The sequence below is a fragment of the Bacillus pumilus genome, from assembly GCF_009937765.1.
GTDB lineage: Bacteria > Bacillota > Bacilli > Bacillales > Bacillaceae > Bacillus > Bacillus pumilus_O.
In genome coordinates, this window is record NZ_CP047089.1 from 1,037,243 (window position 1) to 1,959,988 (window position 922,746).

The 922,746-nt window shown below is 41.6% G+C and carries 854 protein-coding genes, 8 tRNA genes, 1 other RNA gene, 11 pseudogenes, 6 riboswitches and 8 other annotated features (2 of these 888 only partly in view); of the genes and pseudogenes, 479 read left to right on the forward strand and 395 right to left on the reverse strand.

Going from position 1 to position 922,746, the window contains the following annotated elements:
- Positions 1–2,520 carry the 3' portion of a S8 family peptidase gene (locus GPS65_RS05180; RefSeq protein ID WP_161985356.1) on the forward strand. Its footprint begins 150 nt before the window's first position, so only the last 2,520 of its 2,670 coding nucleotides appear in the window; its start codon lies beyond the left edge, outside the window; it ends in the stop codon at positions 2,518–2,520.
- Between the two features lie 107 nt (positions 2,521–2,627).
- Positions 2,628–3,110, forward strand: coding sequence for an Ig-like domain-containing protein (locus GPS65_RS05185; RefSeq protein WP_144468912.1), 483 nt, complete (start codon positions 2,628–2,630; stop codon positions 3,108–3,110).
- A gap of 343 nt (positions 3,111–3,453) precedes the next feature.
- Here GPS65_RS05185 and GPS65_RS05190 read toward each other — a convergent pair whose 3' ends face one another.
- The 3 genes from GPS65_RS05190 to mmuM all read right to left on the reverse strand — a co-directional run bounded on the left by GPS65_RS05190 (position 3,454) and on the right by mmuM (position 6,584).
- Positions 3,454–4,074, reverse strand: a complete 621-nt coding sequence (locus tag GPS65_RS05190) for a hypothetical protein (RefSeq protein WP_144468833.1) — start codon at positions 4,072–4,074, stop codon at positions 3,454–3,456.
- A 121-nt stretch (positions 4,075–4,195) separates the two neighbouring features.
- Positions 4,196–5,599 carry an S-methylmethionine permease gene (gene mmuP, locus GPS65_RS05195; protein ID WP_144482176.1) on the reverse strand — a complete coding sequence of 468 codons (1,404 nt, stop codon included), beginning with the start codon at positions 5,597–5,599 and terminating at the stop codon, positions 4,196–4,198.
- A 46-nt stretch (positions 5,600–5,645) separates the two neighbouring features.
- Entirely contained in the window at positions 5,646–6,584 is a 939-nt protein-coding gene (mmuM, locus tag GPS65_RS05200) for a homocysteine S-methyltransferase (protein ID WP_144482177.1), read from the reverse strand.
- A 334-nt stretch (positions 6,585–6,918) separates the two neighbouring features.
- On the opposite strand from mmuM, the gene GPS65_RS05205 reads away from it, so the two are divergent.
- The 4 genes from GPS65_RS05205 to GPS65_RS19275 all read left to right on the forward strand — a co-directional run bounded on the left by GPS65_RS05205 (position 6,919) and on the right by GPS65_RS19275 (position 8,911).
- Entirely contained in the window at positions 6,919–7,749 is an 831-nt protein-coding gene (locus tag GPS65_RS05205; protein ID WP_034320763.1) for a YitT family protein, read from the forward strand.
- A 97-nt stretch (positions 7,750–7,846) separates the two neighbouring features.
- Positions 7,847–8,164 (forward strand): PadR family transcriptional regulator, encoded by a 318-nt coding sequence (locus tag GPS65_RS05210; protein ID WP_012008800.1) that lies wholly within the window; start codon positions 7,847–7,849, stop codon positions 8,162–8,164.
- On the forward strand, positions 8,157–8,744 hold the full coding sequence (locus GPS65_RS05215; protein WP_012008801.1) for a DUF1700 domain-containing protein: 588 nt from the start codon (positions 8,157–8,159) through the stop codon (positions 8,742–8,744). The genes GPS65_RS05210 and GPS65_RS05215 overlap by 8 nt, the downstream gene beginning before the upstream one ends.
- Complete coding sequence (locus GPS65_RS19275) at positions 8,741–8,911, forward strand: hypothetical protein (RefSeq protein ID WP_012008802.1); 171 nt, start codon at positions 8,741–8,743, stop codon at positions 8,909–8,911. Before GPS65_RS05215 ends, GPS65_RS19275 begins: the two co-directional genes overlap by 4 nt.
- 209 nt (positions 8,912–9,120) lie before the next feature.
- On the opposite strand, the gene GPS65_RS05220 is transcribed toward GPS65_RS19275, so the two are convergent.
- Positions 9,121–10,338: a multidrug effflux MFS transporter gene (locus GPS65_RS05220; protein WP_144482178.1), complete on the reverse strand. Its 1,218-nt coding sequence runs from the start codon at positions 10,336–10,338 to the stop codon at positions 9,121–9,123.
- Between the two features lie 212 nt (positions 10,339–10,550).
- On the opposite strand from GPS65_RS05220, the gene GPS65_RS05225 reads away from it, so the two are divergent.
- The gene (locus tag GPS65_RS05225; protein ID WP_012008804.1) at positions 10,551–11,099 is read left to right on the forward strand and encodes a GNAT family N-acetyltransferase; all 549 of its coding nucleotides are present in this window, start codon (positions 10,551–10,553) and stop codon (positions 11,097–11,099) included.
- A gap of 46 nt (positions 11,100–11,145) precedes the next feature.
- Here GPS65_RS05225 and GPS65_RS05230 read toward each other — a convergent pair whose 3' ends face one another.
- The gene (locus GPS65_RS05230) at positions 11,146–11,352 is read right to left on the reverse strand and encodes a hypothetical protein (protein WP_144482179.1); all 207 of its coding nucleotides are present in this window, start codon (positions 11,350–11,352) and stop codon (positions 11,146–11,148) included.
- Positions 11,353–11,466: 114 nt separating this feature from the next.
- On the opposite strand from GPS65_RS05230, the gene GPS65_RS05235 reads away from it, so the two are divergent.
- On the forward strand, positions 11,467–12,006 hold the full coding sequence (locus tag GPS65_RS05235) for a ribonuclease FAU-1 family protein (RefSeq protein WP_186304906.1): 540 nt from the start codon (positions 11,467–11,469) through the stop codon (positions 12,004–12,006).
- A gap of 39 nt (positions 12,007–12,045) precedes the next feature.
- Here GPS65_RS05235 and GPS65_RS05240 read toward each other — a convergent pair whose 3' ends face one another.
- On the reverse strand, positions 12,046–13,659 hold the full coding sequence (locus GPS65_RS05240) for a S8 family peptidase (RefSeq protein WP_224925924.1): 1,614 nt from the start codon (positions 13,657–13,659) through the stop codon (positions 12,046–12,048).
- A gap of 186 nt (positions 13,660–13,845) precedes the next feature.
- Here GPS65_RS05240 and GPS65_RS05245 point away from each other — a divergent pair, with 186 nt between their 5' ends.
- From GPS65_RS05245 to GPS65_RS05260, 4 genes are all read left to right on the forward strand, one after another.
- The gene (locus GPS65_RS05245; RefSeq protein ID WP_186299653.1) at positions 13,846–15,327 is read left to right on the forward strand and encodes an amidase; all 1,482 of its coding nucleotides are present in this window, start codon (positions 13,846–13,848) and stop codon (positions 15,325–15,327) included.
- 37 nt (positions 15,328–15,364) lie between these two features.
- The gene (locus GPS65_RS05250) at positions 15,365–15,928 is read left to right on the forward strand and encodes a TetR/AcrR family transcriptional regulator (protein WP_119125668.1); all 564 of its coding nucleotides are present in this window, start codon (positions 15,365–15,367) and stop codon (positions 15,926–15,928) included.
- An 80-nt stretch (positions 15,929–16,008) separates the two neighbouring features.
- Positions 16,009–17,031, forward strand: a complete 1,023-nt coding sequence (locus GPS65_RS05255) for a quercetin 2,3-dioxygenase (protein ID WP_012008810.1) — start codon at positions 16,009–16,011, stop codon at positions 17,029–17,031.
- 149 nt (positions 17,032–17,180) lie between these two features.
- Positions 17,181–18,314 carry a zinc-dependent alcohol dehydrogenase gene (locus GPS65_RS05260; protein WP_012008811.1) on the forward strand — a complete coding sequence of 378 codons (1,134 nt, stop codon included), beginning with the start codon at positions 17,181–17,183 and terminating at the stop codon, positions 18,312–18,314.
- Between the two features lie 22 nt (positions 18,315–18,336).
- Here GPS65_RS05260 and GPS65_RS05265 read toward each other — a convergent pair whose 3' ends face one another.
- Positions 18,337–18,774, reverse strand: coding sequence for a MarR family winged helix-turn-helix transcriptional regulator (locus GPS65_RS05265; protein WP_012008812.1), 438 nt, complete (start codon positions 18,772–18,774; stop codon positions 18,337–18,339).
- A 261-nt stretch (positions 18,775–19,035) separates the two neighbouring features.
- Here GPS65_RS05265 and GPS65_RS05270 point away from each other — a divergent pair, with 261 nt between their 5' ends.
- From GPS65_RS05270 to GPS65_RS05285, 4 genes are all read left to right on the forward strand, one after another.
- Complete coding sequence (locus GPS65_RS05270) at positions 19,036–20,544, forward strand: class I adenylate-forming enzyme family protein (RefSeq protein ID WP_144482180.1); 1,509 nt, start codon at positions 19,036–19,038, stop codon at positions 20,542–20,544.
- A 66-nt stretch (positions 20,545–20,610) separates the two neighbouring features.
- Complete coding sequence (locus GPS65_RS05275; RefSeq protein WP_161985357.1) at positions 20,611–21,993, forward strand: amino acid permease; 1,383 nt, start codon at positions 20,611–20,613, stop codon at positions 21,991–21,993.
- Between the two features lie 100 nt (positions 21,994–22,093).
- On the forward strand, positions 22,094–22,459 hold the full coding sequence (locus GPS65_RS05280) for a VOC family protein (protein WP_144482181.1): 366 nt from the start codon (positions 22,094–22,096) through the stop codon (positions 22,457–22,459).
- 309 nt (positions 22,460–22,768) lie between these two features.
- Positions 22,769–23,629, forward strand: a complete 861-nt coding sequence (locus tag GPS65_RS05285) for an alpha/beta fold hydrolase (protein WP_012008816.1) — start codon at positions 22,769–22,771, stop codon at positions 23,627–23,629.
- 39 nt (positions 23,630–23,668) lie between these two features.
- On the opposite strand, the gene GPS65_RS05290 is transcribed toward GPS65_RS05285, so the two are convergent.
- Complete coding sequence (locus GPS65_RS05290) at positions 23,669–25,084, reverse strand: alanine/glycine:cation symporter family protein (protein WP_144482182.1); 1,416 nt, start codon at positions 25,082–25,084, stop codon at positions 23,669–23,671.
- Between the two features lie 30 nt (positions 25,085–25,114).
- The gene (locus tag GPS65_RS05295) at positions 25,115–26,095 is read right to left on the reverse strand and encodes a glutaminase (RefSeq protein ID WP_144482183.1); all 981 of its coding nucleotides are present in this window, start codon (positions 26,093–26,095) and stop codon (positions 25,115–25,117) included.
- Positions 26,096–26,612: 517 nt separating this feature from the next.
- On the opposite strand from GPS65_RS05295, the gene GPS65_RS05300 reads away from it, so the two are divergent.
- The 3 genes from GPS65_RS05300 to GPS65_RS05310 all read left to right on the forward strand — a co-directional run bounded on the left by GPS65_RS05300 (position 26,613) and on the right by GPS65_RS05310 (position 30,122).
- Entirely contained in the window at positions 26,613–27,899 is a 1,287-nt protein-coding gene (locus GPS65_RS05300; protein WP_012008819.1) for an ATP-binding protein, read from the forward strand.
- 4 nt (positions 27,900–27,903) lie between these two features.
- Positions 27,904–28,845 (forward strand): response regulator, encoded by a 942-nt coding sequence (locus GPS65_RS05305; RefSeq protein ID WP_012008820.1) that lies wholly within the window; start codon positions 27,904–27,906, stop codon positions 28,843–28,845.
- Positions 28,846–29,036: 191 nt separating this feature from the next.
- Positions 29,037–30,122: an SEC-C metal-binding domain-containing protein gene (locus GPS65_RS05310; RefSeq protein ID WP_144470072.1), complete on the forward strand. Its 1,086-nt coding sequence runs from the start codon at positions 29,037–29,039 to the stop codon at positions 30,120–30,122.
- Positions 30,123–30,176: 54 nt separating this feature from the next.
- Here the strand turns inward: GPS65_RS05310 and GPS65_RS05315 are convergent.
- Positions 30,177–31,187: pseudogene (locus GPS65_RS05315) on the reverse strand (DUF4352 domain-containing protein).
- A 425-nt stretch (positions 31,188–31,612) separates the two neighbouring features.
- On the opposite strand from GPS65_RS05315, the gene GPS65_RS05320 reads away from it, so the two are divergent.
- Positions 31,613–32,542 carry an aldo/keto reductase gene (locus tag GPS65_RS05320; RefSeq protein WP_119124364.1) on the forward strand — a complete coding sequence of 310 codons (930 nt, stop codon included), beginning with the start codon at positions 31,613–31,615 and terminating at the stop codon, positions 32,540–32,542.
- Between the two features lie 28 nt (positions 32,543–32,570).
- Here the strand turns inward: GPS65_RS05320 and GPS65_RS05325 are convergent, their stop codons facing one another.
- Together GPS65_RS05325 and GPS65_RS05330 are read right to left on the reverse strand one after the other, a co-directional pair.
- Complete coding sequence (locus tag GPS65_RS05325) at positions 32,571–33,533, reverse strand: sensor histidine kinase (protein ID WP_144482184.1); 963 nt, start codon at positions 33,531–33,533, stop codon at positions 32,571–32,573.
- A gap of 11 nt (positions 33,534–33,544) precedes the next feature.
- Positions 33,545–34,246, reverse strand: a complete 702-nt coding sequence (locus GPS65_RS05330) for a LytR/AlgR family response regulator transcription factor (protein ID WP_012008825.1) — start codon at positions 34,244–34,246, stop codon at positions 33,545–33,547.
- A gap of 161 nt (positions 34,247–34,407) precedes the next feature.
- Here GPS65_RS05330 and GPS65_RS05335 point away from each other — a divergent pair, with 161 nt between their 5' ends.
- The 3 genes from GPS65_RS05335 to GPS65_RS05345 all read left to right on the forward strand — a co-directional run bounded on the left by GPS65_RS05335 (position 34,408) and on the right by GPS65_RS05345 (position 36,800).
- The gene (locus GPS65_RS05335; protein WP_144482185.1) at positions 34,408–35,148 is read left to right on the forward strand and encodes an ATP-binding cassette domain-containing protein; all 741 of its coding nucleotides are present in this window, start codon (positions 34,408–34,410) and stop codon (positions 35,146–35,148) included.
- Positions 35,148–36,323: an ABC transporter permease gene (locus tag GPS65_RS05340; protein ID WP_144482186.1), complete on the forward strand. Its 1,176-nt coding sequence runs from the start codon at positions 35,148–35,150 to the stop codon at positions 36,321–36,323. The genes GPS65_RS05335 and GPS65_RS05340 overlap by 1 nt, the downstream gene beginning before the upstream one ends.
- Before the next feature lie 138 nt (positions 36,324–36,461).
- The gene (locus GPS65_RS05345; RefSeq protein ID WP_144470080.1) at positions 36,462–36,800 is read left to right on the forward strand and encodes a hypothetical protein; all 339 of its coding nucleotides are present in this window, start codon (positions 36,462–36,464) and stop codon (positions 36,798–36,800) included.
- 45 nt (positions 36,801–36,845) lie between these two features.
- Here the strand turns inward: GPS65_RS05345 and GPS65_RS05350 are convergent, their stop codons facing one another.
- Complete coding sequence (locus GPS65_RS05350; protein ID WP_012008829.1) at positions 36,846–37,904, reverse strand: DUF4352 domain-containing protein; 1,059 nt, start codon at positions 37,902–37,904, stop codon at positions 36,846–36,848.
- A gap of 538 nt (positions 37,905–38,442) precedes the next feature.
- Here GPS65_RS05350 and GPS65_RS05355 point away from each other — a divergent pair.
- Positions 38,443–38,871, forward strand: a complete 429-nt coding sequence (locus tag GPS65_RS05355) for a cell wall hydrolase (protein WP_003217242.1) — start codon at positions 38,443–38,445, stop codon at positions 38,869–38,871.
- Positions 38,872–38,990: 119 nt separating this feature from the next.
- Entirely contained in the window at positions 38,991–39,770 is a 780-nt protein-coding gene (locus tag GPS65_RS05360; RefSeq protein ID WP_144481903.1) for a glucose 1-dehydrogenase, read from the forward strand.
- A 20-nt stretch (positions 39,771–39,790) separates the two neighbouring features.
- Here GPS65_RS05360 and GPS65_RS05365 read toward each other — a convergent pair whose 3' ends face one another.
- Positions 39,791–40,831, reverse strand: coding sequence for an acyltransferase family protein (locus GPS65_RS05365; protein WP_012008831.1), 1,041 nt, complete (start codon positions 40,829–40,831; stop codon positions 39,791–39,793).
- 209 nt (positions 40,832–41,040) lie between these two features.
- Complete coding sequence (locus GPS65_RS05370; protein WP_161985358.1) at positions 41,041–42,033, reverse strand: LLM class flavin-dependent oxidoreductase; 993 nt, start codon at positions 42,031–42,033, stop codon at positions 41,041–41,043.
- Between the two features lie 412 nt (positions 42,034–42,445).
- Between GPS65_RS05370 and GPS65_RS05375 the strand changes: the two genes are divergently transcribed.
- The 15 genes from GPS65_RS05375 to GPS65_RS05445 all read left to right on the forward strand — a co-directional run bounded on the left by GPS65_RS05375 (position 42,446) and on the right by GPS65_RS05445 (position 57,622).
- Complete coding sequence (locus GPS65_RS05375) at positions 42,446–43,048, forward strand: TerD family protein (RefSeq protein ID WP_008342134.1); 603 nt, start codon at positions 42,446–42,448, stop codon at positions 43,046–43,048.
- A 20-nt stretch (positions 43,049–43,068) separates the two neighbouring features.
- Positions 43,069–43,650: a TerD family protein gene (locus GPS65_RS05380; RefSeq protein WP_008342133.1), complete on the forward strand. Its 582-nt coding sequence runs from the start codon at positions 43,069–43,071 to the stop codon at positions 43,648–43,650.
- A gap of 41 nt (positions 43,651–43,691) precedes the next feature.
- Positions 43,692–44,270 carry a TerD family protein gene (locus tag GPS65_RS05385; protein WP_007498343.1) on the forward strand — a complete coding sequence of 193 codons (579 nt, stop codon included), beginning with the start codon at positions 43,692–43,694 and terminating at the stop codon, positions 44,268–44,270.
- 141 nt (positions 44,271–44,411) lie between these two features.
- On the forward strand, positions 44,412–45,191 hold the full coding sequence (locus GPS65_RS05390) for a TerC family protein (RefSeq protein WP_012008834.1): 780 nt from the start codon (positions 44,412–44,414) through the stop codon (positions 45,189–45,191).
- Positions 45,192–45,284: 93 nt separating this feature from the next.
- Positions 45,285–46,475 (forward strand): HpcH/HpaI aldolase/citrate lyase family protein, encoded by a 1,191-nt coding sequence (locus GPS65_RS05395; protein WP_119124371.1) that lies wholly within the window; start codon positions 45,285–45,287, stop codon positions 46,473–46,475.
- The gene (locus GPS65_RS05400; RefSeq protein WP_119124372.1) at positions 46,465–47,796 is read left to right on the forward strand and encodes a phosphoribosyltransferase family protein; all 1,332 of its coding nucleotides are present in this window, start codon (positions 46,465–46,467) and stop codon (positions 47,794–47,796) included. The genes GPS65_RS05395 and GPS65_RS05400 overlap by 11 nt, the downstream gene beginning before the upstream one ends.
- Positions 47,789–48,898: a cysteine protease StiP family protein gene (locus tag GPS65_RS05405; RefSeq protein WP_119124373.1), complete on the forward strand. Its 1,110-nt coding sequence runs from the start codon at positions 47,789–47,791 to the stop codon at positions 48,896–48,898. The genes GPS65_RS05400 and GPS65_RS05405 overlap by 8 nt, the downstream gene beginning before the upstream one ends.
- Entirely contained in the window at positions 48,895–49,710 is an 816-nt protein-coding gene (locus GPS65_RS05410) for an HAD family hydrolase (RefSeq protein ID WP_119124374.1), read from the forward strand. Before GPS65_RS05405 ends, GPS65_RS05410 begins: the two co-directional genes overlap by 4 nt.
- A gap of 70 nt (positions 49,711–49,780) precedes the next feature.
- A complete protein-coding gene (locus tag GPS65_RS05415; protein ID WP_144481904.1) occupies positions 49,781–51,397 on the forward strand; it encodes a YceG family protein in 1,617 nt (538 codons plus the stop codon).
- 14 nt (positions 51,398–51,411) lie between these two features.
- Positions 51,412–52,506 carry a toxic anion resistance protein gene (locus tag GPS65_RS05420; RefSeq protein ID WP_003217200.1) on the forward strand — a complete coding sequence of 365 codons (1,095 nt, stop codon included), beginning with the start codon at positions 51,412–51,414 and terminating at the stop codon, positions 52,504–52,506.
- Between the two features lie 402 nt (positions 52,507–52,908).
- Positions 52,909–54,174, forward strand: coding sequence for a glycine/proline betaine ABC transporter ATP-binding protein OpuAA (gene opuAA / locus GPS65_RS05425; RefSeq protein WP_012008840.1), 1,266 nt, complete (start codon positions 52,909–52,911; stop codon positions 54,172–54,174).
- Between the two features lie 10 nt (positions 54,175–54,184).
- Entirely contained in the window at positions 54,185–55,030 is an 846-nt protein-coding gene (gene opuAB, locus GPS65_RS05430; protein ID WP_012008841.1) for a glycine/proline betaine ABC transporter permease subunit OpuAB, read from the forward strand.
- A complete protein-coding gene (locus GPS65_RS05435; RefSeq protein WP_012008842.1) occupies positions 55,030–55,911 on the forward strand; it encodes a glycine betaine ABC transporter substrate-binding protein in 882 nt (293 codons plus the stop codon). Before opuAB ends, GPS65_RS05435 begins: the two co-directional genes overlap by 1 nt.
- 39 nt (positions 55,912–55,950) lie before the next feature.
- Positions 55,951–56,775: an alpha/beta fold hydrolase gene (locus GPS65_RS05440; protein WP_144481905.1), complete on the forward strand. Its 825-nt coding sequence runs from the start codon at positions 55,951–55,953 to the stop codon at positions 56,773–56,775.
- A 124-nt stretch (positions 56,776–56,899) separates the two neighbouring features.
- Complete coding sequence (locus GPS65_RS05445) at positions 56,900–57,622, forward strand: SDR family NAD(P)-dependent oxidoreductase (RefSeq protein WP_012008844.1); 723 nt, start codon at positions 56,900–56,902, stop codon at positions 57,620–57,622.
- Positions 57,623–57,664: 42 nt separating this feature from the next.
- On the opposite strand, the gene GPS65_RS05450 is transcribed toward GPS65_RS05445, so the two are convergent.
- On the reverse strand, positions 57,665–58,792 hold the full coding sequence (locus GPS65_RS05450) for a M20 peptidase aminoacylase family protein (RefSeq protein ID WP_012008845.1): 1,128 nt from the start codon (positions 58,790–58,792) through the stop codon (positions 57,665–57,667).
- Positions 58,793–58,945: 153 nt separating this feature from the next.
- Between GPS65_RS05450 and GPS65_RS05455 the strand changes: the two genes are divergently transcribed.
- The 3 genes from GPS65_RS05455 to GPS65_RS05465 all read left to right on the forward strand — a co-directional run bounded on the left by GPS65_RS05455 (position 58,946) and on the right by GPS65_RS05465 (position 63,201).
- A complete protein-coding gene (locus GPS65_RS05455; protein WP_144473650.1) occupies positions 58,946–60,376 on the forward strand; it encodes a YfcC family protein in 1,431 nt (476 codons plus the stop codon).
- 215 nt (positions 60,377–60,591) lie between these two features.
- Positions 60,592–61,539 (forward strand): L-lactate dehydrogenase, encoded by a 948-nt coding sequence (locus GPS65_RS05460; RefSeq protein ID WP_012008847.1) that lies wholly within the window; start codon positions 60,592–60,594, stop codon positions 61,537–61,539.
- Positions 61,540–61,578: 39 nt separating this feature from the next.
- Positions 61,579–63,201 carry an L-lactate permease gene (locus tag GPS65_RS05465; protein WP_144473648.1) on the forward strand — a complete coding sequence of 541 codons (1,623 nt, stop codon included), beginning with the start codon at positions 61,579–61,581 and terminating at the stop codon, positions 63,199–63,201.
- Positions 63,202–63,447: 246 nt separating this feature from the next.
- On the opposite strand, the gene GPS65_RS05470 is transcribed toward GPS65_RS05465, so the two are convergent.
- On the reverse strand, positions 63,448–64,437 hold the full coding sequence (locus GPS65_RS05470) for a LacI family DNA-binding transcriptional regulator (RefSeq protein WP_144468823.1): 990 nt from the start codon (positions 64,435–64,437) through the stop codon (positions 63,448–63,450).
- A gap of 109 nt (positions 64,438–64,546) precedes the next feature.
- Between GPS65_RS05470 and GPS65_RS05475 the strand changes: the two genes are divergently transcribed.
- From GPS65_RS05475 to GPS65_RS05505, 7 genes and pseudogenes are all read left to right on the forward strand, one after another.
- Entirely contained in the window at positions 64,547–65,872 is a 1,326-nt protein-coding gene (locus GPS65_RS05475) for a DegT/DnrJ/EryC1/StrS family aminotransferase (protein ID WP_012008850.1), read from the forward strand.
- Positions 65,847–66,713, forward strand: a complete 867-nt coding sequence (locus GPS65_RS05480; protein WP_144468822.1) for an HAD-IIB family hydrolase — start codon at positions 65,847–65,849, stop codon at positions 66,711–66,713. Before GPS65_RS05475 ends, GPS65_RS05480 begins: the two co-directional genes overlap by 26 nt.
- A complete protein-coding gene (locus tag GPS65_RS05485) occupies positions 66,710–67,756 on the forward strand; it encodes a Gfo/Idh/MocA family protein (RefSeq protein ID WP_161985359.1) in 1,047 nt (348 codons plus the stop codon). Before GPS65_RS05480 ends, GPS65_RS05485 begins: the two co-directional genes overlap by 4 nt.
- Before the next feature lie 54 nt (positions 67,757–67,810).
- Positions 67,811–68,998: an MFS transporter gene (locus GPS65_RS05490; protein ID WP_144473646.1), complete on the forward strand. Its 1,188-nt coding sequence runs from the start codon at positions 67,811–67,813 to the stop codon at positions 68,996–68,998.
- Between the two features lie 110 nt (positions 68,999–69,108).
- Positions 69,109–69,738, forward strand: a complete 630-nt coding sequence (locus GPS65_RS05495) for a LysE family translocator (RefSeq protein WP_119124383.1) — start codon at positions 69,109–69,111, stop codon at positions 69,736–69,738.
- A gap of 34 nt (positions 69,739–69,772) precedes the next feature.
- Positions 69,773–69,895: pseudogene (locus GPS65_RS19975) on the forward strand (UPF0715 family protein); the annotation flags it as partial.
- 180 nt (positions 69,896–70,075) lie between these two features.
- Positions 70,076–70,834, forward strand: a complete 759-nt coding sequence (locus GPS65_RS05505; protein WP_119124384.1) for a YqcI/YcgG family protein — start codon at positions 70,076–70,078, stop codon at positions 70,832–70,834.
- Here the strand turns inward: GPS65_RS05505 and GPS65_RS05510 are convergent.
- A complete protein-coding gene (locus tag GPS65_RS05510; RefSeq protein WP_119124385.1) occupies positions 70,829–72,181 on the reverse strand; it encodes an amino acid permease in 1,353 nt (450 codons plus the stop codon). The two genes, GPS65_RS05505 and GPS65_RS05510, sit on opposite strands and share 6 nt — an antisense overlap.
- Positions 72,182–72,260: 79 nt before the next feature.
- On the opposite strand from GPS65_RS05510, the gene GPS65_RS05515 reads away from it, so the two are divergent.
- The 6 genes from GPS65_RS05515 (at position 72,261) to GPS65_RS05540 (ending at position 78,460) form a co-directional block, all read left to right on the forward strand.
- Entirely contained in the window at positions 72,261–72,857 is a 597-nt protein-coding gene (locus GPS65_RS05515) for a DUF1989 domain-containing protein (RefSeq protein WP_012008858.1), read from the forward strand.
- Positions 72,858–73,055: 198 nt separating this feature from the next.
- Positions 73,056–73,877: an NAD(+) synthase gene (nadE, locus tag GPS65_RS05520; protein WP_119124386.1), complete on the forward strand. Its 822-nt coding sequence runs from the start codon at positions 73,056–73,058 to the stop codon at positions 73,875–73,877.
- A gap of 134 nt (positions 73,878–74,011) precedes the next feature.
- Complete coding sequence (locus tag GPS65_RS05525; protein WP_003214270.1) at positions 74,012–74,569, forward strand: shikimate kinase; 558 nt, start codon at positions 74,012–74,014, stop codon at positions 74,567–74,569.
- A gap of 361 nt (positions 74,570–74,930) precedes the next feature.
- Positions 74,931–75,878 (forward strand): dihydrodipicolinate synthase family protein, encoded by a 948-nt coding sequence (locus tag GPS65_RS05530; protein WP_003213849.1) that lies wholly within the window; start codon positions 74,931–74,933, stop codon positions 75,876–75,878.
- 77 nt (positions 75,879–75,955) lie between these two features.
- The gene (locus tag GPS65_RS05535; protein ID WP_119124388.1) at positions 75,956–76,963 is read left to right on the forward strand and encodes a LacI family DNA-binding transcriptional regulator; all 1,008 of its coding nucleotides are present in this window, start codon (positions 75,956–75,958) and stop codon (positions 76,961–76,963) included.
- Positions 76,964–77,083: 120 nt separating this feature from the next.
- Positions 77,084–78,460: an MFS transporter gene (locus GPS65_RS05540; RefSeq protein ID WP_012008861.1), complete on the forward strand. Its 1,377-nt coding sequence runs from the start codon at positions 77,084–77,086 to the stop codon at positions 78,458–78,460.
- A gap of 215 nt (positions 78,461–78,675) precedes the next feature.
- On the opposite strand, the gene GPS65_RS05545 is transcribed toward GPS65_RS05540, so the two are convergent.
- The gene (locus GPS65_RS05545) at positions 78,676–79,449 is read right to left on the reverse strand and encodes a class I SAM-dependent methyltransferase (RefSeq protein WP_119124389.1); all 774 of its coding nucleotides are present in this window, start codon (positions 79,447–79,449) and stop codon (positions 78,676–78,678) included.
- A gap of 118 nt (positions 79,450–79,567) precedes the next feature.
- On the opposite strand from GPS65_RS05545, the gene GPS65_RS05550 reads away from it, so the two are divergent.
- Positions 79,568–80,473 carry a LysR family transcriptional regulator gene (locus tag GPS65_RS05550; protein ID WP_041815144.1) on the forward strand — a complete coding sequence of 302 codons (906 nt, stop codon included), beginning with the start codon at positions 79,568–79,570 and terminating at the stop codon, positions 80,471–80,473.
- 45 nt (positions 80,474–80,518) lie between these two features.
- On the opposite strand, the gene GPS65_RS05555 is transcribed toward GPS65_RS05550, so the two are convergent.
- Entirely contained in the window at positions 80,519–81,304 is a 786-nt protein-coding gene (locus GPS65_RS05555) for a carbon-nitrogen family hydrolase (RefSeq protein WP_012008863.1), read from the reverse strand.
- Positions 81,305–81,541: 237 nt separating this feature from the next.
- Between GPS65_RS05555 and GPS65_RS05560 the strand changes: the two genes are divergently transcribed.
- The gene (locus tag GPS65_RS05560; protein ID WP_012008864.1) at positions 81,542–82,498 is read left to right on the forward strand and encodes an acetylxylan esterase; all 957 of its coding nucleotides are present in this window, start codon (positions 81,542–81,544) and stop codon (positions 82,496–82,498) included.
- Between the two features lie 238 nt (positions 82,499–82,736).
- Here the strand turns inward: GPS65_RS05560 and GPS65_RS05565 are convergent, their stop codons facing one another.
- Positions 82,737–83,051, reverse strand: a complete 315-nt coding sequence (locus GPS65_RS05565) for a hypothetical protein (RefSeq protein ID WP_012008865.1) — start codon at positions 83,049–83,051, stop codon at positions 82,737–82,739.
- Positions 83,052–83,111: 60 nt separating this feature from the next.
- On the opposite strand from GPS65_RS05565, the gene GPS65_RS05570 reads away from it, so the two are divergent.
- From GPS65_RS05570 to GPS65_RS05590, 5 genes are all read left to right on the forward strand, one after another.
- Positions 83,112–83,915: a nucleotidyltransferase domain-containing protein gene (locus GPS65_RS05570; protein WP_119124390.1), complete on the forward strand. Its 804-nt coding sequence runs from the start codon at positions 83,112–83,114 to the stop codon at positions 83,913–83,915.
- Between the two features lie 160 nt (positions 83,916–84,075).
- Positions 84,076–84,993 (forward strand): proline dehydrogenase family protein, encoded by a 918-nt coding sequence (locus tag GPS65_RS05575; protein ID WP_012008867.1) that lies wholly within the window; start codon positions 84,076–84,078, stop codon positions 84,991–84,993.
- Positions 84,994–85,016: 23 nt separating this feature from the next.
- Positions 85,017–86,564, forward strand: coding sequence for an L-glutamate gamma-semialdehyde dehydrogenase (gene pruA / locus GPS65_RS05580; protein ID WP_119124391.1), 1,548 nt, complete (start codon positions 85,017–85,019; stop codon positions 86,562–86,564).
- A gap of 125 nt (positions 86,565–86,689) precedes the next feature.
- The gene (locus tag GPS65_RS05585; RefSeq protein WP_012008869.1) at positions 86,690–87,922 is read left to right on the forward strand and encodes a PucR family transcriptional regulator; all 1,233 of its coding nucleotides are present in this window, start codon (positions 86,690–86,692) and stop codon (positions 87,920–87,922) included.
- A 121-nt stretch (positions 87,923–88,043) separates the two neighbouring features.
- Positions 88,044–89,342: an arsenic transporter gene (locus GPS65_RS05590; protein WP_119124392.1), complete on the forward strand. Its 1,299-nt coding sequence runs from the start codon at positions 88,044–88,046 to the stop codon at positions 89,340–89,342.
- Positions 89,343–89,389: 47 nt separating this feature from the next.
- Here the strand turns inward: GPS65_RS05590 and GPS65_RS05595 are convergent, their stop codons facing one another.
- Together GPS65_RS05595 and GPS65_RS05600 are read right to left on the reverse strand one after the other, a co-directional pair.
- Positions 89,390–90,067, reverse strand: coding sequence for an amino acid ABC transporter permease (locus GPS65_RS05595; RefSeq protein WP_088000543.1), 678 nt, complete (start codon positions 90,065–90,067; stop codon positions 89,390–89,392).
- A 12-nt stretch (positions 90,068–90,079) separates the two neighbouring features.
- Positions 90,080–90,952: a transporter substrate-binding domain-containing protein gene (locus GPS65_RS05600; protein WP_012008872.1), complete on the reverse strand. Its 873-nt coding sequence runs from the start codon at positions 90,950–90,952 to the stop codon at positions 90,080–90,082.
- Between the two features lie 180 nt (positions 90,953–91,132).
- On the opposite strand from GPS65_RS05600, the gene GPS65_RS05605 reads away from it, so the two are divergent.
- Positions 91,133–91,462, forward strand: coding sequence for a YckD family protein (locus GPS65_RS05605; protein WP_119125670.1), 330 nt, complete (start codon positions 91,133–91,135; stop codon positions 91,460–91,462).
- Positions 91,463–91,508: 46 nt separating this feature from the next.
- Here the strand turns inward: GPS65_RS05605 and GPS65_RS05610 are convergent, their stop codons facing one another.
- Complete coding sequence (locus GPS65_RS05610) at positions 91,509–92,273, reverse strand: MBL fold metallo-hydrolase (protein ID WP_144457983.1); 765 nt, start codon at positions 92,271–92,273, stop codon at positions 91,509–91,511.
- Between the two features lie 115 nt (positions 92,274–92,388).
- Here GPS65_RS05610 and GPS65_RS05615 point away from each other — a divergent pair, with 115 nt between their 5' ends.
- Complete coding sequence (locus GPS65_RS05615; RefSeq protein WP_186299672.1) at positions 92,389–92,805, forward strand: Lrp/AsnC family transcriptional regulator; 417 nt, start codon at positions 92,389–92,391, stop codon at positions 92,803–92,805.
- 29 nt (positions 92,806–92,834) lie between these two features.
- A complete protein-coding gene (locus tag GPS65_RS05620; RefSeq protein WP_144481909.1) occupies positions 92,835–93,641 on the forward strand; it encodes an AAC(3) family N-acetyltransferase in 807 nt (268 codons plus the stop codon).
- Position 93,642: 1 nt separating this feature from the next.
- Here GPS65_RS05620 and GPS65_RS05625 read toward each other — a convergent pair whose 3' ends face one another.
- From GPS65_RS05625 to GPS65_RS05635, 3 genes are all read right to left on the reverse strand, one after another.
- Complete coding sequence (locus GPS65_RS05625; RefSeq protein WP_119124395.1) at positions 93,643–94,029, reverse strand: competence protein ComJ; 387 nt, start codon at positions 94,027–94,029, stop codon at positions 93,643–93,645.
- Positions 94,030–94,149: 120 nt separating this feature from the next.
- On the reverse strand, positions 94,150–95,847 hold the full coding sequence (locus GPS65_RS05630; RefSeq protein ID WP_119124396.1) for a methyl-accepting chemotaxis protein: 1,698 nt from the start codon (positions 95,845–95,847) through the stop codon (positions 94,150–94,152).
- 127 nt (positions 95,848–95,974) lie between these two features.
- The gene (locus GPS65_RS05635; protein ID WP_161985360.1) at positions 95,975–96,403 is read right to left on the reverse strand and encodes a NucA/NucB deoxyribonuclease domain-containing protein; all 429 of its coding nucleotides are present in this window, start codon (positions 96,401–96,403) and stop codon (positions 95,975–95,977) included.
- A gap of 367 nt (positions 96,404–96,770) precedes the next feature.
- On the opposite strand from GPS65_RS05635, the gene GPS65_RS05640 reads away from it, so the two are divergent.
- From GPS65_RS05640 to GPS65_RS05695, 12 genes are all read left to right on the forward strand, one after another.
- Entirely contained in the window at positions 96,771–98,840 is a 2,070-nt protein-coding gene (locus GPS65_RS05640) for a hydantoinase/oxoprolinase family protein (RefSeq protein WP_012008881.1), read from the forward strand.
- On the forward strand, positions 98,830–100,815 hold the full coding sequence (locus GPS65_RS05645) for a hydantoinase B/oxoprolinase family protein (RefSeq protein ID WP_012008882.1): 1,986 nt from the start codon (positions 98,830–98,832) through the stop codon (positions 100,813–100,815). Before GPS65_RS05640 ends, GPS65_RS05645 begins: the two co-directional genes overlap by 11 nt.
- Positions 100,812–101,897, forward strand: a complete 1,086-nt coding sequence (locus tag GPS65_RS05650; protein ID WP_012008883.1) for an ABC transporter substrate-binding protein — start codon at positions 100,812–100,814, stop codon at positions 101,895–101,897. Before GPS65_RS05645 ends, GPS65_RS05650 begins: the two co-directional genes overlap by 4 nt.
- Positions 101,898–101,905: 8 nt before the next feature.
- Positions 101,906–102,997, forward strand: a complete 1,092-nt coding sequence (locus GPS65_RS05655) for an ABC transporter ATP-binding protein (RefSeq protein WP_012008884.1) — start codon at positions 101,906–101,908, stop codon at positions 102,995–102,997.
- Positions 102,997–103,866, forward strand: coding sequence for an ABC transporter permease (locus GPS65_RS05660; protein WP_041815147.1), 870 nt, complete (start codon positions 102,997–102,999; stop codon positions 103,864–103,866). The genes GPS65_RS05655 and GPS65_RS05660 overlap by 1 nt, the downstream gene beginning before the upstream one ends.
- Entirely contained in the window at positions 103,859–104,662 is an 804-nt protein-coding gene (locus GPS65_RS05665; protein WP_144468839.1) for an ABC transporter permease, read from the forward strand. Before GPS65_RS05660 ends, GPS65_RS05665 begins: the two co-directional genes overlap by 8 nt.
- A gap of 369 nt (positions 104,663–105,031) precedes the next feature.
- Positions 105,032–105,124: riboswitch (cyclic di-GMP riboswitch) on the forward strand.
- A gap of 146 nt (positions 105,125–105,270) precedes the next feature.
- Positions 105,271–115,977 (forward strand): non-ribosomal peptide synthetase, encoded by a 10,707-nt coding sequence (locus tag GPS65_RS05670; protein WP_186314460.1) that lies wholly within the window; start codon positions 105,271–105,273, stop codon positions 115,975–115,977.
- Between the two features lie 20 nt (positions 115,978–115,997).
- Positions 115,998–126,686, forward strand: a complete 10,689-nt coding sequence (locus tag GPS65_RS05675; protein WP_161985361.1) for a non-ribosomal peptide synthetase — start codon at positions 115,998–116,000, stop codon at positions 126,684–126,686.
- Between the two features lie 44 nt (positions 126,687–126,730).
- Complete coding sequence (locus GPS65_RS05680) at positions 126,731–130,564, forward strand: non-ribosomal peptide synthetase (protein WP_161985362.1); 3,834 nt, start codon at positions 126,731–126,733, stop codon at positions 130,562–130,564.
- Positions 130,565–130,627: 63 nt separating this feature from the next.
- The gene (locus GPS65_RS05685; RefSeq protein ID WP_161985364.1) at positions 130,628–140,758 is read left to right on the forward strand and encodes a non-ribosomal peptide synthetase; all 10,131 of its coding nucleotides are present in this window, start codon (positions 130,628–130,630) and stop codon (positions 140,756–140,758) included.
- A 13-nt stretch (positions 140,759–140,771) separates the two neighbouring features.
- A complete protein-coding gene (locus tag GPS65_RS05690; protein ID WP_161985365.1) occupies positions 140,772–148,967 on the forward strand; it encodes a non-ribosomal peptide synthetase in 8,196 nt (2,731 codons plus the stop codon).
- A 6-nt stretch (positions 148,968–148,973) separates the two neighbouring features.
- Complete coding sequence (locus GPS65_RS05695; protein ID WP_012008891.1) at positions 148,974–149,714, forward strand: thioesterase II family protein; 741 nt, start codon at positions 148,974–148,976, stop codon at positions 149,712–149,714.
- 35 nt (positions 149,715–149,749) lie between these two features.
- On the opposite strand, the gene GPS65_RS05700 is transcribed toward GPS65_RS05695, so the two are convergent.
- Positions 149,750–150,664: a DMT family transporter gene (locus tag GPS65_RS05700; protein WP_012008892.1), complete on the reverse strand. Its 915-nt coding sequence runs from the start codon at positions 150,662–150,664 to the stop codon at positions 149,750–149,752.
- 130 nt (positions 150,665–150,794) lie between these two features.
- On the opposite strand from GPS65_RS05700, the gene GPS65_RS05705 reads away from it, so the two are divergent.
- Complete coding sequence (locus GPS65_RS05705) at positions 150,795–152,132, forward strand: aminotransferase-like domain-containing protein (RefSeq protein WP_119124405.1); 1,338 nt, start codon at positions 150,795–150,797, stop codon at positions 152,130–152,132.
- Here the strand turns inward: GPS65_RS05705 and GPS65_RS05710 are convergent.
- The 3 genes from GPS65_RS05710 to GPS65_RS05720 all read right to left on the reverse strand — a co-directional run bounded on the left by GPS65_RS05710 (position 152,129) and on the right by GPS65_RS05720 (position 154,230).
- Positions 152,129–152,821 carry a 4'-phosphopantetheinyl transferase family protein gene (locus tag GPS65_RS05710; RefSeq protein WP_012008894.1) on the reverse strand — a complete coding sequence of 231 codons (693 nt, stop codon included), beginning with the start codon at positions 152,819–152,821 and terminating at the stop codon, positions 152,129–152,131. The genes GPS65_RS05705 and GPS65_RS05710 overlap by 4 nt on opposite strands.
- An 89-nt stretch (positions 152,822–152,910) precedes the next feature.
- Positions 152,911–153,501, reverse strand: a complete 591-nt coding sequence (locus GPS65_RS05715; protein WP_012008895.1) for a hypothetical protein — start codon at positions 153,499–153,501, stop codon at positions 152,911–152,913.
- A gap of 84 nt (positions 153,502–153,585) precedes the next feature.
- On the reverse strand, positions 153,586–154,230 hold the full coding sequence (locus GPS65_RS05720; protein WP_012008896.1) for a YczE/YyaS/YitT family protein: 645 nt from the start codon (positions 154,228–154,230) through the stop codon (positions 153,586–153,588).
- A 123-nt stretch (positions 154,231–154,353) separates the two neighbouring features.
- Between GPS65_RS05720 and GPS65_RS05725 the strand changes: the two are divergent.
- The 3 genes and pseudogenes from GPS65_RS05725 to GPS65_RS05735 all read left to right on the forward strand — a co-directional run.
- Positions 154,354–154,875, forward strand: a pseudogene (locus GPS65_RS05725) (isopeptide-forming domain-containing fimbrial protein); the annotation flags it as partial.
- A gap of 6 nt (positions 154,876–154,881) precedes the next feature.
- The gene (locus tag GPS65_RS05730; RefSeq protein ID WP_119124406.1) at positions 154,882–155,442 is read left to right on the forward strand and encodes a class D sortase; all 561 of its coding nucleotides are present in this window, start codon (positions 154,882–154,884) and stop codon (positions 155,440–155,442) included.
- A gap of 105 nt (positions 155,443–155,547) precedes the next feature.
- Positions 155,548–155,832, forward strand: a complete 285-nt coding sequence (locus GPS65_RS05735) for an AbrB/MazE/SpoVT family DNA-binding domain-containing protein (protein WP_161985366.1) — start codon at positions 155,548–155,550, stop codon at positions 155,830–155,832.
- A gap of 40 nt (positions 155,833–155,872) precedes the next feature.
- Here GPS65_RS05735 and GPS65_RS05740 read toward each other — a convergent pair whose 3' ends face one another.
- From GPS65_RS05740 to tcyA, 3 genes are read right to left on the reverse strand one after another with little or no spacing between them, the layout of a single operon-like run.
- A complete protein-coding gene (locus tag GPS65_RS05740) occupies positions 155,873–156,616 on the reverse strand; it encodes an amino acid ABC transporter ATP-binding protein (RefSeq protein ID WP_012008904.1) in 744 nt (247 codons plus the stop codon).
- 12 nt (positions 156,617–156,628) lie between these two features.
- Positions 156,629–157,321: an amino acid ABC transporter permease gene (locus tag GPS65_RS05745; RefSeq protein ID WP_012008905.1), complete on the reverse strand. Its 693-nt coding sequence runs from the start codon at positions 157,319–157,321 to the stop codon at positions 156,629–156,631.
- Positions 157,308–158,123, reverse strand: a complete 816-nt coding sequence (tcyA, locus tag GPS65_RS05750; RefSeq protein WP_003213831.1) for a cystine ABC transporter substrate-binding lipoprotein TcyA — start codon at positions 158,121–158,123, stop codon at positions 157,308–157,310. The genes GPS65_RS05745 and tcyA overlap by 14 nt, the downstream gene beginning before the upstream one ends.
- A gap of 395 nt (positions 158,124–158,518) precedes the next feature.
- On the opposite strand from tcyA, the gene GPS65_RS05755 reads away from it, so the two are divergent.
- Complete coding sequence (locus GPS65_RS05755) at positions 158,519–159,103, forward strand: dienelactone hydrolase family protein (protein WP_012008906.1); 585 nt, start codon at positions 158,519–158,521, stop codon at positions 159,101–159,103.
- A gap of 311 nt (positions 159,104–159,414) precedes the next feature.
- Positions 159,415–160,848, forward strand: a complete 1,434-nt coding sequence (locus GPS65_RS05760) for an amino acid permease (RefSeq protein ID WP_119124407.1) — start codon at positions 159,415–159,417, stop codon at positions 160,846–160,848.
- A 44-nt stretch (positions 160,849–160,892) separates the two neighbouring features.
- On the opposite strand, the gene GPS65_RS05765 is transcribed toward GPS65_RS05760, so the two are convergent.
- On the reverse strand, positions 160,893–162,386 hold the full coding sequence (locus GPS65_RS05765) for a peptide MFS transporter (RefSeq protein ID WP_119124408.1): 1,494 nt from the start codon (positions 162,384–162,386) through the stop codon (positions 160,893–160,895).
- 263 nt (positions 162,387–162,649) lie between these two features.
- On the opposite strand from GPS65_RS05765, the gene GPS65_RS05770 reads away from it, so the two are divergent.
- The 10 genes from GPS65_RS05770 to GPS65_RS05815 all read left to right on the forward strand — a co-directional run bounded on the left by GPS65_RS05770 (position 162,650) and on the right by GPS65_RS05815 (position 173,607).
- A complete protein-coding gene (locus GPS65_RS05770; protein ID WP_041815165.1) occupies positions 162,650–164,434 on the forward strand; it encodes a right-handed parallel beta-helix repeat-containing protein in 1,785 nt (594 codons plus the stop codon).
- A 200-nt stretch (positions 164,435–164,634) separates the two neighbouring features.
- Entirely contained in the window at positions 164,635–165,960 is a 1,326-nt protein-coding gene (locus GPS65_RS05775; RefSeq protein WP_012008909.1) for an LLM class flavin-dependent oxidoreductase, read from the forward strand.
- Between the two features lie 17 nt (positions 165,961–165,977).
- Entirely contained in the window at positions 165,978–166,481 is a 504-nt protein-coding gene (locus GPS65_RS05780; protein WP_119124409.1) for a GNAT family N-acetyltransferase, read from the forward strand.
- Between the two features lie 22 nt (positions 166,482–166,503).
- A complete protein-coding gene (locus GPS65_RS05785; protein ID WP_012008911.1) occupies positions 166,504–167,298 on the forward strand; it encodes an amino acid ABC transporter substrate-binding protein in 795 nt (264 codons plus the stop codon).
- A 24-nt stretch (positions 167,299–167,322) separates the two neighbouring features.
- Positions 167,323–167,997, forward strand: coding sequence for an amino acid ABC transporter permease (locus tag GPS65_RS05790; protein WP_003214174.1), 675 nt, complete (start codon positions 167,323–167,325; stop codon positions 167,995–167,997).
- A gap of 12 nt (positions 167,998–168,009) precedes the next feature.
- Positions 168,010–168,756, forward strand: a complete 747-nt coding sequence (locus GPS65_RS05795) for an amino acid ABC transporter ATP-binding protein (protein ID WP_012008912.1) — start codon at positions 168,010–168,012, stop codon at positions 168,754–168,756.
- A gap of 33 nt (positions 168,757–168,789) precedes the next feature.
- Positions 168,790–169,947, forward strand: a complete 1,158-nt coding sequence (locus GPS65_RS05800; protein WP_012008913.1) for an amidohydrolase — start codon at positions 168,790–168,792, stop codon at positions 169,945–169,947.
- Positions 169,938–171,272, forward strand: a complete 1,335-nt coding sequence (locus tag GPS65_RS05805) for an MmgE/PrpD family protein (RefSeq protein ID WP_119124410.1) — start codon at positions 169,938–169,940, stop codon at positions 171,270–171,272. Before GPS65_RS05800 ends, GPS65_RS05805 begins: the two co-directional genes overlap by 10 nt.
- A 234-nt stretch (positions 171,273–171,506) precedes the next feature.
- Positions 171,507–172,190, forward strand: coding sequence for a response regulator transcription factor (locus GPS65_RS05810; protein ID WP_012008916.1), 684 nt, complete (start codon positions 171,507–171,509; stop codon positions 172,188–172,190).
- Positions 172,180–173,607 (forward strand): sensor histidine kinase, encoded by a 1,428-nt coding sequence (locus GPS65_RS05815; RefSeq protein ID WP_119124411.1) that lies wholly within the window; start codon positions 172,180–172,182, stop codon positions 173,605–173,607. The genes GPS65_RS05810 and GPS65_RS05815 overlap by 11 nt, the downstream gene beginning before the upstream one ends.
- Before the next feature lie 28 nt (positions 173,608–173,635).
- Here GPS65_RS05815 and GPS65_RS05820 read toward each other — a convergent pair whose 3' ends face one another.
- From GPS65_RS05820 to GPS65_RS05840, 5 genes are all read right to left on the reverse strand, one after another.
- Positions 173,636–174,481, reverse strand: coding sequence for a GAF domain-containing protein (locus GPS65_RS05820; protein WP_012008918.1), 846 nt, complete (start codon positions 174,479–174,481; stop codon positions 173,636–173,638).
- Positions 174,482–174,645: 164 nt separating this feature from the next.
- Positions 174,646–176,022 carry an aspartate kinase gene (locus GPS65_RS05825; protein WP_012008919.1) on the reverse strand — a complete coding sequence of 459 codons (1,377 nt, stop codon included), beginning with the start codon at positions 176,020–176,022 and terminating at the stop codon, positions 174,646–174,648.
- Positions 176,023–176,194: 172 nt separating this feature from the next.
- Positions 176,195–177,628, reverse strand: a complete 1,434-nt coding sequence (locus GPS65_RS05830) for an MDR family MFS transporter (protein ID WP_012008920.1) — start codon at positions 177,626–177,628, stop codon at positions 176,195–176,197.
- Between the two features lie 16 nt (positions 177,629–177,644).
- On the reverse strand, positions 177,645–178,511 hold the full coding sequence (locus GPS65_RS05835) for a TetR/AcrR family transcriptional regulator (RefSeq protein ID WP_225970050.1): 867 nt from the start codon (positions 178,509–178,511) through the stop codon (positions 177,645–177,647).
- A 138-nt stretch (positions 178,512–178,649) separates the two neighbouring features.
- On the reverse strand, positions 178,650–179,024 hold the full coding sequence (locus GPS65_RS05840) for a hypothetical protein (protein ID WP_012008922.1): 375 nt from the start codon (positions 179,022–179,024) through the stop codon (positions 178,650–178,652).
- Between the two features lie 112 nt (positions 179,025–179,136).
- Here GPS65_RS05840 and GPS65_RS05845 point away from each other — a divergent pair, with 112 nt between their 5' ends.
- The gene (locus tag GPS65_RS05845) at positions 179,137–179,448 is read left to right on the forward strand and encodes an ArsR/SmtB family transcription factor (protein WP_012008923.1); all 312 of its coding nucleotides are present in this window, start codon (positions 179,137–179,139) and stop codon (positions 179,446–179,448) included.
- 30 nt (positions 179,449–179,478) lie between these two features.
- On the opposite strand, the gene gabR is transcribed toward GPS65_RS05845, so the two are convergent.
- Positions 179,479–180,903, reverse strand: coding sequence for a MocR-like transcriptional regulator GabR (gene gabR / locus GPS65_RS05850; protein WP_119124412.1), 1,425 nt, complete (start codon positions 180,901–180,903; stop codon positions 179,479–179,481).
- A gap of 108 nt (positions 180,904–181,011) precedes the next feature.
- Here gabR and gabT point away from each other — a divergent pair, with 108 nt between their 5' ends.
- Genes gabT through GPS65_RS05865 form a run of 3 tightly spaced genes read left to right on the forward strand, consistent with a single transcriptional unit; the run spans position 181,012 to position 185,107 of the window.
- Entirely contained in the window at positions 181,012–182,328 is a 1,317-nt protein-coding gene (gabT, locus tag GPS65_RS05855; protein WP_119124413.1) for a 4-aminobutyrate--2-oxoglutarate transaminase, read from the forward strand.
- A 21-nt stretch (positions 182,329–182,349) separates the two neighbouring features.
- Positions 182,350–183,738, forward strand: coding sequence for an APC family permease (locus tag GPS65_RS05860; protein WP_088004213.1), 1,389 nt, complete (start codon positions 182,350–182,352; stop codon positions 183,736–183,738).
- Positions 183,713–185,107, forward strand: a complete 1,395-nt coding sequence (locus GPS65_RS05865; RefSeq protein ID WP_119124414.1) for an NAD-dependent succinate-semialdehyde dehydrogenase — start codon at positions 183,713–183,715, stop codon at positions 185,105–185,107. Before GPS65_RS05860 ends, GPS65_RS05865 begins: the two co-directional genes overlap by 26 nt.
- 233 nt (positions 185,108–185,340) lie before the next feature.
- On the opposite strand, the gene GPS65_RS05870 is transcribed toward GPS65_RS05865, so the two are convergent.
- The 3 genes from GPS65_RS05870 to GPS65_RS05880 all read right to left on the reverse strand — a co-directional run bounded on the left by GPS65_RS05870 (position 185,341) and on the right by GPS65_RS05880 (position 188,360).
- Positions 185,341–185,937, reverse strand: coding sequence for an NAD(P)H-dependent oxidoreductase (locus GPS65_RS05870; protein WP_012008928.1), 597 nt, complete (start codon positions 185,935–185,937; stop codon positions 185,341–185,343).
- Between the two features lie 157 nt (positions 185,938–186,094).
- A complete protein-coding gene (locus GPS65_RS05875) occupies positions 186,095–186,709 on the reverse strand; it encodes a YcnI family copper-binding membrane protein (protein WP_012008930.1) in 615 nt (204 codons plus the stop codon).
- A 16-nt stretch (positions 186,710–186,725) separates the two neighbouring features.
- Positions 186,726–188,360, reverse strand: coding sequence for a copper resistance CopC/CopD family protein (locus GPS65_RS05880; protein ID WP_012008931.1), 1,635 nt, complete (start codon positions 188,358–188,360; stop codon positions 186,726–186,728).
- 506 nt (positions 188,361–188,866) lie between these two features.
- Here GPS65_RS05880 and GPS65_RS05885 point away from each other — a divergent pair.
- The 5 genes from GPS65_RS05885 (at position 188,867) to GPS65_RS05905 (ending at position 194,430) form a co-directional block, all read left to right on the forward strand.
- Complete coding sequence (locus GPS65_RS05885) at positions 188,867–190,309, forward strand: PTS mannitol transporter subunit IIBC (RefSeq protein WP_012008932.1); 1,443 nt, start codon at positions 188,867–188,869, stop codon at positions 190,307–190,309.
- A 96-nt stretch (positions 190,310–190,405) separates the two neighbouring features.
- The gene (locus GPS65_RS05890) at positions 190,406–190,840 is read left to right on the forward strand and encodes a PTS mannitol transporter subunit IIA (protein WP_012008933.1); all 435 of its coding nucleotides are present in this window, start codon (positions 190,406–190,408) and stop codon (positions 190,838–190,840) included.
- A 1-nt stretch (position 190,841) separates the two neighbouring features.
- Positions 190,842–191,963, forward strand: coding sequence for a mannitol-1-phosphate 5-dehydrogenase (locus tag GPS65_RS05895; RefSeq protein WP_012008934.1), 1,122 nt, complete (start codon positions 190,842–190,844; stop codon positions 191,961–191,963).
- Between the two features lie 99 nt (positions 191,964–192,062).
- Complete coding sequence (locus tag GPS65_RS05900; protein ID WP_012008935.1) at positions 192,063–193,811, forward strand: methyl-accepting chemotaxis protein; 1,749 nt, start codon at positions 192,063–192,065, stop codon at positions 193,809–193,811.
- Positions 193,812–194,037: 226 nt separating this feature from the next.
- A complete protein-coding gene (locus GPS65_RS05905) occupies positions 194,038–194,430 on the forward strand; it encodes a RidA family protein (RefSeq protein WP_119124415.1) in 393 nt (130 codons plus the stop codon).
- Between the two features lie 31 nt (positions 194,431–194,461).
- On the opposite strand, the gene GPS65_RS05910 is transcribed toward GPS65_RS05905, so the two are convergent.
- Genes GPS65_RS05910 through GPS65_RS05920 form a run of 3 tightly spaced genes read right to left on the reverse strand, consistent with a single transcriptional unit; the run spans position 194,462 to position 195,422 of the window.
- Positions 194,462–194,701 (reverse strand): DUF2651 family protein, encoded by a 240-nt coding sequence (locus tag GPS65_RS05910; protein ID WP_012008937.1) that lies wholly within the window; start codon positions 194,699–194,701, stop codon positions 194,462–194,464.
- A gap of 25 nt (positions 194,702–194,726) precedes the next feature.
- Positions 194,727–195,020: a DUF5316 domain-containing protein gene (locus GPS65_RS05915; protein WP_012008938.1), complete on the reverse strand. Its 294-nt coding sequence runs from the start codon at positions 195,018–195,020 to the stop codon at positions 194,727–194,729.
- A gap of 24 nt (positions 195,021–195,044) precedes the next feature.
- Positions 195,045–195,422, reverse strand: a complete 378-nt coding sequence (locus tag GPS65_RS05920; RefSeq protein ID WP_012008939.1) for a VOC family protein — start codon at positions 195,420–195,422, stop codon at positions 195,045–195,047.
- Between the two features lie 184 nt (positions 195,423–195,606).
- On the opposite strand from GPS65_RS05920, the gene GPS65_RS05925 reads away from it, so the two are divergent.
- The 8 genes from GPS65_RS05925 to GPS65_RS05960 all read left to right on the forward strand — a co-directional run bounded on the left by GPS65_RS05925 (position 195,607) and on the right by GPS65_RS05960 (position 202,281).
- On the forward strand, positions 195,607–195,876 hold the full coding sequence (locus GPS65_RS05925; protein ID WP_012008940.1) for an excalibur calcium-binding domain-containing protein: 270 nt from the start codon (positions 195,607–195,609) through the stop codon (positions 195,874–195,876).
- Positions 195,877–195,979: 103 nt separating this feature from the next.
- Complete coding sequence (locus tag GPS65_RS05930; protein WP_372585407.1) at positions 195,980–196,759, forward strand: Cof-type HAD-IIB family hydrolase; 780 nt, start codon at positions 195,980–195,982, stop codon at positions 196,757–196,759.
- A gap of 170 nt (positions 196,760–196,929) precedes the next feature.
- Positions 196,930–197,688: a LamB/YcsF family protein gene (locus GPS65_RS05935; RefSeq protein ID WP_119124416.1), complete on the forward strand. Its 759-nt coding sequence runs from the start codon at positions 196,930–196,932 to the stop codon at positions 197,686–197,688.
- 26 nt (positions 197,689–197,714) lie between these two features.
- Positions 197,715–198,932, forward strand: coding sequence for an NRAMP family divalent metal transporter (locus GPS65_RS05940; RefSeq protein WP_088004184.1), 1,218 nt, complete (start codon positions 197,715–197,717; stop codon positions 198,930–198,932).
- A 5-nt stretch (positions 198,933–198,937) separates the two neighbouring features.
- Positions 198,938–199,729: a putative hydro-lyase gene (locus GPS65_RS05945; RefSeq protein WP_119124417.1), complete on the forward strand. Its 792-nt coding sequence runs from the start codon at positions 198,938–198,940 to the stop codon at positions 199,727–199,729.
- Between the two features lie 18 nt (positions 199,730–199,747).
- Complete coding sequence (pxpB, locus tag GPS65_RS05950) at positions 199,748–200,494, forward strand: 5-oxoprolinase subunit PxpB (RefSeq protein WP_119124418.1); 747 nt, start codon at positions 199,748–199,750, stop codon at positions 200,492–200,494.
- Positions 200,491–201,504, forward strand: coding sequence for a 5-oxoprolinase subunit C family protein (locus GPS65_RS05955; protein ID WP_144457031.1), 1,014 nt, complete (start codon positions 200,491–200,493; stop codon positions 201,502–201,504). Before pxpB ends, GPS65_RS05955 begins: the two co-directional genes overlap by 4 nt.
- A gap of 15 nt (positions 201,505–201,519) precedes the next feature.
- Complete coding sequence (locus GPS65_RS05960; protein WP_012008947.1) at positions 201,520–202,281, forward strand: IclR family transcriptional regulator; 762 nt, start codon at positions 201,520–201,522, stop codon at positions 202,279–202,281.
- A gap of 45 nt (positions 202,282–202,326) precedes the next feature.
- Here GPS65_RS05960 and GPS65_RS05965 read toward each other — a convergent pair whose 3' ends face one another.
- Positions 202,327–202,962: an FMN-dependent NADH-azoreductase gene (locus GPS65_RS05965; RefSeq protein ID WP_003214444.1), complete on the reverse strand. Its 636-nt coding sequence runs from the start codon at positions 202,960–202,962 to the stop codon at positions 202,327–202,329.
- Between the two features lie 403 nt (positions 202,963–203,365).
- On the opposite strand from GPS65_RS05965, the gene GPS65_RS05970 reads away from it, so the two are divergent.
- The 3 genes from GPS65_RS05970 to GPS65_RS05980 all read left to right on the forward strand — a co-directional run bounded on the left by GPS65_RS05970 (position 203,366) and on the right by GPS65_RS05980 (position 207,385).
- Positions 203,366–203,998 carry a GDSL-type esterase/lipase family protein gene (locus GPS65_RS05970; RefSeq protein ID WP_012008948.1) on the forward strand — a complete coding sequence of 211 codons (633 nt, stop codon included), beginning with the start codon at positions 203,366–203,368 and terminating at the stop codon, positions 203,996–203,998.
- Between the two features lie 89 nt (positions 203,999–204,087).
- The gene (locus GPS65_RS05975) at positions 204,088–205,167 is read left to right on the forward strand and encodes a C45 family autoproteolytic acyltransferase/hydrolase (protein WP_012008949.1); all 1,080 of its coding nucleotides are present in this window, start codon (positions 204,088–204,090) and stop codon (positions 205,165–205,167) included.
- A 130-nt stretch (positions 205,168–205,297) separates the two neighbouring features.
- Positions 205,298–207,385: a BglG family transcription antiterminator gene (locus tag GPS65_RS05980; protein WP_012008950.1), complete on the forward strand. Its 2,088-nt coding sequence runs from the start codon at positions 205,298–205,300 to the stop codon at positions 207,383–207,385.
- Positions 207,386–207,402: 17 nt separating this feature from the next.
- Here the strand turns inward: GPS65_RS05980 and GPS65_RS05985 are convergent, their stop codons facing one another.
- Positions 207,403–208,014, reverse strand: a complete 612-nt coding sequence (locus GPS65_RS05985; protein WP_041815174.1) for a class I SAM-dependent methyltransferase — start codon at positions 208,012–208,014, stop codon at positions 207,403–207,405.
- Between the two features lie 155 nt (positions 208,015–208,169).
- On the opposite strand from GPS65_RS05985, the gene GPS65_RS05990 reads away from it, so the two are divergent.
- From GPS65_RS05990 to GPS65_RS06005, 4 genes are all read left to right on the forward strand, one after another.
- The gene (locus GPS65_RS05990; RefSeq protein WP_012008952.1) at positions 208,170–209,039 is read left to right on the forward strand and encodes an SDR family oxidoreductase; all 870 of its coding nucleotides are present in this window, start codon (positions 208,170–208,172) and stop codon (positions 209,037–209,039) included.
- A 288-nt stretch (positions 209,040–209,327) separates the two neighbouring features.
- A complete protein-coding gene (locus GPS65_RS05995; RefSeq protein ID WP_012008953.1) occupies positions 209,328–209,750 on the forward strand; it encodes a pyridoxamine 5'-phosphate oxidase family protein in 423 nt (140 codons plus the stop codon).
- Positions 209,751–210,149: 399 nt separating this feature from the next.
- Positions 210,150–210,416, forward strand: a complete 267-nt coding sequence (locus GPS65_RS06000) for a hypothetical protein (protein ID WP_041815177.1) — start codon at positions 210,150–210,152, stop codon at positions 210,414–210,416.
- A 528-nt stretch (positions 210,417–210,944) separates the two neighbouring features.
- Entirely contained in the window at positions 210,945–213,197 is a 2,253-nt protein-coding gene (locus GPS65_RS06005) for a hypothetical protein (RefSeq protein WP_238389139.1), read from the forward strand.
- Positions 213,198–213,373: 176 nt separating this feature from the next.
- Here the strand turns inward: GPS65_RS06005 and GPS65_RS06010 are convergent, their stop codons facing one another.
- Together GPS65_RS06010 and GPS65_RS06015 are read right to left on the reverse strand one after the other, a co-directional pair.
- Positions 213,374–213,670: a DUF3817 domain-containing protein gene (locus GPS65_RS06010; RefSeq protein WP_008347156.1), complete on the reverse strand. Its 297-nt coding sequence runs from the start codon at positions 213,668–213,670 to the stop codon at positions 213,374–213,376.
- 136 nt (positions 213,671–213,806) lie between these two features.
- Positions 213,807–214,481 carry a GntR family transcriptional regulator gene (locus GPS65_RS06015; RefSeq protein ID WP_012008957.1) on the reverse strand — a complete coding sequence of 225 codons (675 nt, stop codon included), beginning with the start codon at positions 214,479–214,481 and terminating at the stop codon, positions 213,807–213,809.
- Between the two features lie 118 nt (positions 214,482–214,599).
- On the opposite strand from GPS65_RS06015, the gene GPS65_RS06020 reads away from it, so the two are divergent.
- The 13 genes from GPS65_RS06020 to GPS65_RS06080 all read left to right on the forward strand — a co-directional run bounded on the left by GPS65_RS06020 (position 214,600) and on the right by GPS65_RS06080 (position 232,093).
- Positions 214,600–214,800, forward strand: coding sequence for an EamA family transporter (locus tag GPS65_RS06020; RefSeq protein ID WP_238389140.1), 201 nt, complete (start codon positions 214,600–214,602; stop codon positions 214,798–214,800).
- 96 nt (positions 214,801–214,896) lie between these two features.
- The gene (locus GPS65_RS06025) at positions 214,897–215,952 is read left to right on the forward strand and encodes a tartrate dehydrogenase (protein WP_144473611.1); all 1,056 of its coding nucleotides are present in this window, start codon (positions 214,897–214,899) and stop codon (positions 215,950–215,952) included.
- Positions 215,953–216,024: 72 nt separating this feature from the next.
- Complete coding sequence (locus tag GPS65_RS06030) at positions 216,025–218,211, forward strand: DNA topoisomerase III (RefSeq protein ID WP_012008960.1); 2,187 nt, start codon at positions 216,025–216,027, stop codon at positions 218,209–218,211.
- Between the two features lie 197 nt (positions 218,212–218,408).
- Positions 218,409–219,491, forward strand: a complete 1,083-nt coding sequence (locus tag GPS65_RS06035) for a glycosyl hydrolase family 8 (RefSeq protein WP_012008961.1) — start codon at positions 218,409–218,411, stop codon at positions 219,489–219,491.
- On the forward strand, positions 219,472–220,323 hold the full coding sequence (locus GPS65_RS06040; RefSeq protein WP_012008962.1) for a GGDEF domain-containing protein: 852 nt from the start codon (positions 219,472–219,474) through the stop codon (positions 220,321–220,323). The genes GPS65_RS06035 and GPS65_RS06040 overlap by 20 nt, the downstream gene beginning before the upstream one ends.
- Entirely contained in the window at positions 220,313–222,028 is a 1,716-nt protein-coding gene (locus GPS65_RS06045) for a DUF2334 domain-containing protein (protein WP_012008963.1), read from the forward strand. Before GPS65_RS06040 ends, GPS65_RS06045 begins: the two co-directional genes overlap by 11 nt.
- Positions 222,029–222,050: 22 nt before the next feature.
- On the forward strand, positions 222,051–223,289 hold the full coding sequence (locus tag GPS65_RS06050; protein ID WP_213019683.1) for a glycosyltransferase family 2 protein: 1,239 nt from the start codon (positions 222,051–222,053) through the stop codon (positions 223,287–223,289).
- A gap of 4 nt (positions 223,290–223,293) precedes the next feature.
- The gene (locus tag GPS65_RS06055) at positions 223,294–225,381 is read left to right on the forward strand and encodes a cellulose biosynthesis cyclic di-GMP-binding regulatory protein BcsB (protein WP_041815183.1); all 2,088 of its coding nucleotides are present in this window, start codon (positions 223,294–223,296) and stop codon (positions 225,379–225,381) included.
- A gap of 69 nt (positions 225,382–225,450) precedes the next feature.
- Positions 225,451–225,596, forward strand: a riboswitch (cyclic di-AMP (ydaO/yuaA leader).
- A 112-nt stretch (positions 225,597–225,708) separates the two neighbouring features.
- A complete protein-coding gene (locus tag GPS65_RS06060) occupies positions 225,709–227,535 on the forward strand; it encodes an APC family permease (protein WP_012008966.1) in 1,827 nt (608 codons plus the stop codon).
- Positions 227,536–227,605: 70 nt separating this feature from the next.
- Positions 227,606–229,327 (forward strand): pyruvate oxidase, encoded by a 1,722-nt coding sequence (locus tag GPS65_RS06065; RefSeq protein ID WP_088004141.1) that lies wholly within the window; start codon positions 227,606–227,608, stop codon positions 229,325–229,327.
- 197 nt (positions 229,328–229,524) lie between these two features.
- Positions 229,525–231,117: a ribonuclease YeeF family protein gene (locus tag GPS65_RS06070; RefSeq protein ID WP_260859169.1), complete on the forward strand. Its 1,593-nt coding sequence runs from the start codon at positions 229,525–229,527 to the stop codon at positions 231,115–231,117.
- 4 nt (positions 231,118–231,121) lie between these two features.
- Positions 231,122–231,601 carry a DUF2247 family protein gene (locus GPS65_RS06075; RefSeq protein WP_119124425.1) on the forward strand — a complete coding sequence of 160 codons (480 nt, stop codon included), beginning with the start codon at positions 231,122–231,124 and terminating at the stop codon, positions 231,599–231,601.
- Positions 231,602–231,868: 267 nt separating this feature from the next.
- Positions 231,869–232,093 carry a hypothetical protein gene (locus GPS65_RS06080; protein ID WP_012008970.1) on the forward strand — a complete coding sequence of 75 codons (225 nt, stop codon included), beginning with the start codon at positions 231,869–231,871 and terminating at the stop codon, positions 232,091–232,093.
- Positions 232,094–232,133: 40 nt separating this feature from the next.
- On the opposite strand, the gene GPS65_RS06085 is transcribed toward GPS65_RS06080, so the two are convergent.
- From GPS65_RS06085 to GPS65_RS06100, 4 genes are all read right to left on the reverse strand, one after another.
- Positions 232,134–232,397 (reverse strand): hypothetical protein, encoded by a 264-nt coding sequence (locus GPS65_RS06085; RefSeq protein WP_012008971.1) that lies wholly within the window; start codon positions 232,395–232,397, stop codon positions 232,134–232,136.
- Positions 232,398–232,495: 98 nt separating this feature from the next.
- Positions 232,496–233,065: a GNAT family N-acetyltransferase gene (locus GPS65_RS06090; RefSeq protein WP_012008972.1), complete on the reverse strand. Its 570-nt coding sequence runs from the start codon at positions 233,063–233,065 to the stop codon at positions 232,496–232,498.
- A 70-nt stretch (positions 233,066–233,135) separates the two neighbouring features.
- Positions 233,136–234,413: an Nramp family divalent metal transporter gene (locus GPS65_RS06095; protein ID WP_003214137.1), complete on the reverse strand. Its 1,278-nt coding sequence runs from the start codon at positions 234,411–234,413 to the stop codon at positions 233,136–233,138.
- Positions 234,414–234,635: 222 nt separating this feature from the next.
- Positions 234,636–234,896 carry a GlsB/YeaQ/YmgE family stress response membrane protein gene (locus GPS65_RS06100; RefSeq protein WP_003214275.1) on the reverse strand — a complete coding sequence of 87 codons (261 nt, stop codon included), beginning with the start codon at positions 234,894–234,896 and terminating at the stop codon, positions 234,636–234,638.
- A gap of 156 nt (positions 234,897–235,052) precedes the next feature.
- Here GPS65_RS06100 and GPS65_RS06105 point away from each other — a divergent pair, with 156 nt between their 5' ends.
- Positions 235,053–235,883 (forward strand): EcsC family protein, encoded by an 831-nt coding sequence (locus GPS65_RS06105; protein WP_012008973.1) that lies wholly within the window; start codon positions 235,053–235,055, stop codon positions 235,881–235,883.
- 205 nt (positions 235,884–236,088) lie between these two features.
- On the opposite strand, the gene GPS65_RS06110 is transcribed toward GPS65_RS06105, so the two are convergent.
- Entirely contained in the window at positions 236,089–237,186 is a 1,098-nt protein-coding gene (locus GPS65_RS06110) for a DctP family TRAP transporter solute-binding subunit (protein WP_119124426.1), read from the reverse strand.
- Positions 237,187–237,254: 68 nt separating this feature from the next.
- Here GPS65_RS06110 and GPS65_RS06115 point away from each other — a divergent pair, with 68 nt between their 5' ends.
- The 8 genes from GPS65_RS06115 to GPS65_RS06150 all read left to right on the forward strand — a co-directional run bounded on the left by GPS65_RS06115 (position 237,255) and on the right by GPS65_RS06150 (position 245,957).
- Positions 237,255–238,874 carry an ATP-binding protein gene (locus tag GPS65_RS06115; protein WP_088004458.1) on the forward strand — a complete coding sequence of 540 codons (1,620 nt, stop codon included), beginning with the start codon at positions 237,255–237,257 and terminating at the stop codon, positions 238,872–238,874.
- The gene (locus GPS65_RS06120) at positions 238,871–239,554 is read left to right on the forward strand and encodes a response regulator (protein ID WP_088004457.1); all 684 of its coding nucleotides are present in this window, start codon (positions 238,871–238,873) and stop codon (positions 239,552–239,554) included. Before GPS65_RS06115 ends, GPS65_RS06120 begins: the two co-directional genes overlap by 4 nt.
- Positions 239,555–239,678: 124 nt before the next feature.
- Positions 239,679–240,947 carry a C4-dicarboxylate transporter DctP gene (gene dctP, locus GPS65_RS06125; RefSeq protein WP_161985369.1) on the forward strand — a complete coding sequence of 423 codons (1,269 nt, stop codon included), beginning with the start codon at positions 239,679–239,681 and terminating at the stop codon, positions 240,945–240,947.
- A 209-nt stretch (positions 240,948–241,156) separates the two neighbouring features.
- A complete protein-coding gene (locus tag GPS65_RS06130) occupies positions 241,157–242,179 on the forward strand; it encodes an AI-2E family transporter (RefSeq protein WP_012008978.1) in 1,023 nt (340 codons plus the stop codon).
- Positions 242,180–242,243: 64 nt separating this feature from the next.
- Positions 242,244–242,377: riboswitch (cyclic di-AMP (ydaO/yuaA leader) on the forward strand.
- Positions 242,378–242,454: 77 nt separating this feature from the next.
- Complete coding sequence (locus GPS65_RS06135) at positions 242,455–243,696, forward strand: dicarboxylate/amino acid:cation symporter (protein ID WP_162900841.1); 1,242 nt, start codon at positions 242,455–242,457, stop codon at positions 243,694–243,696.
- A gap of 136 nt (positions 243,697–243,832) precedes the next feature.
- Complete coding sequence (locus tag GPS65_RS06140) at positions 243,833–244,759, forward strand: ABC transporter ATP-binding protein (protein ID WP_012008980.1); 927 nt, start codon at positions 243,833–243,835, stop codon at positions 244,757–244,759.
- Positions 244,737–245,504: an ABC transporter permease gene (locus tag GPS65_RS06145; protein ID WP_012008981.1), complete on the forward strand. Its 768-nt coding sequence runs from the start codon at positions 244,737–244,739 to the stop codon at positions 245,502–245,504. Before GPS65_RS06140 ends, GPS65_RS06145 begins: the two co-directional genes overlap by 23 nt.
- Positions 245,505–245,621: 117 nt before the next feature.
- Complete coding sequence (locus GPS65_RS06150) at positions 245,622–245,957, forward strand: hypothetical protein (RefSeq protein ID WP_003214381.1); 336 nt, start codon at positions 245,622–245,624, stop codon at positions 245,955–245,957.
- 99 nt (positions 245,958–246,056) lie between these two features.
- Here GPS65_RS06150 and fbpB read toward each other — a convergent pair whose 3' ends face one another.
- Positions 246,057–246,206, reverse strand: a complete 150-nt coding sequence (gene fbpB, locus GPS65_RS06155; protein ID WP_012008982.1) for a Fur-regulated basic protein FbpB — start codon at positions 246,204–246,206, stop codon at positions 246,057–246,059.
- 346 nt (positions 246,207–246,552) lie between these two features.
- On the reverse strand, positions 246,553–246,873 hold the full coding sequence (locus tag GPS65_RS06160) for a thioredoxin family protein (protein ID WP_012008983.1): 321 nt from the start codon (positions 246,871–246,873) through the stop codon (positions 246,553–246,555).
- Between the two features lie 183 nt (positions 246,874–247,056).
- On the opposite strand from GPS65_RS06160, the gene GPS65_RS06165 reads away from it, so the two are divergent.
- The 7 genes from GPS65_RS06165 (at position 247,057) to GPS65_RS06195 (ending at position 254,506) form a co-directional block, all read left to right on the forward strand.
- Positions 247,057–248,139, forward strand: coding sequence for a D-alanine--D-alanine ligase (locus GPS65_RS06165; RefSeq protein WP_012008984.1), 1,083 nt, complete (start codon positions 247,057–247,059; stop codon positions 248,137–248,139).
- Positions 248,140–248,220: 81 nt separating this feature from the next.
- Positions 248,221–249,585, forward strand: coding sequence for a UDP-N-acetylmuramoyl-tripeptide--D-alanyl-D-alanine ligase (locus GPS65_RS06170; RefSeq protein ID WP_012008985.1), 1,365 nt, complete (start codon positions 248,221–248,223; stop codon positions 249,583–249,585).
- 27 nt (positions 249,586–249,612) lie between these two features.
- Positions 249,613–250,305 carry an alpha/beta hydrolase gene (locus GPS65_RS06175; RefSeq protein WP_012008986.1) on the forward strand — a complete coding sequence of 231 codons (693 nt, stop codon included), beginning with the start codon at positions 249,613–249,615 and terminating at the stop codon, positions 250,303–250,305.
- 127 nt (positions 250,306–250,432) lie between these two features.
- Positions 250,433–250,771, forward strand: a complete 339-nt coding sequence (locus tag GPS65_RS06180; protein ID WP_012008987.1) for an avidin-fold protein — start codon at positions 250,433–250,435, stop codon at positions 250,769–250,771.
- A gap of 165 nt (positions 250,772–250,936) precedes the next feature.
- Positions 250,937–252,427 (forward strand): degradosome RNA helicase CshA, encoded by a 1,491-nt coding sequence (cshA, locus tag GPS65_RS06185; protein WP_041815194.1) that lies wholly within the window; start codon positions 250,937–250,939, stop codon positions 252,425–252,427.
- A 110-nt stretch (positions 252,428–252,537) separates the two neighbouring features.
- Positions 252,538–253,017 carry a PH domain-containing protein gene (locus GPS65_RS06190; RefSeq protein WP_012008989.1) on the forward strand — a complete coding sequence of 160 codons (480 nt, stop codon included), beginning with the start codon at positions 252,538–252,540 and terminating at the stop codon, positions 253,015–253,017.
- Positions 253,007–254,506 carry a PH domain-containing protein gene (locus GPS65_RS06195; RefSeq protein WP_012008990.1) on the forward strand — a complete coding sequence of 500 codons (1,500 nt, stop codon included), beginning with the start codon at positions 253,007–253,009 and terminating at the stop codon, positions 254,504–254,506. The genes GPS65_RS06190 and GPS65_RS06195 overlap by 11 nt, the downstream gene beginning before the upstream one ends.
- A gap of 56 nt (positions 254,507–254,562) precedes the next feature.
- Here the strand turns inward: GPS65_RS06195 and GPS65_RS06200 are convergent, their stop codons facing one another.
- A complete protein-coding gene (locus tag GPS65_RS06200; protein WP_161985370.1) occupies positions 254,563–255,168 on the reverse strand; it encodes a rhomboid family intramembrane serine protease in 606 nt (201 codons plus the stop codon).
- 94 nt (positions 255,169–255,262) lie between these two features.
- On the opposite strand from GPS65_RS06200, the gene acpS reads away from it, so the two are divergent.
- From acpS to GPS65_RS06270, 14 genes are all read left to right on the forward strand, one after another.
- Positions 255,263–255,628 (forward strand): holo-ACP synthase, encoded by a 366-nt coding sequence (gene acpS, locus GPS65_RS06205; protein WP_012008992.1) that lies wholly within the window; start codon positions 255,263–255,265, stop codon positions 255,626–255,628.
- A 160-nt stretch (positions 255,629–255,788) separates the two neighbouring features.
- Positions 255,789–256,805, forward strand: coding sequence for a LolA family protein (locus GPS65_RS06210; protein ID WP_161985372.1), 1,017 nt, complete (start codon positions 255,789–255,791; stop codon positions 256,803–256,805).
- 342 nt (positions 256,806–257,147) lie between these two features.
- On the forward strand, positions 257,148–258,326 hold the full coding sequence (gene alr / locus GPS65_RS06215) for an alanine racemase (protein WP_144473608.1): 1,179 nt from the start codon (positions 257,148–257,150) through the stop codon (positions 258,324–258,326).
- 296 nt (positions 258,327–258,622) lie between these two features.
- Positions 258,623–258,904 carry a hypothetical protein gene (locus GPS65_RS06220; protein WP_012008995.1) on the forward strand — a complete coding sequence of 94 codons (282 nt, stop codon included), beginning with the start codon at positions 258,623–258,625 and terminating at the stop codon, positions 258,902–258,904.
- Positions 258,905–258,908: 4 nt separating this feature from the next.
- Positions 258,909–259,259 carry a type II toxin-antitoxin system endoribonuclease NdoA gene (gene ndoA / locus GPS65_RS06225; RefSeq protein ID WP_003214169.1) on the forward strand — a complete coding sequence of 117 codons (351 nt, stop codon included), beginning with the start codon at positions 258,909–258,911 and terminating at the stop codon, positions 259,257–259,259.
- A 113-nt stretch (positions 259,260–259,372) separates the two neighbouring features.
- Complete coding sequence (locus tag GPS65_RS06230; protein WP_012008996.1) at positions 259,373–260,203, forward strand: RsbT co-antagonist protein RsbRA; 831 nt, start codon at positions 259,373–259,375, stop codon at positions 260,201–260,203.
- A gap of 4 nt (positions 260,204–260,207) precedes the next feature.
- Positions 260,208–260,576, forward strand: coding sequence for an RsbT antagonist protein RsbS (gene rsbS / locus GPS65_RS06235; protein WP_003214235.1), 369 nt, complete (start codon positions 260,208–260,210; stop codon positions 260,574–260,576).
- A 2-nt stretch (positions 260,577–260,578) separates the two neighbouring features.
- On the forward strand, positions 260,579–260,980 hold the full coding sequence (locus GPS65_RS06240; RefSeq protein WP_003214085.1) for an anti-sigma regulatory factor: 402 nt from the start codon (positions 260,579–260,581) through the stop codon (positions 260,978–260,980).
- 10 nt (positions 260,981–260,990) lie between these two features.
- Positions 260,991–261,998, forward strand: a complete 1,008-nt coding sequence (locus GPS65_RS06245) for a PP2C family protein-serine/threonine phosphatase (protein WP_012008997.1) — start codon at positions 260,991–260,993, stop codon at positions 261,996–261,998.
- 59 nt (positions 261,999–262,057) lie between these two features.
- Positions 262,058–262,387: an anti-sigma factor antagonist gene (locus GPS65_RS06250; RefSeq protein ID WP_012008998.1), complete on the forward strand. Its 330-nt coding sequence runs from the start codon at positions 262,058–262,060 to the stop codon at positions 262,385–262,387.
- Positions 262,384–262,872 carry an anti-sigma B factor RsbW gene (gene rsbW / locus GPS65_RS06255; RefSeq protein ID WP_012008999.1) on the forward strand — a complete coding sequence of 163 codons (489 nt, stop codon included), beginning with the start codon at positions 262,384–262,386 and terminating at the stop codon, positions 262,870–262,872. The genes GPS65_RS06250 and rsbW overlap by 4 nt, the downstream gene beginning before the upstream one ends.
- Complete coding sequence (gene sigB, locus GPS65_RS06260; RefSeq protein WP_012009000.1) at positions 262,838–263,626, forward strand: RNA polymerase sigma factor SigB; 789 nt, start codon at positions 262,838–262,840, stop codon at positions 263,624–263,626. The genes rsbW and sigB overlap by 35 nt, the downstream gene beginning before the upstream one ends.
- Entirely contained in the window at positions 263,626–264,225 is a 600-nt protein-coding gene (locus GPS65_RS06265) for a PP2C family serine/threonine-protein phosphatase (RefSeq protein ID WP_012009001.1), read from the forward strand. The genes sigB and GPS65_RS06265 overlap by 1 nt, the downstream gene beginning before the upstream one ends.
- A gap of 76 nt (positions 264,226–264,301) precedes the next feature.
- Positions 264,302–266,461 (forward strand): Tex family protein, encoded by a 2,160-nt coding sequence (locus tag GPS65_RS06270; RefSeq protein WP_161985373.1) that lies wholly within the window; start codon positions 264,302–264,304, stop codon positions 266,459–266,461.
- 20 nt (positions 266,462–266,481) lie between these two features.
- Here GPS65_RS06270 and cmpA read toward each other — a convergent pair whose 3' ends face one another.
- On the reverse strand, positions 266,482–266,616 hold the full coding sequence (gene cmpA, locus GPS65_RS06275; protein WP_012009003.1) for a cortex morphogenetic protein CmpA: 135 nt from the start codon (positions 266,614–266,616) through the stop codon (positions 266,482–266,484).
- Positions 266,617–266,715: 99 nt separating this feature from the next.
- Between cmpA and GPS65_RS06280 the strand changes: the two genes are divergently transcribed.
- From GPS65_RS06280 to GPS65_RS06340, 13 genes are all read left to right on the forward strand, one after another.
- Positions 266,716–267,189: a SprT family protein gene (locus GPS65_RS06280; RefSeq protein ID WP_012009004.1), complete on the forward strand. Its 474-nt coding sequence runs from the start codon at positions 266,716–266,718 to the stop codon at positions 267,187–267,189.
- Between the two features lie 192 nt (positions 267,190–267,381).
- On the forward strand, positions 267,382–268,359 hold the full coding sequence (locus GPS65_RS06285) for a thiamine pyrophosphate-dependent dehydrogenase E1 component subunit alpha (protein WP_144473604.1): 978 nt from the start codon (positions 267,382–267,384) through the stop codon (positions 268,357–268,359).
- Positions 268,360–268,379: 20 nt separating this feature from the next.
- Entirely contained in the window at positions 268,380–269,417 is a 1,038-nt protein-coding gene (locus tag GPS65_RS06290; protein ID WP_144473602.1) for an alpha-ketoacid dehydrogenase subunit beta, read from the forward strand.
- 17 nt (positions 269,418–269,434) lie between these two features.
- Positions 269,435–270,574, forward strand: coding sequence for a dihydrolipoamide acetyltransferase family protein (locus GPS65_RS06295; RefSeq protein ID WP_144473600.1), 1,140 nt, complete (start codon positions 269,435–269,437; stop codon positions 270,572–270,574).
- An 18-nt stretch (positions 270,575–270,592) separates the two neighbouring features.
- On the forward strand, positions 270,593–271,972 hold the full coding sequence (lpdA, locus tag GPS65_RS06300; RefSeq protein WP_144473598.1) for a dihydrolipoyl dehydrogenase: 1,380 nt from the start codon (positions 270,593–270,595) through the stop codon (positions 271,970–271,972).
- Positions 271,973–272,080: 108 nt separating this feature from the next.
- Entirely contained in the window at positions 272,081–273,928 is a 1,848-nt protein-coding gene (locus GPS65_RS06305) for a sigma-54-dependent Fis family transcriptional regulator (RefSeq protein WP_144473596.1), read from the forward strand.
- Positions 273,929–274,137: 209 nt separating this feature from the next.
- Positions 274,138–274,212, forward strand: a tRNA-Asn gene (locus GPS65_RS06310).
- 4 nt (positions 274,213–274,216) lie between these two features.
- A tRNA-Ser gene (locus tag GPS65_RS06315) sits at positions 274,217–274,307 on the forward strand.
- A 9-nt stretch (positions 274,308–274,316) separates the two neighbouring features.
- Positions 274,317–274,388: transfer RNA gene (locus GPS65_RS06320), tRNA-Glu, on the forward strand.
- A 22-nt stretch (positions 274,389–274,410) separates the two neighbouring features.
- Positions 274,411–274,485: transfer RNA gene (locus GPS65_RS06325), tRNA-Gln, on the forward strand.
- A 29-nt stretch (positions 274,486–274,514) separates the two neighbouring features.
- Positions 274,515–274,590 (forward strand) — tRNA-Lys (locus GPS65_RS06330).
- Positions 274,591–274,597: 7 nt separating this feature from the next.
- Positions 274,598–274,680, forward strand: a tRNA-Leu gene (locus GPS65_RS06335).
- Between the two features lie 48 nt (positions 274,681–274,728).
- A tRNA-Leu gene (locus GPS65_RS06340) sits at positions 274,729–274,812 on the forward strand.
- Between the two features lie 124 nt (positions 274,813–274,936).
- Here the strand turns inward: GPS65_RS06340 and GPS65_RS06345 are convergent.
- Genes GPS65_RS06345 through GPS65_RS06355 form a run of 3 tightly spaced genes read right to left on the reverse strand, consistent with a single transcriptional unit; the run spans position 274,937 to position 276,976 of the window.
- The gene (locus GPS65_RS06345) at positions 274,937–276,058 is read right to left on the reverse strand and encodes a site-specific integrase (RefSeq protein ID WP_161985375.1); all 1,122 of its coding nucleotides are present in this window, start codon (positions 276,056–276,058) and stop codon (positions 274,937–274,939) included.
- A gap of 15 nt (positions 276,059–276,073) precedes the next feature.
- A complete protein-coding gene (locus GPS65_RS06350) occupies positions 276,074–276,568 on the reverse strand; it encodes an ImmA/IrrE family metallo-endopeptidase (RefSeq protein ID WP_274379584.1) in 495 nt (164 codons plus the stop codon).
- Positions 276,569–276,592: 24 nt separating this feature from the next.
- Complete coding sequence (locus tag GPS65_RS06355; RefSeq protein WP_161985377.1) at positions 276,593–276,976, reverse strand: helix-turn-helix domain-containing protein; 384 nt, start codon at positions 276,974–276,976, stop codon at positions 276,593–276,595.
- A gap of 267 nt (positions 276,977–277,243) precedes the next feature.
- On the opposite strand from GPS65_RS06355, the gene xis reads away from it, so the two are divergent.
- The 15 genes and pseudogenes from xis to cspC all read left to right on the forward strand — a co-directional run bounded on the left by xis (position 277,244) and on the right by cspC (position 292,346).
- Positions 277,244–277,432, forward strand: coding sequence for an ICEBs1 excisionase (gene xis / locus GPS65_RS06360; RefSeq protein WP_185108399.1), 189 nt, complete (start codon positions 277,244–277,246; stop codon positions 277,430–277,432).
- Positions 277,433–278,019: 587 nt separating this feature from the next.
- Positions 278,020–278,436 (forward strand): M78 family metallopeptidase domain-containing protein, encoded by a 417-nt coding sequence (locus GPS65_RS06365; protein ID WP_144473946.1) that lies wholly within the window; start codon positions 278,020–278,022, stop codon positions 278,434–278,436.
- 70 nt (positions 278,437–278,506) lie between these two features.
- Positions 278,507–279,559: a replication initiation factor domain-containing protein gene (locus tag GPS65_RS06370; protein WP_161985379.1), complete on the forward strand. Its 1,053-nt coding sequence runs from the start codon at positions 278,507–278,509 to the stop codon at positions 279,557–279,559.
- A gap of 344 nt (positions 279,560–279,903) precedes the next feature.
- A complete protein-coding gene (locus tag GPS65_RS06375; protein WP_161985381.1) occupies positions 279,904–280,593 on the forward strand; it encodes a hypothetical protein in 690 nt (229 codons plus the stop codon).
- A gap of 64 nt (positions 280,594–280,657) precedes the next feature.
- Complete coding sequence (locus GPS65_RS06380; RefSeq protein WP_161985382.1) at positions 280,658–283,201, forward strand: thioester domain-containing protein; 2,544 nt, start codon at positions 280,658–280,660, stop codon at positions 283,199–283,201.
- An 82-nt stretch (positions 283,202–283,283) separates the two neighbouring features.
- Positions 283,284–283,481 (forward strand): annotated as a pseudogene (locus GPS65_RS19825) (helix-turn-helix domain-containing protein); the annotation flags it as partial.
- A 276-nt stretch (positions 283,482–283,757) separates the two neighbouring features.
- Positions 283,758–283,994: a hypothetical protein gene (locus tag GPS65_RS06390; RefSeq protein WP_122631953.1), complete on the forward strand. Its 237-nt coding sequence runs from the start codon at positions 283,758–283,760 to the stop codon at positions 283,992–283,994.
- Positions 283,994–284,551, forward strand: coding sequence for a hypothetical protein (locus GPS65_RS06395; protein ID WP_161985384.1), 558 nt, complete (start codon positions 283,994–283,996; stop codon positions 284,549–284,551). The genes GPS65_RS06390 and GPS65_RS06395 overlap by 1 nt, the downstream gene beginning before the upstream one ends.
- Before the next feature lies 1 nt (position 284,552).
- Complete coding sequence (locus GPS65_RS19830) at positions 284,553–284,780, forward strand: ABC-three component system middle component 6 (RefSeq protein ID WP_412676830.1); 228 nt, start codon at positions 284,553–284,555, stop codon at positions 284,778–284,780.
- On the forward strand, positions 284,771–286,453 hold the full coding sequence (locus tag GPS65_RS06400) for a DUF2326 domain-containing protein (RefSeq protein WP_161985385.1): 1,683 nt from the start codon (positions 284,771–284,773) through the stop codon (positions 286,451–286,453). Before GPS65_RS19830 ends, GPS65_RS06400 begins: the two co-directional genes overlap by 10 nt.
- 989 nt (positions 286,454–287,442) lie before the next feature.
- Positions 287,443–288,264, forward strand: coding sequence for a pentapeptide repeat-containing protein (locus tag GPS65_RS06405; RefSeq protein ID WP_161985386.1), 822 nt, complete (start codon positions 287,443–287,445; stop codon positions 288,262–288,264).
- Positions 288,265–288,662: 398 nt separating this feature from the next.
- Positions 288,663–289,865, forward strand: coding sequence for a response regulator aspartate phosphatase (locus tag GPS65_RS06410; RefSeq protein ID WP_476574981.1), 1,203 nt, complete (start codon positions 288,663–288,665; stop codon positions 289,863–289,865).
- A 444-nt stretch (positions 289,866–290,309) separates the two neighbouring features.
- On the forward strand, positions 290,310–291,110 hold the full coding sequence (locus GPS65_RS06415) for an alpha/beta fold hydrolase (protein ID WP_144482194.1): 801 nt from the start codon (positions 290,310–290,312) through the stop codon (positions 291,108–291,110).
- Positions 291,111–291,471: 361 nt separating this feature from the next.
- Positions 291,472–291,849 (forward strand): hypothetical protein, encoded by a 378-nt coding sequence (locus tag GPS65_RS19435; protein ID WP_144456974.1) that lies wholly within the window; start codon positions 291,472–291,474, stop codon positions 291,847–291,849.
- 293 nt (positions 291,850–292,142) lie between these two features.
- Entirely contained in the window at positions 292,143–292,346 is a 204-nt protein-coding gene (cspC, locus tag GPS65_RS06420) for a cold shock protein CspC (RefSeq protein WP_008346765.1), read from the forward strand.
- Between the two features lie 288 nt (positions 292,347–292,634).
- On the opposite strand, the gene GPS65_RS06425 is transcribed toward cspC, so the two are convergent.
- Positions 292,635–293,096, reverse strand: a complete 462-nt coding sequence (locus GPS65_RS06425; protein WP_144456971.1) for a CarD family transcriptional regulator — start codon at positions 293,094–293,096, stop codon at positions 292,635–292,637.
- Between the two features lie 240 nt (positions 293,097–293,336).
- Positions 293,337–294,386 carry an NAD(P)-dependent alcohol dehydrogenase gene (locus GPS65_RS06430; RefSeq protein WP_144459907.1) on the reverse strand — a complete coding sequence of 350 codons (1,050 nt, stop codon included), beginning with the start codon at positions 294,384–294,386 and terminating at the stop codon, positions 293,337–293,339.
- Positions 294,387–294,603: 217 nt separating this feature from the next.
- Here GPS65_RS06430 and GPS65_RS06435 point away from each other — a divergent pair, with 217 nt between their 5' ends.
- The gene (locus GPS65_RS06435; protein WP_088003280.1) at positions 294,604–295,005 is read left to right on the forward strand and encodes a MerR family transcriptional regulator; all 402 of its coding nucleotides are present in this window, start codon (positions 294,604–294,606) and stop codon (positions 295,003–295,005) included.
- A 42-nt stretch (positions 295,006–295,047) separates the two neighbouring features.
- Here the strand turns inward: GPS65_RS06435 and bglS are convergent, their stop codons facing one another.
- On the reverse strand, positions 295,048–295,779 hold the full coding sequence (gene bglS, locus GPS65_RS06440) for a beta-glucanase (RefSeq protein WP_003214284.1): 732 nt from the start codon (positions 295,777–295,779) through the stop codon (positions 295,048–295,050).
- A gap of 305 nt (positions 295,780–296,084) precedes the next feature.
- Here bglS and GPS65_RS06445 point away from each other — a divergent pair, with 305 nt between their 5' ends.
- The 5 genes from GPS65_RS06445 (at position 296,085) to GPS65_RS06465 (ending at position 300,636) form a co-directional block, all read left to right on the forward strand.
- A complete protein-coding gene (locus tag GPS65_RS06445) occupies positions 296,085–296,663 on the forward strand; it encodes a TetR/AcrR family transcriptional regulator (protein ID WP_144482193.1) in 579 nt (192 codons plus the stop codon).
- A gap of 72 nt (positions 296,664–296,735) precedes the next feature.
- Entirely contained in the window at positions 296,736–298,175 is a 1,440-nt protein-coding gene (locus GPS65_RS06450; protein WP_012009017.1) for a DHA2 family efflux MFS transporter permease subunit, read from the forward strand.
- 194 nt (positions 298,176–298,369) lie between these two features.
- The gene (locus GPS65_RS06455) at positions 298,370–299,263 is read left to right on the forward strand and encodes an alpha/beta hydrolase (protein ID WP_144456963.1); all 894 of its coding nucleotides are present in this window, start codon (positions 298,370–298,372) and stop codon (positions 299,261–299,263) included.
- Between the two features lie 141 nt (positions 299,264–299,404).
- Complete coding sequence (locus GPS65_RS06460) at positions 299,405–299,770, forward strand: MmcQ/YjbR family DNA-binding protein (RefSeq protein ID WP_144482192.1); 366 nt, start codon at positions 299,405–299,407, stop codon at positions 299,768–299,770.
- Between the two features lie 104 nt (positions 299,771–299,874).
- Complete coding sequence (locus tag GPS65_RS06465; protein WP_144482191.1) at positions 299,875–300,636, forward strand: SDR family NAD(P)-dependent oxidoreductase; 762 nt, start codon at positions 299,875–299,877, stop codon at positions 300,634–300,636.
- Between the two features lie 149 nt (positions 300,637–300,785).
- Here the strand turns inward: GPS65_RS06465 and GPS65_RS06470 are convergent, their stop codons facing one another.
- Positions 300,786–301,154 (reverse strand): UPF0715 family protein, encoded by a 369-nt coding sequence (locus GPS65_RS06470; RefSeq protein ID WP_144482190.1) that lies wholly within the window; start codon positions 301,152–301,154, stop codon positions 300,786–300,788.
- 277 nt (positions 301,155–301,431) lie between these two features.
- Here GPS65_RS06470 and GPS65_RS06475 point away from each other — a divergent pair, with 277 nt between their 5' ends.
- Positions 301,432–302,580 (forward strand): type II asparaginase, encoded by a 1,149-nt coding sequence (locus tag GPS65_RS06475; RefSeq protein WP_144482189.1) that lies wholly within the window; start codon positions 301,432–301,434, stop codon positions 302,578–302,580.
- Positions 302,581–302,612: 32 nt separating this feature from the next.
- Here the strand turns inward: GPS65_RS06475 and GPS65_RS06480 are convergent, their stop codons facing one another.
- Positions 302,613–303,509: an alpha/beta fold hydrolase gene (locus tag GPS65_RS06480; RefSeq protein WP_144482188.1), complete on the reverse strand. Its 897-nt coding sequence runs from the start codon at positions 303,507–303,509 to the stop codon at positions 302,613–302,615.
- Between the two features lie 56 nt (positions 303,510–303,565).
- Entirely contained in the window at positions 303,566–304,018 is a 453-nt protein-coding gene (locus tag GPS65_RS06485; RefSeq protein WP_144456951.1) for a MarR family winged helix-turn-helix transcriptional regulator, read from the reverse strand.
- A gap of 204 nt (positions 304,019–304,222) precedes the next feature.
- On the opposite strand from GPS65_RS06485, the gene GPS65_RS06490 reads away from it, so the two are divergent.
- On the forward strand, positions 304,223–304,828 hold the full coding sequence (locus GPS65_RS06490; protein WP_144470364.1) for a TetR/AcrR family transcriptional regulator: 606 nt from the start codon (positions 304,223–304,225) through the stop codon (positions 304,826–304,828).
- Between the two features lie 31 nt (positions 304,829–304,859).
- Positions 304,860–306,056 (forward strand): MFS transporter, encoded by a 1,197-nt coding sequence (locus GPS65_RS06495; protein ID WP_012009027.1) that lies wholly within the window; start codon positions 304,860–304,862, stop codon positions 306,054–306,056.
- Between the two features lie 325 nt (positions 306,057–306,381).
- Here GPS65_RS06495 and GPS65_RS06500 read toward each other — a convergent pair.
- Positions 306,382–306,951, reverse strand: a pseudogene (locus tag GPS65_RS06500) (transposase); the annotation flags it as partial.
- On the opposite strand from GPS65_RS06500, the pseudogene GPS65_RS19835 reads away from it, so the two are divergent.
- A pseudogene (locus GPS65_RS19835) lies at positions 306,951–307,037 on the forward strand (IS3 family transposase); the annotation flags it as partial. The pseudogenes GPS65_RS06500 and GPS65_RS19835 overlap by 1 nt on opposite strands.
- A gap of 67 nt (positions 307,038–307,104) precedes the next feature.
- Here the strand turns inward: GPS65_RS19835 and opuD are convergent.
- From opuD to GPS65_RS06520, 3 genes are all read right to left on the reverse strand, one after another.
- On the reverse strand, positions 307,105–308,637 hold the full coding sequence (gene opuD / locus GPS65_RS06510; protein ID WP_119125255.1) for a glycine betaine transporter OpuD: 1,533 nt from the start codon (positions 308,635–308,637) through the stop codon (positions 307,105–307,107).
- Between the two features lie 140 nt (positions 308,638–308,777).
- Positions 308,778–308,975 carry a hypothetical protein gene (locus GPS65_RS06515; protein WP_119125254.1) on the reverse strand — a complete coding sequence of 66 codons (198 nt, stop codon included), beginning with the start codon at positions 308,973–308,975 and terminating at the stop codon, positions 308,778–308,780.
- Complete coding sequence (locus GPS65_RS06520) at positions 308,972–310,243, reverse strand: BaiN/RdsA family NAD(P)/FAD-dependent oxidoreductase (RefSeq protein WP_012010941.1); 1,272 nt, start codon at positions 310,241–310,243, stop codon at positions 308,972–308,974. Before GPS65_RS06520 ends, GPS65_RS06515 begins: the two co-directional genes overlap by 4 nt.
- 175 nt (positions 310,244–310,418) lie before the next feature.
- Here GPS65_RS06520 and GPS65_RS06525 point away from each other — a divergent pair, with 175 nt between their 5' ends.
- Together GPS65_RS06525 and GPS65_RS06530 are read left to right on the forward strand one after the other, a co-directional pair.
- Positions 310,419–312,041, forward strand: a complete 1,623-nt coding sequence (locus GPS65_RS06525; RefSeq protein WP_088004053.1) for a putative polysaccharide biosynthesis protein — start codon at positions 310,419–310,421, stop codon at positions 312,039–312,041.
- Between the two features lie 17 nt (positions 312,042–312,058).
- Positions 312,059–312,775 carry a pseudouridine synthase gene (locus GPS65_RS06530; protein ID WP_119125253.1) on the forward strand — a complete coding sequence of 239 codons (717 nt, stop codon included), beginning with the start codon at positions 312,059–312,061 and terminating at the stop codon, positions 312,773–312,775.
- 70 nt (positions 312,776–312,845) lie between these two features.
- On the opposite strand, the gene GPS65_RS06535 is transcribed toward GPS65_RS06530, so the two are convergent.
- The gene (locus GPS65_RS06535; protein WP_008356419.1) at positions 312,846–313,067 is read right to left on the reverse strand and encodes a DeoR family transcriptional regulator; all 222 of its coding nucleotides are present in this window, start codon (positions 313,065–313,067) and stop codon (positions 312,846–312,848) included.
- 370 nt (positions 313,068–313,437) lie between these two features.
- Entirely contained in the window at positions 313,438–314,736 is a 1,299-nt protein-coding gene (locus GPS65_RS06540; RefSeq protein ID WP_144459816.1) for an NCS2 family permease, read from the reverse strand.
- Positions 314,737–314,831: 95 nt separating this feature from the next.
- Between GPS65_RS06540 and pepV the strand changes: the two genes are divergently transcribed.
- Both pepV and GPS65_RS06550 read left to right on the forward strand, forming a co-directional pair.
- Positions 314,832–316,232, forward strand: a complete 1,401-nt coding sequence (gene pepV, locus GPS65_RS06545; protein WP_144473751.1) for a dipeptidase PepV — start codon at positions 314,832–314,834, stop codon at positions 316,230–316,232.
- 23 nt (positions 316,233–316,255) lie between these two features.
- Positions 316,256–316,882, forward strand: coding sequence for a Type 1 glutamine amidotransferase-like domain-containing protein (locus GPS65_RS06550; protein ID WP_144473753.1), 627 nt, complete (start codon positions 316,256–316,258; stop codon positions 316,880–316,882).
- Between the two features lie 51 nt (positions 316,883–316,933).
- Here the strand turns inward: GPS65_RS06550 and cysK are convergent, their stop codons facing one another.
- Positions 316,934–317,863, reverse strand: a complete 930-nt coding sequence (cysK, locus tag GPS65_RS06555) for a cysteine synthase A (RefSeq protein WP_391509238.1) — start codon at positions 317,861–317,863, stop codon at positions 316,934–316,936.
- 94 nt (positions 317,864–317,957) lie between these two features.
- Between cysK and thpR the strand changes: the two genes are divergently transcribed.
- From thpR to GPS65_RS06575, 4 genes are all read left to right on the forward strand, one after another.
- Entirely contained in the window at positions 317,958–318,509 is a 552-nt protein-coding gene (thpR, locus tag GPS65_RS06560) for an RNA 2',3'-cyclic phosphodiesterase (protein ID WP_012010934.1), read from the forward strand.
- 25 nt (positions 318,510–318,534) lie between these two features.
- Positions 318,535–319,470 carry a hypothetical protein gene (locus GPS65_RS06565; RefSeq protein ID WP_144473757.1) on the forward strand — a complete coding sequence of 312 codons (936 nt, stop codon included), beginning with the start codon at positions 318,535–318,537 and terminating at the stop codon, positions 319,468–319,470.
- Between the two features lie 48 nt (positions 319,471–319,518).
- A complete protein-coding gene (locus tag GPS65_RS06570; RefSeq protein WP_144473759.1) occupies positions 319,519–320,448 on the forward strand; it encodes a YegS/Rv2252/BmrU family lipid kinase in 930 nt (309 codons plus the stop codon).
- Between the two features lie 285 nt (positions 320,449–320,733).
- Complete coding sequence (locus tag GPS65_RS06575; RefSeq protein WP_176372686.1) at positions 320,734–321,534, forward strand: phosphotransferase family protein; 801 nt, start codon at positions 320,734–320,736, stop codon at positions 321,532–321,534.
- On the opposite strand, the gene GPS65_RS06580 is transcribed toward GPS65_RS06575, so the two are convergent.
- Entirely contained in the window at positions 321,531–321,806 is a 276-nt protein-coding gene (locus GPS65_RS06580) for a YtzH-like family protein (RefSeq protein ID WP_012010930.1), read from the reverse strand. The two genes, GPS65_RS06575 and GPS65_RS06580, sit on opposite strands and share 4 nt — an antisense overlap.
- Positions 321,807–321,994: 188 nt before the next feature.
- Here GPS65_RS06580 and trmB point away from each other — a divergent pair, with 188 nt between their 5' ends.
- From trmB to GPS65_RS06595, 3 genes are all read left to right on the forward strand, one after another.
- Positions 321,995–322,636, forward strand: a complete 642-nt coding sequence (trmB, locus tag GPS65_RS06585; RefSeq protein ID WP_012010929.1) for a tRNA (guanosine(46)-N7)-methyltransferase TrmB — start codon at positions 321,995–321,997, stop codon at positions 322,634–322,636.
- 114 nt (positions 322,637–322,750) lie between these two features.
- Entirely contained in the window at positions 322,751–323,599 is an 849-nt protein-coding gene (locus GPS65_RS06590; RefSeq protein ID WP_144473761.1) for a YtnP family quorum-quenching lactonase, read from the forward strand.
- 73 nt (positions 323,600–323,672) lie between these two features.
- Positions 323,673–325,370, forward strand: coding sequence for an NAD-dependent malic enzyme (locus GPS65_RS06595; protein WP_144473763.1), 1,698 nt, complete (start codon positions 323,673–323,675; stop codon positions 325,368–325,370).
- Positions 325,371–325,413: 43 nt separating this feature from the next.
- Here GPS65_RS06595 and GPS65_RS06600 read toward each other — a convergent pair whose 3' ends face one another.
- Positions 325,414–325,728 carry a PepSY domain-containing protein gene (locus GPS65_RS06600; protein WP_003217759.1) on the reverse strand — a complete coding sequence of 105 codons (315 nt, stop codon included), beginning with the start codon at positions 325,726–325,728 and terminating at the stop codon, positions 325,414–325,416.
- A gap of 199 nt (positions 325,729–325,927) precedes the next feature.
- Between GPS65_RS06600 and GPS65_RS06605 the strand changes: the two genes are divergently transcribed.
- Positions 325,928–327,001 carry a M42 family metallopeptidase gene (locus tag GPS65_RS06605; RefSeq protein ID WP_088003551.1) on the forward strand — a complete coding sequence of 358 codons (1,074 nt, stop codon included), beginning with the start codon at positions 325,928–325,930 and terminating at the stop codon, positions 326,999–327,001.
- Between the two features lie 213 nt (positions 327,002–327,214).
- Here the strand turns inward: GPS65_RS06605 and GPS65_RS06610 are convergent, their stop codons facing one another.
- Positions 327,215–327,661 carry a YtoQ family protein gene (locus GPS65_RS06610; RefSeq protein WP_012010925.1) on the reverse strand — a complete coding sequence of 149 codons (447 nt, stop codon included), beginning with the start codon at positions 327,659–327,661 and terminating at the stop codon, positions 327,215–327,217.
- Positions 327,662–327,861: 200 nt separating this feature from the next.
- Here GPS65_RS06610 and GPS65_RS06615 point away from each other — a divergent pair, with 200 nt between their 5' ends.
- The 11 genes from GPS65_RS06615 to ccpA all read left to right on the forward strand — a co-directional run bounded on the left by GPS65_RS06615 (position 327,862) and on the right by ccpA (position 339,411).
- A complete protein-coding gene (locus GPS65_RS06615) occupies positions 327,862–328,890 on the forward strand; it encodes a PTS sugar transporter subunit IIC (RefSeq protein WP_144473767.1) in 1,029 nt (342 codons plus the stop codon).
- Positions 328,877–329,197, forward strand: a complete 321-nt coding sequence (locus GPS65_RS06620; protein WP_144468957.1) for a thioredoxin family protein — start codon at positions 328,877–328,879, stop codon at positions 329,195–329,197. Before GPS65_RS06615 ends, GPS65_RS06620 begins: the two co-directional genes overlap by 14 nt.
- 19 nt (positions 329,198–329,216) lie before the next feature.
- The gene (locus GPS65_RS06625; RefSeq protein WP_012010923.1) at positions 329,217–330,029 is read left to right on the forward strand and encodes a DUF1444 domain-containing protein; all 813 of its coding nucleotides are present in this window, start codon (positions 329,217–329,219) and stop codon (positions 330,027–330,029) included.
- A gap of 16 nt (positions 330,030–330,045) precedes the next feature.
- Positions 330,046–330,651: a YtpR family tRNA-binding protein gene (gene ytpR / locus GPS65_RS06630; protein WP_119125246.1), complete on the forward strand. Its 606-nt coding sequence runs from the start codon at positions 330,046–330,048 to the stop codon at positions 330,649–330,651.
- A gap of 199 nt (positions 330,652–330,850) precedes the next feature.
- Complete coding sequence (locus GPS65_RS06635; protein WP_202914163.1) at positions 330,851–333,562, forward strand: DNA translocase FtsK; 2,712 nt, start codon at positions 330,851–330,853, stop codon at positions 333,560–333,562.
- A gap of 303 nt (positions 333,563–333,865) precedes the next feature.
- Positions 333,866–335,164, forward strand: a complete 1,299-nt coding sequence (gene murC, locus GPS65_RS06640; RefSeq protein WP_012010920.1) for a UDP-N-acetylmuramate--L-alanine ligase — start codon at positions 333,866–333,868, stop codon at positions 335,162–335,164.
- A gap of 224 nt (positions 335,165–335,388) precedes the next feature.
- The gene (locus GPS65_RS06645) at positions 335,389–335,808 is read left to right on the forward strand and encodes a DUF948 domain-containing protein (RefSeq protein ID WP_012010919.1); all 420 of its coding nucleotides are present in this window, start codon (positions 335,389–335,391) and stop codon (positions 335,806–335,808) included.
- A gap of 26 nt (positions 335,809–335,834) precedes the next feature.
- Positions 335,835–336,305: a YtxH domain-containing protein gene (locus GPS65_RS06650; RefSeq protein WP_012010918.1), complete on the forward strand. Its 471-nt coding sequence runs from the start codon at positions 335,835–335,837 to the stop codon at positions 336,303–336,305.
- Between the two features lie 33 nt (positions 336,306–336,338).
- Positions 336,339–336,662 (forward strand): bacillithiol system redox-active protein YtxJ, encoded by a 324-nt coding sequence (ytxJ, locus tag GPS65_RS06655; protein ID WP_012010917.1) that lies wholly within the window; start codon positions 336,339–336,341, stop codon positions 336,660–336,662.
- A 218-nt stretch (positions 336,663–336,880) separates the two neighbouring features.
- Positions 336,881–337,957 carry a bifunctional 3-deoxy-7-phosphoheptulonate synthase/chorismate mutase gene (locus tag GPS65_RS06660; RefSeq protein ID WP_012010915.1) on the forward strand — a complete coding sequence of 359 codons (1,077 nt, stop codon included), beginning with the start codon at positions 336,881–336,883 and terminating at the stop codon, positions 337,955–337,957.
- A gap of 452 nt (positions 337,958–338,409) precedes the next feature.
- Positions 338,410–339,411 carry a catabolite control protein A gene (gene ccpA / locus GPS65_RS06665; protein WP_034665514.1) on the forward strand — a complete coding sequence of 334 codons (1,002 nt, stop codon included), beginning with the start codon at positions 338,410–338,412 and terminating at the stop codon, positions 339,409–339,411.
- 42 nt (positions 339,412–339,453) lie between these two features.
- On the opposite strand, the gene GPS65_RS06670 is transcribed toward ccpA, so the two are convergent.
- The 3 genes from GPS65_RS06670 to GPS65_RS06680 are packed head-to-tail and all read right to left on the reverse strand — an operon-like array spanning position 339,454 to position 341,924.
- Positions 339,454–340,614 carry an acetoin utilization protein AcuC gene (locus GPS65_RS06670; RefSeq protein WP_119125242.1) on the reverse strand — a complete coding sequence of 387 codons (1,161 nt, stop codon included), beginning with the start codon at positions 340,612–340,614 and terminating at the stop codon, positions 339,454–339,456.
- The gene (locus tag GPS65_RS06675; RefSeq protein ID WP_119125241.1) at positions 340,611–341,252 is read right to left on the reverse strand and encodes a CBS and ACT domain-containing protein; all 642 of its coding nucleotides are present in this window, start codon (positions 341,250–341,252) and stop codon (positions 340,611–340,613) included. Before GPS65_RS06675 ends, GPS65_RS06670 begins: the two co-directional genes overlap by 4 nt.
- Positions 341,253–341,291: 39 nt before the next feature.
- Positions 341,292–341,924 carry a GNAT family N-acetyltransferase gene (locus GPS65_RS06680; protein WP_012010911.1) on the reverse strand — a complete coding sequence of 211 codons (633 nt, stop codon included), beginning with the start codon at positions 341,922–341,924 and terminating at the stop codon, positions 341,292–341,294.
- 155 nt (positions 341,925–342,079) lie between these two features.
- Between GPS65_RS06680 and acsA the strand changes: the two genes are divergently transcribed.
- Both acsA and tyrS read left to right on the forward strand, forming a co-directional pair.
- Positions 342,080–343,804 carry an acetate--CoA ligase gene (acsA, locus tag GPS65_RS06685; protein ID WP_119125240.1) on the forward strand — a complete coding sequence of 575 codons (1,725 nt, stop codon included), beginning with the start codon at positions 342,080–342,082 and terminating at the stop codon, positions 343,802–343,804.
- A gap of 58 nt (positions 343,805–343,862) precedes the next feature.
- Positions 343,863–344,101 (forward strand) — a binding site (T-box leader).
- 52 nt (positions 344,102–344,153) lie between these two features.
- Positions 344,154–345,422: a tyrosine--tRNA ligase gene (gene tyrS / locus GPS65_RS06690; protein ID WP_088003573.1), complete on the forward strand. Its 1,269-nt coding sequence runs from the start codon at positions 344,154–344,156 to the stop codon at positions 345,420–345,422.
- A 114-nt stretch (positions 345,423–345,536) separates the two neighbouring features.
- On the opposite strand, the gene GPS65_RS06695 is transcribed toward tyrS, so the two are convergent.
- Positions 345,537–345,893 carry an antibiotic biosynthesis monooxygenase family protein gene (locus GPS65_RS06695; RefSeq protein ID WP_119125239.1) on the reverse strand — a complete coding sequence of 119 codons (357 nt, stop codon included), beginning with the start codon at positions 345,891–345,893 and terminating at the stop codon, positions 345,537–345,539.
- Positions 345,894–346,160: 267 nt separating this feature from the next.
- Between GPS65_RS06695 and GPS65_RS06700 the strand changes: the two genes are divergently transcribed.
- The 3 genes from GPS65_RS06700 to GPS65_RS06710 all read left to right on the forward strand — a co-directional run bounded on the left by GPS65_RS06700 (position 346,161) and on the right by GPS65_RS06710 (position 347,655).
- On the forward strand, positions 346,161–346,739 hold the full coding sequence (locus tag GPS65_RS06700) for an esterase/lipase family protein (protein ID WP_238389153.1): 579 nt from the start codon (positions 346,161–346,163) through the stop codon (positions 346,737–346,739).
- An 83-nt stretch (positions 346,740–346,822) separates the two neighbouring features.
- Positions 346,823–347,020: a hypothetical protein gene (locus GPS65_RS06705; protein ID WP_119125237.1), complete on the forward strand. Its 198-nt coding sequence runs from the start codon at positions 346,823–346,825 to the stop codon at positions 347,018–347,020.
- Positions 347,021–347,091: 71 nt separating this feature from the next.
- Positions 347,092–347,655: a cysteine hydrolase family protein gene (locus tag GPS65_RS06710; RefSeq protein WP_119125236.1), complete on the forward strand. Its 564-nt coding sequence runs from the start codon at positions 347,092–347,094 to the stop codon at positions 347,653–347,655.
- Positions 347,656–347,697: 42 nt separating this feature from the next.
- On the opposite strand, the gene GPS65_RS06715 is transcribed toward GPS65_RS06710, so the two are convergent.
- The 3 genes from GPS65_RS06715 to GPS65_RS06725 all read right to left on the reverse strand — a co-directional run bounded on the left by GPS65_RS06715 (position 347,698) and on the right by GPS65_RS06725 (position 349,857).
- On the reverse strand, positions 347,698–348,255 hold the full coding sequence (locus GPS65_RS06715; protein WP_041815836.1) for a hypothetical protein: 558 nt from the start codon (positions 348,253–348,255) through the stop codon (positions 347,698–347,700).
- Between the two features lie 203 nt (positions 348,256–348,458).
- Complete coding sequence (rpsD, locus tag GPS65_RS06720; protein ID WP_012010904.1) at positions 348,459–349,061, reverse strand: 30S ribosomal protein S4; 603 nt, start codon at positions 349,059–349,061, stop codon at positions 348,459–348,461.
- 298 nt (positions 349,062–349,359) lie between these two features.
- Positions 349,360–349,857 (reverse strand): GAF domain-containing protein, encoded by a 498-nt coding sequence (locus GPS65_RS06725; RefSeq protein WP_119125235.1) that lies wholly within the window; start codon positions 349,855–349,857, stop codon positions 349,360–349,362.
- Positions 349,858–349,984: 127 nt separating this feature from the next.
- Between GPS65_RS06725 and refZ the strand changes: the two genes are divergently transcribed.
- Positions 349,985–350,650, forward strand: a complete 666-nt coding sequence (gene refZ / locus GPS65_RS06730; protein ID WP_119125234.1) for a forespore capture DNA-binding protein RefZ — start codon at positions 349,985–349,987, stop codon at positions 350,648–350,650.
- Here the strand turns inward: refZ and hisJ are convergent.
- A complete protein-coding gene (gene hisJ, locus GPS65_RS06735) occupies positions 350,620–351,435 on the reverse strand; it encodes a histidinol-phosphatase HisJ (protein WP_119125233.1) in 816 nt (271 codons plus the stop codon). The genes refZ and hisJ overlap by 31 nt on opposite strands.
- Positions 351,436–351,775: 340 nt before the next feature.
- On the opposite strand from hisJ, the gene ezrA reads away from it, so the two are divergent.
- Positions 351,776–353,479, forward strand: coding sequence for a septation ring formation regulator EzrA (ezrA, locus tag GPS65_RS06740; RefSeq protein WP_012010900.1), 1,704 nt, complete (start codon positions 351,776–351,778; stop codon positions 353,477–353,479).
- 40 nt (positions 353,480–353,519) lie between these two features.
- Here ezrA and brnQ (GPS65_RS06745) read toward each other — a convergent pair whose 3' ends face one another.
- Together brnQ (GPS65_RS06745) and brnQ (GPS65_RS06750) are read right to left on the reverse strand one after the other, a co-directional pair.
- Entirely contained in the window at positions 353,520–354,863 is a 1,344-nt protein-coding gene (gene brnQ, locus GPS65_RS06745; protein ID WP_119125232.1) for a branched-chain amino acid transport system II carrier protein, read from the reverse strand.
- Between the two features lie 213 nt (positions 354,864–355,076).
- Positions 355,077–356,420 carry a branched-chain amino acid transport system II carrier protein gene (gene brnQ / locus GPS65_RS06750; RefSeq protein ID WP_012010898.1) on the reverse strand — a complete coding sequence of 448 codons (1,344 nt, stop codon included), beginning with the start codon at positions 356,418–356,420 and terminating at the stop codon, positions 355,077–355,079.
- 201 nt (positions 356,421–356,621) lie between these two features.
- Here brnQ (GPS65_RS06750) and GPS65_RS06755 point away from each other — a divergent pair, with 201 nt between their 5' ends.
- From GPS65_RS06755 to GPS65_RS19280, 7 genes are all read left to right on the forward strand, one after another.
- Complete coding sequence (locus GPS65_RS06755; RefSeq protein WP_119125231.1) at positions 356,622–357,764, forward strand: cysteine desulfurase family protein; 1,143 nt, start codon at positions 356,622–356,624, stop codon at positions 357,762–357,764.
- A 4-nt stretch (positions 357,765–357,768) separates the two neighbouring features.
- Positions 357,769–358,974 (forward strand): tRNA uracil 4-sulfurtransferase ThiI, encoded by a 1,206-nt coding sequence (gene thiI, locus GPS65_RS06760; RefSeq protein ID WP_088003606.1) that lies wholly within the window; start codon positions 357,769–357,771, stop codon positions 358,972–358,974.
- 89 nt (positions 358,975–359,063) lie between these two features.
- Positions 359,064–359,276: an alpha/beta-type small acid-soluble spore protein gene (locus GPS65_RS06765; protein ID WP_012010896.1), complete on the forward strand. Its 213-nt coding sequence runs from the start codon at positions 359,064–359,066 to the stop codon at positions 359,274–359,276.
- Between the two features lie 225 nt (positions 359,277–359,501).
- Complete coding sequence (mbcS, locus tag GPS65_RS06770; protein ID WP_119125230.1) at positions 359,502–361,082, forward strand: acyl-CoA synthetase MbcS; 1,581 nt, start codon at positions 359,502–359,504, stop codon at positions 361,080–361,082.
- A gap of 130 nt (positions 361,083–361,212) precedes the next feature.
- On the forward strand, positions 361,213–361,827 hold the full coding sequence (locus tag GPS65_RS06775) for a LysE/ArgO family amino acid transporter (RefSeq protein ID WP_119125229.1): 615 nt from the start codon (positions 361,213–361,215) through the stop codon (positions 361,825–361,827).
- A gap of 365 nt (positions 361,828–362,192) precedes the next feature.
- Positions 362,193–362,711, forward strand: coding sequence for a hypothetical protein (locus GPS65_RS06780; protein ID WP_119125228.1), 519 nt, complete (start codon positions 362,193–362,195; stop codon positions 362,709–362,711).
- A 16-nt stretch (positions 362,712–362,727) separates the two neighbouring features.
- On the forward strand, positions 362,728–362,904 hold the full coding sequence (locus tag GPS65_RS19280) for a hypothetical protein (RefSeq protein ID WP_186312731.1): 177 nt from the start codon (positions 362,728–362,730) through the stop codon (positions 362,902–362,904).
- Positions 362,905–362,937: 33 nt separating this feature from the next.
- Here the strand turns inward: GPS65_RS19280 and GPS65_RS06785 are convergent, their stop codons facing one another.
- Complete coding sequence (locus GPS65_RS06785; RefSeq protein ID WP_088003614.1) at positions 362,938–363,384, reverse strand: MarR family winged helix-turn-helix transcriptional regulator; 447 nt, start codon at positions 363,382–363,384, stop codon at positions 362,938–362,940.
- 117 nt (positions 363,385–363,501) lie between these two features.
- On the opposite strand from GPS65_RS06785, the gene GPS65_RS06790 reads away from it, so the two are divergent.
- Both GPS65_RS06790 and GPS65_RS06795 read left to right on the forward strand, forming a co-directional pair.
- Positions 363,502–364,089 (forward strand): NAD(P)H-dependent oxidoreductase, encoded by a 588-nt coding sequence (locus tag GPS65_RS06790; protein WP_119125227.1) that lies wholly within the window; start codon positions 363,502–363,504, stop codon positions 364,087–364,089.
- A 103-nt stretch (positions 364,090–364,192) separates the two neighbouring features.
- The gene (locus tag GPS65_RS06795; protein ID WP_119125226.1) at positions 364,193–365,545 is read left to right on the forward strand and encodes an amidohydrolase family protein; all 1,353 of its coding nucleotides are present in this window, start codon (positions 364,193–364,195) and stop codon (positions 365,543–365,545) included.
- A 39-nt stretch (positions 365,546–365,584) separates the two neighbouring features.
- Here GPS65_RS06795 and GPS65_RS06800 read toward each other — a convergent pair whose 3' ends face one another.
- The 10 genes from GPS65_RS06800 to GPS65_RS06845 form a co-directional block, all read right to left on the reverse strand.
- Entirely contained in the window at positions 365,585–367,522 is a 1,938-nt protein-coding gene (locus GPS65_RS06800; RefSeq protein WP_119125225.1) for an ABC transporter permease, read from the reverse strand.
- Positions 367,512–368,273: an ABC transporter ATP-binding protein gene (locus tag GPS65_RS06805; protein WP_012010889.1), complete on the reverse strand. Its 762-nt coding sequence runs from the start codon at positions 368,271–368,273 to the stop codon at positions 367,512–367,514. The genes GPS65_RS06800 and GPS65_RS06805 overlap by 11 nt, the downstream gene beginning before the upstream one ends.
- Positions 368,274–368,378: 105 nt before the next feature.
- Positions 368,379–369,383, reverse strand: a complete 1,005-nt coding sequence (locus tag GPS65_RS06810; protein ID WP_012010888.1) for a sensor histidine kinase — start codon at positions 369,381–369,383, stop codon at positions 368,379–368,381.
- On the reverse strand, positions 369,383–370,072 hold the full coding sequence (locus tag GPS65_RS06815; protein ID WP_148660152.1) for a response regulator transcription factor: 690 nt from the start codon (positions 370,070–370,072) through the stop codon (positions 369,383–369,385). Before GPS65_RS06815 ends, GPS65_RS06810 begins: the two co-directional genes overlap by 1 nt.
- A gap of 110 nt (positions 370,073–370,182) precedes the next feature.
- Positions 370,183–371,103 carry an iron-hydroxamate ABC transporter substrate-binding protein gene (locus GPS65_RS06820; protein WP_119125223.1) on the reverse strand — a complete coding sequence of 307 codons (921 nt, stop codon included), beginning with the start codon at positions 371,101–371,103 and terminating at the stop codon, positions 370,183–370,185.
- Positions 371,104–371,303: 200 nt separating this feature from the next.
- Complete coding sequence (locus GPS65_RS06825) at positions 371,304–371,903, reverse strand: response regulator transcription factor (protein WP_012010885.1); 600 nt, start codon at positions 371,901–371,903, stop codon at positions 371,304–371,306.
- Positions 371,900–373,036, reverse strand: coding sequence for a sensor histidine kinase (locus GPS65_RS06830; RefSeq protein ID WP_012010884.1), 1,137 nt, complete (start codon positions 373,034–373,036; stop codon positions 371,900–371,902). Before GPS65_RS06830 ends, GPS65_RS06825 begins: the two co-directional genes overlap by 4 nt.
- Positions 373,037–373,152: 116 nt before the next feature.
- Complete coding sequence (gene desA, locus GPS65_RS06835) at positions 373,153–374,208, reverse strand: Delta(5) desaturase DesA (protein ID WP_012010883.1); 1,056 nt, start codon at positions 374,206–374,208, stop codon at positions 373,153–373,155.
- Positions 374,209–374,395: 187 nt separating this feature from the next.
- Positions 374,396–375,838 carry a DEAD/DEAH box helicase gene (locus GPS65_RS06840; protein WP_119125222.1) on the reverse strand — a complete coding sequence of 481 codons (1,443 nt, stop codon included), beginning with the start codon at positions 375,836–375,838 and terminating at the stop codon, positions 374,396–374,398.
- A gap of 251 nt (positions 375,839–376,089) precedes the next feature.
- Entirely contained in the window at positions 376,090–376,893 is an 804-nt protein-coding gene (locus GPS65_RS06845) for an NAD kinase (protein WP_003216672.1), read from the reverse strand.
- Positions 376,894–377,338: 445 nt separating this feature from the next.
- On the opposite strand from GPS65_RS06845, the gene sppA reads away from it, so the two are divergent.
- From sppA to GPS65_RS06915, 14 genes are all read left to right on the forward strand, one after another.
- Positions 377,339–378,340 carry a signal peptide peptidase SppA gene (gene sppA, locus GPS65_RS06850; protein WP_119125221.1) on the forward strand — a complete coding sequence of 334 codons (1,002 nt, stop codon included), beginning with the start codon at positions 377,339–377,341 and terminating at the stop codon, positions 378,338–378,340.
- A 14-nt stretch (positions 378,341–378,354) separates the two neighbouring features.
- Positions 378,355–378,876 carry an RDD family protein gene (locus GPS65_RS06855; RefSeq protein WP_012010880.1) on the forward strand — a complete coding sequence of 174 codons (522 nt, stop codon included), beginning with the start codon at positions 378,355–378,357 and terminating at the stop codon, positions 378,874–378,876.
- Between the two features lie 98 nt (positions 378,877–378,974).
- On the forward strand, positions 378,975–379,682 hold the full coding sequence (locus tag GPS65_RS06860) for a DUF2953 domain-containing protein (protein ID WP_088004247.1): 708 nt from the start codon (positions 378,975–378,977) through the stop codon (positions 379,680–379,682).
- A 14-nt stretch (positions 379,683–379,696) separates the two neighbouring features.
- Entirely contained in the window at positions 379,697–380,149 is a 453-nt protein-coding gene (gene ytfJ / locus GPS65_RS06865; RefSeq protein WP_003216488.1) for a GerW family sporulation protein, read from the forward strand.
- A gap of 112 nt (positions 380,150–380,261) precedes the next feature.
- On the forward strand, positions 380,262–380,762 hold the full coding sequence (gene tpx / locus GPS65_RS06870; RefSeq protein ID WP_012010878.1) for a thiol peroxidase: 501 nt from the start codon (positions 380,262–380,264) through the stop codon (positions 380,760–380,762).
- 89 nt (positions 380,763–380,851) lie between these two features.
- A complete protein-coding gene (locus tag GPS65_RS06875; RefSeq protein WP_012010877.1) occupies positions 380,852–381,826 on the forward strand; it encodes a class I SAM-dependent methyltransferase in 975 nt (324 codons plus the stop codon).
- A gap of 229 nt (positions 381,827–382,055) precedes the next feature.
- Positions 382,056–383,240: an acetate kinase gene (locus GPS65_RS06880; protein ID WP_003216471.1), complete on the forward strand. Its 1,185-nt coding sequence runs from the start codon at positions 382,056–382,058 to the stop codon at positions 383,238–383,240.
- Positions 383,241–383,346: 106 nt separating this feature from the next.
- Positions 383,347–383,862, forward strand: a complete 516-nt coding sequence (locus GPS65_RS06885) for a MogA/MoaB family molybdenum cofactor biosynthesis protein (protein WP_088004243.1) — start codon at positions 383,347–383,349, stop codon at positions 383,860–383,862.
- A gap of 173 nt (positions 383,863–384,035) precedes the next feature.
- Positions 384,036–385,247, forward strand: a complete 1,212-nt coding sequence (locus GPS65_RS06890; RefSeq protein WP_119125220.1) for an argininosuccinate synthase — start codon at positions 384,036–384,038, stop codon at positions 385,245–385,247.
- The gene (argH, locus tag GPS65_RS06895; protein ID WP_119125219.1) at positions 385,244–386,617 is read left to right on the forward strand and encodes an argininosuccinate lyase; all 1,374 of its coding nucleotides are present in this window, start codon (positions 385,244–385,246) and stop codon (positions 386,615–386,617) included. Before GPS65_RS06890 ends, argH begins: the two co-directional genes overlap by 4 nt.
- 120 nt (positions 386,618–386,737) lie before the next feature.
- Positions 386,738–387,640, forward strand: coding sequence for a phosphotransferase (locus GPS65_RS06900; RefSeq protein WP_119125218.1), 903 nt, complete (start codon positions 386,738–386,740; stop codon positions 387,638–387,640).
- Positions 387,641–387,746: 106 nt separating this feature from the next.
- Positions 387,747–388,502: an SDR family oxidoreductase gene (locus GPS65_RS06905; protein ID WP_012010874.1), complete on the forward strand. Its 756-nt coding sequence runs from the start codon at positions 387,747–387,749 to the stop codon at positions 388,500–388,502.
- Positions 388,503–388,568: 66 nt separating this feature from the next.
- Complete coding sequence (locus GPS65_RS06910; RefSeq protein ID WP_012010873.1) at positions 388,569–389,252, forward strand: metal-dependent hydrolase; 684 nt, start codon at positions 388,569–388,571, stop codon at positions 389,250–389,252.
- A gap of 146 nt (positions 389,253–389,398) precedes the next feature.
- Entirely contained in the window at positions 389,399–390,721 is a 1,323-nt protein-coding gene (locus tag GPS65_RS06915) for a CBS domain-containing protein (protein WP_012010872.1), read from the forward strand.
- 67 nt (positions 390,722–390,788) lie between these two features.
- Here the strand turns inward: GPS65_RS06915 and GPS65_RS06920 are convergent, their stop codons facing one another.
- Positions 390,789–391,091 (reverse strand): YtpI family protein, encoded by a 303-nt coding sequence (locus GPS65_RS06920; protein WP_003216665.1) that lies wholly within the window; start codon positions 391,089–391,091, stop codon positions 390,789–390,791.
- A gap of 147 nt (positions 391,092–391,238) precedes the next feature.
- Between GPS65_RS06920 and GPS65_RS06925 the strand changes: the two genes are divergently transcribed.
- Complete coding sequence (locus GPS65_RS06925) at positions 391,239–392,180, forward strand: DHH family phosphoesterase (RefSeq protein WP_119125217.1); 942 nt, start codon at positions 391,239–391,241, stop codon at positions 392,178–392,180.
- 50 nt (positions 392,181–392,230) lie between these two features.
- Here GPS65_RS06925 and GPS65_RS06930 read toward each other — a convergent pair whose 3' ends face one another.
- The 3 genes from GPS65_RS06930 to ytrH form a co-directional block, all read right to left on the reverse strand.
- Positions 392,231–392,416 (reverse strand): YtzJ family protein, encoded by a 186-nt coding sequence (locus GPS65_RS06930; protein WP_003216400.1) that lies wholly within the window; start codon positions 392,414–392,416, stop codon positions 392,231–392,233.
- Between the two features lie 109 nt (positions 392,417–392,525).
- The gene (gene ytrI, locus GPS65_RS06935) at positions 392,526–393,029 is read right to left on the reverse strand and encodes a sporulation membrane protein YtrI (protein ID WP_012010869.1); all 504 of its coding nucleotides are present in this window, start codon (positions 393,027–393,029) and stop codon (positions 392,526–392,528) included.
- Positions 393,026–393,367 carry a sporulation membrane protein YtrH gene (ytrH, locus tag GPS65_RS06940; protein WP_012010868.1) on the reverse strand — a complete coding sequence of 114 codons (342 nt, stop codon included), beginning with the start codon at positions 393,365–393,367 and terminating at the stop codon, positions 393,026–393,028. The genes ytrI and ytrH overlap by 4 nt, the downstream gene beginning before the upstream one ends.
- 137 nt (positions 393,368–393,504) lie before the next feature.
- On the opposite strand from ytrH, the gene dnaE reads away from it, so the two are divergent.
- The 7 genes from dnaE (at position 393,505) to GPS65_RS06975 (ending at position 403,937) form a co-directional block, all read left to right on the forward strand.
- Positions 393,505–396,840 (forward strand): DNA polymerase III subunit alpha, encoded by a 3,336-nt coding sequence (gene dnaE / locus GPS65_RS06945; RefSeq protein ID WP_119125215.1) that lies wholly within the window; start codon positions 393,505–393,507, stop codon positions 396,838–396,840.
- Positions 396,841–396,981: 141 nt separating this feature from the next.
- Complete coding sequence (ystJ, locus tag GPS65_RS06950; RefSeq protein ID WP_003216785.1) at positions 396,982–398,214, forward strand: NADP-dependent malic enzyme; 1,233 nt, start codon at positions 396,982–396,984, stop codon at positions 398,212–398,214.
- 304 nt (positions 398,215–398,518) lie between these two features.
- Positions 398,519–399,394 carry an acetyl-CoA carboxylase, carboxyltransferase subunit beta gene (accD, locus tag GPS65_RS06955; protein ID WP_012010866.1) on the forward strand — a complete coding sequence of 292 codons (876 nt, stop codon included), beginning with the start codon at positions 398,519–398,521 and terminating at the stop codon, positions 399,392–399,394.
- Positions 399,379–400,356 (forward strand): acetyl-CoA carboxylase carboxyl transferase subunit alpha, encoded by a 978-nt coding sequence (accA, locus tag GPS65_RS06960; protein WP_088004233.1) that lies wholly within the window; start codon positions 399,379–399,381, stop codon positions 400,354–400,356. The genes accD and accA overlap by 16 nt, the downstream gene beginning before the upstream one ends.
- Before the next feature lie 341 nt (positions 400,357–400,697).
- Positions 400,698–401,657, forward strand: a complete 960-nt coding sequence (gene pfkA / locus GPS65_RS06965) for a 6-phosphofructokinase (protein WP_119125715.1) — start codon at positions 400,698–400,700, stop codon at positions 401,655–401,657.
- 27 nt (positions 401,658–401,684) lie between these two features.
- The gene (gene pyk / locus GPS65_RS06970; RefSeq protein WP_119125214.1) at positions 401,685–403,445 is read left to right on the forward strand and encodes a pyruvate kinase; all 1,761 of its coding nucleotides are present in this window, start codon (positions 401,685–401,687) and stop codon (positions 403,443–403,445) included.
- 102 nt (positions 403,446–403,547) lie between these two features.
- Positions 403,548–403,937 carry an FxsA family protein gene (locus GPS65_RS06975; RefSeq protein ID WP_144481854.1) on the forward strand — a complete coding sequence of 130 codons (390 nt, stop codon included), beginning with the start codon at positions 403,548–403,550 and terminating at the stop codon, positions 403,935–403,937.
- Positions 403,938–403,962: 25 nt separating this feature from the next.
- On the opposite strand, the gene ytvI is transcribed toward GPS65_RS06975, so the two are convergent.
- Positions 403,963–405,081, reverse strand: coding sequence for a sporulation integral membrane protein YtvI (gene ytvI / locus GPS65_RS06980; protein ID WP_119125213.1), 1,119 nt, complete (start codon positions 405,079–405,081; stop codon positions 403,963–403,965).
- Positions 405,082–405,181: 100 nt separating this feature from the next.
- On the opposite strand from ytvI, the gene GPS65_RS06985 reads away from it, so the two are divergent.
- The 20 genes from GPS65_RS06985 (at position 405,182) to GPS65_RS07080 (ending at position 427,654) form a co-directional block, all read left to right on the forward strand.
- A complete protein-coding gene (locus GPS65_RS06985; RefSeq protein ID WP_119125212.1) occupies positions 405,182–405,646 on the forward strand; it encodes a DUF441 domain-containing protein in 465 nt (154 codons plus the stop codon).
- A 376-nt stretch (positions 405,647–406,022) separates the two neighbouring features.
- A complete protein-coding gene (citZ, locus tag GPS65_RS06990; RefSeq protein ID WP_008346063.1) occupies positions 406,023–407,141 on the forward strand; it encodes a citrate synthase in 1,119 nt (372 codons plus the stop codon).
- Between the two features lie 147 nt (positions 407,142–407,288).
- Entirely contained in the window at positions 407,289–408,560 is a 1,272-nt protein-coding gene (gene icd, locus GPS65_RS06995; RefSeq protein WP_012010859.1) for an NADP-dependent isocitrate dehydrogenase, read from the forward strand.
- 34 nt (positions 408,561–408,594) lie between these two features.
- Positions 408,595–409,533, forward strand: coding sequence for a malate dehydrogenase (gene mdh / locus GPS65_RS07000; RefSeq protein ID WP_007501693.1), 939 nt, complete (start codon positions 408,595–408,597; stop codon positions 409,531–409,533).
- Between the two features lie 187 nt (positions 409,534–409,720).
- Complete coding sequence (locus GPS65_RS07005; RefSeq protein ID WP_012010858.1) at positions 409,721–410,449, forward strand: response regulator transcription factor; 729 nt, start codon at positions 409,721–409,723, stop codon at positions 410,447–410,449.
- Positions 410,442–412,184, forward strand: a complete 1,743-nt coding sequence (gene pnpS, locus GPS65_RS07010) for a two-component system histidine kinase PnpS (RefSeq protein ID WP_119125211.1) — start codon at positions 410,442–410,444, stop codon at positions 412,182–412,184. Before GPS65_RS07005 ends, pnpS begins: the two co-directional genes overlap by 8 nt.
- A 254-nt stretch (positions 412,185–412,438) precedes the next feature.
- Complete coding sequence (polA, locus tag GPS65_RS07015; RefSeq protein ID WP_119125210.1) at positions 412,439–415,078, forward strand: DNA polymerase I; 2,640 nt, start codon at positions 412,439–412,441, stop codon at positions 415,076–415,078.
- Positions 415,079–415,106: 28 nt separating this feature from the next.
- Positions 415,107–415,937, forward strand: coding sequence for a DNA-formamidopyrimidine glycosylase (gene mutM / locus GPS65_RS07020; RefSeq protein WP_012010855.1), 831 nt, complete (start codon positions 415,107–415,109; stop codon positions 415,935–415,937).
- 176 nt (positions 415,938–416,113) lie between these two features.
- Positions 416,114–416,746, forward strand: a complete 633-nt coding sequence (ytaF, locus tag GPS65_RS07025) for a sporulation membrane protein YtaF (protein WP_003216274.1) — start codon at positions 416,114–416,116, stop codon at positions 416,744–416,746.
- Positions 416,747–416,760: 14 nt separating this feature from the next.
- Positions 416,761–417,366, forward strand: a complete 606-nt coding sequence (coaE, locus tag GPS65_RS07030) for a dephospho-CoA kinase (RefSeq protein ID WP_012010854.1) — start codon at positions 416,761–416,763, stop codon at positions 417,364–417,366.
- A 172-nt stretch (positions 417,367–417,538) separates the two neighbouring features.
- Complete coding sequence (locus GPS65_RS07035) at positions 417,539–418,561, forward strand: glyceraldehyde-3-phosphate dehydrogenase (protein ID WP_012010853.1); 1,023 nt, start codon at positions 417,539–417,541, stop codon at positions 418,559–418,561.
- 234 nt (positions 418,562–418,795) lie between these two features.
- The gene (gene speD / locus GPS65_RS07040) at positions 418,796–419,176 is read left to right on the forward strand and encodes an adenosylmethionine decarboxylase (RefSeq protein ID WP_003216492.1); all 381 of its coding nucleotides are present in this window, start codon (positions 418,796–418,798) and stop codon (positions 419,174–419,176) included.
- Positions 419,177–419,362: 186 nt separating this feature from the next.
- Entirely contained in the window at positions 419,363–419,749 is a 387-nt protein-coding gene (locus GPS65_RS07045) for a hypothetical protein (protein WP_012010851.1), read from the forward strand.
- A 4-nt stretch (positions 419,750–419,753) separates the two neighbouring features.
- Positions 419,754–420,212 carry a transcriptional regulator NrdR gene (gene nrdR, locus GPS65_RS07050; RefSeq protein ID WP_003216720.1) on the forward strand — a complete coding sequence of 153 codons (459 nt, stop codon included), beginning with the start codon at positions 419,754–419,756 and terminating at the stop codon, positions 420,210–420,212.
- 102 nt (positions 420,213–420,314) lie between these two features.
- Positions 420,315–421,739: a replicative helicase loading/DNA remodeling protein DnaB gene (dnaB, locus tag GPS65_RS07055; RefSeq protein ID WP_012010850.1), complete on the forward strand. Its 1,425-nt coding sequence runs from the start codon at positions 420,315–420,317 to the stop codon at positions 421,737–421,739.
- A 17-nt stretch (positions 421,740–421,756) separates the two neighbouring features.
- Positions 421,757–422,686, forward strand: a complete 930-nt coding sequence (gene dnaI / locus GPS65_RS07060) for a primosomal protein DnaI (protein WP_012010849.1) — start codon at positions 421,757–421,759, stop codon at positions 422,684–422,686.
- A gap of 33 nt (positions 422,687–422,719) precedes the next feature.
- Positions 422,720–423,358, forward strand: coding sequence for a TVP38/TMEM64 family protein (locus GPS65_RS07065; protein WP_012010848.1), 639 nt, complete (start codon positions 422,720–422,722; stop codon positions 423,356–423,358).
- A 60-nt stretch (positions 423,359–423,418) separates the two neighbouring features.
- Positions 423,419–424,288 carry a putative sporulation protein YtxC gene (gene ytxC, locus GPS65_RS07070; protein WP_012010847.1) on the forward strand — a complete coding sequence of 290 codons (870 nt, stop codon included), beginning with the start codon at positions 423,419–423,421 and terminating at the stop codon, positions 424,286–424,288.
- Between the two features lie 336 nt (positions 424,289–424,624).
- On the forward strand, positions 424,625–426,565 hold the full coding sequence (gene thrS / locus GPS65_RS07075) for a threonine--tRNA ligase (RefSeq protein ID WP_012010846.1): 1,941 nt from the start codon (positions 424,625–424,627) through the stop codon (positions 426,563–426,565).
- A 168-nt stretch (positions 426,566–426,733) separates the two neighbouring features.
- Positions 426,734–427,654, forward strand: coding sequence for a methyl-accepting chemotaxis protein (locus tag GPS65_RS07080; RefSeq protein ID WP_144481855.1), 921 nt, complete (start codon positions 426,734–426,736; stop codon positions 427,652–427,654).
- A gap of 58 nt (positions 427,655–427,712) precedes the next feature.
- Here GPS65_RS07080 and GPS65_RS07085 read toward each other — a convergent pair whose 3' ends face one another.
- Positions 427,713–428,492 carry an HAD family hydrolase gene (locus GPS65_RS07085; protein WP_012010844.1) on the reverse strand — a complete coding sequence of 260 codons (780 nt, stop codon included), beginning with the start codon at positions 428,490–428,492 and terminating at the stop codon, positions 427,713–427,715.
- A 175-nt stretch (positions 428,493–428,667) separates the two neighbouring features.
- On the opposite strand from GPS65_RS07085, the gene GPS65_RS07090 reads away from it, so the two are divergent.
- From GPS65_RS07090 to GPS65_RS07125, 8 genes are all read left to right on the forward strand, one after another.
- Positions 428,668–430,425, forward strand: a complete 1,758-nt coding sequence (locus tag GPS65_RS07090; protein ID WP_119125207.1) for a sensor histidine kinase — start codon at positions 428,668–428,670, stop codon at positions 430,423–430,425.
- Positions 430,422–431,159, forward strand: coding sequence for a LytR/AlgR family response regulator transcription factor (locus GPS65_RS07095; protein WP_044139936.1), 738 nt, complete (start codon positions 430,422–430,424; stop codon positions 431,157–431,159). The genes GPS65_RS07090 and GPS65_RS07095 overlap by 4 nt, the downstream gene beginning before the upstream one ends.
- 136 nt (positions 431,160–431,295) lie before the next feature.
- Positions 431,296–431,739 (forward strand): antiholin-like murein hydrolase modulator LrgA, encoded by a 444-nt coding sequence (gene lrgA / locus GPS65_RS07100; protein WP_012010841.1) that lies wholly within the window; start codon positions 431,296–431,298, stop codon positions 431,737–431,739.
- A 14-nt stretch (positions 431,740–431,753) separates the two neighbouring features.
- Positions 431,754–432,449: an antiholin-like protein LrgB gene (lrgB, locus tag GPS65_RS07105; RefSeq protein WP_012010840.1), complete on the forward strand. Its 696-nt coding sequence runs from the start codon at positions 431,754–431,756 to the stop codon at positions 432,447–432,449.
- 129 nt (positions 432,450–432,578) lie between these two features.
- Positions 432,579–432,710: a sequence feature (ribosomal protein L20 leader region), on the forward strand.
- Positions 432,711–432,781: 71 nt separating this feature from the next.
- Positions 432,782–433,297 (forward strand): translation initiation factor IF-3, encoded by a 516-nt coding sequence (gene infC, locus GPS65_RS07110; protein ID WP_024718649.1) that lies wholly within the window; start codon positions 432,782–432,784, stop codon positions 433,295–433,297.
- A gap of 24 nt (positions 433,298–433,321) precedes the next feature.
- Positions 433,322–433,522, forward strand: a complete 201-nt coding sequence (rpmI, locus tag GPS65_RS07115; RefSeq protein ID WP_003216324.1) for a 50S ribosomal protein L35 — start codon at positions 433,322–433,324, stop codon at positions 433,520–433,522.
- 31 nt (positions 433,523–433,553) lie between these two features.
- Positions 433,554–433,913 (forward strand): 50S ribosomal protein L20, encoded by a 360-nt coding sequence (rplT, locus tag GPS65_RS07120; protein ID WP_003216409.1) that lies wholly within the window; start codon positions 433,554–433,556, stop codon positions 433,911–433,913.
- 63 nt (positions 433,914–433,976) lie between these two features.
- Complete coding sequence (locus tag GPS65_RS07125; protein WP_012010839.1) at positions 433,977–434,240, forward strand: DUF1294 domain-containing protein; 264 nt, start codon at positions 433,977–433,979, stop codon at positions 434,238–434,240.
- Positions 434,241–434,257: 17 nt separating this feature from the next.
- Here the strand turns inward: GPS65_RS07125 and GPS65_RS07130 are convergent, their stop codons facing one another.
- Positions 434,258–434,662 (reverse strand): hypothetical protein, encoded by a 405-nt coding sequence (locus tag GPS65_RS07130; protein WP_003216690.1) that lies wholly within the window; start codon positions 434,660–434,662, stop codon positions 434,258–434,260.
- A gap of 179 nt (positions 434,663–434,841) precedes the next feature.
- On the opposite strand from GPS65_RS07130, the gene GPS65_RS07135 reads away from it, so the two are divergent.
- Entirely contained in the window at positions 434,842–435,930 is a 1,089-nt protein-coding gene (locus tag GPS65_RS07135; RefSeq protein ID WP_119125205.1) for a M42 family metallopeptidase, read from the forward strand.
- Positions 435,931–436,281: 351 nt separating this feature from the next.
- Positions 436,282–438,078: a carbon starvation protein CstA gene (gene cstA / locus GPS65_RS07140; RefSeq protein ID WP_012010836.1), complete on the forward strand. Its 1,797-nt coding sequence runs from the start codon at positions 436,282–436,284 to the stop codon at positions 438,076–438,078.
- 41 nt (positions 438,079–438,119) lie between these two features.
- On the opposite strand, the gene sspI is transcribed toward cstA, so the two are convergent.
- Positions 438,120–438,341 (reverse strand): small acid-soluble spore protein SspI, encoded by a 222-nt coding sequence (sspI, locus tag GPS65_RS07145; protein ID WP_003216243.1) that lies wholly within the window; start codon positions 438,339–438,341, stop codon positions 438,120–438,122.
- 113 nt (positions 438,342–438,454) lie between these two features.
- Between sspI and GPS65_RS07150 the strand changes: the two genes are divergently transcribed.
- The 3 genes from GPS65_RS07150 (at position 438,455) to pheT (ending at position 443,039) form a co-directional block, all read left to right on the forward strand.
- A complete protein-coding gene (locus tag GPS65_RS07150) occupies positions 438,455–439,198 on the forward strand; it encodes a TrmH family RNA methyltransferase (protein WP_012010835.1) in 744 nt (247 codons plus the stop codon).
- Between the two features lie 376 nt (positions 439,199–439,574).
- Entirely contained in the window at positions 439,575–440,609 is a 1,035-nt protein-coding gene (gene pheS, locus GPS65_RS07155; protein WP_012010834.1) for a phenylalanine--tRNA ligase subunit alpha, read from the forward strand.
- Between the two features lie 15 nt (positions 440,610–440,624).
- Positions 440,625–443,039 (forward strand): phenylalanine--tRNA ligase subunit beta, encoded by a 2,415-nt coding sequence (pheT, locus tag GPS65_RS07160; RefSeq protein ID WP_161985390.1) that lies wholly within the window; start codon positions 440,625–440,627, stop codon positions 443,037–443,039.
- 38 nt (positions 443,040–443,077) lie between these two features.
- On the opposite strand, the gene rnhC is transcribed toward pheT, so the two are convergent.
- On the reverse strand, positions 443,078–444,001 hold the full coding sequence (gene rnhC, locus GPS65_RS07165) for a ribonuclease HIII (protein WP_119125203.1): 924 nt from the start codon (positions 443,999–444,001) through the stop codon (positions 443,078–443,080).
- A gap of 134 nt (positions 444,002–444,135) precedes the next feature.
- Here rnhC and zapA point away from each other — a divergent pair, with 134 nt between their 5' ends.
- From zapA to GPS65_RS07240, 15 genes are all read left to right on the forward strand, one after another.
- The gene (gene zapA, locus GPS65_RS07170) at positions 444,136–444,393 is read left to right on the forward strand and encodes a cell division protein ZapA (protein ID WP_012010831.1); all 258 of its coding nucleotides are present in this window, start codon (positions 444,136–444,138) and stop codon (positions 444,391–444,393) included.
- A gap of 7 nt (positions 444,394–444,400) precedes the next feature.
- Positions 444,401–444,934 (forward strand): CvpA family protein, encoded by a 534-nt coding sequence (locus tag GPS65_RS07175; RefSeq protein WP_012010830.1) that lies wholly within the window; start codon positions 444,401–444,403, stop codon positions 444,932–444,934.
- 114 nt (positions 444,935–445,048) lie between these two features.
- Positions 445,049–446,761: a DNA polymerase/3'-5' exonuclease PolX gene (gene polX / locus GPS65_RS07180; protein WP_119125201.1), complete on the forward strand. Its 1,713-nt coding sequence runs from the start codon at positions 445,049–445,051 to the stop codon at positions 446,759–446,761.
- Between the two features lie 21 nt (positions 446,762–446,782).
- Positions 446,783–449,140 carry an endonuclease MutS2 gene (locus GPS65_RS07185; RefSeq protein ID WP_119125714.1) on the forward strand — a complete coding sequence of 786 codons (2,358 nt, stop codon included), beginning with the start codon at positions 446,783–446,785 and terminating at the stop codon, positions 449,138–449,140.
- 14 nt (positions 449,141–449,154) lie between these two features.
- Positions 449,155–449,559, forward strand: coding sequence for a DUF350 domain-containing protein (locus GPS65_RS07190; RefSeq protein ID WP_007501637.1), 405 nt, complete (start codon positions 449,155–449,157; stop codon positions 449,557–449,559).
- Between the two features lie 163 nt (positions 449,560–449,722).
- Positions 449,723–450,178 carry an immunity 63 family protein gene (locus GPS65_RS07195; protein WP_012010827.1) on the forward strand — a complete coding sequence of 152 codons (456 nt, stop codon included), beginning with the start codon at positions 449,723–449,725 and terminating at the stop codon, positions 450,176–450,178.
- Between the two features lie 101 nt (positions 450,179–450,279).
- The gene (locus tag GPS65_RS07200; protein WP_012010826.1) at positions 450,280–452,001 is read left to right on the forward strand and encodes an AMP-binding protein; all 1,722 of its coding nucleotides are present in this window, start codon (positions 450,280–450,282) and stop codon (positions 451,999–452,001) included.
- A 165-nt stretch (positions 452,002–452,166) separates the two neighbouring features.
- Entirely contained in the window at positions 452,167–452,751 is a 585-nt protein-coding gene (locus GPS65_RS07205; RefSeq protein ID WP_012010825.1) for a fatty acid metabolism transcriptional regulator FadR, read from the forward strand.
- A gap of 26 nt (positions 452,752–452,777) precedes the next feature.
- Positions 452,778–453,557, forward strand: coding sequence for an enoyl-CoA hydratase (locus GPS65_RS07210; RefSeq protein ID WP_012010824.1), 780 nt, complete (start codon positions 452,778–452,780; stop codon positions 453,555–453,557).
- A gap of 30 nt (positions 453,558–453,587) precedes the next feature.
- Positions 453,588–454,361 carry an electron transfer flavoprotein subunit beta/FixA family protein gene (locus tag GPS65_RS07215; RefSeq protein ID WP_012010823.1) on the forward strand — a complete coding sequence of 258 codons (774 nt, stop codon included), beginning with the start codon at positions 453,588–453,590 and terminating at the stop codon, positions 454,359–454,361.
- Between the two features lie 45 nt (positions 454,362–454,406).
- Entirely contained in the window at positions 454,407–455,384 is a 978-nt protein-coding gene (locus tag GPS65_RS07220; protein ID WP_012010822.1) for an electron transfer flavoprotein subunit alpha/FixB family protein, read from the forward strand.
- A 75-nt stretch (positions 455,385–455,459) separates the two neighbouring features.
- Positions 455,460–456,938, forward strand: coding sequence for an alpha-N-arabinofuranosidase (locus tag GPS65_RS07225; RefSeq protein WP_012010821.1), 1,479 nt, complete (start codon positions 455,460–455,462; stop codon positions 456,936–456,938).
- 245 nt (positions 456,939–457,183) lie between these two features.
- Positions 457,184–457,498 carry a thioredoxin gene (gene trxA, locus GPS65_RS07230; RefSeq protein WP_003216330.1) on the forward strand — a complete coding sequence of 105 codons (315 nt, stop codon included), beginning with the start codon at positions 457,184–457,186 and terminating at the stop codon, positions 457,496–457,498.
- A 139-nt stretch (positions 457,499–457,637) separates the two neighbouring features.
- A complete protein-coding gene (gene uvrC, locus GPS65_RS07235; RefSeq protein WP_088001958.1) occupies positions 457,638–459,410 on the forward strand; it encodes an excinuclease ABC subunit UvrC in 1,773 nt (590 codons plus the stop codon).
- A gap of 63 nt (positions 459,411–459,473) precedes the next feature.
- Positions 459,474–459,651: riboswitch (Lysine riboswitch) on the forward strand.
- A 141-nt stretch (positions 459,652–459,792) separates the two neighbouring features.
- On the forward strand, positions 459,793–461,022 hold the full coding sequence (locus tag GPS65_RS07240; protein WP_119125200.1) for an aspartate kinase: 1,230 nt from the start codon (positions 459,793–459,795) through the stop codon (positions 461,020–461,022).
- A gap of 167 nt (positions 461,023–461,189) precedes the next feature.
- On the opposite strand, the gene GPS65_RS07245 is transcribed toward GPS65_RS07240, so the two are convergent.
- Entirely contained in the window at positions 461,190–461,633 is a 444-nt protein-coding gene (locus tag GPS65_RS07245) for a YslB family protein (RefSeq protein WP_003216293.1), read from the reverse strand.
- Positions 461,634–461,913: 280 nt separating this feature from the next.
- On the opposite strand from GPS65_RS07245, the gene GPS65_RS07250 reads away from it, so the two are divergent.
- From GPS65_RS07250 to GPS65_RS07270, 5 genes are all read left to right on the forward strand, one after another.
- A complete protein-coding gene (locus tag GPS65_RS07250) occupies positions 461,914–462,522 on the forward strand; it encodes a succinate dehydrogenase cytochrome b558 subunit (protein ID WP_012010818.1) in 609 nt (202 codons plus the stop codon).
- Positions 462,523–462,559: 37 nt separating this feature from the next.
- On the forward strand, positions 462,560–464,320 hold the full coding sequence (gene sdhA / locus GPS65_RS07255) for a succinate dehydrogenase flavoprotein subunit (protein ID WP_012010817.1): 1,761 nt from the start codon (positions 462,560–462,562) through the stop codon (positions 464,318–464,320).
- A 1-nt stretch (position 464,321) separates the two neighbouring features.
- Positions 464,322–465,086 (forward strand): succinate dehydrogenase iron-sulfur subunit, encoded by a 765-nt coding sequence (gene sdhB / locus GPS65_RS07260; RefSeq protein ID WP_012010816.1) that lies wholly within the window; start codon positions 464,322–464,324, stop codon positions 465,084–465,086.
- Between the two features lie 120 nt (positions 465,087–465,206).
- Positions 465,207–465,668: an acyl-CoA thioesterase gene (locus tag GPS65_RS07265; protein WP_003216642.1), complete on the forward strand. Its 462-nt coding sequence runs from the start codon at positions 465,207–465,209 to the stop codon at positions 465,666–465,668.
- 78 nt (positions 465,669–465,746) lie between these two features.
- Positions 465,747–466,466 carry a biotin--[acetyl-CoA-carboxylase] ligase gene (locus GPS65_RS07270; RefSeq protein WP_012010815.1) on the forward strand — a complete coding sequence of 240 codons (720 nt, stop codon included), beginning with the start codon at positions 465,747–465,749 and terminating at the stop codon, positions 466,464–466,466.
- A 27-nt stretch (positions 466,467–466,493) separates the two neighbouring features.
- On the opposite strand, the gene GPS65_RS07275 is transcribed toward GPS65_RS07270, so the two are convergent.
- Entirely contained in the window at positions 466,494–467,624 is a 1,131-nt protein-coding gene (locus GPS65_RS07275) for a 2-methylaconitate cis-trans isomerase PrpF family protein (RefSeq protein ID WP_012010814.1), read from the reverse strand.
- A 135-nt stretch (positions 467,625–467,759) separates the two neighbouring features.
- On the opposite strand from GPS65_RS07275, the gene GPS65_RS07280 reads away from it, so the two are divergent.
- The 10 genes from GPS65_RS07280 to GPS65_RS07325 all read left to right on the forward strand — a co-directional run bounded on the left by GPS65_RS07280 (position 467,760) and on the right by GPS65_RS07325 (position 475,324).
- Complete coding sequence (locus tag GPS65_RS07280; RefSeq protein WP_012010813.1) at positions 467,760–468,620, forward strand: LysR family transcriptional regulator; 861 nt, start codon at positions 467,760–467,762, stop codon at positions 468,618–468,620.
- Positions 468,621–468,772: 152 nt separating this feature from the next.
- Positions 468,773–470,089, forward strand: a complete 1,317-nt coding sequence (locus tag GPS65_RS07285; RefSeq protein ID WP_012010812.1) for a CitMHS family transporter — start codon at positions 468,773–468,775, stop codon at positions 470,087–470,089.
- Positions 470,090–470,294: 205 nt separating this feature from the next.
- Positions 470,295–470,519, forward strand: coding sequence for a spore germination transcription factor GerE (gene gerE / locus GPS65_RS07290; protein WP_003184172.1), 225 nt, complete (start codon positions 470,295–470,297; stop codon positions 470,517–470,519).
- Between the two features lie 148 nt (positions 470,520–470,667).
- Complete coding sequence (locus GPS65_RS07295; protein WP_007501606.1) at positions 470,668–471,108, forward strand: MarR family winged helix-turn-helix transcriptional regulator; 441 nt, start codon at positions 470,668–470,670, stop codon at positions 471,106–471,108.
- A gap of 7 nt (positions 471,109–471,115) precedes the next feature.
- The gene (racE, locus tag GPS65_RS07300) at positions 471,116–471,934 is read left to right on the forward strand and encodes a glutamate racemase (RefSeq protein ID WP_012010811.1); all 819 of its coding nucleotides are present in this window, start codon (positions 471,116–471,118) and stop codon (positions 471,932–471,934) included.
- Positions 471,935–472,035: 101 nt separating this feature from the next.
- Positions 472,036–473,097, forward strand: a complete 1,062-nt coding sequence (locus tag GPS65_RS07305; RefSeq protein ID WP_012010810.1) for a GerMN domain-containing protein — start codon at positions 472,036–472,038, stop codon at positions 473,095–473,097.
- Positions 473,098–473,248: 151 nt separating this feature from the next.
- The gene (gene rph, locus GPS65_RS07310) at positions 473,249–473,977 is read left to right on the forward strand and encodes a ribonuclease PH (RefSeq protein ID WP_012010809.1); all 729 of its coding nucleotides are present in this window, start codon (positions 473,249–473,251) and stop codon (positions 473,975–473,977) included.
- Between the two features lie 10 nt (positions 473,978–473,987).
- A complete protein-coding gene (locus tag GPS65_RS07315; protein WP_162900858.1) occupies positions 473,988–474,590 on the forward strand; it encodes an XTP/dITP diphosphatase in 603 nt (200 codons plus the stop codon).
- A 14-nt stretch (positions 474,591–474,604) separates the two neighbouring features.
- The gene (locus GPS65_RS07320; RefSeq protein ID WP_012010807.1) at positions 474,605–475,129 is read left to right on the forward strand and encodes a YfcE family phosphodiesterase; all 525 of its coding nucleotides are present in this window, start codon (positions 474,605–474,607) and stop codon (positions 475,127–475,129) included.
- A gap of 121 nt (positions 475,130–475,250) precedes the next feature.
- Positions 475,251–475,324, forward strand: a tRNA-Arg gene (locus tag GPS65_RS07325).
- A gap of 432 nt (positions 475,325–475,756) precedes the next feature.
- Here the strand turns inward: GPS65_RS07325 and GPS65_RS07330 are convergent.
- A complete protein-coding gene (locus tag GPS65_RS07330) occupies positions 475,757–476,737 on the reverse strand; it encodes an SDR family oxidoreductase (protein WP_119125198.1) in 981 nt (326 codons plus the stop codon).
- Between the two features lie 696 nt (positions 476,738–477,433).
- Here GPS65_RS07330 and GPS65_RS19440 point away from each other — a divergent pair.
- Positions 477,434–477,579, forward strand: a pseudogene (locus tag GPS65_RS19440) (phage terminase small subunit P27 family); the annotation flags it as partial.
- A gap of 55 nt (positions 477,580–477,634) precedes the next feature.
- Here GPS65_RS19440 and GPS65_RS07340 read toward each other — a convergent pair.
- From GPS65_RS07340 to GPS65_RS07350, 3 genes are all read right to left on the reverse strand, one after another.
- Complete coding sequence (locus GPS65_RS07340) at positions 477,635–477,970, reverse strand: hypothetical protein (RefSeq protein ID WP_012010804.1); 336 nt, start codon at positions 477,968–477,970, stop codon at positions 477,635–477,637.
- Positions 477,971–477,995: 25 nt separating this feature from the next.
- The gene (locus tag GPS65_RS07345) at positions 477,996–479,537 is read right to left on the reverse strand and encodes a T7SS effector LXG polymorphic toxin (protein WP_012010803.1); all 1,542 of its coding nucleotides are present in this window, start codon (positions 479,535–479,537) and stop codon (positions 477,996–477,998) included.
- 171 nt (positions 479,538–479,708) lie between these two features.
- Positions 479,709–479,897, reverse strand: coding sequence for a hypothetical protein (locus GPS65_RS07350; protein ID WP_161985391.1), 189 nt, complete (start codon positions 479,895–479,897; stop codon positions 479,709–479,711).
- A 174-nt stretch (positions 479,898–480,071) separates the two neighbouring features.
- Between GPS65_RS07350 and GPS65_RS07355 the strand changes: the two genes are divergently transcribed.
- Positions 480,072–480,251, forward strand: coding sequence for a hypothetical protein (locus GPS65_RS07355; protein ID WP_012010801.1), 180 nt, complete (start codon positions 480,072–480,074; stop codon positions 480,249–480,251).
- Positions 480,252–480,481: 230 nt separating this feature from the next.
- Here GPS65_RS07355 and GPS65_RS07360 read toward each other — a convergent pair whose 3' ends face one another.
- Positions 480,482–480,877 carry a VOC family protein gene (locus GPS65_RS07360; RefSeq protein ID WP_119125197.1) on the reverse strand — a complete coding sequence of 132 codons (396 nt, stop codon included), beginning with the start codon at positions 480,875–480,877 and terminating at the stop codon, positions 480,482–480,484.
- Between the two features lie 333 nt (positions 480,878–481,210).
- On the opposite strand from GPS65_RS07360, the gene GPS65_RS07365 reads away from it, so the two are divergent.
- From GPS65_RS07365 to GPS65_RS07390, 6 genes are all read left to right on the forward strand, one after another.
- The gene (locus tag GPS65_RS07365; protein ID WP_225970086.1) at positions 481,211–481,360 is read left to right on the forward strand and encodes a teichoic acid D-Ala incorporation-associated protein DltX; all 150 of its coding nucleotides are present in this window, start codon (positions 481,211–481,213) and stop codon (positions 481,358–481,360) included.
- Between the two features lie 14 nt (positions 481,361–481,374).
- Positions 481,375–482,880, forward strand: coding sequence for a D-alanine--poly(phosphoribitol) ligase subunit DltA (gene dltA / locus GPS65_RS07370; RefSeq protein WP_012010798.1), 1,506 nt, complete (start codon positions 481,375–481,377; stop codon positions 482,878–482,880).
- Complete coding sequence (gene dltB / locus GPS65_RS07375) at positions 482,877–484,061, forward strand: D-alanyl-lipoteichoic acid biosynthesis protein DltB (protein WP_012010797.1); 1,185 nt, start codon at positions 482,877–482,879, stop codon at positions 484,059–484,061. The genes dltA and dltB overlap by 4 nt, the downstream gene beginning before the upstream one ends.
- Positions 484,062–484,082: 21 nt before the next feature.
- The gene (dltC, locus tag GPS65_RS07380; protein ID WP_003216498.1) at positions 484,083–484,319 is read left to right on the forward strand and encodes a D-alanine--poly(phosphoribitol) ligase subunit 2; all 237 of its coding nucleotides are present in this window, start codon (positions 484,083–484,085) and stop codon (positions 484,317–484,319) included.
- Positions 484,319–485,485, forward strand: a complete 1,167-nt coding sequence (dltD, locus tag GPS65_RS07385; protein ID WP_012010796.1) for a D-alanyl-lipoteichoic acid biosynthesis protein DltD — start codon at positions 484,319–484,321, stop codon at positions 485,483–485,485. The genes dltC and dltD overlap by 1 nt, the downstream gene beginning before the upstream one ends.
- Positions 485,486–485,580: 95 nt before the next feature.
- Entirely contained in the window at positions 485,581–486,000 is a 420-nt protein-coding gene (locus tag GPS65_RS07390; RefSeq protein WP_012010795.1) for a YkvA family protein, read from the forward strand.
- Between the two features lie 230 nt (positions 486,001–486,230).
- On the opposite strand, the gene GPS65_RS07395 is transcribed toward GPS65_RS07390, so the two are convergent.
- Positions 486,231–487,274, reverse strand: coding sequence for a lactonase family protein (locus GPS65_RS07395; RefSeq protein ID WP_012010794.1), 1,044 nt, complete (start codon positions 487,272–487,274; stop codon positions 486,231–486,233).
- A gap of 434 nt (positions 487,275–487,708) precedes the next feature.
- Here GPS65_RS07395 and ilvE point away from each other — a divergent pair, with 434 nt between their 5' ends.
- From ilvE to yihA, 14 genes are all read left to right on the forward strand, one after another.
- Positions 487,709–488,623 carry a branched-chain-amino-acid transaminase gene (gene ilvE / locus GPS65_RS07400; protein WP_088002251.1) on the forward strand — a complete coding sequence of 305 codons (915 nt, stop codon included), beginning with the start codon at positions 487,709–487,711 and terminating at the stop codon, positions 488,621–488,623.
- An 8-nt stretch (positions 488,624–488,631) separates the two neighbouring features.
- Positions 488,632–488,878 (forward strand) — a binding site (T-box leader).
- Positions 488,879–489,000: 122 nt separating this feature from the next.
- The gene (ilvB, locus tag GPS65_RS07405; protein ID WP_012010792.1) at positions 489,001–490,725 is read left to right on the forward strand and encodes an acetolactate synthase large subunit; all 1,725 of its coding nucleotides are present in this window, start codon (positions 489,001–489,003) and stop codon (positions 490,723–490,725) included.
- Entirely contained in the window at positions 490,722–491,240 is a 519-nt protein-coding gene (gene ilvN, locus GPS65_RS07410) for an acetolactate synthase small subunit (RefSeq protein ID WP_161985392.1), read from the forward strand. The genes ilvB and ilvN overlap by 4 nt, the downstream gene beginning before the upstream one ends.
- A gap of 18 nt (positions 491,241–491,258) precedes the next feature.
- Positions 491,259–492,287 carry a ketol-acid reductoisomerase gene (gene ilvC, locus GPS65_RS07415; protein WP_088002247.1) on the forward strand — a complete coding sequence of 343 codons (1,029 nt, stop codon included), beginning with the start codon at positions 491,259–491,261 and terminating at the stop codon, positions 492,285–492,287.
- Positions 492,274–493,827 carry a 2-isopropylmalate synthase gene (locus tag GPS65_RS07420; protein WP_119125196.1) on the forward strand — a complete coding sequence of 518 codons (1,554 nt, stop codon included), beginning with the start codon at positions 492,274–492,276 and terminating at the stop codon, positions 493,825–493,827. Before ilvC ends, GPS65_RS07420 begins: the two co-directional genes overlap by 14 nt.
- Positions 493,828–493,845: 18 nt before the next feature.
- Positions 493,846–494,943, forward strand: coding sequence for a 3-isopropylmalate dehydrogenase (gene leuB / locus GPS65_RS07425; protein WP_119125195.1), 1,098 nt, complete (start codon positions 493,846–493,848; stop codon positions 494,941–494,943).
- Between the two features lie 40 nt (positions 494,944–494,983).
- Positions 494,984–496,399, forward strand: a complete 1,416-nt coding sequence (gene leuC / locus GPS65_RS07430; RefSeq protein ID WP_119125194.1) for a 3-isopropylmalate dehydratase large subunit — start codon at positions 494,984–494,986, stop codon at positions 496,397–496,399.
- Positions 496,400–496,412: 13 nt separating this feature from the next.
- Positions 496,413–497,012, forward strand: a complete 600-nt coding sequence (gene leuD, locus GPS65_RS07435) for a 3-isopropylmalate dehydratase small subunit (RefSeq protein ID WP_003216415.1) — start codon at positions 496,413–496,415, stop codon at positions 497,010–497,012.
- Positions 497,013–497,137: 125 nt separating this feature from the next.
- Entirely contained in the window at positions 497,138–498,145 is a 1,008-nt protein-coding gene (ddcA, locus tag GPS65_RS07440) for a DNA damage checkpoint antagonist DdcA (protein ID WP_012010787.1), read from the forward strand.
- A 239-nt stretch (positions 498,146–498,384) separates the two neighbouring features.
- Positions 498,385–499,659 carry a trigger factor gene (gene tig, locus GPS65_RS07445; protein WP_012010786.1) on the forward strand — a complete coding sequence of 425 codons (1,275 nt, stop codon included), beginning with the start codon at positions 498,385–498,387 and terminating at the stop codon, positions 499,657–499,659.
- 251 nt (positions 499,660–499,910) lie between these two features.
- Entirely contained in the window at positions 499,911–501,176 is a 1,266-nt protein-coding gene (gene clpX / locus GPS65_RS07450; RefSeq protein ID WP_012010785.1) for an ATP-dependent protease ATP-binding subunit ClpX, read from the forward strand.
- Between the two features lie 136 nt (positions 501,177–501,312).
- Complete coding sequence (lonB, locus tag GPS65_RS07455) at positions 501,313–502,974, forward strand: ATP-dependent protease LonB (RefSeq protein WP_012010784.1); 1,662 nt, start codon at positions 501,313–501,315, stop codon at positions 502,972–502,974.
- A gap of 171 nt (positions 502,975–503,145) precedes the next feature.
- Complete coding sequence (gene lon, locus GPS65_RS07460) at positions 503,146–505,470, forward strand: endopeptidase La (RefSeq protein ID WP_012010783.1); 2,325 nt, start codon at positions 503,146–503,148, stop codon at positions 505,468–505,470.
- Positions 505,467–506,054 carry a ribosome biogenesis GTP-binding protein YihA/YsxC gene (yihA, locus tag GPS65_RS07465; protein WP_012010782.1) on the forward strand — a complete coding sequence of 196 codons (588 nt, stop codon included), beginning with the start codon at positions 505,467–505,469 and terminating at the stop codon, positions 506,052–506,054. Before lon ends, yihA begins: the two co-directional genes overlap by 4 nt.
- Before the next feature lie 43 nt (positions 506,055–506,097).
- Here the strand turns inward: yihA and GPS65_RS07470 are convergent, their stop codons facing one another.
- Positions 506,098–506,583 carry a hypothetical protein gene (locus tag GPS65_RS07470; protein WP_012010781.1) on the reverse strand — a complete coding sequence of 162 codons (486 nt, stop codon included), beginning with the start codon at positions 506,581–506,583 and terminating at the stop codon, positions 506,098–506,100.
- A 242-nt stretch (positions 506,584–506,825) separates the two neighbouring features.
- Between GPS65_RS07470 and hemA the strand changes: the two genes are divergently transcribed.
- The 8 genes from hemA (at position 506,826) to ysxE (ending at position 515,759) form a co-directional block, all read left to right on the forward strand.
- Complete coding sequence (gene hemA / locus GPS65_RS07475) at positions 506,826–508,193, forward strand: glutamyl-tRNA reductase (RefSeq protein ID WP_012010780.1); 1,368 nt, start codon at positions 506,826–506,828, stop codon at positions 508,191–508,193.
- Positions 508,194–508,200: 7 nt separating this feature from the next.
- Positions 508,201–509,031 (forward strand): cytochrome c biogenesis protein, encoded by an 831-nt coding sequence (locus GPS65_RS07480; RefSeq protein WP_119125193.1) that lies wholly within the window; start codon positions 508,201–508,203, stop codon positions 509,029–509,031.
- 41 nt (positions 509,032–509,072) lie between these two features.
- Positions 509,073–510,008 carry a hydroxymethylbilane synthase gene (hemC, locus tag GPS65_RS07485; RefSeq protein WP_119125192.1) on the forward strand — a complete coding sequence of 312 codons (936 nt, stop codon included), beginning with the start codon at positions 509,073–509,075 and terminating at the stop codon, positions 510,006–510,008.
- Positions 510,005–510,796 (forward strand): uroporphyrinogen-III synthase, encoded by a 792-nt coding sequence (locus GPS65_RS07490; RefSeq protein WP_119125191.1) that lies wholly within the window; start codon positions 510,005–510,007, stop codon positions 510,794–510,796. Before hemC ends, GPS65_RS07490 begins: the two co-directional genes overlap by 4 nt.
- A complete protein-coding gene (gene hemB, locus GPS65_RS07495; protein WP_024423171.1) occupies positions 510,793–511,764 on the forward strand; it encodes a porphobilinogen synthase in 972 nt (323 codons plus the stop codon). Before GPS65_RS07490 ends, hemB begins: the two co-directional genes overlap by 4 nt.
- Before the next feature lie 27 nt (positions 511,765–511,791).
- Positions 511,792–513,084, forward strand: coding sequence for a glutamate-1-semialdehyde 2,1-aminomutase (hemL, locus tag GPS65_RS07500; RefSeq protein WP_012010775.1), 1,293 nt, complete (start codon positions 511,792–511,794; stop codon positions 513,082–513,084).
- 322 nt (positions 513,085–513,406) lie between these two features.
- Positions 513,407–514,690, forward strand: coding sequence for a LysM peptidoglycan-binding domain-containing protein (locus GPS65_RS07505; protein WP_119125190.1), 1,284 nt, complete (start codon positions 513,407–513,409; stop codon positions 514,688–514,690).
- A 37-nt stretch (positions 514,691–514,727) separates the two neighbouring features.
- Positions 514,728–515,759, forward strand: coding sequence for a spore coat protein YsxE (gene ysxE, locus GPS65_RS07510; protein ID WP_119125189.1), 1,032 nt, complete (start codon positions 514,728–514,730; stop codon positions 515,757–515,759).
- A 46-nt stretch (positions 515,760–515,805) separates the two neighbouring features.
- Here the strand turns inward: ysxE and GPS65_RS07515 are convergent, their stop codons facing one another.
- Positions 515,806–515,994, reverse strand: coding sequence for a hypothetical protein (locus tag GPS65_RS07515; protein ID WP_003216497.1), 189 nt, complete (start codon positions 515,992–515,994; stop codon positions 515,806–515,808).
- A 168-nt stretch (positions 515,995–516,162) separates the two neighbouring features.
- Positions 516,163–516,392, forward strand: a binding site (T-box leader).
- 59 nt (positions 516,393–516,451) lie between these two features.
- Between GPS65_RS07515 and GPS65_RS07520 the strand changes: the two genes are divergently transcribed.
- The 20 genes from GPS65_RS07520 (at position 516,452) to pheA (ending at position 534,517) form a co-directional block, all read left to right on the forward strand.
- Positions 516,452–519,094, forward strand: a complete 2,643-nt coding sequence (locus tag GPS65_RS07520) for a valine--tRNA ligase (RefSeq protein ID WP_119125188.1) — start codon at positions 516,452–516,454, stop codon at positions 519,092–519,094.
- A gap of 71 nt (positions 519,095–519,165) precedes the next feature.
- Entirely contained in the window at positions 519,166–520,464 is a 1,299-nt protein-coding gene (locus GPS65_RS07525; RefSeq protein WP_202914166.1) for a glutamate ligase domain-containing protein, read from the forward strand.
- A 147-nt stretch (positions 520,465–520,611) separates the two neighbouring features.
- Positions 520,612–521,334, forward strand: coding sequence for a prepilin peptidase (locus tag GPS65_RS07530; protein WP_119125186.1), 723 nt, complete (start codon positions 520,612–520,614; stop codon positions 521,332–521,334).
- Positions 521,335–521,502: 168 nt separating this feature from the next.
- Entirely contained in the window at positions 521,503–522,522 is a 1,020-nt protein-coding gene (locus GPS65_RS07535; RefSeq protein WP_088002221.1) for an SPOR domain-containing protein, read from the forward strand.
- Between the two features lie 177 nt (positions 522,523–522,699).
- Positions 522,700–523,269 (forward strand): Maf family protein, encoded by a 570-nt coding sequence (locus GPS65_RS07540; protein ID WP_012010768.1) that lies wholly within the window; start codon positions 522,700–522,702, stop codon positions 523,267–523,269.
- A gap of 48 nt (positions 523,270–523,317) precedes the next feature.
- Positions 523,318–523,992 (forward strand): RadC family protein, encoded by a 675-nt coding sequence (gene radC / locus GPS65_RS07545; RefSeq protein ID WP_088002219.1) that lies wholly within the window; start codon positions 523,318–523,320, stop codon positions 523,990–523,992.
- A gap of 90 nt (positions 523,993–524,082) precedes the next feature.
- On the forward strand, positions 524,083–525,102 hold the full coding sequence (locus tag GPS65_RS07550) for a rod shape-determining protein (RefSeq protein ID WP_012010766.1): 1,020 nt from the start codon (positions 524,083–524,085) through the stop codon (positions 525,100–525,102).
- A gap of 27 nt (positions 525,103–525,129) precedes the next feature.
- Positions 525,130–526,029, forward strand: a complete 900-nt coding sequence (gene mreC / locus GPS65_RS07555) for a rod shape-determining protein MreC (RefSeq protein ID WP_012010765.1) — start codon at positions 525,130–525,132, stop codon at positions 526,027–526,029.
- The gene (gene mreD / locus GPS65_RS07560) at positions 526,026–526,544 is read left to right on the forward strand and encodes a rod shape-determining protein MreD (RefSeq protein ID WP_012010764.1); all 519 of its coding nucleotides are present in this window, start codon (positions 526,026–526,028) and stop codon (positions 526,542–526,544) included. Before mreC ends, mreD begins: the two co-directional genes overlap by 4 nt.
- 54 nt (positions 526,545–526,598) lie before the next feature.
- A complete protein-coding gene (minC, locus tag GPS65_RS07565; protein WP_088002215.1) occupies positions 526,599–527,282 on the forward strand; it encodes a septum site-determining protein MinC in 684 nt (227 codons plus the stop codon).
- Positions 527,283–527,284: 2 nt separating this feature from the next.
- A complete protein-coding gene (minD, locus tag GPS65_RS07570) occupies positions 527,285–528,088 on the forward strand; it encodes a septum site-determining protein MinD (protein WP_003216504.1) in 804 nt (267 codons plus the stop codon).
- A 112-nt stretch (positions 528,089–528,200) separates the two neighbouring features.
- Positions 528,201–528,992, forward strand: a complete 792-nt coding sequence (locus GPS65_RS07575; protein WP_012010762.1) for a M23 family metallopeptidase — start codon at positions 528,201–528,203, stop codon at positions 528,990–528,992.
- The gene (locus GPS65_RS07580) at positions 528,985–529,854 is read left to right on the forward strand and encodes a M50 family metallopeptidase (protein WP_012010761.1); all 870 of its coding nucleotides are present in this window, start codon (positions 528,985–528,987) and stop codon (positions 529,852–529,854) included. The genes GPS65_RS07575 and GPS65_RS07580 overlap by 8 nt, the downstream gene beginning before the upstream one ends.
- A gap of 66 nt (positions 529,855–529,920) precedes the next feature.
- Positions 529,921–529,993 (forward strand) — a sequence feature (ribosomal protein L21 leader region).
- A 12-nt stretch (positions 529,994–530,005) separates the two neighbouring features.
- A complete protein-coding gene (rplU, locus tag GPS65_RS07585; protein ID WP_012010760.1) occupies positions 530,006–530,314 on the forward strand; it encodes a 50S ribosomal protein L21 in 309 nt (102 codons plus the stop codon).
- A 14-nt stretch (positions 530,315–530,328) separates the two neighbouring features.
- Positions 530,329–530,667, forward strand: coding sequence for a ribosomal-processing cysteine protease Prp (locus tag GPS65_RS07590; protein ID WP_041815790.1), 339 nt, complete (start codon positions 530,329–530,331; stop codon positions 530,665–530,667).
- Between the two features lie 12 nt (positions 530,668–530,679).
- Positions 530,680–530,964 (forward strand): 50S ribosomal protein L27, encoded by a 285-nt coding sequence (gene rpmA / locus GPS65_RS07595; protein ID WP_003216586.1) that lies wholly within the window; start codon positions 530,680–530,682, stop codon positions 530,962–530,964.
- A gap of 255 nt (positions 530,965–531,219) precedes the next feature.
- Positions 531,220–531,804 (forward strand): sporulation initiation phosphotransferase B, encoded by a 585-nt coding sequence (locus GPS65_RS07600; RefSeq protein ID WP_012010758.1) that lies wholly within the window; start codon positions 531,220–531,222, stop codon positions 531,802–531,804.
- Positions 531,805–531,834: 30 nt separating this feature from the next.
- Positions 531,835–533,121 (forward strand): GTPase ObgE, encoded by a 1,287-nt coding sequence (gene obgE / locus GPS65_RS07605; RefSeq protein WP_119125185.1) that lies wholly within the window; start codon positions 531,835–531,837, stop codon positions 533,119–533,121.
- 55 nt (positions 533,122–533,176) lie between these two features.
- Positions 533,177–533,620, forward strand: coding sequence for an ACT domain-containing protein (locus GPS65_RS07610; protein WP_003216269.1), 444 nt, complete (start codon positions 533,177–533,179; stop codon positions 533,618–533,620).
- Positions 533,621–533,638: 18 nt separating this feature from the next.
- Positions 533,639–534,517 carry a prephenate dehydratase gene (gene pheA, locus GPS65_RS07615; RefSeq protein ID WP_012010756.1) on the forward strand — a complete coding sequence of 293 codons (879 nt, stop codon included), beginning with the start codon at positions 533,639–533,641 and terminating at the stop codon, positions 534,515–534,517.
- A 226-nt stretch (positions 534,518–534,743) separates the two neighbouring features.
- On the opposite strand, the gene GPS65_RS19285 is transcribed toward pheA, so the two are convergent.
- Positions 534,744–535,286, reverse strand: coding sequence for a transcription repressor NadR (locus GPS65_RS19285; RefSeq protein ID WP_088002209.1), 543 nt, complete (start codon positions 535,284–535,286; stop codon positions 534,744–534,746).
- A gap of 3 nt (positions 535,287–535,289) precedes the next feature.
- The gene (locus GPS65_RS07620) at positions 535,290–536,429 is read right to left on the reverse strand and encodes an IscS subfamily cysteine desulfurase (RefSeq protein ID WP_186299625.1); all 1,140 of its coding nucleotides are present in this window, start codon (positions 536,427–536,429) and stop codon (positions 535,290–535,292) included.
- 94 nt (positions 536,430–536,523) lie between these two features.
- Between GPS65_RS07620 and nadB the strand changes: the two genes are divergently transcribed.
- From nadB to GPS65_RS07645, 5 genes are all read left to right on the forward strand, one after another.
- Complete coding sequence (nadB, locus tag GPS65_RS07625) at positions 536,524–538,098, forward strand: L-aspartate oxidase (RefSeq protein WP_012010754.1); 1,575 nt, start codon at positions 536,524–536,526, stop codon at positions 538,096–538,098.
- Positions 538,080–538,943: a carboxylating nicotinate-nucleotide diphosphorylase gene (gene nadC, locus GPS65_RS07630; protein WP_144481862.1), complete on the forward strand. Its 864-nt coding sequence runs from the start codon at positions 538,080–538,082 to the stop codon at positions 538,941–538,943. Before nadB ends, nadC begins: the two co-directional genes overlap by 19 nt.
- The gene (gene nadA, locus GPS65_RS07635; protein ID WP_012010752.1) at positions 538,930–540,039 is read left to right on the forward strand and encodes a quinolinate synthase NadA; all 1,110 of its coding nucleotides are present in this window, start codon (positions 538,930–538,932) and stop codon (positions 540,037–540,039) included. Before nadC ends, nadA begins: the two co-directional genes overlap by 14 nt.
- A gap of 131 nt (positions 540,040–540,170) precedes the next feature.
- Positions 540,171–541,415 carry a SafA/ExsA family spore coat assembly protein gene (safA, locus tag GPS65_RS19620; protein WP_012010751.1) on the forward strand — a complete coding sequence of 415 codons (1,245 nt, stop codon included), beginning with the start codon at positions 540,171–540,173 and terminating at the stop codon, positions 541,413–541,415.
- Between the two features lie 133 nt (positions 541,416–541,548).
- Entirely contained in the window at positions 541,549–542,166 is a 618-nt protein-coding gene (locus tag GPS65_RS07645; protein WP_041815785.1) for a YhcN/YlaJ family sporulation lipoprotein, read from the forward strand.
- A 48-nt stretch (positions 542,167–542,214) separates the two neighbouring features.
- Here the strand turns inward: GPS65_RS07645 and GPS65_RS07650 are convergent, their stop codons facing one another.
- A complete protein-coding gene (locus GPS65_RS07650) occupies positions 542,215–542,847 on the reverse strand; it encodes a LysE family transporter (RefSeq protein WP_012010749.1) in 633 nt (210 codons plus the stop codon).
- A gap of 237 nt (positions 542,848–543,084) precedes the next feature.
- Positions 543,085–543,193: riboswitch (TPP riboswitch) on the forward strand.
- Between the two features lie 128 nt (positions 543,194–543,321).
- Here GPS65_RS07650 and thiC point away from each other — a divergent pair.
- Positions 543,322–545,079: a phosphomethylpyrimidine synthase ThiC gene (gene thiC / locus GPS65_RS07655; RefSeq protein WP_012010748.1), complete on the forward strand. Its 1,758-nt coding sequence runs from the start codon at positions 543,322–543,324 to the stop codon at positions 545,077–545,079.
- Positions 545,080–545,102: 23 nt separating this feature from the next.
- Here thiC and GPS65_RS19290 read toward each other — a convergent pair whose 3' ends face one another.
- Positions 545,103–545,249 carry a hypothetical protein gene (locus GPS65_RS19290; RefSeq protein WP_012010747.1) on the reverse strand — a complete coding sequence of 49 codons (147 nt, stop codon included), beginning with the start codon at positions 545,247–545,249 and terminating at the stop codon, positions 545,103–545,105.
- A 191-nt stretch (positions 545,250–545,440) separates the two neighbouring features.
- Here GPS65_RS19290 and GPS65_RS07660 point away from each other — a divergent pair, with 191 nt between their 5' ends.
- Positions 545,441–545,629, forward strand: a complete 189-nt coding sequence (locus GPS65_RS07660) for a hypothetical protein (protein ID WP_088002195.1) — start codon at positions 545,441–545,443, stop codon at positions 545,627–545,629.
- 230 nt (positions 545,630–545,859) lie between these two features.
- Here the strand turns inward: GPS65_RS07660 and GPS65_RS07665 are convergent, their stop codons facing one another.
- Complete coding sequence (locus GPS65_RS07665; RefSeq protein WP_012010745.1) at positions 545,860–546,504, reverse strand: serine/threonine protein kinase; 645 nt, start codon at positions 546,502–546,504, stop codon at positions 545,860–545,862.
- A 237-nt stretch (positions 546,505–546,741) separates the two neighbouring features.
- Here GPS65_RS07665 and GPS65_RS07670 point away from each other — a divergent pair, with 237 nt between their 5' ends.
- The 7 genes from GPS65_RS07670 (at position 546,742) to yajC (ending at position 551,758) form a co-directional block, all read left to right on the forward strand.
- Positions 546,742–547,242 carry an intercompartmental signaling factor BofC gene (locus GPS65_RS07670; protein ID WP_176372696.1) on the forward strand — a complete coding sequence of 167 codons (501 nt, stop codon included), beginning with the start codon at positions 546,742–546,744 and terminating at the stop codon, positions 547,240–547,242.
- Positions 547,243–547,390: 148 nt separating this feature from the next.
- A complete protein-coding gene (gene ruvA / locus GPS65_RS07675; RefSeq protein ID WP_012010743.1) occupies positions 547,391–547,996 on the forward strand; it encodes a Holliday junction branch migration protein RuvA in 606 nt (201 codons plus the stop codon).
- A gap of 11 nt (positions 547,997–548,007) precedes the next feature.
- Positions 548,008–549,012 carry a Holliday junction branch migration DNA helicase RuvB gene (gene ruvB / locus GPS65_RS07680; protein WP_012010742.1) on the forward strand — a complete coding sequence of 335 codons (1,005 nt, stop codon included), beginning with the start codon at positions 548,008–548,010 and terminating at the stop codon, positions 549,010–549,012.
- Positions 549,005–549,205 carry a DUF2905 domain-containing protein gene (locus tag GPS65_RS07685; RefSeq protein WP_012010741.1) on the forward strand — a complete coding sequence of 67 codons (201 nt, stop codon included), beginning with the start codon at positions 549,005–549,007 and terminating at the stop codon, positions 549,203–549,205. The genes ruvB and GPS65_RS07685 overlap by 8 nt, the downstream gene beginning before the upstream one ends.
- A 34-nt stretch (positions 549,206–549,239) precedes the next feature.
- Positions 549,240–550,268: a tRNA preQ1(34) S-adenosylmethionine ribosyltransferase-isomerase QueA gene (gene queA / locus GPS65_RS07690; RefSeq protein ID WP_012010740.1), complete on the forward strand. Its 1,029-nt coding sequence runs from the start codon at positions 549,240–549,242 to the stop codon at positions 550,266–550,268.
- A gap of 30 nt (positions 550,269–550,298) precedes the next feature.
- The gene (tgt, locus tag GPS65_RS07695; RefSeq protein WP_012010739.1) at positions 550,299–551,444 is read left to right on the forward strand and encodes a tRNA guanosine(34) transglycosylase Tgt; all 1,146 of its coding nucleotides are present in this window, start codon (positions 550,299–550,301) and stop codon (positions 551,442–551,444) included.
- A 47-nt stretch (positions 551,445–551,491) separates the two neighbouring features.
- Positions 551,492–551,758: a preprotein translocase subunit YajC gene (gene yajC, locus GPS65_RS07700; RefSeq protein ID WP_003216659.1), complete on the forward strand. Its 267-nt coding sequence runs from the start codon at positions 551,492–551,494 to the stop codon at positions 551,756–551,758.
- Between the two features lie 51 nt (positions 551,759–551,809).
- Here yajC and GPS65_RS07705 read toward each other — a convergent pair whose 3' ends face one another.
- On the reverse strand, positions 551,810–552,187 hold the full coding sequence (locus tag GPS65_RS07705; RefSeq protein WP_012010738.1) for a TIGR04086 family membrane protein: 378 nt from the start codon (positions 552,185–552,187) through the stop codon (positions 551,810–551,812).
- Between the two features lie 165 nt (positions 552,188–552,352).
- Here GPS65_RS07705 and GPS65_RS07710 point away from each other — a divergent pair, with 165 nt between their 5' ends.
- A complete protein-coding gene (locus tag GPS65_RS07710; RefSeq protein WP_012010737.1) occupies positions 552,353–553,015 on the forward strand; it encodes a DUF421 domain-containing protein in 663 nt (220 codons plus the stop codon).
- A gap of 1 nt (position 553,016) precedes the next feature.
- Here GPS65_RS07710 and spoVB read toward each other — a convergent pair whose 3' ends face one another.
- Positions 553,017–554,567, reverse strand: coding sequence for a stage V sporulation protein B (gene spoVB / locus GPS65_RS07715; protein ID WP_041815779.1), 1,551 nt, complete (start codon positions 554,565–554,567; stop codon positions 553,017–553,019).
- A gap of 115 nt (positions 554,568–554,682) precedes the next feature.
- Between spoVB and GPS65_RS07720 the strand changes: the two genes are divergently transcribed.
- From GPS65_RS07720 to dtd, 8 genes and pseudogenes are all read left to right on the forward strand, one after another.
- A complete protein-coding gene (locus GPS65_RS07720) occupies positions 554,683–554,979 on the forward strand; it encodes a post-transcriptional regulator (protein WP_003216788.1) in 297 nt (98 codons plus the stop codon).
- Positions 554,980–555,020: 41 nt separating this feature from the next.
- Entirely contained in the window at positions 555,021–557,249 is a 2,229-nt protein-coding gene (gene secDF / locus GPS65_RS07725) for a protein translocase subunit SecDF (RefSeq protein WP_012010735.1), read from the forward strand.
- Between the two features lie 158 nt (positions 557,250–557,407).
- Positions 557,408–557,673 (forward strand): annotated as a pseudogene (locus GPS65_RS07730) (cation:proton antiporter regulatory subunit); the annotation flags it as partial.
- 101 nt (positions 557,674–557,774) lie between these two features.
- The gene (locus tag GPS65_RS07735) at positions 557,775–558,128 is read left to right on the forward strand and encodes a LapA family protein (protein WP_012010734.1); all 354 of its coding nucleotides are present in this window, start codon (positions 557,775–557,777) and stop codon (positions 558,126–558,128) included.
- An 81-nt stretch (positions 558,129–558,209) separates the two neighbouring features.
- Complete coding sequence (gene recJ, locus GPS65_RS07740) at positions 558,210–560,534, forward strand: single-stranded-DNA-specific exonuclease RecJ (RefSeq protein WP_012010733.1); 2,325 nt, start codon at positions 558,210–558,212, stop codon at positions 560,532–560,534.
- 23 nt (positions 560,535–560,557) lie between these two features.
- On the forward strand, positions 560,558–561,070 hold the full coding sequence (locus tag GPS65_RS07745) for an adenine phosphoribosyltransferase (protein WP_003216770.1): 513 nt from the start codon (positions 560,558–560,560) through the stop codon (positions 561,068–561,070).
- Positions 561,071–561,212: 142 nt separating this feature from the next.
- Complete coding sequence (locus tag GPS65_RS07750; RefSeq protein ID WP_012010732.1) at positions 561,213–563,423, forward strand: RelA/SpoT family protein; 2,211 nt, start codon at positions 561,213–561,215, stop codon at positions 563,421–563,423.
- An 18-nt stretch (positions 563,424–563,441) separates the two neighbouring features.
- Positions 563,442–563,885: a D-aminoacyl-tRNA deacylase gene (gene dtd, locus GPS65_RS07755; protein WP_003216527.1), complete on the forward strand. Its 444-nt coding sequence runs from the start codon at positions 563,442–563,444 to the stop codon at positions 563,883–563,885.
- A gap of 96 nt (positions 563,886–563,981) precedes the next feature.
- Here the strand turns inward: dtd and GPS65_RS07760 are convergent, their stop codons facing one another.
- Complete coding sequence (locus tag GPS65_RS07760) at positions 563,982–565,538, reverse strand: N-acetylmuramoyl-L-alanine amidase family protein (RefSeq protein WP_457915873.1); 1,557 nt, start codon at positions 565,536–565,538, stop codon at positions 563,982–563,984.
- Positions 565,539–565,699: 161 nt separating this feature from the next.
- Between GPS65_RS07760 and GPS65_RS07765 the strand changes: the two genes are divergently transcribed.
- From GPS65_RS07765 to GPS65_RS07785, 5 genes are all read left to right on the forward strand, one after another.
- Positions 565,700–565,870 carry a YrzK family protein gene (locus GPS65_RS07765; RefSeq protein WP_003216250.1) on the forward strand — a complete coding sequence of 57 codons (171 nt, stop codon included), beginning with the start codon at positions 565,700–565,702 and terminating at the stop codon, positions 565,868–565,870.
- Positions 565,871–565,928: 58 nt separating this feature from the next.
- Positions 565,929–566,168: a binding site (T-box leader), on the forward strand.
- Between the two features lie 73 nt (positions 566,169–566,241).
- The gene (gene hisS / locus GPS65_RS07770) at positions 566,242–567,516 is read left to right on the forward strand and encodes a histidine--tRNA ligase (protein ID WP_060930053.1); all 1,275 of its coding nucleotides are present in this window, start codon (positions 566,242–566,244) and stop codon (positions 567,514–567,516) included.
- A gap of 18 nt (positions 567,517–567,534) precedes the next feature.
- Positions 567,535–569,313, forward strand: a complete 1,779-nt coding sequence (gene aspS, locus GPS65_RS07775; protein ID WP_041816299.1) for an aspartate--tRNA ligase — start codon at positions 567,535–567,537, stop codon at positions 569,311–569,313.
- Between the two features lie 77 nt (positions 569,314–569,390).
- A non-coding RNA gene (gene ssrS / locus GPS65_RS07780) (6S RNA) lies at positions 569,391–569,571 on the forward strand.
- A gap of 92 nt (positions 569,572–569,663) precedes the next feature.
- Entirely contained in the window at positions 569,664–570,428 is a 765-nt protein-coding gene (locus tag GPS65_RS07785) for a tRNA threonylcarbamoyladenosine dehydratase (RefSeq protein ID WP_012010728.1), read from the forward strand.
- Between the two features lie 229 nt (positions 570,429–570,657).
- Here GPS65_RS07785 and GPS65_RS07790 read toward each other — a convergent pair whose 3' ends face one another.
- Entirely contained in the window at positions 570,658–571,923 is a 1,266-nt protein-coding gene (locus GPS65_RS07790) for a replication-associated recombination protein A (protein WP_012010727.1), read from the reverse strand.
- A gap of 209 nt (positions 571,924–572,132) precedes the next feature.
- Here GPS65_RS07790 and cymR point away from each other — a divergent pair, with 209 nt between their 5' ends.
- The 8 genes from cymR to GPS65_RS07830 all read left to right on the forward strand — a co-directional run bounded on the left by cymR (position 572,133) and on the right by GPS65_RS07830 (position 578,996).
- Positions 572,133–572,552 carry a cysteine metabolism transcriptional regulator CymR gene (gene cymR / locus GPS65_RS07795; protein WP_012010726.1) on the forward strand — a complete coding sequence of 140 codons (420 nt, stop codon included), beginning with the start codon at positions 572,133–572,135 and terminating at the stop codon, positions 572,550–572,552.
- 18 nt (positions 572,553–572,570) lie between these two features.
- Positions 572,571–573,713, forward strand: a complete 1,143-nt coding sequence (locus GPS65_RS07800) for a cysteine desulfurase family protein (protein ID WP_012010725.1) — start codon at positions 572,571–572,573, stop codon at positions 573,711–573,713.
- 95 nt (positions 573,714–573,808) lie between these two features.
- Complete coding sequence (gene mnmA, locus GPS65_RS07805; RefSeq protein WP_003216305.1) at positions 573,809–574,927, forward strand: tRNA 2-thiouridine(34) synthase MnmA; 1,119 nt, start codon at positions 573,809–573,811, stop codon at positions 574,925–574,927.
- Between the two features lie 60 nt (positions 574,928–574,987).
- A complete protein-coding gene (locus GPS65_RS07810) occupies positions 574,988–575,641 on the forward strand; it encodes a tetratricopeptide repeat protein (RefSeq protein ID WP_088003250.1) in 654 nt (217 codons plus the stop codon).
- Between the two features lie 19 nt (positions 575,642–575,660).
- Positions 575,661–578,045: an SF1B family DNA helicase RecD2 gene (recD2, locus tag GPS65_RS07815; RefSeq protein ID WP_119125181.1), complete on the forward strand. Its 2,385-nt coding sequence runs from the start codon at positions 575,661–575,663 to the stop codon at positions 578,043–578,045.
- 135 nt (positions 578,046–578,180) lie between these two features.
- On the forward strand, positions 578,181–578,639 hold the full coding sequence (locus tag GPS65_RS07820) for a PRC-barrel domain-containing protein (protein WP_236832313.1): 459 nt from the start codon (positions 578,181–578,183) through the stop codon (positions 578,637–578,639).
- 13 nt (positions 578,640–578,652) lie between these two features.
- The gene (locus tag GPS65_RS07825) at positions 578,653–578,844 is read left to right on the forward strand and encodes a hypothetical protein (protein WP_003216308.1); all 192 of its coding nucleotides are present in this window, start codon (positions 578,653–578,655) and stop codon (positions 578,842–578,844) included.
- 20 nt (positions 578,845–578,864) lie between these two features.
- Entirely contained in the window at positions 578,865–578,996 is a 132-nt protein-coding gene (locus GPS65_RS07830; RefSeq protein WP_003216198.1) for a YrzQ family protein, read from the forward strand.
- A gap of 233 nt (positions 578,997–579,229) precedes the next feature.
- Here the strand turns inward: GPS65_RS07830 and GPS65_RS07835 are convergent, their stop codons facing one another.
- The 4 genes from GPS65_RS07835 to GPS65_RS07850 form a co-directional block, all read right to left on the reverse strand.
- Positions 579,230–579,880 (reverse strand): amino acid ABC transporter permease, encoded by a 651-nt coding sequence (locus GPS65_RS07835; protein ID WP_119125179.1) that lies wholly within the window; start codon positions 579,878–579,880, stop codon positions 579,230–579,232.
- A 15-nt stretch (positions 579,881–579,895) separates the two neighbouring features.
- Positions 579,896–580,549 (reverse strand): amino acid ABC transporter permease, encoded by a 654-nt coding sequence (locus GPS65_RS07840; protein WP_119125178.1) that lies wholly within the window; start codon positions 580,547–580,549, stop codon positions 579,896–579,898.
- Between the two features lie 71 nt (positions 580,550–580,620).
- Positions 580,621–581,430, reverse strand: coding sequence for a transporter substrate-binding domain-containing protein (locus tag GPS65_RS07845; RefSeq protein ID WP_012010719.1), 810 nt, complete (start codon positions 581,428–581,430; stop codon positions 580,621–580,623).
- Positions 581,431–581,443: 13 nt separating this feature from the next.
- Positions 581,444–582,172, reverse strand: coding sequence for an amino acid ABC transporter ATP-binding protein (locus GPS65_RS07850; protein WP_012010718.1), 729 nt, complete (start codon positions 582,170–582,172; stop codon positions 581,444–581,446).
- A 165-nt stretch (positions 582,173–582,337) separates the two neighbouring features.
- Between GPS65_RS07850 and GPS65_RS07855 the strand changes: the two genes are divergently transcribed.
- The 16 genes from GPS65_RS07855 to GPS65_RS07930 all read left to right on the forward strand — a co-directional run bounded on the left by GPS65_RS07855 (position 582,338) and on the right by GPS65_RS07930 (position 599,265).
- On the forward strand, positions 582,338–583,402 hold the full coding sequence (locus GPS65_RS07855; protein WP_012010717.1) for an AI-2E family transporter: 1,065 nt from the start codon (positions 582,338–582,340) through the stop codon (positions 583,400–583,402).
- Between the two features lie 46 nt (positions 583,403–583,448).
- Positions 583,449–583,657 (forward strand) — a binding site (T-box leader).
- 81 nt (positions 583,658–583,738) lie between these two features.
- On the forward strand, positions 583,739–586,375 hold the full coding sequence (alaS, locus tag GPS65_RS07860; RefSeq protein WP_012010716.1) for an alanine--tRNA ligase: 2,637 nt from the start codon (positions 583,739–583,741) through the stop codon (positions 586,373–586,375).
- 90 nt (positions 586,376–586,465) lie between these two features.
- Complete coding sequence (locus GPS65_RS07865; protein WP_024718370.1) at positions 586,466–586,732, forward strand: IreB family regulatory phosphoprotein; 267 nt, start codon at positions 586,466–586,468, stop codon at positions 586,730–586,732.
- A gap of 3 nt (positions 586,733–586,735) precedes the next feature.
- Positions 586,736–587,152, forward strand: coding sequence for a Holliday junction resolvase RuvX (gene ruvX / locus GPS65_RS07870; RefSeq protein ID WP_003216519.1), 417 nt, complete (start codon positions 586,736–586,738; stop codon positions 587,150–587,152).
- A gap of 16 nt (positions 587,153–587,168) precedes the next feature.
- Positions 587,169–587,456, forward strand: coding sequence for a DUF1292 domain-containing protein (locus GPS65_RS07875; RefSeq protein WP_012010715.1), 288 nt, complete (start codon positions 587,169–587,171; stop codon positions 587,454–587,456).
- 154 nt (positions 587,457–587,610) lie between these two features.
- Positions 587,611–588,177, forward strand: coding sequence for a biotin transporter BioY (locus GPS65_RS07880; protein ID WP_012010714.1), 567 nt, complete (start codon positions 587,611–587,613; stop codon positions 588,175–588,177).
- The gene (locus GPS65_RS07885; RefSeq protein ID WP_119125177.1) at positions 588,174–589,637 is read left to right on the forward strand and encodes an acyl-CoA synthetase; all 1,464 of its coding nucleotides are present in this window, start codon (positions 588,174–588,176) and stop codon (positions 589,635–589,637) included. Before GPS65_RS07880 ends, GPS65_RS07885 begins: the two co-directional genes overlap by 4 nt.
- Positions 589,625–590,713, forward strand: coding sequence for an acetyl-CoA C-acyltransferase (locus GPS65_RS07890; RefSeq protein ID WP_012010712.1), 1,089 nt, complete (start codon positions 589,625–589,627; stop codon positions 590,711–590,713). Before GPS65_RS07885 ends, GPS65_RS07890 begins: the two co-directional genes overlap by 13 nt.
- A gap of 73 nt (positions 590,714–590,786) precedes the next feature.
- Positions 590,787–591,869, forward strand: coding sequence for an endolytic transglycosylase MltG (gene mltG, locus GPS65_RS07895; RefSeq protein ID WP_012010711.1), 1,083 nt, complete (start codon positions 590,787–590,789; stop codon positions 591,867–591,869).
- Between the two features lie 210 nt (positions 591,870–592,079).
- A complete protein-coding gene (locus GPS65_RS07900) occupies positions 592,080–592,745 on the forward strand; it encodes an O-methyltransferase (RefSeq protein WP_012010710.1) in 666 nt (221 codons plus the stop codon).
- Entirely contained in the window at positions 592,742–593,671 is a 930-nt protein-coding gene (locus GPS65_RS07905) for a peptidase U32 family protein (RefSeq protein WP_119125175.1), read from the forward strand. Before GPS65_RS07900 ends, GPS65_RS07905 begins: the two co-directional genes overlap by 4 nt.
- Positions 593,672–593,691: 20 nt before the next feature.
- On the forward strand, positions 593,692–594,960 hold the full coding sequence (locus GPS65_RS07910) for a peptidase U32 family protein (RefSeq protein ID WP_012010708.1): 1,269 nt from the start codon (positions 593,692–593,694) through the stop codon (positions 594,958–594,960).
- 7 nt (positions 594,961–594,967) lie between these two features.
- Positions 594,968–595,600 carry a uridine kinase gene (gene udk / locus GPS65_RS07915; protein ID WP_119125174.1) on the forward strand — a complete coding sequence of 211 codons (633 nt, stop codon included), beginning with the start codon at positions 594,968–594,970 and terminating at the stop codon, positions 595,598–595,600.
- 665 nt (positions 595,601–596,265) lie between these two features.
- Positions 596,266–596,739, forward strand: a complete 474-nt coding sequence (gene greA, locus GPS65_RS07920; RefSeq protein WP_012010706.1) for a transcription elongation factor GreA — start codon at positions 596,266–596,268, stop codon at positions 596,737–596,739.
- A 50-nt stretch (positions 596,740–596,789) separates the two neighbouring features.
- Positions 596,790–598,532: a peptidoglycan D,D-transpeptidase FtsI family protein gene (locus GPS65_RS07925; protein ID WP_012010705.1), complete on the forward strand. Its 1,743-nt coding sequence runs from the start codon at positions 596,790–596,792 to the stop codon at positions 598,530–598,532.
- Positions 598,533–598,599: 67 nt separating this feature from the next.
- A complete protein-coding gene (locus GPS65_RS07930; protein WP_012010704.1) occupies positions 598,600–599,265 on the forward strand; it encodes a YrrS family protein in 666 nt (221 codons plus the stop codon).
- Positions 599,266–599,300: 35 nt separating this feature from the next.
- Here the strand turns inward: GPS65_RS07930 and GPS65_RS07935 are convergent, their stop codons facing one another.
- Complete coding sequence (locus GPS65_RS07935) at positions 599,301–599,504, reverse strand: YrzA family protein (RefSeq protein ID WP_034620637.1); 204 nt, start codon at positions 599,502–599,504, stop codon at positions 599,301–599,303.
- Positions 599,505–599,690: 186 nt separating this feature from the next.
- Between GPS65_RS07935 and GPS65_RS07940 the strand changes: the two genes are divergently transcribed.
- From GPS65_RS07940 to GPS65_RS07970, 7 genes are all read left to right on the forward strand, one after another.
- Positions 599,691–600,332 carry a class I SAM-dependent DNA methyltransferase gene (locus tag GPS65_RS07940; RefSeq protein WP_012010703.1) on the forward strand — a complete coding sequence of 214 codons (642 nt, stop codon included), beginning with the start codon at positions 599,691–599,693 and terminating at the stop codon, positions 600,330–600,332.
- 15 nt (positions 600,333–600,347) lie between these two features.
- Positions 600,348–601,043, forward strand: coding sequence for a 5'-methylthioadenosine/S-adenosylhomocysteine nucleosidase (gene mtnN / locus GPS65_RS07945; protein ID WP_012010702.1), 696 nt, complete (start codon positions 600,348–600,350; stop codon positions 601,041–601,043).
- A gap of 46 nt (positions 601,044–601,089) precedes the next feature.
- On the forward strand, positions 601,090–602,013 hold the full coding sequence (locus tag GPS65_RS07950) for a PLP-dependent cysteine synthase family protein (RefSeq protein ID WP_012010701.1): 924 nt from the start codon (positions 601,090–601,092) through the stop codon (positions 602,011–602,013).
- A gap of 1 nt (position 602,014) precedes the next feature.
- Positions 602,015–603,163, forward strand: a complete 1,149-nt coding sequence (locus tag GPS65_RS07955; protein ID WP_119125172.1) for a bifunctional cystathionine gamma-lyase/homocysteine desulfhydrase — start codon at positions 602,015–602,017, stop codon at positions 603,161–603,163.
- A gap of 72 nt (positions 603,164–603,235) precedes the next feature.
- Positions 603,236–603,466 (forward strand): YrhC family protein, encoded by a 231-nt coding sequence (locus tag GPS65_RS07960; RefSeq protein WP_041815772.1) that lies wholly within the window; start codon positions 603,236–603,238, stop codon positions 603,464–603,466.
- Positions 603,467–603,912: 446 nt separating this feature from the next.
- Positions 603,913–604,047, forward strand: a complete 135-nt coding sequence (locus tag GPS65_RS07965) for a YrzI family small protein (protein ID WP_012010698.1) — start codon at positions 603,913–603,915, stop codon at positions 604,045–604,047.
- A 160-nt stretch (positions 604,048–604,207) separates the two neighbouring features.
- A complete protein-coding gene (locus GPS65_RS07970; RefSeq protein ID WP_158511374.1) occupies positions 604,208–604,369 on the forward strand; it encodes a hypothetical protein in 162 nt (53 codons plus the stop codon).
- A 43-nt stretch (positions 604,370–604,412) separates the two neighbouring features.
- Here GPS65_RS07970 and GPS65_RS19840 read toward each other — a convergent pair whose 3' ends face one another.
- Positions 604,413–604,538: a YjcZ family sporulation protein gene (locus GPS65_RS19840; protein ID WP_003216180.1), complete on the reverse strand. Its 126-nt coding sequence runs from the start codon at positions 604,536–604,538 to the stop codon at positions 604,413–604,415.
- A 267-nt stretch (positions 604,539–604,805) separates the two neighbouring features.
- On the opposite strand from GPS65_RS19840, the gene GPS65_RS07980 reads away from it, so the two are divergent.
- From GPS65_RS07980 to GPS65_RS07995, 4 genes are all read left to right on the forward strand, one after another.
- Complete coding sequence (locus GPS65_RS07980; protein ID WP_012010697.1) at positions 604,806–605,408, forward strand: class I SAM-dependent methyltransferase; 603 nt, start codon at positions 604,806–604,808, stop codon at positions 605,406–605,408.
- A gap of 420 nt (positions 605,409–605,828) precedes the next feature.
- Entirely contained in the window at positions 605,829–607,043 is a 1,215-nt protein-coding gene (fdhA, locus tag GPS65_RS07985; protein WP_012010696.1) for a formaldehyde dehydrogenase, glutathione-independent, read from the forward strand.
- A 716-nt stretch (positions 607,044–607,759) separates the two neighbouring features.
- A complete protein-coding gene (locus GPS65_RS07990; protein ID WP_012010695.1) occupies positions 607,760–608,323 on the forward strand; it encodes a GNAT family N-acetyltransferase in 564 nt (187 codons plus the stop codon).
- Positions 608,323–610,041 carry an ABC transporter ATP-binding protein gene (locus GPS65_RS07995; protein ID WP_119125169.1) on the forward strand — a complete coding sequence of 573 codons (1,719 nt, stop codon included), beginning with the start codon at positions 608,323–608,325 and terminating at the stop codon, positions 610,039–610,041. Before GPS65_RS07990 ends, GPS65_RS07995 begins: the two co-directional genes overlap by 1 nt.
- Positions 610,042–610,497: 456 nt before the next feature.
- Here GPS65_RS07995 and GPS65_RS08000 read toward each other — a convergent pair whose 3' ends face one another.
- Positions 610,498–611,391: a LysR family transcriptional regulator gene (locus GPS65_RS08000; RefSeq protein ID WP_088000486.1), complete on the reverse strand. Its 894-nt coding sequence runs from the start codon at positions 611,389–611,391 to the stop codon at positions 610,498–610,500.
- Positions 611,392–611,530: 139 nt separating this feature from the next.
- Here GPS65_RS08000 and GPS65_RS08005 point away from each other — a divergent pair, with 139 nt between their 5' ends.
- The 6 genes from GPS65_RS08005 (at position 611,531) to GPS65_RS08030 (ending at position 618,685) form a co-directional block, all read left to right on the forward strand.
- Positions 611,531–612,982: an alanine/glycine:cation symporter family protein gene (locus GPS65_RS08005; protein WP_186304874.1), complete on the forward strand. Its 1,452-nt coding sequence runs from the start codon at positions 611,531–611,533 to the stop codon at positions 612,980–612,982.
- On the forward strand, positions 612,979–614,142 hold the full coding sequence (locus GPS65_RS08010; RefSeq protein WP_119125167.1) for an iron-containing alcohol dehydrogenase: 1,164 nt from the start codon (positions 612,979–612,981) through the stop codon (positions 614,140–614,142). The genes GPS65_RS08005 and GPS65_RS08010 overlap by 4 nt, the downstream gene beginning before the upstream one ends.
- 130 nt (positions 614,143–614,272) lie before the next feature.
- The gene (locus GPS65_RS08015) at positions 614,273–615,022 is read left to right on the forward strand and encodes an SDR family oxidoreductase (RefSeq protein WP_119125166.1); all 750 of its coding nucleotides are present in this window, start codon (positions 614,273–614,275) and stop codon (positions 615,020–615,022) included.
- 371 nt (positions 615,023–615,393) lie between these two features.
- Positions 615,394–616,614, forward strand: a complete 1,221-nt coding sequence (locus GPS65_RS08020) for an MFS transporter (RefSeq protein WP_119125165.1) — start codon at positions 615,394–615,396, stop codon at positions 616,612–616,614.
- A 71-nt stretch (positions 616,615–616,685) separates the two neighbouring features.
- Positions 616,686–617,726, forward strand: a complete 1,041-nt coding sequence (locus GPS65_RS08025) for a 2,3-butanediol dehydrogenase (RefSeq protein ID WP_012010688.1) — start codon at positions 616,686–616,688, stop codon at positions 617,724–617,726.
- A gap of 128 nt (positions 617,727–617,854) precedes the next feature.
- The gene (locus tag GPS65_RS08030; protein ID WP_012010687.1) at positions 617,855–618,685 is read left to right on the forward strand and encodes a manganese catalase; all 831 of its coding nucleotides are present in this window, start codon (positions 617,855–617,857) and stop codon (positions 618,683–618,685) included.
- 36 nt (positions 618,686–618,721) lie between these two features.
- Here the strand turns inward: GPS65_RS08030 and GPS65_RS08035 are convergent, their stop codons facing one another.
- From GPS65_RS08035 to GPS65_RS08050, 4 genes are read right to left on the reverse strand one after another with little or no spacing between them, the layout of a single operon-like run.
- Entirely contained in the window at positions 618,722–619,435 is a 714-nt protein-coding gene (locus GPS65_RS08035) for an amino acid ABC transporter permease (RefSeq protein WP_119125164.1), read from the reverse strand.
- A 12-nt stretch (positions 619,436–619,447) separates the two neighbouring features.
- Entirely contained in the window at positions 619,448–620,146 is a 699-nt protein-coding gene (locus GPS65_RS08040) for an amino acid ABC transporter permease (RefSeq protein WP_119125163.1), read from the reverse strand.
- The gene (locus GPS65_RS08045) at positions 620,143–621,003 is read right to left on the reverse strand and encodes an amino acid ABC transporter substrate-binding protein (protein ID WP_012010684.1); all 861 of its coding nucleotides are present in this window, start codon (positions 621,001–621,003) and stop codon (positions 620,143–620,145) included. The genes GPS65_RS08040 and GPS65_RS08045 overlap by 4 nt, the downstream gene beginning before the upstream one ends.
- Complete coding sequence (locus tag GPS65_RS08050) at positions 621,000–621,764, reverse strand: amino acid ABC transporter ATP-binding protein (protein ID WP_034620634.1); 765 nt, start codon at positions 621,762–621,764, stop codon at positions 621,000–621,002. The genes GPS65_RS08045 and GPS65_RS08050 overlap by 4 nt, the downstream gene beginning before the upstream one ends.
- 144 nt (positions 621,765–621,908) lie before the next feature.
- Between GPS65_RS08050 and GPS65_RS08055 the strand changes: the two genes are divergently transcribed.
- From GPS65_RS08055 to GPS65_RS19850, 18 genes and pseudogenes are all read left to right on the forward strand, one after another.
- Positions 621,909–623,072: an acyl-CoA dehydrogenase family protein gene (locus GPS65_RS08055; RefSeq protein ID WP_119125162.1), complete on the forward strand. Its 1,164-nt coding sequence runs from the start codon at positions 621,909–621,911 to the stop codon at positions 623,070–623,072.
- A 105-nt stretch (positions 623,073–623,177) separates the two neighbouring features.
- Positions 623,178–623,987 carry a BPU family class D beta-lactamase gene (gene blaBPU, locus GPS65_RS08060; RefSeq protein ID WP_373370228.1) on the forward strand — a complete coding sequence of 270 codons (810 nt, stop codon included), beginning with the start codon at positions 623,178–623,180 and terminating at the stop codon, positions 623,985–623,987.
- 168 nt (positions 623,988–624,155) lie between these two features.
- Positions 624,156–631,160, forward strand: coding sequence for a DNRLRE domain-containing protein (locus GPS65_RS08065; protein ID WP_161985394.1), 7,005 nt, complete (start codon positions 624,156–624,158; stop codon positions 631,158–631,160).
- A 12-nt stretch (positions 631,161–631,172) separates the two neighbouring features.
- The gene (locus GPS65_RS08070; protein WP_161985395.1) at positions 631,173–632,021 is read left to right on the forward strand and encodes a hypothetical protein; all 849 of its coding nucleotides are present in this window, start codon (positions 631,173–631,175) and stop codon (positions 632,019–632,021) included.
- Positions 632,022–632,440: 419 nt separating this feature from the next.
- A complete protein-coding gene (locus tag GPS65_RS08075; RefSeq protein WP_161985396.1) occupies positions 632,441–633,076 on the forward strand; it encodes a hypothetical protein in 636 nt (211 codons plus the stop codon).
- A 73-nt stretch (positions 633,077–633,149) separates the two neighbouring features.
- Positions 633,150–633,908, forward strand: coding sequence for a hypothetical protein (locus GPS65_RS08080; protein ID WP_161985397.1), 759 nt, complete (start codon positions 633,150–633,152; stop codon positions 633,906–633,908).
- A 47-nt stretch (positions 633,909–633,955) separates the two neighbouring features.
- Entirely contained in the window at positions 633,956–634,198 is a 243-nt protein-coding gene (locus tag GPS65_RS19845) for a DNA-binding protein (protein WP_406900447.1), read from the forward strand.
- Between the two features lie 65 nt (positions 634,199–634,263).
- Positions 634,264–634,944, forward strand: coding sequence for a hypothetical protein (locus tag GPS65_RS08085; RefSeq protein ID WP_161985398.1), 681 nt, complete (start codon positions 634,264–634,266; stop codon positions 634,942–634,944).
- 49 nt (positions 634,945–634,993) lie between these two features.
- Positions 634,994–635,377 (forward strand): DUF2750 domain-containing protein, encoded by a 384-nt coding sequence (locus tag GPS65_RS08090; RefSeq protein WP_144458667.1) that lies wholly within the window; start codon positions 634,994–634,996, stop codon positions 635,375–635,377.
- Positions 635,378–635,401: 24 nt separating this feature from the next.
- Positions 635,402–636,028: a hypothetical protein gene (locus tag GPS65_RS08095; RefSeq protein ID WP_144469284.1), complete on the forward strand. Its 627-nt coding sequence runs from the start codon at positions 635,402–635,404 to the stop codon at positions 636,026–636,028.
- A gap of 56 nt (positions 636,029–636,084) precedes the next feature.
- Positions 636,085–636,692 (forward strand): annotated as a pseudogene (locus tag GPS65_RS08100) (hypothetical protein).
- Between the two features lie 23 nt (positions 636,693–636,715).
- Positions 636,716–637,399: a DUF7003 family protein gene (locus GPS65_RS08105; protein WP_161985399.1), complete on the forward strand. Its 684-nt coding sequence runs from the start codon at positions 636,716–636,718 to the stop codon at positions 637,397–637,399.
- Positions 637,400–637,438: 39 nt separating this feature from the next.
- Complete coding sequence (locus GPS65_RS08110) at positions 637,439–637,915, forward strand: hypothetical protein (protein ID WP_161985400.1); 477 nt, start codon at positions 637,439–637,441, stop codon at positions 637,913–637,915.
- Positions 637,916–637,962: 47 nt separating this feature from the next.
- Positions 637,963–638,361 (forward strand): YxiG family protein, encoded by a 399-nt coding sequence (locus GPS65_RS08115; RefSeq protein ID WP_144469289.1) that lies wholly within the window; start codon positions 637,963–637,965, stop codon positions 638,359–638,361.
- A 57-nt stretch (positions 638,362–638,418) separates the two neighbouring features.
- Entirely contained in the window at positions 638,419–638,766 is a 348-nt protein-coding gene (locus GPS65_RS08120) for a YxiJ family protein (protein ID WP_161985401.1), read from the forward strand.
- An 18-nt stretch (positions 638,767–638,784) separates the two neighbouring features.
- A complete protein-coding gene (locus tag GPS65_RS08125) occupies positions 638,785–639,162 on the forward strand; it encodes a hypothetical protein (RefSeq protein ID WP_161985402.1) in 378 nt (125 codons plus the stop codon).
- Between the two features lie 53 nt (positions 639,163–639,215).
- The gene (locus GPS65_RS08130) at positions 639,216–640,091 is read left to right on the forward strand and encodes an alpha/beta hydrolase (protein WP_161985403.1); all 876 of its coding nucleotides are present in this window, start codon (positions 639,216–639,218) and stop codon (positions 640,089–640,091) included.
- 1,108 nt (positions 640,092–641,199) lie between these two features.
- A pseudogene (locus tag GPS65_RS19850) lies at positions 641,200–641,784 on the forward strand (AMP-binding protein); the annotation flags it as partial.
- A 195-nt stretch (positions 641,785–641,979) separates the two neighbouring features.
- Here the strand turns inward: GPS65_RS19850 and GPS65_RS08140 are convergent.
- The 3 genes from GPS65_RS08140 to GPS65_RS08150 form a co-directional block, all read right to left on the reverse strand.
- The gene (locus GPS65_RS08140; RefSeq protein WP_144458515.1) at positions 641,980–642,207 is read right to left on the reverse strand and encodes a hypothetical protein; all 228 of its coding nucleotides are present in this window, start codon (positions 642,205–642,207) and stop codon (positions 641,980–641,982) included.
- Between the two features lie 140 nt (positions 642,208–642,347).
- A complete protein-coding gene (locus tag GPS65_RS08145) occupies positions 642,348–642,599 on the reverse strand; it encodes a hypothetical protein (RefSeq protein ID WP_238389142.1) in 252 nt (83 codons plus the stop codon).
- 137 nt (positions 642,600–642,736) lie between these two features.
- On the reverse strand, positions 642,737–643,021 hold the full coding sequence (locus GPS65_RS08150; RefSeq protein ID WP_144458514.1) for a spore coat protein: 285 nt from the start codon (positions 643,019–643,021) through the stop codon (positions 642,737–642,739).
- Between the two features lie 853 nt (positions 643,022–643,874).
- Here GPS65_RS08150 and GPS65_RS08155 point away from each other — a divergent pair.
- A pseudogene (locus GPS65_RS08155) lies at positions 643,875–644,459 on the forward strand (site-specific integrase); the annotation flags it as partial.
- A 118-nt stretch (positions 644,460–644,577) separates the two neighbouring features.
- Here GPS65_RS08155 and glnA read toward each other — a convergent pair.
- The 5 genes from glnA to spoVK all read right to left on the reverse strand — a co-directional run bounded on the left by glnA (position 644,578) and on the right by spoVK (position 650,116).
- The gene (gene glnA, locus GPS65_RS08160) at positions 644,578–645,912 is read right to left on the reverse strand and encodes a type I glutamate--ammonia ligase (protein ID WP_012010051.1); all 1,335 of its coding nucleotides are present in this window, start codon (positions 645,910–645,912) and stop codon (positions 644,578–644,580) included.
- Between the two features lie 59 nt (positions 645,913–645,971).
- On the reverse strand, positions 645,972–646,382 hold the full coding sequence (locus GPS65_RS08165) for a MerR family transcriptional regulator (RefSeq protein ID WP_144469015.1): 411 nt from the start codon (positions 646,380–646,382) through the stop codon (positions 645,972–645,974).
- A 91-nt stretch (positions 646,383–646,473) separates the two neighbouring features.
- The gene (locus GPS65_RS08170) at positions 646,474–647,754 is read right to left on the reverse strand and encodes a methionine gamma-lyase family protein (RefSeq protein WP_144458512.1); all 1,281 of its coding nucleotides are present in this window, start codon (positions 647,752–647,754) and stop codon (positions 646,474–646,476) included.
- 18 nt (positions 647,755–647,772) lie between these two features.
- Positions 647,773–649,035 (reverse strand): GTPase HflX, encoded by a 1,263-nt coding sequence (gene hflX, locus GPS65_RS08175; protein ID WP_144474338.1) that lies wholly within the window; start codon positions 649,033–649,035, stop codon positions 647,773–647,775.
- Positions 649,036–649,156: 121 nt separating this feature from the next.
- Complete coding sequence (gene spoVK, locus GPS65_RS08180; RefSeq protein ID WP_144458509.1) at positions 649,157–650,116, reverse strand: stage V sporulation protein K; 960 nt, start codon at positions 650,114–650,116, stop codon at positions 649,157–649,159.
- Positions 650,117–650,436: 320 nt separating this feature from the next.
- On the opposite strand from spoVK, the gene GPS65_RS08185 reads away from it, so the two are divergent.
- Positions 650,437–651,195, forward strand: coding sequence for an N-acetylmuramoyl-L-alanine amidase (locus GPS65_RS08185; RefSeq protein WP_012010047.1), 759 nt, complete (start codon positions 650,437–650,439; stop codon positions 651,193–651,195).
- Positions 651,196–651,261: 66 nt separating this feature from the next.
- Here the strand turns inward: GPS65_RS08185 and GPS65_RS08190 are convergent, their stop codons facing one another.
- The 9 genes from GPS65_RS08190 to GPS65_RS08230 form a co-directional block, all read right to left on the reverse strand.
- Complete coding sequence (locus GPS65_RS08190) at positions 651,262–651,879, reverse strand: hypothetical protein (protein WP_012010046.1); 618 nt, start codon at positions 651,877–651,879, stop codon at positions 651,262–651,264.
- 84 nt (positions 651,880–651,963) lie between these two features.
- Complete coding sequence (gene nrdF, locus GPS65_RS08195) at positions 651,964–652,944, reverse strand: class 1b ribonucleoside-diphosphate reductase subunit beta (protein WP_003212452.1); 981 nt, start codon at positions 652,942–652,944, stop codon at positions 651,964–651,966.
- A gap of 17 nt (positions 652,945–652,961) precedes the next feature.
- Complete coding sequence (gene nrdE / locus GPS65_RS08200) at positions 652,962–655,064, reverse strand: class 1b ribonucleoside-diphosphate reductase subunit alpha (protein ID WP_012010045.1); 2,103 nt, start codon at positions 655,062–655,064, stop codon at positions 652,962–652,964.
- Entirely contained in the window at positions 655,024–655,416 is a 393-nt protein-coding gene (gene nrdI, locus GPS65_RS08205) for a class Ib ribonucleoside-diphosphate reductase assembly flavoprotein NrdI (protein ID WP_041816236.1), read from the reverse strand. The genes nrdE and nrdI overlap by 41 nt, the downstream gene beginning before the upstream one ends.
- A 265-nt stretch (positions 655,417–655,681) precedes the next feature.
- On the reverse strand, positions 655,682–655,894 hold the full coding sequence (locus GPS65_RS08210) for a hypothetical protein (protein WP_003212415.1): 213 nt from the start codon (positions 655,892–655,894) through the stop codon (positions 655,682–655,684).
- 79 nt (positions 655,895–655,973) lie between these two features.
- A complete protein-coding gene (locus tag GPS65_RS08215; protein ID WP_012010043.1) occupies positions 655,974–656,303 on the reverse strand; it encodes a YmzC family protein in 330 nt (109 codons plus the stop codon).
- 157 nt (positions 656,304–656,460) lie between these two features.
- A complete protein-coding gene (gene hfq / locus GPS65_RS08220; RefSeq protein WP_003211269.1) occupies positions 656,461–656,682 on the reverse strand; it encodes an RNA chaperone Hfq in 222 nt (73 codons plus the stop codon).
- 25 nt (positions 656,683–656,707) lie between these two features.
- Positions 656,708–657,664, reverse strand: a complete 957-nt coding sequence (gene miaA, locus GPS65_RS08225) for a tRNA (adenosine(37)-N6)-dimethylallyltransferase MiaA (protein ID WP_144458503.1) — start codon at positions 657,662–657,664, stop codon at positions 656,708–656,710.
- A gap of 69 nt (positions 657,665–657,733) precedes the next feature.
- Complete coding sequence (locus GPS65_RS08230; protein WP_161985405.1) at positions 657,734–658,135, reverse strand: YmaF family protein; 402 nt, start codon at positions 658,133–658,135, stop codon at positions 657,734–657,736.
- Between the two features lie 104 nt (positions 658,136–658,239).
- On the opposite strand from GPS65_RS08230, the gene GPS65_RS08235 reads away from it, so the two are divergent.
- The 4 genes from GPS65_RS08235 (at position 658,240) to erbB (ending at position 659,848) form a co-directional block, all read left to right on the forward strand.
- On the forward strand, positions 658,240–658,491 hold the full coding sequence (locus GPS65_RS08235) for a hypothetical protein (RefSeq protein ID WP_012010040.1): 252 nt from the start codon (positions 658,240–658,242) through the stop codon (positions 658,489–658,491).
- A 112-nt stretch (positions 658,492–658,603) separates the two neighbouring features.
- Complete coding sequence (locus GPS65_RS08240; RefSeq protein WP_144459935.1) at positions 658,604–659,149, forward strand: TetR/AcrR family transcriptional regulator; 546 nt, start codon at positions 658,604–658,606, stop codon at positions 659,147–659,149.
- Positions 659,149–659,466 carry an SMR family multidrug efflux transporter EbrA gene (gene erbA / locus GPS65_RS08245; RefSeq protein ID WP_012010038.1) on the forward strand — a complete coding sequence of 106 codons (318 nt, stop codon included), beginning with the start codon at positions 659,149–659,151 and terminating at the stop codon, positions 659,464–659,466. Before GPS65_RS08240 ends, erbA begins: the two co-directional genes overlap by 1 nt.
- Before the next feature lie 13 nt (positions 659,467–659,479).
- A complete protein-coding gene (erbB, locus tag GPS65_RS08250) occupies positions 659,480–659,848 on the forward strand; it encodes an SMR family multidrug efflux transporter EbrB (RefSeq protein ID WP_144458350.1) in 369 nt (122 codons plus the stop codon).
- 46 nt (positions 659,849–659,894) lie between these two features.
- On the opposite strand, the gene GPS65_RS08255 is transcribed toward erbB, so the two are convergent.
- Both GPS65_RS08255 and GPS65_RS08260 read right to left on the reverse strand, forming a co-directional pair.
- Positions 659,895–660,344, reverse strand: coding sequence for an OsmC family protein (locus GPS65_RS08255; RefSeq protein WP_012010036.1), 450 nt, complete (start codon positions 660,342–660,344; stop codon positions 659,895–659,897).
- 77 nt (positions 660,345–660,421) lie between these two features.
- Positions 660,422–661,156 carry a poly-gamma-glutamate hydrolase family protein gene (locus tag GPS65_RS08260; protein WP_012010035.1) on the reverse strand — a complete coding sequence of 245 codons (735 nt, stop codon included), beginning with the start codon at positions 661,154–661,156 and terminating at the stop codon, positions 660,422–660,424.
- A 585-nt stretch (positions 661,157–661,741) separates the two neighbouring features.
- Here GPS65_RS08260 and GPS65_RS08265 point away from each other — a divergent pair.
- Positions 661,742–663,067, forward strand: coding sequence for a S8 family peptidase (locus GPS65_RS08265; protein ID WP_144459936.1), 1,326 nt, complete (start codon positions 661,742–661,744; stop codon positions 663,065–663,067).
- A gap of 92 nt (positions 663,068–663,159) precedes the next feature.
- Here GPS65_RS08265 and GPS65_RS08270 read toward each other — a convergent pair whose 3' ends face one another.
- From GPS65_RS08270 to GPS65_RS08280, 3 genes are all read right to left on the reverse strand, one after another.
- Entirely contained in the window at positions 663,160–664,308 is a 1,149-nt protein-coding gene (locus GPS65_RS08270) for a Rap family tetratricopeptide repeat protein (RefSeq protein WP_119124866.1), read from the reverse strand.
- Positions 664,309–664,473: 165 nt separating this feature from the next.
- The gene (locus GPS65_RS08275; RefSeq protein WP_012010032.1) at positions 664,474–665,223 is read right to left on the reverse strand and encodes a poly-gamma-glutamate hydrolase family protein; all 750 of its coding nucleotides are present in this window, start codon (positions 665,221–665,223) and stop codon (positions 664,474–664,476) included.
- A gap of 311 nt (positions 665,224–665,534) precedes the next feature.
- Entirely contained in the window at positions 665,535–666,011 is a 477-nt protein-coding gene (locus GPS65_RS08280) for a CarD family transcriptional regulator (RefSeq protein ID WP_012010031.1), read from the reverse strand.
- A gap of 568 nt (positions 666,012–666,579) precedes the next feature.
- On the opposite strand from GPS65_RS08280, the gene GPS65_RS08285 reads away from it, so the two are divergent.
- Both GPS65_RS08285 and bslA read left to right on the forward strand, forming a co-directional pair.
- On the forward strand, positions 666,580–666,978 hold the full coding sequence (locus tag GPS65_RS08285) for a hypothetical protein (RefSeq protein WP_041815536.1): 399 nt from the start codon (positions 666,580–666,582) through the stop codon (positions 666,976–666,978).
- A gap of 125 nt (positions 666,979–667,103) precedes the next feature.
- Complete coding sequence (gene bslA / locus GPS65_RS08290) at positions 667,104–667,637, forward strand: biofilm surface layer hydrophobin BslA (RefSeq protein WP_144482374.1); 534 nt, start codon at positions 667,104–667,106, stop codon at positions 667,635–667,637.
- A gap of 75 nt (positions 667,638–667,712) precedes the next feature.
- Here the strand turns inward: bslA and mutL are convergent, their stop codons facing one another.
- From mutL to GPS65_RS08940, 130 genes are all read right to left on the reverse strand, one after another.
- Positions 667,713–669,614, reverse strand: coding sequence for a DNA mismatch repair endonuclease MutL (gene mutL / locus GPS65_RS08295; RefSeq protein WP_119124865.1), 1,902 nt, complete (start codon positions 669,612–669,614; stop codon positions 667,713–667,715).
- A 20-nt stretch (positions 669,615–669,634) separates the two neighbouring features.
- Positions 669,635–672,211, reverse strand: coding sequence for a DNA mismatch repair protein MutS (mutS, locus tag GPS65_RS08300; protein WP_012010027.1), 2,577 nt, complete (start codon positions 672,209–672,211; stop codon positions 669,635–669,637).
- Between the two features lie 124 nt (positions 672,212–672,335).
- Positions 672,336–672,881: an outer spore coat protein CotE gene (gene cotE / locus GPS65_RS08305; protein WP_012010026.1), complete on the reverse strand. Its 546-nt coding sequence runs from the start codon at positions 672,879–672,881 to the stop codon at positions 672,336–672,338.
- A 451-nt stretch (positions 672,882–673,332) separates the two neighbouring features.
- Positions 673,333–673,767, reverse strand: coding sequence for a regulatory iron-sulfur-containing complex subunit RicA (gene ricA, locus GPS65_RS08310; RefSeq protein WP_003211238.1), 435 nt, complete (start codon positions 673,765–673,767; stop codon positions 673,333–673,335).
- Between the two features lies 1 nt (position 673,768).
- Positions 673,769–675,295, reverse strand: a complete 1,527-nt coding sequence (miaB, locus tag GPS65_RS08315) for a tRNA (N6-isopentenyl adenosine(37)-C2)-methylthiotransferase MiaB (protein ID WP_012010025.1) — start codon at positions 675,293–675,295, stop codon at positions 673,769–673,771.
- Positions 675,296–675,453: 158 nt separating this feature from the next.
- Positions 675,454–676,632, reverse strand: a complete 1,179-nt coding sequence (locus tag GPS65_RS08320) for a glycine C-acetyltransferase (protein WP_041815531.1) — start codon at positions 676,630–676,632, stop codon at positions 675,454–675,456.
- Positions 676,632–677,696: an L-threonine 3-dehydrogenase gene (gene tdh / locus GPS65_RS08325; RefSeq protein ID WP_012010023.1), complete on the reverse strand. Its 1,065-nt coding sequence runs from the start codon at positions 677,694–677,696 to the stop codon at positions 676,632–676,634. The genes GPS65_RS08320 and tdh overlap by 1 nt, the downstream gene beginning before the upstream one ends.
- A gap of 173 nt (positions 677,697–677,869) precedes the next feature.
- Positions 677,870–680,914 carry an efflux RND transporter permease subunit gene (locus GPS65_RS08330; RefSeq protein ID WP_119124864.1) on the reverse strand — a complete coding sequence of 1,015 codons (3,045 nt, stop codon included), beginning with the start codon at positions 680,912–680,914 and terminating at the stop codon, positions 677,870–677,872.
- Between the two features lie 202 nt (positions 680,915–681,116).
- Positions 681,117–681,377 (reverse strand): stage V sporulation protein SpoVS, encoded by a 261-nt coding sequence (gene spoVS / locus GPS65_RS08335; RefSeq protein ID WP_003211281.1) that lies wholly within the window; start codon positions 681,375–681,377, stop codon positions 681,117–681,119.
- A gap of 201 nt (positions 681,378–681,578) precedes the next feature.
- Entirely contained in the window at positions 681,579–682,373 is a 795-nt protein-coding gene (locus GPS65_RS08340) for a TIGR00282 family metallophosphoesterase (protein ID WP_012010021.1), read from the reverse strand.
- A gap of 87 nt (positions 682,374–682,460) precedes the next feature.
- A complete protein-coding gene (rny, locus tag GPS65_RS08345; RefSeq protein ID WP_003211958.1) occupies positions 682,461–684,023 on the reverse strand; it encodes a ribonuclease Y in 1,563 nt (520 codons plus the stop codon).
- 233 nt (positions 684,024–684,256) lie between these two features.
- Positions 684,257–685,432: a serine hydrolase domain-containing protein gene (locus GPS65_RS08350; protein WP_144456038.1), complete on the reverse strand. Its 1,176-nt coding sequence runs from the start codon at positions 685,430–685,432 to the stop codon at positions 684,257–684,259.
- 144 nt (positions 685,433–685,576) lie between these two features.
- The gene (gene recA / locus GPS65_RS08355) at positions 685,577–686,614 is read right to left on the reverse strand and encodes a recombinase RecA (RefSeq protein ID WP_088001380.1); all 1,038 of its coding nucleotides are present in this window, start codon (positions 686,612–686,614) and stop codon (positions 685,577–685,579) included.
- Positions 686,615–686,790: 176 nt separating this feature from the next.
- The gene (locus GPS65_RS08360) at positions 686,791–688,041 is read right to left on the reverse strand and encodes a competence/damage-inducible protein A (protein WP_012010019.1); all 1,251 of its coding nucleotides are present in this window, start codon (positions 688,039–688,041) and stop codon (positions 686,791–686,793) included.
- 16 nt (positions 688,042–688,057) lie between these two features.
- Positions 688,058–688,639, reverse strand: a complete 582-nt coding sequence (gene pgsA / locus GPS65_RS08365) for a CDP-diacylglycerol--glycerol-3-phosphate 3-phosphatidyltransferase (protein WP_012010018.1) — start codon at positions 688,637–688,639, stop codon at positions 688,058–688,060.
- Between the two features lie 75 nt (positions 688,640–688,714).
- A complete protein-coding gene (locus GPS65_RS08370; protein WP_088001384.1) occupies positions 688,715–689,626 on the reverse strand; it encodes a helix-turn-helix domain-containing protein in 912 nt (303 codons plus the stop codon).
- 23 nt (positions 689,627–689,649) lie between these two features.
- Positions 689,650–690,441 carry a DUF3388 domain-containing protein gene (locus GPS65_RS08375; RefSeq protein ID WP_003211480.1) on the reverse strand — a complete coding sequence of 264 codons (792 nt, stop codon included), beginning with the start codon at positions 690,439–690,441 and terminating at the stop codon, positions 689,650–689,652.
- A gap of 131 nt (positions 690,442–690,572) precedes the next feature.
- Entirely contained in the window at positions 690,573–690,830 is a 258-nt protein-coding gene (locus GPS65_RS08380) for a DUF3243 domain-containing protein (protein ID WP_003211590.1), read from the reverse strand.
- 73 nt (positions 690,831–690,903) lie between these two features.
- A complete protein-coding gene (gene ymfI, locus GPS65_RS08385; RefSeq protein ID WP_088001386.1) occupies positions 690,904–691,632 on the reverse strand; it encodes an elongation factor P 5-aminopentanone reductase in 729 nt (242 codons plus the stop codon).
- Between the two features lie 31 nt (positions 691,633–691,663).
- Positions 691,664–694,783 carry an MMPL family transporter gene (locus GPS65_RS08390; protein WP_119124861.1) on the reverse strand — a complete coding sequence of 1,040 codons (3,120 nt, stop codon included), beginning with the start codon at positions 694,781–694,783 and terminating at the stop codon, positions 691,664–691,666.
- Positions 694,761–695,237, reverse strand: coding sequence for a MarR family winged helix-turn-helix transcriptional regulator (locus GPS65_RS08395; RefSeq protein ID WP_119124860.1), 477 nt, complete (start codon positions 695,235–695,237; stop codon positions 694,761–694,763). Before GPS65_RS08395 ends, GPS65_RS08390 begins: the two co-directional genes overlap by 23 nt.
- Before the next feature lie 150 nt (positions 695,238–695,387).
- A complete protein-coding gene (gene yfmH / locus GPS65_RS08400; RefSeq protein ID WP_119124859.1) occupies positions 695,388–696,680 on the reverse strand; it encodes an EF-P 5-aminopentanol modification-associated protein YfmH in 1,293 nt (430 codons plus the stop codon).
- Positions 696,677–697,957 carry an EF-P 5-aminopentanol modification-associated protein YfmF gene (gene yfmF / locus GPS65_RS08405; protein WP_012010012.1) on the reverse strand — a complete coding sequence of 427 codons (1,281 nt, stop codon included), beginning with the start codon at positions 697,955–697,957 and terminating at the stop codon, positions 696,677–696,679. The genes yfmH and yfmF overlap by 4 nt, the downstream gene beginning before the upstream one ends.
- Positions 697,958–698,102: 145 nt before the next feature.
- The gene (locus GPS65_RS08410; RefSeq protein WP_012010011.1) at positions 698,103–701,219 is read right to left on the reverse strand and encodes an MMPL family transporter; all 3,117 of its coding nucleotides are present in this window, start codon (positions 701,217–701,219) and stop codon (positions 698,103–698,105) included.
- Positions 701,220–701,536: 317 nt separating this feature from the next.
- Complete coding sequence (locus GPS65_RS08415; protein ID WP_003211615.1) at positions 701,537–702,766, reverse strand: bacillibactin exporter BcbE; 1,230 nt, start codon at positions 702,764–702,766, stop codon at positions 701,537–701,539.
- Between the two features lie 102 nt (positions 702,767–702,868).
- Positions 702,869–703,594 (reverse strand): GntR family transcriptional regulator, encoded by a 726-nt coding sequence (locus GPS65_RS08420; RefSeq protein WP_119124857.1) that lies wholly within the window; start codon positions 703,592–703,594, stop codon positions 702,869–702,871.
- Positions 703,595–703,759: 165 nt separating this feature from the next.
- A complete protein-coding gene (locus GPS65_RS08425) occupies positions 703,760–706,132 on the reverse strand; it encodes an FtsK/SpoIIIE family DNA translocase (RefSeq protein WP_144514687.1) in 2,373 nt (790 codons plus the stop codon).
- Positions 706,133–706,242: 110 nt separating this feature from the next.
- Positions 706,243–706,479, reverse strand: a complete 237-nt coding sequence (locus GPS65_RS08430; RefSeq protein ID WP_003211099.1) for a YlzJ-like family protein — start codon at positions 706,477–706,479, stop codon at positions 706,243–706,245.
- A complete protein-coding gene (locus GPS65_RS08435; protein ID WP_003212436.1) occupies positions 706,476–707,204 on the reverse strand; it encodes a ClpP family protease in 729 nt (242 codons plus the stop codon). Before GPS65_RS08435 ends, GPS65_RS08430 begins: the two co-directional genes overlap by 4 nt.
- 124 nt (positions 707,205–707,328) lie before the next feature.
- Positions 707,329–708,996: a ribonuclease J2 gene (gene rnjB, locus GPS65_RS08440; RefSeq protein ID WP_012010007.1), complete on the reverse strand. Its 1,668-nt coding sequence runs from the start codon at positions 708,994–708,996 to the stop codon at positions 707,329–707,331.
- 171 nt (positions 708,997–709,167) lie between these two features.
- The gene (gene dapA, locus GPS65_RS08445; protein ID WP_012010006.1) at positions 709,168–710,034 is read right to left on the reverse strand and encodes a 4-hydroxy-tetrahydrodipicolinate synthase; all 867 of its coding nucleotides are present in this window, start codon (positions 710,032–710,034) and stop codon (positions 709,168–709,170) included.
- 30 nt (positions 710,035–710,064) lie between these two features.
- Positions 710,065–711,279 (reverse strand): aspartate kinase, encoded by a 1,215-nt coding sequence (gene dapG, locus GPS65_RS08450; protein ID WP_012010005.1) that lies wholly within the window; start codon positions 711,277–711,279, stop codon positions 710,065–710,067.
- A 92-nt stretch (positions 711,280–711,371) separates the two neighbouring features.
- Positions 711,372–712,391, reverse strand: coding sequence for an aspartate-semialdehyde dehydrogenase (gene asd, locus GPS65_RS08455; RefSeq protein ID WP_012010004.1), 1,020 nt, complete (start codon positions 712,389–712,391; stop codon positions 711,372–711,374).
- 139 nt (positions 712,392–712,530) lie between these two features.
- Positions 712,531–713,124, reverse strand: coding sequence for a dipicolinate synthase subunit B (dpaB, locus tag GPS65_RS08460; protein WP_012010003.1), 594 nt, complete (start codon positions 713,122–713,124; stop codon positions 712,531–712,533).
- On the reverse strand, positions 713,121–714,023 hold the full coding sequence (gene dpaA, locus GPS65_RS08465) for a dipicolinic acid synthetase subunit A (protein ID WP_144468177.1): 903 nt from the start codon (positions 714,021–714,023) through the stop codon (positions 713,121–713,123). The genes dpaB and dpaA overlap by 4 nt, the downstream gene beginning before the upstream one ends.
- A gap of 123 nt (positions 714,024–714,146) precedes the next feature.
- Complete coding sequence (locus tag GPS65_RS08470; protein ID WP_012010001.1) at positions 714,147–714,419, reverse strand: YlmC/YmxH family sporulation protein; 273 nt, start codon at positions 714,417–714,419, stop codon at positions 714,147–714,149.
- A gap of 70 nt (positions 714,420–714,489) precedes the next feature.
- Positions 714,490–715,413 (reverse strand): aminoglycoside phosphotransferase family protein, encoded by a 924-nt coding sequence (locus GPS65_RS08475; protein WP_144468175.1) that lies wholly within the window; start codon positions 715,411–715,413, stop codon positions 714,490–714,492.
- Positions 715,414–715,486: 73 nt separating this feature from the next.
- Positions 715,487–716,716, reverse strand: a complete 1,230-nt coding sequence (locus tag GPS65_RS08480; RefSeq protein WP_003212188.1) for a M16 family metallopeptidase — start codon at positions 716,714–716,716, stop codon at positions 715,487–715,489.
- A gap of 33 nt (positions 716,717–716,749) precedes the next feature.
- Positions 716,750–717,643: a polysaccharide deacetylase family protein gene (locus GPS65_RS08485; RefSeq protein WP_224925448.1), complete on the reverse strand. Its 894-nt coding sequence runs from the start codon at positions 717,641–717,643 to the stop codon at positions 716,750–716,752.
- A gap of 174 nt (positions 717,644–717,817) precedes the next feature.
- Positions 717,818–719,935 carry a polyribonucleotide nucleotidyltransferase gene (pnp, locus tag GPS65_RS08490; RefSeq protein WP_012009998.1) on the reverse strand — a complete coding sequence of 706 codons (2,118 nt, stop codon included), beginning with the start codon at positions 719,933–719,935 and terminating at the stop codon, positions 717,818–717,820.
- Positions 719,936–720,115: 180 nt separating this feature from the next.
- Positions 720,116–720,385 (reverse strand): 30S ribosomal protein S15, encoded by a 270-nt coding sequence (rpsO, locus tag GPS65_RS08495; RefSeq protein WP_012009997.1) that lies wholly within the window; start codon positions 720,383–720,385, stop codon positions 720,116–720,118.
- 140 nt (positions 720,386–720,525) lie between these two features.
- Positions 720,526–721,491, reverse strand: a complete 966-nt coding sequence (gene ribF, locus GPS65_RS08500) for a bifunctional riboflavin kinase/FAD synthetase (RefSeq protein WP_012009996.1) — start codon at positions 721,489–721,491, stop codon at positions 720,526–720,528.
- A gap of 18 nt (positions 721,492–721,509) precedes the next feature.
- The gene (gene truB, locus GPS65_RS08505; protein WP_012009995.1) at positions 721,510–722,439 is read right to left on the reverse strand and encodes a tRNA pseudouridine(55) synthase TruB; all 930 of its coding nucleotides are present in this window, start codon (positions 722,437–722,439) and stop codon (positions 721,510–721,512) included.
- Between the two features lie 68 nt (positions 722,440–722,507).
- Positions 722,508–722,858, reverse strand: coding sequence for a 30S ribosome-binding factor RbfA (gene rbfA, locus GPS65_RS08510; protein ID WP_007499525.1), 351 nt, complete (start codon positions 722,856–722,858; stop codon positions 722,508–722,510).
- 17 nt (positions 722,859–722,875) lie between these two features.
- Positions 722,876–723,154, reverse strand: coding sequence for a DUF503 domain-containing protein (locus GPS65_RS08515; RefSeq protein WP_012009994.1), 279 nt, complete (start codon positions 723,152–723,154; stop codon positions 722,876–722,878).
- On the reverse strand, positions 723,151–725,271 hold the full coding sequence (gene infB / locus GPS65_RS08520) for a translation initiation factor IF-2 (protein ID WP_012009993.1): 2,121 nt from the start codon (positions 725,269–725,271) through the stop codon (positions 723,151–723,153). The genes GPS65_RS08515 and infB overlap by 4 nt, the downstream gene beginning before the upstream one ends.
- Before the next feature lie 19 nt (positions 725,272–725,290).
- Positions 725,291–725,593, reverse strand: coding sequence for a YlxQ family RNA-binding protein (locus GPS65_RS08525; protein WP_012009992.1), 303 nt, complete (start codon positions 725,591–725,593; stop codon positions 725,291–725,293).
- Positions 725,580–725,870, reverse strand: a complete 291-nt coding sequence (gene rnpM, locus GPS65_RS08530) for an RNase P modulator RnpM (RefSeq protein ID WP_041815520.1) — start codon at positions 725,868–725,870, stop codon at positions 725,580–725,582. The genes GPS65_RS08525 and rnpM overlap by 14 nt, the downstream gene beginning before the upstream one ends.
- A 15-nt stretch (positions 725,871–725,885) precedes the next feature.
- Positions 725,886–727,001 (reverse strand): transcription termination factor NusA, encoded by a 1,116-nt coding sequence (nusA, locus tag GPS65_RS08535; protein ID WP_007499530.1) that lies wholly within the window; start codon positions 726,999–727,001, stop codon positions 725,886–725,888.
- A gap of 32 nt (positions 727,002–727,033) precedes the next feature.
- Positions 727,034–727,507, reverse strand: a complete 474-nt coding sequence (rimP, locus tag GPS65_RS08540) for a ribosome maturation factor RimP (RefSeq protein ID WP_003211398.1) — start codon at positions 727,505–727,507, stop codon at positions 727,034–727,036.
- A 238-nt stretch (positions 727,508–727,745) separates the two neighbouring features.
- Complete coding sequence (locus GPS65_RS08545; RefSeq protein ID WP_012009990.1) at positions 727,746–728,879, reverse strand: glycoside hydrolase 5 family protein; 1,134 nt, start codon at positions 728,877–728,879, stop codon at positions 727,746–727,748.
- 18 nt (positions 728,880–728,897) lie between these two features.
- Positions 728,898–730,127 carry an endo-1,4-beta-xylanase gene (locus GPS65_RS08550; protein WP_012009989.1) on the reverse strand — a complete coding sequence of 410 codons (1,230 nt, stop codon included), beginning with the start codon at positions 730,125–730,127 and terminating at the stop codon, positions 728,898–728,900.
- An 84-nt stretch (positions 730,128–730,211) separates the two neighbouring features.
- Complete coding sequence (locus tag GPS65_RS08555) at positions 730,212–732,317, reverse strand: glycoside hydrolase family 48 protein (protein WP_012009988.1); 2,106 nt, start codon at positions 732,315–732,317, stop codon at positions 730,212–730,214.
- A 30-nt stretch (positions 732,318–732,347) separates the two neighbouring features.
- The gene (locus tag GPS65_RS08560; RefSeq protein WP_012009987.1) at positions 732,348–734,198 is read right to left on the reverse strand and encodes a glycoside hydrolase family 9 protein; all 1,851 of its coding nucleotides are present in this window, start codon (positions 734,196–734,198) and stop codon (positions 732,348–732,350) included.
- A 418-nt stretch (positions 734,199–734,616) separates the two neighbouring features.
- Entirely contained in the window at positions 734,617–738,870 is a 4,254-nt protein-coding gene (locus tag GPS65_RS08565; RefSeq protein ID WP_238389156.1) for a PolC-type DNA polymerase III, read from the reverse strand.
- 135 nt (positions 738,871–739,005) lie between these two features.
- The gene (locus tag GPS65_RS08570; RefSeq protein WP_012009985.1) at positions 739,006–740,703 is read right to left on the reverse strand and encodes a proline--tRNA ligase; all 1,698 of its coding nucleotides are present in this window, start codon (positions 740,701–740,703) and stop codon (positions 739,006–739,008) included.
- A 79-nt stretch (positions 740,704–740,782) separates the two neighbouring features.
- Positions 740,783–742,048, reverse strand: a complete 1,266-nt coding sequence (gene rseP / locus GPS65_RS08575; RefSeq protein ID WP_012009984.1) for an RIP metalloprotease RseP — start codon at positions 742,046–742,048, stop codon at positions 740,783–740,785.
- Positions 742,049–742,054: 6 nt separating this feature from the next.
- Positions 742,055–743,206, reverse strand: coding sequence for a 1-deoxy-D-xylulose-5-phosphate reductoisomerase (gene dxr, locus GPS65_RS08580; RefSeq protein ID WP_012009983.1), 1,152 nt, complete (start codon positions 743,204–743,206; stop codon positions 742,055–742,057).
- 38 nt (positions 743,207–743,244) lie between these two features.
- Positions 743,245–744,039 carry a phosphatidate cytidylyltransferase gene (locus GPS65_RS08585; RefSeq protein WP_041815514.1) on the reverse strand — a complete coding sequence of 265 codons (795 nt, stop codon included), beginning with the start codon at positions 744,037–744,039 and terminating at the stop codon, positions 743,245–743,247.
- Between the two features lie 12 nt (positions 744,040–744,051).
- Entirely contained in the window at positions 744,052–744,834 is a 783-nt protein-coding gene (locus tag GPS65_RS08590; protein ID WP_012009981.1) for an undecaprenyl pyrophosphate synthase, read from the reverse strand.
- Between the two features lie 129 nt (positions 744,835–744,963).
- Positions 744,964–745,521 (reverse strand): ribosome recycling factor, encoded by a 558-nt coding sequence (gene frr / locus GPS65_RS08595; RefSeq protein WP_012009980.1) that lies wholly within the window; start codon positions 745,519–745,521, stop codon positions 744,964–744,966.
- Between the two features lies 1 nt (position 745,522).
- Positions 745,523–746,245, reverse strand: a complete 723-nt coding sequence (pyrH, locus tag GPS65_RS08600; RefSeq protein WP_003210919.1) for a UMP kinase — start codon at positions 746,243–746,245, stop codon at positions 745,523–745,525.
- 134 nt (positions 746,246–746,379) lie between these two features.
- A complete protein-coding gene (gene tsf / locus GPS65_RS08605; RefSeq protein ID WP_012009978.1) occupies positions 746,380–747,261 on the reverse strand; it encodes a translation elongation factor Ts in 882 nt (293 codons plus the stop codon).
- Positions 747,262–747,352: 91 nt separating this feature from the next.
- Complete coding sequence (gene rpsB, locus GPS65_RS08610) at positions 747,353–748,087, reverse strand: 30S ribosomal protein S2 (RefSeq protein ID WP_003212093.1); 735 nt, start codon at positions 748,085–748,087, stop codon at positions 747,353–747,355.
- 155 nt (positions 748,088–748,242) lie between these two features.
- Positions 748,243–748,782: a hypothetical protein gene (locus tag GPS65_RS08615; RefSeq protein WP_012009977.1), complete on the reverse strand. Its 540-nt coding sequence runs from the start codon at positions 748,780–748,782 to the stop codon at positions 748,243–748,245.
- A gap of 21 nt (positions 748,783–748,803) precedes the next feature.
- Complete coding sequence (locus tag GPS65_RS08620; protein WP_012009976.1) at positions 748,804–749,571, reverse strand: FliA/WhiG family RNA polymerase sigma factor; 768 nt, start codon at positions 749,569–749,571, stop codon at positions 748,804–748,806.
- Between the two features lie 24 nt (positions 749,572–749,595).
- On the reverse strand, positions 749,596–750,096 hold the full coding sequence (locus GPS65_RS08625) for a chemotaxis protein CheD (protein ID WP_003212153.1): 501 nt from the start codon (positions 750,094–750,096) through the stop codon (positions 749,596–749,598).
- Positions 750,096–750,722, reverse strand: a complete 627-nt coding sequence (locus GPS65_RS08630) for a chemotaxis protein CheC (protein ID WP_012009975.1) — start codon at positions 750,720–750,722, stop codon at positions 750,096–750,098. Before GPS65_RS08630 ends, GPS65_RS08625 begins: the two co-directional genes overlap by 1 nt.
- Before the next feature lie 12 nt (positions 750,723–750,734).
- Positions 750,735–751,196 carry a chemotaxis protein CheW gene (locus GPS65_RS08635; RefSeq protein ID WP_012009974.1) on the reverse strand — a complete coding sequence of 154 codons (462 nt, stop codon included), beginning with the start codon at positions 751,194–751,196 and terminating at the stop codon, positions 750,735–750,737.
- Between the two features lie 24 nt (positions 751,197–751,220).
- A complete protein-coding gene (locus GPS65_RS08640; RefSeq protein WP_119124851.1) occupies positions 751,221–753,251 on the reverse strand; it encodes a chemotaxis protein CheA in 2,031 nt (676 codons plus the stop codon).
- A gap of 5 nt (positions 753,252–753,256) precedes the next feature.
- Positions 753,257–754,330, reverse strand: coding sequence for a protein-glutamate methylesterase/protein-glutamine glutaminase (locus GPS65_RS08645; RefSeq protein WP_012009972.1), 1,074 nt, complete (start codon positions 754,328–754,330; stop codon positions 753,257–753,259).
- Positions 754,327–755,232, reverse strand: coding sequence for a MinD/ParA family protein (locus tag GPS65_RS08650; protein WP_012009971.1), 906 nt, complete (start codon positions 755,230–755,232; stop codon positions 754,327–754,329). The genes GPS65_RS08645 and GPS65_RS08650 overlap by 4 nt, the downstream gene beginning before the upstream one ends.
- On the reverse strand, positions 755,229–756,344 hold the full coding sequence (gene flhF / locus GPS65_RS08655; RefSeq protein WP_012009970.1) for a flagellar biosynthesis GTPase FlhF: 1,116 nt from the start codon (positions 756,342–756,344) through the stop codon (positions 755,229–755,231). The genes GPS65_RS08650 and flhF overlap by 4 nt, the downstream gene beginning before the upstream one ends.
- Complete coding sequence (gene flhA / locus GPS65_RS08660) at positions 756,344–758,377, reverse strand: flagellar biosynthesis protein FlhA (protein ID WP_012009969.1); 2,034 nt, start codon at positions 758,375–758,377, stop codon at positions 756,344–756,346. The genes flhF and flhA overlap by 1 nt, the downstream gene beginning before the upstream one ends.
- A 29-nt stretch (positions 758,378–758,406) precedes the next feature.
- A complete protein-coding gene (gene flhB, locus GPS65_RS08665) occupies positions 758,407–759,495 on the reverse strand; it encodes a flagellar biosynthesis protein FlhB (protein ID WP_012009968.1) in 1,089 nt (362 codons plus the stop codon).
- Positions 759,492–760,271, reverse strand: a complete 780-nt coding sequence (gene fliR, locus GPS65_RS08670; RefSeq protein ID WP_012009967.1) for a flagellar biosynthetic protein FliR — start codon at positions 760,269–760,271, stop codon at positions 759,492–759,494. Before fliR ends, flhB begins: the two co-directional genes overlap by 4 nt.
- A gap of 6 nt (positions 760,272–760,277) precedes the next feature.
- Positions 760,278–760,547: a flagellar biosynthesis protein FliQ gene (gene fliQ, locus GPS65_RS08675; protein ID WP_003211206.1), complete on the reverse strand. Its 270-nt coding sequence runs from the start codon at positions 760,545–760,547 to the stop codon at positions 760,278–760,280.
- A 16-nt stretch (positions 760,548–760,563) separates the two neighbouring features.
- On the reverse strand, positions 760,564–761,229 hold the full coding sequence (gene fliP, locus GPS65_RS08680; RefSeq protein WP_007499580.1) for a flagellar type III secretion system pore protein FliP: 666 nt from the start codon (positions 761,227–761,229) through the stop codon (positions 760,564–760,566).
- Entirely contained in the window at positions 761,222–761,881 is a 660-nt protein-coding gene (gene fliZ, locus GPS65_RS08685) for a flagella biosynthesis regulatory protein FliZ (protein ID WP_012009966.1), read from the reverse strand. Before fliZ ends, fliP begins: the two co-directional genes overlap by 8 nt.
- A gap of 18 nt (positions 761,882–761,899) precedes the next feature.
- Entirely contained in the window at positions 761,900–762,262 is a 363-nt protein-coding gene (locus tag GPS65_RS08690; protein WP_007499584.1) for a chemotaxis protein CheY, read from the reverse strand.
- 27 nt (positions 762,263–762,289) lie between these two features.
- Entirely contained in the window at positions 762,290–763,414 is a 1,125-nt protein-coding gene (fliY, locus tag GPS65_RS08695) for a flagellar motor switch phosphatase FliY (RefSeq protein ID WP_012009965.1), read from the reverse strand.
- Entirely contained in the window at positions 763,404–764,402 is a 999-nt protein-coding gene (gene fliM / locus GPS65_RS08700) for a flagellar motor switch protein FliM (RefSeq protein WP_003212239.1), read from the reverse strand. Before fliM ends, fliY begins: the two co-directional genes overlap by 11 nt.
- Before the next feature lie 32 nt (positions 764,403–764,434).
- A complete protein-coding gene (gene fliL / locus GPS65_RS08705) occupies positions 764,435–764,863 on the reverse strand; it encodes a flagellar basal body-associated protein FliL (protein ID WP_012009964.1) in 429 nt (142 codons plus the stop codon).
- Positions 764,860–765,075, reverse strand: coding sequence for a swarming motility protein SwrD (swrD, locus tag GPS65_RS08710; protein ID WP_012009963.1), 216 nt, complete (start codon positions 765,073–765,075; stop codon positions 764,860–764,862). The genes fliL and swrD overlap by 4 nt, the downstream gene beginning before the upstream one ends.
- Before the next feature lie 37 nt (positions 765,076–765,112).
- Complete coding sequence (flgG, locus tag GPS65_RS08715; protein WP_119124850.1) at positions 765,113–765,907, reverse strand: flagellar basal body rod protein FlgG; 795 nt, start codon at positions 765,905–765,907, stop codon at positions 765,113–765,115.
- A gap of 17 nt (positions 765,908–765,924) precedes the next feature.
- Positions 765,925–766,371, reverse strand: coding sequence for a flagellar hook assembly protein FlgD (flgD, locus tag GPS65_RS08720; protein ID WP_119124849.1), 447 nt, complete (start codon positions 766,369–766,371; stop codon positions 765,925–765,927).
- Positions 766,371–767,702, reverse strand: coding sequence for a flagellar hook-length control protein FliK (locus GPS65_RS08725; RefSeq protein WP_088001453.1), 1,332 nt, complete (start codon positions 767,700–767,702; stop codon positions 766,371–766,373). The genes flgD and GPS65_RS08725 overlap by 1 nt, the downstream gene beginning before the upstream one ends.
- Positions 767,703–768,401 (reverse strand): MotE family protein, encoded by a 699-nt coding sequence (locus GPS65_RS08730; protein ID WP_119124848.1) that lies wholly within the window; start codon positions 768,399–768,401, stop codon positions 767,703–767,705.
- A gap of 12 nt (positions 768,402–768,413) precedes the next feature.
- Positions 768,414–768,857 carry a flagellar export protein FliJ gene (fliJ, locus tag GPS65_RS08735; RefSeq protein WP_034620036.1) on the reverse strand — a complete coding sequence of 148 codons (444 nt, stop codon included), beginning with the start codon at positions 768,855–768,857 and terminating at the stop codon, positions 768,414–768,416.
- Positions 768,858–768,865: 8 nt separating this feature from the next.
- Entirely contained in the window at positions 768,866–770,182 is a 1,317-nt protein-coding gene (gene fliI / locus GPS65_RS08740; protein ID WP_012009957.1) for a flagellar protein export ATPase FliI, read from the reverse strand.
- Complete coding sequence (gene fliH, locus GPS65_RS08745; RefSeq protein WP_012009956.1) at positions 770,179–770,943, reverse strand: flagellar assembly protein FliH; 765 nt, start codon at positions 770,941–770,943, stop codon at positions 770,179–770,181. Before fliH ends, fliI begins: the two co-directional genes overlap by 4 nt.
- Positions 770,936–771,952, reverse strand: a complete 1,017-nt coding sequence (gene fliG / locus GPS65_RS08750) for a flagellar motor switch protein FliG (protein WP_012009955.1) — start codon at positions 771,950–771,952, stop codon at positions 770,936–770,938. The genes fliH and fliG overlap by 8 nt, the downstream gene beginning before the upstream one ends.
- An 11-nt stretch (positions 771,953–771,963) precedes the next feature.
- Entirely contained in the window at positions 771,964–773,556 is a 1,593-nt protein-coding gene (gene fliF / locus GPS65_RS08755) for a flagellar basal-body MS-ring/collar protein FliF (RefSeq protein ID WP_012009954.1), read from the reverse strand.
- Positions 773,557–773,605: 49 nt separating this feature from the next.
- Entirely contained in the window at positions 773,606–773,923 is a 318-nt protein-coding gene (fliE, locus tag GPS65_RS08760) for a flagellar hook-basal body complex protein FliE (RefSeq protein WP_003212183.1), read from the reverse strand.
- 11 nt (positions 773,924–773,934) lie between these two features.
- Complete coding sequence (gene flgC / locus GPS65_RS08765) at positions 773,935–774,387, reverse strand: flagellar basal body rod protein FlgC (RefSeq protein ID WP_012009953.1); 453 nt, start codon at positions 774,385–774,387, stop codon at positions 773,935–773,937.
- Entirely contained in the window at positions 774,387–774,776 is a 390-nt protein-coding gene (gene flgB, locus GPS65_RS08770) for a flagellar basal body rod protein FlgB (RefSeq protein WP_012009952.1), read from the reverse strand. The genes flgC and flgB overlap by 1 nt, the downstream gene beginning before the upstream one ends.
- Before the next feature lie 286 nt (positions 774,777–775,062).
- On the reverse strand, positions 775,063–775,842 hold the full coding sequence (gene codY, locus GPS65_RS08775) for a GTP-sensing pleiotropic transcriptional regulator CodY (protein ID WP_012009951.1): 780 nt from the start codon (positions 775,840–775,842) through the stop codon (positions 775,063–775,065).
- A 34-nt stretch (positions 775,843–775,876) separates the two neighbouring features.
- Positions 775,877–777,277, reverse strand: a complete 1,401-nt coding sequence (hslU, locus tag GPS65_RS08780; RefSeq protein ID WP_119124847.1) for an ATP-dependent protease ATPase subunit HslU — start codon at positions 777,275–777,277, stop codon at positions 775,877–775,879.
- A 16-nt stretch (positions 777,278–777,293) separates the two neighbouring features.
- Positions 777,294–777,839: an ATP-dependent protease subunit HslV gene (gene hslV, locus GPS65_RS08785; protein ID WP_003211247.1), complete on the reverse strand. Its 546-nt coding sequence runs from the start codon at positions 777,837–777,839 to the stop codon at positions 777,294–777,296.
- Positions 777,840–777,853: 14 nt separating this feature from the next.
- The gene (gene xerC / locus GPS65_RS08790; protein ID WP_119124846.1) at positions 777,854–778,771 is read right to left on the reverse strand and encodes a tyrosine recombinase XerC; all 918 of its coding nucleotides are present in this window, start codon (positions 778,769–778,771) and stop codon (positions 777,854–777,856) included.
- 62 nt (positions 778,772–778,833) lie between these two features.
- Entirely contained in the window at positions 778,834–780,138 is a 1,305-nt protein-coding gene (gene trmFO, locus GPS65_RS08795) for an FADH(2)-oxidizing methylenetetrahydrofolate--tRNA-(uracil(54)-C(5))-methyltransferase TrmFO (protein ID WP_034662383.1), read from the reverse strand.
- Between the two features lie 70 nt (positions 780,139–780,208).
- The gene (gene topA / locus GPS65_RS08800) at positions 780,209–782,284 is read right to left on the reverse strand and encodes a type I DNA topoisomerase (RefSeq protein WP_161985406.1); all 2,076 of its coding nucleotides are present in this window, start codon (positions 782,282–782,284) and stop codon (positions 780,209–780,211) included.
- Between the two features lie 193 nt (positions 782,285–782,477).
- Positions 782,478–783,380: a DNA-processing protein DprA gene (gene dprA / locus GPS65_RS08805; protein WP_119124844.1), complete on the reverse strand. Its 903-nt coding sequence runs from the start codon at positions 783,378–783,380 to the stop codon at positions 782,478–782,480.
- Positions 783,381–783,443: 63 nt separating this feature from the next.
- Entirely contained in the window at positions 783,444–784,346 is a 903-nt protein-coding gene (gene sucD / locus GPS65_RS08810; protein ID WP_119124843.1) for a succinate--CoA ligase subunit alpha, read from the reverse strand.
- Between the two features lie 22 nt (positions 784,347–784,368).
- A complete protein-coding gene (sucC, locus tag GPS65_RS08815) occupies positions 784,369–785,529 on the reverse strand; it encodes an ADP-forming succinate--CoA ligase subunit beta (RefSeq protein ID WP_012009945.1) in 1,161 nt (386 codons plus the stop codon).
- A 176-nt stretch (positions 785,530–785,705) separates the two neighbouring features.
- Entirely contained in the window at positions 785,706–785,981 is a 276-nt protein-coding gene (locus GPS65_RS08820) for a FlhB-like flagellar biosynthesis protein (protein ID WP_012009944.1), read from the reverse strand.
- Positions 785,978–787,714 carry a glycosyltransferase gene (locus tag GPS65_RS08825; protein WP_119124842.1) on the reverse strand — a complete coding sequence of 579 codons (1,737 nt, stop codon included), beginning with the start codon at positions 787,712–787,714 and terminating at the stop codon, positions 785,978–785,980. Before GPS65_RS08825 ends, GPS65_RS08820 begins: the two co-directional genes overlap by 4 nt.
- A 27-nt stretch (positions 787,715–787,741) precedes the next feature.
- A complete protein-coding gene (locus tag GPS65_RS08830) occupies positions 787,742–788,506 on the reverse strand; it encodes a ribonuclease HII (RefSeq protein WP_119124841.1) in 765 nt (254 codons plus the stop codon).
- A gap of 75 nt (positions 788,507–788,581) precedes the next feature.
- Positions 788,582–789,430: a ribosome biogenesis GTPase YlqF gene (ylqF, locus tag GPS65_RS08835; RefSeq protein ID WP_088001465.1), complete on the reverse strand. Its 849-nt coding sequence runs from the start codon at positions 789,428–789,430 to the stop codon at positions 788,582–788,584.
- An 88-nt stretch (positions 789,431–789,518) separates the two neighbouring features.
- Positions 789,519–789,866 carry a 50S ribosomal protein L19 gene (rplS, locus tag GPS65_RS08840; RefSeq protein WP_012009940.1) on the reverse strand — a complete coding sequence of 116 codons (348 nt, stop codon included), beginning with the start codon at positions 789,864–789,866 and terminating at the stop codon, positions 789,519–789,521.
- Between the two features lie 137 nt (positions 789,867–790,003).
- Positions 790,004–790,738, reverse strand: coding sequence for a tRNA (guanosine(37)-N1)-methyltransferase TrmD (gene trmD, locus GPS65_RS08845; protein WP_012009939.1), 735 nt, complete (start codon positions 790,736–790,738; stop codon positions 790,004–790,006).
- Positions 790,735–791,259, reverse strand: coding sequence for a ribosome maturation factor RimM (rimM, locus tag GPS65_RS08850; RefSeq protein WP_050945053.1), 525 nt, complete (start codon positions 791,257–791,259; stop codon positions 790,735–790,737). Before rimM ends, trmD begins: the two co-directional genes overlap by 4 nt.
- A gap of 8 nt (positions 791,260–791,267) precedes the next feature.
- Complete coding sequence (locus tag GPS65_RS08855; protein WP_119124840.1) at positions 791,268–791,654, reverse strand: YlqD family protein; 387 nt, start codon at positions 791,652–791,654, stop codon at positions 791,268–791,270.
- A 103-nt stretch (positions 791,655–791,757) separates the two neighbouring features.
- Positions 791,758–792,003, reverse strand: coding sequence for a KH domain-containing protein (locus GPS65_RS08860; RefSeq protein WP_012009937.1), 246 nt, complete (start codon positions 792,001–792,003; stop codon positions 791,758–791,760).
- A complete protein-coding gene (gene rpsP / locus GPS65_RS08865; protein ID WP_003212139.1) occupies positions 792,003–792,275 on the reverse strand; it encodes a 30S ribosomal protein S16 in 273 nt (90 codons plus the stop codon). The genes GPS65_RS08860 and rpsP overlap by 1 nt, the downstream gene beginning before the upstream one ends.
- 105 nt (positions 792,276–792,380) lie before the next feature.
- Entirely contained in the window at positions 792,381–793,721 is a 1,341-nt protein-coding gene (gene ffh / locus GPS65_RS08870) for a signal recognition particle protein (RefSeq protein ID WP_058014005.1), read from the reverse strand.
- A 13-nt stretch (positions 793,722–793,734) separates the two neighbouring features.
- A complete protein-coding gene (locus tag GPS65_RS08875; RefSeq protein ID WP_012009935.1) occupies positions 793,735–794,067 on the reverse strand; it encodes a putative DNA-binding protein in 333 nt (110 codons plus the stop codon).
- A gap of 142 nt (positions 794,068–794,209) precedes the next feature.
- Positions 794,210–795,196 carry a signal recognition particle-docking protein FtsY gene (ftsY, locus tag GPS65_RS08880; protein WP_034662411.1) on the reverse strand — a complete coding sequence of 329 codons (987 nt, stop codon included), beginning with the start codon at positions 795,194–795,196 and terminating at the stop codon, positions 794,210–794,212.
- Positions 795,197–795,218: 22 nt separating this feature from the next.
- Positions 795,219–798,779: a chromosome segregation protein SMC gene (gene smc, locus GPS65_RS08885; protein WP_119124839.1), complete on the reverse strand. Its 3,561-nt coding sequence runs from the start codon at positions 798,777–798,779 to the stop codon at positions 795,219–795,221.
- Positions 798,780–798,884: 105 nt separating this feature from the next.
- Complete coding sequence (gene rnc / locus GPS65_RS08890; protein WP_012009932.1) at positions 798,885–799,628, reverse strand: ribonuclease III; 744 nt, start codon at positions 799,626–799,628, stop codon at positions 798,885–798,887.
- A gap of 184 nt (positions 799,629–799,812) precedes the next feature.
- Positions 799,813–800,046 carry an acyl carrier protein gene (acpP, locus tag GPS65_RS08895; RefSeq protein WP_012009931.1) on the reverse strand — a complete coding sequence of 78 codons (234 nt, stop codon included), beginning with the start codon at positions 800,044–800,046 and terminating at the stop codon, positions 799,813–799,815.
- A gap of 81 nt (positions 800,047–800,127) precedes the next feature.
- Entirely contained in the window at positions 800,128–800,871 is a 744-nt protein-coding gene (fabG, locus tag GPS65_RS08900; protein WP_058014008.1) for a 3-oxoacyl-[acyl-carrier-protein] reductase, read from the reverse strand.
- Positions 800,871–801,815: an ACP S-malonyltransferase gene (gene fabD / locus GPS65_RS08905; protein ID WP_119124838.1), complete on the reverse strand. Its 945-nt coding sequence runs from the start codon at positions 801,813–801,815 to the stop codon at positions 800,871–800,873. Before fabD ends, fabG begins: the two co-directional genes overlap by 1 nt.
- A gap of 15 nt (positions 801,816–801,830) precedes the next feature.
- Positions 801,831–802,829: a phosphate acyltransferase PlsX gene (gene plsX, locus GPS65_RS08910; RefSeq protein WP_119124837.1), complete on the reverse strand. Its 999-nt coding sequence runs from the start codon at positions 802,827–802,829 to the stop codon at positions 801,831–801,833.
- 15 nt (positions 802,830–802,844) lie between these two features.
- Positions 802,845–803,411 (reverse strand): transcription factor FapR, encoded by a 567-nt coding sequence (gene fapR / locus GPS65_RS08915; RefSeq protein WP_012009927.1) that lies wholly within the window; start codon positions 803,409–803,411, stop codon positions 802,845–802,847.
- Positions 803,412–803,523: 112 nt separating this feature from the next.
- Positions 803,524–805,572, reverse strand: coding sequence for an ATP-dependent DNA helicase RecG (gene recG, locus GPS65_RS08920; protein ID WP_119124836.1), 2,049 nt, complete (start codon positions 805,570–805,572; stop codon positions 803,524–803,526).
- Positions 805,550–806,452 (reverse strand): L-serine ammonia-lyase, iron-sulfur-dependent, subunit alpha, encoded by a 903-nt coding sequence (gene sdaAA / locus GPS65_RS08925; RefSeq protein WP_012009925.1) that lies wholly within the window; start codon positions 806,450–806,452, stop codon positions 805,550–805,552. Before sdaAA ends, recG begins: the two co-directional genes overlap by 23 nt.
- Before the next feature lie 20 nt (positions 806,453–806,472).
- Positions 806,473–807,135, reverse strand: a complete 663-nt coding sequence (gene sdaAB / locus GPS65_RS08930; protein ID WP_012009924.1) for an L-serine ammonia-lyase, iron-sulfur-dependent subunit beta — start codon at positions 807,133–807,135, stop codon at positions 806,473–806,475.
- A 149-nt stretch (positions 807,136–807,284) separates the two neighbouring features.
- Positions 807,285–808,964 carry a DAK2 domain-containing protein gene (locus GPS65_RS08935; RefSeq protein WP_012009923.1) on the reverse strand — a complete coding sequence of 560 codons (1,680 nt, stop codon included), beginning with the start codon at positions 808,962–808,964 and terminating at the stop codon, positions 807,285–807,287.
- A 15-nt stretch (positions 808,965–808,979) separates the two neighbouring features.
- A complete protein-coding gene (locus tag GPS65_RS08940; RefSeq protein ID WP_003211680.1) occupies positions 808,980–809,342 on the reverse strand; it encodes an Asp23/Gls24 family envelope stress response protein in 363 nt (120 codons plus the stop codon).
- 271 nt (positions 809,343–809,613) lie between these two features.
- Here GPS65_RS08940 and rpmB point away from each other — a divergent pair, with 271 nt between their 5' ends.
- A complete protein-coding gene (rpmB, locus tag GPS65_RS08945) occupies positions 809,614–809,802 on the forward strand; it encodes a 50S ribosomal protein L28 (protein ID WP_003212514.1) in 189 nt (62 codons plus the stop codon).
- 69 nt (positions 809,803–809,871) lie between these two features.
- On the opposite strand, the gene spoVM is transcribed toward rpmB, so the two are convergent.
- From spoVM to GPS65_RS09030, 17 genes are all read right to left on the reverse strand, one after another.
- Positions 809,872–809,952, reverse strand: coding sequence for a stage V sporulation protein SpoVM (spoVM, locus tag GPS65_RS08950; protein ID WP_008354550.1), 81 nt, complete (start codon positions 809,950–809,952; stop codon positions 809,872–809,874).
- Positions 809,953–810,023: 71 nt separating this feature from the next.
- Positions 810,024–810,668 carry a thiamine diphosphokinase gene (locus tag GPS65_RS08955; RefSeq protein ID WP_012009922.1) on the reverse strand — a complete coding sequence of 215 codons (645 nt, stop codon included), beginning with the start codon at positions 810,666–810,668 and terminating at the stop codon, positions 810,024–810,026.
- 60 nt (positions 810,669–810,728) lie between these two features.
- Entirely contained in the window at positions 810,729–811,379 is a 651-nt protein-coding gene (rpe, locus tag GPS65_RS08960) for a ribulose-phosphate 3-epimerase (protein ID WP_012009921.1), read from the reverse strand.
- A gap of 3 nt (positions 811,380–811,382) precedes the next feature.
- Positions 811,383–812,279: a ribosome small subunit-dependent GTPase A gene (rsgA, locus tag GPS65_RS08965; protein WP_012009920.1), complete on the reverse strand. Its 897-nt coding sequence runs from the start codon at positions 812,277–812,279 to the stop codon at positions 811,383–811,385.
- Positions 812,280–812,291: 12 nt separating this feature from the next.
- Entirely contained in the window at positions 812,292–814,247 is a 1,956-nt protein-coding gene (gene pknB, locus GPS65_RS08970; protein ID WP_119124835.1) for a Stk1 family PASTA domain-containing Ser/Thr kinase, read from the reverse strand.
- The gene (locus GPS65_RS08975) at positions 814,241–815,011 is read right to left on the reverse strand and encodes a Stp1/IreP family PP2C-type Ser/Thr phosphatase (RefSeq protein WP_119124834.1); all 771 of its coding nucleotides are present in this window, start codon (positions 815,009–815,011) and stop codon (positions 814,241–814,243) included. The genes pknB and GPS65_RS08975 overlap by 7 nt, the downstream gene beginning before the upstream one ends.
- 3 nt (positions 815,012–815,014) lie before the next feature.
- On the reverse strand, positions 815,015–816,097 hold the full coding sequence (gene rlmN, locus GPS65_RS08980) for a dual-specificity RNA methyltransferase RlmN (protein ID WP_012009917.1): 1,083 nt from the start codon (positions 816,095–816,097) through the stop codon (positions 815,015–815,017).
- Between the two features lie 3 nt (positions 816,098–816,100).
- Positions 816,101–817,444: a 16S rRNA (cytosine(967)-C(5))-methyltransferase RsmB gene (gene rsmB, locus GPS65_RS08985; RefSeq protein WP_012009916.1), complete on the reverse strand. Its 1,344-nt coding sequence runs from the start codon at positions 817,442–817,444 to the stop codon at positions 816,101–816,103.
- On the reverse strand, positions 817,431–818,384 hold the full coding sequence (gene fmt / locus GPS65_RS08990; RefSeq protein ID WP_012009915.1) for a methionyl-tRNA formyltransferase: 954 nt from the start codon (positions 818,382–818,384) through the stop codon (positions 817,431–817,433). The genes rsmB and fmt overlap by 14 nt, the downstream gene beginning before the upstream one ends.
- Positions 818,385–818,389: 5 nt before the next feature.
- Positions 818,390–818,872 carry a peptide deformylase gene (gene def / locus GPS65_RS08995; protein WP_119124833.1) on the reverse strand — a complete coding sequence of 161 codons (483 nt, stop codon included), beginning with the start codon at positions 818,870–818,872 and terminating at the stop codon, positions 818,390–818,392.
- A gap of 15 nt (positions 818,873–818,887) precedes the next feature.
- Positions 818,888–821,296 (reverse strand): primosomal protein N', encoded by a 2,409-nt coding sequence (priA, locus tag GPS65_RS09000; protein WP_161985407.1) that lies wholly within the window; start codon positions 821,294–821,296, stop codon positions 818,888–818,890.
- Positions 821,293–822,510, reverse strand: a complete 1,218-nt coding sequence (gene coaBC, locus GPS65_RS09005; protein WP_161985408.1) for a bifunctional phosphopantothenoylcysteine decarboxylase/phosphopantothenate--cysteine ligase CoaBC — start codon at positions 822,508–822,510, stop codon at positions 821,293–821,295. Before coaBC ends, priA begins: the two co-directional genes overlap by 4 nt.
- Positions 822,511–822,627: 117 nt before the next feature.
- Positions 822,628–822,831 carry a DNA-directed RNA polymerase subunit omega gene (gene rpoZ / locus GPS65_RS09010; RefSeq protein ID WP_003211647.1) on the reverse strand — a complete coding sequence of 68 codons (204 nt, stop codon included), beginning with the start codon at positions 822,829–822,831 and terminating at the stop codon, positions 822,628–822,630.
- Positions 822,832–822,834: 3 nt separating this feature from the next.
- On the reverse strand, positions 822,835–823,449 hold the full coding sequence (gene gmk / locus GPS65_RS09015; protein WP_003212381.1) for a guanylate kinase: 615 nt from the start codon (positions 823,447–823,449) through the stop codon (positions 822,835–822,837).
- A gap of 9 nt (positions 823,450–823,458) precedes the next feature.
- Entirely contained in the window at positions 823,459–823,728 is a 270-nt protein-coding gene (remA, locus tag GPS65_RS09020) for an extracellular matrix/biofilm regulator RemA (RefSeq protein ID WP_008344898.1), read from the reverse strand.
- Positions 823,729–823,804: 76 nt separating this feature from the next.
- Positions 823,805–824,680 carry a YicC/YloC family endoribonuclease gene (locus tag GPS65_RS09025; RefSeq protein ID WP_119124831.1) on the reverse strand — a complete coding sequence of 292 codons (876 nt, stop codon included), beginning with the start codon at positions 824,678–824,680 and terminating at the stop codon, positions 823,805–823,807.
- An 83-nt stretch (positions 824,681–824,763) separates the two neighbouring features.
- Positions 824,764–827,439, reverse strand: coding sequence for a calcium-translocating P-type ATPase, SERCA-type (locus tag GPS65_RS09030; RefSeq protein ID WP_119124830.1), 2,676 nt, complete (start codon positions 827,437–827,439; stop codon positions 824,764–824,766).
- 164 nt (positions 827,440–827,603) lie between these two features.
- On the opposite strand from GPS65_RS09030, the gene GPS65_RS09035 reads away from it, so the two are divergent.
- The gene (locus GPS65_RS09035) at positions 827,604–829,313 is read left to right on the forward strand and encodes an Rqc2 family fibronectin-binding protein (protein ID WP_144481868.1); all 1,710 of its coding nucleotides are present in this window, start codon (positions 827,604–827,606) and stop codon (positions 829,311–829,313) included.
- Between the two features lie 30 nt (positions 829,314–829,343).
- On the opposite strand, the gene GPS65_RS09040 is transcribed toward GPS65_RS09035, so the two are convergent.
- The 59 genes from GPS65_RS09040 to GPS65_RS09330 all read right to left on the reverse strand — a co-directional run bounded on the left by GPS65_RS09040 (position 829,344) and on the right by GPS65_RS09330 (position 890,832).
- Entirely contained in the window at positions 829,344–829,847 is a 504-nt protein-coding gene (locus GPS65_RS09040) for a precorrin-2 dehydrogenase/sirohydrochlorin ferrochelatase family protein (protein ID WP_119124828.1), read from the reverse strand.
- Positions 829,828–830,613, reverse strand: coding sequence for a sirohydrochlorin chelatase (locus GPS65_RS09045; RefSeq protein WP_119124827.1), 786 nt, complete (start codon positions 830,611–830,613; stop codon positions 829,828–829,830). Before GPS65_RS09045 ends, GPS65_RS09040 begins: the two co-directional genes overlap by 20 nt.
- Positions 830,614–830,688: 75 nt before the next feature.
- Positions 830,689–831,444 (reverse strand): uroporphyrinogen-III C-methyltransferase, encoded by a 756-nt coding sequence (cobA, locus tag GPS65_RS09050; RefSeq protein ID WP_119124826.1) that lies wholly within the window; start codon positions 831,442–831,444, stop codon positions 830,689–830,691.
- A gap of 29 nt (positions 831,445–831,473) precedes the next feature.
- Positions 831,474–832,067: an adenylyl-sulfate kinase gene (gene cysC / locus GPS65_RS09055; RefSeq protein ID WP_119124825.1), complete on the reverse strand. Its 594-nt coding sequence runs from the start codon at positions 832,065–832,067 to the stop codon at positions 831,474–831,476.
- A 14-nt stretch (positions 832,068–832,081) separates the two neighbouring features.
- Positions 832,082–833,218, reverse strand: a complete 1,137-nt coding sequence (gene sat / locus GPS65_RS09060) for a sulfate adenylyltransferase (RefSeq protein WP_119124824.1) — start codon at positions 833,216–833,218, stop codon at positions 832,082–832,084.
- Positions 833,219–833,273: 55 nt separating this feature from the next.
- Complete coding sequence (locus GPS65_RS09065; RefSeq protein WP_088001511.1) at positions 833,274–834,338, reverse strand: sulfate permease; 1,065 nt, start codon at positions 834,336–834,338, stop codon at positions 833,274–833,276.
- A 13-nt stretch (positions 834,339–834,351) separates the two neighbouring features.
- Positions 834,352–835,053, reverse strand: coding sequence for a phosphoadenylyl-sulfate reductase (locus GPS65_RS09070; protein ID WP_003211029.1), 702 nt, complete (start codon positions 835,051–835,053; stop codon positions 834,352–834,354).
- A 41-nt stretch (positions 835,054–835,094) separates the two neighbouring features.
- On the reverse strand, positions 835,095–835,151 hold the full coding sequence (locus GPS65_RS19855) for a DUF2292 domain-containing protein (protein ID WP_088001608.1): 57 nt from the start codon (positions 835,149–835,151) through the stop codon (positions 835,095–835,097).
- Between the two features lie 135 nt (positions 835,152–835,286).
- Positions 835,287–835,389: riboswitch (SAM riboswitch) on the reverse strand.
- 139 nt (positions 835,390–835,528) lie between these two features.
- On the reverse strand, positions 835,529–836,167 hold the full coding sequence (pyrE, locus tag GPS65_RS09080) for an orotate phosphoribosyltransferase (RefSeq protein ID WP_119124823.1): 639 nt from the start codon (positions 836,165–836,167) through the stop codon (positions 835,529–835,531).
- Positions 836,168–836,174: 7 nt separating this feature from the next.
- Positions 836,175–836,879 carry an orotidine-5'-phosphate decarboxylase gene (gene pyrF, locus GPS65_RS09085; protein WP_119124822.1) on the reverse strand — a complete coding sequence of 235 codons (705 nt, stop codon included), beginning with the start codon at positions 836,877–836,879 and terminating at the stop codon, positions 836,175–836,177.
- The gene (locus GPS65_RS09090; protein WP_088001517.1) at positions 836,851–837,783 is read right to left on the reverse strand and encodes a dihydroorotate dehydrogenase; all 933 of its coding nucleotides are present in this window, start codon (positions 837,781–837,783) and stop codon (positions 836,851–836,853) included. Before GPS65_RS09090 ends, pyrF begins: the two co-directional genes overlap by 29 nt.
- On the reverse strand, positions 837,777–838,553 hold the full coding sequence (locus tag GPS65_RS09095) for a dihydroorotate dehydrogenase electron transfer subunit (RefSeq protein ID WP_119124821.1): 777 nt from the start codon (positions 838,551–838,553) through the stop codon (positions 837,777–837,779). Before GPS65_RS09095 ends, GPS65_RS09090 begins: the two co-directional genes overlap by 7 nt.
- Positions 838,550–841,765, reverse strand: coding sequence for a carbamoyl-phosphate synthase (glutamine-hydrolyzing) large subunit (gene carB, locus GPS65_RS09100; RefSeq protein ID WP_119124820.1), 3,216 nt, complete (start codon positions 841,763–841,765; stop codon positions 838,550–838,552). Before carB ends, GPS65_RS09095 begins: the two co-directional genes overlap by 4 nt.
- Positions 841,750–842,844: a carbamoyl phosphate synthase small subunit gene (locus GPS65_RS09105; protein WP_012009896.1), complete on the reverse strand. Its 1,095-nt coding sequence runs from the start codon at positions 842,842–842,844 to the stop codon at positions 841,750–841,752. Before GPS65_RS09105 ends, carB begins: the two co-directional genes overlap by 16 nt.
- Positions 842,841–844,127: a dihydroorotase gene (locus GPS65_RS09110; RefSeq protein WP_161985409.1), complete on the reverse strand. Its 1,287-nt coding sequence runs from the start codon at positions 844,125–844,127 to the stop codon at positions 842,841–842,843. The genes GPS65_RS09105 and GPS65_RS09110 overlap by 4 nt, the downstream gene beginning before the upstream one ends.
- Positions 844,111–845,034, reverse strand: coding sequence for an aspartate carbamoyltransferase catalytic subunit (locus tag GPS65_RS09115; protein WP_119124818.1), 924 nt, complete (start codon positions 845,032–845,034; stop codon positions 844,111–844,113). The genes GPS65_RS09110 and GPS65_RS09115 overlap by 17 nt, the downstream gene beginning before the upstream one ends.
- Positions 845,035–845,163: 129 nt before the next feature.
- The gene (locus GPS65_RS09120) at positions 845,164–846,492 is read right to left on the reverse strand and encodes a solute carrier family 23 protein (RefSeq protein ID WP_119124817.1); all 1,329 of its coding nucleotides are present in this window, start codon (positions 846,490–846,492) and stop codon (positions 845,164–845,166) included.
- A 154-nt stretch (positions 846,493–846,646) separates the two neighbouring features.
- Complete coding sequence (gene pyrR / locus GPS65_RS09125; protein WP_012009892.1) at positions 846,647–847,189, reverse strand: bifunctional pyr operon transcriptional regulator/uracil phosphoribosyltransferase PyrR; 543 nt, start codon at positions 847,187–847,189, stop codon at positions 846,647–846,649.
- Between the two features lie 170 nt (positions 847,190–847,359).
- Positions 847,360–848,274 carry an RluA family pseudouridine synthase gene (locus GPS65_RS09130; protein WP_119124816.1) on the reverse strand — a complete coding sequence of 305 codons (915 nt, stop codon included), beginning with the start codon at positions 848,272–848,274 and terminating at the stop codon, positions 847,360–847,362.
- Positions 848,271–848,738, reverse strand: a complete 468-nt coding sequence (gene lspA / locus GPS65_RS09135) for a signal peptidase II (protein ID WP_012009890.1) — start codon at positions 848,736–848,738, stop codon at positions 848,271–848,273. The genes GPS65_RS09130 and lspA overlap by 4 nt, the downstream gene beginning before the upstream one ends.
- Positions 848,739–848,832: 94 nt before the next feature.
- Positions 848,833–849,207, reverse strand: coding sequence for a TraR/DksA family transcriptional regulator (locus GPS65_RS09140; protein WP_119124815.1), 375 nt, complete (start codon positions 849,205–849,207; stop codon positions 848,833–848,835).
- A 160-nt stretch (positions 849,208–849,367) separates the two neighbouring features.
- Positions 849,368–852,133 (reverse strand): isoleucine--tRNA ligase, encoded by a 2,766-nt coding sequence (gene ileS, locus GPS65_RS09145; RefSeq protein ID WP_119124814.1) that lies wholly within the window; start codon positions 852,131–852,133, stop codon positions 849,368–849,370.
- Positions 852,134–852,192: 59 nt separating this feature from the next.
- Positions 852,193–852,424, reverse strand: a binding site (T-box leader).
- A gap of 59 nt (positions 852,425–852,483) precedes the next feature.
- Complete coding sequence (locus GPS65_RS09150) at positions 852,484–852,978, reverse strand: DivIVA domain-containing protein (RefSeq protein WP_003211323.1); 495 nt, start codon at positions 852,976–852,978, stop codon at positions 852,484–852,486.
- A gap of 26 nt (positions 852,979–853,004) precedes the next feature.
- Positions 853,005–853,781 carry a YlmH family RNA-binding protein gene (locus GPS65_RS09155; RefSeq protein ID WP_119124813.1) on the reverse strand — a complete coding sequence of 259 codons (777 nt, stop codon included), beginning with the start codon at positions 853,779–853,781 and terminating at the stop codon, positions 853,005–853,007.
- A gap of 53 nt (positions 853,782–853,834) precedes the next feature.
- On the reverse strand, positions 853,835–854,116 hold the full coding sequence (locus GPS65_RS09160; RefSeq protein ID WP_119124812.1) for a YggT family protein: 282 nt from the start codon (positions 854,114–854,116) through the stop codon (positions 853,835–853,837).
- Positions 854,117–854,122: 6 nt separating this feature from the next.
- Complete coding sequence (sepF, locus tag GPS65_RS09165; RefSeq protein ID WP_003212271.1) at positions 854,123–854,581, reverse strand: cell division protein SepF; 459 nt, start codon at positions 854,579–854,581, stop codon at positions 854,123–854,125.
- A gap of 1 nt (position 854,582) precedes the next feature.
- Positions 854,583–855,272 carry a YggS family pyridoxal phosphate-dependent enzyme gene (locus tag GPS65_RS09170; RefSeq protein ID WP_088001540.1) on the reverse strand — a complete coding sequence of 230 codons (690 nt, stop codon included), beginning with the start codon at positions 855,270–855,272 and terminating at the stop codon, positions 854,583–854,585.
- Between the two features lie 6 nt (positions 855,273–855,278).
- Positions 855,279–856,142, reverse strand: a complete 864-nt coding sequence (gene pgeF, locus GPS65_RS09175; protein ID WP_119124811.1) for a peptidoglycan editing factor PgeF — start codon at positions 856,140–856,142, stop codon at positions 855,279–855,281.
- Positions 856,143–856,354: 212 nt separating this feature from the next.
- Positions 856,355–856,591 (reverse strand): YlmC/YmxH family sporulation protein, encoded by a 237-nt coding sequence (locus GPS65_RS09180; protein ID WP_008344958.1) that lies wholly within the window; start codon positions 856,589–856,591, stop codon positions 856,355–856,357.
- A 79-nt stretch (positions 856,592–856,670) separates the two neighbouring features.
- A complete protein-coding gene (locus GPS65_RS09185; protein WP_119125692.1) occupies positions 856,671–857,447 on the reverse strand; it encodes an ABC transporter ATP-binding protein in 777 nt (258 codons plus the stop codon).
- 129 nt (positions 857,448–857,576) lie between these two features.
- Entirely contained in the window at positions 857,577–857,933 is a 357-nt protein-coding gene (locus GPS65_RS09190) for a PTS glucitol/sorbitol transporter subunit IIA (protein WP_007499733.1), read from the reverse strand.
- A 26-nt stretch (positions 857,934–857,959) separates the two neighbouring features.
- A complete protein-coding gene (gene srlE, locus GPS65_RS09195) occupies positions 857,960–858,970 on the reverse strand; it encodes a PTS glucitol/sorbitol transporter subunit IIB (RefSeq protein ID WP_012009881.1) in 1,011 nt (336 codons plus the stop codon).
- A 13-nt stretch (positions 858,971–858,983) separates the two neighbouring features.
- A complete protein-coding gene (gene srlA, locus GPS65_RS09200) occupies positions 858,984–859,514 on the reverse strand; it encodes a PTS glucitol/sorbitol transporter subunit IIC (RefSeq protein WP_003210918.1) in 531 nt (176 codons plus the stop codon).
- Between the two features lie 18 nt (positions 859,515–859,532).
- On the reverse strand, positions 859,533–859,964 hold the full coding sequence (locus GPS65_RS09205) for a transcriptional regulator GutM (RefSeq protein WP_003212289.1): 432 nt from the start codon (positions 859,962–859,964) through the stop codon (positions 859,533–859,535).
- 12 nt (positions 859,965–859,976) lie between these two features.
- Positions 859,977–861,221, reverse strand: coding sequence for an NAD(P)H-dependent oxidoreductase (locus tag GPS65_RS09210; RefSeq protein ID WP_012009880.1), 1,245 nt, complete (start codon positions 861,219–861,221; stop codon positions 859,977–859,979).
- Between the two features lie 244 nt (positions 861,222–861,465).
- Positions 861,466–862,404, reverse strand: a complete 939-nt coding sequence (locus tag GPS65_RS09215) for a sugar-binding transcriptional regulator (protein ID WP_012009879.1) — start codon at positions 862,402–862,404, stop codon at positions 861,466–861,468.
- A gap of 151 nt (positions 862,405–862,555) precedes the next feature.
- The gene (sigG, locus tag GPS65_RS09220; protein ID WP_003211879.1) at positions 862,556–863,335 is read right to left on the reverse strand and encodes an RNA polymerase sporulation sigma factor SigG; all 780 of its coding nucleotides are present in this window, start codon (positions 863,333–863,335) and stop codon (positions 862,556–862,558) included.
- Positions 863,336–863,477: 142 nt separating this feature from the next.
- Entirely contained in the window at positions 863,478–864,197 is a 720-nt protein-coding gene (gene sigE, locus GPS65_RS09225; protein WP_012009878.1) for an RNA polymerase sporulation sigma factor SigE, read from the reverse strand.
- A 58-nt stretch (positions 864,198–864,255) separates the two neighbouring features.
- A complete protein-coding gene (spoIIGA, locus tag GPS65_RS09230; protein WP_012009877.1) occupies positions 864,256–865,185 on the reverse strand; it encodes a sigma-E processing peptidase SpoIIGA in 930 nt (309 codons plus the stop codon).
- Positions 865,186–865,418: 233 nt separating this feature from the next.
- Positions 865,419–868,895, reverse strand: coding sequence for a S8 family peptidase (locus GPS65_RS09235; RefSeq protein WP_119124810.1), 3,477 nt, complete (start codon positions 868,893–868,895; stop codon positions 865,419–865,421).
- Positions 868,896–869,186: 291 nt separating this feature from the next.
- On the reverse strand, positions 869,187–870,332 hold the full coding sequence (ftsZ, locus tag GPS65_RS09240) for a cell division protein FtsZ (RefSeq protein ID WP_003211613.1): 1,146 nt from the start codon (positions 870,330–870,332) through the stop codon (positions 869,187–869,189).
- A gap of 33 nt (positions 870,333–870,365) precedes the next feature.
- Positions 870,366–871,688, reverse strand: a complete 1,323-nt coding sequence (gene ftsA, locus GPS65_RS09245) for a cell division protein FtsA (protein ID WP_012009874.1) — start codon at positions 871,686–871,688, stop codon at positions 870,366–870,368.
- A gap of 159 nt (positions 871,689–871,847) precedes the next feature.
- A complete protein-coding gene (locus GPS65_RS09250) occupies positions 871,848–872,216 on the reverse strand; it encodes a small basic family protein (protein ID WP_003210988.1) in 369 nt (122 codons plus the stop codon).
- Positions 872,216–872,941, reverse strand: a complete 726-nt coding sequence (locus GPS65_RS09255) for a DUF881 domain-containing protein (RefSeq protein ID WP_012009873.1) — start codon at positions 872,939–872,941, stop codon at positions 872,216–872,218. The genes GPS65_RS09250 and GPS65_RS09255 overlap by 1 nt, the downstream gene beginning before the upstream one ends.
- 20 nt (positions 872,942–872,961) lie before the next feature.
- Positions 872,962–873,651: a DUF881 domain-containing protein gene (locus tag GPS65_RS09260; RefSeq protein WP_144481867.1), complete on the reverse strand. Its 690-nt coding sequence runs from the start codon at positions 873,649–873,651 to the stop codon at positions 872,962–872,964.
- Positions 873,648–874,427, reverse strand: a complete 780-nt coding sequence (locus GPS65_RS09265) for a cell division protein FtsQ/DivIB (protein WP_119124808.1) — start codon at positions 874,425–874,427, stop codon at positions 873,648–873,650. Before GPS65_RS09265 ends, GPS65_RS09260 begins: the two co-directional genes overlap by 4 nt.
- Before the next feature lie 124 nt (positions 874,428–874,551).
- Entirely contained in the window at positions 874,552–875,463 is a 912-nt protein-coding gene (gene murB, locus GPS65_RS09270) for a UDP-N-acetylmuramate dehydrogenase (protein ID WP_012009870.1), read from the reverse strand.
- Positions 875,464–875,494: 31 nt separating this feature from the next.
- The gene (gene murG / locus GPS65_RS09275; protein WP_119124807.1) at positions 875,495–876,589 is read right to left on the reverse strand and encodes an undecaprenyldiphospho-muramoylpentapeptide beta-N-acetylglucosaminyltransferase; all 1,095 of its coding nucleotides are present in this window, start codon (positions 876,587–876,589) and stop codon (positions 875,495–875,497) included.
- A 197-nt stretch (positions 876,590–876,786) separates the two neighbouring features.
- Positions 876,787–877,887, reverse strand: coding sequence for a stage V sporulation protein E (gene spoVE / locus GPS65_RS09280; protein ID WP_003212197.1), 1,101 nt, complete (start codon positions 877,885–877,887; stop codon positions 876,787–876,789).
- A 59-nt stretch (positions 877,888–877,946) separates the two neighbouring features.
- Entirely contained in the window at positions 877,947–879,293 is a 1,347-nt protein-coding gene (gene murD / locus GPS65_RS09285) for a UDP-N-acetylmuramoyl-L-alanine--D-glutamate ligase (RefSeq protein ID WP_391509240.1), read from the reverse strand.
- Positions 879,294–879,302: 9 nt separating this feature from the next.
- Entirely contained in the window at positions 879,303–880,277 is a 975-nt protein-coding gene (gene mraY, locus GPS65_RS09290) for a phospho-N-acetylmuramoyl-pentapeptide-transferase (RefSeq protein ID WP_003211854.1), read from the reverse strand.
- A 135-nt stretch (positions 880,278–880,412) separates the two neighbouring features.
- Positions 880,413–881,888, reverse strand: a complete 1,476-nt coding sequence (locus tag GPS65_RS09295) for a UDP-N-acetylmuramoyl-L-alanyl-D-glutamate--2,6-diaminopimelate ligase (protein WP_119125691.1) — start codon at positions 881,886–881,888, stop codon at positions 880,413–880,415.
- Between the two features lie 212 nt (positions 881,889–882,100).
- Positions 882,101–884,020, reverse strand: coding sequence for a stage V sporulation protein D (locus tag GPS65_RS09300; RefSeq protein ID WP_012009866.1), 1,920 nt, complete (start codon positions 884,018–884,020; stop codon positions 882,101–882,103).
- 126 nt (positions 884,021–884,146) lie between these two features.
- Positions 884,147–886,297, reverse strand: coding sequence for a penicillin-binding protein (locus GPS65_RS09305; protein WP_012009865.1), 2,151 nt, complete (start codon positions 886,295–886,297; stop codon positions 884,147–884,149).
- Between the two features lie 7 nt (positions 886,298–886,304).
- Complete coding sequence (gene ftsL, locus GPS65_RS09310; protein ID WP_012009864.1) at positions 886,305–886,652, reverse strand: cell division protein FtsL; 348 nt, start codon at positions 886,650–886,652, stop codon at positions 886,305–886,307.
- Positions 886,653–886,689: 37 nt separating this feature from the next.
- Entirely contained in the window at positions 886,690–887,622 is a 933-nt protein-coding gene (gene rsmH, locus GPS65_RS09315) for a 16S rRNA (cytosine(1402)-N(4))-methyltransferase RsmH (RefSeq protein WP_012009863.1), read from the reverse strand.
- Between the two features lie 66 nt (positions 887,623–887,688).
- Entirely contained in the window at positions 887,689–888,120 is a 432-nt protein-coding gene (mraZ, locus tag GPS65_RS09320) for a division/cell wall cluster transcriptional repressor MraZ (RefSeq protein WP_003211163.1), read from the reverse strand.
- A gap of 128 nt (positions 888,121–888,248) precedes the next feature.
- The gene (gene bshC / locus GPS65_RS09325) at positions 888,249–889,868 is read right to left on the reverse strand and encodes a bacillithiol biosynthesis cysteine-adding enzyme BshC (RefSeq protein WP_144455953.1); all 1,620 of its coding nucleotides are present in this window, start codon (positions 889,866–889,868) and stop codon (positions 888,249–888,251) included.
- Positions 889,869–889,932: 64 nt separating this feature from the next.
- On the reverse strand, positions 889,933–890,832 hold the full coding sequence (locus tag GPS65_RS09330) for a 2-dehydropantoate 2-reductase (RefSeq protein ID WP_144455951.1): 900 nt from the start codon (positions 890,830–890,832) through the stop codon (positions 889,933–889,935).
- 209 nt (positions 890,833–891,041) lie between these two features.
- On the opposite strand from GPS65_RS09330, the gene GPS65_RS09335 reads away from it, so the two are divergent.
- Positions 891,042–891,521 (forward strand): N-acetyltransferase, encoded by a 480-nt coding sequence (locus GPS65_RS09335; RefSeq protein WP_003211702.1) that lies wholly within the window; start codon positions 891,042–891,044, stop codon positions 891,519–891,521.
- A 46-nt stretch (positions 891,522–891,567) separates the two neighbouring features.
- Here GPS65_RS09335 and gerR read toward each other — a convergent pair whose 3' ends face one another.
- From gerR to GPS65_RS09350, 3 genes are all read right to left on the reverse strand, one after another.
- The gene (gerR, locus tag GPS65_RS09340) at positions 891,568–892,107 is read right to left on the reverse strand and encodes a sporulation-specific transcriptional regulator GerR (RefSeq protein WP_144456044.1); all 540 of its coding nucleotides are present in this window, start codon (positions 892,105–892,107) and stop codon (positions 891,568–891,570) included.
- A 138-nt stretch (positions 892,108–892,245) separates the two neighbouring features.
- Entirely contained in the window at positions 892,246–892,419 is a 174-nt protein-coding gene (gene rpmF / locus GPS65_RS09345; protein WP_008354700.1) for a 50S ribosomal protein L32, read from the reverse strand.
- Between the two features lie 21 nt (positions 892,420–892,440).
- The gene (locus tag GPS65_RS09350; RefSeq protein ID WP_003210956.1) at positions 892,441–892,959 is read right to left on the reverse strand and encodes a YceD family protein; all 519 of its coding nucleotides are present in this window, start codon (positions 892,957–892,959) and stop codon (positions 892,441–892,443) included.
- Positions 892,960–893,165: 206 nt separating this feature from the next.
- Between GPS65_RS09350 and GPS65_RS09355 the strand changes: the two genes are divergently transcribed.
- A complete protein-coding gene (locus GPS65_RS09355) occupies positions 893,166–894,410 on the forward strand; it encodes a nucleotidyltransferase (protein ID WP_186312735.1) in 1,245 nt (414 codons plus the stop codon).
- 38 nt (positions 894,411–894,448) lie between these two features.
- Here GPS65_RS09355 and GPS65_RS09360 read toward each other — a convergent pair whose 3' ends face one another.
- Positions 894,449–895,477, reverse strand: a complete 1,029-nt coding sequence (locus GPS65_RS09360) for a SepM family pheromone-processing serine protease (protein WP_088001568.1) — start codon at positions 895,475–895,477, stop codon at positions 894,449–894,451.
- Between the two features lie 4 nt (positions 895,478–895,481).
- On the reverse strand, positions 895,482–896,261 hold the full coding sequence (locus tag GPS65_RS09365; protein ID WP_012009855.1) for a patatin-like phospholipase family protein: 780 nt from the start codon (positions 896,259–896,261) through the stop codon (positions 895,482–895,484).
- A 158-nt stretch (positions 896,262–896,419) separates the two neighbouring features.
- Between GPS65_RS09365 and ylbJ the strand changes: the two genes are divergently transcribed.
- Positions 896,420–897,628, forward strand: coding sequence for a sporulation integral membrane protein YlbJ (gene ylbJ / locus GPS65_RS09370; RefSeq protein ID WP_119124805.1), 1,209 nt, complete (start codon positions 896,420–896,422; stop codon positions 897,626–897,628).
- Between the two features lie 13 nt (positions 897,629–897,641).
- On the opposite strand, the gene coaD is transcribed toward ylbJ, so the two are convergent.
- The 9 genes from coaD to GPS65_RS09415 form a co-directional block, all read right to left on the reverse strand.
- Positions 897,642–898,124, reverse strand: coding sequence for a pantetheine-phosphate adenylyltransferase (gene coaD, locus GPS65_RS09375; protein ID WP_012009853.1), 483 nt, complete (start codon positions 898,122–898,124; stop codon positions 897,642–897,644).
- Between the two features lie 3 nt (positions 898,125–898,127).
- Positions 898,128–898,685 carry a 16S rRNA (guanine(966)-N(2))-methyltransferase RsmD gene (rsmD, locus tag GPS65_RS09380; protein WP_012009852.1) on the reverse strand — a complete coding sequence of 186 codons (558 nt, stop codon included), beginning with the start codon at positions 898,683–898,685 and terminating at the stop codon, positions 898,128–898,130.
- A gap of 310 nt (positions 898,686–898,995) precedes the next feature.
- The gene (locus GPS65_RS09385) at positions 898,996–899,268 is read right to left on the reverse strand and encodes a YlbG family protein (protein WP_003212137.1); all 273 of its coding nucleotides are present in this window, start codon (positions 899,266–899,268) and stop codon (positions 898,996–898,998) included.
- Between the two features lie 66 nt (positions 899,269–899,334).
- Positions 899,335–899,784 (reverse strand): regulatory iron-sulfur-containing complex subunit RicF, encoded by a 450-nt coding sequence (gene ricF, locus GPS65_RS09390; RefSeq protein WP_007499807.1) that lies wholly within the window; start codon positions 899,782–899,784, stop codon positions 899,335–899,337.
- A 57-nt stretch (positions 899,785–899,841) separates the two neighbouring features.
- The gene (locus GPS65_RS09395) at positions 899,842–900,249 is read right to left on the reverse strand and encodes a hypothetical protein (RefSeq protein WP_119124804.1); all 408 of its coding nucleotides are present in this window, start codon (positions 900,247–900,249) and stop codon (positions 899,842–899,844) included.
- A 72-nt stretch (positions 900,250–900,321) separates the two neighbouring features.
- Entirely contained in the window at positions 900,322–900,570 is a 249-nt protein-coding gene (locus tag GPS65_RS09400; protein WP_012009850.1) for a YlbE-like family protein, read from the reverse strand.
- 19 nt (positions 900,571–900,589) lie between these two features.
- A complete protein-coding gene (locus tag GPS65_RS09405) occupies positions 900,590–901,003 on the reverse strand; it encodes a YlbD family protein (protein WP_012009849.1) in 414 nt (137 codons plus the stop codon).
- Positions 901,004–901,112: 109 nt separating this feature from the next.
- Entirely contained in the window at positions 901,113–902,156 is a 1,044-nt protein-coding gene (locus tag GPS65_RS09410) for a CAP domain-containing protein (protein ID WP_012009848.1), read from the reverse strand.
- A 124-nt stretch (positions 902,157–902,280) separates the two neighbouring features.
- Positions 902,281–902,703, reverse strand: coding sequence for a CBS domain-containing protein (locus GPS65_RS09415; RefSeq protein ID WP_012009847.1), 423 nt, complete (start codon positions 902,701–902,703; stop codon positions 902,281–902,283).
- 161 nt (positions 902,704–902,864) lie between these two features.
- Between GPS65_RS09415 and GPS65_RS09420 the strand changes: the two genes are divergently transcribed.
- Positions 902,865–903,230 carry a YugN family protein gene (locus GPS65_RS09420; RefSeq protein ID WP_161985410.1) on the forward strand — a complete coding sequence of 122 codons (366 nt, stop codon included), beginning with the start codon at positions 902,865–902,867 and terminating at the stop codon, positions 903,228–903,230.
- A 35-nt stretch (positions 903,231–903,265) separates the two neighbouring features.
- Here the strand turns inward: GPS65_RS09420 and ctaG are convergent, their stop codons facing one another.
- The 6 genes from ctaG to cyoE form a co-directional block, all read right to left on the reverse strand.
- Positions 903,266–904,141 carry a cytochrome c oxidase assembly factor CtaG gene (ctaG, locus tag GPS65_RS09425; RefSeq protein WP_144455939.1) on the reverse strand — a complete coding sequence of 292 codons (876 nt, stop codon included), beginning with the start codon at positions 904,139–904,141 and terminating at the stop codon, positions 903,266–903,268.
- 30 nt (positions 904,142–904,171) lie between these two features.
- Positions 904,172–904,501 carry a cytochrome c oxidase subunit IVB gene (gene ctaF, locus GPS65_RS09430; protein ID WP_003211520.1) on the reverse strand — a complete coding sequence of 110 codons (330 nt, stop codon included), beginning with the start codon at positions 904,499–904,501 and terminating at the stop codon, positions 904,172–904,174.
- A 2-nt stretch (positions 904,502–904,503) separates the two neighbouring features.
- The gene (gene ctaE, locus GPS65_RS09435) at positions 904,504–905,124 is read right to left on the reverse strand and encodes a cytochrome c oxidase subunit III (RefSeq protein WP_003210862.1); all 621 of its coding nucleotides are present in this window, start codon (positions 905,122–905,124) and stop codon (positions 904,504–904,506) included.
- Positions 905,124–906,995: a cytochrome c oxidase subunit I gene (gene ctaD / locus GPS65_RS09440; RefSeq protein ID WP_012009844.1), complete on the reverse strand. Its 1,872-nt coding sequence runs from the start codon at positions 906,993–906,995 to the stop codon at positions 905,124–905,126. Before ctaD ends, ctaE begins: the two co-directional genes overlap by 1 nt.
- Before the next feature lie 171 nt (positions 906,996–907,166).
- Positions 907,167–908,234 (reverse strand): cytochrome c oxidase subunit II, encoded by a 1,068-nt coding sequence (gene coxB, locus GPS65_RS09445; RefSeq protein ID WP_003212202.1) that lies wholly within the window; start codon positions 908,232–908,234, stop codon positions 907,167–907,169.
- 278 nt (positions 908,235–908,512) lie between these two features.
- Complete coding sequence (cyoE, locus tag GPS65_RS09450; RefSeq protein ID WP_047201764.1) at positions 908,513–909,430, reverse strand: heme o synthase; 918 nt, start codon at positions 909,428–909,430, stop codon at positions 908,513–908,515.
- 393 nt (positions 909,431–909,823) lie between these two features.
- Between cyoE and GPS65_RS09455 the strand changes: the two genes are divergently transcribed.
- On the forward strand, positions 909,824–910,747 hold the full coding sequence (locus tag GPS65_RS09455; RefSeq protein WP_119124803.1) for a COX15/CtaA family protein: 924 nt from the start codon (positions 909,824–909,826) through the stop codon (positions 910,745–910,747).
- Between the two features lie 40 nt (positions 910,748–910,787).
- Here the strand turns inward: GPS65_RS09455 and GPS65_RS09460 are convergent, their stop codons facing one another.
- From GPS65_RS09460 to glsA, 5 genes are all read right to left on the reverse strand, one after another.
- Positions 910,788–912,221, reverse strand: coding sequence for a cryptochrome/photolyase family protein (locus GPS65_RS09460; protein WP_119124802.1), 1,434 nt, complete (start codon positions 912,219–912,221; stop codon positions 910,788–910,790).
- Positions 912,222–912,320: 99 nt separating this feature from the next.
- A complete protein-coding gene (pyc, locus tag GPS65_RS09465; RefSeq protein WP_119124801.1) occupies positions 912,321–915,767 on the reverse strand; it encodes a pyruvate carboxylase in 3,447 nt (1,148 codons plus the stop codon).
- A gap of 80 nt (positions 915,768–915,847) precedes the next feature.
- On the reverse strand, positions 915,848–917,059 hold the full coding sequence (ftsW, locus tag GPS65_RS09470) for a putative lipid II flippase FtsW (RefSeq protein ID WP_119124800.1): 1,212 nt from the start codon (positions 917,057–917,059) through the stop codon (positions 915,848–915,850).
- Between the two features lie 207 nt (positions 917,060–917,266).
- Positions 917,267–917,548 (reverse strand): Fpa/YlaN family protein, encoded by a 282-nt coding sequence (locus tag GPS65_RS09475; RefSeq protein WP_003212509.1) that lies wholly within the window; start codon positions 917,546–917,548, stop codon positions 917,267–917,269.
- A gap of 122 nt (positions 917,549–917,670) precedes the next feature.
- Positions 917,671–918,600: a glutaminase A gene (glsA, locus tag GPS65_RS09480; protein ID WP_012009839.1), complete on the reverse strand. Its 930-nt coding sequence runs from the start codon at positions 918,598–918,600 to the stop codon at positions 917,671–917,673.
- A gap of 117 nt (positions 918,601–918,717) precedes the next feature.
- Between glsA and GPS65_RS09485 the strand changes: the two genes are divergently transcribed.
- On the forward strand, positions 918,718–919,197 hold the full coding sequence (locus tag GPS65_RS09485) for a peptidyl-prolyl cis-trans isomerase (protein ID WP_119124799.1): 480 nt from the start codon (positions 918,718–918,720) through the stop codon (positions 919,195–919,197).
- Positions 919,198–919,212: 15 nt separating this feature from the next.
- Here GPS65_RS09485 and GPS65_RS09490 read toward each other — a convergent pair whose 3' ends face one another.
- Complete coding sequence (locus GPS65_RS09490) at positions 919,213–920,535, reverse strand: PhoH family protein (protein ID WP_034619937.1); 1,323 nt, start codon at positions 920,533–920,535, stop codon at positions 919,213–919,215.
- A 140-nt stretch (positions 920,536–920,675) separates the two neighbouring features.
- Between GPS65_RS09490 and GPS65_RS09495 the strand changes: the two genes are divergently transcribed.
- Positions 920,676–921,293, forward strand: coding sequence for a YhcN/YlaJ family sporulation lipoprotein (locus tag GPS65_RS09495; protein ID WP_088001588.1), 618 nt, complete (start codon positions 920,676–920,678; stop codon positions 921,291–921,293).
- Positions 921,294–921,394: 101 nt separating this feature from the next.
- Positions 921,395–921,625 (forward strand): YlaI family protein, encoded by a 231-nt coding sequence (locus GPS65_RS09500; RefSeq protein WP_088001590.1) that lies wholly within the window; start codon positions 921,395–921,397, stop codon positions 921,623–921,625.
- A 31-nt stretch (positions 921,626–921,656) separates the two neighbouring features.
- On the opposite strand, the gene GPS65_RS09505 is transcribed toward GPS65_RS09500, so the two are convergent.
- Together GPS65_RS09505 and typA are read right to left on the reverse strand one after the other, a co-directional pair.
- Complete coding sequence (locus tag GPS65_RS09505; protein ID WP_044334035.1) at positions 921,657–921,938, reverse strand: YlaH-like family protein; 282 nt, start codon at positions 921,936–921,938, stop codon at positions 921,657–921,659.
- A 96-nt stretch (positions 921,939–922,034) separates the two neighbouring features.
- A protein-coding gene (gene typA / locus GPS65_RS09510; protein ID WP_012009833.1) for a translational GTPase TypA crosses the window boundary here: on the reverse strand, positions 922,035–922,746 show its 3' end. 1,127 nt of this gene lie beyond the right edge of the window; the window shows 712 of its 1,839 coding nt (coding positions 1,128–1,839); the start codon falls outside the window, past its right edge; its stop codon occupies positions 922,035–922,037.

The window sequence follows — 922,746 nt, forward strand, 5'->3', positions numbered from 1 at the left end:
GGGACATTACAAAATGAAATGGAAGAGTCATGGTACCAAATCACGCCATCTGCACAAGAGGTGGCAAAAGATACACATATGAAAATTTCTGTCAAAAGTAAACAAGTGTTATCCGTATCGGTCTATCCAAGTAAAGACAGAGCGATGAAGGATGACACTTATTCGAGATATCGTGTGGACACTGCAAGTGGAGAGACAGAGGTAGACTTCCCGCATGCATGGTCAGGTCCTTATTATGTCAAAGTGCTCTACTTAGGGTCAGAGGAAGACAGCCGTGACGAGGAGGAGGATGCAGCATATACAATCGGGTATAAAGGAGCTAACCTTCCGCCTTCTGAACCTGTTTTCCCAGAAGATGATGAGTTTGACATCATTATTATAGAGAAAAAATACGGGCGCGAAATTCTCCAATCGATTCGCACAATTGAAGATAAACGTTTTAATGAAACACCAAATGGTCAGAAGCTGAGCCGTGTGCTTCAAAAAACAAAACCATTTCTCAAAACAAAGCTCATCAAACAAAAAAATGAGCAGCAAAAGGTATACAATCATTTGCTGACATTAAAGTCACTGCTAAATGACGTAGAGAAAAATGGTGCATTTAGCGGTCATATCGTGACAGAGAAAGAACAACAGGCAATCCGTTCCCTTTTTGATATGCTCAAAGGAGCAAGTCCTGCCTATTTAAAGAAGGAATTAGAAGCAGTGAATCAACAGATTGGAATCGATCAGCTTGAAGGAAAATCGATCGGTTATGTATTAGAAAAGCAAAAGCTTGTAAAAGAAGAGAAAGTGAAGACGAATAAGATCATTTTTAAACTAAAGGATGGCCAAACGCTTCAATCTGCGAAAAAGAAGATGAAAAGCTATGGAATCCAAGAAAACCGCGTGACATCACAATCAGTAAGTCCTTTGTTTAAAGGAATGTATGTCTATGATGTGCCAGCAGGGCAAGAATCAGCTGGGAAGACTTTAAAAGCAGGCAAAGCTGTGATCAAAAGCACTGCGAGAAAGCTGTCCAGTATGCCGAATGTTGAATTTGCAGAGCCTGTTCAAACCTATCGTGCACTGAGTAATGATGTGCAGTATGGATACCAATGGCCTCTGAAAAACAGCGGGCAAAACAGCGGGAAAAAAGGCGCTGATGTGAAGTTTGATCAAATGAATACATTGATTGGCACAAGCAAAATGAAGCAAACATTGATTGCTGTTGTGGATACAGGTGTAGACAGTCGTTTGACTGATCTAAGCGGGACTGTTCGTACGGACTTAGGTGCGAATCTCATTGGACGAAACAAAGATGCGATTGATGACAATGGACACGGTACGCATGTGGCGGGCATCATTGCCGCAAAAGCTGATAATCATTACTCAATGGCAGGTCTCAATCAACATACGGGCATCATTCCGGTGAAGGTGCTGGATGCTTATGGTTTTGGAGATACAGAGCATATTGCACTTGGAATCAAGCATGCAGTGGATAAAGGCGCAAAGGTCATCAACATGAGTCTTGGCGGCTACTACAGCCGGGTGATCGAATATGCAATGAACTACGCGGCGCAAAGAAATGTACTAGTGGTCGTGGCGAGTGGAAATGATGGCGTTCCAGAAATGGGCTATCCTGCGACATCAAAGTACGCAATGGCCATTGGCGCAAGCAACCGTATGGATATTGCTGCTGAATTCTCAAGCTTTGGTAAAGGACTGAGCATGTCTGCACCAGGATCTGATATTCCAAGCTTAATGCCAGATGGGAATGTCTCATATCTGAGCGGGACATCAATGGCGACACCATATGTGGCAGCGGCAGCAGGATTACTGCTTTCTAAAAATCCAACCTTGAAGCCGAATCAAGTAAGGAATATTTTGCAAAGCACAGCCGATAATATCTCCTTTACATCTGTTGATGGCACAGATGACGTGTTCTATGATGAAAATGAAGAGCCTATTGTCGATCCGAAAATTCCAGGCGTCGATTGGATGACAGGACATGGCAGACTGAATGCATTTGCTGCTTTAAGTGCTGTCGAACTAAATGCATCTGTGAGCAAAGTGGAGGATCAGCATCAAAAGGTGACAGGTAAAGCAAAGGCTGGCGCTGCTATTTCTGTGTATAGAGGTAAAACCCTGCTTGGAACAGGCACAGCGGGCAAAAATGGAACCTTTAGTGTGAAGATTAAGCATCAGAACAAAAACAAAGTTCTTCACATTAAGATTTCAAAAGGAAAGGCAGCAACGACGCTCAAAACAGTCGTCAAAAAAGGCAAAGCACCAGCTAAGCCGAAAGTGGGCAAAGTAACGGTCAAAAGTAAAACGGTCAAAGGGACTGCGGGTGCAGGATTGACCATTAAAGTAAAAAATAAATCAAAGAAAGTCATCAAAACAGTAAAAACAAATAACAAGGGCGCATTTACTGCCCAAATAAAACCGCAAAAAGCCAAAACAGTCTTGTATGTGACTGCTTCAGATGTGAGAAAAAGAGAAAGCAAAGCGGTGAAAGTTGTTGTTGTGAAAAAGTAAGAGGAGAGCTTCCCTTTCAAAAAAAGGGAAGTTTTTTTGTTTGTTACTGGAAAAATGCCAATTAATGTCGATAGTAATATAGTAGGAAAAAAAAGGAGGATTTATCGATGAAAAAAATCATGTTTGCTTTCTTTCTATCTTTGCTTCTCGTATTCCCAACATTTGCACATGCAGAGGAAACAGGAGCAGTACCAGCATCCGTTCAAGTAACAAGTGTCACAGCAGCCGATAGTGGTTTAGTGAATTACGGCTATGGCAGTAAATATCGCGTGGGTTCTTATTATCCAGCTACGTTTAAAGGAACGCTAAAAGATGCAAGTGGAAATCTCATGCCCAATCAGCCGATCCAGCTTTATTTTGAAGCAGCAATCAAATCATATGCTCAAACAGCAACAGGCACAACAGACGGGAACGGACAATTTTCACTGACGTTTCAAGTTCCTGCCGGTGCAGGCTACCAATCATACAATAATGCAGGCTGGTCTACACATTACTACGATGTCGTTCCAGTGACATTCACTTCAAACGACATCAAGCTTTCTTCAAATGTCACAAGTGTGTACCATTTGGCATATACATCACGTTACTAATCTGCTGGGAGAGACGACCTGGCTGAAGCCTTGTCGTTTTTTCATAGAAAAAAGGATGTCATCAAGTGACATCCTTTTCTTTTTGTTAGCAAACCTGCTGGGCGGCAACCGAAAGAGTCGATAAACAAACACTCATGAGCCGAGACTCCCAGATTTGATCGAGCGTTTAACTTTTAATTCTGAGCTTTGATGGATAAGAACTTTCACACTTGAACGTTGATCCTTGAACTTTCAGCTTTGAGCTTTTATCAAGGATCATCCAGAGATGATCAGATGAGGAGGGAATAACCTTTCCCTCGGAGGTGTTTAGTTCTATCGATTTTCGGCTCACTAACAAAATTGATTAATCGATCTGTATTTTCGTCAGCGTATTGCTTTCTGACAAGGAAAAATCAACTTCCATTTGGAAATCCTCAATTTCGGTCGAAAGCTTTTCAATCTTCACTCGAAGATGAAGCGGATCGATGATCGTTGCCTCATTTTCAGCGAGAAACGACTTGACGATCTCTTGGTTGGCAGCCGCTTGTGTTTTTCCATCTTTTCCAAACAAGGTTTCTAAATGCTGGTCGAGCCTCTTCTTTACATCTGCATTGGTTTGTTCTGCTTTGTCTACTAGCTCTGTGTACACCTTTTTCAATTTCCGTAAATAACGAATATCGTATTCTATCGATGTCTTCCGTTCAATCGCTTCCGCCACTGTCATACTGACACCCGCTACATCAATCGTTGTGGTCGCATTCGACACAACGATGGCTGATTTGATGGCATTCCTGCGCTTGATTAATGCTTGAATCGATTGGTCATCAGCCTTCGCTTTCTTTTCGATTTCTTCTTGATGTTGAAACCCGTGCTGTATATGTTTCCCGATCATCAATCCACCAAGTACGGCTTCATCAACGGTTCGGTTGATTCTCTTATCTAACATTTTCAGTTCACTTAATGCTCTTGTAATAGTCATTTCCATATTAGTGACAACTCCCTTGATTCATCCTGAAAATCATAGATTCCTATCATATACCAAAGTGTGCTTCTTTTACTAGTGATATCCTTTTTTGTCAGACTAATTTCATAGAAAAAACCTGGCGTTATACACCAGGTTCTTCACGTTTTTTTTGAATCCAAGCTGTCACATAATAGGCAGCATAGCAGATCGCGATGAAAGGGATGCCGCAGATAAGGGCAATCCGCTGATTTGGATCAAAGGCAATGCCAATCACAGATGCAAAACACAGGAAGAAGGCTACAATCGGAACCACTGGATAGAGCGGGGTTCGGAAGGAAAGATCATGAAGCTTTCCGCCTTCCTGTAAAAAACGTTTCCGAAACATAAATTGTGAGGCAGCAATCCCCATCCACACGATCACAACGGCAAGTCCTGAGATCGAAACAAGGACAAGGTATACCGTTTCTGGCGCAATGATACTTGATAACAAAGAAAGAATCCCGCCAATCATACTTAAAATCAGTGCATTCAAAGGAATTCCTTTTGATGTCAGCTTCGCCAGTTTTTTAGGCAGTGTTCGTTCCTCAGAAAGTGACCAGAGCATACGAGATGACGCATATAGTCCAGAGTTTGCGGCAGATAAGATCGCTGTCAAAATGACAAAATTCATGAAATCTGCGGCATATGGAATCCCAATGCGATCAAACACCACAACAAATGGACTTTTGATCACCCCGGCTTCTTCTACTGGGATCAGGCCAGCTAAGACTACGATTGTTCCAACGAAAAACAAGACAAGCCGCAGTACGGTTGTACGTATCGCTCTTGGAATGGTCTCGTCAGGATTGACGCTTTCACCCGCAGCAATTCCAATTAACTCCGTACCTGAAAAAGCGAAATTGACGGCCAGCATCGTCATTAAAATTGGTAAAAAGCCGTTTGGGAAAAGACCGCCTTCCCCAGTGAAGTTAGAAAAGAACGGAGCGGCTTCACCGCCTTTTAATGGAATCAAGCCAAACATCGCAGCTCCGCCAAGAATAATAAAGAGAATAATAGCCATTACTTTAATGCTGGAAAACCAAAACTCTGATTCTGCAAAAAACTTAACTGTAAACGCATTGAGTAAAAAGATAAGAAGAGCAAAGACGCCGCTCCACATCCAAACTGATGTGTCTGGGAACCAGCGCTGCATTAAAAGCCCTGCCGCTGTAAATTCCGACCCGAGTGCGACTGTCCATGTCAGCCAGTACAGCCAAGCAACTGTGTAGCCTGTGCCGGGTCCAATGTACTTTGTTGCATACGTATGAAATGCCCCTGTAACCGGCATGGCAACAGACAACTCGCCTAAACAGAGCATCACGAGGTACACAATTAATGCCCCGACAAGATAGGCAAGGATCGTTCCTGCGGGTCCTGCTTGATTGATGGTATACCCAGAGCTTAAAAAGAGCCCTGTGCCAATGACGCCGCCTAGAGAAAGCATGAACAGGTGGCGGCTCGTCATTTTTCGTTGATATTGTTGTGACTGATCTTTTGCTTGTTCCATGTCTTCCCGCCCTTTTGCTTAGAAGTATGTGTGATGAATCATGGTGTTATGATGTGGTAAGTTTTAAGATGTCCGTGATATCTTCTGGCGTCGTCCGGCAGCAGCCGCCGATGATATGCGCGCCGTCTTGATACCATTGATGCGCACATTCACCGAATGTATGCTGAGGCGTATCCCCGCTCCATACCTTCTCGTCAGGATCATATAATTCCCCTGAGTTTGGATATACGACAATCGGCTTGCTTGTCCCCTTTTTCATCTCTTGAATGAGAGAAGAGATATATTGCGGCGGCGTACAGTTAACGCCAACAGCAGCGATCTGTTCATAAGGTTCCAGTGCTTGTACACATTCTCTGAGCAAATCTCCTTCACTAATATGAAGATCGTCCTTCGCGCTGAATGTAATCCAAGCAGATACACCGCTGAATTCATCTTGCAATAGCTTTGCGATGGCTATTGCTTCAATGAGGCAAGGAATCGTTTCACACGCAAGAATATCTGCACCGGCCTCTACTAATGCCTGAATCCTTGGTCTATGAAAATCAATGAGTGCCTGCTCTGTGAGTCCGTAATTTCCTTTATATTCTGAACCATCAGACAAATAAGCGCCGAATGGCCCTACAGATCCTGCGACAAATGGTTTTGTCCGCCCATTACGACTGGCTTCATCCTGCCAAAAAAGATCGCGTGCCTCTTTTGCTAAAGTGACGGATCGTTTCATTAGTTCAATGGCTTCTTCTTTTGAATAGCCTTTTTCAGCGAAGCCATCAATCGTCGTTTGGTAACTCGCTGTTGTGGCACAGTCAGCTCCGGCTTGGAAGTAATCCAAGTGTACTTGCTGAATCAATTCTGGCTGTTCAATCAGTATTTTGGCTGACCATAAACTGTCATTTAAATTGCAGCCCTTTCGTTCAAGCTCTGTTGCAAGTGCACCGTCTAAAATTAAAGGTGCGTGAGCCTGTAAACGGCTTTGAATAGGATTCATCGAATGAAACACCCTCCTTTTTAGTCGGAAATGATGGATATGATATGAGGCAGTAGTTTAAATGACTAAAGTGTTTTTGTCAAGGAGAGGAAAAAGCATATGACCGCTGAAAAACCCTGAAAACATGCGGGTTTTCATGCATAAACATGCAGTCAAAATAATAGAAAACCAAGTCATTGACAGCCTCTAAAAAGAGATATATATTATGGAAAGGTTCATTTCAGAAAGCTTCATCAAAAGGCGCTGTCTTTTGATTTTTATTTTGTTCAACGACTGTCTTCTTTCGTGTAGAAAGAGGGTTTTTTATATGCTTAAAAAAGGAGGAAAGAAGAAATTGAAAAAATGTGTAAAAGATATCGCAATGATTCTAATTGGTTCTTTTTTATTTGCCGCCGCAGTGAACATGTTTGTCATTCCGCTTGAATTTGGTGAAGGCGGTGTAACGGGGCTGTCCATCATTTTCTATTATTTGTTTGAAATTGCACCATGGCTGACGAACCTAGTGTTTAATGCCATTCTGCTGCTTGTAGGGTATAAATATTTGGACAAGAAGACGACGATTTATACTGTGGTTGCGGTCGCAAGTAACTCCCTATTCTTACACCTGACCACAACATGGGTCGTGAATGTTCACGAATTGATCATTGGAGCCATTTTCGCGGGAATCATTATTGGAATTGGGATTGGTCTTGTGCTAAGAGCAGGCGGTACTACGGCGGGCTCTGCCATACTTGGAAGAATTGCCAACAAGTATTTAGACTGGAACGTGAGCTACGCCATCTTGTTCTTTGATCTGATCGTCGTATTTGCTTCTTACTTTATTATTGGTGCGGAAAAATTAATGTTCACGATTGTCATGCTGTACGTGGCAACAAAGGTGATGGACTTCGTGATAGAAGGACTTAACACGAAAAAGGCAGTGACGATCATATCTTCATGCAAAGATGATATTGCCGAAGAAATCAATCACACCTTGGATCGAGGCGTGACGATTTTAAACGGCCGCGGTCATTATTCAAAGGAATCGAAGGAAATTCTCTATGCAGTCATTCAAAAGCAGGAGCTTATGCGTCTAAAGAAAATCATTAAGAAAATTGATCGAGACGCATTCGTTGTTGTCCATGACGTGCGTGATGTGTTCGGAGAAGGATTTGTGAATATATAAAAGCGAAAGGACCCCAAAAGGTTCTTTTTTTTATCTTTATACCTCTTGTCACATGATACTATGTAATGTATAGTATAAATGGTTAGGAGTTGTAATCATGAATGCACAATTAAAAAAAGGTTTACTGGAATTCTGTGTACTGGCGGTATTAAAGAAAGGCGATTCCTATGGTTATCAAATGATTAAAGATATGTCCCATTGTATTGAGATTTCAGAATCGACATTATATCCGATATTAAAGCGGTTAGAGCAAAACAATTATGTGGAGACCTATTCCCAGGAACATAATAGTCGATTAAGAAAATACTACCGGATGACACAAAGCGGCCGTGAGCATATGGCGCAGTTTTTAGCGGAATGGGATCAAGTGATGGCGATTTACGACTTTATTTCTGGAGGACAGGGCAATGAATAAAAAGGAATTTTTAGCTAGCCTAGAGAAGCACCTGCATCGTCTAGGCGAAAAAGAAAGTGATCGGTTCATCGAGTATTACGATGAAATGATCGAGGATTATCAGGAAGATGGCTACAGTGAACAGGAGGCAGTTCATCAAGTGGGTCAGCCTGCGATGATTGCTGAAGGGATTTTGAAGGAACAAGGAATTAAAACCGTTCAGGTGCCCACGTTTGGAGAAAAAGCCACAAGGCTCTCCATCCTCATCTTAGGCTTTCCATTATGGGGTAGTATTCTGGCCGCAGTTTTCCTGCTAATTCTTTCTATGTATATGGTAATTTGGTGCATCCCACTCGTGACAGGTACAATGACGCTAGTTGGTCTGCTCGGCGGTTTTTGGAGCATCATTGGTTCTCCGTTTATCTTTCAGGACGGTTTGCATGTGGTGGTGACGCAAATTGGTGTTGGTATTTTTCTATTAGGTGTTGGATTATTATGCGGCATGGCTACGGTGTATTTGACAAAGCTATTTGTTCAAATGACTTTTCAAACCACTAAGGCATTCATGGGAATGTTTAAAAAGAAGGTTGTGAGAGTATGAACGTGAATGATTTAAAAAAACAATGCATCAAATGGGGGATCATCTTCACCGTTGCCGGAGGAATTGTCATGACAATTGGTTTAGCACTATCAGGCTTTGATCTAGATGCATATGACAACAATGACCAGAACAATGTGTTCCGCACGATTAATTGGAGCAAGCCATAAATGAAAGACCCGCTTATGCGGGTCTTAGCGTGTCAACAAACCCTCGCATTCTTTGTCAGTCCTGCGTGCTGGTGCTCACGAATGACAAATTTGCTCCGCGCCAGTACTCGACCTTCCTAGGGCTGCAAAGGTTTTCTATCACGCTAAAAAGAAGACAAAGGGCTAAAATCAAGTTCATTTTAGCCCTTTGTCAACAATCTGAGACCCACTTATGCGGGTCTTTTTTTCGCTCGAACTACAAAGAAGAAATAACAGCAAAGTGCACCTAGTTCACAAAGCATAATAATCAGGCCCATTGGAAAGGCTGTTTGGCTTCCGGCTAATCCGACAAGAGGTGTCACGCAGGCGCCTAGCAGCATTTGTGCCACACCGATGAGTGCGGCTGCACTTCCTGCATGTGCGCCGTGATGCTGCATCGCAAGAGACGGGGCAGAGGTGCCAACAATTCCAACGCTTGAGACTACGAAAAAGAGCGGAATAAGAATGCCATACAACCCTGCATCAATGGAGATCATCAAAAATAAGGTGACACCGCCTAAAGCAGCTATCAGCAATCCAATGCGAAGAACCTTCTCTTCGCCAATTTTCGCAGCGACCCTGGCAAATACTTGTCCAACTGTGATGATCCCAAGACTGTTCACCGCAAAGGCAGCACTGAATCCTTGTGGAGATAGGTGAAAAAGTTCCTGAAGCACAAAAGGTGAGCCAGAAATATAAGCAAACATCGCTGCGAATACAAGACCTTGCGAGAGAGCATACCCAACAAAGAGACGATCACTCGCTAAAATTTTCATGGCACTTACAATCTGTTGAAAGCCTCCTGTCTGTCTGCGCTCCGCAGGTAAGCTTTCTTGAAGTGAAAAAATGGATCTCAGCAGCATCAAGGTTCCGAGAATTCCTAAAAGAACAAACACACCCTGCCATGTGGTAAAGCGTAACATCTGTCCGCCCACAATAGGTGCCGCTGCAGGAGCAACCCCGTTGACCAACATGAGCAGTGCAAAGAATTTCGTCATTTCTGATCCTTCATAATGATCACGCACAATGGCTCGTGCAATGACAATGCCTGCTGAACCAGCGAGTCCTTGAATCAGTCTTAAGAGGATGAACATCCAAATCGACGAAACCACTGTACATAAAAGAGATGCAGCGATAAAAATGATTAAGCCGATCATCAGCGGCTTTCTTCTGCCGACCGTATCACTAATAGGGCCTGCAATCAGTTGTCCAAGCGCCAGTCCAATAAGACAAGCCATCAGACTTAATTGGGACAAAGCAGTGCTTGCTTCAAAATCGCGCGCAATATGAGGCAATGCAGGTAAATACATATCCATTGCAAGCGGTGCAAGGGCTGTTAAAGAACCAAGCAATGCGGCAAGGAGAAATCGGTTTTTTTTCGATTCTTGGGGATAAGAGAAAGAACTCATATGACATTACACTCCTCGTATACTTCCTCAAAACAGCATAATGAATCAAGCGTTCCTTTTCAATGGAAATTTTCAAAGATGATTTCGTGCAAAATAATTGATCTTTCGAATCAGACTCTTTACATTGAATGAGTAGAGAAAAGAACAAGGTCATCGACATGCAGTATTTGCATGATACGTATATCTAGCAATAGAGAGCAGGAGGTGCTGACATGGAGCAGCAAGAGCTGATCATTCGTCAAGCAGTCAAAGAAGATCATGAGGCCATTAGACACGTACTCATCAAATCCTATTCACAGTATGAGCCTCAATTTACAGAGGAAGGCTGGCAAAATTATTCTGCTGCGCTTGCAGCAGCCGTAGATAATCCCAACATGGAGCTGATGCTTGTGGCGGAGCTTGAAGGTCAGATCGTAGGAACGCTTCAAATGTTCCGATCATCAGAGCAAGCGTATGACAAACCCGAAATGGGCATTACATCAGCCATCGTCCGGTTTTTAGGGGTAGATCCCGATGTCAGAGGAAAAGGAATCGCAGAGTCATTGTTACGTAAAAGCATTGAACTCACGCAATCATGGGGCGAAAATGTCCTGTACCTTCATACATCTGATAAAATGCAGGCTGCCATTCGCCTTTATGAAAGAATGGGCTTTGAGCGTGCACTAGATAAAGAATTTGTGAATCAAAATGGGACGCATGTCAAGAGCTATCAATATGTCATCCAGAAAGAACAGCCGGCACGTTCATCACATCACTCATAATAAAAGGAAGAGCATGTCCTCAATGGACAGCTCTTCCTTTTTCAATTTACGCCCACAGTACAAGCGCCCAATAGGATACTCCCCATGAGATTAAACCGAACATTACAAAGAACTTTAACATGCGTTCATAAGGAGAAAGCTTTCGTTCTCTCTTCGTTTTCACCAGCTGCTGCCTATATAGGGCATAGCCGCAAAAAATGAGGATGATTTGTCCAAGCTGTGTCAGGTTTTCAAGAATCGTGATTCCGTTCATTTATTTCACCTCATCATAGGTCTTCCATGTGTGAATGTAGCAACCCTTTATTTTTTCATAAAAAAACGGTGTATACTGGAAAGAGAGAAACTAGGTGCAAGAGGGAGTTGTAACATGTTGATTTCGCTACATGTGGATCGGTGGAATGAAGTAATCGAGAGAAAAATCAAATACGATCAGAAGGTTGTGGAACATACGTGTCAGCTGTTAGACGCACAGGGACAGAAAATGGTACTTTTTCACAAAATTGAAGAGACGTTTACGATGAGTGCAGATGATGATACGCTGACGATTCCAAAAGGAAGCTATACGACCGCCTACTATTGGAAGGATCGTCCTTACAATATGTATTTCTGGAGAGATGATCAAGGGGAGGAACTAGGTTCTTATTTTAATATGGTGGGGCATACATGGTTCAATGGCCAGCTGGTCATGTTTGAAGACCTCATTGTTGATCTTCTCGTTCTTCCAAATGGTGATTTTTTTGTATTGGATGAAGATGAGCTGCCAGAGAGTTTAGCGGATTTTGAACAAGGTTCGGTGCGCCGAGCATTAGAGGCTGTGATGGCTTCGTTAGAAAGCATACTGGATCAAGTGAGGGCAGATGCCGATGGGAAATATCATCACAGCTTGTTTGTGCCGCTGTTGAAATAAAAAAACGATTCCTTTAAAGCGAGGAATCGTTTTTTTCTGTTACACCTTAATCCGGTTCAATCGTTTTTGTAAACTTGTTTTCGTTTTAGAAGCTTTTAGCTGTTTCACAGCGGTTTGCGCTGCTGCTTTTGTTTTCTTTGTTCGTTTGGCTTCTGCTTTTTTCACCTTTTGTTTGGCGTCTGTTACTTTCTTTTGATAGGCCAACTGTTTTTTAACTTTGTCGAGCCGGTTTTGCAGGCTTGTTTTTTCTTTGCCTTTGTTTAGCTTTTTGATAGCCGTTTGGGCGCTTTTAATGGCACCTTGTGTTTTGCTTTTTTCGGCTGTTTGAACCTTTGCACGTGCGGAGCGGATATCAATGGTTCCTTGTACCTTTTTCACCCGTTCGGTGAGTGCTGTTTTTTGTTTACTTGCAGTGAGTCGGCCAATTCTCGTTTTGGCTTGATTGACATCTGCCTGCTTTTTAGACGTTTCGGCTGTTTTGACAGCGCTAGTCGCAGTCTTCAAAAAGCTAGACTGGGGAATATATTGCACGCGGCCATAGCCGAATTGTGGATCCTTTCCTTTTGCGCCAAGATCCACTGTATAGCTGCGCAATAAAGTGCGAAGCTGTACATTTGTTTTCTTCGGATGAAGCTGTTTCAACAGTGCCAGCATGCCTGTGACATGAGGTGCAGCTTGCGATGTACCTGTTGCATACCAATATTCATTCTTTAAATAAGTGCTAATGACTTTCTCTCCTGGGGCAGAAAATTCAATGCCTTTCCCTGTATTTGAGAGAGAAACGAGCTTATCCTTTTCATTCGTTGCAGAAACGGCAATGACACTATTGTAAGCGGCAGGGTAGCTAATAAAATTCTTCTTCCCATCATTCCCGCTTGCAGCGACCACAAGCAGTCCTTTTTTGTATGCTTCATCCACTGCTGAACGCAAAATAGGGATATTGTCTTCAAAACCTAGACTTAAATTCATAATATCCATCTTGTTGCTAATGGCCCAATCGATTCCTCGAAGCAGGCTGTACAAGTCGCCTTCTCCCTTTTTATCTAACACTTTTACAGCATACAGCTTCGCGCCAGAAGCGACGCCGACTGTGCCGTAATCGTTATTGAGCGCACCGATTGTACCTGCGACATGTGTACCATGCCCTTGATCATCTTTATAGGAAGTTGTGTACTTCACAAATGATTTACCGCCGGATACCTTTAGATCCTCATGTGGAGAAATGCCAGTATCTAAAACGGCAACTTTCACATTTTTCCCTGTCACGCCTTCTTTTATCGCTTGCTTTACATTCAGCTTTTGCAGATTGTAAGATTGTTGAACCAAAAAATTCTGACCAGTAGCGGCAGCGGTTTGCTTCATCGTAGAAGAAGCGAGTTTGACCTTTATGTTTTTTGAGACATACGCGATGTTGGGGTCTTGTTTGAGTGACGTGACCGCTTGTTCATCTGCTGTCACAGCGACAGCGGGAAGATGTATGTACTGTGCGTTCACCTTTTCACTTTCTTCAATAGCTGTTTGTTTTCCTTTTTGGTTTTTATAGACGATGATGACATCTGTTTCTTTTGGCGGTGCAGCTGCCTGCGAATGGTAAGGCAAAGCAGTTGACAACGCAAGAAGAAACGCGATGACTACGACGATTTTCTTTTTCAAGGCGATAGCCCCTTGCATACGATGACCTCCGTCTTTTTTTCTCTATTATATCGGAGAAATGGGAAGGATGGTTAGAAGAATCATAATGTTTGTCAGAAAGTTTTTTTACAAGTAACCTGAAATTGAAATTCATATAAAACTAGTAGACAATAGAGAGATCATAATAAGAGAAAGTAGGATATGCTGATGAACGTAAAAGAGTATATGACGTACGATGCGACAGGCTTGGCAGCACTTGTACGGAATAAGCAGGTAACGCCAGACGAGCTTGTACAAGCTGCATTTGCTAGATTGAATGAGGTCAATCCTGAACTAAATGCGTTGACTCAGACAAGACAAGATCAAGTAGTAAAAGAAATGAAGACATTACATACGGATCAGCCGTTTGCGGGTGTTCCTTTTGTACTGAAAAATATATCGCAAGGGCTGGAAAATGAACCGCTGACAGCTGGTGCTGCATTGTTAAAGGATGTAAAGGCAAAAACGGACTCCCATTTTGTCCAGCGATTGAAGCAGGCTGGATTTCTTATGGTGGGTCATACAAACACACCAGAATTCGGATTAAGGAATGTTACAGAACCTGCTTTACATGGTCCAACGAGAAACCCTTGGCATCCTGACTATTCCCCTGGCGGTTCAAGTGGCGGGACGGCAGCAGCTGTTGCAAGCGGCATCGTACCTGCTGGTGGAGCGAGTGATGGCGGTGGGTCCATCCGGATTCCAGCATCCTTTACAGGGTTGTTCGGTCTCAAGCCAACAAGAGGAAGAACGCCGGTAGGACCAGGTGCAGGAAGGCAGTGGCAAGGGGCATCCATTGACTTTACACTTACAAAAACAGTGAGGGACAGTGCAGCCCTTCTTGATCTGCTTCAAGTCATTCAGCCTGAAGCTGCTTTCCAAACGCCATTATACGCCGGCAGCTATCAAGAAGATCTAGTGAAACGGACATCTTCTATGCGAATTGCTTACAGTGTAGAATCTCCAGTAGGTACGAAGGTCAGCGAGGAAGCGAAGCAGGCGGTGCAGCAAACAGTGAAATGGCTGAGTGATCAAGGGCACCAAGTAGAAGAAGCCAAACCGGCAATCGATGGGATTCATCTGATGCAGCAATACTATGTCATGAACAGCGGAGAAATGTCTGCACTATTCATGTCCTTGAATCGTTCATTAGGACGTCCAGTCAATCCAGAAGAAACAGACATCGTGGCTTGGGTGTTGGCGGAGGCTGGCAAGAACGTAACCGCTGCTGCTTACACAGAAAGCCTTGATGCATGGGATATGGCGGCTGCACAAATGGCGTCATTTCATCAAACCTATGATCTCTTTGTGACACCAGCGACTGCCTATTCAGCTCCTAAGGTTGGTGAGTTGATGCATTCGAAAGAAGAAATCACTCAACTTTTACGTGTGTCATCTCTCTCAATGCAAGCGCAGCAGGATCTCATTTATGACATGTTCTTAAAGAGTTTGACCTACACACCATTTACACAGCTTGCCAACTTAACGGGTCAGCCTTCTATGAGCGTCCCTGTTCATCTTACTGAGGCGGGCATGCCCTTAGGTGTACAGGTCACAGCACCTAAGGGGAAAGAGGATTGGCTGCTTCGACTTGCAGCAGAAATGGAAACATCCTCGATTTGGAAAGGAACAAATCAACTTATACGTTGAAACGACATTTGTCTATGGAGGGAAAGGAGTGTCACACGTGAGTACGAAGGATAGAATTATTCAAACGGCCGCACTTCTTTTGCGCAAACAGGGGTATCATGCGACAGGATTGAATCAAATCATTAGAGAGAGCGGCACGCCTAAAGGATCTCTTTATTATTATTTTCCAAACGGAAAAGAAGAGCTAGCCATAGCAGCCGTTGAATATATTAGTCAAAAGGTCATCAATCGAATTGAAGAAAGCTTTGCCTATTCGGACGATCCTTATCTCGCCATCGAGTGTTTTATGACAAACATCATCCGAGGATTTACGGAGCAGGAAAATGAAAGAGGGATTCCGATTGTCTTACTGGCGGCAGAATCCAAGCCAGAACATACGCAGCTTCATACTGCATGTAAACAAGAGATGATCCGCTGGCAAAAGCTTGTGAAAGAAAAGCTCATGAACAGCGGATATGAAGAAAACAAAGCGGATGAGTTGGCTTCTCTCCTTCATTCAATGGTGATTGGGGGTCTATCGATGACCACAACACTCAAACAAACGACCCCGTTAGAACATGTGAAATGTTACCTTAGACACTTATTTATGCGAGATGAGTAAAATCTCTCGCATATTGTCTATCTATTATATCAATTGGTCTATATAATAAAGATAGTCAATTCGTCATGAGGAGTGATGGGATGTCGGAGCAACCGCAATCGATCAAGCAATCCGAAGGTACCTCTTTTTATACCGTGTCTGGTTCAGGGAAACTGTATGGGCTGGAAAATCAGCTTGTTCATGTGCTGGCAGAAGCAAATCAAACGAATCAGCTGTTTGAGCTTGTCTTAATCACAGGTGGGAAAGGAGCTTATTTTCCACTTCACTGTCATGAGCACTTATTTGAAACCATATTTGTGCTGGAAGGAAAGCTTGAGGTGATCTTGGACGGTAAAAAATATATGGTCACAGCCTTCGATTATATTCATATCCCGCCCAAAACAATCCATGGCTACAGAATGCATAGTCACAAAACACGATTTATTTCATATACGTTGGGCGGAAAAATGACAGATGTCTATCAGCAAATTGGGAAAAAGCTTAAGCGGAACGAATGGCCGATGACCGATCTTGCTTTCGATGCAGCTAGCTTTGAACAAGCTGAAAAAGAAAGCGATCTCATATTGATGCATGGTATCCGGCAGCTGTCCAATACAACAAAGCCCTCCGTTTTATTTCATAGTCTGCTCCCTCAGGCGGTGCAGCCTTACGTATTAGAGGCTGGTGAAGGGAAGCAATATATTGTGGATGGTCAGCTACATGAGTTGATCGCAACAACAGAAACAACTGGAGGCGGGTTCACTCATTTTGTAATCGAAGGCGCGAAAGGAAAATATTTTCCCCCGCATTATCATCAAGTACATACAGAAGCACTCTATTGCGTTGAGGGAAAAATGAATCTTCAGTTGAACGGAGAGGATATATGCCTGATGCCAGGTGACTTTGCCTATATACCGCCGTATACGGTTCACTCTTATGAATTTGTGTCTCATTCTAATAAATTTTTACTTTTGCTGCTCCCGGGAAAGATTGAGCAGTTGTATGAGCAGTTTGAAGAAGCGCAAAGCCCGAGTATATGTCCTTATTTTATTCAAGAAGGGAACTTGATGATCGATCGAGAGACTTCTTCTCAATATGATTTGGTCTTTATTGAAAAAGGATAAATATGTAACGCGTTACACATGATTGAATAAACGCCTGTCGAACCGATCGACGGGCTTTTTTGTTTTTCAAGGATTCCTGATCTGATGCATGAACCGTCCATTTAAGGTGAAGCTATGTACAGATGATTTCGCTAAAGGAGGAAATGCGTGTGAGAGCTGTTACGTACCAAGGGAAAAATAGCATTGCAGTGAAGAAAGTAGATGCGCCATCGATTCAAGATCGGGAAGATGTGATCATCCGAATAACATCAACAGCCATTTGTGGATCTGATTTACATTTGTATCAGGGGAATTTCCCGCTTCCAATCGGCTATGTGATTGGGCATGAGCCAATGGGGATTGTGGAGGAAGTTGGCCCGGATGTTACGGCAGTAAAAAAGGGAGACCGTGTCGTTATTCCATTTACCGTTGCATGTGGGCAATGCCAATATTGTCATCACCACTTAGAAAGTCAATGCGACAACTCAAACCCGCACTACGATTCGGGTGGACTTTTTGGATATAGTGAGAAATATGGCAATTATCCTGGAGGACAGGCAGAATATTTACGCGTGCCTTTTGGCAATTACACTCCGTTTAAGATCCCAGATGATTGTGAGCTGGAGGATGAACAATTGTTGTTCTTATCGGATGTTCTTCCAACTGCCTACTGGAGTGTTGAGCATGCTGGTGTGAAAAAAGGTGATACGGTCATTGTGTTAGGCTGTGGACCTGTTGGACTAATGGCGCAGCAATTTGCATGGCAAAAAGGGGCAGAACGTGTGATTGCGGTCGATTACATTGATTACCGTCTGCGACATGCAAAACAGATGAGCGGTGTAGAAGTATTTGATTTTACAGAAGATCCCGACATGGGAGAAACGTTAAAGGAGCTGACCAAGGGCGGAGCCGATGTTGTAATCGACTGTGTGGGAATGGACGGGAAGAAGTCACCGCTTGAAAAAATTGAGCAGAAGCTCAAACTGCAAGGTGGAACAATCGGACCCATTCAAATTGCCACAAAAGCCGTCCGCAAATGTGGAACGGTGCAGATGACGGGTGTGTACGGTGGCCTATATAACATGTTCCCATTAGGCGCCTTTTTCGCAAGAAACGTCACCCTGAAAATGGGACAGGCTCCGGCGAGAGGCTACATGTCAAAGCTCTATCAAAAAGTGACAACTGGCGAAATTGATCCTAGAGCGATCATCACACATCAATTGCCGTTAGATGATGCCGCTCATGCGTATCACATATTTAATGATAAGAAGGATGATTGTATAAAGGTCATTTTAAAGCCATAAAAAAGAAGGCTTAGGTTTCTCCCTAAGCCTTTAATGTATGCTCGTCCATCATTTTTTCAATTAATTCAAAAAATGTTTTTTTATCTTCTTCTGAAAGGTGGTTGAACAGCTGATTGACAAGCAATTGGCGGTTGTCGATCATTTGTTTTGCAATTTGTTCACCAGATTCAGAGAGTTCAATCCATACAGTACGACGGTCATTATTATTTCGAGAGCGGATAATGAGCCCTTCATCTTCTAAGTGATTGAGAGCGGTTGTTGTTGCAGAGGGAGATAATGAAACTTCCTGTAGAATATTTTTCACAGTACATGATTGATGACGATAAATGATGCGTAAAATAAACCCTTTCACATTCGTGACGTTTTTCGGGATGTTCTCTTCATCTATTTGTTTCGTCGCTTTTAAATACTTTGTCAGCGCATGGTCTAATAAACTTGCCTCTAGCTCGAAATGTTGCATTCTCCATACCTCTTTTCCTATTGCATTTGCATTTCCCGATCAATTACTAGGTCTATCTTATCATAATAGTTATCATCATTTAAACCAAAATGGAAAACGGCTATAAAATTACCTGTATTATCAATTAATATAAAGAACAATTCCAAAATGAAATGATTTTACTTTCAGCTGGTTTTATTTTAGAATGTGAATGAGATAAAATCTGCCAACCCATTCACTGGAAATTGGCTATTGTAAATCAAACGTTTGGAGATGAAGATATTGAATACATTACAGGCATTACTTAACGACAGAATGGAACGCTCTTCACAAATTGAAGCGGTAACTGGCGGGGGTGTGTCTTATACATTTGAAGAATATGCAAAGCGCATTGACCAGCTTGCTCACTACCTGAATCAAAAGGGGATTCGAAAAGGGGACCGTGTTTGCTTTATTTGCCAAAACCATCACCACTTTTCAACGATTATGCTGGCAGCCATCAAAGCAGGTGCAGTAGCAGTTCCGCTTAGCTGGCAGCTTACTTCCTTTGAGCTGGAAGGTATTTTGAAAAAAGCAGAACCAAAGGCTTTATTTTTTGACCGTGAATTCCGTGACATCATTGCGGCAGTGAATGTATCTTTAGAAGATTGCCTAATGGTGGAATCCGGTGTCAATGCGAAAACAACACAGCTGTTTGAAGACATTTTGGCATCAAATGATGGCAGTAACCTTGCTGAAGACGTATCAGAAGAGGATCTAGCGATGATTTTATTCACCTCTGGAACAACAGGCAATCCAAAAGGATGTATGGTCGGACATGGGCGAATCTATCAATTTTTAACAAGACGGGGGAATCGAGGATTCGATCTGAAAGGAAAACGATACTTGGCGAGTCATCCGTTGTATCATATGAGTTCAATTAATCACCTGATTGCAGCTGCGATTGAAGGGTATACACTTGTCTTTTTACATGATGCTACACCGAAACGCATTTTAGAAACGATTGAGAAAGAAAGAATTACTTTCATGATGGCTTTCCCATCAGCTTACACGTACATGCTAGAAGAAATGAAACGCGGTTCGTACGATCTCTCATCTTTTGAGATTGCAATTTCTGGCGGTACGAAGGTGCCGGTACGCTTAATTAAAGATTACAAAGAAGTAGGCATTCAGATGATGCATGGCTATGGAAGTACGGAAGCATGGGTTGTGAGTGCGTGGCATCCAGCGATGGGAGAGGATAAAATGGGTTCTGCGGGTAAAGTGGATCCAGATGTAGAAGTGAAAATCATGCACCCTGAGACAGACGAGACATTGCCAGCTGGAGAAATTGGTGAAGTCGTCATGAGAAGCCCATTTTATTTCTTAGGCTACTATCATCAGCCTGACGCTACAGAGAAGGTACTCAAAGATGGCTGGTTCCATATGGGAGATGCAGGATATTTAGATGAAGACGGTTTTCTTTTCATCACAGGCAGATACAAAGATGTGATTCTTTACGGCGGGGATAATATCTATCCTGACCAAGTAGAAGAAGTCATTGATCAAATTCCAGGTGTAATTGAATCAGCTGTCATTGGGGTACCGGACGAATTATTTGGTGAAGTGCCAAGTGCGTATATCGTAAAAGACGATTCCGTCGATTTTTGCGAAGAAGATGTGGTGAACTATTGCCAGGAACGTTTGGCAGATTACAAAGTGCCCTCCATTCATTTCACACAGGAGCTGCCAAAAAACAAGCTTGGTAAAATCATGAAGAAAGATTTACGTGAATTGGTTGTGAATGCGTAGTACCTATTCTGCTATAATGAAATTTGAGTGATTTTTTGTTTTTCTAACGTTTTGGAGGGAAAGGGTTTGCGACATATTCTTCGTAAGAAACACATTCACGACTTGTTAGAACAGAGCAGGCAGCAAAAGGTAAAGAAAACACTGGGCGGGCTCGATCTCACGCTCCTTGGTATAGGAGCAGTGATCGGCACGGGGGTCATGGTGTTAACTGGAATTACAGCGGCTAAGGATGCAGGACCAGCTGTCATTTTCTCCTTTGCCATCGCAGCGATTGTGTGTAGTTTGGCAGCACTTTGCTATGCAGAAATGGCTTCAGCGCTTCCTGTATTCGGCAGTGCGTACATTTATTCATATACAACGATGGGGGAGCTGATCGGGCATCTAATGGGATGGACGTTATTGTCCGTCTATATGTTGACTGCTTCGGCTGTCGCCAGTGGCTGGTCGAGCTATTTCAACAGCTTGCTTGAGGGGTTTGGAATTTCGATTCCCCATCAATTTTTAGCGGGGCCCGAACAAGGCGGATATATGAATCTGCCAGCCATTATTATTGCCTTACTGATTGCGTGGATCTTATCAAGAGGAACGAAGGAAAGTAAAAAATTCAATAATATCATGGTGTTTGTGAAACTCGGTATTATTGTTCTTTTCATTGTAGTAGGCGGATTTTATGTACAGCCAGCCAATTGGCAGCCGTTCATGCCGTTTGGTGCAGAAGGCGTTATTGCCGGTGCTGCTGCTGTATTTTTTGCCTTCTTAGGATTTGATGCGATTTCTGCTTCTGCGGAAGAGGTGAAAAATCCGCAGCGGAACCTGCCAATTGGCATTATTGGCTCGTTACTCATTTGCACGATCATTTACATTGTCGTTTGTTTGATTATGACAGGTATGGTGCACTATACAAAACTGAATGTCACAGAGGCTATGTCCTATGTCCTGCAAAGTGTACATCAAAATAGCGTAGCCGGTATTATTTCTGTCGGTGCGGTTATTGGATTGATGGCTGTGATTTTCGCCAATAATTATGCAGCAACTCGAATTGCCTATGCGATGGGACGAGACGGCCTTTTGCCTAAAGTGTTTTCGAAGACAAACAAAAGCGATACGCCGGTTGAAAGCATATGGATGATTGGCGGCATGACAGCTGTTATTTCAGGGTTTATTGATTTAAAGGACTTGTCCAATTTAGCGAATATCGGTGCTTTATTGACGTTTGCGATGGTGAGTTTATCTGTGCTTATTTTGAGAAAGACACATCAGCAGCTTGAGAGGGGATTCCGGGTTCCTTTTGTGCCAGTCCTGCCGATTATTTCAATGGGCTGCTGCTTGTTCCTTATGCTCAATTTACCAGGCCGCACGTGGCTTTATTTTGGTGTTTGGCTGTTAATCGGTGTCGTCATGTACGCAGCGTATTCAAACAAACATAGTGAATTAGCGAAATCTTCATGAGAAAAAGGTGCAAATCCGTTGACGATTTGTGCCTTTTTTCATACGATTTGGGATAAGCTATAAAAGAGAAGATGGACGGAACAAGAGGAGGATGAGGGATATGATTAGTGTTAGTCCTTATATTGTGGTAGACGATGTGAAGGAATCTCTTCAATATTATCAAGGGATTTTTGGTGGTGATATTCATATTCTAAATGAACATCAAGATCGTGTGCTACATGCGGAACTGCACCTTGGAGAATCATTGCTTCACTTTTCAGGTACGTTTGGCCGCACACCAAAGCCCGAACATCTCAGATTGATTATGCAGTTTGACAATGAAGAAGAACTAAAGGCTGTGTATGAAGCGCTAGAAGCTGATGGAGATGTACTGGTTGAATTACAGGATACGTTCTTTGGGGCACTTCACGGACAAGTACAGGACCGCAAAAATGGGTTGATCTGGGTGCTGAATTATATGAAATGAACCAAGACCTTCACCTTCGTGAAGGTTCAGCGTGTAGACAAACCCTCGCATTCGGTGTCAGTCCTGCGTGCTGGTGCTCACGAATGACAAATTCGCTCCGCGCCAGTACTCGTCCATTCTAGACTGCAAAGGTTTTCTATCACGCTGAAAAGAAAACAAAAGGCTAAAATCGAGATCATTTTAGCCCTTTGTCACCAATCTGGACCTTCACCTTCGTGAAGGTTTTTTTGGGAGTGCTTTTATTTTCTGAAAAATGGAAAATATGCTATGTTGGAAGAATAAAAGAACAAGGAGAAAGGTGGCAAAGGGATGGAGCAAATTGAATTTCAATCAATCCAAACAAACGGTGTAACACTTCACACAGCAATGGCTGGACCTGAGGATGGACCGCTGCTTATACTGCTGCACGGATTTCCTGAGTTCTGGTACGGCTGGAAGAACCAAATCATGCCCCTGGCCGAGGCAGGCTATCGTGTCGTCGTTCCTGATCAAAGGGGCTACCATCTAAGTGATAAGCCAGAAGGAATCGAGTCCTACGTATTAGATCAATTGAGAGATGATATCGTAGGGCTGATTAAGACGCTTAGTGGGAATCAAAAGGCGATTGTAGGTGGTCATGATTGGGGCGGAGCAGTTGCTTGGCATTTAGCATCCACACGTTCTCAATATGTAGAGAAACTCATCATTGTCAACATGCCGCATCCGCGGGTGATGATGAAGGTTCTTCCGTTTTATCCACCACAGTGGAAGAAAAGCTCCTACATTGCTTTCTTTCAGCTTCCGAATGTGCCAGAGGTAGCACTCCAAGAAAATCACTTTCAAAAGCTGGATGAAGCCATTGGACTGACTGCAAGACCCCATTTGTTCACGAAGGAAGATGTATCAAGTTATAAACTGGCTTGGACGCAGCCAGGTGCCATGACCTCAATGCTGAATTGGTATCGTGCGATCAAAAAGGGAGGCTTTGAAAAGCCGATATCAAAGCGCATTTTAGTACCTGTACGCATGATCTGGGGGATGGAAGACAAGTATTTAAGTAGAAAGCTAGCGAAGGAAACGATGAAGATATGCCCTAATGGTCAACTGATTTTTGTCGATGATGCTTCTCATTGGATCAATCATGAAAAGCCAGAAGTAGTAAACAAACTCATCCTCGAATTTTTGAACTAAAGAAAAAAGCTCTGGTCAGAGGACCAGAGCTTTTGTGATTTACTCAATATGATTCTTTTTCAACGAAGCAGGTTCATCGTCCCAGCATTCAATGTTCTCATTGTTTGGAACGGCATTTTTATAAAAGACTGGATCTTTCCCCTCTTTTTTCTGCCGTGAATAATCCTTTAATGCTGCAAAGGCGACTTTGGACAGCATGGTAATGGCAATAAGGTTAACGATGACCATTAAGCCCATAAACAGATCGGCAAGATTCCAAACAAAAGGAACACTTGCTACAGCACCGAATAAAACCATGGCAATGACCGCAATACGGTATCCAATCAACCAGGCTTTGCTTGATTTAAGGAACTCAATGTTCGTTTCACCATAGTAATAATTCCCGATCAGCGTACTAAACGCAAATAAGAAAACCATAATGGCAAGAACACCAGAAGCCCAAGGACCGATGTGTTCACTCAAAGATGCTTGAGTAAGCTCAATACCTGTTAATTTTGTCGTTTTATATGCACTTGAGAAAAGAACGATAAAGGCAGTACTTGTACAAATAATCAGTGTATCAATTAAGACACCAAATGCTTGGATCAATCCTTGCTTTACAGGGTGGCTCGTCACGGCAGCTGCAGCAGCGTTTGGTGCGCTACCCATCCCAGCTTCGTTTGAGAATAGACCCCGTTTGATCCCTTCCATAATGACGGCACCCATGGTACCACCTGCAAACTGCTCAATACCGAATGCGTGTGAAATAATCGTTTGGATAACACCAGGCAGTTCAGTAATGTTTGTAATCATAACAAAAAGAGCAATACCAATATAAGCGACAGCTAAGAAGACCACAATGTATTCTGCCATCTTGGCAATCGTTTTGACCCCACCGAAAATGATGATACTAAATCCAATGGCCATAATGACGCCTACGAGCAAACGATTTGTGCCAAATGAATTTTCAAAAGCAATGGTAATGGTGTTTGACTGTACAGCATTAAAGACAATACCGAAAGAAATGGTGATTAATACAGCAAACAAAATCCCCATCCAGCGTTTCTTTAAGCCTTTTTCAATATAGTAGGCCGGACCACCGCGAAAGCCTGATGCATCCTTTACTTTATATACTTGGGCAAGCGTGCTTTCAACAAAGCTTGACGCAGAACCAATAATGGCTAGGATCCACATCCAAAAAATAGCGCCAGGACCACCCATGGCAATTGCGATCGCAATCCCAGTAATGTTCCCAGTTCCAACCCGAGCCGCCATACTAATAGCAAAGGCTTGGAACGGTGATACGCCAGATTTTTGTTTATTTGTTCCTTCTTTCAGAACAATCACCATTTCCTTAAGCATACGCACTTGAAGGAAACGAGACCTGAATGTGAAATAAAGGCCGACAATAATTAATAGTGCAACAATAATATATGACCATAGAAAACCATTTGTTGTTGTTAATAAACCATTCATAACATCACCTCTTCTAATTCATCCTATTTCTTAAAAAATACTGAGATCCCACTCTTTGGCGAGCTTTTTCAGCATCATAACACCGGTAATACTATTACCACAATCGTCAATGGCGGGACCATAAATACCGATTCCACAGCCTGTCTGAAATGGGAATTCTCTTCTTGCGCTTGGCGGAACGCAAGCCATAATTCCTCCAGACACGCCACTTTTGGCTGGTACGCCTACGAAAGCAGCAAAATTACCAGATGCATTATACATGCCGCATGTCAGCATCAATGCCTTTGTTAGTCTTGCGATATCTTTTGGGATGACTTGGACTTGTTTAAAGGGATGGTAGCCATCACTTGAAATAATGAGTCCAATCAAGGCGATGTCCTCTGTTGTGACCTCGATGGAACATTGCTTTAGGTACACTTCTAATGTCTCTTCGACATCTGATTCTAAATAATTGGTTTCTTTTAAGTAATAAGCAAGAGCACGGTTACGGTGCGCAGTTGCCCATTCTGATTGATAAACCTCTTCATTAACAGATGGACGCTTTCCTATTAAGTTTTCGATTAAATCGAAAATATATGCTAGCTTTTCTGTAGAAGTCTTTCCGGGAAGGATGGAGGATACGGTAATAGCTCCAGCATTAATCATTGGATTAAAGGGCTTCCCTGGTTTATGCATCTCAAGACGATAGATGGAATTAAATGCATCACCAGTTGGCTCTACATCTACCCGATCCAAGACGTAAGGAACGCCTCTTCCTAAACAGGCAGCTATAAAGCTGATGACTTTTGAGATACTTTGCAGGGTAAAGGGAACGTCCCAATCACCATATCGTACAGATGATCCATCTGGGCCTATCACGCTGATACCAAGTTGAGAGGAATTCACTTTTCCGAGTGCTGGAATGTAGCCAGCGTTTTGTCCATTTTTGTAATACGGACGAATTTCTTCTGCCCATTGATCAACAGAAGACTGGCATGCGTGTTGTGTATTATTAGAAATTACTGTTTTCATACGATTCCTCCAATCAAAAATCAAAAAGTACCCTATTGAATTGGCGGATGACAAAAAATGCGATCAAATAGGCACGAAAACATGTTACACATCTTCAAAGAACTTGTCATGCGCTGCTTGTACCACTCCTTTACACCTAAATATATGTTCAAATGAAGGCTTTGGCGGTGAGAAAACAAAAAGGGTTTTTAGTGAAAATTAAGAAAACGCTTACATATAGTTTCACTAAAATTATTTATTCAATTTATCTTGGAAACTACACAATCTGACGAAAATCTACAGAAAAACTTACAAATAAAAATCGATTTGTCGATGATTGTCTAAACAATTCCCATTATTGTAGACAATCACCAACATGCTGAATAGCTGAAAGGTCACCATGCCATCTCGGTGAATAGTCATAAAAAAGGATTTTGGGGAAATAAGCAGCTGTGAAAATTATTTTTTTGTACATTGTGAAGAAAAGAGTCTCCTTGTATACTGTGGCTATGCAAAAAGGGGAAGGGATGTCAGTCATTTGAGTTTAAACCAGCTTGTTAAAAAAGACGCATTCATATTAATTTTCATGGTGGTGATTGTGCCGCTTGCAGGAGAACTGAAGTTTTATCCTGTGAATGAAACGTTCCGGATCAGCTTTGGCGCACCTGCGTTTTTCTTTTGTTTATTACTCTTAAGAAAATCTAGACCGTTCTTGCCCGGATTTTTAACAGGCGCAGCCATTGTGCTTTTTCGAGTAGGTTTAGATTTAATTCAGCATCATGCTGGTTTCGCCGCATCATTTTATCAGCAATTCCCAAGTTTCTTTTTCTATTTTACATATGCATTCCTGTTCTTTGCCGTCCGTACGGGACGTTTTAAACAGCGCTCTATTTTTATTGGCATCATTGGTCTAATAATTGAATTATTGGCTGATTTTGTCGAGCTGTTTGTACAATATTTAGTATTTGATACGACGATGACGTTATCAAAGCTGAGTGATATGTTTCTCATTGCATTTGCTCACAGCTTTGTGGTGATCAGCTTTTTTAATATGATGAAGCTGTATGAGGCACAATCTAGAGAGAAGCAAATCATGAAACAAAATGAGCATATGATGATGGTCATTTCTAATTTATATGAAGAAACGGTTCATTTAAAGAAAACGTTAAAACATACAGAGCATATTACGCAAGAATCATACAGGCTGTATCGTCTCCTTTATGAACACGAAGCAGGTAAGGAAGTGAGTCAAGAACTGTTGAAGCTCGCAGGAGAAATCCATGAAGTGAAAAAGGACAATCAGCGTATTTATGCTGGGCTTTCTAAGCTGATTTCTAAGGAAAATATGCAAGACTATATGAAGGCGGAAGAGCTCGTTCAAATTGTCCTCCGCATTCAAGAAAAGTATGCGCTCTCTCTAGGGAAAAACATCTCCTTTACATCTGATATAAGAGGCATTCATTTGCATGATTACCATGTGTTCATTTTCTTATCGCTCATTAATAATTTAATGGCAAATGCGGTTGAAGCCATAGAGGGTAACGGAATGATCTCACTCGTATTGAAAGGAAGTCATGATAAAATAGAGATTCGGATTGAAGATGATGGCCCGGGGATTCCAGAAAAAATGAGAGACATAGTATTTGATCCAGGCTATACTTCCAAATTTGATGCATATGGAACACCATCAACTGGGATTGGATTATCCTATGTGAAAGAGCTGGTTAAAGAGCTTGGCGGTCAAATTAAAATCGAACAAAGAGAAACTAAAGGAACAGCTTTTCAGCTAATCCTTCCTATACAAAATTTAATACAGAGAGGGTGAGTGTATGCGATTTTTCATTGCAGATGATGATCGTGCAATACGCTCGATTTTAGGCCAAATCATTGAGGATGAAGATTTGGGTGAGGTCGTGGATGAAGCCGATGACGGAGTTGGATTAGAGGCACATTCATTGAACCTAAAAAAAATAGACATCCTTCTGATTGACCTTTTGATGCCTGCTAGAGATGGCATTCAAACCATACGTCATATTCACCCTGAATTCAAAGGCAAAATCATGATGATTTCCCAAGTAGAGGCGAAAGAGATGATGGCAGAAGCCTATGAATTAGGGATTGAATATTATATCCATAAGCCTGTCAATCGCATTGAAATCGTCAGTGTGATTCGAAAAGTCATCGAGCGGATCAAGCTGGAGAAATCGATTTATGATATTCAAGCGTCCCTTCGCCATGTGCTACCGCTAGAGCCTGTTATTTCTCATCATACGACGGGTACTGGTTTGAAGAAAAGGACGATGAAAGAGGCGGGTGAATTTCTTTTATCTGAACTAGGAATTGTTGGAGAGAGTGGATCTAAGGATTTACTAGAGATCCTGATCTACCTACATGAAACACAGTCAGCCAATTCTCATGAGGTCAATTTCCCGCCATTAAAGCAGCTCTTTATCAAAACGGCGGAGAGGAAGCTGGATCATGGGGCAACCGATGTCGAAGTGATGAGAGAAGTGAAAGCGGCAGAGCAGCGGATTAGACGCGCTATTCATCATTCCTTGAATCATTTTGCTTCACTAGGATTAACAGATTTCTCGAATCCTAAGTTTGAGCACTATGCGTCAAAGTTTTTTGACTTTACCGATGTCAGTCAAAGAATGAAAGAAATGCAGAAGACCTCTCCATCCGCAGGATCAACGGGCAGAGTCAATACAAAGAAGTTTGTTCAAATTTTTTATTTTGAAGCAAAGCAGTTATTTGAGGGAATGAGCTGAAGAAAATCTATTGGAATGATTGGAGAAAATAAACAGAAAAAGACCGCTATTTCTATGATCTTTCGTGATGTTTATGTATCTTTATCATTTAACTGATGATTCTGATTTTTCTTTTTTCTTGAAAATAAAACTCTCTTGTGCAAACGTTTGTTAAAATAGTGAGGTTAGACTAGAATGTCGGAGGTTTTATTTTGGGAAAAATTAAACGAAATGCGCTCTGCCCATGCGGAAGCGGAAAAAAATATAAACATTGCTGTGGTCAAAAGTCAGGCGGAGAACAAACGTCTGAGCTTGTGTTTAAGGAAGCTGTACAAGTTCAAAAGGATTTAATGAATTATGCATTCTCTAAACATCAGAGAGCCATCAATCAATTCATTAATGAGTTTTCTTTTCTTGCAGATATGGATAAAGAAACGCAACAAATCTCGGTCTTTCATTTGAGTGTATGGGGCATCTTTTTCCGTCCATTAACGGACCAGAAAGAAACCATCTTCCAAGAATTCCTGACAAAGAAAGCGGAAGATATTACCCGTCCGAAAACAAAACAAGTGGTTCAATCATGGACAGACATGGAACCATCTTTGCTTTTATTAAATGAAAAAACGGACGAGTCTCTTTACTTTGAGAATATGGTGACAGCTGAAAAGGTTGAAGTAGATGTAAAACCGGATCAAACAGTGCTACCTGAAAAGGGAAGTCTCGTGCTTGGATTCCCTGTTCAATTTGAAGAAAAAGCAGAGTTTTTCATTCAATATACAATGTTTGCGAAAGAGTTTACAGATACGCTTCTTCTTCAAGTTCGTCAGCTTGTTGAAGCATATGAGGCAAATGGAGGAACGCGCAGCACATTTATGAGAGAATCATTCCCTGACGTGTTGGAGTGCATGTTTGCAAAGCAAGAAGTAGAAGAATCAGAAACATCTGCTCAAACAGAAGGCGATACAGGTTTAACAGCAGATCGCATGGACTGGGCAAGTGACGTTCAACTGGAAACTGCTAAGCTGATTGAAGATGGAATGAAAGAACACGGGGACCAAAGCCTGACTGATGGCGCGTTAACTGTGTGGAAAGCCTATTGTGATCAGAAATCACCTGTGATCCGTAAAGCAGCATCATTTGCTGCGGGAATCGAATATTACATTCATTCACTTGCAAGCGATGCCCCGCTTTCTCAAGCGCAAATAGCGAAAAAGTATGGCATTAGTGCGTCTACTGTATCAAGCCGTTTTAAAGATATCGAAAAAGCGGTGAAAGAAGAACAAGAGGCGACGGTATAGCATAAGAAAAGACGCGGCACCTTCATAGGGCCAGCGTCTTTTTTTAGTTCATGATCATCTTGTTTTAATAAAACCACTCATGTACTGGGATGTATTGTAATCGTTGAGGTCAATTTTCCACTGACCATCCCCATTACGTTTCATTTTCACTTCGTATTCAGTCGGGCTGGAGACTGGGGGAAGCTTCTCGAATTCAGATGCTTACAAGTTTAAGCTTTTCTTATACAATTCTTCTTTAGAGCCGATCTTGCCGTTGTAAAACTCGTCTCTTTGTTTGTCTAGTTTGTCTTTTAAGTTAGTAGCATCAATGCCTGTTACTTGAGCGACAACCTTCGCCTCGTCATTAGAGATGGTTTTTACACTTGTTTCTACTTTGGTTTTATCCTTCATGGTGTCTTGAATCCGTTTGTACATCGACAGAATATCACGGTCACTTACTTCATTGCCGTACATGCCGGCGGTTCTTTTGAAGTCTTTTACGAACATATCGTGGTATTTATTCACGACATCGGATTGATTGTCGCCCGTTAAATCTGCAAATTGATCGTTCTTTTTGTCAAACACAATGATATCCGTATAAGCGGATAGCGCTTTTGCAGGGTTATCCAGCTTTTTTGCTGTATCCAATATTTTGTTTCCATCTAGGCTGATTTCGATCGAATCACTGTTTTTCTTGATGCTGTCTTGGTACACGAACTGATATTTCTTCCCTTTGTCTACTAGGAAATAAAGAGCACCTGATTGTGATTTTCCTTTGTTCAATGAACCAAGGTCAAGACGGTCTTTACTGCCGTAAAATTTTAAATCAGATACTTTGGCATCGTCCTGATAAAGGGAGAAGTCAGAGCTATATAATGAGAGAGCTTTGTCGCCTTTGTTTGTAATCGTCAGGTTGACTTTTAGCACCAATTCATTGTCTCTTAGCGTAGTTGATGAGTCTTCTGGTAACGTATATTCGTAGCTATCGACTTTTACCTCTGCTGTTTTTGTTGATTTTTGATCAGCGTTGCTTGATTTTGCTGAGCTCTGGCAAGCTGCAGAGATGATCATCACGAATGAAATCATGAGGAGTGCGCTTATTTTTTTAAGATTCACAGTTAATGCTCCTTTGCTTTTCTTTCGTCATTTCATTCCCGCTATCTGACTATGAGAAAAGAAACAGATAGGATGGTATATTCGGGTGTTACAGGGAAAATCTCCTTATGACGATTTGCACTTTTCATTCTATCGAAATTTAATCATGCTGAGGAATAGGTTTTAGTCCCTATCTTTGAAAGAAATTGACACAAAAATCATTAATGAAAGGAAATTTGTAAGTCTAATATACCAGTCAATAAGAATTAATTTGTAGATTTATTATCTGTTTTAAATGTTTTTTAGGTAAAAATCTTGAAATGAGGGTTTTGCTGCTTCAGAGAGCAGGATACTTGAATGTTGAAAAGGAATCGTGGGAAAATAAGGATGATTAAGCAGATAAGGGAGATGAGCTTTTGAAAAAGGTAACGCTTGGACGAACTAATTTACAGGTGAATCCGATAGGGCTTGGTACGAATGCGGTGGGTGGACATAATTTGTTCCCGAACCTGAGTGAAGATGCCGGACGAGAGCTTGTGGAGACAGCTCTTGATCAAGGTGTCAATTTCTTAGATTCTGCTTTTATTTATGGGCTGGGCCGTTCAGAGGAATTGATTGGTGAGATTATTGCCAAAAGAGGCGGTAGAGAAAACCTTGTCCTTGCGACAAAAGGGGCTCATAAAGAAGTAAACGGACAAATTGAATTGGATAACAGCCGAGACTTTTTAAGAGAGCAGGTCGAAAATAGCCTGAAACGACTGAAAACAGATTATATTGATTTATACTATATGCATTTCCCGGACGGCCGGACGCCGCTGGAAGAAGTAGCAGGCACATTAAAGGAATTGAAGGATGAAGGGAAAATCAGGGCGATTGGTGCATCTAACCTTGATTTTGAACAGCTTCAAGCCTTTAATCGAGATGGCTACTTAGATGTGCTTCAGTCGGAATATTCTTTGCTGAAACGTGAGGCAGAAAAGGATCTTCTCCCTTACTGCGTCGAGCATCGTATTTCCTTTATTCCTTATTTCCCGTTGGCGTCAGGTTTGTTGACTGGTAAATTTACGAAGGATGCGACATTTGATGATATTCGAGCAAAAGATCCGCTTTTCCAAGGTGAGGCGTTCCTTCAAAATCTCGAAAAAGTAGACAAGCTAAAGGCAATTGCACAATCTAAGAACGCTGAAACGGCACACGTCGCACTCGCTTGGCTTCTAGCACAGGACGGCATCGACGCCATTATTCCAGGTGCAAAACGAGCTGAGCAAGTTCAGCAAAACCTCAAAACAAACGACGTTCAATTAACAAAAGAAGAAATCAATCAAATTGACCAGATTTTCTCTTAATAAAAAAGGTGCTTAGCTGCACCTTTTTTTATGTCGTGAGGGGGATTTTGATGACAAGTCGCAAATATGGAGAACGGTAAGTGAAATCAAGAGTACCGTCTGCCTTTTTAACAAGCTGATGAATGATATACGTCCCCATTCCTTGATGATCGCCGCCTTTTGTCGAGCGTCCAAAGTTTTTGAACAAATGGTCTAACACGTGTTTTTCCATTCCTTTTGTGCTGTTTTCACAATGGATTAAAAAGAGCCCGCTTCGAATAGAGGTCGCAATCGAGATGCTGCCCTCTTTCCCTGCTTGCTTCGCTTCAATCGCTGCGTCTAGAGCATTATCAAGCAAGTTTCCAGTAAAACTAACCTGATCCGCCTTAGAAAAAGGAAGCGATGAAAAAGGTGCTTGAAGGTCTAGAGAAAGGGCAATGTCCTCTTTTTCAGCCCGTTGAAAAAAGGAATGCAGAGTTGAGGCCAAATAGGCATTTTCTCCTTTCATCCAAGGGAAATGTTTGACGTATTGCTGAATCAAATCCTTGATTTCATGCTCTTCGTTCGACGCGGAAAAGGCATTTAAATGTCTAGCTGTTTCATGATGTTTACTGCGCAGCTCAAGCAACAATTCATTGGTTCTTGATTCTGCGTTGATCAGCTCTTGAAGCCGCCCATTTAATCGTCTCTCCGTTTGCATCATCTTCAATGAAAGGATATCTGCTGTCATGATGATCACAAAAACCAAAAGAGAGCTCCATCCATTTCCTTGCGTCAGAAAAAGGGAAAGACCTGCACAGGTAAAGAGCACAAAAGCACCCAACATTACATAACCACTTACATGAGGCAAAAACCTTTTGTATATGAAAAATGTATAAAGACCAATCACACAAAAAGTGAGGAGCCACAGCACTCCTGATGATTGAGGCAGAAAAGCTTCAGCTACTGCATGAAACGCAAGACCTAGCCATATGAGAGCAAATATGCGGAATCCAAGATAGAAAGCGTTCACGTTCGTTCTCCTTAAAAATAATATTTCTTAAAGTATTCTAATTGCTGCTTTGTCATCATGGCTTTTTTATCAGTACCTTCAAAAGACACGATAAATGAATTTTTGGCATACGCCGAGAAGTTCTTAATGTAATGTATATTGATGATAAACGATCGGTGAGAGCGGATAAAATCTTTTTCAGCTAGATCGCCCTTTAACTCGTTTAGTGTCTGATATGTCTGGATATCTCCTGTTGTTGTGACAATGGTGGTTGACCGGCCTGTTCGCTCAACAAAAATGACATCTTTCTTTTGCAGCACGTGAATATCTGACTGCTGCTTAATGAGAAGCCGTCCATGTATGCTTTTCTCCTGCTTGGTGGACATGTAGCGCTCTAAGGATTTGGCAATTCGATCAGCTTGGTAGGGCTTCATAATATAATCATGAACATTTAAATCAAACGCATGGACCGCATATCCGCTGTTTCCTGTCACAAAGACAACATCGACATTCAGTGCATGAGAGTGAATGAGATCCGCTAATTCATAACCGGACATTCCAGGCATTTCAATGTCTGCGAACAACAGATCAATATCTCCTTTTTTGACCTTCTCGTATGCATCCTCTGCTGACTGCGTGACAAAGACAATCTCCACAGCCTCCATTCTGCCTACAATGGCATGCAGCTTTTCTAAATCTACTCGGTAATCGTCAACGAGACCTACTTTTATCATAAAAATCACCTATGACTCTTCTTATTATTTGTCTATTTTACCATTTGTTTTTTTAAAATAGATCATTTCAAGACAGAAAAAGGACGTTTCGCGACATTTTTATGTCAAGCAAGCGTCATTTTTTCTATCATAGACTTAGAAAGTTGAAAGGGGCGAATCACATGATTACTCTCAGCGATTGCAGTTGCTGGTTTAAAGATAAGAAAAAGGTCGTAAAAGCGATGAAGCATATGACATTCTCCGTGAAGGAAGGGGAAGTCGTTGGCATCCTAGGAGAAAATGGAGCAGGGAAAACCACCTTATTACGCGCCGTTGCCACATTATTAGAACCTACGCACGGATCAATCACTGTCGCAGGCTTTGATACAGTGAAAGAGTCAACAGAAGTGAAAAAGCGAATTGGTGTCTTGTTTGGCGGTGAGACGGGGCTTTACGATCGGTTGACGGCACGAGAAAACCTTGAATACTTTGGCAAATTGTATGGCTTAGATCAGCATGAAATCAAAGCAAGAATAGAGGATTTGGCAAAGCGTTTTGGGATGAGACAATACATGGATCGCAAGGTGAAAGGATTCTCAAGAGGAATGAAACAAAAAGTGGCGATTGCCAGAACCTTGATTCATGATCCTGACATTATTTTATTTGATGAGCCGACAACAGGCTTGGATATCACATCAAGTAATATTTTCAGAGACTTTATTCATCAACTCAAACAGCAAAATAAAACCATCCTTTTTTCAAGCCACATCATGGAAGAAGTCAGCCAGCTTTGTGACAGTGTGATGATGATTCATCAAGGAGAGCTTGTATATAAAGGGACACTTCCAGAATTATATACACAGGAACAAAGTGATGACTTGAACTATATCTTTATGTCGAAGCTCGCTAGGGGGATTTCATAATGTGGAAAACCGTATTTAAAAAAGAAATGACAGATGCGCTGAGGGATCGAAAAACGTTGCTCTTAACCGTGCTGATTCCTCTTTTGACGATGCTTGGACTGGTGTTCTTTTATGAAAGCATGATTGCAGATCCAGGGGATAAAGCCTATACAGTTGCCATCAATGAACAGCTTCCAGCCGAAATGAACCAAATGATCAAAGAGGTCAAAAACCTAAACCTTGAAACATTTGATGATCCGCAGCAAGCCGTCAAGGATGGGGAGGCAAATGCTTACCTAGAAATGCCGAAAGAAGCAGGTGATATGCTTCAGCATCAAAAGCCATTCGCCATTAAAATTCATGGTTATACGACAGATGATAATTCGGTGATCACGGTTCAAATGCTGCAATCATTGCTGGAACAATATCAAAACCAAGTAGTCGAGAAGCGTTTAGCAGCGGATCAAATCGATACGTCCGTTATTCATCCGTTTGAAGTGCAGTCCGTTGATGTAGAAGAAGGTGATGAAGGGGAAAACGGAGTGACCGCTATGCTGTTGTCGATTCTCCTTCCAATGATTTTGGTGACCTCCGTCATCTCAGGTGCTTTGCCAGCTGCGCTTGATATTGTAGCGGGTGAAAAAGACCGAAAATCCATTGAAGCGTTGTTCCTGACGCCTGCAAGCAGACTCCAAATTCTCATCGGAAAATGGCTGGCTGTCTCCATGTTCGGGATTTTAAGTGGAATTGTAGCGATCGGCATGCTGCTTTTATCCACACTGCTCTTTACAGAAAAGCTAAAACAAGCACTGAACTTTGGTGATCAAATGTGGAGCATTATCGCCGTCATGTTTGCGGCGCTCATCATCTTCTCCTTCATGGTATCGATGATTGAACTGCTACTCAGTGTCGTTTCAAGCTCAGTAAAAGAAGCACAATCGTACATGTCCATGATCATTACATTAGGTGTGATCCCAATGTTCTTTACCATGAGAGCAGGTGCTACGCAGCTAGATACGTATTACTTTGCGGTCCCATTCCTTAATATTCACGCGCTTTGTAAGCAATTGATGTTTGGCATCATCGATCCGATGGCCGTCACTCTAACACTCGGCTCCTCAGCTCTCGCAGTCGTCATCTTGTTTGTCATCGTGAGAAGCTTGTTTATGAAAGAAAAGTGGATGCTTGCAAAATAAAGAAAGTAAAAACTTGTAGATTTTATCTGCAAGTTTTTTTATATCCAGAGATTTATTTAAAAGAGATTCACAATCGGGTGAAAGGAATGTCATAATGTTACATTATTATCCTAATTTATTTAAAGAGGTGATTCGTTTATGTTTGATCAAACAGAAGACGATGATGTGCTAGAGCTATGTAATATTTATGCTCAACAAACACACCATTTTGAAGCGTTTATTTTGGGAAACAGGAAAGGATTATTGGAATTAAGAAAAGCGATAGATGAGGCATTAGAAACGGGTAGTTCCGTTGCACATTTATATCCATCTGATTTTGAAGGATATGAAACGTATGTTGCTTTAGTAGACGATGAGCAAAAGTTTGAGAAATTAATGGATCCTTATGTAGAGGAATATGCACAAGAGGAGGATGCGGTTGATCCGGTTGAGGTGATAAAAGAGTATGGAGCTGTAAAAGGAAATCCTTCATCATAGACCCGTAAACGATAAGAAAAAACCCCCGGCATCGGGGGTTTTTCATTAGTTCTTAATGAACTTTTCAACTAATGAGCTTGTTTTGTAATCGTTCAAATCAAGTTTCCATTGGTCGATGTCATTTTTCTTCATGTTGACTTCTACTGTTTCTTCAGAAGATGAAGGTCCTAATTTTTTGAACTCTTCTGGGTAGATCGAGAGTAAGTATTTTTGAGCTTCATCGTAAGAAGCTGAACGGTTTTTGCTGTAGAACTCAGTCGCTTTCTCTTTTAGACGATCGACAAGCGGGCTTGCATCAATTGGTGTAAGAGTTACAGTCACAACAGCTTTATCACCACTGATGGCTTTTGTTTTTGTTGAGACTTTTGATTTTTCAGCTAATGTTTCTTTTACAGCTTTTAAAAGCTTATCAAGGTTTTCGTCCTTTGCTGAGCTAGAAGAAATACCTGATGATGTGATGTAGCCTTGTTTGAATGATTTATCAAATTGGTTTACAACAGTTGATTTGTTATCACCTGTTAGTTTTTCGAACTCGTCGTTATTCTTACCAAAAATCATGACATCAATATAAGAAGAAAGGGCTTTTGCAGATGCTTGAAGTGTATCTGCTTTTTTCATTAAGTCTTTACCTTTAATATCGAATTCTAGTGTTTTGTCATCTTTTTTAGAACCACTACCTGGCTCATTGTACACAAGCTGATAGTCTTTTTCTTTATCAACAACAAAGAAAAGACCGCCTTTTGATACTTTTCCTGCATTTAGAGAGCTAGAAGATAATACTTCGTTGTAATCATCTGGTGAGATCGTAGACACTTGTGAGTCATCTTGGTAAAGCGTGAAGTTGCTTTTATCAACATTTAGAGGCTCTTTGCTGATATTTTTTACAGATACGTTCACTTTTAGTACATACTGATCATCCTGTACAGATGTATCGTATTGAGGTGGTAATGTGTACTCAGCACTTTCTACCTTTACCTCTGCTGAATCAAGGGATTTTGTATCTTTTTCCTTTGCAGCTGACTTTTCTTTTCCACCACTACAAGCAGCAGCGACAACAGTGACACACAAGATTAGAAGAAACAGGGATAATTTCTTTTTAAACATGACGTGTTTTCCTCCTCGGGTTTTATGGTGAATTTCATTGGAAAGCTTTAGTTCATATCATTCTTTTTGCACAAAAAGAAAAATACTGTATGTTTTTTACTGTAGAATGAAGCGAAAGTACTGTCAATACTTCAGTGCGTTTCTAAGTTTGCACAGCTTCAAATAGTAAAAATGACACTAAGTTGAGAGGAGAAACTTGTAAATTACGATTTGATATCTCCTGTAAAAACTCAACATTTTATATTTTAAGGTTTTGAGTCGGATTGTTGAATAGGTTCAAATGACTGTTTTTGATGATGGTGTAGCAATTAGAAGGATTTTTATGACTTGTAAATGAGTCTATAGTAATGAATATTTTTTCCTGTTATGCGCATGATTACTTGGTTTGTGTGTTGTTGCCAGAGAGACACATGTCCAGCAAAATATTGAGGTATTTAGACAGGCTCCCGACACGGAAAGTGTCTTTTCCCTTCAAAATGGCAGTCATCTACACAGAAACCCTACATAAAATAAAAGAGAAACGAATGGAGGTGGATGTATGGCAGTGGTAAGAGCGACAAGCTCTGATATTGATCTCATGGCCAGACTGCTGAGAGCAGAGGCAGAAGGTGAAGGGAAGCAAGGGATGCTGCTCGTAGGAAATGTGGGCATCAACCGGTTGCGTGCCAACTGCTCTGACTTTAAAGGGCTGCGTACGATTCCACAAATGATTTATCAAGAGCATGCATTTGAAGCAGTCACGCACGGTTATTTTTATCAACGAGCACGAGAAACGGAAAAAACACTTGCGCGGAGGAATATTAACGGAGAACGATTTTGGCCAGCAAAATTCAGCCTTTGGTATTTTAAACCGCCTGGTAATTGTCCACCGACATGGTACAATCAGCCGTTTGTGGCAAGGTATAAGTCGCATTGCTTTTATCAGCCAACTGCTGAAACATGTGAAAATGTCTATAACACTTTTTAGCTTGATGAACAGCACAATCCTCGTAGTCAACGATTGCCGAGGGTTGTGTTTTTCTTTTTTTCAAAATGGGTAACCATTGTGTATCAACTAGATGAAGCACGTGATAGGAGGAAATAATGATGTATCAAGATTTAAAAGGAAAAACAGCCATTGTCACAGGTTCTTCAAAAGGAATCGGACAAGCCATCGCATTACGATTTGGACAAGAGCAGATGAATGTGGTTGTGAACTATAAAGGTGATGAAGAGGGTGCTGAAGAAACGGTACAAGCCATTCAGCAGAATGGAGGTAGGGCGGTGAAAGTACATGCGGATGTCTCCAAAGTGGATGGAATTCAAGCCATCATGGATACAGCCCTGGAGCATTTCGGTACAGTCGATGTGTTCGTCAATAATTCAGGATTTAATGGTGAAGAAGCGATGCCGCATGAGATGACGCTCGAGCAATGGCAAAAAGTTATTGATGTGAATATCACAGGCGCCTTTTTAGGGGCAAAGGCTGCAATCGCCTATATGATGGAGCATGACATCAAAGGGTCTATTTTAAATATATCCAGTGTCCATCAGGAAATACCGCGCCCGTTCAATGTTCACTATTCCACTTCCAAAGGCGGAATGAACATGATGACAAAAACGCTGGCTCTTGATTATGCGGAAGCAGGTATTCGGATCAATGCGATTGCACCAGGTACAATGGCGACCGAATCGAATGATGATTTGCAGGATGAACAGAAAAAACAAAAGCAGCTTGAAAAGATTCCGATGAGAGCATTTGGTGAACCGAAGGAGATTGGGTCCGCTGCTGCATTTCTCGTATCTAAGGAAGCTTCGTATATCACAGGCACCACTTTATTTGTGGATGGAGGAATGACGCTTTACCCTTCTCAAATCAATGATTAATCCAAAAAACATCCGCCCAATCAGCCGGCGGATGTTTTTTGTTCGTAGCGGTGTGCGGCTTTGGCTGGTTTGCCGAGCAGCATCGGGTACCTGCTTAGGAAGGAGATACATGGCACCATGAGCAGCAATGTCCCAATCGTGTAAAAGAGAGTCCAAGAGAGCTGCGCTGTATCTGCAATATCGATACCAAGTCCATAATAAACAAATGCTTTCATGATATCGATGCCGGCAAACTGCAAGACAAGAATGACAATGGAATTTCGACCGAGATACGTCAAAATAGGGGACGTTTTGAATTTGAAACTTAAATAAATCACAGCAGCTGAACCGAGCAGTGCACATACATAGAAAAGAAAAAGATCACCATAGTCATTCACACGCATATCAATCCGCGAATTAAAGCTTTGCATGTAAGCCGTCAGTACAAGCAGACCTGTACAAAGAAGAAGGGTTGGGTCTGTTTTTAATTCCACAAACCATTGCTTTGCCAAAAATCCGATTGAATAAAACACAACAGCCGTCAAGGCGACATTGGCATTCCACGGCAGACTTTGGTTTAAAAGCAAGGTAGAGGCAAATCCAGCGCCTCCGCAAAGGACGGTTAGTAAAATCAAAACGGCAGGTTTCCCTTTTGTCAGACGGTGCATAAAGAAAAAGATCAATTCCACTAAAAAGAGCGTTGTTAAAAACCAGATGGCTGGGTTATGTGTGAGTCTAGCTTCATCTGCATTGGATATAAAAATACCTGTAAACGGAACGAAGGGGTCAATATCCGTTTGTCCCTTAAAGGCAAAAAAACGAGTAACGGTGAACCAGAAAACATACGTAATGATAGAGAAATAGAGATAGGGCAAGAGTAAGCTTTTGGCTTTCTTCTGAATAAATGACAGAGCAGGGCGTGAGGATGATCGAAACATCATGCCGGATAGTAAAAAGAAAAGAGGCATATGAAAAGAGTAAATGAATTGCTTGAACGAATCTGGAATGGGCACATGCGCCATGACCACGAGCAGAATACCGATTCCTTTAGCCGCATCGACCCAGTCGAGTCTCTTATTCATGGCCTGTCATCTCCTTCCTTCTAGCGTCGTAAACGGTTCTTTTATATGTACCTCTACTATATAAAAGGTACACCCTTTATGCGTTTACAGTTCGCTAACGATTACAAGACACATTTGCGATCAGATGACAGGCGGAAGGATTTTGACATCTCTATGTTACATTTCCCATTTTTTATGACAATGTAAAAAAGAAGCCAAGGGGATTGGCTTCAAAATAGTTCTGCGATTCGTTTGAAGGAACGCTGTTTTTCTATCGGATCAAATGAATTGTTGAGAATCATGATGTCATCCGTTTGATAGCGGTCCATCAAGCGAAGTAATTGCTCTTTTACCGTTGCCTTTGAGCCGACGATCATCCGCTGGCGGTTTTGTAACACTTTTTTCTTTTCCTGCGAGGTGTAGTGATAGGTACTAGCCTCTTCTATAGAGGGGACGCGGCTGTCCAGTCCTTTTTCAACACGCAGCAGCCATAAATCTGTACTACTGGCGATCCGTTCGGCCTCTTCATCAGTTTCACCACAAATGACAAACACGGCAAACATAGCGTGCGGCTGAGTGGAAAAGACAGATGGAGAAAAGTGAGATCGATACGTCTCGAATGCTTGTTTACCGCGTGCAGGGTGGATAAAGTGACCAAAAATATAGTTGATTCCAAGCTCTGCTGCTTGCATGGCGCTATTTTCTCCTAAACCAAGCAGCCAAACCGGCGGATGAGCATCAACAAGCGGAGAAGCTTTGACTCCTGCATGCGGGTGTCCAGAAGGCAGGCTGTCTGATAAGTAAAAGAGAAGATCCTTCAGCTGGCGGTCAAACTGAGATAGGTCTTTATGCACGCCGTCTGTCAAAGCCAGTCTCGTCCTTTCAATTCCGCCCGGAGATTTACCGACACCGATTTCAATTCGTCCTGGATACAGAGCTTCAAGCTGCCGCGTGACCTCTGCTACTTTAAAGGGGCTGTACTGCGGAAGTAAAATGCCGCCAGACCCGGTACGTAAGGTCGATGTATGAGCGGCAATATGTGCCATTAATATTTCAGGTGCTGTACTAGCGAGCCCTCTTGTGCTGTGGTGTTCAGCAAACCAATAACGCTCATACCCAAGGGTTTCTGCAAGCTGAGCCAGCTGCGTTGTGTGAATCAATGGCTCTTGTGCTGTCTGACCTTTAGGAATGGCGACTTGATCTAATATATGAAGTGATGGCATCATCAACATCCTTTCGATAATACGTTGGATACAAGTATAAAGAAATCAACGGATGGAAGGAAACGAAAGGGTTTATTCTTTGAGCTTATGCTTTATCTTTTCTATTTCAACATATGAAACCACATTAATACGTTATTTATCAGTAAGAGCTATGGACAAGAATTTTCGACAATGTTTCACATGAAACACTTCATTTACGACATGAATCATTTTCAACATGGATCTTTCGTTAAAAAAATATCATCTGTTTGAAACCTATCTTGAACGTAGATCGTATATACTAGTAAATAGAAAAAAGAGTAAGAGGCTCCAAGGTCATTTCATGAATTTTGTCGAATTTTCATGTATGATGATTTTAATAGGGTCCATCGCTTAATAAATAGATTTTTATTATGCTGGAGGAGTGATTGATTTGGCGATTACATTAGAAAAGGGTCAACGTATTGATTTAACAAAAGGCAAAGCAGGGCTAACGAATATTCTTGTTGGACTTGGCTGGGATCCTGTATCACAAGGCGGCGGATTTTTAGGAAAGCTGTTTGGTGGCGGAGGCGGCGCTGATATTGATTGTGACGCTTCAGTGCTCATGCTGAAAAATGATAAGTTTGTTGAAAATAAAGATTTGATTTACTTTGGTAACTTGAAAAGCAAGTGCGGCAGTGTTGAGCATACAGGTGACAACCTGACAGGTGAAGGAGACGGAGATGATGAACAAGTCCTCGTCAACTTAAGCAAGGTGCCAGGCAATGTGAATAAATTGGTGTTTGTAGTGAACATCTATGATGCACTTAGAAGAAATCAACATTTTGGTATGATTCAAAATGCGTACATTCGCATTGTCGATCGTTCAAACAATCAAGAACTAGTGAAATATAATTTAAAAGATGAATATGCAGGGAAAACATCATTAATCGTTGGAGAGCTTTATCGCCACGAAAATGAATGGAAGTTTGTTGCTGTAGGAAATGGTACAAACGATGCGAAGCTTGCCGATATTACGAGAAACTACATTTAATCAGAAGGGAGAGATTCCTAGTGGGAATTTCTTTAGCGAAAGGTCAAAAAATTGATTTAACAAAAACGAATCCAGGTTTAACAAAAGTAGTCGTAGGTCTTGGCTGGGATGTAAACAAGTATGATGGCGGACATGACTTTGATCTAGACGCAAGCGTATTCCTTTTAGATGCAGCAGGGAAAGCAAACTCTCCATCTGACTTTGTTTTCTACAATCAAACGACTGGCGGTGGCGGAAGTATCGTACATACAGGCGATAACCGTACAGGTGAAGGAGACGGAGATGACGAGCAGGTCAATGTTGATCTTTCAACTGTACCAGCGAGTATTGAGAAAATCTCCTTCGTCATTACAATCCATGACGCAGAAGCACGCAGCCAAAACTTTGGACAGGTTTCTAACGCTTACGTCCGTATTTTAAATGCAGCATCAAATGAAGAACTGATTCGCTACGATTTGGCAGAGGACTTCTCTATTGAGACAGCGATTATTGTAGGTGAATTATACCGTCACGGCGGAGAATGGAAATTCTCAGCTGTCGGATCGGGCTATCAAGGCGGACTTGCCCGCATTGCAACGGACTTCGGATTAGATATCGGGTAACAGCTCGTTTTATATTTTCAACGGACAGGAGAGATTCGAATATGGCGATTCAGCTATCAAAAGGACAACGTGTCGATTTAACAAAAACCAACCCAGGACTGACGAAAGTGATGATCGGTCTTGGGTGGGATACGAATAAATATTCAGGTGGAGCCGAATTTGATTTGGACGCTTCAGCATTCTTAGTGGATGCAAACAATCGTTGTCAGCAAGACACAGACTTTGTTTTCTATAATAACCTTCAGCATCCAAGCGGCAGTGTCACTCATACAGGTGATAACCGGACGGGTGAAGGAGATGGAGATGACGAGCAAATTCTCGTTGATTTCTCAAAAATTCCTGCTAACATTGATCGTATCGGAATTACAGTAACGATTCATGATGCAGAGGCGCGCAGCCAGAATTTTGGACAAGTCTCAAATGCGTTTGTTCGTGTTGTAAATGAAGAGGGCGGGGAAGAATTGATTCGCTTTGATTTAGGGGAAGACTTCTCAATTGAAACAGCTGTTGTGGTATGTGAACTATACCGCCACGGAAGCGATTGGAAGTTTAACGCGATCGGAAGCGGATTCTCTGGCGGACTTGCAGCTCTTTGTCAAAATTATGGGTTAGAAGTATAAACGACGAGACATCAATCGATTCAAGAGGCGCTGCCAATGACTCATATGAGGGCCTTTTCCAAAGTGAGAAAGAAACAGCGATCAAGAATAACAGCAGGCGAAAGCCTGCTGATGCTTCTACACTTATAGGAGGAAAACCAGTTGGACATTTTGAAACATATGTTGGACACCTATGCTTCGTTTTTTGATTGGCATATGTGGGCAGAGGTATTAACAAACCCTGTCTCTTGGGGGCTCATTGGGACCCTTGTTGTGCTTGAAGGATTGTTATCAGCAGATAACGCACTTGTATTAGCCGTCATGGTGAAACACTTACCAGAAAAGCAGCGTAAAAAGGCATTAACCTACGGATTAATTGGCGCTTATTTCTTCCGTTTTCTATTCATTGGCGTAGGGATGCTGCTGATTAAATTCTGGTGGATTAAGGTTCTCGGAGCTGCATATTTAGCATGGCTTGTCATTAAGCACTTCTGGTTAGGTGACGGCGATGATGAAGCGAAGGAATTGAAAAAAGAAGGCTGGATGATTCGCGTATTTGGCGTGTTCTGGGCAACCGTTATTTCTGTGGAAATTATGGACCTTGCCTTCTCGGTGGACAGTATTCTTGCGGCATTCGCTGTATCTGAGGAAGTATGGATTCTGCTTTTAGGCGGAATGCTTGGTATTCTCATGATGCGTACAGTGGCACAGTTATTCCTTGTCCTCATTGACCGTATTCCTGAGCTTGAGAATACCGCGTTTATTCTCATTGGGATTATTGCCATCAAAATGGGCTTAAGTGCTGCCCATATTGAAATTCCGCATCTTGCATTCTTTGCGATTATTATTCTAGCGTTTATCGGGACGTTTATTGTTCATAAAATCAATAAGAAGAAACATCAAGATGTGACAAACGAAGCTGCGGCTTCAAAAGAAGAATAGGTGATCAAAAAGGAATGGAGTTGACTAGCGGCTCCATCCTTTTTTGAATCATCAGGTTATTGATTTTCTCTAAACAACAGGAGGTGGCACAGCATGCGGTATTTTCGATTTTTATCAGAGGCGATGCAGCACGATCTTTTTTTCAAGCGGCCGGGGGCGATGCATTCATTGACACCAAGGCACGTACTTGCGCATGCATTAGGTGCTACTTTGTATATGCCTGCGACAAGACAAGATATAGCAGATATGCTGCTGTCGCAGAAATATGAAGCGCTTTGCTCTGTTGTCTTTTGCTTGGAGGATGCCATCGGTGATCAAGAAGTGGATATGGCCGAACAGAATCTAGTGGCACAACTGGCCAGTCTCAAAGAGAAAGTCACGCATGCTCCTGAAACGGCTGAACATTTGCCTCTTATATTTATTCGCGTTCGTTCGCCGAAACAGCTGCTCAAAATGGCAGACTTGCTCGGTTCCTCTCTTCAATTACTTACCGGTTTTGTGTTCCCGAAGTGCTCGGTTCATAATGCGAAAGATTATTTGGACAGTCTGAAACAGGCATCGGCCAAAACGCAGACAATCCTTTATGGGATGCCCATTTTGGAAACACCCGATTTACTAGAAAAAGAAACAAGATATACGGTGTTGTCAGAGTTAAAGCAGATTTTGCTGAATGACGAGGAATATATTTTGAATATTCGCATTGGGGCAACGGATCTTTGTGGTTTGTACGGGATTCGCCGTGATCGTGACACGACCATATATGAAATTCATTTGATTGCTGACTTGATCACAGATATCATCAATTATTTTGGCCGTTCTTTTGTGATATCTGGGGCTGTGTGGGAGCATTTTGGTCCTGCGCGAAAGGAACAAAAGCCATTCATTCGGGCACTTTCTCATAAGAGTGGTGAATCGTCTTCATCTGAATTTGATGACGTACAAGGTTTACTGAAGGAGACAAAACTCGATGTGGCTAACGGCATTCATGGGAAGACGGTTATTCATCCAACACATCTCAAGCCTGTTCAAAGCATGTATGTTGTGACGAAGGAAGAGTATATGGATGCATTAAGCATTCTTGAACATGCAGACGGCACAATTGGCGTAATGAAGAGTACCTTCTCTAATAAAATGAATGAAACGAAGCCCCATTACAGATGGGCAGAGCACATTTTAATGAAGTCAGATATTTATGGGGTGTTTCATGAAAACAGAAACTATATCGACATACTCACAGAAGCAGAAGCCGCATACGCTGAGCATCTTGGAACATATGGAAGTTGAGCTTGATCTCAAAGAAGGTGCGCTTCACCTAGAAAAAAAGCATCTTTTTGACATGGCGGCAAGGGTGAACAAAAAAAGAGCCTTTTTATTTGTTAGTAAGGTGCTTGGCAAACACATTCCTGTTCATCCAGTCAAACCGCTCCTTGTCTCGGGTCTTTTAGCCATGGCGTATGCCAAAGAACAAACAGGCAAGACGTCTCCGCATCAAGACCTTTTAGTAGAAGCACTTAAGACAGATGACCACGCGGTATCATCTAAAGCCTACGAAGCGCTCAAAAAAGAGAAACTTTCAGTAGGAAAACAGCCGATCGTGATCGGCTTTGCAGAAACAGCAACCGCTCTTGGACACGGTGTGTATGACGTCTTAGAAGGAGCATCTTACATTCATACGACACGTGAGCAGCTGCTGGATCTTGATCCTTCATTGGTCTTTGAAGAAGAGCATTCACATGCAACGGATCAGCTTTGTTATGCAGACGTATCATTGCTTAGAACAGATCGTCCTATCGTGCTAGTAGATGATGAAGTCACGACAGGTCGTACGAATATCAATATCATCCGGGATCTTCATGCAAAGCACCCGCGACATTCTTACACAATTCTTTCTATTTTAGACTGGAGGACAGAGGAGCACGAAAAAGCCATGTGTGAGCTTGAAAAGGAGCTTGGTATTCACATCACCTCATTGTCTTTATTAAAAGGGAAAATGGTCTTTCGGGGCAAAACGCTGGATGAACCAGCTTATTCGTATGAGATTGCTGAGCAAAAGGATCTGCCAAATCTCTCTTTTCACTCTCTTCAATCTTTCTTTCAGCAAGTGCCGTATGCACGTTCTCATGCAACCAATTCGGCAGGTCATTCGCCATATATACATGAAACGGGTCGTTTTGGTTTAAACGCAGCAAATACGGCAGCCATCGACCAAGCAGCTGCAGAGGCTGGATTGAAACTGAAGAAAGAACGCAAAGGAAAGCAGACACTTTGTTTAGGAACAGGTGAGCTGATGTATATACCGATGAGAGTAGCTGCCCATATGGGAGAGGGCGTTCTCTTTCATTCAACGACGAGAAGCCCTATTCATCCAGTTGAAAAGGATGGATATGCTGTTCAAAATGGGTTCACTTTTGTGAGTCCAGAGGATGCTCGAATTCAGCATTACGTGTACAACATACCAAAAGGTCAATATGATGATGTATTTCTCTTCTTTGAGAAAAGGGTCTCTCAGGAGGCATTGCTTCCGCTTGTTCATTTATTTGCTGAGCGGCATGTGAAGCATGTGCATATTGTGACTTTATCAGATGAGGTGAAGGTGAATGGCTAATGTGTATACAAAGATGGGAAGCTATCCAGAGCAGGATGTAACCTTCTTACTCAAAGATTTATCATCCATTGAGATGGAAAAAAGTACAGAGGAGCGGGAGCGTTCAATTCAGAGTGGTGCGCATTATTCAGAAATGCTGCCGATTGAATATAAACCAACGGAATCTTATATGGATTTATTCTATGAATCTCTGAAAGAAAGTAAGGAGAAGGTAGCAGAAGCAGTAGCTGTTGTAGCAGAACAGATTGTGAAAAGGCGAGGCTTCCAAACGGTGCTTTGCAGTTTGGCTAGAGCGGGAACGCCGATCGGGGTGCTCATCAAACGATATATTCGAAAGACATATGGTCTTGAATTGCCTCATTACAGCATCTCAATTATTCGTGATCGAGGAATTGATGAGAATGCGCTGCATTATATGCTCAAGGAACATCCGGGCTATGAGATTGCCTTTATTGATGGATGGACCGGAAAAGGTGCGATTTCGAGAGAGCTCCAACAAGCGGTGATTGATTTTGAAAGAAAGTACGGTATTCGTCTTTCTAGTGAACTGGCTGTACTCGCTGATCCAGGCTATTGTACACAAGTCTACGGAACGAGAGAGGACTTTCTCATTCCTAGTGCTTGTCTGAATTCGACTGTATCTGGACTTGTTAGTCGGACGGTACTAAACAACCGCTGGATCAATGCCGATGATTTCCATGGGGCAAAATATTATGAAGAGTTGCTTGATGAGGATGTGTCCAATCTGTATGTGGATACAATTGAAGAAGCCTTTTCTAGCCTCGAACCAAATCTAAAAGAGAAAGCAGAGACCATCCTCACGCAAGGAATACCTGCGGATTGGCGGGGGATGGCGTCGATTGAAGCGATCGGTCAGGAGTTTCAAATTGAAAACACTCATTTGATTAAACCGGGTGTTGGTGAGACGACCCGTGTGCTGCTGAGAAGAATTCCTTGGAAAATCTTAATTCAGCCTGGGTCTCAGGAAAAGCTAAAGCATATTTTGCTTCTGGCAGAGGACAGAGGCGTTCCTGTCATTGAATATGCCAATATGTCCTATACGTGCTGTGGACTTATTCGTCCGTTGGAGCAGACATCATGAAGACAAGTGCGTTTGCCAGTGATTTAGACCGGACGCTGATTTATTCACACCGAGTGTTAGATCACTATGAGTATGATGGAGATTATGATTTAGTTGAGATGCTGGATGAGCGCCCGCTTTCCTATATGTCGGTTGAAACGAAGAAGTCTTTGAAGATGATTCATCAGTTAGGCTGGTTCATTCCAGTGACGACAAGAACGACCGCTCAGTATGAACGGATCACCTTCTTTCAGCAAGAGCTCAAACCGGAGTATGCCGTCACGACAAATGGGGGCTGTATCCTTCATCACGGCAAGCCGCTTGAGGATTGGCAGGTCATTGTTGATGAGAGGCTCAAAGCGTGTATGTCAGTCAGAGAGATGCTAAGAGCCATCTCCGAACTGCCAGTTGCAGCATGGGTGAAGCGTACCCGGACAGCAGAGGGAAGATTTCTTTATTTGATTATGAAAGATGAGTATCTTTCTCGCATTCCACTTGCCGAATTGAAGCAGTGGGGCGAGGAGAGAGGCTGGCAGGTGTCTCTACAAGGGCGGAAGCTTTATTTTATTCCGGCACCGCTTAATAAGTGGGATGCTGTTGCTTTTCTAAAGGAACGGCTGGCGCTTGAATATGTATATGGAGCGGGTGATTCCCTCTTAGATGCAGGACTTATTCGACAGGCAGATATGGGCTTTGCCCCAAGGCATGGAGAAGTGCTCGACTTTGATCCGTTACTTGAGCCGACAGCAGCATCTGGCATGGCAGCAGCAGATGAAATCACCGCTTGTGTCAAAAAGCAGATGACGACCGCAAAAAAGCCCTCGATTCGATAGCAGAAGTAGAAGGGTGAATGATATGATAGTAGTAGCTTTCGAGAAAATATAGGAGAAAGGAAGGAGCGGCGTGAGTTATAAAGAAATCATTGTTAACCAAACACGGGCAGAGCAGGAAGCCTGGAAAAACGTGCTGAAAAAGCCGCTCCCTGAAAGAGATGGTTATGTAAAGGACGAGCATACATTGTCCTTGCCGCGTCTCGCCGCCCGGGTCCTTGGAACTCCGCATGATGCAACCGATTATTTTATTTATTTACATGAATTATATGAAACAGATGGCATTCATATTTTAAGTGAAACGCTCAATCGTCATATTGAGCCGGAGCATTTTCAAGCGCTTCAACGCATTCATTTGATTAACCAAGAAGAAAAGGGACTGTCCGTGAATCGCTTTGTGGCTTTCTTAGATGGTGAACAGCTGATTGTACGCCATCCAAACCCAGTGATGAACCGGCATATCCGTCTTTCATTGATCAAGGTGTTTGAGCATTTCAAGCAGCTGCATGAAGGCGGATTTCAGCATCCCGATTTCCGCCGTGTTTTGCTGGATGTCGTAAAGTTCTCAAATAATCATCTAGGTCCATGGCTGAAGGAAGTCAATATAGAAGAAAAAATGCCGGCTGTCATTTGGTATGGAGAGGCGAATAAAAGTCAGCTTTATTTTCTTTACTATGTCATGCTGATTGGCTGTGATGTTGTACTATTTCATCCAGAGGGCGAGGATTCGTTCCGCGAACTAGATCCAGAAGAAAAGCTGACTTTTATTGATCAGTATCCGGGGACTACGAAGCTGGAACCGTTCCCTACTGAAAAGCCTGAGAGGAAATCGACGGTGGCGTACCGCTCGACAAGAGAGCTTGAAGAGGTGCTCCATACGGAAGATTCAATGCTGTATAAGCCGTGGCAATTCAGAGATCATACTCCTCATTCTATTACGCTGAAGACAACGTATGATGAGTTGTTTTTGATTGCAAAGGAACGATCCTTTATTCGCCCTAATTTTCAAGCAGACCGCGACACGATACAGATTCCAAATCTCTTTGCGAAAATGATGGGAGTCACACGAGACAAACGTGAATACTGGGATCGTATCCACACGTTAATGGAATGGAAAGAGACGAAGACCATTCGCCATTTCCCTTTTACGAAAGAAGTGACATCGAATTATCAATTTCATTATCAGCACGCCCTTTCATCTGCTGGAGAGATTGATCCTGAATTATTAATGAAAAGCAATGTGTGGCAATTTTCTCATCTATATGAGGGGACGCAGCGTGCGATAGCAGAGGCAATATCTCGAATCTGTCAGCATCCGAAGCTATTAAAGGAAGGCAATGAGACTGAATTAGATGTACGTATTTATTTATTCAAACAGGTACTGCATATTGGTCAGGAGCTCATTGAACTCATTCAAAACTTTGATTATGCGCAAACCGTACCGAAAGTGATTTTATATCATACGGAATATAATGGTGAGCTGACTCGTTCTGATGCGGCTGCCCTCATTTTCCTAAATGAAATGGGTGTGGATCTCTTCGTGTATCATCCGGCGGGATACCAGTGTATCGAGCGGTATATAGATGACCAATTATTTGATACCCATTGGCTTGATGACATGGTCATGAACCAGGAGTTTAAAGAGCCGTCCATCGTTAGAAAATTATTTCAATCCATTAAAAACCGATAAGGAGATCAAAACTTATGACAAATACAAACGGAAATGACATCATTTCAATTGATAAAGAGGAAATCTCCATTGAGAAGGCAGACGATATTCGCGTTCAGCTTCGAAATGAACCAGAAGTGCAAAATATTGCTAGACAGATCGATGCGAAAAATCAGCTGGAGCTACTTGAATACGGAAAACAGCCGGCTGTAGAAATTTCTAAGTTCTCAGATCGTATTCTTTCAATGATGCGTTCAACAAGCGTGACTGATTCAGGGACGATGCTGACGCAGCTTGGAAAAATTATGGATCGTTTTGATAAAAATGATTTTGACGAGCCAAAGGGTGGCTTACTGTCAAAAATCTTTAAGCGCGGCGGCAGCATGATTGAAAAGATTTTCAGTAAATATCAAACGCTCGGTGCAGAAATTGAAAAAATTAATGTGGAAATCAGTAAATATAAAGACGAAATGACCAAATCGACTGTGACGCTTGAAGAAATGTATGAGCATAACATTCAATACTATATGGAGCTTGAAAAGTATGTCGTTGCCGGTCAAATGAAAATCGAGGAATTAAAGCAATTGGTTCCTTCTTATGAAGAAAAAGCGGCTAGTGGAAACCAACTAGCACAAATGGAGCTTGATACACTTCGTAACGGTATTCAAGCATTGGAAGAGCGTGTATATGACCTTGATATGGCACGGATGGTAGCTCTTCAAACGGCACCGCAAATTCGTTTATTGCAGCGTGGGAATACGAAACTCATCGGTAAAATCAACTCAGCGTTCATCATCACGATACCTATCTTTAAAAATGGCATCATTCAAGCTGTGACAGCGAAAAGACAAAAGCTTGTGGCTGATTCAATGAGTGAGCTGGATAGAAGAACAAATGAGATGCTAAAACGAAATGCTGAAAACATTTCAAGCCAAAGCGTGGAGATTGCCAAATTGTCTGGACGTCCAAGTATCGACATTGAAACAATTGAATCTTCCTTTAATACGATTGTACAAGGGATGAAAGAGACAAAGCAGATCGAAGAAGAAAACAAACGATTACGCGAAGATGGAACAAAACGTATGCTTGAGCTGCAAGATAATATTAAGCGAGCTGCACTAGAGTCCTAAAAAAATAAGCTGTCTGTAACTAAGGTTGCAGGCAGTTTTTTTAATATTTTAATTAAAATTTGAATAAAAAAGGTTTCTACGTGACCATTTTCGGGTAAATCCTGTTCAGGGGAATGGTTCACCCATGTTTGCAAAAGTCCGCTATGGTAAGGATTCGAGTCATTTTTTAGCACAATTAGGAATTTCCAGTAAAATATTGTCTGGTGAGAGGAAATACCCCGTAAAATATGTAGTTTATGAAGCATTCTATAGGATTTACGAGTAATACGGCGTATAAACTCTAATCACCAGACCTCTTATATGGAATTCATACATATTGTGCAGAAATAAGCGAATTCTAAAGATTGTTCGCATCATAACGCTTATGTTACGGTTATTAAGATGCTAATTTGGAGGGAAAATATGAATTCTGAAGAGAGAAATATCAAAATCAAGATAAATAATGTATCTAAAATTTTCGGTAAAAATGCTAAAAAAGCATCTCAAATGCTTGAAAAAGGGAAAACAAAAAGAGAGATCCTAAAAGAGACCGGCGCAACAGTTGGTGTCAATCGAGCAAATTTTGATGTGTATGACGGCGAGATATTTGTCATCATGGGGCTATCAGGGAGCGGAAAGTCCACACTTGTGCGGCTGCTAAATAGGTTAATCGAACCAACCTCCGGCGAAATATATATTGATGGGGATATGATAACAAATATGTCAAAGGATCAATTGCGTGAAGTTAGACGTAAAAAGATCAGCATGGTCTTCCAAAACTTCGCATTGTTCCCGCACCGCACCATTCTTGAAAACACAGAGTATGGTCTTGAATTACAAGGTGTAGACAAAGAAGAGCGCCGCTCAAAAGCGCTTGAATCTTTAAAGCTTGTTGGACTAGAAGGCTTTGAAGAGCAATATCCAAACCAATTAAGTGGTGGGATGCAGCAGCGTGTTGGATTGGCACGTGCATTAGCAAATGACCCTGACATCTTATTAATGGATGAAGCGTTCAGCGCACTCGATCCATTAATTCGTAAAGACATGCAGGATGAATTGCTTGAGCTTCATACATCTGTAGGGAAAACGATCATTTTCATTACCCATGATTTAGATGAGGCGCTTCGTATTGGCGACCGTATTGTGCTCATGAAGGACGGGAATATCGTTCAGATCGGAACACCAGAAGAAATATTGATGAACCCATCGAATGAATATGTTGAACGTTTCGTTGAAGATGTTGACCTTTCTAAAGTATTAACCGCTGGTCATATTATGAAACGTGCAGAAACAATTCAGATCGACAAAGGGGCTCGTGTTGCGCTTACGCTCATGAAAAACCTTGGGATTTCGTCAATCTATGCAGTCGATAAGAAAAAGCATTTATTAGGTGTTATTTCTGCACAAGCAGCGAAAAAGGCGGCAGAAACGAATACGTCGCTAGAAACTGTTCTTGATAAAGAATTTACAACCGTATTGGAATCTACGTATTTGACAGAAATCTTTGATGCAGTGTCTGATGCGAACATTCCGATTGCCGTTGTTGATGAGAAAAACAGAATGAAGGGCATTGTGGTCAGAGGTGCATTAATTGGTGCGTTATCAGGTAATGATGAGTATATCAACATGTCTTCTAACAAGCTTGAGGAAATTAAAACACAAGAGCCTTCTGCACAGGAGGTAGAATAAGATGTTTAGTATGAGTGATTTACCTAGAATTCCGTTCGCGGATTATATCGATCAATTTGTTGACTGGTTAACATTAACGTTTGGTGGTTTCTTTGATGGCATCACAAATGGATTAGCAGGCACAGTAAATGGAATTGTGGCAGCACTTGGTGTGATTCCATCCATTATTTTAACCCTTATTTTTGCCGGTATTGCTTGGTGGATCAGTACAAGAGGAGTTGCTCTTTTCACACTTATCGGGTTTTTACTGATCGACTATTTAGGCTACTGGCATCCAATGCTTCAAACACTTGCGCTCGTTTTAACTGCTGTGGTCATTTCCATCGTGATCGGAGTCCCGATCGGTATTTGGGCATCACAGAAGGAAACTGTGCGTAAAATTGTAACACCTATTTTAGATTTGATGCAGACAATGCCAGCATTCGTTTATCTATTACCTGCCATCTTCTTCTTTAACATTGGGGTTGTGCCTGGCGTTGTGGCATCCGTTATTTTCTCTATGCCGCCAACGATTCGTATGACGATTCTCGGTATTAAACAAGTACCTTCTGATTTAATTGAAGCAACAGAAGCCTTTGGTTCAACGACATTCCAGCGTTTGTTCAAAGTTCAGCTTCCACTTGCAACAAAAACCATTCTAGCTGGTATTAACCAAAGTATCATGCTTGCTCTATCAATGGTTGTTATCGCAGCAATGGTAGGTGCACCAGGACTTGGTTCAGAAGTATATAGTGCGGTAACGCAGCTGAAAACAGGAATTGGTTTTGAAGCAGGTATTGCCATTGTTATTGTGGCAATTACACTTGACCGTATTACACAGAACATTAAAACGAAAAAAACCAGGGGGAATGCTTAATGTGGAAAAAGTCTCTCTACATTGGGATGACCGCCCTGCTTGTCTTTTTACTAGCAGCTTGTGGTGCAAAGTCGGACTCAAATGCGAGTGCGGCACAGCAGGTGAATAAAACCATTATCGGCATTGATCCTGGTTCAGGGATTATGGCGCTAACGGATCAAGCGAAAAAGGATTACGGCTTAGAGGATTGGACGGTCGTGTCTGCATCAAGTGCAGCCATGACTGCAACACTCAAGAAATCTTACGACCGTAAAAAGCCCATCATCATCACTGGTTGGAATCCACACTGGATGTTTTCTCGCTATGATTTAAAATATTTAGATGATCCAAAAAAATCTTACGGTGAAGCGGAAGAGATTCATACGATTTCTCGTAAGGGGTTTGCAAAGGATGAGCCCGATGCAGCCAAAATGCTTGGTCAGTTTAAATGGTCTCAAGATGACATGGGCGAAGTCATGATCGATATCCAAGATGGTATCAATCCAAAGGATGCTGCCGTTAAATATGTGAAGAAACATAAAGACCAAGTAGCAAAATGGACAAAAGGCGTGAAAAAGTCGAATGGTGCCAAAGTCAATCTTGCCTATGTTGCATGGGATAGTGAGATTGCAAGTACCAATGTTGCTGCAGAAGTGTTGCGTGAGCTCGGATTTAAAGTGACTTTGACTCAGGTGGAAGCAGGTCCAATGTGGACAGCAATTGCAACTGGAAGTGCGGATGCATCATTATCTGCTTGGCTGCCAAATACGCATAAAACGTATGCAGCAAAGTTTAAAGGGAAATATGATGATCTAGGTACAAGTATGAAAGGTCTTCGCATGGGTCTAGTTGTTCCGACATATATGAAGAACGTCAACTCGATTGAAGATTTGAAAAAATAGCCAATTATGATGGAGTTCCCTTATAATAGAAGGGAGCATATGAAAAAGCAGTCTGCTCAAAAAGCGGCTGCTTTTTTCTTATATATAAGGAAGGTGAACGAGTTGTCGATGAGGGTTAAGCCGATCATGATTTTCCTGCATGGCGGAGGAGTAAGTAGCTGGATGTGGCAGGAACAGATACAAACATTCAAGGAAGCGTATGAATGCTATACGCCTGATCTTATTGGTCACGGGACAAGAGCAGATGAACAGTCCTTTTCCATGCGAGAAAGTGCTCTTGAAGTCATCTCGTTGATCAAGGAGCATGCGCAAGGCCGTCAAGTGATACTCGTTGGCTTCTCTCTAGGAGCACAGATTGCCGTTGAGGTGTTATCAAAAGAACCTGATATCGTAGACATAGCCGTCATTAACAGCGCTCTTGTGAAGCCGCTGCCATGGCTTTACTTGATGGTGAGACCTCTTTTACCTCTTACGTATCCATTATTAAAGAAAGATTGGTTTATCGAGCTCCAAGCTGAAAAGATGGGGCTCCCAAAGGATGTACTCAATCACTATATGGCGGATTCAAAAAGTTTGCAGAAGAAAACCCTTCTGACGATGTTTCAAGAAAATCTTCATTACAAGCTCCCAGACACGTTTCAACAAGCGAAGGCACGAATTCTTGTCACAGTGGGAGAAAAGGAGAAAGGCATTATGAAACGGTCAGCAAAGAAAATAACGAATTCACATCCGCAGGCAGCAGGTGTGATGGTTCCGGCTATTGGACATACATTTACGTTTGAAAAGAAAGAACTGTTTATGGATATGGTTCAATGCTTTATAGAAGAACGTGCGTTACCAATGGAGTTAAAGGAAATCAAATAAGCGAAAAATAAAGACAGGCATAAAAGAGGCAGCCAGATCTTAGAACCTATATGATAGAGGTATAAAACGCTTACAGATGAGCTGCTGTCTGACTGATAGCTCATGAGATATAGAAGGAGGAGCTATGAGTAAAAACTATATCATATTCGGTGCAAGTCAAGGATTAGGGGATGCTTTTGTGAAGGGTCTTCCTTCAAGCGGAGATACAGTGTGGATTGTGTCACGAAGTGAACCGAGCAGTTTGAAATTAGATGACGGTGTACATAGAATTTGGCTGAAAATTGATTTATCAAGCCAATCTCATATTCCACAGATGATCGAAGCATTGGGGAACAAAACCATTGATGTCCTCATCTACAACGTCGGCTTATGGGAAAAACGAGGCTTTGAAGATGATTATTCATTTGATCATGATCAGCCAGAGGATATTGCTCATTTAATCAATGTGAATGTCACCTCAACGATTACATACATCCAAGCACTGCTTCCGAACGTCAGAAAATCGGAGAATGGAAAAATCATCGTGGTTGGCTCAACTGCGGGGCTTGATCATACAAACCTGCCACAAGTTTCTTTTGTCGCATCTAAGTTTGGTCTGCGCGGAATTGTGAATGCACTAAGAGAGCATGTGAGAAAAGATAAAATATCCGTTACCTGTATCAATCCGGGTGAATTGGCAGCGGAGGTACCATATGAAGATGGAGCCGAGAAAGCGATCGCTCTGTATGATGAAACGAGAATTCCTGTACAGGATATTGTGGAGCTTGCGAGATGTGTGATTCATTTATCAAGGGTATCTTGTGTAAAAGAAATCAACGTCCCAGCCATGTCAGATTTGAATGCATAATATCAAGTAGACCACCCGCTAAAAAACGGGTGGTTTTTTATTTTATGATGAATGCTGCTGAAGGGTTTGATAAACAGCTTCAGTCAAAATCTCAATGCCAGTAAAAATAGCAGAACGGTCGAATGTCATATATGGATGATGTAGACCAGGCTCTAGATCACAGCCTAAACCAAGCATCGTGGATTTGATATGCGGAAGCTTTGCAGCATAAAAGTGAAAATCCTCTCCACCTGTCGTTACGAGCGGCGGATCGAGCTGCTCCTTGCCTAAAACCTTTTCAATGGCTTGAGACATCATCTGGACGGCTTCCTCATTCAAAGTTGCGGCAGGTAGACGATGATCTGTTGAAAGTGAAATGGAAGCGCCAAAGGCATCTGCTACAGAATGTACGGCTCTTTCAATTTCTTTTTCTAGTTCATCCATCACTTCATTTGTTTGTGCTCTGACATCTAATGTAAAAGAAGCTTTGCCAGGGATGATGTTTGAACTGCCTCCGCCAGCATGTAGGTTGGTCATTTTCACAGAATGTGCAACTCTTGGGTCGACATGGATATGCGCGAGTCTTTGCACGAGGGTAGAAGCCACTTCAATCACGTTGATCCCTAGATGCGGGCGTGCACCGTGAGCTTCCTCACCAATAATTGTGCCGATGTAATGATTACTCGATCCATGCAAAATTGCAGGTGCGCAGCGTCCGTTTAATGTTTCTTGAATTGGGCGCACATGTACTCCGTATAAGTAATCTACGTCTGCTAGCACACCTTCTTCAATCATTTTCAACGCACCGCCGCCTTTTTCCTCAGCAGGCTGAAAAATGAACCGGATGGTGCCGTTTGGGAGCTCTTTTTCTTTTAATGCCATGAAGGTGCCGAGAGCCATTGTCATATGTGCATCGTGACCACATGAATGATTGGCTTGAAACTCACCATCTACTTCCTGCCAAAGTGCATCAATATCGGCTCTCACCGCGACCACTGGTGAACCTTCTCCAATTTCACCGATCACTCCTGTACAGTCGTCAAATGTTCGAGTTTGACAGCCTATTTTCTTCAATAAGTCCTCAAGATAAGCCGTCGTATTCGTTTCTTCCCAGCTGATTTCAGGGTGAGCGTGCAGGTGTTCAAAGATGTCTTTCACCGTTTGCTGCATGTCGTTTGTCAAAGTTGTCATGAATAGCCTCCTTGCTGACAGAAAATCTGTCAAAATATTCTTTTAGTGAAATAATATTGATCTTAAATATCATCAGTGTTTATAATATAACACATCATTTGATTATTCTGAAAATTAAGTGAAATTCCGATCGGGACAAAGGGGTTTTGACACATGAAAACAGCAGCAGTATCACCACCAGAGAAACAAAAAAGAAAACTTCAAATGCCGGATGCGTATGTTCTCTTATTTATCATTGCGCTCATTTGTACCATTGCTACGTATTTTGTGCCAGCAGGTGAATTTGACCGAAAGACATCAGGAGAGATTACAACAGCTGTTCCTGGCAGCTATCACCGCATTGATCAATCACCCGTAAGTCCAGTGGGCTTTTTTACAGCTATTCAGGAAGGGATGGTAGGGTCTTCTTCTATTATTTTTCTCATTTTATTTACTGGCGGAACCATTGCCATTTTGGAGAAAACAGGTGCCATTAACGGAATGATTCATCATGTCATCAGCAGATTTCAAACAAAGCAATTATTGTTTATTTGTATTGTAGGAGGATTATTTTCAGTGCTTGGAACGACCGGAATTGTCGTGAACTCTGTTATCGGATTTATTCCAATCGGGATCATTGTGGCAAGATCCTTGAAATGGGATGCTGTAGCAGGAGCGGCGGTCATTTACATCGGCTGTTATGCCGGGTTTAACGCAACCATTTTGTCTCCATCCCCACTCGGGTTATCTCAGACGATTGCAGAGCTACCGATTTTTTCTGGTATTGGCCTGCGTGTCATTATATATCTTTGCTTTCTTATATCTAGTATTGTGTACATCTATTTATATACAAGACGCCTCAAGATTAAAGAGAAGGGAAGTCTTCTGGGTGATCAATGGTTTCCTGCGAAGGGGCTTGGCGGATCTGATGCAGAATCTGTGGACAAGCCTGCATTTACGGGCAGACATAAATTGATTTTAGCAGTGTGTGGATTGTCTCTTGGGGGCTTCTTATATGGCGCGCTTCAGCTTGGCTGGACCGATAAGGAAATGGCAGGAGTCTTCATTTTCATGGCGATTGCGGCTGGATTGCTTGGTGGATTAGCAGCCAATGATATTGCGAAAACGTTTATCGTCGGCTGTCAAAGCCTTGTTTACGGCGCACTCATTGTCGGAATGGCACGCTGCATTTCTGTCATTTTGGAAAACGGTAAGCTGCTTGATACCGTGGTCAATGGCTTGGCGAGTATGCTGACAGGATTTAGTCCAATTGCTGGTGCGATTGGGATGTACATTGCGAGTGCACTTCTTCACTTTTTGATTTCATCAGGATCAGGAGAAGCTGTTGTCTTTATTCCAATTCTTGCGCCGCTAGCTGATTTAATGGGCATCACAAGACAGGTCGCTGTAGAAGCAGTTATGCTTGGCGAAGGGGTGGTTAACTGTATCAATCCGACGTCAGGCGTGTTGATGGCTGTGCTTGCTGCAAGTGGTATTCCTTATGTGAAGTGGCTGCGTTTTATGGTGCCGCTTGCACTCATTTGGTTTGTCATTGGCCTTGTCTTTATTTGTATCGGCGTGATGATCAACTGGGGACCTTATTAATATATATAAAGCTGCTGAACATGGTTTGGCAGCTTTTTTCTTGTGGAAATATGCATGGGGTCAGCGCTTTGAAAGTATAATAAGTATGTTCACAAATTCGCTACATATTTTTTTTGAGCAACCCCCTTGCAAAAGTTTGTGAAGTATTGCACAATAAGAATGTGAAATACTTCACATAAAAAAACAACCTAGTTTTACTCAGGAGGATGAGATAAATGACAAACGAAAAAGTAAACAAAGTAGCACTTATTGGAGCAGGTTTTGTAGGTAGCAGTTATGCCTTTACATTAATAAATCAAGTGATCACAGATGAATTGGTTGTCATCGATTTGAATCAAGATAAAGCAATGGGTGACGTCATGGATTTAAACCACGGGAAAGCATTTGCTCCGCACCCAGTGAATACATGGTATGGAGATTATGAGGATTGTAAGGATGCAGATATTGTATGTATCTGTGCTGGAGCGAACCAAAAGCCAGGTGAAACGAGACTTGACCTTGTGGAGAAAAACTTAAATATATTTAAAGGCATTGTAGACAATGTGATGAAAAGTGGATTCGATGGTATTTTCTTAGTCGCCACAAACCCTGTTGATATTTTAACATATGCGACTTGGAAATTCAGTGGACTTCCAAAAGAACGAGTGATCGGCAGTGGAACTACACTTGATACCGCAAGATTTAGATACATGCTCAGTGAGTACTTTGACGCAGCGGCACACAATGTGCATGCGTATATCATTGGAGAGCATGGCGATACAGAGCTTGCTGTTTGGAGTCATGCGAATATCGGAAGTGTACCGATTACAGAATTAATGAAGAAAAATGATCAATACAAACAAGAAGATTTAGATGAGATGATGGAAAATGTTCGTCATGCCGCTTATCAAATTATTGAGAAAAAAGGCGCTACTTACTACGGTGTAGCGATGAGTTTGGCCCGCATAACAAGAGCGATTCTGCACAATGAAAACAGTATTTTGACTGTCAGCACTTACTTAGATGGAGAGTACGGAGCAGATGATGTCTACATTGGTGTACCTGCCCTTGTGAATCGAAATGGCGCAACAGAAGTGATAGAGCTTGCACTGAATGATACAGAAAAAGAACAATTCGCACACAGTGTGAATGTGTTAAAAGAGATTTTGGCTCCTCATTTTTAATCAAAAGCAACCTATCTGAGCAGAAAAGGATGAATCACTATGTGGCAGCAAATATACAATCCGTTTGGTAATGAGTTCGTGAGTGCATTGGTAGCCATGCTTCCAATTTTGTTTTTCCTACTTGCATTAACCGTTTTTAAGTTAAAAGGTGTTTTAGCCGCTTGTTTTACCTTAATCGTCAGTTTTGTTACAGCGGTTTTCTTCTTCCATATGCCAATTGAAAAAGCATTATCTGCTGTGCTGTTCGGTATATCTAATGGGCTGTGGCCGATTGGATATATCGTCATCATGGCGGTGTGGCTCTATAAAATAGCTGTGAAATCTGGTAAATTCGATGTTATTCGTTCTAGTATTGCAGGAATCTCTCAAGATCAACGTCTTCAGCTCTTATTAATTGGTTTTAGTTTTAACGCATTTTTAGAGGGAGCCGCTGGGTTCGGTGTACCAATTGCGATTAGTGCCGCTCTCTTAACAGAGCTTGGGTTTAAACCGCTGAAAGCTGCGATGCTTTGCTTAATTGCCAATGCTGCGTCTGGCGCATTTGGTGCTGTAGGTATCCCAGTCATTACAGGGGCGCAAATGGGCAATATGACGCCACTTGCATTATCTCAAACCCTTGTGTTTACGATTCCGTTTATTTCATTCTGTATTCCGTTCCTCCTTATTCTCATTGTGGACGGATTCAAAGGGATTAAAGAAACGCTCCCTGCCTTGCTTGTTGTGAGTGGAAGCTATGCCATTTTACAAGCTGTCACAATGGTGACAATGGGTCCTGAGCTTGCCAATATTATTTCAGCTTTAGCAAGTATGGGAATTTTGGCTTTATTCCTTCGAAAATGGCAGCCGAAGCACATCTATCGTGAAGAAGGAGCACCAGCCGTTGAACAGAAACAAACGTATCGCGGGGTTGAAGTGCTGAAAGCATGGTCTCCGTTCTATATTTTAACTGCTGTGATTACGGTATGGAGTCTGCCAGCATTTAAAGCGTTGTTTGCTGTAGGAGGCCCGCTCAACTGGACAACCATTTTAGTAAAAATGCCATTTTTGCATCAGCAAATTGTGAAATTACCACCAATTGCACAAACAGCAACACCTATTGATGCGATCTTTAAAATTGATGTGATCAGTGCAACGGGTACGGCCATTCTGATTGCAGTGATGCTGACAGGTTTGTTTAGCAGACATATTACATTAAAAGAAGGCGCTGCCTGCTTAAAAGCATCAGTGAAAGAGCTTTGGGTACCAGTTCTCACCATTTGTTTTGTCATGGGCTTTGCCAACTTGGCGAACTTCGCTGGTCTAAGTTCAGCCATTGGGCTTGCACTTGCCAAAACAGGCGATTTGTTCCCGCTTGTCAGCCCAGTGCTTGGCTGGATCGGGGTGTTTATTACAGGATCTGTCGTGAGTAACAACGCATTATTCGGCAACCTTCAAGCAGTTACTGCTTCTCAAATCGGCTCACAGGCTGGTTTGTTAATCGGAGCAAATACAACGGGCGGGGTCATGGCGAAATTAATTTCTCCACAATCTATCGCCATTGCTACAGCAGCAGTTGGAGAAACAGGTAAAGAATCTGAACTCTTCCAAAAGACTGTGAAGTACAGCTTTATCCTGCTCGGCATAGTGTGTGTATGGACATTCATTCTTGCTCAATTTGTATAGGTTGATAGACTAAAAAAGACTGAGACAGCTCTCAGTCTTTTTAGCGTGTAGACAAACCCTCGCATTCGTTGTCAGTCCTGCGTGCTGGTGCTCACGAATGTCAAATTCGCTCCGCGCCAGTACTCGTCCTTCCTAGAATTCAAAGGTTTTCTATCACGCTGAAAAGAAGACAAAGAGCTAAAATGAACTCCATTTTAGCCCTTTGTCAACAATCTGAAAAGACTGAGATTTCCTCAGTCTTTTTCTTTATGTCGATTCCCTTGTCACGAGCTGGGTAGGCAGCTGGATATGTTCACGCTGTAATGGTTTTTGGTCTTGCAGGAGCTCGATCATTTGCTGCACAGACCGCTGGCCTAGCTCTACGATCGGGATGTCAATTGTGGTGATCGTTGGAGCTGTTACCTCGCAAATGTCTTGATTGTCATAGCCGATCACCGCTAGATCCTTAGGAATGTGATAACCATATGAAATGGCTTGTTTAATGAGCCCAGCAGCGACTTGATCATTACCGGTGAAAATAGCATCAGGTGCATTTTTCATGTCGTGGATGATATCCATTAATCGAAAGCCGTCTTCAATGGTGAAGGCCTCACCGAACAACCAATCGTCATGCAGCGGCAAGCCGTGGGCTGAAAGAGCGTCGAGATAGCCCTGTTTCCTTTGTTTCTGCGCTTCACTGCTTTCTGTATCAAAGCAAAACCCGATCGATTTACGCCCCGACTGAATCAAGTAGTCAACTGCTTTATAGGCAGCTTCCCGCTCATCGTATCCAATAATCGGAATGTCTGCTGTTTGATGATATTCATTCGCCATGACAATAGGGCCGTTCGTTAAAAATGGCTCAATCTTTTCCCATGGATTTTCTAATGCCCCTAAAATGACTCCATCTACTTCTCTTCTTTTTAATAATTGAAGCCCTTCAAGCTCTAAAGATTCCTGATAAAACGTCTGAAGCACGATGGCTTTATAGCCTTGGTCCAATGCTTCTTTTGAGATGCCTTTAATTAATTGTGCAAAAAAAGGATGGTCCACAGCTGGGACAGACACAGCAATGGTTTTTGTCTGATGTGAACGTAGAGTGCGAGCTGCTGAACTCGGTGTATATTCCATTTCCTTCATCACCTGTAATATGAGCTGGCGCTTTTCCTCTGACACATAAGGATGATGATTCAGCACTCTGGAAACGGTGGTCGTTGAAACCCCGCAGCGTTTGGCAATTTCATAAATTGTACACATATTAACAAATCCTTTACACAAAGTTATTGTTCTGAAATCGATAACATCATTTACAATGTGAAACAAGTTAAATATTAACTAATGGAATTGATTAATTGGAGGGAATGGAATGCAAATATTGACGAAGATATCAGGTAAAAGCAAGGATTATCTTCCTTTGCTGGATATGATCAATCAAGGTGTTCAAGTAAAGTCTGATTCAGTTGAGAAGCACCTAGCAAATGAAAAGCTGGTGACGTTCCTTGAGCAAGATATAGGACGCACAGGCTTGGAAAAAATTCTCTTCCATTATAAACAAAATAAGGAAAAAAAGATACCGTTTCTACCAGTCGATAAACTGATTTCAGAGGATGAGATCGATGACATTATGCAGGTGCTGAAAGAAGTATTGAGCTCTGGCCGTTTTACTTCAGGACCATATATTCCGGCGTTTGAAAAGCAGCTCGCTGAGTATTTAGGGAAGAAATATGTTATTGCTACGTCAAGTGGAACTGATGCCCTAATGATCAGCCTCATATCAGCAGGCGTCCATCCAGGAGAGGAAGTCATTTTGCCAGCAAATAGCTTTGCTGCAACAGAAAATGCAGTGCTTGCGATTGGGGCTGTTCCGGTCTATGCCGATATTGATCCAGATACTTACTGCATGGCACCGAGTGAAATAGAGAAGCATATCACAGATCAAACGGCATGCATTCTTCCGGTTCATTTATATGGAAAACAAGCGGATATGAAGGCGATTTCGGCGATTGCGAAAAAGCATGGGCTGAAAATCATTGAAGATGGCTGTCAGGCGATCGGCAGCACCGGCCTTGGCGCATATGGAGATGGGCTTGTTCTTAGCTTTAATCCATACAAAAATCTTGGTGTTTGCGGCAAGGCGGGAGCCATCGCGACAAATGATGAAGCTTTAGCAGAAAAATGTATGGAAATCAGCTATCACGGCTTTGAAGTAGGAAAGAAAAATGTCAAACGCAGTGACTATGGCTTTAATTCGAAAATTGATAATTTGCAGGCGGCGATTGGACTCGAACGCATGAAGTATTTAGGATTACAAAACTTTAAACGTTTCTACTTAGCAAAGCGCTACATTGACCAGCTGCAAACGCTAGAGGATGAAGGATACTTGAAGCTTCCTAAGCTGACAGATGATCATGTATGGCATTTGTTCCCGATCAGGGTGCTGAAGGGAGAACGAGATGAGCTTGCCGCGAAATTGCTGGAAATGGGCATAGAGACAGATGTGTATTACCCAATCCTATCGCATCAGCATCAAACAAATCTCGTTTCTCAAAAGTATAAACGGACGACACTGCCGCACACGGAAAAAGCAGCACAGCAATTACTTCACCTGCCGCTGTATCCAGGTATGCCGCTGCAAGATCAGGAGAAGGTCATCGAGGGGGTTCATCATGTTATCAAGTCTTCCATTCAATAAAAAACTGCTAAATCAGCCAAAAAATCCAAAGTGGATCGTCTTCTGTGACTTTGATGAAACCTATTATTCTCACGAAATGACAGAGGAGCAGCGTGAGGATGTCAAGCGGCTGGAGACTTTTGTGGCAGAAAAGAGCGAAGCAGGACAGCTCATGCTTGGCTGGGTGACGGGAAGCAGCCTTGATTCTGTGACGAGCAAAATGGAAAAAGGCGGTTTTTATCAATTTCCGCATTTCATTGCATCGAACTTAGGGACTGAGATTGTGTATACATCAGATGCTCATTTTGGACAGCCAGATGCGGAGTGGATGAAGCGTCTGGATGCGCAAGGATTCTCAGATGAAAAAATTGAAGACATCCTCGAAACCATACGTGAAAAGGGAATTCATCTCAGGCCGCAAACGCAGCTGGGCAGCTCAGGATATAAGAAGAATTTCTATTATCAGGAGCAGGATGAACGGACAGATCTTCATCATCTATCATTCATCCAAACACTTGCCAAAGAGCGCGGGGTGGCGGTCAACATCAACAAATGCAATCCGCTTGCAGGAGACCCTGCGGATTGCTATGATGTCGATTTTTTACCAGTCGGCACAGGGAAGGATGAAATTGTCCGCTTTATGCTGAACCAATATGATTTATCGAAAGATCAGGGCTTTGCCTTTGGAGATAGTGGAAATGATTTGCGGATGCTTCAATCCGTCACGCACGGTTTCCTTGTCCAAAATGCGACGGCCGAAGCCAAGCGGCATCATCATCAAATTTGTCATCATGGGTATGCAAAAGGAATCTATGAAACACTGAAAACAGTGATGTATAAACATGAGGAGGCACATTCATGAAGAAAATTGGAATTGTTGGAGCAGGGAATATTGCAAAAGCACATGCAAGAGCATTATCAACGATCAAAGGTGCAGAGTTATCAGGTGTCTATGATTTACACGAGTCAGTTGCACAGGGATTCATAAAACAGTACGGCGGACGTGTGTATTCAAGTATCGAAACTTTAGCAGATGCATCCGATGGGTTGATCATTGCATCCCCGAATTTTTGTCACAAAGACCATGCCCTTCAGGCACTAAGAGCAGGACAGCCCATTTTATGTGAAAAGCCGATGGCTGTGTCGCTGAAGGAAGCGAAGGAAATGGTGCAGACAGCCAAACAGTTCCAGGTTCAAGCCAGTATGGGCTTTAACTATCGTTACTTATCCTTTGTGAATATTTTGAAGAACTTGATTGCAAATGGTGAATTAGGCCGGATTTTGACGGTCAGGACTCATTTCAAGAAAAACAGTGCCCTCAGAAGAAAGACATTTTCATGGAGAGACAGCAGTGAGAGTCTTCGCACGAGCGGTGCATTAGGGGATCTGGGCATTCATTTAATTGATATGCTGTGGTACTTATTTGGCAGTGAGATGAAGAAAGAATCACTTAATACCAAGATGCTGACGCATGTAAAGGAAAAAGAAGAGAAAAAGGTACAGGTCGATGATCATACCGAAATTTTCGGTCAGATGGAGAATCAAGTGTTCTTTCACTTGGTCACATCCAAAAGCACGCAGCCCGAGGAATGCGGATTCAGTGTAGAAGTCGTTGGACATGACAAGGTATTCAAATACCATACGAACATGAAAAACGAATATGAGATCAGCGATGGCTTGTGTTTGGAGCGCCATCAAATGCCGCAAACCTTGCTAACAGATCCGCCAAACGAATTTTATGGATGGTCTGATACGTTCCGTGATCAACTGATGCACTGGGTGAATACAGATCCATATCCATCTCATATGAAAGTCGCTGATTTTGTAGACGGGTATCGCGCACAGGCTGCGCTTAATACATGCTTCGAGAGGGAAGAGGCGGTCGAGTCTGCCCGAGCATATTAAAGAGGTGGAGCGGAGGATATCAAAACCCCGCTCCTTTTTAGAGGAAGTGAAAAGATGAAAAAAGTATTTTATTTTGGCTGTGTCTTTTATTTTTTTATTGGGACCATTCATGTGTTTTTTGGCAGCTTAACTCCTTATTTACTGGCTAGTTACGATAAGGGTCCCGGGGAATTATCTTCTTTAATCTTTTTTCAGTTTATTGGTTTTTTGACAGGGGTTCTGTTATCCCCCATCCTTGTGAGGAAAAAAGGCTATGGCGCTGTTCTGACTATGGGTCTTTTGCTGATGATCGGGTCACTTCTGCTTGGGCTTTTGGTGCCGGGCTGGTCAACTCTTGTGCTGGCAGGGTTTTTTCTTGGCAGTGGTGCAGGCAGTCTTGAGACAACAGCAGGAGCGTATGTGATTTCGATGGCAAACAGTGCGAAGCGAATCAGCATCATGGAGGTCTTCTTTGGATTAGGAGCGCTATTATTTCCACTTGTGATTTTACTGACTGTCAACGAACAGACGTGGCACTATGTGTTTTTATTTCAAGTTGGTACACTGACTTTCTTCCTTATGCTTTGGATTGCTTTTATGAACAAATTGCCTCGTGGACAGATGATTTCTCCTTCCAATGGGGTGAAAAAACCGTCCTTACTTGTTGATCGAAACAATCGAATCATTGTGGTGATCATGATTTGCTTTGCCTTTTTCTACGCAGGGATTGAAACGAACTTTGCGAACTTTTTGCCGTCGATCATGCTGGAGAAGGGAGGAGACAATTGGGGTCTCTTTGCAGTCTCCACTTTCTGGACAGCCATTGTCATTGGTAGAACCGTGATTGCGAGAAAAGCAGATCATTTGCACCCGCTGCGTTTTTTAAAGCTAAGTTCAGCACTCATGATTCTGCTGCTCGTGATCTTTGCGCTGACAACACACATCACCGCTCAGCTGCTTCTCATCTTTTTCATCGGCCTGTGTGCAGCTGGTATGTTCCCAATCGCACTGACTGCATCTGCATTAATGATTGAAAATGCCATCGACGAGGCCACGAGTTACTTTATTGCAGCCGCAAGTTTAGGCGGAGCCTGCTTGTCCTTCTTGATCGGCTTTAGTCTTGAATGGGCAGGAGCAGCAAGTGCCATCTTTGTTTTCGCCTTCTTAGCTGTTCTTTTATTTGCAGCTGCAATTCAAATGAATCGTGTGAAGAAAAAAGAAACCGTTCTCCCCAAGCAGTCGGCACTGAAAGCGGATCGATAAGCGAATCCGCTATTTCCTTGAATCCGCCTGAAAAGATGACAAGGACTTGTACTAAACCATAGAACGTTTGAATAATATGTACAAGTCAGCATCAAAAGGAGGACGTCTATGTGGCGGTGTTTTTTGGTTATATCTTTTTAGGGTTGTCACTTTCAGCGCCTGTTGGGCCAGTCAATGCAGCCCAAATTGATAGAGGGATTAAAAGTGGCTTTTGGCATGCGTGGATTTTTGGTGTGGGGGCAATGGCTGCGGATATTGTCTATATGCTCCTCATTTATTTTGGTGTCGCCCAGCTTTTGACTGCACCTCTTGTGAAAACTTTTTTGTGGCTGTTTGGCTTTTTCGTTCTAACCTATACGGGGATTGAAAGTCTGCGTAAAATCAATTTGCAGGAGAGCCCAAAAAAGGATGGTGGAAACACGTCGATTGGTCAGTCGTTCATGACGGGGTTTTTCATTTCTCTTTCCAATCCGCTCAGTATTTTATTTTGGCTGGGCATCTACGGCAGTATTTTGGCCAATACGATCGAAAAGTATGGGGCATCTCAAATGCTGATGTACAGCATGGCTATTTTTATCGGCATGTTGGTCTGGGATTTCAGCATGGCGCTACTGGCTAGTTCGTTTAGACGATATTTAAGTGAACGTGTCTTACACGGTTTATCCGTTCTTGCAGGCTTATCTTTACTTGGTTTCGGCGTTTATTTTGGGTATCAAGGGATCATGGCATTGATTGGGTAGAAAAGCAGACTGACATGTCAGTTGTTCTGCGTAAGCACTGTGGATTGATTATGGACTGGTTGTGTTCATTAGCTACAAAGTCTATCTGTTTAGCTTTTGCTCAGCCTTCATTTATTGGGTGCTCGATTCTGTCTTTTTAATGAAGAACCGATCATAGGGAAGATACAAAAAACGTTCTATTAAAAGAAGCGGCATGGCGTGAAAGACACAGATACATGCTCCATTTGAATGAGAACTTCCACCTCTTGAATGCGCATGGAAAGTCGCTTAGGGACAGTCACCACAGCCTTTTTTTCTCATAGGCTATGGAGAAGACGCTAAAACGAGGTGGAAGGAAATGGCCCAGTTGTATGCAAAAAGTTGCCTTGATCAAAATCTACGATCACTAGAAGAATGGAAGCAGGATGCTTTTACGCTATTTGGAGAGATGGTAGGAGATGAGGCAGATACATTCCCTTGTGTCCCAGGAAGACAGGGATTTTTTCTCGATCATTTACGCTATGGGTTTGTGGGTGATCCAAGAAAAGAGGAAGCTGTTGAAGAATTAGCGCAGCTGCTGAGAGAATATCAAAGCTGTGCGAAAGAAACGGGTCAATATGCTTCATTTATATGCTTTTTTGAAACACCGCAGGATTTAAAGGAAAGTTCACTTGAAGAGCTTGAGCAGCAGTTTTGGTCATTGCTTCAACGACTGCACCAGAAAGATGAAGTGTCGTGGCCTGAGGATATTCCACTAGATACTCATCATCATGAGTGGGAGTATTGCTTTCACGGGGAAGCGTATTTTATTTTATGCTCCACACCGGCTCATAAGCTCAGAAAAAGCCGCCACTTTCCTTATGTCTTAATGGCATTTCAGCCTAGATGGGTGTTTGAGAAATTGAATGGATCGACCAAGTTTGGTCAAAAAATGAGCCAGCTCGTTCGCAAGCGGCTTAAAGCGTATGATGAGGTCGGGGTTCATCCATCATTAAAATGGTATGGTGATCCGACTAATCATGAATGGAAGCAATACTTTCTCCCAGATGAAGAGGCGGAGAAACCTGCCTCCGCCAAATGTCCTTTTACTGCATTAAAAAACATGATGAAATTATGATGCGGTCTGATCCTGCTGCTTCCACTTTTTCCTCATAAATAGCACCATGATGGCTATCACTGCAATGATCCCAAGGCTGATAAAAAAGCCGGGTCGTCCGCTTGCCTCTGTTAAAGTGCCTGAAATGGCGGCTCCAATCAAGAGAAGCGCAAGAAACATTTCGCACGTTTGGCGAGTGGATGGCTTTGATAGTTTTTTACTTGAGAACAGAATGAAGACCCACGTGTACAGAAGGGTAAGACCGGCTGCTGTTGTGAGATGCTCGTAGATGTGTTTGGACAAAAAGAGTGCAAGCAAAATCGACACAAATAATCCAGCAGCCGTTAAAATAATCGAAGGCCAACCGACATGAGATGGGTCTTTTTGTTTAAAACAAGCAGGTGCATCTTGATGCTCCGACATCGTGCCAAGTAGCGTCGTGACTGCATAGAGTGAGGCAACCAATGTCGAAAAGCCGGCAATAATGAAAATGCCATTAAAGATATGAAGAAAGATCGATAAATGAAATGGATCTAATGATGTAATAAATGGACTACTGTTCTCATTAAAGGCTGTTACTGGGACAAGGAGGAGAGCAAGACCAATTGAGACGATATAGATGACCGCTAGAATGATCAGCATGACCCGTCCGGATTTTGCTGCATCCTTCGGGTCTTTTAAATGAACCGCCATCAGCCCCATGACCTCAATTCCCCCAAATGCATAAAACGCATAAATCAATCCATTCCAAAGACCAAGTGCACCGAGCGGCATCCATTCGTGATCTTTGTTTGGCAGGTGCAAGGTCGGCTTATGATCTGTCAGAATGCCGAATAACACCAGCACTGCAAGGATCATAAACAGAAAAATCGCCGCTGTCTTCAGTACCGCAAGGACATTTTCTGTCTTTTGAAAAGAAGAGAGCCCTATGATAATCACGAGCAGGGCAAGAGCAGAATAAATGGCAGAAAACACCCAGAGCGGCACAGATGGAAACCAGTGTCGTGTAAAAAGGGAAATCGCTGTTAACTGACTTCCTGTAATGAGCATTTCTGCGAACCAATACACCCAGCCATTGCTAAACCCTGCCCAGCGTCCATATGCTTTACGAGCATAGGAGCAAAACGACCCTTTATCAGGGTTATCAGCTGTCATCGCAGCCAAATGTTTAAAGACGAGATAGGTCCCAACCGCAGCAAGTAAAAAAGAGATGCAGACGGAAAAACCGGACTTCGTAATGGCAATGCTGGAACCAAGGAAGAAACCAGTGCCAATCGTACAGCCGACTCCGATTAGAGAAAGCTGCCACCAAGATAAAGTTTGTTCTTCTTTCAATGCATGTGCAACACCTTTCTGTTTCAATGACATTAGCTTGTGACCGCCTCTTTTTTTTATACATGATCAAAAGGACGTTTTGGGCATACTGTCAAGGAAAGGAGTGCATGTGATGAACGGAGAATATGTCATTTTACCAAAGGGCAGACTCGGCTTTCGTTTAGGAAAAGGCCAATGTATGCGGGTGGTTGATGTTGAAGGACAGCAAGTAGCAGATGTAATGGCCTATCATGAAAAGGATTTTTATGAAAAATTTGACCAAGGTGCGACAATGGACAGCCTATTTTCGTCAAAGGTAAAAAAAGGCGATAAGCTTTATTCTAACTTATACAAACCGATGTTTACGGTCATTGAAGACACAGTCGAATGCCATGATTTATACATGCCCGCCTGCCGGCAAGAAATGTATCAGCTTTTATATGGACGGACGCATTTAGAGGTCATGCATACATGCTACGATAATTTGCGGAATGCCTTTGAACCATTTGGGATTCCGAAGGAGGATATGTACTATCCTTTTAATGCCTTTATGAATACAGTCATTGATGAAAAAGGAAAGCTGTCTGTGGAGCTGCCAAAATCTCTTCCCGGTGATTACATTCGTCTGCGAGCCGAAATGGACCTCATTGTGGCCGTATCCGCATGTCCTGCTGATATTGGAAAGTGTAATGGCGCAAGCTGTACATCGATACGGGTTGAAATTGATTGAAAAAGAAAAGGGCCAGTCCGTATAGACATGGTCTTTTTCATTTGTGAATGTTTGATCATGAATGAAATAGGGGAACGTTTAACAAAATGTTCTTCCTGAAAACATGATATAATGGAGATTCAAAAAACGTTGTCAAATCAATGAATTCAGAGTAAAACCTGTTCTCTTCATGTAGAGGATGCTTAGGAGGAAAAGTGTATGAGTTTGCAGAAAAAAATCAGCCAAGAGTTGCATGTGCAGCCCTCAATTGACCCGAAGCAGGAGATCGAAAAACGGGTTGGATTTTTAAAGGACTACTTGAAAAAAACCGGTGCGAAAGGATTCGTCCTCGGCATTAGCGGCGGGCAGGATTCAACGCTCGCTGGCCGTCTTGCACAGCTCGCTGCATCTGAACTGCGTCAAGAAGGAAAAGAAGATGCCGTCTTTATTGCGGTGCGTCTCCCGCATGGCGTGCAGCAGGATGAAGATGATGCACAGCTCGCTTTATCATTTATTCAGCCGGACAAGTCGTGGAAATATGATATTGCGCCTGCCGTGACGGCATTCAGTGAACAATATCAAAAAGACACAGGCGGACCGTTGTCTGACTTTAATAAAGGGAATGTCAAAGCACGCATGAGAATGATCGCGCAATATGCTGTCGGAGGAGAAGAAGGATTACTTGTCATTGGTACAGATCATGCAGCCGAAGCTGTCACTGGGTTCTTCACGAAGTATGGTGACGGCGGTGCAGACGTTCTCCCGCTCACAGGTCTGACGAAACGCCAAGGACGGACACTGCTAGAAGCGCTGCAAGCACCAGAGCGCCTATACTTAAAGAAACCGACAGCCGATCTGCTTGATGACAAACCTCAGCAAACGGATGAAACAGAACTAGGCATTACGTACAATGAAATTGATGATTACTTAGAAGGTAAGCCCGTGTCAGAACAAGCAGTAGAAGCGATTGAAAAGCGCTATGTTCAATCAGAGCATAAACGTCAAGTACCCGCTTCTATGTTTGATGACTGGTGGAAATAAGAAAGAGGCCTCTCCAGTGAAGGAGAGGTTTTTAACTGTATATTTTTAAGATTGCCTATCTTTTCGCGCTCCATTTATCATATAATAGAAACATTATGTAGCATTCCTTGTCGTAAGGAGGACGTGTCACGATCATGAAAATCAATAGAGAAATCCCTGTAAGACAACGGAATATTGTTCTCATTGGCTTTATGGGTGTTGGGAAAACAACCATTGGGCAGCTGGTTGCTAAAAAGCTATATCGAGATTTTATTGATGTCGATCAGGAGATTGAGAAAAAATACAACATGACGATTCCAGAGATGTTTCAGCAAAAAGGAGAAGCATTCTTCAGACAGGCTGAAAAGGATTATATCGTCGATTTATGTGAACATACACAGCTAAAGATCGTCTCACTTGGAGGCGGTGCATTCAAACAGGAAGAAATCAAACGCGCCTGCTTGAAACATTGTACGGTTCTTTTCCTTGACCTATCTTGGGAGAATTGGAAGCAGCGGCTTGATATTTTAATTGAAAATCGTCCTGTTCTTCACAACCGGACGCTTGATGAAATGAAAGAGCTGTTTGAAGAACGCCGGGAGATTTATTCTCTTCATAACTCCAGAGTGGAAACAGATCATTTAGAGGCTGAGGAAGTTGCCAATTATATTGTGGACACACTCAAGCTTGGCTGGGATTTATATTCGAAATAAAAAAAGTCTACCGTTGAGGGTAGACTTTTTTTATTGATACCTTTTTCTTCGTAGATATGATGATGTTTTGGCAGTAAAATTTATTTATCCTTTTTCTGGTGTGTGGTTGGTTGGAAAAAGTGATCATGCATCATCAATCAAATCATGATGATGAGGTTTATTGGTTGATGTGACAAACAAAATATATCTCTCATTTTCTTTTTTGAAAAAATTAAATAGTACCTAAAATTCTATAATAGTATTTTGAATTATTATAATTTTTAAAAAATAAAGTTGACATCTTTCACATTATCATTCTATGATAGTTTACGTAAACGCTTACCGTAAACGTTTACTATAACGAATGGGGAGGAATTTGTTTATGAAAAATAAAGAAAAATGGAGCGGTGTATTCCCGGCTGTCTTAATTCCTTTTAAAGATGACTATTCAATTGATGAACCTGCTTTTCGTAAGCTTGTCCGTTGGGTGGCAGATCACAAAGGCATTAACGGGATCGTTGTCAATGGACATACTGGCGAGATTATGACTTTACTGCCACATGAACGAGCTGAAGCAGTGCGTATTGCAGCCGACGAATTAAAAGGGGAAGTACCTGTCATTTCCGGGGTTTCTGCTGAAGGGACAATTGAAGCAATCCAACATGCAAAAGCTGTTGAAGAAGCTGGTGGAGAAGGTATACTTCTCATGCCACCACATTCATGGCTAAGATTTGGTATGCAGCCTGAGTCACCTGTCCAATTCTTTAAAGATGTTGCAGAAGCGATTGATATTTCAATCATCGTTCATCAATATCCAACATGGACAAAAACCTCATATACAACCAGTCAATTACTAGAAATGTCTGAGATTGAGAACGTTGTTTCGTTTAAAATTGGTCAAAGAGACATGGCACAATACGAGGTCGATGTACGGGCATTGAAAAAACATGCACCAGATGTATCGTTACTCACATGTCATGATGAATATTTATTACCAACATTGGTTCAAGGCATTGATGGAGCACTTGTAGGTTTCGGCTGTTTCGTGCCAGATTTGATCGCTGAACTTGTGAAATGTGTGGAAGAAAAAGACCTTGTAGCGGCCAATAAAGTTTACGATAGAATCTTTGAATTAAAGCATGCTGTGTATAAAATGGATGAACCTTCATCTACTTCTCATCTGCGCATGAAAGAAGCGATGTATCAGCGAGGTTTGATCAGTAGTTCGCTTGCTAGGAAGCCGGTATTACCTTTAACTGACGAGGAAAAAGAAGAAATTCGCCAAGGCCTTCAAAGTGTTGGTTTGCTTAAGGAAAACGTCGGTAGATAACAGACCTTTGATTTCATGATGAAGGTGAGTCAGGTTATAATAGTGTATAAAACAACAGACTCCCGGAGGTATGAAATGTGTCAGTAAGTATTAAAGATGTCGCATTGAAAGCTGGAGTGTCTATCGCCTCTGTTTCCCGAGTATTAAGTGGTAAACCAGGAGTAGGTGCTCAAACGGCTGAAAGAATCAAACAAGTGATTGATGAGTTAGACTATCGCCCTAATTTAGGAGCCAGAGGGCTCGTTAAAAGAAAGACTGGGAATATAGCGGTCGTGGTTCCGCGTGGTTCATATATTTTGAATAATCCATTTTTTTCGACGATTTTAGATGGTATAGCGAAAGAGTTAGATGAAACTGAATTCAATATGTTGATGTCATTTACATCTGTGCAGCAGCAGCGATTACTTGAAACACAAGCTGTAGATGGTGCCATTTTATTTTCTCCAAGAAATGAAGAATTGAGCATGGATTGGTTAAAAAGTTTAGCTATTCCCATTATTGTGGTTGGAAGTTACTTAGAGGATTCTCCTTTCCCATGTGTCAGACCAGATGATGAAGAAGGTGTGTGTCAATCTGTAACGGCCTTATTTGAGAAAGGTCATCGAACCATTGGGCTGGTCAATGGTCCAATGAGTTCGATGCATAGTGTGAGGTATTACAATGGATATGAGCGCACACTGAAACATTTAGGATTAACAATGAACAAAGAACTTGTATTTGAGCTAGATGAATTTGATGGGGGAAAAGTAGTAGAAGTGGTTTCTCAATTTCTTCAAGGAAACCAGCACATGACTGGAGTTGTTTGCTCTTCAGATTTTTTGGCGATGGGGGTCATGAAAGCTGCAGATCATGCAAATGTGTCTATACCTCATGACTTGTCAGTCGTTGGTGCCGATGATGTGCCCATTGCAAGTTTTCTAACCCCTTCTTTATCTTCAGTTCATGTTGATTTAGTTGGGATGGGGAGAAAAGCTGTTTCTTTACTAACACAGGTATTAGATGGAGATCAGTTAGAGGAAATGGAGCATATCTTCCCTATGTACTATATAGATCGGGGCACCACGGGAACGCCAAAAAAGAAATGATAGATGCTGAAAACTCATATGAACGCTTTAGAATGTCTTTTGATTGTAAATGTAAGCGATTTCTTTAGCGCTCTTCAGCATGTACTTTTGCATCATTTCCTCTAATAAGGAGGAGATATCATGACGTTAGAAGTCAGCGGAAATTCAAATTCTCATGATGGACAAGTTGTTGATAGAGCTTCACAACTATTGACGAGAATGGAAAGTGTACCTTTTTCTAGATGGCATTTAAAACCTCGTATCATTATGGGATCTGCCACCTTTTTTGATGCTTTTGATGCTCTGTCTTTAGCGTTTGTACTCCCAGTTCTCATCGGCATGTGGAGTTTATCACCTGCTCAAATTGGTCTTCTTATTGGGTCTGGTTATATAGGACAAGCGATTGGTGCCATTTTCTTTGGGTGGTTAGCAGAAAGGCGTGGCCGCGTTTTTAGTGCAAAGTGGACTGTACTCCTCATGTCCGTCATGAGTATTGCATGTGTGTTTTCAGGTAATTTTATGGCACTGTTTATTTTTCGTTTTATACAAGGCATTGGGGTAGGAGGAGAGGTGCCGGTAGCAGCCTCATATATCAATGAATTGTCCCGTGCTCAAGGGAGAGGCAGATTTTTTATGCTGTATGAGATGATTTTTCCTTTAGGTTTAATGATCTCAGCTCAAATCGGAGCATTTGTTGTACCTAGCTTTGGGTGGAAGTGGATGTTTTTGATTGGGGGCATCGGAGGACTCATCGTCTTTGTATTCTTTTTTATGTTACGTGAATCTCCAAGGTGGTTGATTTCGAAAGGCAGATTTGATGAAGCCGAAAGAATTATTGAAGAAATTGAAGCTAGTACTGACAAACGAATGCCTGTAGCAAAGCAAGTATCTAGCAGTACTGAAAAGGGCGACTGGAAAGAGCTTTTTTCAACTTTCTACCGTAAAAGAACATTGATCGTATGGGGACTATGGTTTTCTGCCTACTTTGTATCGAATGGTTTAAATAACTGGTTACCAAGTCTTTATAATACGGTTTACAATTTGCCAGTTGGAGATTCATTAAGGGCAGCCTCTCTGACAAATATTTTACAGACCGTCGGTGTATTCGCTTGTGCATTTTTAATTGATAAAGTAGGACGAAAGCGCTGGGCAACCATTGCATTTATCGTAACAGGAGCTTTATTAACTGCTTTATGGATCAGCGGAGCGAGTTCTCCAGAAAGTGTGATCTATTTAGGGTCTGCTGCTTACGGAATGATGGGGACGATTACAGTTCTTCTCTATTTATATACACCTGAAATTTATCCAACACGTATGAGGGTAATTGGAACGGCATTTGCTACAGCTTGGCTTAGGCTGGCCTCAGCGATCGCTCCTATTATGATAGGCTTTATTTTAGAGGTAAGCGGTGTTTCAACTATTTTTATTCTTTTCGCAAGTGTGACTGTAGTGGGAGCAATTCTTGCTTTTAAAATGATCGAAACGCGCGAGAAAGTATTAGAGGATATTGCACCGTGATTGACGCACGCAGTGAAGAACTTATTCTAAAGAGGGTAGGTTCTTTTTTATTCAGAGGATCTACGTACATTTTTTTGAAATGCCTAACCTATCTCCGTTCATGTATCATATAATAGAAACATGATCACGAACATGAAAAGCAATATCTGAGAGACAGTGAAGCTGTATATTCGAAATAAAAAGTCTACCGATGAAGGTAGACTTTTTCTATCAGTTTAATTCTTGATTCCTCGAATGAGTGCAGCTTTTAAGCAGAAAGAAATAGGGTGCTGCTGTGCATCGAATTGAAGCTGAAAGAGCTGCTTTGTATCAAGGGCTGCGGCTTGAAGATGGGTAACGATCTCCTCTTGAACATTCTCTGGTGTGCGTCCGCGTGTGATCCAGTCCTGATAATCAATTTGTAGATCCCAGTAACGAATCTCTTTTTGAGTCAGTTGGTTGGAAGCGAAAAGCTCTTCCCATTCTGATAAAGAGCTTTCTCGCACATGAGAAGGATCTCTGAGTCTATTTAGATGATTAATGAATGAATCCTGTACCGCATTCTCAGGTGCATAATGATCGACGAGCAGAAATGCACCGCCTTTTTTTAAGACTCGGCTGATTTCAGACATGGCTGCGGGAAGGTTTGGAAAGTGGTGAGCGGCAAACCGGCACGTCACGATGTCAAATGATTCATCAGCGAATGTCAATGTTTCTGCGGCTGCCCGTTCAAAAGTAATATGCTTCAGCTGACGTTCTTTTGCAAGTGCTGATGCAACCTCGATCATTTTTTGCGTGACATCAATGCCGATTCCTTTAGAAATGATGTCTGAAAAGGAAAAAACGGTATGTCCAGCTCCGCAACCGATATCAAGTAAATGCTCGTGTCCCTTCGTGTTTGCTGCCGCTTTTATCCATTCCAACTCTTCTCCGGCTGCAAATATAGGTGAATCGCGATAGTTCTCAGCATTTTGTGAGAATTGGTTTTCGGCTTTAGCATATGGATTCATTTTTTTCTCCCCCTTATGTTGTCTCTTTATCGTAAAATTCCTTTTGGTATTTGTCTAAGACCTAAAAGATATGACATGAATAGTTAAAACCTATGAGGTGATGAAAGTGGATATACGAATGATGGAATATGTTATGGAAGTGTATCGGCAGAAAAGTTTTACAAAAGCAGCAGAAGAGCTTCACATTGCACAGCCTTCTTTAAGCCAACAAATAAAGAAGCTAGAAGAGGAATTAGACACACCCCTATTTATTCGAAAGTATGGACAAGTCACACCCACACCTCAAGGGAGTCGGTTCATTAAAAGGGCTGAGAGCATTTTGAAGGAAAAAGATGATTTGTTGCGAGAGATGGGAGAAGCAGCTTATGAGGTGGGGAAAGAGCTGAACATTGGAGCGCCAGCCGTCACAGGGGGATATGTCTTGCCCAGTTTACTAAAAACTTTTTGTCAAACGTATCCTCATGTTCACGTTCGACTAATAGAAGAATCACCTCGTGAGCTAGAAAAACTTCTATTGGCTGGTCAGTTGGATTTGGCTATTTTATCTATGCCGGTCGAGCATGAATCATTGAAAACGAAACACATGCTGACAGAGCCGCTTCTTCTTGCAGTTCCGCCATCTGCTCAACCTTGGTTACAGGCGGAATTGAACGATATCATCCATCAAAGAGATCAGAAAGGGACTGTTCCGTTTCGCCTTTTGGAAGACGCCTCATTTATTATGCTGAAAGAGGGATATGGCTTCCGGCAAGTGGTCACAGAACTCTGTCATCATCATGGCTTTCAGCCGAAGATAACCTTTGAAACAAGTCATATTCAAACAGCGCAGGCATTGGTCAAAAATGGGCTAGGTGTGACAGTTGTGCCGAAAATGGTGGCACAAGAGGAAAGGAACGAAGTCACTTATTTGAAAATTGATTCAAGTCCAACCCGCACACTTGTGTTTGCATATGTGGAAGAAAGGTATTTAACGAAAGCCGCTCAAGCACTAATGGACCTTTATCAAAATCAGGAAAATACTTAAACAAACGTTTAATTAAATGCAAAAAGCAGGGGGGCACCCTGCTTTCTAATAAATATCCAGACGCTGATCTGTCATCACAGGAATCTGCTGTCTCACTTCATCCACTAGCTGGAGATCAATGTCCCCATAATAAATATCTTCCTCATGGTTTGTTTCAAGTAAAATACGGCCAAGTGGATCAATCACCATGGAATGACCAGGGAATTCAGTGTCTCTGCTTGTGCCTGTTCTGTTAACAGCAATCATAAAGGACTGATTTTCAATCGCTCTTGCGATGAGCAAGCTGCGCCAATGATCCACTCTTGCTGACGGCCATTGCGCCGTATTGATAAGCACCTTTGCCCCTTTGTTGACAAGTGTTCTAGAAAGCTGCGGAAAGCGAAGGTCGTAGCAGATCATCGCACCGATCTTCACATCCTCATCATAGTCAAATAAACAAAGTTGATCACCAGCGGTTAAATAGTTGTGCTCATCCATTAAGCGGAATAAGTGAATTTTATCATAATCAACTAAAAGCTCACCTTGGCGGTTAAAGATATACATTGTGTTGGTGATCTTCTCATCTTCTGTGCGCTTGTTCAATACACTTCCGGCGATAAGAATCACTTGGTGCTTATGGGCAAAGGAAGAGAAAAGTTGTTTTGTGCGTTCACCGTTTACATCCGCAAGCTGATCGGCTTGTTCAAGAGCGTAACCGGTATTCCACATTTCGGGTAAAATGATCAGATCAGGCTGCTGGCGGATCGCTTCTTCTAAAAATGCTTCTGCTTTTTGAAAGTTTACATCAGGTTCACCGATTTGTACGTCCATTTGGACAAGGGCGATTTTCATACAATTTCCTCCTTTATTCAATGATTGTGAATGTGAAATCCATGAATGGATCTGTCGATTTGTTTTTGTCTAAGAATCTCTAGTTTTCAAGCCAGTTTCTTTATCATAAAGGTTTCAATCTTCTTTGCCAATAGAAATGTCAGAAGGTTTTGTCTTTTGTGGTGAAAATGGCTTTCTTCGTCAAGAAAACAGTGATATGATACACACAACTAATAAAACAAAGGGGGATAGTAGGATATGCAATTGTTTGATTTACCATTAGATGATCTCAAAAAGTATAAACCGAAGAAAACAGCACGTCCTGATTTCTCAGACTTTTGGAAGGCGTCGCTTGAAGAACTGAACCAAGTGGAGGCAGAGCTAGCACTTGAACCTTATGATTATCCAGTAAAGGGAGTGAAGGTGTATCGCCTGACGTATCAAAGCTTTGGACATTCTCGAATTGAAGGTTGGTATGCAGTACCAGATCAAGCAGGTCTACACCCAGCACTCGTACATTTTCACGGCTATAATGCCAGCTATGACGGCGGCATTCATGACATTGTCAATTGGGCACTGCATGGCTATGCGACGTTTGGTATGCTCGTCCGAGGTCAGGGCGGCAGTGAAGATAAGACAGTGACACCAGGCGGGCAGGCTCTGGGGTGGATGACAAAGGGCATTTTATCGAAAGAGACCTACTATTATCGAGGTGTTTATTTAGATGCGGTTCGAGCACTTGACGTGATTCAGTCTTTCCCAGAAGTGGATGAACACCGGATTGGCGTGGTGGGCGGAAGCCAGGGTGGTGCACTAGCGGTTGCAGCTGCAGCACTTTCAGACATTCCAAAGGTCGTCGTGGCAGATTATCCGTACTTATCGAATTTCGAACGTGCAGTAGATGTGGCATTGGAGCAGCCTTATTTAGAAATCAATTCATACTTTCGCAGAAACAGCGATCCAGCAGTGGAAGAAAAGGCATTTGAAACGTTAAGTTATTTTGATTTGATCAATTTAGCCGGATGGGTGAACCAGCCCACATTAATGGCCATCGGTTTGATCGATCAAATTACCCCGCCATCTACTGTGTTTGCAGTATACAACCATTTAGAAACAGATAAAGATTTAAAAGTGTATCGCTACTTTGGACACGAGTACATCTCGGCTTTTCAAACAGAGAAGCTTGCCTTCTTACAAAAGCATTTAACGAATTAAAAGAAAAGAGGCCGCTCGCTAGGAGGGCTTCTTTCAGGTTGTTGACAAAGGGCTAAAATGATCTTTATTTTAGCCCTTTATCTTCTTTTCAGCGTGATAGAAAACCTTTGAAGTCTAGGAAGGACGAGCATCGGAGCGGAGCGAATTTGACATTCGTGAGCACCGAAGCGCAGACCTGACAACGAATGCGAGGGTTTGTCTACACGCTGAAAGAGGCAGCTCTAGGAGGGCCTCTTTTTTAATAGCTCGTATTCTGTCTCGTTTTTTCATCAGGCACTAACGCGGTGATAATGAGAGCAAGGGCAGTGATGATATGAAGAATGAATCCGAGAATCGGAATCCATGCAAGGCAGGATGTGACAATTCCGATGATGCTTCCAATCATTGGTCCCTGGTCTCGCTTCGATAAGACGAGTGTGATAATATGCAGAATAAGCATGACCATAAGCGGTGAATAGCCATTGCTAATAACGAATAGGCCTCCGATCACAGGGATGGCAAGGCAAGCTTCAAAAATCCCAGTGATCCATTTCATAATGCGAGATATAGACATCAGATCCAACTCCTTTTTCATATATGTCTTATTGGTATTTTCCCAAAACGTGAAGAAGTCATGCAGAATTCTTTAGAAAGAGTTGATGGACGCTTGAGAGAGAGAATTAAGGAAGAGCTAAAAATCATCGAAGAAACGTATGACGTAAAGATTTGTCTTGCCGTCGAATCAGGCAGTAGGGCATGGGGATTTCCCTCGACCGATAGTGATTATGATGTTCGTTTTTTATATGTTCCCCGGAAAGAATGGTATTGGGCGATGGAAGAGCAGCGGGATGTCATTGAACGACCGATTGATGACATGCTTGATATCAGCGGCTGGGAGCTGAGAAAGGCACTTCGTTTATTCAATAAATCAAATCCATCCATTATGGAATGGCTGTCTTCTGATATCATCTATGCTGAATCTTTCTCTTTGGCAAAGAAGCTAAGAGAATTAAAGGACCGAGCGTTTTACCCTGCGGCTTTGATGTATCATTACCTCAATATGGCGAGGCGGAATGAGAGCCGGCATTTACGAGGAGAGCAGGTGCGAATCAAGAAGTATTTCTATGTACTTCGTCCGCTTCTTGCCTGTCAGTGGATTGAACGTTACCGAACAGTTCCACCAATGGACTTTCATGAATTGCTCAAGGATCTAGTGGAGGAAGGCCCGCTTTTAACAGAAATTCACGAACTGCTCAAACGTAAAATGGACGGAGAAGAAATGGATGTAGAGAACCGTCTCGCTCATGTCCATCCATTTATCGACAAAGAACTAGTGCGTTTTGATGAATTGGTGAAAAGCTACAATCAGCCGAAAGACAATCTGATGCAAGAATTAAATGAGCTTTTGCAGTCTACCCTTGATGAGGTGTGGACGTAGGAGGAAAGAGCCAGCCGGATAGCGGCAGGCTCTTTTTTATCTCTTATTGTGATAAAACCACAAAAAAAGTCAGAATTTTTGTCATCTTCAAATATTGTAGCGGACAGCTAATGAGCCTTACAATAAAGACATAGCTTACAAAGAGTGGGAGGTGCCCTTTATGGAGTCGGTCACAAGAAATTTCTTCTTGTTTTTGTCAAAGAGCAGTCTCTTGAACCATATAGCTCGTAATTGGGGAAGTGCTGTTGCATCTAAGAAAATCATCGGTGGGAAAGATTTTGAGAGCGCTATCTCTGTCATTAAACGATTAAATGATCAAGGAATGGCTGTTACAGTCGATCACCTTGGTGAGTTTGTCACAAAGGCAGAGATTGCAAATGAGCGAACGGATGAGTGTATTCAAACCATTCAGCGGATTGCAGAGGCCAAGCTCAATTCCCACGTGTCACTCAAAATGACATCACTCGGCCTGGATATTGACGATGACCTTGTGTATCGCAATATGAAACGTATTTTAGATACGGCAGAAAAACACCGTATCATGGTGACAATCGATATGGAGGATGAACAGCGCTGTCAAAAAACGCTGGACATTTTTAAAGAGATGAAATCTCAATATGAGTATGTCAGTACGGTCCTGCAGGCGTATTTGTACAGAACAGAAAAGGATCTTGATGACCTCAATGAGCTGCAACCATTTTTACGACTTGTAAAGGGTGCCTATAAGGAATCCGCCGAAGTGGCGTATCCAAACAAAAAAGACGTTGATCAGAATTACAAGAAACTGATCGAAAAGCAATTACTCACAGGGAACTATACAGCCATTGCGACACATGACGATCAAATGATCGAGTTCACGAAAAATATTGTGAAAAAACACAATATACCGACAAGTCAGTTCGAATTTCAAATGCTGTATGGTATGAGATCAGAAACGCAGCAGGCACTTGTGAAGGAAGGCTATCAAATGAGGGTCTACACACCGTATGGACGAGAGTGGTATGGCTACTACATGAGACGTCTTGCAGAACGGCCGGCAAACATTGCCTTTGCTTTAAAAGGAATGACGAAAAAATAATTTGAAACGGGAGCGTGACAAAGATGACAACACCTTACAAACATGAACCATTCACGGATTTTAGCCAAGAAGAAAACCGCAAAGCGTTTGAACAAGCATTAGCAAAGGTAACAGAAACACTGGGTCAAACCTATCCGCTCGTGATTAATGGAGAAAGAATCGAAACGAAAGACCAAATTGTCTCGATCAATCCAGCGAAAAAGGATGAAGTTGTTGGAACGGTATCAAAGGCCGGAAAAGAAGAGGCAGAACAAGCGGTTCAGGCTGCGGCGAAAGCATTTGAAACTTGGCGCTACACGTCTCCAGAAGAAAGAGCCAGCGTTATTTTCCGTGCTGCGGCAAGCATTCGCCGTAAAAAGCATGAGTATTCAGCCCTTCTTGTTAAAGAAGCAGGTAAGCCTTGGAATGAAGCGGACGCAGATACAGCAGAAGCGATCGACTTCCTTGAATATTATGCTCGTCAAATGCTGGAGCTGGCGAAAGGCAAACCAGTGAACAGCCGTGAAGGAGAACACAATCAATACGTATACACCCCAACTGGCGTGACACTCGTCATTCCGCCGTGGAACTTCTTGTTTGCCATTATGGCAGGAACAACAGTAGCACCAATCGTTACAGGGAATACAGTTGTCTTAAAACCTGCAAGTGCAACTCCTGTCATTGCGGCACGTTTTGTGGAAGAGCTTGAGCAGGCAGGTCTTCCAAAGGGTGTGGTGAACTTTGTACCAGGAAGCGGAGCTGAAGTTGGAGATTACTTAGTCGATCACCCGAAAACAAGCCTCATTACATTCACTGGATCAAGAGAAGTAGGGACACGTATCTTTGAACGCGCAGCTAAAGTACAGCCAGGTCAGCAGCATTTAAAGCGTGTCATTGCTGAAATGGGCGGTAAGGATACAGTGGTTGTAGATGAGGATGCAGACGTCGAATTAGCGGCTAATGCTATTTTCACATCAGCCTTCGGTTTTTCAGGTCAGAAATGTTCAGCTGGATCTCGGGCTGTCGTCCACGAGAAGCTGTATGACCAAGTGATCGAGCGAGTGAAGGAAATCACAGAAACGAAAACAACAGCGAACCCTCTTTCCGCGGATGTCTATATGGGACCTGTCATTGATCAAGCGTCCTTTGACAAGATCACAGATTATATCGAAGTGGGTAAGCAGGAAGGCCGCTTAGTCACTGGTGGAACGAGTGATGATTCGGAAGGATACTTCATTCACCCAACCGTTTTTGCAGATCTTGAGCCAACATCTCGCTTGATGCAAGAAGAAATCTTTGGACCTGTCTTGGCCTTCTCGAAAGTGTCTAGCTTTGATGAGGCACTTGAAGTAGCCAACAACACGGAATATGGTTTGACAGGTGCTGTCATTACCAATAATCGGGACCATATCAATCGTGCGAAGCAGGAGTTCCATGTAGGGAATCTCTACTTTAACCGTAACTGCACAGGAGCCATCGTAGGATACCACCCATTCGGCGGATTCAAAATGTCAGGAACCGATTCAAAAGCAGGCGGTCCAGATTACCTAGCTCTACACATGCAGGCAAAAACGATTAGTGAAATGTTTTAAGTTGGAAAAGCATGAACCTGTACACACGGGTTCATGCTTTTTTGCTTGTCTACGACTTTGTTTCTATGCAAATCTGTCCGGAAAGAAGTATGATAAATGTATTACTTAATCAGGGAGCAATCGGGATGGAAGAGATATTAGAAAAGCTTCACACATTTTTTGATGTCGATAAGTTAATTGCATTTATTAGCGGGTATTTAAAAAAACCAGTCATTTTAGAAAGCACAGAGTGCCAGCTCCTTGCTTATAACTCTTACAGCATTCAGCAGTTTGACCCAGTCAATCAGCAAACGATTTTCTCAAAAGAATGTCCAGGGTCTGTTGTCGATTGGTTAAAGAAAACAGGGGTCATCGAGCGGCTTCACAAGGAGTCAAAGCCTTTTTATGTGAGCGGTCATGACGAGCTCGGGTTTAATCGGCGGGTGGCTGTGAGCGCCAAGCATAAACAAGAGGTTGTCGGCTTTATTTGGGTGCAGGACATTGAGGATTCCCTCTCGCAGGAGGAGCTGCAATTTTTGCACGAAGCTTCCTTTCAAGTGGGAAAAGTGATTTATAAGAATAAGAAACAGCTGGAGAAAAAGGAAGGCAAGATTGAAGAGTTTTTCAAAAAGGTCATGGATGATCATTTTTATACAGAAGAAGAACTGAAGTGGGAGGCTGAGAATTTAAGCATCCCGCTGCCAGCTGTATTTACTGTCATGGTCGTACACGCTGCCGATAACAAAAGTGAGACGGCAGAAGATGTGAAGGACGTCATCCGGACGTATTTGCAGCTAGAAGACAAGGTGAATCACGTATACTCCGTTCAAGCCGACATTGTGGTGATATTGGGCAGTTTGTCAGACCGGCACTCACCGAAAGCGACTGCGGCTGACGTCATCGCTCATCTGCAATCGAAAGCGCATGCCCATCCTTCTCCCTTGTATATTGGGATGGGAAGAGAGTATCGGGATGTCATGAAAATGAGTACAAGTCGATTTGAAGCGATAGAGGTCGTGAAGGCTGTGAAAATTGTGGGAGGACAAGAGCTGATTCCATATGATTACGAAAATCTAGGGGTTTTCCGGTTCTTAGACTCGATTTACAGCCATCAAAAAAAGAAAAATGATTTCAATCCAGATTTGTTACGTTTGAAAGAAAAAGACCGTGACAGCCAAACCTCATTTTTAAAAACGCTGGAAGTCTACTTATTAAATAACTGCAAGCTAAAGCCAGCCGCAGAGCAGTTGTTTATTCATCAAAATACATTAAACTATCGAATGAAACAAATCTTTGAGATGACCTCAATCGATTTAAGTCACTTCAGCCAGCGATGTGAGTTATTTATTGAATTAATGCTAATGAAAAAAGATCAATAGTCATCGAATCCGCAGGTGCCCGGAATCACCTGCGGGTTTTCATGTGAAAATGGCATACAACGGCCTTGTTTCGTTGTATGATAGATAAGGATTTTATGAGAGAGTGAAAGGGGGACCACCTTTGGGAGCAGTCACCTTGGCCATTTTGATTTTCATCCTGACCCTCGTCCTCGTCATTTGGCAGCCCGGACGTTTAACCATTGGATGGTCAGCATGTGGAGGCGCCATTCTTGCACTTGCTTTTGGTGTCGTTCATCTGGGCGATGTGTGGGAAGTGACGCAAATAGTATGGAACGCAACATTTGCGTTTATTGGCATTATTATGATTTCGTTAATTTTAGATGAAATCGGCTTTTTTGAATGGGCTGCACTGCATATGGCAAAAGCTGCAAAAGGGAACGGTGTCCGCATGTTTATTTATTTAACATTGCTTGGCGCTGTCGTGGCTGCTTTTTTTGCGAATGATGGAGCAGCACTGATTTTGACCCCGATCGTCTTGTCTGTAGTGAGAGCGTTAAACCTAGATGAGCGGATGATCCTGCCTTTTGTGATGGCGAGCGGCTTTATTGCAGATACAACCTCTTTGCCATTTGTCATTAGTAACTTGGTCAATATCGTATCAGCCGACTATTTTCATATTGGGTTTCTAGAATATACAGCAAACATGTTCGTACCAAACCTTGTGTCGCTTGGAGCGAGCATGCTAGTGCTTTATGTGTTTTACCGAAAGCTTATTCCAAAAACATACGATCTGTCACAAGCGAAGGAACCGGCTTCAGCGATCCGGGACATCCGCATGTTCCGCTTGTCTTGGTATGTGCTTGGCTGTCTGCTTGTCGGTTATTTTGGAGGGGAACTCATTGGGATTCCAGTATCCATCATTGTGGGCGGTATTGCCCTTGTTTTCTTGTGGCTGGCAAGAAGAAGTCCGCAAGTGGCGACAAAACGTGTCATAAAAGAAGCACCGTGGTCGATTGTCTTTTTCTCAATTGGCATGTATGTCGTCGTATATGGACTGAAGAATGTCGGTCTCACAGAAATATTGGCGGCATGGATCGAACAAGGAGCAACGCATGGCTTGCTTGCGGGAACGATGTTTATGGGCGTGCTTGCCGCAGTGCTGTCCTCTGTCATGAACAATCTGCCTACTGTGTTAATTGATGCGATTGCAATCGGACATACAGACACAGCAGGCGTCATGAGAGACGGGCTGATTTATGCCAATGTCATCGGCTCAAACCTTGGTCCGAAAATGACCCCAATCGGCTCATTGGCGACATTGCTGTGGCTTCATGTTCTTAAGAAAAAAGGCGTCCATATCTCTTGGGGGGCATACATGAAAGCCGGAATCATCCTCACCATCCCGACCTTGATCCTTACTTTATTGGGGTTATATGTGTGGTTATGGCTGATACATTAAAGCTGAATATAAAAAAGAGCAGGTCGCTTGGATCTGCTCTTTTTTTGTTACAGATATTTGGCATAGCGTTTTTCTAAAAAGTCCTGAAGCAATGAGACTACACTACAAATGCCCCAGTAAATGAGGGCGACCAAAATATACATCGTCATATAATCGAATTCGCGCCCACCTACGATTTTTGCTTGCTGGAACAGCTCGGGTACAGTAATCATTGCAGCCAGTGAGGAGGCTTTGATTAAATCGAGCATGACATTGGCTAGTGGCGGTAGTGCGATGCGAACGGATTGAGGCAAAATGACACCACGCATCGTTTGCCAATAGCTGAGACCTAGTGACTTGGCAGCTTCTACCTGTCCACTCGGCACAGAGGAGAGAGCCGCTCGATTGATTTCTGCAATATAGGCAGCGCTATTGAAGCTAAATCCAATAATGGCAGCAGTGACCGCTGTAAACTCAATCCCGATATAGGGGAATCCAAAATAAAGAATAAACAAAATTACTAGAATGGGCACGCCGCGCATGAATGAGATATACAGCCGTGCAGGCAGCCAAAGCATCCACGTATTCGCCATTCTGGCAAGCGCAATAAAAAAGCCAAGAATGGTACCAAAAAACATGCTCACAAAGGAAATGAGCAGCGTCAGCCAAATGCCTTTCATGACAAATGGAAATGACGCCTTTGCCAGTGCAGGATTAAATATATATTCTAAATGAATATCTCCCACGCTTTCGGCTCCTTATTTCGAAATGTCGACATCTTCGACATCAGCATCTATTTTCTTTGAGACGTCTGCATGATTAAAGAATTTTTCGGAAATCTTTTTCATAGTTCCGTCTTTTTTCATGTCCTTTAAGACACCATTTAATTCTTTTTGAAGCTCTGTGTTGTCTTTCTTCATCACAAAACCTTGTTCGTTTGGCATGTATTTTAAGTCAGGGTGAATCGTAATATTTAATTTCGGGAATGCAGCTAGCGCTAGTGTCTGCAAGTAATAATCATTTAGAATGACATCTGTACGACCGTTAGCAACATCCTTTAAGTATTGCTCGTTTGTCGCATTGTCATAAATGACTTCCTTCGCACCGTACTTGCGAGCGACATCCATGTAAATCGTTGTGGCAGCACCAGCTGCTTTCTTTCCTTTTAAATCTTTTAACGTTTTAATGCCAGACAAATCGTCTTTTCTTACGATCGCCGTGCCATAAGAATATTTATAAGGAGTTGAAAAGGCGAACTTATCTTTTCTGTCATCTGTGATGTCGATGTCATTTGCAGCGGCATCCACTTGACCAGAATTAATGGCGCTCAGCATGCCATCATAGCCCATTTCTTTAAATTCTACTTTTACATCAAGGCGTTTAAATGCTTCTTTGACTACTTCCACTTCATAACCAGTCAATTGATCCTTGCCATTAGCGGTATCGTGATATGACGTTGGATAAAGGGTGCCTGAAGTAGCAACAACAATTTTCCCTTTCTTTTGAATCTTATCCCACTTTGAATCTCCAGACTGAGAAGAGCCTGATTGACTGCAAGCAGACAAGACAAGTATGAAAGCAGACACAACAAGCATTACCCAAATCGATTTTCTATGATAAAAACGACTCATTTAAGAATCCTCCTCTATTTTTTATACAAAACAAAACATAGCACGCTTTTTCTGTTAGGACAACGTTTTCAGAAGAAAAGCGAAAAAGTAAGAATATTATGTGCAATTTGCGTGATGAAATAATGTATAAAAAAGGAAAGTGAGTGCAAAATAAATGCGAATAAAGGAGGGAAGAACATGATGAAAAGAATAAATGGCTTGATCATATTATCGGTGATACTGTTGTCTGGTTTTTATATGGAAACAGCTCATGGAGAAACACCCCAAATGGAAAAGCGTCCAGTAACGCATCAAGTAAAACTAACGACAGAACAACAAAAACAAATTGAAACACTTGAGCAGCAAATTCTTTCTAAACGAAAAGAAGTGATTGAGAAGTACGTCCAATATGGTGTGTTAACAAAAGAACAAGGTACACATATTACGAAACGAATGGATGAGCATTACAATCATTTGAAAAACAACGGATTTGTTCCATTGCTGAAAAAACCACAGCACCATCGACCATAAGGATGAAACCGGCAGCGAGGTGCCGGTTTTTTGTTTAAGATTCTTTTCAGAAGGTGAGACTTTCACCATCTTTAGGAACAAAAATGGCTTTTTCTGCTTGATGCTCTTGAATGTAAGTTTGTAAAGAAGCTCTTGTAAGCAAGCAATGATTCACTGCCTCAAGGTGACAAGCGACAATTTGTGCAGTTGGATGAGAATGGTGAACATCTAAAATGTCTTCCTTCGTCATCGTAATCGGATCGCCTTCTAAAAATTGAGCAGCTCCGCTATTGACCACAATGACATCTGGCTTGCAAGTATTGATAACATCCTTCGGCTCATCACACCAAATGGTATCACCTGCAATATAAAGGGTAGGTTCATCAGGGTGAGAGAAAACAAAACCGCTGACCTGTCCCATCCTCTTTGCAATTTCTCCCGTCCCATGCTGTCCACCTGTTCGCAGGATATGAACACCACCAATGTCTATTTCATCTTCAATACATGTGACATGCTCGAAACCGGCTTCTTCAACTTCTTTTTTGTCATTCTCCGATTGGGTATAAATGGGCTGATCTTGAGCTATTTTTTGTTTTGCCTCGTCATCAAAGTGATCTACGTGCAAATGAGTGAGTAAGACAGCATCTGGGTGTAGCATGTTGTCTAAGTCAATGTTTACAGGCAGATCAACAATTGGATTATTCAAATGTTGATTGGCTGTATGAGGGAACGGTGGGTATGTTCCTTTTGCTGCTAAAAAGGGATCAATGAAGAAAGTTGTCTGACCATATTCAAGGTATAAAGTAGCATTCCGAATGAGCGTGATTTTCATGAAAAGGCCTCCTTTTTTTCTGATTAAGTTTACAGTATATTAAAAGAGTTCCTTGTGACAGAGGGGAATGAAAGTCTTTCATCAGCAGGACTTGATTTTTGAAAGAGGTGAGCCAATGTTAGACCAAACCGATATGGATATATTAAAAGAGCTCTCTAAAAACAGTCGGTTGACCATGAAAGCGTTAGGTGAAAAAGTTCATTTAACCGGTCAAGCTGTTGCGAATCGTGTGTTAAAACTTGAAGAAGAGGGTGTGATTGAAGCATATACCATTTCGATTGACTGGCGGACGCAAAAGACCATCCAAACATTTATGCAGCTCTATACCCGAAGTCATCATCACGAACCACTTCTGTCATTTCTCGATCGACAGGAAGAGATCAAGAATTTATTTAAAATAAGTGGTGAGGGCTGCTATATGGCTGAAGGTCATTTCTCAAGTCATGATGAACTCGATCTGTTTTTAACGGAGCTGACAAATTACGCAAATTATAAACTGTCTATTGCGGTTAAGCGTCTCATTCATCATTAAGAGAAGAGATGCAGGAGGAAAAGGAAACGATGAAAAAATTAATCGAAAATCAAGCTGAACCGGTGACAAAGGAAACAATCAAAGCTGACTTGGTTCAACTTGGTGTGAAAAAAGGCATGATTTTATGTGTTCACTCATCTTTATCATCTATAGGCTGGATAAACGGAGGCGCTGTTGCCCTCATCCAAGCATTGATGGAAACCGTAACAGAAGAGGGGACACTGATCATGCCGGCACAAACGTTAGAGCTTTCTGATCCCGCCGATTGGATCGATCCGCCTGTTCCTTTTTCATGGTGGAAATCGATCAAAGACACAATGCCTGCATTTGATCCAGCTTACTCGATACCAACTGCAATGGGAAAGGTAGCGGAAGCGTTTTGGAAATACCCAGGCGTGGCGAGAAGCAATCATCCTCATTTTTCATTCACGGCCTGGGGAAAAAAGAAACATGAGCTTCTGAAACACCACGCACTTTCTTTTGGATTAGGGGAGCATTCTCCTCTAGCCCGCATGTATGATGTTCAGGCTCAGGTGCTACTGATTGGTACGTCTTTTGAGAGTCTGACCGCTTTCCATTTGGCTGAATATCGCATTCCTCAACAAGACCTTATGACAAGAGGAGCTCCCATCTTAGAAAATGGATGGAGGGTATGGAAAGAATACAAAGATATCATCACTAGAGAAGAACTATTTGAGCAGATCGGCTGTGACTTTCTGAAATCAGGAGGCACTCATCATCACGGTCAAATCGGGCTTGCCAGTTCATATTTATTGCCAGTGAGAGAGTCGGTAGACTTTGCAGAAAAGTGGCTTGATTTGTACGATCAGTCGTGATCTACACCGTTTGGAAATGGATATGATAAAGGTCTTCATCAGGCTGCTGTGTAGTGTAGCAGGTGAGCTGATAGTCTCCCTGTGGTATAGGGAAAGACAGCACCTGAGCCATGACGCTTGTGATATAAACTTGGTCACTTGCATGCGTAAAAGGTACTGTGACCGTTCTGTCAGCCGAGGCTGGGGAGATATCGTTATTTAAAGTTACAGTAACAGAGGCTTTTCCGTTGTTGATCCCTTCAAAGGACACACCTTGATCTCCCATGGCGAATCCTTGAAGAATGTCATCATCTGACCAGTCAATCACAGGTGGCGTTTTGCTTCCGGTGTATACGGTGATTTGGTGATAGGAGATAGATAGGGAATAGGCTTGGTTTAAGTTATTCATTTAAAAAACTCCTTTATTCATAGATTTTTGTTGGAATGTGAATGGTTGAAAGAGTGATTCTTGAAGAGAATGTTAGGCAGCAAGACGATTGTCGCCGTCTTGCGCTTCTATATGAGGAATCTAGATGTGAAATTGTGAAACCATTGTTTTTAAATCTCCTGCTAAATGGGCAAGAGCTTCTGATGAAGCAGTTACTTCTTCCATTGCAGCAAATTGTTCTTCTGTTAAACCGGCTACTTGCTGTGAATGTTCACTTGTTAATTTAACCCCTTCTGTAATAGTGGCAAAGGATTGTTTCGCATCGTTTGTATAAGCTGCGATTTTTTGAGATGCACTAGATAAATGCTTAATACCATCTGCCATTTCTCTCATTGACTGCTGAATATCAATAAATGATTCTTCTGCATGAGAAATAAGTACAGTCCCTTGAGCCGCTTCCTCTCTTACTCGTTTGATCGCACTTGTTGAATGAGTCATCTCTTTTTGGATTTCTGAAATGAGATGGGAAATCATATTTGATGATGCTTGAGATTCTTCAGCGAGCTTTCTCACTTCGTCTGCAACAACCGCAAATCCTTTCCCATGCTCACCGGCTCGTGCTGCTTCAATTGCTGCGTTAAGAGCAAGTAGGTTGGTCTGGTTAGCGATGTCTGTAATAACGTGAGAAATATGATCAATTTCAGCCGAACGTGTCTCTAAAGCTTGAATGGCTGTCCCATTTTCCTCTATTGATTTTGCAATAGATGTCATTTGTGAGTTTACTTCCCCAATATTCTGTACACCTTTTAGGGCCATTTCTTGTGCATATTGACTTCTTGAAGCCATTTGCCCTGCATTTTCCGTGATTTTTGCCAATTCGTTAGATACTTGAATCATTGTGTGCTCACTTGTTGTCATTTGAGCAGACTGTTCTTCTGATGAATGAGCGACTTCTTGAATACTATGGGTGATTTTTTCTGATGCTGCACTTGTTTCTTCTGCACTAGCTGACAGCTGTTCAGATGAGGTTGCCACTAATTCAGACGTGTTCATCACATTAAGAATGGTGTGATTTAATTTTTCCCGCATCTTATTGAAATGATCAGCCAAATCAGACAGTTCATCGCCTGTTGTATCTGTCACATTGATGGTTAAATTGCCTTCTCCTGCACTCTTAATGGCAGAAGCCATGCGCTTGAGACGGGTTTGAATCCGCTTCGTGAAAATAGAAATAATGATTACAGCAACAATTAAGCTTAATAACAGAACAATGAAAAATTGAATGTAGAATGACTGAAGCATTTGTGAAATCATGCTTTGGTTGGCGCCCGTATAAAAAATGCCGATCGTTTCACCTGCATCATTTTTGATTGGCATATAAGCCGTTTGATAATCTTTCCCGGCTACATTTGCTGTGCCATAATAGTTTTCGCCTTTATCTAATACAGTGGCCTTCACTTCTGGTGAAACTTGTGTACCGACAGCTCGTTTGCCGTTTAACATGACATTCGTTGCGACACGGGTATTTCCTTGGAAAATTGTGATCGTATCATCGGTGTATTCTGCTAAATGGTCGACCAATGTATCATGATCATTGATTTGGGTATTCCCTTTGTAAAGCTTTCCATCTTTTATCTGCCACGAGCCTGCTACTTTTTCATCTAGGTAGGCATAGCCTAGCTTTAAATCCCCTTTTGCTTTTTCAGTGGCCATGTGCTTGATGTTTTCTGTCATCTCACGATTCACCACATAACCAACAATTGCGGAAAAGATGATGATGACACTTAAAAAGATCAGCAAAATTTTGGCACCAAGCCTCAGTTTTCCTTTTTTCTTCATGCTTTTTGACTCCTTTAGGTATAAGGTAGGATAAACCTCCTTAAGGATTATCGGCATGAAAAAAATGTTTGAAATACCTGTATGCAGTTACGAGGAAATTTTTTTAAGATAGAAAAGGGAAATGGCGTTAATCGATGATAAATTGTATTCTTGTGCCATCGGGATCATCAGATAATTGATGACCGACCCATGAGCCTGCTCCTCTATTATCTGAAGGACTAATATACTTGACTGAAGCCCCTGTTCCTCCTTCCTTACACATCACCATAGGCCATTCATCCCGATCATATCCGCGCTTTGTTGGAATGCCATGAAGTGATTGTTCTCTTTGTTCATCGCTATGTATACGGTCAATCGTACATACGGATGAATGGCCTTCATCAATTGCCTCCTCTATGTGCTTCGCGGTTTCGGGATAACGATCTGATGGGAAGTGAATCGTTTTGTCATAAGATGAATTCGTCGTCTCTTGTTTACTTTGCTCCAGTTGAATATAACCTGTTGCTACACCAATGACGATCAGTAAAAGCAAGAGAATAATTTTAAGAAGTTTCATAGATGCTAGCTCTCTTTCTTGTTTGCGTATTTTGTAAACAGAAGTATAGCAGAATTACTTACCAATTTCTCCTGGTTTTGAAAAAACGCCTTTTAAAGTTCGAAAAACGTTTTTTATCCATTTTCATGCTCTTCACATGTGTAAAAATTCATAAAAATTTTAATTTTTCAGTTCATAAAAAGATTATCCTTTATCAAAATGGCTTTATCACTGCTTTTTGGGCTAATTTCAAGAATTTAACACGCAGAAATTTCAAAAAAATAAAATTGACTAGACCGATATGCTTTAATAATATGGAGTCAAATATCAAAAAATGTCGTAATTTATCAAAATATCATTCTATTTACATTGTAGGAGGGAAGTACAAATGGCGGATGTCTCTTATCGGCTCGGCATAGATATAGGCGGAACATTTACTGACTTATCGTTGATGAATGAAGCAACAGGGGCGCTGACTGAACTCAAAACACCCACAGTGACTGATGACCCGGCTCAGGGAATTATCAATGGGCTAAAACTTCTAAAAGACAGAGGTGTTGATTTATCTAAAATCCAATATCTCGTACATGGAATGACAATCGGTCTTAATACATTGTTGCAGAGGAAAGGAGCAGATTTGGCTCTTTTTGTGACGGAAGGCTTTCAAGACATATTGTCACTTCAACGTTTAAGATTACCCATTCCTTATGACTTCAATTCTCGTTTGCCAGAACCATTGATACCACGAAAGCATGTATATCCAATCTCTGAAAGGTTGATACACGATGGTACGATCAAAAAACCTCTCCATCTGCAGCAATTAGATCATGCTGTTCAGCAGGTCATATCTAAAGGGCTAGCAGGTATTGTCATTTCTTTTTTACATAGCTATCAAAATCCAGTTCATGAATTACAGGCAAAAGCCTATATCAAACACCATTATCCGCAATTAGAAGTCCTTACTTCATCTGAATTATGGCCTCAAATGAGAGAATACGAGCGTACCGTGATGTCTGTTGTTAATTTGTACATCCAACCAAAGGTGAAACAGTATTTACAAACATTGAAAAGCCGTTTGAAAGAAGAAGGTGTACCAATTTCTCCATACATTACACAATCAAATGGTGGTTTAATGGATGCAGAAAGTGCAGCAGATTCACCTGTTAAAACACTTTTTTCTGGTCCAGCAGCTGGTGTCATTGGTGCCGCAAGAATTGCGGCCTCTGCAAACGAATCCAATCTGATCACGTTTGATGTTGGGGGGACGAGTGCAGATATCTCCATTATTCAAAATGGACAGCCGACGATGGCTCAGTCAAATCAGCTTTCAGGCTTTCCTATCATTCTTCCATCTGTTGCAATGTATTCAATAGGGGCAGGCGGGGGTTCTGTTGCATGGATTGATCAGGGCGGGCTTCTCAAAGCAGGACCAGAATCAGTTGGCTCACATCCGGGACCAGCTTCGTATGGTAAGGGGACGAAAGCCGCCTTAACTGACGCGTTCCTCATATGTGGTTATCTTAATCAAGAGCGTTTTGCCGGAGGACATTTACAGCTACAGCTGTCCGCGGCGGAAAAGGCCTTTCAGCCAATTGCCAACCAGCTCAACAAAACGGTAGAAGAAGCTGCTGACCAGCTGATTCAAGTAGCTGTCGCCAATATGTACACAGAATTAAGCAATGTCATGGAACAGCAAGGGTTTGACCCAAGAGATTTTAGTTTACTAGCGTTTGGTGGAGCAGGACCGGTTGTAGCGAATTTCCTTGCGCGAGAAATTCATGCGAAAAACGTAGTCGTTCCTCCAAGTCCAGGAACATTATGTGCATTAGGTGCCCTGACCGCTGATTTTATTCATGATGCAGTACTGTCGAAGAAAATATGCTTACAAGACTACTCGATAGATCAACTAAAACAAGATTATGAGGTGCTTTCTCGAAAAGCGATTGATTGGTTCAGCCAGCAGAACATTCAGCATATTAAACAGACGTCCATTCTATTATTGGCAGATGCACGTTATCAAGGACAAGCCTTTGAGATTGAATTACCATTATCAGCTGAATGGCTGAAGCAAGAGCAAGACATCCATCAACTCGTTGAAGCCTTTCACAAACTACATCAACGTCAATACGGTCATAGAGATGATCAGGCGAACATCGAGTTCACTCATTTACGAGTTCGAGTCATAGGCGAAACGCCGCCGCTGCCTCTCACACCTGCTCATGAAAGCAGTGGACAATCTTTGAAGCCACATGAATTCAGGCGAATCTTTATAGAAGAAAAAGAATATGAAGCAGCTATTTATCACAGAAATACTTTGTCGGTGGGTTCTGTCATGAATGGTCCTGCCATCATTGAGCAGGATGATACGACAACATTGATTCTGCCAAATTGGGCAGGCAGCATTGATCCATCAGGGAATTTGGTGATTTCAAGGGAGGCGGCTTTACATGAGAACTGATCCAGCAAAGCTTGAGATGATGCGCAGTTATTTTAATGCAATTGCATCTGGTATGGGACATGTTATTGAACGGACGTCTTTTACGACTTTCGTCAAAGAATCAGCTGACTTTGCGACAGCGTTAGCTACGCCTTCTGGAGATTTCTTTGTTTATCCGAAGACAGTAGGTGTCACGATCTTTTTAGGGCTGAGTCTTAAAAAAGCGATTGAAGAGAGCGGACCGATGCAGCCAGGAGATATTATCATCACAAATGATCCTTATACGACAGATGGTTTAGCAACCCATTTGCCAGATGTCCATATCATTAAGCCGATTTTCGTAGATGGTGAAATTGTCAGCTATGCTTGGTCTTTTGTTCATGTAAGTGACGTGGGAGGACTTGTGCCCTCGAGTATTTCACCGACAGCGACAGATGTTCATCAAGAAGGGTTAAGAATACCGCCAGTGAAAATTTATGAAGACGGAAAAGAGAATCAAGTCGTTCGTACTTTTTTAAGAGCTAACAGCCGAGCTGGTCATTTAAATGATGGGGATATCAATGCGATGATTGCTGCAGTGAATACGGCAGAAATTCGGTTAAAAGAAATGATCGGCAAATTTGGAATAAATGAAGTGAAACAAGGAATGATGGACCTCCTGAAACAAGCTGAGGTTCGTGCAGGAAAGGTCATTGAAGCCATTCCGGACGGAACGAGTGAATTCGCTGACTATTTAGATGATGATATGATCTCGGATGTGCCGATCCGGTTGAAAATCAAGTTAACGGTGAAAGGAAAGCGGCTGACACTTGATTTTTCTGAGTGTGACCCTCAAGTGAAAACAGCATTTAACCTTGTTACCAATGGTCAGAAGCATTCCTTCCTATATCAAGGGTTGATTAACTACATTATTAGTCAAGATCCCTTTATACCGATTAATGGAGGAATCACATATCCGATTGAAGTGATTTCCCCTAAAGGGACGCTAGTGCATCCAGAATACCCGGCTTCTGTTGGTATTCGGCATTCGATTACGATGAGGCTGTACAATGTCGTACTAGGTGCCATTGGTAAGCTGTTACCTGAGGCGGTGCCGGCAGCAGGTGCTGGTCAATCTGCTATTGTCGTTCTCTCTGTTCCTGATAATCAAACAGGTGGTAGGAAAATGTCTGTTGTCGAACCATTAGGCGGAGGCGGTGGTGCTCAAAATGGAACGGACGGAGTAGATGGTATTGATCATTCGTCTGGCTTTTTGAAGAATACACCCATTGAGAGCTTAGAACAGCATATTGATATTCATGTTCATCGATATGAGCTTTTGCCAAACACAGGTGGAGCAGGAGAAAACAGAGGCGGACATGCGATTGGTTTGGAATTTGAAATGCTCAAGCCTGAATCCATGGTGACCGCACGAGGTATGGAACGGATGAAGTTTCAGCCTTGGGGATTAATGAGCGGCCGAGCAGGAGCGATCGGTGAGGTCAAGCTAGTCACAGCAAGAGGTGAAAAACAAGACCAGCCGAAAATAGATGTCTTGCGTCTTGAAAAAGGCGATATTGTGCAATTGACATCACCAAGTGGAGGCGGCTGGGGAAATCCATTTGCAAGAGAGAAAGAAAAAGTCCTTCATGAAGTGGAAGCAGGTTTATTAAGTGAAGAAAGAGCGCTGCAACAATATGGCGTTAAAGTGTATGTAGACCAAAATGAATGGAAAATTGATGAGGAGCAAACAAATCAGCTTCGTGAAAAGGGGAATCATCCTGCTCATATGATGTGGGATGTCGGAGAACACAGAGAAGCTTATGAGAAAGTATGGACGGATGAAGCCAGTAGCGAACTTGCTGTGCTTCTGCGTTCCTACCCAGCCAACGAACGTACACATTATAAACATGCAGTTCATCAATATTTCAGTCATAGAAATGAGCCGTTAACAAAGAAAGATATCATTCAAGCACTTCGTCATTTGGATGGACAAAAAGGGGGAAATGAATCATGAGAAGAAGATTAATCACTATTTTTGCAGGTGTTCTATCAATGATTCTACTGCTATCAGCTTGCGGTGGGAATGGACAAGATCAAGGAAAACAGCAACAGACTGTGATCGTTGGCGTATACGGAGGCGATTGGGAAAAGAATATCAAACCGATTCTTGAAAAGTTTGAAAAAGATACGGGAATTAAAGTCCAAACCGTCTCTGGTGCGGATTCTGAATGGTTTACAAAATTAAAAGCGTCAAATGGTAAAAATCCACCATATGACCTGCTTATTTTACAGCCTGATACGATTCAAAGAGGCATTGCAGCAAACGTTCTTGCACCGATTGACGAAGGGAAAGCACCGAATGTCAAAAAGCTTTACCGTTCTGTTCAAAAGAAGCTCACTGTTGATGGAAAACAATATGCAGCAGGCTTTAGTATGGGTCAGCTTGGAATTGCGTATAGAAAAGACCTCGTAAAGCAGGAACCAAACAGCTGGACTGACCTATGGAGCAGTCAGTTAAAAGGGAAGGTAGCCATTTCATCTCCGACTTATTCAGCCGGGTTACAATTTTTCTCTGCGCTTGTCCATGCTCAAGGGGGGACAGAATCAAATCCTAAGGATATTGATAAAGCCTTTAAAAGCCTTTCGCAATTAAAAGGGCATGTAGCTGCTTTTCCAGATAATCCAGGGTCTATTCAAACCTTGTTAGAACGTGGTGACGTCGCAGCAGTTCCTTATTGGGATGGACGAGTATTCGCACTTGAAGAAGAAGGTATGGATATTGGTTTCTCATATCCGAAAGAAGGCGCTGTTGCAGCAGTTGCGAGCTGGGCTTTAACGAAGGGAAGTCAGCATGAAGAAGCTGCTTACAAACTATTAAACTATTTAAGTGGAAAAGAAGCTCAGGAAGCCTTCTCGGAAAAATCTTATTATGGTATGTCGAATTCTGATGTGAAATACGGTGACAAGATTAAGGGGAAGGTCAAGGTTGGAGAGAATTATTATAGCAAGCTGACTTGGGTAGATTACGAAACAGCAACTTCGGAGCTGGGCAATTGGACAAATCGATGGAACGAAGTATTAGGCGGAGGAAAATAGGTGATCGTATGAGTGGAATTCATTTAGAACATATCAGCCAGCATTTCGGCGAGCAGATTGCTCTTAACGATGTCAGTCTTACGGTGAATGAGGGAGAGTTTTTCTCCCTTCTTGGTCCTAGTGGCTGCGGGAAATCAACTTTATTAAACATCATTGGTGGTTTTTTAGAGCCAACAAAAGGTGTCGTCTATATTGGGGATCAGGATGTGACGAATTTACCGCCTTATCAAAGAAAAACGGGTATGGTTTTTCAAAGCTATGCACTCTTTCCGCATTTGACTGTCTTTGATAATGTGGCGTATGGGTTAAAGGTTCAAAAGAAAAAGAAGGCAGAAATCAAAGAGAAGGTAATGGATAGTTTGTCTCTTGTGCAATTAGAGGCGTTTGCGAAACGTATGCCGCATCAATTAAGTGGTGGACAGCAGCAGCGGGTAGCGATTGCAAGGGCGCTTGCGATTCAGCCCTCTGTTCTTCTTCTTGATGAACCGCTCAGCAACCTAGATGCAAAACTAAGAAAAAATATGCAGACAGAGCTTCGAAATATTCAAAGGAATGTCGGGATTACCACCATTCTCGTGACCCATGATCAAGAGGAAGCGTTAAGTCTTTCTGATCGGGTTGGGATTTTAGGAGAGGGGAAAATCCAGCAGATTGGGACGCCTTTAGAGGTGTACCGCCAGCCAAACAATCGATTTGTGGCTGAATTTATCGGACAAGTGAACCTATTTGAGGCAGTCTATGATGAAGCAAGTGCTGCATTTATCGTTCCTCATTTAATCCAGTCAAACGGGCAGCAAGTGCAGTTAAAGGCAGCGGCACACTATGAGAAGAAGGAGAAGCATTTACTCATGCTCCGTCCAGAAAGAATCAACATATCTTCTGAGCGGGGAGACATTCAGTCTAACCATGTATCAGGCGTGCTGACAGATGTCAGTTATATTGGTCACTCATTACGTTTGGTGGTGGGGCTAGATAGCGGTGAAATGATTGTTCATGCTTCTGATGCAGCGTTTCCAGAGCTGCCGAAAGCTGGAGAAGCTATTCATATCAATTGGCAGCCTGAAGATATCGTTTTCCTAGATTCGAAGGTGCATACGTGATGCGTATCAACAAAAGGAATCAGCGATTTCATTGGTTCATGCTGCTGCCAGCGTGTTTGTTTCTTGTTGTATTTCTTCTAGCGCCGCTCGTGATGATGTTCGTCCTTAGTTTTCGCGATGTGGATTCAATGATGAATACATTACAAACGTATAGCTTTTCTCAATATATTCATGTGTTCACGACAGATGCGTATGTGAAGGCGATTGGAAGTACAGTATGGGTCGCTTTGCAGACAACGGTGATTTGTCTATTGATGGCATACCCTGCAGCATACGTGCTCGTCAAGGCACCTCATCCGCGTCTGCGGGCATTTTTCTATATCTTACTTGTCTCGCCGCTTTTGACAAGCGTTGTGATTCGGACCTTTGCATGGATTGTCCTTCTTTCACAAAATGGTTTGATCAATGGCATGTTATTAGATTTACATGTGATTGAGAAGCCGCTCTCTATGCTGTGGAATATGAATGCGGTAATTATTGCGTATGTTCAGGTCATGCTGCCTTTTGCAGTGCTGCCTATCGCGACGAGCTTAACTGATATGGATCGTCATTTACGACCTGCTTCTATGAGTCTAGGAGCTGGACGAATTCGAACCTTCTTTCATGTAACCTTTCCATTGACTATTCCAGGGATGGTGACTGGGGCTATTATTGTCTTTTCTCTGGCGGCTGGAAGCTATATCACTCCGCTCTTAGTCGGCGGAAGAATGCAACCGCTGCTGCCGCTGTCTATATATCAGCAAGTCATGCAGGTGTATAACTTGCCTCTTGCTGCAGCGATGTCCTTTACGTTATTGGTTTGTGTGCTTATCGTGGTCAGTTTATTAAGCTATCTATTGAAGCGTTGGGAGGCGAGGATGCATGCGTAAAAAATCATTTGGTGATCGCTTGCTTTCCATCCTGATTTGGACTGCTGGGTCACTGGTTTATCTCTTTTTAACCATACCTGTTCTTGTCATCGTCTTATCTGCTTTTAGTCCAAATGCCTTCCCTGAATTTCCGCCGACTTCATTCTCTGTTCGTTGGTTTCAAGAGGTCGTGTCGAATCCAGAATGGATGGAGTCTCTGCGTATCAGTGTGATGTTGCTATATATCGTAACGCCTCTTACGGTTCTTTTAGGCACGATGGCTTCGTATGCTTTAGCAAGGCTTTCCTTTAAGGGAAAGGAGGCAATTCAAGCCTTCATTTTGTCCCCTCTGATGATTCCTCAAGTAGTGTTAGGGATTGCCATGCTTTATTTGTTTACGGCTATGGGATTTACAGGATCTTTGTGGGCACTTGTCATAGGTCACGTCATTATTGGCTTTCCCTATGTGGTTCGAACAGTAGGCGTCAGTGTCTCGAATTTGGACCCGAGGCTTGAGCTAGCTTCAATGAATCTTGGCGCAGGACCTATTCGCACATTCTTTCGAGTGACACTGCCTTTGATAAAACCAGGAATAATTGCAGGCGGGGTATTTTCTGCCGTGACGTCATTTGGGGAAATATCGATCAGTTTGTTTGTTTCCTCTCCTCAAACGATTACGATCCCTGTTAGGACGTTTAATTACATTGAGCAAACCTTTGATCCGAGTGTCAATGCGATATCTGTCATATTTATTATCATTTCTATCATTGCGTTGCTCATTATTGAGAAAACGATTGGCCTGTCTAAGGTGATGTAAATATAATGAAGAAACAAGGGAGCTGTCATTTGAAATGGCAGCTCTTTTTGTATTGTTTTTACGGTAAATATTTTCAATTTTTTAGGGAATATAGTTCTTAAGATTTAAGAAATCGTGGAGGGTGAAAGGAGACCTCTATCCTACATTTTCGGTCATATTTGCAAATTTTAAGGAAAAACATGAAAATTTTGCGGTATTTAGTTGATTATTTTCGGTTGAACGCAACTATTATTAGTTATTTTCGGTAAATATCGTAAATTATTATGTGATTCATTCGGCATAACGCATGAATCTTTACACCCATTTTTCGGTGAAAAAAACAATAATTTCATATAAAGTGGACGTAAATAGAAAATATTTAAAAAGAAAAGAAGAAAAAGGCAAATCTATGGAAACGTAGAGACGCAAAGCCATGTCCTAAGGTAAATGTTGCTTTTTTACTATGGTCGCCAGGTTACCGAATCAAAATGGGAGTCCCTCCGTTTTATTCGGGGTGGGCTTCTTTCCGTATTCTGTCTATTTTAATGAAATAGACTTGGTTCTTTTGATATAGAGGGTGCAGGGTTGTCACATTGGTGGAGAAAACATAGAAGAGGCGGAGGATGAAAATGAATACAGTTTATTACCCCTTAACACATGCGCAAAAGCGAGTATTCTACACGGAAAGATTTTATCCAGGTACAAGCATTTCTAATTTAGGTGGATTCGCCAGATTGAGATCGGTATCGGGTTTAGATCCATCTTTGGTCGTTGACGTACTTCAAGTGTACATTCGTCAAACTGACTCTCTTCGGTTAAGACTGGTGTATCGACATGAGCAGGAGGAACCTGTTCAATATATCAAGCCTTATGAAGAGCAGCCGATTCGCTTGGAGAAGGGCTGGAGTGAAGAAGAAGTGAGGGCTTGGGCGAATGAGCAAATCCGTGAGCCGATGCCGTTGATTGACAGCCCCTTGATTGAGTTTACAGTCTTTCAAATCAGTGATGAAGAGTGCTGGCTGTTTTGCAAAGCACATCATATTGTGGCCGATGGTATCTCCATAATCTTGATGGGAAATCGCATCATCGACTTATACCAGGACATGTTGCACGGAATAGACATTTCACCGGTTGAGGAGATTTCCTTCGTTGACCACATCACGAGTGAGCAAAGCTATGAAACTTCTAAACGGTTTCAAAAAGACCAAGTTTTTTGGAATGAGCAATTTGCCAATATTCCAGATTTCGCTTCTTTAAAACCGCATAAAGGATACGAGATGAGTTTATATGCGGAGCGATTTTCAGGGGATATTCCAGATTCTTTAAAGGAGAAACTTCGTGCGTTTTGTGAAGAGCAAAAAGTCAGTATGCTCTCGATGTTTATGTCTACCGTTTATACGTATTTGCATCGTTTTAGCGGTATGGAAGATGTTGTCCTTGGAACCTTTATGGGCAACCGAACAAATGCCAAAGAAAAAAAGATGATTGGTATGTTTGTTTCCACCATTCCGATGCGTGCATCTGTTCAGGGGTCGCAATCATTTCTTGATTTCGTCAAACAGGTCATGGCGGATCAAATGAAGATCTTGCGTCACCAAAAGTACCCTTACAATCTTCTCATGAATGATTTGCGTGAAAGAGAAGGGTTTACAGGACGCCTTTTTGATATTTCTTTAGAATACCAGGTCATGCAGTGGCAGAAAAAAGAGAATCTATCTTTTATTACTGAACCGATCTTTAGCGGTAGCGGAATGAATGATATTTCCATTCATGTAAAGGACCGCTGGGACACAGATACATTGACCATTGATTTGGACTATCGTACAGATGTATTCACCGAAGAAGAAATCAGTCAGATGTTTAAGCGATTCTTGATCATACTAGAAGCGGCGGTCTCCCAGCCTGACCAGCTGATCGGGAAACTCCCTTTACTTCCACCAGATGAACAAAAGGAACTGCTGCAATTATCTGAGAGAAAACCGTTTGAAAAACCAGCTGTAAAGCCGGTTCATCACATGTTTGATGAAACAGCCAATAAGTATGCAGAGCGGACAGCCGTTGTAGCGGAAAATGGAGCATTTACTTATGGAGAGCTGTATCAAAAGGCAGAAAAGTTGGCGCGTTTTTTACAAATGAAAGGTGTCTCGCGTGATGTACCTGTTGCTGTCCTAATGGATCGGAAGGCAGAGGCGATGGTGGCGATCTTCGGCATATTAAAGGCTGGCGGTGCGTATGTACCGATTGATCCGGCATTACCTGAGGAGCGTATTCAATATATTGTGGAGGATTCTGGTGCTTCCATTGTGTTAACAGAGGAAACGTTCGTTTCAACATACCATGCCCTTTCGGAAAAAATGGTCGTGCTGCAGCAAATCGCATTAGATGATGAACGGTTGCCTCAGCTTGTAGATCAGTCGGTACCAGAGGATTTGGCTTATATGATTTATACATCTGGGACGACTGGGAAGCCAAAGGGCGTCATGATTGAGCATCTTCAGCTGCATCATTTGGTTCATGCCTTGCATCATGAGATTTATGAAGAGGCGAGTGAGCTTCAAATGGCGCTTCTTGCACCATTCCATTTTGATGCATCGGTGAAACAAATTTTTACTGCTCTTTTATTTGGGCATACGCTTCATATCATCCCGCGAGAAACAACGAGAAATGGTGTTCAATTAGCGGCTTATTATAGAAAACATCAAATTGAAGCAGCAGATGGAACACCGGCGCATGTGCAGCTTTTACTTGCAGCTGAATTAGAAGGGCTGTCACTCTTGCATATGTTAGTTGGGGGAGAAGCATTGCCTGCGAAAGCAGCACATTCTCTTATCGAAGCGATTCGTATGAGTGAGCCTGATTTTACTTTGTGGAATGTGTATGGTCCGACTGAGACGTGTGTCGATGCGGCGGTTCATCGCCTAGAACTAAGTGAACTGCGCGAATCCTCTGAACAGCAGCGTTATGTGTCGATCGGAAAGCCGCTTGGTCATCACCGTCTTTATATTTTAAATGAACATGATCAATTACAGATACAGGGTGCTGCCGGAGAACTGTGCATTGCAGGGATAGGTGTTGGACGAGGCTATGTGAAACAGTCTGAATTGACGGAGAAAGTATTTACGGCAGATCCATTTTCTCCAGGTGAGCGGATGTATCGAACAGGGGATTTAGTCAGATGGCTTCCGGATGGCACAATTGATTATCTTGGCAGAATGGATGATCAAGTGAAAATAAGGGGTTACCGCATTGAAGTAGGCGAAATTGAAGCAGTGATGGAGCAGGTAGTTGGAGTGGATCAAGCTGTCGTACTTGTTGTTGAAGAAGCGGACGGGGAAAAGGCGTTAAGTGCTTACTATCAATCTCGTCATGAAGGTGTGTCAGTTGACATGCTGCAAGCCGCTATCAAACATCAGCTACCAGCTTACATGATGCCGCTCTATTTCAAAGAACTCGATGCATTTCCACTCACAGTCAGCGGCAAAGTCGATCGTCGTGCACTTGCTGCCTTAAAAGGTGATAAAGCGGTTCAAGCTGTTTATGCTGCGCCTAGAAACGAGCTTGAAACGAAGCTTGTCCGTCTGTGGGAAGAAATTCTTGGCCAAGAGAAGATTGGTGTATATGATTCTTTCTTCGAGCGAGGGGGGCATTCGCTGAAAGCAATGACTGTACTCACACATGTGCAGCGAGATTTTCATGTGGAGGTGCCGCTGTCCATTTTATTTGAACAGCAGAACGTTGCTGCTTTGGCTGCTTACATTGAGCAAGCGGAAACATCTTCTGAAACAGTGATACCTAAAGCACCTGCTTTCGACCATTATCCATTGTCACCTCCACAGCAGCGCGTTTATATGGTGAGTCAATTAGAGCAAAGCACTGCATATCATATGCCAGCTGTTGTGAGGTTAAAAGGAACGCTGCAGCAAGAGAAGCTGACTGAAGCCTTTGAAACACTGATCACACGTCATGATATGCTGCGTACGTCTTTTCATACATTGAAAGGTGTTCCTCGTCAGCGGGTAGCTCCATCTGTTTCATTTCAAATCGAACAGCTGACAGGCAGTACGATGGAAGAAAATATGAAGCAATTTGTCAGACCCTTTGACCTTGAGTGTGCACCACTTCTTCGCATTGGCTTGAAGTCATTACATGATCAGGAGCACCTGCTCTTTTTCGATATGCATCACCTGATTTCAGATGGTCTTTCAATTGATTTAGTGCTGCGTGAGCTGTCGGATGCTTACGATGGATCGGTCAAAGATCCATTGAAGCTCCAATATCAGGACTATGCGGTTTGGCAAGAACAACAAGATTTTCAAAAAGAAGAGGCTTTCTGGCTACAGGAATTCTCGGGTGATCTTCCTGCTTTACAGCTGCTGACTGATTATCAGCGCCCAGCAGTCCAATCATTTGCAGGAGATCGAGTGAACAAAGAAATAGATGGAACGTTAAAAGGACAATTACAGGACCTGGCGGCAAAACACCATACGACACTGTATACGGTTCTGCTTTCTGCTTACTATACATTGCTTGCGAAGTATACGGGTCAAAAGGAATTCGTGGTTGGAACACCGGCGTCGGGGCGTGTGCATGCAGACCTGGATGACATGATCGGCATGTTTGTCCAGACACTTGCTTTGCGGTCAGAGGTTGACCCAAATGCAACCATGTCGCAGTTGATTGAGCAAGTGAAGGAAAAGACGATGCATGCATTTGAGCATCAGCAATATCCATTTGAACGACTGCTTGAAAAACTGAATGTGCCAAGAGATTTTAGCCGTCATCCATTATTTGATACCGTTTTTACACTCATGCCAGATCATGGAGCAGCTCAGCATATTGGAGAAATGCAAGTTGAAATTGAAGAAACCAATTTCCATATTGCAAAGTTTGATTTAACGCTGCAAGCGATGGAGTCAGATCAAGGGTTATCCTTTGTCCTCGATTACAGTACGGCGTTATTTAAACGAAGTACAGCCGAGCAGATACTGCATCATTATATGTATTTGCTGAAACAGATGGTCCAAGCGCCAGAGGGAGCGATTCGATCTTATCGATTACTCACTGAACAAGAAACAGAAGCTCAGCTGAATTTGTGGAATCCGTTACCGACACCTTATCCGGCAGAAGAAACCATTGTGACGCAGTTTGAAGCACAGGTGCAGGCACACGGTCATAAGCCTGCCCTCCAATGTGAAGGTGTCATTCTTTCTTATCAAGAACTAAATGACCGTGTGAATCAGCTAGCTCATTATTTGCGTGAACATGGGTTTGAAAGAGGGATGAAAGCAGCCTTATTCTTTGAACGATCTAATGAGATGGTACTCTCGGTTCTAGCTGTACTTAAGGCGGGCGGCGTCTATGTACCAATTGATCCTGATTTTCCTGATGAACGTGTGAAGCACTTTTTAACAGACAGCGGTACGCAATTCTTATTGACACATCAAGTGCTGCGCCAACGCTCGGTGCTCGCTTCTTTTGAGGGAACCATCATCGAAACAGAAGATCAAGCAATTGATCAGCAATCAGACAGCAATATAAAGATTCGTCTATCGCCAGAGGATTTGGCGAATTTGACCTATACATCTGGTACAACTGGAAAACCTAAAGGGAATATGGTGACACACCGGAACATTTTGAGAACAGTAAAGCAATCAAATTATCTAGCCATTCATCAGGAAGACACAGTGATGAGCCTATCAAACTATGTATTTGATGCTTTTATGTTCGATGTGTTTGGTGCTTTATTAAACGGTGCGAAACTGATTGTTCTGCCAAAGGATCATATCTTAAATATGAATGAGCTTTCTGGAGCGATTGAGAAGGAGAAAGTCAGTATTTTAATGATCACGACAGCTCTTTTTCACTTACTTATTGATATGAAAAAAGACAGCCTGAAGAACATCAGAAAAGTTCTATTTGGCGGAGAACGTGCTTCTGTACCTCATGTCATGACTGCGCTTGAAACGGTAGGGGAAGGCACACTTGTTCATATGTACGGTCCTTCTGAAAGTACGATTTTCACAACGTATTATCCAGTGAATTACATTGAGGAGCAGGCGTTATCGATTCCAATCGGAAAGCCAGTGAGTCAAACGGCTGTTTATATTGTAGATGAATTTGGACAGCTGCAGCCGCCAGGTGTAGCAGGAGAGTTATGTGTCGCTGGTGATGGACTGGTCAAAGGATATTATGGACAGCCAGAACTCACAAACGAAAAATTCGTGGAAAATCCATTCCGCCCTGGTGAGGTCATGTACAAAACGGGTGATCTTGCACGATGGCTGTCAAATGGAGAGATTGAATTCATTGGACGAATCGATCATCAAGTGAAGATTCGAGGTCAGCGTATTGAACTCGGAGAAATTGAGCATCAGCTGCTTCGCCATCCGCAATTGAAGGAAGCTGTCGTCATTGCAGCTCCAAATGACACATTATGTGCGTATTTTACAGCAGAAGGGTCCGTCTCATTAACTGATTTGCGAGAACAAGCAGGGCGTGAGTTGCCTGTGTACATGATGCCGTCATTTTTCGTGCAATTAGACGAACTTCCGCTGACGAATAACGGCAAGGTAGATAGGCGTGCGCTACCTGTGCCTGATCTAAGTGAGCAAGGGGTAAATGAGTACATCCCTCCTCAAACAGAAACGGAGCGTGTCGTGGCGCGCATTTGGGAGGAAGTTCTTGAAGTACCGAGAATCGGCAGGCACGATCATTTCTTTGAATGCGGTGGTCATTCGCTGCGCGGCATGAAAATGTTGAACAAGCTGTATGAAGAGATGCATGTAGAGCTCACTTTGAAATCTTTATTTGAATTCCCAACATTAGAGGCGTTTGCTTTTGCGGTTGATCAAGCGGATCAAACGGAGATCAAGCGGGTGGAGGTTGCAGAAGAAGCGACCTATTATCCAGTGACATCTGCTCAGAAGAGGTTGTTTGTATTGGAGAAAATGACCGATGCGGAGCAGAGCTATCATATGCCGGCTGCTTTAAAGCTAGAAGGTGCTTTTGATGAAAAGCGATTTAAAAAAGCAATTGAACAGCTTGTCCAACGTCATGAAGCATTCCGAACGAGCTTTGATTTTGTTCAGAATGAACCTGTTCAACGAATTGAACCAAACATCTCCGTAGCTATTGAGACAATCGAAGGGAACGGACGAGACATACAGGAATTGATGAATGACTTTATCCGTCCATTTGATATAGAAAAGGCGCCTCTATTCAGAGTAGGTCTAGTATCTGCTTCCGTAAATGTCCATTATTTACTGATCGATATGCATCATATCATTTCAGATGGTGCATCTGTGGGCATCTTAATTGAGGAGCTTTCAGCGTTGTATCGAGGGGACAAACTAGAGGAATTACCTGTTCAATATAAGGATTATGCGGTTTGGTCAAAAAGCGAGACGTTTGCTGCACAAATAGAAGCTGAAGAGGCGTTTTGGCTGAAGCAATTAGAAGGAGAATTGCCTGTACTGGCACTGCCAGAAGATTTGCCAAGACCAAAAGTGCAAACATTCTCAGGAGATCGCGTCTCATTTACCATCAATGGGCCGCTTAAAACGAAATTGGATGAGTTTGTCAGAGCACTCAACAGTACGACGTATACAGTGCTACTTACTTGCTACAGTACCCTTTTAAGCAAGCTATCGAGACAAGAAGATATCATCATCGGTTCACCGATTGTGGGCAGAACTCACCCTGATATTCAATCTGTCATTGGTATGTTTGTGAACACGCTGGCACTTAGAACACAGCCAGCAGGACATCTGACAGCTGCAGAATTTGCGTCAAATGTTCATCAGCTTGTGTTAGAGGCAAATGACCATCAGTTGTACCCATTTGAAGAATTGGTAGACCAAGTACAAACGGTTCGAGACACTAGCCGTCATCCAATCTTTGATGTGGTGTTCTCAATGGAAAATGCGGATATTCGTGATTTAAAGATGGATGGACTTCAGATTGTTCCAGAGCCATTCGAAGAGAATATCGCCAAATTTGATTTGACCTTAACTGGAAATGAATCGGTTGATCACATTGAGCTTGTGTTCGATTTTAATACTTCTATCTTTCAACAGTCATCGATTGAAAAGTGGAAGGAATTTTTCCTTCATTTATTGGAACAAATGGTATCAGCGCCAGATCAATCGCTAGATCAAATGCAGCTATTATCACCGAAGCAGCAGCAAAAATTGCTCAGCGAATGGTCAGGTCCTGTCCTAGACGTTCCGTCAGATCAAACCGTTCATGCATTGATTGAAGCTAAAGCATTTGAAGTACCGAACCAAAAAGCGGCAACTTTCTGCGGAACGAGCTGGACGTATGAAGAACTGAACAGCCGGGCGAATACAGTCGCTTCAAGACTCATCTCAAACGGCATAAAACGAGGAGATCGCGTCGGCATTCTCACTCGTCCGTCCCTTGACATGACGGCAGCCGTCCTTGGGGTTCTCAAGACAGGAGCGGCATTCGTTCCAATTGATGCGGATTATCCAGACCAGCGTATTGCCTATATGCTGGAAGACTGCGGGGCAGAGATTCTTCTCATGCAAAAAGGACTCACTGCACCAACTTCCTTCACAGGTCATGTCCTATTGATAGAAGATGCCATAGAAGGCGAAGCGCAAGAAATGCAGGTTCATGTCAAACCAACTGATCTCGCTTATATGATTTACACGTCTGGAACAACAGGACAGCCGAAGGGTGTCATGGTTGAGCACCAGTCCCTTGTGAATCTGGCGTTCTGGCACAATGATGCCTTCCAAGTGACCAATGCGGATCGAACCGCCAAATATGCCGGCTTTGGCTTTGATGCCTCCATTTGGGAAATGTTCCCTACATGGATCGCCGGCGCAGAGCTGCACATCATTGATGAAGCGATTCGTCTCGATATGATCAAGCTTAATGCGTATTTCAATGACGAAAATATCACCATTGCGTTCCTGCCAACACAGCTATGCGAGCAGTTTATGTCAATGGACAATCATTCACTCCGTTACTTACTCACAGGGGGAGACAAGTTGAAACAGGTAAAGCCTGTTCCTTATCAACTCGTGAATAACTACGGCCCAACCGAAAACACAGTCGTGGCGACAAGTGGGATTATTGATCCAAATCAAGGCACGCTTCCGATTGGAACAGCGATTGCCAATACTCGTTTTTATATTATGGGTTCGTTATATGACCTCTCGCCGCCAGGCGTACCGGGTGAACTCGTGATTGCGGGGAAAGGATTGGCAAGAGGGTACTGGAATCTTCCGGAGGAAACAGAGAAACGCTTTGTCCCAGATCCATTTTATCCAGGTGAGCGCATGTACCTGACAGGTGATTTGGTGAAATGGACAGAGGATGGCGAGCTGATCTATCTCGGCAGAAAAGGCCATCAAGTCAACATCAGAGGCTTCCGGATTGAGCTGTCAGAAATTGAAGCGCAGCTTCTTGCACTTTCGAAAGTCAAAGAAGCAGTCGTGAAAACGGTCAAAGATGCCAGCGCTCAAGATGCCCTTGCCGCGTATGTCATCACGGACAATGAAACAGAAGACTTAAAAGAAAGCTTAAAACGTACGTTGCCAGACTATATGATCCCTTCATGGATCATCAAGCTAGACCAACTGCCAATGACGGCAAATGGCAAAGTCGATCTAAAAGCATTGCCAGCACCAAATATGGAAGCGGGCCAAACAGCATACGAAGCGCCAAGAGACGAAGTCGAAACGCTTCTATGCGGCATTTGGGAAGACGTGCTTGGTGTGAGCCAAGTCGGCATTCACGATCACTTCTTCTTCCTCGGAGGAGATTCAATTAAAGGCATCCAAATGGCAAGCAGACTCACACAAGCAGGCTGGAAGCTTGATATGAAGCTATTGTTCCAATATCCAACCATTGCGGAACTGCGCTCATATATCGAAGAAGCGGATCAACTGACAGTCGACCAATCACCTGTCGAAGGGGAAGTCATTTTCACACCAATTCAGCGCTGGTTCTTTGAAAGAAACTTTACAAGTCAGCACCACTGGAACCAATCGATTATGCTGCAAGCACCAAATGGTTTGGATGAAACGATCGTTCAGAAAGTGTTGGAGCAGCTCATGATTCATCACGATGCCTTGCGAATGGTGTATCCACTCGAAGAAGGTCGCTTAATCCAGCGTCATCGAAAAATCGAAGAAAACTTGGTAGCTGTTGATGTGGTAGAAGTACAAGGGGAACTGTGGGAGCAAATTCAGCAGGTTGAAAAGCTGGCTAATGAAGTGCAGGCTAGTATATCGCTAGCGGAAGGACCTTTAGTAAAACCAGCCATTTTCCGAACGGATCAAGGGGATCATTTACTGCTAGCTGTGCATCATCTTGTCATCGATGGTGTGTCATGGCGTATTTTCCTTGAAGATTTTATGGCTCTTTATGAACAGTCGAAGCGAGGGGAAATCCTGACACTTCCTGAAAAAACACACTCTTTCCAAGAATACGCCCAGAAGCTGACGGAATACGCGATGTCAGATGAGTTGCTGTCAGAAAGAGCTTATTGGAAAAAGGTACTTGCGCATTCCGTTACGCCCCTTCAAAAGGATCATGTGACGGAGGATCAGCGGATGCTTCATACACAGACCATTCGTTTCACATTGTCTGAGGAGGAAACACGTAGTCTGCTGACAGATGTACATGAAGCATATCAAACAGACATCAATGATATTTTGCTGACAGCCCTCGGATTGTCCATGAAAGAGTGGACAGGTGAAGACAGACACTTTATTCATCTTGAAGGACACGGAAGAGAGGACATCCTCCCTGCAGTTAATGTCTCAAGGACGATTGGCTGGTTTACAAGTATGTATCCTGTGTTACTAGATATGTCGCATGCAGACGATCTTTCTTATCAGATCAAGTATTTAAAAGAGGAACTCAGGCACATCCCGAACAAGGGAATCGGCTATGGCATATTAAAATATTTAACCCCTGACAAGATGAAGGACGCTATCTCATTCGATCTCGCGCCAGATATCAGCTTTAACTATCTTGGACAGTTTGATGAACAGATCACCGGTGAGTTAAGCCGCTCAACATGGGATTCAGGAAAATCGCTGAGTCCAGAATCAGAGAAACCTCATGCACTTGATATTGTTGGTTTCGTCGAACAAGCCAAGCTCCATGTGACGATTTCTTATCATCACCTTGAATTTGAAGAACGTACGATGGAACAATTCAAGGACCTTCTTGAAAAGAATGTGAAGACGTTGATCTCACATTGCGTATCACAGGAGGAGACCCAGATGACACCTAGTGATGTAGGGGATGAGGATCTCACGATGGATGAACTTGAAAAGCTAATGGATATATTTTAAGCAAACGAAGAGGTGGACATATGAGTAAGCAAAAGATTCAAAAGGTATATCCTTTAACACCCATGCAGGAGGGCATGCTGTATCATGCCATGCTAGACCCTAATTCCTCCTCTTATTTCACACAGCTTGAGCTTGGAATAAGCGGAGAGTTTGATCACGCTGTTTTTGAAAAAAGTCTCAATGAGCTCATACAGACATACGACATTCTCCGTACAGCCTTTGTTTATCAACAATTACAAAAGCCTCGTCAGGTTGTACTAGCTGAACGTCATCTTGATGTGTATCGAGAGGATCTATCTCATCTGAATCATCAAGAGCAACAAAAGGCACTGGATCAATATAAAAAACAAGTGAGAAAGCTAGGGTTTCACTTAACAAATGATCTGTTATTGAAGGTCGCTGTTTTTCAACTAAATGAAACAAACTGGCACCTGATTTGGAGCAACCATCACATCGTCATGGATGGTTGGTCCATGGGTGTTTTAATGAAAAAACTGTTTCATTACTATGAATCATATCGGAACGGTCGAACACCGGATCGCTCACAGGGGAAGCCTTATGCAGATTATATCCAGTGGCTTGGAAAGCAAAACAAACAAGAAGCGGAAAGATATTGGGAGGAGCGTCTAGATGGAGCGGTTCAGCATCAAGGGCTGCTAGAGCAAAAAGATGCGAATGGACAATACGATCATCAGGAATGGAAGTTTACATGGGATACTCAAACGGTACAAGCCATTCAAAATGTAGCAAGACAATGCCAAGTGACAGCCCCGAATCTGTTTCAGGCTGTCTGGTCCGTTCTTTTAGGCACCTATCATGCAACTGATGATGTCACATTCGGCACCGTTGTATCGGGCAGACCTCCAAGTGTATCTGGAATTGAGCGCATGGCAGGGCTATTTATCAATACGATACCCGTTCGAGTGACAGTGGATCAGAAGCAGACATTTAAGCAGTTGTTTCAAAAGGTTCAGCAGCATGCACTAGAAGCGGAAAACTATGATTTTATGCCGCTTTATGACATTCAGCAGAAGACAGCTGCTGGAGGGCAGCTCTTTGATCATTTGGTTGGGTTTGAGAACTATCCTTTAGATCAGGAGCTGTCTGGTGACACGATGTCTGCACGTCTTGGTTTTTCCATTGATGTAAAGGACGGATTTGAACAAACGAATTTTGATCTAAATGTCCTTGTGTATCCAGGTGAAACGTGGACATTGAAAATCAAGTACAACGCCATAGCTTTTGAAGAAAAAGTCATTGAAAACATATCAAAACATCTGACCAATCTCATGAAGCAAATCATCCAAAACCCTGATGCACGCCTTCATGACGTGACATGTATCACGGAAGAGGAAAAGCAGCAGATAAAAGCGTGGAATCAGACGGATCGAGATTATCCGAAGCATCTGTCTATTCCTGAGCTGTTCAATGAACGTGTGAAGGCGCAGCCTGACCATCTGGCACTAGTTGAAGGCGACCGAACATTTACGTACGAGGAGCTTGGAGAAGAAATCCATCGTTTGGCTGGCAGTCTTATTGAGAAAGGCGTACAGCCTGGGGATGCTGTGGCGGTGTATATGAACCGATCAGCTGATGCGGTGATCGCCATCTTAGCAGTTCTACACGCAGGGGCGGCATATGTACCGATTGACCCTTCCCAGCCTGAGGAGAGAATCCGATGGATGCTTGAAGATAGCGGCGCAACCATTTTGCTTCATGCTGATAGTCCGCCGCCAGTTGATGAACAGATCAAGACCGTACATGTGACGAGTAAGCCTCATCACTTACACATGGATGTATCCGTCAGAACGTCTCCTTCTCACTTGGCGTATATCATGTATACATCGGGATCAACTGGACAGCCAAAAGGGGTTCAAATTGAGCATCAGCATATTGTGAGATTGGCTTGCTCTCAGGACAAATTAGGCTTGACCAAATCGGATCGTATGGCGCATACAGGCGCCGTCAGCTTTGACGCCATTACCTTAGAAATTTTTAACACACTGCTGGGTGGTGCGACGCTGTATCCTGTTGATCGTGATACTTTATTGGATATCCATCGATTCGAACAATTTATCCAAACACATCAGATCACGAAGCTCTTTTTAACGACTGGATTATTTAATCAGCTCGCTCAGCAGCGGCCGCAAATGTTCAAAGGATTAACCACATTAATTACAGGTGGTGACGTGATCAATGTGAAGAGTGCGGAGCTTGTGAAACAGCATCATCCAGCACTTGTTTTACTGAATGCCTATGGTCCAACAGAAAATACAACCATCTCAACCATTTACGAAGTAAGAGGAGATGAAACGGGTCCGATTCCAATTGGTCACCCGATCAACCATTCGTCGGCTTATATTTTAGATGACGATCAACGATTACAGCCAATTGGAGCGCCAGGAGAGCTGTATGTTGGTGGAGATGGTGTCGCAAGAGGGTATCTCAATCGTCCAGACTTGACCAATCAAGTATTCATGGCAGATCCTTTTAAGCCGTCAGGCCGTTTGTATCGAACAGGGGATTTGGCTCGGTATGGCGCAGATGGCCAGATCGAATTCCTCGGCCGGACCGATGATCAGGTGAAAATTCGAGGCTTCCGTATTGAGCTTGGTGAAATTGAAACAGTGCTTCAGCAAAAAACGGGCATAGATGACGCGGTTGTGCTTGTCCATTCGTTTTCCTCAGATGAAAAGGAAATCACGGCTTACTTCACAGGGACCATGACAGAAGAAGAGGTGCGAAATTTATTTAATCAAGAGCTGCCAGCTTATATGGTGCCGCACCATGTGATGAAGCTGGATGCTTTTACGCTCACATCGAACGGGAAGGTAGATCGAAAAGCTTTACCAAAGCCGGACGAAGCGCATCAGGAGAAAAAGGAAATCATTCCGCCTGATACGGAGACAGAAAAGGCACTCGCTCAAATTTGGGAGGAGCTTCTTGGAAAAACGGTCGGAGTAGATGAACATTTCTTCATGGCTGGCGGGCACTCTCTCAAAGCGATGATGATGTCTGCGAAGATCCAAGAGGTGCTTCAAAAGGAAGTGCCGATTCAAGTGATTTTTGAGAAGCCGACGATTCGTTCATTAGCGGTATATATCGATCAGAATGGTCAAGAAGAAATGATGCATCCGATTTTACCAGCAAAACAGTCGGATGAATATCCGGTATCACCAGCTCAGCGCCGTTTATACATTTTGCAGACTCTTGAACCAGACAGCACGAATTATCATATTCCAATCGTCTTAACGCTTGAAGGAACACTCGAATATCAGCGGCTAAAATCAGCGTTTGATCAGTTGATTCAAACGCATGAAATTCTAAGAACAAGTTTTCATATGAATGGAGAAGACATTGTTCAAAGAGTGAATGATTGGACGGCATTTGATCTTCCTGTTCATCACATCAAGGAAGAAGAGGCGGAGGCATTTCTTTCTGAAAATCAATCTCCATTTGATTTAACAGTTGCGCCTTTATTACGAGCCCAGTTGTTAAAAATCAGTGAAAACCGTCATCTTCTCGTCTTGGAAGCACATCATCTCATTACAGATGGCAGCTCCATGAAGACGTTTATTCAAGATTTGGCGAAGGCCTATGATGGCGAAGCTCTTACAGAAAGAGCCATTCATTATAAAGATTACGCTGTCTGGCAGTTAAGTGAAGAAGAGACAGAGAAACAGAAGGAGCATGAAGCCTATTGGCTAAAGCAATTCGAAGGAGACTTGCCAGTATTAGAGCTGCCAACGGATTATTCACGTCCAGCGGAACGTGATTTTTCAGGAGAACGATTCATGTTTGGTTGTGATCAAGAGACGACTCAGCGGATTCATGACCTGCTTCAGAAAACTGATACGACCATGTACATGTTCTTGTTATCTGCTTTTCAAGTTCTGCTTGCCGCATATAGCGGTCAGGAAGATATCATTGTTGGTTCCCCTGTTGCAGGGCGGACACATCCTGATATACAGGACATGCCGGGGATGTTTATCAACACTGTTGCGATGCGCGGAAAACCAGCGCAAACAAAGACATTTTTAAAGCTACTTGAAGAAATAAAAGAAACGAGTGTTGACGCTTTTGCTCATCAAAGCTATCCGCTCGAAGAGTTAATTGCCCGTCTTCCGTTAGATCGTGATACAACTCGTAGCCCGCTCTTTAGCGTGTCATTTAACATGCAGAACATGGAGGTTCCGGCACTAAAGCTCGGTGACCTGCACATTTCGCCTTATGCCATCCAGCATCACTCAGTCAAATTTGACTTGTCTCTAGAAGCATTTGAACGAGAGGGAGCATTAAAGCTGAGCTTTGACTATGCAGCGGCGTTATTTAAAGAAGAGACGGTCCGCAGATTCGGAACTCATCTTTTGGCGATTATTCGTGAAGCGGTCCAACACCCAGAGGAACAGATCGGCTTGCTCCCTATACTTGATCAGCATGAGCAAATAGAGCGGTTGGAGAAAAAAGACGAAGTGCAAACAAATCGTCATGAGCCTTTCCATGTCCAATTTTCACGTCAGGCAAAGGAAACACCTGACGCCATTGCGGTGATGGATGAACAACGGAAGCTCACTTACCGCGAGCTAGAAGACATGTCAAATGCGCTCGGCAGTGAACTAAAGGTACGAGGCGTCGAGAAAGAAAAGACTGTAGCGCTGATTCTTGATCGCTCTGTCTATGTCATCGTCTCAATGCTTGGTGTGATGAAAGCGGGAGGTGCATTTGTACCAATTGATCCAGCCTTCCCTGCGGAACGTATCAATTACACATTAGAAGATTCAGGTGCGCAAGTGATCGTAACAAATGAGTCTCTTGTAAGTTCCTATCAACATCTCAAGTCGATTCAGGTCGTGCAGGTTGAAAAGGCAGTACGACAAAGCCGTACGCTAGATTTGCCGGAAGCATCATCCGATCAACTGGCGTATGTCATTTACACATCTGGGACAACAGGAAAACCGAAGGGTGTACAGCTCACGCATCGTAATCTATCACACTACGTGAACTGGCTGACAAATGAGGTCACATTGCAAGAATGCGATCGGACGGCACTGCTTTCTTCTTATGCATACGATCTTGGCTACACAAGCATTTTCCCTGTCTTGAAGGCAGGAGGGACACTATATGTGCCTCGTGAAGATGTGTATAAAGACCCGGTTCGACTCATGCGTTTCATTGATGAACAAGAGCTGACTTATATCAAAATGACACCGTCCTTATTTCATATGATGGCAGATTCGAAGGATCATGCATTTAATGCTTTACGCCTTGTCATACTTGGAGGAGAGCCGGTTGTCTCTGAGGATGTGGAGACATTTATGGAGCAGCACCCGTGTGTGGCAGTCATGAACCACTACGGTCCGACTGAGACAACCATTGGGACTGTGACTAAGCTAATTACAAAGCAAGAGTTAGGCGCTTTGAAGGATCGCTCTGTGATTGGGCAGCCAATTGCACATACAAGAGCGCTCGTACTCAATCGTCAGCAGCGCCTCGTTCCTTATGGCGCACCTGGAGAGCTTTATATATCGGGGGAAGGCGTATCGATAGGATATTTGAATCAGCCTGAATTAACAGCAGAGCGTTTTCTAGAAAATCCGTATTTTCCTGAAGAGCTGATGTATCGTACAGGAGATTTGGTCAGACAGCATGCAAATGGAGACATTGAGTTTCTTGAAAGAATAGATGATCAAGTAAAAATTCGCGGTTATCGTATTGAGAAGCAGGAAATTGAGCATGCCGCACGTGCACGATTATCCATTCATGAGGTGTATGTCAAAGTCCTTCATATGTCCCGTTTACCAGAGCTTGCACTTTATTACACTGCGCCTGAACCAATTGGAACACTGACGTTTAGAGAAAAGCTTGCGGAGACACTGCCGGATTATATGATCCCAACGTACTTTGTCAAAGTCGATCACATCCCGCTCACGCAAAACGGAAAGGTAGATGCGAAGTCCCTACCGCTTCCGCACGAGGCGCATATGAAGCGTGCGATGCATGTAGCACCAGAAACGGCACTTGAGCAGACGCTTTGTGATATTTGGTCAGAAGTACTTGGAGTTGAACAAATAGGTGTTCATGATCACTTCTTTGAATTGGGAGGTCATTCTCTCAAAGGCATGGTGCTCATTTCGAAGATGCAAGCCAAGTTGAACAAACATGTGCCGCTCAAAGTCCTTTTTGAAAAGCCAACGATACGCGCGATGGCAGCTTATTTAGAAAAAGTGGTTTCCTCGGATATGACATCCATTCAGCCGGCGGAGAAGCAAGATTTCTATCCTGTCTCTTCTGCTCAAAAGCGGATGTATGTGTTGCAACAGCTGCATTCAGAAGCAGTGACTTATCATATGCCTGCCGTTTTGATGATGGAAGGCAGTCTTGATGTAAAACAGCTCGAAGAAGCGCTGGGGGCTTTGATCGAACGACATGAATCATTGCGTACAGCCTTTGTAGAAATTGACGGCGTACCCGTTCAAAAAGTGTATCGCCGAGTGCCGTTTACGTTAGAGGTGGTTGAAGTAGAGAACGGTCATGAGCAACCTGTCATAGACGCATTCATCACCCCATTCTCATTACATCAAGCACCATTAATGAGGGCAAAGGTGGCGAAGCTTTCTGATGAAAAATATGTGTTCATGATGGATATGCACCATATCATCGCAGATGGTGTCACACGCAGTCTGCTCATTCAGGAATTGGCAGAGCTGTATGAGAAAAAGACGTTACCGCCAGTTCAGCTGCACTACAAGGATTATGCGGTATGGCAGCAGGAAGAAAAGCAACGAGCGCTGCTCGAGAAACAGCGTCAGTATTGGCTGGAGCAATACGCAGAGCGACCTGAAGATTTGGCACTGCCACTTGATTTTCCGCGCCCTCATGTACAGTCATTTGAAGGAGATCGAGTCGACAGATGGTTATCGCCTGAAAAGGTGCAGACCATTAAAGCACTCATGGCTGAAAAAGGTGTGAGCATGAACATGGTCATGCAAACGGCATTTGCTATTTTCCTTTCCAAATTAACTGGGCAGACAGATATCGTCATAGGCGCTGTCACAGCGGGACGTATGCATACTGCAATCGAACGGGTTCCAGGCATGTTCGTCAATACATTGGCTCTTCGACAAGAAGTGCAGCTCGAGGAAACGACAGCACAATTGCTTGAAAAAATGAAAGATCGAAGTCTATCAGCCTATGAACATCAGGATTTCCCGTTTGAGGAATTGGTCGCACAGTTAGATCTGCCGAAAGACACGAGCCGTAACCCATTGTTTAGTGTCATGCTGACAACGGATGACCGTGACATGACGTTACCGAATCTAAATGGACTCAAGCTTTCGCAAAAGCAGCAAGAGACAGTTCATGCAAAATTTGATGTAACGCTCGGTATATTCGAAGAAAAGGACCAAGTGGGCGTACGCTTTGAATATGCAACGGCGCTGTTTAAAAAGAAGACCATTCAGCGTTGGAGTCGATATTTTGAACAAATCATAGACGAGATGCTGGCGAAGCTAAATGAACCCATTTCATCGCTTTCGATCTTAACGGAAAATGAAAAACAAGAGCTGATCAATGAATGGTCAGGACCTGTACTAAATGTACCGTCAGATCAAACCGTTCATGAACTGATCAAGGCTAAAGCATTTGAAGCACCGAACCAAAAAGCGGCGACTTTCTGCGGAACGAGCTGGACGTATGAAGAACTGAACAGCCGTGCGAATACAGTCGCTTCAAGGCTTATCTCAAATGGCATAAAACGAGGAGATCGCGTCGGTATTCTCACCCGTCCTTCACTTGATATGACGGCAGCCGTCCTTGGGGTCCTCAAGGCAGGTGCGGCATTCGTTCCAATTGATGCGGATTATCCGGATCAGCGCATTGCTTACATGCTGGAAGACTGCGGGGCAGAGATTCTTCTGATGCAAAAAGGATTAACTGCACCAGCTTCATTCGCAGGGCACGTTCTGTTCATAGAAGATGCGGTAGAAGGCGAATCGCAAAACATGCAGGTTCATGTCAAACCAACTGATCTCGCTTATATGATTTACACGTCTGGAACAACAGGACAGCCGAAGGGTGTCATGGTTGAGCACCAGTCCCTTGTGAATCTGGCGTTCTGGCACAATGATGCCTTCCAAGTGACCAATGCGGATCGAACCGCCAAATATGCCGGCTTTGGCTTTGATGCCTCCATTTGGGAAATGTTCCCTACATGGATCGCCGGCGCAGAGCTGCACATCATTGATGAAGCGATTCGTCTCGATATGATCAAGCTCAATACGTATTTCAATGACGAAAATATCACCATTGCGTTCCTGCCAACACAGCTATGCGAGCAGTTTATGTCAATGGACAATCACTCCTTGCGTTACTTACTAACAGGGGGAGACAAGTTGAAACAGGTAAAGCCTGTTCCTTATCAACTCGTGAATAACTACGGCCCAACCGAAAACACAGTCGTGGCGACAAGTGGGATTATTGATCCAAATCAAGGCACGCTTCCGATTGGAACAGCGATTGCCAATACTCGTTTTTATATTATGGGTTCGTTATATGACCTCTCGCCGCCAGGCGTACCGGGTGAACTTGTGATTGCGGGGAAAGGATTGGCAAGAGGGTACTGGAATCTTCCAGAGGAAACAGAGAAACGCTTTGTCCCAGATCCATTTTATCCAGGTGAGCGCATGTACCTGACAGGTGATTTGGTGAAATGGACAGAGGATGGCGAGCTGATCTATCTCGGCAGAAAAGATCATCAAGTCAACATTCGCGGCTTCCGGATTGAGCTGTCAGAAATTGAAGCGCAGCTTCTTACACTTTCGGATGTCAAAGAAGCAGTTGTGACAACGGTTAAAGATGCAAGCGATCAAGATGCTCTTGCCGCGTATGTCATCACGGATAATGAAACAGAAGACTTAAAAGAAAGCTTAAAACGCACGTTGCCAGACTATATGATCCCTTCATGGATCATCAAGCTAGACCAACTGCCAATGACGGCAAATGGAAAAGTCGATCTAAAAGCATTGCCAGCACCAAATATGGAAGCGGGCCAAACAGCATACGAAGCGCCAAGAGACGAAGTCGAAACGCTTCTATGCGGCATTTGGGAAGACGTGCTTGGCGTGAGCCAAGTCGGCATTCACGACCACTTCTTCTTCCTTGGTGGAGACTCGATTAAAGGCATCCAAATGGCAAGCAGACTCACACAAGCCGGCTGGAAGCTTGATATGAAACTGTTATTCCAATATCCAACCATTGCCGAGCTGCGCCCATATATCGAAGAAGCGGATCAACTAACAGCCGACCAATCATCCATTGAAGGGGAAGTCATGTTGACTCCAATTCAACGCTGGTTTTTTGAACGAACATTCACTAACCAGCACCATTGGAATCTTTCGATGATGCTTCATGCACCAAATGGGTTTGACCTTTCGATGACAGAACAAGTGATGCAGAAATTACTTTCACATCACGATGCACTGCGTATGGTATACAGGCAAGAAAATGGCAGCATCCTGCAATACAACCAGCGGGAGCTGACAGAGCCGATTGCGATGATTTCTCATGATGTCTCTAAAGAGCCCGACGTGAAAAAAACCATTTCCACCTATGCCAACGAGTATCAGCGTCAGTTGAATCTCGAAACAGGTCCGCTCATGAAAGTGATCTGTTTCCGTGCAAAAGATGGCGATCACTTACTCATCGTGACACACCATCTTGTGATTGATGGTGTCTCATGCCGAATTTTACTAGAGGACTTTATGTCTCTTTATCAGCAGGCAGCTCAAGGACAGACGCTCGTCCTACCGCCCAAAACCCACTCCTTTAAAGAATGGGCAGAGGCGATCGAACGATACGCACAGTCCAAGCCATTAAAAAGCCAAAGTGAGTACTGGAATGAGATTGACAGGACGCCAATGACCACTTTACCTGTTGATCATGAAGTAACGAAAAGAAAAGTTGCGCAAACAAAAGCAGTACAGATGCAGCTTTCAGAGTCTGAAACCGAGCATCTCTTAACAGATATTCACCTACCGTATACAACGGAAATGAACGATATTCTTCTATGTGCGCTCGGTCTTGCCGTTCAGGAGTGGACAGGTGAGTCTCATGTACATGTGCAGCTTGAAGGTCATGGAAGAGAGGATATTTTATCAGGACTGGATGTCTCCCGCACGATTGGTTGGTTTACGAGTATGTATCCAGTCGTACTGAAAGCAAAGCCGGATCAGAGCATAGCAGAGGCGATTAAAGGAACGAAAGAAATGCTGCGTCGTGTCCCGAATAAAGGGATCGGCTATGGGATTTTAAAATATCTCACTGAGTCGTCAGGACAGCACGTACAACCTGAAATCAGCTTGAACTATCTTGGCCAGATTGATCAGGAAGTGACGACCGAACTCTTTGGACCATCCGCCTATGATATGGGACGACAAGCAAGCCCTGATTCAGAAGCTGTCTATAAGCTGAACCTCAGTGGTCTTGTTCAACACAATCGATTCATGTTGTCTTGTTCATATTGTTCAGATGAATATGAAGAAGAGACGATACAGCAATTCATGGCATTGTTAAAGGAAAAAATCCAATGCATCATGACTCATTGTTTAGCGCAGCAAGAACGAGAATTTACGCCAAGTGATTTCTCTGCTGGTGACCTTGAAATGGATGAAATGGACGATATATTTGACATGCTTGAGGAGAAATTGACCTAACATCATGAGATCAGTCATAAAAACGGGAAGGGAGGATGAAATAGATGAGTTCATTTAAAAGGGATCAAGTTCAAGATATGTATTATCTGTCACCGATGCAAGAAGGCATGCTGTTTCATACCCTCCATCACCAAGAAAAGGGCTTTTATGTAGAGCAAATGGACATGAATGTAAAGGGCACACTGCGTCATGACTTACTTGAGAAAAGCATGAATGTCATCGTGGAGCGGTACGATATTTTTCGTACCGTATTTCTCCACGAAAAAGTGAAGCGTCCTGTCCAAGTGGTACTGAAGAAACGCCCTTTTACGCTTGATGTGGTGGACATGCAGGATCTTTCTGAAGACGAACAACTTGTACGTATTGAGACATTTAAACAACAAGATCAGCTGAGAGGATTTGACCTTTCGAAGGATGCACTCATGCGGGCAACTGTTTTCCAAACGAGCCCTACAAGCTATCGCTGGATATGGAGCTATCACCATATTCTTCTTGATGGCTGGTGCTTTGGGCTTGTGGTGCAGGAGTTATTTGCGATGTATCATGCCCTTTTGCATGACATCCCTTACAAACTGGAACCGGTTAAGCCGTACAAAGAATATATTCAATGGCTTGAAAAACAAGATAAACAAGCATCACTTCAATACTGGCAGCAATCATTAGCCGGGTTTGACGTACAATCCACCTTTAAAGAACAAAGAAAACAAACGAATGAACATGAATTAGGCGAAATGGAATGGTCGATGAGTAAGGAAGAAACGGCTGCTTTATCAGCGTTAGCATTCCAGCAAAATGCGACGTTAAGCAGTGTTCTTCAATCAGTCTGGTCAATTTTATTGAGCAGATATCAACGTTCAAATGATGTGCTGTTTGGCACGGTTGTGTCGGGGCGTCCGGCAGATTTGGCTGGCGTTGATAAAATGGTTGGCTTGTTCATCAATGTCATCCCAAGAAGAATTCAGCTGACAGATGACATGACATTCCGTACTCTTCTATCAGAAACGCAGCAGCAGTCTCTTGCGGCCGAGCCGCATCAATATATTCCGATTTATGATATTCAGGCAGAGACAGGTCATCAGCCACTCATTGATCATATCGTCGTGTTTGAAAACGTCCCGACCGCAAAGAAGGACGAGCAAGAGGCGCGATTAGGATTTACTGTGGAAAATATGAATGTGTATGAAAAATCGAACTATGATCTCAATTTGCTGGCATCACCAGGAGAACAATTGCAATTAAAGCTTGCCTTTAACAAAAAAGCATTTGATTCTCAATTTGTTCAACGGTTAAAGGAACAGCTAAGTCTACTGATGAGTGAGGCGATCAAGCATCCTGACCAATCGGTTCATACACTTACACTTGTCACGAAACAAGAAAAGCAGCTCATTCTTGAGGAGTGGAATGCGTCTGAGCTTGAGCATGACCAGCTATATTTGTCGAAATGGTTTGAGCATAATGTCCGCAAACAGCCGAATGCGGTCGCATTATCAGCAGGTGAGCACACGATGACATATGCGGAGCTGAATGAACAAGCCAACCGATTGGCAAGACATATGCAAAAAAATGGGGTCACGCATCAAACGGTCATCGCCATAATAGCTGACCGCACGTCTGAACTGATTGTCAGTCTACTTGCTGTCTTAAAAGCAGGTGCAATCTATGTGCCAATTGATCCCGATTATCCAGAAAGCCGCATTCAATACATGCTTAAAGACAGCGGGGCAACGCATCTTCTGACTCACTCATCCTTTATCAGTCAGGTGAAAGCACTTGCGTTTGATGGTACGTATCTGTTTGCAGATGATCAAGAAATTTCACTAATGAGCTCAGAGAATTTGCCGCTTGAAGCAGGCTTACACGATACGGCTTACATCATGTATACATCCGGTACAACAGGTCAGCCAAAGGGCATCATGACGACCCATTCCAATATTGCCAGGGTGGTCAAAAATACGAACTACTTAACCATTTCAGAAACAGATACACTGCTGTCCCTATCCAACAGCGTATTTGATGGCTTTACATTTGATGTGTATGGCGCACTATTAAACGGAGCGAAGCTTGTCTTGCCGAAAAAAGAGACCATTTTAAACATGGGCGAGCTGACGGGATTGATTAAAAGAGAAAACATTTCTGTCATGTTTGTTCCGACAGCATTATTTAATCTCCTCGTTGATGAAAACACCGACTGGATGCGCAGTGTGCGCAAAGTGCTGTTCGGAGGAGAGCGGGCATCGGTACAGCATGTGAGGAAAGCCTTTGCTGTCATGGGGAAAGGCAGACTCATCAATGTGTACGGTCCAACCGAATCAACAGTATTCGCTACTTATTATCCAGTCGATGAGGCTCTGCCGATGGACATGCGTTCGATTCCAATCGGAAAGCCGCTCAACCAAACGGGTGCTTATATACTGAGTCAGCACAGGCAGCTTCAGCCGATTGGAATGGTCGGAGAGCTTTGTCTGAGCGGCAAAGGACTTGCGAAGGGGTATTTGAATCGTCCTGATCTGACAAAACAAGCTTTTATTACGCATCCATTCGCTGCGAGAGAAAGGCTGTATTGTACAGGAGACTTGGCTTATTTTCGAGCGGACGGTTTGATTGAGTATGCAGGCAGAGTCGATGATCAGGTGAAAATTCGCGGTCACCGCATTGAACTGACAGAAATTGAAGCCCACCTTCTCATGCATCCAGGTGTCAAACAAGCGGCTCTTATAGCTGATCAGCTTAACACGCAGCATACAAGGCTGCTCGCTTATATGACGTGTGAGGAGGAGTGGAAGGACAAACTCGATGTGATCAAGTCAGGATTAAAGGAAAAACTTCCGGCTTACATGCAGCCTCATGAACTGATCAGGCTTGAGAAAATGCCACTTACGCCAAATGGAAAGGTTGATAAACGTCAGCTACCAAAGCCAGAGGTCCCTCAAGGAAACCATCATTTGAAGCTTCCAGTAAATGAAGTAGAACAAAAGCTGATTGTGATGTGGCAGGAAGTGCTTGAACGAGAAAATATCAGCACAGATGACCATTTCTTTGAGATTGGCGGGCATTCATTAAAAGCGATGTCGCTTTTATCTAAGGTGTCGAAGGAATTCGATGTTCAGGTGCCTATTCACTTGATGTTTGAGACGCCTACCATTGAAGCAATCAGCCGTTATATTCAACAGCAGGATCAGGAAGCCGCAGGCTATCTTGTATTCAATGAATCTCAAACGCCAACAGTCTTTGCTCTACCGCCATTACCAGGCTATGGCTTTATCTATCAGGAAGCCGCAAAAACGCTCGATGATGTTCGTTTGATCGCCTTTGACTTTATTGAAGCTGATCACCGAATCACACAATACGTTCAGCATATCCAGCACCTTCAGCCTGAAGGACCGCTGACTTTGATGGGTTACTCAGGCGGGTGCTACCTAGCCTTTGAGCTTGTTCAATCACTCGAACAAGCAGGGCGGACCGTCGAAAAGGTCATCATGATCGATTCCTATATGAAAATAGGAGAAAGCGATTTAGAAGGACGATCCATTGATGACGATATCGCAGCGATCGTCCATCAGTCGAAGCAAAGTGAACTGGCCCAAGCAGAGCTCATTCAAGAAGCACTTGCTCAAAAAACGAGGGCTTACTATGAAACTTTTGTTAAGGGGGTGAATCAAGGAGAGATACAAGCAGACATTGATTTCATCCAATCCGAAGAAAACATTGCGATACCAGAATGGATGGATCACTGGGAAGCTGCGACGACCGGCGCTTATCGACAATATCAAGGCTATGGTCAGCATGCGGACATGTTCAAAAACAAAGAATGTGCTGCCCGAAATGCACAGCTCATTAATGAAATCGTCCATCATAAAAATAGAGAAACAGTCTTGTAAACTTTAGATGAGGCAGGGGTGCACACTGGTAGCCCTGCCTGCCAAAAAAGGGAAGGAACTCATATGAAACCATCAATCATTAATCAATCGAATGTACATGAATCAATGGATACGATTTTACAAGATGTACAGAAAACCATTTTACAAACCAACGAAATCGAACGCTTCGCTGTTTTTTCTCGTGAAAAAACCATTCGACCTCGGCCATATCACCTCTCTCATTTATTTCTAGACCATCACATGGAGCAGGAGGCCGCAGTTGAATGGAAACAGACGCAAATGGCTTCACCTGCTTTAGCAGACATGCCCCCAGCCATTTCCTATGGAGGGGATATAGATGTTCGTGCAGGAGCTCAAACCTTGCAGGACGCTCTAACTGAGGCAGCCAAAACAACAAATGGACTGACTTATATCATCAATAGTGAAAATGAACTCACGCAATCCTATTCGCAGTTAAAGGAGGATGCCGAACGAGTTCTGACGGGCTTAAGGGCACTAGGCCTTAAGCCAGGAGATCCTGTGTTCTTTCAATTTTCATCGAATCATGCAATGGTCATAGCTTTTTGGGCATGTGTATTAGGCGGATTTGTCCCAACACTTGTATCTGCAGCCCCGACCTATCGGGAAATGAATGCCTCAGTGAAGAAGCTTCATCACGCTTGGAACCTGCTGGAGCATCCGCTCATTCTCACGGATGACTCGCTGATTGATGAGGTGCAAGGATTAGCTTTACTGTGGCATACAGATCAATTACGTGTTGCAGCCGTTGAACCAATGCTTACTTTAGAAAGAGATCTAGAAGCACATCCAGTCATGCCCGATGATTCTGTCTTTTTTATCTTAACGTCTGGAAGTACGGGGATGCCCAAATGCGTAGAGCATTCTCATAGAAGTGTGTTAGCGAATGTCAAAGGAACAGTGGCAGCCAATGGGTTTACACAAGATGACGTCTCATTAGACTGGATGCCATTAGATCATATTGGCGGCATTGTCATGTTCCATCTTGTCAATGTGTATACAGGCTGTGAGCAAATTCGGGCAAGAACAGATGACTTCATCGCTCAGCCGCTGCGCTGGCTTGACTGGATGGACCGTTATCGTGCAACGAAGACATGGGCACCTAACTTCGCATTTGCGATGATCAATGATTATGAGAAAGACATTTCTTCAGGATCTTGGGATCTTTCTGCTATGACTTGTATGATCAATGGGGCAGAAGCCGTCGTACCGAAGACAATCCACCGGTTTTTACACTTGCTTGCTCCGCACGGTTTAAAAGGAGACGTCATCAGACCGGCATTCGGCATGTCAGAAATCTCATCAGCCGTTGTTTTCTCTTTTGCGATTGAGCGGGGAAATGAAAACAGCGGGGTTCTGACCTTTGAGGAAACGTCACTGACAGAGCAGTTAAGACCAGCGGAGGCACGCGAAACTGGAACCGTCAGCTTTACAGAGCTGGGGAAACCGATTCCGGGTATCACAATTCGTATCGTCAACCATGAGCATGAGCTTCTTCCGGAAGATCATATTGGTAGCGTACAAATCAAAGGGCCGACGACAATGAAGGGCTATTACAAGAATGACGAAGCGAATCAAGAGGTTTTTCAAACAGAGGGCTGGTTCCACACGGGCGATTTAGGATTTCTGCATGAAGGAAGGCTGACATTAACCGGTAGAGAAAAAGACATGATCATCATCAACGGGAAAAATTATCACAACTATGAAATTGAAGCCATGGCAGAGGAAGTACCCGGCGTAGAAACAACCTTTGTGGCAGCTTGCTCCGTGCGAATGGAGGCATCTGCATCCGATGAACTGATTCTCTTTTTTACACCGAAGTTGTATGAGCCTGCTTATATCATGAGGGCTAGTCAGCACATGAAAACCCATATTGCGACAAAAATGGGTCTTTATGCATCGAAGGTTATTCCTGTCCAGAAGCATGCCTTTCCGAAAACAAGCTCTGGAAAAATAGAAAGGGCACAGCTCAAGACCAGGTGGCAGGAAGGTGAATTCGACGAAATCATCAAGGAACTGGATATCAGACTTGAAAATGAACATACCTTGCCTGATTGGAGTTATCAAAAGAAGTGGACACCCGCTCCGCTTCATAAAACTGAAAAGCAAACAGCAGGAGATACAGTGATCTTTGCAGATGCATTAGGGCTGGCAGATCAATTGAAATCCCTCTCAAACAATGAACAAACCTATATTACGGTTGAACCGGGTCAAGCATTCACACAACTCACACATACTCACTTCATCATCCACCCGAATCGGCCGTCAGATTACGAACAACTCTTTGAGACGCTCCGTTCGTATGGCGTTTCGGTGAAACAAATCATTCACCTTTGGAACTACACAAAAAAGGAAGACATACTTCAAGCGGCATTGGCGAAGGAAGCGCAGAAAATGGGCAGCATGAGTGCATTATATACAACAAAAGCGATGGCCGCTTATGAGGAACCTGTAGAGATTACCTTTGTCTCCGCTCATGCGATGAATTTACCAGAAGATCAAACACATCATGTGGAAAAAGCAACGACAGCGGGATTGATGACAGCTGTACAGCATGAATGGCCGTTTATCAAGGTGCGATGTCTTGATTTTTCTCTAACAGAACCGGCTGACCATTCCCATGCATCAGCGATTATGACAGAGCTTACTCAAGACACAAGCTATCAAGTGGCTGCTTACCGCGAAGGTGTTCGTTATATTCCTCTTTTAACGCCGCTTCATCTGGAAAGAGAGCAAAAGAGGAAGACGCCGCCATTTGAATCCTCCGGGCTTTACGTGCTGACAGGCGGGCTTGGCGGAATAGGACGAATGCTAAGTGAAGATCTTCTGACATCCTATCAAGCGCATCTCGTGTTGCTTGGAAGAAAGGCACGAGAAGCGTTAACTGCGGATCAGCAAGACATATTGACCTCACTTGAGAAACAAGCGGAAAAACGCGGCGGCACTGTTCATTATGAAGAAGTGGAATTGACGGATGCAAAAGCACTTGAAGCCCTGATCTCAAGACAAGAGGTGGCTCATGAAAAAAGGCTGCATGGCGTGATTCATTTTGCTGGCATCATTCAAGAAGAGCTGCTTGCTGACATGACGTCTGTGTCCTTACATGCGATGTACGAAGCAAAGGTATATGGCACGATTGCCCTTCATGAAGCGGCTTCTAAACGGCAGAATGTCTTATTTCTTTCTAGCTCATCAGCACGAACGTTAAAGGGCGGGATGACCGTAGGCGCTTATTGCGCTGCCAATGAGTTCGTTGAACAATTTGCTCATTATCAGAAGCTGACATCTACCGTGAAGCCGTACTGCTTTAGCTTTAGCATGTGGGATGAAACCGGCATGAGCGAGGGTTCGATGATCAAAGGCATCTTAAAAGAAAGAGGCTATCTTCCGATTCCGAAGCGAGCGGGCTTGCAGACGATGCTGGCATGTTTAATGACAGATGCACCTCTCATTTATATGGGATTAGATCGGTCGAAGCAGGATATTCAAGAGATGCTTCATGCGGAGGATCGAACAGAGAAAGCGGTGTATGTCTTTTTCAAAACCGACAAAACAAAAGCCATTGAAGAACGGCTGTATCAATCCATTTATACGTCTTTGCAGTCTCATCTATCTGGTGAATATTCCGTCCATCTATTTCCTGAGGAATACTGGAAAGAATCAGAGGATGGCATGCCTGATGAAGCATATTTCAAAGCACTCATTGAGGAAAGTGGACAGGATGCCGAGGACAGAGCGCCTCAAACGGAGACGGAGAAACGATTGGCAAGCATTTGGTCCGAGCTGCTTGATGTCTCGAATGTCAGCTGCGGTGATCATTTCTTTTTACTCGGGGGTCATTCGCTCAAGGCAACACAAATGCTGTCTGCGGTGAGACAAAGAATGGGATTTGATGTGCCGCTCGCTGTTCTTTTTGAGCATACGAGACTGGGGGAACTAGCGTCATGGATTGATTCGCATGCAAAAGTGGATAAAGCGGTACAAATGCGGAAAATAGCAAAGGGTCAGGAGATTCCGATGTCCTATGCCCAGCAAAGACAGTGGTTTCTCTATCAATTACAGCCTGATCTGCCGTTTTACAATAATACCATTTCCTTTCGGATGAATGGAATTTTAGATGTGAAGGTGCTTCAGCGCAGTCTTCAGCAAATGGTGCAAAGGCATGAGTCGCTTAGAACGTCCTTTACTATGAGCGGCGATGAACCAGTACAGGTCATCCATGAGCATATGACCCTTCCAGAGCTTGAAGTGGAGGATCTATCAGATCTGACATCTCAGGAAGAAAAAGAACAAAAAGCGGCTGAATGGGCGAAAAGAGAGGCAAGCACACCTTTCCGCTTAGAGCATGATCCGCTCTTTCGCGCGAAACTGATTCGATTGTCGGAAAGAGATCATTTGCTGCTGATGTCCATTCACCACATTGTGTCAGATGGCTGGTCGGTTGGGATTGCCGCAAGAGAGCTGTCTGAATGGTATACAGCGATGATCGACCGGCGAGAACCTGATCTTTTACCACTGCCGATTCAATATGCGGATTACGCTTTATGGCAGAAGGAATATTTGACTGGAGAGACGCTGGAGAAGCAGCTTTCCTATTGGAAAGAGCAATTTGCAGTCCCTGTCGAAGATTTGGTTTTGCCGTATGACTACCCGCGGCCAGCCGTTCAATCCTACAAGGGAAAAACGAAAAAATACGACCTATCGAAGTCGCTATCAGATCAGCTTGCTGAGCTTTCTAAAAAAACCGACAGTACCCTTTATATGACGCTACTGACCGCCTTTTCTACATTGCTGCACCGTTTGTCTTCACAGGATGAGTTTGTGATTGGATCAGTCATTGCTGGGAGAAATCGGACGGAGATGGAGCATCTCATCGGATTTTTCGTGAATACACTGGCTCTTCGGATTGATCATAGCGGGAACCCTGCTTTCACTGAATTATTAGAACGGGTGAAAGACACAACTATGGGCGCCTATGCGCATCAGGATGTGCCGTTTGAAATGGTCGTAGATGAGCTGGATATTGTACGTGAGGCTGGCAAACAGCCGCTGTTTCAGGTCATGTTTGTTTTGCAAAATCTACCGCTTGAGGCTTCTCCGATGGGGGAAGCGACATCTGTTTTAGCCATTGAAGATAACGATACCGCCAAATTCGATCTATCTCTGTTTGTTTTTGAAGGAGCAGAGGGTCTTCAATTAAAACTGGAGTATGATGTGGACTTATTTTCTGACGATACGATGGACCGGTTCCTTCGGTATTACGAGCAGTTGCTTGAGTGTATTTGCGAACATCCATCACAGCCGATTAAACAAATGAATTACCTGCCAGAAAAAGAGAAGCATCAACTGCTCTATGAATGGGGTGGTAAAACAGATCAGCCTGCAGGTTCGCTTCTCATCACGGAACGGTTTGAAGCGCAGGTGAGAAAGTCACCTGAAGCCATCGCTCTCGAATTCGGGGGAGTGCAGTGGACGTATCGCGTGTTACAAGAGAAAGTCGACCGGCTTGCGGCCTCCCTACAGCAGAGAGGTGTGACGCCGCATGAACCAGTAGGGCTGCTCATCGACAGGTCGCCTGAAATGGTCCTTGGGGTGCTGGCGATTGTGAAAGCAGGAGGCGCCTACGTGCCGATTGATCCCGAATATCCAGATGCACGCATTGATTATATGCTGAGGGATACAGGGATTCAGCTGTTACTGACAAAAAATGAATGGCTGAAAAAGGTATCCATTAGTCAAACCGAAATCATTTGTCTTGATGAAGGATATGAAGAATTTTTATCAGAAGCAGAGCTCATACCTGCTGCCCTAAAATCTGATGGACTCGCTTATATCAATTACACTTCAGGATCAACTGGACAGCCAAAAGGGGTTTTAATTCCGCATCAAGCAGTCATCCGGCTAGTGTGTGAAACAGATTATGTCACCCTTGACGAACATACACGCATTTTACAAATGGCTAGCTTCTCCTTTGATGCCTTTACGTATGAAATATGGGGAGCTCTATTAAACGGGGGAAGGCTGATTCTCACCGATCGACATACGGTTTTATCAATGGATACACTGGCTGACACGCTGACATCATACAAGATCACAACAGGATTTCTAACAGTACCGCTGTTCAACCGATTGACAGAGGAGCATCCAGAAGCTTTATCTGGATTCGATGCATTATTGGTCGGTGGTGATGCGCTCTCAGCTGCTCATATTCGTAAGGCACTGCCGTATTTACCTGAAGGGCTTTTAAACGGCTATGGACCAACTGAAAATACGACGTTCTCTTGTGTGCATCATATTTGTTCATTAGACGAAGGGCAGACGACCGTTCCTATCGGTCGGCCAATTGCTTATTCACAAGCCTATGTATTAGACGACCAGCTGCAGCCAGTTCCGCAAGGTGTCATTGGAGAGATTTATGTTGGCGGAACAGGGCTCGCACTAGGTTATCTTGGAGATGAAGAAAAAACATCGCAATCATTTATCCCGCATCCTTTTCATAAAGGAGCGCGTTTATATAAAACAGGTGATATGGGCCGCTGGCTCCCAAATGGCATCATCGACTGCCTCGGAAGAATCGATCATCAAGTGAAAATACGCGGACATCGCGTCGAATGCGGCGAAATTGAAGCCACTATGCTGAGTGTTGAAGATATCTTAGAATGTGCGGTCATTCCGCATCAGCACGAGAGTGGTCATAAGCGGCTCATCGGTTACTTTGTCCAAAAAGGTACCTGGACCCAGCAAGACCTTCGCCGAAAATTAAAAGATAGATTGCCAGATTATATGGTACCGAGCCTATTCATAGAGCTCGAGGAACTGCCGCTCACGCCAAACGGTAAGGTAGATCAAAAGCGTCTCCCGCCGCCCGTGTGGAGACAGGAAGAAGCCGAAAAACCGACAGATCAAGCGCTCAGTAAGGAAGAACGAGTGCTGAAAAAAGTGTGGACTCAGCTTCTTGGCACTCCTTCAATCGGTGTTCATGATAACTACTTTGAGCTTGGCGGAGATTCTATTATTGTCATACAAATGGTGGCACGCCTAGCACAGGAAGGCTATATCATACAGCCGAGAGATGTATTTGAAAAACAGACCATTTCACAGCTGGCACACGCTATGAAAAAAGCAGATGTGTCTGTGTCTTATGATCAATCACCTGTTACGGGAGATGCACGTCTGCTTCCAATCCAATCTTGGTTCTTTGAGCAATCGATGACAAATCAAGATTATTGGAATCTATCAGCGCATATTAAATTCAAGCAATCTATACAACCCGAACAGTTAACGCAAGTTCTTTCAAAGCTTGTCGATCATCACGATATGCTAAGAGCCATTTATACAAAAGATGTAGATGGCACATGGATTCAAACCATTCGTGCGCCTGGCATTATTCCTTGTGTCACTTTCTTTGATTTGGCGGATGTTTCTCACGAGGAAGCACTAGAGCAAATCCGCATGGAGACAAGCGCATGTCAAGGAACATTGTCATTAGAGCGGGGAGAAGTGATCAAAGCCATTCTTTTTCAGACAAGTGATTGCACGTCTGAACTCTTCATCGCAGCCCACCATCTTGTGATGGATGGAATATCGTGGCGCATCATACAGGAAGATATCTTAAACGGGTTGAAGCAGGTTGCGGCAGGGCAGGAGATCATGCTTGCAAAGAAAACCGCTTCTTATCAGCAGTGGGCAGAGGCACTTGATCAATATGCACAAACCGATCAATTACTAGAGCAGGTTCCGTTTTGGGAAAAGATCATCGATCACGAGGAAGAAGGTTCTCCTTTTCAAACGCCTGCGCTTTTCAATATAGAAGAACATGCAGAGATCCTGACTGTTCAATTGACGAAGGACCAAACAGACATATTACTAAGGCATGCATCACAAGCGTACCGAACAGAAGTGAACGATTTACTCTTATCAGGACTTGTGCAAGCGATTGGAAAGCCACTACTGATCACGCTAGAAGGGCACGGACGCGAGGATTTATTTGAACAGATGGATTTGTCACGGACAGTCGGCTGGTTTACAAGCTCTTATCCTATTTTCATTCCTTTTATTCAAACCGATGTTGAGAGACAAATTAAAGATGTCAAAGAAACCTTAAGAGCTGTGCCGCAAAAGGGGATCGGCTATGGCTTACTCCAATACATGACCGCATCACGTTTACTTAAAACGGTAGCGCCGCAGGTGAGCTTTAATTACCTTGGACAGCTAGATCAAATAGATGGTGAGGCAAATCTGTATATAGCTGATGAGCGAAATGGACATGTGCATGATCCAAAAGCAGAAAGACAGCAATTGATCGATGTGTATGGATACGTTATCGGTGGTCAGCTTCAGATGAATTTTATGATCAATCGTGAACTGCTTCAGGAGGAAGAGGTGCGTCAGTTACCTGAACGATTTAAAGAAAAAATGGAGGACATTCTGACGCATTGTGTAGAGGCAAAAGGCGGCTTTACGCCATCTGATTTTCCAATGGTCCAGCTGACGCAAAAGCAAATAGATGAGCTTCCAGACAATGTGGTAGATGTGTATCCACTATCTCCGATGCAGCAAGGGATGCTGTTTCATGCACTGTTAGATCAAGCATCACAGGCGTATTTTGGTCAGGTGCATATGACACTCGAAGGCTTAACGGACGGCAAAGCCTATGAAAAAGCATGGAATTTGCTTGTGGAACGTCATTCGATTTTACGGACAAGATTTGCTTGGGAGGGGCTAAAGGAGCCTGTCCAATTGATTCAATCAGAAGGAAGCCTTCACCTCACTCAGCACGATGTGCGCCACCTGAGTGAAAGGGATCAGAAGAAAACCATTGAGCAGTATTTACAAACCGATCGTTCAAAGGATTTCGAATTAGAAAATGCGGCTGAACCGCTCATTCGTATCGCTTTATTCAACCGTGATGAGAAAACATGTACGTTTGTTTTTAGCTTTCATCATATTTTAATTGATGGCTGGAGCCTGTTTGGCTTGATTGAGGAATCCCTTTCAATATATCGCTCGCTTGTGGATGAACGAGAGATCAATCTTCCTGCTGTGCGTCCATATAAAGATTTTATTGATTGGCTGCAAAAGCAAGATCAAGAGAAGGCACAAGAGTTCTGGAAACATTACATGTCAGGAGTAGGGGAAGCCACACCACTACCAGGAGACGGAGAGCAAGCTTCGGATGAAGGAGCAGGTATTGATCAGATTAGTATCAAACTGACGCCTGAAATGCAGCAGAAGCTGGAGAAAATGACAGGGACACAGAAGGTCACGATGAGCACGCTGATTCAGGCGGCATGGGGTCTGCTCTTGCACCTTCATTCAGGCTCAGAGGATGTCGTGTTCGGTGTCACAGTATCTGGCCGGCCTGCGGACTTAAAAGAGGTTGAAAGCATGACAGGGCTCTTTATTAACACTTTGCCGCTTCGTTTGCCGATCACACCAGACAGAACCATTGCCGAGCTTCTGACCCAAACGCAGGAAACAGTTTTTCACATGCGAGAGTTCGAGTATACCGTACTCCCAGATATTCAGCAGATGACCCAAATTCCGAATGGAGAATCATTGTTTCATAGCATTGTCGTGTTTGAAAACTACCCGATAGAATCAGTGGAGCCTTATGGTGTACGGATCTTAGATATAGCCAGTCATGAAGAAACAAACTATGACTTGACCCTTGTGGCTGTCCCTGGAGATACGCTGGAGCTTCGGGTCACATACCGCTTCAATCAATATAAAGAAAAACAAATACAATCGCTGATGCAGCAGCTGATCCACACACTTGAAGCCATGACAGAACAAGTGGAGACACCACTCTCTTCCTTCACGATCGTGACAAATGAAGAAAAAGGGCGGATGATCACCGATTGGGCGAAAAATGCACAAGTCAGCGTGCTGTATCCAGATCAAGAAGAGGTCTACTCAGCTGTGCATGATCCTTCGTGTGAGACAGAAATCTATGTCCTGAGCGAGGAGCATCAGCTCATGCCGGTAGGGTTCCCTGGAGATATTTTTATCGGTGCAGAGGATATCAAGGCACTATGCGGAGAGCTTGCCGATTGGATGGAGACGCATAAAATTCAACATCCATTCAAACATCAAACAGGCGAATACCTATATCCGACAGGGGATGTCGGCGTTTGGACTGAAAAAAACAAGATTCAGATTTTGGATTGGGTGTAGGGGGAGAAGAACGATGTTAATGAGTAGAAGAAAAGGACTTGCAGCAAATCATATCGTCAGAATCAACGGAAAACGAATTGATCTTAAAGCATTAGAACAGGTCATGATGCTTCATTTTCCGCTAAAGGAATGTGCATTCATCCCGAAGAAAAATGAAGAAGGCAGCCTCTCGCTTGTGCTATTTGCACAGGCGAAGGACCCTTCGCTGACAAGAGAGGATCTGATGACAGGCGTACTTCATCCTGATGAAGTGCCCGCCGCTCTCGTCTTATTACCTTCCTTGCCAAGGACAGAAAGTGGAGCGGTCGATACAGAAGCACTGCTTTCGATTGACATCATTGATGAAGAGAGTTTGAGAAAGATAGAAGATCGTACGAAAGCTATAGATGGAGTAGAGGAAGCGGCTGCTCTCATAGAAAGTCAGACAGAAAAACAAACGCCTTATCACCTAGATGATCTGTTTCCTAATCGGCAGCGGGCGCAAGAGAATGTATCGATCTCAAAGGACGATGCGGGCGAAACAAAGCAAGCATCCGTCCATGAAAAGCCGCCTGCACTTGTGTATGGCGGGGATGTCATCAAAAACCAAGGCACACCTGTCACACTGACAGAGGTGCTAATTCGATCAGCCTTTATGTCACCTGATCGCGGGGTAACCTATATTATAGAAGGCGGGCACACGTTGACCCAAACTTATCCTGAGTTACTCACAAACGCAGAACGCGTGCTGTCTGGTTTAAGGAAAGCAGGGCTGACAAACGGCGATCAAGTGTTACTCCAATTGAAAGATCATCAAGATTTCATCACTGCGTTTTGGGGCTGTATTCTCGGTGGCATCATTCCGACTCCAGTCTCTGTACCGCCTGTTTATGATGAAACGAATCAAGCTGTGAACAAGCTGAAAGGCGTGTTTCAGCTGCAAAATGAACCGTTCATTATGACGAATGAAGCAAGTGCTGAGGACATTGCTGGGCTGCGTGAGGCGTTTGAGGCAAAAAACATGCCCATTTTAACAATCGAAACATTGCTCTCGTGTGTGCCGGATGAACAGCATTATGAGCCAGAGCCGGATGAGCCTGTGCTTCAGCTGCTCTCTTCAGGAAGTACGGGTGTGCCAAAGTGTATCCGTCACAACCATCAAAGTATTTTATCTAGAATCATTTCCTTTGAGCAGACAAATGGCTTTACGCATGAGGATGTGTCGCTTAACTGGATGCCGCTTGATCATGTAGGAGGCATTGTCATGTTTCATGTACATGATGTCTACTTTGGCTGCCAGCAGATTAGTCCATCCATCGATCAATTTATCGAGCGGCCGATGGTGTGGCTGGATTGGATAGAAACATACGGCGTCACAAGGACATGGGCACCGAATTTTGCTTTTGCGATGATGAATGAATATGAGGACGACATTCGCAAAGGGAGCTGGGATCTCTCCACACTGACGTATATCATGAATGCAGCCGAAGCGGTTGTGCCAAAAGTGACGCAGCGCTTCATGCATATGATGGGGCAGCACGGATTAAGCCGTCATGCGATGGTGCCGGCGTACGGTATGTCTGAAACATCCTCAGCCATTGTCCAATCTAAGAAATTTATGAGGCATGGTGATCAAGATGGACAGCTGACGATTGATCAGACTTCGTTAACAAGTGAAATTCAATACGTAGCACAAGATCATCCGCACAAAATGACGTTTACAGAAGTCGGTGCACCGATTCCGTCTGTATGGATTCGGATTGTAGACGAGCATCATCATGTGCTGCCAGAAGATCAGGTTGGACGATTGCAGGTGAAGAGTCCGACGATTATGATGGGCTATGATCAAAATGAGGAAGCCAATCAAGAGGTATTTGCGGAAAATGGCTGGTTTCACACTGGGGATTTAGGATTTATTCACGAAGGGCGTCTTGTTCTGACAGGTCGAGAAAAGGACATCATCGTCATCAATGGAGCCAACTATTTGAATTATGAAATTGAAGCAGTTGTGGAAGAGGTGGACGGAGTTGAAGTCACTTTTGCCGCTGCGTACGGCATCTACAATCCCGAATCAAGCAATGACACGCTTGCTGTCTTCTTTGTCACACAAAAGGATTCGCTAGAGGAACAAGTCACGATGATTCAGCAAATTAGAGAGGCTATCATCCGTAAAATTGGCATAGAGCCCGATCACATCATCCCAGTGAAAAAAGACCAATTTCCGAAAACAGAAAGCGGAAAGATCCAGCGTGCTCAGTTAGGCGCGGCACTAAAAGAGGGTGTGTTCCGTGACATTGAAAGGGCACTGGACCTTGCTTCTGAAAATGAACAAACACTGCCAGATTGGTTTTTTAAACGCACTTGGGCAAAGGAGCATATTGGTCCGACTCATCCTGCTGCTGATCATATACTCGTTTTCGAGGATGAAAAAGGGCTATACCAATCACTTTACGCCCAATTCGAACAAAGAAATCAGCCCTATGTTTCTGTGAAAAAAGGACATGAATTCTTGCGTCTGTCTAAAGGGATGTACCAGATGAACCCGAGAATCAAGGGGGATTACGTCAGGCTTGTTGCAGCACTTGAAGCAGATGAATTAAAGACAGGGCGCATACTCCACATGTGGAATGTGACAGACAAAGAAGCCATCGTTGAGCCTGCGCAGTTTACAGAAATGCATGCCAGATCCAATCAATCGATTTTGTACTTGTATCAAGCATGGAGGCAAGAAAACAAAGAGCCTGTCCGGCTTGTTGTCGTAACAAAGGGTGGTCAATTTGTGAATGCTGAAGACGATCTTCATGTGGAGAAAACGTCGCTCGTTGGTTTGTTAAAAACCATCCCGCAAGAATGGGAAGGAGCAGAAGTGTCGCATATTGATATTGAAGCGGAGCAAGTGGAACAAGATGCAAAGCATATTGCTGATGAGCTGTCGGCGATTCATATCAAAGCAGAGGTGGCATACCGAAAAGGGGATAGGCTCGTACCAAAGCTGGAAAAAGTCGAGATGATGAACGTATCTCAAACAGAAGGATTTTTAAAATATGAAGGACTGTATTTGCTGACTGGAGGACTTGGTGGTATTGGATTTGAACTGTCTAAGCAGATGCTCCAATTTGGCTTAAAGCTTGTCTTGATTGGAAGGACTTCTCTGGAAGACAACATTGAAAAGAAAGAAGAATTCTCACAGCTAAAAGACCTCGGTGACGTCATCTATGTCCAAGCGGATGTGACGAATTTAGCTGACGTGGAGCGCACGATTTACAAAGCAGAAAAACATTTCGGTCAAACCATCAGGGGTGTGCTGCATTTAGCTGGAGCAGGCAATGTGTCAGAGCATTTTCAGCAGGCAGATAAGTATACATTGGCTCATACGTCAGAAGAGGATTTTACAAAGGAACTGTCAGGGAAAGCGGACGGAGCGTTTGTCCTGCAGGAAGCCTTCAAGCATGACCCGACAGTACCACTCGTCTTTTTTGGATCAGTAAATGGATTTTTTGGCGGTACAACATTCGGGGCTTACTCTGCCGCCAATAGCTTTTTAGATGGGCTTGCACACACGCTCACCTTTAAAGAAGGGAGACGGGCGATCTCTTTAAACTTTAGTATGTGGGATAATCTCGGTTTGTCTAAGGGACATACCGGCGCAGCCCTTACCGTCCGCAAGGGATTTCAATTGATTGGAAAGAAGCAAGGTCTCCATTCATTCTGTCTAGGTGCTCGGCTGAATGAAGCGCATCTATTTATCGGCCTAGACGGAGCCAATCCAGAAATCGCTGCGTATGTTCAGCCAGCGCAAATCCCGACTTTTGAGAAGAAGCTTCTTTACACGGCGATGCCTGGAAAAGAAGTGCATGTTGAAGAAATCGGAAACATAACAAAAGATGGCTGGGATATTCAGCAAGTACAGGAAATACCGAAAAGACAAGATGGGTCTATTGATCATGAAGCCCTCAAGCTGAATCATCACAAACATGGACAATCCTTTGAAAAGCAATTGCCAGAAACGGAAACAGAGCAGGTGCTTGCTACCATTTGGGAGGACATTTTAGACGTTGATCGTGTGTACAAAGAGGATCAATTCTTTGATCTTGGCGGACATTCATTAAAGGCGACTCAAACCATTTCAAGGATCAATCATGAGTTTTCAATCAAAGCGCCTTTAAAAATATTATTTGAAAGCAAGCATTTGGCACATTTGGCGCAAATGGTTGATGACATCAAAGGGGCACCCGTTGTTCAGGAAGCCAAGATTCCAAAGCTGGAAAAGCGAACAAGCTATGAGCTGTCACATGCTCAGAAACGTATTTGGTTCTTATCCACATTGGAAAAGAGTCATCATTACAATATATTAGGTGCTTGGAAGCTGACAGGACAACTGCACATTCAAGCGTTAACAAAAGCGATTGGTCTCTTAACGAAACGTCATGAAGCACTGCGCGCAACCTTTCAATCGCTTGGCGGCAAGCCGGTTCAAATAATACGTGAAGACCTTCCGCCATCCGTCACAGTTGCGAACTTCTCATTATTTAATGAAAAAACAAGAAAGAGAAGGCTCAAGCAGCTTATTCAGCAAGAAGCGAACCGCATGTATGATTTGGAAAGAGGACCTCTTGCGCAGTGGACGATTGTGGATATGGGCAATGAAGAATGTTATCTTCTTTGCGCGCAGCATCATATCATTTCAGATGCATGGTCGCTCAGTCTGCTCATTCAGGAATTAGAAGTGGCTTATGACGGGCTGCTTGTAGATGAAGCGCCGCAGCTCCCAGCACTGGAAATCGAGTGGACCGATTATGTTCATTGGGAAAATGAGCAAGTAACGCATCATCAAACAGACCAATCCTATTGGCTCAAGACATTACAAGGTGAACTTCCAGTGCTAGAGCTGCCGTTTGACCGTCCTCGTCCGCCAGTTCAAACATTTAACGGCGCTACAGAGCAAATCGTCTTGGAAGATACGCTTATTCGCCGTTTGCAAGCTTTGTCCAAACAGCAGGGCACAACGCTGTTTATGACGATGCTGTCGGCGTACTACGTCCTGCTTCACAAGCTGTCTGGGCAGACAGATATCATCATTGGCTCGCCGATCGCAGGGCGAGATGCCGAGCAATCAGAGAAGCTTGTTGGAATGTTTGTGAATACACTCGCGCTGAGACAGGATATCTCCACAGCAGCTACGTTTGCTGATGTCATGGAAAACGTGAAAGAGATGACATTAAAAGCATTTGAGCATCAGCGCTATCCATTTGACAAGCTTGTCGATGATCTTTCTTTAGATAGAGATTTAAGTCGATCGCCTATTTTCCAAGTGGCGATGGGGTATGTAACAGATTCGCTCAATATCAATCTCAAAGGGCTGACAAGTGAACATGTGATGGTTCATCATACAGTGTCTAAGTTTGATCTCACCTTACATGTATTTGAACAGGGAGAGAAGCTGTCGATCCATGTGGAATACAATACAGATTTATTTGATCAAGAAACCATTCATCGTTATATGAATTATTATCTTCGTTTGCTAGATGGTATGACAGCTCAGCCTGAACGTACATTTTCTGATTATTGCTTAATGGACAAAGCGGAACAGGCTGCGATGATCATTGGGAAAAACCAAACGGCTACGCCTTATCCAAAGCGCACCATTCAAGAGCTGTTTGAAGAACAGGTGCAGCGTGATCCGCACCGCATTGCCTTGTCTTATTTGGAAGAGTCCATGACGTATCAAGAGTTGGATGAGAAGGCAACAAAGCTTGCTGCTTACTTGCAGTCAAAAGGAGTTGGACCAGGTTCACTTGTACCGATGCTCTTTGATCGTTCCTTTGACATGATTGTTTCAGTGCTAGGCATCGTCAAATCTGGTGCTGCATATGTTCCGATGTCACCAGAATATCCAGATGCGCGAATCCGCCTCATTGTCCGTGATACACAAAGTGATGTGATCATCACTCAGTCTCATTTAATAGAGCGTTTAGGAGACTTTACAGGTACAAAGATTGACATGGACAAGCCACTACTAGAAACTGATGCAGGGTATCAAAGAGAACAATCAATCATTGGAGAAGACCAGTTAGCCTATGTCAACTACACATCAGGCTCAACAAGTACACCAAAAGGCGTTATGCTCCCCCATGCAGGAGTTGTCCGTCTAGTGAGAGAAACAAATTATATGAAACTAGGTCCAGATGATAAAATGCTTCAGCTCTCAAACTATGCTTTTGATGCCTTTACATTTGAGTTGTGGGGTATGCTCCTGAATGGCGGTCAGCTCATTCTGATTCCGAAATATGCCGCGCTGAATATGGATGAATTATCACGGCTGATCAAAGCGCATGAAGTGACAGCCAACTGTCTGCCAACCGCTTTATTCAATCGGCTGGTAGAGCACGATCCAACAAGTGTAGCAGGCTACCGTACATTACTCGTTGGCGGAGAAGCGATGTCCAGTGAGCATGCACGAAAGGCACTGCCGCATATGAAAGGTGTATTGATCAATGCTTACGGTCCTACAGAAAACACGACCCTAGCTACAACACACCAAGTCACGCACGTACCAGAGGGAGCAAGGTCAGTTCCAATTGGTGTCCCAGTATCGAATTCAACTGTCGTCATACTAGATGATGCGCTCAATCCAGTGCCAGCAGGCGTCAAAGGAGAAATTTATATCGGCGGCACAGGTCTGGCAAAAGGTTACCTTCATGATCCAGGGCGGACGCAGGAACGGTTTATAGACAATCCATTCCCTGAACTAGAGGGAGAAAGGCTGTATCGTTCAGGGGATCTTGGTACATGGCGTTCAGATGGCACCATTGAATATCTCGGCCGAAAAGACAACCTCGTGAAAATTAGAGGCTACCGGATTGAATGTGGAGAAATAGAGACAGCTCTCCTCAAGCATCCACAAGTAAAAGAGTGTACAGTCATCGCCAAAACGTATGGCAGCTCAAAACGGCTGGCAGCCTACCTTGTCACAGACGGAGAGAATCCTACTCCAGGCTGGAAAGCATTTTTACAGGAAAGCCTGCCAGGTTACATGATTCCAAGTTACTTTATTGTAATGGACGAAATACCAGTCACAACAAACGGAAAGGTTGATCAAAAAGCACTGCCAGACCCAGCAGAAACGATCTCTCTTTCTCAAAGGGATGACAAACCAGTCACCGAAACGCAGGAACAAATTGTCACAGCCTTCAAGGAAGTACTTGGTGTCAAACAAGTAGGCATACATGACTCATTCTTTGATTTAGGCGGCGATTCAATTATGAGTATCCAAGCCGTTGCCAAATTAAAAGAACAGGGGATTCGGGTTGATCCAAAATGGATCTTCATGCATCCAGCACCGGCTCAGCTAGCCGCACATGTAGACGCAATGCCTGAGGCTGCGGAGCACGTCGAAAGGTCTCCAAAGGACTACGTGATTGAGCTGAAAAAAGGCGATCCAGCCGAGCCAAGGATTTTCTTTGCACCGCCTGCCGGTGGAACGGTAATGGGCTATATCGATGTGGCTAAGCTGATGACCCATCAAGGCGCTGTGTACGCCGTGCAATCTCCTGGCTTATATGAGGATGAAGAACCGCAATTCTTTCATTACACAGAGCTTGTGTCCATATTTGTTGAAGCCATTGAGACCTTCTATCGACCTGGTGTCGACTATCTAGCAGGTCATTCAATGGGCGGGCATCTTGCTTACGGAATGAATCAGCGGCTCTGCCATGCAGGAAAAGCGCCGAAAGGACTCATCATTTTAGATACGGTCCCAGTGTTAAGAGATGAGGCAGATCAGGCGCTCCATGCGGATATGAACGAAGAAGAAGTGAAAATGCTTGCGCTTGTCCTTGGAATGGGAAATCTCGTCGGTGTCCAGCCAGAAGCATTACAAGGGCTGAGCTTCCAAGAAGTGAAGCAAAGAATACTAAAAGAGGCAGAAAAGGATGAAGTGGTTCATCAATTTATGAATGATCAGTATTTAGATAAATATTTGCAAATGCAAACGCATAATACGATCATGTCACAAGCCATTGAATTAGAAAAAGAACCATTCAATGTGCCGTTTTATATTGTACAAAGCAGTGATCACGCCATTGATTTCCAAAAGAAGTTCTCAGATTGGGAGGCTTATACGAAAGGATCGTGCTCGTATTATCACATCAAAGGAGACCATGTCACCATGATGAAAAGGCCGCAGGCAGATGAACTGGCACGAATTCTTCAAACGATGATAAAGGGGTAAGAACGTATGAATCATTTATTTAAAACCTTTGAAAAAAAATCAGATCTTATTCAACTTATTTGTTTTCCTTTTGCAGGCGGTTATTCCGCCTCGTACCGCCCGCTTTTTGAACAACTAAAAGGCACTGCCGAAGTCACAGCAGCAGAGCCCCCAGGTCATGGAACCAATCTCATGCCGCTCGAAACGAGCATTGACCGATTGGCTGAGCTATACAAAGAAGGGCTCATGGGCAACCTGAACCGTCCATTTATCCTGTTTGGACATTCCATGGGAGGACTTGTCGTGTATAGATTGACGCAGCTATTAGAAAGGGAAGGGGTTTATCCTGTAGCAGTCGTGATTTCGGCTATTCAGCCGCCGCAAACAAAACGACAGATCCTGACCCATTTATCGAATGAAGCATTTGTTCAGCATATTGCCGAAATGGGCGGGATACCAAAGGAATTATTAGAAAACAAACCAATGATGGATTACTTTACGCCGTCCTTACGTGCAGACTATCAGGCGCTGGAAACCTTCCAGCACAAAGATCAATCCATCATCGAAACACCCGTTTATTTATTCAATGGAACACAAGATGAAAAATGCATGCAAGATGCAAACGGTTGGCTGCCATGGGCAAAAACCATCGAACGCATCAATTTCGAAGGGGGGCACATGTATATCAACACACACCTCGAATCCTTCGCAGAACAGATGAGACTTGTGATCGATCTTGCAGGCAAACAACAATTCATAAAACATTAAAAGAAAGCGGTCCTCCTTAAAGGGACCGCTTTTTCTTATGAATTCCGCTTCTTTACCACATTCCCGCCAATCACTCCGCCAATGACCAGCACACCTCCGATGAGATGATACCAATCAATTGTTTCATGTAAAATGAGAACCCCAGCGGCGACTGTAATAAACGCAGATAAATTGTTAAAGATGCTGACCTTTGCCGCTTCAAGCTGGGAAAGGGCATAGTTTGATAAATATGCTGTGAGAAGTGAAGAAAGAATGCCTAAAAAGAGCATTGACCATACAAAGGATGGTTGTGTAAATGGGCTGAAAAATTGCAGTGTTGTTCCGTTTACTGAATGCCGAATGAGCGCAGCGGCATTGAAGAAGATAAATCCAAAGAATGTCATCACGAAAGTGAGTTCAATTACATGGAAGCGCCGTGTAATGACCCGGGCAAATACACTGTATGCACTGGAGGATAAGGCTGAAAGTAATATCAGTACATAGCCGATCATGTGTGAATGCTTTACATCAATTCCCTTCATGACGAAGAGAAGCATCACTCCGCACACCGAAAGAATGGTAAACAGCACTTGGATCCATGTCGCGCGTTCCTTTAAAAACCACGCGGCCAGCACCATTGTTAAAATAGGAATCGTTGCCTGTATAATACCAGCCTCTGACGAAGAGGTATACATCAGCCCCCATACTTGAAAAGCAAAAAACAACACAGGATAAAGCAAGGAAAACGGTACGATGTAGAGAAGATCACGCCATTGAATGGAGAGGCGGATCTTCTTTCGTAAAAATGGAAACAGCAATAGTGCGGCTGCAAAAGAAACGGTAAAGCGATGTGCCAATAAATCAATTGGGTTCGCTGATTCTAATGCAATTTTGACAAACAAAAATGAAAAACCAATGATCGTCGCGTAGCCTATCGCGGCAGCATACGCTTTCTGTTTTGAAATGTCCACAATTTGACTCCTTATACGAGCATGCATGCTTCAGATGAATTGACCGGTTCTGTACTTCTATCGTAATCGGATCATCTAAGGTGTACAATAAGAGAACATGATATCTGTACCGGTACAAGGAGGAAGCGGTGTGAGGAAATATGATCAGCTTGTTCTCAGCTTAAAAGAGAAGATGACGTCTGGTGAATACCATGCGGGCATGAAGATCCCTTCCATTCGCCATTTGGCGGCACAATATGCATTGAGCAAAAGCACAGTTATTAAAGCATTAGACACATTAGAACGAGAACATCTGCTGTATTCTGTAGAAAGAAGCGGCTACTATGTCGTGAAAACAAAGCAGTTATCGGGGAAAGAGGATAGCACATGGATTGATTTTGCTTCATCTGCACCTGATCCCGTCGTGTTTCCATATGTTGATTTCCAGCACTGCATCAACCAAGCCATCGATTTGTATCAAAATGACTTGTTTATTTACGGTACAACCAACGGATTACCATCGCTGCTGCCAGTCATTTCTAAGCGATTAATGGATTATCAAGTGTTTGCTAATCCAGAGCAGATCGTTATGACCTCTGGTATTCAGCTGGCATTATCCATTTTAAGCACCATCCCTTTTCCGAATGGCAAACAGACCATACTAGTCGAACAGCCAGGCTATCACCTATACCTTCAATATTTAGAAAAAAATCAACTTCCTGTGATGGGGATTCAGCGGACGGAAAAGGGAATTGATCTTCAAGAATTGGAGCGCATCTTTCGAGAAGAAGAGATTCGTTTTTTCTATACGATGCCAAGGTTTCAAAACCCCCTTGGAACGAGCTTGTCAAAACAAGAGAAAAGAGCGATTGCAGCTCTTGCCGAAAAATACGACGTCTATATCGTTGAAGATGATTATATAGCCGATTTAGAATTTGATGCAAAAAGAGACCCGATCTATTCATACGATCAGGCGGGAAAGGTCATTTATTTAAAAAGCTTCTCCAAAATCATTTTTCCAGGACTTCGAACAGGAGCAGTCGTCTTACCTGAGGAACTAATTAGTCCTTTTAGCGAACACAAACGGCTCATTGACATCGACAGCTCCATGCTGTCACAGGCAGCCTTAGAAATATACTTGAAAAGCGGGATGTTTGAACGGCATCGAGAAAGAATGCAGACAACCTATCGCAATCGATCCAAACAGCTAGTGACATGCCTGAAAAGCGATCAAATCGCTTATCAACTAGGAGAAGAGGAGCCGGCTACTCATACACATGTACGGATCGATCGGTCAATTCCGATGAACCAGCTCATTCAGCAGCTAAAAAAGGCATCTGTTTCCATTCAGTCAATCGATCGCCATTATCTTTCGACCTATCAAAAAGACCCCATTCTTCAGTTGAACATTTGGCATGTGAAAGAAGAGCAAATCACACGTGGAGTCGATTTGTTAAAGACAGCATTTCAGCAAATTGGGCGATATTAAAGACGAGCCAGCACATCATGGCAAGAGAGTATCTCAACACGTTCAGCCGCAGAAGGCTTTCGTGTACACACCGCCATTTGGTAGGCAGGATCGAGTGAGTATGTTTGAACAAAGCAGGGCGCCTCATGATCAGGTAATGTCAATGTCGCCTGTCCATCCTCTGACAGGCGGGCTGTAAAGGAAGAAAGACCATAGGATAATCCCTTTCCAGTCAGCTTGATAAAAGCCTCCTTCATTGACCATAAATGAAAGAAGTAGGCTTCCTGCCGTTCTGCCGATTGTGAAAGTAAATCCTTATACTCATCTGCTGAAAAAAATCTTTTAGCAATCGCTAGATCAATCGGTTTGATCTCCTCAATATCAATCCCTACAGGTGCATCATCTATTGCGCATACGACCCAATCACCAGAGTGAGAAAGATTAAAATGAAAAGAAGGAATGTGCCGGACAACAGGCTTGCCATTGCCCTCTGTTTCAAAAACGATCTGATCAAAAGGCAGATCGTACATATCATGGATCACCTGACGAACCAGTACCTCACCTAACAAGGTCCTTCTTGCATCGACCAAAAATCGAAAGCGCTCAGCCGCAGCGCGCTTTTCAGCTGAAACAAAGGGTTTCAATTGATCAATTTGTTTTCGTGCATGGATGTCATCTAAATGTTGTAATTGGATAGCGAAAATCTTCATCATGAACCTCTAATTTTTTACATTAATTGTACCATTGTAGAGCGCCGTACAAAAGGGACATCCTGTACACAAATCGACAGAAAGCACTTCTACGTCTGTTTCAGGATATGAACCCCATTCGGATCTTTCGTGTCTAATCCATTGCAATCAGTCATGATCACGTGAAGTAAAGAGAGGCGTTCTCCTTTTTGCCAGTGAATGGGCTGATTCAAAGAAGAGAGCAGTTGACCCACTTTAGATGTCTGTGACAAATCAGGAACAGCAATTGTCATGGCTTGAAGCGTATCGTTCCCAGTTTCAATGACATCTGTACGCCGCTGTAATTCAAACCTTAAACGAAGAGGTGTTGAAAGAAACGTTCTTCGTTCTCCTTCTTGAACCGGCCAGTTGAGCTCTTTTACCTGTGAAAGTAGCTCCCCATATTCTTCATCTGAGACAAGAAAGCCAATGTGATCAAAAAGGACTTTTTTACTATAACCGAATGTGATATTGATTTGTCCCTTTCTCATTTCGACGATGCGAAAGGTCGGCTGCTCTTCTCTAAAGTCATCCCATGTGAGCGGCGGATGAAAGGAGCCATCCTTTGTGAAACGCGCCTTTACTTCAAAGCCTAGCGACCGATACGCCTGCTCGGTCTCTTCAACAAATGGTGTCCAGTAATGATAATGAAAAAGCTGCATGAGGTCTCATCTCCGATAATAGAATATTCTGTTTATTTATTTTAACACAAGAAAAGCCATTCTTTTTTGTAGAATGGCTTGTTCTTATCGGATAAGCGTCTGAACAGGTTTCTCTGCTGTTTTTGTAATAAGCAGCTCTAGGAGACGTGTCGATTGTGGCAAAGAGAATCGAAGGACGAGACCTGTGAAAATAGCCGTCAGAATCGTGCCAACGCCAATCGGTCCGCCGAGCATCCATGCAAACAAAAGCACTGTTAACTCAATGCCATTTCGCACCCACTGCACGTTCAATCCAGTTTTCGCTGAGATGAGGAGCATTAATGAATCTCTTGGCCCGGCGCCAAGATTCGCGGAGACATAAATGCCAACACCATATCCTGAAACCACAACGCCCGTAATAAACACATATAAAGCGGGTAAATACCCATGTGGTGCAGGCAATACCGCATTAAAGAAATCTATAAACATACCAATCAGCACCATGTTCAGTAATGCGCCGATCTTTGGAAATGATTTCGTAAAAACAGAAGTTAGTGTCACAATGAGTGCACCAATAATGATGGACCACTGTCCAATCGTCAGTCCAAAATGCTGAAACAGTCCGTAATGGAAAGCGTCCCAAGGACCAATCCCAAGAATCTTTCCTTTCACTGTCAGTGATAGTCCAAAAGCTAGTACGATCAATCCAACAAAATAAAAAAACCAACGTAAAAGATGTTCCCGCTTCAAAAGCTTTCCCTTCTTTCTTAAACACTCGAATTCAATCGTAACATACTCCCACATCCCTTTAAATGACTTTGCTCAATTGTAATCGCTTACTTATGAAAAGAATTTTTTCGAATCGTAAAGGTCATTCTTTACACCATCAAAACAAAAAATAGTGTAGAAGACAGTGTCATCAAAGATTTAGTCATCACAGATCAACTGCCAGAAGGTCTTGAATACGTCGAAGGATCATTAAAAGTAGATGACCAAGCCGTCACAGATGCAAAAGATGATGACAACGGAGATTACACAAAAGGCAAAGTAACCGGTCAATTTGGAGATATCAAAGATAACGATTGGCATACCGTAACGTTTGAGGCGAAGGTTGCCAAAGGATCTGAAGGTAAAACCATTCAAAATATCGGAGTCGTGAAGGGTGAGAATGTAGATGAACCAGACAAACCTGAAAACTCAACGACAGTAGAACCGCCGAATGTGCCAGAAGTGCCAGCAAATCCAGATCAACCTTCTGAGCCACAACAGGATACACCTGGTCATCATCTTCCGAACACTGCAACAGCGATGTACAACTTTTTACTAGTCGGATTTGCACTCGTATTAATAGGTGCGGCCCTTATTGTATGGAAAAGAAGAAAAAGAAACGGGTAATCGTCCATGGTTCAAAAAATCATCTCAGCGACACTGATCACAGCAGGTATTTGTCTTGTGATGATAGGATATATGACAATCGTTGATGGGCAAAGGCAAGTAGATCAATCTTTTCAGTCTGCACAAGCAGCCATCCAGCAAAAGGGGGATGCGGATTCCCCTTTTGTGCCAAAGGCTGGTGAAACCATTGGGCTCTTGCACATTCCAAAGTTAAATGCTGAATTACCAATTGTAGAAGGAACGGATGCGGAGGATTTGGCAAAGGGTGTTGGTCATTACCACGAGAGCTATTTACCTAATGAACAAGGACAAATCGTTTTATCTGGGCATCGTGATACTGTGTTTAGACGAACAGGAGAACTGGTGAAAGGGGATCAACTCGACATTGAGCTTTCATACGGTCAATTTACCTATGAAATTGAGAAAACAAAGATTGTGAAAAAAGATGATCAAAGTATTATTACACTTCAACAGGAAAAGGAAGAACTTATCCTTACCACATGTTATCCTTTTTCCTTCATTGGTCCTGCACCAAATAGATATATCATATATGGGAAGCGTGTTTAGCCACTGGATCAGCCTGCAACTTATCCTTTCTCTAACCGATTGAAGCGCTTCATTCCTTGATAAAGAGGGAATTGCCTATATCTAGAGATGCAGGAGGGGGTCAATTTGTTAAATCAAGACTATGTAAGATATATAGATAACGTCGGAAGAGTTGTCTTGCCGACAGATATAAGAAAACGGTTGAAAATTCATCCGCGCGATTTTATGGAGATTTATCGAGAAGAAGACCAAATTGTCATAAAACCGTATTGGCAGGACAAACCTTGTATCGTCACAGGGGAAGTAACAGGCTCCAACAAAGTGCTATCGGGTGGAGTGGTCATCAGTCCAGAGGGAGCGAGGTTGCTCTTACAAGATTTACTGGCACTTCGCCTGCAAAAAAAGATATAAAAAAAGGCTGTCCTCACCACGTGAGAACAGCCTTTTTTCATCATACTGGATTTAAAATCCGGTTTAAGAATTGTTTTGTTCGTTCTTCCTTTGGTCGTTTGAAGATTTCTTCTGGAGGACCTTGTTCGACGATGACGCCGCCATCAATAAAAATCACTTCGTCTGCCACTTCTTGGGCAAACTTGATTTCATGTGTGACGACCGCCATGGTCCAGCCTTCTTTCGCTAAATCCTTCATGACCTTTAAGACTTCCCCGACAAGCTCAGGGTCAAGTGCAGAGGTTGGTTCATCAAAAAGCATGAGCTCTGGTTGAATAGCAAGTGCACGGGCAATGCCGACACGTTGCTTTTGACCGCCTGACAGCTGGAAGGGATACAAATCTTTTTTATCCTCAAGTCCTACCTTTTGCAGGAGCTGAATCGCTTCTTTTCGCACCTCTTCTTTTGGCCGGCGCTGAACTTGGACTGGACCTTCCATCACATTCTCAAGAACAGTACGATGCGGAAACAGGTGATAATCTTGAAACACCATGCCTGACTTCCGGCGAAGTTTGAGCAAATCAGCTTGTTTATTTTTTTTAGAAAAATCAATCGAGAAATCATCGAAGGTAAAGGAGCCGGCATTTGGAATTTCAAGTGCATTTAAACAGCGAAGCATCGTTGTTTTTCCTGAACCTGATGGACCAAGAATCGCCACAACCTGCCCTTTGTTGATCGTAAAATCAATCGACTTTAAAATCTCATTTTCACCAAAGGATTTGTTTAAGCCTTTGACTGTTAGCATGTCTTTCCCTCCTTACCTTGCGACATATCGATCAAGTCGTTTTTCAATTTGATGCTGAACGAGTGATAAAATGAAGCAGAATACCCAATAGATCAGGGCTGCTTCCATATAAATGAACAAGATCTGATCCAAGTTCGCCGCAGCAATTTCCTGAGATTTACGGAACATCTCTGCCACGAGGATTTGGGAGGCAAGGGATGTATCCTTCACCAAACTAATGAATGAATTAGATAGTGGCGGAATCGATACACGCACAGCCTGCGGTAAAATCACGCGGACGAGCGTCTTACGATGCGTCATCCCAATTGAATAACCAGCTTCCCATTGTCCTTTAGGAACAGACAGGACGGATGCACGGATAATCTCTGACGCATACGCACCTACGTTTAATGAAAAAGCAATAATGGCACTTGGATATGGATCTAGTGTGATATTAAATGTCGGAAAGAAATAGAAAATAATAAACAATTGCACAAAAAGCGGCGTTCCACGAACGGCCGACACATAGATGGAAAAAATCCATCTGAGGGCTTTGATTTTAGACATTCTAGCAAGAGCTGTCACAAGCGCAATAAAAATACCAATAATAAAGGCAATGATGGCAAGGGGGATTGTATAATAAATCCCCTGCATCACCATTGGCCAAAAAGATTGCTGAAGAAGATCCCAAGGAATGACGACTCCTAGGGTATTACTTTGTAACATCTTCACCAAACCATTTCTTAGAAATCTTAGCAAGTGTACCGTCTTTTTTCATTTCTTTTAATGCGCCATTCACTTTGTCAACGACTTCGCCGCTGCCTTTTCTGAATGCAAAGTAAGTTTCTTGAGGATCTCCTGTTTCAAATGCAACTTTTAGGTTTTTGTTCCCGCTTGTTTTCAAGTAATTCAATACAGCTAGCTTGTCATTGAATGTCAAATCAGCACGTCCTTGCTGAATCAATTGAATCGATTGTGCAAGACCCTCAACGCCTTCAATTTTAGCGCCAGCATCTGTTGCTAGTTTATTGTAGTTACTTGTTAAGGATTGTGCTGCTTTTTTGCCTTTGACATCAGATAGTTTCTTGATGTCGTTGTTATCTGATTTTGTCACAACAATGGCTTGAGACGTTGTGTATTTATCAGAGAACTCGTATTGATTTTCACGTCCAGTTTTACCAACTTGGTTCGCTACCACGTCAAAACGTTTTGAATTCAGTCCAGCAAACATGCTGTCCCATTGTGTTTCTTTGAATTCAGGTTTTAAGTCAAGACGTTTTGCTACTTCTGTGATGACTTCTACATCGTAGCCAGTTAATTTATCTGTCTTTTTGTCATGGAATGTGAAAGGAGCATAAGTACCCTCTGTTCCGATCGTCAGAACACCTTTATCCTGAATGGATTTCCAAAGGTCACCTGATTCCTTAGACCCAGATTGTTTATTCGCGTTGTCGCTTGCACCAGATCCACATGCCGTGATCAATGCAACACAAGCGCCTAACATAATGGCAAAGAACATTTTTTTCATTTTATTCCCCACTTTTCTTGTTGGTATTTACAACATATGATCTTACAGAGAAGCAACCTAAAAGTAAAGCATTTGAAACTAGCTTGAGCGAATCTCATCAACTTTATGCCCTTAAATGGTTGGACGGACAAACGATAGAACTATACCCAAAACAAAAGGTGGTTAAAACCCAACACATTTTCAAACGATAATGAAAATTGTTCGATTAATGAGAATGTTAGATAGACTATTTAATGGAAAAATATGCTATGATCATCACATCAAAAGATGGTTATGTTGTTGTATATCAGTCGATTCATATGACTTTTTAAGAAAATAAAGTAAACGATATTCAGTGAACAAACGTAATATAAGGGAAGTGTGGTCATTTGCATATATCGAAACAAAAACCCGTCATGATCTTAATACACGAAATATACGGAATAAATGATCATATGAAGAGTGTCATTTATCATTTTGACAAAGTTGGCTTTGAGGTGTATTGTCCTCATTTATTAGGAAAGGTTAAAAACTTTCCTTATGTCAGTGAGAATGAGGCATACGACTACTTTATGAATAAAGTTGATTTTGATGAATCGGTAAAGATCGTATTGAATGTGGCAAAAGAGTTAAAAACGAAAAATGCATTGAGAGATATATTTCTCATAGGTTTTAGTGTGGGGGCAACAATTGCTTGGAGATGCAGCCAATATGATAAGCTGTTTACCGGAGTTATTGGGTTTTATGGTTCAAGAATCAGAGATTACGTCCATCTTGCACCTGCTTGCAAAACTCTTTTATTTTTCCCAAAGATCGAAGCATCTTTTAACCCTCTAGAGATTGCGGAAATTTTGAAGAAAAAGGACAATCTATGCGTGAGAATAGTAGAAGGAAAGCATGGATTCGCCGATCCATATTCTACGGCTTTTCACGCTGAATCTAAAAATAGCTGCTTTCAGGAAATAGATGATTTTATCAAAATGTGTTTGCTGGAAGAATAAAGATTTGTGAATGTGTAAACAGTGAACGGTGTCTTACAATTGATCATAAGAGAAAAGAAACCAGTATGTAAATGGAGTTCCATACTGGTTTTTTGTGCGAATATTTTGGTTATACGGCATCCTATCAAATGATAAGATTCACCGCATATTTGTGCGAACATTACTAAAATAAAGACTTTAAGACAGTGACCATAGAAGGAAGCATATTTATTATAAAAGATGTATAATTAGTAGGTTGTTTTGAAAATGGAATGAATCACATGGAGACATGTTTTGATAACAGAACATCTTAGAAGAAGGAGGGCATCATTGTGGATGTTGGACAAAATCAGCCTGAGCAATTGAAAAGGGCGATGACCTCCCGTCATTTATTTATGATTTCACTTGGCGGTGTCATTGGGACAGGCTTTTTCTTAGGAACGGGCTATACGATTGGACAAGCAGGGCCAGTTGGAGCCGTTCTTTCATATATTGTGGGCGGATTGATTATGTATTTAACCATGCTGTGTCTTGGAGAGCTGTCGGTTGCACTTCCTGTGTCCGGTTCGTTTCATACGTATGCGACGAAATTTGTCAGCCCTGCAGCGGGTTTTGCGGTTGGCTGGATTTATTGGCTTGGCTGGGCAGCAACGGTCGCCCTTGAATTTTTATCAGCAGGACAGCTAATGAGGCGCTGGCTTCCGCAAGTGGATGTGTGGATTTGGTGTCTCATCTTTGGATTGTGTCTTTTCTTATTAAATGCCCGGTCGGCGAAAGCGTTCGGGGAGTCGGAGTTTTTCTTTTCAACCATTAAGATCATTGCGATTTTACTCTTTATCGGTGTAGGCGGAGCGGCGATGTTTGGTCTTATTGAAACAACGAGCGGTGAACCTGCCCCTTATTTCAGTCATTTTGTGAGTGATGGGCTGTTTCCAAATGGATTGCTTGCCGTTGTGGTCACGATGATCACCGTGAACTTTTCATTCCAAGGAACAGAGCTGATCGGGATTGCGGCAGGAGAAAGTGAAAACCCTGAGAAGACCGTTCCGCGCTCGATTCATCAGACTGTTTGGCGTACACTCGTCTTTTTCGTCCTATCTATCTTTGTCTTAGCAGGTATGGTGCCATGGAAGGAAGCGAGTGTGCTGCAAAGTCCGTTTGTTACTGTTTTTGAGAGAACGGGTATTCCTTTTGCGGCAGATATCATGAACTTTGTCATTATCATCGCTTTATTATCTGTTGCCAACTCTGGCTTGTATGCATCGACGAGAATGCTCTATTCCTTATCGAAAGAAGGAATGGCAGGAAAAGCATTTAGACGCGTGAATCAGCGCGGTATTCCGATGAATGCCTTACTGCTCACGTTCCTGTTTACAGGGATTTCGCTATTATCCGGTTTCTTTGCAGAAAAAACAGTTTTTGCCTGGATCGTGTCCATTGCCGGCATGAGTGCTCAGACTGGCTGGATCACCATTACCTTATCACAAATGCTTTTCCGCAGAAGATATTTGAAAGCAGGCGGAAAGCTGGAAAACTTAAAATTTAAAACCCCTCTTTATCCGGTTCTGCCGATTATTGCGATTACGCTCAACACCATCGTGTTGATCAGCCTTGCCTTTGATCATGAGCAGCGCATCGGGCTATATGTCGGCGTCCCTCTCATGATCATTGGGTATGTCGTCTATCACCGCTATGTAAAAAAGCATCAGGCGAAAAGTGAATCGCTCAAGCTGCAAATTCATGGAGATGATGAGATCCGGTTTTAAACTATAAAAAAGAAGCCAACCCAATGGGCAGGCTTCTTTTTTATTTAATGAATCCCTTTCATCGCTTTCTTAATCACTGGTGTTAAGAGTAGCATCACACCGCATAAAACGATGGCGAGTAATCCAATGATACCGAAATAGACGGTTTCTGGGACTTTATCAAACAGTTTGACCACTTGCGCGTTGATCGCCTGTGCCATCGCATTTGAAAGGAACCAAAGGCTCATCGTTTGCGCTGAGAAAGCAGCAGGTGCAAGCTTTGTTGTCGCTGACAGCCCAACAGGTGATAAGCAGAGTTCTCCGATCACGACAAGGAAGAAGCTCAGAACGAGCCATAATGGGCTCACAAGTGTATTCGGACCAGACATGTAGGCAGGAATGATCATGATGATGAAGGATAACCCTGCAAACAGAAGGCCAAGTGAGAACTTAATCGGGGTAGACGGCTGTTTCTTTCCAAGTCTAATCCACAACCAAGCAAACACAGGAGACAATAGCACAATAAAGATTGGGTTCAATGATTGGAACCACGAAGAGGCAAGTGTCATCCCAAGGAAATTCAAGTTTGTTCGTTGATCTGCATATGTGGCTAAAATGTTTGAGCCTTGTTCTTGAATCGCCCAGAACATCACCGCAGCAAGGAACAATGGAATATAAGCGAGAACTCTGGATTGCTCCACTGGGCTCGTCTTTTTACTGAAATACATGACGATGAAATATACAATCGGAATGAGCACACCAAGGGCACTGACAAACCAAGTGAATAAATTAATTGTGAGTGCACCTGTTCGAATGCCGATGACAGCAAAAACAGCAAGCGCAATGGCAATTAATGTTCCGAAAATTTTGAAGTTCTTGCGTTCAGTAGCTGATAGTGGATTTGTCACATAAGTACCGGCAAGACCAAGATTCGGTTTTTTCGTGATCACAAATGTAATCAGACCAACAAGCATCCCAACGGCAGCAAGTGAGAATCCGAGGTGGAAGTTCACTTTTTGACCGAGTGTTCCGACAATTAACGGGGCAATAAAACCGCCCATGTTGATCCCCATGTAAAAAATACTAAAGCCAGAATCCCTGCGTGGGTCTGTTTTAGAATACAGGTCGCCCACAATGTTTGAAACGTTTGGCTTCAGAAGACCTGTCCCAATAATAATTAGACCCATACTAATAAAGAGCGCTGTTGCTCCGCTTGGTAAAGCCAAAATGACATGTCCAAGCATAATGAAAACCCCGCCATAAAAGACCGTACTAGACGAACCGAATACGCGGTCGGCGAGCCATCCCCCAATAATGCCTGACATATAGACAAGCGCACCGTAGACAGACATGATCGAATTGGCTGTTGTCTGATCAAAACCAAGACCGCCTTTTGTCACCTCTGTGTACATATAATAAATAAGCAGTGCACGCATGCCATAATAGGAGAAACGCTCCCAAAATTCAGTGAAGAACAGTGTGTAAAGTCCTTTAGGATGTCCAAAAAACCCTTTTTGAGGAACACTTTTAACAATTTTATCGTGGTCAATTGTAGACATGGCATAGATCCTTTCTTAAAAAAAGAGATATGAGAAAAATGATATTCTTGTATAGTTCTTGTGTCAATATAAAACTATTCTAAAACAGGAAAATGTTAGTTCAATAGGCGTAAAGTCTCAAAAATATGAAAAATTCTTTCAAGTGAGAATGGTCTGAAAGTTATATTGAAAGAATTTATTTAAAATTTGAAGAATTGTACAAGCAAACCTTTTACACATGCATAGGATGACAAGAGAACATGTGTGAAAAGGAGGAGTTTAGGTTGGGGGAATTAAATGAATCTGATCTGAAAAAGCCTGTTGTCAATGTACAAGATTTTGGTGTGGTGGCGGATGGGAAAACGGACTGTACAGCGAAGCTCAATGAATGCTTAGAATGGACGAAAGCGCAGGGGTATTCTCACGTCTGGCTGCCGAGCGGCACGTATGTCATCGATGCAGTGTACAGAGGAGATCGATTTTTTCCTTTCCGGGGTGCGGGTATACGTGTGCCAAGTCATATGACGATTGAGATGGCGCCAGATGCCGTCATTAAGGTGATACCAAATGATTCGTGGGGGTATGCGGCCTTTTATATAGGAAAGGTTCAGCATGTGACCATCAGGGGCGGGCGAATCGAAGGGGATCGACATGAACATGTATACAAGTCGCTTCCCCCTGAACGAAAAACCCATGAGTGGGGCTTTGGGATATGTATTGAAGGGGCATCTGATGTAGAAGTGAATCGTGTACAAATCAAAAATTGTACGGGAGACGGCATCATTGTCAGTCCCCATGGTTTATTATCACAGGTTGAAACGTACTCTCCTGCTTCATCTATTCATATTTCTGGTTGCCACGTTACAGATTCAAGGCGAAACAATATCTCGATCACAGGCTGTGACGGGGTCATTGTGGAGGACTGTCTGCTTGAGAGAGCAGGAGTAAACGGAGTCGAGCCAAGAATGGGCATTGATATTGAAGGCTACGGGGAAAATGCAGTGAATATGGAGGAACCGCTGAATATTCAAATCCGAAACAACATTGTAAGAGGTGGCGCCGCAAGCTCTATTTATAACTTCAATGGCTATGGTGTCATCATCGAAGGCAATCATACAGATAGCAGTATCTCCTATGGATTTGCCACGGAAACCATCATTGCTAACAATTTGATCCGTGCGGTAGGAGGAGGCGTCACAAAAGCAGGAATTACGAGTTTAGGTGTCTCTCTTGGTCAAACAGAAAACAATGTGATCATTATTGGCAATATGATTGAAGGATTTGAAAAAGGGATTGATGTGAGGGGCGATAGTGTTCACATTACAGGGAATAAGATCAGTCTATTTGAAGATGCGGCTTTGTCCGTTTATATGGCGAACCGTATTCTAATAGAAGGAAATCATATTGAATCGGGGACGAATACAGGACTAAGAAGCGCAGCGCTGCGTATCTATCAGTCAGATAGCGTCGTCTTTTCAAACAATACGATTTACTCGGTGATTGATGGAGCGATGGTAAGAGGAACGAATATCCTCATCCAGCACAATCAATTCAAAGAATTCAGCAGAGGGATCTGGGTGCAGGAAGGGGAAGCTGGAATCAACGGCAATCACTTTATTCAAGAAGGGCACCAAGAGCTTGGATCTTCGTATACGATCAGTGTCACTGGAAATGCAAAGGCTTTCATTTGGCATAATCGCTTTAAGCACTACCAAAACTACGCCGTATACAGCAACACGACGGGGCCATTAGAAATCAAAGACAATTCCTTTGAAGAATCATCTTTATATGTCGTGATGTATATTAAAAACGGTTCACCACAAATCGGAGATAACCGCTTCTATTTAAATCGTTCGTTCGGACAGCCGACAGCGATCTTTATCGATCAAGCGGCTTCAGCCCGTGTACTGCGGAATAACATCATTAATTTATCTCCTCAAAAAGCAATTGCTGTCCGCACCATATCGTCTACTCATTCCGTGATCGCCCATAATATGCTCGAACGTAGCCAATTGGCGACACATACGACCGATCGGATCATTGGAAATATTGAAATCGATACACCATAATGAATGAGAGAAATCCCTCATTTTGGAGGTTCAGAAGGCGGTTGACAATCCTGTAAAAAGGGCATATAGTAATAATTATTTTTCATTTTTCGCAACATTTGCCCTTTTTTTATTGATAAAACCGATTAATTCAATCAGAAAAATGTATCTTCTGAGGACTTCAGTTTGATATATGAGGATATAGAAAGGATGAAGAACAAGTGTCACAGCCGAAAAGGAAGCTCAAGCTAGGCGTATTCATCGCAGGAACTGGACATCATGTTGCCTCTTGGAGACATCCGAATGCCGTATCAGATGCAGCCATGAACCTGGATTATTTTAAACAATTAGCCAAAAAAGCAGAGGAAGGAAAGCTAGATTTACTCTTTTTAGCCGACAGCTTATCCATTAACCAAACCTCTCATCCGAATGTACTTACAAGATTTGAACCGCTCACCCTGCTTTCATCCATTGCTGAGTCTACTTCATCCATTGGATTAGCAGCAACAGCATCCACTACATACAGTGAGCCTTTCCATATTGCAAGACAGTTTGCCTCCCTTGATCATTTATCAGGCGGAAGAGCGGCATGGAATGTGGTCACATCTTCTATTGAAGAAACAGCGAAAAACTTTAGCGGAGAAGAGCATTTAGCCCACCATAAACGATACGAGCGAGCAGAAGAGTTCGTCGAGGTCGTCAAAGGTCTGTGGGATTCTTGGGAAGAAGACGCCCTTGTCAGAAACAAGGAAACGGGAGAATTCTTCGAATCTAGTAAGCTTCATGAGCTCCAGCATAAAGGGGAGTTCTTCTCAGTACGAGGTCCACTTAACGTATCACGTACGCCTCAAGGGCAGCCAGTGATCATTCAGGCAGGGTCATCCGAAGATGGTCAAAAGCTTGCAGCGAAAACGGCTGAACTTATTTTTACAGCACAAAACGATCTCGAAAAAGCGAAGGAATTTTATCAAAGCTTGAAGGAGAAAGTAGAGGATGCGGGTCGTGCTAGAGAAGACGTCAGCATCATGCCGGGGATATTCCCGATTATTGCTGATACAGAGGAAGAAGCCAAAGCGAAATATGAAGAATTACAGGAGCTGATTGTTCCTGAGATTGGGCTGAGCATTTTGCAAAACTACTTAGGTGGGATTGATTTGTCTCAGTATCCTTTAGACGGCCCGCTGCCAGAGATTGATCCAAGCACGTCAAATGCGGTAAAAAGCCGTTTTGATCTCGTGATGAATATGGCGAGAAAGGATCACCTGACCATTCGCCAGCTCTATCAATCAGTTGCCGGCTCTCGTGGTCATAATATTTTCATTGGTACACCGCAGCAGCTCGCAGATGTGATGGAAACATGGATCAATGAAGAAGCAGCAGACGGCTTTAACGTCATGCCCCCGCTATTGCCAGAAGGGCTGGACATGTTCGTAGACCGCGTCGTCCCAATTCTTCAGGAGAGAGGCTTATTTAAAACAGAATATACAGGACAAACCTTACGAGAAAATCTCGGATTAGCACAGCCAAAAAATCGCTACACGACATAAAGGTGAGGTGACCAACGTTGGGATACACGTTTCGTCTGGCAACAGAGGCAGATATAGAGGCGCTGCTTGAACTGACAACAAGAGCTTATGAGCCAATCCGTGAGCTCGGCATCCAGTTCCAAGCAGCACATGCTGATTTCGCTCTCGTTCAGAAAAATGTACAAAAGAATCTTTGCTATGTGATGGAAGAAAACGGAGAGCTTCTATCCACCTTGTCGCTCCGTATGCCTTGGGGAGAACAGCCAGGTCCGTTCGGTGTCCCTCACATTTGGTGGTTTGCCTCAGAACCATCCGCCAAAAAAGGGACAGGCTCTATCTTGCTGGAATGGGTGGAAACCGAAGTGCTAAGAGATACCTTAAAGGTGCCATACGTATCTTTAGGTACAGCTGATAAGCATCCGTGGCTCATAGACATGTATGAGCGCAAAGGCTACGTCAGAGCAGGAGAAAAGGATTTAGGCAAGGGTCATATCACGGTTTATTTGAAAAAACAACTAAGGTCAGATATTACACAACCATAAGAGGAAAGAAGGGTATACGAACATGAAAAACAAAAAGTGGCTAGTCATTCTATTTGCAGCAATGCTGGCAGTTTTAGCAGCTTGCGGCGGCAACAATCAGAGTGAAGGAAAAGACGAAAAAGTATTAAAAGTAGGCGCCACAGGGCAAAGCTATCCGTTTGCTTATAAAGACAATGGCAAGCTTGTTGGCTTTGATGTTGAAGTCACTGAAGCTATCGCAAAAAAACTAGGCTATAAACTAGACTGGCAGTTAAGTGAATTCAGCGGACTAATGGGGCAGCTGACATCTGGTAAGCTGGATACAGTGTCAAACCAAGTCGCAGTCACAGATGAGCGTAAACAAACGTTTAACTTTACTGATACGTACGCATATGCAGGAACACAAATCATCGTGAAAAAGGACAACAACGACATCAAAGGTCTTGATGATTTAAAAGGAAAAACAGTGGCGGCAGTTCTTGGTTCTAACCATGCCAAAAACTTAGAGAGCAAAGATCCGGACAAAAAAATCAATATTAAAACATATGAAACGCAAGATGGTGTCTTAAATGAAGTGGCAAATGGCCGCGTAGATGCTTATGTCAACGGACGCAGTGTATTACTGGCTCAAATTGAAAAAACAGGTCTGCCGCTCAAAATTGTTGGCAACCCCATTGTGTATGAAGAAGTAGGCTACCCATTTGCCAAAGATAAAAAGCATGACAAGCTAAGAGAAGAATTTAACAAAGCGATCAAAGAATTAAGAGAAGACGGGACACTGAAAAAATTGTCTGAGAAGTATTTCAAAGACGATGTCACGGTGCCAATTAAAAAATAACGACAGCGGCGGTGAAGAGCAGACATGAACAAAATTGATTGGCAGTATATGGTGACGGTTTTTCCGACATTGATTCAATACTTGCCGATAACGATCTTCATGGCGATTGTCTCCATGGTATTTGCCATTATCATTGGTGTGGTATTCGCTCTTATTACGAAAAACCGGATACCTGTTTTATACCAATTTGCCAAGCTGTATATTTCTTTTTTCAGAGCGGTTCCAACCTTGGTTCAGCTCTTTCTCATTTATTTTGGTCTTCCGCAGCTATTCCCTGCGATGACTTCAATGGATGCCCTAACAGCGGTCATTATCGGATTAAGTATTAAAAACTCAGCATACTTAGCAGAAATTTTCAGAGCGGCCCTCAACTCTGTAGATGAAGGGCAGCTAGAAGCTTGTCTATCTGTCGGCATGACAAGATGGCAATCTTACGTCAGAATTATTTTCCCGCAGGCAATTAGAAATGCGATTCCAGCAACGGGGAATACTTTTATCGGTCTTTTAAAAGAAACATCTCTTGCCTTTACGATTGGTGTGGCAGAAATGTTTGCACAAGGGAAGATGATTGCGTCAGCGAACTATAAATACTTTGAAACCTATTTAGCTGTAGGGATTGTGTATTGGGTGATGACCATCATTTATAGCTTCCTTCAAGACCTATTTGAACGAAAAATCAGCAAACCTTACCGGAATTAAGGAGGTGTGGACATGATCAAGCTCACCAATTTGAAGAAATCATTTGGCGACCTTGTCGTCTTAGACGGAATCAATCTTGACGTGCAAAAAGGGCAGGTTGTGGCCATTATCGGACCTTCTGGCTCCGGTAAATCCACCTTGCTGCGCTGCTTAAATTTATTAGAAATACCAGATGAAGGCACGATTGAAATTGGCGATGCAAAGCTCGATGCGTCTAAATATACACGAAAAGAAGCCCATCACCTGCGTCAACAAACAGCTATGGTGTTTCAAAACTATAATTTGTTTAAAAACAAGACAGCACTGCAAAATATTACAGAATCACTGCTTGTGACGAAAAAAATGACGAAGCAACAGGCAAATGAGATTGGAATGAAGCTGCTAAAGCAGGTAGGATTAGAGCAAAAGGCTGACAGCTATCCAGTCACGTTATCTGGCGGACAGCAGCAGCGAATCGGGATTGCCCGCGCATTAGCGGTTGATCCACATGCGATTTTACTCGATGAACCAACATCGGCACTTGATCCAGAGCTTGTATCGGGTGTGCTTCAAGTGATTAAATCCATTGCCATCCAAGAAACAACGATGATCATCGTGACACATGAAATGGCGTTTGCAAGAGAAGTAGCAGACCATGTGATTTTCATGGCAGATGGTCATATTATTGAACAGGGCACACCAACTGAGTTATTTGATGAAACGAAGAATGAACGAACAAAACGATTTATCCAAAAAGAAGCAGCGGCTGAAGAAGCATAAGCTGCTTTTTACTCTTTAGAGGGGTGAGTATCAGTGAAATCAATAGGAAATGAAGCATTAAACAAACGTTTAATTAACATTCGCCGAGCGCTTCATGAGCATCCAGAGCTGGCATTTGAAGAATATGAAACGACTAAAAAACTGCGCAGCTGGTTAGAAGAGGAGGGGATCACCGTACTCGATTTTCCAGCTCTTCAAACAGGTGTTGTCTGTGAAATCAAAGGAGAACAAGAGGGACCAACGATTGTCCTGAGGGCTGATATTGATGCACTTCCGATTGAAGAAGCATCTGGCGAACCATTTTCCTCAAAGGTACCGGGGAAAATGCATGCTTGCGGTCATGATTTCCATACAGCTTCTATCTTTGGAGCGACTCTTTTATTAAAAGAACGGAAACACGAGATCAAAGGAACGGTCCGTATTTTGTTTCAGCCGGCTGAGGAAGTCGCGCAAGGAGCAAAACATGTCATAGAGGCAGGCGTTTTAGATGGAGTGGATGCCATTTTTGGTATGCACAACAAACCTAACCTGCCAGTTGGCACTATAGGCGTTAGAGAAAAAGCTTTAATGGCGAGTGTAGACCGGTTTGAAATCGATATTAAAGGAACGGGTGGTCATGCAGGTATTCCGAATCACACGGTAGATCCCATTGCCATCAGCGGGCAGATCACAAGTGCTCTTCAACAAATCGTCAGCCGGCGAATCAGCTCATTGCATCATGCAGTCGTCAGTATCACACGTATTCAAGGCGGTACATCATGGAATGTGATTCCTGATCGTGTTGAGATGGAAGGAACCGTTCGGACATTTGAGCCTGAAGTGAGAGCGATGATTCCAGAGCTCATGAAGCAAATCGTAAGGGGGATTGCCGAAGGATTTGGGGCAAAAGGCGAAGTGAAATGGCATCCGTATTTGCCTTCTGTGCTAAATGACGATCGTTTAACAAAGGTGGTCAAAGAAACGGCAAGCGCGCTGGATCTCACAGTCGTTCAGGCAGAGCAGTCACCGGGCGGAGAAGATTTTGCCCTTTATCAAGAACACATTCCAGGCTTTTTCGTATGGATGGGGACGAGCGGTACCGAGGAATGGCATCATCCCGCCTTTACACTGAATGAAGGCGCACTCCCTGTTGCCGCTGCCTTTTTTGCCGAGCTTGCTGTTCGGGCATTGGAGTCACGATCATGGAATTAACAAAACAATTGGCAGAGGCTGTACTGTCTGCTGATCCACTTCAAGATCATCGGGCGGTAGAAATGGCTCGACATGGTCTGTTAGACGCTGCGGCGGCGGCGCTTGCTGCGAAAGAGGACGAAGGAATTCAAAAGCTCATGGCACTTGTGGAACAAGAAGGCGGAGAAGCTCAAATTCCTGTCATCGGACAAGGGAAAAAGGTCAGCCGTCAATCCGCAGCGATGCTGAACGGCTACTTGATCCACGCCCTTGATTATGATGATGTGCATTCAGACGTGAGAGGACACCCAAGTGCGGTGATCATTCCAGCATTGCTATCACAGCTATCAGACGGAAAAGGGTTTGGCGATCGATTTTTAGCAGCCTACATCACAGGCGTTGAAGTGATGGCAAGGCTTGGCGAATCCATCGGCAAAGCGCATTATGAGCGAGGCTGGCATAATACCGGAACCCTTGGAGCCATTGCGGCAGTATGTGCCATTGGGTATTTAAAAAAGGTCTCACAGGAAGAGTTAATGAAGGCAATCGGCTTTGCTGGAGCGCAATCTGCCGGCATGCGAAAGCAGTTCGGCTCTGATATGAAACCATTACAAGCCGGCTTAGCGGCTAGAACAGCCGTATGGTCCATGGATTTAGCTTACTCAGGTTTTGGCGGGAATGAATCGATTCTTGATGGCACGCTTGGTTTCTTTTCGCTCTATGGAGATCAGGAGCGTGCGGAAAGTCGTTTTCTAGATGGGTATGGTACAACATGGCGTATTGTCTCGCCAGGGCTGTGGTTCAAAGTGTATCCGTTCTGCTCAGCGGCGCATCATGCTGCCGATGCAATCCTATCCTTAATGAAAGAGCATCCTTTCTCACCGGAGCAGGTGAAACAAGTAGATGTCCTGTTCCCGCCTGGCGGAGATGCAGCGCTTATTGAGCGGACACCTTCGACTGGAGAAGAAGGGCGATTCAGTGTCGAATATGTGATCGCACTTGCCGCGTTTGGACAGACGCTGGCGCTGGATGCCTTTACGAAAAAACCTATTTCATCACAAATACGCACATGGATGAAACGGGTGAAGAGAGGATACGACCAAACGATAGAACCTCATCCAGATGCTGTCCCAAAAGGTCGCTTTACGATTGTGAAGCTCACCTTGTCTGATGGCACCACCATCAGCAAACGAGTCGATATTCCGCGGGGAGCACCTGGCCATGCACTATCGAAAGAAGACATCATGCAAAAATTAAACAGTGTTACGGACGCATTTTATGCACAGCAGATCTTACAGGCCGTTGAAGACGGAAACGATTCTTCTTATAAGCAGATGCTGGCATGATCAAGAAAGAGAGCTCACCCTTAATAGGTGAGCTCTCTTTACGTACATAATCCTATCCTATTTAAAATAACAATACAATTCACTACAACATCTCACTCTATTAAAAAGTATGAAGAAAAGATGACCAAACTATGATAAGTTCAAGAAATCACTTGAATCCAATTGAGATTTAAGATGGAACATGTAAAATAAAGCTACATAAAAGAAATACAATGGCAACAGCGGAGGCTGATGATGAAGATATTAATGATTGAAGACAATCAGAGTGTGTGTACAATGACCGAAATGTTTTTTCAAAGAGAAGGGTTTCAGGCGGAATTCGTTCATGATGGTCAAGACGGCTTAAATCGGTTTAAGCAAGAAGATGATTGGGATCTGCTGATATTAGATATCATGCTTCCTTCAATGGATGGTCTAACCATCTGTCAAAAGGTGCGTCAGATCAGTGATGTTCCGATCATTATGCTGACAGCAAAGGAGACGGAGTCTGATCAGGTGCTTGGTTTTGATCTAGGGGCAGATGATTATGTGACCAAGCCTTTTAGCCCCCTGACCTTAATGGCAAGAATCAAAGCGGTGAAACGCCGATTCACGCAAACAACGATTCAAAAAGAAGACGAACGTCTGGCAACAGCACATTTCCTGTTAGATAAAAAAACAAGAGAGGTTTTTCTAGATGGTGAGCCAATTGAGAATCTGACGCCGAAGGAATATGATTTGCTGTGCTTTTTTATTCAGCACCCTCGGCAAGTATTTTCGCGCGAGCAATTGCTGGAGCAAATTTGGGGATATCAATTTTATGGAGATGAACGAACGGTCGATGTTCATATTAAACGGCTGCGCCAAAAAATCGGAGACGGACCTAAGCCCTTTCTGTATACGGTATGGGGCGTAGGGTATAAGTTCGATGAAGATTAAATATTTTTACCAGCTTCTGATGAGTCACCTTGGGTTATTGCTCATTGCCATCATTATTATCAGCACCCTCATGTCTCATTTTGTGAAAGATATTGCCTATCAGAACAAAGTGGATGAAATGAAATCTTATGGGAATGAAATTTTGCGGAATTTTCAACAGCTACCGAAAGCCGAGATGAACTTCCGCCTCCGTCCATTTGAAGACATTCTCTCGACAAGACAAATTCGCTTTTTCGTCTTTGATGAAAAAGGGAATGTACTAACTCAGCAGCAAGAGATGCCGCCGCATGAAGCTTTACTCACAAAGGATTTGTGGACTAAGCTCGCAAAAGGAGAAGACATCATTGTCAAGCGGAGTGATTCACGCCGACTTGATCAAGAAGCATCCCTTGTGGCACTTCCTGTCATAGAGGACGGAAAGCTGAAGGGCGGGGTTGTGCTCATTGCTCCTATTCAAGGAGCAGAGGAACTAATTGCTCAAATGAATCGGTATTTATATATCATCGTGTTTGTGGCATTGACGATTACTTTTATTCTCAGTCTGTTTCTGTCGAAGTTTCATGTGAATCGTATTAAAAAACTGAGAGAGGCAACTGAGAAAATTGCGCATGGTGACTACAACATCCATCTTGAAAACAAACACCTTGATGAAATTGGCACACTAGGTGAGGATTTTAATATGATGGCGAATCGTCTTCAACGGTCAAGGGAGGAAATTGACCGGCTCGAAAAACGGAGACGACAATTTATCGCAGATGTGTCTCACGAATTGAAAACACCGCTGACGACCATTCGAGGATTGGTCGAATGGCTGAATACTGCGGATGTGCCGGCAGAAGAGAAAGAGAAATGCTATGCGCTCATCACTGATGAGACAAAACGAATGCTGCGTCTCGTCAATGAAAATATGGATTATGAGAAAATCAGGTCGAATCAAATCACCCTTCAAAAATTTCACTATCCACTCATTGATACGTTTGAAGTGATCAAGGAGCAACTGAATCGTATGGCTGAAGAGAAAAACAATCAGCTCATTGTAGAGGTGAATCCTGACCAAAAGGTATACGCAGATTATGATCGGCTCATTCAAATCCTCGTCAACATCACAAAGAACGCTATTCAGTTTACAGAAGGCGGCCGCATTGTGTTGAGAGGGAAAGAAGAGGATGGGGAAACGATCATTGAAGTAGAAGACACAGGAGTAGGTATTGCACCAGAAGAAGTCAAACACATTTGGGAACGTTTTTATAAAGCGGATATTTCGAGAACGACTACACCGTATGGAGAATATGGACTTGGCTTGTCCATCGTCAAGCAGCTCGTGGATTTGCATGAAGGACAGATTGATTTGAAAAGTGAGAAATATAAGGGAACGACATTTACGATTCGTTTACCGCTGTCACAACAAAAGGGCTAACTGATGTTAGCCCTTTTGTGTTCATTCCTTATTCCGTCTTAGTAAACGTCAAGCCAATATGAGCAAGTGCCTGCGGCAAGTCTTTCCGAATGGTGATGTCTTTAAAGGAAATATTCGATTGAATCGCACTTAAAGCAAGGTCCTGTTTAATTCCTGTTAAAACAGCCGAAATCCCTAAAAGTCTCAGCGTTTGCGCATAGCTGACCAAATATTGAATGCTCTGTTCATTCAGGCGTTTTGTTCCCGATACATCAATGACCAAATGAGAGAGCGACAGCCTGTAGCTTTCCTGTAAAATGGTTTCTAATATATGCTGAGCACGTGTCTCCTCGATATCACCAAGTAGAGGAAGCACAGCGACACCGTCAACAACTGGGACGATCGGTACAGATAATTGCTGAATCTGCCGGTTGGCACGGTCTAGTTCAAGAACGTAGCTTAATAGAGAAGCCATCGTTTCAAACATATGCACATGCTCATCTGTGAATTGTTGCGGCCTTGAATCAAGCCCGCAAATCGTTCCGTAGTTCGTACCATCTGTAAAATCAATCGGCACTCCGATGAATGATCCGCCTTGGAGACGTTTCGTGACCTCTAAGGATTTAGAACGGTCATCCGATGATATATCAGGGATCACAAGCGTAGCCTGATGATCGACCGCCAGCTTGCAAAATGTCTTCTCGTAAGGAATTTCTTCTCCTTCGTCAAGAAGCTGCTCGTCATGATTTAGCACCTTTACAATCTGATTGGTGGTTTGATCGTTTTTAGCAATAAACAGTGTATTCACATTAGTGAATTGACTCATCATATTTAAAATACTCGTAGAAGCATCATGAAAATTGCGAAACTGTTTTAATAGTTGTTGACGAGGCATTGTTTTAGGACTCCTTGTAGCTCCGATCATATATCGGAACAATAGTTGGTTTGTCTCTATCATACAAAATCAAACGAGAAATAGATATACTTTAATGCGCGAATCCATGTGAATCGGGCGAGAACAAAAAAGGCTGCCGATCCTGAGATCTGGCAGCCTGCTCATTAAAGAGAGACAGGAACAGTAGACATAGAGAAAAATTCCTCATACAACGCTTGCACAGCTTCTTTTTCTTGAGCCGCTTTGACGCCAAACATCATGCTGACCTCTGAGGAGCCTTGATTGATCATTTCAATATTGACCTTCGCTTTTGACAGCGCCTTTGCCGCTCTTGCTGTGGTGCCAACATTGTGACGCATCGCTTCTCCTACAATCATAATGAGGGAGAGATTCGGTTCTAACACGACCTCATCTGCATCAAGCACTAGCTTTAAGCGATCGAGTAGCTCTTGTTCAATATGTTGCTCCTCCAACTGATCCTGCCTTAAAATAATGTTCATATCATCAATGCCAGAAGGGACATGCTCATACGTAAGTCCATATTCCTCTAACGTTTGCAGCACCTTACGCCCAAAACCGACTTCTCGGTTCATTAAATATTTGCTAATATAAATGCTGCAAAATCCACTGTCTGAAGCGATTCCGACAACGGGTCCATTGGTATGATCCCGCTGGTTCACGATTTTTGTGCCTTTTGCCGAAGGGTTATTGGTGTTTTTAATCTGCACAGGAATGCCTGCACGGAAGGCTGGAATGAGTGCTTCGTCATGGAAAACGGAAAAACCAGCATAGGATAGCTCGCGCATTTCCCTGTATGTTAGCTCTGTAATCTCCTTTGGCTCATGAACGATCGTTGGATTGACAGCATAAACAGCATCCACATCTGTAAAGTTTTCGTACACATCTGCCTTCAAACCGTTTGCCAAAATGGAACCGGTAATATCGGAGCCGCTGCGAGAAAAGGTAACGATGTCTCCCGATAAACTAAATCCAAAAAAGCCAGGGAATATGATGATGCCAGAGCGCTCTCTTAATTTATACAAATGATCATATGACTCTGGAAGGACTTGCGCTTGACCAGGCTCATCGCTCACAAATAAACCAGCTTCCTTTGGGTTCACATAGTGAGCTTCGACACCTTGATAGCGGAAATAGGCAGCAATCAGCTTTGCGTTATTGTCTTCACCGCTTGCTTTAATGGCATCAAGATATCGCTCAGGATGAGACGTATCTGCCTGTAAGAGGCTATCTAGATCTTGCCGGATGGTGTCAATCACGTCATGACTTAACCCAAGTTCATCCGCAATCGAGGCATACCGTTCAATGACAGCTTCCTGTAAATCGTGTGCTTCGCCTAAACGTAAATATTGCTCACCACAGCTAATTAATAGATCGGTGACCTTCGTATCCGTTGAATGCCGTTTTCCTGGTGCGGAAACAACGACTGCTTTTCGAGCTGGATCTGCTGTTACAATGTCAAATACCTTTTGCAGCTGCTTGCCAGATGCAAGTGAACTGCCACCAAATTTAACGACCTTCAATGCATACATCTCCTATAGTAAAAATTTTCTCACAAATTGAATAGTTCCTATTATCAACTCTTTTCTTTAAATTATCAAGGTTTTTCTTCATGGAAAATACAAATGTGTTTTTGGGGAGGACGATAACGTGAGTATATGAAAAAAGAGCCGGCGATATGCCGAGCTCTTTTTCTTATGAAGAAGAGGAGGAGGAAGATAACTCCTGCTTCATCACTTTAGAATTGCGTTTTTCCTTTAAGAAAAAGGAGAGGACGAGCCCAAGGACTGCGATCAGACCAGAAATGAAGAATGACGTATTCATTCCATGAACGGCTGATTTTAAGGGGCTGGCCAATTCTGCATTTGCAGCAGAGCTGCTCATGATGGAGACAAGCACAGCTGTCCCAATGGAACCACCCATTTGTCTCATCGTGTTATTCATCGCTGTCCCATGCGGGATCAAATGAGGCGGTAAAGAGTTAATACCTGCTGTTGTCAGCGGCATCATGATCATCCCAACACCGATCAAGCGAAGTGTGTAAGCGACTGTAATGAGGGCGATGGATGAATCAAGGGTGAGCAGCATAAATGGCAAGGTCGTCACGGTAAGTATCGTAAACCCGCCTAATGCCAGCCCTTTTCCGCCGACTTTATCAAAAATCCGTCCAATAATTGGTGAGAGGAGCCCCATAAAGAGTGCACCAGGCAATAAGATCAGCCCTGTATCAAGAGCAGACAATCCTCTCACATTTTGCGTATAGAGCGGCAAAATCGTCTCTGTCCCAATCAATAAAGCAAAAACAAGCATCCCAAGGAAGGTCGTTAAGCTAAAGATCGCAAACTTAAAGACGCCAAACTCAAGCATCGGTCTTGTCAAATTCGACTGACGCAGAATAAAGAAGAACAAGCTCACAGCGCCGACAATCAGCGAAATGAGGACAGTGGCGCTCGTCCAGCCATATGTGCCAACACTAGAAAATCCGTAAAGCAGTCCGCCGAAACCGAAGGACGACAAGATGACTGATAACACATCAATTCGTGTTTCTCTTTGCTGCGTTACATTTTTCATTAAGAAGAAAGCAAGAATGAGATCAATGATACCGATTGGCAGAACAATATAGAACAAGAACTTCCAGCTGAAGGAATCAACAATCCAGCCGCCAAGTGTTGGTCCAAGAGCTGGTGCGAAAGATATGACAAGTCCGACCATACCCATTGCCTGACCACGTTTTTCTTTCGGGAAAATGGTTAAAAAGATCGTTTGCATCAGCGGCATTAAAATCCCTGCGCCGGCTGCCTGCACGATACGCGCTGCAAGTAATACAGGGAAATTCGTTGCAAATGAAGCAAGAATGGTACCGGCTGTAAAGATGCTAAGCGCTGTTAAAACTAAAGAACGGCTAGAAAATTTCTCGATTAAGAAAGCCGTGATCGGGATGAGGATCCCGTTTGTCAGCATAAAGGCTGTGGTGAGCCACTGTCCTTTGCTGACATCAATATTGAATTCCTCCATGATATGTGGGATCGCTGGAATCAGCAATGTTTGGTTTAAAATGGCAACGAATGCCCCAACGAGGAAAATCCCCACAATCACAGATCGATTATACGATGTTGTAGATTGATTCATGTTATCCCTTCTTTATCTATAAGATGATGCTTTTCAGCTGTGACACGTTTTGTGATAAAACGCTGTTTTTGCCTAAATAATCAAGTAGTGAACTGATTAAAAAGGTTCTCGGTTGGTCCTTTGATAATTCTTCACTTAGCAGTTCAAACGCAGAGAGGAGATCGTCCTTTTCTTCTCCGTTTGACAGTGTGTGAAGCTCTTGTTTGATCTTCGTTAAGTACGAGATGACAAGCTTTTCTTCATCATATTCATCCTGTGTGGAAAGCAAATAAGAGTCCATCAGCTCATCTGTTAGCACAGGCTCAATAGAGCAAGGCTTTTTCGATACACGGTCCATCACACCGATAATCATTTCAGCGGCATTTTCTAATTGGATGTTCTTGCGCTCAATCGCCAGCATTAAGATGAATTCTCTCATTAATCCGTTGAGGACAATGACAAGATCCCAGACGTAAGGCGCAACAGATTCACCATATGTGCTTAAAATAATGTCTCTGTGCCGCTGCATGATAATGGTGCGTGTCTCACGTAAATGCTTAATGACAATGGGCGAATGCTGTGAAAAAGCTTCAAAGGACAGCATATTCAAAAATTTATGATTCTCTTTAAACTCTTCAAGCTCAAGCTTGATCTTCTTTGTGAATTTTTCCTTTTTGGACAGCGTCGTTTCTGAATGAATGATCTGAGAAATCTCTCTCATTTTGCACTGATTGTATTTAATCAGTTCTAATAGAAGAGCTTCTTTTGAATCAAACAGTTTATAAATAGACGCTTTTGATATTTTACAGGCATCGGCGATTGACTGCATGGAGACACTCATATAGCCTTTTTGAGAAAATAATTTCTTCGAAACCCGCAAAATCTCTTCTTGCTTTTCGTTCATCTTCATAAGTCCTTTCCGAATCGGCAAAACCATATGGTCACAATGGAAACCGAGTGGTCACTTTTGCAATGATAACAAAACCAATGACCTATGACAAGAAAAGAAACTTAAAAAAATACCTATCTTATGACAGGTATTTTATCCTTCTGCATGTGCGGCATATATGATGATCTGTCCGTTAAGTTCGGCAATCAAAAGGTCGTTTCGCTCCTTGACAGAGTAAATCGCTGTCCCTTTTTTCAAATGGGTAGCCGTGCCATGATGAAAATGTTTGGCAGCAGTTTTCTGAATCACACCTAATTGCTGATCTTTAGTGACGGTTAATTGATGGGTCCAATCTACATTTGCTTCATAGACCGTTTTTCCCCATTGAAATAAATCTGCCTGTTCATCGAGAGCTAATACCTCTTCTGCACTAGGTCGTTTTGACTCAAATTGCTGAACAGATTGGCAAGCGCATAAGCTCGTTGCCAATAAGAGCATGAATAAGCAAGTCCATATTGTACGTGTCAAAAAGGTTCTTCCCTTCAAAATAGTGTCTATGAGTCATAGTCGTTTCCGCGTTACAATGTCATAGTCGAGTAACGAGATTGTATGTTAGAACAAAATACGATACATTTATCGTATGAATAATCCAACCCATCCAACCCAAGAAGACATGAGACTGATTTCTGTTTTGCACGCATTGGCTGATCCAATTCGGTTAGAAATTGTCCGCTGCTTAGCAGAAGCGGGGGAGAGGACATGCGGCACGTATGAGATGAATATTGCCAAATCTACGCTTTCCCATCACTTCAAAGTGCTGAGGGAGGCAGGCATTGTGAAGGTGAGAATTGACGGAAAACACCGCTACTATTCTTTAAGAAAAGAAGACATCGAGACCGCTTTTCCTGGGCTCATGTCATCCATTCTAGCCGTAGATAAAGAGCGGTGGTAAGCCAGCTGTCTAGTAGAGCAGCTGGCTGTTTTATTTCCCATAAATCGCCTCATACAGACGTTTTACCGCCGGCTCAATATCCTCTGGTCTCATATGAGAGAAGCCGAGGACGAGCGGAACAAAGCCTTCCTGATGCCCCGGTAATTGCTCATCAAGGGTAAAACGGTCCATTCCATACATTTTCAGCTTTCTTTCTTTGGCTCGCTGTAAAATCTCATGTTGCGTGCGGTTTGAACGGAACTCTGCGATAAAATGAAGTCCAGCATTTTCCCCAATAATTCGCACATTTTCAGCAAACACCGTGTCGAGCTCTTCAATGAGTTGCTTCCGCTTTTCCTCATATAAACCATTCATTCTTTTAATATGCCGCTGATACGCACCATCCTTTATAAAATGAAGAAGGGTGTATTGTGTAAAAAGGTTGGCTGTTTGAATGAAGAAGTGCTGTTTTTCTTTATAACGTCTCAATAAATGCTGCGGGAGCACCATGTAGCTTATTCTTAAGCCTGGCAACAATGATTTTGAAAAGGTTCCCATATAAATGACTTTGTCATATCGATCCAAACTTTGCAGTGCCGGAATGCTGTCTGTTCCGTACTTGAATTCACTGTCATAATCATCCTCAATAATATAACGGTCTTGCTGATCGGCTGCCCAGTTTAAGAGCTGAATCCGCCGGGAAATTGGCATAATCACTCCTGTTGGGAATTGATGTGAGGGGGTAATGATCAACACATTCGGCTCTTTCTTCTGAATGTCACTCATCCGTACTCCTTTTTGATCAATGCCAATCGTTTCAATTTGATGATGATTGCTTTTCAGCATTTGATAGAGTCGGCGATAGCCAGGGTTTTCTAACCCGTATACTTGATCAGCTGGAAGAATGCTTGATAACGAATGAATAAGTGACTGCGTGCCTGCACTTAAAATGAGCTGTTCTGGATAGCATTTGACTCCCCGTGCCAGCCCAATTAACCGGGCAATTGTTTCTCGAAGCTCGTACACGCCTTGTGGATGCGGAAGCTCACCAAATGCTTCTTGGTGGAGACTGATTGCCTTTTGTTCACTTTTCAGCCAGCTTTTAAAAGGAAAATTGGCTGTATCCACAGAGATATGTGAAAAGGAATACCAATCGTCTCGTGCAATCGGCTCTTCTTTTAAATCTGCTGGAAGGGAAGAGGGTTTCAGCTGACCTGACTCGTGAAACGTTTCGAGTGATTCCACGAAGAAACCTTTGCGTTCAACTGAATATAAATATCCTTCGGCAAGTAGCTGCTGATATGCGCCATTTACTGAATTGACGCTGACATTTAATGTATCGGCTAACTCTCGTTTTGAAGGTAATTGATCGTGCGGCTGAAGGTTTCGATTTAAAATTTCACCTTTAATTTTCGTGTAAATTTGATGATAAATAAATCCGTTTGCCCCTGTTTGATCTAGTTGAATTGTCAGCATGTCGTCATTCCTTCCTCTCTGGTACCATGAAAAAAATGATATTGGTACTTTCTATCATACCAAAAAATATTCAGAATAATAAAAAAGACATAAAGGGGATGGATGACAATGAGTCAAACGACAACAAACCGTTTTTCAACTGAGGAATGGCAGGGGAAAAGAGATCAATACGTCGCAAGAGGCGTGAGTAATGGCAACCGTCATCTTGCAGCAAAGGGGAAGGGTGCCGAGCTATTCGATATCGATGGGAAACGTTTTATCGATTTTGCTGGCGCGATTGGTACGTTAAATGTAGGACATTCACATCCAAAGGTTGTGGAAGCCGTCAAAGCACAGGCAGACAGTCTGATTCACCCAGGCTTCAACGTGATGATGTACGAATCGTATATCGAATTGGCAGAGAAGCTATGTCACCTCACACCAGGTGACCATGACAAAAAAGCCATTTTCCTTAATTCAGGTGCAGAAGCTGTTGAGAATGCGGTGAAAATTGCACGTAAATATACGAAAAGGCAGGCCGTTGTGTCGTTTACAAGAGGCTTCCACGGCAGAACGAATATGACGATGAGCATGACGAGTAAGGTCAAGCCATACAAATTTGGGTTCGGACCATTTGCGTCAGAGGTGTATCAAGCGCCATACCCATATTACTATCAGAAGCCAGAAGGATTAAGCGATGCAGCCTACGATGAGTACATCATTGATCAATTCAATCAATTTTTCGTCGCTACTGTTGCACCAGAAACTGTTGCGTGTGTGGTCATGGAGCCAGTCCAAGGGGAGGGCGGATTCATTGTACCATCGAAGCGTTTTGTTCAGCATGTTGCTTCATTCTGTCAGCAGCACGGGATAGTGTTTGTAGCAGATGAAATCCAAACAGGCTTTGCAAGAACAGGGAAATACTTTGCGATTGAGCACTTTGATGTGGTGCCGGACTTAATCACTGTGTCAAAATCTCTTGCTGCTGGGTTGCCACTAAGCGGCGTTGTCGGCAGAAAGGAACTGCTTGATGCGGCAGATCCAGGGGAGCTGGGGGGAACATATGCAGGAAGTCCATTAGGCTGTGTGGCAGCACTAGCAGTTCTTGATATTATTGAAACAGAACAACTGAATCAACGATCTGAACACATTGGACAAGTCATTGAGGACAAAGCAAATGATTGGAGAACAAAATATCCATTCATTGGGGAAGTCCGCCGGTTAGGGGCAATGGCGGCAATTGAAATTGTGGAAGATCAAACAACGCGTACACCAGATAAGAAAACAGCCGCAGCGATTGCATCATATGCAAACGAGCACGGGCTGCTCTTATTAACGGCAGGGATTAATGGGAATATTATTCGCTTCTTAACACCACTTGTCATCACAGATGAGCTGCTTCAAGAAGGACTAGGGATCATCGAGGACGCCTTCAAAGCACGCTAAACAACAAAGGGGGATGGTTGTATGCAAAAACAACAAATGGCAAAAACCATGTCGCAGTCAGACGTACTGTTTTTATCCATTGGTGCAATGCTTGGATGGGGCTGGGTTGTACTTTCAGGAGATTGGATTTTAACAGCAGGATTTTTAGGTAGTGTCATCGCCTTTGTCATCGGCGGTATTCTCGTCATTTTTATTGGACTCACGTATGCTGAGCTTTCGTCTGCCATTCCAGAGACGGGAGGAGGGCTTGTCTTTGTCCAGCGGGCATTTGGGATAAAATCCGCTTTTGTCTCGGCATGGGGCGTGCTGTTTGGTTATGTCTCGGTCATTACGTTTGAGGCGGTTGCACTGCCAACTGTTATTGATTATGTCATTCCAACACAGCATGTTGGCTTCCTATGGAATATAGGGGGATGGGACGTTTATTTTACATGGGTGTTGATTGGATCTGGTGGTGCTTTATTTTTAACAGCGCTTAACTACATTGGCGCCAAGCCAGCTGCTATTTTTCAATCTGTTTTTACAGTGGCCATTATCCTGACAGGCTTCCTTCTTTTAGGCGGCGCCACATTTAACGGAAATCTAGCAAACCTTGAGCCGATGTTTCAAGGCGGGGTTGGCGGTCTCATGGCAGTTTTAGTCATGATTCCCTTTTTATTTGTTGGCTTTGATGTCATTCCTCAAGTGGCGGCGGAGATCAATGCGCCAAAGAAAATCATTGGGAGGATTCTCATTATCTCCATCGTGAGTGCGGTCGTATTTTATCTGCTTATTGTCTTTGGGGTAGCTGCGGGGCTATCAAAAGGACAGCTTGAAGCCTCTTCCTTGGCGACTGCAGATGCGATGGTGCAACTTCTCGGTCATCAAGCATTTGGGACAGTGCTTGTCATTGGTGGTGTAGCAGGGATTGTGACGAGCTGGAATGCTTTTATCATCGGTGCAAGTCGTATTCTATATGCGATGGCGGAAAGAGGCATGATTTCCAAATGGTTTGCGTATATTCATCCAAAGTATAAAACGCCGACAAATGCCATTTTATTTCTTGGTGCTTTGGCTTTTTTCGCTCCATTATTAGGGCGCCCTGCCCTTGTATGGATTGTCAATGCAGGTGGTGTCGGGATCATTGTCGGTTACTTAATTGTGTCCATTGCCTTTATGAAACTTCGTAAAGCAGAACCAGAACTTGAGCGTCCATACCGCATTAAATATTGGCGGACGACAGGCGTTTTAGCCATCGGGCTGAGTCTCCTTTTTCTTTCATTTTATTTTCCGGGGATGCCGGCCTCCTTATCATGGCCAGCTGAATGGATATTGCTTTTAGGTTGGGCACTCATTGGGTATATACTATATGTAATGAATCCTAGAACGAAGGAGACGGTAGAGCATGACAAACGAACTCAAAGTGTATAATCCTGCAACAGGAGAAGAAATTGCTTCAGTTGCTCAGCATACAAAAGAACAAATTGAAGACGCCATTTCGCGCTCACATCAAGCATTCAAAGCATGGGCAAAAACGTCAGCGCATGAACGTGCCAATATCATTCGCAAGTGGTTTGATCTCATGATTGAACATAAAGAAAGGCTCGCAAAAATCATCACGGAAGAGAACGGGAAGCCATATCAAGAAGCATTAGGGGAAATCGTTTATGCAGCTGGATATATAGAATGGTACGCAGAGGAAGCCAAACGTATCTATGGTAGAACCATTCCGTCACATACGACGAACAAACGCCTTTTTGTCACAAAGCAGCCAGTTGGACCTGTTGCGGCCATTACACCGTGGAATTTCCCAGCAGCCATGATCACGAGAAAGGCAGCACCAGCACTTGCAGCGGGCTGTACCTTTATTGTGAAGCCTGCTGAAGACACGCCGCTGACGGCTATTGAACTTGTGAAATTAGGCCACGAAGCCGGAATCCCAGAGGATGCCCTGCAATGGGTGATCGGAGATGGAAAAGAAGTCGGTGAAATATTCACAGATAGCCCACTGATTCGCAAAATCACATTCACAGGCTCAACGCCAGTCGGAAAGCATTTGATCAAAAACAGTGCAAGTACAGTTAAGCATGTATCAATGGAGCTTGGTGGTCATGCCCCGCTCATCGTAGACAAAGATGCCAATCTTGAACTAGCTGTCAAACAAGCAATGGCATCTAAGTTCCGTAATGCAGGACAAACCTGTGTCTGTGCCAACCGCTTAATTGTGCATGAAGACATTCATGAAGCATTTGCTCAAGTCTTTAGCAAAGAGGTCGAAAAGCTGAAAGTGGGAAATGGCTTTGAAGAAGGCACATCCATCGGCCCAATTATCAACAAGCGCGGCTTTGATAAAATTGTCAGCCAAATTCAAGATGCAGTCGATAAAGGGGCGAAAATCCTTGTCGGCGGAGATACGCATTTCGATGATGACAAGTCGTATTATTTTGTCCAGCCAACTGTTCTCACACATGTAGACCCTTCCATGAACATCATGCATGAAGAAACCTTTGGTCCAGTGGCACCGATTACGACGTTCAAAACACTAGATGAAGCAATTGAATTAGCGAATGACACACCTTTTGGTCTTGCAGCTTATTTCTTTACAGAAAATTATCGAAACGGCCTCTACATTTCAGAGAATCTCGATTATGGGATTATTGGCTGGAATGATGGGGGTCCATCGGCTGTCCAAGCACCATTCGGAGGAATGAAAGAAAGCGGAATTGGCCGTGAAGGCGGCATCGAAGGGATCGAACCTTATTTAGAAACCAAATATGTATCTATTGGTTTAGACGAATAGACGTGAAAAAGACTGCCTGAGGAATCTTGGCAGTCTCAGCGTGTAGACAAACCATCGCATTCGTTGTCAGGTCTGCGCTTCGGTGCTCACGAATGTCAAATTCGCTCCGCTCCGGTGCTCGTCCTTCCTAGACTGCAAAGGTTTTCTATCACGCTGAAAAGAAGACAAAGGGCAATTTCGTCCTTTGTCAACTATCTGTGACTGCCTGAGAAATCTCGGCAGTCTTTTTTATGTTAAACAGCCGGCGGAAAGAGCTGCTCCACCGTTTCTTTTGTTTCTTTCAGAATTTCATGGATGTAATCTGCGGGTGCCTGCTCCATGCTGCTGAACAAAAGTCGTTCAACAGGCTCAATACCAATATAATTGAAGACTTCTGTATCTGCTGTCATGCGATGGGAGGCAGAAAAGATCAGGTTAGAGTCAAGAAAGGCCCTTGGTGCATCGTGCGTGTTGATAATAACACCTTTTTTATGTCGAAGCAGGTTTTCAATAGCCCCATGCTCGTTGATTTGATAAGCGAAGCCCTCAGAAAAAACACGTTCTACATAGCCCTTTAACATAGCGGGTAAGCCTGTCCACCAAATAGGAAAAATAAACGTTAGGACATCAGCTTGCTGAATCAGCTTCTGCTCTGTTTGAATGGCCATCGGGACATCCCCCTGTTTGATCGCAGCCTTTTCCCAAATGCTTAGTTCTGGCGAAAAACCAAGAGCATAAACATCACGAACAGTCACTTTATGACCATTGTTCAAAAGAGTACTAACAACAAGATCTAATAAGGTTTGATTTAAGCTTTGCTGGGGATGAGCAAATATAATGAGATGGTTCATCTTAAAGCCTCCTAGGTGGTCATGTGTCTCATTATGGCATGCGCGTTAATCCTATTCAATCCTATAATGGTAATAATAGGTTGGGAAAATGGTCTTGTGTTCAAGGTGAAAAGAAACAAAGCGATCGTTTCTATGAAAACGATCGCTTACGAATCAATTATTTTTTTCTAAAAGCAAGCCCAAGCGCAATGAGTGCTAAAACTAGAGCAGCAATGGACAACCCTAGCACAAGTGGTGAAGAAGAATTGGAGGCTGTTTCTGATGCCTTTTCTTCTTTAGGTTTTTCTTGACCATGGGAATCCGTTACCGTATTAGAGGCGACAATGTTTGTGATTGAATGCGGCTTATCAGCCTCTTTATCGCCAGTCCATTCAACGACCGTTCCATCCTTATAATATTGATATGCATCCCATGCAGCTTCGCCTGCTTTTTCAGGGTTTTTCGCTACAAAAACGAATTGCTGGAACTGTCCGGCAAGCACGCCTTTACCCGTTGCTTCCCAAGTTACTCTTGTCACCTTGCCATCTTTTTCTTCAGTTGACGTTTTCCAGCCGGGTACTGGCTCGTATTGCTGGAATTCTACGCCCTTAGGCATTGTGATGACAACCTTTGTTGTTGGACTGTCACTTTCAGAAGGTACTTTCAACGTGTATGTTTCCCACGCATTTGTCGCAGATGTATCCGGTTTAACCGTGACGTGCGCACTCACAGGAATCGCCAATAAAAATGAAGCGAGAAGCATTGGTAATAAAGCTTTAACATATTTTTTCATATGGTATGAACTCCTTTTAGTTTCTTCTAATAAATGTGGTATCGATATTTTCAAAAGAACCAGTTAACGCATGGATTTCAATTTTCCAAGTGCCTTTTTCATTTAACAAGAGGTTTTCAGCAGAGTAATGACCATTTTTTAATCGTTTCAGCTGAAATTCACTCGGTTTCTCTTCACCGAATAAGGCGACTTTATGGATCTTGGCCGACACAGATTGGATATCAGTGATCGTTTGTCCATCCTTTTTCGTAAATGCGACCTCGAATGTGTTTTTCCCCGGGGCATTCGGCGTTATGCTCATGGACACAATGTCACGATGCTCCACTTGGTTTGCGCCGAAGAACGGCTCAGGTGCAGGCGGAGGAGGACTTGGAATATTGGTAAACACAGCTGTTAATAACAAAATAGCGATTCCGATCATCCACTCAGCACGTAACGAAACGTTTCGTTTCTGTTTCTTTTCCCATCTGAGCATCAAGTAATGGACAAGCCCAAGAAGGCCCATCAAGATAAATAAACCAAGCTTGATTAAAAAGGTTCGTCCGTATGCTGATTCGAAAAGAGCATCAAACGATTGCAAAATAAAGATTGCATTCACAAATCCTGAAAACACAATGAGTCCAACAGAGAGCAGTGCCCAAGGGTGAAACGCCTTTAACGTATTTCTGATGAGCGGCTGATCTCCATTTGGCAGCTTCTTCAACAATAAAAGCACAATGGCTGTTAAACCACCGACCCAGATCGATGCAGAAACGAGATGGATAAAATCAAGTGACGTTGTCAGTATTTTATTATCAGTTGCTGCTGGGTGTCCGATTTGTGCTTTCAGCCAGAGAAGTACTGCGAATAGGAGCAGTGGAAACAACCATACCTGAAAAGAAGTAAAATCCCCTTTTTTCATCGCAACGATGCTCCAGATGGTTAGTAGAACAAATGACACCATGAGCATCATCCACAAACTACCGCCAGAAGTCGACGCAATGGTTTCTTGCAGAAGCGATGGCTGAAATGCTCCCAAAAAGGAAACGTCTGCCGCTGATTTGGTTTGAATCGGCAGCTGAAACACGAGAGCTCCGCCCATCATGATCAGTGACAATGTCAAAAGCCGTCTCATTCGTTTCGCTAATATAGGTGAAATGGCTGCCCGAAACCATAACAGTCCAAACAAAATGGTCCCGAGAAATAAACTAAACGACGTATAAAGAAAGGCTTTGTCTATGGTCGAGGCAACATCAATAGATTCGTTCGGTTGACCTTGATCTAATTGGTCAAAACCGCCATCCGCTTTGCCAATACTAAACGGGATCATACCAGAGACAGAGTGACCGTCTGCTGATACTGCATTCCACTGAATGGTATAAATCCCCTTTGGTAAATCCTTTTTTAAAGCAGCTTCCATGATTTTTTGATCTTTAATGACCGTATCTCCTTGATCCACACGATCCCCTTTTGCATTTAGCACCTTAATGGCATGAAATCCACTTTCGATTCCTTCACTAAATGTGATAGAGACCGAAGGAGGCTGCTTCTCCAGCTCTTCATTTGCAGCTGGATTCGAACTGACGACGTATGCATGGGCAAATGCTTCCTTTGGAATGAAAAAAGCGAACGTGATGATCAGAAGCAGAAGCCACTTACTATGTTTCAACAAGGTAATAACCGCCTTTCTACCTTTGAAAATGTCTCATGTATCAGAAAGAAAGCGGCAGTAAACTGTGAGTCACAGAAAAAACCGCTCCTCCTATTGTGCCGCTCACTCTAAAAGGTAAACGAAACAAACAGCAAGATGGTTCACTTTTTCTGTGTCATGTCTGCGCAGACATTTCTTGATTGAATAAGTTTGATCATGTATAAGCCTATTCGATTTAAGAAGAGGAAACAAGAAGTGACGATTTAAAAGTTGTGAAATTCCGATGAATTTTGCGTCAAAACCACGGCACGTCAACCTTTTTACCCGGATTTCCCTATGCTCTGAAAGAGAATTCATATCATATTTCAATTTTGTCACACACTAAGTGACAAAGTGACATTTAGTTTCAATTGAAGGGAAAGTGAAAGCGTTTTACGATAGGGGTAAGGGCTTCACTGACACTTGTTCTTATATCTTTTGACCTATAAAGCCCTCAATAAAGGGAGAGAAGAAAGGAGTTTTCATAGATGCAGGAAAAAAGCGGATTTCGCGTAAAAGTACAGCGCTTTGGAAGCTATTTAAGCGGCATGATTATGCCGAATATTGGAGCATTTATCGCTTGGGGACTCATTACGGCACTGTTTATTCCGAGTGGCTATTTGCCAAATGAACAGTTAGCTACACTTGTGGGCCCAATGATCAACTACTTACTGCCGCTCTTAATCGGTTACACAGGCGGTAAACTCGTATACGACCATCGAGGCGGGGTACTCGGTGCAACCGCAACGATTGGGGTCATTGTCGGGTCAGATATTCCGATGTTTTTAGGTGCCATGATCATGGGACCACTTGGCGGTTACTTGATTAAGAAAATTGATCAGCTCTTCAAAGATCGAATCAAATCGGGCTTTGAGATGCTTGTGAATAATTTTACGGCAGGGATTCTAGGTGCCATTCTTGTCGCGATTGCCTTCTATGCTATCGGACCAGTTGTACTTGGTCTAAATAAAGCCCTTGCGGCAGGTGTAGATATCATTGTGAATGCACATTTGCTTCCGCTGGCAAGTATTTTCATTGAACCAGCAAAAGTCTTGTTCTTAAACAATGCGATTAACCAAGGAATCTTAGGTCCGTTAGGGGTAGAGCAAGCGGCGAAGACAGGGCAGTCTGTTCTGTTCTTGCTTGAAACAAACCCAGGACCAGGTTTAGGTGTCTTACTTGCATACATGTTCTTCGGAAGAGGGAACGCAAAGCAGTCTGCACCGGGTGCGATTGTCATTCAATTTTTAGGCGGTATTCATGAGATTTACTTCCCGTACATCTTAATGAAACCAAAGCTTATTTTAGCGGTCATTGCAGGGGGAGCGAGCGGCGTTCTGACCTTTACCCTGTTAAATGCAGGCTTAAAGGCTGTGCCGTCACCAGGAAGTATTATCGCTCTTATGCTCATGTCACCAAAAGGCGGACATCTTGCTGTTCTAGCAGGTGTCGTCGTGGCAACCGTCGTCTCTTTCCTTGTCGCTTCTGTAATTTTAAAAGCCTCTAAAGCAGTTGACGAGGATTTAACAGCAGCAACAGAAAAAATGCAGGACATGAAAGGGAAGAAAAGTGCAGCAGCAGCTGCTCTTACAGCTCAAAAAGAAGGTGCTGAAGCAAACGAACAAGCAGCATCTCCAAGTGATGTGATTCCAGATGACGTGAACAAAATCATCTTTGCCTGCGATGCAGGAATGGGCTCAAGTGCGATGGGCGCATCCATTTTAAAGAATAAAGTCAAAAAGGCAGAGCTTGATATTGATGTGACAAACACATCCATCAGCAACATTCCGAATGACGCTGATGTGGTCTTTACTCATAAAGATTTAACAGACAGAGCGAAGGCGAAATTGCCAGGCGCTGTGCATATCTCAGTAGATAATTTCTTAAACAGTCCGAAATACGATGAGCTGATTGAGAAATTGAAAAAATAACATGATGAAACGGGTTGAGTTCAATTTTTCTTCATTGAACTCCCCGTTTTGGTTGTTTTCCTGATTTTCCATTCTAAAAAAGGTGTGTGATCATTCATGAAACAAGTACTTTCAAAAGACAATATTTTTCTAAACGAACAAGCAGGATCGAAAGAAGAAGCCATCAAAAAAGCAGGCGAAGTCTTAGTGGCAAATGGCTATGTCACAAGTGATTATGTTGACAAAATGTTTGAAAGAGAAAATATCTCATCTACATTTATGGGCAATGGGATTGCGATACCTCATGGAACAGAGGATGCAAAAGCAGCTGTCCTTCATTCTGGGATTTCCATCATTCAAATTCCAGATGGTGTTGAATACGGCGAAGGAAATATCGCCAAAGTCGTTTTTGGCATCGCTGGTAAAAACAACGAACATCTCGATATTCTTTCTCAAATTGCGATTGTCTGTTCAGAAGAGGAAAATGTAGAACGCATTATCCATGCCAAGGATCAGGATGAACTGATCGCCATCTTTAACGAGGTGAACTAACATGAAGGCACTTCATTTTGGAGCAGGGAATATTGGCAGAGGGTTTATCGGATCTTTGTTAAAAACATCAGGTTTTGAGCTTGTCTTTACCGATGTAAATGAAGCGGTCATCAACGAGCTGAATGCACGAGGAGAATACACGGTTGAACTCGCAGCACCAGGTCAGAAGCAAGAAATAGTCGGCCCAGTGACAGCGATTAATTCTGCACAAGATCCAGCGGCATTAACAGAGGCTGTGGCATCAGCCGATTTGATTACAACAGCTGTTGGACCAGCTGTTTTGAAGATCATTGCTTCATCCATTGCAGAGGGACTAAAACAGAAAAACCCTGACCATATTATCAACATCGTGGCATGTGAAAATATGATTGGAGGCAGCTCTCATTTAAAAGAAGCTGTTTTCTCTCATCTCACAGAAGAGGAACAAAAGGCGCTGTCACAAACAGTTGGTTTTCCAAACGCTGCTGTGGACCGCATTGTACCGATTCAGCACCATGAGGATATTCTAAAAGTATCAGTCGAGCCTTTTTTCGAGTGGGTCATTGATGAGACTGGCTTTATCGGAGACGTTCCTCAAATTGACGGAGCAACCTTTGTACAAGATTTGACGCCGTATATTGAGCGCAAGCTCTTTACTGTCAATACAGGACATGCGCTAGCAGCTTATGTCGGGTATCAGCAAGGTGTTCAAACGATTAAAGAAGCCGTCGATACACCAGAGATTCGTCAGGTAGTTGAAGGTGCACTTCACGAAACGGGCAGTTATTTAATCGACACATACGGCTTTAAAAAAGAAGAACATGATGCGTATATACAAAAAATCATCAAACGATTCGAAAATGTTTTTATTTCCGATGAAGTCACTCGTGTCGCACGCTCTCCTCTTAGAAAGCTAGGAGCAGATGACCGTTTAATCGGTCCTGCGAAAAAGATGAAGCAGCCAGTGTACTTAATCAAAGGCATTGCTGCAGCTCTTGCTTATGACTTTGCCGAAGACGAAGAAGCGGTTCGTTTGCAGAAATTAAGAAAAGAAAAAGGCATTGAAGGTGTGCTAGAAGAAGTATGTGGCCTCACGCCAACAGATGATCTTTATCAAGCCATTCTGAAAGAAACAACTCGATAATCAGAAAAATCCCTTTCCAACGAGTGAAAGGGATTTTTTGATGACTTTTTTAATACTTTATCCCGTTTGACGATATATGAAGTAAGGGGGAATTTGTATATGAAAAGGAAAATGTTTGCATCAAGGAGTGTCTTTTTTCAATTAATGTCTGCCATTATCGTCATCACGATCTTAACCGGTGGACTTGTTGGGACAACGGGGTATTTGTTAGCGAAACATGTCTTAATTGATGCGGGGAAAGCAGATTTAAAGCACATCGTTAGCGGAGCAATGGCAACGCTTGAACAGTTGAATGATCGTGTAGAGAAAAAAGAACTGACGCTTGAACAGGCGCAGGAACAAGCCCGTATTTACTTGAGCGGTCCTAAAAATGACAACGGGAAAGGGTACCAATTTCAAAAGTCAGATTTTATCTATAAAAATAAAGGCTATCTTGTCGCATATGGAGCAGATTATTCCTCTCAAGTCCATCCCGTCAATGACATTGGCGTCATTCCAGATAACACGACCAATCGTGAAAAAATGGTCGCTGGAGCCAAATCAGAAGGTGAGGATGCACACTATGTGACCTATTTAGATAAGGACGATGCCACTGGGGAAGAAAAGCAAAAGCTTGCCTATATGAGCCAGTTCGCGCCATGGAATTGGAGTATCGGTATCGCCGTCTTTCAGGATGAATTTTATAAAGAATTAGAGCAGATGAAGCTCTATATGATGCTCATTACAGCAGGTGTCGCCCTTCTCAGTCTTGGCGTCTTTTATTTAGCTGCTCGAGGAAAGGTCAGACTGCTCAAGCAAGTCACTGCTGCTTCAAAAGAAATTGCGGCGGGAAATCTTGAACGAACAAGTTTAAAAGAAACAACAGATGAAATTGGACAGCTGGCAAAAGGCTTTAATCATATGTCAGGAGAACTCCGGACACTTGTCAGCGGTCTACAGGAGACGAGCAGTCAACTCGTCGAATCAGCGACAGATTTATCAGCGATATCTGAAGAAACCTCAGCAAGCAGTGAGGAGATTGGACGAGCGATTGGTGACATATCGACTGGAACACTTCATCAGGCATCTGACCTTGATGTAGCCAATCAACAAATGACCCAGTTCAATCAATCCATTGAGAACGTCAAAGAACAAAGTGACCAAATTAAACGAATCTCTGACCAATCGAGTCAATCGTCGCAGCAGGGTCAGCAAATTGTTCAGCAATTAAAACAATCAAATGAACAGTCCATACAAGCGTCTCAAGGGATTAGAGTAGGCATTGAGCAATTAAGTACAAAAGTACAGGATATCTCTAAAATTACAGATACAATTGAAAGCATTTCAAATGAGACGAATTTACTTGCGCTGAATGCCAGTATTGAAGCAGCACGCGCAGGAGAGCACGGCAAGGGCTTCTCGGTTGTGGCGAGTGAAGTGCGGAATTTAGCTGAGCAGACAAAACAGTCAGCAGTGCAAATTCAGCAAATGGTACAAGGCATTAAAGAAGAAACGACAGCAACAGCCGGCATGATGTCAAACACAATGGATCGTTTTGCTGAGTTAGATAAAGCGGTACATGCGACAGAACATGAATTCAATGCCATCTCTACGTCGATTTCACAAACCATCGTTGAAACAGACGCAATGGCAAAAGAACTGAATGCATTGCTTGAGCAAAACGACCTCATCACTAAAGCCATGCAAGGCGCAGCCCATATTTCTCAAGAAAGTGCTGCTGCAATTGAAGAGATCACCGCATCTACAGACGAACAAGTGACAGCGATCTCCAATGTGGCAAAAGCAGCAGAAAGACTCAATGAACTAAGCATCCGATTGAATCACGATATTGCGCGTTATCGTCTATAAACGATTTTGACTGAACGTCTCTTGTCAGGTACTATATAAAGAATCAAAACCTTGCTCACGCAATCAAAAGGAGTGGTCCGGTCATGAAAAAGAAAATATTGATGTTCTTACCTTGTGGCTATGGATACTCCACTGCTGTTTTCTTTTAGGATAGATAGAAATTGGTGAAGTCTGTCTACATGAAGAGAAATCTAGCAGAAAAATCAAAGTGAGTGAGGGAAATCAAATGGAAAAAATCACGAGGAAAAACCCAGAAAGTATGCCGAAGCCCGTTGGCAACTATAGTCATATCACACGAGTACCAAAGGGCGCGGGTTTATTTGTTACATCCGGTCAAGTCGGAACAGATATCGATGGACAAGTACCATCAAGTTTAAACGACCAGGTAACCAATACGTTTGAAAATATCAAAAAAATTCTTGAATCAGAAGGATTGAATGAAGAGCATGTCATCAAGGTCAATATATGGGCTACGGAAGAAATCGACTGGGATCATCTATATCCTCAGTGGGATACGATCTTTAAAACAGCTTACCCATCAATGACGGTTGCTTATGTATCAGCTTTAGGATGGCCTGAGCTGAAAATTGAAATTGAGCTATGGTGCGCCGATATATGATCAAAAAAAGAACAGTGCAAGCTGTTCTTTTTTACTTGAACCGAAACCGCTTTGTCATCCATGCAGCGATCAACGTAAAGACGGTGTAGATGATGACCCAAATAAGAAAGGATTCATTCCCGCCAATGGATGTGTACATGAGAATGACACTGGCTAACAGGACAATCAAAGTCGGCATCCAAACATTCTTCAAAAGCATTGTGCCAAAAATCCCAATCAGCACAGAAAGAATAGGGAAGCCAAATACAACGAATAAAATAAAAACAGCCATATGACAAACTCCTTTGAACAAGTGTTTACATGAAAAAATAAAAGATCGACACTGCCATGTGCGGAAGTGCAAAGATCATCATGAGAAAGGCCGTATCAAGACGCCACATGCGGTGCTCTTTCGTTTCAGAATGATAGGCGGCTCTTGTCTCATCTCCGCTTGTCCAAGCTCCCATTAGAAGCCCAGATATCATGATGCCGATCATAGAGATTCCACCACTGATCCATCCTATCCACTCATGGTGCTGCAAAATCATAGCGGCACTGCAAATGACAATCATTGAGCACACACCGGCGATAAAGGCATGTTTATTTCTCATGTTGTTCACACCCTTCAAAGAAAATTAGGAGACGGCATCACATATTTCAATGAAATGACCATCAGGATCAGCGACATAAGCGACGGTTTGCCCCCATGGTTTTTTTGCAGGTTCTTTAATGATCGAAACCCCTTTTTCCTTCATTGATGCAATGGTTTGTTCCACATCATCCACAACAAACCCAATTTCAAACGTTTGAGAGCCTTGATTGGCTTCTGGGACAGGTAATCCAAGCGCATCTTTGACATCCTGACGTGAGTTAATTGATAAGGTCACATCTCCAGTATCAAACTCAACATAGGATTCAACTCTGAGTTTCATAGGAAAGCCAAGTACATGTTGATAAAAATGAATACTTGCCTCAACATCGTTTACATATAGAATGGTATATTTCATTTTCATGTGGAAAACTCCTCTCTTCATATACGTGTCAAAACCGGAAAGGTTTCCCACTCAGTGTACCATATAGGAAATAAAGCGCGCTTTATTCCAAAAAAATCAATATATTTAGATCAATAGTCTTGAAAAACAAAAAGTGGTGACATATGATAAAAATGTAAAAATAGAAAAAATAGGGGGATTATTCATGTTGAAAAAAATCATGGTAGCTGTCTTGTCCTTAGGTCTTTTACTAAGCGTTACACAAGTCGACACCCACACTGCAGATGCAAAAACAGTCAAGTCCTACAAAAACTGCAAAGCGCTGAACAAAGTCTATAAAGGCGGCGTGGCAAAAAGCAAAAACACGAAAAACAAAGGCGGCAAAACAAAATACAAGCCGTATGCATCAAAAGCACTTTATCTTAAAAATAAGCACCTTGACCGTGATAAAGACGGCATTGCATGTGAACGCTAAGCCAATCTTAAGAGACCTGTAACCAGGTCTTTTTTCTATAGGATCAAACTCGTCCCTTTGTGCCATCTTCCTCTTTATATTAAAATAAAGATAGTTACAAAAAATGATACAAAGTGGGGTACTCAATTTGTCCATACAAGCTGATAAGAAAGACATCCGATTGATTGCCATTGATATGGATGGCACGCTGTTAAACAGTGAACACGTCATTCCAGAGGAAAACAAACAAGCCATTAAAGATGCTGAAGCAAAAGGAGTCCATGTGGTGATTAGCACAGGTCGTACACTGATGACATGCCGAGAGCTCGTTGAGCCGCTTAAGCTGTCTTCTTACCTTGTGACAGCAAATGGAAGTGAAATCTGGGATTCAAACTTCCAATTGATCGAACGAGATCTGCTGCATCCTGATCATGTCCAAATGATGTGGGATCTAAAAAACAGGTACGAAACCGATTACTGGGCTTCCACTGTGGATAAGGTGTGGAGAGGTGAATTCCCAGAACGAATTCATGACCATGAATGGTTGAAATTTGGCTTTGATATTCATGATGATGACGTTCGTGAGGAAGTACTCAATACATTGAAAACAAATGAGCATCTAGAAATCACAAATTCAAGTCCGACCAATATTGAAGTCAATGCAGCGGGCATTAACAAAGCGGCAGCTCTTGCAAAGGTAGCGGAACGCATTGGCTGTACGATGGACAATGTCATGTCACTTGGCGACAGCCTAAATGATATGGCCATGATCCAAGAAGCCGGATTAGGCATTGCGATGGGAAATGCGCAAGAAGTGGTAAAAGAAGCCGCTGATTGGATTACAGCTCCTAACACAGAGCATGGTGTAGCAAAGGCGATCCAGCATTGGGTGCTGTCTAAATAAATAAAAAAACGAACGAGAGGTGAAATCCTCTCGTTTTTTTATTTCTCCTAGTTCTATTGTTATATTTTCTAACAATGTCATGTGCAATCTAGTCAAAATTGATATAATCAATATAAATTCGAATATTCGGACTTTATGTTCCGTTATTCGGAACAACAAGGAGGGATCCTATGTATCAAGTAGATATCAACTGTGATTTGGGAGAAAGCTTTGGTCCATATACAATCGGTTCAGATGAACAAATTTTAGAATATGTCACCTCAGCCAACATCGCTTGCGGTTTTCATGCAGGAGATCCCACGGTGATGAGAAAAACCGTCAGAATGGCACTAGATAAAGGGGTACAAATTGGTGCGCATCCGGGTCTGCAAGATTTAGTCGGCTTTGGCAGACGTCCACTAGCGATTTCAGCAGAGGAAGCCTATGATCTCGTCGTCTATCAAATTGGCGCTCTATCAGCCTTTCTCAAGGCAGAAGGCGGATCGATGCAGCATGTCAAGCCACATGGTGCACTGTACAACATGGCGGCTAAAAATACTGAATTATCTGAATCTATTGCGAAGGCTGTGTATCATGTCGATCCAAGTCTTGTATTATACGGGCTTTCAGGCAGTGAACTTGCGTTAGCAGGTGAGAGAATGGGTCTTCAAGTGGCACATGAAGTGTTTTCTGATCGAACCTATCAAACAGACGGGACGCTGACATCACGCCGTGAACCACATGCACTCATTGAAGACGATGAACTGGCAGTTCAGCAGGTTGTTCGTATGGTGAGGGAAGGGAAGGTTCATACCGTTCAAGGGGAAGATATCTCGCTTAAAGCAGATACGGTTTGTATACACGGAGACGGCATTCATGCGCTCCAATTTGCCAAAACCATTACATCTAAACTGAAAGAAGCCGGCATTCGTCTCAAGGCCTTTCAATAAAAGTCGTCATCAAAGGGGGAAACATCATGAAAAAACAGGAAGTGAAGTACACGAAGGCATCAAAGGGGAACCGGTCTATGCTCATGGGCGCAGCCTTTTTAATGGCGACTTCCGCCATCGGACCGGGATTTTTAACACAAACGACTGTCTTCACGCAGCAGCTTGCGGCTAGCTTTGGATTTGTTATTCTCATCTCTATTTTGTTAGATATTTTTGCGCAAACCAATGTATGGCGCATCATCGCTGTGTCAGAAAAACGAGGGCAGGATATTGCAAATATGGTTCTGCCGGGTCTCGGATATGTACTGGCTGTTTTGATTGTCATGGGAGGGCTTGCCTTTAACATCGGAAATATCGCTGGTGCTGGTCTCGGTTTTCAGGTGATCACAGGAATTGATCCGCGAATTGGAGCAGCTATCAGTGCGGTTATTGCGATTCTGATCTTTGTGATCAAAGAGGCTGGAAAAGCAATGGACCGTTTCACACAGATAGCGGGCTTTGTCATGATCGGCTTGATGCTGTATGTGGCGATTTCAACAGCACCGCCTGTTGGGGAAGCGGCACTCAGAACCTTTGTCCCAAAAGAAATTGATATTTTATCGATTGTGACACTTGTCGGTGGGACAGTTGGCGGCTATATCGTTTTTGCTGGTGGACATCGTCTATTAGATGCTGGAATTAAAGGGAAGGATGCACTTCCTCAGGTGACCAAAAGCTCTGTTTTCGGCATCCTGATTACATCTGTGATGCGTGTCGCTTTATTTTTAGCCGTGCTAGGAGTGGTCTCAAAGGGCTTACAAATTGATCCGGCGAATCCGCCTGCTTCTGTATTCCAGTTAGCGTCTGGAAATGTTGGTTATAAAATGTTCGGGATCATTATGTGGGCAGCGGCCATTACATCGGTTATTGGAGCGGCTTACACGTCTGTTTCCTTCTTTAAAACCTTCTCACCAAAAATTGAGCAAAATCAACGTGGCATTATCATCGGTTTTATTGCTCTCTCGACTATTTGTTTTGTCACGATTGGACGACCTGTGAACATATTAGTTTTAGTTGGGGCGATCAATGCATTGATTTTACCTCTCGCACTTGGCACCTTGCTGGTAGCGGCTTATAAGAAAGACATTGTCGGGGATTATCGACATCCATTCTTTTTGACAGTATCAGGCGCATTTGTCGTTGTCATCATGGCATTGATGGGCGGGTATACCATTATCAATGAAATTCCAAAACTATGGAGCTGAATCGAATGAATATCTATCAAACATACGAGCCTTCACAGATCAGAGAGTTGATTCGTAAAAAAGAAATCACAGGACCAACGGCTGGTTTAGCAGAGGGATATGCTCAAGCCAATTTAATGATCGTCAAAAAAGAACTTGCCTTTGATTTTCTGTTGTTTTGTCAGCGTAATCCGGCTGCATGCCCCTTGCTTGATGTACTGGAGCCGGGTGATCCCGTGCCGAGAAAGTCAGCGCCCAAAGCGGATATTCGTACGGATTTTCCTAAATACCGTATTTACAGAAAGGGAATTCTTCAAGAAGAGGTGTCAGATATCTCTGCATATTGGGAGGATGATATGGTTGCCTTTCTCATCGGTTGCAGTTTTACGTTTGAGCATGCGCTCATGCTGAATGATATCCCTGTTCGCCATATTGAAAATGGTCATAACGTTCCGATGTATCAAACGAATATCGCTTGTGAAAGGGCGGGGGTATTTCATGGCCCGATGGTTGTCAGCATGAGGCCCATTCCGGCGCATCAGATCACAAGGAGTGTACAAGTGACATCTAGATTCCCATCAGTTCACGGCGGTCCCATCCATATAGGTGACCCAGCGATGATTGGAATTGCCAATGTGGATCAGCCGGACTTTGGAGAACCATCTATGATTAAAGAAGGAGAGGTCCCGGTGTTTTGGGCATGTGGTGTGACGCCGCAAGCCATCGTCATGCATACAAAACCAGAGATTGCGATTACCCATGCACCTGGCCATATGTTCATCACAGATCAACGAGATCAACAGCTCGGTGTGCTTTAGAAAGAGAGGGGTCCTCAAGTGGCATTTTCAACGATAAAAGATTCTTTCACCTTTCACCCGCTAGGAGATGCAGCGATCGTGATTCAAGCAGGAACAGACATATGTGAAGAAATTCATGAGCGCGTTGTGCAGTTGTTTTCATGTATTGAACAACATCCATTTGACGGATATGTGGAAGCTGTTCAAGCCTTTACAAACGTGACTGTTTTTTACGAGCCGTATACCGTTTATCAATCGGCGTCTCTTCAACAACAAGACGTATCTCCTTATGAATGGGTGAAAAGCTATATTGAAACACTCCTTGAAGAGAAATGGCAGGAAGGGACTCAGGGGAAGCGTCGCACCATCGACATACCGGTCTGTTACGGAGGAGAGCTGGGCCCTGATTTAAAAGAAGTCGCCCGGATCAATCGTTTAACACCAGAGGAAGTCGTGCGTATTCATACCGCAGGGAAGTATCTTGTCTATATGATTGGGTTTGCCCCAGGGTTTCCGTTTTTAGGCGGGCTGTCTGAAAAGATCGCAGCCCCGCGCAGAGAAACACCGAGAATGTCCATTCCAAAAGGATCTGTCGGCATTGCGGGAAAGCAGACCGGCGTTTACCCGATTTCCACACCTGGCGGCTGGCAGCTCATTGGACAAACTCCGCTGCCACTCTTTCGTCCAGACGAAAAAGTCCCAAGTTTATTGAGAGCAGGAGACGAAGTCAGATTTGTCCAAATGTCTGAAAAGGAATTTTTCAGCATGAAGGAGGCAGAACGTTGAGTATTCATGTCATCAAGCCAGGAATGTTCACAACCATTCAAGATAAAGGACGGAAAGGCTATCAAAAGTATGGCGTCTTAACGAGCGGCGGTATGGATGCGCTCTCGCTTAGAATTGCCAACATTCTCACAGGCAACGAGGAAAGCGAAGCCGTACTGGAAATCACATTAATGGGGCCGGGCCCTGTGTTGACGTGTCAAAAGGATGCGCTTATTGCAGTGACTGGCGCTGATGTGGAGATCGATATTGATGGAGAGCCAGCTCCTTTATGGAAACCATTCTTTGTTCGATCAGGAAGCACGCTCACCTTTGGGCCTTGTAAGAGGGGCTGCCGCTCTTACCTTGCTGTGGCAGGTGGATTTGATGTGGAGCCGATCATGGAGAGCAAAAGCACCTACGTGAGAGCAGGAATCGGTGGGCTGAACGGACGCCCGCTTGAAAAAGGAGACACCCTATCTATTGGAAAGCCTTCACTCGTAGCGAATCGATTGTCTAATAGACTCAAAAGCCATCTGAAACAGGCGGCGTACAGCGCACCTGATTGGACTGTCAGTCATACGCATTTTTTACCGCTGCGAAAATCGCCCGTGATTCGTGTGCTACCAGGGAGACATTTTTCTTTTTTTCAAGAATCATCTCAAAGCACCTTTTTCGAACAGCCTTTTCAGGTCACGCCTCAATCAGATCGCATGGGCTGTCGTTTGAAAGGGGAGCCAGTTCAATTAAAAGAAAAGCTTGAATTGATTTCTGAGGCAGTTGCCTTTGGTTCTATTCAAATTCCTCCTGACGGGCAGCCGATTATTCTGCTGGCAGATCGGCAAACAACAGGCGGATACCCGCGGATTGGAGAAGTTGCGACGGTTGATCTATCGCTCATTTCACAAGCGATGCCTGGTGCGAATTTGTATTTTAAGCGAATCGATCATCAGGATGCAGAGCAGGCGCTATTTAAGCAAGAAGCAGAACTGAAGGAACTGGCTGCCAGAATTAAGCTAGAAGCCTTCGTTTAGAAAAAGGGGATGGACATGCAGAACACAAATAAAACCGTTGTGAAATCAATGGAGATTTTGCGGTTGTTTATCGCCCATGATCAATTAACATTGAATGAAATGATCGAGCTCTCCGGCATGCCGAAAACGTCTGTGCACCGCATGGCGAGCTCGTTAACCGATATGGGATTATTAGAAAAACATGATTCAGGTGTTTATCGGTTAGGCCTGATGTTTCTAGAATACGGTCAGCTTGTGGCGGACCGCCTTGATATTCGGAGAATTGCAAGACCATTTATGGAAGGCTTGCGGGATGAAGTGGGAGAAGCTGTCCAGCTCATCGTTCGTGAAGGAGATGAAGCCATTTACGTGGATAAAATTGAAGGGACGCAGCCTGTTCGTCTCTATACCGCCGTCGGCAGGCGCTCTCCATTATATGCAGGTGCTTGTGCAAGAAGTATTCTCTCCTTTTTACCAGAAACAGAGAGACTTGCCTATATCGATTCGATTGAACTAGGGAAAATCGGAATCGGGACCATTACAGATAAAGCGGTTCTTCGAAACATACTGGAAGAATCAAATGAGCGGGGATATACGCTAAGCTATTCGGAGCTTGAAAATTATACAGCTGCAGTTGGAGCCCCTATTTTCAATCACCTTGGAGAAGTCACAGCAGGTATTAGCATTGCAGGGTTTGAAGCAGGCTATCAAAAAGAACGTCTTCCATACTTAATAGAACAAGTCAAAAAAGCCGCAAGCGGTATCTCCAGAGAATTAGGCTTTCATCTAAACAAATAAAAAGCCAATGACCGTAAAGATCATTGGCTTTTTGCGTGCAGTTTATTAGAAAGTTTTTCCTAAAGCTTTCGCACGTTCGATTGCATCTGCTTTAATTTGCTCTGCTTTCGCAGGCTCAGCATTGTGACCTTCAACGATAAGACCTTCGAAAGAAGGAATTCCGAAGAAGCTCGCGATTGTACCAAGGTAACGGTGACCTGCTTCAAGTTCAGCAGCAGGACCTTCAGTGTAGTATCCGCCACGTGCTTGGATGTGAAGAGCTTTTTTGTCTGTTAATAATCCAACAGGACCTTGCTCAGTGTATTTGAATGTTTTACCAGCTACAGCAACAGAGTCGATGTATGCTTTAAGAACTGGTGGGAATGAGAAGTTCCAAAGTGGTGAAACAAATACATATTTGTCAGCAGAAACGAATTGATCGCTTAATTCGTTTAGACGAGCAACTTTCGCTTGCTCTTCAGCTGAAAGTGTATCGAAGCCAGCACCTGATTGCAGTTTGCCCCAGCCAGCGAATACATCTGCATCAATGTGAGGGATGTTTTCTTTGTACAAGTCGATATGTACAACCTCGTCACTTGGGTTTGCTTCCTTATAAGATTCGATAAATGCTTTAGCAGTAGCCATACTGTAAGATACTGTTTCATCATGCGGATGTGCAGTGATGTATAAAACTTTTGCCATGTTTATTCAATCCTTTCTGTTTCAGTGTTTTTTTTAGTGTATCCCAAAGATACACTGAATATGTGGCATCTTTAATCATAGTGGAATGCTATGAAAAAGATGTAACAAGCACAGTTACATAAAAACTGATATTTTCATTGTAATCACAATGTAGTTTGAAGTCAAGGTATAAAGTCTCGAAATCAAGATAAAAAGTTTGTAAATTTTTCTGGAACGCATACAGGTGCAAATTTCATCATCTAAACCTATTCTTATTGAACAAAAAATGAGTCGATCTCGCAAGTAAAGAGTTTGAAAAGACGTCTTATGAAAAAAAGATGAATGCCTCTAAGTCATCTGCTACAAGCATCTGTTCTCCGATGTCGTATATATAAGAGAAGGCAGGAGAGAGTGAGGGATAAGAGTGGGACGATCCTATGTTGCAATTGGAGATTCCTTAACAGTTGGAGTGGGGGCGCGTTTATTTGGCGGTGGATTTGCTGAGCGGTATCAGTGGATGCTTGAAAAAAAGACACATGCGCCAGTCGAGCTGTCTGTATTTGCAAAGTCAGGGTTAACAACAGATCAGATTTTACAGTTGTTCAAACGATCTAATGTGAGACGTGCTATTGCAGCAGCTAATATCATCACCATCACAGGCTGTGGGAATGATCTTGTTCAAGCGATTCAGCAGTATGAAAAGGGTGAAGATGAAACGAAACTGCTGCAAGCGACGTTGCATTGCCAAGCAAATTTCAGCAAGATGATTCAAGAAATCGCTCAGATCAAAAGAGGACAGAAGCAGTCTTATTGCGTGTATCTCATGAATTTATATAATCCTTTTCCGCAAATACCTATAGCCGGACGATGGCTTCAGCAATACAATCATCAGCTTCGCTCGCTTGCTGCAAATCCGCATGTAGAAGTCGTGGATGTGTACCGGGCGTTTGAAGGACATGAACATGAGTACTTATCGATTGATCAATTTCATCCGAATCATAAGGGATATGAAGCAATGGCAAAAATATTGTTTCAACAATCCTGTAAACAGCTGTAATCCATTGTGATTGCAGTTTTTTTCATTCTTTTAAATAAAGGAGGGTTTCGATATGATAAAAGAAACGAAGGCGCAAGAGGTGTACAGGCATGGAGGAGATCAGTGCATATTTTCATGAAATGACAGGAACCGCTTATGAAGTGGGGAAGCAGCAGGCTGTCTGGATGAAGACGCAAGGGCTACAGACCCAATACATTCGAACAGAACCGCTTGAAAAAGAGGCTTTGAAAGAAACGAAGCAGATGATTCGCCCATATCTTCCTCAGTTAGAAGAAGAGATTGCTGGTTTTTGTGATGAAATGCAACTGGAGGAGCGTTATTTGACCTTTTTCTATTCATCTCATCTACAGCCAGGCTGTTCCCACTGTGTGAGGCAGGGAAATATGGCGGCAGGTCAACAAACGGTCATGTTACGTAACTATGATTTCTCCCCGATATTTGATGATATGCGTCTTGTGACGACACATGTGAAAGGCCTGCCATATCATACAGGCTCGTCGCTGCTCTTGTTTGGCAGATCTGATGGGATGAATGAGCATGGTCTTTCTGTCACATTCTCTGCATGTGGTCCGCCGATTGGAAATGAACCCGGTTTAAAGCCTCCATCAGTTGCCGGTTTGCAAGTGTATCATGTGATACGGTCTGTTCTGGAAAGCTGTCAAACGGTTGAGGAAGCCATTTTCTCTATTCAGGAAATGCCTGTTGCCTCTAATGTTCACCTCATGTTTGCCGATCGAAAAGGAGAAGCGGCTGTGATAGAAATCATTGATGGCCGCAAAATGGTGAGAAGACCGGAGACAGGGTTTATTGCAGCCACAAATCATCCGCTTGCTGATCAAACAGCAAAAGGAATGACGAAACAGCATTCTGTTGTCAGATACGACATGTTAATGGAAGCTTTAGTACAAAGGCAATCAAGTGATTCTCTTGCGAAGCTATTCCAGACAGAATATCCTGATGGTCTGGCTGTGCACAATTATGAAGAGCTGTTTGGAACAATGCGAACCGTCATCTTTCGCCCAGAAGAAGGAACGATGGATTATTGCTTTGGCTCTCCCGTATACAATCCGACGTATTCTTTAAAAGCAGGGGGTTTACTGCCTTTCCATGAACAGAAGGTTCAATTTCATCAAAAGGATTATGGACCGTCATTTTGGAGAAACGTATAACTAGACATTGTATTTAATTTTGTCACAGCCTATGTGCCAAAGTCAGATCAACTTAAGATTGCGTCGTTTGTTGAAAGCGTTTTATATTAAAGTGTGACAATAGACCTATTTTTGCAGAAGGAGGCATTTCATGTACATAACGGCACGAGAACAGAAAATCATCAAATACATCATTCAACAAAATCGTTATGTCACCATTCGTGAGATAGCCGAATCTGTTCAGGTGAGTACAAGAACGATTCATAGAGAACTAAAATCGATTAAACCTATATTAAAGAATTATGATCTTTCATTAGATAAACAGCCGGGGAAAGGCTTGAAGGCCGTCGGCGAACAGGAGGATAAACAGCGGCTTCTTGCTCATATGTCAAATGAGGATCAAATTGAATATAGCTCTGACGAACGGAAACTCTTAATATTATGTGCACTACTTGAAGCAAAAGAACCAGTGAAATTATATACACTCGCTGCCGATTTGCAGGTTACAAATGCGACCATCAGCTATGACTTAGATGAACTGACGGAATGGATCGCGCCTTACGGTTTGCAGTTGATCCGAAAACGCGGGTATGGCATTGAATTAAAAGGACCGGAGGAAGCGAAACGAAAGATTGTCGGCAACCTTATTGTCGACCGGCTCGATATTCAATTGTTTTTAGAAACGATTGAAATGAATATCAAACATCGAACGAAAGCGACGGAAAAGGTGTTTGGCGTTGTGAGCAGAGGACAGCTGCTAAAAGTAGAACGCCTGCTTTTTCATTTAAAAAATAGACTGTCACTCTCTTTATCTGATAGCGCCTATATTGCGCTTGTCGTTCACTTAACCTATGCTATTGAACGGATTCAGCTTGGCGAAACCATTCGAATGGAAGAGGAAGAGCTGCTTGAACTAAAGCGGACGAAAGAATTTGAATCATCATTGCGAATCGCAAGAGCACTTGAACGCATGTTTAATGTCGTGATCCCCGAAGCAGAGGTTGGTTATATGACCATCCATCTGCGCAGTGCCAACCGCAGCTTTGGGGCAGAATACCGGATTGATGAAATCGAGCTGGATATCGCGATTAGAACGAAGAAACTCATTGATTTTATTTCAAATAAAACCGGCTACCATTTAAATGAGAATGATTCATTGTATGAGGGACTCGTATCTCATCTCGAACCCGCCATGAACCGTTTAAAGGAAAAGATGAGAATCTATAATCCACTTACACAACAAATTAAAAAGGACTACTTTCTACTTTTCATGGCGATTGAAGAAGGAGTCGAGCGTTTCTTTCCAGAGATTGCATTTCCAGAGGATGAAATCGCTTTTATTGTGCTTCACTTTGGCTCAGTGCTTGAAATTAAAAAAGAAGAAACGAACATTCATGCATTGGTCGTGTGTTCAAGCGGAATCGGTTCGTCCAAAATGCTCGCTTCTCGTTTAAAAAAGGAATTGCCAGAAATCGCTGAATTCGATCTGTCTTCCTTGATTGAGCTAAAAGAAATCGATGCATCAAGCTATGACATGATTGTCTCGACCGTCCCTATCCCATATGAGCATATCGATTACATCATGGTCAGTCCGCTCCTAAACGAGGATGATGCGATGCGTGTGAAGGCTCATATAAAACGAAAGATCCCTTATATCATTGAGAAAAAAAGAATGAAAGAAGCCGACAAAGAATCGGTGCAAGAATCCGTGAATATGATGGTGGTAGCAGAGCAGGTGACGAATTACATGTCTGTGATTCGTAGCATTTTGTCCCATTTTACCATCGAAAAAAGAAAGGCGATGCCGCAGCATGAGGCAACCATCAAGCAGCTGCTTCGTCAGCTTGAAGAGGAAGGATTTATCACACATGCGGATGAGGTAGCAAGTGGTTTACTAGAACGTGAACAGCAAGGTGGTTTAGGAATTCCTGGTACCGAGTTTGCTCTTTTTCATTTAAAGCATGCATTCATCAAGGAACCAATCTTTCATATGTATGATCTTGATCAGGCATACGAGGTCAAAAGCATGGATGGCGGGCAGCAGCAGATGTCAAGAATGCTCATGATGTTGGCGCCGCAAGAGCTAGGCAAGGAAGGGTCAGAAATGTTTAGTCTGATCAGTTCATCCATCATTGAAAGTGAGGAAAGCATGACGCTTTATGGTCATGGATCAAAGGAAGATATAGAACAGAAATTGCATCAGCTGTTCTATCAATTTGTAAAAGAAGCAAAATGGTAAGAAAAAAAGCCGAGCGCTTATTCGCTTCTCGGCTTTTTGGCTGTGACACAGACAGCAAGCGTTGGACGAATCTCCTCATACTCAACAGAAAAATGGTCAAACCCCGCAAACTGTAGATCATTCAATATGTTTTCACCCATCTCTTTTGTCCGACTGGCATCAGCACCTTTTTCTCTTGGCTGCATCACAATGACGAGTTTTCCGCCGGGTTTCAACGTGTGATAAAGGTTGAGCAGGCCAGTCTTTGGATCATCCCAAATCGTAAAGTTGTTCACTGACAGTACTTTGTCATACTGTTCTCCCGGCAAACGTGTTTTCTCAATTTTTCCTACATATAGACGAACTTGTTTGTCTTTTGAGCGTTTGTTGACGCGGGACTGTGCTTGCTCCTGCATGGTGGAGGAAGCATCTAGTCCATCAATGTGAAGATCGTCATAATGCTTGAGCATATGCTTGATGCTGTAGCCAGGCCCATAGCCGATTTCCAAAATGTTTTCACCATCTGACAAATCTAAATGCTGGATCGCCCATTGATTCAGTGCCTTATTTTCATTTGCCATAATAAAACCTGCGATGCTTCCGAGCCAGCCTTTTGGTCTGCTAAAGGTTTTCGAAATGGTTGACAGCATGTGAGAACGCTCCTTTTTATTGATCATGTAACCGATTTTATCCATCTTGAAACATGCCAATTTTCAAAACGCATCTGTGCCACATAATGATGTTTGAGTGAAAAAATGAGGTGGTAATGAAAGGATACATCAACAAATCAAGGAGGAGCTTACTCATGGATTTACGTGAATATTTAACAAATGGCATTCCGCGCCAAACACAGGATCAGCAGCCAGGCAGTGAAAGGGAAATGAATCCTGCGCCGATCTTTGAAGACGAATCCTATCAAGGGTCTGGCAAGCTTAAAGGGAAAGTTGCATTGATTACAGGCGGAGATAGTGGAATTGGACGTGCTGTATCTGTTGCCTATGCAAAAGAAGGGGCACATGTCGCCATCGTGTACTTAAATGAACATAATGATGCAAAGGATACACAAAAGCGCGTAGAACAGGAAGGCGTCAAATGTTTAACGATTGCAGGAGATGTCGGTGACGAAGCCTTTTGCGAGAAAGCGGTAGAAAAAACAGTTGAAGCCTTTGGGCAATTAGATATCTTAGTGAATAATGCGGCTGAACAGCACCCGAAAGAACGGATTCAGGATATTTCTAGTGAACAGCTTCACCAAACGTTTAGAACCAACTTCTATTCCTATTTTTATTTTACGAAGAAAGCACTGGATTACTTAAAACCGGGAAGTTCAATTATTAATACAACATCCATTAACCCATATCGAGGCAACAAAGTGCTGATTGATTATACGGCGACAAAAGGGGCCATCAACGGCTTTACGCGTTCTATGGCACAATCGCTTGTGAAAGATGGAATTCGGGTGAACGGAGTAGCGCCGGGCCCGATTTGGACGCCGCTCATTCCATCTACATTTGATGAGGATAGTGTGGAAAGCTTCGGGGCAGAAACACCGATGGGAAGACCAGGACAGCCTGTAGAGCATGTTGGTTGCTATGTGCTGCTTGCTTCTGACGAATCGTCTTATATGACAGGACAAACACTTCACGTCAACGGCGGTTCCTTTATGAATACATGATCAAAAGCGCACCGCCCACTTGATTGGGCGGTGTTTAGTATTTCTTGCGATTCTTCTGCACAGATGAGACAGACCATACGATAATGCCCACAACAACTGCCGCAATGACAAGTGAACTTAAATGGAACATTGTTTCATGATGCATGTTCAACTTCTCCCTTCATTGAGCCTGTTTTCTATAGCATCAGCTAGAAGATCTCTTTTTATGAAAAACACATTTCTTTGTTTAATGAATGGCTTGTCGTGGAAACCTAAGAGTACGGATGAAATTTGAAGGAGTGAAACGATATGTCACAAGAAGAATTAAAACAAAAGGTATTAAGCCTATTAGATGAACAAAAGGTCGGAACACTCGCGACCGTTGAACAGGATAAGCCGCATACCCGCTACATGACTTTTTTCCATGAGGGACTGACATTATATACACCAACAAGTAAAGAAACACATAAAGCAGACGAAATTGAAAAAAACCCGAATGTGCATATTCTCATTGGGTATTCAGGTGAAGGATTCGGTGACACATATGCAGAAATCGCAGGTACCGCTACATTAACCGACGATCCAGAACTGATCGACCGCCTTTGGTCTGAGGAAATGGAGAAATGGTTTAAAGGAAAAGATGATCCGAACCTAGTGATTCTGAAGATTGATCCGACCTCCATTCGTTACATGAATGAAGGAAGCCGTACGCCAGCAGAATTATCACTTTAACACTTGCGAAAAATGGGGGAACGTGTTATAGTTTGATATTAAGTGTTGAAATAAGCAAATAAATAAAGAAAGTAAACTTTCTTTTTTCTATGACATAATGAGAAGCAATAGAGCTTCTACTAGATAAGAACGAGACGCTGTCAAAGCGAACAAACTTATTCTTTTCCTTCTGCACCCGCCCCCTATAAAAGCGGAAGAGTGGAAAAAAGACGTTTTGATTTACAATTCACACTGGCACGGCTTCGGAGCCGTAAGGACGAATGAGAGGTAGGGCTTTCGTTGTCTTGTTATCCAGAACTTCCATGGCGTTTACTTTCAAACGTAGGTTCATTCGGAACACATATGACACACTGATATGATCGAATCTTAATTCATACACTCCGTAACGGAGATCACACATTGATTATTTATTTGCATGATAAAAGCAAGGAAGAGGCTGCCATCTATTTGGCAGCCTTTTTCATTGGGTTAAACAATAAAACCCCGAAACCAACAAGCCCGAGAAAAGGGAAAATGAAGCTAGAAACCAAACGCATAGCGTCCGCTTCAAAAGGCTTCGACATCAAAAATAGGCCAATGATCGCACAGGTGATCACAGTGAACAAGGCGAGTTTCATGATCAATCACTTCGGCCTTTCTTCTGATACTGCCAAATCCTCCGAATAAAGAAGAACATCACCGCAAACAAAATAGAAAAGATGAACATATCTAGGAGTGTCACACCTTTATTTGGGTGCACGATGCCAAACCAAACCCATTGCAGAACAAAAGAGATAGCAAAATAACTGATGGATTCTTTCATAATTTTCCCCGTTTCACTTATTTTTTTGACCTTTTTGCCACAACAGCCAAATGAAGAAGGAACCGATGACACATGATAGTAAAGTGACAGGCGGCAAGGTATGCCAGCTAGTCAGCGCCTTTACAAAACACATATAAAAAAAGAAAATGGAAATGGATACAAGCACCCATTGCTTGAACCAACGAGGAACACGCAGCCAAGCCGCTAGAATGATCGATGATAGCTTATCTATTGAGATAACATCCTTTTTTCGAATCTGATTGGATTTTATCGCAAATAACCAAGTTTGTAAAATATGGATTTGGAAAGTTAGAATGGTATTCTTCTAGCATGAAACATTCTCGCTGCACTAACGTATAAGGTAAAGGAACCTCATGAAAGGAAGCGATCAAGTGAAAAGAATACCAGTGATTTTCCTCAGGTATATTGTCTTCTTTATTCCAGCAATCATTCTTAGTTTCTTGGTGTGGAACCATTACCAAGATGATTTGTCAGCAGGGAAAGCGACGCAATATGACATCAGACGAATATTTACATTTGATGAAGGGAAACGAGTGGTGAGTGCTGTATCAAAAGACCAGCAACTCCGTTTTGTAATGTATGATCCTCAATCAGGAAAAATAATCAGTGAATGGACCACGGAAAGCGATACGTTTAATGAAATGCTGCCATCCATTCAAGGTAACAATCTCTTACTTGCTTTAAAAAATAAAGAGGGGCAGCTTTTGATCGAGAAACTAACGCCTAGCGGAGAAAAGAAAGAGCTCATTAAACAAAACTTGCAGATACCCTCGTTTTTAAAAACGAATACATATCAATGGAATGGACGGCTTGTGTTTACAGGAGAAATGGAAGGTGCCGCTATCGTCCTAGGTGAGCTAAAGAATGGTCAGTTTTTTCATGTGCACAATCTCAACAAACTGAACCTGCCAGCAAGACCCGTTTCCATCGATGCCGTCATGAACTCCTTTAGAGGCCAGACGCCTATACCTATATTTGAATTGACTTTAAAAAATGACCAGAAAGCATATGTCAGCGGAGTCTCAAACGATAAGCATCAGCTTGGGGTCTATGTCTCCAAAAACGCTGAACCGTTTAGCCTCATTCAAGATAAAGTGGAGAAGCAGCTAGCAAAAACAATCGGAACATCCCAAAACTTTGCCGTCGCTGTCGAATCTAACTATCCAAAAAGACCAAGGAAAGTGAATGCAGAGGGAGGGCTTGGTGAAGTCGTCCCAACACCAAAACCGATTTATCAAACCTTTATCTACCAGCTTAATGAAGAAGAAGTTCTTCTTGTAGGCTCTACAGCAAAGGACGAAGCAAAAGGCAAGCTGACAGGTTATATTTATAACCACCGCACGAATAAGACAACATCTGTCAGCAAGCTTTTTCAGTCGTTTTCATATGAAAATTTAAACAGAGAAGGACTATTTTTCCATAAAAATGTGAAAAGTGATTGGATCTATTATTCATTCGAAAATCAATTAACGGGTGCATTTGAGACGAAAAGCAAACAGCTAAAGGAATTTCCTTTGCAAAAAGTCATCTCAATCGAAAACGCAAGCCCTGCTCACCAAACATCATTTGACACCTTTATGCAATATGTCATGAAAGGCGGACCGCTCATTCTTAACTGGGCACTATGGCTGTTTATTCCATTGCTGTTATTTGTACTAGCCATCTTCCTGCCGCCGATTTTGAGATTGGTGAGAAACAACAAAATCAAAGACAGTGTCACATTAGAAGCCAATATTGTATCTGTCAAAGAAACAGGCACCTACCTCAACGAACAGCCAATTATCAAAATGCAGCTGCAATTTCAATATGATGGGCAAAATATCGAGAAGACGGTTAAAACGGTTGTATCCTATACCCAGATACCACAGGCGGGTCAGCGTATCGCCATTCTCTATAATCCGCAGAAGAAAAAGGCGATGCTCTTAAAAGAGGGGGACTTCTCCCAGACAAGTGAGCCAAAGTTCATCAAAGGCGCTGTTTTAAGAAACATAGAATCATATGGAACCGTAGGACGAGGCACGGTCTTATCGCTTACATTTGAAGCAGATCAGAAAAAATATACTATTCCGATGATTCAAGCCGATGGTTTTGAATATAGAACAGGAGAAAAAGCCGATCTCGTCGACATCAGCGGTCAGTTGAAAATGGCAGCCTATGGCCATGAAGTGCGGAATCGATCGGGGAAAGACGTAACATTAACAGGAACCATCCAGCGGGTGAAGCAATATCCAGTCACGATTCATAATCAGAAACCTATTATGCTGGATGTGATGGTTTCTAGCGGAGATCAGTCCATTACAAAAACGGTCAGTCAATTCATCCCTGACCATATGGAGGTTGCGCCAGGAACTCAAATCACGATGCAGACAAAACAAGAGGAGCTGGATAAAGAAATCAGTCTTATGCAAGAGAAACAAGGAAGTGCAAAAGTGACCCATGTCGCATTTTCTGGTGTCATCGGCAATCAGCCGTTAGCGACCATTCAGATTGAGAGAGATGGCGTGATGTATGAAGTGAAACAGCCAATCGATCCAATCACTAGCGTACTGCCAGGTGATGAATTATGGGTGGCATATCACGAAATGACACGTCAAGCAGCCATTGTGAAATATGCATCAATTTAAAAAATACTTTAGCGTGTAGATAAACCCTCGCATTCGGTTTCAGTCCTGCGTGCTGTTCTTGCGAATGTCAAATTCGCTCCGCTTCAGTACTCGTCCTTTCTAGGGCTGCAAAGGTTTTCTATCACGCTGAAAAGGAGAAAAAGGGCTAAAACGAAATTCGTTTTAGCCCTTTTTGATTAAGCTTTTGTATCATACTGGCGGAGCACCTTATCGTAGGCGAAGTTGCCGAAAGGAATGAAAGCCGCAAAAAAACCAGCGATCGACCATTTCAAATGCCAGCGAACTTTAAAGGTCACATATGCCAAAATAAGCATATAGATGACAAACAATGCGCCATGAAGAGAGCCTACAATGGTGACTGCCATCGGAATATCCGCAAAATATTTCAGAGGCATGGCAATTAAAAGAAGGGTTAAAAGAGACATACCCTCAATAAAACCCGCCTGTCGAAGACGGCTAATACTTGTATGCATATACAAATCCTCCTGTATAAAAGCTAGTTTCTCATCTTCTAATATAAACGAAAGAACGTCTGGACATGCTGAAATCTACGAAAAATTCAAAATATGTTCATGTAATGCTTAAAAAATGGGAAAAAGGAAAAATCACTTAATCCTTGTTTGTTTCAGAGAGTACTTGCTTTAAGTGCATCACATCATGTAACAAATGATTCGTCATCGCTTGAACGGCTTCTGTGGAGCGGCGCTCTTTCATTTCAGAATAAATGGCAGCATGCTCAGTTTGAATCGTCTCAGCACGCGCCCCGCCGCTAAAATGAAAGATACGGCAAAAATGAATCAGTGCGTTCACATGATTCAATTGTTTATATAAGCGGTGATTGTGGCTCGCTAAAATGATTTTTTGATGAAAGGCTTCATGTAACTGGACGATGTCTTTAGATGGTAGTTGCTGTTTGATTGCTTCGTCTGCCTGCGTGAGGACCTGCTCAATTTCATCGAGCTCTTTTTGCGCGGCTTCTTTGCATGCAAGCTCAACAGCAAGCGTTTCTAAGGCAATTCGAATTTGATAAAGCTCCTCGACATCTTCTTCCGATAACGTATAAATAGAGTAGCCTGACCGATGATCAGCGATCAAGAGCTCATCTTTTTCTAAAAGCCTCATCGCCTCTCTCACCGGTGATCGGCTTACACCAAATTGTTTGGCAAGCTGTGTCTCATTGATGCGTTCCCCTGGCTGAAACTGTCCATCAAAAATCATCTGCTTTAACTGTTCATAAAATTGCATATGGTATGGTGCTGGTCTTTCCATCTCGAATGAATTCATTCTGTCATTCCCTCATTTACACATCATCTTTTGTCTCATGTTATCCAAGTTTTTCCCTCTAGGCAAGCCTGTCTTGGAAAAGTCAATATCGTACAATTCAAGAGAAAAAGGGTGTTCAGTGAAAACGAGTGTATATATTTATGGCGTTCCTATTATTACGATGGTCATTTCAATGATCGTTCTTCATGAAAGATTGACCCTCATGTCAGCACTCGGTACGGTACTGACCTTAGGCGGGCTAGTGCTTTCGGATAAAAAAAGTGCGAGGAGGAAGAAGGAGAAACCCTCGATGCCTTTCCAGAATAAACAGGCGCTTTGATCAAAAAAGTGCCTTTATCCATTGAAAGAACATGCACTCTCTAGTAAACTCAAATAAACGGTCGACCGTCGACCGATAATAAAGGGGGAGAAATGAATGAAGCATGTTTCAATTGCGGCGATACCAGGTGACGGGGTTGGAAAGGAAGTTGTACCTGAAGCGATACGAGTTTTGGAAGCGGTGTCAGAAGTGCATGGCGGTCTGTCATTTACTTTTCAGGATTTTCCTTGGAGCTGTGAATATTATTTAGAGCATGGCGAGATGATGCCAAAGGATGGATTGGATCAATTGAAAGCCTTTGACAGCATTTTCTTAGGGGCTGTCGGAGATGCCAATTTAGTGCCAGATCACGTATCGCTTTGGGGATTGCTTATTAAAATTAGGCGTGAATTTGAACAGGTGATTAACGTCAGACCTGCAAAACAGCTGAACGGAATACGCTCACCGCTTTCGCAGCCAAAGGATTTCGACCTTCTAGTTGTCAGAGAAAACGGTGAAGGTGAATATAGTGAAATTGGGGGACGTATTTATCAAGGAGAAGATCAGCTTGCTGTTCAAAATGCGGTGTTCTCAAGAAAAGGGACAGAGCGTGCCATGCGTTTTGCCTTTCAATTAGCAGAAAAAAGACGAAAGCATGTGACGAGTGCAACCAAATCGAATGGGATCGTTCATACCATGCCTTTTTGGGATGAAGTGTTTCAAGACGTAGCAAAGGATTATCCAGAAGTGACCGCAGATTCACAGCACATTGATGCACTCTCAGCCTTCTTTGTCACGAGACCTGAGAAATTTGATGTCATTGTGGCCAGTAATTTGTTTGGTGATATTTTGACGGATCTTGGGGCAGCCATTATGGGGAGTATTGGTGTAGCGCCTGCCGCCAACATCAATGTGAATGGCAAATACCCATCCATGTTTGAGCCTGTACACGGATCAGCTCCAGACATTGCGGGAAAAGGAATTGCTAACCCGATCGGCCAAATCTGGACGGCTAAACTCATGCTGGATCATTTCGGAGAGGAAGAACTGGGCACTCATCTGCTCGAAACCATCGAATCAGTTACAGCAGACGGCTTTTTAACAGCAGACATCGGCGGCGCCTATCAAACGCAAGAAGTCACAAACGAAATCATCAAACGATTGAAGAAATAATCCGTCATTAGAACCGCATCTCCACGTCTGCTATAATAAAAGGATGGATAGAAGAAAGAGATGTGAAATCTAGTGTCAAAAACAGTTGTATTAGCAGAGAAACCTTCGGTCGGACGTGATCTTGCACGTGTGCTGAAGTGTCATAAAAAAGGAAATGGCTTTTTAGAAGGAGATCAATACATTGTGACATGGGCGCTTGGCCATTTGGTCACACTGGCTGATCCAGAAGGCTACGGAAAAGAATTTCAATCCTGGCGTTTAGAGGATTTACCAATCATTCCTGAACCGCTGAAACTTGTGGTGATGAAGAAGACAGGGAAACAATTTCAAGCAGTGAAAGCACAGCTTGCGAGAAAAGATGTCAAAGACATTGTCATCGCAACAGATGCTGGACGTGAAGGAGAGCTTGTCGCACGATGGATTCTTGAAAAAGCCCATGTGAAAAAGCCTTTAAAACGACTATGGATTTCATCTGTCACGGACAAAGCCATTCAAGAAGGCTTCAAACGTTTAAAAGACGGCAAAGAATATGATAACTTGTATCGCTCAGCCGTTGCGCGCGCAGAGGCAGACTGGATTGTCGGCATCAACGCAACAAGAGCGCTGACAACCAAATTCAATGCACAGCTTTCCTGTGGACGGGTGCAAACACCAACGATCGCCATGATATTCAAACGAGAAGAAGACATTCAGCAATTTCAGCCGAAGCCGTTCTATGGATTGACTGCACAAGTAGATGGACTAACGTTGACCTGGCAGGATGCCAAAACAAAGCAAAACCGGACATTCCAAGAGAATGTGATCAAAGAGCGTTTGGCAGCCTGCAAAGGCAAACCAGCAGTGGTTGATGCGTTGAAAAAAACAGCGAAAAAAGCGTTCGCGCCGGGACTGTACGATCTGACTGAATTGCAGCGTGATGCACATAAACGCTATGGCTTCTCAGCCAAAGAAACATTATCTACGCTTCAGCGATTGTATGAGCAGCATAAGCTCGTCACATATCCGCGTACAGATTCACGATTTATTTCAGCGGATATCGTTCCTACATTAAAAGATCGTTTAAAAGGAATGAACGTCAGACCGTATGCGCAGCATGTGAACCGGATTTTACAGTCAGGTGTAAAAGCGCACAAAGGCTTCGTCAATGATGCCAAAGTGTCAGATCACCATGCGATCATTCCAACCGAGGAAGAGCTATATCCAGGAGTACTAAGCGATAAAGAGCGTAAATTATATGACCTCATTGCCAAACGATTCCTTGCTGTACTCATGAATCCTTTCGAGTATGAAGAAACAACGGTCATCACCAAAATAGGCAGTGAAACATTCACAGCAAAAGGGAAAACTGTGCAAGCAGCTGGCTGGAAAGCCGTGTACGATGACTCGTATGAAGAAGAGGAATCAGCCGAGGCAGATCAACATTTGCCGCTGCTTTCAGAAGGACAGTCACTAGACGTACGACAGCTGAAAGAAACAAGAGGAGAAACGAAACCTCCTGCACGTTTTAATGAAGCGACCTTATTATCTGCTATGGAAAACCCAGCGGCATTTATGCAGAACGAGGAAAAGGACTTAGTGAAAACCCTTGGTGAAACAGGTGGTCTAGGAACAGTAGCAACAAGAGCGGATATTATTGAAAAGCTGTTCAATAGCTTCTTAATCGAGAAAAAGGGCAAAGACATTTTCATCACCTCGAAAGGAAAGCAGTTGCTCTCGTTAGTGCCTGAGGACTTAAAGTCTCCTGCTTTAACAGCAGAATGGGAGCAAAAGCTTTCTAAAATCGCCAAAGGACAATTGAAGGCTTCTCAATTCATGAGTGAAATGAAATCGTATGCCAAACAAGCCGTATCTGAAATCAAACAGACGAACCAGACCTTTAAGCATGATAATGTCACTGGTACCCATTGTCCAGACTGCGGTAAACTCATGCTGAAAGTGAATGGAAAACATGGCACAATGCTTGTCTGTCAGGACAGGGAATGCGGCCATCGTAAAAATGTGGCAAAGAAAACAAACGCACGCTGCCCAAACTGTCATAAAAAGCTCGAGCTGCGCGGAGAAGGCGATGGCAAAATCTTTGCTTGTGTATGCGGCCATAGAGAAAAGCTGTCTGTCTTCGAAAAACGCAAATCTCAATCCAATCAAAAGAAAGCCAGTAAGCACGATGTGTCTAAATATATGAAGAAACAAAAGAAAGTGGAAGAACCCATTAATAACGCACTTGCTGAACAATTAAAGAAATTAAAATTAGATCAATAGTTCTATATAAACCCATGCGGAAACGCATGGGTTTTTCAATGTTATCAAGCATATTGACATGTTGTTTTTCTGAAAATGGGAATAAATATGCGAAAAGACTCGTAATTTGGTATAAAATATTTATTTAAATTTAAACAAAAACGCTCTATAATAAATCGTTAGATGTTTAGAGAACGGGGAGTTGAAAGGGGACACGAATGCATACACGCATATATCGTACAGCAATTTTTTTACTCATTGTTATTTTACTAGGCGGATGTACCTGGAGGCAGCAGAAAGAATCAGCTGATCCAGTATCACCTCAGCCCGTTTTACCTGGAGAATATTTCATCACTCACCACTTAATGACAGATCAAGGTTTGATTCGTACCTCCTTTGCAGAGGAGCATATTTACTTATCTGAATCACTTGGGCTTTGGATGGATTATCTTGTTCGAAAAAAAGACCAAAATTTATTTGATCAACAGTTAGGTGTTTTGCAAGATCAATTTTTATTAGATCATCATCTTCTCAGCTGGCAAATTGAATCTGAACAAAAAAGTAAAGCCAATGCTTTAGTTGATGATTTACGTGTAGTGTCGGCACTTCAAAAGGCAAATCGTTTGTGGAAGAAGCCAGCGTATCAATCGACAGCAAAAGAAATCGCTCAAGCGTTAAAAGAAAAAAACATGTACAAAGGCATATTGTCCGATTATTATGATGCATCAACAAATCGTACTTCACATACAATCACACTCTCTTATATAGACCCAAAAGCAATCAAAGAATTGGAATCCCTCCACATATTCACGAAACAAATGACCAGCAACCAATTAGCCATTCTAAAACAAGCACCGAGAAAAAAAGGATTTTTTCCTAAGTCCTATGACATAAAGAAAAAAACCTATTCATTCGATCAAGAAATCAATATGATCGATCAACTTTATACAGCTCAACATGCACATCATGCAAAGGTGAATACGTCTGAAATCATGAAATGGCTGAAAACGTCGTTTAAACAAGACGGAAAACTGTACGGGAGATATAAACTGAGCACTTTGCAACCCTCTGTCACATATGAATCGCCTTCGGTATATGCGCTCGTTATTTTGTATGCCCTTAAACAAAACGAACAGAAATTCGCAAAGACGGTCTATCACCGCATGAAAGAGTTACAAACCCAAGATCCTCTTAAGCCTTATTACGGAGGATACATGAACGAAAAAGAGACACACTCATTTGATAACTTATTGCCTCTAATTGCAGAAAGGGAGCTTTTAAATGAATCGGTTGTTCAGTAACACGTATCGCTTGTACTATTCTCTGCTCCTCACGTTTGCAGGCCTTATTTTGTTTATGGGCTACCTCAACGTACAAGATGCGGAGAGCTTTATGATCATCGCACTGACATTTGTCGTGTTAGGCTGCGGTATTTTATTTGGTATCCTACCAGCATTAATTTTCACCTTGTTGATTTTGTTCTTTATAGGAAGCGCCATGTTCTTTACAGAGCTTGGTCATGTAAGTCCTCTTTTTTCAAATCAAACATTGCAAGATGTAGTGATTTGGGGCGTAGCACTTCTTTTCTTTGCGATTTCAGCAGGAAGCTTGCATGAACGGATCCATACGCTGCGTCACACCATTGAACAACAAAAGCAAGCCATCAAACAATTTGTAGCGATTGACTCGACAACGGGATTTGACAATGCTGAGCGGATGAAGCTCGAATTATCCGAGGAAATGAAACGGGCAGAACGGTACAAACAGCCATTTGTCTTTATCCTTCTTCATATGAATTACGCAGCGGAATTCAAATCGTTATATGGAGAAAAAGAAATGCAGCACCTATTCCAGCAATTAAGTCTCAAGATCCGCGAAAGCGTAAGAGAAACCGATAAGAAATTTCGGTTATCTGAAGAGCGAATGGGCTTGCTGCTAACCCATACACCAGAAGAAAATGTGTCAGTTGTCCTTGATAAGCTAAAGGATAAATTGCAGACGCATGTCTTATTAAACGGTCGTGAAGTGACCTTGACATTTCATGTCTGCCATTTAACAAGCAGCTCGGATTATCGTACGCCAGAGCAATTTTTAGAAGAACTAGAAAAAGAGATGATGATGAATGAACTGTAATTCTTTGATGAAATGTTGTTTGATGATCACGCTTTTTACGATTGTTTCGTTTAAACACATTGCTTCAGCGGATGCTCTTGTCACGCAGCCAAATACACTGATCGTTTATTCCACACCATCTGGTGAAGTGACTCCAGCCGTTCATATGCTGGATCTACTCGTCGGTCATTTTTCAAAACAGACGATGATTGTATCCGATGAACATTTGGCTGAAAAGAGAATCAATGAATTTCAGCAAGTCATTTATCTTGGTGAAATAAAGAGAACCTTGTCAAAACAAACCATTCGTGCGATGAACGAATCACAGCAATTCATCGCCATTGGCTACAATGCGGAACAGTTTCGCCCATTCTCCAAGCTTACTTTTCACAAACAAGATCATACCAGTCAAATAAAACATACACATGATCAAACATACCGTCAGTTAGAGAGAAGTATCAATGTGTTAACGGTTAGAGGGGCAGAGTTGAAAAATGAATTTCTAGTGAAGAAACGTCAATCTGATCTGCCATTTGTGATTCAAACAAAAGAAGGTGCGGCATATATCGGTATCTTAGATGTCATGCAGCACAACGAGCTTCTTGCAGAAGCGCTAGAAAAACATATGTCACCTTCTGTGCAAATGACGACAAAATACTTAATGCTCGGGAACATCAGTCCAGCAAGTGACGAGAAAAAGCTACTTGAACTTGGACAATACGTATCCGCACAGCATATTCCTTATCAGATTGCAGTGACCCCTGCTTGGATAGATCGAGCAACAGGTGATGAAGTCACACTAAGTGACCGCCCGAAACTTGTGAGTGTTTTAAAACAATTGCAAGGGAATGGAGCGAGTATCATTCTTCATGGCTTTAGCCGTACGTATCGAACGGAGGAATCTGGTCAGGGATTTGAGTTCTGGGATGCAAAATATGATCAGCCCATCTCGTCAAATGACCCAAAAAAAGCTGAGAAGAAACGAATGAAAAGTCAATTCCCAAATGAAAAAGACTTTCATACGTATACCAAATCGTATCAGGAGCAAGAAATCGCCTATACAGAAGAAAAACTGACAAAGGGCATTGAGCTTCTTACTAGTCAAGGCTTATATCCTCTTGGGTTCGAGGTGCCGCATGATGCGACATCACAACAAGGGTATGAAGTGATTTCAAAGCATGTGTCGAGTCTATTTGGACAGGTGCAGCTGTCAGACCGCACTTGGAAATCAGTCGGCGCATCGCCGCTTGTGACGTCTCCTGCCATGTTACACGGCATGACCTTATATCCTCAGCATCAAGTAGAGCAAGCCCCTGACCAAGAAGGTTCCAATGTTTTAACAGAACAGACGATTCAATCCGTTCAGCATCTGCAATCAGCCGCAATAGGGCTGTCCTATGACGTGGAGTTGGGGATAGCAGGGTTACAGGATTTAATCACACAGATGGAGGCAATCCCTTCTAGCGAATGGCTGGATATCAAGAAAACAAAACAGACGGTCCAAACTGCACATGTCAAAATCCAAACATTTGGGAATGGACATATTCAAGTAGAGGAATCCAACATCGCCGAAACAAAAACAGTCAAACGAAGTGGCATGGAAAATATGCTGAGAATTCTCACGGTCGTGGTCATGCTGTTTATTGCGGCATTTGCTTTATACACATTGTATTTAAGACTGACAATGAAAAAACGAATTTTTAAGGAGAGAAAATTAGGTGGCTGATGTTTTATTTTATCTTTCATTAATGCTCATTTGGATCATGCTCCTATACCACATGTTTCTCATGCAGGGCGGCTTTCAGCATTACCTGACCTATGAAAAAGTGCTGCCTAAATGGACGAAACAAGGGAAGGATCTGCCAACCGTCAGTATTCTGATTCCTGCTCATAATGAAGAGGTCGTCATTCGGCAGACATTAAAAGCGATGGTTCAGCTATCTTATCCTAAACACCTCCTTGAAATCATTGTGATTAATGACAATTCCTCTGATCGCACAGGAGAGATTGTGCAATCATTCAGTGAGCAATATGATCATGTCCATATGATTGAAACGAAGCCACCATTTGCAGGGAAGGGAAAATCCACTGCGCTGAATGAAGGTTTGAAGGCTTCAACAGGAGAAGTGATTTGCGTATACGATGCAGATAACATGCCAGAACCAAAGGCTGTCTATCATCTGGTTCTTGGGTTATTAAATGACCCAAAAGCAGGCGCTGTTGTCGGGAAATTCAGGGTCATCAATGCAGCCAAAAATTTGCTGACCAAATTTATTAATATTGAGACCATCTGTTTTCAATGGATGGCGCAGGGCGGGAGATGGAAATGGTTTGGTATTGCGACAATACCAGGTACCAACTTCGCCATCCGCCGGCACATTTTAGAAGAGCTCGGCGGCTGGGATGTCCAAGCTTTGGCCGAGGACACCGAATTAACGATCCGTGTGTATAACCTTGGGTATGTGATTCGATTTTTCCCAGCGGCGATCACATGGGAGCAAGAGCCCGAGACATGGAAGGTCTGGTGGCGGCAAAGAACGCGCTGGGCTAGAGGGAATCAATATGTTGTTCTTAAGTTTTTAAGGCAGTTTATGAAGCTAAAACGAAAACGAATGATTTTCGATTTGTTTTATTTCTTCTTTACGTATTTCTTATTTTTCTTCGGTGTGCTGCTCTCAAATGGCATCTTTATTGTAAACCTATTTGTTGACCTCCACTTATCTGTAGGGGCTGTTGCACTGATCCTTTGGGGGTTAGCGTTCTTCCTCTTTCTAACAGAAGTGATGATTACATTAAGTATTGAGAAAACAGAGCTCACCAAACAAAATATTCTCATAGTGGTTCTCATGTACTTCACCTATTCTCAAGTATGGATTGCGCTTGTCGTGTACTCCTTATGTGTAGAGGTGAAGAGCCGATTATTGAAACAAGAAGTGAAATGGTATAAAACAGAGCGTTACGATCAACAACAAAAGAAAAGCGGGTGACAAATTGAAATCGGTCAAATGGATGTTTTTAATATTAGCGCTATCTCTTGCCATTCAGCCTTTTTTCATGGCAAGTCAAGCAATGGCGCAATCCAATCGAGTACAAGTGAAAGACGATTGGGTTCACTCATCAAAAGGCAATCAAACCGAAACGCAGCATCTATCAGAAGATGTGGTGACCTTGTATGGTCAAGAAGACCGCACTGAATTTTCCTATCAAATGGAGAAAGAAAAAGTAGAGTCTAGCACTCTTACATTAAATATAGAGGCTTCACCATTACTCATATCGCCATCGTCTTTCACAGTGATGATTGATGGAGAGATTGAAAAGACGATCCCTGTATCAGGGGAAAATGCAAAAAAATCGATTGAAATCAAATTGAACAAAGCGCAATTGAAAAAAGGATCTCATCAAATTCAGCTCGCATTTTATGGTGTGTTAAAAGAAGGTGTGTGTATCAACCAAGAGACGCCTGCCAATTGGCTGAAAGTATATCCTGAAAGTGAGCTGGCGTTCAAAGGAGTTCAAACGAAAGACGTGACGTTAGATAGCTTCCCTTCACCATTTATTTCATCAGGTGAACAGAATGAACAAACAGATATTGTGATTCCAAATAAACCGAATGCGGCTGAATTAGAAGCGGCGATGAAAGTATATCGCACGTTGAAAAACAAAGACCGCCAAGCAGACCTCAAACTCGTTCAAGAAAAGGATATCGAGCAAATTGCGCATCCAACCATTGCTGTGGGAGCAAAGGGAAGCTGGAATGGGCGAATGAAATCAATCGAGCAAGCGGCTGGAATTAAAACAGAAGGTGATCAACTTACGTTAGCGGTAAGAACCTTGACAGCAAAGAAAAAAGAACAGCCCGTTTTATTTGTCACTGCTAAGCAGCCAAAGATAATTGCTGAAAAAATCAATGTTTTGACTCAGCCAGAACTGACAGGTCAGCTCACTGGTACCGACTTGCTGCTGCAAAAAGTGACAGCTAATGTGTCTAAGCCATCGCATCATATTCGTTTAATAGATTTTGGCGGAGATGATATCAAAGTTGGAACCAAAAAGACAGCATCTGATCACTACTATTATCCGAAAGCATTAATGGCACAACAAAAATCAGGTGCAAAACTAACTCTATCATTTAAAAAATCAGATCCAGCGAATAAAGCGGAACGTCTAACAGTTATGATCAATAACGAACCGCACGACGTGCCGTTAACAAAACTAGGAAACAAAGATGAGAATGGCTTCTATCATGTGTCGATTCCAGTAGATTCACAAGTACTCCAAAAGAACGAATATGTGGACTTACAGTTTGTCACAACAGGTTTTAAAAACATGGAATCTTGCAGACATACGGATGAAGAAGGCTGGATTTACATTGATAAGAACAGCTCTCTTCAAATACCAGAAGGAACAACTAGTGATACACCGGACTTAACCGCATGGCCGCTTCCTTACACTTCGGAAACGCAGCAAGGAAACACATTGATCATTATGCCAGATCAAATCACTCAAGCATCAATTAATCAAATGGCAATGCTGACAGAATCATTTAGTCAACCGGAAGCTACTCACTATCATTTGGTCGAAGCATCAAATGTGACAGATGAACAATTGAAAAAGAACTCTCTCATTTTCATCGGGGGCATCCAGACATTTTCTCTTTTAAAAGAAAAAGCAGACGATCTCATTGTTCCAGCGGAAAAGGATCAATATGATGTATCCTCATTTGGCATGATCAACGAAACAACAGCTCGTATTGTATGGACGCAGCCATCCGTATGGAATAAAGAATTAACCATGACCGTTTTTTCAGGAATGACGCCAGCTGACGCTAATATATCAAATGAAGTGATTCAATTCCTTCAAACAAATACGGAGACCGCTACAGTTGCGATAGAAAGCAAGAACAAAGATATGTTCTCTAATCATCAAACAGTCAGCAATGCAAAAAATGATCTTAAAAAAGGTGAAAAACAAGGTGCCGGTGAGTCTTGGGTTTACTTTGCCTGTATCGCTGTACTGATCATTTTTGTCGCTGTGATGATTGTTTATTTCTTACGGAAAAACCGTAAAAAGACTGATTAATAAACGGTCAAAAGACCTCGAAAAAATCTCTTTACTTTGGTGTCAAACGGGAGTATGATCTCTTTTATAAAAGACCAATCGCTGAATCATTTCAATGAGCGGGGGAACCAATTGTGGTGGTAAAGCACCACGTGGGGTGAATCCTTTTTAGGTAGGGCAAAGTCTCATGCGCCCGAATCCGTCAGCTAACCTCGTAAGCGTTAAAGAGAGCAAAGACCAACCTGTGATCTAAACAATAGACACAGGGGCATTCTATTGCCTCTGTGTCTTTTTGGCGATCCATCTTTTGTAACTTAAATCGTTTGACACTAAAGGAGCGGGCATCACATGTACAGTTTGATGAAGCGTATTTTAATTGGTAAACCATTAAAATCACAGGCAGCAGGAGAACAAAAACTATCAAAAATCAAAGCGTTGGCATTATTGTCATCAGACGCATTGTCATCAGTTGCATATGGTACAGAACAAATCTTAATTGTTCTTTCTGTCGTTAGTGCAGCAGCATTTTGGTACTCACTCCCGATTGCAGGTTGTGTATTAATTCTTTTAATGGCGTTAATTCTATCTTACCGCCAGATCATTTATGCTTATCCAGAAGGCGGCGGGGCATATGTCGTCTCTAGCAGGAACCTAGGTGAAAAACCAGGTTTGATCGCTGGTGGATCATTGCTTGTAGACTATATTTTGACTGTAGCGGTGAGCATATCAGCTGGTACTGATGCCGTCACATCAGCTTTTCCAGCACTATATCCATATCATGTCTTGATCTCAATTGTATTGGTCATCGTGATTATGGTGCTCAACCTTCGTGGATTGACAGAATCGGCATCTATTCTGGCTTATCCTGTCTACTTGTTTGTATTTTCACTCCTTATCTTAATTGGAGTAGGCGGCTTTAAATTATTAACAGGAGGCGTACCACCAGCACCTGAGCATACTGCGGTAGGCACGCACGTACAAGGCATTACATTATTTCTTTTATTAAAAGCTTTTTCATCTGGCTGTTCTGCTCTGACTGGAGTAGAAGCCATTTCAAATACCATCCCATCTTTTAAAAAACCGGCTGCTCAAAATGCAGCAAGAACATTATTGATGATGGGTGGATTACTAGCTGTTTTATTTGTGGGTGTCACATTGCTTGCGTTTGGTTTCGGCATCTCGCCAAAGCCAGAAGAAACGGTTGTATCACAAATTGCATCAGACACGTTTGGGCGTACGTTTTTCTATTACGTCATTCAGGCAGTCACAGCGCTAATCCTTATATTAGCGGCAAATACCGGCTTTTCAGCCTTTCCGTTATTGGCTGTCAATTTAGCAAAGGATAAGTATATGCCGCGTATGTTTACTGTAAGAGGAGACCGGCTTGGTTACTCTAATGGCATTATCTTTTTAGGCGTAGCTTCCATGCTGCTCATCTGGTTGTTTGATGGAAAAACAGAACATCTTATCCCGCTATATGCTGTTGGTGTGTTCATTCCATTTACCCTGTCGCAGACCGGCATGTGTGTGAAGTGGATTCGTGAAAAACCGCAAGGCTGGAAAACGAAAATGCCAATCAATATCGTCGGAGCACTGATTTCCTTTACAGTTTTCATGATTCTCATTTTGACTAAGTTTCATCTCGTATGGCCAGTATTTGTTTTTCTGCCGATCGTACTATTTATCTTCCATTCCATTAAAAAGCATTACCTGTCTGTGGGAGAACAATTGCGTTTATTGAATGAAACAGAGTCTGTTGAGATGAAAGGAAATGTGGTCATCGTACCTATAGCGGGTGTGACGCGTGTTGTCGAACAATCTCTTCAATATGCAAAGTCTTTGTCAGAGCAAGTCATAGCAGTGCATGTATCCTTTGATAAAGAAAAGGATAAGAAAATTGAAGAGGATTGGGAAAAGCTTAATAGCGGCGTACGACTTGTGATGCTTCATTCGTCCTATCGAAGCCTCATACACCCGCTTGATAAATTTCTTGAAACCGTTGAGGCAAAAGCAAATGCGCATCAATATAAAGTGATGGTGCTTGTGCCTCAATTTATCCCGAAAAAAAGATGGCACACCATTTTGCATAATCAATCTGCCTTTTTATTAAGATTCCGCCTGTTATGGAAGCGGGATATTGTGGTGGCGACCCTGCCTTATCATTTTAAAAAGTAGCAGAAGCAAGTTGAAACGTTTGATCAAAAGAATGCGGTGGTATGGAGTAAGAAAAAAGGAGTTTTCTCACATGCCGCAAAGAACCGCAGGAAAAGAAGTAACAGCGCTACTGGAAGAGTGGGGCGTGAAACATATTTATGGAATGCCCGGTGACAGCATAAACGAATTGATTGAAGAACTTAGGCATGAATCAAGCCAAATACAATTTATCCAAACGAGACATGAAGAAGTGGCAGCACTATCAGCGGCAGCTGATGCCAAACTAACAGGTAAACTCGGTGTCTGTTTATCTATCGCTGGGCCAGGTGCTGTCCACTTATTAAATGGACTGTATGATGCCAAAGCAGATGGTGCACCAGTTTTAGCAATTGCAGGGCAGGTTGCTTCGGCCGAAGTAGGCAGAGACGCATTCCAAGAAATCAAATTGGAGCGGATGTTTGACGATGTCGCTGTCTTTAATCAGCAGGTACAGACGGCAGAGGCGCTGCCTGACTTATTGAATCAAGCCATCAAAGCAGCTTATACCCATAAAGGTGTAGCAGTTCTTACCGTATCAGATGACTTATTTTCTCAAAAAATAAAGCGCAAACCCGTCTATACATCTCCTCTTTATGTGGAGGGAGAAGTACGACCGAAGAAAGATCAACTGCTAAAGGCGGCTCAGCTGATTAACAATGCGAAGAAGCCAGTCATCTTAGCAGGTAAAGGATTAAGACATGCAAAAGAAGAGCTTCTTTCATTTGCAGAAAAGGCAGCTGCTCCTATCGTCATCACACTCCCTGCAAAAGGGGTTGTACCAGATAGGCATCCATACTTTTTAGGTAACTTAGGTCAAATTGGAACGAAGCCGGCATATGAAGCGATGGAAGAATGTGATCTCTTAATTATGCTTGGCACCTCCTTTCCATATAGAGACTACTTACCAGAGGACACGCAAGCCATTCAACTGGATATTAAACCAGATCAAATCGGTAAAAGGTATCCGGTAGATGTGGGAATTGTGAGCGACAGCAAGAGTGGTTTGCATGAACTGACTTCGTACATTGAATATAAAGAGCAGCGTGGCTTTCTCGAAGCTTGTACAGAGCATATGATGAAGTGGCGAGAAGAAATGGATAAAGAAAAATCTGTTGCTACTTCACCGATTAAACCACAGCAAGTCATTGCTAGACTAGAAGAAGCAGTCGAGGACGACGCCATTCTTTCAGTTGATGTTGGTAATGTGACAGTATGGATGGCGCGTCATTTTGAAATGAAACAGCAGGATTTCATTATCTCCAGCTGGCTTGCCACAATGGGTTGCGGTTTACCTGGTGCGATTTCAGCTAAATTGAATGAACCGAACCGACAAGCCATTGCTGTATGTGGTGATGGAGGCTTCACAATGGTCATGCAAGACTTTGTGACAGCTGTAAAATATAAGCTCCCGATCGTTGTCGTGATTTTAAACAACAACAATTTAGGAATGATTGAATATGAGCAACAGGTAAAAGGAAACATGAATTATGGTATAGAGCTGGAGGATATTAATTTTGCTAAATTTGCAGAAGCATGTGGCGGCAAAGGAATCTCCGTGTCATCACATGAAGAATTAGCTCCAGCCTTTGATACAGCCCTTCAATCCGATAAACCAGTCATTATTGATGTCGCTGTAGACAATGAACCTCCGTTACCTGGGAAAATCACTTACACCCAAGCAGCAGGATTCAGTAAATATTTATTGAAAAAATTCTTTGAAAAAGGTGAGCTGGATATCCCTCCACTCAAGAAAAGCCTCAAACGCTTTTTCTAAACACACAAGGTAGTCGGTCTTCTGAAAAGAAGGCTGACTTTTTTTGTGATGATTAGGAAAAATCATTTCAATTGTCACTTGCCGTCATCTCTATTAAAAAATTTGGAAATTATTTTTGTAACTTAAAGCCTATTTTTCCAATTCGATGAGAAAGGTAAAATAGACTTTATGATCAATAATGGAAGGAGTGAATTCTTCTGGGGAAGATACTTGATGCAAAAGCACTAACAAATGCCATGGACGCAAGGGCAAAACACTACCAGGAACTACGAGAACAAATGGTCGATTTAAAAAAAGCATTACAAGGTGTTGCCAACCTCGGTGATGACTTCACTGGGAAAGGTGCCGATAACATTAAAAGTTTCTATAAAGAGCTGGCTGGAAATGTAGACATGTTTATCAGCTTCATCGATAAGCAAAAAGCCTTTCATGAAGGTGTTTCTGGGACACTAGATGATACAAACTTTGGCGGCGATACCTTTGTAGAAGAACACTTTTTAGACAACGCTGTACATATGGGCATCAAAAATGCCAAAAGCATTGTAAAGGATCAAAAAAAGGCGCTTAAAACGATTTTTCAAGACATCGACGACCTCATTTCTCTAGAAGTATTTGATAGTCAAACCTTTGACGAAAAAATTGCAGATGCGGAAGACGAGCGAAAAAAGACAGTAAAAGATCTAAGAGAGCTTGATCAAAATTTAAAAGATGAATATGCTTTGTCAGAGACGGAACAGCAAGCTACAATGGCATTGTACGCTGAAATGATGAATGCGACAAATGATGGAAAAGCGATTTCCCCTATGAATTTTGACAAGAAAGCGTATCAAAATAGCGAAATCTACAAGGCAAAAAGCGATATTGAGAAGCAAACTGCTGAATATCTGAAAATCAAAAAAGAACAAGAAGAAGCCCGCGAGATCGCAAAGGAACAAGAGGCACTCGCCAACCGTCCTTGGTATGAAAAAGCACTCGATTATGGTGGAAATATCGTCAATGAACTGACAGGCGTAAACGATGCAAAACGCGCCGCAACAGGCGTTGACCCGATCACAGGCGAAGAACTTACCGCAGGACAGCGCGTCGCCGCAGGCGGCATGGCAGCAGCAGGCTATATCCCAATCGTCGGCTGGGCAGGACGCATTTTCAAAGGCGGAAAAGCCGTCTATAAAACGACCCAAGCCACCTCAGCCGCAGTCAAAGCAGTCGACATTTACAAGACATCGCAAAAATCCTTTGACGCCTTAAAAACATCGCAAAAAGGCTTATATGGACTCACTGCTACAAACGGCTTCAGCGAAGCAATTACAGGTAGAGACATGTTCGGGAATAAGATCTCGAAAGAACAACAGGAAGCGAGTATGAATGCGGCGCTGGGAATGCTTTTACCGTTTGGGGCGAAAGGGTTTCATGGGAAGATGGGTGTTAAGAATACCAGAGAACTTAAGCATCCAGTTTTAGAAAATCCACGAGCAGGTAGTGCTTTGAAAGATGATTTTTATCATAGCTTTAATGATATAATTGACAACTATGCAGTTCATTCTAAGAGATTTGATTTACCAAATAGAAAAGGCCATATGGATTCGTTGTATCAAATAGAGGGCTCAGTGGTTAAGTACGAAACGAAATATGTAAAAGTAAAGAACAATGCCCCTGAAATGGTACAGTCGAAAGAAATAAAGAATGGCGTGTTTGAATGGGTGGTAGATCCAACAACGAATACAGTAACCCATAGAACTTTTATACCTGGTGGCAAAGTGACAGGAAAAATAAATCAATGGGAGAGATAGAAAATTGTATAAAACAGAAATAATCACAAAAAATGGTTTTGATTGTAACTGGTCTACGCTGTTTATTGGTAGGCAGTTTAATTTAATATCTGCTTTAGAAGTAACAAACTATGCTGTTAAATACTTAGAAAATAATCCTAATGCTAATAATGAATTAATCCTTGAATTAGCTTGGGAACAAGAAGAAGTGAAAGTAGATAATATACTTGAAAGCATAACCTCTGACAGTTCTTCGGAAGACATGAAAAGAGAATATCATAAGTGGCTATATAGCACTGTGAAAGAGACGTATAGTCACTCAAGTGATGAAGATATCTTTGAAGAAATTGAAAATATTTTTTCAATCTTTAATACACCGGAAAATATGTATGACTTCTTTAGAAAAGTTTCAGACGCATTTTATTACCCTCATGATTCAAAAAATACAATTAAAGAACTTGTAGAAGAGTTTTTAGAGACAGAAAAGGAATTAATTTTTAAATAACTAGAGAACGTAAATGGAACGATGGACTAATTGTCCATCGTTCTCTTTCAAAGCATGTAAAGATTGATATGATAAAAGAATAAAGTGAATTTGTTTTTTTAAAAGCAATGGAGAAGAAAGCATTAAGTGACCATAAAATAAGTATCATGTTCGGGAAATTTGAAAATACGGGCGAACTTTCTAATAAAAAGCAAACAAAATCACCCCAAGCATAATTGGAAATCATATGTTAAACTAATCCAACCACCAAAAAAAGGAGAAAAACCCATGCTACTAATCCTCACACAAAATCAACAAACTATCATTCATGTACAAGAAGTCTCAGTAAGCGGCAAAAAAATTGAAGGGATGATCTTGGGGAGTACTTCTTGGGCAAAGCTACTCGGCAAGTATGACTCAAATGAACGCGCAGCCGAGATCCTTCAAGACATGATGAAGACGATTGAAGAACATCCAAATGCCACAATGACATATCGAATGCCGCCTCAATAAAAATGAAACCACCTTTCCATCGTGAAAAGGTGGTTTTTGTTTAGGATGGTGTTTTTCCAAAGGCTAAGAATAAGGGGATGCCTGTGCCAACAAGGGTGGTGGCAAATAGGAACATACCACAAATAAATAGAAAATGGCTGGCTGAAAAGACGAGTGCCAGAATGAGAAAAACGATGCTGAGCCCTATCATGCTATAGGATGGGACAAAGCGGCGTTTGTAGGTGGCTTTCTTTGTTAGGAATGAGAAGAAAATACCAAATACTAAAGGGACAATCCATAAGTAAAATAAAATAATAAGAGACATACATCATACCTCGATTTTTCCTTCTATTTTATCAGATGCGGATCACAACGGATACTACAAAGCTTCACTTTGTAAAATAATTCATGCAATCGACACAATTAAGTGTGCTGATTCATCGCATCCGTTTTTTGTTTCATATATTCAGGCTGTAAAAGGGCGTACACACAATGATCAGTAAAGCGATTACCCAGCCATTCACATTGTCTCAACACTCCCTCAAGAGAAAAGGATAACCGCTCTGGGATACGTCTGCTTTTCTGGTTATCGACAGCAGCCCTAATCTCAATACGGTGCAGTCCGCACTCTTCAAATAAATAGCGAATGACCGCTTGGCATGCTTTTGTCATGATCCCTTTTCCTTGATAGCCTTCTCCGAGCCAATAGCCGATTGAAACGGTTTTATTGATCCAATGAATTTGATGGGTGCCAATGATGCCGACAAGTTCTCCATGTGACCAGATGCCCGCTTGAAACCCGTTGTTCTGCATCGCTTGCTGCATCGCACCTTGGATAAACATCATACTGTCTTCCTCTGTCTGAGTTGAATCCACCCAAAGCATCCATTCACGTAAATGCTCTCTCGACCGCTGGATGAGCAAATACAGACTTCTTGCGTCTCTTGGCTCAAGCAACCGCATGGATATCTCTTGATCCTGATAAACAAACATGTACCCACATCCTCTCAGGGGAATTCTACCATAACCATTTGGAAAGAAAAAGACAGCTCAACACTGTCTTTTACATAAACGTATCTACAATTAAGAAAAGATTAAGTGCTACAACAAGAGCTGCTATCACCCAAGATATTCCTGTCACCCAGCGGGCATTCGTTAATTCACCCATAATTCGTTTTTTACTTGTAAATAAAATGAGCGGAATTAAAGCAAAGGCAATCCCAAACGATAAGACGACCTGACTCATCACAAGTGCGGAGGTCGGATTCACTCCAGATGCAATAATCGCAATAGGAGGAATGATGGTAATCAGCCGGCGAACATAAAGCGGAATTCGGTATTGAATAAAGCCCTGCATAATGATATCGCCTGACAATGTACCGACAGAAGAGCTGGATAGTCCGGCTACAAGCAGACCTACACCAAATAAAATGGCTGATACAGGTCCTGCGAGTGTACCAAAATGCTGAAACGCAACATCTAAATCTTCAACAAAAAGGCCATTTTTATAAAATAAAGCGGCAGCCACAATCAACATGCTGGCATTGATGGCTCCGGCGACGATCATTGCAATGAGGATATCTAAAAACTCAAAGCGGAAAATCTGCTTTTTCTCCTTTTCCGTTCTGCCGACGACTCTTCTTTGGGTTAAAGCTGAATGTAAGTAAATTGCGTGAGGCATCACGGTCGCACCTAAAATTCCAGCGGCAAGCAGCACACTGTCTGCGCCATCAAATTTTGGAATGAACAGTCCGCCAGCGACACTTGCGATATCGGGTTTAGCGACAAAGGTTTGAACAGCGAAAGCGATCACGACAACGAACAGCATGCCTGTAATACCTGCTTCTAAAGCTCGATATCCTCGTCTTTGCAGTTCCAATATCGCAAATGAGCCGATAGCTGCGATAATAGATGCTTCGAGCAGCGGGATTCGAAAGAGCAAGTATAAACCAAGTGCCGCCCCGATAAACTCAGCTAAATCCGTGGCAATAATGACGAGCTCTCCTTGAATCCATAAACCGATCGAAACGGGTTTTGGAAACTCTTCACGTGCGATTTCAGGTAAGTTTTTACCTGTCGCGATTCCGAGCTTTGCGGATAAGGACTGAATGAGCAAAGCCATGAGATTTGATATGAGAATCACCCATAAAAGGAGGTATCCATATTTGGAGCCAGCCGCAATGTTGGTGGCAAAATTTCCTGGATCAATATAAGCAATGGCTGCGATAAAAGCAGGGCCGAGAAAAGGAAGGAGTCTTCTAAATCCTTTGACTTTCCCCTCAAGTGCACGCTCAGCTGCCTCTGACATGTGTGCCTGTGCCTCGATGTATTTGTTTGTCATATGTCATCACCTAGATTCTACAAAGTTTTGCTTGGGCACAAAATGTTTCCTTGATGCAATTTTTAATCATCATATGCCCATCTTCATGAAAAGTCAACTATCTGAACTAATAGGTTTGTTTATCTTATGTAAGTGAAAAAAATAGATACCTTGTCAATCCAACACATAAAAAACACCGCCTTTTAGACGGTGTCCCTACTGCTTCCTCTGTTATTTGTTTTTTTATGAAACCCTTGATCCCACACTACGGAAGATCAGGCTTAAGATAATGACAAAGATCGCTGCGCCTAAGATGGCTGGAATGATCGCAAAGCCTGCCAAACTAGGACCCCACGTTCCAAGCAATCCGTGACCAATCCAAGCACCTGCAAGTCCTGCAATCATTGAACCGATCCATCCTCCTGGTACACTACCTCCAGCGAGTGCACTGCCGATAAGGCCGATGACAATCGCCACAACTAATGAAATTAGAAATCCTAACATGTTGATCACTCCTCTTTTTTGTTTGTATTAAGCAATAACCGTTTTGAAAAAGTTTCAAACCTTTCGAAACCGCTTCAATGTTCTATACGTATGATGGGAAAGGATTGTGTATAATAACAGACAAATACTTGAGCGGCATCTAAGGAGGCAATTACAATGGAGGAAAGAGAGTGGCTAAAAGCACAATTAAAAGAAATTGAAAAGTGGGAGAAAGACCAGCAAAAGGTATGGTTTTGGGAGAAACTCAGCCGTTTGCCATTTCAAATGCTGGACAAGCTGACGCCTGCCTTTATCCAGAAAAAAATCGGTGTGCTGCTAGATGAAATGGGTCATTACATTCAATCAGGCGGTGCCTATTTGACATCAGAAAAAGGCATCATCCATCAATTTCAAAAGAAATGTGCAGATGATTCCATTCAGCGTATAGAAGATATAGAAAAAGCGCCAATTGAAATCATGGACGCCATTAGTGAACATATGGGGAAAAATAGGACGAATCTCGCCACGGTACAAGGGGCGACAACGGGTGTCGGTGGTATGTTTACACTGGCTGCAGATATTCCTGCGGTACTTGGCCTCTCCCTTAAAACATTACAGGATATTGCCGTCACCTATGGCTATGATCCTAAAAACAAAGAAGAGCGGGTCTTCATCATAAAATGCTTACAACTGACTTCTGCTGATGTGGTTGGGAAGAAATCGATATTAAAAGAGCTCAGAAGCTTTCATGATTCAGAAGGGAAACATGAAAACATGTTCTCACAAATCCAAGGGTGGCGTGAGGTAGTCTATAATTACCGAGATTCATTTGGCTGGAAGAAACTATTTCAGCTTGTTCCCGTAGCAGGGATTTTATTTGGCGCAGTCTCCAACCGCTCACAACTAAAAAGTATTGCCGAAACAGGCATGATGCAATACCGAAAACGAAGAATTGTCTCAAGATTAGAAGAGATCACCCAGCAAGAACAGAGTGAATCTGGTGCATAACGCGGCATGTAGACAAACCCTTGCATTCGTTGTCAGTCCCGCGTGCTGGTACTCACGAATGTCAAATTCGCTCCGCGCCACAGTACTCGCCCTTCCTAGGGCTGCAAAGTTTTCATGTCACGCTGAATAGAAGACAAAGGGCTAAAATGAAGATTCATTATAGCCCTTTGTTAACAATCTGAAATCCCTTACTCAAAGGGATTTTTTATTTGGTCTTATCCTCTTCTTGAAAAGCATGGATCGGAGAATGTTCATAACGCGCACGCAGCTCACGAATCTGTTTGATTAGGGGAGAACCAATGGTTTTTTCGGCTTCTTCATACAAAGGATCGAGGGCTTTCACCCATTTTTGTCTTTCAGCTGGTGTCAATTCATGAATGGCAATCGGTGATTCCCGTTTAATCTCCTCCAGTTGATCTTTGTTCATCTGTTCTGCATGTTTTTCATTCCAAGCGGTTGTTTCTTCCATCGCTTCAAGTAAAATTTGTTTCGTTTCAGGTGTCTGGCGATCAAAGAAGGATTGATCTGTTAAGACCACATAGCCCAAATATCCGTGATTACTGATCGTCATATAGTCTTGTATATGATAGAATTTTTTTGAATAAATATTTGAAATGGTATTTTCTTCACCATCTACCTTTTTTGTTTCTAATAGCTGAAACGTCGAATTAAACGATTCCTGATAGGGCTTTGCGCCAAGAAGTTTGAATTGCTTTTCAATCATGTCGCTTTGCATAATGCGGAGAGATTGGTTTTTTAAATCACTAGGCTGTTTGATTGGCCCTTTATTAGAGGTGATTTGCTTAAAGCCATTTGTCCAATACGCCATTCCCTTTAGCCCATCTTTTTGCAGGGTGCCGAACAATCTTTGTCCAATTGCACCATGCAAGCCTTCTTGAACCGCATCGTAATTAGAAAAAGCAAAGGGAAGGTCAAGTGCCAGCCACTCAGGGGATAGCATGCCGAGCTTCGAGGTAGATGGTGCGATAAATTGAACTTGATTCTCTTTGAGTGCATTAATTTCTTCTATATCAGAATAAAGACTTCCGTTGGAGAAAATTTGAATGGTGATCTTGCCATCGGATTTTTCGTGCACAAGCTCAGCAAATTTCTTTGCGGCAAGTCCTTTTGGTGTATTATCTGCCACGACATGGCTAAATTTGAACACAAGCTGATCCTTCAGCCCTGTCTGTTCATCGTCAAAGGTCGTCGCGGCTTTTGGCATCATATGATAAAAACCAAAGTATAAAGCGGTTACAAAACCAATCAAGAGCAATAGTGTATAGGCGAGTAAATTCTTCATGCGTCCGATCCCCCTTATGTCAAGCATACTTGACCGAGGAAGAATTCGTAAAGATACAGGTGGAAAAAATGATGAGAAATCGATTGAAATTACAACAATTATCTATTAGATGGAAGCTCACCATCCTCACATATTTCGTTGTCATTTTCGCCCTTTTAATCGGAGGAATTGTCCTTGTTGGGGGAATCCAGCAAACAGAGGAACGGGAGCTTCGAAAAAGGCTCATGAACACAGCGAGAACAGTGGCTGAGATGAATGAGGTAAAGCAGGCGTTAGCTGATCAAACAAAGGAACGTGACCGATTACAGCATGCCATCGAGGAGATTCGGATTATTCAAGATGCTGACTACATTGTCGTCATGGATATGGATCATGTGAGACTAACGCATCCAGTGAAAGCAAGGATTGGTCAGCGCTCGGAGGGGACAGATGAAGAGCCTGCTTTTGCTGAGCACATTTATTTCTCAGAAGCAGAGGGAGAGCTTGGGACCGCCATCAGAGCCTTTTATCCAGTGAAGGATGATCAATTTAATCAAACAGGGGTCGTCCTTGTTGGGAGAACACTGCCAAGTATGATCGATATATTAGGAGAAATGAAGCGAGATATCCTCATGATTCTCTTGCTCACGCTCAGCTTTGGGCTTGTCGGTTCATTTTTACTTGCTCGTCATATTAAACAGCAAATGTTTAAGCTGGAGCCGCATGAGATTGTCAGAATGCTAGAGGAGCGCACCGCAACCTTTCACTCTATTAATGAAGGGGTTATCGCCATTGATAATCAGCACATGATTACCATTTTTAATGAAAAGGCGAAGCAAATATTTAGTGTGACAGGGGATGTCGTAGGCAAGAATATTTGGGATGTGCTGTCTGACACAAGGCTTCCAGAAATCATTGATCGCGCGGAGCCCGTCTATAATGAAGAAATTCATATGAGCGGAAAGCGGATTATGAGTAGCCGAATTCCGATTGTCATGAAAAAGAAAATTATTGGAGCGGTCGCCATTTTTCAGGACAGGACAGAAGCGGCAAAATTGGCAGAGGAGCTAACCGGGGTTAAGAACTTTGTAGACGGTCTGCGGGTACAAAATCATGAGCATATGAACAAGCTTCATACGATTGCTGGGCTGATTCAGCTAGGTAAACCCGATCAGGCACTTGATCTAGCCTTTCAAACGACGGAAGAGCAAGAACATGTGCTGGACTTTCTTCATCGGGTCATTCAGCATGATGCCGTTGCGGGTTTATTGATGAGCAAAATCAGAAGGGGCAAGGAGTTAGGCATAAAGGTCGAAGTAGACGAACATAGCTGTCTACGTGATTTCCCTGAGCGTCTAGATCAACATGATATGACGAAGCTGCTTGGCAACCTGATTGAGAATGCCTTTGCCTCGTATGATACTGTAGAAAGAGACACAAAATGCATTTCTATTAGTATTGATCAAACCGAGGATGTCCTCGCGATTTTAATTGAAGACAATGGCTCCGGGATTGAAGAGGAAATGATTCCTTATATTTTCGATAAAGGTTTCACACACGGCAAAGAAGGCGGAACAGGCTATGGCCTGTATATTGTAAAAACGATTATCGACAAAGGGATGGGAAATGTAGAAGTCACATCAAGCATCGGCATTGGTACCACCTTCTCAATCGAATTCCCAATGATTATAGAGGAGAGAGACAGATGACTCAGATTAAGGTGCTATTAATTGAAGATGATCCGATGGTGCAAGAAGTGAATAAGGAGTTCATTAAGAGTGTTCCTGGCTTTCAAGTGGTGGCAATCGCAGGTAATGGGGAGCAGGGAATCCAGCTCATCAAAGAAATTCGTCCAGACCTTGTTGTCCTCGACGTATATATGCCAAAAAAAGATGGCGTGAAGACGCTTCAAGACATTAGAAAGCAAAAGATACAGGTGGACGTGATCGTTATTTCTGCGGCAAAAGACAAAGAGACGATTGGCACCATGCTTCAAAATGGTGCACGAGATTATATCATCAAGCCATTTAAGTTCGAACGTATGAAAGAATCACTTGAAACCTATAAAGCGTTTAAATCTAAAATTCGCACAGCAGCAGAATTTTCTCAGGAGATGCTGGATGATATCATACGAAAGCCGGCTGTTAAGCAGGAAGATACTTGGCTTCCTAAGGGGCTGAATGTGCATACGATGAATGAAATTAAAGCCTATATGGGCTTGCAGGAAGGACCGCAGTCTGCGGAGGAAGTGGCCAATGCACTTGGCATTGCACGTGTCACGGCACGCCGGTATTTAGACTTCTTAGTGAAAGAAGGCGAGCTGAAATTAGATATGCAATACGGCGGAGTTGGGCGGCCTGTGAATAAATATATCGTACATTCTGACTAAGAGACCAAAAAGACCAAAATGTACGATATGTACATAAGCTTCACAGCCTTTGTTGAAATCGCTATCATTTAGCTACAGATAACAGTTAAGCGTTTACATCAAAGGGTGAGGGAGTTGATTTTTTATGAAGAGGCTTTTGAAGAACCTGACATTTCAGGTGGTTGCAGCTGTCATTATCGGGATCATTGTTGGGATGGTTTGGCCAAACGTCGGAAAAGAAATGAAGCCGCTCGGTGACACCTTTATCAATGCCGTTAAAATGGTCATTGCACCAATTATTTTCTTAACCATTGTTCTTGGTATTGCCAAAATGGGGGATATGAAAAAGGTTGGAAAAGTTGGGGGAAAAGCATTTATTTATTTTGAAGTCGTCACGACGCTTGCCTTGGTCATCGGACTTTTTGTCGTAAATATCATGAAGCCAGGTGCAGGTCTGGACTATAGTAAGCTTGAAAAAGGGGACGTTTCGCAGTATACCCAAAATGGGGGACAGGGTATCGACTGGATGGAATTTGTTACACACATCGTACCATCTAATATGGTAGATGCCTTTGCAAAGGGTGATATTTTACAGGTCTTATTCTTCTCAATTTTATTCGGTGTTGCACTCGCTGCCCTTGGCGATAAGGGGAAAGGCATCATCGAATGGCTTGATAAGCTGTCACTTGTTTTCTTTAAAATCATTGGATATATCATGCGTGCAGCGCCGCTCGGTGCATTTGGGGCAATGGCGTATACGATCGGACACTTTGGTTTGGCGTCGATTAAACCGCTCGCAAGTCTGATGCTCTCCGTTTATTTGACGATGTTCCTGTTCATCTTCGTTGTGCTGAACATCATTTGTAAAATGTATGGTTTCAGTCTGCTTGGTTACCTGCGATTTATCAAGGATGAAATTTTAATTGTTCTTGGCACAAGCTCATCAGAATCCGTGCTGCCAAGAATGATGGATAAAATGGAACGCTACGGGTGCTCTAAGTCTGTTGTGGGCCTTGTCATCCCAACAGGGTATTCCTTTAACTTAGACGGAACCTCGATCTATTTATCGATGTCTGTGGTCTTTTTAGCGCAAGTGTTTGGTGTAGACCTATCTATCGGTCAGCAAATCACCATTATCCTTGTTCTGATGCTAACTTCAAAGGGCGCGGCTGGGGTGACAGGAAGCGGATTTATCGTGCTCGCTTCTACCCTTGCTGCACTACAGGTCATTCCGCTAGAGGGGCTTGCACTTCTGCTTGGCGTAGACCGATTCATGAGCGAAGGAAGAGCCATCACAAACCTCATTGGAAATGGAATCGCGACAATTGTTGTGGCGAAAAGTGAAGGTGAATTTGACGAGGCGAAGAGCAAAACAGCCCTTCAAGAAATGCGCAATATGAAGCAAGCTGTATAGTATAAAAACAACCCAAAACCGAAACCTTATGTCTACATGGGGTTCGGTTTTTTCTTGTGTTGAAAAGAAAAAACATTAAAGCTTGATAAATTTAGGTCGAATCGTAAGACCTCAATGACCTTTTGTTATATAATTTACAGAAAGATCCGATATAATGTATATCAGATCCAATGAAAAATAGACTTTAGTCCTGGCAGGTGTGTAACGTAATGGCAGCATTTTTAAAATTGTTCGAAAAACCCGGTGTTAAGCGGTTTTCTGTATTTGTAGTATTAGCCACAGCCTTATATCTATTAAGAGGAATGATGAATTTAATTCTCTTGACCTTCATATTCACCTTTTTGATGAATCGGTTAGAAGAGGTCATTAGAGGCTTTTTAAGTCGCTTCCTGAAAATAGGGCAGAAATCGGTTATTACCATTTTGTATATTCTTTTGGCTGGTGGATTGACGTTTGGCGGATTCGTGTTTGTGCCAATCATCGCCAAACAGGTGGAGCAACTATTTCATTTAGGAAAGAAAATTGCAGACCATCCACAAAATTTACCCTTCTTTGATGTCATCACCAACGTATTCGGAGATTTTAAAATATCAGCTTACTTTGAGAAAGGGTTTAATTTCCTCTATACATACTTAACAGATTTCAGTACGTTCAGTATCCAAGTCATTATGTCCTTAATATTAAGCATGTTCTTCCTGTTCGAAAAAGAACGCCTCATTCAATTCATGAACAAGTTCAAAACGAGTAAAATCTCTGTGTTCTATCACGAAATCGCCTTCTTTGGACGTAAATTTTCCAGAACGTTCGGAAAGGTACTCGAAGCACAGTTTATTATTGCAACTGTTAACTGTGTTTTAACAACCATTGCGCTAGGTATTATGGGATTCCCTCAATTATTTGGATTAGCGGTCATGGTCTTTTTGCTAGGCTTAATCCCAGTCGCAGGTGTGGTTATCTCACTTATTCCCCTCAGCATCATTGCGTATACGCTTGGGGGCGGCATGTATGTCCTGTATATCGTGCTTGTGATCGTCATCATCCATGCCATTGAAGCCTATTTCTTAAACCCGAAGCTCATGTCAGCAAAAACAGAACTCCCTATTTTCTTCACATTTATTGTGCTGATCTTCTCTGAACACTACATCGGGATTTGGGGACTCATTATTGGTATACCAATCTTTGTGTTTATTCTAGATATTTTGGAGGTCACCAACAAGGAGGAAAGTAGTTAAAAAGTTCACTTGAACCTGTTTACAATTTTCTAAAAATAAGGTATAAATAGTATGAAAATATCATAATAACCACACGCTTAATCCTTCTAAAGGAATGGGGGACCCATGTTTTTGGGGTGAATTTTTCTCTGTTGAGAAAAAAGGACATCTCTTCGTCCTAACCCGTCAGCTAACCTCATCGGCGTGAAGAGAGTAAACGGTGGTATATGTAAAGACACGCAGACCCACGAGAAAACTCTCTCGTGGGTCTTTTTGACGAGGAAGGGGAGATTTTATTGAAGCTGGCGACAAAAATTATTATTGCCCTTATTGTGGGTGCAATCACGGGACTTCTGCTTAACATTTTCGCTCCAAATGTATTCAAAATGTTAGACCCTTATCTATTCACACCTCTAGGTCAAATCTTCTTAAATCTAATTAAAATGCTGGTTGTGCCAATCGTCTTCTTTTCCATTACACTTGGTGTAGCAGGCCTCGGAGATCCAAAAAAACTAGGCCGAATTGGAGCAAAAAGCATCTTATACTTTCTACTGACCACAACCTTCGCTATTATCATTGCGATGTCATTAGCATTATTAATCAAACCGGGTTCCATTGGTTCATTCGATACTAAAGGGGCAGAATACGAACCTCAAGAAGCACCATCTACGACAGACACTTTATTAAACATCATTCCATCAAATCCAGTTCAATCTTTAGTTGAAGGAAATATGCTGCAAATCATTGTCTTCTGTGTATTCTTAGGACTAGGAATTGCAGTGCTAGGCAAAAAAACAGAAGGATTACTCAACATATTAGAACAAGGCAATGAACTCATGATGTACCTTGTAGGAGTGGTCATGAAATTTGCTCCGTACGGGACATTTGGCTTAATTGTGACGGCTATCGGGAGCCAAGGCCTTGAAGCTATTAAAGCCATGGGGCTGTATTTTACAGTCGTATTAGTAGCACTATTGGTGCATTTCTTTCTCACATATGGCTCAACTTTGGCTTTATTTGCAAAACGAAATCCATTTACATTCTTTAAAGACTTTTCGCCTGCGATGGTCGTAGCCTTTAGTACGTCTAGCAGTAGTGCGGTTCTCCCTGTATCTATGGAAACCGCTCAAAAGAAATTGAAAGTACCTGAGCCGATATCCAGTTTCGTGCAGCCTTTAGGCGCTACGATCAATATGGATGGAACAGCCATTATGCAAGGGGTGGCAACCATCTTTATTGCACAAGTGTTTGGTGTGGAATTAACGCTGATGCAAATGCTCACAGTTGTATTAACCGCCGTATTAGCCAGTATTGGGACAGCCGGTGTACCAGGCGTAGGCTTGATCATGCTCGCAATGGTATTGAATTCGGTTGGGCTTCCGGTTGAAGGCATTGCGCTCATCCTTGGTATTGACCGCTTATTAGATATGGCAAGAACCGTTGTCAATATTACAGGTGACGCCGCATGCGCGGTGATTGTGACCGAAACTGAGAAAAAACATGAGAAAGACGCAGCATCACCGAATCTATCCATGTAATGTAAAAGAAGGGCTGACAGGGCTGACTCAATCAGCCCTTTTTTTCATGGAGTTCCTTGTCTTGCGTGATATACTTTTAACAGAATGAGCGGCCTTCTTTGCCGCCAAAGGTTTTACATCAGAAGGAGGAACCACTTTGGAGTCTGCTGTTTTAAAGGTAGAGAAAGTCGATAAACGAATTGGCCGGAAAATAATCTTACAAGATATATCCATAGAAATAGGGAAGGGAGAAATCGTCGGCTTACTAGGGCCAAATGGCTCTGGAAAAACAACCTTGATTCGTTTGATCGTTGGCTTGATGAAGAAAAACAACGGGCGAATCATGATCAATGGGTATTCACAGGATGAAGATTTTCGACATGCGATGTCATCTGTTGGTGCAATCATAGAAAATCCCGAATTTTATTCTTATTTAACAGGCTTTGAAAACCTTGAACTGTATGCGGCGATGCACAATGGAGTGACGGAGGAACGAATGCATGAAGTGGTCAAAAGAGTTCGTCTGGAGCACGCCATTCATCAGAAGGTGAAGACCTATTCACTGGGGATGAAACAAAGGCTTGGGATTGCGCAAGCCATATTACATCAGCCAAATCTGCTCATTTTAGATGAACCGACAAATGGACTTGATCCTGCCGGTATGAAGGAGTTCAGGGAGCACTTGCAAACACTAGTGCGAGAAGAAGGAACGTCCGTCTTATTTGCTACACATTTATTGCATGAGGTAGAAGAGCTATGTGACCGCATGATCATCATTCAAAAAGGAGAGATCAAAGCTAGTACCATGCTTCGTGACATAGAGGGGAAAGAACAGATGCTCATGAATATTCAGCCAGTGGAAAAGGCAGTGACGTGGCTCGAGACACATGACTATACATATGAACGAAATGGATCGCATGTTTTACTTCAATTGAACAAAGAGCAAGTGCCTGAGCTGAACAAACAGCTTGTACTGGCTGGGTTTGATGTACTTGAAATGACACCTCAAAAGCCATCAATTGAAGAGGCATTTATGAAATGGACGGAAGGCGGGACGGCAGATGCTTCAACTCATCAAGAATGAGCATAAAAAAATGATGAAGAAAAAGATTACGTTCATCGCACTTGGACTGATCGTTGTGTTTCAATTGGCGATGGCTCTAGCATTGAAACGAGTCATTTCTAGTTTTGGTGGACAAGACACTGTTGCCAATTATTTTGCTTATTCCACAAACGTCGTATTTATTTTACAGGTGCTTGCAGTTGTCATTGGCGCGACCTTGATCTCAACAGAATTTCAAAAAAGAACGATCAAGTTTTTATTGATACGGCCCAAAACTAGGCTGCAAATTTACCTGTCAAAATACATCACACTTGTGCTGAAGGTCATCTATTTGTTTGTTTTTTATTATGTAATTGCTTTCCTATTTGGCCTTATTTTCTTTGGTACTGCTTTTGATGAAAGTTCGGGACGCTTATTTCAGCATACGTTTGCTGTGATCGGATCTCAGTGGGTGGAAGTGTTGATGATGGCAAGCTTCGCTTTTATGTGTTCCAGCTTGTTTAGAAACAGCCTCGTTGCGCTTGTGACCTCGTTTTTTGTTTTATATGCGGCTAAATCACTTGTGCCTATTATGTCTCTTTTAGAAAATCAGTGGGGGAAAATCCTACTTTTTGCTAATACGGACTTTACTCAGTACAGCTTTCAAGGACCGCCACCCTTCCATGGCATGAGTCCTTTGTTTTCTCTATTTATGGTAGGGGCGCATTTTGTTTTCTTTGTTGGAACGGCTTGGGTTCTTTTTTGGAAGCGCGATGTAAATGTGTAAAAATTGTGTCAAATAACAAGGAAAATTCGTGACATCTTTGTGAAAACGAGTCTGCATTTCACGATAACCGGCTGATTTTGTCTTATAATAAGAGGGAATCTTGGAGGTGGCACTATCGTGAAAAATTTCATTACGGCTTTACCTATTTTGTTGCTGCTGTCGTTTTCGTTTGTGTCTTTTGCCTTCCAGTTTGATCATCTTATTTATTTCAGACTAGCGCTGGGAATCTTTTCGTTAGCCGGTCTTTTCTTTCTGTATACACTTAAAAGAAACATGAAATGGTTCATGGTTTATTTATATGCGAGCTGGATCATTCTTGCTGCTGTCACAACATTTGAGGAGCCTGTCTTTTCTCAGTTCTTCTTTGGTGGTTTAACAATGACCATGGGTTATCTCACATATATGCTCATTTATTTAGGAATGAAGCAGGACCGTGTAGCGAAATCTCATTAAAACAAAAGCCGATAAAATCAAAGCATAGATTTTATCGGCTTTTTTTGTTGGAAAAGACAAAAGAGAGGAGCAGCCAGCTTTGACTGCTACCCCTTATGTTTATGATTCACGTCCAGTAGCTGCAAGCTGCTTCTGATGCTTTTTGTCGATGGTTTCGTATATACTTTCCATCATTTTAGGATCGCGCATGATGGCTTTCTTGTTCTCTTCAATCAATTGCTGATACGTTTTGATTTTCTTCTTAGACATGTGACTCATCGCTCCTTTATAAGAATAGACGTCTATAGAATTCCACTTAGATGAAATTGATAATCATTTTCAATTAGCATCTCTATTATACAAAGTGCAAAGCTGGAAGTAAAGATTATATTCAGAAAATTCACGTAATCGACAAATTTGAAGACTAGTCGACGCACATTCTTTCCCAGGAAATAATTGCTGTCATTTCTTGTCGTAAGAGAAACATCTATATAAAACATTCTTTCGCTCATTGAAACGTTTTGACTGAACAAATCGTCTTATGAAGAGATTTGATGAAAGGAATAGAGAAAAAAAGACACCAGCAAATGTTTGCTGATGTCCTTCGTTTTACGATTTAAGAAACGTGCTCTTGAAGAAACTCTGTCACTTCTTCAGGTGATTTTGCGTTTGCACTGTGTAAATGACCTGTTTTTTCGCCATTTTTGAAAATTAACAGGCTTGGAATACCCATGACCTGATACGTTTCTGCTAGTTCAGGGAAATCATCTTTGTTTATTTCAAACCATTCATGGTGAGCATACGCCTCTAAGATGTCTGGAATGAACATGTCCATTCTTGTACAGTCAGGACACCATGTTGCAAAGAATTTAACGATGACTTCTTTGTCAGATTGAATGATTTCATTGAATTGTTCAGTACTTGTGATTTTTTTCAATTTGTCACAACTCCTTTTCAATGTCATTTTAATATAAAATAAAGGCGAATGACATACAAATGCTCGGGAGGCGCTTACAACCTTACAAATCATTTCAATTCCGTAACAAGAAAAATTAATTAGAGCATTTTTGCTTGAAAGTGATAAGATAGTAAAGATGAATTTTAGTGGGGGGAGTATCCATTGAAAATAAGTTTAGGATTGATTTACGGCGGAAAGTCAGCCGAACATAATGTATCACTGCAAACAGCCCTTGCAGTTACAAAAGCACTTAACACTGAGAAGTTCGATATACATCCAATTTATATTACAGAAGAGGGCGAATGGCTAAGAGGAGAAAAACTCACTGAACCAGTATCAAACGTCAGAATGCTTCAATTTGAACAGAATGCAAAGACGTTTTTACCGACTTCTTTAAACGAGAGCATGTTTCCACAGCCTACATCTGCTGATGAGAAGATTGATGTTGTCTTTCCATTATTGCACGGGCCAAATGGTGAAGATGGAACGATGCAAGGATTACTTGAACTGCTGAATATCCCGTATGTCGGCAACGGCGTTCTTGCTTCTGCCGCGGGTATGGATAAAGTCATGATGAAAGATGTTTTTGCTCAAGCAGGACTTGCACAAGCAAAGCACCTTTCCTTCAATAAAAAAGACTATGAGAAAGCCACACCAGACAGCTTAGAACAGGTGGAACAAGTACTTGGCTATCCATGCTTTGTGAAACCTGCCAACATGGGATCAAGTGTTGGAATAAGCAAATGTCGCAGCAAAGAAGAGCTGCAAACGGCATTCGACTTGGCTTTCCAATATGATCGACGTGTGGTCGTAGAAGAAGGCGTCGTAGGAAGAGAAATCGAGATTGGTGTATTAGGAAATGACGAGCCAAAATGCTCTGTCGTTGGTGAAATTGCACCTAAAACAGATTTTTATGACTACAAAGCAAAATATGAAGATGGCGATACAGATTTGATCATTCCTGCAAGTGTGTCAGAGGATGAGTATAAGACGATTCATGATATGGCGATTAAGGCATTTAAATCCCTAGATGGTTCTGGTCTTGTACGTGCAGACTTCTTCCTTACAGAAAAAGGCGAAGTGTTGATCAATGAAGTGAATACAATGCCTGGATTCACACCATTTAGTATGTTCCCGCTGCTTTGGAAGCACACTGGTGTAGAGTACCCAGAGCTCATTGAAAAGCTAGTGTCACTTGCAATTGAACGCCATCAAGAAAAACAAACCATTAAAACGACTTTTTAATGTGAGCAACGAGCAGACACTATCCTTAGGTAGTGTCTCTTTTCCTTCAAACGTGAAATGAGAAAGAGAGGCGAAAAAATCATGATCAAACGTACAGTGAAACAAATCGCCCAAATGGCTGGTGGGACACTATCTAATCAAGCTTTTGGCGAAGAGCAAATTCACGGAGTGACGACAGATACACGAAAAGTATCAAAAGGTGCATTGTTTATCCCCCTAATTGGAGAACATTTTAATGGTCACACATTTGCTTCTAAAGCAGTGGAGCTTGGAGCGGCAGCTGTTCTTTGGAATCAAAAAGAAACCAATCCACCAGAAGGCGTACCTGTCATTCTTGTCGACGATACACTGGCAGCCCTTCAGCAATTGGCAAAATCGTATTTAAAAGAAGAAAACCCTCGTGTTGTCGGTATTACAGGAAGTAACGGGAAAACCACGACGAAAGATATGATTCATTCCGTCTTACAAACAACGTATCAAGTTCATAAAACAGACGGTAATTTTAATAATCATATCGGTCTTCCGCTCACCATTCTTTCAATGCCAAAAGGTACAGAGATCGCTGTATTAGAGATGGGCATGAGCGCAAAAGGCGAAATCGAGTTTTTGTCAAACCTAGCTGAGCCTGATGCAGCAGTCATCACCAATATCGGAGAGTCTCATATGCAAGATTTAGGATCAAGAGAAGCCATTGCTGATGCAAAATGTGAAATTACAAAAGGGTTGAAAGAGGATGGCACCTTTTACTACTTAGGAGATGAACCTTTGATTCGCGAGAGAGCGACTCAACTTTCTCAGCAAGTGAAAACCTTTGGAGAAGCAGATGACTGTGATATTAAGGTAACGCATATTAACCAGCTTGCAGAAGGAACTGAATTTCAAGTTGAAGGGTATGCTCAAGGGTTTCTCATTCCTGTATTAGGGAAACATAATGTGAAGAATGCCCTTGCTGCCATTGCTATAGGTCAGCATTTCGGACTGAATGAAAGACAAATCGCCCAAGGACTCATGCAAACAAAGTTAACAGGAATGCGTCTTGAACTGTTTAAAACAGAAAAAGGAATTACTGTTATCAATGATGCGTATAATGCAAGCCCTACTTCTATGAAAGCTGCTATTGATCTTGTAGGAGATATGGACGGCTTCGCAAATCGCATTCTTGTCCTTGGAGACATGCTAGAGATGGGTAGCGAAGAAGAAACATATCATTATGAACTAGGCCGCTACATCAAGCCTGAATTTATTGATCATGTGATGACGTATGGCCGTTTAGGTGCATTCATCGCTGAAGGAGCAAAGAAATCATTCGGTGATACGCGAGTGTTCTCATTTATGGACAAAGAGGAACTGAAGAAAAAACTTGCTGACGTAGCAGGTCCTGATGATGTGGTCCTTGTCAAAGCTTCACGCGGCATGAGATTAGAAGAAGTCATTACTGCACTATAAAAAGTGAGCGGCAAAGAAGGTGACAGAATGATTGGCTGTCTATGTATACATGGATTCACTGGTGCCCCCTATGAAGTGGAACCGCTAGCGCAATATTTAAAGCAGAAGACAGATTGGAATGTTCAGTCTGTCACGCTTCCGGGGCATGGAGATGAGCTTCAGCTAAAAGGTATTCTCTATCAAGAATGGATTGCGACAGCTGAATTAGAACTTCTTTCTCTTTACAGAACATGTGAGACTATTTTTTTGATCGGGTTTTCTATGGGAGGAATGATTGCTTCTTATCTTGCAGCCAAGTATCCAGTCGCTCGTCTTGTCCTGTTAAGTGCAGCGGCTAAATATGTGAATCCAAAACAAATGATTCAAGACACAAGGCAGATGGTGAAGGAATCATTGTCTGGGCTAATTGATACGAATCCTTTGTATGATAGATACCGGCATAAGCTGACGAGCACACCGCTGTCAGCCGCTGTAGAATTTATGAAGCTGGTGAAGCAAACGAAGAGCTCCCTTGAGAAGCTTCACCTCCCTGTGTTAATTGTTCAAGGGGAAAGCGATGGGATTGTCCCAGCTTCAAGTGCACAATTAATTGACCATAAAATCCCGTCTCGTCAGAAAGAAATGTTTTATTTACCCGATTGTAAACACCATGTTTGTCATGAGCCATGTGCGCAGCAATTGTTTGAAAAAGTAGAGGAATTTCTGAAAAAAACAATTTAATCTATAGAAAAGCGAAAATGTGGCTAAACTAATATAAATTGAATCCCACTTGTTAAAAATTGCATCATTTTTGTCGAATGAGTGACAAGCCTATGGTACAATAGGAAAGAAAAGGTGGTTGATTCGGTTGTTTCAATATGACGGAAAAACCTTTGTCCCGCAGTCTAATTCGAGTAATGGAGAAGTATCGGTTGGCACCGTATTTCAATATCGTCAGGACGGGAATATATTAACGGGCACGTATCAAGGCGGCAGTATTATATCTGGTGTACTTGTAGGAACTGTAAATGAGGATGGAACACTTCATTTTAGGTACCACCATGTCAGCAAAGACGGCAGCATGAGAAGCGGGTCTTGCAATTCTACACCTAATCAGTTGGATAACGGAAAAATTCAACTGTTCGAAAAGTGGAAATGGATGGATGGCGATCAAAGTGATGGTGAATCTGTCATTGTGGAACAGTAGATATATCCATTTCTGTCTTGTTGAAAAACAAATAGTGTAATGGTAAGATATAAGGTAGGGTAATTCGGGCTTTGTATATAATGGACCTGTCCTTTCGAAAAAGGGCAGTTTTTAATGATCATTCACGAGATTACTGAAACAGCAATTAGAAGGAGTTTGAATAATTTGACTATAACGTTTCAAGATTTTCAATTAAGCGAAAGTCTCATGAAAGCTATTAACCGCATGGGATTTGAAGAAGCAACACCGATTCAAGCGGAAACAATTCCTCTCGGTCTTCAGAATAAAGATGTCATTGGACAAGCACAAACAGGAACAGGAAAAACTGCAGCGTTTGGTATTCCTCTTGTAGAAAAAATTGACCCAGCGTCTCCAAACATCCAAGCGATTATCATTGCGCCAACAAGAGAATTAGCGATTCAAGTATCTGAAGAGCTATACAAAATTGGCCAAGACAAGCGTGCGCGCGTACTTCCGATTTACGGTGGACAAGATATTGGTCGCCAAATCCGTTCACTCAAGAAAAATCCTCATATCATCGTAGGGACTCCAGGACGTTTACTCGATCACATTAACCGTCGTACAATGCGTCTTCAAAATGTTGAAACTGTTGTGCTTGATGAAGCAGACGAAATGCTAAACATGGGTTTCATCGAAGACATTGAATCGATCCTTTCAAATGTACCAAGTGAACACCAAACACTTTTATTCTCTGCGACAATGCCTGCACCAATTAAGCGCATTGCAGAACGTTTCATGACAAACCCAGAACACGTAAAAGTAAAAGCGAAAGAAATGACTGTCTCTAACATCCAACAGTTCTACTTGGATATCCATGAGCGTAAAAAGTTTGATACATTGACTCGCCTTCTTGACATTCAATCACCTGAGCTTTCAATTGTCTTCGGCCGTACAAAACGTCGCGTTGACGAATTGACTGAAGCACTTAACCTTAGAGGTTATACAGCTGAAGGTATTCATGGTGACTTAACTCAAGCGAAACGTATGGTTGCGCTTCGTAAATTCAAAGAAGGTTCAATCGATGTGCTTGTCGCAACAGACGTTGCAGCACGTGGACTTGATATCTCAGGCGTAACACACGTGTATAACTTTGACGTACCACAAGATCCAGAAAGCTACGTACACCGTATTGGACGTACTGGACGTGCTGGACGTACAGGTATGGCGATGACATTCATCACACCACGTGAAAAAGATATGCTTCGTGCGATCGAGCAAACAACTAAACGTAAAATGGATCGTATGAAAGAACCAACACTAGATGAGGCAATCGAAGGACAACAACAAGTAACTGTTGATCGTCTGCGCACAATCATCAGTGAAAACAACTTAAACTTCTACATGACAGCAGCAGCTGAATTACTCGAAGATCATGATTCTGTCACAGTGGTTGCGGCTGCCATCAAAATGATGACAAAAGAGCCGGATGCAACGCCTGTTCGTTTGACAGATGAAGCACCAATGGTTTCAAAACGCAATCGCAACAACCGCAGCTCTTCTAAACGTAGAGACGGTGGCGGCGGAGGCGGCTATCGCGGAAAAAGCCGTTCATCTTACGGTGACAAAAAGCGTTCTTCAAATGACCGCAATCGTTCTTCTAGCGATCGCCGTCAAAAGAAATCTTATAACAACTAATTCAAAAGCGAATCCTTTGCAGGGTTCGCTTTTTTTAACAGGTTTCCTGAAACTTTTTAGGCTTTCTTTCGTAATATATTGATAGAAAAGTAAGAGAATGGGGGAAGAATGTGAGAAAACAGCCGCAACGTCAAATTAGTTTAAATGGTTTAAAGGTATGGCGCCTTCAAAATGGAATCATCTCATTGATTTTCTTACTCATCATCATTGGGGTATTTGTTGCTAGTTATTATCTTCATTGGCCGTATTGGATTGGTGCCATCCTCACCGGTTTATGGGTCTTACAGGTTGTTTTTGGCATTTGGCTTATACCGAAAATCCGTCATCGCATCTGGCGTTACGAAGTATTCGAAAATGAAATCGAAATTCAGCATGGGCTCATTCGTGTCACACGTGTGATTGTACCGATGGTGCGTGTCCAGCATGTCGATACATCACAAGGGCCACTCTTAAGGCGCTACCGTTTGGCTTCTGTTCAAATATCGACTGCTGCCACAGTTCATGATATACCGGCGCTAGAATTAGAAGAAGCAGATGAGCTTCGTGATTACATATCTCGTTTAGCAAGGGTGACGGAAGATGATGTCTGAACCAAAACGTGTACATCCAATCTCGATGTTCATTGATTTTATATCAGATGCCGTATCCATGATCAAAAACTTCATTATTCCTTTTTTCGTGCTTATTTTTGTGAACTCGAATTCGAGCATTCGTTTTTATGCATTTATCATTCTTGGTGTGCTTCTTTTATGGAAAGCTGTTTTAACCGTTTTAGCATGGAGACGCTTTACCTACCGGATGGAAGATGATGAATTTCGCGTGGAATCGGGCGTCATCACAAAAAAGAAAAAATATATTTCGTTAGAACGAATTCAAACGGTGAATACAAGTGAAGGTATTTTCCAGAGGATTTTTGGTTTGGTGCGTGTTCAAATCGAAACAGCTGGCGGAACAGACGGTCCGGAAGTGAGTCTGACGGCGATTACAAAAGCAGAAGCGGAACAATTAAAGCAATCGATTTTCAACCGGAAGAAAAGCTTGCAGCAAGAAGAAATGGTGGATGAAAATGGAGGTACCCCACATGATCCTCTGGCAGCACACCAACCTGTAGAAAAAGAAATCAATGTTTCCTACCGGATGGGGATACCAGAACTGCTTTTGGCTGCGACCACATCAAGCGGGATCGGCGTCATTATTTCTGGGTGTCTTGCCATTTACACACAAATAGATGAAATTCTTCCTTTGGACGGATTCATCAAGCAGTTTTCTTTTTTAAGTCATGCGAGTGTTGAGATTTATGCGATTCTCATATTTATTGCCGTATTGATTGCATGGATTCTTAGTGTTGGGGTAACAGCCCTTCAATATGCGAATTTTAACGCAAAACGAAAAGGGAAAGACATCATCATCACAAGAGGGCTCATCGAAAGGCATCAAATGACCATTCCGCTTGCGAGAATTCAAGCAGTGAAAATCAAAGAAAATATTCTTCGTGAACCCTTTGGTTTTGCGACGGTGATGCTTGTGAGTGCAGGAGGTTCTATTACAGAAAAAGAAACCTCTTCCGTCTTATTTCCACTGATTCGGAAGAAAAAAATCAATGAACTGCTCTCTCAATTCACAGATGATTATCATTTGGAGCCAGAATCTGAATTGAAAAAGGTACCAAAGCGTTCACTCAAGCGCTACCTGATCTCTTTCGGTTTTGTGCCATTACTTGTCGGCGTGATCCTATCTGTTCGTTTTCCGCCATGGGGGTATTTGGCACTCATTCCGCTTCCTCTTGCTTTGGTTTTTGGTTATTTAGCTTATAAACAATCAGGCTATACGATCAAAGATCCATTGATTCAACTGACATCAAGAGGCATTGGCAAAACCACTGGAATTGTCTTGAGAAAACGAATGCAAAACTATACGATGACACAATCATTCTTCCAAAAGAAAGGCCGAGTGGCGAGTATTCACACCTTTGTGAAATCCTCTGCGTTGCTTGATTCCTTTGGTGTACATCACCTTGAGGAAGAAGATGCAGCACGTGTAATGGATTGGTATTCGTATGAAAAAAATAAATCTTCTTAAACAAAAAATGTCGATCCGCTTCCTGTTCATAGGAGTGATCGACATTTTTTATGAGGTTAGTAGCGTCTTTTTTTTGAATGGAAAACTAGCGTAAGAGGTGCTAGGAGCATGCCGCCGATCAATCCAAATAAGTGAGCCATGATATTGATGTTTGAGTTGACGAACGTCATAATGACAGAGACGGCAAGAATCGTTAAGATCACCTGAGAATTGCCGCGATCCATCATATGCGGTTTAAATAGAACAAGGTATAAATAAACGCCAAACAAACCGAAGATCGCACCAGATGCGCCGACATGTACATACTCTAAAGGCTCCACCCAATAGGTTCCGAGGTTGCCAATGAATCCTGCACCAAGATAGATAATGAGAAATCGAACCTTCCCAAGCAAATGCTCAAGTGCTGGAACGAATAAGAACAATGCCATAGAATTGAACAAAATATGGGTCAGACTTCCGTGAAGAAAAACAGGTGTGATAAGTCGCCACCATTCTCCAGCAGCTACACCATAATTGAAACCGACGAGATGGTCGTGACCAAGCTGGATAAGAGGGATAGGAAGCGCAAATAGAAGCCATAAACCAAATTGCAAAGCAAGGATCGTTGTGACGATTGGATATGATCTAATAAATTGTTGAAAGCTCTCCGTTCGAATAAACATAACAAACCCCTTTTGACTAGATAATGGTAAGTTTATAGTAACACGTTTATGAAGAGAACATCCAAATTAGTACGAGTATCATAGGAGGTACCTCATGATCAAAGGAATAGGTCTTGATATAGTAGAGATCAACCGGCTCGCACATGTGCTTAGTAGACAACCTCGTTTGCCAGAACGAATTTTAACGTTAAATGAACAAGACATCTTTCACGCACTTAGTGAAAAGAGGCAGCTGGAATTTTTGGCAGGACGTTTTGCAGCAAAGGAAGCTTTCGCCAAAGCATACGGAACGGGAATTGGAAGGCATTTAAGCTTTCATGACATAGAAATCCAGAAAGACGAACATGGAAAACCTTTCATCAAAAGCGAAAAGACGAAGGACGACCAAGTTCATGTGTCCATCACTCACACGAAAGAATATGCTGCGGCACAAGTTTTAATTGAAAGGTTGTCAAGCTAGTCTGCATATTGTTTGTCCCCCCTTCATATATTGGGTAGTGCGATAAGGAAGGGCGAGTTGCTAACAGGCTTTGATGGTTCGCGGTACGCAGTTAACTCTTGAGGCGTACTGTTAAAGTCAAACAAGCGGTTTCTTCCTTTTAACACAATTAACGAAGGGGTTGAAAAGGGTGAGAAAAAGCTTTGTTTTGCTTGTAACGGGAATCCTTTTTGTACTGATTCTCTCCGCATGCGGTCAAAAATCTCAGAAGGATATCGTTGGAGATTTAAACAAAAAGGCAGAGGAAATGACATCATACAAAGCCAAAGCAAAAATGACCATTGAGACAGGAAATGACCCGCAGGAGTATCAAGTAGAAATTTGGTACAAAAAGCCGGAACTTTACCGTGTCTATTTAGAAAATCCGAAAAAGGATCAGAGTCAAGTCATTTTAAGAAATGGCAATGGTGTGTTTGTGCTGACACCTTCATTGAACAAGAGCTTCCGTTTTCACAGTGATTGGCCGAATAATAGCAGTCAGGTCTACTTATTTGAGTCACTCGTGAAGGACATTAAAAATGACAGTGCTGCTCAGTTCAAAGCGAAGGATTCAAAGTATGTGTTCGAAACCAAAACCAATTATCAGCACAACCAAATGCTGCCTACCCAAGAGATTACCTTTCATAAAAAAACAATGGCGCCTGCCAGTGTGAAAGTGCTGGATAGCGACAAAAAGCCAATGGTGAAAGTGGAATTCTCTCACTTTGAATTCAATAAATCCTTTTACAAAGATGCATTTGATGAGAAGAAAAACATGACACTCTCTCAAATGGATGTTGCCACAAGTGCAGACCCATCTGACAGCTTCGCAGTGAAAACGCCAGTTGACATGCCAGAGGGTGTGAAAAAGATGGAAGAGAAAGAAATGATGACAGATGCCGGGAAGCGTTATGTGATGACGTATGGCGGAAAGAAATCCTTCACACTCATTCAGGAAAAAGCGAGAGTTGCTGAAGCATCTACGCCTGTGACAATGAACGGCGAGCCAGTCGACCTTGGCATGACAGTTGGGGTTCTGACAGATCAATCCCTTTCATGGACATCTGACGGAGTGGACTACTTGATTTCTTCAAGTGATCTATCGAAGGAAGAGCTCTTGATGGTTGCAAAGAGTGTAGAAGGCCAGTCAGCTAAATAAATATCTCAGGCGAGAGCCTTAGAAATTGAAAGATCAGCCTTATTGCAAGGGCTGATCTTCAGCGTGTAGACAAACCTTCGCATTCGTTGTCAGGTCTGCGCGCCGGTGCTCACGAATGTCAAATTCGCTCCGCGCCAGTGCTCGGCCTTCCTAGACTTCAAAGGTTTTCTATCACGCTGAAAAGAAGACAAAGTGCTAAAATAAAGATCATTTTAGCACTTTGTCAACAATCTGAGATCAGCCCTATTGCAAGGGCTGATCTTTTTTTGATTTGTTTCACTTTATTCTTGATTTTTAGTATCATATGAGAGGATTGAATCATTCAATAGGGAAGTGTGACGGATGGACACAAATGCCTTTTATAGAGACACATGGGCAGAAATTAATTTATCAGCAATTAAGCATAATGTTTCACATATGAAAGATCATATCGGTCAAAGTGTTCAACTAATGGCTGTGGTGAAAGCCAATGCATATGGACATGGAGATATAGAAGTGGCAAGTGCTGCTCTCAAAGGGGGCGCAGACATTTTAGCCGTCGCCTTTTTAGATGAGGCCGTTTCTTTAAGAAATAAAGGCATCAAAGCACCAATACTTGTACTCGGCGCCGTACCGACTGAATATGTCAAAGTCGCCGTTCGATACAATGTCATCATGACCGCTTACTCCATCGATTGGCTGAAAGACGTCACCAACATGATGGAAGGGCAGATGGGACAACCTATACGATTTCATTTGAAAATAGACAGCGGAATGAACCGATTAGGTGTGAAAACGATAGAGCAAGTGAACGAAGTGAAAAAGCTTGTCGGCGAGCATTCTTATTTACAGCTGGAAGGCGTATTTACTCACTTTGCAACAGCAGATGAAAAGGATGAGGCCTACTTTGATCGCCAGGTTGACGCCTTTCAAACACTGCTTGAGCCGCTTCATACGGACAAGCTTCTCGTTCATTGTGCCAACAGTGCAGCAGGTTTAAGGTTTAAGGACGTTTTGTTTAATATGGTTCGCTTCGGCATCAGTATGTACGGGCTGTCACCGTCAGAAGAAATCAAAGATGAATTGCCTTTTAAGCTCGAAGAAGCCATGTCCCTTCATACGAAGCTTGCCCATGTGAAGCACATTCAAAAGGGTGAGAGTGTCAGCTACGGGGCAACGTATACAGCCAATCAAGATACATGGATCGGCACGGTTCCAGTCGGCTATGCAGATGGATGGATTCGGAAGCTGGCAGGAACGGAAGTACTTGTTGGCGGAAAGCGCCGGAAGATCGCCGGAAGGGTTTGTATGGATCAATTCATGGTTGAACTGAAAGACAAGCTTCCAGTGGGCGAGACGGTCGTTTTAATTGGTAAGCAAGGCGAAGACATGATACCAGTCGATGAAATCGCCAAAAGGCTTGAAACCATTAATTATGAAATCACGTGCTCGATTGGTCACCGCGTCCCGAGAGTGTATATAGAGGACGGCAAAAGAGTTCAAGTGCGGAATCCACTCCTTCAAGGCGGACCAAGTTTTTGATAAACAACATTCAAAAGAACGACAGTCAAACTGACGTCGTTCTTTTTTATTCGACAAAAGTAGGGTAAACATTCTCCCTTTTTTAGAGATTTTGGAAATACCGTATGATTTTCGGAAAAAAGCGTATAATGGGAAGGAGGAACTCCATTATCATCTTGATTTACGGGTGGCGAGCCGCTTCATGTTCTAATAAGAAATCATGAAAAAACAGCTTTGCTTGTGCATTGAATAATGGTATGATTAGTCTTGGAATGGATCGATACGGTATCCGTAAGTTTTGTGGAGGTGTATGTTTTTTGTCTGAATCCAGCGCAACAAACGAAATGAAGATTCGACTGCCGGAGACTTTAATGTCTGAGATCGAACGAGTAGCAGAGCAGGATAAGGTAACAAGAAATGAATTGATCTACCGAGCGACAAAAACGTATATTCGTGAACGTAATATTCGACAAAATCGTGAATCGATGAGACGCGGCTACATGGAGATGGCGAAAATTAATCTGAATATCTCTTCAGAGGCACAATACGCAGAATTTGAGGCTGAGAATACAGTTGAGCGATTAGTCAGCGGGGGTTAAACATTTGATTGTTAAACGCGGTGATGTTTACTTTGCTGATTTATCTCCTGTTGTTGGCTCCGAGCAGGGCGGGGTTCGCCCAGTATTGGTGATTCAAAATGACATTGGAAATCGCTTCAGCCCGACTGCTATCGTTGCAGCCATAACAGCCCAAATACAAAAAGCGAAATTACCGACTCACGTCGAAATTAATGCAAAGCGGTACGGCTTTGAACGAGATTCTGTCATTCTTTTGGAACAAATTCGTACAATCGATAAACAAAGACTGACAGATAAAATCACACATCTTGATGATGAGATGATGGAGAAGGTTGATGAAGCCTTACAAGTTAGTTTGGCTCTTATTGATTTTTAATATGGTGAGATATGGTTGCTCTACTGGGAGCAACTTTTTTTGTGTTCAATTTTTATTAACGTTATAATGAAGAAAGACTAAGAAGAGCTTTAAATGTAAGTAGGGGGTAAAACATGTCGAATCATATCGTGTTAGCTTTTGCAAGAAAGCATCAAAAGGAATTAGAAAAAGAGTGGACGGACATTTTAAAACGACTCGGAGAAAAAGAAACGGACATGATGCTGAACGACAAAATGTATGAAACCATCTGTTCGGAATATGTTCAACTCATCATTACATCTCTTTCAGAGGGGGATAATGAGGATTTTGAAGAAAAAGTGCAAAATTTTGCTTTAAAAATTGTTCAAATGGGTATATCACTTAAGTTGCTGGCAAACGGTCTAACGGAAATTCGTACACATTTATATGAAAAAATGAACGATGACAAAGATACAACACAAGAAAGTCATGACCTCATTTGGCAAATCGACCGATTCATCACACCCATCCATAACGAGATTTTAAACCAGTACTCCATCTCATGGGAAAAAACCGTCAGCCTTCAAAAAATTGCGCTGCAGGAACTATCTGCCCCGCTAATCCCAGTATTTGAGCACATCACCGTCATGCCACTTGTTGGAACAATTGATACAGATCGTGCGAAAAAAATTATGGAGAACCTGCTCAATGGTGTCGTCAAACATCGCTCACAGGTCGTCTTAATTGATATCACGGGTGTACCTGTCGTGGACACAATGGTTGCCCACCATATCATACAAGCGTCAGAGGCTGTGAGATTAGTAGGAGCGAAGTGTTTACTTGTCGGGATTCGCCCAGAAATAGCCCAAACGATCGTTAACCTTGGAATTGATTTATCTCAGGTTACAACAAAGAATACCCTTCAAAAAGGAATTCAAACTGCTTTGGAAATGACAAATCGAAAAATTGTTTCATTGGAGGGATAACCAATTGAGAAATCACCCGAAGATTCCAATCTTAAAATTATATAACTGTCTTCTGATTTCAATACAGTGGGAGCTTGATGATCAAACAGCTCTTCACTTTCAAGAAGACTTACTGAATAAAATTCATGAAACAGGAGCAAACGGTGTTGTCATCGATTTAACATCCGTCGATATGATTGATTCATTTATCGCTAAGGTATTAGGCGATGTGATCACCATGTCTAAGCTCATGGGGGCAAAAGTTGTATTAACAGGAATACAACCGGCAGTCGCTGTGACGCTTATTGAACTTGGTATATCGCTGGAAGAAATACAAACAGCACTAGATCTTGAACAAGGGCTTGAGACACTGAAGCGGGAATTGGGGGAATAGATATGAAAGACCAATCCTGTGTAAAAATATTGACGGAATGGGATATAGTCGCAGCAAGACAATTGGGGCGCAATGTTGCAAAAGAACTTGGTTTTGGAACAGTTGACCAAGCAAGAATTACGACGGCCATTTCAGAATTAGCTCGAAACATCTATTTATACGCTGGTAAAGGTCAGATTTGTATAGAAGAAGTGATGGAGCGTGGAAAGCGTGGACTCAAGGTCATCGCAGCCGATGAGGGTCCTGGCATCATGGATATACGTAAAGTGATGGAAGACGGATTTTCTACATCAGGCGGACTCGGAGCAGGCTTGCCGGGCGTCAGAAGACTGATGGATGAATTTAAATTAGATTCTGCACCAGAACAAGGAACGGAGATACAAGCTGTTAAGTGGCTTCGCTAGGAGGGAAACCATGGATTTTAAGGAGGTAATGGAGCAGCGGTACCATCAGCTGCTCAGTCGTTATATCAGTGATTTAACTGAAACATCGCTTTATCAAGCTCAAAAATTTAGCCGTAAAACCATTGAGCATCAAATACCTCCTGAAGAAATAGTGAGTGTTCACCGAAAAGTGATTCAGGAGCTTTACCCTGATTTGCCGGAAGATGTTTTTCATTCACTAGACTTCTTAATTGAAGTCATGATTGGGTACGGACTTGCCTATCAGGAACATTTAACACTTAGAGGCATCCAGCAAGAAATTAAATCAGAAATTGAAATTGCTGCAAATGTTCAGCAAACCCTTCTGGAAACGAAAATTCCAGAAGGAGATACGTTCGATATTGGGGCGATCAGTGTACCGGCAAAACAGATGAGTGGAGATTATTACCACTTTGTGACGGATCACGATACGATTAATATCGCGATCGCAGATGTCATTGGAAAGGGAATCCCGGCTGCGCTTTGTATGTCGATGATTAAATATGCGATGGATTCATTGCCAGAGTCAGGGAGCGGCCCAACTAAAGTGCTGAAAACCCTAAATCGTGTTGTCGAGCAAAACGTAGACCCAAGTATGTTTATCACCATGTTTTATGGCAGCTATAATAAAGAAACACATGAATTTAAATATGCATCGGCTGGTCATGAGCCGGGCTTTTTCTATTGCAATAAAGAGAATCAATTTTACGATTTAGATGCAAAAGGACTTGTCCTTGGGATCGCACCAGATTTTGATTATAAGCAGTATGAGAAGCATCTGGACGTAGGAGATATGGTGATCTTATTCTCTGATGGTGTCACAGAATCTAAATCAGAGGACGGCTTCTTAGAGCGTGAGGATATCAAAGCGCTGATATCAGAGAACCTATCCTATTCAGCTCAGGAAATGGTGGATGCCATCTATGACAGCTTACTTAAGCTGCAAGAATTCCAGCTGCATGATGATTTTACGTTACTTGTCCTTAAAAGGAAGGTTTAGAAAGTGCATAGACGGGTATATAAAATTCAAGGAAACAAGAATTTCGAGGTGAATGCATAATGAATATGTCTGTAAAAGAGCATCAAATAGATCAAAAAACGAAAATTAGTGTCAGTGGAGAAATCGATGTGTACTCTGCTCCTCAGCTAAGAGAAACACTTATGCCTAAAGCCGAGGCGGGAGAGCATCTTGAGATCTGTTTGAAGGATGTTACGTATATGGATAGTACAGGATTAGGTGTATTTGTTGGGCTGTTTAAAGCAGCTCAAAAAGCAGGCGGAACACTAAAGCTTGAAAACTTATCAGATCGGCTTGTAAGGTTGTTTGAAATTACTGGATTAAAGGACATCATTGACATTTCTGCAAAGTCAGAGGGTGGGGTACAATGAACGAAACAGTAGATCTAATCGAGATGAAAATACCGGCGAAACCAGAATATGTAGGCATCATTCGCCTGACTCTTTCAGGCGTAGCGAGCCGAATGGGCTATGTCTACGAAGAGATTGAAGACTTAAAAATTGCCGTCAGTGAGGCTTGTACAAATGCAGTTCAGCATGCCTATAAAGGAAAAGACGGTGAAGATGGAGAGGTAGCTGTTCGCTTTCTTGTCTACGAAGATCGTCTAGAAATCATTGTCGCTGACAAAGGCGGTAGCTTTGACTTTAAGCAAAAGCAAGAAGACCTCGGACCGTATACAACTGCTCATACGGTGGATCAATTGGCAGAAGGAGGTCTTGGTTTATACTTAATGCAAACATTGATGGATGAAGTCGAGGTGCAAGCAAACTCCGGAGTTACCGTTGCGATGACAAAGTTTTTAAACAGGGAGCGAGTTGACCATGACACAACCATCCAAAACTATGAAACTAACTAAAGATGAAGTGGATCGCCTTATCCAAAGCTATCAATCCAATCAAGATGAGCAGGCGCAGCTCACGCTGGTCGAATGCTATACAAACTTGGTCGATATGCTGGCAAAAAAATATTCAAAAGGAAAAAGCTTTCATGAGGATCTCAGACAAGTTGGAATGATTGGTTTACTTGGCGCCATTAAGCGATACGATCCGCTCGTCGGTAAATCATTTGAAGCCTTTGCTATTCCAACCATTATCGGAGAAATCAAACGCTTTTTACGAGATAAAACATGGAGTGTCCATGTACCAAGGCGAATCAAAGAGCTTGGACCAAGAATCAAGATGGCCGTTGATCATCTAACAACAGAGACGCAAAAGTCACCGAAAGTCCAAGAAATTGCAGAATACCTAGATGTGACAGAGGAAGAAGTTCTAGAAACCATGGAGATGGGCAAAAGCTATCAAGCACTGTCTGTTGACCAAGGCGTAGAGGCTGATTCTGAAGGAAGTACAGTCACCATTTTAGACGTTGTCGGCTCACAAGAAGAGGGCTACGAGCGTGTAAACCAAAAAATGATGCTTGAGAGTGTGCTTCATGTTCTGACAGATCGAGAAAAAGAGATTATCAATCTGACTTATTTACAAAATAAGAGTCAGAAAGAAACAGGCGATTTACTAGGGATATCCCAAATGCATGTATCGAGACTGCAACGGAAGGCAGTTAAAAAGCTACGAGATGCATTATCAGAAGATGCGTCTATGGAGCTAGGGTAATGAAACAGATTGAACAGCATGAGCATGTGAATGCCATTATCTATCAATCGAATAAAGAAGGGAAATCATGCTGCGGGGACAGTTTTTTTATTAAAGCAGATGATGAAGAACTAATTTGTGCTGTGGCAGACGGATTAGGCAGCGGTCAGTTCGCCAATGAATCATCTTCTTTAGTCAGCGAAATTGTCGAAGAATATGGACATGAGGATATGACGACCCTCATCGACAGATGCAATCAGGCGATGAAAAATAAACGCGGAGCCACTGTTGGGATCTTAAAGGTGAATTTTTCCCAGCAGCAGTTTACCTATTGTTCGGTTGGTAATATTCGGTTCATCTTGAATGCCCCTTCTGGCGACTATATTTATCCACTTCCGACATCAGGATACTTATCAGGGAAACCTAGAAAATATAAAACATACACCTATTCCTACGAAAAAGGATCGACATTCATTATGTATTCAGACGGACTGAATGTGCCAAACATGAGAATGTGTTTAAAGCATAGTCATTCGGTTGAAGATATTGCCAAACAACTTGAAACATACACACAAGACAAAAAGGACGATCTCACCTATGTACTTGGTCAGCTTACGTAAAATAGCTGACCTTTTTTCTGTTTTACCGATTTTTTTGATACACTAAAAGAGAAGACACAGTGAGAGGATGCAAAGTATGAAGACATCTGACTTTTTATTGAAACAAATTGCAACAGAATTAAAGCTTTCAACCAAACAAATTGAAAGTGTCATCAAGCTCTTAGAGGATGGCAACACCGTCCCGTTTATTGCCCGTTACCGGAAAGAGCAGACAGGCTCGCTGGATGAGGTGCAAATTCAAACCATTTCAGAGCGCTATACATATATCCAAAATGTCATGAACCGAAAAGAAGAAGTCATCCGGTTAATCGCAGAACAAGACAAACTGACGGATGAATTAAAACAAAAAATTGAGCAGGCTCATAAACTGCAAGAGGTCGAAGATTTATACCGGCCATTCAAACAAAAACGTAAAACAAAGGCAAATGTAGCCAAAGCAAAAGGGCTTGAGCCGCTGGCGGAATATATACTCACATTGCCAAGCGATGAGATCGAGAAAAAGGCCGCTTCTTTTATCAACGAAGATAAAGAAGTAACAAGTGTAGAAGAGGCGCTTGAAGGTGCGCAGCATATCATTGCTGAACAGCTGGCAGATGATCCTGATATGCGGAAATGGATTCGTAGCGAAACGTACCAAAAGGGTAGTCTGATCACATCAGGAAAAGACATCGAAAACGATGAGAAAAATGTCTATGAAATGTATTACGATTATCAAGAGCCGATCAAAAAGATAGTGCCGCACCGTGTACTAGCGGTGAATCGCGGAGAGAAAGAAGGCATCTTAAAGGCAGCCATCGAGCCGCCTGCTGAAAATATTCGTTTCTATCTCGACAAACCAGTCATAAAAGGCAAACAGACGACGGCGAGACCGTCTATCGAAGCGGCAATTGACGATGCATATAAACGTCTTATCCAGCCATCCATCGAACGAGAAATCCGCAAAGAGCTGACAGAAAAAGCAGAAGAACAAGCGATTCATATTTTCGCTGAAAACTTAAGAAAACTGCTGCTTCAGCCGCCGATGAAAGGGAAGCGTGTACTTGGAGTCGATCCTGCATTTCGAACAGGCTGTAAGTTAGCCGTCGTGGATGATACAGGTAAAGTCCATCATATCGGCGTCATTTACCCGCATCCGCCAGTGCAGAAAAAAGCGGAAGCGAAACAAAAAGTGAAAGAGATCATTCAATCATCAAATATTGAAGTCATTGCGATTGGAAACGGAACAGCCTCAAGAGAGACTGAACAATTCATTGCAGACCTCATTCAAGAGCTGGATCAGCCGGTCTCCTATTTGATTGTGAATGAAGCAGGAGCAAGTGTATACTCTGCGTCTGCACTGGCGAGAGAAGAGTTTCCAGACCTGCAAGTCGAAGAACGAAGCGCTATATCCATTGCTCGAAGATTACAAGATCCTTTAGCAGAACTCGTGAAAATTGATCCGAAATCTGTCGGGGTAGGCCAATACCAGCATGACGTGAGCCAAAAGCAATTAAACAGCTCGTTAACCTTCGTGGTGGAGACAGTCGTCAACCAAGTCGGTGTGAACGTCAATACGGCTTCACAGGCGCTGCTGCAATATGTGTCAGGTCTTTCAAAAGCCGTTGCAGGGAATATCATCAAGCGCCGCGAAGAGATTGGAAGATTCACAAGCAGAAAAGAATTAAAGGACATTCCAAGACTTGGGGCTAAAACTTATGAGCAGTGTATTGGTTTCCTACGCATCGCAGATGGACAAGATCCACTCGATCGGACAGGCATTCACCCAGAGAGCTATAAAGAAACAAAACAGTTCTTACGCATGATCAAGATGACGCCAGATGATCTTGGCACAGAGCAGTTAAAGGAGAAAATCGCAGAGGTTAAGCTGGATGAAGCAGCAGAGCAGCTTGATATTGGCATCATCACACTACAAGATATCGTCGATCAGCTGACAAGACCTGAGCGTGATCCGCGCGATGAAGTACCAAAACCTCTTTTGAAAACAGATGTGTTGAAATTGGAGGACTTGAAGCAAGGAATGGAGCTGCAAGGAACGGTAAGAAACGTCGTAGACTTCGGCGCATTCGTTGATATTGGCGTCAAGCAGGACGGGCTTGTCCATATTTCTAAGCTCAGCAACCGTTTTGTAAAGCACCCGCTTGACGTTGTATCAGTTGGTGACATTGTGACTGTATGGGTGGACTCCGTTGACCAGGCAAAAGGCCGCGTTGCCCTCTCCATGCTGAAACCAGAATAAACAAAAAAACGAGGCGCACCTCAGGATGGGGTGTGCCTTGATGCGACTGAATGTTTTTTTCTGTAGAAGTACCAGCATTGATTTAGCAACTTGATTTGGTAATGATTTTTTTCAAAAAAAGCCTTCTGCATCTGATTTTTCAGCCAGTTGGGCATCGCCCATTCCTCCTTTGGTCGAAACAGTGGGTGTACCTTCAATGTATGCAAAGGGGAAATTGTCCCGTTCGAGGTTTTTATAGAAAGGAACGATCTTGATTGAAGGAGAGCGAGTTACAGCAGTTAACAGAACATATTTCTGAGCAGTTCTTTGGTAAGACATTCCGTCACCAGGCTGTTTTTAATGACCGTCTCAAAACGACAGGCGGGCGGTATTTACTTGGAACACACAATATCGAACTGAACCGCCGGTACCTAGAGGAACATGGACGAGAAGAATTAATCGGAATCATCAAGCATGAGCTGTGTCATTATCATCTGCATCTTGAGGGGAAAGGCTATCAGCATCGTGACCGTTCCTTTAAAGATTTATTACAACAAGTAGGAGCCCCGCGTTTTTGTACACCGCTAAAGACCGTACAGAATAAAAGACGTGTACAGAAACGACAAGAATATGTTTGCACAGGATGCGGTCAGTATTTTATTAGAAAAAGGCGAATTGATACCTCTCGTTACGTGTGCGGCGTCTGCAAAGGAAAATTAAAATGGCAGCGTACAATCGGTTCAGATTGATAAGCATTCCTTTATGGGATGCTTTTTTTGTGAGAAGAAGTAGACATATTGAGACAAATAGAGATTCAAGTCTCATTTTGTCTCTTTTTTGATCGAAGTGATCCGCTCAAAACTTAAGTTTTCAAGTGCCGTGATGTTGGCACGCTTTTTGCTTGTATAGAAGTGCAAGCAAAAAAGATAGGAGGTTTTATCATGGAAATGGCACTCACAAAAGAAAAAGCCGTTTGGATGTATCAAAAAATGCAGGAAATTCGCCAATTTGAAGATCAAGTACACACTCTTTTTACAAAAGGGATCTTGCCAGGATTTGTCCATCTTTATGCTGGTGAAGAAGCTGTTGCTGTAGGTGTCTGCGCTCATCTGAATGAACAAGACAGTATTACAAGTACACATCGCGGCCACGGTCATTGTATCGCGAAGGGCTGTGATCTAAAAGGAATGATGGCAGAAATCTATGGAAAAGCCACAGGTCTTTGTAAAGGAAAAGGTGGATCTATGCACATTGCAGATTTTGATAAAGGAATGCTAGGTGCCAACGGAATTGTTGGAGGCGGCTTTCCACTTGCGTGCGGGGCAGCCCTCACGGCTAAATATAAAAAGACAAATAATATAAGCGTTTGCTTTTTTGGGGACGGTGCTAACAATCAAGGGACTTTTCACGAAGGAATCAATCTCGCCGCCATCTGGAAACTGCCAGTCATTTTCATCGCAGAAAACAATGGGTACGGGGAAGCGACGCCATTTTCTTATGCTTCAAGCTGCAAATCAATCGTAGAGCGAGCGGCCGGTTATGACATTCCTGGGATTCAAGTAGATGGAAAAGATGTGATGGCTGTTTATCAAGCCGCAGAACAAGCGATAGAACGAGCAAAAAATGGGGAAGGTCCGACATTGATTGAATGCATGACATATCGGAATTATGGTCATTTTGAAGGAGACGCTCAGCGCTACAAAACCAATCAAGAAAAAACCGAACATCAAGAAGAGAGAGATGCGATCGCTCTTTTTAAAAATGAATTAATCAAGCAGCAGCTGCTCACGGATCAAGAAATATTAAGTATTGAAGCGGCTGTAGAAGACGCAATAGATGAAGCCGTAAGATTCAGTGAAGAAAGTGAATATCCAGATCAGACAGAATTATTGACCGACGTATATGTTTCGTATCAATAAATCAGAAGGAGGAGAGGGAAATGACAAGGGAAATCAGCATGTCTAGTGCTTTGAATGAAGCGATTAAAATGGCAATGAGAAGAGACGAAGATGTCATTTTAATGGGAGAAGATGTTGCGGGAGGCGCTCATGTAGATCACTTACAGGATGATGAAGCATGGGGCGGTGTTCTTGGTGTAACGAAAGGAATTGTCCAGGAATTCGGACGTGAGCGTGTCCTTGATACACCAATTAGTGAAGCTGGCTATGTAGGCGCAGCCATGGCAGCTGCTTCAACAGGGCTAAGACCAATTGCGGAACTTATGTTTAATGATTTTATCGGTACTTGTCTCGACCAAGTGCTGAATCAAGGGGCAAAATTTCGGTACATGTTTGGCGGAAAAGCAGAGGTGCCAATCACAATTAGAACGACACATGGGGCGGGTTTTAGAGCAGCAGCTCAGCACTCGCAAAGTTTGTATGCGCTATTTACAAGCATCCCAGGATTGAAAGTAGTTGTACCTTCTTCCCCTTATGATGCCAAAGGGCTGCTGCTGGCAGCGATTGAGGATCAGGACCCTGTCATCTTTTTTGAAGACAAGACGCTTTACAATATCACAGGAGATGTGCCGGAAAGGTATTACACACTGCCGCTTGGGAAAGCAGATGTGAAGAGAGAGGGATCTGATGTAACCATCTTTGCAGTAGGCAAACAAGTGCATACAGCACTCGAAGCGGCAGAGCAATTAGCTGCCCAAGGTATTGAAGCGGAAGTGATTGATCCAAGAAGCTTGTCGCCGCTTGATGAAGAGGCCATTCTGACTTCAGTAGAAAAAACAAATCGACTTGTCATTGTCGATGAAGCAAATCCAAGGTGCGGAATTGCCGCAGATATCTCTTCTTTGGTTGCGGATAAAGGATTTGATTTACTTGACGCGCCAATCAAAAAAGTGACGGCTCCTCATACGCCGGTACCATTTTCACCACCTCTTGAAGATATATATCTGCCAACACCTGATAAAGTTGTGAACACTGTATTAGAGATGATTGGCAAGAGTCATGACAAGATCTTGAACTAGAGAAAGGAGAGAGGGAGATGGCTGTCGAAGTTGTGATGCCTAAATTGGGCATGTCGATGAAAGAAGGAACGGTATCTGTCTGGAATAAAGAGGTCGGTGAGACCGTAAATAAAGGAGAAAGCATTGCAAGCATCAACTCAGAAAAAATTGAAATGGAGATTGAATCACCTGCTGAAGGAACCATATTGGATATAAAAGTGCCCGAGGGAGAAGGTGTACCGCCTGGCACGGTCATCTGCTATATCGGTGAAGGAAATGAACAGGTCGAGGAAAAGAAAGAAAAAGGCCTGTCGCCAAAACAAAAGAAAGAGAGAATTAAAATCTCCCCTGTTGCACGTAAGATTGCTCAAAGTGCTAATCTGGATATTCATACACTAGTGGGAACAGGTCCAGATGGGAGAATCACGAAAGCGGATGTGCTTCGGGCACTTCCTGATGAAAAAGAAAAACAAAAACAACAAAATGAACCAACAAAGCATCAGCCAGTCAGCATGATGCGGAAAACAATTGCCTCAAGAATGATGGAAAGCCTGCAAACAAGTGCACAATTAACCATTACGATGAAAGCGGACGTGACAAAACTGACAAACTTACAACAACAGCTGAATGAAACAGCCATCGCACGTTACGAGACAAAGTTGACCATCACCGATTTTATCGCCAAAGCAGCGATCCTTTCGTTGTTAGAACATCCTGCAATGAATAGTCAATATCATAACGGAGTTGTGGAAACCTTTGAGAATGTTCATCTTGGGATTGCTGCTGCGTTAGATAACGGATTGGCTGTACCAGTCATTCAGCATGCGGAGCGGTTAACGCTGATAGAGCTGGCGAAGAGCATTAAATTGTATGGCAAAAAAGCACGAGAAGGAAAGCTTCTTCATGACGAAATCAGAGGTTCTACCTTTACCATCACCAATCTTGGAGCGTATGGCGTAGAGCATTTCACGCCAATTTTGAATCCGCCGGAAGCGGGGATCCTTGGTATCGGAACAATGTATGACACCCCTGTTTATCGAGAGGATGAATTGTGTAAAGGAACCATCTTGCCACTCAGTCTTACGTTTGACCACCGCGTGCTGGACGGGGCACCTGCGTCTGCATTTTTATCAACGGTCAAAGCACACTTAGAAGAACCAATATCCATTCTTTTATAGGAAGAAGGTGAATGTACCATGACACTGGTCATTATAGGAGGCGGACCAGCAGGTTATGTGGCGGCCATAACAGCCGCCCGTTTTGGCAGGGAGGTTGTGTTAATTGATCAAGGTCAGCTGGGAGGTACCTGCCTCAATGAAGGCTGTATCCCGACCAAAGCACTTTTGCAAAGCGCCGATATGTATGAGCATGTGAAATCGGCTGTACATTTTGGTATAGAGCTTCCAGAACATGAGCCTACCATCCATTGGCATGTTGTCCAAAAACGGAAACAGTCTGTCGTCAAACAGCTCACTGATGGTGTTCGTTACTTGATGAATAAAAACAAAATCACCGTAGTAAATGGAAAGGCTTCATTTCTATCAGCACATGAGCTATTCATAGAAAGTGAAGGAAAGTCTGAAATCATTCAAGCAAAGCAAATCATTATTGCAACAGGGGCTGCGCCTGCTGCTTTACCGTTTGCACCTTTTGATGGCGAATGGATCATTCACAGTAAGGATGCCATGTCACTTTCTTCGATCCCAGATTCACTTTGTATCATTGGGGGCGGGGTGATCGGCTGTGAGTTTGCGAGCATCTATTGCAGAATGGGATCAAAGGTTGTCATGATTGAGCGGGCTCTGCACATTTTACCCGAAGAAGATCGGGAAATCGCACAATGTCTTCACGAACAGCTCGAAGAAACGGGTGTAGACATTTTAACGGCCGCCGCAGTTAAACAGCTTGATTCCACTTCAAGAAATATAATGGTGGAGAATAATCAAGGAGAGCGGTGTGACATCCAGTCGGATCTATGCTTAGTGGCGATTGGCAGAACTCCGCAACTTGAAGAGTTGAATCTTGATCAGATTGGAATTGAATTTGATAGAAACGGAATCTACGTCAATGAACATATGCAAACCAATCTCCCGCATATTTATGCGTGCGGTGATGTGACAGGTGGTGTACAGCTTGCTCATACTGCCTTTCATGAAGGAACAGTTGCGGCATCCCATGCAGCAGGTGAACATATAAAGGTCAATGAACAAGTGATTCCGAGGTGCATCTACACCTCTCCAGAAATCGCCAGTGTTGGTTTAAATGAAGAGAGTGCTAGAAAACAATATGAGGAGATTCGGATCGGGACATGTGCTTTTTCTGCAAATGGAAAGGCATTGATCTTAAATCAACCAGTCGGTCAAGTAAAGGTCATTGTAGAACCGCAATATCAAGAAATAGTAGGCATTTCAATCATCGGACCGCATGCAACAGAACTGATTGGACAAGCGGCGGTGATGATGCATACCGAGCTGACCGCTGATACATTAGAGCAGTTTATTGCGGCACATCCGACACTTTCAGAGGCAATACATGAAGCCTTGCTGCAAACCATTGGCCGAGCGGTGCACTGCTGAACAAGACTCCTTTTCTATCCGATTGACTTCTTGGGTTAGCCAATGATAATTGAAAGCGCTTTTATATTTATCTATAATGAATAAAAAGCCCCCAGAGGAGAGGATGGAATGAATCCGCCGCCTTGTTATTTAAATACGTGGAAACGTTTTGTTCGTGAAGGTTTGCTTGATCAGTCTCGTCTGAATAAGAGAGTGGCAGAATCATGGCATAGGTGTAAACAGGCAAATGTGAATCCGTATTTAGATAAAGGACAGTCGTTGTTAGAAAAGGAATTATTCAGTGCCCAAAAAAAGAAATATTCATTATTTTTAAATGCGGCTCTTCCTTACTTAAATAAAATCAGTCAGCAATTAAAAGAATCTGACATGTTGGCCTTACTCATCGATGCAGACGGTTATGTGCTAAGTCTGGCAGGAAGCGAAAGAACGATGGTGGAAGCAAGAAGAATTAATTTTATGGAGGGGTCGCGCTGGACCGAAACGGATGTAGGGACAAATGCGATCGGAACGGCACTCGTCATCGGAGAAGCGGTGACGATCAACGGAACTGAGCATTTTTCTATCGCCTCTCATCATTGGAGTTGTTCCGCTGCTCCAATTCGCGATGCAGACGGTACAATCATAGGGGTAATTGACATCTCCTGTATGACGGATAACAAGCACCCTTTTATGCTTGGAATTGCTTCAACGGTTGCTTATGCCATCGAGAGAGACATTCAAGTCCAGCAAAAAAGGAGAGAAATGGAGCTGATCACTCATTGTCTCCAGCAGGTGGAAGTAGACAAACCGTATGTGGTCTGTAATGAAAAAAAGCAAATTGTTTCTGCCAGCAGGTCGATTAGAGACCGATTTTCAGACTGGTATGGAATGGATGTCGAGCGGCTTAAGGATCATTCATTTGTTATCCGGGGAAAGCAGATCATTCGATCAGAGCAAGACGGGAAGGTGCTAGGTATATCCTTTTCCTTTGAAGAAGCAGCGAAAAATGACATCACCGTTTCATTTGCTCAATTTCCCGGGGAATCAGGAACAAGTAAGGTATTTCAACAGACACTTAGTCAGATGAAGAAAGCGGCACAAACAGATGCTCATGTATATATTTGGGGAGAAACAGGGACAGGGAAGGAACTTGCCGCTAGAGCCATTCACTCCGCCAGTGAAAGGCATAAGGGGCCGTTTATTGCTGTTAATTGCGGAGCCATTCCTGAAAGTCTGTTAGAAAGTGAGCTGTTTGGCTATGCTGAAGGGGCTTTTACAGGGGCGAAACGTCACGGAGCTAAAGGGAAATTTGAACAAGCCCATAAAGGAACGCTCTTTCTAGATGAAATAGGTGAAATCCCATATGCGATGCAAGTAGCGCTTCTTCGGGTGATAGAAGAAAGGGCAGTCGTACCGCTCGGAGGGACACACGAAATCCCTTTGGATATTCGGATCATCACAGCGACTCACCGTAATATGAACGAACTGCTGAAGGAAGGAAAAATACGAGAAGACTTGTATTACCGTCTTCATGTCTATCCGATCAACATCCCGCCGCTTAGAGAAAGAAAAGAAGACATTCATGATTTATATCGTTATTACCAAAAAAAGCACCACTGGAATGCATCGTTTCCTGAATCACTTTTTCAGAAATTGCAGGAGTATCACTGGCCAGGTAACATACGAGAGCTTTTTAACCTGTTTGAACATTTAAGGGTTCTCTTTCCGAATGGTGGATGGATTGGTGAATCGCAATATGCTTCAGTATTAGAGTTTATTGATCATAAAAAGCAGAAGCTTCATCTAGCAGAGTATACGAAGACACCAAAAGAACTCACATTCAGGGAACGGATTCAAAAGCAAACAGTGGTAGACGCACTGCATAAAACGAAAGGTCATGTGTCAGAAGCAGCGAGGCTATCAGGAGTGCCAAGAAGTACTTTTTATAAGTGGATGCGAAAGTTTCATCTGTCTTAATCTCATGGAAGGCCGCATCAAGGCCCTTGGTCTACGTGAAGAGGCCCGGGGCTTTCTGCCATGTTAAACAAATGGCATGGAAAAAGGCTTGACTGTTATATTAGTATATGTTAAATTATAAAAGCCGTCGCAAATGAAGCAGGAATGAAAAGCTTAAAAATTCTTGACACATTTTTCTGGCATATATATAATGAAACATGTCTTATTATTCCGCAGTAGCTCAGTGGTAGAGCTATCGGCTGTTAACCGATCGGTCGTAGGTTCGAGTCCTACCTGCGGAGCCATAATGGAGAAGTACTCAAGTGGCTGAAGAGGCGCCCCTGCTAAGGGTGTAGGTCGCGTAAGCGGCGCGAGGGTTCAAATCCCTCCTTCTCCGCCATTATTTTATGGCCCGTTGGTCAAGCGGTTAAGACACCGCCCTTTCACGGCGGTAACACGGGTTCGAATCCCGTACGGGTCATGTTTTGTTATTTTTGATTCGTTGGGCTATAGCCAAGCGGTAAGGCAACGGACTTTGACTCCGTCATGCGTTGGTTCGAATCCAGCTAGCCCAGCCATTTTTTATATGTTTTTCTGCATAGCAGATGAGCCATTAGCTCAGTTGGTAGAGCATCTGACTTTTAATCAGAGGGTCGAAGGTTCGAGTCCTTCATGGCTCACCATTGTCACGCGGGTGTGGCGGAATTGGCAGACGCGCTAGACTTAGGATCTAGTGTCTTTATGACGTGGGGGTTCAAGTCCCTTCACCCGCATTGTTTTTTCAAACAGTGCACTTATCAATATATGAGCACATCATACACGCGGTCGTGGCGGAATGGCAGACGCGCTAGGTTGAGGGCCTAGTGGGTGAATAACCCGTGGAGGTTCAAGTCCTCTCGGCCGCATCAATGATACCAAGGGTTTATAGACCTTTGGTATTTTTAATTTTTTATAGGATTTTACGTAAATGCCCAAAACGTGCCCACTTACTTTATCTAAGTGGGCATATTTTGTTTGAATTTGATATTTTTAAATAATGTCATCTAATTTATCAGCCATGGATTTTTGTTTGTTTGGAAATAAGTGTCCATATACATCTATTGTTGTTCTTATAGATGCATGCCCTAATCGTTCTTTGATTGTGTGATATTCCTCTCCTTGATCAATGAGAAGTGCGACATGTGAATGTCTTAAATCGTGTAATCTGATTACTTTTAAATTCTCATCTTCTTGACAGAAATATTTAATTTTTCGTGAGAAAATATCTTTTCTGGATGGTGTATCTTTATATTGAAAAATGAATGTTTCGTCTGAATGAGAAATACCTAGATCATCAAAAAGCTTTTCTTGTTCTTGTCTCCATTGATCTAATAAATTTAAAAGTTTCTTATTTATGCTTATTCGCCTTATAGAAGTTTTTGTTTTGGGTTCAATTAAAACATGTTCTCCATTGATAAATGTTGAGGCTTTGTTGACATCTATCTCTTTTTTATATCTGTCAATATCTATCCATGTAAGACCCAACAACTCTCCACACCTCATTCCAGTTAAATAAGCTGTTGTATAGAATGTTTTGAATAGCAATTGATCTCCAGGGATTAGGCTAAGAAAATCTTTGAACTCTTGTGGTGTCCAAAATTTCATTTTTTTATGTTCTTTGGGTAATCTTTTTATGTTGTCGCATGGATTAGATGTTAAAGCCTCTTCTAGAATTCCAACGTTGAAGATTTGATTTAATATGGTCATGATATTGTTAATTGTTTTATTACTTAATTTCTTTTCTTTTTCTGATTTAGATTGTAGGTGTTTTCTAAAGTTTAGTATGTCTTTTTTTCTTATTCTTTGCAGAATGCTATTTTTAAAGTAAGGAAGAATGTGCTTATTTATAGAATACGTCATATTTTCCGGATAAGTACCTTTGTGAGCCGCCTCACTATGTTCATAAAACAGATTTAATAAATCGCAGAATCCCATTTTTTCTTTCAGAAATAAATGATTTTTATTGTACTCGTTTTGGATTTTTGCCTCTAAATCTTCGGCTTCTTTTTCTGTCAATACTTTACGTCTTGTTCGAATTCTTTCACCAGTGATAGGGTCAACACCAAGACTTACATCTACAAGCCACTTACCATTATCGAGTTCTTTAATCAAGAAAACCAACCTCCGCTAAAAGGCGAGGCTAAAATAATTGTTAGAACGATTTTCAGTTCGTTTCTTTGATAGCAACTGCATTTGTGAATATTTATAATGAATTGCTGTGAGAGGTAATTGAAAAAATGATGCTGCTTGTTCCTGCGTACAGTTTTGTATTTTAGGTAAAGCATTAGTGATCATATCGTCTGTTAGAAGAAGTTCTGATGCAAAGATGTCTGCTTGTTGTTCTAATTTATCTTCTAGCGATGTTGAACAGTTAGCAATTTTAAATGTATTTAATGCTTTATGAAGAAAATAGTGACCAAGTTCATGGGCAATAGTGAATTCCTGTCTTTTTATTTCTTCATTAATGTGTATAAGAAAGATATTTTCTTCTTGATAAAATTGAAGAAAACCATTCACACTACCTAGGGGTTGCGGAAGTATACAGATGTTTAATTGTTGGCAAATCTCATAAACGTTGTTGGTCCCAAATTGACTGAGTACAGCATCTACTTTATGTTTAATTCCTTTTGTAGTATAAATAGTGAATCACTCTTTCTTTTTCATTTCTTCTACAAATCTAATGCCATTTTTTAGAGCTTTTTTGATAAGAAGAGCTGTTTCGGCATCTATGTTTCCGCTTTTCATTAAGAGTAGTGTATCTTCCTTTTTCAATTCTTCAATTGCTTCATTAAACGTAGCATTCAAAATTGGATCATTATCATCTTCTTCGATATGGTTTTTCCCTAATAAAAAATCAGTGGACACATTATAAACATCACTTATCTTTTTTAAAGTATGGGTATCTGGGTCTCTATAGTCTCTCTCATAATTTGATAAGACTGCTTTTGAAATACCTATTTTTTCTGCTGCAAACTCTTGACTCCATTTTTTTTGTGCTCTAACAAATTTTAGTCGCTCACCTAATGTCATATTTTCCACTCCACGAAAAGTTGATTTTGAATACATGATACAACAAAAAGTTTATTTTTTCATTTTTATAAACGAAAAGTTTTGTTATTTGTATTGACATAAACAAAACGTTGATTTATTCTAGTTACATATTAATCTAATCTTTTCCATGAAGTCCAAAAAAATCTACAAACTCCACGAAAAGTTGTTTTTTTTACTTCTTGGTAAACGATTAGTTTATTATTGGTTGGTAATCAAACGAAGAGTTTTCAGAAAGAAGGTGAAATGATGAAAGGTTTTTTGACGGTAAAGGATGTTCAAGAGATTTTGGAAGTCAAGCAATCAAAAGCTTATGACATCATTAGAGAATTAAATGAGGAAATGAAAAAACAAGGTTATAGAGTGGTAAGAGGCAGGGTGAACGAAGCGATTTTTCGAAAAACGTATTTTTACGAAAATGAAGCGAGAACTGGGTGAGTAAAAAATGAAACTTAATGACACAAAGTATATTATGAAAAAAGCTGTAATCCTTGCGAAGTCTTTGGAAGGGAATTGGTCAGTACGAATGAAAATGGCTTTGGATATTGTGATTATAAACCATTATCTTAAACAGCCATTGAGTAAAGTCATTATTGAAAGATTGTTGTTTAAAGGGTTATCGCTAAGGCGGATTAAGAAACATTATAAAGTCGGAATGAAAGAGATCAATTCGTTAATGGCCAGTTGATCAATGTGAGTATATACCATTGATGGACTGTCAAAGAAGCAAACTTTAGGAGAGGTTGGTCTTTGAAAAATACATACAAACAAAAAAAGCGCCTTGACAGAATCAAGAACGCCCTAGAATAAAACCTAGACAATTTTATTATAGGGCTTCTTGGATGAAATGTCTATATGCGTCATTTTTGGCGATTGACAGTAATCGTATATACCAAACTGTAAGCAGGCTAGAAAAAGCGTGCGGGATAGTTGTCACCATTAATCAACTTGATGGCTATAAATAGCCTACTAGGTCGATTGAAACGACTGATAAGCGCCATGATGGGAAACCAGAGCGGATATATATGATTGATCTCATTCAAGAAGGGAAAGTGATTATCATTTATACTGTGACGGAAGTTAAACATAAAGTCGATTCATTGTTAAAAGAATTTGAGACAAACAACGTTTATGAAATTTGCCAACAATTAAACATTTGTGTATTTACACGACCATTAGGACGTATAGATGGCTTCTTGCAATACTATAAGAATAACGAAGATAAAGAATTTTTCTTTATTCATGTGAATGAAAGGATAGAGGACAAACTGTTCACGATAGCACGTGAATTAGGTATGTACTTCTTGTGTAAAACACGTGTAGTCATTGAACAATGCACGAAATTAATTTTAGGTGAGGATGGTTTGAATCATCTTGCGGATATATTTGCATCTGAACTATTGGGGAATGGATTGAAAAAGAAGTGCGTGATAGGAGCGTGAGGGCGCGCAGGCGGCGACAGCCGCAAGCGGCAGCTGTAGCGCCCAGCGACGGGAGGAGTGAGCGGAGCGAATGACGGAATTAGTCCAACCCCCCCTAGCTAACAGGGGGGTACAAAACACAAAAAAAGAAAAAGAAACCGTTGAAAACACTGTCACATCAATAGTTGACTATATTCGTGTGAGTTTTAAAACACATGATGTAAAGGATATTATCCAAAATGTATTACACTTACATGAAGATTTTATGAAACATAAGCCGACAGGCTTTTACGGATATATAGGTACGTACGAAATGGATATGATTAAAGTGTTCTATAGTGCGCCACATGATGAAAGAGGCGTGCTGATAGAAATGTCTGGTCAAGGTTGTCGACAGTTTGAAGCATTCCTAGAATGCAGAAAGAAAACGTGGTTTGACTTCTTTCAAGAATGTAAGGACAAAAAAGGGAAATTCACAAGGCTTGATATTGCAATAGATGACAAAAAGACGTATTTTTCTATTCCTGCACTTTGTGAAAGAATTAGGCGGCAAGAGTGCATTACAAAATTTAAAAGTATCTCGTATGATGGCTCGACCTTGCTTGATGGAGGGAAGCCCTATGGAATGACTCTCTACATGGGTTCAAAGAAATCGGACGTCTACTTCTGTTTCTATCAGAAAGGATTTGAACAAGCTCAAAAATACGATATTCCTTATGATGATATTGATAAGAAGTGGAATAGATACGAAGTGCGTTTGAAGGATGATCGTGCTGAAAAAGCTGTTCAAGAATTGTTGAAAAAAGAGGATTTGACGTATATCGCCATTGCGGTGATTAACTATTATATTCGCTTTGTTGATAAGGACAACAGGCATAAACAGCACTGGGAATCCAGTAAGTTTTGGAAGAGGTTCATTGGTGACGTGGGGAAACTACGACTTCATGTGAAAACGGAAAAAGATACTTTTGAGAAATCCTATATGTGGCTTTTAAATAACTGTGCGCCTATCATGCGTGTTGTGTTGGAAATGGATAAAGCCAAGGGAACGAATTATATATCTGACATGCTCCTTAATGCGAAGTTAGAAAAGAAGCATATCGACATGCTAGAAACATTCTTAGCAGAAAGGCAAATGGGGTGATCAAGTTGGAAAAGATCATTAGAGGCAGGACTTTCATGCAAAAGCTCTTTGAGACTTGTCCGAGTTTCAGTAAATTAAAGTCTAGTGGTGCGTACATGGCTTGTGTCAACGGTAAGCGCACCGTAGGGAGCATTAAGGAGTTGAAACAATCAGCGCCCCCAATACCCTTTTAATGTCTCAAAAGGTCATCACACCTTTTGAGCTGCCTACCGGCGAGGGAGTCCCCCAAAGAATTGGGGGACTAGGGGGATTGATTGTTTTTCTTTTTGTTCTTTTATGTAAAATAATGCTAATTCGTGATATAATTTACTTAACGAATAGCGGAAAATTGGGGGATTAGACAAATGAAAGCAAAGAAAAATACAATGATCAAAGCTGTTGTTGGTCTAGGGTTGGCGGGCGTGTTAGTAGGCGGTACTATTTGGGGTTTTAATGCTAACGCAAAGCAAGAAACACAGGACAAACAGCAAGTAAAAACGGTTTCTGTTGCAAAGGTTGAAAAAGCTGAAACTAAGGGACAGAAAGAAGACGAAGTGAAGAAGAAGGAAAGCCCTAAAAAGGACAACTTAGAGAAAAGCAAAAAAGCAGATTCAAAGAAAACTGAAACAGTAGCAACCAAAAAAGAAGAAAAGAGCCAGTCGATAAATAAGATGGAGCAGAAGAATAACAATACTTCAACGTCTAAAGCTCCAGTAGTGGCTTCTAAGAAATCATACAACTCTTCTAATGGTTCAACTAGCTCTAATAAACCATACAGCCAAACGAAGCCATCTACCAGTTCTAACAGATCGGTGACAAGCTCTAAAAAACCAAAACAATCAACCAGTCCTAAAAAGTCATATAGTCATGTGAACACTCCTAAAAAAACAGCGCCTAAACGTTCAACTGGTGGTACGTCTACAAATGGTATTAAAACAGGCGAAGGAAATATCAAGAATCATGGTGGAGACCAATCTCCAGGTAAAACGTATAAGGAATATAAGTATGATGGAAATGATCTTGATGGTGTACCATGGGACGAATTGAATAAGTAAAAGTGATTGAAAGGCATTCTAAAAAGGATGCCTTTTTTATTTTGAAAAAGTGAGAGGTGTCGAAATGAAAAATAAAGCGTCGCTAGGAAAACGAAAACTTTTAGCGGTAATTGTAATCATGCTATTTAGTGTGATCATAGGATATTTACCTTCTGTTCATGCAAAAGGTGAAGGAATAGAAACATTTGGTGTTAACCATGACGGATATTTAGAAATGAATGGCGAAGTTCTCTATATGCTAGTTGACGGTGAACGTGTCAAAGCAACGCTTAACGGATTGATTGAAAAAGGAGATACAAATCAAGAACTATTAATGGAAAGCGACCTTGAAGACAAACAAGGGATGATCGCTTCCATTTTTTCTTTTCTAAAGCCATCCAAAGCGAAGGCAGCGGCTCCCAAAATTGAATATAAAGGAGCAGTCACTTATCGTGGTTCAGTTGTCGGAGATTTTAGGGTGGATGGGAAACAGGCCTTTTGTTTTCAGCATTCTAAAGCGTCACCGCCGACAGGTTCAAAGTATAAAGAAGCGACACCTTATGATAATGCGAGAGTGCAAAGAGCTTTGTATTATGGATGGGGTGGTCAAGAAAATATCTTTAAAAATAAAAATCAAGGTATTGTCATTACATCATTGATCTTAGACCGTTTATATTCTGGTGGAGATTCGGGGAAAAGTCTTCCGAAGTATGACAAGCTATGGGATTTAGTTATAAATGGCGAAGATATAGACAACTCTATTAAATTTTCTAAAAATGATCTATCGGTTCATGTGAAAGACAATAAACAAATTTCACAAACAACAACTTTGAAAACATCTAAGAAAAACAGTGTGAAAATTAAATTGCCTAAGGGTGTCACAATTGTAAATGAAGCAACAGGGAAGAAAGTAACAAATGGTACTATGCGTGTATATGGGTATCAAAAAGTACATTTAGAAGCTGGACTGGATGTAGGGGTAAATTATAATACTGGAAAACTGGAAAGTGATATGGCTCTTTATCTACCTTTGATCACCAAACCTTCAACAGGTAGTTATCAAGTATTAGGGTTTGGCGAAGTGTTTGCAGATCCAAACAATACTACTTCATTTAAGGCGAAATTTGAGAAGCGTCAAAAGAACATCAATGTACAACATATAGACAAGTATTCGGGGGATCTTCTTGAAAAAGAGAGTTACACAAGAAACATAGGTTCAACGTATTCGTTTGCGCCAAAATCGTCTATCACGAAAGGAAAAGAAAAATTCATCCCTGTTGATCAGAAAAATAAAGCTGGGACATTAGGCAACAAAGATGTGACAATCAAGTTTTACTATAATTTGGAGCGTAATGTAACGGTCAATTATTATGACAACCGTACAGGCGATAAGATCAAGGCAACCAAAAAATATAAAAAGGTGCGTGGTGAAAAGTATTCCGAAAAACATCCTACAATTAAGGATGGCGAATATACGTATCGTTATGTAAGGACTGATGGAAACAAAGAAAGCGGAACAGTGGGGTCACAAAACATCACGATTAATTATTATTATGACAAACCACTCGCAAAATTAGGCTTTGAAAAACTGCAAATCTATACAGCACAATGGGAAAAGGGTCTGCTTGTCAAAGTATTTTTGTCGAAAGAACTGAATTACAAGTCTAGCTTGAAAGAAATGTCCGGCAAAAAAATCACAGTAGGGTTATATCGTGGATCAACAAAGGTCATATCAAAAACGTATACAGCAAAAGAGTTACCTAAGAAGATTGATATGAAAATCCCTGCGAAGTATCTGAAGGTGAATGACCAGGCTCTTTACACAGTGAAGTTTACAGACTTCAGCAAAAACGATTTTAAAATTGATTTTGCGAAAAATTCACTTGCAACGGATGGGTACGCAGCGAGTGAAAAAACGATCAAGGCAGATGCGGCAAAAGACAAAAAGCTGTCTTACAAGGGTGTTGTCATGACAGAAAAAACGCCTTTGATGGGAAAGGTGTTTTATGAACAGTTAAGTATACCGATTAGTCAAATTCCAAGAAAGAAAACAGGTTATGGCTTTGAAAGGAAAGTGAATCTTCATTATGAAAATGAAATCGGCGGAAAGATTGCGCCTGCATTTGATTTTGAAGTTCCGACGAATATGGTTGATAGTTATTTGACATACAAGAAAAACGGAAACCGTTCTTTAGTTGAAATGGAAGAAACGAAGCACAGCAGTGAAATGAAGGGCGAAACATCAGTGTATGACATTACGTACGAGCTTCCGCACATAAACGTTGAGCGTCACACAGGTCACCTTTTTTATGATGAACAGGTCGAGAAAAAAGACAAAAGAATCACGTATGATCTTGTGAATGGGGGACGTAAGTTTTATAGCCCTATTTGGTCTTACATTGGGAAGTATGACATGAAACTGAAATCACCGCCTATGGGTGTGAATCTCGTTATGGTGGATGTGCAACAGCAACTAGAGCTATACGCTCATATGTATACCCATATGGATTCAGAAACGAAAGAATATGACGAGGTTCTTTTGAAACCAGTGTATGCAGATGATCCATTTCCTAATGGTCTACCAGAGGGATGGACAAAAGAGGATGTGGAATGGATAAAAACCAAATAACAGAGAGGGGATAGGCGGGTTTGAGTTTTGCAGAAATTTTAAGAAAAGCTGTGTAAGAAACAAATAAGTCACACAGACTGAATGGTCAAAGTTGACGGGGATAGCGAAATCTTCAATAAGTCAATATGTATCAGGTAGGAATGAACCTAATCAAAATAGGAAAATTAAGATATTTGAAGTTCTAGGGATGAGTCCTTTAGATCATATTGATGAAATAAGTACGAATGGCATTAGTGGGAAAATCCCTGTGCAGAAAGCGGCTAAATTATTGGGGAAGTAAGAACAATTTGTACGTGTTGGATTGCAACATTTTGTCTAGCCTTTTGGCACAGTTGTTAAATTAAGTTCTAAGTGGACTTATCTTTAACCGGTAGTCTTTTTCTTTCGCCACTGTCGTCCTCTTATCTATTAAAGGGCTTGATTTTGACGTTACAAAATCAAGCCCTTTAATAAGAGTTAGGTTTAATTAAAAATCTCGTTTTATTTGTGATGTTCTTTATGAAATAAGTTTCTCTATTGTGATAAAATAGTAAATAAATTGTAATGAGGTGTAATAATGGTAACTATAAATCTCGTGTTAGGAATTATTGCTTCAATCCTATCTATTTGTTCAATTGTCTTCTCAAAAAAGGTATCTGCTAAAAATAAAGAAATTGAACAATATTTGAACCAAGAATTAAATATTACATTGGATTCATCGAAAAAAGATGTATTGTCTAGTAAAAAGGCAATTTCGGGTGAAAATGGGAACAGCATAATAGGAAACGGGAATAATATTCGTGGAGGCAAATAATGGCGTTCAGTAGTAGTGCTAGAAGCGGAGATAATGGAACTTCAATTGTTGGTAATGAGAATAAACTTACAACTGTTAATTTGGGCAGCCAAACCCCTAAAATATTAAAGCGAAGTGTTATATTTGATGTTTGTAAAATAATAGCAGAGCTTGATATCGACTATGATGATGAATATTCTATTCAGAACAATTCTGATTGGATGGAAAAGTTTGAGCACAATAAAGTTAAAGCTTATGTGGGGATTTTTGATAATTATTCAGACGGTTATGATGAAGTTTCTAAGGTTTTACACGGCTATTTAAAAAAGTCAATAATGGTCAAAAAAATTCGGACAGTTTATTTAGAAGTTGAAAAGGTAAGAGAAGATGAAAAGCTTGATGGTGATTATGTGCTTAACCAAGTGTTTCGTCGTATTAAAGAAGAAGTTTGGTATAATGCACTAATCAATGAATCTGACTTAATAGATGAAGAAGTCGATGAAGCTATTTATCTGATTATGTTTTATGCATTTACTAAATGTAAACTTTTAAAGCCAGTGCCTAAGGATGTTGAATAATATGATAATTGACAGAGACTCAAATCCTAAAGATACCGTATACTATATTTCAGCATGTATTTTAGAAATTATTTCTCTAAACAAGCACAACGTTGAGGGCTTATACGAAACTTTAAAGAAGCGATACAATGACTCTCTTGAATACACAGTTTATTTGCTTTCATTGGATTTTCTTTTTCTTATTGATAAAATTTCAATTAGTAAGGAGGGATTTATAAATTGTTCATAAAGCGTTTGATTATTAAAGAAACAAAACCTGTTCAAAAAATCATTAGAGAAATTCGTTTTGCTAAGGGAATGAATTTTATTGTTGATGCTGGAAAAGATCAGGAAAAGGGAAATAGTGTTGGGAAAACGACTATTTTAAAGTTGATAGATATATGTTTGGGAGCAAAGCACAGGAAATATATTTATTTTGATGATGAAACAAAGCAAACAAATGAGACACTAAAAAACTATATTAATGACAACAAAATTAATGTTGAACTGAAGGTCGTTGAGTCTTTCGACGAGGAAGATTCAACTGTACATATTCTTTCTGTGGATCTTTATCCTCGAGGTAAAAGATATATCAATGGTATAGAAGTGAATCAAAATGATTACTGGCTACAACTTAATGAAATTTTCTTTTCTAATCGGTCTAATTCTCCTACATTTAGACAGTTAATTAATATGTTTGTTAGAATAGATCAAAGGGCAGACAATAATAAGTTCCTTAAATTTTTGGAAAGAACTAATGATGCAACCTATGAGAATATTTATTCGTATCTTTTTGAGATGCAAGATCAGGAAATAAGTAACCAAATTTTAGATTTAAGAAAAGAAATTGCAGAGAAAAATAAAGAAATAAAAAACTTTATGTCTATAAATAATTTTAAATCTATAGATAGTGTCAATCAAAAGGTAAATCTACTAAAGTCGACTATTGATGAATTAAATGATCAAATGAACATATTAGTGAATTCAAGGAAATTCAAAGAAAATGAAGAAAAAATATCTGAAATAAAAATTATGTATGCTGATTATAGCGATCGGATTGATGAACTTTTATTTAAAAGAAAGAGAATCATAGATATTCTTGAGGATGCTGAGCAGGAAATAAAAAATGCCATTGATAAAGAGGTTCTAAGAAATTTATATAATGAAACTCTGGAAGCAATGGGTGAATTGCATAAGGAATTTGAAGACTTAGTAAAGTTTAATGATGAACTTATGCACAATAAAATAAGGTATTTTAATTTTCAGTTAGAAAAATTAGAAGAAAAAATTATTGTTCTTGAAGAAGATAAGAATCGACTGTTTGAAAAACATAAGAATGTAATTATGTTAATAGAAGAAAATAAAATTGATGAGTATACTTCATTGCAAAGTAAGCTAGCGGAATATAACGAAGAGCTGGGGAGCAATAAGAACATTAGTTCAATTTATAATCTTTTAGAGAGTCGGGTGGCGGAGCTTGTTGAACAATTAAAAGAAACTGAAGCTGAAGCTGCTGTTAAGGAAGATTCTTTGTCTATCTTTAATAAATATTTTTCCCAATACAGTGAAAAGACTAATGGAGAACCCTTTATGCTCTATAATACAGAAAAAGGCTTCCCTTTTGGTATTGATAACGTAAAAAGGGGATTAAGTACAGGTACGAGGAAATCCATTATTGTTGCATTTGATTTAGCCTATCAACAATTAGCTAAGGATTTGGAGAAAAAAGTCCCCAATTTTATAGTTCATGATGTAATAGAAACTATCGACCAAGTAGCTCTAAATGCCATTATCACTATCGTGAACTCTATAGAATGTCAATACATTGTTGCAGTTCTAAAAGAGAAAATTCAAGATAATGATCTACAAAAAACAAATATTGCAGTTACACTTTCTGAAAATGATAGACCTTTTAGAATCTAAACTTTAAAAAGAAACTTTTAGGAAACATGCATTCAACTAACATCCATCATTTTGTCTCAAATTGGTTTAATTATTATCATTTTCAATACTTTTACATACAGCTTTATCCACCTTGTAATTGAGTAAATTGTTGATGTGAAATGATAAAAATAACATTGGGTTAAATATCTTGAAGGTAAAATTGCACATAATCAAGATTTAATTTAAATTTCGAAAAAATGACTTGTGCGAGAATAAGCTGAACAGGAAAAATTAAGATTACAGTCTGGCATTAATTACGAAAAAAGCATCAAGGAAATTGAAGCCAATATAAATCTCTTCAAAATGAAATTTTTGATTGAGAAAAAGAAATCAAAACAAATAATATTAAGGGTCATTACTAAAATTTTAATAAATATTTTCTTGTTTAAATTAGACGCAGAAATATTCTTTGCACAAATTTTGCACCAAATCATCTTAAAATATTGTTACAACAATAACCATAGATATAAATTGTACGTTCTCCGAGCGCTGCCTTTATACAAATAGCGATGTGTCAACGTTTTATAAGCCGTTTGTCTTTTCGGCACTAACTCGACAGTACATGGTTTCGGCGTTGAAAAACTTATAAACCATGTGATAATATGTAAACAAAAAAATACCTTTTTCGTGTTCTTGACTGTAATACGTTGAGAATTTGAAAGGGGTGTTTTTGTTTGTCCGAAATTAGTCGAAAAGTAAAACCGATTGGAAGGATCTTTTTTCGCAATCTTCTAGACGAAAATTTTTCCTGATGATATAGTATAGTTGGTCCGCCTCAATTAGCCTTGAGCTGGCTATCTTCTTAGTCTAAGGACGGATATGGGACCTACAAGAGAAAATAGAGAAGGTGGCGGTTATTATGGGGAATATTGGTGATATTCTAACGTGTTTGGCTTTCATGATTTTTGTAATTACTCAGTTATTACAAACAGACCTAGTAACTGCTCATCTTATTGAGGTTCTTGAAGATGAATTTTAAAGAAAACAAAGAAATGAATCGAGAATTTACAAATAAAGTTTTTAGTTATAGAAATAAAACACACATATCTAAGAATTTTAGTAGAAAAGATTTTTCTAAATCATGGAATGTAAATGTTATATTTGAAAATACAATATTTGAACAAACCAATTTTGATTATTCACGTATTGAAAATTGTACCTTTATTAACTGCATATTTAAAAATTGTTTTTTAGTAAAAACACAATTAATAGATTCCAGTTTTAAGAACTGCACTTTTGATAATCTATCTTTGGATAGATGTAATATACAAAGTAGTCGTTTTATTGATAATACCTACAATAAAACTTTCCTATATCCAAATTTTAAAAAAACAAGCAAAGGCTTTAAAGTAACCGAAATTGAGTTTAACACAGTAATTTCTGTACAATTAAAAAAAGCACTTGAAACAGCATTGAAAAACGAATTCATTAGACACTCTAACACTTTATTTTTAAAGAAAAGTCAGCACTTAAATACCTTTCAAAAAAGAAGTTTAAGGAAAATCACTCCTAAAGAAGCCAAAAAACTAGGCTTAAGTAAAAAAGAAAGACTCGAAGAAAACAGACGACGTAAAAAAGAAAAAAAACAGTGGCTACTAAACACATATAAAGATTCCCTTGAAGGAAAAAATAGAAAAATTTCAAAATCAGCATTAAATGTACTAACTACAAATTATAACGAACAACAACTAATATGTGGTCTTGAATTTGCAGCTCATTCAATTATCAAAAAATTTAATAATTTGAGTTATTTGATTAAAGTCATTGACGAAATAACAAGTAAGAAGTGAATCTATCTATCATAATAATCCTTAAAATCTTAAGTATAAATGAGCAGCATTTATACAGATCTTCCTTTGTTTCTTGGATATTCTATCGTTTACAAGGAAAAAGGGGAATTCGCATTTGCGGCAGCCGTTCAATAAGAGCGGCTATTTTTTATGTATATTTGATTTATAGGTAGTCCACCCCTGCAATCAAAAATGAAACCCCTGTTATTAATATGCTCACATGTATGCCCCTAATCACTTTCTGGATGGTTCAGAGAAATGGCTATACTGATTAAAATAGATTTTGAATTATATATCTTTAGTCGTTATCCTCTTGTCCGAAAGAGTAAGGAAATGTAACTATATACCCTTTTTAAAGATTCAATTATTTGGCATAATTACAGAAAATTCTGTTGTTATTGGAGGGGAAATGTTTGGGTTTTGATAGGATTCCATATGACTTAGTTTCAACTCGTCTTAATTTTTGGTATACAGCTATTAAAAACAATCTAATTACAGAAGCAAAAGAAATAAAAAAAGAAGTTGAACAATTGATAGATAATATGGAAGAAAATCAAGATGTGTTGATGTACTATCAATTATTAGATTTTAGACATGAATTAATGCTGTCTTATATGAGATCGGAGGATTTGAAAGAAGTTAATGAGACGTATGAACAGCTTCGACAGTTTGATGGGAATCTTACTGGAATGCTTGAATACTATTTTTTCTTTTTTATGGGAATGTATGAGTTTAGACAAAGGGAATTAACGACTGCTATAAGTGCTTATAGAATAGCAGAAACGAAACTAAATGGTATTGAAGATGAAATTGAGCATGCGGAATTTTATTTTAAAATATCAGAAGTTTATTATTATATGAAACAAACCTTTTTCTCTTTAAATTACGCTAAGAGAGCATTAAGAATTTATAGCAAGTATAATAGTTATGCGGATCATATAATTCATGTTCAATGCATAATGGCTGGTAATTTGATGGATATCCTAGATTACGAAGGTGCTCTTAATCAATTTCGAGAGAATTTAAACATAGCTAGAAAATTAAATAAGTCACACTTAGTCGGTACATCTCATTTGAATTTGGGAATCTGCTGTATTGCTCGTGAAAATTATGAAGAAGCAGAAAAACATTTGATGTGCTCAATTAAAATCTTTGAAGAAGATAATCATAGCTTTTTACCGAAAGCGTTATTTAATATGGCTCACGCACTATGTAAAAATGAGAGAAGCAGGGATGCCAAGCCTTATTTAGAAAAAGGCGTTTTTTTGGCGAAAATGAATAATGACTTGGAATATATTAATAAATTCAATATACTTAAATCACTATATGTGAAGGAAGAAAAGTACTTGTTAGATCAATGCTTTGTTTTCTTTAAGGAAAGGCAAATGTTTGCAGATATTGAAGATTTCGCATTAGAAATTGCCGAATATTATCGAGGGCAAAAGAGGTATGAATTGGCGAGCGAATATTATCATATTGTTAATGTCGCTCGAAAAGAAATAAAAAAAGGAGAGATTATATATGAAAATCAAAATGATTTTATTGGGAACGATCATGACAGCAGCGGTCTTTACATCAGTGGTGTTGTTGGGAGCAATTGATTCAGAGAAGAACTTTGGCTTATTTAAAACAGAAAATGTTAAGGTGTTGGCTGAAAGAGTAGGAAGCTAATAATAGAAAAACAAAAATCTATATTAATATAACTTTTTAGAATTGTTCTACTTGCCCTTTAAATGTCCTGAACTGACGTGAAGATAATGTAATGGACGCAATTATCAATATTAATATGGAATAAAATCAACTTTTCGTAAGTGGTATTACAAATTTTCTAGGTTGAGGGCCTAGTGGGTGAATAACCCGTGGAGGTTCAAGTCCTCTCGGCCGCATCTAAGAAACCAAAGGTTGTAGACCTTTGGTTTTTTTGTGTGTTCGAAGTAATTGAACCGTTATTTATGACAGTTTACGCTGATGCTAAATTCAGTGGAACAAAGAATATTGCTAAAATTGTGATAAAATATTGAAGGGTAGGAAAGGGGAAATAATACATGTCAATTTATCATAAAGTCATTGGAGAAGGATTTCCGATCGTTATATTGCATGGTTGGACACTTGACCATCAAGTGATGTTACATGCATTGGAACCGGTATTTGAAAAACAAAGCGGTTGGAAAAGAATATACATAGACTTACCAGGGATGGGACGTTCCGAGGCGAATCCATCTATTCAGAACTCTGATGATATGTTAGAAGCGGTATTGCGTCTTTTGGACGAGATGATTCCTGATGAACAGTTTATTGTTTGTGGTTATTCATATGGAGGGTACATAGCTAGAGGGATCGTTCATTCACGCCGGGAAACCGTTCGTGGATTACTGCTTGTAGCCCCAATGACTATACCTGTATTCGATAAAAGAGTCGTGCCAGAGAAGATCGTTCTAAAAAGTGACAACAGCTTCATATCACAGCTCTCTTCAGAGGAGACGGATGAGTTTTGCTCCATGGCAATTGTGCAAGGAAAAACGGAATGGGAAAGATTTCGAGATGAAATTTACCTTCCTTCTAAACAAACAAATCATGAATTCATCAATAACATTCTTCAAAATGGGTATGGCTATACCTTCGACATTTCATCTGAATTTCAGTATCCCACGCTCATTATCACAGGGCGTCAAGACAATGTAGTCGGATATCACGATGCGTGGCGGCTGATTGAAGACTATCCAAGGGCAACTTTTGCAGTGCTTGATATGGGTGGCCACAACCTGCAAATCGAACAACCCGATGTATTTAACTCATTAGTTTATAACTGGTTAAAGAGACTTGAGTCGGAAAAAGTGAAGAAATAGCTTAGATCTTGTGCAAAAGTTGTGTAAATCGGAGTCACGGCTGAATAATTCAAGGAGGTTTAAGTCCTCTCGATTACTTCTAAAAAATATCAAGGGTACACTACCCTTGGTATTTTTGTGCTCTTTTATTAGAAAGAGATCACAAGATACATCGATTATAATATAAGCTTCTCTTTTGTATGAACGAATCCATTTCAAATTATCTTAGCTGTGAAATCTTAAATAATAACCTCTAAAAAATAGTTTTCAGTCATGATTGGGTTGTTTTCAATCATTTTCCATATTGTTAAATAAAGGTGATGATGAGATAATTTGATAAAAAGTAATTAAGTTTCATAAGATCAACCAAAGGAGTTATCACATGATAAAAAGGTTTTCTCTAGTTTTACTTACTCTCATGATGTCTATAGTTGTTATGTTAGTGGCTGCCAGAAATTCCTCAGGGGATAATGTCATTTCATTTGATCAGCCTCACATCTTAATAATATCAATTGGAATAATGGTATGTTTATTCATACCTCCGTTAGTGATGTCCTTTTTCAGTCACTTGATTGTGAGAACTATATCGAGTGTATACCAATGTTTTATTGTTCTATCTTTTCTGGGACTCATTCCAATAGGATTTCTTATTCCAGATTTTTTAACAGTTGTTGTTTCTGTGTTAGGAACTTTAGCCAGCCTAGCTAGTCTTATAGTAACTTTAAGAAATGAAAGGAATAAAGATGCCAATCTTAACTGAAATAAAACGACATCAATTTCCTAAGAGTATGAACTTACTTTATTCTTTTCATGATTAAAAGCACATTTTGCAGTAAAAATATCTTAAAGTGTGAGAAGAAAAAAGGTAAATATGATCGTTGATTTTCTTCTTTTAAATCCTAAATTGCAATTATTTCCGCTTCATGTTACAATAAGAATAATTATTTTTGTTCGGCGTAAAGGATAGCATGAAGAAAGACTTTTCGTCTTGAGGATACTTTGGGCAAGGATAGTATAATACATTGTGTGATAACGCACTAGGAGGCAACAAACATGGAACAAGGTACAGTAAAATGGTTTAACGCAGAAAAAGGTTTTGGATTTATCGAACGTGAAGAAGGCGACGATGTATTCGTACATTTCTCAGCTATCCAAGGCGACGGATTCAAATCTTTAGACGAAGGTCAAAAAGTATCATTTGACGTAGAGCAAGGTTCTCGTGGAGCTCAAGCTGCTAACGTTCAAAAAATTGCTTAATCTTCATTCTATCAAAACAGGTTCTCTGTAGAGAGCCTGTTTTTTTGTGCTTTCATTTATTTCTGCAATAAAAAACCCTACTCAACGTACAAGTAGGGAGATGTTACAAGGTAATCGTAAAAAAATTCATGCTTCAAAGGTTTATCAACAGTATAGCATATTGGATTTACAATATGCGGAATTTGCCTAAATAAATTCTTTTTTCTTTAATAAAATTGAAGGATGGATTGGTTCGAGAGAACATGTATTCAAAAATGGTGAGGGATACCGTAAAGAACGGCATAGTTCTTAACAGAAACTTTTGATTTGTTTTTCTGTAATCCCTTCGATGACTTCTAATTCACTTAGTAAAAATTCATGGGCTTCATCTAGCATTTTCTTTTCACTTGCATTTAGTGCTTTCTCTTTCTTCATCCGCATTAGATCACGCACAACTTCTGCACCGTCTTGGATGTCACCCGTTTTTATTTTGTTTGTATTAATTGTATGGCGTTCTTTCCAAGTCAGTAATTGATCTGATTTGCCATGCTGGAAAACGTGCATCACATTGTTTAACGCCAGTAGATCTGTAACAGGTCTAATACGTGAACCCGATATTTTCCGTGTCGGAATCATCACTTTCATATGACTGATTGACATTTTGATCACATAATACTGTTGCTTTTCATCAGAGAATTCTTTTTCTTCAATGGCTTCAATTATACCTGCTCCGTGCATTGGATAAACAATGTTATCACCAATTTGAAACATATCATCCGCCTCCATATCATGTATCTACTTTAAGGGTACCACACTTGGAGATAAAATAATCAAATTTTCAATAATATCATGTTTATTTATTTTTTGTCAATAAATTTAGTTCTAAAAAAGAGAGAATTTTTATGGGAGATTTTTGATCAACTTCTCAAGAATCCTTGCTACAAGAAAAACAAAATATCCACCATTAAAAAAAGACCAGCCATTGAGCTGGTCTTTCCAAATAGAATCCGATCATAATGTTGAGATATCAATCACAAACCGATAACGCACATCACTTTTTAGCACACGTTCATACGCTTCATCAATTTGATTTGCGTTGATTACTTCAATTTGTGGTGCGATCTTGTGAGCAGCTGCGAAATCGAGCATTTCTTGTGTTTCTTGGATGCCGCCAACGAGTGAACCTGCAATGCTGCGGCGGCCGGAAATTAATGAAAAGACGTGGAATTGATCTGGATTAGGCGGTGCACCGACATTCACTAAGGTTCCATCCACGCGAAGTAAGGACAAATAGGCGTCTACATTGATATTGGCAGAGACTGTATTGAGAATGAGGTCGTATTGACCGGCTAATGTTTTAAATGTATCGGGATCACTTGTAGCAAAATAGTCTTTTGCACCAAATGACAGTGCCTCTTCTTTTTTATTCATCGAGCGGCTCAATACCGTGACTTCAGCTCCAAGTGCACGTGCGAATTGAATGGCCACATGACCGAGCCCACCCATCCCGACGATGGCGACTTTTTTACCCGGGCCTGCCTTCCAGTGCTTTAACGGAGAATAAGTGGTAATGCCAGCGCAGAGGAGAGGACTTGCGGCATCAAGGGATAGTTGATCTGGAATGCTGACGACAAAACGCTCTGTCACGACAATCTTCTGACTATAGCCGCCATAAGTTGGTTCCCCGTCATAATCAATGCTATTATAGGTTTGGACGACTCCTTTCGTACAATATTGCTCGTCTCCATTTTGGCAATATTCACAGGTGCCGCAGGAATCCACAAAGCAACCAACGCCTACACGGTCTCCAATCTGAAATTTCGTCACATCATCACCGACAGCCGCAACAACTCCAGTAATCTCATGACCCGGAACCATTGGGAAAATACCGCCGCCCCATTCATCAAAGGCGCTGTGGATATCTGAATGACAGATTCCGCTAAATTGAATATCAATTAAAATATCATGTGGACGAAGCGCTCTTCGTTCAATGGTTGTCCGTTCAAAATTCGCTTTTGCATGTGAAACACTTAAAACGTTTGATTGGTGCGTCTGACACATTCTGGATCATCCTTTCAAAAGTAAGATTCTGTTTTACTTCTATACTGTACGTCTTAAAGTGAACTCTAAGTCAATGGAGAACCCTCTTCAGGCTTTTCAACATCCTTAAATAAAGAATTGAGCCAAAAGCATCTTGCGTTCTCTATCAAATTGGAGATGATAAAAAGAAGGAATTTCATTTTTCATAAGGTGAGAGAAGAAGAGAAGGGTGAAAACAATGAAAATAGCACAAGCCGCCAAGCAGCTCGATTTATCTACTGCTACGCTCAGATACTACGAGAATATTGGGTTAATTCGACCGATCCGTCGTGATGAAAGCGGTATTCGTGATTATGCAGAAGAGGATATTCAGTGGATTGAATTTATCAAATGTATGAGAAATGCGGGTCTCTCAATTGATGCACTTCGAGAATATACGGCTTTATTTATTGAGGGCGAGGATCATACCCTGTCCTCGCGAAAAAGTATTTTGGTCAATGAGCGAGAAAGACTTGTAGAAAAGCAAAAGGAAATCGAAGAGACGATTAAGCGATTAGATTACAAGATAGAAAGTTATGAAGATATTATCCACAGTTATGAACAAAAGCTCGTTCATCAACTAAAAACCAATTCCATTTGAATGAAGAAAAACCTGTGACAAGTCACAGGTTTTCTGATGTGGTTATCTTTTTGTGTAACGCACCCAGTTATAATGTGCGTGGAGTGGTGTAACACCGTTATAGGAGCCGAGCCATTCATCGACACCTGCACCATTCCACAGGTTCATCATAATCTTTCCTGGCGTTTGAGGGATTTGAGTAGTGGCAGTATGTTTTAATTGTCCGTCCACATACCATTTAATCGAGTTAGGCTGCCAGTCAAATGCATACGTGTGATAAGAGTTTGCTGCATCAAAACCAAGGTTGACGATCTTTTCATGATTTCCTACACCATTGGTATAGTAGTTAAACTGAACCTTTGTCGTATCTTTTCCTAGAAATTCGATGTCAATTTCATCCCAAGGCGTACCATCCGTCGGTCCTGTATAAGTAAAGAACGAAGACACGATCCCCACATTTTTGGCTGGTTTCATGCTGACTTCATAAAGCCCGTAGCCATATGTTTGAGTAGAACGGTTTTCTCCGCAGTCAAACTTATTATAGGAAGGACTTGTGAGCGATAATCGCATTTCACCTAACGACGTCATCGAGACATTGTTTGCACGCCACGTACAGTTAAACATATTTCCATTCGAGTACCCATCGGCTTTTTGCCATAACCCCGTATTATAGTTGTTAAAAGGCTCATAAAACGATCCACCCGTTTGGGCAGAGGCACCCGCAGTAAATGTGGATAAACTCAAGACGATTCCAGTGACAAGTAGCATCAACATTCGTTTCACACGGTAAGACATGTAGGCATTCCCCTCTCTTGTTTTGAAAGCGTTTTCTTAATTGATCATACCTGATTCTCTCGAAATCGAAAATCGGTCTAATATATGATATTAAGGAGGATTTTTTACTAGATTCTTCTCTTATTTCATAGGAAGTTATGAAAGAAAATGATCTTTTTCAAGCGAATTACTAAAGAATGATTGACAAAGCGGACAGTTGTCCGTAAGATAATACCGGTACAATTGTCCTAATGAAAACAAAAAAGTTTTGATTGAACACATAGAGAGAAGTGTAATTTGGATGAAGGTAAAGAAGGTGAAGCATCATGGAAAAGGATATTGGGAAGGAAATTGAAGAAGTCGCTTTTTCTTTGTTTCAGGAATTTGGCGTGGAAAATGTTAGCATGCATAAAATTGCCAAAACAGCTGGTGTTGGACAGGGTACTCTTTATCGCCGTTATGCCAATAAAAGTGATTTGTGCCTTTCGATCCTTGGAGAAAAATTTGAACAGCTGATTCCTGCTTTGCATCTTTACTTGAGCAAAATCTGTGACCAGCCGGTTCGTGAACGTTTGCGTTATGTCCTCGAAGAAATTCACCTCATTGTCGGTCATCATTTAGACTGGATTCGGATGCTGACGATATCTGGGAATTTAGAGCAGACGAGTAAAGTGTATGATTGCCATTACAGTCAATCGCTTAGACAAATGATTCGTGATTTGCTAGAAGAAGCAGATGAAAAAGGGGAAGCGAGCATACAGGATATTGAGCTGACCACACTTTGTATGTCCTCTCCAATGACGCCTGAACTGATGTTTTATATTCATGAATCTGGTTATTCAATCGAAAAAATTGCTCAATTCGCTGCAGAAAAACAGATTTTATCTGTTTTCAATAGACATTGAAGTGGCTCATTTCTGACCATTCTCACTTCCTATGATTGATTTAAATTGAAAAAGAAAAGGAGCCAACCTACTATGAACAAACAGCAAGCAGCAAATTCTCATATTCGAACGCTGCCCATCATTATCTCATTTATCACAGCTGGTTTTATTGGACTGTTCAGTGAAACGGCACTCAATATGGCACTGAGAAGCTTAACGTTAGACTTTGGAATTGAAGCGACGACAGCTCAGTGGCTAACAACAGGATATTTATTAACACTCGGTATTCTCGTACCAATTTCAGGACTTATTCTTCAATGGTTTACAACAAGACAGCTTTTCATGACGTCGCTCGTCTTTTCGATCATTGGAACTTTTATCGCAGCAGTTGCGCCAGTCTTTAGTATTTTAATGGTGGCACGTGTCGTACAGGCAGTTGGAACAGCATTGCTTCTTCCATTGATGTTCAATACGATTTTGGTGATCATCCCTCCTCATAAACGAGGCAGATCTATGGGGATTATAGGTCTTGTGATCATGTTTGCACCAGCTGTTGGCCCAACAGTCTCTGGTCTTATTTTGAAATCGCTGACTTGGCATTGGATTTTCTGGATTTCACTTCCGCTATTAATTGCTGCACTCGTCTTTGGTTTTATTTTCATGCAAAATATTACAGAACCAACAAGACCGAAAATCGACATTTTATCGATTGTGCTTTCAACCATTGGTTTCGGAGGAATTGTGTACGGCTTTAGTAGTGCCGGTGAAGGCGGCGGCTGGGGCAGTATGCATGTGATCGTTGCAATTGTAGTAGGTGTCATTGGGATTCTTGTATTCTCTCTCAGACAGTTGAATATGAAGGAACCGATGCTGAACTTAAGCCCGTTTAAATATCCGATGTTTGTCATTGGGTTACTGCTAATCTTAGTGTGTATGATGGTGATGCTATCTGCTATGATGATTTTGCCATTATATTTGCAAACATCCTTGGCACTAACGACCTTTACAGCAGGTTTAATGCTATTGCCAGGTGGAATTATCAACGGTCTGCTATCTCCAATCATGGGGGGATTATTTGATAAGTTCGGACCGAAATGGCTTGTGATTCCAGGGCTTGCGATCGTTGCAGCAACGATGTTAGGTTTCACCAATCTAAGTGTGAATACATCGATTGGATACATTGTGACCCTTCACATTACGTTAATGGTTGGAATCGCGATGATTATGATGCCTGCACAAACAAATGGATTAAATCAGCTGCCGCCAGAGCTATATCCGCATGGTACAGCGATTATGAATACATTGCAGCAGGTGTCAGGAGCCATTGGTACTGCGGTCGGTATTTCAATTCTTTCATCAGGAACCCGCAGCTTTATGGAGAATGTGGCTGATCCTGCAAATCCGATGAATCAGCTGCTCGCCTTTACAAATGGCGTCCAGCATGCATTTATCTTTGCTGTGATCATGACCGTCATTGGTCTAATTATCGCTTTCTTCATTAAACGAGTGAAGGTAGAACAGCAAGTTTCATAAAATAGATGAAAAGCACTGAGGACTTAGCGCCGCAGTGCTTTTTTATTTGTTCAATGTTTGTTTCAAAGAGGGCGAAAATGGGGAGATAGATTAAAAGTGAACCAAATAGAATGTGCTGCTCATTCAGTAGAAGGAAAAGAGGAAAAAGGAACGAATGTGTTAAGAAGAAATGAATAAGATAGGAGACTGAGATCATGAACTTACAAGAGCAAATCAAAATCGCAGCGTCATTACGTCAACCAGCTGAAGGTTCATTACCGAGTCAATCGGAATTAAAACCAGTCCATCCTCCCGAAGTGAACAAAATGGAATATGACATTCCAACAAGTGCTGGTGAAACAAAGGTATGGGTATTTAAGCCGGTCAACACATCAAAGCAGCCGCTTCCCGTTTTTGTGAATTTACATGGCGGAGGATTTATCCTAGGCAGTGCTGAAATGGATAACCACTGGTGTCCGGTCATTGCAGACAGGGCGCAATGTATCGTCGTCAATGTCGAGTATCAACTTGCCCCAGAGCATCCTTTTCCAGCCGCTCTTCATGAATGCTACGATGTCCTGAAGTGGTTGTATGAACACCCTGATGAGCTTCAAATAGACCCCAAAGCAATCGCCATTGGCGGACATAGCGCAGGAGGAAACCTGGCAACAGCTGCTTGTCTCTTAAATATTCAAAAAGAGAATCCACTCCCGATTGTCTATCAAGTGCTTGATTATCCGCCACTTGATTTAGCCACTGATCCAGCACAAAAGCCAGCATTTGAAGAAGCGATCCCAGTTGAAATGGCGAGACTCTTTAACGCCTTCTATCTGCAAGGCCAAGATCCGCACAATCCGCTCGTTTCTCCAATCTTTGCCGATCGTTCATCTTTGGCACAATTGCCACCAGCTCTCGTTATCACAGCTGAAAGAGATTCGCTAGCTCAAGAAGCCGAACAATATGCGGAGAAGTTAAAAGAAGCAGGGGTAGACGTCACGTACAGACAGTTTAAAGGAGTCCCCCACGCCTTCACGCATGCTGGAGATTTAGAAATAGCTGAAGAAGCTTGGCATCTCATGAGTGATCAATTGAAGAAGGCATTTGAATAAGAAAGAAACATTGAGATAAAAGCACAGAACCCAGCGGGTCTGTGTTTTATTGTTGTGAAGTGAATGAAAAAGATCAGATATTTGCCTTTATAGTCGATATAATAGAAAAATAGAAGACGACTTAAAAAGGAGATGAAACTAATGGAAAAAGAGAAACTACAGGCATTTTGTCTTTCTTTAAAAGGGGTCACCCATGATTATCAGCCAGAATGGCAGGCAGATCGTTATCATATTGGTGGAAAGATGTTTGCTATGATGGGCGTGGATGCGAATCGAAAGCCTGTTATCACATTAAAATGTGACCCTCAACGTGCTGAAGAACTAAGAGAGATGCATGAGGGGATTATCCCAGGCTATTATATGAATAAGACTCATTGGAATTCCATCTATCTTGATGCAGACATTCCATCTTCATTTGTAGAGGAATTAATCGAACATTCCTATCAATTGGTTTTCCGCAAATTAACAAAAAAATCTCAACAAGACATCCTCCAACAAGATGAATGAAGCTAGACAAATGAATAGCCCTGAGAATCCCTTCAAAATTGACTAGAACGAAATGCTCTCGTTATAATTTAACCAGTGAGAAGACGTGAATAGGGGGATATCAAATGGGCTATAAAGTCATTACAGGAGCAAGTTCAGGTATTGGATATGAGGCGGCACTGGCCTTTGCAGCACGAGGCAAAAATCTTATTTTAGCTGCACGCCGGCTCGAGAAACTCCAAGAACTGAAGAAAGAGATTCTTGATCAATATCCCGATATTAAAGTAAACATACAGTCTGTCGATTTAACCGACATGGCGCAAGTGAATTCATTTTATGAATCATTGGCTGAATATGAGCTCGACACCTTCATTAATAATGCAGGATTCGGCCATTTCGGCTCGATTGGAGAGCAGGATCTAAGTAAAATTGGGGATATGCTTCACCTGAATATCGAAGCATTAACGATTTTATCCACTTTATTTGTTCGTGATTATGAGCAAGTAGAAGGGGCTCAGCTGATCAACATTTCTTCAAGAGCGGGCTATACAGTCGTCGGCAATGCCGTCACCTATTCAGCCACGAAGTTTTACGTGAGCGCCTTTACAGAAGGACTAGCACTAGAGTTGAAAGAAAAGGGAGCTAAGTTACAGGCGAAAATATTAGCACCTTCTGCAACAGAATCAGAATTTGCAAAGCGTTCATTAGATGTAGATCAATTCGAATATGAAGGCAATATCAAGAAATATCATACATCAAAAGAAATGGCAGCCTGTCTGCTTGAGCTGTATGATCATGAAAAAACAGTCGGTATAGTTGACGGCAAGACCTTTGATTTTGAATTAAAAGATCCGATTTTTTCACATGCTGGCTCAAGTATGAAATAGACATGACACATCACTGAGGGAAGATGCCCTCGGTGATTTTTTTATGGCATGATTAACTAGTATGTAACCATATGTAGTAGAAAATCTCGTCCGTCCTGCGAAACTTACTCAAACTAAAATGGATACCAATTGAAAAAAACACCTTCACATTAGGTGCTTTTTTCATATGTTCTTTGATAAAGCAAAGAATCAGAGACCCAGTAGATCAAACTGCTCATGATGATGATAGGTATAGATGTTGAACTCCCGATACCATCAATCACAAAAAGCATGACAACCATTGCAATCATTAAATAAGCAGCAAGATAAAGTGGATGGAAAGCCTTTGGCTGCAAAGAAAATAATAACTGCAAAGGAACCGCAAAGACGAAATAACAAACAAAAAAGATAGGAACGTAAAATACCAAGAACGCAGGCTCGCCCTGAATCGGTGGATAGAAGCATACGAACAGACTGAGTAAAATCGAACTAAGGAATAGTGTGATTAGAATTTTGTGAAATGATTGAAGCAATTGCACTAGATATACTCCTTTTTGAAGAATTTACTATATTTTATCATAAATTGATGAGCTATCATCGTTTTCTGTTATTCATTGTACGACCCGAATATTCTCTTTTATAAAAGTGAATTTAGGTATTTAGATGTAAATAAATAATTATGATAATGTCCTTTCTTCCTTTATTTGGTTGTGAATCTTTCGCCTCATGCTGATGAATGAAGGAATGGTATAAAGTAAACCCTATAGAAAGAGACCTAGCTTTGAATCCATCACATTTAAGAAAAGAGATGATCGAATGAACGTAACAAAATGGTTAGGTGCTGTCCTACTTTCTGTTTTATTACTGTTGACAGCAGCTTGTGCCAATACAAGTACCCAAGAGAAAAATCAAAACGAAAATGAAACCGCATCTAATGAATCAAAGGACAAAACGACAGCCGTAGAAACGGGGAATAAGTCCTTATCTAATATTAAAATCTTAGCAACAGGCGGGACAATTGCCGGAAGTTCAGACAGTGATACCGATACGACAGGTTATAAATCTGGTGCACTTGGTATCGATAAAGTCATTGCCTCAGTTCCACAGCTAAAGGATGTGGCAAACGTAACCGGTGAGCAGGTGGCGAACGTAGGTAGTGAAAATGTGGATGATGCTCTTCTTTTAAAATTAGCCAAACGAGTGAATAAACTCTTAAACGATGATCAAGTAGATGGAATTGTTATCACACATGGAACAGATACGCTTGAAGAGACCGCTTACTTTTTAAATCTGGTTGTCAAAAGTGATAAACCAGTTGTAGTCGTTGGCTCAATGCGTCCAGCATCTGCTATCAGTGCGGATGGCCCGCTAAACTTGTATCATGCGGTGAAAATTGCATCTACAAAAGAAGCCAAAGGTAAAGGGGTCATGGTCACGTTAAATGATCGAATTGCATCCGCTCGATTTATTACAAAGACAAATACGACCACAACCGATTCCTTCAAGTCTCTTGAACATGGCTACATTGGAGAAATTGCTGGTGAAGTGGTTTCCTTTTATAACGAACCGACCAGAAAACATACGTCTGAAAGTGAATTTGATGTATCAAACATAAAGGAATTACCACAAGTCGATATTTTATACGGCTATCAAAATGATCAAAAATATATGTATGATGCAGCAGTAAAAGCAGGAGCGAAAGGGATAGTCGTTGCCGCAGCCGGAAATGGAACAATGTCAACAGAAGCCATCAAAGGGGCAACAGATGCCGTGAAGAAAGATGTAGTCGTCGTGAGATCAAGCCGTGCAGGCAATGGGATTGTTACCCATGAAAAAATGGATGATGAACATCACTTTGTCTCATCAGATTCATTGAACCCACAAAAAGCACGTATTCTGCTTATGCTCGCTCTAACGAAGACAAAAGATCCAAGTAAAGTGCAGACATTTTATGAAAAGTATTAATGAAGAAAGGGACCCGAAGCTTCGGGTCTTTTTTATGCGTGTTGATAATGATCTTTTGCACGTGTTTTTAAAGAAAGTAAAATATCTCGCCAAATATCGTCTACATCCGTAAGGAAATGTCCCGCTTCATCGATATAATTGGTTTTGACGTTTGGGATGTGAGGCGCCATTTTTTCTATTTCGACAAACGGAGCCATCGAATCTTCCTTTCCATGCCAGACATCAACAGGAATTTGAATATCCTTCATATCGAATGCCCACGGACGTGAGAGTAAATCTGGTTCACGAATACATTCATCCACCGATTGACGAGTGGCTTCGTGTAAATGTGTCATCATCATCTCTAATTGCTCATCAGTTTGAAGGAATTGACGATCCCATGGATGTAGATGTTTGTTTCCATTTTTGGCTAGATTCTTAAATTTCTCAGGTTTGTTCTCAATCATCTTTTTTTGAGAACGATAGCTTGCTTTTAATAGCCAAGGGAATTTCTTACTGAGGAAAAAAGCCAATTTGTTTTCTTTGAGCATACTTTTAGGTGGTTTTCCGTCCTGAAATGGCGTTGTACTTGAAATCAGAGCGGCTGAAAGCACTCGATTCGGCAATTGATAAGCACAGGCAGCAGCGAATGCGCCGCCTCCAGATACACCCATCACTGAAAAATGGTGAATGCCGAGATGATCTGCTACCTCTAGCACATCTTTTGCCCAATCTAAAATCGTACGTTCAGGTTGAGGGGTAGATAAACCGAATCCCGGTCTGTCTAAACAGATGAGACGAATACCGAGCTCTTTAGAAATGGGGTCATCTTCTGAAAACATGACTCTTGACCCAGGGGTTCCGTGAAAAAAGAATATTGGAAATCCTGCTAGATCGCCGTATTCACACAAACCAATATGACGTCCATCTTGTAAAAGAATACTGTTCATACTTTCATCCCCTTAATAGTTTAATTAACTTAAATGTTGAAGAAAGAAACACCAAATCAAGGCGCTTCTTTCGCAATCTGATAGATTTTTTCGTATAGAGATAATAATGTTTTTAAATCGTCTTTAGGAAGCTTTGCATAGTATTTTTGAATGAGGTGCAATTGAATTTCTTCTGTATTCTTGTGAAAGTCATGCCCCTTTTGAGCAAAATCCACAATGATTTCCCGTCGGTTCTGCGGATTAATTTCTCGTTTAACATAGCCAAGTTGTTCAAGCTTTGATACAAGCTGGCTAGCGGCACTTGCCGAAATGGAAAAGTAATCAGCTAGCTCGTTGATGGTTCTTGTTTTTGTCCGTAATAATTCAAGAGTCAGCTCTTGTTTAGCCGATAAATCTGCATACTCATGTTTTAAAAAACGTTGATACTCTTCTACATAAATGGAGCCTAGAGCATTCGAGTATTCAATGATTTTTTTACTGTAATGAATGATTTCCTCGTCCAATGACATCACCTCTATTTCATTATAGGTGATGTTTATAGTTAAGAAAAGTTAAATATTAAGATAAATTAAATGAGGAGATGGCACAGTGATCGTTTCAATGACTTTTTCATTGTATTTTAAAAAAAATCCATTTATAATAAAAAAATAAACCAACTGGTCGGTTTTTGTTTGTCCTGATGAAGAAAAGCAAGGTAGAAGGGATTGTGAAAGATGACAAGCACACAAAGCGGGGCTGAAAAAAGCGAGAAGACGAAGCGAAAAATCGTCACCGCTTCACGTGATTTATTTGCAAAAAAGGGGTACTCAGAAACTTCTGTGCGAGATATTCTAGAAGCGGCTGAAGTGAGTAAAGGCAATCTCTATCACCATTTTAAAGGAAAAGAGTTTTTGTTCCTTCATATTATGGAAGAGGATCATCTTTTGATGATGGAGACGTGGCATCAGGAAAAACAAACGATGCACAAGGCCATTGATCAGCTCGCAGGATTTGCAGAACTACTCAGTCAAATGGGCATTAATTATCCATTAATGAGAGCAAGTGAGGAATTTTGTGCAAGTGCCTTTACATCAGACGAGGTTATGGAACGGCTGAACAAAATTGATGCCGACTTTGATGATGTGATGAGAGACATCATACTTGAAGGTAACGAAGACGGCAGCTGGTCAATTCAGCATGTAGAATCAACAGTGAAAATATTATTATCCGTTTTTTACGGATTAGATGTGCTGTATAAAAATGATCCAATTGAAGAGAAAAAAGAATTGCAAAAACAAGCGATCTCATTGATTATTCACGGAATCAACCATCATGAGTAACAATTGAATCAATAAAGGGGAAACAAACATCATGCAAAAACCGATTCGTGAGCAAAAAGCTGTTCTCGTTATTTTATTAAGTAACATATTTATTGCCTTTTTAGGCATCGGCCTTATCATTCCTGTCATGCCGTTATTCATGAATGTGATGCATCTAACGGGAAGTACGATGGGATACCTTGTGGCGGCGTTTGCTGTGGCTCAGCTCATTGCATCACCTATTGCAGGGAGATGGGTAGACCGCTACGGAAGAAAGGTTATGATTGTGTCAGGACTGTTTCTATTTGCGCTATCAGAACTCGTCTTCGGTCTTGGGACACACGTGTATGTGCTATATTTTGCAAGACTGCTAGGCGGTATTAGTGCGGCATTTATTATGCCAGCTGTCACTGCTTATGTCGCAGATATCACGACCGTTCAAGAAAGATCAAAGGCAATGGGATATGTGTCAGCGGCCATTAGTACCGGCTTTATTATTGGTCCTGGGATTGGCGGATTTATCGCAGAATACGGCGTACGTTTGCCATTCTTCTTTGCAGCAGGGATTGCGTTTATAGCCGTCATTTCGTCTATGCTTTTGCTAAAGGAGCCATTAACAAAAGAAGAGAGAGCGAAGCAGATGGATCAAGTGAAGGAATCGACCTTCTTTAAAGATTTGAAAAGATCGATTCATCCAAGCTATCTCATCGCTTTTATTATTGTGTTTGTTCTCGCGTTTGGACTGTCTGCATATGAAACGGTATTTAGTCTGTTTACAAATCATAAGTTTGGATTTGGTCCAAAAGATATTGCGGTGATTATTACGGTCAGCTCGATTGTGGCTGTTATCATCCAAGTGCTGGTGTTTGGGAAACTCGTAAATGCTCTTGGGGAAAAAAGAGTCATTCAGCTTTGCTTGATCGTTGGAGCGGTGCTCGCTTTTGTTTCAACTGTCGTCTCAGGCTTTATGGTAGTCCTGATTGTCACATGTGTCATTTTCTTAGCCTTTGATTTATTGCGTCCAGCATTAACGACCTTTTTATCAAAAATCGCTGGCAATCAGCAAGGTTTTGTCGCAGGGATGAACTCTACCTACACAAGCCTTGGTACGATTTTTGGCCCAGCCCTTGGCGGGATTTTATTCGATCAAAATATACACTTCCCATTTCTATTCGCAGGTGTTGTCTTATTTCTTGGATTAGGGTTAACCCTTATTTGGAAGGGGAAGGCAGAAGAGCCTGCGGCATAATAATAGAAAAGAGACCTTGATAGAGGTCTCTTCAGCGTGTAGACAAACCTTCGCATTCGTTGTCAGGTCTGCGCGCCGGTGCTCACGAATGTCAAATTCGCTCCGCGCCAGTGCTCGGCCTTCCTAGACTTCAAAGGTTTTCTATCACGCTGAAAAGAAGACAAAGGGCTAAAATAAAGATCATTTTAGCCCTTTGTCAACAATCTGAAGAGACCTTGATAGAGGTCTCTTCAGATTGTAGAGAAACTCATGTTTTTCTACAGGCTTTTTTATTTTCATCGTAATTATGATGGATGAGATTTAATGAAAAAGGCCTCCCACACACCTAGCCTAGCTTCGCTAGGTGTGTGGCAATCTTTTTCATATTCTGGCACGCAGCTGTGAGGAGAACTTGCTCACTCACATTTTGTTTCCCCCTTAACCGGCAGTAGCGAAGCCCATGCAGTTGTTTTGAATCTGCAAAGCTTCGCTCTATTTTTTCTTTTCTTTTTTTATATAGCTCTTTTCCAGAAACAGTTAGACGATTCTGTCTGATCTTTTCTTTATGTTCTTCCCATATGTGTCTTGAGATGACTCTTTGATGATTTTTCGAACTTGTGCATCTTTCAAGGAAAGGACACGATGCACATTTTTTAGGATCTGATTTGTAGAATCGATAACCTTTTCGATCTGTTGTCGTATATAAAAGCTTCTCACCTTTTGGGCATATGTAATGATCATTTTCAGAATCATACTGAAACTTCCACTTCTCAAATAATCCTCTTGTCGGATGAAAACGTCTATGGGCAATGACACCAAAAATATGTCGATCAGATAAACCTTTACAAATTGGTGTTGTCAAATAACCTGAATCAAGCGCAACAGCTTCTACTTGAAAACCAAATCGTGCGATTTTATATTGATTATTATAACAATATCCGAATTCAATTGAAATTAAACAACCAGTCACCAAAAGAGTTTCGGCAACTGGCTGTTTTATAAAGGTGTTTTGATCCCTGTCTCAAAAACGGGGGTCAGTTCCATGAGGAACGGCTTTTTTCATACACGTTTATGCTTTTTTTACTCTTGGACTTCTTGGTTTATTGATTTTGTTAGCTTGTTTGATGGCTCTTCGTTCAGCATTTAATGATTTATACAGTGACACAACCATCAAGATAATGACAATGGAGAACGGCAAGGCGGCGAGTTTTGCTGTATTTTGCAAGGCTTGAAGTCCGCCTGAAAATAATAGCACTGCCGCAACAGCTGATTGGATAATGCCCCAGCTGATCTTTACACTATTCGCAGGATTTAATGAGCCATAGGTTGTCTGCATTCCTAGAACAAAGGTGGCTGAATCTGCTGATGTGATAAAGAATACAGCAATTAAAATTAGTGCCAAAATGGATGTAATCATGGCAAGCGGGTATTGATTTAAAACACTAAACAGCATCGTTTCAGTCGGCATACCAGCTACATCTATAATATTTTTTTGTTGTAAATCCATAGCTGATACTCCGAAGATAGAGAACCATAGGAACACGAGGATTGAAGGAGCCACTAAGACACCAATTAAAAATTCTCGAATGGTTCTTCCGCGTGAGACTCTCGCAATAAAAATGCCGACGAATGGAGACCAAGAGATCCACCATGCCCAATAAAAGATCGTCCAACCATTAATCCATTCTCTCTTTTCTGGATCATTTGGTGATAATCTAAAGCTCATTTGTACAATATTCGATAAGTATTGTCCGATCGAATCTGTAAATGAATTTAAAATAAAAACAGTTGGTCCAGCAAAGAGTAAAAAGATCATGAGTATAGCAGCAAATATCATATTCGAATTACTTAAATATTTAATACCTTTACCAATTCCGCTCCAAGCAGAGATCAAGAACAGAACAGTTACGATCGCAATAATTATGAGCTGAGTCAAAAAGTTATTTGGAATGCCGAATAAATAGGTTAATCCACCATTAATTTGTGCGGCACCTAGCCCTAAACTTGTGGCTACGCCAACTACTGTTGCAAACACTGCGATACAATCGATCGTTTTTCCAATCCATCCATGAATTCTGTTTCCGAATACTGGGTATAAGGTGGAACTAATTAATCCAGGCGCATCTTTTCTAAATTTAAAGTATGCGATGCATAATGCGACAATCGCATAAATGGCCCATGCATGAAGTCCCCAGTGGAAAAATGTATAACGAAGGGAATCGCGGAAGGCTTGTGCAGTTTCAGTCTCTCCTGTTGGTGATTGAATTGCATAGTGACTGATTGGTTCAGCGGCCCCATAAAAGACAAGACCAATTCCCATACCGGCACTAAATAGCATCGCAAACCAAGAAAAAAGGCCAAATTCAGGCTCTTCACCTGGTTTTCCTAACGTAATTTTTCCGATTGGACTAAAAATAAAGAATAGACAAAAGCCGACAAGTAGTGAAATCACTATCAAATAATACCAGCCAAAGTCGTTTGTAATGTAAGTTTGAATCTGATCTGTGACATTTTGTAATGTTTCTGGAGAAAAAGCTCCCCACATAACGGCAACAAATGTGATCGCAATCACAATCCAAAATACACTTGATACGTTTTTCACACCATCTCACTCTCCTGTTGTTCTACACGTTTAAGCAGAGGATTTTGTTTAATATCCCCTATCTCAACTATTTTCAAACAAAAAGAGTCGAGTTTCTCACTCGACCTCTACTTTACCGTAACATGTTTTGCTTCCATTAATCAACTATCGATATGTGAAGATGATTTTTCTTCAATTCGTTTGCGAAGTCGGTAGACATATTCTTTTAAGCAAACAGCGAAAATAGTAAAGGCTAACACAACTGCGACTTTTAACGGGGTAATAGACAATTTTAAGAAGACAGCGGCTGTCAAACTAATCACCACTGCTAGGATAATCGGAAGTGCACGTCTAATCATGAAAATCTCTCCTTTGCTTCAAGTGCAGCATTCATACCGGCAAGTCTGCCAGTCACAAGTGCTGACGTGATATTGTATCCGCCTGTATAACCATGAATGTCTAAGATTTCTCCGCAGAAATATAGACCGGGCATTTTTTTAGACGCCATTTTTTTCGGTTCAATTTCTTTCACAGAAACGCCGCCCCCTGTGACAAACGCTTTGTCTAAAGAGAGCGTACCGTTCGCATGAACGATAAAATGTTTGCAATCATGGACGAATGCGCGCAGTTTATCCTTAGCAAGACCCGAAAATGTATCTTGAGGATCTATCCCGTTTCGCTCTAACAAAAACAATAAGTAGCGTTCTTGCATCCAAGACTTCAGAACATTTTTAATGGCTTTTTTCGGTTCTTCTTTTAAGTCTTGATGTAGTTTTTGGAAAAGCTCCTCGTCATTAAGCTTTGGATATAAGTCTATTTGCAGACGGACGGTCGGCTGTTTCTTTAATTCTTTCACCACAAATCCGCTGCATCTAAGAACAGCTGGGCCGGATAAACCAAAGTGTGTAAAGATCATATCCATGACATGTGTGACGACGGGTTTCCCTTTTTTATTTAAAACACTGACAGCCACACTTCTTAAAGAAAGCCCTTGGAGCACTTTTTCTTTAATAAAACGCTCATCTGATGTGACTGGTACTTCTGTTGGGAAGAGCTCTGTAATCGTATGACCAGCGGCTTCTGCCCATGCGTAGCCGTCACCAGTAGAGCCAGTATGCGGCACACTTTTTCCGCCAACAGCAATCACAACGGCATTACTTGAAATTTTTTCATCATTATTTGTAACAATTCCAGCTGCTTGTCCGTCTTGATACAGAACTGTTTTAATCTTCTCATTCGTTCGAATGGTCACATTGAGGTTGCGAAGCCTGTCTAAAAGGGCATCCACAACAGATTGTGCTTTGTTTGAGACAGGGAACATACGTCCATGATCTTCTTCTTTCAGTTCAATGCCAAGGTTTTCAAAAAAAGAAATAATATCCTCGTTATTGAACTCAGAAAATGCACTATATAAAAAGCGGCCGTTTCCGGGAATATGCTTGATGATTTCTTCTACTGGAAGGCGGTTGGTGACGTTACAGCGTCCACCGCCAGAAATGGCGAGCTTTCTGCCAAGTTTGGTTCCTTTGTCAATTAACAGAACAGTTGCACCGTGCTCTGCTGATGCAATCGCGGCCATCAGTCCAGAAGGTCCACCGCCAATGACAATGACATCATAATGTTTCATGTTACATTCCTCTTTCTACTTTCAGTCATTTATCTATTATAACGAAAATTGGGTAAGGCTGAAATATGAATTGATTGGTTTTGTGCCTTCTGTATTGGATTTGTTACCTGTGCGTCGAAATGATGTGGTAAAATAGTTGAGTTGAATATTCATTAGAAAAATGGTGGTTAAGCGCATGTCTAATAAACTGCTTCGTGGTACGTTGGTTTTAACGATAGGGACTTATCTCTCTCGTATTCTTGGTATGATTTATTTAATTCCATTTAGCGCAATGGTTGGAGCTACTGGTGGAGCGCTATTTCAATATGGATACAATCAGTTTACAATTTTCATTAGTATTGCTACTTTAGGTTTTCCAGCAGCAGTATCTAAGTTTGTATCTAAATATAATGCAATTGGTGATTTTGAGACAACGCGAAAAATGTTTAGAGCCGGTATGTCCGTTATGCTTGTTTCGGGTATAGTTGCTTTTAGTATTTTATATTTATCAGCACCGATTTTTGCTGAGATACAGCTTGGAGGATCTTCCGAAACCGGTGGACTAACAGTAGAACAGGTGACATATGTAATTAGAATGGTGAGTTTGGCTCTCTTAGTAGTACCGATTATGGGTCTTGTCCGTGGATTTTTCCAAGGGCATCAAATGATGGGGCCGACAGCAGTCTCACAAGTTGTTGAACAGATAGTCCGAATTATTTTCTTATTGACCGCAACCTATGTCATTTTAAAGGTACTTAATGGAGGACTTGTCATCGCAGTAGGATATGCTACTTTTGCTGCTCTTATTGGTTCTTTTGGAGGTTTATTTACATTATATGTATACTGGATTAAACGTAAAGATAAATTACTTGCAATGCAGCCTAATTTGGGACCCAATTTAGGTCTTTCATATAAAAAAATCTTTATTGAGCTATTTAGTTATGCTGGTCCATATGTTTTTGTTGGATTAGCTATACCTCTATACTCATACATTGATACCAATACTATTAATAAAGCAATGATTAATGCTGGTTTTAAAGATATAAGTACTGCAGTGCTTTCTATAGTTACTTTATATTTACCTAAGCTTGTCATGATTCCAGTATCCTTAGCAACGGCATTTGGTTTAACATTAATTCCAACTATTACAGAATCTTTTACATCACGAAATTTTAAATTATTAAATAGACAAATTGACCAGACGATGCAGGGTGTTCTATTTTTTGTATTGCCTGCTTCAATTGGTATCTCGGCATTGGCTGGACCGGTTTATTGGTTTTTCTATCCGTCTGTTCATCCTGAGATTGGGATGTCAATTTTGTTCTGGTATGCACCTGTTGCGTTATTGTTTTCTCTATTCACCATTAATGCAGCGATTTTGCAGGGAATTAACAAGCAAAAGTTTGCCATCGTCAGTCTGTTGTTAGGGATCATCATTAAAACGGTTCTGAACATTCCACTCATCAGCTGGCTGCAAGGAAATGGCTCTGTGCTTGCGACTGCCTTAGGATATAGTGCATCCATCTTGTATATGTTTATCATGATTAAGCGCCATGCTGGCTATTCATTCCGCAGGATTTTCAAACGATTTATTCTCATTGGTATTTTAACTGCGATTATGGCTGTCGTGGCGTATGTGACATGTCAGCTTGTGAGCCAAGTGATATCTTATGAAGGTGGAATTGTTAATGCGGGTATCGTCATTCTGATTTCAATGATCACTGGTGGCGGTGTGTATCTGTTCTTATCTTATAAGGTTGGATTACTTGAGCGTGTACTCGGCAGCCGTATGCCGAAATTTTTAAGAAAAAAGAGTTAAGAAGAGGTGGAGTTTTCATGAGGCTTGATAAATTGCTTGCTAGCAGCGGCTTTGGTTCAAGAAAAGATGTAAAGAAGCTGGTCAAGGCACGGGCAGTCACCGTGAATGGAGAACTGGCGAAGCAGGTGAAAGATCATGTTGATCCATCGAATGATGAAGTGCTCGTGCACGGAGAGCGTGTAGAGTATAAAGAATTCATTTACTTAATGATGAACAAACCAGATGGGGTCATCTCAGCAACAGAAGATGTGCGGGATGAAACGGTCGTCGATTTACTTGAGCCTGAGGATATCGCAAGGGAGCCATTTCCTGTGGGCAGACTGGATAAGGATACAGTCGGTCTTCTCCTCCTCACAAATGATGGACAGCTTGCACATCAATTACTTTCTCCAAAAAAGCATGTGCCAAAAACGTACGAAGTTCATTTGAAATATCCATTAGGAGATCAAGACATCAATCGCCTTGAAGAGGGTGTTATCATTTTAGATGATTACCGTACGAAGCCGGCGAAGGTTGAAGTAGATGCGAATGAAAGTGAAGATACACGCATCCGTTTAACAATTACTGAAGGAAAGTACCATCAAGTGAAGCTCATGGCGAAAGCAGTGGGAAATGAAGTCATCTTTTTAAAAAGACGTTCGATGGGGTCTCTCTCTTTAGATGAAGATCTAGCACCCGGGGAGTACCGTGAATTGACGGATGAAGAATTAGACAGCTTAATCAATCGACCATAAATATAGAACAAAAGAAAAGAACCGGCATATTTGCCGGTTCTTTTTGTTATATGGACAGTTCATTATGCGCTTAAGATGATATTTTTACTTTTTTTCTCGTTGTTTCCCATTTGCCTCTGCTTGGACTATGAACAAGATCGTTATAGGCAAGCACGTTTAAGTCTCTTTGAATGGTTCTAGGTGTGATCCCGAATTCATCAACCAGCTCTTGTGTCGTCACAAGACCTTTCTCTTGAATGAACATATAGACTGATTTTATTCGAGTCATCATACGGTTTGTTGAAGGTTTCAAAAAACCACTCCCTATCAATAAGATCGGATGGACTTGACTAACCACAACTTACTACACTAAAACTGCGAAATAAGGACATGCAACAATGGTAAATGTTCGTGTTTCTTAATGTTTTATTCTATTATACACGTTATTATGCATCTAGTTCCACCAAAAAGTCAACTTTACGTGTTTTTTAACTTGTCTTCATGAATGGAGTTATGGTATATACCATGTTTTGAATCCGGTTACAACCCAATAGGCGTAAGGGATATGGAGATTATTGTAACGTTTAACGTTCAAAAAATAAACACAGAAAATTTACAAAATAAAAAATTCACTGATCACAAAAAGACACATCCCTTGTTAGAATGTGCCTGTTTTGTTTCTGTTATCCTTCTAAGAAAAAGAGCTGTATGAAAAATAAAATGGCAAAGATGAGAACAAGAACATGTACTTCTCTCCATTTCCCTTTTGCCAGTTTCACAAGTGGATATGAAATAAATCCAAGTGAAATTCCGGTTGAAATACTAGATGTCAGCGGCATGGAAAGAATCACAAGAAAAGCAGGAAATGCTTCGTCTAGCTCATTCCAGCGAATGCGTGACACGGAGTTCATCATCAAGCACCCGACAATGATGAGAACAGGTGATGTGATGGACGGTAAAGAAGAAATAGCCTGAACAAGCGGGCCGAAAAACAATGCCACAATAAACAATGCAGCGACTGTTAAAGACGTTAGCCCGGTTCTTCCACCAGCAGCAACCCCAGAGGATGATTCAATATAAGCTGTCGTTGGGCTTGTTCCAAACATAGAACCAATCGTCGTTGCAGCAGAGTCAGCAAGCAGGGCTCTGCGTACCTTTGGCAGCTGCCCGTTTTTCATGAGTCCGGCTTGTTCAGCCACTCCGATCATTGTGCCCGTTGTATCAAAAATCGTCACTAGTAAGAAGGAGAAGACGACCGCATACAAATGATGAGAGAATACATCACCAAAGGCAGCGAATGGATTTGTAATCAGCATACCTTCTGGCAGGGCAGGAATGTCCATCAGCATTTTAGGGAAATGAAGCTGTCCTGTTACGAGGGCAATTAGCGTCGTGGCTAACATGCCGATAAACAGAGCACCATTGATTTGAAGTACCATTAAAATAACAGAGATCATTAAGCCGACAAGCGTTAAAATGACAACAGGCGAGCTCAAGTTGCCAAGCTTCACTAGATTTTCCGGATCAGCTGTGATAATCCCAGACTGACGGAGCCCGATAAATGCAATAAAAAGCCCGATTCCGGCTGTAATGCCGTATTTTAAATTATCTGGAATGGCTTGAATCAGTTGTTTTCTAAGGGATGTTAACGATAAAATAACAAAGAGTATACCAGCAACAAATACCGCACTGAACGCTGTTTGATAGCTGATGTCGCCACCACCGACAACTGTAAAGGTGAAATAGACATTCAGCCCCATACCTGGTGCAATCGCAATTGGATAATTTGCAAATAGTGCCATCCAGAGCGTACCGACGACAGCAGCGATAATTGTTGCAGTAAAAACTTGGTCAAAAGGAATGCCTGCTTTTGAAAGAATTCCTGGGTTAACGGCAACAATATAGACCATAGTAAAGAATGTCGTCATACCAGCGATTAATTCTCTCTTTATGTTGGTTTGGTTTTCTTTTAACTGAAACATAAAATCCTCCATTTACGAACATTATTACAAAACAATTAATATAATATTCGTTTTATGGGTGGAATGCAACCTTTTTTCAAGGAGGAATGGAAAAAATGAATTGGGAAGCTGAAGTCATACGAAAAAAAGACGATTTGATTAAGGACACACAATCTTTTTTACAAATTGAGAGTGTGCTGAATGAAGAAGGTGGAAAAGAAGGAAAGCCATTTGGTGAAAAAGTCGATCAAGCCCTTCAGTATATGCTGAAAAAAGGGGAGGACGAAGGCTTCACAGTCAAGAATGTGGATGGCTATGCAGGTCATATTGAATATGGAGAAGGCGAAGACATTGTAGGTGTGCTCTGCCATGTGGACGTTGTGCCTGCTGGTGACGGCTGGACAACCCCGCCATTTTCAGCGGACATAAGAGAAAATAAAATATTCGCCCGAGGCGCCATTGATGATAAAGGACCAACTATGGCGGCTTTCTACGCGCTAAAGATGTTAAAAGATACAGGGATGAAGCTGTCAAAAAAGATTCGAATGATCATTGGAACAGATGAAGAAAGTGATTGGCGCTGTGTGGACCATTATTTCAAGCATGAGGCGATGCCGCAAATTGGATTTGCCCCAGATGCTGATTTTCCGATTATTCATGCTGAAAAAGGGATCATTGATGCCATTGTGTCATTTACATATCAACATACAGAACAACATCAGCGCTATACACTCAAGCAATTCATATCGGGTATGCGGCTGAATATGGTGCCGGATGAGGCAACTGCCACTGTGACAGCGGCACAAGACCACGATGTTGAATCATTAAAAACAGCTTTTGAAGCATATCTTGCTGACAATCAATTATCAGGTGAGGTAAAGATTGCAGCGAATGAACTACATTTCACATTAAAAGGCGAATCAGTTCATGCCATGGAGCCTGCGCATGGCACAAATGCGGGCATTCATATGGCCAATTTCCTCAGTGGACAAGAATTAGATGGAAACGGCCTTGCTTTTACTTCTCAAATCAACGCTTTATTTGATCAAGATACAAGAGGGAAAAAGCTGGGGATTGCTTGCAAAGATGATATTAGCGGAGATTTAACTTTAAATGTTGGCACGATCCGCTATACACAAAACGAAGAAGCGAAGCTAGGATTAAATGTCCGCTATCCAGTGACAGCAGATGGCAAGGACGTTAAAAAAGGGATCGAAGGCATCAAAGGGGCCACCCTTCTGAAATTTGACGACAGCCCTCCGCATCACGTCTCAAAAGATCATCCACTTGTGAAAACATTGCAGCGGGTATATGAGGAACAAACTGGAAATCCAGCTCATCTGATTGCAATTGGTGGAGGGACGTATGCGAGATCTTTAGAAGCGGGCGTTGCCTTTGGTCCTCTCTTCCCTGGCAGACCAGATTGCGCACATCAGAAGGATGAATATATCGAAATTGACGATCTACTAAGAGCAACCGCACTATATGCACAAGCCATGTATGAATTGGCAAAATAGAAAAAGAGAAGAGGGGATTCACAGTGAAAAAAATGTTCTTATGCTCTTCATTCAAAGACAGCTATTCTCTCTTGTCTGATTTTACGGATGAATCGTTAAAAGGAAAACGCGTGACATTCTTCCCAACAGCTAGTGCTGTGGAAGAAGTCACGCATTATGTGGAGGCAGCGAAAGAAGCCTTTCATCAACTGGGTATGCAGCTAGAAACCGTTCAGATAGCTGAGCAGTCTACCGAAGAAATCACAAAGATGATCAAACAAAATGATGTGATGTATGTATCAGGAGGCAACACCTTTTATTTACTGCAGGAATTGAGAAAACACGGTCTCGATGACGTGCTGAAAGAAGAAATCAATAAAGGAAAGCTGTACATCGGCGAATCGGCAGGGAGTATCATCATGGCGCCAAGCATTGAATATATCTCCTTGATGGATGAGCGGCAGAAGGCACCAGAACTTTCATCCTATCAAGGTTTCAATGAGGTAAGCCGCTATCCAGTACCGCATGTGCATAATACCTATTTAGGAGATGCTGCGCAGCAAATCCTAAAGCAGTATGAAAAGACGCTTGATTTATGCCCGCTTACTGATGAACAGGTTTTACTCATCACAGGGGAGCAGGCTGTGATAAAGACTGCTGAATCAGCCTAACCGCAAAACGAAGAAAAAAGGAACAGGGGGTTCATTGCCCCTGTTCCTTTTTTAATCTTGAAAAACATCACTTGATAAGTATCGTTCGCCTGTATCAGCTGTCATACAGATCACAATTTGATCTACCGGTAATTGCTTGGCTGTTTCAATCGCAGCATAGCAGGCTGCACCAGATGATGGACCAACTAAAATCCCTTCAAGCCGGGCAAGCTGTCGTGTGATTGTGTACGCATCTTCATCGCTTACTTGCACAATCTCATCATAGACATGCTCGTTTAAAATTTGGGGAATAAATCCTGGGCTTGTGCCAACAAGTTTATGCTTGCCAGGTGTCCCGCCAGATAAAACTGGTGATCCCTTTGGCTCTGCTACACGTATGGTCAATTGAGGGAATGCTTTTTTTAATTCCTCACCAGTGCCTGTAATGGTTCCGCCAGTTCCTGCTGTTGCGACAAAGGCTCCTAGGGGCTTTCCAATTTGTTTGACAGCATCCATAATTTCAACAGCGGTTGTGCCTCTATGAGCATCTGGATTCGCCCTATTATCAAATTGCATCGGGATAAAGCTATGAGGAATTTGAGCTGCCAGTTCCTCTGCTTTGCGAATACAGCCTGGCATTTTTTCTTCCCCTGGGGTCAAAATGACCTGCGCCCCGTAAGCCTTTAAAATATTGATTCGTTCCTTTGTCATCGTATCAGGCATCACAAGGATAGCTTGATACCCTCTAGCTGCTGCGTTCATGGCTAAACCTATCCCTGTATTCCCGCTCGTCGGTTCAATGATGGTCGCTCCTTTTTTCAGCTTCCCTTGTTTTTCAGCCTCGACGATCATATTGTAAGCAGCGCGGTCCTTCACACTGCCGCTAGGATTAAACGATTCTAGCTTTAAATACACAGCTGCCGCATTGTCTGGCTGAAGCCGCTGTAATTGAACAAGTGGTGTATCACCAATCAGCTCAGCTATATTTTGTGCTACCTTCATCATGTGACACCCTTTCTTCTCATTCCGCATTTCTTTAGTTATACTATCATCAATGGGGATTCGTAAAGTTTGTGAAAAAAGGACAGGTGATATTGTGTCAGAGAACCGTCATTATTTTATTGGGATTCATATCCCTGAACAACTTGCGTCTCAAATTAAAAAGGACATTGATCAAAGAAGCGGACTGTCTTTTCAAAAATGGACAGCACCACATGATTATCATGTGACCTTGATCTTTTTAGGGGCCATTTCAGAAGAACGCTTAAAAAAGATCATCGAGCTGCTTGAGGTCCTCTCAAAGGAAGCCGCTGCATTTTCACTAGAGCTGAATGAGGTGGGACAGTTTGGCACGAAGGAACGCCCGAGAGTCTTTTTTGCAAAACCTGATGAAAGTGAACCACTCATGCTATTAAGAGAAAAGGTGAAAGAAGCCGTATTGTCAGCAGGACATCCTGTTGAAAAGAGACCGTTTCATCCGCATATGACAATTGCGCGTAAATGGAATGCGGATCATTCTTTTGCAGAACAAGCGCCTTTACGCAAAGAGCCATACGTGATAGAGGTTTCTAGTATCACTCTATATGAAATACGACCAAGAGAAACCCCGCGTTATTACGCAATTAAACAATTTGCACTACATAAATGATTCTAAAAGTTGGAGTGAGCAGCAGATGGCGCAAATTATCAAAATTCAAGATTATATATCACGATATGAACAAGACCCGCATCATTACATCAATCAATTTATTCGATTGAAAAAGCAAAGGTGGGACGAGTTAAAAAAAGCGTCAAAAGAGAAGACGCAGCATTCATTTGACCAAATTTCTGAACAAGCGCCTGAACAAGAGGAGGAAAAGAGAAAGAAATTCTCCTTAAAGAGAAAGCAAAAAGAAGCCGATATGAAGAAGGAACGGGACCTAAGTCTTTTTAACGAGCCAACAGATATAGAGCAAGGTGTCTTTACAAACGTTCCTACTGATGAAACGAAGCTCATTCATTTTTTTAAGGATCATCTATATGATGTTCAATTAAAATGGGCGAGCTCGACGATTTCCCACATTTCAACCGTTTCCCATCACATTCGGTATGATGAAAAGCTGCGCTTGCTTGCTAAGCAGCTTCCGGATTCATATTTTGTGATGTACAAACCGGTGCTGCTCATTCAAAAAGCAGAGATGGAATTATGTTCAGTCCTCATTACGCCGCTGGAAGTGATTTGTTTATCCTTCCTAGAGGCAGAACCTGACAGCGTATATATCGGAACGAAGGAACGTTTTTGGGAAAAGCGGGCGAATGGGAAAGCGGTTCAGTCCGTTTTGAATCCTTGCGCAAGCCTTCTACGCTCTGGCACCGTCGTGTCAAAGATTTTACAGCAAAGCGGTGTCGATCTTCCTGTGAAGAAAATCCTGATCAGCCGTACCTCTTATATTGACTTACCGGAAGTTCCATACGGGATGGAGGTTGTCGATAAGAAGAAGGCGGAAGATTGGTTTGAAAAGCAGCGGAAAAATACCGCTCCGACAAAGCATCAGCAATTTAAGGCGACAAAAGCATTGCTTGCTTATGGTGAATCAGACAGCAAAAGAAGACAGGAATGGCTCGATTAAAGGGATAATGGAAGGTCACGAAAAAAGAGACCTGAGTGGAGCTAATATATGAATGAATGGTACTTTATCGTTAATCCAGCAGCAGGACATGGAAAAGGACTTCGTACATGGAGGAGCATAGAGAAAGAATTACAAAAGGTAGAGATCTCATATCGATCGTTTCTCACCCAGCATGAAGGTCATGCAGAAGTATTGGCAAGACAAATTAGCGCCATGCAAGATGACAGGCTGAAGCGCCTGATTGTCATTGGTGGTGACGGCACCATTCATGAAGTCCTGAATGGCTTAAAGGAAATGGATCATGTGCAGCTAAGCTTTGTCCCCTCTGGTCATTGGAATGATGCGGCGAAGGGCCTTGGCATCCATCGTCAAGATGTCCTAAAAGAAGTGAGAAAGCAAAAGAGAATGATCACCAAAACATTTTCTCTCGGCTCCTTTCAAGATCACGCAGAAAGCGCACAGTCCGTTCTCTTTCTCAATCATATCGGTGCTGGGTTTGATGCACATGTGCTTAGGAAAACAGTGCATTTTAGAGGGAAAAAGTGGCTGAAACGGCTAAGGCTTGGATTTATCATCTACCCGCTGTCATTTCTCCATTCTTTATGGTCTTTTAAGCCGTTCGACCTTGCACTGTTTATTGAAAACGAGAAGAAGGTCTTTCGCCAAGTGTGGTTTGTGATTGTATGTAATCACCCCTATTACGGAGGCGGGCTGGAAGCAGCGCCAGAAGTGAGCGCAAGACAGCCGGGCTTTCAAACGCTCGTTGTCACAGATTTGAATCCATTTAAAGTGCTCTTGTTTCTAAGTGCAATGGTATTTCGTAAGCACCTTGGAATGAAGGGAGTTACCCTGTTTCAGCACGAGGAAGCGTACTTGGAGGCAGACGGAAAAATCATATTTCATGCAGATGGTGAAGTAATTGGTGCAACACCTGTTTTTGTGAAGGCGAGTGATCGCTCCTTAAAATTACGTGCTTAAATCATGTCTCGTGAATGTCCTAATCAAAGAACCATGAAAAAAGCCTTTCTTTTCATAAGGTTCTTGTCCTGATTTTCTAGTTTTGCTTGACGAGTATAAGAAGGTAACGATAAAATCTATAGGACGGCTATTGTTTAGCATCTCATTCTCAATAGCTGTCCTTTTTGTTTTTATGATCATATAAATAAAAAAAGAAACAGCCTATTGACCTTCAATCGGCTGAATTTTGTCGACTAAAAAAGCACGATTTAAAATATTTTAAGAAATGATGGGTTGAAAATTGATATGAACTGGTTGGGACAAATATTAGGTAGCGAATGGCACATCTCTCCTGCTGGAGGCGCTACGGGAGATGCGTACTTCGCAACACACAATGACCAAAAGCTATTTTTAAAACGCAATACGTCACCGTTTCTTGCGGTTTTGTCAGCTGAAGGCATTGTGCCGAAGCTTGTCTGGACAAAACGGATGGAAAATGGGGATGTCATCACTGCACAGCACTGGCTGAGCGGCAGAGAGCTGAAGCCAAAGGACATGAATGACCGTCCTGTCGCAGAGCAGCTAAGAAAAATTCATACATCGAAAGAATTGCTTGATATGCTGAAACGATTAGAGAAGCACTCTCTAGACCCAGCATCCATTCTGAAACATTTAAAACAGTCCATATTAAAAGAGCAAATTGATACGCGTGACGTCACACGTGCTATCCAATACTTAGAGAAGCATGTGGAGGCAGTTCAATTTGAAGACAAGGTCGTGTGTCATTGTGACCTCAATCATAATAATTGGCTGCTGACAGATGAAAACCAGCTTTACTTAATCGATTGGGATGGGGCGATGATTGCTGATCCAGCCATTGATCTTGGACCACTTTTATACCATTATGTTGAAGAAGAAAACTGGGAAAGCTGGCTCTCAATGTACGGTGCCCCGCTGACGGACAATTTGCGAAAACGGATGGCTTGGTATGTCCTCGCTGAAACCGTATCGTTTGTCGTGTGGCATAAAAGAAAAGGAAATGAAAAAGCACAGCAAGAAGTGAAAGCGGAGCTGAGCGCACTCTTACAGCGGTTAAACATTCATTAAGACAGAGGAATATTCTCGACCCACTCTGACAAATGCGATTGATGCGCCTCAATATGTGCATCAATTGAATGGACAGAAGTGCCCTTTTGGCTGTAATCATAAATATCTGTTAATAATTGACGAATGTCGGCATCAAGGTCTTCTTTTGCCAGCATTAATTGAATCACGCGTCCCACCTGTTCATATTCTGCAACAGTCCCGCAGCAATCCAACTGGTGATCGGTTAAAATATCTTTGATTAATTGAAGCTGATGTTGACGGTTTAATCCCATACGTATGCTCCTTTTCTGCGTGTCATTTATGAGGTTAAACTGTGCATTCAGCGCCCAATTTATACATGCGTAAGACCAGCTCAGGCGAAGGGTTGGTCTTTTTCATATGCGCATAAAGATGCCGTCTTGCGGGTCTTTAGGTTTCATGGTATCTTGATAAAATGTAAAGAAAATAGAGGTGTATCAAATTGAGAATGCGACATAAACCATGGGCTGATGATTACTTAGCTGAAAATGCTCATATTGCCTTAGCGAACCCCGAGCAATATAAAGGGAAGTGGCATGAGCTGTTTGGAAATGATCATCCAATCCATATCGAAGTTGGCACAGGGAAAGGGAGCTTTATCGCTGGCATGGGCAAGCTTCATCCTGATATCAACTATATTGGCATTGAATTATTTAAAAGTGTTATTGTGACAGCAGTAGACAAAATCAAAGAGACAGATGTTGAAAATGTAAAGCTTTTGAACATTAATGCGGAAACGCTGACAGATGTGTTTGCTGAAAATGAGATTGACCGGGTGTATCTGAATTTCTCTGATCCGTGGCCAAAAGCAAGGCATGAAAAGCGTAGATTGACGTTTAAGGCCTTTTTAGAGCGATATGAACATATTCTCCGTCCAGGCGGTGAGTTGCATTTCAAAACAGACAACCGCGGGTTATTTGAATATTCCTTAAAGAGCTTTTCTGCATATGGCCTTCTTTTAACGTATGTAAGCTTAGATTTACATAAGGACGGACTAGAAGGAAATGTGATGACGGAATACGAAGAGAAATTCTCGTCTATGGGACAACCTATCTATCGATCAGAAGTGAAATTTCCAGAATAACACATAACATTAAGCTGGCTGCAAAAAAATTGCAGTCAGCTTTTTTCGTGAAAAGATTGATGCATGCGATTTTCAGCTGTATTTGCTACGATAGAAAAAGGAGGGATGACAGCAATGGAGACAATGAAAATAGGTGACATGGAACTGTTTTGGTTAAACGGGGGAGATACACATATGGACGGCGGTGCGATGTTTGGTGTAGTGCCAAAGCCGCTATGGTCAAAAAAATACCGGGTGAACGATCGCAATCAAATTGAACTGCGGTGTGACCCGATCCTCATACGATGGAATGGTCTTCATTTTTTAGTGGATTCCGGCATCGGATCAGGTAAGCTGACGGATAAACAAAAACGCAATTACGGCGTAACAGAAGAGACGAAATTGGAAGAGTCACTTGCGGCACTTGGCCTGCAACCAGCAGATATTGATTACGTCTTAATGACGCATCTTCACTTCGATCATGCAAGCGGATTAACAAAACTCGAAGGAGAAAAGCTCGTGTCTGTTTTTCCGCAAGCAAAAATCATCACATCCAAAATCGAATGGGATGAAATGAGGGCGCCTAACATCCGCTCAAGAAATACATATTGGAAAGAAAACTGGGAGCCGATAGCAGATCAAGTGGTGCCGTTTGAAGAAAGCATCGAAGTAATAGAAGGCATTCAGCTGCATCATACAGGTGGTCATAGCAATGGTCATAGCATCTTAACGCTCACAAGTCAGGGCGAAACAGCGATTCATCTAGCTGACATCATGCCAACGCACGCTCATAAAAACCCATTATGGGTCCTTGCTTATGATGATTACCCAATGACTTCAATTCCAGCTAAGCAAAAATGGCAGGCATTTGCAGAAGAAAAAAATGCGTGGTACTTGTTTTATCATGATGCAATTTACCGCGCTGTTAAGTGGGATGAAGACGGGCAAATCACACATGAAATCAAAAGAGAAACAGGAAGATAAAAGATCATCTGCATGTTTTTTTGCCTTTCACACAAAATAACGACAAAATGAACTTGTGAAAGGAAGAGTGCAGGTGAACCAATCTTATCGTGTACATGGAGATGTCATTGAAACACCGTTAAGAGGGATGGAAGTCATGTCCGTCCCTTATTTAAACAAAGGGGTTGCATTTACGAAGGAAGAGCGGGAAGAGCTTGGTTTAAAGGGGTTTTTACCGCCTAAGGTTTTAACATTAGAGGATCAGGCGAAGCGTGCCTATGAGCAGTTCAAGGCACAGCCGGATGAACTCGGGAAAAATGTGTATTTAACATCACTTCATGACAGAAACGAAGTGCTTTTTTACAAATTACTAAATGAGCACTTAGCAGAGATGCTGCCGATTGTCTACACACCGACGGTTGGAACAGCCATTCAGCGTTATAGCCATGAGTATCGAAAGCCAAGAGGCCTTTATTTATCAATTGATGATTTTGAAGGCATGGAAGAGATATTTGCCTCATACGGTGTGGATGAATCCATTGACTTAATCGTTGCGACAGATGCAGAAGGTATTTTAGGGATTGGAGACTGGGGAGTTGGCGGTATTGCCATTTCAGTCGGGAAACTTGCAGTTTATACAGCCGCAGCAGGCATTGATCCTAGCCGCGTGCTGGCTGTTGTACTAGATGCCGGGACGAATCAGGAAAGTCTCTTGAATGATCCACTTTATGTTGGAAATCAGCATTCCCGCGTTCGCGGTGAGCGGTATGATCAGTTCATCGATCAATATGTTGAGCTTGCCCGCGCAACCTTTCCAAATGCACTTCTTCACTGGGAAGACTTTGGAACAAAAAATGCACGAGCCATATTGGAAAAATATAAGGAACAAATTTGTACATTCAATGATGACATTCAAGGGACTGGAGCTGTGTCACTTGCTGCGGTTCTGGCATGTGCAAAAGCTTCGAAGGTTCCGCTGAAAGATCACCGAATCGTCATTTTTGGAGCGGGTACGGCAGGAATTGGCATAGCGGAGCAGATCCGTGATGCGATCGTCAGGGATGGAGTCAAAGAAGAGGAATCATATGGTCGTTTCTGGTGTATTGATAAAACAGGATTGCTTACAGATGATTCACCTGACATTCAGCCATTTCAAAAGCCATATGCAAGACGTTCTGACGAAGTAAAGGATTATGCCCGCAATGGCCCTAAGCATTCCATTGATTTATTAGAGGTCGTCAAACAGGCAAAACCAACCATCTTAATTGGCACTTCGACAGTAGGAGGAGCATTTACAGAGGAAATTGTGAAAGAAATGGCGTCACACGTAGAGCGCCCAGCCATTTTACCGATGTCTAATCCGACACCTCTTTCAGAAGCAAAGCCTAAAGATCTCATTGAGTGGACAGAAGGACGCGCCCTTGTGACAACAGGAAGCCCATTTGATCCTGTCGAATATGGCGGCGTCACATATGAAATTGGGCAAGCGAATAATGCTCTTGTGTTCCCAGGGCTTGGCCTTGGAACGATTGTGTCTAAAGCACGCCTCATGACAGACAGCATGTTTGTTGCGAGTGCTGAAGCGATTGCCAGCATGGTCAATGTCGGAAAACCGGGTGCAGCAATGCTGCCAAGTGTCGATCAGCTTCGAACCGTTTCAGCGACAGTGGCTGTCCGTGTAGCGCAAGCAGCAATTGATGAAGGAATTGCAGAGGAAACACCAGAGGATCTCATTCAGGCTGTACAGGACGCTATGTGGCATCCTGTATACAAAAAAATCAAAGCCATATAAAAAAGAAGCTTCGCAAGGATACACCTTTGCGAAGCTTTCTTTATCAAGCCACAGAATCAATGACATCCACAATCATGCCTGTTTTGGCATCAATCATGACTTCGTACTGTTCAAGCTCGCCAAATGCTGAGCGAGTAATACCAGATTTGTACACATCAATCGTTTCACCATTTACGGTATACGGTTCTGGTACAGTATAAATCCAAGAGCCATCAATCGGGCCGCGCTGTTTAAAAGCGGATTTCACAATTTTTAATGCTTTTTCAGACGAGATATACGTAGGGAAAAATACTTTCTTTGCAACAATTGCAGCGGCTACGCCAATACTCGCACCAATCAGAACATGTTTTAACTTCAACGTGCTGCACCTCCGTATTGCTGTTTTTTCCATTATACAAAACTTGTCCATTGATGTTAAGGAATCCGAATACTTGAAAGCATATTCAAAATTTCTGGAGAGATACTTGGAAAACCGAAAGAATTCTTATAGTATAAAGTGAGTGTTATTTTTATAGGAATATATATGGTCATTACATAGAAACGAGGTAAATCGTAGAATGAATGAAGAAACATTGTCGCTTTTCCGAAATTTAACAGAATTACAAGGCACCCCAGGTAATGAGCACCATGTGCGTGCTTTTATGAAAAAGGAACTTGAAAAATATTCTGACGAACTCATTCAAGATCGTCTTGGCGGTGTGTTTGGGGTACGCAAGGGACCAGAAAATGCACCTAAAATCATGGTGGCTGGTCATATGGATGAAGTGGGCTTCATGGTTTCATCCATTACGAAGAACGGAATGATACGCTTCCAAACACTAGGCGCCTGGTGGAGTCAAGTCATGCTGGCTCAGCGTGTCGACGTTCATACCGATCATGGTCCAATTCCTGGTGTCGTCTCTAGTACACCTCCTCATCTTCTAACACCAGAACAAAAAAGCAAACCTGTGAAACCATCAGACATGCTCATTGATATTGGTGCGGACAGTGAAGAAGAGGCAAAAGAACTTGGCATTCGTCCCGGACAGCAAATCGTGCCTGCAACAGTCTTTACCCCGATGGCGAATCCTAAGAAGATTTTAGCGAAGGCTTGGGATAACCGCTATGGCTGCGGACTTGCGATTGAATTATTAAAAGAAATAAAAGACGAACCACTTTCATGTCATCTGTATTCAGGTGCAACGGTTCAGGAAGAAGTAGGGCTTAGAGGGGCAGAAGTAGCTGCGAATATGATTCAGCCGGATCTGTTTTTTGCTTTAGATGCAAGTCCTGCTAACGATGTGACAGGTGACAAAACCCAATTTGGCCAGCTTGGAAAAGGTGCACTTCTACGAATTTTTGATCGAACCATGATTACGCACCGCGGGATGAGAGACTTTGTGCTCGATACGGCTGAGTCAAACAGTATTCCATACCAATATTTCGTATCACCAGGTGGTACGGATGCTGGACGTGTTCATATTTCAAACCAAGGCGTGCCTTCTGCTGTCATTGGAGTGTGCGCTCGCTACATTCACACAAGTCATTCAGTATTGCATGTGGATGACTACGCAGCGGCAAAAGAATTAATTGTCCGTCTTGTGAAAAACTGTGATCAAAGTACAGTGGATTCTATTTATCAACAGGTGTAATTGTAATCAGCATGTAGACAAACCCTCGCATTCTTTGTCAGGACTGCGTTCCGGTGCTCACGAATGTTCAATTTGCTCCACTTCGGTACTCGTCCTTCCTAGAATTCAAAGGTTTTCTATCACGCTGAAAAGAAGACAAAGGGCTAAAATAAAGATCATTTTAGCCCTTTGTCAACAATCTAAGGCTGCCTCTTTTAAGAGAGCAGCCTTTTGTTATTGCTGTTCAAACACGTAAGATAACGCCTTGATCGCTTGGTTCACGGTTTCTACAGTGATATTCGCTTTATTTGATAGCTCCTTTAGTGGATGGTGCAGTTCTTTTGGGCGGATCAAAATGAGAGGTTTCCCTTTCGCGATGGCAGCAGATGCATCCATTGCCGTGTTCCATTGTTTATATTTCTCACCAAAGCGGGCAATGACGATGTCTGACTTGTTTAATAGGATCTCAGTACGAAAATTGTTCAAATCAGAAGCAGCATCATCTTTGAAAATGGCATTCGGCTGTTCACCTAAAATGTCCTCACCAATGTGATCGGAGCGGTCATGATTCTCCATTGGACCTACAAATGTCACTGGCAGTTTCAACGATTGGCTTTTCTCCTTGATTTCATCACGCCACTGGCTATGAATTTCTCCTGCTAAATAGACAGTTAATTGCATAACGTTCTCCTCCTTTTGTACAAACTTAGTAAAGGTTTGCCCTGTTTCTTTTCATGTTACACAAGAAGTGCTTGATAAAGCAAAAAAAATATGATTATGATATTCATGGTAGAGACTATTTTTCATCGTAAGAATACTACATATAATGGGAAGGACAGACCTCTTCGTCTTTCCTATGAGAAAGCAGGAAGACGACGTTGATGACTTATTTGAAAAGAAAGGGAATTTCCCTTTCGCCAAAAGTGTACTTCATTGAAGCATTATCTTATATGGCTTTAGGTCTATTTGCTACATTAGTAGTAGGTCTGATTTTAAAAACAGCAGGCGGTCTGTTATCACTTCCGCTCATTATCAAAATGGGTACACTCGCAATGGGACTTATGGGACCAGCGATTGGGGTAGCCGTTGCGTACCGGTTACAGGCATCACCTTTGATCATTTTTGCAAGTGTTGTCTCAGGTGCTGCAGGAGCAGAGCTTGGTGGACCTGCTGGTAGTTTTGTCGCAGCATTAATTGGTGTGGAAATCGGTAAGCTTGTCAGTGGTGAGACAAAAATTGATATCATTTTGACACCACTTGTCACCATCATCACTGGTTTTTCCACCGCTACTTTGATCGGCCCTGGGATTGAAGCTATGATGACAGGGCTTGGCAGGCTCATCATGTGGGGGACTGACCAAAGTCCGCTGATCATGGGCATGCTAGTAGCGACCATTGTTGGACTTGCCCTCAGCTCACCAATTTCAAGTGCTGCGCTTGCGCTTATGCTTGACTTAAGTGGTCTTGCTGCTGGTGCTGCAACGATCGGCTGCTGCGCTCAAATGGTCGGCTTTGCCGCTGCAGGTTTTAGAGAAAATCGTTTTGGCGGACTTGCCGCTGTCGGTATTGGCACGTCAAAATTGCAGCTACCGAACATTGTGAAAAATCCCCTTATCCTTATTCCGCCGACGGTAGCGGGCCTCATTCTCGCACCAATTGGTATTATTGGCTTTGGGATGGTCAATAATGCGGCAGGGGCAGGAATGGGAACGAGTGGTCTTGTTGGACAGCTCATGACACTAACCGTTATGGGGTTTCATCCATCCGTTTTTCTAGCGATTACTCTTTTGCATATCGTTGGCCCGGCAGTGATTAGTTTGGTAGTATCAGAATGGATGAGAAAGAAAGGCTATATACAATTCGGAGATTTAACCATACAAACTGGAGGAATGAAACATGAAAAAAATTGAATCAAACGAAGAATTACAAAAAGTGATTCAAGAAGACTTAACCGTACTGCTATTTTCAGCGGACTGGTGCCCAGACTGCACCTTTATCGAACCAATCTTGCCAGAGCTTGAAGCAAACTACCCAGAATTTGAGTACTTTTATGTGGATAGAGATCAATTTATTGATACTTGCGCAGAGTGGGAAATTTACGGCATTCCAAGCTTTTTAGTATTTAAAAATGGACAAGAGATTAACCGCTTTGTCAGCAAGGATCGTAAAACGAAGGAAGAGATTGAAGCATTTTTAACAGATTCTCTTTCTAAATAATGAAAGGAGAGTCTCAACCATGGCAAAAATGACATCAAGACAGCTTGCGAATGAACTCAAAAGCCGTCTGACAAATGACAACTGGTCACACCAGTTTGACCGAGAAAAAGATACACTTCGTATTGAAGATAAACAAACAGGTAAAGGGATCACACTAGAGCTCCCGCCGATCATTGCAAAGTGGGAAGTAAAGCCTGATGAAACATTGGACGAGATCGTCTATTATGTGAAAGAGGCGCTAAGTGCCATGAAAGGCGAAGCGCAGCACATCTCAGGAAAAGAAAAGCAAATTTATCCGGTCATTCGATCTACTTCCTTTCCCGAGGCATCAAGTGATGGCATCCCGCTCGTTTTTGATGAGCATACAGCTGAAACGAGAATCTACTATGCACTTGACCTTGGAAGCACCTACAGATTAATTGATGAAAAGATGCTTCAAAAGGAAAACTGGACAAAAGAACGAATCAGGGAAACTGCTAGCTTCAATGTCCGCTCACTTGAAACTGTAGTGAAAATGGATGAAGTGGCAGGCAACCGGTTTTATTTCTTCCGTGCGAATGACGGATATGATGCGAGCAGACTTTTAAATGAATCGATCTTACAAGAATACGCGCAAAAAATAGAAGGGCAGATGGCTATCTCTGTTCCCCATCAAGATGTATTCATTATTGCAGATGTTTGCAATGAATCAGGCTATGATATTTTAGGACAGATGTCGATGAGCTTCTTCGCCAGCGGCACGGTTCCGATTACCGCATTGTCATTTTTATATGATGAGGGTAAGCTTGAACCGATCTTTATTCTTGCTAAAAGCAGACCAAAACAGCAGTAGAAGGGAATTTTGAAGAATGAACGTTTTTTATAATGCAGAAGGTGTAGGCGACACACTCCTTATTTCATTGAAAGATGTACCGAGAGAAGAAGTAGATCATGAGACGTTTGGAGATGTCGTAAGAATCTTCAATCAAGAAACAAAAGAAACAACAGGCTTTAATATCTTCAATGCGTCCACTTACATGAAAATTGAAGAAAACGGATCTGTACCGCTTTCTGAAACAATTGTTCAAGATATCAACGAAATTTTAAACCGCAACGGTGTTAGTGAAACGTTGACTGTCGATCTATCACCAAAATTTGTTGTCGGTTATGTAAAGGAAAAAGAAAAGCATCCGAATGCAGATAAACTAAACATTTGCCAAGTGGATGTTGGCGATGAAACATTACAAATCGTGTGCGGTGCACCAAACGTTGATCAAGGACAATACGTCGTGGTTGCGAAGGTTGGCGCAGTAATGCCAAGCGGTTTAATCATCAAAGATGCTGAGCTAAGAGGTGTTCCATCAAGCGGAATGATTTGTTCAGCAAAAGAACTAGATCTTCCAGACGCGCCTGCTGAAAAAGGGATTCTTGTTCTAGAGGGAAGCCATCAAGCTGGCGAACCCTTTCAAGCTTAACCTCCCATAAACGGGCACATCAGAGCGAAGAATGTGTTATACCAAAAGTCACTAAGTACGTACTTAGTGACTTTTTTTCATCTACAAACAGTACAAATAGCAAGGAGCGGCACTTTTCTCGCTTTTCTGCATGAAAAAGCAATGGTATACTAAAAATCGCCCAAGAAAACGTAAGGGGAGTTAAAGTGAGTGATAAATGATGAGTTGGTTAGATAAATTTTTTAGTGTATTTTTAGGTGAAGAACAGAAAGAAGAAAAAGCTTTGAGACCTGAAGAAGGTCCAGTTGCACCAAAGCAACCAGTTTTTGAACAGCATAAAGAATATAAAAAAATTGAAGATACAAAAGTCTATTATGAATATCCGACAGGCAACTTCCGCTTTCCGCTTGTTCCAGATGAACCTCAGCGTGACGGAGTAAAGCAGGAAAGAAGACGCCCGAAGCAAGGCCAGTCAATGGCTAAGCAAAAGACCTATGAGTCAAAACAAACGGTGCAGCCTGACACCAATAAAAAGCCATTCAAACCAGAGCAGATTCCATCACCAATTTATGGCTATCATCAGGATATGCGCCCAAAACGAACAGAAGCAAAAGAAGAATTATCTTCTGTTCAAATGAAAGCAGCGGAAACAGCGCAACGTGTCACCCTGTTATCTGAAGAGGCAGAGCGTGAACGAAATGTCAGACAGCAAATGAACATTCCATCAATACGGAAAGAAAATCGTATGGAAGAAACAGTTCCAGCCCCAGCAGAAGAAAGAGTGGACGTCAAAACAGACGTGACCCCGCTTACTTTGCAAGAGGAACTCGCTTATCACGATCACGTTCAATCGACGATGGAGCGTTTAAATGAAGAGCCTCTTAATCAAACAGAGGAAAAAGAGCCAGCCTTTTCTGAGCCTCAAGACTATATTGAAGCTGACTTACATAATCAGCAAGCCGAAGTATATCACGAACCGCCGGTAGAAACTGAGCCTGTACAGGATGTTTCGGGTGAAAACGAAGAAATACAAGACGAGCCGGTAGAACAGTTTGTCGACCATACTCAGGAAATAGAACCATTGACATTCGAAACAGCGGAAAACACACATTCCGCTATTGAAATGGAAGTAGACATGCCGGCAGAAGAAGTAGAGGTACTAGACGACATCTCAGCAGAACCTGTCGAGGAAATAGAAGCTGATTCCACTTTAGACCATCAAGAAGAAGTGTCAGCGGCAGCATTGGAAGAAACTGAACCAGTTGCCGAGTATGATCTGCAAGAAGATCAAGTGAAGCCAATAGAACAAGAAGCAGACGAACAGACAGCTACTGAACGAGTAGAACCGGTCATAGAGCAGCGAGAAAAGCAAGAACAAGTGCATGAAGTGATGGAAGAAAAACCGAAACAGGCATCTCCTCAGCCACAACGTGCAAGCGGACAAACCTCAACGGTTCCTTTTAACGTCATGATGTTAAAAAGTGATCAGCGCGTGCAAGGACAAAAGAAAGCAGCAGATGCAAAGGGATATGTGTTTCCAAGCCTCGCCCTTTTAGACGTACCTCCAGCTCAAAAAGAAGAGGACGGGACATGGGTGAAAGAGCGGGCAGAGCTGCTCAATGCCACGCTGAAAAATTTCAATGTCAGAGCAAGTGTTGTTCATGTCACGCAAGGCCCTTCTGTGACAAGGTTTGAAGTACATCCAGAACCAGGTGTCAAAGTGAATAAAATTACGAACCTGTCAGATGATATTAAACTCAGTTTGTCCGCAAAGGATATACGAATTGAAGCACCGATTCCAGGAAAGAACACGATCGGGATTGAAGTGCCGAACCTTCACAGTAAAATGGTTTTCTTAAGAGAGATGATCAGAAGCAGTGCGTTTAGAGACAATCCATCTCCTTTAACAGCAGCACTCGGATTAGATATCTCAGGACAGCCTGTTGTCGTTGATCTGCAAAAAATGCCGCATGGCTTAATTGCTGGAGCAACAGGTTCAGGAAAAAGTGTTTGCATCAATACCATTTTAGTGAGCTTAATGTTTAAAGCATCACCAGATGAAGTGAAAATGCTGTTAATCGACCCTAAAATGGTTGAATTAGCGCCGTATAATCATATTCCGCATCTCGTGAGTCCTGTTATCACCGATGCCAAGACAGCGACAGCTGCTCTGAAATGGGTAGTAGATGAAATGGAAAGACGCTACGAGTTGTTTGCGCACTCTGGTGTGAGAGAAATTAAACGATTCAATGAGCTTTTTAAAGAAAAACAAATGGGTGAAAAATTGCCTTATCTTGTTGTAGTGATCGATGAGCTCGCTGATTTAATGATGGTCGCACCAAATGAAGTCGAAGAAAGCATTTGCCGAATTGCGCAGAAAGCAAGAGCGTGCGGCATTCACTTATTGATTGCGACACAAAGACCTTCTGTTGATGTCATCACAGGTCTAATTAAAGCCAATATTCCAACAAGAATTGCTTTCTCTGTCTCAAGTCAGGTCGATTCTAGAACGATCATCGACATGGCAGGTGCAGAAAAGCTTCTCGGAAAAGGAGACATGCTCTTCTTAGAAAATGGCTCCGGCAAGCCGACGAGACTGCAAGGGAACTTTGTATCAGACCGTGAGATCGATGAAGTAGTGGCACATGTTAGAAAACAGCGGAAGCCGGTGTTCCTTTTCGAACAGGAGGAATTAATGCTCCAAGGCTCTGCGATTACAGATGAAGATGAATTGTTTATGGATGCGTGCCGTTTTGCCATTGAGCAAAATAGCGCTAGTACATCGAGTTTGCAGAGAAGATTTAGAATTGGCTACAATCGTGCTGCGAGATTGATCGACATGATGGAACGCGAGGGCATGATCTCTGGTGCAAAAGGCAGTAAGCCAAGGGAAGTCCTCATGACACTGAGTGACTTAGAACAGTTGATCTAAACAAACCACTTCATTTTTTTCATAAACATGGTATGATAGCACATAGGTGCAATTTTGGAATTGGACGCTTTTCGCATGCCTGTCAGAACGCTTTTGTATGTAAAATGAGCGAAATCAGGTGTTAGAAATAGGAAAGTTGTCGGATACTAATCATAGTTAATATTGATTAGAATAGGAAGATCGGAAAAAAATCTTTATTTGGAGCTGCGATCTGTGAACCGCTAGAGGCGAAAATCACAAGTTGCAAATTGAAATGAGCGTCATATACTGTAAGTCAGATAGACGTTTGTTGGAGGTACAATTATGACTGTTTATCATTTTGTTGGAATAAAAGGGACAGGTATGAGTCCACTGGCCCAAATTCTTCATGATACTGGGTATACTGTCCAAGGATCGGATATCGAAAAACATATCTTTACACAAAAAGCATTAGAAGAACGAAATATTAAAATTCTTCCATTTGACCCAGATAATATTCAGCCAGGGATGACCGTCATTGCAGGTAATGCATTTCCTGATACACACCCTGAGATTGAACGTGCCCTTTCTGAAGGGATTCCTGTCATTCGTTACCATAAATTCCTTGGAGAATACATGGATTCATTCACAAACGTTGCGATTACTGGTGCTCATGGTAAAACGTCAACAACAGGACTGCTTGCCCATGTGATGCAATCAGCGAAACCAACTTCATACTTAATCGGCGATGGATCTGGTATGGGGAAAGAAAACAGCGAGTATTTTGTATTTGAAGCATGCGAATACCGCAGACACTTCCTCAGCTATCATCCAGACTATGCGATCATGACCAATATTGATTTTGATCATCCTGATTATTTCTCAGACATTGACGACGTGTTTGATGCGTTTCAAAACATGGCACTTCAAGTAAAAAAAGCCATTATCGCTTGCGGTGATGATGAGCATCTGCCTAAGATTCAAGCGAAGGTACCTGTTGTGTACTACGGTTTCAATGAAGAAAATGATTTCCAAGCACGTAATGTTGTGAAGAACACGGAAGGCACTACATTTGATGTATTTGTAAGAAATACGTTTTATGATACCTTCTATATTCCTGCCTATGGAAATCATAATGTCCTTAATTCATTAGCTGTCATTGCATTATGTCATTATGAATCCATTGATGTAGAGCTCATCAAAGGGGCGCTAACGACATTTGGTGGTGTGAAACGCCGCTTCAATGAAAAAGTAGTCGGTGCGCAGGTTTTAATTGACGACTATGCCCATCACCCAACGGAGATTGAAGTCACAATTGAAGCAGCACGCCAAAAGTATCCAGACCGTGAGATTGTCGCTGTTTTCCAGCCGCATACCTTCACACGTACACAGCAATTCTTAAGTGAATTTGCTGACAGTCTGAAAAAAGCGGACTATGTATACCTATGCGATATTTTCGGTTCAGCCCGTGAAAACATTGGGAAACTGAGCATCGAAGATTTACGTGAGAAAATCCCGCAGGCCCAATTGATTGCAGAAGAAGATACATCTGTGCTGAAAGCGCACAAAGATGGAATTCTGATCTTTATGGGAGCAGGAGACATTCAAAAATATTTGCGAGCTTATGAAAAAGTCGCTGTATAAATACTTAAACAAAAAGTGCCTTTTTGATCGGCACTTTTTTATTTTGAATAAAATGTGACAAAGGAGCTAATTATGTCACCATCTGCCGCATTTTTTCGTTCGCTGTGGACAGGAATCAGCGAATAAGTGTAGAATTATTATTCAAACGGTCATTCTAGGCGATGTTTGAATGATACAACGAGAGGGTAATGAATTGAATATGCCCGCAGCAAAGGAGGTATCAGATGATTATTATTCTATATCTAAGCGTTGCACTGATCGCAATAGCTTTCCTCATTCTTGTCATCTACTTGTCCAAAACATTAAAATCCTTACAGCTGACATTAAAGAATGTCGCATCAACTTTAGAAGGTCTTGAAGGTCAGATGCAAGGGATCACCACAGAGACAGCACAGTTGCTACATAAGACGAATCAGCTTGCTGAAGATATCCAAGACAAATCAGCAAAACTAGGCACAGTTGTGGATGCGGTGCAGGGAATTGGCGGCTCGATCAACCAATTTAATACAAGCATAAAGCAGGCAGCTGGTGCGGTTTCTTCATCCGTTGAACGAAATCAAGAAAAAGTCACGGATGTCGTAAGCTGGAGTAACGCAGCACTTGAAATTTATAAAAAATGGAAACAACGAAAACACCAAAAATAAACCATTTTCGCATAGGAGGAATAATCATGAGCAAAGACGGAATCAATAGTAAAGACTTTTTGATCGGAACACTTATTGGTGGAATTGTGGGTGCAACAACAGCTTTATTTTTAGCACCGAAGTCAGGGAAAGAGCTTCGCGATGATTTGAACACCCAAGCGAATGTTTTAAAAGAAAAAACAGATCGACTCACAACAGATGCAAAAGAAAGAGGCACTGAATATGTGACGATTGCGAAAGATAAAACGTCTGAATTGTCTCAACTAGTGGCAGAACAATCAAACCAAATTTTAGACAAAGTGAAAGACATAAAAGAACGTGCAGCTGGAAAAGCTAATCATGTGAAAAATGAAGCAGAGAATGCGGCAGCTGACCTAGCAAGTGAAGCATCAGATGTAGCAGATGAAGCAAAAGTACGAGCACAAGAAGCGAAATCTGAGATTGAAGATGGCATTAAAGATGTTAAAGAAAAAGTAGAACAATCGACTAAAGGCTAACTCTGACTGCACAGAGTGAAGAAGGAGAACATCATGTCAAAACAACTCATTGAAACAGAAGAACAGTTTGATCAACTAACGAATCAAGATGGGACCTTTGTCTTTTTTAAGCACAGTTTGACATGTCCGATCAGTCAAGCGGCTTTTCAAGAGTTTGAAGCATTTGCGTCTGCACATGAAGACGTGCCAACTTATTTCTTGCAGATTCAAAACACAAGAGAGCTTTCATCCTATGTGACAGAAAAGTCGGGGGTAAAGCACGAAAGTCCTCAGGCACTTGTCTTTAGCGGTGGAAAAGTAAAATGGCATGCATCTCACTCAAGCATTACAAGAGAAGCGCTTGAACATAATGTGTAAAAGAAACGTCAGCAATTGCTGACGTTTTTTTTATAAAAAAAGGTTTACTTCAATCAAAACTATGCTATAATCTTACACATAATACTTTATCGCTTAAAAGCGTTTGGGTAATAAAGAAAATTTTCGTGACAATTCCGAAATCTTTGTTTATAATAAACCCTATCATGAGAGAATGAAATAATAAAAAGCGAGAGCGGGCAGAGGAAAGGATGACAAAAATGAGCAACAATGAACTAGAACAATTGAGACAGCAAGCAGATGAACTAAATCTTCAAATTTTAAAACTGATCAATGAAAGAGGAAACATTGTAAAAGAAATTGGTAAAGCGAAAGAAGCGCAAGGTGTCAACCGTTATGATCCTGTCAGAGAGCGCACAATGCTAAACCAAATTCTTGAAGAAAATGATGGGCCATTCGAAAACTCAACGATTCAGCATATTTTCAAAGAGATTTTCAAAGCAGGTCTAGAGCTTCAAGAAGATGATCACAGCAAAGCACTTCTTGTTTCTCGTAAGAAAAAACCTGAAAATACAATTGTCAATATCAATGGAGAAGCGATCGGAGATGGGAAACAGCGCTTCATCGTTGGACCATGTGCTGTTGAAAGCTACGAGCAAGTCGCAGAAGTGGCGGCAGCAGCGAAACAGCAAGGACTAAAATTACTTCGCGGAGGAGCATTTAAACCTCGCACAAGTCCATACGACTTCCAAGGACTTGGTGTAGACGGTCTAAAAATTCTCAAGCGTGTAGCAGATGAATACGGTCTTGCTGTCATTAGTGAAATCGTCAATCCTGCTCACATTCAAGAAGCGATTGAGCATATCGATGTCATCCAAATCGGTGCACGAAACATGCAAAACTTCGAACTTTTAAAAGAAGCTGGATCTGTGAACAAACCTGTTCTTTTAAAACGTGGTCTTGCAGCGACGATTTCAGAATTCATCAATGCAGCTGAATACATCATCGCCCAAGGAAATGATCAAATCATCCTTTGCGAGCGTGGTATCCGCACATACGAAACAGCAACAAGAAATACGCTAGATATTTCTGCTGTGCCAATTTTGAAACAAGAGACACATTTACCAGTCTTCGTTGATGTGACACACTCAACTGGACGTAGAGATCTTCTCCTTCCAACAGCGAAAGCAGCTCTTGCGATTGGAGCAGACGGTGTTATGGCAGAAGTGCATCCAGATCCATCTGTTGCTTTATCTGACTCAGCACAGCAAATGGACATTCCTCAATTCGAAAAATGGTTAGATGCGTTAAGACCACTTGTTAACATTCACGCATAATCATAGATCAAAATGCCGCCGGATGACTGCCCGGCGGTTTTTCTATGGAGTAAATAGGATAAAGATTTGGGAATGAAAGGAAAAGAGCACATTACAAGCCTCAAACGGGCTTGTTCACAATGTTTTCATTTTTAAAATTCAATAGAATCTGCTAAGATCATTGTCATAGCTGACGTTCTCGACGGTTTTTTGTGAAATATGATTCGATTTACAGGTAACAAGCTCATTAAAGTTTGTTTAATTTAGTTATAAAAAGAAAGGGAACGTTTTCATATGATGAAAAAACGTGTATAATTTCATAAAAGAATGTCATTTTGATGTAGATTGAAAAATTATGTGTCTCTTTTCATCGTTTTAATGACAAATAGGATATTATTTTCCTCGTATCTGACATGTCTCTATCCAATTGGTGAATGCTATAGATATGAAGTGTATTTGAAGGAGTGATTTATGTGAATAATGTTACAATATATGATGTAGCAAGAGAAGCAAATGTAAGTATGGCAACGGTATCACGCGTAGTGAATGGGAATCCGAATGTAAAACCAACAACAAGAAAAAAGGTACTTGAAGCGATTGATCGTCTTGGCTACCGCCCGAATGCTGTGGCACGAGGCCTTGCAAGTAAAAAAACAACAACGGTTGGGGTCATCATCCCTGATATTTCTAGTATCTTCTATTCAGAGCTTGCTCGCGGAATTGAAGATATCGCCACAATGTATAAGTACAACATCATTTTGAGCAACTCAGATCAAAATACCGATAAAGAGCTTCATCTATTAAATACAATGCTAGGTAAACAAGTAGATGGGATTGTCTTTATGGGCGGAAACATCACAGATGTACTTGTTGAAGAATTTAAGCGCTCTCCTGTGCCAATTGTTCTTGCAGCATCTGTTGAAGAGCAGGCTCAAACACCATCTGTCAACATCAACTACGAGCAAGCGATTTATGATTCCGTTCAGCTTTTAGTTGAAAAAGGACATAAGCGAATTGCCTTCGTATCTGGCCCAATGTCAGAACCGATTAACTCTATGAGAAAGCTAGCAGGTTATAAGCGTGCGCTTGAAGAAGCGGGTATCGCATTTGATGATGCGCTCGTCGCTGAAGGCGATTACTCGTATGATTCTGGAATTGAATCACTTGCTCATCTACTTGAGCAGTCTGACAAGCCGACAGCTGTTATTGCGGCTACAGATGAAATGGCGTTAGGTGTCATTCATGGAGCACAAGATAGAGGCGTATCGATTCCTGAGGATTTAGAAGTGATTGGCTTTGATAACACGAGGCTTTCTCTCATGGTGCGTCCTCAACTGACAACAGTTGTTCAGCCGACATATGATATTGGTGCTGTCGCAATGAGACTGCTGACAAAGCTGATGAACAAAGAACAAGTGGATGACCAAATTGTGGAGCTTCCACACCGAATTGAAGAAAGACAATCAACAAAATAAAACGAAAAAGCAGGCTTACACATGAGTGAATGCCTGCTTTTCTTATGCCTTTTTCTTTTCTCGTCTAACGGGCATCAGTGCTTTTTCTACAGTTTGAGCATTTTTTTCTGTGATTTCTGCTTTTCTTGGGATCGGTGGATATAAATCGTCAGGATCTCCCCATGTGGATGGCAGGGTGACAGGCGATTGTTTATGCCAAGCTTGAACCCAGTCCTGAGGCAGTTCATCAGGCGGTGTCATGCCTTTCATTTCAAGCCAAATCCTGCTCCACGCCCTTGGTACAACCCGCCAAATATCGTATCCTCCTCCGCCGACAGCGATCCATTTGCCATCACAATATTGATGCGCTAACTCATGGGCAAGTCTAGGAATTTCCTCATATATTTTCATGGTGGCAGATAAATGAGTTAACGGATCATAGTAGTGTGCATCTGCACCATTTTGCGTCAAAATCACATCTGGTTTAAAAAAAGCAGCAATTTCAGTCACTGCTGTTCGGTATGCTTCAAGGAATGATTCATCTTCTGTAAATGCATCAAGTGGAATGTTGTAGGCGTAGCCATAGCCTTTATCGTGACCTCTTTCCTGTACTTGTCCAGTTCCAGGGAACAAATAGCGTCCCGTTTCATGAAGTGAGACCGTACAAACCTCAGGGTCGTCATAAAAGCTGAATTGTACACCATCTCCGTGATGGGCATCCGTATCAATATATAAAATTCTTGCGCCGTATGTTTTTTGAATATATTGAATCGCCACTGAGCTGTCATTATAAATACAGAAGCCGGATGCACGCCCTTTAAACCCGTGATGAAGTCCACCGCCAAGATTCAGTGCATGCTGCGAGTGTCCCATCATGACTTGGTCAACGGCTGTGAGTGTCCCACCAACAAGGAGAGAAGCTGCCTCATGCATACCTGCAAACATCGGTGTATCCTCGGTGCCAAGACCGTAGCGCTCCCCCTCTGCTGTAGAGAGCTTTCCTTCACTAGCCCGCTGCACAGCTTGAATATAATCGGCTGTATGAACGAGCTTTAATTCCTCAAGGGTCGCCATACGCGGTGCGACGATCTCATCATCTGTTAACGCCTTCATTTTTTGAAGTAAGTCATATGTTAAGTAAACACGAAGCTGATTGAAGGGATGGTCTTGGTGAAACTGGTACGTTTGAAAAGAGGGTGAAAAAACAAAGGTCGCTTCCTTCATTTGATCGTCTGCTCCATAGGCCACAGCACCTTATAGCCTTTTGCGCGAATCAGCTTCGTCACATGATCTGCATGCATGGTTTGAAGGCGGAAGACGAGTACTTTAGAAGATTCATTTGCATGCGGATACACAAGCACACTCAGCATTTGAATATGCTGCTCCTTTAAAATAGCCGTGATGTCTGCAAGACCTTCTGTCATTAGGTCCACTTCAACCTCTAAGTGCGACCCAGGCTGATCTGCACCTGTCAGTCTGACAAACGTACGAAGCAAATCAGTCTTTGTGATAATGCCTACAAGTTTGCCGCGTCTCACCACTGGAAGGCAGCCAATTCCATGTTCAAAAAAGACACTTGAAATCTCTTCAACGAAATCAAGCGGATGAGCAGTAATTGTCTCTAATACCATGATCTCTTCAACAGGCCGCTGAATAAAGAGCTGTCTTTTTTCTGTTTCAAATATACTTGGACTGGCATTTTTAATATCTCGATCTGTCACCATCCCAATGACAGAACCTTGATCAGATACGATCGGAATATGCCGAATGTGATGTGTACTCATTTTTTTGATGGCTTCTTCAATCGTATCGGTTTTTCGCAGCGTGATCACATCACGCTCCATTATTTGTTCAATCATCATTGTTTACCAATCCCCTTTGCCAAAAAAACGAATTGAACGTTAATACATAAAGCGCTGATGGAAGCGAAGACGATCGAAACGCTCAATCGAATCAGGACTCACATTTTTCCCGATTCTGGCCATTAAACAATTGGCTGGATGTGAGCTGATCTCTGGCTCGTCTGTTGCAAACCAAACAAGACCGCCTGCGTTCATCATTTTCTCCATCATCTTGCGGTACTCCCACACGTTTTTCTTTGTCCCCTTTAAATCCCAATGCCAGTAATATTCAGTTGTAATGACGATATAATTCTCCATTTGCTCATCCATCATGCTCACATCAAGTAAATGCTTGCCAAGTGAGCAACCTCTAAATGGAGGAGCGACCTCAATCGCGCCAAGCTCGATTAAATTGTCCATGTTGCCCTCTGACCAGCGCTCAAGCGGATCAGGATATAAATACGTGACATAGCCGACAACAAGCTCATCCACTCGTGCAATGATAATACGTCCTTCTGGAAGGTCTGCTATTTCAACAAGTGCTTGTTTCTGTTCCTCTGGCGTGCGAAATGCCGTTAGTCCTTCATGAAACGTATAGTTCGCAAGCTCTGATGCAGGTACCGGACCTTCAATAAGGATGGAACCTGTTTCTCGCTCAATGATTTTTGAATAATAAGTTTTAGGATGCTCCACGTATCCACCGCCTCAAATTCTAGTGAGTCGTCTCTATTTTATCTTAAAACCTGCAAGAATTAAAACGGTTTCACAATAAGTTTTTTAAAAATTGAGAAAAAAAGTCATCTATACTATAATGGTCATTGTAAACGTATGCAAAGGGGGACTGTTTGATGAAAGTGGAAACGCTACCATCAGTAAAAGGGGACTATCATTTAAATGATTATGAGCAGGCATACAAAGAATTTTCATGGGAAGAAGCAAGAAAAAACTTCTCTTGGTATGAAACAGGAAACATAAATGCAGCCTATGAAGCGATTGACAGACATGCGGACTCGTTTCGCAAGAACAAGGTGGCGCTTCACTACAAAGATTCACAGCGGGATGAAAAGTATACGTTCAGAGACATGAAAATCAACACAAATAAAGCGGGCAATCTGTTCAGAGAAAAGGCGCATGTGCAAAAAGGGGATCGCATATTTATTTTTATGCCTAGATCACCTGAGCTCTATTTTCTTCTGCTTGGCGCCGTTAAAATTGGTGCGATCGTTGGTCCGTTATTTGAGGCATTTATGGAAGGTGCGGTCAAAGACCGTTTAGAAAATAGCGAGGCGAAGGTCATTGTGACAACGCCGGATCTGCTTGAACGAATTCCGTTTGCAGAGCTTCCGAAACTTGAATCTGTCATTATTGTTGGCGGTGATAAGGAAGATATCGATGGTGTTCGGACAATCCATTATGAAGAAGCTTTTGAGCAGGCGGCGAAGGACCTTGAAATCGAATGGATGGATGAAAAAGACGGCTTTCTGCTTCATTACACGTCAGGGTCGACAGGTACGCCAAAAGGTGTGCTACATGTCCATGGTGCAATGGTGCAGCAGGATCAGACCGGTAAATGGGTGCTTGATCTGAAGGAAGATGACGTCTACTGGTGTACAGCTGACCCGGGCTGGGTAACAGGCACAGTGTACGGCATTTTTTCACCGTGGTTAAATGGGGCGACGAATGTCATTTTGGGAGGCAGATTTAATCCTGATACGTGGTATGAAACGATTGAATCACTAGGTGTGACCGTTTGGTATAGTGCACCGACCGCCTTTAGAATGCTAATGGGGGCAGGAGATGACCTCATTCAAAAATATGATCTCAGCTCGCTTCGTCATGTGTTAAGTGTAGGTGAGCCTCTGAATCCAGAAGTTATACGCTGGGGAGACGCTGTATTTGGCAAACGAATTCATGACACTTGGTGGATGACGGAAACCGGTGCACAGCTGATTTGTAATTATCCATGTATGGACATTAAACCAGGTTCAATGGGGAAACCGATTCCAGGCGTAGAAGCTGCGATTGTGGATAATGCCGGAAATGAACTTCCGCCATATCGGATGGGCAACCTCGCCATCAAAAAAGGCTGGCCGTCTATGATGCATACGATCTGGAACAATCCTGAAAAATATGAATCTTACTTTATGCCGGGAGATTGGTATGTTTCAGGAGATTCAGCTTATATGGACGAAGACGGATACTTTTGGTTCCAGGGACGTGTCGATGATGTGATCATGACATCAGGAGAGCGGGTTGGTCCTTTTGAGGTGGAAAGCAAATTGGTTGAACATCCGGCGATTGCAGAGGCTGGCGTCATTGGGAAACCAGATCCGGTCCGCGGGGAAATTATTAAAGCATTCATTGCGCTTAGAAGCGGATATGAGCCGACAGATGAACTCAAGGAAGAGATTCGTACGTTTGTGAAAAAAGGACTCGCTGCACATGCGGCACCGAGAGAAATCGAGTTTAAAGACAAACTGCCTAAAACGCGAAGCGGAAAAATTATGAGACGTGTGCTAAAGGCGTGGGAACTGAATTTACCAGCTGGCGACCTATCGACAATGGAAGATTAATTTTTTCATCAGTTGACTTGATATCAAAAATATGTTTAAAATGACATTAGTTGAATATATAAAGGTTTTGACTGAGATTCAGTAGAATCATCTTTCCCTGTCCAAGAGAGCTGACGGTTGGTGCGAGTCAGTACAAAGAGATATTCGAATTACCCTCACGAACCGCTTTTACGAAAAGGAGCATTCATGCTGTTCTGATTAGTGAAAGAACGGATCTGTCCGTTATCAGTGTAAGTGAAAAGACGTGATGTATTGTCTTTTAAGCAGGGTGGTACCGCGATATATATCGTCCCTTCGTTCATTCGAAGGGGCGTTTTTTATGTTGAATTGTAAAAAAGGAGAATGAGATATGAGTCAATTGATGGAAGAGTTATCATTTAGAGGATTAATTCAGCAACAAACAGATGAAGAAGGTTTAACTAAATTATTAGCAGAAGAAAAAATCAAGCTTTACTCCGGCTTTGACCCGACAGCGGACAGCTTACACATTGGTCACCTATTGCCAATTTTAACATTACGCAGATTCCAGGAAGCAGGCCATCATCCGATTGCTCTTGTTGGCGGCGCAACTGGACTAATTGGCGACCCTAGCTTCAAAAAAGCAGAACGTTCACTAAACCCAGCAGAAATTGTTGAACAGTGGTCAGATAAAATCAAAGGACAGCTTTCTCAATTTCTTGATTTTGAAGCAGGTGAGAACCCAGCCGTTATCGTGAATAACTACGACTGGATCAGCCAAATGAATGTGATCACGTTCCTTCGTGATATTGGAAAAAACTTTGGTGTGAACTTCATGCTGGCAAAAGATATCGTCAGCTCACGGATTGAAACAGGCATTTCGTACACAGAGTTCAGCTACGTCATCCTGCAATCTTTAGACTTCTTAAATCTTTACAGAAATGAAAACTGTAAGCTGCAAATTGGTGGAAGCGACCAGTGGGGAAATATCACATCTGGACTTGAGCTGATCCGTAAGTCTGAAGCAGAAGGGGCAAAAGCATTCGGTTTAACGATGCCGCTTGTCACGAAAGCAGACGGTACGAAGTTTGGAAAAACAGAAGGCGGCGCCATCTGGTTAGATAAAGAAAAAACATCTCCATACGAGTTCTACCAATTCTGGATCAACACAGATGACCGTGACGTCGTGAAATACTTAAAATACTTTACGTTCTTATCGAAAGAAGAGATCGCATCGTACGAAGAAAAAGTGCAAACAGCGCCTGAAAAACGTGAAGCACAGCGCCGTCTAGCAGAGGAAGTCACGACACTCGTACATGGCCGTGAATCACTAGAACAGGCAGTCAACATCTCAAATGCACTATTCAAAGGTGAGATTAAATCTCTTTCAGCCGAAGAAGTCAAAGTAGGCTTTAAAGATGTACCATCAATGGAGAAAAGCAGCACAGAAGAATTAACACTTGTTGATCTTCTTGTGGAATCAAAGCTGTCACCATCAAAACGTCAAGCACGTGAAGACATCACAAATGGCGCAGTTTCCATCAACGGAGAGAGACAAACCGATAAAGATTACGTCCTTTCAGCTGAAGATAGAATTGAAAACCAATTTACCGTCTTAAGAAGAGGGAAAAAGAAATATTTCCTTGTGACGTATAAATAAATTCTTATGAAACAGTAAGCATCAAGAAAAGCACCTCAAATGTTCGTATACATTGAGGTGCTTTTCTTTTTATATTTAGAAGTAGGAATCAAGCTTTTACAGAGCGGTTTTCTCTCATTTGTCTGCTTCTTGTTCAAGAAGTGAATCTTCGTTTGTATAAGCATGTTCTACCTTACAAATTCGGGTTGTATAGGCTTCATACCAATCCTTTTTCCCTTTTTTTTGAACACGCTGATGTGCTGTATGTGCTTTCCATTCTTTGATGGCTGCTAATGAATTCCAGTAAGAAACAGTGATTCCAACGCCATGTTCATCTCTTACACTTTCTATTCCAAGAAAGCCGTCTAGTTCTTTCGCTAATTCTTCCATTTTTTGAGCAGCCGCAGCGTATTCCTTCTGCTCGACATTTGTTCGTTTTGATGTGAAAATCACGGCATAATAAGGTGTTGCAGGTGCTTGAGTAAATAACATCTAGTAGCTCCTTTTGTCTAACATATTATATATGAAAGAAAGAGAGTCTCGTAGTCTTTTTGTTTTAATTTAAAAAAGTCCAAGGTGCTTTATGATTATTTATATTTCTGTAAAATCATCTCATAAACATTACCTTGTTCACTTTTCTGACATATTTTTCTTGTATAAAATAGAGTCGAATAAGATGAATAAGGGGGAATGAAAGTGTCGTTATTGATGAAAAGGAGTTTACAGATTCTCGTTGCATTTGCATTGGTGATTGGTTCAATGGCTTTTATCCAGCCTAAAGAGGTGAAGGCGGCTGAGCATAATCCAGTGGTGATGGTACATGGTATTGGAGGAGCGTCTTATAACTTTGCTTCGATTAAAAGTTATTTGGTTGGACAAGGCTGGGATCGAAACCAATTATTTGCTATCGATTTCATAGACAAAACAGGGAATAACCGCAACAATGGTCCTCGTTTATCTAGATTCGTCAAAGATGTGCTAGACAAAACGGGTGCCAAAAAAGTAGATATTGTGGCGCATAGTATGGGCGGGGCGAACACGCTATACTATATTAAGAATCTAGATGGCGGCGATAAAATTGAAAACGTCGTCACCATTGGTGGAGCAAACGGACTCGTTTCACTCAGAGCATTACCAGGAACAGATCCAAATCAAAAAATTCTTTACACATCTGTCTATAGCTCAGCCGATTTGATTGTCGTTAACAGCCTTTCGCGTTTAATTGGCGCAAGAAATGTCCTGATCCACGGCGTTGGCCATATCGGTCTATTAACCTCAAGCCAAGTGAAAGGGTATATTAAAGAAGGACTAAACGGTGGAGGACAGAATACGAATTAAAAATGAAAAAGACAGCGACTTGTGCTGTCTTTTTTGATGTCATCGCTATATGGCAGCTACTAATTGGTTAAGGAGGCAACACGTTGACACACAGACTCAAGCAATATTTCTTCGGAGACTATCTCTATTTTCCATGCTCATTTCTCATCATCTATTTCATTTGGATGAAGTTCGTCAAATCAGTTCAAATAGGTGAGGTGCTGTCTAATTGTACATCGATTCTCGGTATCTATTACATCATCGCTAGTGTGTGGTTCGTCTTTTTGATGAAAAAGCAGTAAAAGCATGTACAAAAGAATCACCATTCCTTACACTACATGTAGTGAATAAGAATCTTTGGAGGTGAGCGTTTGTGCAAACGAGTCAAAAGGCTTTGATCATTGTTGATGTACAGAAGGCGTTCGAGCATGAAAAGTGGGGCGAACGAAATAATTTAGAGGCAGAGAATAATATCAGCCAGTTATTGAGGTTTTGGAGAGAGAAAGGCTGGAAAGTCATTCATATTCAGCATACAGCCGACAATCCAGACTCTTTGTTTCATCCGGCAAATGAAGGACATCTGTTCAAAGATATTGCCAGACCGTTAGAGGAAGAAACGGTGATCCAAAAGAAAGTGAATAGCAGCTTCATTGGTACGAACTTGGAAGAACAACTAAGATCAAACCATATGGACACGGTCGTGATCGCAGGGCTCACAACACCGCATTGTGTATCCACAACCACAAGAATGAGCGGAAATCTTGGCTTTGATACGTATCTGATTTCGGACGCAACAGCAGCCTTTGGGCTAACAGATCAAACCGGTACATATTTTGACCCAGAAACAATCCATCGGCTCTCGCTTGCCACACTCCATGAGGAATTTGCGACTGTGCTGACAACAGAGCAACTCCTCACAAATTGGGCAAAATCATAATTGAACGTTAAAAAGCTCCTAGAAAAATATCTAGGAGCTTTTTTATGCCAAATCAGATGTGTCCAGTGATTGTTCTCGTTTTTTTCTTGAGTAAATGAGATCAATCTCAATAAATATAAAGCTGACAAAGAAAGATAAAATCAATATACCGTAATCACCTATCGATACATTCACTAGGTTAATGTGAAGCACATACTTGATAGAGAAATGTAAAACAATCCAAGAACTGATCCATTCCAAAGCATAAGTGAGCCATGTAGGGAACTTAAGTAAATAAGCTAGCCCTTTGCCTACGAATAGAAGAATAGGAGACCAAAAAACGACGATGACACTCACGAATAATGAGAACGAAATCAAAGAAAAAAATGAATCATACGTAATTTGTTCTCCAAAAAGAAAATTTACGCCTAAAGAGACGATGTATAGCACACCAGTTGAAACTGCGATCACAAAGCAGAGAGAAAAAAAGAGCAGGAAGATAAACAGACTTGCAGCAAATCTATTTGGCGGTTCATCGATGATTTGTTTTTTTCTTAAAATTGAATAGGCGATAACAGCTAGCGCTAAGAGTAAGAATATAATGATTGTGATACTATACATGGAACTCCTCCATTTAAGTACTATAGAAGACCATCCGCTTGGATATGTCATCCATCACCATTCTATCAATATTTCCCTATATTTGTATACGGTGATTTGGAGAGGTTGTATTAGAAAAAAGAATGCAAACAAAAAACCCTAGACCATCTTGAACAATCAAGGGATCTAGGGTTTGTTTGCTCTCTCTTAGAGAAGTAATGAAATTAACGAGAGTAGAACTCAACGATTAGTTGTTCGCTGATTTCAGGCGCTAATTCAGAACGCTCTGGAAGACGAGTGAAAGTTCCTTCAAGCTTTTCAGCATCGAAAGTAAGGTATTCAGGAACGAAGCTGTTCACTTCAACTGATTCTTTCACAACTGCAAGGTTTTGAGATTTCTCACGAAGAGCAATCGTTTGACCTGGTTTCACAGAGAATGATGGGATGTCTACACGGCTTCCATCAACAAGGATGTGGCCATGGTTAACTAGCTGACGAGCTTGGCGACGAGTACGCGCAAGGCCAAGACGGTATACTAGGTTGTCAAGGCGAGTTTCAAGAAGAATCATGAAGTTTTCACCTTGTTTACCAGGAAGTTTAGCAGCTTTGTCAAATAGTGTACGGAATTGACGTTCGTTGACACCGTACATGTGACGAAGCTTTTGCTTCTCTTGTAATTGTAAACCGTATTCAGATAGTTTTTTGCGTTGTCCTGGACCATGTGGGCCTGGAGCGTAAGGGCGTTTTTCAAGTTCCTTACCTGTTCCGCTTAATGAAATGCCTAAACGGCGGGAAATCTTCCAACTTGGACCTGTATAGCGAGCCATAATGTGACTCCTCCTTATTTGTTTTTATTTGTGAAAAATAAAAACCGTCTGTTCTTTGTCTTTTCCGTCATTATGTTTTCATGCATCCTCGCTCCAGCAGCAGGGAGTTACAAGATGCACCTTCATATAGAAGGAACAAAATGATACAAAAAAGCCGAACAAAAAGGCTGCCATATTTCACACAAACTCTATTATATGACGCTGGATAGGAGAAGTCAACCTATTTAGGGGCAATGGCGATGCTTCGCGTCTGCGAAGAAAAATAAAAAGCAGACAATGCGCCTGCTTTTTTGTGAGATTATGCATTTGTAGAGGAGGATAACGCCTTTTGGAGTACCTCGGTCAATTGAATTAAGTAGGTTTCATCTACTTCACTGAAACGGTCTTTCACAGGGCTGTCAATGTCGAGAACCCCAATGATCTCTCCATTTACTTTGAGCGGAACGACAATTTCAGATTGTGATGCTGCATCACATGCGATATGTCCAGGGAATGCGTGCACATCAGCGATACGCTGGACTTCACCTGTTGCAAAGGCAGTACCGCAAACGCCTTTCCCAGATGGAATACGCACACATGCAGGCAGTCCGTTAAACGGTCCGAGAACAAGCTCATCGCCTTTAGCCAAATAAAATCCTGCCCAATTGACCTCTGGGAGTGAATGGTACAATAGCGCCGCCGCATTTGCTAGGTTAGCAATTAGATCAGGCTCACCATCTGTAATGGCTTCGACCTGTTTAACGAGCAATTGATAGTCTTTTGATGGATCGCCAGACTGTTTTTCGACATGAAACATGAAAATCTCCTACTTTCTATCTCAAAAATACATAACTTGCGTCTCACATGTGGGATTTGTCGAGCAATAGTAAAAGGAACTTCCGCCTTCATCTTGAAGTATGTACTCATGAAGAGGGGGTGAGCGGATGAAAACATCAACAACCGTGCAAACAAAAGATCGTATTATTGAAGCTGCCATCAGACTTTTTAACCAAAAAGGATTTTCTGGAACCTCTGTCCGTGAGATTGCGAAGGAAGCAAACGTCAACGTTGCCCACATTTCTTATTACTTTCAAGGAAAAGGAGGGCTGCTTGAGCAACTCGTATCCGAATTTTATGAAGGCTATATTCACATGATTGAATCACATATCCATCACATGGAAACTCGTCATGCAAAAGAATGCTTATTACATGTGGTTTTTGATATTTTATCTTATCAGCACAAGCACCGTCAATTAACCCGTTTCGTTTATCGAGAGGTGACGATTGATTCGACGCTTATTAGAGAAATTATGTCGACCTATTTAACGAAAGAAAAATATTTGTTTCAGCTCATCATTGAAAAAGGAAAAAGCACCCATGTGATTTGTGAGCAGCTCTCCATCTCATCTTTTATGATTCAGCTGAAATCACTACTCATGATGCCCTATTTACAGCCGCAATATTTAATGGAGGTGCTTTACTTAAATCCAAATGAGCCTTATTTCTATCAAACATATTTTAAGGAACTGAGCCGCTCTCTTCATCATTTACTAGAACCAAAAAAGCCGGCGTTAGATTCTCATTTAAAACTCATGATGTCTTCGAATTGATCATAAGCATATCCGAGATCTTCCGCTTGATGGGCATCAGACCCAAATATAAGCGGAATTTTTTTCTGTTTTGCAAGATCAATCATCCATTGATCTAAATAGATACTTCTGGCATATGTTTTACGAAGACCTGATGTATTAAAATCTAAGGACATGCCTTTTTTTGCCGTTTCTTCAAGACAAAGGGTAACCTTTTGACAAAGTGCAGGTGTCATCTCAAATGGGAAAAGCTGTTTGAATTTCTGCACAAGGGTGATATGACCGATTCTATTTGGCTTATAGCGACCTAAAGATGATAGAATAGAAGAATGAATTTGGTCATAGTAGCTTTGATAGACCTGTTCGATGCTGCCATAGAGGCTTATTAGCTGCTGGAAGGCATGCTCGTCAAAATCAAGGCAAATATAATCATCGCCAGCAGGAAGAAAGTGAACAGACAAAATGCTATCGTCTAGTTCTGGACCATAGCAGTCTAAAAAGGCACTTGTTTCCTCTTCATACTCTTTGATATAGTCAACCTCAAGCCCAGTTTTTACTATTAATTGTCCTTTGTATTCCTGTTTCAGCTGATCCAATTTCGTTATATACGATTCAAGTTCTTGGAGCTTCATGGCACTATCCTGCGCTGGTGTTGGATCATGGAACGATGGAGGCAGAGGGGCATGCTCAGTAAAGGTTATGGAATCAAATCCCTTTTTGATGGCTTTTTCAATATAAGAATGAAAAGAATCAGGCGTGCCGTGCGGACAAAACGATGTATGTAGATGTGCATCTTGCTTCAGCATGTCGTCACCTCTTGTCGATATTTTGAAAAACGTCATGTTTATCAGTGAAAATAATGAAAAATCATGACCAAAAATGCTGGTTACATGGTATCATAATAACAATGAAAACGACAGCTTCCGCATACATAAAAGCAGGTCACATGAATACGTGTGATCAAATGATAGAAAGCGCTCAAATACTTTCTTGAAAAACATACATAAAACCGTGAATGGATGGTATTGGAAAACATACGATCCTGTTTATAAAAAGACAAATGCAAAGCGGACACGAAAGGGTTCTCAGGTCTACTCGGGACACTTTTACCCTGACATCACTTAGATCACAACAAGGGGGCTCATTATGGAGTTTATCATCGGTTTAATTGTCATTTTGCTTGCTTTGTTTTCAGTCGGTTATTTCCTCAGAAAAAATATATATAAAGAGATTGACCGATTGGAAGCATGGAAAATTGAAATTTTAAACAGATCAATTGTAGAAGAAATTTCAAAAATCAAACACTTAAAAATGACCGGAGAAACAGAGCAATTTTTTGAAAGGTGGCGTGCAGAGTGGGACGATATCGTCACAGCCCATCTTCCAAAGGTAGAGGAGCTATTATATGACGCAGAAGAGTATTCTGATAAATATCGATTCTCCAAAGCCAAGCAGGTTCTAACTCATATTGAGGACTTGCTGAGTGCTGCTGATTCGAACATCGAAGACATTTTAAAAGAAATTGCAGACCTTGTCACAAGCGAGGAGCAAAATCGCAAGGACATTGAAAAGGTCAAAGAGCAATACCAAACGGTTCGAAAAAATCTGCTTGCGTACAGCCATTTATATGGCACCCTTTATGACAAAATGGAGCAGGACTTAGACGAGGCCTGGGAAGGGATTAAGCAGTACGAGGAAGAAACAGAAAACGGAAACTACATGAAAGCAAGAAAGATATTGCTTGAGCAAGACCGCAGACTCGACCAGCTTCAACTATATATCAATGATGTACCAAAGCTTATTGCAGACTGCAAACAAACCGTACCAGGTCAGCTGACGAAGCTGAAAGACGGATATCAAGAAATGTCGGAAAAAGGCTACAAGCTGGAGCACATCCAGATCACGAAAGAGCTGGAGACTTTAAACAAACAGCTTGCGAGAGCGGAAAAATTGCTCATTGATGAACTCAATTTAGAAGAGGCATCAAGCATTCTGCAAATGATCGATGATGCGATTGAGACGCTGTATGATCAGCTGGAGGCGGAAGTAGAGGCAGGTCAGGAAATCAAAAGCAGAATGCCTGAGCTCACAGAAGCATTCGAAAAGCTTGAGCAAGATCACACACAAACAAAGGCAGAAACGGCTCTTGTAAAAGAAAGTTACAAGCTGACAGCAGGAGAGCTTGATCAACAGAAAGCATTTGAAAAACGTTTAGAAGAAATTGAAAAGCTGATGAAACAAATCCGTGAGAAGCTTGATCGTGATCACGTGGCATATTCATTACTAATGGATGAAATCAATCAGCTGGAGACCTTTATCGAAGATGCAAAAGCATTGCATGACACATTTAAAGGTCATCTCCAATCATTAAGAAAAGAAGAATTACAAGCGAGGGAAACACTGGCTGAGCTTAAAACGATGCTGACAGATACAGTACGTCAGCTACATAAAAGCAATATTCCAGGTGTACCTGCTGAGATGAAAGAGCGGGCTGAAAAAGCGCAGGAGATGATTCATCAAGTGCACGAGCAGCTAGAAAACCTGCCACTCAACATGCCAGCAGTAAATCAACAATTAAAAGAAGCCTCTGACACAGTCAGGAATGTTGTGGATGAGACAGAAGAAATGCTTAGTAAAGTGGATCAAATTGAACGAATCATTCAATATGGCAATCGCTTTAGAAGTCAAAACCATATTCTTTCAGAACAATTAAAAGAGGCGGAACGAAGATTTTACGCTTATGATTACAACGGATCATTTGACATAGCGGCAGCAGCTGTTGAAAAAGCATCACCAGGTGCTGTACAAAAGCTATTAGCTCAGCAAGAAAAAGAGTATCAGCATCAATAAAAAAGCTGAAGTCCATTTACAGGACTTCAGCTTTTTTCTGTTAAGATGCTTGTTTCTCCCGCTTTTGGGAAGCAGGAGAAGTGAAGAGAGAAAGAATGAACCCAATGACCACTCCGAAAATAGCAGGAACAACCCAACCAATACCAAGGTCATATAAAGGTAATATCGTTTGGAAGAGATCCTCCACTGGTCCAATCGGGAGTTTCGCTGCTACTAAGCCGTCAAACAAACTGACGCAGCCTGTTAAAATCAAAGTAAGGACGTAAACAGGTCTTCTTTGACCAATCCATCTATCTGCTAGCGACAAAACAATGATGACAATCGCTAGTGGGTAAATGGCAGTTAAAACTGGGACAGAGAAAGCAATAATATGAGCAAGTCCAAAATTTGAAATGATAAAACTGAATAATGTCACGAGTGTAACGACCATTTTATAAGAAAGTTTAGGTAATAAATTCGAGAAATACTCTCCGCATGATGTAACGAGACCGATACTTGTCGTTAAACAAGCCACCGTAATCGCAGCACCCAACACAATATTTCCTAAGCTGCCAAATAAGAATTGAGAAGACTGAGCCAAGATTTTACTACCATCTCCAACAAAACCAATGGCATGTGTACTTGAAGCGCCTAAATAAGCAAGAGATAGATAAACAAATGTTAATCCGCAAGCTGCAATCAGACCCGCTTTGATACAAGCAGATGTCAGTGCCTTTTTACTTGTCACACCGCGTCCTTTAATGGCGTTGATGACAACAACCCCAAACACTATAGAAGCAAGAGCATCCATGGTTTTATAGCCCTCTAAAAATCCTTTAAAAAATGATCCGTTGCTATAGGATACATCAGGTGTGCCAATAACGCCCATCGGCGTTAAAATGGCTTTGACAATAATGATAAAAATAATCGTAAATTTAATCGGTGTTAACACTTTTCCTACACGGTCTACAATCTTCGTTGGATTTAGAGCAAGATAATACGTAATACCAAAAAAGACAAGTGTGAATAAAAGAAGTGAGAGCCAAGCTGGTACACCTGCTAAAAAGGGTAATGCACCAATTTCATATGAAACCGTTCCTGTACGAGGAATAGCGAAAAGTGGCCCAATAGATAAATATAAAATGACGGTAAATGCTGTACCAAAAGCTGGGTGAGCTTTATCAGCTAATCCTTTCGCATCTCGACCTGTCAGAGCGATTGCAATAATCCCTAGAAGAGGTAAACCGACACCTGTTAATAAAAATCCGCCCATTGCTTTCCACACATTTTGCCCAGCATATTGCCCAAGCTCTGGTGGATAAATCATATTACCGGCGCCGAAGAATAGAGCAAACAGCATAAAACCTATGATAACCGTATCTTTCGTCGACAAAGTTGCCTTCATTGCATTTAAAGCCTCCATTATTATGTTGAAATATTCTGTTAATTAGTTGCTAGGTAACCGTTCATCATTAACAATCACTAATTATAAAGGATGTACGCCTGATGTCAACATGTGTTTTCGTACAAAAGTCATGAATTTTTCTATTTTAGTATATGGAGAACAATAAAAAACATCCCCCTCCAATGGAGAAGGGGATGTTTTGGCTTGCAATGATTATGAGGCAAGCTGCTTGGGCGGGCTGGTAAACATGGAAATAAGTAAACCAACTATAGCACCGATAATAGCTGGTATGATCCAGCCAATGCCTAAATCGTAAAACGGAACAATTGATTTCAAGATGCCAGGCAATCCGCCTAGATTCACTTCGGCAGCTAATAATCCATCAATGATGGCAAAGAAACCAGTAAATATGAGAGAAACGATATAAATGATTCTTCTGCCATTAATCCAGCGATCAAGGAATGACAATAAAATAATGACAATAGCTAGTGGATAGATCGTCACAAGAACTGGAACAGATAGAGAGATAATTTGTGCCAGTCCAAGGTTTGCAACCAGTGTACTAAATAAAGAAACGATCAGAACGACTGTGCGATAAGACAGGCTAGGGAAGAGCTTTGAAAAATATTCTCCACAAGATGAAATAAGTCCAACACTAGTCGTTAAACAAGCGAATAAAATGGCTGCGCCAAGAACAATGTTACCAGCGGAACCGAATAAAAAGTTGGCAGAAAGTGAAAGCAGTTTGCCTCCTTCATTTGCTCCAACCATTCCCGTCGCATCGGGGCTTGAAGCACCCACATAAGCAAGTGAAATGTAGACTAATGCTAGCCCAACAGCTGCCACGAGTCCTGCTTTAATACAAGCTGCTGCAAGAGATTTTCGTTCCGTGATGCCTCTGTCCTTAACAGCTGTCACGACGACGATTCCAAATACGATAGAAGCGAGAGCATCCATTGTTTTATAACCTTCTAAAAATCCAGTAAAGAGCGGATTTGCCTTATAGGTTGCATCAGGAGCACCGATCATTCCCATTGGCGTAGCAATGGCTTTAATGACAATAATAGCGATAACAGTTAATAAGATCGGTGTCAAAATTTTCCCAATTCGATCAACCAGCTTTGAAGGATTTAAAGCAAGCAAGTATGAAATAGTGAAAAACACTACGGTAAAGATGAATAGTGGTATCCATGAAGTGGCTTGGGTACCTGAGAGAAATGGAGCTAATCCTATCTCATATGAAACCGTACCAGTTCGCGGGATAGCGAAAAATGGCCCGATAGATAAATACAAAATCACGGTGAAGATGGTCCCGAATTTTGGATGTGCTTTATCCGCAAGGCCCTTTGCACCGGTACCTGTAAGGGCAACTGCAATCACCCCAAGAAGCGGAAGTCCTACTCCTGTGAGCAAAAATCCACCTATGGCAAGCCATACATTTTCACCCGCATATTGTCCAAGAACAGGTGGGAAAATCATATTTCCTGCGCCAAAGAATAATGCAAAAAGCATCAAACCAATGGCTAGCGTCTCTTTTATACTTAAACTATTTTTCAAAATAGTCCCTCCTTAATCAGTGTTGTGTGCCAAATTAAAATATTCTGACAATTAAAATGTTTATGTGCCATTGGCACTATGGATGATATAGTGAAAATGGAAAGTTGTCAACTGCCATTTTCAGAAAATTCTCTGTCTGACTTCATTATGGTAACATATAAATGCATTTATTTTTTAAGTTTTTTTGTAAGGAGTTACAATATGATCTATCTTGATAATAGTGCAACAACCAAGCCTTATCCAGAGGTTTTACAAGTATATCAGCAAGTGAGTGAACGTTTTTTTGGAAATCCATCATCGCTTCATCAGCTCGGAATTGATGCAAGCCGGCTGCTAAATGAAACGAGAAAACAAATGCTTCACTATACAGGCTTGAAACAATATGAGATTATTTTTACTTCTGGTGCAACAGAAGCAAATAACATTGCCATTAAAGGAGCAGCTCTCGCCAAAATGAACCGGGGGAAACATATTGTGACAACAGCAATTGAACACCCCTCTGTCACCGAATCGTTTGAACAACTAAAGGCTTTATTTGGTTTCGATATCTCCTATATCCGAGTAAATGAGCATGGCCATGCAGATATGAAACATTTAAAAGAAGTGCTTCGTCCTGATACAGTACTTGTCAGCATGATGCATGTCAATAACGAAACGGGTGCCATCCAGCCGATTGAAGAAGCTGCTGGCATGATTCGTGAGCATGCTGAAAATGCCCTATTTCATGTCGACGGGGTGCAGGGAATGTGCAGAGTAGCACTTGATAAACAGCTGGATGTGGATCTTTTGACGATATCAGGCCACAAAATTCATGGCTTAAAGGGCACAGGAGCGCTCTTTTTAAAGAAAGGTGTAGTGCTTGCCCCTTTTATCACAGGAGGAGAGCAGGAACTAGGCCTGCGTTCAGGTACAGAAAACCCTGCTGGTGCTGTCAGCCTAGCAAAAGCCATGAAACAATCATTCGAACTGCAAAAAAAACATCATAATGAAATGCTCAACTTAAAAACGCAGCTACAAAAGCAGCTTGGAGAAATAGAAGGTATTGTGATCAACACACCGCTAACGCAAAGTGCGCCGCATATTGTCAATTTTTCAGTTCCAGGTATTCAAATCGAGGTCCTTCTCCATATGCTTGAAAAAGAAGGCATATATGTCTCGACAACCTCTGCCTGCTCAGCTAAGAAAAAGGAGCCGAGCCAAGTTCTCCTAGCGATGGGGAAATCGGAAGAAGCGGCAAAAAGCAGTATGAGAATCAGTTTGACGTATGGACAAGGACCAGAGCTAGCACCGCAAATCATCACATCGATCGCACAAAGTGTGAAAAAATTAAAAGGAATGAGATAACAACATGAAATATGATCATATTTTAGTCCGTTTTGGTGAAATTTCAACGAAAGGGAAAAATAGAAAGAAATTTATTGAAAAACTAAGGCAGCATATCCGGTTTGTATTGAAAGACTTTGAAGCATTAAAATATGCATCTGATAGAGACCGCATTACGATTATGCTGAACGGAGAAGACCCTGAACCGATTTCAGAACAGCTTAAAGGTGTATTTGGCATTCAAAGCTTTAGTCTGGCGGTGAAATGTGAGACAAATCTTGATGCCATTAAAGAAGCGGCACTCACAGCGGTACAGGAAGTGTATGAACAAGGAAATACATTTAAGGTCTCAACGAAACGGTCTTATAAACAATTTGAACTTGATTCAAATGAAATGAACCGTGAAATTGGTGGACATGTGCTGAGGAATACAGAAAACTTAACGGTCAATGTCAAACAGCCGGATGTGCATTTGCGTATTGAAATAAGAGAACAGGCGACATATATTACATTTAAAGATGTCAAAGGTGCAGGCGGATTGCCGGTTGGTTCAAGCGGAAGAGCGATGCTCATGCTTTCAGGAGGCTTTGACAGCCCAGTTGCCGGCTATCAAGCGATGAAACGCGGTATTCAAATTGAGGCTGTCCATTTCTTTAGTCCCCCATATACAAGTGAACGTGCTAAGCAAAAGGTCATTGATCTGACAGAGTGCTTAGCTGCATATGGTGGCGAAATAAAACTTCACATCGTCCCTTTTACAAAAATTCAAGAGCTGATTCATAAACAAGTACCTGAAAACTATACGATGACATCAACAAGAAGAATGATGCTGAAAATTGCAGATAAAATAAGAGAGAAGCGTGATGCTCTTGCAATTATTACTGGTGAAAGCCTTGGACAAGTCGCAAGTCAAACACTTGAAAGCATGTATGCCATTAACCATGTGACCAATACACCAATCATTCGCCCGCTTATTGCGGTTGATAAGAATGATATTATTGATGAAGCGAGACGAATTGGTACTTACGAGACAAGCATTCAGCCTTTCGAGGATTGCTGCACGATCTTTACGCCGCCGTCTCCTAAAACAAAACCAAAGCTTGAGAAAGTAGAACGCTACGAAAGCTTTGCTGATTTTGAGCCAATGCTTGATGAGGCAGTGGAGCAAATCGAAACGATCATCGTCAAAAATGAGAAGAAAGCGGCAGACGAATTCGCTGATTTATTCTAAAATAAAAATTTCATAATAATTACCATAAAATCAATCGCATGAAGTCATGTGTTTCTACACATTCTATATTCACAAGGAGGTGAGAACACATGGCTCAACAAAACAGACAAAGCAGTTCTAACCAATTACTAGTACCAGGCGCTGCACAAGCAATCGACCAAATGAAGTACGAAATCGCTTCTGAATTCGGTGTAAACCTTGGTGCAGAAACAACAGCTCGCGCTAACGGATCAGTTGGTGGAGAAATCACTAAGCGTCTTGTATCTTACGCTCAACAACATATGGGTGGCGGATCTTTCTAAGACACACAATTAAAAAGCTATGGCTTAGGAGCGGGATCATTCCCGCTCTTTTCTTTTTGTACATAAAAATAGTTTGAATATTTACAAAAAAGAAGACGAATTGAAAAAATTATGGCATAATACTAGGAGTAGGTCCTAATTCAAGCATTTTTCAGTTATGAGTGTTAGAATGGGTAAATTGAAACATGTTTCGTTTCATAGAAAGAGGCTAAAAGGAGCTGTACCATGAAAAGAGAAGACTTAATTGCACCAGAACAATATAACTTAGTCAGTGAGATTGAAGCGTTCAGTCATGACAAGAAGAAAATGGCCCTGCACTGGCAGGATGGAAATGGCCACGAAGCACATGTGACATATGCAGCTTTAGTGGAAGAAGCAAATAAAATTGGTCATGTATTATTAAATGCAGGCTTTAAAAAAGGCGATAAAATCATTGTGATGGTGCCGCGCATGCTAGAGGCATACAGCATTTATTTAGCGATCTTGAAAACAGGAATGGTCGTCATTCCTTGTTCAGAAATGCTGCGTGCAAAAGATTTAGATTACCGAATTGAACATGCAGAAGCAAAGGGAGCGATCGTTTACTCTTCATTCATTCAATCGTTCGACGGAACCCAAAAACCAAACGATTTTAAAACATTCTCAATCGGTGAGAACGATCATGGTTGGACAAACATTCTCGCGCAAAAAGAAGAGCAATCAAGCGAGCTGCAAATGGCTCCAACAACACGTACTGATATGGCGTTCTTATCCTATACATCTGGTACAACAGGCAATCCGAAAGGGGTTGTTCATACACATGGCTGGGCATATGCACATTTACGCACGGCTGCCAAAGCATGGCTTTCCATTAATGAAGGGGATAAAGTATGGGCGACAGCAGGACCAGGGTGGCAAAAATGGGTGTGGAGCCCTCTCTTATCAGTGTTAGGAAGCGGGGCAGAAGGTTTTGTATACGGAGGGAAGTTCAATCCAAATACATACTTAGAACTGCTTCAAAAAAATGAAATCAATGTCCTATGCTGTACGCCGACAGAATACAGATTTATGGCGAAAGTAGATGACTTAAGTCAGTACGAGCTTCCAAAGCTACATAGTGCCGTGTCTGCGGGAGAGCCGCTCAACCGTGAAGTCATTGATACATTCAAAAAGCATTTTGATATAGAAGTACGAGACGGCTATGGCCAAACAGAAAGCACACTGCTCGTTGGGGTGCTAAAAGGAATGGATATCAAGCCTGGGAGTATGGGAAAACCAACACCTGGCAACGAAGTCGAGATCATTGATGAGGACGGCAGCGTATGCGCTCATGGAGAAGTTGGTGACATTGCGGTTCATCTCGAAACGCCGGCTTTATTTAAGGAATACTACAAAGATGAAGAGCGTACGAAGGCGCAGCGCCGCGGGAATTACTTTATTACCGGTGACCGTGCGAAAAAAGATGAAGATGGCTACTTCTGGTTTGAAAGCCGCAGAGATGATATCATCGTCAGCTCAGGCTATACCATTGGGCCGTTTGAAGTAGAAGATGCGCTGATTAAACACCCAGCAGTGAAAGAATGTGCGGTTGTGGCGAGTCCAGATGAAATCAGAGGATCCATCGTGAAGGCATATGTTGTCCTACGTGATGAATCAGCACAAAGTGATGAGCTGATCAAAGAGCTGCAAACACATGTGAAAAACACAACAGCACCTTACAAATACCCAAGAGAAATTGAATTCATTGACGAACTGCCAAAAACACCGTCAGCGAAAATCCGTCGCGTCGAGCTGAGAGAAAGAGAGCTTGCACGAAAAGGATCTTGATGAATAAACGAAAAGCGTTTGGATGAAAGCATCCAGCGCTTTTTTTATGGATCATCAATTCTGCTGGAAAAGATCATGATGTTTTATGTTAAAATGTGTTGGAATTGCTTGAAAAGGAGAATATTAGAAGATGTTCATTGCCATCGTTCATGGAATTGTGCTTGCCTTTGGCCTCATTTTACCATTGGGCGCACAAAATGTATTTGTATTTCAGCAAGGAGCACTTCAGCCGCGATTATATCAGGCTTTACCTGTCGTTATCACTGCTGCTCTTTGTGACACACTTTTAATTGCGTTAGCTGTCATTGGGGTTTCTGTTGTGGTGTTCACCATTCCGATGCTGCAAATGTGTCTTTACCTCATTGGATTTTGTTTTTTAGTATATATGGGATGGTCCGTGTGGAACACAAACTCATCAACAGGTGCTAAAGAGAAGCAGGAATTCATGCCTGAGAGAAAACAAATTCTTTTTGCCTGTTCAGTTTCACTTTTAAATCCCCACGCCATTCTCGATACCATTGGCGTGATTGGCACAAATTCGCTTCAATATAACGGGGCAGAAAAATGGGCGTTTACCCTCGCTTGTATCATCGTGTCCTGGTTATGGTTTATTGGGCTCGCTCTTTTAGGGAAGATGCTAGGGAAGTTAGATACAAACGGGAAGTGGATGAACCGTATCAATAAAGCTTCAGCAGTCATGATTTGGCTTGTCGCGTTATACATTGGGTATCAATTGATTGTATAAAAGTACATAAGAGAAAAAAGAGAGAAGCGTTTGGGCTTAAAAGTCCTGCGCTTTTTTGTGTATTGAAAAGGCTATTTAGCTAGTGTCAGTATGATCTCAATAGGAAGATCACACATTCAATTGCCTAGAGGAAATGATAAGTCATAGGATATATGCTACATTATCTCTAGTCGGGGCTATTGGTAAAAAAATCTATTACAGTATTTTCCTTGAAAAGTGGGAACGAGTCCTTTAAAAAGATACAAAATGATAAAGTAGCAGAAAAACGCATAAAAAAGGCAAAAAGAAGCTCTCAATTTTTACAGGCAAAAGAATTAGTCGAAAAGCAAGGTTATCTATGAAATGGAGAAAGTGCAGTAGTTCATTTGAACGCTGCTAAAACGGATGTTGTTTATTTTTATCTGAAAAAGAAGGAGACAGATCATCAGCTATTAAATAATGTTTCATTCATTGCCGTTTCACTAGGTCAAATAAAAGCCCACTATATTCAACTTGCAGAATACGATGAGAAAGGGAATTTGAACTCATATTTCTTTCAAAATGGAAAAATGAAAAATAAGTTCCATATCAACCAAAAAGGGGAGTTTTTAAAAGGATCTTTTACCTATGGTGAAAATGATGCAAAGCAAGATATGATGGAATTAAATAAGAAAATTTTCCAGATGGATGAATCGGAAATTCAAACGAGTTTTAATTGGAACAAGTTTTGGAATTGCTTAAAAAAGAAAAGCGGCCCGAATGAATCTCTTCCGCTGCGTTCAATGGTTCTAGGAGCTTGTTATTATATTTGTTTTACGGGACCCGCTAGCTGTATAGCATGTGCAGTGATTAATGGAGGGATATCTGCAGGATTAGCCGGTTATTGTGTAAAAAAAGTTTGGTGAATGGGGGGTTTTTAGAATGGTTCATAAAGAACAGCGCAAGGGAGTAGTTCTTGCAATTTTTGATACGTTGACATTTGGTATACCAGTGTTGCTATGGAATTTATATAAGAATACAAGCACCACATTGAAATTCATGATCCCGATCATTCCCATTGTTGGTCTCATTACGTATCTTTTAGCATCTCTTGATTAATAAAATAAAATATCCTTTGCATGAGCGATACGCTCATGCTTTTTTAGGTTCTTTTTTGAAAATCGTTTGATTTAAAAGGCGGAGAGCTTGAATGATATCATCCATTTGTTCTATATCGGAGGAAGATAGGCTGTCTAATAGCACCCCTTCGATATGCTGGAAGGCTTCATTCATACAAGCACGGCCTTTGTCAGACAGCTTAATGACATGTTTTCGTTTGTCATCACGGTCTTCTTCTCTATCAATGAATTGTTTCTCGTGCAGTTTTTTCAGTTCTCTACTGACATTCGGAAGAGACATGTGCTGACAGTCGGCAATTTCACTTGGCGTAAGCGGCTCGCTGACAGCTAGTTGCTCTAGTATTAAGTATTGTAAGGTTGTTAGGTTAGCTGGTTTGACTTTGTTCATCAGGGCGTGCTTCAGCTCTGAAAAAGTAGAAGCGAATGCGACGAATTCCTTGAAGAAATGGGGATGTTTCATGTTTATCACCTCCTACGTAACATACCAAAATTATTATCAAAAAACAATTATCATTTGACAACTATTTAATGGGGGTATATCATTTGGTTATCAATTGATAACAAAAGGAGATCATACATGAATGTACTCATTATTTATACTCACCCCCATCACAATAGTTTAAATGGTGCTTTTTTAAAAGAAATCATGAAAGGCACTGAAGAGAATCCACTAGTTCATGAAGTGAAAATCATTGATTTATACAAAGAAGAATTTGATCCTGTGCTGGTTTTTAATCAAGAGAAAAAAAGACGTGACATGCATAAGGACCCTGACATTCGGGTGTATCAGGAGAAGATCAAATGGGCGGACAAAATCGTGTTCGTATATCCTATTTGGTGGGGAAGACCTCCAGCCATGCTGCTTGGTTTTATTGATCGCATGTTTGCTGCGAATTTTGCTTATCGTCAAACAGGCGGGCTGCTTCCCGAAGGACTGTTAAAAGGAAAAAGTGCTGTTTGTGTATCGACGATGCAAGGGCCAACCAACTATCCTTTGTTCTTTTTGCAAAATGCACACAAGATGTTAATGAAACGAGCCCTCTTACAATATGTCGGAATCAAACCTGTGAAGTTCTTTGAGTTCGGCATGATGGAAAGCCCAAAAGGAAAACATGACGTCAAATTAAAACGAATCTACAGCTATTTTAGAAATATCAGCAAATAAACCAATTAGTGAGTCACTTTTCTTCTAATTTGATCCTTTTATGTTCTAAAATGACAGTGAGGGTGGGAGAACTCTTCCTCGTCATTTGAAAAGGGGGATATGGATGAAGAAAACATTGTTTAAAGATGCGGCGATTTTAACACTTGATCCAACTGTAGGTTTTTTAGAAAAAGGAGATTTATTAATTGAAGGGACACACATTTTAGAGGTCGGATCTTTCATTGAAGCAAATGAGGCTGACATTGTCGATGCGTCCGATATGGTGATCATGCCGGGGCTTGTGGATACACATCGCCATGTGTGGCAGTCAGTCATCAGAGGCATAGGCACAGATTGGTCTTTGCAGACATATTTGAGCAAAATCTATTATGGGAACTATGGTGCGATGAGACGCCCCTCTGATGATCGGATCGCGAATTATTTAGGGGCATTAGAGGCTTTAGATGCAGGAGTGACCACGTTTTTAGACTGGACGATGATCAATTCACTGGATCATACAGAAGAGCTCATCGGAGGATTAAAGGATGCTGGCATTCGAGCTGTTTTTGCTTTCGGTACCTCTGGAGATGCTGAGTATTGGGATAGGGAGAGCACGCTCACCAATATGGAGGATGCAGCACGCGTGAAAAAAGCACATTTTCAATCATCAGATCAGCTTTTGACAATGGGGCTTGCGATTCGTGGGCCAGAATTTTCTTCATGGGAAACTTCAGTATTTGAAATCGAAACAGCCCGGTCTCTAGATGCTCTATGCAGTATGCATATTGGTTTTGGGAACTGGGGTGCGGAGGATCGTTCGATTGAGCGGCTTCACAAAGCAGGGTTACTTGGGCCTGACCTTAACATGGTGCATATCAATGCAATCGATGCAGATCAAATGAAGATGCTGGCAGACAGCGGAAGCTCCATATCCATTACACCTGAAATTGAAATGATGATGGGTCACGGTTATCCAGTGACAGGACTTGCGATTGAACAAGGTGTTCTTCCAACGCTTGGTGTAGACGTGGTCACGGCGACAGGCGGAGATTTATTTGCTCAAATGAAGTTCGGGCTTCAGGCAGAGCGCGCGCTCCAAAATCAATCATTGCTCATGGAGGGAATCATGCCGGGGCCTGACCTTGGAATTTCTGCTCAACAAATGCTTGAAGCTGCGACGATCAATGGGGCTCGTGCATTACAGCTTGATCATAAAATTGGCTCGCTCACACCTGGAAAAGAAGCTGATTTCATCCTAATCGACCGGACAAGCATGAATCTTCTGCCGATGACAGATCCGGCTGGAGCGGTTGTCCAAACGGCACACCCTTCAAATGTTGACTCTGTTTATGTGGCTGGAAAAGCAGTAAAACGAAACGGAAAGCTTGTCGATGTGAATCTAGAAGAGGTCAAACGGAAAGCTTATGCGGCAAGAGATCATATTCTATCGCACAAGTTTGAATCAACGCCATCATAAACAAACAATCCCCATAGGTAGCTGCCTATGGGGATGAGATTACAAGGATTCTTTAATGACCTTTTTATAATATTGGACAGAAAGGAAGCCGAAGATAGAATATAACACTGTATAAATCGACATGACGATGAGCATTGGTGTCCACAGTTCACCGCCGAATAAAAACCAGCCTGACTGTACTGCAAAGTAGCTGTGAAGCAACCCGACAATGAGTGGAATCCCAAAGTTAAATAGCTGTTTGAGCCGAATACCTTTTAATAGATCCTTCTCAGTAAAACCAAGCTTACGCAAGATCGTGTAAGAGCTTTGTTCTTCTTCACTTTCATTCATCTGCTTGAAGTATAAAATACAGCCTGATGTGACAAGGAAGCTGAGACCTAAAAATCCGACGACAAACATCATCAGTCCTATTGTTTGCTTTTGCTGCTGAGCTGAAGCCAATTGAGACATGCTTTTGTCACCTAGTTTTAAAGAGGTAAACACATCATTCGCTTGTTCAAGGTTTTGATCATCTTTTATATTGACTGCGTGATATTGATTATGCTCAACCTGAAGTTTAGGATCTTTCTGCTGGTCAAGCTGTTCAAAGACACTTTCACTGACGACAGCAACAGGTAGACCACCAAACGTGAAGTTGTAAGAGATGAGATAATCTTTCTTCATATCAATGACCTTTAAGTCAAGGGGTTTCTTGATAAGTAGTTTCACATCACCTGAGTTTTGAATCGGCATGAATTTCTTCAATAAATCACTGTAGCCGCTTAAGATGACTTCGTTGCTTTTTACATGAATATTTGGTGCGTTTTTCTCACTGATCACAGGTAGAGTTAAGACACCTGGGTCATTATTCATATTTTTTATCTCTGAATCCATGATCTTCTTTGCGTCAAACTTCGCTTGAATGACTTTGAATTGTTTTGTTTCATACGCAATATGTTTGTCAGAAAGTGCACGAGTGAAGGTATTGACTTCTTTCTCTGATCCCATAACGAAATGTGATGGGATCTGTTGTTCAGCGGTTTTTTCTGCTGAGTAATAAGAAATGTAGCTTAAAGATAACAACCCGATAGCCAGTGCAGATACCGTTGTAATAATCGTTAAAAGCAGTGCGTTTGATTTTAACCGGAACATAATAGATGACAGAGACAGGACTTCATGAATGGCGAGATAGCCATTTTTTCTTTTACGTACGATATTGGCAATGAAGGAAACAGAGCCTTTATAGAAAAGAAAGGTACCGATAATGACAGAGCCAAGAATATAAATCATCGCTAAAAGTAATGCAAGCATGGACGTATATGAGCCGGTAAAAAGCTTAGAGGAAATATAATAGCCTGAACTAATCAAGACAATACCGAAAACCCCAATGATGATCTCAAACACAGAGATTTTTTTCACACGCTGCTCTGTGGATGACGTGGATCTAAACAAAGATAAAATCGTCTGTCTATTAATAAACCATCGATTTCTTAACATGATTAATCCATAGATGATGAAAAAGACGATCAGTGTCTGCAAAAGGGCCATGCCTGAAAAATGCAGGTTGGCGATGGCGTTCACGCCGGTTACTTTAAATAGCACCATCAGCATGAGTTTTGAACCGATAAAACCAGCTATGATACCAACAGCCATTGAGAACACGTATAGGATAAAGTTTTCTGCATTGAGCAGTTTGGCAATTTTTTGTTTCGTCATGCCAATGAGCTGGAGGAGACCTATTTCTCTCCCTCTTCGTTTAATAAAAATGCTGTTCGCATATAACAAGAAGATCCCAACAATGGCAATGAGTAGTACTGAAGCGGCTTTGATCGACGCACCGCCCTTAATGGACCCCTTTACATCATCAAGTGCTGGTGAGTACTGCAAGGTGACAAAAGAAAAGTAGAGCGCCACACTAAACACGAGAGCAAACACATACAAATAGTAATTCTTCAAATTTTTCTTCAAGTTACGAAGAATGAGCTGATTAATGTTCATGCTTCACACCACCTAAAACACCTTGCGTTTTCATAATATCCTCGAAAAACATCTTTCTTTCTAAAGCACCTTTATTCAGCTGAGTATAGATTTGGCCGTCCTTGATAAAAATGACACGTCTTGAATAGCTGGCTGCGACAGGGTCATGTGTCACCATGACAATGGTCGCTTTTCGTTTGCGATTGAAATCTTGTAGCTTATTGAGTAAATCAGAGGCAGATTTGGAATCAAGCGCTCCGGTAGGTTCATCCGCGAAAATAAGACTCGGTTCATGAATGAAGGCACGAACCGCTGATGTCCGTTGTTTTTGTCCACCAGAGAGCTCATTCGGATATTTGTCTCTTAGTTCATAAATGCCCATGTCCTCCGCAAGCTGTTGAAAACGTTCGAAAGCTTCTTTCTTTGGCGTTTTGGAGATGGACAATGGCAAGAGGATGTTCTCTTTGACCGTGAGTGTATCAAGTAAGTTATAATCCTGAAAAACAAAGCCAAGCTGCTTTTTTCTGAATTCTGCAAGCTGCTGATCCTTCATTTGTGTCATCTCAGCATCTGCGATACGAATGGATCCGCTAGACACATGATCAATAGAGGACAATACGTTCAGAAGGGTTGTTTTCCCTGAGCCTGATGGACCCATGATGCTGACGAATTCTCCAGCTTCAATCGTCAAGTCAATGCCACTCAGCACCTCTTGTTTGTTGAATTTATTGCCGTAGCTTTTATATATTTTGCGAGCTTCTAAAATGTTCATTTGTTGATCCCCTTTTCTATTTAATTGATATCTCTAGTATAAAAAGAAGCCCGCCGCACTTCCTTCGATTTGGCGAACAAAACAGACGAGCATGTGACATTGTTGTCACATGCTCGCAATATGCACAAAATCATTCTTTTTCGGAAAGATGAAGGTGAAGGTTGTGCCTTGATCTATCGTGGAGTTGACCTCGATCTTGATATGAAGAGCGTCTGCTCCTTTTTTCGTTAAATAAAGCCCCATTCCTGTTGAGGCGGTGTCATTGTGGTGTCTCGTTGAGGTAAAGCCTTTTTCAAAAATACGAGACAGATCTCTTGGGTCTATTCCTCTGCCTTGATCTGTGATCGTCAGCATCACTTGGTCATTGATGTGCTTGCTTTCAATGGCAATATCAGACGAATGACTATACTTGACTGCATTTGTGAGCACCTGTCTGATTATAAAGGATAACCATTTTGCATCACTTAATACGTGACGTTCTTCTAGCGTGAGTTCAAACCCGATTCCTTTTTGCATGCACCATGATTGGAGCGCTTTGATTTCCTTTGCTAGGATACTTTGCAGGTCCAGCTGTTCAATAAATAAATCATTTTCGATATGACGTATTCTGCTTCGGTGCAACTGGGCGTCGAGTAATAAATGGATTCTGAGCCATTCGTATGTCATATTCGATTTCAGTGGCTGCTCTGTTAAGCGGTCAATCATCAAGTGCATCGCTGTGAGAGGTGTTTTCACTTCATGTATCCATGAGAGCAATTCATCCTTCTCTTCTTCAAGGGCGATTTGTTGTTCTGCCGCCATCTTCCGGTAGCGGTCAATTTGCTCAGACGTCGCATCATGTACAAGCTGTTCAAATGGGGAAGATGGCGTGAGCCGCATTTGATGATCAATATGATCATCCCATTCTTTCAGACGCTCATAATACGCCGTTTCTTTACGGTATCGGAAAAAGAGAAAGACGATCATGAAAAACGTAGATAATAACACAATATAAAAAAGAGACGCCATTGGAATGGTCGTATCCAAAAAAGCAACAAACAGAATGAGGAGCTGCAAACTAAGAAAGAACAGAATCCAGCTTCTTCGTTCCTTTAAAAATGCTTGCAGCATCATTGATCATCCTTTTCTTTTGCAAGGTAGCCTTGGCCCACTTTTGTCTCAATGTAGGTGCCAAGAGAGATCTCATCTAGTTTTTTTCTAAGGCGATTGACGTTCACAGTAAGTGTATTGTCACTGACAAATCGTTCATCCTCCCACAGTGCTTGAATGAGCGATTCCCGGCTGACAATATGATTTTTATGTTGAATCAATTCCTTAAGAATAAACAGTTCATTTTTCGTTAATTCCACTTCACCGTGATCATTTGTAACGGTGTTTTTTTCTAGATCAATTGTAGCGCCGCACCATACCTTTAAGCTGGCAGGTTCTGCATTATAATCATGTACTCTGCGAAGAACGGCACTGACTTTGGCAATGAGCACGTCAAAGTGAAACGGCTTTTGTACAAAATCATCGGCGCCGAGCTGCATTGACATGACCATATCAGCAGGATGGTCACGAGAGGAGAGGAAGATGATCGGTACATTTGAATGATGCCGAATCATTCGGCACCAGTGAAAACCATCGTATTTTGGAAGCTGTATATCAATAATGACGAGATCAGGCTGAACAGAAGTGAATTCCTGCATCACCTGTTGAAAATCGTGAATCCCATAAACATCATAGGACCAGTTCACGAGACGTTCTTTGATTTCTTGGAAGAGGGTTGTATCGTCCTCAATCAGTAGAATTTTAAACAAAACCAGCACCACACTTTTTGTATTCGCTTGTATGTAATTGTAGCGGAAAAAAGGCGCTGCCGCTAGAAGCAGACAAGAAAAAAGCAAGGGAAGGGCTCCCTTGCTTTAGTTTATTTACCTAAAAAGTGCTTTTTAAAGAATGATAGTTGATATTCGAGTGTGAGTGGATCATTAAAATAGAATTCTTCTGCATTTGCCACATACACACGATGTTTTTTCACAGCTGGGATGGACTTGTAAATTTCACTGTTTTGATAGGAATTGTCCATTTCGCTGTTTTTACTAATGATCATATAGTCTCCAGCAAATTCAGGAATGACCTCCTGTGAAACGGCATAGTAGCCAGCTTTTAATGCCTTTTCTTTTACTTTTTCAGGCATTTTTAGTTTCATTGCTTGGTAAAGAATTTCTGTGCCACGGCCCCATGCATCACCAAACACGTAAAGATCTTTTGTGCCGCTTTCAAAGACTGAAACCGTTGCATCTTTACCGATTTTGGCTTTAATTTCTTTTCCAGCTTCAGCAGCGCGTTCTTTAAAATCTTTTACCCATGCTTTGGCTTCTTTTTCTTTGTTTAATACTTTTCCAATTTCAATATGTTGCTGAAGGTAATCGACTTTGTTATACGTAAACAAGACAGTTGGTGCGATTTTTTTCAGTTTTTCTACATTTTTTGTATTGCTTAAGCCAATGATGACATCAGGCTTTAACTTCATGATTTTTTCGACATTGGCATCCGATACTTCTTCCACATTTTTTAGTTCCTTCTGGAAGCGAGGGTTCTTTTTTGACCAAGAGTCGACGCCGACCAGCTTCACACCAAGTGACATGACATTACCAGTGTAAGAGCCAAGTACAACGACACGTTTTGGATGGGCTGGCAGCTTCACAGGGCCATTTTCAGATTCATATGTAATCTTGTCTGATGATGTGGATTGATTTCCTTTATTTGAGGAAGAGCTGCTGCTATTGCCACATGCGCTCAATGCAAGTACAAAGATGAGCATCAGAGGGAACAATATTTTCTTCATGAATGTAGACTCCTTTGAAATCGGCACATTCGCCGGTATTTGATTGTATGAGTGATAATGATAATTATTATCACTTGAATATCATATCATAGAAGTGTAGTCTATTGTCAATTACATTTTGATCGTTGGTGATAAAAAATAGGAGGGGAAATTTTTAATAGAAAAAAAGATCAAGGCAGCATGTGTCCTGATCTTTTTTCTTATTTAAACCAGCCTTTTTCTTTTGAACGTGTAATGGCTTCAATGCGGTTTTTCACTTCTAGCTTATCTAAAATAATCGAAATGTAGTTTCGAACAGTGCCGCTTTTAATGCTGAGTTCTTTCGCAATTTCTTTTGTGTTTTTGCCGTCTGCGACGAGCTCAAGGACTGATTTCTCTCGTTCTGTTAAAGGATTTTCGTCACTATATAAGTCTTCCATTAATTCAGGGGCGTACACCTTTTTCCCTTTCATCACACTGCGAATGGCACTTGCCAGATCTTCACTTGGACTATCTTTCAGCATATAGCCGCTGACGCCAGCTTTAAGCGCCCTTTGGAAATAGCCAGAGCGGGCAAAGGTCGTTAAAATGATGATTTTTACATCAGTTCCTTTGAGCTCTTCCGCTGCATCAAGTCCCGTTTTTCCTGGCATTTCAATATCCATTAAGCAAATATCAACAGGGTGTTTTTCGGCAAAATCAATGGCGTCCTGACCGTTCGTACCTTTTCCAACAACCGTCATATCGTCTTCTAAATCAAGAAGTGAACCGAGTGCACCGAGCAGCATTTGCTGATCTTCTGCGATAAAGATGTTGATCATTTCATCCCCTCCTTGTCTTTTGCTGCTGAATCATTTGGAATGCTCATGATTAGCTTTGTCCCGTCCTTTGTCTCAATACGCAGGCGTCCATTTGCAAATTCCAATCTTTCTCTAATGCCTAAAAGACCGTGACCCTTCGTTTGAGAGGGGGGATAATCGCCTTTAAATGTTCCATCATCCTCGACAGTGATAATAGCTTCCTTTGATTTTTGATGAATCGTGATTTTGCAGATGGTCGCATCACTATGTTTGACGACATTTGTCACAGCCTCTTTGATGCACATGCTGACAATGTTTTCGTTAAGAAGAGAGATGTGTTTTGGCGCTTCCTTTTCATCATAGATCAATTCAATTCCGGCCGCTTCGAGAATTTGCTCAATGTTCGACATTTCATCCTTGATGCGTATGCCCTTCATAGAGGAAACAATCTTCCGCACTTCATTGAGAGATGTTCTGGCGGTCTGCTGGACGCTTTTCAGCTCAGCACGAGCCTGCTCAGGATCTTTATAGACGAGTTTGCGGGCAAGATCACTTTTTAAACCGATAAGAGAAAGCTTTTGTCCAAGGGTGTCATGCAGATCACGTGCGATGCGCTGCCTTTCTTCAAGCTTTACAAGATCGGCGATCCGTTCATTGGCATTTTCTAATTTCTCTTCAAGGCGTTCACGTTCTTTTCGGCTTCGAATGCTGAGAGGAAGGAGAATGGCACTAATAAGTGTGATCACAACAAAAGGAATTTGTGTGAGAAACCAGCCCTTTTTTAAAATCAAGCTAAAGTTCACGGCTACGGCGGCGCTCCCTAGATGAATATAGTATAAAATATAAAAAGGGACTTTTCTTTTAATGTGCCCATTGAAATAGGCGATGCAAAAAGCGAAATAAATGTAGCTGTAGAGCATCACATAGCCAGTCGAAATCGCAATCAATAAAAGACCGAAGACATATAAAGACCAGCCTTTTGCGACAAAGGCAAAACGATACACTCCGAAAAAAACCACGTTTAAAATAATGCCAATGACAATACCTAAAGTCGTAGGCGTCTTTAAGATAAAATAGAAGGGCAGGATGAAAAAAATGGCCCATATATAGGGAGAAATCCCATGCAATTTTTGAATTTTAAACTGTTTTTTCATCCGTGTGCCACCTTTTCCGTTTTCGTTCTTTTTCCTTACTTTATCAAATTCAACTTATGGTTGCATCCTGTAAATGACAACAAGCTCCTTCTAGTGAAAGAAAGAGCTTGCACCAATTATGCATTTTTCTTTAGAATGTCTCCTTTAATGACAGGTGCGGGCATCTTCTTAGATTGCCGTGCTTCTTTAAAGGTAACGAATGCTTTCGTGTCTTCATCCCAAAGTCTAAATTTCATTGATTCAATACTTGTTTTTAAAGTGATGGTTGGTACATTTTGAAGTGGCTCACTATGATCATGTGCATGCTCTAAGTGATAATTCGGCACCCTCGGACTTAAATGATGGACATGGTGATAACCGATATTGCCTGTTAACCATTGAAGAAGCTTCGGTAATTTGTAAAAAGAACTGCCTTCTACAGCTGCCTGCACATAATTCCAATGCTCATCTGCTTCAAAGTAAGAATCCTCAAACGTATGCTGTACATAAAATAGCCATACACCGATTGATCCTGAGATCAAGAAGATGGGACCTTGGACAAGCAGGAACTCCTGCCAGCCAAAAATAAGACACGTTGCAGCTGCTAGTGCAATGATGCTCACGTTTGTGAAATACGTGTTCCAGCGCTCTTTTTTACGAGCATTTTTGACGTTGAAACGGTTTTTTAAGAGAAAGACAAAGATCGGTCCTAAAATAAACATCACAAAAGGATTACGATAAAATCTGTAGCGGAATTTCGTCCAAGCTGATGCTTCTTGATATTCTTTGACTGTCAAAAGCCAAATGTCGCCAGTACCTCGTTTGTCTAAATTACTGCTTGTGGCATGGTGAATTGAATGATCTCTTTGCCATTGAAGATAAGGGAAAAGGGTGAGTACGCCCGTTACAAATCCGAACAGGTGATTCAGCGGCTTCTGTTTAAAAAAGGATTGATGGCAGCAGTCGTGAAAAATAATAAAGACACGTACTAAAAAACCAGCTGCAATAACCGCAAAGAAGAGGGTTAAAAGATAGGAGATGTTCAGGCTATAATAGGCAAGAAACCAAAGCCCTAAAAATGGAATGAATGTATTAAAGAGTTGAATGATACTTTTTTTTGAATTAGCACCAGAGAATTGGCCAACTTGTTTTCTTAAAGTGGCTTGCTGCTGTGTGTTTGTTGAAGTCGTCATGAACGTTCAAGTCCTTTCCGTTTCTTTCTACTTCAAAGTATAGAAGGAAAGGTGTCATGCTCATAGTAGCACCCATCATGTATTCAATATGACATTTGTCATGTTGGACGCAGAAAAGGCTGATGCTTCAAGCGGTGTAAGCTTATTTAATTTAAATAAAAAAGTAAAGGCGCTTAGCCTTCACTTTTTATGAACGTGCTTCATGAACTTTTAACTGCTTGCCTTTAATGGTTGTGTGGCGCATGGCGTTCAGCACAAGAGGGCCTTTGCCGTTAAGAATATCGACGTATGTTTTCGTATCTTGGATGGTAATAATTCCAATGTCATCAAAGGCAACGCCGTCTATTTTGGCAATGGTCCCAACGAAATCAACAGCCCGCAGCTTCTTTTTCTTCCCGCCGTTAAAATAAAGCTTCATTATATCTTTTTCAACGCCTGCCTGTTTATTTTCCTTTTGAATCGGCGTTTCAATCTTTGCTTCAAAGCGTTCGACATGCTGCTCTGCGTCTTCCTTTGTTGGGTATGGCTGCGTCTTGAAATCAATACCTGCTTCCTCTTTTAATTCATCAATCAGAGGCTTTGCATTTCTTGTCATAAATGCAATGGTTTTTCCGCTTTTTCCCGCTCTGCCTGTTCTTCCTGTTCTGTGAATATAGCGCTCTTTTTCATAGGGGAGATCATAATGAATCACATGTGTCATATCACTGACATCAATACCCCGGGCTGCTATATCGGTTGCAATCAAATAACGGAACTCACCGTTTTTGAATTCATCCATGACAGCGAAGCGGTCTTCCTGTCTCATGCCTCCATGAATTTTGTCACAGGGCACATCCCACTCATCAAGCTTCATTGTGAGTTCGTTCACTCGGTCCTGTGTATTACAGAAAATAATGCAGCTATCTGGATTTTCAATCACGATCGTACGCTGAAGAAGAGAGAATTTCGCTTCTTCCTCCGTTTCAATCACGGTGTGGGTGATTTGTGGCACAGACGTTTCTTCCCGTGCAATTTCAATCACTTTTGGTGATTGTAGAAACTGTTCACTTAATTTCTTCATCTCATCAGACATGGTCGCTGAAAACAGCATTGACATGCGCTTTGGCGGCAGATACTGAATAATAGAAGAGACTTGATCAATAAATCCCATGTTCAGCATTTCATCCGCTTCATCTAACACGAAAAATTTAAGGTTTTCTAAGGAAAGAGTACCTTTCTCAAGGTGATCCAAGACTCGTCCAGGTGTTCCGCATACAATGTGGTTTTTTTGTGCAAGCTCTATTTTTTGGGCTTGAAAAGGGGCTTTTCCAAAAATGGCTGCGGCTTTGATTCGTTTCAATCGTCCAAGGCTTGTAAGGTCCTGTTTGACCTGCATGGCGAGTTCTCGCGTTGGAACGAGGATGAGGGCTTGAGGTTTATTTTCAGCCCAATCAACCATTTCACAAATCGGCAGGCCATAGGCTGCCGTCTTGCCACTACCAGTCTGAGATTTGACGATTAGATCCTGCTTTGAAAAAGCAACGGATAATGTCTCATGCTGAACAGGTGTAGGTGTATGGAAGTGAAGTGCTTTTAGCGCTTGTTTTAAATCATCACTTAATGGATATTGATCAAATTGTTGTAATGTCATCGAGTTCTCCTTTTCGTACATTCATACTTGTGACATCATACCATAATCATGACCGTGAATGAAAAGACATGAAAAAAAGCCCCATAAAGGAGCTTTCAGCGTGTAGACAAACCCTCGCATTCGGTGTCAGTTTTGCGCTCCGGTACTCACGAATGGCAAATTCGCTCCGTTCCGGTGCTCACTCTTCCTAGACTTCAAAGGTTTTCTATCACGCTGAAAAGAAAACAAAAGCCCCATAAAGGAGCTTTTGATTAAAGGAATCTGCGTTTTACTTTTTCCCAGTAGGAGTTGTCTTTTAATTTCACTGTTTTAATGACTTTTCCTGAAAGGCCAATGTCGATTTGTTTGACGTGTTTTGTGCCAAGCGCTTCGTTATCAAGCCCGATAATCGGATGGTCGTTTCCGTCTTGCACAACCTTCAGCGTTAGCTTGCGATCACTGCTTAAGATGAAAGGCGCCCCGAGTGTACGGTACGAGTTGTTGTTTAGCGATGCAAGCTCTGTAACTTGCATACATGGAAGCATCGGATCAACCACGGCACCGTTTACCGATTTATTGTAGGCTGTTGAGCCAGTCGGAGTAGAAATAATCATTCCGTCTCCTCTAAATGTTTCAAAGTGGAAATCATCTATATACACATCGATCACAAATGTTTTAATGATGCTTGAGCGGATCGACAGTTCATTTAAGCAATGGAACTGGTTGGTACTGTCAACGCTTACATCGATGATCGGGTATTTTCTCACTTCAATCTGTTCAGTGTTCATGGCATCAATCATTTTATCAAAATGTTCTAATGAAAAATCGCAGTATAGATGCGAATTCTCTGTTTTTGATACCCCTACATATAAGCAGTCATCCCGGAAGTTCGTTTTACGGACTGCTTGAAGAAATGTGCCATCTCCGCCAATTGAAGCAATAATATGGGCATCCTCTGCACGCTTGACGACTTGAAAGCCTTGATCGGTAGCGAGCTTCTCCAGAGAAGAAATGTGTCCATCCAATTCATGATCTTTTTTGTAAAAGAAAAATACATTGCGACGATTGTCTGTCATTGACGTTCTCCCCTTCGTTGTCAAAAGTAGATTTAGAGTAATAAAGGGCTTACATATGAAGCCTTGCTCACATTTTACACTTTTTTCATATGAAAGTAAAAACATTAGAAAAACCTTCATGATGGTGGCATTCATTTTTAGAAATGAGTCAATGTAAGGGATTTGAAAAGGGCAGAATTTGAGCATAATTGAATAGCTGTTTTCTCATGAAAGAGTGGTTTAGGTGTTTCGTTGTGGTGAAGCTCTAGCCTATTAGGTGCAGAGAGAGGAGAAAAAAGCCAATTTTTCGTCATGCGTATCACTTGGCAGACGATGTAAAGTTGATCGTGAATTAAGGGAGGTGCTATCATATGATGAAATGAAATGTAAAAAAACCACAATTCCTGTGAAACATTTCATGCAAATATTCGTATCAATGAAGAGAGACAAAAAGGAGGAGAAAAAGATGAATGCGAAAAGATGGGTAGCGTTAATCATTGCACTTGGAGTTTTCGGATTTTCAATTGTGATTAGTGTCACGACGGCTTTGTATGAAAGCTTCAATGACAATAAAATGAGCTATCAATTTGGGGATGAAATAGAAGAGAAGGTACTAGAGGATGGAAGCGGTGCTGGAAAAATTGCGGTTCTTGAGATTAATGGAACCATTCAAGATAATGGCGGTGCATCAAGTCTATTAGGCGGAGAAGGTTATGATCATCGTGCATTTCTGAAGGAACTAGAAAAAGTGAAAGATGATGCTTCAGTAAAAGGCGTACTGCTGCGTGTCAACTCTCCAGGTGGCGGTGTCTATGAAAGTGCAGAAATACATAAAAAATTAGAAGAAGTGAAAAAAGCGAAGAAGCCGATTTACGTTTCTATGGGCTCTATGGCAGCGTCTGGTGGCTACTATGTATCAACTCCAGCCAAGAAAATCTTTGCTTCACCTGAAACATTAACAGGATCTTTAGGTGTGATCATGCAAAGCTTGAACTATTCAAAGCTGGCAGATAATTTAGGGATTAAATACGAAACAATTAAAAGCGGAAAATTCAAAGACATCATGTCGCCAAATCGTGATATGACGAAAGATGAGCGCGACATTATGCAAAGCATGGTCGATAACTCGTATGAAGGATTTGTCAAAGTGATCTCTGAAGGGCGCGGCATGTCAAAACAAGATGTGAAGAAAATTGCGGACGGCCGGGTTTATGACGGAACACAGGCGAAATCGAACGGATTAGTCGATGAGCTTGGTTATTATGAAGATGCAATCAAAGCGATGAAGAAAAATGAAAAAGGGTTAAAAGGAGCGACAGTGATCAGCTATTCTCAAAGCTTTGGCTGGAACTCTCTCTTCAATATGAGCGCAAGCAAACTCTTTAAAAGTGAAATTGATTTTCTCAATCTAAAAGAAACACTGGCTGGCTCAAATGGGTCTAAACCGATGTATCTCTATTCAAAATAAAGGAGGGATCATAGATGGATTCTACATTCGATGAAGTAACCGAAAGCCGCAGCCAAGAAGAATCGAATCCGGCTCTTGCGAAACGTGCAGTGATTGAAGCACAGGCGTTTGCAGGCTTTTGGATTAGGTTTTGGGCGTTTATTCTTGATTGGCTCGTCGTCTGGGGTGTCAACCATTTGACGGTTTCTCCGATCTTTAGTCTGTTCGGCTGGTCCAAAGGAGGAGGATGGTTTTCTCCATTTTCCGTCACAACGACGATTGTGTTCCTGCTTTATTTCGCCATCATGACGAAAATTTTTCGACAAACACTTGGGAAAATGGTGTTTGGGATCAAAGTGGTCTCACTTCAACCTGAGAAGAAACTGGCATGGGATGTCATTTTCTTTAGAGAAATTGTGGGACGCTACATTAATACACTTTTTGTTCTCTATGCTATTGTTGGGTTCACACCGAAAAAGCAAGGGGTTCATGATTACTTTGCTGATACGGTGGTCGTCCATGAACACCTATATGAAAAAACAGAAGCAAACGTATAATCAGAAGAGTTTGGCCGGGTACCGGTCAAACTCTTTTTTTATGATTGGGTATAAAATCCAGAATGAGAGCCATAATCGTAGAGGAAGCATCATTTGTTATGGAGGAAGTGAGCATAGTGCTTTACGTTTGGATCGCAGCTTTTTTGTTCCTTGGGATCTTATTGATCTTCATGAAAGTGACCATTTCACTGGATTATTCACATGCAAATGACAATGACCACCTTGCGCTGAAGATCATCACCTTATATGGAATCATCAGACTCAAAAAAGACATTCCGATGGTGAGGGTCAATCCAGAAGATCAAACGATTGATATACGTGAAAAGAAGATGGCGAGCGCCCAGACCCCTAGTCACGAAAAAGAATCTATACATAAAAAAGTGGGAAAACGTGATATGAAGCAAATCCTTCATCAAATGGAGCGTATCACAAAAGAGATCGTCGATTTAAACCGGATCATGCGTAATTTCTTCATTCACATGAGAATTGTATCGTTTCATTGGTCAACATGGATCGGCTTTCATGACGCTGCTTTAACAGGTGTAGCAGCTGGCGGGGTATGGTCAGTCAAAGGAGCACTCCTTGCCTTTATGCAGGAGCATCTCACCTTTAAGCATAAACCGGTATATGAAGTCATTCCTGCCTTTCAGCACAATGTGTCACAGACCCAGTTTACATGTATAGCTTATTTTCGTATTGGACATGCTATGCTTGCAGCCATTCGTTTACTTGTCCATTGGTTAAAAGGAAGAAAGGCGAGAAAAAGTGCCTCTCTTCAAGCAACGAAGAATGAATCATCTGTTTAAGGAGGAACCCGAAAATGGCAGATCATCCAATCCAAGGTCTGATGAAGACAGCGATGGAAAACTTAAAAGAAATGATAGATGTGAATACAATCATCGGCGATCCAGTCGAAACCCCTGACGGCAGTGTCATCCTCACTGTATCGAAGGTTGGTTTTGGATTTGCAGCCGGCGGCAGTGAATTTAACGGGAACCAAAAGAAAGAAAAACGTTCTGATGATCAAGAACGAAAAGAACCGAGACTCCCATTTGGCGGGGGAAGCGGCGGAGGTGTGTCTATTACACCAATCGCTTTCTTAATTGTCGGAACAAACGGCGTTCGAATGCTTCATTTGGATGAACATACACATCTGCTTGATAAAATATTGGATTCTGCTCCTCAAGCAATTGAACGTCTTCAGCACATGTTTAAGAAAGATGAACGGGAGAACCGTCATAAAGAACGAAAACTAGATGACATAGACCTTTAAAAAGTTAGCTGCGCTGCAGTTAACTTTTTTTTCAAAAGCGACGATTAGGCTTTGCAGTTTTTTGCTTTCTCTACTATGATAGAACCATACATTTGATAAGGGAGGAATTGTTTTGGCATCGATCACATTTAAAGGGAGTTCTGTCACGCTTGTAGGAAATGAAGTAAAAGTAGGCGAGCAGGCTCCAGATTTCACGGTATTAACGAACTCACTAGGGGAAGTTTCACTTTCTGATTTAACAGGAAAAGTGACGATCATCTCAGTGATTCCTTCTATTGATACAGGTGTGTGTGACGCACAAACAAGACGTTTCAATGAAGAGGCAGCCGGTTTAGGTCCGGTCAATATCTATACAATTAGTGCAGACCTTCCATTTGCACAAGCACGCTGGTGTGGAGCAAACGGAATTGAAAATGTCGAAACATTATCTGATCACAGAGATATGTCATTTGGTGAAGCATTCGGTGTTTATATGGAAGAATTGCGTTTATTGGCGCGTGGAGTTTTCGTATTAGACCCTAATGGGAAAGTGGTTTACACTGAATACGTAAGCGAAGCAACGAATCACCCAAATTATGAAAAAGCCATTGAAGCTGCAAAATCACTGTTATAAAAGCAGCATCGACAAGAGCTCCGGCTTCATACTGGGGCTCTTTTCAATGAGAACATATAGCTTTTAACAAAGCGAGGAGAGAAAAGAAATTGCAGAAAGATCAAGTAAGTACGATTTTCGAGTTGCTCGATACAGCTTCTATTCGATTAAAAAAGGAACAAAGCATTTCCTATATTGAAGCATTGGCTGAAGCGGGAGAAGCCTTTTTCCAAGCAAATGATCGAGACGGTTTACTAAAGGATGTAATAGAGAAAGCAGATTTTGCCTCTTATGATCATGAGCAGATTCGTAAAGCGTTTCAGCTCGCCGTATTAAAAGGACAAAAGGATATTTCCCATCCAAATCGTCAGATGACCCCAGATACGATCGGGCTGTTTGTCAGTTATTTGGTAAATAAATTTTTAGAAGGTCAAAAAGAGCTAGTTGTCTTTGATCCAGCAGCAGGAACAGGGAACTTACTGCTTGCTGTCTTAAATAATCTGACTGCAGAAACAAAGCGCGGCTTTGCATCTGAAATTGATGATGTCCTCATCAAAATTGCATGGGCACAGGCGAACTTGGAAGAGAAGGAAGTCGAGCTTTTCCATCAAGACAGCCTTGAGCCGCTTTTAATCTCTCCAGTAGATGTCACTGTATGCAGTCTGCCAGTTGGATATTATCCAAATGATGAACGTGCAGCAGACTATGAATTAAAGGCAAAAGAAGGACATGCCTTTGCGCATTATTTATTTATTGAACAAAGCCTTCGTTATACAAAAGAAGGCGGCTTCTTATTCTTCATCATTCCAAACGATTTGTTTGAAGGAAAAGAAAGCGTGCAATTAAAGGATTTTATCAAAGATCAGGCATATATGAATGCATTGATTCAACTGCCAGTCTCCATGTTCAAGGACAAAAAGCACGCCAAAAGCTTGTTTGTGATGCAAAAGAAAAAGGAAGGGCTTGAGGCACCAAAACGGATGCTGTTTGCCAATCTGCCATCTTTCTCACAAAAAGAATCAATGGTGAGTGTAATGAGAAAATTAGATCAATGGTTTATAGAAGAAAAAGAAACGAAAGAATAGCCAGAGTGATGTCTGGCTTTTTTATTATTCAGAAAATAACGACTTATCGATGTAAGCGGTAACAGTTCAAAGGTGCACTTGAAATGCAAAGTTTTCAATGTTTAAATGAAAAAGTCAGATATTTTTCGGACTTATCGTTAAACTATAAAAGACCCGTCATACAGGTTGAATATAGCACCGGAAAAAACGTGAAACCTTATATAACAACTGAGTAAAAGGAGCGACAAGAATGTCTAAAATTATCGCAATCAACGCAGGAAGCTCATCTCTTAAATTCCAATTGTTCGACATGCCAGAAGAAACCGTTTTAACAAAAGGTCTTGTTGAAAGAATCGGAATGGACAACAGTATCTTCACGATTTCTGTAGATGGAGAAAAGAAAACAGAAGTCACAGATATTCCAGATCATGCAGTAGCGGTTAAAATGCTACTTGAAAAACTAATTGAATTTAACATCATCAAAGACTTTAATGAAATTGACGGTGTAGGACACCGTGTTGTTCACGGCGGAGAGAAGTTCAGCGACTCTGTTCTTTTAACTGATGAAGTCATCAATGACATTGATCAGCTTTCTGAGCTAGCACCACTGCACAACCCTGCAAACGTTGTAGGAATCAAAGCATTCAAACAAATTCTGCCTGACGTACCAGCGATTGCTGTGTTCGATACAGCCTTCCACCAAACAATGCCAGAGCAGTCTTACCTATACAGCCTTCCGTACGATTACTACAAAAACTTTGGTATTCGTAAATACGGATTCCACGGGACAAGCCATAAGTTCGTAACAGAGCGTGCTTCAGAGCTATTAGGCCGTCCTCTTGAAGAGCTTCGTCTGATTTCTTGTCACCTTGGAAATGGTGCGAGTATCGCAGCAGTTGAAGGCGGAAGATCAATCGATACGTCAATGGGCTTCACACCACTTGCGGGTGTTGCGATGGGTACACGTTCAGGTAACATTGACCCTGCTCTTATTCCATTTATTATGGAGAAAACAGGACATACAGCTGAAGAAGTACTTTCTACTTTGAATAAGAAGAGTGGTCTTTTAGGTGTGTCTGGTCTATCAAGTGATCTTCGTGATATCGAAGAAGCAACAGAAGAAGGAAACGACCGTGCAGAAGTAGCTCTTGATATTTTTGCAAGCCGTATTCATAAATACATCGGTTCTTATGCAGCGAGAATGAATGGCGTAGATGCGATCATCTTCACAGCTGGAATCGGTGAAAACAGTTCAGAAGTTAGAGCACGTGTACTTCGTGGTCTAGAATTCATGGGCGTTTACTGGGATCCTTCTCTTAACAACATGAGAGGCGAAGAAGCATTCATTAGCTATCCTCACTCTCCTGTAAAAGTGATCGTTATTCCAACGAACGAAGAAGTCATGATTGCAAGAGATGTTATGCGCTTAGCATAAATGAAAAGGAAGAAGCTCTTTTCCAATAAGGAAAAGAGCTTTTTTCTATTAAAAGCAGCATGCTATAATGTTGTCCAATACGAAGCAAAAGGGAGCGGTGCGAAAAATGGGTGTGACAGAACATAAACGTGAGGCGAAAGCGAGGCTTTATGTGAAAGTCATTACGGTCAGCGATACAAGAACGAAAGAAACAGATAAAAGCGGCCGTCTGATGATTGATTTGCTCAAAGAACAGGGACATCTCATTCTTGCATACGATATTGTAAAAGATGACATTGGAGCGATCCAAGACGCTGTACTAGAGGGAACAGGCGAACCAAAAATAGATGCCGTGTTGTTAAACGGGGGCACAGGGATTGCCGCAAGGGATGTCACCATTGAAGCGATTACCCCGCTTTTCTCGAAGGAACTGTCTGGCTTTGGCGAAATTTTCCGCATGCTGAGCTATACAGAAGACATTGGTTCAGCCGCTATCTTATCCCGCGCCGCGGCTGGGGTCGTCAATCAAAAAGCCGTCTTTGCCACACCAGGATCGACTGGGGCTGTTCGCTTAGCCATGACAAAACTCATCATTCCAGAGCTTCCTCACGTTTTACGAGAGCTTGAAAAAGATCAAAAATAGCCCAAAATGACTCTGCCAAGAAAATTTGGCAGAGTTTTTTTCATAAAGGGGTTGAAAAAACAATTTTTCCTTGTTACAGTGTATACATACTAAATGCATGTTTATAAATTAAAACTTATTTTTATGCAAAAAACATTCACAGATTCAAAACAAGTGAGAGGAGCTTTTCAATCATGTCACAAAATAAAAAAGTCGTATTAGCATATTCCGGAGGTCTTGATACCTCTGTTGCAGTTAAATGGTTACAAGAGCAAGGATACGAAGTTGTAGCTTGCTGCCTAGACGTAGGTGAAGGAAAAGACTTAGCATTCGTTCAACAAAAAGCACTTCAAGTAGGAGCGGTTCAGTCTTACATGATTGACACAAAAGAAGAATTCGCAGAGGAATTTGCACTAACTGCCTTACAAGCACACACGATGTATGAAGGAAAATATCCGCTTGTATCTGCATTATCTCGTCCGCTTATTGCTAAAAAATTAGTGGAAGTCGCAGAAAAAGAAAATGCAGTAGCGGTTGCGCACGGATGTACTGGTAAAGGAAACGACCAAGTCCGTTTCGAAGTATCCATTAAAGCATTGAATCCAGACCTAGAAGTTCTCGCACCAGTGCGTGAGTGGAAATGGTCTCGTGATGAAGAAATCGATTATGCTCAGAAGCACGGTATTCCAATTCCGATTAACTTAGACAGCCCATATTCAATCGACCAAAACCTTTGGGGCAGAAGTAATGAGTGCGGCATTTTAGAAGATCCTTGGGCTGCACCGCCAGAAGGAGCGTATGATTTAACGACACCACTTGAAAAAACACCTGACACACCTGAAATCATTGAAATCACGTTTGAAAAAGGAAAACCAACAGCTATTGATGGTATTCAGTATTCCTTATCTGATCTCATCCTTCATTTAAATGAAGTCGCTGGTCAGCATGGGGTTGGTAGAATCGATCACGTTGAAAACCGTCTTGTTGGTATTAAATCTCGTGAAGTATACGAATGCCCAGGTGCTGTCACACTTCTAAAAGCGCATAAAGAGCTTGAAGACTTAACGCTAGTGAAGGAAGTCGCACACTTTAAGCCAATCGTTGAACAAAAAATGGCTGAATTAATATACAACGGATTATGGTTCTCACCACTTAAAGGAGCACTAGATGCTTTCTTACAAGAAACACAACAGAACGTAACAGGTGTTGTACGTGTGAAACTATTTAAAGGCCATGCCATTGTTGAAGGACGTAAATCACCATATTCACTTTACGATGAAAATCTTGCAACATACACTAAAGCAGATGAATTTGATCATGATGCAGCGGTAGGATTTATTAACCTTTGGGGCTTACCAACAAAAGTAAACAGCATCGTGAATAAAAAGGAGCAGGTTAAAGCATGAAAAAGCTTTGGGGAGGCCGATTTCAAAAAACACCAGAAAAATGGGTCGATGAGTTTGGCGCGTCCATTCACTTCGACAAACAATTAGTCAAAGAAGATCTGACCGGCTCCCTTGCTCATGCAAGTATGCTGAATACATGCGGTATCCTAGACGATGAGGAGGCCGCTACCATTAAAGATGGACTGAATAAGCTCATGAAAAAGGCGGAGGCAGATGAACTCGAATTCTCAGTGGATTATGAGGACATTCATTTAAACCTTGAAAAAATGCTCATTGATGAGATTGGTCCGCTTGGCGGCAAGTTGCACACAGCGAGAAGCCGGAATGATCAGGTTGCAACCGATATGCATTTATATTTGAATAACCAAGTAGAGCATATCATTGAACTGATCTCTTCCTTTCAAACAGTGCTTGTGGAAAAAGCAGAACAGCACGTTGAAACGATTTTTCCAGGATATACGCACTTGCAACGTGCACAGCCTATTTCCTTTGCGCATCATATGCTCGCCTATTTCTGGATGCTAGAGCGTGACAAAGCGCGTTTCCAAGATTCTTTGAAGCGAATTAACGTGTCTCCACTTGGATGCGGAGCGTTAGCAGGAACGACATTCCCAATTGATCGTGAATACACAGCAGAGCTACTTGGCTTTGATCATATTTACGAAAATAGCCTTGATGGCGTAAGTGATCGGGATTTCATTTTAGAGTTCTTGTCTAATAGCAGTCTTGTGATGATGCACTTATCACGTCTTTGTGAGGAAATCATTTTATGGTGCTCACAAGAATTCAAATTCATTGAGCTTGATGACACATATGCAACAGGCAGCAGCATGATGCCGCAAAAGAAAAACCCGGATATGGCAGAATTGATCCGCGGAAAAACAGGCCGTGTGTATGGCAACCTGATGGGGCTTCTCACCATCATGAAAGGCTTGCCGCTTACGTATAACAAAGACTTGCAAGAAGATAAAGAAGGCATGTTTGATACAGTCAAAACCATTGCTGGCAGCCTGCAAATCTTCACAGGCATGATTCAAACAATGACAGTGAACGAAGATGTCATGAAAAAAGCAACAAAAGAAGATTTCTCAAATGCGACCGAAGTGGCAGACTACCTTGCGAAAAAAGGCATGCCATTCCGTGAAGCACACGAAATCGTTGGCAAGCTCGTGTATACTTGCATTCAAAAAGGCATCTACTTAAGTGATCTTCCGTTTGAGACATTCACAGAAGCGAGCGATCTTTTTGAAGAAGACATTTACACCGTTCTTGATCCGTATGTTGCTGTTGAAAAAAGAACAAGCGCAGGCGGAACTGGATTTAAACAAATTCAGCTCGCTTTAGAAAAAGCAAAAGCCTGCCTGGCGTAACTGACCAGAACCATTCGTTGATACGGATGGTTTTTTGTCTTGGGGAAAAGGACATTGATCATCATTGGAGAAGTTTGAAAACATACCAATGTTAAGCTGAAGAGGGAGTGACAGTAGTCTATGAAGAAAACACTTCAGGCTTTGTTTGATCAGCCCATCGTATCAGTTGAAACGTTAGGAGAACAGTACGAGGGACGGGCGAATGATGTGTGGCTGATCTCCTTACAAGACAAAACGGAATATGTGGTGAAATCTCCTAAAATGACAAGAGCAGAAAGTGAATTTGTATATGGGATCAACAAGATCTATGGAGTAAATGCCCATACAGGACAAGAACATCTCGATCAAATCAATGAAAAGCTGGCTCTAACGAATTCCTTTCATATCCCGAAAGTCGTTCGTAAAGTGAAGAAGGCAGGGAAACATGATGATGTCATGGAAAAAGTAGAAGGAACCCCTTTAACATCTTTTGAGCGGCGTTCATCACACTTCTATCAAGATTACGGGAGGAAACTAGCGCTTCTTCATTCATATCGAACAAACTCTTTCGGTGCAGTATACGGGGCAGAAACGAGACATTTGAGAGAATACCATCCACTTTTAAAAACGGCTGTCTCTAAACTTTTAAGCCGCTATTATGCAGACCAGCCTGAATTTCAGCGTTATGGAGAAATGGTCCAGCAAAAGCTAAATCACCTCAGTCCTCCTGATTCAGCCAGTCTCATTTTAATTGATTTAGATCCATCGCAATATATTGAAAAAGATGATCAAGTGACGAGTCTAGTTGATACGGAATATGTTGTGTTTGGACCAGCTGCGTTTGATTTTATTGCATTGGAATACCTTTTGACGAAAGAAACTGCACACGATGTTCAGTTAGGCTATGAAGAGATTTGCCCGCTTCCTCGCCAGCTTCATGAGGTGAGAGAATGCTATCGATTTGTTTCGCTGCTTCTAGATATTCATGGCTCGTGGGATATCCAAAAGTGGATGAATCATCCTACATTTTTTCATTCTAAATAGAAATAGCAGAAAGGGTTCATAAGTGCGCCAGATGCTGGTTTATAGTAAAGTAAAGATAACAAACGAAACACATGAACTTGCAACCTTTGCTTTAGGAGGAGATTGTGTGCGACACGCATTAATAACAGCGGGTTCTAAAGGACTTGGCAGGAAAGTCACCGAGTCTTTACTGAATATGGGGTATTCTGTGACAGTCAATTATCGAAGTGATGATGAAGCTGTGCGGCAGATGAAAGAAGAATTGCAGGAATATGAAGAAAAGCTTCAATTTGTCCAAGGTGACGTGACAAACAAAGAAGATTTAAAGAACATGGTCGCGCTGGCAACCGAGCGATTTGGACGGATCGATGCTTTGATTAACAATGCCGGACCTTATATTTTTGAACGAAAAAAGCTAGCGGATTATTCCGAGGAAGAATGGTATCAAATGATGGAAGGCAACCTATCTGCTGTGTTCCATTTGTTCAGAATGGTCATCCCGATGATGAGAAAGCAAGGCTTCGGCCGAATTGTCACATATGGCTTCCAAGGTGCAGACCATGCGCCGGGATGGATGCACAGATCAGCCTTCGGAGCAGCAAAAGTGGGGCTCGCGTCACTGACGAAAACCATTGCGATTGAAGAAGCAGAAAACGGCATCACGGCCAATATGGTTTGTCCAGGCAAAATCGTTGGTGACATGAAAGAATCGACAATAGAAGAAGCACGCCAGATGAAAGATGATGAAACGCCGATTGGCAGGTCTGGTACTGGAGAAGATATCGGTCGCATCATTTCCTTTTTATGCGATGACCGCTCTGACCTGATTACAGGAACTGTTATTGAAGCAACAGGTGGTCTTAACGTCATTCACAGACATTAAGTTTTTCAGTTTTTTATACAGGGAATAGATGAAATGAGATCAAATTCGAAAGGTGGATATACTCACATGAAAGCTACATATCACGGACATTCAGTCGTACACATTGAAACAAACGGATACCATATTTGGATTGATCCATTTTTAAATGGAAATAAGCACACAGATATCAAACCGCAAGATGTCAAAGCGGATGTCATTTTGCTCACGCATGGGCATGGAGATCACATCGGTGACACCATTGAAATCGCCAAAAATAATGACGCACTCGTTATTGCGCCATTCGAGCTTGCCACTTATTTAGGGTGGCAAGGGGTGAAAACGCACCCGCTTTCGATTGGTGGCGGACGGGAATTTGAATTTGGTAAAGTGAAGCTCACTCAAGCGTTCCATGGTTCTGCTATCATTGATGAAGATGCCAAAACGATTACGTATACAGGCATGCCATCAGGTATTTTATTTACTGCAGAGGGCAAAACGATTTATCATGCCGGAGACACTGCACTCTTTTCAGATATGAAGCTGATCGGGGAGCTGAATCATATTGAGCTTGCATTCCTTCCGATCGGTGATAACTTCACGATGGGACCGGACGATGCAAGAATCGCAGCCGAATGGCTTCGGGCGAAGCAAGTCGTGCCAGTTCACTACAGCACATTCCCGCCGATTGAGCAGGACCCACATGCATTTGCAGACAGCCTGCATGGCGGCGTCGGACATGTGTTAAACAGCGGACAATCGATCGAGATTTAATCAACATCGCAAAAAGCCGGCACTCAATTGCCGGTTTTTTTTATTTACATGTATCGTGCTGAAAAAAGACAAATTGCTATTAAAAGCCTCCTGCCCTTATAATGAAAGTTAGATGAAAACGCTGAAAACAAAAAGGGTGAACGGGATTGGCGACAAAGCATGAACAAATTTTATCGTATATTGATTCATTAGATGTCGGAGAGAAAATTTCTGTCCGGCGTATTGCGAAAGAAATGAAAGTGAGTGAAGGGACCGCTTACCGGGCCATCAAGGATGCCGAAAATAAAGGATTTGTCAGTACCATTGAACGAGTTGGTACCATTCGAATTGAACAGAAGAAAAAAGAAAATATTGAAAAACTGACATATGCAGAAGTGGTCAATGTCATTGACGGACAGGTGCTTGGAGGACGAGCGGGCTTACATAAAACATTAAACAAATTTGTCATCGGAGCGATGGAGCTTGATGCGATGATGCGCTATACGGCAGCTGGCAACCTGCTAATTGTCGGAAACCGAATCAATGCCCACAGACAAGCATTAGAGGCAGGGGCAGCTGTACTGGTTACAGGCGGTTTCTCAACAGATGATGAAATCATTCAGCTCGCAGATAAGCTTGAGCTGCCGATCTTATCGACAAGCTACGATACATTTACCGTAGCAGCACTCATTAACCGGGCCATTTATGATCAACTCATAAAAAAAGAGATCGTGCTTGTGGAAGATATTTTAACGCCGATAGAACGAACGGTGTATTTATCACCAGATGATAAGCTTGAAAAATGGTATGAAAAGAACTATGAAACTGGCCACGGCCGCTTTCCGGTCGCAGACGACCAAATGAAGATTCACGGCATTCTCACCTCAAAGGATATCGCAGGGCATGACCGCTCCGCGCCGATTGAAAAGGTCATGACGAAAAACCCGCTGACAGTCATTGGCAAAACCTCTGTTGCTTCTGCTGCTCAAATGATGGTATGGGAAGGTATTGAGGTGCTGCCAGTTGTAGACGATTATGCGAAACTGATTGGCATGATCAGCCGTCAGGACGTACTGAAGGCGCTCCAAATGATTCAAAAGCAGCCACAGGTCGGAGAAAAACTGGATGATGTTGTCTCAAGAGGGTTTAAAGAGACTGATACAGAAAAGCCAAAGGCAGATGCCGTGTATCAATATGAGGTCACACCACAAATGACAAACCAGCTCGGAAACATTTCATATGGCGTGTTCACGCAAATTTTAATTGAATCCGCCAACCGCTTCTTAAAGTCTCATAAAAAAGGGGAGCTGATTGTCGAAAGTCTCTCTGTCTACTTCTTAAAACCGGTTCAAATGGAATCCACGATACAGATCAAGCCAAATATTTTAGAAGTAGGCCGCAAGTTTGGAAAGCTAGAAGTGGAAGTTTATCATCAATCGAATATCGTCGGTAAAGCCATGCTGATGGTGCAGCTCATGGAGAGAGGATAATCGTATCAGGATGATGATGAAAAAGACAAAGGGCTAAAATAAACATCATTTTAGCCCTTCTCTCTTATTATGCGTGATCTTTTTCGCCTTCCTTTAAAAAGAGCGGAAGGTAATGCTTGTAGGCTTTATATCCAGCCCACGTACTGCCGATACCAACAGCAACAAAAATAAATCCAATGACAAATGCGAGTGACGAGCGGTTTAGAAATAATTGATTCACACCGAAGAGCAGGACAAAGCAGCCAAGTGCCATACTGGATTTCGCCGACCAAAATTTCTTCTCGACTGGGCGGTTCGTACGGACATTTTTTGCTTTGTAGTATAAATAAAACATGGCAGAACAAATAATAAACACAATCAAAACAAGCATGTGCCAAGCCTCCATTGTAAGTGGTTACAACCCTATTTTAAACGTAAATAGGCTTGCTTACTAGAATAAATTGTCTATTCCTCACTTTTCCGTCAGGATAGATTATGATTTAATAATAAAAAGAGTATCGGATAAGAAGGAGTTTTTATGAAAAAAGAACTGATTAGAACCATATCATTATATGACACCATCATCATTCATAGACATGTAAGACCAGATCCTGATGCGTATGGATCACAGTGCGGCCTTACGGAAATCTTGCGTGCCACCTATCCAGAAAAAAATATTTATGCGACGGGAACACCGGAGCCAACCCTTTCATTTTTGTATGAACTTGATGAAGTGCCGGATGACCTGTACAAAGGGGCGCTTGTCATTGTCTGCGATACAGCCAATCAAGCAAGAATTGATGATCAGCGCTATTCAATGGGCGATAAGCTGATGAAAATTGACCATCATCCAAATGAAGATCCGTATGGTGATTTGCTTTGGGTGGATACAGAGGCAAGCTCTGTGAGCGAAATGATTTATGAATTATATTTAGAGGGGAAAGAAGAAGGATATCAGCTGAATACAAAGGCGGCTGAACTCATTTATGCCGGCATTGTAGGAGACACAGGCCGCTTCCTTTTCCCAAACACGACGAAAAAGACGCTCAAATATGCTGGAGAACTGATTGAATATCCATTCTCATCTTCAGACCTTTTCAATCAATTGTATGAGACGGATCTGAATGTCGTGAAATTAAATGGCTATATTTTTCAACATATTTCTTTGTCAGAGAATGGGGTCGCTTCTGTTTTCATTAAACAGGATATATTGGAATCGTTCCAAACGACAGCGCAGCAAGCCTCACAGCTTGTTGGGACACTTGGAAATATTGCAGGGATTAAGGCATGGGTCTTTTTTGTGGAAGAAAATGATCAGATTCGTGTGAGATTCCGCTCGAAAGGCGTTGTCATTAATACCATTGCGAAAAAATATCATGGCGGCGGCCACCCGCTTGCAGCTGGTGCGTCTATTTATGATTGGGCCGTGGCAGATGAGATTTTGCGTGATTTAGAAGAAGTATGTAAATCATCATCATGAGAGAGGGGGATTCAAGTCCCCTCTCTCTTTTTTGGTCATAGAGAAAAGGGTTACTTGCATACAGGGATAAACCAGCAGCCGATGTCAGTTGAATCTTCATAGGCTTGGAGATTTTGATGCTTTAATTCTTTTTTAATTAAATGAGCCATCATTTCTGTCTCAGCATAAGCACACATGCCGTCTTTGATCCGGCTTGCTTTGTCTCTTGCCATTTGACGATAGCTATAAACCTCCATTGTCCTCACCTCTTTCTGTTTGAGATCTCGTTCTACTTTTAGTGTATAAAAATTAAGGGGGAAAAGCGATCATTGAGGGCAGAAATTCATAAAAATTCCACATGATCATTTATTCAGCAAATGAAATGCGCACTTCAAGTGAAAGCTTCGTATAAATCGTCAGTTCTGTCACTTTGGCGCGGTATGCCTTTTCCCGAATGGTATATTCTTTGTTTTCGACCGTGCGTTTTAATAATTCCTTTGTTTTATAGACACTTTCAATGTCCTTTGTAATAACCTCTGAGATATCCTCCTTGACCTGATCTTCAAATTTTAGCGTATCTGGCTCAGGGATTTTATATTGCTCACGATTGACGAGATGGACATCTACGCTTTGGATCAGCAGGCGCTTTTTATTATCCTCATTTAACTTATGCAAATCTTCCCGATAGAGTGTGATTTGTTCTTTCAGACTGTTCATATGGTGCTGCTGACTTCTCAGCAATGTCACCTGCTTTTCCTGAAAGGTTCCGTATGTAAAAAGGAAAATGAGCCAGCTCACAATCGCGCCAAACATCATCCCCGCAAAAAAACGCTGCCAGCCTGGACGTTTGTAAAGCTCCGGCACCCTCATGATGACACATGCTCCTGGGTGAGCCACGTGATAATGAGATAACCCGTTTGCGCACCGCCCATGGCAGAGACAATTAATAAAATCTGCTTGAAAATATCACGCGTGTTCCCTTCAAAAATGCCTCTTTCAAAGCTATAAACAGCATCAAACGTTCCGCCGATAGCTGCGACAAGCGCCCAAATCTTTAAACGATTGGCAAGACTCGTAATAATGGATAAAGGCGGCTGACCAGCCAAATAAGCACCAACACCGCCTATAATGGCACCCCCCAAAATGACCCCAAGTGCAATAAAATAACAGCTAATAAAATTTGGAATAAAAGCTTCCTTCACATCCATTTTGTCCACCTCACTCAATTCAATATATGGCGTGTGCAGGACAAGTATGAACGGACAGAAAAGAAAGAACATTTGTTTCTCATCGCATCGCGTTTTATAATGAAAGAATGACTTTAGACGAAAGGAGTGGATTAAGCATGTCTTATGTTCATCTTCAGGTCCACAGTGGATACAGCTTATTAAGCAGTGCAGCAAAAGTAAAGGAGCTCGTGCTGAAAGCAAAAGAGCTTGGCTACAAGGCGCTCGCTCTTACCGATGACCATGTGATGTATGGAACGGTTGAATTTTATAAGGAATGTAAAAAACATGACATCAAGCCGGTCATCGGTTTAACAGCTTCTGTCTTCATAGATGAACAAGAGACAGAGGCTTATCCCTTGGTACTCCTTGCCAAAAACAATGAAGGCTATCAAAACTTGATCAAAATCAGCAGTGTGCTGAAATCAAAATCAAAAGCCGGACTGAAAGAGAAATGGTTGAAAAGCTATCACCGCGGGCTCATTGCCATCACGCCAGGTGTTTCTGGGTACATTGAAACGCTGCTTCAGCATGATCAGATAGAAGAAGCGCATCATGCGGCGAAACAATTGAAACATATTTTCGGTGAGGGGCATGTGTACATCGCACTTCAACCATTTCAGCAAGACGAATCGCTTGTCGCTAAACTGAGGGATATTTCAAAAAGTGCAGACATTCCTCTTGTTGCGACAGGAGATGTTCACTACATCAAGCGAGAAGACAAAACCGCCTATACGTGTTTAAAGGCGATTAAAGCAGGGCAGCAGCTGCCAGAGGTTGAGGAAGACCGAGCAGAAAAGCATTTCAGAACCTATGAAGAAATGAAGGAATGGTATACGCAGGATACGGAGCTACTGACAAGAACAGTGGAGATCGCAGACCGCTGTGAAGTCGATCTGAATCTTGGGCAGACAAAACTCCCATCCTACCCGGCCCCTGATCAATCCACAGCAGATCAGTTTTTACGAAAAGTATGTGCGGAAGGGATGAAGCAAAGAAAGATTGCTTCAAATGACGCGTATGTGAAAAGACTTGAGTACGAACTAAGCATTATCCAAAAAATGAATTTCAGTGATTATTTTCTCATCGTGTGGGATTTTATGAAGTATGCCCATGACCAAGGCATTGTCACAGGGCCGGGCCGGGGATCGGCTGCAGGCTCACTTGTTGCCTATGTACTGTTTATTACGGATGTTGATCCGCTCCGTCACGGCTTGTTATTTGAGCGTTTCTTAAATCCTGAGCGAATCAGTATGCCTGATATTGATATTGATTTCCCCGATACGAGAAGAGATGAAATCATTTCTTATGTAAAAGACAAATACGGAGACATGCATGTGGCGCAAATTGTCACGTTTGGAACCCTTGCAGCAAAAGCAGCTTTAAGGGATGTCGGACGTGTGATGGGGATTGATTCAAAAGCAGCGGACCGGCTTGCAAAGCTGATTCCATCAAAGCCAGGAACGACGCTGAAAGAAGCGTTGACTGCATCTCCTGAATTAAAAACAATGCTCCAGCAGTCCGAAGAACTCAGGCAAGTCTTTCAAACTGCTTTAAAGGTAGAAGGCTTGCCAAGACATACATCGACACATGCAGCCGGCGTTGTGCTGAGCGAAGAGCCGCTGACAGAGGTCGTTCCCATACAAGACGGCCATGATGGTGTGTATTTAACGCAGTATGCGATGAATTATTTAGAAGATCTCGGGCTTTTAAAGATGGATTTCTTAGGACTTAGAAACTTAACCTTAATTGAATCCATTAAAAACCAGATTGAAAGACAGGAAAACGTCCACATTAACTTTAGTGACATTTCATATGAAGACCAGAAAACATTTGAATTGTTATCAGCAGGAGATACAACAGGAATTTTCCAGCTTGAATCACAAGGAATGCGTCAGGTGCTGAGACGCTTAAAGCCCTCTAGTTTAGAAGACATCGTGGCAGTCAATGCCCTCTATCGTCCAGGTCCAATGGAGAATATCCCGCTTTTTATCGACCGAAAGCACGGCAGAGTCAAGGTCTCTTACCCGCATCCTGATTTGTATGACATTTTAAAAGACACATATGGGGTCATTGTCTATCAGGAGCAAATCATGCTCATTGCAGCGAAGATGGCAGGCTTTCAGCTTGGCGAGGCAGATCTATTAAGAAGAGCAGTTTCAAAGAAGGATAAAAAGGTTCTTGATGAAGAGCGGAGCCATTTTGTTGAAGGATGCCTAAAAAAGGAGTATCCTGTTAACATTGCAAATGACGTTTATGACTTAATCGTCAAATTTGCAAACTATGGTTTTAATAGAAGCCATGCTGTTGCATATAGCATGATTGGCTTTCAGCTTGCTTACTTAAAAGCGCATTATCCGTTATATTTTATGTGCGGACTTTTAACGAGTGTGATTGGAAATGAAGACAAAGTCGCTCAATATTTCTATGAGGCAAAGGAAAAAGGGATATCTGTGTTGAAGCCTTCTATTAATAAGAGTGAATTTCCATTTACGGTTGAAAAAGGGGAGATCCGCTACAGCTTAAGAGCGATCAAAAATGTCGGAGTGTCAGCTGTAAAGGATATATACAGAGCAAGACAAGAAAAGCCGTTTGAAGATTTATTTGATTTTTGCGCAAGAGTATCAGCTAAGAGTGTCAACCGAAAAACGATTGAAGCGCTCATTTTTTCAGGGGCGATGGATGAGCTTTATCCAAATCGAGCTTCGTTATTGGCATCAATAGATATTGCATTAGATCATGTGTCATTTTTAAATCCAGATGATCAGCTCGACTTTCTGGGGGATACAACCTTCTCCATTAAGCCAAAATATGCGGAGATAGAAGAATTGCCGCTTGTCGATCTCTTGCAATTTGAAAAAGAAGCACTTGGACTATATTTATCAAATCATCCTGTACAAGCGTACCGAGATCGCTTAAGAAAGAATGGTGCAGTGGAGATCATCAGGCTTTCTTCCTATATAAAGCGAAAGGTCTCAATGGGTGGTCTTTTGACAAAAGTGAAATCGATTCGAACAAAAAATGGACAGTCGATGGCATTTGTGACATTTGGGGATGAAACGGGAGAAATGGAAGGCGTTGTCTTTCCAGAGCAATTTAGAAAGCTGTCCCCCTTACTTGAGGAGGGCGCCATGCTTTATGTTGAAGGCAGAATAGATGTCAGAAATGAGAGCAGCCAGATCATCGTGCAAGAAGCCGTTCTGCTTGAAGAGATGGGTACACAAAGAAAAGAGTCTGTCTACATTCGGGTGAAAGAAGAAAATCATACGCAGGAGCTGCTAGAGCAAGTAAAGCGGGTGATCTCGATGCACAGCGGGGGAGCAGATGTCTATTTGTACTATGAGAAGCAAAAAAAGACAGTGAGACTTCCAGATGCATACAAAGTTCATGCAGATCATGCTGTCATTTTCCAATTAAAAGAGCTGCTCGGTGAACAAAACGTTGTGATTAAATGATGACAAATCGCCTGAATATGTTTTACAAATTCACCTATTGTGTTATCATTTTAAAGATTCTGTGTATTTAAAACTGCCAGTATGTGCTTATCAACTTAGCAATTCATTAAATCATTTTCCACTTGAAGGAGTGTTCATCACATGTCATTAAGAGAAGAAGCATTACATATGCACAAAGAGAATCAAGGCAAACTTGAATCAAAATCAAAAGTACAAGTGAAAAATGCGAAAGACTTGAGCTTGGCTTACTCACCTGGTGTTGCAGAACCATGTAAAGATATTTATGACGACACAAGCAAAGTGTATGATTATACAATGAAAGGCAATATGGTCGCTGTTGTCACAGACGGAAGCGCTGTTTTAGGGCTTGGAAATATTGGTGCAGAAGCATCTCTTCCAGTAATGGAAGGAAAAGCTGTATTATTCAAAAGCTTCGCTGGCGTTGATGCCTTCCCAATCGCGCTTGCGACAAACGATGTTGACAAAATCGTTGAAACAGTCAAGCTTCTTGAGCCAACGTTTGGCGGTGTCAACCTTGAAGATATTGCAGCTCCAAACTGCTTCATTATCGAAGAGCGCTTGAAAAAAGAGACAAACATTCCAGTGTTCCACGATGATCAGCACGGAACAGCGATTGTGACAGTAGCAGGACTTGTAAATGCGCTGAAACTGTCTGGAAAATCAATGTCCTCTATCAAAGTGGTAGCAAACGGCGCTGGAGCCGCGGGAATTGCAATTATCAAGCTTCTATATCATTTCGGTGTACGTGATATCATCATGTGTGATACAAAAGGCGCAATTTACGAAGGCCGCCCGAACGGTATGAATGCAGTGAAAAATGAAGTAGCTAAATTCACGAATCAAGACCGTAAAGAAGGTTCATTAGAAGAAGTGATTGAAGGCGCTGACGTTTTCATCGGAGTTTCAGTAGCGGGCGCTCTAACAAAAGAAATGGTTGGCAAAATGGCAAAAGATCCTGTCATCTTCGCAATGGCGAATCCTAATCCAGAGATTATGCCAGAAGATGCACATGCAGCAGGCGCAAGTGTTGTAGGAACTGGCCGTTCTGACTTCCCGAACCAAGTAAACAACGTACTTGCATTCCCAGGCATTTTCCGCGGAGCATTAGATGTACGTGCAACTCACATTAACGAAGAAATGAAAATTGCAGCCGTAGAAGCAATTGCTTCGCTTGTTTCAGATGATAAATTGTCAGCTGAATACGTCATCCCCGAACCATTTGATGCACGTGTAGCACCAGCGGTAGCAAAAGCAGTAGCAAAAGCAGCAATGGAAACTGGCGTTGCAAGAATCAAAGTCGACCCAGAAGAAGTCGCTGAAAAAACAAGAAAATTAACGATTATCGGCGAATAATCAATTGGAAAAGTGTGCACGTTCTTTCTGAAATTGGAGGAAAGACGTGCACCATTTCCTCTCATACGCGAAAATTTTTTCATCCGACATGATATTTTTTTGTAGACGTTCACAATTCACATATATCAACTGCTCAGCGCCCCAAACACATACTCATTTCTCATCAATTCCCCACTGAAAAAATTGAATGAAGGATGACAGCGTTTGACAAAAAAAGTACAATAGTTTCGGTACAGTTATGACATGTCCTATAATAGTGGATGTGCGTGTAAAGAAAAAACCCTTCAAAAAGGGAGGTAGTCATTTGTCAATTAAAAATATTTTCAGTAAAAAGAAAAAATATGCATCTGTACCCTCTGAACAGGCAAGTCAAGATGTGCCTGAAGGCATCATGACCAAATGTCCGCAATGTAAAAAAATAATGCTCACCAAAGAACTAGATAAAAATTTACGTGTTTGCATGAATTGCGGCCGGCATTTGCAAATGAATGCAAAACAGCGTATTGACAGCCTTGTTGACGAAGGCACATTTGAAGAATTTAACGGGCACCTGATCTCAGAAAACCCGCTCGGATTCCCAGGCTACGAAGAAAAGCTTGAGAAAGACAGAGAAAAAACGTCTTTGAATGAAGCCATTGTCACAGGTCAAGGTGAAATTGAAGGCAAGCGTGCTGTGATTGCTGTCATGGATGCCACATTCCGTATGGGTAGCATGGGCTCAGTTGTTGGTGAAAAGATCACACTTGCGATTGAGAAAGCAAAAGCGGACAAGGTGCCATTTATCATCTTTACTGCATCAGGCGGAGCGAGAATGCAAGAGGGAATTCTCAGTCTTATGCAGATGGCAAAAACAAGTTCAGCATTAAAACTGTTCAGTGAGGACCAAGGTTTGATTATCTCTGTGATGACGAACCCAACAACTGGCGGAGTATCAGCTAGTTTCGCGTCTCTTGGTGATTACAACTTTGCAGAACCTGGTGCTTTAATTGGGTTTGCAGGTCGTAGAATCATTGAACAAACAATTCGTGAAGACCTGCCAGAGGACTTCCAAACGGCTGAATTTTTGCTGAAGCATGGACAGCTGGATGCTGTCATTCATCGTGCAGAGATGAAAGAAACATTAGGCCGAATCTTAGCATTACACAGCACAGGAGGTGAACGAGAGTGGCTGGAGAACTAGAATTTGAAAAACCTGTCATTGAACTTCGAGCGAAAATTGATGAACTAAAAAAGTTCACACAAAACTCAGAAATGGATTTAAGTGCAGAAATTGAGCGTCTTGAAACACGTCTGAGCAAACTTGAAGCAGACATTTATACAAATTTAAAGCCGTGGGACAGAGTACAGATTGCTCGTCATGCGATGCGCCCAACAACTCTCGATTACATTCAAGAGCTGTTTGACAACTTTTTCGAGTGTCACGGTGACCGTTTTTATGGCGATGATGAAGCGATCGTTGGAGGAATTGCCACGTTTAAAGGGCTTCCTGTTACAGTGATTGGCCATCAGCGCGGTAAAGATACAAAAGAAAACTTGCGCCGTAATTTCGGAATGCCTCATCCAGAAGGCTACCGTAAAGCGCTGCGCTTGATGAAACAAGCAGATAAATTTAATCGTCCGATCATTTGCTTTATTGATACAAAAGGAGCTTATCCTGGTAAAGCAGCTGAAGAACGTGGGCAAAGTGAAGCAATTGCGAAAAACCTATTCGAAATGGCAGGACTTCGTGTACCGGTTGTCTGTATTGTCATTGGAGAAGGCGGAAGTGGCGGCGCACTAGGCTTAGGCGTAGGAAACCACCTATACATGCTAGAGAATTCAACGTATTCAGTGATTTCACCTGAAGGTGCAGCAGCACTGCTCTGGAAGGACTCATCACTTGCGAAAAAAGCTGCAGAATCAATGAAGATTACGGCTCCAGACCTAAAAGAATTAGATATTATAGATGATGTTATTAAAGAAGTGCAAGGTGGAGCACATCGAGACGTGAAACAACAAGCAGCCTACATTGAAACAACATTAAAACAGTCACTTACATCTTTGCTCAAACTAACACCTGAAGAACTAGTCGAACAAAGATATCAAAAATACAAAGCAATCGGGAAAGTATCGGTTGAAAATCAATATATTGGGGTAAACTAAATAAACGTACAGCCTTTTTGGCTGGCGTTTATTTTTTTCATCTTTTTTCATGAAAACCGTCCTCATGTAAGCGCTATTTGAAAATAATTTTCTTTTGTTTTCATAAAGTTTAAAACGTCTGAAAACCTTGATGCGGTGGGCTTTTGAGGAATGGACCCTCCTCGTTTTTGAAAGAATTGCTTTCATGACTTTCTTAACTTTTGTTTAAAAACGGTTTATTTAATTGTATAATAAGGACGGTTTTAGAAATACAAATTGAAAACATCCTGTTTTGCTCATGATTGTTTTCAAGCAGTGGAAATGGTATGTTTAATTCATATATGGTCTCTGAGGTGAAAAAGATGAAGCGTATAGGAGTTTTAACGAGCGGTGGGGATTCCCCAGGAATGAATGCAGCTGTGCGCGCAGTTGTAAGGAAAGCAATTTACCATAATGTTGAAGTTTACGGTATTTATAATGGATATTCAGGTCTAATTAACGGTAAAATTGAGAAACTTGAAATAGGTTCAGTTGGCGATATCATTCATCGTGGAGGAACAAAACTTTACACGGCAAGATGCCCTGAATTCAAGACAGTTGAAGGTCGTGAAAAAGGCATTGAGAACTTAAAAAAATTCGGTATTGAAGGACTTGTTGTGATCGGCGGAGACGGTTCATTCATGGGAGCGAAGAAATTAACGGAGCTCGGTTTTCCATGTGTAGGTGTCCCAGGTACAATCGACAACGATATCCCAGGTACTGATTTCACTATTGGCTTTGATACAGCACTGAATACAGTCATTGACGCCATTGATAAAATTCGTGATACAGCCACATCTCATGAACGTACATACGTAGTGGAAGTAATGGGAAGACATGCTGGTGATATTGCTCTTTGGTCAGGTCTTGCAGGCGGAGCCGAATCGATTTTGATTCCTGAAGCAGACTATGACATGGATGAAATTATTGCGAGATTAAGAAGAGGGCACGAGCGCGGCAAGAAGCACAGTATCATCATCGTCGCAGAAGGCGTAGGCAGCGGTGTTGAATTTGGTAAGCGGATTGAAGAGGAGACAAGCCTTGAAACCCGTGTATCTGTTTTAGGACATATTCAGCGCGGAGGTTCTCCAAGTGCGTTTGACCGAGTACTCGCAAGCCGTTTAGGAGCATACGCAGTAGAACTTCTTCTTGAAGGAAAAGGCGGACGCTGTGTAGGTATTTTAAGCAACGAACTCGTTCACCACGATATTTTAGATATCTTAGATAAAAAACATACAGTCGATCAAAATATGTACCGACTTTCACAAGAGCTCTCTATATAAATCGAGAAGACCTTAGGAGGAACAGTAATGAGAAAGACAAAAATCGTTTGTACAATCGGTCCAGCAAGTGAAACCATTGAAAAGCTGACTGAATTGATTGAAGCAGGAATGAATGTAGCCAGACTAAACTTCTCTCATGGAGATTTTGAAGAGCATGGTGCACGCATCGAAAACATTCGTAAAGCAGGGAAAACATTAGGCAAGGACATTGCGATCCTTCTTGATACAAAAGGTCCAGAGATCCGTACACGTACAGTTGAAAACGGCTCAATTGAGCTAGTCGCTGGTGCAGATCTCATCGTAAGTATGGAAGACATTGTTGGAAATACGGAAAAAATTAGTGTGACATATGAAGATTTGATCCATGATGTAGAAGTGGGTTCAACAATCCTTTTAGATGATGGTCTCATTGGTTTAGAAGTGAAAGAACTGAACATGGATCAGAAAGAAATCGTCACAAAGGTCATGAATACTGGCACGCTCAAAAACAAAAAAGGTGTAAACGTACCAGGTGTAAGTGTGAACTTGCCAGGTATTACAGAAAAAGATGCCAATGATATTCTGTTCGGAATTGAACAAGGCGTTGATTTCATCGCAGCTTCTTTTGTGAGACGAGCTTCTGATGTTCTTGAAATTCGTGAGCTTCTTGAAAAGAATAATGCGGCTGACATTCAAATCATCCCTAAGATTGAAAACCAAGAGGGTGTTGATAACATTGATGAAATCCTTGAGGTATCAGACGGTTTGATGGTTGCGCGTGGAGATCTTGGTGTAGAGATCCCAGCAGAAGAAGTACCGCTTGTTCAAAAAATGCTCATCAAAAAATGCAATCGCTTGGGCAAACCTGTCATCACAGCAACCCAAATGCTTGATAGCATGCAGCGTAATCCTCGTCCAACTCGTGCGGAAGCAAGTGACGTGGCAAATGCTATTTTTGATGGCACAGATGCGATTATGCTTTCTGGTGAAACAGCAGCAGGAACGTATCCAGTGGAAGCTGTACAAACAATGCATAACATTGCATCACGTTCAGAAGATGCACTCAACTATAAAGCCATTCTTTCTCGCAGAAGCGAAGAAGTAGATGTCAGCATTACTGATGCCATTGGTCAATCTGTTGCACATACAGCGATGAAGCTTGACGTTGCAGCGATTGTGACACCTACGGAAAGCGGTCATACAGCGAGAATGATTTCAAAATATAGACCAAAAGCACCAATCGTAGCAGTCACAGCAAACGAATCAGTTGCAAGGAAGCTATCTCTTGTATTCGGTGTATTTGCGAAGAGTGGATCAAAAACGACGTCTACGGATGAAATGCTTGAGAATGCAGTCGAGAAATCGATTGAAACAGGCTACGTGAGACATGGCGATTTAATCGTTATTACAGCTGGTGTGCCAGTTGGTGAAACAGGTACAACAAACTTAATGAAAGTGTATGTTGTCGGTGACATCATTGCGAAAGGTCAAGGAATTGGCCGTAAATCTGCATTTGGACCGGTTGTCATTGCACAAAGCGGAAAAGAAGCAGAAGAAAAAATGTACGATGGGGCGATTCTTGTCGCAAACTGTACAGATCGTGATATGATGAGTGCTTTAGAGAAAGCATCTGCCTTGATCACAGAAGAAGGCGGCTTAACAAGCCATGCAGCAGTCGTTGGACTCAGCCTTGGCATTCCAGTGATTGTAGGTCTTGATGGAGCTACAACACTCCTAAAAGAAGGCGAAGAAATTACAGTAGATCCGGCACGCGGAGCGATCTACAAAGGCCGTGCAAGCGTCCTATAAATGATACACACGAGGGGAGTTGTCTGACTCCTCTCTTTTTTTATGTTACACTAAAAAAGTAAAACAGTTTTCGATGAAAGATACCCCATGAGGTGATATGGCTTGAAAAAATATTTGCTACTATTATTGATTCTGTTCCCTGCAGTGGAAATCAGTTTATTTTTAATATCAAGTAAAATCATTGGCATTTTGCCAACGATGCTGTTGATCGTACTCACGAGTGCATTAGGCGCTTACTTTGCAAGAAAGCAAGGAATTGAAGCTTTTCAAAAAGTGCAAAGAGATTTACAATATGGCAAAATGCCAGGGGGAACGATAGTTGATGGTTTTTGCATTCTAATCGGTGGTCTGCTACTGCTCATCCCCGGCTTCTTATCGGATATCATCGGTGCGCTGCTGCTCATTCCGATGACGAGAAAGCAAATCAAGCCGCTTTTTGAACGCTGGCTTAGAAACATGTCTAATCGCAATCGCTATACAATTATTCGCTAAAGAGACCTTGAACTAAAGGTCTCTTTTACTTTTGCATGCCGTACCGAATGTACTGATAGATATCGCTGAAAACACCTGCATTACGAAATGCTTGCCACACGACAAGGGAGGCAGGGCCAATGACGAGTCCAAGGAAACCGAACCATTTTAACCCGACAAATAGCGCCACGAGCGTAGCTAAAGGATTAAGTCCAATGGATTTGCTTAAGACTTTTGGCTCTGAAATTTGTCTTTGAAGGAGCACGACAATGTATAAAATGCCGAGCCCAATGGCGAGTGAAAGGTTGCCTGTCATGACGGAGTAAATGATCCATGGCAGAAAAACAGTGCCGCTCCCGATATAAGGAAGTAAATCGACAAACCCAATACATAAAGCAATGACAAGGGCGTGCTCGACTTTTAAGATCATCAGTCCGATGATGACAAGGCCAATGGTCATGGCAACAAGCAAAAGCTGCGCCTTCATAAAACCGGTAATGGCTTTTTTGATTTCAGATAAAATGGCTCGTGTATGCTGCATCCATTTTGCGGGAAAGATACGAGAACCATATTTTTTTAATGTAAACCAATCTTTTGTGATAAAAAAAGTCGCCAGTGCAGAAAACAAAAGGGTTGCGGCTGCATCAGGCAAAAGACCTAAAAAAGCCGGGATAAGCTCGAGAGTTTTTGAAAGAAAAGTCCCTATTTTTGCAGCAGCTTCATCGCCCAGCGCTTGGATTTGTCCCAAAATTGATTCCTTTTGCCCTGCTTGCAGCGTATTAAATTGGGCGGTTACATCATGGTACAAAGGCAGGATCTTATCTGTAAAAAAACGTTCGACAATCCCAATGATTTGATCAAGGTGACCAGGTAGAACTTTTGCTAAATAAGCACTTCCTGAGATGATTTCTGCTACTAAGAGTGTGATGAAACCGGCGGCTACTACTAAAAAGAGCAGTAGTACAATGACTACAACGAATCCTCTCGGCATTCCGGTGATCTCTTCTATTTTGCATACGACAGGGTGAATGAGGCAGGAGACAATAAGTGCAATCCAAAAAGGATATAAAAAAGGAAAAGACTGATATAAAAAGACAACCGCAAATACAGCAATGCTGATCATCATCAAACTTCGTAGAAAAATGGCCATATAGGTGTGATTCACACAATCCCCTCCAAAAAACAAGCATGTCCGATACTTCATTTTATTCAAAAAGATTAGTAATATGAAAAGGTCGCAATAAAAAGAAAGGAAGGGGCGGCGTATGTTTACTCAAGCAAATTTATTTTTGGTTCTTTTACTCGTTATTGCACTTATTGCAAAAAACAATTCATTAATCTTAGCGGTTTCTGTGCTTATTGGGATTAAGCTGATTGGTTTGGATCAAAAGGTTTTCCCGGTTCTTCAATCGAAAGGCATCAATTGGGGGGTCACCGTTATTACTATTGCTGTACTTGTCCCTATTGCAACAGGAGACATTGGATTTAAACAGCTTGGAGAAGCAGTGAAATCTTCTTATGCTTGGATTGCACTTGGAGCGGGTATATTAGTAGCATTAATTGCAAAAAACGGTATTGTGCTACTCGAGAATGATCCGCATATCACGACAGCGCTTGTGTTCGGGACGATTTTAGCAGTCAGCTTATTCAAAGGTGTAGCTGTCGGTCCGCTGATCGGAGCAGGAATTGCTTATTTGGCGATGCAGGCTGTGAAATTTTTCAGCGGTTGAAAAGAGAGTGGTTCATACCACTTTCTTTTTTTATTTTTTTCTTGCGTGAGCTTTTGCAAAAAAACATAATTAAATATAATAAAAGAAGCAAAATCCCTTTATTCCATGCCTGATATGGAAGACTGGAAAAAAAAATATCAAAAAAAATTATAGTTAAACATTTAACAAATGTCTGATTATTGTTTATAATGGGAATAGGCTTAATTTTGAACTCATTGATCACACAAGAGATATGAGGCTAAAAGCGCTCTAACCGTATAGGTAAATGTAAGCATTTTCTTTTCTGAACCTGCCGTCTTATTCGGATTGGATAGCGCTTTCAAAAAGCGAGAATTCTGCAACGAAGGGGAATCTTTTTAAAAAGGGGAGATTGAACATGACAGCAACAAGAGGTCTTGAAGGTATTGTGGCAACAACTTCATCCGTAAGCTCAATTATTGATGATACTCTTACTTACGTAGGGTACAATATCGATGATTTAACTGAAAAAGCTACTTTCGAAGAAATTGTCTACCTGTTATGGCACTTAAAGCTGCCGAATGAGCAAGAGCTGAGCGAGTTAAAACAGCAGCTCAACGAAAATGCTCACATTCCGCAAGAAATCATTGAGCACTTTAAATCGTATTCGCTGGATGGGGTTCATCCAATGTCTGCGATTCGTACAGCGGTATCCTTACTAGGATTACTTGATGACGAATCAGAGATTATGGACAAAGAAGCGAATTACAGAAAAGCCATTCGCTTACAGGCGAAAATTTCTGGACTAGTCGCTGCATTTTCACGTATTCGTAAGGGACTTGAGCCTGTACAGCCAAAAGAAGAATACAGCTATGCTGCAAACTTCTTATATATGCTAAATGGCGAAGAGCCTTCACCAGTAGAAATTGAGGCAATTGATAAGGCACTCATTCTACATGCGGATCATGAATTAAACGCATCGACATTTACAGCACGTGTATGTGTTGCTACACTATCAGATATCTACTCTGGTGTAACAGCGGCTATCGGTGCGCTAAAAGGACCACTTCATGGCGGAGCCAACGAAGGCGTGATGAAGATGCTTTCAGAAATTGGCGAAGTTGAAAACGTAGATTCCTATATTCATGGTAAGCTAGAGAAGAAAGAAAAAATTATGGGCTTTGGCCACCGCGTATATCGCCAAGGTGATCCGCGTGCAAAGCATCTAAAAGAAATGAGTCAGCGTTTAACAAACCTGACTGGCGAGCCGAAATGGTATGAAATGTCTGTTCGCGCAGAGGAAATCGTGACATCAGAGAAAAATCTTCCACCAAATGTTGATTTTTATTCTGCATCTGTATATCACAGTCTTGGGATTGATCATGACTTGTTCACACCAATTTTCGTGATCAGCCGATTCTCTGGATGGATTGCTCACATTTTAGAGCAGTATGACAACAACCGTCTTATCCGTCCAAGAGCTGACTACATTGGACCTGATCTTCAAACGTTTGTTCCGATCAGTGAAAGAGACTAATGTTTATAGAATAAGCAGGGGCTGATCTCGGGAAGGCCAATCAGCCTCTATATCAACAAAAACGAAACACGTGAAAAACTTCTTCGCTTGCAGACATCAAGCCAAGAAGTTTCAAATATTCACTACATAACCTGGGAGGTAATATCATTGTCACAAGGCGAAAAAATTACAGTTACTGGCGGCGTATTGAATGTACCAAATAATCCAATTATCCCGTTTATCGAAGGGGACGGAATCGGTCCTGACATTTGGAAAGCAGCATCAAGAGTACTTGAAGCAGCTGTAGAAAAAGCATATAAAGGTGAAAAGCAAATCACTTGGAAAGAAGTATATGCCGGTGAGAAAGCTTACAATAAAACTGGTGAATGGCTTCCTGAGCAAACACTAGAAGACATTCGTGAATACTTAATCGCAATCAAAGGACCACTAACAACACCAATCGGCGGAGGAATCCGTTCATTAAACGTGGCACTTAGACAAGAGCTTGATCTATTCACATGCTTACGTCCAGTTCGCTGGTTCAAAGGCGTACCGTCTCCTGTGAAACGTCCAGAAGACACAGATATGGTCATCTTCCGTGAGAATACAGAAGATATCTATGCTGGTATCGAGTATGCAAAAGGATCAGACGAAGTGAAGAAGTTAATTGACTTCTTGAAAAACGAATTAGGTGTAAACAAAATCCGTTTTCCAGAAACATCAGGTATCGGAATCAAGCCAGTTTCTGAAGAAGGAACTTCTCGCCTTGTTAGAGCGGCTATCCAATATGCAATCGACCAAGGCCGTAAGTCTGTGACGCTTGTTCACAAAGGGAACATCATGAAATTTACAGAAGGAGCCTTCAAAAACTGGGGCTACGAAGTGGCTGAAAAAGAGTTTGGCGACAAGGTCTTTACATGGGCACAATATGATCGTATTGTAGAACAAGATGGAAAAGATGCGGCAAACAAAGCGCAAAGTGAAGCAGAAGCTGCTGGCAAAATTATTGTCAAAGACAGCATTGCAGATATTTTCCTTCAACAAATCCTAACTCGTCCAGCTGAGTTCGATGTTGTGGCAACAATGAACTTAAACGGAGATTACATCTCTGATGCTCTTGCAGCACAAGTTGGTGGAATTGGTATCGCACCAGGTGCGAACATCAACTACGAAACAGGACACGCTATTTTTGAAGCGACTCACGGAACAGCACCTAAATATGCTGGTCTTGATAAAGTGAACCCATCTTCTGTTCTTCTATCAGGCGTGCTTTTACTTGAGCACCTTGGATGGCAGGAAGCAGCTGATCTAGTGATTCAATCTGTTGAAAATACAATTGCATCAAAAGTCGTTACTTACGATTTTGCTAGATTAATGGATGGCGCAACAGAAGTGAAATGTTCTGAGTTTGCTGACGAGCTCATCAAAAACTTGTCTTGATTCTTAAACTTTAAAGTTAAAGGGGAAAAAGGAAATGGCAAACAAGCGTAAAAAAGTATCTGTTATCGGAGCGGGCTTTACTGGAGCAACTACAGCATTTCTAACGGCTCAAAAAGAATTAGCGGACGTCGTATTAGTCGATATCCCGCAGCTTGAGAACCCAACAAAAGGGAAAGCACTTGATATGCTGGAAGCAAGTCCAGTTCAAGGCTTCGATGCAAACATTACAGGAACTTCTAACTACGAAGATACAGCCGGTTCTGATGTTGTGGTCATTACGGCGGGAATTGCAAGAAAGCCGGGAATGAGCCGTGACGATCTTGTGTCAACAAATGAAAAAATCATGCGTAGTGTGACACGCGAAATCGTTAAATATTCTCCAGAAGCGATCATTGTTGTATTAACAAACCCTGTTGATGCAATGACGTATGCAGTTTATAAAGAATCAGGATTACCAAAGGAAAAAGTCATTGGACAATCGGGTATTCTTGATACAGCACGTTTCCGCACGTTCGTTGCTCAAGAATTAAACCTATCTGTTAAAGACGTGACGGGCTTTGTACTTGGTGGACATGGTGATGACATGGTTCCTCTTGTTCGTTACTCTTATGCAGGCGGTATCCCGCTTGAAACATTGATTCCTAAAGAGCGAATTGATGCAATTGTTGAAAGAACAAGAAAAGGTGGCGGCGAAATCGTAAACCTATTAGGTAACGGTAGTGCCTATTATGCTCCTGCTGCTTCACTAGTCGAAATGGTTGAGGCGATCCTTAAAGATCAGCGCCGCGTCATGCCAACGATTGCTTACCTTGAAGGTGAATATGGCTACGAAGGCATTTACCTAGGTGTACCAACAATCGTAGGTGGAAACGGCCTTGAGCAGATCATCGAGCTTGAGCTGACAGAAGAAGAAAGAAGTCAGCTTGACCGTTCTGTTGAATCTGTTAAGAATGTCATGAAAGTATTGTCTTAATATGAATAAAAAAGAAGGCTTCTCGTATGAGGAGTCTTCTTTTTGTTTACAAAACAAATCTTGTCGAAATTTTAAATTGTTCTCTTGTTAAGCTTTCGTTAAAATGAAAGAGAAAGCATGACTTCTCGCTTTTCACATAAGATACAAAAAAACGGATGCAGGGGAAATCACTAATTGGAGGCACAACATGAATAAAAAAATATTAGTTGTGGATGATGAAGAATCGATTGTAACACTTCTAAGCTATAACCTTGAAAGAGCGGGCTATGATGTCGTCACAGCAAGAGACGGAGAAGAAGCGCTTGAAAAAGCAGCAAGTGAACAGCCTGATCTCATTGTATTAGATTTAATGCTTCCGAAAATGGACGGCATCGAAGTGTGCAAACAACTGAGAATTCAAAAAATGATGTTCCCTATTTTAATGCTGACAGCAAAGGACGATGAATTTGATAAGGTGCTAGGTCTTGAGCTTGGAGCCGATGATTACATGACAAAGCCATTCAGTCCAAGAGAAGTGGGTGCTCGGGTAAAAGCCATCTTGAGAAGAGCACAGCAATCTCAGCCTGCCCCCACACAAGAGGAGAAGGAAGAGATCATTGCAGATCAAATCAAAATTGGTGAACTGCGCATTTTACCAGAACACTACGAAGTCTATTTTCAGGAAGAACGTCTAGAACTGACGCCAAAAGAATTTGAACTACTGCTTTATTTGGCGAAGCATAAAGGACGTGTCCTCACGCGTGATTTATTGCTAAGTGCCGTTTGGAATTATGACTTTGCAGGTGATACTCGTATTGTGGATGTGCATATTAGCCACTTGCGGGACAAAATTGAAAAGAACACGAAAAAACCAACATATATTAAAACGATTCGCGGCTTAGGCTACAAATTGGAGGAGCCAAAGCCAAATGAGTAAAATTAGAACCCGTCTGTTTTCGGGACTCATTTTTCTCCTTTTTATTGTGTTTGTGGCACTTGGTCTTTTCCTAGATCACATGTTCCATGTTTTCTATGAAACAAAATTAACGGAACGAATGGAAAAGGAATCGAGCTTTCTCCTATCTTCCATGAATGGTAATGATCTAAAGGTGAAGCAAAACAAAGAGGTTCTCAATCAGGCACAGCAGCATTTTGATATGAATGCGTCGATTGTGGATGTAAAGGGGAATATCATACATACAACGGGTCAAGCAGAACAAAAGGCCGTCATTCAAAACACACTGAACAATGAACGTCTCCAAACGAAAGGGGTCGTCATTGATGATGAGAAAGACGCGCTGTTCCATTATGCTGTCCCGATCTTAAAACAAAACGAACCAGCGGGTTATTTATTTCTTCATGTGTCATATGAGCCTTTAAATGAAATTGACGGCCAACTTTGGCTTGCCTTAGCCTTTTGTCTTGGCTCGGCGATTATCATCATCGTTTTCTTCGGGTACCGCATGTCGATGAAATATGTAAAACCAATTGATTATGCGACAAAGGTAGCCAAACAGCTAGAACGCGGGAACTATGATACGAATCATTATGAAGAGCTGATGATCGAAACAAGTGAACTGAATACCTCCATGAAGCGTTTGGCAGGAAGTCTTCAAGAAATGACTAGTGCCGGTGAAATGCAGAGAGACCGTTTGCAAACAGTCATAGAAAATATTGGAGCAGGGATTATATTGATTGATAAGATGGGGTACATCCACCTCGTCAATCGAACCTTCCGCAAGCAGTTTAAGGTGCAAAAGCACATTTACATGCACAAGCTGTATCACGAAGCGTTTACCCATGAAGAGATTATCGAATTAATTGACGAAATTTTCATGACAGAAACGAAGGTGCGGAAGTTTTTACGTCTAGCCGTTGACATTGAACGTCGCTACTTCCAAGTCGATGGGGTACCCATTTTAAGTACAGACGACGAATGGAAAGGCATTGTCCTCGTGTTTCATGACGTCACAGAAACGAAGCAGCTGGAGCAGATGCGAAAAGACTTTGTCGCCAATGTGTCTCATGAGTTAAAAACACCGATTACGTCGATTAAAGGATTTTCTGAAACCCTTCTTGATGGTGCGATTGATGACAAAGAAGCACTGACAGAATTCCTTTCTATCATTTTAAAAGAGAGTGTCCGTCTAGAAACATTGATTCAAGACTTACTTGATCTTTCTAAAATTGAGCAGCAGCAATTCAAACTGAATATTCAAGAAGCCAATGCGACAGAAATCATCCAAGAGATTCAAGTGCTGTTAAATCAAAAGGCTACAGAAAAAGGCATTCAATTACACGTGCGTGTCCCAAAAGAACCGGTCTATGTCATGGCAGACCCGCTAAGGTTAAAGCAAATCTTCCTCAATCTCGTTAATAATGCTCTTACCTATACACCAGAGGGAGGAAGTGTCACCATTTCAGCAAGAAAGCGAAAAGGTGCCTATGAATTTGATGTAGCAGATACAGGGATCGGGATGAAGAAAAGTGAGATTCCAAGAATATTTGAGAGATTTTATCGAATTGATAAAGATAGAAGCAGAAATTCAGGCGGTACAGGTCTTGGTCTTGCCATTGTCAAACACCTTGTAGAGGCGCATGAAGGAACCATTTCTGTCCGCAGCAAACAAGGGAAAGGAACGACTTTTACAGTGAGCTTGAAATCGACATAGAGAAAAAAGGAAAGTCACGTTAAAATTTACATGATCTTTACAATGAATTCATGTTTTGTTAACCATTCATTGATAGGATGAATAGGAACCCCTTCATCCAAGGAGCCAATTTTGGAAGGACGAAAACACATGTTGTTTTCGTCCCTTTTTTATGCAGGCTCGACTATTTTCTTTTCAAAATAAACTTTGATAAAATGGAGATACAATGTGTGAAAGAGACGGCTGAGATGGCTCAGCCGATGGAGGATTAAAACATGACAGACAAAAAGAAATTAGTGTTAGTGGATGGAAACAGCCTTGCATATCGAGCCTTTTTTGCTTTGCCGCTATTATCAAATGATAAAGGCGTACATACAAATGCTATTTATGGCTTTGCGATGATCTTAATGAAAATGCTGGAGGACGAGAAGCCAACCCATATGCTCGTCGCATTTGATGCGGGAAAAACAACCTTCCGCCACGAGACATTTAAAGAATATAAAGGCGGAAGACAAAAAACCCCGCCAGAGCTATCAGAACAAATGCCATTCATCCGTGAACTATTAGATGCCTATCAGGTGAAAAGGTACGAGCTTCCTCAATATGAGGCAGATGATATTATCGGAACATTGGCTGTCGAGGCAGAAAAAGACGGCTTTGAAGTCAAAATCTTCTCAGGAGATAAAGACTTAACACAGCTCTCAACTGATCATACGACAGTGGCTATTACGAAAAAAGGCATCACAGAAGTCGAATACTACACACCTGCTCATATTGAAGAGAAATATGGTCTGCGACCAGATCAAATCATTGACATGAAAGGGCTAATGGGAGATTCATCAGATAATATCCCAGGCGTCCCAGGTGTAGGCGAAAAAACAGCCATTAAATTGTTAAAGCAGTTTGAAACAGTTGAGAACCTGCTTGAACATATTGATGAAGTGAGCGGGAAAAAACTGAAAGAAAAGCTTGAAGAATTTAAAGAGCAAGCAGTCATGAGTAAAGAGCTGGCGACCATTCTCGTAGAAGCACCTATTGATGTGTCCAGCAAAGATCTCGCCTACGAAGGTCCACATATGGATCAAGTGATCTCTCTTTATAAAGAACTAGGCTTTCAAACGCTGCTAGAGCGTCTAGGAGAAGCCCCAGAAACAGATGAACAGGTTGAAGTAGACGCATTAGAAGTGAAAAAAATGACAGCTGTAACCAGCGAGATGCTGACAGATCATGCAGCCCTTGTGGTAGAACAGCTTGGAGATAATTATCACGAAGCGGATTTGATCGGTTTTGCGATCCATAATGAAAATGGTGCGTTTTTTATGACAAAAGAAGATGCGCTTCAATCAGAGGCATTTAAAGAATGGGTACAGGATGAAACGAAGAAAAAATGGGTCTTTGATTCAAAAAGAGCCGTTGTCGCCCTCAGATGGCATGATGTTGACCTAAAAGGTGTCGACAATGATGTTCTGCTCGCTTCCTACGTCGTCAACCCGCAGAAAACTTACGAAGACGTCGCAAGTGTAGCGAAGGAATATGGTCTGAATATCGCTCTTTCTGATGAAAAAGTATACGGAAAAGGAGCAAAGCAGGCGATCCCACCTGAAGATGAACTGAAAGAACATCTCGGACGCAAAGCAGCGGCGATCTCAGCCTTGCATGATTTAACACTGGAAGCATTAGAGAAAAATGATCAACATGAACTCTATGAAGATTTAGAGCTTCCGCTTGCACTCATCTTAGGTGAAATGGAATCTCTTGGAGTCAAGGTAGATATAAAGCGCCTAGAGAACATGGGTGAAGAATTAACGAAAAAGCTCAAAGAATATGAAGAAACCATTCACCGTTTAGCAGGAGAAACGTTTAATATCAATTCTCCTAAACAGCTTGGCGTCATTCTTTTTGAAAAATTAGGTCTCCCGATTATTAAGAAGACAAAAACAGGCTATTCAACGTCTGCAGATGTGCTTGAAAAGCTTGAAGATAAGCATGAAATCATTCGGTCCATTCTGCACTACAGACAAATTGGAAAGCTGCAATCGACCTATGTAGAAGGGTTAATGAAAGTAACGCGTAAGGATACTCATAAAGTGCATACAAGATTTAACCAGGCACTCACGCAAACAGGAAGATTAAGCTCCACAGATCCAAACCTTCAAAACATCCCGATTCGTTTAGAAGAAGGACGGAAGATTCGTCAAGCGTTCGTTCCTTCAAAAGAAGGCTGGCTCATGTTTGCAGCAGACTATTCACAAATCGAACTGCGTGTACTTGCTCATATTTCACAAGATGAGAATTTGATTGAAGCATTTACGAGGGACATGGACATTCACACGAAAACAGCGATGGACGTGTTTCATGTCTCAGAAGAAGAAGTAACTTCCGCGATGAGAAGACAAGCCAAGGCAGTAAACTTTGGTATTGTATACGGAATCAGTGATTACGGACTTTCTCAAAACCTTGGAATCACAAGAAAAGAAGCAGCCGCATTTATCGAGCGCTATTTAACAAGTTTTAAAGGCGTGAAAACCTATATGGAAGAAATCGTTCAGGAAGCGAAACAAAAAGGCTACGTCACGACGCTTCTTAAACGCAGACGGTATATCCCGGACATCACAAGCCGTAATTTTAATATCAAAAGCTTTGCAGAACGAACAGCTATGAACACACCGATCCAAGGCAGCGCAGCCGATATTATTAAAAAAGCGATGATTGATATGGCACGAAGGCTCAAAGAAGAAAACCTGCAAACAAATCTTTTATTACAGGTGCACGATGAATTGATCTTCGAAGCGCCAAAAGAAGAAATTGCCATTCTTGAAAAGATTGTTCCTGAAGTCATGGAAAATGCACTTCAGCTTGATGTGCCACTAAAAGTTGATTTTGCTTCAGGTCCATCTTGGTACGATGCAAAATAAATCATAGAGATAAAAAGGAGCGAGGAGCATGCCGGAATTACCAGAAGTTGAAACCGTCCGGCGCACTCTCAAGCGGTTAGTCGAAGGAAAGACGATTGAAACGGTCGATATCAAATGGCCAAACATCATCAAACGTCCTGGGGAGCCGGAAGAGTTCGCAAGAAGAATGGTTGGAGAAACCATACAAACCATTGAAAGAAGAGGGAAGTTCCTCCTCTTTCATTTAGACCATTATGTGATGGTCTCCCATTTAAGGATGGAAGGGAAATATCGTGTACATGAAGCGCATGAGCCTTATGATAAACACGTACACGTCGTCTTTACGTTTACCGATGGAACGGAGCTTCGGTATCATGATGTACGTAAATTTGGCACGATGCATTTATTTCAGCCGGGTGAAGAGGAAAAGGAACTCCCGCTATCACAGCTGGGCTATGAACCATTTGATGAACAGTTCACTCCTGAGTATTTATGGGAGCAATTGAAAAAAACAACACGCGTCGTCAAAACAGCACTGCTTGATCAAAAGATTGTCGTAGGGCTTGGTAACATTTATGTAGATGAGGTCCTGTTTAAATCAGGGATTCATCCAGAAACGAAAGCGAATCAGCTTAGCCTGGAATCCTGCAAAGTGCTTCACAAACAGATCATCGATACGCTTCAAGTGGCGGTAGATGCGGGTGGAAGTACGATTCGTTCTTATATCAACTCACAAGGAGATATTGGTACGTTTCAATTGCAGCTTCTTGTATATGACCGGCGGGGAGAGCCTTGCCAAACATGCGGAAGCATCATTGAGAAAACAGTAGTCGGAGGGCGCGGTACACACTTTTGTGTGACCTGCCAAAAACGTCCTTAATCAGCTTAGCCATGAGCATGCTTCCTTTTTGTAATGCATACGATAAAAAACATTCATTTTTCAGCAAGGTGTAGACTGACACACAGCCCACCTGCTCTTCATATAGTGAAGAAGAGTCTAAGAACGCCCAGAGACTCTTGATCATCGTTGCAAGAACAGAAAGGAAGAGTTCAGGTATGATTTCGATTTCGCTCCTGTTTTTAGCTATTGCAGTTAGCATCGACAGCTTTTCTGTAGGCTTTACGTATGGTCTCCGCAAAATGAGGATCCCATTTAAAGCCATCGTCATTATTGCATGCTGCTCAGGGATTGTGCTGCTCATTTCTATGCTGATTGGCAGCCTGCTGACGACATTTCTCCCTGTTTCAGTGACCGATAAACTGGGGGGAGGCATTTTAATTGCCATCGGCCTTTGGGTCCTGTATCAATTTTACAAACCAGCGAAAGAGCGTGATTTGCTTCTTCATGAAAAGACATTGCTTAATGTGGAAGTCCAATCGCTTGGGCTTGTCATTCACATTTTAAGAAAGCCGACAAGTGCAGATATTGACCGATCTGGGACGATTAATGGAATAGAAGCTGTCCTTCTTGGAATTGCTTTATCCATTGATGCATTTGGCGCAGGGATTGGCGCAGCGATTCTAGGCTTTTCTCCAATTGTCATGAGTATCACGGTCGCAGTGATGAGTTCACTTTTTGTATGTATCGGGCTACGAGCCGGTCATTACTTGGCAAATTGGCGCTGGATCGATAAACTCGCATGTTTACCAGGGCTTCTGCTCATATTAATCGGGGTTTGGAAGCTGTAAAAGGAGGAAATCAATTGACGCTTGTCATTGGATTAACAGGCGGGATTGCTAGCGGAAAAAGCACAGTCTCGCAGATGATAAAAGAGCAGGGCATCCGGGTTGTGGACGCAGATGTGATTGCAAAAGAAGCGGTCGGCAAAGGAACACCCGCCCTTCATCATATCGTTCAAACCTTTGGTGAGGGTGTCCTCCTGCCAAATGGAGAGCTGGACCGGCAGCAACTCGGAGCCATTATTTTTTCTAATGAAGAGAAAAGAAAGCAGTTAAATGCGATCGTTCATCCAGAAGTGCGAAAGGAAATGCTCAGGCAGCGTGATGAAGGCATTAATAGCCGAGAAACATTCGTTGTCCTGGATATCCCGCTTTTATTTGAGAGTCAGCTGGAGAGTCTCGTCGACCGTATTATTGTGGTGTATACAACACCAGAATTACAGCTATCACGACTCATGAATCGAAACGACCTTAGTGAGGAGGAAGCGCTGAATCGGATTCACTCTCAGCAGCCTCTTGAGGAAAAATGTAAGAAAGCAGACCACGTGATAGAAAATACACAAGACCTTGCTTTTATTCGAAAGCAATTGCAGAACATATTAAATGAATGGGAACATACAGATAAGTAAGAGTACATACAAGTACTCTTCTTTTTTTATGCTTTATTCTCATTTCCTTTGAAAAGAACAGCCCTTTTTAGAAAATATACGTTTATATACTGGCAATTACATTCTAATGTGATATACTAATTTCATAAATAAATTTATTGAGTATAACACATAATAGAGGAGTGACCTGTTCATGAAGGTAAAAGCAGCGATCAATGGGTTTGGCAGAATTGGACGCATGGTCTTCAGAAAAGCAATGCTTGATGATCAAATTCAAATTGTAGCGGTGAACGCAAGCTATCCTGCCGAAACGCTAGCACATTTAATTAAATATGACACAAATCATGGACGTTACGAATGCGATGTGATAGCAGAAGATGACGCCCTGATTGTAAATGGGAAAAGAGTGCTTTTGCTCAATAACAGAGACCCAAAGCAGCTTCCATGGGGAGAGCTTGGGATTGATATCGTCATAGAAGCAACAGGGAAATTTAATTCAAAAGATCAAGCGATGGGCCATATAGATGCCGGAGCGAAAAAAGTCGTACTTACAGCTCCAGGTAAAAATGAAGACGTTACAATTGTAATGGGCGTTAATGAGGATGATCTTGATCCTGAAAAGCACGTCGTTATTTCAAACGCATCTTGTACAACAAACTGTTTAGCACCAGTTGTCAAATTGTTAGATGATGAATTCGGCATCGACAACGGTTTAATGACAACGGTTCATGCATATACAAATGATCAAAAAAATATCGACAACCCGCATAAGGATTTACGCCGGGCAAGAGCATGTGCCCAGTCCATTATTCCAACTACGACGGGTGCTGCTAAAGCGCTTTCTTTAGTGCTGCCACACATGAAAGGGAAATTACATGGACTCGCACTTCGTGTGCCTGTTTCCAATGTATCGATGGTTGATCTTGTTGTCGACTTGAAAAAAGATGTCACAGCAGAAGAAGTCAATGCAGCCTTCTCTAATGCATCAAAAACTTCTTTATCCGGTATCTTAGATTACACGGATGAGCCGCTTGTTTCTACAGACTTTAATACGAATCCTTATTCAGCTGTCGTAGATGGACTCACAACGATGGTGATGGGGGATAGAAAAGTAAAAGTTCTTGCATGGTATGACAATGAATGGGGTTATTCATGCAGAGTAGTGGATCTTGTGAAGTTTGTCGGATCGCAGATGAAAGAGCTTTCTGCTGTTTGAAATGAAGAAGACGAACGTCCCTTTTCAAGAAATGAGAGAAAATCCCATTGAAAACACAGCTTGCAAAATGGGTCTAAACAAAGTATACTATTTTTCGTGAACTTCTTGTTCGCAGACTCATTCGGGTATACTTAAAGGGTTAGGACCTCTTTGGACTAACTTTCCCCCGTGGTATATGTCCGGTCCGGCTGCTTAGAACTTCACTCTTTCATTCTTGTTTAAGGGGGGTCCATGATGGAAACAATCGGACGTCACGTTATCTCCGAGTTATGGGGATGCGACTGTGATAAACTGAACGACATGGATTTTATTGAAAAAACGTTTGTAAATGCAGCTTTGAAATCAGGAGCTGAGGTAAGAGAGGTTGCTTTTCACAAATTTGCACCTCAAGGAGTAAGTGGAGTTGTCATTATTTCTGAATCTCATCTGACAATTCACAGCTTTCCTGAACATGGTTATGCGAGCATAGATGTTTATACTTGCGGCGACCTAGATCCGAATATTGCAGCAGATCATATCGGAGATGAATTAGGTGCTGAAACAAGAGAAAACATCGAAATTCCTCGAGGCATGGGACCTGTACAAGTGAAACAGGCACAAGCCAAAGCACTGTAAACATAAAAAAAGATCGCAATGGGAGCTGGCCAAAAGCATTGACATGCCTTTGTGTTATGCTCCTTTTTATATTTGTTTAATAGAGAAAATCCAACATTCCCCAACTTGCCTATACTTTTGTTCTAGGAAAACAAAGGTTTTTTTTATAAAATAAAGAAGAGGCATTATGGCAAAGGGGATACGTATATGACTTTAGGACAAAAGTTCAAACGGTTCATGTCAAATCATACAGAAACATCTGACGAGCATCCAGTGTCAGAACTGAAAAGCCATTACTACAAATCGACGAATGCGCAAGTTTTTCAAGCATTGGAAGCCATGCTTTCTAGGCACGCTTCCTATCAAGTGACATCTGTTTCAGCAGAACGAGGTGAAATGAGCGCAAATATCACAATGCCGAAAAAAGCCTTTCTCGTAGCGACTGTCATTTCAATTCGTCCTTTTGAAACAGCTGTCGATTTTAATGTGACAACAGAAACAGCCCTGCCAACAGATTTTGGCTATAGTGCGAAAACGATTTTTTCCCTTTATGATGAACTAGACAAACAACTTCCAAGAATAGATCGGAGCTGATGATATGAAATGTCCCACATGTCAGCACCTTGGCACAAGGGTGCTTGATTCAAGACCAGTAGATGAAGGGAAATCCATCCGTCGTAGAAGAGAGTGTGAAAGCTGCCAATATCGCTTTACGACGTTTGAGAAATTAGAAGAATTACCACTGATTGTGGTGAAAAAAGAAGGAATTCGAGAAGAATTCAGTCGCGAAAAGATGCTGAGAGGACTCATTAAAGCGTGTGAAAAGCGTCCTGTTGCTTTAAAGCAGTTGGAGGATGTCTGCTTTAATATCGAAAAAGAATTGCGTAATCAAGGCATGTCAGAAGTGAAAAGTGAGCTTGTAGGTGAAATGGTGATGGACGAGCTGGCAAAAATTGATGAAGTGTCTTACGTCAGATTCGCCTCGGTTTACCGGCAGTTTAAAGATATCAACGTCTTTATTGATGAATTAAAAGATTTATTAAAGAAAGAACGCTAAAAAAGAGCTGAAGATTCTTCACGCTCTTTTTCCTGCGTAAAGCGTAAAACGCAAAAAGGGTGTACAATAGAAACAATTGCAATTCATGGGGAGGATCAGCATATGACAGAGCATTGGAAGGAAGTGCTAGCCGTCGATCCATATGTCGTCAAAAGCGCTTCATTGCTCGGTGACATCGATAGACAGCTCATCACTCTTTTATATCAGCCGCTTATAGGTATGTCCGCTTTCAGCTTATATATGACGCTGTGGGGAGAGCTGGAACAAAATCGTATGTGGGGGAAACCCGCACCTCATCGGCAGCTCATGGTCATGCTGCAAACGAATTTGAATGATATATTTGAGGAACGTTTAAAGCTTGAAGCGATTGGTTTACTCCGCACATATGAACAGGAAACGGAAGAAGGCAGACTGTTTACATATGAGCTTGTGCCGCCGCTAAGACCAGATGAGTTTTTCCAAGATGGAATGTTGAATGTCCTGCTGTACCATCGTGTAGAGAAAGCGAAATATATGCAGCTTCGCGATTATTTCTCGTATCCCGGTGTTCCGGCAGAGGCAAAGAACATCTCGCGGTCGTTTGAAGAAGTCTTTCACGTATTGCAGCCAGGTGAACGCAGGATGACAGAAGAAATCAATCAGGCGTCATCACTTGATCAAGGCTATGAATATGTGACCGTTGGATCGAGTCAGCCGGCTCCGCTCTCAGACGATTCCTTTGATTTCGATCTATTGTTAGCGGGTATGTCTGATATGATGATTCCAAGAAAGGCTTTGACAAAGCAGGTGAAAGAAACCATTAAGAAGTTAGCCGTTGTATACGGCATCACCCCGCTTCAAATGCAAAATATTGTAGCAGGCGCCTGCGGTTCTGATCAAATGATCTCAACAGAAGAATTGAGAAAAGCGGCAAGAGACTGGTACCAAATTGAATATAGAGGCGAGCAGCCAAAACTCATTGATCAAAAACAGCCGAGACACTTGCGTCAAGATGCTTCAAAGTCGCCGTTAGCAGATACGCCTGATGCAAAACTGATTGAAAAGCTTGACCACATTTCGCCTAGGGAACTGCTAAAAGATATGGCTGATGGCATTGAGCCAACGTATGCTGACTTAAGAATTGTCGAGGATATTATGCTTGAGCAGCAGCTAGAGCCAGGGGTCATGAATGTTTTGATCTACTATACATTGCTGAAAACAGATATGAAGCTGTCGAAAACATATATGCAAAAAATTGCCGCTCATTGGGTGAGAAAGAAAATTAAAACTGTGGCAGCAGCCATGAAAATTGCCAAAGAAGAGAATAGGCAAATGACAGAATGGGCGCAGCAGAAAAAGCAGCGCAGCACATACGGATCAGGGAAAGTTGTTCGTGAAGAGAAGCTTCCTGACTGGATGAAAGAAACCGAAACGAAAGAACAGCCAGCAAAAGAACAAACAGACAGTCTATCGACAGAAGATCTCGAACGAGAAAAAGAAAAACTGTTAGATCAGTTTAAAAATATGAAAAAGTACAATGCACATTAAGAAGAGGTGAGATGAGGATGAAACCGATCGGTCGTTCATTTGATCAGCTAAAAGGGCGCGTAGATTTTCGTGTGAGATACAATCAGATTAAAGAGAGTGTGTTATCTGATGAAGATGTAAAAGCTTTTTTACAGGAGCACCAAGAAGACATACACGAAGACATGATCAATCGCAGCTTGAACCGGCTTTTTGAATATGTGCAGCAGGCGAAGGGCTGTTCATATTGCTTAGATGAAGAGAACGTCAATGCGATATTAGACGGTTATCACCCAAAGCTTGTGATTAAAGGTCAGAGTATTGATATTGAATATTCCCCTTGTCCAGTCAAGCTACGGTTCGATAGACAGAAAAAACAGCAAGAGCTCATGAAAAGCATGTACATTCCGCAAAATGTTCTTCAAGCAACGTTTGCTGATTTGAACGTTGTAGGAAGACAGGAAGTCATTCAAAAAGTAGGGCAATTCCTGCAAAGCTATGACGAGACGGGCAAAGGAAAAGGCTTATATTTACACGGAAAGTTTGGAGTAGGAAAAACGTATATTCTGGCAGCCATTGCGCAGCAGTTAGCGGAGAAGGAATATCCATCTCTCCTTGTGTACGTGCCTGAGTTTGTAAGAGAGCTAAAAAATTCGTTAGCCGATCATACATTAGAATCAAAACTGAACATGGTCAAATCCACTCCTATATTAATGCTTGATGATATTGGGGCCGAGTCGATGACAAGCTGGGTTCGAGATGAACTACTTGGAACGATTTTACAATATCGTATGGCAGAGCAGCTGCCGACTTTCTTCTCCTCTAATTTCTCACCAAGTGAACTGAAGCATCACTTTACGTATTCACAGCGCGGGGAAAAAGAAGAGGTCAAAGCTGCTCGTTTAATGGAACGGATTCTCTATTTAGCAGAGGCAGTCTTGCTCGAAGGAGAAAACCGCCGTCATTTATAAAAGTGTCTATCACGTGAAGGAGGAGCAAATGAAATGAACAAAAGAAAATGGCTACTTTTTCTCGTGATTGCAGGTCTCGCTGTTTTACTTTGGTGGCTGAACAAACAGCATCTTCAGCTGGCGCCGAAAGATGTGAAGAATTGGGTGCTACAATTTGGACTGCTGGCTCCCTTTGTTTTTCTGTTCTTATCTCTTTTTCGCCCGTTTGTTCTTGTCCCGCTTACGGTCTTTTCGCTGGCAGCAGGTTTGGCCTTCGGAAGTGTTCTTGGGACGATTTATGCCCTCGTCGGTGCAACCGCCGGCGCATTAGGCTCCTTCCTGCTTGCTACAACCTTTCGTTCCAAAAAGAAGGAAACAGAATCAAGCAGCCGGAAGCTGAGAGCGGTGACATCCCGCATTCAGGAGCATGGGTTTCTTTACATTTTGTTATTGCGTATTGCCCCCATCCATTTTGACTTTGTCAGCTATGCGGCAGCAGCTTCACGTGCGAATTATCGTGCATTTACGGCAGCTACCTTTTTAGGTTTAATACCGGGTACAGTGGCCTTAAATGTCCTTGGTTCTAGCTTTGTCAGCGGCAATTATGCCGCCTTAGCAATCGTTTGTTTGATTTATCTCATCTTTATCTCAGTTCCGCTCGTTCTAAAAAGAAAGAGGCCTGATTTATTTTAGGCGTCTATTTTTTATGTTCTCCCCATATATATGTAACAGATGTCGTTAGGGGGGACAAACATGCTTGAAATAATCTTTGAAGATGAATATGATACCGCCGCTTTTTTACATCTTGCTGAACACTTGGACAGTCGGCATCACATGTCAATTCAACAAGGGAAAGACCGACTTCTCATAGAGGCGAAGGAATCAAAAGAAGGACTTGAGCCCATTGTGCGGCCATTACTGGTTCACTTTTTTTTGGAATGCAAAGAAAATGAGCGCATGCGCAGCATTCTTGAAAACACGTATTTATTTAAAGATCCTGAAGAACAGCACCAAATTCTTTCCATCGCCCACAGCATCATGAATGGGGATTTAGATGATATTCCCGGCATTCATCAAGAACCATCAAGAGAAGCCCTGTTAACAAAGGAGCTTGAGACGATTTCTTTACATCAAGGTATTTTTTCAATTGGCTCATTTATGACATTCAGGCTGTCAGAGTATGACAGGAGGCTGAAGAACTATGTTGAAGTCTCCATTGAAGAATACAAAATGGAACAAGAATATCAAAACTTTATTCAATCGCTTCGAGACTATGTGATGGCAAAAGAACCGAAGCTCGAAAAAGTACATGTTGTGCATCAAGATCGCCTGATGATTTGGGAATTTCGGTACGCTTCTGAGCGTGATCAAAAACAATACATAGACAGACAGTTTGTAAGAGAGCATCCAATGTATATTGATTCGCAGCTGATTGCACCACTCGTATCCATAGCGCCTCAAAAAATTGACCTGTTTACAAATGATACAGGTCACTCGATGGTACAAACCATTCAAAATATTTTTCAAGAAAGGGTCGAGGTATTCCCGGCTCATTCATTTCAAGAACACCATGTTCGATTTGTCCATGACCATTTGGAACAGAAAAGTGAAAAGCTTTCTTGATTTTCACGAAAAAACGTTTTATAATACGGTGTAACTTCATACAGAGACCGTATTGATAAGGACATGAACAAATGAACACCCGCTTAAAGAGAGGGAAGCCGAGGCTGAAAGCTTCCTAGCAGAGGACCATTTGCTTTACCACCTTTGAACATCAGCTGTGAACGTTTTAGTAATGGCTGACGGGGATTCCCGTTATCGAACCACAAGCCGTGTTTGCTTATGAAAAAGTAAGCTGCAAATACGGGAAAAAGGGTGGAACCACGATTCCGTTTTATTCAACCTCGTCCCTTTCCAGGGGGCGGGGTTTTTATATTGCCAAAAAAGGAGTGACCAGAGATGTCAGAACAAATTCAACTTACATTTCCAGATGGAGCGGTCAAGGAGTTTGACAAAACAGCTACAACAGAAGACATCGCGGCATCAATTAGCCCAGGCCTAAAGAAAAAAGCGCTTGCCGGTAAATTGAACGGCAAAGAAATAGATCTGCGTACGCCGCTACTAGAAAGTGGAACAATTGAGATCATCACAGATAAAAGTGATGAAGCACTCGACATTATGCGCCACAGCACAGCTCATTTGCTAGCACAGGCAATCAAACGCCTGTATGGAAAAGAACATCACGTTCAGTTTGGCGTAGGTCCTGTGATTGAAAATGGCTTCTACTACGATGTGGACATCGATGTTGCCATCACACCAGAAGATTTACCAAAGATTGAAAAAGAAATGAAAAAAATCATTAACAGCAATTTACCAATCGAGCGAATTGAAGTTTCAAGAGAAGACGCGAAAAAACGCTTTGAAGCGATTGGTGATCAATTAAAGCTTGAGCTGTTAGAAGCGATTCCAGAAGGTGAAGCTGTTACGATTTATGAGCAGGGTGAGTTCTTTGACCTCTGCCGCGGGATTCACTTGCCATCAACAGGGAAAATCAAAGAGTTTAAGCTGCTAAGCCTTGCTGGTGCATACTGGAGAGGTGACAGCAACAATCAAATGCTTCAGCGTATTTACGGTACAGCTTTCTTCAGCAAAGATGATCTAAATGAGCACTTACGCCTGCTTGAAGAAGCGAAAGAACGCGATCACCGTAAACTAGGAAAAGAGCTAAAACTGTTTGCGAACTCTCAAAAGGTAGGTCAAGGTCTACCACTTTGGCTGCCAAAAGGCGCAACGATCCGCCGCGTGATTGAGCGTTACATTGTCGATAAAGAAGTACGCCTTGGTTATGAGCATGTGTATACACCAGTTCTTGCAAATGTTGAATTGTATAAAACATCAGGGCACTGGGCGCATTATCAAGAAGACATGTTCCCTGTGATGGAAATGGACAACGAAGATCTTGTTCTCCGTCCAATGAACTGTCCGCACCATATGATGATTTACAAAAACGAGCCGCATAGCTATCGCGAATTGCCAATTCGTATTGCAGAGCTTGGTACAATGCACCGCTATGAAATGTCAGGTGCTTTATCCGGCCTTCAGCGTGTTCGCGGTATGACATTAAACGATGCCCATATCTTTGTTCGTCCAGATCAAATCAAAGACGAATTCATTCGTACAGTTCGCCTAATTGAAGAAGTGTATCAAGACTTTGGCTTGAATGACTACACATTCCGCTTATCTTACCGTGATCCAGAAGATACTGAGAAGTATTTCGACGATGATGCGATGTGGAATAAAGCACAATCGATGCTAAAGGATGCAATGGACGAGCTTGGTCATGACTATTATGAAGCAGAAGGCGAAGCAGCATTTTATGGTCCGAAGCTTGACGTGCAAGTGAAGACAGCTCTTGGAAAAGAAGAGACACTGTCTACTGTACAGCTTGATTTCTTACTTCCAGAGCGCTTCGATCTCACATATATTGGAGAAGATGGCAAGCACCATCGTCCAGTCGTGATTCATAGAGGTGTTGTTTCTACAATGGAGCGTTTTGTCGCCTTCTTAATTGAAGAATACAAAGGAGCCCTACCAACTTGGCTGGCACCTGTACAATTCCAAGTCATCCCAGTTTCACCGTCTGTCCATTTAGACTATGCGAAAAAAGTACAAGAACGTTTGCAGCTTGAAGGTCTTCGTGTTGAACTTGACAGCCGTGATGAAAAAATCGGATACAAAATTAGAGAAGCGCAAATGCAAAAGATCCCGTACATGCTAGTGGTCGGAGATCAAGAAGCAGAAAATGGCGCAGTCAATGTAAGAAAATACGGAGAGCAAGATTCAGAAACTATGGATCTTGAAGCCTTTGTGAAACATGCAGTCGCAGAAGCGAAAAAATAAATTTTTTCAAGTGAAGCAGCCAGTGATCTTTCTTTTTAGATCACTGGCTTTTTCTTTTGGGAAAATCCTCTACTGGTGATCCAGTCCTTTGAATGATACGTTTAGATAGTGCGAAAGTATGGGTAAGTATGTACTATCGGTTCGAGTTAAATTGGGGGAATGAAAGCGATGATGCAAACAACAAACACTTTATCATTACAAGTACTGGAGCGATCAGCAGTACTTCGGGCGTTGGAACACTCACTGGCGATGATTGAATTTGATGTGACAGGTGAAGTCCTATGGGTCAATGATATTTTTGCAAAAGCCATGGGCTATTCAGCGCAAGAGATGATTGGTTTAAAACATAAACAGTTTTGTCCTCCTCATATTGCAGAACATTCAAGCTATCAGATGTTTTGGAAGCGTTTGAAAGAGGGGCAAGTCTTTCAGGAAAAGGTGCAGCGGACGACGAAGAATGGTAACAGCTTATGGCTTGAAGCGACATATACACCTGTCCGAAATGAAGAGGGACACGTAGTGGGGGTAGTGAAAGTCGCAACAGACATAACAGAGAGAGAAAACACGATGAAACAGGTCGTAGATGACCTAAAGGAGATGTCTGCGAAATTAACGGAGCGAGCGGAAGTAGGCATCCAGCATAGCCAAAGAGTCAATGTCTCCTTTGATCATATAGCAAACGAAACAGATCAGAATATGAGCTTATTAAAAGGATTAAAAGAGCAGGTAGAGTCCATCAGCTCTATCGCTACAACGATTAACAGCATTTCCTCACAAACCCAGCTCCTTGCATTAAATGCGGCGATCGAAGCGGCCCATGCAGGTTCCTATGGAAATGGCTTTAGTGTAGTGGCGGCAGAAATTCGAAAGCTTGCAACGGATTCAAAAGAAGCGATCGTCAAAGTAGATCAATATGTAAAGGCGATTCATGCGGAAGTAGAGAAGGTCAGCAGCGGAACGAACCGTGCCAAAACAACGGTGTTTACAAATCGTGATCTTGTGAAGCAGACAAACGAGGAATTTATCAATATAGGAGAAGCAGCCCGCAATTTAGACAAGCAAGCGCAAAATCTAGCGGAAATTGTGTAGTTTAAGTAAACAAAAAAACACCCAATCTCGTTAGGAGAAGGGTGTTTTCTCGTTTGTTCTATTTTAAAATATCAAACAATTCATGTAAGTCTTTGATTTCATAATCTGGCGTGACATCTGTTTCATTCTTTTTGCCATGTCGATTGATCCAAACGGTTTGAATACCAACGCGAGATGCCCCAAGAATATCTGTTTTTGGATTGTCTCCCACCATGATCACATCATCTTTTGTTAGATTTAACAGCTGAAGGCAGTGCTCAAAGATACCTGGATCGGGTTTGCCTTTCCCGTAATCTCCTGAAATCACAATTTCGTTAAAATAAGGTGCGAGCTCAGGGACACCGGCCAGTTTTTCTTTTTGAAGACTAGGATCTCCGTTTGTTAAAAGGAGCAGTTCATAGTTACCTTTCAGGCGGTTTAAAACAGGGTACGTTTCTTCATAGACAAATGGACGTTTTCTCCGCTCGGCGGCAAAGAAATCAGCCAAATATTGTCCAAATGCTTCATCGTCAATTCCTGCTTCTTTTAAGCCATTGGTCCAAGCGTTCTTGCGATACTCTGGTGCAATGGCGTTCAATTTTTGAAAGCCTTCGCTAATCGGTTCACTAAAATTGGACCACAGGCCTTCGAAAGGATTAATTCCGATCATGACAGTATAATCATATGTTTCATAGGAAGAATACAGCTTTCTTGCTTCTTCACGAACAATCTGTTCAAATGTTTCTGGATTCAGTCCATATTTCTTTTCCGCTTCGCGGCATGTTTCCTGAAAAGTGGTATGAATGCTTTTTTCATCCCAAAGCAAAGTATCATCTAAATCGAAAAATACGGCTTTCATGATCTTCTCCCTTGTTATGTATGTGTTACCTTCAATTGCAAGTGACGGCTCAAGTTCATTTTACAATAGAAGATGAGGGCAATAAAGAAAAGATTTGAGAGATATTTGAACATTGACCGCACATGATAGAATAGAAAGACAGTAAATAATACATACATCAATTGAGGTGGCAGGTTTGCTTCATTTAATTATTATGATGATCGAGCGTGTCGGGATCATCGTTATTTTAGGGTTTGTGCTTGCCCATGTGAAGGGCTTTCGCAATCTATTGCTTCATAATGAAGGGTTTCGAAAAAAGGCAGTCCTTGTCTTTATTTTTGCTTCTTTTAGTATTATCAGCAATTACACAGGAATTGAAATCCAGCAGCAGATGGTCATGAACCATGAGTTTTCCTATCATCTCGGCTCGTCAAGCTCGATTGCCAATACGAGAATCATGGGGATCGAAATGGGCGGATTAATAGGAGGGCCGTTTGTTGGTATTGGCGCAGGGCTTTTAGCTGGTATTCACCGTTATTCATTAGGAGGAAGCACGGCACTCAGCTGTGCGATTTCTTCGATTTTAGCCGGTGTGATTGCAGGCTATGTCGGGAGTAGGTTTAAGCGGAAGAATCGAATGGTGACACCTCGCCAAGCCGCACTTTTTGGTGTGGCAATGGAATCGTTGCAGATGGTCATTATCCTTCTATTTGCAAAGCCATTTGCTGATGCTTGGGGGCTTGTGAGTATTATTGCCTTGCCGATGATTTTTGTGAATGGAATTGGTAGCTTTATCTTTTTATCAATCTTACAGTCAGTCATTCGGCAAGAAGAGCAAGCAAAGGCGATGCAGACACACCGCGTGTTTTCAATCGCCGATCAAACGCTGCCTTTCTTCCGCCAAGGGTTAAATGAACAGTCATGTAAAAGTGTGGCGGAGATCATTCATCGATTAACAGAAACAGATGCGGTCTCCTTAACCGATACAGAAAAGATTTTAGCGCATGTCGGTGATGGGACAGATCATCATATTCCATCGAAAAGCCTCATTACAGGGCTGTCGAAACAAGTATTGATGAGCGGCAAAATTATGAAGGCACATTCGAAAGACGAAATTAATTGTTCAGTCACCCATTGCCCGCTTCAAGCGGCGATTGTGCTGCCCCTCACCTCCAATGGTCAAACGATTGGAACATTAAAAATGTATTTCAATTCTCCGGTCGGATTAAGCTTGGTGGAAGAGGAGCTTGCAGAGGGTTTGGCGATGCTATTTTCTACACAGCTTGAGCTTGGGGAGGCGGAGACCCAAAGCCGTCTGCTAAAGGATGCAGAGATCAAAGCACTTCAAGCGCAAGTGAATCCGCACTTTTTATTTAACGCCATTAATACCATCTCTGTTTTGTGTAGAACGAATGTAGAGATGGCTAGGAAGTTGCTGCTTCAGCTGAGTATTTATTTTCGATCCAATTTGCAAGGCGCCCGCCAGCTGCTCATCCCACTTCATAAAGAAATACAGCATGTAGAAGCATATTTGTCACTTGAACAAGCAAGGTTTCCAAATAAATATCACGTGACCTTTCAAATTGAAAAGGAGCTGGAGCAGGTGATGATTCCGCCATTTGTGCTTCAGGTACTTGTTGAAAATGCAGTGAGACATGCTTTTCCTAAACATCAAACGAGCTGTGAAGTCATCGTATCCGCTGTGATGAAAGATGGACATGTCAATATGAAAGTGACGGATAATGGACAAGGAATCGAGAATGACAAGATGGCTCAGTTATTAAAAGCGCCTGTTGAATCAAAAGAAGGAACAGGTACGGCTCTTTTTAATTTAGATCAGCGGTTAAGAGGGATTTTTGGCAGACAAGCAGCTCTATCCATTCATAGCAGCCAAGGCACTGACATCTCATTTCGCATTCCAATGGACTATGTAAAAAAGGATGATTTTCGTTGATAAACGTATTAATCGTAGATGATGAAGTGTTAGCAAGAGACGAATTAAAATACTTATTACGCAGAACGAAAGAGGATGTTCAAATAGAGGAAGCAGAAAATATAGAATCAGCTTTTGACCGGATGGTGGATCATAAGCCGGACCTGCTCTTTTTAGACATTGATTTATCAGGTGAAAATGGATTTGATATTGCCAAAAGGCTCAACCGGATGTCTGATCCGCCAGCGATTGTATTTGCGACAGCCTTTGATCAATATGCGCTAAAGGCGTTTGAGGTCAGTGCGCTTGATTACTTAACAAAACCATTTGATGAAGAGCGGCTTTTGCAAACGATCCAAAAGTTTAAAAAGTGGAAGTCTGTTGAGACGCAAGACCACCAGCTATCAGATGAGAAAATTCCCCATCAGCAAAAATTAGCCATCTCAGTCGATGATTCAATTGTCATTCTGCAAGTAGAAGAGATCATGTATGTAGGGCTTAGTGAGGGAAAAAAGGTTGTAAAAACAAAGGATCACATGTACGAGGTCACAGAACCGCTTGTGGTCATTGAAAAGAAACTCCCTGAGGCTTACTTTATGAGGGTTCATCGAAGCTATATCGTGAACACCTCTCATATGAAAGAAGTACAGCCGTGGTTTAATTCGACGTATAATCTGCATATGACAGACGGATCGATTATTCCTGTCAGCCGTACGTACGCCAAAGAACTAAAGAAGTCGCTCCTACTAGAATAGGACGGCTTTTTTATTTGTATTTCAATACTCGTTTTCTGCATTTCATTCATTGAATCCGGCGAGTTTGATTGTAAACGCTTCATTCATTTATTTCATGCCGTATACTGAGGTCAGTCGAAGAAAGAGGTGAAGGGGCATGAGTGCCACTAAAGTATATGGATTTCTATCTCAAGCATTTATCTTTGCAACCGTAATGTTCGTTTCTAATCTCATTTCAATGTATTTACCCATTCCGATGCCTGCATCTGTGATTGGTCTAGTTCTATTATTTGTTTTGCTGACAACGAAAATCGTCAAACTGGAGCAGGTGGAGCAATTAGGTACATCATTGACAGGGCTCATTAGCTTTCTATTTGTTCCCTCTGGTATTTCGGTTATTCAATCACTAGGTGTCATGCAAGAAGTAGGTGTGCAAGTCGTCGGTGTTATCATCATTGCAACGATTATGTTGCTTGCAGCGACAGGGCTATTTTCACAGCTTCTCATGCAATTATCAGAAAAACCACAGAAACGTAAAGAGACAAAGGAGAGCAAATCGACTCCTTCTCATTCTAATAAACCAGCTTCAAGTACGCATTAAAGGAGAGATGCAGGATGGGTACAAGTACAATGAGTCCTTATTTTGGTATAGTCGTCTCATTAGTCGCCTTTGGAATCGGTACATTCTTATTTAAAAAATCAAAAGGCTTCTTCTTATTCACACCACTGTTTGTAGCCATGTTGTTAGGTATTTTATTTTTAAAAATTGGCGGTTTTTCCTATGCAGATTATAATGAGGGCGGCAAGATTATCAAGTTTTTCTTAGAGCCCGCGACCATTGCTTTCGCTATTCCGCTTTATAAGCAGCGTGCATTGCTTAAAAAATATTGGTGGCAGATTTTATCCGCTATTTTTGTAGGATCACTTTGTTCCATTACAATTGTGTATGTCGTAGCAAAAGGAATTCATCTTGATGCAGCTGTCATGAAAAGTATGCTCCCACAGGCAGCGACGACAGCGATTGCTCTTCCGATTGCAAAGGATATTGGCGGAATTGCAGATATCACAGCCTTTGCGGTCATATTTAATGCAGTCATCGTGTATGCGCTAGGTGCTTTCTTCTTAAAATGGTTTCGAATTAAAAATCCAGTGGCAAAAGGGCTTGCACTTGGTACATCAGGACATGCACTTGGCGTCTCTGTTGGAATTGAGATGGGTGAAGTAGAAGCGGCCATGGCAAGTATCGCCGTTGTGGTCGTAGGAGTTGTGACCGTCATTGTCATCCCAATCTTTATGCAATTCATCCTTTGATGGCGTCATTGTTTTGAAAAAGCCTTGCTCTATTCGTTTAATCATGCTAGAATGAAAAAGTTGTTTCAAGAGTTCGGTTACTTGACGGACAAATGAAAATTGTGTAGAATAATTAACGAATTGAATAGATATCACAAGCAGAAGCACCCGCTTCTCACCTGATTGACACGTGTTTGTAGTTGACAGGTTGACCGTACATTTATTTTTTCATGCAAATGTTCGCAGTGTGGGTGTTTTATATGCCCACACTTTTTGTTTGCCTGTAAAACATACAACGAAATGGTCAAAATGAATTGTGAACTCAATTCAAAATCTCATGGAGGTGGCTCACTATTAGCAAAGATCAATTAGTTAATGAAGGTATTCGTGCGCGTGAAGTTCGTTTGATCGGACAAAATGGCGATCAGCTGGGAATTAAAACCCGCCAGGAAGCTCTGGAAATTGCTACGAAAGCCAATCTTGACCTTGTGTTAGTTGCTGCAAATGCAAAACCACCTGTTTGCCGAATCATGGACTACGGTAAGTTCCGATTCGAACAGCAGAAGAAGGAAAAAGAGGCACGTAAGAATCAAAAAATCATTAGCTTAAAAGAAGTTCGGTTGAGCCCGACAATCGATGAACATGATTTTAACACGAAGCTCCGTAATGCAATCAAATTCCTTGAAAAGGGCGATAAAGTGAAAGCTTCTATCCGCTTTAAAGGCCGTGCGATTACGCATAAAGAAATCGGACAGCGCGTGTTAGACCGTTTCTCTGAAGCTTGCGCTGAAGTAGCAACAGTAGAAACAAAACCTAAGATGGACGGACGCAGCATGTTCCTCATGCTTGCACCAAAAGTCGAAAAGTAAAGTAACAGAGGGAGGAAACATCCAATGCCAAAAATGAAAACTCACCGCGGATCTGCTAAACGTTTCAAAAAAACAGGTTCTGGTAAACTTAAACGTTCTCATGCGTACACAAGTCACTTGTTCGCTAACAAATCTACAAAGCAAAAACGTAAATTGCGTAAGAGCGCAATCGTAAGTGCTGGAGATTTCAAACGCATCAAACAACAACTTGCAAACATCAAGTAATCTGGAATAGGAATCATAGGAGGGAATTACAATGCCAAGAGTAAAAGGCGGAACTGTGTCGCGTCAGCGTCGTAAAAAGGTTCTTAAATTAGCAAAAGGTTATTTCGGTTCAAAACATAGATTATATAAAGTAGCAAACCAACAGGTGATGAAATCTGGAAACTACGCTTTCCGTGACCGTCGTCAGAAAAAACGTGACTTCCGTAAACTATGGATCACTCGTATCAATGCTGCAGCTCGCATGAACGGTCTTTCTTACAGCCGTTTAATGCATGGCCTAAAGCTTTCTGGTATCGAAGTAAACCGCAAAATGCTTGCTGACCTTGCTGTGAATGACCTAAGTGCATTCAATCAGCTTGCTGATGCTGCAAAAGCACAACTAGACAAGTAAGTCATATAAAAGATCATTCCGTCGAGGGATGATCTTTTTTGCTCATCATGTGAGGTGAAATAAATGAATATCGCGTTAATTGTGCTGCTCATCTTGGTAAATGGCTATGGTTTCTTTCTTATGGGAGAGGACAAGCGCCGGGCAAAAGCGCATAAATGGAGGATTTCAGAGGCTCACTTATGGAGTGCTGCCGTGCTTTTTGGGGCTGCTGGATCGTATCTAGGGATGCAATATTTTCGTCATAAAACAAAGCATCCTGCCTTTCAAATTGGCATGCCCGTGTTAATCATGGTGCAGTTGATCATATTAGGATATCAGTTCATCTGAAAAAGGAGCAGACGCCGTCAAGACGGCGTATCTGCTCCTTTCTTTTGTTTGATTTTTTTAATGGGTTGATCCCAATCAATTTTTGTTTGAGGATAACGTTCGATAATGTTTTCCTCCAATTTTTCAAAGTCTTCTAATGTAAATTCACTTAGCTTCTCAGGTGACTCCGTCCAAACGTAAATGGAGTGGACAAACAGAGGATGATCCTTAGAAGGAACATGCTTCTCCCCTTCAAACAAGACACCTTTATAGACGAAATTAAAATTTTTACGTGCATTTTGTTGTTCGTCCATAAAATAAAAGCCTTCTTTTAATTGTGCTTGTTTCAGCTTTCTTCTCGGATTTGAGAAGAATTTTACCGCCATGTAGAAGATGTAGACAAGCAGTGCAACAAGAGCTAGTCTAATGAGGATTACAAACATGACAGGATGCACCTCCAATACCGTTATCTGATGTACTACGAATGAAAAGGCCAAAAGGTTTCAACTTTTTTTAAAAAAATATTTCGGAAAACGAAAAAATATTCATAAAAAGATCGTATTGAACGAAAGAGGTTTTGTATAATAAGAATGCACCATGAAGATAAAGGAGGATATATGGAATGACAAAGCTAGATCAAACATTAACTATGCTGAAAGACCTAACGGATGCAAAAGGGATTCCAGGAAATGAACGTGATGTCAAAAAAGTCATGCAGACATACATAGAATCATATGCAGATGAAGTCTCTAGTGACCGCCTTGGCAGCTTAATCGCTAAGAAGGAAGGAAACGCAAACGGACCTAAAATTATGCTTGCTGGTCACTTGGATGAAGTCGGATTCATGGTGACAAAAATTGATGACAAAGGCTACATTCGTTTCCAAACTGTCGGTGGATGGTGGTCACAGGTCATGCTCGCGCAGCGTGTCACCATTGTAACGAAAAAGGGAGACATTACAGGGGTGATTGGCTCAAAGCCGCCACACGTCTTGTCACCTGAAGCACGAAAAAAGTCGATTGAGATTAAAGATATGTTTATTGATATCGGTGCATCAAGCAAAGAACAGGCAATGGAGTGGGGCGTTCTGCCTGGAGATCAAATCGTTCCTTATTTTGAGTTTACAGTGATGAATGATGAAAAAATGCTCCTTGCAAAAGCATGGGACAACCGTATCGGCTGTGCAGTAGCAATTGATGTCATGAAGAACTTACACAATACTCAGCATGAGAATATTGCTTATAGTGTTTCAACTGTACAAGAGGAAGTTGGCCTGCGTGGTGCCAAAACAGCAGCGTCTACAATTCAGCCTGATATTGGATTTGCCATTGATGTTGGTGTAGCAGGAGACACGCCGGGCATCACTGAAAAAGAAGCAACGAGCAAACTTGGCAAAGGGCCGACGATTGTTGTATTTGATGCTTCGATGGTATCTCATAAAGGGCTTCGCGATTTTGTTGTCCAAACAGCGGATGAATTGAACATCCCTTACCAATATGATTCCATGCCTGGCGGCGGGACAGATGCTGGCGGTATCCATTTAACAGGTCATGGTGTGCCATCACTATCGATCGGGATACCAAGCAGATATATCCATACCCATGCTGCGATGATTCACCGAGATGATTATGAAAATGCAGTGAAGCTTTTAACAGAAGTGATCAAAAGACTTGATCAAAAAACGGTTGAGCAGATCACGTACGGTTCTTAAGTAAGAAAGCCTTTCCTCAAATAGGGGAAGGGCTTTTTTATTTCAGTGAATTTCCCAGGAAATGAATGCTGTTTTTTCATTACGTCAAAAAGAACTGTTTTTGACAGAAGAAGAAAACATATTCTAGTGAATAAGGCACATGTGATCTGGCTTTTATTTTTGTAAGATGAAAGCAATAAAAAGGACAGAGCCTAAAGAATGCCCTGTCAAAAGAGAGTTTATGGAAGTAGGTGAAGATACCTCAAGAATAAACATATTATTCTTATTTGTCAACTTGGTTTTAAAAGAAAGAAAAATCAATCAATTTATGTTATATTTGTAACAAATTGTTTGTGCAAAGGGGATGGTTAAATGAATGCGGTTACAATTGTCATAGCTTCTATGTGTATTTTAGCGATTGCCTATCGTCTTTATGGCACTTTTATGATGGTCAAGGTCTTAAAGGTGACAGACGATCATCCTACACCAGCTCACACATTAGAGGACGGAAAAGATTATGTGCCAACCAATAAGTGGGTCACATTTGGGCATCACTTTGCTGCGATTGCAGCTGCCGGTCCGTTAGTGGGGCCGATTTTAGCCGCACAATTCGGGTATTTACCGGGTCTTCTTTGGCTGTTAATTGGCGCAGTGATTGGCGGAGCTGTACATGATCTTGTCGTCTTATTTGCGTCGATGAGAAAAAAGGGGAAATCGTTATCTGAGGTAGCAAAGGAAGAGCTAGGACCTGTCGCAGGATTTTGTACAGGGCTTGCGATGCTGTTTATCATTACGATCACAATGGCAGGTTTGTCCATGGTTGTGCTTCATGCGTTAGAACGTAACCCTTGGGGGACATTTGCAGTCGGAATCACGATTCCAATTGCGATGGGGGTTGGTCTTTATTATAAAAAGACAGGCAATTTAAAACTGGCGACAACTGCGGGATTTATTTTGCTGATGGTCGGTGTATTCCTTGGGCCGAATATTCAAGGAACGGCACTTGGCGATCTTTTAACACTTGATACAAAAACGCTTGCTCTTGCTTTACCGATCTATGCTTTTTTTGCTGCGGCATTGCCGGTTTGGCTGCTGCTCGCACCGAGGGACTATTTAAGTAGCTTTATGAAAATAGGTGTTTTTATCGCATTGATTGCTGGAATCTTTGTTGTCAATCCAACGATTCAATTCCCAGCGTTTACGGAGTTTGTCAATGGAGGAGGTCCTGTTTTAGCTGGTCCTGTCTGGCCGTTTATTTCGATTACTATTGCTTGCGGGGCCATTTCTGGTTTCCACGCATTTGTTGGATCTGGAACAACGCCTAAGATGCTTGATCGATGGAGCGATATGAAGCCTGTCGCTTTTGGCGCAATGCTAGTCGAATGTCTAGTTGGAATTATGGCGTTAATTGCCGCTACGGCTCTTCATCCAGGTGATTATTTTGCGATAAATAGTACGCCAGAAGTGTTCCGGACTCTCGGGATGAGTGTCGAGAACCTTCCGCAGCTGAGTAAGGAAATTGGTCTTGATTTAGAAGGAAGAACGGGTGGAGCTGTGACATTAGCTGTAGGAATGGCGTATATCTTTACGGGAATTCCGTTCTTTGGTCATTTGGCGTCTTATTTTTTCCAATTTGTCATTATGTTTGAAGCTGTCTTTATTTTAACCGCTATTGATGCAGGAACACGTGTGGCACGTTATTTAATTCAAGACTTTTTTGGCGAAGCTTATAAACCGCTTAAACGAAATGACTGGGTCCCTGGGTCGGTGTTCGCAAGTGCGCTTGCTTGTTTTATGTGGGGGTATTTGCTTTACTCTGGAGACATCGGGTCCATTTGGGCACTGTTTGGGGTGTCAAACCAGTTAATGGCATCGGTCGGACTTATCATCGGAGCAACCGTTGTATTAAAAATTGCAGATAAAAGGCGCTATATGCTGACTTGTTTAATTCCACTTGCTTACTTATATGTGACAGTGAATTATGCGGGCTATTGGATGGTAGCAAATGTATACCTTAATCCCGAGGCATCGGGTTACAGTGTGCTAAATGCGGTGCTGTCAATCATTATGCTGATCTTAGGATTTGTGATTATTGTGTTTGCGATTAAAAAATGGGTTGACATTTGGCGTGATCCAACGCTTCGAATGGAAACACCGATCACTGGCTAAATGAAAAAGCCGGTTTGCTATGATAAGCAAACCGGCTTTTTTTATTGCTGCTGATGAGGCTTTAAGCCTTGCTCTAATGTTTCAAGAATCTCGTTCTTCTCGTTTTCTGATGCTTCTTGCCATAGCACTTCAAACAACACGCCAAGGCCTGGCAACATTTTTTCCTCACCGCTTTGAATGGCATCTAAAATCGTATGCTCAAGCTGTTCTTGATTATGGCCAGTAATGTTTTGAATGACTGCGCCTCTTAAATTAAAATCCATTACCCACACTCCTTTTTTGATGGTGATAGCCCTATTCTGTCTCAAAGACAGGTTTATTATGTAGTGTGCATGAGATATAATAAATTCATGATATTTAAAGGAGTTAAAGTCACTTGAAATATATAGAATCAGCAAAAAACACACACATTAAACAGTGGAAAAAGCTCCATACGAAAAAAGAACGAACGAAAACGGGGCTGTTTCTCGTGGAGGGAATCCACTTAGTCGAAGAAGCATTGAAGAGCCGAGCTGTGAAAGAATTAATGGTCACATCGCCTGATAAGCTTCCTTCTCATATCGATCCTGACATTGAGCTTTATGAACTGAGCGAAGAAGCCTTTTTTGCCATGACCGAAACGGAAACGCCTCAGCACATCGCGGCAGTTTGTACAGTTCCTGTATTTGAAGAAAAGAAGTATGAACGACTTCTTCTGTTAGATGCAGTGCAGGACCCAGGTAATTTAGGCACACTCATTCGGACAGCAGATGCAGCAGGTCTTGATGCTGTGATCTTAGGCGATGGAACAGTTGATGCGTATAACGGAAAAACGCTCCGTTCCGCACAAGGGTCACATTTCCACCTACCCATTTTAAAGCAAAGCCTTCAGCAGACCATAGCAGCATGTAAGGAGCAAGGCATTCCTGTATACGGAAGCGCGCTAAACAATGCGAAAGCGTATAAAAGCGTAACGGCAGAAGGTCCGTTTGCGTTGATTGTGGGTAATGAAGGAGGGGGTATAAACCCAGAGATTCTTCAAATGACTGACCACAATTTATATGTGCCAATGTATGGACAGGCTGAATCATTAAATGTGGCTGTTGCAGCGGCAGTTCTTGTTTATCATTTGCGTGGATAGTGTTGCAACATGCGCTCATTTTCACTATAATGAAACTAATATTTTAAAAACCATGATAGAGGAAGATTGTTTCAAGGAGCGGCCTTATAGGGAGAATGCATCGTAGACTGAAAGTGCATTTAAGGAATGCGGAAACAGGAATTCACCTCTGGAGTTGTCACCGGGACCGCAAGCTTTGCGTAAAGGTGAACCGGATTCGTTTGATTCCGTTATGTCAATGAAGCTTATTCGCACATGTATTTGTGCTTAACAAGGGTGGTACCGCGACCACAACTCGTCCCTTCTTTTCTAGAGGGGACGGGTTTTTTATTGTCTTCAAACGATCAAACAGCCGTTTATCCAGGCGGTTTTGTATATCAAAAGGAGGATTACACTCATGCAAGAAACGTTAAAACAGCTTGAAACAGAAGCGATAGCGAAGGTTGAAGCAGCTAGCTCGCTCAAAGAAGTCAATGACATACGTGTTCAATATTTAGGGAAAAAAGGACCGATCACAGAGGTACTCCGCGGAATGGGCAAGCTCTCCGCAGAAGAAAGACCGAAAATGGGCGCACTCGCAAACGAAGTGAGAGAGCAGATTGCTGGTGCTATTGCTGAAAAAAATGAACAGCTGGAAAAAGAAGAAGTGAAAAAGAAACTTGCGTCTCAAACGATCGATGTGACATTGCCAGCAAACCCAATCAAAATAGGGGCAAGACATCCATTAACGATTGTTGTTGAAGATATTGAAGATTTATTTATTGGCATGGGCTATACCGTTGAAGAAGGTCCTGAGGTAGAAACGGATTACTATAACTTTGAAGCGCTGAATCTTCCAAAGGAGCATCCGGCACGTGATATGCAGGACAGCTTCTACATTACCGAGGATACACTGCTCAGAACACAAACGTCACCAGTTCAAGCGCGTACACTTGAAAAATATAAAGGACAAGGTCCTGTGAAAATCATTTGCCCTGGGAAAGTATATAGACGAGACAGTGATGACGCGACTCATTCACATCAATTTATGCAGATTGAAGGGCTTGTTGTTGATCACAATATTAGCATGAGTGATCTAAAAGGTACGCTTGAAACAGTCGCAAGAAAAATGTTTGGTGAAGATCGTGAAATTAGACTGCGTCCAAGCTTTTTCCCATTCACAGAACCATCTGTAGAAGTGGATGTGTCTTGCTTTAAATGTGGAGGAAAAGGCTGTTCTGTATGTAAAGGAACAGGCTGGATTGAGATTTTAGGAGCTGGAATGGTTCATCCGAATGTCCTGAAAATGAGCGGATTTGATCCGGAAACTTACCAAGGCTTTGCTTTTGGAATGGGTGTTGAACGGATTGCGATGCTCAAATACGGCATTGATGATATTCGTCATTTCTACACAAATGATATTAGATTCACAAAGCAATTCAAGCAGGACTAAGAGGAGGAAATCAACATGTTTGTTTCATATAAATGGTTAGAAGACTATGTCGATTTAGAAGGCATTCAGCCGGATGAATTAGCAGAAAAAATCACAAGAAGTGGAATTGAAGTGGAGGCCGTTGAATATAAAGGCGAGGGCATTAAAGGAGTTGTTGTTGGACACGTCGTGGAGCGAGAACAGCACCCGAATGCAGACAAATTAAACAAATGTCTTGTGGATATCGGAGAAGACGAACCGGTTCAAATTATTTGCGGGGCGCCGAATGTGGATAAAGGTCAATATGTGGCTGTCGCAACGGTTGGCGCAGTCCTTCCTGGGAACTTTAAAATTAAAAAAGCAAAGCTGCGCGGCGAAGAGTCTCATGGCATGATTTGTTCTCTGCAAGAATTAGGTGTCGAAAGCAAACTCGTACCAAAAGAATATGCAGAAGGTATTTTTGTTTTCCCAAATGACGTCAAACCCGGGGAAGATGCCCTTCAGGCACTTCAGTTAGACGATGCAGTACTTGAGCTTGGCTTAACGCCAAACCGCGCGGATGCCCTGAATATGCTAGGTGTTGCCTATGAGGTTGCAGCCATCTTAGGGAAAGAGATCAAACTTCCTGATACAGCACATGACACGTCTTCAGAAAAAGCAGCAGACTATATTTCTGTGAAAATTGAAGATCAAGAAGCGAATCCACTTTATGCTGCGAAGATCATTAAAAATGTAAAGATTGGACCAGCACCGCTTTGGATTCAAACAAGATTGATGAATGCAGGCATTCGCCCAATTAACAATGTCGTCGATATTACAAACTTTGTACTGCTTGAATACGGTCAGCCACTTCATGCATTTGATTATGATCGCTTTGGTTCAAAGCAAGTGGTCGTACGTAAAGCAACTGATAGTGAAAGCATTCAAACACTTGATGAGCAAGAGCGTACACTTTCATCAAAGCATCTTGTCATCACGAATGGCACGAAAGCGCACGCTGTCGCAGGCGTCATGGGCGGCCTTGAATCAGAGGTGCGTGATGAAACGACAACGATTCTCTTAGAAGCGGCATATTTCAACGGTCAAACAGTCCGTCAAGCATCTAGAGATTTAGGGCTTCGCAGTGAATCAAGCACACGATTTGAAAAAGGACTTGATCCGCAACGTACGAAATCAGCAGCCGAAAGAGCAGCGCAATTGATCAGCATCTATGCAGGTGGTGAAGTGTTAAGTGGGACTGTGGAGGAAAACCACCTTGAAACAAATATGAATGTCATCCACGTATCCACTGAGCGTGTGAACAAGGTGCTTGGCATGAGCATTTCAAAAGAAGATATGATTCAAATTTTCAACAAACTGGGCTTTACAGTGGGTGAATCAAATGACGTACTTGTTGTAACGGTTCCTTCTCGCAGAATGGATATCACAATTGAAGAAGATCTCATTGAAGAAGTTGCGAGATTATACGGCTACGATAATATCCCATCTACACTACCTGCGACAGCTGGTACAGTTGGAGGTCTCACGCCATACCAAGTGAAGCGCAGAAAGGTGAGACGTTTCTTAGAAGGCGCAGGTCTTTCTCAAGCGATCACGTATTCATTGACAAATCAGCATAAATCTACTGCCTTTGCATTGAATTCAGCTTATAAAACAAGACTTTCCTTGCCAATGAGTGAGGAACGAAGTGTGCTTAGACAAAGTCTACTGCCAAACTTACTTGATTCAGTTGCCTATAACTTGGCTAGACAAGCTGATTCATTTGGCTTTTATGAAACGGGTTCTGTGTTCTTAGCAGAAGCTGAAGGGGCAAAACCGGTGGAAAAAGAACATGTCGCTGGGGCGCTGACAGGCTTATGGCATAAAAATCTTTGGCAGGGCGAGAAAAAAGCTGTCGATTTTTATGTAGCGAAAGGAATTGCAGAAGGTCTATTTGAAAAGCTTGGTGTATCAGGCCAAATCACATATGTTCAAGCAGAGCGTGAAGGTCTTCACCCAGGACGTACAGCAGATGTTCATTTAAATGGAAAAGTCATTGGGTTTGTTGCTGCGCTTCATCCAGTCGTTGAAAAGGAATTAGATTTAAAAGAAACATATGTCTTCGAGTTTGATTTAACAGATGTGATGACGTCTGAATCCAAGGATATGAAATATACAGCAATTCCGAGATTCCCTGCTGTGACAAGAGATATTGCACTTGTCGTAGATCAGCATATCTCAAGCGGACAGCTGGAGCAGGTCATCTTTGAAGCAGGCGGGAATTTACTGACTGATCTATCCGTCTTTGATGTGTATGAAGGTGAACACATGGAAGAAGGCAAAAAGTCTGTTGCATTCTCTCTCCAATATTTAAATCCGGAACAAACATTGACAGAGGAAGAAGTCACCGCTGTTCATACAAAAGTATTGAAAGCATTAGAAGATACGTATCAAGCCGTCTTGCGCGGTTAAAGAAAAAAGAGCTAAGGCCGTATTGGCCTAGCTCTTTTTTATAACCATTTTTTCGCTTTTTGTGTGTTGGCAAAATGCAGTTTTGTAAATTGACGTAGAGCCTCTTCGCCGTGCATCTTGATGAGCTTTGCAGCGGCCTTGTCCACATGAGGACCTGCTCCCTTTGGAATCTCAAACCCTGCTGCTTCAGATAACTTATCCATTTCAATTAAAAAAGCGTACCTTGCAATAATGGAAGCGGCAGCAACTGACAAATGAATGCCTTCTGCTTTTGTGCTAAAGTACGTCCGCTCCCGAATGATTTTTTTTCCAGCAAGATGCTTAAAATAAATACCCGGTTCTGCAAATTGGTCAATCAAAATAGCTTCAGGCTGTTTCCCATCTAATTTCTCCAGCACAGAGGTGATGACTTGGTTGTGAAGGAGCGCCTTCATTTTCCCTTGGCTCATGCCCTTTCCCTGCATGGCATTGTACTTTTCATTTCGTAGTACGAGAAGGCTGAACGGAATGGTTTTGATGAGATCTTTAGCAATGTTGATAATTTGCGGGTCTTTTAGGCCTTTTGAGTCTTTTACGCCAAGCTCTTTCATGAGAGCAAGGTGGCTGGCATCAACATAGGCGGCACAGACCGTTATTGGTCCAAAATAATCACCTGTTCCTACTTCATCTGAACCGATGACGGACATAGAGGCAATCCCTGACGGCGGACTATATTTTGTGACAGCAGGTGTTTTTGAACTTTTCGGATCAGTTGCTTTTAAATGGCTGAATTGACTGGCTTCAGCTTCTGCCTTTTGTCCTTGAAATAGCACTTTTCCAGATCGATAAGCTGTAATCGTACAGCCAGGAACCTTTGCTTGAAAAAGGGCGCCTGGTGGTAACGTATCAGTTAGGTGGTGCGCATACGCGCTCTTCATCTTTTTAAGGTCTTCTGATGTTGCTTTTAAGACGGATTGGGGCACAGTGGATAACTCCTTTTTACCTTGATATCATTGATTTCTAAAGTGTACCATAACAGGGAAGGGCTCGTCTTTCCATTCAATGTCTAAACATGTTATGATAGAGACTAGGATTCTCGTGGAATGGAGGAGAAACGTTGTCTGACGGCGGTAAAACGAAAACAACAGTTGAGATTTACGGACAGTCCTATACGATCATCGGTCAAGAAACGAAGATGCATATGCGACACGTTGCTTCAATTGTTGATGATAAAATGAGAGAAATAAATGAAAAAAACCCATACCTTGATATAAACAAATTAGCTGTACTGACAGCAGTCAATGTCGTCCACGACTACTTGAAATTAAAAGAGCAATACGAAAAACTAGAGATTCAGCTTAAAGAAAAGGAATGAAATTACCGTGATCGATATCATCATTTTGTTTTTGCTTCTTATGGGAACGCTTGTCGGTCTAAAACGCGGGTTTATTCTTCAATTTATTAAATTGATCAGCTTTGTTGTTTCTATCTTAGTGGCTTCCATGTTTTATCAGTCACTTGCACCACAGCTTACGTGGATTCCAGCACCTAATTTTAGCGGCGGTCAAGCGCAGCTCGCTTTCTTTAGTGGGAATCTAGAAACAGCTTATTATAATACCATTGCGTTTATCATTCTGTTTATCTTGACCAAAATCCTGCTCGCCATCATTGGCGGATTGCTCACAACCATTGCAAGTATACCTGTAATTAAGCAGGTCAACAAACTGCTTGGCGGTGTTTTAGGATTTCTTGAAACCTATCTATTTGTATTTATTCTCTTGTTTGTCGCTGCATTACTTCCAGTCGATGCACTGCAAACAATGTTGAGCAAATCGATATTAGCAGATGCGATCGTCAGCCACACCCCTTATCTGTCCGGTCTTGTCAAAGACTTATGGACGACGTATGGAGTTTAAAAACTTCTCCTATCTTGGAGAAGTTTTTTCTCATTCCATGACAGAAAGTTGTAGGATGAAGGAAAAGTTTGTATATTTATAAATGAAGATGCCAAAGCGGCTGGAGGATGAGAGATGAATAAAAAAGATATTATCAAACTTCTTGAAACAATTGCAGTCTATATGGAGCTAAAAGGAGATAATCCTTTTAAAATTTCTGCCTTTCGTAAAGCAGCAGCGGCACTGGAACAAGATGACCGCAGCCTTTCTCAAATAGATGATCTATTAGCATTACCCGGCATTGGAAAAGGAACCTTTGCTGTGATCACTGAGTATATCGAAAAAGGACAATCAGAAACACTCGAACAATTAAAAAAGGAAGTGCCTGAAGGACTTGTCCCGCTTTTGAAATTGCCAGGACTCGGCGGGAAGAAGATCGCTAAGCTTTACCAAGAGCTTGGCGTCCATGATGCACAGTCTCTAAAAGAAGCATGCGAAGCGGAAAAGGTACAAGCGCTTGCTGGCTTCGGGAAAAAAACAGAAGAAAAGATTCTTGCAGCTCTTGAAGAAGCAGGAAAGCAGCCAGAACGACTGCCAATTGGCTTTGCATTAGATGTGGCAGAGCGGATAGATCATGCACTTGAAGAGATGAAAGGTATCATCCGTTTTTCAAGAGCCGGCAGCTTAAGACGTGCACGCGAAACCGTCAAAGATTTAGATTATATCATTGCAACAGACAATCCTGAGCAAGTCAGAGAGCAACTTGTTGCACTTGATGATGTGAAAGATGTAATCGCAAGCGGTCATACGAAGGTATCTGTTGTGCTTGCCCTTGATTTTGAAATCAGTGTTGATTTCAGGCTTGTGACATCAGATCAATTCGCAACGACGCTGCACCATTTCACTGGCTCAAAAGATCATAATATTCGAATGCGTCAGCTTGCGAAGGAACGCGGAGAGCGCATTAGCGAATATGGTGTGGAAACGATTGAAACTGGAGAAGTAAAAACGTTTAAAGACGAAAGCGCTTTTTATGCGCATTTTCAACTTCCGCTCATTCCACCAGAAATTCGTGAAACCGGAGCAGAGATTGATACGTATAAAGAAAGTATGCAGTTTGTAGAATTGAGAGATATCAAAGGCGACCTACATATGCACTCGACATGGAGTGACGGAGCTTTCTCTATTCGTGAAATGGCGGAAGCATGTATCGCAAAAGGCTATGAATACATGGCGATTACAGACCACTCGCAATATTTAAAAGTAGCCAACGGTTTAACAAAAGAACGTTTGCGTTTGCAAGCAAAAGAAATTGATAAGTTGAATCAGGAATTCGAGCATTTTCACATATTCAAAGGGGTCGAAATGGATATCCTGCCTGATGGATCGTTAGATTATGATGATGACTTTTTAAAAGACATGGATTTTGTCATTGCGTCTATTCATTCTAGCTTCTCTCAGCCGGAAGAAGTCATTATGGAACGCCTTGAAAATGCCTTGCGTAATCAACATGTTGATTTAATTGCACATCCAACAGGCCGTTTAATCGGTAGACGGGATGGCTATGCCTTAAATATAGATCAGCTCATAGAGCTTGCGAAGAAAACAGGCACTGCACTTGAACTCAACAGCAATCCATCAAGACTTGATTTGAAAACAGAGCACTTAATCAAAGCAAATGAAGCGGGTGTGAACATCATGATCAATACAGATGCGCACAACATCGCCATGCTGGAACATATGGAAGTTGGTGTAACAGCTGCAAGAAAGGGCTGGACACAAAAAGGAAATGTCGTGAATACTTTTACTCTAAACGAGATCAAAAAGTTTTTAACGCGTGACAGGTAGTCGTTAGGAGGCTGGACCATGCTGCAACAAAAAGTGTTATCATCATTAGAATTTCATAAAGTAAAAGAAAAAGTGATGTCCTATACCGCATCCACATTAGGAAAAGAAAGAGCGCAGGATTTAACACCTTTGACGGATATAGAAACCATTCAGCATTTGCTGGAAGAGGTAGCAGAAGCGCAAGATGTGATCCGCTTAAAGGGATCTGCGCCATTTGGCGGATTAACAGATATTAGACGTGCAGTGAAACGGGCAGAAATCGGCAGTACATTAAGCCCTTCTGAGCTGATGGAAATCGCAGGACTATTATATGCGGTGAAAAATATGAAACACTTTCTCACGTCCATGTATGAAGATGGAGTAGATATACCGCGCCTTCATACATATGCTGAGACGTTGATATTACTGCCAGAAATCAGAAAAGAAATCGAAAGCTGTATTGGTGATAATGGAGAAGTGCTTGATCATGCAACCCCTGCCCTTCGTTCATTGCGCATTCAATTACGCTCACTAGAATCAAAAGTCCGTGATAAATTAGAAGCGATGATTCGTTCACAATCGGCTTCAAAAATGCTGTCAGACACCATTGTCACCATTCGTAATGACCGGTTTGTTATTCCAGTGAAACAAGAGTACCGCTCGAATTACGGCGGAATTGTTCACGATCAGTCTTCATCAGGGGCAACTCTTTTTATTGAGCCGCAAGTCGTCGTGGATGTAAATAACACCTTGCAGCAAACCCGTTTAAAAGAGAAGCAAGAGGTTGAAAAGATCCTGCAAATGCTGACAGAGAGTGTGTCAGAGCACATTGGGGAACTGCTTCACAATGTAAAGGAACTACAGACGCTAGATTTTATTTTTGCTAAAGCTAAATATGCAAAGACAGAAAAAGCCACTAAACCTGCTGTGAATGATCAAGGAGAAATCTATTTAAAACGAGCAAGACATCCTCTATTGCCTCGGGATCAAGTTGTCGCAAATGATATTGAACTCGGTAAAGATTTTTCAACAATTGTGATCACTGGACCAAATACAGGGGGAAAGACCGTTACTTTAAAAACGCTTGGTCTTCTGACGCTGATGACACAGGCGGGCCTCCATATTCCAGTTGAAGAAGGCTCTGAAGTGGCTGTGTTCGACCAAGTCTTTGCTGATATTGGAGACGAACAATCCATTGAACAAAGCTTGAGTACGTTCTCATCTCATATGGTCAATATTGTCGATATCTTAAAGAATTTGACTTCTAACTCTCTCGTTTTATTTGATGAATTGGGGGCAGGAACAGACCCAGCTGAAGGTGCGGCACTTGCGATGAGCATATTAGATGAAGTGCATCAAACAAATGCACGTGTCATTGCAACGACTCATTACCCCGAGCTGAAGGCATATGGGTATAACCGGGAAGGCGTCACGAATGCAAGCGTGGAGTTTGATATCGAAACCTTATCACCAACGTACCGCCTGCTCATCGGTGTGCCTGGACGAAGTAACGCATTTGAAATTTCAAAGCGTCTTGGTTTGCCAGATCACCTGATAGACCGGGCAAAAGCGGATATGCATGCAGAGCATAATGAAGTAGACCAAATGATTGCTTCATTAGAAGATAGCAAGAAACAGGCAGAAGAAGAACTGCATGAGACAGAAGTCTATAGAAAAGAAGCAGAAAAGCTTCATAAAGAATTGCAAAGACAAATTCTTGAATGGAATGAGCAAAAAGACAAACTGCTTGAAGAAGCTGAACTGAAAGCGAAAGAGAAAATTGAACAAGCATCAAAAGAAGCAGAAGAGATCATTCAAGAGCTCCGTTCGATAAAAAGTGAACACCGCTCATTCAAAGAGCATGAACTCATCGATGCGCGAAAGCGTCTTGAAGAAGCCGTTCCTGAGTTTGACAGGAAAAAGAAGCCAGAGCCAGCGAAAAAAGCAGTAAGACAGCTGAAGTCAGGCGACGAAGTCAAAGTGCTCACCTTCGGGCAAAAAGGAACGTTGCTTGAACAAACAGGCGACAAAGAATGGAGTGTCCAAATGGGCATTCTGAAAATGAAGGTAAAAGAAAAAGACATGGAATTTATCAAATCAGCACCTGAATTTAAGCAAGAAAAAGCCATCACGGCAGTTAAAGGGAAAGATTATCATGTCTCGCTCGAACTCGATTTAAGAGGCGAGCGTTATGAAAATGCCTTAAGCAGAGTCGAAAAATATTTAGATGATGCTGTATTAGCTGGTTATCCGCGTGTGTCTATTATTCACGGAAAAGGAACTGGCGCCCTTAGAAAAGGGGTTCAGGAATTACTGAAACAGCATCGAAGTGTGAAAAATGCTCGTTTTGGCGAACAAGGTGAGGGAGGATCAGGCGTCACCATCGTCGAATTAAAGTAAAAAGGAGAAAACGCATGAAAGCCTTTTGGGAAAATGAACTTGTGGAAATTGCCGCCTATTATAGCGTGGCCGTCCTCTGTCTCGTCTTATTTCTAACCATTTTTGAACTCGTCACCTCTTATAAAAACTGGGAAGAGATCCAGCGTGGCAACTTAGCTGTTGCCATGGCAACAGGCGGGAAGATCTTTGGGATTGCGAATGTGTTTCAGCATTCAATCGCACAGCACAATTCCCTTCTTCAAATGGTTGGATGGGGCGTATACGGCTTTGTGATGCTGCTCGTCAGCTATTTCATTTTTGAATTTTTAACACCGCGTTTTAAAGTAGACAAAGAGATTGAAAATGATAATAGAGCGGTCGGGTTTATTTCACTTATCATTTCAGTTGGGCTGTCTTATGTAGTAGCAGCCGGCATTTAAGGAGACGACATGGAAAAGCTAGCAAAAGTATTAATCGTAGTTGCCTGCACTTTTGCGGTCATTGGTGCCGTTTATCTGTTCCTGTGAAATGAAAAAACAACGTTAGAAAGCTGTCAGGGAACCCTTGACAGCTTTTATCTCATCAAAGGCGGCGAATGATGATATGAAGCACATTCTGCAAAAAGACGAACTGATCAAGCGCATTGACACTTGTCTTCAAATGACATCCCTCCCAAGAAACATATATGAACCGTATATTGCACGTCCATTTCAAACGTCAGGATTTTTTGATGAGTTGAGTCCCTATATTCAAATTGATTCGAATGGCTATATCCTCATTCAATATGAACGAGGAATTCAAATGCTGCATAAAAGAACAAAAGTGGCGGATGAAGTCATTTACTGGATTTTAGAAGATACCATTTTTCTCACGACTTACATCGACATGATGAGGAAGTATCAAGTCGACAACATCCAGACGCATTTACCGAATGACCCCAGTATCCATCAGCAGATTGTGGATAGAGTCAACGAGTCATTTCGTGCTATTGGTGGTTTATATGAACAGTGGCATCATGAAGGAAAAAGAGCTTCTATCGAAACACCGGCGAAAAAGTAAATATGTGCAATTGAACCAAGCCCTATTAGAAAAAAGCAAACTGCCCTAAGGAAAAGTTTGCTATAATATAATAGTACGAAAGTTCAGGAAGGAGGGTTTTTATGCAGTCAGATAAACGTTGGCTTCTGCATTACCCGAATCAAATTCCCCACGAACTCACCATCCCAAATGAAACATTGCAATCTTACTTATTCAGCTCCGCAGAGGCTGCACCTGAGCATACAGCCATTCATTTTCTAGGAAAGAACATCACCTATGAACAGCTGCAAGAAGACGTATTGAAACTAGCCAATCATCTGATCAAAATTGGCGTGAAAAAAGGCGACAGAGTAGCGATTATGCTACCGAACTGCCCTCAATCAGTCATCTCTTATTACGCTGTTTTAATAGCAGGTGGCATCGTTGTTCAAACAAACCCGCTCTATACAGAGAAAGAACTGGAATACCAAATGGAAGACAGCGGCGCCAAAGTGCTGATCACGCTCGATCTGTTGTATCCAAAGGCTTATAAAATGAAAGCGCTGACAAGTATGGAGCACTTCATCATTACCAAACTACAAGATTATTTGCCATTTCCGAAAAACATACTGTTTCCTATTGTGCAAAGAAGAAAAAATAAAATGGTTATCCAAGTCGAGAGAAATGAAACCATTCATCACTTCGCGCAGATTATGAAAGAATTAGAAGGTGAACAGCAGATACCCGCACTTTCCTTTGATCCGAAAGAGGATATCGCTGTTTTGCAATATACAGGCGGAACGACCGGTTTACCAAAAGGGGTCATGCTCACACATGAGAATATTTTAGCGAATACTGAAATGTGCGCTTCTTGGATGTATAAAACGAACAGGGGGAAAGAACGCATCCTCGGCATCATTCCGTTTTTTCATGTCTACGGAATGACGACCGTCTTAAATCTTGCTGTCAAAGAAGGGCACCAAATGATTTTGCTCCCACGCTTTGATGTCGCAGATACCCTCAAAACCATTGAAAAACAGAAGCCGACGCTATTTCCAGGCGCACCAACTATGTATATTGCCTTGCTGAATCATCCGAACATTGAAAAGTATGACCTGTCGTCCATCACTGCATGTCTAAGCGGCTCAGCGGCACTACCTGTTGAAGTCAAACAAAGCTTTGAAAAATTAACAGGAGGACGCTTAGTGGAGGGGTATGGACTTTCAGAAACCTCTCCCGTCACTCATTCTAACTTTTTATGGGGAGCGAACAAAACAGGCAGCATTGGCTGCCCGTGGCCTAATACAGATGCCGGTATTTACTGCGAAGAAACCGGAGGCCTCAAAGAGCCATATGAGCATGGGGAAATTATTGTGAAAGGCCCTCAGATCATGAAAGGATACTGGAATCAGCCAGAGGAGACAGAGGCTGTCTTACGAGATGGCTGGTTTTTCACTGGAGATATAGGGTATATGGATGAGGACGGTTTTTTCTATATCGTTGACCGAAAAAAAGATGTGATCATTGCGAGCGGCTATAATATTTACCCAAGAGAGGTCGAAGAAGCCCTTTATGAGCATGAGCTTGTACAAGAAGTTGTCGTTGCAGGTATTCCAGATCCGTACAGAGGAGAAACAGTGAAAGCATTTATTGTACCGAAAAAGAATGCCTACTTAACAGAGGACGAACTTGATCGCTTTGTCAGAACGAGAATTGCCTCATTTAAAGTACCACGCGTGTATGAATTTAAAGAGTCACTGCCTAAAACAGCCGTCGGGAAGATATTGCGCAGAGTATTAATTGAAGAAGAAAAAAGAAAGCACGCTTCTTCAGCTGAAACGCCTGCCGATCAACCGAAAACATAGTCGTTCATCATCCGGTCCACAGGCCGGATGATTTGAATGTTGACCGGCTGCTCTGTTATGCTAAAAGAGGAAAAAAAGAAGAAGATCACTTGACAAATCGTCCGTTTCTTTTTAACATAAAGTTATGAATGAATACTCATTCAATTTAGAAAGGGACGAAGCACATTGAAGCAGAAAAGACCGAAGTACATGCAAATTATTGATGCAGCAGTTGTGGTGATTGCAGAGAATGGCTATCACCAATCACAAGTTTCAAAAATTGCGAAACAAGCAGGGGTAGCAGACGGAACCATTTATCTTTATTTTAAAAATAAAGAGGATATTTTGATCTCCTTATTCAAAGAAAAAATGGGACAATTCATCGAACGGATGGAAACAGATATTCAAAAGAAACCGTCTGCGAAAGAAAAGCTTCTACTGCTCATTGAAGAGCATTTTCGTATGCTTGCGCAAAATCATCATTTGGCTCTTGTGACACAGCTTGAACTCAGGCAGTCAAACCTTGAGCTGCGGCAAAAAATCAATGAGGTGCTGAAAGGGTATTTAAATATGCTCGAATCCATTTTAGCAGATGGAAAGAAAACAGGAGAATTTAGACAAAATCTAGATGTCCGTTTAGCGAGACAAATGGTATTTGGGACGATTGATGAAACCGCTACAACATGGGTCATGAATGATCAAAAATATGATCTTCCTGCACTTGCAGAAAACGTACGTGATCTACTCTTAAACGGAATACATCAATCTTAAAGACATTTTGAAAAAGGATGATTGACATGGAAAAGATACTCACCTTACATCATGAAGGACAGACAGCACTTATCACGATTCAGCATCCACCAGCAAACGCCTTATCTTCTCAGCTGCTTAGCGAGCTGAATGACATGTTTGACCAGCTCGAACAAAATGAAGAAGTAAGAGCCATTGTGATTCACGGGGAAGGAAGATTTTTCTCAGCAGGTGCTGATATTAAGGAATTTACGACCTTGCAGGAAGAGTCTGACTATTCAAGCCTTGCAGACAGAGGACAGCAGGTCTTTGAACGGATTGAACAATGTCCGAAACCGGTCATTGCTTCAATTCACGGAGCTGCATTAGGCGGGGGCCTTGAGCTTGCCATGTCTTGTGATATACGAATCGCAACAAAAGATGCGAAGCTTGGACTGCCAGAACTAAACCTCGGTATCATTCCAGGATTCGGCGGTACGCAGCGCCTACCGCGCTATGTTGGTTCTGCAAAAGCGCTAGAAATGATGGGTACAGCTGAACCGATTACAGGAGAAGAAGCATTTGCTTGCGGACTTGTGTCAAAGCTGGCAGAAACAGAGGAAGAGGCGCTCGAAGCAGCCAAAACACTTGCGTCAAAATTTGCAACGAAAAGTCCAAAATCACTCGAATATGTGCTGGATTTATTGAATGCGACAAAATTGTATTCATATGACGGCGGTATGAAGCTAGAAGCCAAAAAGTTCGGTGAGATTTTCCAATCGAATGATGCCAAAGAAGGTATTCAAGCCTTTATCGAAAAGCGCAAACCAAATTTTAAAGGGGAATAAGGGATTAAACGACACAAGGGGGAGAAATAAATGAATATATTTGTTTTGATGAAGCGTACGTTTGACACGGAAGAGAAGATTTCGATTCAGTCTGGTGCAATTCAAGAAGATGGAGCAGAGTTCATTATTAATCCTTATGACGAGTACGCCATAGAAGAAGCGATCCAGCTTCGCGACGAGCACGGGGGAGAAGTGACCGTTGTGACAGTTGGCAGTGAGGATGCGGAAAAGCAGCTGAGAACAGCGCTTGCTATGGGCTGCGATCAAGCCGTTTTATTAAATGTGGAAGACGACTTAGAAGAGTGGGATCAATATTCAGCTTCTACGATTCTTTACCATTATTTAAAAGACAAAGAGGCTTCCTTGATCTTAGCAGGGAATGTGGCAATTGACGGTGGCTCTGGACAGGTTGCCCCGCGTCTTGCTGAATTACTTGGGTTTTCATATGTCACAACGATTACAAGTATTCAAATTGATGGCGGCTCTGCTTCGATTGAACGAGATGCAGAAGGTGATGTGGAAGTCATTTCTGCTGAGCTCCCGCTTGTTGTCACTGCGCAGCAAGGTCTCAATGAGCCACGCTATCCATCATTACCTGGCATTATGAAGGCAAAGAAAAAGCCTTTAGAAGAATTGGAACTTGATGATTTAGATCTCGATGAAGATGATGTGCCATATAAAATCAAAACAATTGAACGTTTCTTACCGGAGAAAAAAGAGGGTGGCAAGGTGCTGAGCGGTGAGCTTCAGGATCAAGTCAAAGAACTGACAGATTTACTAAGAAATGAAGCGAAGGTCATCTAAACATCCACTTTACGATAATCACGAGAACAAGGGGGAACTTGAAAGATGAGTAAAAAAGTTGTTGTACTTGGAGAAAGTCGTGACGGTAAATTAAGAAATGTGACATTTGAAGCCATTGCTGCCGCTCATCAAGTGGCAGATGGCGGTGAAGTCATTGGCGTGTTAATAGGGGATGACGTCAAAGACCAAGCGAATGAACTGCTTTACTATGGAGCGGATCATGTCATGATTGTGGAGCATCCGCACCTTTCATATTATACGTCAGATGGATTTGCGCAAGCACTTCAAGCCATATTAGATCAGATTGACCCAGATGCCGTCCTTTTTGGCCATACGTCTATCGGAAAAGACTTGTCGCCGAAAATAGCTGCACGCTTGCAAACTGGCCTCATTTCAGATGCAATTGATGTAAGCGTTACCGGAGAACATCTTGTTTTTACAAGACCGATATACTCTGGAAAAGCCTTTGAAAAAGTGATTTCAACAGATCGTCTGCTTTTGGCAACCATCCGCCCAAATAACGTGGCACCTCTTGAGCGGGATGCCTCACGAAGCGGAGACATTACACCGGTTTCTGTCGATATTCAAAACTTGCGAACGATTGTGAAGGAAGTCATTAAAAAAACGTCAGAAGGTGTAGATTTATCTGAAGCAAAGGTCATTGTTGCCGGGGGACGTGGGGTCAAGAGTAAGGAAGGGTTTGAACCGCTGAATGAACTCGCTGAGACGCTGGGTGCAGCAGTCGGTGCCTCGCGTGGCGCCTGTGACGCAGACTACTGTGATTACGCCCTGCAAATTGGGCAAACAGGCAAGGTCGTCACACCTGATCTCTATATTGCGTGCGGGATATCAGGGGCGATTCAACATTTAGCCGGAATGTCTAACAGTAAAGTCATTGTGGCGATTAACAAAGACCCAGAAGCTGAGATCTTCAAAATCGCCGATTACGGAATCGTCGGTGACTTGTTTGAAGTGGTACCGCTTTTGAATGAAGAGTTAAAAAAGATGAATATCCACTCGTAACGCTCATACACTCAGAATGCCTAGGTATTCTGGGTTTTTTTGTATGTAATCAATACACAAAGGAGCGGTTGACAAGTGAAGGGGACAGTAAAAGTCAATGACGTGATCGGACGTATTTCTAAACACATCTATGGACATTTTCAAGAGCATTTAGGAAGAGGGATTTATGACGGGATTTGGGTCGGAAAAGATTCAGAGATCGATCATATTGAGGGGATTCGTACGGATGTGCTTAAAGCCCTTCAAGCATTACATATTCCGGTGCTTAGGTGGCCGGGCGGCTGCTTTGCAGACGAGTATCATTGGGCAAATGGTGTAGGAGATCTGAGCGAACGAAAGCCAATGGTGAACACTCATTGGGGTGGCACGGTTGAATCCAATGAATTTGGTACACATGAGTTTATGAAATTGTGTGAGCTACTTGAATGCGAGCCTTATATTTGCGGAAATGTGGGAAGTGGGACTGTTCAAGAATTAGCAGACTGGGTTGAGTACATCACCTTTCCAAAGGGAACGCCTATGTCTGATTGGCGCATTCAAAATGGAAAACATGAGCCTTGGGATTTGACCTATGTTGGTGTAGGAAACGAAAGCTGGGGCTGCGGCGGGAATATGACGCCTGAATACTATGCCGATTTATATAAACGATATCAAACGTATGTGAGAGAATTTGTAGGTCAATCCATATACAAAATTGCGTGCGGAGCCAATTCAAATGATGTGAATTGGACAAAAGTATTAATGGAGCGCGCCGCACCTTGGATGGATGGACTCAGTTTGCATTACTACACTGTACCTGGTACGTGGGAGAAGAAAGGGTCAGCGACTGAATTTGATGAAGATGAATGGTTTATCACGTTGAAAAAAGCCTATGAGATGGAACGGCTTGTCTTGGATCATGGAGAGATCATGGATCGGTATGACCCAGACAAGAGAATCGGGATGATCATTGATGAATGGGGGACATGGTATGATCCAGAACCAGGAACAAATCCAGGGTTTTTGTATCAGCAAAACACGCTAAGAGACGCACTTGTTTGTGCCCTTCATTTTCATATCTTTCATCGTCATTGCCAGCGAATTCATATGGCGAATATTGCTCAGACGGTCAATGTTCTTCAAGCAATGGTGTTAACGGAAGACGAAAAAATGCTTCTGACCCCGACGTATCATGTGTTTCACATGTTTCAAGTGCATCAAGTGGAGGAAGCACTTGAAGTGGATTTCGTGTCAACGCCTTATGAACGAAGCGGTGAAAAAATACCTCAAGTTAGTGTGTCAGCTTCGCGCTCGTCAGATAAGATGCATATTAGCTTCTGTCACCTGAATCCGCATGAACAAAACGAAGTATCCCTTGCCATTGAAGGTTTGGATGCACAAACGAAAGTCACGGGCCGCGTGCTGACAGCGGATCGCATGAATGCGCACAATACATTTGATGATCCCCATGCTGTCCAGCCAGTAGAGTTTCAGCAATTTGCTGTAAAATCCGGTGAGTTGACCATAGATCTGCCGCCAATGTCTGTGGTGATGATCACGATCGATCTGGCTTGATCGCATATTTAAATGTTTGATGAGCGGGATGTTGGGGCATCATACATTGTAAACAAAGCGGAAAGGGAGTTATTGATATGCTTAGAACGATTCTCATGATTATCGGTGCAATTGTTGTCATTGGTGCGATTGTGCGGTTTGTTTTTTAATTCATTTCATCAAAAATGATTCGTAAGCATTTCATTCGCAAGTCACATTGGTAGATGCTATACTAAAAAGCATAATTTACATTGGAGGAATGAATAATGGCAATCGTAAAAGCTACTGACGCAACATTTTCACAAGAAACTGCAGAAGGTGTTGTTATTGCGGACTTTTGGGCACCATGGTGCGGACCTTGTAAAATGATTGCTCCAGTTCTTGAAGAACTTGATCAAGAAATGGGCGATAAAATGAAAATTGTAAAAATTGATGTAGATGATAACCAAGAAACTGCTGGTAAATACGGCGTAATGAGTATCCCAACACTTCTTGTTTTAAAAGACGGTGAAGTGGTAGAAACTTCTGTTGGTTTCAAACCAAAAGAAGCACTTGCTGAGCTTGTTAACAAACATCTATAAACCTGTCTATGCCCAAGCGGCATACTCACTGAAGCGGTTCTCGTAAAGACGAGAGCCGCTTTTCTTTCAATATGGTATAAAACAAATGTTCGTGATACACTAGAAGGAGTGAAAGAGGAAAACAAGGACGGATGAAAATATGAACAAACTGATCAAAGAAAAGCTATCGGTCTTGCCAGATCAACCTGGCTGCTATTTAATGAAAGATCGACAAAATACAGTCATTTATGTGGGAAAGGCAAAGATCTTAAAAAATAGAGTACGCTCTTATTTCACTGGATCTCATGACGCCAAAACGCAGCGACTTGTCAGTGAAATTGAAGACTTTGAATACATTGTCACCTCTTCTAATATCGAGGCACTCATTTTAGAGCTGAATTTAATCAAAAAATACGACCCAAAATACAATGTCATGCTCAAGGATGACAAAACGTATCCTTTTATTAAAATTACGAATGAACGGCATCCTAAATTGATCGTCACCCGTCATGTAAAAAAGGACAAAGGGAAATATTTCGGACCATACCCGAACGTACAGGCAGCACGTGAAACAAAAAAACTGCTCGACCGTTTATATCCTCTCAGAAAATGTGCCACCCTCCCTGACCGCGTCTGTCTCTATTATCATCTTGGACAATGTCTTGCGCCATGTGTGTATGACATTTCTGAAGAAACGAATAAGCAGCTCGTGGATGAAATCATAAGGTTTCTAAACGGAGGACACCAGCAAATAAAAAAAGAACTCACCGAAAAAATGCAGGAAGCTGCCGAACAACTAGAGTTTGAACGGGCAAAAGAACTGAGAGATCAAATCGCTTACATTGACTCTACGATGGAAAAACAGAAAATGACGATGAGCGATTTATCAGATCGAGATGTTTTTGCATATGCCTATGACAAGGGCTGGATGTGTGTCCAAGTCTTCTTCATCAGGCAGGGAAAATTGATTGAACGCGACGTTAGCCTGTTTCCTATGTATCAAGATCCTGAGGAAGAGTTTCTCACGTTTATGGGGCAATTTTATGCAAAGAACAACCACTTTCTACCGAAGGAAATTTTGGTGCCAGATAGCGTAGATCAAGAGATGATTGAACAATTGCTTGAGACGAACGTTCATCAGCCGAAAAAAGGAAAGAAAAAGGACTTGCTTTTACTAGCCCATCAAAATGCCAAAATCGCTTTAAAAGAAAAATTTTCGCTCATTGAGCGTGATGAAGAGCGCTCAATTGGTGCGGTGAAGCAGCTTGGAGATGCACTAAATATTTATATGCCTTATCGGATTGAGGCTTTTGATAACTCGAATATTCAAGGTGCTGACCCAGTTTCTGCCATGGTCGTTTTTCAGGACGGGAAGCCGTATAAAAAGGAATACCGAAAATACAAAATTAAAACCGTCACAGGTCCAGATGATTATGCATCGATGCGTGAAGTCATTAGAAGGCGATATACTCGCGTGTTAAAGGATGAGCTTCCGCTACCAGATTTGATTTTAATTGACGGTGGAAAGGGACAGATCAATGCAGCGATAGATGTCCTTGAAAATGAGTTGAATCTGTCTGTTCCAGTAGCAGGTCTAGTCAAAGATGAAAAGCACCGGACTTCCAATCTGATGATGGGCGATACACTTGAAATTGTTGCACTTGAGCGGAATAGCCAAGCCTTCTATTTATTGCAGCGCATTCAAGATGAAGTGCACCGGTTCGCAATTAGCTTTCACAGGCAGCTACGCGGAAAAAATGCATTTCAATCTATTCTAGACGATGTGCCAGGTATCGGAGAAAAGCGTAAAAAACAGTTGCTTAAACATTTTGGCTCTGTGAAAAAGATGAAAGAAGCCACGATCGAAGACTTTCAAGAGGCTGGCATCCCGAAACAAACGGCCGAGCTTTTAATAGAAGCTTTAAAAAAATAGATTGTACTTTTTCAAAAAGTCTGTTAAGATTGTGACTAAATTTAATAAATGAACGTGTTGTTTGTTGAAGATAGAGGTGCGAACTTCAAGAGTAAGCCTTCAGAGATCGATGGGATCTAGGAAGAGGGCTGAAAGGGGAGCGTCGCCGAAGCGAATAAAATCCACTCATTTTATTCGCTGGCTGTACATTGAAGAAATGTAGGGCTGTCAAGAATTTATTTCTTGGAGGGCTATCTCATTGTTTGCATCGTTTGATGATGATTATAAAGCAATGGGAGATCTGTTCTCTCATTGCTTTTTTTATTTGCAGTGAGCGGGCAATCTCCAAAGCCGCTTCTTGCCTCTTCTCTCACACGTGATCTTTTGAAAAAGGGTGGTAGACATGGGACTAATTGTACAAAAATTTGGCGGAACGTCTGTTGGATCGACAGAAAAAATTCGCAATGCTGCAGAAAGGGTCATCGCTGAACGCGAGGCCGGACATGATGTGGTTGTGGTTGTGTCGGCAATGGGTAAATCAACGGATGTTCTAGTAGACCTAGCGAAAGAACTCACAGATCATCCGAGCAAAAGAGAAATGGATATGCTGCTCGCAACTGGAGAGCAAGTGACCATTTCCTTATTAACGATGGCGCTACAAGCAAAAGGCTATGATGCCATTTCCTTTACAGGCTGGCAGGCTGGTATGAAAACAGAGCAAGTACATGGTAACGCAAGAATCGTTGATATTGATGAATCAAGAGTAAAAGAGGAATTAAATGCTGGAAAAGTGGTTGTCGTGGCAGGTTTCCAAGGCATTGCAGATGATTTGCATATCACAACGCTTGGACGTGGTGGATCAGATACAACAGCTGTGGCACTTGCTGCTGCACTAAAAGCAGATAAATGTGATATTTACACAGACGTTCCAGGTGTGTTTACAACAGATCCGCGTTATGTACCGGCGGCACGAAAACTTGCAGGTATTTCATACGATGAGATGCTCGAACTGGCTAATTTAGGAGCTGGCGTCTTGCATCCGAGAGCTGTTGAATTTGCGAAAAATTATCAAGTCCCACTAGAAGTCCGTTCTAGTATTGAAAATGAATCGGGTACGTTAATTGAGGAGGAATCATCCATGGAACAAAATTTAGTCGTCAGAGGCATTGCATTTGAGGATCAGATTACACGCGTGACGGTGTGCGGTCTTTCAAGCGGTCTCACCACATTGTCGACCATCTTTACGACACTTGCGAAACAAAATATCAATGTGGATATCATCATTCAGTCCGTCACAAGCACCAATCAGACGTCGATCTCTTTCTCTGTGAAAACGGATGATTTGTCTAAAACAGTTGAAGTGTTAGAAGAATACAAAGGAGCACTTGGCTATGAACAGATCGAGACAGAAAGCAAATTAGCCAAAGTATCTATCGTTGGATCGGGTATGGTCTCAAATCCAGGCGTAGCCGCAGAAATGTTCGCTGTGTTAGCGGAAAAAGACATACAAGTGAAAATGGTCAGTACGTCTGAAATCAAAGTCTCAACAGTGGTTGGCCGTGACGATATGGTCAAAGCAGTAGAAGCACTGCATGATGCGTTTGATTTATCAAAGGTAGCTGCCCATTCTTAAAACAAAAAGGAGGTGTATCTCATGAAAGAGTGCACCTCTTTTTTATATTCGTAACCGCCGCATACAAGAAAGGAAAACGTGCGTAAACCCACTCACTAAGTATGCTATGATAGAAGAAGACAAACAAAAAAGGCGTGACCTAAAGTCCGCGCCTTTCATAAAGGGTGTTAGCTAGGGTCTCTTAAATCCCATTTAACGGTTAAAATGACTTTATCAGCACGCTTTTTCACTTGTTCATAAGATTCAGCCACGTGCTCGTTAAGAAGCTGGATTTGTTCAGCAATAAAACCTGCTTCCATCTGAAAGCATGGCTCCTTTTGATAGGTGAGTCGATTTGATACAAGTGGACCTTCGAGCTCAAACTCAATTTCCTGTTTTTTTGAATGGACCATCGTGAGAGTTCCCCAACCGGCATCATGGAAAAATTCGGGGATCTTCTCCCATGACTCTTGAGGAAATTTACGAGCAAGTAGCTTACCCGCAAAATACATCATAGATGAATGATCCTGACCAAGAATATCAGGCAGCAGAACTTCGCGTATCAGCTCGTAGGCAAATCCATTGACTTCAATTTCTTTTAGCTGTTCTAAGTTAGATTCGAATTTATTCATTGTACGGCTCCCCTCTTTCAACAATTTATTATAGCTTATGTGAGCATATGATGACAGAGTTTTCCCTGAAGTCTAAGAAATTCTTATTGTAGTAAAACGAATTTTGATTTAAAACTTTTAAATTTCGGAAAATTTTAATTTATGTACGCGGTTTCTTGACGCTTTTTTGACATAGGAGTAAAATGAAATTGTCAATAAATTTGAATAAAGTGCTTACAATTGAAAGAAGCGGGGGTAAGACAATTTTCAGCAATTGCACTTTTTACTAGGGGGTAAAGTAATGTCGGGGAACAAAGAATTTTTTTATCGGAGATTGCATTCTTTGCTTGGCGTCATTCCGGTCGGTCTATTTTTAATTCAGCACTTAGTTGTGAACCATTTTGCGACGAGTGGACCAGAGGCGTTTAACAAAGCTGCACACTTTATGGAACAGCTTCCATTCAGATATGCACTTGAGCTGTTCGTGATTTTCTTACCACTGATCTATCATGCTGTTTATGGGGTGTACATAGCCTTTACGGCACAAAACAACACGTCTCGCTTCAGTTATTTAAGAAACTGGTTGTTCAGACTGCAAAGGATTTCAGGTATCATCACATTGATTTTTGTCAGTTGGCACGTATGGGAAACACGAATTCAAGCGCAGCTTGGAGCTGAAGTGAACTATGACATGATGGCGAATATTTTAAGCTCTCCATTTATGCTAGGCTTCTATATTGTCGGCGTTTTATCTACTATTTTCCACTTTGCTAATGGCTTGTGGTCATTTGCTGTCAGCTGGGGAATTACTGTTTCACCACGCTCACAAAGAATCTCCACATATGTGACATTAGGTATATTTATAGCGCTTTCATATGTAGGGCTAAGAGCAATTTTCGCTTTTGTTTAAGAGGAAATAGATTAGTAGAAGAGGGAGAGGGGCTACAATGAGTAATTCTAGCATCATCGTTGTCGGAGGCGGCTTAGCTGGTCTCATGGCAACTATTAAAGCAGCAGAAGCGGGAACAGCTGTTAAACTATTTTCAATCGTACCTGTAAAACGTTCGCATTCCGTATGTGCACAGGGCGGAATCAACGGAGCGGTAAATACAAAAGGTGAAGGGGATTCACCTTATGAGCATTTTGATGACACGGTATATGGTGGAGACTTCTTAGCCAACCAGCCGCCAGTAAAGGCAATGTGTGAAGCAGCGCCGTCCATTATCCACTTACTTGATCGGATGGGTGTGATGTTTAACAGAACACCAGAGGGATTATTGGACTTCCGCCGCTTCGGGGGAACACAGCACCACCGTACAGCATTTGCTGGAGCTACAACAGGTCAGCAGTTATTATATGCACTTGATGAGCAGGTTCGCCGCTATGAAGTAGCAGGGCTTGTCACGAAATATGAAGGCTGGGAATTCCTTGGCGCTGTGTTAGATGACGAGGAAGTATGCCGAGGCATTGTCGCTCAGAACTTGACGACAATGGAAATTGAATCCTTCCGTTCAGATGCAGTGATCATGGCAACAGGCGGTCCTGGAATCGTGTTCGGAAAATCAACGAACTCCATGATCAATACTGGATCTGCTGCATCCATCGTCTATCAGCAAGGGGCTCATTACGCAAATGGAGAATTCATTCAAATTCACCCAACAGCGATCCCTGGAGATGACAAGCTTCGTCTCATGAGTGAATCGGCTCGTGGTGAAGGCGGACGTGTTTGGACATATAAAGACGGGAAGCCTTGGTACTTCCTAGAGGAAAAATATCCAGCATACGGAAACCTTGTACCACGTGATATCGCAACGCGTGAAATTTTCGACGTATGTGTCGAGCAAAAGCTTGGCATCAACGGAGAGAACATGGTATATCTCGATCTTTCTCATAAAGATCCGAAAGAACTTGATATTAAACTTGGCGGCATCATTGAAATCTATGAAAAATTCATGGGTGATGACCCACGTAAGCTTCCAATGAAAATTTTCCCTGCTGTTCATTACTCAATGGGCGGATTATGGGTTGATTATGATCAAATGACAAATATCAAAGGTCTATTCGCTGCCGGAGAATGTGATTACTCTATGCACGGCGGAAACAGACTTGGTGCAAACTCACTGCTTTCAGCCATTTACGGCGGAATGGTCGCTGGACCAAATGCTGTGAAGTACATTAGCGGTCTTGAAAAGTCTGCGGAAGACCTATCTTCTGCAACATTCGACAGTGCTGTGAAGAAAGAGCAGGAGAAATGGGACAACATTCTGAGCATGGACGGAACAGAAAATGCGTACGTGCTTCATAAAGAGCTTGGAGAATGGATGACGGATAACGTCACAGTCGTTCGTTACAATGACAAACTCTTAAAAACAGATCAGAAGATCGAAGAACTAATGGAGCGCTACAAACAGATCAACATCAATGATACAGCTTCATGGAGCAACCAAGGCGCTGCCTTCACACGTCAACTTGACAATATGCTTCAACTGGCAAGAGTCATTACGATCGGGGCTTACAACAGGAATGAAAGCCGAGGCGCACACTACAAACCGGACTTCCCAGAGAGAAACGATGAAGAATTCCTAAAAACAACGATGGCTACGTTCAAAGGAAAAAATCAAAAGCCTGCATTCCACTATGAGGACGTCGATGTATCGTTAATTGCACCTCGTAAACGAGATTACTCGAAGAAAAAGGTGGAGAAATAAGATGAGTGAAAAAAACACGATTCAATTCATAATCACACGTCAAGATACAGCAGATGGAAAGCCTTATGATGAAGAATTCGAAATCCCTTACCGCCCAAATATGAACGTCATTTCCGCACTCATGGAAATTAGACGGAACCCAGTCAATAAACAAGGGGAAAAAACAACGGCGATCAACTGGGATATGAACTGTCTTGAAGAGGTGTGCGGAGCTTGTTCTATGGTCATTAATGGAAAGCCACGCCAGTCATGTACAGCCTTGATTGACAAGCTAGAGCAACCGATTCGTCTTCAGCCGATGAAGACATTCCCGGTTGTGAGAGATTTGCAGGTTGATAGAAGCCGGATGTTCAATTCCTTGAAAAAGGTGAAAGCATGGGTACCGATCGATGGCACGTATGATCTTGGTCCAGGACCAAGAATGCCTGAGAAAAAACGTCAATGGGCATACGAGCTTTCGAAATGTATGACATGTGGCGTTTGCCTTGAAGCTTGTCCAAACGTGAATGATAAATCTTCCTTTATGGGACCTGCACCGCTTTCGCAAGTTCGTCTATTTAACGCACATCCGACAGGTGCGATGAATAAGTCTGACCGTCTAGAAGAAATTATGGGGGACGGTGGCCTTGCGAACTGCGGGAACTCCCAAAACTGTGTGCAGTCTTGTCCGAAAGGAATCCCGCTGACAACATCAATTGCTGCACTTAATCGAGATACAACTTTACAAGCATTCCGTAATTTCTTCGGAAGCGATCACGCAGAATAACATCACATTCAGTCCTCTTTGCCAATCATGATGAGTGTTTTAGAGGCTGGATGCAATATTTAAACAAACGCCTCTTCCGATATGGGAGAGGCGTTTTGTTCCAATTAAGGAGATGATCAAGTGAGATTGCCGTCATATATTGAAGAACCGTTTGAAGAGTGGAGGGCGTCCTTTCGATTTTATGTCGAAACGACTGTTCGTTTTTCAGAAACGGATATGTTTGGCCATATGAACAATGTTACCCCTTTTGTGTATTTTGAAGAGGCGCGCATTGCCTTTTTTCAAAAAACAGGCATTGTTGATAAACGGATGAAACGTGTGAGAGAAACCATGACAGTCGTCGCTAACCTGCAATGTGATTACATCAAGCAGGTAGAGATTGGAGAGAGGCTTCGTGTGTATGTCAAACCTGAGAAGGTCGGCTCAAGCTCACTCATTCTTCATTATTTAGGAGAAAATGAACAGCAGGAGCCATGCTTTACAGGCTCAGTCACCATGGTGCAAATTAGTAAAGACACAGGCACATCTGTCCCATTTACGGAAGACGAGAAAGAGACATTTCAGGCGCAGCGAAATGAGTAGCATGCTGTCTGATCAACGTACACGCTTCATTTTGTTATAATAAAAGCACCATATCAAGAAGAAACAAGAGGAGAACACATGAAGATTTTTCAATATGACACCATTGATAGTACAAATAATGAAGCGAAAAGGCTTATGCAGCAAGGAGAAAAGCCCTCATTTGCTGTCTATGCACGCCAGCAGACAGCAGGTAGAGGCAGACTTGGCAGGCCGTGGGAAACACCTTTAGGAAACGTGGCGGTAACCATGACAGTCATGCCACCAGAAGAACTCTCCACTCAATCAACGATCGCCCCGCTGACAGCACTAGCAATCTATGATGTGCTGAAACCACTCATAAGAGCGGAGGATGAGCTGGCGATCAAATGGCCGAATGATATTCTCATTAATGAAGCAAAGGTATCCGGCACATTAATTGAAGCAGACCGCAGCGCTATTTATATCGGTGTTGGCATCAATGTAGAGACGAAGCCAGAGCATGTCCCGTACAAAACCATTTGCTTATCAGAGCTGACAGAGGTGAAAGCTGATCAGCTAGTGAAAGACCTAGCAGCGGCTTTTGAAAAATACCATTCACGCTGGCAAAATGAAGGGTTTGAAGCACTCACTGCCCTTTATAACAAACGGTTATATCGTCTCAACAAGCCGCTTCGCATTTCGTTAGATCGTGAAAAACAAACATGGGAAGAAGGCATTTGCTGCGGTGTTAACCGCTTTGGTCATCTTCAGCTAAAAGATGATAAAGGACAGATCAAAGCTCATTCTGCGGGAGATATTGATGCCCCGTTTCAACATTAAAAAAAGCAGACGATGTTCTCGTCTGCTTTAGGCTTCTCTTTTAATATGAGGTTGTACAATATAGTCTTGTTTCGTAAAGACAACCCCGTCTAGAATTTCTCTTGCGGTTCGAATGACTTTGACTCTGTTTTGAGACATGTCAATGTCCGTTTGCATAATCCCGGCAGGGTGCCCAATTCGAAGCGTATCATGCTGTCCATCATAAAGCTGTGCAGGAAGCGTATGTTCCATAAAACAGCTGGCTGATACGCAGACAGAGCCGGTAATGGCAAGCGCTTGGTGTGGTCTTTGCATCGATAACATGCGTACGACGATATCCATATCGCCTGCTCGTCTCAGCACCCCGTTTGTATCGATATAATCAGCAGGTTCACTAATGATCGCAAGCTTCGGAACAGCTGGTGACTGTAATGTCGCCATGTCTCTTGGCGCAAAGTGACACATTTCAGCAGCGATGGAACGAATCTCTTCTAAATCATTCAGTAATGCGTCTGTAAATTCTTCTGGCAATTCGGTTCCTTTTAAATGAAGATCCTTCGCTCGGACAAAGGCAATGGGATTTGCGATGTCAACGATCGAGATCGGAATTTCTCCGAATTTTGTCTGAATCGTATTCATGCGGTTTCCTGTCGGAAAGGTTTTACCTGTCACAGCACCTTCAGGTTTTTCAAAGGATAGATAGATGGGAGATCCTGTCCCTTTTACTCCTGGAATTTCTACATCTCCCTCAAATTTTACTTCACCGTTTTCAACCTCAACCTCCGCTACAATGACTTTATTCGTGTTGGTATTGAGGATACGTACAGTCGTAATGGGCTCAACCGCTTGAACAAGTCCTTTAATGATGGCGTAAGGTCCAACCGCTGATGAGATATTCCCGCAGTTTCCTTTAAAATCGACATATCTCTCATTGATGCTGACTTGTGCAAACGTATAGTTCACATCCACATCTGGACGTGTGGCTTTATCAATAATGGCTACTTTGCTTGTTAAAGAATTACCGCCGCCGATCCCATCGACCTGCAGCCGGTCAGGACTGCCCATAATGTCTAAAAGAAATGCCTCGAGCTCATCGTGTTCATAGGGAGCATCGTTTGCTTGAATGAATACCCCTTTGCTTGTACCGCCTCGCATTATTGTGATTGGAACTTTTCTCATTGCTCTCACCCTCAATTTTTAATGAACTGTTTATCTAATCAAAATGGTAAAGTATAATAAGAAATAAGTTAAATACATTATTTTGAGAGAAACTGATAAAAAATTTTTATAACAAGGACAAAAGGAGGGTACACAATGGATGAAAAAGACTGGCGGTTTTTAAAGGTGCTATATGAAGAGAAGAACATTACAAAAGCAGCGGAAAAATTATTTGTCTCTCAGCCTGCCTTAAGTTATCGATTGAAGCAGCTTGAAGAGGAGTTTGATATGAAGCTTTTCTTTAAAAGAAAACGAGGGATTGAATTTACGTCAGAGGGCGAGTACTTGGCTAAATACGCAAATGACATGCTCAAGCAGCTCCAGCAAACGAAAGATGGCATGCTCAACATGCAAAAAAAGGTCAAAGGAACAATCCGGTTAGGGGTATCAAGTAACTTTGCTCAATATAAGCTCCCAGAAATTTTACGAGAATTTTCTAAGCAGTATCCACACGTCCAATTTATGGTCAATACAGGCTGGAGCACTAAAGTCATGGATTTATTAGGCACATCAAGTGTCCATTTAGGGATTTTAAGAGGGGATTATGACTGGAATGGAGAGCGGTTTTTACTTGATAAAGAGCGGCTTTGTATCATTTCAAAATCAGAAATTCAGCTAAAGGACCTTCCGAAGCTGCCGCTCATTGATTATCATACAGATAGTTCATTAAAACGATTGATTAACAGATGGTGGCAGGAAACGTTTGCCATGCCTCCGCTTGTGACGATGGAGACAGACCGTCAGGATACATCAAAAGAGATGGTCAAGCACGGTTTAGGCTATGCCATTGTCCCGGAAATTTGCCTCAGACCAAGTGATGAGCTATTTGTAAAAGGTCTTTCGTATAAAGATGGACAGCCTGTTTTAAGAGATACATGGCTTATGTACCAGCCTGACTCCCTTCATTTATCTGTTGTAAAAGCATTCATCGAATTTTTAAGAAGCCAGCAAGGCTGATTATAAAAATAATTTATAGAATATACGAAAAAATCAATATTTTCATTATGAAAAAAGCTATTATATCCTTGAAATAGAAAGCGCTAACATTCAGATCACAAGTGAAAAGGGGCGCTTGTTGATCGTGTAAAAAGAGGATGGAGGGATATATAGTGCTAGCTATTTTAGGGCTCTTAATGGTCGTGACTTTTACATTTCTTATTATGACAAAACGAATGCATCCGGTGGTGGCGTTAACCGTCGTACCGATCATCTTTGCATTGATTGGTGGGTTTTATAGTGGGCTAGGGGATATGATGCTCGATGGACTCAAAACGGTTGCACCATCTGCCGCTTTATTGCTATTTGCGATTTTATTCTTCGGTGTCATGCTGGATGCAGGGCTATTTGATCCACTGATTAAACTCATTTTACGTCTTGTGAAAGGGGATCCTGTCAAAATTGCGTTTGGGGTAGCGGTTTTGTCTATGCTTGTTGCATTAGATGGTGATGGGACGACAACATACATGATTACCGTGTCCGCTTTACTGCCGCTTTTCTTAAGAATTGGGATGAATCCGCTGATTTTAGGAACGATTTCATTATTATCATTAGGGATTATGAGCGGTATGACCCCGTGGGGTGGTCCAGCTACTCGAGCAATTGCTGCGCTCGGCTTGGATGCAGCTGAATTTTTTATTCCATTAATTCCAACGATGGTAGCTGGCGGTCTATTCATCCTTTTTACTGCCTATCTGCTTGGGAAAAAAGAGCGGAAGCGAATTGGAGTTGCAGAGATTCAGTATAAAGAAGAGTTTCAGATCTCTCCTGAGCTGGCAGCGTCAATTGAAGATGGCGTAGAAGACATAAAGAGACCGAAACTCATTTGGGTGAACTTCTTCCTGACGATGGCGGTTATGGTGACACTTGTTTTAGACATCGTACCGATTCCAGTTCTCTTTCTCATTGGGTTTGTCATCGCGCTCATGATCAACTATCCAAAGGTTGAAGATCAGCGCGAGAGAATTTTATCACATGCCGGAAATGCCTTAACGGTCATTACCCTTGTGTTTGCAGCTGGAATTTTCACAGGCATTTTTTCAGGGACAAAAATGGTGGAGTCTATTGCTAACTTGGTCATCTACATGATTCCGGATTCCTACAGCTCATTCTTTCCACTCATTGTCGCTTTAACGAGTATGCCATTTACCTTTGTTCTTTCAAATGATGCTTATTATTTCGGGGTGTTGCCAATTTTGGCGGAAGCCGGCGCTGCATACGGGATTGATCCGGTGGAGATTGCGCGCGCTTCTATTATAGGACAGCCTGTCCACTTGCTAAGCCCTCTTGTGGCTTCAACGCTTCTTCTTGTCAGTATGCTGAACAAAGATATTGGCGATTTGCAAAGGTACGCCCTGCTATGGACCGTGTTAACTGCCCTTTTTACAACATTAATCGCTTTGTTAACAGGTGCCATTTCTATCTTTTAAATACGTGTATAAAAAGGACGATGTCTCAGGTAGGAGACTCGTCCTTTTTTGTGCGGATAAAAGCGCACAAAATGGACGCTCATATGCGGGAATTCTCGATTTTAACGTCACCTACCTCGGGCAACCGGCATATGATATCTCGACTATACAGAATCCCATTCTATAGAGACTAGAGCTCTCACCTTAGCAAGGAGGGTTACAATACTTGAAGGAGAAAGAGTTTCAATCCAAGCCGCTATTAACCAAAAGAGAAAGAGAAGTATTCGAATTGCTCGTCCAAGATAAAACAACAAAAGAAATTGCAAGCGAGCTTTTTATTAGCGAAAAGACTGTTCGGAACCACATTTCGAATGCCATGCAAAAGCTAGGAGTCAAAGGTCGTTCACAGGCCGTAGTCGAGCTTCTGCGTATGGGTGAGCTAGAGCTCTAAAGTCAGCCGGTTTTCCTTCCACCCTAGGAAGGAACCGGTTATTTCTATATGGTTCCATGAGTCTCTTCTTGCATTTTCTCTGAAAAACGAGGAAAATAGGAATGTACGTTTTAATTAAAGTGAGATGCTATAGTGAGGTATCAATGAAATGGAAACGAATGAGTCTGGCCATGTAGCAGAGATTGAAAAATCATTGCGCCATATTGCGGCAATTATTAAGCAAAAAGGCAGAGAAATCCTGAATCAATATACGATTACACCTCCTCAATTTGTAGGGCTTCAGTGGCTTTATGAATTCGGAGATATGACAATAGGTGAGCTATCACAAAAGATGTATTTGGCTTGCAGTACAACCACCGACTTAATTGATCGAATGGAAAAAAGTGAACTTGTCGAACGAGTAAAAGATCCTTCTGACCGCCGCGTGGTTCGCATTCATTTATTGCCTGAAGGCGAGCGGATCATTCAAGAAGTGATTGTCAAACGCCAAGAATACGTCAGTGAACTTCTAGGGGCTTTCTCAGAAGAAGAAGCCATCGTTTTCAATCAATCCTTAACGAAACTACAGCAGCAAATGAAAAGAAAATGAGGCGATTTTGTTGGATCAACCAATCGGCGTCATTGATTCCGGCGTCGGCGGTTTAACCGTTGCAAAGGAAATCATGAGACAACTACCAAAAGAAAAAATCATTTACGTAGGCGATACAAAACGGTGCCCGTATGGTCCTCGGAAAGAAGAAGAGGTTCTTCAATATACTTGGGAAATGGCACACTACTTATTAAGACATCACCATATTAAAATGCTCGTCATCGCATGCAACACAGCGACGGCGATCGCACTAGATGAAATCAAAGCAACACTCGATATTCCGGTCATTGGCGTGATTCAGCCTGGTGCTCGCACAGCCATCAAGGTGACAAACAATCAGCAGATTGGTGTCATTGGTACGGCCAATACGATCAAAAGCGAGGCATACAAAGAAGCTTTGCTATCCCTAAAAGCAGGACTAGCGGTTCAAAGTCTGGCATGTCCGCTGCTTGTCCCATTTGTGGAAAGTGGTACATTTTTAGATCAGACAGCAGATGAAGTGGTGAAAGATTCCCTTGAACCGATGAAAGAAACAGGAATTGATACACTCATTCTTGGCTGCACGCACTATCCGATTTTAAAAGAGTCAATTCAGCGCTTTATGGGCAGTGATGTGAGCATCATTTCATCAGGAGATGAGACAGCTAGAGAAGCGAGTACAATTCTTTCCTATAAAGGACTGTTAAACACTTCTCAAGAAGCGCCTGTTCATACATTTTATACAACAGGGCAACAGCAAAATTTTGAAAACATCGCTCGTGACTGGTTTGGCTATCTGCCAGGAAAAGTCGAAACCGTATCACTCGAACATGTCTATCAGCAATAACCCCCTTCTTCTTGAGGTGGGTTATTTTTTTATGAAAAGGGTCTAATCCGTAGAGGGAGCTCGTATACATAGTAGTACAAACTACTAGAGGAGGGTGAAGTATGCTGAAAAAAGGATCTACAGCAGCTGTGACGTGTATCGCGTCAGCCATGCTTTTGTCAGGATGCGGATTGTTTCAAACAGACCAAGCGAAAACAGAGATTGACCCGCCACAAAACGTCACATATGTGAAAGATAATAAAGAAGATAAACAAACAGCCAAAGAAGGAAAAGAAGAGAAGAAGGCAGATACAGTCATGAGAGAATTATATTTAATTGATAAAAACGGGTATGTCGTCTCTCAATCCATTCCACTACCGAAAAATGAAGGAAGTGCCAAACAAACCCTTGAATATCTCGTAGACGGAGGACCGATTTCGAATCTCATGCCAAATGGATTCCGGGCTGTTTTGCCGGCCGACACGAACGTATCTGTCGACATTAAAGACGGAACAGCCGTAGTGGATTTTTCAAATGAATTCAAAAACTATAAAAAAGAAGATGAACAGCGTATCCTTCAATCGGTCACTTGGACGTTAACACAGTTTGATTCTGTCGCCAAAGTCAAATTGAAAATGAATGGTCATGAATTAAAAGAAATGCCTGTGAATGGTACACCGATTTCAGATGATTTAAGCAGAGAAGACGGTATTAATATTCAGCACGAGGTTGCCGCTGATATGACATCAACAAAGCCTGTGACGGTTTATTACTTAGCTGAATCTGATGAACAGACGTATTATGTTCCTGTGACCAAAAGGGCGCCAAAAGACGAGGATGATCAAATTACAGCAGCCATTGATGAGCTCGTCTCTGGACCAAGCAAAAAAAGCCATTTGCTCACAGACTTTGATCAAGATGTTAAGCTGAATGATATCCCGAAAGTAAAAGACGGACATGTGACACTTGATTTCAACGAATCCATTTTTGGCAGCGCGGATGAAAAGAAAAAGGTGATTTCACAAAAAGTTCTTGATAGCATTGTGCTCACATTAACAGAGCTACCGGACGTCAAAAGCGTATCCGTTAAGGTAAACGGCAAGGCTGAACTTGTGAACGAAAAAGGAACAGAGCTGACAAAGCCAGTTTCAAGACCAGAACAAGTGAATACAGGTAGTTTTTAACGGCACACATTGATATAATGGAGAAAAAGAGGCATGCATATTCGCTGCCTCTTTTTTATTCCAAGCGATTAGAACGAGCCGAGGTTGTCAAAGTTAGTAGGAGAACCCCGCTGGCATACGCGCGGAATGTATATTGTAACGGAGGTAAATCATGAGATTAGATGAAAGACACTATGACGAATTAAGAAAAATTGAAATAGAGGCAGGCTACATTACGCATCCAGAAGGCTCTGTCTTAATCTCAGCGGGCAATACGAAGGTGATTTGTAACGCATCCATCGAAGACCGCGTACCTCCTTTTTTAAGAGGAGAAGGAAAAGGCTGGATTACAGCAGAATATAGCATGCTTCCAAGAGCAACCGCTCAAAGAACCATTAGAGAATCATCTAAAGGCAAAGTGACAGGACGTACAATGGAAATTCAGCGATTAATTGGACGAGCACTCCGTGCAGTCGTTGACTTAGAAAAGCTTGGCGAACGCACGATTTGGATTGACTGTGATGTCATTCAAGCAGACGGAGGCACACGCACAGCATCCATTACAGGTGCTTTTGTTGCCATGACGCTTGCGATTCAAAAGCTCCGAGCAGAAGGTGCCATCAAACAAAACCCAATCACTGATTATTTAGCGGCGATATCCGTCGGAATTGATTCTCAGCAAGGTCTTCTGTTAGATTTAAATTATGAAGAAGATTCTTCAGCTGAAGTGGATATGAACGTCATCATGACAGGCGCTGGACGCTTTGTTGAACTTCAAGGCACAGGCGAAGAAGCGACATTCTCAAGAGAACAGCTAAACGGACTGCTTGATTTAGCCGAAAAGGGCATCAAAGAGCTAATTGAAAAGCAAAAAGCAGTGACAGGAGAAGTCATCGAATAAAAAGAAGGGTTTGATCAGGATGAAAACAGCCATCATTGCAACGCACAATGCGGGCAAAGCGAAAGAATTCAAAGCCATTCTTGAGCCAAAAGGATTCACGGTCAAAACACTAGCAGACATCGGCTTTATTGAAGAAATTGAAGAAACAGGACATACCTTCGAAGAAAATGCCGTCATCAAAGCCGAGGCGATTCAAGCCAAAGCGGGTGAAATGGTCATTGCAGACGATTCCGGTTTGTCGATTGATTATCTTGGCGGAAAACCTGGCGTCTATTCAGCGAGATACGCTGGTGAGCATAAAAATGATGCTGAGAATGTAGAAAAAGTGCTGAGCGAACTTCAAGGCATTGAAAAAGAAGACCGCACAGCTAGATTCAGATGTGCCCTAGCTGTCAGCATACCAGGCAAAGAAACAAAAACGGTAGAAGGATCAGTAGAAGGCTTTATCGCAGAGGAACCAATCGGCGAAAATGGCTTCGGATATGACCCGATTTTCATCGTCAAAGACAAAGACCAGACAATGGCCGAATTATCACCAGAGGAGAAAAATAAGATCAGCCATCGAGCGGTCGCGCTTCAAAAGCTTTCATCACTGCTAGACGCAAATGAATAAGGGGGAATGAAGCCATGAAGATACTCATCATTAGTGACAGTCATGGACTCACAGACGAACTTCAAATGATCGCCAAAAGGCACGCGGCTGAAGTCGACATGATGATTCACTGCGGAGATTCAGAACTCGAAACGAACCACCCAGCACTCGAAGGATACAAGGTCGTCAAAGGAAATTGTGACTTTATGGGCGATTTTGAAGAAGAGCTCCTGCTCCCACTGGATGGAGGCGGAAAACTATTTCTCACTCACGGACATCTGCATGGCATCAAACAATCCTTGCTTCAAGTCTACTACCGTGCAGAAGAGCTAGGCGCAGACATCATCTGCTTTGGTCACTCGCATATCCCAGGCAGTGAACTGCTGAGAGGAAAACTGCTTATTAACCCAGGCAGCGTGCACCTGCCAAGAGTGCGCAAAGAGCGCAGCTATGCTATACTGACACTAGATGGAAGTGAAGCGAACGTACAATTTTTCACAGACGAAGGTCAAGCCATACAAGACCTCGAAAACACTGTCACATTGGAAGGTATTTCATAAGGGTGCAGCATTTGCCCCTTATGAAAAAAACTTTCGAAAAACCGTTGACTTTAAAGAACAATAGTAATATAATAAATATTGTCGCTGAGGTAATACACCATAGCACACTACATAACAACATGTCCCAGTAGCTCAGCTGGATAGAGCAACGCCCTTCTAAGGCGTCGGTCGGGAGTTCGAATCTCTCCTGGGACGTATTAAATTAAAAGCCTGAAATCCTTTATTATCAAGGATTTCAGGCTTTTTTGTTTCTTGGAACTTAAGTTTGCAACTCGCTTCAAAACAGGGTTTTGGGAGCGAGTTCCGTTCCCTGTTTTTTTATCAATGAAGCTATCAAAATGGGTAGCTCATTTTTGATCAGCTTCTTCGATGACATGGGCGTAAATTGACATAGTTGTATCCATTTTTGTATGCCCTAACCGTTCCTAAATAACTGCGATTTATTTAAATGATTGGATAATTCAGTTCGTAATTTGGGTAGCAATAATAAGGCGGTCTACGTCCAATTTCAGACATTAGCCATGAATGCTCCATATAAACCATAGTAACTTTTTTCGTTGAATGGTTAACAAGTAATAACTTTACTTCAGGATTAAATTCATATCTCAATTCAATGACCTCCTTATATTAGGACTGTGTGGATTCCCCGCCGTCAACATGCAGCACTTGACCTGTAACAAAACGAGAATCATCAGAAGCAAGATAAACAAATGTTGGTGCGAGTTCAAATGGATGGGCAACTCGTTCCATTGGATTAAATGCTCCATATACACCCACTTGGTCTGACGAGAAGCTTGCTGCAATGAGTGGTGTCCAGATTCGACCAGGAGCAACGGCATTTACACGAATTCCTTGTTTTACAACATTTTTAGCCAAAGCACGTGTCCAACCAACAATTGCACCTTTTGTGGCGGTATAATCAATCATTTGTTGCTCACCTACATACGTTACGACTGAAGAAGTGCCGATAATAGAACTGCCTGGTTTTAAGTAAGGAAGCGCTGCTCTGGTTGTGTAAAAATGTGAGTAAATGTTGACTTTAAAGGTGTCATCGAATTGTTCGTCGATAATGTTAAGAAGGCTTGGTTGTTGAAATTGGATACCAACGTGGTTACATAGAACGTCTAGACGCCCGAAGGTTTTTATTGTTTTCTCTACAATGGTGATACATTGCCTTTTATCTCGCAAGTCTCCTGGCATCAATAAACAACGTTGCCCAAGTTCTTCGATTCTTGCTTTTGTTCTATTAGCATCTTCGTGTTCATCTAAGTATGCAATCGCAACGTCAGCACTTTCCTTTGCGAAGGCGATAGCTACGGCTGCACCAATACCACTATCCCCTCCTGTAATAAGAGCAACTTTTCCCGCTAACTTACCACTCCCTTTGTAATTTGTATTTTCAATAATTGGAAGTGGTACCATTAAACCTTCTACACCAGGATGACGAAGTTGACGTTGTTCAGGTAAATTAATTGGAATTTCTTCATAGCGTGTGATTTTTCCGTAATTAGGGTACATGGGATAAGGTTGAGTTTTCATTTTCTCTAGAAACATCTGTTGCATTTGTTTGATTTGTTGCAACTTACGCTCATCAGATTCTTGTGTCATTTAATTCCCTCCAAATGTACTTATTCCCTTTAAATGTTTATGTTGTTGACTGCTAATCCAAGTATTAATAATGAATAAACTTGTGAAGGAGTTATTTGAAGAGTTTCAGTAAGCTTTTATGAGTAGGTTGGAATTTCCAGGTGTTTGAACACGCATCAGCAATCTGGACGTAATAAGAAAAAAGCCTGAAACCCTTTACTATAAAGGATTTCAGGCTTTTTTGTTTGTTGGAACTTAGGTGGCTGAACTGCCGTAGTAGAAATTCTGTCTCATTCCAATCTATATATGCTTGTACGTTGTAAGTTTAATCTATTACGTAACAGCGATCTTGATAAATAACTTTACATTTATATGGTTGAACATCTACTTTTCCATCACCCATTTAAGGCCGGGAAAAGTTTCAGCTTTTGCTGGTGCAGCAGATAAAATTAAAACACTAGCAAGTGCAACAGCCCCAATAGCTTTTTTGAAATTGATTCTGAACGTTGGTATTCCGCCTGAGATAAATGTTAGGGATTTAAATAATACAATTAAAGAAATGGGTTGAATGAAAAAGTCCACTAGTTAGACATACTTCAAGCATAAGTCCAAGACGCAGAGCTTGCGGACACTTAAATCCCTAGAAACGATTTGCCGTGGACCGTGTCTCCCTCAACATTTTGAAAAATCCCCTAAATGAAAATTCGGACGGAGGGGATGGTAAGACCCAGACAACCAGTTGACTTGTTGCTAGTGAAAGGAAAGAAAAACCTTACCAAGAAAGAGATTGAAGAAAGAAGAGAGCAGGAAATAAAGGCGCCAGATGACAAGTGAAAGTTCCTTCTTACTTACCAAAAGACTTATGTTGAAGTAAAGCAGTAATGAAAAGCCCTTCCGACATGGAGGGGCTTTTCTTAGTTATTCATCACTGGCCAATTCCCATATTTTTTGACCGTCCGGTAAATATACTGCTTTTGGTGGATCATTATAAAGGGAAATTTCAGTAAAAGCATTACCTTCTCTCAACCATTCATAAACAATACCACTATTATTGGTAGGATTAGCTAATATTTTATTTGCTTTAAATCCAGCTGCATGGTATTCCGTGTAATTTACATCGTCATCTTCTAATCCATTGTCTGTTTCATAAACCGTATCTAGTTGACCGATAATTCTAAAACCACTTTTCCATTCTAGTATCATATCACTTTTTTCAAAATCTATTAATGTTCTAATTAATGAATCGTAACCCATGTATATCCCCTTCTGATAATGATTTTTATGGTCTCGCTGGTACTATGTGAGCTCCGTCTTTTCCGTAATGTATCAATCCGTTAGTAGTTTCAACATACGTTTTGGATTTGTGATCATAGTATTTTCCTATTACTTGACCAAAATTTATTCTTTCTCTATTTTTAGTGAACATATCCCCTTTTCCTGCAAACTTATCTAGTAATTCTTGTGCCTTTTTATTGTCTCCATAAAAGATACTCTTGGTTTTACCATTCGCAACTTCTTGCTTATAGTTAGGTGCATCAGAAATATGTTTTTCTTGAGCGCCTGGTTTTACTTTTACAGGGAAACCATTTACTTCACGATACGGACCTTTTGGTACGGAGTGTTTGCCGAAGGAAGGTGTTTTGACAATCTTCTTAGATCCTTTCTCTCCTTTCATTATTTTAAATACGTATTTTCCTACTTTAGCGATTTTAGCTCCGGGTATCATGTACAAGCTTGATACTAGACGGTCCATGTCAGCGACTTTGTCACCTGTTACAGGGTCTCTTCCTGTGATGACTCGAATGGCATCATTTATTCCTGTAAATTCAACTGCTGTATATAAGATGTTTGAGGTTTGTTTCAAGTCGGAAATCTTTGTGATGCTTTCAATATTCACTTTGTTTTGATCCGTTATTCGTAACCGATAGAGCATTCCATCTCGAATAACTTCAACTGTTTTGGCATTTGCGAAGTCAATCTTTTCATTTGTATTATATACTTTTCCATTTACGAACACGGCGTTTTGATTGATTTTATTAGAGGGTTTCTTCTTCACAAGAGTATCCACATTCGATTGCTCTTTATCATTCAGCTTGTTCAGCATGATCGTCATTGGATTTTCTTTAGGGTCGTCTATTTTTTTATTCAATCCGCTGATGTTACTGCTGATTTTTTCTTCTTTTCCATCTTTGAAGATAGAGCCTTTTTGATAACTGGTAATTTCAATTTTCGGACCAGTGAACATCTTGCTTAAAGTATCTATGTATTGCTTCATTGTGTGAAGGGCACTTTTTGTTTCATTTAGTGCACTTGTTTGTTCTCTGTCAAATGCATGAAGTAGACCAATGGTTTTGGACGTCTCAAGCCATGCTTTCTGATAGCTTTGTTGGAAAGTAGATTCGTCTACATGAGGCAAATGCACAATATGGTTTACTCTGCCAATGGCTTGATTCACATCTGATACGATATCAGAAATGGTCCGTTCGGCTTTTTTTAACCCTTGGTCAAGCTCTTGTTCAATGAATGATTGAGAGATAAAACCATTCGGGTTTGATTCAAAAGCATGAAGTGCCTGTTTTGTCTTTTTTAGCGCACCGCTGTATTCTTCAATGACGATCTGAAAGAATTGCAAAAAGGGAATATGACACTCCATATAAAAATCTTTTATCGCTTGTCCAGCTTCTCCCTTTAATGCGCTATCTAAGGAGATGATTTGATTGATTTGTTTTTCTAGGGATTTCACATTCTGTGATTGCTGCTTCAACTTGTTCAGCGTTTGGTCAATTCCATTCTTCAACTCAAAGACGTCAATGGTTTTCATTCCATTCTCCTTTACTTTCTGTTAGTACTCTTAGCAATTGCTTTGTCTATTTTCACCATGGTGTTAACGGCTTGTTCTGTCCGTGCAAGTTGTTTTTGCTTTCATTTAGAACTTTGAGAGAGTTCACATAAAAAAAGGAGCTGCATAAACGACAGCTCCCAAGAAGAGGAGTTAATTTTTCTTTTTTTTGTAGTCTTTTACTAAGCTTGAAACAACTAAATCTATCACACTGAAAGCCACAATATAAAATAAAACATTTGTTACAGGTGTATCAATTTTCCCTAGGATCATTACAAGGGCAATAATAGCGCCGGGTAAAGTAATTAATAACATTTTGGATGGCGTGCTTGGCTGTGACACTTAATGACCTCCTGGTTGATCCATTAAATAGATATTTTAGTTGATTTTAACATATGGAGATTGTGCGAACAACATAAGGGAAAAGCGGACAAACGAAACTTGCTGATTTTATGGAATTATTTCTATTTAACCTTTTATGTAATAAAATGTATATGATTTATACAAAGGGGTGAGATGGCGGTGAAGCATTTTTTAACGGCAATCGTAGTGGCTATCATAGTGGGGATCATTGTATATGTTGCAGATAATCGTTTAAGCATGTTTCCGTTGATGCTGATTTTAGCGGCTGCGATCTATATCGTAAGCAGAATTAGCGAAGCATTGATTAAGAAATACTCAAAAGAAAATAGTTAATAGCACAGCCCTCCATTGGAAGGGCGTTTTTTAATTAACCTTCCTAATGAAAAAGGCATTGTAAAGCGGTAAATATGCGAAAGAGAGAATATTCTTTCTCCAACTAAAAAAAGTAAGGTGTATAAGATCAAAACGGAGAACCCGCTTGCCTTGTGACGGATTTTCTTATCATGGAATGACGAGAAACCCATGAAATCATGGGTTCTTTTTATTTCTCTAGTCAAACTAAATTAAGGTGCCACCAATTCAACTTTCATTCTATCAGGATCTTCGAAATAAACTGCGTAATGTTTATCGCCGCCTGCGAAGGGGTGTGTATCGGTATAAAGAATTTTAACCCCTATGCTTTTTAACTTTTCAGTCATATCATCTACTTGCTGCCGGGAACTGGCATGAAAAGCCAGGTGGTTTAGACCTGCCCTGCGTCTATGATAGGGTATGTCCATAAATTGTTCCTCCGTTTGTACGAAAACGATATAAGTTTCTCCTAATTTCCAACTTCGACCGCTTTCCCAGGTTTGATACGGCTCGTAGCCTAACTCCTCTAAAAACCACCCCCAAAAAATAATCGAATTCTTTAAATTCGAAACATTTAGTTCAATATGATGAATAAGTCCTTTTGACAATATATGAACCCCCCATTTAGAAGATTAATTATTATATGATTTAATGTAACTTAATTCAGATGAATATGGAACTTTATTTCATTGTTTAGCTGTTAATGAATAAATCTAAAGAAGAATATGCTGCTTATCGACAGCTTTCAGCAATTTTAAGGCAAATTTAAGCTCGGATTTTATTTCAAATGTATTAAATCTTTGTTACAATAAGACAGCTTTGCTCAGAAGAGACGTTCCAAGGTTCGACATTTTTTTAGCATCTCTTAAAAAATTTATGGTTTGACATGAAACTCTTTTAATGATTCATGCGTCTCTATAAGTGTCAAAAGAAAAGAGGTTATCAATATGCTATTCAAAAAGCTATTAGAAAATAAGTCTGTAAAATGGATAGGATATACAAGCTTTTACTTACTTATTTTGCTATTATTGTTCTTTATTTACGGATTCCATACAGCAAATACGGGATCATTCATTTACAACGATTTTTAATTGGAGATTAGACTATGAAACTATTACACACGATTCATGAATACCAACAAACGAAACCAACACAGCCAGCATTTGTTTCTCAACATGCTTCGATCACATATGATGAGCTTTGGCATCTATCAGACCAAATGGCTGGTGCGATCGATGCGGTCACTAATGATAGTGCACCTGTCATTGTATACGGTCATATGGAGCCAGAGATGCTGATTTCTTTCTTAGGCAGTGTGAAATCAGGTAGGCCATACATTCCGGTCGACATTTCAATCCCTGCCGAGCGTATCGTCTCAATTATTGAAAGCTCAAAAGCCAGTCTGTTGATTTGTGCTAATGAGCAGAATGTACTAGATGTAGAAGAGCACATTGAAGTGAAGAGTGCGGCATCGCTTTTAGCTCTTGAAAAAGAAGCACCGCCATCCTCACAGTGGGTTCAACAAGATGATGTGTTTTACATCATTTATACGTCTGGCAGTACCGGAAAACCGAAAGGCGTTCAGGTAACAGCCAAAAATTTAGAAAGCTTTACAGAGTGGATGTGCCGAGACTTCCCAATTGGTGAGGGGCGCACGTTCTTAAATCAAGCACCATTTTCTTTTGACTTATCAGTGATGGATTTGTATCCAGCGCTTCAATCAGGTGGCACGCTGTACTGTTTAGTAAAAGATCTAGTGAATAAGCCGAAGGATATGTTTGCAGCACTTGGTCAATCTGACGTTGAAGTGTGGACATCAACACCTTCCTTTGTGCAAATGTGTTTGATGGATCCTTCCTTTACAGGGGAGCTTTTACCAGATTTGAAAGTTTTCTTGTTCTGCGGAGAGGCACTTCCTGTATCTGTAGCAAGTGCACTCCTTGAGCGTTTTCCAAAAGCGCAGGTCTTTAATACGTATGGTCCGACTGAAGCAACTGTTGCGATCACATCGATTGAAGTCACGCAGGCCATTCTTGATCAGCACGATTCTTTACCAGTCGGCTATGCGAAACCGGATACAGATATCGTCATTTTAGATGAAGAAGGTAAGAACCTTCCGGATGGTGAAAAAGGAGAAATTGTCATTGTGGGGCCAAGCGTCACGAGAGGCTACTTAGGTGAACAAGCCTTAACGGATAAAGTGTTCTTTGAATACGAAGGGCGCCCTGCTTATCGCACAGGAGATGCAGGTGTGGCGCAGGATGGTTTGATTACGTGCCACGGTCGTCTGGACTATCAAATTAAGCTGCACGGATACCGGATGGAGCTTGAAGAAATTGAATATCATGTGAGCGAGACAACGCATGTCAATGCTTGTGTGATTGTGCCGTTCCAGCCAAACGGTCATGTGGAGTACTTGATTGCAGCCATTGTTCCAGCAGCGCATTCTTTTGAAAAAGAATATCAGCTGACAAGTGCAATTAAGAAAGAAATGGCAGATTCACTGCCTGCGTACATGATTCCAAGAAAGTTTGTCTATCTTGAGCAGCTATACATGACGCCAAACGGGAAGGTTGACCGTAAAAGAATCGCGAAAGAGGTTCTTCTATGATTCCGTTTAGTTCATTCTTTTTCTTCATTCTAATTGGTGTTCTTCTTTTGCCGACGATCATTCTTGGTCTACGCGGCAAACGAATGCAGGGCTACAACATGTTTGCAACGGTTGTGGCACTCGCGCTTATTTTCTCAAAGGATGCACATGGCGCGCTGCTGCTCTTCTTGTTTACAGTTTGGCAAGTCTTGATCATCCGCCTGTACCTTTCGTACCGGTTGAAAGCGAATAAAGCGTCTGTCTTCTATATGGCAGTGGTGGCATCGATTTTGCCACTTGTACTCTCAAAGGTTTTACCGTTCTTTTTAACTCATCAGCCGCATCAACCGCCGCCAATGAACTGGCTGAGCTTTTTAGGGATCTCGTACTTAACATTTAAAGGTGTTCAGTTAGTTATCGAGACAAGAGATGGCTTGATTAAGAAGAAAATTCCGATTCACCGTTTGGTCTATTTCATTGTCTTTTTCCCGACGATTTCATCAGGTCCAATTGATCGTTACCGCCGGTTTGAAAAGGATATGGATACGCCGCCTGAAAAGGAAGCATACAGTGATCTTTTATACGCCGGTGTTCATAAAATTTTTATCGGCTTCTTATATAAGTTCATTATAGGTTATCTAATTAACACGTATATTCTAACGAATATTCATCACTTTAGCAGCAGTCAATTTGTTCAACAGTTAACGTATATGTATGCGTACAGTATGTATTTGTTCTTTGACTTTGCTGGCTATACAGCATTTGCTGTTGGTGTGAGTTATATCATGGGCATTAAATCACCAGAAAACTTTAACAAACCGTTTATCAGTCGGAATATTAAAGACTTCTGGAATCGCTGGCACATGTCCCTGTCCTTCTGGTTCAGAGACTACGTGTTTATGAGATTTGTGTTCTTTATGACAAAAAAGAAGTGGATCAAGAACCGTATGGCTGTATCAAATATTGGGTACTTTGTCCTCTTTCTATTGATGGGTGCTTGGCATGGTCTCGCCCTTCAATATATTATTTACGGACTATATCACGCAGTTGTGATGTCCGGTTACAATCTATTTGAGAAATGGAATAAAAAACACAAGTGGTGGCCGGATAACAAGGTCACAATGGTTGTGTCAATCATTATTACATTCCATGTGATTTGTTTCGGATTTTATATTTTTTCAGGAAAACCATTTCATCATTAATTATTAAGGGAGTAGAAAATTATGGAATTTAAAAATCAAGTATACGGTATTATTGCAGAGGTTTGTCAGGACGACGTTGTGAAAGAAAATCCAGAGATTGCAATTTTTGACGAAGGTCTTCTAGATTCATTTGGTACAGTAGAACTGCTTATGGCAATCGAAAGTCAACTTGGAATTACTGTTCCGATTACAGAATTTGATCGTGATGTGTGGGATACACCGAATCACATTGCTGAGCAGCTGGCAGAGATGAAGTAATGAAAAAGCGTTTTTTTGGGCCGCTTATTTTAGCGGCTGTTCTATTCATTGGTGTTCTTCTTGTACCAAATGCATGGCTCTCACATCTGATCCCAAAAGACAAATTACAAAAGTCAGCCACAGAATTAGATCCGGGGATGTTCCAAGGGCTATATTTACAAGATGAAATGCTAAAAGATCCAACTTATTTGCCGATCTATGGATCTTCTGAACTATCACGTTTTGATCCATATCACCCTTCGAATTTCTTTCATGAGAATCCTCAAGGGTTTACACCTTATCTTATTGGAAAAGGTGGATCTCAATCATTAATTCATGCGATGAACTTTGCTGCTCATATGGATGAATTAAAAGGGAAGAAGCTTGTATTTATCGTGTCCCCGCAGTGGTTTGTAAAAGGGGGATCAGACGAGAATCACTTTGCACCGAACTATTCAGCGCTTCAAGCACTGAATCTCGCTTATAATAAAGAAATTGATCCAACTGTGAAAAAAGAACTGATTAAGAGAATCATGACGTTTAAAGCAGTAAAGAACGACATGGTCATCACAGAGCTTTTTAAAGCAGAGCTTTCTGGGAACAAATTCGCTTATGGCGCGATTTCTCCTATTGCCAAAATGTATTATGGCATGCTTCAAAAGAAAGACATGTACTATACAATTGGATCGGGGCATGAACGTAACCTTAAACCGTCTCCTTCAGTCAAAGGAAAAACATGGTCTGAGCTTGAAAAAGAAGCAAGTGTCTTAGGTGCGAAAAAAGCAGGGAATAACCCATTTTATATTAATCAAAAACTGTTTGAGCGCAAGCTGAAACCGATTATGAAAAAGATGAAGGATTCTCGTGAAGACCACTCTTATGCGGAATCACCAGAATACAAAGATTTTCAAATCATGCTGGATATTTTAAAACAGGCAGGGGCAAAGCCTTTGTTTGTGACGATTCCTGTCAACGGAAAATGGTATGATTATACCGGTTTTCCAAAAGAGGGACGTACAGAGTATTATGAGAAAATCAATCGTCAAATACGCGATAACGGGTATGAAGTCGCAGATTTGACTAAGCATGAGTACGATCCTTACTTCTTTAAAGATACGATTCACGTGTCTTATAAAGGATGGGTGTACATCGATAAGGCAATCGAAAAGTTTTACACAGAGCAGTAGAATGCAGCAGCTTTCTGCTGCTTTTTGTTTGTCGAATCGGCGGATATCTTGTATAAAGAAGGGAAAAGGGCTATGCTGTAAATGGAGGCGATATGATGAATCGTTCTGAGAAAAAAGAACTATTAAAGGGTTCGAAAAAGCATTTTAATGATCATGCCTTTTGGGAAAAGTTAAAAAAGACGGCACAAAAAGCTGGTGTCTCTCTTGTCTATGCTGTGCTATTACTTTACTATACATTGCAAAAACCTGAAGTACCTGTCAAAGCGAAGACCCTTATTATTGGGGCGCTCGGATACTTTATCCTTCCAATTGACCTTATTCCTGATACATTAATTGGTGTCGGCTATACAGATGATTTAGGAGCGATCACATTTGCTCTGCTCCAAGTAGCGATGTACATTGATGATGATGTGAAAGGAAAAGCGAAGGACAGGCTATCAAAATGGTTCGGTGAAAAAACCGATACGTCTCTGATTGATCAAAAGCTTGAAGATGGTGGGATGCCGTCTGCATAAAAGAAAAGCCTCCACAGTTGGAGGCTTCAGCGTGTAGACAAACCCTCGCACTCGGTGTCAGATCTGTGCTTCGGTACTCACGAATGTTCAATTCGCTCCGCTCCGATGCTCGTCCTTCCTAGACTGCAAAGGTTTTCTATCACGCTGAAAAGAAGACAAAGGGCTAAAATCAAGATCATTTTAGCCCTTTGTCAACAATCTGAAGCCTCCACAGTTGGAGGCTTTTTTCATTATCCTAAAAATTTCACGCAAACTGGATGAGGCACTGAGATGTCTGATTGTAAGACAGTGAGTCTTCCTGTTTCTTTGTCGCGTTTGTATAACACTAGGTTGCTAGATTCTTGGTTTGAACCGACGAGGAATTCTTCAGTTGGGTCAAGCACAAAGTCTCTAGGCCAGTTTCCTTCAGAAGAAGCAATCTCGACAAGACTTAATTGACCGTCAGCATCTGCTTTAAAAATCGCAATGCTGTCATGTCCACGATTTCCTGCATAAACAAATTGGCCGTCTGAAGAGACATGGATGGCACTACCTTGGTTGTTCTCTGTAAAGTCATTTGGAATGGTTGCGATCGTTTGAATCTCTTCGAAATGACCATCTTCAAAGTAACGAAGCACAATCACCTCTGAGCTTAGCTCTGTCATCACATATGCCACAGGTTTCGTTGGATGGAATGTGATATGGCGAGGCCCGGTGCCTGGTTTTGTTTCAAATGTATGAGCTAGATCAAGTTTGCCGTTTTCTTTCTTATACGTATAAATGCCATCTGTCCCAAGGTCAACAGCTACTGCAAATTGTTCATCTGGTGTCAGACCCATAAAGTGAGTGTGCGGTTTTTCCTGACGATCTTCGTTAGGGCCAGTTCCTTCATGCTGCGCCTGTGACAGTGTGCGGATCACTGAGCCATTTTCAGCATCGATTTCATACATCTCTGCTGTTCCTTTATGATAGTTTGCTGTAAAAGCTGTTTTTGTTTGACTGTCCACGCTGACGTGACAAGGAGAAGCGCCTTCGGCAAGTTCTTGGTTGATGAAACGAAGTGTGCCGGTTTCTGCATCGATTTGATAAGCAGCCACGCCGCCCTGTGATCCTTCTTTCACCACAGCATACACAAATTTTTGAGAATCTGAGACGGTTAAATATGTAGGATTTTCAAGTTCAGCAGCTACTTCTACTTGCTCAATCTGCTGCTTGTCCGTATTTAATGTAAAAGTATAAATGCCTTTACTGTCTCCCTTTGTATACGTTCCGATATAACCTCTGATGTTAGCCATGTATTGCCCTCCTTCTATAAGATGCTCTCATTCTATCATAAATTCATAGGAAAACGCTTTAGAAAGGCATACCGAAAGAAAAATCAAAAGCGTTGAAATCTACCAGTATTCATTCAAAACAATGTGAAAAAATATGACAAACGGTTTCTCAAATGAAAAGTGTTCAGGTAAAGTAAATAAATTGAAGAAAAAATACAAAAAATTTTAAGTTTTTTCATTCCTTGTCTAGCAAAGGTGTAAGCGTATACATTTAATTTTGATTAGTCTAAATTGTCTAATAATTTTAAAAATGCTGTTGACACTGTATGGAAAGCGGCGTAAGATGGGTTCAACAAAAGCTAAACAAACACGAAAGAGCAAGCGTGAGACACTTCAATATAAAGTGTCTGAAAATTCAACTACTTTTTGTTTGAAAGAGAGGGTGCTCACTGAAAATGGAAGACCAAAAGGAACAGTGGATCTTTTTAAACGATGAACTCGTGAAAAAAGAGGATGCGAAAATCTCAGTTTATGATCATGGCTTCTTATACGGTGACGGTGTGTTCGAAGGGATACGCGTGTATAACGGAAATATCTTTCGAATGAAGGAACATTTAGACCGCCTGTATGACTCCGCCAGATCGATTATGCTGAACATTCCATATTCACTTGAGGAACTCACGGAAAAAATGATTCATACAGTTGAAAGGAACGGACTGAAGGATGCCTATATTCGTCTTGTTGTTTCAAGAGGAGCTGGTGATCTTGGTTTAGATCCAAACAACTGCGGGAGAGCCAACACAGTGATCATTGTGGAGCCGCTGGCCATCTTTCCAAAGCACCTATATGAAACAGGTATTGATATTGTGACGGTACCGACGAGACGAAATCGTCCCGACGTACTGAGTCCAAAAGTGAAATCATTAAATTATTTGAATAACATCCTTGTCCGAATCGAAGCCCATATGGCCGGTGTGAGTGAAGCGCTGATGCTGAACGATCAAGGGTACGTGGCAGAAGGTTCTGCAGACAATGTGTTTATTTATAAAAAAGGGAAGCTCTATACACCGCCAGGTTATATCGGCGCTCTTGAAGGCATCACAAGAAATGCCATCATGGAGATTGCAGAGGACTTAGGTTACGAAGTGAAAGAAGAACCATTCACAAGGCACGATGTGTATACAGCAGAAGAAGTTTTTCTAACAGGGACTGCAGCCGAAGTCATCGCCGTTGTAAAGGTTGATGGCCGTACAATCGGTGAAGGGCAGCCTGGGGTTCACACAAACAAACTTCTTGAACAATTCCGTAAGCGAGTCGTTGAAGAAGGAGAAAAAGTCGTTTTTACAGATGAAAACATTCACGCAAGCTAAATAGATATCGATAAACGTTGAAGAGGACTAGTAGCTTTAGAGTCAGTATCTACAGAGAGCCGGTGGTAGCTGGAAACCGGTGTTACTTTCTAAAGTGAACTCACCTCTGAGTGTCTGCTTGAAATGATAGTAGGGCAGACCGAGTGACATTGCTCACTCGTTACCAAAATGGATGAAAGATGTCCATGAGACGGCAGCTGAATTTGCCGTGAACAAGGGTGGTACCGCGAAAAACAAAGCTTTTTCGCCCCTTTGACCTAGTGAAAAGTAGTGTCATTGTGGGGTGAGAAGGCTTTTTTATATGGTCTAAAATCTCGATCTTGAATAGAAAAGGGTGAAAAAACTTGACTGAAGCAAGACAAAGAGGAGGAAATCAAATGGGGACAAATGTACAAGTGGAGACGGAAACATCTAAAGCACCACAAACGATGAACGGTGCACTCATGTTAATTGAAGCACTTAAAAGAGAAAAAGTAGAAGTCATTTTCGGATATCCAGGCGGAGCGGTTTTACCGATCTACGATAAAATTTATGATTCTGGGTTATTCCATGTCCTGCCAAGACATGAACAGGGAGCGATTCATGCGGCAGAAGGATACGCAAGAGTATCTGGCAAACCAGGTGTTGTCATTGCAACATCAGGACCTGGAGCAACAAACCTAGTCACAGGAATTGCAGATGCAATGATTGATTCACTTCCTCTTGTTGTCTTCACAGGACAGGTGGCAACCTCAGTCATTGGATCAGACGCTTTCCAGGAAGCAGACGTGCTCGGCATCACAATGCCTATCACAAAGCACAGCTATCAGGTGAGAAATCCAGAGGAATTACCTGGCGTCATTAAAGAAGCGTTCCACATCGCAACGACAGGAAGACCTGGTCCAGTCTTGATTGATATTCCAAAAGATGTGGCAGGCATTGAAGGAACGTTTGAATACGATCAGCCAATTGATTTACCTGGTTATCAGCCAAAAGTAGAGCCGAACTATTTGCAAATTCGCAAATTAGTAGAAGCTGTCAGCAGAGCGAAGAAACCAGTCATTCTAGCAGGAGCTGGCGTTCTTCATGGCAAAGCATCTGAAGAATTAAGGCAGTATGTAGAGCAGCAACAAATCCCAGTCGCTCATACACTGCTAGGACTTGGCGGCTTCCCGGCAAAGCACCCTCTTTTCCTAGGGATGGCTGGTATGCATGGCACATATGCCGCGAACATGGCACTTCATCAATGTGATTTGCTCATTTCAATCGGTGCGAGATTCGATGATAGGGTAACTGGCAATCTCAATCACTTTGCGAAACATGCGAAGGTGGCACACATTGATATCGACCCAGCAGAAATTGGCAAGAACATTCATACGCATATCCCGGTTGTTGGAGACAGTAAGCTAGTCCTTCAAGAGCTGATTAAGCAAGACGGGAAGCAAGGAGAGTCAGACGAATGGAAAAACCAACTAGATCAGTGGAAGGAAGAATATCCACTCTGGTATGTTGAAAATGAAGCAGAGGGCTTTAAACCGCAAAAGCTGATTGAATACATTCATCAATTCACAAAAGGTGAAGCCATTGTGGCAACGGATGTTGGACAGCATCAAATGTGGGCAGCTCAATTCTATCCATTTGAAAATGCAGATAAATGGGTCACATCTGGCGGCCTTGGTACGATGGGCTTCGGTTTACCAGCAGCCATTGGCGCTCAGTTAGCTGATCAAGAGGCAACGGTTGTGGCGATTTTAGGAGACGGAGGTTTCCAAATGACCCTGCAAGAACTTGCCGTTATCCGTGAGCTGAACCTTCCAGTGAAAGTGATTGTTCTCAATAATCATAGCCTTGGAATGGTAAGACAATGGCAAGAAATTTTCTACGAAGAACGCTACTCATATTCTAAATTTTCAGAGCAGCCGGACTTCGTTAAATTATCTGAAGCTTATGGCATTAAAGGAATCAGAATCTCATCAGACGAAGAGGCGAAAGAAAAGCTTGAAGAAGCGCTAACCTCTAGAGAGCCTGTTTTCATCGATGTCAATGTAGCGAGAGATGAAAAAGTATTCCCGATGGTAGCACCGGGGAAAGGACTTCATGAGATGGTGGGGGTGAAACCTTGAAAAGAATTATTGTGTTGACTGTATTAAATCGATCAGGCGTACTGAACCGAATCACTGGCCTTTTTACTAAACGACATTACAACATTGAAAGCATTACGGTCGGCCATTCTGAGATTCAAGATGTATCACGCATCACGTTCGTCGTCCATGTAGACCAAGAGAAAGACATCGAACAGCTGACAAAACAGCTGAACAAACAAATTGATGTTCTCAAAGTAACAGACATTACAAACCAATCAATCGTTCAGCGAGAGCTGGCTTTGATAAAAGTCGTTTCTGCACCAGCATCTAGAATGGAGATCACAGGGGTCATTGAACCGTTTAGAGCTTCTATTGTAGATGTGAGCAGAGAAAGTGTCGTCATTCAGGTGACAGGTGAGTCTTCAAAAATTGAAGCACTCATTGAATTACTTAAGCCATACGGCATTAAAGAAGTCGCCAGAACTGGCACCACGGCCTTTGCGAGAGATAATCAGCAAAAGTCGCAACAAAATAAAACAATTTCAATTGTCTAAACAAAAGGAGAGAGTCAAATGGTAAAAGTATATTATAACGGTGATATTCAAGAAAACGTATTAAACGGTCAAAAGGTTGCTATCATTGGATATGGATCACAAGGTCATGCACATGCATTGAACTTAAAAGAGAGCGGCGTAGATGTTATCGTCGGCGTGAGAAAAGGTGGATCTTACACAAAAGCACAAGAAGACGGCCATCAAGTATTCACAGTAAAAGAAGCGGCAGCACAAGCAGATGTCGTGATGGTATTACTACCAGATGAGCAGCAAAAGAAAGTATATGACGAAGAAATCAAAGATCAATTAGAAGCTGGCAACTCACTTGTTTTCGCACACGGATTCAACGTTCACTTCCATCAAATTGTTCCTCCAAGTGACGTAGATGTGTATCTTGTAGCGCCAAAAGGTCCAGGACACCTTGTGAGAAGAACATATGAGCAAGGCGCTGGTGTACCTGCACTATTTGCAATCTACCAAGATGTATCTGGTCAAGCGAAGGACAAAGCACTTGCTTATGCTAAAGCAATCGGCGGAGCAAGAGCGGGCGTTCTTGAAACAACATTTAAAGAAGAAACGGAAACGGATCTATTCGGTGAGCAAGCAGTCCTTTGCGGCGGTCTTACTTCACTAGTAAAAGCAGGATTTGAAACATTAACAGAAGCAGGTTATCAGCCAGAGCTTGCATACTTTGAGTGTCTACATGAACTGAAACTGATCGTTGACCTTATGTACGAAGAAGGATTAGAAGGCATGAGATATTCAATCTCTGATACAGCACAATGGGGAGACTTCGTATCAGGACCACGCGTTGTGGATGCAAACGTAAAAGAATCAATGAAAGCTGTCTTGACTGATATCCAAAACGGCACATTTGCAAAAGAGTGGATTGTTGAAAACCAAGTGAATCGTCCACGTTTCAATGCGATCAATGCTAATGAAAATGAGCACCAAATTGAAGTTGTTGGAAGAAAGCTTCGTGAAATGATGCCTTTCGTCAAACAAGGAAAGAAAAAGGAAGCGGTGAGCGTCGGTGCGGAAAATTAATTTTTTTGACACAACACTTCGAGATGGAGAGCAATCACCCGGAGTGAACTTAAATGCACAAGAAAAGCTAATCATTGCAAAGCAGCTTGAGCGCCTTGGGGTTAATATCATTGAAGCGGGTTTTCCCGCTTCATCCCGAGGGGATTTCTTAGGCGTACAAGAAATAGCAAGAACGATTAAGAACTGTTCTGTTGCTGGTCTTGCACGATGTGTGAAAGGTGACATTGATGCTGCATGGGAAGCATTAAAAGATGGAGTAGAGCCAAGGCTTCATGTCTTTATTGCCACTTCTGACATTCACCTGAAGCATAAACTAAAGAAAACACGTGAAGAAGTCGTAGAACAGGCTGTCGCAATGGTGAAATATGCGAAAGAACGTTTTCCGGTTGTTCAATGGTCAGCAGAAGATGCGTGCCGTACAGATCTTGCTTTCTTGGCAGAAATTGTAGAAAAGGTCATTGACGCTGGGGCGAGTGTCATTAACTTGCCAGATACAGTTGGATACCTTGCGCCAAAAGAGTACGGTAATATTTTTAAATATATGAAGGAACACGTTCCGAATATCGACCGTGTCAACTTGTCCGCTCACTGTCACGATGATCTAGGAATGGCCGTGGCAAACTCACTTGCAGCTATTGAAAATGGAGCAGATCAAATTGAAACGGCTGTCAACGGAATTGGCGAGCGCGCTGGAAATGCCGCGTTAGAAGAAATTGCAGTCGCTCTTCATATTCGAAAAGACTTTTACCAGGTCGAATCAACGATACAATTGAATGAAATTAAGCGTACAAGTGATGTAGTGAGCAAATACTCAGGCATGATTGTACCGCGCAATAAAGCTGTCGTTGGTAACAATGCTTTTGCACATGAATCAGGTATTCACCAAGACGGTTTCCTCAAAGAAAAAACAACCTATGAAATTATATCTCCAGAGCTTGTCGGTGTGACAACAGATGTACTTGTCCTCGGGAAACACTCCGGAAGACACGCGTTTAAAGACCGCATGAAAACACTAGGCTTTAAACTAACAGAAGAAGAAATCAATAAATTCTTTGAGACTTTCAAGAACTTGACGGAGAAGAAAAAAGAAATCACAGATGATGATTTGATTTCTATTATATTGGAAGAGAAAGTAGCAGACCGAAAAATTGGCTACGAATTTGAAAGTCTCCAAGTACATTATGGAACAGAACAAATGCCGACAGCCACGGTCTCTCTGAAAAATCAAGAAACACAAGAAGTCATTCAAGAAGCAGCTACAGGCGCAGGCAGTGTAGAAGCTGTGTACAACACGCTGGAGCGCTGTATGGAGGAAAGAATTCATTTGCTAGACTACCGTATTCAATCAAATGGAAAAGGCAGAGATGCACTAGCCGAAGTATATGTCACTGTTTCAATAGAAGGAAAAGAAACAGCAGGACGCGGTGTAGCGCAAGATGTGCTGGAAGCATCGGCGAAAGCCTACGTCAATGCAGTAAACAGGCATTTAATCTTTAAATCAAATCTCATTGAAATTGAGAAACATCACGCGATCTCATAGGAAAGGAGGTAGGTCCTCATGAAAAAGAAAATTGCACTTTTGCCCGGCGATGGAATCGGACCGGAAGTTGTGACATCAGCTGTCGCTGTCCTCAAAGAGACAGCGGCTCAATTTAGGCACGAATTCGAATTCGAAACGGCGCTTATTGGCGGTATCGCAATAGATGAAAAAAACAATCCGCTCCCAAACGAAACGGTTGATGTATGCAAGAGCGCTGATGCGATCTTATTAGGAGCAGTTGGCGGACCAAAATGGGATCAAAACCCACCAGAGCTTCGTCCAGAAAAAGGCTTGCTCTCCATTCGTAAACAATTGGACTTGTTTGCCAACATTCGTCCTGTCAAAGTGTTCGATAGCTTAAGTGAGGCGTCACCGTTAAAACAGGATCACATTAACGGAGTCGATTTTGTCATCGTTCGTGAGTTAACAGGCGGTCTCTATTTTGGTGAACCAAGCGAGCGCTACACAGATGAAGAAGGAAAAGAAGCTGCGGTTGATACACTCCTTTATACAAAGGAAGAGATTGTCCGTGTATTAAAAGAAGCATTCGACATGGCGTTAACGAGACGGAAAAAAGTAACGTCTGTGGATAAAGCGAACGTTCTGGCTTCTAGTAAACTATGGCGGGATGCGGTAGAAGAAGTGGCTTCTCAAAATCCAGACGTTGAATATGAGCACATGCTCGTTGATAATGCCGCCATGCAACTGATTTATAAGCCTGCACAATTTGATGTCATTGTAACAGAGAATATGTTTGGTGACATTTTAAGTGACGAGGCTTCAATGATTACTGGATCACTCGGTATGCTACCATCTGCTAGTCTATCAAGCACCGGCCTTCATTTATATGAGCCGATTCATGGATCAGCACCCGATATTGCGGGGCAAAACGTCGCAAACCCTCTGGCAACTATTTTATCGGCAGCAAGCTTGCTTAGAACTTCCTTTGCGTTAGAAGAAGAAGCGGCTGCCATAGAAGAAGCTGTAGAAACGGTTCTTGCCTCAGGTAAAAGAACAAAGGATTTATCGGCAAAAGAGGGAACGTATCAAACAACTGAAGACATCACTCACGCAGTTGTAGACGCACTTAAGCAGAACGTGAAAACAATTGTATAAATAGAATCTTGTGGAATTAGGTAGAGGGAGGAAAAAGGTTATGCCTCGAACAATCATCGAAAAAATATGGGATCAGCACGTTGTCAAAAGCGGCGAGGGGAAACCAGACCTTTTATATATTGATCTGCACTTGGTGCATGAAGTGACATCGCCTCAAGCGTTTGAAGGATTAAGACAAAAAGGGCGCAAGGTGAGAAGACCTCAAAATACGTTTGCAACAATGGATCACAACATCCCGACTGTGAATCGATTTGTGATCAAAGATGAGATTGCTAAAAAACAAGTGAGTGCTCTAGAGCGCAACTGTGCTGAATTTGGTGTCCGTCTAGCTGACCTTCACAGTGTAGACCAAGGAATCGTCCATGTCGTTGGGCCAGAGCTTGGTTTGACACTTCCGGGGAAAACAATCGTTTGCGGAGATAGTCATACATCCACTCATGGCGCGTTTGGCGCACTTGCTTTTGGAATCGGTACAAGTGAGGTTGAACATGTACTTTCCACACAAACACTTTGGCAGCAGCGTCCGAAAACATTAGAAATTAGAGTAGACGGAAAGCTGCAAAAAGGGGTAACGGCCAAAGATGTCATTTTAGCAGTCATTGGTGCGCATGGCGTGAAGTTCGGATCGGGTTATGTGATTGAATACACTGGGGAAGTATTCAGAAACATGACAATGGATGAACGGATGACTGTTTGTAATATGTCGATTGAAGCAGGCGCAAGAGCAGGATTGATTGCACCTGATGAAGTCACATTTGAATATTGTCGCGGCCGCAAATATGCACCGCAGGGAGAAGACTTCGAAGCAGCGATTAAAGAATGGGAAGAACTTAAAACAGATCCAGGTGCAACCTATGATAAAACGATTGTTTTAGATGGGAATGAGATTTCACCAATGGTCACATGGGGAATTAACCCAGGAATGGTGCTGCCTGTAGATGCATCCATCCCAGGACCTGAAGATTTTGCGCAAGAAGATGATCAAAAAGAAGCGATTCGTGCGTACGAATACATGGGTGTTCATCCGCATCAACGTATTGAAGATATTACGATTGAGCATGTGTTTATTGGCTCATGTACGAACTCAAGAATGACTGATTTACGCCAAGCAGCTTCTATGATAGAAGGACAAAAGGTAGCTGATCATGTCAGAGCGATTGTCGTGCCTGGCTCTCAAAGTGTCAAATTGCAGGCAGAAGAAGAAGGTCTTCATAAAATCTTCCTTGAAGCAGGATTTGAATGGAGAGAATCTGGCTGCAGTATGTGTCTCAGCATGAATAACGATGTGGTACCAGAAGGCGAACGCTGCGCATCCACATCAAACCGTAACTTTGAGGGGCGGCAAGGAAAAGGTGCGAGAACGCATCTTGTCAGCCCGGCAATGGCGGCAATGGCGGCAATACATGGCCGATTTGTCGATGTCAGGAAGTTTAATCAAGAGAAAACAGTCGTGTAAGGAGTTGTCATAGATGGAGCCTTTAGTTACACACAAAGGAAAAGCCGCTGTGCTTAACCGTATCAACGTAGATACAGATCAAATTATTCCGAAGCAATTTTTGAAAAGAATTGAACGAACAGGCTATGGTCGGTTTGCCTTTTTCGACTGGCGGTATTTAGCCGATGGCAGCCCAAATCCTGATTTCGAACTGAATCAGCCGATTTATGAAGGTTCATCCATTTTGATCGCAGGAGAAAACTTTGGCTGCGGATCATCAAGGGAACATGCCCCTTGGGCACTTGATGATTATGGATTCAAAATTGTCATCGCACCATCATTCGCAGATATTTTTCACCAAAACTGCTTTAAAAATGGGATGCTTCCAATTCGTCTTGATTATGATGTGTGGAAAACATTCGCTGCGTCATATGAGAACAAAGGGTATGAGATGACAGTTGATCTTGAAAAACAGCAAATAGAAGATCACGAAGGGAATATCACTCCTTTTGATGTGGATCCTCACTGGAGAGAAATGCTCCTGAATGGCTATGATGAGATCTCATTAACTTTACTACTAGAAGATGACATTCAAGCATTTGAAGATAAGCGCAGCAGCTGGCTGCGTGCGTAAACAACAAGAAGCCGTCCGCCCGAGGTGTGACGGCTTCTTTTTTGCATGAAAACCTCTCGCTACTTGTGTTTACCAACCTTCGTTGGTAAACTGATAAAAAATATGCGCCCGAAAGGAACGTAAGCATGAAACATGACAAGAAGAAAGATAATGTCATTTTGTTTCCTGGTCTGAAAGAAAGACTGATTGAAAAAGGAATGGCAGCATTAAAAGATAAACAGTATCAAGAGGCGCTTCACTTGTTTTCAGAAGCAAAATCTTATGATGATGATGAAGAATCCGATATTCATCTCGGCATGGCAATTTGTTTTCTAGAGCTGGGCGAGCTGCAGGATGCAAAGCGTGTGTGTGAAAAGATGCTGCATGAAGGATATGGTCATTACTTCACCGTGCTTCAAGTGTATATGACAATCTTAATTCAGCTGAAAGAATATGAAGAAGTGAAGCAGACAATTGAAGCAGTACTTGAGGAAAACCACCTTCCAGCAGAAAGCGCAGAGCATTTTTACAAGCTGCTCGAATTTAGTAGAAAAATGATCGAATCGCCTGAACAAATTTTAGATGAAGACGATGATGACGGCGGCGAAATCAATATAGATGATATGCTCGAACGGCCAGAAGAGCAGGTGCAGTTCATTCATTCGCTGAAAGATCGAAACATCACGCCGCATATGGGTCTATTAAATACGATCCTACAAAAGCCTGATGGAAACCCATTGGTCAAATCATTGATCCTGCAGCTACTGTCAGATCATGATGTGGCAAAGCCGGTTCATGTGACGAAGTTCGGTGATTCGTTAACGCTTGTTCCTTCTGAGGCTGTCAAGCCAGAGCAAATGCCGCTGCTTCAGCAAGTTCTTCGTAAGCTCGATGACACACTCGGCAATGAGAACCCAACCCTTTACCAAGGCGTGGAAGAGTTATGGCGCCGTCACTTATTTGTCCTATATCCATTTCTACCTAAATATACAGATCCGAATCTTTGGGCAGCAGCACTTCATAAAGTCGGCTATGAAATGCATGGGATCGAGATTGACCTCGAAGAATTACATCTATTGTATGAATTTGATGAACGAGAGCTGAGAGAAGCTTGCACAATGCTGAAAGATATTGAAGAAATTTCTTATTTGTAATTTGTCGATTTAGTTGAAAGACGGTCTTGTTATGTTATAATATAATGGTTGTATTTGTGCATATATCGTGCAGTTGTCGATTCCAATGGTTGAAAGACGATATGTATAATCAAGTCAAAAGTTGTATACATAATACCGCTTCTTTAGCGGCGTGCGTGGTTTTTAATTGGACGAAGTCTTTATGATGCTTTAGAATGTAACAACGCACAATCTGAATAGATTTTTGGAGGGAAACACACATGTCAGTAAAATGGGAAAAACAAGAAGGTAACGAAGGCGTCTTAACTGTAGAAGTTGATGCTGAAACATTTAACAAAGCACTTGATGATGCGTTTAAGAAAGTTGTCAAGCAAGTATCGATCCCTGGATTCCGTAAAGGGAAAGTACCACGTGGTCTTTTCGAACAGCGTTTTGGTGTAGAATCTCTTTATCAAGATGCATTAGATATTCTTCTTCCAGTTGAGTATCCAAAAGCAATCGACGAAGCTGGTATCGATCCAGTTGATCGTCCTGAAATCGATGTTGAGAAAATCGAAAAAGGCGAAAGCTTGATCTTCACTGCAAAAGTAACGGTGAAGCCTGAAGTGAAACTTGGTGACTACAAAGGTCTTAACGTAGAAAAAGACGACGCTACTGTCACTGATGAAGATGTACAAGAAGAGTTAAAAGGCATGCAAAACCGTCAAGCTGAGCTTGTTGTCAAAGAAGAAGGCGCAATCGAAAACGGCGATACAGTTGTTCTTGATTTCGAAGGATTCGTTGATGGAGAAGCATTCGAAGGCGGAAAAGCTGAGAACTACTCTCTTGAAGTAGGTTCTGGTTCATTCATCCCTGGTTTCGAAGAGCAATTAGTTGGTCTTGAAGCAGGCGCTGAAAAAGACGTAGAAGTCACTTTCCCAGAAGAATACCACGCTGAAGACCTTGCAGGTAAACCAGCTGTATTCAAAGTGAAAATTCACGAAATCAAAGCAAAAGAACTTCCAGCACTTGACGATGAGTTCGCGAAAGATGTTGATGAAGAAGTAGAAACGCTTGCTGAACTAACTGAAAAAACAAAGAAACGTCTTGAAGAAGCGAAAGAAAACGAAGCAGAAGGTAAACTTCGTGAAGAGCTAGTTGAGAAAGCTTCTGAAAATGCGGAAGTTGACATCCCACAAGCGATGGTTGACACAGAGCTAGACCGTATGATGAAAGAATTCGAACAACGCCTTCAAATGCAAGGAATGAACCTTGAGCTTTACTTCCAATTCTCAGGACAAGATGAAGATGCGCTTAAAGAGCAAATGAAAGAAGATGCTGCTAAACGCGTAAAATCTAACCTAACACTTGAAGCAATTGCTGCTGCAGAAAACTTACAAGTGTCTGATGAAGAAGTAGAAGAAGAGCTTTCAAAAATGGCTGAAGCATACAACATGCCAATTGAAAACATCAAACAAGCGATCGGATCTACTGAAGCAATGAAAGAAGATCTAAAAGTTCGCAAAGCAATTGATTTTCTTGTAGAAAACCGTTAATATGGTGCATAATAATAAAACAGGGCGCGAGTGACTCGTGCCTTGTTTTGTACAATTTTTGACTTATCATCGCTTCTTTTGGAAACGATAGTGTAAGTCGCATCTTTCTGTTATACATATCTCGATGTGCAGTGTTAGAAACACATCATTACCGTCTTTTAGGAAAGTATGGTAAAATGCATACATACTGGACCCAGAAAGGTAGCTGACTGTTAGCTACAGGCAAGTGAAGAAGAATAAGGGGTGAAAGAATGTTTAAATTCAACGAGGAAAAAGGTCAATTAAAATGCTCGTTTTGCGGAAAAACGCAAGATCAAGTGCGTAAACTGGTCGCAGGACCTGGCGTATATATATGTGATGAATGTATCGAGCTTTGCACGGAAATAGTTGAAGAAGAGCTCGGCACTGAGGAAGAAGTTGAATTCAAGGATGTTCCGAAGCCTCATGAAATTCGGGAGATTCTTGATGAATATGTCATCGGTCAAGAAAATGCGAAGAAATCCTTAGCTGTAGCGGTTTATAATCACTATAAACGGATCAATTCAAACAGTAAGATTGATGATGTTGAGCTTTCGAAAAGTAATATCTCTATGATTGGACCAACAGGAAGCGGTAAAACATTACTTGCTCAAACGCTTGCTCGTATTTTAAATGTGCCATTTGCGATTGCAGATGCAACATCACTAACTGAAGCAGGTTATGTTGGTGAAGACGTAGAGAATATTTTACTAAAGCTGATCCAAGCAGCCGATTATGATGTAGAAAAAGCGGAAAAAGGCATTATCTACATCGATGAAATCGATAAAGTAGCAAGAAAATCAGAAAACCCTTCTATCACTCGTGATGTATCTGGGGAAGGTGTTCAGCAAGCACTATTGAAAATTCTTGAAGGAACTGTTGCTAGTGTACCGCCTCAAGGTGGGCGTAAGCATCCTCATCAAGAATTCATTCAAATCGATACGACAAATATCCTCTTTATTTGTGGTGGAGCCTTTGACGGCATTGAGCAAATCATCAAACGCCGCCTAGGTCAAAAAGTCATTGGATTCGGCGCGGAAAATAAAATCGAAGATCTCGAAAAAGAAGTCCTTCTATCAAAAGTACTCCCAGAAGACTTGCTTCGTTTCGGTTTAATCCCAGAATTCATCGGCCGCTTGCCGGTTATTGCAAGCCTAGAGCCGTTAGATGAAAAAGCACTTGTAGAGATCTTGACGAAGCCTAAAAATGCACTCGTTAAGCAGTATACAAAAATGCTTGAGCTTGATGATGTAGAGCTAGAATTTGAAGAAGATGCTCTTAGCGAAATTGCGAAAAAAGCAATTGAGCGTAAAACAGGAGCTCGTGGTCTTCGTTCAATCATTGAAGGCATTATGCTTGATGTGATGTTTGACCTTCCATCACGTGACGATATTGAAAAATGTGTCATCACTGGTGCAACGGTTGCCGATGGCGAGTCGCCGCGTCTTGTGTTAAAGGACGGCACAGTCGTCAATAAAGATACGAAAACATCTGCATAAGAGTTGTCTCACTCCTGAATCTTTTTGATTCAGGAGTTTTTTATTTATCGTGGAAGTTGTGTTTATTCCGTCCAGCTCTAGGAAATACTAGCAGACAGAAACCAATACATACGATAGATGAAGGAGGGAGCACCGATTGAGCTGGACAGGAATCGTATTATTCATACAACTGTTCTTTGGTATCGTCATCGGGCTGTACTTTTGGAACTTACTGAGAAATCAGCGCACACAAAAGGTGACGATAGACAAAGAGTCAAAGAAAGAAATGGAAGCACTCAGAAAGATGCGGTCAATCAAGCTGAGTGAACCCTTGTCAGAGAGAGTCCGGCCAAAGGGGTTTCAAGATATCGTGGGGCAGGAAGACGGCATTCGTGCACTAAAAGCGGCACTATGCGGACCGAACCCACAGCATGTCATCGTTTACGGACCACCGGGAGTCGGTAAAACAGCCGCTGCCCGTCTTGTGATGGAAGAAGCGAAGCGTCACGCTGATTCACCATTTAAAAAAGATGCGGTCTTTGTAGAGCTCGATGCCACAACCGCAAGATTCGATGAACGAGGCATTGCAGACCCGCTTATTGGTTCCGTGCATGACCCCATTTACCAAGGGGCTGGAGCAATGGGGCAGGCAGGCATTCCGCAGCCAAAACAAGGAGCCGTCACACATGCTCATGGCGGTGTTCTGTTTATCGATGAAATTGGCGAGCTGCATCCGATTCAAATGAACAAAATGCTCAAAGTGCTGGAAGATCGGAAAGTCTTTTTAGACAGTGCTTACTATAGTGAAGAAAATACCCAGATCCCGAATCACATTCATGATATTTTCCAAAATGGGCTTCCGGCTGATTTTCGATTAATTGGTGCGACGACAAGAACACCTGACGAAATTCCACCAGCGATTCGGTCAAGATGTCTGGAAATTTTCTTTAAAGACCTTGACCAGCATGAACTGAAAATCGTCGCTGCTAAGGCTGTCCAAAAAATTCAAAAGGAATTAAGTGATGAAGGGCTGAACTTGTTAACCTCCTATGTGAAAAATGGACGTGAAGCGGTCAACATGGTGCAGATTGCCGCTGGTATGGCGGTGACGGAAAACCGAAAAGACATCACGATTGAAGATGTAGAATGGGTCATTCATTCAAGCCAGCTGACACCAAGATATGAACAAAAAGTACCGGAAAAGCCAAAAGTGGGGGTCGTCAATGGACTGGCTGTGTATGGACCAAACAGCGGTGCCCTGCTTGAGATTGAAGTGAACATCTGTAAGGCGCTTGAGAAAGGCAGTATTAACATTACAGGCATTGCAGAAGAAGAAAGCATTGGCAATCAGTCGAAATCCATTCGACGAAAAAGTATGGCGAAAGGATCGGTTGAAAATGTATTAACGGTGCTACGAAATTTAGGCATTCGGACAAATGAATATGACATCCATATTAATTTTCCAGGCGGCGCCCCAATTGATGGACCGTCTGCTGGGATTGCCATGGCGACTGCAATCTTCTCAGCCATACATCAAATTCCAATTGATCATCTGACAGCCATGACGGGTGAAATCGGATTGCAGGGTCAGGTGAAGCCAATCGGTGGTGTGATACCGAAGATTAAGGCAGCGAAGCAGGCGGGTGCCACAACCGTCATTATTCCTTATGACAATCAGCAGTCGATCTTAAAGGAGATTGAAGGGGTCACCATTGTGCCTGTGAAGCACTTCCAAGAGGTGCTGGATCAGTGTCTGGTCAACCCGCCAGACGAGAAGAAAGATGGACTAGAAGACGAAATGAAAAGAAAATCTGTTTAATCCCCATCACATATGGGGATTTTTTAGTGAAATAGATCTTTTTTTCTTTTTCAAGATAAAAAGAAAGGGTATACTACGGTAAGATCAACATTTCTCAAGTCTTTTACATTGTACAAGACTGAAACAGGTATATTATAATGATTCATACTAGTGACGGAGGTGTCAATCAACATGGCAGATGAAATCAAAAAGAATGTTCCGCTCCTTCCATTGCGAGGTTTGCTTGTTTATCCAACAATGGTCTTGCATTTGGACGTTGGACGCGAAAAGTCTGTTCAAGCATTAGAACAGGCAATGATGAACGATCATATGATTTTTCTAGCAACACAGCGGGAAATTTCAATAGATGAACCAGGTGAAGAGGAAATTTTCAAAGTCGGCACCTACACAAAAATTAAACAAATGCTGAAGCTGCCAAATGGAACGATTCGTGTACTCGTTGAAGGCCTAAATCGAGCACAGATCGAATCATATGTCGAGCTGGAGGACTATACGTCCGTCGACATTAAAGAATTGGCAGAAGAAGAATTAAAGGACGCAGAAGCAGAAGCCCTCATGCGTACATTGTTAGATCACTTTGATCAATACATAAAAATTTCAAAAAAAATCTCAGCTGAAACATATGCAACAGTAACAGATATTGAGGAACCGGGGAGAATGGCAGATATCGTTGCTTCTCACCTACCGCTTAAATTAAAGGACAAACAAGAAGTGCTCGAAACAGTGGATGTTAAAAAACGGCTGAACCGGGTCATCAGCTTAATTCACAATGAAAAAGAAGTACTCGAGATTGAAAAGAAAATCGGGCAGCGCGTGAAACGTTCAATGGAACGGACGCAAAAAGAATATTATTTACGTGAACAAATGAAAGCCATTCAAAAGGAGCTTGGAGACAAAGAAGGGAAAACTGGCGAAGTCAGTTCTTTAATGTCTAAAATCGAAGAATCGAGCATGCCAGATTCTGTTCGTGAAACGGCGCTCAAAGAATTGAACCGTTATGAAAAAATTCCTTCAAGCTCTGCTGAGAGCTCTGTGATTCGAAATTATATTGATTGGCTGATTGGCCTCCCGTGGGGTATCTATACAGAAGATCGTCTCGATTTAAAAATTGCAAGTGAAATTTTAGATGATGAGCATCACGGGCTGGAAAAGGTCAAAGAACGAGTACTTGAATATCTTGCTGTACAAAAGCTGACCAATTCTTTAAAAGGACCGATTCTTTGTTTAGCAGGACCTCCAGGAGTCGGGAAAACGTCACTTGCCAAATCGATTGCCAAATCACTTGACCGAAAGTTTATCCGTGTTTCCCTTGGCGGTGTTCGCGATGAGTCTGAGATTCGTGGACATAGAAGAACGTATGTAGGGGCAATGCCAGGACGTATCATTCGCGGAATGAGCAAGGCAGGAACGATGAATCCGGTTTTCCTTTTAGATGAAATTGATAAGATGTCCTCTGATTTTAGAGGTGATCCATCTTCTGCAATGCTTGAAGTCTTAGATCCAGAGCAAAATCATAACTTCAGTGATCACTATATTGAAGAAACATTTGATTTGTCTCAAGTGTTGTTTATTGCCACTGCCAACAATTTAGCAACCATTCCAGGTCCACTTCGTGATAGAATGGAGATTATCACGATTGCAGGGTATACAGAGGTTGAAAAAGCAGAAATTGTGAAAGACCATCTTCTGCCGAAGCAGCTAAAGGAGCACGGATTAAAGAAAGGGAACTTGCAGCTTCGTGAAGCCGCGATTTATGATACGATTCGCTATTACACAAGAGAAGCGGGTGTTCGTGGATTAGAGCGTCAGCTTGCGGCGATATGCCGTAAAGCAGCAAGAGCAATTGTGGCTGAAGACCGCAAACGCATCACAGTGACGGAAAAGAACTTATCTGAATTTCTCGGAAAAAGACTTTACCGTTATGGTCAGGCTGAAACGACAGACCAAGTGGGAGTTGTTACAGGACTTGCGTATACGACTGTTGGGGGGGACACCTTGTCGATTGAGGTATCGCTTTCTCCGGGTAAAGGCAAGCTGTTGTTAACAGGTAAGCTAGGTGATGTCATGAGAGAATCTGCACAGGCGGCATTCAGTTATATTCGTTCGAAGGCAGATGAACTGAACATTGATCCTAATTTTAATGAAAAGCATGATATTCATATCCATGTTCCAGAGGGTGCGGTTCCAAAGGACGGGCCATCAGCTGGTATCACCATTGCGACGGCTCTTGTATCAGCCCTCACAGGACGACCTGTGTCAAAAGAGGTTGGTATGACAGGAGAGATTACGCTAAGAGGAAGAGTGCTTCCAATTGGCGGACTAAAAGAAAAAGCATTAGGTGCACATCGCGCAGGACTGAAAACCATTATTCTTCCAAAGGACAATGAGAAGGATATTGATGATATTCCTGAAAGTGTGAGAGAAGGACTAACCTTTATTCCGGTCTCGCATTTAGATGAGGTGCTTGAGAAAGCGTTGGTAGGAGAGGGAAGATGAAAGTAACAAAATCAGATATCGTCATTAGTGCGGTTAAACCAGAGCAGTACCCAAGCGGGGGACTGCCTGAAATCGCTCTTGCTGGACGATCAAATGTTGGGAAATCCTCGTTCATCAACTCATTGATTAATCGTAAAAATTTAGCGCGTACGTCTTCTAAACCAGGTAAGACCCAAACGCTTAATTTCTACATCATCAATGATATGCTCCATTTTGTGGACGTTCCAGGTTACGGCTTTGCTAAAGTGTCAAAGACAGAGCGCGAGGCCTGGGGTAGAATGATCGAAACGTATATTACAATGCGTGAAGAATTAAAAGCAGTCGTCCAAATTGTGGACCTGCGTCATAAGCCATCAGTAGATGATGTGAACATGTATGAATTCCTGAAATATTACGGAGTTCCTGTGATCGTCATCGCAACAAAGGCGGACAAAATTCCAAAAGGCAAATGGGAAAAACATGCGAAAGTCGTCAAACAGACGCTTGACATTGCCCCATCAGATGAACTAGTCCTATTCTCTTCTGAAACAAAAAAGGGAAAAGACGAAGCCTGGAATGCCATCCTTGCAAAGATTAATAAATAAAAAAAGGCATCTGTCATGAGCAGATGCCTTTTTATTGTATAAGTTATTTCCTTTTTAAAAATAATAAGAGGAGACTGACAGCTATCAGTACATAAGGCCAGTACAATTCAAAACCGGAAGTAGGGATCGAAAGGGAACTTAGCTGTTTTGTAATTTGCTGAAAGAAATAAAGGAACAGACCGAGTGCAATGAGAACAACACTTTCAATACGATATTCTTTTTTCTGAGAGGATTTCACAAAAAGGGCAAGTCCAACGATGAATACAATCATCGTAAATGTGTCTGGCCAGTAGTCCAATTTTGGCTGAAGAATAAAGTGTAGCGAAAGGCCCGTCATCAGCATACCGATAAACACATGAGCGCTTTCTTGCTCCTTCTTTCCTTGATATAAGAAAGCAAGGCCAAAAAGCAGTATGAGTGTATACCATTTCTCTTGCTCCTTCCAAATGTCAAATTGACCTCCGGAGAGAATGGCATATAGCGCTACAGCCAGCAAAGTGAGCGGCAGCAAAATGGATTTCTTCTTCAAAGATGTCACCTTCTTTTAAGCAGATCATTTGTCCGCACGCGCCAAATCTGGTAAATTGCTTGAAGTGATGATATGGCATAATGGATGTCGAACATTTTTCTACTATATCACAACATTTTTGAAATCTGTTCACAATTTTCATCCAGTTAAAAATGAATATATGTTATAATCATTATAAATAATAAATTCTATATTGTAATTATTATAAATTAGACAGGGCGTTGGGGGTGCAAGCTGAAGTTATGCATATTCTTGTTGTGGGTTTAGATTATAAAACAGCCCCTGTTGAGATACGGGAACAGCTGAGCTTTGAACCGAGCGAGCTCGGAACAGCGATGTCCAAGCTTAAAGAAGAAAAAAGCATTCTAGAGAATATCGTCATCTCAACATGTAATCGAACAGAGATCTACGCAGTGGTAGATCAGCTTCATACTGGACGGTTTTATATAAAAAGATTTTTAGCTGATTGGTTCGGTTTGGAAAAGGAAGATGTCTCGCCATATTTGAAGTTCTATGAAAATGATGGAGCGGTCGAGCATTTATTCCGTGTGGCCTGTGGACTTGATTCCATGGTGATTGGCGAAACACAAATACTTGGTCAAGTGCGCTCTAGCTTTAAAGTAGCTCAAGAGGAGAAGACCATTGGTACCGTTTTCAATTATTTGTTTAAACAGGCGGTCACCGTTGCAAAACGCTCTCATGCGGAAACAGACATTGCGTCTAATGCTGTGTCTGTCAGCTATGCAGCTGTCGAGCTTGCCAAAAAAATCTTTGGACGTCTTTCTGATAAACATGTCCTGATTCTTGGTGCGGGTAAAATGGGCGAACTAGCGGCTCAAAACCTTCAAGGTCAAGGAATTGGTCAAGTAACGGTTATCAATCGAACGTATGAGAAAGCAAAAGAATTGGCGGGACGTTTTTCAGGAGAGCCTAAAAGCTTAAACCAATTGGAAAAAACATTATCCGAAGCGGACATTTTAATTAGCTCCACTGGTGCGAAACAATTTGTCATTACAAAAGAAATGGTTGAAAGTGCGAATAAAAAGCGGAAGGGCAGACCACTATTTATGGTGGATATTGCTGTGCCACGTGATCTAGATCCAGCCATTTCTGAAGTAGAAGGTGCTTTTTTGTATGACATTGATGACCTTGAGGGCATCGTGGCAGCGAACTTAAAAGAACGCCGTGCGGTGGCTGAGCAGGTTGAGCTACTCATTGAAGCCGAAATTGTCGAATTTAAGCAATGGCTGAATACGCTTGGTGTGGTTCCTGTCATTTCTGCACTTAGAGAAAAAGCGCTGACGATTCAAGCGGATACGATGCAGAGTATTGAGCGAAAGCTTCCGAATCTCACACACCGTGAAATGAAGCTATTAAATAAACATACGAAAAGCATTATCAATCAAATGCTGAAAGATCCTATCTTAAAGGCAAAAGAAATTGCCGCGGAGCCGAATGCAGAGGAAAAACTTTTACTCTTTAAAGAAATCTTTGATTTACAGGTTGAAGATGAAGAGCAAAAGGTCGAGCCGGTGCAGGTGGAGCAAGGATCATTTCAGCTGTTCAAACCAAATATGGCACAAGGCTTTGCTACAGTTGCCAGTGAGTGATTAAGCGATGTTGGAATCCATTGTAGCGAGACTCAATGAAACGACGACCTTGATTTATGCACTAAGTGTCTTGTTCTATTTCATAGATTTTCTTCAACACAACCGGAAGGCTGGAAAAATAGCTTTCTGGTTGCTTTCTATTGTCTGGCTGCTGCAAACAGTCTACATGTTCTATATTATGATGGAAACAGACCGATTCCCTGTGTTGAATGTAGCAGAGGGGTTATATTTTTATACGTGGGTGCTTGTGACACTTTCGCTTGTTCTCACAAAAGTATTGCGTGTTGAATTTATCGTCTTTTTTACAAATGTCATCGGTTTTTCCTTGATGGCGATTCACACCTTTACACCATCTGATCTTCACTCAGCAGAACTAACGGGGAAGTTGACGAGTGAATTGCTTGTGATTCATATTACGATGGCGATTTTATCATACGGTGCCTTTTCACTTTCATTTGCTTTCTCTCTTCTCTATCTCTTTCAATATCGTTTGCTGAAAAAGAAAATATGGGGGAAATGGCTTCTAAGAATTGAAGATTTATCGAAGCTTGATCATATGGCATACGTATTAAACATTATTGGCGTGCCGATGCTCTTACTTAGTTTGATTCTTGGCATTATTTGGGCATATGTTTCGTATGATACGTTGTACTGGACAGATGCAAAGGTGCTTGGTTCGTTTATTATGCTGTTTTTATATGGGGTTTACTTATATATCAGATTGGTGAGAAATATGCAGGGCAAAGTCGTGGCACTATGGAATGTCGGTTCATTCCTTGTGCTCATGATCAATTATTTTCTGCTTGGTAGCTTATCAACCTTTCATTGGTTTCAATAAATAATGATGAGTCTTAAGGGCATTGTCGGGAGGAAGACGAATTGCGTACAATTAAAGTAGGTTCTAGAAGAAGTAAGCTTGCAATTACACAAACAAAATGGGTCATTCAAAAGCTGTCTGAACTAAACCCTTCTTATTCTTTTGAAATAAAAGAGATTGTGACAAAGGGTGATCAAATTTTAGATGTAACTTTATCTAAGGTTGGCGGAAAAGGACTGTTTGTCAAAGAAATTGAACAGGCGATGCTGAATCACGACATCGATATGGCAGTTCACAGTATGAAGGATATGCCGGCAGCTCTTCCTGAAGGATTAGTCATTGGCTGTATTCCTGAGCGTGAAGATGTAAGGGACGCCCTTATTTCGAAGGATCATCTGCATCTTCATGAGCTGCCGAAGGGTGCTGTTGTAGGAACAAGTAGCTTACGGCGCAGTGCCCAGCTTCTTCAGGAAAGACCAGATCTGAACATTAAATGGATTCGAGGTAACATTGATACACGATTGGAAAAGCTGAAAAATGAAGAATATGATGCCATTATTTTAGCGGCTGCTGGTCTGTCCAGAATGGGCTGGAGTAAAGAGGTTGTGTCTGAATTTTTATCTCCTGAGACTTGCCTGCCCGCAGTTGGCCAAGGCGCTTTGTCAATTGAGTGCCGCGGAGATGATGAAGAGCTATTGCAGCTCCTCGCTCAATTTACGAATGAATACACAAAGAAAACGGTTCTCGCTGAACGAGCCTTCCTCAAACAAATGGATGGCAGCTGTCAGGTGCCGATTGCTGGATATGCAACGATGAATGAGCGCGATGAAATTGAACTGACGGGTCTTGTGGCATCTGCTGATGGACATACGATTATTCGAGAAACTGTATCAGGCACTGACCCTGAGGCAATTGGAACAGCATGTGCAAAGCAGATGGCTGATAAGGGAGCAAAGGATTTAATCGACAAGGTGAAAAAGGATCTGTCGTCCCAATGACCATAGGCCAATCGCTTCACGGACAGACGGTGCTTGTCACTCGAAATGAACGTCAAGCGGGTGTGTTTCAGCAAAAGATTGAAGAGCTGAACGGCCATGCTGTTTTAACCTCTCTTATTCGGTTTGAGCCTACGCTCACAAATGAAAATGCGCAGGCCTTTTTAAAGGACTTAGAAAATAGCCAATGGCTTGTTTTCACGAGTGTAAATGGTGCGTCTTTTTTTCTCAGCTACATAGAGGACCATCATTTACATAAAAGTTTATCCCATTTAAAAGTAGCTGCGGTAGGTGAGAAAACCTCTGCCTATCTTGAGCAACACGGCTTGAAGGTGGATGTTGTACCAGAACGATTCATAGCGGAAGAGCTCGCAGACGCGTTGCTTAACCATGTGCGTCCGGGAGAGCGTGTGTTTATAGCAAAAGGACACCTTTCTCGAGATGTCGTGAAGAAAACGCTTGTTCCACTTGGCATAGAAGTAAAGGAATGGATTTTATATGAAACGGTCAAGGATGAGGAAGGAATTGCCGCTCTTAAAACGGCAATGACGAAGCAATCATTTGATTTTATTACATTTACGAGCTCATCGACTGTCCATTCATTTATGCATGCCATGGAGGCAGATGCAGCGAAGCTGGCTGCTTCTGACACTTGTTTTGTGACGATCGGTCCTCTAACAAAAGAGGCACTGCTTCAATACGGGATTTCTTCTGAAACCCCAGATACTTATACGATAGACGGAATGCTTGAATTGATGTGCCGTTTATCTGAAAGGAAGTTGAACAAATGATGAAATTTAACAGACACCGCAGACTGCGGACAAGCGCAGGAATGAGAGAATTAGTCAGAGAAACCTTTTTAAGACCATCTGATTTCATTTATCCGATCTTTTTTGTAGAGGGAGAAAATGTCCGAAAAGAAGTTTCTTCAATGCCGGGTGTTTATCACATTTCAGTGGACCTTGTAAAAGAAGAAGTCCAAGAGCTTGTCGATCTAGGTATCAAATCAATTATTGTATTTGGTGTTCCAGATCATAAAGACCATGTGGGCAGTGAGGCGTATCACGACCATGGCATTGTGCAAAGAGCGACGCTTGAAATTAAAAAGCATTTCCCAGAGCTTGTGGTCATTGCAGACACTTGCTTATGCCAATATACAGATCATGGACATTGCGGGATTGTTGAAGATGGTGAAATTTTAAATGATGAATCTCTTCAGCTTTTAGCAAAAACAGCTGTTAGCCAAGCGCGCGCAGGTGCAGATATTATTGCTCCTTCTAATATGATGGATGGATTTGTTGTGGCCATTCGTGAAGCGCTTGATGAAGCTGGCTTTATTCATGTACCCGTCATGTCATATGCTGTGAAATATGCAAGTGCGTTTTATGGTCCGTTTCGTGACGCAGCGCATAGCACACCGCAGTTTGGAGATCGTAAAACATACCAAATGGACCCTGCAAACCGTTTAGAAGCATTAAGAGAAGCGCAATCTGACGTAGAAGAGGGAGCGGATTTCCTCATTGTGAAACCATCCCTTTCTTATTTAGATATTATGCGTGATGTCAAAAATGAATTTACACTCCCTGTTGTTGCTTACAATGTGAGCGGAGAATATGCAATGGTTAAAGCCGCTGCTCAAAATGGGTGGATTTCTGAAAAAGAGCTTGTTCTTGAAATGCTGACAAGCATGAAACGTGCAGGAGCAGAACTCATCATTACGTATCATGCAAAAGATGCAGCAAAATGGCTCTCAGAATAAAGAACGGATAGACAGGAGGATGTTGAAATGGGACGTAGCTATGAAAAATCAAAGCAAGCATTTGAAGAAGCACAGCATTTAATGCCTGGTGGTGTCAACAGCCCTGTGCGTGCATTTAAATCAGTGAACACAGATCCGATTTTTATGGAGCGGGGGAAAGGCGCCAAGATCTATGATATTGATGGGAATGAATACATCGATTATGTCTTATCATGGGGGCCGCTTATTTTAGGGCATACGAATGACCGTGTGGTTGAAAGCATTCAGCGAGTTGCAGAAAAGGGGACAAGCTTTGGTGCTTCCACATTAGTTGAAAATGAATTAGCTAAGCTTGTATCAGAGCGGGTTCCTTCTATCGAAGTCATTCGTATGGTCAGCTCTGGTACAGAGGCAACGATGAGTGCACTTCGTCTAGCTCGAGGCTTTACAGGCAGAAATAAAATTGTGAAATTTGAAGGCTGCTATCATGGCCACGGGGATTCTTTGCTCATTAAAGCAGGTTCAGGCGTCGCAACGCTTGGGCTTCCAGATAGTCCAGGTGTACCTGAAGGGACTGCAAGCAATACGATCACAGTGCCTTATAATGATTTAGAAAGCATTCAAGTTGCATTTCAGGAGTTTGGGGACGATATTGCAGGAGTGATTGTCGAGCCGGTTGCAGGAAATATGGGCGTTGTCCCTCCGCAAGACGGTTTCTTACAAGGGCTGAGAGATATCACAGAGCAATACGGAGCCTTACTCATTTTTGATGAGGTCATGACCGGCTTCCGTGTGGATTATCACTGCGCACAAGGCTACTTTGGCGTCACACCTGATCTGACGTGTCTTGGTAAAGTGATTGGTGGCGGTCTCCCGGTCGGTGCTTATGGCGGAAGAGCGGATATTATGAGACAAATTGCGCCAAGCGGTCCAATTTATCAAGCAGGAACGTTATCTGGTAACCCACTTGCGATGACAGCAGGCTTAGAAACCTTAAAACAGCTGACACCTGAGTCTTACGAAGAGTTTAGACGAAAAGGAGACCGGCTGGAAGAAGGCATTTCAAATGCGGCGAAAACACACGGAATTCCATTAACGTTTAACCGTGCGGGTTCGATGATTGGATTCTTCTTTACAGATGAAGAAGTGATCAATTATGACATAGCCAAAAATGCTGATCTCGCTTTATTTGCTGAATTTTACAAGGAAATGGCCGATCACGGTATCTTCCTTCCACCTTCTCAATTCGAAGGACTGTTCCTGTCAACAGCCCATACAGATGAAGACATCGAATATACGATTGAGACAGTGGAAAAAGTATTTCAAAAACTACGTCGATAAACGAAAGCCGATATGGAGACATATCGGCTTTTGATCATGACACAAGGCTTGTTTTCAGCCTTGTGTCTTCTTTTCAGCGTGAATTGAAAACCTTTGAAGTCTAGGAAGGTCGAGCGCAGGAGCGGAGCGAATTGATATTCGTGAGCACCTGCGCGCAGGACTGACAACGAATGCGAGGGTTTGTCTACACGCTGCGCCGATATGGAGACATATCGGCTTTTTTGTGTTGCTGAAAACCAATCATATTTTCACTGCCTCTCACATACATCTGTATTGACATCTAATTTTATTTTGAAGGATTAGATGAAAGGAGGACACCGACTTGTCTCAAAACAATCGATTACAGTTTTCAGTAGAAGAATCCATCTATTTCAAAAGCGGACAGGAAGTCAGTGAGCTGCTGTCTATTTCTCTCGATCCTGACATTCTCGTTCAAGAAGTGAATGATTATGTTTCGATTAGAGGTTCACTCGAGCTAACAGGAGAATACAACATAAATCAAGAGGAGCTATTGGGTGAATTGAGTTCCTATGCATCATACAGAGAAGCTGATGAGGTGAAGGTCAGAGAAGACGGGACAGCGGAGCTTCTGCATCAATTCCCAGTCGATATCACGATTCCTAAAAACAAAATCAGTCATTTAAATGATGTGTTTGTGTTTATTGATGCGTTTGATTACCAGCTGACAGAAAATCGTTTGCTCACCATTCAAGCTGATCTAGCGATTGAGGGTCTTTTAGACGAGGAAACGCCTCAAGCGCCTGTAGAGGAGCCGTATGAATTTGTTCATCGTTCTGAAGAAGAATATGGCGACGTGACCTATGATTATCAGCTGCAGCCAGAAGAAGAGCAAGAAGAAAAGCTACAAGACGATGAACGTGAGATTGATGAGGAGCAGACTGTATTTCAGCATGACACGCGCGCCGAAGAAGAAAAGCAGGAAGAAGAAATTGAGATAGAGCTGGTGAGTAGGGAAGAAGAAACCGCAGAACTGGAGGAATCGGAAGAACGTGAGGAAACGGAGAGCCAAGAAGAAGCGGTGCTTGGTTATCGCTCCTTACCTGAAGCTCAGGTGCAAGAACCACCATTTTTTGAACCGCCTAAGCTCTTAGAAGAAGAGAAACAGGAGGATACATTCTTTGAGGTGGAAGTGAGGAAAGATCCCGAAGCAGCTGAAGAGCAGGAAGAAACGGCCCAGCCGTATCCAGTGTTTGAAGCACCTGTTTATCACGTAGAAGAGGAAGAGGCGCAAGAGACGCAAGAGGCGCAGGATGATACGTACCAGCTCGGCCGGTTATATGAACGAGAAGCGCCAAAAGTATATGAGTCAGCTCAAGAAGAAGAGGCATTTGAAGAAGACGTGAGGGAAACGTCTGGTAGTGAGAATTCTCTTTATTTAACAAAGCTGTTTGCTAAGCAGGAGGAGGAAGATTTTTCTCGCATGAAAATATGTATAGTTCAGCAAAAAGATACGGTCGATCGTATTTGTGAGCGATATCAGTTGAATGTGCAGCAGCTTCTTCGCACAAATTCATTATCGGTGGATGCGGAGCTTGAAGAAGGGCAGATTCTTTATATTCCTGAATATCAAAAAAGCAATGCATAACAAGAGATGACCGATCGAGAAAATGTGGTGAGTGAACGTGGATGAGATCCAATCTGTCCTATACGAATACGGGCTTGAAGCGGAATACATTGAACCTGTCAGTCCTGCTGTCGTCAAAGTATATACAAAGCAGGGTGCATTTGCCTTAAAGCGAGTAAAAGCCAGTCGACATATGCAGTTTACAGAGCAAATGCTTGAACTAGAATCAAAGGGCTATCGCTCTTTTGTGCCGATTTATCGGACGAAGAGCGGTTCTTTTTTCTCAAGTCATCGTGAAAGCCAGTACGCATACTATCTGATGCCTTGGCTGACGAATGAAAAGAGAGAAGAGCAGGACGATAAACACGAATATTTATTTCAAGAGATTGCAAGACTTCATCAGCGGACTGAAGTGATGATGGATATCACAGAGCAAGAGATCGAAGCGCACTACACACAAATCAAGACCAAATGGGAAACAGAGAAAGACATGTATGAACGATTCATAGAGCGGGCAGAGCAAACGTGGTATATGTCGCCATTTGAACTGGCTGCTGCGATGTATTTTTCAGAGGCGATGTCTGCTAGCGAATTTGCCCGTGAACGACTAGAAGATTGGCATGAAGAAATGAAAGGTAAAGAAACAACTCGTGTCGTGTTAAATCATGGGCAGCTGTCGATTCATCACTTTTTGTACAATGATGTGGGCACAGGACATTTCACCAATTTTGAGCGGTCTAAAAAAGCTGCCCCCATTTATGATCTTCTGACCTTTTACTTTCGGACGTTCAAAACCTATCCCACGTCGTGTCCTGAATGCACATCCTTGTTTTATACGTATCAAAAAGGAAATCCTCTTCGGGAGGAAGAGCTTCATTTGTTTCTTAGTTACCTTGCTTATCCGCAAGGTCTGTTTGATACAGTGAAAACCTATGAAGCAGGCGGGCAGGATGAGATGGAAAGCTGTCAACAGCTGTTAAGAGCGTATTGGCAGATGAAAAATTCAGAGCCGACCGTCATGAAGATTCACGAAATTGAGCAGGCTAGACGGCTTGAAGAAGAACAAAGTGCCTCGTCATCAGCGGAATGACGAGGTTATTTTGTGTTCATATTGGCTGGTACATAAGCGCAAGCGTTTAAAACCAATCAAGGTGAAAGGCACAGGCAAGAAAAATGAGAATACCTAGGATGAGGACGTCAAATGTCGTGGGGAAAATAATCGTACGAAACCCTTGAAATATCGCAATCGGGAGAACGACTTGGGAGGCCACTGCCCGAATTTGTCTCAGCCAGGGGGGGAGTGTATATGGATTGATCTTCTTCAAAGTAAACGCCCTCCTTCTTCATTTTGCTATTATCATATGGGCAAAGAGGCAAAGGGTGCTTGTCCAATTTGTATAAAGAAGAAGAAAAGCGGAAAAGATGATTGACGAAAACAAAAGGCATTTAGTAATATAAATAAAAGATGAGTATGTGCTGATGAACGTGATATATCGTAAGCGTGGATCAGGAAGAGTACGAGCAAGACCCTAAAGAGAGGGAGACCATGAGCTGAAAGGTTTCCTAGGATATACTTGTTTGGAAGGTCGCCTGTGAGCTTAATTTCTTGAATGAACAAGTAGAGAAATTCGGGAGAACCCCGTTATCCTTTAGAGTGTATGGGACACGTCTATGTGTTCCATGAAAAAAGGTGGTACCGCGAAAAAGCTTTTTCGTCCTTTTATAAGGATGAAAAGGCTTTTTTTATGTTTCATCAGCCGAAAAAATGTGGAGGTTACATAAATGGAAACAAATAATCAAGAAATGCCAACAAAGTACGACCCAAATGCGATTGAAAAAGACCGCTATACGTACTGGCTTGAAGGAAAATTCTTCGAAGCACAAAATGACAAAACGAAAGATCCATATACAGTCGTCATTCCTCCACCAAACGTGACAGGAAAACTGCACCTTGGGCATGCATGGGATTCGACTCTTCAAGACATCGTGACACGTATGAAACGGATGCAGGGCTATGACGTTCTATGGCTTCCAGGAATGGATCATGCCGGTATTGCGACCCAAGCAAAGGTCGAGGCAAAGCTTCGCGAAGAAGGCGTCAGCCGTTATGACCTTGGCCGCGAGAAATTTGTGGAAGAAACGTGGAAATGGAAAGAAGAATATGCGGACTTTATTCGCAGCCAGTGGGCGAAAATGGGACTTGGTCTTGATTACTCGCGTGAACGTTTTACATTGGATGAGGGTCTGAATAAAGCGGTACGCCAAGTGTTTGTTCAATTGTATGAAAAAGGGCTGATCTATCGCGGAGAGTACATCATTAACTGGGATCCAGCGACGAAAACGGCACTTTCTGATATTGAAGTCATTTATAAAGATGTTCAAGGCGCGTTTTATCACTTAAGATACCCACTTTCAGATGGCACGGGTTCAATTGAAATTGCGACGACAAGACCTGAAACAATGCTCGGAGATACAGCTGTTGCTGTGCACCCTGATGACGAACGTTACCAGCATTTGATTGGAAAAACAGTGGTCTTGCCAATTACAGGACGCGAGATTCCGATCGTTGCTGATGACTACGTCGATATGGAGTTTGGTTCAGGAGCTGTGAAAATTACACCTGCTCATGACCCGAATGACTTTGAGCTTGGAAACCGCCATGACCTAGAGCGTATTCTAGTCATGAATGAAGATGGCACAATGAATGCAAATGCACTGCAATACAAAGGGATGGACCGCTTTGAATGCCGTAAACAGCTTGTAAAAGACTTACAAGAAGAGGGTGTTTTGTTCAAAATTGAGGACCATATGCATTCAGTTGGTCATAGTGAGCGAAGCGGAGCTGTCGTTGAACCTTATTTATCAACACAATGGTTTGTAAAAATGCAGCCGCTAGCAGACGAAGCCATCAACCTTCAAAATGGGGACGACCAAGTTCAATTTGTTCCAGACCGCTTTGAAAAGACGTATTTACACTGGATGGAAAATATCCGTGACTGGTGTATTTCTCGTCAGCTATGGTGGGGACACCGCATTCCAGCTTGGTACCATAAAGAAACGAAAGAAGTATACGTAGGACTGGAAGCACCAGAAGATATAGAGAACTGGGAACAGGATAACGATGTGCTTGATACTTGGTTTAGTTCAGCGCTTTGGCCTTTCTCTACAATGGGCTGGCCGGATGCAGAGAGTGAAGACTTCAAGCGCTACTATCCAACAAACCTGCTTGTAACAGGCTATGACATCATTTTCTTCTGGGTCTCTCGCATGATCTTCCAAGGTCTTGAATTCACAGGAGAAAAACCGTTTAAAGACGTTCTTATTCATGGGCTGATCCGTGACGAGCAAGGACGTAAAATGAGTAAGTCGCTAGGAAACGGAATTGATCCAATGGAGGTCATCGACAAGTATGGTGCAGATTCATTAAGATATTTCTTAGCAACTGGAAGCTCACCAGGTCAGGATCTTCGCTTTAGCTTTGAAAAGGTTGAATCCACTTGGAACTTTGCGAACAAAATTTGGAACGCATCACGTTTTGCTTTAATGAACATGGATGGCTTAACGTATGATGAGCTTAATTTGACAGGAGAAAAATCAGTTGCTGATCAATGGATTTTAACCCGCTTAAATGAAACGATTGAAAGTGTCACACAGCTAGCTGACAAGTATGAATTCGGTGAAGTAGGCAGACATTTATACAACTTCATTTGGGATGACTTCTGTGATTGGTACATTGAGATGGCGAAGCTTCCGCTTTATGGAGAAGATGAAGCAGCAAAGAAAACGACTCGTTCGATCCTTGCGTACGTATTAGATCAGACGATGAGACTTCTTCATCCGTTCATGCCATTCTTAACAGAAGAAATCTGGCAGCATCTTCCGCACGAAGGTGAATCGATTACTGTCGCGGCTTGGCCGGAGGTGAAGCCGGAGCTTTCAAACGAACAAGCGTCTGCTGATATGAAACTGCTCGTGGAGCTCATCCGCTCTGTTCGTAACATCCGCAGTGAAGTGAATACGCCAATGAGCAAACAGGTGGAGCTGTACATTAAAGCCTCTACATCTGATGTGCAGGAACGCTTAGAGAAAAACCGTTCATATATTGAGCGCTTTACGAACCCAAGTGTACTTGAAATCGGCACAGATGTTCCAGCTAGTGATAAAGCGATGACGGCTGTTATTTCTGGAGCGGAGCTCATTCTGCCGCTTGAAGGTTTAATCAACTTAGATGAGGAAATCGCTCGTCTACAAAAAGAACTGGATAAGCTGACAAAAGAAGTAGAGCGCGTCCAGAAAAAGCTTGGCAACGAAGGCTTTATGAAAAAAGCGCCTGAAAGTGTCGTAGAAGAAGAGCGTGCGAAAGAACGTGACTATGTCGCAAAACGCGAAGCTGTTCAAAAGCGCATTGAAGAGCTGAAAGCATAAGGTTGAAAAGACGGCTCCTGACAAAATGGAGTCGTCTTTTTTGAAAATTTCGGATGAAATGAGAGATGACATTGTTTACAACCTATTATGAAGCCATTGAGTGGATTCACAGTAGATTGGCCTTTGGTGTAAAACCGGGTCTTCAAAGAATGAAGTGGCTGATGAACAAACTAAGCCATCCGGAACAACGCATAAAAGCAGTCCATGTTGCAGGTACAAATGGAAAAGGTTCAACGATTGCGTTTACTCGTTCCGTTTTACAGGCAGCAGGCTATTCAGTCGGCACCTTCACCTCCCCGTTTATCTTAACGTTCAATGAACGAATCAGCGTGAACGGAGCACCTATACAGGATGAAGAATGGTTAAGTTTGGTGAATAAAATCAAGCCTTTTGTTGATGAGTTAGACCAAACAGAGCTTGGTGCAGTAACAGAGTTTGAAATCATTACCGCATGTGCATTTGCTTATTTTGCCGATGTGCATCAAGTAGACTTTGTCCTATTAGAGACAGGGCTTGGCGGAAGACTTGATTCAACAAATGTTGCCGTCCCTATCTTAACAGCGATTACGTCGATTGGTCATGATCATATGGCGATTTTAGGTGACACACTTGAACAAATTGCATCTGAAAAAGCAGGCATTATCAAAGTGGGTATTCCGATGATCACTGCTGTTCATCAACCGGAAGCTCTTGCGGTCATTCAAAACATCGCAAAAGAAAAAAAGGCGGAATGCATTTCATTACAAGAGACTTGTACCTTCAGTCATCAGCAGCCAACAGAAACAGGAGAACAATTTACATTAAACACATCAAAAAGGCAGTATCCACACCTTGAAACAGGGTTAATCGGAACGCATCAACGGCAAAATGCTTCCCTTGCTGTTCTGCTCATTGAATGGCTCGAGCAAGAAGGCTATATTAGCGTGACTGAAGAGCAAGTATATGAAGGTATTCGGCATGCAGTTTGGGCTGGAAGGTTTGAAAAAGTCAAAGACCATCCACCAGTTTATTTGGACGGTGCTCATAATGAAGAAGGAATCGACCGCTTAATTGAAACGGTACAAGCCCATTTTTCTAGTAAACAAGTGCATATCTGTTTTAGTGCTTTAAAAGATAAGCCGTACAAGCAAATGATTCAAAAACTTGAAGCCGTTAGTGCCTCTATCCACTTTGTTTCATTTGATTTTCCAAGAGCTGAATCAGCGGAAAAGCTTTATGCATGCAGTCAGTTAGAGGCAAAATCGTATGATGATGACCCTCATACAGTACTTGAATGGATTCAGAAAAAGAGTGATGATCCTTCAGCGGTGATCCTTGTGACAGGCTCTCTTTATTTTATTTCAGATATACGAAATCGTATGATTGGGTAACGAAAAGACGCAAATGGCTTTGATGCCTCCTGCGTCTTTTTCTTTTTATATGTAGAAGAGGGGGAAAATCATATTTTCACTAGATGATTTAGCGGGTAGGGTCATGGTAAAATCCGGTCTATCTTATTCCCGGAAGGAGTTCCACATATGATTGAGATTTTTCTGTTTCTTGCAGGCATCACGATGGGATCGTTCTTCCATCTCGTTGGCGAAAGGCTACCGGTGAAGCGTTCTATTCTCTTCCCTCGCTCTCACTGCACAGCCTGTAAACAGCCGCTATCCCTGCACGAAATGATCCCGCTCGTTTCTTATGCTGTATGGAAGGGGTCTTGTAAACATTGCGGCATTCGGCTATCTTGGCTCTATCCAACGATTGAGCTGCTGTCAGGCAGTCTTTTTTTGTTCATTTATAGGATCGCTGGTGGTTTTTCGTTTGAAGGTCTTTTTCTTATGATTCTTTGTAGTTTATTCGTGATTGCTGTCGTGAGTGATCTTCTCTATATGAAGGTGCCGAACGAGCTGTTTCTCTTCTTTTTCCCTCTTTTCGTCATATACCGCACGCTGGAACCGCTTCTAATCTGGTGGGAAGGTGCGGCTTCTCTCATTTTTTGCATTCTTTTGTTTTCTAGTCTAGATTATTTTAAGCCAAATAGTATGGGCGGAGCTGATATGAAGCTGTTCAGTGTGCTTGCGTTTTGCTTTGGTTTCAAACCGTTCCTTCTCATGCTTTTTCTCTCATGTATCGTTGGAATGGTTTATGCAAAGGTCTTTTCCTTTCGATTAAGCGAGCCATTTCCTTTTGTTCCTTCGATCGCTATTTCTTTTTTACTGTATCTCTGTGGTACTCCTGTCTTGTTTCTATTTGGCTAGTCGAAGGAGTGAAAAAATTGGCGAACACTTTTTTGCCCTGCCGACAAAAGTCTTGTTCTTTTTTTTGATTGCTATGTTAAAGTGTGAAACAGAAAGAAGGACGGGTTAAATTCGCGCTGATTCATTGGACAGAAAGGTCTTTCTTACAAACATGTCAGAAAGCGGGGAATGACAGTGAAAAAGAGGCAGGCAAAAAAACAAGGGCTAAAGGTCAATATTAATGGCAAGGAAGAAATGGTACATGAAGATGATCATCAGCCACCGAAACAGCAAGAAGATCAAGTGACGTTTTCGAATTGGGAAGAAAAGAGACATTCGGAACAGGAGACAGCCGCTTCTCAGGAAGATCCGTCTAAACCGAAAGAAGAAGATTTCCAGTGGGATGATGCGGCTGATCATATTTATCATTCTGATCCAAAAGTCGTCACCCCTTATCAAAAGAAAAAAAGCTCCTTTGATCAAAAGTTCGGTAAAAATCGTGGTCCCTTCAAGAGAGTGATGACAACGATTGTGTTTGCGGTCGTTCTTGGGACAGGTCTCGGGGTGTTTGCGCTTAGTTTAAGTAAAGATAGTACACCAAATCCTTCAGGTGGAGATATCAGTGTCTCGGCATCTGGATCTGGAAATCAATCATCGATGAAAGCCGGCGGGGATGCGCCGAAAGCAGGTACTACAGATGAATCAAAAGAGAACAAAGAAGAAAAAAGTGCCTCTGGCAGTTTATCAACCTTTGTTGTACAAGCTGGGAAATTCTCTTCTGAAAAAGGAGCAGATGACTTAGTTGGCAGTTTAAAAGATGCAGGATATGCAGGGAAAAAGATTTCCATGGATGATGGGTATTATGTTATTGCTGGACTTGCGACAGAGCAGGGGATGACAAGCGCTGTAGGGAAGAAATTGATTGATCAGCACTTTGAGGCATGGGGAGGAAAAGAGCTCTCATTTCAAGTGCCGGACGAGCTGACTAATTTAATAGAAAAGGCATCTGTATTATCATCCAAAGTGATTGCAGGCGATGAAGTGGATCAAAAGGAAGTGACGCAGCTAATTTCTGAGCTTGAAAGTGCCAAAACAGAGGACGCACCGGCTAAAAGCAGTTTGCTGAAAGCTGTTCAACTGTTAAATGACCCAACTGCTGAAAATGGCTGGAAATCTCAGCAGGCATTACTTGATCAATTAAATACGTAAAATCATTTTTTAAGAAACGAAACTAGTCAAAAAATGACTAGTTTTTTTCTTTTGTATCCAACATAATGATGAAGATACATGAAAAATGAATTTTCGTAAATTGTCGGTAAGATGTACATTTGCTAGGATGAATGGGTATCTTACTTCTTAGGCTAAACCCTGAAAGGATGAACAAACATGAACCAATTGATTCTCGCATCGCAGTCACCTAGAAGAAAAGAATTGCTTGATCTAGCAGGGTTTTCTTATGACATTCAAGCAAGTCATTTAAAAGAAGAAATAAATCGAAACCTTTCTCCTGCTGAGAACGTCCAATGGTTGGCAGAACAAAAAGCAAATGATATTCAAAGATTAAATCCCAAAGCTGTGGTCATTGGTGCAGATACAATTGTTGCAATTGACGGCAAATGTCTTGGGAAACCAAAAGATAAGAAAGAAGCAGCTTTCATGCTTCAATTATTATCAGGAAAGACACATCAAGTCTTGACGGGTGTCACGGTTCAGTCAGAGAATAGAAAAGAAACATTTTATGAACAGACAGAAGTGACATTTTGGACGCTGACTCAAAATGAAATAGACCGCTATATCGAAACGGGCGAACCCCTTGATAAAGCGGGAAGCTATGGCATTCAAGGGAAAGGCGCACTGTTTGTTCAAAAAATAGATGGTGATTATTTTTCCGTTGTCGGTCTACCTATTGCAAAAACAGTCAGAGTGCTTGAAACCTTTGGAATCACCCCTTTTTGAAGACAGGAAGGAATTCTAAAAGGAGTGGTCATCCTGAACGATTTCCCTATGCTGCTAAAGCATTTCCCTCATGATGAAAAACCGAGAGAACGTTTTATTAAATACGGGCCCAGCAGTTTGTCAAATCATGAACTTGTTGCGATCCTTCTAAGAACAGGCACAAAAAAAGAATCCGTTCTCCAAATTTCTGCAAGACTTCTGCAAACATTCGGTGGTCTTCGCTCTGTAAGAGAAGCCTCAATTGAAGAAATGTCGAAGATTCGAGGAGTTGGAAAGGCGAAGGCGATTTCTCTTTTAGCTGCTTTAGAACTCGGCACTAGATTACACCATCAAACGACGGATAACCGCTATGTGATCCGCACACCAGAAGACGGAGCGAACTTTGTGATGGAAGATATGAGGTTTTTGACACAGGAAAATTTCGTTTGTCTGTATCTCAATACAAAAAATCAAGTTCTTCATAAACACACCGTGTTTATTGGAAGCCTGAATTCATCGATCGTTCACCCGCGTGAAATTTTCAAAGAGGCCTTTAAACGTTCGGCCGCTTCATTTATATGTGTGCACAACCATCCATCTGGAGATCCGACGCCCAGCAGGGAAGATATTGAAGTGACACAGCGACTTTTTGAATGTGGAAAGCTGATTGGAATACAGCTGCTTGATCATCTAGTCATAGGTGATCAAAAATTTGTGAGTTTGAAGGAAAAAGGGTATTTGTAACACTTTTTTTTTCAATGTTTTACGATATAATAGAGTTTATGAGTTTTTCCCTAAAGGGAATTTTGGTTTAAGAAAGGAAGATACATACATATGTTTGGAATTGGTACAAAAGACCTTGGAATAGATCTTGGAACAGCGAATACGCTTGTTTTTATTAAAGGAAAAGGCATTGTTGTAAGAGAACCTTCGGTCGTAGCCTTGGAAACTGATACGAAGTCTATAGTGGCAGTCGGAAATGATGCTAGGAATATGATTGGCCGTACACCTGGTAATGTTGTGGCACTACGCCCGATGAAAGACGGAGTCATTGCAGATTACGAGACGACAGCAACAATGATGAAATATTACATTAATCAAGCATTAAAAGGCAAAGGGCTTTTTGCTCGTAAACCTTACGTGATGGTATGTGTACCATCTGGTATTACAGCTGTAGAAGAACGTGCAGTCATTGATGCAACAAGACAAGCCGGTGCACGTGACGCATACCCGATTGAAGAGCCATTTGCGGCAGCGATTGGTGCGAACCTTCCTGTATGGGAGCCAACAGGAAGTATGGTTGTAGACATTGGCGGCGGTACAACAGAGGTAGCCATTATTTCTCTTGGCGGTATTGTGACATCACAATCAATCCGCGTGGCAGGAGATGAAATGGATGATGCAATCAGCAGCTACATCCGTAAAACGTATAACCTGATGATCGGTGATCGTACGTCAGAAGCGATTAAAATGGAAATCGGTTCTGCGCAGCCTGATGTACATGATGAAATGGACATTCGGGGTCGTGACCTTTTAACAGGTCTGCCAAAAACAATCTCGATTACAGCAGATGAGATTGCAAAAGCGCTTCGCGATACAGTGGAAACCATTGTTGATGCGGTGAAAATGACACTTGAAAAAACACCGCCTGAGCTGGCAGCAGATATTATGGACCGCGGAATCGTTTTAACTGGCGGTGGTGCATTGCTTCGTAATCTTGACAAAGTGATTAGTGATGAGACGAAGATGCCAGTCATTATTGCGGAAGATCCGCTTGACTGTGTGGCGATCGGAACAGGAAAAGCACTAGAGCATATTCATTTGTTCAAAGGAAAATCAAAAGATAATCGATAATCGGGCGTAAATAAAGAGGTGTAAGACATGCCGCAGTTTTTTATGAATAAAAGATTAATGTTGCTCCTTGTCTGTGTCATCGTACTGGTGGCCATGATTGGTTTTTCAGTGAAAAGCGGCAGAGGTGCTTCATGGCCGGAAAAATTAGTGGGGGATACGACAGGCTTTTTTCAAGGTGTCTTTCATAAACCATCACAATTTATTGCCGGTATGTATGGGAACGTACAAGATTTAAAGAACACATACGATGAAAACGAACGTCTTCGAAAAAAACTTGATGGACAAACTCAATATGAGGCGAAACTTCAAGAACTAGAAGATGAGAACAAAAAGCTTCGCAAGCAGCTCGGTTATGTGAACTCTATTCGTGATTATACGCCAATTCTATCAACGGTTATCGCGAGAAACCCGTCCCTTTGGGATAGCTTTGTCATGATTGATAAAGGGAAAAAACAAGGCGTTGACAAAGATATGGCGGTCACAAATGAGAGTGGTGCGTTAATTGGGAAAATTGAAAGTGATAAGCTCAACAATTTTACTTCGACAGTAAGGTTGCTAAGCTCCACTGACCAAAATAATAGAATTTCAACGAAAATTTTTGCGAAAAAGGGCAAAGAAGAACTCAACGGAATTATTAACGGCTATGACAGTAAGAAAAAAATGCTGACAATGAATATTCTGAAATCTGATGCAGATGGAGATGTCAAAAAAGGAGATCTTGTTGAAACATCTGGAGCAGGGGGCGTATTCCCTCAAGGCTTGACGATTGGTAAGGTAAGTGAAATCGAGCCAGATCATTACGGCCTGACAAAGATCATTTATGTAGAACCAGCGGCTGAACTCAACAATTTAGACCGCGTGATTGTGGTGAATCGCAGCTCAAGTACGGCAGATGCATCTGTATTGACGAAGGAGGAAGGCTCGTGAGACGTGTCCTTCTTGCTTTCGTCATGTTGTTTATCTTCGTATTTGACAGTATTTTTGTCGATCTAGTGAAGCTCCCATTTGTTTCAGACAATCAAATTTTAGCTCCTCATTTCATCTTACTCGCACTCGTATTTATGACGGCTTTTGTGAATCAAAAATATGGTGTGATTTTCGGTTTTATCTTTGGACTTTTATATGATATTTCGTATACAGGCATACTTGGTGTTCATATGTTTGGCTTTGGAGCGCTCTGCTATTTGCTAGCGAAAGCCTTTAAAGTTTTGCAAACGAATATGTTAGTGGTCGTCTTTCTGTCGATTATTGCTGTTTCCGTAATGGAGTTTTATGTGTACGGCGTTCAAGCGACAATTCAACCCGGGATTATGCCGTTTAATACGTATGTCATCGAACGCTTTATTCCAACGATTCTTTTAAATACTGCTGCGTCTCTCATACTTGTTGTGCCGCTTAGGCTCTTTTTCATCAACATGAAACAAGAACTGATCGACGAATAAAAGCAGGAGTTTGTCCAAATACGGCGAAATGAGTATGTTGTTGAGGTGAGCATCTTGAAAACTCAAAAACAGCAATATGTGACGATAAAAGGTACTAAAAACGGATTAACATTACAGTTAAATGATGACTGTTCGTTTGATGACCTTCTTTCTGGCTTGCGAGAGGTTCTTTTACTTGAGCAATATACAGATGGAAGGGAAGGTCATAAGGTTAATGTGCATATTAAGCTTGGTTTTCGGTATTTAACAGAGGATCAGGAAATGCGTTTGACTGAAGCAGTCTCTGAAAATGAACATCTCGTCATTCACTCTATTGAAAGTGACGTCATGTCAACTGAAGAGGCGAAACGATTAAAAGCAGAGGCCGAAATTACCTCTGTAGCCAAAATTGTACGCTCAGGACAGGTACTGTATGTTGAAGGAGATCTCTTATTAATAGGAGATGTCAATCCTGGTGGAACGATTCGTGCAGGGGGAAATATTTTTGTGCTCGGCGCTTTAAAAGGCGTGGCACATGCTGGATGTAATGGAAATAAACAAGCTGTCATTGCGGCATCTCGTATGATTCCAACTCAGCTTCGCATCGCACAAGTGTTTAACCGTGCACCGGATCAAAAAGAAGATGGAAATGAAATGGAATGTGCTTATTTAGATATAGATGGCAACATGATCATTGAACGCCTGCAGCAATTGGCTCATATAAGACCTAATCTGACAAGGCTTGAGGGAGGAATGTGAAATTGGGCGAGGCTATTGTGATTACCTCAGGAAAAGGCGGCGTTGGCAAAACAACAACATCTGCAAACTTAGGCACAGCACTAGCAATTCAAGGGAAAAAAGTGTGTCTAGTTGATACCGATATTGGCCTTCGGAATTTAGATGTCGTGATGGGGCTTGAGAACCGCATTATTTACGATCTAGTCGATGTAGTAGAAGGAAGATGTAAAATCCATCAGGCGCTTGTAAAAGATAAGCGTTTCGAGGATCTTTTGTATCTTTTACCTGCTGCTCAAACAAGCGATAAAACAGCTGTAGAGCCAGAGCAGATCAAAGAATTAATTCAATCATTGAAACAAGACTTTGATTATGTCGTCATTGATTGCCCTGCTGGAATTGAGCAAGGCTTTAAAAATGCTGTATCTGGTGCAGATAAGGCAATTGTCGTGACGACGCCTGAGATCTCAGCTGTGAGAGATGCCGACCGTATCATTGGCTTGTTAGAACAAGAAGATATCGAACCACCTCGTTTGATTGTCAACCGTATTCGTACACACATGGCGAAAAGTGGCGATTCAATGGATGTGGATGAAGTTGTCCATCACTTATCGATTGATCTTCTTGGCATTGTTGCTGATGATGATGACGTGATTAAGGCTTCAAATAATGGCGAACCGATTGTCATGGATGCTAAAAACAAAGTATCGATTGCGTATCGAAATATCGCTCGCCGTGTACTAGGCGAATCTGTTCCACTTCAATCATTTGAAGATGAAAACAAAGGAATGTTTGCTAAGCTGAAAGCATTTTTTGGTGTGAGAGCTTAATCAGCATTTAGGTAAGACGAGACCGATTCGGTGAGAATCGGTCTTTTTGTTGCATATCAGATGAGGTTGCCACATAAAATGTACAAACTGTTTGTATGTAAAGGGTGATCTCATGAAAAGAGTGGACGAGTACCGAAAGAAAATCGCGCAGCGCCGCAAAACGAAGCATTCAGTTGCTCCATCTAAGAAGACGACCTTCAAGAAAAAAGAGGATATTCCTCCATGGGTCATGTTAACAGAGGAAGAAAAGCATTCAGGGTCGTCTTCCTTTGAAGCGTCGTCTCATCAACCGAAGAAATATCAGCATCCACTATTTAACCCCAATGCCTTTGTACTGAAATGTTTATTATCTGCATCCCTTGTGTTGATTGCAGCTATATCGTTTAAAGGTCAGGCAGGGCCGTTCCAGCAGCTGAAGCCGATCATTACGCAGACCTTTGAGCAGGATTTTCAATTTGCTGCTGCTAATCGCTGGTTTGAGAAAACAGTTGGAAACCCCCTTGCCTTTTTAACGGACAAAAAGGAAGACCAAAAAGATGTACAAGCGAACCATGAACTGGCCGTACCTGCTTCTGGAAAAGTTCAGGAATCCTTTACGCAAAATGGAGCAGGTGTCAAAGTCGAAACATCGGCTGAAGCGATAGACAGTATGAAGGAAGGCTATGTAGTGGAAGTGAAAAAGAAAAGTGACACAGGGCTGACAGTGGTCGTGCAGCATGCGGATAACAGCTATAGCTGGTACGGTCAATTAAAGGAAGCTGATGTGGCCTTATACGATTTTGTTGATAAGGGTGAGAAAATTGGTCAGATCTCACTTGATGATCAAGGAAAGGGCACATATTACTTTGCTATTAAGCAAAATGAACAGTTTATCGATCCTATTCAGGTGATGACCTTTGAATAGATGGCTGGTCATGCTGACGAAAATTCACATTCATCCGCTGCTGTGGATTGTGATGGCGTTTGCGATTCTCTCTGGTCAAATCAAGCCGCTACTTTGTCTGCTCATCATCGTCTTTGTCCATGAGCTTGGACATGCAGCGGTTGCTTGCTATTATCATTGGCGCATTCGGCGGATTTTTCTACTCCCGTTTGGCGGAGCGGTAGAAGTAGAAGAGCATGGGAACCGCCCGCTAAAGGAAGAGCTGGCGGTCATTTTATGCGGGCCGCTTCAGCATGTACCGCTCCAGCTTATGGCGTGGTTTTTTATGGAGGCTTCTCTTATTTCACACGACATTTTTACGATGTTCACTTTTTATAATATGGCGATTTTCCTTGTGAATCTTTTGCCGATTTGGCCGCTAGATGGCGGAAAATTATTCTTTTTGCTCTTATCAGCATATTACCCTTTCCAACGTGCACATACCCTTGCCATAAAAGGCTCTCTTGTCTTTTTCAGTCTATTGACAGGCGGATTACTTTTGTTTGCGCCGCTTCAATTCAACGGCTGGGTACTGCTCACTTTTTTAGCCTATTCACTCGTGATGGAGCACCGGCAGCGGCATTATGTCAGGGTTCGCTTTTTACTAGAACGCTATTACGGTAAAAAAGAGCAAAAGGTAGAAAAGCTGATTCCTCTGAGAGCGAGCGCTGAGGAAAAAATATATGAAGTCATGGCGCGATTCCAAAGAGGCTGTAAGCATCCGATTATTATTGAAAGAGATGGCTTGAAAATGAGCCAGCTTGATGAAAATGAACTGCTTCATGCGTATTTTTCAGATCGAAGAACCACCTCCTCCATGGAAGAGCTTCTTTTGCCGTACTAGTGATGAAAATACGTTGACATTCTGCGTCTAATTTGATATATTTTTTAATGTTATGGATATGTAGCACCCGTGCTACAACCGCGCGAAGCAGGTGTAAAGAGCCTAAGGCCCCCTGTATTCGGCGAGTCTGAGTTTATTAGGAGGTGCAGAGATGTACGCAATTATCGAAACTGGTGGTAAACAAGTAAAAGTTGAAGAAGGTCAAACTGTTTATATTGAAAAACTAGCTGCTGAAGCAGGTGAAACAGTAACTTTTGAAAACGTATTGTTTGTCGGCGGAGACACTGTGAAAGTGGGTAACCCTTCAGTTGCTGGAGCAACAGTAACGGCTAAAGTTGAAAAACAAGGTCGCGGTAAGAAAATTACTGTGTTCAAGTACAAACCGAAGAAAAACAACCACAAGAAACAAGGTCATCGTCAACCTTACACTAAAGTTGTTATCGAAAAAATCAACGCTTAAGGCGTGTGAGTGATATGATCAAAGCAACCATTACTCGGTCGAAAGCAGATGAAAGCATTACGTCTTTTCAGATGACTGGACATGCCGAGTTTGCTGAAAAAGGTCAGGATCTCGTTTGTGCAGGAGTATCTGCTGTTGTTTTCGGCTCAGTCAATTCAATTATTGCACTGACAGGATTGGACCCTCTGCTTGATATTGGCGAGGAAGGCGGCTATTTCTCTTTTGAAATGCCGGTTGATACAGATCCAGTATCCTTTGAAAAAGCCCAGCTGCTTTTAGAAGGTATGGTCGTTTCCTTAGAAACAATTGAACGAGATTATCACGATTATGTGAGAATATCTACAAAAAAATAGGAGGTGAACTTCATGCTTAGATTAGATCTTCAATTTTTCGCATCTAAAAAAGGGGTAGGTTCTACAAAGAACGGACGTGACTCTGAGTCTAAACGTTTAGGCGCTAAACGTGCTGATGGTCAATTCGTAACTGGTGGTTCTATCCTTTATCGTCAACGTGGAACGAAAATCTATCCAGGTGAAAACGTTGGGCGCGGAGGCGACGACACTCTTTTCGCTAAAATCGACGGAACAGTTAAATTCGAACGTTTCGGTCGTGACCGTAAAAAAGTGAGCGTATATCCTGCGGCACAATAATTGCTAAAAACTCCGGTCATTGACTGGAGTTTTTTTCACTTTTTACAAGTAGTATCGAAGATGAAAAAGAAGATGCACTCCATCAATATCAAAGAACGTTTGCTGACTTTGCCTCATTTTCTCCTATAGATCAGAAAAAACAACCTTTCCTCACATAACTAGTGTTTTTCTATGCTGTCTTCTCTGTTATAATTCAGGGAGACATATTGATGATAAGACTCCTAAAAGAGAGACCAAACGATTGGGAGTGCGATAATGGAAGAGATATCAAGTAAACAAAACGAAAAATTAACTCACGTTGCATTAACAAATGAATTGATCTATCTGCTCAGTCGTTCAAGACATGACTGGATGAATAAATTGCAGCTGATCAAGGGCAACTTGACATTAGAAAAATATGACCGTGTGTTTGAAATTATAGAAGAAATGGTCATTGAAGCACAGCATGAATCCAAACTCTCAAATTTAAAAATTCCCCAATTGGCCTATTACTTTCTAACATTTAATTGGGAGTCGCATTTTATCACCCTAGAATATGAAGTGCTTGGTGAAACCCGAGACTTATCAGCATATGAATCGCAGCTGCTAACGGTATCACAGGAGTTGTTTTCGATATTCGATCAATCAGTTTGCCAAAAAACTGAAAATCATTTAACGGTCACGTTCCAAACAGATCATGAAGAGAATGATGTGGTCTTATATTTTGATTTCAAAGGAAAATTAACAAGTTTGGATGCGTTAAATGCGTTTCATGACGCAAACTATCCATGTATGAGTGTAGTTCAATTTCATGTGACAAGTCATGAGTCCATGATTGAGCTTTGTTTGAGGCAAGAATGAGATATGTGATGCAGAGAAACGGAGGAAGTTATGTTTGTAGATCAGGTTAAAGTGTATGTTAAAGGCGGTGACGGCGGAAACGGTATGGTGGCGTTTCGTCGTGAAAAATATGTGCCAAAAGGCGGACCGGCTGGCGGCGACGGTGGAAATGGTGCAGATGTGGTATTTGAAGTAGACGAAGGACTCAGAACATTGATGGACTTTCGTTACAAACGCCATTTTAAGGCGGATCGCGGCGAGCACGGAATGAGTAAAAACCAGCATGGCCGAAATGCGGAAGAAATGATTGTCAAAGTTCCGCCCGGTACGGTTGTGACGGATGCAGAGACAGAACAAGTACTTGCAGACTTAACCGAGCATGGGCAGCGGGCAGTCATTGCAAAAGGCGGCCGAGGCGGCCGAGGAAATTCACGTTTCGCAACACCGGCAAACCCTGCACCACAGCTTTCTGAAAATGGCGAGCCAGGTAAAGAACGTGACGTCATCTTAGAATTAAAAGTACTTGCAGATGTTGGACTTGTAGGTTTCCCAAGTGTCGGGAAGTCGACGCTGCTATCCATTGTCTCTGCTGCGAAACCGAAAATTGCGGATTATCATTTTACAACGCTTGTGCCGAACCTAGGGGTTGTCGAAACAGATGATAACCGAAGCTTCGTCATGGCGGATCTGCCAGGACTGATCGAAGGCGCGCATGAAGGCGTTGGCTTAGGTCATCAATTTTTACGTCACATTGAGCGGACACGTGTCATTGTTCATGTCATTGATATGTCAGCACTTGAAGGACGTGACCCGTACGAAGATTATGTGACCATTAACGAAGAGCTTGAGCAATACAATATGAGATTGACTGAGCGTCCACAAATCATTGTAGCGAACAAAATGGACATGCCAGATGCAGCTGACAATCTAGCGGCATTTAAAGAAAAATTAACGGATGATTATAAAGTGTTCCCTATTAGTGCGATCACAAGAGAAGGGCTTCGTGAGCTTTTATTTGAAATCGCCAATCAGCTTGAAACAACTCCCGAATTCCCGCTTTATAATGAAGAGGAACTGTCTGATAACCGCGTGATGTACAGGTTTGATGAGGGAGATGCACCATTTGAGATCACAAGAGATCCTGACGGTACATTTGTCATTACGGGTAAAGCACTTGAGCGACTGTTTAAGATGACAGATTTCTCAAGAGATGAGTCCGTGAAACGATTCTCTAGACAATTGCGCGGAATGGGTGTCGATGATGCCTTGCGTGAGCGTGGTGCACAAGATGGCGACATCATTCGTCTGCTTGAATTTGAATTTGAATTTATTGATTGATCAACAGGAGGGTCCAGTCCATGGGCTCTCCCGTTTTTAAAAGGGGAGAAAACAGGTGAAAGAAGAAACGTTCTATTTAGTAAGAGAGGATGTCCTTCCAGATGCGATGCGAAAAACGCTTGAAGTCAAAAAGCTTCTCGATCGCAAAAAAGCGGATTCAGTTGCCGATGCTGTTCAACAAGCGGATTTAAGCCGCAGTGCTTTTTATAAATACAGAGATGCTGTTTTTCCATTTTATACGATGGTGAAAGAGCAGATCATCACATTGTTTTTCCACCTTGAGGATCGGTCTGGGGCTCTGTCAAGACTACTTCAAATTGTGGCTGACTCTGGCTGTAATGTGTTATCCATTCACCAAACGATTCCGCTGCAGGGAAGAGCGAATGTCACCCTATCCATTAGCACGGCTGGAATGGCAGATGATATCAATACAGTCATGAATCAATTAAGAAAACTTGAATTTGTCGAAAAAGTTGAAATTCTAGGTTCTGGGGCGTAAAAGGAGAGATCATAGCAGATGAAGCAATTAACTGTAGGTTATTTTGGACCAGAGGCAACATTTACTCATTTGGCCGTATGCTCTTGCTTTCCAGCAGATGCAGTGCAGCGTGCCTATGCAACGATTCCGCAATGTATGGATGCTGTGTCAAAAGGCGAAGTCGATTTGGCGGTCGTTCCACTTGAAAATGCACTCGAAGGATCTGTGAACTTAACGATTGATTATTTAATTCATGAAGAAGCGCTATCTATTGTTGGAGAAATGACAGCACCGATTCGTCAGCATTTGCTTGTTCACCCTTCAAAAGCGGAAAGCTGGGAGACATTAGATGTGATCCAATCACATCCGCACGCGATTGCCCAGTGTCATCAATTTCTGAAAAAGCAGTACCCGGATATTCCGCACCGTCCAGTTGAATCAACTGGTTATGCAGCGAAATATATTAGTGAGCATCCAGAGGAGGCTGCTGGGGCGATTGCCAATGAAATTGCCGCACAAACGTATGGTTTAACGATTGCAAAAAAAGACATCCATGATTATCCACACAATCATACACGCTTTGTTATTTTACATAAAGACCCTAAAGCATCATTCCCAATGAATGCTGGGTTCTCATCGAAGCCAAAAACGACTATTGTCGTCAGTCTGCCAAAGGATGACCAATCAGGTGCATTACACCGTGTGTTATCTGCTTTTTCTTGGCGAAATCTCAACTTGTCAAAAATTGAATCTCGCCCAACAAAAACGGGTCTTGGACACTATTTATTTATTATAGATATAGAAAAAGAAATGGATGATGTCCTTGTCCCTGGCGCCATTCAGGAATTAGAAGCAATTGGCTGTGAAGTCAAATTGCTCGGCAGCTACCAAACATATGAACTAACGAATGAGAAATAGTGTCCGATAAAGGACACTATTTCAGCGTGTAGACAAACCCTCGCATTCGGTGTCAGATCTGCGCTTCGGTGCTCACGAATGTTCAATTCGCTCCGCTCCGATGCTCGTCCTTCCTAGACTGCAAAGGTTTTCTATCACGCTGAAAAGAAGACAAAGGGCTAAAATCAAGATCAATTTAGCCCTTTGTCAACAATCTGATAGTGTCCGATAATGGACACTATTTTTTTTAGTCTTTAATTAAAAAGCCAGCATCATCGAGCGCTTGGATGGCTTGGTCAAGCTGCTTTTGACTGTAAGAAGTAAGTGTATGTAAATGCACGCCATCTGTTAGTTCTGACAAGTAGGAGGCGCCCGTGTTAGAAATGTGATGAACGAAATCAGCTACTTGCTTGCGGGTGCTAACACGAATTGAGGCCGTTAGTTCACCGTAAACAGGGTGCTCTATCATGACATCTTTTACCGTCACCCCAAAATCTACAATTAAAGTCAGTTCCTCTTCTGTTCGAACAGGATCATGCTTGCAGGCGATGATTTGTTCAATCTCTCTTTCTGGCGCATGCTGAGATGCCATATACACATAGCCTTGACTTGTGGCAATAATGGGTTCGTTTTTTGCTTTCAATAGTGAGATATCTTGTACAATGACTTGTCGAGAGACAGCCGCCTTTTTAGCCAAAAAGCTTCCGGTGAGCGGTGTATCTGTTTCCTTCAGCCACTCTAAAATGGCGTTTCTTCTCTCTTCGCCAATGAGTTTCCTCTCTTGTTCCACGTCTTATGCTCCTTTCTGCTCCTTTTGCAATTGTTCAAATGTATGCAAAAGCTGATCGATGTCTTCTTTTGATGACTTCGATCCAAATGATAGTCGAATGAATTGAAGAGCATCACGATCTGATACGTGCAATGCCTTCACAGCAGGGGAAGGATGATGATAACCAGAAGCACATGCGCTTCCAGTCGATATACAAATCCCGTGCCGGTTACATGCTAACATTACATATTGTCCTTCAAACCCTTCAAAAAAACAACCAATAATATGAGGCAGCATACGGCGATTGCCATTGTGAAGAGTACGAACAGGAAGCTTTCTCATTTTCAATTGCTGAAGAAAATAATCACGAAGCTGTTCATTTTGCCGCTTTTGCTCATCTAGCTTAAGCATCAATTGTTCGCTCGCAGCAGCAAAAGCACCGATGCATGGAACGTTCACTGTTCCAGGGCGGAAGCCATTTTCCTGAACTGTTCCTGAATATAAAGACTTCCAAGGAACATGAGCACCCATATAGACAGCGCCCGCGCCCTTAGGAGCATACACTTTATGACTAGAGATGGATATCGCATCAACCCCCAGCTCCTTGATGGACACACGAATCTTTCCAAATGTTTGCACGGCATCTGTATGAAAAAGAATGTGCCTTTCTTTTAAAATGGGGGCTAATTCAGCGAGCGGCTGGATAATCCCTGTTTCTGAATTAGCATGCTGAATAGAGACTAATCCTGTTTCAGGCAATAATGCATCTTTGAGAATGTCCTCGGTGATGATTCCATCTTGATTCGGTTCAATGATCGAAACCTTCGTGCCAAGACGCTCTAGGCTCTTAACTGCATGCTGAACAGAAGGATGCTCTACAGAAGTTGTGATGACATGCTGCCTGTCTGCTGGCAGACCATTTGCCATTGATTGAATCGCAAGAAGATTGGATTCCGTTCCGCCGCTTGTAAAGTAGATGCCGCCTGGTTCGCCCTCAAGAATGGCAGCGATTGATTGTCTGCTGTAAGTCAGTATGTCATTTGCTCTTCCACCTGCATCATGAAGACTGCTTGCATTCCCGTAGCAATCTTTACTTAGCTGCTGAAAAACATGCAGTGCCTCCTCTGAAACAGGTGTAGAAGCTGCGTAATCTAAATAAACCAATCCATCCATCTCCTATGAGAAAATTTTTTCTTGTATTTATTGTAGTGTTGTGTAATGATATGTGTCAATACAGGTGTAAATGACAGGAGGGGCAATGGTGTCATCAATTAAAAAAATCATTGTGGTGGGATCAGGCATTGCAGCACTTTCCTTTGCAAAGACCATTTCAGCAAGCTGTGAAGTCATCATGATGACAAAAAAACAATTTTCCTCTAGTAATTCCATGCTTGCACAAGGAGGAATCGCTGCGGCCTTTTCTGCACAGGATTCTGTTGATCAGCATGTACAAGACACATTAGCTGCCGGCTGTGATCACAACGATGAGAGGGTGGTACAAGAGATCGTCAGTCTTGGAAAACATATGGTGAAGCAGCTCGTAGAAGAAGGCTGCCCATTTGATCAAACAGAGAATGGCATGCCGCAATTAGGTAAAGAAGGGGCACATACGACTCATCGCATTTTGCATGCAGGAGGAGACCAAACTGGCAAAACCCTCGTGCAGTATTTAAAAAATCAGCTTGGCTCACATATTCATTTATGTGAATATCACCATGTCATTGATCTACTCGTTCATGAAGGAATCTGCATAGGAGTGGTCTGGAAAGACGAGAAAGGACACGTACATACCATGACCGCAGATGCTGTGGTTTTATCCACGGGCGGCTGCGGCTCGCTATTTGAAACGAACACAAATGACCCTTCTGTAACAGGAGATGGGCTGATAATGGCTTATCGAGCCGGGGCACAATTAGTTGACCTCGAATTTGTTCAATTCCATCCCACTCTCTTGACGATCGCTGGAAAAGCAGTCGGTCTCGTGTCAGAGGCTGTCCGAGGAGAAGGAGCCTATTTAGAAGATGAAACAGGCAGGAGGATCATGAAAGGCATTCACCCACAAGGTGATTTAGCGCCTAGAGATATCGTCTCTAGAGCTATCTTTCATGAGCAGCAATTTGGTCATGATCTGTATCTCAATATCAGCGAAATTCCACATTTCTCAGTTCGTTTTCCAGCCATTGCTGCAATGTGTGAGCGGGCTGGTGTCGATATGGCAAGCGGCAGGCTCCCAGTTTCCCCAGGTATGCATTTTTTAATGGGGGGAATCTGCGTGAATGAATATGGAGAAACGACAGTTCCATCTCTTTTCGCTATCGGAGAAGCTGCTTGTACAGGCTTACATGGAGCGAACCGATTGGCGAGTAATTCTCTCTTGGAAGGTCTCGTTTTAGGAAACAAAGCGGCACGGAGAATTGAACAATTCCCTAAAAGGAAAAAAACAATCCCCTCTTCCACAATCCAAGAAAGTTGGTCCGTGCCAGAGATTTCAGAGAAACAGTTGAGCCAATGGATGATGACATATGCCGCAATTGTAAGAGACGAAGATGGGCTAAAGACCTTGCTTCAATCATTACTGCAAGTCCCTTATCAGCAAATAAATGTGAAAGATATCACAAATGGACAAATCGAATTAAGCAATCAATGCACATTAGCGATTTGTCTTGTGAGATCTGCCTTACTTCGAACAGAAAGCAGAGGAGGTCATTATCGAGTGGATTATCCAAATCGGAATGATGCATTATGGCGTGGCATGCAAATTGTCCATGAAAAAGGCCACATTCATATAATGAAAAATGAAAGGATCGGTGCCAAATGGAACGTTTACAGTTAAAACAAATGCTGACGCATTTTTTCGCAGAGGATATTGGTTTTGGAGATGTATCAGCTGATGGCATTTTTGGAGAAAAGAAAGGAACAGCCTATATCATCGCAAAACAATCGGGTGTATTGGCAGGTTCTCAAGTCATTGACATAGGATACCGCCTGCTGAATGAACAGATTCAGACTGAGTTGTTTTTTAAAGAAGGTGAATGGGTTCATTCAGGGGCAGTTTTAGCGAAAATAAAAGGACCAGTCAGCGACTTATTAAAAGGAGAACGGGTCATTTTAAATGTCTTGCAGCGCATGACAGGTATCGCCACTTTAACACATGAAGCAGTACAGCGATTAGCGGACCCGTCGATTACGATTTGTGATACGAGAAAAACGACGCCTGGCTTGCGTATGTTAGAGAAATACGCTGTGAAGACAGGAGGGGGAAAAAATCATCGCTTCGGCTTATCAGATGGGGTGATGATTAAAGACAATCATATTGCCGCATGTGGCTCCATGCGTGAAGCTGTAGAGAAAGCAAGGGCATATGCCGGTCATATGGTGAAAATTGAAGTGGAAATTGAATCAGAAACGCAGCTAAAGGAAGCCATTGATGCAAAGGCCGATGTCATCATGTTTGACAACTGCTCTCCAGACGATGTAAAACGTTTTAAACAAATGACGCCGGAGACAATTCTGACCGAGGCTTCAGGAGGCATCACGCTAGAGACATTGCCAAGTTACAGAGGGACAGGTGTTGACCTTATTTCGCTTGGTTTTCTGACACACTCTGCTCCAGCATTTGATTTTAGTATGAATATGGAATTTAGTCATAAAGGGGGAGCCACTCATGTCACTGCTTGATGTACTGGCAAACCAACATGCAGCCATGATGCCAGAAGAATATAAACACCGCTCTGTTGATGAGATGGAGCAGCGTGTGGTAGACATTAAACGTGCCTTTGGATCAAAACTTTTTATACCAGGGCATCATTATCAAAAGGACGAAGTCATCCAATTCGCAGATGCAACAGGAGATTCATTGCAGCTCGCACAAATAGCTGCAGACAACAAGGAAGCGGAGTACATTGTGTTCTGCGGTGTTCACTTCATGGCTGAAACGGCAGATATGCTGTCAAAAAAGAATCAAAAAGTTCTTTTGCCAGATATGAGAGCAGGCTGTTCAATGGCAGATATGGCGAACATGAAACAAACGGATCGAGCATGGGAGCAGCTCACTGATCTGTTTGGGGAGACAATTCTTCCACTTACGTATGTCAACTCAACAGCTGATATTAAAGCATTTGTCGGAAAGCATGGTGGGGCCACTGTGACATCATCAAACGCAAAAAAAATGCTGGAGTGGGCGCTCACACAAAAAGAACGGATTCTGTTTCTCCCTGATCAGCATTTGGGGCGTAATACAGCCTTTGATTTAGGCATTTCACTTGAAGAAATGGCTGTGTGGGATCAAATAGAAGAAAGGCTTATCACCGACCAGCCACTTTCCCGCATTAAGATGATTTTATGGAAAGGCCACTGCTCTGTCCATGAGAAATTTACGGTGCGGAATATTGAAGAAACGAGAAAAAGAGACCGTGACATTCAAATTCTTGTCCATCCAGAGTGCACGCATGAAGTCGTCACGGCTTCTGATCTTGCCGGTTCCACGAAATTTATTATTGATACAATCAAAGAAGCACCAGCAGGAAGCAAGTGGGCGATTGGAACAGAGATGAATTTGGTCAAGCGGATCATCAATCAGCATCCAGATAAACAAATCGAATCCCTCAATCCGGATATGTGTCCATGTTTGACGATGAATCGGATCGATCTCCCTCATTTGTTATGGTCACTTGAGAGCATTGAAAAAGGTGATCCGGTCGGTTTCATTCAAGTCAATGAAGACACGACAAAAGATGCTTTACTCGCACTGAATAAAATGCTCATCATTAAATAATGAATCCACCCCTCCTATCAGAAAACAAGTTTTTATCATATCGGCTTGTAAATAGGCATAAATTTATGGTGAAACATATTGTACTTCTGACATAACCGTTACGTTCACGTTTTGCATAGGAGGGGAAAACGTTGAAAATTCATATTGTGCAAAAAGGAGACTCCCTTTGGAAAATTTCAAAGAAATACGGAGTCGACTTTCAAGAATTGAAAAAACTAAATTCACAGCTCAGTAATCCAGATTTGATCATGCCGGGTATGAAGATCAAGATTCCATCTAGTGGTGTTCCTGTAAAAACAGATCATCAGAAAGCAAAAGAAATGCCAAAGCCGAAAGAACATCCGTATGTGAAAGAAAAGCCAAAAGATGTCGTGCAAGTGCAAGATACGAAACCGAAAGAAAAGCCAAATGAACCTGTCCCTTATGTACCGCCAGTGCCAAAAATCGAGCAGCCAGTTTTTCCGCAAGTTGATGTGAACTATTATCAGACCAATCTCTACCAGCCATTCACGCCTCCTCCCAAAAAAGAACATCATGAGAAAAAAGATCACGTTCATGAAAAGAAAGATCATGTTCATGACAAAAAGGATCATAAAGATCATGTTCACTATGAGAACAAGGAGCATAAAGATCACAAGGACCACAAGGACCATTTCCATCATGAAAATAAAGGTCATTTAAAAGATGAAGTGGCAAAGGGATATGATCCATTTATTCATATTCCGCATCAAAAGGAGGAGGGCAAAGATATGGAGCACAGCAATTACCCAAACCTTCCTAATTTCCCGCAAATGCCGAATGTAGGAGGCGCAGCGGTAGGGGGAATGGCTGAGAATAAGGAGCATCATCACCATCACCAGCATCATGACGCATATGATCCTTATTATGGTTATGGTCATTACATGCCAGCGATGTATCCATATCCGCAGCAAATGGTACCAGCGTCGCCAATTTTACCAGGATCAGGTCTTTGCTACCCTGTCCAGCCGTATTATCACCATCACATGATGCCATATCCATACCCAGCGCAGCCATATTATCCTGCGTATCAAGCGCCAGCTTATTACGGAGAACATTATGAACATCATGCAAATGATGGGCATCACTGGCACCACCATATGCATCCGAATGCCAATGCAAACGCCAATGTCAATGCGAACGTGAATCAAGGCTTTTATCCAAATGTTTCAAATGAAGCTTATGGCAAGGAAGACTGCGGATGTGATGATGGCATGAAGCAGCATCAACCGTGGCCAGGACATTACCCGAATCCTGTACCTTATGGCCAAATGGGAGCTTATCCAGCGCAGCCTTATATGCAGCCATATCCAGGTCAATCTGTTTTTGCAAGACCAGAGGAAGACGAAGAAGAGTAATAAAAGAAGGAGCGATCTCAATCGTTCCTTTTTTTGTTTATAACTGACAGCTTGATTTTTCCCAAAACTGTACATGCTAAAACAGAGCCTGTTTCGCGCTCATGAGATTGAATTTGTACAGGGGGTTTTTCGTTTGAGACAAAAATGGCAAAAAACGATCGCATTAGTGCTTCTTCCTATTGGGTTAACGGCATGTGGTACAAATGACAATGCAGGTGTCGATACACGTCACAATCAATCAGGTCAGCCAGTTGGATATCATTCGAATAATCGTGCGGATGACAATAACCAAGATCACCAAGGACCAGTTTCCGAACTCATGGAGGGAATGAACGGTGGGAATACAACGAATGTTGATTATCGCACCCGTCCTCAAGCTGACGATCGAACGCCTCTCGCAGGTGGAGATGGACGATATAGCCATGGAGATATGAACTACCATAACCAAATGTCGTTCTCTGGCTACGATAAACAAGAAAACGTGCAACGTTCAAGAAAAATTGCCAATCGCGTCAATAAAATGAATCATGTTGCAGACTCGCAAGTAATGGTAACAGATGAAAATGTGTATATTGCCATTAAATCAGATGGGCGTCTGACATCAGAGGGAATATCACAAGTGGAAGAAGCAGCGACTCGTTATGCGGATGGAAGAGCTGTCCAAGTCATTAAAGACGAGGGTGCTTTCACACGCTTTAGAGATATGAGAAGAACACAATTTGAAACAGGTCAAACAGGCATGACTCGATAGGTTCGAGAATAAAAAAGGCTAAAGTTCCTCAAGAACTTTAGCCTTTTCTTAAAAATAAACCTTGATGCCCATATAAAATTCGTAAAAGAAATAACAGCCAAACCCTAGTAATAAAATACCAGCAATAATGGATGTCCATTTGATCATCGTTCGGTTCATCACTTTTCTTGTTAAGGATACAAGAGTGAGGAGACCGATGTCATGAAGGAGAATTCCTGCCAATATACCACCTGATGCTAGCATAAATTCAGATGAATCTGTTTTTGTATAGGCATCTGCCAGTACAGCACCGAATACAGAAACCCAAAACACAAGGTTTCCAGGAGATACCGCGACAAGCAAGCCGTTTCTGTACGTTTTTGCGAATGATTTATTGACTTTTTCGCCAGCTAAATGGATGTCTTGATCCGCATGTTTAATGGAATCGTATGCGAGAATCATTAAGAATATAGCTCCGATTAGCCAAAGCGGGATTTGGACAAATGGCAGTGATAAAAACTGAGCAAATCCAGCATATAAAGCCAAGATAAGTAAGAGATCGATGGTCATGCCGCCTGCTCCTACGGTTAAACCATGAAAGAAGCCGTTTTTTAATCCCTGTTTTGTCATTTCAACCGTGATCGCTCCGACTGGCAGAGCAATTGAGAATCCTACGACGATAAATGTGAGAAATGTTTGCAATCGACTAGAACTTCCTTTGAAAAAGTTTGTATAAAAATTCTCCGTTTAGATTAATTATACATAATAGGAGGAAAGGATCAATGATTATTTCAGTTTTTATCTAAATGGTTGGGATGGAGGGTGTATATCAATGTGTATATTAAGCTGGCTTTATTTCTTTTGTAGTGAAAAGGAACTATTAACCTGAAACTTCTTTTTTTCATGGCATCGCTATGCTACACTGTTGTGGAAAATAATAAATGTGACTAGGGGTGCCCGAGGCTGGGCTGAGAGAGAAGTGTATACTTCTTAACCCTTTGGACCTGATCTGGCTCGTACCAGCGTGGGGAAGTTGAAGATGATACATGGGTCATTTACGGATGACATTCATGTTTATTTCTAACGACGAAACCAGGTTCTTTTCATAGAGCCTGGTTTTTTGCTGGTGCTGATTCCATCCTGTCCGGTGACAAGAAGAGAAGGAGAGAACAGCAAATGAAAGAAAAGAAAAATATCCCAACAACTCAATCGTTATTATCAAGCTTTGACGGCAGCCGAAAGGTGTATGAGAAAGGGTCAAGACCTGACATTTTAGTGCCAAAAAGAGAAATTGCCCTCACGCAAACGGTGACGCAGGCAGGAATGATTCAAAATGAACCAATTCGTGTGTACGATACGAGTGGTCCTTACACGGATGAGCATGCCCATATCGATGTGACAAAAGGGCTTAACCGTCTGAGAGCAGCATGGGTCGAAGAAAGGGGAGATACAGAAAGCTATGAAGGGCGCCATGTAAAACCTGAAGATAACGGCTATCGCTCTAGAAACGGGTCTCATCAGCATATTCATACTGATTTTCATCATAAGCCGCTTCGTGCAAAACAAGGTGCCTGTGTGACGCAAATGCACTATGCAAAAAAAGGTATTGTCACGCCTGAAATGGAGTTCATCGCCTTAAGAGAAGGGCTAAGCCCTGAGTTCGTGAGAGAGGAAGTTGCCAGCGGAAGAGCTGTCATTCCAGCGAATATTAACCATCCTGAAAGTGAACCGATGATTATCGGAAGAAATTTTCATGTCAAAATCAATGCGAACATTGGCAATTCAGCTGTGACATCATCCATTGATGAAGAAGTTGAAAAAATGACATGGGCGATCAGATGGGGGACAGACACCATGATGGATCTGTCTACAGGAAAGGATATTCATACAACGAGGGAATGGATCATACGGAATTGTCCAGTCCCAGTAGGCACCGTTCCCATTTATCAGGCGCTTGAGAAAGTGAATGGCGTGGCAGAAGATTTGACGTGGGACGTGTACAGAGACACATTAATTGAACAAGCAGAGCAAGGAGTAGACTACTTCACGATTCATGCGGGCGTGCGGTTAAGGTATATTCCTCTGACAGTCGACCGGGTGACTGGTATTGTTTCAAGAGGCGGTGCCATTATGGCAAGGTGGTGTCTTGCTCATCATCAAGAGAATTTCCTTTATACCCACTTTGAAGACATTTGTGAGATTATGAAAACGTATGATATTGCTTTTTCACTTGGAGATGGGCTTAGACCAGGATCAATAGCTGATGCCAATGATGAAGCGCAGTTTGCAGAGCTAGAAACGTTAGGTGAATTGACAGAGATCGCTTGGAAACATGATGTACAGGTGATGATTGAAGGACCTGGACATGTTCCAATGGATAAAATCAAAGAAAATGTGGACAAGCAAATGGAGATTTGCAAAGAGGCACCATTTTATACATTAGGGCCTCTTACAACAGATATTGCTCCGGGATATGATCATATTACATCTGCCATCGGCGCAGCTATGATCGGCTGGTATGGAACAGCGATGCTATGTTATGTAACGCCAAAGGAGCATTTAGGGCTGCCGAACAAAGAAGATGTAAGAGAAGGTGTGATCGCTTATAAAATTGCCGCTCATGCTGCTGATCTAGCGAAAGGACATCCTGCTGCTCAAAAGCGTGATGATGCTTTATCGAAAGCAAGGTTTGAATTTAGATGGCGTGACCAATTCAACCTGTCACTTGATCCAGAAAGAGCGATGGCGTTCCATGATGAAACATTGCCTGCTGAAGGCGCTAAGACTGCCCATTTTTGCTCGATGTGCGGACCGAAGTTTTGCAGCATGAAAATTTCCCATGATATTCGCAATCAATCAGAAGAAGTGAAAAAAGAGATGGAGAAGAAGGCGAAGGAGTTTATCAGCGGAGGAAGCCAAATATATTCATCCTAAAAAAGAACCTGCGGGGCTTTATATCAGATCACGGAAAAGGTTTTTCTTAAGAGGTGGAAAAATGCCTTTAATGCAACCCCTATCATGTCCAGACTTGGAATGAGGGCATCTGTTAAATGAAACAAGACTGTTTGTCTTTCTGGAGATGTTCGTTTCTTTTTCCGTTTCATAAAGAAAACCTCCTTTTTAAATCATATACTTCTTTGCAAAGAAGAGAGATAGAGATGTTGTTTGAATTTAAACAAAATTTAAACTTCTTGTGTTTGAAAGGAAAGAAGGAGGGGAAACGAGTTGAGTAGAGAATGAATGAAAAGAGCCGATCTATTTGGCCAGCTAACAAGAGAGAGTGGAAGGTGATCTTATGATGAAAGTATTTAAAGTAACATTTCATATGAACAATGGGGAAGTGCTTGATTTTGAGCTAAAACGTCCAGCTACCTATGATGTGTATAAGAAAATTGAAGAAGCCAATCATTGGTTTAAGCTGAATAATGAAATCATTAACTTATTAAATGTGAATAGCATCCATGTTGAAACAGAAACAGATTGACACAGAAAAGCCGCTCGGTAAGAGCGGCTCAGCGTGTAGACAAACCCTCGCATTCGTTGTTAGTCCTGCGTGCTGGTGCTCACGAATGACAAATTCGCTCCGCGCCAGTACTCGTCCTTCCTAGACTTCAAAGGTTTTCTATCACGCTGAAAAGAAGACAAAGGGCTAAAATCAAAATCATTTTAGCCCTTTGTCAACAATCTGAAGCCGCTCGGTAAGAGCGGCTTTCATTATGCAGAGAAATCATTCCGATTATTAAGCTGACCACGGGACAGCCAGTTCTTTTTATAGAAATAAGCAATCACTTCAAGCCATAGACGTGGTGCTTTTTTCGGAAAAAAAGGCTTTTGATAATAAGCGTAAGCGGCTTTTAAGTCATCCCATTGATGGCATGCTTTTGTTTGTGTGAAACGGGCAACGTCGATGACCCTGACCTGTCCTTCCTTTGTTAAGATCAGATTCCGCAGGTGGATGTCAGAAGGGTTCAACCCTTTCTCGCGTGCTTCTTCTAGCGCATCATCGACTTGTTCAATCATTTGTTTTTTAATAGGAATCCCCTTTGTGAGGCATTCATAAAAAGTATTTCCTTTAATATATTCCATTAAAATATACTGATCCCCAGATTCATAAATCTCAGGGTAGTAAGACGAACCAGAGAGTTTTTCATAAATGGCGGCTTCTTTACGGGCAATATGTTGATAAGAAGGGAAAAAGACTTTTAGCGCCATTTTCTTGCCGTCTTTTTTGTATGAAAAGACATAGGCACTTCTTCCTTTGCCGCACAGCTCAAGCTCTGCCGGTTTAAAGGCAAGCTTATGAAGACGTTTATCCTCATGATACTGAATCGATTCGGCTAATCTTTTGACTTCTGACATTGACTTCACCTTCTTTGGTTTCAGTTTATGCGGCTGAAAAACGAATGATGAAAAACCGAGCATTCGATAAAGCAATGGATTGTATAAAACATACCATTTACGAATGAAGGATACAACGAAAGACTCTTCCCATATATTCATATCATCGATTTGGTTAATGTTTAGAAAAATGGGTCAAACTACATATGTCATGCATCGATCTCATGTTTTAAAGAGGTGTAAATAGTGAAAGTGAAGATGAAATGTTTCGTTACAGGACTTATCATGACAAGTGTGCTTTTTTTCGCTGCGGATATGGAGGGAAAAGAACACTTGCAAAAGCAGTCAAACTCGATCACCGTACAGCTTGAAAAAGTCTATCTAGACGGAGATGTGAGTATTGAAAGACACCGGGCATCATTAGAAGACAAAGACACATTCTGGTCGCAGTATAAAGGCTGGACGCTAGTAGAACAGAAAGAGGATTTTGCGCTTTTTAGAAAGCAAATTGATGATATCTCTCCATTAAGTAAAGCAAATGGATATATCGGATTATCAGAGGACGGTGTGATTTCTACGTTTCATGGAAGGCCTGACGGCTGGGCGGAGCCCATTCATCTCTTTTTTCAAATTGATACGTCCCGTTTAGAAAGTCATGTGGAGGAGCAGCTTGAGCAAGGCATTCCTTTTCGAACAAAGGATGAATTTGAGCATGTGCTTGAAGTCATGAAACCTTACCGAAATGAAATATCGTTTTAACGCGTATAACAGCTTGCTGGTGTGAAGGCCGCAAGCTGTTTTTCGTGGTGTCATCGTAAAAATGGATTGAGCGAACGTATGTTAACTTTTATTGCGGTTTTCTTCTCGATTTATGTTACAATGAAGAACAGTCAAAGAGGTGAAAACGGTGATAGAGTTTGTAAAAGGGACCATTGATTATGTGTGCCCGCAATATGTTGTCATAGAAAACGGCGGAGTGGGATATCAAGTCTATAGCCCAAACCCGTTTATCTATCAAATCAATAAACAAGAAACGATTTATACGTATCATTACATAAAGGAAGACGCTTTCTCGTTATATGGATTTCAAACACGAGAAGAAAAAGCGCTGTTCACAAAACTGTTAAATGTCACAGGGATTGGGCCGAAGGGGGCTCTAGCGATTCTTGCTTCCGGTGATCCTGGCGCTGTGATCTCAGCGATAGAACGTGAAGATGAAGCGTTCCTGATTAAGTTCCCTGGCGTTGGCAAAAAGACAGCTCGCCAAATCATTCTCGATCTAAAAGGAAAGCTAGCGGATGTTGTTCCTGAAATGATTGGCAATCTATTTAATCACGAGGACCATATTCAGGTCGAAACGCAGCAAACGGCATTAGACGAAGCGCTTGAAGCCTTAAGTGTTCTTGGATACGGTGATCGCGAAATTAAAAAGGTATATCCATTGTTAAAAGAAGAAAAGAATCTCACAACCGATCAATATGTGAAAAAAGCTTTACAAAAAATGTTGAAATAGGGTGATGTCTCATGGATGAACGGCTCGTCTCAACTGAAGCAGACAACCATGAATCAGCCATTGAGCAAAGTCTGCGGCCTCAGACACTTAGCCAATATATCGGTCAGCAAAAAGTTAAGGATAACCTCAGTGTGTTTATTGAAGCTGCCCGTATGAGGCAGGAAACGCTCGATCACGTCCTCTTATACGGACCGCCCGGACTCGGGAAAACGACGCTTGCGTCAATTATTGCCAATGAAATGAATGTTCAGCTGCGTACAACATCTGGACCAGCGATTGAACGTCCTGGTGATTTGGCGGCGATTTTAACGTCTCTTGAGCCAGGTGATGTGTTGTTTATAGATGAAATTCATCGCTTGCAGCGTTCAATTGAGGAAGTACTTTATCCAGCAATGGAGGATTTTTGTTTAGATATCGTCATTGGCAAAGGAGATACAGCGCGCTCTGTACGGCTTGATTTACCGCCATTTACACTTGTAGGTGCTACAACCCGTGTTGGACTTTTAACAGCGCCGCTTCGTGACAGGTTTGGGGTACATGCAAGATTGGAATACTATGAGCAAAGAGATTTGGCTCACATTGTTTCAAGAACAGCAGAGCTGTTCGAGATTGGAATTGATCTTCGCTCAGCCGAAGAGATCGCAAGACGTTCCCGCGGTACGCCGAGGGTTGCCAATCGTCTACTCAGAAGAGTAAGAGATTTTGCCCAGGTGCTTGGAAATCATTCGATTACCGAGGACATTGCGGAAGATGCCCTTGAGCGCCTTCAAGTCGACAAGCTTGGTCTTGATCATATCGATCATAAGCTGCTTTTAAGTATGATTGAAAAATTTAGAGGCGGTCCTGTTGGGCTTGACACAATCTCAGCGACAATTGGAGAAGAATCACATACGATTGAAGATGTGTACGAACCGTATTTACTGCAAATTGGTTTCCTACAAAGAACACCAAGAGGACGAGTCGTCACAAGAGAAGCGTATGAACACTTTCAAATGGAGGTTCCGATTCGTGACTGAATTCCCTAAAATATTGATGATTTTAGGTGGTGTCCTTTTTGCCGCAGGGTTAGTATTTCAATTGGTTGGTAAGCTTCCAGGTGATATTTTTGTGAAAAAAGGAAATGTGACCTTCTTTTTTCCTGTGATCACCTGCATTGTCATTAGCATCGTGCTCACGATATTACTGAATATCTTTGGACGGATGAAATAACGTTAACTAGTTAACTACAGAATAGGTGAAGGAAATGAAGTTAGAACTATTTGATTTTGATTTACCAGAAAGATTAATTGCACAAGTACCGCTTGAAAAACGTGACGCATCAAGACTGATGGTCTTAAACAAACAAACGGGTGAAGTGACACACGATACATTCTCACAAATTACCGATTATTTTCAAACGGGTGATTGCCTCGTTTTAAATAATACACGCGTTCTGCCGGCACGGTTGTTTGGAATGAAAGAGGATACAGGTGCAAAAGTTGAACTTCTTCTCTTAAAACAAGAGGAAGGAGACAAATGGGAAACACTTGTGAAACCAGCCAAACGAGTGAAAAAAGGAACAGTGATCACATTTGGTGATGGACGGCTTCAAGCGGTATGTACAGAAGAATTAGAACATGGCGGCAGAAAAGTTGAGTTTCAGTATACTGGCATTTTTTATGAAGTCCTTGAATCTCTTGGGGAAATGCCGCTACCTCCTTATATTAAAGAACAGCTTGACGATCGTGAACGCTATCAAACGGTGTATTCAAAAGAGGTCGGCTCCGCTGCTGCTCCAACTGCTGGTCTTCACTTTACAAACGAGCTGCTGGATGCGCTGAAAGAAAAGGGTGTGCACATCGCATTCATTACTCTGCATGTGGGACTTGGTACTTTCCGTCCGGTCAGTGCAGATCGTATTGAAGAACACGAAATGCACGCAGAGTTTTACGAAATGAATGAAGAAACAGCGGCTGAGCTTAATCGCGTTCGCAAGGAAGGCGGGCGGATTATTTCAGTGGGGACAACGTCAACAAGAACGCTCGAAACCATTGCAAGTGCGCATGATGGCGAATTCAAAGCGTCAAGCGGCTGGACGTCAATCTTTATTTACCCAGGCTATACATTCAAGGCAATTGATGGCATGATCACGAATTTTCATCTGCCAAAATCCTCGTTAATCATGCTTGTCAGTGCATTAGCTGGGCGAGAGCATGTCCTAAAGGCATACAATGAAGCTGTAAAAGAGGAATATCGCTTCTTCAGCTTTGGCGATGCCATGCTGATTCAATAACATCATACAACAAAGACAGGAGGGCTCATTTTGTCGCAATTACCGATACGTTATGAGTTCATTAAATCATGCAAACAAACAGGTGCACGACTCGGGCGCGTTCATACACCGCACGGCTCATTTGACACGCCTGTATTTATGCCGGTAGGTACACTGGCTACAGTCAAAACGATGGCACCTGAAGAACTAAAGGCAATGGAAGCAGGTATCATCTTAAGCAATACGTACCACCTATGGCTCCGTCCGGGTCATGACATTGTGAAAGAAGCAGGCGGCCTGCACAAATTTATGAACTGGGATCGAGCGATTTTAACCGATTCAGGCGGTTTCCAAGTCTTCTCTTTGAGTGAATTTAGAAAAATTGAAGAAGAAGGCGTTCACTTCCGTAATCATTTAAATGGAGATAAGCTGTTTCTTTCTCCTGAGAAGGCGATGGACATCCAAAATGCGCTTGGCTCTGATATTATGATGGCATTTGATGAATGCCCGCCATATCCAGCAGAATACGATTACATGAAACGTTCTGTAGAGCGGACAAGCAGATGGGCAGAACGCTGCCTAACAGCGCATCAACGTCCAGAGGATCAAGGACTGTTTGGAATCATCCAAGGCGGAGAATACGAAGAGCTTCGTAAACAAAGTGCAAAAGATCTCGTGTCACTTGATTTCCCAGGCTACGCTATCGGAGGTTTATCTGTTGGGGAACCAAAAGATGTGATGAACCGTGTACTTGAGTTCACAACGCCATTGTTACCAGCAGACAAGCCAAGGTACTTAATGGGCGTCGGCTCGCCAGATTCCTTAATTGACGGTGCCATTCGCGGTGTAGATATGTTTGACTGCGTATTGCCAACACGAATTGCGAGAAACGGTACGCTCATGACGAGCGAAGGACGTCTTGTTGTGAAAAATGCAAAATATGAGCGTGATTTTAGACCAATCGATGAAAATTGTGACTGCTACACATGTAAAAACTACACACGTGCTTATATTAGACATTTGATCAAAACAAATGAAACGTTCGGAATTCGATTAACAACTTATCATAATCTTCATTTTCTGTTAAAATTAATGGAGCAAGTGAGAGAAGCTATCCGTGAGGATCGTTTAGGTGATTTTAAAGAAGAGTTTTTTGAGCGTTACGGCTTTAACGAACCGAATGCGAAAAACTTTTAATGCATAAACGAAAAGCTTTACAATGCATTAGAAAGGGGTGAAATAGAATGGATGGTGGTATGGGTTCAATCATTATGATTGTTGTCATGTTTGCTGTGCTTTACTTCTTATTAATCCGTCCACAGCAAAAGCAACAAAAAGCTGTGCGTCAGATGCAGCAATCTTTATCAAAAGGCGATAAAATCGTCACAATCGGTGGTTTACACGGTGAAATCGACTACATTGATGAATCAAAAGTGGTCATCAAAACAAGCGAAAACAACCGTTTAACTTTCGATCGTCGTGCTATTAGAGAATTAGCTGACAAAGGCTAATCCTCCAATACATAGCCATAAAAAAAAGAGCGATATAGATCCGCTCTTTTTTTATTTGCCTCGAAGATTGACGCCAATCATTCCGCCGAACATACAAATGCCTAAAAATGCCCCATGATAGATGAACTGCTCTGGTGAAAAAGTTTCTCCAAACCCTAAATATTGAAACAAGAATACAGTGACAGAAAAGGTCAGCGAAGTGATCGCACCAATGAGCCAGCCGCGCTCCTTTGCTTTTCCTCCAGAAATGATCCCGCCTAATAAAAGTGCCACAAAGGACAAAATCATAATCATCCATTTAAACGATGCTTCCTGCATACTTGTGAAGGTAAGCATAAGCGATACAAGTAAGCTTGTGACAATCATGACGATAAAAATCGCCATTAAGCCGGATAAAATCCCTTTTCCGATTTGTTTCGTTTCCTGCATGTGATTCGTCTCCTCTCCAATTGACCGAAGCTTGTCTTTTACTAAAATGTATTCACATGGAAGAAAAAATAGACATGTTTCTCACGATAAAAACAGAGGCTTTCTTTTCTACATAAATAAAGGGTTTTGACACAAGCTATGTGAGAGAAGGAGGGTTTACATCATATGCAGGAAATCTTGATTATCTCTATGAGAACAATCATTTTATATTTTCTTATTTGGTTTATTTTTCGGCTAATGGGCAAAAGAGAGATTGGAGAATTAAGCATTTTAGATCTTGTCATTTTTATGATGATCGCAGAAATTGCAGTTCTCGCTATAGAAGAAGTCGAGGATCATATGTTACATACGGTATGGCCGATTCTGCTGTTAACCTTCATTCAGATTACACTTGCCTACCTCTCATTGAAATTCCAAGGTGTCCGGCGTTTTCTTGATGGCAAACCGGTCCTACTCATCATCAATGGGAAAATTGACGAAGGTGCGATGAGAAAACAGCGATACAATTTTGATGATCTGCTCATTCAGTTAAGAGAAAACAACATCGATAGCATTCAGGATGTCTCTTACGCCATTTTAGAACCATCTGGAAAGCTCGCCGTTGTTGAAAAAGAAAACAAGCACACACATGGAGCGCTTGAGTTGCCACTTATTGCAGATGGGGTTGTGCAGCATGATCACCTGAAGCAAATTAATCAAAATGAACAATGGTTGAAAGATGAGCTAACCAAAAGGGGCTATCATGATATAGAGCAGATTTCATACTGCAGCTTTAATCAAAAGACATTTTATATTGATTTGAAAGATGAAGTGGTCAAAAAAAGATGAGCTAGAGCAGCTTCCCAATCAACGGGATGCGGCGCAGCTCTTCTTTCTTCACTAGACCGAGACAGATTAATAGAATGACATACAGCGCGCACGTTACAAAAATCAGCATAACGAGCTCAATAGGGGCAGAGAAGAATCCGTTCATTTGAGACTTCAGCCAAAGGCTCACAGCCCCAGTACCGATAATCACAAGAACGCATACCCCATATTCTTTTATTGGTAAATGAATAGGCAGTACTTTACCGACAGTTGCCGCATGAAGCAGCGTGACAAGGACGATGCCGATTAAAATGGCAAGTGCTGCCCCCATAATGCCAAAGCCTGGCTGCGAGGCAAGAACAAAGATCATTCCTGTTTTCACGACAGCACCTATCAGACTATTCGTCATCGCCGCACCAGCTAAATTGAGTGCTTGTAAGACGGCTTGAAGCGGCCCTTGAAAATAATATAATAGAAAAAATGGAGCCATGAATTTCACATAAATCGCCGCATGCGATGAACCATACATAAAGAGTGTTAAATCTTCTGCGTAAACAAAAAGAATAATACAGGAAATACCCCCACTGAGTAAACAAAGACGCATCGCCTGCTTCAGCCTGTATTCGACCGTTTTGCGTTTGTTCTGCTCCATTCCTTCACTGATCGCCGGGACCAGTGCAGTGGAGAGAGAATACGTAATAAAGCTAGGCAGTGTCAAAAGAGTCAGCGCAAGCCCGGTCAACTCCCCGTACTGCCTTGTCGCCTCAACAGCCGCGTATCCAGCAATCGCAAGACTTTGCGCGACAACTATCGGCTCTAAAAACCACGAAATATTCCCGATAAAACGGCTGCCTGTTGTTGGCAGGGCAATACTCATCAGCTGCTTAAATGTGTCCTTACCGTCATGAATTGCCTTGAAAAATCGTTTTCGAATGCGAATGGTCTTTTTGTAACGAAAGGCAATTAGTAAATAAGCAAGTGAAATCATCTCTCCAATGACAGATGAAATCATCGCACCTGCTGCCGCAAATTCAATCCCATAAGGAAGAAAAGCTGTTGTACATACGGCTACTAGAGAAATTCTTGCAACCTGTTCCAGCACTTGAGATATGGCAAGCGGGCTCATTTGCTGTCTGCCTTGAAAATATCCTCTCAGTACACTGGAAATAGCGATGACTGGGACAACAGGCGTAATAGCAAGAAGTGGATAAACCGTTCTAGGATCTGTCAGCATATTTTCTGCCATGATGGGTGCAAACCATAAAAAGAGCGGCGTGAATATCAGGCTGAGTGTCCCTGTTACTGCAAGAGACATGACAAGAATTCGTTTTGTTTTCTGTTTGTCTCCGCGGGCTTCTGCTTCTGCGACAAGCTTACTTATAGCGACAGGCAGTCCGAATTGTGTCAGCGTCACAGCGAGAAAAAAGGTAGGAGCAGCCATCATATAAAGCCCGACTCCTTCTTCGCCAATGAACCTTGCAATCACAATTCGATTGACAAAACCCAATATTCTCGTGATAAAACCTGCTAAAATTAAAATAATCGTTCCCTTTAAAAACGTTTGCTTTGTCAAATCAAAGATCACCTGCCTTCTCAAACGACATAGAATCATATACAATAAGATATGCGTGTATATCGTCCAAGCATGACAAGTCTCTCGATAAAAACTGAAAAGGGGGAGCATCCCATTGACACAACATCCGGCTGCAATTTACAAAGACCATTTAAAGCCTTTTCTGTTCAGTAAGCTTGAAGAATTCATCGTTTTGGGCTATAAAGATGTAGATTTAGAGGAATTATGGTCATACTTAGAGAATAAGAAATGGAAGAAAAAACAAGAGTATCCGATTCATGAAATGGTTGCAGATATTTTATCTGTGAAAATTGGCGAATTTATGAACTATGCAACCGTTCAGTCGTTTAAAACGTCTGCTTTTTTGGACAGTGAAGATGGCAAGAATATGCTAGATGAACTGTTGAAATAAGCCATCTTAATGGATTCAGGTGTTTAAGGAGGAAATACATAATGAAAAAAGGGCGCATTCTTGCGTTTTTCTTAGTGGTTCTGTTAATCGGAACTGGCGTAGGCTTACTAACAAAGCCTGTTGCGAAAGATATGACGCTAGGGCTGGATTTACAGGGTGGATTTGAAGTCCTGTATGATGTACATCCAGTGAAAAAAGAGGACAAGATTACAAATAGTGTCCTCGTCAGTACAGTGGAGGCTTTGAACCGAAGAGCCAATGTGCTAGGTGTAAGTGAGCCGAACATCTCGATTGAAGGCAACAATCGTATCCGTGTGCAGCTTGCAGGAGTAAAAGATCAAAATAGAGCTAGGGAGATTCTTTCCACTGAAGCACAGCTATCCTTCAGAGATACGAATGATAAAGAACTCCTAAACGGGGCTGACCTAGTCGAAAACAGTGCAAAACAAACATTCAGTCAAACGAATGAGCCAATTGTGACGGTTAAACTAAAGGATGCGAAAAAATTTGGTGACGTCACAAGAAAAGTAGCGGCGATGGCGCCGAATAACCAGCTTGTCATTTGGCTTGATTACAACAAAGGAGATTCCTTCAAAAAAGAAGTCTCAAAATCAGACCACAAGTATGTCTCTGCACCGAATGTGAATCAAGAAATTAACAGCAGTGACGTGCAAATTGAAGGGAAATTTACTGTCCAAGAGGCAAAAGACCTTGCTAGTATTTTAAATGCTGGGGCATTGCCAGTGAAATTAACTGAAAAGTACTCCACATCAGTGAGTGCGCAATTCGGTGAACAGGCATTAAATGAAACTGTTTTTGCAGGGATTGTGGGAATTGCCCTCATTTTCTTATTCATGCTTTTTTATTACCGAATACCTGGTCTTATTGCTGTTATTACGTTATCAACGTATATCTATATTACTTTACAGGTATTTGACTGGATGGGTGCTGTTCTGACACTTCCTGGAATTGCGGCGTTGATTCTTGGAGTAGGGATGGCGGTTGATGCCAACATCATCACATATGAACGAATCAAAGAGGAGCTTAAGCTCGGTAAATCTGTCCGTTCTGCTTTCAGGTCAGGAAACCGCCGATCATTTGCAACCATCTTTGATGCAAACTTAACGAGTATTATTGCAGGGGGCGTCCTTTTCTTCTTTGGGACAAGTTCTGTAAAAGGGTTTGCGACTATGCTGATCCTTTCCATTTTAACAAGCTTTATTACGGCTGTATTCCTATCAAGATTCCTTCTTGGTCTGCTTGTGGAAAGCCGCGCGCTCGATCGCAAGAAAGGCTGGTTTGGTGTCCGTCAAAAAGACATTATCGATATTCATGAAACAACAGAAAATACTGAACCAAAAACACCATTTGATAAATGGGATTTTGTCAGCAAGCGAAAAGGTTTCATGATTTTCTCAATAGCCATTACCATTGCGGGAATTATCGTCCTTTCGATTTTCAAACTCAATGCGGGTATTGACTTTGCAAGTGGTACAAGAGTAGACATTCAAAGTGACCATAAGCTGTCAACTGCTCAAATCGAGCAAGACTTTCACAAATTAGATCTTGATACAGATAGTGTTGTATTATCTGGTCAAAAAGAAAATCAAGCAGCGGCACGATTTGTTGGTGTGCCAAATAAAGAAAAAATTGCAGAAGTGAAAGATTACTTTAAAGATAAGTATGGAACAGAACCGAACGTCAGCACGGTGTCTCCTACGGTCGGAAAAGAACTTGCACGTAATGCTTTATATGCCATCATCATTGCTTCGATTGGGATCATTATTTATGTTTCCATTCGGTTTGAATATAAGATGGCCATTGCAGCGATTGCTTCCCTTTTATATGATGCATTCTTCATTGTGGCATTCTTTAGTATTACACGATTAGAGGTCGATGTGACCTTCATTGCGGCGATCCTCACGGTGATCGGATATTCGATCAATGACACGATCGTGACGTTCGATAGGGTTCGTGAGCAAATGAAGAAACGTAAACCAAAAACGGTAGAAGATCTATCTTACATCGTCAACTTGAGTTTACAGCAAACCTTTACAAGATCTATCAATACGGTACTCACTGTCGTAATTGTTGTGATCGCACTGCTTATCTTCGGATCGGCGTCGATTACAAACTTCTCCCTCGCCTTACTTGTCGGTCTGTTAACAGGGGTGTACTCATCTCTATATATCGCAGCACAAATTTGGCTTATGTGGAAAGGCCGTGATCTGAAAAAGCCGGCGAAGATTGATACTGAGCAAGATATTTAATGGAGAAAGGCTGCCTGTTTGGCAGTCTTTTTTCTATAGATTTCCCGAGATTAAGGCGATTCGTAAACATTTCGGTATCATTGATCTTGAAATGGTCTTTTGCTATAATGACATACGTTTAGATCAGTCTAGTAAGCAAGTGTCCGTTCGGGTATCTTGTAAACGATGAGGAAGCAAGACAAATTGCAGCAATCTTAGCTGGCATGGTATATAAGCCGAAAGCGCTTGAAACTGTAGAAGTAGATTGATGAACTGAAATGTCCGCCAAAACTATCAAGTAACAGTCATCGCTATCGTGAGGAAATCACATGAGAAGATGTTAAACCCAGGACCTAAGACGGTCATTGAAGAAGGGGATACCCTTGTTATTTCTGGAGAAAGACAAGAAATAAAGAACCTCATTAAAGAAAAACTCAGTAGCTAATTCATGCCCACGCTGATAGATTTTCTTCCTCTTTTTCTTTCTGTGTTTAAAAAGGACAATGAAAAGGGAAGAATAAAAGAAAAAGCTTGGGGGATATGTAGATGAACAAACAACAATGGACCATCATACTCGCATTTATTTTCGTATTAATTGTCTCAGTATTTGCCGTCATCAATGTGCGGCCAGTGCAAGTTGACTATTTATTTGGATCGGCTGAATGGCCGCTAATCCTTGTCATTATTGGTTCTGTGCTCATGGGCGGACTCATTGTGGCTTTTGCAGGGATTTTCCAAATTGTGAAACTAAAACGTGAATTAAAGGCTTTAAAAGCTGAGCGTGCAGCCGCACCTGCACCTGTTGTTTCGAATAAAAAGATCGACAAAGACGTTCAAAAGAAACCGAATGTGACGCCTTTAAAAGAACAGCCAGCATCATTTGATCGGAAGGAAAAATAATCTTCCAGCACAATTTCATAAAATAAAAATTGAAACCCCTCAGGCCACTCTAGTATAATAGTGTGGTTGAGGGGTGAATTTATGTTATTATCCAAAATGCGCTGGGAATATGAACATCCAAGCGAAGAAAAAGTGAAATCACTCTCTGAAAATCTGAATATTTCAGCGCTGACTGCATCGCTTCTTGTAAAAAGAGGACTCGAAGAAGTAGAAGAAGCGAGGTCTTTTTTATTTGATCAAAAAGCCGAATTCCATGATCCATTTCTATTAAAAGGAATGAAAGAAGCAGTAGAGCGCATCAACAAAGCGATCGAAGAGCAGGAATCGATTGTGATCTTCGGAGACTATGATGCGGATGGTGTGACAAGTACGTCTGTGCTTTTACATACATTAAAAGAGTTGTCTGCGAAAGTAGACTTTTATATTCCAGATCGATTTAAAGAAGGCTACGGGCCTAATGAACAGGCTTTTCGATATATCAAAGAGCAAGGCGCATCGCTTGTCATCACGGTCGATACAGGCATTGCAGCTGTAAATGAAGCACGTATTGCAAAAGAAATAGGATTAGACCTGATCATTACAGATCACCATGAACCAAGTGAGGAGCTGCCTGAGGCACTTGCGATTGTCCATCCTAAGCAGCCAGGTTGTGAGTATCCTTTTAAAGAACTTGCCGGTGTAGGTGTGGCGTTTAAAGTGGCGCATGCACTTCTTGGAAAGCTGCCAACTCAGCTGTTAGATCTTGCAGCAATTGGGACAATTGCGGATCTTGTGCCCCTTCATGATGAAAATAGATGGCTCGCTAAAAAAGGGCTTATGCAGCTTCGGCAGTCGAATAGGCTAGGGCTGAAGGCGTTATTGAAAGAAGCGGGCGCTACTCTTGAAGAAGCAAATGAGGAAACGGTCGGCTTTCAAATTGCGCCAAGGCTAAATGCTGTTGGACGAATTGAACAGGCAGATCCAGCTGTCCATCTTCTCATGACAGAAGATAAGGATGAGGCAGAAGAACTCGCTCGTTTTGTACAAGAACTGAATAAAGAACGTCAAAAAATTGTGAGTACGATTACAGAAGAAGCCATTCAAATGGTGGAAGAGACAGGTGATGACCAGTCTGCGATTGTTGTAGCGAAAGCGGGCTGGAATCCGGGTGTTGTCGGAATTGTTGCTTCTAAATTGACGGATACATTTTCTCGTCCGGCGATTGTGCTTGGAATAGATGAGGAGACGCAAATGGCAAAAGGATCAGCGCGGAGTATTCCTGGCTTCGATCTATTTTTCCATTTAAGCAAATGCCGCGACATTCTGCCGCATTTCGGCGGGCACCCGATGGCTGCGGGTATGACACTTCGAGCGGATGATGTACCTTTACTAAGGGAAAGATTAAATCAATATGCGAATGAAACGTTGACAGAGGAAGATTTTATTCCGATTCAGCGGGTCGATGCCGTATGTAAAGTAGACGAATTGACGGTTGAAGCGATTGAAGAAATGGGGATGCTGTCACCATTTGGCATGCAAAACCCAAAGCCGTTCATTATGATTGAAGATGCGAGACTTGAAGAAATCCGAACAATTGGAGCAAATCAGAATCATATTAAAATGTCTCTGAAAGATGAAGATAAGCTGCTTGACTGTGTCGGTTTTCATCAAGGTCAATTAAAAGAAGAAGTTGTCACAGGTAGCCGCATTTCCGTCATTGGTGAAATGTCCATTAATGAATGGAATAACCGGAAGAAACCTCAGCTCATGCTGAAAGATGCCCGAGTAGATGAATGGCAACTGTTTGATTTGCGCGGCAAAAATGATTGGGAAAAAACCATCTTCACGCTTGACCCAGAAAAATATGTGGTGGTCTGTTTTGACGAAGATACAAAACAGGAAGTCAATATCCCGATTCATCATGTTCATGCAGAAAATGTTTCAACATTCGATGTAGAAGGCAAGTATGTCGTTTTTGCAGATGTACCTGCAGATGAACACTTGCTAAGGCAGCTGTTAGAAAATCAAAAGCCAGCGAGAGTGTATACGGTTTTCCAAAGAAAAGAAGATCATTTCATGTCCTCTTTCCCTAGCCGCGATCAATTCAAATGGTTGTATGGATTCTTGTTGAAACGAGGAAGTTTCCCTCTCAAGGAACAAGGGATGGAGCTTGCGAAACATAGAGGCTGGACAAAAGATACAATGATTTTTATGACAAAGGTGTTTTTTGAACTCGGTTTTGTTAAAATAGAGAATGGTGTGCTGTCAATAGTACGTGATGCCCCTAAAAAAGATTTAACGGCATCAGCATCCTATACAGCAAAACAACGATTGATGGAACTCGATCAAACACTAACATATTCCTCAGCCAAAGAGCTGAAGGAATGGCTGAATAGCATGATGAGCGAAGTCTCACCTGTGCTTTGACGTACGAGGAGGAAAAGGAAAAGATGGATTTAAAACAATATGTGACAGTTGTACCTGACTACCCAAAGGAAGGTGTACAATTTAAAGATATTACAACGTTAATGGATAAAGGCGAAGTGTACCGTTATGCAACGGATCAAATCGTTGAATACGCGAAAGAAAGAGACATTGATCTCATCGTTGGACCTGAAGCGCGTGGATTCATTATTGGCTGCCCTGTAGCATACGCACTTGGTGTAGGTTTTGCACCGGTTCGTAAAGAAGGAAAGCTTCCTCGTGAAGTCGTTAAAGTCGAATACGGCTTAGAATATGGGAAAGATGTATTAACGATTCATAAAGATGCGATTCGTCCTGGTCAGCGTGTATTGATCACAGATGACTTACTTGCGACTGGTGGAACAATTGAAGCGTCCATCAAGCTTGTAGAGGAATTGGGCGGCGTTGTGGCAGGAATTGCATTCTTGATTGAGCTGACGTATCTGGACGGCAGAAAGAAGCTTGACGGTTACGACATCTTGACGTTAATGCAATACTAATGGAGTTTTACGCAAAAAGCACTCGGTAAGAAGGGTGCTTTTTTCCTATCAAAAATCTTTTAGCGGACTTCTTCTCTTTACATCTATCGAATTTTTCTTGATAATAAACTACAATACAGTTTTCATTTAAAAAGGTGATTCCATGGCGAACGAACAAGTTTTAACGGCGCAGCAGGTCATTGACAAGGCAAGAGAATACCTGTCCGCTGAACATATTCAATTTATAGAGCGAGCATATGAATATGCTGAAAATGCACATAAGGAGCAATACCGGAAGTCTGGTGAGCCTTATATTATCCATCCAATTCAAGTGGCGGGGATTCTTGTTGACCTTGAAATGGACCCATCGACCATTGCAGGCGGTTTCCTGCACGATGTTGTTGAGGATACAGATGTGACATTACAGGATTTAAAAGAGCATTTTAACGAAGAAGTTGCGATGCTTGTTGATGGTGTAACAAAGCTCGGGAAGATTAAATATAAATCACAAGAAGAACAGCAGGCCGAAAACCATCGAAAAATGTTTGTAGCAATGGCGCAGGATATACGCGTGATCTTGATTAAACTGGCAGATCGTTTGCACAATATGAGAACGCTCAAACACCTTCCTCAGGAAAAGCAGCGTAGAATTTCAAATGAAACCCTTGAAATTTTTGCACCGCTTGCGCACAGATTAGGGATTTCAAAGATTAAGTGGGAGCTTGAAGATACAGCACTCCGTTACTTAAATCCGCAGCAATATTACCGGATCGTGAATCTCATGAAGCGCAAACGAGCGGAACGAGAGGAATACTTGGACGAGGTTGTCAATGAAGTAAAAGATCGTGTGTCAGAGGTAAACATCAAGGCTGAATTTTCCGGAAGACCAAAGCATATTTATAGTATTTATCGCAAAATGGTCTTGCAAAATAAGCAGTTTAATGAAATTTATGATCTGCTGGCGGTTCGTATTTTGGTTGACAGCATTAAAGACTGCTATGCCGTGCTTGGGATTATCCATACATGCTGGAAGCCGATGCCAGGTAGGTTTAAGGATTATATTGCCATGCCAAAGCCCAACATGTACCAATCGCTCCATACAACAGTGATTGGGCCAAAAGGAGACCCGCTTGAAGTTCAGATCCGTACAGTGGAAATGCACGAAATCGCAGAGTACGGAATTGCTGCGCACTGGGCATACAAAGAAGGAAAAGAGTCAGCAGAATCAACGGAGGAAGCGGTCTTCCAGAAGAAGCTCTCTTGGTTTAGAGAAATCCTTGAATTCCAAAATGAATCTACAGATGCAGAAGAATTTATGGAATCGTTAAAAATCGATCTGTTCTCTGATATGGTGTTTGTCTTTACACCAAAAGGAGACGTCATTGAACTGCCATCAGGTTCCGTTCCGATTGACTTTTCTTACCGCATTCACTCGGAAATTGGGAATAAAACGATCGGTGCGAAGGTCAACGGAAAGATGGTCACGCTCGATCATAAATTGAAGACAGGTGACATTATTGAAATTCTGACATCAAAGCACAGCTATGGGCCAAGTCAGGATTGGGTCAAACTTGCCCAAACCTCCCAAGCGAAGCACAAGATCAGACAGTTTTTCAAAAAACAGCGCCGTGAAGAAAATGTCGAAAAAGGCCGAGAACTCGTGGAGAAAGAAATCAAAAACCTTGAGTTTGATGTCAAAGACATTCTGACAGCTGAAAACCTGCAAAAAGTGGCTGACAAATTTAATTTTTCAAACGAAGAGGACATGTATGCAGCGGTTGGTTATAACGGAATTACTGCACTCCAAGTCGCCAATCGTTTAACTGAAAAAGAAAGAAAACAAAGAGATCAAGAAGAACAAGAAAAAACGGTTCAAGAAGTGACTGTAGAGCCAAAGACATATCACGGGAAGAAACGAGAAGCAGGCGTAAGAGTCAAAGGGATAGATAACCTGCTTGTCCGCTTATCTAAGTGCTGTAACCCTGTTCCTGGTGATAGCATTGTTGGTTTTATTACGAAAGGCCGAGGCGTATCTGTTCACCGTGATGACTGTCCGAACGTGAAAACAGGAGAAGCGCAGGAACGGTTAATCCCGGTAGAGTGGGAGCATGAACAGCCTGCTCGAAACCGTAAAGAATACAATGTGGAAATTGAAATACTAGGATATGACAGACGCGGCTTACTCAATGAGGTGCTTCAAGCAGTCAACGAAACGAAAACGAACATCTCGTCAGTTTCTGGTAAGTCTGATCGTAACAAAGTGGCGACGATTCATATGGCGATCTTTATCCAAAACATTAACCATTTGCACAAAGTGGTAGAACGCATTAAACAAATCAAAGACATTTACTCTGTTCGCCGATTCATGAATTAGAAAGGAAGTATATCGTCTATGAGACTTGTTGTGCAGCGTGTGACAAGTGCATCTGTGAAGGTAGAAGAAGAGATCACAGGTGCCATCAATGAAGGATATATGGTACTCGTTGGTGTCACACACGAAGATACAGAAGAAGATGTGCATTATTTAGCTGATAAGCTTGCACATTTACGTATTTTTGAGGATGAAAACGGGAAAATGAATCATTCGTTATTGGATGTAAAAGGAAGCGTTTTGTCTGTATCCCAGTTTACCCTTTATGGTGATACGAGAAAGGGCAGAAGGCCGAATTTTATGAAAGCAGCCAAGCCAGATGCTGCGAACGCCCTTTACGAATGTTTCAATAAAGCCCTTAGAGAAAAAGGCATACATGTAGAAACTGGCCGCTTTGGCGCAATGATGGATGTGTCATTGACCAATTCAGGACCCGTCACCATCTGGATGGATAGCAAAGAATAGATTCACTTTAGACTGTAGATAAACTCTTGTAGGAGTTTGTTTAGAGTCTTTTTCTTTTGCGACAAAATAAAAAAGAGGCGCAGTGGCCTCTTTTTTCTAGCGGAAATATTGTTTTAATCCTTCTGTCATTCCTTCTGTCACTCGTTCTTGGTAAGAGGCACTATAGATGATGGCTTCCTCCTGAGGATTGCTTAAATAACCGAGTTCATATAAAAGAGAAGGACGTTTGTTTTCTCTTAACACAAAATAATCTCCAAATTTCACACCCTTATCAGGGATTTGAGAGCGTTTAGCGACTTCTGTATGAACATTTGTCGCTAATTGCTGGTCTTTAGCTGCTTGATAATAATACGCCGTACTTCCTCTGACACTTGGGTCCATAAAACTATCGTAATGAAGACTAATAAATGCATCTGCATTTCTGTAATGAGATGTCGCAACCCTCGATTGAAGGCTGATAAAAGTATCTTCACTTCTAGTTAAATAAACATTTGCTCCAGAAGCCCTTAATTTGCCTGCCAGTAAATTGGCGGTTTTGATGGTAATGTTTTTCTCAAAGGCACCATCTGCGCCAATCGTGCCGCTGTCTTTTCCGCCATGACCTGGATCAAGAACAATCGTTTTTCCTTTTAAAGAACCAGTTCCTGACGATGAATCCTGCTGTGGTCTTGGTGCCTCGCTGCTATTTTTATTCGTTTGAATGACCCAGCTTGCTACATAACCAGTTCCGCCGTTTGATAACGTCACCTCGTACCAGTCACCTTGCGTGCGAACAATTTGGTAGGCAGCGCCTTTTGTGGCTCTTTCTGCAATTTGAGCAGAAGTAGAAGCGCTTTTTCGAATGTTGGTGCCATCGTAGACAATGTATGCTTTCTTTTGGGAAGTCGAAGAAGATGAGTTCTTTTCACCCGCTGAACTCGCTCCATTGCTTGTGACGATGTAATAGCTTGCTGCCCAGCCTTTCACGCCTTTTGCCTCAATTTCATACCAGCCGTTCTGCTCGCGCAAAATAGTAACCTGTGTGTTGCGGGCAAGTGAAGCGACAATTTGTGCATTTGGTGCTGCCGATTGCCTTACATTCAAGCTCGATACGCCAACTGTGCCTGTCTGTTTAGAGCGAGAGGACTCGCCAGAGCTTGATTGAGAGGCCTTTTGGCCGCCTGACACATAATCAGAGTGAACCCAGCCTACTGCTTGTTTATACGAAATTTTTGTCCATTCGCCGCTTGTCTGCAGCTTTTTAGCGGAAGCGCCTTGCGGGAAAGTTCCGACGACTTGATAGGAAGTCCCAGGGCCTGTCCGTATGCGAAGATCAGTGGCTGTCGATGTAATAGAACTGCTGCCAGATGAGCTTTGATTTTGCGTCTTTGACTTAGCAGCCTTTTGGCTGCCAGATGATGTTGTAATCAGCCATGAGACGACCCAGCCTTTTTGACCGTTCGATAGACCGATCTGTACCCATTCGCCTTGTTTCGTGAGAATGGGATAGCTTTCTCCGCGCTTCACAACAGCTGCGATTCCATAGCTTAAGCCAGGACCTGATCTCACATTGATTTCATCTGTAGCGACCACAGCTTGATCTGTTTGTGCTGTAGCATGTGCCATCGGCAAAGTACTTGCGATGAGAACAAAACAGGTAAGAAGCATCATCATTTGATTGTGTTTTTTTAGATTCAAAACGGTGTTTTCCCCTCCCTTGTAAAACCGATGAATGTAATTTCGTTATGTAATGGATGAATTCCTTGCAGTTTCCCTAATAAAAATGAATCAATCTGTTTATACTAAATAAAAACGTGATAAAAGGATGTACAAACATGAGATTAAGCAGAAAATTAGGACGAGTGCAATATAATGGACATCGTGATATCGATCGCTGGCAGCACGACGAAATGGATCAACCAGGCTTCCTTGAAGAAACCGCATCTGAATACGGATGTACGTCAAAAGAAGAGCTGGAAAAGAAAAAGAGGCACGGCAAGGGTTGACAGAGTGGCAGCACCGACCTTATTATAATATAAATCAACACACTTGAAAATTTAAAATGTGGAACTGATGATAGAGAATAGTAGGGTAAATTGCGTGAGCAGAGAGGAATCGCCTTAGGCTGAAAGCGAATCCGCATGGCATTTATCACGAAAGAACACTCTGTAGGTTTCCTGCTGAACGCTCTAAAAATGAGTCAATAGGCGGAGAACGTGAATCTGCGTTAAGGATTTGAGCGGGAACATGGCTAGATCATGTTCCAACTAGGGTGGCACCACGGGTATAACTCTCGTCCCTACTATACACATAGTAGAGGCGGGGGTTTTTTATATGTCCACATAAAAAATGAATGATGGTCGTAGGAGGACGAAAAATGAGTTTTAATATTCCAAGAGGCACACAGGATATTTTACCTGGAGAGTCAGAACGCTGGCAGTATGTTGAACAAATTGCAAGAGATACATGTGCAGCTTTTCAATACAAAGAAATCCGCACACCGATTTTTGAGCATACAGAGCTATTTGCACGGGGAGTAGGCGAATCAACCGATATCGTTCAAAAAGAGATGTATACATTTGAAGATAAAAAGGGACGCAGCATCACCCTTCGTCCAGAGGGGACAGCATCAACGGTACGTTCCTATGTTGAAAATAAATTATTTGCACAGCCAGCGCAGCCAACAAAGCTGTATTACATCGGGCCAATGTTCCGCTATGAACGTCCGCAAACGGGAAGATATCGTCAATTTTATCAGTTTGGGATTGAAGCGATCGGTTCAAAGGATCCAGCCATTGATGCAGAAGTGATTTCCCTTGCGATGAGTGTTTATGAGAAAGCAGGTCTTTCTAACTTAAAGCTCGTCATTAACAGCCTTGGTGACAAAGAGAGCCGTGCAGACTACCGCGAGGCACTTGTTAAGCACTTTGAGCCAAGAATCGATGAATTCTGTCATGACTGTCAAACTCGTTTACATCAAAATCCGTTGCGAATTCTTGATTGTAAAAAGGATCGTGACCACGAATTGATGGCAACGGCTCCATCCATTCAAGATTACTTAAATGATGAATCACGGACTTATTTTGAAAAGGTCAAACAATACTTAACAGATATAGGCGTTGAATATGTCGTCGATCCGAACTTAGTGCGTGGTCTTGATTACTACAATCACACAGCATTTGAGATCATGAGCAATGCTGAAGGCTTTGGTGCGATTACCACATTAGCCGGCGGTGGCCGATATGATGGACTTGTTGAAGGAATTGGCGGTCCTGAATCACCAGGAATCGGTTTTGCTATGAGTATTGAGCGTTTCCTATCAGCAATCGATGCTGAAGGAATTGATCTTCCACTGCAAGATGGCATTGATCTATACATTGCTGCACTAGGTGATGATGCGAAAGATTACGCTGTTTCATTATTAAATCGTCTGAGAAAAGAAGGCATTTCAAGTGAAATGGACTATACAGGGAAGAAATTAAAAGGACAATTTAAAGCGGCTGATCGATTGAAAGCCAAGTTTATAGCTGTCCTTGGTGAAGATGAGCTCGCGCAGCACATTGTGAATGTAAAAGATACGACAACGGGTGAACAAATTGAAGTGAAGCTTGATGAGCTGATTCAAATGATGAAGGCACACAAGAAGGCGTAAAGAAGGAGTGGAATGTTTGTGTTTGGTAGAACTTTTTATTGTGGAGAAGTAACAGAAGACCAAATCGGTCAAACTGTTGTATTAAAAGGATGGGTTCAAAAAAGACGTGACCTTGGCGGATTAATCTTTATCGATCTGCGTGACCGTACAGGAATTGTACAAGCGGTTTTCAATCCAGACCTTTCAAAAGAGGCGCTTGAGACAGCAGAATCGATTCGTAATGAATATGTCCTTGATATTAAAGGTACGGTTGTGGCAAGAGAAGAAGCAACAATCAATCCAAATCTAAAAACAGGGAAAATTGAAATACAAGTCGAAACGGTCAGCGTGTTAAATGAAGCGAAAACTCCTCCTTTTGTGATTTCAGATCAAGCGGATGAGGTATCAGAAGATGTGCGCCTTAAATACCGTTACTTAGACCTTCGCCGTCCTGCTATGTTTGAAACGATGAAAATGCGACATGAAGTCACTAGAGCATTCCGACATTTCCTAGATGATAACGGCTTCCTAGATATTGAAACACCGATTTTAACAAAAAGTACGCCAGAGGGTGCACGTGACTATCTTGTTCCAAGCCGTGTACATGAAGGAGAGTTCTATGCCTTGCCTCAGTCCCCGCAATTATTTAAACAATTGCTAATGGTCTCAGGTATGGATCGTTATTATCAAATTGCCCGCTGCTTTAGAGATGAAGACTTACGTGCTGACCGTCAGCCGGAATTCACACAAGTCGATATCGAAATGTCCTTTATGAGTCAAGAGGACATTATGACGCTTGCTGAAGAGATGATGGCAAAGGTGATGAAAGACGTCAAAGGCGTAGATCTGACATTGCCATTACCTCGTATGACATATGATGAAGCGATGAACTCTTATGGATCTGATAAACCAGATACACGTTTTGAGATGAAGCTTGTCAACATTTCAGACACGGTAAAAGACTCTGACTTCAAAGTTTTTAGCGGAGCTGTGAAAAATGGTGGAGCTGTGAAAGCCATCAATGTCAAAGGAGCAGCAGCGAACTACTCAAGAAAAGACATTGATGCCCTTGGTGCATTTGCAGCGAACTACGGTGCAAAAGGTCTAGCTTGGCTTAAAGCAGAAGGGTCAGAATTAAAAGGACCAATTGCTAAATTCTTTGACGAAGCAAAGCAAGGAGAATTAAAAGAGAAGCTGCAAGTCGAAGAAGGCGACCTTTTACTTTTTGTTGCAGATAAGACGTCTGTTGTCCATGATGCACTTGGCGCCCTTCGTCTAAAACTCGGCAAAGAGCTTGAACTCATCGATGAGTCTCGATTCAACTTCTTATGGGTTGTTGATTGGCCGCTGCTTGAAAAAGATGAAGAAGAAGGCCGTTTCTATGCTGCCCATCATCCATTCACAATGCCAGTACGCGACGATCTTGAATTAATTGAGACAAGCCCAGAAGACATGAAGGCACAGGCTTACGATCTTGTCCTGAATGGCTATGAGCTTGGCGGAGGTTCGATTCGTATTTTCGAAAAGGACATTCAAGAAAAAATGTTTAGCTTACTTGGGTTTTCAAAAGAAGAGGCTTATGAACAATTTGGCTTCCTTCTAGATGCTTTTGAGCACGGTGTTCCCCCGCACGGCGGAATCGCACTTGGTCTTGACCGATTAGTGATGCTGCTTGCTGGGCGCTCTAACCTAAGAGACACGATTGCTTTCCCGAAAACGGCAAGTGCGAGCTGCGTGCTAACAGATGCTCCTGGCCATGTGAGCGAGGCGCAGCTTGATGAGTTAAGCTTAGCCATTAAAACAAAAGTAAAACAGTAAAATAGACGCATAGATATAGGCATGTAAACGCTTGAAAAAGCGGCATGCCTATGATATGCTTTCTTCAATCAATAAATAAAGTCCTGATACGTACGGTGGTTACCTAGTTTTGACCGAACATTTTTTTATACGGGAGCTTGCCTTTCCTTTCTGCATAAATGCCTCTTTAGAGGACTTATAAAGTCAGGAAGAAAGCACCCACCTGCATGGTGCGGGGTTCAAAACGAAGGAAAAGCTGGCGGCGTTGTCGGGACTTTTTTGTGTTTTTTTCGTTTACAGAAGGATGACGGAGAAGTCTGAATATGATATGATTCTTTCGATTCATTTTAAATAAAGGTGGAGTGAGGCACTTGTTACATCAGTTTTCAAGAAACGAGCTTGCCATTGGCAAGGAAGGCTTAAATATATTAAAAAACAGTACAGTTGCAGTGCTTGGTGTGGGCGGCGTTGGCTCATTTGCAGTCGAGGCACTCGCTCGTTCAGGCGTTGGCCGTATTGTTCTTGTTGATAAAGATGATATTGATATTACAAATGTAAATCGTCAGCTGCCAGCATTGCTTTCAACAGTGGGTCAGCCAAAGGTTGACTTAATGCAGGCGAGAATCGCTGATATTAATCCAGAATGTGAAGTGGTTGCGCTCAAGATGTTTTATACAGAGGAAACATATGAGCAATTTTTTGAATATCCGCTTGATTATGTCATCGATGCATCAGATACGATTCACTATAAAATTCATTTAATGAAAGAGTGTCTGAAACGAGGTGTGAACATCATTTCGAGTATGGGAGCTGCAAACAAAACAGATCCGACTCGCTTCAAAATTGATGACATTTCAAAAACCCATACCGACCCAATTGCAAAAGTCGTGAGAACGCGTCTACGCAAAGAAGGGATTCGTAAAGGAATTGAAGTCATTTTCTCTGATGAAAGTCCGATTGTGATTCGCGAAGATGTTAGAAAAGAAGTTGGAAATGATGAAGCGAAGATTCGCAAGGCACAAATGCCGCCATCTTCCAATGCATTCGTCCCATCTGTTGCAGGACTGATCATGGGTGGTCATGTGATTATGCAGCTTTTGAAAGATATTCCAATTACACGTGTGAAGGATAAATAAACACCTGCTAATTAGGCAGGGGCCAGCGTGTAGACAAACCCCGCATTCGGTGTCAGATCTGTGCTTCGGTGCTCACGAATGTTCAATTCGCTCCGCTCCGATGCTCGTCCATCCTAGACTTCAAAGGTTTTCTATCACGCTGAAAAGAAGACAAAGGGCTAAAATCAAGATCATTTTAGCCCTTTGTCAACAATCTGACAGCCCCCTGCTAATTAGGCAGGGGGCTTTTTTATTTTTGGCGTTTTAAATTCTCATATACTTGTTTCAGTGCGCCTTCAAATTTGCCTGTTTGCTTCGGTTCATAGTATTGTTTGTTTTTCAGCGGATCAGGTAGGTACTGCTGCTTCACCCAGCCGTTTTCATAATCGTGTGGATATAAGTAGTCGACACCTCTACCGAGTGCTGTAGCTCCTTTGTAGTGAGCATCTTTTAAATGAACAGGGATTTCACCTATTTTCCCTGAACGAATGTCACCAAGTGCCGCATCGATTGCCTTATATGCTGAGTTGGACTTAGGAGAAAGACACAGTTCAATGACTGCATTAGCCAGCGGAATTCGTGCTTCCGGGAAACCGACTCTTTCTGCTGTCTGAACAGCGCTTAACACACGAGGTCCAGCTTGAGGACTAGCTAAGCCAATATCTTCGTAAGCCATCACGAGTAGCCTTCTTGAAATGCTTTCAAGGTCTCCTGCTTCAATCAATCTGGCAAGGTAATGTAGTGCCGCATCTGCATCAGATCCTCTAATGGATTTTTGAAAAGCCGAGAGGACATCATAATGAGCATCACCATTCTTATCATGTGAGAAGCTCTTTTTTTGTAAACATTCTTCTGCTGCGGCAAGAGTGATCACAATATGCCCAGCTTCATCTGCTTTTGTCGATAAGACAGCTAGTTCTAATGCATTTAAAGCAGAGCGTACGTCTCCGCCGCATCCGTTGGCAAAATGATGCATCGCTTCATCGTCCACTGTCACTTCATAACCGCCAAGGCCGCGATGTTCATCCTGTAATGCTCTTGTTAACGCAGCCTTGATTTGCTCTGTTTCAAGCGGTTTTAGCTCAAATATTTGTGTCCGGCTCCGGATGGCAGGATTAATTGCATGATAAGGGTTAGCCGTCGTTGCACCAATTAAAATGATCATGCCATTTTCTAAATAAGGAAGAAGAAAATCTTGCTTTCCTTTATCAAGCCTGTGAACCTCGTCTAAAATGAGGATGACCTGGCCGCTCATTTTCGCTTCAGCGGCGACAGCTTCCATATCCTTTTTGTTATGAATGACCGCATTCAACGTCCGAAACGCAATGCTTGTACTGCCAGCGATCGCCGTCGCAATTGATGTTTTGCCGATGCCCGGCGGTCCATATAAAATCATCGAGGATAAATGTTTTGCCTCGACCATTCGTCTAATAATTTGACCTTCTCCAACGAGATGCTCCTGCCCAATGATGTCTTCAATATGACTTGGGCGCATCCGGTACGCTAAAGGTTTCATGATTATCTCTCCTAAAGCAATGTCTTGTTTGTATAGAGTACCGAAATTTCTTCAAATAGAAAAGGGATCCGTCCTGTTATAGCGCCTAGAAGCGGCAAATGAAAGTTGGCTAAAAGTATGATATAATTGCTTTTGGTCTATATATCAGCGTATATGAAATCAGAAAAAATAATTGATGACATAGAATAGAAAACGCAGAGGTGTTTAACTTGAAAATTTCAACTAAAGGCAGATATGGTCTAACGATCATGATCGAATTAGCCAAAAAACATGGCGAAGGCCCTACATCATTAAAATCAATCGCTCAAAACAATAATTTGTCTGAGCATTATTTAGAGCAGCTTGTATCACCACTTCGGAATGCCCGTCTTGTGAAAAGTATTCGCGGTGCATATGGCGGCTATGTTCTTGCACATGAACCGAACGAGATCACAGCCGGTGATATTATTCGTGTATTAGAAGGACCGATTAGTCCTGTCGAAGTTATTGAAAACGAAGAACCAGCAAAGCGTGAACTTTGGATTCGAATTCGTGATGCAGTAAAAGACGTACTAGACAATACAACTCTTGAAGACTTGGCAAGCTATACAGATGACGGAAATCAAGACGCGTATATGTTCTACATTTAGATCAGAGGTGTACCTGAAATGGAACGAATCTATTTAGATCATGCGGCAACAACGCCGATGGATCAGCGTATCGTGGACAAGATGATCCCTTACTTTACAGAGATATTTGGCAATCCTTCTAGCATTCATTCATATGGGCGCGAGGCAAGAAAGTGGCTTGATGAAGCAAGAGAAGTGATTGCAGGAGAATTACACTGTAAACCACAGGAAGTCATCCTCACAAGTGGAGGAACAGAGGCGGACAACCTGGCGATTACAGGTGTGGCTATGGCAAGGCAGCATGAAGGAAAACATATTATCACAGCAAAAACAGAGCATCATGCGGTGCTCCACACATGTGAACGCCTAGAGAAGCTAGGATTTGATGTGACATATTTAGATGTGGATGAAACGGGATTGATTCATCTAGAACAACTAAAACAGGCACTAAGAGATGATACAATTCTTGTGACCATCATGTACGGCAACAATGAAACAGGTGTAATTCAACCAATCAAAGACATTGGCGAACTCATGCACCATCACACTGCGCATTTTCATACAGACGCCGTGCAGGCGTTTGGAACAATGCCAATCGATGTAGCAGACCTTCATATTGATCTTTTATCTGCTTCTGGTCATAAGCTAAATGGTCCAATGGGAACTGGCTTTTTATATGTAAACGAAGGCGTAAAACTTTCTCCGCAATTGTTCGGTGGAGAACAAGAAAGAAAACGCCGTGCTGGTACAGAAAATGTGGCAGGGATCGTGGGACTTGCAGAAGCTGTTCAATTAACGAAGCAAAATAGAAGAGAAAAAGCCATGCATTATGGTAAGCTCAAAGAAATCATGCTGCAAGTATTCGATGAGGAATCACTTATTTTCTCTATCAATGGGCATCCGAAAGAGACATTGCCTCATATTTTAAATGTTCATTTCCCGGGTGTTTCCATCGAATCGTTACTTGTGAATTTAGATATGGAAGGAATTGCTGTTTCAAGTGGATCTGCATGTACGGCTGGATCCGTCCTTCCTTCGCACGTGTTAAGCGCCATGTATGGCGAAGAAGCAGACAAGCTGACATCCTCAGTCAGAATAAGCTTCGGTCTTGGGAATGAAGAGGATCACGTGAAGCAGGCAGCACGTAAGATAGCAGCTGTTGTCAAACGCTTAGCCAAATAAACGTTCCTCTTTTGTTCGTGTGTGAAAAATGAAACAGCCAAGCACCTGAAGAACGAAACGCACATGCTGTTTCATTGAAAATGGAGTTGATGAAGATGACAAAAAGACCAGAAGACACAAGAGTTGTGGTCGGTATGTCCGGTGGAGTCGACTCATCAGTTGCCGCTCTTATGCTAAAAGAGCAAGGCTATGATGTGATCGGCATATTTATGAAAAACTGGGATGACACAGATGAAAATGGTGTGTGTACAGCAACGGAGGATTATGAGGATGTCATCCGCGTCTGTAACCAAATTGGAATCCCTTATTATGCAGTGAATTTCGAAAAGCAATATTGGGACAAAGTGTTTCAATATTTCCTTGATGAATATAAAGCAGGCAGAACGCCAAACCCAGATGTCATGTGTAACAAAGAAATTAAGTTTAAAGCGTTTCTTGAGCATGCATTGTCGCTCGGTGCGGATTATTTAGCAACAGGTCACTATGCGCGCGTCGACAGAACTGGCGATGAAGTTAAAATGCTTAGAGGTCTTGATGCGAACAAAGACCAAACGTATTTCTTAAATCAGCTGACTCAGGAACAGCTTGATAAAGTCATGTTCCCAATCGGTGATTTAGAGAAGAAAAGGGTTCGTGAATTGGCAAAAGAAGCAGAGCTCGCAACCGCAACGAAAAAAGATTCAACGGGTATTTGCTTTATTGGGGAAAGAAACTTTAAAACGTTCCTCAGTCAATATTTACCTGCACAGCCTGGCGTGATGCAGACGATGGACGGAGAAGTCAAAGGGGAGCACGATGGACTGATGTATTACACGATCGGTCAGCGCCAAGGTCTTGGCATTGGCGGCAGCGGTGATCCTTGGTTTGTCGTTGGAAAAGACTTGGAACAAAATATTTTGTTTGTCGAACAAGGTTTTCACAATCCACTTTTATATTCTGAAAGCATTTCAGCCGTCAATATCAGCTGGACTCGTCCTCATATTGTCGGTGAAAACGGTGAATTAACATGCACAGCTAAATTCAGATACCGTCAAGAAGATCACCATGTGAAGGTCAAAATGACAGGTGAGCAAGAAGCGATGGTCATCTTTGATGAACCTGTTCGTGCTGTGACACCAGGACAGGCGGTTGTCTTTTATGATGGCGACGAATGTCTAGGTGGCGGAACTATTGACGATGTCTTTAAAGACGGCCAAAAGCTGTCGTACGTGTAACTTGTTTTCAAAACCTCAACGTCGCTGTTGAGGTTTTTTAATGAAAGGATGAGAGAGCGAATGAATCATAACGAAATTGGCATAGAAGCCTTAAATCAGGGGAACATCGAAAAAGCGGCGGAAGCTTTTACGAAAGCCATTGAAGAAAGCCCGAAAGACCCGGTTCCATATATTAACTTTGCGAACTTACTTTCAAGCATCAATGAATTTGAACGCGCGTTAAACTTCTTTCAAAAAGCCATTGAACTTGATCACGCCGCAGCTGCAGCCTATTACGGAGCAGGAAATGTATACACATTAAAAGAAGACTTTATGAAAGCAAAAGACTATTTTGAACAAGCACTAAAAGCGGGCATGGAAAATAGTGATTTGTTTTATATGCTGGGGCAGACGCTCATTAAATTAGAGCAGCCGAAGCTTGCGATGCCTTATCTTCAGCGTGCCATCGAACTGAATGAAGATGATAACGAAGCAAGATTCCAATTTGGCATGTGCTTAGCCAATGAACAATTGCTGGAAGAAGCGGTGACAACCTTTACTGAGGTAGTCACGCGTGATCCGCAGCATGCAGATGCCTTTTATAATTTAGGAGTTGCGTATGCATATTTAGAGAAAAAAGACGAAGCGCTTGAGATGCTTGGAAAAGCCATTGACGTGCAGCCTGATCATATGCTGGCACTACATGCGCAAAAGCTGATTCAAGAGGCAGAATAGACGGAAGGAGGGAAGACCTGTGCAGGAACATCCAGATCAAATGAAGCTTGAGGACGAACCATTTTTAAAGGGGACAGTTCAAGCCGTTATTTTCCATAATGAAAGTAATTTATATTCGGTGTTAAAGGTGAAAGTCATTGAAACATCGGAAAACTTAGAGGAAAAAACAGCATCTGTCACAGGCTACTTCCCAGCACTTCATGAGGAGGAAACTTACACCTTCTATGGCAAAGTTACAAGCCATCCGAAGTTTGGTGAACAGTTTCAGGCGACTCATTTTCAAAAGGAAGTACCGACAACAAAACAAGGAATAATCCATTATCTTTCAAGTGATTTATTTGAGGGGATAGGCAAAAAGACAGCGGAAGAAATTGTAGGAAAGCTTGGCAGTGAGACGCTTCATAAAATTATGCGTGACCCAGCGGTTTTGTATGACGTTCCGCGCTTATCAAAAAAGAAGGCTGATAAGCTGGCTGCAGCGCTCCAAGAGCATCAAGGATTGGAACAAATTATGATCAGCTTGAATCAATACGGCTTTGGTCCGCAGCTCAGCATGAAGATTTATCAAGTGTACGAAAGTGAGACGCTGCAGAAGATTGAAGAAAACCCGTATCAGCTCGTCAAGGATGTTGAAGGGATCGGATTTATTAAGGCAGATGAACTTGGCGCTAGAACCGGCATCTCAGGAAGTGACCCAGAGCGAATTCGTGCAGCCTTGCTTTATACAGTGGAGACAGCCAGTCTTCAGGACGGTCATACGTACATACAAACAAAGGATTTGATCGTCGAAACCCGAAAACTGCTCAATCAAACAGGCAATGAGTACAAAGTGACGGAAATGGACGTCGCCGATCAGATCATTGCACTTGGCGAAGGGAAAGAGATGATCATTGAGGATGAGCGCTGCTATCATCCGTCCTTATTTTATGCCGAGCAAAGTGTCGCGAAACGTATACAAAAAATCGTCTCCCAAACGGAATATGCAGATCAATTTCCTGAATCAGAATTCCTTCTAGCCCTTGGTGAGCTAGAGGAACGGCTGGGCGTCCAATATGCGCCGACACAAAAGGAAGCGATTCAAAAGGCACTCATGTCCCCAATGCTGCTTTTAACAGGCGGACCTGGGACTGGGAAGACAACAGTCATTAAAGGGATTGTTGAGCTTTACAGCGATCTTCATGGTGTATCACTTGACCCAAGTGATTATAAAAAGGATGAATCCTTCCCATTTGTGCTTGCGGCACCAACTGGGCGAGCAGCTAAACGGATGACAGAATCAACAGGGCTTCCAGCTGTGACGATTCACCGGCTGCTTGGTTGGAACGGATCAGAAGGATTTTCTCATGATGATGAACAGCCGATTGAAGGAAAGCTTGTCATCATTGATGAATCAAGTATGCTAGATATTTGGCTTGCGAATCATTTGTTTAAAGCCATTCCTGACCATATACAAGTGATCATGGTGGGGGATGAACATCAGCTTCCGTCTGTCGGACCAGGCCAGGTGTTAAGAGACTTGCTTGCATCACAAGCCGTGCCAGCGGTTACCCTAACAGATATTTACCGGCAGGCAGACGGCTCCAGCATTGTTGAACTTGCACATGATATGAAAAATGGTGTCCTGCCAAAGGATATTACCGCACGTTCAAAGGATCGATCTTTCATCAAATGCTCAGCTGATCAAATGAAAGAAGTGATTGAGAAAGTCGTCAGCAATGCTGCTCAAAAAGGCTATTCAGCTAAAGATATTCAAGTGCTTGCGCCCATGTATAAAGGAAAAGCAGGCATTAATGAGCTCAATAAAATGCTGCAGCACATTTTGAATCCTAAAAAACCAAAAGGTCGAGAAATTCCTTTTGGTGATGTGGTGTACCGGACTGGTGATAAAGTGCTTCAGCTTGTGAATCAGCCAGAGAACAATATTTTTAACGGTGATATTGGCGAAATTGTCTCCATTTTTTATGCGAAAGAAAACACAGAAAAAGAAGATATGGCTGTGATCTCCTTTGATGGGAATGAAATCACTTTTACTAAAAAGGATTTTCATCAATTTACACATGCCTATTGTTGCTCTATCCACAAATCACAAGGCAGTGAATTCCCTATCGTTGTACTACCAGTCGTGAGAAGTTATTACAGAATGCTTCGGCGAAATTTGCTGTACACAGCCATTACACGAAGTAAAAAGTTTTTAATTCTGTGCGGCGAGGAATCAGCACTGGAGTGGGGCGTGAAAAACAATGAGGATTCCCTCAGACAAACGTCCTTAACGATGCGGCTCGTGCAAACCGAAGAGGTTATGGATGCGGAGCTTGCAGCACTTCAAAAAGAACTGCCGTTTAGCGTGCATGATGCAAATATCGGTATGGAGGGAATCACTCCATTTGATTTTATGCATGAATAAAAGGCTTCCAGATGGAAGTCTTTTTTAGCATGAAAAGAATTTCGCATAGTTCGTTCATGGAAGCCATTTCTTCGTATGAGTCTTGAAGCAAACGCACACGATAAGACTGTTCCGCAAAAGGTGGTTGAGCACATTTTGAGAACATGTCGAGAGCTTGAAGGAATGTCAATCTATACTGGTGAAACGTCTCATTCACTTGGTTCCATAAAAGATATTTGCTTATTAGCCGGAGGCAGCTGCGGAGGTTATGTATTAGATGGGAAAAAGAAAGACTGTGCCTTCATTCCATTCTCGGCTGGGGATCAGCTGACAGACAAAGGCTTATATGTGAGCTGCCAGGAGGGTGTAGGCATGGATTCCTCCGCCCCATCCCTCTTATTTTCGAAATTAAAAAAGAAAATGATGCAGTCGCCTGACGGTGAAAATTTAGGCATTTTGGAAGATGTATACTTTTGCACAAATTCGGGCACAATCGTAGCATATGAACTCTCGGACGGCTTCTTTACAGAGCTATCAGGGATTCGAAAACAGCTTCAGGCTGCCGGAACCTTGATCAACGTTCAAAAGGAAGCGCTTGTTCTAAACCGAACGTAAAGAGGTGCTGATTATGCTCATTTGCCCAAATTGCAAATGTAAAGACATCGGAAAAATTGGGGTCAATCAATATTATTGCTGGGGCTGTTTTATTGAATTGACACTGTCAAAAGGTAAAATATCTACACACCAAGTGGAAGAAGACGGAACACTAAGCAGCTTAGATGATCTGTTTAGTGATGATGAACGTTCAATTCAACTATAAGTGTTAAGGGGGAATTTCGAATGGGCAAAATGACTTCTTCACTATTAACGCTTGGTGCAGGTGCACTCGCATATCACTTTGCAAGCCGATATGATATGCCATCAAAGCGGGATATGAAAAAGCTAAGAAAACGTGTGATGAGAATGATGTAAAAAAAGGCATCCGCTAAGAGCGGATGTCCCAGATTGTTGACAAAGGGCTGAAATGATCTTTATTTTAGCCCTTTGTCTTCTTTTCAGCGTGATAGAAAACCTTTGAAGTTTAGGAAGGGCGAGCAATGGCGCGGAGCGAATCTGACATTCGTGAGCACCGGTGCGCAGACCTGACACCGAATGCGAGGGTTTGTCTACACACTGAGGCATCCGCTAAGAGCGGATGTCCTTTTTTATGCCTGCCTATATTCTAATCGGCGTGCGAGTAATGATAAGCTGAAATTGACGACAAAATACATCATCGCCGCTAATAGGAAAATGGGCAGTAAGTAAGATTGGCTCTGACCGTTTAATATTTGAGCGTGATGCAATAGTTCTGGAAGTGCAATGACAACAGCTAGTGACGTATCTTTTAAAAGAGAGATGAATTGACTAACAATTGGCGGCACCATTCGGCGTAAAGCCTGCGGCATAATAATCATTTTTAACGTTTGGATATAGGTTAAACCAGAGGACCTGGCGGCTTCGATTTGCCCCTTATCAATTGATTTTAAACCACTTCGAATAATTTCTGACAGCATTGCTGATTCAAATACGGTTAAAGCTGCTATAGCCGAGGCTGTAATGCTCAGCTTAATGCCGATTTCGGGCAATGCAAAATATGTGAAAAAAATGATCAATAAGAGCGGCAAGTTTCGAATGGTTTCGACGACGACTGCAAGTATCTTTGATAAAATCGGAATTTGAGCGAACCGCAATGTTCCAATGACTAATCCAATGAGAAAGCTCAAAATGATGGAGATAAAAGCCACTTTTAAGGTGACAGCAAATCCTTCAAGTAAAAAGGCGAGATGATCAGGCTGGTAGGCACCTAGAAAATCCATGATATGTCCTCCTTTCTAGTGGCTTCTTGCTAATCTTTTTTCTAAATAACCAACGCCTAAACTGAGCGGAATCGTTAATATCAGATAGAACATGGCAACAAAAATGTAGACATCAAATGTCACAAATGTTCTAGAAGCGATGAGGTCTCCTTGATACATAAGATCAAACCCTGCGATGACACCTAAAATAGATGAGTTTTTAACAAGGTTAATAAATTGATTCCCAAGAGGGGGAATGACAATTTTAATCGCTTGCGGCAGAATGATATACCGCATCGTCCCGCCATAGGATAGACCTGAAGCACGGGCGGCTTCCATTTGTCCAAGCGGTACAGCTTGTATCCCTGCACGAATGGCTTCAGCAATAAAGGCTGAGGTATAAATGGCAAGGGCAATTGTGCCGGCGGTGAAGCCATCTGCTACAATACCAAGCACGGGTAATCCAAAGAAGAAGACAAATGTAATCAATAATAACGGAATATTCCGAATAAATTCCACGTAAGCCGTCCCTAACCAGTTGAGTGGTCTGAGTGGTGCAATTCTCATAATGGCAATGAGTGTACCGATCAAAAAGCTTCCAATCAAAGCAATGACACTTGCACCAATTGTATATTTAAACCCTTCTACATAAAGATTGAAGTTTTCAGTGAGAATGGAAAACCGCAGCAATCAGTTCACTTCCTTCCTTCCTGATCAATAGGGGAGCCAATGAGCGGCTCACCCCTAAACAAGTCAAACGATTATTTTTTGATCCATTTTTGATGAATCTTGTCATACTCCCCATTGTCTTTTAATGTCTTTAGGGCTTTATTAATGGCCGTTGTTAATTCCTTATCGCCTTTCTTGACAGCAATGCCATAAGGCTCATCTGTAAAGGTGCCGCCGACGACTTCGTAATTTGAATCCTCATCTGCCATACCAAATAAGATCGCATTATCAGTTGTCAGCACTTGCCCTTGATTCGATTTTAAAGCTGTAAAAGCTTCCTGATAGTTCTCAAATTCTAATACAGACGCTTCAGGTGCTTTTTCGCGGATATTTTGAGAAGAAGTAGATCCTTTTACTGCAAGCACTTTCGTTCCTTTCTTCAAATCATCAATTGATTGAATGTCGCTTCCTTTTTTCACAAGCAGTGATTGTCCTGCTTCAAAGTAAACATCTGAGAAATTGACTTCTTTTTTACGCTCTTCAGTAATTGTCATGGTTGCGACGATTGCATGAATATCTCCTTTTTGCAGTAAAGGAATTCTCGTTTTGGATGTCACTTCTTTGAATTCTGCTTTTCCTTCATCACCGAGTATTTCCTTTGCGATGGCTTTTGCAATATCGATATCAAACCCTTCAATATCTCCGCTGCTTGGATTTTTTAGACCGAAGAGACGTGTATCATTCTTGACCCCGAAAATCATTTTTTTGTCTTTCTGGATGGTTTCTAAAGAACTTCCTTGTTTTGCATCAGTCGAGCCTTTTTCAGCAAATCCGCAAGCTGTTAATGCGGCAATACAGCAAGTCATAAAGAGTAGTAGGCCAAAGCGTTTCATTTTTTTCATCAAATCATTCCCCCTAGTGATTTAAAATACGGCTTAAAAAGAGCTGTGCGCGTTTCTCACGCGGTTTCTCATAAAATGCAGCCGGTGTTGATTCTTCAAGAACTCTGCCTTCATCAATAAAGACAATACGATCGGCCACTTCTCTGGCAAATCCCATCTCATGTGTGACGACAACCATGGTCATTCCTTCTCGGGCGAGCTGTTTCATCACATCTAGTACCTCTCCAATCATCTCTGGGTCAAGAGCTGATGTCGGTTCGTCGAACAGCATGACCTCTGGTTTCATCGCAAGCCCTCTAGCAATGGCAACACGCTGCTGCTGTCCGCCTGATAGTCTTGAAGGGTAGGCGTTAGCTTTATCAGGAATACCGACTTTATGTAAATAAAATTCGGCTGTTTCCCTCGCTTCTTCTTTGCTCACCTTTTTCACCTTCATTGGCGCAAGCATAATGTTTTCAAGCACCGTCTTATGCGGATAGAGGTGAAAGTGCTGAAATACCATCCCGATATTTTGCCTGACAAGATTGATATTGGTTTTCGGATGCTGAACAGGCACTTCGTTGACAAGAACCTTACCCTCATCAATGCTTTCAAGACGATTGATGCATCTGAGCATTGTGCTTTTACCTGATCCTGAAGGACCGATGATCACGACGACCTCACCTTTTTGAATATGTAGGTTAATGTCTTTCAGTACATGGAACTGGCCATAATGTTTATTGACTTTTTCGAATGTGATCATGAAGAACCTCCTCTTGTACATGGTGGTAGTCAGTGGAGACATTTTAGTAACTTTGGATGGTGCTGTATGTTTCATATGTATTCATTTTTAACAAAGTTAGGACAAATTTTATTTACATGGATAATTGCAGAAGATGGTTAAACAATAAGAAAAGAGGTGAAAAAGGTGAAGAAACGTCCGATCCAATTTCTGATATATGCCGCAGGGGTCCTGCTTGTCCTTGCATCTTTGCTCATTTTATTGCAGCTCGACGAGTTATGGATGCCTATTTTTTTGTTGTTAAAGGCGGTTCTCATTCCGCTACTCATTGCTATTTTTATTTCTTATCTGCTTTATCCGATAGTGGAAAGATTGCATGCAGGGGGCTTACCAAGGACTGTGAGTCTCTTATTGATTTATGTCCTGTTTTTTGGCGGGATTGGGCTTGCGGTTTATAAAGGGGCGCCTGTCATGATCAAGCAGCTAAATGAGCTGTCAGAACAAATTCCTGTGCTTGCGGAAACGTATAATGGCGCCTTATCACATATTCATCATCATACAAGCCATTGGCCTGACGGACTTCACGACCGCTTGGATCGCTTAATTGTTCAATCGGAGACATATGCAGCTAACGGCGCGGAGCGGATGATTCTTAGCTGTAAAGTCTTACTTGATTATGCACTAGTTGCAGCGCTCATCCCTTTTCTTGTTTTTTATATGGTGAAGGATATGAATACAATGAAGCGGGCCGCATGGTATTTGACGCCGCCCTCATTTCGGAAGAGGGGGCATGCGTTTGTAAAGGCAGTTGATGAATCACTTGGTAATTATATTAGAGGGCAGCTGCTTGTCTGTTCATTCATTGGGGGGGCAGCCACCATTGTGCTCTGGCTGTTTCATATTCCGTACCCGCTTGTCCTTGGTATGCTGATTGGCGCAACGAATGTCATTCCGTATTTTGGACCGATTATTGGCGCGATTCCCGCTGTCTTTATTGCGTTTACCATCTCGGTGAAATCAGTTATTATTGTGCTGATTACAGTCGCCGTACTGCAATTTTTAGAAAGCAACGTCCTTAGCCCGATTATCGTAGGGAGAAGTCTTCATATGCATCCTGTCGTCATTATGCTTGTCTTGCTTGCTGGTGGAGAGTTATTTGGTTTAATAGGCATGATTTTAGCCGTACCAACTGCCGCTATCATCAGGGTGATCATTGTGCAATATATCCTGATGAGGCGAAGCGTTCATTGACAAGAGGAGCCGAGTTGTCTATAATAATTTCGATTCATACTACATACTGAATTCAATGACGGACCCGAGTACGTTAAAAAGCTGTTTCAGAGAGAGGCTTTATTTTGCTGAGAAAAGCCTCATCAGACCTTTAACGGAAGCTAGTCCCGAGTGCAGATAAACACTGCCGCTCTCTTCCGGCGTTATCGGATGTGAAGGTGATAGACGAATTTGTCTATAATCAGGGTGGTACCGCGAGAACATCTCGTCCCTGTGTAAGTCGTTTTGTGCTTGCATAGGGCGGGGTGTTTTTTCGTTTGTGTGGAGATTGATGAATGAAAAGGGAGGAATTTTTGAATGAAAACTTTAACTTCAGCTCAAGTACGCCAAATGTTTTTAGACTTTTTTAAAGAAAAAGGACATGCTGTAGAACCGAGTGCCTCACTCGTACCGCATGATGATCCGACACTTTTGTGGATCAACAGCGGGGTGGCAACATTAAAGAAATACTTTGATGGCCGCGTCGTACCTGACAATCCGCGTATTTGCAACGCGCAAAAATCAATTCGTACAAATGATATTGAAAACGTAGGGAAAACAGCACGTCATCATACGTTCTTTGAAATGCTTGGAAACTTCTCTATTGGTGATTATTTTAAAGAAGAAGCGATTGAATGGGCGTGGGAATTCCTCACAAGTGACGAATGGATTGGCTTTGACCCGAATTTGTTATCTGTCACTGTTCATCCAGAGGACGAAGAAGCGTATGTTCTATGGAGAGATAAAATCGGTGTACCTGAGGAACGTATTATTCGCCTTGAAGGGAACTTCTGGGATATTGGAGAGGGCCCAAGTGGACCGAATACAGAAATTTTCTATGACCGCGGTGAATCATACGGTCACGATATGAACGATCCAGAATTATATCCTGGCGGAGAAAATGAGCGTTATCTAGAAGTGTGGAACCTAGTGTTCTCTGAATTTAACCATAATCCAGATGGGTCATACACGCCGCTGCCGAAGAAAAATATTGATACAGGGATGGGTCTTGAACGAATGGTATCTGTCATTCAAAACGTGCCTACGAACTTTGATACTGATCTATTCATGCCAATTATTCGTGCAGTTGAAACCATTTCTGGAGAAAGCTATGGCGAAACAAAGGAAAAGGATACAGCATTCAAAGTCATTGCTGACCACATCCGGACGGTTGCCTTTGCTGTAAGTGATGGAGCGCTTCCTTCCAATGAAGGCCGCGGGTATGTGTTAAGACGTTTGCTTCGCCGTGCTGTGCGTTATGCAAAAACCATTCACATCCATCGCCCGTTTATGTTTGATCTAGTTCCAGTTGTGGCGGAAATCATGAAGGATTTCTACCCAGATGTACAAGCGAAAGAAGAATTTATTGCAAAAGTCATCAAGAATGAAGAAGAACGCTTCCATGAAACATTGAACGAAGGTTTAGCGATTTTGTCAGAAGTCATCAAAAAAGAAAGAGACAAAGGCAGCTCACAGATTTCAGGTGAAGATGTATTTAAGCTGTATGACACGTATGGATTCCCTGTCGAGCTCACAGAAGAATATGCAGAAGATGAGCACATGACAGTGGATCGAGAAGGCTTCCAGGCTGAGATGGAAAAGCAGCGTGAACGTGCAAGAAATGCGCGACAAGATGTCGGCAGTATGCAGGTTCAAGGCGGTGCTTTAGGAGATATTAAAGTAGAAAGCACATTTGTCGGCTACGAAAATCTAACGGCAGTTGCTCATATGATTGAATTGCTTCAAAATGGTGAAATTGTCTCAGAAGCACATGAAGGCGATACAGTACAAATTTTATTAGATGAAACACCTTTTTATGCAGAAAGCGGCGGACAAGTGGCTGATAAAGGGACATTGAAAAGCGCTGAAGTGATCATTGACATCAAAGATGTGAAAAAGGCACCAAACGGTCAGCATGTTCATGAAGGAGTAGTCGTAAGCGGTACAGCCAAAAAAGGACTTGTAGTTACTGCGGAAGTGGAATCAGCTCTTCGAAAAGGCATTGTGAAAAACCACACAGCGACACATCTATTGCATCAGGCGTTAAAAGACGTTTTGGGCAGCCATGTGAACCAAGCAGGATCACTGGTGAATGAAAATAGACTTCGCTTTGACTTCTCTCATTTTGGACAAGTTACAAAAGAAGAGTTGTCTCAGATTGAAAAAATCGTGAACGAAAAGATCTGGGAAGGCATCTCTGTTGCTATTGACCTGAAGCCGATTGCTGAAGCAAAAGAAATGGGTGCGATGGCGCTCTTTGGCGAGAAGTATGGCGATATTGTCCGAGTTGTCCAAGTAGGCGATTACAGCATCGAACTATGCGGCGGTTGTCACGTGCAAAATACTGCAGAAATCGGGTTGTTTAAAATTGCATCTGAATCGGGTATTGGTGCTGGAACACGCCGGATTGAAGCAGTGACTGGAAAAGGGGCATACGAAGAATTAAATGACCAGCTGGGGATTTTAGAGCAGGCAGCGAGTGAGCTGAAGTCAAATACGAAGGATGTACCAAAACGTATCGCTTCATTGCAGGCAGATTTAAAAGAAGTTCAAAGAGAAAACGAATCTCTTCTTGCAAAATTAAGCCAGGCTGAAGCAGGCTCTATTTTAGAGAAAGTGACAGAAATCGGCGGAGTGAAAGTGTTAACTGAAAAAGTAAACGCGAAAGACATGAACCATTTAAGAACAATGGTTGATGATTTAAAAGCTAAATTAGGCTCAGCTGTCATTGTGCTCGGAGCCGTTCAAAACGGAAAAGTAAACATTTCAGCAGGAGTGACAAAAGATGTCATCGAAAAAGGTCTGCATGCAGGGAAACTTGTGAAACAAGCAGCTGAAATCTGCGGCGGAGGCGGGGGCGGACGCCCAGACATGGCACAAGCAGGCGGAAAACAACCAGAAAAGCTAGAAGAAGCACTGACATCTGTCGAAGAATCTGTCAAATCCGTTTTATAATCAGGCGATGTAGTGTAGAATAATGGTATTAGATGAGCGTTTAGAAAAAAAGCTTGCTAGTAGAATGTTGGAAGAGAGGTGCAAGAAGCAGTGAGTTCATTTGATAAGACAATGAAGTTTAACTTCTCTGATGATTCAGCTGAAACCAATGTGAATGAAGTGCTCATTACAGTATATGACGCACTCCAAGAAAAAGGATACAACCCGATCAATCAAATTGTCGGATACTTGCTGTCAGGCGACCCTGCTTATATTCCAAGACATCAGGATGCTCGCAACCTAATTCGTAAACTAGAACGAGACGAATTAATTGAGGAATTGGTTAAATCGTACTTAGAGACACATAAAGAGGCGTAAAACATGAGAATTTTAGGCTTAGATTTAGGCACGAAAACCCTTGGTGTTGCAATCAGTGATGAAATGGGCTGGACGGCGCAGGGGATTGAAACAATTAAAATTGATGAAGCAGGCGGAGACTTCGGTCTCAGCCGCCTGTCTGAGATCGTCTCGCAATATGGAACGGATAAAATTGTACTTGGTTTTCCAAAAAATATGAACGGTACGGTCGGTCCTAGAGGCGAAGCCAGCCAATCATTTGCGAAAGTGTTAGAAAACACGTACAATGTTCCTGTTGTGCTTTGGGACGAGCGTCTGTCGACAATGGCAGCGGAAAAAATGCTCATCTCTGCAGATGTGAGCAGACAAAAGCGTAAAAAAGTCATTGATAAAATGGCGGCTGTTATGATCCTGCAAGGGTACTTAGACAGCTTAAATTAAAATGAGGTGAATCAAAATGGAACACGGAGAAAAGCAAATTACAATCGTTGATGATAATGGAAATGAACAGCTTTGCGAAGTACTATTTACTTTTGAAAGCGACCATTTTAACAAATCATATGTTCTTTACTACCCAATTTCTGAGCAAGACAATGAAGAAATTGAAATTCATGCATCAAGCTTCACGCCAAACGAAAACGGTGAAGATGGCGAACTAGAGCCTATTGAAACGGATGAAGAGTGGGACATGATTGAAGAAACGTTAAATACGTTCTTAGATCAAGAAGAAGAAGACGAAGAATAGAACGAATAAAAGGCCTGTGAGCGGATCTTAGTGATCTTTCTTCACAGGTCTTTTTTTATGGTTATTATGTTAACTTTATTTTATTTTATGTTGACATATAAAACTGAACCTTTTACTCTATTTTTAATAATGAATGGAGTGAGGGGGATGGAAATTGAGAATTCAAGATATGATGCAAATGGCGTTAATGACTGCGGTTATTGGGATGTTAGGGTTGATCCCACCGATTTTACTTACGTTTACACCTGTTCCCATCACGTTGCAAACGGCAGGTCTTTTGCTTGCTGGTGGGCTATTAAAGCCAAAACAGGCACTGATCAGTTTACTTCTGTTTCTCTTGGTTGTGGCAGCAGGTGCACCTCTTTTGTCAGGTGCCAGAGGCGGGATAGGGGTCTTTTTTGGACCAAGCGGTGGATTTTTACTTGCTTATCCAGCGGCTGCCCTCATGATTAGTTTGTGGATCAACCGACTACAAAAAGTGACCACCTTGCGTCTTTTTGTGATCTTTGCGATATGCAGTATCGGAATTTTGTATCTATGCGGCATTCCTTTTCAAGCGATGATCATGAATATCAAGGTCACTCAGGCAGCTCTTCTTAGTCTGATTTATATTCCAGGTGATCTCATCAAGGCAGGCATATGTGCCGTTCTCACGGTGAAAATCATTGCGGCTATGTCATATCGAAAAAGGGATGTGAATAAAGGGAGGCGTGCAGTTTGAGAAGAATAACGGAAAGTTATACATTACATGCAGAAATGAACCCAGATCATACCGCCATCATTGATGGAGAAGAACGAATCACTTACGAAGATTGGTATGAGCGTGTCCAGCTATCAGCACAATGGTTACAACAAACGGCTCATGAGCAAAAAAGAGTCGCTTTTTTATTATCGAATGGTGCTTCTTTTCTTCAAATATTTGCTGGCGCTGCTTCTGCAGGGTGGACAGCAGTCCCGCTTGATCCGAGATGGAGCCGTGAGGAATGTGTTGAAAAACTTTTGTTAAGTGAAGCAGCTCTCGTCATTATCGAGGACCGATATTTAAATAGATTCGACAAGTACAGCGTAGACATGCAGGTTCTTTCTTTATCTGAATGGAAGGGGAAAATGAGCCGTAACACACAAGTTCTATCTAACAAATGTGACATCGAAAATGACCCTATCTTTTATATGGGATTTACGTCAGGATCAACGGGTTCACCCAAAGCCTTTATCAGACGTCAGCAGTCATGGATTGAAAGCTTTCGAACGACAGCTGATACATTTGGAATCACTCATCAAGATCATGTTCTGATAGCAGGTACACTCTTATCCTCTCACTTTTTATATGGTGCCATCAGTACATTGTACTTTGGCGGCACAGTGACGTTATTAGAAAAATTCACACCAGTGAAAGCAAAGAAAGCCTTACAGACAGGAGATTTGACTGTGATGTATACTGTTCCGACAATGACGGAATCGTTGCTGGAAATAGACGCTTTTGAGAGAGAGCATTCCCTGCTTGTCATATCATCTGGAGCAGATTGGGGCATTCCTTCAAAGAAACAACTTGTGACGAACAATCCTCATGTGACATTTTTTGATTTTTACGGTACATCAGAATTAAGCTTTGTATCCTATTTATCTTCAAATGACTTTCTGCAAAAGCCTTCTTCTGTCGGACGGCCATTCTCTCCCATTCAAATTGAAGTGAGGCGAGCCGATCAAACTGTCTGCCAGCCAAATGAGACAGGAAGAATTTATGTGAAGAGTCCAATGGCTTTTGCAGGCTACTTACATGAGGTGAGACCGCCGGAGGAGTGGCTGACAGTTTATGATATGGGGTGGCTGGATGAAGACGGCTATTTATATATGAGTGGCCGTGAAAATGGCATGATCGTCTATGGAGGACTGAATATTTTTCCAGAGGAAATTGAGCGTGTGCTAAATGAACAGCCAGAGGTGAAGCGATCGGTTGTAGTTGGCGTTCCTGACCCGTACTGGGGTGAAATCCCTGTTGCCATTATTGAACAAAGGCAGCACTCAAAGACAGTTCGGCAAGCTGTCAAAAAAAAACTGGCAGCTTACAAGGTACCTAAAAAATGGCTAGTCATTGATCAAATCATTGAAACATCCAGCGGGAAAATAGCACGTGCCAGTATGAAACAGTGGGCAGAGGAACAATTGTCATGCAAGCAGTAATTGTACAAGCAAAACGGACACCCTTCGGTGATAAAAATGGGATGCTGAAAAATTATCGTCCAGAGCAATTAGCCGCGCCTCTTATTCGGTATTTGTCTAAAGGGATGACGCCGGACGATATTATATTAGGAAATGTTGTAGGAGGCGGCGGGAATATGGCCCGTCTGTCCTCATTAGAAGCAGGGCTTTCTTTAGGGGTACCTGGTATGACAGTTGATAGGCAGTGTGCTTCAGGTCTAGAAGCCATCCGAACAGCTTGCGTCATGGTTAAATCAGGGGAAGGCTCAATGTATATCGCTGGCGGGACTGAAAGCATTTCGAGATCACCAATGAAAGAAAAAGCCCGCTTTTCACCGGAATGGATAGGAGATCCGGCTATGGGAGAAGCAGCAGAGCTGACGGCTTCTAGATTTTCTGTGACAAGGAAAGAACAAGATGACTATGCGCAATTAAGCTGGGAAAGAAGTATAGACGCAATCAAACGTGGTACATATTCTGAAGAAATCGTTACGATTGACGGACTGAGCATAGATGAAGCGGCCGTGAAAATAAGACCTATGGCAAAGCTGATTCAGCGGGCAAAGCCTGTATTTTCACCCGGAAAAGGATCTGTCACTGCCGCCAATAGCTGTAAAGAAGCAGATGGTGCAGCCGCAGTTGTTGTGATGGAAAGATCGCAGGCAGAGGCAAATGGGTTTCAGCCAATGCTGCGATATGCCGGAAGTGCTGTGACGGCGATGCATCCCAATTTTCCAGCTGCTGCGCCGATTGATGCGATGAAGAAACTTCTAGATCAAGAGAAAATCAAGGCAGAGGATGTTGCACTGTTTGAAATCAATGAAGCCTTTGCTCTGAAAATAGCGCTGATTGCTCGGACGCTAGATATTCCTTATGACAGGATCAATAAGAGAGGTGGTGCACTTTGTCTTGGTCATCCATATAGCGCATCAGGAGCTGCGATGATGGTGAGACTGTTTTACGAAGCGCGCACCTTACCGAATGGAAGCTATGTCATGGCCGCAATTGGGAGTGGTGGCGGCGTCGGTTTAGCCGTATTATGTCAAGTTCTGTCATGACAAGCATGAGCAAGTAATTGCCGAACTCCGTCGAATCATGTACTATAAAAGCTAGATGTGAGGAGGGCCATGCATGTTTTCAGAACAAAAGAAACGACCATTTTTCAAAAGGAAAATGGGGATCGTCCTGTTATCTGTTCTTGCTGTCATCATCATTGCAGCATTATCAGGCTTTTTATATGTTAAATCAGCACTTGGACCGGTCGATCAAAAAAGTAAACAAACGATTAATATTCATATTCCTAATGGGACATCTGTCCGTGAGATTGCGGGCATTTTAAAAGAAAATGGGCTCATTTCGAATGACACGATTTTCACTTATTATGCAAAATACAAAAACGCGTCCGGCTTTAAAGCGGGATACTTTCATTTGAAACAAACGATGGACGCAGACACGCTGATTCAAAAGCTGACATCTGGAGGGACAGACTATGCCTTTCAGCTTGTGATTCCAGAAGGAAAACAGCTGTCTGATATTGCGGCAGTGATTGCAAACCAGACGAATTTTTCAGCGAAAGAAGTGGAAGCGAAGCTGGATGATCCTGCGTTTATCAAAACATTAATGAAAAAATATCCGAAAACGGTGACATCACAGGTAAATGGCAAACAGGTGAAACATCCGTTAGAAGGTTATTTATTCCCTGCGACGTATCCATTTTATCGTGAGGATGAATCACTCGAAACGATCATTGAAACGATGATTAAACAAACAGATCAATACGTGAAAACGTATGAAAAAGACATGAAAAAGAGAAACATGTCCATACATGATGTGTTAACGATGGCATCACTGATTGAAATGGAAGCAACGGAAAAGACGGATCGCGCAAAAATCTCCAGTGTTTTTTATAACCGGTTGAAAAAGGACATGCCGCTTCAAACCGATCCAACGGTTCTTTATGCACTAGGTGAGCATAAATCCCGAGTTTATTACAAAGACCTTAAGGTGAAATCTCCTTATAATACGTATAACAACAAGGGACTGCCGCCTGGACCTATTGCAAATGCTGGCGAATCTTCATGGAAAGCCGCACTGCATCCAGAGAAAACGGATTATGTATACTTCCTTGCGAAGAAAAACGGAGAAGTCGTCTTTACAAAAACGTTAAATGAGCACAACAAAGCGAAAGCCAAATACATCACAGGCAGCAAGTAATGTACATGCGAATCGAAAAAGACTGTAGACAATACAAGATTGCCTGCAGTTTTTTTCGTTGGAATATCCATTTTATAGGTTCGCAATTACCACTTCTTTATGGTAAAATATATCGGGTTGTTTTACTTAGATGAACGAAAGATTGACGAGAAAGAGAGCTGCAACAGGCAGGACTCTTCTTTTTCAGGTCATGAAGGAGCTAGACAAATAATGACTATCGAAGATGATCAAATGAATGATTATATTGAACATTTAATTCACCCAAGTCCTGATGCAATCGCTCAATTAGAGGCATATGCAAAAGAGCATCATGTGCCCATTATGGAAAAGGTGAGCATTGAACTTTTACTGCAGCTACTGTCGATGAAAAAGCCGAAGAAAATTCTTGAGGTTGGGACAGCGATAGGCTACTCCGCCATTCGAATGGCGACAGCTCTACCAGATGCTGAAATTTTTACGATTGAGCGAAACGCAAAACGCTATGAAGAAGCGACACGGAATATTGAGGAATTAAAGTTAAAAGAAAGAATACACGTGTTCTTTGGTGATGCCATGGAATCGGCTAAAACAGTCCAAACGATGGCGCCCTATGATGTGATCTTTATTGATGCCGCAAAAGGGCAGTACAAACGTTTTTTTGAGCTGTTTGAACCGATGCTTGCTCATGACGGAATGATTATTACAGACAACGTATTATTTAAAGGTTTAGTAGCAACGAACTATGAAGAAGAAATCGAAGATAAAAGAAAAAAACAATTAATTGGTAAAATTGATCGATACAATCAATGGCTTATGTCAAACCCCGATTTCCAAACGTGCATTATTCCAGTTGGAGACGGGATCGCCATTAGTACAAAAAGAGGTGACCAATCATGAAAAAACCAGAATTGCTTGTGACGCCAAGCACGGTGTCAGATGTACTGCCATTAATCGAGGCGGGAGCTGATGCATTCTTAATAGGCGAACAAACATACGGTATTCGTCTTGCAGGCGAGTTTTCAAGAGAAGATGTGAAACAGACGGTTGAGCTTGCACATAAGCATGACAAAAAAGTGTATGTGGCGATGAATGCAATTTTTCATAATGATCGTGTCCAACTGCTTGGAGATTACTTAACCTTTCTCGATGCATTAAACGTAGATGGCGTCGTCTTTGGAGACCCAGCTGTGATCATGGCCGCTAAAGAAACAAGGGTAAGCCTGAATCTCCACTGGAGTACAGAAACGACTGGGACAAACTATTACACTTGTAACTACTGGGGCAGAAAAGGCGCAACGCGTGCTGTTCTTGCGAAAGAACTGAACATGGACAGTGTCATCGACATCAAAGAAAATGCCGAGGTGGAAATCGAAATTCAAGTCCATGGCATGACATGTATGTTCCAATCAAAGCGTACGCTTATTGGCAACTACTTTGAATATCAGGGCAAACAAATGGACGTCGAAGGCAAAAATATGGAGGAAGGGCTATTCCTTCATGACCAGGAGCGTCAAAACAAATATCCTATTTTCGAGGATGCAAACGGTACTCATATTATGAGTCCAAATGATGTGTGTATGATTGACGAATTAGAAGAATTTGTTGATGCAGGCATCGACTCATTTAAAATTGACGGAATTTTAAAGTCACTTTCTTATATGACAGAAGTGACGTCTCTATATAGAAAAGCAATTGATTTATTAGCAACTGACAAAGACGCGTATGAAGATCAGAAAGAGGACTGGGTGAAGCGGATTGAAGAGATTCAGCCAGTGAATCGTTCGATTGATACAGGGTTCTTCTTTAAAGAAACGGTTTATTAATATAAGAGGAGGCAGAGGAAATGGCACTATTGAAAGATGGTATTTCTGAAATGATTGACGGGAAACGTGTCATTACAAAAAAACCAGAACTGCTTGCACCAGCAGGAAACTTGGAAAAGCTGAAAATTGCTGTACATTACGGAGCAGACGCCGTCTTTATTGGTGGAAAAGAATTTGGACTTCGTTCAAATGCCGATAACTTTTCAATTGAAGAAATGGCTGAAGGTGTCGCATTTGCAAATAGATACGGTGCACGCATCTACGTGACAACGAATATCTTTGCCCACAACGAAAACATGGACGGGCTGGAGGAATACCTTCAAGGGATTGAAGGTGCTGGAGTAGCAGGCATTATCGTGGCTGACCCACTGATCATTGAAACGTGTAAACGTGTCGCACCGAAGCTTGAAGTCCATTTAAGCACACAGCAATCTCTTTCGAACTGGAAAGCTGTTCAGTTTTGGAAAGAAGAAGGGCTTGAGCGAGTGGTGCTGGCTCGCGAGACTAGTGCGCTAGAAATTAGAGAAATGAAAGAAAAGGTCGATATTGAAATTGAAACGTTCATTCACGGTGCGATGTGTATTGCTTACTCTGGCCGCTGCGTGCTCAGTAACCATATGACGGCAAGAGATTCTAACCGCGGTGGCTGCTGCCAGTCTTGCCGCTGGGATTATGATCTTTATAAACTAGAAGGTTCTGAGGAAGCGCCATTATTTGGAGAGGAAGACGCACCATTTGCGATGAGTCCAAAAGATTTAAAACTGATCGAATCCATTCCTCAAATGATTGAAATGGGAATTGACAGCTTGAAAATCGAAGGGCGTATGAAATCCATTCATTATGTGGCAACGGTCGTGAGTGTGTATCGCAAAGTCATCGACGCCTATTGTGCGGACCCAGACAATTTTGTCATTGAGCAGGAATGGTTAGATGAATTAGATAAATGTGCAAACCGTGACACAGCACCAGCCTTTTTCGAAGGTGTACCAGGAACGGATGAGCAAATGTTTGGCATTCATGGGAAGAAAACGACTTTTGATTTTGCAGGTCTCGTTCTTCATTATGATGAAAAAGAACAAATTGTCACATTGCAGCAGCGTAACTTCTTTAAAGCTGGTGACGAAGTTGAATTTTTCGGCCCAGAAATTGAGAATTTCACATGCAACATTGAGACGATTTGGGATGAAAAAGGAAATGAACTTGATGCCGCTCGTCATCCGCTTCAAATCGTCAAATTCAAGCTCGATCAAAAAGTATACCCTAGCAACATGATGAGAAAGGGGAAATAACAGGCACATGAGGATTAAACCAGTTGTCATTGGAATTGCTGGCGGCTCGGGTTCAGGTAAAACGAGCGTCACCAATTCAATCTATGAAAAATTTAAAGGACATTCCATCCTCATGCTACAGCAAGATTTATATTACAAAAATCAAAGTCATATGCCATTTGAAGAGCGTCTGCTTACGAACTATGATCATCCGCTCGCATTCGACAATGACCTGATGTTTGAGCATTTGGAACAGCTCTTAAGGTACGAATCCATTGAAAAACCAATATATGATTTCAAGCTCAACACACGTTCAGAAGAAACTGTCCATGTTGAACCAAAGGATGTAATCATCGTTGAAGGCATCTTTGCATTAGAAGACGAACGCCTAAGAGACTTAATGGATATTAAACTATATGTCGATACAGATGCAGATCTGCGCATCATTCGCCGCATTTTACGCGATACGAAAGAAAGAGGCCGTTCAATCGATTCTGTGATTGAACAGTATGTATCTGTTGTCCGACCGATGCATAATCAATTCATTGAACCGACTAAGCGATACGCCGATATCATCATCCCAGAAGGCGGCCAAAATCATGTGGCGATCGACTTAATGGTGACAAAAATTCAAACCATTCTTCAAAGCCGAGCAGAGTAATCGGTGGAGAAGAAAAAGACCTTTACAGTGTAAAGGTCTTTTCAACATCACAATAAAGAGAATAAATACTAATATTTCTCTTGTTTCTAAAAGAAGAAGCTGCTTAAATATGTTAAGTAGTAACACTTTGAATGAAAGATTTGGTATGATAGGAAAACAATGATGTGAAAAATGATGTGAAATAGATATAGAAAATTGCCGTTTTCAAGCTGAATATTGAGGTGGTTTCGTTTTTGTAAAAGTATATTAAAAAAACGACAAACAAATCATCACAAATTTTCAAACAATTCTTGATCAAAAAGCAATTTTGTAATAATATAGCATAGACATATCGTACACTGACCATATTATGTATTGGAAGATGGAGAATGGATAAGCTATTCTTCTACATATGATCGAAATGGCGAACGAGGTACAGGAGCTTCCTGTGCCTTTCCACAGTTTGTGCGATGGAGATAGATCATCTTTGGACCACTGATAATGGTTCTGTCTGAAAAAAAGGCATAATAGTTGCATCTAAAAGGGACGCCATGTAAGATGGACTTTTACAAATATGGGACAGAAGGAATGAGGGCCTGAAAAAGTCCTCATTCTTGTATATTTCAGTCGTCACTCACGTGCAGAAATTATGTATGATGAGGATTAATAGAAGGAGTGAATGATTCATGGCACAAGAGAAAGTATTTCCAATGACAGAAGAAGGAAAACTTAAGTTAGAAGAAGAGCTTGAATATTTGAAAACGGTTAAACGTAAAGAGGTTGTAGAGCGTATTAAAATTGCGAGAAGCTTTGGAGACCTCTCTGAGAACTCGGAATATGATTCTGCTAAAGAAGAGCAAGCGTTTGTAGAAGGGCGTATCACTACGCTTGATAATATGATTCGCAATGCCAAAATTATCGAAGATGAAGGAAACTCAAATATTGTCTCACTTGGTAAAACAGTCACTTTCGTTGAATTACCAGACGGAGAAGAAGAGTCTTACACCATCGTTGGAAGTGCAGAAGCTGATCCGTTTGAAGGAAAGATTTCAAACGATTCACCAATTGCAAAAAGCTTATTAGGCAAACAAGTAGACGACAAAGTAACCGTTCAAACACCTGGCGGGGAAATGTTCGTCCAAATTGTAAAAATTTCATAATCACGTTTATACGATAAACACCTCGTCCACAATAGGGACGAGGTGTTTTTATGCTAAAAAAACGTAGAATAGGGTGGACAGGTGCTATTATTTTTATGCTGCTGCTTGGTCTTCTCACCAGACTGGCAGAAATTCAACTATTTTTCACAGAATCTTTTTCAAAGCTTGATATCAACTTAATACAAGAAAGTGTCAAACAGCGTACAGAAGAGGTGGTCATTTCAGATGGCCGCGGTGAATTTTTAGATCGAAACGGCGAGGCGCTTCTCACAAAAGAACAGCCTGCGGTGATCTTATTTCCTTTCCTGCAATATGATCTTCCTCATTTAAAACAAACTGCCTCTATTCTTGAGATGGAAGAAGATGAACTCAAAAAACAACTGACAGAAAACAAAAAACCTCTCATTCTCAAAGATGACATCACGAAAAAAAAGCTGAAAGACATCAATGATATGAAATATTCAGGTGTGTACGGCGTATATATGAAAGAGAAGGACAAAAAAAGACTTGCCCTCCACACATTAGGTTTCACGAGTGAGAATCCAGAATTGCTCAGAGAGCGTTATCCTGACAAAAAAGAGCTTTCCATCCGTACAGAAATCGGTACTTTTGGGCTGGAAAGTACCTTTGACGAATTTCTATTACCCGAGCAAGACACAAAATTGTTATATCATGTGGACGGAAGGGGAAACCCTTTGTTTGGGATGGACGTCAAATATACAGCAGAGGCTCATTCATTTTATCCTCTTCAAGTTCAAACAACAATTGATGAAAGCATGCAAGCTGAAATGGAGAAGGTACTAAAAGACCAAGGCGTCGCAAAGGGCGGGGCCGTTCTGCTCGACATTGAAAGCAGTAGTGTGCTGGCGATGGCTAGTACACCAAACATCACAAGCAAAAACCGGCATGAAGCAAGAAATTATATGCTGACTGCTATGGCACCAGGCTCGGTCTTTAAAACCGCTGTACTTGCCGCAGCAATCGAAAAAAACCTTGACCAGCCACAAACGATGTATGACTGTCGAAAGAATTTATATGGAGAGCCAGAAGGAACGCAGGAAGTCCTGAATCTGTCTGAGAGCTTTTCACAGAGCTGTAATTATACCTTTGCAACACTTGCTGACAAGCTGATCCAAACAGATGATCAAATCATCGAAAAGACGGCTGCAAAGCTTGGACTCATTGATCGAGCTGGCTGGGAAGGGGATGTCTATCATAAGAAGCATTTCAAACAGTTTGATCGTGAAGAAACCGGCAATGTGTGGGGAGATAAAAGAGACAAGCATGTCAAAAAAGCCGTTGCCCAAACCGCAATAGGACAAAAAAATGTCAAAACGACTCCTTTACAAATGGCCAATATGATGGCGTCGATTGCAAGAGGCGGGGAACGAAAAGAAGTGAAAATCGCTGAAAAAGTGCTGTATCAAAACGGAACAACGATGCTAACCTTTCAAAACAAACGACCAGAAGGAGGCAGTATTGACCGCTATACAGCTCAAAAGCTGCAAAAGTACTTAAGGCAGGTGGTGACGTCTGACAAAGGAACAGGAAGAAGGTTTCAAGACCTTCCGTTCGATGTGGCGGGGAAATCAGGCACTGCCCAAACCGGCAGTAAAGATCACAAGGGGAATCCGCTTTATCATAAGTGGTTTGCTGGATATTTTCCGGTGGAAAAACCAAAATACGCTTTAGTCGTTGTTCACCTTGATGAGGCAAGTGGACGGGCTAAGACAAATGATGCGTTTTATGATATTGTAAAAAAGGTCAACGAAATTGAAAAGAAACAGACATAGAACATCCCTTCATGTCATGTTAGAATAGTAACGACTTAGGGAACAGAGGCAAAGGAGTGCAGAGATTTTGAGTAGAAATTCTCGATTTGAACATCGTGATAAGCGCAGAAAGGCGAATATGGTCCTTAACATATTAATTGGTATCGTTGTGGTGCTTATTTTGGTGGTCGCAACGAGTTTATTAATTTTTAATAAACCGAAAGACACAGATGTAGCGGATCCACCTTCTAAAACGGCGCCTGCAACAAGTGAAAATAAACAAAAATCAGATGAAGATGTGAAAGATCAAAAGAAAGACACATCCGATGATTCAGATGCTAAAAAAGATGACTCATCTGATCAAGACGACGATACGAAGAAGTCAGATGATGAAAAAGAGCCTAATAAAGATGCGTTAAAAGACGCCAAAGAAACAGATGGCGGCAAAACGAGTGACGTAGACAAAACATACGAAAGCGATGACTGGGAGCCTGTAGGAACAGAGCAATCCGGTTCACATACAGCAACCTATGATTCTAATTCAAAAGACTGGAAAGAAATGATGAAAGCCATGTCCTATGCGACGGGAATTTCAGAAGATCAAATGACCGTTATTTGGTTAGGAAATAACGGAGGCCCTCAAGATGCAAAGGGAACCATCCGTGACAAATCAACAGGCGAACGCTACCGCGTGGAAATCACATGGGTAGATGAAAAAGGCTGGAAACCTGTAAAGGTTGAGAAATTAAAATAAACAAGAAAAAAAGATAGCAGTCATGCTATCTTTTTTTAGATATTCGCCTTAAAATGAACAACCGCTGTATACAAAATTCGGTCATCGATCACAGTCGTTTGATGACTGACAGAATGAACGGTCAGCAGAATGGCCTGATTATGTTCAATTTGTTTTTGGATCTTTTGTTCAAGTTCTTTTAAAGACGATGCTTCAAAGAATTCAATTTTATCCTTTAGAAAATCCAACTGAAAATCCATTTGATTCACCTCTCCATACTCTTCATTCATCTTAATCTCTCTCCTCTAAAAGAGCAAATATTTTTCTACCCCTCCCAGTATTTTTTAGTAGGAAAGAAACTGAAGATGTGGTAGGATAGGAACTGTTCGACGGATTAAAACATACTATACGCATAGGAATAAATAGATAAAGTGGAGGGAAAGAAAATGGGACGTGAGTTTCTTTCTTTATTTGATCATTGGGCTGACTCTTATGACGACACGGTAAGTGGTCATGATGAGCAGTATGAAGAAGTATTTCGCCGGTATTCGGTGATTTTAAAAGAAATTGTTCACCGCGCAGGTCAACATGTTCTTGAATTTGGAAGCGGCACGGGGAATCTAACAGCGGCACTGCTCGCAGCTGATAAGAACGTATTTGGTGTTGAACCATCAGACGCCATGAAGAAAGCAGCTCTTCAAAAGGGAATACCCGATGTGTTTCATGATGGCGATTTTTTATCATTTCCAGCACCGCCATTTGAGCCGGATACGATCGTCAGTTCATATGCATTCCACCATTTAACGGACGAAGAAAAAAAACAAGCCATTCACACCTATAGCAACATCCTTCACTCAGATGGTAAAATAGTCTTTGCTGATACAATGTTTCAAAATCAATCAGCACATCAAGCTGAAATTGACAAAGCGAAAGCGGCAGGGTTTGATCAGCTTGCTGAAGATTTAGAAACGGAATATTATCCATCCATCGATGTGCTAAAGCAAATCTTTGAAGAAGAAGGTTTTAGTACGTCCTTTCATCAAATGAATGATTTTGTTTGGATCGTAGAAGCGAAGAAAAGGGAATGAAAGGATGTTTTTGATTTGAAAATCGCTGTCATAGGTGCAATGGAAGAAGAAGTGACGATATTAAGAGATCAACTAAAGAATGCTACACAAGAAAACATCGCTGGGTGTGAATTCACAACAGGTGTATATGAAGATAAAGAAGTGATTTTATTAAAATCAGGGATTGGAAAAGTGAATGCAGCGGTCAGCACAACACTTCTGCTTGATCGCTTTCAGCCAGATTATGTGATCAATACAGGATCAGCTGGCGGTTTCCATCACACATTAAATGTAGGGGATATTGTGATCTCTACTGACGTTAGACATCATGATGTGGATGTCACGATCTTTAATTACGAATACGGACAAGTACCAGGATTGCCCGCTGCTTTTGTTGCAGACGAAAAGCTTGTGAAGCTGGCAGAGGAATCGGCTTTAGAGATCGATCATATTCAAGTGGCAAAAGGAACGATTGCAACCGGAGATTCATTTATGAATGATCCGAATCGTGTAGCGTTTGTGAGAGAGAAGTTTCCAGAGCTATATGCGGTAGAAATGGAAGCTGCAGCTGTTGCACAAGTTTGCCAGCTCTTTGGAACGCCATTTGTTGTCGTTCGAGCGCTATCTGATATTGCAGGGAAAGAATCCAATGTCTCATTTGATCAATTTCTTGAGCAAGCAGCGATTCACTCAACCGACCTTGTCTTGCGTATGATAAAGCAAACTCAATAAAAGAAGGGGATTCCCCCTTCTTTTCCATACAAAGGAAGGGAATCATATGGCTGTCATAAAGGATATTACAGAATTAATTGGCCGCACACCGCTTTTAAAACTGTCAGGAATCGGCATCCCGGAAGGTGTAGAGGTATATGCGAAGCTTGAAATGATGAATCCGGGTGGAAGTATTAAAGATCGTTTAGGTGATATGCTCATAAGAGAAGCATTGGCATCTGGCAAATTGCGCCCTGGCGGAACCATCATAGAAGCAACTGCTGGAAACACAGGCATTGGGCTTGCTCTCAGTGCAAGAAAACATCAATTGCGTACCATTTTTTGCGTACCAGAACATTTCAGTCAAGAAAAACAACAGCTCATGAAGGCGCTCGGTGCAAAGATCATTCATACACCAAGAAAAGAGGGCATGAAGGGTGCGATTAATCGAGCCCTTGAACTAGAGGCAAGCCTTGACAATGCCTATTGCGTTTTGCAATTTAAAAACCAAGTAAATCCATTGACTTACTATAAAACGCTTGGTCCAGAGTTATGGTCCGACCTGCAAGGAAACATCGATGTATTCGTGGCAGGAGCGGGATCTGGGGGAACTTTTCAAGGGTGTGCCGCCTATTTAAAAGAGCAGCATCCGGCGCTAAAAACAGTTGTTGTCGAACCTGAAGGATCGATTTTAAATGGAGGAGATCCAGGTCCGCATAAAACGGAAGGAATCGGCCTTGAATTTATCCCAGATTATATGGAATCTGCTTTATTCGATGAGATATATACCGTCAGTGATCATGATGCTTTCCGCATGGTGAAAGAAGCTGCTGAAAAAGAAGGCGTTCTCATCGGGAGTTCTTCGGGTGCAGCGTTATTTGCCGCTTTAGAAGAAGCGAGGAAGGCAGCACCTGGGACCGTCATCGTCACCATTTTTCCTGACAGCAGTGAACGGTATTTAAGTAAAGGCATTTATGAGGGAGGAAAATAAAATGAAACGAAAAACAATGATGATACACAGCGGAACAACGGGTGATGAAAAAACGGGCGCTGTGTCTGTACCTATATACCAAGTGAGCACCTATAAGCAGCCGAAAGCAGGCGAACATACAGGGTATGAATATTCAAGAACAGCGAACCCAACAAGAACGGCACTAGAAACCGCCATTCGTGACCTTGAAGGAGGAGCAAACGGCTACGCATTTGGTTCAGGAATGGCTGCCATTACGGCAGTGATGATGCTGTTTAACAGTGGAGATCATATTGTCCTGACAGATGACGTTTACGGCGGAACGTACCGCGTCATCACAAAGGTACTCAATCGTATTGGCATTCAAGCGACCTTTGTTGACACAAGTGATCCTGAAGCAGTGAAAAAGGCGATTTTACCTGAAACAAAAGCGGTTTACATTGAATCACCAACCAATCCTTTACTCAAAATGACTGACCTCAAAGCAGTCGGCCAATTGACAAAAGAAGCTAACATCTTAATGATTGTTGATAATACATTTTTCACACCTTATTTCCAAAGACCGATTGAATATGGGGCAGACATTGTCCTGCATAGTGCCACTAAATATTTAGGTGGTCACAGTGACGTCGTAGGTGGGCTTGTTGTAACAGCGACGGAAGAGCTTGGGGAAGAACTGCATTTTGTTCAAAATTCTACAGGTGGAATCCTTGGACCGCAGGATTCATGGCTTCTCATGAGAGGAATCAAAACACTTGGACTAAGAATGGAAGCACATCAGCAAAATGCACAGAAAATCGCTGAGTTTTTAGAACAACATCCAGCAGTCACACGTGTTTATTACCCAGGTCTTGATGCTCATCCCGGACATGAACTTGCAAAAACGCAAGCATCAGGCTACGGCGGTATGATCTCTTTTGATATTGGAAAAGAAGAACATGTCGATGTGTTTTTAAGTCAGCTTAAGCTGTTTACGATCGCAGAAAGCCTTGGAGCGGTTGAAAGCTTAATTTCTGTTCCTGCTCGAATGACTCATGCGTCCATTCCAAAAGACCGTCGCGAGGAGCTTGGCATCACTGATGGGTTAATTCGTATATCCGTCGGGATTGAAGATGTGGATGATTTACTGAATGATATGAAGCAGGGACTAAACGCACTAGTGAATGGATAGATTTACATGCCACTACCTTTCTTTTACTATGTTAAGCTATTAATAGACATGTGAAACAGGAAGGTGATTCAAGTGAAGAAAAAGTGGAGTGGTTTAGTGACAGATTACAAGCAGTACGCTTTTATTTTGCTTGCTGTCAGCACCTTTTTATATATTGGTACGATCATACCAAACCAACACATCGAAGCATCTCCGAAAATGCTGATGATGGGAATTGATTGTGTTTTCTTATTAGCAGCTTTTCTTTGTGTGAGACGCGCGATCTTTTTTCAAAAGAAACTGCAAGAACTAGATGAAGATTAATTCGAAAAGTCTCCTCATAATCGTGAGGGGGCTTTTTTGATTGTATTGGACAATTGGACAAGAATTGCTGTAGAAATTTAGTCAAACACACAAAAATCATCTATTTTACTAAAAACAGGTTTACAAAATGGTGCTTGCTGGATATACTAACAAAGTAATTAAAAACGTAAAGGAGGCTGAAGAATATGTTATTCGTATCTACTTGTGAACAATTCAACTACAATTTCATCATGTCATCAGCCTGTGGAAGAGCTCGTGTCCTTCCTTTACCTTATACGGTGCACACGCTTCAAAACTGTTAAAGTAAACGAGGATTTTACGTATCATCCATTGCAGGTTGGAAGACACTGTCTTTTGATCTGCATTTTTGTGTGCCCACAGGTCAACTGACAAAGAAGATCTGCGGGCTATTTCGCGTGCTGCGAACTGAAGGGAGGTGAGCGTATATGACAATCCATTTATTTTTTATCACATTAACGATCCGACGAAAATACAAAGACATTGAAACGGTTCTTTATGAACAACAAGTCGAAACATTTTATGAAGAAATGAAGCAGAAACAACTAAAGTATATGAACTAAAACACGAAAAGAAAAATTGAAAAAGGAGGAGATTGACATGTTTATGATGCTTGCAATGCTTGATTGTTATACGATGGAGAAGGACCAGGTTTAGACACGCTCCACATTGATCATCTGCACATATGATATCCATAAAAGGAGATTGTGAGGTGATCAACGAATGTCGATGTCACCATATATGAGGTTTCCGTCAGTGGGGCACGGATATACATCCATTCCGCATTCTTTAAAGCATGGATACGGTAATCCGTACCGAATGCAACGAGAGCAAGAGGAAATGCTCAGACAATATATGTATCAGTACCGACCTTATTGGTATTAAAGAAAAGGAGCAGGAAACGTTATCGTTTCCTGCTCCTTTTACATTAGCAAATCCAGCTTGCACCGATGATGATCAACAAAATGAACAGCACAACAAGCAATGCGAATCCGCCCGCAAAACCGCCACCGTAACCACCGCAGCCTCCAGCATAACCTCCACCAAAGCCCATAATCTAGCACCACCTTTATCTAATCAAGATACATTCATAAAATATGCAGCTCATGCAGAAAACGAAATCAATCTGAGCACAATTAATGAAAACGCCTATTCAGATTAAAATTTTTTAAAGTTCTGCGAAACATTTTCTGAAAAGGTGCCGTCTAATCAATAACAAATAATTAGGACTAGGTCTTAAAATTTGTTAGGTGAGAGCCGATATGAAAAGTAAGAAAATTCGTAAATAGTTTTATTTACTGGTGCAAAGCAGGTGTTAACATTGATTCAAAGCTGGATTGGAAAACAAATGAGGGAACCAAAAGGCTTGTTCTCAAAATGGGTTGCCCGCTATATGGAAAAAAATCATCATAATATCAATGAATGGACGATTCAACTCTTAAATATACAAGAAAATGACCGGATTTTAGAAATCGGTACTGGAAGAGGCATGACATTATCAAAAGTAGCAGAGAAACTTGATCGTGGTAAAGTATATGGAGTCGATGCCTCTCGTCATATGATCAAATATGCAAAAAGAAAACATAAAAAGCTTGTAGAACAGGATAAAGCCGTCGTGACTCTTGGTAAAGCTGAGCATTTACCTTTTGAAGACAGATCATTCAATAAATTATTTACGGTGCAGACCATTTATTACTTGAAGGATATTGAGCAAGTCATGAAGGAAGTGTACCGCGTTCTTCAAGTGGATGGAGAAGTATACTTATCTTTCCAACAGCAGGAACTGATGAAGGAACAAAAGCGGTCACAATCTTTTTCATCGTATAGTGAACAAGAGATTAGCCGCCTATTTTCAGCGTATCACTTTAGAGAAGTTTCGGTTTATCACTATGATACATACATCTGTATCAAAGCGTTAAAATGATGAAAATATTTCCCAGGTAATGAACAAGCATTCAAAAGAGGCTCTTCGTGAGAGGAGCTTCTTTGCGTGTCATTGAATCATGTTTGAACGAATTAAAAAAAGTCTCTTCATCAGAAGAGACTTTTGCATGTCATATAGGCGCCAGCCAGGTGTGTAAGGAATGATAGTATATATAAGGAATTTGTTTGTCGATTAAGGATACCTGTCTGGCTTATTTCTTATATCGACACCGTTCTTCAAAAGTTTAGCTTTTTTTTCAATATTTTCTTTTTTATTTAACTGAAAGAGACATTTTTCTCTCTGTGGTAGACATTTTTCGCTTTTTTTTAATCAATTGTGCCATTTGAAGCAGGGAATTGCCTCATAAATAGAGAAAATTGTAGAGACTTCATTTTTAAACAAAAAGGGAGGAATGAAAACATGTCGGGAAACAAAGGTGTCGTTTATAAAGGAGCAGGAAATGTAGCAGTTGAGGATATTGGATACCCTGATTTGATTTTAAGAGATGGCCCGGGTGTACCGAAAGCCAATGTGGGGCGCAAATGTGAGCATGGCGTCATTTTAAAAGTAGTGACGACGAATATTTGCGGAAGTGACCAGCACATGGTGAGAGGTCGTACGACTGCGCCGGCAGGACTCGTCCTTGGTCATGAAATTACAGGTGAAGTCGTTGAGGTAGGACGAGATGTGGAGTTTATTCAAAAAGGAGACCTTGTGTCTGTTCCATTTAATATTGCTTGCGGACGATGCGTCATGTGTAAGGAACAAAAAACCCATGTGTGCTTAAATGTAAACCCGGACCGTCCAGGCTCTGCCTATGGATATGTCGATATGGGCGGATGGGTTGGCGGCCAATCCGAGTACGTCATGGTACCATATGCAGATTTCCAGTTGCTGAAATTCCCAGACAAAGATCAAGCGATGGAAAAAATACTTGATCTGACAATGCTTTCCGATATTTTCCCGACAGGTTTTCACGGTGCGTATACGGCTGGAGTAAAACCTGGTTCAACCGTATATATTGCCGGTGCAGGGCCAGTAGGTCTTGCCGCAGCGCATTCCGCTCAGCTCCTTGGCGCTTCTACAGTCATTGTAGGAGATTTGAATGAACAAAGGCTGGAGCAGGCCAGAAGCTTTGGCTGTGAGACGATCAATTTACGAAAACATGATCGAATCGGCGAACAAATCACCAACATCTTAGGAGAGCCAGAAGTAGACTGTGCCGTCGATTGTGTTGGCTTTGAAGCTTCAGGTCATGGAGATCAAGGAGAAGCACCTGCAACCGTTTTAAATACAATTATGGATATTACCAAAGTTGGCGGTAAACTCGGAATCCCAGGACTTTACGTCACAGAAGACCCTGGTGCAGTGGATGCTGATGCAAAAGTTGGATCACTGAAAGTGCGAATTGGACTCGGCTGGGCAAAAGCCCATACCTTTGTGACAGGTCAAACCCCTGTCATGCAATATCACCGCAGTCTAATGAAATCTATTTTAAGCGGACGAGCACAAATCGCCAAAGCAGTGAATGCAACCGTCATTAATCTTGATCAAGCCCCTCAAGGATACAGTGACTTTGATTCAGGTGTAGCGAAGAAATTTGTCATTGACCCGCATGGGATGATTTCTCGATAAATTTTTAACATGAAAGGAGCCGCTCCATAAATGGGTCGGCTCTTTATTGTGGAATCAACAATACATGTAAACGAAAGAGATGCTTTCTAAGAAGGTCCTTGATGATCAATAATCGCATAATGTCCAGCGGATTTCATCCTTGCTGACGGTCATCTAGGCGACAAAATAGGTAGCTCACATCTCCAGACTCCTCATTTAAGAAATTTCCTTTTGAATACACAATACCGTATGCGTCTGTACTTTTAACCCCAAGTTTTTTTAACATGGCGTAGATTGCTCGTAAAGTTCTTAGATCTTCCAGTGATATCGACCAATCTATTGTTCTCGTCGCTATACACAACAGGTTCAGCTGGTAATTGCTTCATCAAAATTTCATCAAATAAATTAACTTCCATTTTTTTTCAGACAATCGTTCGTTCTAGGAAAGATTGTTGGTATTTTTATTGATTTTAAGTAATTTGAAAAATTACCCTCTGGTAAATGTTTTTTCGAATATATTTTTCATTTCTTTCTTTACTCTAGAGTTACTCCATACTTTACACTATTTCTTGTGAACTTAACACGACATAAATGAGAAGCATTCGTTATTGTGTTGAACGCACTAAGGTTGATGAAGAGAAGGTGTCAGGAGGTATATTGATCAATTTACGGGTACGCAGCTATTTTTAACAGTCGGTCGAATATTTTAATCAGTTTAAAAGAAAGGGTTTTTAGAAATGGCAAAACTAAATGGACAAATTACGTTAGCACCTGTACCGCAGGACGAGCTAGCAACATTTAAGGCAGAATTACAAGAGGCATTTATGAAAGGGTTACAAGATCGTTTTACAGATGCGGAAGATCCGACACAAATGGGACCAATCCCGTCTGAGGAAGATTTCGATCATTCACTTACTGCCAAAGAATCGATCGTACGTCAACTTGTACTAAACGCCGAAAGAATTGGTGGGGTCGTATTGAAAATGAATAACGAAACCCAGCGAAACGAAGTGGACTTCCTGTATACAAAGGCAAATGCACATGGCAAAGGTCTTGGCACTAAATTGTGGGAAGCGATAGAAGCAGCGTTCCCAGAGACGAAGGTTTGGGTGCTGCACACACCATATTTTGAAAAGCGTAATATTCATTTTTACGTTAATAAATGTGGCTTTAAAATTGTCGAGTTTTATCACCAAGGCAACCCAGGGCCGAATGTTGAAGGCGAAGAGCCGAAATCGGATGAAGAGTACGAGTTTTTCCGTTTTGAAAAGGTCATGGCGAAAGTGAGCAGTGAATCATAATGAAAGGGAAAATCTCACAGCTTTGGATTTTGATGAATCGCAGTCAAATGGCGAATGGTCAACTAGTTCTTTTATTTTTTATCAGTATCGTAGAGGTGGCAGCTGGACTTGCTGTGCCACTACTCACAATGAAGCTTATTAATCAAATTTCAGATACTGGTTTTGCATTAACGTCACTCTTACCAGTCATTGGCGTTTTAATTGTACAGGCGATGCTTAGTGCCGTTACATTTTATATGATGCGTCGTTTAGGTGAAGGAGTTGTTGCGAATTTACGAACAGAAATATGGGAGCATATGCTACATTTACGATTAACTTATTACGATGCACATGAATCTGGCGAAACGATGAGTCGAATTACGCAGGATACAAACGTCGTAAAGGAGTTTGTAACAGAAAAGCTCGTGTCGTTTGTATCGGGACTTTTCGCGATACTCGGTGCAATCGTTGTTTTACTATGGATTGACTGGAAAATGACGCTACTGCTACTGATCGCCGTACCACTAACCATTTTTGTGACGTATCCGTTAGGAGAAAAAATGTACGCGATTTCGAAAGCCAATCAAGATGAGTTGGCAGGATTTGGCGGACGATTAGGGAGAATTTTAACAAACATTCGCCTTGTGAAAGCTTCGCAAACAGAGCAGCAAGAGCTAGCAGGCGGAAAAAAGCAAATTCAGCAGCTGTACAAGTACGGATTAAAAGAAGCAAAAATTGTTGCGATTCTTTCACCACTTATGACGTTGCTCATGATGATTGTAATCATTGCGATTTTTGGGTACGGCGGTTCACAGGTTGCTTCAGGTGCCATTAGTTCTGGCGAGCTTGTGGCAATCATGATTTATTTAGTACAAATTATTATGCCATTTACACAAATGGCGACATTCTTTACTGATTTACAAAAAACACTGGGCGCAACAGAGCGTATTGTCGAGGCCTTAGATGAGAAGCGTGAAGTACAAGACGGTGAACCGGTAACTGCTACGTCACAGCCGATTCGTTTTGAACATGTGTCGTTTAAGTACAACGAAAAATACGTGTTAAAAGATATGACGTTTACGTTAAAGCCAAATGAAACAACGGCCTTTGTCAGCCGGAGTGGTGGCGGGAAAACGACGATGTTTTCCCTTATTGAACGATTCTATGTCGTGACATCAGGTGCGATACTGTATGGCAAAGAAAACATTGAGCAATTTAACTTAATAGAGTGGCGTGAGCTGTTTGGCTATGTAAGTCAAAATGCACCGTTATTAAATGGAACGATTCGTGACAACGTCATGTACGGGACGAATGGAGCAAGTGAACAAGAGGTACTTGCCGCATTAAAAGCAGCCTATGCCTATGATTTTGTCATGCAGCTGGAAAAACACCTCGATACAGAGGTTGGTGAAGGAGGTATTAAGCTTTCGGGTGGTCAAAAACAGCGTATTGCGATTGCTCGTGCGATTTTACGAAATCCGAGAATCTTATTACTTGATGAGGCGACATCGAACTTAGATAACGAATCAGAGCGTGAAGTGCAGCTTGCTCTTCAAGCGTTAACGAAAAACCGGATGACAATCATCATCGCCCATCGATTATCCACGATTACAAGTGCAGACCAAATTCTTGTCTTTGAAGAAGGACGCTTGTCAGGTCAAGGCACACATGAAGCATTACAAAAAACACATCCGTATTATCAACAGCTCTGGCATAATGGTCGTTTAACTGAAGATTAGAGGAAGAAATAAAAATGTTTCTAGTCAGTTACTTTCGTATATTCTTTGAAAGTAAAGACGTTAAAAAACTAATGAAATGGAAGTGGGACAGAAACAAAATCCTACTTCCTAAATCTTAATAATTTTACATATGCAATTAGCCTCTAAATAACAACAAACCGAACTATTTATTTTATTAGCTAAATTCCTCTTGTTTCAACCTCTACTTGCAGAAAAAGCGCTCAAACAAGACAATAGTCAAATTTTAATTCACTTGCTTTTACCATTATGTTATGTGTTTGCGATCTCTCAAGCTCGGCGTCCTCTATGCATCTGAAATATAAAAATTATACATGGCAAAGATTGCTCTCTTGTCCCATCCGTAAAATATCTGTATGAATGATTGGATGACTCGTCAGTATTTTCTCAAGGCATGATGATGAAAGAAATTGAAACGGTTCAAATCAATATTTCATATTAACCATTTAAAAGGATATAATCCTCTGTTAAATCCACAAATGCCTTTAAAGCAGGGGACATCCATTTGTTTTTATGCCAAAATAGTTGAATCTTCGTAGAGAAACAGGGGTCCATCCAATTGATTTTGATGATATTGCCTTCTGCTATTTCTTTTTTTACAGAAATTTCAGGAAGTACAGCGATTCCTAAGCCTGCCATTACACATTTTTTTATGGCTTCTACATCTGCTAATTCTAGTTTACTTCTTGGTTTTGCACCTGCCTGTGTTAATGAGTGTTCGAAGGCGTAGCGATAATCACAGTCTTCAGTTAACAACAATCGTTGCTCGTTTAAATCAATGGGATATACTTTTTGTTTTTTGCTCAAAGGATTTGTTGGACAGCATACAATGGCCATCGGTTCATCTTTTAATTCTTTTACAAGTAAATGTGAGGATACTACAGGATTCATGGATAATAAGGCGACATCAATTTGTCCTTCAAGTAATAGAGTTAAAACATCCTTTTCCGCTATTCCTGGGCGGAAGATCAGTTCCACTTTTGGATACTTCGTTTGAAAGTCCGTTAAAATATGAGGAAGCCGGTAGGTACATTGTGTTTCAGATGCACATATTCTCAAAATGCCGCTTGGCTCATTCATCCCACCAACAGCCTCTAATGCTTCCCCTGTTAAGCCTAAAATTTTATCTGTATAATGTTGAAATTGTCTGCCAGCTTCTGTTAAGATCACCCTTTTTCCAAGCCTTTCAAATAGAGGCGTTCCTAGCTCTTCTTCCAATGCCACAATATTTGCTGTGATGCTAGATTGAGCATAACCAAGCATTTGTGCAGTTTTTGTAAAGTTTAATACTTTTGATGCTGTTTGGAACATCATCAGTTGTTTGATCTCCAACTTCAAACCTCCCTAAATCGGATGAGCCGATTGATACAATCAGAAAACTTCTATAGATAGATCATAACATTTTCACTATCATAAAAGTAAGCGCTTGCAATCTTTTGTTATTTCAAATATTCAGATGTACAAAGGGGAGATGGCTTTGTTTGAAGTGATGGTCAATTCAGTGAATGATTTTTTATGGACATATATTTTAGTATTCATGTTAATAGGCATAGGAATCTACTTTACAGTGAGAATGAAATTGATGCAAATTGTCTTACTAAAAGAGATTTTCCGTTCTATTTTTGAAAAAGCACCCAAAACCAAAAAGGGAAGTCATGAAATTTCATCTATGCAAGCTTTTTTTATTGGGGCTGCTACAAGAATTGGTACTGGAAATATGGCAGGTGTTGCAATTGCTATTACTGTTGGTGGTCCTGGAGCTATTTTCTGGATGTGGTTTGCAGCCGTTTTAGGAGGAGCCTCTGCATTTGTCGAAAGTACACTGGCACAAATTTATAAGGTGAGAACAAATGACGGATTTAAAGGAGGCCCTGGTTACTATATTCAAAAGCAATTCGGATTGAAATGGCCAAGTCGGATTTTTGCCTTTTCTGTTATTCTTAGTTTCGGCTTAATTTTTAACGCTGTACAAACGAATACAATTACAAATGCCTTTCAGTATTCATTTGGGATCAGTCCGATTGCCATGGGGTTATTTGTCACAATTTTTACAGCTTGCATTATTTTTGGTGGTGTGAAGCGAATTGCTAATTTTACACAAATCATTGTACCAATTATGTCGGCATTTTATATCATTTTAGCACTTTATGTGATTGTCACAAATATCGGTGCTGTACCCGCAGCATTAGCAAGTATTATGAAAAGTGCATTTGGATTAGAACAAATCGTTGGCGGCGGCATTGGTGCTGCGATAATGAACGGTGTAAAACGGGGGCTCTTTTCAAATGAAGCAGGAATGGGTAGTGCACCAAACGCTGCTGCTGCCGCCAATGTTTCGCATCCAGTAAAACAAGGATTTGTTCAATTGTTAGGTGTATTTTTTGACACATTAGTGGTTTGTAGCTGTACAGCCTTTATTATTATGTTATCGACAGTAGAAACAGCAGGTGAATTATCTGGTATCGAAATTACACAAGCCGCAATGGCACAGCATTTTGGATCTTGGGCTAGTATTTTCTTAGCATTTGCTATATTTACTTTTGCTTTTAGTTCTATTGTAGGAGGCTACTATTATGGTGAAGCCAATATCGGTTTTATCCATAACAGTGTAACAGCGTTATTGACGTATCGAATCTCGGTATTATTGATGATCATGTTTGGAGCTGTGGCCAACTTACAAATCGTTTGGACGTTGGCTGACTTGTCGATGGCCATTATGGCAATCGTCAATTTGATTGCAATTGCTATCCTAGGAAAATATGCTTTTGCCGCTTTAGATGATTATATTCAACAAAGGCTGTTAGGTAAAAATCCAGTCTTTTATGCATCTAGCATACCAGGTTTAAAAGAAATAGAGTGGTGGGGAGCAGAAAAACAAACGGCTCACTCAATAAACTTAAATGAAGGAGTAGAAAAATCATGAGGAATTTTGAATATCATTGCCAAACAAACATAATGATGGGGACTGGTCAGTCAAAAGAAATTGGATCTATAGTAGAGGATTTTGTATTGCCAGATGCCAAAGTGATGATTGTGACAGATTCTGGTGTGAGAAACGCAGGGCTCGTTCAGCCTATTGAAGCGTATTTGCAGGAAGCAGGTTATTCAGTATTTGTATTTGATCAAGTATCTCCAAACCCTAGAGATAATGAATGTCTAGCTGGTGCAGAGCTTTTTAGAAAAGAACAAGCATCAGCGGTTATTGCGATTGGTGGCGGAAGTCCAATGGATACGGCGAAAGCAATTGCTTTATTAGGTCCAAATGGTGGCATTCCTGAAGATTATATATCAGGGAAGAAGGCATATGCTAATCTATCTCCACTAATTTGTATTCCAACAACGGCTGGTACTGGCTCTGAGGTAACACGTTCATCTGTCATCACGTTAGCTGCTTCACATAAAAAAATCACATTAAAACATGCCTTGCTTCGGCCAACCATTGCGATTTTAGACCCAGCTCTTACATTAACGGTGCCAAAAAGCATAACAGCCGCAACAGGCGTTGATGCATTGGTACATGCTATTGAAGGCTATTCTTGTAAAGTAACAAATCCTATTTCAAAAGCAATGGGTGCAAGTGCAATGGAGACCATTGTAAAATACTTACCGGCAGCATTTGAAGATGGCTCTGATCTAGAAGCAAGATATAAAATGCAAGAAGGTAGTTTACTAGCCGGCTTATGCTTCGGTTCAGCTGATGTCGCGGCCGTTCATTGCTTAGCAGAAGCCCTTGGCAGTCTTTATGATACACCTCATGGTATCGCAAACGCGGTATTTTTGCCTTATGTCATGCAATTCAATGCAGCTGAAAACAAGGTGTTACACGCAGAGCTTGCCAAAATCATGAGCTTTGCAGATAAAACGGATTCAGATGATGTAGCGATTCAAAAATTAATTGATGGCATGTATACTTTCACAAAAAATTTAGGTATTCCAGCACTAAAAGATTTATCTCATGTAAAAGAAGAAGATTTTGAAAAAATGGCTGAATTAGCAGAACAAAACGGTTCTACATCAAGCAATGTTCGTACCGTTACGAAAGCCGACTACTTAGACATTTTAAAAGCTGCTTTTGATCAATGAATTCCAAAGAAACACTCTCCTCATGACACGATCACTTGGAGGGTGTTCTTTTATGTTTCATGTGGCTAGGTCTCGTCTATATAAGAGTGGTATGATGACAACATCTGATGGAGAAAGGATGGGATAAACGATGAACTTTCACAATAAAACAGTCGTCATCACAGGTGCAGCCAATGGAATTGGTGAAATGATCGCTTGGGGCTATGCAAAAGAAGGAGCGCGAGTGGTGCTTGCAGATATAGATGAAGAGAAGGGGAAGCGATTGGAGGAAGAGCTAAAAAAAGAATCGTTAGAAGCTTATTTTAAGAAAACAGATGTGACGCAAGAAACGGATATTCAGCACTTAATGTCGTTTGCGGTGGAGCGCTGTAAAACGATTGATATTCTCATTAATAATGCTGGTGTCATGTGTACTGTATCCCCTTATGAATTAACGGTCGATGAGTGGGATCGTGTGTTACAAACGAACCTAAGAGGGACTTTTTTATGTGCAAGAGAAGCAGCACGTTATATAAAAGAAAATCTAAAAGGCGGTTCTATTGTGAACATTTCATCTACCCGCGCGACCATGTCAGAGCCAAATACAGAAGCATATGCTGCATCAAAAGGTGGAATATCTGCGCTGACTCATGCCTTAGCGACTTCTTTTAGTCCGGATCATATCACGGTGAATAGCATTTCCCCTGGATGGATTGAAACGAAGGATGAGAAGAATCTTCGAGAGATCGACCATCAGCAGCATCTTTCCAATCGAGTCGGCACGCCAAAGGATATTGTGAAGGCCTGCTTTTATTTAACCGATGAGGACAATCAATTTGTGACTGGCACAGATTTAGTTGTTGATGGTGGCATGACCAGAAAAATGATCTATGCTGATTAGCTTGAAAAAAACGTTGACGCTTTGATCAAGGCGCAGTACAATATGTAACAATTCAGCTGAAGATCGTGATGAAATAAAGACATAGCGCTAATAGAGAAGAGTACATCATGAACCGTCCCGCACAGAGAACTCCGTAAAGCTGAGAAGGAGCCGGGCAGCATGTTGGAACCAAGCCTCTTAGCTCTGCACCGGATTCCTTCGGATGGTGGTGCGGCGACATTCTCCCGTTACAGAGATGGGTTCATGATGACCTGCTAAGGTTCATTTGGCAACAGATGAATAAACTGAGGTGGCAACGCGGAGTAAATCCCGTCCTCAAGACAGAAATGTCTTGGGGGCGGGATTTTTTATGGCAAATAGGGGGAAAAGTGATGAAAAAACATTGGCGGGATATGAGTTTGCTACTTGGAGCCATCGGAATTGCGAACATAGGAGAATGGATTTATATGATTGCGCTCCATCTGCTCATTTTTCAAGAAACAGGCTCTGTGCTTGCTGTAACGGCTGTCTATATGATGAGACCAGTTGCTTCTCTTTTGACAAACAGCTGGTCTGGCAGTTTGATTGACAGGCTGAATCAGCGGAAAGTGATGATCAGCTTAGATATCAGCCGGGCAATCTTGATCGCATGTATACCCTTTGCGTTATTTTCAGGGTATCTGCTTACCTTGTATGTAATCGTATTTCTTATTCAAATGGCACAAGCGATGTTTCATCCGGCTTCGATGGTCTATATGACGGGATTGATCCCGGCGGATAATCGAAAAAGATTTAATGCCATTCGTTCATTATTACAATCGGGTGGGTTTTTACTTGGTCCCGCTGTAGCAGGTCTGCTTTTTTTAATCGGAACTCCTGTTTTTTCAATTTATATCAATGCAATTTGTCTATTGGTATCTGCTCTGTTCACGACGTGTTTACCGAATTTGCTCAAACAAGATGCTAACCAAAAGGGCTTTACCCTTTCAATGTTAAAAGAGGATGCGAAGCTTGTTCTCCGGTTTAGTTTGACATCACGCCAGATTATGACGGTGTATTTGTTATTTAGTGCCGCTATCACGGTACTTCCTACTGCGATTGATTCTCTTGAAACAGCCTTTGCAAAAGAAGTGCTACTGCTGACTGATACACAATATGGTCTTCTTGTTAGTATAGCTGGGGCAGGTATTATCGCAGGCGCAGGTCTTAATTCGGTGATTGTGGAAAAGCTGCCTGTTTCGATCATGCTCGGGGTTGGTAGTTTGTTTGTGGCATGTGGCTATCTCATTTATGCTTTTTCCAGCACATTGTTTGCGGCCGCTGTTGGATTTTTTATATTAGCATTCTTTTTAGCTTTTGCGAACACAGGTTTTATGACTTTCTATCAAACGAATATCCCGGTAGAGGTGATGGGGCGGGTAGCGAGTTTTTACGCTTTGGTGGAAGCCATTCTGACGATCATGATGACAGGGTTCTCTGGTGGACTTGCACATGTTTTATCAATCAGAACCTCCGTTGTCATCGGTAGTCTATGTATGCTTCTTGTCTGTTTATTGCTATGTTTTGTCATCTTTCGTCCATTGACTGGCAAAAAGATAGTGCATCCTACTTAGAAAATTAAAAAAATTATGTTATAATTATTTAAGTAAGTTAAATGAAATTGATGAGAAAAGGAGTCTTACACATGAAAGCACTACGCTGGCACGATCAAAAGGACATTCGACTAGAGGAAATTGATGAACCAAAAGTTGCTCCAGGAAAAGTGAAACTTAAAGTGAAATGGTGCGGCATTTGTGGTAGTGATTTACATGAATATCTAGGAGGACCTATCTTCATTCCAGTGAATGAACCTCATCCACTGACAAAAGAAAAAGCACCTATTACACTGGGGCATGAATTTTCTGGTGAGGTTGTTGAAGTAGGAGAAGACGTGAGCAATTACAAAGTAGGCGACCGAGTGGTTGTTGAGCCTATTTTTGCAACTCACGGACATCAAGGTGCTTACAACTTAGATGAAAACATGGGCTTTTTAGGACTTGCCGGAGGCGGCGGTGGATTCTCTGAATATGTATCTGTCGATGAAGAATTACTTCATTTATTACCAGACGAAATTTCATATGAGCAAGGGGCACTTGTAGAGCCTTCAGCAGTTGCTCTATATGCAGTTCGTTCTAGTAAAGTACAAGCTGGCGATACAGCGGCTGTGTTTGGATGCGGACCAATTGGCTTACTTGTTATTGAAGCATTAAAAGCAGCTGGTGCTACTGATATTTACGCGGTAGAATTATCTAAAGAACGCCAAGAAAAAGCGAAAGAGCTTGGAGCGATCATTGTTGATCCTTCTCAATATGAAGATGTTGTTCAAGAAATTGCACGCCGTACAAATGGTGGCGTCGATGTTTCTTTTGAAGTGACAGGTGTACCTGTTGTATTGAAGCAAGCAATCCAATCAACTAGAATTTCAGGTGAAACAGTCATTGTGAGTATTTGGGAAAAAGGCGCAGAAATTTTGCCAAATGACATTGTCATTAAAGAACGTACAGTCAAAGGAATTATCGGCTACAGAGACGTATTCCCATCTGTATTAAACCTAATGAGAAAAGGCTATTTCTCTGCAGATACGCTCGTCACGAAGAAAATCAAGTTGGACGATGTAATCGAAGATGGTTTCCATGCTTTAATCAATGAAAAAGATCAAGTGAAAATTTTAGTTAGTGCTGAATAAGTAAGATGACAAAGGGAATGGCAGAAGCCATTCTCTTTTTTTATGCACATGACAGCTCCTTTTCATAAAAAAGCCTGCGATTGAATAGTGATAATTGAAAAGATGTTTTTGATAAGGGAGATGACATCATGTTTTATCACATTAAAGAATTGCAATATGAAGCAAAGCCCTCAAAACCTGATCCACTTTACGCGAAGAAGCTGCAAGAAGTATTAGGCGGACAGTATGGAGAAATTAGTGTCATGATGCAATATTTATTTCAAGGCTTTAATTGTCGAGCAGATCAAAAATACAGAGATTTATTGTTTGACATAGGGACAGAGGAAATTGGTCATGTGGAAATGCTGGCGACGATGATTGCACGTTTATTAGATAAAGCACCAGTTAAAGAACAAGAACAGGCGTACGAAAGTGACCCAGCACTTGCAGCTGTTATGGGTGGTATGAATCCTCAGCATGCAATTGTTGCCGGTTTAGGAGCCATGGCAGCGGATAGTCAAGGATATCCGTGGAATGCCAAGTATATCATTGCAAGCGGAAATTTAATGGCTGATTTTAGAGCCAATTTAAATGCAGAATCACAAGGGAGACTTCAGGTCACAAGGCTCTACGAAATGACCGATGATCGCGGCGTTAAGGATATGCTCTCTTTCCTTATTGCTCGTGATACATATCATCAAAATATGTGGATTGCGGCGATTAAAGAATTAGAAGAACGAGAGGGGGATGTCGTCGTACCAACCACCTTCCCACGCTCACTAGAAAAACAGCAAGTGTCCTATGATCTGTTTAATTTCTCAAGAGGGGAAGCAAGTAAGGAAGGCAGATGGGCACATGGCCGAAGCATGGATGGAAAAGGGGAGTTTAGATATATTTCTGCACCCGTCGTGTTTGGTTCTGCACCAAAACTAAAACCCGCACCAAAGGAACTGTTTAACACACCGAAAAAAGGTGAATAAAAAAAGTCGATCAGGATTTGAGCCTGATCGGCTTTTTTAACGTCCGAGAGATCTTCCATATACGCTGACACGTTTCTCTAACAAGGCAAAAGTGAGTTCAAAGAAAATGCTCAGCAGCCAATAGATCAAAGCAGAGACGAGATACGTTTCTAAAAATTGATAGCCGTCGTTCGCAATGATTCGGGAAATCCCCATGATTTCAAGTACTCCAATCGTAAACGAAAGAGAGGTGGCTTTTAATAGCTGAATGAGCTGATTGCCTAAGTTCGGCAAGGCGACCACAAATGCTTGCGGCAAAATAATGCGCATCATCGCTTGTCGTGTTGTCATTCCCACAATTTTTGCTGCTTCAAGCTGTCCTTTGTCTACCGCAAGAAGTGCACTCCGAACAACCTCTGTTAAATGGGCAGCTGAATGGAGGCTGAATGTCATAAGGGCAACAGCTAATGGGGAGACCATATCTGGATGAAAGGTCAGCCCGAATGTATCGCTCACTTTGGTTAGAATAAAAGGAAGTCCATAAAAGAAAGCGAACAACTGAACAATCAGAGGCGTTCCTCTAAAAAAGGAGACATAGAGCGTCACAAGCTGCCTGAGTACAGGAATGCGAAAGAGACGAATGAAAGCAAAAACAGATCCAATTATCAGGCTCACAGCCATGGAAACGAGTGCAATCAATAAGGTGAAAGGAACGCCTTTTAAAATATGAGGTACTTGGTCAATCGCAAATTGAATATCAATCGTTTGCATCAAATCGCCTCCTTAACGTGACAGGCTGGTGCGGCCTTTGACAAATTTCCTTTCAAGCAGCATGGTGATCAGTTCAATACTCATGCAAATAAGCCAATACACAATCGCAATGATTACATACACCTCAAACATACCGATTCCGTAGTTATTTCCTAAAATGATCTTTACCTGTCCCATCATATCAATGAGTCCGATTGTAAAGGCAATCGCTGTGTCTTTCACGAGATCAATGGTGTAATTACCGAGGTTCGGCAGTGCAATGAGAAAAGCCTGCGGGATAATGATCCTGATCAATGCCTGAGTATCTGTCATCCCAACAATGTAGGCGGCCTCCAGCTGATCCTTCCCGACAGATGAATACGCACTGCGAAAGACTTCAGATAAATAAGCGCCCGTATGTAAAGAAAATGTCATCATCACAAATAACATACGATCCCAATGATTGATTTGAATCCCTGCTACAAGTAAAAGCTGAGGCAGGCCAAAATAAATCAAGAAAAGCTGAACAATTAAAGGCGTACTCCGTGTAAAAGATAAATAAACACTCGCCAGTTGCTTTAACACTGGGATTTGTTTAATACGGATACATGCAAATAGCAAGCCGATGATGATAGCAAAAAACAATGACACGATCATAATGAGAAAAGTGAGTGGCAGGCGTTCAAGCACCTGTAAAAAGATTCCTAGCCAATCTCTAGCTGTAAACGTCATGACGCTTCCTTCCTTTCTTCATTTTGATCGTCTTGCTCTGTAATGTCATCAATATCTTGAAAGAAATCAACCCCAAACCACTTTTTCGCTAGCTTCGGCAGTGTTCCATCATCAATCATCTCTTGTGTGATCCGGTCCAAATCTTCTGCAAGTTGCTTCTCGCTTGGCTGTAAGACAAGATAGATAGGCTCCTTTGACACAATGCCGCCAACTTTGACCTTTAAGTTCAAATGCTTTTGAATGGTATCAAAGGTGGAAATGTTCATAAATGCTGCATCGGACCGTCCGCTTTCAACACGCTTTAAGTTGAGTTCATTTGAAGGGCTCTCAATAGTCGTCAGCGAAATATCTGGGTCATGTTCTTGATTATATTGATTTAAAATTGAACGCAAGCCCCCGCTAGGGCTGACAGGAGCCAGCTTTTTAGATGTCATATCATCAAGCGATCGAATCTCCTTGTCTGATTCATTCACAATTAAACCTGTCATCGAATAACCGTACGGGACCTTAGGGTAAAGGAAACGCTTTTCACGTTCAGGGTTACTAAAAAACCAATTAGCCGCCATGTCAAACTTCCCTGCGCCTACACCAATTAAATTCGATTCTTCCTCGCCAAAAATATAATCAAAATGTACATGAGGGAGCCTCTTTTCCACTTCATTTAAATAATCAATGTTATAGCCAATCGGTTCATTTCGGTCATTTGTGGCTAAAAAGGGTGGATTGACCTCTGCACTCAGTGCGACTTTTACAATTTTTCTACCATCTTCTGTCGTGGTTTTCACACTGCTACAGCCCATCAGAGAAAGAAATAACAGAAGGACACCGAACATCATGAATACTGTCTTTTGCTTCATTTGTCTTTCTCCGATTCTTGCCACATGCCGCGATGAATTCTTGATAAAAATTGTTTCGTTCGTTCATGCTGTGGCTTCAATAGGACGTCTTCTGGTGAACCTTTTTCAACGATTTCGCCATCTGCCATAAAGATCACCGTATCCGCCACGTCCTTTGCAAAAGAAATTTCATGCGTCACAATGACCATTGTCATCCCTTGGCTCGCAATATCTTTGATCATTTCAAGAATTTCTCCTACCATCTCTGGGTCCAGAGCCGACGTAGGTTCATCAAACAAGAGAACTGAAGGGTTCATCGCAAGTGCGCGGGCTATGCCAATTCGCTGCTGCTGACCGCCAGATAATTCACTCGGAAACGCATCTTTTTTATGAAGCAGGCCAATCCGCGTTAAAAATTGCTCTCCGACCTTTTCTGCTTCTTTTTTAGACATGTTTTGAGACACGATCAATCCTTCTGTAATATTTTCAAGTGCTCGTTTATTCTGAAACAAGTGATAATGCTGAAACACCATGGAAGATTGCTGCCTGAGTTTCAGCAGATCTTTTTTATGATATCGTTCAAATTGAATCGTGGCTTCACCAACTGTCAGCTCTCCTTTGTCTGGAATATCGAGGCTGTTTAAGCTGCGAAGAAGTGTGGTTTTTCCTGATCCGCTCGGTCCAATAATGGCAACCACTTCACCTTCTTGTACGGTGAAATCAATGCCTTTTAACACATGGGTCTGCCCATAAGATTTATGTAGATTAGTAGCTGAAATCATAAAAGCATCACGTTCCTTTGACATATGTACTTAATATTGATAAAATTTAACACATTAAATCCTATAAGTAAAGTGTGTTTTATTTATTCCGATTGGAAAAATCAGATATGATAGATTGTGAGAAACAGAGGAGTTGGATACGTTTTGTCTAAAGCATTATTTGTCGATACCGATTTTCAAAAAACATGGCTTTATCAACTAGAATCTCTTCGTGAAACGATCGAACAAACGGCAAAAGAACATGATGAAGGCGCTTATTTTCCTGAAAAAAATATTGAATCATTAATAGAGATGGGCTATACAACGTTGTCTCTTCCTGCTGAACACGGAGGCGGCGGTCAATCTGTGAAGGATATGGTTCTGTTTCAAGAGACACTCGGCAGTATGGACGGAGCAACTGCCTTATCAATCGGCTGGCACCAAGGGGTTGTAGGCGAGATCTACGAAAAGAAACAATGGAATGAGCAGCAGCTGCAATTCTTTGCGGAAGAAGTGAAGAAGGGCGCCCTCGTCAACCGTGCCGTAAGCGAGGCGCAGACAGGCAGTCCAACAAGAGGCGGGAAGCCTGGGACAACAGCTACTAGATCAGGTAATGAGTGGATTATCAATGGACGTAAAATTTTCACAACGATGTCACCAGCGCTTACATACTTTTTAGTCGGTGTATGGATTGAAGAAAAAGAGGCTATGGGCTTCTTCTTAATTCATCGTGAGACAGCAGGTGTTTCAATAGAAGAAACGTGGAACGTTGTGGGCATGAGAGGAACTGAAAGTCATGATTTAATTTTAGATCAGGTGAAGGTTTCAGATGATATGCTTGTTGAGGTGCAAAAAGGGCCACGCGGTGGTACGCTAAATCCTTGGATTGCACATATTCCGTCCTGCTATTTAGGGATTGCACAAGCAGCAAGGGATTATGCTGTTCAATATGCCATCACCCATTCACCGAACAGCATCAACGGCACAATTAGTGACCTGCCAAATGTCCAAACACTGATTGGCGAAATCGACTTACTATTAAAGCAAGCACGCCACGTCATCTACTCAACGACCACATTGTATGAAAAGCCAGAAAAAAGAGAGCTGTTAATCAATGAATTTGGTGCTGTGAAGCATACTGTCGTTAATCATAGTTTGCAAGTTGTCGATAAAGCTATGCGTTTAGTCGGTGCGAAAAGCTTAAGCCTAGACTGTCCACTGCAGCGCTACTATCGAGATATTCGTGCCGGGCTCCATAACCCGCCAATGGACGATATGACGATATCAAAAATGGCGAAACAGGCCATTCAAGAGAAAAAAGAGAGCTAATATACAGCAAAAAGCCGGATATAAACCGGCTTTTTTTATTTGAAAGAAAAGAGGACATGTGTACCTTATGTCCCATCGCTTCAGCATGCTACAATCATGGAAATCATGAGAAAAGGAGCGATTGTTTTGAAGAAAAAGTATATAAAAAGGCTGTTTTCTTGCATCATGCTGATGGCATTTTGTATCAGCCAGCCATCATCAACTGAAGCAAGATCAATAGCGTGGTCTGTAGATGAATTCTTTAAAAATCGGGAAGGCACGTTTGTGATTCAAGAAGTAAAAGAAAAGTCCCCATGGGTGTATAACAAAAAAAGAGCGAAAGAGCGCTTTGCACCTCAATCGACATTTAAGGTAGCAAATGCCTTAATCGGACTCCAAACAGGCGCAGTGAGAGATGAATACGACATCAAATATTGGGATGGCGTAAAAAGAGAGATTGACAATTGGAATAGAGATCATACATTAGGATCTGGCATGAGAGATTCAGTCGTCTGGTACTATCAAGCCATGGCACGTGACATTGGAGAAGAACGCATGAATCATTGGGTGAAAGCTATTCATTATGGGAACAAAGACATATCTGGCGGAATCGATCAATTTTGGTTAAGCAGTACCCTACGAATTTCTCCCATCGAACAAGTTCGTTTTCTCAAACAGCTATATGAAGAGACTCTTCCATTTGACCTAAAGAACATGAGAACAGTCAAACGAATGATGGTACAAGAAGAAGAGAAACACGCCACCCTATACGGAAAAACAGGCTCCGGATCAGACATCGGCTGGTACGTAGGTTTTATCAAACATGAACACAAAACCTACATCCTCGCCACAAATATCAAAGGCACCGGCATAGAAGCAAAAGACATCACCTATCGCATTTTGAAAAAATATCATTTGATGGAAGCATCCGTTTAGGGTGCTTTTTTATGTGTGAAAAAGGGGATATATAGATAAGTTGATGTTATATGGATTAGTTTGAAAGAATGATATATTTATAGAAATATATTGAAGTATCATTTCAAATGTATTATTATATATGGCGTAATGTTACAAATGTTACAAATATATGATAAGGAGATTAATATGAACCTAAAAAGAAAAGTAAAATGGAAAAGGAATATCGCGGCACTACTAGCCTTTGTGATGCTTTTATCAATGTTACCTTCTGATATTTTTGCAGAGGAACATGACAAAAATACAAAATCAAGTCATAACAGCTTAGAAGAGTTTGATGATTCAAAAGCCCTGGAATTGGCAGGCGTTGACGAAGATGAAATTGGAAAAGACGGAGAAGTTCTTTCAGAAAGAACAGAAAACAGCAAACTTTTTTATGAAGGAGAGGGTGTATTTACACAAGAGGTTTATCCTGATCCTATTCATATTAAAGAGGCTCCAGATGCTGAATGGGAGGACATCTCTCCAGAATTAAAGACGATCTCGAAAAAAGAAATAGAAACAGAAAATGCGAAATTAGAAACTACTTTTCAAAAGCAAATGAAACAAGGACTTTATGCGACATTTGAACACAAGAAGCATCAAATTGAATTTTCAATTTTAAAAGCTTCAGGGAAAAATAAATCAGAAATCAATTCCAAAGATACCTCTGCACAATTTAAAGAGAACACCAACGAGCTTACATATGAAGAGGTATTTCCAAATATAGATTTACGATCATTCACCTTTAATGAAAACATCAAGGAAGATATTGTACTCAATCAATATGATGGCTACAATTCATTTACATTTAAAATAAAGACAGATCTAACTGGGGAAATTGAGGAAGACGGTTCTATTACATTTTACGATCAGAAAAAACGGACCATTTTTCAAGTCCCAAAACCGTTTATGACGGATTCTAATTTAGATGAAAAGTCAGGTGAAGTGGCTCGCTCAGAAGATGTGAGCTTTAAATTAGAAAAAGAACACGATGGCTATTTACTTCGTGTGACAGCAGATGAAAAATGGCTTAAAGATCCTGAACGAGTTTATCCTGTGTCTATCGATCCTTCGACTTCTTTATCTGTATCAGCAGACACATTTATCATGAGTAAGTACCCAACAACAAATTATTCATCCTCTACGCAAAAATGGGACGCTAAACTTAAAAGTTATGTACTCAAAACAGGTTATTACGATAAAACAACTGGTACAAACTATGCGTTCATGAAGTTTAACTCATTCAAACCGATTCAAAATATGAATGTAACGAAAGCGACGCTCAAAACATATGTTGCTCATTCATATTACGGGTCGAAGGCTACTGGCCTTTGGCTGGATACAGTGAATGCCAACTATGATCATACAAAACTAACGTGGAACAATAAACCAAGCTCTAAAAACATCGGCAAAGCCAATGTATATAAAGGACAATGGGCGAGCTATGATGTGACTTCAACCATCAAAGCTTGGAATAGCGGAACAGCTAACTATGGTTTTAAATTACATGCAAATGGAAATGGGCAAGACCATTGGAAAAAAATAATCTCATCAACAAACTCTACCAATAAACCAGTCATTGAAGTAACGTATACCATTCCACAAGCAAATGCACCAACTGTAAAAGGTTTTAGTAATGGAAATGGTACAGGCTACTTCAATTTAAGTTGGAAAAAGGTAGCTGGTGCAAAAGGCTACAAAGTGTGGTTATACAACGGAAAAGAGTATGAAGCCATTTCAGTTGGAAATGTGGCATCATGGAGTACAAAAGGAAAGAATATATGGCCAACAGCAAGCGAGATTGCTGCTAAAAAATATAAACTTCATTTAGACGGAAAAGGTGGAACTGAATTAGCAGTTGATCCTTCCCCAGTTTACAAAAACTCAGGTGGCAATTATGCGACAAGTAAAAATTATTGGGTAGCTGTAAGTGCGATTTTTGACCAAGGTGAAGGCGCAATGTCAGCAAAAGTAAAACCTGTCGTGCCGAATGTGGCTAGAGCGAAGGCACCTAGTACAAAAGGATTCAATAATAATAATGCAACAGGTTACTTTGATCTTTCTTGGAATTCAGTTTCCGGTGCGACCGGTTATAAAATACAAATGTTTAATGGGAAAAGCTATGAGACATTGGATCTCGGGAATCAAACATCATGGTCAACAAAAGGGAAAAAAGTATGGCCGACAGCTGCTGAGATCAAAGCAGGTAAATATGCATTACACCTCCAAGATGGAAAAGGGGCAGAGCTTCCAATTCATCCTGGTGCGACTTACAAAAATGCTGGAGGAAATGCGGCTCAAAAACATTATTCCTTCAGAGTGATTGCCTATAATAAAGATGGAGAAGCCATTGCTTCACCGCCAGCTGGACCAACTTTACCTGATTTATCTAGACCGAAAGCTTTATCTGGATATGCTTATACCAATACAAAAGAGAGCCAAACAGGTTATTTCAATTTACATTGGGACAAAGTGAAAAATGCAAAAGGATATAAAATTAACATCTATAATGGTAAGGCATATCAATCATTTGATGTTGGTGATGTCGATCATTGGACAACACAAAACAAGAATATTTGGCCAACTCCTGCTGAAATTAAAAGTGGGAAATATGTGCTTCATACAGATGGAAAGGGCGGAGAATTAGCGCTAGACCCATCACCAGTATATGAAAATGCAAATGGAAATTATAAAGGACGCAAGAACTACTCCTTTACCCTTTCCGCCTACGATGCAAATGGAGAAACCATTCCGACACCAGCCTTTAACCCGACATTCCATGAAGGGGCCGAATTCCTTGGAACAGAGGATTACTGGTCGATTATTGATATACCAGACGGCCAGCTTAATGGTGCAACTGGGAATGTGATTGTCAGTGAAGAAGAAATGTCGATTGATGGAAGAGGACCAGGACTTGGAATGGGTCGAACGTACAATAGTTTAGATGCAGCGGACCACCTGTTTGGTCAAGGGTGGTACGCAGATGTAGAAACGAGTATCACGCCAACAAAAGAAGGTGTCATCTATCTTGATGAAGATGCCACAACTCATGTTTTTACAAAAAAAGCAGATGGTACGTATCAACCACCAACAGGTATTTTCCTTGAATTAACGGAATCAAAAGATGAATACATGTTAAAAACGAAGGATCAAACCTTTGCGCACTTTAGTAAAAACGGTGGGAAGATTACCAAGGTTGTAGATGGACATAAAAATACAACGACATACAAATATAACGAAAACAATCAGCTCACTTCAATGGAAGATGCATCTGGCCGAAAAATAATAATGGATTATGATGAAGATGGTCATATCATTTCGGTTCAAGGACCAAAAGGGAAAAAGCTTTCATATGAGTATGATGCAGGTTTACTAACGAAAGTCATAGATTCAGATGGAACAAGTATCTCATATGAATACGATAAAGAAGGCAGATTGATTAAACAATTCTCTCAAAACAGTACAAAAGATCAGCCTGTTTTTACAGAATATCAATATGAAAATCATCGTTTAGTCAAGGCAATCAATGCAAAAAAAGAAACCTTTGAGTATGCATATGATTTATCTAAAAAGACACTCATGCTGACGCAGCCAAACGGGCGAAAAATACAGTATACGTATAACGAAGCAGCCAATCCAATTCAAGTTGTAGATGATGCGGAAGGGCTTAAGATCACCACTAAAACCAAATATGAAGGCAACCAAATCGTAGAAGAAACTGACCCAAATGATGTAGAGAAAGGAAAAGCTACAGAAAGCTATTCGTATGACAAAAATGGCAACGTCATTCAGGCGAAAGATGCTTACGGGACAGAAACCTACGAGTATAACAAAAATAATGATGTCACTAAAGTGAAAGATACAGAAGGAGATATTACAGATATCGCCTACGATGGATTAGATGCTGTATCTGAAACGGATCAAAGTGGAAATATGTCTTCAGCAAGTATTTATGATTCGTACGGGAATTTGGTACAAACGAGTAAAGAACTTGCTGCAGGTGCGAGTATATTAAAAAATGGCAGTTTTGAAGATACGCTAACAGGCTGGAAGCTTACAGCATCTAAGGATGACGGGAAATTAGCGCAGACAGCTGGAAAAAGTGGTCCGTTATCTGGCGGCAGAGTATTAGAGGTCAGTTCACAGTCGACAACTGAAGGAACAGAACTTGGCTATTCTTCTGCTACTCAAGAAGTAATACTAGAGCCAAATACGACGTATACACTGAGTGGAAAAATCAAGACAGAGCTAACGAAAGCAAGAGCATTTTTTAACATTGATTTAAGAGATACAAACAACAAACGAATTCAATGGATCAGTAACGGCTACAGTACATTATCAGGCAAAAACGATTGGACAAAACGCCAAGTCACGTTTACGACGCCATCTCATGCAGGCAAAGCTGTGATCTATATGGAAGTGGATCATCGTGATAAGGCTGGAAAAGGAAAAGCCTGGTTCGATGAGATTCAGCTAGAAAAAGGCGAAGTTTCATCAAGTTATAATCCAGTCAAAAATAATTCCTTTACGGATAAAACAACAAGCTGGAGCGGAACAGGTGGTTCATTAGATAATGAAGAAGGCTTTAACGATGACGTTTCGTTAAAAATGACAAGAACCTCTTCAACTCAAGCGAATGTCATCTATAAACAATCTGTACCAATTGAACAAAGTGCAAATGATCAATCTGTGTATGTCACATTGACTGGGATGTCTAAGGCTGAAAATGTCAAAGCCTCAAGTGAAAATGACTACTCACTTCAAGCGTCCGTTACGTATACAGATGGCACAACAGGAACGTTTAATGCGAAATTCCCAACCGGTACACAGGAGTGGAACCGAGCGGCGGTTGTCATACCAAAAACAAAACCATTGAAAAAAGTCGACGTTCAGATTGTTTTCCAAAAAAGCGCGACTGGAACAGTTTGGTTTGACGATATTCGTCTAGTAGAAGGAAGTCTTTTAACGAAAACCACTTACGACGAAAAAGGGAACTATGCAGTTAAAGAAGAGGATGAGCTTGGTTACTCATCTCAATCTACCTACGATGAAACAGGCAAAAAACTTTCTGACACAGATGCGAAAGGCGAAAAAACAACATTCGAATATGACCAGGCTGATCAGCTGAAGAAAATCACTTTATCTAACGGGACATCCATTGTGAGAACGTATGATAAAGAGGGCAATGAACAGTCGAAAACCATTCGTGCAGAGTCAGATCAGACGTATCAGTTTGAATACGACCTGATGGGCAAATTGACAAAAACCATTGATCCATTAGGAAATGTGTTAAAAAGTGAATATGATGCGAATAGCAACTTAATCAAAACCATTTCTGCAAATGGACATGAAGTGTCTCTCACGTATGATGGAACAGACCGAGTGAAATCCAAGTCATACAATGGGACAGAAAAATATAACTTTAACTATGATAAAAACGGAAACGAAACAACAGTTGTTAACAAAGAACAAAACACAACCAAAAACAGAACGTTCGACCAACAAAACCGCATCACAAAGTTAACAGAGCGTGGCAGCAGCCAAACTTGGACGTATCCAGCCGATTCAGATAAACTAAAATCCTTTGAGTGGACACACGGAAATCAAAAAGGAACGAACCAATTCAGTTACAATAAGCTTGATCAAATGACGCAGATGAAGGATTCGAGTTCTACGTATTCGTTTGATTATGATGAAAATGGAAATGTTCAGTCCTTTATTACAGGTAACGGCAGTGGTGCTAGCTTTGCTTATGATGAGCGCAATTTAATCAACGATTTGCACATTGGAACAAGCCAAGGGGCAACGATCTTAAACGAAGCTTACGAATATGATCAAAGTGGAAACAGAATAACGATTGAAAAAGGCACCAACGGGAAGATTCGTTATGAATATGGAAAATTAGATCAATTGATCAAAGAAACTCATCCAGATGGCACGGTCATTGAGTACACATATGATGGGTTTGGAAACAGAAAAACAGTTGCGACTGAAAAAAATGGCACTAAAAAAACAATCAACGCATCATTCAACATCATGAACCAACTGACAAAGGTAAATGATGAGACTTTAACTTATGACAAAAATGGCAACCGAACGTCTGACGGACAATTCCTTTATGAATGGGATGCAGAAGATAACATAACGGCCATCAAGAAAAAAGGCGAAGACAAGCCATTTGTCACTTACAAATATGATGAGCGTGGATACAGAATTCAAAAAACAGTGAATGGAAAAGTCACCAATTACTTTTATGACGGCGACAGCCTGAATGTTTTATACGAAACAGATGGAGACAACGAAGTCACAAAAGCATACACATACGGTGAGAGTGGACAACTCCTTGCATTCACACAAAATGGAAACAAATATTTCTATCACTACAATGCACACGGTGATGTCATAGCCATCACAAATAATGCAGGAAAAATCGTTGCTGAGTACGAATACGATACATGGGGCGTTCCAACTAAAGTAAAAGAAGATGAAGAAGTAAAAGGAAACCCATATCGCTATGCTGGTTACCGCTTCGACGAAGAAACAGGAATGTACTATTTAATCGCACGCTACTATGAACCGAGAACCGGCGTATTCCTATCACTAGATCCAGACCCAGGAAGCGATGGAGATGCGCTAGATCAAAACGGATATACCTATGGCAACAACAACCCAGTCATGAATGTAGACCCAGACGGCCATTGGGTATGGTTTGTTGTCAATGCAGGATTTGCGGTATATGATGGATACAAAGCACATAAATCAGGGAAAGATTGGAAAGGTGTAGCAGCTGCAACCGTATCAGGATTTTTGGGTGGTGGAAAATTAAAGGGAGCGAAAAGGGCTTTAAATTTTGCGAAAAGCAGTGGGAAACGAAAAGTAAAGAGTGTTGATTGGGACCATATCAAATCAGGTCACTCTGCAAAATCTAAAAAGAAAAATAAGGGAAAATTTAGAAGTAATAAAACATTAAAAAGAACTACACGGGATACCTTGAAGACGGGAAAGGCTAGAGCTGGGAATAAACCTGGCTCAACAGTTTATGAGAAAACTTATAAAAAATATGTTGGTGTCAATGGGAAAGGAAAAAAAACAAAGAGAGTTAGAGTGGTAGTCCAAAAAGATGGTACTTTAAGAACAAGCTTTCCATATTAGGAGTTGAGATTATTGATAAGTAAAATAACTACAGAGAAAGTAATCGATTTTCCAAAAGAAGATCTAATTTATTTTAATGTTGGAAGAGATGAGAAAATATATAAGGTATTTCTTATTGATGATCAACTAATACTTCAAGTAGTCAAGGATCATATTATTATAATGAATAAATCATTAAATGAACTTGATTCTGATAGCTATATTTATTTAATACAAGAAATAAACGATACCATTGTCATTGTGTTTGAACAAGATTATATATGTAAAATAAATTTTTTAGATTTAAAACAAAATAATATGGTAGAAATATGTTCATTTTTACTAGGTGTTAATACATTTCATCTGGATGAAAACGGATTATTATGGATTGGTATGTCAGAAGAGGGGATATTTGATGAATTAAATCCTAAGGGTAAAGGAATTTACTGTATTAACTTAATTATAGGAGAAATGTTATTTGAGGAAGAATTTAAAGGGATAATGTATGAATGCTCTTCAATACAAACTCTAGGTTCAGAACTATACACTAGCTATGAAGAAGAGCAAAAAATTGTTATTTCAACTTTTTCTTACGATTTAAACCCTGAAAATCAGTCATGTCAAAAAAAGAAAATGTACCACCTAGATAGAAAAGAATACAGGTACTGTGACCAACTATATGTTTCTGATAGTCAAATCTTGTTATTTAATAATATGGAAAATAAACAGTATGCTTTTAAAATAGTTGACGATGAAACGTTTATTATGAAATTATTTTTAGATGGAATTGATCCCTCACAGTGTGATCCTACTTACAAAGTAGTTGGAGAATATCTTTATATTTTGGTAGAAAATAAGCTATATAGAAGTAAATTAATGTAGTAATAAGAATGTCACGAATTACTTTTAGTATTAAATTTAAAACCCTCTCTAGGAATTAGGGAGGGTTTTATACTGGAGGAAAAGTTGAAGAAAGTTAAATTAACACGATTACCAAAACAATCACAGATATCGAAAAAGAAATAACAAAAATCGCACTGAGTATAGTGAAAGAAAAGCAAAAAGATTTTCGAGAATTAGGATTATCAATCAATGTTGAATTAGCGATTCGTATATGGACAAAAATATAGAGGGAGAGATATTCATGTTTCAGATTGTTTTACAGCAGGTTATCATTCATCCATATATTTTTCAGTAGGTATCTTAATGGCGAAGAGTTTCATGAGAAAGCCATTCAAAGCCATGATGAATAAAATCTTATTAGGAGGCTTATAAGGAGTGCACTTGAAAATATACAATTAATGTCAGATGATGATCGTGGAATTTTAGCCAGACAATCCCTTTGTGTGACTGAAATGTTTTTATACGAATTAGAAAAGAAATTTCAAACAAAAGATTGTGAGGCTATTGTTTTAATATGTGGCTCTTTTAAAGACTACAAATTAATTAGTACTTCAAAAGATGAACCAGACATCTTATTTTTAAAAAATACGTACGAGCTGGAAGTACCCTTCCGTTACAGTGAATTTGAACATGCAATAAATAAGAAAAAGATCTTAGCTGACACTTGGGAAAAATCGATGCTCTATCTGTGTGAACTGAAAAATTGGGACAGTCAGCAAGTCAAAGCGGCATTTCAAAAAATGAAAGAAAAGGAATATAAAGCAGAGATAAAAGGAAAACAAAGAAAATTAAGTCCTGATAAAACAAAGAAAGCATATCCTCTGATTGAATTAGATTTAAAGCAGTTTACTCTTTATCTTGTAGTTGAAGACAATAAAAGAAATATCTTAGATAAAAAATTAATTGCAGAAACCGATACCTACTTAGAAGATATTTCGTATCATATGAGAGAGCTTAAATGGTTAACGGATCATGAAGTGGCACTTTTCAAACGTGCACATAAAACAGTTTATACAAGTATACGTTTATCGTGATAAAGCCAAATGAGAATAGCATACATAACACTTGATGAAATAAAGAACGCATTATATAAGGAGTGTATTCCAAATGGGTTTTTGGGAAGAAGAACATAAGAAAAAGAGCATCATGATCGGTGATGACGGATTAGATATTTTTGAAGAAGCGATCGAACAATTTTATGAAATGACTGAGGAACATTTGGAGAGAAAGCCAACGATGGATGAAATGCTTTTAACAATTATGATGGCCTTAAACAATGGAGGTAGTCACTATTTTGATGATTTAAACGACAAAGAAGTAACGGACATTAAAATAACAACTAAAAAAGCAAAAAATTTAAGTGACATTGAACCAGGAGCTATTATTGAACTCCCATTAGAAGAATATGGAGAATTGAACTATGCTTTGATCATTTCGGGTGAGGGAAAAAATCAATATGATGATATTTTAATCCAATACTATGATTTGTTTGTTGATGAAAGAATAGAAAAAAGTGAGTTAAAACAATTGATAAAAAAAGAGAATGGACTATTTGTTGCAAATACAGGCCTGACAGGCTTTTTAAGTGGTTCATGGAAAGTCATCACAAAAATAAATAAAGATTTTATAAAAGAAGAGGATCTTCAAAATCTGAAATTCGTGGTATACCGAGATGAAAATTATTACGTAAGCGAGGGAAAAGAAGGTTCTATTGCACCTGTTATGGACTTAGAAATTGCTGATCCAAAAACCGCTAAAATGATATTTAACCCGATTGGTATGTATGGCGAATACACTATTATAAACATTCTTTCTTTATATTTTAAAGGGATGTCGATGGAGGATATTATCAAATATGAAATATAGGCAGTTTACAACGTGAAGTGAGTTTTGAGAAAGGAATGGTGTAATGAATAGACGAGCCCAAAATGCTAGACTGTTTAAATAAAATAAGACAAGTCTTGAAGGGGATGATCACAAGAGAACAAGTATCTGATTGGGCTGAAATTTACGTTTCTTCAGACGAACCAGAAATAGACGATGATCAAGTTTGGGGTATGTTGATTCTTTTGAGTGGAATTGATTTGAAAGATTCACCTAATTCTTACTTACATTGTGTAGATGATTTGAATGATTGGATAGAAAAGTACCAATAGTTCCTATATATCAGCTTACTATATTCATATGGTTAAGCCCCCATCTAATAAAAGGAGTGAATGTTATGCCTGAAACAGTTATCGCAATTCCGGGATTTTGGTCACATCATTTAAAAGAACTTGAAGAATTGAATGATTATATATTCGTGAATGATCGAATCATACATAAACGAACTGGAACTGATTACGACCTTGAAGTAGTGGATCATATTGATCAATTAAGCGAGACTTTCCTTCCAAATGAACAATTCAATTCAGAAGAACTTAAACAAATAGATACGCATCAAACATGCTTATATATCATTGGGGTGACTGAATCCTTAGAAGAAATAAACGCGCTTGTGCAAGTTACTACGGATTTACTAAAGATTGATGGCATGGCAATAAAAGTTGAATCATCAGGTCGTTCTTTTATGAAGAAGACATGGCAAAGTTTAATAGAAGAGTTCAATCCTTATCAATATATGACTACTATTGTTCAAGAAAGTGATGTTATATATGTGACAAGTGGTTTTCAACAATTTGGAGAGCCGGAAATGATGTTTGAAGGGTTTCATGCTGATGAAATAGAGCGGTACTTTTTAAACTGGATAAACAAATCTATTCAAGAAAAAAGAGAAGCTTTAAAAGAAAAGGTGATCTATGATGAAGGTCAGCAGATAAAGTTAGATCTTATTGAATACGATTTTTATCCCGAAGATGATTTGTTTTACAATCCATATGGAATCGTCGTCTTCAATAAGTAATGTCTAAAAACAAGCCGTTACAGTAGATCAATAGAAAAGGAGTGACGCGATGTCCATGCATCCGAAAGAATTAGAAACCACCGTCCAATTACCTGCGAAAAAGCGTTATGACTACTTCATTAAAAAGATTGTTGATTTTGAAGAAGTATGGTCATTAAGAAACGAGAAGGGATGGGTGATGTCAGAGGATGAATATGGTGTACCGCAGCTTCATTTTTGGCCGACAGAGGATCATGCCGCTTATTGTGCGATCGACCAATGGGAAAAATCAGTGCCAGAAATGATTGATTTAGATGATTTGATAGAAGAGTGGCTACCCGGAATGATAGCAGATGGAATCAATCCGTCGATTTTCTATAATCGAAATGATTCGGTTTCAACTGAAATTCAAACATTAAAAGAAGATATAGAGGAAGAATTAAAAAACTACTAGTTCGACAAGAGTGGAGGTAGTTGTTTGAAACGGCTTGAAGACTTATTTATTCGTTCAGAAAAAGAATTCAAATTCTATCAGAATTTAGTAGACCATGTGTTTGACACAAATAAAGAGCTACCACAACAAGTCTTCCGTAAGACATTTGACTGTTTTTTGTTTCAAGAGTTTGATTGGGCATTGAGTGATGATATTTTACCAACCATTAAAGAGTTATCATTTGTTACACAAGATAGAGAATTTTTAACTGCAGTCCTTCAACCAGATCCAACCGAATATTATTTGAAGGAATTTGGTTATTATAATTGGCTGAAAGCGAATGTAAACATTTCAAGTGAGGATTATGTTAATGCACTATGGACGCATCCAAAAGAGTCTATAGCAGATGATATCATAACGAATTCGTACATAGTGGTCTGGTTATCACATTCTTTACAGTGGGCGATTTGGACAGATAGAGATATGGAAATTTGTATCATAGGAATGGCATCAACAAAAGATTCTGTGAAAAATATATTAAAAGAAGGGTGGAAACCAATGGATCACCCTGTTTTAGCAAATTGGTTTGAAGGATTATTGAAGGATCAAAAAACATTCAATGACTATTACACCCAAATGCTTTCTCATTATGCGTCATGTTACAAGCGTTGAAATGGAGTATCAATGACTGATGATAGATTTACCCGTAGATATGAAAGGAGCATAAAGTGAAACATTTGTTTATATCCGATCCAAAAGAATTTGAACATGTTCTATCGTTTGTTCATTCGCTCATTCACAGTACGAAGACATTTCCTGATCAAGTGTTGAAAACGAACACCCCTCATTATTTATTCGAAGAATTCCATTGGTTGTTATCAGATGATAGCTGGGAAATGTTAAAAGGTTTAGCTTTGAATCATCATGATGACTATATACTCATGGCTGTATTAGATGAGCAGAAGAGTATGGATGATTATTATCATGATTTTGGTTATTATCCTTGGGTGAAAATCCCGTTAAACCTCACACCAAGTGATTACCTCGATCTCTTAACGGATTATCCGATAGAGAGTGTAAATGATAGCATAATGGATATTGCTTCACGTGTGATATGGTTTTCCCCTTCTGCGAAATGGATCATTTATGGCGAAAGAAGTTATGAGATAGGAGTACTAGCAGTTCATCAATTAGAACAAATGAATAAACAATTGTTAAAAACGTGGAGAACTTTAGATGAGATTGTATTAGATTGGATTTCAGTTGTATTTCCGAATCAAAACTTCCTGATGATTTTAAAAAGGAACTGATTCGAAATTATACAAACGTAGTATGAAATAACTTCATAAGGAGGAAGACATGAATCAAATAGACAATGTGTTATCTATACTAGATGAGTCTTTCCTAAATAAAGAGTTTCCTTTATTAGATAATGGGAACTTTGATTTTGCCAAAGGGAAGCTTTCTCTATTTACGAGAGAGGAAAATTGGTTGATCACGATTCAATTATTCGGTTTATCGAAGGTAGGACCTGCTATTGATTTTTTTGCGATTGGTCCTGAGTTGAATAATGAATCAATCCATTTTCTATTGGATGAGCTTTTTGATTTCGTGGATCATCATCATGAAATAATAGATGATGATGAGATAGAACCTGGTTTCACTAAGCATCCTTTACGTATTAGATTAAATGGTGACTATTTTCATGTTCAAATACCAGAGTCATGCCAAGCTGATGTAACAGAGGAAAATGAATGGATTACTTTGTTAAGAGAAATGGCCAAACATCAAGATTTGCTGGATAGTTTATGGATGACAGATCAAGAACAATTTGACATCGTTCAGCATGTATATGATAAATCGCTCTATACAACTGAATCATGGTTTCATCCAGAAACGCATAGCCAACTACCTAGTCGATCTCCTTTTTTTCAATCGGTTGCGAAGAGTTTGATCTATCAAGATCCAACATGCATTGTAAATATAAACACGAACACTGACTGGAGATTATGGTCAGATTTTGATACTGTAGAATATTTTTAGTTTCGTCTGATGTTTTAAATTGATGAGGTGGAACAAGTAATGAGAATCGTATTAGCAAAAGAGAAAAATTTATTCGAAACAAATGAATTATTAAAGAAAATCAATTTAAACGTAGAAGAGTATAACTGGATCATAAGCGATGTGACACTCACAATGCTTCATGATCGGAAAAATCAATTCCATTCAGAAGTGATGCCGGATTACACGGATTTTTTATTTCTGAAGGGTGAACATTTTAAAAAATTCTTACATGACTATTCTTATTCTTTTATTTTCGCTGTTTTGACCGCATTGCCTCGTCATGTAGATCATTTGAATATCAGTTCAATACCTCAAATTGAAGATAATGAACGATATTGGAATGTGAATTATACACCCGTTATCCCTCAAGCCGTGTTTGAAATCGGTTTTTTTGATTCGACAGATGTTATTTTTACGGGAGATCAAAATATCTTAAGCGAATTTCGAAAAAAAGCGGACTTTATTTCATTTGAAGAATATTTACAAACTCCGTGACATGATAAGAATAGAGTTCACCCTGAAAAAATAGGAGAGTGAATGAGATGTTTAATAGTGTACAAAAATGGATCGATTATCTAGATGGTGGTTGTAATGTACTTGGAGTCACATTTGATTTGTTTCATAAAGAATTAATACTGAGCGTAAAAGTATCAGAATTAAATAAAGTTACTCAACATGAATTGCGATTTATGAATGTGGCGAGTTTTTATTATAATGGGGGTGAAGGTAATGATAGATTTGAAGAATTGATACAAGAAGAGATGAATTGGCAAATTTTCGAATGCAGCTACCATCCTCAAGGGATAGGGAACCTTAAAAATGTACTTCTTGAAGAATTTGATGCAAATGCAAATTTTCTATTTAACATAAATTGTATGTTAATCGCGATAGAATCGAAAAAAGTATGTTTCGACTCACAGGAATTTATTTGCAGTGTTTAGGAAGATCTCATTAGCGTCTAAATAAGAAAGAAAAACATTTAGGGATGGGGAAAATCCATGAAAATCAGCCGTGATAAACAAGATTTATTCGATGATGTAAAACAACGTTATCAATACTTATTAGATTCAGTTTATCCAGATGATATCGTCTCTTTTGAAGAAGAAACTGGTATATTTTCAGATGATTTTTATATGTTTTTTTCACTTGTTGCAGGCAGTTTAAGTTATGTGGTCGATCATAAACGAATACCGAAAAAACAGTTAACCGTGCTGCGTCAGTCATTTGAAGAGCAATATCCCCAAATCAAATCGTATCAACAGATCCTTGAATCATATCCTTTATTGCATTCCTATGTTCAATACCATGAAAAAACAAGAAAACGCATCATTGCACTTTTACAATAACCTTTTGGAGGACAAAAGATGACATGGTTTTTAGATGAAAAAATCCAGAAACAAATCCCTGATTTCGATATCAACCATCTAAAGCAAATCAATGAATTTCACTACTTTAAAGAGTATAATGAACATTACGACTTGATCAATTGTATTGTTCTGCACATTCCATATGAATCCCCGAATCTACAAGTAGACATTCATCTGAAATTCACCAATGTCTCTTCTGTTAAAATCGAAGATTTGGAGTTAACAAACGATTCCTATCTTTTTTTGAACATTCAACTTTTGGATAGAGGCTGGGAATATTTGAATTACTTTGTTGAAGACTATGAAGAACAGTATTTTTCTTTTTATTGTCAAACGGTTCAAGTCATACAAGTCGTATCAAATGAATCGGGCTAGTCTATCATCATATGTGCTAATCATGCTTCTTCATTCCAACACAGAAAGGTGCAATGACATTGAATCGAATCATGAAATGGCTCTTATTTGCGGCGGTCATCGCTGGATTATTGGTATGCGCATTCTTTGTGTTCCGTTTCAACCAGCCTAAGCCGACGACAAACATCCATTATGCAGACACACAAAACAAACAGCAAACACTCGATATGTACATGCCAAAGGGCAAAGATGAAGACAAAAAGAAGAAGCATCCAGTCATGATCTATCTCCATGGCGGCGGCTGGACGGGCGGCGATAAGAATAGAGTCGCTTCAAAGGCTGATTATTTTACTAGTCAAGGGTATGTGTTTGTTTCAATGAATTACAGGCTTCACCCTGATGCCAACTACGAACAGATGGCAGATGATACGGCAAACGCCATTAAATGGGTGAAGGATCATGCGGATGAATATCAAATCGATTCATCAAAAATCAATGTTATGGGTCACTCAGCGGGCGGTCATTTGACGGCGCTGGTTGCCACAGATTCGACCTACTTAAAACGTGTGGGGCTGTCGCCAAAAACAATCAATTCCATTGTTGTTCTAGACGGACCGTTAAACCTCAATCAATTTATACAAGCTATCCCATCGTACAAAAAAGTCTTTGGCAAACAGGAGGAGAACTGGACAAAGGCATCACCTGTCACTTATATGAATCAAAAGAATGTACCTCCTGTCTATTTGGTTACAGGCTGGGAAAATCCTGAGGTGTACCGATTTGCAGAAAAACTGAACCATGATAAAGGGTCTAAGTTTGTCTTTCGGGTCCATTCGCTGAGCCATAGTGACTTGAATAAATGGTTTGGATCAGACAGAGCACCGAATGAAGCACAGGATATGACAAAGGCAGTAATGACATTTTTAGATTTATACAATCACTCACGATAGAAATGTTAAGCAATTTAGCAATATTATATTTAAAATGTTAGAGAGTAAAGTAACTAGTAAATCAAAGTGTTATTTATTCAATAAATGTGATTTTATAATAGTTAAAACAGCTTACTTTAATAGTAGGCTGTTTTTTATTAATAGAAAGTAAGTATAAAACAGCTTTGTTTGATAAATTAAATACCCATTTATTTAAAAGGGTATTTTGGATACTTATAAATTGTGTGTGTTAGAAAATAAATAGTAGTAAATAATCATTTTAAGGTAAAAACATCTTTTTTTTCCAAATTAGATATAATAAGTGTTAGAATATTTTGTGAGCCATTAGTTTAATTTTGAATATGTATAAGAGTATTATTCCCTATAGTCTTTGGGAGAAAAAAGTTTATATTAACTAGGCATAAAACTATATCATAATTTTTATATAACTGTGAGGAGAATATAAATGAAAATGAATTATAAAAATAAACAAAAAAAATTTAACCACTATATTAATGCATCAAATCAAAAAATTAAAGAGTATGAAGAATTTATATTTCACTTTGATAAAGATATGATCAATAAATTTAACTCTTTATCAAAAAAATTAGAGGTTGAATATAAGGTTTTATTTCACACTGTTTGGTTTATACTTTTAAATAAACTGATAGAGTTAGATGAGATATATGTTAGCTCTATTGATGTTTCTTCACCTGTTGAAAATAATTATAGTAGCGCAGCTATAAATTTAAAATTCGATAAAGTACTAACTTTTTCAGACTTATTATTAAAAGTTGATTGCAATAAACAATCAGAGGTTGGATTAAGTAGTAGTAATAATAGTAATAGATATTTGATCTTTTTTTGTGAAAAAGAGGGTTATTTACCACAAGAAATAGATGGCTTTTTTAACAATGATTTAGTTTGCTCTGTTATTGATCTATTTACAGTAAGGCTTACTTATAATGTTGGAGTATATAATAATTTCTATGTTTCTAATCTATTAAATTATTTGATTAATATTATTGATCAACTTAATATTGATCCCGATATACTTCTTGGAGAAGTTGAAATTGTATTAGAGTTGGAGAAAAATAATATATTGACGAAGTTTAATGGGACTAAAGTGATGTTTCCACAAGATGAAACGCTTCATTTTCAGTTTGAAGAACAAGTTAAGAAATCTCCTGAAACAAAAGCTGTTGTATTTGAAGAAAATGAATTAACTTATCAAGAGTTAAACGAGAGAGCGAATCAACTAGCCTATAAGTTGAGAGAAAAAGGAGTAACGCGAGAAGATTTTATTGGCATTATGACAGAACGATCAGTTGAGATGATTGTGGGGATATTAGGTGTACTAAAAGCAGGTGGAGCTTATTTACCTCTCGACCCTACTTATCCAAGTGAACGAATTGAGTATATGCTTCAGGACAGTGGTGCGAAATATGTATTGACCCATGAAAATATAAGCGTTCCAGAAACATTTTCTGGCGAAATTGTGAAAATTGATGATTTGGCTTTAACAGAGAATCCTAGAACGAATCTCGAAGAGATTAATGAGTCCACAGATTTAGCCTATCTTATCTATACTTCTGGAACTACTGGAAAACCTAAAGGTGTTATGGTGGAACATAAAAGTGTAAGCAATTTTTGTTTAATGGGTGAGACTTTTGGTATTTCATCAGGCAGCCGTGTGTTACAATTTGCCTCTTTTAGTTTTGATGCCGCAGTAGGTGAAATCTTCCTGATCTCTTTCATAGGTACGCCTGCCAACCTCATTTCCACAGCCTTCTGTTTGACTTCAACCGGATAACTCACTCTTGTCCCCATAGAAAAAACACCTCCATGTTTTATTTCGGATCACAACGATCCGTTTTCAAACTTGAAGGTGTTTTTTATTTGTCTCATCTTATGGGGTCAGTTCCGTATAGCTTAAAGCTTTTGTATTATGTATCATATCCTCAATCCTACCCCAAAGCATTTTAATTTGTTTTCTATCATGATCATCCTTAATTTCCTTTTTAAATTTTTCTTGTTCAGAAAAATTAGCAATATGCATATTTTTCCCAAACTGTTGCAAATATAGTTGTGCGTTTGTAGCATCATCAAATGACGTTTTACTGTTAGTTTTATTCAAAAAACTCACCTCCTAAACTTATATCGGAGATGAGTTGGGAATTTTTAGGCATTCAGTGAAATGGTTTTATTTAACGTAAAATTCAGATGTATAGAACGTACCAACAGTTTCAACGTGGTTACCATGTTTATCGTAACGTTCTACTTCAACCTTGAATCAATATGTACCTTTCTTGATATCGAATTCATCGTACTGTTTCTCTGCTGGGTTAAGCGGTTTGGTGAATTGGTTTTAATCGTCTCCCACTTTCCATAAACCTTGCGCTGCGGAATAAGGTTCGGTTCTGCGATATAGTCATTGTCATTTTTGACAGCAATACGAACAACCTTATCCTTTCCTAAAATGTGATTCGCTTTTTTTGGATTAGCAGATACACCAAATTTTGATGCCATGCTTATCAGCTCCCTTTTTATATTTTCGCGCTCCTATCCCTCACCAAAAGCACGTGCAGCCATACACCCAAAAAGATGACTATTCCCATAAAAAAAACGCCCCAGAGGGACGCTCAATATAAAAGTAAGATTAAATTTTATCTATTCACACGACGACAACAAGGATTTTTCAAGTCACTTCCACAATCGTACTCTTCAACACAGCACTCACTCTCATACGATTCTGTCACTGGATAAAAATTCTCAATCCTTTTGATGTGTTTATTTACATTTGTAATATGAGTTGGATGAATTCGTCTGATTGTATTCTCACTAGTTGTTTTTTTGACGATATTACGTGTTGGTGAAACAATTGTTTCGTCCTTACAATGATTTCCTTTACGAGAACCAAAGAAAAAATCGTCCATTCTGTTGCGGCTCATATCAACACCCTTTCAACAGTTTTTACTTTCATCACAGCATATGAAAAAATAGTCAGATTGTCCTCCACAAGTATCATTAAAAATGGAAAAATCCACTTATTAACCATGTTATTTTCTCCGGATACGGCCGCCTTGTCGAAAGTACGTTTCGCGTCTCGTGCCCATTATTTCTTCCTAATCGCGCGTCGTTATCGGATCAGCACCTCTCTTCTTACTATTAGAACAAGGAGCAATGCTTTTAAATTGCTTTAATGTCTCTTTAGAAACAGAATCCCTGATCTCATTTCACTCGCTCCTTGCCGAATAAGCACCACCATACGCTATTCGCCTAAATAGATTTAGCAATGATGACTACACTCCGAGAGGATGCCAAGTACAGTCAATCATCAATTAAAATGAAAAACTGTCCTCGATACGGCTGCCGCAGACCAGCTGCTATCCAGGCTCAGAATGCCCCTCTCGTATGGCCACATTCCTCAACACCTTTGTTCCGTATCCAGATACGCCATTGATAAGGGAAAGACGCGTCTCCCAATAAAAAAAGCGGACACCAATCAAGGCACTTAAAGTGCTCAATGATCAGCGTCCGCAGGTTCTTCCTTCTGGACAAAATATTCACGTTCGTTTTGCTTGTCTCTATCATACGATGATCCACTTAGGAAAAAAGGTACCCTTTTTATCCCCCTTTTTGTCGGTTTTTTATCGGCATTACAAATAAAAAAAGTGCCCATAAAGATGGACACTCTAGTTTTAAAAATCATGTTCAAAATCGATGTCATATAAATCAACCCATTCAACAAAATCAGGCATAGCTTTTGTACTTAAAAAGTGTTGAACAATTCTATATGCTTCTTATGGGTACATATATTATATATACTTTAAAACCTTGTTGAGCACAGGGATGCGAAAAGGTGAAGCAGCAGCTTTACAATGGACCGATATTGATTTAAAAAATAAAAAAATAAGTATAACTAAAACTCTTGATTTTAGAGCAAAAAATCAAAAGGAGCTATTCGGTGACCCAAAAACCTTTACATCAAAACGGATCATAACTATTGATCAACAATTGGCTAATGAACTACACGATTTAAAAAGACGTCAAAATGACGCCAAACTTGTTCTTAATGACGTTTACATGCATGCAATGAATTTAGTATTCTCACGGAAAGATGGTTCTCCCCTTCCGAAATCATCTTTATTCAATGCATTTGAACGTATACTTAAACAAGCTGGCCTACCAAAAATGCCTATCCATGCCCTTCGACACACCCACACCGTTTTACTTTTAGAATCTGGGGCATCTATGATATATGTTCAAGAGCGACTGGGCCACAAAAGCATTAGAGTAACATCTGATATTTATTCTCATATCAGCAAAAAAATTGACCTGGATTCAATGAATAAATATGAAGAGTATATCTCCAAGATAATGGAGTGATTTTTTTATCATTTTTTGTGGGTGAATTGTGGGTGGCGGCTTCTTCATTTTGAAATATTAGAAACACCCACAAAAATAAAATCCCCCTGAAGCCAATGGCTCCGAGGGGTTTTCTTTATTAATACTGAGACATATACTGATCGCGTTCCCATGGGTGTACTTGGGTTCTAAACATATCCCATTCGATTTCTTTTGATTCGATGAAATGTTCGAATAAGTGATCGCCTAGTGCGTTGACCATAACTTCGTTTGACTTGAGAAGCTCAAGTGCTTCTGCAAGTGTTGCAGGCAGATCAGAGATGCCGTTTTCAAGGCGCTCTTCTTTGTCCATGACATAGATGTTTCTGTCGATTGGTGCTGGTGCGTCTAGTTTGTTTTTGATGCCGTCAAGACCTGCTGCAAGTAATACGCTTAGTGCAAGGTATGGGTTTGCAGATGGGTCTACGCTACGCACTTCTACACGTGTGCTGATACCGCGTGATGCTGGGATACGGATCAACGGGCTACGGTTTTGTGCACTCCATGCCACATAGCAAGGTGCTTCATAACCAGGTACAAGACGCTTGTAAGAGTTCACCGTTGGGTTTGTGACAGCTGTGAAGCTTGTTGCGTGCTTCACGATACCTGCGATAAAGTGTCTAGCTGTCTCACTTAATTGTAAATCTGCTTTTTCATCAAAGAATGCGTTTTTGCCATTTTTGAATAATGATAGGTTACAGTGCATACCAGATCCGTTTACACCGAACAATGGTTTTGGCATGAATGTCGCATGAAGCCCGTGCTTTCTCGCAATTGTTTTAACAACGAGTTTGAACGTTTGAATGTCATCACAAGAGCGGATAGCGCCTGCATATTTAAAGTCAATTTCATGCTGTCCAGGTGCTACTTCATGGTGAGACGCTTCAATTTCAAAGCCCATTTCTTCAAGCTCAAGCACGATATCACGGCGGCAGTTTTCGCCTAGATCTGTTGGTGCAAGGTCAAAGTATCCACCTTTATCGTTTAGTTCAAGCGTTGGTTCGCCTTTTTCATCTAATTTAAATAAGAAGAATTCTGGCTCAGGTCCAAGGTTGAAATCACTAAATCCTAGGTCTTCCATTTCCTTTAAAATACGCTTTAAGTTGTTACGTGGGTCTCCATCAAATGGCGTCCCGTCTGGTTTGTAAATGTCACAAATAAAGCGTGCAACTTTACCTTTTTCTGCTGTCCAAGGGAAAATAACAAATGTGTTGAGGTCTGGGTATAGATACATATCTGATTCCTCAATACGTACGAAACCTTCAATAGATGAACCGTCAAACATACATTTGTTATCGAGAGCTTTTTCTAACTGGCTCACAGGAATCTCAACATTTTTAATCGTTCCGAGAATGTCTGTAAATTGCAGACGGATGTACTTTACGTTTTCCTCATTTACTAATTTTACGATATCTTCTCTTGTGTATTTTGCCATTTCGTAAAACTCCTCCCCTACAAAAGGTAAAATTGTATAGCAATGCTTTTGCTAATTGGTTAACGGAAGAACCTTGACATATCCCCCTGCCTAAAGGTCGTTCCTTGTTGGAAACGTCCAGCCTGAATAAGTTCCTTCTTCAGTAGCTTCCTGAGTTCATCATCTGTCAAGTTGTTCTTCGCTGTGGTTTTCTCCTCGGTCTTTGCATCAGACACTGGATGCTCTGCCTCAGCTTTGGCAAAAAGTTTTTTGATTCCTGCCATGTTTACACCTTGTTCGATGAGGTTTTTAATTTCTAGTAATTTATCAACATCATGGAAAGAAAATAATCGGCGATTCCCATCACTTCTTGCTGGAAATACTAATCCATTTTCCTCATAATAGCGAATTTGCCTTGCAGATAATTCTGTTAGCTGCATGACAATCCCAATTGGGAATAAAGGCATTGAGCGGCGAATGTTATCACTCATCTCAACTGTCTCCTCCTCTTTGCTTAAATTTATTATATGTCATGTTATATTATGTGTCAACAATATGTTAGGAATATTAACATGTATTTTTTTATTGAGCAGGTATGTCGATAAAACCTTGTTCCAATAAGGCATCTACAGCACTGCAAATTGCATTTTTTACATGTGCATACGTGAGTCCACCTTGAACATAGGCTGTATAAGGTGGTCTGATCGGTCCATCGGCTGACAATTCGATACTAGCCCCTTGGACGAAAGTGCCCGCTGCCATAATGACATCATCCTCGTATCCCGGCATATAGCTTGCATGCGGTGTGACGTGACTGTTGATCGGAGATGCATATTGAATCGCCTGGCAGAATGCAATCATCTTTTTAGGATCTCCAAATTCGACGGATTGAATTAAATCTGTTCTTTTCGCATTCCATGCTGGGTTCGTTTGGAATCCGAGCTTCTCAAGAAAACGAGCCGTGAACACTGCACCTTTTAAGCTTTGCGCCACAACATGCGGTGCTAAGAAAAATCCTTGATACATCTCCTGAAGCGCATACAGCGAGGCACCCGCTTCACTGCCGATGCCCGGAGATGTCATTCGATAAGAGCAAGCTTCTACCCATTTTTCTTTTCCAACGATGTAGCCGCCAGTTTTGGCAAGCCCGCCGCCTGGGTTTTTAATAAGCGAACCGGCCATAAGATCCGCTCCCACATGACATGGCTCTTGTAATTCAGTAAATTCACCATAACAGTTGTCCACAAACACAATGATTTCTTCATTCATCTCTTTCACAAATGAAATCATTTGCTCGATTTCTTCAATTGTAAAGGAAGGTCTTGACGCATAACCTTTTGAACGCTGAATGCCGATCACTTTTGTTTTAGAGGAGATCGACTTTTTTACTTTGTCATAATCAACCGATCCATCTTGGCGCAAATCAATGGCCTTGTAATCAATCTGGAAGTCTTTTAATGAGCCTGTCCCTTCTTTGCCGCGAATTCCTACAATTTCTTCTAACGTATCGTATGGTTTTCCAGTCATATAAATCAATTCATCGCCAGGTCTTAGCACACCGAATAACGCAATGGAAATCGCATGTGTACCAGAAATGATCTGCGGACGGACAAGTCCGCTTTCTCCTCCGAAGACATCCGCATAAATTTTTTCTAACGTGTCTCTTCCCATATCGTCGTAGCCATATCCGGTAGTTGGATTAAAATGAGAGTCACTGACTCTATGCTTTCGGTAGCTTTCAAGCACCCGCCATTCATTTTGTTCACTCTTTTGATCAATTTGCTGATGCACGTGTAAAATGTCTTGCTCTGTTTCTGCTGCTACTTTTTCTAAAATACTGCCGTGTTTTAATGTATGAAACATCTTGATTTAATTCCTTTCTTACAACATATACTTCTTGATTTGACCTAATATGGTCTGCTCCTCACCACTAAATCCGGTGATGTCATAAAGTTCTGCTTCTTTTTGAAATTCTAGTGATTCCACAAGCGTTTCTGATTTTAATGCGGAGATGAGCTTTCCTTCATACGCTGGGATTTTCACATGATATGGCTTTAAAAAGGCTTGTTTCAGTTCTGCCATTATATCTGCTTTTAATCGCTTCACATCTTCTTCTCGTCTCGCACTGATTAACAGATGACGGTGCTTTGAAGATGGGATGAAATCCAGTCTGATTTGATCTTCTTTGTTATAAACCGTCAGCATTTGAATACGATCTGCTTCTAATTCCTCTAACAACTCATGAACCGTTCGTTCGTGCCCTTCATAATCCTCATTAGAAGAATCGATGACATGAAGCAAATAATCGGCTTCTTTCACTTCTTCAAGAGTGGAACGAAATGCCGCAATGAGTGTTGTTGGGAGGTCTTGGATAAAACCAACGGTGTCTGAAATTAGCACACTGTAGCCAGATGCTAATGTCATCTTACGTGTCATTGGATCAAGTGTCGCAAACAGTAAATCCTCTTCATGACTATCTGCATCTGTTAACTGATTAAACAAAGTGGATTTCCCAGCATTCGTATACCCAACAATGGCGATTTGGAACACACCATTTTTCTTCCGGCGTTCCCGGTATCTTGTCCGGTGTTCTTTGACGGTAGATAATTGCCCGTTAATTTCGTGAATACGGTTTCGAATATGGCGTCTATCTGTTTCAAGTTTTGTTTCACCTGGACCTCTTGCGCCAATTCCGCCTCCTTGTCTTGAGAGGCTGATCCCTTGTCCGCTTAGTCTCGGCAAGGCATACTGAAGCTGAGCAAGCTCTATTTGTAGCTTCCCCTCTCTTGTCCGCGCTCTTTTTGCAAAGATGTCCAAAATCAATTGTGTTCGATCGATAATTTTCACTTCTAAGGCAGTTGCCAAAGCTTTTAGCTGACTCGGAGACAGTTCGTCGTTAAAAATAATGACATCACATTCGAATTCCTCGCAAAGCACTTCAAGCTCTTCTACTTTCCCTTTACCGATATATGTTGCGCTGTCTTGTCTATTTCTCTTCTGCGTCATTACGCTGACAGCTTCACCACCAGCCGTTTTGGTTAAGGAAGCTAATTCTTCCATTGAGTATTGAAAGCGTTCATCCGTGACATGCGGCAATTGACAGCCGACAAGGATCGCTTTTTCTGTCATTTCATGTTCATTCAACGTCAGTTGTTTCCTTTCTGTACTTAAGTTTTCAGTAGTACCATCATACCAAACACATCACACGTATACCACTATTCGGATGGTTTATTTTAGTATCTCTTTACAAAAAGGATACGCCATTTTAAGTAGGCGTATCCTCTTTCATTTGGAGATCGTGACTTTTAATCGTAAGCAAATCTTTTTTATCATAATGATCCACTAGTAGGAGTCTCATCGCTTGGGTTCGAATAGCCTTTTCAATCGTGTTTCTCACAAAGCGGCCGTTGCTGAATTTTGCTGGACTTGTGGTACTTTTAATATGCATTATATAATCACGCAGCTTCCATTCAGCTTCTTGGGTAAATATATATTCTCTGTCAGCCATCATCCGTTTGGCAATGTCCATGAGCTGATCGACGGTATAATCAGGAAAGCTGATATTGATCGGAAATCTGGATTGCAGTCCGGGGTTTAAAGATAGAAAATGATCCATTTCCTTGGAGTAGCCAGCAAGAATGAGAATAAATTCGTGCTGTTTGTCCTCCATATGTTTGACTAAGGTATCAATCGCTTCTTTCCCGAAATCCTTTTCGCCTCCGCGGGCAAGAGAATAGGCTTCGTCGATGAACAAAATGCCGCCTAGTGATTTTTTAATTAAGTCTCTTGTTTTTTGAGCAGTATGACCGATGTACTCCCCGACAAGATCTCCGCGTTCCGCTTCAATTAAGTGACCCTTTGAAAGGACATTCATTTCAAAGAAAAGCTTCCCGACTAGCCTTGCAACCGTTGTTTTCCCTGTGCCTGGATTTCCTTTGAACATCATATGAAGCGCTTGTTTACCTACCTTTAACCCTTGTTCCTGCCTTTTTTGATTGACAAAGATCCAAGCATAAATTTCTTTTATGTTTCGTTTCATTTCATCCATACCGACAAGGCTATTCATTTCACGTTCTATTTCCCGTAAGATGCTGTGTTTTGCCTCATTTTTCTGCAATGCTTCTAGGTATTCTGCCTCTGAATCTGCATCAACCAATACTTGCTTTTGTCCATTAAGTATAATATTGATTTGACCGTTGTTTTTATATGTGACAGCTCGCTCCAACGTATTCACCTCTCGCTCTTCTCTCTTTATTCTATTCGGGTGGAGCTGTAATCGTGACAATCGCCCGCTTAAGCCCAAGTTTGCTGTCAAAATGACCCGAGATACCGAATATTGTAGGGATTTCTGCGGTTTCCCAGGAAATGATGTGCTATTTCCATTGTATTCATCCCATTTAGGCGGACAAACCAACAATTTGTTTTTTCTTAGAAAAATGTAGCTTTCTCATCACAAAATGTGCAGAAAAGAGTCTCGATGATTTCCGCATTTTGTACAGGCAATTTTTCTATTTACTCATAAAATAAAGACGAGGTGATGAATAGATGGTGAAAATTTTTATTGATCCTGGCCATGGAGGAACAGATTCTGGAGCTGCTGCTAATGGACTTTTGGAGAAAAATATCACACTGCAAATTGCGATTTTATTGAGAGATATGTTGATTAGTGATTATGATGACGTTTCCGTCCGCTTAAGTCGTTCGATTGACCAATCCGTCACTTTGGCCCAGCGTACAAATGCAGCAAACAGCTGGGGAGCTGACTATTTCGTGTCTATTCATATTAATGCAGGCGGAGGCACAGGTTTTGAAAGCTATGTGTATCCTGGCGTTTCAGCACCGACTACCACGTATCGCAATTCCCTTCATGATGAAATTGTTCGCTCGGTGGATTTTGCCAACCGCGGCAAGAAAACAGCGAACTTCCACGTTCTTCGAGAAACTTCTATGCCCGCTATTTTAACAGAGAATGGTTTCATCGATACTACAGCTGATGCAAATAAGCTTCGCAACGCGACCTTCCTTCAAGGCATCGCTCGCGCTCATGCCACTGGATTAGAGAAAGCTTTTCAGCTGAAAAAAAAAGCAAGTAATCTTTATAAAGTACAGGCTGGAGCTTTCAAGGTGAAAGCCAATGCAGATGAATTAGTAGCCACGCTGAAATCCAAAGGCTTTGACGCCTTCGTTGTATTAGAGGGCGGCATGTTCCGAGTGCAAGCCGGGGCTTTTCGTACAAAGCAAAATGCGGATGACCTCGTCGCAAGATTGAAACAGGCCGGTCATGACGCATTCGTTTTCCAATAACTGAAGCTGTAATAACGAAATAAACCGGCTCAAGTTTGATGATGAGCCGGTTTATAATTGATTCGTTTATGCTAAAATATTCACGACAAATTGAGACCACGTTTCAAGTCGATCGAAGTATTCAGGCTTTTTCAAATCGGATGCTTTCATCCATTTTCCTGAGATTTGATCTGTTTCTTTCACTTCTACATGAGCACCTGGAGATAATTCAAGCGCTGATAACAGTCCAATGTGCACACGGCCGACACTGTTGTCATCATCATTAATTAATCCAAGGGTTTTCATCTCAAGCTTGTCTGCTTCTTGAATAGAAAGTTCCTCGTCTAGCTCACGATCCGTATTTTCTTTTAGAATTTCAGCAAAGTTTTTGCCTTCGATGAAATTCATGTGACCACCAAAGCCAAGAGATAACTTATGATGCAATCGAGTCTCTCCCCCACCATGAAGCCTTTCATATACATACACTTCGTCCTCACGCTTAATCACGACATAAGGAATCGGCTGCTTGAAGTCAGGATTTTCTTCCGCATCGCCTCTACGCATCTGCTCGAAGTGCTCTTCGATTTCTTTCATAATTGTGTTGATTGTTTCCTCTTCACTATTCACACCATTAAACGCAAGCGTTTCATTTTGGAACACGCGAGTGCGCGGTGCAACTAGTATGATTTCATCCATTTTTCCCATGTTCGGTAACCTCCAGTATGTAACGCATTGTATGAAATGGCAAAAAGCCAAAACGAGTGATGCGTTTTGACTTTTACGCCTTACTTATGATTCATCTCCAAAGAAGAAGTCGTCATCTTTTAATGGCTCAACCGTCGCCTTTTTGTAGCCGTTCCCTTTCATTGAGAAGAAGTCATGCGATTTTGTTTTTGTATTGAGTCCGTTCAATACAATTGGATTGATCTCTTCTTCTTCAAAGTAAGGGGCAAATCCAAGGTTCATTAACGCTTTATTGGCATTGTAACGAATGAACTTTTTCACATCATGCGATAAATTGACTTGGTCATATATATCTTCCGTGTAATGAAGTTCATTTTCATAAAGCTCGTTCAAGAGGTCAATCGAGAAATCGTACAGCTCTTTTTGCACGTCAGGCGTTTGTTTGTTGTAAATTTCTTGTGCTAATAATCCAACGTATACACCATGAATCGCTTCATCACGCAAAATCAAGTTGATGATTTCACCACTTTGCATGAGCTTTCCTTGACCATAGAAATAAAGTGGGTAGTAAAAACCACTGTAAAACAGGAAGCTTTCTAAATAAACAGAAGCAACCATTGCTTTAAAGAGGGAAATCGGATCGTCCTTCTGAATCGAACGGTATAAGCTAACAATCATATCTGCTTTCTTTTGCAAGAATTTATTCTTTTTGACCCATTCAAACACTTCACTGATCGTTTCAGTTGGTGCAAGTGTCATGAAGATATTTGAGTATGATTTCGCATGTACCGCATTTTCCATCATCGCCATAAAGTTTAATACCGCTTTACGCTGATGACCTTCTACATGTTCAGCCACAATCGGCATCCCTGTATTTCCTTGTTCTGTATCAAGTAAAGTCAGTCCAGCAAGTACCTTCATGTACGTATCTCGCTCTTTTTCACCTAAATATTTCCACGTTAAGAGATCCCCGTTTAAGGAAATCTCTTCAGGAAGCCAGAACTGCTTCACATTTTGGTTGTAAAACATTTGTGTAAAATCGTCTTCGTGTTTTGACCAGTTGGCTGCATCATAAATTTTTGTCACGTTAAACTCTCCTTTAATCAAACAACACAAGAAAGACAGCCTTCCTGCCCTGTATCCTTCGTTCTCGCATAATAAAGTGTTTTAATGCCTTTATGGTGTGCATACAGATCGATGCGGTTTAGGTCACGCGTCGTCATCGTATCTTTCAGGAATAGTGTAAAGCTGATTCCTTGATCGACGTGCTGCTGAATCGTTGCGATCATATCGACTACTTTAAACATATCCATATCGTACGCTTCTTTATAGAAGAACCAGTTTTGCGCTGAAAGACCTGGCATTGGGTAATACGTTTTGCTGTTGCCGTATGTTCTTTCTTCGATACGTTCCATAATTGGCATAACAGAGGCTGTTGCCGATTGCACATAAGAAATGGAACCAGTTGGTGCAATACATAAGCGGTAGCTATGGTACATGCCATTTTCCGCTACAAAGTCTTTGAGTGCTGCCCAGTCTTCTTTTGTTGGAATATGCATGCCTTCAAATAATGCGGCTGCTTTTTCCGTTTTTGGTGTGAAATCATTCTCCACGTATTTATTGAAGTACTCGCCCGTTGCGTAGCCAGATCCTTCATAACGATGGAATGTTTCTCCTTTTTCTTTTGCAAGTTCACTTGAGCGTTTAATTGAATAGTAGTTCACCATCATAAAGAACGTATTCGCAAAGTCTCTTGCTTCTTCACTTTCATAGGCCATTTGGTTTTGAGCCAAATACCCGTGAAGGTTCATCGCGCCAAGCCCGATTGATTTCATCGCCTTGTTCGCTTTTCGAACAGCCGGTGCATTGCGAATATCTGTTGTTTCAGATACAAGCGTTAGTGAGTCTGTTGCAAGTTTGACCGTTTTTTCGATCGATTTGTTTTTCATGACATTCATAATATTTAATGAACCAAGGTTACAAGAAATATCAAGACCAATTTCATCTTCTTGGTCATAGTCCGCGTAAGAAGAGACCTCTGAAGCTTGAAGCACTTCTGAGCAAAGGTTTGAGAATTTCACTCGTGAGATATGGTTTAATGCATGCTCTCTATTCACATTATCTTGGAACATGATATATGGATAGCCTGATTCTGAGCGAAGAACAGCCAATTTTTCAAGAAGCTTTCTCGGATTGACTTTTTCTTTTTTGACTTTCGGATTTTCTACAAGCTCATCATACATTTCTTCCATGTCCATCTCATCAAGATGCTGTCCATATTCTTTATAGACTGTGTGCGGATAGAAAGTGTAAGCTGTTTTATCTTCTCTTGCAAGCTCAATAAATTTATCCGGGATGACGACACCGATGGACAATGTTTTCACACGCACATCTTCATCTGCAGAGATTTTTTTTGTATCTAAGAAATCATTAATATCTCTGTGGAAAATATTAAGGTAGGCACTGCCTGATCCTTGTCTTTGTCCCATTTGATCTGCATATCTGAATGCATTATCAAGAAGCTTCATCACGCCGACGACACCTTTTGTCGCGTTTTCAACATCTTTGATTGCCTCGCCTTTGGCACGAAGTTTTGACAAGTTCAAGCTGACGCCGCCGCCTAATTTTGAAAGCTGCATTGAAATATCAATCGCTCTTGAAATATCGTTTAATGAGTCATTCACTTCAAGCAAGAAGCAGCTCACAAGCTCACCGCGTCTTTTACGTCCCGCATTTAAGAATGTTGGTGTACTTGGCTGATATTCCTGATTGATCATCAGTTCTACAAACTCAAGGGCTTTTGCTTTATCTCCACCCGCAAAGAAAAGCGCTACAACTGAAATGCGGTCTTCATAGCGTTCAAGGATTTTCTTTTTATCATTTGTTTTCAGTGCATAGTCGTTGTAAAACTTAAACGCACTCATGAATGATGGGAATCTAAATTTCTTCGCATATGCAGCTTCGAATACCTCTTTAATATCCGCCATGCTGTACTGTCTTAAAAATTCTTCCTCATAGTAGTCGTTTTCTATTAAGTAATCAATCTTCTCTTCTAAGTTGTGAAAGAAGACTGTGTTTTGATTAATATAATCTACGAAATAACTATGTACAGCTTCTTTGTCCTTATCGAACTGAAACTTTCCTTCTTTTTGAATCATAATCTCGTTATTTAATTGTATCCACTTTGGAACCTGATTTTGTGACAATTCTTTCTACCTCCTGTGTAAACAATTCAACATCCCTTTTTGTTCCGCTTAGTTCAAAGGTGTGCAAAATAGGAACTTGATATTGTTTAGAAATCGTATCGGCGCTTTTGGCAAAATTATCTCCCCACACTTTGTTTCCACTCACTGCTACACCAAGTAAAAGGTGAGCATTTTTCTCTAAAAAGGATTGAGTGGTACTAGGGACTTGTCCAAATCCTGTCGTAAAGGTGACGAGAATAAACGGCGTATCCAAAAACTCTTCTCCAGTCAATTTTTGTTTGTCTGTAAAAGGGGTCTTGTCCAAAAAGCGTTGAACATTTCCTGTTTTTGAATCAAATACGATTTGAATCAATTCCATCACGACCTAGTTTTTAGTATTGTTGATCATTTCGTTATTCACTATATATAGTATACTATGTTTTTTCAAAACACAACATATAGATGTTCGAAACGAAAAAAATCAACCAACCCGGCCGAACATTCATAGCCGAACTCGTACGTTCAAATAAATAGAGCAGAACAGGATCTAAAAATAGACTGCTCTACTCTCTATTCAACTGAAACCGAAATCTATCATAACACGAAAAAAAATCGCTTAGTAGACTAGACTTTTTGTTTTATTTTTTGTAGGCATCGCACTGTAAATCTTCTGACACTTCTGTAATTTCCACTTCAACACCTAATTCTTTTAGCACCGCTTCAAGCGCAGAGACGATTGAAGCTTCTCTGACTAATTCTTTCCCATTTACAGAAACGCTTGTTCCATATTCGAAACAGGAGTCGTCTTCACAAGTTTGTTCCCAATGATTAATTTTAATTTTGTGTGTCATGAACTCATCCTTTTCTGTCTAGATGTCTGATGCATGATTATAGTGTAGCGACTTCACATTCATTTGTAAATTTACGTGCTTACTCTTCCACAGAATCGTCATCATCATAATCTTCGTCCCACTCATCTATGTATTTTGTTTTAATCAGGGTCAGTTCTCCCTCTTTTTCATCAAACCGGTACACCTGTACTTCATCATCTTTCACAACAGCGAAGTGATTATTTTTTAGTGCAACAGCTGATTGTAACAGACCTTCTATATCTCCATGATCATCTTGATTAGAATAGTTATGCCAGCTTTCCTGCCTGGATTCAATGTTTGAAATGGCGCACGATCCAAATAAGACAACAATCCCAATTAGTAGAAGGATCACTCTAATTCTTCTTAATTCAAGCTCTGCGTTTTCCATATCGTTTCACCTTCCTTCATATCCAATAAGGGATTATACGCAGAATAGGCAGAAAAGTTTCATGGCATGCAAAATAGCCCCTCTGCACTGACAAAAAACGTAGCGGGTTCCGGCCGGTTTAATCGCAGATGCATGGGGCTATTAGGTCGAACATATCCTATTCTAATTCTAGATTTACATTCTTTTGAGGAGCAAATGTAGAAATGGCGTGTTTATAAATAAGCTGCTGCTTCCCTTCTGTTTCAAGCAGCACCGTGAAATTGTCAAATCCTTTCACTTGACCGCGAAGCTGAAAGCCATTCAGTAAGAATACTGTGACAAATGTATTGTCTTTGCGGATTTGATTCAAAAATTGGTCCTGAATATTAATCGGTTTCATGTTTCGTCCTCCTTGATTCTGATACCTACAGTTTCGCTTTAAGTCCAAGCTTTCCTGCTATATATGCGAAAATTTCCTCTTTTTTGTCTGAAAAGTGGCAAGGCGGTGTCATGTCGAACCAAGTGACATCCATTTTATTACGGAACCACGTGAACTGACGCTTCGCATATCTACGGGAATTTTGCTTTAATTGCTGAATGGCTTCATCCAGTGAGCAGTCACCTTGGAAATACGTATACAACTCTTTATAACCAATCGCTTGAACCGATTGACAATCCTTCAAGCCAGATTGATAAAGTGCGCTCACTTCCTCAATTAAGCCTTCATCTATCATCATATCAATTCTTTGGTGAATGCGCTCGTACAAAAGCTCTCGGTCCATTTTCAGCCCAATGAAGGCTGTATCATAAAGAGGAACTTCTTGATGACCATTTTGCATTTCAGACATTTTCTGACCTGTTGTATGGATCACTTCCAGCGCCCGGATCACGCGGCGGACATTATTCGGATGAATGGCTTTTGCAGCATCAGGGTCTACCGCCTTTAGCTTTTCGTGTAGCTGAAGGGGGCCATGCTGCTGTTCAAAAAGCGCCATTTCTTCTCTAAAAGCAGGGTCACTTTTTTCATCGGTAAATGTGTAATCATATAAAACAGATTGAATATACAAACCTGTTCCGCCGACAATCATGGGTGTTTTCCCTCTAGCGGCAATCTCTTTAATTTTCATACGGACTAGCTGCTGAAATTCAGCTGTAGAAAAAGATTCGTCCGGCTCTTTAATATCAATTAAGTGGTGCGGGACACCATCCATTTCTTCAGAGGTGATTTTAGCTGTTCCAATGTCCATTCCTTTGTAAATCTGCATAGAATCACCGCTGATAATTTCTCCATTAAATGCTTTTGCTATATGAATGCTCAGTTTTGTTTTGCCGACAGCGGTCGGTCCTACTAATACAATCACTGGTTGTTTCGTTTTTTTCATAACATCACTCTCTTTTACAAACTGCCTACAGTATAGCATAACTTCTCGTTCTCTCCTATAGAACGACTATCACCAGCCGAGTGGTTCATTTCCGACCACTTCATATGTTTTTCCTTTCAAACGGTGCGTATGCGTCGGCCGCTCCTCGTCGGGGCTAAAGACGACTCCTCCATATGGAATAGGGACAGAATCGTTATAGGCAGAATACGTGACTTCCTCAATCTCGTGATAATGCGTACCGTCCACTCTCGGTATCGCAGGCCCTGTGATACCATAATATCTGTGGAAATGCCCCCTCTCAAAAGAAGTGATTCCGCCATAGTAATGAGTATGCTGATCGGTACTGCTTCCATTGACAGGTTGGGAAATACCTTCTATTAAATGATAATGCTCTTCTGTTACATCCGTTCTTGCTTTATAAGCATGAGCATGAGGCGGACATTTTGCCCAATCAGATGGATACAGGCCCATTTTTAACATTCCTCCTTATTATAGGCGTTCACCCAAACACATATAGGCCAATCGAATACACTGTTGTCAGTTACAGTGATTTTATGTGAGAGGAGCCTTTTTTTATGAATTATTTTGATGCACCGCCATTTATGCAAGAAGACATGCGAAGACCTTTTGGTTTTGGCTTTGGACGCCCGGGTTTTGGGTTTGGGAGACCTGGATTTGGTTATGGCAGACCTGGATTCTTTGGACCTCCATTTTTAGGTGGTTTTGCTGGAGGGCTGCTTGCAGGATCTTTACTCGCGCCAGGATATGGCTATGGGTACCCTTATCCGCCGCCATACCCGCCATACGGACCATACCCTTATTATTAAATATGACGTTTTAGTGAAAACATCCGCTCATAAAATGAATCGATTGACACACTAGTTTTTCATAGGTTAACATTTACTTTACCGACCGTTCAGTAAAGTAGGTGTTTTTTTTATGTCTAAAACCAAAAAAGAGCAAATCTTTGATGCAGCTGCCCGCACGATTTTAGAAGAAGGATTAAGTCAGCTTACCCTTCAGCAAGTGGCAGAGCATGCACATATGACCAAAGCCGGACTACTTTATCATTTTGCAAGCAAGGAAGAGCTCATCCAAAAAATGAATGAGCACGCGATTCTTTGCTTTCGTCAGCAGCTCAAAACGTATCAAGAAACTTACAAATATGAAAAAACGCCTTACGTCCATGCATATATATCGGCCACATTACATGACCTTGATCATCAAAACACGACTCAGCTATGTACAAGTATGCTTGCTACTATGTCATTTGATGAAACGTTATTGAACCCTTGGCGTGATTTTTATGCAGAGTTCAAAGCGAAAGCAGCTGAGGAAATTAATGACCCTGCATTGAGCCACCTAATCCGTCTTGCATGTGATGGAATATGGTTTTCAGAAATGTTTCAGCTTGAACCGCTGAACCGAGAGGAAAAAACCCTTTTACTTCATCGGATTTTACACCTATTAGAGGAGGAGGCATAATGATCCTTGGATATCTTTTTCTAGCTGTGGCCATTTTTTCAGAAGCCATTGGCGCCGTGATGTTAAAATTCTCGAATGGCTTTACTCGCTTTAAGCCGAGCGCTGTCGTTGTGGCTGGCTATACACTTGCCTTTTATATGTTGTCATTGACACTGAATATCATTCCGCTTAGCATGTCTTATGCAACATGGTCTGGCGTTGGTACAGTCCTCACGGCTATTTTTGGCGTGCTTTTTTTCAAAGAAACCTTGAACCAAAAAGCAGTCATTGGGATGGCGATGCTTGTCTCAGGGGTCGTACTTTTAAATATGTCATAAAGGATGTGAGATCATGAAAGGAATGCTCTATTTAACAGGGGCTATTTTGACAGAGGTTTTTGGCAGTACGATGCTAAAGCTTTCACAAGGTTTTTCGCAAATGCTGCCAAGTATTGGGGTCCTGATCGGATTTGGGTTGGCCTTTACATTCCTCAGTCTGGCACTTAAAACAATTGACCTTTCGTCTGCTTATGCGACATGGTCTGGCGTTGGAACAGCACTCACTGCTCTTATCGGACTTGTGATATTTGACGAAACCATTCACATAAAAGGCTTCATTGGTCTTGCATTAGTGATATGCGGCGTGATTGTCTTGAATTTGTCAAAAAAACAAAAAGAAGAAACGAAAGAACAAATCGATCAAACCGAATGGACGTTATAAAAAAAGTCATTTTCTCCATTTATTAAGAGAAAATGACTTTTTGTTTTTATCCGCCTAGTTGAATGGTTTCTTCTAAGGAAATGTCCACATTACCTTGAACAGCTCTTGAGATCATACATGAGCTTTCGGCTTTGTGCGCGAGCTTGCGTGCAAGTTCAATATCTTGCGGAGAAGCAGATGCTTTGAGGATGATGACAGGCCGGTGAATGATTTTTTCATATGTAAACACACCATTCGTTACATCGACGACCGCCTCAGAACTCATCGTGAGATCCTCTTTTTCTAATTGACTCCGCTCCATCATAGCGGCAAGTGTAATAATATAACACGTAGCCGCGGCACCTAAGAGCATCTCATCTGGATTTGTTCCAATGCCAGGACCGTCCATTTCTTTTGGAATTGAAATCTTTGTTTTTAACTGTTCACATGAGATTGTACCCACATCGTTACGCAGGCCAGGCCAACTCGCCTGAAGATGAAAATGATGTTGCGCCATATTCGTCTCTCCTTTTGTTATCACTTTTTATAGTGTAACAAGAATTCACACTGCTTGTCTTAACATGTGCACCATCTTTATGTATATTCCTCATCCAGCACTGTCCGAATCGCTCTGACATACCGGTAGAACGTCTCGTTTTTTGTACTCGACCGCCGACGAAAGTCAAAACTGTCAAATAAAGCTTCACGCTGACTTCTACTAATCTCTAACTGTACACTTTGCCCTGTTTTTGTAAGATTATTAATATTATGATTGCTTGTTCCGCTCAGGGTTGCGTGTGCGACAGCAAGTTCAGCTGAAAATCCGTTCCGCTCTAATGAGTTCACTATTTTTTCTGCGCGGTCGTAATCTGTTCCACCAACGAGCGTATGGTCAATGCCTTCCTCACCTTTGTACCCATGCACTGCTAATATATAGTCGTGTGCTTTTGCCTGTGCGACACCGACTGGCTCATCAAAGTTTGTACTTGTCACATGAAGTTCTGATGCATTCTCTCTTAAACCTTCAAATAAATACGTAGAGAAATCATTATCAAAAAAATGAACGATCTCGCTCACGCCGCCTTCAATTCTCCCGCCATGGGGTGACATCACAAGAAGGCGGCTTCCAGGCACTGGGTTGGCTGTAATTTGATAGCTGCTTGTTGATTCGTTTTCTTCCAGTTCTTTAAAATTGCGATAAATATCAGTTGAACCGCTTTCGTCTTCCCCACCTGATGACACTGGCTCATCATGTTCCTGTGCTTGCATTGTATAATAAACGCCCCATCCGATCGCAAGCAGGAGAAGCAAAGCAAAAAACTTCTTCATTCCCGTTCTCCTTTAACAGATTTCTAAGCCGTTTCTATGATTTATATTGAATCATCATTTCTTTTCATTTTTTCCACTTTTTCTCTCCAAATTTGATCATAACACTCTAGATCATGAGATTCCTCAAAAATAAGATAATTGCATTTATATACACAGAAACGCCTCTCGTCTTTGAAAACAGAGTTAGAATAGTATGACAGACAAATGAAGTTATGTTTAAAATGACCTAGTTCTATCCAGTCTGTTTTCTTTAATTCGGCTACTTTTTATATGGATTTGATTTTTCCCCTCTGTGACAAGTCACATTTGTATGAGCATTGGCCCTGTCTAACCCCTCCTTTTTTTCTGCAAAATTGTTTGTTTCACCGGTTCTCTAAGGAGAACTCTCCCACCTATCATCGGCTGATTCTACATGTTTTCCACCTTTTTCTATTATTTTACAAAATGTAAGCGCTTTTCTTTTTCATTAGAAGTGAGCAAGCCGCCAATATGAAGAAAAGAAGGGACAAGAATCCGAACCAAGCAGCTCTCATTCTCATAACGTAAGAGTGTACAAGAATGGATTGCTAGAATGGAGGGCATCACATGTTTGGATTTTCTATGGTGCAAATGGTCAGAACACATGCTAGTAAACTGGATCAACCTTTAAGAGAGACCGTCCTTCACCTTTATAAGCCTTTTAAATGGACACCATGCTTTCTTCATCGTTTCTTTGAAGGAAGATTAAAGAAGAGGAAGAAGCTTCGTGTGATTATTGAATTTAAGGAAGACGCGGTCGAAGCAGGAATTCAAAGCACAAAACAGCTCATGAAAAAAAGCAGAAAAACAAATATCAAAAAACACTTTTCACATATCGACTGCTGTGCTGCAGACCTAACACCAGCCGCTTTAGAGGAGCTGTTGGCAAATGGTGAGCATATTCGTAAAATTTATTTAGACCGGAAAGTTCATGCGCTTCTGGATGTAGCCACACAAGCAAGTCACGCGGATGAAGTCATCCGAAACGGCACAGCCTTAACAGGGGAAGGTATTACGGTCGCTGTCATTGATACAGGAATTTATCCGCATGAAGATGTAGATGGACGAATTCGCGATTTTGTGGACTTAGTCAAGCAGAAAAAAAAGCCATATGATGATAACGGACATGGCACTCACTGCGCTGGAGATGTAGCTGGAGACGGAGCGGCCTCAGATGGCTTGTACAAAGGACCTGCTCCAAAAGCTCATTTAATTGGCGTGAAAGTGTTAAATAAACAAGGAGCTGGATCACTTTCTACTATTATAGAAGGGGTTGAATGGTGCATTCAGTTCAATGAAGATCACCCTGATGATCCGATTCATATTATGAGTATGTCACTAGGTGGAGATGCTCAGCGTTATGATGACGAACAAGACGATCCGATGGTGCGTGCTGTCAATGCTGCTTGGGATCAAGGCATTGTCGTATGCGTCGCTGCCGGAAACTCAGGTCCTAACAGCCAAACGATTGCGAGCCCTGCCGTCAGTCAAAAAGTGATTACGGTTGGCGCTTTTGATGACCGGAATACACCAGAATCAAACGATGATATTGTGGCACCATTTTCAAGCAGAGGTCCTACTGTTTATGGTGAGACAAAACCTGATATCCTTGCACCAGGAGTAAACATCGTCTCTCTGCGATCACCAAGATCCTTTCTAGATAAACTCGACAAATCAAGCAGAGTCGATGATGATTACACGACATTATCTGGTACATCTATGGCAACACCAATTTGCGCAGGTATTTGTGCTCTAATATTAGAGCATTCACCTGATTTAACGCCTGATGAGGTCAAAACCATGTTAAAAGAAAATACGAGCAAGTGGTCTGGGGATGATCCGACGATATACGGAGCAGGTGCCATTGACGCAGAAAAAGCCATCAAAGAATAAATAAAAAAAGCCCTTTACGGCGATTCGTAAAGGGTGTTGTTTTTGTCTGTTATTACGTGTGGAGTCTTTCATCTACTTGATCAGCTGACATGTTATGCTTCGTTCTCATACATCTCATCTCCTTTTTGAATGTGCGTACGCGCTTCGATCACAATCTCAAAAAAAGTGGAAGATTCCTTGTACATGTCGCGTTCTTTATAATAATTAGCCGCATCAAGTGCTAATTCCTCTAAATCAGCAAACATTTTTTTGCTCCGCAGTCCAAATAGTGCTGATCTTAATTGCTCACAGCTGTCTTTTTCTATATAAAGCGCCTGTAAAAATTGGAATTTCAACTGATAAATTTCATCATCCAATAAACAAGCCTCGTTCATTCCTTTACGTATAGCCTCGCCTGCCCGCTGGATATCTCCAAGTTTAAACCAAGTAAGAGCAAGTGAAAACAATGATTTGATCATCGTGGATGCTTGATCTTTTTGATAAAGGGAAATGGCTTGTTCAAAAAAGACTGTCGCCGTATGGTACGTTCCCATACTATAATGACAAGCTCCTAAGTTATTAAGAGCCATCGCTTTAAAATAAGATGTGCACTCTTTCCGCTCCATCGCTTCACAGACCTTTAACGCTTTTTCTAAGTAAGGAAGCGCTTTTTGGTGCTGACTCACATCAATCCAATTACCTGCCATGACAAAATCACATTGAATGCTTCTTTTTCCATAAAGCTGATGTTTCTTATAAATGTCTCTCGCCTTTTTAGCATAATGCATGGAGAAATAAGTTTGTTTCATATGATAGTATACTTCAGCGATTTTATAGTAAAATTCCGCTTTTTCAATCTCATCTGTCACTAAGATCAGTTGATGTTCCGCATGCTTGTAATAGGAAATGGCCTCGATGTACCGGCGCTGAATAAACGCATACATTCCATGAAAAAAATGAAAGTAATAGCCAAGTAAGCCTGTCATCTCATCTTCTCCATCTTCCATTTCTTTTGGGAAAGACACCGCTTGAAGTGTTTCACTCCCTGCATGGACTGGCGTTAAATGCTGAAGCATCAGTTGATGGCGAAAATCCATTAGAGAATAATATAGAAGCAAATCTTGATCCTCTTCCATCTCATGAATTTCTTCTTCAACAAGGCGCTTCATATCGTTTGCTTGTTCGACTTCAAATTTGCAAATATGCGTGTACCATTGATTGATCTTTACACCTACTTCGGAAGATGGTATTTTATGTGCCATCCACTTCAGCCCCATTCTATCATATCAAACTGATAACTATTATTTTACATAATTTATGTTTTTAAGGCAAATTGTAAGTTATTACATAATTTATGTTCATTTCGCATATTTCTATCTTTTTTACCAAGTTTAAATAGAGTACTTTTGCCCATCAAAACGATTTTTCTACGAAGTTGGGTCAAATTCTCTTAATACTTCTTTTAAAGCACGGATATAACGCCTGAATGCTTGTTTCTTTCCTTTTCTCGTATCAAAATTGTCGAAAAAGGCCTCTCTTTGTGCCGTGCTAATTTCTAACTGAACGCTTTCACCACTTGCATTTCGATTATTAATATTTTTAGGATCTGTTCCTGAAAGCCGCTCGCCTTCTTGTACCATTTCTGCTGAAAACCCTCGATCCTTTAATTCTCGTACAACGGCTCTTTGCATTTTTTCGTTTGTCCCGCCGACTAGCGTGTGCCTTTTATCACTTTTATAGCCGTGGATGGAAATGGAGAATGGATACGTTTTAATCATTTGGACCAATATCGGTTCATCAAACTTCGTGCTTGTAATATGCAAATCACGATTATTCTCTTGTTTCGTTCCTTCAAACAAATACGTCGAGTATCTTTGTTGAAATGCTTCTACAATTTCACTAGTTCCTGGTTCAATTTCCCCTCCATGAGGAGAAAAGACGAGTAAATCACTTCCACCCTTTTCATGAAATTCTATTTCATAGCCCTCTTTTTCATGCCGGATAAGCTGTTTAAAACTTTCATATTGATCCCCTTTTTTTCGCTCCTTTTGATACTTTTCTACCTCTTCTTGATGTTGCTTTTGCTCTTTTTTTTCTTGAACAGAATGGCTGCATTTCACCATTAAAAGAGCACACAGGACCAGAAAGATGAATCCACATATCAGTAGCCTTTTCATTTCACCGCTCCTTTTCATTCTCTTAGGTGTCATCTTATCGCATTATTTTACTATCAATGGCTAACAGAATTCAAAGGTTGTCCGGTTCATTTAAACGAATCAGGAATACTTTCCTGTTTTTTTATGCTGTTCTAGGTATTTCTGACTTCTTTGCATCATTCGCTGCTTGAACAAAAACTGCATCGTATGACCTCATTTTTGCTTTAGTTAAAATCACCTACAAAAATGGACAGATTTTTTTGATTTCAAACAAAAAAAAGCTGTAAACAAAAGGGATGCCCTTATGCTTACAGCTAATTATTGTATATCCATCATAAAACTCTTAGTTCATTCTCTAAAGCTGAAAGGACTTCATCTTGTGACAGCCCTTGTGCAAGAGAAATTTCACTCACTAACATGCCTCGCGCATCTTCAAGCATTTTCTTTTCACTTGAATTTAATGCTTTCTTCTGATTTCGTCTCATCAGATCTTTGACAACGTCTGCACCATCTTCGATCGCACCTGTTTTTAGCTTTTTCAGATTTTCATCATATCTTTGCTTCCAAGTAAGCGTGTCGTCGTTTGTTTCTTCTGCAAAATTGTTCATCACAACTTTCAGCGTTGCTTGATCTGCTACCGGACGTATACCTAGTTGATTGATTCTGCCTCTTGGGATCATCATCTGCATATTCGGCATTTGAATCAGAAAATATTCCTCCGTCTTACCTAAAATCTCTTTTTCTTCCATTCCTTCAATCACACCGGCACCATGCATAGGATAAACAATTTTATCACCTATTTGAAACAAATCCGCCACCTCCGAAAGTATTCACAATATGATTATAACACATTTCATCGTTGGATAAAAATTTATATTTTATCATGTTATTTTAGCACTAGTCAATTCTTTTTATTTGAGATTTTCAGAAAAAGCCTTTTTTTACAGAAGTTGCGCCACCATCCAGTCCCCTTGTCTCATTCTTGCATATACTAGCATTGAGTCACATTTAGGAGGGATGACAATGTGCAAATGCAAGTGCAAACATTCCCACTCAAACTGTTATAAAAAGCATGACGATCATCACCATGTTGATCCATGTAAAGAAAAGAAATATTGTCATAAAAAAGATGATTGGTTTGAGAGCGATTTCTGGGATACTTCTAGAAGCTACGATCCCTATTATTATCCTAAAAGTGTCTGCAGCAGCTGTAAGAAGCGTCGCAGAAGAAGACACAGCATCTCATTTTAGCATCTGACGCTTTCACCTGCTTTTTGTTTTCCCGGCTGAAAAGCCGGTTTTTTTGATATGGATAGGCTCATGAAATGGATCATGCTCATAGGATATGGCAACCTGACATAAAGGATGAGATATCAAATGAACAATATGAATAGCCCAATGAATTATCATCACGAAGGAAATCCGTATCACACGTTTGAGAATGTGTATACAGCCAATCATGAGCATGTGGTCGCGCCAAACATGCATGATCATATGAATATGCCAAACCATTATCATACTGGTAAAAAAGATAAGTACAGTGGTCACTATCCGCATCATCATTCAGCCTATATGCCTTTTCCAAATCAGCAGGATCCCTTTTCACATGTTCCAATGAAGGATCACCATCATCATGGTCACTATGGTGGATATGGAATGATGCCATATCATCCTTATGGATATCAAGATATGCATATGATGATGCCGAATCAGCAAATGCCAGGCTTTGGTTATGGAATGAACCAACCAAATGCACACTTCCCCCGTTATTATTAAACAAATTGACAAAATAAGGGTATAATATCCCATTTAATACCATGTAGGGATATGGTAACATTATAGGTAAATAATGGATTTAATCATCTATTATTTACCTATAATCAACAAGGGGGAATAAAGAAATGAAAAAAACATGGACAATGATCATGATGGGGATGCTCACACTGGTCATGGCACTATCGGTACCGATTGCCGCATCCGCTGAAGAGGCCACACAGGAGGGCAAGGCATCAACAAACGCCAGACCAGCTGAACTTTATGCGAAAATTACAGGTACAAGTAAGCAGGAATGGTCTTTTTCTGACATCGAGCTGACATACCGCCCAAATTCTGTATTAAGTCTCGGTGCCATTGAGTTCACATTACCTGCAGGCTTTCAAGCGACAACAAAAGACATCTTCAATGGAAAAGCACTAAAAGACAGCTACATTTTAAACAGTGGAAAAACGGTCCGCATTCCAGCTAGACTCGATTTATTAGGAATTTCACAATTTAAATTACAACTTTCACACAAAGTACTTCCTGCTGCAGGTACATATACGTTCCGTGCAGAAAACCGTGCGCTTAGCATTGGTTCTAAATTTTATGCAGAGGACACCCTCGATATTCAAACACGACCAGTTGTGGTCACACCACCAGATCCGTGTGGTTGCTAAATAAAAAAGCACTCAAATATGAGCGCTTCAGACTGTAACAAAGGGCTTTTTTAGCCCTTTGTCTTTTTTATTTGATCACATGACCCGTTTAAACATTTTCTCCATTTCATATGTTGAGTGATGAATGATGATCGGCCGGCCGTGCGGACAAGTGAAGGGGTCCTTTGTCTGTCTGAGTTCATCTAATAGAGCTTTGATTTCATCATTTCGCAAATGACGATTTGCTTTGATAGAGCCTTTGCAGCTCATCATAATCGCCGCTTCTTCTCTTAATTTTTTGATATCTACACGCTTCTCAACCAGCACTTGCTCTATAATTTCTTCGATCAGTTCAGCCTCTTCCCCTTTTGGAAACCACTGTGGATGCGACCGAACAATGTAGCTTCCTGAACCGAAAGGCTCTAAGAAGACACCCACTTTCGTTAGTATCTCTTTATGCTCTTCAATAATCAGCATATCGTTTTTGGAGTAGTGAAATGTTAATGGGACGAGCATTTCTTGCACTTCCTGTTCGATCTCTCCTACTTTCTCGCGATAATACTCATACTTGATTCGCTCCTGAGCCGCATGCTGATCAATAATATAAAGCCCTCGTTCATTTTGAGCCAAAATATATGTGCCATGCATTTGCCCAATGGGATACATGACCGGAACACGTTCGTTTTCTGAAATGGCTTCTGCATCATCTTCTCTCAGTACTGACTCTTCATATTCAAGAGAAGCAGCAGTTTCCTCTTTATGAACACGCTCAGATGGCGCATCTTCCCTAAATACGGGTGATGACGCTCCTGTCATTTCCTGCACAGGCATCCCGTATGTGCTCATTTGATTCGTCTCGTATACAACCGATTCGAGAGGCTCCGGCTCATAGGATAGCGGTGTTTCCATCTCGTTTGTGTTTCCTTTTTTCGCATCAAAGGTTAAGGATTGCTGCTCATTTTTGATCGCTGGCATTGGTGCTTTTTTTGGCACAGAAGCACTTGGAATGAGTTGCTGTTTTTGAAATACGTCTTTAATTCCTTGTTTGATTAGCTCATGAAGTTCCTGCTCTTTACTTAGTCTCACTTCAAGCTTAGAAGGATGAACGTTCACATCCACTAAAATGGGGTCCATTTTCATTTCAATAAATGTAATCGGATGGCGACCAATCGGCAGAAGCGTGTGATACCCTTCATGGACCGCTTTTACGAGCGGGAAATGCTTCACATATCTGCCATTTACTACAGAAGACATATAATTCCGTGATGCCCTTGTCACTTCTGGCAGGGAGATATATCCTTTCACTTCAAAATCAAGTGATTGCACATGAAGTGGCACCATTTTTTTCGCAACAGCTGTCCCATAAATGGCCGCAAGTACATGCCGCACATCCCCGTTTCCATTCGTCTGTAGCAGGACTTTTCCTTGGTGACGTAAGCGAATCGATACTTCTGGGTGAGCCAGTGCAATTCGATTGACGACATCTGATATATTGCCAAGTTCCGTATGAACAGTTTTCATGTATTTTAGTCTGGCAGGCGTATTGTAAAATAAGTTGGTAACGACAATTTCGGTACCGCGGCGGCCAGAGGTTTTTTTCTCTGAAATGATCTTTCCACCTTGCAGCACAAGGTGCGTTCCAGCTCCTTCACCAGTACTTGTTTTCATTTCCAAATGAGAGACAGATGCGATACTTGGCAGCGCCTCTCCCCTGAATCCAAGCGTTCTGACACGGAACAGATCATTTTCATCTTTGATTTTACTCGTTGCATGGCGCTGAAAGGCGAGCTTACAATCTTCGGCATCGATTCCAACACCATTATCAATCATTCTAATAGAGGAAAGACCTGCTTCTTCTACATCGATTTCAACCACTGTACTACTTGCATCGATTGCATTTTCCATAAGCTCTTTTACAACGGAAGCGGGACGCTCGACTACTTCACCCGCAGCAATTTTATTGGATAGGTCATCGGATAACTGAATAATCTTTGCCATGTTGCTCACCTCACCTTACATTATAATTTCTTTTGCAATTCATATAGCTTAGTCATCGCTTCGAGCGGGGTCATATCCATTAAATTGAATGACTTTAACTCCTCGATCACCGCTTGATCTTTCTGTTTTAGAACTGGTTTGGTTTGCGGTTTTTCTTCTACTTCAAAGAAAGAAAGTTGCTGTTTTTCCTCGGCCTTTTCTGTTTTTGGAGCTGCTGATACGTGCGGGGTCACTTCATGTGATCCGCTCTCAAGCTCCGTCAAAATGGTCTGGGCCCTATCGATGATCGCATCAGGCAATTCAGCAAGCTGTGCTACATGAATACCATAGCTTTTATCAGCTGCCCCCTCTTTGATTTGATGTAAGAAAACGACCGTGCCTTCATGTTCTTCAGCTCGTACATGAACATTTTTCAGCTCGCTTAATTGAGACTCAAGAACGGTGAGCTCATGGTAATGTGTAGAAAATAGCGTTTTGGCGCCAACATGATCGTGTACAAATTCAATGATCGCCTGCGCAAGAGCCATGCCATCATAGGTGCTTGTCCCGCGTCCAATTTCATCAAATAAGATCAAGCTGTTTTTCGTTGCGTGCACCATCGCATTTTTTGCTTCAAGCATCTCTACCATAAAAGTACTTTGACCAGAAATCAAATCATCTGCCGCACCAATACGTGTAAAGATTTGATCAAAGATCGGAAGAGTTGCTTTAGATGCCGGCACAAAGCAACCAATTTGCGCAAGAATAGAGATAAGTGCCATTTGTCTCATATACGTACTTTTCCCTGACATATTCGGTCCAGTAATGAGCAAGGTTTGCCGGCCATTTCCCATATGACAGTCATTCGGTACATACTCCTGGTGATCCATCACTTTTTCAACGACTGGATGACGACCATCTATGACATCTACCTCATCCTCGGAGAATTCTGGACGGATATAACGGCGCTTTTCACTGACAGTCGCAAAGCATTGGAGAGCGTCCAGCTCACTCATTTGTTTTGCGAGCAGCTGTAATCTCGGAATATATACTTTCACTTGTTCTCTGAGAGCTGCGAATAGTTCATATTCCAGTTCGCTAATATTTGATTCTGCCTCAAGAATCAGCGCTTCTTTTTCTTTCAATTCAGGTGTAATATACCGCTCTGCATTGGCGAGCGTTTGTTTTCTTTCATAACGCCCTTCCTCCAGCAAATGCGTATTCGCTCGTGTCACTTCAATATAATAACCAAATACTTTATTAAACCCGACTTTTAAAGAGCGAATGCCTGTATATTCTCTTTCTTGCTGTTCAAGACGTGCAATCCAGTCCTTCCCATTTCGGCTAGCATCACGGTATTCATCTAATTTTGCATTGTAGCCGTCTTTAATTAAATTGCCTTCTTTTAACGTCATTGGTGGATTTTCATATAGCGCATCTTCTAATAAATTCAGTAAATCATCACAAAGATCAATATCATTCGCTCTTGATTTCGCCATTTCCTCAGGCAGTGAGTGCACAAGCTCTTTGATGGCTGGCACTTGCTTTAAGGATTCCTTTAACTGAATAAGATCACGGGCATTTACGTTGCCAAAAGCTACGCGTCCTGCTAAACGTTCGAGATCATATACTTGCTTCAACCGTTCCCGCAAATCCTCTCGTTCAAAGAAATGATCCATTAAAATTTGAACCATTTCCTGACGTTCTTTAATGTGCGAAAGACGAATTAACGGCCGGTCGATCCATTGTTTGAGCAGCCTTCCGCCCATCGCTGTTTTTGTTTCATCTAACAGCCATAATAAAGAGCCCTTCTTACTTTTTGAGCGGATTGTCTCTGTTAATTCAAGATTTCGTTTTGAGTAAAGGTCAATTTTCATTGTTTGTTCGAGCTCAAACACTTGAACTTGCTGAAGGTGATCAAGACTTCTTTTTTGCGTTCTTCTTAAATAAGCATATAATGTCAAAAAGGTCGATCTTAGTTGCTCGCTCAGGCGGGACACGAGACGCTCAGCTTCATCAATTAATTCATCACTATCTTCGTATGAAATGGTCGCTTGGCATCGTTCCTTTAAGGTCTTGACTGTTTCCTCATCCAGATGCTTTGACACGACAATTTCTTTTGCACCGACAGAATAAATTTCAGACACGACTTCATCTAATCGATCGATGAAAGCCGCCATGTTTTCACCAGTAGATAAATCGGAAAGTGCAAGTCCATACCCATTTTCAAACTTTGTCACAGAGGCAATGAAGTTGTTTTCATTTTCACTTAAACCTTTTCCTTCCATCACCGTACCTGGTGTAATGAGTTGAACGACTTCTCTTTTGACTACACCTTTTGCCGTTTTAGGATCTTCCACCTGCTCACAAATTGCGACCTTGTAGCCTTTTGAAATCAATTGTTCTATGTATGCAGAAGCAGAATGATAAGGAACACCACACATTGGTATGGTCCCCCCATCTCTACTTGTTAGCGTAATTTCTAATTCTTGTGACGCTTCTTTTGCGTCATCAAAAAACATTTCATAAAAATCGCCTAAGCGAAAAAATAAAAAGGCATCTTGATACTCTGCCTTGATGTTTAAATATTGCTGTATCATGGGCGTATAACTTGCCATATTTCTAATCCCTCACTATATTACATTCGAATTCATACCATCTTTTATTATAGCATAAAAAATCCCCTTTTTTCTCCTAGATAGAACACAAAAAAACTAGGGGGATATGCGCCCTAGTCATGAATTACTCTTCTGGATCACCCGCTAGAAATTCTGGATGAATATCCTCTAACTCCTCATCCACCTCTTCTTCCCACTCGTGATCATCTTTTTCTTTCCAACTTGAATTGACCTCTACAACAATTTTTGTTTCTCCTACCACTTCAGCAATGAATTCCCGCTCTGCTTGAACGATAATTTTATTGCCGTTTGGAGAAATGGTCACTTCTAAGCAATTCGGCTGCTGGAGCACTTTTGCAATCACTTCATGCTCATCATCAAGGAAATTTTTGTCTTTATATCTCAGTTTGATGATGTCTACATATTTCACCCGTTCAGTGACAACTTCTGTTTTTGTGTTATCGGCGTAAGAATACCATACGTTAATATCGAAGGTTCCTTCAATCTCAACAGTTTTACCGACCTTTTCAGCATCATAATTATGATTAATGATCCAACCACCTAGGATGCTGGTTGGTTTTTGCGATGGAGAAATCGTGTGTGTGCTTTGGGTGAATTTCCTCCCTTTTGCAACCACCGCTTTTGTAATAATTTCTCTGTATTCAGACATTCCGGCATGCCTCCTTGTTCTTGATCGTTTTATCTTATGCTGGGCATTCGTCTAGTGTGTCACGATTTTGAACTTCATGATCAAATTAAATTCATTTCTGTTTCAGTGTATGCATGGTCGCCCATAAACTTGCCTTGAAAATTGGAAAAGTTGGAGAGTGAGAGATTTTGGGGTTGACTGTAATGGTGTCATTTGATGTAATAAAGATAGTAGCCCTTCTTTATATAAGGAGGAGATCTTATGAAACAATTTAATATTATAATAAACATTTTTGGATTAAGCATTGAGCTTCAATTCAAATCTTTTAATCTGTAAAATCAATTAATTTTTAGTTAATAACGTATCTACGAAATACAGGGCTACTGCATCAACATTTTGTTGTTGATGCAGTAGCAAAATACAAATTACATATATTCTATATAACAAAAAACCCCGCATCTGCGGGGTTTTCTCATTTAATGGAGCAACTTGGTGATGAATTTTTCACTTTTGAACCGGTTTCTCCTAATAAGAGGTCACCGCCGGTTGAAAGAATGATTTCATCTGTTACTTGATTAGAAATCGTATGCGCCACGAGCTGCAATAGGGAATTGACTTCCACTTGTGATTCTTTGAATTCTTGAATCACTGGGATTTCATCCAGTTCTTCTTGCAGGGCATCGATTTTTTCTTCCACTTGCTTTAAGGCTTCATGTTTGCCGTAATGCTTTAAATTTACCGCTTGTTTTTGAAGCGCCTTAATTTGGTTAATAATCGTTGAAATTTTTGTATTTTCATTGATTTGCGCTTCTGCTTTTTTGAAGAAATCAACTTCTTCTGTTTCAGAAATCATTTTAGCGAGCTCTCTTGCGCGCTCGACAATCTCTTTTTTTGAATAAAGCGTCATTTTAATTCACCTCGATAGCTTCTCCAACCATTTCTCCGTCAAGAGACCAAGTTTTGGCTTGTGTGATTTTCACTTTGACGATGTTGCCAATCGCTTCTTTTGGTGCTTTAAAATTCACAAGCTTGCTTTTACTTGTATATCCGGCTAGGATTTCAGGGTTATTTTTACTTTCACCCTCTACTAATACTTCGACAGTCTGCCCTTCATATTCCTTCATTTTTTTCGCAGAAATTTCATTCACGAGGGCATTCAGGCGCTGTAGACGTTCTTTTTTCACATGCATCGGTACGTTGTCTTGCATTTTCGCTGCTGGTGTTCCTTCTCTTGGAGAGTAAATGAACGTATAAGCTGCATCAAACTCAACCTCGCGATAGAGGGAAAGTGTTTCCTCAAACTGCTCATCTGTCTCATTTGGGAACCCAACAATAATATCCGTTGTTAATGAAGCATTTGGCATGGCTTCTTTGATTTTGCGCACAAGATCAAGGTAACGCTCACGGTCATATTTTCTCGCCATAAGTTTCAAGACAGAAGAACTACCGGATTGAACTGGCAAATGAATATGATCGAGAAGGTTCCCACCCTTAGCTAACACTTCAATTAAGTGATCATCAAAGTCACGCGGGTGGCTTGTTGTAAAACGGATACGCGGAATATCGATTTTACGCAGCTCATCCATCAAGTGTCCAAGACCATATTCCATGTCTTCAAAATCTTTTCCATACGCATTCACGTTTTGACCAAGAAGGGTTATTTCCTTATATCCTTCTGCCGCTAAACGTCTGACCTCTTGAATAATTTCGTCAGGGCGGCGGCTTCTTTCTTTACCGCGCGTGTAAGGGACGATACAGTATGTACAGAATTTATCACAGCCGTACATAATATTCACCCAGCCCTTAATTTTTCCTTGGCGGGCTCTCGGAAGGTTTTCAATGACATCGCCTTCTTTTGACCAAACCTCAATGACCATTTCTTTTGAAAGATAGCATTCAGATAACAACTCTGGTAAGCGGTGAATGTTGTGTGTACCGAAAATCAAATCAACAAATGGATGTTTCTTCAAAATACGGTTGACGACAGATTCCTCTTGCGACATACATCCGCAGACACCTAAAATTAAATCTGGCTTTTCACGCTTTAATGCTTTTAAATGACCAAGCTCTCCGAACACTTTGTTTTCCGCATTCTCACGAATTGCACAAGTGTTTAATAGGATAACATTTGCATCTTCCGTTGAGTTTGTCGGTTCATAACCAAGCGCCATAAAAATACCAGCCATCACTTCTGTGTCATGCTCATTCATTTGACAGCCATATGTGCGAATATAAAACTTGCGCCCGTTTCCTAACCCTTGAAAACGCTCGTCAATTTGAAATTGATTGTATTCGACTTCTTCTTTACCCCGTTTTTTTGCATCTTTTAAGGAAGGCGGAATGTACACAGCTTCAAAATACTGGCTGTAGTCCTTCTCGGATTTTTTGTCCGATGAACTTACTTGTCCGCTCGCTTTTCTCTGCTCTTCATTCATGTATTTGTACTCCTTTCAAACCAAGCTCCACCCTACAGTATAGACTATTTTGTCGTGAATTGAAAATAAATTCATATGCAGTCTTTCTATAAAAAATGGCTATTCATCAAGAAGGTCACAGCCAATCTCTTTATTAAAAAAAGAGAGCCTGCGCTCTCTCAATCAAGTATGTTTAGTTTTTTCGCTTCTTCTTCGATGATCGTCAGTGCACGGTCAAGCTCTTCTTTTGTGTGCTCTGCTGTGATGATGGCTCTAATTCTCGCTTTTCCTTTTGCTACAGTTGGGAAAGCAATGCCTTGAGCAAAAACGCCGCGCTCGATTAACGCTTTTGAAAAACGGAAAGTGAGGGCCTCGTCTCCAATCATCATTGGAATAATAGGCGTTTCTGTTGGTGCCACCTCAAATCCAAGGCCGATGACTTTTTCTTTAAAATAGGCCGCGTTCTCCCAAAGAGTTTCAATGCGCTCTGGTTCATCTAACAGCACTTCAATCGCTTCTTCACATGCTCTAGTCACAGCTGGCGGATGTGAGGTACTGAATAAAAACGGTCTTGCTTTATGTTTTAAATAGTCAATTAAAACGGCTGATCCCGCTACATAGCCGCCGAGCACTCCGACAGCCTTACTAAGTGTTCCAACCTGAATATGCACCCTGCCGTCGAGTTTAAAATGGTTGACTGTCCCGCGGCCATTTTCACCAAGCACACCCGAGGCATGTGCATCGTCTACCATCACAAATGCATCATATGCTTCTGCGAGCCTGACAATCTCAGAAAGTGGCGCAATATCTCCATCCATTGAGAACACACCGTCTGTGACGATGAGACGAACGCGGTAATTCATAGATTTCTTTAAAATTTTCTCAAGCTCTTCCATATTGGCATGACCATATACTTTTTTATCTGCTTTTGTTAACCGAATGCCGTCGATGATTGAGGCATGATTCAGTTCATCTGAAATCACAATATCATCTTTTGTCAGAATACTAGATAAAACCCCTTGATTGGTCGTAAAGCCTGATTGAAACACAAGAGCTGCCTCGGTCTTTTTAAATGCAGCGAGCTTTTTTTCAAGGCGTTCGTGCATCGTCATTGTGCCAGCGATCGTTCGTACAGATCCTGTACCAGCACCGAATTCATCAATCGCCTCTTTTGCCGCTTTCATCAGCCTTGGATGCGAGGTGAGGCCTAAGTAGTTATTTGAGGAGAGCTGTATGACAGATTGTTCATTTAATGTCACTGTGGATGATTGTTTTGAGTCAATCTCTTTCAATGTTTGGTGGGTGCCTTGCTGCTTCATTGTTTCCAGTTCATCTTGTAAATACGTGAATTCTTTCATCATTTCTTCCCCCTTTGATTTGATGGCATCATCAGTACGACTTTTCCGCACGTACCATTTCTCATGAGTTCAAATCCCTTTTCGAACTGTTCAAATGGCAGTGTATGGGTGACAACTGGCTGGACATCGATGGTATTCGTTCTTAATAACTCAGATACTTGACGCCACGTCTCAAACATTTTTCTCCCCGTGATCCCTTGCACGGTTAATCCCCTAAAAACAATTTGATTCGTAATGTCAATTGTCACTGGTCGTTCCGGCAAACTGAGGATATTCACTTTCCCTCCATTTGCACATGACTCGAGAGCTTGATTAATGGCAACTGGATGTCCTGACATTTCGCATATCACATCTGCGCCTTCCATCCGCGTGAACTGCTTAATCACCTCAACAGGATCACCTTTTCCAATATCCACGATATGGTCTGCCCCCATTTTCCTAGCAAGATCCAGCCTGTATTGGTTTTGATCGACAGCAAACACTTGGACAGCACCGGAAGCTTTCGCGACGGCGATCGCCATTAAACCGATTGGTCCGCAGCCAAAAATCGCCACTGACTTACCTGAAACAGGTGTGTGAAGCACTGTATGAACCGCATTTCCAAGCGGCTCTTGAATAGACGCAAGCTCTACTGGCATTTGAGCTGGATTGTGCCACACATTTTGTTCAGGTACTTTGACATATTCAGCAAAACACCCGTCAATGTCTACCCCTAAAATTTTCGTTTCATTACACAAGTGCTGTTGCCCAGTTAAACACATAGAGCACTGATTACATACAACATGAGTCTCTGCCGATACAAAATCCCCTACTTTTGCACGTGAGACTTGCTTTCCCGTCTTGACAACTTCCCCTGTAAATTCATGTCCAAAAATGTAGGGCGCTTTCACTCTCCCCTTTGCCCAATCATCCCAATTATAAATATGCACGTCTGTTCCGCATATCGATGTGGCTTTTACCTGTATCAATACTTCATGATCATTGATTTCTGGAATCGGCATCTCCATCAACACCGCTCCGTAAGCGCTTTCTTTTTTAACAATTGCTTTCATCGTTCCACACATGACGTACAACCCCTTTGTTAAAAAACTTCTCCCAATGAGATTTTAACACGTCTTATTTTAACCGTAAATACCACTGTCTATTGTATAAGGACAAATGAACACTCCACATATTTTTTTGGATATTTTTCTAAAAAAAAGCAAATCCCCGTAGAAAAGAAGATTTGCTTTTTGATTTACCGTCTTTTTGAAACGGCAATATATAAGGCTGGCACGATTAATAGTGTCAAAATGGTTGAGAAAAAGACACCCGATACAATGCAAATAGCCAGCGGCTTAAACAGCGGATCATTGCTTAATGCTACAGGCATAAGGGCGACAAGGGCCGTAAATGCTGTAAGTAAAATTGGCCTGATCCTTGCTCTTCCCGCTTCAATGACAGCAGTCTGTTGATCGAATCCTTGCTTACGCCGCTGCTCAATAAATTCGAACAAGACAACTGCGTTTCGAACAACGATACCAGCTAATGAGACAATTCCCATTGTTGCCATAAAGCTGAACGGCGTTTGTGTAACAAATAGTCCTATCACAGCTCCAGATATCGCTAAGTAAACCGTCCCTAGAACTAATAGTGGGAGCATCAATGAATTGAACTGGAAAGCGATGGTCACATAAATGAGCAGCAAGACAACCCCAAATAAGAGACTAATTTCAATAAAGAACTGGGATTGATCTTCATTTTCTCCGCCTTGAGAAATGGCTAAATCCTTCGCTGCATTCGTTTGTCCTACTTGATCGACAACTTCTTTCATATCGTCTTTAAACGATTCTGACGTGCCAGGATACGCCTTCAACGTAATAGTCGGAATTCCATTTTCATGAGGAATGCTTTCGTACTGCTCTGTTTCTTTTTCTTTTACATATCGGCTAAGCGGCTCGAGTGAAGGCATACCGCCTTCAGTTGAATTCACAGGCACTTTTATTTTGTTTAGCTTTAATCCATTTTGATGTGTACCTACATCCTGTTTGACAACTAAGTCGATATCATTTGTTCCTTGTTTAAAGCTGCCTAATGGCATGCCTTCTGTCACAAGACCGAGCTGTCTGCTAACAAACTGAGCGCTGAGGCCATCCTCTGCCATTCGGTTACGGTTTAGTTCAAAGGAGATCGTTTTTACCGGCTGATTGACATCGTCAGTAATCAAGCTCGCTCCTTTTTCTTTCATTTCACTTGTGAGTGTTTCTTTGGCATCAATGAGCTTTGCGAAAGAGTCACCAGCAATGGTTACTGTTACAGGCGCACCAGTTGGTGGACCTTGAACAATGGTTTTCATAAAGATATCAGCATCTTTAAATTTATTACGCAATGGCTCTGTCATACGATCGATTAATTGTTTACTCGTCATCTGATCATTGTCTACTCTCACGACAACCTGACCAGTATGATCACTTGCATTTGAGATACTTTCATTAAACAGGTTCGGTACACCACCCCCTGCAAAGATCGCCGTCTCTTCAATACCTTTCTGTTTTTTCACTTCTTGTTCTATTTTCTCTAATGTTTCATTTGTTTTGTCTAATGTTGTTTCACTCGGAAGTGTGACAGTGACAACCACTTCTTTCTTATTCGCTGCAGGGAAAAATTCAAATGGTGTGACGAAAATTAGTAAAAAGGCTAGCGTTGCAACAAGCAAACCACTTAAGCCAATAAGCAGCGGACGCTTCACAATGTTCGTCAGCACGCGGTCTGCATAAAAATCAGCTAATTTTTTTAATGGTTTGCCTAGGAATCCTGGCTCCTTTTGAATTTTCTTATTTTGTCTTTTTCGGTTCACGGTATATTGATAGACTGGCACTAGTGTCAGAGAAATGACCATAGACGCAAGTACAGTCGTTACGAGAACAGACGGTAATGCTCGTATAAATGAACCGTTTGCACCTGAAAGGAAAACAAGTGGCAAGAAAGCAAACACAACCGCAAGTGTTGAGGTCAAAATAGATCCTGCCACTTCTTTGACCCCTGCAATCGTTCCTTTCAGCGGGCTTTCATATTTTTTCATCTGCCTTAAAATATTATCGTTGACGACAATCGCATCATCAACAAGTATTCCTAGGGCAATGATAAAGCCGATAATTGAAATCTGATTGAGGTCCACTTGTAAAAATGGTAGCGGAATCGTTCCGATGGTGATTGATAATGGGATGGCAAGTGAAACGATAAACGCACCGCCAATAGTAAGACCAAGTGTGGTGACAACAATAACTGCGATGACCGCAATAATGGCTTCTTTTATCAAATCATTAAAAATGGCATCAACGTCACTTTTTTGTGAATAGTAGTTTACCCACTCGACACCTTTTGGAAGCTTTTTCTCATTTTCAATAACATCACTGACTTTGTCATACATTTTCGGGATATCAAGTCCTGGTTTGATATTGACTGTAAATGAATAGGCAGGCTTTCCGTTATAAGACACAATGTCACTTTTCTCTTTTTCTACTTCTTTTAAGCTGCCAAGCTGACTAATTGTTACCGGTTCACGGTTCGTTTTGGAAAAAAGCTCAAGCTTTTTCACTTGATCCAAATGGTCGTAGGTATCGATGGACAGCTTGACCTTCTCGCCGCCTGTCCGAATGTCACCTAGTGGAGATGTGTCAAACTCCTGATTGATGGCATTTGTGACATCCGTAACTTTTAACCCTTCATCCTCCAGTTTGCTTGAATCTAAATTTAATACCGCTTGTTTGTCATTGAACCCTTTGATGACGACACTGTCTACTCCTTTGATGTCCTCCACCTTTTCCTTCAACGCACGAAGCGATTCCTGACTTTTTGCTAAGTCTGCTGATTGACTTGCCACAACCATATAAGAACCAACCGGTACGTTGCCAAACTCATCCTTTACATCTGGCTCCATCACTCCGTCAGGAAAGGACGATGCAGCACTTGTGGTTTCGTTCTTAATTTGACTTGCCACCTTTTGAAAATCGGATTGATCATCAATTTCAAGCACAATATTCGAAAAACCAATGGCAGAAACAGAACTCGTTTTCTCTACACCATTGATATCAGATATGGCTGATTCGAGCTTATTGGTTACATCACTTTCCACCTGTTTTGCATCCGCACCAGGAAACACGGTGGAAATTGTAACGATATTCGCTTGGAATTCTGGGAGTTCTCGCTTAGGAAGCTGCGTAAATAAATAGCCGCCTGCAATGAGAACAATAAAAAATAAAATAAAAACAAGCTTTCCTCTTTTTAAAAAAGCTTCAATCATTATTTCACCTACTTAAATATTTATTTTTGATGAAGTATTTTCAACTTAATCTTAATTTATCATCATGGTGAAAAAATGCAAGCTCTAATATGTAATTTTTATCTATTTCATGAACTGAATATGTTATATAAGAAATGTATAGTGGTAAACAAAAACAACCTGCTTACATGATGTAAGCAGGTTGAAAATAATAAAATTAGAATTATCGTGGCTCAACAATCAATTTGATGGCTGTTCTTTCTTCTCCATCGATAAGAATGTCAGTAAAGGCTGGAATGCATATCAAATCCACTCCGCTTGGTGCAACAAATCCCCTTGCTATGGCTACAGCCTTGACCGCCTGATTCAGCGCTCCAGCGCCGATTGCTTGTATTTCCGCTGCACCGCGTTCACGTAAAACGCCTGCTAATGCTCCTGCTACTGAATTCGGATTTGACTTTGCTGAAACTTTTAAAATTTCCATTTCTGCTCCCCCTTAAATTTACAATGGATAAGTGAGTGTTCATTAGAACAATCTTTGTTAGATGATGCTATTTTTTGAAAATCCATCCCCAAAATGTTTTTCAAAAATAGCAGGCTACCTACCATTTTTACTATATTCACGATAGAGGGCGCATATTCCTTCTTTCTGATTAATATTTTTCTGAAATAAATTTGTGAACATTTATTCAAAGAAAATATGGTCATCATTTATCAAAATTCGATCAATTTTGACAGCTTTTTTCGACTGTTCGTCAATTTCTACGATGACTGCACTTAATGTCGTAGGTCCTTCTGCAATCTCAAAACGGACGGGAAGACTTGTTTTGAATCGTTTAATAATTGTCTCCCGATCAACACCTAAAATGCCATCATAAGGTCCTGTCATTCCCACATCTGAAATATACGCAGTTCCTTTTGGCAAAACGCGGTTATCTGCTGTTTGAACATGTGTATGCGTTCCAACCACACATGATGCACGGCCGTCTGTATACCAGCCCATCGCTAGCTTTTCACTTGTGGCTTCACCATGAAAATCAATAAAAATGAACGGAGTACGTTTGGATGCTTCCGCAATTAACTCGTCTACTTTTTGAAATGGGCAGTCAAGTGGGGGTAAAAAAGTACGTCCTTGCAGATTGATGACGGCTAATTCTTTCCCTTGTTTTTTGATAAACGTCAGACCTTTACCAGGTGTGCCTTCTGGGAAGTTCGCCGGACGAACCATGTGGGCTGCATCATCGATAAAATCAAAAATGTCTCTTTTATCCCATGTATGGTTGCCCATTGTGAGCACGTCAGCTCCTGCTTGCAGCAGCTCATGATAGATTTTTTCAGTTATTCCTTTTCCATGAGCAGCATTTTCTCCATTCACAATGGTAAAGTGAGGCTGATATTTCTTCTTAAGTTTTGGCAAGTATTCTTTCAGTGTGTCTCGTCCAGGTGAACCGACAATATCTCCAACAAATAATATTTTCATGCGCTTTGAACCCTTCCTCTTTTAAATTGACTTCTTATCAGTGTTGCATATTTACACAAAAAATAAAGCGGCGCTAAGCGCACCGCTCTATTTTGCATACTCTACTGCGCGAGTTTCTCGAATGACCGTCACTTTAATGTGACCAGGGTAATCGAGCTCGTCCTCAATCCGCTTACGAATATCCCTTGCTAGACGGTGAGCTTCAAGATCATTAATTGAATCCGGCTTCACCATAATACGTACTTCACGTCCAGCCTGTATCGCAAACGATTTTTCAACACCTTCATAAGATTCAGAGATATCTTCTAATTTCTCAAGTCTCCGAATGTAATTTTCAAGCGTCTCACTTCTTGCACCAGGGCGTGCTGCAGATAATGCATCTGCTGCCGCAACAAGAACAGCGATAATAGATGTCGGTTCTTGGTCACCATGGTGAGAGGCAATACTGTTGATGACAACAGGATGCTCTTTATATTTCGTCGCAAGCTCAACGCCAATTTCTACGTGGCTTCCTTCTACTTCATGATCAATGGCTTTTCCAATGTCATGCAGAAGACCTGCTCGTTTTGCAAGCTTTGCATCTTCTCCAAGCTCTGAAGCCATGAGACCTGCAAGATGTGCAACCTCAATTGAATGCTTCAGGACATTTTGTCCATAACTTGTACGGAATTTTAAGCGACCGAGAATTTTGATAAGATCCGGATGCAGACCATGAACTCCGACTTCGAATGTCGTTTGCTCACCCATCTCACGGATATAATCATCGACTTCACGGCGTGATTTTTCCACCATTTCTTCAATTCGTGCAGGATGAATGCGGCCATCCTGGACTAACTTGTCCAGAGCTATCCTCGCTGTTTCACGTCTAATCGGATCAAAGCCCGATAGGATAACAGCTTCAGGTGTATCATCTATGATCAAGTCAATACCTGTTAACGTTTCTAACGTACGGATATTTCGTCCTTCACGTCCGATAATACGACCTTTCATCTCATCATTTGGAAGATTGACTACAGATACCGTCGTTTCAGCTACATGATCAGCTGCACAACGCTGTAACGCAAGTGAAAGAATGTTTTTCGCCTTTTTATCAGCCTCTTCTTTCGCTCGGTTTTCAGATTCTTTCGTCATGACTGCAATGTCGTGGGAAAGCTCATTTTCAACTTGATCCAGAATGATTTGTTTCGCTTCATCTCGAGTTAAACTTGAAATACGTTCCAACTCGGCTTTCTGCAAACGAATCATATCATCCACTTTGCTTTCCATCTCTTCAATATGTTGTTGTCGTTCATTCAGAGAATGATCTCTCTTCTCCAACAGGGACTCCCGTTTATCTAAAGATTCATCTTTGCGATCAAGATTTTCCTCTTTTTGAAGTAAACGGTTTTCTTGTCTTTGAAGCTCATTACGTCTTTCACGAACTTCTTGCTCCGCCTCTACACGAAAGGAATGAATTTCATCTTTCGCTTCCAAGAGCGCTTCTTTCTTCAATGCTTCCGCATCACGCTTTGCATCCTCAACAATTTGTTCGGCCATGTTTCTTGCGCCGGATATTTTTGCTTCTGCAATGGTTTTACGAACAAAGTAGCCAACAACTAAACAGATTAGGCTCAGCAAAATGGAGATGATCGTAAACATCGTAGGCGACATATTTTCACCTCCTCTTGCTATGAACTTGGTTTTACAAATAAAGTGTCGGCATGTACATTGTTTTGTGTCTCAACATACAGGGCCTTCACAGGGAATGAGATCCTCACTGCCCTTGTCAAGTTTAAATTAGTTATCAATCATGTTAAGAAAAACAAGTGATACATTCCCATTGTAATTGTGTCGGAAATACTTGTCAAGCTTGCCATCTTAGCGTTTGCAAAAGCAGATCAGAATTATTCTTGATTCAGCAGCTGGTATACTTTATTGTTCACTTGACCCAATTTAGTGTTATTTTGAATGTTTGAGAACAAAACAACGATGGTTTGTCCAGATTTGCTAAAGCTGTTCAAATTGTTGAAGCCCGGCATGACACCATGGTTTGAATAGCTACCGGGAGCAATGTAGAATCCCATACCGTATGTGGAGCTACTTCCTGGCGTAAACATCTTTTTATAGCTCTTCTGCGAATACAGTTTGCCGTCTATCAGTGCTTGGTCAAATTTGTACATATCTATAGCACTCATATAAATATCTCCAGCACCATACAGCTGAGATAGATCAGGCATATACGGTGTAATCGCTTTACTGCCTTTCAACTTATATCCAACAGCAGGATAAGGTTCTTTTTCATATGTTTTGTAAAAGCCTGCATGCGTCATTCCCGCCGGTTTAAAAATATGATTCGTTATATACTGTTCATAGGACTCACCGCTTACTTCAGCAACAATATAAGCAAGAATAGAATAGTTGGAATCCTTGTAGTCCCATACGCCCGGCTGATGATTAATTCCCTGACGTTCTATGTCTTTTATTAAATTTGGCGGAGTAATTACGCCTTTTCCCTCAATATGTCCGTTTATTCCCGATGTATGTGTAAGCAGATTTTTCAAAGTAATCTTTTGTCCGTTAGGGAAATGAGGTAAATACGCGCTTACCGGATCACTTGTCTGAAGTTTCCCCTTTTCCTCAAGCTGCAAAATAGCGGTTGCTATCAGCGCTTTTTGTGACGAACCGACATAAAAAGATGTCGATGGATTATTTTGAATTTTTTGTTTACGGTCTGCATAACCAAAACCTTTATTTGTTACGATTTCTCCATTTCTAACAATCATGGCTGTTCCGTTGAAACCGATCTCATTTAAATAACTGCTGATTTTTTGATTGCGGTCCACTGTTTTGATTTGTCCCTCTGATTTTTTAGCGGTTTTCTTTTTGACTTCTTTTTTCTGGCTGGTATTTGAAGCTGTTGCAGTTTGTTGAAACGAGTTGTTCTCTTCACTATTTCGATGAAGCACATTCCACATCGTGAAGCAAATCATCACTGCTAAAAAAACAAGCACAAGTTTTCCCCTTTGATTTGGTTTTCTCCGTCTATGTTTTGCAGTTCTTCTGTGGGTTCGGCTTGTCATTACTTTTTCCTCCCAAAACAAATTCCATCTTGTACAATTTAGACGGATGAGTTACTGAAAAAGTTGTCGAAAGTTTTTTTACAAAATAAAAAAGGCTGAGCTTTTTCACCCAGCCTTTTTTATCATTTCATACTGATTTTATTTTTATTCTAAACCTTCTAGCGCCTCTTCAGCTTCCTGCTGCGCTACTCCGTTATTATCCAAGCCGTAATGTTCACGAATTTGCTCCTGAATCATCAGCATGATATCTTTATTTTCTTTTAGGAACTGTTTCGCATTTTCGCGGCCTTGTCCAAGACGTTCCTCTTGGTAAGAATACCAAGCACCGCTCTTTTGTACGATATCTAGTTCGCTTCCAAGGTCAATGATCTCGCCCTCTTTTGAGATTCCTTCACCGTACATAATATCTACTTCTGCAATACGGAAAGGCGGTGCTACTTTGTTTTTCACCACTTTAATTCTCGTTTTATTCCCCATAATGTCATTTCCCTGTTTCAGCTGTTCAGCACGGCGCACTTCTAAACGAACAGATGAATAGAACTTCAGCGCACGTCCACCAGGCGTTGTTTCAGGGTTACCGAACATGACCCCAACTTTTTCACGAATTTGGTTAATAAAGATGGCAATGGTTTTTGATTTATTAATGGCACCAGATAGTTTACGAAGTGCTTGGGACATCAAACGTGCTTGTAGACCAACGTGTGAATCACCCATGTCTCCTTCAATCTCTGCTTTTGGTACAAGAGCAGCTACTGAGTCAATAACAACAATATCAACTGCACCACTGCGGACAAGCGCTTCTGCAATTTCAAGTGCTTGCTCTCCTGTGTCAGGCTGAGAAAGTAACAACTCATCAATATTGACACCTAGTTTTTGAGCATAAACTGGATCAAGTGCATGCTCTGCATCGATAAATGCAGCTTGTCCTCCCTGCTGCTGAACCTCAGCAATGGCATGAAGTGCTACTGTCGTTTTACCAGAACTCTCTGGACCATATACTTCAATAATACGCCCGCGAGGATATCCGCCTATTCCCAGTGCAGTATCAAGTGCTAACGAACCACTCGGTACTGTTGAAATACGTGTATCTGTTTGCTCTCCTAGTTTCATAATAGAGCCTTTACCAAACTGTTTTTCTATTTGTTTAAGAGCCATATCTAAGGCTGCTTGACGATCACTCATTCTATTGTTTCCTCCTTTATCAATTCCACTATCTATACTATACCTTGTTTTACGTCATTTGCCAAGAAAAAAACGAACACATATTCGATTTTTTCTTGGTGGATTTTTAAGAAAAGAGTGATTTCTAATAGAAAAAACACTCTTTTCTAAAGGAGCAAACCTAACAAAAAACAAAATTAACTTTCTTTTAATAAATTGAGCAAGTGATGCAAACCGTATTTCACAGCGCGTTTGCGAATGCCCGACCGGCTTCCAGTAAACATCCATTCAAACACGTCTGTATGGTCTTTCGTAGATAGCCCGATGAACACTTTTCCGACCGGCTGTCCCTCGTGGGTATCAGGGCCTGCTACACCCGTAAAGCTAATGCCAATATCACTTCCCGTGAGCTTTCTAACACCTTCAGCAAGCTCTAAAGCACATTCTTTGCTGACAGCACCATGAGAGGACAATGTTTCCTCCCGGCAGCCAAGCACCTGCTGTTTGACTTGGTTTGTATAACAAACGATACTGCCGCTTAAAATCGACGACGCACCTTCAAGATCTGTCAGCCATTCAGAAAACATTCCGCCTGTTAGGCTCTCAGCCGCTGCCACTGTTTTCCCGTGATCGCGCAAGGCCTTGGAAGCTTCGCGGACAAGTGATGTCTCACCATACCCGTAGAAGTACTCTCCTACTCGCGCTAAAATTTTCGCTTCCGTCTCTTTTAACAGACGCTCCGTTTCTTTTTCATCCTCATGCTTAGCCGTGAGCCTAAGTGTCACTTCACCGTCAGATGCAAGAGGTGCAATCGTTGGATTGGTTTGAGCATCAATTAAATCTTCTAGGTCTGTTTCAAGCTGTGATTCACCAATTCCAAAGAAACGGAGAACAACAGACACGATTTTTTCCTTTAAACCCAGTTTCTCAGATATGAGCGGTTTTGCCTCGTTCTCAAACATCGGATGCAGTTCACTTGGCGGGCCTGGAAGAAGCATATAAAACGTATCGTTTTCTTGAATGAACATACCCGGAGCCATCCCAAACCGGTTCACGAGCACATCAGATCCTTCTAGAACGAGTGCCTGTTTTCGGTTATTTGGTGACATGTCTCGTCCAGTCTTTCGAAAGTATTCTTGAATGGATTCAAATGCTTCTTCATTTAGCACAAGCTCTTTTCCGAGCGTGCTCGCAATGGTTTCTTTTGTTAAATCATCTTTTGTTGGTCCAAGACCACCTGAGAAGATAATAAAATTCGATCTTTCCTGCGCCACTTGAATGGCTCTTTTTAAACGCTCTGGATTGTCACCAACTGCTGTATGGTAATAAACATTCACACCAATTTCAGCTAGCTGTTTGCTGATGAATTGTGCATTCGTATTCGTAATTTGCCCTAGCAAAAGTTCGGAACCGACTGCAATAATTTCTGCTTTTCTCTCTGACTTCAAAGCGTACACGTCCTTTTTAGTTAGAATTCTTTAAAGCTTCCCAGTTTTTCACAAAGTAATCCCAGCCTGACACAACAGTGAAGAACACTGCTACCCACATCGCAAGGTCACCAAACGGGAATGATACAAGTTCAAACGGCAGGTTATGCAAGAGAAGGGCTGAAATCGCAATGATTTGCGCCCATGTTTTCACTTTTCCAAGCATATTAGCTGCTACCACTTCACCGCCTCCGGCTAGTACAAGCCTTAGACCAGTTACAGCAAATTCACGGCTAATGATCACAATCGCCATCCATGCCGGCGTGAGGTTGTACTGAACAAGTATAATTAAAGCAGCTGAAACAAGCAATTTATCTGCAAGCGGATCTAAAAATTTACCAAAATTCGTCACTAAGTTCAGTTTACGCGCATAGTACCCATCAATCCAGTCCGTTGTCGAAGCAACAATAAACAGGATTGCGCCAACAAGATGCGTCACTTCGATGCTGACGTGACCAAAACGAGCAACTCCCCAATCTAAGGGTGCAAGCATAATAATCATAAAAACAGGGATCAAGGCGATCCTAGAAAGAGTTATTTTATTCGGTAAGTTAAACATGAATTTCAATCCTCCAATAAGCCATTTTTTTATGTATATATAATAGTAGGAACAAAAGAAAAGTCATCTACTTGCTTAAGATGACTTTTCCTTTCCTTTATTCACAATCACAATGTTTTGTGTCATGGTGTTCTTAGGGTCTAATTCGTACTTAAGCGTCTCGTCATTCACCTTGATATCAATTCCAGTCGCATTGCCTAGACGGATATCGACCTGAGAGAGCTCAGACAAGTCTGTTTTAAACGATTCGCCATCTTTTAGTTCACCCATTTTCAGCACTTTTCCAGACTCGTCTCTGACGCGCAGCCATGAAGCTTTTGTAGCAGAAATGGTTAACTCCATCTCTTCTGTGCCTGACGCTTCATACGTTGTCGTTGAACCTTCTGTATTTGCTGCCTTCAAAGAGATCGTTTCATCGTCTTTAGATGAATCCTTTGATGAGTCATCTTTTTTAGATGATTTTTCTTGATCATCTGACGAAGCTTTTTCTTTTTTCTTTTGATCCTTTGCAAGAGATGAATGCTCAGATACTTCATACTTAGATTCTGACTGCTGAGGAGCCGTCTGGTTGTTCTTCTGTCCGCTATCATGATTAACTGCCTGCACGATGACATAAATGATCGCAATGACCACAAGGACGCCTCCAATAATCAAGATGGTCGGCAGCAGCTCAAGCACCTTCGAGGCAGGCTTTGGCAGCTCTCTTTGCGGCTTAATATTTGATAATTTATCAGATACTTCATCGTTATACGTGCTCGGTACATCTTTACGAAATTCTTCGAACAATTGTTCAGGATTTAGTCCAACGGCTTCGGCATATTGTTTAATAAACGCTCTGACGTAAAATTTACCTGGAATAATATCATAGTTTCCTTGTTCGATTGCTAGCAAGTAGCGCTTTTGGATTTTGGTCACCGTCTGAAGATCCTCCAGCGACATCCCTTTTTCCTCTCTGGCCTCAATGAGCCGTTTTCCCAATTCAGTCAAAACAAACACCTACCATTACCATATTAAAAATCGAAGCCAGAAAAACCAGAATGATCAAACACTTGTGGTTCTTCAGCGTGCTCATATGTAATCTCTTCATCTGCACTATTACGCAATTCAATAATATAGTCGAAATCATCCATTGTATATTCTGAATTTTGAATAAAGATGTCTGGATGCTCTACTACTTTCGTTGCCGGCAGTCTCATAATTTCTCTTAAAAGCTGCAAGTGCTTCTCAGAACCTCTTCGCGTCGACACAATCCCATCAATAATAAAAACGTTATCTGGGCTATATTCATCCGCAATCAGTTGACTTCGGATCGTCTGTTTCAAAAGAGTGGATGATACAAAAAGCCATCTTTTGCTGGCACATACACTTGAGGCCACAATTGATTCTGTTTTTCCGACACGCGGCATCCCGCGAATCCCGATCAATTTATGTCCTTCTTTTTTAAATAGCTCAGCCATAAAATCAACAAGAAGACCAAGCTCGTCCCTTTCAAATCGAAACGTCTTTTTGTCATCTGCATCACGCTGAATATATCTGCCGTGACGAACCGCTAAGCGGTCACGAAGTTTTGGCTGTCTTAATTTCGTTACTTTTATCGTTTCCATTGTATTTAAAATTGATTCAAGGCGCTTAATTTGGTCTGTGTGGTCACAGCGCAGAAGCATTCCGCGTCTTGATACATCAACACCATTAATTGTCACAATATTAATTGAAAGCATCCCCATCAGAGATGAAATGTCTCCTAACAGTCCGGGACGGTTTACCTGTATCTCATATTCAAAATACCATTCGAGCTTTGCCAAATGATATTACCCCCTTCATTGTGGCAAATTTTTACCTTCCTATATCATAAAGCATTTTCACATTTTTAGAAAGCACAATGTTGTGAAACAGTTAAAATAAAAAGAGAGGCACAAACGACCCCTCTTTTTCTTTAGTGCGAGCTATTATTTTCAACAAGTTTGACCATCATATTGGCAATTGCGCGCTGCTCATCTTCTGATGCGACGCTCCAAAGGTCAGCAAGTACTCTTTCTTGCTCGTTTTTTGCTTCAACTTCGTTAGCTAAATATCCGCCAATTTCATACGCAAGGTTATTGATGGTATCATCTTTTAAACCTTTATCCTGCGCATGATTTAAACGGTCACCTAAAAAGTTTTTCCAATGGTCCCAGTTCTCAAGTACTGACATGTCGATTCCTCCATTCGAAAAGATGAATTACAGCCATAGCTTTTGTCATGGAGTGACGAATTATACACGTTTTTTAACAGTACCAGCCACCATTAACGGATAAAATTTGACCTGTCATATAACTTGACTGCTTTGAGGCGAGAAACCAAATGACATCGGCAATCTCCTCAGGTGATGCAAGCCGGCCAAGCGGAATTTCTTCCTCCAGCATGTCAATATCTTCTTGTGTGAAGCTTTTCATCATATCTGTATGGACAGCACCTGGTGAAACAGCATTTGCTCTAATTCCACTTGGGGCAAGCTCTTTTGCCAGACCTTTAATAAACGCATTTTGCGCACCCTTCACCATGCTATACAGCACTTCACATGATGCCCCTGTTTCTCCCCATATCGAGCTTACCGCAACAATATGACCTGCTTTTTTTTGAATCATGGCTGGCAATAGCTGTTGGGTAAGTTCATATGGACTTGTGACATGAAGCTGAACCATACTGGCTAATACGTCTTTTTCTGTATCTGTCACTAATCCGACATGACTCTTACCGCTATTTAATACAAGAATATCTGGAGATACAGATAGACGGCTGACGAGCTTATCAGCTCCGCCTATTTTTGCTAAATCTGCTTGAACGACATGCGTCTGAATATGATACGCTTCTTCCAACTCAGCGGCAAGCTTGACGGCTGCCTGTTCATTTTTGTGATAATGGAGTATCATGTGGCAGCCTTCCTGGGCAAGCCTTTTGGCTGCAGCCTGCCCGATCCCGCCACTGGCACCTGTTATCAGCGCCCAACGACTCATCACATGGATTCCTACTTTCTATTTAAAATATCTATTCTTTCCGTTTAAATGGGAACCAGTTCGCTGATCCGAACAATTTCACCATCACAGGTACGAACAATGGTAGCACAACGAGTGCGTATAGCAAAAGTCCTGTGAGAACGAGTGTTGCAATCTGTAAGAGAGACAGCACTCCTGAAGGAAGCATGGCTGCAAATGTTCCTGCCAAAATAACAGCAGCAGACATAATGACAGAGCCCATATTCTTCATTGATTCGGTCATCGCAAACTGAATGTCTTTTGTTTTGTATTCATTGAACCTCTCCATTAAGAAAATCGAATAGTCGACTCCGAGCGCCATTAATATCACAAAGCCAAAGAATGGAACCGCCCAGTTAATGCCCGGATAACCGAAGAAATGAGTGAAGATAAATTCTGTCATTCCGATAGCTGTAAAGTAGGTCAAAATAAGTGAACCTACCAAGTACAGTGGCATCACAAGCGAACGGAACAGGATCACAAGAATGAGAAAAATACCGATCATCATGTAAAGAACCGTCTTATTGAAATCTTGGTCTGAAAGCTGTTTTAAATCAGCATTCATACTTGATACACCTGAAACACCAAATGATGCATCTTTTAAATTTGTTTCAGGAAGTGCCCGCTCGACAGATGCTTCTACTTGTTTGATCGTCGACAAGGCTTCATTACCATATGGATTTTTTTCTAAAATGACATCAATCTTTGTCATCTTGCGGTCATCCGACATGTATGAATCAAATACTTGCTTGAATGCTTTATTTTTTAGCACATCTTTTGGGATAAACCAGCCGGCCATGTCTTGATCTGGAGCATTTTTCAGTTCGTCTAAGTAGTCACCTGCACCCATTAATCCGCTTGAAATTTTCTCCAAGCCATCGACGCTCTTGTTCAGCCCATCAGTTAGTTTGGTCAGATTATCACCAAAGCCGCCAATCTTTTCTTTCATTTGTTTTTGACCATCAATGACTTGCCCTGCACCATTTGCAAGCTTTGGCATATTATCAGCTATTTGCCCCTGGCCTTTCGACGTTTTATCCAATCCAGTTTCAATTGCATCTAAGCCAGCAATGAGCTCATCGATTTGACTCGTTAAGACTTTTTGCTGCTCTTTCGCTTTTGCGATAAAGGCATCCGCTGCTTCAAGCTGTTTTCTAGCTTCTTTCGCTTGTTTGGCATAGCTGTCTGCCTGTTTTGCGCCTTCTTGCAAGGTCGTAGAAAGTTCATTATAGGAAGCTTTGATGGCTTGATACGATTGATTTTCTTTCACCTGCGGAATTTGTTTTTCAAGTGTACTAAATTGTTGATTTGCTTGTGTGATTAATGCTTTTACATCCGCTGCAGCAGAAGATGACGTATCCACCTTCGCTAATGCTGCCTTTAATTCTTTGGAAATGCTTTTATATAGCGACACTTGTTGATTCACTTGTGCGACTTGAGCTGTTAATTCCTTTTTCGCACCTTTAATTTTTTCTTTAATCTGTGCAACACCGTTTTTGTTTTGATCGATTCCGCTTTGCAGTTCTCTTAACGATTTTTCGATGTTTTGAATGCCTGTTTTCACTGATTCTGTCCCAGAAATCAATTTGTTAATGCCTTTTCCAGATGATTTGATTTGCGGTGTTTGATCCTCAATGGATTGACTCATTGTCGTCAGTGCATCTTGTATTTTTTTCAAGCCTTCATTACTTTTATCAAGTCCGGTATTCAGTTCTTTTGCTTGTGATTTCACGTATAGATCACTCAGCCCTTTACCGACAGGACGTGTCGCACTTCTCACTTTACTTACGCCATCTGTTTGTTCAATTGCACGGCTGAGTTTTTCAACAGCAATCAGTCCTTTATTGTTGTCTAACAGATCAGCTGATTTCACAACAATCGTTGCAGGTAGAGCTTCTCCTGGTCCAAATTTGTCAGAAATCGTATTGAATGCATTGACTGATTCATATTTATTACCAATTTCATCTAAGCTGTTATAAGAAAGCGTTCCTTTATACATAAGAATGGGCGGAAGCGTAATGATTCCTACGATTAATAAACTAAAAAGTGGTTTTTTAAATGAAAAGCGACCTGCTGTTTCCCACATTTTTGACTGCGGATGAGCAATATCACCTTTAATCGGCCAAAATAGCACTTTTCCTAAAACCGCCATAAAGAAAGGAACAATTGTGAGAAGCGCCACAATGAGCACAGCGACACCAACTGCTACTGCAACAGCTGATTTATAGAGCTGGAATTGCGCCAGGCCAATACATGTAAAGCCGATGAGCACAGCGATTCCGCTGAATAAAACAGTCTTTCCTGCTGTTTTATACGTAATGAGAATCGCCTCAATTTTATCTTTACCGTGTGCGATCTCTTCTTTAAAGCGGCTGAGAAGCAGAATGCAGTAGTCCGTTCCTATTCCAAACATGATCGCGACCATGAAGATTTGGGTAAAGGTTGAGAGCGGGAAGTCGAGATATTTAACTAAATAAGCCACGATGGATTGACTCACCAAATAAGATAGAGCTACTGCGACTAACGGAACGAAAGGTGCCACAGCTGATCTAAAGACAAGGACTAGAACGATGAGAATAAACCCAATCGTAATGAACTCTGTTTTCTTTAGACCCTCTTGTGAGCTTGTGATCACATCATCATCAATTAACGGCTGTCCTGTCATTTCATATGTCAGATTTAAGCTCTTCAGTTTTTCACTGACTCTTTCTTTAAAATCAGAAGCTTTGATTTTGTTTGAGTCATATGTAACTGGAACAAGAAGTGTCGTTCGATCTTTAGAGAGCATCTGTTTTTTGATATCTTTATTGGCGTCAAAATACGAAGTGATGTCCTCGACATGTAGATCTTGATCCTTTTCTAAAATCTCCATTGCTTTTTTTAAAGATGTTTCTCTTTCTTTGACGATGTTCTTTTCTTGAAAGACAATGACAATTGATTTTTCTGTATCACCGTTTTCAGACATTTTATTTAATAACTGATTTGCATATGAGGACTTATAGCCGTCTGGTACTGAAATTTGTCCTTTTTCTTTTGTTAATTGCGCCATATTAGGAGCGGTGATAAGTAACACTGCCGCTAATACGATCCATAAAATCGTGATCAGCCATCTACCCTTTATGATTGCTCTCATTAGTACTTTGTGCCTCCTCTTCGATGATTACTTGATAGATCTTTTCATATGTTTGAATAAATGATTCCATTTCTTTTTCTTCCAGTTTTTCAAAATAAGATCGAACTAAATCCTGAAGCTGTTTTTCCATTCGGCTGACCACATCTTTGCCCTCTGGCGTAACGTACAGGTGAACATTTCTTCGATCGGCTTGATCATGCTTGCGGACAATATAGTTTTTTGTAAAAAGACGATTGGTCATGGAAGTTACCGCACTTTTGTTCACATTACATACATTTGCAAGGTCAGTTGACGTACATCCAGGATGTAAATTGATGTATCGAAGTGAGTAATACTGATCAAGTGTCAGCTCTTTATCAAGCTTTTCCGTGATCATACTCGATACCTTTTTTTCCATCATGAGATAGACGTCTGCATATCTCTGAATGAGCTGTGCAATTTTATTTTGTTCCATATGTTGCTCCTTTTAGTTTAAGTGTTTAACTATTAAAGAGTTTAACTAATGAACAAAATGATTGTCAATGAAAATCCTCACAAATCACAGGCTTTTATTCATTAGACATAAAAAAGACAAACTCATTAAATCTGAGTTTGCCTTTTTTCATTATTTTGTTTTCGGAACGACTTTGAAAACAGACATCCGTTCTTCGTCAATTTCTTCCTCTAAAATGTGCTGAATGTCAGTTAATTGGATCTGTTCCAGCATGGTCACGACATCAAATAAGCTCATGTCTAAAAATGCATATCGAGTGAATTGGTTCGCAATGTATTCAGGAGAATTCATGGCTTTTAAAAAGCTGCCGATTTTCTTCTTGCGCGCGAGCTCGATTTTCTCTTCTGAGATCAAGTTCTTTGCTTGAAGAAGGGTTTCTTTTAATACTTTCGCCAATTGATCAGGATCATTTGTGTCTCCACCAACTGACGTGAAGCCGAAGCCGCCTTCTTCTGTATAATCGTAGCTGAAGGTCTCATCAATTAAACCTTTTTCATACATTTGTTCATATTGTAAGGAGCTTTTACCAAACAACGTCTCTAAAATGAGATTCATACCGAGTTCATGTTTTAGCAGATCATTTCCTTTTTTATGAGGATTCTTTGTTTTTAATCCAAACATACATTTCGAGCCTTGTACGTTCATTGGAAGTTCGTACTCTTTTCGGTACACACCTTCAGGCTCGTTGATGTCTTTTCGTTTAATCTCTGGCTGATCTGTAAATGGCTTTTTCGCCTGATTTGCTCGAACTTGATCTAATATTTGCTGCGGATCAACGGGACCGACAACAAATAAAAGCATATTGCTTGGATGATAGAACGTTTCATAGCATTCGTACAAATGATCTTTTGTAATCGGAGCAATGCTTTCTACAGTTCCAGCTATATCAATTCTTACAGGGTGCTCTTGATATAGATTTTCAATCAGACCGAAGAATAAACGCCAGTCCGGATTGTCATCATACATGTTAATCTCTTGACCAATGATGCCCTTTTCTTTTTCGACCGTTTTTTCAGTAAAATAAGGCTCTTGGACAAAATCAATGAGTGTCTCAAGGTTTTGTTCAACATTTGAAGTGCTTGAGAATAAGTAAGCTGTTCTCGTAAATGTCGTAAAAGCATTTGCGGATGCCCCTTGTTTACTAAATGTATGGAATACGTCTCCATCTTCTTTTTCAAACAGTTTATGCTCTAAGAAATGGGCAATTCCGTCAGGCACTCGAATCATGTCTTCTTTACCAAGCGGCACAAATTCGTTATCGACAGAGCCATATTTGGTTGTAAAAGTTGCATAGGTTTTGTTAAACCCTTGCTTTGGGAGCACATAGACGTCAAGTCCGCTCTCCATTTTTTCGTGATATACCGTTTCTTGCAGCTGGTCGAATTGAATTGTTTTCACTGTCATGAAGCACCCTCCGTTCCTTTAAGAAAATAGGTCGTATCCCATTCGATTTTCTGACCCACTTTGATGATGTCCTCTTTTGTCACTCGATCAAGTGCTTGTAAAAAGGAATCAAGCGTTTCTCCTGTTGGCACAACGGCATGCTGATACAGGTATTCTGCTGTCCCATAAGATGTATCGATCGTTTCAAGAAGCTGATTTTTGACGACAGCTTTTGTTTGGTCAATCGCTTCATCTGAAAAATCACCTTTTTGCATCGCTTCAAATTGTTCTTTAATGATGTCTACTGCCTGCTGATAGTTGCCGACTTCAATCCCTGACATGACCATCATCAAACCTTTAAAGCTCTCGAGTCTAGACACAGCATAATACGCAAGACTTGCTTTTTCCCGAACATTGATAAATAGCTTCGAGTGCGAGAACCCACCGAATATACCATTAAACAAATGCAAAGCCGGATAATCGTCATCTGCAATCGTCGTATGCGTGCGAAAGCCGATATTCAGCTTCCCTTGCTTCACGTCTTCTTCATCGATGACTTCTTTTGCTTCTCTTTGCGTGCTTGCTGATTCAGCGTGTTGTTTGACCGGTTCTCTATCACTTGTTTTGAAGTATTGAGAGACCATCCGGCTGATGTCTTGTTCGTCTACATCTCCCACAACATAAAGATCAAGCTGATTTGTTTGAAGCGCATGCTGATATGCTTCAAACAGCGAATGAGCGGTGATTGTTTCGATATCTTCCATTTCTCCATTGACGTGCAGTGCATACGGTTCACCTTTGCACATTTCCTGCACAAGTCTTAAGTTTGAGTAACGCATTTTATCATCATACACTGCTTGAATCCGCTGTTTTAAAGTGCGTTTTTCTTGATCTACATATAATTGACTGAACGCTCCATCTTCAACATACGGATGGAATAGTAGATCAGATAGTAAGGCAATTCCTTTTTCTAGTAAAGGGGTTTGATCCTTTAAATATTTTTCATTTGCCATTTCCAGGCGGAAGGTAATGATGTGATTCTCTCCTTTTTTCGCCATGTCTGCTGAAACAGTCGCACCATAAAGCTCATCAAAATAAGCACGCAATTCTCCTGTTTTCGGCATTTTCTCTGTTCCTCTTAACAGCACATGCGGGAAAAGTGAACGCATGGTGACATCATCTTTCGATAGAGGCGCGAGCATTTTAAAAAGGATTGTGACCGTTTTAAATTTTTCTGTTTTGACAATATGAGTATGAAGACCAGGTGTGTCTAGTGTCTTCTCTTGTAAGTACGTCATGAGAAACCTCCTTTGTTCATCCTATTTATTATGTATTAGAACATAGCTGATATATACGTAAAACAGCCATTTAATAGACATTATATCAATCAGAGGAAAGGATAGGAAATAAAAACGCCTCTGCTATAAGCAGAGACGCTGGTCGTTATTTCATTCTAAAAGGCCACCAATTCCATTTTCCGAAAATGCGAACCATGACCGGAATAAAAAGTGGTAATACAACAAACGCATATAATAAAAGTCCAATGAGTATGACCGTTGCAATTTCAACAAGTGACAAGACACCGGACGGTAGCATAGCGGCGAAGGTCCCCGCTAATATCGCGACTGCTGAAATAATGACAGAACCCATATTTCTCATCGCTGATATCATTGATGCTTGCACATGCTCTCCCTTCCATTCATTAAAGCGATCCATTAGGAAGATCGAATAATCAATACCTAAGGTGACAAGAATGACAAAGCTGAAAAATGGGACAGCCCAGCTGAGACCGTCGTAGCCAAAAAATGTTTTGAATATCCATTCTGTTAATCCGACGGATGTAAAATACGTTAAAATGAGTGAAAGTGTTAAGTATATCGGCATGACGATCGACCGTAATAATATAATTAAAATAATAAAGATGCCAGCTAGCATAAAAATGACTGTTCGAATAAAGTCACCGTCAGATGTTTCTTTTAAATCTACATTTAAACTTGAAATACCAGACACGCCGTAATTTGCATTCTTTAACCCGCTGACAGGTAAATATTGATCAAGGGTTTCTTCAATTTTTGCAACGCCTTTCATCGCTTCATTGCTGTATGGATTCACATTTAAAATAACTTCTAAGGTTGTCAGTTTACGATCTGGAGACATATACGTTTGAAAGATTTGCTTAAATTCATGGCGTTTTAGCACTTCTTCTGGAATAAACCAGCCCGTTATTTCTTCATCTGGCGCTTGCTGAAGCTGGTTTAAATAGCCGTCAGCCTCTGTGAAGCCACTTTTGACCTGCTCGAGCCCTTCAATACTTTCACCTAATCCATCTGTTAATAATGTGAGTTTTGATGAAAGCTGATTAAATCCTTTTTTGATGGCTTTTTGTCCACCTGTCAGTTGATCGGCACCATCTTCAATTTTAGGCATTTCTTTGATCAATTGTTTTTGTCCTTCATTTGTTTGATCAAGACCGGCATAAATTTGATCCAGTCCTTCCATGAGGGCTCGCACTTGATGTTTTACTTCTTTTTGCTTGCTTGAAAAGCTTTGAATCACTGAATCTGCTTTCTTGATCTTTTCTTTAAACAGAGAAGCTTCCTCTTCATACAGATTCATTTGGTTCCCTGCTTGATCAAGCATTCCTTTTGTATCTTTGAATACTTTCTTGATTTCTTTATATTCATCCATATCTTTTACTTCTGGAAGCCGTTTTTCAAGTGCTTCAAACGATACATTCTCATACGAACTTTTTACTTTTTTAATGGTAGTTATCAGCTGCTGATTTGATTTCGCATGACGTTCTAGCGTACTCACCATTTGTTTAAGCTCTTGAATCATCGCTTCACTTCTGCGATATTCTTGCTCTAATTCCTTTTTTGCTTCTTTGATTTTACTTCGGATGGTCCCGACACCATCTTTGCTGCGCCTCACCCCATCTTCTAAAGAGATCAGGGACTCCCTTACTTCTCCAATGCCGCTTTTGATCGCTTTTGTTCCATCAATCAGCTGGTCAATGCCTTTAGCGGATTCTTGAATTTTTGGTTTTTGTTTAAGAAGGGCAAGATTTGTTTCGGTCAAACCATCTGAAATTTTCCCGATTCCTTCATGACCTTTTCCTAGTTCTCCTCCCAGCTCTTTTGCTTGAGAGGTAACGTAAAGCTGACTTAACCCATCTCCAACAGGACGAGTGACACTGCGGACTGTTTTGACTTCGTCAATGTCATTTAATTTACGGGTTAGTTTTTCAATCATGACAATCTTTTCTTGGTTATCTAACTTATTGTCACTTTCAACAAGTACATTCAGGGGCAACGCTTCCCCAAAGCCAAATTGCTCTGATATCGTATTAAATGCAGACACTGATTCATACTTTGTCCCAATCTCATTTAAGCTGTTATAAGAAAGAGTCCCGTCGTACATCAGAATAGGAGGCACCGTAATGAGTGCAACTAAACCTAGGCTGATCAGCGGCCTTTTAAATGAAAAACGCCCAGCCCATTCCCACATTTTACTTTGCGGGTGGCGAATGTTTTCTCTTTTAGATGGCCAGAAAAGAGATTTTCCAAAAACAGACATAAAAAAGGGGACGATGGTGACAAGTGCGATCAGTAGGATACCAACTCCAACCGCAACACTAACGGCTGATTGATACAATTGAAATTTTGCAAACCCAATGCTTGAGAAGCCAACTAACACGGCTAAGCCACTGAAAAAGACCGTTTTCCCTGCACATTTGTATGTGATGATAATCGACTCTTTGACATCACGACCTTGACCGATTTCTTCTTTAAAACGACTTAACAGCAAAATACAATAATCTGTTCCTATACCGAACATAATCGCTACCATAAAAATCTGAGTAAAATTAGATAGAGGAAATTGCATATATTCTACTAAAAAAGCCACAATACAACGGCTGACGGCATAAGAGATGCCGATTGTAATGAGCGGAACAACAGGTGCCAAAATTGATCTGAAAACAATAATTAAAATAAAGAAAATAAAAATGATCGTGATAAGTTCAGTTTTCTTCAGACCTTGTTGAGAGCTATTAATGACATCTGAATCCACAAATTTTTGTCCCGTCATTTCAAATGAGATATGATAGGGCTTTAAAACTTCCTCAATTTGTTCTTTAATCTTCACAGCTTTTGTTTCGTAGTGGTCGAATTTGAATGGAACAAGAAGTGTACTTTTATCCTTTGATAAAAGTTGTTTTTGAATGTCCGGATCTACATGAAAATACGAAGTAATTCCGTCAATGTGGAGGTCTGGAGCATGTGTCATGAGTGCAGATAAAGCCTTTTTTAATTCTTGCTCTTTCTTAGGGAACAGATGTTGTTCGGAAAATACAATAACACCCGTATCTTTTTTCCCATTTTGATCTGTGAGCTTATCCAATAAGTGAAGTGCTTCAGCTGTTGGTGTCCCCTCCGGAACCTTTAATTGCCCTTTTTCTCTCGTTAATTCCTCTAAATTTGGCGCAGTAATAAACAGAATTACAGCTGTTATCATCCACACCACTAATACAATCCATCTTGCTTTAATTATTTGCAACATAGCTGCTTCAAGCTCCTTCTAGTTCATCAATCAATTTGCTGTATTTGAGCGTGTCTGAAGTGCTGACTGCGTATCCTTCAACGTGCTAATGGTAGGATGACCTATTCAATTGTCTTTTCGTGTTGAAGAAACACACATTCATCATCACCACGCGAACTCAATCTCTGCCTAAAGAAAGACAGAAAATGAATGTTTTTGAACACCTCCCGTTTGGAATAATTTAAAAGATATTACTATACATTAGTTTAACTATCAAAATTTTACATGTCAATTTATAAAAAAGAAAAAAGATGGCAAAATACCGTCTTTTTTCTAGATTAAACCGTTTTTAATTGTTCACTTTCATCCTCTTCATCTGGCTGGATAAAGAAGAGGACCAAAAATAGAGAAATAAGACTGCAAATGGTCGAGAGAATAAAAACGATGGAGTCTCCTTTATCCATGAGGTAAGCGTAAATCGGAGGTCCTAAAGCGACACCGATAAAACGCATACTGCTGTAAAACGACGTAATGGTTCCGCACTGCTCTTTTTCAATTCCTTCTGTGATCAGGGCATCCAGTGCAGGCAGGACAATCCCGATGCCAACACCGCCAATGCTTAAGCAGATAAACAATACGTAAAAGCTGTGATTCCACCATAAAAACATATAGGAAAGTGATAATAAGGCCATGCCTACGATTAAAAAGATTCTCATTTTCCCTTTTTCTTTTCCAATCGTTTTCCCAGCAACGTATGAGCTAATGGATAGAAAAAGGAGCGGAATGCTAAGCAGGAGTCCTTTTTTGACACCCTTAATTTGATAAGCTGCCTCTAGGTTATCAGATAAGTAAAAAAGCACACCAAAAAGAAGAAACATAATAAAACCGCCAATGGCAAAAATGGCATACAGCCAGCGTCCCTCATGCTTAAATATGGTCTTTGTTGATTTTAAAAATTCTTTGAATGAAGGCGGGTCCTCCTCTTTTTTCGCCGACTCTACCATGAATAGTACCATGAGAAAGCTGATGATGGAGAAGAACGGAATAAACCAAAACGGCACAAACCAAAACCATGAAGCCAAAAGCGCGCCAATAATCGGGCTCAATACCTTCCCAGCTGTGTTAGAGGTTTCGATGGCGCCTAGACCCGCACTGACTTCTTCATCATCATGAAACAAATCTCCAATAAACGGCATCACGACAGGTGCTGCCCCTGCTGAGCCAACACCTTGAAGGACCCTGCCAAATAGAATCCACATGTACGGTTCTTTCATGATCGTTGAGGCAACTGCTGCCACAGCCCCTCCAAGTCCTGCGATTAACAGACACGGCAGGAGTACCTTTTTTCGCCCGATTCGGTCTGATAAATAGCCAGCGATCGGAATACATAAGATCGCGACAACGGAGTATACCGTAATAATGAGGGAGACTTGAAAGGAAGTAATGGAAAGTGTCTTTTCTATCTGTGGCAATACGGGAATTAGCATCGAGTTCCCGAGTGTCATGATCAAAGGCACTGATGATAATGCAATAATATTCTTTTTACTGACTGTTTTCTCGCCCAACATCATTCACCCAATTCTATATACTGTTACGTAATAGTGTGGCAAGTTTTACGGGTATTATGTATGGGCAAACAAAAAGCAACCGCTTATGAAAGCGACTGCTCGTTAAAATCGTTTACGTATCACATGAAAGCTGAATTTATCCGCTCGAAAATAATTAAGCGAGTATAAGACCGGCTGATCATCCTGATCAAAGTGCATTTGTTTTAGTAATAATAATGCTGTTTCAGGGTCACATTCTAGTATCGGTGAAACCTGATCGTGGTAGCCGATTGGTTCAATGTCAGCAACTGCATATTTAATCCCGCTGTGTGGTTCTCTTCCAAACAGCTCAAAAAGCGACTCTTCTTCATGTGTAAAAGAAGCGGGAAGATGCTTGACCGGAATTTTATCTAAACAATAAACCACGGGCTGTCCATCTGCCGTTCGAACGCGCTCCATTGAAAAAATCTCATCAGATTCATCACACTGAAAACGAATCACATCATTCTCTGTTGGCACCCCTTCTTGCGAGGATAAAAAGATGGTACCAGGCGTCATATTGACCTGCTCTATCATTTTTGTCACACTTGCCAGCTGTTCTATGCCTGTTGAAAAGAGTGGTCTTGTGTTGACAAATGTCCCCACACCATGCCTTCTAATTAAATATTTCTCTTCTTCTAATATACGAAGGGCTTCACGCAGTGTCGCTCTACTCACGCCTAAAAGCTTTGAGAGCTCAAATTCAGAAGGCAGCTTTTCTTTTTCGGCGTATACGCCTGATTGTATATCTTCTTTAATACGGTCAATCACTTTCAAATATAAATGGCGATTGTCTGTTTTGGTCGACATGTTTTCCCTCCGTCTAATCAATGCAAATGATAAGATGAGAAATCTCTATTCCGAGATAAGTTGAACATAACTATATCATGTTTTTGCAAATAAATAAATAGTCTGACTTCCAGTTAACATAATCACATTATCGTTTACTACTCTTTTTAGAAAGCTCTCTTCAATTTATGAAGAGAGCTCGTCATATTGTTCTTTTGAAAGCAGGACTTCTCTCGGTTTACTGCCTTCATAAGGACCGACAACGCCTCGCTCTTCCATTGCATCAATGAGGCGGGCAGCTCGTGTATAGCCGATACGGAATCTCCTTTGAAGCATAGAGACAGAAGCCGTCTGCATGCCGATGATGAGTTCCACTGCTTCATCATATAAATCATCATCCACAGCTGCAAGCTGATCCTGCGTTTCTTCAGTTGGAATCATTTCTTCTTGATATTGCGCTTTTTGCTGAGTGATCACATGGTCAACGACATGTTCTACTTCTTCATCAGATAAAAAGGCGCCCTGCACACGAACCGGTTTGTTTGCCCCGACTGGTAGAAACAGCATATCCCCTCTGCCAAGTAGTTTTTCTGCGCCCCCCATATCAAGGATCGTCCTTGAATCGGTTTGCGAAGACACACTAAAGGCAATTCGAGATGGGATGTTGGCTTTAATGACTCCTGTAATGACATCGACAGAAGGTCTTTGTGTGGCAATAATTAAATGAATTCCGGCTGCACGAGCCATTTGCGAAAGTCTTGTAATGGAATCTTCTACATCAGAGGAAGCGACCATCATTAAATCTGCAAGCTCGTCTACAATGACGACAATATAAGGAAGTTCTGGCTGTTTCGCCTCTTCTGATTGATTCATTCGTTTAATGTAATCATTGTACCCTTCAATATTTCTTGTCCCTGTATGAGAAAACAATTCATAGCGGCGTTCCATTTCACTGACGACTTTTTTCAGTGCCTGTGACGCTTTCTTAGGGTCCGTTACAACGGGAGCGAGCAGATGCGGGATGCCATTATACACATTTAGTTCAACCATTTTCGGATCAATCATCATCATTTTTACTTCATGAGGTTTCGCTCTCATGAGAATACTTGTGATAATGCCATTGATGCACACACTTTTTCCGCTTCCTGTCGATCCTGCTACAAGTAAATGCGGCATTTTGTTCATTTCAGCGAGCACGGCTTCACCCGAAATATTGCGGCCGAGTCCAATCAGCAGCTTCGCATTTGGACGGTCATTTTGCTTCGATTCTAATACCTCTTTTAAAGAAACCATCGCAATTTCTGCATTAGGAACCTCAATACCGATGGCTGATTTCCCAGGAATCGGCGCCTCAATCCGAATATCTTTTGCTGCAAGAGCTAGGGCTAAGTCATCACTTAGATTGACAATCTTACTAACCTTCACGCCGACATCTGGATAGACTTCATATTTGGTGACGGCTGGTCCTAAGTGAACCTGTGTAACTTTTGCTTTTACGCCGAAGCTTTGAAACGTTTTTTCAAGCTTTCTTGCATTTTCATATATATTCTTCTTGTCTGTTTGCTGTCCTGAGTGCTGCGGCTCTGCCAAAATATCCAGTGATGGCAATTCGTAATCTTTGTTTTCAAGTTCCGTAAACGTCATCGGCGGCGCCTCTTTTGGTTCATCAGCTGAATCTGATGGAGACGGCGTACTTTGCACAGATTCTTGAAGAGGCGTTGTCTCTTTTGCCACCTGCTCTTTTTGAACGAGCGGGGTGAGAATGTCATCTCTGTCAGCAAAGCTTGAAATAATCGGCTGACTATTGTCAGGCATCGGCGCTTCCTCTTCAACTAAGATTTGATCATCTTCGTCCTCTTCCTGAATACGAGACCGTTTTTTCTTTTCAGCCGTTTTCTGAGGGGGGGCGCTCTTTTTCGCCTGCCTGATTCCTTTCATATCTTCAACAAACGCTTTCCACTGCTTCACCATAAATTGTGAGACAGGCAGTGTCACTTTCTTCACCATTTCTTGAAGAGATCGATTTGTAATGAGCACAATTCCAATCAGCATCAGAACGATTGCCATGATTTGAGAGCCTGCTTGTGCAAATAAGAAATAAGAAGCAGCAAATAATACGGCACCGATCATGCCGCCTCCTAAATCAGGAGATCCTGTCTCACCTTTCATGTCCATCAGGAAAAGCTCAAATGTATTTCTGATCACACTTTGAGAGCCTATTGCACCCGCAGATGAAAGGTGCTGAAAGAGCTTCACATGAGACAAAAGCAAGATACTCGCAATGATGCAGTATAACCCTGCCTTTCTCCTTGTCAACAAATCTGGGATTTGTTTTTTCCAGAAGATGGTGACGCCAAAAAGAAATAATCCGATAAGGCAGAGAATGAACCATTCACCTGCAAAAAATCGGAATAAATATACGAAGGTTTGTCCAACGACGCCTAGCTGTAAAATGGCAATGATCGCTATGGCAATACAGACTAACCCATTTAATTCATATTTCAGTTTTAGCTGTTTATTTTGTTTTTTTCTCGTTTTCCGTTTTCTCTTTTTCGCCATACTCATCACCTTACTACGAAAGAAAATATAACCTACCGAAAGATCAGAAAGAAAGCAGCCTGGTTTTGGCTGCATCTTGTTGTAAGTTTTCCCTTTATTATAGCATAGAATCATTCATATGAGTCGGTTTGATTGGAGCCTAATTGTAACTTCAATCGCTTGCCTGGTGCAAGCTCTTGATTCAGAAAATCCATTGGATTTGTGCTCATGACTTGAACGATTTCTGCTTCATCCTCTTTCATTTCAACCATAACTGGAACGCCTTGGATATTTACCTGTTGAAGTTTGCGATCTCCTTGTTCCTCCGCGTAAATGGCTTCATATGGCATAGGTGTGTATAAAATCATTGGATCAGCCCCTCGTTTTGAGATGCCCTTTCTCCAATCAGCTCATTCAACTTTTTAATCGCTTGTCCAACACCGCCTACTTCATTCATGAGTCCGTATTCTGCCGCCTCATGACCAACAACATTTGTACCTATGTCCCTTGTCAAATTGCCTTTTGAGAACATGAGTTCTTTAAATTTCTCTTCTGTAATATTGGAGTGGCTTGTCACAAAGTTAATGACTCTTTCCTGCATTTTATCTAAGTATTCAAAGGTTTGGGGGACACCAATGACAAGACCAGTTAAACGCACAGGATGAATGGTCATTGTGGCTGTTTCCGCAATATAGGAATAATCACACGATACAGCAATCGGAACACCAATGGAGTGGCCGCCGCCAAGTACAATCGATACAGTCGGTTTTGATAAAGACGCAAGCATTTCTGCGATCGCTAGTCCTGCTTCGACATCGCCGCCTACTGTATTTAAGATGATTAAAAGCCCTTCGATTTTTGGGTTTTGTTCTACTGCTACGATTTGCGGAATGACATGCTCGTATTTGGTTGTTTTATTTTGTGGTGGAAGCTGCATGTGGCCTTCAATTTGTCCAATAATGGTAAGGCAATGGATGTTTGTATCTTGCGGCAGCTGTGGTATGGCTGTTTCACCAAGCTGCTGTATTTTGCTCATTATGCTGTCTTTTTCTTCTGGCTTTCGCTCAGGCTGCTGTTCATTTTTTTCGTCCATTTGTCTCCATCCTTTCCTCAAACTCTCCTCCTATTATGAACAAGAAGACCGTATTCAATCCGCATTGCTCACACCTCATCAAAAAAGCCCAAAGAGCTTATGCTCCTTGGGCTTTTTCATCACATCATACTTCCATAATAATTGGAATGATCATTGGCTTACGTTTTGTTTTTTCATATAGGAATTGATTGAGTACGTCGCGCATGGATTGTTTCAATGTTGACCATTCAACAATTGAGTTTTCCGTTTGCTCTTTGACAATTCCTTTGACCATTTCTGTCGCTTTCACAATCAGTTCTTCAGATTCTCTGACATACACAAATCCTCTTGTGATGATTTCAGGTCCAGAAATTAATTGTTTCTTTTGTTTGTCGAGCGTAATGACGACAATTAAGATACCGTCTTGAGACAGTAGGCGTCTATCGCGTAACACAATGTTCCCGATATCACCAACACCAAGACCATCGATTAAAATATTGCCTTGGTGAACTTTTTCACCGATCTTGACGTTCTGTCCTCTAAACTCGACAACATCTCCTTTATCAATCAAGAAAATGTCACTGCGTTTCATTCCTACTTCTTCCGCAATACGAGAATGTGCTTTTTGCATACGATATTCGCCATTCACCGGAATTAAATACTTCGGCTTTAGTAAGTTCAGCATAAGCTTTAACTCTTCTTGGCACCCGTGTCCAGAAACATGCACACGTTTTTGTGCAAAAATGACTTGTGCGCCGCTTCTTGTAAGGAAATCCACTGTTTTTGAATAGGTGAGTTCTTGGCCAGGAAGAGGTGTAGATGCAATCACAACCGTGTCATCTTTTTCAATATGAAGCTGTTTGTGATTTTGTTTTGCCATTTTGGTTAACGCAGCAAGAGGCTCTCCGTGGCTTCCAGCTGTCAGGATGACCACATCGTTTTTCGCCATTTTCTTCACTTCTTGAACTGGTACAAATAATTCTTCGTCTGCTGTGACATAACCAAGTTTGATCGCCAGCTGAAGAGTTGTCATCATATTCTTTCCTGCTACGGCAAGCTTACGGCCATTTTGATTTGTTGCATTAATGATCTGCTGCACTCGGTTAATGTTAGATGAAGATACAGCCACAATGACACGATTCTCAGCATTGTACATCGCATTTGAGATTTCGTCTTGGACGAGCGCCTCAGAAGGTGTATAACCTGGTTTTTCAGCATTGGCACTATCTGAAAGAAGTGCTAAAACGCCATTGTTTCCAATTTTCGCAATCTCTCCGATGTCACAGGCTTGGTTAAGCGCTGGGGTTTGATCAAATTTAAAATCACCTGTGCATACGATTGAACCAAGAGAGGTTTTGAAGCTGATCCCAACTGAATCAGGGATGCTGTGATTCGTTCTAAAGAATGATACCTTTGTTGTTTCAAACGTAATGACTGATTTTGCATGAACCTCACGCAAGTCAGCTTTTTGATTGAAGCCATATTGTTTTAATTTTTCTCGAAGTAACGCAAGGGTCAGCTTCGTTCCGTAAACTGGTACAGACAATTTGCTTAAGCAATGGAATACGCCTCCGATTGCTTCATCATGTCCGTGGGTAAGAAAAATTGCTTTCACCCGATCAGCACGTTCTGTTAAATAAGAGATATCAGGAATAACGACGTCAATGCCTAGCATTTCGTTTTCTGGATGCATCAAGCCTGCATCCACCACATATATGTCGGAATCAATTTCAATGACATATAAGTTTTTCCCGATTTCTCCAACGCCTCCCAGTGCAATAATTCTTACGTTCTCTGTATTTTTCTTTTTCAAAATTCTTATCCTCCTAGTCTCAAGCCCGTCCATCATCGCTTAATGCTATTATAACTGAATCTAATTTTAGAAAACAAGATGAAGTCACATTTTAAGAAAGTGTTTATGTATAAAAAACGGTCATACTCAGGGACATCTGAGAATGACCGCTTACGAAATCTTTTGTTTTGATTAGCTGTTTAAGACGCTGCTTAAATCCAGTCTCTCTTCTTCTGACAAAGGTAGAAGCGGAAGACGAACCGATCCGACATCTAGTCCTTTTAGCTGAAGAGCTGTTTTAACAGGCGTTGGATTTGGCGCTGAGAATAGCTGTTTCATGATTGGGAGTAGCTTTTGATGGATCAATGCGGCATTGGCCGTTTGACCTGAAGCATAGCTTTTCAGCATTTGCTGCATATCAAGCCCTACGATATGAGACGCTACAGAGACCACTCCTTTTGCACCAACAGATACAGCTGGAAGTGTTAAGCTGTCGTCACCTGAATAAACATCGAAATCTTCTGGTGTCTCTGCAATGATTTTTGTCATAGCATCAAGATCACCACTTGCTTCTTTGATTGCGACAATGTTAGGTATTTGCGCAAGCTTAATAGTTGTTTCTGGAGCTAATGACGCAACCGTTCTCCCCGGTACATTGTAAAGCATGACAGGAAGAGATGTAGACTCGGCAATGGCTTTAAAGTGTGCATACATGCCTTCCTGTGATGGCTTGTTGTAGTAAGGTACGACAAGCATCACTGCATCAACGCCCGCTTCTTCTGCTTTTTTCGTTAGTTTGATAGACGCATTTGTGTTATTACTGCCTGTTCCTGCAATGATTTTACAACGACCATTTGCTAATTTTACCGATTGCTGAAAAAGAGCGACTTTTTCTTCAGTCGATAAAGTTGGCGATTCGCCTGTTGTCCCTGCAACGACTAACGAGTCACTGCCGTTTTTTAGCAAGTAATCAATGAGTATTGATAGCTTTTGGAAATCAATGTTGCCCTTTTTATCAAAAGGTGTAATCATAGCTGTTGCGATATTTCCGAAATTCATTTTTTTCACCTCATCATGATTCAATCACATTTATCTTGAAAGTTCAAACACTTCGTGCAGGGCATTGACAGCTGCTCTCATGTTTTCTTCGTTCACTAGCACCCAAATGGTCGTATGGCTGTCAGCCGATTGTAAAATCGGAATGTTTTGTTCGGAAAGAGCTGATACAATTTTAGATGTGACACCTGGTACACCCATGATACCTGCGCCAACAGCTGATACTTTCGCACAATTTGTTGTGACAATTGGCGTATAGCCAAGATCTTTTAGGATCGAGGTGGCCTTTTCAGTCATTGCACCTGTCACGGTATAGACAATCTCACTCGGCGTAATGTTGAAGAAATCGACACTGATTTGTGCATTAGCCATCGCTTTAAAGACCTCTGTTTGGACGCTATACTGCCCTTCTTTTGCTGGGACTTTGATTTGCGTCACATCATTGACATGTGCAATACCCGTAATGAGGCGGTCGTACACATCATGGCTCATTTTATCCGAGTAGTGTGACGTGACGAGTGTGCCCTCTTCATCAGAGTATGTTGAACGGACCCTCATTGGTACTTTTGCTTGCATCGCAATTTCGACAGCTCTCGGGTGAATGACTTTTGCTCCTTGGTATGCAAGGTTGCAAATTTCTGTATATGTCACGACTCTGAGCGGCTTTGCATTTTCAACAATACGGGGATCTGCCGTCATGACGCCTTCTACATCTGTAAAAATATCAATGAAGTCTGCCTGCAATGCAGCACCTAAAGCAGCTGCAGACGTATCACTGCCACCTCGTCCGATTGTGGTCACGTCTCCATTTTTGGCGGCTCCTTGGAACCCAGCAACAACGACAACATCATGTTCAGATAGTGCCGCTTCGAGACGCTCACACTTCATATCAATAATTTTCGCACTCGTATGCTCCTTATCTGTCACAAAACCCGCCTGAGCGCCTGTCATCGCTACAGCTTTTAGTCCGTTTTCATTTAGCATACTTGAAAACACAACAGCTGAAATATTCTCTCCGCAGGAAACGAGCAAGTCTTTTTCTCGATTTGTCATATGCTGCGCGCTACCGTAAAGCAGACCAAGCAACGTATCGGTCGCATAAGGATCGCCTTTTCGTCCCATCGCGGATACGACGACAACCGACTTATAGCCTTTCTCTTTTGCCGATAAGATATGTGCAAGTGCCCTTTTTCTACCTTGATCATCTTTGACAGATGTACCGCCAAATTTTTGGACAATTATTTTCACTGTTTTCACTCCAAGTTCATTCTGACGTAACAGAAGAGAGCAGGCGAAAGATGCCTAACTCTCTTCTGTTCGTCCTCATCATCCATTGAATGTTAAACTAATTTTAATGCTTTTAAGCTTTCTGCAATTTGAACGGAATTCCATGCAGCGCCTTTTAGCAGGTTATCAGATACAATCCACATATGGAACCCGTTTGGACGGTCCAAATCTTTCCGAATGCGGCCGACAAATACGTCATTTTTCCCGACAGCATCTGCAGGCATTGGATAAATTTGCTGAGACGGATCATCTTGCAGTGTAATGCCAGGAGCATCTTTTAGAATGGACTTGACGTCTTCAACTGTTGCGTCAGTTGATTCTAGTTCGACGTAAACAGATTCTGAATGTCCTGTCTCAATTGGAAGTCTCACACATGTTGCCGCTACTTCCAGCTCTGGCATATGCATGATTTTTTTCGTTTCATTGATCATTTTCATTTCTTCAAATGTATAGCCATTGTCTTGGAATTTATCAATTTGCGGAATCGCATTAAATGCAATTTGATAAGGCATGACTTCCGGCTTCACATCTTCTTTATTTAAAATGGCTTGTGATTGGCTATATAGCTCGTCAATGGCTTCATGTCCTGCACCTGATACGGCTTGGTAAGTGGACACGATGACTTTTTTCATGCCATACGCCTGACGAAGCGGTTCTAATGCCGCTACCATTTGAATCGTTGAACAGTTAGGGTTTGCAATGATTCCTTTATGGTCATGCAAGTCTTTTTCGTTTACCTCTGGTACGACAAGAGGGATGTTTTCGTCCATACGGAAAGCACTTGTGTTGTCTACAACAATCGCACCTCGTTTGACGGCTTCAGGAGCGAGCGCCTTGGAAACATTTCCTCCAGCACTGAATAATGCAATGTTTACTCCTTCAAAGCTTTCAGGTGTTGCTTCCTGTACAGTATACTCTTGACCTCTGAATGTCACTTTTGTTCCAGCAGAACGTTTTGAGGATAGTAGAGTCAGTGTATCCATTTCAAAATCTCTGTCAGCTAGTGTTTTTAACATTTGTTGACCGACAGCTCCAGTCGCTCCAACTACAGCTACATGCAATCCTCTTCCCATCAGTAAAACTCCTTCCGACCCATCCATGATACTTTTCTTTCGGATGGCCATCCTATGACTTTTTACATTTTATTTTACCATAGAAAAGCAAGGCTTGAAGCATCTTTTTTGAATCTTTCATGATTTTCTAGTGAATCTATTATTCGCTTGGTCCGATTAAAATTGGTTGAATTTGTCTATGCTCTAGTGCCTCTTCTACCGTTTGAGAAAGCAGATCCATGTTTGCGACCATGGAGGTCGGTTTTTTAAACGGATCATCTTGACCAAATGGAATAAAGAAAATATTTTTTGTCGACATCAGCCTCATCAAATTTGTACCATTTAAGCCTAGCGCATCATTTGTTGAAATGCCTAAAACAACAGGACGATGATTTCGAATGGTTGCTTTTGCAGCCATTAAAACAGGGCTGTCTGTCATGGCATTTGCAAATTTCGCCATTGAATTCCCTGTTAATGGAGCAATGACCATACAATCAAGTGGCAGCTTAGGTCCGAGCGGCTCTGCTTTCACGATGGAGTCAATCGCCTTAAATCCAGTCAACTTCTCGATCCGCTCAATCCAGTCCGCCCCATCTCCGAATCTTGTATTCGTGTTCTGAACCGTATATGACACCACTGGTCGGACTTCTGCTCCTTCTTTTACAAGTGCTTCGATTTGCGGATAAACAGCTTCGTACGTACAGTGGGAACCAGTTAATCCAAAGCCGATTCTTTTCCCTTTTAATGTTGTCATGATTCCATCCCCCTTTTTTCCTCTGCAAGTTCACATAAGAGCCCAGAAAGCACTTTTGCAATGATTTGCCCTGCTGTCTTTGGTGCAACAATTCCGGGGAGTCCAGGTGCAAGAAGCGCCTTCACTCCGTGTTTTTGTGCAAAGTCAAAGTCTGTTCCTCCTGGGCGGGAGGCGATATCCAAAATGAGTGTCTTTGGTGTCATGCTGACGATGACAGATGAATCTAATACAAGGCTTGGAATGGTATTGATGATGATATCTACATCCGTTACTTCTTCTTTTAACTGGTCCATTGAAAATGGATCGAGTCCCATTTCAAAGGCCCGTGCTAAATGCGCTGTATCTGCTGCCCCTACTTTTACATCCGCACCGAGTGCCCGAAATGTGCGGGCAATGGTGAGTCCTGTTCTTCCGAGCCCGAGAACAGCAACTCGTGATCCATGAATCGTATAATCCGTTTGCTGGATGGCCATCATGATAATCCCTTCAACTGTTGGAATAGAGTTATATATGGCAATATCATCTCGCTCAAACAGTTTCACAAGATTTCGATTCACCTGCTTTGCCAGATTGTCTAAGTACGTATTAGAAATACCTGAGTACAAGGTACAATGGGCAGGGGTTCTTTCTAAAAATGTTGCTTCTAGTAACACCTGCTCATTTGAGAAAACTGTCGCGACAACACCTTCATCCGTTGCCCCTGATACCGGCAGGATCATACTGTCTACCTGTTCGAATGGAAGTTCTGACATTTTTAGCTTTTCAGCCCCAATAAATCCGTGATCCAGCTGATCAAATCCAACCAAAAACACTTTGGCATGCTGCTGTGACAGCTTGCGAATAATTTCAAGCTGCCTTGCATCTCCCCCGATCACCGCAACCGTTAAACCGCTCAACATACTGACCGTTCACCTTCTTTATTTAAAAAAGTCTGTAATATTTTCTGAATCTCCCTTTCAGCATATGAGGAGAGGATTCAGCCTGTGAACAAATCGAAGAGAGAAAAGAAAAAGAGCACCCATTTATGATGGATGCTCTTTTTCCCCGGGCGGCTGAAGTGCTTCAGGCACATCGAGAATGATCATATCTGATCCTATTTTTTGAATGTGATTCCACGGGACGCGGATGTCATTTCCTTGCTTTCGAAAACCAAACCACTTCACCGAAGGTATAATGAGTGCTGTGATTTGACCGTCCTGTTCATTGATTTCAAGGTCGGTTTGTCCAAGCACGCCAAGCCGTTCCGCTCTTTTGATATCGACGATCTCTTTTCCTGACAGCTCACTTAGCCTCAAAATCGCATCACTTCCCTTCCGTATCATATATGCAGCCATAAGATGAAATAGACCGTCCCGCTTTTACAAGTTATGAATGATGCCAATTTGAATACCAAGCGGGTTTCAGTTGATGAAAGTAATCATGGTCTGCCAGCATTCTTTCCACTCGGTTCACCATATCTTTTACATGTTCACTGTCATAAGAAAGCGTCCAGACAATGGAAGAAAAGCAGCTCATTGCTGTATAAATAGAAAAAAGAAGCCAAAAATCGTCTGTCGTCTGTGAACTTACATAGTGATCCAGTTGCCCTGCTGAAAATGGAATACTATTTTCTCGGCTAAATAAGGACAATTTATAAAAGTCATGAACGGGGTCACCCCAGTCAGATTGATCAAAATCAATGACACCTGCATACTCACCTTCTTGTATGATGATATTCCCCAAATGAAAATCATCATGCTGGAATTGATTAGGTCTTGCCTTTACCGCATCAGCATGTGATTTGATAAAATCTAATACGAATTGATCCTGGGCAAAGGTCACTCCACTTGATCGATAGGCATGTACATACCGTTCATGTTTCGCCATGACTCTCTCATACCATGACGTAACATGAGAAGGAGCGGGGCATGTATGCATGAAACTCAGTGCTTCGCCCGCCCGTCTCCCGATTTCATACTGCTCTTTATTTGTAAGGAGATGAATGGCTGCTCTTGCGTTCTCTCCTTCAATAAAAGTGAAAATACGATAGGTACAGTTGAGTTCCGTATTCATTCCAATCTCCATCACTTCAGAACATAGTAGCCCTCGATCTTTTAACTTTTGCTGAATTGACGCTTTTCTTTTAAAATTTGAATACGTTTTGAGGTTTGATAGCTTGAGCACTAGCTTTTCACTTGAGGATGTTGTGACGAGATAAGTACGGTTGCCAGAAAAGCCAGATGTCATCAGCTGAAAGGAGATGGCTTGTGTCAGAAGCGGAGAGAGGCGTTTCAGTTTTTCATATTCCATGTAAGCAGTACTCCTTTCCACTTGATATACAATAAACGGCAGACCTCTTAAGAAGCCTGCCGTGTTGTTTACATTATGATGGCTGATCACCCGTAGGACTAATAAGCGAGAGCGCATAATCCTCTGTAAAGATTCGTTTTGATAAGTTATTCACACCGTCTAATGTGACTTTGTTAATTTCGTCAATAATTTCATCAAGCGTACGATGTTTGCCAAGGAGCAGTTCATTTTTACCGTTTCGGCTCATCTTGCTGTTTGTGCTTTCAAGACTGAGCATTAGGTTCCCTTTCATTTGCTCCTTAGAGTTTTCAAGCTCTTTTTGTGTGATTCCCTCACGCTTTAAGACGTCTAGCGTTTGTAAAATGGTTTCAGAGAGCAAGTTTAACTGCTTCGCTCCAGTCCCGCCATAAATCGTCAGCATGCCGTTATCTGCAAATGAACTGTGATAGCTAAAAACAGAATATGCGAGGCCTTTGTCTTCTCTTACATCCTGGAACAAGCGGCTGCTCATGCTTCCGCCAAGAACATTATTTAAGACGATTAAGTCATAGATGCCTTTATCTCCAGCTGGAAGGCCATTAAAGCCCATGCATAGATGCGCTTGCTCTGTTTCCTTTTTGCGTGTGAGCTTGTCATAGTGAAACTGCGGCGCTTCTACAGGCTGTTTTTTCCCTTTCGTTTCATACGAACCGAACAACTTTTCAACTTCACTAATGAATGTGTCATCTACATTCCCTGCAACAGAGATGACGACGCGGTCCGGCGTGTAGAATTCATCCATATAAGCTCTAAGAGAGTCACCGTTAAAGGTAGAAAGTGTTTCTTCTGTTCCTAAAATCGGGAACCCTAAAGAATGATCACCATAGATCGCTTTGCTCAACAGATCATGAACGATATCATCAGGCGTATCTTCATACATTTTGATTTCTTCATATACTACATTTTTTTCTTTTTTCAGCTCTTCTTCATCAAAAGCGGAATGGAAAAACATATCGCTCAATACATCGAGAGCGTAGCCGGCATGTGAATCAAGCACCTTTGCATAGTAGCAAGTGTATTCTTTTGACGTAAAGGCATTCACTTGACCACCGATGCGGTCAAAGGATTCTGCGATATCACGTGCAGATCTCGTCTTTGTCCCTTTAAAGAACATATGCTCTAGAAAGTGTGAGATTCCGTTAATTTCAGGTGTCTCATGTCTAGAACCCGTTCCAATCCAGACGCCAATTGCGACAGATCTTACAGTGGGATTGTTTTCAAGTACAATTCTTACTCCGTTTTGGCATGTATACGTTTTGACCAAGTTTTGCTCCTCCTATTCAACAAACAGATCGGATCACGGATGTCTTTTTTCACTTAGGAGGTCAGAAACCGTTCCTAATTCATAACCTCTTTCCTTGATTTGAGTGATAAGTGCGTCAAGACTTTTCGCCGTCGAATCTGTTGGATGCATTAATATCATCGCCCCATTGTGAATTTTCCCTAGTACCCGTTTTTGTAATATGTTTGGTGACGGTTTTTGCCAGTCAATGGTGTCTACCGTCCACATAATGGTTTCCATTCCTTCTTTTGCGGCTAGCTTCACTGTTTCTTCTTTAAAACTACCGCTTGGAGGGGCGAACCACTTCGGTTTTTTTCCAAGGGATTCTTCAATTTGACGATTCGTTTTGGTAATCTGCTCTAATGCTCGTTCTCTTGTCAGTGTGCGCATATCCGGGTGATTGTATGAATGGTTTCCAATTTCATGACCATCTGCCACGATCTTTTTAGCAAGATCCGTGCTTTTTTTCACCCATTTGCCCTCTAAGAAAAAGGTCGCCTTCACTTGATGCTTTTCCAGTGTCTTTAACATCTTGATTAAATGCTCGTCACCCCAAGCCACGTTAATGAGGAAAGCATTCATTTTTTTGTCTGGATGTCCCTTGTAAATAGGCTCAGCACCAAGTTCATGTAAATGAATAGAAGGTTTTGTTTCATTGAAAACAAGCAGCTTTTCATCAAATGACCCATGCTTTTTCATTTTTTCATAAGAGGCATCGATATTGACCGTCTGTCCATTTAGACCAGGCATCTTTTTCCACACTTTATCAATCTTAGCATTTTGCGCCTTCACTTCATAGTCAGAAGACTTCGATTCAATCTCTTGATATAAAATATCTTTTGAAACAGATGCAACCTCAGCATGCTCTTTCATTGATTCAATATATGTAACAGCAGCCGGCTGCTTCATTGTTTGATATGACACGAGCAGTAAAAATACAAACACAATGAATGGTAACGTTTTTTTCAATGGTTGTCCCTCCCCTTTACCACAAATTATGATGGGGAGAAACAAGCTAGAACTATAGTTAGCGCAAGAAAAGAAAGAAGCCTGGTACGGATACCTGGCTTCTCATATATTTCATTAAGACTGTTTTTCTTCTTTTTCCTTTTCTTCACGTAAAACAGCTTTGCGAGAAAGGTTCACACGGCCTTGTTTATCGATTTCAGTGACTTTGACAAGTAATTCATCGCCAATTTTCACAACATCTTCTACTTTGCCTACACGATCAAGCGCAAGTTCAGAAATATGAACAAGTCCATCTTTGCCGCTGAAGATTTCAAGGAAAGCACCGAATTTTTCAATGCGTTTTACTTTACCTAAGTAAAGTTGTCCTACTTCAACTTCTCTCACAAGATCTTCAATGATTTTCTTCGCTTTTTGATTCATGTCTTCTTCTGTAGAAGAGATAAAGATTGTACCATCTTGTTCAATATCAATTTTCACACCGGTATCTTCGATGATTTTATTGATTTGTTTACCGCTTGGTCCGATGACATCGCGAATTTTATCAGGATTGATTTTCATCGTTAAGATTTTTGGTGCATAACGAGACAATTCTCCTCTAGAAGTAGGAATCGTTGATAGCATGCTATCTAAAATTTCCATTCTTCCTTTTTTCGCTTGTTGGAGAGCTTCTTCCAAGATGTCTTTTGATAGACCATCAATTTTGATATCCATTTGAAGTGCAGTTACACCTTTTGATGTACCTGCCACTTTAAAGTCCATATCGCCAAGTGCATCTTCCATTCCTTGAATGTCTGTCAGCACTGTGTAGTATTCACCAGATTTCACAAGTCCCATTGCAATCCCTGCAACTGGTGCTTTAATTGGAACACCCGCATCCATCATCGCAAGTGTGCTTGCGCAAATACTTGCTTGTGAAGTAGATCCGTTTGATTCTAGTACCTCAGACACAAGGCGAACCGTATAAGGGAAATCTTTTTCAGATGGAATCACTGGTTCTAATGCTCGTTCACCTAGCGCTCCATGTCCAATTTCACGTCGGCCTGGGCCACGCATTGGACCTGTCTCACCAACACTGAATTGCGGGAAGTTGTAATGGTGCATGAAGCGTTTTGATTCTTCAACGCCTAAACCGTCAAGAATTTGCACATCGCCAAGTGCACCTAATGTACAAATACTAAGCGCCTGTGTTTGTCCTCTTGTAAATAGACCTGAACCGTGCGTTCTTGGCAGAAGTCCTACTTCTGAAGAAAGTGGCCGGATTTGATCTACACCGCGTCCATCTGGACGTACTTTCTCTTCAGTGATCAGACGACGAACTTCATTTTTGACAAGCTTGTTTAATACATCTTTCGCTTGTTTAATCGTCGCTTCGTCGCGATCTTCTTCTTCAAATTTCTCAACCACAGCTTTTTTCACAGCACTGATTGCATCTTCACGTGCATGCTTCTCATGTACTTGAATCGCTTTCAGCAGGTCTGTTTCAGCAAGTGCCTTGACTTCATCTGCTAACGTTTGATCTACTTCATATAAAGGAATATCGATCTTTGCTTTACCGACTGCTTTGACAATTTCCTCTTGGAATTCGATTAAACGTTTGATCTCTTGGTGACCATACATGATCGCTTCAAGCATTGTTTCTTCTGGTACTTCATCAGCACCAGCTTCGACCATGTTGATCGCATCTTTTGTTCCAGCGACTACAAGGTTGATGTCACTTTGTTCAAGCTGTTCTACATTTGGATTGATGATAAACTTTCCATCAACTCGTCCTACTGTAACGCCGGCGATTGGTCCCTCAAATGGAATGTCAGACACACATAATGCTAATGATGAGCCAAACATTGCAGCCATTTCAGATGAACAATCTTGATCCACACTCATAACGATACTAATCACTTGTACTTCGTTTCTAAATCCATCTGCAAATAATGGACGGATTGGTCTATCAATTAAGCGGCTCGCAAGGATCGCTTTTTCACTTGGACGGCCTTCTCTTTTAATGAAGCCACCAGGAATTTTACCTACTGCGTATAATCTTTCTTCGTAGTTCACAGTGAGCGGGAAGAAATCAAGTGGTTTTGGTTCTTTAGAAGCTGTTGCTGAGCTAAGTACAGCTGTATCTCCGTAGCGTACGAGGACCGCTCCGTTTGCTTGCTTTGCAAGCTGGCCAGTTTCAACTGTCAGTTGACGTCCAGCCCAGTCTATGGTGAAGACATGTTTCTCTTGTCCCATTCTGAGAAAAACTCCTCTCTTATCTTGAAATTTTAGTTAATTCTTATTATGAACAAAATGATTTTCACATATCAATGTGAAAGGTGTATGTAGAAGGGTTTTGCCATTCTTTCAACATTTTAACCATAAAATATTAGTGATTATACGATAAAAAAGCGGGAATCCTCCCGCTTTTTACGATTATCGACGTAAGCCTAGTTTGTTAATTAACTCACGGTAACGAGTTACGTCTTTATTACGTAGATACGTAAGAAGATTACGACGTCTACCTACCATTTTCAAAAGACCGCGACGTGAGTGGTGATCTTTCTTATGAGTACGTAAATGCTCGTTCAAGTTGTTAATTGATTCTGTTAGGACAGCGATCTGAACTTCTGGAGATCCAGTATCAGATTCGTGTGTTTTGAACTCACTAATTAGTTGAGTTTTACGCTCTTGAGTAATAGCCATCCTGTTTCACCTCCAAATCATGTTAGCCCCATCTACCTCGCAACCGTCGGTGAAGTCGGCCTGCCAAGTAAGTGGTTTTAAAGCTACAGGAATTATCATACTAAAAATATGCTGAATTTGCAAATGGTAGAGCTGTTTTTCTATGAATTTTTTGTTTGCTTTCGCTGATGTTGAAAAAATTGAATCGCTTCTTCTTTATCTAGACTGATTTGAGCCGTTAACTCCTGGATTCCGTTAAATTTTTGCTCACTGCGAATGCGCTTGAACCACTGTAATTTAATCGGTTCCCCATAGATTTCTTCGTTAAAACCAAAGAGATTTACTTCAATGGCAGGCTGATCAGGGCGTTTTTCATAAAAGGTTGGTTTATAGCCAACATTACAAACACCGTCATACATTTTGCCTTTCACTTCTGCTCTTACCGCATAAACCCCTGTTGGCGGAATGATATACTCAGCAGATAAACCGACATTGGCAGTCGGAAAGCCGATCGTCCGTCCTCGTTTATCACCATGAATGACAATACCGCGCAGCTGATAAGGTTTTCCTAAAAGCTCACTCACATATTCAACATCCCCATTTTTCAATGCAGATCGTATGAGTGTTGAGCTGACTTTTCGGTCTTGATTGGACAACTTAGGAACGATGGTGGCCGTCATACGTCCTTTTCCGTACTCATCGAAGGTTTCCATTGTGCCTGCACCAAAACGGCCGAACGTAAAATCAAAACCGGCTACTGCGTGCTTTACATTCAGCTCATCCAGATATTGATCGACAAACTCTTGAGGAGATAATGCTGCAAAGCTTTCACTGAACTGCACAATGTATACATAGTCAGCGCCCAGCTGTTCGATGAAATCGATTTTATCCTCAAGCGGTGTAATTAAGTCCTTGGGTTCACGTGCTTTTTGCAAAACGTGTGATGGGTGCGGATGAAAGGTCATGACCGCTAAAGCCAGCCCTTCTTTTCTTGCAATGCTTTTTGCTGCGTCAATTACTTTTTGATGTCCGAGGTGAACACCGTCAAAATACCCTAAAGCCATAACAGACGGGTCTTGATCCTTTTGATTCAATGTATGTGGGTGTGAAATATGTATAGTCTTCACGAGATGGTCACCTTTTCTTTAAGATTGCTTGTCCTGAGATAAGATCTTCGCCGGCTTCATCAAATTCTGTTTGGTCGGGTGCTTCATATATATCGCCATACACCGGCCTGAAGGAGCAAAGACAGCGACACGATCTTCCTCTGCGAAATGAGCGAATTCATCAGGCATTGGCAGGACTGCACCGTTTTCCACTTTACTTGCTAATGTATCATTTATCTCCCATTTCGGCAAATGATTGAGCGCACGCTCGATCGGGACAAGGTGCTCATCTACTGTGCCTTCTTCGCTTATATCTCGCAGCTCATCAAGGGTGATGCACTCATCTAGTGTAAAATCACCTGAACCAGTGCGAATGAGGTGTGACATATGAGCTGGAAAACCTAGTTTCTTTCCAATATCAACCGCTAAGGTTCTGACATACGTTCCTTTTGAACATAAAACGGTAAATCTAAATGATACTGTTCCATTTTCAAATAAAGCAGGTGTTGTCCGCTCGATACGGTGAATCGAAATTTCACGGCTCGGTCGCTCAATTTCAATGCCTTCTCTTGCATATTCATAGAGTTTTTTTCCGCCAATTTTCACTGCCGAAAACATAGGTGGAATTTGTTCAATGGTTCCTTGAAACTGTTTCAACGCAGCATCAATTTCTTCTTCTGAGATGGGGTTTTGCACCTTTTTTTCTTCTACGATCTCACCTGTTTGGTCTTCTGTTGTTGTAGAAAAACCAATCGTGATTTCTGCATCATACGTTTTCGATTTATCTGTTAAATATTCGACAATCTTCGTTGCTCTCCCGATACAAATAGGCAGAACACCTGATACCTCGGGATCGAGTGTACCTGTATGTCCCACTTTTTTTGTATGCAATATCTTTCTCACTTTGAACACACAGTCGTGAGAGGTCATCCCTCTTTCTTTATGTAATAAAAGAACACCATTTATCATCTGCGCGCTCTCCTTTCGTAAACGATGAAAAAGGACAGACGATCATCGCCTATCCTTATTTCAACGTCTTATTCGTGATCTTTTGTGTTTAGTTCAGCAATTAGGCTTTCAATTCGGTTTCCGTAATCCACGGATTCATCGAATTCAAAGTGCAGTTCTGGTGTTTTGCGAAGTCTAATTCGATTGCCAATTTCAGAACGGATATACCCTTTAGCCTTTGCAAGGCCTTTTAAGGTTTCCTCTCTTTTCTTCTCGTCACCGAGAACAGAAATGTACACTTTCGCAATTTGCAAATCACCGGACACTTCGACATCGGTTACAGTCAAAAAGCCGATTCTCGGATCTTTTAGCTTTCTGCCTAGGATGTCGCCTAATTCTTTTTTCATCTGCTCACCCACGCGGGTTGCTCTCATACTCATGATCATATCACCTCTAATTAAAACCACTCAGTTTTCGTGATCGTTCGTTCAATTTCAGGAAAAGAATCAATAAAGCTTAAAACACGCTGCAATTCCTTTTCCACTTGAACCCGAGATGAGGAAATCACGGCGATTCCAATTGAAGTACGCTGCCATGTGTCCTGGTAATCCATTTCAGCCATGGTTACATTGAATTTATGGCGCGTTCTTGTCAATATACGCTGAAGAACCGCACGTTTTTCCTTCAGTGAGGAGGCATCATAAATGATGCACTCACATTCGGTATAACCGATCATTTTCTTTCGATTTCTTGCATAACGAATGATTCCATGACATCACCTTCACGGATATCGTTGTACTTCTTAATGGTAATACCACATTCATAGCCCTGTGAAACTTCTTTCACGTCATCTTTGAATCGTTTTAATACGTCGACTTCGCCTTCAAAAATAACGACGCCGTCACGGATTAAGCGGATACCACTATCTCTTGTGATGGTTCCTTCAGTGACATAACCACCAGCAATTGTACCAATTTTAGATACTTTGAACGTTTGACGAACTTCAACTTGACCGATGACTTTTTCTTCATATTCAGGGTCAAGCATTCCTTTCATCGCTGCTTCAATTTCATCGATGACTTTATAAATAATGCGGTGTAAACGGATATCTACGTTTTCTGTTTCAGCTGTGCTCTTCGCATTTCCATCAGGACGTACGTTAAATCCGATCACGATCGCATTAGAAGCACTTGCTAAAATAATATCAGATTCTGTAATCGCTCCAACACCCGTATGGATGATTTTCACTTTTACGCCTTCTACTTCAATTTTTTGAAGAGCAGCCGTCAGTGCTTCAGCAGAACCTTGTACATCTGCTTTCACGATCAAGTTGATATCTTTCACTTCACCTTGTTTGATTTGCTCAAATAGGTCATCTAGAGATAGTTTCGCTTTGTCTGAACGCTGTTCATCAAGCTGTTTTGAAGCACGCGCCTCACCTACTTGACGAGCTGTTTTTTCATCTTTGAATACGAGGAATTGATCCCCTGCATTCGGTACATCGTTTAAACCAGTGATTTCAACAGGTGTAGATGGTCCTGCTGTTTTCACGCGGCGTCCGATGTCATTGACCATTGCACGTACACGGCCAAATGTATTTCCGACAACGATTGGGTCACCTACATGAAGTGTACCAGTTTGAACAAGAAGGGTTGCAACAGATCCTCTTCCTTTATCAAGCTCAGCCTCGATAACAGTTCCTTTTGCCGCACGATTTGGGTTGGCTTTCAGTTCTCCAACTTCACTGACAAGAAGGATCATTTCGATCAATTCGTCAATGCCTTCACCTGTTTTTGCAGATAGAGGAACGAAGATCGTTTCGCCGCCCCAAGCTTCAGGTACTAGACCATGCTCGGTTAATTCCTGCATCACACGGTCAGGGTTCGCTGTTGGTTTGTCAATTTTATTGACAGCAACAATGATTGGTACTTCTGCTGCTTTCGCATGGTTAATGGCTTCAACCGTTTGCGGCATAACGCCATCATCTGCTGCAACAACTAGAATGGTTGTATCCGTTACCTCGGCACCACGTGCACGCATCGTTGTAAAAGCTGCGTGTCCAGGTGTATCAAGGAACGTGATTTTCTTGCCATTTTCTTCAATTTGGTATGCACCGATATGCTGCGTGATTCCACCTGCTTCACCTTCAACAACTTTCGTCTTACGAATGCTGTCAAGAAGCGTTGTTTTCCCGTGGTCAACGTGTCCCATGATCGTCACAACTGGAGGGCGTACTTGCATATCTTCTTCTTTATCTTCAACTTCATACTTTTCAAGTTCAGTTTCTTCTAAAATAATGACTTCCTCTACTGGAACGCCATATTCAGAAGCGATTAATTCAACTGTATCTTTATCCAGCTCTTGGTTAATGGTTGCCATAACACCAAGCATCATCAGCTTTTTGATAATTTCAGCTGTTTCTTTTCCAAGCTCTTCAGCCAGTTGGCCGACTGTCATTGAATTAGTAAATTCAATTTTTTCAGGAAGCTCTTTTTTAGGTTTTACAGGTCTAGCTTGTTGATGCTGCGATTTGTTATTCCCACCGCGTTTATTTTTGTTTTTGTTTTGGTTGTTGTTTTTTTTGTTTTTATTAAATTGATTATTCTGCACGTCATTCTTCTTTCTATCATTGATTTTGTTAGATGATTGTTTTTTTTGTTCTGCGGGTTTCTCGTTAGCTGTCTCTTTTGCTTTGGCTTTTTTATAGATAGCGTCTAGCTTTTTCACAGTGTCGTCTTCAAGCGTCGCCATGTGGTTGTTCACTTCCACGTTCATATCCTTAAGCGCTGCTATAATATCTTTACTTGAAACATCTATGGCTTTTGCGTATTCATATACTCTCACTTTAGCCATTCGTTCACCCCCAAATAAATTAATCGAGCAAGCTTATAAGCTTCTTAGCGAAGCCTTGGTCAGTGACAGCGACAACTACGCGAGCTTCTTTCCCAATAGAACGTCCGAGAACGGAACGGTCTTCAACTTTTCTAACCGGAACATTATAAAATTTGCATTTGTCAGATACCTTTTTCTCTGTGTTCGATGAGGCATCTGCTGCAAGAAGAACCAGCTTAGCACGCGCATGTCTAATTTCTTTGATCACAAGATCTTCTCCTGACACGACTTTACGAGCTCGATTTGCTAGACCAAGCAAAGGATACCATTCAGATTGATTCATTTGGTTTTTTCACCTTTTCAGCTAGTTCTAGTAATTCTTCAAATATGTGTTCGTCAATCTGTGTCTGAAATTGCTGCTGTAAACTGCGTTTGTTCTTTGCCGCAAGAATGGTTTCTTTATCGAGAGAAAGGTAAGCCCCGCGTCCGTTCTTTTTTCCGGTTGCGTCAACAGACACTTCACCTTCTTTAGAACGAACAACACGGATCAGTTCTTTCTTTGGTTTCATTTCTCCCGTCACGACACATTTTCTAAGCGGGATTTTTTTTCGGCTATTCACCTTATACATCACCTCTTATTCGTCAGATTCCTCAGCTACTGGTTCAGCCTCTAAGAAAAGAGATTCAGAGTCTTCAGTTCTTGGGAAAATACCGAGTTCCCTTGCATCTGTTTCGCTTTTAATGTCAATTTTCCAGCTAGTCAGCTTTGCTGCAAGACGAGCATTTTGACCTCTTTTACCAATGGCTAATGACAGCTGATAATCCGGGACAATCACTGTTGTCGCCTTATCTTCTTCATTGACAATCACATCAAGTACTTTTGATGGACTTAATGCATTGGCAACAAATTCAACCGGGTCATTAGACCAATGGACAATGTCAATTTTTTCGCCTTTTAGCTCGTTGACAATTGCTTGTACACGCTGACCTTTTGGTCCAACACAAGAACCTACTGGATCAACATCAGGATCATCCGTACGAACAGAGATTTTAGAACGGTCCCCAGCTTCTCTAGCAACCGATTTAAGCTCTACAGTACCATCATAAATTTCTGGCACTTCAATTTCAAATAAACGCTTTAAAAGACCTGGATGTGTTCTAGACACATAAATTTGTGGTCCTTTTGTTGTTTTTTCGACTTTTGTAATAAACACCTTAATGCGGTCATGTGGTTTGTAGTCCTCATTCGGCATTTGTTCGTTGACCGGAAGAAGGGCTTCGATTTTGCCAAGTGACACGTAAATGAATTTACTGTCAATTCGCTGAACGATTCCCGTCATAATGTCTTCCTCGCGATCGATAAACTCAGTGTAGATCACACCTCGCTCTGCTTCTCTCACTCGCTGCGTCACGACTTGTTTCGCCGTCTGAGCTGCAATACGTCCGAAATCTTTTGGCGTGACTTCAATTTCAACGACGTCACCTACCATGTAATTCGGGTTTATATTGGCTGCATCATCTACAGAGATTTCAAGGCGAGAATCATACACTTCATCTACAACATCTTTTCTTGCGAATACGCGAATTGTTCCCGTTTCGCGGTTTAAATCAACACGAACATTTTGCGCTTGATTAAAGTTACGCTTATATGCAGAAATGAGTGCAGCTTCTATCGCTTCAATAATAATTTCTTTACTAATACCCTTCTCTTTCTCGAGAACAGTCAGGGCATCTAACAACTCACTACTCATTTTTATGGTTCCCCCTTATATCAATGAAAAGGTTAATTGAACGAAACTGCTAATCTTGCGTTAGCTATTTTTTCGTATGGAATATTGATCTCTTTCTTTCTTGTCTTGATCTTCACTGTCACTGTTGCAATCTCACCATCAAAGCTTGTAAGCTCACCTTCAAATGCTTTTTCACCATCAATTGGTTCATATGTTTTCATGAAAACATTTTTTCCAAGTGCTTTTTCAAAATCAGCTTTTTTCTTTAATGGGCGCTCCGCTCCAGGAGAGGACACTTCAAGAAAGTAGTTTTGGCTAATCGGATCTGCCTCGTCAAGCTTTTCGCTCAAGGCTTCGCTCACTTTGGCACATTCTTCGATATCGACGCCTTTATCAGAGTCAATAAACACGCGAAGGAACCAGTTTTGACCCTCTTTGACAAATTCAACATCAACGAGTTCAAGCTGTAAGCCATCTAAAATTGGCTGCACCATTTCGCTTACGACATCCACTACTTTTTTGCTCATTCTCTTCCTCCTTGTGCTTTCGATAAACGCTCTTATCAATCATTCTGCATAAAAACCCTGCTTTATGTGAGCAGGGGGAGCAGAAAACGGATGAATAATGTCGAGACAAAAATTGCCTGTTCAATACAAAAGAGCGGGTTTCCCCACTCTTGTCTCGGTAATCGTTAGCATTTCCATAAAAACTATACCATATCCAATTTTTTTATGCAAATGAACTTCCTTATTCAGCAGGCATTCGTCATCGATTCTTTTCGTTCATTCTTTTCGCATGTTCACTAATAAGTGCCGCCTCTCTGCTCCCTTTTATGATGCGAAAACCGTCATAATCGGGATAGAGCGAATCATCGTCCTGAATGCTTGTTAAAATCCAAAATTGACTACCAGCCCCTCCAAGCCGCTCAACCGCTGACAGCCAGCTTTGGAACACGTCAGGACGTGCTGATTGATGTTGATAGCCAAACTCTTCTAACACAACTGGTTTTCCGATTGTCTTCCCGCGGGTGATATGGTCTTCGATCCATTTCACTCCCCAAGCAGCAGACTTGTTCCAGTGATCTGGGTATAGGTGATAGGTTCCATAATCAATATGAGAGAGAGCCGTCAAACGGTCCCAATCAACGCCCTCCCCTCCTCTGTAAAACCAATCTTCATGTCCTGGTATGCGAAAAAAACCTTCATCTCCTACTGCAACAAGGTGGTGACGATCCAGCGATTTGATCCATGTACTCATTTCATCTGCCCAATTGACTAGTATATGACCCGTTGGATCTGACTGCACTCGCGGCTCATTGGCTAATTCCCAAGTCATAATAGCTGGATCGTCCTTATATTGCACACCTGTGTACGTATTCGTTCTTTCTAAAACATAGCGCACATAGTTTTTGTAAGCTTGTTGAATACGAGGGTCTGTATAAAAGGCATCATGTGATCCTGCTTTGAACCACTTTACGTATTGATTCATTCCGCCAAAGTCATCCCAATTGTTCACTAGTGGGATGACAAGCTTTATTCCTTCCTGTCCCGCTTTATAAATCGCATAATCTAATTTTTGAAAACCTGATTCTTCATAGACCCCTGGACTAGATTGTAAGACGGAGTTTTCTTGAGGGGCTCCATCATGAAATCCCCAAATACGTATGACCTTTAAATTCATGGCTTTCATATCATCGAACACCGCATCTACCATCTTTTTAGATTTGTAATGGAAATAGTAATTATTTGTACCAGCAAAGTAAAATGGTTGATTGTTCAGCGTAAATTGTGTACCAGATGTCTGCACAAAAGCGGCGGCTTGAATCGTAAGTGAAAACCAACCGGCCCATACAGCGACTACTAGTATGAAGCAGGACACTCTTTGAGTCCACTTTTTCATTTACATTCTCCTCACAATCTATCCTTCTTCAGATACAATCACATCGAGACGAAGCGGTGTTTGTTCTTTTGAATCAAGTTCAATTGTCTGTTGTTTCAACAGTTTATTTTCTTTACCGATTCGAATCTCATATGTCCCGTGAAATGCTCGACATGTCACATGGCCATTAGCATCTGTTTTTTCAACTCTTTGTGTCGTCCACTCATTTAGAAGCTTTTCGTAACGTCTTCCTGCTTCATTTAAAGACCAATCGTAATTTACGATGGCCGCATGCTCCCCTCTCCAATGGGCACCTGCCCAAAATCCCCACATTAGCACTCCTTTTACGGCTGGATGACTAAATGCGACGCGATATAGAGCCTCTAGGTTATCCGCTCTTCTATGAGCGTCAGGATGAACAGAGTCGTACTCAGTGACCCATATAGGAAGCCCAAGCTCAGCAAGTACATCGAGCCTTTCTTTTACAACGGCTGGATCGACCCGTTCTTCAAAATGGCCTTGAACACCAATGGCCTCGATAGGTGCACCTAACTGACGAAGTTCATTAATATGCGCTTTATAAGCATGGTGCTCACCATATGAGATCACATTATAATCATTTACAAACAATTGTGCTTGAGGGTCAATTTTTTTCGTTTCTTCATACATCCATTTCCAAATACTTTTCCCAAATCGATCTTTAAAAAATGAACCATGCATCATTTCATTGTTTACATCCCAATGACGGAATCTTCCTTTAAAATGATTGCCCGCATGCTCAAGCCGTTTTTTCATGGCTTCATACACTTCGTGATTCGGTAGTGACCTCAGCCAGCTTGGATTCGCATCCTCCACCTCCCAAAATAAAGCGTGCCCCCTTACTGGAAGTTGGTGTTTATCTGCAAAATTCAGCATCGCATCTGCTTTTTCGTAGGTGATTCTCCCTCTTTCCGGCTCATTCGCATACCATTTTGCCTCATTTTCAAAAACAGCCCAGTTAAAATGCTTCACAAAAAAATCAGCATATCGTTGATTAAATAACACTTGGTCATTCATCGCTGAACCAAATGCAAATTCATGCCTGATTTGCTTCAACTCAACCTCTATTCCTGCTATTGGCTTTTTATCGTGATTTGTGACGTTTATTTCAAGATCTCTTTGTCTATGCTCTAAGATTCGTTCATCCGCCTCTTTTTTCCACTTCAGATTGATCTGCGCATTTTCGCCCTTCTTTGATGATTGATGAAGAAAGCTTCTTTCTTTGACCATGTAAACACGCCCTTCTCTTCACTGGATTTATATTTCTTAAACAAACTGCCGGCTCAAAGAAACCGGCAGCTTAAATTTGATCTGTTAGTTGATCAGACGATGATATTCTGCGTAGGCAGTGGCCATATCCACTTGAGACCAGAAACGGTGATAGGTGAAAACCGGTGCCCCGTTCTCCCATTTGCCTGTTGCTTCATTAAATGAAGACTGATATTTACTCTCGAGTGAAGACCATGCTGGATCTTGTTTAATGTTCGGACGAAGATCAGCAAAACTCGTATAGACCCCATTTCCTCCTCGCTGCGGATCAGAAGGAATAGTGCTTGAGCCAGGAATCTGATTCCCTTGACCAAATGTCCCGTTCCAACCATTTGGGAAATACACTTCTTTTTTAAAGAAGCGGTCATAGTCCTCTCTTTCTTCTTCTGTTACAATGCCCACGCCATCATTGTAATTCCACGCAACCTCAAGGAGCTGTGCGGCAGCATCTTTCGCTCTGACACCAAGCGCTGTATAATTCCCTGTTTCTAGCTTAGTAGCGGCAGCAAAGAAAGTGAAAGCCTTGACTAAACTCCCTAGTACGCCTGTATCCTGAGTTGGATCTTTTGTAACAGCTGTTAGGTTTGGATTTCCTGTTGCAGACTGAAATCCATTCCAAGTGTCAGGCTGCCCGCTCCAAGCAATATTTCCAGGAAGCCAAAACTCGCCTGGTGCACTCGTTGTAGCCACAGTAGCATTTGTTCCCCCTAGAATTCTTCGTCCTTGGTCATCTAGGAAATAACCCTCTTCATCTGACACAGGACGGCTGCCGATAAAAATGTAATCGAGTGCATAGTTCACCCATTTTGTGATGCAAGATTTAGCCATTTGGACATTTTCAGAAGTTTTGTCTCCATCTTTCACAAAAATATAATAAAGCTCTGCTACACGTTCCATCGGCCATGCCTGCATCCCAAACCAGTTATTAGAAGGCGGATCATGGTAAACAGGTGCATCCTCGTATGCCATATCGTAAAAAGTACTTCTTCCTGCCGGATAAGCACTATAGTCTCCATTCCAGCTATTGGTTGCGCCACCTGCTATCGCGCCCTCTTTTGATTGAAGCCATACATAAAATTCAAGCTGCCTTTTTAATGTTTTTTCCCAATCGCTTGCACCGGTAGCGGAAGATGGCTTTAAACCACCTTTATCTGAGGACAAAGCATAAGCGGCGACTGGGTTTTGATACCCTTGGTGACAATGGCTCGCTCCGATACGCCATGACCAGTTTGCATAATCGCCAAGTCCTCCGCCCCAAGAGGTATACCATGCCATTAAGTAATGACAGGCACCCTTTCCGTTTCCAGGGTACGGATTCCCTTGCTTACCGCTTCCAATCGTTTGAAAATACTTATCGTACATACCGTAACGGAGAAAATCACCCATTTTTTTCGCTTTATCAAGATAGGTTGAATTATTGTAGCCGAGTTCCTTTGCCCAATAGATCGCTTGTATTGCACGCGCATCAGCATCCGTTGCATTCGTATAGCGCCACTGAGCAGCTGGTACTTGGTTTTCTTTTGTGAACAAGCTCATAAAGCCTTCATTTGGCTTCCCAAACGATTTATCATCTTGGGATGGATGCGGGATCGCCTCCCAAACAGATTCCTGCTGCCCGCGCTGGAACGTGTTCACATATGCGGCTTTGTGTGATGGATTGAGCAAGTTCCCATATTTATACCAGTTATCGACATCAAGCAGCCAGTGCATTAAATACGTTTCATTTGTTCCATAGGTTGATTTCAATTCACCATCAATCGGATCTTGACCAGCAGGACGAGCCCCACTCAGCTGACTAGGATATTGATCTGGATATGGTTTTTCTGATGCGTAGGTGGCTGGACTAGAAGGGTTGTAGGCGCTCATATGTGGCTGTTCATCATTCCCATCTTCATTTACCGGGATGATGTATTTCTCCATATTGTCCCAGGCTGCCTCTAATTTGCTCCAATCTCTTGTGTAATGTCCGTACAACACCTCTAACCATAGCCAATAACTGTATGCTTCTGACGTTGTCATATGCCCATAATCAGGCGCTTCGCAAATAAGCGTCTCAATTGAATGATACGGAATTCCTTCTGGTGAAAAATATCCATTCGCATCACTTTTAATTTGATGATAAAGCGTTAAAAACCGTTCTTTGTTTGACAAATCCTTCACCCTTTCAATAAATCTTGATTTTTATTTGTCTGGAAGTGTACCAAATACTAAAGAACCATCATCAAAAACAGGTATTCTCGGTGTTTTTTGCATATTGGATGTTAAGCCTTGAAAGGAATAATCATTTGAGGCATCCCATATATTCGATCCATTTGGCGCAGATAATCGAAATTGAATTTCCTTTTTATGCTCTGATTCTCCTCCAGGAAAAATCACTACGCCCGTAAAATCAATTTCTGCATAATACACGTGGGCTGAAGCGTCATATACCTTGAGCGGAGATAAGGAAGCGCCTTCATTGTAGGCGGCTGTCACTTGAATATCTTTTTCAGTCAATCCCTTTGCAAAGACCTCACTCAAATTGACGTAATATCTAAAGGAGAGCGTTTGACTACGTCTAGCCGGCCATCCGGACCGGTTGTATAAAACCGCCTTTACTTGAGTAGATGTAGCATCGTTATTCATCACGGCTGCCTCTACAAAAAACTCATCTTCTGGTTGTTCTTTAGGCGGAAAATCGGGCAGCTTTGATTGCCCTTTTCCAAACAGCTGCACCATTTTAGCTATATTTCCAGTAAAAGCAGCATTATAATCCGTCGCCACCTCGTTTGAAACATAATCAGAGATGTCATCGTCATATTGATCCTGTGCATTAGGTCCGCCAACGAGCGCACCATAAAGAGTGTGACGATGATTCGAAGGATTTGTCAGCTGGTTAGACCATGAGCCGTGTGCCGTTCGGTGGTGTGGGTGCTTTGGCGGGTTCTGGCCAAACCCAACGACATAGCTTCTCTTTAGTGGATTATCGCCAAGCATATAGTGAGTTTGGTTGATCGCAAACGTTTGGTAACGATTCTTTTTTTCTTCATCTGACACCCAGTCAGCGTAAACAAAGGCTAAAAATGCTGCATTTGCTGTATAACGAAGTGAGCCCCATTGATCTAGCCATGCCAAACCGCCAGGCGTATACGTGATTCTTTCAACTTTTCCATTTTGTACAAAACCCGTCGTCCAGTAATCGAGATTGCGTTCTGTCGATTCTATAAATCGATTCTCTTTCGTGATCCTGGCGAGTAAGATTTGCGAAGCAAAAAAAGTATTGTCCCACGACATGGTAAACGTATAATCCCAATCTTTTGGCCATTCCTCTACTGCTTTTAGTGCTTGATTTAAATAGGTTTCTTCATTTGTTGCCAAATGCAGCCAGATTCCGCCCCAAATGAGTTCATCAATATAGCCACTCCATGAGTTGTAAAATGGCTGAGCGTTTGTGACACAATCTGTATACTCACCACGATACCTGTCAGCAAATGCATATAGCTGTTTCGCGTGCGTCAGAAGCTTTGCTGCATAAGAGGCATCTGTCTCTTTAAAAATGATAGAACCCGCTGCTAAAGCTGCCGCAGTTTGTGCGGCTACTTCTGTTCCAGGACAATTTTCATCAATTTTAAAAGCTGGCCGGCTCATCGGCATCACTTCTGCCGGTCCCCACCAAGCATGATCAGCGTTCCCATCACCTACCTGCGCCCAAAACTCGTTCGGACCTGTATGAGCTTTCAAAAAATAATCTGTTGCCCACTTGATTTGACCTAACATGTCATCAAGCAGTCCTGCCTCTTCATAGGCTTCTCGGTATTCATATACTGTCCAAGCAAGCACAGCCGCTGAGTACGCCATTGGAAGGCCAAATTTCACATGATCACCTGCGTCATACCAGCCGCCAGTTAAGTCATGACCTACATCCTTCCCATCCTCTAGTCCAGAATCTCCCCGCCAGTTGAGACGGTTGCTTTGAGGTAGCTTTCCAGACCGCTGCGCTTCATAAAACAACAAGGATTTCTGAAGAACCTCTACATAGTTATAAGATGCCATTTCTGTATGACTCACCCCTTCTTTTTAGTCAAACATGAATAGACAAGCCACCTCCTTTTATTCATAACGTGATTTGAACAGCTTTGAAAAGAATCAAATATGTTTCAAAAAAAAGCATAGAAAACAGCAATCAGCTTTGCGCTCATCGAAGTTTTTTCTCTTGATTCTTTCTGAGACTGTACCCAGAATGATCATATGTCACATGAGAACATTTCAGACGGCGAAATTCTCTTTTTTGCTCTATTTGGGTAGAAAGAATGACATACAATCTCTTCTCTTAAAACATCACGCTAAATCAAGATATATGAGTGAATTAGAAAAAGATTCCAATTGGTAGGAATTCTTTATTAGTTAACATAATAATATTATTGTATATATAAAAAGAACGCCCCATTAAGGGCGCTCTGCATTGATCGTATTAAAACAAAGAAAGCTGGTTTTGATCAGGAAGTGCTTCTAAGCAGCCTTGACGATCTAAATATTCTAGGATCGTTTTCGACACTTTTCCGCGTTTTTGTAAATCTTCTTTTGAAAGGAATTCCCCATCTTGACGTGCGCGTACAATATTTAACGCAACGTTCGTTCCGAGTCCAGGGATTGAGTTGAACGGCGGAATCAATCCGTCACCATCAATGATAAACTCTGTTGCACTTGATCGGTAGAGGTCCACTTTTTTGAAATGGTAGCCTCTTTCACACATTTCAAGAGCAAGCTCTAGTACAGTTAATAGGTTTTTTTCTTTCGGTGATGCATCTAAACCTTTTGAGTTAATATCGTCCATGACTGCTCGAATCGCATTCGATCCTTTTGTCATTGTTTCAATATCAAAGTCATCTGCACGAACGGTAAAGTAAGCCGCATAGTATAAAAGTGCATGATGCACCTTAAAGTAAGCAATACGTACAGCCATTAATACGTAAGCAGCTGCGTGGGCCTTAGGGAACATGTATTTGATCTTTTTACAAGAATCAATATACCAGTTCGGTACATTATTATTCTTCATTTCTTCTTCCCATTCAGGAGGAAGTCCTTTTCCTTTACGAACAGACTCCATGATTTTAAAGGCAAGTGACGGCTCTAAACCCTGATAGATGAGATAGACCATAATATCGTCACGGCACCCAATCACTTCACTTAGTTCACACGTTTTATTGTGGATGAGCTCTTGCGCGTTCCCGAGCCATACATCCGTCCCGTGTGATAATCCAGAGATCTGAACGAGCTCTGAGAAGGTTGTTGGTTTTGTATCCTCAAGCATTTGTCGAACAAACCTTGTCCCAAACTCCGGAATACCGAGTGTACCTGTTTTACAGCCAATTTGCTCTTCTGTTACACCAAGAGGCTCTGTTCCCTGGAAAATCTTCATCACTTCAGGATCATCTGTTGGAATCGTTTTTGGATCAATTCCGCTTAAATCCTGAAGCATACGAATAACCGTAGGATCATCGTGCCCTAGTATATCAAGTTTGAGCAAGTTGTCATGGATGGAGTGGAAATCAAAATGCGTCGTTTTCCAATCAGAACCTGTCGCGTCTGCTGGAAATTGAATAGGTGAAAAATCGTAAATGTCCATATAATCCGGCACTACAATGATACCGCCTGGATGCTGACCCGTTGTCCGTTTTACCCCTGTACAGCCTTGTACAAGCCGGTCGATTTCTGCGCCCCTCATATGAAGATTATGATCTCCAGCATAGCCTTTCACGTAACCATATGCTGTTTTTTCTGCAACAGTACCAATCGTACCTGCTCGGTATACGTACTCTTCACCAAACAGCTCTTTTGTATAGTTATGAGCTATCGGCTGATATTCACCTGAAAAGTTCAAGTCGATATCAGGGACTTTGTCTCCTTTAAAACCTAAGAACGTTTCAAACGGAATATCATGTCCGTCTTTTTTGTACGGCGTGCCACATTCTGGGCAGTCTTTGTCAGGAAGGTCAAAGCCTGAACCAACAGATCCGTCATTAAAGAATTCGGAATGCTTACAGCTTGGACATACATAATGCGGCGCAAGCGGGTTCACTTCGGTAATCTCTGTTAAAGTGGCAACAAGTGATGAGCCGACAGATCCCCTTGAACCAACAAGATATCCGTCATCAAGTGATTTCTTTACAAGCTTATGAGAAATTAAGTAAATAACGGCGAATCCATGACCGATAATACTTTTTAATTCTTTCTCAATACGGTCTTCTACGATTTTCGGCAAGTCATCTCCGTAGATGCTGCGCGCCATTTGATAACTCATTTCCCGTATTTCTTCATCTGCACCTTCAATTTTTGGTGTGTACAGATCATCTTTGATTGGTTTAATGCTTTCGACCATCTCAGAAACTTTTTTCGTATTCGTCACGACGATCTCTTTCGCTTTTTCCTCTCCTAGAAAGGAGAATGCTTCAAGCATTTCATCTGTCGTTCTAAAATGAACTTTTGGCAGTTCATGACGATTCAGCGGATTCGCTCCACCTTGCGATGAAATTAAGATTTTACGATAAATTTTGTCTTCTGGATGCAGATAATGCACATTCCCTGTTGCCACGACTGGTTTATTCAGCTTTTCACCAAGCTTCACAATGTTTGTGATGATTTCTTTTAACGCACGTTCATCTCGAACAAGCTCCAGCTGTAGCAGATGCTGATACACTTCTGGCGGATGAACTTCTAAATAGTCGTAAAATGCGGCAATGTCTTCTACCTCATCAGGTGATTTTTGCATCATTCCTTCAAACACTTCACCCTTATCACAGGCAGACCCGATAATTAAACCTTCTCGATATTTCTCAAGCTGTGAGCGCGGAATGCGCGGCACTCGGTAGAAATAATGAATATGAGAAAGAGAAACAAGCTTGAATAAATTTTTCAGCCCCGTCTCATTTTGTGCGATCAGAATGGCATGGTAAGGACGTGAGCGCTGGTACGCATTAGACTGACCCATGTTTTCATTTAATTGATCGTGATAAGCAATATCTTTTTCAGCCGCATCTTTTAGCATTTTTAGCATGAGGTAGCCTGTCGCCTCTGCATCGTAAATGGCGCGGTGATGCTGCGTCAGTTCTATATCGAACTTTTTACAAAGTGTGTTCAGCCGATGATTCTTAAATTCTGGGTATAGGAATCGGCCAAGTTCAAGTGTATCAATCACCGGGTTTGACGCTTTATCTGTTTTTAACAGGCGTTTGTACGCTGTATTTAAAAAGCCCATATCAAAGCTTGCATTGTGCGCAACAAGGATATCTTGTCCAATCCATTCTTTGAAATCCCGTACGACATCGACGACATCTGGCGCATCTCTGACCATATCATCCGTGATACCTGTTAATTCGATCGTTGTCGCTGATAATGGGTGATGAGGATTTGCAAAAGCCTCAAAACGGTCAATGATTTCTCCGCCTTTTATTTTTACTGCTGCCAGCTCAATGATCGTGTCATACACAGCTGAAAGTCCAGTTGTCTCGACGTCAAATACGACATACGTTGCATCCTCTAACAAACGGTGCTCTGGATTATAGGCAATAGGGACTCCGTCGTCAACCAAGTTGATTTCCACACCATACATCATTTTGATGTCATGCTTTCTACTTGCTGCATACGCATCTGGGAAGGATTGTACAACCGCATGATCCGTCAGGGCAATTGCTTCATGTCCCCATTTTTTTGCTTGCTCCACCAGCCTGCCGATGCCAGTAACAGCATCCATTTGGCTCATTGGGGAATGCAAATGAAGCTCGACACGCTTTTCACCCTCAGGTGCCGTATCCTCTTTCAACTGAGGTTTCATTTCATTGACGTCATTGGCAATCATGACAAGGTCTCTCACAAACGTATCGTTTTGAATGCTTCCTCTTGCTTTGACCCACATGCCTTTTTTCAATGATTTCATCAGCTGGGCATCTTCTTTTTCTCTTGCAAACATCTTGATTAAAATACTGTTTGTATAATCAGTAATTTTAAAGATACAAAGCGTTCTGCCGCTTTTCAGCTCACGTGTTTCTGCATCGAATACGTAGCCCTGGACGGTAATTCTTCTTTCCTCGTCCATAATACTATCAAGCGTACGAATTTCTTCATTGTCTTTAATTTGATAGCCAATCATGAGAGGGCCAGACGGACCTTCCTCCTGCTCCTCACTTTCCTTCTTCTCCATCTCAGTGAGGGCTTGCATTGCTCTTTCTTGATCTTCAGCAAGCTTTTGTTCTCTAAACTTCTGAATCTCTTGATCTGATACAAAAATTTCTGTATCAAATTGCAATTCTGGAAAGCCTACTTGTTTAAAAGCAGCCTGTAGCATTGGACTGTACTTCTTCTTGATGGCCAAAGCTTCTGTTTCGCTTTTCGTTTTGATGATGATTTTATGTCCAGACAGCGATGGTTTTTGCTGCTGAAGCAAGCTGATAATTGGAGGAGAAATTCCTTGAAGCTCTTCCACACAATGTGACCAATACGATTGAACGAGCTCTTCCGAGATGCTCGGATCATTGACTTCAATCGTACAAGTAACTTGTGCAATATGAGAAAATGCATTTGTCAGCCTGCTGAGAAACATTGCATATACTTTGTAAGGCAGAAGCGCCTTAAATTTAAAAAGGAAATGCCACGTTTTCGCCAACTTATGCACCGTCAATTTGACGATTTCTCCTTCTTCAAAGTAACGACTGAGGTCATCATCTGTCATTTGAATCTGATTGAGTAATATATGAAATTGCCGCCGTGTGATCGGTAATTGTTCATCCAAGACAGGACCCTCCTTTTGTCAATCAGAAAGGTACCTCTTTTCTATAGGAGGTACCTTCATTTTTTTGTTCGTTTTTTACGCTTGGCGTATAAATGAAATCAGCTCATCAACAGATACTTCATGTGATTCACCTGATTTTCTAAACTTCACTTCAACGATGCCTTCTTCTGAACGTTTTCCGCAGCTAATGCGAATTGGCAGCCCAATTAAATCACTGTCTGCAAATTTCACGCCTGCACGCTCCTGTCGGTCATCGAATAGTACGTCAAAACCCTCATTTTCTAAACGCTCGTACAACGTTTCAGCAAGCTCTTTTTGAGCATCGTTTTTCATATTTAATGCAAGGAGGTGAAGGTCATATGGCGCAACAGCTTCTGGCCAAATGATTCCTTTCTCATCGTGATGCTGCTCTACAATCGCTGAAAGCGTTCTAGAGATACCGATACCATAGCAACCCATAATCATTGGCTGCGCCCGGCCATTCTCATCCAGGTACGTCGCATCCATTGACTCAGAATAACGAGTGCCTAGTTTAAAGACTTGTCCTACTTCAATCCCCTTGGCAAACTGGATTGTGCCTTCTCCATCTGGAGAAACGTCTCCTTCTTGAATGAAACGAAGGTCTGTGAATTCTTTCACTGACACATCACGCGCAGGATTAACATTGACATAGTGATAATCCGCTTCGTTTGCACCTGCGACAGCATTTGTCATGCCTTTAACTGTAAGATCTGCATAAATATCGACTTCTGCTTCCAGCTTTACTGGGCCAACAAATCCAGGCTCTGTTCCAATGACTTCTAGTACTTCTTCGCGAGTAGCCAGCTCTACAAGCTGTGCTCCTACTAAGTTTTTCACTTTCACATCATTTACTTCATGGTCGCCTCTCGTCAGGATGAGGACATACGCATCATCTGCTTTAAACAAAACAGACTTGATACAAAGAGAAGGATCAACATCTAAAAATCCAGCGATGTCTTGAATCGTTTTTACTTGCGGTGTATGAACTTTTTCAAGTTCTTTGAAGTCCGCAGGATTTGCTTCTTCTCCTTGATAGACAGCTTCAGCCATTTCAATATTCGCAGCATAGGAAGATGTATCAGAGTATGCGATTGTATCTTCTCCTACTTCTGACAGTGCCATAAACTCATGTGTATCTTTTCCTCCCATTGCACCAGAATCTGCAATGACTGGTCTAAAATTAAGACCTACTTTTGAGAATACATTGGAGTAAGCTGTAAACATCTTGTTATATGTGTCATCAAGGCTTTCTGGTGAAGAATGGAATGAGTACGCATCCTTCATAATAAATTCACGTCCACGCAGCAGTCCAAAACGTGGTCTCTGTTCGTCGCGGAATTTTGATTGAATTTGATAAAGAGTTAAAGGAAGCTTCTTATACGATTTCACTTCGCTACGTACGAGTGATGTAATCACTTCTTCGTGCGTTGGGCCAAGTGCGAACTCGCGGCCATGACGATCTTTCATACGCATCAATTCTGGACCGTATGTATACCATCTTCCTGACTCTTGCCACATTTCTGCCTGTTGCAGCACTGGCATTAACAGCTCAGCTGCTCCTGCCTTTTCCATCTCCTTGCGAACGATGGATTGAATATGCTGAATGACTTTATGAGCAAGCGGCAGATAATGATAGATTCCGCTTGTATTTTGTCTTATGAACCCAGCTCTTACTAAGAGCTGGTGACTTTTTGCCTCAGCATCTGCTGGCACCTCTCGAAGAGTTGGTATGAAAGTCAGGGATTGTCTCATGTCGTTACACCTCATTTATGAAATAGGACTTCTCACAAAAACTCTTGTTTCCCGTAATGAGAAACAAGAGACATTGGTTTTATAAAAATAATCGCTGGATGTCATTCCACGTAACCACTAGCATTAACAGCATGAGGAATGCAACACCGATAAAGACAACAAGTGCTTCTTTCTCACGATTAATTGGTTTACCGCGAATGGCTTCAACAAACAAGAAGAGTAAACGTCCTCCGTCTAGTGCAGGAATCGGCAATAAATTCACGATACCTAAGTTGATACTAAGGAACGCCGCAAACTGCATTAATGTTAACACACCTTGCTTAGCTACTTCTCCTGTCATGTCATAGATCCCAACAGGACCTGCTAACATATCTAATGAAAATTGCCCTGTGACAATCTTTTGCAAGTTCGTTAAAATCAAACCTGCTGTTGAAATCACAGTTGTTCCTGAGGATGAAATAACCTTCAGAAATCCATTTTCCGTTGGCGGATAAGATCCGAAACGGCCAATGTTTTTCCCGTCTGCTTTCACAGCTTCTGGTACAACCTGTACAGTGCTTTCTTTGCCGTCTCGGTCAATGACGACATTCATTTTTTTCTCAGGGTTCTTTTGAACGGTTTGAACGACATCTGTCCAAGAATCCATTTTATCCCCGTTAATGGACACGATGTGGTCTCCCTGCATGAGTCCAGCTTCTGCCGCTCGGCCGTCTTTCGTCAGCTTACCGAGTACAGGATCATCAACGGTGACCCCTTGAATAAATCCTAAAGCAACTAAAATCACATACGCCAAGATAAAGTTCATAATCGGTCCAGCTGCGATCGCTTTAATACGCTGCCATACCGTTTTTGATCCAAATTGACGATTGTATGGTGCGATTTGAATTTCTTCACCATCTGCAATATAAAAACTTGTTTGACTGACATTGTAACCAGTCAAAATATCTTCATTTCCAGCTTCATATCCTGAGATTCTCATGGCGTGATCTAAATCAATCTGCTCCACTTCGATGACAAGTGCATCAGGATATTTTTCTTTATCATTTAAAATGATTTTTTCTACTTCATTTTGCTCATTGAATAAGAGCCCCACTGTATGACCTGGTTTAATTTCAATGACTTCAGGGTCCTCTCCCGCCATTTTAACAAATCCGCCAATAGGGAGCAGTCTAATGGTATAAACGGTTTCCTTTCGTTTAAAGGAGAAAATCTTCGGCCCAAAACCAATTGCGAACTCACGGCATAAAATCCCCGCTCGCTGCGCCATAATTAAATGGCCAAGCTCGTGGAAAAAAACGAGCGTTCCAAAAATAATAATAAACGCAATCACTGTATTCACGAACATACCACCTTATGTGAGGATTGATTGAACAAAGTCTCGTGTCTCTTTGTCCACTTCATGGATATCTTGCAAACTAGGCGTTGAAATCACATGATGTCTGTTCAGTGCCTTTTCAATCAATTCTTCAATTTGCAGGAACGTTACTTTGCCTTTCAGAAAGGCATCGACTGCCATTTCATTTGCTGCATTGAGCACAGCAGGCATTGTCCCTCCTATTTTACCTGATTCATAAGCAAAATGTAAGCAACGATACCTGTCAAAATCCGCTTTTTGGAAATTCAATTGTCCAATCTCCCAAAGGTTCAATGATTTCGCTTCTGGTAATGGCGCCCTGTCAGGGTATGTGAGTGCATATTGAATGGGCACTCTCATGTCAGGTGTCCCTAACTGAGCCATGACGCTTTTGTCGTGAAATTCCACCATCGAATGGATAATGCTCTCTTTATGTAACAGCACATCAATTTGTTCATATGGTATATCAAACAACCAATGCGCCTCAATGACCTCGAGCCCTTTATTCATCATCGTCGCTGAATCAATGGTAATTTTCGCTCCCATTGACCAGTTTGGGTGGTTCAGTGCTTCTTCAACCGTAACACCTTCAAGTTCAGTTCGTTTTTTATCTCGGAAACTACCACCTGAAGCTGTCACGATTAAGCGTTCAATGTTTTTAGCTTGTTCACCTTGCAGGCATTGAAAAATAGCGGAATGCTCACTATCGACAGGAAGTAAAGGTACATCATATGTTTTCGCGTACTCTTTTACTATATGACCAGCTGTCACCAGTGTTTCCTTATTTGCAAGTGCAATTGTCTTTTTTTGTTCAATGGCCTTTAATGTTGGAACAAGCCCGACACTTCCGACAAGGGCATTGACCACAACGTCCACTGCATCATAAATTGCTGCTTCGATGTTGGCTTCATCACCAGCAGCCATTTTGACATCGTATTCAAATGAATGACCTTTTAGCGTGTGATAGGCCTCTTCACTTAAGCATCCGACAAATTCAGGCTGAAACTGTTCAATAATTGGTATGGCCTTGTCTACATTCCGGCCAAACGTCATGGCTTTCAGCTTAAATTTGTCTGGGTGCTGCCTAATCACATCTAATGTTTGTTCTCCAATTGATCCTGTTGCGCCTAATAGCGAAATATATCTCAAATTGCCACTCCTTCTCTCGTTCAATAGTTTCTATGAGGTTAGCTGGCAAACGTTGCGAGCAGTAAATATAAAAACGGCAGAACGAATAAAAAGCTATCAAACCTGTCCAAAATACCGCCATGTCCAGGGAGGATTGTCCCTGAATCTTTCACGTCGTAATGACGTTTTAAAGCAGATTCCACAAGGTCGCCAAGCTGCCCAAAGATACTGAGCAAAAGCGTAATAAACATAACAAGCAGATATGATGGCAAAAATCCTGTAACCGCCTGAAACACAAATGACAACACGACCGCTGTGACGATTCCACCGATAAATCCTTCTACTGTTTTGTTTGGGCTAATCTCTGGCCAGAGCTTTCGTTTCCCCATCGATTTCCCAATGAAATAGGCACCTGAGTCAGTGGACCAAATAATCACTGCTGCGAAGAAGATCGCACTCATGCCATATAAGCCTCTAATTTGGATAAAATAATAGAAACTGACGCCAATATATAATGTCGCTAAGATCACAAAAGCAACCTCATCGAATGTGAAAGAGTTTTTGCTCAACACTGTATAAGTTAAAAGAATTAAGACTGCGAATAAAGCAATCTGCATTTTTGATGCGTCTACGTTCGGGAAGAAGCTGTTCTCTCCGCCCATTAAAAGCCAAAGCAATATTAAGCTGACAATACCGGGAATACTGAAAATCGATATCTTTTTCATTCTTAGAAGCTCAAAGAGAGCGACGCTTCCCATTAAGTAAATCAGCAGGGTAAATGGCATCTGTCCATATATAACTGCAAGTAAAAAGACTGCAGCTGCCAACACACCCGTCAAAATTCTTTGTTTCATCTGCACCACCCTCTAAATTCCACCGAACCTCCGGCCTCGGCGCTGGTATTCTCCGATAGCGCCTATAAGATGCTCATCAGAAAAGTCAGGCCATAGCACATCCGTAAAGACAAATTCGCTGTACGCAATTTGCCAAAGCATAAAGTTGCTTAATCTAATTTCTCCACTTGTGCGAATAAGCAAATCCGGATCTTGAAGAGATTCTGTCATTAAATAAGCTGAAAACATCTCTTCTGTGATGTCTTCTGCTTGAAGCTTACCTTCTTTGACTTTTTCAGAAATTTGCCTGCATGCGGAGACGATTTCTGTGCGCCCTCCATAGTTGAGCGCAAAATTCAAAACGAGTCCGTCGTTATTCGTCGTACTCTTTACTGCGTTCTCTACCGCTCTTTTCGTATGCTGCGGGAGGCCGTCTGGATCACCTGTTAAGCGCACACGAACATTTTCCTCGATGAGCTCGGGCAGGTAGATGTTCAAAAATTCTTCAGGAAGTTTCATTAAAAAGTCTACTTCTAGTTTTGGACGTTTCCAATTTTCCGTTGAAAAAGCATACAAAGTCAGCACTTTGACATTCAGCTCATTTGCAAGCTTTGTCATGCGCTTGACGACTTTCATTCCTTCATGATGTCCTGCTACCCGTGGAAGAGCACGTTTTTTCGCCCATCTTCCGTTCCCATCCATGATAATGGCGATATGTTCAGGAATTTCTCCATTTAATATGTCTTCTTTTGTCAGACTTTCTAAGTTGGAAGCTGCAGTTTGCTGATTCTTCCAATTTTTGAGTATATTGAGCATGAGATTCCTCCATCACCCAAAAAGGTTGCGTTTCCGCTAATAATATAGTCACCAACAGTATTAACAAAAAAACCCCCTGTAAACATGAAGAGGGTCTTTTCACTATTATCTATTGTACATAGTTTTTTCTTAAACTTCCATGATTTCTTTTTCTTTATCTTTCATCACGTCATCAATTTTAGCGACATATTCATCTGTCAATTTTTGAACATCCTCTGTTGATGATCTTAATTCATCTTCAGTGATCTCACCATTTTTCTCGAGCTTTTTCAACTCATCGTTTGCATCACGACGAACATTACGAACAGCTACTTTTGCTTCTTCTGAATATTTTCTTACAACCTTCACAAGCTCTTTACGTCTTTCTTCTGTTAGTGCAGGAATTGCAATACGGATCACATTTCCGTCACTTGTTGGCGTGATACCAAGATCAGACTTTTGGATTGATTTTTCGATATCACCGATAGCTGTTTTATCATAAGGTGTGATAATTAGCATACGTGCTTCTGGCACTGTGATTGACGCGATTTGGTTTAGTGGTGTTTGTGCACCATAATAATCAACCGTCACTTTATCAAGCAATGAAGCATTTGCTCTGCCCGCACGAACAGTTGCAAGTTCTCGTCCGTATGCTTGAACGGCTTTTTCCATTTTTTCTTTCGTTTGGTTCAATACTTCTTTTGACACGTTATTTCCCCCTCACAATCGTTCCAATTGATTCGCCATTTACGGCACGTTTAATATTTCCTTCTTCCATAATAGAGAATACGATTAATGGAATGTCATTGTCCATACATAATGAGGACGCAGTAGAATCCATTACTGCAAGCCCTTCTTTTAGCACATCAAGATATGAAAGCTTGTCATATTTTACTGCATCCGCATCTGTACGAGGATCAGCACTGTAGACACCGTCTACATTATTTTTCGCCATTAAAATGACATCTGCTTCAATTTCTGCTGCACGAAGTGCTGCCGTTGTATCTGTAGAGAAATAAGGGTTACCAGTACCTGCAGCAAAAATCACGACACGTTTCTTCTCAAGATGACGGATCGCTTTTCTTCTTATGTATGGTTCTGCAACCTGTCTCATTTCGATAGAGGTTTGTACCCTAGACTGAATGCCAAGCGTTTCTAGGCTGTCCTGTAGCGCGAGCGAATTCATCACTGTTGCTAGCATGCCCATGTAGTCTGCTGTCGCACGGTCCATTCCTAAGTCACTGCCTGTCTTACCGCGCCAAAGGTTTCCTCCGCCTACAACAACTGCAACCTCAACATCAAGCTCTGCAATTTCTTTTACTTGCTTTGCAATTGAATGAATGACAGTTGGGTTAATTCCATTTCCAGCATCACCTGCTAGTGCTTCGCCACTTAGCTTCAGTACAATGCGATTATATTTCGGTTTGCTCATGATAACCTCCAAGTGTAAACTATACCGTCTCTTATTATGCGTAAGAAACTGCCTTTTGTAAATCAATATCCTCTAAAAAATAGGGAACACAGTGCTTGTGCTCCCTAAAAAAGCCCCAGAGAGCTTTTCAAACATTATTTTTTCACTTGGCTCATAACTTCTTCAGCAAAGTTGTCTTGACGCTTCTCGATACCTTCGCCCACTTCATAGCGAACATAAGTTTGAATGCTTGCGTTTTTCGCAGCTACTACTTGTTTCACTTTTTCATCTGGGTTTTTAACGAAAGCTTGGTCAAGTAAGCAAATTTCTTCGAAGAATTTGTTTAGACGGCCTTCTACCATTTTAGCTACGATGTTTTCAGGCTTTCCTTCTTGTAGCGCTTGCTGTGTTAATACTTCGCGCTCACGGTTTGCTTCTTCTTCTGACACTTGGTCACGAGAAATGTATTTAGGGTTTACAGCAGCAACGTGCATTGCGATGTCTCTTGCAAGCTCTTCATCAGTTGTTCCGTTAAGAACAGCTAACACACCGATGCGTCCGCCCATGTGTAAGTAAGAACCGAATGCTGCGTTATCTTCTTTTGTGATAACAGAGAAACGACGTAGAGTGATTTTCTCTCCGATTTTCGCAATTGCAGATGTAATATGCTCTTCAACTGTTGAACCGTTTTCCATTTTAGAAGCATGAGCTTCTTCAATTGTTGCAGGTTTAGCAGCTAGCAAATGATCAGCAAGTTCGTTAAGAAGTGATTGGAATCCTTCGTTTTTCGCAACGAAATCCGTCTCAGAGTTCACTTCTAGGATCACGCCTGTGTTGCCATCAGTTTTGATAAGAGTTAATCCTTCTGCAGCAATACGGTCTGCTTTTTTCGCAGCTTTTGCAATTCCTTTTTCTCTTAGAAGATCGATTGCTTTGTCGATGTCACCATCAGTTTCTGTTAACGCTTTTTTACAGTCCATCATACCTGCACCAGTTTTTTGACGCAGTTCTTTAACTAATTGAGCAGTAATAGCCATTTTACATTTCCTCCTTCTATGTTAAAACACGGATTACTAGGTGAAAAAAAGGTGATAAAAGGCATTTCCCTCTTATCACCTTTTGAATAGGTTACGCAGTTGTTGTTTCAGTTTCTGTCGTTTCTTCTACAACAGCTTCTTCTTCGCCTTGTTTAGACTCAAGAATCGCATCTGCCATTTTAGCAGTTAGAAGTTTTACAGCACGGATTGCATCATCGTTTGCAGGGATCACAACATCAATTTCGTCTGGATCACAGTTTGTGTCAACGATACCGATGATTGGGATATTCAATTTACGAGCTTCTGCAACTGCAATACGCTCTTTACGAGGGTCGATAATGAAAAGTGCATCCGGAAGACCTTTCATGTCTTTGATTCCGCCTAGAAATTTTTCAAGACGTTCTAATTCTTTTTTCAGTTGAACGACTTCTTTCTTAGGAAGAACATCGAATGTACCGTTTTCTTGCATTTTTTCAATATCTTTTAAACGTTTGATACGTTTTTGGATTGTTTCAAAGTTTGTTAACGTTCCACCAAGCCAGCGTTGGTTCACATAGAACATACCAGAACGGATTGCTTCTTCTTTCACTGAATCTTGTGCTTGCTTTTTCGTACCAACGAAAAGGATTTTTCCTCCGTCAGCAGCAAGGTTTTTCGTGAAGTTGTAAGCTTCCTCTACTTTTTTCACCGTTTTTTGAAGATCGATGATGTAGATACCGTTACGCTCTGTAAAGATGTAACGCTTCATTTTTGGGTTCCAACGGCGTGTTTGGTGACCGAAGTGAACACCAGCTTCTAGCAATTGTTTCATAGAAATAACTGACATGTTGTTGCCTCCTAATATAATGGTTTTTTTTCCTCCGCTCAAGTCATGTTCACATAAAACTGCGCCACGGCAGCACCTTCATACGAATCATTAAGCGTGTGTATTTAACACCAAGAAATAATATAACACATGATGGACTGACAATCAAGAATCCTTTACAGCTTTCCGCTAAATTTTAATAAAAGCTCGATTTCTGTCTTGCCCGTTTTCAGTTCTTTCGCTATTTCTTCTAGCGAATGCCCTTTGTCATATAAGGTCTTCACCTGATCCTCGAATGTTTCTTCTATTTCACTTTCAGAAGGCACAGAAGCTTCTGATTCAAGATGTGGAACGGGTTCGTTTACCTTCTCTTCCTGCACTTCAACTTCGCTAAGGAGAGCTGACAAGTGCTCTGGTACTGGATCTTCACTTTCTACCGATTGCTGGGATTCAATTGGTGTTTGTGGCTGCTTTGGTGTCTGAAAATCCGATTTCAGCTCTTCAGCAGAAAAATCAGGGGAAGCGGCTGCCACTTTTGATAGTTTGTCATTCTCTTCTTTGACTTCCATCAAAAATGCAGCCAGGGTATTTTCCGTTTCTTCTAGAAGTTCTCGCTGCTTTTGTTCAGTTGCCTTCAGCGAATTCATTCTCGTATATAAAATGATCACAAAATAAATAAGTGCAGCATGAAGCATGAAGCTAATCAGCCATAACATATTTTTTCACTCACTAACTCTTTAAGATTGAATGGCTTTATCAAGCAGATGCTTAAGCTTGAACAATGCCTTAGAATGAATTTGCGAAATGCGTGAGGTCGATAAATTGAGCACGTGACCGATTTCCGTTAACGTCAGTTCCTCTTTATAAAATAGACTGATCACGAGCTTTTCTTTTTCCGATAGCTCGGTCATTTTTTCAGCAAGCTGTTCTATTAATTCATCTTTTAGCATCTTCTCTTCAGGTGTCACAGTTTTCTCGTCGCGAATCATGACTTGGACGTTTTCACCGTCTTCTTGATCATGAAGCTTCTCGTCGATTGAAAGCAGATTTGCAAAGAAACCTTCATTCATTGTTGTGACAACATCCTGTTCACTCATGCCAAGTTCCTCAGCCACTTCTGTCGGCGTCACATTTCGTAAATAGCGTTGTTCAAGCTTTTCAATCGCCGCTTCTACTTTTTTTGTCTTTTCTCTTGATGTACGAGGCAGCCAGTCCTCTTTACGAAGACCGTCGATGATGGCCCCGCGGATTCTGAAGGATGCATATGTATCAAACTTCAGATCTCTTCCGGGGTCAAATTTTTCAAGGGCATCATATAAACCGAGCATCCCTAGACTGATCAAGTCTTCTTTATGCACTGACTTCGGGAGACCGATGGAAATTCTTCCAACATGATATGTGACGAGCGGCATATAGCGGCGCATAAGATCATCTCCAGCAGCTGGGTCCTTCCACTCTTTCCATCTAGCCCATAGCGCCTGATCTTCGTAATTTAAGGATTGCATCTTTCTCCCCCTATACTTCCTTAGTTATATCTTCATAATGCCTTGCTTCACAGTGCGGATCTCAAGCTCTGTCGTAAGCGGATCAAATTCAATCGTACGACCATTGTTCCCGCCCGTATCCTCACTAATGATCGGGATGCGATAAAGAGACAGATGTTCTTTAACAGCTGATACATTTCTAGGTCCAATTCTCATGAGATCATTGGTTGACTTAAATTTAAACATTTCTGCGCCACCAGCAAGTTTTGCCTTTAGCGCATGTTTGCGCGCTCCTTCTTTAAGGAGAAGATCAATTGTATGCTTGACACCTGTATCTGCATATTTAGCCAAGTTCTCCACTGCCCCTTTTGCAAGGGATGAGTCTGGAAGCATGACATGAACAAGACCTGCCAGTTTTTTTTCTTGATCAAACAGAACAAGTCCTACACAAGAACCAAGTCCGGATGTCCGAATGCGGTCCGGTGTTTTCACAAGCTGAACATCCGCTATACCAACCTTTACAACTGCCGGAATCTGAACGTTCATTACAGGTTACCTAATGCTTCGAATAGTTTTTCAAACGATTCAAAGTCTGGTAATAGAAACATATTTCCTTTCAGCTCTTGCTTATTTTGATCATCAAAAATCGATGTATCAATCACAATTGCCTGATCACCTAAAGGACTAAATTGCATTAATCCTTCGCTAATGACAGCTCCGAACATATCGAGCGTAACATCTGGAACACTTGGGTGAAGCTGCAATTTTGTTAAATCGGCAAGGGCTGATAAATAAGAGCCTGCTAAAATATTTCCCAGCTCGTGAAGTGCTGAAGTCCCCATCACATGCTCGTGAATAGTATCAATATCAAATGCCGGATCTCGTACAAGCTCTCTTACAAACTGCTCTGCTTGCTCAAAGGGCATAATGAAAAAGATTGAGCCAGATAAATCTCCTTCCATTCGCAGGAAAATGCTTGCAACTGGGAGGTCTGCACCGCCAAAGAATTCCATTAACTCTTCAAACGAGAGAACCTTGACAAATGGAACAGCCATATCTATTTTGCGATCCAATAGGCTGGCAAGAGCAGACGCGGCGTGGCCTGCTCCAATATTCCCAACCTCTCTTAATACATCCAGCTGTTCATCTTTTATTTCATTGAAAATGCTCATTTCACATCCTCCTTAATGAACAGGTGCATCTTGAACACTCTTGTCGAGAACAGCACCAGGATGAATGATATTAAATAGACGCTGATCATGCTTAATGATACCTGTCACCCATGATTGCCCTTCTTTTTCAGCTGATTCAGGAGAAGATTCTACTTCTTCCTGATGGACTGTAATGACATCATTCGCTTCATCAACAATCCAGCCGACTTCAATGTCACCAAATTGTACAATAATCATTCTTGTTTCATCTGTAATTTCGTTGTCACTTGATCCAAGTCTCACTCTTAGATCGATGACAGGCGTCACGACACCGCGCAGATTAATAACACCGCATATATAAGGGGCAACGCCAGGGACTCTTGTCGGCTGCTGCCATTTTTCAATGGACTTTACTTCTGATACTGAAATGGCGTATTCTTTTTTGTTTACGATAAACACAATCATCTTTTCGCCAGTTTGGATATCTGTACTCATTTCAGACCGCTCCTCTATTGTTTTTTACTTGATCAGTGCATTACAGTCAACGATGAGTGCCACTTGACCGTCGCCTAGGATTGTTGCGCCTGAGATCGCAAACACGTTTGGCAAGTAATCTCCTAGTGATTTCAATACAACCTCTTGCTGTCCAATAAATGAGTCGACCACAAATGCTGTCAGCTTATCTCCTTTACGAACAACGATGATGTGCAGTTCTTCCTCTAATTCATTCGCATTCGGTACGTGGAATTGTTTCTTCAAGTACACGACCGGTACGATAAATCCGCGGAAATCAATTACTTCACGATCATGCGTTTGAAGGATGTCGCTTTTCTTAATGACAGCCGTTTCAATAATAGAAGAAATCGGAATCGCAAATGTTTCCTCTTCCAGTTTCACAAGAAGTACAGAAATAATCGATAATGTAAGCGGAAGCTGGATCGAGAATAGTGAGCCCTGTCCTTCTGTTGAGTTGATGCTTACAGATCCGCCTAGTGATTCCAGCTTGTTTTTTACAACGTCAAGGCCTACACCGCGGCCTGAGATGTCAGAAATCGTATCAGCTGTAGAGAATCCTGCTGCAAAGATCAGTGAATCAATTTGATGATCTTCAAGTGTCTCTGCTTCTCTATCTGTAATAACCCCGCGCTCTAATGCTTTTTCAAGCACTTTCTTACGGTTAATTCCGCCGCCATCGTCTTCTACTTCAATGAAGACGTGGTTTCCGCTATGATACGCTTTTAATAGAACGGTACCTTTTTCTGGCTTGCCTTTTTTCACACGTTCTTCTGGTGATTCAATTCCGTGATCTAGGCTGTTTCTAAGTAAGTGTAAGAGTGGATCACCAATCTCGTCGATAACTGTTCGATCAAGCTCTGTTTCAGCACCTTCAATAATCAGTTCAATTTTCTTATTCAGCTCTTTTGTCAATTGACGAATCATACGAGGGAATCGGTTAAACACCGTTTCCACAGGAACCATTCTCATATTCAAGATGATCGATTGCAGATCTCCAGAAATACGTGTCATTCTTTCAACTGTGTCTGTCAGTTCATTATTTTCTAATTCTTTGGCAATCTGTTCTAAACGTCCTCTGTCAATCACCAGTTCTTCAAACAGATTCATGAGAGAATCGAGACGGTCAATGTTGACCCGAATCGTTTTTGTTCCGCCGGCAGCTGCACCGTTATTGCCATTTGCTTTTGGCGCATCGTTTGCTGGGGCTTTCGCAGCAGGCACAGATACTTCTTCTTTTTCCTGTTCAGGTTTTGCCTCTTGTTTTTCAGCTGGAGATGCTTCTTCAAATGCAGAGACTTCTGAGATCTCAACTTGTTCAACTTCTGAGATCGTCATCACAATTTTCTTCACTTCGTCCATTGGTTGTTTAGATAAATAAGAAATACTGAATTCAGATTCGAAATCTTCTGATTCTAAAAGTTCTGCATTTGGAACTGTTTTAACGACCTCGCCTGCTTCGTTCAGTCTTTCAAAAATCATATAGACACGAACCGCTTTTAATAAGCATGCGTCACTTAATGTGACATTGAGTTCATAACATTTAAAGCCTTGTTCCCTCGCTTCATCAAGCACTGTTCGTTCAAATTCGTTATAGTCTAAGTCGTTAGCAGAAGCCGCTGATACATCCGCAGTTTCAACACTAGGAGCTGCCTCAGCATGGCTTCCTGTCACATCTAGTTTTTTACTAATCTCTGTGACATCGCGTTTCCCATCTCCGCCTTCTGCAATTGATTGAACCATTGCTTCAAGGTGATCAAGCGCTTCAAACATCGTGTCCATCGACTCAGGTGTGACAATCATTTGTTCATTTCGAATGGCATCAAACATGTTTTCTAAATGATGTGTTAGCTGAGCCATATCAGCGTAGCCCATCGTTGCACTCATGCCTTTCAATGTGTGAGCGGCTCTGAATATATCATTCACTAGCTGCAAGTCGGTTGGGTTCTTTTCTAAATCAAGAAGTTTTTCATTACAAGTTTGTAAGTGTTCTCTGCTTTCATCTAAAAAGATATCTAAGTATTGGTTTACATCCAACGTGTTCACGCCCTCTCTTTTTTCATGGAGCTTATAATTGCATGTGCGATGTCATCCACATGCCTTGTTTCATGTGCAAGGCCTGCTTTAATGACTGATTTAGGCATTCCGAAAACAACACATGATTCTTCTTTTTCTGCAATGACTTTTGTATGACCGCTTGCGACCATTTTTTTGACACCTTCTGTGCCGTCACTACCCATGCCTGTCATAATGACAGCAATTTTCTCGTAACCCTTTATATGACTGATCGATTCAAATAAATAGTTAACAGAAGGTTTGTGACGGCTTTCCGTGTCTTCTGGAGACAGTCTGATGACTAAGGATGCCCCTTGTTCATGAAGTGACATATTCATTCCACCAGGCGCTATGTAAGCTACTCCATTTTTAGCGATGTCTCCATCTTGCGCTTCTTTAATCGAAATTTGAGATAAATGGTCTAACCTAGTAGCAAGTGATGCCGTAAATCCTGCCGGCATATGCTGCACTATCAAAATGGGGGCTTCTATGTCCTTGGGCAGCTTCGTAACGACTCGTTGAAGTGCCCTTGGCCCTCCCGTTGATGTTCCGATTGAAATAATCTTTCGGAGTGAGCCGCTTTTTACTGCTTGCGGGCGAGGTGTAGCCACTGGGATTGACGGCTTCATCACCGGCTTAGAAGAAACCGGCACTTCAGTGCGTTTCCTTGACAGCCCTGCCGCAAGCACCCGCTCTACAATTTGGCCTCTTACTTTGTGTAAATCAAGTGAAATACTTCCTGATGGCTTTGTGACAAAGTCAAAAGCACCAAGTTCTAAGCAATGGATGGTTAAATCTTTCCCTTGCTTTGTCTGGCTTGACACCATAATTACGGCAAGGTCGTGTTCAGCCAGAATTTGTTTTAATGCTTCTGTTCCATTTAAAACAGGCATTTCCACATCTAATGTGACGACATCTGGATTCAGTTCCTTGATCCGTTTTAAGGCATCTTCCCCATTTCGCGCCGTTCCGACGACTTCTATTTCTTGCTCGGCAGTTAGGAAGTCACTAATGAGTTTTCGCATAAAGGCCGAGTCATCTACTACAAGCACTCTAATCATGAGTCCACCTTCCTCCTTTTAAAAAAAGAGGACAACTTATCTATAAACGTATGCTGCTCTCTCTGTGCCTCTCTTATCTGCTGTTGATAAAGTGTTTCCGCCAGCATCTTAATCGTTTTACTCAGCCTTGAATGAGGCTGCTTCATATAAAATGGAATTTGTTCAGCCACTGCTTTTGGAACCGCAGGATCATCCGGGACAGCACCAGCAAATACTAGTTTTCTGTGAAGAAATGATGTGACTACTCCTGCTAATTTCCGATAGGTTTCTGACCCTTCTGACGGGGTTTTACACCGGTTGACAATGATTTGCACAGATTGTTCAAACTGATGAATCGCTAAATGTTTAATGGCGCTGTAGGCATCCATGATTGATGTTGGTTCCGGCGTTGTCACAACTACAACTTCTCCTGCTGATAAAACAAAAGGTAGTTGATCTTTTGACAAACCAGCCCCCATATCAAAGAAGATACAATCAAAGTCGTGCATCATTCTTTCCATTTCCTCTAGAAAGAACGACCATTGATCTTTATCTAAAGAAAACAGCTGTTCAAGTCCGCTTCCGCCAGAAATGTAATAAAGGTTGTTCGTTCCTTGAGTCATAGCCGCTTGGAAGGATTTCTTCCTGACAAGAACATCTAAAATAGAGCTAGTCGATGTTTTCCCTAGTAAAATATCAATATTCCCCATACCAAAATCAAGGTCGATGACTAACACTCGTTTACCTGCATTTGCGATAGATAGTGCCATATTCAGCGTCAAATTCGATTTTCCAACCCCGCCTTTACCGCTCATGACAGCAATGGTTTTTGCCTGTCCGCTTATACCAAGAGGAGCTGGTGTGATCGTTTGATTTTGTTGAACGAGCTTTCTTAAACCTTCTGCTTGGTCAGGCTTCATCATTGTAAGACCATCCTTGTTAATTCAAGAGGAGAGCCCTCAAGAATATCCTCAGGAACATTTTGACCATTTGTTAAAAAGCCAAGTCCAATTTGAGAGTCTGCAATGATTTGAAAAATGGTGCCCATCGTGTCTGTTTCATCTACTTTTGTAAAAATAAATTGATCGATTGAAACGTGTTCAAAACGTTTCACCATGGCTTTCATGTCCTGATACTTTGAGGTCGCACTCATCACTAGGAAACTTTGAATGCTTTCATCAAATGGAATGATGTCTGTCAGCTCTTTGATATACGCTTCTTCTTTAAAGTTACGACCCGCTGTGTCTACGAAAATATGATCATACTCTTTAAATGTCTCTTGAGCTTTTACAAAATCCTCTCTCGAATAACAAACCTCAAGCGGTGCATTAAGTAGTTCTGCATATGTTTTCAGTTGTTCGATTGCTGCTATTCGGTACGTATCTGTTGTAATAAAAGCGATTTTCTTTTGCTTCTGAATGGCCGTTTTGGCAGCGAGCTTTGCAATCGTTGTTGTTTTACCAGCCCCAGTCGAACCAAACAGCACAATGTATTTAGAACGAATCATCGGATCATCAGAAGTGTGAGACGGCAGCATATCTGTCAGCAGTTGTTCAAGTTCTTTTTGAATTTGCTCTTCCTTGACAGCGCCCTTCGTTAAAAGACCTTTGAGGCATTCGTCACGAATGGCATCATCAAGACCTTGATCCTTCAGCTTTTGATCGATTGCCATGAGAGGGTCAGGCAATATACCAGCATGCCGCTCATTCCTCGCATATTCTAACGGCTGAGCTTGAAGAGGTACTGGTTTCACTGCCTCAGGAGCAAGAGACGGCTCTTTAGGTCGGTGTTGAACCTGCTCCTTTTTCGGAAATACTGGAAGAGGGGGCGCAGGCTGTCCACCTTTACCCGCTCTTTCTTCAAAATCTTGATCCAGCACTGCAATCACTTCAACCATTTGCTGTTTCTTTAAACCGAATAGCTTTCGTTTCACAACGGTTTTGGAATTTAAGATGACGGCATCCTTCCCAAGCTGCTGCCTAATTTGAATCGTTGCTTCCTGCATTGAATTCGCTGTGATTTTTTTCATTTTCATTAGATATCCACCACTCCGATGCTCTGTACTTCCACATTTGCTTCTAGTTCGTTATAAGATAGTACCGGTAATTCCGGGAAATATCTTTCTAACAGCTGCTTGACGTACATTCTTATAGGAGGTGAGCACAATAGAACCGGCGTTTCCTGACGAAGCGAAAGCTGTTCAATTTCTCTCGCCACTGATTGAATCACACTTTCAGAGGATTCTGGATCTAACGATAAGTAGTTCCCATGCTCTGTTTGCTGTACGCTGTCAGCAATCACCTTTTCCACTCGGCCCGAGCATGTCACGACTTTGAGTGATTCATTCTCTCTCGCATATTGTGCGGTAATCTGTCTTGCGAGCGCCTGTCTGACATACTCTGTTAACAAATCTGTATCCGTCGTTAACTTTCCGTAGTCTGCAAGCGTCTCAAAAATGGTGACAAGATTTCGAATAGAAACCTTTTCTTTCAGCAGTTTTGCAAGCACTTTTTGAATATCACCAACTGCTAGTGGATTTGGCGTCACCTCATCCACTAAGACAGGATAACTTTCTTTCAGATGATCGATTAATTGCTTCGTTTCTTGGCGTCCGAGCAGTTCGTGTGTGTTTTGTCTAATTTTTTCTGTGATGTGAGTAGACACAACTGATGCAGGATCTACTACCGTATAGCCAAGCATCTCAGCCTGATCTTTTTCTGCTTCTGAGATCCATTTAGCCGGAAGACCAAAGGATGGCTCGATTGTTTCAATTCCTTCAATCGGATCATCATCAGGTGTAGGCGACATCGCTAAGTAGTGATCAAGCAGTAGCTCGCCTTTTGCCACTTCATTCCCTTTTATTTTGAGTCGATACTCATTTGGGTTAAGTGCAATGTTATCCCGGATCCGGACAACTGGAATCACAAGACCAAGTTCAAGGGCAAGCTGCCTTCGAATCATCACAATCCGGTCTAACAGGTCACCGCCTTGATTTGCATCGGCTAGCGGAATCAGGCCATAGCCAAACTCAAATTCAATGGCATCCATTTGGAGAAGGTGAATGACACTTTCTGGACTTTTCATCTCTTCTACCTCTGCCTGCTCCTCTAGTACCTCTTCTATTTCTTCTTGATCCTGTTTGTTTTTTGACATCAAGTATGCGCCGAGGGCAAGTAAACCTGCGATCGGTCCTGTCAAAAGTACGCCGATTGGTGTAAACAACCCAAGAAGGAAGATCGTACCTGCCGTGACGTAAAGCATAGCTGGAAATGCAAACAGCTGTTCAGTGATATCTGACCCAAGGTTCCCATTAGAAGCAGCCCTTGTGACGACAATTCCTGTCGCTGTTGAAATGAGAAGTGCAGGGATTTGTGAAACAATCCCGTCTCCTACCGTTAATAATGTAAAGTGGGAAGCTGATTCTTGAATTGACATTCCTTGCTGAAGCATCCCAATGATAATCCCAAAAATAATATTAATAATGACGATGATAATACCTGCGATGGCATCCCCTTTGACGAACTTACTTGCTCCATCCATCGCACCATAAAAGTCTGCTTCTCTCGCTACTTTTTCACGGCGATTTCTTGCTTCACTTTCTGTCAGCATCCCAGCATTTAAATCTGCATCAATACTCATTTGTTTCCCTGGCATCGCATCGAGGGTAAATCTTGCCGCAACCTCTGAAACACGCTCAGCCCCTTTGGTAATGACAACAAATTGAATGATGATCAGAATAAGGAAGACCACAAGACCAACGAGTACATTTCCTCCAACAACAAATGAACCAAACGTTTCTACAACCTTTCCTGCGTCTCCAGTTGAAAGAATAGATCGTGTTGTAGAGATGTTAAGCCCTAAGCGAAAGAGCGTTAAGAGCAAAAGCAATGATGGAAATATTGAAAATTGCAGTGGTTCTTGCATGTTCATTGTGGTGAGAAGCACGATAAGCGCAAGAGAAATATTAATAATGATTAAAATACTTAATAGCATTGGCGGAAACGGTATGACCAGCATCGCCACAATTAAAATAACACTGAATAAAACAGATAAATCTCTTGCTGACATGCCTGTTCTCTCCTTTTAAAACCAAAAATTCATAAAATCTTTTGTTTCGTTTTATAAACATAAGCTAAAATTTCTGCGATTGCCTTAAAGTATTCCTCTGGCACCGCTTGGTCAATGTCGACCTGATCATAGAGTGCACGAGCGAGCGGCCGGTTTTCTACGGTCATAATATCGTGCTCTTTCGCAATCGTTCTAATTTTCAAAGCCAAAATATCTGTTCCCTTTGCCACAACAAAGGGCGCGTCCATCTTTTCTTCGTCATATTTCAGAGCAATGGCATAATGGGTTGGGTTTGTAATGATGACGTCCGCTTTTGGGACTTCCTGCATCATCCGTCTCATGGCCATTTCCCGCTGACGCTGTTTAATCTTTGATTTTATGAGCGGGTCACCCTCTGATTTTTTATACTCATCTTTGATGTCTTGTTTGGACATCCGTAAGTTTTTTTCATAATCAAATTTCTGATACATATAATCAAGCCCTGCTAAGACCATGAGAGCACCTGCTGCATATAGCCCCATAATCAAGGTCATACTTGCCACGAAATGAAGAGTTTCCTCTGCTGTTAGTAAAGGAAGCCTTAGGATTTCGTCAAAGTGCATCCAAAGTGCAATAAATGTCGCAAAACCAATTAAACCAATTTTTAAAATGGATTTTAATAGTTCTACGAGGGCTCGAATACTGTATATTCGTTTAAACCCTTTGATTGGATCGAGTTTTTCTAATTTTGGTTTGATTACTTCTGTCGAAAAGAGAAAGCCAACTTGCAAATAGTTACTGATAATCCCTGCCAGCATACCAACACCAAGTATTGGCATGAGGAGGAGCCCTGTTTCCTGAAGCAATTCCACAAATAGTTGATGAATATTAGATGTGCTAACTTTCATTAGCATCGTTGTTGAATAAAAACGTTCAATGAGCGCAATAATACGCTCTTTCATAAAAGGCCCAATAAAAAAGAATGATAAAAAGATTAATAGAAATGAGATGGCTGTATTGACGTCGGTACTTTTGGCAACCTGACCTTTTTTACGTGAATCTTGCCTCTTTTTCGGCGTTGCTTTTTCTGTTTTTTCACCTGCGAAAAATTGCAAGTCTAGTCTAAGCCTTGTCATCATGACGAACCACCGACCAATGCTAAGAAATTCCTCATGGTGAGTACAATCGTATCAAATGTATTTTGGACAACTCCAAAGATGACGCCCATACAGATGATAATCATAATAAAACTCACACCCATTTTAATAGGAAGTCCGACAACAAAAACGTTCATCTGCGGGACTGTTCGTGCCACAATGCCTAATGCCAAATCGACCAAAAACAAGCTAGCGACAACTGGTGCTGAGATTTGAAAGGCAATAATGAACATTTGGTTGAAGCTCTTTGCAATAAAATAAGCAAAAGATTCACTGCCGAAATTCAGTGCGTACTGATCAACTGCAATATATTGAAAACTGTAATAGATTCCATCAAGCAGCAGGTGATGTGCATTAGTTGCCAGCATCAATAGCAATGTGACCGTATAAAAAAATTGCCCCATTAGCGGCGTTTGTGCCCCTGTTTGCGGATCAATTACATTGGCGATCGCAAACCCCATTTGAAAATCAATAAATGAGCCGGCAATTTGAACAGCGGACACCATGATATATGCAATCAAACCAAGTAGAAGTCCGACCATTGCTTCTTTCACCGCAAGCATCATATAAAGACCGTCTATGTCGAGTGCTGGCGGTTCCTTAATTGTGCTAAAACTAATCACGGCTAAAAACAGTGAGAATCCAACTCTGTGTACAGCTGGGATCGTTCTATGCGCTAAAAGCGGTACTGTTACAAAAAAAGCGGTGATCCGAATAAAAACTAATAGAAAAGCAGGGAATAATTCTATGATTGACATCGCTCGTTAACCTGCAAATCGATCTAAATTCGAGAACAGCTCTGTCGTAAAGGACACAATGGTCGACAGCATCCATGGACCAAACACAACAAGTCCAATAAGAACTGCAACAATTTTAGGAATGAACGCAAGCGTCTGTTCTTGAATCTGGGTTGTTGCCTGAAATACACTGACAATCAGTCCCACAATAAGAGCGAGCGCTAGAAGCGGCCCACTGACAAGCAATACCACATACACTGATCTTTCAGCCATCGTAATGACAAATTCTGAACTCATGTTTTAAGCACCTACTCTAAAAGCTTTGCAGCAAAGATTTGACAATCAAATACCATCCATCGACTAAAACAAATAACAATATTTTGAAAGGGAGCGATATCATAACCGGAGGAAGCATCATCATCCCCATTGACATCAGGACACTTGCGACGACCATATCAATAATTAAAAATGGAATAAAGATCATGAAACCAATTTGAAATGCCGTCTTTAATTCTGAAATTGCAAATGCGGGTACCATCGCCGTTAACGGAATATCTTTTATCGATTCAGGTGTATCCATTTTTGCGTAACTAAGAAATAAAGCCAAATCCTTCTGTCTCGTATGTTTACTCATAAACTCTTTAATTGGCACTTCGGCTTTTTCATAAGCTTGATTGAGTGTAATGTCATCATTTAAAAGCGGCGTAAGTGCCTCTTTATTAATCTCTGAGAACGTGGGTGCCATGATAAAGAATGTGAGAAACAAAGCAAGCCCAACAAGTACTTGGTTTGGAGGCATTGAGTTGGTTGCAAGTGATGTTCTAACGAATGAAAGTACAATCACAATTCGTGTAAAACATGTCATTAAAATGAGAATGCCTGGTGCAACAGAAAATACGGTTAAAAGTAAAAGAAGACGGACAGACGTACTAATATTCCCTGCTCCGCTGGAATTAAATAAATCGATAAACTCATTCATTTTGTTTCGGGCCTTTCTTTCTGACTTCTGATTGGGTCTTTTTCAATTCGGCTAGCTGTGCCTTCAAATTGGCTGAAAAAGAAGAAGTGGTTGGCTGATCCTTTTTCTTTATCTGAGATGTGAATTTTTGAACGATTTTTGGTAAATCTGTTTTACTTTCCATCGCTTCTTCGTATTGTTGGACGATCGCTTCACATTCTTGTTCATCATCAATTTCTTTTAGCAGCTGGATCGAGTCCGCTACTCCGACAACTAATACTCGTTTGCCCACTTTGATAAGCTGGACTGAACGGTTTTGGCCTACCGTCGTTCCACCAATATTTTCAACATAGCGAAATGGTTTAAGTAAGCGGTTTTGCTTACCAACAAATCTCACCAATCCATATATAAGCAGGATGACAAAAAGTAAAGCACCAATCATTTTGACAAAATCCATAATGGAGACAGAAGAAGAGGGAACTTCTTCTGCCGGATTCGTTTGATTGTCAGTGGTTGTCTTTTCTGTATCCTTTTTGCTGCTTTTCTCTTCTTTGATCCAGTCATTCACTGTGCCATTTTCAGGATCTTTTGTTTCAGCAAACAGTGAGGCGGGTTGCATCGTCAAGAAAAGCATAAAACTGATCATTGCTATACATATCAAACGTTTTTTCAACAAGTCTTACACCCTTTTTTAGCCTAACGTTTTATTAATTGCTTCAAGTACGCGGTCTGCTTGGAACGGCTTCACGATAAAGTCTTTTGCACCTGCTTGGATTGCGTCAATAACCATTGACTGCTGCCCCATTGCAGAACACATGATGATTTTTGCAGAAGCGTCAATTTGTTTAATTTCTTTTAGTGCTGTGATCCCGTCCATTTCTGGCATTGTGATATCCATTGTGACAAGATCTGGAGACGTTTCTTTGTACTTTTCAACTGCTTGAGCACCGTTTTCTGCTTCTCCTACTACATCAAATCCGTTTTTTACAAGAATATCCTTTATCATCATTCTCATGAATGCTGCATCATCTACGATTAATACCTTAGTAGCCATTTACTTATTCTCTCCCTGTATGTTTGTTTATTTTAAATTAGAAAGTCTTTCTGACTGACTTAAAATATCAGTCACACGAACACCAAAGTTCTCATCAATGACAACGACTTCCCCTTTGGCGACGATTCGCTTGTTAACTAGAATGTCTACTGGCTCACCAGCAAGTTTGTCCAGTTCAATGATACTTCCTGCTGAAAGCTCAAGGACTTCTTTGACACTTCGCTGAGTTCTTCCAAGTTCCACCGTAATGGAAAGCGGAATATCCATCAGCATATCAAGATTTCCAAGCTGGCTTGTTGAATGCTGAGGCTCACTGAATGCTTCAAATTCAACTGGTGCCACATTTACAGGTGCTGCCGGTTTTGGCTTCGCCTGTCTTTTTGGCGGAGCTGCTTGCTGCGCTGGTGCAGATTGCGTTTGCGGAGCTGCTTGTTGAGGTTCAGGTGTACTCACTTGAGCTTCTTGAACCGGCTCTTCCTCTTGCGCAGGGTCTGTTAATTCTGCAATTAAATCTTTCGCAAATGTAATAGGATAAAGCTGCATGATATTTGAATCAATGAGTTCACCTATTTTTAATCTGAAGGATACTTTGACAAGCATTTCTGCAGCTGGGATCCGGTCTGTTCCTTCTCCTTCTTTCACATCAAGTAATTCGACGCGAGGCGGAGAAATATCAATCTTTTTATTAAAGACCGTCGACATGGATGTCGCAGCAGATCCCATCATTTGGTTCATCGCTTCTTGTACTGCACTTAAGTGAATTTCGCTTAAAGAAGGGTCAGCATTTGTCCCGTCTCCGCCCATCATTAAGTCCGCAATGACTGCTGCATCTGTTTGCTGGACGACAAGCAGGTTACTTGCGCTGAAGCCTTCCGTATAATTCACTTCAATCGCGACATACGGATGAGGAAATTCCTCATTCAGCATACTTTTTTGAATCACTGTAACAGTTGGGGTGGTAATCTCCACTTTTTGATTTAATAGGGTTGAAAGTGCTGTAGCAGAGCTGCCGAATGAAATATTCCCGATTTCTCCAATGGCATCTTGTTCCATTGCAGATAGGACTGTATCAGGCTCTATATCGTCATTGCTACCTCCTTTAAGGAGCGCATCGATTTCGTCTTGTGATAATTTACTTCCGTTATTCTCCATCTTCTTCACCTCTTATGTCGTGATCTAGAATTTGAATCGCCTGTTTCCGATTCACGCGGCCGGCCTGTCCCAAGAATTTCGGTTTATTTCCGACCATAACAGTAAGAGGCGCATTTACTGGTTTGTCCAAGGCAATACAGTCACCAATTTCCAAATTCAAAAACTCTTCCACCGTCATTTCCGATTCCCCTAGCTCTGCGACTACCGGTATTTTTGCCGTCATTATCCGTTTTTCAATGGCCTTTGTTTCTTGTTGTTTTGGTTCATTTCGTTCAGACTGCATCCAGTAATGTACAGACAGTTTCGGAATAATAGGCTCTAATACAACATGAGGAATACATAGGTTAATAACCCCGCTTACCTCACCTATTTGTGTATTAAGAGAAATGACGACAACTGTTTCGTTTGGTGACACCATTTGTACAAACTGGGGATTTACCTCGAAATCTGCCATTTCAGGCTCGATATCAGTTATGGACTGCCACGCTTCTCTATAATTTTCCAAAGCTCCCTCAAACATGTTTGAGATAATCTTTGTTTCGATCTCTGTAAGTGATTCTGTCTTATTATGACTAATGCCAATCCCGCCCATCAGCCTGTCCATCATGGCATAGCCGATTGTTGGGTTCACTTCAAGCATGATTCTTCCTTCAAGCGGACTGACATAAAATAAGTTTAATAATGTCATATTAGGAATCGAACGAATAAACTCTTCGTATGGTACTTGGTCAACCGAGCTGACAGTAATTTGAATATATGATCTTAGCTGAGCTGAAAAGTGTGTGGTGAGCAGTCTAGCGAAGTTATCGTGAATCCTTGTTAAACTTCGAATCTGGTCTTTCGAAAAGCGCAGTGCACGTTTAAAATCATACACCTTTACTTTTTTCGTCGTTTCTTCTTTTTTCAGCTCTTCAGCATCCATTTCGCCTGTAGATATGGCGGATAATAATGCATCGATCTCATTCTGGGAAAGCACTTCTCCTGACATTTCTTCACCTCCATCGTGTCAATTAATCGCCTCTATTGCAGATTAAAGGAGGTTATATATACTTCTTTCACCTTGCCATCTTGCAAATAGTTATTCACTTTGTTTTTGACTAGTGTTTTAAAATGTTCTCTGCCTTTTTTGCCATCAAGTTCATCTGCATTCGTGTCTGATAAAATGTCAATTACGGCGTCTTTCACTTGAAAACTTCTTTTCTCAAGCTCTTCTTTTGCTTTTTCAGAGTCTGTTTCAATATTCAATACAAGTTTGACCGCATTTCCTTCAGACTTTAAATTGGTGATAATCTCAGGAATTTCAACAGAAGCCTTTACGACTTCATCTGCTGTTGGCTCTTTTTCAGCTTTTGCTTCGTCTGAACCATTCAGCAGAAATATGATGCCTGCTCCTATTCCGCCGATGGCAATAATCATGATTAGCATTACTACGACTAATTTCTTCTTCATTCAAATTCCTCTATTCCTTGATTCAATGAAATGACTTGGATTTTTCTATAGAAAGAAATGATTTTCTCTTGAAGCTGATCTTCATTTTCTTTCACTACGAATTTCTTTCCATTGGCTAATGTAATGGTCGTGTCTGGAAAGCTTTCGATTTGCTCGATATGGAGAGCGTTCAGCATAAATCCTTTGCCATTCAATCTTGTTACTTCAATCATATTAAGCAGAGAAGCGATCATCCGCTCCCCCTACCTCCTATCGTTTCAGATTCACAAGCTCTTGCAGGATTTCATCAGATGTTGTGATCGTCTTTGCATTCGATTGGAATCCACGCTGCGCGATAATCATTTCGGTAAATTCGTCTGTTAAATCAACGTTTGACATTTCAAGTTTTCCGGTTTGGAGTTCACCTGTTCCTTGAGTTCCAGGAGCCATGGCATTACTTGGTGCACCAGAACTAAGTGTTTGGCGGTATAAGTTATCTCCAACTTTATCTAATCCTCCTGCATTACTGAAGGAGACAAGTGATACTTGTCCAACAGTACGAGAAACGTTGTTCTCAACAACAGAAACGGTCCCATCTGGCCCAACACTAACACTTGACACATTGTCTCGTGGGATATTAATTTTTTGCCCATCCATGCCAAGAAGATAGTTTCCATCAGATGTTACCAAATCCCCATTTGAATCAGGTCTAAAGTTTCCTGTTCTTGTAAATAGGATTTCACCTTGCTTTTGAATACGGAAAAATCCATCTCCATTAATATAGAAATCATATGGTTCGTCTGTATTTTGAGAAGAACCAGATTTCATGATTTTATCAATAGAAGATAAAGATGATCCTAAACCAATTTGTTTTGAGTTGATTGAACCAGAGTTATTCGTCGGTCCACCTGAGCTTGAAATTGTTTGGCTGACCATATCTTTAAAAGTGATACGGCTTTTTTTGTATCCATGTGTATTGACGTTGGCTACGTTGTTGGCTACAACATCTAATTTTGATTGGAAGTTTTTCATTCCACTAATTCCTGAGTAAAGTGAGCGTAACATTTATTTTCCTCCTCGAATTACTTCGTTTTTTCTCCAACTGCTGTAACATCCCAAGGGCTGATTTTCGTTCCATCTTCTAAATACAGGAAGTATTCATTGTTTATGTTTTTAACAGATTTCACAGTGCCTGATATATCTTTATCATCCAATTTGCCCGATACTTCTTTACCGATCCACCCTACATACGTCGTAAACGGATCTTGGTGAGCAACAAATGTAGACATGAGCTGATTCAGCTTGGTGATAGAATCGTTCATATTGGTTTGCTGTTCTAAGGATGAAAATGTCGCAAGCTGTGTGACAAACTCACGGTCATCTAGTGGGTTTGTTGGATCTTGGTTTTGAAGTTGCGTGAGCAATATTTTCAAGAATTGATCTTTGCCTAGCGTATCTGTTTTCTTTTCTGCTTTTGAAGAAGTGTCTGTTTGTGTGACTGTTCTATTCGTAGCATCAACTGTTGCCATTAGATTTCCTCCTCTTCTTCATCTGACCCAACAAGAGCATCCAGTACATCTTGGAATTCTGCTTCCTGTTCATCAGGATTCTGGAAATGATGCCCTTTTGACTGTTGCTGCTTGTTTTCTTCGTTAAATTGGCCAAATAACGACTGTTCATTTGATTGAAGCGGTATATGGAAACGGTCCACTTGAACCGACATATTCGGAAGCGCCTGTTTGAGCTGCGGCAGGTGATGCTCAAGCAGCTCTTTTGCTGCTTGTGTCGAAGCAGTAATCTTACTCGCATACATACCATTTTGCTTCGTCAGCTGAATCGTGATAAATCCGAGATTTTCTGGATTTAATCGAACTGTAAAGCGTCCGCTTGAGTTGCCAAATGGCGTGAATTTCATTTGCTTCCACGTATTTAGAATTTGCTGATCAACCGTTCCCGGCTTTTCATCAGTGGTTTGTGTCTGCTGAACAGGAGCTGCTGATTGCAGTTGAAAAAACTGCTTATGACCTGGCAAGAGCGTATGAGTGATCGTTTTTTCAGAAGCAGGTGCAGCAGTGCTTTGTCCTTTGACAACTTCCTTTTTGATGAGCCACTCAAGAGAAGCAGTCCCTTTAGCAGGAGTAGTAAGAGTAGATTCTTGTCTTGGAGAGACCAATTCTTTTAACTCTCCTAAAGCAATCTTTAACTCTTTGTCTGACCCTTTTGCATTTGCCATCATATGGTCGATTAACTGATTAAAGTGTTTCAGCTCACTTTGAGACATTGAATTCAGCTTTGGTGCTGAACCCTGCTGCGAGAAAAATTGCTCTTTTACTTGCTGAATCAGTTTCTCATCTACCCCATTTTTCGAAAGAAAGTGAATGAAATCTTGACCCTTTGCTTCAATATCTTGCACTATCTTTGCATCAAAGCTGAGCGGCTGTTGATTGAGCAGTTGGTATAAGAAAAAGTGGACTTGTATGAGCTGCTCACTATGTTCAGAAGCTGGCTTATCAGCTTGTTCACCGTAAATGGAGGATTCCATTTTTTGAAACAACTCTTCTAGTGACTCGAGATCAGATGAATCAAGCGTTTGACCTTGAAGTGTTTGAAGGGCGCTAAGAAGGTTTTCGTCGATTCCTTCTTCAGGTGATTGCATCCATTTTTCAATGATTTGCATTGCATCATTGATGGAAAGAGTAGCACCCGCTGTCTCGGCATTCACAAGACCGCTTTCGCTTTGCGCGCCTGCCCCGCTAAGTAATTGTTTAAACAATCCGCTTGCAGAGTTCACGCCGCTCCCCTTTGGTCCCGAGAGACCTTGAGATGATTGCTGTAAGGCTCCAATATCCAATAGCTTCACTTATTGTCCACCCCCATTTTCACTTTCTTTTTTAGCAAGCTCTTTCGTAAACGTAGCTGCCTTCTGAGGTGTTAGTTTTGCTAATATGTCTGTTAGTTTATTTTTGCTTAGCTCTTCAAGAATCTTCAATGCCTCTTTATCACTTAATTCTGATAAAATTTTGGCGGATTTCCCTGCATCCATACTTTCATAGATACTAGCAATCTTCCCTTTAGGTTTCTGGTTAGAGGCTGCTGCCCCATCAGAAGTTGTCCCTGACGCATTATTACTTGATGTATCGCTTGATGAGCTGTTGTTTGATGAACTGTCATTCGAAGACGTATTATTTGCATCATTTTCAGATGTTTTTTCAAGTGAACTGATTTTTTGATTCAGTCTTTTAATCTCTTCATCACTTGTTTTTAAGTCTTTTTGTGCAATTTCAAGTTCATTTTTTTGCTCTTTAATGGTCTTTTTCAGTTCGTTCACTTCTGCATCGCTTTGATTATTATGTGAAGATGACGTTTTTGACGTGTCATCTGAACCAACCAAACTGCTGACGCCCGGAATGTTTTGGAGCGGCTTCTTTAGATCAAAACCTGCCATATAAAGGATTGTGCCAGTCACTAACACAAGCACAATCAATGGGATGATGACAATAAACAAGATCCATTGAAATTTTCCGCCGCTTGATTCTTTCGTTTTTTCCTTCTTAGGCATTCATCTCGACTCCTAATGTCCTTGAAACATGAATTGGCTGATAGAGATATCATCCATTTCTTTCATTTCAATGGCCTTATGTTCAAGGGAAAACTTTTCATATTGCTTTTCTTTCATTTTTTCAAACTTTTTAAATTCAATGTTTTTTTCAGTTAAATCAGATTGTTTTTCATTCATTTGATGGCGCTTCATGATCACAAGCTGCTGATAATGCTGAATGGTGTTATCTAAATTGGTCACAAATTGCTGATAATGACGCATTTCTTGAACACTCATACCACTTCTCAGCTTTTCTTCTTTGCTTTTTTCCATTAATTCTTTTTTACTCATATTTTCATAGAGCTTTTCAGCGACTTGCTCAAATGCCGAAACGGATTGTTGGTACGCTGCGAGTGACTTGTCTTTTTCACTTTCTTTCAGTTCTAAGAGCTTTTGAAATTTGTACTGATATCTCACTGTTTTCGTCAATCCTCTCTATTCATCAAACCGAGCAATACATTCACACTGTCTTCAATAGATACAGCCTCTTCTACATCCTGCTTCAAAAATGAAATCAGATGAGGATAAGCCTGCATGGCATCATCAATGTCTTTCGAGGAGCCCTTTTTATATGCTCCAATGTTAATGAGGTCTTCAGCGTTTTGATAAGTGGATAAAAGCTGGCGGAACCGGTTGGCCGCCTCCTTGTGATCATGACTTGCGATATTGCTCATAACACGGCTGATACTTTTCAGAATATTGACAGCGGGAAATTGTCCTTTGTTGGCTAAAGCACGATCAAGTACAATGTGACCATCTAAGATTCCTCTAACTGTATCAGCGATTGGCTCATTCATATCGTCACCATCAACAAGCACTGTGTAAAACGCTGTGATGGAACCAAGCTGATTCGTTCCAGTTCGTTCAAGTAATTTTGGCAGTATAGCGAACACTGAAGGCGTATATCCTTTTGTCGTTGGCGGTTCACCAGTTGCAAGACCGATTTCCCTTTGTGCCATAGCGACCCGTGTAACAGAGTCCATCATGAACATGACATTTTTTCCTCTGTCTCTAAAATATTCTGCAATAGCTGTTGCTGTATAAGCAGCCTTCATTCTCGTTAGTGCAGGCTGGTCAGAAGTTGCAACGACAACAATCGATCGCTTTAGTCCCTCCGTACCTAAATCCTTTTCAATAAACTCACGAACTTCCCGGCCACGCTCTCCAACAAGGGCAATCACATTCAGATCTGCTTCTGTCTGCTTCGCAATCATCCCCATTAAGGTACTTTTACCAACACCACTTCCAGCAAAAATCCCAATCCTCTGACCAGTGCCGACTGTAAGCAGGCTGTCGATCACTCTGACACCAACGCCCATTTTTTCGCGAATAGGTGGCCTGTCCATCGGGTTTGGAGGTGACTGATCTGTCGAAACAGGTGCAAGTCCCTTTGGAAGCATACTGCCGTCCAGTGGTTCACCGAAGGCATCAACCACTTCGCCAATTAACCCCGTACCAACTTTGACCTTTAGCGACTCACCTGTTGCTTCAACTAGACTTCCTGGTGAAATGTTGGATGCTTCTACATAAGGCATGAGCAGAATATGTTCATCTCTAAAACCTACAACCTCTGCTTTTATCGGATCGTGCTTACGCCCCTTTTTATGAATGAGACACACGTCTCCGATAGAACTTTCCGGCCCCTTAGATTCAATCATCAGTCCAACAACTCGATTGACTTTACCAAATCGTTTATAAGGATCAGCGGTTTCAATCGTTTCTTTTAACACATCGATGTTCATTTGTGATCACCTGAATCAATGACTTCTAGTAGCTTTTCTTTCAACTGATTCATTTGGGTATCAACACTCGCTTCCACTTTTCCAAAGCTTGTTTCTACGTAACAAGTCCCTTTTGGCGCTTTTTCATCTGAGTAAATGGCAAGGTGTGTATCCTTTTGAAGGATTCTGATTAATTCGTCTTTATACTCCATCACATGATCGTAATGTTCAGGGTCCACATAGATGGAAATATCGTCATATTCTTTCACTTCAGAAATGACCTGCTTCACGAGAGCCAAAAATTGATCTTTCGTGTCATCAGCCGAGTACCAAACGCGTTTGGCGAGTTCGAAAGCCAGTTCCACAATTTTTTCTGCGGAGCTTTCAATTTTCTCTTCGTAATCCTGCTTGGCAAGACTGACAATGTCATTTGCTTGATCAAGAATTGATTGATACTGACTCATCGCATCTGCTTCACCCTTTTGGAAGCCATCTTGGTACCCAGCTTGTTTCGCTTCTTCAATGAGCTGCATTCTTTCTTCTTCAAAATCAGCGCGGCGCTGATTGATTTCAGCCATTGTTTTTTCAAGCTCATTATTTGCTTGTTCTACTATACGACTTGCTTGATCTTCAGCATCACTTAGTACAAGCTGCGATGCTTCTGTTTCATTGACAAGCTCTTCTTCATGATGTTCTTTTTTGAACTCCACTTGCTGCAAAGGAATCGTTTGCCGGCGTTGCTCAGGAATAACAGATGTTTCATGTTTGATAATCCTAGACAATGATATCGTCTCCTCCGCCTCGAGCTATGACAATTTCTCCAGCTTCCTCGAGTCGTCTTACGATGCTGACAATACGGGTTTGTGCTTCCTCGACATCTCTAAGCCGGACAGGTCCCATAAACTCCATTTCTTCTTTGAACGTTTCGACCATTCTCTGTGACATGTTGCGGAAGACAATTTCTTTGACCTCTTCGCTTGCCACTTTAAGTGCGAGCAATAAGTCATCATTTTCAACATCTCTGATCACGCGCTGAATCGCTCTGCTGTCAAGTGTGACAATATCTTCAAAGACAAACATACGTTTCTTAATTTCATCAGCAAGTTCAGGATCTTGAATTTCAAGAGTGTCTAAAATGGTCTTCTCGGTCGCACGGTCTACACCATTTAGTACTTCTACAACCGCTTCGACTCCGCCCGTTTGCGTATAGTCTTGCGTAAAGGTTGAAGAAAGCTTTTGCTCAAGAATGCGTTCCACTTCATTGATGATCTCTGGAGATGTGCGGTCCATTAAAGCAATACGTCTCGCAACCTCTGTTTGTACATCCTCGCCTAATTCAGATAATATCTGTCCTGCTTGGACTGGATCTAAGTAGGAAAGGATGAGCGCAATGGTTTGTGGATGCTCATGCTGGATAAAGTTTAAGATTTGTTCTGGGTCAGCCTTTCGAGCAAAATCAAACGGCTTCACTTGAAGCGAGGATGTTAATCGGTTTAAGATGCTGTCCGCTTTGTCCTCACCAAGTGCTTTTTCAAGTACTTGTCTTGCGTACATAAGACCGCCTTGTGATATGTAGTCCTGCGCGATGGCGATGCTGTGAAACTCTTCGATGATTTCATCTTTTTTAGCAGTATCTACACTTCGTACATTGGAAATTTCAAGTGTTAATTTTTCTATTTCGTCTTCAGACAGATGTTTGTATACAGATGCTGACACGTCTAGCCCTAAGGAAATCATTAGGATTGCTGCTTTTTGTCTGCCTGTTAGTCGATTTGGATCTTTTCTCGACATGTGTATTCCTCCTAATCCTCGGACAGCCAGCTGCGTAGCAATTTAGCAAAGTCTTCTGGTTTATCTTTTGCCATTTTCTCAAGCTGATTTTTCCTCACCATTTCCTCTGTTTCTGGTTCAGTGTCGATATCAGGAACATGGAGTGGTGTACGTTCATCAAACTCAAACTCTTCTTCCTCTTCTTTTCTGCGTCTACGCACAAGAAGAATAATAAGAGCGATAATTGCAAGTAGTAGCACACCGCCTACAATATAAACCCAGATTGGAATATTGTTTGATGGGTTTTCTGCTGCTGTTTGCTGTTTACCGTCTAATTTTGATACAGATAAAACAATTTTGTTATCTAAGTCTGCTTGAGTGAGCGCTTGACCATTTGTGTATTCTTTATCAATTGACGTGCTAATGATCGTTGAAAGAATCTTTTTAATATCATCTTGCCGTTCAGCTGTTAAAGAGTTCACATCGTTTGCCGTTGGTGGTTCGACCAATGCTTGAATGCCAACATCTCTAATTTTATAAGGGCTCTCTTTGATATCTTTATGAATGCGGTTGACTTCATAGTTGATACGATCTTCGCTCTTTTCGTAATTTCCGCTACCATTCGCTCCATCGGCGCCTTGATAGTTTGTGACATCATCATCGCCAGTTCCAGCGGTTCCACCAGCTGCTGCACCGTTTCCTGAATAAGTTTCAGCAATCTTTTCAGCACTGACAGCGATGCCTTGCATGTTTTCTTTATCAACTGGTTCTACAAGGTCTTCTTTTCTTTTCTCTTCAGTAAAATCAATGTCTGTTGTGACCGATACAGCGACTTTTTCTTGACCCATCATTGTTCCGAGCAGCTGTTGAATTTTTCTTTGAAGGTTCTTTTCAATTTCTTCTTTTTTCTGCTGCTGCGCATCCATTCCACTTGCATAGGAATCGGAACTGCTGTTTAAGTCGTAGTAGTTTGAATCTTGGTCCATAATGACAATGTTTTCTGTCTTTAAATTCGGTACACTTTTTGAAATAAGATGATAAAGGCCTTTTACTTGCTGCGGCGAGAGCGTGTACCCACGTTCAACTTGCAGCACAATAGATGCTGATGCATTACTTTGCTCTTCTCCAACAAAAACGGAATCTTTTGGCAAGTTAATCATAACTTTTGAATCTTTAATTCCATCAATCGTGTTGATCAGATTGGACAGTTCTGTCTGAGTTGCGTCTACTTTCAGAACATCAAATTCATTATCTGTTAAACCGAAGCCGGAATTGTTCGCAAAGAAGGAATAATCAATCTTCCCTGTCTTGGGAAGGCCTTGAGATGCGAGTGTTACTTTTAAAGAGTCTGCCTGCTTTTCTGGAACGAGAATCGTTGTTCCATTGTTTGCAAGTTCCGATTTAATTTTTTTGCCATCCAGTTCCTGTTTGATTTGCCCTGCTTCTGACTCAGACAAATCTTTAAACAACGGAACCATTTTTTCAGAAGAAGCAAAGATGCTAACAACCGTAATAATGATTGCTAGGGCAGCAACGCCACCAATCATAAGTATTTTTTGTAATTTTGATCGATTTCGCCAAAACTCAACTGTTTTTGTTCTTAATTGCATTAAAGTACGATTCATCTTAACCCCCGGTCATTCCATTCAGTCTTTTTTTGTCCGTCAGCACCTCCTACATCTGCATTCTCATAATCTCTTGGTACGCTTCGACCGCTTTATTTCGAAACTCCGTTGCAGCTGTGAGTGTCACACTCGCTTTTTGCGAGGCAATCATGACTTCATCGAGATTGACATCTTTTCCTTGTGCAAGTGCATTTGTATACTGGTCTGATTTTAGCTGTGATTGATTTAATGCCTCAATGGAATTCTTCAGCACATCAGAGAAATTCGTTTGACTTTTAGGTGCAGCCGCATGAACAGACGATGCATTAGTCAATTCACTTGCTTGCTGAGCAGCTTGAAGCTGGAAAGGAGATATTGCGTTAACCAATTCTTTTCACCTTACTTTCCTATTTCTAAAGCTTTCATCAACATGCTTTTATTCGCATTTAGTGCGGTCACGTTTGCTTCATATGACCTTGAGCTGCTGATGAGGTCAACCATTTCCTTTAATGGATCAACATTAGGTGTTTGAACATATCCATTTTCATTGGCATCGGGATTTGTAGGATCATATTGAAGGTTGAATGGAGTTTCGTCTTCTGTAATCTTCGTTGCTTTCACGCCGTTTCCTAATTTACCGCTCGAATTCATGCTTGAATTTAATATAGATGAAAATGATTCACCTGACGGCTGTAATGTGACGAGCTTACGTCTATAAGGCTCCCAGTTGCCATCAACCTGTTTCGCTCTTGTTGTATCCATATTTGCAAGGTTAGAGGATACAACGTCCATTCTGAGCCTCTGTGCTGTTAGTGCAGAGGCTGAAGCGTTAACGCCTGAAAAAATTGACATCACTTACCTCCTGTCAAAACTGTTTTAAGAGAATTGAATTTTCCACTCATTCTTTCAACCAACGCATTATACTGAATTTGGTTTTTAGCGAGTTCACTCATCTCTTGATCAATATCGACATTATTTCCGTTTTCTTGATATGAAGTACGGTTGCTCGAAACAACTGAATAATTAGACCCTGTTTTAGAAAAATCAATGTGACCTTGGTATGTTTTTTTAGCATCTAACTTGATCGACGCATCGTTTAGCATATCATGAAATGCGACGTTTTTCGACTTGTAGTTCGGTGTGTCTATATTCGCGATATTATTGCTTATGACTTTTTGCTTAACATTCGCTCTGCCCAAGGCATTCTCAAGGTTGCTTATCGTTCCAGAAAATATATCCAAAACCATATACCTCCAATCATATGTATTTCATTCCATTTAATCATGTCGAGATTTGTAAAACCATATGTTCATTGTAAGAAATAATAGGATTAAAGTCTATGATGTATATGTAAAAAAAACTCGTAATATATATCTATTTTACGAATAGGTATAAAGACCTAGATTCAAAGAACTAAGAATTGTAAGGGTTTTCTTGGAAAAAAGAGTGTCATTTTTCGGACAAATCCTCTTTTTTTATAAAAAAAACCCCTTTTCAGCTTGTATTTCTGCTGAAAAGGGGTTTTGTTTAATGAGATTTTAAATTTTCAAGTTCGATTAAAAATTTGTTGTTTAACACTTTGATATATGTTCCCTTCATTCCAAGAGAGCGTGATTCGATGACGCCAGCACTTTCTAACTTACGTAAGGCGTTCACGATCACTGAACGAGTGATTCCTACACGGTCAGCAATTTTACTTGCCACTAGAAGCCCTTCGTTGCCATCAAGTTCTTCAAAGATGTGTTCAATGGCTTCAAGCTCACTATATGATAGAGAACTAATTGCCATTTGGACAACAGCTTTACTTCTTGCTTCTTCTTCGATTTCCTCTGCTTTCTCACGAAGGATTTCCATTCCAACAACTGTTGCTCCGTATTCAGCAAGAATTAAATCATCGTCTTTAAATGTATCTTGCAAACGAGACAGAATTAACGTTCCTAAACGATCTCCTCCTCCGATAATTGGCACAATCGTTGTCAAACCTGATTCAAATAAATCACGGTTCTCAATCGGGAAAGCTGTATACTCACTGTTAATGTCAAGGTTTGAAGATGTTTCAGGGATGTTGAATAGACTCTTTGTATATTCTTCAGGGAACTGACGGTCTTCAAGCATTTTCTTCATACGCGGATTTTCAATCTGCTGGTTGATCGAGTAGCCTAGAAGCTTCCCTCTTCTGCTTAATACGAAAATGTTTGAATCAATGACATCTCTCAACGTTTCTGCCATTTCCTTAAAATTAACTGGTTTCCCCGCTGCATCTTGCAGCATTGAGTTAATAATCCTTGTTTTTTGTAGTAACGCCATTTTAATGATCCTCCTAGATTACTTTATTCATTTGTTAAAGTATAAATTGACTTAAGTCTTTGTTATTTGCAATCTTTCCTAGCTTCTCTTCTACATACTGAGGGGTAATGGTCACTGTCCCTAGTGTAATATCAGGCGCCTCAAATGAAAGCTCTTCAAGCAGCTTTTCAAGTATGGTATGAAGCCTTCTTGCACCGATGTTATCTGTCTCCTGATTGACATGATAAGCCACTTCGGCAATCTTATGAATAGCATCGTCAGAAAATTCAAGAGATATACCTTCCGTTTCAAGTAAAGCTTTATATTGCTTTAATAATGCATTATCTGGTTCCGTTAAGATTTTCACAAAGTCTTCGATACTTAATTTATCTAATTCTACACGAATTGGGAAGCGTCCTTGAAGCTCTGGAATCAAATCTGATGGTTTTGCCATATGAAATGCCCCTGCTGCTACAAAAAGCACATGGTCTGTTTTCACTGCCCCATATTTCGTCATCACAGTTGAACCTTCTACAATCGGTAAAATATCACGTTGAACCCCTTCACGAGAAACATCTGCAGATGATGCACCACCGCTTTTGGCGATTTTGTCGATTTCGTCGATAAAAATAATCCCTTGCTGCTCTGCTTTATAGACAGCTTCTTGACTAACTTCATCCATGTCAATCAGTTTGGAAGCTTCCTCAGCTGTTAACGCCTTTCTCGCTTCTCTAACGGTCAGCTTTCTGCGTTTTTTCTTTTTAGGCATGAGATTGCCGAGCGCATCCTGCATGTTCATGCCCATTTGCTCCATACCCGAGCCCTGAAGCATATCAAACATGGATGGCTGCTGCTCTTCGATTTCAATTGTGACATAATGATCTTCAAGTTCGCCCATGGCCAGTTGATGAGCGATTCGTTTTCTTGTCGATTCAAGTTCAACTTCTTCACTTGATTGATCTCGATCACGGTCATCTTCATCAGATCCACCAAACAGCATCTCAAAAGGATTTTTCACAGACTGGCTTTTTTTCTTGCCAGGAACAAGTAAATGAACAAGACGTTTATTTGCTTGTTTTTCTGCTTCTTCTTGCACATCTTTCATCTTGTCTTCTTTGACAATTCTGATCGCTGTCTCAACTAGATCTCTGACCATTGATTCTACATCACGGCCAACGTAACCAACTTCAGTAAACTTCGTCGCTTCCACTTTAATGAAAGGCGCACCAGAAATTTTTGCAATTCTGCGGGCAATCTCTGTTTTCCCCACACCTGTTGGACCGATCATTAAAATGTTTTTCGGAACGACTTCATCCTTTAGCTTATCATGTAAAAGGCTTCTTCTGTAACGGTTTCTTAAAGCCACCGCCACTGCTTTTTTCGCATCAAGCTGACCAATAATGTATTGATCAAGCTTTTCAACTATCTCTCTTGGGGTGAACGGCTTTTTCTCCATACGTCTCATGTCCTTTCTATTCAAGCTCTTCTAAAGTGATTTGATCATTCGTGTAGACACAGATTTCTCCAGCGGTTTCAAGAGCAGCCTTTGCAATATCTCTTGCTGTGAGGTGATCACCTGCATGTGTTTTGAGTGCTCTCCCAGCACTAAGCGCATAATTGCCGCCTGAGCCAATGGCCAAAATACCGTCATCTGGTTCGATGACTTCTCCTGTCCCAGAGACAAGCAGGATACTGTCTTTGTTCATAACGATCAGCATGGCCTCAAGCTGCCTCAGCATCTTGTCACTACGCCATTCTTTTGCTAGTTCTACGGCTGCCCGCTTTAAGTTACCACCATATTCTTCAAGTTTCGTTTCAAACTTTTCAAAGAGTGTAAATGCATCTGCTACTGAACCTGCAAAACCGGCAAGCACCTTGCCTCCGAAAAGACGGCGCACTTTTTTTGCCGTGTGTTTCATCACGACAGCCTGCCCGAAAGTGACTTGACCGTCTCCAGCCATCGCACTTTTCCCTTTATGTTGAACGGCAAAGATGGTTGTTGCATGAAATGATGACATGAAAAAACCTCCTTTTAGGATCGTTTAAAAGCCCTTGGGTGATGAGACATGTACGTCTTCCTTAAAGAATCCTTTGATACATGCGTGTACACCTGAGTTGATGATAAATTCGAATGACCAAGAAGTTCTTGAACACTTCTCAAATCCGCTCCCTCATTTAAGAGGTGTGTGGCAAAGGTGTGCCTTAACATGTGAGGATGGATATGTAATGTGCCTGACGCCTTTTTCATTAGTTCAGTGAGAATGTATCGAACGCCTCTATCTGTAAGAGGCGCCCCGCGCTGATTCAAAAATACATAAGCATCAGCACGATCTTTCCCCTTCGCTTTCAGCTTGAGCCTGCCATCTTCTAAATAAGTGATGAGCGCTTCATGTGCATAGGAACCAAAAGGTACATACCGCTGCTTGCTGCCTTTCCCTTGAACTAGCACTGTATCCATCGATAAATCAAGATCAGATTCTTTTAATGAACATAACTCACTGACCCTCATACCTGTTGCATAAAGAAGTTCTAAAATCGCTTGGTTTCTTTGCCCAAGCGGTGTGCTGACATCAGAAACTGTAAAAAGCTCCTTCAGTTCCTCTTCATACAAAAATGAAGGAATTCGCTTATCCTGCTTTGGTAAGCTCACGAGTAAAAAAGGATTTTCTTTCACAAGCTGTTCTCTTAATAGAAATTTATAAAAGCTGCGAAGCGCAGAGACTTTCTTACTAATCGTTCTTCTTGTCAGGCCTTTTTCATAAGCTTCTGTTAAATAAATTCTCGTATCTTGATAGGATACCTCTTCAAAACCGTCTATTCCTTGAACGTTCATAAATCTGACAAACTCTTCAATCGCTTCTGTATATCCTGAGATGGTTAAAGCAGAATAGTTTTTTTCAATTTGCAGATATTCAATGAATAAGTGGACAAGACGCTGTTTATTCGTCATTTTTACACCTCTTTAAGGCTTTTAAATGGTATCACATATCTTGCTTTCCGTGCAATGTTTTACTACAGAGATTTCGAAATAGTTTGAATAGTTTCGATTGCGCGCTTAGCGTACTCTGCATATCGCTCTTGTTTGTTTTTAATACGAACACCAAGATCTTTCAACAAACCAAAATTCGCATTCATTGGCTGGAAGCTTTTCTTGTTTGTCGATGTGATGTAATAAGCCATGCTGCCGATCGCTGTTTCCTCAGGAAGTGTCACAAGCTCTTCTCCTTTGACAAAACGAGCGGCGTTAATTCCAGCCACTAGTCCGGACGCTGCGGACTCGACATAGCCTTCAACGCCTGTCATTTGTCCGGCAAAGAATAGATCTTCTCTATTTTTAAACTGGTACGTTGGTTTTAAAAGACTTGGTGAGTTAATGAAAGTATTGCGGTGCATCACGCCATAACGAACAATTTCTGCTTCTTCAAGACCTGGAATCAAGCGGAATACTTCCTTTTGGTCGCCCCACTTCAGATGTGTCTGGAAGCCAACGATGTTATATAAAGTACCTGCTGCATCATCTTGTCTTAATTGAACTACAGCGTAAGGTCTTTTTCCTGTTTTCGGATCTTCAAGTCCTACTGGCTTCATCGGACCAAACAACATCGTTTTCTTTCCTCTTTTCGCCATGACTTCAATTGGCATACAACCTTCAAAGAAGATTTCTTTTTCAAACTCTTTTAATGGAACTGTTTCAGCAGAAATAAGCGCCTCATAAAAACGGTCGAATTCTTCTTCTGTCATTGGACAGTTTAAATAAGCGGCTTCTCCTTTATCATAACGAGATTTCAAGTACACCTTATCCATATCAATGCTATCTTTCTCTAGGATAGGTGCCGCTGCATCGTAAAAGTACAGATACTCTTCTCCAGTTAACGATTTTAATTCTTTTGAAAGTGCTTCAGATGTAAGCGGGCCTGTTGCAATAATTGTTGGGCCTTCTGGAATGCTTTGTACTTCTTCTTGAAAAACTGTCACATTCGGGTGATTTTTGACTCGATCAGTAACGTTTGCTGCAAATTCATGACGATCTACTGCAAGCGCTCCGCCAGCAGGCACTGAGCTTTCATCTGCTGCTGCGATAATCGCTGAATCTAAATGACGCATTTCTTCCTTTAATACACCGACCGCATTTGTCAAAGCGTTGGCACGCAGTGAATTACTGCATACAAGCTCTGCAAATTTATCTGTGTGGTGAGCTGGTGTTTGTTTGACAGGTCTCATTTCATATAAGTTGACTTTAATTCCGCGTTTAGCAATTTGCCATGCCGCTTCACTTCCAGCTAAACCTGCTCCGATCACATTTACAAATTGACTCATTGTACAACTCTCCTATTTCGTAAGTTCTGTTTGATGACATAAAAAAGCAGGTGAACAAGGTTGCCCACCGCTATTTTTGTTGTTCCTCTTTATAATCACAGTTCACACATTGAACTTGCATGCCTTTTTTCAGCTTTTTCTCTACAAGCATATTTTCGCATTTTGGACACTTTCTTTCAATCGGTTTGTCCCAAGAGACGAATTCGCACTCCGGGAAACGATCACAGCCATAAAAAATGCGGCGCTTCTTAGATTTACGTTCAACAATGTTTCCTTCATGACATGTTGGGCATTTCACACCGATGTCTTTCACAATTGGTTTTGTGTTGCGGCAATCAGGAAAGTTAGAGCAAGCCATAAACTTACCGTATCGACCCATTTTGTACACCATCGGATGTCCACACTCTTCACAGTCAACTCCGGCGTATTCAGGCTCAATTTCAACTTCTTGCATTTCTGCTTCTGCTTTTTCGACCCGTTTTGCAAAGTCTTGATAGAAGCTGTCGATAATGCGAACCCATTCAATCGTACCTTCTTCAACGCTATCAAGTTCTTTTTCCATTTTCGCCGTGAATTCCACGTTAATGATTTCAGGGAAGAATTCAATGATTAAGTTGAGAACAATTTCCCCAAGCTCTGTTGGGATAAACCGTTTATTATCAAGTGCGACATAGCCACGCTTTTGAATCGTATCTAATGTTGGTGCATACGTAGACGGACGGCCTATACCTAGCTCTTCAAGTGTTTTGACAAGTCTTGCCTCAGTGTAGCGCGGAGGCGGCTGCGTGAAGTGCTGTTCAGGTTCAATATCTTTAGAAAGAACCGTATCACCTTCTTTAAGATCAGGCAACTTTTTGTCCTTTTCTTCTAGCTGGTCGTCTTTCCCTTCTACATATACCTTCATGAATCCAGGGAATTTCACTTTGCTTCCGTTAGCACGGAATGTAAGTCCGTTATTATCAAGATCCACACTCATTGTATCAAGAACAGCCGGCGCCATTTGGCTTGCCACGAATCGTTCCCAAATCAATTTATACAAACGAAGCTGATCTCGGCTTAAGACATGTTTGACATCTGCTGGTTTTCTTAGCGTAGATGTCGGTCTTATGGCTTCGTGAGCATCTTGTGCATTTTCATTCTTTTTAGCGGTTCGTTTTGTTGTATTTAAGAAATTCTTACCGTACGTCTGATCAATGAAAGCAGATACTTCTTCAATTGCCGTATTGGAAATACGAGTTGAGTCTGTTCTCATGTATGTAATGAGTCCGACTGTACCTTCTTTACCAAGATCAATTCCTTCATATAATTGCTGCGCAATCATCATCGTCTTTTTCGCACGGAAGTTTAATTTTCTTGCAGCCTCTTGCTGTAAAGTAGATGTTGTAAACGGAACAGCTGGGTTGCGTTTACGCTCTTTTTTCGTCACTTTCTCTACGGAAAATTTGCTCCCTTTTAGTTTCGAAAGGATTTCTTTTACATCTTCTTTTGTTTTCAGTGGATGCTTTTTGCCATTAACGCCAAAGAAGCTCGCTTCGAAGCTTTCTTTTCCTTTTAGGAATGTACCGTCAATTGTCCAGTATTCTTCTGGTTTAAATTCATTGATTTCATTCTCGCGATCAATGATCAGGCGGAGTGCAACTGATTGAACACGACCGGCACTTAAGCCCTTTTTCACTTTCTTCCATAAAATCGGACTAATTTTATACCCAACGAGACGATCTAAGATCCGTCTTGCCTGCTGTGCATCAACTAAATCCATATTGATCATACGTGGATGCTTAAAGGAATCCTTAATAGCATCTTTTGTAATCTCATTAAAGACAACGCGGCAGTCAGAAGAGAGGTCAAGGTCAAGGCTATGCGCTAAATGCCAAGCAATCGCTTCTCCCTCTCTATCGGGGTCAGCTGCGAGATAGACTTTCTTTGCTTTTTTCGCAGCTGTTTTCAATTCTTTTAATACGGGGCCTTTCCCGCGAATCGTAATATACCTCGGTTCGAAGTCATGCTCAGTGTCAACACCAAGCTGACTTTTCGGTAAATCTCTTATGTGTCCCATTGAAGCCTTTACTTTATACTTTTTACCTAAATAACGCTCAATCGTTTTCGCCTTGGCTGGCGACTCAACGATGACTAAATAATCAGCCATACTCAAAATCCCCCTTAAGAGGTGTTCTCTCTTTATACATTTCACAATTCATATTTATGTTAATTGCACCTATCTAACAGGCAATCATTAAAAATTCTTTATGATGAACATCATTATAAACACGAAAAACAAAGTGTAAACTTAAATCCTCACTATTATTAAATATTCCTATGTCTTTTGTCAAACGATATTTTTATGAGAGTTCAGTATATTGAACACTGCGGAAGGAGAATTCCTCTAAAATATCCTTCGTTGAATGAACAAGCTTAGCTCCCTGCTGTATAAGTCTGGCTGGACCTGTAGAATTAGGATCAAAGATTGATCCTGCAACGGCAAATACCTCTTTGCCTTGCTCAAGTGCTTGATAGGCAGTAATGAGTGAACCGCTCTTTTCTTTGCACTGAATCACGATGGTTCCACTTGTGAGCGCACTAATTAAACGATTCCTCAAAGGAAAATGCCACTTTTCTGGCTTGACATAAGGTGGATGCTCAGACAAAAGCAAATGATGCTCGCCCATGTATTCAGCCATTTGCACATGTTCCTTTGGGTATAAGTGCTGAAATCCGCCTGCTATAATACCAATCGTTTTCCCTTTATTTCTTATGCACTCTTTATGTGCAAGTCCATCAATGCCTTTTGCTAAGCCACTGACAATCATCCAATTTTCCTTTACAAGTTCACCAACAATTTTTTTCACACATGCTTCTCCATAAGACGATGGAACTCGTGTGCCTACTACACCTAAACTTTTTTCTTCATTTAAATACGATATGTTTCCTTTTAGGAATAACACAGGGGGAGGATCATAAATATGTTTTAGTGTGTTGGGATACATGGGTGATGTGATGGGAATCATGTGAATGTTTTGCTTTAAATAGGCTTGAACGATGTGTTGAAAAATGGGGAATTCTTTTTCTTCGGCTTGTTTTAGGCGGGTGAAGTCGATTGTTTGTAATGATCGATCCTGTTTGAAATGATGTGTTTCTTCATTTATATATAGCTCAGGATCGACTTTCCACCATTTTGTTAACAAAGAGGGTGAGATGAGGCCTTTTAAGCGGTGAAAAATCATTCTTTCGGACACGTTGTACATACCATTCCTCCTGTTTAAGATAGAAAGAAGAAGACTTGTCAAAGAACAAGTCTTCTTGTGTCATTAATGCGTTTTACAAGCTTCAAAGAGATTCTTCTCTTTTAGTACTTTAATCAATGTTTCTCCCATGACAGATGGTGTCTCTGCCACTTCAATTCCACATTCACGCATTGTTTTTACTTTTTCATCAGCTGTTCCTTTACCACCAGAAATAATGGCACCAGCATGTCCCATGCGTTTTCCTGGAGGCGCCGTTTTACCGCCAATAAAACCAACAACAGGTTTTGTCATATTCGCTTTTACCCATTCAGCTGCTTCTTCTTCAGCCGTACCGCCGATTTCACCGATCATAATGACAGCATGTGTATCAGGGTCTTCATTGAATGCTTTTAATACATCAATAAAGTTTGTCCCATTGACAGGGTCTCCGCCGATTCCTACAGCTGTTGATTGACCAACGCCAGCTTCTGAAAGCTGATGTACCGCTTCATATGTAAGCGTTCCAGAACGAGAAACAACACCCACATGACCTTTTTTATGAATGTAGCCTGGCATGATCCCAATCTTACATTCTTCAGGTGTAATGACGCCTGGGCAGTTAGGGCCAACAAGTCTTGTCTTTTTCCCTTCCATATACCGTTTCACTTTGACCATGTCAAGTACTGGAATATGTTCTGTAATACAAATGACTAGATCGACTTCTGCATCAACAGCCTCTAAAATGGCATCTGCTGCAAATGGTGCTGGTACATAGATAACAGAAGCATTTGCTCCAGTTGTTTGAACAGCTTCAGATACTGTATTAAATACAGGAACTCCTTCTACTTCAGTTCCACCTTTTCCAGGAGTGACACCGCCAACAATATTTGTTCCGTACTCAATCATTTGTTTTGTATGGAACAATGCGGTTGAACCGGTAATCCCCTGAACAATTACTCTCGTATTTTGATTAATAAATACACTCATTTAGGTTCCCTGCCTTTCTGCTCTACTTGACTAAAGATACAATCTTTTCTGCCCCGTCAGCCATAGACTCAGCAGAAGTGATATTTAAGCCTGAATCGCTCAGGATTTTCTTCCCTAATTCAACGTTCGTTCCTTCAAGACGTACAACGAGTGGTAATGTTAAGCCGACTTGTTTCGTCGCTTCAACGACACCTTCTGCAATGACATCACATTTCATGATGCCGCCAAAAATGTTCACGAAAATCCCTTTTACATTTTGATCAGATAAGATGATTTTAAATGCTTCCGTTACTTTTTCAGCTGTTGCACCGCCGCCAACATCCAGGAAGTTTGCAGGGTCCCCGCCGTAATGCTTGATGATATCCATTGTAGACATCGCAAGACCTGCACCATTGACCATACAGCCGATATTTCCATCTAGAGAAATGTAGCTCAGATCATATTTAGATGCTTCAATTTCTTTTGGATCCTCTTCATCAAGGTCACGGTATTCTAATATATCTTTTTGTCTATATAAGGCATTGCTATCAAAGTTTAATTTCGCATCAAGTGCCATGACTTTTCCATCGCCTGTTACAACAAGTGGATTAATCTCAGCAATTGAACAATCTTTTTCAATGAACGCATTGTAAAGACTTGTCATAAACTTAACAGCTTGGCCAACTAATTTTGTTGGAATATTAATTTTAAACGCTACTTCTCTCGCCTGATAGCCTTGCAATCCAATCGCTGGGTCGATGACCACTTTGACGATTTTTTCTGGCGTTTTTTCTGCTACTTCTTCAATTTCAGTACCGCCTTCTTCAGAAGCCATCAATACAATTCTTGATGTCGCTCTGTCCAAAACAAGTCCTACGTAGTACTCCTTTTGGATATCGCAGCCTTCTTCAATAAGTAAGCGTTTTATTTCGCGTCCCTCAGGACCAGTTTGATGTGTGACAAGTGTTTTGCCGAGCAATTCCTCTGCAAACCCTTTCACTTCATCTTTTGTTTTTGCAATTTTTACCCCGCCTGCTTTGCCACGGCCGCCTGCATGAATCTGTGCTTTTACGACATATACAGAGCTTTCTAGCTCTTCTGATGCTTTCACTGCTTCATCAGGTGTAAATGCTACTTTACCATTTGGAACTGAAACCCCATATTTTCTTAGGATTTCTTTTCCTTGGTACTCATGGATATTCATTTCCCATCCTCCCAACATATGTAGAAACAAAAAATATAAAATAGACTGCGCTTTCATTTTAAAGAATAAAAAAGAGAATGTCTAGGGTTCTATGTAAAATCGTAAAATCCTTCTAAACATTCAAACTTTTATTTTATTAAAAATATAAATTTTTCATCCAAATCACTTATTTTACCTTATTTTTTCATTTTTTGATCTAACCTATAGATAAACGAAAATATTTCTGCTACAGTATCGTATAACGCTTCAGGGATCTCCTCATCCAGTGTTAAGTGGCGCATGAGTTCGACTAAATTACGGTCTTCTTGGATAGGAACTCCCGACTTTTTGGCTTCTTCAATAATATTGTCTGCCACATAGCCGCTCCCTGTTGCGACGACTTTTGGCGCCTTTTGTTTTTCTTCATCATAATGTAGAGCGACCGCCCTTCTAAGCGGTTTTGAATCCTTCATACTCGTAAGTCCAGCCCTTTCTCGCTGATTTTATGAAAGTGTTCATCTAGAAAGTGAGACGGATCTACTGGCTCTTGTCTCTTCTTTGCTGTAATCCCTGTAAGGCTATACCCTAAGGCATTTAAATTCTCCCGAACAGCTGGAATCATCGGATTAATGATTCCTTGAAGTTCATGACCAGTTTCAACTGTAATTGACATAACCTTTTGCTGAATCGTACAGTCGATTAATGTTTCCTCGAGGTTTTCCATGTTTAAGTAAAACATGAGCCGACACTGAGAAATATCTATAGACCCATCTTTTTTCTTATGTCCTTTTAGAATAAAGGTTAAATCTTGAACACTATGTTTTGAAAAGAGCGGATAAGAGACTATCATTTGGCTGATGGTTTGATTTTCCTGCTGCACAAATAACTGCCCGTTCAATCTATGAAACAATTGATCGACTTCTTTTTTTACGGGCTCTGGTAAATCAGACTGCCTCACATCATTTAAAACGAGCTTTAATTGGTGAAGCTCCTGATTTTTTACATCCTGACTGCCTTTTTCGAGTAGTTTCAGCATACCGATTTCATCACGTACACCTATTGCCTTTTTCATCGTCATGAGTAAATCGAGCACATCGGTTTTATTGCTTAATACGGGTTCCGTCTGCTGTACCACCTGAGCCAATGCTTTCGCCTCTGTTTTTGACAGGAACGGAAATTCTTTTTGGAGCACAGTTGCTTTTGCATCCTGCTGAGATCCTGCCTGCTGAAGCCCTTGCAGCAATGACGTGAGCTGTTTTAAGTTAGGCTCTTGCTGCCCATCTGCACCTTGTTTCATCAAACTTGTAAGTATCCGCTCAATTTGCTGAGGCGGGATTTGCAGCTCTTTTGGACTTGTTGATTGCTGCACGTTAGATTGAATAACTTGGGTCGTCTGACGCTCTTGTGCTACTGGGTTCTGACTAGTTTCTTTTGGTTGAGACAGATTAGGTTGAGGCACTACAGGTAGATTTCCTCCTTGCTTCGCCGCCCCTTCTCTCGCTGCTAGAAGGAGCGATAAGAGCTTTTCTGCATGGACAGTTGTCTCAGCACCTATAACTGATCGAACGGCTTGTGTAAGGGCCTGTGTGGCGTCTGAGTGCTTCGGGAGCTGTGTTAAGCGTTCTAGCAGCGCTGTTATATCCTGATGGAGAGCAGAGGATGATTTCACGGCTAAAATGGATTGAAGTACTCCTTCCTGAATCGGCAAGTCTTTTTTTAAAGCAAATAGGAGTGACTGGAGACCTTTTTTCACATCAGCTCCTTGAAGCTGTTCGATCCATTTCACTGCCGTTTTTAATTCTGCCTCATTGATGACGGACTTTTCTTTTAAAAAAGCTGTAGCTGTTAAGATGTTTTCAAGTCCGTTTTTCAGAGAGAGACCTTCTAATAATTTGGCAGCTGCATCCTTTAATGTCTTAGGATCTTGGTCAAATTGCTGGACTGGCCTTAGTTTATTGAGGCTGCCTCCACCCTCTTGTTCAAATTGGAACCAATAAAATGCGTCTGCTTTGAGCTGAGCCGCTAGCTGCGCTTTTATTTTTGTTGAGCCTATTTGAACAAGGACCGTATCATCTCCGAGCATTTTCAGTACTTTACCGAGAATCAACCGATGCACATTTTCCTTTCCTTCGGTGTTTAATGGCACAGCTTCTGCCGTATTCAGCCGGCTATTCAGTGCTGTATGTATATCCTCAACTCTTGTCATCACAGGCAGCCTCCTTAGGTCAAAAATTTATGATATAACGGATTTCACCGGCGCAAATGATAATCGATGGATTGGGGCAGCTCCATGTGTTTGAATGGCAGCCAGATGCTCTTTTGTTCCGTATCCTTTATGTTTTTCAAATTGATACTCAGGGTACTGACGCCCGTATTCTTCCATCATCTGATCTCTTGTCACCTTTGCAATACATGCACCTGCTGCGATAGATGCACTTTTTGCGTCTCCTTTGATGATATTCTCCTGGTGAATAGGAAGCGGGAGCGTCATGGCATCTATGAGTAGATAATCAGGTGTATGAGTTAATTGCTCCACTGCTCTCACCATCGCCAGTCTTGATGCCTCGTAAATATTGATTTCATCAATCGTAGCCGCATCAACAATGCCGATTCCGATATCAAGTGCTTCTTTCTGAATCAAGTCATAATATGCCAATCTTTTTTTCTCAGATAATTGTTTTGAGTCGTTTAAACCGAGCAGGACTGTATCGTCCTTTAATATGACAGCTGCTGCGACAACGGGGCCTGCCAGCGGTCCTCTTCCTGCTTCATCTATTCCAGCAATACATGTGTATCCCTGCGCCTTCGCATTGTTTTCAAATTGCAGCATCTCATGCCATGCTGCATGAAGTTGCTGCTGCTTTTCTCTCTCTTTGTGCCACTTCTCTATCAGTCTTTGGACACTTTTTCTCTTGTCATCTTTTACAAGCTCATGAATGTATGACTCATCTTGCGAATGCTTTTCTATCAATTCTTTTATTTGTTTCACTGTGTACATAGGCTTTTTGTCAGCCTCCTTCTTTATATCGGCAGTTTTCCGCAAAAAATAAAGACCCGCATGAGCTGCGTGTCTTTAGCTTTCAGGCTTCTCAAAAGTGAGGGGACCAAATTTTTCAGTTCGAATATCCCGAATAATGATTTCGGTGGTTTTGTCGTAATTAATAAATCCACCGCTCATGAGACAGCCGCGCTTTGTACCTATTGCATCAAACAGCTCAGCCGTATCTTCAGGAATGTCTGTTAGGTCATAGCGCTTTTTTAATCTCTCTGGATAGTTTTCTTCTAGAAAGCGAAGTCCATACACAGCGACATCCTGTAAGTTAATGATAGAATCTTTGATCGCTCCAGTTACTGCTAGCCTGAGCCCTACTTTCTCATCTTCAAACTTCGGCCAGAGGATTCCAGGTGTATCGAGCAGTTCCAATTCTTTCCCTACCTTCACCCATTGCTGTGAGGTGGTAATACCAGGACGGTCTCCTGTTTTGGCAATGTTCTTTTTCGCTAAACGATTGATTAAGGTCGATTTCCCGACATTGGGAATTCCGATAATCAGCGCCCGAATTGCACGTGGTTTGACACCTTTGGCTTTCATGCGGTCGAATTTTTCTTTTAAGATTTCTTTTGAAGTTGTGATGATCTGGTTTAACCCTTGTCCATCGACAGAGTTAATAGCAAGTGACCGAACGCCTTGCTGCTCAAAGTGCGCCTGCCACTCCTTTGTCACACGAGGATCCGCTTTATCCGCTTTGTTTAATAGCATGATTTTGGGTTTGTTCTGAAGGATTTCTTCGATCATTGGGTTTCTAGAGGACATCGGAATTCTAGCATCGGTTAATTCAAATACGATGTCGATGAGCTTTAATTTTTCTGTGACTTCACGTCTTGCTTTTGCCATATGGCCTGGAAACCATTGAATCGTCATATGTGCACCTTCTCTTCTATCGATTATCTCTATACATTGTACAAAAAAAGAGCCTGTTACAGGTAACAAGCTCTTTCTTTTGATATCATTATCGTCTGATTTCTTTGATACGAGCCGCTTTACCGCGAAGTTCACGTAGGTAGTAAAGTTTCGCACGACGTACCTTACCGTGACGTACAACTTCGATGTTAGCGATTTTTGGTGTGTGTACAGGGAATGTACGCTCAACGCCTACACCGTAAGAAATCTTACGAACTGTGAAAGTTTCGCTGATTCCACCACCACGACGCTTAATTACAACACCTTCAAAGATCTGGATACGCTCACGAGTACCCTCGACAACTTTAACGTGTACACGTAAAGTGTCACCAGGACGGAACGCAGGAAGATCAGTGCGTAATTGTTCTTTTGTGATTTCTTCAATCAATTGTTGCATCGTTTTCAACTCCTTCCAACAGATGCTCATGTCCTCTTTCTTCATTGCAGCGGAACATCGTTTTCAAACTTGAATCGGCAAGCCGTCCAAGTCACAAGTAGTATCATACCATACCTATATGCAGTGTGCAATACAATCTAGTCATTATGAAGCTGCCAAAGCCATCTTTTTTCTTCTTCTGTTAACGTTTTGCAAGAATCGATCAAATCTGGCCGTCTTGTATAAGTTCGCTTCAAAGATTCTTTGCGCCGCCACTCTTCTATTTTGGCATGATTTCCAGAAAGGAGCACATCCGGCACTTTTAGTCCTTTATAATCGGCTGGCCTTGTATAGTGAGGATGCTCTAGCAAACCTGTACTAAATGAATCTTCAATGTGAGACGCTTCTTTTCCAAGCACATGAGGCAAAAGCCTGACCACACTGTCTGCAATCATCATCGCTGGCAGCTCTCCGCCTGTGAGAACGAAATCTCCGATTGAGATTTCATCTGTGACAAGATGCTCCCTGATGCGCTCATCGTAGCCTTCATAATGGCCGCAAATGAACATAAGGTGTTCTTCTTTTGCAAGTTCTTCTGCCTTCTTTTGGGTATATCTTTCTCCTTGAGGACAGACAAGAATAATTCGGGGCTTCTTGCTTGCTTTGTTCGTCAAATCTTCTACCGCATCGAATACGGGCTGAGCTTTCAGTACCATACCAGCACCGCCGCCATACGGATAGTCATCTACTGTTTTATGCTTATGATCCGAATACTCTCTAAAATTGACAACATTGAATGAGACAGCTTCTTTCTCCTGTGCCTTTTTCAAGATCGATGAGTGGAGCACACCTTCGAACATTTCAGGAAAAAGTGTTAAGAAGTCGATTTTCATTCGTCAATGAGTCCTTCCATCACTTCAATGTGTATGGTTTTAGATGAGATATCGATCTTTTTGACGACAGATGGAATATAAGGAATCAAGGCATCTTTTTTGCCTTTTCTTCCGACCACCCAGACATCATTTGCCCCTGGTGTTAAAATCTCTTTGATTTGCCCGACAAGCTGATCCTCTTCATCGTATACTTCACAGCCAATGATTTGGTGGAAATAAAACTCTCCTTCATCTAAAGAGCCGAGATGTTCTTTTTCTACTTTTAAGATTGATTCTTTCAATAGCTCTGCTTCATTTAATGAGCTAATTTCTTCAAATGTGAGCAAATCAAACTGTTTATGCTGCCTATGTGATGCGACAGTGACTTTCAGCGGCTCCCCTTGACCTTGTTTAAAGATATAGAGGACGCTTCCTTTTTTGTAACGCTCTTCTGGGAAATCTGTCTTTGACACGACGCGTACTTCTCCGCGTACTCCGTGTGTATTGACAATCTTTCCAACATTCAACCATTCTTGTTCCATGTTCTCAATCACCCCTGACGTATTTCCACAATGGTGCCGTCTTTCACAACGATGACATTATCTTGCATTTTGTCATCCCATTTATCACCTATGTTCACTTCAACCAGCGCATCCACTTCTGTCTCTTTCATTTCACTTCCAAGCGGCAAAATATGCAGCTGCTCTACTTGAAAGTCAATTTGCTGGATTTTCTCCTGCCGTTTATCGATGGCTTTTTGAAATTGAGGGATGGCTTCTTGCTGATATGGTTCTTTTTCATGTTTTTTCAGTTGAAAATATAGTTGATTGCATTCACGCTCTAGTCTTTCTTTTTTCTCCAAAAAAGTCGTTAACAGTTTGTCCTTACTGCTTTCAGTTAATACTTGCATGACGGTGACATGTTGAATGATCTGCATCTTCCTTTTTGTCCCCCTATCCGAAGGCATTTGTCCTCTACAGTATAACGAAAAATAGATTTAAACGTGTAAAAAAAGGGGAGGTCCTAAGCCCTCTCCCTTTTTAGTCAGCAATCTCAAGTTGAACTTTCTTAGAAGACTCTGCACTTGCTGCAAACATGACTGTTCGTATCGCTTTTGCTGTACGTCCCTGCTTTCCGATCACCTTTCCGGTATCTTCAGCATTGACAGACAGTGTGTAAATCACTTGCTCATCTTTTTCTAATGAAGATACGTGAATATCTTCAGGGAAATCAACAAGTGGCTCGACGATGGACACAATCAATTCTTCCAAGGACAGCTCATTCATTATTTGCTGTTTTTCGCATTATGAAATTTTTCAAGAATTCCTTGGCTTGAGAAAAGGTTGCGAACTGTATCAGATGGTTTCGCACCATTTTGAAGCCATTTAAGAGCTAATTCTTCGTTGATTTTCACCTCAGCTGGTGATAACACTGGATTGTATGTTCCAACTGTTTCGATGAAACGACCGTCACGTGGTGAACGAGAATCTGCTACTACAATACGATAGAAAGGAGATCTTTTTGATCCCATACGTTTTAAACGAATTTTTACTGCCATTTTACTAGCACCTCCGAAAATATTTCAACAAGATAGTATATTAACAATGATAAAAGGGTTTGTAAAGTGTTTTTTCTTAACAACGGTTTTATCATGTATAACCAATTACATAAATGGTAATTTAAAGCCTTTTTTCTTTCCTTTGGACATGTTGGTCATTTGCTTCATCATCTTTTTCATTTCGTCAAATTGCTTTAAAAGGCGATTGACTTCCTGTACAGATGTTCCGCTTCCTTTTGCAATCCGTTTTCTTCGGCTTGCATTGATGACCTCTGGCTGTTCTTTTTCCTCGGTCGTCATTGATTTAATGATCGCTTCGATGTGATTGAGCTGCTTTTCGTCTACTTGGACGTTTTTGAGCCCCTTCATTTTACCGGCTCCCGGCATCATTTGGATCAATTCATCGAGTGGACCCATGTTACGAACTTGGCCAAGCTGCTCGAGGAAATCATCGAGTGTAAAGCTCATGGTCCGCATTTTTTGTTCAAGCTCTTTCGCTTTATCTTGGTCCACGTTTGCCTGTGCTTTTTCAATCAGTGTAAGCACATCTCCCATGCCAAGAATTCTTGATGCCATCCGTTCTGGGTGGAATGGTTCAATCGCGTCAAGCTTTTCACCTAGCGCGGCGAATTTAATCGGCGTATTGGTGACAGCTCGAATAGAAAGGGCTGCACCGCCTCGTGTATCACCGTCTAGTTTCGTTAGAACGACACCTGTTAAACCAAGCTGTTCATTGAAGCTTTTTGCTACATTGACAGCATCTTGACCTGTCATAGAGTCAACAACAAGGAAAATTTCTTCTGGACTCGCTACTTCTTTTACTTTCTGAAGTTCATCCATCAATTCTTCATCAATATGAAGGCGTCCTGCTGTATCTAAAATGACATAATCATGGTGTTCTTCTTTCGCTTTTTCGATTGCCTGTTTGGCAATCTCGACAGGACTGACTTGATCACCTAATGAAAACACAGGCATATCAAGCTGTTTCCCTAGCGTTTGAAGCTGCTGGATCGCTGCTGGTCTGTAAATATCTGCAGCCACCATCATCGGCTTGCGATTATGTTTTTTGCGAAGTAAATTAGCAAGCTTCCCAGTTGTGGTGGTTTTACCTGCCCCTTGAAGACCAACCATCATAATGACCGTCGGAGATTTTTTCGCTACAGCGATTTTACTCTCTTCTCCGCCCATTAATTCAGTGAGCTCTTCTTTTACAACTTTAATGACCTGTTGTCCAGGGGTAAGGCTTTTCATGACCTCTTGTCCAACTGCCCGCTCACTTACTTTTTTCACAAAGTCTTTGACTACTTTAAAATTGACGTCAGCTTCAAGAAGGGCAAGGCGAACCTCGCGCATCATTTCTTTTACATCTTGTTCTGACACTTTTCCTTTGCCGCGGATTTTTGAAATCGTCTGCTGCAGTCGGTCGGCTAATCCTTCAAATGCCATACTGTGCCGCCTCCTAATCTAATTTCTCAAGCGATTCAATTAAAGCTTCTGCTTCTTCCGTCTGAGCGGAATCTGCTACGAGCTCTCTCATTTTTTTGAGAAGTTCTTTACGCTCTTTAAATTTCTTAAACAAGAGCAGCTTTTCTTCATATTGTTCAAGCATCGCTTCAGTCCGTTTAATATTATCATAAACAGCCTGTCTTGATACTTCATATTCATCCGCAATTTCACCGAGGGAAAAATCGTCTAGGTAGTAAAGCGACATGTAGCTCTTTTGCTTTGCGGTTAACAACGATTGATAGAAGTCAAACAAGTAGTTCATTCTCGTTGTTTTTTCAAGCGTCATGGGCTCTCTCCCCTTTGTTAAGTTCATTCCCTTTACATCAACTAAGTTTACACGGTTCTCTACTGTGTGTCAAGTTTTTATCTTGTCACTTCATAAAGCGGCGTATAAATAAAAATGCCAGCAGATTTTGCCGGCATTTTTGTTAGTCTTCTTGATCAATGACGTCTGAGAATAATCCATACACATACGATTCTGCATCGAATTCTTGCAGATCGTCTACTTTTTCACCTAAACCGACAAGCTTCACAGGGATGTTTAGCTCATTTCGAATGGCAAGGACAATCCCGCCTTTTGCAGTCCCGTCAAGCTTTGTTAAAGCAATTCCTGTCACATTCGTCGCTTTAGAAAATTCCTTCGCTTGTGCCATCGCATTTTGACCCGTTGTTGCATCGAGAGCGAGTAGCACTTCATGCGGTGCATCTGGAACCTCGCGTTCAATGACTCTCTTGACCTTCTCCAGCTCTTTCATCAAGTTGACTTTGTTTTGCAGTCTTCCTGCTGTATCACAAATAAGGACATCCGCATTTTTCGCTTTTGCTGATTGAACAGCATCATAGATGACCGCTGCTGGGTCAGAGCCAGCCGTCTGTTTGACAACAGGCACGCCTGAACGCTCTCCCCATACTTCAAGCTGCTCAATGGCACCGGCACGGAATGTATCACCTGCTGCCAAAATGACGGATTTTCCTTCATTTTTCAATTTATTTGCAAGTTTGCCGATCGTTGTTGTTTTCCCAACACCATTGACCCCTACAAATAAAATGATATTTAATCGCCCGTCTTCGATATTCAGCGCAGAGATTTGTTCCTCTCCGCTATTATAGATTTCAACCAGTTTTTCAGAGATGACCGATTGAACTTCACTTGGGTCTTGAATGTTTCTTAGTTTTACTTCTTTCTTCAGCTCATCAATCAGTTCCATCACCGTTGTGAAACCAACATCTGCTCCGATCAGAACTTCTTCTAATTCTTCAAAAAAGTCTTCATCCACTTTACGGTAGCGTGAAATGAGTTCGTTTACTCTTCCTTGAAAGGAGTTTCTCGTTTTTTCAAGTCCATCTTTAAACTTTTCTGATACTGAATCGGTTTGCTGTGTAAATTTTTCTTTTAATTTCTTAAAAAAGCTCATTTGGTTCCAAAACCTCCTTTAATTACTGGACAAGCTCTTTCGTTTCTTCTAGTTTGACAGATACAAGCTTAGAAACACCTGATTCCTGCATCGTCACACCGTAGAGCACATCTGCTTCTTCCATTGTTCCTTTGCGGTGCGTAATGACAATGAATTGTGTTTCTTGACTGTATTTCTTTAAATATTGAGCAAAGCGGAAAACATTGGCTTCATCAAGTGCCGCTTCTACCTCATCTAATACGCAAAATGGTACTGGTCTGACTTTTAAAATAGAGAACAGTAAGGCGATCGCTGTTAATGCTCTCTCTCCGCCTGAAAGCAGGCTTAAGTTTTGCAGCTTTTTCCCTGGCGGCTGCGCGACAATATCAACACCAGAGTTTAGTAAATCGTTTGGATCTGTTAGTTTAAGGTCTGCTCTTCCGCCGCCAAATAACGCTTGGAAAACTGATTCAAAATGTCCGCGAATTTGCGAGAATGTTTCAGAGAAGCGCTTTGTCATCTCTTGATCCATTTCTTCGATCACTTGGAATAATGTATTTTTCGCTTCTGTCAGATCATTTCGCTGTTCTGTTAAGAAGAGGTAGCGTTCATTCACTCGTTCATACTCATCAATGCTGCCTAAGTTCACTGTTCCTAGCTCTTCAATGGCTAATTTGATCAGCTTCACTCGTTTTCTTGCTTCATCTGACGATAGCGTCAGATGATACATCTCTTTTGCCCCTTCAAACGAAAGTGCATACTCTTCGTTCAAATAAGCGATGAGGTTGTCGAGCTCAACTTCCATACGCCCAAGCTTAATCTCTTCATCTTTTAAGCTTGTGGTGAGCTGCTTGTAAAGGCGTTTTTGTTCTTTCAGTTCACGTTCAGCAAATTCTAACGTTTCAGAAAGAGCAAGGCGCTGTTTACGCCGCTCTGAAATGAGTGCGGTTGTTTTGTTTTTGTTTTCCAGTTTCTCTTTCGCTGCTTCTTCCAGCTGTTCTGCCCCGCTTGAGCTAGACGTCATTTCACTTGTTAAGAGTGACAGATCTTCTTTTGTTTCCGTCAGCGTTTGTTCAGCCTCTTCTAATTCTGCCATTAAGCTCGAAAGCTTTTCTTGTTCATTCGCTAAGGACTGCTCTTTTTTAGCAAGTGAGATTTTCAGCTCTGTTAATTCGGCAGAAATGGTTTCTTTCGTTGAGCTTTGGGTTTGCTTACGCTTTGTTAATGTATTGATCTCTTGATCTAGGGTGGTCAATTTCTCCCCTATCGAAACTTCAAGAGCTGCCTGCTCTTTGTCCTTATCTATAAGTTCAGTAGAACGCAGCTGTAATTCTTCTTTTTCTTGGTCATAGAGTTCAAGGTGAGCATTAATATTTTTTTCTGCTACTTGCAGTTCGTATAGCTTCCCTTTGAGCTCTTGCTGCTGTTCACGAAGCGTTTCGCCGCGCTGACGCAGTTCGTTTAATTGGCTTTCATTTGCAGCAATTAATTGCTTCGTTTCTTTTGTTTCCTTTTCAAGGATCGTTGTTTTTTCTTCCATTTCAACGAGCTGCTTTGTTAATGTTTCGATCTCCCTGCTTCTTGAAAGAAGGGAGTTGTTCTTTTTCTTTACACCGCCACCGGTCATTGAACCGCCTGGGTTTACGACATCGCCATCAAGGGTCACGATGCGATAACGATGACCAAGCATTTTTGCGAGTTCATTGGCGCCTTTTAAGTCTCTAACGATCAGAACCGTTCCAAGCAAGTTCTGTATGACCTTTTGATATTTTTCATCAAAGGAAACAAGTTGACTTGCTACACCGATAAATGCAGCATGCTGCTCGGCTGTTTGGACGTCTCTATGCTGAATGGTTCTTTCTTTGATCACATTCATCGGCAGGAAAGTTGCTCGTCCAAAGGAGTGCTGCTTTAAGTATGCAATTGCTTGTCGCGCGGCGGCTTCATTCTCTGTGACGACGTGCTGCGTTGCTGCGCCTAACGCGATTTCAATCGCTGTCTCATGCTGCTGATCTGTTTGAATCAGCTCTGCAATGGCACCGTGAATACCGCCTAACCGTTCTTTTGCCTTTAAGACCTCTTTTACTCCTTGGAAAAAGCCTGAGAAATCTTCCTGCATGGATTCTAGCATCTCTTTTTTTGACTTTGCCTGCTGCACATATTGATAGGCTTGATAAAGAGCCGTTTCTTTTTTCTCGTATTGACGTTTTATTTGCTCAAGCTTTTGTTCCGCTTCTCTAAACCGCTTGACCTGAGCCAAAATGTCTTCTTCTAGAGCTGAAAGCTGCTTCTGAGCCTCTGTTTTCTTCTCTTTGACAGATACACGCTCTTCAATGTGTTTTTGGTTATTTTGTGTGAGCCGATCCAGCTGCATAGCCGCTTGTCGCTGCTGTTCTTCTAACAATTTGCGTTCGTTGCGGATGGAAGCCTGTTCATTGAGTAGATCAAAATAATCGCTTTTTAGCTGTTCAATTTGACCTTCCACATCTTCACTATGAAGCGACAGTTGATGCTGCTTCGTTTTCACTTCATCTTTTAGCTGCTGCACTTCTTTTTGAAGGCTATCCCGCGTGATTTTCTGCTGCTGAATTTTTTCGGTTAGCTGCGCCTGCTTTTCAGTTAAGCGAATGAGTGTTTCTTCTAGCTGTCCCTGGTTTGCGGCAGCATTTTTCTTCCGTTCTTTTAGTACTTCTTTTTTACCTTCAAGCTTTTCTAATTCCTCACTTGTGAAAAGAAGAACTTCTTGTAAGTCATTAATTGATTCGTCAAGCGCTTGAATGCGGTCTCTTGATTCTTCAATTTTTGCTTCTTTTGCTTGAATCTCTGTGGATTGCTTCATTTCATCTTGTTTGAAGCGCTCGACAGCTTCACCAAGTGTTGTCCATTTTTCATGAAGTGCTTCGATGTCATGGACAGTTAAGGCGATTTCGACATTTTCAAGCTCTTCTTTTTTTTGCAAATAGTCCTTTGCAATAGATGCCTGCATTCTTAAAGGTTCTACTTGGTCTTCTAGTTCATGCAGAATATCTTCTACTCGGTTTAAGTTGTCCTGCGTTTCAAACAGTTTATTCTCGGCTTTTTTCTTTCTTGTTTTATATTTCAAAACGCCAGCCGCTTCTTCAAAGATGCTTCTTCTCTCTTCTGCCTTACTTGATAGAATTTCTTCTACCTTCCCTTGGCTGATGATCGAAAAGGCTTCCTTTCCAAGACCTGAATCCATGAAAAGATCAATAATATCCTTTAAGCGGACAGATTGATTGTTTATGAGAAATTCACTTTCTCCTGATCGATAGACTCTTCTTGTCACACTGACTTCGTGAAAATCGATCGGTAAAAAGTGGTCTTCGTTATCTAATGTTAAAGTCACTTCTGCTAGATTGACTCTTTTCCTTGAGTCGCTTCCTGCAAAAATGATGTCTTCCATTTTTCCTCCGCGGAGGCTTTTCGCTGATTGTTCTCCAAGTACCCAGCGGATGGCATCGGTAATATTACTTTTGCCGCTTCCGTTTGGTCCGACAACAGCTGTAACCCCTTTGACAAAGTCCACGGTCACTCGCTGCGCAAAAGATTTGAATCCTATCACGTCTAAACGTTTGAGGAACATGAGAGTGATCCTCCTTATGTATTTAAAGTACTATCATCTTACCATATGAAGTGAAAAAAGATGATGGAAAACAGAGTGAAATCCCCCTGAATCACGAGGGGGATTTTATTGGTTCATATGATGTTTCTGCAATTTAGCAAGTGCTTCCTGTGCAGCATGCTGTTCTGCTTCTTTTTTACTGCGACCATTTCCAATTCCAAGCACTTCCCCGCGAAGGGAGACATTTGCTTCAAATTCACGGTTGTGTGCTGGTCCTTTTTCATGCAAAATGCGGTATTCGAGTACACCTTTTCCATCGCGCTGAACGAATTCTTGCAGCTGGCTTTTAAAGTCCATGACATGCGAGAACGCTCCATCATTAATTTTCGGATAAACATAGGCTTCTAGGAATCGTTCTACTGGCTCCAGCCCTTGATCTAAATAAAGTGCTCCGATAAACGCCTCGAATACGTCTGCTAAAAGTGCTGGACGTTTTCTACCGCCGGTCATTTCTTCGCCTTTTCCTAAAAGAACAAGGTCTCCGAAGGACAGCTCATGTGCCAGAGACACAAGTGATGGTTCACATACGATCGCTGCTCTTAGTTTTGTTAAATCTCCCTCGCTCATCGCAGGGTATTTCGCAAATAAGAATTGAGAGATGGTCAATTCTAAAACAGCATCTCCTAAAAATTCAAGTCTTTCATTATCCTCGTATGGTTTTTTCCGGTGTTCATTCACATAAGAGGAATGCGTAAATGCTTGATATAGAAGTTTTTCATTTTGAAAGTGTACAGAAATACGCTGCTGGAATTCTCTAAATTGCTCTAGTTTTTTGCTCTGTTTCTGTTTGTCTTTATATTGTTTTGGCATAGCAACCTCCAGGTAGGCTTAATCGCCTTTAAGGATACTGATTATATGGAGTCTCTCTTTCTACATGCAAGGAAACAATGCTCCTTAGCATCTGAAAAAGGCTGACAATTGATCAGCTGAATATGTTGAAACTAACATAAATTTTGAAAGTCCCGTCATGAAAATAGACGGGACTTTGTTACGCTTATTGCTGGCTATTTATGTAGTTCACAGCGTCACCGACTGTTGCAATTTTTTCAGCATCTTCGTCAGAAATTTCCATATCGAACTCATCTTCAAGTTCCATAACTAGCTCAACTACATCAAGGGAATCAGCGCCTAAATCTTCTTTAAATGAAGCTTCCATTTTCACGTCAGCCTCATCAACGCCAAGGCGGTCTACAATAATTTTTGTTACACGCTCTAATACGTCTGCCATTGCCTTTCACCTCCCCTCAAAGTATTATAGTTGATTCGTTTTTAAAAAACTAGAGAAAACCTAATGAAATTTTGATATTTCTTAGGACATGACCATTCCGCCATCTACTTGGATGGTTTGGCCTGTAATATAACCTGCTCCTTCTGAAGCTAAAAACACAACAACATTGCTAATATCTTCAGGTGCACCAAAGCGTGCAAGCGGGATCTGCTTAAGCATTTCAGTCTGTACATTCTCATCAAGCTTGTCTGTCATATCTGTTGAAATAAAGCCTGGTGCTACTGCATTGACTGTAATATGACGGGTTGCCAGCTCTTTTGCTGTTGTTTTTGTTAATCCGATGACACCAGCTTTTGCTGCAACATAGTTTGCTTGTCCAGGGTTTCCACATACGCCAACCACTGAAGCCAAGTTGATGATTCTTCCACTGCGCTGTTTCATCATTTGACGAGTCACGGCTTTTGTACAGTTAAAGACACCTTTTAAGTTTATGTTAATGACGTCATCCCATTCATTTTCTTTCATTCTCATAAGCAGGTTGTCTTTTGTAATCCCTGCATTATTGACAAGGATGTCAATTGAGCCAAATGTATCAATCGCTTGTTTCATGAGCGCTTGTACTTCTTCAGCATTTGAAACATCAGCTTTAACGGCAAAAGCCTGCTGGCCAAGAGCTTTGATTTCATCTACGACTTCATTTGCTTTTGCTTCGTTTCCAGAATAGTTGACGACAACATTTGCACCATTCTTTGCTAAATCGATCGCAATAGAACGGCCAATCCCGCGTGATGCACCTGTTACAACGGCTGTTTTATTTGTAAGCATCAAGAATCCCCCTTCAATGTTTCAATGGCTGCTTCAATTGTTTCCTGATCTGAAACTGAAATGGTTGTCAGGCGGCGATTGACCTTTTTCACAAGACCTGAAAGCACTTTGCCCGGACCGATTTCAATAAACGTTGTCACGCCTAAATCAATCAGACGTTCTACGCTTTCTTCAAATCGAACAGGAGAATACAATTGTTCAATGAGCTTTGTTTCAATAGCATCACGAGATGTGACGATGTCTGCTGTGACATTTGAGATCACTGGTGTTTTGGCATCTGAAATATCTAGCTTTGACAAAACATCTGTGAATTTTTCAGCGGCTGGTTTCATTAAGGCAGAATGGAAAGGTCCACTCACTTCAAGGGCAATCGCACGTTTTGCGCCCTTTTCTTTCGCTTTTTCTGAAGCGAGTTCGACACCTTTTGCTGTACCAGAGATTACAATTTGACCAGGACAGTTTAAGTTAGCGAGTTCTACAAGATGGCCACTCTCTGTCACTTCTTTTGTCACTTCTAAAAGCGCTGTTTGATCTAAGCCAAGGATCGCTGCCATAGCGCCCTCTCCTGCTGGAACAGCTTCGTTCATTAATTCGCCGCGCTTTCTCACTGCATAAACAGCATCTTGAAAAGATAGTGCGCCTGCAGCAACAAGGGCCGTATATTCCCCAAGGCTATGTCCTGCTGCGTAATCTGCTTTGATTCCGCTCTCTTCAAATTTCTTTAAGATGGCGATACTTGTTGTTAAAAGAGCTGGCTGCGCGTTATAAGTGAGCGTCAGTTCTTCTGCATCTCCTTCAAAAATCATTGAAGATAAGTCAAAACCGAGGGTCTTGTCTGCTTCTTCAAATACAGCTTTAGATACTGCTTCTTGGTCAAATAAATCTTTCCCCATGCCAATTTTTTGAGATCCTTGGCCAGGGAATAAAAATGCAATTTTAGTCATGCTGCTATACCTCCATTAAGACTCGTTCGTGGTTTCTTTTTGGACTTCTTGATGAATGATGGCTGAAACGTCTTTTTCTACGATATCACGTGCCTGACGAATGGCATGAAAAATGGCGTTTTCATCAGAGGAACCGTGCGCTTTAATGACAGGTGCTTTTAAACCAAATAAAGCGGCACCACCATATTCGGAGTAATCCATTTTGGATTTCATCTGCATCAATTTCGGCTTCATCATACCAGCCGCTATTTTTGCTGTGAAGCTGGATGTTAAGGTTTCTTTCAGCATTTTAAATACAGAAAGAGCTGTGCCTTCAATCGTTTTCAGAGCAATATTTCCTGTGAAACCATCTGTGACAACGACGTCAGCTACACCTTCTAATAAGTCACGAGACTCCACATTTCCTACGAAATTCAAGTCTGATGCTTTTAACAATTCAAAGGTTTTTTTCGTGAGATCGTTGCCTTTTTTATCTTCTGTTCCTACATTTAACAATCCTACACGCGGATTTCTCTTTGGAAAAACACGCTCTGCGTAAATTGAACCCATCATCGCATATTGTACAAGGTGTTCTGGTTTGGCATCAACGTTAGCGCCGACATCTAGTAATAAAAACCCGCTGCCATCAAGTGTTGGCAGTGTCGGAGCAAGTGCTGGTCTATCGATGCCATCAATTCTTCCTACGATAAACAGTCCTGCTGTCATAAGTGCGCCAGTGTTTCCTGCTGAAATACAGGCATCTGCTCGTCCTTCGGATACTTCTTGCGCCATTTTCACCATAGATGAATCCTTTTTACGCCTAACTGCACGCACTGGTTCATCTGTCGGTTCAATGACTTCTTTTGCATCTAAAATCGTGATGCGCTCGTTGTTTGTTATGTATGGTTTGATTTTATTTTCATCGCCGACAAGTGTAATCTCGATATCTGAAAATGCCGTTAAGCTTTTTTGCACACCGTCAATAATGGCTTTAGGGGCATGGTCTCCCCCCATTGCATCGACTGCAATTCTCATATTACGTGCCACCTTTTACTTTTGTTTTGAGCGATACATGACAAAGTCTCCTGAGAAGACAACTTCTTCACCGACATAGCTGTTCACTTCAACTACAGTTCTGCCTTTTTCTTTATCATGCGAGGCTACTTTGGCTTTTGAGACGACTCGTTCGCCTTGTTTAACCTGCCTTGTAAATTTAATATTTGCTTTTGCTGTTAAAGCCAGTTCATCGTCAATGACCGCTACTGCAAGCGAATTTGCCTGGGCGAAGAGATGATGTCCCCTGGCAATTTGGTTTCGGCTAAATACATGCTCTTTTCTCACTTCTAAAATGGAAATAGCTTGGTCATCAAGCTCTACATCAATCATTTCTCCAATCACTTCATCCAGTGGAAGTGATTTCACTTCATCCTCTAATGTCTTTTCGGCCACATGCTTAATTCTTTCGCGTAATTCAGGGATTGACAATTCCAAACGATCAAGACGAACCGTTTGAATGCTTACACCGAATTTAGTTGCCAATTCTTCATCAGTAATGAACGGAGTCGAGCTGATCGTTTGCTGGAGAAGTTTTTGACGTTCTTTTTTATTTAGTTTCATATGCAGACACCATCCGTACATTTATGACTAGGTACTAATAGTAGTATATAATCTCATAGATGATAAATCAATCCTTGTTTCAAAAAGACAAGAAAATTCCTCCAGCGCCTGATCAGCTTAATTTATCTCCGCCCAGCACCCCGCTGTCTACCAGCGTTTGCCGAAGTTCTTTATATTCCGGATCTGTCCAAAATGCATCTGACTGCACAAGTTCTGCCGCATCTTTTCTAGCAGTTTCCAGTGCTCTGTAGTCATGAACCATATCGGCTACTTTAAATTCAGGCATTCCGCTTTGTTTTTTACCGAAGAAATCGCCGGGTCCTCTTAGCTCTAAGTCCTTTTCAGACAACTCAAAGCCGTCGGTCGTTTCAGACATAATCCTCATCCGCTCTTTTCCGGTTTCTGATTTTGGATCCGCCATTAAAATACAAAATGATTGATGCTCTCCTCGTCCAACTCGGCCTCTGAGCTGATGAAGCTGAGACAGCCCGAAGCGGTCTGCATCGTAAATGACCATGATGGTCGCATTGGGTACGTTGACACCCACTTCAACGACTGTTGTTGAAACAAGAATTTGCACTTCATTTGCTGTAAAGTCTCTCATCACCTGATCTTTTTCATCACTCGCGAGTTTCCCGTGCATTAAGCCGATCGACCACTTACCGCGGTATGCCTCTGTCAGCATGCTGTGGACATCAATCGCATTTTGCACATCGAGTTTGTCTGATTCTTCTATGAGCGGACAAATAATGTATGCCTGTCTTCCTTTTTTCAGCTCTTTATCTACAAATGCAAGAATCCTCTCAAGCATGTCATGCTTGACCCAATACGTTTCGATCTGTTTTCTGCCGGCTGGTAATTCATCAATGACGGATACGTCCATTTCTCCAAAAACAGTGATCGCAAGTGTGCGCGGAATAGGTGTGGCCGTCATGAACAAGACATCTGGGTCCTGTCCTTTACTTCTTAGTTTTTTCCGTTGTTCTACGCCAAACCGGTGCTGCTCATCTGTAATTACGAGACCAAGCTGCTGAAATTCGACTTCGTCTTGAATGAGCGCATGCGTTCCGACTAAAATATCAATCTCGCCCTCTTTTAGACGCTCCAGCAATTCTCTGCGGCGCTTTCCCTTTACAGAGCTTGTTAGTAGAGCGATATTGAGTCCCCATTTTTCAAACAACTGATAAAGGGAATCAGCATGCTGTTCTGCCAAAATCTCTGTTGGAACCATTAATGCACCTTGATAGCCAGATAAATGAGCGGCATATAGTGCAATTGCTGCAACAGCTGTTTTCCCTGAGCCTACATCCCCTTGAAGCAGTCGGTTCATCCGGTATGGGGACGCCATATCAGACATAATTTCATCAAGCACTCTTGATTGTGCCTTTGTCAGCGGAAATGGCAGGCTGTGAACAAACTCAAAAACAGCCTCTTTGGAAAACGGATGCTGGATGCCCGATGTTTTTTCTCGTTCTTTCTTTCTGATGGCCTGCATCTTCAGCTGGAAAATAAGAAATTCCTCGTACACAAAGCGTCGTCTCGCTTGCTTGAGTGAGTCTCTTGTTTCTGGCAGGTGAATGGTTTTTAATGCTTCTTGATAGGACATGAGTTTATAGGTAGAGACAAGCTGCTTTGGCAGTGGATCTTCAGCTTTATCTACATAAAGTGACAAGGCTTGTTTGACAAAACGCCTCATCATCTTCACGGTTACATTTTCTTTGACTGAATAAACAGGCTCTATACTGCCATCTTGCTCGTGCGTCCCTTTTTTAAATTCCTGCACCATGATCGATTGACGGTTTTTATCCCATTTCCCAGTGACGGATACCGTATCACCTAACACAAGGCTTCTTTTTAAATAAGGGCGATTGAAACAAATTGCTGTGATGAGGAAACGCCCGACAAGCAGCCTGAATGTCAGCCTGCTTCGTTTTTTTCCATAATAGGTGAGGACGGGCTCACTGTGCACTTTTCCTTCAACTGTGACACGTTCGTCATGCTTTACTTCTTCTAAGTTACGAAGCTCATAGTCGTCATATCGATAAGGAAAGTAGCCAAGTAAATCGGCTACTGTGTGGATCCCAAGTTCATTGAGTGTTTTTTCGGTTTCTTCTCCAATCCCCTTGAGGACTGAGACGTTATCTTGCAGTTTCTGTATCACGAGATGAGGTCACACCTCCGAAAATCTTCTTTTCAAGCTCTCTTGCTGTCGGTGTCGCAGCAAGTCCGCCTTGTGCTGTTTCACGAAGTGCCGTTGGCATGGTTTGACCGATTTTATACATCGCATCAATGACTTCATCACACGGAATACGACTGGTGATGCCGGCAAGTGCCATATCTGCTGCAATCATTGCATTTGATGCACCCATTGCGTTTCGTTTTACGCACGGTACCTCGACAAGTCCAGCGACTGGGTCACAAACAAGTCCAAGCATATTTTTCAGTGTAATCGCCATTGCTTCAGCAGATTGCTGAGGCGTACCGCCTGCCATTTCAACAATGGCTGCTGCCGCCATCCCTGAGGCTGAACCTACCTCAGCCTGACAGCCGCCTGCTGCACCAGAGATGCTCGCATTATTGGCCACAACAAAACCAAATGCGCCAGAAGTGAATAGGAATCTGACCATTTGTTCCTTTGTTGGCTTTAATGTTTGTTTTACTGCAAATAATGTCCCTGGCACGACACCTGCTGAACCTGCTGTAGGCGTTGCACAGATCGTCCCCATTGCGGCATTGACTTCATTTGTTGCCACTGCCTTACTGACAGCATCTAATATCGTATGACCAGACAGTGTTTTGCCTGATGCAATATACGCTTGAAGTTTGACCGCATCTCCGCCCGTTAAACCCGATAATGATTTCACACCTTTTAGCCCGTTTTCTACGGCCTGTTCCATCACTTCTAGGTTGCGGTACATTTGGGAGAATATATCTTCACGTGACTTCCCTGTCACTTCCATTTCTTGCGTAATCATGATTTCTGAAATGGAGGTATTCCGTTCTTCTGTTAGCTGTACGAGTTCTTTGACGTTTTTAAACATCATTCATAACCTCCTTGTTGTTACTCTGCAATTTGTGTGACTTGAATAATGTTTGGCAGTGTTTCAAGCTCCAATAAGACAGCTGGGTCAATATTTTGATCCACTTCAATGGTCATCAGAGCCTCTTGCCCGACATCTTTACGCGCCACTTCCATATGACCGATGTTGATGGCAAATTTCGCTAACACGTTAGCGACTGCTGCAATCGTGCCATAGCGATCGTTATGAACCACAAGAATGGCAGGATGATTTCCTGAAAGTCTGAGCTCAAAGCCATTCAATTCAGTAATTTCAATTTTACCACCGCCGATGGAAATCCCGATTAATTCAAGGGTTCCATTTGCATCTGATATCTCTACTTTTGCTGTATTCGGGTGCGCTGGCACTGCATCTTCTTCTTTAAATTCAATGTCGATCCCTTTGCTTTTTGCAATATCGATCGCTGTTTTGATGCGTTCATCAAATGTATCAAAGTCAAGAACGCCGCCGATAATGGCGACATCTGTACCGTGTCCTTTATACGTATCTTTAAAAGAGCCATAAAATGAAACGACAATTCGTTTCGGCTCTCTTCCGAATAAACTGCGAGCCACTCTTCCTATTCGAGCTGCACCCGCTGTGTGCGAACTTGATGGACCAATCATGACGGGTCCAATAATATCAAACACACTTCTAAATTTCATAGGTCTTCCCCTCTCATAACCACTCACATATTGGTTTGGTTCTTTCTTTAGACTAATGGATTCAATCGTTTCCCGCAACTCATTTCACCGTTGAATCGGTAGTAAAAAATTGCAAAAGAAGAAGAAGGGCTTTATTTGCCCTTCTTTCGTTATTCCACAGCCAAAATATATGAATAAAGCGGCTGTTTTCCATCGTGGACTTCAACTTCTATATCTTCAAATGTTTCTTCAATAAAGGCTTCTAACTCGTCCATCTCTTCAGACGATGCATCTTCCCCTTTAATGATCGTAACGATCTCATCATCTTCTGTCACCATTTTGGTCAAAAGTTCCTTAGCTGCATCTAATTGATTTTTCGCAGTTAAGGTGATTTTTCCGTTATAGAGACCCATATAATCTCCTTTAGCAATATCGATTCCATCGATTTGGGTATCTCTCACTGCAAAGGTGATTTGGCCGCTTTTCACGTTGTCAATGGCATCTAGCATCGCCGCTTCGTTGTCTTCGTTTGAAGCTGCTTCATTGAGAGAAAGAAGTGCCGACATTCCTTGAGGAACGGTCTTCGTTGGAATGACCACAACCTCACGATTTGAGACAGTTGCCGCCTGTTTCGCTGCCATGACAATATTAGAATTATTAGGTAAGATAAAGACCGTTTCGGCATGTACGCTTTCAATTGCTGTGACAATGTCTTCTGTGCTCGGGTTCATTGTCTGTCCGCCTTCAATGACAACGGAAGCTCCGATACTTTTAAACAAGTCAGCAATTCCTTCTCCCATTGCGACACTGACGACGCCAAAGCGCTGTTTTTCAGCAGCAGCAGATGCCTTTGGTGTAGCAGCAGGTGCATGTTCTTTTTCTTCGTTCACAATTGAACTATGCTGCTCTCTCATGTTTTCAATTTTCATATTGATTAGGCTGCCGTAGCGCTGTGCATAGGATAAGACATCCCCAGGCTGCTCTGCATGAATATGAACTTTTGCCAGCGTTTCATCTGATACCACAAGAAGTGAATCTCCGAATTCGCTTAAGTCTTCTCTGAAAGCATTCTCATCAAAGGACTGTTTGTCTTCTTCAAATTTCACCATAAATTCAGTACAATAACCAAATTCGATATCTTCAGTGTTCATATGGCTTTGTGCACTTTTATGATGCTCTGCACTGACAAGCTCTTTTAACGTTGGCAAAGAGGCCATCTTCGAAGGAAGTTCCTCTCCTCTTAATGAAGCAAGGAAACCTTCATATACGCAGAGAAGTCCTTTACCTCCACTATCGACAACGCCTACTTCTTTTAAAACAGGAAGCAGATCTGGCGTTCGATCAAGTGATGCTCTCGCTTCCTCAATCGTTAACTCAAGAACGCGGTCAATGTCATTTTCGGTTGCTGAAACAGCAACCGCTTTCTTTGCTGCATCCTTTGCGACCGTTAAGATGGTTCCTTCAATCGGCTTCATCACGGCTTTATATGCTGTATCGACACCTGCCTGTAAGGCAAGGGCAAATTCTTTTGCATCAATCATTTCTTTTTGTTCGATTTGTTTACTGAAACCTCTAAAGAGCTGTGATAGGATAACGCCTGAGTTCCCTCTTGCGCCCATTAATAGCCCTTTTGACAAGGCCACGCCGACCTTCCCAATATGATCGGTATTTGTTTCTTCAACTGCTTTTGCCCCTGAAGTCATTGACAAATTCATATTTGTCCCCGTGTCTCCGTCTGGCACTGGAAAAACATTTAACGCATCCACAATTTGTGCGTTTTGAGAAAGATGGTGAGCACCTGCAAGAATCATTTTTGCAAATGAGCGGCCATCAAGATTTCTAATAGACAATATATTTCCTCCTTACTACGGGTTCGTAACTCTTACTCCTTGTACATAAATGTTGACCGAATCAACAGAAAGCCCAACTGTGTGAGAAATTGTATATTTGACTTTCGTTTGAACATTATGTGCGACTTCTGATATTTTTGTACCGTAGCTGACGATGATGTACATATCAATATGAATGCGGTCTTCTTTTTGACGCACAAGAACACCCCGGCTGAAGTTCTCTTTGCGGAGAATATCCGTCAAGCCGTCCTTGATTTGATTTTTGGACGCCATCCCAACAATACCATAGCAATCGATCGCAGCGCCTCCTGCCACCATTGCAATGACTTCATTTGATATATCAATTTGTCCGTATTTCGTTCTAAGTTCAATGGACACATTGGTTCCCCCTTTTTGAGAAATTGCCCTGAGTTATCACTATTTTACTATAAGACCCTTCTTTTTAAAAGAAATCATTCAATCCGACCCAATCCTACTTATACTATAGCCTTGATTTTTTATCAAGATGTCAAGGTATTTTTCTTGAAAGAGGAGTAAACAATCCTTGCAAACCCCTTGAAGCTGTGGTAAATTATTAAAGTATCTTGAGGCATCTCTAAGTACGTATATGAAGAATATGATGATGTTTTCGCAGTTAGGAGGGAAACAAATGGCACGTAAATGCGTTATTACAGGCAGAAAAACAAAAGCTGGGAACAATCGTTCTCACGCAATGAACTCTACAAAACGTACATGGGGCGCGAACCTTCAAAAAGTTCGTATTCTAGTGGACGGTAAGCCTAAAAGAGTATATGTATCAGCTCGAGCTTTGAAATCTGGTAAAGTTGAGCGTGTATAAGCAAGAGTAAACGCCTGCTACAATAACTTGTAGCAGGCGTTTTTATGTGGAAATAAAGGAGATTACTCATTAATCTTTCTTAAATGAACCAAGCATCGCACGGACAATGCCGCCAAGAAATCTAGGCAGTTTGATTGTATAAAATTTCATTTTGTCCCCCTCCTAAAAGTACCGCTTGCAGCACAATTGAGCTTAATCAGCCATCCACGTTGATAGGTTGGTCAATCTTTGCTTCTTACCATTATTAATATGCCTTCATGAAAAGAAAAAGTACCATTTGAGTGGATGAGTTCGTTACTAATACATAGTGTGGAACCAGGCTCAATATGACAATTTTTCAGAGGATATTTGAAACCTTTTAATGTCAGCTTTTCAACAGGTGTCCCAAAGGGTAGAAACGATACATACTTTTTATCTTGATCTTCTTTTATTTCGTATGTACCAGGTTCAAACATTTGAATGATATTTTGTTTGTCTACAAGGGTGATATTCTGCTTGTGCTGAATCCCTTTATATAGAAGATGGATATTTCCTAGAAAATGATCCGCCCTTCCTCCTGTAATACCGTAAATGTCAATATGTGCTGGGTGCTGACTCAGTGCCCAGTTCAGCGCAAGCTCTAAATCGGTTTCATCCTTTTCAGCTTGAAAGACATTCAGGGCAGGCAATTTTTCTTTTAGCTCCCGAAGCTCTTCTTCTGTCACACTGTCAAAATCACCAAAGGCTTTGGCAGGGGTAATCCCGTGTTCTAGTAAGAAGAGAGTTCCACGGTCTACGCCAATCCAGAGAACATCCTCTTGTGATGCTTCACGTTCAAGTGGCGGGATGTATTCAAAAGGACCGCCGGCAACGATATGTATGTGCATGATATACGCTCCTCTTCATGTAAAAAGAACCAAAGATCACAATGACTTTGGTTCCTTCCTTTATGCTTCTCGAATTGCTTGGATCGCTACTGCGCGGTTGTCTTCACCGTATACCGCAGAGCCCGCGACGAGTAAATTAGCGCCAGCTTCCTTGCAGCTCTTTGCAGTCTCTACATTGACACCGCCGTCTATTTCTATCAGTAAATCGGTTAAGCCCTTTTGTTCACTCAGTGCTTTTACTTCTTTTACCTTCTTGAGGACAGATGGAATAAATGCCTGTCCACCAAAACCAGGGTTCACAGTCATGAATAACACTAGGTCCACATCTTCTAATACATGCTCAATGTGAGACACAGGTGTGTGGGGATTCAAGACGACCCCTGCTTTTACACCTTGTTCTTTTATATGTTGTATTGTTCGATGTAAGTGCGGACAAGCTTCCACATGAACAGAAATAATATCAGCGCCAGCTTTTGCGAATGCAGGAATATACCGATCTGGCTGCTCAATCATGAGGTGAACATCAAGCGGAAGACGCGTATGCGGTCTGATCGCTTCGACGACATTTGGCCCGAATGTCATATTCGGAACAAAATGACCATCCATGACATCGATATGAATGTAATCTGCACCGCCTTGTTCCACATCACGGATATCTTTCTCCAAATTGGCAAAATCTGCTGATAAAATGGAAGGGGCTATATAAACCATGATTTAGTACCTCGGCTTTCTGTCTTTGATTTCAGTTAAAAACTCTAGATAATGCTGATAGCGATACTCTTTGATTTGATCATGCTCAACCGCATCTTTTATCGCACAGCCAGGCTCTTTCACGTGCAGACAGCCTCGAAATTTACAGTCTCCACTTCGGTCTCTAATATCTAAAAAGTATAGACCTAGATCTTCTGCTTCGATGCCAGTAAATTCGAGCGAGCTAAAGCCCGGAGTATCTGCAATGAGCCCGTTTGCTGTTCGAATGAGCTCGACATGTCTTGTCGTATGCTTTCCTCGTCCGAGATGGGATGAGATATCATCTGTTTTCAGCGCCAATTCAGGACTCATCGCATTTAAAAGGGACGACTTGCCTACACCAGACTGACCGGCAAATACCGTGATTTTATTGTGAAAGTGTGGAGTCAGCTTCTCAATGCCGTCTCCTTCAATCGTAGAAGTTAAATGTACCTCATAGCCAATTTGCCGATAGTCGTCTGCATATGCCATGATCGTTTCACGCTCTTCGTCTGTTTTCAATAAGTCCATTTTAGTAATGCAGATAATTGGCTCAATATGATTGGCTTCAACAAGCACTAAAAATCTGTCTAAGAGCGATGTGCTAAAGGTTGGTTCTGCCGCTGAGAAAACAAGTACCGCTTGATCAACGTTACTGATAGGTGGACGAACAAGTTCGTTTGTCCGTTCTTTTACTTCTAATAAGTAGCCTTCTTTATCGTTGTCTGCTTGATACACGACGTAATCGCCAACAAGAGGTGTGATTTTGTTTTTTCGAAAGATGCCTCTCGCTCTGCACTGAACCACTTTTCCACTTTCTTGTGACTCGTCTAGCACATAGTAGAATCCGCTTAATGCTTTAATAATTTTGCCCTCAGGCATAAAGTCCCTCCTTTATTCATCATCAGGGTATTCGATCGTTTTCGAGCTGACGACTTTATCATCAACCGTCACTTGATAATATCCTTTTTGACCTGGTTCAATCTTAAATTTAATGGTCCGTTCAGTCGGCGCAGTGATTTTAAAGCTTTCGTACGAATCAGAGATGCTATGCTCGGCATCATCAATGGAAATTTGGACATTCATCTCCTGCCCTTCCGCTTCTGGTTCATAAGGGATCGAAATCTTTTCAGTCACCGTTTTGGCTGGTTTTTCCTTCGGTCCAAGAGAGAATGTAATCTTGACCGTGTCACCTGGTTTAACAGCCGTTCCTGCTCCTGGTTCCTGCTTCATGACCTCGCCTTTTGGCACATCATCAGAATACGCTTCTTTTTCATCAAGCTTTAAGCCGTTATCCTCTAAATAATTCGATGCCGCTTGCTTACTATACGTCGTTAAATCACGTAATGTAATATCGGCAGGACCTATGCTGACAGTCAACGTGACCTCTTCATCTGCTGCTACAAGTTCCGTATTCGCTGAAGGACTCTGTTCCATGACAATTCCAGATTCGGTGTCATTATCATTCACTTCCTCCACAACGACCTGTTTAAACCCTTTTTTCTCTAATATTTCTTTTGCTTTATCGACCTTTTCACCTGTCACATCAGGTAATTCGGTCTTTTCCTTGCCAGTACTTTCGTAAAGCTGAATCTCTGTTCCTTCTTTGACCTTTGTACCGATTTTCGGGTCTGTTTTGACGACGAGACCTTTTTCAATTTTCTCATCAGCGATCTCTATTGACTCCGAAGCGACGGTAAACCCAGCTTTCTTTAAGGCATCTTCTGCTTTTTCAACCGTCATGCCAGATACGTCTGTGACTTCCACATCTTTTGGAAAAAGCATCCCTGGAAACACAGTGATGGCTAAAATTGTCGCAGCAATCAACATAAATAAGATGGATGCCACAATCCATGGCCATTTTTTTCGTTTCTTTTTCGGTTTTTGTTTCTCTTTTTTCTTCGGTTTTTGAGCCGGGTGGACGGCTGTTTTTTCATTTTCTTGATCGATTTGATGATCTTGAATGATTGGGATCGCTTTCGTTGCTTCATGGTCTTCTTCAATAACAAAGCGTTTTTCTCTTAATCTGGCTGGATCGAAAGCGGTTTTTAAGTCCTTTTGCATTTCAGACGCATCTTCATATCGATAAAATGGATCTTTGGCCATCGCTTTTAAAATGATGTTTTCCACACTTTGTGGAACAGAAGGATTCCACCTTCTTACAGATGGCGGCTCTGATTGTAAATGCTTCAGTGCAACACTGACAGCCGATTCCCCTTCAAATGGCATGCGTCCTGAGATGAGTTCATAGAGCACAATCCCAAGCGAATAGATGTCTGACTTTTTTGTTGCCAGTCCTCCGCGTGCTTGTTCTGGAGACAAATAGTGGACGGAGCCTAGGACAGAATTTGTATGGGTAATGGTTGCTGAGCTGAGTGCCATGGCAATCCCAAAATCAGTGACTTTGATGTTCCCCATATTGTCTATTAATATATTGTGAGGCTTAATGTCACGGTGGACGAGCTGTTTCGCATGGGCTTCTTCCATTGCCGCAACGACTTGCTCCATGATACGAACGGCTTCTTTCGGATGAAGCGGGCCATTGGCGTGTATGTATTCTTTCAGCGTCATCCCCTCGACATATTCCATGACAATATAATAAATGTCATCTTCTTCCCCAACATCATAGATGCTGACAATATTCGAATGATCTAAGCTTGCAGCTGACTGCGCTTCCCTTCGGAAACGTCTAATAAAATCATCATCGCTTGCAAAGTCAAACCGCAAAATTTTAATCGCTACTTCGCGATCTAAAATCATATCCTCCGCCAAATAGACGTTTGCCATTCCGCCTCCGCCTATGACGCGAAGAATCTGATAACGGCCGCTGATCCTTTTTCCGATCAACACTTGCTGTCACCCTCCTCTGGCTGGGAGGAGATTTCTAACAGTACTGCTGTAATGTTATCTTCACCGCCGTTGTCATTCGCTGTTTGTATTAACTCTGTTACTTTTTCCTCTGGTGCGGTTGTTTGCGTTAAAATATGAATCAAATTCTCTTCTTCTACTTTATTCGATAGACCATCTGAGCAAAGCAGAATTTGATCTCCTGGGTCCACCTCAAAAGTGCGTGCATCAATTTGAACACGTTTATCTGTTCCTAATGCTTTCGTGAGCACATTTTTTCTTGGATGATATTCTGCATCCGCTTTTGAAATTTCACCTGTTTTCACAAGCTCGTTCACGAGTGAATGATCATCCGTTAATTGGGTCAGCGCTCCTTCTCTTAGCAAGTAGCAGCGGCTGTCTCCAATATGCGCAATTGTGACCGTTTGCAAATGAACGAGTGCGCATACAATGGTCGTCCCCATTCCTTGGCACTCCTCATTGTTTTGCGCATGTTCATAAACTTGGTCATTAATTTCACTGATTTTTGAGATTAACCAGCTTTCTTGATCGGCTGGCTTTTCTGGAATTGAAGATGTTTCTTCCCAGTATTCTTTTAAAGAAGAGACTGCCATCTTGCTGGCGACATCACCAGCAAGATGCCCTCCCATGCCGTCTGCTACAACAGCGAGAAGTGAATCTTCTTTTGCTTCAAAAATACCTGCATCATCTTCATTATGCTGACGGACTTTTCCTGTATCGGTAAGAAAGGCTGCCCTTATCAACATTCGTCACCTCGTCTCTTCCTGACGCTCCTTCGCTCTTAGCTGACCGCAAGCAGCATCAATGTCATGGCCTTGCTCTCGTCTAATCGTTACGTTTACGCCGCGTTCTTTCAACGTTTTTTCAAATAGGAAGATTTGCTCTCTAGGTGTTCTCACATAATCTCTTTCTGGTACATAGTTCACCGGAATGAGGTTCACGTGGCACTTGATTCCTTTTAATAGGTCTGCTAGTTCTTCTGCATGGTGAACCTGATCATTTACTCCGCCAAATAGGCCGTATTCAAAGCTGACACGTCTACCCGTCTTTTGAATGTAGTATTCGATGGCTTCCATTAATTTTGGCAGCTTATATGCCTTATTGATCGGCATTAAGCGGCTTCTGATCTCTGTGTTCGGTGCGTGCAATGACACAGCAAAGTTGATTTGCATTTGCTCATCAGCGAATTGATAGATTTTTGGAATGATTCCACTTGTCGAAACCGTAATATGGCGTGCACCAATATTTAAGCCGTTATCATGGTTGATGATTTTAAGGAAGGCGAGCATTTCTTCAAAGTTATCAAACGGTTCGCCAATACCCATGATGACAACAGAGCTGACTCTCTCATCTGTTTCGTCAAGTGCCTGCTGCACTTTTAGTACTTGTGCAACGATTTCTCCAGCTTCAAGGTTTCGTTTTAAACCGCCAAGTGTAGATGCACAGAATGTACAGCCGATTCTACAACCAACCTGTGTTGTCACGCAGACAGAGTTTCCATATTCATGACGCATAAGCACTGTTTCAATTGTATAACCATCGTGTAGTTCAAATAAAAACTTGATCGTACCGTCTTGAGACGTTTGTTTGATCACGGTTTTTAAAGTTGTGATCGCAAATTGAGCTTTTAATTTTTCTCTTAATTCTTTAGAGAGGTTAGACATTGCATCAAAGGATGTCACACGTTTCTCATAAAGCCACTCAAAAATTTGAGCTGCGCGGAAAGGCTTTTCGTCTTGTTCTTTTAACCATTCTTTCATTTCGTGAAGCTCAAATGAATAAATCGATGGCATATCTGTTTTCAGTTCTTTTCTTACTTTTTGTTCTGTCATTTTTTATCCCTTCTTTCTCATGCTGCAAATAAAGAAACCATCTGTTCCGAAATAATGAGGAAGAATTTGCACACTTCCGTTTTGAACAAACGGAGCAACCTGCTCAGGCAGCCGTTCATTAAGAGATAGATCGGGTTCGAAGTCTTGGTGTTCTTGTAAAAACGCATGAATCACTTGTTGATTTTCTGATGGGTCCATTGTACATGTACTATACACAAGGGTTCCGCCAGGTTTTAAAAGTGGAGCTGTTTCTTTTAAGATTGCCTGCTGAATTATAGCAAGCCTTGCTGAGTCTTCTGGAGACTTTGTATATTTCATATCTGGTTTTCGTCTAATGACGCCAAAACCAGAACACGGTGCATCAATCAGAATCCGGTCAAAGGAAGCTTCGCTGTAATCGTCCTTTGCTTTCCTTGCATCGAGTGCTTTTGCTTCAATCTGAGTAAGGTTTAGACGTTTTGCTGCTTGTTTGATGAGTTTCACTTTATGTTCGTGCAAATCAAGTGAAACAATTTGTCCTTCGTCGTTCATACGCTCAGCGATATGTGTTGATTTTCCGCCCGGAGCCGCACAGGCATCAAGTACAGTTTCTCCCGGCTGAGGGTCTAGTGCTCTTGCAACAAGCATTGAGCTTTCATCTTGAATGGTCACATAGCCTTCTTGAAAAGAAGGAGTTGAAACGATGGACCCTTTCATTAGCTTGAGTGCATCTTCAGATAAGTCTCCAAGCTCCGTTTCGATTCCGGCATCCAGCAGTTTTTGCTTCAATGCTGCGCGGTCCGTTTTTATTCGGTTGACACGAAGGGTTTGCTTTGGCGGTACTAAGTGAATGCGGCACATGCTTTCTGTCGCTTCAAATCCGTACGACTGAACCCATTCCTGCACGAGCCATAATGGGTGGCTTGTCTCAATCGATAGCCGCTTAACTGGATCTTTGATGTCATCAAAAGCCGGAACGCCTTCTCTTTGCACGGAACGAAGAACCCCGTTCACAAGTGAAGAAATGCCCTTGTGCCCTCTCTTTTTCGTTAGCTCTACTGCTTCATGGATGGCTGCACGATCTGGAATCTTTTCAAGGTAGACCATTTGATAAAGAGACATCCGCAAAAGCTGCATGACCCACGGAGCCACCTTTTGCGGTTTTTTCACAAATGGTGCCAGCATATAATCTAATGCCAGCTTGTTTTGCAGTGTACCGTAGACAAGCTCTGTTAAGAGCGGCTTGTCTTGATCTGCCAAGTCTTTGTCTTTCATGACTGACTGCAACAGTAAATTACTATAAGCTTGGTTTTGTTCGAGTTTGATTAAAGCGTCCAGCGCTACTTCTCTCACATTACTTTTCTTCATTCATTAACCCTAATTTCTGTCCAATTTCGATATTTGCGCCTCTTAGGAAGTCTTCGCCGCTCATCTTTTTCTTACCAGCTGGCTGTACACCTGTTAATAGAAGGCCCTGTTTATTCCCAGTTCCAATGACTGGACCTTCTTTTTGAAGCTCAATCACTTTCCCAGCTTCTTCTTGCACTTCGAGTGGAACTTTTTTTGCTTCCCATACTTTTAGATGAGCCCCGTTCCATTCAGTATAGGCAACTGGCCATGGATTTAAGCCGCGAACTTGGTTATAAAGCTCTTCACCGGTCTTTGTCCAGTCTAACCTTTCCTGCTCTCGCTTTATATTAGGTGCGTACGTTGCGGCATCTTCATTTTGCGGAATTGGCGAAATAGATCCGCTCAGAACATTCGGCACAGTATCTTTCAATAGGGCAGCACCTGCTACACTTAATTTGTCATGCAATGTACCGACATTGTCTAATTCATCGATTTCCACTTCTACTTTACTGATCATATCCCCTGCATCAAGTCGTTCCACCATGTACATGATCGTAACGCCTGTTTTCTTTTTACCTTGAAGGATCGCATAATGGATCGGCGCGCCCCCTCTTAGTTCTGGGAGCAGTGAGGCATGTACATTGATACAGCCAAACTGAGGTTCATCCAGCAATCGTTTTGGTAGAATTTGTCCAAATGCCGCCGTGACAATTAAATCCGGCTTTAATGCAAGCACTTTATCAATTTCTTCATCAAGACGTACCTTTTCAGGCTGCAAGACCGGAATGCCATGCTTTAAGGCTTCCACTTTCACAGGAGGCGGCGTGAGAACTCGTTTTCTGCCTTTCGGGCGATCTGGCTGCGTGACGACCCCGACGACTTCGTATCCTTCTGTTATGAGTGTTTGCAGCACAGGTACTGAGAAATCAGGGGTTCCCATAAATACAATACGTGCCATTTTCTTCACCCTTCCATTTCCGCTAGTTCTTTTTCTGTATAAGTTTGAATGATTTTCGACGTAAATAATATGCCGTCTAAATGATCAATTTCGTGCAATAAAGCTCTTGCTAAAAATCCTTCTGCTTCTATTGTATATGGTTTGCCTTTCTTATCAAAGGCTTTTACCTTCACATAGCTTGGTCTTTCTACTGTACCGTATAAAGATGGAAAGCTCAGGCAGCCTTCAATATCTGTTTGACTTCCTTTTACTTCAAGAACCTCGGGATTCACTAAATCAATTCTGCCAGATTCTTCACCGATATCAACAACAGCAATTCTTTGTGAAATGCCAATTTGTGGTGCTGCTAGTCCGACTCCGTCTAGCTCAAGCATTGTATCATACATATCATCAAGTAGCTTTTTAAGCTTTTTATCGAACGTATCGACAGACTCTGCCTTTTGTTCGAGTACTTCTGCCGGATGTATGACTATTGGTTTTACTGCCACTTAAAGCCCTCCGTTTTACATCATCATATATGGATTCATATCTATTGAAATCATCAATTGTTTTTGTTCCATTTCCTTTTGATAATGATCTTGTATTTTCCGTAGTAAACTTGCCAGTTCATTTTCCCTTTTGTATTTTATCACGCATTGATATCGATATCTATCTTTGATCTTAGCGATTGGTGATGCAGCCGGACCAAGGATTCTTGTATTCGGTGCACAGTTCATTTTTAGAAACTGAACGATTTGATCCGTGACATGCGCTGCCTTTGTCACTTCCTCATGTGATACAGTCACCATCGCCAAAAAGTAATACGGCGGATAAGACTGGTGGCGGCGATGCAGCATCTCCTGTTCATAAAAGGCTTCGTAGTCATGCTGCTTCGTTAATTCAATACTATAGTGAGAAGGCGTATACGATTGAATGATGACAGAGCCCGCTTTTTCATGTCGTCCTGCCCTGCCGCTGACCTGCGTGAGCAACTGAAATGTTTTTTCACTTGAACGGAAATCAGGAATATGAAGAGACGTATCCGCACTTAGAACTCCAACTAGTGTGACATCTGGGAAATCTAACCCTTTTGCAATCATCTGCGTCCCGAGCAAGATGTCCGCTTCTTTATTGCCAAAAGATGTAAGGAGTTTTTCGTGAGCACCTTTACGAGACGTTGTATCCACATCCATTCGAATGACTCTTGCCTCTGGCAGTACTTTTCTCAGCTCTTCTTCTACACGCTGCGTACCCGTACCAAAATAGCGAATATGCTCACTATGGCATTCTGGACATTCTTCTGGCACTGGTGCTTCGTGACCGCAATAATGGCATTTCAGACGTTTTTGATAGCGGTGATAGGTAAGAGAAATTTCGCAATGAGGACATTGCTCCACATATCCGCAATCACGGCACATCACAAAGGATGAATAGCCCCTTTTATTCAGAAATAAGACAGCTTGTTCTTTTCTTTCAAGCACTTCCTTTAATCTGAGCATTAATTCTTCTGAAAACATAGATCTGTTACCATTTCTCAATTCTTCTCTCATATCAATTAACGAAACGTGCGGCAGCTTCTGCTGGTTCACTCGGTGCTTAAGCGTGAGCAGTGTAAACACGCCTTTTTTGGCACGCGCGTACGTTTCAAGTGAAGGGGTTGCACTGCCTAAAACGACTGGACATTGATGCCTTTTGGCTCGTTCAATGGCGACGTCCTTGGCATGATAACGGGGCATTTCCTCTTGTTTATAAGAAGATTCATGCTCTTCATCTATGATAATCATGCCTAGATTTTCAAATGGTGCGAAAACTGCCGATCTCGCGCCCACAACAAGCTTGACTTCTTTGCGGTGGATTTTCCGCCATTCATCATATTTTTCCCCTGTCGATAAGCCGCTATGAAGGACAGCCACATTTGAACCAAATCGTTCTTTAAACCGTTGAACCATTTGAGGGGTCAACGAGATTTCTGGAACAAGAACGATCGCTTCTTTTCCTTTTTGAAGAGCATGATCAATCGTCTGCAAGTATATTTCCGTTTTACCGCTTCCTGTTACCCCGTGCAGCAGAAAGGTCTCGTGCCGGTCATCACTGACTGCTTGATGAATATGTTTTGCCGCTTCTGCTTGTTCAGGCATGAGGTCAAGTGAGGCAGAAGGTGTAAACGCCCGGTCCCGATAAGGATCGCGGTAGACCTCTTCATAGCTTTCTATTAACAGTCCTTCTTGAATCAAGGTTTTAAGCGTTTGAGAACTCGCGCCTGTTTGTTGCTGCAAGTCTTTCGCTAAAAAGGTCGTCTCACTCGCTTGAAGCAAGAAGGAGAGCAGTGCCTTTTGTTTGACCGCATTTTTCTTCAGCTGCTGCTGCTTTTCTTCAAGCTTATCTTTCGAAACTGCTAGTTGGAGCATGCGCACTTTTTTCTTTCCAGATTTTTGCGAGACGTGATACCTTACCTCTAGATGCCCTTTTTGGACATGCTTTTGAATCTGTTTTAGTTGTTCAGCTGGAATGTCAGCGTAAAGAATGCTATCTCGCTGACCGAAAAGCTCTTTCAATGACTGCGGAAGTTCTTCATCTGACAGCACTTGAATTTCTTTTTCATACTTCGCCTTCATGGCTGCAGGCAACATCGATTGAAGTGCCGTTATGTGATAGGACAATGTTTTTTCCGTCAGCCAGTGGGAAAGCTCCATTAGCTCATCTGTCAGAACAGGTGATAAATCAAATAAATCGACAATGTCCTTTATGCTTCCTGTTTTTACGTCTGTTTCTTCTTTGACTTTTGTCACAAACCCTTGAATCTTCCTCGGGCCAAAGGGAACGACCACCCTCATTCCCGCTTTGACGAGATCTTTGAATCGATCTGGTACACGGTAATCGAATGGCCGATCAATGGCTTTCGTCGTGACATCTACGATGACTTCAGCAATCATGCTCGATCACGCTCTTTTGGCAACAGCTGTTTTGCCTCCTTTAAGATTTCAAAAGCGAGGTCTTTTTTGCTCATCATCGGCAGTTCTTTTGTTGTACCATCTGCTTTGATGATGGCTGCTACATTTGTGTCTGTCGCAAATCCTGCACCTTCTTTTGTGACGTTGTTGGCCACAATCATATCTAAATGCTTAGATTCGATTTTCTTTTTCGCATAATATTCTACATCCTGCGTTTCAGCTGCAAAACCGACAAGCACTTGATGCTCTTTTCTTTTCCCCAGCTCTTTTAAAATATCTTTAGTCCGAGTGAATTCTATCTCTAAGGCGCCGTCCTGTTTTTTCATTTTATGTGGATATGAGGTCACGGGGGTATAGTCGGCGACGGCTGCTGATTTAATGAAAAGGTCCGCTTCCTCATACTCAGCTAATGCGGCTTGATACATGTCCTCTGCCGATTCAACGTGCACCACATGGACATGATTAGGTTCAGTTAAAGAAACAGGTCCTGAAATGAGCGTGACATCTGCGCCCATCTGCTGCGCAGCCTCTGCAATCGCATAGCCCATTTTTCCTGACGATCGATTTGTAAAGAAACGCACAGGATCGATGACTTCTCTAGTAGGACCTGCTGTCACCACGACTTTTTTACCTGAGAGCGGTAAGCTTTTTGGCTCTTCAAAAAATGCACGGATGTGCTCTACGATTTTTTCAGGCTCCTCTAATCGCCCTTTTCCAATGTAGCCACACGCTAAATAACCTTCGCTCGGTTCAATAAACCGGTAGCCATCCTCATATAATGTGCGAATGTTCCGCTTCACAGCTGGGTGATCATACATATGCACATTCATCGCTGGTGCAATCCATACAGGAGCGATTGAAGCAAGTAAGGTCGTCGTGAGCATATCATCTGCAAGCCCTGCCGCCATTTTACCAATCGTATGTGCTGTTGCAGGGGCAACTAGAATGAGATCGGCCCAGTCAGCTACATCAATATGCGCTATGACCTTTGGATTGTTTTCTTTAAATGTATCCACATACACCTCATGTCGAGACAGAGCTTGGAAGGTAAGCGGAGACACAAACTCACGAGCAGATTCCGTCATAATGACTCTTACATTTGCGCCCGCCTGTACGAGTTTACTAGTAAGTGCAGCTGCTTTATATACGGCGATTCCTCCGCTGACGCCGAGCAAAATATTTTTTGACTGTAACATTAGTTTGTCCCCCTTAACGGCCTTTTTCACAAATTCGTCTACAATTCAAAAAAGTCAAAACCAATCATAGTTTTGACTTTTTTGAACGTATCGTATCTGCATAGCAGAAGCGATGTGTTATTCTTGATCCTCTTTTTCAAATGTCAAAAGACCGGCATCGATTTCTTCAAGTGCTTTGCCTACAAATTTGTAAGACTTCGTATTTTCGATTTGCTGATCTTGGTGGATCTGCATTTCACGTGCACGGCGTGCAGATACTGTTACAAGTGTATATTTTGAATCAAGTTTGTTCATCAATGAGTCAATTGAAGGATCTAACATGGTTTATTCTACCCCCAGCATTTTTTTATATCTTGGTGCGACTCTGTCTCTGCGCAAGTGTTCTGCAAGGACGATCGCTTTGATTCTTTCACAAGCAAGCTCGACATCATCGTTTTCGACGACATAGTCGTAAGCATCCATCATTTCAATCTCTTCTTTTGCAGCAGCCATTCGATTTCGAATGAGCTCCTCAGACTCTGTACCACGCGTAATGATGCGGTTCTGAAGTTCTGAAAGACTAGGCGGTGCAAGGAAAATAAAAAGACCTTCTGGAAATGCTTCTCTTACTTGAAGTGCACCTTGCACTTCGATTTCAAGGAAAACATCTTTTCCTTCGCTTAATGTCTGTTCTACATAGTCAACAGGCGTGCCGTAGTAATTCCCGACATACTCTGCCCATTCTAACAGCTTTTTGTTTTCAATCATATGTTCAAATTCTTCCCTGGATTTAAAGAAATAATCGACACCATTTCTTTCACCTTCACGCGGTTTACGTGTTGTCACAGAAATAGAGTATTCAAATTTCGTATCTTCCTGGGAGAAAATGGCCTGTCTGACCGTTCCTTTTCCAACTCCCGAAGGTCCAGAGAGAACGATTAAAAGTCCTCTTTCTTTCATAATGGCGTATTACCCCTGCCCTTCATCTATGATTTCTTCTTTTACAGAAAGTCTTTGCGCGACAGTCTCAGGCTGAACGGCAGATAAGATGACATGGTCACTGTCCATAATGACAACAGCACGGGTTCTTCTTCCGTATGTAGCATCTATGAGCATGCCTCGATCTCTTGCGTCTTGTATCATTCGTTTAATCGGTGCTGATTCCGGACTGACGATCGAAATCATCCGATTCGCTGAAATGATGTTTCCAAATCCGATATTGATCAACTTTATGGTCATCTTCTAACGTCCCCCTGTATTATAAACGTCTCTAGTCTCGCCGAAAGAGACGTACTGTAAACAGCATACACAATGACTATTCTATATTTTGCACTTGTTCTTTTATTTTTTCAATAGCACTTTTCATTTCAACCACGAGCTTAGTTAAATGATGATGGTTCGCTTTTGAGCCAATGGTGTTCACTTCACGGTTGAGCTCCTGTACAAGAAAATCAAGTTTTCTTCCGGCAGCACCGCCTTGCATCAAGATTTGCTGGAATTGTTGAAAGTGACTTTTCAATCTCGTAATCTCTTCTGTAATGTCACACCGGTCAGCAAAGATCGCAGCTTCTGTTGTCAATCTGCTTTCGTCAAGCGCCTCTCCAACCCACTCTTGCAAACGCTGATTGAGCCTGTCTTTATACTGACTCACAACCTCTGGTGCAAAGACTTTGATTTCTTCTGTATAGGCTTCTAATTCAGAAAGCCTCAGCTCACAGTCTTTTTGAAGTGATGTCCCCTCCTGCTCTCTCATGAAACAAAGCTCCTTGACAGCCGTTTCACAAGCTTCCATCAGCAATTGCTCTAATTGCTCATTTCGGCTGGCGGATTCTTCTACTTGAACGGCATGCTCTAGCCCAAGTAAGTCATGTGCATGCTGAATGCCTGAAATGTGATAGCGCTTCTCGAGATCTTTTGCGGCTTTCATGTATTCATCAAGCAGCGACCAGTCGATCTGCAAGGACCGGCTTGCTAGTTTACCGCCTTCAATCGTAACAAACAGCTCAATTCTACCACGCTGCACGTGACGAAGAATGATTTTTTTTAATGTGTCTTCGAAATATAAAAGCGGCCTCGGCAAACGGGCATGAACCTCTTTAAAACGGTGATTGACCGATTTTAGCTCAACTGACACTGTCAGTTCTCCATCCGTTTTACTCGCTTGACCGAATCCCGTCATACTGCGTATCATGTCAAAACACCCAATTCTTTCATATTAATAAAATGAAAAAGGTAATAGCAGACACTATTACCTCAAAATTATACCATAACGAATTATTTTTTTCTTGTCAAAAGTGATCCTGCCAGTAAAAAAGTTGGCAGTGCAGACATACCGATGATCAATAGCCAATCAATTGGTGCAATCGCCACCGTTTTGAAAATCGGCTGTAGCGGCGGATAATAAATGACCACAAACATCAATAAAAGTGATGACAAAACCGCACCGATTAAGTAAAGATTCCCGAATGGATTCCGCTCAAAGATGGATCGTTCACTGCGGCAGTCAAATACATGAATGAGCTGCGCCAACACAAGCGTACTAAATGCAACAGTCTGCGCATATGGCAGATTGTTTGGATCACGGTGATACACAAACATAAATGCTAAAAGGGTCGCAAGTCCAATGAGGAACCCTCTAGATACAACCTTCCAGCCGAGTCCTCTAGCAAAAATCCCCTCTTTCATATTCCTCGGCTTCCTTTTCATGACATCGCCTTCTGGCTTATCCATGCCAAGCGCCATCGCCGGGAGACCATCTGTGACGAGGTTGACCCATAAAATTTGAATAGGAACGAGAGGAAGCGGAAGCGCTAGAAGCATCGCAAACAGCATAACCAAAATTTCCCCCACATTTGATGCGAGCAAATAACGGACAAACTTACGGATGTTTTCATAAATATTTCGGCCTTCTTTAATAGCCGATTTAATGGTCGCAAAGTTGTCATCAAGTAAAATAAGAGAGGACGCTTCCTTGGCTACGTCTGTTCCAGTGATGCCCATAGAGATACCGATATCTGCTTGTTTAATTGCAGGCGCATCATTGACCCCGTCACCTGTCATCGCTACAATATGTCCATTTTTTTGATAGGCCTTCACAATTCTCAGCTTATGCTCCGGTGATACCCGTGCAAAGACGTATACATTTTCAGCCGTTTGCTCAAGCTCTTTGTCACTCATCTGATCCAGCGCTTTTCCGTCGAGCACCTTTCCTTGCTTTGGTAAAAGGCTCAAGTCTTTCGCAATCGCTTTGGCTGTTTCCACGTGATCTCCTGTAATCATGACTGTTTTTATACCCGCATCCCTGCACTCTTTAATCGCTCGTCTCACTTCAGGACGAGGGGGATCGATCATGCCTTCTAGCCCGATAAATGTTAAATCAGTTTCAGCCTGCTGGACAGAGGTGATGGTTTCGGTCAGACCAACTTTTTTATACGCAATGGCGATCGTTCTGAGCGCTTGTCTTGCTAAACTTTGAATCGCAGCCTCTGTTTCTTGCCTATGAGTGGTTGAAAATGACGCTGTACGGCCGCCGTGCATGATATGGCTGGAACGGTTCATTAGGACATCAGGTGCACCTTTTGCAATGACGTACCGCTCTTTTTGATTCGTTTCGACGACGACTGACATCATCTTTCTTTCTGAATCAAAAGGAAACTCTTCTACCACGTGAAATCCTGCTTCGATGAATTGCTCTGTAAAACCCGCTTTACGTGCTGCGGTGAGAAGTGCCCCCTCTGTCGGATCACCATCAAGCCTCATTTCGCCATCTTTTTCAACGATGGTCGATGTATTACAAAGCGCCCCATATAATAACACCTTTTGCAGGCTTGGATGTTTGTCGACATGGACAAGTTCTCCGTTCAAGGTGAAATCACCAGATGGCTCATAGCCCGTACCAGAAATATTCCACGTTTTGCCCTCTGCCCATACATGGGTCACAGTCATTTTATTTTGCGTCATGGTTCCTGTTTTATCTGAACAAATGATCGACGCACAGCCAAGAGTCTCCACCGCCGGGAGTTTTCTGACAATCGATTTTTGTTTGATCATCCGCTGCACGCCTAGTGAAAGTGCGACGGTGACAATCGCAGGTAGGCCTTCAGGAATGGCAGCAACTGCAAGTGATACTCCCGCCAGGAACATATGATACAAATCATGTCCTTGCACAACGCCAAGAACAACAACGAGCACCGTTAAAAATAAAGCAACGACAATGAGGATTTTCCCAAGCTGTTCGAGACGTCTTTGCAGCGGTGTTTCCATATTCCCTGCTGCATCCAGCATGCCAGCAATTTGTCCCATCGCTGTATTCATCCCTGTCCCAATGACAACGCCCACGCCGCTTCCTCTAGTGACAAGCGTCCCCATAAAGGCCATGTTCGTCAAATCACCAAGCGAGACATGGTTGCTAGAAAGCGGACTTGCGTGTTTGACTGCTGGGATGGATTCGCCAGTGAGAGCAGACTCCTCGATTTCCAGGCTCTTTGTTTCTAGTAATCTAATATCTGCCCCAATTCGGTCTCCACTTGAAAATTTCACAATATCCCCTGGCACAAGATGTTTAGACGGGATCTTGATCCATTCATTATTTCTCCTTGCATACACATGCGGGGTTGATAATTCCTTTAGCGCTTGAAGGGATTTTTCCGCCCGGCGCTCTTGATAAAAGCCGAGCACTCCATTAATGAGAACAATCGCTACAATGGCAACTGCATCAATGTATTCACCTAGAAAAGCAGAAATGATCGTTGCTGCAAGCAAGATTAACACCATAAAATCTTTAAATTGCGCTAAAAAAATGATCAGAGCCGACGCCTTTTTCCCTTCTTGCAATTCATTTGGCCCATGTTTTTCAAGCCGTTTTTGTACATCTTTTTCTGACAGTCCGTCACCTATCGATGTATTCATTGTTTTTAATAAATCGGTTTGGTTCAGTTCATGCCAATTCATTTGACCTCGTCCACTCCTCTTTTGTTCTCTCTCATATGCAGTGTTCTATAAGCCAGTTTATTCAGACTCGTCCTAAATCATGCTATAATAATGAGACTGCCTAAAGAACGAGAAATGGAAGGTTCTTTCAGTAGATTTGTGTGAAAGAAGAGGGTGTATCCAACATGTCATTTGACGGCATTTTTACATATGGTATGACAAATGAATTGCAAGAGACATTAACTGGCGGTAGAATTTCAAAAATCCATCAGCCATATAAGCACGAGTTGATTTTTCATATCCGAGCAAACGGAAAGAATCATAAGCTCCTTTTATCCGCTCACCCGAGCTACGCTAGAGTGCAGCTCACAGAGCAGCAATATGACAATCCTAGCGAACCTCCAATGTTTTGTATGCTCCTTAGAAAACATCTTGAGGGCGGATTCATTGAACGTTTCGAACAAATTGGATTTGACCGAGTGATCGTACTTCATGTACGAAGCCGCAATGAAATTGGCGACGAACAGACTCGAAAGCTCTACATTGAAATCATGGGAAGACATAGTAATTTGATTCTTGTCGAAGATGACACGCAGCAGATAATCGATGGCCTGAAGCATCTTTCTCCATCTGTGAACAGCTACCGGACAGTGCTTCCTGGTCACGAATACCTTCTGCCGCCTGCTCAGCAAAAATTAAATCCGTTTGCAGTAACGAAGGATGATATTTTAAAACATTTACGCTTTCAAGAAGGAATGATCGCAAAACAAATTGTCGATACATTCTCTGGGGTTTCTCCTCTGTTTGCAAAGGAAGCTGTACACAGGGCCGGTCTTGTTAATCAGGAAACCATTCCAAATACACTGCTCGACATGTTCCAGCTTATTCGCATGCATTCCTTTACTCCGCAGCTCACAAGAAAAGATGGGAAGGAGTATTTCTATTTATTAGAGCTACAGCATATCGATGGTGAAATGAAAACATTCGACTCTCTCAGCCAGCTGCTTGACCGCTTTTATTTCGGCAAAGCTGAAAGAGACAGAGTGAAACAACAAGCGTCTGACCTTGAACGGTTTGTCGTAAATGAAAAAAAGAAAAATGAAAACAAGCTCAAAAAACTGAACAGAACCCTTGAGGAATCTCAAAATGCCCATAAATATCAGCTCTATGGCGAATTGCTAACAGCCAATTTATATGCCATCAAAAAAGGGGATAAAGAGGCGACTGTCATCAATTATTACGATGAAGATGGCGGAGAAATCACGATACCGCTCAAAACAAACAAAACCCCTTCTGAAAATGCGCAAGCATATTTCACAAAATATCAAAAGGCAAAAAATGCAGTAGAAGCGGTCAATGTACAAATTGAGCGGACACATGAAGAGATTGCTTATTTTGATGAGTTGATTCAGCAGCTGTCCTCTGCCTCACCGAAAGATTTAGAGGAAATGAGAGAAGAGCTTGTTGAGGGGAAATATTTACGCGCCAAACAAAAGCGTAACGCCAAAAAGAAAAAAACGGCGGCGATTCAGCTCGAAACGTATGAATCGTCTCAAGGGATTCCGATCTTGGTCGGAAAAAACAACAAACAAAACGAATATTTAACCACAAAAGCGGCTGCCCGTGACGATATTTGGCTGCACACGAAAGATATTCCTGGATCACACGTCGTCATCCGTCATCAAACGCCTGATGAACAGACGCTGCTTGAAGCGGCTCAAATCGCTGCCTACTTCTCGAAGGCAAAAGAGTCGAGCTCCGTACCTGTCGATTACACGAAAATCCGGCATGTGAAAAAACCAAATGGAGCCAAGCCCGGTTTTGTGACATATGATCAACAGCAAACATTATTTGTCACCCCTGACGAAGATGTGGTTCTAAAGCTCCGAAAATAATAATAGCCGATAAAATCTTTTAAGGAGATTTTATCGGCTTTTTCTTTGTTGTTTTTTTCTTTCGATATAGAGAGCGTCAAGTGCATCTACATCCTCTTGTTCAAGCAATGTCTCAATTTCCGCAGCCAGCTGTTTTGTCCGAGCTGGGCTCGCACCGCTTGTAGAGACTGAAATCGTCACTCTCCCTGCTTTGACCACCTTTGGCACGATCACATTGCCAAGTTCTGATTGGCTCACACAATTCACAAGCTGATGGGGCCTTGCTGTTTGGGCAATCCATTCATTTACCGCCGGATCATTTGTAGCAGCGACAATGAAAAAAGCATCCTCTAAATCTTCAGCATCCACTTTCTTTTCTTTCCAATTCAGGTTGTATGTATCAATGAGACGTGCCATTTCTTTAGAAATGCCAGGACTCACGATGGTGATATGGCAAGGCTCTATACATAGCGCCTCTGCCCTTCTTGCCGCTATTTTTCCACCGCCGGCAATGAGCACTTGTTGATTGGTTAAATCAAGATGGACTGGAAGCATGGCTTTCTCCTTGAAAATGAAACGCATCATCTTTGTTTAAAATGGTTTCTTGCACACGTTCAATATAAGCTGCTTTTACATGCGGATGAAAGCCAATATACCGGCATACCCGGACATCTTTTAGCCTCTCTCTCGCCTGAGCCGCTTCATTTTCAATCTCTTTCATTAACATACCCGTAAACAACAGGTAAGGAACAAGATAAACAGGAACATCATCATCTACTGTTAATTGCGCCAGAACATCTCGGTAATTTGGTTCACATGCTGTAATAAAACATGGCAGGACTTCTGCAAGAGGCAGCAGGCGCCTGACATCGTCCGCAATGCCAAACACATCTCGCTTCACATCTGGATCAGAGCTTCCACGGCCAATTAAAAGAATCCGTGCTTTCTCGCCTTGATATCCTGCTTCTTCAATTCTTGCAGCAACTGCTTTTGTCACTTCTTGGTTGACCCCGATTGGTTTTCCGTATGTGACCTTCACTTGCGGGTATCGTTTTTGTACTTTCTCAATCTCAACTGGAATATCTGATTTAGCATGCATAGCAGTTAAAAGGAGGAGCGGGACGATCGCAATGTGTGTCGCTCCTTTTTTCACACAAGCTTCAAAACCTTCTTCTATAGAAGGGGCTGTCAGTTCTAAAAAACAAATCTCTTGTATATCGGCTTCTACTAATGGCATACAGCTTTTCATAAAAGAAATGGCTTTATCTTGTGCTTCTTTTACCCTGCTTCCATGTCCAACATAAAGGACAGCTTGTTTCATGTGACTCCTCCCTCTCACTTTGTTTTGTTCAGACGAAAAGACACGATCAATGTACGTGTCTCTTCTTTATTATTCTCATTTCTCAATGAGAGCAGGTTCAAACCAGTTCAGCTTTTGGTGAAAATGAACGACATCCCCAACCACGATTAAACTTGGATGCTCGATGCCTTCTTTTTCAACGGTTTCAGACAGTGTCGCTACAGTGCAACAAGTCGTCTTTTGCCTCGTCGTGGTTCCCCAGTGTATAAACGCTGCTGGCGTTGCAGGATCGCGTCCATTTTTTATCAGAAGCTGCTGCACTCTTTCTACGTTTTTGACGCCCATGTAAATCACAAGGGTATCAATCCCCGTAGCCAGTGCTTCCCATTTTTCTTCAAAATGCTCATCTTTTTGATAGTGACCCGTAACAAACGCAACATTCGAGCTGAATTCACGGTGGGTTACAGGAATGCCTGCATAAGCTGCTGCTGCAATGCCAGAAGTAATTCCTGGGACAACTTCATATGGAATTCCATGCTCAGCTAAGCATTCGATTTCTTCACCGCCGCGTCCAAATACAAAGGGATCGCCGCCTTTCAGCCGGACGACAACATTCCCTTCTTTTGCATGGGTGACAAGGGCTTCATTAATGGCTTCCTGTCTCATCGTATGATGATTCGGCAGCTTTCCGCAATAAATTAATTCCGCCTCGGGTTTGGCGTGGGCGAGTATTTCTTGATTGACAAGACGATCATATAAAATGACATCTGCCTGCTGTATTGCCTTATGGGCTTTTAATGTAATTAAGTCTGGATCCCCAGGTCCAGCCCCCACAATGTATACTTTCCCCATCGTGCTTTTCTCCCCCTGCCATCAGGCGATTATTTCGCTTTTTCTTTTACATAATCAACAAGACGTTGTTTGGACTCTTCACGCGATAATTCACCTGTATCTAGAACGAGCTCAGGTGCTGCTGGCTCTTCATATGGTGAATCAATTCCGGTGAAAAATGGAATTTCGCCATTTCTAGCTTTTTTATATAACCCCTTTGGATCACGTTCTTCGCATACGTTCAAATCACATTTCACAAACACTTCGTGAAATTCCCCTGCTTCCACTAACTGTCTGACAATGCGGCGGTCTTCTTGAAATGGAGAAATAAAAGCCGTGATAACTATCGTTCCTTGCTCAACAAACAATTTCGCCACTTCTCCGATGCGGCGGATGTTCTCTTTTCTGTCATCATCTGAAAACCCTAAATCTTTATTCAATCCATGCCGCACATTATCACCATCAAGAACGGTCACTTGATAACCTTGTTCAAACAGCTCTCTAGCCGCTGCATTTGCAATTGTTGATTTACCTGATCCACTTAGACCTGTGAGCCAAATAATGCCGCTTTTATGATTGTTTTTCTGTTGATATTCTTTTTTTGTAATAGATGAATCATGCCACACGATATGTTCGTTGCTCATGCCATACCCTCCCATTAAGATACCGTCGTTTTTAATCCTTCGATTAATGTTTCAATGACTTCTTTTCGGCTGAACGTGCTTGGCGGTAATTCTCCGTTTCTTAGCATCGTTCGAACCTTTGTACCTGAAAGAATGACATGCTCGCTTTTATCGTGAGGACATGTTTTTGGTGTTGCCATTGCTTCACATGTATTACAGTAGAAGCTATGTTCAAATTTTAACGGGGTAATGCCAATTTCTTCGCTTGTAAATTGTTCAAATAACTCCTGCGCCTCGTATGTGCCGTAATAATCACCAACACCTGCATGATCTCTTCCCACAATAAAGTGAGTACAGCCATAATTTTTACGAACAAGTGCGTGAAAGATTGCTTCCTTTGGTCCAGCATAACGCATTGCCGCAGGAAAAACACCTAAAAAGACGCGATCTTTTGGGTAATAACCGTTCAATAACACTTGATAACTTTTCATTCTCACATCTGCCGGAATATCGTCTGATTTTGTTTCGCCGACAAGTGGATTTAAAAACAAACCATCGACGGTTTCAAGTGCTGTCTTTTGAATATATTCATGGGCACGGTGAACAGGGTTTCTCGTTTGGAAACCAACAATGGTTTTCCAGCCGTTCTCCTTAAAATGACGTCTTGTTTCTTCCGGCTCATACGTAAATTGAGGGAATGGTTTTTCGCTGCGTTTCGTCAGTGTAATTTTACCACCAATGTAAGTGTCACCGCGTTCAAATAATTTTTTCACACCTGGATGATTGCGGTCATCAGTTTTGTACACATTCACCGCTTCTTTTTCTTTATCTGGTGTGTACTGATCCTCTACTTCAATTACGCCATATACAGTTCCATTATACGATAGACGCACAATATCGCCTTGATGGATTTCCGCTGCCTTTTCCTTTGTCACTGGCAGTGTAATAGGAAGAGACCAAACGACACCACTTGCTAGCCGCATACTGCTCACAACGGATTCATAATCAGCTTTTGTTAAAAATCCTTCAATTGGGCTATACCCACCAATTGCTATGAGTTCAAGGTCTGCAAAAGAGATAGCATCTAGTTCAATTTCCTTTGCAACCGTGCTGAGATCATATTCTTCATTTACTCGATTAATTAATACGCCACCATGTGGTGTTAAACTCATTTGTATCTTCCTCTCAATGTTCATATTTAGTAGATGTTAATAGTCGGATTTAACATTAAATCCCGCCGCCCTGTTCATGAATCGAGCTGCTCTCATTTTTGACTGCCTTCATCAGACTTAGCGCACCAAGTGAGGCAAGCAGTACACTCATCATGATAAAGATAGAGTAATAGTCACCTTTTAAGAAAAGGCTCACTAGCAAATACGATAGACTAAGTGATAAAAAGGGTGATACTACCCACACTTTCAGCATTTTTTTCACCACATGTTTATGAAAAATATTAGGTCCACCTTTTGCCATGCCAAGTCCAATGATAGACGAGGAGGTGATTTGGGTAAGTGGAACAGGTAGCCCAAAAATAGAGCTGATGATGACAAGTCCAGCACCGGTACCTGAAAGCAATATCCCTTCGCCCGTTTGATAGCGGGTGATTTTCTTTCCATTTGTTTCTAGTACCCTTCTTCCTAATAAAAGAGCACCAAGTGCAACGAAAAGCCCACCGTAAAGCGTTCCTTGCCCAACAGATAAAATGCCTGAAGCAACAAGGGGACCTACAGCATTGGCGACATTGTTCATCCCAGCAGAAAATGCTTCTAGAAATCCACTAATGATCAAAATAATCGATAAAATCAAAGTCCCTTTTTTTGAAAAGGTTCGTTTCGGGAACATTCTGATGATTTTGACTACAATGAATGTAAAAAGAAAAGCAACAATAGGAATGATGACCCAAAAGGACACGATGACTAAAATGGATTTCACATACAATACTTTATACGCTACCGCAACTCCAACGACAGCACCTACTGTCACCTCACTCGTTGATAAAGGGATCGCCATCAAATTCGCTATAAAGAGTGATAATGCAGCAGAACCAATAATAATACAAACAATTTCAAGTGTAATGACGGATTCAGGCATAATCCCAGAACTGATGGTTTTGACGACCTCACCGCCGCCAATGACTGATCCTGCTAAAATCCCAACCGCACATACACTGAGTGCAAAGATTGGCTTTCGAATCGCGCCTGATCCGTATGCGATGCCCATTGAAGCAGCTGCACCACTCGCGCCAATGTTTAGCGCGAAAAATAAACTAAATAAAATTGCGGCAATTTCCATACACTATGCTCCCTTACTCATGTAATCCGCACTCAGTCTTAGCTGTGCCTGACCATCTGCCAGACCGCAGATCCTCGGCAGTAAATGCTGGCTGTGTACACGGCGCACAGCCGATACTTGGATATCCCTGATCGTGCAGCGGATTATAAGTAAGTTCTTCTCTAGATGCATATCTCCATATGTCCTTCCACGTCCAGTGGATAAGCGGACATACTTTCACTGATTTGAATTTTTCATCCTTATTTAAAAAGTTCGTCCCTGCTCGCTTAGGTGACTGCTCTCTTCTTAAGCCAGAAAGCCATGCAGGATAGCCTGATAACGCTTCTTGCAAAGGAATGACCTTCCGCATATGGCAGCAGCTTTGAGGATCCGTTTTCCATAGTTGATCACCATGTTGCTCGTTTTGCTCCTCCACCGTCAGCTCAGGGGTTTTCAGCACAATATCTAAACCCGGGTATCTTTCCTTTACCGCATCAATTGTGTCGTACGTTTCCTTAAAATGCAGACCTGTATCTAAAAAGACAATTCTTGCATCCTTTTTTACTTTCGCAATCAAATCAATAAGGACAATGCCTTCAATACCAAAACTACATGCATAAACGAGCTGATCACCATAATGACCGTATGCCCATTTCAGCACAGATAAGGCCCCTTTATACAAATCATCTTCTTGAAATGTAATGGACGGCTCTTGCCAATTTTCATAAGTTAACATTGTTTCTCCCCTTCCGGAGTATCACTACTCTTCGCACTACGTCAACTGATTTTTCTGTTTTCTTCCACTTGAATCACTTGACCGTCCTGAACAATCAGTGCAACTAAACTGAATTCATATCCCCAATCAGTTTCTGCATAGTCTTCATCCTGCTTTTGCTCTCACTTCCCCCTCACCATTAAAATAAAAAAACTTCCTTTCAGTCCGAAAGAAAGATGAGGAAGCTCACGATTTCCTTATCTTTCAAAATAGAATCATTTTGCAGGAAGTAGCACCTTGCATATCGCAGGTTGCCGGGCTTCATCGGGCCAGTCCCTCCACCTCTCTGGATAAGTGTTTTAATTTGTCTTAAATATTAACACAATTCAAACAAAAGTCAACCCGACTTTATTGATAGGATTAGTTTTTATTTAAATTTGAGTCTATTTTACTATTTTTAACCAAATAAAAAAGCTGTGCGATTGTGCGCAGCTTTTTAAAAGGTTTCTTCCATCCAAGATTCAGAGGAAGGATCTTGTCTCCAGCGTTTTAATTTATTCATAGCAGAAGGCTCGATTGCTTTCAGCTCAAGTGCCACGTCTGTCAGTGTGTCATAGTCTGTTAGAGTAACATATGGAATGTTTTTCTCTTGGAATGCTGCCGTAGCTTTTGGCAAACCGTATGTGAAGATCGCGGCAACGCCTAGTACGTCACAGCCCGCTTCTTGAAGAGCAGCGACCACTTCAAGCACACTGCCTCCTGTTGAAATTAGATCTTCTACGACGACTACCTTTTGGCCTTTTGATACGGCACCTTCAATTTGATTCCCTTTTCCATGTGCTTTTGGCTTACTTCTGACATAACACATCGGAGCATTCAGACGGTCTGCCGCTAATGCCGCATGCGGGATGCCTGCTGTTGCAGTACCAGCAATCACCTCTGCTCCCTCAAAATGAGTGAGAATCAACTCTTTCAGACCTTCGGCAATGTCGTGTCTGACTTCTGGATAGGACAAGGTAAGACGGTTGTCACAATAGATCGGTGATTTGATACCGCTTGCCCATGTAAACGGTTCGTCTGGCTTCAATGAGACCGCTTTGATTTGTAATAGGTGTTTAGCGATTTTCGTTTTCATCTGGCAGTCACTCCCACTCTTTCAAAATTTGATGATAGGCTTCCAATGGTTTATCAGCTTTTGTGATTGACCTTCCGACAACAATTTGTGAAACTCCTTGCTTTTTTGCATAAGCAGGGGTCGCCACGCGCTTTTGATCATCGGTCTGATCATTTAGTAAACGAATCCCTGGCGTAACAGTGAGGAAGTCAGGTGAGATATGCTCATGAAGGGCTTTGGATTCATGAACAGAGCAAACAACACCGTCTAGTCCACTTTCATATGCCAATTGCCCGTACCGGATGACAGTCTCTTGCAGCGAACGTTCTATAAGTAATTCGCTTCTCATCATGTCTTCTGACGTACTCGTCAGCTGAGTCACTGCAATAATGTCTGGACGTTTGTGTCCAGCAGGCGTTCCGCTTTCAAGCCCTTCTAACGCAGCTTGCATCATCTGTTTCCCGCCAGCAGCATGTACATTAACTAGATCAACGCCAAGTGCGGCAAGCCGGTTCATTGCTTTTTTCACCGTTGTTGGAATGTCATGTAATTTGAGATCGAGGAAAATGTGGCAATTTTTTTCTTTAAGCGCCTCAAGGATGACTGGCCCTTCTTGGTAAAACAGCTCCATGCCGACCTTCACAAATAATGGTGTCCCTTTAAAGGGTTCTAAAAAGGCGAGCGCCTCCTGTCCTGATGGAAAATCAAGCGCGATGATGGGCAAGTGCTTCATGTTTCCAGCTCCTTCCGATACATTCCTCTACAGATGAATACCCATAGGCTGCTAATACGTTTGGCAGTTCTTCAATGATTTCTGGGCAAATAAATGGGTTCACAAAATTGGCTGTGCCAACAGCTACTGCACTCGCACCTGCTAGTAAAAATTCAAGTACGTCTTCAGCATTTTGCACCCCGCCCATTCCGATAATCGGGATAGAAACCGCTTGACTGACCTCATGCACCATGCGTACAGCGACAGGTTTGATCGCAGGACCTGATAATCCGCCTGTTTTATTGGCAAGAATCGGTTTCCCTGTTTTTAGATCTAAACGCATACCGATTAACGTATTAATCATCGTGAGTCCATCTGCTCCAGCAGATTCAATCGCTTTCGCAATCTCCACAATATTAGCTACGTTAGGAGACAATTTGACATAGACAGGAACGGAGGAAACGTCCTTCACCGCTTTTGTCAATGCTGCTGCCATTTGAGGATCTGTCCCAAAGGCTATTCCGCCTGTTTTAACATTCGGACACGAGATATTCAGTTCAAGGGCATGGACATTTTTTGCTTGGCTGATCTGCTTCGCTACTTCTACATAATCATCGACCTGTGAGCCAGCCACGTTTGCAATAATAGGCGTATCAAACTGCTCAAGCCAAGGCAATTCATTTTCCAGCACACCTTTTAGGCCAGGATTTTGAAGACCGATGGCGTTGAGCATCCCGGCACCTGTCTCCGCTACCCTTGGTGTTGGGTTACCAAATCTTGGTTCTAGGGTTGTGGCTTTGATCATGATACTGCCAAGCACAGATAAGTCATATAATGAAGCAAATTCTCTCCCGAATCCAAAGCAACCTGATGCAGGGATAATCGGATTCTTTAAAGATAAGCCGGGTAACTCAACGTTTAGCATGACAATGCCACCTCCTCTGCTTTAAATACAGGTCCGTCCAGACAGACTTTGACGTACGCTTTTTCGTGCTGGTCTGTATGACAGACACAGGCAAAGCAAGCACCGATTCCGCAGCCCATTCGTTCTTCCATTGAAATGTAGACAGGCTTATCGGGATATGAGTCTTTTAGCGCTTTTAACATAGGAGTCGGCCCGCAAGAAAGCATGACATCAAAACTCAAATCATTCTCTTCAATGACATTTGTCACGAATCCCTTCGCGCCATATGTCCCGTCAACTGTTGCAATGAATGTATCTCCGAGTGCTTGGAATTTCTCCTCGTAAAATACATCCTTTTTCGATTGAAAGCCAAGGACATGCTTGACGATGACGCCTTTTTTCGTTAATCGCTTGGACAGCTCATATAAAGGCGGTACTCCAATTCCACCACCGACTAGTAACGCTGTCTGACCTGGCTGAACAACTGAAGGATCATATCCGTTGCCAAGCGGCCCTAATACATCGATGGATTCCCCATCTCGCTTTTGGGAAAGGAGCTTTGTGCCCTCTCCCTCTGCGCGATAAATGATGGTTGCTTCTTGTTTCTCGGCATGAATATTGGCAATACTGATCGGTCTTCTCAGCAGCGGTGTCATGGACTCGCTGACCTTGATATGAAGAAATTGTCCAGCCGTTTGAAAGGAGTCCACAAGGTCACCTTTTAATGTCATTTCGTAAATATGATCAGCGATCTCTCGATTTGAGACGACCGTCAAGTATGCTTTTTTCATATCGTTACTGTCACCTCAGCATTCGTTTTCACTTCTGGCATTTCGTCTGCTCTAAATGTCATACTTTCTAGTACTCTTAAAATGGCTTCTGCTGTATCTAGCGATGTTAAGCATGCTACGCCATTTTCAACAGCTTCACGTCTGATTCTAAAGCCGTCTCTTGCTGGCTGTTTTCCTTTTGTCAGAGTGTTGATGACAAATTGGGCTTCCCCGTTTCGAATGACATCGAGAAGGTTTTTGCCTTCTTCTCCTATTTTGCCGACAACACTTGATGGGATGGAAGCTTGTTTTAAGTAATTCGCCGTTCCCTCTGTCGCTAAAATATGGTAGCCGATTGAATGGAATCTTCTCGCAATCTCAAGTCCTTCTTCTTTATCCTTATCAGCAACTGTCAGAAGAACTGTCCCGTCTTTAGGAATTTGAATGCCTGATGCAATTAATCCTTTGTAAAGAGCTTTTTCGATTGTGACATCTTTCCCCATGACTTCACCTGTTGATTTCATTTCAGGTCCGAGTGTAATATCGACTCTTCTTAGTTTTGCAAAAGAGAAGACTGGAACTTTGACGTACACGCCTTCTTGCTCTGTGTGAAGTCCTTCTTCGTAGCCATAGTTTTTAAGTTTTTCTCCTAAAATAACTTTTGTCGCCAGGTTTGCCATCGGGATGCCCGTGATTTTACTTAAGAAAGGAACTGTCCGGCTTGAACGCGGGTTCACTTCAAGTACGAACACTTCACCTTTTGAGAGAACAAATTGAATGTTTAGTAGCCCAATGATGTTGAGTCCTTTTGCAAGCTTGATCGTGTATTCTGCAATCTTCGCTTTGATCTCTTCAGATAAGGTTTGCGGCGGGTAAACCGCAATCGAGTCACCAGAGTGAACCCCAGCTCTTTCAATGTGTTCCATAATGCCTGGGATCACGACAGTTTCGCCATCAGACACGGCATCTACTTCAATTTCTTTACCTGTCAAATACTTGTCAATTAAGACTGGGTGCTGCGGATTGACTTTCACCGCATTCTCCATGTAGTGAAGAAGCTCGGCTTCTTGATAAACGATTTCCATTGCGCGACCGCCTAATACATAGGAAGGGCGGACAAGGACTGGGTAGCCGATCTGATTGGCAATCGCTACAGCTTCTGGCACTGACGTAGCTGTTTTCCCTTTAGGCTGCGGCACGCCAAGTGTTTCTAATGTTTGTTCAAACTTGTCTCGGTTTTCAGCTCGATCTAGGTCTTCAAGAGAAGTGCCGAGAATCTTCACTCCTCTATTTGATAGTTCGTCTGCTAGGTTGATGGCTGTTTGTCCGCCGAACTGGACAACGACTCCTTCAGGCTGCTCTAGATCAATAATGTGCATCACATCTTCTACAGTAAGTGGTTCAAAGTAGAGCTTGTCCGAAATACTAAAGTCTGTTGAGACCGTTTCAGGGTTGTTGTTAATAATGATTGCTTCATAGCCTGCTTGTTTAATTGCCCACACAGAATGAACAGTCGCATAATCAAATTCTACTCCTTGCCCGATTCTGATAGGACCTGAGCCTAATACGATGACACTTTTCTTGTCTGTACGTTCTGATTCATTTTCATTTTCATATGTGCTGTAGAAATATGGCGTCTCTGATTCAAATTCAGCCGCACACGTATCTACCATTTTGTAAACAGGTACGATGCCTGTTTCTTGTCTTAGCGTGTAGACATCCGCTTCATTCATATTCCACTCGCGGCTAATATAGATGTCTGAGAAGCCTTTTTCTTTCGCTTCTTTTAATACGTCTGGATTGCCTTTGTTTTCTTTTAATGTCTTTTCAAAAGCGATGATGCCTTCCAGCTTATGAAGGAAGAAGTAATCAATTTTTGAGAATTCATGTATTTGTTCAACCGTATACCCTCTTCTAAGCGCCTCGGCGATATAGAATAATCGTTCGTCTCCCGCCTTGATAATCCGCTTTTCAAGCACTTCGTTTGTGATATCTGCTTCATCTTTTAATTCAATGTGATGCACATCAGCTTCAAGTGAACGGACAGCCTTTAGAAGCGACTCTTCTAACGTACGGCCGATCGCCATTACTTCACCCGTTGCTTTCATTTGTGTGCCAAGACGTCTGTTGGCAGATTCGAATTTATCAAACGGCCAGCGCGGAATTTTAGACACAATATAGTCAAGTGCCGGTTCGAAGGCGGCATAGGTTTTACCTGTGACTGGGTTCATCATTTCATCAAGCGTTAAGCCGACAGCAATTTTCGCTGCAAGTTTCGCAATTGGATAACCCGTTGCTTTCGACGCAAGTGCTGAAGAACGACTCACACGCGGATTCACTTCAATGATATAGTATTGAAAGCTGTCTGGATCAATCGCCAGCTGTACGTTACATCCGCCTTCAATCCCAAGTGCACGGATCAGCTTGAGCGACACATTGCGAAGCAGCTGATATTCACGGTCACTTAACGTTTGGCTTGGCGCCACAACGATACTGTCACCTGTGTGGATACCGACTGGATCAAAGTTTTCCATGTTACAAACAACGATTGCATGATCACCGCTATCACGCATGACTTCATATTCAATTTCTTTAAAGCCTGCAATACTTTTTTCAAGTAAGCATTGTGTGACTGGACTTAGCTTCAACCCGTTTTCGACGATTTCCTTTAGTTCTTGCTCGTTTGTACAAATTCCGCCGCCTGTTCCGCCTAATGTATAAGCTGGTCTCACAATGACTGGGAAACCGATTTGGTTCGTAAACGCCATCGCTTCTTCTAGGTTATGGATGATTTCACTTTCTGGTACAGGCTCATTTAGTTCATTCATCAAATTTCGGAATAGATCTCTGTCTTCTGCTTTTTGAATAGCTGACAGCTTTGTCCCTAATACTTCAACACCGCATTCAGCGAGTACGCCAAGATCTGATAATTCAACAGCTAGGTTCAATCCAGTTTGTCCGCCAAGTGTTGGCAAGATCGCATCAGGACGTTCTTTTCGAATGATGCGTGTTAAGAATTCTGGTGTCAGTGGTTCGATGTATACCTTATCGGCCATTTCTGTATCTGTCATGATCGTCGCAGGGTTCGAGTTCACAAGAACGACTTCATAGCCCTCTTCTTTTAGCGCTAAGCAAGCCTGTGTACCTGCATAGTCAAACTCTGCTGCCTGACCAATGATGATTGGACCTGATCCGATCACTAAAATCTTTTTGATATCTACGCGTTTTGGCATACTTCTTCCCCTTCTTTCTCAGTTGTATGAATCATATCCATGAACTGGTCGAATAAGTAGTTCGCATCTTCTGGACCTGGTGATGCTTCTGGATGGTACTGGACAGTGAATGCTGGTGCTTCTTTATGTTTTAAACCTTCAATTGTATTGTCGTTTAGTGCGATATGTGTGACTTCGAGCACGTCCTCGTTAATGGCACTAACTGTGTAGCCATGGTTTTGAGATGTCAATGTCACCTTGCCAGTTGCTAGTTCTTTCACTGGATGATTTGAGCCTCTGTGACCGAATTTCATTTTTTCAGTACTTGCGCCGCATGCCAGCGCGAATAATTGATGTCCTAGGCAAATACCAAAGAGTGGAACCTTTCCAATCAATTGCTGAATCATCTCGACTGCTTCTGGTACATCCACAGGATCCCCAGGGCCGTTTGAAAGCATGATTCCATCTGGCTTAAGCTGCAGTACTTCATCTGCCGTGATATTGTACGGCACCACAATGACATCACAGTCCCGTTTATTAAGCTCTCGCAAAATACCGTGCTTCATACCGTAATCGACAAGGACAATTCTTTTTCCTCTTCCTGGGCTTGGGTACGCATTTTTCACAGATACTTGACTTACTTGATCTGTTGGCAGCTGCATCGTTTGAAGGCGGCTCACAACGTCTTCTACTTGTTCATCCGGTCCTGCAAAAGCTCCTCTTAATGTGCCTGCACTCCGAATCATGCGTGTCAGCTTGCGTGTATCTATTCCGCTAAGACCCGGGATGTTTTTCATTTTTAAATACTCATCAAGCGAGTATGCAGAGCGCCAGTTTGAGGGCTTTTCACAAAGTTCCTTCACAATCAACCCTTTTACAAACGGTGTGATCGATTCAAAATCATCACGATTAATGCCGTAGTTGCCGATAAGCGGGTAAGTGAGTGTGACAATTTGTCCGCAGTATGATGGATCAGACAAAATTTCTTGATAACCTGTCATCCCTGTATTAAAGACGACTTCTCCGACTGATGATTCTAAGCTGCCAAAGCCTGTTCCTTCGAATACTGTTCCATTTTCTAGCACTAAGCGTCTCTTCATTTTACTAGTCTCCCCTCTTCATACACGACTTTCCCAGATGCAAGTGTCATGACCGGCCATCCTGATACAGTCAATTTGTCAAACGGTGTATTTTGTCCTTTTGATAAGAAGCTTTTTTTATCGATAGCCATTTCTTTGTTTAAATCAATGAGTGTGATATCAGCGATTTGCCCTTTTTCTAGCTTTCCATAAGGAAGGGAGAAGGCCTCTGCTGGCTTGATCGTCATATAATCAATGAGTTCTTTTAATGTCCATTCACCCGTTTTGACAAATCGTGTGTACAGAAGCGGGAACGCTGTTTCAAGCCCGACTATTCCAAAAGGTGCGCGCTGCATCGTTTCGTTCTTTTCTTCTTCTGTATGCGGTGCATGGTCTGTTGCGATGAAATCAATCGTTCCATCTAACAGCCCCTCAATTAGTGCCTCGCGATCCTCTTTTCCTCTGAGCGGTGGATTCATTTTATAGTTTGTGTCAAAACCTGGGATGTCGGCATCACATAAGAGCAGGTGATGCGGTGACACCTCTGCTGTCACGCGGATGCCTGCTTTTTTTGCATCGCGAACGACTCGCACAGATTCTTTCGTACTGATATGACATACATGATAATGACAGTTCGCTGCTTCTGCTAAAAGAACATCTCTTGCAATATGCACCGATTCACAAATGGACGGTATTCCGTTTAACCCATTTGCTTTTGAAAATTCTCCTTCATGGACGCATCCTCCGTAAATGAGCGAGTTATCTTCACAGTGTGCCACAATCGCTTGATCAAGACTTGCTGCCTTTTTCATCGCTTCGTACATCATGCCTGCTGTTTGGATGCCAACCCCGTCATCTGTGAAAGCGAAGGCGCCTGCTTCTTTTAGTGCTGCAAAGTCTGTCATCTCTTCCCCAATTTGTCTTGTTGTGATGGAGGCGTATGGCAGCACTCTGACAGAAGAGGTCTCTTCGATTCGATTCATGAGCCATTCCATTTGCTCTTTTGTATCTGGAACTGGGCGCGTATTCGGCATCGCTGCAATTGTTGTATAGCCGCCTCTTGCTGCCGCTTTAGAGCCTATTTCAATCGTTTCCTTTTTCTCTCCGCCTGGCTCTCTTAAATGCACATGCAGATCAATTAATCCTGGTGAAACAAATAGCCCTTTAGCATCAATGACCTCTTCTCCGTCTTCTCTTTCTAAGTGACCAATCGCTTGAATCACTTCTCCTTCTACCCTAATATCCTGCTGCACTTTTTCACCTGTGCTTGTTAAGATAAAACCATTTTTAATGAGATACGACATAGACAGACTCTCTCCCTTTTTGATGTAGTTTGCTATTTTGAAAAGCTCTTTTTAATACTGCCATTCGGACATAAACACCATTTTCCATTTGCTTGAAAATGCGTGACTGTTTTGATTCTACGAGAGAATCATCTATCTCCACACCTCTGTTTACTGGTGCTGGATGCATAATAATGGCTCGTTCTTTCATGTTGTTTGCCCTGCTTACTGTTAATCCATAAGTCGATAAGTAATCTTCATTGCCCATTTTTTCCGTGTGCCGTTCATGCTGGATTCTAAGTAGCATCACCACATCAGATTGTTTAATGGCTTCGTCTACTTGGACATATGTTCCGTGAGGATTTTGCTCATCTTGAAAGGAAGCAGGCCCTGAGAAAAGGACGGTCGCCCCCAGCCTTGAGAGCACTTCAGCATTCGACCTTGCCACCCTGCTGTGCTTGATGTCTCCATGAATTGAAATCGTTAAGCCCTCAAAGCCGCCAAACTCTTCATAGATGGTCATTAGGTCAAGCAGTGATTGGGTCGGGTGCTGTCCGCAGCCATCTCCAGCATTGATGATGGGAATCCCCACCTTCCCAATCAGCTCGTTGTAGTATTCATCTGTACTGTCTCTGATCACACAAGCTTTCACGCCGATGGATTCGAGCGTTTTTACCGTATCGTATAGTGTTTCGCCTTTTTGAACGGAGGTGCTTGCCGCATCTAAGCTTAGTACATTCATCCCCAGTTTCTTTTCAGCGACTTCGAAGCTAAATCGTGTTCTTGTGCTTGGTTCGAAGAAGAGGTTTGCTACAAATTCTCCTGCTAAACCAAGTTCTTGCTTACCCTTTTTGAGAGCTGTTGCTTCTTCAATCAGCTGTAAAATCTCTTCTTTAGTTAAGCTACTCATTGTCGATAGATCATTCATTTTTCTTCCCCCTCTAGTTTTTCATCACTTTCAGGTTCAAAAAAACCCTAAGCCTCGGCAGCTTAGGGTTCTCCAAAAGAAGCAGCGGCACGTTCGTGCATTCTGCTCATTTTAGAACCCTTGTCAGCCTCACTGGACTTCTTTTAAAAGGTTTTCTGTATTCGATTCATTTGACTCGTCATCATCCGCTTTTGGCTGAGGCAGGATCAGGTTTAACAAGACACCTGTGATGGCAGCAAGTGCCATTCCAGATAGCGTGAGGTTGATTTGTTTCACCTCAATGAATGCCCCGCCAATTCCGATGACTAAGATGACTGATGCGATAATGAGATTACGTTTTTCTTCAAAATTCACTTTATGATCAATCAGAATTCTCAGACCGCTTGAGGCAATGATCCCAAAGAGCAGGAACGAAACGCCTCCCATGACCGCGGACGGCACTGTACTGATTAATGCTGAGATTTTTCCGACAAAGCCGAAGCAGATAGCAAAGACTGCTGCTCCGCCGATGACGAAGATACTGAACACTCTTGTAATGGCAAGGACGCCGATGTTCTCTCCATACGTTGTTGTCGGTGGTCCGCCAATGAGTGAAGCGAAGATTGTCGCCGCACTGTCTCCTAAAATGGAGCGATGAAGACCAGGTTTTTTAATGAAATCTTGCCCTACAACTTTACTTAACACCACTTGGTGGCCGATATGCTCAGACATTGTCACAAAGGCAACCGGCACCATCACAGTGAGAATGCTTAATGTCACAGCAGGTGTGTAATCGACAAATGGTACGACGAAGTCTGGTACAGCAAACCATTTTGCATCTATGACCGGCTGAAAATTTACAATGCCTTGTGATAAGGCAAAGAGATAGCCGCTGATTATGCCAATTAATACTGGAATCAAGCTTAGGAAGCCTCTTAGGAAAATCATGCTGATAATCGTGACAGCCAGTGTGAAGCCGGCGACCGTTAAGTGCTTCAGGCTGTAAACAAGCTCAGTGGCATTTGGATCAACATACATCGCCATGTTAACAGCTGTTCCAGCGAGTCCAAGTCCGATGACCATAATGACCGGCCCTACGACGACTGGCGGCAGAAGTTTCATCAGCCAGCCTGTGCCAAGCCATTTTATAAATAGTGCAATGAGTGCATACGCGACACCCGCCATGAAGGCACCAACCATTGCGGCTCCAGGGCCGCCTGTTGCTTTGACATTCAGTATGGGGGCGATAAAGGCAAAGGACGAACCAAGATACGCCGGAATTTGGCCTCTTGTGATGATTAAGTAAACAATCGTTCCAACACCGCTTGAGATGAGCGCGACGGCTGGACTCATATCGATGATTTTTGGTACTAGAATGGTCGCACCAAACATGGCAAACAAATGCTGAAGGCTAAGCGACAGCCATGTGAACGGTTTTGGGATATCTCGAATGCCTAAATTGGCTTTTTGCTGACTCATGATTTTTCCTCCTAGATGTGTCCTTTTTCATTAAAAAAGCCTCTTTGCAAGTATGCGCAAAGAGGCCTAGAAAAACCGTACACGTCTTGTTAACCGTGCTCAGTGTCTCTGTTATTGCCCTCTTTGCAAACTCTCTGGAATGCATTTAAAAAGGTTATTTTTCATATATAGCGACAAGGTCGTTTTGATCTACTTCATTCAGTTGAACCATCACTGTCTCTGCTTTTGATGTCGGAATGTTCTTCCCGATATAATCCGCTCGAATCGGCAGCTCCCGGTGTCCCCGGTCGACGAGAACAGCAAGCTGAATGGAAGATGGTCTTCCTACATCCACTAGGGCATCCATGGCAGCTCTGACGGTTCTGCCTGTAAATAGGACATCATCCACGACAATTAGTGTTTTGTCATTAATGTCAGCTGGAATGTCTGCACCCTTCACAAGCGGGTCTTGGTTGTCTGTCTTTTTTGTCAGGTCATCACGGTATAGCGTAATATCAAGTTCACCCACTATGACTGGATTTCCTTCAATTTGCTCAATGCGCTCTGCAAGGCGCTTTGCAAGATGAATGCCTCTTGTCTTGATCCCCGCAAGGATGACATCTTTCATCCCTTTGTTGCGCTCAATCATTTCATGTGCAATTCGGGTCAGCGCTCGTCTGATTGCTTGTTCATCAAGAATGACTGCTTTTTGTTCCATCTTTTACACCTCTTTTTGACAAATAAAAAGCCCCTTCTGCAAAGGGCAGAGAGGGGCGTTCATTTGTGCATACACGTGCACAAATTGATCCGTTATCCTTCTCAGCCTCTCTGGACTGTTTTAAAGAATCTTGATTTCTTCGTTCATTATTTCAAAAAAAGAACGGCCTGTCAATCGTTATTTCTTAATGAATCGATAAAGCCCCGCATATCAGCAGGAACTGGTGCTGTGAACTCGATATATTCGCCTGTTCTTGGATGATCAAATCCTAAAACACCTGCATGCAGCAGCTGACCATTGAAATCGACTGTCTTTCTCGGTCCATATTTCGGATCTCCTGCAAGCGGATAGCCGATATATTTCATATGAACACGAATCTGGTGTGTTCTTCCTGTTTCAAGTCGGCACTCCACCAACGTGAAATCCTCAAAGCGTTCAATCACATCAAAATGAGTGACGGCTTGTTTTGAACTTTCTTTTGTCACTGTCATGCTTTGGCGGTCTTTTTTGTCTCTGCCAATTGGGGCATCAATTGTACCTGTATCATGCTGGATAATGCCATGAACAACAGCTGTATATTTTCTTGTGACAGTCTTAGCCACAAGTTGATTGACGAGTGATTCATGCGCCATATCGTTTTTTGCGACCATTAACAGCCCAGACGTGTCTTTATCAATGCGGTGGACTATGCCAGGACGCATCACTCCATTAATCCCTGATAAATCTGTGCAATGGGCCATTAGACCATTTACTAGTGTTCCTGACACATGACCTGGCGCTGGATGAACGACCATTCCTCGTGGTTTATTCACTACGAGCACATCTGCATCTTCATAATATATATCAAGATCCATTGCTTCTGCTTCTACATCTAGTGCTTCTGGTTCTGGAATCTCGACTTTAATTTGATCTCCAGCTTGTACTTTGTAATTGGCTTTCACTTGCTTCCCATTTACTTCGATCAGCCCATCTTTTACCCACTGCTGGACCTGGGTTCTTGACCATTCTGGTTCTGTCGTGCTTAGAAATTTATCAAGCCGTTCACTTGTTTGTTCTTCTGAAACGGCAATATTTACTTGATTCATGTAGTTGACTCCTTCGTTTTCTTTCCATCTAACAGCATTTGAATGAAGAGCAGAATAACTCCTACACATAGAGAAGAATCTGCAATATTAAAGATTGGGTAGTGATAATTCCCAAAGACGAAATGAGCAAAATCTACCACTTCCTGACGGAAAACGCGGTCGATAAAGTTCCCAATCGCTCCGCCAAGCATTAAGGCAAGTGCAACTCCAAGCAGCTTGTCCTTTTGTCCATGCTTTTGCAAATAATAAACAATTCCCGCAATAACAACGAGTGTGATCACATAGAAAAACCACATTTGTCCTTGGAGAATTCCCCATGCGGCGCCTGAATTTCGGTGAGACGTGATATAAAAGAAGCCATCAATCACTGGATAAGAATCTCCGAGCATCATATTTTTGACAATGAGCCATTTTGTTAATTGATCTAAACAAATCATCACGAATGCGATTATGTAATAGAACACACACGTTCCTCCACTTTCATACTTTGATCTTTAAGCATTTTATCAAGAAAACAGGGAGGAGTAAAGAAACTTTAGTTGACAGACAAAAACCTCCCTACATGTGGAAGGCTTCAAAATGAGAATCATCTGATTCATGAGGATAAGGAGTGAATGCTTTTTTCTCGTATTGCTTATGATATAAAAAGTCGTCAACTGTGCGGGCGGTAGGAAGAATACTCATTTGTTCAAGCGGAATGACATCACCTGTTGCCTCACAAATACCATAGGTTCCTTGCTCCATTTTTGCAATAGCGAGAGACACATCTTGAAGTTCTTCTTTGATGTGGTAAAGAAGCGTGGCCGTTTGGACCTCGTTCATTGAGACATGCTCAGCGGGTGAACGAAATGATGTGTATTCAAAAAGTTTAGCTTGCAGCTCTTCTTTCATTTGAAGGAGTTCCGTGTAAATCGTCTCTAGGTCGCCAATCATGTCGCTATTTCAACTCCTGCCCTGTCGTGATAATCATATTGTTGCCCTGGCTGTCCACTTTAAAGCCATAAGATTTTTCCTTTCGTTCTAAACGCTGTCATTTTCGCAAAAAAGAAAACGCCCCGCATATGGCGGGGCGCTAGTTGGTCTTATCACACTGTTAATTCTGGTAATATTTTTCCACGATTTCAGCATTTTTCAGTGACAATGTTGGGTATTTCGGATTTGCACCAACATCTTTAGAAATAATACGAGAACGTTCGCATAGTTCTCCTTCTGCTTTTTGAACCACAATTCTTCCTGAAGTGTATTCAGGTGCGGATGTGTCAGCATTTTGCGCATCTTCTACCGTTAATTCAGAGATGATAAAGAGCTGTTTCACATCTTCTTTAATGGATGCAAGAAGGTTTTTCACTTCTTCTGTCGCATAAAGGGTCACACTTGCTTCAAGAGAACGTCCGATCACTTTCTCATTACGCGCAATTTCGAGCGCTTTTAGCACATCGTCACGCACTTCCATAAAGCGGTCAAACTTCGCTTCTGTTGCTTCTGCTTGAGAAACAGCCACACCTTTTGGCATATCTGTTAATTGAACACTTGGCTCTTCAACAAAGCTTAAGTGGCTCCATAATTCATCTGCTGTATGCGGAAGAATTGGTGCAGTCAGCTTCACTAACGCCATCAATGTTTCGTAGAAGACCGTCTGCATGCTGCGGCGGTCTGGATGATCCGCATGCTCAATGTACACGACATCCTTTGCAAAGTCGAGATAGAAAGAACTTAGCTCAATTGTACAGAAATTGTGAATCGCATGATACACGACCGCAAATTCGTAATCATCATATGCCTTTTTCACTTTCTCAATCAATTTGTTTAATTTGATCAAGATATATTGATCCACTTCGCGAAGCTCTTCTACAGGCACCGCATTGACTGCTGGATCAAAGTCAAATAGGTTACCGTGCAGGAAGCGGAACGTGTTACGGATTTTACGATAGACTTCTGCTACTTGTTTTAAGATATCATCAGACACCGGGTGATCGGCTTGATAGTTGACAGAAGATACCCAAAGTCTTAGAATCTCCGCCCCAAGCTGCTTCGCTACCTTTGTTGGGTCAATTGTATTGCCTAATGATTTACTCATCTTGCGTCCTTCTTTATCAAGCGTAAAGCCGTGGCTCAGAACACCTTTATACGGTGCTTTTCCAGTGACCGCAACTGCTGTTGATAAGGAAGAGTTAAACCAGCCGCGATATTGGTCAGAGCCTTCAAGGTAAAGGTCTGCCGGACGAACAAGGTCATCTCTTTCTTCTAAAACGGCTTGGTGAGAAGAACCGGAATCAAACCATACATCCATGATGTCCTGCTCTTTTGTGAATTCACCGTTCGGACTGCCTGGATGTGTAAAGCCTTCTGGCAATAGTTCTTTCGCTTCTTTTTCAAACCAAATATTCGAGCCATGTTCTCTAAATAATTGAGAGACATGCTGAATGGTTTCGTCCGTGATGATTGGCTCCCCATTTTCAGCATAAAAGACCGGAATTGGAACGCCCCAGACACGCTGTCTTGAAATACACCAGTCGCCTCTGTCACGCACCATATTGAAAAGGCGTGTCTCGCCCCATGCTGGCACCCATTTCGTTTCTTTAATATTGTCTAGAAGCGCTTCTCTGAAGTCTTTAATCGACGCAAACCACTGAGCGGTTGCACGATAAATCGTTGGCTTTTTCGTTCTCCAATCATGCGGGTAAGAGTGCGTGATAAAGTCGAGCTTTTTCAGCGCGCCTTTTGCTTCAAGCTGTTCTGTGATAGCTTTATTCGCATCTTCGTAGAATAGTCCTTCAAAACCAGGCGCTTCTTCTGTCATGACACCTTTTTCGTCTACTGGACATAGTACGTCTAGACCGTACTTCATGCTGACAATAAAGTCATCCTCCCCGTGACCTGGCGCTGTATGAACACAGCCTGTACCTGCATCTGTTGTCACGTGATCACCAAGCATCACAAGTGAATCTCTACCATAAATCGGATGCTCTGCAACGACGTTGTCTAATTCTTTTCCTTTTAATGTTTTCACAACTTCATACTCTTCAAAACCAAGCGTTTTTGCCACTTGTTCAACGAGTTCAGATGCAACAACATATCGCTCAGCACCCACTTGAAGAACGCTGTACTCTAGGTTGGGATGAACACAAATACCAAGGTTTGCAGGAAGTGTCCAAGGTGTTGTTGTCCAGATGATGAATTGTTCGTCGTTTTCAAGTACGCCTTTTCCATCTTTCACTTTAAATGAAACGTAAATGGATGGTGAACGTTTGTCTTTATATTCAATTTCCGCTTCAGCAAGAGCTGACTCACTTGAAGGAGACCAGTTAACTGGTTTTAATCCTTTGTAAATATAGCCTCTCTTCGCCATTTCACCGAAGACAAGAATTTGCTGCGCTTCGTACTCAGGCTTTAGCGTGACATATGGATTGTCCCAGTCTGCTCTGACGCCTAATCGCTTAAACTGATTGCGCTGTCCTTCGATTTGCTTCCAAGCATACTCTTCGCATAGTTTGCGGAATTCAGCTGTAGACATTTCTTTGCGTTTGACTTTTTTATTTTTTGTGAGTGCTGTTTCAATTGGTAAGCCATGTGTATCCCAGCCCGGTACGTACGGTGCGTGGAACCCATTCATTGATTTAAAACGGACAATAAAATCTTTTAGAATTTTATTGAGGGCGTGCCCCATATGAATGTCACCATTCGCATATGGAGGTCCATCATGCAAAATAAAGGTCGGGCGTCCTTTTGTCCGCTCTAAAACCATTTGATAGATGTCTTTTTCTGCCCACTCCTCTTGGATTTCAGGCTCTTTGTTCGGCAAGTTCCCTCTCATAGGGAATTCTGTTTTCGGCATTAATAAGGTGTCTTTGTAGTTCATACCCATTCCTCCATATGCAAATTCTGATTAAAAAACAATAAAAAAAGCCCTCTCATCCCATAAGGGACGAGAAGGCTTGTCTCGCGGTACCACCCTTTTAGACAAGCGCTATTGCCGCTTATCCACTCTAAAATCGTAACGTGATCAGACGCCTTTTCTTACTGATCATTTCAGAAAAGGAACTAAAGGGGTGATCTCATTGCAGCATCTCGTAATGTCAGGCTTCCACCACCCCTGATTCGCTTTATTACGTATATGACAACTGCGAGTGTCCCTTTCAAACGTTTATCTCTTGTTAATTTATGATGGTATTATATGCAACATGAGCGTGTCATGTCAAGATGATGCGCTTATTCTTTTTCGTCAAAGACAGCGTCAACTTCATATTCCAGTAAATGATCCCAATCGTCATTTTTTAGAAGATCAAGCTGAGCTTCGATGAGCATTTGGAAGCGAGTTCTAAAGACTTTTGACTGCTTCTTAAGCTCTTCGATTTCCATCGCAATCTTTCTTGATTTAGATAGCGCTTCGTTGATAATACGATCTGCATTTTTCTCTGCTTCACGAATGATCAATTTCGCTTCTTTATCAGAATGACGTTTGACGTCTTCTGCTGCTTCCTGCGCCACAAGAATTGATTTGTTTAACGTTTCTTCAATTGTTGCAAAATGACCTAGTCTTTCGTCAAGCTCGTTTACTTTTTCTTCGAGTTCATTCTTTTTGCGAAGCACGATTTCGTAATCTTTACGTACTTGGCTTAAAAACTCATTTACTTCATCTTCGTCATAGCCGCGAAAGCTTTTTGTGAACGTTTTATTATGAATATCATTAGGTGTTAATGGCAACCTCGCCACCTCCAGATTCAAGTTCGTTATGTCAGAAGCTCAAATGTTACTTTAAATTTATCTTTTTTGGTCTTCCCATCAATTGTTTTGAGGCTAAAGCGGCCAAATCCCCTGACAGAGAGCTGATCGCCTTCTCCAATTGTAAAGGAAGGGTCCTCAGTGACTTTCCAGTTAACTTTAACAAGCCCATTTTTGACAAAAAGTTGTGCCTTTTGCCGAGATTGACGGCTGATTGCAGCACATACCGCATCAAGCCGTAGTGAAGAAATCGTATCTTCTTTGATGTCAGTCTTACTGGTAACCGGCTTTAAATCTGCCTGCGTGATTTCCTCTAATGATACGGAGGCTCTGCCGACATGCGTCAGCTGCGCCCGTACAAAATCAGCAACATCACTCGTACAAATAAACTGCACATCTTCCTCTGAAAATAACAGATCTCCAAATTTTTGACGCTTCAAGCCTGTCCCAATCAGTGAACCAAGGAGCTTCGGATGTTCTAGCGAAATAAACTTTTTCGCATAGTTCACTTGAAAATAAGACAGCTCAGCATCCTGAGTAGCCGGTTCTAAATATTCAGGATAAATGAGCGCTCTTTTCCGCTCCGCGCCTTCATACCCGCCAAAAAACATGATTCCAAGCTCATCAGCATGCTGGATGACGGACTGGGTAATAAACTGCTCCCGCGGATCAAGAAAGTCTGTTAATTTCATTCGATATTGGTCAAGTGCGATTTTTTTCCAGCCTAACACTTGGTCAACAAATGGCTGTTCGTCTTTTCTAAAATGTTGATAAATATCGCTCATTTTGTTCCCCTCTTATGTAAAAGAGCCTGGCAGTGCCAAGCCCGGCAGCCTGTCTACATGAAGCGTGCAATCATATTGTAAAGACCAGTTAGTCCGTATAATGATGCAAAACGAATCACAAGCAATGCCACAATTGGCGAAATGTCAATCATGCCAATTGGCGGAATAATTTTACGAAATGGTTCTAAATACGGTTCACAAATATTTGTCAGAAAGCGCCCAATTGCTGTTTCTCTTGCAGATGGCACCCATGACATGAAGATGTAAATAATAATCGCGAACGAGTAAATCGTTAATACAGTTTGCAAAAACTGGAAAATGTAATATAGAATCACTATGATTTACCACCTCTGAGGTTCTTCCTCTGTCAGAAGTTCTGATATTGTGCCAGATACATCCACATTATCAGGTGTGCAGAGGAATATATTCGAGCCAATGCGCTGGATGTCTCCACCGATTGCATAAACAGTTCCGCTTAAGAAGTCGATGATTCGCTTTGCTTGATCGTGCTGAATGCGCTGCAAATTGACGACGACTGCACGTCTGTTTTTAATATGGTCTGCAATCTCCTGCGCTTCTGCATAAACACGCGGCTCACTTAACACCACTTTAGAGGATTTCTGCACGCTTTGCAAGCTGACGACATTTTGTTTTCCTGTCTGCGGACGCTCTTGAAATGCCGCTTTGTCCTTCGTTCCTTTTTCTTCTTGGACTGGTTCTCTTTCTTCATCAATATATTCGTACTCATACTCTTCATCGTCGAGAGTGAAAAAGCTTTTAAACTTATTTTTTATACTCATGTCACGCACCTCCTGTTTCATTTCCAACAAGTGAAGAGCCAATCCGAACGAATGTCGCACCTTCTTCAATTGCGATTTCAAAATCATTTGACATGCCCATCGATAAATGCTGACAAGGTGCATTTACTTGGTTAAGATGTTTTACTTCTTCTTGAAGGTTTTTTAATGTTTTAAAGCAGTTTCGTATCACAGTGTGATCATCTGTAAATGGAGCCATTGTCATCAGTCCAGCAATTTCAATCTTTTTGAAATCAGCGAGCTGCTTCACAAATGGAATCACGTCTTCACTTTGCAGGCCGTGCTTTGACTCCTCCAGCGATGTATTCACTTGTACAAAACAGCGAACCGTGTGATCCGCTCTTTTTTCAATTTCATTCGCAAGTGAGATCCTATCGAGCGAATGTAAGTAGTCAATGGTCTGAATGACAGATTTTACTTTTCGTGTTTGTAGACTACCGATGAAGTGCCAGCTAATGCTTTCATCGGTTATAGATGCTTGTTTTTCAAGTAACCCTTGGTCACGATTTTCACCAAAATGCAAGATTCCTGCTTCTTTGGCTTCTTGTGCTCGTTCAATTGAGACATATTTTGTGACAGCGACGACGGATACATCGTCTGGGTTTCGACCGGCTCTTTTACATGCTTCTTTTATTTGTTCATTTATTTGTCTGAGATTCTCTCGTACATTCAATTGCTCTTATGCCTCCTTAAACCCGACAAAAGACATCATACGTCCTGTTTTTCCTTGATCACGCCGATGTGAGAAGAATAGCTGATCATTGCAGCTTGTGCACATCGAACTGACATGTATGTTTTCTTCTTTCATCCCTGCATGAAGCAATACGTTTTTGTTTAATGTTTTTAAGTCTAATTTATATTGTCCTTGTGATATCACGGAATACACATCCTCTGTAGAAAAGGGAAGCTGTTTCACTTGATTTAAGACTACATCATCCACTATGTAGCAGCAATTGCCAATGGATGGTCCAATGACGACTTGTATTTGATCGGTCTTAGCACCTTCTTGGTTGACCCATAGATCTACCATCTTTGCACCAATTTGCTTGACGGTTCCTTTCCATCCGGCATGGGCTGTTCCGATGAGGCCATGTTGCGGAGCTAGAAAATAAAGCGGAACACAATCGGCGAAACAAAGAGCGAGCATGATGTTCGGTTCAGACGTATATAATCCGTCAGTTCCAGGCAGTGCCTCATGATAATGAAGACTTCCTCTTCCTCTTTGCTCCTTGGTGACTTTCTTGATGCGGTCCTCGTGTGTTTGGTCTGCAAACACCCAATCAGAGAGCGGCACAGCAGTAGCATCTGCTATGACTTGACGATTCATTTGGACACTAGAAGCATCATCTCCTACATGGAGTCCAGTGTTCAATGATTGATATGGAGAAAGGCTGAAGCCGCCATTTTTTGTCGTAAATCCGGCCAATACCTCTTTACCAGAACATGTCATGTTCGTCCAATCATGAATCATCATTGCATCAGGTGATTTCTGCTGAAAGGGGTCATAATTGTGTGTCAAAGCTGCCTCCCACCTTTCATTCATCTCTCTTTATATCGCTCCTATTTTACCACAAGACATGCGTAGACAGTTAGTGGGATTCATTAAATATTACACTCAAATGTGCCCTTTCTACAGGTTTTTTTGCAAATTGATATGAAAACGTAATCTTTTTACCCGAAAAAGACATTGTTTGCTGAGAATGGAGAGCTTTTGTTAAGGATTATTAAATGATTCATTGAGGAGTTATACGAATTTTAAGAAGATAATCGGACAAGTATCACATCTTCGCCAATTTTTACTATATTTCGCCACGGCACAATCATTTCCTCTTCTTTTCCGAAAAATCCCATCATTTTACCTGTTCCGCCGATAATGATTGCTTGTATTTTACCGCTCGTCACATTGATATCAATGTCCCCAATGGTGCCTAGTTTTTTTCCGCTTGACACATCGACAACATCCTTGATTTGGAATTCAGAAATACTGATCATCTGTCCTTCCCCGCCTTTCGTTTTCTACTATAATATGTATGATGGAAAAGCAGGGACGCAGACCAATAGTTTCTTTTATCTACAATTTACTTAAGTGAGGACGGCCATTTCTCCACATCACATCTACCGCACATTCAAAGAAGGAAGAAAGCAAATCGCTTGTCATCATCTCTTTTGTTTTCCCTTGATCAAAAACAGATCCATTTTTTAATAATAAAGTGTGCTGAAAAACAGGCAAAATCTCTTCTGCATGATGGGTCGTGTAAAGCATCGTAGGCGCATCAGGCTTTGATGCAATGAATGAGATGGTCTCTAGCACCTGTTCTCTTGCTAAAAAATCAAGACCCGTCACAGGCTCATCTAAAATCAGGAGCTTAGGATCATTCATTAAAGCCCTCGCAATCAGGACTTTCTGCTTTTCTCCTTGTGAGAGTGTTTCATATGGCCGGTTCGCATATTTGAACGAACCAAATGCTTTTAATAGATCAATGGCTTTTTCTCTTATCTCATCTGTCGGGGTTTCGTAGAGTCCAATGGAGGCAAATGCCCCGCTGAGCACAATTTCAAATGCATTGTCGTCTCTGTGCAGTTTCTTTTCAAGTCCTGCAGAAATGAGCCCAATTTTCTTCCTGAGCTTTTCGCCAAGAGCCTCCTTGCCAAAGACATGCTCCAGCACGGTCATCTCACCTGATGTAGGGAAATAATATGAACAGAGCATATTTAATAAAGCGGTTTTCCCCGCACCATTTAAACCGTAAAGCACCCAGTGCTCCTCTTTGTTCACCTGCCAGTCAACAGACTGAAGCAACCATTTTCCATTTCGTTTTAAAGAAACATTCTTTAATTCAAGTGACACCATCATTTCCTCCTGATTAAAAATTCTGAATAAACAAATAATGAATGTTTACAGCATACCGCAATTGATCTTTCTGGTAAACCTCATATAAAAAAGCTGCTCCTTTTGAGGAACAGCTTTTCTTTATCGTTACGAAATTTCAATTCGTACGCCTTCTTTTATATCAGGAAACGTGTGCGGAGATGCAAAGACAGCTCCCGGTAATACATCATCAAACGGCTCTTGGAAGTAGATCGAAATATGGCCGAGTTCTTTAAAATTGTCATTTGCTTTATTGCCGAGAGCTGTAATCGTGTACGTTTGATCGCCCACTTGAATGGTACCGCCCAATTTCAACGGCTCTTCTTCTAAGTGTTCGAACTCGTGAATGACGGACATATCTCTTAATTCCTGCGGCGCTGCGGGTCCAAATAAAACAATCAGCTTATCTTCTTTAAATTGCGGGACTAATATCCCGATTTCTTTTACGACAGATTGTGTAACCATGTATCTCGATTCCTCCTTTAATACGTTTAATACATACCGAAGCTGGCAGCGTATGCGATCACAACAGATAGAACCCCTGTAATGAGACGGCTATACAAAACAGCTGGTACTCCATATTGTACCGTTTCCGGCTTCGCTTCACCAAGTGATAGCCCAACTGGAATGAAATCACACCCTACTTGACCGTTGATGGCAAATAGTGCAGGAAGTGCAAATTGAGGCGGAATATTCCCTAGTGCAATTTGACTACCAATGAGAACACCGATGACTTGTGCAATGACTGCACCAGGTCCTAAGACAGGTGATAGGAATGGCAATGTACAGACCACAACGAGTAGTAAGAGTCCCCATATAGATCCTGCCAGTGGTGATAGAAAATGGGCAATCAAGTCACCAATTTTTGTATAATTGATAATTCCAATTAACATACTGACAAATGCCATGAATGGAATAATGTTTTTCAAAAGCATATCAACGGAATCACGACCAGCCTGATAGAACGTACCGGTAACTTTGCCAATTCCTCTTGAGAACCTCATCAAGAAATTCCCTTTTTCCTGACGCTCGAGATTTTCTTCTTTCAGTTTTGAATAGGTTTCTTTGAAATTCTCTTTGTCAATCGGCTCACTGTTATCCTGACCTTCTACTTTTGCCTCACCACTTGATGCATCCGCAAAGGAAATATCTTTTTCTGTGACGCCTGATACGAAGATATCCTCTGTAATATGTTTTGCAAGCGGTCCAGAAGGAGAGGATGCCAAAACGTCTACAGTTGGAATGCGCTTCATTGGATACAGTCCGATTCGCGCAGTTCCTCCGCAGTCAATGACAACACACATCATTTCATCTTCTGGTATCGAGTTTTTAAAGCCATCACATGCTTCTGTCCCTGTCATTTCTGCAATTTTACGTGCAACTGGGTGAATGCCTCCCCCTGTAATGGAAACAACCTTTCTTCTTTTACCGGTTGGTTCAAGCTCCAAGCCTTGGCCCCATCCGCCAGCACCTTTTGCTACAAATACTTTGTGGTTTGTCATGTCTAACCCTCCCCTATTGTGAATTCGCTTTCATTTTTCCTGCTAAGTACTTTGTAATCCATTCAGTAATAATACCGCGAAGTAAAATGACGACGATCCCGACTAAGAAGTACCGAACAGCAAGCTCTGACATTGAGTACCCTGCTTCTTTAATCCCGTTCGCAATCCCTAAGTAGACAAACAGTTCTCCTGCGTTGGCATATGGGAACAGTGATGTCACCGGATGAACAAATGAAACAGCTGAATCATAGAATGCTGGTTTTTGTTTTTCCGGTAAGAATCGGCCAAACGTATAAGCCATTGGGTTTGTCAAAATAAGTACGGATAAGATCGGCATTAACGTGTAGCGTAAAATGGTATATTTCGCAGCAAACTGAATTGCTCTATTCACTCGCTCTTCTCCAATAAACTTCATGACAGCATAAGTGAAAGTAAGTAACACAACAAGCGTTGGAACGATACCTGTAACAAGACCCATGAATTGCTTTCCGCCGGCTTCAAACATTCCGATAAAGTGCTCTCCAAACCATTGAATCCATTCCATGTTTCATCTCCCCTTTCTTTAGTTCACATTTGTTATATTTTTTTTCGAAATCGAGACAAGTGCCTGTTCAGCTGCCATGGAAAGTGCGTGCATGACAGCTGGCCCCTTTTTGCGTTTTTTCAACGTCTGCTTCATCATATGGTGCTCGTCTAACACAGCCCCTACATGCTTTCCTTCATATGAAGGGACTTCTTTAAACTTAGATAAGATCGACACACCGCCAAGCACATGGCATTTTTGAATGATATACGATTCATCCACAATGATGAGCGCAATGGCACCAGGGCCAACTTTGCGCCGCTCCATTCCTGAAAATAAGTGGTAACCTTGCTTCCCTCTGTAATCATCAATAAGTGAATCCATGCTCTTGCGGTAGTACTTGATTTGAATAAAAGATAACCCGTACTGCACAATGAGAATGATACAAAGTACGATCGCTAATTTTTCCACAGCTTCACGCCCTTATGATTGAAATAAGTGATCTTGTAATGAACGCAGCTTCCAGACCGTTGTGTTTGAATCAAGCTCTACATCATCGTGAGTGAGGAATTGTCCTAATTTGATGTCTTTTTTCGCTACGACTTTTCCGCTAATTAAGCCAATTGGAATGTGGCCGTTCGTTTTCATGTCTTGATGTGTTTCAAGAACACCTCTTACGGAGTATCCGCCAATTCCGTCAAGTGATTCTCCAGCTTTGATATCTCTTTTCGCCACAGCGACTGTTTCTGATACTGGTACACCAATTGGGTGAATAGATGAATCATGTTGTAAGACCGCTTTTGCGATGGTAACAGGTGTTTCAAGACTCGCTAAGTGGAAAGGACGGTAAAGTGTGTAGTGTGGGCCTTTTCCAACTTTTAAGTAACGCAGCTCTTCATCTACTGGCTCAAGATCACTCTTCACGATGACAAATACACCTGGTGCAAGTCCATTGACATATTCAACGACTCCGAAGTTATCGAGCACGCCGCCTTGCTGTTTTTGATTCAATTTATCTGCAACATTTTCTAAATTCGCTTCGACTCCATGCATACCGACTTTATCTGGTAGAAGCCCTGTTGCGTTACTTAATAAGTTCATTTCCGCCATTGTTTTTGTTCCGTCTTGGAATGCAGCTAGCATATGTGCACTCATATGTTTACTATCTGCTTCTGCTTTACACGTATCTGGATTTGCTTCTGGGAAGAATGGGTTGTTCTTTCCTTTACCAGCAACGAGTACCTCAAGCCCCATTGTTTTCGCAAATTCATATAATTCTAGTGTTGCTGCTGGTTCGTCTCCAGCTGATCCTGAGTAAACAAGTCCTGCATTTGTGAACAACTTATGCATAACCAAGCCGATGGTAATATCAACTTCTACATTTAAAAGAACGAGATGTTTTTTTGAATTAAGCGCTTCCAAAGAAATGTTTGCTCCGACCTCTGGGACACCTGTTGCGTCTACGACAACTTCCACGGAATCTGATTGAATCACTTCTCTGTAATCATTTGTGACAACCATTTGATGCGGTTTTGCATGCTGCTTGTAAAAATTCGCTGCCTTCTCTGCTGCACTAAGGTGGATATCACAAACACCAGCAACAATCATGCCTGGAATTTTAGAAATTTGTGAAATGAGTCCAAAGCCCATTTGGCCTGCACCAATAATCCCTACTTTGATTGGATCTCCACTACGTTCTCGAGCTAACAATTGTTGATAGATTGACATCTAAATCATCCTTTCAGGTTTTCTTGCTTCTCGGGTAGATTGCTAGAAATATAATCTGAAACTTTTAACAAATGTTATAAAAATTAACAAAAATCTGTTTCTTGTAACATTTGTTATTTTATTTATCATTTGTTATGAACTTAGTTTATATGATGTGTCAACTTTGTGTCAAGCTAAAATCGATAAAATTTTCAATCTTTTTGAGTCTAAAGACTCAAAAAAACTACCTAATGATATTAGGTAGTTACTTTAATAAGGCATCTCCAGTTCGTTCATCGGTAATTAATACATGAATTAATCCACCTGCTAATGCCGCCCGAATGGCTTCAATTTTCTCTTCACCACCTGCAACACCTATGACAAGCGGAATTTCTTTTAGCTTTTGCGGGCTTATGCCCATCACCCGGTCGTTCCATGGGTGGGGATATACTTCCCCTTGATGGTCAATAAAGTTATAGCAAATGTCACCTGCTACATCTTTCGCTTGAAGGATGTCTTCTTCGCCGCTTGTCATATAAGATTTCACCATCGTTGAATGCTGCGGGACACCACCAATTCCGACAACTGCGATATTTGATGATTCTCCTAGTTCAATGACTTTTTTGATCGACGGCTGCCGGATCAGGACATCTTTCGCTTCTTTCGTATCAAGCATGACGGGTACATGTAAAAATTCACATTTAGATTTGAGTGCCTCTGTGCATCTCGCAATAATATAGTTGGCGTGGATATCTACGTCTTCATTTCCCACACCTCCGACAAGCGGAACAAATGTCACGGATGGATAATGCTGAACAGACGTAAGCGCTTTCGCCATTTCATGCAGCGTGGTCCCTGAGGAAAACCCAATGACTTGTCCATCTTTCATCACTTTTAATAAAAAATTTGCCGCCGCGGCTCCGATTCGGCTTTTGGTTGTGTCTTTGCTGAGTGTTTCCACACAGACAACTTCTCTCAGTCCATATTTGCGTTCTATTTTTCTTTCTAACGACCCATACTGTTGGTTGACTTCATCATGAATAATGATTTCCACGATTCCTGCTTCACGTGCTTTTGCCAAATATTTCGATATGAGCGAACGACTAACCCCAACCGCTTCTGCGATGTTAGATTGAGTGGCGCCTTCTTCATAATACATATGCGCAACCTTAATGAGCAGCCTTCTTTCATCATGGAATGTCATAATAACCCTTCTTTCCGCTTAAGTGTTCCCTAACAAATGCTATCTAAAATAACATTTGTTAAAAACAGATTAAATGAAAAAAATAACAGAGTCAATACTAGAGGCGTGTTCTCTCATAAGAATGAAAAAAGCCGCACATGAAGCGGCGGCTTTAAAAGATGTTTTTATTCATTTGTTTAATGGCTGCTTTTTCAAGCCTCGAGACTTGTGCTTGAGAAATTCCGATTTCCTCAGCGACTTCCATTTGCGTTTTGCCTTGGAAGAAGCGTTTGCGAAGAATCATTTTTTCCCTGTCGTTCAATCTGCGCATGCCCTCTTTTAAGGCCAATTCTTCCACCCATTGTGTATCTTTGTTCCGTTCATCACTAATTTGATCCATCACATAAATCGGATCTCCTCCGTCATTATAGATCGGTTCAAACAAAGAGACAGGATCTTGAATCGCATCTAAGGCAAAGACAATTTCCTCATGAGGCACTTCCAGCACTTTGGCAATGTCTTCTGCAGTTGGCTCCTTGCTTGTCTCACTAATCAGCCTCTCACGGACCTGAAGTGCCTTATAGGCAATATCTCTTAGTGAGCGAGACACCCGAATCGGGTTGTTATCACGCAAGTATCGACGGATTTCTCCTATGATCATAGGAACCGCATAAGTTGAAAATCTGACATTGTGGCTTAAATCAAAATTATCAATTGATTTCATTAATCCGATACAGCCTACTTGAAAGAGATCATCGACATACTCGCCTCTGTTGTTGAAACGCTGAATCACACTTAAAACCAACCGTAAATTGCCATTGACTAGCTTTTCTCTTGCTGTATCGTCACCCTCATCTTGCAGCTGTCTGAACAATTTTCTCATCTCGTCATTTTTCAGAACAGGCAGCTTGGAGGTGTCGACTCCGCAGATTTCCACTTTATTTCTGGACACTTTTTTCCCTCCCTACAGGAGCTGTTGTACAAAGTTCAGTATCTCCTTGGGATGGAAAAATATGCACGAGCGATGACGAGAATCATGAGAAAAAAGGTTGTTTCCTTTGACAGTGCAGGGACAGAGCTTTCCAAAAAAATTTTTAGACCATTTTATTAAATTCTTTTTGTAATCGTTTAATGATTCTTTTTTCAAGCCTCGAAATATAAGACTGAGAAATCCCAAGCATGTCAGCAACATCTTTTTGGGTTTTTTCCTCACCGCCAACTAAGCCAAATCTAAGTTCCATGATCTGCTTTTCGCGGTCATTTAATTGCTCTAGCGCTTTTTTTAGCAATTTTTTATCTACATTTGCTTCAATATCGCGTGTGATAATATCATCATCTGTTCCAAGTACGTCTGATAAAAGCAGTTCATTTCCGTCCCAATCAATGTTGAGCGGCTCATCAAACGAAACTTCTGACCGGATTTTGTTATTTCGACGCAAGTACATCAAAATCTCATTTTCAATACATCTCGACGCATATGTTGCAAGTTTGATCTTTTTTTCTGGGTTAAATGTATTGACTGCTTTGATCAAACCAATGGTTCCGATACTAATTAAGTCCTCAATATTAATACCCGTGTTCTCAAATTTTCTTGCGATGTAAACGACTAAACGTAAATTTCTTTCAATTAAAATCGCTCTTGCGGTTTGATCACCTTTTGGTAATTTGACAAGCAGCTCCTGCTCTTCATCCTTTGATAATGGAGGCGGGAGCGCTTCACTTCCACCAATATAATATATTTCATCACTCTTTAGACCTAGCTTCATGAGGAGTTTATACCAGTAGTAAGTGAGTTTAAATTTTATTTTTTTCATCTTCTTCTCCCTTCTAAATGTCAAGTTGACCTCGTAAGATAAAAGACATCACCAAAAACTACGACACCCCCTGGATGATTTTCCCGTCTAACATATCTGGATGAATGATGGATTGAAATTCCTGATCTGCCGATAAGCCGCTCAGACTCAACCCTACAAAACACTTAGCTGGCTGAATCATATGCGTCTTTGAATAAATGACAACTGTATCTGGTTTTAGGCATAGTAGAAAGCCGTGATCATGACCGACTGCTCGATATGGAACAAGTCTTAATCGATCAAGAAGAGGAAATTGATCATCGATCTTTTGCATGACTTCAACAGGATGAGACTGTTTCATGAGGTCTATAAACGATTCTCCGCAAATGGCCGTTAGATGGTCGGCCTGGACGATCATAACCGGTGTTTTGGTCATAGGATCATACAGCTGGTTGCCAGAATCAACGAGTCCCTTTAAACGAATGGTCTCTCCGTGAATGTGTAGTTCCACAAGCACTTGTTCATCATATTGTCTTTTTTTCGTACCAACCTCTCCTAATCTTTTCTTTGAAAACAGCCAAATTGCAGGAAACCCAGTTAAAACAAAAAGCCAGCTAATTGGATCACCAAAGCCATCATTTTGTGAAATCAGCAGACCATTTTGAATCACTGTATTGGTTTGCAAAAATGAATGAACCCCGATCATGCCTCCTCCCATCAAAAATGTTACAAAGTAAAAAGCAAACAGATTTTGAAAAAAGGAACGAAATCTTTGAAAACCAAAGGTTGCAAGAACGATGAAGATAGAAAAAAGTAGTTTGCCTAAAGGGTGTGACACAACCATTGCAAATGGTGTAAAGAGCAAGAGAACAATGCTCGATCCAATGAGAGCTCCTAACATATATCGCCTTTTTTTTACTTGTCGTTTGAGAATAAATGCAGTGAGTAAGAGAAGCAATAGATCAAAACAAAAGTTTAACAGCCAAATCACATCTAAATAAATGACCACCTTCTGCTCCTTTCATCTGAAACAAAGAATCAAAAGCAGTACTTGCACTTGTTTGTACCAGTATAAAACAGTCATGAGATGGAAGTCTGTCAATTCTTGTTGGGGATGATAGAGAACTTTTGGTGGATTGTTATTGTTTTTGTCGAGGATTGAGAGAGATTTTTCTGGACGAGCCTTCAAACCTTTTTGAAAGAAAAAAGACACGCTCCTAGAAGTCGTGTCTTTTGTTTAAATTACTTTTCATTGATATTTAATGTGCCTGAAGCTTTTTGTCTTGTGACATTTCCATAATCATCTCGCACAATCACCTCAATGACCGCACTTTTTGCTTTAGCGGTAGAAGTAGCAGTCCAGTACCCTTCATACGTACCGCTCGATACTTCGCGAAGCGGCAGCTCTGTAGTATTTTGAAGCTTTGATCTCGCGTTTGTCAGCGGCATGTGAATGACAAACGTTGCGTCTAGCTTTTCTCTGCTGTGGAATGAAATTTTAACAGACTCCCCTGATGCAAGATGGACATTCTCTGCTGGAGTCAGCTCAGAAATCTCAGGTGCCTCATATTGGACATCGATATTGATTTTTTTAGTCGTTTTGTTTCCTGCTGCATCTTTCGCTATGACTTTGATCGTATTTTTCCCGTTCTCAAGTAGTATTCTTGCGGAATATGTCCCATCTTTTATGGTTGCCTTTTTTCCATTTACGGTGACTTGATCAAGATGATCGTCTGTGGCCTTTCCTTCTACAGTGAGCGATTCTTTATTTGTCTTTTCCCCTTTTTTCGGTGTATCGATGGTAAGCGCTGGAGCTGTTTGATCAATGATCACCTTTACTGGTGTTGATCGTTTTGTTGCGCCTTTATCCGTAACAGTTGCAGCCGTGAATACATGCTCTCCGCTTGAAACTGTGACCTTTTCTTTGAAAGCGCCTGACTGATCTGCTTTCACTTTGGCAATCTCTTCATCGTTTTGATAGATCGCCACATCAAGCCCAGGAGAGGCTTTGCCTTCAATCTCCAGTTCACCTTTGTTCGTAATGATTCCTGCCTTTGGTGATGTAATCTCTGGCACATCTGCTTCATAGTCAACAAGCGCACGAATCATATAATTCCCCTCTTCTTTTGGAGAAGGAGAAAAAGCACCGCTTGTGAGCTGCCAGCTTCTTTCAGCATTTGGTCCATCCTCATCAGTTGCAAGGCCTGGAGATTCTGTATTCTTTTTCGTTTGAATATAGACAAGATAGAAATCTCCATCCACCGTAATGGCTTGGTCTTCTAAGTCTACTTTTGTCCATTCACCATTACGCAGTGCATTTGCTTTTAGAGGTCCTGCTATTTTCTCTCCTGGAGCTCCGTTCTTCCCAGAAGCGTCATACACTTCCACCGCAAATTCATTCCCTCCAGGAGCTGGCCACTCTGATGACCAGAATCGGAAAAGCCCTCCTGTGAGTTGCGCTTGTTTCTTCCCCTTTTCTAGTGAAAACTTCACAGCCCAGCCATTGCCTGGATCATAGAAGGCTCTCGCATTTTCAGCTGTACCGTCATCATAGCCAATCTCACCAGCAAATCCGATGAATGGCTCTAGCTGAATGGCTTTTTCCACCGGCTTTTCTGTCACATCTGCTGTAAAAGAATATCCTTTAAACCCTTTGGCAAATACTTTGACGGTATAGGCACCGCTCAATGCCTCTATAGAAAATTCGCCAGATTCATTTGTTTTCACCGGCTTAATTTTCGCATCCTCTACAAGATAAACCGTTGCATCCTTTATTTTTTCACCCGTTGTTTCGTTGGCAATTGTGCCAGATATCGTTCGTTTCTTTAGTGGCTGTAAGGCGAAATTCGCCTCAGCCGTTTCATTTGAAGAAATATGGACGGTTTGTGTGCGTGATTCAAATCCGTAAGCTTCCGCTTTCACTGTGAATTCTCCTGCACTATGAGGAAGCTGATATCTCCCTGTCGCTTCATCTGTGTACGTTGACTTGCCGCTTTCAAGAACACTGATTTCCGCTTTCATAGGAAGAGCTTTGATGAACGGAGTAGTTAGATTTTTTTCTTTTTTATGTGGATGTACAGCCTTATTTTTTTTAGGCATGGTTTGATCTGGAATTTTCATCTCATCTAAATGAACATCTTCGTTTGTCACCTGTCCTTCAACCATCCCAATTCCATCTGTTAATGCTGTAATTGCCTCTCTTGCATCAACTAAACCTGCCCCATAGCCATTGTTAGGTGATTCTGGGAATTGCTGATCAGTTAACGGCTTCGCAGTATCAATCAGTATTTGTTCAATCTGTTCAACTGAAAGATCTGACTGTGCTTGGCGAAGAAGAGCCACAACAGCTGACACATGCGGGCCAGCCATCGACGTCCCGTTCCAGCCATCTTCATACCCTTTCCCAGGAATGGATGAACGAATGTTTACCCCTGGCGCCGCAATGTCTGGTTTCATGACGCCATATGGAGACGGACCTTGCAGTGAGAAAGACCCCAATTTATTATTTTGATCCGTAGCGCCCGTTGCAAAGGCCTCTTGATAGTTCGCAGGATTCGCAATGGAGCCTTCACCACCAGGGTTGAATAAATCGGTATTGCCAGCTGAAAACTCTGGGAAGATGTCTGCGGCTCTCCAAGCATTGACGACATCCTTATACCAATCATCAAGACCAGGTCCACCGCCCCAAGAATTATTGACGACATCTGGTGCCTTTTCTGGATGTGGGTTTCCTGCGTCATCTTTTGGTGCTAAAATCCACTCACCTGCGTCAAGCAGATCAGCATCTGTACCACCATCTTCTGAGAAAGCTTTCACCGCGATCCATTTTGCCCCCGGTGCGACTCCGATTTGATTCTTTCCATCTGGCTCAGAGCCAACCATCGTTCCCGTTACATGGGTACCATGCTCTAAATCATCATATGGTGCTTCAGATCCTGTCGTAGCATCGTACCAATTGAATTCATGCGTTGGTTCATTCGGATGTGCTGGATCAAACCCGCGGTATTTTTCCTTTAAAGCAGGATGATCCCATTCCACTCCTGTATCAATACTTGCCACAACTGTACCAGTACCGTCATAACCTAAAGCCCATGCGTCTGGAGCATGAATTTGAGAAATGTTCCACTCGACTCCATCTACTGCTTTCATTTGTTTTTTTTGCTTCGTCTTCAAATCAACGGGGCGGTGAATTTGACGAGTTTCATTTGGCAGCACTTGATCTACTTCCGGGAAGGCAGCCACCTTTTCCATGACTTCTTTCGTTCCCGTCACCGCTAGACCATTCACAATATAGTACGAATGAATCTCCTTCACTTGCTTTTTCTTTTTCTCTTTTTGTAAATACGTAAGCAGCGCTTGCTGCGTCTCCTCAGATGTTGCTCTTAATTCGGATACGACAGCTGATCTTTTTGTGTATTGTGTTTTAGCCGCTGTTAATTTCTGTTTTTTGGCTTTGGACACCGCTTCCTTCGCCACTTTTTTCGTATTTGTTTGCTCTTTCATTTTGATTAAAAAAGTCACCTGATCATCCTGCTGAAACTGTTTCATTAATCTAGATGAGATCTTTGCTTTTGTTGTCTTAGAGGAGACAGCTTCCTCCTGATATGAGGTAGAAGTCGATTTTGCTTGAACCATCCCAAAGCTTGTCATCGTTAAAGTACCAATCACCAAAAGACTCATCAAACGATAGCCGGCGGTCTTGCGAAACTTCAATTTCAATCAAATCCCTCCTCCTCAAATGGCCAAACAGAGTATAGGTCTCACTCCTTTCCTTCTATTGTTCATGACAAGATTCATGTTGTTCTATTTAATGTAGTCAAATAAAGTTCATCATTTTGTCGTTTTTTGTAAGAGGGAGTAAAAATGATTCTTTTTTCTTAAACACCATAAGTCAAATTACACATGGAAGTTGAAATGACTTTCTCGCACTTAAGACTTTTTGATTAGATTCTCTTATACGTTGAGACATGAAAAAACCCCTTCCAATGGAAGGGGTTAAGCGATACTTGATTAGCGTTTATTGCGGTTGCGTAAGAACGTTGGAATGTCTAGCGTATCATCACTTGATTGTGTATTTTGTCTAGGCTGAGATGATGGCTGTTGATGTTCCTCGCGTTTTACTTCACGTTTTTGAGGAATGGATTGATTTTGCTTTAATCCTTGTCCTAATGGGTTTCTTTGTGATTTTGTCACTTCTGGTTCTTGCTCGATGAATCCAGTAGCGATCACAGTCACCACAATTTCATCCTTCAAGTTATCATTGATGACAGACCCGAAAATCATGTTTACATCTTCGTCAGAAGCAGAAGCCACAATATCTGCTGCTTCTTGCACTTCATAAAGACTTAGGTTCGTACCACCCGTAATGTTCATGATGACGCCTTGAGCACCATCAATCGCTGTTTCTAGAAGTGGTGAAGAAATGGCTTTCTTCGCAGCTTCAGCAGCACGATTTTCGCCTGTAGCGACGCCAATTCCCATTAGAGCCGATCCTTTATTGGACATGATTGTTTTCACGTCAGCAAAGTCAAGGTTAATCAGACCTGGTGTTGCAATCAAATCGGAAATCCCTTGAACACCTTGTCTTAGCACGTTATCTGCTGCGCGGAACGCTTCCAGCATTGGCGTGTTTTTATCAACAATTTCAAGCAAGCGATCGTTTGGAATCACAATTAATGTGTCAACTGCTTCTTTCATAGAAGCAATTCCTTCTACTGCTTGAAGCTGACGTTTTCTTCCTTCAAATGTGAAAGGACGAGTCACAACTCCAACTGTCAATGCACCAGAATCTTTTGCGATTTTTGCAATGACAGGTGCAGCACCCGTACCAGTTCCACCGCCCATACCAGCTGTAACGAAGACCATATCTGCGCCTTTTAATACTTCTTCAATCTGCTCTTTGCTTTCCTCAGCAGCTTTTTTACCGACCTCAGGATTCGCACCTGCTCCAAGCCCTCTTGTCAGCTTAGCACCGATTTGCATTTTAGTTTCTGCTTTTGATAGGTTTAATGCCTGTGCATCAGTATTGACTGCAATAAAATCGACACCTTGTACGTCATTTTCGATCATTCGGTTGACAGCGTTATTCCCGCCGCCACCTACTCCGATTACTTTAATTGATGCTAGGCCGTCTATATTTGTTTCAAACTCCAACATGCTGAATCCTCCTAATCCGTCGAAAATCTAATTCTATTCCCAGAACATATTAAATAGTTTTTTCATTTTGCCCGGTTTTTTATTTGTCTCTTGTTGTGCTTTTTGTTTTACTTTCGGTCTTGGCTGCGCTTCTTTCACTTGTGGTGCAGAAGAAACCGGCTCCATGGATGCGCCTACTTCATGAAACGCCTCATCTGGCATTTGGAATCCAACCTGTCTGCCCTGAATCTTTGCATTGCGATAAGCAAAGTGGATCAGACCCACTCCTGTCATATATTGAGGCTCTCTCACCCCGATATAATTCGGACTTGCAATCCTAACATTGTTTTGCAAAACCGTTTGTGCAAGAGAAAGGATACCTGGTATGGCTGCTTGTCCACCTGTGAGAACGAATCCACCAGGCAAATCATGAACACCCATATTTCTTAATTCCTCTGCAACAAAGAGCAAGATTTCCTCCAGCCGCGCTTCAATAATGTTAGCTGCATCAAGCTGTGTATACGTTTGTTTTTGATCAGTACCGATCACAGAAACTTCAAATGTCTCTTCCGTCGATGCCTCATCATAAAACGCATGCCCAAATTGTTTTTTGATTCGTTCAGCTTCTTCAGTGGAAGTTCTAAGTCCTATAGACAAATCTTTTGTTATGTTCTCTCCGCCCAAAGGGATACTGTGAGTAGAATAGAGATGCCCGTTTTCAAATACGGAAATCGTTGTAGATCCGCCGCCGATATCGACAAGAGCTACCCCGAGATTTTTTTCATCTTTCGATAATGCTGCTGAGCCCGATGCAAGTGGCTGCAAGCATATATCCATAATTTCAATTCCAGCTCTTTCTACACATCGGAGCCAGTTATGTAGAATCGTTTTAGAACCTGTAATTAACGATCCTTCCACCTCTAGCCGAACACCAAGCATTTTTTTCGGATCTGTGATCTCATCTCTTCCGTCCACGATAAATTGTCTCGGAATCACGTCTACGACGAGATGTTCTTGAGGAATAGATACTACTTGTGCAGCATCTAAGACACGTCTCACATCTTCAGCATGTATTTCTTTGTTTTCACTAGATACTGCGACTACGCCGCTCGTATTCTGAATATGAATGTGGTTTCCGTTAATTCCGACAATCGCCTTTTGTAAAGGAAAACCTACCATTCTCTCAGCCTGTTCAAATGCTTGTCTAATAGAATGAACTGTCTCATCTATATCAACAATCGATCCTTTTTTTAACCCCTCTGAAGGGACATTTCCAACACCTATAATGTTAAGCGAATCATCCGCCATTTCTCCGACGATGACTTTTATATTGGATGTACCGATGTCAAGGCTGACGTAAATTTCATTGTTGTTCATTCTATGGCACCTCCTCACATATCAATACTTTCTATTCTATTATTTGCTGAACAACAATACAATGAATGTGTTTTTACAAGTGTGTAACAAAACTTAAAAAATCAACATTTTTTATAAGGATTACTGAAAATATTCGTTACATCATATGTATATCCTTTTTTATGACTCACTTTTTTTCTTTTTTTCTCTAGAAATTGTCCATTTTGTTAGTAGAATTCTTCTGATTACTGCTATATTTTGAAACAATCTAACGCCGAATGCAAACATTCCAACTAAGTACAAGTCTACACCAAGATGGACGCCCAGAAAAGCTAAACTTATTGCCAGTATAATATTAAAGAAGAAGCCTGATACAAACACTAGTTCATCGTATGCCCCTTGCAGATGTGCCCGGATACCACCAATCAATGTATCAAGCGCAGCAAGTACAGCGAGGGAAAGATAATTGGAATACTCATTCGGTATCGTAAAATTAGTTAAGAAACCGATCGCAACTCCTATGATTAAGCCAAGTACAGGAAGCCACATTAAGATTTCCCCTCCTTTACATCGTCAAGAGGCTTCAATTCGTTTACTTGAATTGCACCGTCATATGCTTTTAAATGAATTTTTTTCTTCGGCTGGCTTATACTCAAGCTGAAGTTTTCCTGAGCAAACAAGTCACCAATATCTGATACATTTAAACGGCTGTATAATTTGTCGGCCTGCTCACCAATCATTTTAATGGTGACTTCATCACTATCTAAGCTGTAGCCATCCATTTTTGTCGTGCCATTAATATCTCGAATCACACTTGTATTAATCACACGGCGATCATTAATAGAAATATGTTTTGCCCCAAACATATTGGCTTCGTTAATTAACTTTTTCAGAAGATCAGGTGGGATATTTTTCACTTCTTCTCCGGTAAGGTCCTTGGAAAAAAGCTGAGAAATTTCAATTTCAATCCCCTCCCCTTCCACTTCTGTAAAACCAGCCTTTTCTTTTAAATCTTTTAACGTTTTTGTTAATTGTGCTTCTTTTGATCGATCTCCTTGATGACCATATTTTTTAAGCATCTCGTCGTATTTATCAATTTCTTTCAATAAATCCAATTCCTTACTTTTAGATGCAGATAAATCCTCTCTCAGTTCCCACACATCACGAGTATCTCGAACTTCGGGCTTTTGTAAGGAATTGAATTGGATGGAGACCATGATGCCAAATATGATCATTAAAACTGTTAAACTAAGTAAAGGCTTCTTTTTCCTCAACACCACTCACCTTTTCACTTTTAATCTTTGTTTCTTAAAAGAGAATTCATACGAATATCCGTTTTCTCAATCGTCATTGAAATGTGATCACTTGTCAGCTGATCGACCACTCCCCCTGCAATATTTAAAGCTGGTATTAACACAGCTGGATCACCAATAGCAGATATCACAAATGGTGCTGGATGCTGAACACCATCTACTGTGACAACTGGTCCGTTACAATGTATGTATGATTGGTGTGTGATTCTTTGTCCATTAATAGATACAGCAGAAGCACCTGATATAAATAGTTCGTTTATCACATGAAAAATATGGCTCTCATGCACAATGTAATTATTTAAATTTTGTCCACTCGGGATATAAGATGCATCTTCAAGAGACACTTTTACCCCTTTTCCTTTTACACCGATCTCTCCTGTAAACATTCTGTATTTCTCAACATCTTCCAATACATTAAAATACTGCTCTTTTTCATTTTTCAAATTGGACTCTGTTGCTTGTACCTTTGATTGAAGACTATATAATTCTTTTTCGAGTTTCTGATTCGCCTTTTCTTGCGTTGTGAGCTGACTTTTCAGAGAGTATTCTTTTTTCCATTGCTCTGTCCGAATGACATCTGCCTGATGCTGCTTTGTATATTGGTATGAAAAAGATATCAGAAAGCCAAGAACAAGCATGACAATTGAGAATATAACTGTTTTGCCCCTCAACGCTCATCATCCTTTTTCTTAGATTTAAACGCTTCGAAATACGTAGCGACTTCCATATGAATTGTGCCTTTTTCAGATGACGAAAGCTCTTTAACAATGGCTGGATAGGTTTTCATTTTATCACCGAATGTTTTAATTGAAGCAATCACAGTGTTTCCGTCATTCATATAAAATTTAACTAACCACTTGTTTGAATTTGTCGGCACATAATAAACTTCTGAGATGAGTTCCTGAATAGAGGCTGGCAGTTGATTTAAAGATTTAACCGTTTGCTTCAGCTTCTCCTTATTGTCCCAATCGACAAAAATAGGTCCTGCATGACTCGGTGTCACTTCTTCTGGTAATGCGGTCCCATTTTCAAGAAGCTCATAATATAGATTTCCCTTTTGAAGATACGCAATATTTGCATATTCTTTGACAGCAATACTCACTTTATTTGGGAAATGTTTTTTGATACTGACACTTTTAATCAGTTTATTTTGTTTAATATGATCTGATGTTATATCTTTATTTAAATTCCAAAACTCTGTTTCGCCTTCTTTAATTTGTGAAAGTTTAACAAGCTGTTTTGTAGAGACATGTTCGTTACCTGTGATGGTTAATGAAGATATCTTGCTGATAGGTGTCTGCAAATAAATAATGATTAAAACCATGATAAAAAACAGTAGTATAAAAGAGATCAGTCTCCGGTTCGCTTTTTGTTTCCTTTGTTCTTTAATTTTAGGAATTCGCTCTTCTATATTGACGATCTTTTCATTTTCATGATCAGGCCGCATAACTCTTCACCTCATTCAAAGCTGCTTGTCCACACCTTTGGGTCATCATTTTGATGAGAAAACAAACGGCATTCTTTCATGCCGTTTGTTTTCTTCTGATGTGATCATTCATAAAAACTACCTGTTAGTTTTCTTCACCGATAATTTCTACTTCTGTATGCATCTCTACGTTGTAGTCTTCTTTAATTTTCTTTTGGATGAACTGAATTAAGTCTAGTACGTCTTGAGCAGTGGCTCCACCAGCGTTGACAATAAAGTTTCCGTGCATATCAGAAATTCTAGCTCCGCCGAGTTGGTATCCTTTTAAATTCGCTTTTTCTACAAGCTGTCCTGCATATTCAGGCAGCGGATTTCGAAAAATACTGCCAGCACATGGCCGATTATAAGGCTGGGTTTCTTTACGATAATCTTTATTTTGTTGCATCTTCTTTGTGATTTTCTCGCGGTCATCCTGCTTGAGCTTAAACACAGCTTCGAGAACAATGCCAGGTCGTTCCTTTTGAAGGACTGACGTTCGATAGCTAAAATTCATTTGTTCATTTGTAAGCCACTCGATACTTCCGTCTTCAAATAAGATTCTAGCTTTCACAAGAATTTTACTGATATCAGATCCATGTGCACCTGCGTTCATATAAACAGCGCCGCCAATAGACCCCGGAATACCAGCTGCAAATTCCAAGCCTGAAAGACCCTGTTTACTAAGCGATGTTGCGAGCCTTACAACAGAGTAACCACCGCCGACTGTAATTTCTTCATCATTTACAGTTAGGTGATCCAGTCCAGTACCCAGCTTTAGGACAACCCCTCGAATTCCTTTATCGAGTACAAGTAAATTCGAACCTCTTCCAATAACCGTCCAATTCGTCTGGTGTTTTTTCACATGATCCATGATCGTTTTCACTGCATCGATATCTTTTGGGATGATCAAAAGATCTGCTGGTCCGCCTATTTTCATTGTTGTATGATTCGCAAGCGGCTCGTTTTCAAGTACTTTACCAACTTGCGCTTCTAATAATTCATTCTTCAAGTTCTCCATATTACCCTCCGCCTTACCTAATATCATTCCATCATGTAGTCGTAATTTCTTTTAACACATTATATAAACGTGTAGCCGCATCTGGTACTCCGAGTTCTTTCGTTAAACGGCTCATTTGGTTGAGCTTTTCTTCATTACCAGCAATTTCATCAATAGCATGCAGCAGACGATCCCCTGTAAGCTCTGATTCTCTTAAAACAATCGCAGCATCATGTTTTTCAAGTGATCTTGCATTGATTTCCTGATGATTTGCCGTCACGTATGGGCTCGGAATAAAAATGGTTGGGATTCCAAGAGCCGTTACTTCAGCAATAGTTGTAGCTCCTGCTCTTGCAACAATCACATCGATCGACTTCAGGTACTCCGGCATCTGATGCAAGAAAGGTTTTGTGATCATGTTAGGTGCTAAACCTTTTTCCTTTAGTTCATTCAACACCTTTTCATAATGAACCTCGCCTGTGATATATAAAAGCTGGTAGTTTTTTGCCTTTAAACCCTCTTGCATTTCAATTACTGCTCTATTGATTGGAGCAGCGCCTCGGCTCCCGCCGAAAATAAGAACCGTTTTTTTGTTTTCATCAAGCCCAAATTCTTTAAGAGATTTCCCCTCTTTTATAGAGACGACTTCAGAGGCTCTAGGGTTTCCCGTAAATACAACCTTTTCAGAAGGAAAATGTGCCTTTGCTTCATCAAAGCATATGGCTACCTTATTAACATATCTCGCTAGGAACTTATTTGTAATACCAGGCAGGCTGTTTTGTTCGTGTATAATAGTCGGGATCTTCAGCTTAGAAGCTGCATAAACCACAGGACCACACACATAACCGCCTGTTCCAATAACCGCATCAGGCTTGAATTCTTTTAAGTAAGATTTGCTTTTTTGAACGCCTTTTAAAAACCTCATCACCGTTTTGACGTTATCAAAGGAAAGTTTTCGTTTAAAACCTGAAATTTCTATCGCCTTGAAAGGGATATTTTCTCTTTCTACAATTTTCTTTTCAAGTCCATTTTCAGTACCAATATATAAAAATTCCACATCAGGATGCAGTCTTTTCACTTCTTTAATAAAGGCTAAGGCTGGATAAATATGTCCGCCTGTTCCGCCTCCACTGATTACTATACGCATTATACCATTTCCCCTCGATTTTTTTCTGCTCTGAACAAAGTATAAACCCTGTTTTAAACAACAGGGCTCCATTAAAACCTGTAAAGAAGAGTCAAAATACACGTTTTCGAAACAAAAACTGTCATTTTCACTCTTCAAATCATTTTTTTATACTTTTGCAAAATAAACGTCAACATGTTTTCATTAGCTACATCAAGCTAATATCTTGCGTACCTGCTGACATTCAGAAGTACGCCAATCGCCATCAGCATTAATGTCAATGATGAGCCGCCATAACTAAGGAATGGGAGCGTAATACCTGTCACAGGAATCAGTCCTGTGACAACTGCGATGTTAATCATTACTTGAATGGCAACCATTGAAATAATACCAACTGCTAGGAAACTACCATATAAGTCTGGCGCTCCAAGTGCTATTCGTATGCCTCTCCATAATAGAACACTAAAGAGGAGTAAAATAAGTGATCCTCCTATAAAGCCAAGCTCTTCAGACAATATCGCAAAGATGAAGTCCGTTTGGGGCTCAGGTAAATAGAAGAATTTTTGCCTACTTTGACCAAGTCCCATTCCGAACAGACCACCTGGACCAACAGCGTATAAGGACTGAATAATTTGAAACCCACTGCCTAGCGGATCTTCCCAAGGATTTAAGTATGATGTAATTCGTTTTATTCGGTAGGGTGCTGATAAGACAAGCGCGGCAAACCCGCTGAGCCCTATAAGACCGAGAAATATAAAGTGAGCAATTCTCGCACCTGAAACAAATATCATGATAATACAGGTTCCAACCATTACCGTTCCTGTTCCCAGATCTGGTTGAAGCATAATGATGGCAAATGCAGAAAATACAATGCCTAAAGCTGGGGCAAAACCTTTGCGAAAGGATGTGATATTTTTTTGTTTTTCAGATAAGAATTTTGCAAGAAACGCAATCATCGCAAGCTTCATAAATTCAGAGGGCTGAATACTAAACGCACCGACACCGATCCAGCTTCTTGATCCATTTCTCTCCATACCGATGCCAGGAATAAGTACAAGCAGCAAAAGGAGAAAACAAACAGCAATCAATATCTTTGACCAAGTCCGCCACGTCCAATAATCGACTCGCATAATGAAAAACATTGCGATAACTCCGATTCCGGCAAACAACAGCTGTCTTTTTGCAAAATAAAACGAATCATCAAATTTATACGATGCCCACACTGCACTAGCGCTGTACACCATAATTAAACCAATCGTCAATAAAAGTAACGTAATGACAACAAGCAAAAAATCCGGAGAAGTTTTCTTATTCGTCAAGAGACCGACACCCCAAGCATAATTTCATTTGGGCTGTCAGTCGTATGAGAGACAAGCCCTTATTTAAGCATATGCACGGCGTTTACAAACATGTCTCCACGTTCTTCAAATGTTTTATGTTGATCCCAGCTTGCACAAGCCGGAGATAATAAAATCACGTCTTCTTCTTCAGATATGTTAAACGCCGCAGGTACTGCTTGTTCAACATTATCGACATGTTTTACATGATGTATTCCAAGCTCTTCACCAAGCTTCACAAACTTAGGTGCAGTCTCACCAAACGTGATCATTCCTTTTACATGTTTCATAAAAGGTTTCAATTCATCAAATTCATTGCCTCGATCAAGTCCACCTGCTAACAAAATAGTCGGTTGTTCGAAAGCTGACAATGCTTTACTTGTTGCCAAAATATTGGTTGCTTTACTATCGTTATAAAATTTCCGACTCTGAATTGTATCTACAAATTGCAGACGATGCTTCACTCCACCAAATGTCGTGAGAACGTGAACGATTGCATCATTTGAGCAACCTGCATTTTTCACAACACAAATAGCTGCCAAAATGTTTTCTTGGTTATGTTCACCAGGAAGGACAACATCCTTTACATCAATGATATGTTCATTCATGTAGTAAATTGCACCATGTTGAATAAACGCACCATGTTCTACTGGCTCTTTCACTGAGAAAAACACTTTTTTTGCTTTTGAACCTTCTGCTAGTTTTACAACTGAAGGATCATCTAAGTTAATGACAGCAATGTCATCTTCATGTTGATGTGCGAATACTTTCTGCTTTGCTTTTTCATATTCTTCACGAGTGTGGTGATAGTCTAAATGTGCATCAAAAATATTTAATATTAAGCTGATTTTCGGTCTAAATTCAACTGTTCCCATTAACTGAAAAGAAGAGAGTTCCGTTACGATCCACTCATCGCCATCTGCATTTGCAGCGACTTCACTGGCAACTGTTCCAATATTACCAGCCACTAATGTTTTTTGGCTGTCTTTTTTCAGCATTTCATAAATTAATGTCGTGGTAGTGGTTTTTCCATTCGATCCAGTAATCCCAATAAAAGGAGATGAGGTTAAATGATACGCTAATTCTATTTCAGTCCAAACTGGAATTTGACGGCGAAGCGCTTCTTGAACCATCACATTTTCATAAGGAATGCCTGGATTTTTAATTAAAATTGTAATGTCTTTATCTTCGAATATACGAAGAGGATGACTGCCACAAACGACATCAATCCCCTTTTCAGAAAGTAGCTGAGCAGGTTCATTCTCTTCAAATGGTTTTTGATCATTTACCGTCACATTTACTCCATGTTCATGAAGAATTGAAGCTGCTGCATATCCGCTTTTAGCAAGACCTAATACTAGTACATGTTCATTTTTTAACATTTGCATCTTATTCAATTATAACCACACCTCGATGTAAATTCCTAAAACAGCCAGTAATAAACCAGCTGTCCAGAAGGTGACAACTACTCTCCACTCTGACCAGCCAACTAATTCATAGTGGTGGTGAAGTGGACTCATCTTAAAGATTCTTTTGCCGGTTGTTTTAAAGGAAATGACTTGAAGAATAACGGATAACGTCTCTACAACAAATACCCCACCAATAATGACAAGTAAAATTTCAAGCTTCGTTAAAATCGCAATTGCTACAATAGCTCCGCCTAATGCTAGAGAACCTGTATCACCCATAAATACTTTTGCAGGATGTGCGTTAAACACAAGGAAGCCAAGGACAGCGCCTGCAACAGCTACTGAAAAGATTGCTACATCATACTGCGATTGATTCCAAGCCAGTATAGCAAATGCTCCGAAAGCAATAGCAGCTGTTCCAGATAAGAGACCATCCAGTCCATCTGTTAAGTTTACGGCATTAGAACCTCCGACAAGCATGAAGACAACAAGGATAAAGTAAGCCCATCCTAAATCAAAGCTGACGTCTGTTCCTGGAATGCGAATTGTCGTTGCAAACTGATAATAATGGAAAACTGCATAAAAGATCACAGCGATCACAATTTGACCGATTAATTTCTGTTTCGATGTTAATCCAAGATTTCGTTTCATCGCTACTTTAATATAATCATCTAAAAATCCTAATAGGCCGTAACCAAGTGTGACAAATAACAGTAAAAACATTTCTGGACTAATCTCAGAAAATTTGTTGATCATCACAATTGTTGTAATAGTGATAGAAAAGATAATCATGATGCCGCCCATTGTCGGCGTTCCAGATTTCTTTTGGTGCGACTGTGGGCCTTCTTCTCTAATACTTTGACCAAATTTTAGTCTTCTTAAAAACGGTATAAAAATCGGGGATAAAAGAACACTGATTAAAAATCCCATTATGATTGTAAACAATATCACCTGTTCAAGCATCGTTCTTTACTCCTTCCGAATTTCCAAAGCCGTTTTCCATCAGAAAATTGCATTCATTATTATGGTATTCATTCTTGTTCTTCGTATGTTGTTTTTGTACAAAATGCTTCATTTCATTACACTCTTTTCATCATTTTAAGATTTGTTTAGGTCTAAAATAGCATCAACAGCAATTTTTGCATCATCAAAGTCATGGACTTGATCGCCAATAATTTGATAGGTCTCATGGCCTTTACCCGCTATTAGGACTGTATCGCCTTTTTTTGCATTGGCAATGGCAAAGAAAATCGCTTGTTTCCGATTCACAAAGCTATGATAATATGCGTCTGGTACCCCATTTTCCATATCTTTTAAAATGGCTGAAGGATCTTCGCTTCTTGGGTTGTCTGACGTAAATACAGGTTCATCTGCATATTTCACAGCGATTTGAGCCATTTGAGGACGCTTTGTTTTATCACGATCACCACCGCAGCCAATCACACAGAAAATTTTGCCCTCTGTTAATTCTCTACACGTTGTGAGGACATTTTCTAAACTGTCAGGTGTATGCGCGTAATCTACGATGACCGGGAAATCTTGATCGCAGTTTACAAGTTCAAATCTGCCTTTGACTCCTTCAAGCTCTTCAATCGCACTCACGATCGTCTCAAATGTTAAGCCAGATACGATCCCAACTGATACAGCTGCAAGGATATTATACACATTGAACTTCCCGACGAGGGCAACCGTCACTTTCTTGGTGCCGATTGGAGTGACCAAATCAAATTGAGTTCCCTTCGGCATGATTTGAATATTTTTTGCCATGACATCTGCTTTTTGCTCTAGGGCATACGTCATGACTTCAGCAGCAGTGACTTTTTCAAAATAACTCGAAGCCTCATCATCTGCATTTAAAATCGCATGCTTCGGTTTATTGTGATGAAAGGCACTTCCAAGCTGAGAAAACAACAAGCTTTTCGCATGTTTATATTCTTCCATTGTGTTGTGGTAGTCAAGATGGTCCTGTGTAAGGTTTGTGAAAACCGCAATATCATAATCACATCCATGTACTCTGCCAAGATGGAGGGCATGTGATGATACTTCCATGATGGCTGTGTCTACATCTTGATCAAGCATCTGTTTAAACGTTTTCTGAAGTGTGACACTTTCAGGTGTGGTATTTTTCACGTCGAGAATGTCATCATTCACTTTCATATACATCGTACCGATTAAGCCTGTTTTCTTTTCGGCTTTTCTCATCACTTGTTCGATCATGTGTGTTGTTGAGGTTTTTCCATTTGTACCAGTGATCCCAATGAGATTCAGCTTATGAGTGGGCTGTTCATAAAACGCATCAGCTATTCTTGCAAGTGCTCTTTGAGAGTGTTTCACAATAATGACTGGTACATCTGTTATGTTAAGTGGGTGTTCTGCTACAATGGCTGCAGCCCCGCTTTTCACCGCTTTTTCAGCGTAATCATGTCCATCTACTGTATAGCCTTTTATACAGACAAAAAGGCTTCCCTCTTTCACCTCTCTTGAATCCATTTCAATGGAAGTGATATCAGGATTTTCGTTTATCAATTCGTTGTTTTCACTTTTAAAGTATGTAAGCAGTTCTTGTAATTTCATTTTCATATCAAACCTCTCAAATTCGTTCACGTGCATGTCTTGTGAAAAAAACACACAGTCTATATTTTATCGTAAAAAAAAGGATACATCCAGCGTATTCCTTAAGTTTCTGTTGGAAAAAACACACTTTGGACTCTTTTTTTCAAACTGTCCTTCTCTTTCAACAAAAAGAGGTAGCCAAATGAGTGCGGCTACCCTCTGTTTATTCTTTATTATTCATCGTTTAAGTATAATCTGATCGTCGAGCCTTCTTTGACCTTTGTCCCCGCAGCAGGTGATTGCTTCACTACCTTACTGCCAGTTCCTGAGGCATCGATCTTTAAGTTAATCAAGAGGGATTCAAGATCTGAAACAGATCCTCCTACAAGATTCGGTACTTCAATGGTTTTTGTGTCCAGCCACTGATACTTCTTTTCAATTTGGCCTTTTCTTTTTTTCACACCCATCTCAGGCAGGCTATCCCGCATAATATGACCAACAATTGGCGCGGCAACGGTACCACCAAATTGAATGGTGCCTTTTGGGTTATCCACAGCCACATAGACTACGATACTTGGGTCATCGGCAGGCGCAAAACCGATAAACGACACAATATGGTTATTCTCCATATACTTTCCGTCCTTTACCTTCTGGGCTGTTCCTGTTTTTCCGCCGACCCGATACCCTTCAACAAATGCATTTCGGCCAGTTCCTTGGGCGACTACACTTTCAAGTGCATACCTGATTTCTTTAGATGTTTCTGCTGAAATCACTTTCTTTTTGGCAATAGGCGATTGCTTTTTCACGACCTCTTTTGTGATTGGATCTATCCACTCTTTTGCAATATATGGCGTGTAAAGTGTCCCACCATTTACTGCAGCTGCTACTGCAGCCACTTGTTGAATCGGTGTAACAGAAACACCTTGACCAAAGGCCGTGGTCGCCTGCTCTACAGGACCTACACGATCAAGCGGGAACAAAATCCCACGCCCTTCTCCTTGAAGGTCAATTCCGGTTTTTTGGCCAAATCCGAAATTTTTGATATAAGAAAATAATTTTTCTTTACCCAGACGGTCTCCCAGCTCTACAAAGCCGGGGTTACAGGAATTTTGAACGACTTCCAAGAATGACTGCGATCCATGTCCGCCTTTTTTCCAGCACCTAAGCCTTGCACCATCAACTGTCACAGATCCGCTGTCAAAAAATGAATCACGTTTTAAATTAACTTTCTTCTCTTCTAATGCTGCTGCAAGTGTAATAATTTTAAATGTTGAACCCGGCTCATATGTGCTCCACACCGGTAGATTTCGGTTGAACACTTTTGAATCAACTGATTGATAATCAGCTGGATCAAAATCTGGTCTGCTCGACATTCCGAGCACTTCACCATTTTTCGGATTCATCGCAATCGCAATCATACCATCAGGATTATACTTTGCCTGCGCGTTGTCTAATTCCCGTTCTATGATAGTTTGTACTTTTGCATCGACTGTCAATTTCATATCAAGACCATCTTTAGGGGGTGTATAATCATCTGCTTCATCTGGCATTTTTTGCCCTTTTGCATCAGAATAAAATTTCACAGAGCCTTTTTCACCTTTTAGGTCGTCATCATAGTAGGCTTCAAGCCCTAGTAAGCCTTGATTATCGATGCCAGCAAAACCAAGTACATGTGAAAGAAAGCTGCCAAACGGATAATGTCTGATGCTGTCTTCTGCTACATACACACCTTCTAAATCAAGCTCTCTCACTTCTTTTGCTTTTTCATGTGATACCTTTCTGCCCTCAGGTGAAATTCGTTCTATTGATGTTTTCTTCGTGACGTGTTTGTACGCTTTCTCTTCAGACATATTCAGCACTGCTGCTAATTTCTTACTTGTTTCTGCAGGATCTTTAATTTGCCGAGGGACAACTAAAATAGATGGAGCACTTTTGTTCGTCGCAAGCTCTACTCCATTCCGGTCCAAGATATCTCCTCGTTCCGGTTCGAATGGAAGGTTTCTACTCCATGAATCTTTTGCTAAGCTTGTCAGCTTCTCGCCCATAATAAACTGCACATATCCTAATCTAGTATCTATGATGAAAAAAATGATCACCCCAAACAGCAGCACGAAAAGCAATCGTTTTCTCACTGTTACACTCGACACTCGCACGCCCGGTTCACTCCTTACATATGGCTTATTTTCATCATATGCAGGCCCGTCCTTTTGTAGAACGCTCCTTGATATTCTGCTGGAGCAACAGAAAAAAACCTAGCAAGTGATTTGCTAGGTTTCAAGTTAATTTGGACTTTTAAATGTCACAGTGACGACTTTGTCTGAAATCTCTGCTCCACTTTTGACACTTTGTTTCACAGCATATCCTTGTCCATTTGTTTCTATATGCACACCGGCAATCGAAGCATATTGAAGGACTTCCCTTCTGGACCAGCCTGTCATATCAGGCATCTTAATGGTTTTACCTGCTGTTTTCAAGAACACTTTCTGGCTTTCAGAGAATTCAGAGCCGGCACTCGGCCACTGGCGTTTAATGGAGAGCCCGTCGCCGATGACAACAGGCGTTAAGTTTTTCTTTTTGGCTTCTGTTTCTGCCTGCTTCACTTCTAAATCCAGGTATGAAGGCATCGTTTCTTGTTTCACTTTTTCTTCGCCTGATTTTTTATCGTCTGTTTTTGTTGGTGCAATATTTAAATATAGCAAACTATTTTTCATGACAGGGTTAAAGATTTGAGAAACCGGAGCCGACCCCGTTTCTGTTTCAGACAGCTGCGGCTGCTGAACAGCCACATACACAAGTAGCTTCGGATCATCTTTTGGCGCCATTCCCATAAATGAAAAGACATAATCGTTTCGTCCTTGGAGGTAACCGCCGGCACCACCAATTTGCCCCGTTCCTGTTTTCCCAGCAACGTCGAAGCCTTTGATTTGGTAAGGCTGACCTGTTCCAATTTTTGAAGAAACAACCTCACCTAAAATGTCACGGACTTGCTTCGCTGTATCAGATGAAATTGGTTTTCCTGCTGCTGTTGGTTCGTGCTGCAAAATCGTTTTGTTTGTGTTCGGGTCTGTAATATGGTCAATGACATATGGCTTCATCATTGTTCCGCCATTTGCTATCGCTGTGGCTGCTTCAATTTGTTGAATCGGTGTGATAGCTGATGCTTGACCATAAGCAGTCGATGCTTTGTCATATTCATATCTATAATTGATTTTGCTAGACGCCTCGTTCGGCAAATCAATCCCCGTTTTGTCATAGAAATGGAACTTCTGCAAATATTGTTCGTAGCGTGTGAAGCCTAGTTTTTCTTTTGCGAGCTTTGCAAAGGCCACGTTTGATGAGCGAAGAACCCCTTGATGAAAATCAATTTTGCCCCAGCCATTTCCATTGTTGTGGTCTCTTACAAGTCCGCCGCCTACTTTATAAGTACCAGATTGATATTTATCATTGCCTTGGTAGACCCCTTCTTGGATCGCCGCAGCTAAGGTAAAGATCTTCATCGTTGAACCTGGTTCAAACGCATATGAAATCACATCATTGTTATAATTCGTAATGTCTAGTTCATTTAAATTAAAGCTTGGTCGCTGTCCCATTGCGAGAACCTTTCCAGTTTTCGGATCAACGACTGTAGCAATGATTTTCTTCGGCTTATACTTTTTGGCAACCTGTGTCATACTTTCTTCAAGAAACGCTTGTATTTTCTGATCAATGGTCAGCGTGACATTTTTCCCGTCTTTCGGTGCGACAATGTCTTCTTTACTATTCGGTAAGGCCCATCCGCTTCTGTCACTGTTATATGTCACATAGCCGTCTTTTTCTTTTAAATATTTGTTCAGTGCCTTCTCAAGTCCCATTGCACCTGACATGTCCTTTGTCGCCTCATTTAATCTGGCGTAACCGATGAGGTTAGAGGCAAACATGCCGTTTGGATAATAGCGCTTCGTGTCTTTTTCAAAAGCAATACCTGGAAGTTTTAGCTTTTCAATTTTTTCCTTCGTTGAAAAACTAATATCCTTCCCCGCTTTACCAAACTCCACTTGGAATGCATCTTTTGTATTGAGACGCTTTAAAATTTCGCTTTCGCTCATATCGATGACTTTTGAGAGCTCTTTTGCCGTCTTTTCTTTATCGACGACATGCATTGGATGCTTAAGATCCACTGTCATTTTCTTGCTCATGACCGCAATGAGTTTATACACAGATGTATCCTCAGCGATCACATTTCCATTCCGGTCTAAAATAGATCCCCTTTTGGCTTCAAGTGTTTTCTTCGATTGATATTGTTCATTTGCCTTAGCGGCTAATACTTGTCCATCAACCGTTCCAGTAATTTGAATATAGATAAAACGTGCTAGGATGATAAAGAAAAACAGGGCGAAGCAAATACTTGCAATTGCCGCGCCTCTGTTCATCATTTTATTCTTTTTAGGCATCGCCATGTTAATCGACCTTCTTAACATCTTTCGATATGCTTAAGCCTGCTTTTTTTGCAGCTTCGATGATTCTTTCTGGTTCACTCAGCAAGTCTTTTTCCTTTTGTAACTCAGTGATTTTCTTCGATTCTAAAGATACTTGCTGTTCTAGCTTCTGCACTTCGATATTGGCATGATAGACAGCAAAAGCTTTAGAAATGATGAGAATCGAGCTGCACATAAGAGCCATGACAAACATGACAAGTAAGATTTTTTCACCAAGTGTGATAGAACCTCTTCTTTTAATGACAACCGATTGGCCTTGCTGCTCTGTTTGATGTTGCTTCACTTCTCTTTGATAAGCCAAATTACTCATAAGAAACCTCCTTTTTATCATCATCTATGGTGTCGTTTTACTTTTTTTCTGCAATTCGGAGCTTCGCTGAACGGGCACGGTTGTTATGTTCCAGCTCTTGTTCTGATGCAACGATCGGTTTTCTCGTGATCAGCTTCAGCTTTGGTTCAAGTCCTTCTGGAATCACTGGTAGTCCGTGCGGAAGTTCTGGAAGAGAAGACATTTCTCTAAATGTACTTTTACAAATCCGGTCTTCAAGTGAATGGAATGTAATGACAGAAATTCTCCCCTTCGGATTGAGTAACTCTATTGCTTGTTCTAGTGCTTCTTCAAATACTTTCAATTCATCATTTACGGCAATTCGGATCGCTTGAAACACTCTTTTCGCTGGATGTCCGCCAGTTCGTCTTGCAGGTGCCGGAATTCCTTCTTTGATGATGTCGACAAGCTCACCCGTTGTTTCAATTGGCGCTTTTTTTCTTGCTTCTTCAATTTTGCGTGCGATTTGCTTGCTGAACTTTTCTTCCCCATATTTGTAGAAAATCCGAACTAGATCTTCAAATGGCCATTCATTGACCACTTTTTTTGCCGACAATGCGGCTGATTGATCCATTCGCATGTCAAGAGGTGCATCATGATGATAACTAAAGCCTCTCTCTGGTGTGTCGAGCTGAGGAGATGATACCCCAAGATCAAAAATCACACCATCTACGCTTGTAATACCTTGTTCATTCAGACGTTCTTTTAAATATCGGAAGTTGCTTTTTATGAAAAGAATGTTCGCTTTAGAACCCGCGAGCTTCTCTCGTGCATGATCCAGTGCAGCATCGTCTTGGTCAAAACCAATCAATGTACCTTTTTCTGATAATTGAGATAGTAAATATGAGCTATGACCTGCTCCGCCTAGCGTGCAGTCCACATATGTACCGTCTTCTTTTACGTTTAAACCGTCAACTGTTTCTTTTAATAATACTGTCTCATGTTGAAACATGATGTTATGGTCCCACCTTTTTCAAATAGAAATGAATGTGTAGAAAGCTTGCTGCACAAGGGATTATTATATATCAAATCCAATCATGTTTTCAGCAATTTCAGCAAAAGAATCTTCTTGCTCTTCTGTATATTGTTCCCAGATCGACTTACTCCACAACTCAATTCGATTTGAAACGCCGATGACCACACATTCTTTTTCGAGTTTTGCATATTGGAGTAGGTTTGATGCGATGTTAATACGCCCCTGCTTGTCCAGATCGCATTCGACTGCGCCAGAGAAGAAGAACCGGGTAAACGCACGTGCATCTTTTTTCGTTAGCGGTAGTGCTTTGAGTTTCTCTTCGATTAGTTTCCACTCACTCATAGGGTAGCCAAATAAACATTGATCAAGCCCTCTCGTCAGCACAAACTGTTCTCCGAGACCGTCTCTAAATTTAGCAGGGATGATCATGCGCCCTTTTGTATCAATCGTATGTTGGTATTCACCCATGAACATGATAATCAGAGCCCCACTTTCTCACCCTTACTCTCCACTATCCACCACTTCTCTCCACAAAACTTATTCTACACTGTTTCTCCATAAAAAAAAACCCTGAACTAGTCAGGGTTCATTAAAACTTTATTTCAAAGTTTGACAATTTGTTGCTTGTTTTGAAATGAAAATGGCAGATTTTTGAACGTTTTGAAGAATTCTGGACCATATTTGTTTAAAAAGTACATGATGTTCCAAATTCTTTCTTGTGGGGCATCTAGTGGTTTTAAACTATTTTCAATCCGTTCAAAGTCCCGAAGGATATATCCTTCCTTCTCTTCCACACGCTGCGCAACCTTTTGATACACAAATTGAAGCTGGTCTTCAATAAATTTGGCATTTTTATCTAGCAGCTGCTCGAAGTTTGGTTCAATCTCCAGTGCTTCTTGTCTCATCACGCCATGAGCATTAGCCAATTCACGTTTGGCATGTTCAACCGCTTGAACAAAGCTGTCTGGAAGGCTTTGCTGAAAGTGAGCGTCTTTCTTTTCTTTTACTCCATTTGTGAGCACTTCTTCTACCGACAGTTCTCTAACTGGCAGTTTCTTGTCGATGTGTCTTTCAAGAATGGTCACATGCAGTCTCGGAAGAACAGGCGCCATCTTTAATTGAAAATGCTCAAAGATTCCTTTCAGCTCTCCCCAATAGTTAACCTCACCGTGTCCTGCCATAAAAGCAAGTGTCGGGAGAAGGGTTTCCTGCATCAAGGGACGCGTCACCACATTGTTGCTAAATCGCTCTGGGTGCTCCTCAACTTCCTTCAAAAGCTCTTCCTTTGTCCATGTAAGCCCCACTTCTGATATCAAAAACCGGCCGTTCTCTTTTTCAATTAGGAAACGTTCCTCATCATATTCGTAAAACAGATTCGCCTGATTGTCACCGGCTTCAATAATCGGCTGATATCCTGCTCGTTTCATAGCAGCCTGTGATTCATTTAAACGATTAGTAACCTCATCATTTGTCTCGACAATGTGCTTGAATAACGTACGCTCGAGTGGTTTGACACCTAAGTCACCTGAATTAAATAAAAGCAGCCCATCTTCTTCAAAGAGGTCACATACAATCCATTCAAAGAAATCAGTAAACGTTTGTGATTTGCGTAAACATCGAAGAAGCTGTACAAGCAAATCATTGGTATATGCAGATTCTTCATATGTTGAAAATACATCACGGAGCCATATCTCAGTTTTTTCTTGATCAAGCGGGATTCTTTTCGCAGCCGCTTTTTTGACGTTATGTAATGACAGTTTTTGTTTCACTGGCCCTTTTTCGCCAGATGTGTACACAAAATTAATTTCATCTACGTCATGATCCTCACCGGCTACCCAAAAGACCGGAATCACTGGGACGCCAAGTTCTGTTTCTTTTTCTTTTGCAAACTGAATGATGGATATGATTTTATGTATGGTATAAAGCGGTCCTGTTAATAAACCAGCCTGCTGCCCTCCGACCACCATGACACTCCGCTTGTCACGGATCTTTTCAATGTTCTGACGCATCGCTGCCGATTCAAACTTTGTGTGGTATGCACTCATATAATCCGCTAAAGCCTCGCGCGGGAAGCTCATTTCCATGAGATCGTCGTATCTCTTTTTCCATGTGTGCTCAGAATGTATATCATAATCAAAAAAAGTCGTCATCTCTTTTTTTTCTTCTATATAATCACGTATGAATAAATTCTGACTTCGGATGGAAAGTTCAGTCAATTGCATGTTTAGAACTTCCTTTCTTCAATAAATAGTTAGTTTCCCGAAAAAGTATAGCATGTAAATGAGCTCACTCAAAAGATTTTGTTTGCTTTTTTTCCAATACTTCCAAGCTTCGATCAAAGAAAGTGAGATGTGGCACCGCAACACCTTGTGCTTGAGCCTTTTTTAAAAGATAGCCAAGGATAGCTTTTCTTTCGGTTTGGCGGCCTTTTACTATATCTTGAAGCATAGATGATTGATTCTCAGCCGTATTCTCGCAAACAGTATTGACATAAGCCCAGAGTCGCTCTTTTTCAGGTAAGCTCAAGATAGAAACTGCTTCTTCAAATGCACATTTCATCATGTATTCATATGAAGGATTTTGAATTAATGCCCCGTTTCTCACATGCAGTAAAGTCGTAAGCGGATTAATACAGACATTGACAAGCAGTTTTTCCTGCAGCACCTTTTTCCATTCATCCGTATAGACCATCTGAAAATGGAATGATGTCTCATTCAATGCTTTTTTTATATCAGCTGCTGCTTCATGCTGAAATGCCCCCCACTTGATGACACCGATACCTGTATGGTTCACTTCATGATCTGACATCTTCATAGCTCCGTGCTCTACCACACCTATGTATAATGAATGTCCCGTTTCCCAATTCTCCAAATCTAATAAGTGAGCCATTCCGTTCTGTAAAAATAAGATACGATGAGGAGATAATGTCGATAGTTCACTAAGCACATCTTGCAAATGATGATATTTCACTGTCACGATGAGCAAATCAAATTCTCCTGTTATTCCTGTTTGTGCATGAACAAACGCATGGCATGTTTCTCCTTTTACTGTTCGCTCAATACCGAATGCTCGAATCTCTTCTGCCTGTTCGTTTCTTCTTGTAAAGACTGTGACGTCATGATGCTGCGTTAAATAACTAGCACAGAGCAGACCAATCGCACCGCCGCCAATGATTCCAATGTTCAACTGCCGCACATCCCTTTTTCGTTTACTTCCTGATATCAACTATTTTAACAGGTTCATGTCGTGATGCAAAAAGCAGATGACGCGCTACGATTGAATTTTTTAAATTTAAAAACTATAATAATAAGTGTAAAAACTTTTTGAGGCGGATGGGATGAAAACGCCTTCAATGACATCACTGTCGACATTATGTGTGTAAGGGGGAAGATCATATGGCACAAGTAAAACGACTTCTAATTAATTACAAAACTTTAGAGGAATTTAAACAATTTAAGGAATACGGCATACAAGAGTTATCCATGCTTGAAGACCTTGAAAGCAATATGATTGAAAACGATAGCAACTCTCCATTTTATGGGATTTATTTTGGAGATAAGCTAGTGGCACGTATGAGCCTTTATCAAGTGGACGGCTCAACGACAACGTATTTTAACCACAACCATGATTATTTAGAGCTGTGGAAGCTGGAAGTGCTTCCTGGGTATCAGCGCAAAGGGTACGGCGAAGCACTTGTTGAATTCGCTAAATCGTTCGGATTGCCAATTCGGACCAATCCGCGTGTCAAATCTGCCGGTTTTTGGGATAAAATGGGCTTTGAAGCAGTCAAATATGATATGGAGCGCGATAAGGGTGAAAATCCACTCATCTGGGAGCCCGCACATATTCAAAAAAATACAGGTGAATCCGCTTAAAGGCTGATCACAAAACGCCCCTCCTTTCTCTGTGAGGGGCGTCTCTTTATTTAGCATATTCTTTTAAGCTTATATTCTGTTTGACTCTTTCAACGATACTTATGAGTGCCCGGTAATCTTCTTCTGTCATTTTTAATTGCCGCTTTAAGTGTTCATTTTCTTTCGTAAGTGACTTTAATTGATGCTGTGCATCTGCCAGTTCTTCGCGTAAATGAGCAGGTCCATCAGGTTCTTTTTCAAGCTGCTCTAAAAACTGAATCACTTCTCGAAGGGTCAATTCTGCCTCGTTTGAAGATGTCTTCTCTTCTATGGTTAACGCATGTTGTGGTAAACCAGAGGAATGAATCCCTATTTTTTTACGCAATTCTTTCCGCTGTTTTTTTGCCAGTTCTATGCCTGCCTGATATTGTTTTCTCACGTATGAATTCCACCTGAAACCGCATGCTGCCGCGGTTCTTGACAATGCCTTACCAACTTCCTCAAATGCGGAAAGCTGCGTTCCTCCATCTCGAATGTGCCTTAAGACGACTTCTGCTAAAAGTAAATCTTCATCCTGTGTCCATGCGTCCTGCCTTGTAATCGTCAATTGATCATCCCCCCCTGAATCTGAATACCACATCATATGCGCCTACTAGAGTAGATAGACTATTTGCAGGAGAGAATCGTAAAAAATAGACAAATAAAAAAACGCAAGGGAAGATTCCCTCACGTTTTTTATCAAGCATTAGTTGCTTTTTACGTCTTTGCCTTTGTATGTTCCGCAAGATTTGCAGACACGATGAGAAATTTTCATTTCACCGCATTCTGGGCAAGCTACCATACCAGGTACTTGTAGTTTGAAATGCGTACGACGCAATCTTTTTTTCATTTTAGAAGTTCTTCTAAAAGGTACAGCCATTATTCCCACCTCCTTAAAGAGTTAAGATTCATTATTTTCTTCTAAGAGCTTCTTCAAGCCTTCCAAACGAGGATCAATTCGGTTTTGATGTGCATCTTCCGAAATGACCGCCCAGTCATTCCCTTCTTGTGGTGCAGCACCTTTTACGTCAGTTTGATCGCAAAAGATTTGCATCGGCACTTCAAGAAGAATTTCTTCCTTGACTAAAGGCGTTAAGTCGATGATGTCGTCTTCTACAATAGAAACGTCTTCATCTTCTATGTCGTCTGTCTTATGAAGTACAAATAGTTCTTTCGTTGAAATCGCAAATGGATAATTTACATCAACAAGCGTTCTCGAACAAGGCAATGTCATTTCACCTGTGATGGTTAAATCAAATGCGACTTGCTTTGATTCGATCACTCCAGTCCCTTTCACCTCTACTGGTGAAATGCGACGTATATCTGAATGAAGGCTAGTAAGTTCATTTAAGTCAACCGTCTCATGAAAATCGAAGCTGTTTTTAGCTTTTTGATGTAACTGATAAACTGTCCATTTCAATTGTATCACCTCTAAGAGCAACAAACATGATTATAGCTTTCATCATGTTATTTGTCAATATTTTTTCTTTACAGTCCTTTGTGATGTCAGAGCGTTGTTTGACATCAGTTCTCGGAATGCCTACACTGAAAAAAATGGGCTTCATTTTTCCCTTATGCTACTGTAGCATAGACCATTTAACCATAGCAAGAAAGGCGGGACATCTATTGAAAGCAACAGGAGTCGTTGTCGAGTATAATCCATTTCATTATGGACATGCCTACCATGTTCGTCAGGCGAAAATACATACCTCCTCAGATGTAGCCATTGCCGTCATGAGCGGTTCCTTCCTCCAGCGTGGTGAGCCTGCCATCGTCTCAAAGTGGGCGCGAACAAAAATGGCACTACAAAACGGTGTAGACATTGTGTGTGAGCTTCCATACATATACGCAGTGCAAAAGGCAGAAACCTTCGCAAACGGTGCTGTGGCGATTCTAGATGCTTTAAAATGCCACTCCCTTTTTTTCGGCAGCGAGGATGGTGACATCAAAGCATTTGAGCGAACGGCTCATGCTTGGCATGAGAAAAAAGAAGAAATTGACCTTTTCACAAAAGAAAAAGTAAGAGAAGGCCTAAGTTATCCAGCAGCATCTGCTGCTGCGTTTCAAAAGGTAATTGACCCTAAGCACTTACTGGATTTGTCTCTGCCCAATAATATTTTAGGTTTCCATTATGTCAAAGCCATCATGGAGAGATCTCCTCACATGCAGCCCTTTACCTCTCAAAGGATTTCATCTGGTTATCATGATGAAGAACTACCTGAAAATCAAAAAATCGCAAGCGCAACAAGTATACGAAAAGCGTTAAAAGATCATGGTACATTTGAAACAGTTGCCGCTTATCTCCCAGAAGCTACGCTCAAGCAATTACATGACTATCATTCTTCATATGGTCTTCTACATACACAAGAAGCCTACTTTAGCTTCTTAAAACATGTTTTTCACACAATGGATACGGCAGAACTAGAAGGCATCTATGAAATCGAAGAAGGCATCGAACACCGCATGCAAAAAGCGATTACACATGCATCCTCCTACGAGGAATATCTATCACTTGTGAAAACAAAACGCTATACGTGGACAAGACTGCAGCGAATGAACACACACCTCTTAATGAGGGTGAAGAAGAGTGCCATGCATGAGCTGCTGAAAGAGAAAAAAGCACCTTACATTCGGTTGCTTGGTATGTCAAAGAAAGGGCAGCAATACTTATCTCGTGTGAAAAAAGATTTGGACGTGCCGCTCGTCAGTAAACTGTCTGCCTTTTCACATCCCGCACTTGATCTTGATATACGTGCATCCCGCGTCTTCAGCCTACCCGTTAGTGAGCCAGTGCAAACGAACTTAACGGAAGCGGAATTTAAAACATCACCGATCCGATATGATGAAGAAACTGGTCTCTTCCAGTCTTAGCAAAAAAGAGCAGCCTTTATAAAGGTTGCTCTTTTTGATTAAGATGCTTTCTCTTTTAATTTATTTAAATAGTTCAGAGCATCTTGCATTGTATCTACAGGTACAATTTTCATATCACTTTTAATATCTTTCGCTGTTTTGACAGCATTTCGGTAGTCTGAATTTGGATCACCTTTATCGTTCGGTGCAAAGAATATATCTTTGCCGGCTTTATCTGCCGCCACGACCTTTTGATCGATTCCGCCAATTGGGCCGACCGTTCCATCGGCGTCAATCGTTCCCGTTCCTGCAATCGCATAGCCATGTGTTTCGTCTTCTTTTGTCAGCTGGTTATAAATTTCAAGTGACATCATAAGACCTGCTGATGGGCCGCCGATATTTTCAATATCCACCTTAATAGAAGGTGAAACTTTCACATTTCGGTCTGTAAATAATGATACACCAATTCCAACTCGATTCGGCTCTTCTTTAAATGGTTTTAATGTCACTTTCTCCGTGATATCTTTGCCATTTCGTTCAAGGACAAAACGGACAGGTGTACCTGCTTTTTTGCTGCTGATATACGAAACCATTTTATCAGCAGAATCATACGTCTTGCCATCTACGCTTTTGATTCGGTCGCCCACTTCAATTTTACCGTAGGCAGGCATTCCTTTCATCACATAGCTTGCATATACGCCGTTAAACGTATAATCTACTTTTTTTCCTGCTTTTGTATATGCTGCAATCATCGCATTTTCTTGAGAACTTTTCATCAGCTGAAGCTGCCTTTTCATATAATCTTGATCCGACTCCCCGTCCGCTTTAATATTTTCTTCTGGGACGATTTCGTCATATTTATTCATTTTCGCAAGCAAATACGTATACGGATTAGCTGGACCTACTTTAATTGTCATGAGAGAGAAGCTGCCCTTCTCGCCATATCCGCCGTCTACTTGAATGTGGGGAGCAATCTCGGTTGCATCACCCGGCTTTGTCACGTAATATGGCAGTTTGACAAAGGTTAAGCCACATAATACAAGGATCACGACAAAAAAGCTAAGCCAGCGAATATTTAATTTTTTCATTCGATTAACACTCCCATTTATCAATAACATCTTTTAGCTTACCTGTTAGTTGATCTGCGGCAAGCTCACCTGCTTCAATCATCTCCTGCACCTGTGTAAACGCACTCGAGCTAAATGTTTCAAGCCTAGGCCGGATCATGACATCAGCATGAATGGTTTGATGACGGACCAATTCATTTTGAAGGATGTCCAAACTTTGCATAATTACATCCGATAATCTCGTCGCCTTTTCTGTTTTTTTCACCCTTGATACATCAGAGGCGATAATGAGGTCTGCGCCCATATCTTTTAAAACAGATACAGGAATGCGGTCTACAACCGCTCCATCCACTAGCTGTCTGCCGCCCATTTCATGAGGAACAAACACGCCCGGAATACTGATGCTCGCTCTGACTGCTTGTGAGACAGACCCTTTTTTAAACACAACCTTCTCCCCTGTCTCGAGGTCACAGGCAACCACAGCAAGGGGCATTCTTAATTCTTCGAATTTTTTCCCATATGTAAACGTGTGGATTAACTGCAAAATTCGATTTCCTTTTAGAAGACCGATTTTTGGCAGTGTATAGTCAGCATAATACTTTCTTCTGAAGACAAGTGCAAGTTTTTTCATTTTTTCTACGTCTTGTCCTGCCGCATAAAAACTCCCAACAAGTGCGCCAATACTGCTGCCAGCAATCATATCTACCTGAATACCTTGTTTCTCAAGACTAGATAAAACTCCGATATGTGCCATTCCCCTCGCACCTCCAGAGCCTAACGCAAGCCCGATGACTGGTCGCCTCATGAAAATCCACCCTCCTCTTTTCTATGCATATATACGAATCTATTGGTCTAAACATGCCCCTTCTGATCGTATAGTAATAGAAGACAGGCTCGGCTAGTTTCTTTCTTTTTTGATCACGAGCTCGCCAATAGATCATAACGGCAAGGGGCGAAATCTCCATGAAAAAATGGAACACTCTGTTCATCGCTGCTTTTTTTATCTTTTTAACAGCCACTGTGATTACACATCCACAAGCCTCTTTGCAAGCGTCTAAAAATGGACTTGCAATGTGGTGGGAGGTTGTATTTCCATCATTGCTTCCTTTTTTTATTTTGTCCGAGCTATTAATTAGTTTCGGGATTGTCAGATTTGTGGGTGTATTATTAGAACCATTTATGCGCCCTATCTTTCGAGTGCCTGGTGTAGGTGGATTTGTCCTAGCGATGGGAATGGCATCAGGCTTTCCTTCTGGTGCGAAATTAACCACACGACTCAGGCAGGAAGGACAACTGACACAAATCGAAGCAGAACGCCTCGTTTCTTTTACAAATTCATCGAATCCATTGTTCATTTTCGGTGCGGTGGCTGTTGGTTTTTTTCATCATCCAGCTTTAGGAATTGTTTTGGCGTGCGCACATTATTTAGGGAATCTCGCTGTTGGGGTCACGATGCGGGGATATAAAGCAAGGCATGATGCACATTTGAGAAGCCGTAAGCGATTATTATTCCCACCGTTTCAAGAGGCATTCAGCGCTCTTCATACAGCAAGACTCGCAGAGAAAAGACCGCTCGGCCAAATTTTAAGTGATGCGGTCATGTCATCAGTCCAGACACTCTTTATGATTGGCGGCTTTATTATCTTATTTTCTGTGTTTAGCAAAATGCTATCAGTTGTTCATGTGACGGACCTCTTATCCGTCGGGATCGGATATATGCTGCAAACGATGCACCTTCCGCCAGAATTAGACCTTGCGATGATTGCTGGTTTATTTGAAATCACGTTAGGAAGTCAGCTGACAGGGTCACAGGAAGTTACCCTTCTTGCTAAAACGGTTGTCGTCAGTTTTATATTAGGATTCAGCGGGTTTTCTGTTCAAGCTCAGGTCGCCGGCATTCTAGCAGCAACAGATATACGCTTTAAACCATTCTTCTTCGCTCGTTTGCTCCACGGCATTTATGCAGCTATTTTTGCCTTTTTATTGTTCAAGCCTCTTTATGTCTCTCGATCTGATATGGCTCTCCCAGCAGTTGCCTTTGACGCAAGCCAGCAGGTCGTCATGTACAGCAGTGTACTTTGGAATCAGCTTGTGACGGCTGGCCCTTTGATCACGCTATGCAGCTTGATCTTGTATATGGTGCTATACTATCAAAAAGTAAAAAAAGGATGAGTGCACGTTGCACTCATCCTTTAAATTTTTCTATCAACGCTTCTTCTACCTCTTTTGGCACAAGACCTTTAACTGAACCATCATATTTCGCTACTTCTTTGACAATGCTGGAGCTTAAGAAAGAATATTGATTGTTGGTCATCATGAAAAATGTTTCAATGTCATCGTTTAACACTTTATTCATTGATGTCCCTTGCATTTCATATTCAAAGTCTGTCACAGCTCTTAATCCGCGTAAAATGACTTTGGCTTCTTTTTGTTTCGCATAATCAACAAGCAGACCGTGAAAGGATTCAACTTTGATATTTGGCAGATCCTTCGTCGCTTGGCGAATGAGCTCACACCGTTCTTCAACGGTAAATAACGGTTTCTTGGATGAGTTATTTAGTACACATACATACACTTCATCAAAGATCTTTGCACCTCTTTTGATGATATCCAAATGGCCCAATGTGACTGGATCGAAACTACCCGGACAAACGGCTATGTTCCCCATGCTTTAATTTCCCCGCTTTCTATAGATCGTAATACCAGTCAACCCGTACAATTCCTGTCTTGATATGTAAAGCTGTCCAGCTTCCTCTGGTAGTGTGACGTCCTTATCATGCTCACACACGATCACGCCGTCATCTGTTAATAAGGCATGCTCATCAATCATGTCAAGAAGTGCTTTTAGCTGTTGATCTTTATAAGGCGGATCAAGAAAAATTGCTTGAAAGGATTCCTCTCGTTTCACAACGGCTGCGAGTGCACGCTTTGCCTCGTTTCGAAACACTTCACTTTGATCACTCAGCTCTAATTGATTGAGGTTTCCTTTTATCGTTTGAATCGCCTTCATATCTCGATCAACGAATATGCAATGATCGAATCCTCTAGAAAGCGCTTCAATCCCTAAACCGCCGCTTCCCGCAAATAAATCAAGCGCCCATCCGCCATCAAAATACGGGCCGATCATATTAAATATCGATTCTTTTACTTTATCTGTCGTCGGTCTTGTTGATTGACCTGGTACCGCTTTAAGTGTGCGGCCTTTTCTCGTTCCAGAGATGACTCTCATTTTTCCACCACTTTTTCTGCTTGCTTTTATTGGTTATTGTGTATGACAAAAAATCCAACATTATCTTACCACAACACACCGCAAGGGACAATGCGCGGACTTTCATTCATTTTCTATGTATAGATCAAGGAAAGCGGGGTCATACTACTTATAACAGCATCTGATGTGGTGCTGTTGCCAACCGCGGAGAAGACTTACGTTTCCCCATAAGTTCTTCCTCCGGTTTCTCCTCTCCCTTTGCCTTCTCCTTAATGAATCATTAAGAATAGAAGGACCCCGCGGGTGATGCCGCGGGGGTTTTTTTGTGTCTTTAAAAGCCCACTTTATAATCATACTCTTTTGCTTTGTCCAATTTGGATTCGTACTCTAATTTAATAAAAGGCTTATATGAAGGCTCAACACGCTTCACAAATGGCAATGAGCTGAGCTTAGCCATATGGCGCTCGAGATCATTCATATCGCAATAGATCACTGCATATTTCATTTTCCTTGAAATATAGTGAACATTTCCAAATTTTCTTAGCGCCTTTGACTGCTTTAACGAATGCAGCCAAACGACCATCCCTTGACGTTTGGTTTCCATCTTTTCACCTGCCGCTTTTTCAATTCTTTTCAGTTATTATGTAAAAGACGAGACATTCAAGTCTCGTCAAGATACTTTACAGCCACAGCTGCCACCAGATCCACAGCCACCGCCGCATGATGATAGACCATCAAAATATGGGTTCCCTGTTGGAACTTTGATATATGCTGATACAGCTTGACCGATTTCAATACTAATCTCATCTAAGATGGATTGAATCGCTGTTTCTGCTTTTTTGAAATCAACCACTGTATCGTGAAGATCTAACTTTCTTTTGACCTCACGCATTTCCTTTGAGATCGTTCTATAGTCCGGATGGTATTTGCCGAACCGCTGCACATCCTCATATTGCTCTTTTACTTTTGTAAAATGGGCAATAATTTGTTGGGCTTCTTCGTCTTGCTGGAGACGCTTAAAGCAGTTGCGGTAATGTTCAGCCTCCTCCGACTGAAGAATCATGGCAGCCAATTGATTTGCTTCCTCTTGGAGCTCCACGGATTCGATTGTCGCATACATAAATGATGCACCTCCAATTCATAGTTTACCACGAAACCTATGGATCAGAAAATGCTTTTACGTCACAAATACATCCCACGTCTCTCTTTTCTCCCTATATTCTGGATGACGAGAATTGATCACAACGGTCATTTTATGCTTACCTTTTGAAAGATGCTTGACCACAAATGCAGCAGTATACTCATTGCCCGCACGTTTTCCGTCTACATACACTGTAAAATATCCCGCCTTCTCATCCTTTTTTAGTCGCGTTGACTCAAGATGAAAATCTTGAAGTGTACTTTCTATATAAACAGAAGATCCCTGCACTTTGTATTTTAAAAAACCTTGCTGCTTCATTTCACTTTGGACTTGCTGCATTACTGGTACAGCTGGATATTGCTTCGTGATTTGCTTCTCTTCATGTTGACTTTGACACCCGGTGACAAGAAAAAGCAATGCGCATATTGACAGCATCCATTTCATCATCTGATTCTCCTTTCATCTACTTTTATAGGATGCTCAGGAAATAGACATCTTAATCAACTCAAAAAAGCCTCACCCGGCTCCATTTTGATTGCGCATTGCTTGGAACATTTGAATCATCATTTCAGCCATTTGGACACTGTTACTCAACTGACTCACACGATGAGGAATGGTTTTTTCGTAAAAATTCATTTTATCTAATTCAAAGGACGATAGCTTATCAGGATGTCGAGTCAACTGTCTATACCAGAGAGGACGCTGTCTGATGAATTTGATTCGTTCCTCTTCGGCCATGACAAACTCCTGTACGTCTTTCCGCACCAAAAGCATCCCCTTTCAATTAATCTTTCCTGAAGGAGAATGGGTGCTGACTGCCTCCAGATGAACCTTTCTTTGAGCCATTTGATGAAAATTGTCCGAGTAAGCTTTGTAAAGAGGAAATAGACTGGCTCATTTTGTTGATTTGTTCATTCATTTGATCAGCGTCCATTTTTTTCACAGCAGAAACCATTTTAGACATAAAATCTGCTTTTCCCGATTCACTTGGCTTTGAGGCTTTTTCTTCTTTCACGTCCTCAGATTGCGTTTGCCGGTAAGGAGACCACATCTCATCTTCCTCACCAAACATGACCCAATTCTCGTATACACTTTGCCAACTTTTTTCTTGCGTTTGCACTTCTTGAATTAACTTCGGATGGCGTCTGACGAATTGTTTAAATTCATCAATGGATGTTTGTTTTTGCTTGTTTGTCATATCCTCACCCCCCATACAAATGCCTACTATACTATATACATCAGCAGTTATTTTGGTGAGCCTCTTTTTTGAAACAAAAAAACAGCTGCGATGGTGCAGCTGTTTTCGTTTAAGATGTTTTTTTGATGAAGTTTTGGGTGTAGTATTTTTCTTTCACACCGACGCCAAGATGTGTGTAATCTTTATTTAATAACGCCTTCCTATGACCTTCACTATTGAGCCAGCCTTCTACCGCTGCAGGTCCATCTACATAATTATAGGCAATGTTTTCACCTGCGAGCTGAAATGCCACCTCGCCTCTTTCTAATCGGTCTTTCAGCGTACCGTATTTTTTCGATTCATGGGAGAAATAATGATTCTCTTTCATGTCCTCACTATGCATGAATGCCACTTCAGAGGTTTCATCATCCCAGTTTAAGATCGGCAGTTTATATTTATGACGAATAATATTGGTCATATCAAAAATTTGTTTTTGACTGGACGCTTCGATCTCTTTCCATTTTTCACCTGATATTGCCTCTGGTTCTATCAATTGACCTCGATAGACGACTTCGTATGGCTTTTGTTTCACAAATGTATCTGCGTTAAACGCCCTAATACTAGAAAGGGTGCTTTCAAACTTATCCATGTAAAGCTGAACATATACATCATCGTCCACTTTCACGGTGGGTCTTGTATTCATATCATCTTCTGAGAATTCAAAGCGGTATGAATTTTGTTCATCCTCTACATGAATGTAAGGTGCAATTTGTGTTTTTTTAAATACCTCACTTGTGGCTTGACCGATTTTAAATGGTTCAACATTGAGCCCGTCTCCTGTTGCAAACAATGTCACCACTTTGCTATCCTTTACCCCTACTTGAATATAGTGCTTCTTCGATTGATTGTAGATCCACCAGTCATAATCATATGCGGAAGGATCAATGCGATCTGGTTCTCCCAGCTGTTTAAGCACTTCGTTTGAAGATTTCCCCATAAAGGACATGAGCCCCTTTTTTGGGATGTTGATCGGCTTATCGCTAGATGTTTCTTCATTAGACACCTTCGGTTCATTGCTGTTTTCTTTTTCTGGTGAAGATCCATATTGAATAAACAGAACGTACGTTCCAGATATAATCAGGAGGATGAGGAGTGTTTTGAGCACAGTTTTCAAATAAACACCTCCGTTAAATTGGCAAGGTACAAAAAAAGTACCTTCTACTGTCATTTAAACAAAACTCGCTTCATTTATCAACGACAATACAGCCTATTTAACACGAATTTAAAATATGCCCCTCTTAATGGAGAAATCCTTGTCCATGATCTTGATCCTGTTGAGAGATTTCTGTCAGTGCATCTCCTGCGCGATCATTAGATAAATCTTCAACGGATAAATCTCCAAGAGCGACAATCCCTGTTAATGCACCGTTTTTCACAACAGGAATGCGGCGAAGCTGGTGCTCTGACATCAGCCGAACAATTTCTTCAAGTGTTGCATCTTCTTCTGCTGTCAGTACTTCCTTCGTCATTATCGAGCCTACTTCCTGTGAGTTTGGCTTTTTTTCTGCAATGCCTCTGAGTACAAGGTCACGGTCAGTGACAATGCCAACGAGCTGATCTCCGTTAACCACAGGAATGGCACCAATGTCTGCATCTCTCATTTTGACTGCGGCTTCATACGAATTGTCATCTTGCTGACATGTCACTACTTTTTTTGTCATAATATCTTTGATTTTTTTTGTTTTCACGTTGATTCCTCCATCTGTTATTTTCTTTATTACTGTAACCAGGTTATAAAAGAACATACCTTTCACAGTTGAAAGTTTAACGCTTTCATACTATGATTGTCAGTAAAGGGAATTTTTATAAGGAGGGGTTTTGGGTGAAGTTTGAAGGTACGGGGATTGAAAAGGTAGCAGCTGACTTAAATAAATTAGATTTCATCATGGAAAGTGAAGGATTTGTACGAGCCGATCAATGGGATTATGAGCGTGTGACGTACGACAGAAAGTATAACATGGTAGAGGGAACCTTTTATTTACGGATTTCCGGCTACGCCACCGAAGGAGATGTTGGTTCAAAAAGAGCACGCATACAGCTTCTCACACCTTTACTCGGAAAACATTATTATCCGCATGGTGTTGAATACGGCGAAGGCGAAGATTTCCCTAAGTCTCTCATTCAATCAAGCAAAAAAACGCTTGATCAGCTGAAAGAAAAACTAGAAGCAATGACTGCAGAAGCATAAACGAAAGCACAGCCATATGGCTGTGCTTTTTTCATTCATATTTCGGAAATCAGCGCATCTGGTACGGCATCTTTCGCTCTTTCTTTTCTTGCCCAGTCAAAGAAGACAACAGCAAGGATCGAGCCGTACACAATCTCCTGAATAATTTTCATCAAAATCGCGCCTAGCTGCTGGTCTTCTAGCAGCGGCAAGGTATGGAACATTTCAGGACCTGTGAGTGCAAGACCTGCCAGCGTATCACTTGGAACGCATAGATGCAGCGCCTGTATCCATGCACCAGCGTCAGAATAGGTTGCATAGATTGGTGCCTCACTAAACATGATGAGTGCACACGCAGGAGTCATTAATATCCCGTCTGCCATGATATAACCAAGCTTTAAAATGCCTGTAATCTGCGGCTGACTTTGGACTTTATGAACGAGCGGCCACCACATGAAAAAGGCAGCGATAAAAATGACTACTGTCATCAGCGCATGATAAAACGGATCTGTTTTCACAAAGTCAAACACTAGCGGAATATGATACATCGAAAACAAGCCATTAAACCCGAGCAATGCAATTAAAGGCTTGGAAAACAAACGAAACATCTGCTGAATGCCTGGTGTTTGTATGATCCGCTCCCATATAGCCGCAGGCAATCCTGTAATAAGGAGGGGCGGAATGACTAAATAGAGCACCGCCATTTGCGCCATATGTGCACTAAACATAATATGTCCCATTAAATCAATTGGGCTCCCTTTCACGGCGTATAACAGAACAAGCCCCGTCAGAAACAACGTTTTCTCTTTTACCGTCGCACGATGCTTCCCCTTTGTCACAAGAAGCAGATAAAGAGCAGCTGCTATGACAATGCTAGTCAAATAGTAAGGGCTCCATAACGCCCGAAATCCGAATATCTCTAAGTTCTCCATTGCTGCGCCTCCTTCAAGGGCAAAGCGGACTTACCACCAAATAATCGTCAAAAAGGCTAAGACGGTAATAAACGCGACAAACACACCTGAATAAAGAAACAATGCGGGTGTTTCATGCCCTTTTTGGTTCATGTGCATAAAATAATAAAGCTGAAAAGCCACCTGAATCACGGCAAGCAGTAAAATAAATGGTACTGCGAACCAGTTTCCTACGTCTTCAGAAGCGATTGTTAAAAAGGCAACAAAGGTTAATCCAATCATCAAGCCGAAAGAAATGAGCTGATGCTTCATTTCTTCGGCATTTTTCTTTTTACGGTATACAAGATCGACTTTAGACTGATTTGTGTTTTTATTTCCCATTCTTATCCCACCATTCCCATTAAGTATACAACGGTAAAGATGAAGACCCACACAACATCAATGAAGTGCCAATACAGACTTGCTACATAATATTTTGGCGCATTGTATAAATCGAGTCCGCGTCTCATATTTCGAATCATAAGAGCGGTAATCCAGCAAAGTCCGAAGGCAACGTGAGCTCCGTGAGTTCCTACAAGTGTATAGAAGGAGGAACCAAGAGCTGAGCTGGTAATGGTAAAATCATACGCATGCACATAGTGATAGAACTCATAAATCTCCACCCCTAAAAATGAAGCACCTAATAGCACAGTCACGCCAAGCCAAAGCTGCATCTTTTTAAAGGCAAAGTTTTTCATATGATACATTGCATACACACTCGTTAAACTACTCGTCAGTAGAAGCATTGTGGCAATAAAGACAAGTGTGAGATCAAACATATCAGTTGTTTTTGCTCCGCCTGCATTAGAGTTTTTCAGCGCCAAATACGTGGCAAAGAGCGATGCAAACAGAACAGTTTCTCCCCCAAGAAACAACCAGAACCCGACAAACTTATTCTTTCCTTCTAACGTGGCTTTCTCAGGAGAAGCCGGAAAAGTTTCTGCTGTCATTTTTTGTGGTTCCATTATGCTTTCACCCCTTTATCATCGTCATCGGTCAGATCTTCTTTGTGAATATGATACCCATGATCGTCTTTAAGAGAGCGAACCAGCATGGTCGCAAATGTAATACCAAGACCAATAAGAATCACTGGAAGTCCCCAGCTGTGCTCTTGGCGATACATGAAACCAAACGCTGACACAAATAGACCGAATGAGATAATGACAGGTAAAATGGAATTATTCGGCATGTGAATATCATCGAGCGGTTCAGATGCTGTCATTCCTTTTTTACCATCCATTTTTTCAATCCATAATGGATCTAGTCCTCTGACAAGTGGAAGCTGTTTAAAGTTATATTCTGGCGGAGGTGAAGACACTGCCCATTCAAGCGTTCTTCCGTCTCCCCAAGGATCACCCGACACGCGCTCTCCTTTCGCTGTCGTCCAGATGACGTTAATCAGCAGGATGACAACAGCTACAAACATAAACAGCGCCCCAATTGTACTAACCAAGTTCCCAAGGTCTAACCCCTGATTTGGCAGGAACGTAAAGACTCGGCGCGGCATGCCCCAAAGACCGAGGAAATGCTGAATAAAGAAAGTTAAATGAAAACCGACGAAAAACAGCACAAAGCTAATTTTCCCTAGCTTCTCATTCAGTATTTTTCCAAACATCTTCGGCCACCAGTAATGCACACCAGCTAAAATACCGAATACAACCCCGCCGATAATGACGTAGTGGAAATGCGCCACGACAAAGTACGTATCATGGAACTGATAATCTGCTGCAGCGGCTGCAAGCATGACTCCAGTTACCCCGCCAAGTAAAAATGACGGTATAAAAGCAACGGAATACAGCATCGGTGTTGTAAACTTCACATTACCGCCCCATATGGTGAGCAGCCAGTTAAATACTTTAATTCCTGTCGGCACCGCAATTGCCATTGTGGCGACAGCAAAGATCGCATTGGCAATCGGACCAAGTCCTGTTGTAAACATGTGATGCGCCCACACCATGAATCCAAGGAAACCAATCAATACAGTCGCAAACACCATGGACGAATAGCCAAATAGCCTTTTTCTTGCAAACACTGGAATGATTTCAGAAAATATCCCGAATGCTGGCAAAATTAAGATATAAACTTCTGGGTGTCCGAAAATCCAGAACAAATGCTCCCAGATGATTGTGTTACCGCCAAGCTCTGGATTGAAAAAGCTCGTATCAAACATTCTATCAAGCATCAGCATTGCAAGCCCTGCTGTAAGCGGCGGGAATGCGAATAAAATCAGTGCTGAGGCGACAAATGTCGTCCAAGTAAAGAGCGGCATTCTCATATACGTCATACCAGGCGTTCTCATATTAATAATCGTTGCAAGAAAGTTGATCCCGGCAATTAGCGTACCAATACCCGCTATCTGCAACCCTAAAATATAGAAATCCATGCCGTGTCCTTCTGAATTCAGCGTGAGTGAAGCGTATGCAGTCCAACCTGCATCAGGTGCCCCGCCCATAAACCATCCAAGGTTTAAGAAAATTCCCCCGAAAAAGAATAGCCAAAAACCAAGTGAATTCACAAACGGAAATGCTACGTCACGTGCACCAATTTGAATTGGTACAACCGCATTCATTAATGCAAATAAAAGCGGCATCGCTGCAAGGAAAATCATCGTTGTTCCGTGCATCGTCATGACTTCATTGTAAAACCCAGCACTTACAAAATCATTTTCAGGGATGGCTAGCTGAATACGGATTATCATCGCTTCCAGGCCGCCAATTAAAAAGAAAAATCCCCCTGCCACTAAATATAGTACGGCTATTTTTTTGTGGTCAACCGTTGTCAAGTAATCCCATAAGACAGCGCCAAACCCCCGCTTTTTAGCTATTGTACTCACCATGAAATCCCCCTCTTATCTCCCATTTGCCCCTTTTTCATATCGATGTCTATTTTAACTTTACACAGACTGTGTCTGACAGATGGCTATTTCTTGGTTGTAGAGACATATTCGGGAGCTCTTAACAAAAACTTCACATCGATTACATACCCTCTTGCACATTCCTATTAGAAATTACTCGATTTTAAGTCCTTTTAAATACTCATAAAGTGCATCTGCTTCTGAGTCATTTAATTTAGGGTACGTTCCTGTCATTTTATTTCCTGGTTTAAAGCTCTCTGGATCTTTCAGCCATGCTTTCACGTTTTCTTTGTTCATGTCTTTAATTCCAGCTACTTTCGTTCGTTCGCCGAAGGTTGCAAGGTTTGGTGCTGTCCTTGCCGCTTCCGGCCGTTCGTCCCCAGGCTCCACTGCGTGACAGCTCAAGCAGTTTTTCTCTTTAAATAATTTTTCACCTTCAAGAGCAAGATCTTTTGTGGATGTAGGCTTCTTGTAATCAGCCATTTTTTTCGTCCATCCTAAAAACTCATCTTGAGAAAGCGTTTTAACTTTAAAGTCCATTAAAGCATGCGATGGACCGCAAAGCTCCGCACATTTCCCGTAGAAATATTCTCCTGCATCTTTCGTTCGTTTTGAATCAAAGGTTAAATAAAACTTGTTTTCATTGTCTGTGTTTGTATCAATTTTACCGCCAGCTGATGGAACCCAGAAAGAGTGTTTCACATCAGATGCTTTCAGCTTAAAGTACACCTTTTGATCTGTCGGTACAATTAATTCTTGACTTGTAACAATCCCATAATCAGGGTATTCGAATTCCCACCAATATAAACTGGCTCTTACATTGACAACAAGTGTCTTTTCAGGATCTCGTTTTTTCTTATCCATAGCGCTTGTATCCCCAAGCTCAAGCGTGTATGCCACAACTGGCACAACGAGAATAATGAGGAGAAGAATCGGAATCGCTGTCCACGTAATTTCTAGGTTACGGTTCCCTTCCACCTGCTTTGGAATCGTATCTTCTCCCACTTTAGAACGTTTGAATTTAATGATGACGTAAAAGAAAATGATCGATACAACAATGACGACAAGAACCATAATAAGTGTACTCAGTACCGTTAGGAAGAATTGTTTATCTGCTACTTCCCCAACTGGTTTGAGTGTTGATAAGTATGGTTCACCACAGCCCGCCAAAACGAGCGTCAATAAGAGAAACAGTGAATAAACACGCCATTTTCTTATCATAATTTGTCCCAACCCCTTTTGCTTGATCTCCTTTGCCTTTCGCTTTTTACCTCTTATTTATAAAATCACTTTTCACCCATCCATAACCCCCGCCTCTTATAAAAGCACTTACATTTCCTCTTTTCATAAAAAAATGATGTTTTTACTCAAAATACCATCTATGTATAAACAGAAAGCCGCCTAAATAGAACTGAATATCAGGCGGCTTTCATAGTTGTTAGAAAATGTTGTGTTATAAGATATAGCCTTGTTTTGATGTGATCAAAGTGTATTTTACTCTAGAATAGTGTAATGATAATCATCGCAACGAAAAAGATGGTTAAGTAATTTAATGAATAAACGAACATAAGCGTTGACCACTTCATGACGTCTTTCATTTTAAAGCCCATAAGGCCAATGACAAGCCATCCAATATTCAGCAATGTGCCAAGTGCGACAATCGGCCATCCTAATCCACCTAAGAAAAATGGAAGTGGGAGAAGACATGCTGTCCAAATGATGATTTGGCGTTTCGTGACTTCAAAGCCATAAACGACTGGCAGCATTGGAATACCTGCCTTACGGTAATCTTCCGTTTTCTTAATCGCAAGTGACAGGAAGTGCGGGATTTGCCAAATGAACATAATCATAAACAAAACCCAAGCCGTTGTGTCGATTGTACCTGTGACAGCTGTCCAGCCGATTAATGGCGGCACTGCACCAGATACACTTCCAATAACGGTATTGATGGTGTAATGACGTTTAGACCACATGGTGTAAAGAACCGCATAAGTAAAGACGCCAATAAATCCAATCACTGCTGATGTTACGGTTGTCATCAGAAGCATGATGAGTCCAAGTACAACAAGCAAAATACCAAATGCATACGCTTGCCCCGGCTGAATCTTACCTGTAACCGTCGGTCTTGTTTTTGTTCTTTCCATTAATATATCAATATCACGGTCAAACGCATTATTAATGGCGCATGAACCGGCAATAATAAGAGAAGAACCAATCATTGTTAACAGCACAATATCTAGATTTCCTAGGAAACTCATCCCTGTAAAATAAAACGCAAGCCACATTCCAGTAAATGTCGTAATGAAGTTGGAATTGACGATGCCCATTTTAATCAGAGCAAGAAAATCTTTCCAAGCTGTTGTTTCTTCTATTTGTCCATGAATAGCTGCTTCCGCGGCTGTTTTGGAATTTGCCAATGTGTATAACCTCCCTTGCCCAAACCTTCAAACGAACGATGAAACGTAAATTCGTTACAACTCTATCATACAAGATAAACAGCTGTAAAAAAACATCCTATTAAATAATAAACGACAATCTCGAAGTTATTTGTGAACTTTTCGTGAATTTATTAGGATTTATCTGTGTTTCAGAAGGCGGTGCAAAATGAAATATTCTCTCCTCTATTTCTATCAGACTGTGAAAGAAAGATCAAGCACTCTAAATCTGTAAACTTTGTGAACTAACATATCATTTTTTTGTGAACTTTGGTCATTATGAATTGCAACAGAACACGCATTTGGCTTAAACTTGAGAGCATGTGAGGTTTTTCATTTAGATCAGAAGTTTTTTAGAGAAGGTGAAATAATTTGATGAAATTTGCTTTAAGGTTATTGAGCGTGATCACAACGTTTGTGATGCTGATCGTTTTGATTGGTGGTGCGCTTGTGACAAAAACCGGCTCGGGTCTTGGTTGCGGCAGACAGTGGCCCCTTTGCCACGGTCGTTTCTTCCCTGAAATGAACCCTGCTTCCATCATTGAATGGAGTCACCGCATGTCAACAGGGGTTTCAACCATTCTTGTCTTGGCACTGGCGGTCTTATGCTGGAAAAAGATTAGTCCAGTATTCCGTGAAACCAAATTTTTGGTCATCATGTCGATTATATTCTTACTGCTACAAGCACTGTTAGGGGCTCTTGCCGTCGTGTTTGGTTCCAACGCACTTGTCATGGCACTGCACTTTGGTATTTCACTCATTTCTTTTGCTTCAGTGCTATTGCTTGCGCTTCTTGTATTCGAGGCAACGCGATCTGAAACAAAGCTAGTGAAGCCGCTTCATATCGGCAAAAAAATGCAGTTTCATATTTATGGTTTGATCACTTATACGTATATCGTGGTGTACACGGGTGCTTATGTAAGGCATACAAAATCAAGCCTTGCTTGCTCTGTTTTCCCGTTTTGTTCAAAAGACGGTGCACTTCCAGCGTACTTCAATCAGTGGGTGCAAATGTCTCACAGAGCAGCAGCACTTCTTTTATTCGTCTGGATATTTGTTGCGATGTTCCATGCCATGAAACATTATAAAGAACAAAAGCAGCTGTATTATGGATGGATCATTTCAGCCATTCTCATTACACTTCAAGCGATCTCAGGTGTGATGTCTGTGTATTCCCAGCTCGCACTAGGCTATGCGCTGGCTCATTCATTCTTTATTTCCTGTTTGTTTGGAGTACTCTGTTACTTCTGCCTACTCATTGCCCGGTTTAAATATGAAAACAAAGAGCCATTCAAATAAGAATTTGTATCCCCCTTCCATATAGACTGGGGGATTTGTTTTATTGTTGTTTTGCTTCTTCAAATAGCGAAATGGCTTTTTTGCGTCTTTCCTGGTGGTCTACCGTCGGAAGCGGATATGTATCACCTAGCACACATCCCGATTTCAATTGCTCATCAATCGGCATTTTACTTGGTTCATGAATCCATTTTTCATCGACATGTTCTAGCTCTGGTACATATTTTCTAATAAATTCCCCGCTTGGGTCAAATCGCTTTGACTGAGTGATCGGGTTGAAAATACGGAAGTACGGCACCGCATCTGTTCCGACGGAGGCTGCCCATTGAAATCCTCCGATATTTGACGCTTCATCATAATCCACAAGTTTTTTTGCAAAATACGCTTCGCCTTTTCTCCAATCAATCAAATAATCCTTTGTTAAAAATGAGGCTGTAACCATTCGCAAGCGGTTATGCATCCAGCCCTCCTCATTTAATTGTCTCATCCCTGCATCAACGAGCGGAAAGCCTGTTTCTCCTTTACACCAAGCTTCAAACAGCATCTCATCTTCATTCCATTTCATCCCTTGAAACGTTGAATTGATTTCTTTTTCTTTCATCTCAGGATAATGCGCATAAATCATATGGTAAAAATCACGCCAAGCCAGCTCTTTGATAAAGGTCTCTCTGCCCTCGTCTTCATAGAGTGCTTCTTCATATATCGCATGAAAGATCGTTCGAATCGAAATAGTGCCTGTTTTTAAGAACCGCGACAGCTTGCTCGTGCCAAAAACAGACGGAATATCTCGTTTCTCATGGTAACGCGTTAATCTTTTTTGAATAAATTGCTGCAGCGTGTTCATCGCTTTCTCTGTGCCAATTTGATCAAACTTCCTTGAGCAGCCCTTTATCAAGTCTCGTAGTTTCTCATTTCCTCTTTGTGAAAGTAACTCATCACAAATCATATGCCCACTGCTGAAAAATGATTTGTCAACTTTTATCACAGGCTGCTTCTCCTGCTTACGCCATGATTGATAGTATGGGGTAAACACTTGATATGGTGAACCATCTGCTTTTAAAATATCTTGCGCCCCGTGAAGGTGTGTATCTTGCCACGTTGATACATGAATGCCCTTCTTTTCTAAAAAATCGGTTACTTGCTTGTCACGCCTTCGGCCAATACCCACTTCATCTTCATTAAAAAAGACGGCGTTGATGTTATACACATCCATAACCTGCTGAAAGGCGCGCAGGACATCATCATGGAGAAGGTGAACATACACTTGAGATTTTCTTGCTTCCTTGACGAAATACGCCAAGTTTTGAAAGAAATGTTCGTTATTTAAATCCATTTTCATTTCAGTAAAAAATGGATCTAAATGATAAAGAGCCAATAATTTGTACTCATGTTTTTTTGCATATGTGATCGCTTTAGATAAAGCGATATGATCATCCAATCGCATATCTCGGCGAAACCAAATCACGACAATTTCCAACTTTCTTCACCTCACTCTATAGTGTAATCACTCTTGCAGACTGCTGCACATTTTAATGCGCTCAAAAAAAGACACATCACGTTGGATGTGTCTCACTTATTATTCGGGCTTTAACACAATGAGCAGATCTCCGGTTTGAATCGGTTCTCCATTTGTCACATGTATTTCATCTACAACCGCAGTGAATGGGGCTTGTACAGTCGTCTCCATTTTCATGGCTTCATTGATCATCAAATGCTCACCTTGCGAGATTTTCTGCCCTTTTTCCACGAGCACTTTGATGACAGTGCCTGGCATTGAAGCGGCAATGTGATTTGGATTTGAGCGGTCCGCCTTCATTTTTTCTTGAACGGATGATTTGATGCTTTCATCCTTAATCACGACTTCACGCGGCTGTCCATTTAGCTCAAAATAAAGAACTCTTGTCGCGTCTGGATTCGGTTCTCCAATTGACACGAGTTTCACAATGAGTGTTTTTCCTTTTTCGATTTCTACCTCGATTTCTTCACCAAGCCTCATCCCATAGAAAAATGTTGGTGTGTCAAGAACCGAGATGTCCCCGTAGCTTTCAGCTGTTTGGACAAATTCTGAAAAGACTTTCGGGTATAAGGCATACGCAATCGCATCTTGCTCTGTCAGCGTCAGGTCATGAGATTCTTTGAACTGCTGCTGAATAGCTTCAAAATCAACTAGCTTCAGCTTCTCACCAGGTCTGACAGTAAGCGGTTCTTCTCCTTTTAAAATGAGCTTTTGCAATTTTTCAGGGAATCCGCCATGCGGCTGACCTAAATATCCTTTAAATAGTTCCACAACAGAATCCGGGAAGTCTAAAGTTGCTCCTTTTTCATAGACATCTTCCTCTGTTAAATCATTTTGCACCATATAAAGTGCCATATCTCCGACTACTTTAGAAGAAGGTGTCACCTTCACAATATCACCAAACATGTCATTTACACGTCTGTACATTTCTTTTACTTCGTTCCAGCGGTCACCAAGTCCGACACCTTTCGCCTGCTGCTGCAAGTTACTATACTGTCCGCCAGGCATTTCATGCTCATAAATTTCTGTATGAGGTGAATTCATGCCACTTTCGAATTCACGATAGTATTTTCTGACAGAATCCCAGTATTGAGAAAGATGTTCGACAGATTGGACATTCATATCTGGCTTTCTTTCATGCCCATCTAAAGCATAGTACAGTGAGCTTGCGCTTGGCTGTGATGTGAGTCCTGCCATAGAACTAACGGCCACATCGACAATATCAACACCTGCATCAATTGCCCTTGCATAGGTGAACAGTCCATTTCCACTCGTATCATGTGTATGAAGATGGATAGGGATTGTGAGCTCGTCTTTTAAAGCAGAGACTAACTCATAAGCTGCCTGCGGCTTTAATAATCCCGCCATATCTTTAATACCTAAAATATGCGCTCCGGCAGATTCAAGCTCTTTCGCAAGAGATACATAGTACTTAAGATCATATTTCGGACGAGATGGATCGAGAATGTCCCCTGTATAACAAATAGCTGCCTCTGCCACTTTGCCTGATTCACGAACAGAATCAATGGCAAGAGTCATGCCTTTCACCCAGTTTAAGCTATCGAAAATACGGAACACGTCAATGCCTGCCTCGGCAGATTCTTTTACAAATGCTTTAATCACATTATCCGCATAGTTTGTATATCCAACAGCGTTTGATGATCTTAAAAGCATTTGGAACAACGTGTTTGGCACTTCTTGGCGAAGCTCTTTTAATCGCTGCCAAGGATCTTCTTTCAAGAAACGATACGCAACATCAAATGTAGCACCGCCCCACATTTCCATACTAAACAGCTCTGGCCATAAACCTGCTGTAGGCTGGGCCACTTTCTTTAAATCATGCGTTCTCAAGCGAGTCGCAAGCAACGACTGATGCGCATCCCTAAAGGTTGTATCTGTTAGAAGAACGTTCTTTTGTTCTTTTACCCAATTGGCTAGGCCCTCAGGTCCATGGGCATCTAACAATTGTTTAGTCCCAGATGGAATTTCTCGCTTGAGAGGAAGCTTCGGTACAACAGGCTTGTCAAAATGAGGCTTCTTTTTCTCTGCAATGCCAGGGAATCCATTAATGGTCACGTTACCAATATAAGTCAGCATCTTCGTTCCACGGTCTTTTTGCTTAGGGAAATTAAATAGCTCTGGCGTTGAATCGATAAACGACGTATCGTATTCCCCTTTTAGAAATTTCTCATGCTTTGCCACGTTTTCAAGAAACGGAATGTTTGTTTTAATCCCGCGAATTCTAAATTCCTGTAAGTTTCGAACCATTTTGGCAGCAGCTTGGTCAAATGTGAGCGCCCATGTGGACAGCTTGACCAATAGTGAATCGTAATAAGGTGTAATGACTGCACCTTGAAAGCTGTTCCCTGTATCAAGTCGTACACCAAATCCTCCGCCTGAACGGTAGGCCATAATTTTTCCTGTGTCTGGCATAAAATCATTTAAAGGATCTTCTGTTGTAACCCTTGATTGAATAGCAAAACCATGTGTGAAAATATCTTCTTGCTTTGGTATACCAACTTCCTTGCTGTGAAGGTCATGACCTTTCGCGACAAGAATTTGGGTTTGAACGATATCGACACCAGTGATCATTTCAGTGATCGTGTGTTCTACCTGTACTCTTGGATTGACTTCAATAAAATAAAACTCTCCATTTGCAACAAGGAATTCTACAGTTCCTGCATTGATATAAGAGACATTCCGAGCCAGCTGAACTGCCGCTTCGCAAATGTCTTCACGCAATTGATCTGTAAGAGACACACTTGGCGCCACTTCAATGACTTTTTGATGTCGCCTTTGAACAGAGCAGTCACGCTCATATAAATGAATGATATTGCCGTGATTGTCACCAATCACCTGCACCTCAATGTGTTTCGGATTTTCAATCAGTTTTTCAACGTATACTTCGTCATTTCCAAAAGCCGCTTTTGCCTCTGACTTCGCACGATCATAGGCTTCCTTCAGCTCCTCTTTCGTTCTGACAATCCGCATACCCCGGCCGCCGCCGCCTAGTGAAGCTTTAATAATAAACGGATAACCGTATTCTTCACCGAATTTTTCGACTTCTTTGACCGAATCAACTGGTCCGTCACTTCCTGGAATGACTGGAATTCCCGCTTTTTTCGCTTCTTCTCTTGCCTTTACTTTATCTCCAAACATATCTAAATGCTGAGAAGTTGGACCGATAAATTGAATGCCTTCCTCTTCGCATCGTCTTGCAAAATGAATATTTTCAGATAAAAATCCGTAACCTGGATGGATTGCATCCACGTCATTTCGTTTTGCAATTTCGATGATCCCCTCGATATCAAGGTAGGCATCAATCGGTTTTTTTCCTTCTCCAACTAGATATGCTTCATCTGCTTTATAGCGATGATAAGAGCCCGAGTCTTCTTTGGAATAAATGGCTACTGTACGTAAATTGAGCTCCGTACAGGCCCTGAAGACTCTGATAGCAATTTCCCCTCTGTTTGCAACTAGAACCTTTTGAATTGTTCTCTGTGACATTTCTCACTCCTCCATATCCCTTAAAATTTTATATGTACTCTATAATAAAGGAAGAAATGAAAACTGTACACTTTTGTTTTCTAAAGATTCAAAGTTTTCTGCATTCCATTTTTTTGAACTAATGGTTTGCTCATTGATTTTTTCTTTTTGTAACGCTCTTTATATTCAGTAAACATGCTGATATTCAGCAATATTCCCATACAACCACTCAGTAAAATAATAGACGATCCCCCGTAGCTAATAAACGGAAGCGTGACCCCAGTAATCGGAATCAGACCTGAAACACCGCCTAAATTAATGCATGTTTGGATGGCAATCATGGAGGAAATTCCTATTGCAAGCAAACTTCCAAATGGATCTTCACACTTTCTTGCAATATAAAAACCTTTCACGACGATGAAGCCAAGGAGAGCGAGTACAAAAAATACACCGAAAAAGCCAAGCTCTTCTGAAATGATTGCCATGATAAAATCTGTGTGTGGCTCTGGAAGATATCCGTACTTTTGAACGCTTTCTCCTAATCCAAGTCCAAAAAAACCACCTGATCCAATGGCGTAATAGGAATTAATCAATTGGTGTCCCGTAGCCCCTGCATCTTTAAAAGGATCTTGGAAACTCTCAAAACGCCCAAGACGATTTTGCGTGAAAATTTTATCCCAAAAAAGAATAATAAATGGGGTCACGACGACCATCACGGCACTAAATAGCGCCAGCAGCTTCGCAAGTGTTTTCCCGCTAAACCCTGAACATAAAATCATCGCAAGCGCAATCATGCCAATGATAAAGGCTGTCCCATAGTCTGGCTGCAAAATGATAAATCCGCATAAGATCGAGACAATCACGATTGGAGGTGTGACTCCTCGTAAAATATGATCAATATAATGCTGCTTTTTTGCATACACAGCAGCAAGATAAATAATGACGACAATCTTCACAAATTCCGCTGGCTGAAGACTGAATGGACCTACTTTAATCCAGCTTCTTGCGTTCCCTGCAATATGACCGCCAAAGTACACATAGATGAGGGAAAAAACGGATAGCAGCAGCATACCGATTTGAAATTTCTTATTTGAAAACAACTGATATGGAACGAGTGCCGTAAAGAGCAAAATGACCGCTCCAACGATCATAAATAAAAGCTGTTTCTTAAAAAAATTATCTGGTGCAGCATCGTATCTAATCACAGATGTAATCATACTTGAGCTATACACCATGACCAAACCGAATGCGCTAATTAAAATAATGGCGAACAATAATGAGTAGTCATACGATTTTAGCATTCTCTTTAACATATAATCCTCTTCCTAACGTCTGTTTCTACTGCTTGATATCCTCTTAGCTGTTTTTATTCTACTACATTTTCTCCGTTTGATCTCGTTTTACCTCTTTTATATTGTTCGTCATTCATGAAAGAATCAAGTCCGTTTGACATGAATCAATGAAAAAATAGAGGACAAAAAAACTCAAACTTATGTTCAAGAAGTTTGAGTTTTCAATCATTATTTTTTTGTGAACGCATCATGAAGTGCGGAAAGCTCTCTCTCAAGTTTATCGAGTAGTTTCTTACCTTCATGTTGATCAACTAATCCAAGCCGGACAGCGAAATCAATTTCTCTCGATAATCCGAACATTTGAGTATCTAAAACCTCTTCATAAAGAGGACATTGCGGCATCGTTAAGTTGTCCATTTGCACTTGGATCAATTTTAAAATTTTATCTGCATCCAATTTTAATAAAGCCAGTGCTTTTTGCCGATGATCGACTAAAATTTCTGACGCCAAAAGTATCCCTCCGTTCCCCAGGCGAGTACCTAATTCTTCTATTTATCATAAAGCGAAACGCCCAAAATTGCAAGCAGATTTGTACAGTTCGCTTTGTAAAAATAAAAAGAAGCCTTCCTTCATTAAAAGATACTCATCTCGTATTTTTCACTCATCAGCTCAAGCAGCTTAATCCCAGCAATACTATTCCCTTTTTCATCCAGAGCCGGACCGAAGATACCGATTCCAAAATCATATGGTGCAGCTCCCATAATCCCACCTGAGACACCGCTTTTTGCAGGAATTCCGATGTTAATGGCAAATTCTCCGCTCGCATTGTACATGCCGCACGTCACCATAAAGGTTTTACAAATTCTAGCGACATCTTTCGAAAGAATTTGCTTTCCCGTTTCTGGATGCCTGCCGTCTAATGAAAAAACACAAGCAATTTTCGCCAAATCCAAGCTGTTCATCATGATGGCACATTGTTTCGTATAGACGTCCATGACTTCTTCTACGTTCCCTCTAATAATATGATATTGCTTCATATAATAGCACATCGCCCGGTTAATCATCGATGTCTCAAATTCGGACGCAGCGGTTTCCTTGCAGTATGTAATGCTTTTGTCATTTGCAAGCTCTCTAATAAAGCTAAGCAACCGGCCCAGCTGAGCTTCTGGGGTCGCTCCCCTGATTAAACTTGTGACGGCGAGCGCCCCTGCATTAATCATTGGATTCAGCGGTTTATTCGGGCTGGCTGTTTCCAGTTTGATCATTGAATTAAACGGGTCTCCTGTTGGTTCTTGTCCAACAAATTGAAAAACTTTTTTTGGCCCTTCTTCTGAGAGCACAAGCGCCAGTGCTAATACTTTTGAAATACTTTGAAGCGTAAATCGTTTATCTACATCTCCAGCGGAGTGGCACGTATTACTTACATGATACACAGCCACAGATAAATCCGTCTGATCCGCTTTGCCGAGAGCAGGAATATAGGATGCTACTTGACCATCTTTGGCCACTTTTTTTGCTTCTTCTACAAATCGCTGAAGCTCTTCATTGTCGCGACATGCCATGCCTCATACACTCCCTATCTTTCATGTACGATTAGTGTGTACAAGGTGTAGCCTGTTTATGAAAGTGACAAATTGAACGAAAACTTCTATAATTTATGTTGGAAAGGGGTTGTCTACATGAGCATCATTCAAATCAAGGGGAACGTACAGTACAAGATCACCATTGATCCAAGTGTATGGATTTTTGATGACCGCAAATTTTTAATGGATTCTTTTTTTGAAAATGCAGCAAGTGAAGAGAAGCAGCTAGATCAGGAGCTTGACCAAGAGCGGGTGATAAGAGAAGGTCAAACACTTCCACCTACGTTAAAAACAGAGAAAAAGTACGAGAAGGAAAGACTCGTCACTGGCAGCTTCGGTATGAAGCTTGGCGATATGCTAAAAAATGCTGAGCCGCTTGAACATGCGGATACATGCGAATTTGTCACAGAAACTGGTACAATTGCTGTCCCTCTTTCTCAGGCAATGGAAAGCATTGCTCATTTCAGCCAACATGGTAAGCCAATCACAGAAGAAGGACCGATCCATGTCTATTTCGCGGATCAGTCCAACCTCACTCAGCCGATAAAAGGTGTCAAAGAGCTGATCATTACATAAGTCAAAGGGTCTGGACTATAGCAAATCAGCGGCAAGCTGTGCAAGTCCAGACCTTTCTCCTTTGACAAGCTTGACATGTCCAGATATTTGCTGCCCTTTGAACCGCTCGATGACATACGTAAGCCCATTATTTAAACTGTCTAAATAAGGGTGATCAATCTGCTCTGGATCTCCCATCAGCACAATTTTACTTCCCTCTCCGACTCGCGTTAATAATGTTTTCACCTCGTGCTTTGTTAAATTCTGCGCCTCATCAATGATAATAAATTGATCAGGGATGCTTCTTCCCCGAATATACGTCAATGCTTCGACTTGAATAGATCCAATTCCCGCCAAAATCGCATCAAGCTCACCCGGCTTTTTTGTATTAAATAAAAACTCTAGGTTGTCATAGATCGGCTGCATCCATGGTCTGAGCTTTTCTTCCTTTTCTCCTGGCAAGTACCCTATATCTTTCCCAACAGGCACGATGGAGCGCGCCACAATTAACTTTTTAAACATACCGAGGTCCTCTGTCTGCATTAACCCGGCAGCAAGTGCAAGCAATGTTTTACCAGTCCCTGCTTTTCCAATCAGTGTCACGAGCGGAATGTCACGACGCAAAAGCAACTCGAGTGCCATCGTCTGCTGGACATTCTTTGGACGGATTCCCCAAATATGCTCTTGATCATAAACGAGACGTTTAACATGCTCTGCCTTTTGATCAAGCATTCCTAAAGCAGAACCGCCTTCATTTCCCTTCATGATGACAAATTGATGAGGGTTGAATGGTGCACTTGTGACCTCTTTTATTGGTAATTGATTTTGCTTATAAAATGTATTCAATTGCTCAGTCGGAATGTAGAGCTCATGATAGCCATTATCGATGTCTTCATTTTGCAATACACGGTCACTTAAGAAGTCTTCTGCTTGAAGCCCTATAGCGTCCGCCTTTACCCGTACTAGCACATCCTTGCTGACCAAAATAACAGGCCGTCCATGAGGCTTTGTTTCTTCCTCTAAGCTTAAATTTTTCGCGACTGCCAATATTCGATTATCATTCGTTTTTTCAATAAAAATTTCTTGAAGCTCATGAAAAGAGCGGTGATTCAGTTCAATGCGCAGTGTCCCTTTTGACTCTAGTGTAATTTTTTCATGCAGTTTCCCTTTCGATCTTAAACCGTCGATTAGGCGTGAGACGCGCCGGGCATTTTGTCCAACCTCGTCCATATATCTCTTTTTTGAGTCTACTTCTTCTAACACAACGGCTGGTATGACGACTTCGTTGTCTTCAAATGAAAAGATTGAATTCGGATCCTGTAATAACACATTTGTGTCTAATACATAAATTTTACTCAGGTCCTTCGCCTCCTGATCGGGGTTTCATTCATCCTTGTCTTTCCCAAAACGATTGTTAAAATATATGTTTTCATGAATAAAGTTAGAAGGTTAATTCAACAATAAAATAAATCATGCAGTTTGTGAAGGAGGGAATACAGATGCGACTATTTTTGACATTATTCATGGTTCAAGCCATCATGCTGTTAGGCGCTTGCCAGCAGCAGGAAAAGAGTGAGGCACTGGACAAGCAAGATGGACGCCAGCACGTAGTAAGAGTGTCAGATTCCACTAAGAAAAAGACCAATCAAGCTAGGTCATCCACAGATGTCGCGCAGCATCTTGTCAAAGTAACAGAGCACGTAGCAGATGTTAATGATGCAACGGCAGTCGTCATCGGCCGCTATGCCGTTGTTGGTATTGATGTAAAAGATGATTTAGATAGAAGCAAAGTAGAAACCATTAAATATTCAGTTGCAAAAGCGCTGAAAAATGATCCAGAAGGTGCGAATGCTGTTGTGGTCGCTGATCCAGATACAGTCAGCCGGTTAAAAGAAATGGGTAAAGAAATACAAGCAGGCCGCCCTGTCAGTGGGATTATGGATGAACTAGCCGCCATTGTCGGCCGCGTAATGCCAGAGATGCCAAGAAATGAAATTGATCGCCGCGAAACAGATCCTACAAATGAACCGAATGATCAGCTCAAACAAAATGATCAAAAGAGGTTAGACGAACATCAAAACGATCAATCAAACCATCATATGAATCAGAAGAAATAAAGAGAACGGCTTATATCTCCTGTGATATAAGCCGTTTTCTACGCTGATTTTAAGTAGCTGGAAAACATGCTATAATATATGCAATAAGTGAGGTGAAAAGGATGAGAGTGAAGTGCTCATTATGTGAGAAGCTTGAAACCATTGATGATGATACACTCGTTGCTAAACGGTTAAGAAATCGACCGATTCATACATATATGTGCGATGACTGTCAGGAACGTATTAAAGTAAAGACAGAAGCACGCATCAAGACTGGCAGATTCTCTCTTTATCAAGATCCTGCGACAAAAGAGAATAAGAAGAAAAAAGGAAAAAAAGAACAAAAGACGTAAAAAAAGACCTGACACGAGTTCAGGTCTTTTTTTACGTATTCACTGTTCCTTCTTTTTTCGCACGATGCAGCCTGATTTTATAAATAATCAAAATGGCAGCTGCCACGACTAGCCCTTCCGCTACCGGCAGGAAGATTCCTAGAAATGTGAGAAACGTGCAACCAAAAATCAAAAACAAGTAAATCACGAGTGCTTTTAAAATCGGTAAACGTCTAGCAAAGCCGAGCTTAAAAACAATAATCGCTAAAACAAGGATGGTGCCATATAGGAGCCACATCCCTGTTTGCGGATTTTCATCGACACGAAACAGCATCGCGAAAAAGGATAGATTTTCACTTACTTCCTGTTCATTCAAAAAGATTCCCTCCCCTTATCTTTCAGGGTTCTATCTTTTTAATTCTTCATGGAATTACGATAATCCTGCTAGCTTTTTCTTCTTCGCTGCTTTCTCACGTTCGTTTTTATCTAAAATTTTCTTTCTTAAACGAATTGATTCAGGTGTAACCTCACAGTATTCGTCCTCATTCAAGTACTCAAGAGATTCCTCAAGTGACATAATACGTGGTTTTTTCATGCTCACCGTTTGATCTTTCGTCGCTGAACGCACGTTTGTTTGTTGTTTCATACGACTTACGTTGACAACAAGATCGTTCTCACGGTTATGCTCACCAACAATCATTCCTTGGTATACTTCAACACCCGGCTCAACAAAAATCACACCGCGCTCTTCAACGCCTTGGATTCCGTAAGCAGTCGCTTTACCTGTTTCCATTGAAACAAGTACACCTTGACGACGTCCGCCGACTTGACCAGATTGCATTGGCTGGTAGCTGTCAAACGTATGGTTCAAAATACCAAAACCACGAGTTAATGAAAGAAATTCAGTTGTATATCCGATTAAACCACGTGATGGCACTGTAAAGATCAGGCGAACTTGACCATTACCATTATTGATCATGTCAATCATTTCACCTTTTCGTGCGCCCATTGATTCCATGATAGAGCCAGTGTGCTCTTCTGGTACATCAATTTGAACGCGTTCAACAGGCTCACATCGAACACCGTCAACTTCTTTTACAATAACTTCTGGCTTCGATACTTGTAATTCAAATCCTTCACGT

Coding starts and splice junctions, on each gene's coding strand:
- GPS65_RS05185 (WP_144468912.1), top strand. CDS start 2,628: ATGAAAAAAATCATGTTTGCTTTCTTTCTATCTTTGCTTCTCGTATTC.
- GPS65_RS05190 (WP_144468833.1), bottom strand. CDS start 4,074: ATGGAAATGACTATTACAAGAGCATTAAGTGAACTGAAAATGTTAGAT.
- mmuP (WP_144482176.1), bottom strand. CDS start 5,599: ATGGAACAAGCAAAAGATCAGTCACAACAATATCAACGAAAAATGACG.
- mmuM (WP_144482177.1), bottom strand. CDS start 6,584: ATGAATCCTATTCAAAGCCGTTTACAGGCTCACGCACCTTTAATTTTA.
- GPS65_RS05210 (WP_012008800.1), top strand. CDS start 7,847: ATGAATGCACAATTAAAAAAAGGTTTACTGGAATTCTGTGTACTGGCG.
- GPS65_RS05215 (WP_012008801.1), top strand. CDS start 8,157: ATGAATAAAAAGGAATTTTTAGCTAGCCTAGAGAAGCACCTGCATCGT.
- GPS65_RS19275 (WP_012008802.1), top strand. CDS start 8,741: ATGAACGTGAATGATTTAAAAAAACAATGCATCAAATGGGGGATCATC.
- GPS65_RS05220 (WP_144482178.1), bottom strand. CDS start 10,338: ATGAGTTCTTTCTCTTATCCCCAAGAATCGAAAAAAAACCGATTTCTC.
- GPS65_RS05225 (WP_012008804.1), top strand. CDS start 10,551: ATGGAGCAGCAAGAGCTGATCATTCGTCAAGCAGTCAAAGAAGATCAT.
- GPS65_RS05230 (WP_144482179.1), bottom strand. CDS start 11,352: ATGAACGGAATCACGATTCTTGAAAACCTGACACAGCTTGGACAAATC.
- GPS65_RS05235 (WP_186304906.1), top strand. CDS start 11,467: ATGTTGATTTCGCTACATGTGGATCGGTGGAATGAAGTAATCGAGAGA.
- GPS65_RS05245 (WP_186299653.1), top strand. CDS start 13,846: ATGAACGTAAAAGAGTATATGACGTACGATGCGACAGGCTTGGCAGCA.
- GPS65_RS05255 (WP_012008810.1), top strand. CDS start 16,009: ATGTCGGAGCAACCGCAATCGATCAAGCAATCCGAAGGTACCTCTTTT.
- GPS65_RS05265 (WP_012008812.1), bottom strand. CDS start 18,774: ATGCAACATTTCGAGCTAGAGGCAAGTTTATTAGACCATGCGCTGACA.
- GPS65_RS05280 (WP_144482181.1), top strand. CDS start 22,094: ATGATTAGTGTTAGTCCTTATATTGTGGTAGACGATGTGAAGGAATCT.
- GPS65_RS05285 (WP_012008816.1), top strand. CDS start 22,769: ATGGAGCAAATTGAATTTCAATCAATCCAAACAAACGGTGTAACACTT.
- GPS65_RS05290 (WP_144482182.1), bottom strand. CDS start 25,084: ATGAATGGTTTATTAACAACAACAAATGGTTTTCTATGGTCATATATT.
- GPS65_RS05295 (WP_144482183.1), bottom strand. CDS start 26,095: ATGAAAACAGTAATTTCTAATAATACACAACACGCATGCCAGTCTTCT.
- GPS65_RS05305 (WP_012008820.1), top strand. CDS start 27,904: ATGCGATTTTTCATTGCAGATGATGATCGTGCAATACGCTCGATTTTA.
- GPS65_RS05330 (WP_012008825.1), bottom strand. CDS start 34,246: ATGATAAAAGTAGGTCTCGTTGACGATTACCGAGTAGATTTAGAAAAG.
- GPS65_RS05335 (WP_144482185.1), top strand. CDS start 34,408: ATGATTACTCTCAGCGATTGCAGTTGCTGGTTTAAAGATAAGAAAAAG.
- GPS65_RS05340 (WP_144482186.1), top strand. CDS start 35,148: ATGTGGAAAACCGTATTTAAAAAAGAAATGACAGATGCGCTGAGGGAT.
- GPS65_RS05345 (WP_144470080.1), top strand. CDS start 36,462: ATGTTTGATCAAACAGAAGACGATGATGTGCTAGAGCTATGTAATATT.
- GPS65_RS05350 (WP_012008829.1), bottom strand. CDS start 37,904: ATGTTTAAAAAGAAATTATCCCTGTTTCTTCTAATCTTGTGTGTCACT.
- GPS65_RS05355 (WP_003217242.1), top strand. CDS start 38,443: ATGGCAGTGGTAAGAGCGACAAGCTCTGATATTGATCTCATGGCCAGA.
- GPS65_RS05360 (WP_144481903.1), top strand. CDS start 38,991: ATGTATCAAGATTTAAAAGGAAAAACAGCCATTGTCACAGGTTCTTCA.
- GPS65_RS05365 (WP_012008831.1), bottom strand. CDS start 40,831: ATGAATAAGAGACTCGACTGGGTCGATGCGGCTAAAGGAATCGGTATT.
- GPS65_RS05370 (WP_161985358.1), bottom strand. CDS start 42,033: ATGCCATCACTTCATATATTAGATCAAGTCGCCATTCCTAAAGGTCAG.
- GPS65_RS05385 (WP_007498343.1), top strand. CDS start 43,692: ATGGCGATTCAGCTATCAAAAGGACAACGTGTCGATTTAACAAAAACC.
- GPS65_RS05395 (WP_119124371.1), top strand. CDS start 45,285: ATGCGGTATTTTCGATTTTTATCAGAGGCGATGCAGCACGATCTTTTT.
- GPS65_RS05400 (WP_119124372.1), top strand. CDS start 46,465: ATGGAAGTTGAGCTTGATCTCAAAGAAGGTGCGCTTCACCTAGAAAAA.
- GPS65_RS05405 (WP_119124373.1), top strand. CDS start 47,789: ATGGCTAATGTGTATACAAAGATGGGAAGCTATCCAGAGCAGGATGTA.
- GPS65_RS05410 (WP_119124374.1), top strand. CDS start 48,895: ATGAAGACAAGTGCGTTTGCCAGTGATTTAGACCGGACGCTGATTTAT.
- GPS65_RS05420 (WP_003217200.1), top strand. CDS start 51,412: ATGACAAATACAAACGGAAATGACATCATTTCAATTGATAAAGAGGAA.
- opuAA (WP_012008840.1), top strand. CDS start 52,909: ATGAATTCTGAAGAGAGAAATATCAAAATCAAGATAAATAATGTATCT.
- opuAB (WP_012008841.1), top strand. CDS start 54,185: ATGAGTGATTTACCTAGAATTCCGTTCGCGGATTATATCGATCAATTT.
- GPS65_RS05435 (WP_012008842.1), top strand. CDS start 55,030: ATGTGGAAAAAGTCTCTCTACATTGGGATGACCGCCCTGCTTGTCTTT.
- GPS65_RS05440 (WP_144481905.1), top strand. CDS start 55,951: ATGAAAAAGCAGTCTGCTCAAAAAGCGGCTGCTTTTTTCTTATATATA.
- GPS65_RS05445 (WP_012008844.1), top strand. CDS start 56,900: ATGAGTAAAAACTATATCATATTCGGTGCAAGTCAAGGATTAGGGGAT.
- GPS65_RS05450 (WP_012008845.1), bottom strand. CDS start 58,792: ATGACAACTTTGACAAACGACATGCAGCAAACGGTGAAAGACATCTTT.
- GPS65_RS05455 (WP_144473650.1), top strand. CDS start 58,946: ATGAAAACAGCAGCAGTATCACCACCAGAGAAACAAAAAAGAAAACTT.
- GPS65_RS05460 (WP_012008847.1), top strand. CDS start 60,592: ATGACAAACGAAAAAGTAAACAAAGTAGCACTTATTGGAGCAGGTTTT.
- GPS65_RS05465 (WP_144473648.1), top strand. CDS start 61,579: ATGTGGCAGCAAATATACAATCCGTTTGGTAATGAGTTCGTGAGTGCA.
- GPS65_RS05470 (WP_144468823.1), bottom strand. CDS start 64,437: ATGTGTACAATTTATGAAATTGCCAAACGCTGCGGGGTTTCAACGACC.
- GPS65_RS05475 (WP_012008850.1), top strand. CDS start 64,547: ATGCAAATATTGACGAAGATATCAGGTAAAAGCAAGGATTATCTTCCT.
- GPS65_RS05480 (WP_144468822.1), top strand. CDS start 65,847: ATGTTATCAAGTCTTCCATTCAATAAAAAACTGCTAAATCAGCCAAAA.
- GPS65_RS05485 (WP_161985359.1), top strand. CDS start 66,710: ATGAAGAAAATTGGAATTGTTGGAGCAGGGAATATTGCAAAAGCACAT.
- GPS65_RS05490 (WP_144473646.1), top strand. CDS start 67,811: ATGAAAAAAGTATTTTATTTTGGCTGTGTCTTTTATTTTTTTATTGGG.
- GPS65_RS05505 (WP_119124384.1), top strand. CDS start 70,076: ATGGCCCAGTTGTATGCAAAAAGTTGCCTTGATCAAAATCTACGATCA.
- GPS65_RS05510 (WP_119124385.1), bottom strand. CDS start 72,181: ATGTCATTGAAACAGAAAGGTGTTGCACATGCATTGAAAGAAGAACAA.
- GPS65_RS05515 (WP_012008858.1), top strand. CDS start 72,261: ATGAACGGAGAATATGTCATTTTACCAAAGGGCAGACTCGGCTTTCGT.
- nadE (WP_119124386.1), top strand. CDS start 73,056: ATGAGTTTGCAGAAAAAAATCAGCCAAGAGTTGCATGTGCAGCCCTCA.
- GPS65_RS05525 (WP_003214270.1), top strand. CDS start 74,012: ATGAAAATCAATAGAGAAATCCCTGTAAGACAACGGAATATTGTTCTC.
- GPS65_RS05530 (WP_003213849.1), top strand. CDS start 74,931: ATGAAAAATAAAGAAAAATGGAGCGGTGTATTCCCGGCTGTCTTAATT.
- GPS65_RS05540 (WP_012008861.1), top strand. CDS start 77,084: ATGACGTTAGAAGTCAGCGGAAATTCAAATTCTCATGATGGACAAGTT.
- GPS65_RS05545 (WP_119124389.1), bottom strand. CDS start 79,449: ATGAATCCATATGCTAAAGCCGAAAACCAATTCTCACAAAATGCTGAG.
- GPS65_RS05550 (WP_041815144.1), top strand. CDS start 79,568: ATGATGGAATATGTTATGGAAGTGTATCGGCAGAAAAGTTTTACAAAA.
- GPS65_RS05555 (WP_012008863.1), bottom strand. CDS start 81,304: ATGAAAATCGCCCTTGTCCAAATGGACGTACAAATCGGTGAACCTGAT.
- GPS65_RS05560 (WP_012008864.1), top strand. CDS start 81,542: ATGCAATTGTTTGATTTACCATTAGATGATCTCAAAAAGTATAAACCG.
- GPS65_RS05565 (WP_012008865.1), bottom strand. CDS start 83,051: ATGTCTATATCTCGCATTATGAAATGGATCACTGGGATTTTTGAAGCT.
- GPS65_RS05570 (WP_119124390.1), top strand. CDS start 83,112: ATGCAGAATTCTTTAGAAAGAGTTGATGGACGCTTGAGAGAGAGAATT.
- GPS65_RS05575 (WP_012008867.1), top strand. CDS start 84,076: ATGGAGTCGGTCACAAGAAATTTCTTCTTGTTTTTGTCAAAGAGCAGT.
- pruA (WP_119124391.1), top strand. CDS start 85,017: ATGACAACACCTTACAAACATGAACCATTCACGGATTTTAGCCAAGAA.
- GPS65_RS05585 (WP_012008869.1), top strand. CDS start 86,690: ATGGAAGAGATATTAGAAAAGCTTCACACATTTTTTGATGTCGATAAG.
- GPS65_RS05600 (WP_012008872.1), bottom strand. CDS start 90,952: ATGAGTCGTTTTTATCATAGAAAATCGATTTGGGTAATGCTTGTTGTG.
- GPS65_RS05605 (WP_119125670.1), top strand. CDS start 91,133: ATGAAAAGAATAAATGGCTTGATCATATTATCGGTGATACTGTTGTCT.
- GPS65_RS05610 (WP_144457983.1), bottom strand. CDS start 92,273: ATGAAAATCACGCTCATTCGGAATGCTACTTTATACCTTGAATATGGT.
- GPS65_RS05615 (WP_186299672.1), top strand. CDS start 92,389: ATGTTAGACCAAACCGATATGGATATATTAAAAGAGCTCTCTAAAAAC.
- GPS65_RS05620 (WP_144481909.1), top strand. CDS start 92,835: ATGAAAAAATTAATCGAAAATCAAGCTGAACCGGTGACAAAGGAAACA.
- GPS65_RS05625 (WP_119124395.1), bottom strand. CDS start 94,029: ATGAATAACTTAAACCAAGCCTATTCCCTATCTATCTCCTATCACCAA.
- GPS65_RS05630 (WP_119124396.1), bottom strand. CDS start 95,847: ATGAAGAAAAAAGGAAAACTGAGGCTTGGTGCCAAAATTTTGCTGATC.
- GPS65_RS05635 (WP_161985360.1), bottom strand. CDS start 96,403: ATGAAACTTCTTAAAATTATTCTCTTGCTTTTACTGATCGTCATTGGT.
- GPS65_RS05640 (WP_012008881.1), top strand. CDS start 96,771: ATGGCGGATGTCTCTTATCGGCTCGGCATAGATATAGGCGGAACATTT.
- GPS65_RS05645 (WP_012008882.1), top strand. CDS start 98,830: ATGAGAACTGATCCAGCAAAGCTTGAGATGATGCGCAGTTATTTTAAT.
- GPS65_RS05650 (WP_012008883.1), top strand. CDS start 100,812: ATGAGAAGAAGATTAATCACTATTTTTGCAGGTGTTCTATCAATGATT.
- GPS65_RS05655 (WP_012008884.1), top strand. CDS start 101,906: ATGAGTGGAATTCATTTAGAACATATCAGCCAGCATTTCGGCGAGCAG.
- GPS65_RS05660 (WP_041815147.1), top strand. CDS start 102,997: ATGCGTATCAACAAAAGGAATCAGCGATTTCATTGGTTCATGCTGCTG.
- GPS65_RS05665 (WP_144468839.1), top strand. CDS start 103,859: ATGCGTAAAAAATCATTTGGTGATCGCTTGCTTTCCATCCTGATTTGG.
- GPS65_RS05670 (WP_186314460.1), top strand. CDS start 105,271: ATGAATACAGTTTATTACCCCTTAACACATGCGCAAAAGCGAGTATTC.
- GPS65_RS05675 (WP_161985361.1), top strand. CDS start 115,998: ATGAGTAAGCAAAAGATTCAAAAGGTATATCCTTTAACACCCATGCAG.
- GPS65_RS05680 (WP_161985362.1), top strand. CDS start 126,731: ATGAGTTCATTTAAAAGGGATCAAGTTCAAGATATGTATTATCTGTCA.
- GPS65_RS05685 (WP_161985364.1), top strand. CDS start 130,628: ATGAAACCATCAATCATTAATCAATCGAATGTACATGAATCAATGGAT.
- GPS65_RS05690 (WP_161985365.1), top strand. CDS start 140,772: ATGTTAATGAGTAGAAGAAAAGGACTTGCAGCAAATCATATCGTCAGA.
- GPS65_RS05695 (WP_012008891.1), top strand. CDS start 148,974: ATGAATCATTTATTTAAAACCTTTGAAAAAAAATCAGATCTTATTCAA.
- GPS65_RS05710 (WP_012008894.1), bottom strand. CDS start 152,821: ATGAAGATTTTCGCTATCCAATTACAACATTTAGATGACATCCATGCA.
- GPS65_RS05715 (WP_012008895.1), bottom strand. CDS start 153,501: ATGCAGCTTTTTCATTATCATTACTGGACACCATTTGTTGAAGAGACC.
- GPS65_RS05730 (WP_119124406.1), top strand. CDS start 154,882: ATGGTTCAAAAAATCATCTCAGCGACACTGATCACAGCAGGTATTTGT.
- GPS65_RS05740 (WP_012008904.1), bottom strand. CDS start 156,616: ATGCTAACAGTCAAAGGCTTAAACAAATCCTTTGGTGAAAATGAGATT.
- GPS65_RS05745 (WP_012008905.1), bottom strand. CDS start 157,321: ATGTTACAAAGTAATACCCTAGGAGTCGTCATTCCTTGGGATCTTCTT.
- tcyA (WP_003213831.1), bottom strand. CDS start 158,123: ATGAAAAAAATGTTCTTTGCCATTATGTTAGGCGCTTGTGTTGCATTG.
- GPS65_RS05755 (WP_012008906.1), top strand. CDS start 158,519: ATGATCTTAATACACGAAATATACGGAATAAATGATCATATGAAGAGT.
- GPS65_RS05765 (WP_119124408.1), bottom strand. CDS start 162,386: ATGTCTACAATTGACCACGATAAAATTGTTAAAAGTGTTCCTCAAAAA.
- GPS65_RS05785 (WP_012008911.1), top strand. CDS start 166,504: ATGAAAAACAAAAAGTGGCTAGTCATTCTATTTGCAGCAATGCTGGCA.
- GPS65_RS05790 (WP_003214174.1), top strand. CDS start 167,323: ATGAACAAAATTGATTGGCAGTATATGGTGACGGTTTTTCCGACATTG.
- GPS65_RS05795 (WP_012008912.1), top strand. CDS start 168,010: ATGATCAAGCTCACCAATTTGAAGAAATCATTTGGCGACCTTGTCGTC.
- GPS65_RS05805 (WP_119124410.1), top strand. CDS start 169,938: ATGGAATTAACAAAACAATTGGCAGAGGCTGTACTGTCTGCTGATCCA.
- GPS65_RS05810 (WP_012008916.1), top strand. CDS start 171,507: ATGAAGATATTAATGATTGAAGACAATCAGAGTGTGTGTACAATGACC.
- GPS65_RS05815 (WP_119124411.1), top strand. CDS start 172,180: ATGAAGATTAAATATTTTTACCAGCTTCTGATGAGTCACCTTGGGTTA.
- GPS65_RS05820 (WP_012008918.1), bottom strand. CDS start 174,481: ATGCCTCGTCAACAACTATTAAAACAGTTTCGCAATTTTCATGATGCT.
- GPS65_RS05830 (WP_012008920.1), bottom strand. CDS start 177,628: ATGAATCAATCTACAACATCGTATAATCGATCTGTGATTGTGGGGATT.
- GPS65_RS05835 (WP_225970050.1), bottom strand. CDS start 178,511: ATGAACGAAAAGCAAGAAGAGATTTTGCGGGTTTCGAAGAAATTATTT.
- GPS65_RS05845 (WP_012008923.1), top strand. CDS start 179,137: ATGAATAATCCAACCCATCCAACCCAAGAAGACATGAGACTGATTTCT.
- gabR (WP_119124412.1), bottom strand. CDS start 180,903: ATGCTGACAATTCAACTAGATCAAACAGGGGCAAACGGATTTATTTAT.
- gabT (WP_119124413.1), top strand. CDS start 181,012: ATGAGTCAAACGACAACAAACCGTTTTTCAACTGAGGAATGGCAGGGG.
- GPS65_RS05860 (WP_088004213.1), top strand. CDS start 182,350: ATGCAAAAACAACAAATGGCAAAAACCATGTCGCAGTCAGACGTACTG.
- GPS65_RS05865 (WP_119124414.1), top strand. CDS start 183,713: ATGACAAACGAACTCAAAGTGTATAATCCTGCAACAGGAGAAGAAATT.
- GPS65_RS05870 (WP_012008928.1), bottom strand. CDS start 185,937: ATGAACCATCTCATTATATTTGCTCATCCCCAGCAAAGCTTAAATCAA.
- GPS65_RS05875 (WP_012008930.1), bottom strand. CDS start 186,709: ATGAAAAAATATGTTAAAGCTTTATTACCAATGCTTCTCGCTTCATTT.
- GPS65_RS05885 (WP_012008932.1), top strand. CDS start 188,867: ATGCAGGAAAAAAGCGGATTTCGCGTAAAAGTACAGCGCTTTGGAAGC.
- GPS65_RS05890 (WP_012008933.1), top strand. CDS start 190,406: ATGAAACAAGTACTTTCAAAAGACAATATTTTTCTAAACGAACAAGCA.
- GPS65_RS05895 (WP_012008934.1), top strand. CDS start 190,842: ATGAAGGCACTTCATTTTGGAGCAGGGAATATTGGCAGAGGGTTTATC.
- GPS65_RS05900 (WP_012008935.1), top strand. CDS start 192,063: ATGAAAAGGAAAATGTTTGCATCAAGGAGTGTCTTTTTTCAATTAATG.
- GPS65_RS05905 (WP_119124415.1), top strand. CDS start 194,038: ATGGAAAAAATCACGAGGAAAAACCCAGAAAGTATGCCGAAGCCCGTT.
- GPS65_RS05910 (WP_012008937.1), bottom strand. CDS start 194,701: ATGGCTGTTTTTATTTTATTCGTTGTATTTGGCTTCCCTATTCTTTCT.
- GPS65_RS05915 (WP_012008938.1), bottom strand. CDS start 195,020: ATGAGAAATAAACATGCCTTTATCGCCGGTGTGTGCTCAATGATTGTC.
- GPS65_RS05920 (WP_012008939.1), bottom strand. CDS start 195,422: ATGAAAATGAAATATACCATTCTATATGTAAACGATGTTGAGGCAAGT.
- GPS65_RS05925 (WP_012008940.1), top strand. CDS start 195,607: ATGTTGAAAAAAATCATGGTAGCTGTCTTGTCCTTAGGTCTTTTACTA.
- GPS65_RS05930 (WP_372585407.1), top strand. CDS start 195,980: ATGATACAAAGTGGGGTACTCAATTTGTCCATACAAGCTGATAAGAAA.
- GPS65_RS05935 (WP_119124416.1), top strand. CDS start 196,930: ATGTATCAAGTAGATATCAACTGTGATTTGGGAGAAAGCTTTGGTCCA.
- GPS65_RS05940 (WP_088004184.1), top strand. CDS start 197,715: ATGAAAAAACAGGAAGTGAAGTACACGAAGGCATCAAAGGGGAACCGG.
- GPS65_RS05945 (WP_119124417.1), top strand. CDS start 198,938: ATGAATATCTATCAAACATACGAGCCTTCACAGATCAGAGAGTTGATT.
- GPS65_RS05960 (WP_012008947.1), top strand. CDS start 201,520: ATGCAGAACACAAATAAAACCGTTGTGAAATCAATGGAGATTTTGCGG.
- GPS65_RS05965 (WP_003214444.1), bottom strand. CDS start 202,962: ATGGCAAAAGTTTTATACATCACTGCACATCCGCATGATGAAACAGTA.
- GPS65_RS05975 (WP_012008949.1), top strand. CDS start 204,088: ATGGAGGAGATCAGTGCATATTTTCATGAAATGACAGGAACCGCTTAT.
- GPS65_RS05980 (WP_012008950.1), top strand. CDS start 205,298: ATGTACATAACGGCACGAGAACAGAAAATCATCAAATACATCATTCAA.
- GPS65_RS05985 (WP_041815174.1), bottom strand. CDS start 208,014: ATGCTGTCAACCATTTCGAAAACCTTTAGCAGACCAAAAGGCTGGCTC.
- GPS65_RS05990 (WP_012008952.1), top strand. CDS start 208,170: ATGGATTTACGTGAATATTTAACAAATGGCATTCCGCGCCAAACACAG.
- GPS65_RS05995 (WP_012008953.1), top strand. CDS start 209,328: ATGTCACAAGAAGAATTAAAACAAAAGGTATTAAGCCTATTAGATGAA.
- GPS65_RS06010 (WP_008347156.1), bottom strand. CDS start 213,670: ATGCATACAAGTATTAGCCGTCTTCGACAGGCGGGTTTTATTGAGGGT.
- GPS65_RS06015 (WP_012008957.1), bottom strand. CDS start 214,481: ATGAATTCATTCGAGATGGAAAGACCAGCACCATACCATATGCAATTT.
- GPS65_RS06025 (WP_144473611.1), top strand. CDS start 214,897: ATGAAGCATGTTTCAATTGCGGCGATACCAGGTGACGGGGTTGGAAAG.
- GPS65_RS06035 (WP_012008961.1), top strand. CDS start 218,409: ATGCATACACGCATATATCGTACAGCAATTTTTTTACTCATTGTTATT.
- GPS65_RS06040 (WP_012008962.1), top strand. CDS start 219,472: ATGAATCGGTTGTTCAGTAACACGTATCGCTTGTACTATTCTCTGCTC.
- GPS65_RS06045 (WP_012008963.1), top strand. CDS start 220,313: ATGAACTGTAATTCTTTGATGAAATGTTGTTTGATGATCACGCTTTTT.
- GPS65_RS06050 (WP_213019683.1), top strand. CDS start 222,051: ATGCTCATTTGGATCATGCTCCTATACCACATGTTTCTCATGCAGGGC.
- GPS65_RS06060 (WP_012008966.1), top strand. CDS start 225,709: ATGTACAGTTTGATGAAGCGTATTTTAATTGGTAAACCATTAAAATCA.
- GPS65_RS06065 (WP_088004141.1), top strand. CDS start 227,606: ATGCCGCAAAGAACCGCAGGAAAAGAAGTAACAGCGCTACTGGAAGAG.
- GPS65_RS06080 (WP_012008970.1), top strand. CDS start 231,869: ATGCTACTAATCCTCACACAAAATCAACAAACTATCATTCATGTACAA.
- GPS65_RS06085 (WP_012008971.1), bottom strand. CDS start 232,397: ATGTCTCTTATTATTTTATTTTACTTATGGATTGTCCCTTTAGTATTT.
- GPS65_RS06090 (WP_012008972.1), bottom strand. CDS start 233,065: ATGTTTGTTTATCAGGATCAAGAGATATCCATGCGGTTGCTTGAGCCA.
- GPS65_RS06095 (WP_003214137.1), bottom strand. CDS start 234,413: ATGACAAACAAATACATCGAGGCACAGGCACACATGTCAGAGGCAGCT.
- GPS65_RS06100 (WP_003214275.1), bottom strand. CDS start 234,896: ATGTTAGGATTTCTAATTTCATTAGTTGTGGCGATTGTCATCGGCCTT.
- GPS65_RS06105 (WP_012008973.1), top strand. CDS start 235,053: ATGGAGGAAAGAGAGTGGCTAAAAGCACAATTAAAAGAAATTGAAAAG.
- GPS65_RS06110 (WP_119124426.1), bottom strand. CDS start 237,186: ATGAAGAATTTACTCGCCTATACACTATTGCTCTTGATTGGTTTTGTA.
- GPS65_RS06115 (WP_088004458.1), top strand. CDS start 237,255: ATGATGAGAAATCGATTGAAATTACAACAATTATCTATTAGATGGAAG.
- GPS65_RS06120 (WP_088004457.1), top strand. CDS start 238,871: ATGACTCAGATTAAGGTGCTATTAATTGAAGATGATCCGATGGTGCAA.
- dctP (WP_161985369.1), top strand. CDS start 239,679: ATGAAGAGGCTTTTGAAGAACCTGACATTTCAGGTGGTTGCAGCTGTC.
- GPS65_RS06130 (WP_012008978.1), top strand. CDS start 241,157: ATGGCAGCATTTTTAAAATTGTTCGAAAAACCCGGTGTTAAGCGGTTT.
- GPS65_RS06145 (WP_012008981.1), top strand. CDS start 244,737: ATGCTTCAACTCATCAAGAATGAGCATAAAAAAATGATGAAGAAAAAG.
- fbpB (WP_012008982.1), bottom strand. CDS start 246,206: ATGTCTAAGAAGAAAATCAAAACGTATCAGCAATTGATTGAAGAGAAC.
- GPS65_RS06170 (WP_012008985.1), top strand. CDS start 248,221: ATGATCAAACGTACAGTGAAACAAATCGCCCAAATGGCTGGTGGGACA.
- GPS65_RS06175 (WP_012008986.1), top strand. CDS start 249,613: ATGATTGGCTGTCTATGTATACATGGATTCACTGGTGCCCCCTATGAA.
- GPS65_RS06195 (WP_012008990.1), top strand. CDS start 253,007: ATGATGTCTGAACCAAAACGTGTACATCCAATCTCGATGTTCATTGAT.
- GPS65_RS06200 (WP_161985370.1), bottom strand. CDS start 255,168: ATGTTTATTCGAACGGAGAGCTTTCAACAATTTATTAGATCATATCCA.
- acpS (WP_012008992.1), top strand. CDS start 255,263: ATGATCAAAGGAATAGGTCTTGATATAGTAGAGATCAACCGGCTCGCA.
- alr (WP_144473608.1), top strand. CDS start 257,148: ATGGACACAAATGCCTTTTATAGAGACACATGGGCAGAAATTAATTTA.
- GPS65_RS06230 (WP_012008996.1), top strand. CDS start 259,373: ATGTCGAATCATATCGTGTTAGCTTTTGCAAGAAAGCATCAAAAGGAA.
- GPS65_RS06240 (WP_003214085.1), top strand. CDS start 260,579: ATGAAAGACCAATCCTGTGTAAAAATATTGACGGAATGGGATATAGTC.
- GPS65_RS06245 (WP_012008997.1), top strand. CDS start 260,991: ATGGATTTTAAGGAGGTAATGGAGCAGCGGTACCATCAGCTGCTCAGT.
- GPS65_RS06250 (WP_012008998.1), top strand. CDS start 262,058: ATGAATATGTCTGTAAAAGAGCATCAAATAGATCAAAAAACGAAAATT.
- rsbW (WP_012008999.1), top strand. CDS start 262,384: ATGAACGAAACAGTAGATCTAATCGAGATGAAAATACCGGCGAAACCA.
- sigB (WP_012009000.1), top strand. CDS start 262,838: ATGACACAACCATCCAAAACTATGAAACTAACTAAAGATGAAGTGGAT.
- GPS65_RS06265 (WP_012009001.1), top strand. CDS start 263,626: ATGAAACAGATTGAACAGCATGAGCATGTGAATGCCATTATCTATCAA.
- GPS65_RS06270 (WP_161985373.1), top strand. CDS start 264,302: ATGAAGACATCTGACTTTTTATTGAAACAAATTGCAACAGAATTAAAG.
- cmpA (WP_012009003.1), bottom strand. CDS start 266,616: ATGCCCAACTGGCTGAAAAATCAGATGCAGAAGGCTTTTTTTGAAAAA.
- GPS65_RS06285 (WP_144473604.1), top strand. CDS start 267,382: ATGGAAATGGCACTCACAAAAGAAAAAGCCGTTTGGATGTATCAAAAA.
- GPS65_RS06290 (WP_144473602.1), top strand. CDS start 268,380: ATGACAAGGGAAATCAGCATGTCTAGTGCTTTGAATGAAGCGATTAAA.
- GPS65_RS06295 (WP_144473600.1), top strand. CDS start 269,435: ATGGCTGTCGAAGTTGTGATGCCTAAATTGGGCATGTCGATGAAAGAA.
- lpdA (WP_144473598.1), top strand. CDS start 270,593: ATGACACTGGTCATTATAGGAGGCGGACCAGCAGGTTATGTGGCGGCC.
- GPS65_RS06305 (WP_144473596.1), top strand. CDS start 272,081: ATGAATCCGCCGCCTTGTTATTTAAATACGTGGAAACGTTTTGTTCGT.
- GPS65_RS06355 (WP_161985377.1), bottom strand. CDS start 276,976: ATGACATTAGGTGAGCGACTAAAATTTGTTAGAGCACAAAAAAAATGG.
- xis (WP_185108399.1), top strand. CDS start 277,244: ATGAAAGGTTTTTTGACGGTAAAGGATGTTCAAGAGATTTTGGAAGTC.
- GPS65_RS06365 (WP_144473946.1), top strand. CDS start 278,020: ATGATTGATCTCATTCAAGAAGGGAAAGTGATTATCATTTATACTGTG.
- GPS65_RS06370 (WP_161985379.1), top strand. CDS start 278,507: ATGACGGAATTAGTCCAACCCCCCCTAGCTAACAGGGGGGTACAAAAC.
- GPS65_RS06375 (WP_161985381.1), top strand. CDS start 279,904: ATGAAAGCAAAGAAAAATACAATGATCAAAGCTGTTGTTGGTCTAGGG.
- GPS65_RS06380 (WP_161985382.1), top strand. CDS start 280,658: ATGAAAAATAAAGCGTCGCTAGGAAAACGAAAACTTTTAGCGGTAATT.
- GPS65_RS06390 (WP_122631953.1), top strand. CDS start 283,758: ATGGTAACTATAAATCTCGTGTTAGGAATTATTGCTTCAATCCTATCT.
- GPS65_RS06395 (WP_161985384.1), top strand. CDS start 283,994: ATGGCGTTCAGTAGTAGTGCTAGAAGCGGAGATAATGGAACTTCAATT.
- GPS65_RS19830 (WP_412676830.1), top strand. CDS start 284,553: ATGATAATTGACAGAGACTCAAATCCTAAAGATACCGTATACTATATT.
- GPS65_RS06405 (WP_161985386.1), top strand. CDS start 287,443: ATGAATTTTAAAGAAAACAAAGAAATGAATCGAGAATTTACAAATAAA.
- GPS65_RS06415 (WP_144482194.1), top strand. CDS start 290,310: ATGTCAATTTATCATAAAGTCATTGGAGAAGGATTTCCGATCGTTATA.
- GPS65_RS19435 (WP_144456974.1), top strand. CDS start 291,472: ATGATAAAAAGGTTTTCTCTAGTTTTACTTACTCTCATGATGTCTATA.
- cspC (WP_008346765.1), top strand. CDS start 292,143: ATGGAACAAGGTACAGTAAAATGGTTTAACGCAGAAAAAGGTTTTGGA.
- GPS65_RS06425 (WP_144456971.1), bottom strand. CDS start 293,096: ATGTTTCAAATTGGTGATAACATTGTTTATCCAATGCACGGAGCAGGT.
- GPS65_RS06430 (WP_144459907.1), bottom strand. CDS start 294,386: ATGTGTCAGACGCACCAATCAAACGTTTTAAGTGTTTCACATGCAAAA.
- GPS65_RS06435 (WP_088003280.1), top strand. CDS start 294,604: ATGAAAATAGCACAAGCCGCCAAGCAGCTCGATTTATCTACTGCTACG.
- bglS (WP_003214284.1), bottom strand. CDS start 295,779: ATGTCTTACCGTGTGAAACGAATGTTGATGCTACTTGTCACTGGAATC.
- GPS65_RS06445 (WP_144482193.1), top strand. CDS start 296,085: ATGGAAAAGGATATTGGGAAGGAAATTGAAGAAGTCGCTTTTTCTTTG.
- GPS65_RS06450 (WP_012009017.1), top strand. CDS start 296,736: ATGAACAAACAGCAAGCAGCAAATTCTCATATTCGAACGCTGCCCATC.
- GPS65_RS06455 (WP_144456963.1), top strand. CDS start 298,370: ATGAACTTACAAGAGCAAATCAAAATCGCAGCGTCATTACGTCAACCA.
- GPS65_RS06460 (WP_144482192.1), top strand. CDS start 299,405: ATGGAAAAAGAGAAACTACAGGCATTTTGTCTTTCTTTAAAAGGGGTC.
- GPS65_RS06465 (WP_144482191.1), top strand. CDS start 299,875: ATGGGCTATAAAGTCATTACAGGAGCAAGTTCAGGTATTGGATATGAG.
- GPS65_RS06475 (WP_144482189.1), top strand. CDS start 301,432: ATGAACGTAACAAAATGGTTAGGTGCTGTCCTACTTTCTGTTTTATTA.
- GPS65_RS06480 (WP_144482188.1), bottom strand. CDS start 303,509: ATGAACAGTATTCTTTTACAAGATGGACGTCATATTGGTTTGTGTGAA.
- GPS65_RS06485 (WP_144456951.1), bottom strand. CDS start 304,018: ATGTCATTGGACGAGGAAATCATTCATTACAGTAAAAAAATCATTGAA.
- GPS65_RS06490 (WP_144470364.1), top strand. CDS start 304,223: ATGACAAGCACACAAAGCGGGGCTGAAAAAAGCGAGAAGACGAAGCGA.
- GPS65_RS06495 (WP_012009027.1), top strand. CDS start 304,860: ATGCAAAAACCGATTCGTGAGCAAAAAGCTGTTCTCGTTATTTTATTA.
- GPS65_RS06515 (WP_119125254.1), bottom strand. CDS start 308,975: ATGATTAGACGTGCACTTCCGATTATCCTAGCAGTGGTGATTAGTTTG.
- GPS65_RS06520 (WP_012010941.1), bottom strand. CDS start 310,243: ATGAAACATTATGATGTCATTGTCATTGGCGGTGGACCTTCTGGACTG.
- GPS65_RS06525 (WP_088004053.1), top strand. CDS start 310,419: ATGTCTAATAAACTGCTTCGTGGTACGTTGGTTTTAACGATAGGGACT.
- GPS65_RS06530 (WP_119125253.1), top strand. CDS start 312,059: ATGAGGCTTGATAAATTGCTTGCTAGCAGCGGCTTTGGTTCAAGAAAA.
- GPS65_RS06540 (WP_144459816.1), bottom strand. CDS start 314,736: ATGTTTCAGTTAAAAGAAAACCAAACCAACATAAAGAGAGAATTAATC.
- pepV (WP_144473751.1), top strand. CDS start 314,832: ATGAATTGGGAAGCTGAAGTCATACGAAAAAAAGACGATTTGATTAAG.
- cysK (WP_391509238.1), bottom strand. CDS start 317,863: ATGAAGGTAGCACAAAATATAGCTGAGCTGATTGGTGATACACCACTT.
- GPS65_RS06565 (WP_144473757.1), top strand. CDS start 318,535: ATGGCGCAAATTATCAAAATTCAAGATTATATATCACGATATGAACAA.
- GPS65_RS06570 (WP_144473759.1), top strand. CDS start 319,519: ATGAATGAATGGTACTTTATCGTTAATCCAGCAGCAGGACATGGAAAA.
- GPS65_RS06575 (WP_176372686.1), top strand. CDS start 320,734: ATGAACTGGTTGGGACAAATATTAGGTAGCGAATGGCACATCTCTCCT.
- GPS65_RS06580 (WP_012010930.1), bottom strand. CDS start 321,806: ATGGGATTAAACCGTCAACATCAGCTTCAATTAATCAAAGATATTTTA.
- GPS65_RS06590 (WP_144473761.1), top strand. CDS start 322,751: ATGGAGACAATGAAAATAGGTGACATGGAACTGTTTTGGTTAAACGGG.
- GPS65_RS06605 (WP_088003551.1), top strand. CDS start 325,928: ATGAATGAAGAAACATTGTCGCTTTTCCGAAATTTAACAGAATTACAA.
- GPS65_RS06610 (WP_012010925.1), bottom strand. CDS start 327,661: ATGCAATTAACTGTCTATTTAGCAGGAGAAATTCATAGCCAGTGGCGT.
- GPS65_RS06615 (WP_144473767.1), top strand. CDS start 327,862: ATGACTTATTTGAAAAGAAAGGGAATTTCCCTTTCGCCAAAAGTGTAC.
- GPS65_RS06620 (WP_144468957.1), top strand. CDS start 328,877: ATGAAAAAAATTGAATCAAACGAAGAATTACAAAAAGTGATTCAAGAA.
- GPS65_RS06625 (WP_012010923.1), top strand. CDS start 329,217: ATGGCAAAAATGACATCAAGACAGCTTGCGAATGAACTCAAAAGCCGT.
- ytpR (WP_119125246.1), top strand. CDS start 330,046: ATGAACGTTTTTTATAATGCAGAAGGTGTAGGCGACACACTCCTTATT.
- GPS65_RS06635 (WP_202914163.1), top strand. CDS start 330,851: ATGAGTTGGTTAGATAAATTTTTTAGTGTATTTTTAGGTGAAGAACAG.
- murC (WP_012010920.1), top strand. CDS start 333,866: ATGACTGTTTATCATTTTGTTGGAATAAAAGGGACAGGTATGAGTCCA.
- GPS65_RS06645 (WP_012010919.1), top strand. CDS start 335,389: ATGATTATTATTCTATATCTAAGCGTTGCACTGATCGCAATAGCTTTC.
- GPS65_RS06650 (WP_012010918.1), top strand. CDS start 335,835: ATGAGCAAAGACGGAATCAATAGTAAAGACTTTTTGATCGGAACACTT.
- ytxJ (WP_012010917.1), top strand. CDS start 336,339: ATGTCAAAACAACTCATTGAAACAGAAGAACAGTTTGATCAACTAACG.
- GPS65_RS06660 (WP_012010915.1), top strand. CDS start 336,881: ATGAGCAACAATGAACTAGAACAATTGAGACAGCAAGCAGATGAACTA.
- GPS65_RS06670 (WP_119125242.1), bottom strand. CDS start 340,614: ATGAAGGAAGCGACCTTTGTTTTTTCACCCTCTTTTCAAACGTACCAG.
- GPS65_RS06675 (WP_119125241.1), bottom strand. CDS start 341,252: ATGATGATTGAACAAATAATGGAGCGTGATGTGATCACGCTGCGAAAA.
- acsA (WP_119125240.1), top strand. CDS start 342,080: ATGAAAGTGGAAACGCTACCATCAGTAAAAGGGGACTATCATTTAAAT.
- tyrS (WP_088003573.1), top strand. CDS start 344,154: ATGAGTCAATTGATGGAAGAGTTATCATTTAGAGGATTAATTCAGCAA.
- GPS65_RS06695 (WP_119125239.1), bottom strand. CDS start 345,893: ATGTTATTTACTCAAGCACCTGCAACACCTTATTATGCCGTGATTTTC.
- GPS65_RS06700 (WP_238389153.1), top strand. CDS start 346,161: ATGGCTTTTATCCAGCCTAAAGAGGTGAAGGCGGCTGAGCATAATCCA.
- GPS65_RS06715 (WP_041815836.1), bottom strand. CDS start 348,255: ATGTATAGTATCACAATCATTATATTCTTACTCTTAGCGCTAGCTGTT.
- rpsD (WP_012010904.1), bottom strand. CDS start 349,061: ATGGCTCGCTATACAGGTCCAAGTTGGAAGATTTCCCGCCGTTTAGGC.
- GPS65_RS06725 (WP_119125235.1), bottom strand. CDS start 349,857: ATGTTTCATGTCGAAAAACAGTCTGGCGATCCATCAAAAGACTATCAA.
- refZ (WP_119125234.1), top strand. CDS start 349,985: ATGAAAACATCAACAACCGTGCAAACAAAAGATCGTATTATTGAAGCT.
- hisJ (WP_119125233.1), bottom strand. CDS start 351,435: ATGCTGAAGCAAGATGCACATCTACATACATCGTTTTGTCCGCACGGC.
- ezrA (WP_012010900.1), top strand. CDS start 351,776: ATGGAGTTTATCATCGGTTTAATTGTCATTTTGCTTGCTTTGTTTTCA.
- brnQ (WP_119125232.1), bottom strand. CDS start 354,863: ATGAAGGCAACTTTGTCGACGAAAGATACGGTTATCATAGGTTTTATG.
- GPS65_RS06755 (WP_119125231.1), top strand. CDS start 356,622: ATGATCTATCTTGATAATAGTGCAACAACCAAGCCTTATCCAGAGGTT.
- thiI (WP_088003606.1), top strand. CDS start 357,769: ATGAAATATGATCATATTTTAGTCCGTTTTGGTGAAATTTCAACGAAA.
- GPS65_RS06765 (WP_012010896.1), top strand. CDS start 359,064: ATGGCTCAACAAAACAGACAAAGCAGTTCTAACCAATTACTAGTACCA.
- mbcS (WP_119125230.1), top strand. CDS start 359,502: ATGAAAAGAGAAGACTTAATTGCACCAGAACAATATAACTTAGTCAGT.
- GPS65_RS06775 (WP_119125229.1), top strand. CDS start 361,213: ATGTTCATTGCCATCGTTCATGGAATTGTGCTTGCCTTTGGCCTCATT.
- GPS65_RS19280 (WP_186312731.1), top strand. CDS start 362,728: ATGGTTCATAAAGAACAGCGCAAGGGAGTAGTTCTTGCAATTTTTGAT.
- GPS65_RS06785 (WP_088003614.1), bottom strand. CDS start 363,384: ATGAAACATCCCCATTTCTTCAAGGAATTCGTCGCATTCGCTTCTACT.
- GPS65_RS06790 (WP_119125227.1), top strand. CDS start 363,502: ATGAATGTACTCATTATTTATACTCACCCCCATCACAATAGTTTAAAT.
- GPS65_RS06795 (WP_119125226.1), top strand. CDS start 364,193: ATGAAGAAAACATTGTTTAAAGATGCGGCGATTTTAACACTTGATCCA.
- GPS65_RS06800 (WP_119125225.1), bottom strand. CDS start 367,522: ATGAACATTAATCAGCTCATTCTTCGTAACTTGAAGAAAAATTTGAAG.
- GPS65_RS06805 (WP_012010889.1), bottom strand. CDS start 368,273: ATGAACATTTTAGAAGCTCGCAAAATATATAAAAGCTACGGCAATAAA.
- GPS65_RS06810 (WP_012010888.1), bottom strand. CDS start 369,383: ATGCTGCAAGCATTTTTAAAGGAACGAAGAAGCTGGATTCTGTTCTTT.
- GPS65_RS06820 (WP_119125223.1), bottom strand. CDS start 371,103: ATGAAGAAAATATTGTTCCCTCTGATGCTCATCTTTGTACTTGCATTG.
- GPS65_RS06825 (WP_012010885.1), bottom strand. CDS start 371,903: ATGATCAACATCTTTATCGCAGAAGATCAGCAAATGCTGCTCGGTGCA.
- GPS65_RS06830 (WP_012010884.1), bottom strand. CDS start 373,036: ATGAAAAAACAGTTTAAAATTCAAAAATTGCATGGGATTTCTCCCTAT.
- desA (WP_012010883.1), bottom strand. CDS start 374,208: ATGACGACTTCAACAAACACACAGCAGCAAGCCACTTTAAGAAAACAA.
- GPS65_RS06840 (WP_119125222.1), bottom strand. CDS start 375,838: ATGACATTACAACAATTTGATCAATATCCATTAAGTGATGATTTAAAA.
- GPS65_RS06845 (WP_003216672.1), bottom strand. CDS start 376,893: ATGACAGACAATCGTCGCAATGTATTTTTCTTTTACAAAAAAGATCAT.
- sppA (WP_119125221.1), top strand. CDS start 377,339: ATGAATGCGAAAAGATGGGTAGCGTTAATCATTGCACTTGGAGTTTTC.
- GPS65_RS06855 (WP_012010880.1), top strand. CDS start 378,355: ATGGATTCTACATTCGATGAAGTAACCGAAAGCCGCAGCCAAGAAGAA.
- GPS65_RS06860 (WP_088004247.1), top strand. CDS start 378,975: ATGGAGGAAGTGAGCATAGTGCTTTACGTTTGGATCGCAGCTTTTTTG.
- ytfJ (WP_003216488.1), top strand. CDS start 379,697: ATGGCAGATCATCCAATCCAAGGTCTGATGAAGACAGCGATGGAAAAC.
- GPS65_RS06880 (WP_003216471.1), top strand. CDS start 382,056: ATGTCTAAAATTATCGCAATCAACGCAGGAAGCTCATCTCTTAAATTC.
- GPS65_RS06885 (WP_088004243.1), top strand. CDS start 383,347: ATGGGTGTGACAGAACATAAACGTGAGGCGAAAGCGAGGCTTTATGTG.
- GPS65_RS06890 (WP_119125220.1), top strand. CDS start 384,036: ATGTCACAAAATAAAAAAGTCGTATTAGCATATTCCGGAGGTCTTGAT.
- argH (WP_119125219.1), top strand. CDS start 385,244: ATGAAAAAGCTTTGGGGAGGCCGATTTCAAAAAACACCAGAAAAATGG.
- GPS65_RS06900 (WP_119125218.1), top strand. CDS start 386,738: ATGAAGAAAACACTTCAGGCTTTGTTTGATCAGCCCATCGTATCAGTT.
- GPS65_RS06910 (WP_012010873.1), top strand. CDS start 388,569: ATGAAAGCTACATATCACGGACATTCAGTCGTACACATTGAAACAAAC.
- GPS65_RS06920 (WP_003216665.1), bottom strand. CDS start 391,091: ATGCTTGTTTTGATTGTGTTTATTATTTGTTCTGCCATGTTTTATTTA.
- GPS65_RS06925 (WP_119125217.1), top strand. CDS start 391,239: ATGAAAAAAGAACTGATTAGAACCATATCATTATATGACACCATCATC.
- GPS65_RS06930 (WP_003216400.1), bottom strand. CDS start 392,416: ATGGAGGTTTATAGCTATCGTCAAATGGCAAGAGACAAAGCAAGCCGG.
- ytrI (WP_012010869.1), bottom strand. CDS start 393,029: ATGAGGGTGCCGGAGCTTTACAAACGTCCAGGCTGGCAGCGTTTTTTT.
- ytrH (WP_012010868.1), bottom strand. CDS start 393,367: ATGGATGTGAAGGAAGCTTTTATTCCAAATTTTATTAGCTGTTATTTT.
- dnaE (WP_119125215.1), top strand. CDS start 393,505: ATGTCTTATGTTCATCTTCAGGTCCACAGTGGATACAGCTTATTAAGC.
- ystJ (WP_003216785.1), top strand. CDS start 396,982: ATGTCATTAAGAGAAGAAGCATTACATATGCACAAAGAGAATCAAGGC.
- pfkA (WP_119125715.1), top strand. CDS start 400,698: ATGAAGCGTATAGGAGTTTTAACGAGCGGTGGGGATTCCCCAGGAATG.
- pyk (WP_119125214.1), top strand. CDS start 401,685: ATGAGAAAGACAAAAATCGTTTGTACAATCGGTCCAGCAAGTGAAACC.
- GPS65_RS06985 (WP_119125212.1), top strand. CDS start 405,182: ATGTTTACTCAAGCAAATTTATTTTTGGTTCTTTTACTCGTTATTGCA.
- citZ (WP_008346063.1), top strand. CDS start 406,023: ATGACAGCAACAAGAGGTCTTGAAGGTATTGTGGCAACAACTTCATCC.
- mdh (WP_007501693.1), top strand. CDS start 408,595: ATGGCAAACAAGCGTAAAAAAGTATCTGTTATCGGAGCGGGCTTTACT.
- GPS65_RS07005 (WP_012010858.1), top strand. CDS start 409,721: ATGAATAAAAAAATATTAGTTGTGGATGATGAAGAATCGATTGTAACA.
- pnpS (WP_119125211.1), top strand. CDS start 410,442: ATGAGTAAAATTAGAACCCGTCTGTTTTCGGGACTCATTTTTCTCCTT.
- polA (WP_119125210.1), top strand. CDS start 412,439: ATGACAGACAAAAAGAAATTAGTGTTAGTGGATGGAAACAGCCTTGCA.
- mutM (WP_012010855.1), top strand. CDS start 415,107: ATGCCGGAATTACCAGAAGTTGAAACCGTCCGGCGCACTCTCAAGCGG.
- ytaF (WP_003216274.1), top strand. CDS start 416,114: ATGATTTCGATTTCGCTCCTGTTTTTAGCTATTGCAGTTAGCATCGAC.
- GPS65_RS07035 (WP_012010853.1), top strand. CDS start 417,539: ATGAAGGTAAAAGCAGCGATCAATGGGTTTGGCAGAATTGGACGCATG.
- speD (WP_003216492.1), top strand. CDS start 418,796: ATGGAAACAATCGGACGTCACGTTATCTCCGAGTTATGGGGATGCGAC.
- GPS65_RS07045 (WP_012010851.1), top strand. CDS start 419,363: ATGACTTTAGGACAAAAGTTCAAACGGTTCATGTCAAATCATACAGAA.
- nrdR (WP_003216720.1), top strand. CDS start 419,754: ATGAAATGTCCCACATGTCAGCACCTTGGCACAAGGGTGCTTGATTCA.
- dnaB (WP_012010850.1), top strand. CDS start 420,315: ATGACAGAGCATTGGAAGGAAGTGCTAGCCGTCGATCCATATGTCGTC.
- dnaI (WP_012010849.1), top strand. CDS start 421,757: ATGAAACCGATCGGTCGTTCATTTGATCAGCTAAAAGGGCGCGTAGAT.
- GPS65_RS07065 (WP_012010848.1), top strand. CDS start 422,720: ATGAACAAAAGAAAATGGCTACTTTTTCTCGTGATTGCAGGTCTCGCT.
- ytxC (WP_012010847.1), top strand. CDS start 423,419: ATGCTTGAAATAATCTTTGAAGATGAATATGATACCGCCGCTTTTTTA.
- thrS (WP_012010846.1), top strand. CDS start 424,625: ATGTCAGAACAAATTCAACTTACATTTCCAGATGGAGCGGTCAAGGAG.
- GPS65_RS07080 (WP_144481855.1), top strand. CDS start 426,734: ATGATGCAAACAACAAACACTTTATCATTACAAGTACTGGAGCGATCA.
- GPS65_RS07085 (WP_012010844.1), bottom strand. CDS start 428,492: ATGAAAGCCGTATTTTTCGATTTAGATGATACTTTGCTTTGGGATGAA.
- lrgA (WP_012010841.1), top strand. CDS start 431,296: ATGAGTGCCACTAAAGTATATGGATTTCTATCTCAAGCATTTATCTTT.
- lrgB (WP_012010840.1), top strand. CDS start 431,754: ATGGGTACAAGTACAATGAGTCCTTATTTTGGTATAGTCGTCTCATTA.
- rpmI (WP_003216324.1), top strand. CDS start 433,322: ATGCCAAAAATGAAAACTCACCGCGGATCTGCTAAACGTTTCAAAAAA.
- rplT (WP_003216409.1), top strand. CDS start 433,554: ATGCCAAGAGTAAAAGGCGGAACTGTGTCGCGTCAGCGTCGTAAAAAG.
- GPS65_RS07125 (WP_012010839.1), top strand. CDS start 433,977: ATGAATATCGCGTTAATTGTGCTGCTCATCTTGGTAAATGGCTATGGT.
- GPS65_RS07130 (WP_003216690.1), bottom strand. CDS start 434,662: ATGTTTGTAATCCTCATTAGACTAGCTCTTGTTGCACTGCTTGTCTAC.
- GPS65_RS07135 (WP_119125205.1), top strand. CDS start 434,842: ATGACAAAGCTAGATCAAACATTAACTATGCTGAAAGACCTAACGGAT.
- cstA (WP_012010836.1), top strand. CDS start 436,282: ATGAATGCGGTTACAATTGTCATAGCTTCTATGTGTATTTTAGCGATT.
- sspI (WP_003216243.1), bottom strand. CDS start 438,341: ATGGATTTTAATTTAAGAGGCGCAGTCATTCAAAACATTACTGGCCAT.
- pheS (WP_012010834.1), top strand. CDS start 439,575: ATGCAAGAAACGTTAAAACAGCTTGAAACAGAAGCGATAGCGAAGGTT.
- pheT (WP_161985390.1), top strand. CDS start 440,625: ATGTTTGTTTCATATAAATGGTTAGAAGACTATGTCGATTTAGAAGGC.
- polX (WP_119125201.1), top strand. CDS start 445,049: ATGAATAAAAAAGATATTATCAAACTTCTTGAAACAATTGCAGTCTAT.
- GPS65_RS07190 (WP_007501637.1), top strand. CDS start 449,155: ATGAAAGCCTTTTGGGAAAATGAACTTGTGGAAATTGCCGCCTATTAT.
- GPS65_RS07195 (WP_012010827.1), top strand. CDS start 449,723: ATGAAGCACATTCTGCAAAAAGACGAACTGATCAAGCGCATTGACACT.
- GPS65_RS07200 (WP_012010826.1), top strand. CDS start 450,280: ATGCAGTCAGATAAACGTTGGCTTCTGCATTACCCGAATCAAATTCCC.
- GPS65_RS07210 (WP_012010824.1), top strand. CDS start 452,778: ATGGAAAAGATACTCACCTTACATCATGAAGGACAGACAGCACTTATC.
- GPS65_RS07215 (WP_012010823.1), top strand. CDS start 453,588: ATGAATATATTTGTTTTGATGAAGCGTACGTTTGACACGGAAGAGAAG.
- GPS65_RS07220 (WP_012010822.1), top strand. CDS start 454,407: ATGAGTAAAAAAGTTGTTGTACTTGGAGAAAGTCGTGACGGTAAATTA.
- trxA (WP_003216330.1), top strand. CDS start 457,184: ATGGCAATCGTAAAAGCTACTGACGCAACATTTTCACAAGAAACTGCA.
- uvrC (WP_088001958.1), top strand. CDS start 457,638: ATGAACAAACTGATCAAAGAAAAGCTATCGGTCTTGCCAGATCAACCT.
- GPS65_RS07240 (WP_119125200.1), top strand. CDS start 459,793: ATGGGACTAATTGTACAAAAATTTGGCGGAACGTCTGTTGGATCGACA.
- GPS65_RS07245 (WP_003216293.1), bottom strand. CDS start 461,633: ATGAATAAATTCGAATCTAACTTAGAACAGCTAAAAGAAATTGAAGTC.
- GPS65_RS07250 (WP_012010818.1), top strand. CDS start 461,914: ATGTCGGGGAACAAAGAATTTTTTTATCGGAGATTGCATTCTTTGCTT.
- sdhA (WP_012010817.1), top strand. CDS start 462,560: ATGAGTAATTCTAGCATCATCGTTGTCGGAGGCGGCTTAGCTGGTCTC.
- sdhB (WP_012010816.1), top strand. CDS start 464,322: ATGAGTGAAAAAAACACGATTCAATTCATAATCACACGTCAAGATACA.
- GPS65_RS07270 (WP_012010815.1), top strand. CDS start 465,747: ATGAAGATTTTTCAATATGACACCATTGATAGTACAAATAATGAAGCG.
- GPS65_RS07275 (WP_012010814.1), bottom strand. CDS start 467,624: ATGAGAAAAGTTCCAATCACAATAATGCGAGGCGGTACAAGCAAAGGG.
- GPS65_RS07280 (WP_012010813.1), top strand. CDS start 467,760: ATGGATGAAAAAGACTGGCGGTTTTTAAAGGTGCTATATGAAGAGAAG.
- GPS65_RS07295 (WP_007501606.1), top strand. CDS start 470,668: ATGGAAACGAATGAGTCTGGCCATGTAGCAGAGATTGAAAAATCATTG.
- GPS65_RS07305 (WP_012010810.1), top strand. CDS start 472,036: ATGCTGAAAAAAGGATCTACAGCAGCTGTGACGTGTATCGCGTCAGCC.
- rph (WP_012010809.1), top strand. CDS start 473,249: ATGAGATTAGATGAAAGACACTATGACGAATTAAGAAAAATTGAAATA.
- GPS65_RS07320 (WP_012010807.1), top strand. CDS start 474,605: ATGAAGATACTCATCATTAGTGACAGTCATGGACTCACAGACGAACTT.
- GPS65_RS07330 (WP_119125198.1), bottom strand. CDS start 476,737: ATGACACAAGAATCTGATGAGCGTAAGTTGCAACAAATCAAACAAATG.
- GPS65_RS07340 (WP_012010804.1), bottom strand. CDS start 477,970: ATGGGTTACGATTCATTAATTAGAACATTAATAGATTTTGAAAAAAGT.
- GPS65_RS07345 (WP_012010803.1), bottom strand. CDS start 479,537: ATGAAAACCATTGACGTCTTTGAGTTGAAGAATGGAATTGACCAAACG.
- GPS65_RS07355 (WP_012010801.1), top strand. CDS start 480,072: ATGGCGGTGAAGCATTTTTTAACGGCAATCGTAGTGGCTATCATAGTG.
- dltA (WP_012010798.1), top strand. CDS start 481,375: ATGAAACTATTACACACGATTCATGAATACCAACAAACGAAACCAACA.
- dltB (WP_012010797.1), top strand. CDS start 482,877: ATGATTCCGTTTAGTTCATTCTTTTTCTTCATTCTAATTGGTGTTCTT.
- dltC (WP_003216498.1), top strand. CDS start 484,083: ATGGAATTTAAAAATCAAGTATACGGTATTATTGCAGAGGTTTGTCAG.
- dltD (WP_012010796.1), top strand. CDS start 484,319: ATGAAAAAGCGTTTTTTTGGGCCGCTTATTTTAGCGGCTGTTCTATTC.
- GPS65_RS07390 (WP_012010795.1), top strand. CDS start 485,581: ATGAATCGTTCTGAGAAAAAAGAACTATTAAAGGGTTCGAAAAAGCAT.
- GPS65_RS07395 (WP_012010794.1), bottom strand. CDS start 487,274: ATGGCTAACATCAGAGGTTATATCGGAACGTATACAAAGGGAGACAGT.
- ilvE (WP_088002251.1), top strand. CDS start 487,709: ATGGAAGACCAAAAGGAACAGTGGATCTTTTTAAACGATGAACTCGTG.
- ilvB (WP_012010792.1), top strand. CDS start 489,001: ATGGGGACAAATGTACAAGTGGAGACGGAAACATCTAAAGCACCACAA.
- ilvC (WP_088002247.1), top strand. CDS start 491,259: ATGGTAAAAGTATATTATAACGGTGATATTCAAGAAAACGTATTAAAC.
- leuB (WP_119125195.1), top strand. CDS start 493,846: ATGAAAAAGAAAATTGCACTTTTGCCCGGCGATGGAATCGGACCGGAA.
- leuC (WP_119125194.1), top strand. CDS start 494,984: ATGCCTCGAACAATCATCGAAAAAATATGGGATCAGCACGTTGTCAAA.
- leuD (WP_003216415.1), top strand. CDS start 496,413: ATGGAGCCTTTAGTTACACACAAAGGAAAAGCCGCTGTGCTTAACCGT.
- ddcA (WP_012010787.1), top strand. CDS start 497,138: ATGAAACATGACAAGAAGAAAGATAATGTCATTTTGTTTCCTGGTCTG.
- tig (WP_012010786.1), top strand. CDS start 498,385: ATGTCAGTAAAATGGGAAAAACAAGAAGGTAACGAAGGCGTCTTAACT.
- clpX (WP_012010785.1), top strand. CDS start 499,911: ATGTTTAAATTCAACGAGGAAAAAGGTCAATTAAAATGCTCGTTTTGC.
- lon (WP_012010783.1), top strand. CDS start 503,146: ATGGCAGATGAAATCAAAAAGAATGTTCCGCTCCTTCCATTGCGAGGT.
- yihA (WP_012010782.1), top strand. CDS start 505,467: ATGAAAGTAACAAAATCAGATATCGTCATTAGTGCGGTTAAACCAGAG.
- hemA (WP_012010780.1), top strand. CDS start 506,826: ATGCATATTCTTGTTGTGGGTTTAGATTATAAAACAGCCCCTGTTGAG.
- GPS65_RS07480 (WP_119125193.1), top strand. CDS start 508,201: ATGTTGGAATCCATTGTAGCGAGACTCAATGAAACGACGACCTTGATT.
- GPS65_RS07490 (WP_119125191.1), top strand. CDS start 510,005: ATGACCATAGGCCAATCGCTTCACGGACAGACGGTGCTTGTCACTCGA.
- hemB (WP_024423171.1), top strand. CDS start 510,793: ATGATGAAATTTAACAGACACCGCAGACTGCGGACAAGCGCAGGAATG.
- hemL (WP_012010775.1), top strand. CDS start 511,792: ATGGGACGTAGCTATGAAAAATCAAAGCAAGCATTTGAAGAAGCACAG.
- GPS65_RS07520 (WP_119125188.1), top strand. CDS start 516,452: ATGGAAACAAATAATCAAGAAATGCCAACAAAGTACGACCCAAATGCG.
- GPS65_RS07530 (WP_119125186.1), top strand. CDS start 520,612: ATGATTGAGATTTTTCTGTTTCTTGCAGGCATCACGATGGGATCGTTC.
- GPS65_RS07535 (WP_088002221.1), top strand. CDS start 521,503: ATGACAGTGAAAAAGAGGCAGGCAAAAAAACAAGGGCTAAAGGTCAAT.
- GPS65_RS07540 (WP_012010768.1), top strand. CDS start 522,700: ATGAACCAATTGATTCTCGCATCGCAGTCACCTAGAAGAAAAGAATTG.
- radC (WP_088002219.1), top strand. CDS start 523,318: ATGCTGCTAAAGCATTTCCCTCATGATGAAAAACCGAGAGAACGTTTT.
- GPS65_RS07550 (WP_012010766.1), top strand. CDS start 524,083: ATGTTTGGAATTGGTACAAAAGACCTTGGAATAGATCTTGGAACAGCG.
- mreC (WP_012010765.1), top strand. CDS start 525,130: ATGCCGCAGTTTTTTATGAATAAAAGATTAATGTTGCTCCTTGTCTGT.
- GPS65_RS07575 (WP_012010762.1), top strand. CDS start 528,201: ATGAAAAGAGTGGACGAGTACCGAAAGAAAATCGCGCAGCGCCGCAAA.
- rplU (WP_012010760.1), top strand. CDS start 530,006: ATGTACGCAATTATCGAAACTGGTGGTAAACAAGTAAAAGTTGAAGAA.
- GPS65_RS07590 (WP_041815790.1), top strand. CDS start 530,329: ATGATCAAAGCAACCATTACTCGGTCGAAAGCAGATGAAAGCATTACG.
- rpmA (WP_003216586.1), top strand. CDS start 530,680: ATGCTTAGATTAGATCTTCAATTTTTCGCATCTAAAAAAGGGGTAGGT.
- GPS65_RS07600 (WP_012010758.1), top strand. CDS start 531,220: ATGGAAGAGATATCAAGTAAACAAAACGAAAAATTAACTCACGTTGCA.
- obgE (WP_119125185.1), top strand. CDS start 531,835: ATGTTTGTAGATCAGGTTAAAGTGTATGTTAAAGGCGGTGACGGCGGA.
- pheA (WP_012010756.1), top strand. CDS start 533,639: ATGAAGCAATTAACTGTAGGTTATTTTGGACCAGAGGCAACATTTACT.
- nadB (WP_012010754.1), top strand. CDS start 536,524: ATGGTGTCATCAATTAAAAAAATCATTGTGGTGGGATCAGGCATTGCA.
- nadC (WP_144481862.1), top strand. CDS start 538,080: ATGGAACGTTTACAGTTAAAACAAATGCTGACGCATTTTTTCGCAGAG.
- nadA (WP_012010752.1), top strand. CDS start 538,930: ATGTCACTGCTTGATGTACTGGCAAACCAACATGCAGCCATGATGCCA.
- thiC (WP_012010748.1), top strand. CDS start 543,322: ATGAAAGAAAAGAAAAATATCCCAACAACTCAATCGTTATTATCAAGC.
- GPS65_RS19290 (WP_012010747.1), bottom strand. CDS start 545,249: ATGAAACGGAAAAAGAAACGAACATCTCCAGAAAGACAAACAGTCTTG.
- GPS65_RS07660 (WP_088002195.1), top strand. CDS start 545,441: ATGATGAAAGTATTTAAAGTAACATTTCATATGAACAATGGGGAAGTG.
- GPS65_RS07665 (WP_012010745.1), bottom strand. CDS start 546,504: ATGTCAGAAGTCAAAAGATTAGCCGAATCGATTCAGTATCATGAGGAT.
- GPS65_RS07670 (WP_176372696.1), top strand. CDS start 546,742: ATGAAATGTTTCGTTACAGGACTTATCATGACAAGTGTGCTTTTTTTC.
- ruvB (WP_012010742.1), top strand. CDS start 548,008: ATGGATGAACGGCTCGTCTCAACTGAAGCAGACAACCATGAATCAGCC.
- queA (WP_012010740.1), top strand. CDS start 549,240: ATGAAGTTAGAACTATTTGATTTTGATTTACCAGAAAGATTAATTGCA.
- yajC (WP_003216659.1), top strand. CDS start 551,492: ATGGATGGTGGTATGGGTTCAATCATTATGATTGTTGTCATGTTTGCT.
- GPS65_RS07705 (WP_012010738.1), bottom strand. CDS start 552,187: ATGCAGGAAACGAAACAAATCGGAAAAGGGATTTTATCCGGCTTAATG.
- GPS65_RS07710 (WP_012010737.1), top strand. CDS start 552,353: ATGCAGGAAATCTTGATTATCTCTATGAGAACAATCATTTTATATTTT.
- secDF (WP_012010735.1), top strand. CDS start 555,021: ATGAAAAAAGGGCGCATTCTTGCGTTTTTCTTAGTGGTTCTGTTAATC.
- GPS65_RS07735 (WP_012010734.1), top strand. CDS start 557,775: ATGAACAAACAACAATGGACCATCATACTCGCATTTATTTTCGTATTA.
- recJ (WP_012010733.1), top strand. CDS start 558,210: ATGTTATTATCCAAAATGCGCTGGGAATATGAACATCCAAGCGAAGAA.
- GPS65_RS07745 (WP_003216770.1), top strand. CDS start 560,558: ATGGATTTAAAACAATATGTGACAGTTGTACCTGACTACCCAAAGGAA.
- GPS65_RS07750 (WP_012010732.1), top strand. CDS start 561,213: ATGGCGAACGAACAAGTTTTAACGGCGCAGCAGGTCATTGACAAGGCA.
- dtd (WP_003216527.1), top strand. CDS start 563,442: ATGAGACTTGTTGTGCAGCGTGTGACAAGTGCATCTGTGAAGGTAGAA.
- GPS65_RS07760 (WP_457915873.1), bottom strand. CDS start 565,538: ATGATGATGCTTCTTACCTGTTTTGTTCTCATCGCAAGTACTTTGCCG.
- GPS65_RS07765 (WP_003216250.1), top strand. CDS start 565,700: ATGAGATTAAGCAGAAAATTAGGACGAGTGCAATATAATGGACATCGT.
- hisS (WP_060930053.1), top strand. CDS start 566,242: ATGAGTTTTAATATTCCAAGAGGCACACAGGATATTTTACCTGGAGAG.
- GPS65_RS07790 (WP_012010727.1), bottom strand. CDS start 571,923: ATGAAACCTTTAGCGTACCGGATGCGCCCAAGTCATATTGAAGACATC.
- GPS65_RS07800 (WP_012010725.1), top strand. CDS start 572,571: ATGGAACGAATCTATTTAGATCATGCGGCAACAACGCCGATGGATCAG.
- mnmA (WP_003216305.1), top strand. CDS start 573,809: ATGACAAAAAGACCAGAAGACACAAGAGTTGTGGTCGGTATGTCCGGT.
- GPS65_RS07810 (WP_088003250.1), top strand. CDS start 574,988: ATGAATCATAACGAAATTGGCATAGAAGCCTTAAATCAGGGGAACATC.
- GPS65_RS07825 (WP_003216308.1), top strand. CDS start 578,653: ATGCTCATTTGCCCAAATTGCAAATGTAAAGACATCGGAAAAATTGGG.
- GPS65_RS07830 (WP_003216198.1), top strand. CDS start 578,865: ATGGGCAAAATGACTTCTTCACTATTAACGCTTGGTGCAGGTGCACTC.
- GPS65_RS07835 (WP_119125179.1), bottom strand. CDS start 579,880: ATGGATTTTCTAGGTGCCTACCAGCCTGATCATCTCGCCTTTTTACTT.
- GPS65_RS07845 (WP_012010719.1), bottom strand. CDS start 581,430: ATGAAAAAAATGAAACGCTTTGGCCTACTACTCTTTATGACTTGCTGT.
- GPS65_RS07850 (WP_012010718.1), bottom strand. CDS start 582,172: ATGATCACATTCGAAAAAGTCAATAAACATTATGGCCAGTTCCATGTA.
- alaS (WP_012010716.1), top strand. CDS start 583,739: ATGAAAACTTTAACTTCAGCTCAAGTACGCCAAATGTTTTTAGACTTT.
- ruvX (WP_003216519.1), top strand. CDS start 586,736: ATGAGAATTTTAGGCTTAGATTTAGGCACGAAAACCCTTGGTGTTGCA.
- GPS65_RS07875 (WP_012010715.1), top strand. CDS start 587,169: ATGGAACACGGAGAAAAGCAAATTACAATCGTTGATGATAATGGAAAT.
- GPS65_RS07890 (WP_012010712.1), top strand. CDS start 589,625: ATGCAAGCAGTAATTGTACAAGCAAAACGGACACCCTTCGGTGATAAA.
- mltG (WP_012010711.1), top strand. CDS start 590,787: ATGTTTTCAGAACAAAAGAAACGACCATTTTTCAAAAGGAAAATGGGG.
- GPS65_RS07900 (WP_012010710.1), top strand. CDS start 592,080: ATGACTATCGAAGATGATCAAATGAATGATTATATTGAACATTTAATT.
- GPS65_RS07905 (WP_119125175.1), top strand. CDS start 592,742: ATGAAAAAACCAGAATTGCTTGTGACGCCAAGCACGGTGTCAGATGTA.
- GPS65_RS07910 (WP_012010708.1), top strand. CDS start 593,692: ATGGCACTATTGAAAGATGGTATTTCTGAAATGATTGACGGGAAACGT.
- udk (WP_119125174.1), top strand. CDS start 594,968: ATGAGGATTAAACCAGTTGTCATTGGAATTGCTGGCGGCTCGGGTTCA.
- greA (WP_012010706.1), top strand. CDS start 596,266: ATGGCACAAGAGAAAGTATTTCCAATGACAGAAGAAGGAAAACTTAAG.
- GPS65_RS07925 (WP_012010705.1), top strand. CDS start 596,790: ATGCTAAAAAAACGTAGAATAGGGTGGACAGGTGCTATTATTTTTATG.
- GPS65_RS07935 (WP_034620637.1), bottom strand. CDS start 599,504: ATGGATTTTCAGTTGGATTTTCTAAAGGATAAAATTGAATTCTTTGAA.
- GPS65_RS07940 (WP_012010703.1), top strand. CDS start 599,691: ATGGGACGTGAGTTTCTTTCTTTATTTGATCATTGGGCTGACTCTTAT.
- GPS65_RS07950 (WP_012010701.1), top strand. CDS start 601,090: ATGGCTGTCATAAAGGATATTACAGAATTAATTGGCCGCACACCGCTT.
- GPS65_RS07955 (WP_119125172.1), top strand. CDS start 602,015: ATGAAACGAAAAACAATGATGATACACAGCGGAACAACGGGTGATGAA.
- GPS65_RS07965 (WP_012010698.1), top strand. CDS start 603,913: ATGACAATCCATTTATTTTTTATCACATTAACGATCCGACGAAAATAC.
- GPS65_RS07970 (WP_158511374.1), top strand. CDS start 604,208: ATGTCGATGTCACCATATATGAGGTTTCCGTCAGTGGGGCACGGATAT.
- GPS65_RS19840 (WP_003216180.1), bottom strand. CDS start 604,538: ATGGGCTTTGGTGGAGGTTATGCTGGAGGCTGCGGTGGTTACGGTGGC.
- fdhA (WP_012010696.1), top strand. CDS start 605,829: ATGTCGGGAAACAAAGGTGTCGTTTATAAAGGAGCAGGAAATGTAGCA.
- GPS65_RS07990 (WP_012010695.1), top strand. CDS start 607,760: ATGGCAAAACTAAATGGACAAATTACGTTAGCACCTGTACCGCAGGAC.
- GPS65_RS07995 (WP_119125169.1), top strand. CDS start 608,323: ATGAAAGGGAAAATCTCACAGCTTTGGATTTTGATGAATCGCAGTCAA.
- GPS65_RS08005 (WP_186304874.1), top strand. CDS start 611,531: ATGGCTTTGTTTGAAGTGATGGTCAATTCAGTGAATGATTTTTTATGG.
- GPS65_RS08010 (WP_119125167.1), top strand. CDS start 612,979: ATGAGGAATTTTGAATATCATTGCCAAACAAACATAATGATGGGGACT.
- GPS65_RS08015 (WP_119125166.1), top strand. CDS start 614,273: ATGAACTTTCACAATAAAACAGTCGTCATCACAGGTGCAGCCAATGGA.
- GPS65_RS08020 (WP_119125165.1), top strand. CDS start 615,394: ATGAAAAAACATTGGCGGGATATGAGTTTGCTACTTGGAGCCATCGGA.
- GPS65_RS08025 (WP_012010688.1), top strand. CDS start 616,686: ATGAAAGCACTACGCTGGCACGATCAAAAGGACATTCGACTAGAGGAA.
- GPS65_RS08030 (WP_012010687.1), top strand. CDS start 617,855: ATGTTTTATCACATTAAAGAATTGCAATATGAAGCAAAGCCCTCAAAA.
- GPS65_RS08035 (WP_119125164.1), bottom strand. CDS start 619,435: ATGCAAACGATTGATATTCAATTTGCGATTGACCAAGTACCTCATATT.
- GPS65_RS08040 (WP_119125163.1), bottom strand. CDS start 620,146: ATGACGTTTACAGCTAGAGATTGGCTAGGAATCTTTTTACAGGTGCTT.
- GPS65_RS08045 (WP_012010684.1), bottom strand. CDS start 621,003: ATGAAGCAAAAGACAGTATTCATGATGTTCGGTGTCCTTCTGTTATTT.
- GPS65_RS08050 (WP_034620634.1), bottom strand. CDS start 621,764: ATGATTTCAGCTACTAATCTACATAAATCTTATGGGCAGACCCATGTG.
- blaBPU (WP_373370228.1), top strand. CDS start 623,178: ATGAGAAAAGGAGCGATTGTTTTGAAGAAAAAGTATATAAAAAGGCTG.
- GPS65_RS08065 (WP_161985394.1), top strand. CDS start 624,156: ATGAACCTAAAAAGAAAAGTAAAATGGAAAAGGAATATCGCGGCACTA.
- GPS65_RS08075 (WP_161985396.1), top strand. CDS start 632,441: ATGTCAGATGATGATCGTGGAATTTTAGCCAGACAATCCCTTTGTGTG.
- GPS65_RS08080 (WP_161985397.1), top strand. CDS start 633,150: ATGGGTTTTTGGGAAGAAGAACATAAGAAAAAGAGCATCATGATCGGT.
- GPS65_RS08085 (WP_161985398.1), top strand. CDS start 634,264: ATGCCTGAAACAGTTATCGCAATTCCGGGATTTTGGTCACATCATTTA.
- GPS65_RS08090 (WP_144458667.1), top strand. CDS start 634,994: ATGTCCATGCATCCGAAAGAATTAGAAACCACCGTCCAATTACCTGCG.
- GPS65_RS08105 (WP_161985399.1), top strand. CDS start 636,716: ATGAATCAAATAGACAATGTGTTATCTATACTAGATGAGTCTTTCCTA.
- GPS65_RS08110 (WP_161985400.1), top strand. CDS start 637,439: ATGAGAATCGTATTAGCAAAAGAGAAAAATTTATTCGAAACAAATGAA.
- GPS65_RS08115 (WP_144469289.1), top strand. CDS start 637,963: ATGTTTAATAGTGTACAAAAATGGATCGATTATCTAGATGGTGGTTGT.
- GPS65_RS08120 (WP_161985401.1), top strand. CDS start 638,419: ATGAAAATCAGCCGTGATAAACAAGATTTATTCGATGATGTAAAACAA.
- GPS65_RS08125 (WP_161985402.1), top strand. CDS start 638,785: ATGACATGGTTTTTAGATGAAAAAATCCAGAAACAAATCCCTGATTTC.
- GPS65_RS08130 (WP_161985403.1), top strand. CDS start 639,216: ATGACATTGAATCGAATCATGAAATGGCTCTTATTTGCGGCGGTCATC.
- GPS65_RS08145 (WP_238389142.1), bottom strand. CDS start 642,599: ATGGCATCAAAATTTGGTGTATCTGCTAATCCAAAAAAAGCGAATCAC.
- GPS65_RS08150 (WP_144458514.1), bottom strand. CDS start 643,021: ATGAGCCGCAACAGAATGGACGATTTTTTCTTTGGTTCTCGTAAAGGA.
- glnA (WP_012010051.1), bottom strand. CDS start 645,912: ATGGCAAAATACACAAGAGAAGATATCGTAAAATTAGTAAATGAGGAA.
- GPS65_RS08165 (WP_144469015.1), bottom strand. CDS start 646,382: ATGAGTGATAACATTCGCCGCTCAATGCCTTTATTCCCAATTGGGATT.
- GPS65_RS08170 (WP_144458512.1), bottom strand. CDS start 647,754: ATGTTTCATACATTAAAACACGGCAGTATTTTAGAAAAAGTAGCAGCA.
- GPS65_RS08185 (WP_012010047.1), top strand. CDS start 650,437: ATGGTGAAAATTTTTATTGATCCTGGCCATGGAGGAACAGATTCTGGA.
- GPS65_RS08190 (WP_012010046.1), bottom strand. CDS start 651,879: ATGGGAAAAATGGATGAAATCATACTAGTTGCACCGCGCACTCGCGTG.
- GPS65_RS08210 (WP_003212415.1), bottom strand. CDS start 655,894: ATGACACACAAAATTAAAATTAATCATTGGGAACAAACTTGTGAAGAC.
- GPS65_RS08215 (WP_012010043.1), bottom strand. CDS start 656,303: ATGGAAAACGCAGAGCTTGAATTAAGAAGAATTAGAGTGATCCTTCTA.
- hfq (WP_003211269.1), bottom strand. CDS start 656,682: ATGAAACCGATTAATATTCAGGACCAATTTTTGAATCAAATCCGCAAA.
- miaA (WP_144458503.1), bottom strand. CDS start 657,664: ATGAAAAAAACGAAACAACCAGTGATTGTATTAGTAGGACCGACCGCT.
- GPS65_RS08230 (WP_161985405.1), bottom strand. CDS start 658,135: ATGGGCCTGTATCCATCTGATTGGGCAAAATGTCCGCCTCATGCTCAT.
- GPS65_RS08235 (WP_012010040.1), top strand. CDS start 658,240: ATGAATTATTTTGATGCACCGCCATTTATGCAAGAAGACATGCGAAGA.
- GPS65_RS08240 (WP_144459935.1), top strand. CDS start 658,604: ATGTCTAAAACCAAAAAAGAGCAAATCTTTGATGCAGCTGCCCGCACG.
- erbA (WP_012010038.1), top strand. CDS start 659,149: ATGATCCTTGGATATCTTTTTCTAGCTGTGGCCATTTTTTCAGAAGCC.
- erbB (WP_144458350.1), top strand. CDS start 659,480: ATGAAAGGAATGCTCTATTTAACAGGGGCTATTTTGACAGAGGTTTTT.
- GPS65_RS08255 (WP_012010036.1), bottom strand. CDS start 660,344: ATGGCGCAACATCATTTTCATCTTCAGGCGAGTTGGCCTGGCCTGCGT.
- GPS65_RS08260 (WP_012010035.1), bottom strand. CDS start 661,156: ATGAAGAAGTTTTTTGCTTTGCTTCTCCTGCTTGCGATCGGATGGGGC.
- GPS65_RS08265 (WP_144459936.1), top strand. CDS start 661,742: ATGTTTGGATTTTCTATGGTGCAAATGGTCAGAACACATGCTAGTAAA.
- GPS65_RS08270 (WP_119124866.1), bottom strand. CDS start 664,308: ATGGCACATAAAATACCATCTTCCGAAGTAGGTGTAAAGATCAATCAA.
- GPS65_RS08275 (WP_012010032.1), bottom strand. CDS start 665,223: ATGAAAAGGCTACTGATATGTGGATTCATCTTTCTGGTCCTGTGTGCT.
- GPS65_RS08285 (WP_041815536.1), top strand. CDS start 666,580: ATGAACAATATGAATAGCCCAATGAATTATCATCACGAAGGAAATCCG.
- bslA (WP_144482374.1), top strand. CDS start 667,104: ATGAAAAAAACATGGACAATGATCATGATGGGGATGCTCACACTGGTC.
- mutL (WP_119124865.1), bottom strand. CDS start 669,614: ATGGCAAAGATTATTCAGTTATCCGATGACCTATCCAATAAAATTGCT.
- mutS (WP_012010027.1), bottom strand. CDS start 672,211: ATGGCAAGTTATACGCCCATGATACAGCAATATTTAAACATCAAGGCA.
- cotE (WP_012010026.1), bottom strand. CDS start 672,881: ATGTCTGAATACAGAGAAATTATTACAAAAGCGGTGGTTGCAAAAGGG.
- ricA (WP_003211238.1), bottom strand. CDS start 673,767: ATGACGCTTTATTCAAAAAAAGAGATTGTCGAGCGCGCAAGAGAGCTC.
- miaB (WP_012010025.1), bottom strand. CDS start 675,295: ATGAATGAAGAGCAGAGAAAAGCGAGCGGACAAGTAAGTTCATCGGAC.
- GPS65_RS08320 (WP_041815531.1), bottom strand. CDS start 676,632: ATGAAAGAATTCACGTATTTACAAGATGAACTGGAAACAATGAAGCAG.
- tdh (WP_012010023.1), bottom strand. CDS start 677,696: ATGTGTGGAACGATGAAAGCAATTGTTAAAAAAGAAAGCGCTTACGGA.
- GPS65_RS08330 (WP_119124864.1), bottom strand. CDS start 680,914: ATGATTGAAGCTTTTTTAAAAAGAGGAAAGCTTGTTTTTATTTTATTT.
- spoVS (WP_003211281.1), bottom strand. CDS start 681,377: ATGGAAATTTTAAAAGTTTCAGCAAAGTCAAATCCGAATTCAGTAGCA.
- GPS65_RS08340 (WP_012010021.1), bottom strand. CDS start 682,373: ATGAAAATATTATTTGTTGGAGATATTGTCGGTTCACCTGGACGAGAC.
- rny (WP_003211958.1), bottom strand. CDS start 684,023: ATGTCGCCTACGATGTTTACGATCATCTCCATTTTGCTGAGCCTAATC.
- GPS65_RS08350 (WP_144456038.1), bottom strand. CDS start 685,432: ATGACAAGCCGAACCCACAGAAGAACTGCAAAACATAGACGGAGAAAA.
- recA (WP_088001380.1), bottom strand. CDS start 686,614: ATGAGTGATCGTCAAGCAGCCTTAGATATGGCTCTTAAACAAATAGAA.
- pgsA (WP_012010018.1), bottom strand. CDS start 688,639: ATGTTTAACTTACCGAATAAAATAACTCTTTCTAGGATCGCCTTGATC.
- GPS65_RS08380 (WP_003211590.1), bottom strand. CDS start 690,830: ATGTCAGTACTTGAGAACTGGGACCATTGGAAAAACTTTTTAGGTGAC.
- ymfI (WP_088001386.1), bottom strand. CDS start 691,632: ATGAGTCGTTGGGCGCTGATAACAGGTGCCAGTGGCGGGATCGGGCAG.
- GPS65_RS08390 (WP_119124861.1), bottom strand. CDS start 694,783: ATGAGAGCAATCATAAAGGGTAGATGGCTGATCACGATTTTATGGATC.
- GPS65_RS08395 (WP_119124860.1), bottom strand. CDS start 695,237: ATGGAACAAAATAAAATTGCACAGCTCATTCAGAGATATGCAGACGTC.
- yfmH (WP_119124859.1), bottom strand. CDS start 696,680: ATGACAGTGAAAACAATTCAATTCGACCAGCTGCAAGAAACGGTATAT.
- yfmF (WP_012010012.1), bottom strand. CDS start 697,957: ATGACGTACTTACAAGAGAAGACACTAGACACACCTGGTCTTCATACT.
- GPS65_RS08410 (WP_012010011.1), bottom strand. CDS start 701,219: ATGTTGCAAATAATTAAAGCAAGATGGATTGTATTAGTGGTGTGGATG.
- GPS65_RS08415 (WP_003211615.1), bottom strand. CDS start 702,766: ATGTTGGGCGAGAAAACAGTCAGTAAAAAGAATATTATTGCATTATCA.
- GPS65_RS08420 (WP_119124857.1), bottom strand. CDS start 703,594: ATGTCGACCAAAACAGACAATCGCCATTTATATTTGAAAGTGATTGAC.
- GPS65_RS08425 (WP_144514687.1), bottom strand. CDS start 706,132: ATGGCGAAAAAGAGAAAACGGAAAACGAGAAAAAAACAAAATAAACAG.
- GPS65_RS08430 (WP_003211099.1), bottom strand. CDS start 706,479: ATGATTTTATACACACCTATGCCATATGAAGCCATTTACGCGGAGGAA.
- GPS65_RS08435 (WP_003212436.1), bottom strand. CDS start 707,204: ATGGACGAAAAAAATGAACAGCAGCCTGAGCGAAAGCCAGAAGAAAAA.
- dapA (WP_012010006.1), bottom strand. CDS start 710,034: ATGAATTTCGGAAATATCGCAACAGCTATGATTACACCTTTTGATAAA.
- asd (WP_012010004.1), bottom strand. CDS start 712,391: ATGGGAAGAGGATTGCATGTAGCTGTAGTTGGAGCGACTGGAGCTGTC.
- dpaB (WP_012010003.1), bottom strand. CDS start 713,124: ATGACAACATTAAAAGGGAAAAGAATCGGCTTTGGATTAACTGGTTCC.
- dpaA (WP_144468177.1), bottom strand. CDS start 714,023: ATGTTGAGCGGTTTAACGGTTGCGGTGATCGGGGGAGATGCAAGGCAG.
- GPS65_RS08475 (WP_144468175.1), bottom strand. CDS start 715,413: ATGGAATATGAAAAACTGAAACGCCTCTCTCCGCTTCTGACACAAGCC.
- GPS65_RS08485 (WP_224925448.1), bottom strand. CDS start 717,643: ATGAAGCAGCCGGCTGCTGTTACATATATTGAATCAATGAAAGAGCAT.
- pnp (WP_012009998.1), bottom strand. CDS start 719,935: ATGGGACAAGAGAAACATGTCTTCACCATAGACTGGGCTGGACGTCAA.
- rpsO (WP_012009997.1), bottom strand. CDS start 720,385: ATGGCTATTACTCAAGAGCGTAAAACTCAACTAATTAGTGAGTTCAAA.
- truB (WP_012009995.1), bottom strand. CDS start 722,439: ATGATAAATGGTGTTCTTTTATTACATAAAGAAAGAGGGATGACCTCT.
- rbfA (WP_007499525.1), bottom strand. CDS start 722,858: ATGAGTATGAGAGCAACCCGCGTGGGTGAGCAGATGAAAAAAGAATTA.
- GPS65_RS08515 (WP_012009994.1), bottom strand. CDS start 723,154: ATGATCGGTTATACCGAATGTGAGTGCATCATTTATGATGCCTCCTCA.
- infB (WP_012009993.1), bottom strand. CDS start 725,271: ATGGCTAAAGTGAGAGTATATGAATACGCAAAAGCCATAGATGTTTCA.
- GPS65_RS08525 (WP_012009992.1), bottom strand. CDS start 725,593: ATGAATCAATCTGAATGGTATCCTTTGCTTGGTCTAGCAAATCGAGCT.
- nusA (WP_007499530.1), bottom strand. CDS start 727,001: ATGAGTAGTGAGTTGTTAGATGCCCTGACTGTTCTCGAGAAAGAGAAG.
- rimP (WP_003211398.1), bottom strand. CDS start 727,507: ATGAGCAAAAAAGTAGTGGATGTCGTAAGCGAAATGGTGCAGCCAATT.
- GPS65_RS08545 (WP_012009990.1), bottom strand. CDS start 728,879: ATGAAAAAGTGGACTCAAAGAGTGTCCTGCTTCATACTAGTAGTCGCT.
- GPS65_RS08550 (WP_012009989.1), bottom strand. CDS start 730,127: ATGGTCAAAGAAAGAAGCTTTCTTCATCAATCATCAAAGAAGGGCGAA.
- GPS65_RS08560 (WP_012009987.1), bottom strand. CDS start 734,198: ATGGCATCTTATAACTATGTAGAGGTTCTTCAGAAATCCTTGTTGTTT.
- GPS65_RS08565 (WP_238389156.1), bottom strand. CDS start 738,870: ATGACAGATGATGACCTCAGTCGTTACTTTGAAGAAGGAGAAATCGTC.
- GPS65_RS08570 (WP_012009985.1), bottom strand. CDS start 740,703: ATGAGACAATCCCTGACTTTCATACCAACTCTTCGAGAGGTGCCAGCA.
- rseP (WP_012009984.1), bottom strand. CDS start 742,048: ATGTTCGTGAATACAGTGATTGCGTTTATTATTATTTTTGGAACGCTC.
- GPS65_RS08585 (WP_041815514.1), bottom strand. CDS start 744,039: ATGAAACAAAGAATTTTGACGGGTGTGTTGGCAGCTGCAGTCTTTTTA.
- GPS65_RS08590 (WP_012009981.1), bottom strand. CDS start 744,834: ATGCTCAATATACTCAAAAATTGGAAGAATCAGCAAACTGCAGCTTCC.
- pyrH (WP_003210919.1), bottom strand. CDS start 746,245: ATGAGCAAACCGAAATATAATCGCATTGTACTGAAGCTAAGTGGCGAA.
- tsf (WP_012009978.1), bottom strand. CDS start 747,261: ATGGCTATTACTGCTCAATTAGTTAAAGAACTGCGTCAAAAAACTGGT.
- rpsB (WP_003212093.1), bottom strand. CDS start 748,087: ATGTCAGTTATTTCTATGAAACAATTGCTAGAAGCTGGTGTTCACTTC.
- GPS65_RS08615 (WP_012009977.1), bottom strand. CDS start 748,782: ATGTTATGGCTGATTAGCTTCATGCTTCATGCTGCACTTATTTATTTT.
- GPS65_RS08620 (WP_012009976.1), bottom strand. CDS start 749,571: ATGCAATCCTTAAATTACGAAGATCAGGCGCTATGGGCTAGATGGAAA.
- GPS65_RS08625 (WP_003212153.1), bottom strand. CDS start 750,096: ATGAACGTTCAGATTCCGGCAGTTGTAAAGGTTGGTATAGCGGATGTT.
- GPS65_RS08630 (WP_012009975.1), bottom strand. CDS start 750,722: ATGAGCATTTTCAATGAAATAAAAGATGAACAGCTGGATGTATTAAGA.
- GPS65_RS08635 (WP_012009974.1), bottom strand. CDS start 751,196: ATGAGTACAGATATCCAAACTGGCGAAAAGATGATTGTGTTTATCGTA.
- GPS65_RS08645 (WP_012009972.1), bottom strand. CDS start 754,330: ATGATTAGAGTGCTTGTAGTAGATGACTCGGCCTTTATGCGAAAACTC.
- GPS65_RS08650 (WP_012009971.1), bottom strand. CDS start 755,232: ATGATGAAGCCTGACCAAGCAGAAGGTTTAAGAAAGCTCGTTCAACAA.
- flhF (WP_012009970.1), bottom strand. CDS start 756,344: ATGAAAATGAAAAAAATCACAGCGAATTCAATGCAGGAAGCAACGATT.
- flhA (WP_012009969.1), bottom strand. CDS start 758,377: ATGTCAGCAAGAGATTTATCTGTTTTATTCAGTGTTATTTTAATTGTG.
- flhB (WP_012009968.1), bottom strand. CDS start 759,495: ATGATGACAAGGCTTAGACTAGACTTGCAATTTTTCGCAGGTGAAAAA.
- fliR (WP_012009967.1), bottom strand. CDS start 760,271: ATGTCAATCATAGAATTATTCCCTGCTTTTCTATTAGTTTTTATTCGG.
- fliQ (WP_003211206.1), bottom strand. CDS start 760,547: ATGAGTTCAGAATTTGTCATTACGATGGCTGAAAGATCAGTGTATGTG.
- fliP (WP_007499580.1), bottom strand. CDS start 761,229: ATGAATGAGTTTATCGATTTATTTAATTCCAGCGGAGCAGGGAATATT.
- GPS65_RS08690 (WP_007499584.1), bottom strand. CDS start 762,262: ATGGCTACTAAGGTATTAATCGTAGATGATGCAGCATTCATGAGAATG.
- fliY (WP_012009965.1), bottom strand. CDS start 763,414: ATGGAGAATAACGGAAGTAAATTATCACAAGACGAAATCGATGCGCTC.
- fliM (WP_003212239.1), bottom strand. CDS start 764,402: ATGTCAGGAGAAGTGCTTTCCCAGAATGAGATCGATGCATTATTATCC.
- fliL (WP_012009964.1), bottom strand. CDS start 764,863: ATGAAGAAGAAATTAGTCGTAGTAATGCTAATCATGATTATTGCCATC.
- swrD (WP_012009963.1), bottom strand. CDS start 765,075: ATGATTGAAGTAACAAGATTGAATGGCAAAGGATTTATGCTGAACGCT.
- flgG (WP_119124850.1), bottom strand. CDS start 765,907: ATGTTACGCTCACTTTACTCAGGAATTAGTGGAATGAAAAACTTCCAA.
- flgD (WP_119124849.1), bottom strand. CDS start 766,371: ATGGCAACAGTTGATGCTACGAATAGAACAGTCACACAAACAGACACT.
- GPS65_RS08730 (WP_119124848.1), bottom strand. CDS start 768,401: ATGCCTAAGAAGGAAAAAACGAAAGAATCAAGCGGCGGAAAATTTCAA.
- fliI (WP_012009957.1), bottom strand. CDS start 770,182: ATGAACATCGATGTGTTAAAAGAAACGATTGAAACCGCTGATCCTTAT.
- fliG (WP_012009955.1), bottom strand. CDS start 771,952: ATGTCGAGAAAAGATCCAAATCGACTAACAGGCAGACAAAAAGCAGCA.
- fliF (WP_012009954.1), bottom strand. CDS start 773,556: ATGAATCGTACTTTAATGCAATTAAGAACAAAAACAGTTGAGTTTTGG.
- flgC (WP_012009953.1), bottom strand. CDS start 774,387: ATGTCAATTTTTTCAGGCGTTAACGCTTCAGCCTCTGCACTAACAGCA.
- codY (WP_012009951.1), bottom strand. CDS start 775,842: ATGGCGTTACTACAAAAAACAAGGATTATTAACTCAATGCTGCAAGAT.
- hslU (WP_119124847.1), bottom strand. CDS start 777,277: ATGGAGAAAAAGCCGTTCACCCCAAGAGAGATAGTTGAAAAGCTTGAT.
- hslV (WP_003211247.1), bottom strand. CDS start 777,839: ATGTCATCATTTCATGCAACAACCATCTTTGCCGTTCAACATAAAGGG.
- xerC (WP_119124846.1), bottom strand. CDS start 778,771: ATGACGAATAAACAGCGTCTTGTCCACTTATTCATTGAATATCTGCAA.
- trmFO (WP_034662383.1), bottom strand. CDS start 780,138: ATGAGTCAATTTGTAAATGTGATCGGAGCAGGTTTAGCTGGAAGTGAA.
- topA (WP_161985406.1), bottom strand. CDS start 782,284: ATGGCTGATTATTTAGTCATCGTTGAGTCGCCAGCCAAGGCGAAAACG.
- dprA (WP_119124844.1), bottom strand. CDS start 783,380: ATGTACAACGTGTCCGAAAGAATGATTTTTCACCGCTTAAAAGGCCTC.
- sucD (WP_119124843.1), bottom strand. CDS start 784,346: ATGAGTGTATTTATTAATCAAAATACGAGAGTAATTGTTCAGGGGATT.
- sucC (WP_012009945.1), bottom strand. CDS start 785,529: ATGAATATCCATGAGTACCAAGGAAAAGAAATCCTAAGAAAATATGGG.
- GPS65_RS08820 (WP_012009944.1), bottom strand. CDS start 785,981: ATGAAGGATTCAAAACCGCTTAGAAGGGCGGTCGCTCTACATTATGAT.
- GPS65_RS08825 (WP_119124842.1), bottom strand. CDS start 787,714: ATGACAAGAGTTGAGGATATACATACAGCACTGAATAGCCGGCTGAAT.
- GPS65_RS08830 (WP_119124841.1), bottom strand. CDS start 788,506: ATGTACACAGTGAAACAAATAAAAGAATTGATAGAAAAGCATTCGCAA.
- ylqF (WP_088001465.1), bottom strand. CDS start 789,430: ATGACGATTCAATGGTTTCCAGGCCATATGGCAAAAGCAAGACGTGAA.
- rplS (WP_012009940.1), bottom strand. CDS start 789,866: ATGCAACAATTGATTGAAGAAATCACAAAAGAACAATTACGCACTGAT.
- trmD (WP_012009939.1), bottom strand. CDS start 790,738: ATGAAAATCGACTTCTTAACACTTTTTCCTGAAATGTTCGAAGGTGTG.
- rimM (WP_050945053.1), bottom strand. CDS start 791,259: ATGGAACAAGAATGGTTGAATGTTGGAAAGATTGTCAATACACACGGA.
- GPS65_RS08855 (WP_119124840.1), bottom strand. CDS start 791,654: ATGCAGATCATTCAACATGTCACCGTCATGCAAGTATTAACTGAAAGC.
- GPS65_RS08860 (WP_012009937.1), bottom strand. CDS start 792,003: ATGAATGAGCTGTCCTTGGAAGAATTGATTGTGTCCATCGTCGAGCCA.
- rpsP (WP_003212139.1), bottom strand. CDS start 792,275: ATGGCAGTAAAAATTCGTTTAAAACGTATGGGATCAAAAAGATCTCCT.
- ffh (WP_058014005.1), bottom strand. CDS start 793,721: ATGGCATTTGAAGGATTAGCCGACCGACTGCAGCAGACGATTTCAAAA.
- GPS65_RS08875 (WP_012009935.1), bottom strand. CDS start 794,067: ATGACGCTTGAAAAAACAACGAGAATGAACTACTTGTTTGACTTCTAT.
- ftsY (WP_034662411.1), bottom strand. CDS start 795,196: ATGAGCTTTTTTAAGAAATTAAAAGAAAAATTTACACAGCAAACCGAT.
- smc (WP_119124839.1), bottom strand. CDS start 798,779: ATGTTCCTCAAACGTTTAGACGTGATAGGATTCAAATCTTTTGCGCAG.
- rnc (WP_012009932.1), bottom strand. CDS start 799,628: ATGCCAAAACAATATAAAGACAAACAGAAACAGAGCAAAAAACTAGAG.
- acpP (WP_012009931.1), bottom strand. CDS start 800,046: ATGGCAGACGTATTAGAGCGTGTAACAAAAATTATTGTAGACCGCCTT.
- fabG (WP_058014008.1), bottom strand. CDS start 800,871: ATGCTTACAAATAAAACAGCCGTTGTAACAGGTGCATCACGCGGGATT.
- fabD (WP_119124838.1), bottom strand. CDS start 801,815: ATGACTAAAATTGCATTTTTATTCCCTGGCCAAGGATCTCAAAAAATT.
- plsX (WP_119124837.1), bottom strand. CDS start 802,829: ATGAGAATTGCAGTCGATGCAATGGGGGGAGACCATGCCCCTAAAGCC.
- fapR (WP_012009927.1), bottom strand. CDS start 803,411: ATGAAACTAAATAAAAAAGAACGTCAAAAACTTCTCCAGCAAACGATC.
- sdaAA (WP_012009925.1), bottom strand. CDS start 806,452: ATGTTTAAAAACGTCAAAGAACTCGTACAGCTAACAGAAGAACGGAAT.
- sdaAB (WP_012009924.1), bottom strand. CDS start 807,135: ATGAAATTTAGAAGTGTGTTTGATATTATTGGACCCGTCATGATTGGT.
- rpmB (WP_003212514.1), top strand. CDS start 809,614: ATGGCACGTAAATGCGTTATTACAGGCAGAAAAACAAAAGCTGGGAAC.
- spoVM (WP_008354550.1), bottom strand. CDS start 809,952: ATGAAATTTTATACAATCAAACTGCCTAGATTTCTTGGCGGCATTGTC.
- GPS65_RS08955 (WP_012009922.1), bottom strand. CDS start 810,668: ATGCACATACATATCGTTGCCGGCGGTCCTTTTGAATACATCCCGCCA.
- rpe (WP_012009921.1), bottom strand. CDS start 811,379: ATGGTTTATATAGCCCCTTCCATTTTATCAGCAGATTTTGCCAATTTG.
- rsgA (WP_012009920.1), bottom strand. CDS start 812,279: ATGCCTGAGGGCAAAATTATTAAAGCATTAAGCGGATTCTACTATGTG.
- GPS65_RS08975 (WP_119124834.1), bottom strand. CDS start 815,011: ATGTTGATAAGGGCAGCCTTTCTTACCGATACAGGAAAAGTCCGTCAG.
- rlmN (WP_012009917.1), bottom strand. CDS start 816,097: ATGACAGAACAAAAAGTAAGAAAAGAACTGAAAACAGATATGCCATCG.
- rsmB (WP_012009916.1), bottom strand. CDS start 817,444: ATGAAGAAAAGTAATGTGAGAGAAGTAGCGCTGGACGCTTTAATCAAA.
- fmt (WP_012009915.1), bottom strand. CDS start 818,384: ATGGCACGTATTGTATTTATGGGAACCCCTGATTTCTCAGTACCTGTG.
- priA (WP_161985407.1), bottom strand. CDS start 821,296: ATGATTGCTGAAGTCATCGTAGATGTCACGACGAAAGCCATTGATCGG.
- coaBC (WP_161985408.1), bottom strand. CDS start 822,510: ATGTTACAGTCAAAAAATATTTTGCTCGGCGTCAGCGGAGGAATCGCC.
- rpoZ (WP_003211647.1), bottom strand. CDS start 822,831: ATGTTAGATCCTTCAATTGACTCATTGATGAACAAACTTGATTCAAAA.
- gmk (WP_003212381.1), bottom strand. CDS start 823,449: ATGAAAGAAAGAGGACTTTTAATCGTTCTCTCTGGACCTTCGGGAGTT.
- remA (WP_008344898.1), bottom strand. CDS start 823,728: ATGACCATAAAGTTGATCAATATCGGATTTGGAAACATCATTTCAGCG.
- GPS65_RS09025 (WP_119124831.1), bottom strand. CDS start 824,680: ATGATACGCAGTATGACGGGATTCGGTCAAGCGAGTAAAACGGATGGA.
- GPS65_RS09030 (WP_119124830.1), bottom strand. CDS start 827,439: ATGAATTGGCATGAACTGAACCAAACCGATTTATTAAAAACAATGAAT.
- GPS65_RS09035 (WP_144481868.1), top strand. CDS start 827,604: ATGTCATTTGACGGCATTTTTACATATGGTATGACAAATGAATTGCAA.
- GPS65_RS09040 (WP_119124828.1), bottom strand. CDS start 829,847: ATGCTTCCAGTCCATCTTGATTTAACCAATCAACAAGTGCTCATTGCC.
- GPS65_RS09045 (WP_119124827.1), bottom strand. CDS start 830,613: ATGAAACAAGCTGTCCTTTATGTTGGACATGGAAGCAGGGTAAAAGAA.
- cobA (WP_119124826.1), bottom strand. CDS start 831,444: ATGGGGAAAGTATACATTGTGGGGGCTGGACCTGGGGATCCAGACTTA.
- cysC (WP_119124825.1), bottom strand. CDS start 832,067: ATGAGCAACGAACATATCGTGTGGCATGATTCATCTATTACAAAAAAA.
- sat (WP_119124824.1), bottom strand. CDS start 833,218: ATGAGTTTAACACCACATGGTGGCGTATTAATTAATCGAGTAAATGAA.
- GPS65_RS09065 (WP_088001511.1), bottom strand. CDS start 834,338: ATGGAAATTGCCGCAATTTTATTTAGTTTATTTTTCGCGCTAAACATT.
- GPS65_RS09070 (WP_003211029.1), bottom strand. CDS start 835,053: ATGTTAACTTATGAAAATTGGCAAGAGCCGTCCATTACATTTCAAGAA.
- pyrE (WP_119124823.1), bottom strand. CDS start 836,167: ATGAAAACGAAAATCGCTAAACACCTATTACAAATCAAAGCGGTCTCA.
- pyrF (WP_119124822.1), bottom strand. CDS start 836,879: ATGAAGCACTTGCCCATCATCGCGCTTGATTTTCCATCAGGACAGGAG.
- GPS65_RS09090 (WP_088001517.1), bottom strand. CDS start 837,783: ATGCTAAACGTTGAGTTACCCGGCTTATCTTTAAAGAATCCGATTATC.
- GPS65_RS09095 (WP_119124821.1), bottom strand. CDS start 838,553: ATGAAAAAAGCATACTTGACGGTCGTCTCAAATCGAGAGATCGCTGAT.
- carB (WP_119124820.1), bottom strand. CDS start 841,765: ATGCCAAAACGCGTAGATATCAAAAAGATTTTAGTGATCGGATCAGGT.
- GPS65_RS09105 (WP_012009896.1), bottom strand. CDS start 842,844: ATGAAGAGACGCTTAGTGCTAGAAAATGGAACAGTATTCGAAGGAACA.
- GPS65_RS09110 (WP_161985409.1), bottom strand. CDS start 844,127: ATGTCGTATCTCATTAAAAATGGTTTTATCTTAACAAGCACAGGTGAA.
- GPS65_RS09115 (WP_119124818.1), bottom strand. CDS start 845,034: ATGAATGATCTATCGACAATGAGTAGCTTAACTAAAGAAGAGATTTTA.
- GPS65_RS09120 (WP_119124817.1), bottom strand. CDS start 846,492: ATGAGTCAGCAAAAAGCCAATTTAGGCATTCGAGATATCCCAAAACCG.
- pyrR (WP_012009892.1), bottom strand. CDS start 847,189: ATGGAACAAAAAGCAGTCATTCTTGATGAACAAGCAATCAGACGAGCG.
- GPS65_RS09130 (WP_119124816.1), bottom strand. CDS start 848,274: ATGAATCAAGTAAATATTGCCGTTTCAGAAGAACAAACAAGTGAACGG.
- GPS65_RS09140 (WP_119124815.1), bottom strand. CDS start 849,207: ATGATTGGCGACCTAGAGACGATTTACACGGAACTCCTTCAAATGAAA.
- ileS (WP_119124814.1), bottom strand. CDS start 852,133: ATGAACTACAAAGACACCTTATTAATGCCGAAAACAGAATTCCCTATG.
- GPS65_RS09155 (WP_119124813.1), bottom strand. CDS start 853,781: ATGAGCGATATTTATCAACATTTTAGAAAAGACGAACAGCCATTTGTT.
- sepF (WP_003212271.1), bottom strand. CDS start 854,581: ATGAGTATAAAAAATAAGTTTAAAAGCTTTTTCACTCTCGACGATGAA.
- pgeF (WP_119124811.1), bottom strand. CDS start 856,142: ATGAATGAAAGGTGGGAGGCAGCTTTGACACACAATTATGACCCCTTT.
- GPS65_RS09180 (WP_008344958.1), bottom strand. CDS start 856,591: ATGATCAGTATTTCTGAATTCCAAATCAAGGATGTTGTCGATGTGTCA.
- GPS65_RS09190 (WP_007499733.1), bottom strand. CDS start 857,933: ATGGTTACACAATCTGTCGTAAAAGAAATCGGGATATTAGTCCCGCAA.
- srlE (WP_012009881.1), bottom strand. CDS start 858,970: ATGACAAACCACAAAGTATTTGTAGCAAAAGGTGCTGGCGGATGGGGC.
- srlA (WP_003210918.1), bottom strand. CDS start 859,514: ATGGAATGGATTCAATGGTTTGGAGAGCACTTTATCGGAATGTTTGAA.
- GPS65_RS09210 (WP_012009880.1), bottom strand. CDS start 861,221: ATGTCAATCTATCAACAATTGTTAGCTCGAGAACGTAGTGGAGATCCA.
- GPS65_RS09215 (WP_012009879.1), bottom strand. CDS start 862,404: ATGACATTCCATGATGAAAGAAGGCTGCTCATTAAGGTTGCGCATATG.
- sigE (WP_012009878.1), bottom strand. CDS start 864,197: ATGAAAAAAATAAAATTTAAACTCACTTACTACTGGTATAAACTCCTC.
- ftsZ (WP_003211613.1), bottom strand. CDS start 870,332: ATGTTGGAGTTTGAAACAAATATAGACGGCCTAGCATCAATTAAAGTA.
- ftsA (WP_012009874.1), bottom strand. CDS start 871,688: ATGAACAACAATGAAATTTACGTCAGCCTTGACATCGGTACATCCAAT.
- GPS65_RS09250 (WP_003210988.1), bottom strand. CDS start 872,216: ATGTGGCTTCCTGTACTTGGCTTAATCATAGGAGTTGCGATCGGTTTC.
- GPS65_RS09265 (WP_119124808.1), bottom strand. CDS start 874,427: ATGCGGCCTGATCATGAAAATGAAAAGATCGTCAATATAGAAGAGCGA.
- murB (WP_012009870.1), bottom strand. CDS start 875,463: ATGGAGAACTTGAAGAATGAATTATTAGAAGCGCAAGTTGGTAAAGTA.
- murG (WP_119124807.1), bottom strand. CDS start 876,589: ATGCGTATAGTAATCAGTGGAGGCGGAACAGGCGGACATATTTATCCA.
- murD (WP_391509240.1), bottom strand. CDS start 879,293: ATGCAAATGTTAAAAAATGAACATGTACTAGTATTAGGTCTTGCTAAA.
- mraY (WP_003211854.1), bottom strand. CDS start 880,277: ATGCTTGAACAGGTGATATTGTTTACAATCATAATGGGATTTTTAATC.
- GPS65_RS09295 (WP_119125691.1), bottom strand. CDS start 881,888: ATGAAATTACAAGAACTGCTTACATACTTTAAAAGTGAAAACAACGAA.
- GPS65_RS09305 (WP_012009865.1), bottom strand. CDS start 886,297: ATGCCTAAAAAGAATAAAATGATGAACAGAGGCGCGGCAATTGCAAGT.
- ftsL (WP_012009864.1), bottom strand. CDS start 886,652: ATGAGTAATTTGGCTTATCAAAGAGAAGTGAAGCAACATCAAACAGAG.
- rsmH (WP_012009863.1), bottom strand. CDS start 887,622: ATGTTTCAACATGAGACAGTATTATTAAAAGAAACAGTTGACGGTTTA.
- mraZ (WP_003211163.1), bottom strand. CDS start 888,120: ATGTTCATGGGTGAATACCAACATACGATTGATACAAAAGGGCGCATG.
- bshC (WP_144455953.1), bottom strand. CDS start 889,868: ATGCAATTGACTGAACTTTCCATCCGAAGTCAGAATTTATTCATACGT.
- GPS65_RS09335 (WP_003211702.1), top strand. CDS start 891,042: ATGGCACAAGTAAAACGACTTCTAATTAATTACAAAACTTTAGAGGAA.
- rpmF (WP_008354700.1), bottom strand. CDS start 892,419: ATGGCTGTACCTTTTAGAAGAACTTCTAAAATGAAAAAAAGATTGCGT.
- GPS65_RS09360 (WP_088001568.1), bottom strand. CDS start 895,477: ATGAAAAAATTAAATATTCGCTGGCTTAGCTTTTTTGTCGTGATCCTT.
- GPS65_RS09365 (WP_012009855.1), bottom strand. CDS start 896,261: ATGAGGCGACCAGTCATCGGGCTTGCGTTAGGCTCTGGAGGTGCGAGG.
- ylbJ (WP_119124805.1), top strand. CDS start 896,420: ATGAAAAAATGGAACACTCTGTTCATCGCTGCTTTTTTTATCTTTTTA.
- coaD (WP_012009853.1), bottom strand. CDS start 898,124: ATGGGGAACATAGCCGTTTGTCCGGGTAGTTTCGATCCAGTCACATTG.
- rsmD (WP_012009852.1), bottom strand. CDS start 898,685: ATGAGAGTCATCTCTGGAACGAGAAAAGGCCGCACACTTAAAGCGGTA.
- GPS65_RS09385 (WP_003212137.1), bottom strand. CDS start 899,268: ATGGAAACCAAACGTCAAGGGATGGTCGTTTGGCTGCATTCGTTAAAG.
- ricF (WP_007499807.1), bottom strand. CDS start 899,784: ATGTATGCGACAATCGAATCCGTGGAGCTCCAAGAGGAAGCAAATCAA.
- GPS65_RS09395 (WP_119124804.1), bottom strand. CDS start 900,249: ATGAAATGGATGCTGTCAATATGCGCATTGCTTTTTCTTGTCACCGGG.
- GPS65_RS09405 (WP_012009849.1), bottom strand. CDS start 901,003: ATGACAAACAAGCAAAAACAAACATCCATTGATGAATTTAAACAATTC.
- GPS65_RS09415 (WP_012009847.1), bottom strand. CDS start 902,703: ATGACAAAAAAAGTAGTGACATGTCAGCAAGATGACAATTCGTATGAA.
- ctaG (WP_144455939.1), bottom strand. CDS start 904,141: ATGGAGAACTTAGAGATATTCGGATTTCGGGCGTTATGGAGCCCTTAC.
- ctaF (WP_003211520.1), bottom strand. CDS start 904,501: ATGGGAAATAAAAACACAAATCAGTCTAAAGTCGATCTTGTATACCGT.
- ctaE (WP_003210862.1), bottom strand. CDS start 905,124: ATGGAACCACAAAAAATGACAGCAGAAACTTTTCCGGCTTCTCCTGAG.
- ctaD (WP_012009844.1), bottom strand. CDS start 906,995: ATGGTGAGTACAATAGCTAAAAAGCGGGGGTTTGGCGCTGTCTTATGG.
- coxB (WP_003212202.1), bottom strand. CDS start 908,234: ATGATAAGAAAATGGCGTGTTTATTCACTGTTTCTCTTATTGACGCTC.
- GPS65_RS09455 (WP_119124803.1), top strand. CDS start 909,824: ATGAAATTTGCTTTAAGGTTATTGAGCGTGATCACAACGTTTGTGATG.
- pyc (WP_119124801.1), bottom strand. CDS start 915,767: ATGTCACAGAGAACAATTCAAAAGGTTCTAGTTGCAAACAGAGGGGAA.
- ftsW (WP_119124800.1), bottom strand. CDS start 917,059: ATGTTAAAGAGAATGCTAAAATCGTATGACTACTCATTATTGTTCGCC.
- glsA (WP_012009839.1), bottom strand. CDS start 918,600: ATGGCATGTCGCGACAATGAAGAGCTTCAGCGATTTGTAGAAGAAGCA.
- GPS65_RS09485 (WP_119124799.1), top strand. CDS start 918,718: ATGAGCATCATTCAAATCAAGGGGAACGTACAGTACAAGATCACCATT.
- GPS65_RS09495 (WP_088001588.1), top strand. CDS start 920,676: ATGCGACTATTTTTGACATTATTCATGGTTCAAGCCATCATGCTGTTA.
- GPS65_RS09500 (WP_088001590.1), top strand. CDS start 921,395: ATGAGAGTGAAGTGCTCATTATGTGAGAAGCTTGAAACCATTGATGAT.
- GPS65_RS09505 (WP_044334035.1), bottom strand. CDS start 921,938: ATGCTGTTTCGTGTCGATGAAAATCCGCAAACAGGGATGTGGCTCCTA.